900 protein-coding genes, 22 tRNA genes, 2 other RNA genes, 3 pseudogenes and 2 riboswitches (2 of these 929 only partly in view) are annotated in these 922,746 nt (G+C 45.5%); of the genes and pseudogenes, 399 read left to right on the top strand and 528 right to left on the bottom strand.

The annotated features are described in order from the left end of the window. The 10 genes in view from trpB to VC159_RS06705 are tightly spaced (at most 60 nt apart) and all read left to right on the top strand, a layout consistent with a single transcriptional unit that may run on beyond the window. A protein-coding gene (gene trpB, locus VC159_RS06750) for a tryptophan synthase subunit beta (protein ID WP_323473111.1) crosses the window boundary here: on the top strand, positions 1-70 show its final stretch. Its footprint begins 1,124 nt before the window's first position; 70 of the gene's 1,194 nt are visible here — the last part of the coding sequence; its start codon lies beyond the left edge, outside the window; the stop codon is at positions 68-70. A gap of 9 nt (positions 71-79) precedes the next feature. After that, entirely contained in the window at positions 80-877 is a 798-nt protein-coding gene (gene trpA, locus VC159_RS06745; RefSeq protein ID WP_323473110.1) for a tryptophan synthase subunit alpha, read from the top strand. Between the two features lie 6 nt (positions 878-883). Next, positions 884-1,771: an acetyl-CoA carboxylase, carboxyltransferase subunit beta gene (gene accD, locus VC159_RS06740; protein WP_216263040.1), complete on the top strand. Its 888-nt coding sequence runs from the start codon at positions 884-886 to the stop codon at positions 1,769-1,771. 4 nt (positions 1,772-1,775) lie between these two features. Further along, positions 1,776-3,101: a bifunctional tetrahydrofolate synthase/dihydrofolate synthase gene (gene folC / locus VC159_RS06735; RefSeq protein ID WP_215359965.1), complete on the top strand. Its 1,326-nt coding sequence runs from the start codon at positions 1,776-1,778 to the stop codon at positions 3,099-3,101. 3 nt (positions 3,102-3,104) lie between these two features. Further along, positions 3,105-3,920 (top strand): SPOR domain-containing protein, encoded by an 816-nt coding sequence (locus VC159_RS06730; RefSeq protein WP_323473109.1) that lies wholly within the window; start codon positions 3,105-3,107, stop codon positions 3,918-3,920. Beyond that, entirely contained in the window at positions 3,920-4,486 is a 567-nt protein-coding gene (locus VC159_RS06725; protein ID WP_215359969.1) for a CvpA family protein, read from the top strand. Before VC159_RS06730 ends, VC159_RS06725 begins: the two co-directional genes overlap by 1 nt. A 4-nt stretch (positions 4,487-4,490) precedes the next feature. After that, positions 4,491-6,029, top strand: a complete 1,539-nt coding sequence (gene purF / locus VC159_RS06720; protein ID WP_215359971.1) for an amidophosphoribosyltransferase — start codon at positions 4,491-4,493, stop codon at positions 6,027-6,029. Between the two features lie 60 nt (positions 6,030-6,089). Next, entirely contained in the window at positions 6,090-7,298 is a 1,209-nt protein-coding gene (locus VC159_RS06715; RefSeq protein ID WP_323473108.1) for an O-succinylhomoserine sulfhydrylase, read from the top strand. Further along, positions 7,270-7,938, top strand: a complete 669-nt coding sequence (locus tag VC159_RS06710; RefSeq protein ID WP_323473107.1) for a class I SAM-dependent methyltransferase — start codon at positions 7,270-7,272, stop codon at positions 7,936-7,938. Before VC159_RS06715 ends, VC159_RS06710 begins: the two co-directional genes overlap by 29 nt. A 10-nt stretch (positions 7,939-7,948) precedes the next feature. Continuing rightward, entirely contained in the window at positions 7,949-8,665 is a 717-nt protein-coding gene (locus VC159_RS06705; RefSeq protein WP_215359975.1) for a Crp/Fnr family transcriptional regulator, read from the top strand. Between the two features lie 84 nt (positions 8,666-8,749). Here the strand turns inward: VC159_RS06705 and VC159_RS06700 are convergent, their stop codons facing one another. Continuing rightward, on the bottom strand, positions 8,750-9,058 hold the full coding sequence (locus VC159_RS06700) for a high-potential iron-sulfur protein (protein ID WP_215359977.1): 309 nt from the start codon (positions 9,056-9,058) through the stop codon (positions 8,750-8,752). Between the two features lie 181 nt (positions 9,059-9,239). On the opposite strand from VC159_RS06700, the gene VC159_RS06695 reads away from it, so the two are divergent. Both VC159_RS06695 and VC159_RS06690 read left to right on the top strand, forming a co-directional pair. Continuing rightward, positions 9,240-9,824, top strand: coding sequence for a rhodanese-like domain-containing protein (locus VC159_RS06695; protein ID WP_215359979.1), 585 nt, complete (start codon positions 9,240-9,242; stop codon positions 9,822-9,824). 707 nt (positions 9,825-10,531) lie between these two features. Further along, on the top strand, positions 10,532-10,747 hold the full coding sequence (locus VC159_RS06690; protein WP_215359981.1) for a DUF2892 domain-containing protein: 216 nt from the start codon (positions 10,532-10,534) through the stop codon (positions 10,745-10,747). A 187-nt stretch (positions 10,748-10,934) separates the two neighbouring features. Here the strand turns inward: VC159_RS06690 and VC159_RS06685 are convergent, their stop codons facing one another. Beyond that, positions 10,935-12,044, bottom strand: a complete 1,110-nt coding sequence (locus VC159_RS06685) for an ABC transporter ATP-binding protein (protein ID WP_215359983.1) — start codon at positions 12,042-12,044, stop codon at positions 10,935-10,937. After that, positions 12,044-12,697 carry a molybdate ABC transporter permease subunit gene (gene modB, locus VC159_RS06680; RefSeq protein WP_215359985.1) on the bottom strand — a complete coding sequence of 218 codons (654 nt, stop codon included), beginning with the start codon at positions 12,695-12,697 and terminating at the stop codon, positions 12,044-12,046. Before modB ends, VC159_RS06685 begins: the two co-directional genes overlap by 1 nt. Positions 12,698-12,815: 118 nt before the next feature. Between modB and VC159_RS06675 the strand changes: the two genes are divergently transcribed. The 26 genes from VC159_RS06675 to mnmH all read left to right on the top strand — a co-directional run bounded on the left by VC159_RS06675 (position 12,816) and on the right by mnmH (position 32,352). Then, a complete protein-coding gene (locus VC159_RS06675; protein ID WP_215359987.1) occupies positions 12,816-13,139 on the top strand; it encodes an ArsR/SmtB family transcription factor in 324 nt (107 codons plus the stop codon). Positions 13,140-13,146: 7 nt separating this feature from the next. Further along, entirely contained in the window at positions 13,147-13,479 is a 333-nt protein-coding gene (locus tag VC159_RS06670; RefSeq protein ID WP_215359989.1) for a rhodanese-like domain-containing protein, read from the top strand. A gap of 194 nt (positions 13,480-13,673) precedes the next feature. Next, positions 13,674-14,579: a hypothetical protein gene (locus tag VC159_RS06665; RefSeq protein ID WP_323473106.1), complete on the top strand. Its 906-nt coding sequence runs from the start codon at positions 13,674-13,676 to the stop codon at positions 14,577-14,579. A gap of 162 nt (positions 14,580-14,741) precedes the next feature. Then, on the top strand, positions 14,742-15,269 hold the full coding sequence (locus VC159_RS06660) for a YeeE/YedE thiosulfate transporter family protein (protein WP_251367799.1): 528 nt from the start codon (positions 14,742-14,744) through the stop codon (positions 15,267-15,269). Next, positions 15,269-15,862: a DUF6691 family protein gene (locus VC159_RS06655; RefSeq protein WP_215359994.1), complete on the top strand. Its 594-nt coding sequence runs from the start codon at positions 15,269-15,271 to the stop codon at positions 15,860-15,862. The genes VC159_RS06660 and VC159_RS06655 overlap by 1 nt, the downstream gene beginning before the upstream one ends. A 42-nt stretch (positions 15,863-15,904) precedes the next feature. Further along, positions 15,905-16,882 carry a sulfurtransferase gene (locus tag VC159_RS06650; protein ID WP_323473105.1) on the top strand — a complete coding sequence of 326 codons (978 nt, stop codon included), beginning with the start codon at positions 15,905-15,907 and terminating at the stop codon, positions 16,880-16,882. 93 nt (positions 16,883-16,975) lie between these two features. Next, positions 16,976-18,262: an OmpP1/FadL family transporter gene (locus tag VC159_RS06645; protein ID WP_215359997.1), complete on the top strand. Its 1,287-nt coding sequence runs from the start codon at positions 16,976-16,978 to the stop codon at positions 18,260-18,262. A 283-nt stretch (positions 18,263-18,545) separates the two neighbouring features. Beyond that, positions 18,546-18,779 carry a hypothetical protein gene (locus VC159_RS06640; RefSeq protein WP_323473104.1) on the top strand — a complete coding sequence of 78 codons (234 nt, stop codon included), beginning with the start codon at positions 18,546-18,548 and terminating at the stop codon, positions 18,777-18,779. Between the two features lie 13 nt (positions 18,780-18,792). After that, a complete protein-coding gene (locus VC159_RS06635) occupies positions 18,793-19,425 on the top strand; it encodes a DUF6969 family protein (RefSeq protein ID WP_416350442.1) in 633 nt (210 codons plus the stop codon). Between the two features lie 163 nt (positions 19,426-19,588). After that, positions 19,589-19,876, top strand: a complete 288-nt coding sequence (locus tag VC159_RS06630; RefSeq protein ID WP_215360003.1) for an ArsR/SmtB family transcription factor — start codon at positions 19,589-19,591, stop codon at positions 19,874-19,876. A gap of 37 nt (positions 19,877-19,913) precedes the next feature. Beyond that, on the top strand, positions 19,914-21,311 hold the full coding sequence (gene soxC, locus VC159_RS06625) for a sulfite dehydrogenase (protein ID WP_215360005.1): 1,398 nt from the start codon (positions 19,914-19,916) through the stop codon (positions 21,309-21,311). After that, positions 21,295-22,353, top strand: a complete 1,059-nt coding sequence (locus VC159_RS06620; protein WP_323473102.1) for a c-type cytochrome — start codon at positions 21,295-21,297, stop codon at positions 22,351-22,353. The genes soxC and VC159_RS06620 overlap by 17 nt, the downstream gene beginning before the upstream one ends. Positions 22,354-22,473: 120 nt before the next feature. After that, positions 22,474-22,926: a thiosulfate oxidation carrier protein SoxY gene (soxY, locus tag VC159_RS06615; RefSeq protein WP_215360009.1), complete on the top strand. Its 453-nt coding sequence runs from the start codon at positions 22,474-22,476 to the stop codon at positions 22,924-22,926. A 52-nt stretch (positions 22,927-22,978) separates the two neighbouring features. Then, positions 22,979-23,287, top strand: a complete 309-nt coding sequence (gene soxZ, locus VC159_RS06610) for a thiosulfate oxidation carrier complex protein SoxZ (protein WP_215360012.1) — start codon at positions 22,979-22,981, stop codon at positions 23,285-23,287. A 35-nt stretch (positions 23,288-23,322) separates the two neighbouring features. After that, entirely contained in the window at positions 23,323-24,153 is an 831-nt protein-coding gene (soxA, locus tag VC159_RS06605) for a sulfur oxidation c-type cytochrome SoxA (RefSeq protein ID WP_215360013.1), read from the top strand. Positions 24,154-24,170: 17 nt separating this feature from the next. Continuing rightward, a complete protein-coding gene (gene soxX / locus VC159_RS06600; protein ID WP_215360015.1) occupies positions 24,171-24,776 on the top strand; it encodes a sulfur oxidation c-type cytochrome SoxX in 606 nt (201 codons plus the stop codon). 48 nt (positions 24,777-24,824) lie between these two features. Then, positions 24,825-26,558, top strand: coding sequence for a thiosulfohydrolase SoxB (gene soxB, locus VC159_RS06595; RefSeq protein ID WP_215360016.1), 1,734 nt, complete (start codon positions 24,825-24,827; stop codon positions 26,556-26,558). Positions 26,559-26,574: 16 nt separating this feature from the next. Then, the gene (locus VC159_RS06590) at positions 26,575-27,009 is read left to right on the top strand and encodes a DsrE family protein (RefSeq protein ID WP_215360018.1); all 435 of its coding nucleotides are present in this window, start codon (positions 26,575-26,577) and stop codon (positions 27,007-27,009) included. 22 nt (positions 27,010-27,031) lie between these two features. Next, entirely contained in the window at positions 27,032-27,994 is a 963-nt protein-coding gene (locus tag VC159_RS06585) for an MBL fold metallo-hydrolase (RefSeq protein WP_215360019.1), read from the top strand. A 60-nt stretch (positions 27,995-28,054) separates the two neighbouring features. Then, positions 28,055-28,378, top strand: coding sequence for a hypothetical protein (locus tag VC159_RS06580; RefSeq protein WP_251367800.1), 324 nt, complete (start codon positions 28,055-28,057; stop codon positions 28,376-28,378). Between the two features lie 16 nt (positions 28,379-28,394). Beyond that, positions 28,395-29,516 (top strand): YeeE/YedE family protein, encoded by a 1,122-nt coding sequence (locus tag VC159_RS06575; RefSeq protein ID WP_215360021.1) that lies wholly within the window; start codon positions 28,395-28,397, stop codon positions 29,514-29,516. A gap of 24 nt (positions 29,517-29,540) precedes the next feature. Then, positions 29,541-29,978, top strand: a complete 438-nt coding sequence (locus tag VC159_RS06570; RefSeq protein WP_215360023.1) for a YeeE/YedE family protein — start codon at positions 29,541-29,543, stop codon at positions 29,976-29,978. 2 nt (positions 29,979-29,980) lie between these two features. Then, positions 29,981-30,412 (top strand): YeeE/YedE family protein, encoded by a 432-nt coding sequence (locus VC159_RS06565; protein ID WP_251367801.1) that lies wholly within the window; start codon positions 29,981-29,983, stop codon positions 30,410-30,412. Positions 30,413-30,473: 61 nt separating this feature from the next. Next, entirely contained in the window at positions 30,474-30,818 is a 345-nt protein-coding gene (locus VC159_RS06560; RefSeq protein WP_215360024.1) for a TIGR01244 family sulfur transferase, read from the top strand. 22 nt (positions 30,819-30,840) lie between these two features. After that, a complete protein-coding gene (locus VC159_RS06555) occupies positions 30,841-31,260 on the top strand; it encodes an acyl-CoA thioesterase (protein WP_215360026.1) in 420 nt (139 codons plus the stop codon). Between the two features lie 6 nt (positions 31,261-31,266). Next, entirely contained in the window at positions 31,267-32,352 is a 1,086-nt protein-coding gene (gene mnmH, locus VC159_RS06550; protein ID WP_215360028.1) for a tRNA 2-selenouridine(34) synthase MnmH, read from the top strand. An 8-nt stretch (positions 32,353-32,360) separates the two neighbouring features. Here the strand turns inward: mnmH and trxC are convergent, their stop codons facing one another. Continuing rightward, positions 32,361-32,780, bottom strand: coding sequence for a thioredoxin TrxC (trxC, locus tag VC159_RS06545; RefSeq protein WP_215360029.1), 420 nt, complete (start codon positions 32,778-32,780; stop codon positions 32,361-32,363). A 214-nt stretch (positions 32,781-32,994) separates the two neighbouring features. Here trxC and VC159_RS06540 point away from each other — a divergent pair, with 214 nt between their 5' ends. From VC159_RS06540 to VC159_RS06530, 3 genes are all read left to right on the top strand, one after another. Beyond that, entirely contained in the window at positions 32,995-33,375 is a 381-nt protein-coding gene (locus tag VC159_RS06540) for a rhodanese-like domain-containing protein (RefSeq protein ID WP_215360031.1), read from the top strand. Between the two features lie 41 nt (positions 33,376-33,416). After that, on the top strand, positions 33,417-33,869 hold the full coding sequence (locus VC159_RS06535) for an OsmC family protein (protein ID WP_215360032.1): 453 nt from the start codon (positions 33,417-33,419) through the stop codon (positions 33,867-33,869). A 74-nt stretch (positions 33,870-33,943) separates the two neighbouring features. Continuing rightward, on the top strand, positions 33,944-34,078 hold the full coding sequence (locus tag VC159_RS06530) for a DUF3149 domain-containing protein (RefSeq protein WP_215360034.1): 135 nt from the start codon (positions 33,944-33,946) through the stop codon (positions 34,076-34,078). 63 nt (positions 34,079-34,141) lie between these two features. Here the strand turns inward: VC159_RS06530 and VC159_RS06525 are convergent, their stop codons facing one another. Then, positions 34,142-35,326, bottom strand: a complete 1,185-nt coding sequence (locus tag VC159_RS06525; RefSeq protein WP_215360035.1) for an acyl-CoA dehydrogenase — start codon at positions 35,324-35,326, stop codon at positions 34,142-34,144. 104 nt (positions 35,327-35,430) lie between these two features. On the opposite strand from VC159_RS06525, the gene VC159_RS06520 reads away from it, so the two are divergent. Both VC159_RS06520 and VC159_RS06515 read left to right on the top strand, forming a co-directional pair. Next, the gene (locus tag VC159_RS06520; RefSeq protein WP_323473101.1) at positions 35,431-36,141 is read left to right on the top strand and encodes a queuosine precursor transporter; all 711 of its coding nucleotides are present in this window, start codon (positions 35,431-35,433) and stop codon (positions 36,139-36,141) included. Positions 36,142-36,255: 114 nt separating this feature from the next. After that, positions 36,256-37,863 (top strand): ABC-F family ATPase, encoded by a 1,608-nt coding sequence (locus tag VC159_RS06515; RefSeq protein WP_216122281.1) that lies wholly within the window; start codon positions 36,256-36,258, stop codon positions 37,861-37,863. Positions 37,864-37,904: 41 nt separating this feature from the next. Here the strand turns inward: VC159_RS06515 and VC159_RS06510 are convergent, their stop codons facing one another. The 4 genes from VC159_RS06510 to VC159_RS06495 all read right to left on the bottom strand — a co-directional run bounded on the left by VC159_RS06510 (position 37,905) and on the right by VC159_RS06495 (position 41,480). After that, on the bottom strand, positions 37,905-38,168 hold the full coding sequence (locus VC159_RS06510; RefSeq protein ID WP_215360041.1) for a DUF1289 domain-containing protein: 264 nt from the start codon (positions 38,166-38,168) through the stop codon (positions 37,905-37,907). Continuing rightward, positions 38,165-39,337: a GNAT family N-acetyltransferase gene (locus VC159_RS06505; RefSeq protein WP_323473100.1), complete on the bottom strand. Its 1,173-nt coding sequence runs from the start codon at positions 39,335-39,337 to the stop codon at positions 38,165-38,167. Before VC159_RS06505 ends, VC159_RS06510 begins: the two co-directional genes overlap by 4 nt. A 2-nt stretch (positions 39,338-39,339) precedes the next feature. After that, positions 39,340-39,726 (bottom strand): lactoylglutathione lyase, encoded by a 387-nt coding sequence (gene gloA / locus VC159_RS06500; RefSeq protein WP_323473099.1) that lies wholly within the window; start codon positions 39,724-39,726, stop codon positions 39,340-39,342. A gap of 83 nt (positions 39,727-39,809) precedes the next feature. Beyond that, on the bottom strand, positions 39,810-41,480 hold the full coding sequence (locus tag VC159_RS06495; protein WP_323473098.1) for an electron transfer flavoprotein-ubiquinone oxidoreductase: 1,671 nt from the start codon (positions 41,478-41,480) through the stop codon (positions 39,810-39,812). Positions 41,481-41,638: 158 nt separating this feature from the next. On the opposite strand from VC159_RS06495, the gene VC159_RS06490 reads away from it, so the two are divergent. The 16 genes from VC159_RS06490 to VC159_RS06415 all read left to right on the top strand — a co-directional run bounded on the left by VC159_RS06490 (position 41,639) and on the right by VC159_RS06415 (position 55,706). After that, a complete protein-coding gene (locus VC159_RS06490) occupies positions 41,639-42,340 on the top strand; it encodes a CoA transferase subunit A (protein ID WP_216122271.1) in 702 nt (233 codons plus the stop codon). 42 nt (positions 42,341-42,382) lie between these two features. Continuing rightward, positions 42,383-43,033, top strand: coding sequence for a CoA transferase subunit B (locus VC159_RS06485; RefSeq protein WP_068321494.1), 651 nt, complete (start codon positions 42,383-42,385; stop codon positions 43,031-43,033). 35 nt (positions 43,034-43,068) lie between these two features. Then, on the top strand, positions 43,069-44,943 hold the full coding sequence (locus tag VC159_RS06480) for an alpha/beta fold hydrolase (protein ID WP_323473097.1): 1,875 nt from the start codon (positions 43,069-43,071) through the stop codon (positions 44,941-44,943). Between the two features lie 27 nt (positions 44,944-44,970). Further along, positions 44,971-47,004, top strand: coding sequence for a RelA/SpoT family protein (locus VC159_RS06475; RefSeq protein WP_323473096.1), 2,034 nt, complete (start codon positions 44,971-44,973; stop codon positions 47,002-47,004). Positions 47,005-47,022: 18 nt separating this feature from the next. Next, positions 47,023-47,099 (top strand) — tRNA-Val (locus tag VC159_RS06470). A gap of 124 nt (positions 47,100-47,223) precedes the next feature. Further along, positions 47,224-49,146, top strand: a complete 1,923-nt coding sequence (gene thrS / locus VC159_RS06465; protein ID WP_215360055.1) for a threonine--tRNA ligase — start codon at positions 47,224-47,226, stop codon at positions 49,144-49,146. Positions 49,147-49,179: 33 nt separating this feature from the next. After that, positions 49,180-49,713 (top strand): translation initiation factor IF-3, encoded by a 534-nt coding sequence (infC, locus tag VC159_RS06460; RefSeq protein ID WP_374222774.1) that lies wholly within the window; start codon positions 49,180-49,182, stop codon positions 49,711-49,713. A gap of 127 nt (positions 49,714-49,840) precedes the next feature. Beyond that, positions 49,841-50,038: a 50S ribosomal protein L35 gene (gene rpmI / locus VC159_RS06455; protein WP_046330084.1), complete on the top strand. Its 198-nt coding sequence runs from the start codon at positions 49,841-49,843 to the stop codon at positions 50,036-50,038. Between the two features lie 25 nt (positions 50,039-50,063). Further along, positions 50,064-50,429 (top strand): 50S ribosomal protein L20, encoded by a 366-nt coding sequence (gene rplT / locus VC159_RS06450; protein WP_011902675.1) that lies wholly within the window; start codon positions 50,064-50,066, stop codon positions 50,427-50,429. Between the two features lie 25 nt (positions 50,430-50,454). After that, positions 50,455-51,501: a phenylalanine--tRNA ligase subunit alpha gene (pheS, locus tag VC159_RS06445; protein ID WP_215360057.1), complete on the top strand. Its 1,047-nt coding sequence runs from the start codon at positions 50,455-50,457 to the stop codon at positions 51,499-51,501. 24 nt (positions 51,502-51,525) lie between these two features. Next, positions 51,526-53,982, top strand: coding sequence for a phenylalanine--tRNA ligase subunit beta (pheT, locus tag VC159_RS06440; RefSeq protein WP_215360059.1), 2,457 nt, complete (start codon positions 51,526-51,528; stop codon positions 53,980-53,982). Positions 53,983-54,035: 53 nt separating this feature from the next. Further along, positions 54,036-54,359 (top strand): integration host factor subunit alpha, encoded by a 324-nt coding sequence (locus tag VC159_RS06435; protein WP_072582283.1) that lies wholly within the window; start codon positions 54,036-54,038, stop codon positions 54,357-54,359. Next, a complete protein-coding gene (locus tag VC159_RS06430) occupies positions 54,337-54,687 on the top strand; it encodes a MerR family transcriptional regulator (RefSeq protein ID WP_072582284.1) in 351 nt (116 codons plus the stop codon). Before VC159_RS06435 ends, VC159_RS06430 begins: the two co-directional genes overlap by 23 nt. 24 nt (positions 54,688-54,711) lie before the next feature. After that, positions 54,712-54,788 (top strand) — tRNA-Pro (locus tag VC159_RS06425). A gap of 36 nt (positions 54,789-54,824) precedes the next feature. Beyond that, entirely contained in the window at positions 54,825-55,238 is a 414-nt protein-coding gene (locus tag VC159_RS06420) for a PaaI family thioesterase (protein ID WP_215360061.1), read from the top strand. Positions 55,239-55,421: 183 nt separating this feature from the next. Then, positions 55,422-55,706: an H-NS family nucleoid-associated regulatory protein gene (locus VC159_RS06415; RefSeq protein ID WP_215360063.1), complete on the top strand. Its 285-nt coding sequence runs from the start codon at positions 55,422-55,424 to the stop codon at positions 55,704-55,706. An 83-nt stretch (positions 55,707-55,789) separates the two neighbouring features. On the opposite strand, the gene VC159_RS06410 is transcribed toward VC159_RS06415, so the two are convergent. After that, on the bottom strand, positions 55,790-56,488 hold the full coding sequence (locus VC159_RS06410) for an excisionase family DNA-binding protein (protein WP_215360065.1): 699 nt from the start codon (positions 56,486-56,488) through the stop codon (positions 55,790-55,792). A gap of 299 nt (positions 56,489-56,787) precedes the next feature. Here VC159_RS06410 and VC159_RS06405 point away from each other — a divergent pair, with 299 nt between their 5' ends. The 9 genes from VC159_RS06405 (at position 56,788) to bamC (ending at position 68,226) form a co-directional block, all read left to right on the top strand. After that, complete coding sequence (locus VC159_RS06405; protein WP_215360067.1) at positions 56,788-59,643, top strand: 2-oxoglutarate dehydrogenase E1 component; 2,856 nt, start codon at positions 56,788-56,790, stop codon at positions 59,641-59,643. Positions 59,644-59,691: 48 nt separating this feature from the next. Then, on the top strand, positions 59,692-60,885 hold the full coding sequence (gene odhB / locus VC159_RS06400; RefSeq protein WP_215360069.1) for a 2-oxoglutarate dehydrogenase complex dihydrolipoyllysine-residue succinyltransferase: 1,194 nt from the start codon (positions 59,692-59,694) through the stop codon (positions 60,883-60,885). A 12-nt stretch (positions 60,886-60,897) separates the two neighbouring features. After that, positions 60,898-62,334, top strand: a complete 1,437-nt coding sequence (gene lpdA, locus VC159_RS06395; protein ID WP_215360071.1) for a dihydrolipoyl dehydrogenase — start codon at positions 60,898-60,900, stop codon at positions 62,332-62,334. Beyond that, positions 62,335-63,438, top strand: coding sequence for a cell division protein ZapE (gene zapE / locus VC159_RS06390; protein WP_215360073.1), 1,104 nt, complete (start codon positions 62,335-62,337; stop codon positions 63,436-63,438). Positions 63,439-63,447: 9 nt separating this feature from the next. Then, positions 63,448-64,299: a 3',5'-nucleoside bisphosphate phosphatase gene (locus VC159_RS06385; RefSeq protein WP_215360075.1), complete on the top strand. Its 852-nt coding sequence runs from the start codon at positions 63,448-63,450 to the stop codon at positions 64,297-64,299. A gap of 53 nt (positions 64,300-64,352) precedes the next feature. Then, entirely contained in the window at positions 64,353-65,555 is a 1,203-nt protein-coding gene (locus tag VC159_RS06380) for a tryptophan--tRNA ligase (RefSeq protein WP_215360077.1), read from the top strand. Positions 65,556-65,564: 9 nt separating this feature from the next. Continuing rightward, positions 65,565-66,128, top strand: coding sequence for a class I SAM-dependent methyltransferase (locus VC159_RS06375; protein WP_251367802.1), 564 nt, complete (start codon positions 65,565-65,567; stop codon positions 66,126-66,128). Positions 66,129-66,205: 77 nt separating this feature from the next. Beyond that, on the top strand, positions 66,206-67,078 hold the full coding sequence (dapA, locus tag VC159_RS06370) for a 4-hydroxy-tetrahydrodipicolinate synthase (RefSeq protein ID WP_215360370.1): 873 nt from the start codon (positions 66,206-66,208) through the stop codon (positions 67,076-67,078). Then, on the top strand, positions 67,075-68,226 hold the full coding sequence (bamC, locus tag VC159_RS06365; RefSeq protein ID WP_215360078.1) for an outer membrane protein assembly factor BamC: 1,152 nt from the start codon (positions 67,075-67,077) through the stop codon (positions 68,224-68,226). The genes dapA and bamC overlap by 4 nt, the downstream gene beginning before the upstream one ends. 61 nt (positions 68,227-68,287) lie before the next feature. On the opposite strand, the gene VC159_RS06360 is transcribed toward bamC, so the two are convergent. Together VC159_RS06360 and VC159_RS06355 are read right to left on the bottom strand one after the other, a co-directional pair. Continuing rightward, entirely contained in the window at positions 68,288-68,461 is a 174-nt protein-coding gene (locus tag VC159_RS06360) for a hypothetical protein (protein ID WP_215360080.1), read from the bottom strand. A gap of 110 nt (positions 68,462-68,571) precedes the next feature. Then, positions 68,572-69,696, bottom strand: a complete 1,125-nt coding sequence (locus VC159_RS06355) for a cupin domain-containing protein (protein WP_251367803.1) — start codon at positions 69,694-69,696, stop codon at positions 68,572-68,574. Positions 69,697-69,858: 162 nt separating this feature from the next. Here VC159_RS06355 and VC159_RS06350 point away from each other — a divergent pair, with 162 nt between their 5' ends. Further along, complete coding sequence (locus VC159_RS06350) at positions 69,859-70,458, top strand: FKBP-type peptidyl-prolyl cis-trans isomerase (protein WP_215360372.1); 600 nt, start codon at positions 69,859-69,861, stop codon at positions 70,456-70,458. 96 nt (positions 70,459-70,554) lie between these two features. Here the strand turns inward: VC159_RS06350 and cysE are convergent, their stop codons facing one another. Together cysE and VC159_RS06340 are read right to left on the bottom strand one after the other, a co-directional pair. Then, the gene (gene cysE, locus VC159_RS06345; RefSeq protein WP_215360084.1) at positions 70,555-71,319 is read right to left on the bottom strand and encodes a serine O-acetyltransferase; all 765 of its coding nucleotides are present in this window, start codon (positions 71,317-71,319) and stop codon (positions 70,555-70,557) included. 23 nt (positions 71,320-71,342) lie between these two features. After that, a complete protein-coding gene (locus VC159_RS06340; RefSeq protein WP_215360086.1) occupies positions 71,343-72,095 on the bottom strand; it encodes an RNA methyltransferase in 753 nt (250 codons plus the stop codon). 140 nt (positions 72,096-72,235) lie between these two features. Between VC159_RS06340 and VC159_RS06335 the strand changes: the two genes are divergently transcribed. Further along, positions 72,236-73,024, top strand: coding sequence for an inositol monophosphatase family protein (locus VC159_RS06335; RefSeq protein ID WP_215360088.1), 789 nt, complete (start codon positions 72,236-72,238; stop codon positions 73,022-73,024). 33 nt (positions 73,025-73,057) lie between these two features. Here the strand turns inward: VC159_RS06335 and VC159_RS06330 are convergent, their stop codons facing one another. Genes VC159_RS06330 through VC159_RS06320 form a run of 3 tightly spaced genes read right to left on the bottom strand, consistent with a single transcriptional unit; the run spans position 73,058 to position 75,226 of the window. Continuing rightward, positions 73,058-73,840 (bottom strand): UDP-2,3-diacylglucosamine diphosphatase, encoded by a 783-nt coding sequence (locus VC159_RS06330; RefSeq protein WP_215360090.1) that lies wholly within the window; start codon positions 73,838-73,840, stop codon positions 73,058-73,060. Beyond that, entirely contained in the window at positions 73,837-74,340 is a 504-nt protein-coding gene (locus tag VC159_RS06325; RefSeq protein ID WP_215360092.1) for a peptidylprolyl isomerase, read from the bottom strand. The genes VC159_RS06330 and VC159_RS06325 overlap by 4 nt, the downstream gene beginning before the upstream one ends. Beyond that, positions 74,312-75,226 carry a tetratricopeptide repeat protein gene (locus tag VC159_RS06320; protein WP_215360094.1) on the bottom strand — a complete coding sequence of 305 codons (915 nt, stop codon included), beginning with the start codon at positions 75,224-75,226 and terminating at the stop codon, positions 74,312-74,314. Before VC159_RS06320 ends, VC159_RS06325 begins: the two co-directional genes overlap by 29 nt. A gap of 60 nt (positions 75,227-75,286) precedes the next feature. On the opposite strand from VC159_RS06320, the gene cysS reads away from it, so the two are divergent. From cysS to tilS, 4 genes are read left to right on the top strand one after another with little or no spacing between them, the layout of a single operon-like run. Further along, entirely contained in the window at positions 75,287-76,708 is a 1,422-nt protein-coding gene (cysS, locus tag VC159_RS06315) for a cysteine--tRNA ligase (protein ID WP_215360096.1), read from the top strand. Continuing rightward, positions 76,708-77,382, top strand: coding sequence for a DNA-3-methyladenine glycosylase family protein (locus VC159_RS06310; protein ID WP_215360098.1), 675 nt, complete (start codon positions 76,708-76,710; stop codon positions 77,380-77,382). The genes cysS and VC159_RS06310 overlap by 1 nt, the downstream gene beginning before the upstream one ends. Before the next feature lie 9 nt (positions 77,383-77,391). Further along, the gene (locus VC159_RS06305; RefSeq protein WP_215360100.1) at positions 77,392-78,363 is read left to right on the top strand and encodes an acetyl-CoA carboxylase carboxyltransferase subunit alpha; all 972 of its coding nucleotides are present in this window, start codon (positions 77,392-77,394) and stop codon (positions 78,361-78,363) included. Next, complete coding sequence (tilS, locus tag VC159_RS06300; protein WP_215360102.1) at positions 78,329-79,642, top strand: tRNA lysidine(34) synthetase TilS; 1,314 nt, start codon at positions 78,329-78,331, stop codon at positions 79,640-79,642. The genes VC159_RS06305 and tilS overlap by 35 nt, the downstream gene beginning before the upstream one ends. On the opposite strand, the gene VC159_RS06295 is transcribed toward tilS, so the two are convergent. Together VC159_RS06295 and VC159_RS06290 are read right to left on the bottom strand one after the other, a co-directional pair. Beyond that, entirely contained in the window at positions 79,632-79,925 is a 294-nt protein-coding gene (locus tag VC159_RS06295; protein WP_215360104.1) for a type II toxin-antitoxin system RelE/ParE family toxin, read from the bottom strand. The genes tilS and VC159_RS06295 overlap by 11 nt on opposite strands. After that, positions 79,919-80,203: a hypothetical protein gene (locus tag VC159_RS06290; RefSeq protein WP_215360106.1), complete on the bottom strand. Its 285-nt coding sequence runs from the start codon at positions 80,201-80,203 to the stop codon at positions 79,919-79,921. Before VC159_RS06290 ends, VC159_RS06295 begins: the two co-directional genes overlap by 7 nt. A gap of 171 nt (positions 80,204-80,374) precedes the next feature. On the opposite strand from VC159_RS06290, the gene VC159_RS06285 reads away from it, so the two are divergent. Beyond that, positions 80,375-81,625, top strand: coding sequence for an aspartate kinase (locus VC159_RS06285; protein ID WP_215360107.1), 1,251 nt, complete (start codon positions 80,375-80,377; stop codon positions 81,623-81,625). A gap of 72 nt (positions 81,626-81,697) precedes the next feature. Then, a tRNA-Ser gene (locus VC159_RS06280) sits at positions 81,698-81,792 on the top strand. Between the two features lie 222 nt (positions 81,793-82,014). On the opposite strand, the gene VC159_RS06275 is transcribed toward VC159_RS06280, so the two are convergent. Beyond that, positions 82,015-82,608 carry a nitroreductase gene (locus tag VC159_RS06275; protein WP_215360109.1) on the bottom strand — a complete coding sequence of 198 codons (594 nt, stop codon included), beginning with the start codon at positions 82,606-82,608 and terminating at the stop codon, positions 82,015-82,017. Next, a complete protein-coding gene (locus tag VC159_RS06270) occupies positions 82,598-83,065 on the bottom strand; it encodes a DUF1348 family protein (protein ID WP_215360111.1) in 468 nt (155 codons plus the stop codon). The genes VC159_RS06275 and VC159_RS06270 overlap by 11 nt, the downstream gene beginning before the upstream one ends. A gap of 215 nt (positions 83,066-83,280) precedes the next feature. Between VC159_RS06270 and VC159_RS06265 the strand changes: the two genes are divergently transcribed. Then, complete coding sequence (locus VC159_RS06265; RefSeq protein ID WP_215360113.1) at positions 83,281-84,318, top strand: HPP family protein; 1,038 nt, start codon at positions 83,281-83,283, stop codon at positions 84,316-84,318. After that, positions 84,315-84,839 (top strand): HPP family protein, encoded by a 525-nt coding sequence (locus VC159_RS06260; protein ID WP_071467211.1) that lies wholly within the window; start codon positions 84,315-84,317, stop codon positions 84,837-84,839. The genes VC159_RS06265 and VC159_RS06260 overlap by 4 nt, the downstream gene beginning before the upstream one ends. Before the next feature lie 6 nt (positions 84,840-84,845). On the opposite strand, the gene VC159_RS06255 is transcribed toward VC159_RS06260, so the two are convergent. The 6 genes from VC159_RS06255 to VC159_RS06230 are packed head-to-tail and all read right to left on the bottom strand — an operon-like array spanning position 84,846 to position 93,193. Continuing rightward, complete coding sequence (locus VC159_RS06255; RefSeq protein ID WP_071467212.1) at positions 84,846-85,355, bottom strand: HPP family protein; 510 nt, start codon at positions 85,353-85,355, stop codon at positions 84,846-84,848. A 3-nt stretch (positions 85,356-85,358) separates the two neighbouring features. Continuing rightward, complete coding sequence (ybiB, locus tag VC159_RS06250) at positions 85,359-86,267, bottom strand: DNA-binding protein YbiB (protein ID WP_215360115.1); 909 nt, start codon at positions 86,265-86,267, stop codon at positions 85,359-85,361. Positions 86,268-86,274: 7 nt separating this feature from the next. Next, positions 86,275-89,115 (bottom strand): nitrate reductase, encoded by a 2,841-nt coding sequence (locus VC159_RS06245; protein WP_215360116.1) that lies wholly within the window; start codon positions 89,113-89,115, stop codon positions 86,275-86,277. Continuing rightward, positions 89,108-89,458, bottom strand: a complete 351-nt coding sequence (nirD, locus tag VC159_RS06240; RefSeq protein ID WP_011902842.1) for a nitrite reductase small subunit NirD — start codon at positions 89,456-89,458, stop codon at positions 89,108-89,110. Before nirD ends, VC159_RS06245 begins: the two co-directional genes overlap by 8 nt. Next, entirely contained in the window at positions 89,451-91,901 is a 2,451-nt protein-coding gene (gene nirB / locus VC159_RS06235) for a nitrite reductase large subunit NirB (RefSeq protein ID WP_071467215.1), read from the bottom strand. Before nirB ends, nirD begins: the two co-directional genes overlap by 8 nt. Further along, positions 91,898-93,193 carry a CmpA/NrtA family ABC transporter substrate-binding protein gene (locus VC159_RS06230; RefSeq protein ID WP_071467216.1) on the bottom strand — a complete coding sequence of 432 codons (1,296 nt, stop codon included), beginning with the start codon at positions 93,191-93,193 and terminating at the stop codon, positions 91,898-91,900. Before VC159_RS06230 ends, nirB begins: the two co-directional genes overlap by 4 nt. Before the next feature lie 151 nt (positions 93,194-93,344). On the opposite strand from VC159_RS06230, the gene cobA reads away from it, so the two are divergent. The 8 genes from cobA to VC159_RS06190 all read left to right on the top strand — a co-directional run bounded on the left by cobA (position 93,345) and on the right by VC159_RS06190 (position 101,816). Then, positions 93,345-94,148, top strand: coding sequence for a uroporphyrinogen-III C-methyltransferase (cobA, locus tag VC159_RS06225; RefSeq protein ID WP_251367329.1), 804 nt, complete (start codon positions 93,345-93,347; stop codon positions 94,146-94,148). A 20-nt stretch (positions 94,149-94,168) separates the two neighbouring features. Continuing rightward, positions 94,169-95,542, top strand: coding sequence for a CmpA/NrtA family ABC transporter substrate-binding protein (locus tag VC159_RS06220; protein WP_215360118.1), 1,374 nt, complete (start codon positions 94,169-94,171; stop codon positions 95,540-95,542). Positions 95,543-95,557: 15 nt separating this feature from the next. Beyond that, positions 95,558-96,418: a nitrate ABC transporter permease gene (gene ntrB / locus VC159_RS06215; protein WP_071465701.1), complete on the top strand. Its 861-nt coding sequence runs from the start codon at positions 95,558-95,560 to the stop codon at positions 96,416-96,418. Continuing rightward, positions 96,408-97,271 carry an ABC transporter ATP-binding protein gene (locus tag VC159_RS06210; RefSeq protein WP_215345032.1) on the top strand — a complete coding sequence of 288 codons (864 nt, stop codon included), beginning with the start codon at positions 96,408-96,410 and terminating at the stop codon, positions 97,269-97,271. Before ntrB ends, VC159_RS06210 begins: the two co-directional genes overlap by 11 nt. Before the next feature lie 30 nt (positions 97,272-97,301). Further along, positions 97,302-97,745: a cyanase gene (cynS, locus tag VC159_RS06205; RefSeq protein ID WP_011902835.1), complete on the top strand. Its 444-nt coding sequence runs from the start codon at positions 97,302-97,304 to the stop codon at positions 97,743-97,745. A gap of 87 nt (positions 97,746-97,832) precedes the next feature. After that, positions 97,833-98,258: a PAS domain-containing protein gene (locus VC159_RS06200; RefSeq protein WP_215363586.1), complete on the top strand. Its 426-nt coding sequence runs from the start codon at positions 97,833-97,835 to the stop codon at positions 98,256-98,258. A 430-nt stretch (positions 98,259-98,688) separates the two neighbouring features. Further along, the gene (locus VC159_RS06195; RefSeq protein WP_215360120.1) at positions 98,689-99,990 is read left to right on the top strand and encodes an APC family permease; all 1,302 of its coding nucleotides are present in this window, start codon (positions 98,689-98,691) and stop codon (positions 99,988-99,990) included. Then, positions 99,963-101,816, top strand: coding sequence for a sulfatase-like hydrolase/transferase (locus VC159_RS06190; protein WP_323473095.1), 1,854 nt, complete (start codon positions 99,963-99,965; stop codon positions 101,814-101,816). Before VC159_RS06195 ends, VC159_RS06190 begins: the two co-directional genes overlap by 28 nt. 79 nt (positions 101,817-101,895) lie before the next feature. On the opposite strand, the gene VC159_RS06185 is transcribed toward VC159_RS06190, so the two are convergent. The 6 genes from VC159_RS06185 to VC159_RS06160 form a co-directional block, all read right to left on the bottom strand. After that, entirely contained in the window at positions 101,896-102,444 is a 549-nt protein-coding gene (locus VC159_RS06185) for a hypothetical protein (RefSeq protein ID WP_323473094.1), read from the bottom strand. Positions 102,445-102,508: 64 nt separating this feature from the next. After that, a complete protein-coding gene (locus tag VC159_RS06180) occupies positions 102,509-103,333 on the bottom strand; it encodes an SDR family NAD(P)-dependent oxidoreductase (RefSeq protein ID WP_215360126.1) in 825 nt (274 codons plus the stop codon). After that, the gene (locus tag VC159_RS06175; protein ID WP_371743891.1) at positions 103,334-104,059 is read right to left on the bottom strand and encodes an SDR family oxidoreductase; all 726 of its coding nucleotides are present in this window, start codon (positions 104,057-104,059) and stop codon (positions 103,334-103,336) included. It lies immediately after the preceding gene. A gap of 2 nt (positions 104,060-104,061) precedes the next feature. Continuing rightward, entirely contained in the window at positions 104,062-104,841 is a 780-nt protein-coding gene (locus VC159_RS06170) for a citryl-CoA lyase (RefSeq protein WP_215360130.1), read from the bottom strand. A 23-nt stretch (positions 104,842-104,864) separates the two neighbouring features. Continuing rightward, entirely contained in the window at positions 104,865-106,373 is a 1,509-nt protein-coding gene (locus tag VC159_RS06165) for a class I adenylate-forming enzyme family protein (protein ID WP_215360132.1), read from the bottom strand. 6 nt (positions 106,374-106,379) lie between these two features. After that, the gene (locus VC159_RS06160; protein ID WP_215360134.1) at positions 106,380-107,372 is read right to left on the bottom strand and encodes a Bug family tripartite tricarboxylate transporter substrate binding protein; all 993 of its coding nucleotides are present in this window, start codon (positions 107,370-107,372) and stop codon (positions 106,380-106,382) included. Between the two features lie 406 nt (positions 107,373-107,778). On the opposite strand from VC159_RS06160, the gene VC159_RS06155 reads away from it, so the two are divergent. From VC159_RS06155 to VC159_RS06135, 5 genes are read left to right on the top strand one after another with little or no spacing between them, the layout of a single operon-like run. Continuing rightward, positions 107,779-108,078, top strand: a complete 300-nt coding sequence (locus tag VC159_RS06155) for a hypothetical protein (RefSeq protein WP_215360136.1) — start codon at positions 107,779-107,781, stop codon at positions 108,076-108,078. A 59-nt stretch (positions 108,079-108,137) separates the two neighbouring features. Next, positions 108,138-108,563 (top strand): Smr/MutS family protein, encoded by a 426-nt coding sequence (locus VC159_RS06150; protein ID WP_251367804.1) that lies wholly within the window; start codon positions 108,138-108,140, stop codon positions 108,561-108,563. A 48-nt stretch (positions 108,564-108,611) separates the two neighbouring features. Further along, a complete protein-coding gene (locus tag VC159_RS06145) occupies positions 108,612-108,953 on the top strand; it encodes a DUF883 family protein (RefSeq protein WP_215360139.1) in 342 nt (113 codons plus the stop codon). A gap of 6 nt (positions 108,954-108,959) precedes the next feature. Further along, positions 108,960-109,328, top strand: coding sequence for a phage holin family protein (locus VC159_RS06140; protein WP_215360141.1), 369 nt, complete (start codon positions 108,960-108,962; stop codon positions 109,326-109,328). Then, positions 109,325-109,606 carry a YqjK-like family protein gene (locus VC159_RS06135; RefSeq protein ID WP_215360143.1) on the top strand — a complete coding sequence of 94 codons (282 nt, stop codon included), beginning with the start codon at positions 109,325-109,327 and terminating at the stop codon, positions 109,604-109,606. The genes VC159_RS06140 and VC159_RS06135 overlap by 4 nt, the downstream gene beginning before the upstream one ends. A gap of 3 nt (positions 109,607-109,609) precedes the next feature. On the opposite strand, the gene VC159_RS06130 is transcribed toward VC159_RS06135, so the two are convergent. Then, a complete protein-coding gene (locus VC159_RS06130) occupies positions 109,610-110,128 on the bottom strand; it encodes an adenine phosphoribosyltransferase (protein ID WP_215360145.1) in 519 nt (172 codons plus the stop codon). 11 nt (positions 110,129-110,139) lie between these two features. Between VC159_RS06130 and VC159_RS06125 the strand changes: the two genes are divergently transcribed. The 3 genes from VC159_RS06125 to VC159_RS06115 all read left to right on the top strand — a co-directional run bounded on the left by VC159_RS06125 (position 110,140) and on the right by VC159_RS06115 (position 113,534). Next, on the top strand, positions 110,140-110,700 hold the full coding sequence (locus VC159_RS06125) for a 5'-methylthioadenosine nucleosidase (RefSeq protein ID WP_215360147.1): 561 nt from the start codon (positions 110,140-110,142) through the stop codon (positions 110,698-110,700). 84 nt (positions 110,701-110,784) lie between these two features. Continuing rightward, entirely contained in the window at positions 110,785-111,939 is a 1,155-nt protein-coding gene (locus VC159_RS06120; protein WP_323473570.1) for an alkane 1-monooxygenase, read from the top strand. After that, positions 111,936-113,534, top strand: coding sequence for a choline dehydrogenase (locus VC159_RS06115; protein ID WP_323473093.1), 1,599 nt, complete (start codon positions 111,936-111,938; stop codon positions 113,532-113,534). Before VC159_RS06120 ends, VC159_RS06115 begins: the two co-directional genes overlap by 4 nt. On the opposite strand, the gene VC159_RS06110 is transcribed toward VC159_RS06115, so the two are convergent. The 7 genes from VC159_RS06110 to VC159_RS06080 are packed head-to-tail and all read right to left on the bottom strand — an operon-like array spanning position 113,531 to position 121,919. After that, a complete protein-coding gene (locus VC159_RS06110; protein ID WP_215360151.1) occupies positions 113,531-114,295 on the bottom strand; it encodes an enoyl-CoA hydratase in 765 nt (254 codons plus the stop codon). The two genes, VC159_RS06115 and VC159_RS06110, sit on opposite strands and share 4 nt — an antisense overlap. Before the next feature lie 5 nt (positions 114,296-114,300). Then, on the bottom strand, positions 114,301-115,281 hold the full coding sequence (locus VC159_RS06105; RefSeq protein WP_215360153.1) for an NAD(P)H-dependent flavin oxidoreductase: 981 nt from the start codon (positions 115,279-115,281) through the stop codon (positions 114,301-114,303). A gap of 20 nt (positions 115,282-115,301) precedes the next feature. Then, a complete protein-coding gene (locus VC159_RS06100; protein ID WP_072582353.1) occupies positions 115,302-115,757 on the bottom strand; it encodes a DUF2147 domain-containing protein in 456 nt (151 codons plus the stop codon). Between the two features lie 30 nt (positions 115,758-115,787). Next, on the bottom strand, positions 115,788-116,984 hold the full coding sequence (locus tag VC159_RS06095; RefSeq protein WP_215360155.1) for an acetyl-CoA C-acyltransferase: 1,197 nt from the start codon (positions 116,982-116,984) through the stop codon (positions 115,788-115,790). Between the two features lie 17 nt (positions 116,985-117,001). Continuing rightward, positions 117,002-119,443, bottom strand: coding sequence for a 3-hydroxyacyl-CoA dehydrogenase/enoyl-CoA hydratase family protein (locus tag VC159_RS06090; RefSeq protein ID WP_215360157.1), 2,442 nt, complete (start codon positions 119,441-119,443; stop codon positions 117,002-117,004). A 10-nt stretch (positions 119,444-119,453) separates the two neighbouring features. Beyond that, the gene (locus VC159_RS06085; RefSeq protein ID WP_215360158.1) at positions 119,454-121,241 is read right to left on the bottom strand and encodes an acyl-CoA dehydrogenase C-terminal domain-containing protein; all 1,788 of its coding nucleotides are present in this window, start codon (positions 121,239-121,241) and stop codon (positions 119,454-119,456) included. 45 nt (positions 121,242-121,286) lie between these two features. Continuing rightward, positions 121,287-121,919, bottom strand: coding sequence for a TetR/AcrR family transcriptional regulator (locus tag VC159_RS06080; protein WP_072582357.1), 633 nt, complete (start codon positions 121,917-121,919; stop codon positions 121,287-121,289). 242 nt (positions 121,920-122,161) lie between these two features. Between VC159_RS06080 and VC159_RS06075 the strand changes: the two genes are divergently transcribed. The 3 genes from VC159_RS06075 (at position 122,162) to VC159_RS06065 (ending at position 125,544) form a co-directional block, all read left to right on the top strand. Then, a complete protein-coding gene (locus tag VC159_RS06075; RefSeq protein ID WP_215360160.1) occupies positions 122,162-122,899 on the top strand; it encodes an outer membrane protein in 738 nt (245 codons plus the stop codon). A gap of 139 nt (positions 122,900-123,038) precedes the next feature. After that, positions 123,039-124,715: a long-chain-fatty-acid--CoA ligase gene (locus VC159_RS06070; RefSeq protein WP_323473092.1), complete on the top strand. Its 1,677-nt coding sequence runs from the start codon at positions 123,039-123,041 to the stop codon at positions 124,713-124,715. A 79-nt stretch (positions 124,716-124,794) separates the two neighbouring features. Then, the gene (locus VC159_RS06065) at positions 124,795-125,544 is read left to right on the top strand and encodes a lysophospholipid acyltransferase family protein (RefSeq protein WP_323473569.1); all 750 of its coding nucleotides are present in this window, start codon (positions 124,795-124,797) and stop codon (positions 125,542-125,544) included. A gap of 21 nt (positions 125,545-125,565) precedes the next feature. On the opposite strand, the gene VC159_RS06060 is transcribed toward VC159_RS06065, so the two are convergent. The 5 genes from VC159_RS06060 to VC159_RS06040 all read right to left on the bottom strand — a co-directional run bounded on the left by VC159_RS06060 (position 125,566) and on the right by VC159_RS06040 (position 130,591). Continuing rightward, on the bottom strand, positions 125,566-125,991 hold the full coding sequence (locus VC159_RS06060) for a DUF4442 domain-containing protein (protein ID WP_323473091.1): 426 nt from the start codon (positions 125,989-125,991) through the stop codon (positions 125,566-125,568). A gap of 39 nt (positions 125,992-126,030) precedes the next feature. Further along, the gene (locus tag VC159_RS06055) at positions 126,031-127,773 is read right to left on the bottom strand and encodes an IlvD/Edd family dehydratase (protein ID WP_323473090.1); all 1,743 of its coding nucleotides are present in this window, start codon (positions 127,771-127,773) and stop codon (positions 126,031-126,033) included. A gap of 65 nt (positions 127,774-127,838) precedes the next feature. Beyond that, positions 127,839-128,678 (bottom strand): transporter, encoded by an 840-nt coding sequence (locus VC159_RS06050; RefSeq protein ID WP_323473089.1) that lies wholly within the window; start codon positions 128,676-128,678, stop codon positions 127,839-127,841. A gap of 42 nt (positions 128,679-128,720) precedes the next feature. Next, the gene (locus VC159_RS06045; protein WP_072582364.1) at positions 128,721-129,248 is read right to left on the bottom strand and encodes a hypothetical protein; all 528 of its coding nucleotides are present in this window, start codon (positions 129,246-129,248) and stop codon (positions 128,721-128,723) included. A 29-nt stretch (positions 129,249-129,277) separates the two neighbouring features. Then, positions 129,278-130,591: a U32 family peptidase gene (locus VC159_RS06040; RefSeq protein WP_323473088.1), complete on the bottom strand. Its 1,314-nt coding sequence runs from the start codon at positions 130,589-130,591 to the stop codon at positions 129,278-129,280. A gap of 235 nt (positions 130,592-130,826) precedes the next feature. On the opposite strand from VC159_RS06040, the gene VC159_RS06035 reads away from it, so the two are divergent. Next, a complete protein-coding gene (locus VC159_RS06035) occupies positions 130,827-131,411 on the top strand; it encodes a hypothetical protein (RefSeq protein WP_323473087.1) in 585 nt (194 codons plus the stop codon). Positions 131,412-131,476: 65 nt separating this feature from the next. Here VC159_RS06035 and VC159_RS06030 read toward each other — a convergent pair. Then, positions 131,477-131,552: transfer RNA gene (locus VC159_RS06030), tRNA-Asn, on the bottom strand. Positions 131,553-131,573: 21 nt separating this feature from the next. Between VC159_RS06030 and thiD the strand changes: the two genes are divergently transcribed. Then, positions 131,574-132,458 carry a bifunctional hydroxymethylpyrimidine kinase/phosphomethylpyrimidine kinase gene (thiD, locus tag VC159_RS06025; protein ID WP_323473086.1) on the top strand — a complete coding sequence of 295 codons (885 nt, stop codon included), beginning with the start codon at positions 131,574-131,576 and terminating at the stop codon, positions 132,456-132,458. 28 nt (positions 132,459-132,486) lie between these two features. Here thiD and thiE read toward each other — a convergent pair whose 3' ends face one another. The 9 genes from thiE to VC159_RS05980 form a co-directional block, all read right to left on the bottom strand. Beyond that, on the bottom strand, positions 132,487-133,413 hold the full coding sequence (thiE, locus tag VC159_RS06020) for a thiamine phosphate synthase (RefSeq protein WP_323473085.1): 927 nt from the start codon (positions 133,411-133,413) through the stop codon (positions 132,487-132,489). A gap of 13 nt (positions 133,414-133,426) precedes the next feature. Continuing rightward, positions 133,427-134,245, bottom strand: coding sequence for a thiazole synthase (locus VC159_RS06015; RefSeq protein WP_323473084.1), 819 nt, complete (start codon positions 134,243-134,245; stop codon positions 133,427-133,429). Between the two features lie 21 nt (positions 134,246-134,266). After that, the gene (gene thiS / locus VC159_RS06010; RefSeq protein WP_323473083.1) at positions 134,267-134,464 is read right to left on the bottom strand and encodes a sulfur carrier protein ThiS; all 198 of its coding nucleotides are present in this window, start codon (positions 134,462-134,464) and stop codon (positions 134,267-134,269) included. Beyond that, positions 134,455-135,603 (bottom strand): FAD-dependent oxidoreductase, encoded by a 1,149-nt coding sequence (locus tag VC159_RS06005; RefSeq protein WP_323473082.1) that lies wholly within the window; start codon positions 135,601-135,603, stop codon positions 134,455-134,457. Before VC159_RS06005 ends, thiS begins: the two co-directional genes overlap by 10 nt. A 3-nt stretch (positions 135,604-135,606) precedes the next feature. Continuing rightward, positions 135,607-137,547, bottom strand: coding sequence for a phosphomethylpyrimidine synthase ThiC (gene thiC, locus VC159_RS06000; protein ID WP_323473081.1), 1,941 nt, complete (start codon positions 137,545-137,547; stop codon positions 135,607-135,609). Positions 137,548-137,584: 37 nt separating this feature from the next. Beyond that, positions 137,585-137,692, bottom strand: a riboswitch (TPP riboswitch). A 74-nt stretch (positions 137,693-137,766) separates the two neighbouring features. Further along, entirely contained in the window at positions 137,767-138,600 is an 834-nt protein-coding gene (locus VC159_RS05995) for an NUDIX hydrolase (RefSeq protein ID WP_323473080.1), read from the bottom strand. Between the two features lie 224 nt (positions 138,601-138,824). After that, positions 138,825-138,899: transfer RNA gene (locus VC159_RS05990), tRNA-Arg, on the bottom strand. Positions 138,900-139,077: 178 nt separating this feature from the next. Next, entirely contained in the window at positions 139,078-140,310 is a 1,233-nt protein-coding gene (locus VC159_RS05985; RefSeq protein WP_323473079.1) for an MFS transporter, read from the bottom strand. Positions 140,311-140,315: 5 nt separating this feature from the next. Beyond that, positions 140,316-141,536, bottom strand: coding sequence for a CaiB/BaiF CoA-transferase family protein (locus VC159_RS05980; RefSeq protein WP_323473078.1), 1,221 nt, complete (start codon positions 141,534-141,536; stop codon positions 140,316-140,318). 79 nt (positions 141,537-141,615) lie between these two features. On the opposite strand from VC159_RS05980, the gene VC159_RS05975 reads away from it, so the two are divergent. Then, positions 141,616-143,604 (top strand): DNA topoisomerase IV subunit B, encoded by a 1,989-nt coding sequence (locus VC159_RS05975; protein WP_323473077.1) that lies wholly within the window; start codon positions 141,616-141,618, stop codon positions 143,602-143,604. A 71-nt stretch (positions 143,605-143,675) separates the two neighbouring features. After that, entirely contained in the window at positions 143,676-146,051 is a 2,376-nt protein-coding gene (gene parC / locus VC159_RS05970; protein WP_323473568.1) for a DNA topoisomerase IV subunit A, read from the top strand. Positions 146,052-146,074: 23 nt separating this feature from the next. Here parC and VC159_RS05965 read toward each other — a convergent pair whose 3' ends face one another. Beyond that, positions 146,075-147,034 (bottom strand): XdhC family protein, encoded by a 960-nt coding sequence (locus tag VC159_RS05965; protein ID WP_323473076.1) that lies wholly within the window; start codon positions 147,032-147,034, stop codon positions 146,075-146,077. Positions 147,035-147,097: 63 nt separating this feature from the next. Here VC159_RS05965 and VC159_RS05960 point away from each other — a divergent pair, with 63 nt between their 5' ends. Beyond that, the gene (locus VC159_RS05960; RefSeq protein WP_323473075.1) at positions 147,098-147,757 is read left to right on the top strand and encodes a nucleotidyltransferase family protein; all 660 of its coding nucleotides are present in this window, start codon (positions 147,098-147,100) and stop codon (positions 147,755-147,757) included. A gap of 11 nt (positions 147,758-147,768) precedes the next feature. Here the strand turns inward: VC159_RS05960 and VC159_RS05955 are convergent, their stop codons facing one another. The 3 genes from VC159_RS05955 to VC159_RS05945 are packed head-to-tail and all read right to left on the bottom strand — an operon-like array spanning position 147,769 to position 150,332. Continuing rightward, entirely contained in the window at positions 147,769-148,227 is a 459-nt protein-coding gene (locus tag VC159_RS05955; RefSeq protein WP_323473074.1) for a RidA family protein, read from the bottom strand. Positions 148,228-148,262: 35 nt separating this feature from the next. Further along, positions 148,263-149,438, bottom strand: a complete 1,176-nt coding sequence (locus tag VC159_RS05950; RefSeq protein WP_323473073.1) for a vWA domain-containing protein — start codon at positions 149,436-149,438, stop codon at positions 148,263-148,265. A 24-nt stretch (positions 149,439-149,462) separates the two neighbouring features. Further along, the gene (locus tag VC159_RS05945) at positions 149,463-150,332 is read right to left on the bottom strand and encodes a MoxR family ATPase (RefSeq protein ID WP_323473072.1); all 870 of its coding nucleotides are present in this window, start codon (positions 150,330-150,332) and stop codon (positions 149,463-149,465) included. 163 nt (positions 150,333-150,495) lie between these two features. On the opposite strand from VC159_RS05945, the gene VC159_RS05940 reads away from it, so the two are divergent. Then, positions 150,496-150,861 carry a cytochrome c gene (locus VC159_RS05940; protein ID WP_323473071.1) on the top strand — a complete coding sequence of 122 codons (366 nt, stop codon included), beginning with the start codon at positions 150,496-150,498 and terminating at the stop codon, positions 150,859-150,861. Positions 150,862-150,892: 31 nt separating this feature from the next. Continuing rightward, entirely contained in the window at positions 150,893-151,246 is a 354-nt protein-coding gene (locus VC159_RS05935) for a c-type cytochrome (RefSeq protein WP_072582384.1), read from the top strand. A 70-nt stretch (positions 151,247-151,316) separates the two neighbouring features. On the opposite strand, the gene VC159_RS05930 is transcribed toward VC159_RS05935, so the two are convergent. Continuing rightward, positions 151,317-151,955 (bottom strand): GntR family transcriptional regulator, encoded by a 639-nt coding sequence (locus tag VC159_RS05930; protein ID WP_323473070.1) that lies wholly within the window; start codon positions 151,953-151,955, stop codon positions 151,317-151,319. A gap of 96 nt (positions 151,956-152,051) precedes the next feature. On the opposite strand from VC159_RS05930, the gene scpA reads away from it, so the two are divergent. The 8 genes from scpA to VC159_RS05890 are packed head-to-tail and all read left to right on the top strand — an operon-like array spanning position 152,052 to position 161,131. After that, the gene (gene scpA, locus VC159_RS05925; RefSeq protein WP_215360213.1) at positions 152,052-154,226 is read left to right on the top strand and encodes a methylmalonyl-CoA mutase; all 2,175 of its coding nucleotides are present in this window, start codon (positions 152,052-152,054) and stop codon (positions 154,224-154,226) included. 14 nt (positions 154,227-154,240) lie between these two features. Continuing rightward, a complete protein-coding gene (gene meaB / locus VC159_RS05920; RefSeq protein WP_215360215.1) occupies positions 154,241-155,266 on the top strand; it encodes a methylmalonyl Co-A mutase-associated GTPase MeaB in 1,026 nt (341 codons plus the stop codon). Positions 155,267-155,276: 10 nt separating this feature from the next. Further along, entirely contained in the window at positions 155,277-156,809 is a 1,533-nt protein-coding gene (locus tag VC159_RS05915; RefSeq protein ID WP_072582555.1) for an acyl-CoA carboxylase subunit beta, read from the top strand. A 15-nt stretch (positions 156,810-156,824) separates the two neighbouring features. Then, entirely contained in the window at positions 156,825-158,861 is a 2,037-nt protein-coding gene (accC, locus tag VC159_RS05910; protein WP_323473069.1) for an acetyl-CoA carboxylase biotin carboxylase subunit, read from the top strand. A gap of 14 nt (positions 158,862-158,875) precedes the next feature. Continuing rightward, positions 158,876-159,343 (top strand): VOC family protein, encoded by a 468-nt coding sequence (locus VC159_RS05905; RefSeq protein WP_215360382.1) that lies wholly within the window; start codon positions 158,876-158,878, stop codon positions 159,341-159,343. Between the two features lie 32 nt (positions 159,344-159,375). Then, positions 159,376-160,080 (top strand): tRNA (adenosine(37)-N6)-threonylcarbamoyltransferase complex dimerization subunit type 1 TsaB, encoded by a 705-nt coding sequence (tsaB, locus tag VC159_RS05900; protein ID WP_323473068.1) that lies wholly within the window; start codon positions 159,376-159,378, stop codon positions 160,078-160,080. After that, positions 160,080-160,610, top strand: a complete 531-nt coding sequence (gene rimI / locus VC159_RS05895) for a ribosomal protein S18-alanine N-acetyltransferase (RefSeq protein ID WP_323473067.1) — start codon at positions 160,080-160,082, stop codon at positions 160,608-160,610. The genes tsaB and rimI overlap by 1 nt, the downstream gene beginning before the upstream one ends. Next, positions 160,607-161,131: a hypothetical protein gene (locus tag VC159_RS05890; RefSeq protein WP_323473066.1), complete on the top strand. Its 525-nt coding sequence runs from the start codon at positions 160,607-160,609 to the stop codon at positions 161,129-161,131. The genes rimI and VC159_RS05890 overlap by 4 nt, the downstream gene beginning before the upstream one ends. A 17-nt stretch (positions 161,132-161,148) precedes the next feature. Here the strand turns inward: VC159_RS05890 and lplT are convergent, their stop codons facing one another. Next, complete coding sequence (gene lplT, locus VC159_RS05885; RefSeq protein WP_323473065.1) at positions 161,149-162,468, bottom strand: lysophospholipid transporter LplT; 1,320 nt, start codon at positions 162,466-162,468, stop codon at positions 161,149-161,151. A gap of 74 nt (positions 162,469-162,542) precedes the next feature. Between lplT and alr the strand changes: the two genes are divergently transcribed. Further along, positions 162,543-163,634, top strand: coding sequence for an alanine racemase (gene alr, locus VC159_RS05880; RefSeq protein WP_323473567.1), 1,092 nt, complete (start codon positions 162,543-162,545; stop codon positions 163,632-163,634). Positions 163,635-163,706: 72 nt separating this feature from the next. Here the strand turns inward: alr and VC159_RS05875 are convergent, their stop codons facing one another. Continuing rightward, entirely contained in the window at positions 163,707-164,594 is an 888-nt protein-coding gene (locus VC159_RS05875) for an outer membrane protein assembly factor BamD (RefSeq protein WP_323473064.1), read from the bottom strand. Positions 164,595-164,614: 20 nt separating this feature from the next. On the opposite strand from VC159_RS05875, the gene VC159_RS05870 reads away from it, so the two are divergent. The 7 genes from VC159_RS05870 to VC159_RS05840 all read left to right on the top strand — a co-directional run bounded on the left by VC159_RS05870 (position 164,615) and on the right by VC159_RS05840 (position 172,253). Beyond that, positions 164,615-165,652 (top strand): RluA family pseudouridine synthase, encoded by a 1,038-nt coding sequence (locus tag VC159_RS05870; protein WP_323473063.1) that lies wholly within the window; start codon positions 164,615-164,617, stop codon positions 165,650-165,652. Further along, a complete protein-coding gene (gene pgeF, locus VC159_RS05865; RefSeq protein ID WP_323473062.1) occupies positions 165,652-166,413 on the top strand; it encodes a peptidoglycan editing factor PgeF in 762 nt (253 codons plus the stop codon). Before VC159_RS05870 ends, pgeF begins: the two co-directional genes overlap by 1 nt. A gap of 116 nt (positions 166,414-166,529) precedes the next feature. Further along, complete coding sequence (gene phaC / locus VC159_RS05860) at positions 166,530-168,164, top strand: class I poly(R)-hydroxyalkanoic acid synthase (RefSeq protein WP_323473061.1); 1,635 nt, start codon at positions 166,530-166,532, stop codon at positions 168,162-168,164. A gap of 32 nt (positions 168,165-168,196) precedes the next feature. Next, positions 168,197-168,937 carry a 3-ketoacyl-ACP reductase gene (locus VC159_RS05855; RefSeq protein WP_215360233.1) on the top strand — a complete coding sequence of 247 codons (741 nt, stop codon included), beginning with the start codon at positions 168,197-168,199 and terminating at the stop codon, positions 168,935-168,937. A 128-nt stretch (positions 168,938-169,065) separates the two neighbouring features. Beyond that, complete coding sequence (gene phaR, locus VC159_RS05850) at positions 169,066-169,626, top strand: polyhydroxyalkanoate synthesis repressor PhaR (RefSeq protein ID WP_215322134.1); 561 nt, start codon at positions 169,066-169,068, stop codon at positions 169,624-169,626. Between the two features lie 2 nt (positions 169,627-169,628). Beyond that, a complete protein-coding gene (gene rimO / locus VC159_RS05845; RefSeq protein WP_323473060.1) occupies positions 169,629-170,987 on the top strand; it encodes a 30S ribosomal protein S12 methylthiotransferase RimO in 1,359 nt (452 codons plus the stop codon). Between the two features lie 81 nt (positions 170,988-171,068). Beyond that, entirely contained in the window at positions 171,069-172,253 is a 1,185-nt protein-coding gene (locus VC159_RS05840; RefSeq protein WP_215360237.1) for an acetyl-CoA C-acyltransferase family protein, read from the top strand. 42 nt (positions 172,254-172,295) lie between these two features. On the opposite strand, the gene serB is transcribed toward VC159_RS05840, so the two are convergent. Further along, the gene (gene serB / locus VC159_RS05835) at positions 172,296-173,186 is read right to left on the bottom strand and encodes a phosphoserine phosphatase SerB (protein WP_323473059.1); all 891 of its coding nucleotides are present in this window, start codon (positions 173,184-173,186) and stop codon (positions 172,296-172,298) included. A 21-nt stretch (positions 173,187-173,207) separates the two neighbouring features. Then, positions 173,208-176,750, bottom strand: coding sequence for a transcription-repair coupling factor (gene mfd, locus VC159_RS05830; protein ID WP_323473058.1), 3,543 nt, complete (start codon positions 176,748-176,750; stop codon positions 173,208-173,210). Between the two features lie 23 nt (positions 176,751-176,773). Between mfd and ispD the strand changes: the two genes are divergently transcribed. The 9 genes from ispD (at position 176,774) to VC159_RS05785 (ending at position 186,037) form a co-directional block, all read left to right on the top strand. Next, the gene (ispD, locus tag VC159_RS05825; protein WP_323473057.1) at positions 176,774-177,526 is read left to right on the top strand and encodes a 2-C-methyl-D-erythritol 4-phosphate cytidylyltransferase; all 753 of its coding nucleotides are present in this window, start codon (positions 176,774-176,776) and stop codon (positions 177,524-177,526) included. Between the two features lie 10 nt (positions 177,527-177,536). Then, positions 177,537-178,040 (top strand): 2-C-methyl-D-erythritol 2,4-cyclodiphosphate synthase, encoded by a 504-nt coding sequence (gene ispF / locus VC159_RS05820; RefSeq protein ID WP_072582403.1) that lies wholly within the window; start codon positions 177,537-177,539, stop codon positions 178,038-178,040. A gap of 77 nt (positions 178,041-178,117) precedes the next feature. Beyond that, a tRNA-Leu gene (locus tag VC159_RS05815) sits at positions 178,118-178,204 on the top strand. Between the two features lie 56 nt (positions 178,205-178,260). Next, the gene (tig, locus tag VC159_RS05810) at positions 178,261-179,598 is read left to right on the top strand and encodes a trigger factor (protein WP_323473056.1); all 1,338 of its coding nucleotides are present in this window, start codon (positions 178,261-178,263) and stop codon (positions 179,596-179,598) included. Between the two features lie 42 nt (positions 179,599-179,640). Beyond that, complete coding sequence (gene clpP / locus VC159_RS05805; protein WP_072582405.1) at positions 179,641-180,270, top strand: ATP-dependent Clp endopeptidase proteolytic subunit ClpP; 630 nt, start codon at positions 179,641-179,643, stop codon at positions 180,268-180,270. A 28-nt stretch (positions 180,271-180,298) separates the two neighbouring features. Further along, positions 180,299-181,660: an ATP-dependent Clp protease ATP-binding subunit ClpX gene (gene clpX / locus VC159_RS05800; protein WP_072582406.1), complete on the top strand. Its 1,362-nt coding sequence runs from the start codon at positions 180,299-180,301 to the stop codon at positions 181,658-181,660. 189 nt (positions 181,661-181,849) lie between these two features. Then, positions 181,850-184,282, top strand: a complete 2,433-nt coding sequence (gene lon / locus VC159_RS05795; RefSeq protein WP_215356775.1) for an endopeptidase La — start codon at positions 181,850-181,852, stop codon at positions 184,280-184,282. A 106-nt stretch (positions 184,283-184,388) separates the two neighbouring features. Then, a tRNA-Val gene (locus VC159_RS05790) sits at positions 184,389-184,464 on the top strand. Between the two features lie 109 nt (positions 184,465-184,573). Next, on the top strand, positions 184,574-186,037 hold the full coding sequence (locus tag VC159_RS05785) for a peptidylprolyl isomerase (RefSeq protein ID WP_323473055.1): 1,464 nt from the start codon (positions 184,574-184,576) through the stop codon (positions 186,035-186,037). Positions 186,038-186,059: 22 nt separating this feature from the next. Here the strand turns inward: VC159_RS05785 and VC159_RS05780 are convergent, their stop codons facing one another. Beyond that, positions 186,060-186,725, bottom strand: coding sequence for an arylesterase (locus VC159_RS05780; protein WP_323473054.1), 666 nt, complete (start codon positions 186,723-186,725; stop codon positions 186,060-186,062). 2 nt (positions 186,726-186,727) lie between these two features. Between VC159_RS05780 and VC159_RS05775 the strand changes: the two genes are divergently transcribed. From VC159_RS05775 to VC159_RS05760, 4 genes are all read left to right on the top strand, one after another. Next, positions 186,728-187,402: an ABC transporter ATP-binding protein gene (locus VC159_RS05775; protein ID WP_323473053.1), complete on the top strand. Its 675-nt coding sequence runs from the start codon at positions 186,728-186,730 to the stop codon at positions 187,400-187,402. 21 nt (positions 187,403-187,423) lie between these two features. Next, positions 187,424-191,461, top strand: coding sequence for a phosphoribosylformylglycinamidine synthase (purL, locus tag VC159_RS05770; protein ID WP_323473052.1), 4,038 nt, complete (start codon positions 187,424-187,426; stop codon positions 191,459-191,461). Next, positions 191,406-192,236, top strand: a complete 831-nt coding sequence (locus VC159_RS05765; RefSeq protein ID WP_323473051.1) for a spermidine synthase — start codon at positions 191,406-191,408, stop codon at positions 192,234-192,236. The genes purL and VC159_RS05765 overlap by 56 nt, the downstream gene beginning before the upstream one ends. An 85-nt stretch (positions 192,237-192,321) precedes the next feature. Then, positions 192,322-193,682 (top strand): IS3 family transposase gene (locus VC159_RS05760; protein ID WP_216265204.1). Its coding sequence is split into 2 segments (ribosomal slippage): positions 192,322-192,781 and positions 192,781-193,682, totalling 1,362 coding nucleotides; the frame shifts between segments, so codons are not numbered across the junction. A gap of 84 nt (positions 193,683-193,766) precedes the next feature. On the opposite strand, the gene VC159_RS05755 is transcribed toward VC159_RS05760, so the two are convergent. Both VC159_RS05755 and VC159_RS05750 read right to left on the bottom strand, forming a co-directional pair. Continuing rightward, positions 193,767-196,352: a bifunctional aconitate hydratase 2/2-methylisocitrate dehydratase gene (locus tag VC159_RS05755; protein WP_323473050.1), complete on the bottom strand. Its 2,586-nt coding sequence runs from the start codon at positions 196,350-196,352 to the stop codon at positions 193,767-193,769. Positions 196,353-196,527: 175 nt separating this feature from the next. After that, a complete protein-coding gene (locus VC159_RS05750; RefSeq protein ID WP_215356781.1) occupies positions 196,528-196,716 on the bottom strand; it encodes a superinfection immunity protein in 189 nt (62 codons plus the stop codon). 111 nt (positions 196,717-196,827) lie between these two features. Between VC159_RS05750 and VC159_RS05745 the strand changes: the two genes are divergently transcribed. From VC159_RS05745 to ftsB, 4 genes are read left to right on the top strand one after another with little or no spacing between them, the layout of a single operon-like run. After that, a complete protein-coding gene (locus VC159_RS05745; protein WP_072582413.1) occupies positions 196,828-198,489 on the top strand; it encodes a CTP synthase in 1,662 nt (553 codons plus the stop codon). A gap of 9 nt (positions 198,490-198,498) precedes the next feature. Further along, on the top strand, positions 198,499-199,362 hold the full coding sequence (gene kdsA, locus VC159_RS05740) for a 3-deoxy-8-phosphooctulonate synthase (protein ID WP_323473049.1): 864 nt from the start codon (positions 198,499-198,501) through the stop codon (positions 199,360-199,362). Between the two features lie 41 nt (positions 199,363-199,403). After that, a complete protein-coding gene (gene eno / locus VC159_RS05735) occupies positions 199,404-200,690 on the top strand; it encodes a phosphopyruvate hydratase (RefSeq protein WP_215322172.1) in 1,287 nt (428 codons plus the stop codon). 20 nt (positions 200,691-200,710) lie between these two features. Continuing rightward, positions 200,711-201,016 carry a cell division protein FtsB gene (ftsB, locus tag VC159_RS05730; RefSeq protein WP_323473048.1) on the top strand — a complete coding sequence of 102 codons (306 nt, stop codon included), beginning with the start codon at positions 200,711-200,713 and terminating at the stop codon, positions 201,014-201,016. Between the two features lie 4 nt (positions 201,017-201,020). Here ftsB and VC159_RS05725 read toward each other — a convergent pair whose 3' ends face one another. Next, positions 201,021-201,986, bottom strand: a complete 966-nt coding sequence (locus VC159_RS05725) for an Hsp33 family molecular chaperone HslO (protein WP_323473047.1) — start codon at positions 201,984-201,986, stop codon at positions 201,021-201,023. 65 nt (positions 201,987-202,051) lie between these two features. Here VC159_RS05725 and gltX point away from each other — a divergent pair, with 65 nt between their 5' ends. The 4 genes from gltX to VC159_RS05705 all read left to right on the top strand — a co-directional run bounded on the left by gltX (position 202,052) and on the right by VC159_RS05705 (position 203,840). Continuing rightward, entirely contained in the window at positions 202,052-203,449 is a 1,398-nt protein-coding gene (gltX, locus tag VC159_RS05720) for a glutamate--tRNA ligase (protein ID WP_323473046.1), read from the top strand. A gap of 78 nt (positions 203,450-203,527) precedes the next feature. Then, positions 203,528-203,603 (top strand) — tRNA-Ala (locus VC159_RS05715). A gap of 32 nt (positions 203,604-203,635) precedes the next feature. Next, positions 203,636-203,711 (top strand) — tRNA-Glu (locus VC159_RS05710). A 52-nt stretch (positions 203,712-203,763) separates the two neighbouring features. After that, a tRNA-Asp gene (locus VC159_RS05705) sits at positions 203,764-203,840 on the top strand. Positions 203,841-203,876: 36 nt separating this feature from the next. Here the strand turns inward: VC159_RS05705 and VC159_RS05700 are convergent. Beyond that, entirely contained in the window at positions 203,877-204,731 is an 855-nt protein-coding gene (locus VC159_RS05700; protein WP_323473045.1) for an alpha/beta hydrolase, read from the bottom strand. A 58-nt stretch (positions 204,732-204,789) separates the two neighbouring features. On the opposite strand from VC159_RS05700, the gene VC159_RS05695 reads away from it, so the two are divergent. After that, positions 204,790-205,260, top strand: a complete 471-nt coding sequence (locus tag VC159_RS05695) for a DUF4118 domain-containing protein (RefSeq protein WP_323473044.1) — start codon at positions 204,790-204,792, stop codon at positions 205,258-205,260. 63 nt (positions 205,261-205,323) lie between these two features. Here VC159_RS05695 and VC159_RS05690 read toward each other — a convergent pair whose 3' ends face one another. Beyond that, positions 205,324-205,920, bottom strand: coding sequence for a hypothetical protein (locus tag VC159_RS05690; protein ID WP_323473043.1), 597 nt, complete (start codon positions 205,918-205,920; stop codon positions 205,324-205,326). A 162-nt stretch (positions 205,921-206,082) separates the two neighbouring features. Here VC159_RS05690 and hyi point away from each other — a divergent pair, with 162 nt between their 5' ends. The 5 genes from hyi to VC159_RS05665 all read left to right on the top strand — a co-directional run bounded on the left by hyi (position 206,083) and on the right by VC159_RS05665 (position 210,025). Then, positions 206,083-206,862, top strand: a complete 780-nt coding sequence (gene hyi, locus VC159_RS05685) for a hydroxypyruvate isomerase (protein ID WP_323473042.1) — start codon at positions 206,083-206,085, stop codon at positions 206,860-206,862. Positions 206,863-206,877: 15 nt separating this feature from the next. After that, positions 206,878-207,777 (top strand): 2-hydroxy-3-oxopropionate reductase, encoded by a 900-nt coding sequence (glxR, locus tag VC159_RS05680; protein ID WP_323473041.1) that lies wholly within the window; start codon positions 206,878-206,880, stop codon positions 207,775-207,777. Positions 207,778-207,786: 9 nt separating this feature from the next. After that, a complete protein-coding gene (locus tag VC159_RS05675; RefSeq protein ID WP_323473040.1) occupies positions 207,787-208,371 on the top strand; it encodes a YqiA/YcfP family alpha/beta fold hydrolase in 585 nt (194 codons plus the stop codon). Positions 208,372-208,454: 83 nt separating this feature from the next. Continuing rightward, positions 208,455-209,024 (top strand): HNH endonuclease, encoded by a 570-nt coding sequence (locus VC159_RS05670; RefSeq protein ID WP_416350429.1) that lies wholly within the window; start codon positions 208,455-208,457, stop codon positions 209,022-209,024. Positions 209,025-209,095: 71 nt separating this feature from the next. Continuing rightward, positions 209,096-210,025, top strand: a complete 930-nt coding sequence (locus VC159_RS05665) for a DUF3108 domain-containing protein (protein WP_323473039.1) — start codon at positions 209,096-209,098, stop codon at positions 210,023-210,025. Between the two features lie 2 nt (positions 210,026-210,027). Here VC159_RS05665 and VC159_RS05660 read toward each other — a convergent pair whose 3' ends face one another. From VC159_RS05660 to mltG, 6 genes are all read right to left on the bottom strand, one after another. After that, entirely contained in the window at positions 210,028-210,549 is a 522-nt protein-coding gene (locus VC159_RS05660) for an ion channel (RefSeq protein WP_323473038.1), read from the bottom strand. Between the two features lie 73 nt (positions 210,550-210,622). Continuing rightward, on the bottom strand, positions 210,623-211,330 hold the full coding sequence (locus VC159_RS05655) for an ankyrin repeat domain-containing protein (protein WP_215356793.1): 708 nt from the start codon (positions 211,328-211,330) through the stop codon (positions 210,623-210,625). Next, a complete protein-coding gene (locus tag VC159_RS05650) occupies positions 211,327-212,118 on the bottom strand; it encodes a TatD family hydrolase (RefSeq protein WP_323473037.1) in 792 nt (263 codons plus the stop codon). The genes VC159_RS05655 and VC159_RS05650 overlap by 4 nt, the downstream gene beginning before the upstream one ends. A 31-nt stretch (positions 212,119-212,149) precedes the next feature. Beyond that, the gene (locus VC159_RS05645) at positions 212,150-213,271 is read right to left on the bottom strand and encodes a DNA polymerase III subunit delta' (protein WP_323473036.1); all 1,122 of its coding nucleotides are present in this window, start codon (positions 213,269-213,271) and stop codon (positions 212,150-212,152) included. Continuing rightward, on the bottom strand, positions 213,272-213,910 hold the full coding sequence (tmk, locus tag VC159_RS05640; RefSeq protein WP_323473035.1) for a dTMP kinase: 639 nt from the start codon (positions 213,908-213,910) through the stop codon (positions 213,272-213,274). A 12-nt stretch (positions 213,911-213,922) separates the two neighbouring features. Continuing rightward, the gene (gene mltG, locus VC159_RS05635; protein ID WP_323473034.1) at positions 213,923-214,996 is read right to left on the bottom strand and encodes an endolytic transglycosylase MltG; all 1,074 of its coding nucleotides are present in this window, start codon (positions 214,994-214,996) and stop codon (positions 213,923-213,925) included. Between the two features lie 20 nt (positions 214,997-215,016). On the opposite strand from mltG, the gene VC159_RS05630 reads away from it, so the two are divergent. Next, positions 215,017-216,024 carry a folate-binding protein gene (locus VC159_RS05630; protein ID WP_323473033.1) on the top strand — a complete coding sequence of 336 codons (1,008 nt, stop codon included), beginning with the start codon at positions 215,017-215,019 and terminating at the stop codon, positions 216,022-216,024. Between the two features lie 8 nt (positions 216,025-216,032). After that, positions 216,033-216,890: an NRDE family protein gene (locus tag VC159_RS05625; RefSeq protein ID WP_323473032.1), complete on the top strand. Its 858-nt coding sequence runs from the start codon at positions 216,033-216,035 to the stop codon at positions 216,888-216,890. A 2-nt stretch (positions 216,891-216,892) separates the two neighbouring features. On the opposite strand, the gene VC159_RS05620 is transcribed toward VC159_RS05625, so the two are convergent. Then, complete coding sequence (locus VC159_RS05620; protein WP_215356800.1) at positions 216,893-217,375, bottom strand: PaaI family thioesterase; 483 nt, start codon at positions 217,373-217,375, stop codon at positions 216,893-216,895. Positions 217,376-217,429: 54 nt separating this feature from the next. On the opposite strand from VC159_RS05620, the gene VC159_RS05615 reads away from it, so the two are divergent. The 5 genes from VC159_RS05615 to VC159_RS05595 are packed head-to-tail and all read left to right on the top strand — an operon-like array spanning position 217,430 to position 221,040. Next, on the top strand, positions 217,430-218,896 hold the full coding sequence (locus tag VC159_RS05615; RefSeq protein WP_323473031.1) for a protein adenylyltransferase SelO: 1,467 nt from the start codon (positions 217,430-217,432) through the stop codon (positions 218,894-218,896). Between the two features lie 35 nt (positions 218,897-218,931). After that, complete coding sequence (gene msrB / locus VC159_RS05610; RefSeq protein ID WP_323473030.1) at positions 218,932-219,345, top strand: peptide-methionine (R)-S-oxide reductase MsrB; 414 nt, start codon at positions 218,932-218,934, stop codon at positions 219,343-219,345. A 23-nt stretch (positions 219,346-219,368) separates the two neighbouring features. Then, on the top strand, positions 219,369-219,917 hold the full coding sequence (locus tag VC159_RS05605; RefSeq protein WP_323473029.1) for a septation protein A: 549 nt from the start codon (positions 219,369-219,371) through the stop codon (positions 219,915-219,917). Continuing rightward, positions 219,914-220,198 carry a BolA family protein gene (locus VC159_RS05600; RefSeq protein ID WP_215356804.1) on the top strand — a complete coding sequence of 95 codons (285 nt, stop codon included), beginning with the start codon at positions 219,914-219,916 and terminating at the stop codon, positions 220,196-220,198. The genes VC159_RS05605 and VC159_RS05600 overlap by 4 nt, the downstream gene beginning before the upstream one ends. Before the next feature lie 47 nt (positions 220,199-220,245). Then, complete coding sequence (locus tag VC159_RS05595; protein ID WP_323473028.1) at positions 220,246-221,040, top strand: peptidylprolyl isomerase; 795 nt, start codon at positions 220,246-220,248, stop codon at positions 221,038-221,040. 14 nt (positions 221,041-221,054) lie between these two features. On the opposite strand, the gene VC159_RS05590 is transcribed toward VC159_RS05595, so the two are convergent. The 4 genes from VC159_RS05590 to VC159_RS05575 form a co-directional block, all read right to left on the bottom strand. Next, a complete protein-coding gene (locus VC159_RS05590; protein WP_215356806.1) occupies positions 221,055-222,212 on the bottom strand; it encodes an MFS transporter in 1,158 nt (385 codons plus the stop codon). Between the two features lie 12 nt (positions 222,213-222,224). Beyond that, positions 222,225-223,337, bottom strand: a complete 1,113-nt coding sequence (gene aroC, locus VC159_RS05585; protein WP_215356807.1) for a chorismate synthase — start codon at positions 223,335-223,337, stop codon at positions 222,225-222,227. 43 nt (positions 223,338-223,380) lie between these two features. Further along, positions 223,381-223,836, bottom strand: a complete 456-nt coding sequence (locus tag VC159_RS05580) for a CBS domain-containing protein (RefSeq protein ID WP_215356808.1) — start codon at positions 223,834-223,836, stop codon at positions 223,381-223,383. A gap of 78 nt (positions 223,837-223,914) precedes the next feature. Next, positions 223,915-224,763 carry a YhjD/YihY/BrkB family envelope integrity protein gene (locus VC159_RS05575; RefSeq protein ID WP_215356809.1) on the bottom strand — a complete coding sequence of 283 codons (849 nt, stop codon included), beginning with the start codon at positions 224,761-224,763 and terminating at the stop codon, positions 223,915-223,917. A 22-nt stretch (positions 224,764-224,785) separates the two neighbouring features. Here VC159_RS05575 and wrbA point away from each other — a divergent pair, with 22 nt between their 5' ends. The 4 genes from wrbA (at position 224,786) to VC159_RS05555 (ending at position 227,488) form a co-directional block, all read left to right on the top strand. Beyond that, a complete protein-coding gene (gene wrbA, locus VC159_RS05570) occupies positions 224,786-225,394 on the top strand; it encodes an NAD(P)H:quinone oxidoreductase (protein WP_215356810.1) in 609 nt (202 codons plus the stop codon). Between the two features lie 17 nt (positions 225,395-225,411). Continuing rightward, the gene (locus VC159_RS05565) at positions 225,412-225,795 is read left to right on the top strand and encodes a DUF2069 domain-containing protein (RefSeq protein WP_323473027.1); all 384 of its coding nucleotides are present in this window, start codon (positions 225,412-225,414) and stop codon (positions 225,793-225,795) included. Positions 225,796-225,797: 2 nt separating this feature from the next. Beyond that, complete coding sequence (locus VC159_RS05560) at positions 225,798-227,213, top strand: FAD-binding oxidoreductase (RefSeq protein WP_323473026.1); 1,416 nt, start codon at positions 225,798-225,800, stop codon at positions 227,211-227,213. Between the two features lie 89 nt (positions 227,214-227,302). After that, positions 227,303-227,488 (top strand): hypothetical protein, encoded by a 186-nt coding sequence (locus VC159_RS05555; RefSeq protein ID WP_072582447.1) that lies wholly within the window; start codon positions 227,303-227,305, stop codon positions 227,486-227,488. 67 nt (positions 227,489-227,555) lie between these two features. Here VC159_RS05555 and VC159_RS05550 read toward each other — a convergent pair whose 3' ends face one another. The 10 genes from VC159_RS05550 to VC159_RS05505 all read right to left on the bottom strand — a co-directional run bounded on the left by VC159_RS05550 (position 227,556) and on the right by VC159_RS05505 (position 235,175). After that, positions 227,556-228,449 (bottom strand): alpha/beta hydrolase, encoded by an 894-nt coding sequence (locus tag VC159_RS05550; protein ID WP_323473565.1) that lies wholly within the window; start codon positions 228,447-228,449, stop codon positions 227,556-227,558. 50 nt (positions 228,450-228,499) lie between these two features. Then, positions 228,500-228,763 carry an EF-hand domain-containing protein gene (locus tag VC159_RS05545; RefSeq protein ID WP_323473025.1) on the bottom strand — a complete coding sequence of 88 codons (264 nt, stop codon included), beginning with the start codon at positions 228,761-228,763 and terminating at the stop codon, positions 228,500-228,502. A 9-nt stretch (positions 228,764-228,772) separates the two neighbouring features. After that, positions 228,773-229,456 (bottom strand): DUF3313 domain-containing protein, encoded by a 684-nt coding sequence (locus tag VC159_RS05540; protein WP_323473024.1) that lies wholly within the window; start codon positions 229,454-229,456, stop codon positions 228,773-228,775. Between the two features lie 72 nt (positions 229,457-229,528). Beyond that, positions 229,529-229,930, bottom strand: a complete 402-nt coding sequence (locus VC159_RS05535) for a hypothetical protein (RefSeq protein ID WP_215356815.1) — start codon at positions 229,928-229,930, stop codon at positions 229,529-229,531. Between the two features lie 352 nt (positions 229,931-230,282). Next, positions 230,283-231,971, bottom strand: a complete 1,689-nt coding sequence (locus VC159_RS05530) for an amidohydrolase (protein WP_323473023.1) — start codon at positions 231,969-231,971, stop codon at positions 230,283-230,285. A gap of 99 nt (positions 231,972-232,070) precedes the next feature. Beyond that, on the bottom strand, positions 232,071-233,192 hold the full coding sequence (locus VC159_RS05525; protein ID WP_323473022.1) for a choloylglycine hydrolase family protein: 1,122 nt from the start codon (positions 233,190-233,192) through the stop codon (positions 232,071-232,073). A 46-nt stretch (positions 233,193-233,238) separates the two neighbouring features. Continuing rightward, positions 233,239-234,069, bottom strand: a complete 831-nt coding sequence (locus VC159_RS05520) for a hypothetical protein (protein ID WP_215356818.1) — start codon at positions 234,067-234,069, stop codon at positions 233,239-233,241. Positions 234,070-234,087: 18 nt separating this feature from the next. Then, complete coding sequence (locus tag VC159_RS05515; RefSeq protein WP_215356819.1) at positions 234,088-234,888, bottom strand: hypothetical protein; 801 nt, start codon at positions 234,886-234,888, stop codon at positions 234,088-234,090. A gap of 97 nt (positions 234,889-234,985) precedes the next feature. Further along, positions 234,986-235,062, bottom strand: a tRNA-Arg gene (locus tag VC159_RS05510). A 36-nt stretch (positions 235,063-235,098) separates the two neighbouring features. After that, positions 235,099-235,175 (bottom strand) — tRNA-Pro (locus VC159_RS05505). A 60-nt stretch (positions 235,176-235,235) separates the two neighbouring features. On the opposite strand from VC159_RS05505, the gene VC159_RS05500 reads away from it, so the two are divergent. Then, the gene (locus VC159_RS05500) at positions 235,236-235,604 is read left to right on the top strand and encodes a hypothetical protein (RefSeq protein ID WP_323473021.1); all 369 of its coding nucleotides are present in this window, start codon (positions 235,236-235,238) and stop codon (positions 235,602-235,604) included. Positions 235,605-235,664: 60 nt separating this feature from the next. Beyond that, positions 235,665-237,761: a TonB-dependent receptor gene (locus VC159_RS05495; protein WP_323473020.1), complete on the top strand. Its 2,097-nt coding sequence runs from the start codon at positions 235,665-235,667 to the stop codon at positions 237,759-237,761. A gap of 7 nt (positions 237,762-237,768) precedes the next feature. On the opposite strand, the gene glmM is transcribed toward VC159_RS05495, so the two are convergent. The 4 genes from glmM to VC159_RS05475 form a co-directional block, all read right to left on the bottom strand. Beyond that, positions 237,769-239,112 (bottom strand): phosphoglucosamine mutase, encoded by a 1,344-nt coding sequence (glmM, locus tag VC159_RS05490; RefSeq protein ID WP_323473019.1) that lies wholly within the window; start codon positions 239,110-239,112, stop codon positions 237,769-237,771. Positions 239,113-239,141: 29 nt separating this feature from the next. Continuing rightward, positions 239,142-239,981, bottom strand: coding sequence for a dihydropteroate synthase (gene folP, locus VC159_RS05485; protein WP_323473018.1), 840 nt, complete (start codon positions 239,979-239,981; stop codon positions 239,142-239,144). A 48-nt stretch (positions 239,982-240,029) separates the two neighbouring features. Continuing rightward, a complete protein-coding gene (gene ftsH, locus VC159_RS05480; RefSeq protein WP_215356826.1) occupies positions 240,030-241,907 on the bottom strand; it encodes an ATP-dependent zinc metalloprotease FtsH in 1,878 nt (625 codons plus the stop codon). 146 nt (positions 241,908-242,053) lie between these two features. Next, the gene (locus VC159_RS05475; protein ID WP_323473017.1) at positions 242,054-242,728 is read right to left on the bottom strand and encodes an RlmE family RNA methyltransferase; all 675 of its coding nucleotides are present in this window, start codon (positions 242,726-242,728) and stop codon (positions 242,054-242,056) included. A gap of 126 nt (positions 242,729-242,854) precedes the next feature. Between VC159_RS05475 and VC159_RS05470 the strand changes: the two genes are divergently transcribed. Then, the gene (locus VC159_RS05470) at positions 242,855-243,481 is read left to right on the top strand and encodes a YhbY family RNA-binding protein (protein ID WP_323473016.1); all 627 of its coding nucleotides are present in this window, start codon (positions 242,855-242,857) and stop codon (positions 243,479-243,481) included. A gap of 28 nt (positions 243,482-243,509) precedes the next feature. Here the strand turns inward: VC159_RS05470 and VC159_RS05465 are convergent, their stop codons facing one another. From VC159_RS05465 to gloB, 7 genes are all read right to left on the bottom strand, one after another. Beyond that, complete coding sequence (locus VC159_RS05465) at positions 243,510-243,983, bottom strand: DUF4149 domain-containing protein (protein WP_323473015.1); 474 nt, start codon at positions 243,981-243,983, stop codon at positions 243,510-243,512. Beyond that, positions 243,983-244,459 (bottom strand): transcription elongation factor GreA, encoded by a 477-nt coding sequence (gene greA, locus VC159_RS05460; RefSeq protein ID WP_072582463.1) that lies wholly within the window; start codon positions 244,457-244,459, stop codon positions 243,983-243,985. The genes VC159_RS05465 and greA overlap by 1 nt, the downstream gene beginning before the upstream one ends. Positions 244,460-244,517: 58 nt before the next feature. Then, a complete protein-coding gene (carB, locus tag VC159_RS05455; RefSeq protein ID WP_323473014.1) occupies positions 244,518-247,781 on the bottom strand; it encodes a carbamoyl-phosphate synthase large subunit in 3,264 nt (1,087 codons plus the stop codon). Continuing rightward, positions 247,781-248,965 carry a glutamine-hydrolyzing carbamoyl-phosphate synthase small subunit gene (carA, locus tag VC159_RS05450; protein WP_215356832.1) on the bottom strand — a complete coding sequence of 395 codons (1,185 nt, stop codon included), beginning with the start codon at positions 248,963-248,965 and terminating at the stop codon, positions 247,781-247,783. Before carA ends, carB begins: the two co-directional genes overlap by 1 nt. Before the next feature lie 244 nt (positions 248,966-249,209). Continuing rightward, positions 249,210-251,093, bottom strand: coding sequence for a propionate--CoA ligase (locus tag VC159_RS05445; RefSeq protein WP_215356835.1), 1,884 nt, complete (start codon positions 251,091-251,093; stop codon positions 249,210-249,212). A 32-nt stretch (positions 251,094-251,125) separates the two neighbouring features. Continuing rightward, on the bottom strand, positions 251,126-252,562 hold the full coding sequence (locus VC159_RS05440; RefSeq protein ID WP_323473013.1) for a transglycosylase SLT domain-containing protein: 1,437 nt from the start codon (positions 252,560-252,562) through the stop codon (positions 251,126-251,128). Then, positions 252,562-253,371, bottom strand: coding sequence for a hydroxyacylglutathione hydrolase (gloB, locus tag VC159_RS05435; RefSeq protein WP_215356845.1), 810 nt, complete (start codon positions 253,369-253,371; stop codon positions 252,562-252,564). Before gloB ends, VC159_RS05440 begins: the two co-directional genes overlap by 1 nt. 6 nt (positions 253,372-253,377) lie before the next feature. On the opposite strand from gloB, the gene VC159_RS05430 reads away from it, so the two are divergent. The 5 genes from VC159_RS05430 (at position 253,378) to dnaQ (ending at position 259,898) form a co-directional block, all read left to right on the top strand. Then, positions 253,378-254,196: a class I SAM-dependent methyltransferase gene (locus VC159_RS05430; RefSeq protein ID WP_323473012.1), complete on the top strand. Its 819-nt coding sequence runs from the start codon at positions 253,378-253,380 to the stop codon at positions 254,194-254,196. Positions 254,197-254,205: 9 nt separating this feature from the next. After that, positions 254,206-254,670 (top strand): ribonuclease HI, encoded by a 465-nt coding sequence (gene rnhA / locus VC159_RS05425; RefSeq protein ID WP_215356848.1) that lies wholly within the window; start codon positions 254,206-254,208, stop codon positions 254,668-254,670. A gap of 112 nt (positions 254,671-254,782) precedes the next feature. Beyond that, positions 254,783-256,093: an efflux RND transporter periplasmic adaptor subunit gene (locus tag VC159_RS05420; protein ID WP_215356850.1), complete on the top strand. Its 1,311-nt coding sequence runs from the start codon at positions 254,783-254,785 to the stop codon at positions 256,091-256,093. Next, positions 256,090-259,188: an efflux RND transporter permease subunit gene (locus tag VC159_RS05415; protein WP_323473011.1), complete on the top strand. Its 3,099-nt coding sequence runs from the start codon at positions 256,090-256,092 to the stop codon at positions 259,186-259,188. Before VC159_RS05420 ends, VC159_RS05415 begins: the two co-directional genes overlap by 4 nt. Beyond that, positions 259,188-259,898, top strand: a complete 711-nt coding sequence (dnaQ, locus tag VC159_RS05410) for a DNA polymerase III subunit epsilon (RefSeq protein ID WP_323473010.1) — start codon at positions 259,188-259,190, stop codon at positions 259,896-259,898. The genes VC159_RS05415 and dnaQ overlap by 1 nt, the downstream gene beginning before the upstream one ends. Positions 259,899-259,913: 15 nt before the next feature. Here dnaQ and VC159_RS05405 read toward each other — a convergent pair whose 3' ends face one another. Further along, positions 259,914-261,005, bottom strand: a complete 1,092-nt coding sequence (locus VC159_RS05405) for a tartrate dehydrogenase (protein WP_216862533.1) — start codon at positions 261,003-261,005, stop codon at positions 259,914-259,916. A gap of 49 nt (positions 261,006-261,054) precedes the next feature. After that, positions 261,055-261,717 carry a SprT family zinc-dependent metalloprotease gene (locus tag VC159_RS05400; RefSeq protein ID WP_323473009.1) on the bottom strand — a complete coding sequence of 221 codons (663 nt, stop codon included), beginning with the start codon at positions 261,715-261,717 and terminating at the stop codon, positions 261,055-261,057. 76 nt (positions 261,718-261,793) lie between these two features. Here VC159_RS05400 and VC159_RS05395 point away from each other — a divergent pair, with 76 nt between their 5' ends. Beyond that, the gene (locus tag VC159_RS05395; RefSeq protein WP_323473008.1) at positions 261,794-263,104 is read left to right on the top strand and encodes an amidase; all 1,311 of its coding nucleotides are present in this window, start codon (positions 261,794-261,796) and stop codon (positions 263,102-263,104) included. Positions 263,105-263,112: 8 nt separating this feature from the next. On the opposite strand, the gene VC159_RS05390 is transcribed toward VC159_RS05395, so the two are convergent. Both VC159_RS05390 and VC159_RS05385 read right to left on the bottom strand, forming a co-directional pair. After that, positions 263,113-264,087, bottom strand: coding sequence for a tripartite tricarboxylate transporter substrate binding protein (locus tag VC159_RS05390; RefSeq protein ID WP_323473007.1), 975 nt, complete (start codon positions 264,085-264,087; stop codon positions 263,113-263,115). 30 nt (positions 264,088-264,117) lie between these two features. Beyond that, complete coding sequence (locus tag VC159_RS05385) at positions 264,118-265,239, bottom strand: NADH:flavin oxidoreductase/NADH oxidase (protein WP_323473006.1); 1,122 nt, start codon at positions 265,237-265,239, stop codon at positions 264,118-264,120. 161 nt (positions 265,240-265,400) lie between these two features. Here VC159_RS05385 and VC159_RS05380 point away from each other — a divergent pair, with 161 nt between their 5' ends. Next, on the top strand, positions 265,401-266,921 hold the full coding sequence (locus VC159_RS05380) for a CoA-acylating methylmalonate-semialdehyde dehydrogenase (RefSeq protein ID WP_323473005.1): 1,521 nt from the start codon (positions 265,401-265,403) through the stop codon (positions 266,919-266,921). A 69-nt stretch (positions 266,922-266,990) separates the two neighbouring features. On the opposite strand, the gene VC159_RS05375 is transcribed toward VC159_RS05380, so the two are convergent. From VC159_RS05375 to rpsO, 22 genes are all read right to left on the bottom strand, one after another. Beyond that, positions 266,991-267,476, bottom strand: coding sequence for a DUF1178 family protein (locus tag VC159_RS05375; RefSeq protein ID WP_323473004.1), 486 nt, complete (start codon positions 267,474-267,476; stop codon positions 266,991-266,993). A 64-nt stretch (positions 267,477-267,540) separates the two neighbouring features. Further along, complete coding sequence (locus VC159_RS05370) at positions 267,541-268,140, bottom strand: NUDIX hydrolase (protein WP_323473003.1); 600 nt, start codon at positions 268,138-268,140, stop codon at positions 267,541-267,543. Positions 268,141-268,263: 123 nt separating this feature from the next. After that, entirely contained in the window at positions 268,264-269,763 is a 1,500-nt protein-coding gene (nuoN, locus tag VC159_RS05365) for an NADH-quinone oxidoreductase subunit NuoN (protein WP_323473002.1), read from the bottom strand. Positions 269,764-269,773: 10 nt separating this feature from the next. Continuing rightward, entirely contained in the window at positions 269,774-271,240 is a 1,467-nt protein-coding gene (locus tag VC159_RS05360; protein WP_215356878.1) for an NADH-quinone oxidoreductase subunit M, read from the bottom strand. A gap of 24 nt (positions 271,241-271,264) precedes the next feature. Next, positions 271,265-273,325 (bottom strand): NADH-quinone oxidoreductase subunit L, encoded by a 2,061-nt coding sequence (nuoL, locus tag VC159_RS05355; RefSeq protein WP_323473001.1) that lies wholly within the window; start codon positions 273,323-273,325, stop codon positions 271,265-271,267. Between the two features lie 2 nt (positions 273,326-273,327). Then, positions 273,328-273,636 (bottom strand): NADH-quinone oxidoreductase subunit NuoK, encoded by a 309-nt coding sequence (gene nuoK, locus VC159_RS05350; RefSeq protein ID WP_072582482.1) that lies wholly within the window; start codon positions 273,634-273,636, stop codon positions 273,328-273,330. Continuing rightward, a complete protein-coding gene (locus VC159_RS05345) occupies positions 273,633-274,280 on the bottom strand; it encodes an NADH-quinone oxidoreductase subunit J (RefSeq protein ID WP_323473000.1) in 648 nt (215 codons plus the stop codon). Before VC159_RS05345 ends, nuoK begins: the two co-directional genes overlap by 4 nt. A gap of 20 nt (positions 274,281-274,300) precedes the next feature. Continuing rightward, complete coding sequence (gene nuoI, locus VC159_RS05340) at positions 274,301-274,792, bottom strand: NADH-quinone oxidoreductase subunit NuoI (RefSeq protein ID WP_215319862.1); 492 nt, start codon at positions 274,790-274,792, stop codon at positions 274,301-274,303. Positions 274,793-274,803: 11 nt separating this feature from the next. Continuing rightward, complete coding sequence (gene nuoH / locus VC159_RS05335; RefSeq protein WP_072582485.1) at positions 274,804-275,877, bottom strand: NADH-quinone oxidoreductase subunit NuoH; 1,074 nt, start codon at positions 275,875-275,877, stop codon at positions 274,804-274,806. A gap of 8 nt (positions 275,878-275,885) precedes the next feature. Further along, positions 275,886-278,201, bottom strand: a complete 2,316-nt coding sequence (gene nuoG, locus VC159_RS05330; protein ID WP_323473564.1) for an NADH-quinone oxidoreductase subunit NuoG — start codon at positions 278,199-278,201, stop codon at positions 275,886-275,888. Positions 278,202-278,233: 32 nt separating this feature from the next. Next, positions 278,234-279,532, bottom strand: coding sequence for an NADH-quinone oxidoreductase subunit NuoF (gene nuoF, locus VC159_RS05325; protein ID WP_215356886.1), 1,299 nt, complete (start codon positions 279,530-279,532; stop codon positions 278,234-278,236). After that, complete coding sequence (gene nuoE, locus VC159_RS05320; protein ID WP_323472999.1) at positions 279,529-280,035, bottom strand: NADH-quinone oxidoreductase subunit NuoE; 507 nt, start codon at positions 280,033-280,035, stop codon at positions 279,529-279,531. The genes nuoF and nuoE overlap by 4 nt, the downstream gene beginning before the upstream one ends. A gap of 22 nt (positions 280,036-280,057) precedes the next feature. Then, on the bottom strand, positions 280,058-281,311 hold the full coding sequence (locus VC159_RS05315; RefSeq protein WP_215383360.1) for an NADH-quinone oxidoreductase subunit D: 1,254 nt from the start codon (positions 281,309-281,311) through the stop codon (positions 280,058-280,060). Between the two features lie 3 nt (positions 281,312-281,314). Next, positions 281,315-281,914 carry an NADH-quinone oxidoreductase subunit C gene (locus VC159_RS05310; protein ID WP_323472998.1) on the bottom strand — a complete coding sequence of 200 codons (600 nt, stop codon included), beginning with the start codon at positions 281,912-281,914 and terminating at the stop codon, positions 281,315-281,317. A 3-nt stretch (positions 281,915-281,917) separates the two neighbouring features. After that, a complete protein-coding gene (locus VC159_RS05305; protein ID WP_011902891.1) occupies positions 281,918-282,400 on the bottom strand; it encodes a NuoB/complex I 20 kDa subunit family protein in 483 nt (160 codons plus the stop codon). 5 nt (positions 282,401-282,405) lie between these two features. Next, positions 282,406-282,765, bottom strand: coding sequence for an NADH-quinone oxidoreductase subunit A (locus tag VC159_RS05300; protein ID WP_323472997.1), 360 nt, complete (start codon positions 282,763-282,765; stop codon positions 282,406-282,408). Positions 282,766-282,874: 109 nt separating this feature from the next. Next, positions 282,875-282,959: transfer RNA gene (locus VC159_RS05295), tRNA-Leu, on the bottom strand. A gap of 86 nt (positions 282,960-283,045) precedes the next feature. After that, positions 283,046-283,390, bottom strand: coding sequence for a preprotein translocase subunit SecG (gene secG / locus VC159_RS05290; protein WP_215319874.1), 345 nt, complete (start codon positions 283,388-283,390; stop codon positions 283,046-283,048). A gap of 21 nt (positions 283,391-283,411) precedes the next feature. After that, the gene (tpiA, locus tag VC159_RS05285) at positions 283,412-284,170 is read right to left on the bottom strand and encodes a triose-phosphate isomerase (protein WP_216263844.1); all 759 of its coding nucleotides are present in this window, start codon (positions 284,168-284,170) and stop codon (positions 283,412-283,414) included. A gap of 17 nt (positions 284,171-284,187) precedes the next feature. Next, positions 284,188-285,186, bottom strand: coding sequence for an NAD(P)H-quinone oxidoreductase (locus tag VC159_RS05280; protein WP_323473563.1), 999 nt, complete (start codon positions 285,184-285,186; stop codon positions 284,188-284,190). A 22-nt stretch (positions 285,187-285,208) separates the two neighbouring features. Then, positions 285,209-287,368: a polyribonucleotide nucleotidyltransferase gene (gene pnp / locus VC159_RS05275; RefSeq protein WP_323472996.1), complete on the bottom strand. Its 2,160-nt coding sequence runs from the start codon at positions 287,366-287,368 to the stop codon at positions 285,209-285,211. A 269-nt stretch (positions 287,369-287,637) separates the two neighbouring features. After that, a complete protein-coding gene (gene rpsO / locus VC159_RS05270; RefSeq protein ID WP_011902897.1) occupies positions 287,638-287,907 on the bottom strand; it encodes a 30S ribosomal protein S15 in 270 nt (89 codons plus the stop codon). 217 nt (positions 287,908-288,124) lie between these two features. Between rpsO and VC159_RS05265 the strand changes: the two genes are divergently transcribed. Further along, the gene (locus tag VC159_RS05265) at positions 288,125-288,721 is read left to right on the top strand and encodes a YSC84-related protein (RefSeq protein WP_323472995.1); all 597 of its coding nucleotides are present in this window, start codon (positions 288,125-288,127) and stop codon (positions 288,719-288,721) included. Between the two features lie 24 nt (positions 288,722-288,745). Here VC159_RS05265 and VC159_RS05260 read toward each other — a convergent pair whose 3' ends face one another. The 6 genes from VC159_RS05260 to VC159_RS05235 all read right to left on the bottom strand — a co-directional run bounded on the left by VC159_RS05260 (position 288,746) and on the right by VC159_RS05235 (position 295,452). Beyond that, the gene (locus VC159_RS05260; RefSeq protein ID WP_323472994.1) at positions 288,746-290,293 is read right to left on the bottom strand and encodes a 2-isopropylmalate synthase; all 1,548 of its coding nucleotides are present in this window, start codon (positions 290,291-290,293) and stop codon (positions 288,746-288,748) included. A gap of 230 nt (positions 290,294-290,523) precedes the next feature. Then, entirely contained in the window at positions 290,524-291,387 is an 864-nt protein-coding gene (pssA, locus tag VC159_RS05255; RefSeq protein ID WP_323472993.1) for a CDP-diacylglycerol--serine O-phosphatidyltransferase, read from the bottom strand. 28 nt (positions 291,388-291,415) lie between these two features. Beyond that, positions 291,416-292,063 carry a phosphatidylserine decarboxylase gene (locus tag VC159_RS05250; protein ID WP_215356902.1) on the bottom strand — a complete coding sequence of 216 codons (648 nt, stop codon included), beginning with the start codon at positions 292,061-292,063 and terminating at the stop codon, positions 291,416-291,418. A gap of 41 nt (positions 292,064-292,104) precedes the next feature. After that, positions 292,105-293,121, bottom strand: a complete 1,017-nt coding sequence (ilvC, locus tag VC159_RS05245) for a ketol-acid reductoisomerase (protein ID WP_046329933.1) — start codon at positions 293,119-293,121, stop codon at positions 292,105-292,107. A 52-nt stretch (positions 293,122-293,173) separates the two neighbouring features. Beyond that, entirely contained in the window at positions 293,174-293,665 is a 492-nt protein-coding gene (gene ilvN, locus VC159_RS05240) for an acetolactate synthase small subunit (protein WP_011902903.1), read from the bottom strand. Next, a complete protein-coding gene (locus tag VC159_RS05235; RefSeq protein ID WP_323472992.1) occupies positions 293,665-295,452 on the bottom strand; it encodes an acetolactate synthase 3 catalytic subunit in 1,788 nt (595 codons plus the stop codon). Before VC159_RS05235 ends, ilvN begins: the two co-directional genes overlap by 1 nt. 193 nt (positions 295,453-295,645) lie before the next feature. Here VC159_RS05235 and VC159_RS05230 point away from each other — a divergent pair, with 193 nt between their 5' ends. Genes VC159_RS05230 through VC159_RS05215 form a run of 4 tightly spaced genes read left to right on the top strand, consistent with a single transcriptional unit; the run spans position 295,646 to position 297,844 of the window. Continuing rightward, positions 295,646-296,215, top strand: coding sequence for an RNA polymerase sigma factor (locus tag VC159_RS05230; RefSeq protein WP_072582501.1), 570 nt, complete (start codon positions 295,646-295,648; stop codon positions 296,213-296,215). Beyond that, positions 296,212-296,670: a DUF3619 family protein gene (locus VC159_RS05225; RefSeq protein WP_323472991.1), complete on the top strand. Its 459-nt coding sequence runs from the start codon at positions 296,212-296,214 to the stop codon at positions 296,668-296,670. The genes VC159_RS05230 and VC159_RS05225 overlap by 4 nt, the downstream gene beginning before the upstream one ends. Positions 296,671-296,684: 14 nt before the next feature. After that, on the top strand, positions 296,685-297,299 hold the full coding sequence (locus tag VC159_RS05220; RefSeq protein WP_323472990.1) for a DUF3106 domain-containing protein: 615 nt from the start codon (positions 296,685-296,687) through the stop codon (positions 297,297-297,299). 8 nt (positions 297,300-297,307) lie between these two features. Continuing rightward, positions 297,308-297,844 carry an RDD family protein gene (locus VC159_RS05215; protein ID WP_323472989.1) on the top strand — a complete coding sequence of 179 codons (537 nt, stop codon included), beginning with the start codon at positions 297,308-297,310 and terminating at the stop codon, positions 297,842-297,844. A gap of 23 nt (positions 297,845-297,867) precedes the next feature. Here VC159_RS05215 and VC159_RS05210 read toward each other — a convergent pair whose 3' ends face one another. From VC159_RS05210 to VC159_RS05175, 8 genes are all read right to left on the bottom strand, one after another. After that, a complete protein-coding gene (locus VC159_RS05210; RefSeq protein ID WP_323472988.1) occupies positions 297,868-300,354 on the bottom strand; it encodes an ABC transporter permease in 2,487 nt (828 codons plus the stop codon). Beyond that, positions 300,351-301,136: an SDR family oxidoreductase gene (locus tag VC159_RS05205; protein WP_323472987.1), complete on the bottom strand. Its 786-nt coding sequence runs from the start codon at positions 301,134-301,136 to the stop codon at positions 300,351-300,353. Before VC159_RS05205 ends, VC159_RS05210 begins: the two co-directional genes overlap by 4 nt. Before the next feature lie 29 nt (positions 301,137-301,165). Further along, on the bottom strand, positions 301,166-302,152 hold the full coding sequence (locus VC159_RS05200; RefSeq protein WP_416350428.1) for a tripartite tricarboxylate transporter substrate binding protein BugE: 987 nt from the start codon (positions 302,150-302,152) through the stop codon (positions 301,166-301,168). Positions 302,153-302,156: 4 nt separating this feature from the next. Beyond that, a complete protein-coding gene (locus tag VC159_RS05195; protein WP_323472986.1) occupies positions 302,157-302,783 on the bottom strand; it encodes a PqiC family protein in 627 nt (208 codons plus the stop codon). Further along, positions 302,780-303,706, bottom strand: coding sequence for an MlaD family protein (locus VC159_RS05190; RefSeq protein WP_323472985.1), 927 nt, complete (start codon positions 303,704-303,706; stop codon positions 302,780-302,782). Before VC159_RS05190 ends, VC159_RS05195 begins: the two co-directional genes overlap by 4 nt. Continuing rightward, positions 303,703-304,479 (bottom strand): ABC transporter ATP-binding protein, encoded by a 777-nt coding sequence (locus tag VC159_RS05185; RefSeq protein ID WP_323472984.1) that lies wholly within the window; start codon positions 304,477-304,479, stop codon positions 303,703-303,705. Before VC159_RS05185 ends, VC159_RS05190 begins: the two co-directional genes overlap by 4 nt. Continuing rightward, positions 304,479-305,651, bottom strand: coding sequence for an ABC transporter permease (locus VC159_RS05180; RefSeq protein ID WP_323472983.1), 1,173 nt, complete (start codon positions 305,649-305,651; stop codon positions 304,479-304,481). Before VC159_RS05180 ends, VC159_RS05185 begins: the two co-directional genes overlap by 1 nt. A gap of 89 nt (positions 305,652-305,740) precedes the next feature. Then, a tRNA-Arg gene (locus VC159_RS05175) sits at positions 305,741-305,817 on the bottom strand. A gap of 18 nt (positions 305,818-305,835) precedes the next feature. Between VC159_RS05175 and greB the strand changes: the two genes are divergently transcribed. Beyond that, positions 305,836-306,336: a transcription elongation factor GreB gene (gene greB, locus VC159_RS05170; protein ID WP_323472982.1), complete on the top strand. Its 501-nt coding sequence runs from the start codon at positions 305,836-305,838 to the stop codon at positions 306,334-306,336. A 3-nt stretch (positions 306,337-306,339) separates the two neighbouring features. On the opposite strand, the gene VC159_RS05165 is transcribed toward greB, so the two are convergent. From VC159_RS05165 to VC159_RS05150, 4 genes are read right to left on the bottom strand one after another with little or no spacing between them, the layout of a single operon-like run. After that, positions 306,340-308,733, bottom strand: a complete 2,394-nt coding sequence (locus VC159_RS05165; protein WP_416350427.1) for a RelA/SpoT family protein — start codon at positions 308,731-308,733, stop codon at positions 306,340-306,342. A 15-nt stretch (positions 308,734-308,748) separates the two neighbouring features. After that, positions 308,749-308,952 (bottom strand): DNA-directed RNA polymerase subunit omega, encoded by a 204-nt coding sequence (gene rpoZ, locus VC159_RS05160; protein WP_011902918.1) that lies wholly within the window; start codon positions 308,950-308,952, stop codon positions 308,749-308,751. A 44-nt stretch (positions 308,953-308,996) separates the two neighbouring features. Then, positions 308,997-309,635 (bottom strand): guanylate kinase, encoded by a 639-nt coding sequence (gmk, locus tag VC159_RS05155; RefSeq protein ID WP_323472981.1) that lies wholly within the window; start codon positions 309,633-309,635, stop codon positions 308,997-308,999. 16 nt (positions 309,636-309,651) lie between these two features. Then, positions 309,652-310,581 carry a YicC/YloC family endoribonuclease gene (locus tag VC159_RS05150; RefSeq protein ID WP_323472980.1) on the bottom strand — a complete coding sequence of 310 codons (930 nt, stop codon included), beginning with the start codon at positions 310,579-310,581 and terminating at the stop codon, positions 309,652-309,654. A 68-nt stretch (positions 310,582-310,649) separates the two neighbouring features. Between VC159_RS05150 and rph the strand changes: the two genes are divergently transcribed. The 3 genes from rph to hemW are packed head-to-tail and all read left to right on the top strand — an operon-like array spanning position 310,650 to position 313,163. Beyond that, positions 310,650-311,390: a ribonuclease PH gene (gene rph / locus VC159_RS05145; protein ID WP_323472979.1), complete on the top strand. Its 741-nt coding sequence runs from the start codon at positions 310,650-310,652 to the stop codon at positions 311,388-311,390. An 8-nt stretch (positions 311,391-311,398) separates the two neighbouring features. Then, entirely contained in the window at positions 311,399-311,989 is a 591-nt protein-coding gene (gene rdgB, locus VC159_RS05140; protein ID WP_323472978.1) for an RdgB/HAM1 family non-canonical purine NTP pyrophosphatase, read from the top strand. Next, a complete protein-coding gene (gene hemW / locus VC159_RS05135; protein WP_323472977.1) occupies positions 311,982-313,163 on the top strand; it encodes a radical SAM family heme chaperone HemW in 1,182 nt (393 codons plus the stop codon). Before rdgB ends, hemW begins: the two co-directional genes overlap by 8 nt. Positions 313,164-313,176: 13 nt before the next feature. Here hemW and VC159_RS05130 read toward each other — a convergent pair whose 3' ends face one another. Both VC159_RS05130 and VC159_RS05125 read right to left on the bottom strand, forming a co-directional pair. After that, positions 313,177-313,974: an enoyl-CoA hydratase/isomerase family protein gene (locus VC159_RS05130; protein ID WP_323472976.1), complete on the bottom strand. Its 798-nt coding sequence runs from the start codon at positions 313,972-313,974 to the stop codon at positions 313,177-313,179. A gap of 7 nt (positions 313,975-313,981) precedes the next feature. Beyond that, the gene (locus tag VC159_RS05125) at positions 313,982-314,971 is read right to left on the bottom strand and encodes a tripartite tricarboxylate transporter substrate binding protein (protein WP_323472975.1); all 990 of its coding nucleotides are present in this window, start codon (positions 314,969-314,971) and stop codon (positions 313,982-313,984) included. A 76-nt stretch (positions 314,972-315,047) separates the two neighbouring features. On the opposite strand from VC159_RS05125, the gene VC159_RS05120 reads away from it, so the two are divergent. Continuing rightward, positions 315,048-316,295, top strand: a complete 1,248-nt coding sequence (locus VC159_RS05120) for a CoA transferase (protein ID WP_323472974.1) — start codon at positions 315,048-315,050, stop codon at positions 316,293-316,295. Positions 316,296-316,388: 93 nt separating this feature from the next. Here the strand turns inward: VC159_RS05120 and VC159_RS05115 are convergent, their stop codons facing one another. Beyond that, on the bottom strand, positions 316,389-318,494 hold the full coding sequence (locus VC159_RS05115) for an alkyl/aryl-sulfatase (RefSeq protein ID WP_323472973.1): 2,106 nt from the start codon (positions 318,492-318,494) through the stop codon (positions 316,389-316,391). Positions 318,495-318,591: 97 nt separating this feature from the next. Continuing rightward, positions 318,592-320,040, bottom strand: a complete 1,449-nt coding sequence (locus tag VC159_RS05110; protein ID WP_323472972.1) for a HAMP domain-containing sensor histidine kinase — start codon at positions 320,038-320,040, stop codon at positions 318,592-318,594. 46 nt (positions 320,041-320,086) lie between these two features. On the opposite strand from VC159_RS05110, the gene VC159_RS05105 reads away from it, so the two are divergent. From VC159_RS05105 to VC159_RS05095, 3 genes are all read left to right on the top strand, one after another. Next, positions 320,087-321,040 (top strand): hypothetical protein, encoded by a 954-nt coding sequence (locus VC159_RS05105; protein ID WP_323472971.1) that lies wholly within the window; start codon positions 320,087-320,089, stop codon positions 321,038-321,040. Between the two features lie 129 nt (positions 321,041-321,169). Further along, the gene (locus VC159_RS05100; RefSeq protein WP_323472970.1) at positions 321,170-322,669 is read left to right on the top strand and encodes a beta-1,3-glucanase family protein; all 1,500 of its coding nucleotides are present in this window, start codon (positions 321,170-321,172) and stop codon (positions 322,667-322,669) included. A 132-nt stretch (positions 322,670-322,801) separates the two neighbouring features. Next, the gene (locus VC159_RS05095) at positions 322,802-323,380 is read left to right on the top strand and encodes a hypothetical protein (RefSeq protein ID WP_323472969.1); all 579 of its coding nucleotides are present in this window, start codon (positions 322,802-322,804) and stop codon (positions 323,378-323,380) included. 101 nt (positions 323,381-323,481) lie between these two features. Here VC159_RS05095 and VC159_RS05090 read toward each other — a convergent pair. Then, positions 323,482-323,571, bottom strand: a tRNA-Ser gene (locus VC159_RS05090). Positions 323,572-323,739: 168 nt separating this feature from the next. Between VC159_RS05090 and VC159_RS05085 the strand changes: the two genes are divergently transcribed. Continuing rightward, positions 323,740-323,997, top strand: a complete 258-nt coding sequence (locus tag VC159_RS05085; RefSeq protein WP_323472968.1) for a type II toxin-antitoxin system Phd/YefM family antitoxin — start codon at positions 323,740-323,742, stop codon at positions 323,995-323,997. An 8-nt stretch (positions 323,998-324,005) separates the two neighbouring features. After that, positions 324,006-324,425, top strand: a complete 420-nt coding sequence (locus VC159_RS05080; RefSeq protein WP_216208741.1) for a type II toxin-antitoxin system VapC family toxin — start codon at positions 324,006-324,008, stop codon at positions 324,423-324,425. Here the strand turns inward: VC159_RS05080 and VC159_RS05075 are convergent. Further along, complete coding sequence (locus VC159_RS05075; protein ID WP_323472967.1) at positions 324,422-325,555, bottom strand: NAD(P)/FAD-dependent oxidoreductase; 1,134 nt, start codon at positions 325,553-325,555, stop codon at positions 324,422-324,424. The genes VC159_RS05080 and VC159_RS05075 overlap by 4 nt on opposite strands. Positions 325,556-325,655: 100 nt before the next feature. Here VC159_RS05075 and pgi point away from each other — a divergent pair, with 100 nt between their 5' ends. Genes pgi through VC159_RS05060 form a run of 3 tightly spaced genes read left to right on the top strand, consistent with a single transcriptional unit; the run spans position 325,656 to position 329,226 of the window. Further along, positions 325,656-327,146, top strand: coding sequence for a glucose-6-phosphate isomerase (gene pgi, locus VC159_RS05070; protein WP_323472966.1), 1,491 nt, complete (start codon positions 325,656-325,658; stop codon positions 327,144-327,146). A gap of 43 nt (positions 327,147-327,189) precedes the next feature. Next, complete coding sequence (locus tag VC159_RS05065) at positions 327,190-328,575, top strand: phosphomannomutase/phosphoglucomutase (RefSeq protein WP_323472965.1); 1,386 nt, start codon at positions 327,190-327,192, stop codon at positions 328,573-328,575. A gap of 48 nt (positions 328,576-328,623) precedes the next feature. Next, entirely contained in the window at positions 328,624-329,226 is a 603-nt protein-coding gene (locus tag VC159_RS05060; protein ID WP_323472964.1) for an alpha/beta family hydrolase, read from the top strand. A gap of 53 nt (positions 329,227-329,279) precedes the next feature. On the opposite strand, the gene VC159_RS05055 is transcribed toward VC159_RS05060, so the two are convergent. From VC159_RS05055 to VC159_RS05030, 6 genes are all read right to left on the bottom strand, one after another. Further along, the gene (locus tag VC159_RS05055) at positions 329,280-330,296 is read right to left on the bottom strand and encodes a Hint domain-containing protein (protein WP_323472963.1); all 1,017 of its coding nucleotides are present in this window, start codon (positions 330,294-330,296) and stop codon (positions 329,280-329,282) included. Positions 330,297-330,437: 141 nt separating this feature from the next. Beyond that, positions 330,438-332,594, bottom strand: a complete 2,157-nt coding sequence (locus VC159_RS05050) for a tetratricopeptide repeat protein (RefSeq protein ID WP_323472962.1) — start codon at positions 332,592-332,594, stop codon at positions 330,438-330,440. Positions 332,595-332,664: 70 nt separating this feature from the next. After that, positions 332,665-333,615, bottom strand: coding sequence for a Hint domain-containing protein (locus VC159_RS05045; protein ID WP_323472961.1), 951 nt, complete (start codon positions 333,613-333,615; stop codon positions 332,665-332,667). 195 nt (positions 333,616-333,810) lie between these two features. After that, on the bottom strand, positions 333,811-334,743 hold the full coding sequence (locus VC159_RS05040; protein WP_323472960.1) for a Hint domain-containing protein: 933 nt from the start codon (positions 334,741-334,743) through the stop codon (positions 333,811-333,813). A gap of 322 nt (positions 334,744-335,065) precedes the next feature. After that, positions 335,066-336,529 carry a hypothetical protein gene (locus VC159_RS05035; RefSeq protein ID WP_323472959.1) on the bottom strand — a complete coding sequence of 488 codons (1,464 nt, stop codon included), beginning with the start codon at positions 336,527-336,529 and terminating at the stop codon, positions 335,066-335,068. 2 nt (positions 336,530-336,531) lie between these two features. After that, complete coding sequence (locus tag VC159_RS05030) at positions 336,532-337,464, bottom strand: glycosyltransferase (protein WP_323472958.1); 933 nt, start codon at positions 337,462-337,464, stop codon at positions 336,532-336,534. A gap of 32 nt (positions 337,465-337,496) precedes the next feature. On the opposite strand from VC159_RS05030, the gene VC159_RS05025 reads away from it, so the two are divergent. After that, positions 337,497-338,408 (top strand): hypothetical protein, encoded by a 912-nt coding sequence (locus tag VC159_RS05025; RefSeq protein WP_323472957.1) that lies wholly within the window; start codon positions 337,497-337,499, stop codon positions 338,406-338,408. A gap of 159 nt (positions 338,409-338,567) precedes the next feature. Here VC159_RS05025 and VC159_RS05020 read toward each other — a convergent pair whose 3' ends face one another. The 3 genes from VC159_RS05020 to cysQ all read right to left on the bottom strand — a co-directional run bounded on the left by VC159_RS05020 (position 338,568) and on the right by cysQ (position 341,486). Continuing rightward, positions 338,568-339,578, bottom strand: a complete 1,011-nt coding sequence (locus VC159_RS05020; RefSeq protein WP_323472956.1) for a Hint domain-containing protein — start codon at positions 339,576-339,578, stop codon at positions 338,568-338,570. Between the two features lie 122 nt (positions 339,579-339,700). Next, positions 339,701-340,564, bottom strand: a complete 864-nt coding sequence (locus tag VC159_RS05015) for a hypothetical protein (RefSeq protein WP_323472955.1) — start codon at positions 340,562-340,564, stop codon at positions 339,701-339,703. Between the two features lie 139 nt (positions 340,565-340,703). Further along, the gene (cysQ, locus tag VC159_RS05010) at positions 340,704-341,486 is read right to left on the bottom strand and encodes a 3'(2'),5'-bisphosphate nucleotidase CysQ (RefSeq protein ID WP_323472954.1); all 783 of its coding nucleotides are present in this window, start codon (positions 341,484-341,486) and stop codon (positions 340,704-340,706) included. A gap of 194 nt (positions 341,487-341,680) precedes the next feature. Here cysQ and cysD point away from each other — a divergent pair, with 194 nt between their 5' ends. The 5 genes from cysD to VC159_RS04985 are packed head-to-tail and all read left to right on the top strand — an operon-like array spanning position 341,681 to position 346,941. Then, positions 341,681-342,580, top strand: coding sequence for a sulfate adenylyltransferase subunit CysD (gene cysD, locus VC159_RS05005; RefSeq protein WP_323472953.1), 900 nt, complete (start codon positions 341,681-341,683; stop codon positions 342,578-342,580). Further along, the gene (cysN, locus tag VC159_RS05000) at positions 342,580-344,484 is read left to right on the top strand and encodes a sulfate adenylyltransferase subunit CysN (protein ID WP_323472952.1); all 1,905 of its coding nucleotides are present in this window, start codon (positions 342,580-342,582) and stop codon (positions 344,482-344,484) included. The genes cysD and cysN overlap by 1 nt, the downstream gene beginning before the upstream one ends. A gap of 24 nt (positions 344,485-344,508) precedes the next feature. After that, complete coding sequence (locus tag VC159_RS04995) at positions 344,509-345,468, top strand: hypothetical protein (RefSeq protein ID WP_323472951.1); 960 nt, start codon at positions 344,509-344,511, stop codon at positions 345,466-345,468. After that, on the top strand, positions 345,461-346,270 hold the full coding sequence (locus VC159_RS04990; RefSeq protein ID WP_323472950.1) for an ABC transporter permease: 810 nt from the start codon (positions 345,461-345,463) through the stop codon (positions 346,268-346,270). Before VC159_RS04995 ends, VC159_RS04990 begins: the two co-directional genes overlap by 8 nt. Then, positions 346,267-346,941, top strand: a complete 675-nt coding sequence (locus VC159_RS04985) for an ABC transporter ATP-binding protein (protein ID WP_323472949.1) — start codon at positions 346,267-346,269, stop codon at positions 346,939-346,941. Before VC159_RS04990 ends, VC159_RS04985 begins: the two co-directional genes overlap by 4 nt. Here VC159_RS04985 and VC159_RS04980 read toward each other — a convergent pair. Then, positions 346,938-347,810: an FkbM family methyltransferase gene (locus VC159_RS04980; protein WP_323472948.1), complete on the bottom strand. Its 873-nt coding sequence runs from the start codon at positions 347,808-347,810 to the stop codon at positions 346,938-346,940. The two genes, VC159_RS04985 and VC159_RS04980, sit on opposite strands and share 4 nt — an antisense overlap. A gap of 20 nt (positions 347,811-347,830) precedes the next feature. Here VC159_RS04980 and VC159_RS04975 point away from each other — a divergent pair, with 20 nt between their 5' ends. Continuing rightward, entirely contained in the window at positions 347,831-348,487 is a 657-nt protein-coding gene (locus tag VC159_RS04975; RefSeq protein ID WP_323472947.1) for a hypothetical protein, read from the top strand. Here VC159_RS04975 and VC159_RS04970 read toward each other — a convergent pair. From VC159_RS04970 to VC159_RS04950, 5 genes are read right to left on the bottom strand one after another with little or no spacing between them, the layout of a single operon-like run. After that, positions 348,471-349,526, bottom strand: coding sequence for a hypothetical protein (locus VC159_RS04970; protein WP_323472946.1), 1,056 nt, complete (start codon positions 349,524-349,526; stop codon positions 348,471-348,473). The two genes, VC159_RS04975 and VC159_RS04970, sit on opposite strands and share 17 nt — an antisense overlap. A 4-nt stretch (positions 349,527-349,530) precedes the next feature. Further along, entirely contained in the window at positions 349,531-350,220 is a 690-nt protein-coding gene (locus VC159_RS04965) for an FkbM family methyltransferase (protein ID WP_323472945.1), read from the bottom strand. A 2-nt stretch (positions 350,221-350,222) separates the two neighbouring features. Further along, positions 350,223-351,095: a sulfotransferase gene (locus tag VC159_RS04960; RefSeq protein ID WP_323472944.1), complete on the bottom strand. Its 873-nt coding sequence runs from the start codon at positions 351,093-351,095 to the stop codon at positions 350,223-350,225. Next, positions 351,088-354,861: a glycosyltransferase gene (locus tag VC159_RS04955; RefSeq protein WP_323472943.1), complete on the bottom strand. Its 3,774-nt coding sequence runs from the start codon at positions 354,859-354,861 to the stop codon at positions 351,088-351,090. Before VC159_RS04955 ends, VC159_RS04960 begins: the two co-directional genes overlap by 8 nt. 12 nt (positions 354,862-354,873) lie before the next feature. Continuing rightward, complete coding sequence (locus VC159_RS04950) at positions 354,874-357,630, bottom strand: glycosyltransferase (RefSeq protein WP_323472942.1); 2,757 nt, start codon at positions 357,628-357,630, stop codon at positions 354,874-354,876. 125 nt (positions 357,631-357,755) lie between these two features. Between VC159_RS04950 and VC159_RS04945 the strand changes: the two genes are divergently transcribed. The 6 genes from VC159_RS04945 to nadC all read left to right on the top strand — a co-directional run bounded on the left by VC159_RS04945 (position 357,756) and on the right by nadC (position 364,148). Then, the gene (locus VC159_RS04945) at positions 357,756-358,976 is read left to right on the top strand and encodes a polysaccharide biosynthesis/export family protein (protein ID WP_323472941.1); all 1,221 of its coding nucleotides are present in this window, start codon (positions 357,756-357,758) and stop codon (positions 358,974-358,976) included. Between the two features lie 94 nt (positions 358,977-359,070). Continuing rightward, positions 359,071-360,402: a capsular biosynthesis protein gene (locus VC159_RS04940; RefSeq protein WP_323472940.1), complete on the top strand. Its 1,332-nt coding sequence runs from the start codon at positions 359,071-359,073 to the stop codon at positions 360,400-360,402. Then, entirely contained in the window at positions 360,402-360,785 is a 384-nt protein-coding gene (locus VC159_RS10435) for a DUF4118 domain-containing protein (RefSeq protein ID WP_416350426.1), read from the top strand. The genes VC159_RS04940 and VC159_RS10435 overlap by 1 nt, the downstream gene beginning before the upstream one ends. 50 nt (positions 360,786-360,835) lie before the next feature. Next, a complete protein-coding gene (locus tag VC159_RS04935; protein ID WP_323472939.1) occupies positions 360,836-361,606 on the top strand; it encodes a sulfite exporter TauE/SafE family protein in 771 nt (256 codons plus the stop codon). A gap of 544 nt (positions 361,607-362,150) precedes the next feature. Then, the gene (gene nadA, locus VC159_RS04930; RefSeq protein WP_323472938.1) at positions 362,151-363,278 is read left to right on the top strand and encodes a quinolinate synthase NadA; all 1,128 of its coding nucleotides are present in this window, start codon (positions 362,151-362,153) and stop codon (positions 363,276-363,278) included. A 15-nt stretch (positions 363,279-363,293) separates the two neighbouring features. Continuing rightward, complete coding sequence (gene nadC / locus VC159_RS04925) at positions 363,294-364,148, top strand: carboxylating nicotinate-nucleotide diphosphorylase (protein ID WP_323472937.1); 855 nt, start codon at positions 363,294-363,296, stop codon at positions 364,146-364,148. Positions 364,149-364,156: 8 nt separating this feature from the next. On the opposite strand, the gene VC159_RS04920 is transcribed toward nadC, so the two are convergent. From VC159_RS04920 to VC159_RS04875, 10 genes are all read right to left on the bottom strand, one after another. Beyond that, the gene (locus tag VC159_RS04920; RefSeq protein ID WP_323472936.1) at positions 364,157-364,324 is read right to left on the bottom strand and encodes a hypothetical protein; all 168 of its coding nucleotides are present in this window, start codon (positions 364,322-364,324) and stop codon (positions 364,157-364,159) included. Between the two features lie 83 nt (positions 364,325-364,407). Beyond that, positions 364,408-365,787: a TAXI family TRAP transporter solute-binding subunit gene (locus VC159_RS04915; protein ID WP_323472935.1), complete on the bottom strand. Its 1,380-nt coding sequence runs from the start codon at positions 365,785-365,787 to the stop codon at positions 364,408-364,410. 67 nt (positions 365,788-365,854) lie between these two features. Further along, positions 365,855-367,513 carry an L-aspartate oxidase gene (gene nadB / locus VC159_RS04910; RefSeq protein WP_323472934.1) on the bottom strand — a complete coding sequence of 553 codons (1,659 nt, stop codon included), beginning with the start codon at positions 367,511-367,513 and terminating at the stop codon, positions 365,855-365,857. Between the two features lie 41 nt (positions 367,514-367,554). Continuing rightward, positions 367,555-367,770: a hypothetical protein gene (locus tag VC159_RS04905; RefSeq protein ID WP_158009052.1), complete on the bottom strand. Its 216-nt coding sequence runs from the start codon at positions 367,768-367,770 to the stop codon at positions 367,555-367,557. 14 nt (positions 367,771-367,784) lie between these two features. Beyond that, a complete protein-coding gene (gene mazF, locus VC159_RS04900) occupies positions 367,785-368,126 on the bottom strand; it encodes an endoribonuclease MazF (RefSeq protein WP_072583582.1) in 342 nt (113 codons plus the stop codon). Next, positions 368,126-368,368 carry a PbsX family transcriptional regulator gene (locus tag VC159_RS04895; protein ID WP_323472933.1) on the bottom strand — a complete coding sequence of 81 codons (243 nt, stop codon included), beginning with the start codon at positions 368,366-368,368 and terminating at the stop codon, positions 368,126-368,128. Before VC159_RS04895 ends, mazF begins: the two co-directional genes overlap by 1 nt. 105 nt (positions 368,369-368,473) lie before the next feature. Further along, positions 368,474-371,368 carry a formate dehydrogenase subunit alpha gene (gene fdhF / locus VC159_RS04890; RefSeq protein ID WP_323472932.1) on the bottom strand — a complete coding sequence of 965 codons (2,895 nt, stop codon included), beginning with the start codon at positions 371,366-371,368 and terminating at the stop codon, positions 368,474-368,476. Positions 371,369-371,409: 41 nt separating this feature from the next. Further along, entirely contained in the window at positions 371,410-373,212 is a 1,803-nt protein-coding gene (locus VC159_RS04885) for an NAD(P)H-dependent oxidoreductase subunit E (protein WP_323472931.1), read from the bottom strand. Between the two features lie 202 nt (positions 373,213-373,414). Further along, positions 373,415-373,639, bottom strand: a complete 225-nt coding sequence (locus tag VC159_RS04880) for a hypothetical protein (protein WP_323472930.1) — start codon at positions 373,637-373,639, stop codon at positions 373,415-373,417. A 10-nt stretch (positions 373,640-373,649) separates the two neighbouring features. Then, positions 373,650-376,025 carry a DUF748 domain-containing protein gene (locus VC159_RS04875; RefSeq protein WP_323472929.1) on the bottom strand — a complete coding sequence of 792 codons (2,376 nt, stop codon included), beginning with the start codon at positions 376,023-376,025 and terminating at the stop codon, positions 373,650-373,652. 122 nt (positions 376,026-376,147) lie between these two features. Between VC159_RS04875 and VC159_RS04870 the strand changes: the two genes are divergently transcribed. Further along, positions 376,148-376,741: a 3-keto-disaccharide hydrolase gene (locus tag VC159_RS04870; RefSeq protein WP_216264814.1), complete on the top strand. Its 594-nt coding sequence runs from the start codon at positions 376,148-376,150 to the stop codon at positions 376,739-376,741. 1 nt (position 376,742) lies between these two features. Here VC159_RS04870 and VC159_RS04865 read toward each other — a convergent pair whose 3' ends face one another. The 5 genes from VC159_RS04865 to acs form a co-directional block, all read right to left on the bottom strand. After that, positions 376,743-377,093: a helix-turn-helix domain-containing protein gene (locus VC159_RS04865; protein WP_323472928.1), complete on the bottom strand. Its 351-nt coding sequence runs from the start codon at positions 377,091-377,093 to the stop codon at positions 376,743-376,745. Further along, a complete protein-coding gene (locus tag VC159_RS04860; protein ID WP_323472927.1) occupies positions 377,090-377,446 on the bottom strand; it encodes a toxin-antitoxin system TumE family protein in 357 nt (118 codons plus the stop codon). Before VC159_RS04860 ends, VC159_RS04865 begins: the two co-directional genes overlap by 4 nt. Positions 377,447-377,506: 60 nt before the next feature. Next, positions 377,507-377,812 (bottom strand): YciI family protein, encoded by a 306-nt coding sequence (locus VC159_RS04855; protein WP_323472926.1) that lies wholly within the window; start codon positions 377,810-377,812, stop codon positions 377,507-377,509. Between the two features lie 103 nt (positions 377,813-377,915). Then, positions 377,916-378,006: transfer RNA gene (locus tag VC159_RS04850), tRNA-Ser, on the bottom strand. Positions 378,007-378,063: 57 nt separating this feature from the next. Next, positions 378,064-380,037: an acetate--CoA ligase gene (gene acs / locus VC159_RS04845; RefSeq protein ID WP_215357023.1), complete on the bottom strand. Its 1,974-nt coding sequence runs from the start codon at positions 380,035-380,037 to the stop codon at positions 378,064-378,066. Between the two features lie 187 nt (positions 380,038-380,224). On the opposite strand from acs, the gene VC159_RS04840 reads away from it, so the two are divergent. From VC159_RS04840 to VC159_RS04820, 5 genes are read left to right on the top strand one after another with little or no spacing between them, the layout of a single operon-like run. Next, the gene (locus VC159_RS04840; RefSeq protein WP_323472925.1) at positions 380,225-381,748 is read left to right on the top strand and encodes a fumarate hydratase; all 1,524 of its coding nucleotides are present in this window, start codon (positions 380,225-380,227) and stop codon (positions 381,746-381,748) included. Between the two features lie 39 nt (positions 381,749-381,787). Next, a complete protein-coding gene (gene murI, locus VC159_RS04835) occupies positions 381,788-382,594 on the top strand; it encodes a glutamate racemase (protein ID WP_323472924.1) in 807 nt (268 codons plus the stop codon). Continuing rightward, entirely contained in the window at positions 382,591-383,277 is a 687-nt protein-coding gene (locus VC159_RS04830) for an energy transducer TonB (protein ID WP_323472923.1), read from the top strand. Before murI ends, VC159_RS04830 begins: the two co-directional genes overlap by 4 nt. A gap of 5 nt (positions 383,278-383,282) precedes the next feature. Then, positions 383,283-383,975 (top strand): MotA/TolQ/ExbB proton channel family protein, encoded by a 693-nt coding sequence (locus tag VC159_RS04825; protein WP_323472922.1) that lies wholly within the window; start codon positions 383,283-383,285, stop codon positions 383,973-383,975. A gap of 2 nt (positions 383,976-383,977) precedes the next feature. Further along, positions 383,978-384,391 (top strand): biopolymer transporter ExbD, encoded by a 414-nt coding sequence (locus VC159_RS04820; protein ID WP_323472921.1) that lies wholly within the window; start codon positions 383,978-383,980, stop codon positions 384,389-384,391. Positions 384,392-384,465: 74 nt separating this feature from the next. On the opposite strand, the gene VC159_RS04815 is transcribed toward VC159_RS04820, so the two are convergent. The 4 genes from VC159_RS04815 to VC159_RS04800 form a co-directional block, all read right to left on the bottom strand. Continuing rightward, positions 384,466-385,584: a formylglycine-generating enzyme family protein gene (locus VC159_RS04815; protein ID WP_323472920.1), complete on the bottom strand. Its 1,119-nt coding sequence runs from the start codon at positions 385,582-385,584 to the stop codon at positions 384,466-384,468. A gap of 7 nt (positions 385,585-385,591) precedes the next feature. Then, positions 385,592-387,694, bottom strand: coding sequence for a sulfatase-like hydrolase/transferase (locus VC159_RS04810; protein ID WP_323472919.1), 2,103 nt, complete (start codon positions 387,692-387,694; stop codon positions 385,592-385,594). A gap of 287 nt (positions 387,695-387,981) precedes the next feature. Beyond that, the gene (locus tag VC159_RS04805) at positions 387,982-388,446 is read right to left on the bottom strand and encodes a hypothetical protein (RefSeq protein ID WP_323472918.1); all 465 of its coding nucleotides are present in this window, start codon (positions 388,444-388,446) and stop codon (positions 387,982-387,984) included. A gap of 20 nt (positions 388,447-388,466) precedes the next feature. Beyond that, a tRNA-Leu gene (locus VC159_RS04800) sits at positions 388,467-388,555 on the bottom strand. 135 nt (positions 388,556-388,690) lie between these two features. Between VC159_RS04800 and VC159_RS04795 the strand changes: the two genes are divergently transcribed. The 4 genes from VC159_RS04795 to purU all read left to right on the top strand — a co-directional run bounded on the left by VC159_RS04795 (position 388,691) and on the right by purU (position 392,930). Then, on the top strand, positions 388,691-391,150 hold the full coding sequence (locus VC159_RS04795) for a penicillin acylase family protein (RefSeq protein WP_323472917.1): 2,460 nt from the start codon (positions 388,691-388,693) through the stop codon (positions 391,148-391,150). A gap of 84 nt (positions 391,151-391,234) precedes the next feature. Further along, the gene (locus VC159_RS04790) at positions 391,235-391,639 is read left to right on the top strand and encodes a surface-adhesin E family protein (RefSeq protein ID WP_215357036.1); all 405 of its coding nucleotides are present in this window, start codon (positions 391,235-391,237) and stop codon (positions 391,637-391,639) included. Between the two features lie 61 nt (positions 391,640-391,700). Further along, on the top strand, positions 391,701-392,000 hold the full coding sequence (locus VC159_RS04785) for a hypothetical protein (protein WP_323472916.1): 300 nt from the start codon (positions 391,701-391,703) through the stop codon (positions 391,998-392,000). 75 nt (positions 392,001-392,075) lie between these two features. Beyond that, positions 392,076-392,930: a formyltetrahydrofolate deformylase gene (purU, locus tag VC159_RS04780; RefSeq protein WP_323472915.1), complete on the top strand. Its 855-nt coding sequence runs from the start codon at positions 392,076-392,078 to the stop codon at positions 392,928-392,930. Positions 392,931-392,947: 17 nt separating this feature from the next. Here purU and soxA (VC159_RS04775) read toward each other — a convergent pair whose 3' ends face one another. From soxA (VC159_RS04775) to VC159_RS04720, 12 genes are all read right to left on the bottom strand, one after another. Beyond that, positions 392,948-393,667, bottom strand: coding sequence for a sulfur oxidation c-type cytochrome SoxA (gene soxA, locus VC159_RS04775; protein ID WP_215357042.1), 720 nt, complete (start codon positions 393,665-393,667; stop codon positions 392,948-392,950). A gap of 59 nt (positions 393,668-393,726) precedes the next feature. Continuing rightward, positions 393,727-394,056, bottom strand: a complete 330-nt coding sequence (locus VC159_RS04770) for a thiosulfate oxidation carrier complex protein SoxZ (protein WP_215357044.1) — start codon at positions 394,054-394,056, stop codon at positions 393,727-393,729. Beyond that, positions 394,053-394,529 (bottom strand): SoxY-related AACIE arm protein, encoded by a 477-nt coding sequence (locus VC159_RS04765; RefSeq protein WP_215357046.1) that lies wholly within the window; start codon positions 394,527-394,529, stop codon positions 394,053-394,055. The genes VC159_RS04770 and VC159_RS04765 overlap by 4 nt, the downstream gene beginning before the upstream one ends. Before the next feature lie 11 nt (positions 394,530-394,540). After that, the gene (gene soxX, locus VC159_RS04760) at positions 394,541-394,981 is read right to left on the bottom strand and encodes a sulfur oxidation c-type cytochrome SoxX (RefSeq protein WP_215357048.1); all 441 of its coding nucleotides are present in this window, start codon (positions 394,979-394,981) and stop codon (positions 394,541-394,543) included. Positions 394,982-395,008: 27 nt separating this feature from the next. Continuing rightward, a complete protein-coding gene (locus VC159_RS04755; protein ID WP_323472914.1) occupies positions 395,009-397,225 on the bottom strand; it encodes a xanthine dehydrogenase family protein molybdopterin-binding subunit in 2,217 nt (738 codons plus the stop codon). 10 nt (positions 397,226-397,235) lie between these two features. Continuing rightward, positions 397,236-397,685, bottom strand: a complete 450-nt coding sequence (locus VC159_RS04750) for a (2Fe-2S)-binding protein (RefSeq protein WP_215357060.1) — start codon at positions 397,683-397,685, stop codon at positions 397,236-397,238. Positions 397,686-397,807: 122 nt separating this feature from the next. Then, on the bottom strand, positions 397,808-398,953 hold the full coding sequence (locus tag VC159_RS04745; protein WP_323472913.1) for a M20 family metallopeptidase: 1,146 nt from the start codon (positions 398,951-398,953) through the stop codon (positions 397,808-397,810). Positions 398,954-398,959: 6 nt separating this feature from the next. After that, a complete protein-coding gene (locus VC159_RS04740; protein WP_323472912.1) occupies positions 398,960-399,667 on the bottom strand; it encodes an ABC transporter ATP-binding protein in 708 nt (235 codons plus the stop codon). Between the two features lie 2 nt (positions 399,668-399,669). Beyond that, positions 399,670-400,464, bottom strand: coding sequence for an ABC transporter ATP-binding protein (locus tag VC159_RS04735; RefSeq protein ID WP_323472911.1), 795 nt, complete (start codon positions 400,462-400,464; stop codon positions 399,670-399,672). Beyond that, positions 400,461-401,603, bottom strand: a complete 1,143-nt coding sequence (locus VC159_RS04730) for a branched-chain amino acid ABC transporter permease (RefSeq protein WP_323472910.1) — start codon at positions 401,601-401,603, stop codon at positions 400,461-400,463. Before VC159_RS04730 ends, VC159_RS04735 begins: the two co-directional genes overlap by 4 nt. A 2-nt stretch (positions 401,604-401,605) precedes the next feature. Then, positions 401,606-402,538, bottom strand: a complete 933-nt coding sequence (locus VC159_RS04725; protein ID WP_072583531.1) for a branched-chain amino acid ABC transporter permease — start codon at positions 402,536-402,538, stop codon at positions 401,606-401,608. Positions 402,539-402,569: 31 nt separating this feature from the next. Continuing rightward, the gene (locus tag VC159_RS04720; protein WP_323472909.1) at positions 402,570-403,721 is read right to left on the bottom strand and encodes a branched-chain amino acid ABC transporter substrate-binding protein; all 1,152 of its coding nucleotides are present in this window, start codon (positions 403,719-403,721) and stop codon (positions 402,570-402,572) included. A 216-nt stretch (positions 403,722-403,937) separates the two neighbouring features. On the opposite strand from VC159_RS04720, the gene VC159_RS04715 reads away from it, so the two are divergent. Next, the gene (locus VC159_RS04715; protein ID WP_072583529.1) at positions 403,938-404,285 is read left to right on the top strand and encodes a CidA/LrgA family protein; all 348 of its coding nucleotides are present in this window, start codon (positions 403,938-403,940) and stop codon (positions 404,283-404,285) included. Continuing rightward, complete coding sequence (locus VC159_RS04710; protein WP_323472908.1) at positions 404,278-405,006, top strand: LrgB family protein; 729 nt, start codon at positions 404,278-404,280, stop codon at positions 405,004-405,006. The genes VC159_RS04715 and VC159_RS04710 overlap by 8 nt, the downstream gene beginning before the upstream one ends. 15 nt (positions 405,007-405,021) lie before the next feature. On the opposite strand, the gene VC159_RS04705 is transcribed toward VC159_RS04710, so the two are convergent. The 3 genes from VC159_RS04705 to VC159_RS04695 all read right to left on the bottom strand — a co-directional run bounded on the left by VC159_RS04705 (position 405,022) and on the right by VC159_RS04695 (position 407,036). Then, positions 405,022-405,336, bottom strand: a complete 315-nt coding sequence (locus VC159_RS04705) for a HigA family addiction module antitoxin (RefSeq protein WP_216243822.1) — start codon at positions 405,334-405,336, stop codon at positions 405,022-405,024. 8 nt (positions 405,337-405,344) lie between these two features. Then, positions 405,345-405,623 carry a type II toxin-antitoxin system RelE/ParE family toxin gene (locus tag VC159_RS04700; protein ID WP_323472907.1) on the bottom strand — a complete coding sequence of 93 codons (279 nt, stop codon included), beginning with the start codon at positions 405,621-405,623 and terminating at the stop codon, positions 405,345-405,347. Between the two features lie 63 nt (positions 405,624-405,686). Continuing rightward, complete coding sequence (locus VC159_RS04695; protein WP_323472906.1) at positions 405,687-407,036, bottom strand: aspartate aminotransferase family protein; 1,350 nt, start codon at positions 407,034-407,036, stop codon at positions 405,687-405,689. Between the two features lie 80 nt (positions 407,037-407,116). On the opposite strand from VC159_RS04695, the gene VC159_RS04690 reads away from it, so the two are divergent. Next, on the top strand, positions 407,117-408,097 hold the full coding sequence (locus tag VC159_RS04690; RefSeq protein WP_323472905.1) for a tripartite tricarboxylate transporter substrate binding protein: 981 nt from the start codon (positions 407,117-407,119) through the stop codon (positions 408,095-408,097). 22 nt (positions 408,098-408,119) lie between these two features. After that, on the top strand, positions 408,120-409,706 hold the full coding sequence (locus VC159_RS04685; RefSeq protein ID WP_323472904.1) for a gamma-glutamyltransferase family protein: 1,587 nt from the start codon (positions 408,120-408,122) through the stop codon (positions 409,704-409,706). 30 nt (positions 409,707-409,736) lie between these two features. Here VC159_RS04685 and VC159_RS04680 read toward each other — a convergent pair whose 3' ends face one another. Beyond that, entirely contained in the window at positions 409,737-409,925 is a 189-nt protein-coding gene (locus tag VC159_RS04680; RefSeq protein WP_323472903.1) for a hypothetical protein, read from the bottom strand. A 161-nt stretch (positions 409,926-410,086) separates the two neighbouring features. Here VC159_RS04680 and VC159_RS04675 point away from each other — a divergent pair, with 161 nt between their 5' ends. Continuing rightward, positions 410,087-410,380, top strand: coding sequence for an ADP-ribosyl-(dinitrogen reductase) hydrolase (locus VC159_RS04675; RefSeq protein WP_323472902.1), 294 nt, complete (start codon positions 410,087-410,089; stop codon positions 410,378-410,380). Between the two features lie 54 nt (positions 410,381-410,434). Then, positions 410,435-410,785 (top strand): hypothetical protein, encoded by a 351-nt coding sequence (locus VC159_RS04670; protein ID WP_323472901.1) that lies wholly within the window; start codon positions 410,435-410,437, stop codon positions 410,783-410,785. Positions 410,786-410,789: 4 nt separating this feature from the next. On the opposite strand, the gene VC159_RS04665 is transcribed toward VC159_RS04670, so the two are convergent. The 4 genes from VC159_RS04665 to VC159_RS04650 form a co-directional block, all read right to left on the bottom strand. Then, a complete protein-coding gene (locus VC159_RS04665) occupies positions 410,790-412,118 on the bottom strand; it encodes an ATP-dependent DNA helicase (protein WP_323472900.1) in 1,329 nt (442 codons plus the stop codon). A gap of 3 nt (positions 412,119-412,121) precedes the next feature. Then, entirely contained in the window at positions 412,122-412,754 is a 633-nt protein-coding gene (locus tag VC159_RS04660) for a formylglycine-generating enzyme family protein (RefSeq protein WP_323472899.1), read from the bottom strand. Between the two features lie 176 nt (positions 412,755-412,930). Further along, entirely contained in the window at positions 412,931-414,484 is a 1,554-nt protein-coding gene (locus VC159_RS04655; RefSeq protein WP_323472898.1) for a sensor domain-containing diguanylate cyclase, read from the bottom strand. Beyond that, positions 414,481-415,791 (bottom strand): HD-GYP domain-containing protein, encoded by a 1,311-nt coding sequence (locus tag VC159_RS04650; RefSeq protein ID WP_323472897.1) that lies wholly within the window; start codon positions 415,789-415,791, stop codon positions 414,481-414,483. Before VC159_RS04650 ends, VC159_RS04655 begins: the two co-directional genes overlap by 4 nt. A 151-nt stretch (positions 415,792-415,942) precedes the next feature. On the opposite strand from VC159_RS04650, the gene VC159_RS04645 reads away from it, so the two are divergent. Further along, entirely contained in the window at positions 415,943-416,923 is a 981-nt protein-coding gene (locus VC159_RS04645; protein WP_323472896.1) for a glycosyl hydrolase family 8, read from the top strand. Position 416,924: 1 nt separating this feature from the next. Then, a complete protein-coding gene (bcsG, locus tag VC159_RS04640; protein WP_323472895.1) occupies positions 416,925-418,469 on the top strand; it encodes a cellulose biosynthesis protein BcsG in 1,545 nt (514 codons plus the stop codon). On the opposite strand, the gene VC159_RS04635 is transcribed toward bcsG, so the two are convergent. From VC159_RS04635 to VC159_RS04605, 7 genes are read right to left on the bottom strand one after another with little or no spacing between them, the layout of a single operon-like run. Further along, a complete protein-coding gene (locus VC159_RS04635; RefSeq protein ID WP_323472894.1) occupies positions 418,466-418,807 on the bottom strand; it encodes a hypothetical protein in 342 nt (113 codons plus the stop codon). The two genes, bcsG and VC159_RS04635, sit on opposite strands and share 4 nt — an antisense overlap. A 58-nt stretch (positions 418,808-418,865) precedes the next feature. Further along, on the bottom strand, positions 418,866-422,627 hold the full coding sequence (locus VC159_RS04630) for a cellulose synthase subunit BcsC-related outer membrane protein (RefSeq protein ID WP_323472893.1): 3,762 nt from the start codon (positions 422,625-422,627) through the stop codon (positions 418,866-418,868). A gap of 5 nt (positions 422,628-422,632) precedes the next feature. Further along, a complete protein-coding gene (locus VC159_RS04625) occupies positions 422,633-425,359 on the bottom strand; it encodes a glycosyltransferase family 2 protein (RefSeq protein ID WP_323472892.1) in 2,727 nt (908 codons plus the stop codon). A 5-nt stretch (positions 425,360-425,364) separates the two neighbouring features. Next, positions 425,365-426,057, bottom strand: coding sequence for a hypothetical protein (locus tag VC159_RS04620; protein WP_323472891.1), 693 nt, complete (start codon positions 426,055-426,057; stop codon positions 425,365-425,367). Next, positions 426,057-426,401 carry a diacylglycerol kinase gene (locus tag VC159_RS04615; RefSeq protein WP_216122584.1) on the bottom strand — a complete coding sequence of 115 codons (345 nt, stop codon included), beginning with the start codon at positions 426,399-426,401 and terminating at the stop codon, positions 426,057-426,059. Before VC159_RS04615 ends, VC159_RS04620 begins: the two co-directional genes overlap by 1 nt. A 40-nt stretch (positions 426,402-426,441) precedes the next feature. Continuing rightward, complete coding sequence (locus VC159_RS04610) at positions 426,442-427,275, bottom strand: GGDEF domain-containing protein (RefSeq protein WP_323472890.1); 834 nt, start codon at positions 427,273-427,275, stop codon at positions 426,442-426,444. Between the two features lie 2 nt (positions 427,276-427,277). Next, entirely contained in the window at positions 427,278-428,507 is a 1,230-nt protein-coding gene (locus VC159_RS04605) for an HD domain-containing phosphohydrolase (protein WP_323472889.1), read from the bottom strand. Positions 428,508-428,597: 90 nt separating this feature from the next. On the opposite strand from VC159_RS04605, the gene VC159_RS04600 reads away from it, so the two are divergent. After that, positions 428,598-429,089 (top strand): hypothetical protein, encoded by a 492-nt coding sequence (locus VC159_RS04600; RefSeq protein WP_215361269.1) that lies wholly within the window; start codon positions 428,598-428,600, stop codon positions 429,087-429,089. 69 nt (positions 429,090-429,158) lie between these two features. Here VC159_RS04600 and VC159_RS04595 read toward each other — a convergent pair. The 4 genes from VC159_RS04595 to VC159_RS04580 form a co-directional block, all read right to left on the bottom strand. Continuing rightward, a tRNA-His gene (locus VC159_RS04595) sits at positions 429,159-429,234 on the bottom strand. Between the two features lie 67 nt (positions 429,235-429,301). Further along, complete coding sequence (gene dusA, locus VC159_RS04590; RefSeq protein WP_323472888.1) at positions 429,302-430,384, bottom strand: tRNA dihydrouridine(20/20a) synthase DusA; 1,083 nt, start codon at positions 430,382-430,384, stop codon at positions 429,302-429,304. 89 nt (positions 430,385-430,473) lie between these two features. Continuing rightward, positions 430,474-430,740 (bottom strand): hypothetical protein, encoded by a 267-nt coding sequence (locus VC159_RS04585; protein ID WP_216189548.1) that lies wholly within the window; start codon positions 430,738-430,740, stop codon positions 430,474-430,476. Between the two features lie 25 nt (positions 430,741-430,765). Then, a complete protein-coding gene (locus VC159_RS04580) occupies positions 430,766-431,149 on the bottom strand; it encodes a translational machinery protein (RefSeq protein WP_323472887.1) in 384 nt (127 codons plus the stop codon). Between the two features lie 139 nt (positions 431,150-431,288). Here VC159_RS04580 and VC159_RS04575 point away from each other — a divergent pair, with 139 nt between their 5' ends. Beyond that, on the top strand, positions 431,289-432,929 hold the full coding sequence (locus VC159_RS04575) for an FMN-binding glutamate synthase family protein (RefSeq protein ID WP_323472886.1): 1,641 nt from the start codon (positions 431,289-431,291) through the stop codon (positions 432,927-432,929). A gap of 25 nt (positions 432,930-432,954) precedes the next feature. Here the strand turns inward: VC159_RS04575 and VC159_RS04570 are convergent, their stop codons facing one another. From VC159_RS04570 to VC159_RS04535, 8 genes are all read right to left on the bottom strand, one after another. Beyond that, entirely contained in the window at positions 432,955-433,785 is an 831-nt protein-coding gene (locus tag VC159_RS04570) for a GGDEF domain-containing protein (RefSeq protein WP_323472885.1), read from the bottom strand. Between the two features lie 5 nt (positions 433,786-433,790). Further along, a complete protein-coding gene (locus VC159_RS04565) occupies positions 433,791-434,108 on the bottom strand; it encodes a hypothetical protein (protein WP_323472884.1) in 318 nt (105 codons plus the stop codon). 99 nt (positions 434,109-434,207) lie between these two features. Next, a complete protein-coding gene (locus tag VC159_RS04560; protein ID WP_323472883.1) occupies positions 434,208-435,104 on the bottom strand; it encodes a pseudouridine synthase in 897 nt (298 codons plus the stop codon). Between the two features lie 91 nt (positions 435,105-435,195). Next, entirely contained in the window at positions 435,196-435,411 is a 216-nt protein-coding gene (locus VC159_RS04555) for a hypothetical protein (protein ID WP_323472882.1), read from the bottom strand. A gap of 14 nt (positions 435,412-435,425) precedes the next feature. Continuing rightward, the gene (locus VC159_RS04550) at positions 435,426-436,643 is read right to left on the bottom strand and encodes a polyhydroxyalkanoate depolymerase (protein WP_323472881.1); all 1,218 of its coding nucleotides are present in this window, start codon (positions 436,641-436,643) and stop codon (positions 435,426-435,428) included. Next, entirely contained in the window at positions 436,640-436,978 is a 339-nt protein-coding gene (locus VC159_RS04545; protein WP_323472880.1) for a hypothetical protein, read from the bottom strand. The genes VC159_RS04550 and VC159_RS04545 overlap by 4 nt, the downstream gene beginning before the upstream one ends. Further along, entirely contained in the window at positions 436,969-437,406 is a 438-nt protein-coding gene (locus VC159_RS04540; protein ID WP_323472879.1) for a cupin domain-containing protein, read from the bottom strand. Before VC159_RS04540 ends, VC159_RS04545 begins: the two co-directional genes overlap by 10 nt. Before the next feature lie 2 nt (positions 437,407-437,408). Then, the gene (locus VC159_RS04535; RefSeq protein ID WP_323472878.1) at positions 437,409-438,068 is read right to left on the bottom strand and encodes a glutathione S-transferase family protein; all 660 of its coding nucleotides are present in this window, start codon (positions 438,066-438,068) and stop codon (positions 437,409-437,411) included. Between the two features lie 173 nt (positions 438,069-438,241). Here VC159_RS04535 and VC159_RS04530 point away from each other — a divergent pair, with 173 nt between their 5' ends. The 3 genes from VC159_RS04530 to VC159_RS04520 are packed head-to-tail and all read left to right on the top strand — an operon-like array spanning position 438,242 to position 445,192. Then, positions 438,242-441,637 carry a transglutaminase family protein gene (locus VC159_RS04530; protein ID WP_323472877.1) on the top strand — a complete coding sequence of 1,132 codons (3,396 nt, stop codon included), beginning with the start codon at positions 438,242-438,244 and terminating at the stop codon, positions 441,635-441,637. Positions 441,638-441,648: 11 nt separating this feature from the next. Continuing rightward, positions 441,649-444,261, top strand: a complete 2,613-nt coding sequence (locus VC159_RS04525) for a circularly permuted type 2 ATP-grasp protein (protein WP_323472876.1) — start codon at positions 441,649-441,651, stop codon at positions 444,259-444,261. Then, positions 444,239-445,192, top strand: coding sequence for a transglutaminase family protein (locus tag VC159_RS04520; RefSeq protein ID WP_323472875.1), 954 nt, complete (start codon positions 444,239-444,241; stop codon positions 445,190-445,192). Before VC159_RS04525 ends, VC159_RS04520 begins: the two co-directional genes overlap by 23 nt. Positions 445,193-445,261: 69 nt before the next feature. Here the strand turns inward: VC159_RS04520 and VC159_RS04515 are convergent, their stop codons facing one another. The 10 genes from VC159_RS04515 to scpB all read right to left on the bottom strand — a co-directional run bounded on the left by VC159_RS04515 (position 445,262) and on the right by scpB (position 459,403). Further along, the gene (locus VC159_RS04515) at positions 445,262-446,248 is read right to left on the bottom strand and encodes a tripartite tricarboxylate transporter substrate-binding protein (RefSeq protein ID WP_323472874.1); all 987 of its coding nucleotides are present in this window, start codon (positions 446,246-446,248) and stop codon (positions 445,262-445,264) included. A gap of 94 nt (positions 446,249-446,342) precedes the next feature. Beyond that, the gene (locus tag VC159_RS04510) at positions 446,343-448,694 is read right to left on the bottom strand and encodes a Tex family protein (RefSeq protein ID WP_323472873.1); all 2,352 of its coding nucleotides are present in this window, start codon (positions 448,692-448,694) and stop codon (positions 446,343-446,345) included. A 103-nt stretch (positions 448,695-448,797) separates the two neighbouring features. Continuing rightward, a complete protein-coding gene (gene typA / locus VC159_RS04505; RefSeq protein ID WP_216237206.1) occupies positions 448,798-450,615 on the bottom strand; it encodes a translational GTPase TypA in 1,818 nt (605 codons plus the stop codon). Positions 450,616-450,666: 51 nt separating this feature from the next. After that, on the bottom strand, positions 450,667-451,578 hold the full coding sequence (gene truB, locus VC159_RS04500) for a tRNA pseudouridine(55) synthase TruB (RefSeq protein ID WP_323472872.1): 912 nt from the start codon (positions 451,576-451,578) through the stop codon (positions 450,667-450,669). Between the two features lie 3 nt (positions 451,579-451,581). After that, positions 451,582-451,950 carry a 30S ribosome-binding factor RbfA gene (gene rbfA / locus VC159_RS04495; RefSeq protein ID WP_215346622.1) on the bottom strand — a complete coding sequence of 123 codons (369 nt, stop codon included), beginning with the start codon at positions 451,948-451,950 and terminating at the stop codon, positions 451,582-451,584. Positions 451,951-451,955: 5 nt separating this feature from the next. Further along, complete coding sequence (gene infB / locus VC159_RS04490; RefSeq protein WP_215357130.1) at positions 451,956-454,715, bottom strand: translation initiation factor IF-2; 2,760 nt, start codon at positions 454,713-454,715, stop codon at positions 451,956-451,958. A gap of 13 nt (positions 454,716-454,728) precedes the next feature. Continuing rightward, positions 454,729-456,210 (bottom strand): transcription termination factor NusA, encoded by a 1,482-nt coding sequence (nusA, locus tag VC159_RS04485; RefSeq protein ID WP_323472871.1) that lies wholly within the window; start codon positions 456,208-456,210, stop codon positions 454,729-454,731. Continuing rightward, positions 456,207-456,698: a ribosome maturation factor RimP gene (rimP, locus tag VC159_RS04480; RefSeq protein WP_323472870.1), complete on the bottom strand. Its 492-nt coding sequence runs from the start codon at positions 456,696-456,698 to the stop codon at positions 456,207-456,209. The genes nusA and rimP overlap by 4 nt, the downstream gene beginning before the upstream one ends. Before the next feature lie 173 nt (positions 456,699-456,871). Next, positions 456,872-458,668 carry a pseudouridine synthase gene (locus VC159_RS04475; RefSeq protein WP_323472869.1) on the bottom strand — a complete coding sequence of 599 codons (1,797 nt, stop codon included), beginning with the start codon at positions 458,666-458,668 and terminating at the stop codon, positions 456,872-456,874. A gap of 6 nt (positions 458,669-458,674) precedes the next feature. Next, entirely contained in the window at positions 458,675-459,403 is a 729-nt protein-coding gene (scpB, locus tag VC159_RS04470; RefSeq protein WP_323472868.1) for an SMC-Scp complex subunit ScpB, read from the bottom strand. Between the two features lie 219 nt (positions 459,404-459,622). On the opposite strand from scpB, the gene VC159_RS04465 reads away from it, so the two are divergent. Next, a complete protein-coding gene (locus VC159_RS04465; protein ID WP_416350441.1) occupies positions 459,623-460,513 on the top strand; it encodes a patatin-like phospholipase family protein in 891 nt (296 codons plus the stop codon). A 26-nt stretch (positions 460,514-460,539) separates the two neighbouring features. Here VC159_RS04465 and VC159_RS04460 read toward each other — a convergent pair whose 3' ends face one another. The 5 genes from VC159_RS04460 to VC159_RS04440 form a co-directional block, all read right to left on the bottom strand. Then, a complete protein-coding gene (locus tag VC159_RS04460; RefSeq protein ID WP_323472867.1) occupies positions 460,540-461,187 on the bottom strand; it encodes a C40 family peptidase in 648 nt (215 codons plus the stop codon). Positions 461,188-461,335: 148 nt separating this feature from the next. Next, positions 461,336-462,973 (bottom strand): dipeptide ABC transporter ATP-binding protein, encoded by a 1,638-nt coding sequence (locus VC159_RS04455; protein WP_323472866.1) that lies wholly within the window; start codon positions 462,971-462,973, stop codon positions 461,336-461,338. Next, the gene (locus tag VC159_RS04450) at positions 462,970-463,995 is read right to left on the bottom strand and encodes an ABC transporter permease (protein WP_072583477.1); all 1,026 of its coding nucleotides are present in this window, start codon (positions 463,993-463,995) and stop codon (positions 462,970-462,972) included. Before VC159_RS04450 ends, VC159_RS04455 begins: the two co-directional genes overlap by 4 nt. Then, complete coding sequence (locus VC159_RS04445) at positions 463,992-465,056, bottom strand: microcin C ABC transporter permease YejB (RefSeq protein ID WP_192846863.1); 1,065 nt, start codon at positions 465,054-465,056, stop codon at positions 463,992-463,994. Before VC159_RS04445 ends, VC159_RS04450 begins: the two co-directional genes overlap by 4 nt. Before the next feature lie 11 nt (positions 465,057-465,067). Continuing rightward, on the bottom strand, positions 465,068-466,936 hold the full coding sequence (locus VC159_RS04440; protein WP_323472865.1) for an extracellular solute-binding protein: 1,869 nt from the start codon (positions 466,934-466,936) through the stop codon (positions 465,068-465,070). Between the two features lie 50 nt (positions 466,937-466,986). Between VC159_RS04440 and fabI the strand changes: the two genes are divergently transcribed. From fabI to VC159_RS04410, 6 genes are all read left to right on the top strand, one after another. After that, positions 466,987-467,772: an enoyl-ACP reductase FabI gene (gene fabI / locus VC159_RS04435; RefSeq protein ID WP_072583474.1), complete on the top strand. Its 786-nt coding sequence runs from the start codon at positions 466,987-466,989 to the stop codon at positions 467,770-467,772. After that, a complete protein-coding gene (gene chrA, locus VC159_RS04430; protein ID WP_323472864.1) occupies positions 467,769-469,097 on the top strand; it encodes a chromate efflux transporter in 1,329 nt (442 codons plus the stop codon). Before fabI ends, chrA begins: the two co-directional genes overlap by 4 nt. Before the next feature lie 22 nt (positions 469,098-469,119). Beyond that, entirely contained in the window at positions 469,120-470,004 is an 885-nt protein-coding gene (locus tag VC159_RS04425; RefSeq protein ID WP_323472863.1) for an FAS1-like dehydratase domain-containing protein, read from the top strand. A gap of 18 nt (positions 470,005-470,022) precedes the next feature. Further along, complete coding sequence (locus VC159_RS04420) at positions 470,023-471,399, top strand: MmgE/PrpD family protein (RefSeq protein ID WP_323472862.1); 1,377 nt, start codon at positions 470,023-470,025, stop codon at positions 471,397-471,399. A gap of 38 nt (positions 471,400-471,437) precedes the next feature. Next, positions 471,438-472,283, top strand: coding sequence for a CoA ester lyase (locus VC159_RS04415; RefSeq protein ID WP_323472861.1), 846 nt, complete (start codon positions 471,438-471,440; stop codon positions 472,281-472,283). A 94-nt stretch (positions 472,284-472,377) separates the two neighbouring features. Next, positions 472,378-473,367 carry a tripartite tricarboxylate transporter substrate binding protein BugD gene (locus VC159_RS04410; RefSeq protein ID WP_323472860.1) on the top strand — a complete coding sequence of 330 codons (990 nt, stop codon included), beginning with the start codon at positions 472,378-472,380 and terminating at the stop codon, positions 473,365-473,367. A gap of 60 nt (positions 473,368-473,427) precedes the next feature. Here VC159_RS04410 and VC159_RS04405 read toward each other — a convergent pair whose 3' ends face one another. The 5 genes from VC159_RS04405 to VC159_RS04385 all read right to left on the bottom strand — a co-directional run bounded on the left by VC159_RS04405 (position 473,428) and on the right by VC159_RS04385 (position 478,746). Further along, a complete protein-coding gene (locus tag VC159_RS04405; RefSeq protein ID WP_323472859.1) occupies positions 473,428-473,796 on the bottom strand; it encodes a Rap1a/Tai family immunity protein in 369 nt (122 codons plus the stop codon). Between the two features lie 22 nt (positions 473,797-473,818). Then, positions 473,819-474,997, bottom strand: coding sequence for a DUF3300 domain-containing protein (locus VC159_RS04400; protein WP_323472858.1), 1,179 nt, complete (start codon positions 474,995-474,997; stop codon positions 473,819-473,821). A gap of 181 nt (positions 474,998-475,178) precedes the next feature. Then, entirely contained in the window at positions 475,179-475,781 is a 603-nt protein-coding gene (locus VC159_RS04395; RefSeq protein ID WP_323472857.1) for a hypothetical protein, read from the bottom strand. An 8-nt stretch (positions 475,782-475,789) separates the two neighbouring features. Further along, complete coding sequence (locus VC159_RS04390) at positions 475,790-477,028, bottom strand: sialidase family protein (RefSeq protein ID WP_323472856.1); 1,239 nt, start codon at positions 477,026-477,028, stop codon at positions 475,790-475,792. After that, complete coding sequence (locus VC159_RS04385; RefSeq protein ID WP_323472855.1) at positions 477,025-478,746, bottom strand: ArnT family glycosyltransferase; 1,722 nt, start codon at positions 478,744-478,746, stop codon at positions 477,025-477,027. Before VC159_RS04385 ends, VC159_RS04390 begins: the two co-directional genes overlap by 4 nt. Positions 478,747-478,927: 181 nt before the next feature. Here VC159_RS04385 and VC159_RS04380 point away from each other — a divergent pair, with 181 nt between their 5' ends. The 3 genes from VC159_RS04380 (at position 478,928) to VC159_RS04370 (ending at position 481,115) form a co-directional block, all read left to right on the top strand. Beyond that, positions 478,928-479,260, top strand: a complete 333-nt coding sequence (locus tag VC159_RS04380; protein ID WP_323472854.1) for a c-type cytochrome — start codon at positions 478,928-478,930, stop codon at positions 479,258-479,260. A gap of 14 nt (positions 479,261-479,274) precedes the next feature. Continuing rightward, positions 479,275-480,549 carry an NAD(P)/FAD-dependent oxidoreductase gene (locus tag VC159_RS04375; RefSeq protein WP_323472853.1) on the top strand — a complete coding sequence of 425 codons (1,275 nt, stop codon included), beginning with the start codon at positions 479,275-479,277 and terminating at the stop codon, positions 480,547-480,549. A 107-nt stretch (positions 480,550-480,656) separates the two neighbouring features. Then, positions 480,657-481,115 carry a phosphate-starvation-inducible protein PsiE gene (locus tag VC159_RS04370; RefSeq protein WP_323472852.1) on the top strand — a complete coding sequence of 153 codons (459 nt, stop codon included), beginning with the start codon at positions 480,657-480,659 and terminating at the stop codon, positions 481,113-481,115. Between the two features lie 4 nt (positions 481,116-481,119). Here the strand turns inward: VC159_RS04370 and VC159_RS04365 are convergent, their stop codons facing one another. Next, on the bottom strand, positions 481,120-482,529 hold the full coding sequence (locus VC159_RS04365) for a TAXI family TRAP transporter solute-binding subunit (RefSeq protein WP_323472851.1): 1,410 nt from the start codon (positions 482,527-482,529) through the stop codon (positions 481,120-481,122). Positions 482,530-482,615: 86 nt separating this feature from the next. Between VC159_RS04365 and VC159_RS04360 the strand changes: the two genes are divergently transcribed. Then, positions 482,616-483,317 carry a pirin family protein gene (locus tag VC159_RS04360; protein WP_323472850.1) on the top strand — a complete coding sequence of 234 codons (702 nt, stop codon included), beginning with the start codon at positions 482,616-482,618 and terminating at the stop codon, positions 483,315-483,317. 21 nt (positions 483,318-483,338) lie between these two features. On the opposite strand, the gene VC159_RS04355 is transcribed toward VC159_RS04360, so the two are convergent. Genes VC159_RS04355 through VC159_RS04340 form a run of 4 tightly spaced genes read right to left on the bottom strand, consistent with a single transcriptional unit; the run spans position 483,339 to position 487,074 of the window. Beyond that, positions 483,339-484,322, bottom strand: coding sequence for a tripartite tricarboxylate transporter substrate binding protein (locus VC159_RS04355; protein ID WP_323472849.1), 984 nt, complete (start codon positions 484,320-484,322; stop codon positions 483,339-483,341). Between the two features lie 27 nt (positions 484,323-484,349). Beyond that, complete coding sequence (locus VC159_RS04350; RefSeq protein ID WP_215357219.1) at positions 484,350-485,399, bottom strand: Ldh family oxidoreductase; 1,050 nt, start codon at positions 485,397-485,399, stop codon at positions 484,350-484,352. 6 nt (positions 485,400-485,405) lie between these two features. After that, positions 485,406-486,140: a GntR family transcriptional regulator gene (locus VC159_RS04345; protein ID WP_215357228.1), complete on the bottom strand. Its 735-nt coding sequence runs from the start codon at positions 486,138-486,140 to the stop codon at positions 485,406-485,408. A gap of 1 nt (position 486,141) precedes the next feature. After that, positions 486,142-487,074 (bottom strand): SMP-30/gluconolactonase/LRE family protein, encoded by a 933-nt coding sequence (locus VC159_RS04340; protein WP_323472848.1) that lies wholly within the window; start codon positions 487,072-487,074, stop codon positions 486,142-486,144. Positions 487,075-487,217: 143 nt separating this feature from the next. Here VC159_RS04340 and VC159_RS04335 point away from each other — a divergent pair, with 143 nt between their 5' ends. The 4 genes from VC159_RS04335 (at position 487,218) to VC159_RS04320 (ending at position 491,192) form a co-directional block, all read left to right on the top strand. Then, the gene (locus VC159_RS04335; protein ID WP_323472847.1) at positions 487,218-488,153 is read left to right on the top strand and encodes a 3-hydroxyacyl-CoA dehydrogenase family protein; all 936 of its coding nucleotides are present in this window, start codon (positions 487,218-487,220) and stop codon (positions 488,151-488,153) included. A gap of 135 nt (positions 488,154-488,288) precedes the next feature. Further along, on the top strand, positions 488,289-489,836 hold the full coding sequence (locus VC159_RS04330) for an altronate dehydratase family protein (RefSeq protein ID WP_323472846.1): 1,548 nt from the start codon (positions 488,289-488,291) through the stop codon (positions 489,834-489,836). A 61-nt stretch (positions 489,837-489,897) separates the two neighbouring features. Next, a complete protein-coding gene (locus tag VC159_RS04325) occupies positions 489,898-490,878 on the top strand; it encodes a DnaJ C-terminal domain-containing protein (protein ID WP_323472845.1) in 981 nt (326 codons plus the stop codon). Between the two features lie 5 nt (positions 490,879-490,883). Then, positions 490,884-491,192 (top strand): chaperone modulator CbpM, encoded by a 309-nt coding sequence (locus VC159_RS04320; protein WP_072583879.1) that lies wholly within the window; start codon positions 490,884-490,886, stop codon positions 491,190-491,192. A gap of 9 nt (positions 491,193-491,201) precedes the next feature. Here VC159_RS04320 and VC159_RS04315 read toward each other — a convergent pair whose 3' ends face one another. Continuing rightward, positions 491,202-493,136 (bottom strand): ATP-binding cassette domain-containing protein, encoded by a 1,935-nt coding sequence (locus tag VC159_RS04315; RefSeq protein WP_323472844.1) that lies wholly within the window; start codon positions 493,134-493,136, stop codon positions 491,202-491,204. A gap of 67 nt (positions 493,137-493,203) precedes the next feature. Here VC159_RS04315 and VC159_RS04310 point away from each other — a divergent pair, with 67 nt between their 5' ends. Then, a complete protein-coding gene (locus tag VC159_RS04310; protein ID WP_323472843.1) occupies positions 493,204-493,800 on the top strand; it encodes an ATP-binding protein in 597 nt (198 codons plus the stop codon). A gap of 61 nt (positions 493,801-493,861) precedes the next feature. Here VC159_RS04310 and VC159_RS04305 read toward each other — a convergent pair whose 3' ends face one another. The 3 genes from VC159_RS04305 to VC159_RS04295 all read right to left on the bottom strand — a co-directional run bounded on the left by VC159_RS04305 (position 493,862) and on the right by VC159_RS04295 (position 497,714). Continuing rightward, a complete protein-coding gene (locus VC159_RS04305; protein ID WP_323472842.1) occupies positions 493,862-494,497 on the bottom strand; it encodes an OmpW/AlkL family protein in 636 nt (211 codons plus the stop codon). Positions 494,498-494,666: 169 nt separating this feature from the next. Further along, on the bottom strand, positions 494,667-496,082 hold the full coding sequence (gene hemN / locus VC159_RS04300; RefSeq protein ID WP_323472841.1) for an oxygen-independent coproporphyrinogen III oxidase: 1,416 nt from the start codon (positions 496,080-496,082) through the stop codon (positions 494,667-494,669). 18 nt (positions 496,083-496,100) lie between these two features. Continuing rightward, positions 496,101-497,714 carry an NAD(P)/FAD-dependent oxidoreductase gene (locus tag VC159_RS04295; protein WP_323472840.1) on the bottom strand — a complete coding sequence of 538 codons (1,614 nt, stop codon included), beginning with the start codon at positions 497,712-497,714 and terminating at the stop codon, positions 496,101-496,103. 120 nt (positions 497,715-497,834) lie between these two features. On the opposite strand from VC159_RS04295, the gene VC159_RS04290 reads away from it, so the two are divergent. Both VC159_RS04290 and VC159_RS04285 read left to right on the top strand, forming a co-directional pair. Beyond that, positions 497,835-498,380, top strand: coding sequence for a YaeQ family protein (locus VC159_RS04290; protein WP_215357255.1), 546 nt, complete (start codon positions 497,835-497,837; stop codon positions 498,378-498,380). A gap of 9 nt (positions 498,381-498,389) precedes the next feature. After that, complete coding sequence (locus VC159_RS04285) at positions 498,390-498,806, top strand: putative toxin-antitoxin system toxin component, PIN family (RefSeq protein WP_323472839.1); 417 nt, start codon at positions 498,390-498,392, stop codon at positions 498,804-498,806. Here VC159_RS04285 and VC159_RS04280 read toward each other — a convergent pair. Continuing rightward, positions 498,801-499,799 (bottom strand): LLM class flavin-dependent oxidoreductase, encoded by a 999-nt coding sequence (locus VC159_RS04280; RefSeq protein WP_323472838.1) that lies wholly within the window; start codon positions 499,797-499,799, stop codon positions 498,801-498,803. The two genes, VC159_RS04285 and VC159_RS04280, sit on opposite strands and share 6 nt — an antisense overlap. A 33-nt stretch (positions 499,800-499,832) precedes the next feature. On the opposite strand from VC159_RS04280, the gene VC159_RS04275 reads away from it, so the two are divergent. From VC159_RS04275 to VC159_RS04265, 3 genes are read left to right on the top strand one after another with little or no spacing between them, the layout of a single operon-like run. Beyond that, the gene (locus tag VC159_RS04275; protein WP_215320193.1) at positions 499,833-500,054 is read left to right on the top strand and encodes a hypothetical protein; all 222 of its coding nucleotides are present in this window, start codon (positions 499,833-499,835) and stop codon (positions 500,052-500,054) included. 10 nt (positions 500,055-500,064) lie between these two features. Continuing rightward, entirely contained in the window at positions 500,065-500,268 is a 204-nt protein-coding gene (locus VC159_RS04270; RefSeq protein WP_323472837.1) for a SlyX family protein, read from the top strand. Positions 500,269-500,328: 60 nt separating this feature from the next. Continuing rightward, a complete protein-coding gene (locus VC159_RS04265; RefSeq protein ID WP_072583858.1) occupies positions 500,329-500,676 on the top strand; it encodes a phage holin family protein in 348 nt (115 codons plus the stop codon). A 27-nt stretch (positions 500,677-500,703) separates the two neighbouring features. Here the strand turns inward: VC159_RS04265 and VC159_RS04260 are convergent, their stop codons facing one another. Beyond that, on the bottom strand, positions 500,704-502,503 hold the full coding sequence (locus VC159_RS04260) for an AsmA family protein (protein ID WP_323472836.1): 1,800 nt from the start codon (positions 502,501-502,503) through the stop codon (positions 500,704-500,706). A gap of 66 nt (positions 502,504-502,569) precedes the next feature. Between VC159_RS04260 and VC159_RS04255 the strand changes: the two genes are divergently transcribed. Then, the gene (locus VC159_RS04255; protein ID WP_323472835.1) at positions 502,570-502,914 is read left to right on the top strand and encodes a zinc ribbon domain-containing protein YjdM; all 345 of its coding nucleotides are present in this window, start codon (positions 502,570-502,572) and stop codon (positions 502,912-502,914) included. Between the two features lie 63 nt (positions 502,915-502,977). On the opposite strand, the gene VC159_RS04250 is transcribed toward VC159_RS04255, so the two are convergent. Continuing rightward, positions 502,978-503,193 carry a YdcH family protein gene (locus tag VC159_RS04250; protein WP_215320203.1) on the bottom strand — a complete coding sequence of 72 codons (216 nt, stop codon included), beginning with the start codon at positions 503,191-503,193 and terminating at the stop codon, positions 502,978-502,980. A 217-nt stretch (positions 503,194-503,410) separates the two neighbouring features. On the opposite strand from VC159_RS04250, the gene VC159_RS04245 reads away from it, so the two are divergent. Beyond that, a complete protein-coding gene (locus tag VC159_RS04245; RefSeq protein WP_323472834.1) occupies positions 503,411-504,289 on the top strand; it encodes a hypothetical protein in 879 nt (292 codons plus the stop codon). A 32-nt stretch (positions 504,290-504,321) separates the two neighbouring features. On the opposite strand, the gene VC159_RS04240 is transcribed toward VC159_RS04245, so the two are convergent. The 6 genes from VC159_RS04240 to VC159_RS04215 form a co-directional block, all read right to left on the bottom strand. Next, positions 504,322-504,579 (bottom strand): hypothetical protein, encoded by a 258-nt coding sequence (locus tag VC159_RS04240; protein ID WP_323472833.1) that lies wholly within the window; start codon positions 504,577-504,579, stop codon positions 504,322-504,324. A gap of 56 nt (positions 504,580-504,635) precedes the next feature. Then, positions 504,636-505,034 (bottom strand): hypothetical protein, encoded by a 399-nt coding sequence (locus VC159_RS04235; protein WP_323472832.1) that lies wholly within the window; start codon positions 505,032-505,034, stop codon positions 504,636-504,638. 113 nt (positions 505,035-505,147) lie between these two features. After that, positions 505,148-507,211, bottom strand: coding sequence for a hypothetical protein (locus tag VC159_RS04230; protein ID WP_323472831.1), 2,064 nt, complete (start codon positions 507,209-507,211; stop codon positions 505,148-505,150). 117 nt (positions 507,212-507,328) lie between these two features. Further along, positions 507,329-508,372 (bottom strand): ACR3 family arsenite efflux transporter, encoded by a 1,044-nt coding sequence (gene arsB / locus VC159_RS04225; protein ID WP_323472830.1) that lies wholly within the window; start codon positions 508,370-508,372, stop codon positions 507,329-507,331. Beyond that, positions 508,369-508,848, bottom strand: a complete 480-nt coding sequence (locus tag VC159_RS04220) for an arsenate reductase ArsC (RefSeq protein ID WP_215357270.1) — start codon at positions 508,846-508,848, stop codon at positions 508,369-508,371. The genes arsB and VC159_RS04220 overlap by 4 nt, the downstream gene beginning before the upstream one ends. Beyond that, positions 508,845-509,174, bottom strand: a complete 330-nt coding sequence (locus VC159_RS04215; protein WP_323472829.1) for a metalloregulator ArsR/SmtB family transcription factor — start codon at positions 509,172-509,174, stop codon at positions 508,845-508,847. The genes VC159_RS04220 and VC159_RS04215 overlap by 4 nt, the downstream gene beginning before the upstream one ends. 160 nt (positions 509,175-509,334) lie before the next feature. Here VC159_RS04215 and VC159_RS04210 point away from each other — a divergent pair, with 160 nt between their 5' ends. Next, the gene (locus tag VC159_RS04210; RefSeq protein WP_323472828.1) at positions 509,335-509,610 is read left to right on the top strand and encodes a serine/threonine protein kinase; all 276 of its coding nucleotides are present in this window, start codon (positions 509,335-509,337) and stop codon (positions 509,608-509,610) included. Further along, the gene (gene ppk2 / locus VC159_RS04205; protein ID WP_323472827.1) at positions 509,610-510,383 is read left to right on the top strand and encodes a polyphosphate kinase 2; all 774 of its coding nucleotides are present in this window, start codon (positions 509,610-509,612) and stop codon (positions 510,381-510,383) included. Before VC159_RS04210 ends, ppk2 (VC159_RS04205) begins: the two co-directional genes overlap by 1 nt. 4 nt (positions 510,384-510,387) lie before the next feature. Here the strand turns inward: ppk2 (VC159_RS04205) and ppk2 (VC159_RS04200) are convergent, their stop codons facing one another. Together ppk2 (VC159_RS04200) and VC159_RS04195 are read right to left on the bottom strand one after the other, a co-directional pair. Continuing rightward, positions 510,388-511,293 carry a polyphosphate kinase 2 gene (gene ppk2, locus VC159_RS04200; protein WP_215361402.1) on the bottom strand — a complete coding sequence of 302 codons (906 nt, stop codon included), beginning with the start codon at positions 511,291-511,293 and terminating at the stop codon, positions 510,388-510,390. 46 nt (positions 511,294-511,339) lie between these two features. Continuing rightward, positions 511,340-512,134, bottom strand: coding sequence for a lysophospholipid acyltransferase family protein (locus VC159_RS04195; protein ID WP_323472826.1), 795 nt, complete (start codon positions 512,132-512,134; stop codon positions 511,340-511,342). A 104-nt stretch (positions 512,135-512,238) separates the two neighbouring features. On the opposite strand from VC159_RS04195, the gene VC159_RS04190 reads away from it, so the two are divergent. Genes VC159_RS04190 through VC159_RS04175 form a run of 4 tightly spaced genes read left to right on the top strand, consistent with a single transcriptional unit; the run spans position 512,239 to position 515,432 of the window. Next, a complete protein-coding gene (locus VC159_RS04190; RefSeq protein WP_416350425.1) occupies positions 512,239-513,048 on the top strand; it encodes a UDP-2,3-diacylglucosamine diphosphatase in 810 nt (269 codons plus the stop codon). After that, positions 513,045-514,073, top strand: coding sequence for a glycosyltransferase family 1 protein (locus tag VC159_RS04185; RefSeq protein WP_323472825.1), 1,029 nt, complete (start codon positions 513,045-513,047; stop codon positions 514,071-514,073). Before VC159_RS04190 ends, VC159_RS04185 begins: the two co-directional genes overlap by 4 nt. Before the next feature lie 11 nt (positions 514,074-514,084). Next, positions 514,085-514,489, top strand: a complete 405-nt coding sequence (locus tag VC159_RS04180) for a diacylglycerol kinase (RefSeq protein WP_323472824.1) — start codon at positions 514,085-514,087, stop codon at positions 514,487-514,489. 19 nt (positions 514,490-514,508) lie between these two features. Further along, complete coding sequence (locus VC159_RS04175) at positions 514,509-515,432, top strand: GNAT family N-acetyltransferase (RefSeq protein ID WP_323472823.1); 924 nt, start codon at positions 514,509-514,511, stop codon at positions 515,430-515,432. A 71-nt stretch (positions 515,433-515,503) separates the two neighbouring features. Here the strand turns inward: VC159_RS04175 and VC159_RS04170 are convergent, their stop codons facing one another. The 6 genes from VC159_RS04170 to VC159_RS04150 all read right to left on the bottom strand — a co-directional run bounded on the left by VC159_RS04170 (position 515,504) and on the right by VC159_RS04150 (position 520,735). Next, complete coding sequence (locus VC159_RS04170; RefSeq protein ID WP_323473558.1) at positions 515,504-516,985, bottom strand: Ppx/GppA phosphatase family protein; 1,482 nt, start codon at positions 516,983-516,985, stop codon at positions 515,504-515,506. A gap of 193 nt (positions 516,986-517,178) precedes the next feature. Continuing rightward, positions 517,179-517,391 (bottom strand): GDCCVxC domain-containing (seleno)protein, encoded by a 213-nt coding sequence (locus tag VC159_RS10430; RefSeq protein ID WP_416350424.1) that lies wholly within the window; start codon positions 517,389-517,391, stop codon positions 517,179-517,181. Between the two features lie 54 nt (positions 517,392-517,445). Next, positions 517,446-518,162, bottom strand: coding sequence for an MgtC/SapB family protein (locus tag VC159_RS04165; protein ID WP_323472822.1), 717 nt, complete (start codon positions 518,160-518,162; stop codon positions 517,446-517,448). Between the two features lie 18 nt (positions 518,163-518,180). After that, positions 518,181-519,926, bottom strand: coding sequence for an alkaline phosphatase (locus VC159_RS04160; protein WP_323472821.1), 1,746 nt, complete (start codon positions 519,924-519,926; stop codon positions 518,181-518,183). Positions 519,927-520,030: 104 nt separating this feature from the next. After that, positions 520,031-520,537 (bottom strand): arsenate reductase ArsC, encoded by a 507-nt coding sequence (locus VC159_RS04155; RefSeq protein ID WP_323473557.1) that lies wholly within the window; start codon positions 520,535-520,537, stop codon positions 520,031-520,033. 21 nt (positions 520,538-520,558) lie between these two features. Then, on the bottom strand, positions 520,559-520,735 hold the full coding sequence (locus tag VC159_RS04150) for a hypothetical protein (protein ID WP_323472820.1): 177 nt from the start codon (positions 520,733-520,735) through the stop codon (positions 520,559-520,561). Positions 520,736-521,084: 349 nt separating this feature from the next. Between VC159_RS04150 and VC159_RS04145 the strand changes: the two genes are divergently transcribed. Both VC159_RS04145 and VC159_RS04140 read left to right on the top strand, forming a co-directional pair. Continuing rightward, positions 521,085-521,561, top strand: coding sequence for an MgtC/SapB family protein (locus VC159_RS04145; protein WP_323472819.1), 477 nt, complete (start codon positions 521,085-521,087; stop codon positions 521,559-521,561). An 84-nt stretch (positions 521,562-521,645) separates the two neighbouring features. Beyond that, entirely contained in the window at positions 521,646-521,846 is a 201-nt protein-coding gene (locus tag VC159_RS04140; RefSeq protein ID WP_323472818.1) for a hypothetical protein, read from the top strand. Between the two features lie 3 nt (positions 521,847-521,849). Here VC159_RS04140 and phoR read toward each other — a convergent pair whose 3' ends face one another. The 9 genes from phoR to VC159_RS04095 form a co-directional block, all read right to left on the bottom strand. Continuing rightward, entirely contained in the window at positions 521,850-523,148 is a 1,299-nt protein-coding gene (gene phoR / locus VC159_RS04135) for a phosphate regulon sensor histidine kinase PhoR (RefSeq protein WP_323472817.1), read from the bottom strand. A gap of 65 nt (positions 523,149-523,213) precedes the next feature. After that, positions 523,214-523,927, bottom strand: a complete 714-nt coding sequence (phoB, locus tag VC159_RS04130) for a phosphate regulon transcriptional regulator PhoB (protein WP_323472816.1) — start codon at positions 523,925-523,927, stop codon at positions 523,214-523,216. Positions 523,928-523,942: 15 nt separating this feature from the next. Continuing rightward, entirely contained in the window at positions 523,943-524,650 is a 708-nt protein-coding gene (gene phoU / locus VC159_RS04125) for a phosphate signaling complex protein PhoU (protein WP_072583832.1), read from the bottom strand. Between the two features lie 12 nt (positions 524,651-524,662). Further along, the gene (gene pstB, locus VC159_RS04120) at positions 524,663-525,490 is read right to left on the bottom strand and encodes a phosphate ABC transporter ATP-binding protein PstB (RefSeq protein ID WP_371818501.1); all 828 of its coding nucleotides are present in this window, start codon (positions 525,488-525,490) and stop codon (positions 524,663-524,665) included. Positions 525,491-525,507: 17 nt separating this feature from the next. After that, positions 525,508-526,374 (bottom strand): phosphate ABC transporter permease PstA, encoded by an 867-nt coding sequence (pstA, locus tag VC159_RS04115; protein ID WP_215361415.1) that lies wholly within the window; start codon positions 526,372-526,374, stop codon positions 525,508-525,510. Next, the gene (gene pstC / locus VC159_RS04110) at positions 526,371-527,360 is read right to left on the bottom strand and encodes a phosphate ABC transporter permease subunit PstC (RefSeq protein ID WP_216233339.1); all 990 of its coding nucleotides are present in this window, start codon (positions 527,358-527,360) and stop codon (positions 526,371-526,373) included. The genes pstA and pstC overlap by 4 nt, the downstream gene beginning before the upstream one ends. Positions 527,361-527,443: 83 nt before the next feature. Beyond that, positions 527,444-528,466, bottom strand: coding sequence for a phosphate ABC transporter substrate-binding protein PstS (gene pstS, locus VC159_RS04105; RefSeq protein ID WP_323472815.1), 1,023 nt, complete (start codon positions 528,464-528,466; stop codon positions 527,444-527,446). A gap of 215 nt (positions 528,467-528,681) precedes the next feature. Continuing rightward, the gene (recQ, locus tag VC159_RS04100) at positions 528,682-530,520 is read right to left on the bottom strand and encodes a DNA helicase RecQ (protein ID WP_323472814.1); all 1,839 of its coding nucleotides are present in this window, start codon (positions 530,518-530,520) and stop codon (positions 528,682-528,684) included. A 121-nt stretch (positions 530,521-530,641) separates the two neighbouring features. Continuing rightward, positions 530,642-530,731: transfer RNA gene (locus VC159_RS04095), tRNA-Ser, on the bottom strand. Positions 530,732-530,867: 136 nt separating this feature from the next. On the opposite strand from VC159_RS04095, the gene VC159_RS04090 reads away from it, so the two are divergent. After that, positions 530,868-531,113, top strand: a complete 246-nt coding sequence (locus VC159_RS04090; RefSeq protein ID WP_072583827.1) for an AbrB/MazE/SpoVT family DNA-binding domain-containing protein — start codon at positions 530,868-530,870, stop codon at positions 531,111-531,113. Continuing rightward, on the top strand, positions 531,113-531,535 hold the full coding sequence (locus VC159_RS04085; RefSeq protein WP_072583826.1) for a type II toxin-antitoxin system VapC family toxin: 423 nt from the start codon (positions 531,113-531,115) through the stop codon (positions 531,533-531,535). The genes VC159_RS04090 and VC159_RS04085 overlap by 1 nt, the downstream gene beginning before the upstream one ends. On the opposite strand, the gene serS is transcribed toward VC159_RS04085, so the two are convergent. From serS to VC159_RS04070, 3 genes are read right to left on the bottom strand one after another with little or no spacing between them, the layout of a single operon-like run. Continuing rightward, positions 531,532-532,842, bottom strand: coding sequence for a serine--tRNA ligase (gene serS, locus VC159_RS04080; RefSeq protein ID WP_323472813.1), 1,311 nt, complete (start codon positions 532,840-532,842; stop codon positions 531,532-531,534). The genes VC159_RS04085 and serS overlap by 4 nt on opposite strands. 48 nt (positions 532,843-532,890) lie before the next feature. Continuing rightward, the gene (locus tag VC159_RS04075; protein ID WP_323472812.1) at positions 532,891-533,622 is read right to left on the bottom strand and encodes an outer membrane lipoprotein carrier protein LolA; all 732 of its coding nucleotides are present in this window, start codon (positions 533,620-533,622) and stop codon (positions 532,891-532,893) included. Further along, positions 533,582-535,894, bottom strand: a complete 2,313-nt coding sequence (locus VC159_RS04070; RefSeq protein WP_371816835.1) for a DNA translocase FtsK — start codon at positions 535,892-535,894, stop codon at positions 533,582-533,584. Before VC159_RS04070 ends, VC159_RS04075 begins: the two co-directional genes overlap by 41 nt. A 39-nt stretch (positions 535,895-535,933) precedes the next feature. Here VC159_RS04070 and trxB point away from each other — a divergent pair, with 39 nt between their 5' ends. Next, on the top strand, positions 535,934-536,890 hold the full coding sequence (gene trxB, locus VC159_RS04065) for a thioredoxin-disulfide reductase (RefSeq protein WP_072583823.1): 957 nt from the start codon (positions 535,934-535,936) through the stop codon (positions 536,888-536,890). Between the two features lie 111 nt (positions 536,891-537,001). On the opposite strand, the gene VC159_RS04060 is transcribed toward trxB, so the two are convergent. Continuing rightward, positions 537,002-539,062 carry a sodium-translocating pyrophosphatase gene (locus VC159_RS04060; protein ID WP_323472811.1) on the bottom strand — a complete coding sequence of 687 codons (2,061 nt, stop codon included), beginning with the start codon at positions 539,060-539,062 and terminating at the stop codon, positions 537,002-537,004. 182 nt (positions 539,063-539,244) lie between these two features. Between VC159_RS04060 and ppa the strand changes: the two genes are divergently transcribed. The 3 genes from ppa to VC159_RS04045 all read left to right on the top strand — a co-directional run bounded on the left by ppa (position 539,245) and on the right by VC159_RS04045 (position 541,841). Next, positions 539,245-539,781, top strand: a complete 537-nt coding sequence (gene ppa / locus VC159_RS04055) for an inorganic diphosphatase (RefSeq protein WP_215320286.1) — start codon at positions 539,245-539,247, stop codon at positions 539,779-539,781. 31 nt (positions 539,782-539,812) lie between these two features. After that, positions 539,813-541,432 carry an NAD+ synthase gene (locus VC159_RS04050; RefSeq protein ID WP_323472810.1) on the top strand — a complete coding sequence of 540 codons (1,620 nt, stop codon included), beginning with the start codon at positions 539,813-539,815 and terminating at the stop codon, positions 541,430-541,432. A gap of 70 nt (positions 541,433-541,502) precedes the next feature. Beyond that, positions 541,503-541,841 carry a P-II family nitrogen regulator gene (locus VC159_RS04045; RefSeq protein WP_072583818.1) on the top strand — a complete coding sequence of 113 codons (339 nt, stop codon included), beginning with the start codon at positions 541,503-541,505 and terminating at the stop codon, positions 541,839-541,841. 34 nt (positions 541,842-541,875) lie between these two features. On the opposite strand, the gene VC159_RS04040 is transcribed toward VC159_RS04045, so the two are convergent. Both VC159_RS04040 and VC159_RS04035 read right to left on the bottom strand, forming a co-directional pair. Continuing rightward, the gene (locus VC159_RS04040; protein WP_323472809.1) at positions 541,876-542,898 is read right to left on the bottom strand and encodes a hypothetical protein; all 1,023 of its coding nucleotides are present in this window, start codon (positions 542,896-542,898) and stop codon (positions 541,876-541,878) included. 78 nt (positions 542,899-542,976) lie between these two features. Beyond that, positions 542,977-543,606, bottom strand: coding sequence for a response regulator transcription factor (locus tag VC159_RS04035; protein WP_323472808.1), 630 nt, complete (start codon positions 543,604-543,606; stop codon positions 542,977-542,979). A gap of 228 nt (positions 543,607-543,834) precedes the next feature. Here VC159_RS04035 and ilvD point away from each other — a divergent pair, with 228 nt between their 5' ends. Continuing rightward, a complete protein-coding gene (ilvD, locus tag VC159_RS04030) occupies positions 543,835-545,526 on the top strand; it encodes a dihydroxy-acid dehydratase (RefSeq protein WP_215320294.1) in 1,692 nt (563 codons plus the stop codon). Between the two features lie 85 nt (positions 545,527-545,611). Here the strand turns inward: ilvD and VC159_RS04025 are convergent, their stop codons facing one another. From VC159_RS04025 to VC159_RS03990, 8 genes are all read right to left on the bottom strand, one after another. Beyond that, positions 545,612-546,088, bottom strand: coding sequence for a copper chaperone PCu(A)C (locus tag VC159_RS04025; RefSeq protein WP_323472807.1), 477 nt, complete (start codon positions 546,086-546,088; stop codon positions 545,612-545,614). Between the two features lie 37 nt (positions 546,089-546,125). Then, positions 546,126-546,602 (bottom strand): thioredoxin-like domain-containing protein, encoded by a 477-nt coding sequence (locus VC159_RS04020; protein ID WP_323472806.1) that lies wholly within the window; start codon positions 546,600-546,602, stop codon positions 546,126-546,128. After that, positions 546,599-547,858 (bottom strand): sialidase family protein, encoded by a 1,260-nt coding sequence (locus VC159_RS04015; RefSeq protein WP_323472805.1) that lies wholly within the window; start codon positions 547,856-547,858, stop codon positions 546,599-546,601. Before VC159_RS04015 ends, VC159_RS04020 begins: the two co-directional genes overlap by 4 nt. Positions 547,859-547,860: 2 nt before the next feature. Beyond that, positions 547,861-550,053, bottom strand: coding sequence for a TonB-dependent receptor (locus VC159_RS04010; RefSeq protein WP_323472804.1), 2,193 nt, complete (start codon positions 550,051-550,053; stop codon positions 547,861-547,863). A 79-nt stretch (positions 550,054-550,132) separates the two neighbouring features. After that, on the bottom strand, positions 550,133-550,504 hold the full coding sequence (locus VC159_RS04005; protein ID WP_323472803.1) for a DUF2946 domain-containing protein: 372 nt from the start codon (positions 550,502-550,504) through the stop codon (positions 550,133-550,135). Between the two features lie 113 nt (positions 550,505-550,617). Further along, complete coding sequence (gene oxlT, locus VC159_RS04000; protein ID WP_323472802.1) at positions 550,618-551,880, bottom strand: oxalate/formate MFS antiporter; 1,263 nt, start codon at positions 551,878-551,880, stop codon at positions 550,618-550,620. 550 nt (positions 551,881-552,430) lie between these two features. Next, positions 552,431-552,898 (bottom strand): DUF1854 domain-containing protein, encoded by a 468-nt coding sequence (locus tag VC159_RS03995; RefSeq protein WP_323472801.1) that lies wholly within the window; start codon positions 552,896-552,898, stop codon positions 552,431-552,433. Further along, positions 552,895-555,228 carry an ABC transporter ATP-binding protein gene (locus VC159_RS03990; protein ID WP_323472800.1) on the bottom strand — a complete coding sequence of 778 codons (2,334 nt, stop codon included), beginning with the start codon at positions 555,226-555,228 and terminating at the stop codon, positions 552,895-552,897. Before VC159_RS03990 ends, VC159_RS03995 begins: the two co-directional genes overlap by 4 nt. A gap of 203 nt (positions 555,229-555,431) precedes the next feature. On the opposite strand from VC159_RS03990, the gene cphA (VC159_RS03985) reads away from it, so the two are divergent. Both cphA (VC159_RS03985) and cphA (VC159_RS03980) read left to right on the top strand, forming a co-directional pair. Next, positions 555,432-557,624 (top strand): cyanophycin synthetase, encoded by a 2,193-nt coding sequence (cphA, locus tag VC159_RS03985; protein WP_323472799.1) that lies wholly within the window; start codon positions 555,432-555,434, stop codon positions 557,622-557,624. After that, a complete protein-coding gene (cphA, locus tag VC159_RS03980; protein ID WP_323472798.1) occupies positions 557,625-560,195 on the top strand; it encodes a cyanophycin synthetase in 2,571 nt (856 codons plus the stop codon). A 65-nt stretch (positions 560,196-560,260) separates the two neighbouring features. Here the strand turns inward: cphA (VC159_RS03980) and VC159_RS03975 are convergent, their stop codons facing one another. Continuing rightward, on the bottom strand, positions 560,261-561,259 hold the full coding sequence (locus VC159_RS03975; protein WP_323472797.1) for a class 1 fructose-bisphosphatase: 999 nt from the start codon (positions 561,257-561,259) through the stop codon (positions 560,261-560,263). A 169-nt stretch (positions 561,260-561,428) separates the two neighbouring features. Here VC159_RS03975 and VC159_RS03970 point away from each other — a divergent pair, with 169 nt between their 5' ends. Continuing rightward, positions 561,429-561,632 carry a type II toxin-antitoxin system VapB family antitoxin gene (locus VC159_RS03970; RefSeq protein ID WP_215320319.1) on the top strand — a complete coding sequence of 68 codons (204 nt, stop codon included), beginning with the start codon at positions 561,429-561,431 and terminating at the stop codon, positions 561,630-561,632. A gap of 390 nt (positions 561,633-562,022) precedes the next feature. On the opposite strand, the gene pepN is transcribed toward VC159_RS03970, so the two are convergent. The 5 genes from pepN to VC159_RS03945 all read right to left on the bottom strand — a co-directional run bounded on the left by pepN (position 562,023) and on the right by VC159_RS03945 (position 568,849). Then, a complete protein-coding gene (gene pepN, locus VC159_RS03965; RefSeq protein WP_323472796.1) occupies positions 562,023-564,632 on the bottom strand; it encodes an aminopeptidase N in 2,610 nt (869 codons plus the stop codon). A 45-nt stretch (positions 564,633-564,677) separates the two neighbouring features. Then, positions 564,678-565,253 (bottom strand): TMEM165/GDT1 family protein, encoded by a 576-nt coding sequence (locus VC159_RS03960; RefSeq protein ID WP_215357400.1) that lies wholly within the window; start codon positions 565,251-565,253, stop codon positions 564,678-564,680. An 87-nt stretch (positions 565,254-565,340) separates the two neighbouring features. Further along, the gene (gene ald / locus VC159_RS03955) at positions 565,341-566,459 is read right to left on the bottom strand and encodes an alanine dehydrogenase (RefSeq protein WP_323472795.1); all 1,119 of its coding nucleotides are present in this window, start codon (positions 566,457-566,459) and stop codon (positions 565,341-565,343) included. A 12-nt stretch (positions 566,460-566,471) separates the two neighbouring features. Beyond that, on the bottom strand, positions 566,472-567,854 hold the full coding sequence (locus VC159_RS03950) for an amino acid permease (RefSeq protein WP_323472794.1): 1,383 nt from the start codon (positions 567,852-567,854) through the stop codon (positions 566,472-566,474). Between the two features lie 245 nt (positions 567,855-568,099). Beyond that, positions 568,100-568,849: a tRNA threonylcarbamoyladenosine dehydratase gene (locus VC159_RS03945; protein WP_323472793.1), complete on the bottom strand. Its 750-nt coding sequence runs from the start codon at positions 568,847-568,849 to the stop codon at positions 568,100-568,102. A gap of 22 nt (positions 568,850-568,871) precedes the next feature. On the opposite strand from VC159_RS03945, the gene pdxH reads away from it, so the two are divergent. Then, entirely contained in the window at positions 568,872-569,507 is a 636-nt protein-coding gene (gene pdxH / locus VC159_RS03940) for a pyridoxamine 5'-phosphate oxidase (RefSeq protein WP_323472792.1), read from the top strand. Between the two features lie 13 nt (positions 569,508-569,520). Here pdxH and msrA read toward each other — a convergent pair whose 3' ends face one another. Beyond that, positions 569,521-570,093: a peptide-methionine (S)-S-oxide reductase MsrA gene (msrA, locus tag VC159_RS03935; protein WP_323472791.1), complete on the bottom strand. Its 573-nt coding sequence runs from the start codon at positions 570,091-570,093 to the stop codon at positions 569,521-569,523. Positions 570,094-570,142: 49 nt separating this feature from the next. Here msrA and VC159_RS03930 point away from each other — a divergent pair, with 49 nt between their 5' ends. The 3 genes from VC159_RS03930 (at position 570,143) to VC159_RS03920 (ending at position 573,944) form a co-directional block, all read left to right on the top strand. After that, a complete protein-coding gene (locus VC159_RS03930; RefSeq protein ID WP_323472790.1) occupies positions 570,143-571,540 on the top strand; it encodes a coniferyl aldehyde dehydrogenase in 1,398 nt (465 codons plus the stop codon). A 296-nt stretch (positions 571,541-571,836) separates the two neighbouring features. Next, positions 571,837-573,369 carry a DEAD/DEAH box helicase gene (locus VC159_RS03925; protein ID WP_323472789.1) on the top strand — a complete coding sequence of 511 codons (1,533 nt, stop codon included), beginning with the start codon at positions 571,837-571,839 and terminating at the stop codon, positions 573,367-573,369. 2 nt (positions 573,370-573,371) lie between these two features. Next, entirely contained in the window at positions 573,372-573,944 is a 573-nt protein-coding gene (locus VC159_RS03920; protein WP_323472788.1) for a chorismate--pyruvate lyase family protein, read from the top strand. Positions 573,945-573,960: 16 nt separating this feature from the next. Here the strand turns inward: VC159_RS03920 and VC159_RS03915 are convergent, their stop codons facing one another. After that, a complete protein-coding gene (locus tag VC159_RS03915) occupies positions 573,961-574,785 on the bottom strand; it encodes a uroporphyrinogen-III synthase (RefSeq protein WP_323472787.1) in 825 nt (274 codons plus the stop codon). A gap of 23 nt (positions 574,786-574,808) precedes the next feature. Next, positions 574,809-575,774 (bottom strand): hydroxymethylbilane synthase, encoded by a 966-nt coding sequence (gene hemC, locus VC159_RS03910; protein ID WP_323472786.1) that lies wholly within the window; start codon positions 575,772-575,774, stop codon positions 574,809-574,811. A 43-nt stretch (positions 575,775-575,817) separates the two neighbouring features. Here hemC and argH point away from each other — a divergent pair, with 43 nt between their 5' ends. The 4 genes from argH (at position 575,818) to VC159_RS03890 (ending at position 580,683) form a co-directional block, all read left to right on the top strand. Further along, a complete protein-coding gene (argH, locus tag VC159_RS03905) occupies positions 575,818-577,236 on the top strand; it encodes an argininosuccinate lyase (protein WP_323472785.1) in 1,419 nt (472 codons plus the stop codon). A gap of 5 nt (positions 577,237-577,241) precedes the next feature. Beyond that, the gene (locus tag VC159_RS03900; protein ID WP_323472784.1) at positions 577,242-577,793 is read left to right on the top strand and encodes a TRAP transporter small permease subunit; all 552 of its coding nucleotides are present in this window, start codon (positions 577,242-577,244) and stop codon (positions 577,791-577,793) included. Beyond that, complete coding sequence (locus VC159_RS03895) at positions 577,790-579,322, top strand: TRAP transporter large permease subunit (protein WP_323472783.1); 1,533 nt, start codon at positions 577,790-577,792, stop codon at positions 579,320-579,322. Before VC159_RS03900 ends, VC159_RS03895 begins: the two co-directional genes overlap by 4 nt. Positions 579,323-579,426: 104 nt before the next feature. Further along, positions 579,427-580,683, top strand: coding sequence for a hypothetical protein (locus VC159_RS03890; protein WP_323472782.1), 1,257 nt, complete (start codon positions 579,427-579,429; stop codon positions 580,681-580,683). A gap of 61 nt (positions 580,684-580,744) precedes the next feature. Here the strand turns inward: VC159_RS03890 and VC159_RS03885 are convergent, their stop codons facing one another. The 6 genes from VC159_RS03885 to VC159_RS03860 all read right to left on the bottom strand — a co-directional run bounded on the left by VC159_RS03885 (position 580,745) and on the right by VC159_RS03860 (position 586,007). After that, positions 580,745-581,008, bottom strand: coding sequence for a Txe/YoeB family addiction module toxin (locus VC159_RS03885; protein WP_323472781.1), 264 nt, complete (start codon positions 581,006-581,008; stop codon positions 580,745-580,747). Continuing rightward, on the bottom strand, positions 580,998-581,255 hold the full coding sequence (locus VC159_RS03880; protein WP_216262299.1) for a type II toxin-antitoxin system Phd/YefM family antitoxin: 258 nt from the start codon (positions 581,253-581,255) through the stop codon (positions 580,998-581,000). Before VC159_RS03880 ends, VC159_RS03885 begins: the two co-directional genes overlap by 11 nt. 111 nt (positions 581,256-581,366) lie before the next feature. Beyond that, positions 581,367-583,634 (bottom strand): arginine/lysine/ornithine decarboxylase, encoded by a 2,268-nt coding sequence (locus tag VC159_RS03875; protein WP_323472780.1) that lies wholly within the window; start codon positions 583,632-583,634, stop codon positions 581,367-581,369. Continuing rightward, positions 583,631-584,545, bottom strand: a complete 915-nt coding sequence (locus VC159_RS03870; RefSeq protein ID WP_323472779.1) for an ion channel — start codon at positions 584,543-584,545, stop codon at positions 583,631-583,633. The genes VC159_RS03875 and VC159_RS03870 overlap by 4 nt, the downstream gene beginning before the upstream one ends. A gap of 12 nt (positions 584,546-584,557) precedes the next feature. After that, a complete protein-coding gene (gene dcd / locus VC159_RS03865) occupies positions 584,558-585,124 on the bottom strand; it encodes a dCTP deaminase (RefSeq protein WP_071464932.1) in 567 nt (188 codons plus the stop codon). A 40-nt stretch (positions 585,125-585,164) separates the two neighbouring features. After that, positions 585,165-586,007, bottom strand: a complete 843-nt coding sequence (locus VC159_RS03860) for a formate dehydrogenase accessory sulfurtransferase FdhD (RefSeq protein ID WP_323472778.1) — start codon at positions 586,005-586,007, stop codon at positions 585,165-585,167. Positions 586,008-586,168: 161 nt separating this feature from the next. Between VC159_RS03860 and metG the strand changes: the two genes are divergently transcribed. The 4 genes from metG to panC all read left to right on the top strand — a co-directional run bounded on the left by metG (position 586,169) and on the right by panC (position 589,847). Further along, complete coding sequence (metG, locus tag VC159_RS03855) at positions 586,169-587,839, top strand: methionine--tRNA ligase (RefSeq protein WP_323472777.1); 1,671 nt, start codon at positions 586,169-586,171, stop codon at positions 587,837-587,839. 103 nt (positions 587,840-587,942) lie between these two features. Next, positions 587,943-588,131, top strand: a complete 189-nt coding sequence (locus VC159_RS03850) for a DUF3460 family protein (protein WP_215357447.1) — start codon at positions 587,943-587,945, stop codon at positions 588,129-588,131. Beyond that, positions 588,124-588,999, top strand: coding sequence for a segregation and condensation protein A (locus VC159_RS03845; protein ID WP_215357449.1), 876 nt, complete (start codon positions 588,124-588,126; stop codon positions 588,997-588,999). Before VC159_RS03850 ends, VC159_RS03845 begins: the two co-directional genes overlap by 8 nt. Next, the gene (panC, locus tag VC159_RS03840; RefSeq protein WP_215357461.1) at positions 588,996-589,847 is read left to right on the top strand and encodes a pantoate--beta-alanine ligase; all 852 of its coding nucleotides are present in this window, start codon (positions 588,996-588,998) and stop codon (positions 589,845-589,847) included. Before VC159_RS03845 ends, panC begins: the two co-directional genes overlap by 4 nt. A gap of 25 nt (positions 589,848-589,872) precedes the next feature. On the opposite strand, the gene VC159_RS03835 is transcribed toward panC, so the two are convergent. The 9 genes from VC159_RS03835 to VC159_RS03795 form a co-directional block, all read right to left on the bottom strand. Continuing rightward, positions 589,873-590,361 (bottom strand): cupin domain-containing protein, encoded by a 489-nt coding sequence (locus VC159_RS03835; RefSeq protein WP_323472776.1) that lies wholly within the window; start codon positions 590,359-590,361, stop codon positions 589,873-589,875. Positions 590,362-590,367: 6 nt separating this feature from the next. Beyond that, positions 590,368-591,807, bottom strand: coding sequence for an amino acid permease (locus tag VC159_RS03830; protein WP_323472775.1), 1,440 nt, complete (start codon positions 591,805-591,807; stop codon positions 590,368-590,370). A gap of 58 nt (positions 591,808-591,865) precedes the next feature. Next, entirely contained in the window at positions 591,866-592,537 is a 672-nt protein-coding gene (locus tag VC159_RS03825; RefSeq protein ID WP_323472774.1) for an amino acid ABC transporter permease, read from the bottom strand. Positions 592,538-592,539: 2 nt separating this feature from the next. Then, on the bottom strand, positions 592,540-593,268 hold the full coding sequence (locus VC159_RS03820; protein ID WP_323472773.1) for an amino acid ABC transporter ATP-binding protein: 729 nt from the start codon (positions 593,266-593,268) through the stop codon (positions 592,540-592,542). Beyond that, positions 593,265-593,924, bottom strand: coding sequence for an amino acid ABC transporter permease (locus VC159_RS03815; RefSeq protein WP_323472772.1), 660 nt, complete (start codon positions 593,922-593,924; stop codon positions 593,265-593,267). Before VC159_RS03815 ends, VC159_RS03820 begins: the two co-directional genes overlap by 4 nt. Before the next feature lie 20 nt (positions 593,925-593,944). Then, on the bottom strand, positions 593,945-594,697 hold the full coding sequence (locus tag VC159_RS03810; RefSeq protein WP_072583785.1) for a transporter substrate-binding domain-containing protein: 753 nt from the start codon (positions 594,695-594,697) through the stop codon (positions 593,945-593,947). Between the two features lie 138 nt (positions 594,698-594,835). After that, the gene (locus VC159_RS03805; RefSeq protein ID WP_323472771.1) at positions 594,836-596,545 is read right to left on the bottom strand and encodes a multicopper oxidase family protein; all 1,710 of its coding nucleotides are present in this window, start codon (positions 596,543-596,545) and stop codon (positions 594,836-594,838) included. A 7-nt stretch (positions 596,546-596,552) separates the two neighbouring features. After that, positions 596,553-597,635: a hypothetical protein gene (locus VC159_RS03800; protein WP_323472770.1), complete on the bottom strand. Its 1,083-nt coding sequence runs from the start codon at positions 597,633-597,635 to the stop codon at positions 596,553-596,555. 20 nt (positions 597,636-597,655) lie between these two features. Then, a complete protein-coding gene (locus VC159_RS03795) occupies positions 597,656-598,888 on the bottom strand; it encodes a YHYH protein (RefSeq protein WP_215357490.1) in 1,233 nt (410 codons plus the stop codon). Positions 598,889-599,053: 165 nt separating this feature from the next. On the opposite strand from VC159_RS03795, the gene VC159_RS03790 reads away from it, so the two are divergent. After that, the gene (locus tag VC159_RS03790) at positions 599,054-599,677 is read left to right on the top strand and encodes a TetR/AcrR family transcriptional regulator (RefSeq protein WP_215357492.1); all 624 of its coding nucleotides are present in this window, start codon (positions 599,054-599,056) and stop codon (positions 599,675-599,677) included. On the opposite strand, the gene VC159_RS03785 is transcribed toward VC159_RS03790, so the two are convergent. The 6 genes from VC159_RS03785 to VC159_RS03760 all read right to left on the bottom strand — a co-directional run bounded on the left by VC159_RS03785 (position 599,678) and on the right by VC159_RS03760 (position 606,342). Then, entirely contained in the window at positions 599,678-600,610 is a 933-nt protein-coding gene (locus VC159_RS03785) for a methionyl-tRNA formyltransferase (protein ID WP_323472769.1), read from the bottom strand. Between the two features lies 1 nt (position 600,611). After that, positions 600,612-601,859, bottom strand: coding sequence for a formyl-CoA transferase (gene frc, locus VC159_RS03780; protein WP_215357497.1), 1,248 nt, complete (start codon positions 601,857-601,859; stop codon positions 600,612-600,614). Between the two features lie 140 nt (positions 601,860-601,999). Then, complete coding sequence (locus VC159_RS03775; RefSeq protein ID WP_215357499.1) at positions 602,000-602,428, bottom strand: PAS domain-containing protein; 429 nt, start codon at positions 602,426-602,428, stop codon at positions 602,000-602,002. An 82-nt stretch (positions 602,429-602,510) separates the two neighbouring features. Continuing rightward, positions 602,511-603,761 (bottom strand): formyl-CoA transferase, encoded by a 1,251-nt coding sequence (gene frc, locus VC159_RS03770; RefSeq protein ID WP_215357501.1) that lies wholly within the window; start codon positions 603,759-603,761, stop codon positions 602,511-602,513. 49 nt (positions 603,762-603,810) lie between these two features. Then, entirely contained in the window at positions 603,811-605,520 is a 1,710-nt protein-coding gene (oxc, locus tag VC159_RS03765) for an oxalyl-CoA decarboxylase (protein WP_323472768.1), read from the bottom strand. 204 nt (positions 605,521-605,724) lie between these two features. Further along, a complete protein-coding gene (locus tag VC159_RS03760; RefSeq protein ID WP_072583791.1) occupies positions 605,725-606,342 on the bottom strand; it encodes a Crp/Fnr family transcriptional regulator in 618 nt (205 codons plus the stop codon). 82 nt (positions 606,343-606,424) lie between these two features. After that, positions 606,425-606,641, top strand: a riboswitch (cobalamin riboswitch). Between the two features lie 142 nt (positions 606,642-606,783). Here VC159_RS03760 and VC159_RS03755 point away from each other — a divergent pair. From VC159_RS03755 to VC159_RS03740, 5 genes and pseudogenes are all read left to right on the top strand, one after another. Then, positions 606,784-608,751 carry a TonB-dependent receptor domain-containing protein gene (locus VC159_RS03755; protein WP_323472767.1) on the top strand — a complete coding sequence of 656 codons (1,968 nt, stop codon included), beginning with the start codon at positions 606,784-606,786 and terminating at the stop codon, positions 608,749-608,751. Positions 608,752-608,778: 27 nt separating this feature from the next. Then, positions 608,779-609,066, top strand: coding sequence for a hypothetical protein (locus tag VC159_RS03750; protein WP_323472766.1), 288 nt, complete (start codon positions 608,779-608,781; stop codon positions 609,064-609,066). After that, positions 609,041-609,262 (top strand): annotated as a pseudogene (locus tag VC159_RS10425) (cell division protein ZapA); the annotation flags it as partial. The gene VC159_RS03750 and the pseudogene VC159_RS10425, both read left to right, overlap by 26 nt. Positions 609,263-609,361: 99 nt before the next feature. Then, a non-coding RNA gene (gene ssrS / locus VC159_RS03745) (6S RNA) lies at positions 609,362-609,580 on the top strand. After that, positions 609,581-610,399, top strand: a complete 819-nt coding sequence (locus VC159_RS03740; protein WP_323472765.1) for a sulfite exporter TauE/SafE family protein — start codon at positions 609,581-609,583, stop codon at positions 610,397-610,399. Here VC159_RS03740 and VC159_RS03735 read toward each other — a convergent pair whose 3' ends face one another. The 9 genes from VC159_RS03735 to VC159_RS03695 all read right to left on the bottom strand — a co-directional run bounded on the left by VC159_RS03735 (position 610,400) and on the right by VC159_RS03695 (position 620,284). Further along, positions 610,400-611,923: a malonyl-CoA synthase gene (locus tag VC159_RS03735; protein WP_323472764.1), complete on the bottom strand. Its 1,524-nt coding sequence runs from the start codon at positions 611,921-611,923 to the stop codon at positions 610,400-610,402. It abuts the gene before it with no gap. A 40-nt stretch (positions 611,924-611,963) separates the two neighbouring features. Beyond that, positions 611,964-613,322, bottom strand: coding sequence for a TRAP transporter large permease subunit (locus VC159_RS03730; protein WP_323472763.1), 1,359 nt, complete (start codon positions 613,320-613,322; stop codon positions 611,964-611,966). Between the two features lie 2 nt (positions 613,323-613,324). After that, positions 613,325-613,831 (bottom strand): TRAP transporter small permease, encoded by a 507-nt coding sequence (locus VC159_RS03725; protein WP_215357528.1) that lies wholly within the window; start codon positions 613,829-613,831, stop codon positions 613,325-613,327. A gap of 3 nt (positions 613,832-613,834) precedes the next feature. Next, positions 613,835-614,902 carry a TRAP transporter substrate-binding protein DctP gene (dctP, locus tag VC159_RS03720; RefSeq protein WP_323472762.1) on the bottom strand — a complete coding sequence of 356 codons (1,068 nt, stop codon included), beginning with the start codon at positions 614,900-614,902 and terminating at the stop codon, positions 613,835-613,837. A 132-nt stretch (positions 614,903-615,034) separates the two neighbouring features. Next, on the bottom strand, positions 615,035-616,339 hold the full coding sequence (locus VC159_RS03715; protein WP_215357546.1) for a malonyl-CoA decarboxylase domain-containing protein: 1,305 nt from the start codon (positions 616,337-616,339) through the stop codon (positions 615,035-615,037). Between the two features lie 138 nt (positions 616,340-616,477). Next, positions 616,478-617,386, bottom strand: coding sequence for a LysR family transcriptional regulator (locus VC159_RS03710; RefSeq protein WP_215357565.1), 909 nt, complete (start codon positions 617,384-617,386; stop codon positions 616,478-616,480). 7 nt (positions 617,387-617,393) lie between these two features. Then, positions 617,394-618,182 (bottom strand): prolipoprotein diacylglyceryl transferase, encoded by a 789-nt coding sequence (gene lgt, locus VC159_RS03705; RefSeq protein ID WP_215357567.1) that lies wholly within the window; start codon positions 618,180-618,182, stop codon positions 617,394-617,396. Between the two features lie 5 nt (positions 618,183-618,187). Continuing rightward, positions 618,188-618,652 (bottom strand): DNA polymerase III subunit chi, encoded by a 465-nt coding sequence (locus VC159_RS03700; protein WP_215357569.1) that lies wholly within the window; start codon positions 618,650-618,652, stop codon positions 618,188-618,190. 27 nt (positions 618,653-618,679) lie between these two features. After that, positions 618,680-620,284: a leucyl aminopeptidase gene (locus tag VC159_RS03695; RefSeq protein ID WP_416350440.1), complete on the bottom strand. Its 1,605-nt coding sequence runs from the start codon at positions 620,282-620,284 to the stop codon at positions 618,680-618,682. 163 nt (positions 620,285-620,447) lie between these two features. Between VC159_RS03695 and lptF the strand changes: the two genes are divergently transcribed. The 3 genes from lptF to VC159_RS03680 all read left to right on the top strand — a co-directional run bounded on the left by lptF (position 620,448) and on the right by VC159_RS03680 (position 623,718). Continuing rightward, on the top strand, positions 620,448-621,563 hold the full coding sequence (gene lptF, locus VC159_RS03690) for an LPS export ABC transporter permease LptF (protein WP_215357587.1): 1,116 nt from the start codon (positions 620,448-620,450) through the stop codon (positions 621,561-621,563). Further along, positions 621,560-622,714 (top strand): LPS export ABC transporter permease LptG, encoded by a 1,155-nt coding sequence (lptG, locus tag VC159_RS03685; protein ID WP_215357589.1) that lies wholly within the window; start codon positions 621,560-621,562, stop codon positions 622,712-622,714. Before lptF ends, lptG begins: the two co-directional genes overlap by 4 nt. A gap of 62 nt (positions 622,715-622,776) precedes the next feature. Next, the gene (locus VC159_RS03680) at positions 622,777-623,718 is read left to right on the top strand and encodes a CysB family HTH-type transcriptional regulator (protein WP_215357591.1); all 942 of its coding nucleotides are present in this window, start codon (positions 622,777-622,779) and stop codon (positions 623,716-623,718) included. Positions 623,719-623,756: 38 nt separating this feature from the next. Here the strand turns inward: VC159_RS03680 and VC159_RS03675 are convergent. Further along, positions 623,757-623,841 (bottom strand) — tRNA-Leu (locus tag VC159_RS03675). Positions 623,842-623,993: 152 nt separating this feature from the next. Between VC159_RS03675 and VC159_RS03670 the strand changes: the two genes are divergently transcribed. The 8 genes and pseudogenes from VC159_RS03670 to rng all read left to right on the top strand — a co-directional run bounded on the left by VC159_RS03670 (position 623,994) and on the right by rng (position 630,670). Further along, positions 623,994-624,713: a YebC/PmpR family DNA-binding transcriptional regulator gene (locus tag VC159_RS03670; RefSeq protein WP_072583807.1), complete on the top strand. Its 720-nt coding sequence runs from the start codon at positions 623,994-623,996 to the stop codon at positions 624,711-624,713. A gap of 52 nt (positions 624,714-624,765) precedes the next feature. Continuing rightward, complete coding sequence (gene purD, locus VC159_RS03665; protein ID WP_323472760.1) at positions 624,766-626,043, top strand: phosphoribosylamine--glycine ligase; 1,278 nt, start codon at positions 624,766-624,768, stop codon at positions 626,041-626,043. A gap of 42 nt (positions 626,044-626,085) precedes the next feature. Continuing rightward, a complete protein-coding gene (hemF, locus tag VC159_RS03660) occupies positions 626,086-626,997 on the top strand; it encodes an oxygen-dependent coproporphyrinogen oxidase (protein WP_323473556.1) in 912 nt (303 codons plus the stop codon). Further along, positions 626,994-627,683 carry a nicotinate-nucleotide adenylyltransferase gene (locus VC159_RS03655; RefSeq protein WP_323472759.1) on the top strand — a complete coding sequence of 230 codons (690 nt, stop codon included), beginning with the start codon at positions 626,994-626,996 and terminating at the stop codon, positions 627,681-627,683. The genes hemF and VC159_RS03655 overlap by 4 nt, the downstream gene beginning before the upstream one ends. Before the next feature lie 45 nt (positions 627,684-627,728). After that, a pseudogene (gene rsfS / locus VC159_RS03650) lies at positions 627,729-628,115 on the top strand (ribosome silencing factor); the annotation flags it as partial. 23 nt (positions 628,116-628,138) lie between these two features. Next, a complete protein-coding gene (rlmH, locus tag VC159_RS03645) occupies positions 628,139-628,582 on the top strand; it encodes a 23S rRNA (pseudouridine(1915)-N(3))-methyltransferase RlmH (protein WP_323472758.1) in 444 nt (147 codons plus the stop codon). A gap of 4 nt (positions 628,583-628,586) precedes the next feature. Then, positions 628,587-629,210: a Maf family protein gene (locus VC159_RS03640; RefSeq protein ID WP_215357605.1), complete on the top strand. Its 624-nt coding sequence runs from the start codon at positions 628,587-628,589 to the stop codon at positions 629,208-629,210. After that, on the top strand, positions 629,207-630,670 hold the full coding sequence (rng, locus tag VC159_RS03635; RefSeq protein ID WP_323472757.1) for a ribonuclease G: 1,464 nt from the start codon (positions 629,207-629,209) through the stop codon (positions 630,668-630,670). Before VC159_RS03640 ends, rng begins: the two co-directional genes overlap by 4 nt. A gap of 10 nt (positions 630,671-630,680) precedes the next feature. Here rng and msbA read toward each other — a convergent pair whose 3' ends face one another. Continuing rightward, complete coding sequence (msbA, locus tag VC159_RS03630) at positions 630,681-632,444, bottom strand: lipid A export permease/ATP-binding protein MsbA (protein WP_323472756.1); 1,764 nt, start codon at positions 632,442-632,444, stop codon at positions 630,681-630,683. A gap of 10 nt (positions 632,445-632,454) precedes the next feature. On the opposite strand from msbA, the gene VC159_RS03625 reads away from it, so the two are divergent. Genes VC159_RS03625 through VC159_RS03615 form a run of 3 tightly spaced genes read left to right on the top strand, consistent with a single transcriptional unit; the run spans position 632,455 to position 635,162 of the window. Beyond that, positions 632,455-633,216: a glycosyltransferase family 2 protein gene (locus tag VC159_RS03625; protein ID WP_323472755.1), complete on the top strand. Its 762-nt coding sequence runs from the start codon at positions 632,455-632,457 to the stop codon at positions 633,214-633,216. Continuing rightward, positions 633,213-633,992, top strand: a complete 780-nt coding sequence (locus VC159_RS03620; protein ID WP_323472754.1) for a glycosyltransferase family 2 protein — start codon at positions 633,213-633,215, stop codon at positions 633,990-633,992. Before VC159_RS03625 ends, VC159_RS03620 begins: the two co-directional genes overlap by 4 nt. Positions 633,993-634,004: 12 nt before the next feature. Further along, the gene (locus VC159_RS03615) at positions 634,005-635,162 is read left to right on the top strand and encodes a glycosyltransferase family 9 protein (RefSeq protein ID WP_323472753.1); all 1,158 of its coding nucleotides are present in this window, start codon (positions 634,005-634,007) and stop codon (positions 635,160-635,162) included. A gap of 28 nt (positions 635,163-635,190) precedes the next feature. On the opposite strand, the gene dnaE is transcribed toward VC159_RS03615, so the two are convergent. Continuing rightward, positions 635,191-638,808, bottom strand: a complete 3,618-nt coding sequence (gene dnaE / locus VC159_RS03610) for a DNA polymerase III subunit alpha (RefSeq protein WP_323472752.1) — start codon at positions 638,806-638,808, stop codon at positions 635,191-635,193. Between the two features lie 15 nt (positions 638,809-638,823). Between dnaE and gluQRS the strand changes: the two genes are divergently transcribed. Next, complete coding sequence (gluQRS, locus tag VC159_RS03605) at positions 638,824-639,762, top strand: tRNA glutamyl-Q(34) synthetase GluQRS (RefSeq protein ID WP_323472751.1); 939 nt, start codon at positions 638,824-638,826, stop codon at positions 639,760-639,762. Positions 639,763-639,774: 12 nt separating this feature from the next. On the opposite strand, the gene VC159_RS03600 is transcribed toward gluQRS, so the two are convergent. The 3 genes from VC159_RS03600 to VC159_RS03590 all read right to left on the bottom strand — a co-directional run bounded on the left by VC159_RS03600 (position 639,775) and on the right by VC159_RS03590 (position 642,984). Continuing rightward, entirely contained in the window at positions 639,775-641,202 is a 1,428-nt protein-coding gene (locus VC159_RS03600; RefSeq protein ID WP_323472750.1) for a DEAD/DEAH box helicase, read from the bottom strand. Positions 641,203-641,247: 45 nt separating this feature from the next. Beyond that, positions 641,248-641,655 carry a GlcG/HbpS family heme-binding protein gene (locus VC159_RS03595; RefSeq protein ID WP_072583972.1) on the bottom strand — a complete coding sequence of 136 codons (408 nt, stop codon included), beginning with the start codon at positions 641,653-641,655 and terminating at the stop codon, positions 641,248-641,250. A 144-nt stretch (positions 641,656-641,799) separates the two neighbouring features. Continuing rightward, positions 641,800-642,984, bottom strand: a complete 1,185-nt coding sequence (locus VC159_RS03590) for a pyridoxal-phosphate-dependent aminotransferase family protein (RefSeq protein ID WP_323472749.1) — start codon at positions 642,982-642,984, stop codon at positions 641,800-641,802. Positions 642,985-643,200: 216 nt separating this feature from the next. On the opposite strand from VC159_RS03590, the gene VC159_RS03585 reads away from it, so the two are divergent. Continuing rightward, positions 643,201-643,887, top strand: a complete 687-nt coding sequence (locus tag VC159_RS03585; RefSeq protein ID WP_072583974.1) for a GntR family transcriptional regulator — start codon at positions 643,201-643,203, stop codon at positions 643,885-643,887. Continuing rightward, positions 643,884-646,973: an FAD-binding and (Fe-S)-binding domain-containing protein gene (locus VC159_RS03580; protein WP_323472748.1), complete on the top strand. Its 3,090-nt coding sequence runs from the start codon at positions 643,884-643,886 to the stop codon at positions 646,971-646,973. The genes VC159_RS03585 and VC159_RS03580 overlap by 4 nt, the downstream gene beginning before the upstream one ends. 32 nt (positions 646,974-647,005) lie before the next feature. Here VC159_RS03580 and VC159_RS03575 read toward each other — a convergent pair whose 3' ends face one another. Genes VC159_RS03575 through queG form a run of 3 tightly spaced genes read right to left on the bottom strand, consistent with a single transcriptional unit; the run spans position 647,006 to position 649,272 of the window. Beyond that, positions 647,006-647,368 (bottom strand): AzlD domain-containing protein, encoded by a 363-nt coding sequence (locus VC159_RS03575; RefSeq protein ID WP_251367703.1) that lies wholly within the window; start codon positions 647,366-647,368, stop codon positions 647,006-647,008. Beyond that, entirely contained in the window at positions 647,365-648,150 is a 786-nt protein-coding gene (locus VC159_RS03570) for an AzlC family ABC transporter permease (protein ID WP_215357660.1), read from the bottom strand. The genes VC159_RS03575 and VC159_RS03570 overlap by 4 nt, the downstream gene beginning before the upstream one ends. A 27-nt stretch (positions 648,151-648,177) precedes the next feature. After that, positions 648,178-649,272 (bottom strand): tRNA epoxyqueuosine(34) reductase QueG, encoded by a 1,095-nt coding sequence (gene queG / locus VC159_RS03565; RefSeq protein WP_323472747.1) that lies wholly within the window; start codon positions 649,270-649,272, stop codon positions 648,178-648,180. Between the two features lie 43 nt (positions 649,273-649,315). Between queG and tsaE the strand changes: the two genes are divergently transcribed. From tsaE to VC159_RS03545, 4 genes are all read left to right on the top strand, one after another. Further along, positions 649,316-649,858: a tRNA (adenosine(37)-N6)-threonylcarbamoyltransferase complex ATPase subunit type 1 TsaE gene (tsaE, locus tag VC159_RS03560; protein WP_323472746.1), complete on the top strand. Its 543-nt coding sequence runs from the start codon at positions 649,316-649,318 to the stop codon at positions 649,856-649,858. Positions 649,859-649,872: 14 nt separating this feature from the next. Further along, entirely contained in the window at positions 649,873-651,219 is a 1,347-nt protein-coding gene (locus tag VC159_RS03555) for an N-acetylmuramoyl-L-alanine amidase (protein WP_323472745.1), read from the top strand. A gap of 86 nt (positions 651,220-651,305) precedes the next feature. Beyond that, positions 651,306-651,381: transfer RNA gene (locus tag VC159_RS03550), tRNA-Lys, on the top strand. Positions 651,382-651,494: 113 nt separating this feature from the next. After that, complete coding sequence (locus VC159_RS03545; protein WP_323472744.1) at positions 651,495-651,968, top strand: hypothetical protein; 474 nt, start codon at positions 651,495-651,497, stop codon at positions 651,966-651,968. Between the two features lie 253 nt (positions 651,969-652,221). On the opposite strand, the gene infA is transcribed toward VC159_RS03545, so the two are convergent. Continuing rightward, a complete protein-coding gene (gene infA, locus VC159_RS03540) occupies positions 652,222-652,482 on the bottom strand; it encodes a translation initiation factor IF-1 (protein ID WP_072583618.1) in 261 nt (86 codons plus the stop codon). An 85-nt stretch (positions 652,483-652,567) separates the two neighbouring features. After that, positions 652,568-652,771 carry a cold-shock protein gene (locus VC159_RS03535; RefSeq protein ID WP_072583619.1) on the bottom strand — a complete coding sequence of 68 codons (204 nt, stop codon included), beginning with the start codon at positions 652,769-652,771 and terminating at the stop codon, positions 652,568-652,570. Between the two features lie 390 nt (positions 652,772-653,161). On the opposite strand from VC159_RS03535, the gene VC159_RS03530 reads away from it, so the two are divergent. Continuing rightward, positions 653,162-653,863 carry a haloacid dehalogenase type II gene (locus VC159_RS03530; RefSeq protein ID WP_416350423.1) on the top strand — a complete coding sequence of 234 codons (702 nt, stop codon included), beginning with the start codon at positions 653,162-653,164 and terminating at the stop codon, positions 653,861-653,863. Positions 653,864-653,873: 10 nt separating this feature from the next. Beyond that, positions 653,874-654,119 (top strand): hypothetical protein, encoded by a 246-nt coding sequence (locus tag VC159_RS03525; RefSeq protein ID WP_323472743.1) that lies wholly within the window; start codon positions 653,874-653,876, stop codon positions 654,117-654,119. A 26-nt stretch (positions 654,120-654,145) separates the two neighbouring features. On the opposite strand, the gene VC159_RS03520 is transcribed toward VC159_RS03525, so the two are convergent. The 4 genes from VC159_RS03520 to VC159_RS03505 all read right to left on the bottom strand — a co-directional run bounded on the left by VC159_RS03520 (position 654,146) and on the right by VC159_RS03505 (position 656,705). After that, on the bottom strand, positions 654,146-655,459 hold the full coding sequence (locus VC159_RS03520; protein WP_323472742.1) for a ClC family H(+)/Cl(-) exchange transporter: 1,314 nt from the start codon (positions 655,457-655,459) through the stop codon (positions 654,146-654,148). Then, entirely contained in the window at positions 655,459-655,860 is a 402-nt protein-coding gene (locus tag VC159_RS03515; RefSeq protein WP_323472741.1) for a hypothetical protein, read from the bottom strand. The genes VC159_RS03520 and VC159_RS03515 overlap by 1 nt, the downstream gene beginning before the upstream one ends. 134 nt (positions 655,861-655,994) lie before the next feature. Next, on the bottom strand, positions 655,995-656,336 hold the full coding sequence (locus VC159_RS03510; protein WP_323472740.1) for a helix-turn-helix domain-containing protein: 342 nt from the start codon (positions 656,334-656,336) through the stop codon (positions 655,995-655,997). A 42-nt stretch (positions 656,337-656,378) separates the two neighbouring features. Beyond that, positions 656,379-656,705: a hypothetical protein gene (locus tag VC159_RS03505; RefSeq protein ID WP_323472739.1), complete on the bottom strand. Its 327-nt coding sequence runs from the start codon at positions 656,703-656,705 to the stop codon at positions 656,379-656,381. Positions 656,706-656,982: 277 nt separating this feature from the next. On the opposite strand from VC159_RS03505, the gene VC159_RS03500 reads away from it, so the two are divergent. The 3 genes from VC159_RS03500 to VC159_RS03490 are packed head-to-tail and all read left to right on the top strand — an operon-like array spanning position 656,983 to position 660,066. Further along, positions 656,983-657,576, top strand: a complete 594-nt coding sequence (locus tag VC159_RS03500; RefSeq protein WP_323472738.1) for a response regulator transcription factor — start codon at positions 656,983-656,985, stop codon at positions 657,574-657,576. 3 nt (positions 657,577-657,579) lie between these two features. Then, positions 657,580-659,337 (top strand): hybrid sensor histidine kinase/response regulator, encoded by a 1,758-nt coding sequence (locus VC159_RS03495; protein ID WP_323472737.1) that lies wholly within the window; start codon positions 657,580-657,582, stop codon positions 659,335-659,337. 24 nt (positions 659,338-659,361) lie between these two features. Continuing rightward, positions 659,362-660,066, top strand: coding sequence for a hypothetical protein (locus tag VC159_RS03490; protein ID WP_323472736.1), 705 nt, complete (start codon positions 659,362-659,364; stop codon positions 660,064-660,066). 160 nt (positions 660,067-660,226) lie between these two features. Here the strand turns inward: VC159_RS03490 and VC159_RS03485 are convergent, their stop codons facing one another. Continuing rightward, complete coding sequence (locus VC159_RS03485) at positions 660,227-660,385, bottom strand: hypothetical protein (protein WP_323472735.1); 159 nt, start codon at positions 660,383-660,385, stop codon at positions 660,227-660,229. 211 nt (positions 660,386-660,596) lie between these two features. Here VC159_RS03485 and VC159_RS03480 point away from each other — a divergent pair, with 211 nt between their 5' ends. Then, entirely contained in the window at positions 660,597-660,779 is a 183-nt protein-coding gene (locus VC159_RS03480) for a hypothetical protein (RefSeq protein ID WP_323472734.1), read from the top strand. 10 nt (positions 660,780-660,789) lie between these two features. Here the strand turns inward: VC159_RS03480 and VC159_RS03475 are convergent, their stop codons facing one another. The 8 genes from VC159_RS03475 to VC159_RS03440 form a co-directional block, all read right to left on the bottom strand. Beyond that, positions 660,790-661,182, bottom strand: a complete 393-nt coding sequence (locus VC159_RS03475; protein ID WP_323472733.1) for a VOC family protein — start codon at positions 661,180-661,182, stop codon at positions 660,790-660,792. 21 nt (positions 661,183-661,203) lie between these two features. Beyond that, positions 661,204-662,139, bottom strand: a complete 936-nt coding sequence (locus VC159_RS03470; protein ID WP_323472732.1) for a hydroxymethylglutaryl-CoA lyase — start codon at positions 662,137-662,139, stop codon at positions 661,204-661,206. Between the two features lie 10 nt (positions 662,140-662,149). Beyond that, entirely contained in the window at positions 662,150-663,343 is a 1,194-nt protein-coding gene (locus VC159_RS03465) for a CaiB/BaiF CoA-transferase family protein (RefSeq protein WP_323472731.1), read from the bottom strand. A 118-nt stretch (positions 663,344-663,461) separates the two neighbouring features. Then, complete coding sequence (locus VC159_RS03460) at positions 663,462-664,070, bottom strand: glutathione S-transferase (RefSeq protein WP_323472730.1); 609 nt, start codon at positions 664,068-664,070, stop codon at positions 663,462-663,464. 22 nt (positions 664,071-664,092) lie between these two features. Next, a complete protein-coding gene (locus VC159_RS03455; protein WP_323472729.1) occupies positions 664,093-664,404 on the bottom strand; it encodes a hypothetical protein in 312 nt (103 codons plus the stop codon). Positions 664,405-664,514: 110 nt separating this feature from the next. Then, complete coding sequence (locus VC159_RS03450) at positions 664,515-664,667, bottom strand: DUF2256 domain-containing protein (RefSeq protein WP_215357779.1); 153 nt, start codon at positions 664,665-664,667, stop codon at positions 664,515-664,517. A gap of 8 nt (positions 664,668-664,675) precedes the next feature. Beyond that, positions 664,676-666,235, bottom strand: a complete 1,560-nt coding sequence (locus VC159_RS03445; protein ID WP_323472728.1) for a cryptochrome/photolyase family protein — start codon at positions 666,233-666,235, stop codon at positions 664,676-664,678. Further along, on the bottom strand, positions 666,232-666,501 hold the full coding sequence (locus VC159_RS03440; RefSeq protein ID WP_323472727.1) for a TIGR03643 family protein: 270 nt from the start codon (positions 666,499-666,501) through the stop codon (positions 666,232-666,234). The genes VC159_RS03445 and VC159_RS03440 overlap by 4 nt, the downstream gene beginning before the upstream one ends. A gap of 41 nt (positions 666,502-666,542) precedes the next feature. Between VC159_RS03440 and VC159_RS03435 the strand changes: the two genes are divergently transcribed. Beyond that, entirely contained in the window at positions 666,543-666,893 is a 351-nt protein-coding gene (locus tag VC159_RS03435) for an HNH endonuclease (RefSeq protein WP_216265846.1), read from the top strand. Between the two features lie 176 nt (positions 666,894-667,069). Then, the gene (locus tag VC159_RS03430; protein ID WP_215357787.1) at positions 667,070-667,288 is read left to right on the top strand and encodes a hypothetical protein; all 219 of its coding nucleotides are present in this window, start codon (positions 667,070-667,072) and stop codon (positions 667,286-667,288) included. Between the two features lie 9 nt (positions 667,289-667,297). Here VC159_RS03430 and VC159_RS03425 read toward each other — a convergent pair whose 3' ends face one another. The 3 genes from VC159_RS03425 to VC159_RS03415 form a co-directional block, all read right to left on the bottom strand. Next, complete coding sequence (locus tag VC159_RS03425) at positions 667,298-667,675, bottom strand: hypothetical protein (RefSeq protein WP_323472726.1); 378 nt, start codon at positions 667,673-667,675, stop codon at positions 667,298-667,300. After that, positions 667,675-667,902 carry a hypothetical protein gene (locus VC159_RS03420; protein ID WP_215357796.1) on the bottom strand — a complete coding sequence of 76 codons (228 nt, stop codon included), beginning with the start codon at positions 667,900-667,902 and terminating at the stop codon, positions 667,675-667,677. The genes VC159_RS03425 and VC159_RS03420 overlap by 1 nt, the downstream gene beginning before the upstream one ends. Positions 667,903-667,992: 90 nt before the next feature. Then, a complete protein-coding gene (locus VC159_RS03415; protein WP_215357798.1) occupies positions 667,993-669,222 on the bottom strand; it encodes a dicarboxylate/amino acid:cation symporter in 1,230 nt (409 codons plus the stop codon). 129 nt (positions 669,223-669,351) lie between these two features. Here VC159_RS03415 and VC159_RS03410 point away from each other — a divergent pair, with 129 nt between their 5' ends. Next, positions 669,352-670,017: an alpha/beta hydrolase gene (locus VC159_RS03410; protein WP_323472725.1), complete on the top strand. Its 666-nt coding sequence runs from the start codon at positions 669,352-669,354 to the stop codon at positions 670,015-670,017. Here VC159_RS03410 and VC159_RS03405 read toward each other — a convergent pair. The 4 genes from VC159_RS03405 to pmbA form a co-directional block, all read right to left on the bottom strand. Further along, positions 670,010-670,795 (bottom strand): sulfite exporter TauE/SafE family protein, encoded by a 786-nt coding sequence (locus VC159_RS03405; RefSeq protein ID WP_323472724.1) that lies wholly within the window; start codon positions 670,793-670,795, stop codon positions 670,010-670,012. The genes VC159_RS03410 and VC159_RS03405 overlap by 8 nt on opposite strands. A gap of 9 nt (positions 670,796-670,804) precedes the next feature. Next, entirely contained in the window at positions 670,805-672,082 is a 1,278-nt protein-coding gene (locus VC159_RS03400) for a divalent metal cation transporter (protein ID WP_323472723.1), read from the bottom strand. Positions 672,083-672,196: 114 nt separating this feature from the next. Next, on the bottom strand, positions 672,197-673,279 hold the full coding sequence (locus tag VC159_RS03395; protein ID WP_215357829.1) for a TRAP transporter substrate-binding protein: 1,083 nt from the start codon (positions 673,277-673,279) through the stop codon (positions 672,197-672,199). A 74-nt stretch (positions 673,280-673,353) separates the two neighbouring features. After that, positions 673,354-674,700: a metalloprotease PmbA gene (pmbA, locus tag VC159_RS03390; RefSeq protein WP_215357831.1), complete on the bottom strand. Its 1,347-nt coding sequence runs from the start codon at positions 674,698-674,700 to the stop codon at positions 673,354-673,356. Positions 674,701-674,726: 26 nt separating this feature from the next. Here pmbA and mog point away from each other — a divergent pair, with 26 nt between their 5' ends. Continuing rightward, positions 674,727-675,359 carry a molybdopterin adenylyltransferase gene (gene mog, locus VC159_RS03385; RefSeq protein WP_215357839.1) on the top strand — a complete coding sequence of 211 codons (633 nt, stop codon included), beginning with the start codon at positions 674,727-674,729 and terminating at the stop codon, positions 675,357-675,359. A gap of 74 nt (positions 675,360-675,433) precedes the next feature. Here mog and orn read toward each other — a convergent pair whose 3' ends face one another. Then, positions 675,434-676,030 (bottom strand): oligoribonuclease, encoded by a 597-nt coding sequence (gene orn / locus VC159_RS03380; protein ID WP_215357841.1) that lies wholly within the window; start codon positions 676,028-676,030, stop codon positions 675,434-675,436. A 15-nt stretch (positions 676,031-676,045) separates the two neighbouring features. On the opposite strand from orn, the gene VC159_RS03375 reads away from it, so the two are divergent. Next, a complete protein-coding gene (locus tag VC159_RS03375) occupies positions 676,046-677,299 on the top strand; it encodes a M48 family metallopeptidase (protein WP_215357843.1) in 1,254 nt (417 codons plus the stop codon). A gap of 2 nt (positions 677,300-677,301) precedes the next feature. Beyond that, positions 677,302-678,315, top strand: coding sequence for a ribosome small subunit-dependent GTPase A (rsgA, locus tag VC159_RS03370; protein WP_323472722.1), 1,014 nt, complete (start codon positions 677,302-677,304; stop codon positions 678,313-678,315). On the opposite strand, the gene VC159_RS03365 is transcribed toward rsgA, so the two are convergent. The 6 genes from VC159_RS03365 to rpsP form a co-directional block, all read right to left on the bottom strand. Beyond that, a complete protein-coding gene (locus VC159_RS03365; RefSeq protein WP_215357847.1) occupies positions 678,260-679,219 on the bottom strand; it encodes a CobD/CbiB family protein in 960 nt (319 codons plus the stop codon). The two genes, rsgA and VC159_RS03365, sit on opposite strands and share 56 nt — an antisense overlap. Then, positions 679,216-679,953 carry a CoA pyrophosphatase gene (locus VC159_RS03360; RefSeq protein WP_323472721.1) on the bottom strand — a complete coding sequence of 246 codons (738 nt, stop codon included), beginning with the start codon at positions 679,951-679,953 and terminating at the stop codon, positions 679,216-679,218. Before VC159_RS03360 ends, VC159_RS03365 begins: the two co-directional genes overlap by 4 nt. Before the next feature lie 64 nt (positions 679,954-680,017). After that, positions 680,018-680,410 carry a 50S ribosomal protein L19 gene (rplS, locus tag VC159_RS03355; RefSeq protein WP_215357851.1) on the bottom strand — a complete coding sequence of 131 codons (393 nt, stop codon included), beginning with the start codon at positions 680,408-680,410 and terminating at the stop codon, positions 680,018-680,020. Positions 680,411-680,546: 136 nt separating this feature from the next. Beyond that, entirely contained in the window at positions 680,547-681,293 is a 747-nt protein-coding gene (gene trmD / locus VC159_RS03350) for a tRNA (guanosine(37)-N1)-methyltransferase TrmD (RefSeq protein WP_323472720.1), read from the bottom strand. A 35-nt stretch (positions 681,294-681,328) separates the two neighbouring features. Next, positions 681,329-681,895, bottom strand: coding sequence for a ribosome maturation factor RimM (gene rimM, locus VC159_RS03345; RefSeq protein ID WP_323472719.1), 567 nt, complete (start codon positions 681,893-681,895; stop codon positions 681,329-681,331). Between the two features lie 92 nt (positions 681,896-681,987). Continuing rightward, a complete protein-coding gene (gene rpsP / locus VC159_RS03340) occupies positions 681,988-682,233 on the bottom strand; it encodes a 30S ribosomal protein S16 (protein ID WP_072583652.1) in 246 nt (81 codons plus the stop codon). 224 nt (positions 682,234-682,457) lie between these two features. Here rpsP and VC159_RS03335 point away from each other — a divergent pair, with 224 nt between their 5' ends. Then, positions 682,458-682,988, top strand: coding sequence for an META domain-containing protein (locus VC159_RS03335; protein ID WP_323472718.1), 531 nt, complete (start codon positions 682,458-682,460; stop codon positions 682,986-682,988). Positions 682,989-683,026: 38 nt separating this feature from the next. Further along, complete coding sequence (locus VC159_RS03330) at positions 683,027-683,473, top strand: hypothetical protein (protein ID WP_323472717.1); 447 nt, start codon at positions 683,027-683,029, stop codon at positions 683,471-683,473. A gap of 68 nt (positions 683,474-683,541) precedes the next feature. On the opposite strand, the gene VC159_RS03325 is transcribed toward VC159_RS03330, so the two are convergent. The 5 genes from VC159_RS03325 to VC159_RS03305 all read right to left on the bottom strand — a co-directional run bounded on the left by VC159_RS03325 (position 683,542) and on the right by VC159_RS03305 (position 689,770). Then, positions 683,542-685,329 (bottom strand): acyl-CoA dehydrogenase, encoded by a 1,788-nt coding sequence (locus VC159_RS03325; RefSeq protein WP_323472716.1) that lies wholly within the window; start codon positions 685,327-685,329, stop codon positions 683,542-683,544. Positions 685,330-685,386: 57 nt separating this feature from the next. Next, positions 685,387-686,322 carry an electron transfer flavoprotein subunit alpha/FixB family protein gene (locus VC159_RS03320; RefSeq protein ID WP_323472715.1) on the bottom strand — a complete coding sequence of 312 codons (936 nt, stop codon included), beginning with the start codon at positions 686,320-686,322 and terminating at the stop codon, positions 685,387-685,389. Then, the gene (locus VC159_RS03315) at positions 686,323-687,072 is read right to left on the bottom strand and encodes an electron transfer flavoprotein subunit beta/FixA family protein (protein ID WP_323472714.1); all 750 of its coding nucleotides are present in this window, start codon (positions 687,070-687,072) and stop codon (positions 686,323-686,325) included. A gap of 88 nt (positions 687,073-687,160) precedes the next feature. Further along, the gene (locus VC159_RS03310) at positions 687,161-688,813 is read right to left on the bottom strand and encodes an acyl-CoA synthetase (RefSeq protein WP_323472713.1); all 1,653 of its coding nucleotides are present in this window, start codon (positions 688,811-688,813) and stop codon (positions 687,161-687,163) included. Between the two features lie 36 nt (positions 688,814-688,849). Next, positions 688,850-689,770: a histone deacetylase family protein gene (locus VC159_RS03305; RefSeq protein WP_072583659.1), complete on the bottom strand. Its 921-nt coding sequence runs from the start codon at positions 689,768-689,770 to the stop codon at positions 688,850-688,852. Between the two features lie 95 nt (positions 689,771-689,865). On the opposite strand from VC159_RS03305, the gene VC159_RS03300 reads away from it, so the two are divergent. Then, positions 689,866-691,116, top strand: a complete 1,251-nt coding sequence (locus VC159_RS03300; protein ID WP_323472712.1) for a lytic murein transglycosylase — start codon at positions 689,866-689,868, stop codon at positions 691,114-691,116. On the opposite strand, the gene cysM is transcribed toward VC159_RS03300, so the two are convergent. From cysM to gyrA, 15 genes and pseudogenes are all read right to left on the bottom strand, one after another. Beyond that, the gene (gene cysM, locus VC159_RS03295) at positions 691,113-692,024 is read right to left on the bottom strand and encodes a cysteine synthase CysM (protein WP_215357889.1); all 912 of its coding nucleotides are present in this window, start codon (positions 692,022-692,024) and stop codon (positions 691,113-691,115) included. The two genes, VC159_RS03300 and cysM, sit on opposite strands and share 4 nt — an antisense overlap. Before the next feature lie 41 nt (positions 692,025-692,065). Next, a complete protein-coding gene (locus VC159_RS03290; protein ID WP_323472711.1) occupies positions 692,066-692,494 on the bottom strand; it encodes a ComEA family DNA-binding protein in 429 nt (142 codons plus the stop codon). Positions 692,495-692,582: 88 nt separating this feature from the next. Next, positions 692,583-693,602: an ADP-glyceromanno-heptose 6-epimerase gene (gene rfaD / locus VC159_RS03285; protein ID WP_323472710.1), complete on the bottom strand. Its 1,020-nt coding sequence runs from the start codon at positions 693,600-693,602 to the stop codon at positions 692,583-692,585. After that, positions 693,599-694,528, bottom strand: coding sequence for a D-glycero-beta-D-manno-heptose-7-phosphate kinase (gene rfaE1 / locus VC159_RS03280; RefSeq protein ID WP_323472709.1), 930 nt, complete (start codon positions 694,526-694,528; stop codon positions 693,599-693,601). The genes rfaD and rfaE1 overlap by 4 nt, the downstream gene beginning before the upstream one ends. A gap of 11 nt (positions 694,529-694,539) precedes the next feature. Further along, complete coding sequence (locus VC159_RS03275) at positions 694,540-695,904, bottom strand: UDP-glucose/GDP-mannose dehydrogenase family protein (protein WP_323472708.1); 1,365 nt, start codon at positions 695,902-695,904, stop codon at positions 694,540-694,542. 66 nt (positions 695,905-695,970) lie between these two features. Next, on the bottom strand, positions 695,971-697,182 hold the full coding sequence (gene lapB / locus VC159_RS03270; RefSeq protein ID WP_323472707.1) for a lipopolysaccharide assembly protein LapB: 1,212 nt from the start codon (positions 697,180-697,182) through the stop codon (positions 695,971-695,973). 66 nt (positions 697,183-697,248) lie between these two features. Then, positions 697,249-697,587, bottom strand: a pseudogene (locus VC159_RS03265) (integration host factor subunit beta); the annotation flags it as partial. 52 nt (positions 697,588-697,639) lie between these two features. Beyond that, positions 697,640-699,313 carry a 30S ribosomal protein S1 gene (rpsA, locus tag VC159_RS03260; RefSeq protein WP_068324328.1) on the bottom strand — a complete coding sequence of 558 codons (1,674 nt, stop codon included), beginning with the start codon at positions 699,311-699,313 and terminating at the stop codon, positions 697,640-697,642. A gap of 136 nt (positions 699,314-699,449) precedes the next feature. Then, positions 699,450-700,112 (bottom strand): (d)CMP kinase, encoded by a 663-nt coding sequence (gene cmk / locus VC159_RS03255; RefSeq protein ID WP_323472706.1) that lies wholly within the window; start codon positions 700,110-700,112, stop codon positions 699,450-699,452. 4 nt (positions 700,113-700,116) lie between these two features. Next, positions 700,117-701,436: a 3-phosphoshikimate 1-carboxyvinyltransferase gene (gene aroA, locus VC159_RS03250; protein WP_323473554.1), complete on the bottom strand. Its 1,320-nt coding sequence runs from the start codon at positions 701,434-701,436 to the stop codon at positions 700,117-700,119. 8 nt (positions 701,437-701,444) lie between these two features. Continuing rightward, a complete protein-coding gene (locus VC159_RS03245) occupies positions 701,445-702,326 on the bottom strand; it encodes a prephenate dehydrogenase (protein WP_323472705.1) in 882 nt (293 codons plus the stop codon). After that, on the bottom strand, positions 702,326-703,444 hold the full coding sequence (gene hisC, locus VC159_RS03240) for a histidinol-phosphate transaminase (RefSeq protein WP_323472704.1): 1,119 nt from the start codon (positions 703,442-703,444) through the stop codon (positions 702,326-702,328). The genes VC159_RS03245 and hisC overlap by 1 nt, the downstream gene beginning before the upstream one ends. A 54-nt stretch (positions 703,445-703,498) precedes the next feature. Further along, positions 703,499-704,578 carry a prephenate dehydratase gene (gene pheA, locus VC159_RS03235; RefSeq protein ID WP_323472703.1) on the bottom strand — a complete coding sequence of 360 codons (1,080 nt, stop codon included), beginning with the start codon at positions 704,576-704,578 and terminating at the stop codon, positions 703,499-703,501. Then, positions 704,578-705,675: a 3-phosphoserine/phosphohydroxythreonine transaminase gene (gene serC / locus VC159_RS03230; RefSeq protein ID WP_215357919.1), complete on the bottom strand. Its 1,098-nt coding sequence runs from the start codon at positions 705,673-705,675 to the stop codon at positions 704,578-704,580. The genes pheA and serC overlap by 1 nt, the downstream gene beginning before the upstream one ends. Before the next feature lie 26 nt (positions 705,676-705,701). Beyond that, positions 705,702-708,410, bottom strand: a complete 2,709-nt coding sequence (gene gyrA / locus VC159_RS03225) for a DNA gyrase subunit A (RefSeq protein ID WP_323472702.1) — start codon at positions 708,408-708,410, stop codon at positions 705,702-705,704. A 159-nt stretch (positions 708,411-708,569) separates the two neighbouring features. Here gyrA and ompA point away from each other — a divergent pair, with 159 nt between their 5' ends. The 6 genes from ompA (at position 708,570) to VC159_RS03195 (ending at position 712,249) form a co-directional block, all read left to right on the top strand. After that, complete coding sequence (gene ompA / locus VC159_RS03220) at positions 708,570-709,139, top strand: outer membrane protein OmpA (protein WP_323472701.1); 570 nt, start codon at positions 708,570-708,572, stop codon at positions 709,137-709,139. A gap of 96 nt (positions 709,140-709,235) precedes the next feature. Next, on the top strand, positions 709,236-709,925 hold the full coding sequence (ubiG, locus tag VC159_RS03215) for a bifunctional 2-polyprenyl-6-hydroxyphenol methylase/3-demethylubiquinol 3-O-methyltransferase UbiG (RefSeq protein ID WP_215357925.1): 690 nt from the start codon (positions 709,236-709,238) through the stop codon (positions 709,923-709,925). A 7-nt stretch (positions 709,926-709,932) separates the two neighbouring features. Then, positions 709,933-710,613, top strand: a complete 681-nt coding sequence (locus VC159_RS03210) for an HAD family hydrolase (RefSeq protein ID WP_416350422.1) — start codon at positions 709,933-709,935, stop codon at positions 710,611-710,613. 61 nt (positions 710,614-710,674) lie between these two features. Continuing rightward, positions 710,675-711,033, top strand: a transfer-messenger RNA (tmRNA) gene (ssrA, locus tag VC159_RS03205). Positions 711,034-711,206: 173 nt separating this feature from the next. Further along, positions 711,207-711,665, top strand: coding sequence for a mobile mystery protein A (locus tag VC159_RS03200; protein ID WP_323472700.1), 459 nt, complete (start codon positions 711,207-711,209; stop codon positions 711,663-711,665). Continuing rightward, positions 711,659-712,249 (top strand): mobile mystery protein B, encoded by a 591-nt coding sequence (locus tag VC159_RS03195; protein ID WP_215358189.1) that lies wholly within the window; start codon positions 711,659-711,661, stop codon positions 712,247-712,249. Before VC159_RS03200 ends, VC159_RS03195 begins: the two co-directional genes overlap by 7 nt. 24 nt (positions 712,250-712,273) lie before the next feature. Here VC159_RS03195 and VC159_RS03190 read toward each other — a convergent pair whose 3' ends face one another. From VC159_RS03190 to VC159_RS03165, 7 genes are all read right to left on the bottom strand, one after another. Continuing rightward, positions 712,274-714,352, bottom strand: a complete 2,079-nt coding sequence (locus VC159_RS03190; protein ID WP_323472699.1) for a TonB-dependent receptor family protein — start codon at positions 714,350-714,352, stop codon at positions 712,274-712,276. An 84-nt stretch (positions 714,353-714,436) separates the two neighbouring features. Further along, positions 714,437-714,559 (bottom strand): hemin uptake protein HemP, encoded by a 123-nt coding sequence (gene hemP / locus VC159_RS10420; RefSeq protein WP_215358197.1) that lies wholly within the window; start codon positions 714,557-714,559, stop codon positions 714,437-714,439. Positions 714,560-714,619: 60 nt separating this feature from the next. After that, entirely contained in the window at positions 714,620-715,006 is a 387-nt protein-coding gene (locus VC159_RS03185; protein WP_323472698.1) for an energy transducer TonB, read from the bottom strand. A gap of 339 nt (positions 715,007-715,345) precedes the next feature. Continuing rightward, entirely contained in the window at positions 715,346-716,518 is a 1,173-nt protein-coding gene (locus VC159_RS03180) for a class I SAM-dependent methyltransferase (protein ID WP_323472697.1), read from the bottom strand. Further along, complete coding sequence (locus tag VC159_RS03175) at positions 716,519-717,373, bottom strand: pirin family protein (RefSeq protein ID WP_323472696.1); 855 nt, start codon at positions 717,371-717,373, stop codon at positions 716,519-716,521. Between the two features lie 41 nt (positions 717,374-717,414). Continuing rightward, positions 717,415-717,966 carry a carboxymuconolactone decarboxylase family protein gene (locus VC159_RS03170; RefSeq protein ID WP_323472695.1) on the bottom strand — a complete coding sequence of 184 codons (552 nt, stop codon included), beginning with the start codon at positions 717,964-717,966 and terminating at the stop codon, positions 717,415-717,417. A gap of 35 nt (positions 717,967-718,001) precedes the next feature. Continuing rightward, positions 718,002-719,015, bottom strand: coding sequence for a Bug family tripartite tricarboxylate transporter substrate binding protein (locus tag VC159_RS03165; protein WP_215358225.1), 1,014 nt, complete (start codon positions 719,013-719,015; stop codon positions 718,002-718,004). An 89-nt stretch (positions 719,016-719,104) separates the two neighbouring features. Here VC159_RS03165 and VC159_RS03160 point away from each other — a divergent pair, with 89 nt between their 5' ends. The 7 genes from VC159_RS03160 to VC159_RS03130 all read left to right on the top strand — a co-directional run bounded on the left by VC159_RS03160 (position 719,105) and on the right by VC159_RS03130 (position 725,464). After that, positions 719,105-719,881: a sulfurtransferase gene (locus VC159_RS03160; RefSeq protein WP_323472694.1), complete on the top strand. Its 777-nt coding sequence runs from the start codon at positions 719,105-719,107 to the stop codon at positions 719,879-719,881. 76 nt (positions 719,882-719,957) lie between these two features. Beyond that, positions 719,958-720,959 (top strand): tripartite tricarboxylate transporter substrate binding protein, encoded by a 1,002-nt coding sequence (locus VC159_RS03155; RefSeq protein WP_323472693.1) that lies wholly within the window; start codon positions 719,958-719,960, stop codon positions 720,957-720,959. A gap of 53 nt (positions 720,960-721,012) precedes the next feature. Further along, positions 721,013-722,386 carry an MmgE/PrpD family protein gene (locus VC159_RS03150; protein ID WP_323472692.1) on the top strand — a complete coding sequence of 458 codons (1,374 nt, stop codon included), beginning with the start codon at positions 721,013-721,015 and terminating at the stop codon, positions 722,384-722,386. A gap of 24 nt (positions 722,387-722,410) precedes the next feature. Then, positions 722,411-723,388: a D-2-hydroxyacid dehydrogenase family protein gene (locus VC159_RS03145; RefSeq protein WP_323472691.1), complete on the top strand. Its 978-nt coding sequence runs from the start codon at positions 722,411-722,413 to the stop codon at positions 723,386-723,388. A 23-nt stretch (positions 723,389-723,411) separates the two neighbouring features. Further along, a complete protein-coding gene (locus tag VC159_RS03140) occupies positions 723,412-723,951 on the top strand; it encodes a chromate transporter (protein ID WP_323472690.1) in 540 nt (179 codons plus the stop codon). Continuing rightward, on the top strand, positions 723,948-724,469 hold the full coding sequence (locus VC159_RS03135; protein ID WP_215358234.1) for a chromate transporter: 522 nt from the start codon (positions 723,948-723,950) through the stop codon (positions 724,467-724,469). Before VC159_RS03140 ends, VC159_RS03135 begins: the two co-directional genes overlap by 4 nt. Before the next feature lie 17 nt (positions 724,470-724,486). Continuing rightward, positions 724,487-725,464 (top strand): tripartite tricarboxylate transporter substrate binding protein, encoded by a 978-nt coding sequence (locus VC159_RS03130; RefSeq protein WP_323472689.1) that lies wholly within the window; start codon positions 724,487-724,489, stop codon positions 725,462-725,464. Positions 725,465-725,508: 44 nt separating this feature from the next. On the opposite strand, the gene crcB is transcribed toward VC159_RS03130, so the two are convergent. From crcB to VC159_RS03110, 4 genes are read right to left on the bottom strand one after another with little or no spacing between them, the layout of a single operon-like run. After that, positions 725,509-725,886, bottom strand: coding sequence for a fluoride efflux transporter CrcB (gene crcB / locus VC159_RS03125; RefSeq protein WP_323472688.1), 378 nt, complete (start codon positions 725,884-725,886; stop codon positions 725,509-725,511). 12 nt (positions 725,887-725,898) lie between these two features. Continuing rightward, positions 725,899-726,678, bottom strand: coding sequence for a 4,5-DOPA dioxygenase extradiol (gene ygiD, locus VC159_RS03120; RefSeq protein WP_215358240.1), 780 nt, complete (start codon positions 726,676-726,678; stop codon positions 725,899-725,901). Between the two features lie 9 nt (positions 726,679-726,687). Then, positions 726,688-726,825 carry a hypothetical protein gene (locus VC159_RS03115; protein ID WP_169709848.1) on the bottom strand — a complete coding sequence of 46 codons (138 nt, stop codon included), beginning with the start codon at positions 726,823-726,825 and terminating at the stop codon, positions 726,688-726,690. A 44-nt stretch (positions 726,826-726,869) separates the two neighbouring features. Next, positions 726,870-727,037: a hypothetical protein gene (locus VC159_RS03110; RefSeq protein ID WP_215358242.1), complete on the bottom strand. Its 168-nt coding sequence runs from the start codon at positions 727,035-727,037 to the stop codon at positions 726,870-726,872. A gap of 28 nt (positions 727,038-727,065) precedes the next feature. Between VC159_RS03110 and VC159_RS03105 the strand changes: the two genes are divergently transcribed. Continuing rightward, positions 727,066-727,728 (top strand): site-2 protease family protein, encoded by a 663-nt coding sequence (locus VC159_RS03105; RefSeq protein ID WP_216262523.1) that lies wholly within the window; start codon positions 727,066-727,068, stop codon positions 727,726-727,728. Between the two features lie 69 nt (positions 727,729-727,797). Further along, positions 727,798-728,250 (top strand): cytochrome c, encoded by a 453-nt coding sequence (locus tag VC159_RS03100; protein ID WP_323472687.1) that lies wholly within the window; start codon positions 727,798-727,800, stop codon positions 728,248-728,250. Between the two features lie 17 nt (positions 728,251-728,267). Here the strand turns inward: VC159_RS03100 and VC159_RS03095 are convergent, their stop codons facing one another. Further along, positions 728,268-728,948: a cytochrome b/b6 domain-containing protein gene (locus VC159_RS03095; protein WP_323472686.1), complete on the bottom strand. Its 681-nt coding sequence runs from the start codon at positions 728,946-728,948 to the stop codon at positions 728,268-728,270. 43 nt (positions 728,949-728,991) lie between these two features. Between VC159_RS03095 and VC159_RS03090 the strand changes: the two genes are divergently transcribed. Next, positions 728,992-730,197 carry an MFS transporter gene (locus VC159_RS03090; RefSeq protein WP_323472685.1) on the top strand — a complete coding sequence of 402 codons (1,206 nt, stop codon included), beginning with the start codon at positions 728,992-728,994 and terminating at the stop codon, positions 730,195-730,197. 22 nt (positions 730,198-730,219) lie between these two features. Here the strand turns inward: VC159_RS03090 and VC159_RS03085 are convergent, their stop codons facing one another. Next, complete coding sequence (locus VC159_RS03085) at positions 730,220-731,161, bottom strand: 3-hydroxyacyl-CoA dehydrogenase family protein (RefSeq protein WP_323472684.1); 942 nt, start codon at positions 731,159-731,161, stop codon at positions 730,220-730,222. Positions 731,162-731,246: 85 nt separating this feature from the next. Here VC159_RS03085 and VC159_RS03080 point away from each other — a divergent pair, with 85 nt between their 5' ends. The 4 genes from VC159_RS03080 (at position 731,247) to VC159_RS03065 (ending at position 736,210) form a co-directional block, all read left to right on the top strand. After that, positions 731,247-732,176: a 2-hydroxyacid dehydrogenase gene (locus VC159_RS03080; RefSeq protein ID WP_323472683.1), complete on the top strand. Its 930-nt coding sequence runs from the start codon at positions 731,247-731,249 to the stop codon at positions 732,174-732,176. Between the two features lie 13 nt (positions 732,177-732,189). After that, complete coding sequence (locus VC159_RS03075; protein ID WP_323472682.1) at positions 732,190-733,116, top strand: dihydrodipicolinate synthase family protein; 927 nt, start codon at positions 732,190-732,192, stop codon at positions 733,114-733,116. A gap of 33 nt (positions 733,117-733,149) precedes the next feature. Next, positions 733,150-734,100, top strand: a complete 951-nt coding sequence (locus tag VC159_RS03070; protein ID WP_323472681.1) for a TAXI family TRAP transporter solute-binding subunit — start codon at positions 733,150-733,152, stop codon at positions 734,098-734,100. A 97-nt stretch (positions 734,101-734,197) separates the two neighbouring features. Beyond that, complete coding sequence (locus VC159_RS03065) at positions 734,198-736,210, top strand: TRAP transporter permease (RefSeq protein WP_216262531.1); 2,013 nt, start codon at positions 734,198-734,200, stop codon at positions 736,208-736,210. An 85-nt stretch (positions 736,211-736,295) separates the two neighbouring features. On the opposite strand, the gene VC159_RS03060 is transcribed toward VC159_RS03065, so the two are convergent. Next, the gene (locus VC159_RS03060) at positions 736,296-737,429 is read right to left on the bottom strand and encodes a mandelate racemase/muconate lactonizing enzyme family protein (protein ID WP_323472680.1); all 1,134 of its coding nucleotides are present in this window, start codon (positions 737,427-737,429) and stop codon (positions 736,296-736,298) included. Between the two features lie 643 nt (positions 737,430-738,072). Here VC159_RS03060 and VC159_RS03055 point away from each other — a divergent pair. Further along, entirely contained in the window at positions 738,073-739,302 is a 1,230-nt protein-coding gene (locus VC159_RS03055) for a M23 family metallopeptidase (protein ID WP_251367709.1), read from the top strand. A gap of 66 nt (positions 739,303-739,368) precedes the next feature. Here VC159_RS03055 and VC159_RS03050 read toward each other — a convergent pair whose 3' ends face one another. Next, the gene (locus VC159_RS03050) at positions 739,369-739,809 is read right to left on the bottom strand and encodes a universal stress protein (RefSeq protein ID WP_215358271.1); all 441 of its coding nucleotides are present in this window, start codon (positions 739,807-739,809) and stop codon (positions 739,369-739,371) included. A gap of 86 nt (positions 739,810-739,895) precedes the next feature. On the opposite strand from VC159_RS03050, the gene VC159_RS03045 reads away from it, so the two are divergent. Further along, the gene (locus VC159_RS03045) at positions 739,896-740,297 is read left to right on the top strand and encodes a DUF2177 family protein (protein ID WP_215358273.1); all 402 of its coding nucleotides are present in this window, start codon (positions 739,896-739,898) and stop codon (positions 740,295-740,297) included. 20 nt (positions 740,298-740,317) lie between these two features. Then, on the top strand, positions 740,318-741,943 hold the full coding sequence (locus VC159_RS03040) for a SulP family inorganic anion transporter (protein ID WP_215358275.1): 1,626 nt from the start codon (positions 740,318-740,320) through the stop codon (positions 741,941-741,943). Positions 741,944-741,950: 7 nt separating this feature from the next. On the opposite strand, the gene VC159_RS03035 is transcribed toward VC159_RS03040, so the two are convergent. Next, on the bottom strand, positions 741,951-742,670 hold the full coding sequence (locus VC159_RS03035; RefSeq protein WP_323472679.1) for a sulfite exporter TauE/SafE family protein: 720 nt from the start codon (positions 742,668-742,670) through the stop codon (positions 741,951-741,953). Positions 742,671-742,746: 76 nt separating this feature from the next. Between VC159_RS03035 and fnr the strand changes: the two genes are divergently transcribed. Further along, positions 742,747-743,517: a fumarate/nitrate reduction transcriptional regulator Fnr gene (fnr, locus tag VC159_RS03030; protein ID WP_215358279.1), complete on the top strand. Its 771-nt coding sequence runs from the start codon at positions 742,747-742,749 to the stop codon at positions 743,515-743,517. Here fnr and VC159_RS03025 read toward each other — a convergent pair. The 10 genes from VC159_RS03025 to VC159_RS02980 all read right to left on the bottom strand — a co-directional run bounded on the left by VC159_RS03025 (position 743,514) and on the right by VC159_RS02980 (position 752,766). Continuing rightward, positions 743,514-743,774: a hypothetical protein gene (locus VC159_RS03025; protein WP_323472678.1), complete on the bottom strand. Its 261-nt coding sequence runs from the start codon at positions 743,772-743,774 to the stop codon at positions 743,514-743,516. The genes fnr and VC159_RS03025 overlap by 4 nt on opposite strands. Next, entirely contained in the window at positions 743,771-743,974 is a 204-nt protein-coding gene (locus tag VC159_RS03020; protein ID WP_215358284.1) for a FixH family protein, read from the bottom strand. The genes VC159_RS03025 and VC159_RS03020 overlap by 4 nt, the downstream gene beginning before the upstream one ends. A 25-nt stretch (positions 743,975-743,999) precedes the next feature. Beyond that, positions 744,000-745,457 carry a cytochrome c oxidase accessory protein CcoG gene (ccoG, locus tag VC159_RS03015; protein ID WP_323472677.1) on the bottom strand — a complete coding sequence of 486 codons (1,458 nt, stop codon included), beginning with the start codon at positions 745,455-745,457 and terminating at the stop codon, positions 744,000-744,002. Positions 745,458-745,469: 12 nt separating this feature from the next. Then, on the bottom strand, positions 745,470-746,396 hold the full coding sequence (ccoP, locus tag VC159_RS03010; RefSeq protein ID WP_215358286.1) for a cytochrome-c oxidase, cbb3-type subunit III: 927 nt from the start codon (positions 746,394-746,396) through the stop codon (positions 745,470-745,472). After that, positions 746,393-746,560, bottom strand: coding sequence for a cbb3-type cytochrome oxidase subunit 3 (locus VC159_RS03005; protein WP_215358288.1), 168 nt, complete (start codon positions 746,558-746,560; stop codon positions 746,393-746,395). The genes ccoP and VC159_RS03005 overlap by 4 nt, the downstream gene beginning before the upstream one ends. A 35-nt stretch (positions 746,561-746,595) precedes the next feature. Continuing rightward, entirely contained in the window at positions 746,596-747,246 is a 651-nt protein-coding gene (gene ccoO / locus VC159_RS03000; protein WP_215320652.1) for a cytochrome-c oxidase, cbb3-type subunit II, read from the bottom strand. 12 nt (positions 747,247-747,258) lie between these two features. Beyond that, a complete protein-coding gene (ccoN, locus tag VC159_RS02995) occupies positions 747,259-748,698 on the bottom strand; it encodes a cytochrome-c oxidase, cbb3-type subunit I (RefSeq protein WP_215320654.1) in 1,440 nt (479 codons plus the stop codon). A gap of 190 nt (positions 748,699-748,888) precedes the next feature. After that, entirely contained in the window at positions 748,889-749,044 is a 156-nt protein-coding gene (gene ccoS / locus VC159_RS02990; RefSeq protein ID WP_216223553.1) for a cbb3-type cytochrome oxidase assembly protein CcoS, read from the bottom strand. Positions 749,045-749,053: 9 nt separating this feature from the next. Beyond that, positions 749,054-751,534, bottom strand: coding sequence for a heavy metal translocating P-type ATPase (locus VC159_RS02985; protein ID WP_251367711.1), 2,481 nt, complete (start codon positions 751,532-751,534; stop codon positions 749,054-749,056). Then, positions 751,531-752,766: an MFS transporter gene (locus tag VC159_RS02980; protein WP_215358298.1), complete on the bottom strand. Its 1,236-nt coding sequence runs from the start codon at positions 752,764-752,766 to the stop codon at positions 751,531-751,533. Before VC159_RS02980 ends, VC159_RS02985 begins: the two co-directional genes overlap by 4 nt. Positions 752,767-752,851: 85 nt before the next feature. On the opposite strand from VC159_RS02980, the gene VC159_RS02975 reads away from it, so the two are divergent. Continuing rightward, positions 752,852-753,835, top strand: coding sequence for a tripartite tricarboxylate transporter substrate binding protein (locus VC159_RS02975; RefSeq protein ID WP_323472676.1), 984 nt, complete (start codon positions 752,852-752,854; stop codon positions 753,833-753,835). Positions 753,836-753,845: 10 nt separating this feature from the next. On the opposite strand, the gene VC159_RS02970 is transcribed toward VC159_RS02975, so the two are convergent. From VC159_RS02970 to VC159_RS02960, 3 genes are read right to left on the bottom strand one after another with little or no spacing between them, the layout of a single operon-like run. Next, positions 753,846-754,601, bottom strand: coding sequence for a 2OG-Fe dioxygenase family protein (locus VC159_RS02970; RefSeq protein ID WP_323472675.1), 756 nt, complete (start codon positions 754,599-754,601; stop codon positions 753,846-753,848). 32 nt (positions 754,602-754,633) lie between these two features. Beyond that, the gene (locus VC159_RS02965; protein WP_323472674.1) at positions 754,634-755,599 is read right to left on the bottom strand and encodes a tripartite tricarboxylate transporter substrate binding protein; all 966 of its coding nucleotides are present in this window, start codon (positions 755,597-755,599) and stop codon (positions 754,634-754,636) included. Positions 755,600-755,612: 13 nt separating this feature from the next. Then, entirely contained in the window at positions 755,613-756,914 is a 1,302-nt protein-coding gene (locus tag VC159_RS02960; protein ID WP_323472673.1) for a TAXI family TRAP transporter solute-binding subunit, read from the bottom strand. 112 nt (positions 756,915-757,026) lie between these two features. Between VC159_RS02960 and VC159_RS02955 the strand changes: the two genes are divergently transcribed. Then, entirely contained in the window at positions 757,027-757,791 is a 765-nt protein-coding gene (locus VC159_RS02955) for an SDR family oxidoreductase (RefSeq protein WP_416350421.1), read from the top strand. A 4-nt stretch (positions 757,792-757,795) separates the two neighbouring features. On the opposite strand, the gene ccmI is transcribed toward VC159_RS02955, so the two are convergent. From ccmI to VC159_RS02835, 24 genes are all read right to left on the bottom strand, one after another. Further along, positions 757,796-758,986 (bottom strand): c-type cytochrome biogenesis protein CcmI, encoded by a 1,191-nt coding sequence (gene ccmI / locus VC159_RS02950; RefSeq protein WP_323472672.1) that lies wholly within the window; start codon positions 758,984-758,986, stop codon positions 757,796-757,798. A gap of 5 nt (positions 758,987-758,991) precedes the next feature. Further along, positions 758,992-759,462: a cytochrome c-type biogenesis protein gene (locus VC159_RS02945; protein ID WP_323472671.1), complete on the bottom strand. Its 471-nt coding sequence runs from the start codon at positions 759,460-759,462 to the stop codon at positions 758,992-758,994. Further along, the gene (locus VC159_RS02940) at positions 759,459-759,989 is read right to left on the bottom strand and encodes a DsbE family thiol:disulfide interchange protein (protein ID WP_323472670.1); all 531 of its coding nucleotides are present in this window, start codon (positions 759,987-759,989) and stop codon (positions 759,459-759,461) included. Before VC159_RS02940 ends, VC159_RS02945 begins: the two co-directional genes overlap by 4 nt. After that, complete coding sequence (locus tag VC159_RS02935) at positions 759,986-761,905, bottom strand: heme lyase CcmF/NrfE family subunit (protein WP_323472669.1); 1,920 nt, start codon at positions 761,903-761,905, stop codon at positions 759,986-759,988. Before VC159_RS02935 ends, VC159_RS02940 begins: the two co-directional genes overlap by 4 nt. After that, entirely contained in the window at positions 761,902-762,336 is a 435-nt protein-coding gene (gene ccmE, locus VC159_RS02930; protein ID WP_072583721.1) for a cytochrome c maturation protein CcmE, read from the bottom strand. The genes VC159_RS02935 and ccmE overlap by 4 nt, the downstream gene beginning before the upstream one ends. After that, on the bottom strand, positions 762,333-762,521 hold the full coding sequence (gene ccmD / locus VC159_RS02925; RefSeq protein ID WP_215358326.1) for a heme exporter protein CcmD: 189 nt from the start codon (positions 762,519-762,521) through the stop codon (positions 762,333-762,335). Before ccmD ends, ccmE begins: the two co-directional genes overlap by 4 nt. Then, positions 762,521-763,291: a heme ABC transporter permease CcmC gene (gene ccmC, locus VC159_RS02920; protein WP_215358333.1), complete on the bottom strand. Its 771-nt coding sequence runs from the start codon at positions 763,289-763,291 to the stop codon at positions 762,521-762,523. Before ccmC ends, ccmD begins: the two co-directional genes overlap by 1 nt. Further along, complete coding sequence (gene ccmB / locus VC159_RS02915) at positions 763,288-763,953, bottom strand: heme exporter protein CcmB (RefSeq protein WP_215358340.1); 666 nt, start codon at positions 763,951-763,953, stop codon at positions 763,288-763,290. Before ccmB ends, ccmC begins: the two co-directional genes overlap by 4 nt. Then, complete coding sequence (ccmA, locus tag VC159_RS02910) at positions 763,950-764,597, bottom strand: cytochrome c biogenesis heme-transporting ATPase CcmA (RefSeq protein WP_323472668.1); 648 nt, start codon at positions 764,595-764,597, stop codon at positions 763,950-763,952. The genes ccmB and ccmA overlap by 4 nt, the downstream gene beginning before the upstream one ends. A 194-nt stretch (positions 764,598-764,791) precedes the next feature. Next, complete coding sequence (locus VC159_RS02905; RefSeq protein WP_323472667.1) at positions 764,792-765,364, bottom strand: YceI family protein; 573 nt, start codon at positions 765,362-765,364, stop codon at positions 764,792-764,794. 46 nt (positions 765,365-765,410) lie between these two features. Beyond that, positions 765,411-765,998 carry a YceI family protein gene (locus VC159_RS02900; RefSeq protein WP_215358346.1) on the bottom strand — a complete coding sequence of 196 codons (588 nt, stop codon included), beginning with the start codon at positions 765,996-765,998 and terminating at the stop codon, positions 765,411-765,413. Further along, positions 765,988-766,536, bottom strand: coding sequence for a cytochrome b (locus VC159_RS02895; RefSeq protein ID WP_323472666.1), 549 nt, complete (start codon positions 766,534-766,536; stop codon positions 765,988-765,990). Before VC159_RS02895 ends, VC159_RS02900 begins: the two co-directional genes overlap by 11 nt. Continuing rightward, entirely contained in the window at positions 766,536-767,090 is a 555-nt protein-coding gene (locus VC159_RS02890) for a flavodoxin family protein (RefSeq protein ID WP_323472665.1), read from the bottom strand. The genes VC159_RS02895 and VC159_RS02890 overlap by 1 nt, the downstream gene beginning before the upstream one ends. Positions 767,091-767,121: 31 nt before the next feature. Continuing rightward, complete coding sequence (locus tag VC159_RS02885; protein ID WP_215358352.1) at positions 767,122-767,541, bottom strand: MarR family winged helix-turn-helix transcriptional regulator; 420 nt, start codon at positions 767,539-767,541, stop codon at positions 767,122-767,124. Positions 767,542-767,746: 205 nt separating this feature from the next. Next, positions 767,747-768,718 (bottom strand): tripartite tricarboxylate transporter substrate binding protein, encoded by a 972-nt coding sequence (locus VC159_RS02880; RefSeq protein ID WP_323472664.1) that lies wholly within the window; start codon positions 768,716-768,718, stop codon positions 767,747-767,749. A 19-nt stretch (positions 768,719-768,737) separates the two neighbouring features. Continuing rightward, entirely contained in the window at positions 768,738-769,472 is a 735-nt protein-coding gene (locus VC159_RS02875; RefSeq protein ID WP_323472663.1) for a transporter substrate-binding domain-containing protein, read from the bottom strand. Between the two features lie 32 nt (positions 769,473-769,504). After that, complete coding sequence (locus tag VC159_RS02870) at positions 769,505-770,359, bottom strand: metal-dependent hydrolase (protein WP_215358358.1); 855 nt, start codon at positions 770,357-770,359, stop codon at positions 769,505-769,507. A gap of 91 nt (positions 770,360-770,450) precedes the next feature. After that, complete coding sequence (locus VC159_RS02865; protein WP_215358360.1) at positions 770,451-770,861, bottom strand: carboxypeptidase regulatory-like domain-containing protein; 411 nt, start codon at positions 770,859-770,861, stop codon at positions 770,451-770,453. 71 nt (positions 770,862-770,932) lie between these two features. Continuing rightward, positions 770,933-771,919 (bottom strand): quinone oxidoreductase, encoded by a 987-nt coding sequence (locus VC159_RS02860; protein ID WP_323472662.1) that lies wholly within the window; start codon positions 771,917-771,919, stop codon positions 770,933-770,935. Between the two features lie 34 nt (positions 771,920-771,953). After that, positions 771,954-772,397 carry a DUF2452 domain-containing protein gene (locus tag VC159_RS02855; protein ID WP_323472661.1) on the bottom strand — a complete coding sequence of 148 codons (444 nt, stop codon included), beginning with the start codon at positions 772,395-772,397 and terminating at the stop codon, positions 771,954-771,956. Positions 772,398-772,436: 39 nt separating this feature from the next. Next, a complete protein-coding gene (locus VC159_RS02850) occupies positions 772,437-772,970 on the bottom strand; it encodes a superoxide dismutase family protein (protein ID WP_215358366.1) in 534 nt (177 codons plus the stop codon). A 70-nt stretch (positions 772,971-773,040) separates the two neighbouring features. Beyond that, the gene (locus VC159_RS02845; RefSeq protein ID WP_215358368.1) at positions 773,041-773,589 is read right to left on the bottom strand and encodes a DUF3833 domain-containing protein; all 549 of its coding nucleotides are present in this window, start codon (positions 773,587-773,589) and stop codon (positions 773,041-773,043) included. Positions 773,590-773,592: 3 nt separating this feature from the next. Next, positions 773,593-774,141 carry a chalcone isomerase family protein gene (locus VC159_RS02840; protein ID WP_323472660.1) on the bottom strand — a complete coding sequence of 183 codons (549 nt, stop codon included), beginning with the start codon at positions 774,139-774,141 and terminating at the stop codon, positions 773,593-773,595. Next, positions 774,138-774,548, bottom strand: a complete 411-nt coding sequence (locus VC159_RS02835) for a thiol-disulfide oxidoreductase DCC family protein (protein ID WP_215358373.1) — start codon at positions 774,546-774,548, stop codon at positions 774,138-774,140. The genes VC159_RS02840 and VC159_RS02835 overlap by 4 nt, the downstream gene beginning before the upstream one ends. A 61-nt stretch (positions 774,549-774,609) precedes the next feature. Here VC159_RS02835 and VC159_RS02830 point away from each other — a divergent pair, with 61 nt between their 5' ends. Both VC159_RS02830 and VC159_RS02825 read left to right on the top strand, forming a co-directional pair. Beyond that, positions 774,610-774,984, top strand: a complete 375-nt coding sequence (locus tag VC159_RS02830) for a DUF2237 domain-containing protein (RefSeq protein WP_323472659.1) — start codon at positions 774,610-774,612, stop codon at positions 774,982-774,984. 4 nt (positions 774,985-774,988) lie between these two features. Continuing rightward, positions 774,989-775,888: a histone deacetylase gene (locus VC159_RS02825; protein ID WP_323472658.1), complete on the top strand. Its 900-nt coding sequence runs from the start codon at positions 774,989-774,991 to the stop codon at positions 775,886-775,888. 4 nt (positions 775,889-775,892) lie between these two features. On the opposite strand, the gene VC159_RS02820 is transcribed toward VC159_RS02825, so the two are convergent. The 3 genes from VC159_RS02820 to VC159_RS02810 form a co-directional block, all read right to left on the bottom strand. After that, positions 775,893-776,444 (bottom strand): phasin family protein, encoded by a 552-nt coding sequence (locus VC159_RS02820; protein ID WP_323472657.1) that lies wholly within the window; start codon positions 776,442-776,444, stop codon positions 775,893-775,895. A 161-nt stretch (positions 776,445-776,605) separates the two neighbouring features. Next, positions 776,606-777,250, bottom strand: a complete 645-nt coding sequence (locus VC159_RS02815; RefSeq protein ID WP_323472656.1) for a hypothetical protein — start codon at positions 777,248-777,250, stop codon at positions 776,606-776,608. An 18-nt stretch (positions 777,251-777,268) separates the two neighbouring features. Beyond that, complete coding sequence (locus VC159_RS02810; protein WP_323472655.1) at positions 777,269-777,412, bottom strand: hypothetical protein; 144 nt, start codon at positions 777,410-777,412, stop codon at positions 777,269-777,271. Between the two features lie 113 nt (positions 777,413-777,525). Between VC159_RS02810 and VC159_RS02805 the strand changes: the two genes are divergently transcribed. Then, positions 777,526-778,203, top strand: a complete 678-nt coding sequence (locus tag VC159_RS02805) for a DUF1345 domain-containing protein (protein WP_323472654.1) — start codon at positions 777,526-777,528, stop codon at positions 778,201-778,203. 89 nt (positions 778,204-778,292) lie between these two features. Here VC159_RS02805 and VC159_RS02800 read toward each other — a convergent pair whose 3' ends face one another. From VC159_RS02800 to VC159_RS02785, 4 genes are all read right to left on the bottom strand, one after another. After that, a complete protein-coding gene (locus tag VC159_RS02800; protein WP_323472653.1) occupies positions 778,293-779,402 on the bottom strand; it encodes a choloylglycine hydrolase family protein in 1,110 nt (369 codons plus the stop codon). Between the two features lie 104 nt (positions 779,403-779,506). Beyond that, the gene (locus tag VC159_RS02795) at positions 779,507-780,364 is read right to left on the bottom strand and encodes a hypothetical protein (protein ID WP_323472652.1); all 858 of its coding nucleotides are present in this window, start codon (positions 780,362-780,364) and stop codon (positions 779,507-779,509) included. A gap of 52 nt (positions 780,365-780,416) precedes the next feature. Next, positions 780,417-780,815, bottom strand: a complete 399-nt coding sequence (locus tag VC159_RS02790) for a hypothetical protein (RefSeq protein ID WP_323472651.1) — start codon at positions 780,813-780,815, stop codon at positions 780,417-780,419. 27 nt (positions 780,816-780,842) lie between these two features. Beyond that, positions 780,843-781,382, bottom strand: coding sequence for an OmpA family protein (locus tag VC159_RS02785; RefSeq protein WP_323472650.1), 540 nt, complete (start codon positions 781,380-781,382; stop codon positions 780,843-780,845). A 284-nt stretch (positions 781,383-781,666) separates the two neighbouring features. Between VC159_RS02785 and ahpC the strand changes: the two genes are divergently transcribed. Together ahpC and ahpF are read left to right on the top strand one after the other, a co-directional pair. After that, positions 781,667-782,230, top strand: coding sequence for an alkyl hydroperoxide reductase subunit C (ahpC, locus tag VC159_RS02780; RefSeq protein WP_215358387.1), 564 nt, complete (start codon positions 781,667-781,669; stop codon positions 782,228-782,230). Positions 782,231-782,328: 98 nt separating this feature from the next. Then, positions 782,329-783,906, top strand: a complete 1,578-nt coding sequence (ahpF, locus tag VC159_RS02775) for an alkyl hydroperoxide reductase subunit F (RefSeq protein WP_323472649.1) — start codon at positions 782,329-782,331, stop codon at positions 783,904-783,906. Positions 783,907-783,977: 71 nt separating this feature from the next. On the opposite strand, the gene VC159_RS02770 is transcribed toward ahpF, so the two are convergent. Continuing rightward, positions 783,978-784,334, bottom strand: coding sequence for a DUF1622 domain-containing protein (locus tag VC159_RS02770; protein WP_072584053.1), 357 nt, complete (start codon positions 784,332-784,334; stop codon positions 783,978-783,980). 108 nt (positions 784,335-784,442) lie between these two features. On the opposite strand from VC159_RS02770, the gene VC159_RS02765 reads away from it, so the two are divergent. Continuing rightward, positions 784,443-785,078 (top strand): NAD(P)H-dependent oxidoreductase, encoded by a 636-nt coding sequence (locus tag VC159_RS02765; protein ID WP_215358391.1) that lies wholly within the window; start codon positions 784,443-784,445, stop codon positions 785,076-785,078. A gap of 74 nt (positions 785,079-785,152) precedes the next feature. On the opposite strand, the gene VC159_RS02760 is transcribed toward VC159_RS02765, so the two are convergent. From VC159_RS02760 to VC159_RS02720, 9 genes are all read right to left on the bottom strand, one after another. Beyond that, complete coding sequence (locus VC159_RS02760; RefSeq protein ID WP_215358392.1) at positions 785,153-785,725, bottom strand: phasin family protein; 573 nt, start codon at positions 785,723-785,725, stop codon at positions 785,153-785,155. A 236-nt stretch (positions 785,726-785,961) separates the two neighbouring features. Beyond that, positions 785,962-786,657 carry a nitroreductase gene (locus VC159_RS02755; protein WP_323472648.1) on the bottom strand — a complete coding sequence of 232 codons (696 nt, stop codon included), beginning with the start codon at positions 786,655-786,657 and terminating at the stop codon, positions 785,962-785,964. Positions 786,658-786,672: 15 nt separating this feature from the next. Beyond that, the gene (locus tag VC159_RS02750; RefSeq protein WP_323472647.1) at positions 786,673-788,868 is read right to left on the bottom strand and encodes an OsmC domain/YcaO domain-containing protein; all 2,196 of its coding nucleotides are present in this window, start codon (positions 788,866-788,868) and stop codon (positions 786,673-786,675) included. Positions 788,869-788,942: 74 nt separating this feature from the next. Then, the gene (locus VC159_RS02745; RefSeq protein ID WP_215358399.1) at positions 788,943-789,596 is read right to left on the bottom strand and encodes a cupin domain-containing protein; all 654 of its coding nucleotides are present in this window, start codon (positions 789,594-789,596) and stop codon (positions 788,943-788,945) included. 74 nt (positions 789,597-789,670) lie between these two features. Beyond that, complete coding sequence (locus VC159_RS02740; RefSeq protein ID WP_323472646.1) at positions 789,671-791,062, bottom strand: 3'-5' exonuclease family protein; 1,392 nt, start codon at positions 791,060-791,062, stop codon at positions 789,671-789,673. 20 nt (positions 791,063-791,082) lie between these two features. Continuing rightward, entirely contained in the window at positions 791,083-791,670 is a 588-nt protein-coding gene (locus VC159_RS02735) for an RrF2 family transcriptional regulator (protein ID WP_323472645.1), read from the bottom strand. A gap of 177 nt (positions 791,671-791,847) precedes the next feature. Further along, positions 791,848-792,276 carry a DUF2244 domain-containing protein gene (locus VC159_RS02730; protein ID WP_215358404.1) on the bottom strand — a complete coding sequence of 143 codons (429 nt, stop codon included), beginning with the start codon at positions 792,274-792,276 and terminating at the stop codon, positions 791,848-791,850. Between the two features lie 35 nt (positions 792,277-792,311). Continuing rightward, complete coding sequence (locus VC159_RS02725) at positions 792,312-792,461, bottom strand: hypothetical protein (RefSeq protein ID WP_323472644.1); 150 nt, start codon at positions 792,459-792,461, stop codon at positions 792,312-792,314. Between the two features lie 23 nt (positions 792,462-792,484). Continuing rightward, on the bottom strand, positions 792,485-792,673 hold the full coding sequence (locus VC159_RS02720; protein ID WP_215358408.1) for a hypothetical protein: 189 nt from the start codon (positions 792,671-792,673) through the stop codon (positions 792,485-792,487). A 77-nt stretch (positions 792,674-792,750) separates the two neighbouring features. Here VC159_RS02720 and VC159_RS02715 point away from each other — a divergent pair, with 77 nt between their 5' ends. Next, on the top strand, positions 792,751-793,374 hold the full coding sequence (locus VC159_RS02715) for an alpha-ketoglutarate-dependent dioxygenase AlkB (protein WP_323472643.1): 624 nt from the start codon (positions 792,751-792,753) through the stop codon (positions 793,372-793,374). 2 nt (positions 793,375-793,376) lie between these two features. Further along, positions 793,377-794,072 (top strand): SDR family NAD(P)-dependent oxidoreductase, encoded by a 696-nt coding sequence (locus VC159_RS02710; protein ID WP_323472642.1) that lies wholly within the window; start codon positions 793,377-793,379, stop codon positions 794,070-794,072. Positions 794,073-794,087: 15 nt separating this feature from the next. Here VC159_RS02710 and VC159_RS02705 read toward each other — a convergent pair whose 3' ends face one another. Further along, positions 794,088-794,612: an ice-binding family protein gene (locus VC159_RS02705; protein ID WP_323472641.1), complete on the bottom strand. Its 525-nt coding sequence runs from the start codon at positions 794,610-794,612 to the stop codon at positions 794,088-794,090. A 50-nt stretch (positions 794,613-794,662) separates the two neighbouring features. Here VC159_RS02705 and VC159_RS02700 point away from each other — a divergent pair. Further along, positions 794,663-795,804, top strand: a protein-coding gene (locus VC159_RS02700) for an IS3 family transposase (protein WP_323472640.1) whose coding sequence is annotated in 2 segments (ribosomal slippage) — positions 794,663-794,930 and positions 794,930-795,804 — 1,143 coding nt in all. Because the reading frame shifts where the segments join, the coding sequence is not laid out codon by codon here. Here VC159_RS02700 and VC159_RS02695 read toward each other — a convergent pair. From VC159_RS02695 to VC159_RS02680, 4 genes are all read right to left on the bottom strand, one after another. Next, positions 795,783-796,085, bottom strand: coding sequence for a hypothetical protein (locus tag VC159_RS02695; RefSeq protein WP_323472639.1), 303 nt, complete (start codon positions 796,083-796,085; stop codon positions 795,783-795,785). The two genes, VC159_RS02700 and VC159_RS02695, sit on opposite strands and share 22 nt — an antisense overlap. 260 nt (positions 796,086-796,345) lie before the next feature. Further along, positions 796,346-797,443, bottom strand: coding sequence for an alpha/beta fold hydrolase (locus VC159_RS02690; protein ID WP_323472638.1), 1,098 nt, complete (start codon positions 797,441-797,443; stop codon positions 796,346-796,348). Positions 797,444-797,621: 178 nt separating this feature from the next. Further along, on the bottom strand, positions 797,622-798,224 hold the full coding sequence (locus VC159_RS02685) for a nitroreductase family protein (protein WP_323472637.1): 603 nt from the start codon (positions 798,222-798,224) through the stop codon (positions 797,622-797,624). 153 nt (positions 798,225-798,377) lie between these two features. Continuing rightward, positions 798,378-799,364 carry a catalase family peroxidase gene (locus tag VC159_RS02680; RefSeq protein ID WP_215358420.1) on the bottom strand — a complete coding sequence of 329 codons (987 nt, stop codon included), beginning with the start codon at positions 799,362-799,364 and terminating at the stop codon, positions 798,378-798,380. A 590-nt stretch (positions 799,365-799,954) separates the two neighbouring features. On the opposite strand from VC159_RS02680, the gene VC159_RS02675 reads away from it, so the two are divergent. Beyond that, complete coding sequence (locus tag VC159_RS02675) at positions 799,955-801,109, top strand: lactonase family protein (RefSeq protein ID WP_323472636.1); 1,155 nt, start codon at positions 799,955-799,957, stop codon at positions 801,107-801,109. A 167-nt stretch (positions 801,110-801,276) separates the two neighbouring features. On the opposite strand, the gene VC159_RS02670 is transcribed toward VC159_RS02675, so the two are convergent. From VC159_RS02670 to VC159_RS02635, 9 genes are all read right to left on the bottom strand, one after another. Further along, positions 801,277-802,233 (bottom strand): amidohydrolase family protein, encoded by a 957-nt coding sequence (locus VC159_RS02670; RefSeq protein WP_323472635.1) that lies wholly within the window; start codon positions 802,231-802,233, stop codon positions 801,277-801,279. 17 nt (positions 802,234-802,250) lie between these two features. Then, positions 802,251-803,312, bottom strand: coding sequence for an isocitrate/isopropylmalate dehydrogenase family protein (locus tag VC159_RS02665; RefSeq protein ID WP_323472634.1), 1,062 nt, complete (start codon positions 803,310-803,312; stop codon positions 802,251-802,253). Positions 803,313-803,332: 20 nt separating this feature from the next. Next, positions 803,333-804,307, bottom strand: coding sequence for a tripartite tricarboxylate transporter substrate binding protein (locus tag VC159_RS02660; RefSeq protein WP_323472632.1), 975 nt, complete (start codon positions 804,305-804,307; stop codon positions 803,333-803,335). A 419-nt stretch (positions 804,308-804,726) separates the two neighbouring features. After that, the gene (locus VC159_RS02655) at positions 804,727-805,710 is read right to left on the bottom strand and encodes a tripartite tricarboxylate transporter substrate binding protein (RefSeq protein WP_323472631.1); all 984 of its coding nucleotides are present in this window, start codon (positions 805,708-805,710) and stop codon (positions 804,727-804,729) included. A gap of 5 nt (positions 805,711-805,715) precedes the next feature. After that, complete coding sequence (tcuB, locus tag VC159_RS02650; RefSeq protein WP_323472630.1) at positions 805,716-806,861, bottom strand: tricarballylate utilization 4Fe-4S protein TcuB; 1,146 nt, start codon at positions 806,859-806,861, stop codon at positions 805,716-805,718. Beyond that, entirely contained in the window at positions 806,848-808,281 is a 1,434-nt protein-coding gene (gene tcuA, locus VC159_RS02645; RefSeq protein ID WP_323472629.1) for an FAD-dependent tricarballylate dehydrogenase TcuA, read from the bottom strand. The genes tcuB and tcuA overlap by 14 nt, the downstream gene beginning before the upstream one ends. A gap of 92 nt (positions 808,282-808,373) precedes the next feature. Continuing rightward, positions 808,374-809,258, bottom strand: a complete 885-nt coding sequence (locus VC159_RS02640; protein ID WP_323472628.1) for a LysR family transcriptional regulator — start codon at positions 809,256-809,258, stop codon at positions 808,374-808,376. Continuing rightward, positions 809,248-809,406: a hypothetical protein gene (locus tag VC159_RS10415; protein ID WP_416350420.1), complete on the bottom strand. Its 159-nt coding sequence runs from the start codon at positions 809,404-809,406 to the stop codon at positions 809,248-809,250. Before VC159_RS10415 ends, VC159_RS02640 begins: the two co-directional genes overlap by 11 nt. 31 nt (positions 809,407-809,437) lie before the next feature. Then, positions 809,438-810,481, bottom strand: coding sequence for an alpha/beta hydrolase (locus tag VC159_RS02635; RefSeq protein WP_323472627.1), 1,044 nt, complete (start codon positions 810,479-810,481; stop codon positions 809,438-809,440). 524 nt (positions 810,482-811,005) lie between these two features. Between VC159_RS02635 and VC159_RS02630 the strand changes: the two genes are divergently transcribed. Next, positions 811,006-811,923, top strand: coding sequence for an MBL fold metallo-hydrolase (locus tag VC159_RS02630; protein ID WP_215358454.1), 918 nt, complete (start codon positions 811,006-811,008; stop codon positions 811,921-811,923). A 113-nt stretch (positions 811,924-812,036) separates the two neighbouring features. On the opposite strand, the gene VC159_RS02625 is transcribed toward VC159_RS02630, so the two are convergent. The 8 genes from VC159_RS02625 to VC159_RS02590 all read right to left on the bottom strand — a co-directional run bounded on the left by VC159_RS02625 (position 812,037) and on the right by VC159_RS02590 (position 822,268). Then, on the bottom strand, positions 812,037-812,960 hold the full coding sequence (locus VC159_RS02625) for a Bug family tripartite tricarboxylate transporter substrate binding protein (RefSeq protein ID WP_251367714.1): 924 nt from the start codon (positions 812,958-812,960) through the stop codon (positions 812,037-812,039). Positions 812,961-813,035: 75 nt separating this feature from the next. After that, positions 813,036-814,436, bottom strand: coding sequence for a M20 family metallopeptidase (locus VC159_RS02620; RefSeq protein WP_323472626.1), 1,401 nt, complete (start codon positions 814,434-814,436; stop codon positions 813,036-813,038). Positions 814,437-814,861: 425 nt separating this feature from the next. Next, complete coding sequence (locus VC159_RS02615) at positions 814,862-816,715, bottom strand: TRAP transporter large permease subunit (protein WP_323472625.1); 1,854 nt, start codon at positions 816,713-816,715, stop codon at positions 814,862-814,864. Positions 816,716-816,729: 14 nt separating this feature from the next. Further along, entirely contained in the window at positions 816,730-817,743 is a 1,014-nt protein-coding gene (locus VC159_RS02610; protein ID WP_323472624.1) for a TRAP transporter substrate-binding protein, read from the bottom strand. A 126-nt stretch (positions 817,744-817,869) separates the two neighbouring features. Then, positions 817,870-818,676, bottom strand: a complete 807-nt coding sequence (locus tag VC159_RS02605) for an SDR family oxidoreductase (protein ID WP_323472623.1) — start codon at positions 818,674-818,676, stop codon at positions 817,870-817,872. Between the two features lie 19 nt (positions 818,677-818,695). After that, on the bottom strand, positions 818,696-819,643 hold the full coding sequence (locus tag VC159_RS02600) for a ketopantoate reductase family protein (RefSeq protein WP_215303329.1): 948 nt from the start codon (positions 819,641-819,643) through the stop codon (positions 818,696-818,698). 26 nt (positions 819,644-819,669) lie between these two features. After that, positions 819,670-820,644, bottom strand: coding sequence for a PDR/VanB family oxidoreductase (locus tag VC159_RS02595; RefSeq protein ID WP_280785625.1), 975 nt, complete (start codon positions 820,642-820,644; stop codon positions 819,670-819,672). A 64-nt stretch (positions 820,645-820,708) separates the two neighbouring features. Next, positions 820,709-822,268, bottom strand: coding sequence for a Rieske 2Fe-2S domain-containing protein (locus VC159_RS02590; RefSeq protein ID WP_215303333.1), 1,560 nt, complete (start codon positions 822,266-822,268; stop codon positions 820,709-820,711). 128 nt (positions 822,269-822,396) lie between these two features. Here VC159_RS02590 and VC159_RS02585 point away from each other — a divergent pair, with 128 nt between their 5' ends. Beyond that, positions 822,397-823,062, top strand: a complete 666-nt coding sequence (locus VC159_RS02585) for a GntR family transcriptional regulator (protein ID WP_323472622.1) — start codon at positions 822,397-822,399, stop codon at positions 823,060-823,062. Positions 823,063-823,108: 46 nt separating this feature from the next. On the opposite strand, the gene VC159_RS02580 is transcribed toward VC159_RS02585, so the two are convergent. Further along, entirely contained in the window at positions 823,109-823,948 is an 840-nt protein-coding gene (locus VC159_RS02580) for a class II aldolase/adducin family protein (RefSeq protein ID WP_215303336.1), read from the bottom strand. A 115-nt stretch (positions 823,949-824,063) separates the two neighbouring features. On the opposite strand from VC159_RS02580, the gene VC159_RS02575 reads away from it, so the two are divergent. Together VC159_RS02575 and VC159_RS02570 are read left to right on the top strand one after the other, a co-directional pair. Further along, positions 824,064-824,990: a LysR substrate-binding domain-containing protein gene (locus VC159_RS02575; protein WP_323472621.1), complete on the top strand. Its 927-nt coding sequence runs from the start codon at positions 824,064-824,066 to the stop codon at positions 824,988-824,990. Then, a complete protein-coding gene (locus tag VC159_RS02570) occupies positions 824,987-825,856 on the top strand; it encodes a DMT family transporter (protein ID WP_215303338.1) in 870 nt (289 codons plus the stop codon). Before VC159_RS02575 ends, VC159_RS02570 begins: the two co-directional genes overlap by 4 nt. A 15-nt stretch (positions 825,857-825,871) precedes the next feature. Here VC159_RS02570 and VC159_RS02565 read toward each other — a convergent pair whose 3' ends face one another. The 5 genes from VC159_RS02565 to aceF form a co-directional block, all read right to left on the bottom strand. Next, positions 825,872-826,735: an alpha/beta hydrolase gene (locus VC159_RS02565; RefSeq protein ID WP_323472620.1), complete on the bottom strand. Its 864-nt coding sequence runs from the start codon at positions 826,733-826,735 to the stop codon at positions 825,872-825,874. Between the two features lie 79 nt (positions 826,736-826,814). Further along, positions 826,815-827,993 (bottom strand): ABC transporter substrate-binding protein, encoded by a 1,179-nt coding sequence (locus VC159_RS02560; protein ID WP_215303340.1) that lies wholly within the window; start codon positions 827,991-827,993, stop codon positions 826,815-826,817. A gap of 140 nt (positions 827,994-828,133) precedes the next feature. Further along, a complete protein-coding gene (locus VC159_RS02555) occupies positions 828,134-829,474 on the bottom strand; it encodes an NAD(P)H-dependent oxidoreductase (protein ID WP_215303343.1) in 1,341 nt (446 codons plus the stop codon). Between the two features lie 35 nt (positions 829,475-829,509). Beyond that, entirely contained in the window at positions 829,510-832,152 is a 2,643-nt protein-coding gene (mdeB, locus tag VC159_RS02550; RefSeq protein ID WP_323472619.1) for an alpha-ketoglutarate dehydrogenase, read from the bottom strand. A 33-nt stretch (positions 832,153-832,185) separates the two neighbouring features. Next, positions 832,186-833,514, bottom strand: a complete 1,329-nt coding sequence (gene aceF / locus VC159_RS02545) for a dihydrolipoyllysine-residue acetyltransferase (RefSeq protein ID WP_323472618.1) — start codon at positions 833,512-833,514, stop codon at positions 832,186-832,188. Between the two features lie 105 nt (positions 833,515-833,619). Between aceF and VC159_RS02540 the strand changes: the two genes are divergently transcribed. The 3 genes from VC159_RS02540 to VC159_RS02530 all read left to right on the top strand — a co-directional run bounded on the left by VC159_RS02540 (position 833,620) and on the right by VC159_RS02530 (position 835,365). After that, positions 833,620-834,084, top strand: coding sequence for an Lrp/AsnC family transcriptional regulator (locus tag VC159_RS02540; protein ID WP_215303349.1), 465 nt, complete (start codon positions 833,620-833,622; stop codon positions 834,082-834,084). A gap of 78 nt (positions 834,085-834,162) precedes the next feature. Beyond that, positions 834,163-834,921, top strand: a complete 759-nt coding sequence (locus tag VC159_RS02535; protein WP_215303351.1) for an SDR family oxidoreductase — start codon at positions 834,163-834,165, stop codon at positions 834,919-834,921. A 48-nt stretch (positions 834,922-834,969) separates the two neighbouring features. Continuing rightward, complete coding sequence (locus VC159_RS02530; protein ID WP_215303353.1) at positions 834,970-835,365, top strand: hypothetical protein; 396 nt, start codon at positions 834,970-834,972, stop codon at positions 835,363-835,365. A 304-nt stretch (positions 835,366-835,669) separates the two neighbouring features. Here VC159_RS02530 and VC159_RS02525 read toward each other — a convergent pair whose 3' ends face one another. Continuing rightward, complete coding sequence (locus VC159_RS02525; RefSeq protein WP_323472617.1) at positions 835,670-836,983, bottom strand: serine hydrolase domain-containing protein; 1,314 nt, start codon at positions 836,981-836,983, stop codon at positions 835,670-835,672. Positions 836,984-837,214: 231 nt separating this feature from the next. Here VC159_RS02525 and VC159_RS02520 point away from each other — a divergent pair, with 231 nt between their 5' ends. Continuing rightward, complete coding sequence (locus VC159_RS02520) at positions 837,215-838,288, top strand: esterase (protein WP_323472616.1); 1,074 nt, start codon at positions 837,215-837,217, stop codon at positions 838,286-838,288. A 25-nt stretch (positions 838,289-838,313) separates the two neighbouring features. Then, entirely contained in the window at positions 838,314-839,582 is a 1,269-nt protein-coding gene (locus VC159_RS02515) for an amidohydrolase/deacetylase family metallohydrolase (RefSeq protein WP_323472615.1), read from the top strand. Positions 839,583-839,670: 88 nt separating this feature from the next. On the opposite strand, the gene VC159_RS02510 is transcribed toward VC159_RS02515, so the two are convergent. The 6 genes from VC159_RS02510 to rpsU form a co-directional block, all read right to left on the bottom strand. Then, positions 839,671-839,755, bottom strand: a tRNA-Ile gene (locus VC159_RS02510). Further along, entirely contained in the window at positions 839,712-841,265 is a 1,554-nt protein-coding gene (gene ggt / locus VC159_RS02505; RefSeq protein WP_323473551.1) for a gamma-glutamyltransferase, read from the bottom strand. Before ggt ends, VC159_RS02510 begins: the two co-directional genes overlap by 44 nt. 810 nt (positions 841,266-842,075) lie before the next feature. Next, complete coding sequence (gene rpoD, locus VC159_RS02500; protein WP_323472614.1) at positions 842,076-844,664, bottom strand: RNA polymerase sigma factor RpoD; 2,589 nt, start codon at positions 844,662-844,664, stop codon at positions 842,076-842,078. Between the two features lie 234 nt (positions 844,665-844,898). Further along, positions 844,899-846,866, bottom strand: a complete 1,968-nt coding sequence (gene dnaG / locus VC159_RS02495) for a DNA primase (protein ID WP_323472613.1) — start codon at positions 846,864-846,866, stop codon at positions 844,899-844,901. 49 nt (positions 846,867-846,915) lie between these two features. Continuing rightward, positions 846,916-847,362: a GatB/YqeY domain-containing protein gene (locus VC159_RS02490; RefSeq protein ID WP_215358464.1), complete on the bottom strand. Its 447-nt coding sequence runs from the start codon at positions 847,360-847,362 to the stop codon at positions 846,916-846,918. A 128-nt stretch (positions 847,363-847,490) separates the two neighbouring features. Continuing rightward, the gene (gene rpsU, locus VC159_RS02485; protein WP_011903537.1) at positions 847,491-847,703 is read right to left on the bottom strand and encodes a 30S ribosomal protein S21; all 213 of its coding nucleotides are present in this window, start codon (positions 847,701-847,703) and stop codon (positions 847,491-847,493) included. A 77-nt stretch (positions 847,704-847,780) separates the two neighbouring features. Here rpsU and tsaD point away from each other — a divergent pair, with 77 nt between their 5' ends. Then, a complete protein-coding gene (gene tsaD / locus VC159_RS02480; protein ID WP_323472612.1) occupies positions 847,781-848,854 on the top strand; it encodes a tRNA (adenosine(37)-N6)-threonylcarbamoyltransferase complex transferase subunit TsaD in 1,074 nt (357 codons plus the stop codon). 12 nt (positions 848,855-848,866) lie between these two features. Here the strand turns inward: tsaD and folE2 are convergent, their stop codons facing one another. The 4 genes from folE2 to xseB are packed head-to-tail and all read right to left on the bottom strand — an operon-like array spanning position 848,867 to position 852,805. Then, a complete protein-coding gene (gene folE2, locus VC159_RS02475) occupies positions 848,867-849,694 on the bottom strand; it encodes a GTP cyclohydrolase FolE2 (protein WP_323472611.1) in 828 nt (275 codons plus the stop codon). Between the two features lie 25 nt (positions 849,695-849,719). Then, entirely contained in the window at positions 849,720-851,621 is a 1,902-nt protein-coding gene (gene dxs / locus VC159_RS02470) for a 1-deoxy-D-xylulose-5-phosphate synthase (protein WP_323472610.1), read from the bottom strand. A gap of 53 nt (positions 851,622-851,674) precedes the next feature. After that, positions 851,675-852,571 (bottom strand): farnesyl diphosphate synthase, encoded by an 897-nt coding sequence (locus VC159_RS02465; protein WP_323472609.1) that lies wholly within the window; start codon positions 852,569-852,571, stop codon positions 851,675-851,677. Continuing rightward, positions 852,572-852,805 carry an exodeoxyribonuclease VII small subunit gene (gene xseB / locus VC159_RS02460; RefSeq protein WP_072582862.1) on the bottom strand — a complete coding sequence of 78 codons (234 nt, stop codon included), beginning with the start codon at positions 852,803-852,805 and terminating at the stop codon, positions 852,572-852,574. Between the two features lie 162 nt (positions 852,806-852,967). Here xseB and VC159_RS02455 point away from each other — a divergent pair, with 162 nt between their 5' ends. Beyond that, positions 852,968-854,074 carry an aromatic ring-hydroxylating dioxygenase subunit alpha gene (locus VC159_RS02455; protein ID WP_323472608.1) on the top strand — a complete coding sequence of 369 codons (1,107 nt, stop codon included), beginning with the start codon at positions 852,968-852,970 and terminating at the stop codon, positions 854,072-854,074. Between the two features lie 70 nt (positions 854,075-854,144). Further along, positions 854,145-854,975, top strand: coding sequence for a sulfurtransferase (locus VC159_RS02450; protein ID WP_323472607.1), 831 nt, complete (start codon positions 854,145-854,147; stop codon positions 854,973-854,975). Between the two features lie 6 nt (positions 854,976-854,981). Here VC159_RS02450 and VC159_RS02445 read toward each other — a convergent pair whose 3' ends face one another. The 3 genes from VC159_RS02445 to polA are packed head-to-tail and all read right to left on the bottom strand — an operon-like array spanning position 854,982 to position 859,498. After that, a complete protein-coding gene (locus tag VC159_RS02445) occupies positions 854,982-855,764 on the bottom strand; it encodes a ZIP family metal transporter (RefSeq protein WP_416350439.1) in 783 nt (260 codons plus the stop codon). Further along, positions 855,761-856,636 (bottom strand): dienelactone hydrolase family protein, encoded by an 876-nt coding sequence (locus VC159_RS02440; RefSeq protein WP_323472605.1) that lies wholly within the window; start codon positions 856,634-856,636, stop codon positions 855,761-855,763. Before VC159_RS02440 ends, VC159_RS02445 begins: the two co-directional genes overlap by 4 nt. Before the next feature lie 36 nt (positions 856,637-856,672). Then, on the bottom strand, positions 856,673-859,498 hold the full coding sequence (gene polA / locus VC159_RS02435; RefSeq protein ID WP_323472604.1) for a DNA polymerase I: 2,826 nt from the start codon (positions 859,496-859,498) through the stop codon (positions 856,673-856,675). Positions 859,499-859,614: 116 nt separating this feature from the next. On the opposite strand from polA, the gene VC159_RS02430 reads away from it, so the two are divergent. Genes VC159_RS02430 through VC159_RS02420 form a run of 3 tightly spaced genes read left to right on the top strand, consistent with a single transcriptional unit; the run spans position 859,615 to position 861,759 of the window. Then, positions 859,615-859,986, top strand: a complete 372-nt coding sequence (locus VC159_RS02430) for a hypothetical protein (RefSeq protein ID WP_251367715.1) — start codon at positions 859,615-859,617, stop codon at positions 859,984-859,986. Positions 859,987-860,008: 22 nt separating this feature from the next. Further along, positions 860,009-860,983: a homoserine kinase gene (locus VC159_RS02425; protein WP_323472603.1), complete on the top strand. Its 975-nt coding sequence runs from the start codon at positions 860,009-860,011 to the stop codon at positions 860,981-860,983. Then, the gene (locus VC159_RS02420) at positions 860,980-861,759 is read left to right on the top strand and encodes a BPSS1780 family membrane protein (protein WP_323472602.1); all 780 of its coding nucleotides are present in this window, start codon (positions 860,980-860,982) and stop codon (positions 861,757-861,759) included. Before VC159_RS02425 ends, VC159_RS02420 begins: the two co-directional genes overlap by 4 nt. An 8-nt stretch (positions 861,760-861,767) precedes the next feature. Here the strand turns inward: VC159_RS02420 and VC159_RS02415 are convergent, their stop codons facing one another. Beyond that, on the bottom strand, positions 861,768-864,134 hold the full coding sequence (locus VC159_RS02415) for a UvrD-helicase domain-containing protein (RefSeq protein WP_323472601.1): 2,367 nt from the start codon (positions 864,132-864,134) through the stop codon (positions 861,768-861,770). A gap of 24 nt (positions 864,135-864,158) precedes the next feature. Between VC159_RS02415 and VC159_RS02410 the strand changes: the two genes are divergently transcribed. Together VC159_RS02410 and galU are read left to right on the top strand one after the other, a co-directional pair. Further along, on the top strand, positions 864,159-867,050 hold the full coding sequence (locus VC159_RS02410; RefSeq protein WP_323472600.1) for a valine--tRNA ligase: 2,892 nt from the start codon (positions 864,159-864,161) through the stop codon (positions 867,048-867,050). 23 nt (positions 867,051-867,073) lie between these two features. Next, complete coding sequence (gene galU / locus VC159_RS02405) at positions 867,074-867,964, top strand: UTP--glucose-1-phosphate uridylyltransferase GalU (RefSeq protein ID WP_216233887.1); 891 nt, start codon at positions 867,074-867,076, stop codon at positions 867,962-867,964. A gap of 90 nt (positions 867,965-868,054) precedes the next feature. Here the strand turns inward: galU and VC159_RS02400 are convergent, their stop codons facing one another. Continuing rightward, positions 868,055-868,300, bottom strand: a complete 246-nt coding sequence (locus VC159_RS02400) for a sulfurtransferase TusA family protein (protein WP_216859952.1) — start codon at positions 868,298-868,300, stop codon at positions 868,055-868,057. Beyond that, the gene (gene alaS / locus VC159_RS02395; protein ID WP_323472599.1) at positions 868,297-870,921 is read right to left on the bottom strand and encodes an alanine--tRNA ligase; all 2,625 of its coding nucleotides are present in this window, start codon (positions 870,919-870,921) and stop codon (positions 868,297-868,299) included. Before alaS ends, VC159_RS02400 begins: the two co-directional genes overlap by 4 nt. 121 nt (positions 870,922-871,042) lie before the next feature. Here alaS and VC159_RS02390 point away from each other — a divergent pair, with 121 nt between their 5' ends. The 3 genes from VC159_RS02390 to VC159_RS02380 all read left to right on the top strand — a co-directional run bounded on the left by VC159_RS02390 (position 871,043) and on the right by VC159_RS02380 (position 874,880). Continuing rightward, positions 871,043-871,501, top strand: coding sequence for a tripartite tricarboxylate transporter TctB family protein (locus tag VC159_RS02390; protein WP_215358498.1), 459 nt, complete (start codon positions 871,043-871,045; stop codon positions 871,499-871,501). 19 nt (positions 871,502-871,520) lie between these two features. Beyond that, the gene (locus tag VC159_RS02385; protein ID WP_216233884.1) at positions 871,521-873,023 is read left to right on the top strand and encodes a tripartite tricarboxylate transporter permease; all 1,503 of its coding nucleotides are present in this window, start codon (positions 871,521-871,523) and stop codon (positions 873,021-873,023) included. An 84-nt stretch (positions 873,024-873,107) separates the two neighbouring features. Next, a complete protein-coding gene (locus VC159_RS02380; protein ID WP_323472598.1) occupies positions 873,108-874,880 on the top strand; it encodes a glutamine--tRNA ligase/YqeY domain fusion protein in 1,773 nt (590 codons plus the stop codon). Here VC159_RS02380 and VC159_RS02375 read toward each other — a convergent pair. Then, positions 874,861-875,748 (bottom strand): SDR family oxidoreductase, encoded by an 888-nt coding sequence (locus VC159_RS02375; RefSeq protein ID WP_323473550.1) that lies wholly within the window; start codon positions 875,746-875,748, stop codon positions 874,861-874,863. The two genes, VC159_RS02380 and VC159_RS02375, sit on opposite strands and share 20 nt — an antisense overlap. A 36-nt stretch (positions 875,749-875,784) precedes the next feature. On the opposite strand from VC159_RS02375, the gene VC159_RS02370 reads away from it, so the two are divergent. After that, positions 875,785-876,825 (top strand): CDP-6-deoxy-delta-3,4-glucoseen reductase, encoded by a 1,041-nt coding sequence (locus VC159_RS02370; protein ID WP_323472597.1) that lies wholly within the window; start codon positions 875,785-875,787, stop codon positions 876,823-876,825. 77 nt (positions 876,826-876,902) lie between these two features. After that, the gene (locus VC159_RS02365; protein ID WP_215358506.1) at positions 876,903-878,096 is read left to right on the top strand and encodes an acetylornithine transaminase; all 1,194 of its coding nucleotides are present in this window, start codon (positions 876,903-876,905) and stop codon (positions 878,094-878,096) included. A gap of 2 nt (positions 878,097-878,098) precedes the next feature. Here VC159_RS02365 and ispH read toward each other — a convergent pair whose 3' ends face one another. Then, positions 878,099-879,040, bottom strand: coding sequence for a 4-hydroxy-3-methylbut-2-enyl diphosphate reductase (ispH, locus tag VC159_RS02360; protein WP_323472596.1), 942 nt, complete (start codon positions 879,038-879,040; stop codon positions 878,099-878,101). 3 nt (positions 879,041-879,043) lie between these two features. Then, positions 879,044-879,490, bottom strand: a complete 447-nt coding sequence (locus VC159_RS02355; RefSeq protein WP_072582845.1) for an FKBP-type peptidyl-prolyl cis-trans isomerase — start codon at positions 879,488-879,490, stop codon at positions 879,044-879,046. Between the two features lie 30 nt (positions 879,491-879,520). Between VC159_RS02355 and radC the strand changes: the two genes are divergently transcribed. From radC to rpmG, 3 genes are all read left to right on the top strand, one after another. After that, positions 879,521-880,216: a RadC family protein gene (gene radC, locus VC159_RS02350; protein ID WP_323472595.1), complete on the top strand. Its 696-nt coding sequence runs from the start codon at positions 879,521-879,523 to the stop codon at positions 880,214-880,216. Positions 880,217-880,360: 144 nt separating this feature from the next. Then, positions 880,361-880,594: a 50S ribosomal protein L28 gene (gene rpmB, locus VC159_RS02345; protein ID WP_011903570.1), complete on the top strand. Its 234-nt coding sequence runs from the start codon at positions 880,361-880,363 to the stop codon at positions 880,592-880,594. 11 nt (positions 880,595-880,605) lie between these two features. After that, the gene (gene rpmG, locus VC159_RS02340; RefSeq protein ID WP_015421876.1) at positions 880,606-880,773 is read left to right on the top strand and encodes a 50S ribosomal protein L33; all 168 of its coding nucleotides are present in this window, start codon (positions 880,606-880,608) and stop codon (positions 880,771-880,773) included. A gap of 89 nt (positions 880,774-880,862) precedes the next feature. On the opposite strand, the gene VC159_RS02335 is transcribed toward rpmG, so the two are convergent. The 3 genes from VC159_RS02335 to purN are packed head-to-tail and all read right to left on the bottom strand — an operon-like array spanning position 880,863 to position 884,270. After that, positions 880,863-882,056: a fatty acid desaturase gene (locus VC159_RS02335; protein ID WP_323472594.1), complete on the bottom strand. Its 1,194-nt coding sequence runs from the start codon at positions 882,054-882,056 to the stop codon at positions 880,863-880,865. A 28-nt stretch (positions 882,057-882,084) separates the two neighbouring features. Further along, entirely contained in the window at positions 882,085-883,644 is a 1,560-nt protein-coding gene (locus tag VC159_RS02330) for an RsmB/NOP family class I SAM-dependent RNA methyltransferase (RefSeq protein WP_323472593.1), read from the bottom strand. Next, complete coding sequence (purN, locus tag VC159_RS02325; RefSeq protein ID WP_323472592.1) at positions 883,641-884,270, bottom strand: phosphoribosylglycinamide formyltransferase; 630 nt, start codon at positions 884,268-884,270, stop codon at positions 883,641-883,643. Before purN ends, VC159_RS02330 begins: the two co-directional genes overlap by 4 nt. 39 nt (positions 884,271-884,309) lie before the next feature. On the opposite strand from purN, the gene VC159_RS02320 reads away from it, so the two are divergent. The 5 genes from VC159_RS02320 to dut are packed head-to-tail and all read left to right on the top strand — an operon-like array spanning position 884,310 to position 890,308. Next, entirely contained in the window at positions 884,310-885,260 is a 951-nt protein-coding gene (locus VC159_RS02320; protein WP_323472591.1) for a bifunctional riboflavin kinase/FAD synthetase, read from the top strand. Beyond that, positions 885,253-888,114: an isoleucine--tRNA ligase gene (gene ileS, locus VC159_RS02315; RefSeq protein WP_323472590.1), complete on the top strand. Its 2,862-nt coding sequence runs from the start codon at positions 885,253-885,255 to the stop codon at positions 888,112-888,114. The genes VC159_RS02320 and ileS overlap by 8 nt, the downstream gene beginning before the upstream one ends. An 11-nt stretch (positions 888,115-888,125) precedes the next feature. Further along, entirely contained in the window at positions 888,126-888,617 is a 492-nt protein-coding gene (gene lspA / locus VC159_RS02310; RefSeq protein WP_323472589.1) for a signal peptidase II, read from the top strand. Between the two features lie 9 nt (positions 888,618-888,626). Further along, entirely contained in the window at positions 888,627-889,838 is a 1,212-nt protein-coding gene (gene coaBC, locus VC159_RS02305) for a bifunctional phosphopantothenoylcysteine decarboxylase/phosphopantothenate--cysteine ligase CoaBC (RefSeq protein WP_323472588.1), read from the top strand. 20 nt (positions 889,839-889,858) lie between these two features. Next, on the top strand, positions 889,859-890,308 hold the full coding sequence (gene dut / locus VC159_RS02300) for a dUTP diphosphatase (RefSeq protein ID WP_323472587.1): 450 nt from the start codon (positions 889,859-889,861) through the stop codon (positions 890,306-890,308). 67 nt (positions 890,309-890,375) lie between these two features. Here the strand turns inward: dut and VC159_RS02295 are convergent, their stop codons facing one another. The 3 genes from VC159_RS02295 to clpS are packed head-to-tail and all read right to left on the bottom strand — an operon-like array spanning position 890,376 to position 893,312. Then, complete coding sequence (locus VC159_RS02295; RefSeq protein ID WP_323472586.1) at positions 890,376-890,609, bottom strand: hypothetical protein; 234 nt, start codon at positions 890,607-890,609, stop codon at positions 890,376-890,378. A 43-nt stretch (positions 890,610-890,652) separates the two neighbouring features. Continuing rightward, the gene (gene clpA, locus VC159_RS02290; RefSeq protein WP_323472585.1) at positions 890,653-892,959 is read right to left on the bottom strand and encodes an ATP-dependent Clp protease ATP-binding subunit ClpA; all 2,307 of its coding nucleotides are present in this window, start codon (positions 892,957-892,959) and stop codon (positions 890,653-890,655) included. Then, positions 892,956-893,312, bottom strand: coding sequence for an ATP-dependent Clp protease adapter ClpS (gene clpS, locus VC159_RS02285; protein ID WP_072582834.1), 357 nt, complete (start codon positions 893,310-893,312; stop codon positions 892,956-892,958). Before clpS ends, clpA begins: the two co-directional genes overlap by 4 nt. A gap of 276 nt (positions 893,313-893,588) precedes the next feature. On the opposite strand from clpS, the gene VC159_RS02280 reads away from it, so the two are divergent. The 3 genes from VC159_RS02280 (at position 893,589) to VC159_RS02270 (ending at position 894,702) form a co-directional block, all read left to right on the top strand. Continuing rightward, the gene (locus VC159_RS02280) at positions 893,589-893,792 is read left to right on the top strand and encodes a cold-shock protein (protein WP_011903586.1); all 204 of its coding nucleotides are present in this window, start codon (positions 893,589-893,591) and stop codon (positions 893,790-893,792) included. 84 nt (positions 893,793-893,876) lie between these two features. Continuing rightward, positions 893,877-894,341 carry a DUF192 domain-containing protein gene (locus VC159_RS02275; protein ID WP_323472584.1) on the top strand — a complete coding sequence of 155 codons (465 nt, stop codon included), beginning with the start codon at positions 893,877-893,879 and terminating at the stop codon, positions 894,339-894,341. 79 nt (positions 894,342-894,420) lie between these two features. Then, the gene (locus VC159_RS02270; protein ID WP_323472583.1) at positions 894,421-894,702 is read left to right on the top strand and encodes a hypothetical protein; all 282 of its coding nucleotides are present in this window, start codon (positions 894,421-894,423) and stop codon (positions 894,700-894,702) included. A 47-nt stretch (positions 894,703-894,749) separates the two neighbouring features. Here the strand turns inward: VC159_RS02270 and VC159_RS02265 are convergent, their stop codons facing one another. The 3 genes from VC159_RS02265 to argF all read right to left on the bottom strand — a co-directional run bounded on the left by VC159_RS02265 (position 894,750) and on the right by argF (position 897,345). Next, positions 894,750-895,055 (bottom strand): pyrimidine/purine nucleoside phosphorylase, encoded by a 306-nt coding sequence (locus VC159_RS02265; RefSeq protein ID WP_323472582.1) that lies wholly within the window; start codon positions 895,053-895,055, stop codon positions 894,750-894,752. Positions 895,056-895,085: 30 nt separating this feature from the next. Next, positions 895,086-896,318: an argininosuccinate synthase gene (locus VC159_RS02260; RefSeq protein WP_323472581.1), complete on the bottom strand. Its 1,233-nt coding sequence runs from the start codon at positions 896,316-896,318 to the stop codon at positions 895,086-895,088. A 79-nt stretch (positions 896,319-896,397) separates the two neighbouring features. Beyond that, positions 896,398-897,345 carry an ornithine carbamoyltransferase gene (gene argF, locus VC159_RS02255; RefSeq protein ID WP_323473549.1) on the bottom strand — a complete coding sequence of 316 codons (948 nt, stop codon included), beginning with the start codon at positions 897,343-897,345 and terminating at the stop codon, positions 896,398-896,400. 152 nt (positions 897,346-897,497) lie between these two features. On the opposite strand from argF, the gene VC159_RS02250 reads away from it, so the two are divergent. Next, the gene (locus tag VC159_RS02250) at positions 897,498-897,812 is read left to right on the top strand and encodes a DUF3579 domain-containing protein (RefSeq protein WP_083564229.1); all 315 of its coding nucleotides are present in this window, start codon (positions 897,498-897,500) and stop codon (positions 897,810-897,812) included. 73 nt (positions 897,813-897,885) lie between these two features. Here VC159_RS02250 and rpsT read toward each other — a convergent pair whose 3' ends face one another. Then, the gene (gene rpsT / locus VC159_RS02245) at positions 897,886-898,152 is read right to left on the bottom strand and encodes a 30S ribosomal protein S20 (RefSeq protein WP_071466054.1); all 267 of its coding nucleotides are present in this window, start codon (positions 898,150-898,152) and stop codon (positions 897,886-897,888) included. Between the two features lie 151 nt (positions 898,153-898,303). Here rpsT and murJ point away from each other — a divergent pair, with 151 nt between their 5' ends. Both murJ and VC159_RS02235 read left to right on the top strand, forming a co-directional pair. Next, positions 898,304-899,857 (top strand): murein biosynthesis integral membrane protein MurJ, encoded by a 1,554-nt coding sequence (gene murJ, locus VC159_RS02240; protein ID WP_323472580.1) that lies wholly within the window; start codon positions 898,304-898,306, stop codon positions 899,855-899,857. 5 nt (positions 899,858-899,862) lie between these two features. Further along, entirely contained in the window at positions 899,863-900,705 is an 843-nt protein-coding gene (locus VC159_RS02235; protein WP_215358540.1) for a SirB1 family protein, read from the top strand. A gap of 45 nt (positions 900,706-900,750) precedes the next feature. Here VC159_RS02235 and VC159_RS02230 read toward each other — a convergent pair whose 3' ends face one another. Beyond that, positions 900,751-901,395, bottom strand: coding sequence for a VTT domain-containing protein (locus VC159_RS02230; RefSeq protein ID WP_215358542.1), 645 nt, complete (start codon positions 901,393-901,395; stop codon positions 900,751-900,753). Between the two features lie 58 nt (positions 901,396-901,453). Between VC159_RS02230 and miaA the strand changes: the two genes are divergently transcribed. Continuing rightward, entirely contained in the window at positions 901,454-902,467 is a 1,014-nt protein-coding gene (miaA, locus tag VC159_RS02225) for a tRNA (adenosine(37)-N6)-dimethylallyltransferase MiaA (protein ID WP_323472579.1), read from the top strand. A 5-nt stretch (positions 902,468-902,472) separates the two neighbouring features. On the opposite strand, the gene purM is transcribed toward miaA, so the two are convergent. Continuing rightward, complete coding sequence (gene purM, locus VC159_RS02220; protein ID WP_323472578.1) at positions 902,473-903,525, bottom strand: phosphoribosylformylglycinamidine cyclo-ligase; 1,053 nt, start codon at positions 903,523-903,525, stop codon at positions 902,473-902,475. 72 nt (positions 903,526-903,597) lie between these two features. On the opposite strand from purM, the gene VC159_RS02215 reads away from it, so the two are divergent. From VC159_RS02215 to panB, 6 genes are read left to right on the top strand one after another with little or no spacing between them, the layout of a single operon-like run. Beyond that, a complete protein-coding gene (locus VC159_RS02215; protein WP_323472577.1) occupies positions 903,598-904,587 on the top strand; it encodes an AI-2E family transporter in 990 nt (329 codons plus the stop codon). Positions 904,588-904,598: 11 nt separating this feature from the next. Continuing rightward, the gene (gene hda, locus VC159_RS02210; protein ID WP_323472576.1) at positions 904,599-905,354 is read left to right on the top strand and encodes a DnaA regulatory inactivator Hda; all 756 of its coding nucleotides are present in this window, start codon (positions 904,599-904,601) and stop codon (positions 905,352-905,354) included. A gap of 19 nt (positions 905,355-905,373) precedes the next feature. Further along, positions 905,374-906,054 carry an HAD family hydrolase gene (locus VC159_RS02205; protein WP_323472575.1) on the top strand — a complete coding sequence of 227 codons (681 nt, stop codon included), beginning with the start codon at positions 905,374-905,376 and terminating at the stop codon, positions 906,052-906,054. Continuing rightward, entirely contained in the window at positions 906,051-907,451 is a 1,401-nt protein-coding gene (pcnB, locus tag VC159_RS02200) for a polynucleotide adenylyltransferase PcnB (protein ID WP_323472574.1), read from the top strand. Before VC159_RS02205 ends, pcnB begins: the two co-directional genes overlap by 4 nt. A gap of 52 nt (positions 907,452-907,503) precedes the next feature. After that, a complete protein-coding gene (gene folK / locus VC159_RS02195; RefSeq protein WP_323472573.1) occupies positions 907,504-908,031 on the top strand; it encodes a 2-amino-4-hydroxy-6-hydroxymethyldihydropteridine diphosphokinase in 528 nt (175 codons plus the stop codon). A gap of 17 nt (positions 908,032-908,048) precedes the next feature. Further along, entirely contained in the window at positions 908,049-908,867 is an 819-nt protein-coding gene (panB, locus tag VC159_RS02190; RefSeq protein WP_215358554.1) for a 3-methyl-2-oxobutanoate hydroxymethyltransferase, read from the top strand. A gap of 26 nt (positions 908,868-908,893) precedes the next feature. Here the strand turns inward: panB and dnaJ are convergent, their stop codons facing one another. From dnaJ to hrcA, 5 genes are all read right to left on the bottom strand, one after another. Further along, entirely contained in the window at positions 908,894-910,030 is a 1,137-nt protein-coding gene (dnaJ, locus tag VC159_RS02185) for a molecular chaperone DnaJ (RefSeq protein WP_323472572.1), read from the bottom strand. A 100-nt stretch (positions 910,031-910,130) separates the two neighbouring features. Continuing rightward, positions 910,131-912,068 carry a molecular chaperone DnaK gene (dnaK, locus tag VC159_RS02180; protein ID WP_216262713.1) on the bottom strand — a complete coding sequence of 646 codons (1,938 nt, stop codon included), beginning with the start codon at positions 912,066-912,068 and terminating at the stop codon, positions 910,131-910,133. A 164-nt stretch (positions 912,069-912,232) separates the two neighbouring features. Continuing rightward, positions 912,233-912,781 carry a nucleotide exchange factor GrpE gene (grpE, locus tag VC159_RS02175; RefSeq protein WP_215358559.1) on the bottom strand — a complete coding sequence of 183 codons (549 nt, stop codon included), beginning with the start codon at positions 912,779-912,781 and terminating at the stop codon, positions 912,233-912,235. A gap of 66 nt (positions 912,782-912,847) precedes the next feature. Then, positions 912,848-913,942, bottom strand: coding sequence for a ferrochelatase (gene hemH / locus VC159_RS02170; protein WP_323472571.1), 1,095 nt, complete (start codon positions 913,940-913,942; stop codon positions 912,848-912,850). Between the two features lie 51 nt (positions 913,943-913,993). Next, positions 913,994-915,004 carry a heat-inducible transcriptional repressor HrcA gene (gene hrcA / locus VC159_RS02165; RefSeq protein ID WP_323472570.1) on the bottom strand — a complete coding sequence of 337 codons (1,011 nt, stop codon included), beginning with the start codon at positions 915,002-915,004 and terminating at the stop codon, positions 913,994-913,996. A 37-nt stretch (positions 915,005-915,041) separates the two neighbouring features. On the opposite strand from hrcA, the gene VC159_RS02160 reads away from it, so the two are divergent. Next, a complete protein-coding gene (locus tag VC159_RS02160; RefSeq protein WP_323472569.1) occupies positions 915,042-915,947 on the top strand; it encodes an NAD kinase in 906 nt (301 codons plus the stop codon). Positions 915,948-915,973: 26 nt separating this feature from the next. Then, complete coding sequence (gene recN / locus VC159_RS02155; protein ID WP_323472568.1) at positions 915,974-917,644, top strand: DNA repair protein RecN; 1,671 nt, start codon at positions 915,974-915,976, stop codon at positions 917,642-917,644. 13 nt (positions 917,645-917,657) lie between these two features. Here recN and glnE read toward each other — a convergent pair whose 3' ends face one another. Continuing rightward, positions 917,658-920,471: a bifunctional [glutamate--ammonia ligase]-adenylyl-L-tyrosine phosphorylase/[glutamate--ammonia-ligase] adenylyltransferase gene (gene glnE, locus VC159_RS02150; RefSeq protein WP_323472567.1), complete on the bottom strand. Its 2,814-nt coding sequence runs from the start codon at positions 920,469-920,471 to the stop codon at positions 917,658-917,660. A gap of 77 nt (positions 920,472-920,548) precedes the next feature. Between glnE and VC159_RS02145 the strand changes: the two genes are divergently transcribed. Next, positions 920,549-922,746, top strand: partial view of a YhdP family protein gene (locus VC159_RS02145; RefSeq protein ID WP_323472566.1) — the 5' portion only. 1,954 nt of this gene lie beyond the right edge of the window; only the first 2,198 of its 4,152 coding nucleotides appear in the window; the start codon lies at positions 920,549-920,551; its stop codon lies beyond the right edge, outside the window.

The raw sequence follows: 922,746 nt of genomic DNA, 5'->3' as shown, positions 1-922,746 counted from the left end.
GGTCAACCTCTCTGGTCGTGGTGATAAGGATATGCATACCGTTGCGCAGGCAACAGGTTCAGAAGGTTAAGAAAGAGTTATGTCAAAAATTACTGCGCTCTTCAAGGAGCTAAAAGCAACAGGTAAAAAAGGATTGATCCCTTTTATTACTGCTGGTGATCCAGATCCTAAACAAACCGTTGAACTCATGCATGCATTAGTTCGTGGCGGCTCAAGTGTGATTGAATTAGGTGTGCCATTTTCAGATCCAATGGCTGATGGCCCTGTCATTCAGAGATCATCGGAACGTGCGCTGATGCAAGGCGTCACTTTGCATAGCTGCTTAGAGATGGTGAAAGAATTCCGCAAGCAGGATGCTAATACGCCAGTTGTTTTGATGGGTTATGCAAACCCAGTTGAGCAAATGGGAGCAGAGCGTTTTGCAACCGAAGCGAAGGCTGCCGGTGTCGACGGTGTTCTCGTAGTAGATTACCCACCAGAAGAGTGCGTGGACTTTGCCGCTCGTATGCGCGTTGCCGGCATTGATCCGATCTTCTTATTAGCGCCTACTTCATCACATGCGCGCATTAAAGAGGCGGCCAAAATAGCTTCAGGTTATATCTATTACGTTTCCATGAGAGGGGTTACTGGTGCTTCTAACCTCAATACTCAGGATGTCGCCAGCATCATCCCAAAAATTCGTGAAGAGACGGATATTCCGATTGCTGTAGGCTTTGGTATTAGCGATGCAGCTAGCGCCAAGGCGGTATCGGTAAGTGCTGATGCAGTGGTAATTGGCAGCCGAATTATTCGCCTTTTAGAGGATGCGCCCCCTGGGCAGGCGGTACAATCACTGGAAACCTTCATTCGTGAGATACGCGACGCATTGGATAGCTAAAAACTAATGAGCTGGATAGATAAATTACTCCCACCCCAAATTCAACATACTGATCCTGCAAATCGCAAGTCAGTTCCGGAGGGATTGTGGGTCAAGTGCCCCAGTTGTGAAACTGTTCTGTACAGCACTGACATTGAAGCTAATTTATCGGTATGCCCAAAATGTAGTCATCACATGCGTATCGGAGCACGTCTGCGCTTAGACAGCTTGCTAGATGAAAAAGGCCGCTACGAAATCGGTGCTGATATCTATCCAATTGACCCGCTGAAATTTAAAGACTCAAAAAAATACCCAGATCGCATTAAAGAAGCGAATGATGCTTCTGGTGAATCTGAAGCCTTGATTGTCATGGGCGGCAAGATTGAAACTATTCCTGTAGTAGCTGCTTGTTTCGAATTCCAATATATGGGTGGCTCAATGGGCTCTGTAGTAGGCGAGCGTTTTGCCCGCGGAGTGCAAGAGGCAATTAATAAGAAGTGCGCCTTCATTTGCGTCACTGCTACTGGCGGTGCGCGTATGCAAGAAAGCTTGTTATCACTTTTCCAAATGGCCAAGACTAACTCGATGTTGACCTTGTTAGCTAAAAAAGGATTGCCTTATATCAGCGTGCTTACTGACCCGACGATGGGTGGTATTTCTGCCAGCTTTGCCTTCATGGGCGATGTAGTCATGGCTGAGCCAAAAGCCTTGATTGGATTTGCTGGTCCACGCGTGATTGAACAAACTGTTCGCGAAAAATTGCCTGAAGGATTCCAGAGATCTGAGTTCCTGATGCAAAAGGGCGGTATTGACATGATTGTTGATCGTCGTCAGATGCGCGGTGAAATCGCGCGTTTACTTGCTTTGTTACAAAAGCTTCCTGAGCCTGCTATCGCGGGTAGCGCAGTCGTTTAAGCGCTTGAGCTCAGCACACCAAGCCCCCATATTATTTCCTAGCCTAGAGGCTTGGCTTAGCCACCTCGAGACTGCTCACCCCGTTGGCATAGACATGGGGCTTGAGCGCATCAATCGCGTGAAGGCTGCATTAGATCTCCATTTTGATTGTCCAGTAATTACGGTTGCCGGTACGAATGGCAAAGGCTCGACCTGTGCATTTCTGGAGAGCATTCTGTTGGCTTCTGGTTATAGAGTCGGTTGCCATACCTCCCCACATTTACTCAAATTCAATGAGCGTGCGCGCATCAATGGCGAAGATGTCAAAGACAATCTTTTGCTTGAGCATTTTGCTGCTGTCGAAGAAGCTCGCGTGAGCCTAGTCGATGCACCGACCTTAACGTATTTTGAGTTCACCACTTTAGCCATCATGCATCTGTTTGCTAAATCCAATTTGGATGCGGTTGTCTTGGAAGTGGGTATGGGTGGTCGTTTGGATGCTGTCAACATCGTTGATGCTGATTGCGCAATTGTGACTAGTATCGATATCGATCATGCGGATTTTTTGGGTGGCACACGCGAAGCCATTGGCCTGGAAAAGGCGGGTATTTTCCGTCCAGGGCATATTGCGGTGTGCGGTGATCCTGTGCCGCCACAATCGCTGATTGATCATGCTGAAAAGTTGGGCTGCGATCTCTGGTTGCAAGGGCGTGACTACAACTTTCAAGGTGATAAACAGCAATGGGGTTGGGCAGGGCGCAAGAAGCGCTTTAGTGGGCTTGGGTACCCAGCGCTGCGGGGCGCCAATCAGATTCTGAATGCCTCGGCAGTAATAGCTGCCTTAATGGCCTTACATCAGCGTCTACCGGTGAGCGCCCAGGATATTCGCAATGGTTTTGCTTTGGTTGAACTACCAGGCCGATTCCAGGTTCTCCCGGGGCAGCCTACCGTAGTGTTAGATGTTGCTCATAACCCCCATGCTGCGGCTACCTTGGCTCAGGGGCTAGATAAGATGGGTTACCACCCCTACACCTATGCCATTTTTGGAGCTATGGCTGACAAGGACATTGAGGGGGTAATTAAACCCCTCTTAAACATCGTAGATTTCTGGTTTTGTACCGATTTACCAACCCCCAGAGCTGCCAGCGCTAAGGCCCTGGCCGAGAAGCTTGAATCTATGGGAGTAAAGCCAAAAAATGGGTCAGACGGGGGTATTGAATGCTTCCCAGAACCTGCTTTAGCGTATCAAAAAGCGCTATCTTTGGCGGGTGAGGGTGATAGAATTGTGACCTTCGGATCCTTCTATACCGTTGCAGGCGTAATGACTTACCGAAACAACCAGGCCCACTGATCCATGATTCGTTTACCAAGCTTTTTTAAGCGAAAAACCCAGTCTGATGACCTTGAAATAGGTTCAAGGGGTAGTCGCACCGCCAAACGAGCAGCCCCACGCAGTTTTCAGCGCGCAGCAGAAGCTGAAGAACTTGCCCTCACAGAAGATCCAGAACAACAAAGAGCGCGCCATCGCCTGATTGGTGCTGCTGTCCTCGTATTAATTGCTGTTATTGGCTTACCTCGTATTTTGGATAACAAACCAAAGGCATCATCTAACGACATCGCAGTAAACATTGTTACCAGCTTACCTATTCCTGGTACAGAACCTAAGGCTGAAGAGAAACCAAAAGTAGAGACTCCTGTTGAGCCTGTTAAAGAAGCTCCTAAGGTCGCCGCTGCACCTGCACTTGCACCAGAAGTGAAGCCAGAAGTAAAAGTAGAGGCTAAGGTAGACGCTAAACCAGCGGCGCCTGCAGTAAATAAATCTGGCACATTAGGTTTGGCTGCGGGTGAAGAGGTGGTTGCTGCCGCAGGTCCTAAGGCTGACGCGAAGCCTAAGGCAGAAGATGCCCCCAAGCCTAGCGCTTCTGGATCGGGTAAGTACGTGATTCAGATTGGTGCCTTTGCTTCAGAAGAGCGCGCTAAAGGTTGGATTGCAAAGCTGAAAGATCAAAAGATTCCTAACTACGTCTTGAATAAGGCGGGTAGTGATGGCACAAAGCTATATGTATTACGTGCAGGGCCATATACAGATAAAGATGCTGCAGAAGCGGCGGAAAAGAAAATTAAGGCGATGGGTCTTTCACCAAGACTTGTCGAGTCCGGTAAGCAGTAATGGAATACTTGTCCACCCTCAAGCTAACATCGGTGGATTACTTCACCCTAGTTGTACTCTTGGTTTCTGCCTTGGTAGGTATCTCGCGCGGTTTATTTAAAGAGGTGCTTGCTTTAGCCTCTTGGTTCGCAGCCGCTTGGGTTGCTTATCACTACAGCAATTACCTCTCAACCGAGTGGCTCTCGACGTTTCATCTAGATGAATTGCTGAGTCTTGGTGTGAGCTTCATCATTTTATTTGTATTAACCCTCATCATCTGTGGTTTGTTTGGTGGTGTAGTGCAGAAAATTATTTTGTCAGTAGGCCTTAGTTTGACTGACCGTTTCTTGGGTTTGATATTCGGTGTGATCCGCGGAGGCTTAGTCATCGTAGTGCTGGCCACCTTAGCTGCACTCACACCTATTCCGCAAAGTATGGCCTGGAAGAATGCTATTACCAGACCAGCAATTGATATGGCAACCGGTTTAATTAAAGGTTGGCTTCCTGCCGACTGGGCAAAACAATTAGGTGATGCAATGCCTAAAGTTAGCCCTACCATTGCTCCTAAATTAACAATAGGAATCTAGAGATATGTGCGGCGTCGTCGGAACTGTTTCCCACTCACCAGTAAATCAACTTCTCTATGATGCGCTGCTACTTTTGCAGCATCGCGGACAGGATGCGGCAGGTATTGCAACGATGAATGGTAATTCGTTCACGATGCACAAAGCCAATGGCTTGGTACGAGATGTGTTTAGAACTCGCAATATGCGTAGTTTGGTTGGTAACGCTGGTATTGGCCAGGTGCGCTACCCAACTGCAGGCTCTGCAAGTAGTGAAGAAGAGGCGCAACCTTTCTACGTGAGCGCACCTTACGGCATTATTTTGGCGCATAACGGTAATTTAACGAATGCACCTAGCTTGCGGGTAGAGATGGCGTATCGTGACCGTCGTCATATCAATACCAGCTCTGATACTGAAGTATTGCTTAACGTGTTAGCTGATGAACTTCAAAAAGAAACTAATAGCGCGGCCCTAGATGAAGGCGCGATGTTTAACGCTGTTACTGGTGTGACTAATCGCGTTAAAGGTTCGTATGCAGTAGTTTCTTTAATAGCGGGTTATGGCTTATTGGCCTTCCGAGATCAGTACGGCATTCGTCCGCTGTGTATTGGTCGTATCGATACTCCTCAGGGCCCTGAGTGGATGATTGCATCTGAGTCTGTAGCGCTCGAAGGCTTAGGCTTTACTTTTGTTCGCGACGTTCATCCAGGTGAGGCAATTTATATCGACTTAGATGGTAATTTCTATTCACGTCAATGTGTACCTAATGCGGTGTTGACACCTTGTATTTTTGAATATGTCTACATGGCACGTCCTGACTCCATCATTGACGGCGTGATTGTCTACAACGTGCGTATGCGCATGGGAGATTACCTGGCCGAGAAGATCCGCAAAGAGACTAATGTCGATGAAATCGATGTGGTGATGCCGATTCCGGATTCCAGCCGTCCAGCAGCTATGCAGGTAGCAAAGAAATTGGGCGTGGATTACCGTGAAGGCTTCTTTAAGAACCGTTACATCGGCCGTACATTTATCATGCCTGGCCAAGCTGTTCGTAAGAAGTCTGTTCGTCAAAAACTCAATGCCATGCGTATTGAATTTAAAGACAAGACGGTATTGATTGTGGATGACTCCATCGTTCGTGGCACAACCTCATTTGAGATTGTGCAGATGGCACGTGAATCTGGTGCGAAGAAGGTGATTTTTGCATCTGCTGCACCACCAGTGCGTTTCCCGAACGTTTACGGTATTGATATGCCAACTCGCAGCGAATTGGTTGCCTATGGCCGGACTGATGAAGAGATCAATAAGATGATTGGTGCAGATCAGTTGATCTATCAAAGCATTGAAGATATGAAGCAGGCAGTGAGGGACGTTAATCCAGATATCAAGAACTTTGAAGCATCTTGCTTTGATGGCTTCTATATTACGGGTGACATTACCGAGTCCTATCTTGATGCCTTAGAAGCCGCTAGAAATACCTCTGATGCGAAGGCTGATCGTCAGAAGGATTCGAGTGACTTCGCCCGTTCACAGCTCCACCTGCATTTGGCTACCGAAGACTAAAAAGCGACAGGAATTTGCCTTACTCGAGGCAAATTCGTAATTCGGTGTCAAAATAGCAGTATGAAGAGCAAAACTATCCGTAAAAAACCCGATTTTTCTAAGCTAGCGCTCGAGACCTTAGCGGTTCGCGCCGGTACTCGTCGCACTGCTGAATACCAAGAGCATTCAGAGGCGATGTTTCTGACATCCAGCTTCTGTTTTGATAGTGCAGAGTTAGCAGCTGATGGTTTTGCGCATGCTGACCAAGGCTTTATCTATTCTCGTTTTACTAATCCAACTGTAAGCATGTTCCAGGATCGCTTGGCTGCTTTAGAGGGTGGCGAGGCATGTATCGCCACCGCTTCCGGAATGTCTGCCATTCTGACAATGGCAATGGCGCATTTACAAGCAGGTGATCACGTGGTTTGCTCACGCTCGGTATTTGGTGCAACGATTCAGTTGTTCACTAATATCTTGGGTCGCTTTGGTATTACAACCACTTATGCTGATTTGGCTGATACCAAATCATGGCAGGCTGCCGTTCAGCCAAATACTAAGCTGTTCTACCTGGAGACTCCTTCCAATCCTTTAACTGAGATTGCAGACATTAAAGCAATCTCAAAAGTAGCGAAAAAGGCGGGCGCCTTATTCGCGGTGGATAACTGCTTCTGCACGCCTGCTTTGCAAAAACCATTGGCGCTTGGTGCTGATGTTGTGATTCATTCGGCCACTAAGTACTTAGATGGACAAGGCCGAGTAGTGGGTGGAGCAATTGTAGGCAGCAAAGATTTCATCATGGGTAAAGTATTCCCATATGTTCGTACCGCAGGGCCAACGCTATCCGCATTCAATGCCTGGGTGTTCCTCAAAGGCCTGGAGACTTTAGAGCTTCGCATGAAGCAGCAGAGTCAGAATGCACTCGCCTTGGCTCAATGGCTTGAGAAGCAATCTGGAGTAGAGCGCGTTTACCATCCCGGCCTGAAATCGCATCCTCAACATGCGTTGGCAATGCGCCAGCAAAAAGAGGGTGGGGCGATTGTTTCTTTCACATTGAAGGGTGGCAAGAAGGCAGCGTTCAAGCTTATCAACCAAACGAAGCTTTGCTCGATTACTGCAAACTTGGGTGATACCCGCACAACTATTACTCACCCAGCTACAACAACGCATTGCCGTGTGACGCCTGAGGCTCGTAAAGCCGCTGGTATTTCGGATGGCTTGGTGCGTATTGCAGTTGGCCTTGAAAATATTAATGATCTGAAGGGTGACCTCGTTGGCGGACTCAAAAAATAATCAAGTGCATCAAGATAAACCCATGGGCTTCTCCGATGCCACGCAATTTTGGAATGAGCGCTTCGATAAAGAAGAGTTCATATTTGGCAAAGAGCCTAACGAGTACCTTGTTGAGAAAACAAAGCAATATCTAAAGCCCAAAGATAAGGTTCTTTGTATTGCTGACGGCGAGGGTCGCAATGGCGTTTGGCTTGCTAAGCAAGGCATGCAGGTTATTGGATTTGATGCATCCGATATTGCGCTAGCTAAAGCAAAACAGTTTGCCAAAGATAATCAAGTGCAAGTTGAGTATTCTTTCTCTGATACTGATAGCTATGCGTGGCAAGAAAATACTTATGACGCAGTGATTGGGATCTTCATTCAATTTGCCGATCCAGCAATGCGCGCTAGAATCTTTGAGCAAGCTTACAAGGCGACAAAACCTGGTGGACTCTTTATCTTGCAGGGCTATACTCCTAAGCAACTAGATTACAAAACCGGCGGCCCATCATTAATAGAGCATCTCTACACAGAAGAGTTAATTAGAGATCTTGCCAAAGACTTTGAAATACTTGAGCTTGTAAGTTACGAGAAAGAACTTTCTGAGGGCCCGCGCCACACTGGCATGTCTGCAATATTGGGATTGGTTGCTAAGAAGTGACTGCTTTCCTATGAAGACTATTGAAATTAAAAGCGCATGGCAGGGTAATAGTGACTGTAATGCCTGCTCCATCCGTAGCTCTGCACTCTTTGCCGAATTAAATGAAGAAGATTTTTCCAAAATTCATTCGCCAATTGATGATCTACGATATGAAGCAAATACAGGGATTTATACACAGGGAGATTCTGCTGAGCATTTATTTACCTTGCGTGAAGGTTATATAAAGCTATTGCATATCAATTCCGATGGCTCAACTAGAATAGTCCGATTAGTAATGCCGGGTGATTTATTCGGGATGGAGGCTTTGTTGGGCAAGATTTATGCTCATTCAGCCACTGCTTTATCAAATATCCATTTATGCCGCATACCAAAAGCCATTATTTCCAGTTTGGGAGAAGAGTCACCACGCTTGCATAGGCAGATTGTGAAGAAATGGGGTGAGGCCTTGGCTCAATCAGAGTCTTGGTTTTCTGAAATTAATACCGGGAGAATTGAGGTGCGCTTAGCGAGATTTTTCTTGCGTGTTGCTAAGATCTCTGGTGATATGGCGGTCTCGCCACTTTTCAAACGAGAGGACATGGGCTTAATGATGGATGTGAAATTTGAGACTATCAGCAGGGCACTTGCTTCAATGGCAGAGCAGGGCTTAATCTCAAATATTAGCAGATTGAGTATTCAGATACCTAGCATGGAGAATCTACGAAAGTTTTCGCAGGTAGGTTCATAAAGACTAATTGCAAAAAAATGCCGCCTATTCATAAAATAAGCGGCATTTTTATTTGCTCAGCTAAGAATTATTTCAGAATCGGAATTAAGCTTTCTTAGCGTAAGCAGAGCACCAGCCCTTACCGGCAACTTGCTTTCCTGCAAACAATGAACAACCACCAGCAGCAGCGCCAACCTTACCTTGAAACAATGCACAGTTATCGCACTCTTGGCCAGCAGCGTATTTTGCATACTTGGCTTTATCAACTGTAGCTGCGTTTGCTTTGTAACCTAATGCAGCAGCCTGTGGATCAGTTTCAGCAACCATAGCTTGAGCTTGAACTTTATTGTTCAAAACTAATGTACAAGCACCAGCAGCTGACAAAATCATAAATTGACGACGACTATTTTTCATATGAACTCCAGTTTTAGATAAATAAGAGGGTAAAAAAACTAACTATATGGCATGTTAAAGAGGATGACACTACTATCAATAGGGGTTTCTCAGTATTAAGTTTAGTCATGATTGGGCACACAATATGCATAAAAGCATTTAAAACGGCATTCCAATTAAAAAATAATACAAAGAGGGTTTTATGAAAAAGTTTCTTTCTCTTGGTCTGATATTGTTTTCAGGCATTTCAGCAGCGCAATCTGGCGTATCAGCCAGCCCTGAATTGCTGCAAATTATTGATAAATCCACTAATTTTGTGGTCAAAACATCCAAAGGGTCAATTGAAATTACCCGTGTGATGACGCCTTGCGCCAAAAATAAAGGGTGGTTGCAACCATTAATTCCTATTAAAGGCGTGGTTCCCGTTGATGAAATCGATGTATTAAATGCATTAAACGATAAAGATTCAGTGGTAGTCGATATGCGCGTAGTTGATGATCGCGTTAAAGGAACAATCCCCGGCTCTATTGGCATTCCATATACTGAAGTGGCAATGCGCATGGATGAGTTGGGTTGCAAAAAGCCTGCTGCCGGATCAACTAAATGGGATTGCTCAAAGGCGAAGAAAGTCTATGCTTTTTGCAATGGTCCTGTTTGTCCGCAAAGTCCAATGGCGATGGCTGCCATGACTCGTGATGGTTTCCCTGCTACGAAAATCTATTACTATCGTGGTGGCATGCTTGACTGGGATGCGCTTGGATTGACTACTATAAAGGGTGAGCTTTAAAACTTTTGCTCACCTTATTATTTAATAAAAGGGAGCCTAGGCTCCCTTTTCCATATTGCACTTAATAAAGTTGCAATTATTTTTATTGCATTGTTGAATTCACCCCGGTGTAAGTCTTTATTTTGTAAGCATGATCCATATCAAATCATTGGGATTTGATATGGATCAATCAATTGATGTGTATTCACTCCGAAATCTTGACTTACCATAAGCGCGGTCAATAAAATACAATTAAATATATTATTAAAAAATGACAAAATAATAATTGTCATTAGGATGGCTTATTTGGTGGACTATAGATCAAATAGGCTGTAAATTGCATCGTTATTAAGGTCCTCTATTGGTTCGTGTTGCACTAATTTTGAAATGTGGTTAACGGTACTGCTAATCTCAACATAAACTTAAAAAGAGTGCAGGCGTCTACAGATGATGTCTGCCAAATAATGAAGGCTCTCTCTAGCCGAGGTCGAATGATGTTGTCGTGTCAAATTGGACGGGGAGAGAAATGTGTGGGTGAATTGGAAGGATACTCTTAGCTATTCATTAGCCTACCTGATCGCAGCAATTAGCCGTGTTACGCAATGAGGATTTAGTAAAGACTAGGAGAGAGAGGTAATTTTATTACTCGCTATCCAGTTATGCTGTCCTCCCTGTTATGAGGATGTTAAATCAGAATTACTGTAGTGAATAACCAAAGGGGGTTTTATATGAAATGTAATGTTGGCGGTATTGATCGTATGCTACGCATGGTTGTAGGTTTGGTTCTAATCGGACTTGCCCTTACTGGAACGTTGGGCATATGGGGATGGATTGGAATTGTTCCTTTGGCTACCGGATTGTTTAGATTTTGTCCAGCGTATCCGTTGCTGGGAATTAATACTCGTGGCACCGGTTCTTGTGATGGCGGCGGTGGCTGTAAGTAGTTTAAAAGATGGTAATTAGCGGCCCATAAAAGGGCCGCTTTTTAATTTTTTGTGAAGTTTTTTTCTCGCCTGCTATGCAGGGTATTGGCACGCATAATTTATTCTCATCGTGTATTCAGGATCAGCCCCAACAATGAGAAGGTTATGTAAAAGTAGATTGCCCTAGAAGAATTGCAGTATCTGGAATTTAATGCTCTATAAATCTTCGTGGATCATTAATGGGACGTAAAGGCATGATGTGAATTTGTTTTCCATCTAATTCAACATGCATCCTACTGCCAACCGCCATATTTAATCTCTTAATTTCAGCTGTAGAGGCTTCCCATTCAATCCGGTGCTCACTGTTTTCTACTCGCAACTGTATAACTGCGATCTGTCCAAGGCTGCTCATTTTTTCAATGGATGCAGGCACACTTATTGATGAGGATATGTCATGTACGCTCAAGCCACTCTGAGGAATAACCCATGCCACTTGGGCATCCGGCGGAATTTTTCCTTTATCAGCAACATCAAAGCTTCGTTCACATCCATCCCAAGTAAGCTTGCCTGCATTAAATCTTCCTTGAAACATATTACTAATTCCAACTAGCTCTGCTACACGAGAGTTTCTTGGTCTTTGGAAAAGTGTCTGGGGGACGGCTGTTTGGAGGCTAACCCCTTCATCGATCACTGTGATCCTGTCAGCCAGTAAATCTGCTTCACGTAAATCGTGCGTGACCAATACGATGGGGATATTCAAATCTTTGCGTAAGTCGGCAAGGGTTTTGTACAGACTTTTACGTGTTGGAGCATCGATTGCGGAAAAGGGTTCATCGAGTAATAAAATTTTGGGCTGTCTCGCTAAGGCACGAGCTAATGCAACGCGTTGCTGTTGACCGCCGGAAAGTTGATCTGGCATTCGATCTGCAAGATCGGCAATACCCATCTTAACCAACCATTCCTTAGCTATCCATATTCTTTTTCTTGAATTGGGCTCAGAATTTTGTAATGGAATGCTGACATTCTCGGCTGCCGTAAGATGCGGAAATAGGGCGTATTGTTGAAATAAAAAACCACAAGAGCGCCGTGCAGGGGTTAGATTCTTGCTTATGCCATTTAGTTCATTGGCTTCAAACCAAACCTCATTGCCACATATAATTCGGCCAGTCTTGGCTTGGCTTAGGCCTGCAATAGCTCGAAGTGTGCTTGTTTTGCCGCTCCCAGATGGGCCAACCAGCGCGTGTAGTTCTCCTGCCGCACATTCAAGACTAATTTGCAGAGGGTTGGGGAGGGTTTGAGCAATCTTTAGCTTAAGCATTAAGTTCTCAATCTGCGCGGGTAACGCGAGCTTTTACCAAAGACCCCATAGGAGAGGGTAATTGAAATCAGTGATACTCCCAAAAGAAGTAGGGCCAAAACGCCTGCCCCAGAAGAATCAAAATTTTGCACCTTGTCATAAATGGCGATTGAAACCGTCTTGGTTTCTCCGGGAATGGCTCCACCAACCATCAGCACCACTCCAAATTCACCTAGGGTATGTGCAAAGGTCAGCACAGTGGCGCTTATGATGCCCCGCCAGGCAAGTGGTAGCTCGATTAAGCGAAAGATTTGCCAATTTGAAAGTCCGCTAACCTGTGCTGCTTCTCGTATATCGGGGTTAATGGATTCAAATGCCCTCTGGATTGGTTGAATGGCAAATGGTAGGTTTGCGATGAGTGATGCAATCAGAATGCCCGCAAAGGAAAAGACCAAAGGAATCCCAAATAAGGTCTTGCCGCTTAATCCAGTTAAGAGGTAAAAACCCAAAACTGTAGGGGGTAGAACTAAGGGTAGTGCCAGTACAGCTTCGATCCACGGTTTGCATTTGTGGAGCTTGAAAAGTGAGTAGGACACCCAAATCCCAAAAGGAATGATGAGAACCACGGTCCAAAGGGCGAGCTTAATTGAGAGAAAAATTGCATCTGCATCCATCGTTTAATTGTATTGCTTATTTAAGCATGGATTCCTGTAAGATTGAATTCAATTTAACGGGAATGTATGGCTAAGCTAAGGACATATATTTGAAACCATTACTACTATTAAGCTTCCTATGGCCAAAAAAACAAATTTAAGTGCCCTTAAGGCGGTGCAGAAGTCCGCTCTACAGGCTACTAAATTAATGAAAGTTCTAGCAAACCAGAAGCGTCTTTTATTGTTATGCGAAATTGCTCAGGGTGAAAAATGTGTGAGTGACTTAGAGTTGAGCACCGGAATAAAGCAGCCAACTCTTTCGCAGCAGCTAACCGTCTTGCGTGAAAATAAGATCGTTCAAACACGCCGCGAAGGAAAGCAAATTCACTATACCGTTAAAAGCCAAGCAGCATTAGCAATAATGGAGGTGTTATATGCACAGTTTTGTAAAAAAGCGACTTAGAACTTAGATGATGAATATTTTCTCCGCCCTCAAGAGGGTATTAACCCCGAGCCCACCTGAGTCGATTCCTGAGGGGGCGGTATTCATTGACGTGAGATCACCGATGGAGTTTTCCGGGGGAAGCATTCCTGGTGCTATCAATATTCCGGTGAATCAAATTCAACTCATTGCGGCTCACAAACCTGCTATTCATAAGCAAAAACCTATTGTTGTATTTTGCGCTTCCGGAATGCGCTCGGGTGTTGCAAGGCGTCAATTAATCTCGATGGGTTATGAGATCGTAATCAACGGTGGCGGTGTATCTCAACTTGCGATGCGTTTGGCGCAACCGCGCTCCTAAATACTGCACCGTACTATAGTCAACTAGTTACTAAAAAGTAAATCTGACTCGCGACATTCGTTTTTTGGCCCTTGATTGGCGCTAATTCAATAGAACCTAGCGTTTCTCCTAACTAGCATTGTACCTATTGTGCGTTCATTATCACTTTATACATAATATTTATATTGATAAAATCAGATACGATTGGAGCGGGCATGAACTTAGCACTCAAGATGGTTTTAGCATTCATTTTTATAGCGCTATCTACATTTGCGCGTGCAGATGCAGAGATTTTGCGACCTTTTATTCTGGCCTCAAAAGTAGTTGGCGCTTTAGACGGCGTAACGGAAACCACTAGGACAGCTTTAGTGAGCAATGGATTTGAGGTTGTTGGGACTTACAGACCCTATAGCAATGCCGTGATCTTGATTGTTACTAATGAAGAATTGAAGAAAAATGCAGCTAGTTCAGAGTATGGTGGCTTTGGAGCTGCGCAGAGAGTTGCTTTAACAAAGGTTGGTAATGAAGTTCAGGTCAGCTTTACCAATCCCGTATACATGGCAAACGCCTATCGCATGAAAGATCAGCAAGAGGGGGTTAAGGCTAAATTAGTTGCGGCGCTTGGCAATGTGGAAAGTTTTGGAGCAAAGGGTATGACAGCTGAGGATGCTCGCTCTTACCACTACATGATTGGCATGGAGTACTTCACAGACCCCAGCATATTAGCAACCTATAAAACACATGAAGAGGCGGTAGCAGCAGTAGAGTCAGGTTTATCGCAAGGTAAGTTTGGAGTAAAGCAGGTTTTTCGTGTTGACGTTCCTGGATCAAATGAAACATTGTTTGGTGTTGCATTAAAGGGTGGCAGCGACTCAAAAGCGCAAGACGATAAGTTCATTATGAGTGAGATTGATTTTAGAGATTTGAAATCTACCGCTCATCTTCCGTATGAAATATTGGTCTCAAAAAGTACTGTTTTAGCCCTTTATGCTCGTTTTCGTATTGCAATTAATTTTCCAGATTTAGCAATGATGGGATCGCATAGCTTTGTCAATATCATGAGTACCCCCGAAGCGATTCGAAAAGCTTTAAAGGCCACTGTAACTGGCGCACCAGAGTAATGGCGGCTGTTGCAATGCATCATTGTGCTTAAAATTTTTGCTGAGAAGTTAATCTAAACTCCTGGGCGACTAGGGAAACTCAGTAGAAAACATTATTGTTTTTTATAGAATGTTATGTTGGAATAAGGTATTCGTAATTTAATCAAAATGAAGAGCAAAAACGTGAGTAAAAATTCTCAAGAGAATCAAGTAAAGCCTTACTGGAATCCTCTGGTAGCGGGTTTATTGTTAGGCGTTGTTCTTTTATTGACTTTTGTCATTACCGGTCATGGATTGGGTGCGACCGGCTTCACTACTCGATTAACCGCTTGGTTGGGGGTACATGTCGCCCCGCAAGCCACTCTAGCTAATGACTATCTAGGCCCCTTGGCCGAGGAATCTAGTCCACTCAGCTCCTGGATTAGCTGGCAATTCTTGGGGGTTGCTCTAGGTGCTTTGCTTTCAGCATTTTTGGCCCATCGCCTTAAAATTCAATTGGATGGTAAGCGCTTTTTAGGTGGCGCTAGTCGCCCATTTACCGCTTTAGGTGGCGGCATCTTAGCTGGCTTTGGCGCACGAGTTTCAGCCGGCTGCACTAGTGGATTGGGTTTATCGGGAGCCGCTACTCTGAGTTTAGCTGGCTTTGTATTTTTAGTGACCTTCTTTGCCGTTGGTCTAATTGCAAATCGCTTTATGAAGGAGTCGCACTAATGAGTGAAATTATTTCAGGCCTATTATTAGGCGGTGCTTTTGGTTTTGTCTTGGAGCGCGCCGGTTTTGGCAGTCCATGCAAATTGACTGCTCAATTTCGATTGACAGATTGGTCGGTATTTAAGGTGATGTTTACTGCAATCGTATTTACCGCAGTTGGCCTCATGATTTTGGAAAAAATGGGTATCGTTGCGTCACAAGAGCTTTTTGTGCCGCCGGCATTTTTAGGTGCGGCGGCTCTTGGCGGCGCGTTGGTTGGTGCTGGGTTTGCTATCGGCGGCTACTGTCCAGGCACTTCTTTGGTCGGATTTGTATCGGGTCGTTTAGATGCGGCAATCTTTCTAATTGGTTTAGTAATTGGTACCGTGGCTTTTTCCATGCTATTTGGAAGTATTGAGTTTCTGACCTCGGCTGGTGAGTATGTGCAGGCGAGCACTTTACCTGAGGCCCTTAATTCTTCTGATGTTTTGATTAATGCTTGCATGATTGGCGCAGCGATTGGCGTATTTGTATTGGGCTCCTGGATGGAAAAGAAGGCGGGCGGCCCAATTCAAGCGGTTGATGCAATGAATGGCTGCGAGATTCGCAAGTAATTTTATAAATATTTTTAAATATTTATTATGCAAAGGCAGAAAATGAATAAGATTCAAATCATAGTGGCATCCGCTTTATATGCCCTGTCAGGCTTAATACAGGCCGCCGGTCTGCCGGGTCCGATTGTCAGTACTGACTGGTTGGCAAGTAATTTAGCTAATGTTCAAGTTCTTGAGGTTACCGGACAGGTTAAGAGTTTCATTAAGGCGCCGGAGTTTGAGATAGACAAGAAGACTGGTAAAAAAATGCTAGTGGATGCTGGCGGCCATATTGAGGGATCTCATTTGCTGAACTCAAAAGATGTCCGTGTTGAGCGTCTTTTAGATGGCGATAAAACTAAATTTCTCATTCCGGAGCAAGCAGACTTCCAAAAGTTGATTCAGTCCGTTGGTATTAATTCTAATAAGCCGATTGTGATTGTTCCCATTGGCATGGATATGTCTGACGTTGACGAGGGCCTACGTGCTTTTTGGCAATTCAAGGTGTATGGCGAAAGTAATATTGCTGTATTGGATGGTGGTTTAGCGGGATGGCTAGCTGAAGGCCGAGCATTCTCTACGGCACCCGCACCTACAGCTGTCGGTAATTGGGTGGCTCAAGCAGCCAACAAGGATTTAATTGCCACTACTGCTGAAGTTGTTCAGGCATCCAAATCTGGCAATATTCAATTGATCGATTCACGTCAGCCTATGCAGTACTTGGGCATTAACAAGAAACCTGATGTAGCTGGTTTTGGTCATATTCCAGGCGCAAAAAATTTCGCACCAGAGCTGATGTCTCGATCTGTAGATGGCGCTTTATATTTCTTAAAGCCAGTAACTTATGCTGCTGTTATGGAGGCAAATGGTATCAAGCCAAAGGAACCTTCAATTAGCTACTGCAATACTGGTCACTTAGCCGCTGGCTCTTGGTTCATCATGACTGAAATCTTGGGTAATAAGTCTGCGCAACTTTATGATGGTTCGGCGTACTTGTGGACTAAGCAGGGCAATAAACTTGAGGGCGTACCTCTGAATTAGTAAGGAATAAAAACCCGTTACCAGTTGGCAACGGGTTTTTTTATCAACTATGCATGAGTTAAAAAATAGATCTAAAAAAGAAAAGGGGATTGAATGAAAGCTGGAAAAATTGTTAGTGCGATGATGTTAGGTGGACTTATTTCTACTGGTGCATACGCAACAAATGGATATTTTGCTTCTGGCTACGGTATTCAGTCTCAAGGTATGGGTGGCGTGAGCATTGCATTCCCACAAGATTCTTTGGCAGCAGCAAGTAACCCAGCCAGTATTGGCTTCTTAGGGGATCGCCTGGATGTCGGTGTAACTTACTTCCAGCCAAATCGTTCTGCCACTTTGTCCAACTCAGGATATGGGGGGCAATCAATGCCAAGCATGAATGGTTCTTATGATGGAAATGGTACCAAGAGCTTCTGGATTCCTGAATTTGGTATTACCAAAGCGATTAACAAGGAATTTTCTGTTGGTTTGAACGTATTTGGTAATGGCGGTATGAATACAAACTATACAGCTCGTATTCCGCAGTTTAACGGCGGAACGGCTCAAGGAACAGCCAATAACAATACTCCCGGCGTAAATCTCGAGCAGATGTTCATCTCGCCGACTGTGTCATGGAAGCCCATTGAGAATCAATCCCTTGGCGTTTCTTTGATATATGTGAATCAAACATTCTCTGCAACTGGCTTGGGTAATTTTGCTAGCCCTCAAGCATCTAGCTCATACAAAAATGTTACTGATAACGGTAACTCAAATTCATCTGGTTTTGGTTATCAATTGGGTTGGCTTGGAAAGTTCACGGATTATTTGAGTGTTGGCGTACGTTATCAGCCGAAGATTACTATGTCGAGCTTTGGTAGCTACAGTGGCTTATTTGCTGGTGGTGGATCATTCGATATACCTGAGACGTATGGTGCTGGCTTGGCATTTAACCCAACTAAAGATATCACTCTTGCCGCGGACTATCAAAATATTAAGTACGGGAACATACCTTCTATTGCGAACCCGATATCTAACTTTAATACCGCTCAATTAGGCTCTACCAATGGACCTGGCTTTGGATGGCAAAATATTAATGTTTACAAGCTCGGAGCAAACTGGCGCATTAATCCTAGTTGGGCGGTACGGGTCGGATATAACTTTAATGATCAGCCAATTCCTAGTTCGCAAACCCTATTTAACGTGCTTGCTCCGGGCGTAATCACCCAACAAGCTTCTATTGGCGCTACATACTATATTGGTAAAGAGTATGAGATCTCAGGTTTTTATGCCAGAGGTTTTAGCCAGACTGTTACCGGAAACTATTCTGCCGCTGGTTTGACAGGCACCTCGAGTCTGAATATGCACCAAGACTCCCTAGGCTTGGCATTTGGTTGGAAGTATTAATGCCTTTCTATTTGTTTGATTTTAGCTTCGACTAATTTCAGCCCCTCGCCTAGGTGAGGGGCTTTTATTCATAGTAGGTTACATGTATTTATGATCTAGATCATGAATATAGCTTGACTCTAGAAAGCAATTTTTTTAATATATAAATTTATATATTATTGCTCTAGGAAAAGTAAGGCTATTTAAAGGCGTATATTTGGGTTCATATCTGCGTTAGCCTCTAGATCATTTGTAGTGAGGGTAGTTAATAACTGCAGTAATCATTGATGAAGAAAGAAAAGCTATGTCCAAAAAATCAACTGTAGCAGCATTGGCGATTGCATTAGCAGGATTGGCTTCGGCGCCAATCGCTCACTCCGCTGATACGTCTACAGCTCCTGCTAGCGGAGAGCAAAAAAAGCCTTGTGCCCCTAAGAAAGAAGCCTCAAACCCTTGTGGCCCAGCAAAGAAAAAGGCCGCAAACCCTTGTGGTCCATCTAATCCGTGCGGCCCAAAGAAACGTAAATCGGCAGAATAAGTTTTTGTTCTCCATGTCGATTGAGTCGACCCTTTGTTTGGCGGCGCAACAGCTTGCCGCTATTCAAATGGACTATGCCCAAAAAGGGTTGACTTTAAGTCAGATTGCATTATGTGGCGCTAAAGAATTTATAGAGTGGCAGCACTATCCGCGTAATGATTTGGTGGATGAGGAAAGTGGTTATGAGTTTTACTATCACGCCCATTCGGCTGATGAAACGCCTTTAGATGAACATGGCCATTTCCACTTATTTAGTCGAGATGCCCGAAATCCAGAGGAGTTTTGTCATCTAATTGCCATTGCCTTGAACCAAAAGGGCTTACCCATCAGGATATTTACAACGAATCAATGGGTTACTGGTGAGCTATATGCATCTGCCGAGGAGGTTTTACAAAGACTCAGGCTGTTTGATGTGGCAATCAAGGGCCGCATGAGTCGAGTGGCCGCTTGGATTACTGCTTTTACCAGCTTGTTCTATAAAGATATGGAAGCTTTGATTCTGGAGCGTGATTTGGTTGTTGAAAGTTTATCAGCGGAACTTGGGGGCATGGAGACTGCATTGGAATCAAGGAGGGACGCGGTTTTAACGCAGTGCAATATTGATTTGATGGCAAGGCTTTCTGAAAACCTCTTAATTGAATGTTGAATAGTGCACCCACCTTTTTTGTATATGTTCTTTAGGGTTTATCGCTATTCAATAGATCGGTAAAAATGATTCAAATATGCGTTCACATGCATATATTTACGAAATGAGAAAAGCGTTGAGAAAAAGAGCGGTTGATGTGACAAAGAGTTTGAGCCCCGCGTTAATGGAACAAGTATTTTCCGTCATGGCCGGTTACTTTAGCGTCCTCTCTGAATCCTCACGTTTGAGAATTATGTATGCCATTTGTGGTGGAGAAAAGTCTGTCTCAGAAGTGCTTGCATTGTGCGGCTCGAGTCAGGCAAATATTTCTCGTCAACTTACTGCGCTGCATAAGGCTGGAATTGTATCTAGACGTAAAGAGGGAGTGACCGTTTATTACGCTATTGCTGATGAAGCAACGGTAGAAATGTGCCAGTTGATCTGCGCAAAAATAGCTCAAGAGTTACATTAATTTTTTTCGGTATTTATCAAATTTAATTAGAGGTTAAATGTCTAAAGATCAAATTGAATTGGGTGCAAAAGATATTTCTGCAGTCGAGAAACCTCTCGATCGTGCACGCATAATTAAGGCGCCAGAAAATTTTCTATCAAAAGAATTAATTTCTGACATTAATAAAAATGGCTTAGATGAGAATCGACGTGGCTTTTTGCGCAAGAGCTTTATGGCGGCTGCGGCTGCTGGTGTTTCTACTGGACAAGCATTTGCAGGTTCTATGCCGGTTGAGGGCGATCCAGCAATTTTAGAAAAGCAGCCTTGGCAAACCACTCTTGGCAAGAATGTGGCCACTATGCCTTATGGCTTGCCTTCTATTTTTGAAGCCAATATTGTTCGTCGTGAATTGCCAGGATTGACGCGAGTGTCTGCCGCCTCCGTTGCATTTACTCCTTTGCAAAGCTTATTCGGCATTATTACTCCGAATGGTTTGCATTACGAGCGTCACCACCAAGGTTGGTACAACATTGATCCCAATATGCACCGCTTAATGATTAATGGTTTGGTTAAACATAATCGTGTGTTTACGATGTCTGACTTGATGCGTCTGCCTTCAGTATCACGCATTCATTTTATTGAGTGCGGTGCAAATACTGCGGTTGAGTGGGGTAATTCTGCAGTGCCAACCGTTCAATATACCCACGGAATGCTTTCTTGCTGTGAGTTTACTGGTGTGCCACTTTCTGTTCTTTTGGAAGAGTGCGGTGCCGATCTGAAAAAAGGTAGATACCTCATGGCTGAGGGTAGCGATGGCTCAGGTGAGAATCGCACTATTAACATGGAGCAAATCGATGAGATTATGGTTGCATGGGCAATGAATGGTGAGATGCTGCGCCCCGAAAATGGCTTCCCATTGCGCTTAGTTGTTCCAGGCGTCCAAGGTGTTAGCTGGGTGAAGTGGTTACGTCGTCTAGAGTTGGGTGATATGCCGTATGGCACCAAAGACGAATCTGCTCAATATGCTGATCTAATGCCGAATGGCACTCAACGTCAATACACCTCTATTCAGGAATGTAAATCTGTTATCACCACTCCATCAGGCGGTCAGCAATTGCTTGATAAAGGCTTCTATAACGTTTCCGGAATGGCCTGGTCCGGACGCGGAAAGATTCGCAAAGTGGATGTTTCATTCGATGGTGGCAATAACTGGCGTACTGCTAGATTGGAAACCCCCGTACTTTCTAAAGCAATTACCCGCTTCAATATTGGTTGGAACTGGGATGGTGCACCTGCCATCATTCAGTCGCGCGCTACCGACGAAACTGGTTATGTTCAGCCAGCAATTAAAGCACTGCGAGATGTGCGTGGTTCGAGAGGTATCTATCACAATAATTCGATTCAATCGTGGAAAATCGAGAGCAACGGGGAGGTTGGCAATGTCCAAGTTGGTTAAACCTAGCATTGCGGTAGCGCTACTTTGCTTATTCATCTGGCAGAGTGTGTTCGCCCAAACCAGTAAATATCCCGGTATTGGTAGAGAGGCCACTCCGGCTGAAGTCAAGGCTTGGGATATTGACGTTCGTCCTGATTTCAAAGGATTGCCGCAAGGATCCGGTTCAGTTGCTGATGGTCAAGTAGTGTGGGACGGTAAGTGCGCCGCATGTCATGGTTCTTTTGGGGAATCAAATGATATCTTTACGCCACTAGTTGGCGGCACTACTAAAGAAGATATCAAGACCGGCAGAGTGGCTGCCCTGGCTGATAACAAGCAGCCTCACAGAACGACAATGATGCGCCTTTCCACTGTGTCGACTTTATGGGACTTCATTTATAGGGCAATGCCATGGAACGCACCGCGTTCTTTATCGGTTGATGAAACATTCGCAGTGGTTGCCTATATTTTGAACCTGTCAGAAGTTGTTCCAGACGATTTTGTTCTCTCGGATAAAAATATTGCCGAAGTGCAAAAGCGTATGCCCAACCGTAATGGCATGGTCATGGCGCCTGGTTTATGGCACGTTAAGGGCAAGTCTGACGTTACTGGTAGTTCTTGTATGACCAATTGCGTTAAATTTGTGCAAATTGGCTCCAGTTTGCCTCCTGAAGTCCGTAATGCTCAAGGTAACCTGGCTGAGCAAAACCGGACATTTGGTCCATTTGTCGGTGTTGATACCGCCAAACCTCCATTGAAAGCTTTGCCTGGTGCAGATGGTGTGGCGCACTCATCTATTACTAAAGTGGCAAAAACGCCTGCTGACCTGTTTAAAGACAATAATTGCTCAGCTTGCCATGCTCAAGCAACTAAGCTTGTTGGGCCCTCTACGAATGATGTGGCAGCCAAGTATAAGGATCAGTCTGGTGCAGAGGATATGTTGGTCAAGAAGGTAAAAAATGGAGGATCTGGTGTTTGGGGTGCTATCCCAATGCCACCGCAGTCTGACATTTCGGATGAAACCCTTCATAAGTTAGTGCATTACGTTTTAACAGGGCAGTAAGATAATTTAGTAAAAGCTTTGGAAGTAATATTACTTATTAATTGGACATACAGCATTGGCTGAATTGATGTTGTTTGTTGAAGATTTGAATTACCGTTAAAAGATTGAAAAGGAGTTTTTATGAATGAGCAACGCCGTGTTTTGCTGAAATACTCAGCAGTTTTTGGCTTGATGGCCTCAGTGGGCTTGATTACTGAAGCTCAAGCTGCCGAGTGGAACAAAGCCGCTTTTGACGGCAAAAATCTTGACGAAGTATTCAAGGCCCTTAATGCTGGTACTCCAGAGAAATCTGCAGAGGTAGTAATGACTGCGCCTGATATTGCAGAAAATGGTGCAGTTGTGCCCGTTAACGTCTCATCTACCGGCAATGCTGACCAACTCGCAATTCTGGTTGAAAAGAATCCCGGAACACTCGCGGCTCAATTTTTCATTCCTGCTGGCACAGTGCCTAATGTAACAACACGCATCAAAATGGGTCAGACCTCCAATGTTTATGCTCTAGCAAAAATTGGTAATAAATGGGTGATGGCAGTTAAGGAAATTAAAGTGACCTTAGGTGGTTGCGGCGGTTAATTGATTAAATTTGAGAATTACATTGATATATATTTAGATAAAGGAATAAAAAATGCCTGATCCAATGCGCGTAAGAGCTGCTGAGAGCGGTGGTGTAGTTGATGTCAAAATTTTGATGAAACATGATATGGAGTCTGGTTTACGAAAAGATGCTGCCGGCAAGACTGTTCCCGCCTGGTTTATTAAGAACCTCAATGTAAAGGCTCAAGGCAAAGATGTATTGAATGCGGAATTCGGGACAGCGGTTTCTAAAGACCCTTTCTTGAATTTCAAGTACAAAGGCGCCAAAGGCGACAAGATTGTCGTTAGCTGGACTGATAGCAAAGGCGAAACAAGAACTGACGAAGCAACTGCTTCTTAATTCTGAGTTGGCTAAATATAATTAAAAAGGTTGCCATGAAGACGCGTATTTTATACGGCACAATTATTGGAGTTTTTGTCATGTTGCAAGGATTTTCTAATCTTGCTTCATCACAGACCTCCGGTTCATCAGCGGCTCCAACTGATGGGATAGAAAAATATCGAGCAATGATTGCTGATGGCAACCCTGCTGATTTATATGAGGCTGCAGGTGAAGATCTTTGGAAAAAATCCATGGGTCCGAAAAATACTTCATTGGAGAAGTGTGATTTGGGTATGGGCCCTGGCGTTGTAAAAGGTGCCTATACGCAGTTACCAAAGTACTTCAAGGATACAAACAAAGTGCAAGATCTTGAGTCTCGTTTGGTCACTTGCATGGAAACACTCCAGGGATATAGTCGTCAAGAAATTATTAAAGAACGCTTTGGAAATGGCGTACGTAAAGATCTTGAGGCTGTTGTAGCTTACGTGGTTTCTGAGTCTAAGGGGATGAAGATAGAGACTGCTGCAAAGCATCCCAAGGAAAAAGAACTTTATGAGATGGGTAAGAAGTCTTTCTACTACCAGGGTGGTCCAATGGACTTTTCTTGCGCTTCTTGTCATGGGTCTGATGGCAAGCGCATACGTTTGCAGGAATTGCCAAATATCACAACCCAAAAAGGCGCTGAAGCTGGTTGGGGTTACTGGCCTGCATATCGCGTTTCCACTGGTGATTTTTGGACAATGCAACGTCGTTTAAATGATTGCTACCGTCAACAGCGCTTCCCTGAGCCAATTTTCATCTCTGAAGACACAATTGCTGTTTCGCTTTATATGGCTATAAATGCTAAAGGTGGAACCATGAACGCACCGGGGCTAAAGCGTTAAACGCTTGAGATCATGATATGAAAACTAAATTACTCTTTTTAATGCTCGCCCTTGAGATTTCTATTGGGGTTGCACATGGTGCCTCGGCCTTTGACCAAATGCTGTCCTCTAGTTTTAAGGCGAATGGTATTGCGGGGCTTGATCGATTGAATCAAGATGCTGCGCAGAAGTTTTGCTCTAACCCAGTAAATTTGTCTGGCGGTGGAGATCCCAAGATGCGCGAAAAAATTCAAAATGCAAATATGGCTAGTATCAAACAGCCATCAGATGGAAAGTATATCGGTAACTGGGTGGATGGCGAAAAAATTGCTCAAAGTGGTAGGGGGGCAACATGGTCAGATAGCGCTGATTCAATTAATGGCGGGTCTTGCTATAACTGTCACCAGATTGATATCAAAGAGCTATCCTACGGAAACATTGGTCCGTCGCTTTGGAATTACGGCAAGATGAGAGGCTACTCAAAAGAGGTGATTGATTACACCTGGAATCGTATTAACAACGCAAAAGCTTATAACGTATGTAGCAACATGCCACGTTTTGGCCACTTTAAATTGTTAACTGAAAAGCAAATGCAAGATGTTATGGCTTTGCTCCTCGATCCTGAGTCACCCGTAAATAAATAACAAAATAAAACGGGCCGTAAGGCCTGTTTTTACTAATAGGGATTTACTATGTCACTAAGTCGTCGTGAGTTCTTGCAAGCGCTAGCTGTTGCCTCCGCTGGCGGTATGAGTTTGCATTCTGGTTTTGTAAATGCTCAAGGCTCTGCACAAAAATTTTATGACTTACCAAAGTTTGGTAATGTCCATTTCTTGCATTTTACAGACTGCCATGCGCAGTTGCTACCAATTTACTTCCGGGAGCCAAATGTCAATCTAGGCATTGGTGCGCAAGAAGGTAAAACGCCTCACTTAGTTGGCGAATATTTCTTGAGGGCCAATGGCATTAAGCCTGGTACTCATGATGCGCATGCGTTCACTTATTTAGATTACGTGGCTGCCGCTCAGAACTACGGCAAGATGGGCGGATTTGCTCATATGGCGACTTTAATTAAGCAATTAAAAGCAAATCGTCCTGGCGCATTACTTCTAGATGGTGGCGATACTTGGCAGGGATCCGGTACAGCTCTTTGGACCAATGGTCAAGATATGGTAGATGCAGCACTTGCTTTGGGGGTTGATGTGATGACTCCTCACTGGGAAATGACTCTTGGCGAGAAGCGCGTTATGGAAATTGTCAATGGCGATTTTAAGGGCAAGGTTTCTTTCGTAGCCCAAAATATTAAGACCGCAGATTTTGGTGATAACGTATTTAATCCCTATGTTATGAGAGTGCAAAACGGAATACAGATTGCCATTATTGGTCAAGCGTTCCCATACACACCGATTGCGAATCCGCGATATTTCACTCCCGACTGGACTTTTGGCATTCAGGAAGAGAATCTCCAAAAGACCATTGATGAAGTGAGGGCAAAGGGGGCAAAAGTCGTTGTATTGCTATCTCACAATGGCATGGACGTTGACTTAAAGATGGCTTCACGAGTAAGTGGTTTAGATGCCATTATGGGTGGGCATACGCATGATGGTGTGCCTATTCCCGTAAAGGTTAAAAATTCTGGAGGTGTCACTTTAGTTACTAATGCTGGCTCTAATACAAAGTTTTTGGCCGCATTAGATTTTGATGTCAAAGGGGGTAAAGCAATTGATTTCCGCTATAAATTATTCCCAATCTTTTCAAATATGATCCCAGCTGATCCGGCGATGAGCAGGTTGATTGCAAAGATCAGGGCTCCATATGAAGCCAAGCTGAATGAGAAATTGGCCACTACTGAGGGTCTCTTGTATCGACGTGGTAACTTCAATGGCAGCTTTGATCAACTTATTCTAGATGGCTTGATGTCTCAGAAAAATACGGAAATTGCTTTCTCACCTGGCTTCCGTTGGGGTACCAGCCTATTGCCGGGTCAAGCTATTACTCGCGAGAATTTGCTTGATCAAACGGCGATTACTTATCCCTACACCACTGTGACCAATATGACTGGTGAAACAATTAAGACTATTCTTGAGGACGTAGCCGATAACCTCTTCAATCCAGACCCGTATTATCAGCAAGGTGGCGATATGGTTCGCGTTGGTGGATTGCAATACACCATCGACCCAGCGGAAGCTGCTGGCAAGCGGATCACCGATATGCGTTTGAATGGCAAGTCTATAGAGGCTAATAAAGTTTACAAAGTGGCTGGTTGGGCTCCGGTTAGTGAGGCGGCAAGGGATGCTGGCACAGAACCAATTTGGGATGTGATTGAGCGTCACCTGCGTGATGTCAAGTTGGTTAAAGCCGTTAAATTAAATGAGCCAATCATTAAGGGTGTGAGTAATAATCCTGGTATGGTTTCTATTGCCTAATATCCTGTAAATCTTCATGAATAAAATATTACGATTACTGGCGGCGACCTTATTTGCTTTTGCTGCTTTGACTGCTCAGCGGTCATATGCTGTGGGCTCAGAGGTCACATACCAAATAGATGATGCTCAAGTCCAGGGGATCAAGGGTCTTAGGAGTATCCGTAATCATTTAGATGTTGCGCCTGACACTAAGATTATTGTGGTGACTTATGCTGAAGGCGTTGATCTTTTGTTAGAAAATGCAAAAGATATTAAAAATAATATTGAATACGCTCCATTAATTTCTGCATTGAAATCTCGTGGCGTACGTTTTGAGGTTTGTGAAATTACTTTGAAGAATCGCAACCTTAAGAAAGACCAATTTATTCTTGATGCCGACTTCACTCCATCTGGCGTAGTTCGCATTGGCGATTTGCAATACAAAGATCATTTCGCCTACATTAAGCCTTAATATTTCCTAGTCTATTCGCCAGATGTTGATCAGGTTCATTAAGATAGCGCTCATTGGCGGCGCTATTTTTCTTGCTGCGAGCATTTCTCATGCAGCTGAGCCAAAAAATGATCCTGCTGGAATCCTATTAAAGCCCATCAAGGTGGCTCCAAATACCTATTTTGTGCAAGGATTGGCAGAAATGGGTGCTAGTCAAAATCAAAACTTTATCTCTAATGCTGGCTTTGTGATTACACCTAAAGGGGTGGTAGTCGTTGATGCCCTTGGATCTCCAGTGCTGGCTCAAAAGCTAATTCAAGAAATAAAGAAGATAAGCGCACAAAAGATTGTTGCGGTTATTGTTACTCACTATCACGCTGATCATGTTTATGGTCTACAGGAGTTTAAAAAGATTGGTGCAAAAATATACGGACAAAGCGAAGGAAGAGGTTATATTTCTTCTGAAACTGCCAAGCAAAGACTGATCACCTCTCGTGTTGATTTTGCTCCTTGGGTTAATAAAGATACCCACTTAGTGCCAGCGGACATTTGGTTCGATAAGCATTATCAACTCAATATTGGTGGCCTTGATTTCATTATTAGTAGAGTGGGTCCAGCGCATTCGCCCGAAGATGTTTTGGTATACGTTCCTTCAGAGGGCGTGCTATTTGTAGGGGACTTAGTTTTTCAAGGCAGAATTCCTTATGTAGGCAATGCTGATAGCAAGGGTTGGCTGTTAGCCCTTGATGAGTTTGAAAAATTCAACTCTAAGGTCATCATCCCTGGTCATGGGCCCCAGTCAATTAATCCGATTGAAGACATTCGTTTTACTCGTGATTACTTACGTTTTTTACGAGAAAGCATGGCTCCGGCAGCTCTTAATATGGATGCGTTCGATGGGGCCTATAGCGCAGTAGACTGGTCTGAATATGATGGAATTCCTCTATTTAAGGCTGCCAACCGTATGAATGCCTATAACGTCTACCTCTCGATTCAAGGCGAATAGGGCAAATTTAGTTCCTAAGCCTTAAAATAGGCAATTCTTGGGCTGAATGATGGATTTGTCATGAAATTAAATCGATTGCATCTTACCTTTACTTTTTTGGCGATTTCCAGTTTTGCCCTTAGCTTCTCTGTTTCCGCATCTAGTGATTTTGCTCATGGCAAGAGAATTGATGAGGAGAAGTGTTACACCTGTCATGCGAAAAAAACAGGTTTTGGCAATGGCGATATGATTTACACGCGTAAGGATTCGAAGGTGCAAAGTTTTAGCAGGTTAAAGACCATGGTCGGAATGTGTAATGCGGAGTTACGGCTGGATCTTTTTCCAGAGGATGAGGTTGATGTGGTGACCTACTTAAACGGGCAGTTTTACAAATTTAATAAATAGTCAAAGCATTCTAATTATGGAAGCAGTAAATATTGATGTGTTAGGCAAGTCTGTTTTATGGTGTACCTTTGCGATCACATTCATGTTCGGTGCTGTGCTGCAAAAGACAGGCTTTTGCAGCATGGGCGCAGTTTCTGATGCATTTATTATGTCGAGCTGGGATCGCATGAGGCAATGGTTCTTGGCAATTGGTGTGGCAATTATTGGGTTTACGCTAATGTCCTATGTTGGACTGATTGATCCATCAAAAAGTTTCTACACAGGAAATAAGTTTTTGTGGCTATCTACGCTAGTAGGTAGCTTGCTTTTTGGTTTTGGTATGGTGCTTGCATCAGGTTGTGGGAGCAAGACTCTGGTGCGTATTGGCGGCGGTAATTTAAAGTCTGTGATTGTTTTCTTGGTGCTTGGTTTGACGGCTTATATGACAATGCGCGGATTCCTGGGGGTGATTCGCATCAATACATTGGATACTGTATTTTTGTCTTTTTCTACCCCTCAAGATTTACCTAGTCTTTTAAGTGGCCCACTTGGCATTGCACGATCCCATCTTCATCTGGGTTTGGGTCTATTAATCAGCTTTATCTTTATTGCCTATGCTTTAAGTAAGAGGTCATTCTGGACCTTTGAGAATCTATTTGCTGGCACGGTGGTGGGTTTGGCAATTTGCGCAATATGGTGGGTTAGCGGTAATCTAGGTCATGTCGCCGAAGATCCTACTACATTGGAAGAGGTTTTTTTGATGACGAATTCTGGTCGCATGGAAAGTCTATCGTTTGTTGCGCCATACGCATATTCTTTGGATTGGCTAATGATGTATAGCGACACTTCTAAAGTTCTCACGCTGGGAATTGTGGCTGTGATAGGTATGATTTCTGGCTCAGCCCTGATCGCGCTCATCACTAGATCGTTTCGTTGGGAATCTTTTCGAAATACTGAGGATACAGCCAATCATTTGGTGGGTGCGACACTCATGGGATTTGGCGGCGTTACAGCGCTAGGTTGTACCGTTGGACAGGGCCTCAGTGGGGTCTCCACATTATCTCTGGCATCATTCTTGGCTTTACCGGGATTTATTCTAGGTGCCTACTTGGCCTTACTGTATTTGCAATTTAGACTTGCGCCCAAACCTTGTAATTAATTTTTAGTGACTGATTGGAATAGCATGCAGATTGATTGGATTTCATTCACCCCAATACCCTCCTTAATTGGTGGAATGATATTAGGCGTAGCGGCGGCTCTTTATATGTTGTTGCATGGCCGAATTTTGGGAATTAGTGGCATTGTTTCTGGCTTATTGAATCCGCAGAAGGGCGATGTAGATTGGCGTGTTTCGATTGTGCTGGGAATACTATCCGCACCAGTCTTGGCGGCTGTAATGCTTGATCTGCATGCAATTCAAGTTATTGATACAGACTGGTTCAGTATTATGGCTGCAGGCCTCCTCGTTGGTTTTGGCGCCCAATACGGGTCTGGGTGTACGAGCGGCCACGGAATTTGTGGTTTGTCGCGTCTATCACCTCGTTCGATGGCGGCAACAATGCTTTTTATGTCTTCAGGATTTATGGCGACGTTCATCATTCGTCACATAATAGGGGCTTAATCGTGAGAAGACATTTCAACCTATTTAGTCAGTATTTAATTGGCTTGTTATTTGGTTTTGGTTTAATTCTTTCGGGAATGAGTAATCCACAAAAAGTATTGAATTTTCTGGACATCACAGGCTCATGGGACCCATCCTTATTGTTTGTAATGGGGGGTGCTGTAATTGTTGGTTTAGCTGGATTCTATTTAGTCACTAAACGCAGCGAGGCCTTTTTTAGCGGGGCCTTTCATCTGCCGCATCGTAAAGACATTACAAGACCCTTAGTTTTAGGGAGCTTAATTTTTGGTGTAGGTTGGGGTATTGCTGGTTTCTGTCCAGGCCCTGCCTTAGTCTCCCTAGGTGCCGGTCATCTAAAGGCGTTTGTATTTGTGATCTTCATGTTGATAGGCATGTCTTTTTGCAATCGATTTTGTACTGGCCATAAGCATTAAGGCGGTTTTCTTGAGTCGTCTCGATGGTTAATTTTCTACAGTCTTAAAAAAGGAGTTTTTTGTGAGTCTTCCTATTTCTTGTCATAACGCTCAGTTTGGTACTCTTGGTCAAATCGATCCAAGTCATTTGGCTGAAATTGCGGCACAAGGCTATAAGAGCGTGATTAATAATCGTCCTGACGGTGAGGGCGGCCCAGAGCAACCAACTAATGCATCCATTCAAGCTGAAGCAGAAAAGCTTGGATTGAATTATGTTTACTTGCCAGTCATTTCTGGCGCATTTACTCCAGACCAAGTGCAAGAAATGGCTCGTCTCTTAAAAACTTTGCCAGGTCCTATTTTGGCTTTTTGCCGCTCAGGCGCACGCTCAACAAACTTGTACCAACTTGCTTTGCAGCTCCGTTAAGTAAAAGAGCACTCTCTAAAACATGCGCATCGCCATCCCCGAAGAAAGAAAGCTGGTTCATGAAATGATCATGCCCATTCGTTGGGGCGATATGGATGCGTATGGGCATGTAAACAATACCGTGTACTTCCGGTATATGGAGCAAGCGCGCTGTGAGTGGATTACTTCTTTGGGCTATGATGTCGCTCCTGGTCGTGAGTCTATGTTGATGATTAATGGCTTTTGTAATTTTTATCAGCAGCTGACCTTTCCGGGTGAGTTGAGGCTGAAAACCTCGATTGGTGCTATTGGTAGAACAAGCCTGGATCTTTACACCAGCATGGCTTTAACTACGTCTCCTGATATAGAAGCCGCTATTGGTGGTGCAACCATGGTTTGGGTCGATCTCACTACCAATAAATCAGCGCCTTGGCCTGAGCATGTTTTACAACAGTTGCGCTAGTTCGCCGTGCAGCCTATTAATTCCCATATCCTAAGATCTGAGCAATTTTTATCTGAACTGGATGAGTTTGACCTGATCATTGACGTTAGGTCTCCAGCTGAGTTTGCTCTTGATCATATTCCCGGTGCAGTTAATTACCCGGTGCTTAATAATGAGGAGCGCGCCACAATTGGTACGCTCTATAAACAAGAATCTCCCTTTGCCGCTAAAAAACTGGGCGCAGCTTTAGTTTCTAAAAACATTGCCGCACATTTGGAAAGCCATTTTCTTGATTACCCTCGTGAGTGGCGGCCATTAATTTATTGCTGGCGTGGTGGCGAGCGTAGTGGAGCATTTACACATATCCTCAATCGCATTGGCTGGAAGGCCAAGCAGCTTGAAGGTGGTTACCAGGGCTTCAGAAGAACTGTAATAGATGGTCTTGACTCTGCTGCAAAACAGTACTCATTTCAGGTCATCTGCGGTATGACGGGTAGTGGTAAGACTAGGGTGCTGCAAGAGATTGGTGCCTTAGGTGCTCAGATTCTAGATTTAGAGGGCTTGGCGGTGCATCGTGGTTCAGTGCTTGGTAATGAACCGAATGAGGATCAGCCTTCCCAAAAAGGTTTTGAGACCGCCTTATGGAATACATTGCGTTTGCTCGACCCTGCTAAACCCGTGTTTGTGGAATCGGAGAGTAAGAAGGTTGGTGGCCTGCATGTACCTGATGCTCTAATGGAAACTATTCGCAATGGTAGCTGTATTGAATTGCGATCAAGTGCCCAGACACGAGTCTCATGGTTAATTCGTGAATACCATCATTTCTTAACCAACACCGATAACTTCAAGCAAAAGCTAGCATTACTCACCGCCCATTATGGAAAAGTACAAATCTCTAAATGGAATGAAGCCATTGATGCGGGAAATTTTCCGGAGCTAGTTGAAGAGCTATTAGTCAAACACTACGACCCATCCTATCAATCATCAATCGTGAGAAATTTTCCTCAGTATCAAGAGGAGAATTTTGTGCAATTAGAGAGTGATACTGATGAAGCCTTTAAGAATGCAGCTAAAGCACTCTTTTTAAATTCAATGAAAACTGTAGAGGCCTAACTTTCTCGCTAGAGAAGACTGCCCAGGAATTGCTCCAGCTGTGCGGGCGGCAAAGCCCCGCTAATGCGCTTTACCTCAGCCCCATTCTTGAAGCCCGCTAATGTTGGTATTGAGCGTATAGCAAACTCTTGTCCAATGCTGGGATTGGCCTCAGTATCCAATTTTATGTGTAGAACTTGTTCGCCGTGTTTAGCAGCGCTAGCCGCAAAAGTTGGTGCAAACATTTTGCAGGGGCCACACCAGGGGGCCCAGAAATCTACTATGACAGGGAGCTTGCTTTGATTGAGGATCTCTTTAAAACTTGCCTGGTCTGCCTCGACAGGACCTAGCAACAGGCTGGCTTTGCATACACCACAAATAGGCTTTTGATTAACCCTATCTAAAGGTATGCGGTTGAATTTATGGCAACTTGGACATTTAATCAGCATATCGGTTTAACTCCCTTGAAAGCAAATGTATTTAGCCTCTGATTTGATATTCATGCGTACGGATTTCTTTTAAGATTCAACTGTATTTTGAATATTTCTTCCATTAAATGCAAGACTAAACGTTTATCCAGTTGATTGTTTTTGATGTGCATCAAATCCTTTAAAACAATATATAATAAAATATAATGATAAATTAAATTTCAAAAGGAAAAGAATGAAAACAGCTCATGACTTAGTTGCGTTAGCTAAATCCTCTATCAATGAAGTTGCCCTGGCAAATGCACTACAAGCCATTCAAGAAGCTGACGTGTTATTGGATGTTCGAGAGGCCGATGAATACGCAATTGGTCACATTCCTGGCGCAGTACATATTTCTCGGGGAATGTTGGAGTTTAAATTAAGTAATGACCCCAATTTAAGTGCCCGGGATCTCAAAATAGTTCTATATTGCAAAAATAGCGGTAGAGCAGCATTGGCCTCAAAATCACTACATGACATGGGCTATATGCATATCCAATCTATTGCAGGTGGATTTGATGCATGGGCAGAAGCGGGCAATCCGATTGCTAAGCCTGAGTCAATCGTATTTGAGTAATCAATTTTGCAGCAAATTATCACCCCACTTAGGAGCTCCATATGAGCGGTAACCCATCCGTAAGACTCAAGCAACAGGCCGACTACCAGTTCGCCATCTATTACAACGAGGAAAAGGCCCCCATCATGGGAGACGAGCCGCCGCCTTTGGGTAAATCAGACGGTGCAACCCCATCACAATTCTTAATTGCTGCGGTGGCCAACTGCTTATCCGACTCCCTATTATTTGCCTTAAGAAAATTTAAACAAAACCCTGAGCCTATTGAGACTTTAGCAACGTGTGAGATTGGTCGAAACGAGCAGAATCGTCTGCGCATTCTGTCGATTCGTGTGGAGATACATGTTGGCGTGCCTGGTGAGACCCTGCAAAATCTTGATCGGGTCTTGGAGCAATTTCAGGAATTTTGCACTGTTTCATCAAGTGTTAGTGCAGGCATTCCGGTAAATGTGTTTGTAATGGATAGCTTGAAAAAACAACTTTATCCAGCAATTTAAGCAGTATTTCTTTGATGTTAATCAAACAATCATTTTTTAAAGACCCTATAGTGAACTTACTGGAGGGAAGAAAAATGAAAATGTTAGTTGAGCTATTTGGATCGTTTGCCGGTCAATTGAGTTTGGCCGTTATTCTATTTATGATCGGCATGGTAATTTTCTTTGCCCGTTTATTTATTAAGAAGAGCGCTGAGGGCGGTGATCAGTAATTCCCCAAAAAAAGCCCTTGAGTATTCATTCAAGGGCTTTTGTATTACGGGGATATTTTATATTTAGCTAAAAGCTTGGATCCCCGTTTGCGCACGACCTAGAATTAAGGCGTGAATATCGTGAGTTCCTTCGTAGGTGTTCACAACTTCTAAGTTCAGCATGTGACGTACTACGCCGTACTCATCAGAAATTCCGTTACCGCCGTGCATATCGCGCGCCATACGGGCGACATCTAAAGATTTGCCACAAGAGTTGCGTTTCATGATGGAGGTGATTTCTGGTGCTGCGATTCCTTCATCTTTCATACGGCCTAAACGTAGGCAGCCTTGAAGTGCAAGCGTGATTTCAGTTTGCATATCAGCAAGTTTTTTCTGGATTAGCTGATTAGCGGCGAGAGGGCGATCAAATTGCTTGCGATCCATCGTGTATTGACGTGCGGCATACCAACACCACTCAGCAGCACCAAGCGTACCCCAGGCGATGCCATAACGTGCTGAGTTCAGGCAAGTGAATGGCCCTTTGAGGCCGGTAATTTCTGGGAATTCATTTTCTGCCGGAACAAACACTTCATCCATCACGATTTCGCCGGTAATAGAGGCGCGTAGACCCATCTTGCCGCTGATCTTGGGTGCAGATAGACCCTTCATACCTTTTTCCAGGATGAAGCCTCTAATCAAGCCCTCATCATTTTTTGCCCACACAACAAATACATCTGCAATCGGAGAGTTGGAGATCCACATCTTCGAGCCCGTTAATGAAAATCCGCCAGGTACTTTCTTAGCACGAGTAATCATGCCGCCTGCATCTGAGCCATAGTTTGGCTCTGTTAAGCCAAAGCAACCAATCCATTCGCCGCTCGCTAATTTAGGGAGGTACTTTTGTTTTTGCGCTTCACTACCAAATTCATTGATAGGAACCATGACTAAAGAGGACTGCACGCTCATCATGGAGCGATAGCCAGAATCCACGCGTTCAATCTCGCGCGCAATTAAGCCGTAAGAGACATAGTTCAAGTTGGCTCCACCATACTGCTCAGGAATCGTGATGCCTAAGAGGCCAAGCTCGCCCATTTCTCGGAAGATGGCTGGGTCGGTTGTTTCGTTGCGATAAGCATCGTGAATGCGGGGCATCAGGCGCCCTTGAGCGTATTCAGCAGCTGCGTCACGAATCATGCGCTCCTCTTCGGTTAGCTGGGTATCCAGAAGAAGGGGGTCCGCCCAGTTAAAGCTGGCCTTACTTTTACTCATTGCTTTGTCATCCTATATTTCATTTTGTCTTGATTTTTAACTGCTTCCTGCGAATTTTCAGGAATACAGATATTCTTGTTTCTATTATCCATTTTTCTGGACTTATGGACTCGCCTAGACCTCGCCATCGCTATTACGACCTGATTTTGGCTGCCTTTGTGGTGGTCTTACTCTGCTCTAACTTTATTGGTGCCGGTAAAGCAGCCGTGGTTGATTTGCCTTACTTCGGGTCGGTACCATTTGGCGCGGGTATTTTGTTCTTCCCTATTTCCTATTTCTTCGGCGATATTCTGACTGAGGTCTATGGCTATGCCTATGACCGTAGAGCGGTTTGGACTGGGTTTGCTGCGCTTGCATTTGCGGCAATCATGGCGCAGATAGTGATTGCTTTGCCGGTGGCGCCAGGCGCTTATATGTCTAATTATCAGCAGGGGCTAGAGACTGTCTTTGGAAACTCATGGCGTATCGCCTTAGCTTCCATGTTCTCCTTTTGGTGCGGCAGTCTGACGAATAGCTATGTGCTGGCGAAGATGAAAATCATGACCCAAGGGCGCTTTCTCTGGATGCGTACTATTGGCTCGACAGCGGTAGGGGAGTTGGTCGACTCCTCTTTCTTCTATATGTTAGCGTTCTATGGCATCTGGACTACCCATGAAGTCATTCAGGTAGCGCTGGCTCAATATGTCCTCAAGACTACTTGGGAGGTTCTGGCAACCCCCATGACCTATTGGGTTGTGAACTTCCTCAAGCGCAAGGAAAACGAGGATTTTTACGATATTCATACGAATTTCACCCCATTTAGGGTCAAAGTCTAAGCAAGACTACGGGCTTCCTGCCAACAAAGACCTCTAAGCCGTTAAAATAACGGTCTTTGCCCCCAAATTCGGGGGTAACTATCCAATTGAATTTCAGAAAGCTAGAAAACATCCGTGCTGTCAGCATCTAATATCACCATGCAGTTTGGGGCAAAGCCTCTGTTTGAAAACATTTCCGTGAAGTTTGGTGGCGGTAATCGTTATGGCCTGATTGGCGCAAACGGTTGCGGTAAATCCACCTTCATGAAAATTTTAGGTGGCGAGCTAGAGCCAACTAGCGGCAATGTGAGTTTGGACCCCGGCATTCGTTTGGGTAAGTTGCGTCAAGATCAATTTGCTTACGAGGATGTGCGCGTACTCGACGTCGTGATGATGGGTCACGAAGAGATGTGGAAGGCTGCAGCTGAGCGCGATGCTATCTACGCCAATCCAGATGCTACTGATGAAGATTACATGAAGGCTGCTGAGCTTGAGGGTAAGTACGCCGAATACGGTGGCTACACCGCAGAAGCAAAAGCGGGTGAGTTGTTGTTAGGTATTGGCATTCCTATTGACCAACACAATGGTCCGATGAGCAACGTTGCACCAGGATGGAAGCTGCGTGTATTGCTAGCGCAAGCATTGTTCTCCGATCCAGATGTATTACTGCTCGATGAGCCAACGAATAACTTGGATATTCACTCCATCCATTGGCTTGAAGATATCCTCAACCAAATTAAGAGCACTATCGTCATCATTTCCCATGACCGTCACTTCCTCAATGAAGTCTGTACGCATATGGCTGACATGGACTATGGCACATTAAAGGTCTACCCAGGCAACTACGACTCCTACATGCTGGCTTCTGTGCAGGCGAGAACGCAACAGCTCAGCAATAACGTAAAAGCCAAAGAGAAAATTGCTGAATTAGCAGCTTTCGTGGCCCGCTTCTCTGCAAATGCTTCTAAAGCTCGTCAAGCGACTTCACGTCAGAGGCAGCTGGAGAAGATTGAAATTGTTGAGGTAAAGCCTTCATCACGTCAGAACCCATTTATTCGTTTTGATGCTGAGAAAAAATTACACAATATGGCGGTAGAGTGCAATGCACTTACTAAAGCTTATGATCGCGTGATCTTCAAGAATTTCAAGCTAGGTGTTCGTGCTGGTGAAAAGATTGCGATCATCGGTCAAAACGGTGCTGGTAAGACAACACTTCTCAAAACGATCTTGAGTAAGCGCTTTGATGGTATTGCCGCTGATAGCGGTGATGTGAAGTGGGCTGAGAATGCTAACGTCGGCGTAATGCCTCAAGACAATACCGAGATGTTCGCTAAAGACGAATTACTCATGGACTGGATGAATTGGTGGCGCAATACCGGCGATGATGACCAAGTGATCCGTGGCACTTTGGGCCGCCTCCTGTTCTCTGGTGACGATATTGGCAAGTCTGTCAAAGTCCTTTCTGGTGGTGAAAAGGGCAGAATGATTTGGGGCAAACTCATGCTCCAAAAATACAACGTCCTGGCAATGGATGAGCCAACCAACCACATGGATATGGAATCGATTGAGAGTTTACAAATCGCTCTTGAGAAATTCGACGGTACTTTGATATTTGTTTCTCATGACCGCGAGTTTGTTTCTGCATTAGCCAACCGCATCTTAGAAGTGAAGATGGATGGTACGGTGGTGGATTACTCTGGCACTTACGAAGAGTACCTACGTAGCCAAGAGTTGGCTGGTTAATTAAGGCCCAGTTGTAAAGCTGGCAATAAAAAAATAAGCCCCTAAGCGGGCTTATTTTCTTTGGCTTGTCTCTGGAAGCGGGTTGCAGTACCTTCTGCACGAATGCGTTTCCATACGGAATCTTTTTCTTCTTGAGAAAAGAATACCCAATTACTCACTTCACCTAAAGTGCGACCACAACCTTGGCAGATCTCATCGTATAGCGTGGTGCAAACACCAATGCAAGGCGAGTCAGAGTCTGCATCCCCAGTGGATAGGGAATGGGAGCCATCTTGCACAATAGATTTGGTGTCTTCAGAATTCATGGCTGTACTTTAGACGATTTCAAAGGACTGTGCTCGGCGAGCTCATCCACATAAGCCCCTATGCCTTGATGTTCACGATCTAGGAAGTGTTGCACAGCTTTGGCAAACTGAGGATCCGCAATGAAATGGGCAGATTGAATGGTGGTGGGCAAGAAGCCGCGCGCCATCTTGTGTTCACCTTGTGCACCACCTTCAAAGGTTTGAATCTGATTAGAGATGCAATATTGAATTGCTTGATAGTAGGCAGTTTCAAAGTGCAAGCAGGGCACGTGTTCGATTGCACCCCAATATCTGCCATAAGCCTTAGAGCTTGTGGGGTCAACAACTAGTAGCGACGCAGCGATTGGGTTGCCATTGCGCTCAGCAATGATGAGATGTAAGTTTTCAGGCAGGCGATGCGCCCATAATTTCAAGAATGTCTCATTAAGATAGGGGCTGGATCCATGCTCTAAGTAAGTGTTTTCGTAACAGCGATAAAAGAATTCCCAATCAGCATTGGTTGAAGATATTCCTGGGACATGTCTAAAAGTAATTAGCTCTCTCGATACCTGTTCTCGTTCGCGTCGAATATTCTTGCGACGCTTCAAAGTGAGGGCTGCTAAAAATTGTTCGAAATTCTCAAAGCCCTGGTTATGCCAATGAAATTGCACCGAGTCTCGCAACATGAAGCCTTGGTCCTTGAGTCCCTTTGCTTCTGAGTCATGGGGAAATATGACATGTGCTGAAGATAGATTATTTTGCAGAACCAAAGTCTTAAAGCCTGCAATTAATTGTCGTTCTACTAAATCAGCATCTACATTTCTGGCGCTCAAAATCCTTGAGCCTTGAACGGGTGTAAACGGAATGGCGCAAAGCGCTTTCGGAAAATACTGCATACCTTGTTGCTCATAGGCCTGAGCCCAAGACCAATCGAAGACAAATTCTCCGTAGGAGTGTTGCTTCAAATACAGGGGCATTGCACCAATCAGTTTTTGATCATCCCTTAAAACGAGATGAGCCACTTGCCACCCAGTATTGCCTCCAACACAGCCAGTTTCCTCTAGCGCACTAAGAAACTCATGGCGAAGAAAGGGTCCTGCATCTGAGGTAAGAAGAGTATTCCACTCCTCTGAGGTGATATCGCTAAGGCGATCAACTATTTCTAATTGAAATGAATCGGGCTTTGCCACGATTAACGCTGGATGAGCTCTATTTTGTAACCATCGGGATCGCTAACAAATGCAATGATGGTGTCGCCTCCAGCTACAGGACCAGCCTCACGAGTGACATTGCCGCCAGCCACCTTGATAGCGGCACACGCAGCATAGGCATCAGGAACCTCAATAGCAATATGCCCATAGGCCGTGCCTAGGTCATAGGATTGAACGCCATGGTTGTAGGTAAGCTCAATCTCCGATTGGCCATCACCATTCCCTTTGCCATATCCCACAAAAGCCAATGAATACTTCTGCTCAGGACGCTCAGTTGTGCGCAGTAAATTCATGCCCAAAACTTTGGTGTAGAAATCAATCGAGCGATTCAAGTCGCCGACGCGGAGCATGGTATGTAGGATCATCATGGGTTAAATATAACGCTATTTATTTAATCGTGTTGAAATGAAAAACCCCGGCATGGAACCGGGGTTTGTTGTATTGCATTTCTTTACATGGATGCATAGTTTGGACCGCCGCCACCTTCTGGGGTAACCCAGACGATATTTTGTGTTGGATCTTTAATATCACAGGTTTTGCAGTGTACGCAGTTTTGCGAATTGATTTGCAAGCGCGCTTTACCATCGGTTTCTACAAACTCATATACGCCAGCAGGGCAGTAGCGTTGCTCGGGTCCTGCATAGGTTTCCAGGTTCACGCCCACAGGAATAGATTCATTCTTCAGCGTTAAATGAACCGGTTGATTTTCAGCATGATTGGTATTGGAAATAAATACTGAAGAGAGGCGGTCAAACGTAATCTTGCCATCTGGCTTAGGGTAGTCAATCGGCTTGTGTTGTGCTGCAGGCTCCAAACATTCATGGTCGGCATGTTTTAAATGTACGGTCCATGGCATGTTGCCACCCAAAAGCTTTTGTTCCAATCCCACCATCAGCGTACCAACATAAAGTCCTTTTGACATCCAGGGCTTGAAGTTGCGCGCTTGATTGAGTTCTGTATGCAGCCAACTATTTTGAAATGCAGTTGGGTACGCAGACAAAACATCCTCAGAGCGATTCTCATTGATAGCAGCAACTGCTGCTTCAGCAGCAAGCATGCCAGTCTTAATTGCCGCATGACTTCCTTTGATGCGAGATGCATTGAGGAAGCCAGCATCACAACCAATGAGTGCGCCGCCAGGAAATACAGTCTTAGGAAGGCTATTTAAACCACCGGCAGTCAGTGCGCGTGCGCCATAGGAAATGCGTTTACCACCCTCAAAGGTCTCACGAATCTTTGGGTGCAACTTATATCGTTGAAATTCTTCAAAAGGAGAGAGGTAGGGATTCTTATAAGACAAGCCAACTACTAATCCAACGGCAACCTTGTTATCGCCTAAGTGATAGAGGAATGAGCCACCATAGGTATCGCTTTCTAAAGGCCAGCCTGCGGTGTGCACTACCAGTCCAGGCTTGCTCTTAGAAGGCTCAACCTCCCAAAGCTCTTTAATGCCAATGCCATAACTTTGTGGGTCTGCATCATTATCTAATGCAAACTTAGCAATCAGTTGTTTGCCAAGATGACCACGCGCACCTTCAGCAAAGAGGGTGTACTTGCCGCGTAATTCCATGCCAAGCTGAAACTGATCCGTTGGATTACCTTCTTTGTCTAAACCCATTGAGCCAGTGATGACGCCATGCACTGCGCCTTGCTCGTTGTAGAGAATTTCTGCTGCTGGAAAACCGGGGAAAATTTCAACACCGAGATTTTCTGCTTGTTGGCCGAGCCAGCGGGTTACGTTCGCAAGGCTGACAATATAGTTGCCTTCATTCTTAAAGCAGTGCGGCAGCATCCAGTTTGGAACTTGGTATGAGTTATCGCTTGTTAAGAATAGAAATTGATCTTGTGTGACTGGAATATCGAGCGGTGCACCAAGTTCCTTCCAATCGGGAAATAATTCAGTGAGTGCCTTAGGGTCCATCACGGCGCCAGAAAGAATGTGGGCTCCGATCTCAGAACCTTTTTCTAAAACGCAAACACTAATTTCTTTTCCTGAGGATTTGGCTAATTGCTTGGCTTTAATAGCAGCCGACAATCCTGCAGGACCGCCTCCGACAATGACCAGGTCATAGTCCATGGAGTCTCTAGGACCAAATTGCTCTACCAACTCTGCAGAATTCATTCAATTTCTCCGAAATTTCTTAAAAATGGGGCATTTAAGCCCTGTTAGTTTAGTTCTAAGTGACAAAAACCGATTTAGTGCCAAGACCGCCTAGCCCCGGGCGTCTTAAGCGTTATGATTGCTTTTTTACCCATTTTGGCAATATTAGGACAAAAGTTATGAATAAAACTTACCCATCGGCAGTGGATGCCTTGCGGGATATCTTAAAAGACGGACAAAAATTAGCTGTTGGCGGTTTTGGTCTTTGTGGCATTCCTGAGGCTTTAATTCAGGCCGTAAAGGATCTGGGCGTCCAGAACCTAACCGCAATCGCTAATAACGCTGGAGTTGACGGCTTTGGTTTGGGTTTATTGCTCAATTCACGCCAGGTAAAGAAAATGGTTGCTTCATACGTGGGCGAAAACAAAGAATTCGAACGTCAGTATTTGGCTGGTGAATTGGAGTTGGAATTTACACCGCAAGGAACTTTGGCTGAAAAATTACGTGCCGGTGGTTGTGGTATTCCTGCTTTCTATACCAAAACTGGTGTTGGTACTTTGGTTGCTGAAGGTAAAGAAGAAAAAGAATTCGATGGCGAGAAATACATCATGGAGCGTTCAATCGTTTCGGACATCTCCTTAGTAAAGGCTTGGAAGGCAGATAAGTCCGGTAACTTAGTCTATCGCTACACAGCACGTAACTTCAATCCAGTGGTTGCTATGGCTGGCAAGATCACCGTTGCAGAGGTGGAGGAGATTGTTGAGAACGGCAAACTCCATCCTGATGAGATTCATACGCCCGGTATTTATGTCCACCGTTTGGTGCTACATAAAACACCAGAAAAGCGCATTGAACAGCGCACTATGACTGCAACAGCGTAATTCCCAGAACAGCAATAGAACAGAATACTTAGGAAGATCGAAATGCCTTGGACTAGAGATGAGATGGCAGCACGAGCTGCTAAAGAATTAAAAGACGGTTACTACGTAAACTTGGGCATTGGTATGCCCACTTTGGTAGCGAATCATGTGCCGAAAGATATGGAAGTATGGCTTCAGTCTGAAAATGGTTTATTGGGTATCGGACCGTTTCCAACAGAAGAAACAATTGATGCAGACTTAATCAATGCCGGTAAGCAAACGATTACAACTTTGCCTGGTTCATCCATTTTTTCTTCTGCCGATTCATTTGGAATGATTCGTGGTGGAAAAATTAATATCGCGATCCTGGGTGCAATGCAAGTGAGCGAACATGGTGATTTAGCCAACTGGATGATTCCAGGAAAAATGGTCAAGGGCATGGGTGGCGCAATGGATTTGGTTGCCGGCGTTAAGCATGTAGTGGTATTGATGGAGCACGTTGCCAAGAAAAAAGATGGCACAGAAGAGCTTAAAATTTTGCCGAAGTGCACATTGCCATTGACAGGTGTGGGCGTCATTAGCCAGATCATTACTGATCTTTGTGTGCTTGACATCACTCCTAAGGGTTTGAAGTTAACTGAATTGGCTCCAGGCGTGACCAAAGAAGAGGTTATTGCTAAAACAGGAGCCCCTGTTGACACAACAGGTTTCTAATCAGCGTCATCAATTAATGGAATAATGGGTTCACCATGTCGGGCCCCTATCATTTCCATTCGAAGCCATCTAAACCCCAGAATCAATCTGGGGCAGATCCTTCCCTACATGCCCATAAGAAGGGTGATGCACGGCACACCCATAGCAAGCAAGCCTCCAATCAAAACCTACTGTTAATTGCCTTAGTACTGACTTTAGGCTTTTCAGGGGTTGAGGGCGCTGCCGCTTATTTCGCTAATTCATTGGCGCTGATTTCTGATGCTGGCCACATGGTCACTGATGCAGCGGCTTTGGGTTTAGCGCTACTTGCGCAGATTATTTCTCGTCGCCCACCATCCCCGAAGCATTCATTTGGTTTTGGGCGTGCCGAAGCGCTAGCAGCGTTTGTCAATAGTATTGCGATGCTGGCTTTGGTTTTATGGATTGTCATTGAGGCGGTCAGTCGTTTTGCTAATCCCCATAAAGTAGATGGCTTGACTGTTACGGTTGTTGCTGCAATCGGTCTTCTGATGAACATCGTCGTGGCATGGGTTTTGTCTCGCGATAAGCAAAGCGTGAATACCCGTGCGGCACTAGTTCATGTCATGGGTGATCTATTGGGTTCAGTTGCGGCATTGATTGCTGGTGTTGTTATTCAACTTACCGGTTGGATGCCAATCGATGCGATTCTCTCTATTTTGGTATCGCTGCTTATTCTGAAGTCCACCATCTCGATTCTGCATGAGTCTTATCACTTCCTGATGGAAGGCGTACCTCTACATATTGACTACTTACAAGTAGGTACTGATTTAAGAAATATTCCAGGCGTACTCGCGGTGCATGATTTGCATGTGTGGGAAATGACCCCTAGCTTCCCAGCCTTGATTGGCCATATTGAAATCGCTGAGATGCAGAAGTGGCCAGAAATTATGGCCAGAATCAATACGATGCTTTTGGATAAGCATGGTATTGATCATGTGACCTTGCAGCCTGAGGAGGTCGGAGATGATCACGATCATGAACATGATCATCTCCATCATGAAATTCATAATGAAGCTCAAGCAGCAAATGTATTTCATGACGGCGATACCTTTTACGTAGAGTGCGCTAGTGGCGATTCCACGCATCGTATGGCCTATCACGCTTGGGGAAACCCTGGAAACAAAGTATTGCTGTGTGTTCACGGCCTAACAAGACGGGGCAGCGACTTTAAGACGCTTGCTCAGGCAATGTGCAAAGACTATTACGTGGTTTGTCCAGATGTAGTTGGAAGGGGTGAATCGGATCGCTTAAGTAATCCAATGCTCTATGCCGTGCCTCAGTACGTTGCTGATATTGCTGCGTTAGTTAAGAAGCTTGGCGTTGCACAAGTGGACTGGCTGGGAACTTCTATGGGTGGCTTGATTGGTATGGTGTATGCCGCAATGCCAAACTCACCCATACGGAGAATGATCATCAATGATGTGGGTCCTAAGATTGAGCCAGAGGCAATTAAACGCCTAGGCTCATACGTTGGTCAGCCATTTACTTTTTCAGACCGCTCCGAAGCACTTCAACGCTTAAATGAAATTTGCGCCACTTTTGGCGAGCATACTCCTGAAGAGTGGGAAATTTATAACGGCCCCATGTTAGTTCAGAAGGATGGTAAGTGGATCATGCATTACGACCCAGATATCTCAGTGCCGTTTGCATCCGTAAACCCCATCATGGCTAAAGCAGGTGAGATGGCGATGTGGCATGCATTCAAACAAATCCATATTCCGATGTTGATCGTGCGGGGCGGTAACTCTGACTTGCTTTCCGCTGCCACAGTCGCAGAGATGTGCAAGGTCAATCCTTATGCACGCAGTATTGAGATTCCCAATGTGGGACATGCACCCGCGTTTGTGAAACCCGAGCAGATTGCTTTAGCAAAAGAATTTTTCAGTTAATTAGTTCTTAATCACCCCTTATTGCCAATGGCAAATGTCCCCAGCAATTCGACAAAAGAGTCAGTATTCGTAGATGCCTGGTATGGTGAGCCGGCAGAATTGCACGCAGCCGGCGTATTACAAGTATTGCAGTCTCTTAATCTAGATGAGGCGACATTAACTGCTGCCAGCAATATTGCCCGCACCCATGGCAAAGAAGCCCTCATAAAACTTATTGGCGAAGAGTCCGCGAAACTACTCATTGGTTATCGCGGCTTACGTCAAGCACAGGCAAAGCTAGTTCGTGGTGATGGTGGTCTAAGCGTTACTGGCCAAGAAGAGATGTTGCGCAAAATGCTCTTAGCGTTTGGCGATGACTTGCGGGTAGTTCTCATCTATCTTGCCTCCCGTTTGCAAACCTTGCGCTGGATTACGCAAGAGAAGATCGAGATGCCTGCAGCCTGGGCTCAAGAGATCTTGAACATCGACGCCTCATTGGCTAATCGTTTGGGTATTTGGCAAATGAAGTGGGAGATGGAGGACTTGGCTTTCCGGGCTCTCTCGCCTCAGACTTATCGCGAAATTGCCAAGATGTTGGATGCCAAACGGATTGAGCGCCAATCATTCATCGATCAAATCGTGTTGCAACTACAAGAAGAATTAAAAGCGGCCCAAATCCAAGGCGAGGTCATTGGAAGGCCAAAGCATATCTATAGCATCTGGAAAAAGATGGAAGGCAAGTCGCTAGACTTTGCCAATCTTTATGATGTCAGAGCGTTTCGAGTGCTAGTCGCTGATGTGAAATCTTGCTACACCGTATTGGGAATCGTACATAACATCTGGCAGCCCGTGCCTAGAGAGTTTGATGATTACATCGCACGCCCTAAGCCGAACGGATATCAGTCCCTCCACACAGTGGTGATGAATGAGGATGGCACTTCGTTTGAGATTCAGGTACGTACACAAGAAATGCATCAGCAAGCTGAATATGGTTTGGCTGCCCATTGGCGTTATAAAGAGGGCGCCTATGTAGGCATGGCCACGCCACCGAATCCCGCAAAACCAAGCAAGCCAAGCGTCAATCATCAGCAGGGTACTCATAGTGCAGAGGTTGCCTATGAAAGGCAAATCGCTTGGGCTCGTCAGCTTATCTCCTGGAAAGAAGATGCTTGGGAGCAGTTGAAGCACCATGAGATTGACGATCATATTTATGTGCTCACGCCTTTGGGAAAAGTGATTTCATTGGAGAAGGGCTCAACGCCAATTGACTTTGCTTATGCGGTGCACACCAATCTTGGGCATCGCTGCAGGGGTGCACGAGTCGATGGTGCAATGGTTCCGCTAGAGACTGCGTTGAAGAATGGCCAAACGATTGAGATCATTGCTGTCAAGCACGGTGGACCATCACGTGATTGGATTAGTCCTGATAAGCACTACGTGCGCTCACAAAGAGCGCGCCAACGAGTGCGAGCCTGGTTTAATGCACTTGATGATGAAGAGGCTGGGCAATCTGGAAAAGCTGTGGAGAGTAAAGCTGAAGCAATTCCTGAATTAAAGACTCCATCCACAACATCAGAAATAGTTTTACGCAACAGCAGTCATAAAGCAGGGCGAGGTGGCGATGTTTTGGTCGTTGGCGTGGATTCATTATTGACCCAGTTGGCGCGTTGCTGCCGGCCCGTTCCACCGGACTCGATTGCGGGATTTGTGACACAAGGTAGAGGCATTTCGATTCATCGTCGCTCCTGCAAAACCTTTAGAGGCCTTTTGGAAAGAGCGCCTGAGCGGGTCATCCAAACGGCTTGGACTGCTTCTGCTGCAGACCCAGTGGTCAATCCAGAGCAAAAACGCGTGTTTCCAGCTGATTTAGTGGTGACTGGCCTAGATCGCCCGGAGCTCATGCGAGAACTCTTTGAAATACTGACTAGGCAGGGCGTGCATGTGATCGACTTGCGTAAATCAGCCAAAAAAGGTCTCGCCCAGATCCTTTTAACGATTGAAGTGAGGGATTCTGAAGTGCTACGAGTCGTGCAAAACAGCTTAGAAGAGGTCAAAGGGGTCACCCAAGTGCGCCGCCGGTGATAAACTCTATGGCTGTATAGGCTCGTAGCTCAGCTGGTTAGAGCACCACCTTGACATGGTGGGGGTCGTTGGTTCGAGTCCAATCGAGCCTACCAACGAATAAGACCCAAAAGAAGCGCTAATCATGGCTTCAAAGAGGCGCGGATGCCCAAAAGCTACCGCGCTTTCTTTTTGGGAAAGATGTCAGTAATGAAGTTCCGTAAATAAGATGGGGTCATCATGCTTGTAGTTACTCTACCCGATGGATCAAAACGTGAGTTTGAGGCACCAGTTCGCGTAGCGGATGTTGCTCAAAGCATCGGTAGTGGTCTTGCAAAAGCTGCCTTAGGCGGCATCGTAGATGGCAAGATGGTGGATACCAGTTTTGTGATTGATAAAGACAGTCAATTAGCTATCATCACCGACAAAAGTCCTGAGGCTCTTGAGATTGTGCGTCACTCCACAGCTCACTTGTTGGCTTACGCTGTAAAAGAATTATTTCCAGAGGTACAAGTAACCATTGGTCCAGTAATCGAGAATGGCTTTTACTACGACTTCTCTTATCACCGCCCATTTACTCCAGACGACTTAGTTGCTCTCGAAAAGAAAATGACTGAGCTCGCTAAAAAAGATGAGCCAGTTACTCGCACCGTAATGCCGCGCGATGACGCTGTCGAGTTTTTTAAGAAGCAGGGTGAAAACTACAAAGCAGAATTGATTGCCAGCATTCCGCAGGGCGAAGATGTTTCTTTGTATGCCGAAGGTAAGTTCACTGACCTTTGTCGCGGCCCGCACGTGCCTTCTACCGGCAAGCTCAAGGTATTTAAGCTTATGAAGCTGGCTGGCGCTTACTGGCGTGGCGATAGCAAGAATGAGATGCTGCAGCGTATTTACGGCACTGCATGGTTGCGTAAAGAAGATCAAGATGCTTACTTACATATGCTTGAAGAATCTGAGAAGCGTGATCACCGCCGCCTCGGTAAGCAACTTGATTTATTTCATTTTCAAGAAGAAGCGCCTGGTTTAATTTTCTGGCATCCAAAAGGTTGGTCCATTTGGCAAGAAGTTGAGCAATACATGCGTCGCGTGTATCAGCAAGAAGGCTATCAAGAAGTAAAAGCTCCGCAGATTTTGGATCGCGGTCTTTGGGAAAAATCAGGCCACTGGGAAAACTATAAAGAAAATATGTTCACGACGGAGTCGGAGAATCGTGCTTATGCATTAAAGCCGATGAACTGTCCTGGTCACGTGCAAATTTATAACTCTGGCTTGCATAGTTATCGTGAGTTGCCATTACGTTTTGGTGAGTTTGGTCAGTGCCACCGTAACGAACCATCAGGTGCATTGCATGGTTTGATGCGTGTGCGCGGCTTTACTCAAGACGATGGTCATATTTTCTGTACTGAAGATCAAATTCAATCTGAAGTAGCGGCATTTGATAAAGCAGTTCGTGCCGTGTATCAGGATTTTGGCTTTACCGAAGTGGCAGTAAAGCTGGCCTTACGTCCTGCTAAGCGTGTAGGCGATGATGCTATTTGGGATAAAGCAGAAGAGGCTCTCCGTGGTGCCCTCAAGGCCTCAGGCCAGGAATGGGAAGAATTGCCAGGCGAGGGTGCTTTTTATGGCCCTAAGATCGAATATCACCTTAAAGACTCGATTGGCCGTACTTGGCAGTGCGGCACGATTCAGGTTGATTTCTCGATGCCAGCCCGTTTGGGTGCTGAATATGTGGCTGAAGACAATACTCGCAAGACCCCAGTCATGCTCCATAGGGCAATTGTGGGCTCTTTAGAGCGTTTTATCGGTATTTTGATCGAAAACCACGCTGGAAACATGCCTGTTTGGCTGGCTCCAACCCAGGCTGTAGTCCTTAATATCTCCGGAAATTCTGCTGCATATGCACAACAAGTGCAGCAATTACTGAAAAAACAAGGGTTTAGAGTCGAATCCGATTTGCGGAACGAGAAAATTACGTATAAAATACGCGAGCACGCATTACAGAAGACTCCATTTTTGCTAGTTGTAGGTGATAAAGAGTCTGAAAGCAATACGGTGGCCGTTCGTGCCCGTGGCGGAGTAGATTTAGGTGTAATGCCTCTTGATGCCTTCGTTGCCCGACTCCAGCAGGATATATCCCATAAAGTCGGACCCGAGCCTAGCTAGGGTTAGAACGGTTTTTATTGTTTTTTTAAAGGAATTAAGAAGATCGCTACTGAAAAATTGCAGCGCATTAACCGGGAAATTACTGCTCCTGAAGTGCGTTTGATTGGAATTGATGGAGAGCCCATCGGTGTAGTTAAGTTGAGTGAAGCCTTGGCTTTAGCAGAAGAGAAAGAGACCGATTTGGTTGAAATTGCTCCGACGGCTGTGCCACCTGTAGTCCGCATCATGGACTTCGGCAAATTCAAATACCAAGAAGCCAAGCGGATGCATGAAGCTAAGCTGAAGCAAAAAGTAATTCAGGTGAAGGAAGTGAAATTCCGCCCTGGTACTGATGATGGTGACTATGGTGTGAAGCTACGCAATCTAATCCGCTTTTTGGAAGATGGCGATAAGACAAAGATTACGCTGCGGTTTCGGGGTCGTGAAATGGCCCACCAAGAAATCGGTGTCAGAATGTTGGAGCGTTTGAAGTTGGACCTCGTTGAGTACGGTCAAGTTGAACAGTTTCCAAAAATGGAAGGCCGCCAGATGGTGATGGTATTGGCCCCCATTCGTAAGGCTAAGTAACTGGGTTCTACCTGGTTCTTGTGTAGTGAGGTGTCGTAAGACGCTGGTAGTTTGAAGTGCTTCTGGGTACAGGAAGAGTAACCGTCGGTTACCACCTATGTTGCACAAGTAATTGAAGGGGTGCTTTATGCCCAAGATGAAGAGCAAGAGTAGCGCTAAAAAGCGCTTCACGGTTCGCGCAGGCGGAACGATTAAACGAGGACAGGCTTTCAAACGCCACATCCTTACCAAGAAGACCACAAAGAATAAGCGTCACTTACGTGGTACTACCGAAGTTGCGAAAGCTGACGTTAAGTCAATTCGCTCCATGCTTCCTTACGCTTAACCTCAGACTAGATTAGGAGAAATAAATGCCAAGAGTCAAACGTGGGGTTACAGCAAGAGCCCGTCATAAGAAAATCACCGATGCCGCTACAGGTTACCGTGGCCGTCGTAAGAACGTATTCCGTATTGCTAAGCAAGCGGTTATGCGTGCTGGTCAATATGCATATCGTGACCGTCGCAATAAGAAACGTGTATTCCGCGCATTGTGGATTGCCCGTATCAACGCGGCAGTTCGTCAGCATGACATGACCTATAGCGTATTCATGAATGGTATGAAGAAAGCTGCGATCGAACTCGACCGCAAGGTACTTTCTGATATGGCCATTGCTGACAAAGCGGCTTTTGCTGCTTTGGTTACTCGGATCAAATCCGTAGTAAACGCTGCAGCTTAATCTTAGTTTTCTAAACTAAGCTGCAATGGTTTCTCTCGACCACATTGTCGAGGATGCTAAACGTGATTTCCTCGGAGCTGCCGATGCGGCAGCTCTTGAGGACGCGAAAGCCAAGTATCTCGGTAAGTCAGGTGTTCTCACTGAGCGTTTAAAAGCGCTTGGTGGAATGTCGCCTGATGAACGCAAGAGTGCTGGCGCCCAAATTAATCAAATCAAAACCCAAGTAGAAGCTGCATTACAAGAGCGCCGCCAAGCTTTGGCTGATGCCATCTTGTTGCAACGTCTTGCAGCCGAGTCTATCGATGTGTCCTTGCCTGGCCGTGGCCAAGCAGTAGGTAGCTTGCATCCTGTGATGCGCACCTGGGAGCGTGTTGAAGAGATCTTCCGCTCAATAGGTTTTGACGTAGCAGATGGCCCTGAGATTGAAACCGATTGGTTTAATTTCACAGCCTTAAATAGTCCTGAGAATCATCCTGCACGTTCAATGCAGGATACTTTTTATATCGATGGTAAAGATTCTAACGAGAAGCCTTTGCTATTACGTACGCATACCAGCCCTATTCAGGTTCGTTATGCGAGCGAGCATGTTAAGAAATACGCTAGTGCAGATGTAATGCCGCCAATCAAGGTGATTGCGCCAGGCAGAACATATCGTGTTGATAGCGATGCAACCCATTCACCAATGTTCCATCAAGTTGAAGGCTTGTGGATTGCTGAGAGCGTTTCTTTTGCAGACCTCAAAGGCGTCTATACAGATTTCTTAAGAACCTTCTTTGAAACGAATGCATTGCAAGTTCGTTTCCGACCTTCATATTTCCCTTTTACAGAGCCTTCTGCTGAAATTGATATGGCCTTTGGTAGTGGCAAGCTTGCCGGCCGTTGGTTAGAAATCTCCGGAGCAGGGCAGGTTCATCCAAACGTCTTACGTAATATGGGTATCGACCCAGAGCGCTATACCGGCTTCGCATTTGGATCTGGTCTAGAACGCTTAACGATGCTGCGTTACGGCGTAGATGATTTGCGTCTCTTCTTTGAAAACGATCTGCGTTTCTTGGCGCAGTTCCCTGCATAACCAAATCATTAACTAGATACCGCTATGCAATTTTCTGAATCTTGGCTTCGTCAGTATGTAAACCCATCACTCGATAGTGATGCGCTTGGTCATGCAATGACAATGGCCGGTTTAGAAGTTGAAGAGCAACATTCAGTAGCACCTGCATTTACTAAGATCGTGATTGCGCAGATATTGTCTGCAGAGCAACATCCTGATGCAGACCGTTTACGTGTTTGTAAAGTAGACGCTGGTACTGGTCAAGAGTTACAGATTGTTTGTGGTGCGCCTAATGCGCGTGCTGGCATCAAGATTCCGTGCGCTATGGTTGGCGCTGAATTGCCTCCTGCTGAAGCCGGCGGCAAGCCATTCATGATCAAAGTAGGTAAGCTACGCGGCGTTGAAAGCCAAGGCATGTTGTGCTCTGGCCGTGAGCTTGGCCTGGGTGATGATCACGAAGGCATCTTAGAGTTACCTGTTGATGCGCCAGTTGGTAAAGATATTCGTGAATATCTGAATCTTGATGATCAAATCTTTGTTATTAAATTAACCCCGAATAAAGCCGATTGCCTCTCATTGATGGGGATGGCAAGAGAAGTTTCCGCCATTACTGGTGCTGCGCTCTGCGCGCCGAAGTGGACACCACCAGCAGTATCGATTAACGACAAGTGCAAAGTTACTGTAGAAGATAAAGAACTCTGTGGACGTTTTGCTGGTCGCGTGATTCGTGGTGTCAATCCGCAGGCTAAAACGCCCGAGTGGATTGTGCAGCGTTTATCCCGCGCAGGTCAAAGAAGTATTTCTGCATTAGTGGATCTCTCCAACTACGTCATGCTAGAGATGGGGCAACCTACCCACGTATTTGATATTGATAAATTGAATGGCGATATCACTGTTCGTTGGGCTAAAGCAGGCGAAACTCTTGAATTATTAAATGGTCAGACTGTGACTTTGCAGCGCCCCGACTCTGCGGGCAAGTTACAGGACGCTGGTGTGGTTGCTGATCAGAATGGCCCGGTAGCGCTTGCCGGAATTATGGGCGGGAATCATTGCGCCGTATCTGATGACACCAAGAATATCTATGTTGAGGCTGCATATTGGTTGCCTTCAGCTATTCAGGGCCGTGCCCGCCGCTTTAACTTCAGTACCGATGCATCGCATCGATTTGAGCGTGGTGTGGATCCACAAAATACGGTTAATTGTCTAGAGTATCTCAGCGCCTTAATTATTGAGGTCTGCGGTGGCCAAGCTGGTCCAGTAGATGATCAAGTATTGAATGTGCCAGAACGTAAGCCAGTCAAAATGCGTTTGGCTAGAGCAGAAAAAGTAATTGGTATTCCACTGACAAATGAAGTGGTTGCTGATGTATTTCAGCGTCTTGGTTTTGAGTTTAAGCAAGAGGGTGATGCGTTTATCGTTGCGCCTCCAAGCTATCGTTTCGATATTGAAATCGAAGAAGATTTGATTGAAGAAGTCGCTCGCATGTACGGCTTTGAAAATATCCCCGATCAACCGCCAGTAGCCTCATTGAAGATGAGTGCTAAACCAGAAGCAAAACGCGGTGTTCATTTATTGCGCCAGCGTTTGGCTCTCCAAGGTTATCAAGAGGCAGTAAATTTTGGTTTCACAGATCTTGAAAGTGAAAAGCGTTTAACTGGCGCCACTGAAAAGGACATCATTGCAGTGCTAAATCCTATTGCCAGTCAATACGGTGTGATGCGCAGCACGCTATGGGGCGGTTTGTTAAATAACCTCAAGGCGAATTTGAACCGTGGAGCAGGGCGTGTGCGCCTGTTTGAGACTGGCCGTGTATTTAAGCGTGACGTGAATGCTCAAGAAGAAGCTGGCAAAGTGGCCGGTTTTCATCAGCCCCAGAAAATTGGTGGCCTAGCTTATGGATCTTTTGTTCCAGAGCAATGGGCCAATGCAACCCGTGCAGTTGATTTCTTTGATGTGAAGGGTGATCTGGAGTGTGTCTTAGATCCCCTGCATTTTGTCACTGAAGCTGCACAGCACCCAGCATTACATCCGGGTCGCAGTGCGAAGATATTCTTGACTACAGCCAAGAATCGCATTGAAGTAGGATTCATTGGTGAGCTTCATCCTGGTTTGCAACAAGCGTATGAGTTGCCACAAGCGCCGGTGTTATTTGAATTAGACTTAGATCCTATTCGTGAGCTTGGCTTACCGGTGCCTGAAGAGTTGAGTAAATTCCCTGCAGTGCAACGTGATTTGGCCTTGGTTGTTAAGCAAAGCGTTTCTGCGCAGTCCCTGTTAGATGTTATGGCTGCTAGCAAGCAAAATTTTGTGCGCAATATTGAACTCTTTGATGAATTCAAGCCTAAGGCTGGATCAAGCAGCATGGCAGATGATGAGAAGAGCTTGGCTTTCCGAGTAACCCTCTTAAACCCTAATGAGACATTGCAGGATCCCCAAATTGATGCAGTAATGGCTGCTTTATTGGGCGCAGTTGAGAAAAAGTGCGCGGCCCGTTTGCGCTAGGTTTAATATTAGGCATAAATCAAATAATTAATTAGTTACCAAAGAGACAAGCAATGACTGAATTGATTTCTAACGACACCGTTACCAAGAATGAGCTATCCGAAGCTCTTTTTGATCAAGTTGGACTAAATAAGCGCGAAGCAAAAGATATGATCGATGCCTTTTTTGATCGTGTTGGTCAATCTCTTGAAGCAGGCGTAGAAGTAAAGATCTCCGGTTTTGGTAATTTCCAGTTGCGCAATAAATCGGCTCGTCCTGGCCGAAATCCAAAGACAGGTCAAATGATTCCGATTGCAGCTAGACGCGTAGTTACATTTCACGCAAGTCAAAAGCTTAAAGATGTAGTGGAGTCACATGCTCGAGAAAACCGAGTTTGATGCTAGCTCAGCGCTGCTGAGCTCTCAACTTCCCCCGATACCAGCAAAGCGCTATTTCACCATTGGTGAGGTAGCTGATCTTTGTGGTGTGCGCTCTCACGTACTGCGTTATTGGGAGCAGGAGTTTGCTCAACTCAGCCCACAGAAACGCCGTGGTAACCGTCGTTACTACCAGCACCATGAAGTGGTCTTGATCAGAAAGATTCGCTCTCTCCTCTATGAAGAGGGCTTTACGATTAGCGGTGCTCGCAATCGCCTTGAAGAGGCTCGTGGCGATCTCCGTCTGCGTGAAGAATTGCAAGCGGTTCTGCAGATTCTCTCTAAATAGTTACTGCTACAATTTTAATTTCGTCGGGGCGTAGCGCAGCCTGGTAGCGTACATGCATGGGGTGCATGTGGTCGGAGGTTCAAATCCTCTCGCCCCGACCATTCAAACTAATCCCACTATCTCAAAGCACCATCTCTATGACAAGCGATACAAAACCCGTTGAATACTTTGGTCTCAAAATTCCTTTTTTGGCGCATTTGGGCGTAGTTCCTGAGTATGCGAAAGAGGGCAAGTCCCGTATTAGTCTTGACCTTAAGCCTGAGTATGAGAACAGCTTTGGTATTGCCCATGGCGGCGTCATCATGACACTCCTGGATTTTGCAATGGGGGCAGCAGCTAGGAGCATTTCCGAGGTTCCCTTGGGTGCTATGACAATTGATATGTCAGTCAGTTTCCTGCGTCCCAGCACCGGCAAAATCGTGGTGGAGGGCACCATCCTCAAGCCAGGAAAGACGATTAACTACTGCGAAGCTGTGGTTTTGAATGAAGCGGGGGAGATAACCGCTAAATCCAGCGGTACATTTATGCTCAGAGAATCAAAAACAGTTTAATTAAATATAATATTTATAAAGATTATGTCTTTTATTAACCTGAGCTGATATAGCCCTAATAAATATAGTTAATTATTCCGAATAATATATATTGCCTGATTGATTAATGTATATATAATCATCATCTAATATGGCTTATATCAGCCCTATAAAACAACCCATTATTCGGAGAGTGAAAAGAATATGTCTTCTTATAAAGAGCTTTTAGCCCAACGCGAGCAGTTGGATAAACAGATTAAAGAAGCAATTGCCCATGAAAAGGCTGATGGCATTGCCAAGGCCAAAGTGATTATTGAGCAATATGGCTTAACTGCATCCGATCTATTTAGCCGCAAAGCCGGCGTAAAGAGCGCTGGCGGTAAAGTGGCTCCTAAATACCGCAATCCTTCAACAGGCGAAACCTGGACTGGTAGAGGTAAGGCGCCAAAGTGGATTGAAGGCAGAGATCGTAGTAGCTACTTGATCTAAGTGCTTGTTTTTATTAAGTTTTAGTACCAAAGGCCGCTGATAGCGGCCTTTTCTTTTACTCCTTTCTCAATCTGAATTGCCCTCTAAGCGCACTTCCTAGCCAAAGCTTCTACAAATAGGGGCTCAAGTAACTCATGCCGACTACCATGAGGCCAGTTTCCCTCAGCCTCTGGATTAGTTGCGGGGTAGCCAATAATGAGAGGATTGAGGTCAATTAAGCCGTTTTCAAGCTCCTGTTTAATGCTTTCACTCAAGGGATGCTTACCGCCAGAGTTCTCGTCTGCCAGTGCAACCACACCAGGGTGCAGTTTGATAAAACCTTCATCTACTAGAATAGGTATGCGCTGTGTGTCCTTGTTTTTGCTAAAATAATGGATTAAATGGACTTGCTCTACAGGTGGAATAAGAGCATCCAAAAAGATCAAATCGGGGGCAATGGAAACAGCCTTCATTAAGCCCTCCAGGCTATCTACTGCCATTTCCATATCTACTTTGAGCTGCCAATCAGCAATAGACTCTAATAATTCTTGGCCATTCTCAGACCTTCTAAATATCCCCATGGCTACACAGTTTTGAGTGGTCTTTTGACGCATAGCCCTTTTTCTGCGCTGTAATTGCTGTTCTAAGGAGCTGGCCAATATACGTCTGTGGCCGCCACGGGTTTTCCAGGCAATGAGTTCGCCCAATTCCACCATTTTTTGAACGGTGCCTAGGGAAACCTGTAAAACCTTGGCGCTTTGGCGAGTACTGAGATATTCCGTTTCTGGGGTAATTGATTTCATATTTCCCTTAATTTCATTTAATTGTTTGAAGATTTAGAGAATAAAAATCAAATTCATTTGAATCTGTCGGTAAAACTTTAAAGCGGGGTAGGAAAGTTCTTATTAATTCTCATTTATAGGGAGATACCCCAAAATTCCTTGAAATCAGGGAAAGCCCTTTATGTATCAATGGTCATTCGTGTTAAATTACACCTGTAGTACCAGTATTCGCACAGATCAATTCGCTAAACGGTAGAGCCGTGCAACGAATGGTTTTAACCACAGTTTTTATTCGGGAAACCCGATGAAAGGTGAGCATCATGATGCAGGATCAAAGAGATAACTCCTATCTCTTCGGCGGAAACGCACCCTACGTAGAGGAACTCTACGAATCCTACTTGCACGATCCAGCTTCCGTAGCTGATCATTGGCGAGATTATTTCGATAACGTGAAACAGGTTCCTGCGGTTGACGGTTCATCTCGAACTGACATTGCCCATGCACCTATTGTTGCTTCATTTGCTGAGCGCGCTAAGCAAGGTCCAATCAGAACGATTTCTGATTCGGCTGACTCAGAGATGGGCCGCAAACGCGTTGCTGTTCAGCAGTTAATTGCCGCATACCGTAACGTGGGCAATCGCTGGGCAAACTTAGATCCATTAAAGCGGACAGAGCGCCAGGATATTCCTGAGTTAGATCCCGCTTTCTATGGCTTTACTGATGGCGATATGGATATCGTTTTCAATACAAGTAATACATTCTTCGGTAGAAACGAAATGTCCCTGCGCGATTTGCTCCAAGCATTGCGCGAGACATACTGCGGCACGATCGGTGTCGAGTTTATGTTTATTGCCGACCAAAAGATTAAGAAGTGGTGGCAGGAAAAATTAGAGTCTATTCGCTCAACCCCACAATTTAACGTGGATGAGAAGCGTCAAATCTTGGATCGCGTAACTGCTGCTGAAGGCTTAGAGCGTTACCTCCAAGCTAAATATGTTGGTCAAAAGCGCTTCTCCCTAGAGGGCGGCGAAAGCTTTATTGCCTGCATGGATGAGTTGGTTCGTGATTCAGGTAATAAAGGCATTCAGGAAATCGTGATTGGTATGGCTCACCGTGGTCGTCTCAATGTATTGGTCAACACCTTGGGCAAAATGCCTAAGGACTTGTTTGCTGAGTTTGAGCACAAGGGACCAGAAACATTGCCTGCGGGTGACGTTAAATACCACCAAGGTTTCTCAAGCGATATTTCTACTCCCGGCGGTCCGGTTCACTTGTCATTGGCATTTAACCCATCCCATTTAGAGATCGTTAACCCAGTAGTTGAGGGTTCTGCACGTGCTCGTATGGAGCGTCGTGGCGATATGTTGGGTATGCAAGTGATGCCAGTATTGGTTCACGGTGATGCTGCGATTGCAGGTCAGGGCGTGATGCAAGAAACATTGGCGATGTCAGAAGTTCGTGGTTATTCCACGGGCGGCACAATGCATATCGTGATTAACAACCAGATTGGTTTCACGACCTCAGATCCACGTGACTTGCGTTCGAGCTTGTATTGCACGGACATCATGAAGATTGTGGATGCCCCGGTATTGCACGTGAACGGCGACGATCCTGAAGCGGTAGTGTTGGCGACTAAGTTGGCTGTTGAGTTCCGCATGAAGTTTCATAAGGACGTTGCAGTTGACATCATCTGCTTCCGTAAATTGGGTCACAACGAGCAAGATACGCCTGCAATGACTCAGCCTTTGATGTACAAAATCATTGCCGCACATCCTGGCACACGTAAGCTCTATGCCGACAAACTAGAGGCTCAAGGCGTATTGCCTGCCGGTACTGGTGACCTCATGGTTAAAGAGTACCGCGCTGCAATGGATGAGGGTAAGCAAACCTCCGATCCAGTGTTGAGCAACTTCAAAGGTAAGTTTGCGGTAGATTGGTCTCCGTTCTTAAATAAGAAGTGGACCGATGAAGCCGATACAGCGATTCCATTAACAGAGTGGAAGCGTTTGGCTGAGAAGATTTCTACTATTCCCGAAGGTTTCAAGGCTCATCCATTGGTTGCTAAGGTCTATAACGATCGTGCCGCTATGGGTCGCGGTGAGGTGAACGTGGATTGGGGTATGGGCGAGCATATGGCTTTCGCATCCCTGGTGGCTAGCGGCTACCCAGTGCGTTTATCTGGCGAAGATAGCGGACGTGGAACCTTTACCCACCGTCATGCGGTATTACATGAGCAAAACCGTGAGAAGTGGGATACCGGTACTTATGTCGCTCTTCAGCATGTCACTAAAGATCAAGCGCCGTTTGTGGTGATTGACTCGATTCTTTCTGAAGAGGCTGTCCTGGGTTTTGAATACGGCTATGCCGCTGCAGAACCAAACACCTTAACAATTTGGGAAGCGCAATTCGGTGACTTCGCTAACGGCGCTCAAGTAGTGATTGACCAGTTCATCGCCTCAGGTGAAGTGAAGTGGGGTCGTGCGAATGGTTTGGTCATGATGTTGCCGCATGGTTACGAAGGTCAAGGCCCAGAGCATTCCTCTGCACGTCTTGAGCGCTTTATGCAGTTATGTGCCGACACGAATATGCAGGTGATTCAGCCGACTACTGCGGCGCAGATCTTCCACGTATTGCGTCGTCAAATGATTCGTCAGTTCCGTAAGCCGCTGATCTTGATGACTCCTAAATCATTGTTGCGTAACAAAGAGGCTGCATCACCTTTATCTGAATTTACTAAAGGCGGTTTCCAAACCATCATTGGTGAGCGTGATGATTCTATCGATGCGAAGCAAGTTACTCGTTTAGTCATGTGTTCTGGCAAGGTCTATTACGACTTAGTTAAGCAGCGCGCTGAGAAGAAGATTGCTGATGTAGCGATCATTCGCTTAGAGCAGTTGTATCCATTCCCGCACAAAGCATTGACTGCTGAGTTGAAGAAATATCCGAAATTGGAAGACGTGGTGTGGTGTCAAGATGAGCCGCAAAACCAAGGTGCTTGGTTCTTTGTCCAGCACAACATCTTGGAAAACATGTCTGATGGCATGAAGTTGGGCTACGCAGGCCGTCCTGCATCAGCATCTCCAGCTTGTGGTTATGCCCATCTCCACCAAGAACAGCAGAAGTCTCTACTGAATGCGGCATTTGCCAAACTCAAAGGTTACGTGATCACGAAATAATCGTCTTCATAACTCAACATACACACATACATATAAACAGGATTAATCATGGCTATTTTCGAAGTTAAAGTTCCACAACTCTCCGAGTCAGTTGCTGAAGCAACTTTGTTGCAATGGAAAAAGAAGGTTGGTGACGCTGTTGGTCAAGACGAGATCTTGATCGAAATCGAAACAGACAAAGTTGTTCTCGAAGTTCCAGCGCCTTCCGCTGGTGTTTTGACACAAATCGTTGTTGCTGACGGTGGTACTGTTGTTGCTGAGCAATTGATTGCAAAGATTGATAGCACTGCTGTTGCCGCTGCCGCACCTGCACCTGCCGCTGCTCCTGCAGCAGCACCAGCAAAGGCAGCTGCTCCTGCCGCTAAAGCTGGCGCAGCTGCCGCTCCTTCCGCTGCAAAAATTCTTGCAGAGAAGGGTGTCGACGCTGGTCAAGTTGCTGGTTCAGGACGTGATGGTCGTATCACTAAGGGTGATGCATTGAATGCTTCTGCAGGCGGTACTAAATCTGCTGCATTGCCAAGCGCGCCAGTTCCAATGGGTGATCGCCCAGAAGAGCGTGTACCAATGAGCCGTTTGCGTGCTCGTATTGCTGAGCGTTTGCTTGAGTCCCAAGCTAACAACGCTATTTTGACTACATTTAATGAAGTCAACATGGCGCCAGTAATCGCTATGCGTAATAAGTACAAAGATCAGTTTGAAAAAGTCCATGGCGTGAAGTTGGGCTTCATGTCTTTCTTTGTGAAAGCAGCTACGCATGCTTTGAAGAAATTCCCACTCTTGAATGCTTCAGTTGATGGCAATGACATCGTTTACCACGGTTACTTTGATATCGGTATTGCAGTAAGCTCACCACGTGGCTTGGTAGTTCCGATTTTGCGTGACGTTGACCAAATGAATTTGGCTGACATTGAGAAGAAAATTGCTGAATTCGGTGCCAAGGCTCGCGATGGCAAATTGTCGATTGAAGAGTTGACTGGCGGTACATTCTCCATCTCTAACGGCGGCGTATTCGGATCGATGTTGTCTACCCCGATCATCAACCCACCGCAATCCGCTATTTTGGGTATTCATGCAACTAAAGATCGTGCTGTAGTTGAAAACGGCCAAGTCGTTGTTCGCCCAATTAACTACCTTGCTTTGTCATACGATCACCGCATTATTGACGGTCGTGAGGCTGTGCTTGGTTTAGTTGCTATGAAGGATGCTTTAGAAGATCCTTCACGTCTTCTCCTTGATTTGTAAGAAGGGAAGATCATGAGCCAAGCTTTTGACGTAGTAGTAATTGGTGCGGGCCCTGGTGGCTACATCGCCGCAATTCGTGCAGCGCAACTTGGATTTAAGGTTGCCTGTGCTGAATCTAGTTCCTATGATGATCCTAAAGGTGAAACACGTTTGGGTGGTACCTGCTTAAACGTGGGTTGTATTCCCTCTAAGGCATTGTTGGCATCTTCAGAGGAATTTGAAAAGATCAGCCATCATGCTGCGGATCATGGCATTAAAGTGGGTGCAGTAAGCATCGACTCTAAAAAGATGATCGCTCGTAAAGACGATATTGTTACCAAAATGACGGGTGGCATTCAGTACTTGTTCCGTAAGAACAAAATCACTTTGTTAAAAGGCCATGCTTCATTCGAAGGTAAGAATGCCGATGGTTATCAAGTAAAGATTGATGGCAAAGACAAAGAAACGGTTACCGCAAAGAATGTCATTATTGCTACCGGCTCTAAAGCGCGTCACCTTCCTGGTATCGCTGTAGACAACGTCTTGATCTGCGATAACGAAGGTGCGCTCAAGTTTGATTCTGCTCCTAAGAAATTAGGCGTTATTGGTGCAGGTGTGATCGGATTAGAGTTGGGCTCCGTATGGCGCCGTCTCGGTGCTGAAGTGACTGTACTTGAAGCCATGCCTTCATTCTTGGGTGCTTGCGATATCGGTATTGCAAAAGAAGCTCAAAAGCTCTTTGCTAAGCAAGGCTTAGATATTCATACTGGCGTGAAGATTGGTGATGTTAAAGCCGACAAGAAGGGTGTAGTGGTGAATTACACCGATAGCGCTGGTAAGGCTGCTAAGTTGGAATGTGAACGCTTAATTGTTTCCGTTGGTCGCGTACCTAACACCGACAAATTGGGTTTAGACAAGATCGGCCTTAAAGTGGATGAGCGTGGCTTCATTCCAATTGATGATCACACCTGTGCTACTGCTGCACCTGGCGTTTATGCTGTTGGTGACGTAGTACGCGGCCCTATGTTGGCACACAAAGCAGAAGACGAAGGCGTCTTGGTTGCCGAAGTGATTGCCGGTCAAAAGCCGCATATCGATTACAACTGCATTCCTTGGGTGATCTATACCGATCCTGAAATTGCCTGGGTTGGTAAAACTGAACAAGCACTCAAAGAGGCGGGCATTGCTTATAAAGCAGGTCAGTTCCCCTTTGCTGCTAACGGCCGTGCATTAGGCATGGGTCGTGCTGATGGTTTCATTAAGGTATTGGCTGATGCCAAGACTGATGAGATTCTTGGCGTACATATTATTGGTGCCAATGCTTCTGACTTAATTGCTGAAGCAGCGGTTGCAATGGAATTTAAAGCAGCAGCAGAAGATATTGCTCGTATCTGTCATGCACATCCAAGTTTGTCTGAAGTGATGCGCGAAGCAGCGTTGGCGACAGACTCACGTGCATTAAATATGTAATTGAAAACCATTGAGTTTTACCAACAAGAGTTAAAAGCGCGCGGGTATCAAAGTGATCCCGCGCAGCTTTGTGCTGTAGAGCGTCTTCAGGAATGTGAAGATCAATGGATTGCTTATAAAGAAATCCGCAGCAATACCTTAAAGAAAAAGATATTCAAACCAACGCTCCCACGCGGTATTTACTTATGGGGTGGGGTAGGTCGCGGCAAGTCCTTCTTGATGGACTGCTTTTATGCGGCCTCACCATTAGAAAAGAAAATCCGCATTCATTTTCATGAGTTCATGCGTGAAGTACATCGTGAATTGCATGAGCTGTCAGGAATGGCAGACCCACTCGATGAGCTTGCTAAGCGTATTTCAAATCGCTATCGCCTTATCTGCTTTGATGAGTTTCACATCAACGACATTGCCGATGCGATGATTCTCTATCGCTTGCTCAGCGCACTCTTTGCCGATCGCGTGCAGTTTGTGATGACATCAAACTATCGTCCCGATCAGCTCTATCCGAATGGTTTACATCGTGATCGATTGATTCCTGCAATTAAGCTGTTGGAAGAAAAGTTAGATGTCTTGAATGTAGATGCGGGCAATGATTACCGCCGGGTTCAAATGGCGCAAGTCGAGGCCTATCTCACCCCGGCCAATGCCGAGACGCAAGCAACGCTCGGTCAAATGTTTCAAACCTTGATTGGTAATCAAAAAGAAGCGCGTAATCCAGTGCTCAACATTGAGTCCCGTGAGTTGCGACCGCTTCACATGGCGGACGGTGTTGTTTGGTTCGACTTTAAAACTTTGTGTTGCGGCCCACGCTCACAAAATGATTACTTAGAGATTGCCAACCAGTTTCATACGGTGATTTTGTCTGGGGTGCCCTATATGCCCCCAAGAATGACAAATGAAGCTCGCCGCTTTATTTGGCTAATCGACGTCTTGTATGACCACAAGATTAAGTTAATCATGTCTGCTGAGGTCCCAGCTCCAGATTTGTACACTGAGGGCCAAATTACGGCTGAATTCTCTCGAACCGTGTCCCGTTTGATTGAGATGCAGTCCCGTGACTACCTAGATGCGCCGCGCCGGGTAATTGACACCAGCTTGACCTAAAATAGGGTTATGAGCAGCTTTTCACCCCTAAATGCCGACTTGCATTGCCATTCAGTGATTTCTGATGGCACTTTGACGCCCGAACAATTAGCGGAGCGTGCCAAAGCCAATGGAGTGCATTTGTGGGCGCTAACCGATCATGATGAGTTGGGTGGTCAGAAACGTGCGCGAGAAGCAGCTAGTGCACTAAAGATCGAATACCTTGCTGGTGTAGAAATTTCTGTCACTTGGATGGGTGAGACGATTCATATTGTTGGTCTTGGAATTGATGCTGAGCATGCTGGCATCATCGAAGGACTTCGTCGCACTCGTGATGGCCGAGGTAATCGCGCCAAACTGATGGCAGAGCAGTTACTCAAAGCAGGTATACCCGGTGCTTATGAAGGCGCACTTCATTTTGCAGGCAATCATGATTTGATTTCAAGAACACACTTTGCGCGCTTCTTAGTAGAGCAGGGTGTTTGTCGTAATACCGAGCATGTATTTAAAAATTATTTAATTGAAGGCAAACCAGGATATGTACCTCATCAGTGGGCTACTCTAGATGACGCTGTTAGCTGGATTAAATCAGCAGGTGGTGTAGCGGTGATTGCCCATCCTGGACGCTACAGTAGACTCAATGCCATGCAAATGGATGAGCTCTATAAACACTTTAAGGATATCGGCGGCCTAGCGATAGAGGTCATTACTGGCAGCCATAGCCCTGATCAATATAAAACCTTTGCAAAGATTGCGCAGCAATATGGCTTTTTGGCCTCTCGTGGCTCAGACTTTCATGACCCAAGCGAGAGTCATATAGATTTAGGCAATTTGCCGCACTTACCGGATCACCTCACGCCAGTATGGTCTGCATTTCATTAAACGATTAATTCATTAACTCCATCATTACTTAACCACTTAGAAAAAGAATACAGATGTTTGCTGAACGCGTTCTCTCTGGCATGCGACCAACCGGTAGCTTGCACTTGGGTCACTACCATGGTGTATTAAAGAACTGGGTGCGCTTGCAGTCAGAGTATCCATGCTTCTTTTTTGTGGCTGATTGGCATGCATTAACTACTCATTACGAGACTCCGGATGTCATTGAGCAGTCTGTATGGGATATGGTGATTGATTGGTTGGCAACGGGCGTTGATCCAAATCAGGCTACTTTGTTCATTCAAAGTAAAGTGCCTGAGCACGCTGAACTGTTTTTATTGCTCTCCATGGGAACCCCGCTGGGCTGGCTTGAGCGGGTACCTACCTATAAAGATCAAATTGAGAAACTCAAGGAAAAAGATCTCCAAACTTATGGTTTCTTGGGTTATCCATTGCTGCAGGCGGCTGACATATTGATGTATCGCGCACAGTTGGTGCCAGTTGGTGAAGATCAGGTGCCACACGTAGAGATGACTCGTGAAGTGGCGCGCCGCTTTAATTATTTATACGGACGCGAACCCGGTTTTGAAGAAAAAGCTTTAGAGGCAGTTAAAAAATTAGGCAGCAAGCGCGCCAAAATGTATGCAGAATTACGAGTGGCCTTCCAAGAGCGCGGTGATGAAGAGGCGTTGGAGCAGGCTAAAGCATTGCTGCAAGAAGCGCAGAGTTTATCGATGGCTGATCGCGAAAGACTCTTTGGCTTTTTAGAAGGCGCTCGCAAAATTATTCTGCCTGAGCCACAAGCATTACTCACAACAGCATCACGTATGCCTGGTATTGATGGGCAAAAGATGTCGAAGTCCTACGGCAACACCATTAGCATTCGCGAAAATCCCGATGATGTCATTAAGAAGATTCGTACGATGCCAACTGATCCGGCGCGCGTCAGAAGAACTGATGCCGGAGACCCGGCACGGTGCCCCGTATGGCAACTGCATACTGTTTACTCCAATGAAGAAACGAAACAGTGGGTTGATAAGGGTTGTAAATCTGCTGGTATTGGATGCCTCGAGTGTAAGCAACCGGTAATCGATTCAATTTTGGCTGAGCAGCAGCCGATGTTTGAGCGTGCTCAGAAGTATTTGGATGACCCTAGTTTGCTGCGTTCCATCATTGCTGATGGTTGCGACAAGGCACGCAAGGTTGCCCAAGAAACTATGCGTGAGGTTCGCGAAGCAATGGGCCTTGCTTACGATTGAGTCTTAATCTTGCCTAGCCCGCACGATGCCATTTTGAATGCCTCTCCTTGGGTAAGGAGATTTGTACCCCTCATTCCAAAGGGTGGGGTGGTACTGGATTTAGCTTGCGGATCAGGGCGACACTCTGAGTTATTGGCAAGCATGGGTCATGATGTCTTGGCGGTTGATCAAGATGTCGCAGCAGTAGGTTCTGTTGGTAACCCTTTAATCACTCCAAAGCATCTCAATCTTGAACAGGCTGATTGGCCTCTGATAGGTTCGGAGTTCAGTGCGATCGTAGTGACAAACTACCTCTATCGTCCGCACTTAGACCAATTGCCCAAAATGCTTCAGCAGGACGGTGTTTTAATCTATGAAACCTTCGCCCTGGGGAATGAAGAATTTGGTAAGCCATCTAACCCCAATTTCCTGCTAAATCCAGGGGAATTGCTCACTTTTGCCTCCCGTCATGGTCTTAAGGTAGTGGCTTATGAGGATATTTACGTAGATCAACCCAAACCAGCTATGGTTCAGCGCCTGTGCGCGGTAAAAGGTGAGCTAAAACAGCGCATTCCGTTACAATTTCAGGGTTAAGACAGCTAAAAATCGGTGCATATTCGGTGACAAATACAGCTCATTCCAAAGGTAGCAAAAAGCCCATCGCTGGCAGTATGCCGGCTATCGTGACTCCCATGTTCGAAGATGGCAGCTTGGATTACGCTAGCTTGCGTTCCTTGTTGGATTGGCATGTGTCTGAAGGTACTGACGGCATTGTGATTGTTGGTACTAGCGGTGAGTCTCCAACAGTTTCTGTTGAAGAGCATTGCGAGCTCATTCGCGTGACAGTGGAGCAGATTGCTGGACGTATTCCAGTGATTGCTGGCACTGGCGGTAACTCTACGATTGAAGCGATTGAATTAACTCAATTTGCTAAGCAGGTTGGCGCGGATGCCAGCTTGCAGGTAGTACCGTATTACAACAAGCCAACGCAAGATGGCATGTTTGCTCACTTTAAGAAGATTGCTGAGTCGGTTGATTTGCCAGTGATTTTGTATAACGTTCCTGGCAGAACGGTTGCTGATTTGGCTGGCGATACGGTCGTCCGTTTAGCGGGTGTGCCAGGCATTATTGGTATTAAAGAGGCAACAGGTAGCTTAGAGCGTGGCACCTTATTGATTAATGATCTCAAGCGTGCTGGACATCAAGACTTCTCCGTATTTTCAGGCGACGATCTGACTGCAGCCATGTTGATGTTGATGGGTGGCAAGGGAAACATTTCTGTCACGGCCAATATTGCTCCGCGTTTGATGCATGAGCTCTGCGTAGCAGCTATGTCAGATGATGTGAAAAGAACCCGTGAAATTCAATATCAATTGATTGCAGTCCATAAAGCCATGTTCACAGAGGCTAACCCAATCCCAGTGAAGTGGGCATTACACGAAATGGGCAAGATCACTGCAGGCATTCGTTTGCCATTAACACCTTTAAGCAATTCTTTGCGTGAGCCTTTGAAGGCAGCGCTAAAACAGGCCAACCTACTATGATGAATTTGCTCCAACTATCCCGTCGACATTTTTCGATTCTGATTTTAATCGTTATCGGTTCTGCTGTATTGACTGCGTGTAAGACGGTTACCAGTAACGATACCGTTGACTATAAGAGCGCGGGCGCTGTGCGTGGCCCAAATTTATCCTATCCTCCAGACTTGATTACCGCTCAGGCTGATCGCCGTTATATTGTTCAAGATGGAACGGCCACGATGTCTGAATACAATGCTGCTGTCAAGAAATCGGTACAGATCCGTAGTAATGTTATGACTGGTATTCCGGGGATGCGGATTGCTCGTGATGGCGAGCGTCGTTGGCTGGTAGTTGAAAAACCAGCCCCCGAACTCTATCCGCAAGTAAAAGATTTTTGGCAAGAGAATGGCTTCTTATTGGTGATCGACTCACCATCTACTGGAATTATGGAAACCGATTGGGCTGAAAATCGCGCCAAGATCCCGCAAGATTGGATTCGCTCCGTCGTTGGCAGCGCAGTAGACTCAATCTATGACACTGGTGAGCGGGACAAATACAAAACACGCTTAGAGCTATCCAAACCTGGCGAGACTGAGATTTACATTACCCATCGCGGCATGATTGAAAAATGTGTAACCGATACTCCGGGGGGAGCATGCATATCCACTCTTTGGACACCGCGCCCCAATGATCCTGAGTTAGAGGCTGTTTTCTTGGCGCGCTTGATGGAGCGCTTGGGAATGACTCAAGAGCAAGCCAGGGCAATGGTTGCGGCTCCTCTAAGCCCTAAAACCCCCAAAGCGAAGTTTGTGCAAGAGGGCAGCAATCAGGGTTACATCGAGCTAGCCACTGGCTTTGATCGTTCATGGCGCGATATTGGATTGGCATTGGACCGCTCGAACTTCACTGTTGAAGATCGCAATCGTTCCACTGGTGTTTACTATGTTCGTTACGTTAATCCGAAGGACTTGGGCGACACCAAGGGCTTCTTCTCTAATCTCTTTAGCAGTAAAGATGATTCGGGTATGAAGGCTAAAAAATATCAGGTACTTGTGAAGAGTACTGGCGAGAATTCTGCAAATGTTTATGTGCAGAACGCTGATGGTAAGCCAGAAAATACGCCTGCTGGTTATCAATTGCTGACTTTGTTAACGGAGCAACTAACAAGGTAGTAGTTATTGAAGACAAATAAAAAAGCCGCTTTTCAGCGGCTTTTTTTCTTCATGAAGAAGATTACTTCTTAGCGTCAGCAGCAGGAGCAGCTGGAGCTGGAGCAGCAGCAGGAGCTTCAGCAGCAGGAGCAGCTGGAGCAGCAGCAGGAGCTTCAGCAGGTTTTGCTTCTTCTTTTTTACCGCAAGCGGCCAAGGCGATTGCTAACATAGCAGCGAATACGAGTGACTTCTTCATTTGTAAATTCCTTTAAAAAAATTAATAACAATTACCGGTAATTGTTCTTTGGATATACCGAGGGATTGCCCCTAAGTAGTTTCCAGTAAATATTATATCCATCTCCGTATTCAGTGTTCAAAAACCAACCATCCGGCTAAATAAGCCTCATAAAGGCTGGATTGACCAAGCTGTTTGAGTTTGCCCACCCTGAGTTCTTTATGTGCCGAGAGGCTCTGCCAGGCCGAAAGAATATCGGGAGCTTGTCCCTGGGTCATGGATTCTCCATTGCAATACACCTGTTTTCCAAGGCTCAGAATACGGGTTTGTGCATGGGGGAGAAGTCTGTTAGACCCAAGTTTCTTAAGGAATGCATTCGGTTTTAGGGGTCTATCGGGGGCGTCAAAAAGGGCTTGTTGTTTGGGTTCTGATAGATAGGCGGTAATCCCAGGTAAAAATCCATCAATTTGGTCTAGTTTTAGCTCTTTGAGCTTTGAGCCTAGTTGTTTGATGAGCTCTTCGGGCAATTGCTCTGCACTATGAGTTGCGCCTTGTTTAGGATCTGCAAACTTGCTCTCTAGGGCGGGAATATCTTCCAAAGATTCGGCTAGGCGCCACAAACCTTCTTGCAGTAATTCTTTAAAGCTGGGGGAACGAAATCCAACAGACCATGTTTGGCAACCTGCATCTAGTGCAATGCCATCATGAGCAACATGAGGCGGTAAATACAACATATCGCCAGGCTCTAGCGTCCACTCCTGCTCAGGTTTAAAGTTACGCAGAATTTTTAGCGGTAGATTAGGGTTGAGGCTCAGATCTTTTTGTTCTGAAATTTTCCACTGCCTTCTACCAGACATTTGAATCAGGAAGACGTCGTAAGAATCAAAGTGGGGGCCAACACCGCCTCCAATACCAGCAATGCTAATCATTAAGTCATCTAAGCGCGCATCAGGAATAAAGCGGAACCAAGACAGAATGTTTGCAGCTGCTGGATGATGGGCCTCCATTCCTTGAAGCAATAAAGTCCAGTCGGGCTTGTCGATCGATGGAATTGCCCTTTTAGTAAACGGTCCGCTATCAAAACTCCATGGATTGGATTTAACCAAGCGAGCCTCTACCTCATCTTGCAGGGCAAATTTGAGTAACTCTTTGGTGGGAATTGGGCTATCCAGGAGTCCACCGGCGTGAGCCGAAAGGGCAAATGCCGGAATCGCCCCGCGGATGAGAAGAGGCTTTTTATGCCAATATCGTGCCATGAACTGGTCTGGGCTAATACCCCCAAATAAGGCCCAGGGCTCGCCTAAAGGGAGTTTTGAGGGAGCCTGAGGCGGTTCATAGGGTTTGCTCAAGTAAAATGAGGTCATAAAGTAAAAAGCTGTTTAGAAACTGATTAAAAACGAATGTTCGACAAATTCCGCATGAAGATTGAAAAAAATACTATCGTATCCCTTCGCTATAAGTTAACCGATGCGCAAAACAATGTCATCGAGGAACCTGATTCTCCGATGGTATACCTGCACGGTGGTTATGAAGGCACTTTTCCTAAAATTGAGACTCTGCTTGATGGCCAAGATATCGGTTATGAGGCAACGATTCAGCTAGAGCCAAGTGAAGCCTTTGGTGAATATGATCCTGAGTTGTTAAAGATCGAGCCACGCACCCGTTTCCCTGAGCCCTTAGAAGTGGGGATGCAGTTTGAAGGGGTTCCTGATGCCGATGAAGATACGACAGTAGATGACCCTGAAGATGATGAACCTTTAATTTATACAGTTACTGATGTTGCAGATAGTCAGGTCGTGTTAGATGGCAATCATCCCTTAGCAGGCATGGCATTACGTTTTTGGGTTCAAGTTGAAGATGTTCGCGCAGCTACTGATGATGAAATTGAAAATCGTCATCCAGAAGGCGGCGAAAGCTTTTCATTTGGGATGCCTAATGATGAGGGCGATGATGAGGATGAAGAATTTCCAGGTGGTGCATTAGGTGGTGATAGCACTGGCCCACGTACGCTGCATTAATCAATACCAGACCTGCATAAAAAAAGGAATAGCATGCTATTCCTTTTTTTTATACATTATTTCTTCTGCATGACCCCAAGGGGTAACTAAGAATCACTATTCTCTCAACCACTGTTTAATCGCATCAAGGTCGCGTTTGGTATCACTAGAGCCTTCAGCATCAATGCCAGCAGGGGTGTTGCTTAACTTGGCTAATGCCTTCTCTAGCGCTGCAATCTTGGCTTCCTGTTCGATCGTGGCATCAATTAAACCTTTGAGTGCCATTGATACAGGATCATCTACATTCGGTGTCACTCCATAAGCAGAAAAATATTCTTTTGTTTTGCTATCAGGACTTTGCGGTAAATCTGGATGCAGGATGCGCGCAGGAATACCAACAGCAGTCGCACCCGCAGGAATTTCTTTTAGTACTACGGCATTGGATCCAACGCGTGCGCCATCGCCTACAGTAAATCCACCGAGAACTTTTGCACCAGCACTGACCACAACACCTTTACCAAGAGTAGGGTGGCGTTTAACGCCTTTATAAAGCGAAGTACCGCCCAAGGTAACGCCTTGATAAATCGTGCAGTCATCACCAATTTCTGTGGTCTCGCCAATCACAATGCCAAGTCCATGATCCAGAAATACTCGGCGACCAATCTTTGCGCCAGGATGAATTTCTATCCCCGTGAAAAAACGCGCAAACATGGACAGCACACGGGCAAGCCATTTCAGACCAAGATTCCACAGAAAATGGGAGATGCGATGCAGCCAAACTGCATGCAAGCCTTGGTAGCAAGTGATGACCTCGAGACGATTCCGGGCTGCTGGGTCTCTGGCAATAATGGAGTCGACTTGGTCGAATAAGGGATTTGACATAGCTTGATTTTAACGGGATGCGCTTATTTTCTCAGGAGCATCTGTTTTGCAATACCGCGCAGCAGATCAATCTCTTCTTTATGAAGGCGGCTACGAGCAAACAGCGCTTGAATACGGGGCATCAGTTTCTTGGGGTTGGCTGGATCTAAATACCCAATTGCTTCCAAACCTTCGCGCCAATGTTCCACCATCGCTGCAACGGCCGCAGGGTCGGCAAAATCAGCCATTTCTTCCCGGCTAGATAAGGCATTTCGCCCGCCCAAATGCCGGGAGAGTGTTTCCCTAAGGGTGTAGGCGCAGACCATAATTGCCTGTGCCAGGTTAAGAGACGGGTAGTCCGGATTGGCATCTAACCAGACTCTATGGGTGCATAAGGCCAAATGATCGTTATCCAAGCCAGTTCTTTCTGGACCAAAGAGCAGGGCAACCTGTCCTCCTACTGATGTCGTATCGGCTATTAAGGTCCGAGCGGTCTCCCAGTCTAAGGCTGGCGGGCCAAATTCTCGATCACGGCTGGTTAAGCCTAAAACTAGTGAGCAACCCTCTACGGCGGAAGATAGGGAGCTGGTTTCTGAGGAGCACTCAAGGATATCTGCCGCACCGCTGGCTAGAGCGATTGCATCGGGATTTGTTGCTACACCCTTGATCTTAGGATTAATAAGGCGCAGGTCGCTAAAGCCCATCGTTTTAAGGGCGCGAGCAGCAGAACCCACATTTCCTGGGTGACTGGTTTCGACTAAAACCCAGCGCAGTAGTTCAGATTTGTCGATATTCATCAATGCCAATGGGGGTGTTTATAGGGGGTAATAGATGCTAATCGTTTAGAATCAGTCTGTTAGCTTCGTATTGTCACGCAATTTTCCTTTTTGCAGGCATTACAAGGAGCTTGTTCTTATTTAATTTGTCCATCAATACTATGCATCCCATGTTAAATGTGGCCGTCAAGGCCGCCCGTCGCGCTGGAACAGTCATTAATCGTGCTTCTTTGAATTTGGAGCGCTTGCAAGTTGACCGTAAGCAACACAACGATTTCGTCACCGAGGTGGACAAAGCCGCAGAAGCGGCCATCATTGAAACGCTTAGCGAAGCCTATCCAACTCATGGATTTTTAGCTGAAGAAACAGGCGGGCACAATGCCGATGCAGAAAACGTATGGATCATTGATCCACTCGATGGCACAACTAATTTCATTCACGGCTTTCCGCAGTATGCGGTTTCGATTGCGCTCGCAGTCAATGGCGTGACTCAACAAGCCGTAGTTTATGACCCAACACGTGATGAGTTATTCACCGCTACCCGTGGTGCGGGCGCATATTTGGATCGTCGGCGTTTACGTGTAGCCACTCAAGATCGCTTGGCAAATTCTTTACTCGGTACTGGCTTTCCATATCGTGAAGACCAGGACTTAGAAAAGTATTTAAAGATCTTTGCCGAAATGTCACGTCAATGCGCGGGCTTGCGTCGCCCAGGTGCTGCATCATTGGATTTGGCTTATGTAGCAGCTGGTCGTTACGATGGATTTTTTGAGAGCGATCTCAAACCATGGGACATGGCTGCTGGTGCTTTGCTGATCACTGAAGCGGGCGGACTGATTGGTAACTATCGCGGCGAAGAAGGCTTTCTGAAAAGCGGTGAAGTCATGGCTGCTAATCCACGCATCTTTGCGCAGATGGTGCAGTCGCTCTCTAAGTACTCAGTTTCTTAATAGACATTTCTCGACTCGAGAAGTCAGTAGTGCTTAGTGCTTAATGAGGTCGAGATAGCGCGCTCCAGCACTATCGATCAGTAGGGCGCTTGCCCGAGGGTGAAGGCTCTCAGGGTGATCGAGATCCCAGTCAGATAAAACCCAGCGCTGCCAAGCCTGGGTATCCAAAGATTCTTCATGATGGGCTGGCAAGTGAGTATGCCCATGAATCAATCTGTCTCCAGATTGATCTTTCATCACAGTTGCACAAGCTTCTCGCGTGACATCCATTTTGAGTTGACTTGCAGCCGAGCGTTGCTGTGTTTGATATTGGCTATGGCTATTGCTACGTAAATGTTGGGCAACACCTCTGCGCCAATTGACGGGCAAGGTTAAAAAGAGTTTTTGCACCCAAGGTTTTCTAACCCAACTACGAAATACCTGATAGCCAAAGTCTGCGGTACATAAAGCATCACCATGGGCTAAGACCCATTTGTGTGAAGCTAATTCGACTACGCTAGGGTCTGGCAAGAGCGTCATGCCAGTCTTTTTAATAAAACTTTTGCCGATTAAAAAATCTCGATTGCCATGGATGTAATACGTTTTTACTTTGGCAGAAAGATTGGCGATGGCACGCTGAACTTCTTGTTGAAAAGGTGAGGATGCGGATGCATCGTCACCAACCCAATACTCAAATAAGTCACCTAGAATAAATACAGCCTCAACTTTAGGGGCGTCTTTTTCACAGAAGTCAAAAAAGCGTTGCGCCGTCAAGGGCATTGACGGCGTGAGGTGTAAGTCTGATATGAGCAGCGCGCTCGCGTGTTGCGGAATCATTCCTCGAGAACAGTAGCCTTCTCAATCACAACATCTTCAGCAGGAACATCTTGGTGAAAGCCGGAGCTACCAGTTTTGACTTTGCGAATGGTGTCAACAACATCCATGCCGCCAGTAACTTTTCCGAATACCGCATAACCCCAGCCTTGGGCATTCGGAGCAGTGTGGTTTAAGAAATCGTTGTCATTCACATTGATGAAGAATTGAGCGGTTGCAGAATGAGGGTCGCTGGTACGCGCCATGGCTACAGTGTAGCGATCATTCTTAAGGCCATTATTGGCTTCGTTTTCAATTTCTGCACCTGTTGGCTTTTGCTTCATGCCGGCAGTCATGCCGCCGCCTTGCACCATAAAGTTATCAATGACGCGGTGGAAAATCGTGCCATCGTAATGACCGCTTTTTACATACTGCAAAAAGTTAGCAACACTTTTCGGTGCCTTAGCTGCGTCAAGAGTGAGGGTGATCTCACCCTTATTGGTTTTTAAGAGTACTTTCGCCATTATTAGGTCTACTTTCTAGAGGGTTAGTGGATGGAGTATTGCTAGGCAGAGAATCTGCAGAATTGAGGGCGCGATTAACGGGGCGCTTTGCAGGGGGCTTGAGCACATCTAAGAGTGCTTTAGCGCGGTTGGAGTATTGACGCTGATTCAGCGTTGCATTTTTCGCAGCGTCTTCATACGCTTGAGCGCCAAGGCGAATATAGATCTCACCCAAATTAGCTGAGGCAATGGCATAGCTAGGACGCAGCTTTAATGCAAGCTCTAAATAATCTCGCGCTTCAATCCATTGACCTTGGTTGGCAGCTATCGCGGCAAGATTGTTATAGGGTTCTGGTAATTCAGGGAACTGCTGGGTAATTTCAATCAAGGTTTTTTTCGCTTGATCGAATTGGCGCATCTCAATTTGTAAGCGGGCTTTTACAAAACGCAATTGCACATTGCGTGGTGTCTTCTTGAGATCCATATTGATTTGGGTAACCGCATCTTGGTATTTTCGTGCCTTGATCAGTTTTTCTACATCGGATGGCACCGCATTTTTGGTGATGGGATCCGGCTCAATAATCAAGAAGGATAAAAATGGGACGCCAACGGTCTCCGATAACTCTGGGTTTAATGGGTCATAGCCCATATCCGCCGATAACCTAGGGGGATCAGTTGGGCTGTAACCGCCTAAATAGGGTTGTGGAGCCATTTGGCCTGACTTCATTTCCTGGGCATTTAATGCCTGAATTTCAGCATCGGCACGTTGCTGGGCAGGCGTGCTGCAGCCTGTCATAAGTACCAGTGATACCAAAGTGGCAAAAGCTGGGACTAAGACCTTATTCAGGGCAAGGTGTGGCGCTGGGGCGTTGTGGGGCATAGAGGAAGGGGTGTGAAACGGGCTCATTCGATATACTCAGCGCTCAGTCTAACAAATTGGCGCTACTTGCCCCACCTTTATAGCCCTATGCTGCAAATCTATAACACCCTTAGCCGTTCTAAACAGGTCTTTAAGCCCATAGTGCCGGGCAAGGTCAAGATGTACGTCTGCGGCATGACGGTTTATGACTTTTGTCATATTGGCCATGCCAGGGTCATGATCGTCTTTGATATGGTGGTTCGTTGGCTTAGGGCTAGCGGTTATGAAGTGCTTTATGTGCGCAATATCACCGATATTGATGACAAAATCATCAATCGTGCCATTGAGAATGGCGAACCTATTTCTGTATTAACCAATCGCTTTATCGATGCGATGCATGCCGACTCGGATGAGTTGGGTTTAATGCATCCCGATCAAGAGCCGCGCGCTACCGATTACATCGCCCAAATGCAGGGCATGATTGGCAGGCTTATTGAAAACGAATTGGCTTATCAAGCTAATGATGGTGATGTCAATTTTGCGGTGCGTTTATTGCCACGTTATGGTCAGCTATCTGGTAAGTCGCTTGATGAATTACATGCTGGTGAGCGGGTGGCAGTGGGTGATGGCAAACGTGACCCACTGGATTTTGTTTTATGGAAAAGTGCTAAAGCAGAAGAGCCGGCTGATACTCGCTGGAAATCGCCCTGGGGCGAAGGCCGTCCAGGCTGGCATATTGAGTGCTCAGCAATGTCTTGTGACTTACTGGGCGAGCATTTTGATATTCATGGTGGCGGTGCCGATTTGCAATTCCCGCACCACGAAAATGAAATTGCGCAAAGCGAAGGCGCTTTGTATGGCAAAGACCGTAAAGAAGATGATGCCCCCTTCGTTAACTACTGGATGCATAACGGCCACATTCGGGTGAATGAAGAGAAAATGTCCAAGTCATTGGGCAACTTCTTTTTAATACGAGATGTCTTAAAAAGCTTTGATCCAGAAGTATTGCGTTTCTTCATGCTGAAGGCACATTACCGTAGCCCGATTAATTACAGCGATGCACAACTAGAAGAGGCGCGCTCAGGCCTTGGTCGTCTATATACCGCATTGGCTCAAGCCCCAAAAGCCCAATCAATTAATCTAGATCCACATAATCCATGGGCTAAGCGTTTTGCGGATGCCATGAATGATGATTTCAATACACCTGAAGCGATTGCAGTCTTGTTTGACCTGGCCAGCGAAGTCAACCGCGCGCAAGGTGATGAAAAGCAATTACTCGCCAATACAATGAAGGCTCTCGGCGCTTCCCTGAATTTCTTGCAGCGTGATCCAACCGCATTTTTGCAAGCAGGCTCCAAAGATCAGGATGGCTTAAGTCCTGCACAAATTGAAGAGCGTATCGCTGCACGTGTAGCCGCTAAACAGGCAAAAGATTTTGCCCAAGCGGACTCAATTCGTAAGACATTATTAGAGCAAGGAATTGTTCTGGAAGATAAACCCGGCGGCTTAACAGAATGGCGTAGGGCTTAATGACTGTAGTAAAAGAAATAAAAGTAGAAAAAGCAGAATCAATCTTGCAAGAAATTGCTCCAGACTATTGGGAGCAGGCTTGCAAGGAATTGATGAAGCACGATCGTATTCTGAAAAAACTGATTCCTAAAATTGGATCTGGATTTTTAGTGACACGCGGCGATTCATTTAATACTTTGGCGAGATCGATTGTGGGGCAGCAGATTTCAGTGGCAGCGGCCCAATCTGTTTGGAATAGAGTGGTTGCCGCTAGCAAAAAGAAAGTCACCCCTAAAAATATCCTTGCCCTCTCTGTAGAGGAGTTGCGCGCCGCTGGATTATCTGGACGCAAGGTAGAGTACATCCGCGATTTGGCGGATCACTTTGATTCCGGTCGCCTCCATGCCAATCAGTGGAAGGATATGGATGATGAGAGCGTGATCAAAGAATTAAGCGCTATTCGGGGAATTGGCCGCTGGACTGCTGAAATGTTCCTCATTTTTAATATGGTTCGCCCTAATATCCTCCCTCTAGACGATGTTGGTCTAATTAAGGCTATTTCCCTCAATTACTTCAGTGGCGAGCCTGTTAGCCGCCATGAGGCTAGGGAGGTGGCGGCCAATTGGGCCCCGTGGCGTACGGTTGCCACTTGGTATATGTGGAGAAGTATCGACCCCGTCCCGGTTGAATATTAAAATCAGACTATGAAAACGACTTTCCTGGATTTTGAGCAGCAAATCGCCGAATTAGAGTCAAAGATTGAAGAGCTGCGTTTTGTGCAAGATGAGTCATCGGTAGACATCTCCGATGAGATCAAAACGCTCGCCGAAAAAAGCCAGCAATTAACAAAAGATGTTTATGCCAATCTCACCCCTTGGCAGGTCTCACAAGTAGCGCGTCATCCTCAGCGTCCATACACGCTAGATTATGTTGGTGCCTTATTTACCGACTTTCATGAGCTTCACGGTGATCGTACTTTTGCAGATGACCAATCGATCATCGCTGGATTAGCCCGTTTTGAAAATCAGCCCTGCATGGTGATTGGTCATCAAAAGGGTCGCGATACCAAAGAGCGCGCTCTCCGAAACTTTGGTATGAGTCGTCCAGAAGGTTATCGCAAAGCAATGCGCCTCATGCGCCTTGCAGAAAAGTTTGGCATTCCGGTATTTACTTTTGTTGATACCCCAGGCGCATTCCCTGGTATTGATGCAGAAGAGCGCAATCAGTCTGAAGCGATTGGTCGCAATTTGTTTGTGCAAGCAGAGCTTGAGGTTCCAATCATCGCCACCATTATTGGTGAAGGTGGTTCCGGTGGTGCGTTAGCAATTGCTATGGGCGATGTGGTCTTAATGTTGCAGAACTCCACTTACTCAGTAATCTCGCCTGAAGGCTGCGCCTCTATCCTCTGGAAGACTGCCGATAAGGCTCCTGAGGCCGCTGAGCAGCTGGGCCTCACAGCTCAGCGCTTAAAGGCTTTGGGTCTAATCGATAAGATCGTTGCTGAGCCTATTGGTGGTGCACATCGTGATTACGACAATATGATGAGCAATATGCGCAAAGCACTTACTGAATCTTTAAAGACGTTTGATGGCATGAAAGTAGACGCATTGCTTGAGCGTCGTCATGAGCGTTTGATGAGCTATGGCAAGTTCAAGGAAATCACAGCAAAGTCCTAAGCTAGGAAAACGAATTGCGGTTGCCCTCAGTGGCGGCCTCGATTCGGTTGTGTTGCTTGACATGGTTTGTAAGGCACAAGCTAAAGCAACTACACAAAACAAAAACCAAGCCAAAGACCAAATCTACGCATTCCATATCCATCATGGTTTACAAAAGCCAGCGGATGACTGGTTAATCTTTTGTGAGAACTTGGCAAAAAAATACAAGATCCATTTTGATTTTCGCCTTCTGCATTTAGATAATTCCAATGAACAGGGTAATGTTGAGGCAAGGGCAAGAGCAGGTCGTTACGAGGCGCTCGCCGACCTGTGTGAAGAATATGGAATCGAAGATTTACTCTTGGCTCATCACCAAAACGATCAAGCAGAAACCGTTCTCCTGCAGCTCCTGCGTGGCTCGGGCGTAGCTGGCTTGTCTGGTATGCCAACCAGTAGGGGAGTTTCAAGCAATCAAACTCCCACCCTATGGCGACCACTTTTAAATCAAAGTAGACAAGAGCTTGAGGCTTACGCAAAAGAGCATAAGCTCCAATGGATTGAAGATCCCAGCAATCAAGATACAAAATATCGCCGTAATGCCGTCCGTAAAAGAATTATTCCAGCACTAGAAAAGATTCAACCAGAAGCATTAGCCAATATGGCGCGCAGTGCAGAGCTTCTTGGCGAAGCGCAAACACTGCTTAACCGACTGGCAACACAAGATGGCAAAAGTATTCTCATTAAAGATCAATTGAAAGTAAGCCTATTACTAGCTCTTGCTAAAGATGATTTACCGGCAGCAAACAATGTCTTGCGCTATTGGTTGCAAACGCAACAGTTGGCGATGCCATCTCAAGAGCGTCTTCAAGCTTGGTGGCGCGATCTTGCTAAAGTCAAGGTAGATGCCAAATTAGAGTGGTTGCATGATGAGAGAAAAATCTACCTATGGCGTGGGGCACTGCAAGTACCCAATTCAGAAGAAGGGCGTTGGGTTCTCAAATCATTGCCAGCGAATTCCAGGCAATTGGGCCTTCCTGCAGATTGGGTAAAAGCTGCCCAAAAGAATAATCAAATCACCCTTAGAGAGCGCTTAGGCTCGGAGAAAATCCAGATTAAGCCTAAGACGCCCCGTAAAACCCTTAAAAACCTCTACCAGGAGGCTGATATACCACCCTGGGAGCGTCAGGCACCCTTGCTCTATATCAATGATGAATTGATCGCGGTGGCAGGTATTGGGCTTAGTTACCCACATCTGACTTCGGCTGGCAAGCGTGTCCTGCCAATTTGGACTAAGGCGTAATCCCAGATTCTTTTTGATGACGTATGGTGCAAATGAGCACGGCATTTTTAGTTTCATCAAAGCTGTATAGCGCTACGTAACCAGACTTTCCGCGGGAGATAATTAACTCTCTGATGTGGGCATCGCAGGTGCGACCGATGTAAGGGTGTTCAGACAATATCTGAACTGCGCTCTCAATAATTTCTAAAGTAACTAGAGCAGCATTTTTATCACTTTCAACTAAAAAGTCAGTAAGTCTCTCGAGATCTAATAGGGCTCTTGGGGAGAAAACAATTCTTACCAATTCGCTGCTTTCAAGGTTGACTTCTTACCGGCAATGCGCGCTTTTAAATGTTTGAAGACTTTTTCTGCATCATGCACTTTACCTTCTTGTAAAGCCTCCTTGCGAGCATTGTTAGCGTCTTCAATAAAAGATCTTCGCAATTCCGCATTGATGCTTGCTTGCTTAATTGCTTCCACCATAAAGGCGTGTGTAGTAATGCCAAGATCTTTGGCGGCATTAGCTGCTTGGAGCTTGATTTCATCAGTGAGTTTGAGGGAGGTCGTACTTACAGGGCTCATGGAAGCTCCAAAGGAAACATTAAGGTAACACTAAAGTAACACCATGCTAAACCGGCACTAGAGCAAAGTCAACGAGTTGGTCTTAAGCCCTACAAAACCCTGTAAAATAAGCCCTTTTTAGACCTCCAAGGATTCATTTCCTTGTTACAGATAGTTAAATAGACGGTTTTTATGGCTCTTATCGTTCATAAGTACGGCGGCACCTCAATGGGTTCAACTGAGCGCATTGCCAATGTTGCCAAGCGCGTTGCCAAATGGATGCGTGCAGGCCACCAAGTGGTGGTCGTGCCCTCGGCTATGTCTGGCGAAACCAATCGCTTGCTCGGCCTTGCAAAAGAAATCAACCCGGATGCAAACCCACGCGAGTTAGATCAAATTGCATCTACTGGTGAGCAGGTTAGTTCTGGCTTATTAGCTCTGGCATTAATCCGTGAGGGTATCGATGCAGTGAGTTACGCTGGTTGGCAAGTAACAGTCCACACGGATTCTGCATTTACTAAAGCGCGTATTAAGAGCATTGAGAGCGACAAGATTCTCAAAGACCTGAATGCTGGTCGTGCAGTTGTTGTTACTGGTTTCCAGGGTGTTGATCCTAACGGCAATATCACCACGCTAGGTCGCGGTGGTTCTGATACATCAGCAGTAGCGATGGCAGCAGCCCTGAAAGCCGATGAGTGCTTAATCTACACAGACGTTGATGGTGTGTACACAACTGACCCCCGTGTTTGTGAAGATGCACGTCGCTTAGATAAGATTACTTTTGAAGAGATGCTAGAAATGGCAAGCTTAGGTTCAAAGGTATTGCAGATCCGTTCAGTGGAATTTGCTGGTAAGTACAAAGTTAAAACCCGGGTTCTGTCTTCATTGACAGACCCATTGATGCCTTTAGACATTGAGATGAAGTCGGGCACCTTGATTACATTTGAAGAGGACAGCACTATGGAAGCCGCAGTTATTTCCGGCATCGCCTTTGCGCGTGATGAAGCGAAGATTACCGTTCTTGGAGTTCCTGATCGTCCAGGTATTGCATATCAAATTCTTGGTCCGATTGCGGATGCCAATATTGATGTGGATATGATTATTCAGAACCAATCAGTTGAGGGTAAAACAGACTTTACTTTCACAGTGCCGCGTGCTGATTATCAAAAAGCATTGGACTTGCTCAAGAACACTGTGCAAGCGCATATTGAGGCAAAAGAAATCTCTGGCGATCCAAAAGTCTCTAAGGTTTCAGTTGTTGGTGTTGGTATGCGTTCCCATGTTGGTATCGCCAGCAAGATGTTCCGCACTTTGTCGGAAGAGGGCATCAATATCTTGATGATCTCTACTAGCGAAATCAAGATCTCTGTGGTCATTGATGAGAAATACATGGAATTGGCTGTACGCGCCTTGCACAAGGCATTTGAGCTGGACCAGAAGTAACTAAAAAGCGTAATAAACCCCTCAGAAGCGGTTATCCGTTAAACTGTGGGGCGTTGTAATAGTAAGAAGTACGGAGACGTGGCCGAGCTGGTCGAAGGCACTCCCCTGCTAAGGGAGCATCGGGGCTAAAACTCTGATCGGAGGTTCGAATCCTCTCGTCTCCGCCAGCACTTTTGGCATTTTTTCTGTTTTTCACTATATGCATCAATGACTTAGCCCCATAAACGGGGCTTTTTCTTTATTACTCCCGCTTACCAGTACGCTTACCACTCAAGCAATATTTGATTCCGGATGTGTGGCTAATGCAATTTAAGCTAACGATTACTCAGCACACCTTGATGGCATGGTTAATTAATTGTTGAGAAGCTAAAAAAGTTCAATAGATTCAGCTAGAAAACTGAACTGTAAAAATTTGCATCAGGCCTATGCTTATTGGGCTTATGAACCGAGATAGTGCCGATAGTGATGAAGCACAGAGGCTCCTCTTTATCTTTAAATAAAAATAATTCCCTCATCTTTTGGCTGTAAAGAGCCTTACCGCTTGATAGTCCTGAGCCAAATCCTAAAGCATTAGCCATTAGCAAAATATTTTGAATTGCACACCCTGCGGAGATGAGTTTTTCTTGCTCGGGAATATTGTCAAGTTCATTGTTCAGCTTAGCGGTTGCCAATAAAAGCAAGGGGCCTCGAAAAGCTTTCTGCTTTGCTTCATCAATTTGAGTTAGCGTTGCGCTTGGGTCTCTTGCTATGAGTGCGTCTGCAAATAAGTCACCTAATAAATTACGACTTTCGGGACTGACTTCATAAAAGTGCCAAGGCGTTACCTTTCCATGGTCGGGAGCGGCTCCAGCCGCATTCAAAATTTCTAATTTCTGGGGTAGGTTAGGGCCTGGTGCAATCAGTCTTTTAGGAGAAACATGCTGGCGACTATGGATCAGCGCATGAGCAAAGCCTCCGAGTGAATCTAAATTATCAGAAGCCAAAATCACTTAGTCCTGGATGGTCATCAGGCCTTCTTCCTAGGGGCCAAAAAAACTTTCGGTCAGATTCTTTAATGGGTAAATCATTGATGCTAGCGAAACGTCTCATCATGAAACCATTTTCATTGAACTCCCAATTCTCATTACCAAAGCTTCGCGACCAGTTACCAGAGTCATCATGACATTCGTAGGCAAAACGAACCGCAATGCGGTTATCTGTAAATGCCCATAATTCCTTAATCAGGCGGTAGTCAAGCTCCTTGGCCCATTTGCGGCGAAGAAACTCTTTGACTTGTTCTCTGCCTTTAGGGAATTCAGCCCGATTTCGCCAAATAGTATCTTCCGTATAAACCAGGGAAACCTTCTCGGGATCTCTTGTATTCCAAGCATCTTCAGCCATTCGAATTTTTTGAATTGCTGTTTCTTTAGTAAAAGGGGGTAGGGGTAGTTTTTGTTCCATAGTACTTTGCGGTTAATCTTTCGGAATAATAAGAATAAACAGGGATTTGCATACAATAGCAAAATTAGTACCACTTTTGGTGCATTCAAAATAAGCCTTTAATGAGATCGCTTTTGAGACATTTTTTTAAAAAGTTAATTACCATTTTTCTTCCGGAAACTACCTCAGTTTCTTGGTTAGAGAGGTTTAGATCGGCTTTAGGAGTTGTGCTGGGCTTGCTCGCAATAATGGGTCTTGGTTTATTGCTTGCAAGTTACGGAAACGCATCACCATGGATTGTCGCCTCGATGGGTGCCACTGCATTTTTATTATTTGTCTTGCCCTCAAGCCCAATGGCGCAACCATGGGCGGTTATAGGGGGTAGTTGCGTTTCTGCTTTGATAGGTGTTGCTTGTACGCAGTTTGTTCACGAATTGCCATTATTAATCCCCCTGTCCGTTGGGCTCGCAATTTTGGCAATGTTTACTTTGCGTTGCTTACACGCGCCTGCTGCAGCTTTGGCCCTTTTGATTCCTTTGGGCGGAATGGTAGACTTTCATTTTGTGCTTTTCCCGGTCTTGGGTAATGCTGTTTTATTGGTTTTGTGCGCAGTTATTTATAACTCCCTAACGGGCAGGCCATATCCGCAACGCCCTAAGGCCGTCTTGGATTCATCTCCACTGCAAAAACGAAATCGTAAGATCGAGGACCAAGAAATTAACGCTGTCTTGGAGAGCTATAACCAAGTACTAGATATCAGTAAGGATGATTTAGCCAATCTGATTTCTCAAGTTGAGCATGGGGCATATCAAAAGAAGTTGCAAGGTATGCTGTGTAAAAATATTATGACCACTGAAGTCTTATATGTTGGCATGGATTCACCTTTGGATCAGGCATGGAATCTTTTACGCAATCGTCATGTTAAAGCGTTACCGGTGATAGATGGCGCACGTAGGGTGCTTGGGATCATTACTTTAGAGGACTTTATTAAAAGTGCGGCGGTTGATTTTCATCAAAGCTTTGGGCAACGCATCAGGGGGTTTATGCGAGCCGCTGTTCCTGGCTTAAATAGCTTACCAAATGCAGTTGGACAGGTAATGAGTAAGCCGGTAAGGGTAATTAGTGAAGATCGAAATATGCTTGACTTGGCTGAGATATTTTGTGGTGATGGTCATCACCATATCCCCGTAATTAATGATAATAAGCAGTTGGTAGGAATGATTACTCAGTCTGACTTTGTAAAAGCTATTGACCAATCCATTGATATCAGATGAAAAATATTTTCAGAAAACTGATTAATTTCTTTCATCAAATTGCACCACCTCAGGACCAATACTCTTGGTTTGATAGGTTGCGAGTATCGATTGGTGTTGGCCTAACTATTTTTGCGATAGCCCTATTGAATCTTCTATGGGGTGATATGACTCAAGATGAGAACATGGTGACGGCAGTTTTTGGAGTCAGCGCTTTATGCATTTTCCTATTTCCCAATAGTAAATTCTTTTCGCCCTTAACTTTAATAGAGGCAAATCTATTAGCTTCCTGCGTAGCCTTCATTTGTGTTTATCTGATGCCATCGATTTCTGTGGGCATTCCATTCGCCGTCATTGGCACGATAGTTGGAATGTATTTACTGGGGTGTATGCATCCGCCAGCGGTTTTCTTAAGTATTTTTATAGTAATGGCTGGAACTAATAGCTATAACTTTGCCTTGCATCCTGTTTTGGCCGACTCTCTTGTGTTGACCTTGGCGAGTTTTTTAAACAAGGCTTTAATAAAGCGTTCGTTAGGCTAAGCTGTGCTACCCCCAAACACTCCAATCCTTGGATTGTGGTGAAGGTTCATTCCACTTCACTGGGTAATGCAGGGCTTTCCCGGGAGTGAGGCGACTCCAGATGGCTGCTACAACCGCAAGAATTGTCACCCCTACCAAAACTACTGCTACGAGATGGCCAAAGCCAGCGTGCGCCTGGATCATGATAAGTGGATTTGCACCAGCTGGCGGATGTACAGTTTGTGTAAGCAACAAGACCGCCAAAGTAATTACCTCCGCAAGCAAGTAAACCCATAAAGCATCATCAAAGAGCTGGTAGCAGACAATACCAATAAGTGCGCTGATGAGGTGCCCGCCAAATAAAGCTCTTGGCTGTGCTGCAGGAGCGCCAGTCAAGCCAAACAGAAATATCGTAGAGCCACCCAGTGATGCAAGCAGTAATGGTGATGCCGGTGGTTTTGTAACAATTAAAGCCAATCCAAGTGCAACCATTGCGCCTAGCGAAACCCATGCCAAACGTTTAACTATTTTGAGCATGACTTAGTGTAATCCAGCCATCGTAGATATTTGAATGGCTTGCCTGAGAATTGAGCTCGGACATTTGACTTGCCCAGATAGAATTTGCTCGGTAACGGATGCCGTTGAAATGGCGTCAATCTCTAAAAACGGTCTGAGATCTTCAAAGCGCTCTTCGGGGGTTGTCATTTCATTCGCATTTGGAAGCAAAAAATGCATTTCTGGCAATCGCTGCAGAGAAGCGGTTGGCTCACCCTCGCTTCCCCTCATCAAAATTGCATTTGCTGAACGAAGTTGAAAAAATTCTCGTAGTTTTTCTGGATATTCTGGGTGGGTGTAGTTAGAAACTTGCCAAGAGCTCTGAAGCGTTGGATTAATCAGTTTTGCCAGCACATGACCAGTATTCCGCAGACCAATTCTTTCTCTGATATCTAATAATTTTTGAAGGGCTGGGGAAATCACATTAAGAGGGCAAAAGATCGGTTGATTCAATGCCAGGAGGGCGCCAAATTCATCTTTGGACTTGAGAATTGGCCAGCCAAGAGACTTAAAAATTTCATGGCTCGTTACCCTGGTTAGATCTTTTTCGACCCCCTGAACAAGCACTGTAAAACCATAACTAGACAGCATGCCAGCAAGAAGTGGCGTTAAGTTTGCTTGCTTTCTAGCCCCGTTATAACTTGGTAAGACTATGGTGGGGCGTGTGCCAAGATTCAGTAAATTCAGATGCGGTTGTAGGGCGTCCATAAAGCCCATGAGCTCAGAGACAGACTCACCCTTGATGCGCATAGCAATACAAAATGCACCCAGCTCTAGATCGCTGACATTGCCATCTAGAATTTGTGTGAAGACTTCTTTTGCCTGATTGCGATCAAGGTCGCCGGCGCCTTTGCTGCCTCGGCCAATGACTTTTAAGAATGATTTGATGCTCATTGAAGGATTATGCCGCTACTTCCACTTTCTTGAGAAAGCTGACAATAATTTGCTTGACTTCGGGTTTGCAGGAACCGCAATTGGTTCCACATTGCGTTTCAGATTGAAGAGAGGTCATGGCGTCTTCGGGGGAGGTTCCTGCTGGCATCTTGCTTAAGCATTGCTTCATTGTGTCTGCAGATACATTAAAGCAATTACAAATTGCCTTACCTTTGGGTTTAATTTCTATAGGGGGTTTGCTAACAGGCATCAACAAAGACCGACCAAGGGTTTTTGCATCTAAGCCGCTTTCTAGGTACTCTCTTAACCAGGTAGTACTTGCTAGGCTTTCAATGGAGCCAGTCAGCATTGCAGATAGAACCTTCTCTTGAGCGCGAACAAGTCGTACTACGCCTCTGCGCTTATCGATATAGCGCATCACGGGCTCTCCAGATTCCTCATCCAACTTAAATTTACGTATTATTTGCTTTAAAGCTTGCGCGGCAAGAGAGTCTGATTCTTCTAGCGGGTCATCGTGGTGGGCGGCCTTGAATGAAATCCCAATGAGGTCACCATCCTGCTCTCTACCAAATAGAACGCATTGGGCGGAATCGAAATGAGGCAAGATGCTGCGCAAACTATTTTGAACAAAAAATACTTCTTCTTTGGAAAATAAGCCGAAAGCCACTAAATGCCAGGGAAGGTTTGCTGGCAAAATCTTGACGGCTGAATGTTTCAGTTCGGGCTGACCGGATACAGGGTCGATCATGTTGCAAGTAAGGCCGTTGACTCCGCGGCCCGGTGTTTTACCAGCAGCGCCTGAAATAAATTCAGAACCCCAGTGCATGGCAATAAAGGCTTGCGAGGAGGCGATATCGTCTGAGACTTTGATTGGGAAGATCTCACTACCTCTGCGACTGGTGACATGAACTAAATCACCATTTTCTAAATTCATCCTGCCAGCATCTTTGGGTGACATCTCCACACAAGGCTCTGGTGCATGTCCATAAAGTGTTCCAATGGTTCCCGTTCTACTCATCCCATGCCATTGATCTCTGAGGCGCCCAGTATTTAAGGCAAATGGGTAGCGAGCATCTACAGATTCTGCGGTTGCTTTATAGGGTGCAGCAATAAAGTGAGCTTTTTTATCTTTGGTAGGAAAAACGCCATTTTCATAAAGACGTTTTTTGCCAAAGAAATCTCCTTTGGGCATAGGCCATTGCTGTGGTCCGCGTTCCTCAAGGATTTTGTAGCTTAAACCAGTAATATCGAGATCGCGACCGGCTGTACTCTCACGATGCTCATTCCAAATATCCTCAGGTCCGGCGTAAGGAAATAGAGTGGATGTTCCTTCTTTTCTATTGCCTGGTAATAGCGCTTCAAGAGCTATTCCAATTTCAAGAGCGATCTGCCAATCATGTTTAGCAGACGCATAAGGATCAATTGCGGGATTTACTTTGGAAATTCTTCGCTCTGAATTTGTAACTGTCCCCACTTTTTCTGCCCAGGTAGTGGCGGGCAACAACACATCTGCATATAGGGTGGTGGCTGTGTGCGCATAAGCTTCCTGCACTACAACAAATTCTGCTTTGCTTAATCCCTCGTGAACTGCATTGAGATCGGGCATCGATTGTGCTGGGTTTGTACAGACGATCCATATGGCTTTTAGTTTTTCAGTACGCAATGCCTCAAACATGGGAATGGCACTAAGACCTGGCTTTTCGGGAACTGAATCCACCCCCCACAGGTTTGCAACTTCTGCACGATGTTCTGGGTTGGCAAGATCACGGTGTGCGGATAGTAGATTGGCTAAACCTCCAACCTCCCGACCACCCATGGCATTGGGTTGTCCAGTCAAAGAGAATGGACCAGCACCAGCTTTCCCTATTTGACCGGTGGCTAAATGTAAGTTAACTAAGGCAGCATTCTTGGCTGTACCTGATGCTGATTGATTTAATCCCTGGCAGTACATCGATAGGGTTGCAGGTGAAGTAGCAAACCATTGCGCCGCTTGGAACAAGTCTTTTTCATTAATACCGCAGATCTGACTTACTGCCTTAGGCGTGAAATCTCTAACCAAATCACGTAGCGCATCAAAATCCGCCGTATATGAGTTGATATAAGACTCATCAATCCATTTCTCCCAGAGCATGATGTAAAGCATCCCGTGATAGAGAGCAACATCAGTACCAGGTTGTATCTGTAGGTAGAGATCAGCTTCTTTGGCGGTATCGGTTTTTCTGGGGTCAACAACAATAACTTTGAGATCCGGATTATTTTTACGGGCATCCTCAAGACGTCTATACAAAATCGGATGAGCAAAAGCGGTATTTGATCCCGTAATAAAAATAGTGGATGCAGAATCAATATCTTCATAGCAACAGGGTGGGGCATCCATCCCCAAGGTTTGCTTGTAGCCAGCTACCGCACTAGACATACATAGGCGTGAGTTGGTATCAATATTGTTAGAGCCAATCAAGCCCTTCATTAACTTATTGAAGATGTAATAGTCTTCGGTCAGTAATTGACCGGACACATAAATGCCAACAGATTCTGAACCATGCTCTTGAATGATGTCGGCAAATTTTTGGGCAACAGTTTGAATTGCCTCGGGCCAAGAAATATCTACCGGCTCTTCACCCCTTGTTTTGCGGATGGCTGGTGAACCCAGTCGAGCCTGTATCTGAAGGCTTGGGTTTGCAGTGAGATGAAGGGTGGAGCCTTTACTGCAGAGTCTGCCAAAGTTTGCAGGATGATCGGGGTCGCCGCGAACCCCGGTTACCTCGATCTTTCCGTTACTTTCTGCGGTTTCAATAATGACGCCACAGCCAACACCGCAATAGCAACAGGTGCTCTTAACTTCAGCCATGAGTAGCTTGCAATTCCTCGCGGCTTAGCCAAACCACACCAGACTCTACTTTGACTGCAAAGGATTTAGCACAGCCTTCATCTGGGGCAACGGCACAGCCGGTGGAGAGATCTATATTCCAGGAATGCAGTGGACAGGTTACGGATTTTCCATGGACAATGCCCTGAGACAGGGGGCCACCTTTATGCGGGCACTTATCCAATACGGCAAATACTTCGTCTTCTGAATTTCTGAAAATAGCTATTTGACCAGCTGGCGCTTCAATAACCCGAGATCCCAGAACAGGAATCTCATCAACCGTTGTGATTTTTTGCCACTGATCAAGTTGGGCGGTATTAGACATTTCCAGCCTCGACAATAGGAATGGTTTTAAATTGACGAACATCTACACCAGCACGTTCAAAGTCTTTCCAAGGATCTGGAGCATCTTTTAGATCAAACAGCAGTCTTTCGTAGAGAGCTTTACGACTTTCAGCATCGTCGACCACCTTCTGCTTAATGTATTCCATGCCAACTCTTGCCAAGTAATGGACAGTTCGATCCAAATACCAGGCTTCTTCGCGGTACAGTTGTAAGAAGGCCCCAGAATATTCACGAACTTCCTCATCAGTTTTAACTTTACAGAGAAATTCCGCCACTTCTGTTTTAATGCCGCCGTTACCACCAATATAAAGTTCCCAGCCAGATTCAACACCAATAATGCCAACATCTTTGATGCCAGCTTCTGCGCAGTTTCGTGGGCAGCCAGACACTGCAAGCTTCACTTTGTGAGGTGCGTACATACCGAAGAGCATTCTCTCTAGATCTACGCCCATTTTCATGGAGGACTGGGTGCCAAAACGACAGTGCTCATCACCAACACATGTTTTCACTGTGCGAATTGATTTGCCATAGGCATGACCTGATGGCATATCCAACTCTTTCCAAACCGCTGGAAGATCATCCTTCTTGATGCCAAGTAAGTCAATTCGTTGGCCGCCAGTTACCTTGACTGTGGGCACTTGGTATTTCTCAGCAACGTCAGCAATTCTGCGTAGTTCAGAAGGAGTAGTTAGACCACCAAACATCCGCGGAATAACTGAGTAGGTGCCATCTTTCTGAATATTGGCATGAGCACGTTCATTAATGAAGCGGGATTGTGGATCATCTTTTGCTTCATGTGGCCATGTGGAGATCAAATAATAATTTAAGGCAGGGCGACAAGTCGCACAACCGTTAGGTGTTCTCCAATTAAGCTCGGCGCGAACTTGCTCTTGAGAAATTAAGTGGCCGGAGCGTATGGCTTGACGAATTTCATCATGAGAAAGATCGGAGCATCCGCAAATCGATTTCTTTCTGGGGGTTGCTGAATAATCTGTGCCAAGAACATTCATCAGCACTTGCTCAACTAGGCCTGTACATGAGCCACAGGAGCTGCTGGCTTTAGTGCATTTCTTCACTTCATCTAGTGTGAATAGACCCTGTTCCCGAATAGCCTTGACAATGGTGCCTTTGGTAACCCCATTGCATCCGCAGATTTCATCTGCATCAGTCATTCCGGCAGCTTTATTGTGGCCTTGATGGCCAACATCGCCAATATTGGATTCACCAAACATCAATGTGTCACGAATTTCTGCAATGCTTTGTTCGTCACGCATGAGCTTGAAATACCAAGTGCTATCTGCTGTATCGCCAAACATGCAGGCACCAATTAAACGATCATCTTTAAGAACTAATTTTTTATACACGCCACCAATAGGATCGGCTAGAGTAATTTCTTCAGTACCTTCGCCTCCCATAAAGTTTCCAGCGGAGAAGAGATCAACACCTGTTACTTTCAGTTTTGTTGATGTTACGGAGCCCTCATAGCGACCGATGCCGTGTTCGGCAAGGTGATTTGCACAAACCTTAGCCTGCTCAAATAAAGGCGCAACTAAACCATAGGCAGTTCCTCGATGGCTTGCGCACTCACCAACTGCATAGACTCTTGGATCAAACGTTTGTAGAGTGTCATTAACAACGATACCTCTTTGGCAATGTAAACCTGCAGATTCGGCTAACGCTGTATTGGGCTTAATACCTGCCGCCATAACAACTAAGTCAGCTGGTATTTCTAATCCACCTTTAAAGCGGATATGGCCGACACGATCGCCAGCAGTATTAGGGGTAATTGCCTCAGTAGAAGTTTTCAGTAAAAACTTAAGACCTTTTTCTTCCAAGGATTTTTGTAGTAAATCAGCCGCTGTTTTATCTAGCTGTCTTTCCATCAACCATTCGGCAAGATGGACCACGGTCACACTCATACCCCTGAGGGCTAGACCATTTGCAGCTTCTAGACCAAGCAGACCGCCGCCAATGACAACCGCATTTTTGTAACGCGTCGCCACATCAATCATCTCATTGGTATCTTTAATATCACGATACGCAATCACGCCAGGTAAATCATTTCCTGGAACGGGCAAGATGAATGGCAAAGAGCCGGTAGCCAGCAATAAGCGATCGTAGCTTTCAACAGTGCCATCATCAGCAATAACAGTGCGCTCTTTGCGATCAATCTTAGTTATGGTTTTTCCAAGATGAAGATGGATACCATTGCTCTTGTACCAATCAAGGTCATTTAGAACAATTTGCTCAAGAGTCTGTTCGCCTGCTAATACCGGGGACAGCAAAATACGGTTGTAGTTGGGATGGGGCTCAGCACCAAAGATGGTGATGTCATAAAGCTCTGGGTCGAGCTTTAATAGTTCCTCGATGGTCCGAACGCCGGCCATCCCATTGCCAATCATGACGAGTTTTTGTTTTTTCATGCTTTGATCTTGAAGCTATCTGCATAAGCAGCAGGGTTGGAGCCATTCCACACAACACCATCAAATAATTTGCTGGAGCGCATATCACTTTTTGGTAATGGGGTTTTTGAAGCCGTAGCCGCATCTTTGTAGATGGCGATATTGTTAACCTTCTTCGCAACTGCCAAGTAATCTGGGTGTTCTTTGAGCAATCCCCAGCGCTTATGTTGGGTCATAAACCACATGCCATCAGACAGGTATGGGAAAGTCGCTAAACCGTCGTTATAAAACTTCATCGCATGCGGGTCATCCCATGTCTTGCCGATACCGTTGTTGTAGCGACCCATCATGCGGTCTTGAATCACGCTGACATCGGTATTGACAAACGAAGGTGCAGACACGACTTCTGCAGTTGCATGTTTGTTAGAGGTTGATGCATCAATATATTTTCCCGCCTCCAAGATTGCAGCTGTCACTGCGCGACAAGTATTGGGATACTTCTTTGCAAAGTCAGAAGTTGTACCCAGCGCCTTCTCTGGATGATCTTGCCAAATAGCTTGTGTAGTAATGGCTGTAAAGCCAATGCCGTCGATGATTGCACGGGCATTCCAGGGTTCACCTACACAATAGCCGTCCATATTTCCGCTACGCATATTCGCCACCATTTGTGGGGGCGGAACAGTGATAATTTTCGCGTCTTTAAATGGATTAATGCCATAGTTCGCTAACCAGTAGTAGAGCCACATAGCGTGTGTACCAGTTGGGAAAGTTTGCGCAAAAGTGTAGTCACGCTTTTCTTTATCCATGACAGCTTTAAGGCTTGCCCCATCAGTAACGCCCTTTTGGTAAAGCGCTTTAGATAAAGTAATTGCTTGGCCGTTATTGTTTAAGGACATCAGGAGTGACATATCTTTTTGTTGTCCACCGATACCCATTTGCAGTCCGTACATCAAGCCATACAGAATGTGCGACATATCATTTTCACCATTGACTAGCTTGTCACGGATTGCAGCCCATGATGCTTCTTTGGTGGGGATGATCTTGACACCGTATTTCTTATCTAGACCAAGATGGTTGGCCATGACAACAGAAGAGCAGTCTGTAAGGGCAATGAAACTGACCTTTACATCCGTTTTCTCAGGGGCATCTGAGCCTGCCGCCCATGCACCCGCTTTAACCATTGGGTCGATTAAGGACAGAATGCTTGCAGAGCCAATACTTTGGATAAGTTTGCGACGCGTAGGATTCGCATCAGCAACAGTGGGGGTAGTAGCTTCTGGTAATAAACCGCTAACGCTTGTTTTTTCTTTCATGCTGAGCTCCTTTAGTCGATAACTAACAATAAAGAAGTTATGAGTCCCGAGATAAGAGTGGTGGCTCAGTATTGGTGCACCAAATCAAAGCATGGGCACTTTTGGTTCACACAGAGAATTTAGGGCTATTGCCGACTGTTACAAATGATGCATGGAACAAATTGCACCAAGAACAGTCAAAGCACCCAAAATAAATGGAGTGATGTCTGGCGTCTACCTCATTGGTGCTGGGCCTGGAGCCTCTGATCTCATTACTGTTCGGGGCTCAAGAATTTTGGCTCAGGCAGACATTGTCTTTTATGACGCACTCATTGATATTTCTATGTTGGAGTGGTGTCCTGGCACTAGGATGGTGCAGGTAGGGAAAAGATGCGGATCACATTCAAGCTCTCAGCACTTCATTAACAAGCAATTGGTGGATGCTGCAGGCAAGTACTCAGTAGTTGTGCGCCTAAAAGGCGGGGATCCGATGATCTTTGGTCGTGCGCAGGAAGAAATTGACGCTCTTGAGAAAGCAAACGTGCGCTATGAGATTGTTCCAGGCATCACTACTGCCTTAGCGGCCTCGGCAGAATTAAAGCAGCCTCCAACTACGAGAGAGTTAAGTAGAACCCTGACGCTGACTACTCTTCCTGGCCGTTGCGCACATGAAGATCATAAAACCGCTATTTACTATATGGCGCGTGATCAGCTATCTGAGGTTGCGACAACATTGATTGCTCAGGGCTACACGGTAGATACGCCTGTTTGCTTGATGGAATCGGTTAGCCTGCCAACGCAACGCAGTTTCGCCTGCACATTAGATGAACTGCGCTTTGGTGATGTTCATCATCATTTTTTAGATAAGCAACCTGTTGTGGTGATGGTCGGAGAGGTTTATAGAAAAAAACTGCATACGCTTATCCCATTAATCGAGTCACAAAATCATTTCAACGCATTGCAAGCGGCATCTTAATTACTTACTAGGAGCTATAAATGAATTCATATCGTCCTTTTGATCCAGATAGACCTCTGTTTAGCAACCGCTGCAGCTGTGGACATCATGCATCTGAGTTAGATCATGCAAACTCGCTTTCAGCAATGATGGATGCCGAGCAGCAAAGCGCAGATTTTGTTGAGGCCAGCTTAGTTAAGGCTCTTTTTCCTCAAGAAGATCGTAGACGCGCGTTTTTAAAGGCTGTTGGAGTAGGTGGAGCAATGAGCGCTCTCTCAGGCTTCTTGCCAGTAGGGTCCTTGCAGGCAATGGCGCAAGAAAAAGCGCCATTAGAAAAACCAGACCTAAAAATTGGCTTTATCGCAATTACTTGTGCGACTCCACTCATCATGGCTGACCCACTAGGTTTTTATAAAAAACAAGGCCTGAACGTTACGCTTAATAAGACCGCAGGTTGGGCTTTAATTCGTGACAAGATGCTCAATAAAGAGCATGATGCCTCACACTTTTTATCACCAATGCCGATCTCAATGTCAATGGGCTTGGGTTCTGATCCTTCTCAGATGCGTGTGGCCACAATTCAGAACGTGAATGGTCAGGCTATTACGTTAGCTAACAAGCATAAAGATAATCGTGATCCGAAAAACTGGAAAGGCATGAAGTTTGCTGTTCCATTTGAATACTCAATGCATAACTTCTTGCTGCGTTATTACGTAGCTCAAGCTGGCTTAGATCCAGATAAAGACATTCAGATTCGCGTTACACCTCCACCAGAGATGGTGGCTAACTTACGTGCTGGCAATATTGATGGTTTTTTAGGGCCTGATCCATTTAACCAGCGCGCAGTGTATGACGAGGTCGGATTTATACACATCCTGACTAAGCAGATTTGGGATGGTCACCCTTGCTGTGCTTTTGGAACCTCAGAAGAATTTATCCGTAAGAATCCAAACACCTTTGCAGCCCTCTATCGTGCAGTCTTAAATGCTTCGACGATGGCGCGTGATCCTGCGAATAGACCTTTAATTGCTAAAGTAATTTCTACGCCAAATTACCTTAACCAGCCCGAGACAGTTGTAATGCAGGTTCTCACTGGTAAGTTTGCAGATGGTCTAGGCAATGTGCAAAACGTACCAGATCGCATCGACTTCAACCCAATTCCTTGGTACTCCATGGCAACCTGGATGTTGACCCAAATGCAGCGCTGGGGCTATGTCAAAGGCGATGTGAATTACAAGGACATCTCTGAAAAAGTATTCTTGTTGACCGACGCTAAAAAGTATATGGGTGAGACTGGCATTGCAGTTCCACCATTAGCTAAAGTGGGATACAAAAAAGACAAGATTATGGGTAAAGAGTTTGACCCTAGTCAGCCAGCAGCCTATTTGAAATCTTTTCAAACTAATAAAGCATGAACGTAAGGTAAATGAATGAAAACAGTATCAATTAAGGTTAAAGGCGCAATTCTATCGGTTGTGATTTTACTCATGTGCTTATTTATCTGGCATATGGCTACAACACAAAAAGTTACACCGCCGCCTGGGGTATCAACTGGCTCTAGTGAGTACAACAGCCTCATGGGTCAGGGCGGTAGTGAGCCTGTTCAAAAAACTGGGTTTCCAACCTTAACGCAGATGGGGGAGACTATCTATAAGCAGTTGTCACACCCTTTTTATGACAATGGTCCGAACGATAAGGGAATTGGTATTCAACTGGCCTATTCTTTGGCGCGTGTTGCCTTAGGATTCTTGTTGGCGATGATAGTAGCTATTCCGTTTGGATTCTGGATCGGCATGTCACCATTGGCTTACGAGGCATTTAATCCATTCATTCAAATTCTGAAGCCGATTTCGCCATTGGCTTGGATGCCTATCGCGCTCTACACCATCAAAGACTCTGCTATTTCTGGAATCTTTGTGATCTTTATTTGTTCCGTATGGCCAATGCTCCTCAACACAGCATTTGGAGTTGCTAATGTACGTAAAGAATTATTAAACGTTGCCAAGACATTGGAAGTCTCTCCTTTACGTAAGGCATTCTTAGTCATTCTTCCTGCTGCTGCACCAACCATTTTGACTGGTATGCGCATATCCATGGGTATTGCCTGGTTAGTGATCGTTGCTGCTGAGATGCTTGTTGGTGGTACCGGAATTGGTTACTTCTTATGGAATGAGTGGAATAACCTATCGCTCTCCAGTGTTATTTTTGCAATTCTTTTAATTGGTATTGTTGGAATGTTGCTAGATACAGCATTTGGCAAGTTACAAAAGGCGGTTTCGTATGCAGATTGAAAATACATTCCTCAAAGTTTCAAACCTCAGCAAGTCGTATAAAGCTGACGCACCTCCAGTATTTGAAGGAATAGATTTTGAAATCGAAAAAGGAGAGTTTGTTTGTATCATCGGCCATTCCGGATGTGGCAAAACTACTATTTTGAATGTGCTTGCTGGTCTTGAAGAAGCAACTGGCGGCGATGCCATCATGCTTGGTAAGCGTATTCAGGGCCCTGGTTTAGAGCGTGGAGTTGTATTCCAAGGGCATGCATTAATGCCGTGGATGACAGTACTGCAGAATGTGGCTTTTGCAGTGAAGTCAAAGTATCCCGATTGGTCAAAAGAGCAGATTACTGAGCATTCCAAAAAGTATCTAGCAATGGTCGGCTTGGTAAATGCTGAAAATAAAAAACCATCTGAATTATCTGGCGGTATGAAGCAAAGGGTTGGTATTGCAAGAGCCTTTGCAATTGAGCCAAAAATGCTACTACTTGATGAACCATTCGGAGCCTTGGATGCGTTAACTCGTGGGGTTATTCAGGATGAGCTACTCAAAATTTGCAAAGAAACAAATCAAACTGTATTTATGATCACCCATGATGTTGATGAGGCAATCTTGCTTTCTGACAAAATTATGCTGATGAGCAATGGCCCTAATGCACGTATCGCTGAAATCGTTGTCAACACTTTGCCTAAAGGAAGAAAGCGGGCCAATTTACATCATGATGCTATGTATTACCCAATGCGAAACCATTTAGTAGATTTTCTAGTCAATCGATCAAAGGATCTGCAGGTAAAAGGAGCTAAGGGTGAGTTGGATGGATACAAGCCTGTAATAGTGCTTCCAGGTGTTGATGCGGTTGTTGCTTGATACACTAAAACTTAAAACTAGGAGAAAAAAATGGATCGTTCAGTAGTTACACAAAAAATTATCGAAGCCAAAGTTCGCAATGGCATGAAGTGGAGTGATATCGCAAAAGCAATAGGCGAATCAAAGGAGTGGGTTACTGCAGGCTGTTTAGGTCAAATGACCTTTACTAAGGTGCAGGCTGAAGCCGCTGGTAAGTTATTTGATTTGACTGATGAAGAGATGGCTTGGTTGCAAATTGTTCCTTATAAAGGATCTTTGCCAACCGCCGTTCCAACAGACCCATTGATCTATCGTTGGTATGAGATTGTGAGTGTTTATGGCACTACTATTAAAGAGTTAATCCATGAAGAGTTTGGCGATGGCATTATGAGTGCAATCGATTTCTCAATGGATATCCAGCGCGAGCCTGATCCAAAGGGCGATCGTGTTCAAGTAGTGCTATCAGGTAAGTACCTTTCTTACAAGACTTACTAAAAATAGAAGCGCCCCTGAGAACCACCTTCGGGTGGTTTTTTATTGGAGTATTCTTAGCGACAACTTACTTAAAAATAGAGATTAAATATGTCAGACATCATAGATTTTAAGGCGCTAGTCAGTCATATTGGCGAGGCCGTGATCATTTCTGATCGAGATGAAAATATTTTGTTTTGGAATGCATCTGCTGAGCGCATATTTGGGTATAGCCCAGACGAGGCCTTGGGAAAAGCACTCAGCATCATTACGCCTGAGCGTTTTAGAGAGCGGCACTCTAAAGGGTATTTTCACACTATTCAGACAGGTGTAACAAAGTATGGAAATACTTTGTTAAGAGTTCCTGCGATGCATAAGGATGGGCGTTCTATCTCCATTGCTTTTTCAGTAAGCATGCTTTTTGATGATAAAAAACAACCCATTGCCATAGCTGCGATTGTCCGAGATGAAACTGAACGTTTTCAAGAAGAGCGTAATTTGAAGGCCAAACTGGCAGCATATGAGAGAAGCGAGTAAGACCCCAATGCTAAGGTTGCTATAAATCTGCTTAGATTTAGCTCTTTTGTTTCTCCTTCGCCATTGCTTATGCCCATAATGGGCTCACCATCCCGCTTACCAGTGAAACATGGATTTTAGTAAGTTTGAATGGATTACTCGGGAGTGGAGTCTACCTTCTAAGCCATATGGGGAAGGGGTTTAATGGACATTGGTAGACTTGAGAGGAGGGTCAAAATCTAGATCTCGTCTCCGCCAATTAAATAGGTATTGCAAGGCGCTGTGGCAACCCATAAACCTTGTTACCAAAGGCGTTACCAAAAACCACCTTCGGGTGGTTTTTTCTTTATACAAAGCGATCCTTAGATATTTGTTTGTCATTGAGTTTTAAATGGTTGCCGCTATCATGAGCTAACAATTGCCCAATAGGGTTCAAATAATCTAGGTGCTCATGACTACATCGCCACAAAGCCAAATCCAGAGCTCTAAAAATGTAGGCTTATATTCAGCTATTGCAATGAGTCTTAGCGGCATGATGGGCTCTGGCTTATTTACTGTCTTGGGGTATGCCAACCTCACTGCTAAATCTCATATCCCAATTGCTTTTTTACTTGCAGGGATTGCAGTACTTTTTACTGTGTACTCCTGCGCTAAATTAAGTGCCACATTTCCAGTGGCTGGTGGTCCTGCAGGTTATATAGTCTCAACTTATGGAAATGGCTTCATTGCCGGGTGGATGAACATCTTTCTCTATCTGGGATTTTTAATATCCACTTCGCTCTATGCATCGGGCTTTACCGAATTCATTGTGGTGCTGACAGGAAACATGTTTACCAGCTTTGAACTCAAGTTGATTGGTGGGGCATTAGTATTTATATTTGCTTTAGTAAACCTTCTAGGCGCAAGTATTGTGGGGCTTGCAGGTCTTGTTGCGATTGGGTTGGTATTGATTTCATTGCTTGCCTATAGCGCTGTGGGCATATCTCATCTAGATGCGGCGACACTTGATTTTGGTGTGGGCCCTATTGAGGGTATCGCTATCGCTACTGGCATGCTGTATATTAATTACCAAGGTTTTGCAGTGGTGAGTAGTGCAGCGGATTCGATGGCTGAACCTAAGAAAACAATTCCAAAGGCAATGTATATAGCAGTCTTATTCGTAATCGCTCTTTATGTATTGGTGAGCTTTATTACGATTCAAGTAACGCCGGTTGACATTATTAAATCTAATCCAAGCAATGTGATAGGTGCCGCAGCAAATCTCTTAATGGGTAAAGCGGGTTTTATTGGTATCGGATTAATTGCTTTACTTTCCTGTGCTGCTGCAGTCAATGCCACAATTTTTACAGCTACCAAAGTCCTTGGGGTTGTGGTCACGGAACATGCTAATGCTGCCTGGCTAACAAGAGCGCTCGGACGGGGACAGATGAGGCGCCTGCTAGTTTCGGCTGCTATCGTGATTGTCTTGGTATTGGGCTTTCCGCTAGAGATCGTCGGAAAAATGGCCAGCATGGCTTTTTTACTCTTATTTGGTGTGATCACCTATGGCCACATTCGTATTTGTGGCCAAACAGGTGCCAATGCCATAGTTCTCTGGTTTGGACTGGTCATTAACCTAGCGCTATTTATCTTTCTGGTGCTGAACGGAATTCAATCCAACCCAGCGGGTGTTATTGTTCTTGTAATTGCCTTGGCGGCAACCGGTTTGATTCAATATAGATATCAATGTATTCCAAAACTTGGGAGGCAGTAATGGTTGCTGATTCAGATAACAATAACCCAGGCGTAGATAACAATAAGCCTCAGAATCCATCACGCCGTAATCTCCTCACAACAGGAGCAGCAGCAGTCGGAGCAACTTTGTTACCTGTTGGAATGCAAACCGCTCATGCTCAGTCCTATCCAGATAAGCCGCAACCCATTGCGCCTAATAGCCCGCCAGCGGGTTACAACATTCTTTTTGTATTGGTTGATCAAGAGCATTTCTTTCCCAAGTGGCCTATACCCGTTCCTGCACGTGAAGCCATTAAGAAGAAAGCCATCACGTTCACCAATCACCAAGCAGCTTCGATGCAGTGCTCATCTGCACGCTCAGTGATATACACGGGCTTGCACATTCAGCATTCAGGTATTTTTGATAATCTCAATTTCTTATGGCAGCCTGATCTATCTCACAATGTCAAAACCATTGGCCATCGCTTATCTGAATTAGGCTATCACGCCGCATATCAAGGTAAGTGGCATCTCTCAGCCAATATGGATGTCGTTAAAAAAGCATATGACGCGCCAATGGATACTTATCGGAAGATTATTAAATCCTATGGATTTGACGACTTCTTGGGTGTTGGAGATATTGTTGACCAACAGCAGGGCGGCTATACCTTTGATAAGTTAACTCTTTCATCTGCCATTGGTTGGTTACGTAATGAAGGTCAGCAACTCCGGGCTAAAAAACAACCTTGGTATTTAGCAGTCAATATTGTTAACCCACATGATGTGACCTATGTGAATTCTGATTTGCCTGGCAAGCAAGTGCAGGGCGCTAAACATGCCATGACGATATTGCCGCCACCAACTACTGATTTGTATAAGGCTACCTGGGACAACTATCCTCTCCCTGAAAGTCGTCACCAAGCGCTCGATGCACCTGGCAGACCAAAAGCGCACAAACTCTATCAAGAGATTTGGGATTTACTCATGGGGGTATGGCCAAATGAAGATCGTCGCTGGAGGCTCTTACTAGACTATTACTTCAATTGCATGCGTGACAGCGATGAAAATGTTGCTGCTGTAATGCAAGGTCTTAAAGATGGCGGCATGGAAGATAACACCATCGTCATCTTTACTGCTGACCATGGAGAGTTGGGCGGAACCCATCAAATGCGCGGTAAAGGTACAACAGCTTACAAAGAGCAGAACCATATACCTTTGATGATTATTCATCCAGCCTATCCAGGCGGCAAAGAGTGTCAGGCCATTACTTCACAAATTGACTTGGCAACAACGATATTGGCAATGACGGGTAAAGATCCTCAAAGTATCCAAAAGGCTTCAGAGGGGCTGAAGGGTAAAGATTTAACTCCGTTATTTAAAGAACCTGAAAAAGCTCAAGTAGATTCGGCAAGACCGGCTTCATTGTTTAACTTCAATATGTTGATGTTTACAAGCTGGTTCTGGGCAGAAAACACCTACTCATGGTTAATGTCTGGAAAATATGACAATAAACAAGCCATTAAGATCTTGAAACAGCACGAACCGAACTTTGCCAATCGAGTGGGTATTCGTAGTGTGTTTGATGGCCGTTACCGTTTCTCAAGATATTTCTCGCCACTGTTTTTTAATACACCAACAACGATGGAAGAAATGTTGGCTAAAAACGATTTGGAGCTGTTTGATCTACAAAACGACCCGAATGAGATGAATAATCTAGCCATGGACCCCAAAAAGAATGGTGATTTGATCATGGCCATGAACAAAGTCATGAACGAGCGAATCGCTCAAGAGGTTGGGGTGGATGACGGAAGCTTCTTGCCAATTCGCAATGGCAGGTGGTATTTCCCGAAAGCTAATCAAAGATAGAAATTTATCTAATTTATAGTGCGTATAAATAAAGGGGCCCTAAGCCCCTTTATTGATCTCTACTGCAGTGATTATGCGATCAGTTAAATCCGTTGACCGCCTGCATATAGCCTTGGATATATTGTGGTGGCACAAACAGTTCAGTCTTCATTCCATTCTTGGCAGATAAGGTGATGATGAAACCTTTTTTCATCTTGTCTTTGAGGAATGCCTCAGGCAGTTGAATAGATACAACTTCCCTGAAGATACAACCTCTATCACCACAAGCACCAGCTTCTCTACCAACCACTTTAAATGTCGTAGCAGGGGTGTTCTCTAGCATTGCGGAATCGTAATAACGCCATTGTGAGAAATAAGTTAATTGAGTGTTGAGCTCATAAGTCTTGACGCCTTGCTTAGGCTGCTCAGCTCTGAGGCTAAACATCTCATAAGTATTGGCTTCATCCATCGTGTTGATAGGAGGGCCTTGATAGGTTTTCCCGCCGGTTGCTGGATTGGGTGTGATGATGGTCGAGTGATAGACATCATTCACTTCCCAACCACTAATTTTTTTATCATTCATATTGCAGGCAACTAGACCAGCGCTGATTGCTAGCAATAAAACTACTCGATAGATGTTGCGATGCATATAAAGCTCCTAGAGAATCATCAAATCATACTATCCCTTGGGATCGGGTCTCGAATTCTGGGGCTTAGACATATTTCCCGGTCAGACCACCATCAACCACCAGCTCAGTGCCTGTAATGTAGGCAGCAGCATCTGAGACCAAAAAGGCGCAAGCGTTTGCTACGTCCCAGGCTGTGCCAGAGCGTCCCATAGGTACCTGCTTATCACGTGCGGCACGAGCTTCATCAAGACCGTTTTCAGAGAACATCTTTGCTACGGTATGGGCAATACGTGGAGTATCTATTAGGCCTGGCACTACTGTATTGGCCCGAATTCCTTTATCCGCATATTGTTGAGCAATCATCCTAATAAATTGGGTATTAGCAGCCTTGGTAACGCTGTAGGCTAAATGTGGGTAGCCTAAGTAGCGCATACCGGCCACAGAGGAAATGGCAATGATATTGCCGGTACCGCGCGACACCATTTCAGGTAAGACTTCTTGAGCTGCTAGCAATAAGCTCCGCACATTAACTTTATGAATGCGATCAAAATCTTCAGCACTGGTTTCCATTGGTCCGCCAACTTTGCCAATGCCCACGTTGTGGTGCAGAACATCAATAGGACCAAATTGTTTACGTGCTTCGTCAAAGAGTCTTGTTACATCAAGTTCTTCAGAAACATCGCCAACAAATGTCTGGGCGATACCGCCTTCATCCAAAATGATCTGGGTTGTTTCTTCTGCAGATGCTTGATCGCGATCGACCACGCAAACCTTTGCGCCTAATCGGGCGTAGGTCACACACGAGGCTCTACCGATGCTCCAACCTGGCCCAGCAGATCCACCGCCAGAAACAAAGACCACCCGATTAGTGAGATCAGTTGGTAAACCAGGAGGATGTTTACTTTCCATTTATTGGGTCAGTCCCACTGTCATGCCGCCACAAACATAAACAATCTGACCAGTAGTAAAGCCGGCGCGATGATCCAGTAGTGAAGCAGCAATATGGGCAACTTCGTCTGGTTGGCCAATACGACCTAGCGGGACGCTATCCAAGATATGTTGTGTAGCAGGTGCGCCAGGAGGATTCGCACTCTGAAAGAGCTCTGTAGCAATAGGGCCTGGCCCAATAGCATTCACCGTGATGCCATCGCTAGCCAGCTCTAAAGCCAATGTGCGAGTCAAGCCTAGCAATCCTGCTTTCGAGGTTGCATAGGAAATTCGCTCTTCTTTGCCCAAAGCTGCGCGACTAGCGATATTCACAATACGACCAAAATGAGCGGCTTTCATGGCGGGGAGTACGGCTTGAACGCAAATAATGGCAGCGGCGACATTGACGCTCATTACAGCCTGAAGATCTGCAATCGTAGTTTTCTCTATAGTGGCAGGGCGAACGATACCTGCGTTATTCACTAAGCGAGTAATCAAATGACTGGAAGTCGCATCTGCCAATGCATCACGCAATACTTTTTCATCTGAAACATCTACTTTGACAAAAATTTCATGCTCAGTAATTTTTGCAGGCGCTTCTTTATCAAAATTAATCACATGCATACCATCGGCAATCAGGCGTTCTGATATTGCGCGCCCAATGCCGCGGCTAGCACCTGTAACTAATACACATTCTCTAGAGCCCATCATTAGCCAATCTTGTTGGCGCCATCCACAAACGGAATGGCATGTTCAATGGTGTCCCAAATAAAGCGACCGGATGGGCTTTGTTGTTCCTCAACAATATGGGCCACTAAGCCAGCCGAACGGGATATAACGGCAAAGCCACGCATTACAGCAGTAGGTATGCCAATCTCACCAAGCAGGGCGGCAACGGCACCAGTCGCATTAATCGTAATAGGACGACCAGCCACTTCATCCACTGCCTTGGATAAAGTTTCTAGCGCACGAATGTGATTGCCTTTAAGTTCTTTCTCAGCGCGGCCCATGTCTAATAGTTTGTAAGCACGTGGATCTACGGGCTTATGTAAGTGATGACCAAAGCCAGGAACGGCACCTTTAATGCTCTTGTAATGTTGCGCAATCAAAAGGGCTTCAGCATATTGGTCTTTAGAGGCAATAATCCGATCTAGCAAGGCAGAGCAATTTTCCATTGTGCCAATAAAGGAGCTGCCTACAGCAAGTAAGCCAGCAGATACTGCGCCCTGAAGGTTCTCTGGGGCACTCATATAGATCAAGCGTGTGGCAATCGCACTAGGCGTTAGCCCATGCTCCATCAGCACAATGAGCACCACATCAGTAATGCGGATATCGACACCACGAGGCTCTCTACCGAGGATCTGCATCAACATCACTTCGGTAAATGTTTTCTTGCCCATTAAATCTTCTACCAAATCTGCATCGCGATAATGCAGGCTAGTCAGGGTGTGGGTGCATAAGCCAGTGATAGGAGTTTTTTTGTCAGTCATAGTCTATAAGTATTAAATATTGTCTAGGCAGGAGTTTGAAGTTTTTGAATCACTGCACTCTTCAGTAACTTTCCTACATTGGAGCGAGGCAAGCTGTCGTAGAAGTGAACACGTTTAGGAGTTTGTACTGGCCCCAATAAATTTCGAACAAATGCAATTAGCTCTGCTTCATCCGCTTTTTGCCCAGGATGTAATTGGACGGCAGCTTGAACAGTTTCACCCCATTTTTCATCAGGGAGACCAAAGACAAGGCATTCGTGAACGGCAGGGTGCTGACTTAAGGCGTTCTCAACATCCACTGGGTACACATTAAATCCGCCAGTAATCACGATGTCCTTAAGGCGATCCTTGAGATACAAAAATCCACGTTCATCAATTAGGCCGCGATCACCAGTATGAAGCCAGCCATCGATAATGGTTTCAGCTGTCTTTTCAGGCATGCGCCAATAGCCATTCATCAGCAGATCACCTCGGGCAACTACTTCACCGATTTCACCGGTAGGTAATAGTTTTCCTTCGGGTGACATGATGACCACATCACTAAACCAAGTAGGCCTGCCAACGGCTGCCCAGTTGTTGGGATCTTCAAAATCCTCGGGCCGCATGACCGTCAAAATTTGCGGCGCTTCGGTTTGACCATAGGTCGTACCCAGCACTGGACCAAAGAAATCACGCACCTTACGAACCTGCTCTGGAGGCATTGGCGCACCCCCATAAATCAACCTTCGTAATTTTGGATAATCATCTCTAGATGCATTAGGTAATGCCATCAACATATAAACAAGAGTTGGCGGCATGAAGCAAACAGTACCGCGTCGTTCACGAAAGGCTGTTCTCACTACTTCAGCGCCTGCACCATCCAGAATCACATGACAACCACCTTGCGCCAAGATGGGAACGATATAGGTAGATGTGCCATGGGTAATCGGAGCAGCAACAACATAGCGCTCATGCTCATCAAATCCCCATACCTGAATCTGATTAGTGATGTTTGCCATCCAAGCGCGGTAGGGCTGCATCACACCTTTAGGTGCCCCAGTTGTGCCGCCAGTAAATTTGATCGCCTGAATTGCATCTAGAGGTAATTCAAAAGAAGGTTGCGGAGCATCCTCGTGCAATTGAATTAATTCATTCATGCTGCGCGCAGAAGCGTCAGAATCAGCGCCTGTATAAACCCATGCTCCCGCAGCGCCTTTCAGTAATGCTTGATTGGCGGCATCCAAAATCACAATAGAAGGCTCGGTGACATTAACAATGCGCTGAATCTCAGGGTGGGTGCTCTTAGGGTTCAGTGGTACCCATACCTTGCCGCAAGCCAAAATTGCTAGCAGGGCAGTAATGTGATCATCGCTATTACCCGCGCAAATAGCTACTCGACTCTGTAAAGTTGGATCTAATGCGGTAAGCCCCGCTGCTAGTGCTTTAACACGCTTAGCTAAGGTGGCGTAATGAATCGGGCCACTCGGTGTGTCAATGGCAATGCGATCGGGCCAACGTTGTGCAGCCCCCCAAAAAAAATCAATCGGAAACATAATGAATTATTCGGCTTTAGCGCCAGAAGCCTTCACAACATCCCGCCAGCGCTTCACTTCGGATGCTTCAAATGCCGCCATTTTTTCTGGGGTACCAGGCTCTGGTGTTGCGGCTAACTCTTGCATGCGCTGACGCACCTCAGGTGAGTTAAGTGCTTTATTCAGAGCTGCATTGAGTTGTGTAATGACTGGTTTTGGAGTTCCGGCTGGAGCGACTAATGCAAACCAAGACTGCACATCAAAACTGGGATAGCCTGATTCAGCAATAGTTGGAACATCTGGCAAAAATGGGGAGCGTTGGGCGCTAGTCACAGCAATCGGACGAAGTTTTCCGGCCTTAATATGAGGTAATGCAGAGGGTGCGTTGTCAAACATGGATTCCACTTGACCACCAAGCAAATCCGTTACTGCAGGAGCGCTACCTTTATAAGGAATATGCAGCATTTGAATTTTTGCTTGCATCTTAAACATTTCACCGGAAAGGTGAATAGATGAGCCGCTACCAGAGGAGGCAAAGGTTACGCCATCTTTCGCATCCTTAGCGTAGCGCACGTATTCTGCAAGCGTTTTTACTGGAAGATTTGGGTTTACTACCAAAATATTCGGGATCTTGGCAATCATGCCGATCGGCTCAAAATCTTTAATCGGGTCATAGCTTAGGTTCGGATAGAGCGTGGCGTTAATCGTATTCGCAATGGAAAAGGCGTAAAGCGTATAGCCATCTGCAGGTGAGCGAGCCACAATTTCTGCGCCAACGTTGCTATTGGCGCCTGGGCGGTTTTCTACCACGATAGATTGACCTAAGGTATTGCCCATGCCAACTGATACCAAGCGGGTTAATACATCGGTTGCACCACCAGCGGAATAGCCAACAATAATTTTGATGGGTTTGGTAGGCCAGGCAGCGTTAGATTGCGCTAGGGCCGGAATTGAAGCGGCTGTGATGAGGGCAGCAAAAACAGTCAGCAAGCCTTTTTTGGGCGTGAAATGTAAAGACATAGATCTCCTTCAATTGGTAGGGTGCTTTAAGACAGTCTTAAGAAGCCCCAATTTCTTATTTATTCAGTATTTATAACACCAAAGCGGCTTAAACACCCCAATAAGGCCGCAGTCAAGGCGGTGATCCCAAATCCCTTTTATTAGGGTATCTCATTACTAAATTATTACACTTCACAACTTCACAACTTCAGAAGTTGTGATATAGTGTCGGTACTGGGAGATGAAATGAAAAGACAGGTACCGAAAACACATCAAGCCTTGGAGTGGGTGGGGAAGGGTATGACTGCTGCTCAAGCAGCCAGAAAGATGCAGATTTCAGAATCCAGTGTGTATGCCGCCCTTAGAAAGACAAAGGCGAAAGAAGTGGGTTGTTGTCCAACGTGTGGTCACAAAATAAGGAACTAAGATGAAAAAGACTTTATTAGCAGCCGTAACAATCTCTGTTGCTGCATTCGCTTATGCGAATACATCGCCGTCAGATTCTTCTGAGTTAGTCAATCAGCAGTGCAAGATATCTGCTGAAGCGGTATCTACCTTGAAGGGTCTGCGTTACGGCAACACCTCAATCCGCAAGGATGTCTCCACATTAATTAACGCTAGCCTTAAGACTCCAGAGAATCGCGAGTTAGCACAAAAGACCTTGAACCTCATGGTTGACGATAAGACAACGGATACAAGAGGTTTAGAGGGTAAGTACTGCTCTTAAGGAGTTCAGTCTGATTCCTAAAGGTGGCACATAACGCTGAATGTCCTGATTGTGGGAATATGCGGACATTGTTTAATCAGTGTCCGCATTGCGGTTCTGTCAATTTACCCATCTTGAGCTCGGATACGATTGAGCTCAACATCAAGCAAGATGGGCCATATGTTGAAGAGGCTCTAGATCGCCTAACGGACATCCTACGAAAATCGCTAGAAGTAGGTATTAAGGCCATCATTTTGATTCATGGATATGGGTCTAGTGGTGAGGGCGGTCGTATTAAGTGGGCTATTCATGAAGCGCTAGAAAACAATCGATACTCCGACCGAGTCGACGAATACCATTTTGGTGAAGATGTCGCCTATGGTGGCGAGGCCTATCATGCCTTACTTAGGCGACGTCCTGGTTTAAAGCGCTATCTCAAGCGCTTTAAGGAGGGCAATGCTGGTATGACAGTTTTATTGCTGGGATCTCAGGCTAGAAGTGCTTAGAATAGAAATATTGGCAATTAATGCTTTATCTATTAGGAATCCATTTCCATGACTACTAAGAAACTCGAACATTCAGATTCGCATGAGGATAAGCAAGCTGGCGCAGAAAGCCTGATTGGTGAATTCAAATCCCTGATGGCAGATGCGGAAGCTTTAATCAAGGCAACGGAAGATCATCCAGGCGCTGCTATTAGCTCCATTCGTAATAAAGCCCTAGAAACTCTCGCAGGCGCCAAAGAAAGTCTTTCAGGTGTCGAGGGCAAGATGCTTGATAAAGCGAAGGTGGCTGCTGAAGGCGCTGATGACTTCGTGCATCGCAATCCTTGGGAGGCAGTGGGTGTTGCAGCTGGCTTAGGTTTGTTGATTGGCTTATTCATTGGACGCCGCTAGACCCTTATGTCTCAAGAAAACTTACTTTCCTCTATCAAAGGCCTTGCATCAACTGGTGCATCGATAGCACAAACGCGCTTAGAGCTTTTATCGCTGGATGTGCAAATCGCCAGAAGTAAATTCATCAGCTTGTTAGTGATGATTATAGGGGCCTTATTCTTTTTATTCTTTGGCCTAGTGATGCTGGCATTGCTTATCGTGATTTATAGCTGGGAAACAGACCGAATGCTGGCCTTAGGTTTATTGACTGGAGCCTTTTTATTGGTTGGTCTGATTCTGGCAGCGCTGATTACTCAATCATTACGTACGATGCCTAGACTATTCGAGGCCTCTATTACTGAATTAGCCAAAGATCGCGAAGCCCTTTCAAAATGAGTGAGCATTTAAAAGCTTTAGAGCTCCGCCAACACCAATTGAAGCTTCAGGCACACCGTGAGCGCACGGAGTTTGCTGAACATTTTGAGGTTTGGGAAAAGCCGCTCTCTTGGGCTGATAAGGGGGTTGATGCGGTTAACTTCTTAAGAAGCAACCCCATTCTGTGGACCAGTGCATTTGCAGCACTTGCGCATTACAAACCCAAGTTGGCGAGCAAGGCTTTAGCAGTAGGTTGGGGCGCCATGAAGATCATCAAGAGTGCTAAAAAACTGATTTAATTTCTAGCTTTTTAAGACGGACTGATGGCGAATGCCGGATTGATTTAAAAGATCACTGCCATTTAGGAAGGTTATTTCTAGCAAGGTGATTGCGCCACATACTTTAAAGCCAGCACTACGGATTAATTTATCGGCAGCAACTAAAGTTCCGCCGGTAGCAAGAACATCGTCAAGCAGCAACACTCTGGCATCTTTAGGTAGGGTAGATTGCTGAATCTCTAAAGCATCATTTCCATATTCCAGGCCATAAGCTTCACGATGACTAGCTAAAGGGAGTTTGTTAGGCTTTCTGGCCAGCGCCAAGCCCTTGTGTGCGTGGTGGGCTAGAGCGGAGCCGAAGATAAAGCCACGAGACTCAATCCCTAGAATGTGGGTGTAATCAAATTGCTTGGCTACCTGATCTAGCTGACGAATAGCCTCTTTAAAAGCCATTGGATTGGCTAACAAGGGCGATATATCCCTAAAAAGAACCCCGGGTTTTGGAAAATCAGGAACCCCGGGTAGATAATCTAATAAATTCATCACAAGCCAATATGAAAACAGAACTTCTTATTATTACCGCATTAGAGTCCGAGCTCAAGCGTGAAGCGCTACCAAGTGGCGTGGAAATTGTTTATTCAGGCGTTGGCAAAATTAATGCTGCCATAACCAGCATCAAAGCTATTCACCAATACTCACCAAAGAGAATATTGAATTTTGGTACCGCAGGGAAAATCAATACAGAATTACAGGGCCTACTAGAAATCGGCAAGGTAATTCAGCGCGATATGGATACCGAGCCATTAGCCCCTCGCGGCAGCACTCCTTTTTGCACAAGACCGCAAGAGTATGTATCTACCGGACAATTTATCTGCGGCTCTGGCGATAGTTTTGTGACTGCTTATGATCCTTGGTTGCATAGTCAAGGTGTTGATGTTGTTGATATGGAGCTATTTGCAATTGCTGCGATTGCACATGATCATCACATACCTTGGCAATCATTTAAATACATCACCGATGAAGCTAATGAGAATTCAGGCGATGACTGGCAGTCTAAAGTCAATCACGGCCAAGACCTATACCTGGCTCAAATCAAGGACATTTTGCGTAATTAGTTTTGGTGGCATTATGTTGCTATTCATTCCCGTCTTTAGACAGCATCAATCTACTAAAGCAATCCAAAGGGGTAATTAGTGAGTATTGCAACTGCACCTGCTAGTGAGTCTTGGAGCGATAAGCGCTGGCTCTGGTTATTGAGCCCAACCATTCCATTTGCCTTTACTGCTTCTATTCTGGCTTTTTCATTGACAGGGCAATGGCTCTATTTGCTTTTTGCCCCCGCCATTATTCATATTGCTATCCCCATCTTAGATCTGACTTTTGGCGAAGACTTTAGCAATCCTCCAGAATCCGCCGTCGAGACTTTAAATAGAGATTTCTTTTATCGTGCCTTGGTCTGGCTTTATGTCCCGTTTCAACTCATTGGAACAGTCTATGGAACTTGGCTAGCGGCGACTCAATCTTTAGATTGGTATGCCTATGTCGCCTTGGTATTTACTGTGGGATCCACTAACGGTATTGGTATTGGAACCGCCCATGAACTAGGGCATAAGCAAGAATCTATTGATCGGTGGCTTTCTAAATTGGCATTAGCCTCCAGTATGTATGGTCACTTCTTTGTAGAGCATAACCGCGGCCATCACAAGCGCGTGGCAACACCCGAGGATCCTGCTAGTGCCCGTATGGGGGAAAGTTTCTGGGCCTTTCTTCCGCGTACGGTTCTTGGTAGTTTGATTTCTGCATGGGATCTTGAGCGCGAGCGCTTAAAAAGAAAAGGTAAGGGCGTTTGGAGTGTTCAGAATGAAAATCTCCAAGCTTGGTCTCTCACCATCCTCTTATATGGCGTTCTCATGTTTTGGCTTGGATGGTCAGCATTGATTTTTCTAGTTCTTCAGGGCATCTACGCTGCCTCGATGTTGGAAGTTGTGAACTACGTAGAGCACTACGGATTATTACGTCAAAAAGATCAACATGGTGAGTATGTTCGCTGCGCCCCAGAACATTCCTGGAATAGTAATCACATAGTTGGCAACATTTTGTTGTATCACCTACAGCGCCATTCTGATCATCATGCGCATCCAACTAGGCGTTATCAAGCATTGCGTCATTTTGGAGAAGCGCCTCAATTACCTGGCGGTTATGCATCTATGATTACTTTGGCGTATTGCTCGCCCCTCTGGTTCGCCTTAATGGACAAGCGTGTGGTGCGTCATTATGCTGGGGATATGAGCAAAATCAATATTCAACCTTCAGCTAGATTAAAGCTGATGAATCTCTGGGGTAATAAACAATGAAGTCTCAGGCCTTTGATTACATTGTCGTAGGTGGTGGGTCTGCTGGTAGTGTGATGGCAGGGCGGCTTAGCGAGCATGCTGGCACTAGCGTTGCATTGCTTGAGGCTGGCGGTAAGGGCGATAGCTGGGTCGTTAAAACACCTGCGGCTGCAGTAGCTATGTTACCCACTTCAATCAATAACTACGCCTTTCAAACAGTGCCTCAGAGGGGCTTAAACGGCCGCCGAGGGTATCAACCCAGGGGGAAGTGTTTAGGTGGCTCATCAGCGATTAATGCCATGATTTACACCAGAGGTCATCGCGCTGATTACGATCATTGGGCCGCTCTTGGTAATGCAGGCTGGTCATATGATGACCTACTGCCGTACTTTAAGAAAAGCGAAAACAACACCACCATTAAGAATTCCTTTCACGGAAATGATGGCCCTTTATCGGTCTCGAATCTGCAGTCGCATAATCCCTTTCAGCAAATCTATTTAATTGCAGCCAAAGAAGCTGGTTTCCCAGTTACAGATGATTTCAATGGCGCTGAGCAAGAGGGTTTGGGGATTTATCAAGTTACTCATAAAAATGGTGAGCGCTGGAGTGCAGCGCGCGGCTATTTACACCCCCATATGGGTAAACGAACAAATTTAAATGTCCAAACCGGTGTTCAGGTTGAGCGTATTTTGTTTGAAGGTAAGCGCGCTGTTGGCGTTAGCTATAGCCAAGGCGGTAAGCAGCACATCTTGCGCGCTAACAAAGAAGTCATTCTGTGTGCAGGCGCCTTCCATTCGCCGCAATTGCTCATGGTTTCTGGAGTGGGGCCTGCTCAAGAGTTAAAGAAATTCGATATACCAGTTATTCATGATTTGCCTGGTGTAGGTCAAAATCTCCAAGATCATCCAGATTTCATATTTGGCTATTCTGCAGATAGTCTCGATCTCATCGGCATTTCTTTAGGTGGTACGGTTAAATTGACCGGTGAAATTATTAAATACATTCGTTCAAGCGAAGGCATGATTGCCACCAACTTTGCAGAGGCGGGCGGCTTCCTTAAAACAGATCCCGGCCTTGATGCACCAGACGTGCAATTGCATTTTGTAGTTAGCTTAGTGGAAGACCATGCCCGTAAATTACATATGGCCCATGGCTACTCATGTCATGTATGCGTTCTGAGGCCTAAGAGTCGAGGACAGGTAACGCTAGCTAGCAACAGGATGCAAGATGCACCCTTAATTGATCCAGCTTTCTTAGCTGAAGAAGAGGATTTGGAAATCCTAGTTAAAGGTTATAAGCTGACCAAACAATTAATGGATGCCCCTGCGTTTGCTCAGATACGCAAAAAAGATGTCTTTACGCCTAATGTAAAAACAGATGATGACATTCGAAAGATTATTCGGGAGCGGGCTGATACGGTTTATCACCCAGTGGGCACCTGCAAAATGGGTCATGATGTTATGGCGGTAGTTGACTCAAGCTTGAAGGTTCATGGCATTGATGGCCTAAGAGTAGTTGATGGATCCATCATGCCAACCTTGATCGGCGGCAATACCAATGCTCCTATTATCGCTATCGCCGAAAAAGCAGTAGGCTTAATCCGAGCGGATTGCTAATCTAATCCTTCAAAATTAGGCGCTCGCTTTTCTAAAAAAGAAGTGAGAGCCTCTTTAGCTGCAGGGCCATGGAGCCGATCGATGAAGAGCTTGCCTTCAATATCAATTTGATTGAGTACTGCAGTCTTCAGTGCGCCATCCTTTAATAAAGACTTTGTTCTAGATAACGATCCCGAGGAAAGGGCGGTAAGCTTTTGAGCTCTTTGCTCCGCATAAGGCAGTGCTGATGGCTCTGTAATTACTTTATTTACAAAGCCAATTTGCTGGGCTTCATCGGCGCTGATAGGTTCACCAAAGAGCAATATTTCTGAGGCTTTTTGATGGCCAACTAGGCGTGGAAGCAATAAAGAGATGGCTCCCTCTGGAACCAAGCCCAAGGAAACAAAAGGAAAGATGAAGCGCGCATCCTTTTGGGCGTAAACCAAATCACAGTGAAACAATAATGTTGCTCCGATCCCAACTGCAACCCCATCTACAGCGGCAATCAACGGTTTAGTGAGTCCTGCAAGCACCTTTAATAAGTTAATTGGTGGGGCATCTTCATGCGTGATGGGGGATTGCATGAAATCAGCAATATCATTCCCCGCTGAAAAGGCATTACCAGCTCCAGATATCAACATCACCTTTACTTGAGGATTCTGATCTCCCTCAGACAGTATCTGCGTAAGCTCGCGATACATGGCATTGGTGAACGCATTCTTTTTCTCAGGTCGGTTGAGTACTATCTTGAGAATGCCGTCTGACAGGTGATGATTAATCATGTGATCTATGCTGCGCCTTTAAGCAAATTTGCTTTAGTTTGATCATATTCAGCCTTTAAACGAGCAACAAACTGCGCTGTAGGTGTAACCGCTTTTACAGCCCCAATGCCTTGACCGCAACCCCAGATATCTTTCCAGGCTTTCTGAGCTGCACCACCAAAGTTCATCTTGCTTGGGTCACTTTCTGGAAGATTATCCGGATCCAAGCCAGCATTGCGAATAGATGGTGCTAAATAGTTGCCGGATACACCAGTAAATAGGTTACTCAAGACAATATCGTCTGAATTGCAGTCAACTACAGCCTGTTTATAGGCATCACTTGCACGCGCCTCTTCCGTTGCAATGAATGCTGAACCAATATAGGCATAGTCGGCACCCATAGCCTGAGCTGCCAAAACAGCACCGCCAGTAGCAATAGAGCCACTTAGCACTAGTGGGCCCTTAAACCATTCCCGAATTTCCTGAATTAATGCAAAGGGACTTTTAATGCCGGCATGTCCACCAGCGCCAGCTGCAACTGCAATTAAGCCATCGGCACCTTTTTCTATCGCTTTTTTGGCAAAGGCATTATTAATAATGTCATGCAATACGATGCCGCCATAACTATGTGCAGCAGTATTAATTTCTTCGCGAGCACCTAACGAGGTAATGATGATGGGTACTTTGTATTTGACGCACAGAGCCATATCATGTTCAAGGCGATCATTGCTCTTATGCACAATTTGATTGATGGCAAAAGGTGCGGCTGGTTTCTCTGGATGCTCTTTGTTATACGCAACTAGGGCGGTAGTAATTTCAATCAACCATTCTTCAAGCTGCTCAGCCGGTCTGGCATTTAGGGCAGGCATAGAGCCAATTACACCCGCTTTGCATTGGGCAATGACCAATTTAGGATTGCTGATAATAAAAAGAGGTGCCGCAATGACGGGTAAATTGCCATCCGCCAAATGTTTTCGTAGAACTTCTGGAAGAGGTTGATTGCTCATATTTTTAAGTGATCTTTAGATTACTGCTCAGCTTTGTACCAAACTTGGGTACGACCTAATAATGGAACACCAATATAGCCACGCACATCCATTTTCTTGCCATCTTCAGTCGCAATTTTGACGCGATAGATTTCACCTTCTTCAGGATCCAGAATTTTTCCATCTATCCAAACACCCGGCTTGTCTCGTCTTAGGTCGGTCATGATTTTCATCCCAAGGATGGGCTTATCCTTACGATCATCTTTACATAGCGTGCAATACACCAAAGGCTTTTCATTCGGCTTTGGAAAGGTTTTGATAATAGTGCCTTCCAGTTTTCCATTTACTTCATCGATCTTGATTAAAGAAGAGGGCTCATTGGTTTTGTCATCAATCGTCTTCCAAACTCCAATAGCTGGGTCGGTAGCTTGAGCATGCGCATTGCCAGCAATCAGACCAAGTACGCAGGCTGATAGGATAAATTGCTTCTTTAACATTCTGAAGTCCCCTGATTTAAATAAGTCTAATTAACAGCGCTCAAAGATTCCTGCAGCGCCCATACCGGTACCAACGCACATCGTCACCATGGCGTGCTTAAGATTATGTCTCTGCAGGGCATGAATCGCTGTAGCAGCACGGATGGCACCAGTTGCACCTAAAGGATGTCCAAGAGCAATGGCACTGCCTAAAGGATTGACTTTGCTTTGATCTAAGCCAAGATCTCTAATGACCGCTAATGACTGGGCTGCAAACGCTTCGTTCAATTCGATCCAATCTAAATCCTGCAAATTGAGCCCGGCCAGCTTTAATGCAGCAGGAATAGCTTCTTTAGGTCCAATACCCATGATTTCAGGTGGAACACCTTTTACGGCAAAGCTAACAAAGCGTGCTAAAGGGGTGAGGCCAAAGGTCTTGATTGCTTTTTCGCTAGCCAAGATAAGTGCACCAACACCATCAGAGGTTTGTGAACTATTGCCAGCAGTAACGCTGCCCCTTGCGGCGAATGGAGACTTGAGTTTGGCCAAACCTTCAAGCGAGGTATCTATGCGTGGACCTTCATCTTTCAAAAATTCACGCCATTGCACATCTACTTCACCTTTACCCAGATCCATCGAGCGATGAGCTACCTTGACAGGGAAGATTTCAGAGTTAAATTCACCAGCAGCTTGTGCAGCCATAGCCTTTTGATGCGAATGGAATGCAAAAGCATCTTGATCCTCGCGACTGATCCTCCATTGCTGCGCAACTTTCTCAGCAGTTAAGCCCATGCCGTAAGCGATACCAATATTTTCATCACCCATAAAGATTTCTGGCGACATTGATGGCGAATTGCCACCCATCGGTACCATGCTCATAGACTCAACGCCACCAGCAATCATCACATCCGCTTCACCAACCCGAATGCGGTCAGCTGCCATAGCGATAGCATTTAATCCAGAGGAGCAGAAGCGGTTGACGGTAATGCCACCTATAGTATTTGGCAGTCCACCGAGGAGCAAACCTATGCGAGCCACATTCAAACCTTGCTGACCTTCTGGCATTGCGCACCCAATAATGGCATCTTCAATGGCTTTGGGATCCAGGGTAGGGACTTGCGTCAGAATATGTTGCAAGGCATTGCCAAGCAAATCATCTGGCCGAGTATTTTTTAGTGCGCCTCGTCCAGATCTGCCAATGGCACTGCGAGTAGCTGCAACGATATAAGCGTCTTGGATATTTTTCATAATGATATCTCGGTAAATTAGTTTCTAACAGGCTTGCCAGTTTGGAGAATGCCCATAATTCGTTCCATGGATTTAGGGTGGCCAATGAGTTCCACAAAAGCCTGACGCTCGAGTTTGAGAAGCCACTCTTCGGTAACTAGTGTCCCTGCATCCACATCACCGCCAGTAATAATCTCGATAATTTTCTTGGCGATATGCGCATCATGTTCAGAGATAAAGCCACCATCACGCATGTTGACTACCTGACCCATCACGGTGGCAGCAACAGAACGGCCACCAACCGGGATTAAGGTTGGGATAGGTGGCCTGTATCCAGAGTAGCGCATTGCTTTGACTTGATCTTGTGCCAAAGCAAGTAATTCATAGACGTTAGCAACAATAATGTCTCCCTTTTGGAGGTAAGCCATCTTCATTGCTTCTTGAGCAGATGAAGAAACTTTGGCCATCGCAGCATTTTCAAAAGAAGCTTTGGTGAAATCCAAATAATTAGTGTTACCAGCAAGTGCGACGCCTTGAGCTGCACGAATAGCCGCTTCCTTAAGTCCACCACCAGCAGGCAAAAGTCCAACGCCAACTTCTACTAAGCCAATATAACTTTCCATAGCGGCAACTCTGCGTGCAGATTGGAGAACTAATTCACAACCACCACCTAAAGCAATCCCAGAGACTGCAGCAACTACAGGTACTTGGGAGTATTTGATTTTTATCATCGTGTCTTGAAACTCTTTGACGAACGGCTCAACTCCAGCGGGGCCACCTTTCATAACCATTGGCATCGCAGCTTCCAAGTTGGCGCCTGCAGAAAAAGGTCCTCCAGGTGTGCCTAGCTTCAATGATGTAGGCTGCCAGATTACCAATCCCGCATAATTTGCCTCTGCGATCTCAACTGCTTTTTGTAGACCACTCAATACGTCTGGACTAAAGGTATTCATCTTCGAGCGGAATGAGGCAATTAAGACCTCTGGCTGATTGGCATCGACCCAAGCTCGGAAGTCCGTATTTTCAAAAATAGTGGTGCCCGCTGTTTTGGGATCAGGAGAACCATCTCCTAACAGTGGCGCTCTAAATACTTGCTTCTGGTATACCGGTAAAGCAGAGCGGGGGATATATTTATTCTCAGATGCAGACCATGAACCTTCAGGGGTATGGAAAGCTTGCTTATCCGCAACTGGCCCACTAAAAAGCCAAGCAGGCAGGGGTTCTTTGCTTAATGTTTTGCCGGCATCAATATCTTCTTTAATCCAGTTAGCTACTTGCGTTACACCAGCCGCTTGCCAGTCTTCAAAAGGACCTAAATTCCAGCCATAACCCCAACGCATTGCAAAATCAATCTCTCGGGCGGATTGAGCAATCTCACCAAGATGAATGGCGCAGTAGTGAAAGATATCCCGATAGATAGCCCACAAGAATTGCGCTTGGGGTTCATCGGTTTCTCTTAATAATCCTAGACGTTCAGCAATAGGTTTTTTTAGAATGCGTTCAATCAGCGGTTCAATCGTTGCAGTAGAGGGCTTGTATTCACCAGTAGCAGCATCCAGCACGAGTACATTCTTGCCATCCTTGCGATAAAAGCCTGCCTTGGTCTTCTGGCCCAGCGCACCTTTTGCAATGAGCTGACTTACAACCTCAGGCGTTTTAAATAGGGCGGAGAAAGAATCGCCTTGTAAGGCATTTTCCATAGTCTTAATGACATGAGCCATAGTATCTAGGCCAACGACATCACTAGTTCTAAAGGTAGCTGACTTAGCGCGACCTAACTTACTACCAGTAATGGCATCGACTTCATCAAAGCCAAGACCAAACTTTTGCGCCTCTGCAAAAACGGCCAGGATCGAGAAAACACCTACACGGTTACCGATAAAGTTCGGCGTATCTTTTGCACGTACAACCCCTTTGCCCATTGCGGAAGTCATAAAGGTTTCTAGAGCATTCAATACGGCAGGATCGGTATCCGCTGCTGGGATAAGTTCCAGTAAGTGCATATATCTAGGTGGATTGAAAAAGTGCACACCACAGAAGCGCTTCTTCAAATCACCAGAAAAACCTTTGGCAAGCTCACCAATAGGAAGACCTGAGGTATTGGTTGCAAACAGAGCATGCGCCGGAATATATGGAGCTACTTTTTCATAGAGAGCATGCTTCCAATCTAAACGCTCAGCAATAGCTTCAATAATGAGGTCACAATCTGCCAGGAGGCCTAAGTCGTCCTCATAATTTGCAGGAGTGATTAAATTGGCTTCTGAAGATAAACCCAGTGGAGCGGGTTTCAGTTTCTTCAGATTCTCGATCGCTTTCATGGCAATCGCATTCTTGTTAACAGGTTTGCCATCATCCGATTTGCTTGGCAAGTCAAACAGAACAACCGGTAGACCGACGTTAATGCACTGCGCAGCAATCTGGGCACCCATCACACCAGCACCTAGGATGGCTACTTTTTTAATAATCTTGTTATCACTCATGTTCAGTCTCTCAGAAAAAATCTGCCGGCATTGCCATTAACGATTTAGAGCCAGCACGTGCTTGACGGATCAGCATGGCTGTCTCAGGAAGGAGCTTGTCAAAGTAGAAGCGGGCAGTAGCCAGCTTTGCTTGATAGAAGGGATCGTTGCTGGATTTGTTTGCTAGTGCAATCTTTGCCATGCGCGCAAAAAGATAGGAATAAATCAAATGGCCCACAACGCGCAAGTAAGGAACTGCAGCAGCGCCCACTTCTTCGTGATTCATCATGGCTTTCATGCCAATTTCTTTAGTAAGCTTTTCAACCTTGACAGCGATATCAGAAAGTGGATCAATAAACTCTTGCATTTCCTTGCGAACACCTTCGTCTTCAATGAATTGTTCGATGATCTTGCCAAATTTAGTAAGCTTTTTACCCATATCGCCAAGAACCTTGCGACCCAAAAGGTCCAGTGATTGAATGGTATTGGTACCTTCGTAAATCATATTGATGCGAGCATCACGAACATATTGCTCCATACCCCATTCGGCAATGTAGCCATGACCACCAAATACCTGCATGCCTTCGTTGGTAGCGGTAAATGCGTTATCGGTTAAGAAGGCTTTAATAATTGGCGTAAGCAGGGCAACCATTTCGCCCGTTTCTTTGCGAACCTTTTCATCAGGGTGATTGAGTTCTTTATCAATCATCAGAGCTACCCAGTAAGAAAAAGCTCTACCTGCTTCTGCATAAGCTCTCTGAGTTAAGAGCATGCGCCGTACATCAGGGTGAACAATGATTGGATCAGCTGCCTTCTCTGGAGCCTTAGCGCCAGTCAAGCTGCGCATTTGTAAACGCTCTTTGGCATACGCAGCAGAGTTTTGATATGCCACCTCAGTTAAGCCAAGACTTTGCATGCCAACACCCAAACGCGCTGCATTCATCATCACAAACATGGCGTTCAGGCCTTTGTGGGGCTCGCCGACGAGGGTGCCAATAGCGCCATCAAAGTTCATAACGCAAGTGGCATTCCCATGAATACCCATCTTATGCTCTAGAGAGCCACAAGACACGGCATTAGATTTACCAATTGAACCATCGACACCAACCTGAAATTTAGGCACTGCAAATAAAGAGATACCTTTGCTTCCAATTGGAGAGTCTGGAAGACGTGCCAAAACAAGATGAATAATATTCTCAGCTAAATCATGATCACCGCTAGAGATAAAAATCTTGGTTCCGTTAATAGCATATGTACCGTCTGCTTGGGGCTCGGCTTTAGTCTTTAGTAAGCCAAGATCAGTGCCGCAATGAGGTTCCGTCAAGCACATCGTTCCAGTCCATTGACCAGAAACCAATTTTTCTAGGTAAGTTTTTTTCTGTTCTTCAGTGCCATGTGCATGTAAGCACTCATAGGCGCCATGCGATAGGCCTGGATACATCGTCCAAGATTGATTGGCAGAATTTAAAGTCTCATACAGAACGGTATTGAGTAGTTGCGGCAATCCTTGGCCACCATATGCGGGATCGCATGATAAAGCAGGCCATCCACCAGCAACATACTGCTCATAAGCCTGCTTAAAGCCAGCAGGAGTTGTCACCGATCCATCCTCATGTCGCGTACAACCTTGTTGATCACCAATTTGATTCAAAGGGAAGGCAATCTCACTAGCAAACTTGCCAGCCTCTTCAATGATCTGATTCATGGTGTCTTTATCAACATCCTGATATACAGGTAGAGCTGCGAACTCTTTGCCGGCATCAAGCATTTCATGAATAACGAATTGAATATCGCGGAGGGGTGGATTGTATTGAGGCATATTCTTTATCTTCTTTGATGGGATTTAAGAGGTACTTATTAAGAATTATTGAGTTACTTGATTTGCTGCAAAAATTTCTTTAATTAGCTTGTTTGCAATTGCTAAGCATTTTGGATTCTCTAGAAAACGAGAATCATGGTGAACGCCTAGTGCAATGCTGTAAAGCCTAAACAGTAGAGCTTGGGCATCCACTGATTTTTTTAGATGCCCCTCAGATATTGCTTCTTTAATGGCCCTAAGCAAAGCGGAGCGCCATACTTCAACGCTACGAAGTAGCTCATCTCGAACAATGCCGGGACAGTCGTCAAATTCAGCGGCTCCAGAAATAAAGAAACAGCTAGAGGTATCACCACCGCTACTCATTTTGAGCCAAGAGCTAATCATTTGATTCAGTCTGGGCAAGCCCTTTGGTTTTAAGAGTGCAGGGGCGAATACGACTTCCTGAAATTTTTGATGGTATGCACGAACAACTTCAACCTGCAGCTCTTCTCGGGAGCCAAAGTGTGCGAAGACGCCGCTTTTGCTCATCTTCACAGATTCAGCTAGATTCCCAATGGTCAAGCCTTCAAGGCCAGATTTGCTTGAAATCTCTAAGGCCGCATTCAGGATCAAAGTCTTAGTTGCCGACCCTTTGGTGGGCTCGTCTGTAGCCTTTAAATTAACCCTTACCTGGTTCATGGGATTCTTATTAACCTTAGAATGTTGTAAAAATAATACGATCGTTCGTTTATATTACATCAATACAAAAAAATTGAAACTAGTCTACAGGCCCTTTAAATACACAATCTTATCTACAGGGCCAATGGAATTAATGCACTGCACAATTAATTGAGGGAAAACCCGAGATCCAAATTCTAATAAAGGTAATTAATATTTAGTGAGTTGTTTGATATCAATAAAAACTGATCACAGGAAGATATATGAAAACAGTAAAAATTAGCGCTTTGGCTTTAGCAATGATGGGTGTATTCGCAACAAGTGCAAATGCACAGTCTGCAAAAGCAAATGCATGGGAAGGTGCTTATGGTCAGATTGGTGTGGGCTGGGGTATGTTCAATCCAACAGTATCAAATGGAACTGCAGTTCAGCCAACTGGACTCCCTGCTCCCTATCCTTCTTCTGTTAATTTAAATAGCTCTGCATCTAATGTTAATAACGTTAGCACTGGTTTGGTTAATTTAGCAGTTGGATATAACTTTGGTATTTCTCCTAATTATGTATTAGGCTTGGCCGCAACTTATTATCCTGGTGCTAGCTCAGGCGCCACTGGCAACTTAAATTACTATACTCAAAGTGGAGCGCTAGCAAAGACTTCACCAGCAAGCTATCAGGTCAAAAACTTATACAGCATTGTATTAACACCCGGATATGTCATTGACAAGGATCGCTTGGCTTATGCAAAAATTGGATATACCGGAGCCACTATTGGCTTATCAACCCCTGATCTAGCTTACAACACAAATAATTTAAGCGGATACACACTTGGCTTGGGTTATAAGCAGATTATTACAGGCTCCATTTTTGCATTTGGCGAAGTTAATTATGCTGCTTACGGCAATAAGACTGCAAATGGTACTACAACATCAGGTGCTGCTATTAGCAATCAAATTAAAGGTACTGGTACTGATATTTTGGTCGGTCTAGGTTACCGTTTCTAATCGTTGTAAATTGTTAAGTCAAAGCCCTCTCATAGCAGAGGGCTTTTTCTTTAGATTTATTGTTCCTGTGATTAGAATGAGTCATACAGATTTAACAATCTGACTATAAGTAAAACTAGATCAAGACTGAAAGTAACTCATGGTTAATCCCTCAAAACCTTGGTTGAAACACTATCCTGAGGGTGTACCTCATGATGTCGATATCTCTGGCTATAATTCTTTGCTAGATATGTTCGAGGAAGCTTTTGAACGTTATCCAAATAGACGTGCCTGTGAGTATCTCGATAAGTTCTTAACGTATCGAGAGCTTGATCAGCACTCCAAGCACTTTGCCTCTTACTTGCAAAACCTGGGTTTAGAACCTGGCGCTCGTGTTGCAATTATGTTGCCTAACGTATTGCAATTTCAGATTGCGATGATCGGTATCCTTCGTGCGGGGTACGTAGTGGTCAATGTTAATCCGCTCTATACCGCCCGTGAGTTGGAATATCAACTTAAAGATAGTGGCGCATCAGCTCTAGTCATCTTAGAAAACTTTGCACATGTTTATCAGCACATCGCTGCTGACGTGCCATTGAAAAAGACCATCGTTACTTCACTGGGTGAAATGATTGGACTCAAAGGTGCGGTAGTCAACTTTGTAGTCCGTAATGTAAAAAAACTCGTGCCCGCATGGGATTTGCCTGGTCATATTACTTTTTTGACTGCTTTAGGTGAGGGCAGTCATCATTCCTGGAATAAACCTAATACTTCTTTAAGTGACATTGCCTTTTTGCAATACACAGGGGGCACTACAGGTTTATCTAAAGGCGCCATTCTTTTGCATAGCAATATTCTTTCTAATGTCATCCAGACAGAGTTATGGCTTGAGCCGGGATTAAAGCGTAAGAATGTAGATCAATTGGTTTTCTTATGTGCGCTACCTATGTATCACATCTTTGCCTTAACAGCCTGTTCAGTATTGGGTATGCGCAAAGGTGGCCTGTTAGTTTTGGTTCCTAATCCACGTGATTTCGATGGATTCATCAAGCTATTGAAGAAGCACCCAAATATCAATATTTTCCCTGGTGTTAATACTCTCTTTAATGCACTGATGCACAAACCTGAATTTGCCTCTGTGAAGTTCCCTAATATTTTGGCCACTATTGGTGGTGGCATGGCAATGCAAAAGGTTGTTGCAGATCATTGGCAAGAAATGACTGGCGCTCCTATTGCCGAAGGATATGGCCTTTCAGAAACCTCACCAGTCGCTTGCGTAAATTCCGCTTTGATCGAAAGTTTTACTGGTTTTATTGGTTACCCAGTGCCAAGTACAGAAGTGCTTATTTTAGGTGACGACGGTATTGAAGTGCCATTTGGTACGCCTGGTGAAATTTGCATCCGGGGGCCTCAGGTAATGGCGGGTTACTGGAATAAGCCTGAAGAAACTAAGAATGTCATGACATCCGATGGCTTCTTTAAATCGGGCGATATTGGCATCATGAATGCCGATGGTCTCACTAAGATTGTGGACCGCAAAAAAGATATGGTTCTGGTTTCTGGATTTAATGTCTATCCAAATGAAGTGGAAGAAGTCCTGTCTTTGATTCCAGGCGTCTTGGAGTGTGCAGTCATTGGTGTGTCCGATGAAGACTCTGGTGAGGCTGTCAAAGCTTTCGTTGTAAAGCAAGATCAGTCCCTAACAGAAGAAGCTATCTTGGCATTCTGCAAAGAGAACCTCACTAACTATAAGCGCCCAAAGCACATCGTTTTCCGCAATGATTTACCAAAAACCAATGTTGGAAAAATCCTAAGACGTGAATTAAGGGATTTATGAGTATTACCAAGGGTCATCTTCCAAGGCTAATCATTTAAAATAAGTTTTTTAGCGCTTTATTAGTAAAAATACTATCGTGATGCTTTGGCTGCGTTCCTTTCTATTCTATTTATTTGGTTTCACAACCGTCACCATTGTTGCTAGCGCAATTATTCTGGTCATTCCCTTTACAAGTCGAAGCACGCGTTACCAGATGGGCGTATTTTGGTGCCGTTTGACCCAGAAAGCGCTTTTATTTTTCTGCGGAATTAACCTAAAGATAAAGGGCTTTGAGAATATCCCCCAAGATCCCAATAAATCATTGATTATTTTGGGTAAGCATCAATCTGCATGGGAAACCTTTATCTACCCAGCTTTCTTCCCAAGACAACTTTGCTTTGTATTCAAACGAGAATTATTGTTCGTGCCATTTTTTGGTTGGGCTTTGGCGTCGTTAAGAATGATTCACATTAATCGTGGCGATCGTGAGAAGGCGCGTGAAGCGGTCAATGAGCGGGGCAAAGTGGTTTTATCTGAGGGGAATTGGATAGCTATCTACCCAGAGGGTACTCGAACCCCTCGAGGGTCATTTAAGCCCTATAGAAAAGGCGGCGTGCGCCTTGCTATCAGCACGCAAACAGACATTCTTCCGGTGGCGCAGAACTCAGGTGCCATATGGCCTAGAAATACCTTCTTAAAGCGTCCTGGAGTGATTGCGCTTTCTATTGGACCGGTGATCTCAGTGGTGGGAAAAACGGAAGAGCAATTACAGCTTGAGGTGGAGGCTTGGATTGAAGGTGAGATGCGCAAAATTGATGCGCCTGCTTATACAAATACACTAAGCAATTAATACAAAAGTTAACAATGTACGTTAGCTTTTCTTAATCTTCTTGCGGATATATAAAGTCTTCGTAATTCTCGCGACCACATCATCCTCTTGATCTTTCACATCGACAACAAAGTCTTTGAGTACTTTGTCGCCAGACTCAGCGGCTTTAATAATGTCATCAATTTGGGCTTGAGTAATTCCAAAGCTGGCATGAACCTTACCTTTGCCAGGTTTCAGAAACTCAATCTTGGCTGCTTGATCCCAAACAATATAGCGTTTGCCAATATTCTGGGACACCATCATCATGAAGAAGGGGTCGGTCATTGCAAATAGGCTACCCCCAAAGTGAACGCCAATAATATTTCGGTTCAATAGACCATGCTTAAGGCGTACTCTGGCTTGACGAAAGTCTTTGGCAATATGCTCAACCGTAATGCCTGCGCCCAGGAACGGGGGCCATAAATTCATGCCCCTGCGCAAGAGATTAGCGTTCATTGTTGAAAGCTTCTATTTAGATGAAGGGGTTTTGCCAACCATCTTGGCTGCTCTTAAGAAATCAAAGTCCACTCCTTGATCTGCTTGAGTCACGGTATCCAAAAAGAGCTTCTTATAGCCACGCTCAGCAGTCGGTGAGGTAATGGGATTGTCTTTCATGCGCTGAGCAAGCTCTTCATCTGAAATGAGTAGGCTGATCTCTCGATTCTTAACACTTAGGCGAATACGATCACCATTGCGAACTTGTGCCAAAGGACCGCCAATAGCGGATTCAGGGGTAACGTGCAACACAATGGTGCCGAAGGCGGTACCGCTCATACGTCCATCGGAGATCCGCACAATATCTTTGACGCCAGCTCGTGCCAATTTCATAGGAATGGGAATATAGCCAGCTTCTGGCATGCCAGGAGCGCCTTTAGGCCCAATATTTTTGAGTACCAAAATATCATCAGCAGCGACATCTAAGTCTGCGCTATCAATACGGTTAGCTAAATCGGCAGCATCTTCAAACACCACGGCACGACCTTCATGCTCCATGAGCTTTTCATTGGCAGCCGACTGCTTGATGATGGCGCCACCAGGCGCTAAATTTCCGTGCAATACAGCAATGCTGCCACGTGGGTAAATGGGTTTATCAAATGGGCGGACGACATCTTGTTTAAAGCTCGGTGGAGCGGCATCAATCTCTTCGCCAAGAGTTCTACCAGAAACAGTCATCGCATTAAGTTTTAATAGAGGCTTCAGTTCACGAAGCAAGGTAGTCATGCCGCCAGCATCATGAAAGTTTTCCATATAGTGGTCACCAGAGGGTTTTAAGTCCACCAAAACTGGGGTCTCATCACCCATCTTATCGAGTGCATCCAAATCAATCTCTAAACCCATGCGTCCAGCAATAGCAGCTAAGTGAACTATGCCATTAGTGGATCCGCCAATGGCTAACAAAACACGCATCGCATTTTCAAATGCGTCTGCAGTGAGTACCTTATCAATCGTTAAACCTTCTTTAGCCATCTTCACAGCACAAGTACCAGTTTCTTCGGCGACGCGGATGCGGTCTGCAGTAACTGCTGGTGGCGTTGCGCCGCCTGGAACCGTCATACCTAACGCTTCCGAGATGCAGGCCATCGTGCTTGCTGTGCCCATTACGGAACAAGTGCCAACACTGGCTACTAGTTGATCGTTAACCTCATCTTTTTCAACTTCATCAATTTCACCGGCGCGGAATTTACCCCAGTAACGGCGACAGTCAGTGCAAGCGCCTACACGTTCGCTGCGATGGGATCCGGTGAGCATTGAGCCGGTAATCAGTTGAATGGCGGGTAAGCCTGCAGAAGCGGCACCCATCATTTGTGCAGGAACAGTTTTATCGCAACCACCAATCATGACGACTGCATCCATTGGTTGTGCGCGTAACATTTCTTCGGTGTCCATGGACATCAGATTGCGCAAGTACATACTTGTTGGCGCTGCAAAACTCTCATGGATAGAGATCGTTGAAAACTCCATTGGCAGACCACCAGCTAACATCACACCGCGCTTTACCGCTTCCAAAAGCTGAGGCATATTGCCGTGACAGGGGTTGTAAGCGCTACCGGTATTGATAATGCCGATTACAGGGCGATCTAATGCGCTATTGGTATAGCCGGCACCTTTGATGAAGGCCTTGCGTAAAAATAAAGAGAAGCCTTTATCTCCATAGCTGGTCAAGCCTTTACGTAAACCGCTCTCTGCGGGATCTTTTGGTTTATTGCTCATGATTGGTCTCGTATCTCTTATTAATGTTCTTTGGCTTTATTGTAGCGATGGAATAGCCTGTTTACCTACAGTCCACCACCCCAGCGGTACTGCCAGGAAATACCCAGTGCGGTGTAGTCAGTATTGGTGTTGGAGTAGACGCCTTTGCTACCGGTTAGGCGAATCGAATTGTGCTTATTGATGGGGTAAGAAAAAGTGCTGCCAAAACGCCAATTTTCTTGTGAGCCACTGATTGCTGTGCCATTGACGTATTTCTGCCCACCGATGAAGTAGGTCGCATCAGCAGAAATATAGGCCGTATTCTGAAAGTAATAGATCGCATGGGCTTCCGAAGAGTAGATGGGATTTTGGGAGAGTGTATTGTTTCCCAGAAAACTGGTATTGCTGGTATAGATCGTGGCCATGCCTGCTAATTCCAAGCGCCATGGTCCGACTGCTTGAGAAGCTCCGATGGCAGGTTGAATCAGTGAGCGATTGGCACCCACGTTGAGCATTTGTTCGCTGTTGTACTTGCCCCATGGGATGGATGCAGCAAGACTAGTGCCAATAATGAGGTCTTGCTGGTAATTTTTAAATTCCTCTAGCGAGAGCGCAGGTGCGCCATAAAGATTGGCGGAGATTTTTACAACCGGATCTGATAAGCCCTCGGCAGATGCATTGACATTTTGAGGGCCAAGACTGCCGGTACCAGAAAGCTGGGCATAAGGTATTAATAAGCTGATTCTGCCAGACTGGCCGAAGATATCAATGATGCGGGTTAGATTTACCGCCTCCGTAGTGAGGGTGTAAGAGCCACTTTTGGCTTGCGCAATGCCGCCAGTAATAAAGTTAATCCCTATGGGCGCATTGGAATAAGCGCGAGCTTCAATTTCTTGAGCAGAGGCCTGTTGGTAAAAAAACGCCAATAGGCAAAGCCAAAAAATTCTCACGCAATACAAATAAGGCAATTATTTTTTGGAGCCAAACAAGACTGCAAGAGTTTCAGTATTGCCTACGACCATATTAAAGCCCACAAAAATCAAGTAAGGCCAAACAATTAACCAATACACAATCGACATGGCAAGGACTCTTAATGGATCGCCGCTTCCAAAAGATGCCATAGAGGCAATAAATTCTTTACCATTAATGAGTCCATGCACTCCAGCTTCAAGATAATTCAGGGCGATGACCACCACTAGATAGATCAGCGACTCAAGCATGAGTGACTTAACAATGCCGCTTTGTTTATCAATCTTAATTGGATAAACAGCCTGAGCAATCAACATAAATTTTGCCGATAAAGCAGCTTTAATCAACGCAAACCCAAAAAGAGAAAGAGGAATGGGGCGCTCTTCAAGAGCAGTTGCAGCCATAAAGGCAATCGCGCAGAACCAGGTGCCGAAGTAAATCGATAAAGCAAACGCTTTCTTAATTTCCTCTTCGAGCTTCATTTTCAAGCCTGGTTTGTTTGAGGCGCTCTTAGCGATGTTAGTCATGAAGATCTTTTATCAGAAGAATGGGGAAGTTAATCGCCGCAAGTAGAGCAAGAGCTAGAAGTAGCTACTTCAGCTGGTGCGGGTTCTTGTGTATAGCGTGCAATAAAAGCATGTGAAGTAACCATTGGAATTTTGAGCCAAACAAAGTGACCTGAGCCAAGAGCAACATCAATCAACTCGCCCTTCATATTCCACATCTCAGTCAATACAACATCTGTGTTTCCGTTTGGTTCGATGATTTCAATTTTGTCACCAACAGAAAAACGATTCTTCACATCTACCTTGACTCGGCCGGTAGCAGAGTCAATTTCCAGCGTCTCACCAACATACAAGCTACGTCCCGATAAAGAATGGCCGCGCATATAGAGTTGGTACTCTTTGTCATGGTGACGCTCATAAAATCCATCTGTATAACCACGGTTAGCTAAACCTTCTAATTGACCTAACAGGGCAGTATTAAACGGCTTACCAGCAACAGCATCATTAATTGCTGCTCTATAGGCTTGAACAGTACGTGAAACGTAATAAGGTGATTTGGTACGTCCTTCAATTTTGAAAGAGTCAACACCCATCTTGGTTAAGCGCTCAATGTGCTCAACGGCTCGCAGATCCTTGGAGTTCATGATGTAGGTGCCATGCTCATCTTCTTCCATTGGCATCAAATCATCAGGGCGACGAGCTTCTTGCAAAAGCACTACATCACCACTGGTATTTTGTTGCCCAGGTTTCACCTTGTAATCCCAGCGGCAAGCATTGGTACAGGCGCCTTGATTGGAATCTCGATGAGACATATAGCCGGATAACAAGCAGCGACCAGAGTAGGCGATACAGAGTGCGCCGTGAACAAATACCTCAAGCTCCATTTCTGGACAGTCTTGACGGACTTCTTCAATTTCATCAAAGGAAAGTTCGCGGGACAAAATCACACGACTAATGCCAACAGATCGCCAAAACTTAGCAGAAGCACCATTCACAGTATTAGCTTGTACTGATAAATGAATTGGCATATCTGGCCAAGCTTCGCGCGCCATCATGATTAGTCCAGGATCAGACATGATTAAAGCATCCGGCTTTAATGCAATTACTGGATCCATGTCTTTAATATATGTGCGCGTTTTACCGCCATGAGGCAATAGGTTGGAAACCAAATAAAACTTCTTGCCCATTTCATGGGCGGTATCAATTCCATTCTTCAACACCTCAATCTTGCCGAAGTCGTTATTGCGCACCCGCAGTGAATAACGAGGTTGTCCGGCATAAATGGCATCTGCGCCAAAATCAAAGGCGGTACGCAGCATGGAAAGGCTGCCAGCTGGAGCGAGAAGTTCAGGAATCTTAGTCATCCGGCTATTTTAGTGAATACGGCCGAACTTGTTTGATTTGCTCCATGACTCAGTCCTGGGGCCTGCTAGAACTGGGTTTGCGTAGGCCTGACAAGTAGGCGGTTAGCTAATGAAGAGTATCCTACGGGGGATGTGGAGAGCATTGTCAAAATGAAAGGGAAAGCCTTCCCTTTGAATTTTCACCCTAAATTGAAGGCGCTTAGTATAAAAGCAGAACGAATCCAGAAAGAATGCAATGTCAAAACTCACATCCAAACCCATCCTAAAAAAAGCCAGTGGAATTCTGACTCAAGAGTTTGCAATACCTAAAGATATTGCCTGGGCATGGGTTACCTTGTTGCTCTCACAAGAAGAGCAAAAGCGCGATAGCGAAGAAAAGCGTTATAGCCGCATTGCTGAATTTGAAGCTTGGATTTTGGGTCTAAGCCTACCAACCGATCCAAAGAATCCTGAGGGCGGTGCAGTGAGTCCAGAAGCAGTAAAAAATTCAGCAAGAAATGTCTTTGAGTGGCCACATGAGTACATCTTCGAAGAAACAGCAGCGCCCAATCATATGGATGCTAAGGTTACCTATAGCGATACCATCACCAAACCTATTTTGGATGCAGTGAAAGATGCTGGTGGATCCAATGACCGAGCAGCACTGATCGCCATCTTAGAAGGCTATGCAAAGGAAGGTAAAGAGCCGTTCGCTAATGTCACACCAGAAGGCATCGAATGGAAAGGTAGTGTTTGGAAGGAGGGGGATAAATACAATCTTCTGACATTGAAGTCTCTCCATAATCGCCTGTCCAACTTGCGCAAGAAGGGCTTGATCTAAGAGATCGACTTAATCAGTCCTCATAAAGAAAAAGCCCCTAGATTTCTCTAGGGGCTTTACTTATTTGGCTCCTCGACCTGGGCTCGAACCAGGGACCTACGGATTAACAGTCCGGCGCTCTACCGACTGAGCTATCGAGGAATAAGCCGATATTATAGCAAGATGAATTCACTTCTTCCCACTTCTGTGCAGATCCCCAAAGTACTGACCATTGCTGGGTCCGATAGTGGCGGCGGGGCGGGGCTCCAGGCTGACCTCAAGGTCATCACAGCCTTGGGCGGCTACGGCATGTCAGTCATTACGGCAATTACCGCCCAAAACACCTTGGGCGTAATGCGTATTCAGGATGTCGATTTTGATGTGGTAGAAGCCCAGATTGACGCTGTTTTAATGGATATTGGCGCCGATATTGTCAAAATCGGTATGTTAGCTAGCCCAGAAATAGTTCGAACAGTTGCTAAATCTTTACGCAAACACGGCGTTAAACGGATTGTTCTAGATCCTGTTCTGCGCGCTACTTCTGGTGCAAGCTTGGGTGGCGACGATACCGCTCAAGCCATGATTGCTGACTTGTTTCCGATTGCAACACTGGTTACGCCCAATCTAGATGAAGCTTCATTACTACTTGGTCGTGAAATAAGTGGTCCCAATGATTTCAAATTGGCCGCTGAAGAATTACTCGAGATGGGCCCACAAGCAGTACTCATCAAAGGTGGTCACTTGGATAGCACGCAAGCCCAAATTACCGATTACTTAATGTGGCGTTCCGTGGAAGACGGTCTTGAAGTTGTGCAATCAAAAGAATTCAAACACTATCGTGTCAATACAGTAAACACGCACGGCACCGGATGTTCTTTAGCATCTGCCATTGCTACCTATCTAGCTGATGGCCATGATCTAGCTCATGCAGTTGCTAAGGCGATCGCTTATGTGGAGGCAGGCTTGGAGGCAGGGCGCTTCTTAAGTATTGGTGAAGGTCCAGGACCCCTCTGGCATATGCATGATTTCTATCCCACAGCATTGCTAGATGAAAAAGAAAAGAATTGAAGCAAGCTTTAAAGAGGTAATGCAGGCTCTAAGCCTGCATTAATTCTTGCAAGTGCTTGACTGCTGCCTTAGGATCTTTAGCTTGGGTAATGGCTCTCACAACAGCTACAGAACCAACACCACTTTTTGCTACCGCATGAATGCTATCTTGATCAATGCCGCCAATAGCAACTAGCGGGTAATTGTCCATGAGCTGAGCATATCGATATAAGCGACCCAGTCCTTGCGGTGCTGTAGGCATCTTCTTTAAATTCGTAGGAAAGACGGCTCCCATCGCAATGTAACTTGGGCAAAAGCGATCTGCATAAGCCAGCTCTGCATAGCCATGAGTACTTAATCCCAGTCTTAAACCCGCTACCCGAATCTCTTCTAGGTTTGCATCTACTAAATCTTCTTGGCCTAAATGCACGCCATAGGCGCCGGCATCAATTGCTTCTTGCCAGTAATCATTAATGAAGAGTAAGGTCTTGCTATCTTTAACTGCTGCAACAGATTCTTTAATTTGTTTTCGGATCTTGGATTTTTCATCCGACTTAAAGCGAAGTTGTACTGTAGGCAGCTCCGCATCAACCATGCGCTTTACCCACTCAGCATCCGGCATGACACCATACAAGCCTAAGCGTTTCGGACACTCCTTAAACGCATTGGGATTCATATTGCGAGTCCAAGGCAATAAATCAAAATGCTCTGGCCGACTAGGCCATTTAAAGGGATTAAAGCCACCATCTTGCAATGTCATGCGTGACCATGCCTTACCCAGAATTCTGGCGTCAGGCTCGATAAATCCCATCTCAATAGCAGCTAGTGCGCCTGCCAATTCGTAGTGATCGACAGCTGCTTCATTATCAATCAGTGGAGGTGGAGAGTTCAAACTAAAGCTTGGAATCGGAATGCACAAATCTTCATTGCGATGCGCAGCAACGATTTGATCGGCAAGGTCACGAATTAGGCTCATGAGTTCAGTGTACTTAAGATTGGTGCCAAAAAGGAGTGCCCACCAATGGAGTGCTTGCCTGAGCTGATTCCTGGGGCTTCATAGCGCCAGATAAATAGGCTGTACGACCCGCATCAACCGCCATTGCAAAGGCTTTGGCCATCACTACAGGATCATCCGCCAAGGCTACTGCGGTATTCAGCAGTACTCCATCAAACCCCCATTCCATGACGGTGCAAGCATGAGAAGGAAGTCCTAGCCCAGCATCAACCAAGAGCGGAACTTTTAATCGGTTGCGCAACAGTTTCATGGCGTAGGGATTTAAAGGCCCCTGTCCGGTGCCAATTGGAGCAGCCCAAGGCATGACTGCTTGGCAACCAACATCTACTAAGCGTTGGCACAAAATGAGATCTTCTGTGCAATATGGCAGAACCTTAAAACCATCTTTAATCAATGTCTCAGCTGTTTGCACTAAGCGTAAGACATCAGGTTGCAAAGTGTAATCATCACCAATCAGCTCTAGCTTGATCCAATCGGTTTCAAAAACTTCGCGTGCCATTTGCGCGGTGGTAATCACTTCTTGTGGGCTATGGCAACCAGCGGTATTCGGCAGAACAGGAACTGCCATCTTCTTAAGCAAATCCCAAAAGCCGCTATGTGCTTCAGCAGTTGATGTTCCCTGGCGACGCAAACTCACAGTAATCATGCCAGGGTTTGATGCTTGTACAGAGTTCTCAAGCACCAGTGGAGAGGGGTAACGTGAGGTCCCTAAAAGCAAGCGACTCGCAAAGCTCTCGCCGTACAAGACAAGGGTGTCGGCGCTATTGAGATTATTAGGTAAAGGGGCGTTCATATCAAAGTAGTGTTTTCTAAATCAGCCGCCGGTAACGGGGGCGATAATTTCAATTTGATCATCCTCATTCAAGACAAAGTCTGCATGCTTAGTCTTGGGTACAAAATGGAGATTCACGGCAACAGCATAAGGCGGCTTGGCATTAATCAATGCTAGAGCGTCACTCACCATGCTTTTGCTGGGCAACTCATAAGCCACTTGATTCACGATTATGCGCATACCGCCTCGATACGATTGTTATCTTGAGTCATGCTCAATCCCAAATCCAATGCAGTTTTGCTTGTGCCGTATTCTAAAAGTTCTAATGCGCAATCGAGTACCGCAGGAGAAATCATAAAACCATGGCGATATAAACCATTGATCATGATCAAATCAGCAAGCCCTTTATCTTTTTGAGACCGAATTTCTGGGAGATTATTTTTTAAAGTTGGGCGACACTGCGTCGCCATCTCCAAAATGCGCGCTTCTGCAAACCCGCTATGAACGGTATAAACAGCGCTGAGTAACTCCATGGCAGAACGTACGCTCATTTCTGACAAGTCATCAGACTCAATCTCCGTTGCACCCACCACATAGACGTCATTTTCTTTAGGGGCAATATAAATCGGATAGCGCGGATGGATTAAGCGGGTAGGGCGACGCAACTTTACTTCTGGTGCATACAGTCGAATGACCTCACCACGAACGCCACGCAGGCTATTGGGCTTGTCCCCAGATAACCAAGCTTCTCTAGCGCCTGTACCACGACAGTCAATTACCGCTTTATAGTCAGTCTGTTTGCGCAATTCAGACGGGTCGATCTCGGTATGCCAGTGACAGTCAACCTGAACGAGCTTTAACTCACTAGCGAGAGCATCCAATAGCTGACGATTATCCAATTGCCCTTCATTGGGTAAATACAGTCCTTGAGTAAAGCGATCGGCAACGCCAGGCTCGAGTTCGCGCAATGATTCGTTATTGAGCTTTTGTGGTCCGCTGAGATCAGCGTTTGAGCGACAGTTCTTCTCTAAATGAGCAGTAAAGCGTTCAGCTTCACTGGCATCTTGGCGGTGCCACAAAATCAAAGTGCCATCTTGCTGAAAGTAAACCGGTGAAGATAAGTCAGCAATAAGCTCCTTCCAGCGAGGCAGGCTATGCAAACCCATGCGCACTACCGAATCTTCAGTAATTGCAGATTCAGCTAATGGTGCCAACATCGCTGCAGCAATGCGCGCAGCAGCATGGGCGCCGTCAGGACCGCCTTTATCAAAGAGATCGACTTGAGCACCGCCTTTAGCAAGAGCAACAGCCAGCAAGCGACCCATTAGGCCGCCGCCGACAATTGCGTATTTACTATTGGAGAAGCTTGCGCAAGTCATTGCTTACTGATAAATCTCACTACCGCGCTTACGGAACTCTGCGGACATTTCATCCATGCCCTTAGAGGCATCAGTCACCTCAGTAATCGGAATGACCTTGGCCTTAGGGTTGCCATCAGCATCTAAAGTCGCAGCATAATCACGCACCTCTTGAGTGATCTTCATGGAGCAGAACTTCGGACCACACATGGAGCAGAAGTGCGCAATCTTGGCGCCTTCAGCTGGCAGTGTTGCGTCGTGATACTCACGCGCACGCTCAGGATCTAAGCCCAGATTAAATTGGTCTTCCCAGCGGAACTCGAAACGCGCCTTAGATAGGGCGTTATCGCGTACTTGTGCACCCGGTAAACCTTTAGCCAAGTCAGCGCCATGGGCAGCAATCTTGTAAGTGATGATGCCTTCACGTACATCTTCTTTGTCCGGCAAACCTAAATGCTCTTTTGGTGTGACATAGCAAAGCATCGCTGTGCCGTACCAACCGATTTGTGCAGCACCAATACCGCTGGTGATGTGGTCATAGCCAGGGGCAATATCGGTAATCAATGGTCCGAGGGTGTAGAAGGGAGCTTCTAAGCAATGCTTGAGCTCTTCAGTCATATTCTCTTCAATGCGCTGCATTGGAACGTGTCCAGGACCCTCAATCATGACCTGCACATCATGTTTCCAAGCTTTAGCAGTCAGCTCACCGAGTGTATGAAGTTCACCAAACTGAGCAGCATCATTCGAGTCAGCAATACAACCAGGACGCAAACCATCGCCCAAGCTAAATGACACGTCATACGCTTTCATGATCTCGCAAATCTCATCAAACTTCGTGTACAGGAAGTTTTCTTTGTGATGAGCCAAGCACCATTTAGCCATGATCGAGCCGCCACGAGAAACAATACCGGTAATACGATCCGCTGTTAGCGGCACATAACGGAGTAATACACCAGCATGAATGGTGAAGTAATCTACACCTTGCTCAGCTTGCTCAATCAGTGTGTCACGGAACATTTCCCATGTGAGGTCTTCAGCAATACCGCCGGTTTTATCTAATGCTTGATAGATTGGCACTGTGCCAATAGGTACTGGAGAGTTGCGAATAATCCATTCACGAGTCTCGTGAATATGTTTACCAGTGGAGAGATCCATGATGGTATCTGCACCCCAACGAATGGACCACACCATCTTTTCAACTTCTTCATTAATGGATGAAGTAACAGCAGAGTTACCTAAGTTACCGTTAATCTTCACGCGGAAGTTACGGCCAATAATCATTGGCTCTAATTCAGGGTGATTGATATTTGCTGGAATAATTGCGCGTCCTGCAGCAATCTCGGAGCGAACAAATTCACCGGTGACGATGTCAGGCAGGTTGGCGCCATACCCTTTACCTGGATGCTGCTTCAATAGCTGCTTGTAAGCAGGATCTTTGCGCAGTTGCTCAAGGCCCATGGATTCACGCAGGGCGATGTATTCCATTTCAGGAGTAATGATTCCTTGGCGAGCGTAATACATCTGACTGACGTTATGACCAGATTTAGCTACACGTGGTGCGCTGATATGAGAAAAGCGTAAATTTTGTGTGGCCTCATCTTGTGAGCGTGCAACACCGTATTCAGAGCTAGGCCCTGCCAACTGGATGGTGTCATTTCGTTCTGCAATCCAAGTGTCACGCAGTCTTGGCAAACCTTTTTCAAGATTAATCACAACATCAGGATCGCTATATGGACCGGAAGTGTCATAGACAGGTACTGGAGGGTTTGCCAACATCTCTTCACCTACGCGGGTAGGTAGCTGCTCAATCATGCGGATTGGCGCTTTGACATCAGGCCTTGAACCTTGGAGGTAAGTTTTTGTCGAGGCTGGATAGGCAAACTTTTGCCCGAAGTCGCGCTCTAAGCTTTTAAGGCTTGGAATCTCGTGTTTAGCGTTTTTAGTTGAGGTGTTGCCTGTACTCATGTCCATCTCCTAGCTGTTTTAGATGGACGAAACCGGGTGTCGGTCTGATGTAACTCCCCACGCCAGCATTACCTGGATCGGGTTATAGGGTCTTTCTCAGCGCCTTCTAGCAAAACTGCTATGAAGGGCACCCCTGTTTCATCCTTAAGATGAATTTAACCACGAATTGACTGATTGCTGCATGACGCCAGTCAAGCCCTGCCAAACAGGCCTGGTAGGCTACTTATTGCGGCGCAATATGAAGTCTGCGGTCACAAAGGCAGCATCAGAGGTGAATTCATCAGCCAGGATTCTGGCGGCAGCTTCTGGCAGGGAGATTTCAATAAAGCCACTGACTTCACCATCATGGTTAGTAGGGATAAAGTTGTCAGCCAACTCTAAATCATAGATATACAGCTGCTCATCATGAAAGCCTCGATCTAGTGATGGGCGGCGCATATGTATCCGCCCCACAGGTTCAATTTGATCAGAGAGGTGTTCGGGTACACCAGCTTCTTCCCAAAGTTCACGACGCGCACTGACCCAGGGTGTTTCATCGGCAGTAATCCCGCCAGCCGCCAAGTTGTCTAACTTACCTGGATCGGTTGGTTTAGTCTCACTCCGTCTACCCAGCCAAATGGTATTACCGTGGGTATAACCATTGATATGCGTTGCCATGCTGCGAAAGCCAAAGGTACGAAACGCAGCACGTTCCATGCGAAAGTATTTGTGACCATTTAGATCAACCCAAGCAAAGTCTTCGTTACGCCAGCCTGGAATAAATCCACCCAATCTCATGCGGTTGGCTAATTGATAAAGGCTGTTAGATAAATCCCTAGGCTTGCCCAACTGAATGGTGAGTTTGTCATGACCCATTGCAATAAGTGCAATGGATTCTTTTTGTAAGGACTCTTGCAGATAGGGAATGAACTCTGGATTGAGGTGACCAATCAGTTGCTCGCCGCTTGCGCCACGGGATAAATAAATCGGCAGGTATTCCGCAGGAGCAGAACGCGCCGTATTTTGGAGCATTTCCTCGAGGGCGGCTAGCGTACTGGTTGAGAGACTGGTCATGCCCTAAGTGTAAGGGAACTTCGCGTTCTACGCCCTGATTAACAAGGCCCCTTAACACAAAATCTTATAGGAACTAGATTAAATATTTATAAACAAACACGCAAAGTAGGGAAAGATATTCTGCACACAAATTAAGCAAGCTAGGTCTGTCTATACAAATCTGTGACTTACGAAAACTTTTGAGGATTTATCCACAAGGCCTGTGGATAACTCTGAAGAAATTCTGGTCCCGCCGACAGGAATCGAACCTGTATCCCACGCTTAGGAGGCATGTGCACTATCCATTGTGCTACGGCGAGATGCTAGGAAAACAAAAAGTGTGCTATGTCAATTCTAATGAATTACCAACCACATAGTGCCCATACTTGATTTGTTACGGCCACCATCATATCGGGTGCGAAGTACATTGAGAAAACGAACAACAAAATGAATAAAGCAAACCCATAAGAGATGAGCTTCCCAATGCCTGGTTTTTTCTTAAGCATTGGCCGCTCTGTGAATTGCTCGTTCCTTTACGGGCAGATTAACTAAGAAAGCAAAAACGCCCAACCCAATCGCAATTTCCCAAACAATTAAATAAGAGCCAGTTTGGTCAAACAAATAACCTCCTAGGAAGGCTCCACAGAAGCTACCCAATTGATGCGAGAAAAAGATGAGACCAGAGAGCATCGTTAGATACTTCACACCAAAAATTTGCGCAACAATACCGTTGGTCAGTGGAATGGTAGATAGCCATAAGAAACCCATAATGGCAGCAAAGATGTAAGTACTCATCGGTGTTGGTGGCAATAACAAGAACGCTGTAATGGCAATGGAGCGACCAATATAGATTGCAGATAGCAAATAGCGCTTAGGAAAGCGTTGACCTAAAATGCCGGAGCTGTAAGTGCCGAAGATATTAAATAAGCCAATTAAGGCTAGAGCGGTTGTGGCAACCACGGGAGCGCCAACCGCAGGATAGCTTGAGGAAAGATCCTTGAGGTAGGGCGCTAAATGCACTGCAATAAACACTACCTGAAAGCCGCAAACAAAATACCCTAGAGTTAAATAGCGAAAGCTTGGATTACCAATGGCTTCTTTAAGCGCCTGCTTAATCGTTTGATCGCCCAGCTTATGGTTGTAAGTGAAATTCTTTTCACGCAACATAAATGCAGTTGGAATCATTAAGCTGGCCATCAATGCCAACATGAGAAGCGCATCTTGCGTTCCAAACATGCTGAGCAAACCTTGCTCCGCTGGAATCATGAGGAACTGGCCAAATGAACCGGCGGCTGCAGTAATACCCATTGCCCATACCCGTTTCTCCGCAGAAACATTGCGACCCAAGATTCCATAGACCACGCTGTAGGTCGTGGCAGTTTGTGCCAAACCAATGAGCAAGCCACCAGCTAATGTGAAATTCATGACATCAGTAGAGATAGCCATGCCTGCCAAACCTAGGGCATACAAAATCCCACCGGCAACCATGATTTTGAATGCGCCGTAACGATCAGCCAAGGCCCCCGTAACTGGCTGCACAGCTCCCCAAATCAGATTTTGTAAAGCAATAGTCAGAGCAAACGTTTCGCGACCCCAGCCATTGGCTGAAGTAATGGGTAAATTGAAGAGGCCAAAGCCATGACGAATACCCATCGATAGGGTGACCATGAGTCCACCGTAGATGAGGACTTCCTTCATCGAAAGCCCTGCTTTGGATGCCTGTGCTGTCATGGAGCTTAGATGATTCCCTTGGTGCGCAGCGCTTCAATCGCTTGATCATCGAGCTTGAGACGTTCATGCAAAATCTCTTGCGTATGTTGACCAAGCGTAGGCGGTGCCATTCGCACCTCAGTGGGTGTTTTAGAAAGACGCATAGGACTGGCGACTAATTTCATATTGCCAACAGTGGGATGTGGAACATTGATCTCAACCCCACGAGCTATGACTTGCTCGTTTTCAAAGACTTCTTTGAAGTTATTGATTGGTCCGCAAGGAACATTTACTTTTTCTAGAAGTGATATCCATTCCTTCTTTGTTTTTTTACGGGTCATAGCTTCCAGTAGCGGCACTAGCTCATCTCGGTGTTGAACGCGGAGTGGGTTAGTGGCGTAACGTGGATTATCAGCAAGGTGCGCTTCTTCGCCAGCCAGAACAAAGTGTCTATATTGACCGTCATTGCCAGCAGCAACAATCATCCAGCCATCCGATGTTGGGAAGGTTTGATACGGAACAATGGTTACGGAGGCATTGCCAATCCGACGGGGCACTTTTTCAGATGTCAGGTAGGCGCTTGAAACGTTAGCCATCACTGCAATTTGGGTGTCTAATAAAGCCATATCGATGTATTGGCCTTCACCTGTATGGTCACGGTGAATGACTGCTGCCAATATGGCTGTAGAGGCATACATGCCGGTGAAGATGTCTGCGATTGCAACCCCTGCTTTTTGTGGGCTAGCTCCTTTAACACCATCCGCTTCACCGGTGACACTCATAAATCCGCCCATACCCTGAACAATGAAGTCGTAGCCAGGACGATTAGCAAAGGGGCCAGTCTGACCAAAACCTGTAATTGAGCAGTAGATCAAATCTGGCTTTACCTTTTTGAGGCTTTCATAATCCAAGCCATATTTAGCGAGGTCGCCAACTTTATAGTTTTCAATCACCACATCCGATTCGGCAGCCAGCTGACGGATCAACTCTTGACCTTCTGGTTTTGCAATGTCGACCGTAATTGAACGTTTATTGCGGTTGATGCAAATAAAATAGGCAGATTCTTCAGTTTCCTTGCCATTGGCGTCTTTGACAAAGGGAGGCCCCCAATGGCGGGTATCGTCGCCAACGACTGGTCTTTCGACTTTGATGACATCTGCACCCAAATCCGCTAGGTTTTGAGCGCACCAAGGCCCTGCCAAGACTCGGCTAAGGTCTAAAACGCGAATATGACTTAAGGCTCCCATCCCCCGATTTTGGCATGGATGACAGGGGAATTCCCGAAAAATTCGGTCTAGAGCTCAGACATGACTACAATTTGCGCGCATGGCTACCCGTAAAACTTCCGAATACAGCGAATCGTCGATTCAGGTCCTAAAAGGACTAGAACCAGTCCGTCAACGGCCTGGAATGTACACCCGCACCGACAATCCACTCCACATCATTCAGGAGGTGCTGGATAACGCATCCGATGAAGCCTTAGGCGGTTTTGGTAAGCAAATCATTGTCACGATGCATACCGATGGCAGTGTGAGCGTAGAAGATGATGGTCGCGGGATTCCAGTGGGCATGCATCCTACCGAAAAATTGCCAGTAGTGGAAATTGTGTTTACCCAGCTTCATGCTGGCGGTAAGTTTGAAAAAGGCACTGGTGGTGCTTATGCATTCTCAGGCGGCTTACATGGTGTTGGTGTTTCTGTAACCAATGCCTTATCCAAAAGATTAGAAGTTACTGTTTGGCGTGATGGCCAAATGTCGACATTGACCTTTGCCGATGGCAAGGTGATTGAAAAGCTCAAAACAATTTCTTCTACAAAAGAAGATAAGTCACACGGTACGCGCGTACGTGCATGGCCAGATGGAAAGTATTTTGATAGCTCAGTGATTCCAATGCCTGAGCTCATTCGCCTATTACGCTCTAAGGCTGTTTTATTGCCTGGCGTGAAGGTAACGCTAATTCAAGAAAAATCTGGTGATACTCAGACATGGCAATACGCACAAGGCTTGCGTGGCTACTTAAATGAAGCGATTGCGCAAGCAGGTCATGGCGCCGAAGTCATTCCACCATTCGAAGGCGAGCAATACGCTACCGGCACTGGAGAGGAAGATTCTTTTGCTGAAGGCGAGGGCGCGGCTTGGGTTGTTTGCTGGACTGAAGATGGTGCACCAGTGCGCGAGAGTTATGTGAACTTGATCCCAACACCTGCAGGCGGTACTCACGAAAGCGGTTTGCGTGAAGGCTTATTTAATGCCGTTAAAGGCTTTATTGAGATGCATGCATTGCAACCGAAAGGTGTGAAACTCATGCCTGAAGACGTATTTGCCCGCGCATCTTTCATTCTGTCGGCCAAAGTATTGGATCCTCAGTTCCAAGGGCAGATTAAAGAGCGCCTAAATTCTCGTGATGCCGTACGTTTAGTTTCTGGCTATGTGAAGTCTGCTTTAGAGCTTTGGCTCAATCAGCACGTTGACTACGGTCGCAAGTTAGCTGACCTCGTAATCAAGCAGGCGCAAGCAAGAACCCGTGCCGGCCAAAAGGTAGAGAAGAAGAAGTCTTCTGGCGTAGCTGTTCTGCCTGGCAAGCTCACAGATTGTGAGAGTCAAGACATTGGCATGAATGAAATCTTCCTAGTAGAGGGTGATTCTGCTGGCGGTTCAGCCAAAATGGGGCGAAATAAGGAATATCAAGCCATCCTGCCATTGCGTGGCAAGGTATTAAATACCTGGGAAGCTGAGCGTGATCGCTTATTTGCCAATAACGAAGTGCATGACATCGCTGTAGCGATTGGTGTGGATCCGCATGGAGCAAACGACAGCCCTGATTTATCCAATCTGCGCTATGGCAAGGTTTGCATTCTCTCTGATGCGGACGTAGATGGTGCGCACATCCAAGTATTACTCTTAACCTTGTTCTATAAGCATTTCCCCAAACTCATTGAGTTAGGACATGTGCATATTTCTAGGCCACCACTATTTAGAGTCGATGCTCCAGCGCGTGGCAAGAAACCAGCACAAAAGATTTATGCCTTAGATGCTAATGAGCTTCAAGCGATTGAAGATAAATTACGTAAAGACGGCGTTAAAGAAACGGCATGGCAAATCTCCCGCTTTAAGGGCTTAGGAGAAATGAGTGCAGAGCAACTTTGGGATACAACTTTGAATCCAGATACACGTCGTTTACTACCGGTCACTTTGGGCACATGGACTGAAGACGAAACATTTAAAACAATGGACATGTTGATGGGTAAATCAGAGTCTGGTGCACGCCGTGATTGGTTAGAAGAGCGCGGCAATGAAGTGGAGGCGGATATCTAATGACAACTAAAAAGACTCCTGGAAAAAATACCCTGGTAGATCAGGCTGACTTATTCTCCAGCCCGATCGAAATGGATATTGTTGAAGTGGAAGAGACCCCTGCAGTTGCCGCTTCTTCTGGCGGTGGAGCGGGTAATCATGACCCCAAAACGGTTGACTTGAATGAAGATGGTAAAGACAGCTTAACTCTAGCGGTATATGCAGAGCGTGCCTATTTAGATTACGCAATTAGCGTAGTTAAAGGCCGTGCATTGCCTGATGTATCTGATGGTCAAAAACCTGTACAGCGCCGTATTTTGTTCTCAATGAGCGAAATGGGTTTGCGTGCAGATGCTAAACCAGTGAAGAGTGCGCGTGTTGTTGGCGATGTATTAGGTAAGTTTCATCCCCACGGCGACCAGTCCGCATACGATGCCTTGGTTCGTTTGGCGCAAAGCTTCTCATTGCGCTACCCATTAATTGATGGTCAAGGTAACTTCGGCTCACGCGATGGTGATGGCGCAGCAGCGATGCGTTACACCGAGGCACGTCTTACTAAGATCGCTAGTTTGCTTCTGAGTGAGATTGATGAGGGTACGGTAGATTTTGCGCCGAACTATGACGGCTCATTTCAAGAGCCTAAATTATTGCCAGCGCGCTTGCCTTTTGTATTGCTCAATGGTGCATCCGGTATTGCCGTTGGTATGGCGACCGAGATTCCTTCACATAATTTGCGTGAAGTGGCTACGGCCGCTGTTGCTTTAATGAAGTCTCCAAAGATGAGTACTTCAGAGTTATTGGAGATCATGCCTGGCCCTGACTATCCAGGCGGCGGTCAAATCATTTCTTCTGCTGCAGAAATTGCGCAGATATATGAAGCGGGGCGCGGCAGTATTAAAGTGCGTGCACGTTGGTCTGTTGAAGAACTCGCTCGAGGTCAATGGCAGATTGTGGTTAACGAACTTCCACCAGCAACTTCCTCGCAGCGTGTTTTGCAAGAGATTGAAGAGATTACCAACCCGAAGGTTAAGGTAGGCAAAAAGACCTTAACACCCGAACAAAATAATCTTAAATCAACCATCTTGAATGTGCTCGATGGCGTGCGTGATGAATCCAGCAAGGATGCCGCAGTACGTTTGGTATTTGAGCCCAAGAGTAAGAATATCGACGTCAATGAGTTCGTCAATCTGCTGTTAGCACATACCTCGCTCGAGTCCAATGCACCAATGAACTTGGTAATGATTGGCAACGATGGACGCCCACGTCAAAAAGGCTTAAAAGAAATTCTGTCTGAGTGGGTTGCATTTAGAGTTGCCACCGTTACTAGACGAACTCAGCACCGCTTAGGCAAAGTCAAAGACCGTATGCATATCTTGGAAGGACGCTTAACCGTTCTTCTCAATATTGATAAGGTTATTAAGATCATCCGTAATAGCGATGAACCTAAGGCGGATTTGATCAAAGAATTCAAGCTGAGCGATCGCCAGGCTGAAGATATTCTGGATATTCGCTTGCGCCAGTTGGCGCGTCTTGAAGGTATCAAGATCGAGCAAGAGCTGAAAGAACTTAAGACTGAACGTGATGACCTGGAAGGTTTATTGCAAAACGACACCGTATTACGCAAGCGCATCATCAAAGAAATCGAATCCGATATGAAGGACTTTGGTGATGATCGTCGCACTCTGATTCAGGAAGATAAGCGCGCCGTTGCTGAGACCAAAGTCATTGATGAGCCTGTCACAGTCATTGTTTCCCAAAAGGGCTGGGTACGTGTTCGTCAAGGTCATGAGCATGATGCAACTCAATTTGGCTTCAAAGCGGGCGATGCTTTATACGCTACCTTTGAAGTGAGAACTGTAGATGTTATTCAGGGCTTTGGCAGTGACGGACGTGTATACACAGTTCCTGTCAGCGAATTACCAGGTGCCCGCGGTGATGGCTCGCCATTAACTAGCTTCGTCAATTTGGCCGCTGGCTCCCAAATGGTTGCCTATTACGCTGGTCAACCTGATGATTTGGTATTGCTCTCTACTAAAGCGGGCTATGGGTTCTTGGCCAATGTTGCTGATATGACTACTCGCAATAAAGCGGGTAAATCATTCTTGAGCATGGACGCTAAAGTTCCTGGCGATGCTCCTCTAGGGGCTGCTAAGGTGAAGGTAGGCATGAAGCAAGTTGCCTGCTTATCAGAAGCTTCTAAGTTATTGGTTTTCCCATTAGATGAACTCAAGCGTCTGCCAACCGGCGGTAAGGGTGTAATTCTGATGGGCTTGGATGAAAAAGAGCACTTGGCTTCGGCTATCGCAGTTGGTCCTGACGGGGCTACCTATTCAGGCGCTGGACGTGCTGGTAAACCAACTGAGCTCGGCCTTGATGCCAAAACCTTGAAGTCTTTTGCGGGTAACCGCGCACGCAAAGGTCACTTTGTTGAGCCGCGCTTAAAAGACGGCAAATTAACAGCGAACTAAGCCAGTTAAGTCAGCTAAGTCAGCTAAGTTTTCTTTGGAATACTCACGCCATATTTAACAGCAATCACTTCTGCCAGAATCGAAACTGCGATCTCTGGTGGGGTGAGAGCGCCAATATATAGACCAACAGGACCGTGTAATTTTTCAACCTGCTCTTGGCTGACATCAAACTCAAGCAAGCGCTCTTTGCGTTTCTGAGTATTTTTTCTGCTACCAAGCGCCCCTACATAAAAGGCAGGAGACTTCAGGGCCTCCATCAAAGCCATGTCATCTAACTTGGGGTCGTGTGTCAGGGCAACGACAGCGGTGTGAGAGTCAACACCAATCTCTAGCAAGACATCATCTGGCATGCCCTTTGAGAAAGTAATATCAGAACGATTTAGGCCTTCGGCATATTCTTCACGAGGATCAATCACGACGACTTCGAAATCTGAAGCCAGCGCAAAATCCGCCGTGTATAGGGATAGCTGACCAGCGCCAATAATCACCATGCGCCAACGAGGGCCGTAAGTGGTTTGCATTTCCTCTTCAGTGCAAGCAAATTCATCACTGCGATCTCCTAAGCTGAGGGTAGATTTGCCAGTAGCCAAATTAACGGAGCGGCGTGTAATTTGATGAGAAGAAATATTCGCAAGCAACTTTTCCAAAATAGCTAATTCTGGCCTAGGCTCTACCAATAAACGTAAGGTGCCACCACAAGGCAGACCAAAACGGGCGGCCTCTTGCTGCGTTACTCCGTAAACCACCATTTCTGGGGTATCGCGAGTAAGGATTTCAGTTTGGACCCGACGAATAAGGTCATCTTCAACACAGCCCCCTGAAACAGACCCAGCAACTTGTCCATCAGCTCGTATAGCAAGCCAGGAGCCGACTGGACGGGGTGCTGAGCCCCAAGTCTGAACCACGGTCGCAATCGCGACAGATTGACCCGCTTGCAGCCATTCGACTGCAGATTTGAGTACGCTTAAATCGGTGCTGTTCATGCGTTTTCTTCTTTTTCGTTCTTTTGTGAAAGCTTTTATTAATAACTATTTATTATCACTCTAATGAGCATCTCCGGTGAATCCTTCAAAATCCCCAATTTGCGTCTAGCCATCCTGATATTGGCAGCGGGTGAGGGAAGTCGTTTGGGTGGATATCCCAAAGCCTTATTAAAAAAAGGCGGAGATAGTTTGTTAAAGCGCTTTATTCAATCTACCCAGAGTTTTGACCCCATTGAGACTTTGGTCGTTACAGGCTTTTACTCGGACCAAATCGAAGCAGAAATTAAATTACTTAAGCAAGCCGTAGCAAACCCTATAACTTGGATAAAAAATCTTCAGCCACAGTTGGGTCAAGCCTCTTCAGTACGTCTTGGTCTTGAATCTCTAAAAAGTGACTACGATGTTTTGTTGATTGCTTTATGCGATCAGCCTGGCATAGCTAGCAATGAGATTGACGCATTACTGTGGCAATTTAATCAACGAGACGTAAACCAAGAGATCGTATTGCCGATGGTGAACGGTCAACGAGGTAACCCCGTGTTACTTTCAAGAGCGGTGATCGATCAAATCTTATCGATTCCAGGAATGGTCTGCAGGCCCTACATGGATCTACATCCCGAGCTAGTGAAAACTTTTGTTACTGATAATCAAGCCTTTGTAATGGATGTCGATACGCAGAGCGATATCGAGAAACTAGGGCTGGATAGAATCCAGCCCCATTAGGTTGCATTGAGTTAAATCTCAGCAATCAATTCAATTTCTACACAAGCACCAAGCGGGATTTGAGCAACGCCAAAGGCGCTACGCGCATGTTTGCCAGCGTCGCCAAAAACTTCAAACAATAATTCTGAGCAGCCATTCACTACCAAATGTTGTTCTGTGTAGCTGTCAGTGGAGTTCACTAAGCCCATGACTTTAACGATGCGCTTTACTTTATCCAAAGAGCCTAAGTGGTTTTGTAAGGTAGAAATCAAGTCAATCGCAATAGCGCGGGCAGCGGCTTTACCAGTTTCTGTATCCATGTCTTTACCGAGCTTACCAACCCAAGGTTTGCCATCTTGCTTAGCAATGTGACCAGAAAGAAATACGGTATTACCAGTGGTGGCAGCCATGACATAGGCAGCAGCAGGAGGTCCTGGTGGCGGTAAATCGATGCCGAGGGTCTTAAGACGTTCGCTAATGGTTGTGCTCATATGAGGTTTCTGTAATTAAATTGAATAAAAGAATCTTACTTGGAAAGCTGACGCATGGCACTTTCAAGGCCATTCAGAGTAACTGGGTACATGCGATCTTTCATGAGGTTTTGCATGATGTCGATCGATTGACGGTATTGCCAGATGGATTCGGGCTCAGGATTAAGCCACGCAAAATGCGGGAAGTGGTCAATGAGTCGATTAATCCAAACAGCGCCCGCTTCTTTGTTGTTGTATTCAACAGAGCCGTTTGGGCTCAATATTTCATAAGGAGACATCGTCGCATCTCCAACAAATATGAGCTTGTAGTCGGGCCCATATTTATTAATGATGTCTTGCGTTGCAGTCACTTGATCACGTCTGCGGCGATTGCTTTGCCATAAGTTTTCATAAACACAGTTATGGAAATAGTAATGTTCTAAGTGCTTAAATTCAGCCTTAGCAGCGGAAAATAACTCAGCAATGCGTTGGATATGATCATCCATCGAACCGCCGACATCCATCAGTAGCAAAACCTTGACCTGGTTATGTCGCTCGGGTCGCATTTGAATATCAAGCATGCCGGCATTGGCAGCTGTTGAATGAATGGTTTTATCTAAATCGAGCTCTAGAGTAGATCCTTCTCGGGCAAAGCGACGTAGGCGCCGTAAAGCGACTTTTATATTGCGTGTACCTAATGCTAGATCGCTGTCGTAATCCTTAAATTCTCGAGCTTCCCAGACTTTGATAGCCGTTCTGTTGCCCGCACTCTCGCCACCAATACGGATGCCTTCAGGGTGGTAGCCGCTGTGACCAAATGGTGAAGAGCCACCTGCGCCAATCCATTTATTGCCACCGCCATGCCATTCTTTTTGCTCTTTTAAAAGCTCCTCAAGCCGCTTCTTTAAGGCATCCGGTCCGCCTAATTTCTGCAGCGCAGCTTTTTCTTCATCCGTTAGTACACGTTGAAGTTTTTTCTCTAACCATTCCAGTGGAATATCTGGTGAGAGCGCAATGATTTGCTCGACCCCATTGAAGTAGGATCCAAAAACTTGATCAAAGCGATCAAAGTGTTGCTCATCTTTAACTAAGGTCATGCGCGAGAATTGATAAAACTCATCAATAGATGGGTTAATGACACCGGATTTCAAACCCTCCAAAAGAGTTAAAAACTCTCGCACTGAAACAGGCACCTTGGCCTCTTTCAGATTTAGGAAGAATTGAATCAACATGTCAGAAGTCTTCTAGCTAACAAGTTAGCGATGATTGCGATTCATCATGACCAAGCGTTCAAATAGATGAATATCTTGTTCATTCTTAAGTAAAGCCCCGTGCAAGGGCGGCACGACAATCTTTTCATCACTGCTATGTAATGCTTCAGGCGGAATATCTTCCGCCAATAAGAGCTTGAGCCAATCGATTAGTTCAGATGTAGAGGGCTTCTTTTTTAATCCCGGTAACGAGCGAATCTGGTAGAAGGCCTTGAGGGCAGCATCCAAAAGATCCTGTTTGATATTGGGGTGGTGCACATCCACGATGCTTTGCATCGTATTGGCGTCCGGGAAGGTGATGTAATGAAAGAAGCAACGACGTAAGAAAGCATCGGGTAATTCTTTTTCATTGTTTGAAGTAATGATGACGAGCGGGCGATGTTTAGCCTTAATCAATTCACGAGTTTCATAGACATAAAACTCCATGCGATCAATTTCACGTAATAAATCATTCGGAAACTCAATATCTGCTTTATCAATTTCATCGATTAGCAATACAGTCGGCTCATCTGCTTCAAAAGCTTGCCAAAGAACACCTTTCACAATGTAGTTGCGAATATCGTTTACTTTTTCATCACCCAATTGGGAGTCGCGCAAACGGCTTACGGCATCGTATTCATATAGACCCTGCTGAGCCTTAGTGGTTGATTTGATATGCCATTGCAACAGCGGCATGTTGAGGGCAGCAGCGACTTCTTCAGCGAGCATAGTTTTTCCAGTGCCGGGCTCTCCTTTAATAAGAAGAGGACGCTGCAGAGCAATGGCCGCATTTACTGCCAATTTCAGATCATCGGTAGCGACATAGCTTTGGCTGCCCGCAAAGCGATTTGGAGAGGGTGGGGTGGATTTGCTCATAGACATACCTAAATAAGGACTGGATTAAGCATTCAAGTATAGGTAAATGAGGGGAATTTTTCAGTGTTTCTACTGATTTTGGTCTCTGAAATGACGGGAAAGGCATCTGTCCGCTATACTCTTCCCAAATTGATCCAAATCAAACTCATTAATAATGATTTCTATGAAAAAACTCACATTTCTTCCTCATTTGGCCGTTGCTGCAACTTTAGCTTTTGCAGGTTTTGTTGCTCAGGCTGATGAAGTTAAAGGCAATGCCGCTGCTGGTAATGCTAAGGTTTGGCTTTGTGTTGGTTGCCACTCCATCCCTGATTACCGCGCTGATTACCCATTGGTATACAAAGTCCCTATGTTGGGCGGTCAAAATGGTGCCTATATTGCTACTGCTTTGTCAGAGTACAAAAAAGGTGAACGCAAGCATCCAACGATGCGCGCTATTGCTGCCAGCTTGTCTGACCAAGATATGGCCGATATTGGCGAATACTATGCTGCGCAAACTGCCAGCACACCGAACAACCCATTGAAGTGATTCATTGATAAAGATACATAGAGATACTTTTATGAAATTTGCACTAATTACAGCAGTTTTGCTCTCCAGCATTGGTTTGGTAAACGTAGCAAATGCTGCCAACGTAGATAAAGGTCAGGCATTGGTAGAGAAGGCTAATTGCGCCTCTTGCCATGGTGCTGGACTCAATGCTCCAATCTTGCCGGCTTATCCAAAGTTGGCTGGCCAGTATTCTGATTACTTGTATTACGCCTTGAAGGCTTACAAAGTAGGTAACGGCAATCCTCAGTATGGTCGTAATAACGCCATCATGGGCTCGCAAGTACAAGCCTTTAGTGATGCTGATATGCAAGATATCGCCGCTTATGTTTCCAGCTTGCCAGGTAATTTTGTTATTAAAAAGTAAACCCTGCTAGCTTGGGCTACTTAGATTAAAGGCTTAGAATAATCTTCTAAGCCTTTATTTTTTATAGTTTTTATCTTAGCGCCTCTAGCCCATGGGCAAGATGTTTACGCATCACCGATTCAGCAGCTTGCTCATCTCGCTTGAGAAGTGCTCGAAGGATTTCTCGGTGCTCAACTAAAGAGTTTTGCAGTCTACCGGTGCTAGTTAATGAGTCTCTACGATGTAATTTGAGAACTTTACGTAGATCAGCTATGACACCATTCATCCATTTATTGCCTGCAATTTCTTGTATTAGCTCATGAAATTTGCCATTTATTTCAAAAAACTGCTCAATATCTCGGTCGGCAGCGGCTTTCTCTAAGCGGTGGTGCAAGTGGTCCAGCATATTGAGCTCTGCTTCAGTTGCTTTAATCGCCGTTTCCTTAGCTGCTTGACCCTCTAAAAGGGAGAGGATGGTAAAGATCTGCTCCAGATCTTTTCTGGCTACTTCTGTCACATACGCGCCACGCCGCATTTTGATGGTGACGAGGCCTTCAGATGCCAGAACCTTGATCGCCTCACGCATTGGCGTGCGACTAATGCCGAATTGCTCAGCAAGCGATTGCTCATCCAGCCAGCTTCCTGGGGCCAATTGTTTGCTAAATATCTGCTCCCGCAGGCGGTCAGCAACGTCTTCGTATAAGGGTCTATTATTCAGTTTTGTATTCATAATTATGAATACATGATAGCTAGACAAATGAGAAATAGTCAAGCAGAATGTAAGGATATTTCGATGCAATGCAGCAAAAATTAACCGGGAGTTTTTGTGAGTTCTAAAGAAAATAATTCATGGCCATCATTTCCAGACGCCAATTTAGAGGCCTGGAAAAAGTCAGCACAAAAATCTGCACCTAATGGTGATGTTGATTCCTTGGGTTGGAAAACTCCGGATGGAATTCATTTAAAAGCTTTGTACACATCATCGGATGTTGAAGGTCTTAACTATACCGATACATTGCCTGGATTTGAGCCATTTGTACGTGGTCCACAAGCGACGATGTACTCGGTTCGTCCTTGGACTATTCGTCAGTACGCTGGATTTTCAACTGCAGAAGAATCCAATGCGTTTTATCGCAAGGCACTTGATGCAGGTGGTCAAGGTGTATCCGTTGCTTTTGACTTAGCCACTCATCGCGGTTACGACTCTGATCATCCACGTGTTACCGGTGACGTTGGTAAGGCCGGTGTTGCGATTGACTCTGTAGAAGATATGAAGATCTTGTTTGATGGCATTCCATTGGACAAGGTATCTGTTTCAATGACGATGAACGGCGCTGTATTACCGGTACTGGCTGGTTACATTGTTGCTGGTGAAGAGCAAGGCGTGAAACAGGAGCAACTATCCGGAACGATTCAGAATGATATTCTGAAAGAGTTCATGGTTCGCAATACCTACATTTACCCACCAGAGCCTTCGATTCGTATTATTGGCGACATCATTGAGTACACCGCTAAGCACATGCCGAAGTTCAACTCGATTTCTATTTCGGGTTATCACATGCAAGAAGCTGGCGCCAATCAAGTGTTGGAATTGGCATTCACTTTGGCCGATGGTAAAGAGTATGTAAAAACAGCGCTCGCTAAAGGTTTGGATGTTGATGGCTTCGCAGGCCGTCTCTCTTTCTTCTTTGCGATTGGTATGAATTTCTACCTTGAAGTGGCCAAGTTGCGTGCCGCCCGCTTGTTGTGGTGGCGCATTATGAAATCCTTCGAGCCAAAGAATCCGAAGTCATTGATGTTGCGTACGCACTGCCAAACATCCGGCTGGTCCTTAACTGAGCAAGATCCATACAACAACGTAGTAAGAACTACGGTAGAGGCGATGGCTGCAGTATTTGGTGGTACGCAGTCATTGCATACCAACTCTTTAGATGAGGCGATTGCCTTGCCTTCCGAGTTCTCCAGCCGTATTGCGCGCAATACCCAGTTGATCCTTCAAGAAGAAACCCATATTCCAAGTGTGATCGATCCATGGGCAGGCTCTTACATGATGGAAAATCTCACTCAAGAAATGGCTGACAAAGCCTGGGAAATTATTCAAGAAGTAGAAGCCATGGGCGGCATGACCAAGGCGGTTGAAAGTGGTTGGGCCAAGCTCAAAATTGAAGCTGCTGCTGCTGAGAAACAGGCCAAGATAGATTCAGGCTCGGACGTCATTGTGGGTGTGAACAAATACAAGCTTGGCAAAGAAGATCTCGTTGATGTATTGATGATCGACAACGATAAAGTTCGCGAAGGTCAGGTTGCACGCCTTAAAGAAATTAAGGCTAAGCGTGACTCCAAAAAAGTAGAGGCTGCATTAGAGGCGTTGACTAAGGCTGCTGAAGATAACTCTGGAAACTTGTTGGAGTTATCTGTCAATGCAATTCGTTTACGAGCAACCGTTGGCGAAGTATCTGATGCATTAGAAAAAGTTTACGGGCGCCATCGCGCCGATACTCAAAAGGTGACCGGTGTGTATGCAGCTGCTTATGATTCAGCCGAAGGCTGGGCAAAACTCCAGACTGAAATTGCTGACTTTGCAAAAGACTTTGGTCGTCGTCCACGCGTGATGATTGCTAAGTTGGGGCAAGATGGCCACGACCGTGGAGCAAAGGTGGTTGCTACAGCTTATGCTGACTTGGGTTTTGACGTGGATATCGGACCGTTATTTCAAACTCCAGAAGAATGTGCACGCCAGGCGATCGAGAATGACGTACATGCATTGGGTGTCTCCACCTTAGCGGCCGGCCATAAGACCTTGGTGCCAGCCATCATTGCTGAATTAAAAAGACAGGGTTCAGACGACATCATCGTCTTCGTTGGTGGTGTGATTCCAAGGCAAGATTACGAGTTCCTCTATGAGGCGGGTGTTAAAGGCATTTATGGTCCAGGCACTCCAATTCCGGCTTCGGCCAAGGATGTGCTCGAGCAAATCCGCAAATCTGTTAAACCAGCTTAGTACAGGCCATAGGCATGCTCGAAGCCGCTGATCAAGCCCTAGTGAATGATCTCATTGGTGCGCCATCGCTTAAACAGCGACGTGCATTGGCGAAAATCATTACGCTGCTTGAGTCAACTCGACTAGACCATCGTCATCGTGCTGATGACGTGCTCAATTCTTTATTGCCTAAAACAGGTAAATCCTTTCGGTTAGGTATCTCTGGCGTCCCAGGTGTTGGTAAATCAACCTTAATAGAATCTTTAGGTCTTTACCTTATTGAAAAAGGACATCGAGTTGCTGTACTCGCGATCGATCCTTCTTCTAGCATCTCTGGCGGTTCCATTTTGGGTGATAAGACCCGTATGGAACGTCTATCCGTTCTGGAGCACGCCTTTATTCGCCCAAGTCCATCGTCTTGTACGCTGGGTGGCGTAGCGGAGAAGACGCGTGAGGCAATGTTGGTGGCTGAGGCTGCAGGTTTTGATGTGATTATTGTTGAAACAGTCGGCGTAGGGCAGAGTGAGATTGCGGTTGCAGGTATGACAGATATGTTCCTGTTGATGCAGCTCCCCAATGCTGGCGATGATTTGCAAGCGATCAAGAAAGGCGTAATGGAAATCGCCGATCTGATCGTCATCAATAAAGTAGACATCGATCCTGATGCCGCAATGCGTGCTCAGTTATTTATCACCAGCTCCTTACGACTGCTCGGCTTTCAAGGCAATCCGGATCACGAATCCCATGACAAAGAGTTTTGGCATCCACAGGTCATGACTTTAAGCGCCCTGGAGGGTAAGGGGGTTCCGGAGCTATGGGAAAAGGTATCTCATTTTGAGTCTCTCCAAAAAGCCAATGGGAAATTTGACTCTCGTCGCAAAGAGCAATCAGGTGCATGGATGTGGGATCGCATCGATGCAGGATTAAAAAATGCATTTCGTAGTAACGAAGCCGTTCAAGCGCTTCTACCAAGCTTGGCAGCACAGGTAAACCAAGGAACTATGGCAGCTTCAGTAGCGGCAAGACGACTACTGGAAGCCATGGGGCATGAATTTTTCTAAGGAGCAGGAAATGAAGGAAATCATTCAACAACTGGAAGCGAAGCGTGAGCTTGCTCGATTGGGTGGCGGGCAAAAGCGCATTCAGGCTCAACATGCGAAGGGCAAATTAACTGCTCGTGAGCGTATTGAGCTTTTGCTTGATGCTGGCACATTCGAGGAATGGGATATGTTCGTTGAGCACCGTTGTCATGATTTTGGCATGGCTGATCAAACTGTTCCTGGCGACGGTGTTGTCACAGGGTACGGAATGATTAATGGTCGCCTGGTGTTTGTTTTCTCCCAGGACTTCACTGTTTTAGGTGGCTCCTTGTCAGAGGCCCATGCAGAAAAGATTTGCAAGATCATGGATCAAGCACTCAAGGTAGGCGCTCCTGTAATCGGCCTAAATGACTCTGGCGGTGCGCGTATTCAAGAGGGTGTTGCATCACTTGGCGGCTATGCAGAGATTTTCCAACGCAATGTGACCGCATCTGGCGTGATCCCGCAAATTTCCTTGATCATGGGACCATCAGCTGGTGGTGCTGTTTATTCCCCGGCCTTGACCGACTTTATCTTCATGGTCAAAGATAGCTCTTACATGTTTGTAACGGGCCCTGAAGTAGTAAAGACTGTGACCCATGAGGATGTTACTGCTGAAGAGTTGGGTGGTGCAGTGACTCACTCAACAGTATCCGGTGTTTGCGATTTGGCTTTTGATAATGATGTAGATGCAATCATGATGCTGCGTCGTTTCTTTAACTACTTACCGCTCTCAAATCGTGAAAAACCACCTTTGATTAAAGGCGCAAATCGAACTGAAGAGCCTGATTTTTCATTAGATACCTTAGTGCCATCCAATCCAAATCAACCTTACGATATGAAAGAGTTGATTGAGAAGATTGTTGATGATGGCGAGTTTTTTGAGTTGCAACCTGACTACGCAAAAAATATCGTGATTGGCTTTGCTCGTATCGAAGGCCGTTCAATTGGTATTGTTGCCAATCAACCATTGATTCTGGCTGGTTGTTTGGATATCAAGGCATCCATCAAAGCTGCGCGTTTCGTACGCTTCTGCGATGCCTTCAATATTCCGGTAGTGACCTTAGTTGACGTTCCTGGCTTTATGCCCGGCACTGCACAAGAATACGGCGGCATTATTAAGCATGGTGCGAAATTGCTCTATGCGTACGCTGATTGCACCGTACCCAAGGTGACTTTAATTACTCGAAAAGCATATGGTGGCGCCTATGACGTGATGGCTTCTAAGCATTTACGTGGTGACGTGAACTTTGCCTGGCCTTCAGCAGAAATTGCCGTGATGGGCCCTAAGGGCGCTGTTGAGATTATTTTCCGTGAAGAGAAATCGGACCCAGAAAAAATCACTGCACGTGAAGCTGAGTACAAGTCGAAGTTTGCCAACCCGTTTGTAGCAGGTCGTCGCGGTTACATCGATGACGTCATTCTCCCGCATGAGACCCGTAAACGGATTGCTCGTTCACTAGCGATGCTCAAAGACAAAGACTTGAAGAATCCTGCGCGTAAACACGGCAATATTCCTCTGTAAAGGCGCTGACAAATTATGACTACGAAAATGTTTAAGAAAATACTGATTGCTAACCGCGGCGAAATTGCTTGCCGTGTGATGATGACCGCTAAAAAGATGGGCATCAAGACTGTAGCCGTTTACTCAGAGGCCGATAAAGAAGCGCGTCACGTACAACTGGCTGATGAAGCGGTTTGTATTGGACCAGCACCTTCGCGTGAATCCTACTTAGTAATGGACCGAATTATCCAGGCCTGTAAAGATACTGGTGCTGAAGCAGTTCATCCTGGTTATGGTTTCTTATCTGAGAACGAGCAGTTTGCTAAGCGTTGCGAGGAAGAAGGCATTGTCTTTATTGGCCCTAAGCATCAATCCATCGCTGCTATGGGTGACAAGATCGCCTCCAAGAAGCTTGCTTTAGAAGCCAAGGTAAATACTATTCCTGGTTATAACGAGGCGATTGACACCACTGAAGAAGCGGTCAAAATTGCTCAAGGTATTGGCTATCCCGTCATGATTAAAGCTTCGGCAGGCGGTGGTGGTAAGGGCTTGCGCGTTGCATTTAATGATAAAGAAGCTGCCGAAGGTTTTGCAGCTTGCAAAACCGAAGCAATGAATAGCTTCGGTGACGATCGTATTTTTATCGAGAAGTTTGTAGAGGGTCCGCGTCATATTGAGATTCAGGTTTTAGGTGACTCCTTTTGCAATGTGGTTTATCTCAATGAGCGTGATTGCTCCATTCAGCGCCGTCATCAAAAAGTCATCGAAGAAGCGCCTTCGCCTTTTATCGATCCGGCGACTCGTAAAGCGATGGGCGAACAAGCAGTTGCATTAGCAAAGGCTGTGAACTACCAATCTGCCGGTACGGTGGAGTTTGTGGTTGGTAAAGATAAGTCTTTCTATTTCCTAGAAATGAATACCCGTTTACAAGTTGAGCATCCAGTGACCGAAAGTATTACTGGTCTTGACTTGGTAGAGCAGATGATTCGGGTTGCTGCGGGTGAGAAGTTAGCATTTAAGCAGGAAGATGTGAAATTAGACGGATGGTCTATGGAATGTCGTATTAATGCTGATGATCCATTCCGCAATTTCCTCCCTTCAACTGGCCGTCTAGTGAAGTACCGTCCGCCAGAGTCTATCAATGGAGTGCGCGTTGATGCTGGCGTGTATGAGGGCGGTGAAATTCCGATGTACTACGACTCAATGATTGCTAAATTGATTGTTCACGGCAAGGATCGCACGGAAGCAATTGAAAAGATGCGCGCAGCATTGAATGATTTTGTGATTCGCGGCATTCATTCCAACATTCCATTTCAAGCGGCTCTATTGCAACACCCACGCTTTGTAAATGGCGACTTTACAACTGGCTTTATTGCAGAAGAATATCCAGAGGGCTTTAAAAAGGATTCTGTACAGCCCGCCGATCCTAAGCGTTTGGCAGCATTAGCTGCGTTTATGCGCTATCGCTATCTTGAGCACATCAAGATGATTGATGGTCAATTGGCTGGCCACGAAATGATTATTGCGAAGAAATTTGTAGTGGTTACTGGCAAAAAAACCGGCTCAATGAATGACCCGTATGAAGTGCCTATTCGTGTTGAGCTCAAAGATGGCATCTATTCTGTCTACATTGATGACGCGGATGGTGTAAGCCGTTATGACATTGTCAGTGACTGGCGTCCTGGACAAATTTGTCTGCATGCGACTATTAACGGTACGCACAAAATCACGGCTCAAGTGGAGCGCCGCGGCGTTAGATATGGATTAATTCTTGATGGCGCTCATTACGAATGCATGGTTCTAAGTCCTTTAGGCGCAGAGTTGCAACGTCGTATGCCTGTCAAGTTACCGCCAGATACTTCTAAACTAGTGATGTCTCCTATGCCAGGCCTGTTAACAAAAATTGCCGTCAAGGCAGGTGAGGCAGTTACCGCAGGTCAGAAACTAGCCTCAATTGAAGCGATGAAAATGGAAAATACACTATCCGCTATGCAAGATGGTGTGGTTGCTGAAATCTGCGCCAAAGAGGGCGATAGTTTGGCGGTGGATCAATTAATTATTCGTTTTGAATAAGCAGGTAAATGACTATGAGCGCTAAGCCATTTAAGATTTTAGGTATTCAGCAAATCGCTATTGGTGGTGAGAATAAAGATCGACTCAAGAAGTTGTGGGTTGATATGCTGGGATTTGAATACAAAAGCACTTTTGTCTCCGAGCGTGAAAACGTAGATGAGGACATCTGTGCAATTGGTTCTGGTGCTCATGAGATTGAGGTTGATCTGATGCAGCCATTTGATATCGAAAAGAAACCGGCAGTTCATCAAACGCCCTTAAATCATATTGGCTTATGGGTGGATGACTTGCCTAAAGCGGTCGAGTGGCTCTCAGCCAATGGCTTGCGATTTGCTCCAGGTGGTATCCGCAAGGGTGCAGCTGGCTACGACATCACCTTTGTCCATCCCAAGGGGAATGATGACTTCCCGATTAGCGGAGAAGGGGTGCTCATTGAGCTGGTACAAGCACCTCCCGAAGTGATTGCGGGATTGAGTTCATAATTTGGTTTTGTAATTAGCAAACAGGATTTAAATTGGCAAATATATTGGCCATCGACACCTCTTCAGCGTGGTGTTCGGTGGCTTTATCTTTAGGTGATAAAGCACCAGAATTCAGGCATGAAGCTGTTTCGGCGGGTGCCAGCCAACTTCTATTGCCCTGGATTGAGTCACTACTCACTAATGCAAAACTGTCTTTAAAAGATCTTGATGCTATTGCTGTTGGTATTGGACCAGGCGCATTCACGGGAGTTAGATTGGGTGTAGCTGCAGTTCAAGGCCTCGCTATTTCAAACAATCTGCCAGTCATATCCGTATGCAGCTTGGATGCAATAGCTGCCCAAATTACCAGCACCGAGATTTATAAGAATACTAAGCCTCAACGATTCATGATTGCCATTGATGCGCGCATGGAAGAAATTTATTGGGCAAGTTATGAGTCTCAGGCTTATCAATTGCCAAAACGCATGAGCGATATCCACCTTACAAAGCCTGAAGATCTTAACTTTGATGGCGTGCAACTCTTAGCTGGTAGCGCTTTAAACGCTTACGGCAGCCGTTTGCCGATATTTAACGGCCCAAAGGATGCTGAGATCTCAATCTCTGCATTGGGAGTTTTAGAGTGCGCCAAACAATCGCTAAAAGAAGGTTTGCAGGTGGATGTGCGACTGCTTGAGCCAATGTATGTTCGTAATAAAGTAGCCTTTACTACAGCAGAGCGTGAAAAGGGAATGAAGTAATGTCTGATATTTCCACGGCAGGAGGTATTGCAGAGCTCTCGTTCATGCCAATGCAATCTGCAGACTTAGATGCGGTTCTCAAAATCGAGTCTGTCTCGCATATACATCCTTGGACAAAAGGTAATTTCTCGGATTCTTTAGCGGCTGGACACTGGGCTTATTGCATTCGGCCTCAGGTAGATCAATTGGTAAAGGGTTCGTATTTGGATCCAGCAGTGCTTTGGGCTTACTGCATCTTATTTCCTGCAGTAGATGAATTGCACCTGCTCAACATCACGGTATCACCCCATTTGCGTAAGCTTGGGCTAGGCCAAAGAATGATGGCTGCGATTGAGGGTGTGGCCGCGCAGCAAAAAATGCCTCGTATCATCCTGGAGGTAAGGCCAACTAATGCGGCTGCGGTAACGCTCTATCAAAAATTGGGTTACGAACAAATCGGTGTTCGTAAAAACTACTACCCAGCTAATCCAGAGACTGGATCTCGTGAAGATGCGCTTGTAATGGCTAAATCGATTAAGCTAGAGCTATGACCAATACACATTCAGCCTTCTTAAAAGAAATGGGCATCACCGAATGGACTTCCCGGGATGTTGTACAGGCGACAGCTTTAGTAACCGAACAGACCAACGCTCAAGCCTCTCCTGAAGTTGCACAGTCAACCCCAAGAGCCAGCCATGGAATGTGGTGGTTTTTTGGTAGCGAACCACAGGGCGATGCTCAAATCTTGTTCCAAAATATGATTCGTGTTTTGGGACTGGCTAAAAATGAGTGGGCTTGGAAAAATCCAAGTCAGAGCCTGAGTCAGTTGAGCGCCCCTGAAATGCCTGTTGTAGCGATTGCCTTCGGGGGACCTACTGCTCAAAAAATCACCGGTGAAAGAGATCCATTGCCGCAGTTACGCGAAACGGTTTTGGCTTTAAATACTGGCAATGAGGAAGAGATTCCAGTGATTGCTTCTTTTGAGCTAAATCAAGTGCTTGCAAAACCAAGTGATAAAGCGTTGCTCTGGCAGGATATGTTGTTAGCGAGATCTGTTCTGCAAAACAGTTGATGTGAGACTAAGCAAGCCTATTGCTTGTGTTCGCCGATCAGATGCATGGAGTCATACTCCGCTTGATTTCTGGCGTGGCGTTTGATGACTAGCCACATAATTAGACTAACAATCAAACCAAATCCGATGATTACAAATTGAACTGGTATATCCAGCCAGATCAGCAGAGAATAAACTAACAACATCACCAGAACAGAAATGTTCTCGTTAAAGTTCTGTACTGCAATGGAGTGGCCAGCAGACATCAGGACGTGACCGCGATGTTGCAACAAGGCATTCATTGGCACTACAAAGTAACCCGCCAACCAACCTACTAGAATTAATAAAAAATAAGCAGGCAATAAGTTCAGGGATATCTGAAACTTACCCACTGTAAGGATGCTTGTATTGGGGAGCATATCTGAGTTATAGACTGCCATGACGCAGACAACTAGGCCCATAGCAATGCCATAGGGCAATACGTTTAAGGATTTACGAAGCGGAATGCGCCAAGCCGCATAAACGGCGCCACCAGCAACACCTACGGCTGAGATGGCTTGTAAAATGGCGCCCTGGGATAGGTTCATATGCAAAGCAACTTGCGCCCATTTGATGACAATAAATTGCAGGGTTGCTCCAGCCCCCCAAAACAAGGTTGTTACCGCTAGGGAGATTTGACCTAAGCGATCATTCCAGAGCGTCTTAAAGCAAATGGCAAAGTCTTTGACCAATTCAATTGGATTGGTTTTCTGTGAAACGTAACGTGCGCCAGTATCGGGAATCTTTAGGTTAATGAGTGCGGCAACGACATAAATCATCATGATGATCAGAATTGCCGACTCTGCTGGCGTATCAATGCCAGTGTCAAATGTAGGCATGTCCAGGGCTAAGAGGCTTTGAGATACAGTACTGCTAATCAGTACGCCACCTAAAACGGTGCCCATAATGATGGAGCCTACCGTTAATCCCTCAATCCAGCCATTGGCAGCGACTAATTTTTCAGGGGGCAGAAGCTCGGTCAAAATTCCATATTTAGCTGGTGAGTAAGCGGCGGCACCAAGGCCAACGATGGCATAGGCCATCAAAGGGTGACTGCCAAACAGCATAGCCACGCACCCAACAAACTTAATGGTATTGGTGATAAACATGACATTACCCTTGGGCCGGGAGTCTGCAAAGGCTCCAACAAAGGCTGCCAGAAGAACGTAGGACAATACAAAGAACAATTTGAGCAGCGGCGTCATCCAGGCCGGAGCTTGAAGCTGGGCCAAGAGCGCAATAGCGGCAATTAGGAGAGCATTATCGGCAAGCGACGAAAAAAATTGCGCCGCCATAATGATGTAAAAGCTACGGTTCATTCGTACAATCTAGTCATTACTGCAATTAAAGCATGAAAGGAGGGGTGAAAATGGGTGATTCAGCTAACGGCCTGATTAATAGGCCAATTTTGGCATCTATTAATACTGCCGCCTTTCAGCATAATTTAAACCGAGTTCGGGAATTGGCGCCAGAATCCAAAATTTGGTCTGTCATTAAAGCTCGCGCCTATGGCCATTGTTTTGAGGCGGCATTAAAAGGGCTATCTTCTACAGATGGCTTTGCCTTGCTAGACATACAAGATGCCGCCTGGTTAAGGGAACACGGCTGGCAGGGGCGCATCCTCCTTTTAGAGGGTTTATTTCATGAAAATGAGCTAAGCCGAGCGGAAGATTTAGCATGCGACCTCGTGGTCCATTGTGATGCTCAAGTGGATTGGCTGGAGCGATTTAAAGGTAAAAACCACAAGCCTTTAAGTGTCTTTCTAAAGATGAATACCGGTATGAATCGCTTGGGATTTAAGCCCGAAATATATCGAACTGTTTTTCATCGCTTGCATGCAGCTGGTTATCACATGCACCACATGACCCATTTTGCCAATGCAGATCAAGTAGATCAGTTACCTTCAGTTGGCGGTCAACAAGAATTATTTAATGAAACGATTGCTGGTTTAGAAGGTGCAACATCACTAGCAAACTCTGCAGCTATTTTGTGGCATCGTAACGCCTTAGGTGATTGGGTGCGCCCAGGCATCATGCTCTATGGCGCATCACCAACAGGGCTGCATGCTGATATCGAGCATGCCAATCTCAGGGCGGTTATGCAACTTCATAGTGAAATTATTGATATTCAAGAACTTCAAAAAGGGGATCGCATTGGTTACGGCGGTCGTTATGAGGCACCTAATGCCATGCGTATCGGCATTGTGGCTTGTGGCTATGCAGATGGGTATCCACGTCATGCTAAAGATGGCACGCCGGTTTGGGTTGGCAATGGTGATCATGGGATCATTTGCCCTCTAGTGGGAAGAGTTTCTATGGACATGCTAGCGATTGATTTAAGCAATGCGCCAAATGCAGGCATCGGTAGCGTAGTTCAACTCTGGGGTGACAAAGTTCCAGTCGATGATGTGGCACAAATGAGTGGAACCATTGGTTATGAGTTGCTTTGTGCTGTCGCGCCTAGGGTTCCTGTTGAGATCCAGTAGATAAAGAAAATGCCAGGCCAGTAAATAAAAAATCCTCCATAGCGGAGGATTTTTTTTGAGAATGAAACAAGCTTACTTATTCCAGAACTGCCACCATCTGCGTTCTTTTTGAACGCGTTGACCGGTGATCATCATTTGGCTGTCTGGGAAGTTTAATTTGAAGACGCGGGCTGAATCATTGCTCAGATCAACCATACCAAGCTTCTCATAAGACTTGGTGAGTATGTAGAGCGCTTCTTCAACGGCAGGTGCACGATCATAATCACGAATAACTAGTTGCGCACGATTGGCTGCAGCCAGATAGGCGCCACGCTGATAGTAAAAGCGGGCAACGATAACGTCCGCCTCAGCAAGGGAGTTCACGATATAGCGCATACGATCTAATGCATCTGGAGCGTACTTACTATCTGGAAAACGTTCCACCACTACCTTGAATGACTCAAAGGCTTCTTTTGCGGCTTTAGGATCGCGCTCACTAAGATCCTGGCCAGTGAACTTACCAAGCCATCCCAAGTCATCATTAAAAGTAATGAGACCTTTTAAGTAATAGGCGTAATCAAGACTCGGACTACCTTGATGTAATTTAATAAAGCGATCAATCGCAACCAGTGCTTGAGTTTGCTCTTGCGCTTTCCAGTAGCAATAAGCAGAGTTAATTTGTGCTTGTTGAGAATAGGGTCCGAAAGGAAAGCGTGCCTCTAATTTTTCAAAGTACTTGCCGCACTTAGCAAAGTCAGCATCATTGAGTTTGTCAGTGGCTTCAGAATAGAGTTTTGCCTCTGACCAAATATCGGTGTCATCTTTACTGCCATCGCTACCTGCGCATCCCCCCAAAAGCATTAATGCGAACACGAAGGCTAAAAGCAGGGCAAAAGGAGTGTCACTTACATGGAAGCTCCTTTTTTGTGAGGAAGAATTCCCAGCAAGCCTTAAACTGGCGTCTGATATTACGTCGGACATAACTGAAAGGCTCTCTAAGCGTGGCATTGCCGCAAACTCCTGAATCGAATCCCATTGATTATATCGATGATGAGGATTTCATCTCCTTAGATATCCCTTTGGAGATGGCTGGCGAGCGCTTGGACAAGGTGCTAGCAGGGTCTTTACCTGATTATTCACGTAATCGCCTTAAAGCTTGGGTTGAGGCTGGGGCGGTTATGGTAGACGGAAAGGTTACTAAAGCCCGTTATTTGCTCCATGGCGGCGAGAGCGTTAAGGTCTTCCCGCAGGAAATGCCCGAGCAGTTTGCCTTCAACCCTGAAGATATTCCCCTGGATGTGGTCTACGAGGATGAGGACATCATTGTGGTCAATAAGCCGCCTGGCCTCGTGGTACACCCAGCAGCGGGAAATTGGTCCGGAACCCTGTTAAATGGTCTCTTATTTCATTATCCTGAGCTCAAGTCACTCCCCAGGGCGGGAATAGTGCACCGCTTGGATAAGGACACTTCAGGCCTGATGGTCGTGGCAAGAACATCGCATGCCCAAACCTCCCTGGTACGTCAACTTCAAGAAAGAACGGTAGGACGTCGCTATTTGGCTTGGGTGTGGGGTGATGCCCCTAGTCAAGGCAAAGTCCTAGCTTCGGTAGGGCGCGATCAGCGAGATCGCCTCAAGATGGCCGCAGGCAGTCCACAAGGAAAACCGGCGGCTACTTTATTTCGACGCTTGGCCAAAGGTTTGGTCGGAGAGGCTCCTGTTGCCTTGTTAGAGTGTCGCCTGGAAACGGGGCGTACGCATCAAATTCGCGTCCATCTAGAATCACTCGGCTTTCCGTTGGTGGGTGACCCGGTCTACCGCAAAAAAGCTCCGGGCGCGGCTAAAAATCTTTCATTTAATCGCCAGGCTTTACATGCCTTTGCTTTAAGTCTTCAACATCCAGTGAAGCATGAATTAATGACTTGGTTCCGCTTGCCACCACAGGATTTATTGGACTTATTACCGCAAGTTGGAATGAGTGACGAAGTTCTGCCGAAAGAATCTGTCGTGTTGGCCTCTATTGAAAATGAGTCACGCTGATGAGTTTGGTTGAGCCTCAATGGCCCGCCCCAAAGTCGGTGCACACACGAGTAAGCACAAGGTTGGGCGGGGTAAGTCAAGCCCCATATGATTCCTTAAACCTGGGTGATCACGTAGGGGACCGTATTGAAGATGTTTTAGCCAATAGGGCCATTTTTATCAAAGAGATGCCAGGCGAGCCTATCTGGTTAAAGCAGACTCACCAAACAATAGTCAGCATCCCGCAAAGTCGAGACTTAAGTCATGGAATGCCAATTGAGGCTGATGCCTCGGTCACTAACGTTCCTGAAGAGGTTTTGGTCATCATGACGGCAGATTGCTTGCCAGTGTTATTTACTAACTCCAAAGGAACTGCCGTTGGTGCTGCACATGCTGGCTGGAGGGGTCTTTGCGCTGGAATTCTGGAAAATACGATTACTGAGTTGCTCAAAATTTCTGATGGATCCACTGCGGCAGACTTCATGGCTTGGCTAGGACCAGCAATTGGACCTGAATCATTTGAGGTTGGGGAGGATGTTGTGAAGTCATTTCAAGACTCCGGCTTTCCTGTTCCAAAGAATGCATTCACAGAAATACCTCATAAACCTGGAAAGTTTCTGGCAGATATCTACCTGTTGGCACGAGCGCGTTTAGAGGCTTGTGGCGTAAAAATGATTTTCGGTGGCGAATACTGCACTGTTCGAGATCAGCACCAGTTTTTTTCTTACCGTCGTGATGGCGAGACTGGAAGATCTGCCTCAGCTATCTGGATTGAAAAATAGCTTGTGCACAAAAGCATGCGGGTTAGTACTAGCCTCTGCACCAAGCTAGGGTTATTGCGTATAACTCTATAGTGCTTAAGGGCGGAGAATGTCTCTAATTAATTGAAGAGACTACTATGTTTGCAGGCATGAATACCGGTGCAACACCATCTTTGGCACCGCATCATATGGCGCTCATTCCACCAGAGCGTTTATCTGAAATCCAGAAAGAATATTTCACGGAGTTGGCACACATTGCAACTAACCCTGAGGCGATTGAAGTCAAAGATCGCCGTTTTGCAGGGAAGGCTTGGCACTCTTCGTGGAGCAAAGTGATTGCTGCTACTTATTTGCTGAATTCCAAGCATCTCATGGAGTTAGCAAAAGCAGTTGAGACTGACGAAAAGTCAAAGCAGAAAATCCTCTTTACGACTGAGCAAATGATTGATGCTTTATCGCCATCAAACTTCATCGCTACTAATCCAGAAGTATTGGAAAGCATTATTAGCTCCCAAGGACAATCCATTCAAAAAGGGATTGTGAATTTGTTGGGAGATATGAAAAAAGGTAAGGTCTCTCAAACAGATGAATCTGCTTTTGAAGTGGGCAAAAATATTGCCACTACAGAAGGTCATGTGGTCTTTCGTAATGAATTATTCGAGTTAATTCAATACACACCATTAACAGAACAAGTATTTGAACGCCCTTATTTAATGGTGCCACCATGCATCAATAAGTATTACATTCTCGATTTACAGCCTGACAACTCTGTAGTGCGCCATATGGTGAGCCAAGGTCATACCGTGTTCTTGGTCTCCTGGAAGAACCCAGATGCTTCCATGGCTCAAGTGAGTTGGGACGATTACGTAGGCAAGGGCGTTATCAAAGCAATTGAAGTCGTAAAAGAAATCGGTGATACCAAGCAAATTAATATCTTGGGATTCTGCGTTGGTGGGACCTTAACAAGCTCTGCATTAGCCGTGCTGGCAGCCCGCGACGAGCACCCAGCAGCAAGCTTGACGCTCCTAACCACCTTATTGGATTTCACAGATACCGGAATTCTCGATGTCTTTATCGATGAAGGTATGGTGGAGATGCGCGAGAACTCTATTGGTGGTAAAGGTGGCAAGTACGGCATGATGTCAGGCCTTGATTTGGGCAACACCTTTTCATTCTTGCGACCCAATGATTTGGTATGGAACTACGTAGTGGAGAACTATCTCAAAGGCAACTCACCACCCCCATTTGATTTACTGTATTGGAACGGCGACTCCACCAATCTTCCTGGTGCAATGTACTGCTGGTATCTGCGCCACACTTATTTGCAAAATGATTTAGTCAAGCCTGGCAAAGTAAAAATTTGCGGTGAAAAAGTAGATCTCGGAAAAATCAATTGTCCTGCGTATTTATATGCATCCCAAGAAGATCACATTGTTCCCTGGAGGTCTGCTTACGAATCGACTCATCTTCTTAAAGGTAAAAATCGTTTCGTATTGGGCGCTTCTGGACATATTGCCGGAGTGATCAATCCTCCTGCAAAAAATAAGCGTTATTACTTTGAAAATAACGAGATTGCCCCAACAGCCCAGGAGTGGTTAGAGGGTGCAAAACAAATACCAGGCAGTTGGTGGCCTGATTACACCAAATGGCTTGAGCAATTTGGTGGTGCAAAGAAAGCAGCAAGCACTACTTTTGGAAATACAAAATACAAAAAAATGGAAGCAGCACCTGGTGTGTATGTAAAAGAAAAAGCAACACCGGAACTCAACTAATAATTAACGAATGTTTTAAAAAGGGGAAAGTAATGTCTCAAAAAGTCGCATATGTAACTGGTGGTATGGGTGGTATTGGTACCGCTATCTGTCAACGTCTGGCTAAAGATGGCTTTAAAGTGATCGCTGGCTGCGGCCCAAATTCTCCGCGTAAAGATCGCTGGATTGGTGAGCAAAAAGCCTTGGGTTATGACTTTATCGCCTCTGAGGGTAATGTTTCCGATTGGGATAGTACTGTTGCAGCCTTTGAAAAGGTTAAGGCTGAAGTGGGTCGCGTAGACGTATTGGTAAATAACGCCGGCATTACCCGTGACAGCGTTTTCCGCAAAATGACCCCAGACGCATGGAAAGCCGTGATTGACACTAATCTGAACTCCTTGTTTAACGTTACCAAACAAGTGATTGATGGTATGGTTGAAAACAACTGGGGCCGGATTATTAATATTTCTTCTGTAAACGGTCAAAAAGGTCAGTTTGGCCAGGCGAACTATTCGACTGCAAAGGCAGGTCTGCACGGCTTTACTATGGCTCTAGCTCAAGAGGTTGCCACTAAGGGCGTTACTGTAAATACAGTATCCCCTGGTTATATCGGCACTGATATGGTTAAAGCCATCCGCGAAGACGTCCTGGAAAAGATTGTTTCTGGCATTCCAGTCAAGCGCTTGGGCACTCCGGAAGAGATTGCCTCTATCTGCTGCTGGATCGCTTCTGACGATGGTGGCTATGCTACAGGTGCAGACTTCTCCTTAAACGGGGGTATCCACACTGGTTAATATTGCATTGCAACAATTAATTCAGTATTTGCAGTATGTGCAGTACGCAACACAGCGTATTTACCTTTTGGTCAACTTAAGGCTAAACTACGCTGATGTTGCGATGCAGTAAATAGTAAGGAAAATACATGGTTACCCGCGCTAAACGAGCTGGCGAAGATCGGCTCATCAAGAAGTATCCGAATCGTCGTCTCTACGACACCCAGACAAGTACATATGTCACGCTATCTGACATCAAAAACTTGGTTATGGCTAATGAAGTATTTAAAGTAGTTGATGCCAAAACTGAAGAAGATTTAACGCGCAATATATTGCTGCAAATTATTCTTGAGGAAGAGGCTGGTGGCGCACCAGTATTTTCATCACAAATGCTTTCGCAAATCATTCGCTTTTATGGAAACTCCATGCAGGGTTTGATGGGTAACTATCTTGAGAAGACCATGCAATCATTTGTGGACATTCACAATAAGCTTGGCGATCAAACGAAGGGTCTCGGTGCTGGCAGTACACCAGAGGCATGGTCACAAATGATGAATCTCCAAAACCCGCTGATGCAAGGCTTGATGGGTAACTACATGGAGCAAAGTAAAGATCTCTTTATCAAAATGCAAGAACAGGTGCAGGGTTCTCAAAATATTTTTGGAAACTTTCCATTTACCCCTCAGCCCAATAAAACTGAAAAAGAATAGTTGTGGCTGGGAAAATTGGATTTGTATCCTTAGGATGCCCTAAGGCGCTTGTAGACTCTGAACTAATCCTGACGCAATTGAGCGCTGAGGGATATGAGACCGCCAAGGATTACTCTGGCGCCGATCTTGTAGTTGTGAATACCTGTGGCTTTATCGACTCCGCCGTAGAAGAGAGTCTTTCGGCTATTGGCGAGGCTCTTGCTGAAAATGGCAAAGTCATTGTGACTGGATGTCTAGGCGCCAGAAAAAATGCCGACGGTAGTGATCTTATCTCGAGCATTCATCCTAAAGTCCTCGCTGTTACTGGGCCTCATGCTACCGATGAGGTAATGCAAGCCATTCATTTGCATCTACCTAAGCCGCATGACCCTTTCACGGATTTAGTTCCTCCAACTGGCGTCAAGCTAACTCCTAAGCATTACGCCTACCTCAAAATTAGTGAAGGTTGTAACCATCGCTGTACTTTCTGCATCATTCCCAATATGCGTGGTGATTTAGTTTCACGGCCGATTGGTGAGGTGTTGCTTGAAGCAAAAAGATTATTTGAGTCTGGCGTAAAAGAGTTGCTAGTTGTTTCTCAGGATACAAGTGCCTATGGTGTTGATATTCAATATCGCACTGGCTTTTGGGATGGCAAACCAGTCAAAACCAAAATGTTTGATTTGGTCAATTCGTTAAATCAAATTGCGCGTGAACATCAGGCCTGGGTCAGATTGCATTACGTTTATCCATATCCACATGTGGATGATGTTTTGCCTTTGATGGCGGAGTTCTCAGAGCATGGTTATGGTGTTCTTCCGTATTTAGATATTCCACTGCAGCATTCGCACCCTGACGTTCTTAAGCGTATGAAGCGTCCAGCGAGTGGTGAGAAGAATTTGGAGCGTATCTTAGCGTGGCGCGAAGCTTGTCCTGATTTGGTTATTCGCAGTACCTTTATTGCAGGCTTTCCTGGAGAAACTGAAGAAGAGTTTGCACACCTTCTCAATTTCTTGGATGAGGCGCAAATTGATCGCGCTGGCTGTTTTGCCTACTCACCCGTTGAAGGGGCTACAGCAAACCAATTGGATAACCCAATTCCTTCTGAAATTAGAGAAGAGCGGCGTGCCAGGTTTATGGCTAAAGCCGAAGATATTTCCATAAAACGGCTTGCAAAAAAAATAGGCAAGCGTATTCAGGTCATCATTGATCGGGTAGATGAGTCTGGCGGAATTGGCAGAACGATTGGCGATGCCCCAGAAATTGATGGTCTAGTGAGGGTTTTGCCTCCTAGCAAGCCCTCTAAGCGCTATCGAGCCGGTGAAATCATCAAGGCTACCGTCATAAGCTCCCAAGGGCATGACCTAATAGCCGAAACTTGACGAATGCAATAAAACTGTTAGTTGGATTACTTATTTAGTACAAAGTCAGCCCAATAATTGGGCTTAGCAAAGGGGATTGATATGAGTCGTGATGTCGTTGTCTTAAGTGCAGTTCGTTCCGCAATTGGTACCTTTAATGGCGCTCTGAGTAGTTTTGAGCCTTCCGAGCTCGGCGGTATCGTGATGAAAGAGGCGGTAGCACGTTCAGGCGTAGATCCTGCTTTGATTAATTACATCACTGTGGGTAACACTATTCCTACAGATAGTCGCTATGGCTATGTCGCCCGTGTCGCATCGATCCAGGCTGGCCTGCCAATGGAATCAGTGGCAATGGCATTAAATCGTTTGTGCAGCTCTGGCTTGCAAGCAATTGTTACAACCGCACAGCAAATTATGTTGGGCGATTGTGACTATGGCATTGGTGGTGGCGTGGAAGTAATGTCCCGTGGCATGTATGGCTCTCCAGCGATGCGCAGTGGTGCACGCATGGGCGATACCAAAATGATCGACTTGATGGTTGGTATTTTGACTGACCCATTTGGTGTTGGTCATATGGGCGTTACAGCAGAAAATCTTGTTGAAAAATGGAAGTTAACACGTGATGAGCAAGATGCTCTAGCCGTTGAATCGCATCGTCGTGCCGCCAATGCAATTAAAGAAGGTCGCTTTAAATCTCAGATCGTGCCAATCACTATTAAAACTCGTAAGGGTGATGTAGTGTTTGATACCGACGAGCATGTGAAGCCTGAAACTACGATGGAAACGCTTGCCAAGATGAAGGCAGTGTTCAAAAAAGAGGGTGGTTCCGTAACGGCTGGTAATGCATCAGGCATTAATGATGGTGCCGCATTCTTTGTATTGGCGGATGCTGAAACAGCAAAGAAAGCTGGTCATAAGCCTATCGCTCGCTTGGTGTCTTATGCAGTTGCTGGTGTTCCAAACCACATCATGGGTGAAGGCCCAATTCCTGCAACCAAAATTGCGCTTGAACGTGCTGGCTTGAAATTAGATCAAATGGATGTGATCGAATCTAATGAAGCCTTCGCAGCACAAGCATTAGCGGTTACTAAGGGCTTAGGTTTAGATCCAGCCAAGACTAACGTCAACGGTGGTGCAATCGCTTTGGGTCATCCAATTGGCTGTTCTGGCGCAGCGATTGCTACTAAGGCAATCCATGAGTTACACCGCGTTCAAGGTAAATATGCTTTGGTAACAATGTGTATTGGTGGTGGTCAAGGTATTGCTACTATTTTTGAGCGTCTATAAACATAGACGCATAACTATTACCCTGATCTCTTGGGTACAAGCCTAAGAGATCAGTAGTAAAGCAGCATCTAAGCCGACTCGGTCAAAAGCCGCATCGGCTTTTTCTTTGACAACGGGCTTTGCTTTGTAGGCAACGCTGATGCCAGAGCCATTCATCATCATCAGATCGTTGGCACCATCACCCATGGTGATGGCATTCGCTTTTGTGCAGCTAAGGCGAGCACAAGCTTCGTCTAGATGGGCGGCCTTCGCTGCGCCATCGACAATGTCGCCAAGAACCTTGCCGGTAAGCTTGCCATCGACAATCTCCAGTGTATTAGCCTGAGTTTGCTTAAAACCTAATTGCTCACGTAACTTTTCAGTAAAGAAAGTAAACCCGCCCGAGACAAGCAGGGTGTACAAGCCACGTTCATGAGCCCCGGCTAAAAGCTCTGCTGCTCCAGGGTTAGGGTTTAAGCGTTCTCTGTAAACGGATTCGAGTGCATCAGCATGTACACCTTCTAAAAGTGCAACACGCCTTCTTAGGCTTTCTTTAAAGTCTTTGATTTCACCACGCATAGTAGCTTCGGTAATTTCAGCTACAGCGGACTTCTTGCCTGTGAAATCAGCAATCTCATCAATGCATTCAATATTAATCAAGGTTGAATCCATATCCATTGCTAGTACACGGATATCTTGTGGCAATAGATCTGGCCTTAGAAAGCATAGGTCGGCATTAAAGCTTGCTGCAATAGTACGTAGTTGCTCCCGTTGAACTGTATCCAGGTGGGCGTTTGCTTCAAAACGCTCGGAGTAGTAGCTTCCATTGCTAATTTGACCGCCGTTAGAGTGTAATGATATGCCCAGCTTTAAGGCTTGATCCTTTAATGAAAAGATCAGCTTCTCGGCAATAGGCTCTCTAGACAGGGCAACAAGAACTTGGTAATTAGGCATGGCTCAATAATAATCGGATTATTAACTTACTTTTGCAGAGCTCAATACTGCTGATTCGTTGAGGCGTCGCAAGATATTGCGTATAGCGTCAAGGCGTTGTTCTAACTTCTCAAATTCACGATCTTTTTGAGGAAGTACCTTAAGCTTATCTTGGCCATTAAGTTGAATATGCTTAGAGGACTGGATAAGTTGAATGATCTTCATCGGGTCAATCGGTGGATTTGGGATGAATTGAATCTGTATAGATGCAGGCGTAGCATCAATCTTTTTAATTCCAAAACCGGTCATCTCTAAACGTAGACGGTGAGTCTCATAAAACGATTTAGCTTGATCGGGAAGGTCGCCGAAACGATCGACCAATTCTTCACGCAATCCCATCAGTTCTGAGAAATCATTCGTGCCAGCAAAACGCTTATATAAGGATAGACGCTCGTGAACGTCGGGGCAGTAGTCTTCCGGAAATAGAGCGGGAACGCCGAGATTTACATCGGTGGTTGCTTGCAATGGTGAGAGTAAATCAGGCTCCTTTCCACTGCGCAGGGACTTAACGGCACGATTGAGCATCTCGGTATACAACTGGAAGCCAATCTCATGAATTTCACCGGATTGTTTGTCCCCTAGTACCTCACCAGCCCCCCGAATTTCTAGATCATGCATAGCTAAATAGAAGCCAGAGCCAAGCTCTTCCATGGCTTGAATGGCATTAAGACGCAACTGCGCTTGCTTGCTAAGTGCCTCAGGATCCGGCACTAGCAAATAAGCATAAGCCTGGTGATGTGAGCGGCCAACGCGACCACGCAGTTGGTGTAATTGAGCTAAACCAAACTTATCTGCGCGGTGCATGATGATGGTGTTCGCTGTGGGTACGTCAATACCAGTCTCAATAATCGTAGTACACAGCAATATATTGGTACGCTGGGTAACAAATTCACGCATGACAGATTCCAGCTCGCGTTCATGCATCTGTCCGTGCGCAACACTAATACGTGCCTCCGGAATCAGCTCTTGTAAAGCATGCTTGCGATTCTGAATCGTTTCAACTTCGTTATGCAGGAAGTAGACCTGGCCGCCACGTTTAATTTCACGAAGCACGGCCTCACGAATAACGCCATCTCCTTCGCGACGAACAAAGGTCTTAATTGCCAGACGTTTCTGAGGGGCAGTGGCAATAATAGAAAACTCACGCAATCCTTCCATAGCCATGCCCAAGGTTCTTGGGATGGGTGTAGCAGTTAGAGTCAGAATATCGACTTCAGCACGCAATGCCTTAAGAGCATCTTTTTGCCGTACTCCAAAGCGATGTTCCTCGTCCACAATCACTAGTCCAAGATTGGCAAATTGCGTCTCCTTAGAGAGTAATTTATGCGTGCCAATAATGATGTCTGCATCACCTTTGGCAATAGCCTCTAGGGCTGTATTAATTTCCTTGGTTGTTTTAAAGCGTGACAATTCCACAATGCGGACAGGCCAATCGGCAAAGCGATCTTTCCAGGTGGCCACATGTTGTTCGGCTAGTAGGGTGGTTGGCGCCAAAATAGCGACTTGTTTGCCGCCCATGACTGCAACAAAGCTTGCTCGTAGCGCTACTTCGGTCTTCCCAAAGCCAACATCTCCGCAGACTAAGCGGTCCATTGGCGTGCCGCTCGTCATATCACCAATAACGGCTGCAATAGCATTGGCTTGGTCTGGAGTTTCCTCAAAGCCAAAGCTTTCTGCAAAAGCAGCATAGTCATGGGCTGAGAATTCAAAAGCATGACCCTTGCGTATCGCTCTAGCCGCATAGAGACCTAATAGCTCTGCTGCGGTATCTCGAATTTGTTGGGCGGCCTTGCGTTTGGCCTTATCCCATTGGCCCGAACCTAATTGATGCAGTGGAGCTGAATCAGGGTCAGAGCCTGCATAACGTGTGACCATTTGTAATTGCTGAACAGGAACATACAAAGTTGCCTGTCCTGAATATTGCAAATGCAAAAACTCTTCAAAAATTGGCGCCTCTTTAGGCGGAGCTAAATTCAGAAGCACTAATCCCTGGTAGCGACCAATGCCATGTTCAGCATGAACTACGGGATCGCCGATCTTTAGCTCAGACAGATCCTTAAAGAGCATGTCAGGATCAGCATTCTCATTACTTTTACCTTTACGCCTCTGTCGTGCTGTTGTAGTAAATAACTCTGCCTCGGTAATAACGAGGAGATTTTCAGCTGGCCATGAAAATCCATTAAAGAGAGGTGCAGCGACCAATCCAAATAATGATTCGCTTTTAATAAACTCGGCAATGCTGTCAAAGCTCTCTGGCTTTAGCGGATAGAGTGGTTTGCCATCCAATCCGGCGACCGAATTACTTTCATCAAAGAGCTGTCGAATCGATTCTTTACGACCTGCACTATCGCTGCAGACTAATACGCGAACCTTTTCAGATGACACTACTTTTCTAAGAAGATTTATCGGATCAGTATCGCGGCGATGGACTGCAATATCTGGTACGGCTAAGAATTGACTTTTCTCAGCGCCGTCTTTCTCAAGTGTTAGACGTGCATACGATTTAGAAGTAGTGAAAAATTCGTCGATATCCAGAAATAATTCTTTTGGAGGAAGAATGGGGCGATCAAGATCGTGCTTGAGGAACTCATAACGAGAAAGCGTGTCCTTCCAAAACCCTTTGATAGTTTCTTCAACATCACCAATACTGACAAGCCATACAGGGTCACCTGAGCGCGGAAAGTAATCAAAAAGGTTGGATTTCTCTTCAAAGAAGAGAGGTAGGTAGGATTCAATACCTGCACTAGGTATGCCTAGGTTGGCATCTTTGTAAATAGAGCAGCGACTCGGATCACCCTCAAATACTTCTCTCCAGCGGCCTCTAAAAGCAGTGCGTGAAGCATCATCAAATGGAAATTCATGGCCAGGAAGAAGGCGGACTTCCTTGACGGGGTATAGGCTTCGTTGCGTATCCGGATCAAACGCCCGAATCTGTTCAATTTCATCACCAAAGAGATCCAATCGGTATGGCAGATTTGATCCCATAGGAAATAAATCAAACAAGCCACCCCGAATACTATATTCACCGGGACGTATTACAGCGCTCACAGGATCATAGCCAGCTTGTTGCAGTTGCAGCTTTAGTGCAGCTTCATTCAGTTTGTCACCTTGCCGAAAGAAAAAAGTATGGCCAGATAAAAAGTTCGGCGGCCCCAATCTTTGCAAAGCAGTTGTCACTGGAACTAAAACAATATCGCAACTACCATTCAGTAATTCATACAGAGTGGCGAGTCGTTCTGAAACCAAATCTTGATGCGGTGAAAAATGGTCATAAGGAAGAATTTCCCAATCAGGCAAAAGTCTGGTTTTTAGCTGCGGAGCAAAAGCGGGGATTTCTTCCAGAAGCCTCTGCGCTTCCTGGGCTTGAGCACAAAAAATGACCATCACTGAAAACTGATCACGGTAGCGCAGGGCGGTTTGAGCGATTAAAGCGGCATCTGCCGAGCCCACCAGCCCTGAAAAGGTAAAGCGCTGCCCAGCCCGCGGAGCAGGTATAGGGGGTGCTAGATTTAATGCATCAGACATCTGCGCTCATTATAGAATCAGGTATGCACCCTGGAAATCATTCCATTAAGAAATGCCATGCCCTTTTGCCAACAGCAGGTACTGGCTCGCGCCTAGGTGGCGAGTTGCCTAAGCAGTTTCAGCAGCTAGCCGGCAAACCCATGGTCTCTTATGCGCTAGAAGCCTTTAAGGGATCTCCGCTGATCCAGTCTATTTGGATTGGTGTCAGCCCTGGCTTTATCGAGAACCCCATCTTAGGAACTATCGCTAACACTGGGGCCGATATACATGTTGTAGCAACCGGTGGACCAACTCGACAAGAAACAGTCCGAAATACTCTAGCTGCAATGCTAAAGGCAGGCATTCCTGAGGATGACTGGATACTGGTTCATGATGCAGCTAGACCAGGTATCACCCCGGCATTAATTGAGAAACTCATTCACTCAGTACAGGCATCTAATAGTGGTGGCATCCTAGCTGTTCCCTTGGCTGATACCTTAAAACAGGCTGATCTAGATTCAGTGATTGCTGGAAACATCCCGCACTCAGAGAGAACTATTCCGCGCGAGCATCTCTGGCAAGCGCAAACGCCACAGATGTTTGGATTAAAACAATTGCATGATGCCCTTCAAGATGCTATCCGCCTTGAGGCTGACGTTACTGATGAGGCTAGCGCAATCGAGTTAACTGGGGCAAAACCTTTATTGATTGAAGGTGCCGCTCGTAACTTTAAGGTTACGCATCCTGCCGATTGGGAGTTAATGCAATTGCTGTTAAGTTCCCGCGCCAAACAATGAGAAACCCAATATGACTCAAAGCAATCCCCATATTCCGCAATTTCGTATTGGCCAAGGTTACGACGTACATGCATTGGTAGCGGACCGAAAATTGATTCTGGGTGGAGTTCATGTGCCCTTTGAAAAGGGTTTATTGGGTCACTCGGATGCAGATGCCTTATTGCACGCCTTAACAGATGCATTATTGGGCGCTGCAGGTTTAAATGATATTGGGCAGTTATTTCCGGATACAGATCCTCAATTTAAGGATATGGACAGTCGAATCTTGCTTAGAGCGGCCTTGCAAAAGATCCAGGCAGCGGGATTTCAGATTGGTAACGTTGATGCCACCATTATTTGCCAAAAGCCAAAATTGGCGGATTTTTTGCCAGAAATGGTCCGCAATATTGCTTCAGATTTGGCTGTGACCCCTAGTCACGTCAATCTTAAGGCTAAGACAAATGAATCCCTGGGCCATTTAGGCAGAGGCGAGGGCATTGCCGTCCATGCCGTTGCTTTGCTCTACAAGGCCTAAAAGATCCTCTAAAACCCTAGGCATTGTAGAATTACGGTCTTTAGAGTGAAGTCTAGGCTTGGCAGTTTGCGGATATCGCGAGGATGGCGAAATTGGTAGACGCACCAGGTTTAGGTCCTGACGCCAGAAATGGTGTGGGGGTTCGAGTCCCCCTCCTCGCACCACAAGATTGCTACTTGGCTTGGACTTCACATTTCCAGATTTCAATTAAGAGACGAGAATGGCTGTGCAGATAGAAAATTTAGGTTCACTAGACCGCAAAATGACTTTGGAATTCGCTCGTGCCGATTTGGCAAAAGCGCGTGAAGCCCGTTTGGCTAAAGTTGGTAAGACCATGAAAATGGCCGGCTTCCGCCCAGGCAAGGTACCAAAGAACCTCGTTGAAAAACAGCATGGCATGCAAGTGGATTTTGAACTCCAATTTGATAAAGCTGCTGAACTCTTTTATGACCAAGCTCAAAAAGAAGGTGTTGCTTTAGCTGGTCAACCACGCCTTGAGCCAAAGAGTGAAATTGATGCTGACAAGATTGTTTTTGATGCTTTCTTTGAAGTTTTGCCAGAAGTAAAAATTGGCGACTTTAGCAAGGCAGAAGTTACCAAACACACAACCGATATTGGCGAGGCAGAAATTGACCGCGCCTTAGATGTGCTGCGTAAGCAGCAGGTTCATTACCACCCACGCGGTGAAGCTGGTGCCCATGGCGACGGCGGCTCTAATGTTGCTGCACAAAGCGGTGACCAAGTGGTGATTGATTTTGTTGGCAAGATTGATGGCGTTGAGTTTGCTGGTGGTAAAGCAGAAAACTTTGAATACGTACTGGGCGAAGGGCGCATGCTGCCTGAGTTCGAAGCTGCAACATTGGGCCTTAAAGCAGGCGAGAGCAAATCTTTCCCATTAAGTTTCCCTGCTGATTACCATGGCAAAGACGTTGCAGGCAAAACAGCAGAGTTCACTATTACTGTGAAGTCAGTCAATTGGCCGCATCTACCAGCTGTTGATGATGCATTTGCATTGTCTTTAGGTGTTACTGAAGGCGGCGTTGCGAAAATGCGTGCTGAAGTAAAAGAAAATTTAGATCGCGAAGTAAAGCGTCGCATTACTTCTTTGCTCAAGAATGAAGTAATGGATAAGCTCAATAGCTTGTGCGAACTTGATGTTCCTAAGTCTTTGGTTGCCTCCGAGCAAGAGCGCTTAGTTGAAGGCGCCCGTCAAGACTTAATGCAGCGCGGTGTTCCGAATGCTAAAGACGCTCCTATCCCTGCTGAAATTTTCGCTGAGCAAGCTACCAAGCGTGTTCGTCTTGGCTTGATCCTGAGCGAGTTGGTTAAAAAGCAAAACTTGGCTGCTACCGCAGACCAAATTAAAGCCGAAATTGACGAGCAAGCTGCTACATACGAAGATCCAAAAGAAGTGGTGCGTTGGTTCTACAGCAATCCGAGTCGCTTGAAGGATATTGAAAACCTCGTGCTTGAAGATAACGTGATTAAGTATTTCACATCCCAAGCCAAGGTAATTGATAAAGCAGTTACCTTCGAAGAACTCAGCAAGCTAAACTAAGTTAACTACTAAGTCATCCATTTACCCACAAGAGGTTTCGAAATGATCTACAACCATTCTCAGTCTGAAAATCTAGAACCAAAAGGCTTGGGCTTGGTTCCAATGGTAATTGAAACCTCTGGTAGAGGTGAACGTGCTTACGATATCTACTCTAGATTATTGCGTGAGCGTGTAGTCTTTTTGGTTGGCGAAGTAAACGACCAAACTGCTAATTTGGTAATCGCGCAATTGCTGTTCCTTGAGAGTGAAAATCCAGATAAAGAAATTTCTCTGTATATCAACTCTCCAGGTGGTTCAGTTTCTGCAGGATTGGCTATCTACGACACAATGCAATTCATCAAACCGCATGTCAGTACATTGTGTATGGGCATGGCAGCAAGTATGGGCGCATTCTTATTGTGTGCTGGTGAAAAAGGTAAGCGCTATGCTTTGCCAAATTCACGCGTCATGATTCATCAGCCATTAGGTGGTGCACGCGGTCAAGCATCTGACATTGAGATTCAAGCTCGTGAGATTTTGTATTTGCGTGAGCGCTTGAACAAAATTTTGGCAGACCGCACCGGCCAATCAATCGAAACGATTGCCAAGGATACTGATCGCGACAACTTTATGTCTGCTGAGCAAGCCCGTGATTATGGTTTGATCGATAAGGTTATCGAGAAGCGTCCTTAATCTTTCATAGAAATATACAGAGTCCATTTTGAGCGATACCAACACTACGAATTCAGCAGACAAAGTTCTGTATTGCTCTTTTTGCGGCAAGAGCCAGCATGAAGTTAAAAAACTTATTGCCGGGCCATCTGTTTTTATTTGCGATGAGTGCATTGATCTTTGCACAGACATTATTCAAGAAGAAATTGCCAAGCTACCTAAAGAAGATGGTGATGACTCTCTACCAACACCACATCAGATTCGTGAAAACTTAGACCAATACGTTATTGGTCAAGATCATGCCAAGAAAACATTGGCAGTTGCCGTATACAACCACTACAAGCGCCTACAGTATTTGCCTAAGCCTAAAAAAGAGAAACTAGATAAGGATGGCAAGCCAGTAGAGGGCGCAGAAAAGAAAGAGTCTAAGCTCCCTGCTAAAGCAATGGTTGATGGTGTAGAGCTTGCAAAGAGTAATATTTTGTTGATTGGGCCTACTGGCTCAGGTAAAACATTATTAGCCCAGACTTTGGCGCGCATGTTAGATGTGCCATTTGTGATGGCTGATGCAACCACCTTAACTGAGGCAGGTTATGTTGGCGAAGACGTTGAAAACATCATCCAAAAATTATTACAAGCTTGCGACTACAACGTAGAAAAAGCGCAGCGCGGCATTGTCTATATTGATGAGATCGATAAGATTTCACGCAAGTCAGATAACCCGTCTATTACCCGCGATGTATCGGGAGAAGGTGTTCAGCAAGCTCTGTTAAAGCTGGTTGAGGGCACGATGGCTTCTGTGCCGCCGCAAGGTGGGCGTAAGCATCCTAATCAAGATTTCTTGCAAGTAGATACAACGAATATTTTGTTTATTTGTGGCGGTGCATTTGATGGCCTTGAAAAAGTCATTCAGCAGCGTACCGCTAAAACAGGCATTGGATTCAATGCGACTGTTCCTGGTAAAGATGACCGCGGTGTCAGTGACCTCTTGATTGAAGTTGAGCCAGAAGATCTGATTAAGTTTGGCTTGATTCCAGAGTTAATTGGACGCTTGCCCGTTGTTGCGACTTTGGCTCAATTGGATGAAGAGGCTTTAATTCAGATTCTGACCGAACCTAAAAATGCCTTAGTTAAGCAATATCAGGCACTTTTGACTATGGAGGGCTCTGAGCTCGAAGTACGTCGCGAGGCACTATCAGCTATTGCCAAGAAGGCAATCGCCCGCAAAACTGGCGCTCGTGGCCTGAGATCCATTCTTGAAGGTTCTTTGATGGATGTCATGTATGACCTGCCATCCCTGAAGAATGTCCAGAAAGTGGTTATCGACGAAAGTAGCATTGCTGAGGGCGGAAAACCGCTTTTGGTCTATAAACAGGATGCCGAACTAGCAGATTTAAGCAAAAAAGCTTAAATTCCTAGGGTTTTCGCTATTTTTTGGGCATTTTTGCCCCTTTTTTGTCTATTTACCCCTTGTTTTTCTCTAAAGCCTACCCATATAGGTAGTATGCTACTCATGAATAATGTCTCTATTTAGTGGTTGTTCATTCAATTGCTACTAAACAAGACTTTTGAGGTTTGATTACTTTGGAGGATTTGCCCCATGCCTGGCCACTTATTGTTACCCTCTGAACCAATTCAACTACCTTTGCTCCCATTGCGGGACGTAGTTGTGTTTCCTCATATGGTGATCCCGTTGTTTGTGGGTCGCCCAAAATCGATTAAAGCCCTCGAGGCTGCCATGGAAACTGGCAAAAATGTTCTTTTGGTAGCCCAAAAAACAGCGGCTAAAGATGAGCCCGTTATTGAGGACCTCTATGAGGTGGGCTGTATCGCCAATATTTTGCAGATGCTCAAGTTGCCTGATGGCACTGTCAAAGTACTCGTTGAGGGTGTGCAGCGCGCAGAAGTCAGTCAAATTGAAGATAGTCTGGGTTACTTCAATTGCGAAGCAACGCCAACTGCTATCAATGCAATTGATGCGCATGAAACCGAAGCCTTACGCCGCGCAATCATGGCGCAGTTCGATCAATACGTAAAACTCAATAAAAAAGTACCTCAAGAGATTCTCTCTTCTCTCGGTGGCATAGATGATCCAAGCCGCTTGGCTGACACCATCTGTGCGCATCTACCTGTGAAGCTAGAGCAAAAACAGCGCTTACTTGAAATGATGGATGTTGTACAGCGCCTGGAAAGCTTGTTGGCTGATCTGGAGAGTGAGATTGATATTCTGCAGGTTGAGAAGCGTATTCGTGGACGTGTTAAGCGTCAGATGGAAAAGAGTCAGCGCGAGTACTACCTCAATGAACAGGTAAAAGCGATTCAGAAAGAGTTAGGCGAAGGCGAGGAGGGTGCTGATCTCGAAGAGCTCGAGAAGCGCATCAAGGCTGCACGCATGCCTAAAGAAGCATTGAAAAAGGCGGAATCAGAACTTAAGAAGCTCAAGTTGATGTCGCCCATGTCTGCAGAGGCAACGGTCATCCGCAACTTTATTGATACGCTGGTAAATCTGCCTTGGAAGAAAAAAACCAAGATCAATAACGACCTTACTAATGCTGAGAAAGTATTGGACGAAGATCACTATGGTTTGGATAAGGTCAAAGAGCGTATTTTGGAGTACCTCGCAGTTCAACAGCGCGTTGATCGTGTCAAGGCTCCGATTCTTTGTTTAGTCGGCCCTCCTGGGGTTGGTAAAACTTCTTTAGGTCAATCTATTGCGCGTGCGACCAATCGAAAATTTGTCCGCATGGCCTTAGGTGGTGTGCGTGATGAATCTGAGATCCGTGGTCACCGTCGTACCTATATTGGTTCGATGCCAGGTAAGATTTTGAGTAGCCTCACTAAGGTGGGCGTTCGTAATCCTTTATTCCTTCTTGATGAAGTAGACAAGATGGGTATGGATTTCCGCGGAGATCCAGCCAGTGCCTTGTTGGAGGTTTTGGATCCAGAACAAAATCACACCTTCCAAGATCACTATGTAGAAGTTGATTTTGATCTATCAGATGTGATGTTCGTGGCTACCTCAAACTCCTTGAATATTCCTGGCCCATTGTTAGATCGTCTTGAGATTATTCGCCTAGCTGGTTATACCGAGGACGAGAAAACCAGCATTGCCGTGAATTATTTGATTCCTAAACAAATCAAAAATAATGGCTTAAAGAAGGACGAGCTCAAGATTGAAGATAGCGCAGTTCGTAACATGATTCGTTACTACACGCGTGAGGCTGGCGTACGTTCTTTAGAGCGTGAAATTAGTAAGATTTGTCGTAAGGTTGTAAAACTATTGCTCTTGAAAAAAGAAGCAGCTCCAGTCGTTGTGAATGCGGACAACTTGGAGAAATTCTTATCGGTACGCATGTATGACTTTGGTCTGGCTGGTAAAGAAAATCAAGTTGGTCAGGTGACCGGTTTGGCTTGGACTGAAGTGGGTGGCGATTTGCTCACCATCGAAGCTGCTGTGATGCCAGGTAAGGGCGTTATTACCCGAACTGGTTCCATAGGCGATGTCATGAAAGAATCCGTTGAAGCTGCTAGAACAGTAGTTCGCTCCAGATCTAAACGACTTGGCATTACGGATGAAGCTTTTGAGAAGAAGGATATTCATATTCACTTCCCTGATGGCGCAACACCTAAGGATGGTCCATCTGCCGGTATTGCGATTACGACAGCCTTGGTATCTGTATTTACTGGGATTCCGATTCGTTCAGATGTTGCGATGACAGGTGAAATTACGCTTCGTGGTGAAGTATTGCCTATTGGCGGATTAAAAGAGAAACTTTTGGCTGCTCATCGCGGTGGCATTAAATTAGCCTTAATTCCCGAAGAGAACGTCAAGGACCTGATTGATATTCCCGACAACGTCAAAAATGCAATCGAAATTATTCCGGTTCGCTGGATCGATAAAGTGTTGGAGCTGGCTTTAGAGCGTATGCCTGAAGCTCTGCCAGATCCTACGCCCGAAGAGTTGGCTAAAAAGGCTTCAGAAGCTAGTAAAGCAAATGAAAAGGGTGCGGCCGCAGACGTTCTTAAGCACTGAAAATAGGGCGATTTTTCGTTAAATCCTCCTCGTCGTTAGAGGTCTGTTTAGCGGAAAATCCACCCAAAACCCACGCTTAGGTTACAATCTCAGCTGTAATAATTTGGGGCGCTTAGCTCAGTTGGTAGAGCGTCTGCCTTACACGCAGAATGTCGGGAGTTCGAGCCTCTCAGCGCCCACCAAACTATTACCTACTTTTGTCTTCCTTAGCCTACTCAGGCATTTCAACACCCATCAGCGCAGCGCCTAGTACACTCGTGGTATTCATCTTTTTTACTAGCGAACTTTTACATGTTTGATACCGTCCGTAAGCACCAGCGAATTCTTCAGTTTGTTTTAATGCTTTTGATCGTCCCATCCTTTGCCTTCTTTGGAATTTCTAGCTATTCCAGTTTCTTGGACAAAGAGACTGACATTGTCAAAGTTAACGGCAAACCTATTACTGCTCAAGAAGTGGATTCAGCTGCTAAACATCAAGCTGAGCGCGTTGGTGGAAATGCGCAGATTGCTCAAAGCCTCCAATTTAGACAAGCAATTTTGAATGAGTTACTGCAACAACGCATCCTTGGGTTTGCAGTCAGCAATTTGCGTTTACAAGTTGGGAAAGAAGCCCTCGTGAAGAGCTTGCAAAATATTCCGCAAATTCGCGCGCTATACAAACAAGATGGTAGTTTCGATGATGCGCGCTTTAAACAGCTCTTGGCTAGCAATGGCTTAAATGAAGAGCAGTTTTATGCGAGTCAGGCTTTTGATTTAAAAATCAGTCAATTGGTGAACTCCGTAGCCCGTACGGAAATCGCCAGTCCAAAATTATCTGAAATTGTTTCAACCCTTTATGAGACTGAGCGTCAAGTTCAGACCCTATCCTTTGATGCAAAAGATTATTTAAACAAGGTAAATCCTTCCCAAGAAGACCTCCAGGCCTTCTATACCGCCAACACGAAGTTATTTGAGAGTCCGGAGTATGTGGATGTCGAGTACATCGTTCTCAAGGCCGATCCAAAGGAGGATGCGAAAGTATTTAGCGAGAGAGCGGATCAATTTGCCAATATGACTTATGACCAGTCGGATAGTCTCAAGCCGGCTGCAGATAAATTAAAGCTCAATATTCAAACCCAGAAGGGTGTAACGCGTTCTGGAGCAATTGGTGTTGGAAAAGATCACCCGCTAGCCAATCCAAAGGTAGTTCAATCCCTGTTTGGCGATGAAGCAGTGAAGAACAAACGCAATATTGAAGCTGTACAAACCTCTCCAGGCGTTTTTGTTTCGGCAAGAGTAGTTGTTTTCCATCCTGCTCAAACTTTGCCTTACAAAGATGTTGCCGCTGAAGTGAAGCGTCAAGTAAGTCAACGCATGGCTGAAAAACTTGCCGTCAGCGCTGCAGCAGATCGCTTTACGGCATTAGAAAAAGACCCGAAGAGTGGCACCGGCTTTGCTAGTCCTATTTGGGTTTCTCGGAATAAGCCTGCAAATTTAGTAGGTGGAGCTTTAGATGAGGTGATGTCCGTCAATCCTGATAAATTCCCTGCGCTGGTTTCTGTTCAAAATCCAGGGGTTGGTACTATTTTGTATCGCGTTGATCAGACAAGGCAACCTGGAGGTATTGATACCAAGGTTCATAAGGCACAAGCGCAACAAATTCAAGCGTTGGCAGCCCAGTCTGAATTTGCTGGCTTTATGTCTTATTGGCGCGATGTTGCTGGGGTCAAGATAATCAACCCACTGAAGCTGCCATCATCTGGTTCGGGCAGTTAAGCTGTATCGCTGAATTACTTATTTACTTAAGTAGTGCTTGATATGGGGCCATAGCGCCCCATACGTTTTTAAAGAGAATGGCTTGCGCCTTTTCGTTCGGATGCATGCGATCCGCTTGAAATAAATTGATATCAGAGGCAACGTTCTTTAGAAAAAACGGCACAAGTTCAACTTGTTCCTGGCGAGCCAGCTTGGGATATAGCTCCTGAAATTGCTTGGTGTAGTCTTGTCCATAATTGGGTGGAATCTGCATTCCAAACAGTAGAACTTTTGCTCCTGAGCTTTTGCTTAATTGAATCATTTTGCGAAGATTTCTATTTGACTCTTGGATTGATAGGCCGCGTAATGCATCATTTGCTCCAAGTTCTAAAAGGACAATTCCCGGTTTCCTTTGTTCCAGTAGTTTTGGTAATCTAGATAGGCCTCCAGAACTGGTTTCCCCGCTAATGCTGGCGTTAAAAACAGTCCAAGGACTAGCCTCTTTATGAAGTTGGTCCTCCAGGAGTTTTACCCACCCAGTGCCGCGCGTCAATCCATACTCTGCCGAGAGACTATCTCCCATAACCAAAATAACGGGATTAGTCTGAGCCTGTGTGCTAAGGGGAATAAACAGGCAAAATAGGGAGCTTGCCATCAATATGGCCTGCAATTTTTTACTCAAGAAGTTCAACCAAATATATTGATTCATTTATGAGTATTCCAGTCAAGGTCCTTAGCGCAATACATCTAGGTAAAGAAGTTTTATCTAGCGATGGATCATTAACTATTTTGCACGACATTAGCTTTGATGTCTTTGATGGCGAAAGTGTTGCTATTACTGGCGCGTCGGGTTCTGGGAAAAGTACTTTGCTCGGTCTTTTAGCCGGCTTAGATACCCCCTCTAGTGGGCATGTTGAATTGGTTGCCCAAAATCTCAATCAGCTTGACGAAGATGGGCGGGCGAAATTACGAGGGCAAAAGGTAGGCTTTGTATTTCAATCCTTCCAATTGCTACCTCATTTAACAGCCCTTGAAAACGTCATGCTGCCGGCCGATCTAAATGGGATGGGGATGGCTAAGGAAAATGCATTGGCCTGCCTAGAACAGGTGGGTTTAAGCGAGCGAGCCAACCATTTCCCCAAGACCTTGTCTGGCGGAGAGCAGCAACGGGTAGCGCTAGCTAGGGCCTTCATCATGAAGCCAGAGATTTTATTTGCTGACGAGCCCACGGGCAGTCTGGATGAGGTTAGCGGAAATCGGGTTATTGAGCTGCTTTTTGAGCTAAATCGAGCCAATCATTCCACCCTTATTTTGGTCACCCACGACCAAGCCCTGGCTGATCGGTGCCAGCGGCAATTACACCTTCAAGGCGGTCGATTGCTGTAGGCAAAACCTTATAATCTAGGGATGTCTTTTTTCCACTTTTTGCCCGGCGCTGATGCGCTTTCCCCCTTCCGCCAGCAGCGACTTTTGGCTGCTTTGGCTGCTCAAGGGGTTGATCTTGAGTCCATTGAAGCTCAATACCTTCATTTCATATGGTCAGAGGCTTCGCTAAAAGCCAAAGACCAAGAAGTCATGGCTAGTTTGTTGACCTATGGCGAGCCATTTCATTCAAAAATACATCCAGGAAAATCCTGGTTCGGAAGTAGCAAGAACGAGAATCAAGGTGCCATTGTTATTCCGAGGTTTGGAACACTTTCTCCATGGGCCAGTAAGGCCACAGATATCGCTCGTCAATGTGGATTAGATGTATTGCGCATTGAGCGTGGCGCTCAATTTTCATGGAAGAGCAAGAAAGCGCTGACACCAGAGCAAAAGCAATTGGTGCTTGCTGCGGTCCACGACAGAATGACTGAAGCAGTGATTGATTCAACTGACGCCGCTAATGCTTTATACCAATCACTGGAAGACAAGCCGTTAACACGTATACCGGTAATGACTGAAGGTCGGGCTGCTCTCGATAAAGCAAATCAAGAATTAGGTCTTGCTTTGTCCGATGACGAGGTGACATACCTAGTTGAAAACTTTACTAGACTCAAGCGCAACCCATCAGACGTTGAGCTAATAATGTTCGCACAAGCAAACAGTGAACACTGTCGCCATAAGATTTTTAATTCCAGCTGGACAATTGATGGGGATGATCAAGAGCGATCTTTATTTGCCATGATCCGCAATACTCACCAATTAAAACCAGAGGGAACGATTGTTGCGTATTCCGACAACTCTGCAGTTATGGTTGGCTGCGAAGCGGAAACCTGGGTTCCCCAAGGTAAAGATCAACGCTATGAAAAAGATACGCGCTTGGTCCACACCCTTATGAAGGTGGAGACTCATAATCACCCGACTGCGATCGCTCCTTTTCCTGGCGCATCTACAGGTGCGGGCGGTGAAATTCGTGATGAGGGTGCCACTGGTATAGGCGGACGTCCTAAAGCTGGCCTTACCGGTTTCTCAGTATCTAATTTAAATATTCCTGGCACAGATCTTCCTTGGGAGAATCTGAAATATGGCAAGCCTGAGCGCATTGCTACACCTTTACAAATCATGATTGAAGGGCCGCTAGGTGGCGCTGCTTTCAATAATGAATTTGGCCGACCAATCTTGGGTGGTTACTTCAGAGTCTTTGAGCAAACATTAGATGGCACACGTCGCGGCTATCACAAGCCCATCATGATTGCCGGCGGTATAGGAAGCATTGATTCAATCCATACCGAGAAAAAAGCAATTCAAGCGGGACACCTATTAATTCAATTAGGTGGTCCAGGTATGCGAATCGGTATGGGCGGTGCTACAGGTAGCTCTGTTGCAACCGGGACAAACACTGCTGATCTTGATTTTGATTCCGTACAACGTGGCAATCCAGAAATGGAGCGTCGCGCACAAGAGGTTATTAATGCCTGCCGCGCTCTGGGTGATCGCAATCCAATTGTGTCCATACATGATGTGGGTGCGGGCGGCATATCCAATGCATTCCCCGAACTTGCAGATGGGGCTGGATTGGGTGCTTCATTCAAACTTCGGAGCGTACCGCTAGAAGAGAGTGGCATGAGTCCTGCAGAGATTTGGTGTAATGAATCTCAGGAACGTTATGTTTTGGCCATTGATGAAAAAGATTTAGATCTATTCAAATCATTTTGCGAACGTGAGCGTTGTCCTTTTGCAGTAGTTGGTGAGGCAACCGCAGAACGTCAACTCAAATTAAGCGACTCTAATCAGCCGCCATCTACCGATGCTGCGCTGCCAATTGATATGCCGATGGAGGTTTTGCTTGGCAAGCCACCGAAGATGCATCGTAATGTTGAGCGCCTCTCTCAAGAGTTTAAAGAATTGGATGTAACGGACGCTGATCTGGCGCAATCAATAGCCTGGGTCTTGCAGCAACCCACCGTAGCAAGTAAATCATTCTTGATTACGATTGGTGACAGAACTGTTGGCGGTCTTAATGCTAGAGATCAGTTTGTTGGTCCATGGCAAGTTCCAGTAGCTGATTGCGCCGTAACTCTGATGGATTACAAGGGATATCGTGGTGAAGCTATGTCCATGGGTGAAAGAACCCCATTAGCCGTTATTGATGCGCCAGCTGCTGCACGTATGGCAGTAGGTGAGGCGATTACCAATCTCTTGGCCGCAGATATTGTCAATCTCGAAAGCGTAAAACTTTCTGCAAACTGGATGGCAGCATGCGGTGCACCTGGTGAAGATGCAAAACTCTATGACTCCGTTAAAGCTATTGGTATGGAACTGTGTCCTGCACTTGGAATATCGATTCCAGTGGGCAAGGATTCTTTATCTATGTCTACGGCATGGCAAGATGGTGATGAAGCCAAGAAAGTAGTCGCACCTGTCTCATTAATTATTTCCGCTTTTGCATCTGTGCTAGATGCTCGTAAAACATTGACCCCACTGCTTCAATTGAAGAGTAAGGACGGATCTCCACAAGAGACTGAGCTGATCTTGATCGACTTAGGGCGTGGCAAGAATCGTATGGCGGGAAGTATCTTGGCTCAAGTACTTGATCAGTCCGGAAAATCAGCGCCTGATATTGATCATCCAGAAGATCTCAAGTCTTTAGCTGCTGCCATTATTGAGCTGCGTAAAGAAAATAAGCTTTTGGCCTATCACGACCGTTCTGATGGTGGGTTATTTGCTGCTGTTGCTGAAATGGCTTTTGCCTCCCACTGCGGAATTTCACTCAACGTAGATATGATCGCCATGGACGCTGGGCAAGAGCCTGATTATGGTGACGCCAAGAATTGGGCGCAACAGGTTTCCGGTCGCCGCCATGAGCAAACCATGCGGGCTTTATTCAATGAAGAGTTGGGAGCAGTAATTCAGGTTCGCAAAGAAGATCGTGATGCAGTATTCGCCGTATTGAGAAAGTTGGGCTTAAGTGCTCATAGCCATGTCATCGGCAAGCCCAATACCAACGGCCGTATTGAAATTTGGCGCGATGCTAAAAATATTTTTGCTGAGCCGCGTGAGGTACTTCAAAAGATCTGGACTAATACTAGCTATCAAATAGCGCGTTTACGTGACAATCCCGCCTGTGCTGATAGTGAATTCTCGCTCTTTGACAATATTGCCGATGCGGGCATGAATCCTAAACTCACATTCAATCCTTCTGAAGATATTGCAGCGCCATTTATTGGCAAAAATGCACGCCCTAAAGTTGCTATTTTGCGAGAGCAGGGCGTTAACTCCCATGTTGAAATGGCGTACTCCGTTAATTGGGCTGGATTTGATAGCTATGACGTCCATATGTCTGATTTACTTAGTGGTAAAGCTAACTTAGAAGACTTTAGGGGCCTAATAGCCTGTGGTGGCTTTAGTTATGGAGACGTATTGGGAGCTGGAGAGGGTTGGGCTAAAACAATTTTATTTAACCAACAGCTCCGAGACCAGTTTTCTAAGTTCTTTGAGCGTCATGACAGCTTTGCATTAGGTGTTTGTAACGGTTGCCAAATGATGAGCAATCTCTCAGGAATTATCCCTGGCGCAGAAGCATGGCCTAAATTTACACGCAATCAATCAGAGCAATATGAGGCTCGCTTGGTGATGGCTGAAGTAATGGCTTCACCTTCAATATTCACTCAAGGCATGGAAGGCAGTCAGATACCGATTGCCATCGCTCACGGTGAAGGATTTGCCAATTTCAGTCAACAGGGCAGCTTAGAGCAGATTCAAAAGCAAGGCTTGGCCTCATTCCGCTTTGTAGATCATCAAGGTAACCCTACAGAAACCTACCCAATGAATCCAAACGGATCCCCCAATGGTTTAACTGGGGTCACGACACCCGATGGTCGTTTTATGGTCATGATGCCTCATCCCGAGCGTGTATTTAGAGCTGTACAGATGAGCTGGTGTCCGCCTGAATGGTTGGATACCCCTGATGGGGCTAGCCCTTGGCTACGCTTATTCCGCAATGCCCGTCGTTGGGCGAATTAAGTTGTCTGCTGATGGATTAATGGAGCCAGTCACTTTTTCTGAAAGTGGCGGCGTTCGTTATCTTCACTTTGGCACCGACTCTATTCAGGGTGCGATGCGTATTCGTGATCCTGACGAGATTTATTTAGAGTACAACCAGCAGATGATGGCCTGGCTATTATTTTTGGAAACTAAGCCCGGAATGCGGATAGCCCAGCTAGGTTTAGGTACTGGCGCATTAACTAAATTTCAACATCGATATTGCTCGGCCGTGAAAACTACCGTAGTGGAGTTCAATCCTGCTGTAATTGTTTCTGCGAGATCGATGTTTTTTACACCTGACGATGATCGCCGATTGGAAACCTTGCAAACTGATGCAAAATTATTTGTGAAGAATAAAAAGTATCAAGAATGCTTTGATGCTGTTCAGGTTGATTTGTATGATGCAATTTGCGATGGTCCTGCGGCAAGCTCTTTGGATTTCTATAAAGGTTGCTACGATATTCTTAGAGGGCCTGGTGTCATGACGGTGAATTTATTCTCACGACACAAAAGCTTTGATCTAAACCTTAAGAATATCTGTGAAGCTTTTGATAACAGAGTGCTCTTATTTCCTGAATCCCATGATTGCAATGTTGTGGCGATAGCATTTAAAGGGCCCAAACTCGAAGCGGAGTGGAAGGATGTCTCGAAACGGGCAAAATTGATTCTTGAAAAAACAGGACTTCCTACCAATAAATGGGTCTCGGGCATAAGTCGGGAGAACGCCCGACAAGAAAATAAGCTCTCGATCTAATATTGCGATGCAAATAAAAAAGGCGATCGTTTTGAACTGACCCACAAAAGTTGGACATCAAATCCAACTCAAAAGGGTCAGCCTCATGTCCAAATACAGCAAAGACTTTAAGCTAGAAGTCATTCATCACTATCTGTCAGGTAAAGAAGGATTTACCGCAACGGCAAAACGGTATGGCGTTAAATTTACCTATGTCCGCACATGGGTTCATGCCTTTAAAGCTCATGGTCAAAAAAGTCTAACCAAGACTTACACTCATCACCCCAGTGCCTTTAAGCTTGCCGTACTCAAGGTAATGGCGCAAGATCAGCTCTCCATTAATCAAGCGGCAGCCCACTTTAATATCGCCTCTCCCAGCACTATCTCCGTATGGCAACGCCTCTACAATGAAGGCGGTATTACAGCCCTAGAACCTAAACCCAAGGGACGGCCACCCATGTCAAAACGAAGTGAGATCCAAGCACTCCTAGCTAAACCTTCAGAGCAGCTTACGCATGAAGAACTCTTGCTGAAGTCGCACTATTTAGAGGTGGAGAACGCTTACTTAAAAAAGCTCGAAGCCTTAGCTCAGCAAAAGTACTTGGCAAACAAGAACAGGTCCAAGTCGTCACCGAGTTAAGGCAGCAGTACCCTTTGCAAACTATCCTAGGCATTGCCAATATGGCCAGGAGTGTCTACTACTACCAGCTAAGTGCTAGTGCTAAAGTCGACCCCTATCTGGATGCTAAGACTCAAATTGGCGCAATCTACCATCGCCACAAGGGCTGCTATGGCTATCGGCGAGTCCATTTAGAGCTGAGCAACCAACATCGTTACCTTGATCCCAAGACCGTACAAAAGCTGATGGGGCAACTAGGGCTTAAATCCCTTGTTAGACCTAAACGCTATCAGTCCTATAAAGGCGGTATTGGTAAGGTAGCACCCAACTTATTAGAGCGTAACTTTGCGGCCAGTAAACCCAATCAGAAGTGGGTTACTGATGTGACGGAGTTCAACATCAGGGGTGAGAAGGTATACCTCTCGCCGATCTTAGATCTTTATAACCAAGAGATCGTCTCCTATGAGATTAGCGATCGGCCACAGATTAGCAGCGTCATGCAGATGCTCCAAAGCGCATTTAAACAACTGGGACCAAAAGACAAACCCATGCTGCACTCAGATCAGGGCTGGCAATATCAAATGGGGTTTTATCAACAGGCTATAAAGAAACAAGGCATTACTCAAAGCATGTCTAGAAAAGGTAACTGCTTAGACAACGCAGTGATGGAAAACTGGTTTGGGATTATGAAAACAGAGTTCTTCTATCGGAAGAGGTTTGAAAGTATCGAATCATTTAAAACGGAGCTTAAGGAATACATCCACTACTACAACCATGATCGGATCAAACAAAAACTAAAGGGATTGAGCCCGGTTCATTACCGAACTCAATCCCTTCTGGTAACCTAATTAAACTGTCCAACTTTTGTGGGTCAGTTCATTTGATCGCCTTTTTTATTTCTCAACCTATTGCTAGGTTGAAGGAATTGCATATTACACAGTCACAGTATCCGCAACATCGCTAAATGACTTGAGCTTATCAAAACTCATGTATTTATAGACATCACCAGCTTTAGCATCGAGTGCCTTCACTTGCTCTAAATACTCAGCAGGTGTAGGTAGGCGACCCAAGAGGGCGGCAACAGAAGCCAATTCAGCAGAAGCCAAATACACGCGAGTGTCGATACCCAGGCGGTTAGGGAAGTTACGAGTAGAAGTCGATACAGCTGTTGAGCCCTTGCGGATCTGTGCTTGATTACCCATGCAAAGTGAGCAGCCTGGGCTTTCCATACGGGCACCAGCTGCGCCTAACATGCCGTAGTAGCCTTCTTCCATCAAGACCATGGCATCCATCTTGGTTGGAGGCGCTACCCATAAACGGGTTGGCATATCTTTCTTGCCTTGTAACACCTGACCAGCTGCACGGAAGTGACCAATATTGGTCATGCATGAACCGATAAATACTTCATCAATCTTATCGCCAGCTACTTCAGATAATACTTTCACATCATCTGGATCATTAGGGCAGGCAAGGATAGGCTCTTTGATTTCATCGATATTGATTTCGATGATCTCTGCATAGTCAGCATCCGCATCGGCTTTGAGAAGTTGTGGATTAGCAATCCAAGCCTCCATGGCTTTAATGCGGCGACCAAGAGTACGCTTATCTTCATAACCATTTGCAATCATCCACTTCATCAAGGTGATATTTGATGTCATGTATTCGATGATTGGTTCTTTGTTCAAGTGAACTGTACAACCACCAGCAGAACGTTCAGCGGAAGCATCAGACAATTCAAAGGCTTGCTCAACCTTTAGGTCAGGTAGACCTTCAATTTCAAGAATGCGGCCAGAGAAAATATTCTTCTTGCCTTGTTTCTCAACAGTCAACAACCCCTTTTTGATTGCATATAAAGGAATTGCATTTACTAGGTCACGTAAGGTGATGCCAGGTTGCATCTTGCCTTTAAAGCGGACCAATACAGACTCAGGCATATCCAATGGCATTACACCTGTTGCTGCGGCAAAGGCAACTAAACCTGAACCAGCAGGGAAAGAAATGCCGATTGGGAAACGAGTATGGCTATCGCCACCAGTTCCACAGGTATCCGGGAGGAGTAAGCGGTTCAACCAGCTATGGATCACGCCATCACCTGGTCGCAAGGCAACACCACCACGATTGGTCATGAATGGTGGCAATTCATGTTGAGTGCGGATGTCTACAGGCTTTGGATAAGCCGAGGTATGACAGAACGACTGCATTACGAGATCGGAAGAGAAACCAAGGCAAGCCAAGTCTTTCAATTCATCGCGCGTCATTGGGCCTGTTGTGTCTTGTGAGCCAACGGTAGTCATATGCGGCTCGCAATAAGTACCAGGACGTACGCCTTGTCCTTCTGGTAAGCCACATGCTCGGCCAACCATCTTCTGAGCCAAGCTAAAGCCCTTCTTGTTGTCGACCGGATTAACCGGTAAACGGAATTCAGTAGAAGCAGGCAAGCCCAAGGCAGCACGTGCTTTAGCGGTTAAGCCACGACCAACGATTAAAGGGATACGTCCGCCAGCGCGTACTTCATCCAGAATGACCGGCGACTTCAATGTAAAGGTAGTGATTTCCTTGCCGTTTTTAAATACTTTTCCTTCGTACGGGCGAAGTTCAATCTCATCACCCATATTCATTTGAGAAACATCTAATTCGATTGGCAATGCTCCTGAATCTTCCATTGTGTTGAAGAAGATCGGGGCAATATTGGTACCTAAGCACACACCACCAAAACGCTTGTTGGGTACGAATGGAATATCTTGACCTGTCCACCAGAGAACAGAGTTTGTTGCAGATTTACGTGATGAGCCTGTACCAACTACGTCTCCAACGTAGGCAATTTGATTGCCTTTTTTCTGGAGAGCAGCAATTTGCTTCATCGGACCACGAACACCACTCTCATCTGGCTCAATGCCAGGACGGGGGTTCTTGAGCATGATGGTTGCGTGCAGCGGAATATCAGGGCGGCTCCATGCGTCAGGCGCAGGAGAAAGGTCATCGGTATTAGTTTCACCCGTTACCTTGAAAACAGTTAACTTCATGCTTTCTGGAACTGCAGGGCGGCTAGTAAACCAGTCCGCATTGGCCCAGCTTTGCATTACCGCTTTAGCATTTGCATTGCCTTTCTCAGCAAGCTCTTGGACGTCATTGAAATAATCAAACATCAAGAGTGTTTTCTTGAGCGCTTCTGCAGCAGCAACACCGCACTCGGAGTCAGATAAAAGCTCTACTAAAGGTTTGATGTTGTAACCACCCAGCATCGTGCCCAAAAGTTCAGTAGCACGTACGCGGGAAATTAATGGGGATTTTTCTGTACCTTTGGCAACAGCATCTAAGAACTCAGCTTTAACTTTAGCTGCATCGTCAACACCAGCAGGAACGCGGTTGGTGATTAATTCAAGTAGCTCAGCTTCCTTACCAGCAGGTGGGTTTTTCAGCAACTTCACCAGTTCAGATGTTTGATCCTTGGTTAAGGGCAGGGCTGGAATACCGAGGGCTGCGCGTTCAGCGGCTAGGGCGTTATAGGCTTCTAACATTATGTTTCCTATGAGGTAAAGGTGATCAATAGAAAGGCCAAAAGGGAATTCTCTCCCGTTTTGCCAAATTATAGTTGCTAAATCAAGTCTTATATAAGAGTTTAAACCCTAAAAAATCGGCAAATTAACCGAAATTAGGGCTTTATTTAGACCCATGACCTGAAAAATGGGTCAATTACACAACTTGCTCTTCTTTGAGGGCCCAAACCAGTGCCACTACCCAGCCAATCAGGGACCATCCTAAAAATAGGTTTAAGGCAAAAATAGCCCCTGTATTTGCCCTTTTTTTGTGAAATGCAATAGCAAAAGGGAGGAAATAAAAGAGGGAAAGAATAGTGATTAATATCGCAAATAAAAGGCGCATAGGTATTAAATCATTAGATTTGGGTGGATAAGATCCTATATTAACGATTTTGAAATTCCCCCGCCCCTGATGGCTATCGTTATAATTACTTTTTCCAACAGAGCTTAAGCGATGACCAAATACGTTTTTGTCACTGGTGGTGTGGTTTCTTCTTTAGGGAAAGGAATCGCAGCTGCCTCGCTTGCCGCGATTCTTGAATCCCGCGGCCTGAAAGTCACCCTCCTAAAATTAGACCCTTATATCAACGTTGACCCGGGCACTATGAGCCCACTCCAGCACGGAGAGGTTTTTGTAACCGAAGATGGTGCTGAGACCGACTTGGACTTGGGTCACTATGAGCGCTTTGTTTCTGCAAAGATGCGCAAAAGTAATAACTTCACCACTGGCCAGATTTATGAGTCAGTTATCAGCAAAGAGCGTCGCGGTGAGTATCTTGGAAAAACAGTCCAAGTGATTCCGCACATTACAAATGAAATCCAAGCTTTTGTAGAGCGCGGCGCTAAAGCTAGTCATGATGGCAAAGCAGATGTTGCTATTTGCGAAATCGGCGGTACCGTTGGTGATATCGAATCACTACCGTTCTTAGAGGCTGCAAGACAGATGAGCTTGCGACTGCCTTTGCATGATTGCGCTTTTGTTCATTTGACTCTCGTCCCTTATATCCATAGCGCCGGCGAGTTAAAAACTAAACCAACGCAACACTCTGTTCAGAAGCTTCGTGAAATTGGCATCATGCCGACAGTATTGCTCTGTCGTGCTGACCGACCAATTCCTGAAGATGAGCGTGCAAAGATATCTTTGTTCTCAAATGTTCGTGAAGAGGCGGTGATTTCAGTTTGGGATGTAGACACAATTTATAAGATTCCTGAAATGCTCCAAGCCCAAGGCATGGATGATTTAATTTGCCGTCAACTAGATCTCAAAGCCAAGCCAGCAGATCTTTCTGTTTGGGCTAATCTAGTTTATGAAATGGCAAATCCACAACATGAAGTGACCATTGGTATGGTTGGCAAGTATGTGGAGCTAACGGAGTCATATAAATCACTGATTGAGGCTTTGCGTCACGCCGGCATTCATACGCATACTCGCGTCAATATTAATTACATTGATTCCGAAGTCATTGAAAAAGATGGCATTGGATGTCTACAAAATCTCGACGCTATCCTGGTTCCCGGTGGCTTTGGTAAGCGTGGCACTGAAGGAAAAATTGCTGCCATTCGTTATGCACGTGAAAATAACGTTCCTTATTTAGGTATTTGCTTGGGTATGCAATTGGCCGTAATAGAATTTGCAAGACATGTAGCGAACCTCACGAAAGCAAATAGCACCGAATTTGATCCTCAGTCTGAACAGCCTGTTGTTGCCCTGATAACCGAATGGTTGGACAGAGAAGGGCGAGTAGAGAAACGCACTAACGACTCTGATTTGGGCGGCACTATGCGTCTTGGGTCGCAACGCTGTCCAGTTAAAGCTGGAACCTTAGCCCATCGCATTTACGGTCCTGAGGTAAATGAGCGTCATCGTCATCGTTATGAAGTAAACAATACCTACGTACCTCAGCTGGAGAAATCTGGTTTGATTATTTCAGCTAGAACCCCTAATGAAGAGTTGCCAGAGATGATGGAATTACCAACATCTATGCATCCTTGGTTCTTCGGTGTGCAGTTTCACCCTGAATTTACTTCAACACCACGGGATGGACACCCTTTGTTCTCAGCCTTTATTAGCGCTGCACTTGAGCACCAAACAGCCGCTGAAAAGCAGGCTGCATAAAGGAAGAATATGAGCGCATTTAAGTTGTGTGGCTTTGACGTTGGTCTAGATCATCGCTTCTTTTTAATTGCTGGCCCCTGTGTCATTGAGTCCGAGCAATCAGCTATTGATATTGCGGGTCAATTGAAAGAAATTACTTCTGCTCTAAAGATCCCCTTTATCTACAAGTCATCGTTTGATAAGGCCAATCGTTCATCAGGAACGTCTTTCCGTGGTTTGGGTATGGATAAGGGCTTAGAGATTTTGGCTAAGGTTAAAAAGCAAGTTAACGTTCCGGTGCTTACAGATGTTCATGACATCAGCGAAATTACTGCCGTAGCTAGCGTTGTAGATGTATTGCAGACTCCGGCATTTTTATGCAGACAAACCGACTTCATTCGTGCCTGCGCTCAAAGTGGCAAGCCCGTGAATTTTAAAAAGGGTCAGTTTCTTTCACCCCATGAGATGCTCAATGTTATTGAGAAGGCTCGAGTAGCTGCTGCTGAAAAAAATCTTCCAGATCAATTTATGGTTTGCGAACGTGGAGCCTCCTTTGGCTACAACAACCTGGTTTCAGATATGCGTAGCTTGGCAATTCTGCGGGAATCTAACGCGCCAGTAGTATTTGATGCTACTCATTCAGTTCAATTGCCTGGAGGTCAAGGCAACTCTAGCGGCGGTCAACGTGAATTCGTACCCGTTTTGGCGCGTGCTGCTGTAGCAGTCGGCATTAGCGGCCTATTTATGGAAACCCATCCTGATCCAGCAAAAGCATTATCCGATGGACCGAACGCTGTTCCTTTGGATCGCATGAAAGACCTGCTCGAATCTTTGGTAGCTATCGACAGCGCTGTTAAATCATCCGGAATTTTTTTAGAAGACAGCTTTAAGTAAATTACTACAACCCATTTCATATTGTTTTAAGGAGAAGGTGCATGAGCGCCATTGTTGACATCATCGGTAGAGAAGTTCTGGATTCACGCGGCAACCCAACGGTTGAGTGCGATGTTTTGCTTGAGTCAGGCGTTATGGGTCGTGCGGCCGTACCTTCTGGAGCTTCCACAGGATCTCGTGAGGCAATTGAGTTGCGCGATGGAGACAAGACACGTTACCTAGGTAAAGGCGTTCTCAAGGCTGTTCAAAACATCAATATTGAGATTGCAGAATCCATTCTTGGGCTTGATGCTAGTGAACAAGCTTTTCTTGATCGCACCCTGATTGAATTAGATGGTACCCATAACAAAGCACGCTTAGGTGCAAATGCAACGCTTGCGGTTTCTATGGCTGTTGCTAGGGCAGCAGCTGAAGAAGCAGGTCTACCCTTATATCGTTATTTTGGCGGCTCTGGCGGTATGCAGTTGCCAGTACCTATGATGAATATCGTGAATGGCGGTGCTCATGCCAATAACAGTTTGGATATTCAAGAATTCATGGTGATGCCAGTTGGCGCCGAAAACTTCCGTGACGCACTTCGCTGCGGTGCAGAGATTTTCCATGAGCTCAAAAAGATCTTAGGTGCTCAAGGTATGCCGACTACTGTTGGTGATGAGGGTGGTTTTGCGCCAAACTTCAAGAGTAATCACGAATGCTTGCAGACCATCATGAAAGCAATTGAGGGTGCAGGCTATACGGCAGGCGAAGATGTTCTATTGGCCCTAGATTGCGCTGCTAGTGAGTTCTACAAAGATGGCAAATATCACTTGTCAGGCGAAGGCCTACAATTAAGCTCAAGTGAGTTCTCTGATTACCTTGGTAACTTGACAGACCAGTTCCCAATCGTCTCGATTGAGGATGGCATGCATGAAGGTGACTGGGATGGTTGGGCTGACATTACCAAAAAGCTTGGTAAGAAAATTCAATTGGTTGGTGATGATTTATTTGTTACAAACACCCGCATCCTCCAAGAGGGAATAGACAAAGGCATTGCCAACTCTATTCTGATTAAGATTAATCAGATTGGCACTTTGACAGAAACGTTTGCTGCTATTGAGATGGCTAAGCGCGCAAACTACACTGCTGTGATTTCCCATCGCTCTGGCGAGACCGAAGACAGCACCATTGCAGATATTGCTGTTGGCACTAACGCAGGTCAAATTAAAACCGGTTCTTTATCTCGCTCTGATCGCATTGCTAAATATAACCAGCTGTTGCGTATTGAAGAAGATCTGGGTGATGTGGCAACTTATCCAGGTAAATCTGTTTTCTATAACCTCAAACGCTAACTTAGAGTTCTTAATAGCTTATGCGGATCGTCATCTACTCCATGCTGGTATTGCTAATAGCAATCCAGTACCCACTTTGGCTGGGTAAGGGTGGATGGCTAAAGGTTTACGAGATGGAGCGACAAGTAGAGCTTCAAGAGGCTAAAAATAGTCTCTTGGCTCTTCGCAATGCCAAGCTATCTGGCGATGTTAAAGACCTGAAAGACGGCACTCGCGCCATCGAAGAGCGGGCCCGTGTTGAGCATGGCTTAATTAAGGAAGGTGAGTTTTTCGTGCAAATCTTGCCAGCGGATAAGACATCAACCTCCCAAACCACAAAACAGTAACTTTTTAATGACCGCTAGATGGCGGCCTTGTAGCATCACTCAATAAATCAGTTTTAAATACCTGTAGGCAATCAACCACATCAAAGCGGTATGGTTTTGCACAGAAATCACAGACGGTTTCCACGGCTCCTTGCTCTGCAAGAATGCCTTGAACCTCTTCTTCACCAAGCATTCGCAAGATATCCGCAACCTTAGTACGTGAACATCTACAAGCAAAACGAATTGGGCGAGCAGGGAAGCTGCGTACACCGTTTTCGGCGGACTCTTCTAAAAATAAACGCCTCAAAATAGTCTCTGGTGGAAGCGTTAACAGCTCTTCATCAGTAATTGTTTCACCAAGCGTTTGAATACGTGACCAGCCTTCAGCAGCAACCTGCGGATCTAGATGTGCATGACCCCCAGAATTTGGTAACCGCTGTAGCAATAAGCCGCCAACATGGGTATCGCTGGAAGTAAGCCAAATGCGTGTGTCTAATTGTTCGGAGTTTTGCATATACAGGGCTATAGCCTCTGCAGCGCTGGTGACCGGCTTAATGACTGCGCCTTGATGATCTTGTAGCGCTACGATGCCTTGGTAGGGTGCCTGTCCTGGCTCACGGTCTGCTGGATCTAAGGTGATCACCAATCTTCCGCTGCCACTAACATCCAGTAGATCGGCCAAGGTTGCGTCGGGCATTATTTCAGAGGGGTCTACTGAAAGCTTGACTGTAGCCCTCATGGACAAGTCAGACTTACATTCCACAACCAGAAGCTGTATAGGACCCTTGCTTTGCGCTTGAATGATTAGGGTCCCATCAAATTTAAGGCTGGCACTTAGAAGGGTAGCTGCACCAACGAAGTCGCCTAGTATCCGACGGACGGCAGGGGGGTCATTACGACGCTCTAGAACAGCCTGCCAGGCACTTCCAATTGACACAATTTCCCCACGAACTGGGGCGCCATCGCACATAAAGACTAGTAATTCATTCATAGGGCAAAGTATCCACTTTTTTTCGGTTTTAGTCACAGTAAGCCTGACCTGAGATAATGTGATTTATGCATATTCGTACACGTTTCGCCCCAAGTCCCACGGGCTTTATTCATCTGGGAAATCTTCGCAGCGCTCTGTATCCATGGGCCTTTGCACGCCACAATAAAGGCGACTTCATTCTTCGTATTGAGGATACTGACCTTGAGCGTTCATCGCAGGAAGCAGTAGACGTCATCATCGAAGGAATGGCGTGGCTCGGCCTTGATTTGGATGAAGGTCCGATCTATCAGATGCAGCGTATTGATCGATATCGTGAAGTAGTAAAACAAATGCTGGATTCTGGATTGGCCTATCCGTGCTACATGAGCGAAGAAGAGCTCAATAAACTCCGTGATCAGCAAATGGCAAATAAAGAAAAGCCGCGCTATAACGGACTTTGGAGACCTGAGCCTGGCAAAACATTGCCGCCTGTTCCCGAAGGTGTAAACCCAGTAATCCGTTTTAAGAATCCAATTGGTGGGTCAGTAATTTGGAATGACGCCGTCAAAGGTCAAATAGAAATTAGCAATGATGAGTTGGATGATTTGGTTATTGCTAGACCAGACGGAACGCCTACCTATAACTTTTGCGTAGTGATTGATGACATGGATATGAACATCACCCACGTTATTCGGGGTGATGACCACGTCAATAACACCCCTAGACAAATTAACATCATGAAGGCGCTTGGTGGAACCCCGCCTGTCTATGCCCATTTGCCGACCGTCCTCAATGATGCCGGTGAAAAAATGAGCAAGCGTAACGGTGCGATGAGTGTGAGAGATTATCAAAAGGCAGGTTACCTACCTGATGCAATCCTGAATTACCTGGCACGTTTAGGCTGGTCTCATGGTGATGCTGAGGTATTCACTAAAGAGCAATTTGTCGACTGGTTTGATTTGGAAAGTTTAGGTCGCTCACCAGCGCAACATAATCCAGAAAAATTACTTTGGTTAAACCATCAATATATTCAGAATTCGGAACCAGTCAAACTAGCAGCTGCAACTAAGCCATTTGCTCATGAGATGGGCATAGATACAGAATCCGGCCCAGACTTTGTTCAGGTAGTTGGTTTATTAAAAGATCGCGCAAATACTTTGATTGAAATTGCAGAGGGGGCTAAGCTGTTTTATTTGCCCGCTCCCAATTTAAGCCCAGAGCAAATCAAAGAAAATATTGCCGAAGCAGTTATTCCTGCATTGAAGGATTTGATTGAAGCTATTTCAACTGCTGAGCCGACTAAAGAAGCTTATGCGGCTGTTTTTAAGCAAATATTGGCAAAGTACCAAATCAAAATGCCAGCATTAGCAATGCCAGTTCGATACGCATTATTTGCCACTACGCAGACCCCAGCCATTGATTCCGTATTGGTTGTTTTGGGCAAGGAAGAAGCTGTCAAAAGGCTTTCTAAGGTTATCCAATAGAGAATTTGCGCAACTGCACAAAAATAGGATAAAATCTTGGATTGTTTTAGATGTCTTGTAGTTTTATTGCGGGATTTCGGGGGTATAGCTCAGCTGGGAGAGCGCTTGCATGGCATGCAAGAGGTCAGCGGTTCGATCCCGCTTATCTCCACCAAGCATTTAAAATAGTTTTACGTAGTAGTCCAAGTCCCCATCGTCTAGAGGCCTAGGACATCACCCTTTCACGGTGAGTACGGGGGTTCGAATCCCCCTGGGGACGCCAGATTCTTCTGGTAGAAGTAAAGTTGTATCATGTTGTGTTACGCGATGTATTTGGAGCGGTAGTTCAGTTGGTTAGAATATCGGCCTGTCACGCCGAGGGTCGCGGGTTCGAGTCCCGTCCGTTCCGCCAAGACAAATTGAAAGCCCCCTTAATCGGGGGCTTTTTCTATTCGTAGCCAGCTCTTAATTTAAGAACTTTGCGGTTTTCACTGGTTGCTGGAGCAATTTGATGCCGCTCAACTGCGCTAGTTTGTGCGATGAAGTTCAGCACTTCGTTAAGAACAATTTCACGTTCGTTATCGATCGTCACGATATGGTAACTATTTCCCAGCCATATAACGCGGCGCACCTCTGATTTGCAATGCTCAAGTATTTCTTCTGCTGACCATACTGAACACGTATCGTCCTCCACGGACTGAATTAAGAGCAATCTACATGTAAGATTTTGTAGGTTATTTTTGGCGCTAGACATAAGACCCTTGGCCTCATGAAGATGGCGCGCTGAAATTGAGGCTGCACCTACCTCAGAGACTTTGGAGGTTTTAAACTTTTCGCTAATGCGGCGACGCAAATCAATATTCTTGACACCAAAAGGCTCTCGCTCCGAGTATTCCCATTTGCGCACGCCAAAAAAATAGAAAAAATCGAGAATGGGTCTATAAAACGGCACAGACCAGCCATCATATTTAAGAACAGGCGACATTAGCACTAGAGAGGAGATATCCGTTCTTTGCGTAGCCACTAGGGTTGCCAATGTAGCGCCCATGCTAATTCCCGCCAAATTAACTGTCGAGTAGATTTCCTTCTGCGCGTCAATAATTTGATGGAGTTCCTGAACCCAGCCACCATATTTGCTTGCGGGACCTCCAAACAAAAAACCTGGAATCTCTGGAATCAAAACATCATGACCGGCGACCTCAAGAAAGCGGGGTAGTTGTCCAAGCTCTAAGCCGCTGCCATTAAGGCCGGGGATAAGAATGGTGAGATCCTGCTTGGAGTGAGAAATAACTGGCTCTAACATCGAAATATGGGCTTATTCAAAGAGATGGGTTAGGATACACCGAAATAGGTAAATAAAGATGAGACATAACTTAAACGCAAAACGCTGGTGCTCCAATAAACGCCATGGTTATTTAGTCGCAGTTTTTGGGGTTTTAATCGCCTTTTCTCTACGCTACATCCTTCACCCCTTATTAGGCGGATCTTTACCTCTATTTTTCTTTCAAATTAATACCATTGTGATTGCGTATTTTTTTGGTATCTTCCCGGCGCTCCTTACGCTTGCCTTGAGTGCCCCATTACTAATCTTTTTCTTTATGGAGCCTTTTGGGGCGCTTTCAGTGGTCGACCAAAGGGATGTAACCACCTTATTTGTTTATCTCTCATATACCGTATTAACTGGGGTACTAGTAGAACTTCTGCGCCGTGAGCAATACAACGCAAAAATGGCTGTGTTGGTCAGTGAAACTAGATTAAAGCTCATGGTTGAGGGGGATCAAAAAATGCGTAGCGTCATGAGAAGGTCGCTTACAAAAAGCTCTGCTGAGTAGTTTACTTTTTGCCGAAGCAGAGTAATCCTGACCTTTGACTCTACAAAGGTCAGGTCAAGTAGATTACTTCTTAGGCGTGCTAATAGATGCAGCCATTGCGTCAAAGTAAATCACTTTCACTTGCTCGCCTACATTGATATCCGCCAACAGAGCAGGGTTCTTAACTGCAACAGTGGTGATTTTGCCGCTAGGGCCCTTAACGGAAACTAGTTTTTTCTCGCGATTCACTTCAACAATATCGGCAATGATGGTTGTTTTATTGGTGATCGTCTCAGATGGCTTTTCATCGGCCTTAGATTTGGTTACCGTGTTGGTTTCAACCTTTGAGCGAACGCCATCACTTTTAGTCTTAATCAACTCAATGGCTACAGCAAGTTCGTAATTTACGTTAACTCGATCACCCTTTTTGATCTGGGCAAAGTTGGTAATGTCAGGACCAGCAACAAACTTAGATTCGCCCTCTTTATTTTTAAATGTAATAGTGCGAGTCTTCTTGTCGATCTTCACTACTTCACCTTCATATAGCTGGTAACGATTGTCAGTTACAGCAGCATCTATCACTGTTGGCTTGGCCGCTGGTGTAGATTGAGCAAAAGCCGAAGAGGATCCAATAAAAAGGGTAGCCATAATCAAAGCAATCGGAGCATATTTAGTATTCATTATTTTCCTTGTATGTAAAAGGTACTAAATTCAATCTTAGCCTATTTTGAGAGCTAATTTGGCCCATAAAGCCAGATATTCGTTGATGAGGCTTAAATAGTTATCTTTTGTTAATATCTCACATCACATTGTTTTGCCTTATTTTGTCTACAAGGAATTTAAATGCCCCAATTCGCCGCCAATCTCACCATGCTTTTTAATGAAGTGCCATTTATGGAGCGTTTTGAAAAAGCAGCGAAGTCTGGATTTCAGGCCGTGGAATTTCTTTTTCCTTACGCTTTTTCTGCTGAAGATATCAAGCAAAAGCTAGAGCAAAATAAGCTCAAATTAGTTCTTCATAATTTACCTGCTGGTGATTGGGATGCGGGTGAACGCGGCATTGCCTGTTTGCCAGATCGTGTTGCAGAATTTCAGGAGGGTGTTGCTAAAGCGATTAAGTATGCAAAAGCGCTTGATGTAAAGCAGTTAAATTGTTTAGCTGGAAAAATTCCGGACGGTGCTGATAAAGAGTTATTGCATAAAACATTAATTTCAAACTTACGTTATGCAGCAACTGAATTAAAAAATGCCAATATTAAACTTCTGATAGAGCCAATCAATACATTCGATATTCCAGGTTTTTATTTATCTAGTACGCAGCAGGCCTTAGATATTCTGAATGAAGTGGGCTCAGATAATTTATTTATTCAGTACGACATCTACCATGCCCAGCGCATGGAGGGTGAGCTCTGCAAAACTATAAAAACCAATCTTTCTAAAATTGCTCATATTCAATTGGCGGATAACCCCGGTAGAAATGAGCCAGGTACTGGAGAAATTAATTACCCGCATCTATTTCAGTTCATCGATAGCATTGGTTATCGTGGCTGGATTGGCTGCGAGTACAAACCAGCATCCAATACTGAAGCAGGATTAGGCTGGATTAAAAATCTAAATAAATAACAATACGGAGATGGTATGAATAAGCAATTAAAGCTAGGATTTGTTGGTTTGGGAATAATGGGTGCGCCCATGGCCGGCCATTTAGTTAATGCAGGGCACGAAGTGTTTATCAACACTCGCAGCAAAGTGCCGGAAGGGCTAGCGTCTTCATCTGCAGTGCAATGCTCCTCACCTCAAGAAGTTGCTAGCAAAGCCGACATTATTTTTACCATGGTCCCAGACACTCCTGATGTTGAGAAGGTACTGTTTGGTGACAACGGAATAGCATCCGGCCTTACCAAAGGGAAGATTGTTGTTGATATGAGCTCCATATCGCCAATTTCTACTAAAGAGTTTGCTAAGAAAATAAATGCATTGGGCTGCGAGTACTTAGATGCTCCAGTTTCTGGCGGTGAGCTTGGCGCAAAAAATGCGACCCTTTCAATCATGGTTGGCGGAGATGAGGGCGTCTTTGAGAAAGTGAAGCCCGTATTTGAGTTGATGGGGAAAAATATCAATCTCGTAGGTGGAAATGGAGATGGACAAACGGCTAAGGTAGCTAACCAAATCATTGTTGCCCTGAATATTGAGGCTGTAGCAGAAGCGCTCTTGTTTGCTTCTAAGGCTGGTGCAGATCCTGCGAAGGTGCGTCAGGCTTTAATGGGTGGTTTTGCTAGCTCTAAGATCTTGGAGGTCCATGGCGAAAGAATGGTCAAGCGTACTTTTGATCCCGGTTTCAGAATTGAACTGCATCAAAAAGATTTGAACCTTGCCCTCAATAGCGCTAGATCTTTGGGTGTTTCATTGCCCAATACGGCTACGGCACAGGAATTATTTAATTCATGTGCAGCTCATGGCGGTAAAGCCTGGGATCATTCGGCAATGGTGCGCGCTTTAGAGAAACTTGCAAATTTTGAAATTGGACAAAAGGCATAAGCCAATCCTATGTCTTCAACTTTAGTAGTTTATTTGCATGGTTTTCGCTCCTCCCCAAGATCGAGTAAAGCGGTCTTGACGGGGGACGCAGTAAAAGCCTTATCCACATTAGAGAATCAAATTGAGTGGTATTGCCCTCAGTTGTTAGCTTCACCAAAGGCCAGCATGGATATGGTTATGCAGCATATTGATGCATCAACACATGATCGCTTAGTGGTTATCGGCTCTTCTTTGGGTGGCTACTACACCAACTACTTGGCTGAGAAATTTGGCTGTAAAGCTATCATTCTCAATCCGGCAGTTAGAGCGCCAAAAGAGTTGGCCCCGCATGTTGGAATGCTGACCTCATACGATACCAACGAACCCTACGATTTCCGCCCAGAATATATTGATGAACTAAAGGCGCTACAGGTTGAAGCCATTAGTAATCCGTCGCTTTACTTTCTAATCGCCGCAAAAGGGGATGAACTCCTTGATTGGCAAGAAATGGTTGATTTCTACAAGGGTTCAGAGCAACTGGTACTTGAAGGGGGTGACCATGGTATTTCAGATTACCCAGTTCATTTACCCAAAGTTCTGAATTTCATCTCTTGATGGTAGATTGATTGCTGCCCGCTTCTTCTGTAAGATGATCTAAACGACTGCCGCTCATTTGCGCTGTCTAGAAAGGAGAGTTTGTGCTGAGCATCTTGAAATTAGACGCAGGTGGAATTCCCCAGGGCTGGGTTAATGCAGAAGAAGCCACCAAACAATATGCTGATAGTAGCGTTTTGTGGACTTTAGGTGGCCCCATTTTCCAAATGCGCGGTGGCATTTCAAGATCTACCGGCAAACAATCCATTATCGAGTTGCACTCCATCATTGCGGTAAAGGGAAGTGCCAAGATCAATCTTTTTGATGTGGTTCCCGTAATTACAAAACATAAACTGTTTAAGCGTGATCGTGGACTATGTGCCTATTGTGGCGATGCTATTCATGAAAACCAAGCAGAAGCCGAACACATCATTCCCAATAGTCGCGGCGGCAAATACAGTTGGATGAACTTAGTAATCTCCTGCAGGCCATGTAATCAACGCAAAGGCAATCGGACCCCAGAGCAGGCCGGCATGGCATTGTTGTATACGCCGTATTTACCCAGTCTTTATGAGGATATGATCCTGAAGGGTCGCAATATCTTGGCGGACCAAATGGACTTCCTTGCGGCTAATCTTCCTAAAAATAGCCGACTCTTAGAGAGTCTGCTCTGAGCCCAAGAATAGGGCGGTGTAATTTTTTTCACCTTCCCAAGATATATTCCTTCAGAATCATTCTTGCAGCTTTGCTGCTATCGGTATTAGGACATCTCATTCTCTTTTTTGGACTTCCTTTTTTTTCTTTTTCTGAACTTGCGCCAATCGCAGATGACTTAATTATTAGGACCGAACTAAAAGTAGATCCCCCTAAGAAGATTCAAATTTCAAAAGCCCCCAAGAAGATTCCAAAGAAAACGGACTCTACCAACGTGGTTGAGGACTTGAATTCAACTACTACCGGTCAGCAGGGAGGCGATTCCAATCAAGCGGGCGTAGCTTTTAAATTACCCGAGTCAGGCATCATTTATTACGACTCTTACGTGGATGGTCAAAAGTATCAAACCGGTGAGATCGATTGGAGGGTTGATGGCAATAACTATCGCCTCTATATCAACATCCCGTATGCATTTGTTGGCCCATTTGTTTTTGAATCTCGTGGCTCGGTTGATTCCTATGGAATAGCCCCAATTCTCTATTGGTCACAGCGGGGCACAAAAACCCCTCGTTATTCACGCTTCGATAGAAATGAAAGTGGGCGAGGGCAGATGTTCTTCTCCGAGAAACCTGAGTTCACTCCGGAAATATTGCCTGGAACCCAAGATCGTTTCAGCTTAATGTTCCAGCTAGCCTCATTATTAAATGGAGATAGCAAATTGGATGAGGCAGGGTCTATTCGGCAAATTCCGGTGGTTGACTACAACACCCTAGAGATGTGGAACTTTAAGAGCTATGGTGAGGTGACTTCAGAGGATATTCCCAGCCTAGGCAAGGCTGTAAATCGTCATTACGCCTTAATGCAACGAGAAAACGACCCTTACAAGCGACAGGTAGACATCTGGCTTGCAAAAGACCTTGAGTGGCTACCGGGACGTATTCGCTCTCAAGAGTCGAATGGAAGGGTGCTTGAGCTTGTTTTCAAGCAAAAGAACCCTATTGCAACTGTTGTTACGCCTTAATTCTAAAAACAAGATCCAGATCTCGGGTTTTGATTATTGTGTCCTAGCAGTGCACCCATCATTGTGTACAAGGCGGCACCTGACATTGATACTGCAAAAATCCCTGAAAAAGAGATGATGATGGGCAGAATACGCCACTGCTCTGATAACTTGTAATCACCATATCCAACAGTCGTATACATTTCACCGGCAAAGTAAAAGGTTTGCGGGTTGGTTGGGAACACCTTTAAGGCTACACAAATGTAGGCCCAGACTACGATTTCAGCTAAATGGATAGCAATTACTAAGAGTATGGCTGCGAAATACGAAAGAAAGCTTGCTCCAACAATGCGCCGTCTCGTCATGACTTGATCGATAGCATGAAATGCACCAGCAATGCCCAGAACAGCAACCGCATGAACAGCCAGCATCAGGCATGCACTTACGACAATCACCCAGATCTGACCATTACCCATATCTGTATTGATCTCATTGAATAAGGTTCCAAAGCTAGGAAGGTCAGTATTTTGAAAAAGGCTAAGCATGATCGTTCTTGAGTGGGTTGGATTACAAATTTATCTTATTTGACATAATAATGATTATACGCAGATAGGCATATCAGGATTTAGGCTGACCAAGAACCTTAGGCGCCACATAAGGCTGCTTATAAAGCTTCTGCCAGCGTGAACTTAAGCCTTCTGCAATCCATGGCTTCTCGTAAATGAGTGCAATATCAATTGCTGTAAATCCTTGTGAGTTAAGTACCTGCAGATCGGCCCCTTTATCTAGCAATAACTTAACCAATGCTTCATTTCCAGACTGAACCGCCATCATTAGAGGCGTTGTATTGCCAGGACTAGGAGCATCAACAATAGCTCCGTTGGCGAGCAAATACTGGGCAACGTCAAGGTGACCCCTTGAACATGCGTAATGCAATGGAGTCCACCCTATGTGATTAATTTGAGCTTTTTGTACCTGTATGAGGCTCTTTACAAGGACTAAATTGCCCTCAATGGATGCAATCATGAGTGGTGTTTCGCCGAATTTATTGGAAATATCCACATCAGTAGCCTTATTAGTCACTAGAAACGTGATAACATCCACAGACTTGTCCTTAATTGCTAGATTCAGCATTAATTCACCTTTGGCATCGATTGAATTCGGGCTAACACCTTTAGAAACCAGAGATCTAACGGTAGAAACATCGTTAAATTTAGCTGCTTTGGCGAAATCAGCAATATCAGCATCTGATTGGGCTAAAGCGAAGTTGTTTAGGCTAAATAAAACACCAAGCATGCAGATAATTATCTTAATCTTATTTCTCATGAAAATTTCCTATCTATATGAAAACATTCATAAAAATTACTTGAAGTTTGATTAGCCAGGTCTTCAATGGATACACCTTTGAGATTGGCAATATATTCACCGACTTTAGATACCCATGCAGGCTCATTTGTCTTGCCGCGATATGGGATGGGTGCCAAATAAGGTGAATCTGTCTCAATGAGCATTCTATCCAGGGGCACCTGTTTACAGGTTTCTTGGAGTTCTTTAGCGCTTTTGAAGGTCACAATACCCGAAAAAGAGATAAAAAACCCCATATCCATGGCCGCCTTTGCAACATCGTAGGATTCAGTAAAGCAATGCATCACCCCGCCAATTTGTTGAGCGCCCTCCTCTTTGAGGATTTTGATGGTGTCCTCAGAGGCGGCCCTTGTATGGATGATGAGAGGCTTCTTAGATGCGATGGAAGCTCTGATATGGGTTCTAAACCGCGCTCGTTGCCATTCCATGGACTCATAACTGCGATCACCCATCCGGTAGTAATCAAGTCCTGTTTCGCCAATTGCAACGATTTTAGGATGCTTTAAAGCCGTCTCAACCAGAAAATCAAAGGTAGGTTCAGGGGTGTCTTCGTAATCAGGATGAACGCCAACAGACGCAAAGAGGTTGGGATGATCTTGCGCTAATTTAAGTACGTTAGGAAAGTCCGGCAAATCAACCGATACACACAAAGCGTGACTTACTTTGGCCGACTGCATATTGCTCAATACTTCCGGTAAACGGGATTGAAATTCCGGGAAATCGAGGTGGCAATGGGAGTCTATGAACATGACTCGTTATTTTAGACTGCCTGAGTTAATTCTATGAGCCAAAAATCTGCTGGTATTGAGAAAGCAATGCTTCTAACTGGATGCGGCTGGCTAGAGGATGATTTTCATGGCGACGAGCCTGTACCAGAGACTTCCATAGCTGGAGCATTTTTTGAACGTTTACTCCTTTTGAAAGGCCCTGAAGGGTAGATATGTGCTTTGGGTAATAACGTGGTGCACCACCGTGGGCAACTGACTGCAAATCTGAGATCCAGCGTTGCATGCTTGCCAAAAGAAAGCCGTATTGAGCCTTGTATGTCTTCTCAGCTGCATCTAGCCAATTCATTCCCGCACCCTGAGCCATCGATTGCAATAAGTAGCGTGATGCCTGAATTGATAGCGTGAGCTCATCCTTCTCATCTTTATTGTGTCTTGCGATCAAAGAGCTCAACACTGAGAATGGCGCCCCACCCTGCTCATCGTAAATGGTCTCGACATCCCCATCATTCACTTTTAGGCCGTTAATATTATTCACCTGGGTTTTTAGCCAAGCCAATCCTTGCTCACGATCAGGGCGTGGTGCAGTCAGAAGTCGGCAGCGCGATCTAATAGTAGGTAAGACGCGATCAACACGATCGGCTAACAATATAAAGATGGTGTTGGCTGGAGGTTCTTCTAGAGATTTTAATAAAGTGTTAGCGGAGTCCGTGCGCAACATTTCTAAGGGATAAATCAATACCACACGATTGCCACCACGATGTGAGCCAATGGAAAGATTTTCTATGGCATGACGGGTTTCTTCAATAGAGATATTTTTCTTCTCCTTTTTTTCGCTTGAATCACTGTCATCATCACGTGCCGCTTTACCTCTTTTAGGTGCATCGTCACTCTCATAATCAGCGTGAGGTAGGAGTTTTCGATGCGTTTCAGGAACTAAAGCAATAAAGTCCGGATGGTTGCCCGTATCAAACCAGTGGCAGGCTTCGCATTGATTGCAGGGTTTTATTGCTGCATTTAAATTCTCGCAAAGAAGTGCCTTTGCAAGCTCAACAGAAAACGCAAACTTACCGATACCAGACTGGCCGTGCAACAAAATCGCATTGGGGAAGTTGGCGAAATCCAAGCTTTCCCATAAAGGCTTAAGCCAAGGCGCCATCAGATTATCTTGCTTCACTTAAATCGCAATCTGAATAAGTTTCAGGCCGCCCCAAATGGCTTCAGGGGTTTTCGTTGCATCGACTAGATGAAAGCGTGATGAATCATCCTTGGCTCTTCTCAAGTATTCCTGACGAACTCTTTCGAAAAAATCTAGATCCATCTTTTCAAATTTATCTGGGGCACGAACCTTGGAGCGTCGTGCCTCTGCAACCTCTCCAGGTAAGTCAAATAGGATCGTTAAGTTGGGTTGCAAAAGTGAACCATCAGGGCGACCCTGAACCCAGCGCTCTAATTCATTTAACTTTGCTAAGCTCAAGCCGCGACCACCGCCTTGGTAGGCGAAGCTAGCATCTGTAAAGCGATCTGAAATAACAATCTTTCCTGCCGACAGCGCTGGCTCAATGACCTGTGCAATATGTTCACGACGTGCAGCAAACATTAATAAGGCCTCAGTTTCCAAATTCATGGGGGCATCTAAAAGTAGATTGCGCAATTGCTCGCCCAAACCAGTACCACCAGGTTCACGTGTCATCACTACCTCCTTGTTTGGGTAGCGCTCTTGCATCAAATTTCTAAAGGCGTCGACGTGCGTACTCTTTCCTGCGCCATCGATACCTTCGAAACTAATGAAATATCCGTTTTGTGCTGATGTCATAGTCAAATGAATTTAGTTGGCGCCCTTTCCAGGCGCAATTTTGCGTTGATACCGATCTACTGCAGACTCATGCTCTTTTAAGCTTTGAGAAAAGTGACTACTACCATCACCCTTGGCTACGAAAAATAAGGCCTCACTTTTAGCAGGATGTGCAGCTGCCCAAATAGAGTCTTTACTGGGCATTGCGATGGGGCTAGGAGGTAAACCTTTATGCATATAGGTATTGTAGGCAGTGTCTTTGCGTAAATCCGCTTTCCGCAAATTTCCATCAAATTTAGAGCCTATTCCGTAGATAACCGTGGGATCGGTTTGAAGAGGCATTCCTTTATTGAGTCTGTTTATAAATACCGCAGAAATCATATCCCGATCGCTTACGTGGCCAGTTTCCTTTTCGACGATGGAAGACAGAATTAAGAGTTCATAGGGTGTTTTTAAGGGAAGCCCAGGCTCCTTTTGTTCCCAAGCCTGGTTTAGCTGCTTTTGCATGGCTTGTGCGGCTCGGCGATAAATATTTAAATCCGGTTCATCTGGGTCAAATATATAGGTATCAGGAAGAAAAAGTCCTTCATCACTGGGGTAGCTAAGATTGAGGGATTGCAGCAAATTCTTATTGCTCATACCCTTGGTTTGATGGATGAGAGCTGGGTGCATATCGATGATGCTCCGCAGTTGCCAGATAGACATACCCGGAATAATCGCAATACTTTCCCTCACTCGGTCACCGCGTGCTATTTGCAGTAACACTTTTCCGAGGCTCCCTCCTACTGGAAACATATAGGTGCCAGGCTTTAGTTTTGATCCCACGAAAATACTTCTAGCGCCAACCTGGATAGTGAATTTATTGATCGATAAGCCTTGCTCACCCAACTGATCGGCAATGCTAGAAAGGCTTGAATTCGGATTAATCTTCACTTTATAAACAGGTGCGCTATCGACATTGGGAGTGTTGGGCACCACTGGCAGTAAAAAAATACCGCCATAAATTAGACCTAGGAAGATTAACAGAAGGGCAAACCAATACTTGAGACCTCGATCTTTTGACTTTTTCTTAATAAATAGAGATCTGCTCTGAATTTTTCTGCTCATCAGGCTATGATAAAAGGGTCATGATAAATACCCCAAAAATTGAGCAAAACTGGCTAAATAACCTTACTTCCCTACCCTGCAATTTGCCGCAGTGGGGATTGATCCAGGTTGAGGGCCCAGATGCTGCAAGCTTTTTACAAAATCAATTAACAAATTCAGTTTTGGGGCTTAACCGCACCCTTCCCGGTCAAATGGCCCAAAATTTTTCGGGTGTCCGCCTAGTAGGTTATTGCAGCCCTAAAGGGAGATTGCTTGCAAGCGCATGGCTCGGACTGTTTCCATCTGACGAGAACGCCGAAGATCGCTTTGCTTTATTTATTTCGAAAGATATTGCCGCAAGTACAGCAAAACGCTTATCCATGTTTGTATTGCGCTCAAAGGTAAAAGTTACCGATGTAACCGAGGATTGGATTATTTCTGGGCTGCATGGTTCTGAGAATCAGGTTGTCGAATTTAAGCTAGATCCTAGCGCTATAGCCTTACGCATGCCCGATTTTTTGGCAAGCAATCAATCGGTTGCCCGTCTTTTGTTTGCAATCCCTGTTGATGAACAATCAAGTGCACGTGATTCTAGTGAAATGCTTCAAGCATGGAATACGCTTGAGGTCTTAAGTGCAATCCCTAGAATTGTTCAAGCAACCCAGGAGCAATTTGTGCCCCAAATGATTAATTTTGAATCTGTGGCCGGAGTTGATTTTAAAAAAGGGTGTTATCCAGGCCAAGAAATCGTTGCTCGTAGTCAATATCGTGGCGCCATTAAGCGTCGACTCCAGATTGCTCATATAGATAGCGGTAGTTCGGATGAAAACTTGGCCATGCCGGGTGTTGAACTTTTCCACTCCAATGATCCCTCCCAGCCAGCAGGAATGGTGGTTCTATCTGCATATTCTCCAGAGGATAAGGAACGCATTGACCTTCAGATCGAGTGCAAGTTAGAGGCGCTTGAAAATGGGGAAATTCATCTTGGTAGCGCTGAAGGGCCTGTGTTAAAACTAGATTTATTGCCCTACCCTTTGCTCGAAATTTAATAACCCTTATGTGCCTTATTCTCTTCGCTTGGAATTCTCACCCAGAATATTCACTGGTGGTAGCAGCGAACCGTGATGAGTTTTATGAACGCAATACCGATGGCGTTTCATGGTGGTCTGAACATCCTCATGTTTTAGCAGGTAGAGATCGCGCTGATGTATTGGGTAGTCCTGGCACCTGGCTTGGATTTACCAAGACCGGAAAATTTGCAGCCTTAACGAATGTTCGAGCGCCTAGCGAAAAAAATCCCGATTCTAGAACGCGTGGGGAACTATCTTTGATGTATCTCACTGGCAATGAGCGCCCCTCTGAATTTATCCAAGGCAATGCAAAACGCTTTCAGCAATACAACGGTTTTAATCTTTTGATGGCGGATTTAAGTGACCCAGCAAATGCCGAAATGCATTGGGTTAGCAACCGCATGATGATGGGGCAAAGTATTCGTCCACGCAAAGTTTTTCCACAGCAGACGTTAGAGCCAGGAGTTTATGGTTTATCCAATGCCATGCTTGATACCCCGTGGCCCAAAGTAAATCATCGTGTAGCCGCATTTGCTCAGGCTTTGGCAATGGATCAAGGACAACTTAAAAATGCAGATCCGTATTTAAAGCTATTAGCAGACACCCATCACGCCAGTGATGACGAACTTCCAAGCACGGGGGTTAGTCGCGAATGGGAGAAAGCACTCTCACCAGCGTTTATTAAAACTCCTGCTTATGGAACGCGTTCAAGTACAGTTTTAAGGGTGAGGAAAGATGGTCAGTTTGAGATGGTGGAGCGTCGCTTTGATGCTTCAGGAACTGTAGGCCATGACGTTGTTACAGGTGCCCTTAGCTCTGCATCAGATTCAAATTTATCCGTGTAGCATTATTCATAGCGACCATCATCGTTTATAACTCGATCACCATCCGCATTGCGAGTTGCTAAGCGCTTCAGATACTTGAAGGTGCCGGTAGACATGCAGCAAATTTCACCTTGATCGTTATAAAGCTTGGCTTCACAAAAAGCCATTGTTGCTGTTCTGCGAACTGTATCAGCCTTGACTCTCAGCACGCCGGTTGCAGCTTGCATGAAATTATTCTTCATCTCAATGGTCACCACACTGCGATCGCCGGGATCGCCGGAACGTGCCGCAACAGCCATAGCTACATCCATCAGCGTTAACAAAACACCTCCATGTGCGACTTCCCAGGTATTGTTATGCTCGGGTTTGAGGGCTAGCAAAATCTCCCCTTTGCCCATTTCAGCACTTAAACAACGAACACCTAAAAGCTTTAAAAAAGGCACATTCAATTCCTCGCCTAAATTAGCTAACTGGGTCTGTGGATTCATTTGGACTTGTTTGTTCATGGGTTAATTTTAGAGCCATGCACGTGATTTAGTAAATCCACCTAGAATACCTCTATGGCCTTTACTTTACGCGGCGATGATGCCTGCCAAGCAACCCTCCCCACCCCGATACCCAATCCCTACTGGGTCGCATTTTCACCCACATCCGCCAAATTGGTGGGTATCGACCTGGACGAAAATAATCTTCCCGTAGATAAAACATGGCTAGAGGTATTGTCTGGGAACGGTTTAAATACAACCAATCATCAATTTCCAAATCCTATAGCAACAGCCTATAGCGGACATCAATTTGGGGTGTGGGCTGGTCAACTGGGTGATGGACGCGCAATATTGTTAGGCGATATTGCTGGACAAGAATTACAGCTCAAAGGAGCTGGGATAACGCGATTCTCCCGCATGGGTGATGGTCGTGCTGTATTGCGCTCATCTATTAGGGAATTCTTATGCAGCGAGTCAATGCATACTTTGGGAATTCCAACTACAAGAGCGCTATCAATTGTTGGCTCAGACATGCCTGTCAGAAGGGAAACTTTAGAGACTGCAGCAGTTTGTGCTCGCTTGGCGCCAAGCTTTATTCGGGTTGGACACTTTGAGCATTACGCTTCACTACAAAATCATGCAAGGTTAAAAGAGCTCGCAGATTACCTCATAGAAATACATTACCCAGAATCCCTGCAGGCTAACGAGCCCTATTTAGATTTATTCAAAAGAATTAGTGCGCGCAATGCCAAATTAGTCGCTCAATGGCAGGCTGTGGGCTTTTGTCATGGAGTTCTCAATAGTGACAATATCAGCGTACTTGGATTGACGATTGACTATGGCCCTTTTGGATTTTTAGACCAGTTTCAGATCGATCATATTTGCAACCATAGCGATCAAGGTGGTCGTTATGCCTACCATCGTCAACCACAAATCATGCATTGGAATATGGCATGCTTGGCCAGCGCTATGATTCCACTGTTCGAGCTCCGCCATAGCGAAAAAGAAGCGCAAGAGCAATTACGTGCTGCCCTTGAGGAGTTTCCGGTTATTTATGCGAATAAGTGGCAAGCATTGTTTCGTAACAAATTAGGATTTAGTACCGAGCAAGATGGGGACGTCGCTCTGATTGAGCGCTTATTACAGGCAATGCATGATTCAAAAGTGGATTTCACGAACTTCTTTCGCAACCTTGGAAAGCTCAACTCAAATGTGAATATTTCGCAGATTTCCTTAAGACATGATTTTATTGACCGTGATGCAATTGATCTTTGGTTCGTTGATTACTTAGCCCGCTTACAGAGTGAATCTAGCCATGATTCAGAGCGACACCTAGCAATGAATCGGGTAAACCCAAAATACATCCTGCGAAATCATCTCGCCCAGTTTGCCATTGAGCAGGCGCAGAAAAAAGACTTTTCTGAGGTATCAAAGCTTCTTAAGGTTTTAAGCAACCCCTTTGATGAGCAGCCAGATTTTGCTTCTTACTCACTAGCTCCACCACCTGATATGGATATGGTCGAAGTAAGCTGCTCCTCATAGGCGTTCTATAAGAAAATCATATTATTGGAGTCAACATGAAAAAAACAGATCAAGAATATAAGCAGTCATTAAGTGATATAGAGTATCGAGTCACTCGAGAAGCGGCAACCGAGCGACCTTTTACCGGCAAGTACTGGGATCATTGGGACAAGGGTCGCTATCAGTGTGTTTGCTGCGGTACGCCACTCTTCTTATCAGAGACCAAGTTCGACGCTGGTTGCGGATGGCCAAGCTATAACGCCCCAGAAGTTGCATCCTCCATTAAGGAAATTCGAGATACTACTCGTGGCATGATTCGCACCGAAGTACGTTGCGCAAATTGTGATGCCCATTTAGGTCATGTATTTGAGGATGGCCCTATGCCAACAGGTTTGCGCTACTGTATTAACTCGGCCTCCTTGAGTTTTGAGCCAAGCGGCAATGCTATTCCCGCAAAATCGAAAGAGTAAGTAAATAGCTGGATAATCACTTTATGAAATTTTTATTCGACCTATTCCCCATTATTCTCTTCTTTGTCGCCTTTAAGCTGGGCGACATATACACAGCAACCATCGTAGCCATGGTGGCCACTATCGTACAGATTCTTTGGGTCTATTACCGCCATCGCAAGATCGATGCCATGCAATGGATAAGTCTTGTCATGATTGTTGTGTTTGGTAGCCTCACAATCTTCTTGCATGACAAAACATTTATTCAGTTAAAACCAACAGCTCTTTACTGGCTCTTTTCAGGCGCCCTATTCATCAGCGCTCAGTTTTTTCAAAAGAATTGGATACAAGTATTAATGGGAAAGCAGGTAACGCTTAAAGCAGAATCTGCGCATTCAGTTTGGCATAGCCTCAATATAGCTTGGGCTATATTCTTTTTTATCATGGGTGCACTTAATCTTTATATTGCTTTTGAGTACTCAGAAGAAACATGGGTTAACTTTAAGTTGTTTGGAAGTACTGGTCTCTTATTGGTTTTTGTCATTCTTCAAGGGGTTTGGCTCTCTAAGCATATGGAGCATCCAAGCGAATGAGCATCAATCAACAACGCATTGCCGCTTTCGATGAAGATCTTCGCAAAGCTTTTCAGGTACAAGCCTTAAAGATTGAAGATGAAAGTCATCTTCATGCTGGCCATGCAGGCGCGGCTAGTGGCGGCGGCCACTTTCGACTTGAAATCATCGCCCCAGAGTTTAAGGGTTTGAACCTAGTGGCACGTCATAGAGCTGTTTATGCTGCCTTGAATCGCCATATTCCCAAGGAAATTCATGCTTTAACCATTGCCGCCCTAGCCCCAGACGAAGTTGCTGTCTAGGGCTACTTTAGAATGGCGCTATTCCCTTTAATTTAATTATCAAAACCATGATCAATAAACGTCAAATACTCTCAATAAGCCTTCTTGGAGCCGCTCTTTTATCTGCAAATGCAATCGCACAAAATGCCGTCATCGTGAATGGCAAAGCGATTCCTAAAGCCCAATTAGATAAGCTAGTTCAACGTTCAGGACAGCCCGATAACCCGCACGTACGCGATCAAGCTCGTGAGATGTTGGTAACCCGTGAATTGGTATTGCAGGAGGCTGACAAGCGCGGCGTCATTCAGAATGAAATGGTGCGCGAGCAATTAGAGCAAGCACGCATGGGAGTTTTAGTTGGCGCTGTATTTGAGGATTATGTTGAAAAAGAAGGTGTTGCAGAAGCGGATCTGAAAGCCGCTTATGAATCTGCAAAGGCGCAATACAGTGGTAAGGAATATCACGTAGAACATATCCTGGTAGAAAAAGAAGCGGATGCCAAGGCAATTACTGCGCAGCTTAAGGCAGGCGCTAATTTCGAAGAAATCGCTAAGGGAAAGTCGCTCGACCCTGGCTCTGCTAAAAATGGCGGCGATCTAGGTTGGGTTAGCGATAAAGCATTAGTACCAGAGTTTTCTAAGGCAATGGTCCAACTCAAAAATGGGCAAATTACTGACAAGCCTGTGAAGTCACAGTTTGGTTGGCACATCATTAAAGTGATTGACTCTCGCGATATTCAAGCCCCAAGCTTTGAAGAAATGAAGGCTCAGTTGAAGCAGATGATCATCTCTGATAAGAATTGGCAAAAGGCAAAGTTCTCAGAAATGATGCAAAAACTTCGCGCTAAAGCAAAGATTCAATAAAAAGCTAAGTAGTTCTATTTGGCGGGATAACGTCGCGGTCTGAGTTTTTGGATCGCCATACCCGCCAGTCCGCATGCAAACGCGGACATTACAAATACATCTCTTGGTTGAGATGCTTCCCATATCCAGCCAGCACATAACCCTCCGAGCGTTCCGCCAAGACCGTATGAGATGGTGGCCATCAAAGCTTGACCTCTAGCCTGTACCGGGCCTGTGAACCAGCGTTGCAAAAGTTTTGTAGCGGCACTATGGTGTGCAGCAAATGTGCCAGCATGCATTAATTGCGCCACTATCAAAACAGAAGTGATTGGTAGGAAAGCTATTAAGGCAAATCTGACAACGCCAATTCCAAAGGCAGCCTGCAATATCACCTCGGCATCTAACCTGCTCAATACCTTACTTTGAAAGTAAAAGAAAATGACTTCGGCAAAAACTCCTAGAGCCCAAAACAGGCCAATCTGAAATTTGTTGTAGCCAAGGTTAGAGAGATAAAGAGAGTAAAAAACATATAAAGCAGCGTGGGCAAAGATCATAAAAAATCCAGACACTAAAAACCACCGAACATCTGGATTAAAAAGCACAACCAATAACTCCCCTTTAACCATTTTGCGACGCTCCATCTTGGGCTCGTGCAAACAAAAGGTAATAAGAGCTAAGGCTAGTAAAACAACGGTGCCCACAATGGGATAAAGCCCAATGCTCTTGCGCTGGAATAGCTCTCCTGCGGCAAGAACCATGGCAATAAAGCCGATAGACCCCCACAGACGCAAGCGTCCGTAACGCTTATCGAAGGAATTATCTTTATATAAGGCATGAATAGTGGCTGACTCACCAAGCGGCATCAAACTACTCAAAATGGTGTGCAACACAAACATCCAAATAAAAAACCCGATGTAGCTGTGCAAGAAATAAATGCATAAGAAAACAACCGCCGCAAGACATGCGCAGAATCGAATAATGCTAATCCGATTAGAAAGGTAGTCCGATAACCAACCCCAAGAAAATGGACCAACAATGCGGGTGATCTGTAACATAGACATCAATGCAGCAATTTCTATAACGCTAAAGCCCCGTTCTAAAAAGAACAAGCTGGCATATGGAGAAACCAACCCAACATAAGCGAAATATAAAAAGAAAAAGGACCCGAAGGCCCAGCGTAGCGAAGGCGTCATCGATTAAGCCAATTAATCGCGCAATGAGCCTGGTTGAGAGGCTGGAATAGATGCAGCATCTGGAACATCAGCACATTGAGCGCGATGGCGTAGAGCATGATCCATTAAAACAAGCGCCAACATTGCTTCAGCAATCGGTGTTGCACGAATACCAACGCAAGGGTCATGCCTGCCTTTGGTTTGAACTGTAATCGGCTTTCCATCTAAATCAATGGATTGCTTTGGGCTCATGATGCTAGAAGTTGGCTTGATCGCAATGGAAATACGCAGATCTTGACCGCTGCTAATGCCACCCAGGGTGCCCCCAGAATTATTCGTTGCAAAGCCATCGGGATGAAGCTCATCTCCATGCTCGCTACCACGTTGAGACACTGACTTAAAGCCAGCGCCAATCTCAACACCCTTCACTGCATTGATACCCATCATGGCATGCGCAATATCGGCATCCAATTTATCAAACAAAGGCTCACCCAGACCTGCAGGAACATTACGAGCTCGTACCTCGATACGTGCCCCACAAGAGTCCCCTGCTTTACGCAAGTCATCCATATAGACTTCAAGCTGAGGGATGATTTCTGCATTTGCGGCAAAAAATGGATTCTGATCAATCTGAGCAATATCTTTAAATGGAATTTCAAGTTCGCCCAATTGACTCATGTAGCCATAAAACTCAGTGCCATATTTTTCATGAAGCCATTTTTTTGCAATCGCTGCCGCAGCAACAACGGGCGCTGTTAAGCGAGCCGATGAGCGACCTCCACCGCGGGGATCACGAATGCCATATTTATTTTGATACGCATAATCAGCGTGACCAGGTCTAAAGGTCTGCAAGATATCGCCATAGTCTTGGCTGCGTTGGTCTGTATTGCGAATTAATAGCGCAATAGGCGTACCTGTTGTCTTACCCTCAAACACGCCAGAAAGGATCTCAACTTTGTCCTCTTCTTTGCGCTGCGTAACGTGACGGGATGTGCCTGGTTTGCGACGATCTAAGTCCAGCTGAATGTCGGCTTCAGAAAGATTCATGCCTGGTGGGCAACCATCAACCACCGCACCGATTGCAGGACCGTGGGATTCACCAAAAGTGGTAACAGTAAAAAGGAGGCCTAAAGTATTTCCTGACATATCGACATTATGTCATTTGTCGGAAAATGGTGGCTAGAACGACTTAGGACGCTGCTTTTTCAGTATCTTCCGGCCAATCACGAATATAGGCCTTGAGCATCGTATTTTCAAAGTCCTGGGCCTCCACCACCGATTTTGCTACGTCGTAGAAAGAAATAACGCCCATCAACATCTTTTGATCGACTACTGGTAAATAGCGTGCATGGTCTACCAGCATCATGCGCCGAACCTCATCAATCTCGGTTTCCATATTGCAGGTCAAAGGTATTTTATTCATTACGGAGTTCACTTGAAGACCTTCAAGCTTGCCGTGATGCTTAGCTAAAGCGGCAATGACTTCACGGAAGGTCAGAATGCCAACCAGCTTGTCATACTCCATGACCACTAATGAACCAATGTCGTGCTCACTCATTACTAGCACTGCAGTTTGCAGAGCTGTATCAGGGGCTACTGTAAAAAGGGTGCTGCCCTTGACGCGTAATATGTCACGTACTTTCATTTGGTCTCCAAAAACAATGTATTTATAGACCCAATATAGACTCAAGGCCTTCGCGAATCAAGAGCTTAGGCGCAACTTTTAGTAACGAATAACCCTAATGACGCCGCTTCGAATATCCGGCAAATTGGCCACCAATACCGCTCCGGTTAAGGTAATCCACCAGGTCATATAGATCCACGTTAAACCCAGAGGCAAGATCGCAAAAGCGCCATATACCGTCTTATAGAAGGCTGTGTTGCCCAAGAAAATGGCAAAACCAAACTTCATTAGCTCAAAGGCAAGTGCCGCTACGAAAGCTCCTGCAAAGGCGTCTCGCCACAAAATTTTAGCGTAAGGAAGAATTTTGTAGACCACTGCATAGACCAGAATGGCCAAAAAGATTGGGGCAATCGCAGCCACTAATTGAAAGCCAAAAGATACCGCGCTGATCCAGCCTTCTGAAGCACTAAATAAAACGCCACTTAAGTAAATGCCAACGCCAAGCATGATTGGACCTAGGATAGTTGCTGCACTATAGATCACAATTTTTTTATACAAAGGGCGTCTTGCAGTGACCTTGAATATTTGGTTAAAGGCACCCTCTATCACCGCTAAAGTCATGATTGTCGTGATGATCAGTCCGGCCAAGCCCACATAGGTTAAGCCTTTAGCTTGGGATGAGAATTGTTCTAAGTAAATGAATACCTGTTGGTTAATGCCGCCCGGCATATAAGTGTCCAAAAGCCAAGATCTAAAGGTATTCTTAACTTGGATGACGCTTGGGAGGTGACCAATCAACATGGTGGCGATTGTCACCATCGGCACCATCGATAGGGTTGTTGTAAATGCCAGGCTAGCTGCAATTTGCTTCAAATTTTGACCGCGATTTCGCTCCCAGATCTCTTTAGCCAGAGAGAGCCATAATTGGGGGTTACGAATAAGGCGCATCGCCGTATCATAAGAGATCAATATGAGCCAACACGATATTTTAGTTTTGTACTACTCCCGTTATGGTGCAACCAAGGATCTGGCGCGCCTGATTGCCGAGGGTATCGAGAGCGTATCAGGGGCAAATGCCCGCTTGAGAACCGTACCCCCCATATCTGCGGTTTGTGAGGCTACAGAGGCAGCCGTTCCCCAGGATGGAGCGCCTTATGCTGAATATTCAGACCTAAAGGAGTGCATTGGTCTTGCTTTAGGGTCTCCGACTCGTTTTGGCAATATGGCGGCGCCGATGAAATACTTTTGGGACGGTAGTTCTTCAGAGTGGTTGAATGGCGCCTTAATTGGTAAGCCGGCCTGCGTCTTTACGAGTACCGGCAGCATGCATGGCGGTCAAGAAAGCACCCTCTTAACAATGATGATTCCACTGATGCATCACGGCATGATGCTGATGGGGATTCCTTACAGTGAGCCTGACCTCATGTCTTCCAATACAGGCGGTAGTCCTTATGGAGTGACTCATCTCGCTCACGCCGATGGACGTGCACCTATTAGCCCTGAAGAGCAGCGCCTAGCAAAGGCACAGGGTAAGCGTTTAGCTGAAACTGCCTTAATGCTTTTTCAAAATAAAAGGTAATCCATTTAGCCGTCATCATGATAAAAAAGACTCTCGACAAAAATCCATACCAACTTATAGCAACAGCTGCTTTTATTGATTTATTTATCTTGTGTGTCTGTTGGGAGTGGTTCGTCTCCCCTCTCCGACCTGGTGGATCCTGGTTAATCCTGAAAGGTGTACCTTTGCTATTCGCTATTCCTGGGATATGGAAAGGTAAGGTTTACACAATGCAGTGGGCCTCAATGTTGATACTGCTATATACAACTGAAGGCTTGGTTCGCATTCTCGAAACAGGGACCAACTTTTGGCTTGCGTTGCTAGAAGTTATTCTCTCAACTGTCGGCTTTGTTTGTTTACTCATGTATTTAAAGCCCATCAAAAAAGAAGCTAAGGCTCTCAAGAAGGCAGCTGCGGAGTAAGAATGCAAAACTTCATCAATCAGCTATCTACAGTACTTGAGACAAAATATATTCTGACTCAAGATGAGGATAAAGCGCCCTACTTAACTGATTGGCGTAAACGCTTTACGGGAAAAGCACTTGCAGTTCTTTTGCCTGGTAATGCTGCTGACGTAGCAAATATCGTCAAGCTCTGCGCTGCAAGCCAGGTTGCTATAGTCCCTCAAGGTGGACATACCGGCTTTTGTGGCGGCGCTACACCCGATAACAGCGGTAAGCAAGTCATCCTCAATCTCAAGCGCATGAATCAGATTCGTGAAATCGATGTTGCCAATCAAACCATCACACTTGAGGCGGGATGCATTTTGCAAGTCGTGCAAGAAAAAGCTGCTGAGCAGGGATTTTTATTCCCCTTAAGTCTGGGTGCTGAGGGTAGTTGCATGATCGGCGGCAACTTAGCAACCAATGCCGGTGGAACCAATGTGCTTCGCTACGGAAATGCACGTGATCTATGTCTAGGTCTTGAAGTTGTTACTGCTAAAGGTGAGATTTGGAATGGCATCAAAGGTTTGCGCAAGGACAATACGGGTTACGATTTGCGTGACTTGTTTGTTGGATCTGAAGGTACCTTGGGAATCATTACTGCTGCAGTCATGAAGTTATACCCACTACCGATCTCTCAATGGACTACCCTAGTCGCATGTGAAACCATCGCCTCTTCAATTGCACTTTTAAATCTCTTTCAGAAGCGCGCAACCTCATTGCTAACCGGTTTTGAAATGATGACGCAGGAGTCTTTGGAGTTAAATGAGAAGCACTTTCCTCAAATGGCAAATCCACTCCAAGATAATCCGCCATTTACCGTACTGATTGAATTGTCAGATCATGAGAGCGAGGATCATGTCAGGCAACTTCTGGAAACTATTTTGGAGGAAGCCTTCGAATCTGGTCTTATCAGCGACGCCGTTGTTGCCAGCAACTTAAGTCAAGCCAATGCTTTTTGGCATATGCGGGAACACATTACGCTAGCGCAAGCTGAAGAAGGCGCAAACCTCAAACATGACATCACCATCCCCCTTTCATCGCTTGATCGCTTTATCAAAGAAACCGATGCCCTGATGACGGCAAAGTTTCCGGGTGTCAGAATCATCAATTTTGGCCATTTAGGGGATGGAAACCTGCATTACAACATTGCCCCACCCTTGGGCACAGATCCCAAGACTTTCAACGAAGCAAATGAAAAACCCATCCATGAGCTCGTATATGCCCAGGTCGAGCGCTGTAATGGCTCCATTTCTGCAGAACACGGGGTAGGACAGCTTAAATTAGAAGGCTTAAGGGCTCATAAGGGTGAAGTGGCCCACGAGCTCATGAAGACCCTCAAAAGAGCTTTAGATCCCCAAAATATCCTTAATCCCCATAAAGTTGTCTCCATTTAAGAAAACAGCTGCTTTTTTGATAAATATTTTGTAATTCGTGTCATCTCGACCGCTTTTCCATGCGTTGTATAGCCATGGAGGTGACAATTATGTCAACAAGACTCAAACGTTGGGCCCGTGCAATTCAAGAGATCGACTTGTCCACAAGGACGCCTGAAGTAGCTATTGGCTATCTGGACAGCAAATACCGCGATATTGCTTGGCGTTATATCCGCATCCTTGGCTTCGAGCGCACTATTAGCTTCATGGCAAGCAATAACTTTCACCCTGAGTGATTTTTAAAAAACCCTAAATATTTGATTTATTTAGGGTTTTTTGTTTTGAAGCTTGCTTATTGAGCTTTTAGCCAAAGAATTGTCTGGCCTCTGCCAGCAAAACGTCAGGAATCTCTTCTGGTATGTAGTGACCACTGGGAACAGCTTTTCCAGCAACATCCTTGGCCACAACCCTCCAGTCCTCTAAGGGTTTAAAGCACTGGTTTACTAAACCATGCTCACCCCACAACACCTTCAGCGGCATCTTCAGTATCTTGCCTGCAGCACGATCCGAGCGATCGTGAATAAGGTCGATCGTAGCGGCAGCTCGGTAATCTTCACACATCGCATGCATGCTTTCTAGATGACTAGCCCCAACCAAATACTCCGACCATCGATCTGGGGAAAATATCCCCGTGCCCGCATGGCGACCCATATGATTTTTAAGCCAATATTCTGGATTGGCACCGATCAGAGTTTCTGGAACTGGTTCTGGCTGTATCAGGAAGAACCAATGCCAATATCCCTTAGCAAATTCCATAGTGGTGTTCTCATACATTGTTAATGTTGGAGAGATATCCAAAACCATTAATCGCAAGACACTTTCAGGGAAGTCCATTGCCAGGCGATGAGAAACTCTTCCGCCTCTGTCATGCCCAAGCAAGAAGAATTGATTAAAACCTAAACTTTTCATCAATGCATGTTGATCTGCGGCCATTGATCTTTTTGAATACGTTGAGTGATCACTTTTGCCATGAGGCTTTGATGACGCACCATAACCCCTTAAATCTGCAGCAACTACCGTAAAGCTTTTGGCTAACTCCGGCGCCACTTGACTCCAGATTGCCTTTGTTTGTGGGAAGCCATGAAGCAACAACAATGGAGGACCGCTGCCACCGATAAGATATGAGATCTCAATAGAGCCATCTTCAGAGTCAGCGTGAAATGTTTTAGCTTCAAAACCAGGAAAAGATACAGACATCATTCACCCAATAAAAAAGAGCCTCCTAAGAGGCCCTTATATTTTAAATATTAACGATTAGCCATGGCCTGAATTTCAGCCACAGTTACATAACCTTTGTTGCTTGAGTCAATGTAACTAAAGTGGTCATAAATACGAGGCATACAACCATTGGCCTCTTCTCGAGTTAGCTTGCCATCATGATTGACATCGCATTTAGCAAATCGCTCAACAATTTCTTTATGGCGAGATGCATCATCAGCCAAGGCTAATAATGGGATTGCTATCAGAGATGATAAGGCAATGGCGATTATTTTTTTAATGAGGGATTTCATGATGGAGACTTATTGACCAGTTGGCACTGGGTTGGCGGATGTTTCTAATGCAGAGCGAACCACTTTCTTTGCCATTGCAACAAATGAATCTGCAGATCCAGCGTTAGTTCTAAAGGATTCACCTTGAATAGTGATCAAACCTTCTCCTAATAATTGTTTAGATTGACTATCCGTAATTTTGCTCTCAACTAACAGCGCTGGGGTTTTGGAATTTACACCGCCAGCATAAGCAGCAGCATTCATTGCCAAACCAATTGGTGTGAAATTCCATGGTTGCAAGCTATCGGCTGAACTTTCGGCGCCAGTAATGCCAACAGAGATGCGTGCAACACCAGGTCCTGGTTTATTAACTATCTTGATAGTGCCGCGAGAATTAACAGCCTCAACCATAGATGCTTGGAGCGCAGCTTTTGCCTTATTAATATCATCCAGGCTGACTGACTTGGTGGCATTTTGATTCAGGTAAATCGGGTCCAAGATTACTGCAGTATATGAACCGGGGTTCACGCCTGAAATACGATATCTCCAAATACGAGTATCTTTATCAGCGCTAGCCATTGGAACCAACAGATTGTAATCAGGCAAAAATCCAGATCTAGGCATTGGCTGCGTAGCCAATTTAGGTGCATTGCTACATGCAGCCAAAGTCATTGCTGTAGCAAATGATGCTAACAGTACTTTCATTTTATTCATGGTGATTCCGAGTGATGGGTTAAGTTACTTTGTAAGACTTCTATTAATAAAGATCATCATACCTAGATCAATTTAGTCCGGGGCTGGACATGGCAAGGTTCCGCCTGTCTTTTTATGAATCTGGGGTTTGCATTCAACTTGAGCGGGAGTCGTCTGAGGTAAGCCAGCCGGCGCTGACGATTGAACATTATTTAATGGTGTCTGCACTGAAGTTGATGTAGTTGCTGTAGTTGGCGAAGAAGCGACTGGATTGCTCACTGCCGGAGCCGGCTTTGCTGGAGCTAAACCAACCTCTCTATAAAACGCCTTATCTGAACCAGGGCAAGGCATTAAAGCACCTGTTTTGGCGTTCACAACATCTTTACACTGGGGATTGGCCTCAAGACGTGCCTCTAACTTCGCTGTGGAGCACGAACAAAGAATTAGAGCTGAACAAATTAAATATGGGTAAATCTTAATTAAATGGATATTCATCAAGGCATTCTATGACAATACAGGAAAAAGATAACCATAAAAGATTACAACTCTGGAAGCTATAGTACGAAAGGAGGATGTTTGGCCTGCCCAGCACGATTCGAACGTGCGACCTACGCCTTAGAAGAATTCGTGGCTGCTTAAATATGCAATTATTTCAATGACTTACAGCGTAAAAATGGCGCTGTGTAATAAACTGTGCAACGCGGCTTGAAGGATATTTGGGTGATCTGAATTATTTACTGTCGGTTAAACTGACACTAGATCGTGAGAACCAGTGTGATCTGATCTAGACCATGCAAAAAAATATCGCCCGAAGGATACTTAACTTCAAAAAAACAATTTTGTCCAACTATGGACGAATAAACAAATCCTTACCATTCTTAATGGTCTTCACAATCTGAATATCCTTAATTTCCATTGGGTCCACTTTCATTGGATTGCGGTCAAGAATCACCATATCCGCAAGTTTTCCAGCTGTAATAGTGCCCTTTAATGCCTCTTCTTTGTACTGATATGCAGGCACAGAAGTAAAGCCACGTAGCGCTGTATAGGGATCAAGGCGTTGACCAGAGCCTAAACTGCTGCCTCCATAGGTCTTGCGATTAGCCGCAGTCCAAATCGTAAACAATGCGCTTGGCCCTGATGATGGCGTGTCATTATGAAGACCAAATTGCATACCTTTTGTCTTAGCCGAATTGAGCGGAACCATATTGTTAGCCCTCTCATCCCCTAGAATCTTTCTATATACATCGCCATACATCCAAATATGGTTGGGCATAAATTGAGGCAGGATTTTATGGTTTTTGTATTGGTCCAATTGATCATCACGAACAAAGAATGAATGAGAGATCACTGATCTACGATCTTCAGTAACGCCCGTTTCTTTTATTGCTTTAGAAATTCCAGAAAGCGCCATATCAATACCAGCATCGCCATTGGAATAGCCGAAATACTGGATATTTTTTTCATAAGCTAACTTTGCGTACTTATTAACCAAATCCTGGGAAGCAACAGCCATACCGCGCCATTCTTTTGGGAATCCTGTGGTGTCGTTATAAGGCTTGGTGAAATAGGCCAAACGCAGTTGTGGCGCACCGTCTGTAGAAACCAGTATTCCAGCAACCTTAAAGCCGCCATCACCCTTGGTATAGACTCCAAAAGGATAATTTTTATTAGTTGCAAGCAATTGATCAACCACATCATAGGTGGGCAACGCAATCAGGTCTAAGCTGATCACATTACGATCAACTGCTTGGCGCATATTACTAATATCTTGAATCGTAGTTTCATAACTTTGCGCAGTAGTGTATCCATTTGAGACATAGATCTGTTCGGCTTTGCGATAAGTTTTCATCATTAAATCTTGAGAATACTTACCAAATACCTTCGCTGTTGCCTCGAAATTAGGATCACCAATCAACTCACCAGTAAGTTTTCCTGTCTTTGGATCAACGGGCAGCATGCCTTGTGTCACTTTAGTGGCTTTGGTAAATCCTAGCTTCTTTAGACCCGCAGAATTCACAATCCCGGTCAAGGTAGAAATATTATTAACAAATACTGGTTGATTCGGAAATGCTGCATCTAACTGAGCAATAGTTAAGGGGCCGTCGGTAAGAAAAGCGTCTGCATACTCTGCGCCAATAATCCAACCATTAAATGGCCTCGCTTCTGCTTTCAAGCGGTCTATTAGCTGCTTAGTAGTTTTCGGCGGATTTTTGGAAAAGTACCCCAGATTGACAGCGAGAGTGTTCTGAGCAATCAGGGTAAAGTGGCCCCAGGCATCAATAAAGCCTGGCAATAAAGTTTGACCTTTTAAATCCTGCATTACTGGATTAGCGCCGGCTCCATTTAAAGCGTCTCGCAGATTACCGACATAAGCGATCTTCTTGCCCTTCACTACGACTGCTTCAACATACTGTGGCTTATCACCCTCCATCGTCAAGATGTCGCCATTGAAATAAATCACTGCATTGTCAGCAAAGACCGGGATGGCTAGCGAAAGAAAAACTGCAGAGAAAATAATTTTGAGGATACGCATAAATGGCCGAGGTATTAAGGTTTTGAAATTTTCATGAACAAATGAACCTATTTTGATGCACTAAAAAATAAACCACCCGAAGGCGGTTTATATACTAATTTATTTTAAGAGTTCTGCTGTCAAATCGTTTTGTGGGTAAGGCAATTTATCCACTAACCAGCTTTTCGTTTTTCCAGATTTAAACATTTGGTTCAAATCAATCTCGATAAAGTTGGTACGACTTGCATAATTAGCAATCTTCATCTTGTTATTTTTTAAATCCTTCAGATTGATCCACTGCGTGTAATCAGAGACTACCTGCTTGCCATCAGTAGATCTTGCAACTCCCATAGGAATGTCCACATTATCTAAAATATGGCCCGTTAACGCAACAGCATCAATGCTATTGCTAGGCTGATAGGCAAGATGTTTGAGATAAGCAGCTCTGACAAAACGCGATGGTGGCGTGTAATCCGCAGGCAAGCCAATCAAACCACCGCCCTGTCCTAACTCAGTTACATTAACTTTCCCAACAGTCACAGAGGGGGTAGCAGTTGCTGTTAGTGACAAATAGTTGCGTACGTTATTCAGGTGCCAGTCATAGGTTGGAGCATTGGTTAAGACGCCTGCAAGATTATTGTGGATAACCATTTGGCCTTTTACAAACTCAATCACGATACTCTCGCCACTTCGATCAGTTAAAACAAAATGCAACCATGGTGGGGTTGGCAAACCCTTTACTTCACTTGGATCAAACCAAACTTTGTATTTAGGTAATTCATTACGCAACTCTTTGACTGTAGCAAACATCCCCAAAACAAAGCCGCCTAAATTGAGAATCGAAACGTAGTTTTTGTCTTGCGGGCTGACTGTCTGGTATTCAGTAAAGCCTGGCAAGAAGTTTCCACTAATCGCAAGACCAGCTTCATTTTGACCCTCTAAGTAGGCAGGTGGTCCTGGTAGGATGGCTGGTGAGATACCTGCAAATCCATATTTACTCGACAAACTGCTTGCAGGTAATTTCATTGAACTAGGCGCAGTTAAGGCGATAGCTGTACCTTTGGGATTGACGGTTAATTGCCACTTCATATCAAAAGCCCACTCCATTGTTCTACCCGCAACAACAGAGCCATCTTTTGCAGTGATATTCACAGCAGTACATGCCTCACTCAAAAAGGGAGCAAATACTAAGGTTAGCGAGAGTGATGTAGCAATAATTTTATGAGTGATGATTTGTTTCATATGAATCCTTATATAAAGCCTGGTATCAGTCTTCCAACGCTTTCGTTTATTTCAAAATGACTAAAGTTGCTGTGGCACGAGCGCCCCATCCTGACGGACCACCTGGAGTATTGCTAATGTAATACATAGGGCCAGCGGCAAACTGCAAAGGTACGCCATCAAATACCATTAATTTCGATACGCCGGCATATAAGGGGTTGGAAGTACGATGCGTGTCGTAGTTATATTGCGCCTCCATATTCACGGTATAAGTAAATGCATCCTTGTTGGTGAAAGCGACAAACGGTTGGCCATATAAATTGTTTTGCGTGCCAAAGCTTGGATTGCCACCTACACTCCAAGATTGATAACCTAGTAATCCATACGTCCAGGGACCATGACGATTGAGAACTACACCCGTCACACCAGCACCAGTTTGTTGTGAGCCAAACTTGCCGCTATTGCCCGAGGGAGATACAGCATAGGGACCCACCCCCCAGATCCAAGATGAATTGGTGTTAGGTGCATAGAACGATTCCACCGTAACACTAGCAATGCCATAACCCGAAAATGATTGTCCATTCGCAGCCTGAACACTGACCTCTCTTACACCGGCAACAATCGGGCGAACAATAAAAGTATCTCCGCCACCAAGATCAAATGGAGTTACTGGCTGAAAGAGCAAGGTCTGCTCTGAACCCCCCTGATTTTTACCGACACCACGACTAAATTCGTACTGCAGTGGTACCGAAATCATATTGGCAATCGGGTTGGCTAGTTTTTTAGCAATGCCGACCTTATCCACACCCCCATCAGGAGCGCTACTGCTTTGAGCAGCTACTAGGCTAGACAATGTAGTCGCTGCGATAACGACAAGAATACGTTTGAATGTTTTCATGGGATCAGTGATTCAGAATCAAAATTTAAAGGTAATGGCAGCTTGCGGACCTTGCATCGTGGTCTTTTGCAAAACACCACCAGCCTTCATGTCGTAATACAACGCGCGATACGTCAATGACGCATCAATCAAGCTACCAAATGATTTACCAATGCCAGCCATTACCTGCCATGTCAAATTCGTAGTGCCACCACCGCCGCCGATATCAGCATAGGCAGGCAGATACCAACTTGAATCAGCGATACGGTAACGACCTTTAGCACCGATGATAGGGTCGACCGTCGAGGTTTTCTTTGAAATCGTTTCTTTTTCAGAAGTACCAACTAAATTGCCGCTTAAGGTGGCCGTGATATCAATTGCCCGAGCTCCTAGCAATGCGTCAACATATGCGTCCCGCGTATTAGCAAGCGTATAAGTTGCGGCGCCAGTTAAAATTGTTTGCTGCAGCGTAATTTTGTCTGCTACGGTGGCAGCGCCGCCATATACGGGAACTGATCCTGAATGTTGCAACGTGGCTGAAACAAGATCGCCCATAATGCCCCAGTTACCCTTGTGTGCTTCAGCAGCCATCATTGCGCCAGACTTGAGATTGCTGAGCACATTGCTCGAAGAAAAATCAGCAGTTTTCGCGAGGCCATTATCAAAATTGATAGTGCCTTTAATTCCAGGCGCCCATACATAGGGGGTAACTTCAAAGCGCCATTCTTGCGAGACTTTTGGTAGTGGATTTGATGTATTACTATCTTGAGCAAACACTGGTGCAGCTACGATTAAAGTCGACAAAAACCCGACCAGTGTTCTTTTTGAGAATATTGGCATCCCTACCCCTTTGAATTTATATATTAGTTACAGTTATTAGATATGATAAGTACTTTAGTGCTGTCTAGGACGTAGTTGTCAATATTTTTGAAGTTTTTGGCCTGCCCAGCACGATTCGAACGTGCGACCTACGCCTTAGAAGGGCGTTGCTCTATCCAGCTGAGCTATGGGCAGTTATATGCTGGGTATATCTAGAACAATAAGGGAAAGTGGTCGGAGTACAAGGATTCGAACCTTGGACCCCCTGCTCCCAAAGCAGGTGCGCTACCAGGCTGCGCTACACTCCGACGGAATCGATATTCTACACCGAGAGGGCCATTCCAGGCAAATCCTGTAAGATTCGTCCCATGGTTGCCTATTTTTCAAGCAAATTTATGAAGGAAATTCATGCTGCGTTTACAGCGGCATTGCTAGTATTTTGCTTGCTTGGCACCCACTGGATTGGCCTCTCACATAGCATTTCTCATGCAGGCTTCCAAAACCAAGTCATCGAAGCCAATACCCCCGCCAATATTGATAAGAGTTTTAATCACAGCTCTGATACCTGTCATTTATTTGACGCACTTTCACTTGCGGGATTTGTACCAAGTAATCACGTTAAAGCCGAAGTCATTCTGATCAGCGCTTCAGATCTACAGAATTCAAGCAATCCTTCGTTACGAAGCTTGACTGGTAGCTCTTACCACTCACGCGCTCCCCCTACTTTCATCCTTTAAAACAAAGCGCTCTATTGCGCACCTCCGTTTTAATTGCTCACCATGTATTGGTGAATCTGGATGAATATGAATTATCGTTTTACACAATTTTCTTGCAATCGTCTAATGGCACTGGCCTGCACTTTGCTAATGAATCCCGCTTGGTCTCAAAACCAAGCAGAGGCTTTGCCTCAACTAGATGTCACAGGTGTGCGAGAAGGTGGCCAAGGTTTCCTCTCGCCAAATAAAGTATTAGCTGGTGATGAACTTCAAAACAAGCTTTCCGGAACTCTAGGAGCAACACTTGCCAATGAACTGGGAATATCTGCAACTGGCTATGGGGCAGGATCTTCAAGACCAGTTATTCGAGGCCTAGATGGCGCGCGAGTACAAATCTTGCAGAACGGCTTATCGGTTGGTGATGTTTCCAGCATCTCGCCAGACCATGCGGTTGCAAGCCCAATGCAAAATACCCATCAGATAGAAATCTTACGCGGTGCCTCTGCCCTGCTTTATGGATCAGGCTCAAGCGGTGGCTTGGTAAACGTTGTGAATGATCGCATTGTCACCTCAATGCCTGATGCTATATCTGGCGCACTCAATACTAGCTATGAAACAGTGAATCAAGGTAAGACTGCCAATATTGAATTAGATGCGCCTGCTGGACCTTTAGCGCTCCACTTTGATTCAGCGATCAGTAATTCGAATAACTATCGCATCCCAGGCTTTGCAGAACAAGGCGGGGCAAATGCCAATTGGTCTATCAATCCTGGTCAGCCAGTGAATATTCCCTACAGCGGCAAGCTACCCTTCTCTTTTAGTAATGAAAATAGTATGGGCTTAGGAGCGAGCTATGTTCGCTCCGATGGATATACCGGAGTCTCTTTAGAGCGTATGAATCACAATTACGGAATTCCTACTGCAGAAGGTGGATTTATTCAGCAGTCGCAGAATCGTTACGATTTTGCTCACCAAACTAATGATCCGTTTGATGGCTTTAACTCGGTCAAAATTAGTGCTGCCAATACCAATTACCAACACACCGAATTTACTAATAATGGGGTTGCCTCCACACAATGGAACAACACTGCCACTGAAGCTAGGCTAGAGTTGGCACACAAAGAATTGCTGGGATCCAAGGGTATATTAGGCGCGCAAATTACCGGCGCAACTCTAAATGCCACAGATTTATCTACGAATAATTACGCTATTGTTCCGCAGACAAAATCGAATGCAACTGCCCTATTTTTGGTTGAAGAAGGTCGATACGGCCCTTTAAAAACAAGTCTTGGGGCTCGCTATAGCTACACCACCCAAAATCCGAATTCTGGGACTCAGTTTCCAAGTGTAAGCAGTCAGGAATTTGTCCCGACATCTTATGGTCCTCCATCACTGCAGAGTAGACAATTTAACTTAATGTCCTATTCAGCTGGCGGAATGTTCGATATTACCAAAGGATATGGCATAGGTCTTGCCTATACAGTCGCTCAAAGAGCGCCATCTGCACAAGAGCTTTACTCCTATGGGCCTCATGATTCAACCGCAACATTCGATATCGGCAATGCAAACCTAAGCACAGAAACATCACATAATTTAGAACTGAGCTTTCAGAAAAGCTTGGGAGTAATCCGCAGCAAAGCTAGTATTTACAGGAACCAATTTAGTAACTACATCTTTGGCTACTACACTGGCGCCTATAGCCAAGCCAATGAAAACTTTTCCGTGGTTCAAGCCTCTCAAGCAAATGCCTCCATTCAAGGTGCAGAGGCAGAGCTTAGTTATAACTGGAATGAAACCGGTGTTGGAGGTAGATTGTTTGGGGATGTATCCCAAGGAACATTTGCCTCTGGAGGCAATCTTCCACTTCAACCAGCGCCACGTCTAGGCACTGAATTGGCTTACCAACGTAACGGCTGGTTAACAAGCGCCACCTATATTTACAGCTATCAACAAAATAAATTAGCCAGTTGGGAAATTGGTCCTACGCCGAGTTACAACCTAGTAAATGCCAACCTCTCCTACACTGAGCGTATTGGAAAAGTGAATTGGACTGGATATCTCATACTAAAGAACCTACTGAATGAAGAGATTCGCTACGCTACATCACCTATGGCAGTAAGACTATATGCGCCACAACCAGGAAGAAGTTTGATGGTTGGCGTTAGGGCTGCCTTTTAAGAACGCACTATGCCGTTGGGACTAAGTCAGCAATACTCTTAGCAGCGCTCAAAGCAACATCGCCATTCTGAGTCTCCACCATTACTCGCAACAGAGGCTCAGTCCCAGAAGCACGTATCAAAACCCTGCCAATATTTTGAAGATCAGCCTCAACCTTCGTAATTTGATTGATGAGCCTCTCGTCACTCTTCCAGTCGTAACCGGGTTTGAATTTAACATTCAACAGTACCTGCGGGAATACTTTGACGGAATCCAATAGTTGCGCAAGACTTTTTTTATTTTGACTCATTGCCGCCAGCACTTGAAGTGCCGCAATAGTGCCGTCACCTGTGGAGTGTTGGTCTAAGCAAAGCAAGTGACCCGAACCTTCACCACCAATAATCCAACCATTTTGTTTGAGCAATTCCAAAACATAACGATCGCCTACATTGGCGCGCTCAAAACCGATGCCTAGGTCTTTAATAGCGTTTTCAACTGCAAGATTGGTCATTAGAGTGCCTACTGCACCACCAATCTGCTGGCCACGATCTAGGCGATCTTTTGCCAAAACATATAGAAGCTCATCACCATTAAATAAACGACCAGAAGCATCAACCATTTGCAAGCGATCAGCATCTCCATCTAGAGCAATACCTAGATCCGCTTTTACTTCTTTAACTTTGGTGATTAAGGCTGCTGGAGCTGTTGCTCCGCAACCATCATTGATATTGCGACCATCTGGGCTCACGCCGATGGAGATCACTTCGGCACCTAGCTCATGAAAAACATGGGGGGCTGTGTGATATGCGGCTCCATTGGCGCAATCTACTACAAGCTTTAACCCCTTAAGATTTAGCTCGCCCGGAAATGTTGATTTACAAAACTCAATATAGCGTCCTGCGGCATCATCTAAGCGAAAGGCTTTACCAAGCTCTTTTGAATTTACACAACCCATGGGTTTTTCTAATTCAGCTTCAATGGCAAGCTCAAACTCATCTGACAACTTATCGCCTTTTGCAGAGAAAAACTTGATGCCGTTATCTTGATAAGGGTTATGAGAGGCGGAGATCACTAAGCCGGCGGATAAACGCAATGCCTTGGTAAGGTATGCAACGCCAGGGGTTGGAATGGGGCCGCAGAGCATAACGTCAACTCCGGCAGCAGCAAACCCAGCCTCTAATGCAGCTTCCAACAAATATCCTGATACGCGCGTGTCTTTACCTATGAGAATTTTGCAGCGTTCACCCGGCTTGGCTTCACGTGTTAATACTTTGCCGGCAGCATAGCCAAGGCGTGTCATAAATTCAGGGACGATAGGAAATTGGCCTACTTCGCCTCGAATGCCATCAGTGCCAAAGTATTGTTTTTTCATGGGTTTCATTATAAAACTTAGATGTGTCACTAAGTATTTATAGCCTCCCAAAGCTTTAGAGCATCAACAGTCTCGGGAACATCATGAACCCGGACAATTTGAGCGCCACGATCGGCAGCCATAATTGCTGCAGCAATACTTGGGGCAACACGTTCGTTAGTGTCTTTACCAGTAATTTTGCCAATCATCGATTTACGTGAAATTCCCGCCAATACAGGAAGGCCTAAAGTCGAGAAGTCAGCAAAGTGAGCCAGCATATTGAGGTTATGTTGCAAGCTCTTACCAAAACCAAATCCCGGATCAATAGCAATCCGGTCACTGCTGATGCCTTTAGAAATTAGAAGCTTCGTTCTATCATTAAGAAACTGTCTTACCTCTGTAATGACGTCCTGATATTCAGGGTTAAATTGCATTGTTAAGGGGTCGCGTTGCATGTGCATTAATACAATGCCGCAGTCGCGATCTTCCATTACGGCTTCTATAGCTCCAGCCTGCCTGAGGGCCCAAATATCATTTACACAATCTACGCCAGCATGCAAGGCTTGGCGCATTGTTTCTGCTTTATAAGTATCTATTGATAAAGGAACTCCGCAATCCTTCAGTGCCTCAATGACCGGAAGCACTCTGTCCAACTCTTCTTGCAGCTCAACTGGTGCAGCACCAGGACGAGTTGATTCCCCACCAATGTCAATGAGATCAACCCCGTTTTTAATCATCAACTCCGCTTGCGCAATAGCATCCTTAGCACTTCTGAATTTACCGCCATCAGAAAAAGAATCCGGGGTTGCATTCAGAATGCCCATCACAATCGGGCGCTTGCGTTTGGAGAAGTCAAAAAGAAAACGCCCACAACGCCAAGTTGTGGGCATATCTTGAAGGCTTTGATAATGCATCAAAGACTGCACTAAATATAGCTCTTAAGCTGTAGCTGGAGCACTGCCAGTTGCAGGGCCAGGGGTGCCAGCAGAATTACCAAACTGAGTTGCTGGAGGTGGCTTAGGTGCTCGTGGTGGGCGACCTTCCATGATGTCATTGATTTGCTCTGCATCAATGGTTTCCCATTCCAGTAAAGCTGCAACCATTGCCTCAACCTTATCTCGGTTTTGTTCCAAGATTGATCTAGCTAAAGCATATTGGCTATCAATCAACGTACGTATCTCTGCATCTACCTTTTGTTGAGTGAGCTCGGAAACTGTTTTGGTGCTGTTGCGCCCAAAAATACTTTCTGATTCGGTATCAACATAAACCATGGTGCCCAAGCTATCACTCATGCCATAACGAGTCACCATATCACGAGCCATTTTCGTAGCGCGCTCAAAATCATTGGAAGCGCCAGTACTTGAAGAATGCAAGAACACCTCTTCAGCAGCACGACCACCAAACAAAATAGCTAACTCCTCCATCATGCGATCTTTATATAAGTTCACACGATCAAATTCAGGTAACTGCCAAGTCACACCCAACGCCATTCCTCGCGGCATGATGGTGACTTTATGTACAGGGTCAGCCTTAGGCAAAACCTTAGCTACAACAGCATGACCAGACTCATGGTAAGCAGTGTTACGACGTTCTTCTTCGCGCATCACAGCAGACTTGCGCTCAGGACCCATATAGATCTTGTCTTTAGCGTCCTCAAAGTCTTTCATGTCTACTGCACGTTTATTGCGACGTGCTGCAAACAATGCAGATTCATTTACCAAGTTCGCTAAATCTGCTCCTGAGAAACCAGGAGTGCCGCGAGCCAAAACAGCAGCATTAACGTCAGGATCAATTGGAACTTTGCGCATATGCACTTGCAAAATTTGCTCACGACCACGAATATCTGGTAAACCTACGTGTACTTGTCGATCGAAACGTCCTGGACGCAACAAAGCTTTATCTAGCACATCAGAGCGGTTAGTGGCAGCCACTACGATCACACCACTATTACTTTCAAAACCATCCATCTCAACCAACATTTGGTTTAGCGTTTGTTCGCGTTCATCATTGCCGCCGCCCATGCCGGCACCGCGATGACGACCAACAGCATCAATCTCATCAATAAAGATGATGCAAGGAGAATTTTTCTTGGCGTTTTCAAACATGTCACGAACACGTGATGCACCAACACCAACAAACATCTCAACAAAGTCAGAACCGGAGATTGAGAAGAAAGGAACCTTCGCCTCGCCTGCAATGGCGCGAGCCAAAAGAGTCTTACCAGTGCCCGGAGGACCTACGAGCAATACGCCATGCGGAATACGACCACCAAGCTTTTGAAACTTTTGTGGATCTTTTAAGAAATCGACAATTTCAAAGACCTCTTCTTTGGCTTCATCGCAGCCTGCAACGTCGGCAAAGGTAACCGTATTACTATTCTCATCAATCAAACGCGCTTTAGATTTACCAAAGGAGAATGCACCACCCTTACCGCCACCTTGCATTTGGCGCATCATGAAAAACCAAAAGCCAATAATTAATAAGGTAGGGCCAAGATAGTACAAAGCAGAGACCAACATATTCGGTTCGTCATCAGCTTTGCCGGTAACTTGAACTCCATATTTCATGAGATCGCCAACCATCCAGATATCACCTGGAGAGATGATGGAGTATTTAGTGCCGTCAGCAGGCGTTACTTGTAATGTGCGACCTTGCACATCAACACGCTTTACTTTGCCGGCTTTAGCGTCATCCATGAATTGGGAATACGTCACCTGAGTTTGGTCCTTAGGCTTATCAAACTGTTTAAAAACAGTGAAAAGCACCAAGCCCACAATGAGCCACACACCGATTTTTTGGAACATATTGCTGTTCAAAATGAGTCCTTTGCTGGAGTGAACCAGGAGTTAAAGCGATTTGCTTCCTAAGTATTTGATTCTACTACCACCCTTTTTCAAGAGCTAATGGCATATATATTTGATAAAACCCTATAAAAACGGGGGTATTAGCCAGTATTTAGAGCCTATTTCGGAGGTTTTAGGTTTCTACCCAAAAGGAAGATCTCAGAAGACTTTGCTCTAGATGCTTTAGGTTTACGGGAGGCAACGGTTTTAAAGACCTTTTTAAAGGATTCCACTATCTGGCTATAGCCACTACCGTTAAAACATTTAATTAAAAGCGCACCCTCAGGTTTCAGATGAGCAGTAGCGAAGTCTAGGGCTATCTCTGCTAAAAAAGCCATTCTGGCAGCATCAGCAACGCCAACCCCAGAAAGGTTTGGCGCCATGTCTGATAAAACCAAGTCGACTTTGCCTTCAGCACTCTTCGGTAAAAGCGCCTCTAAAGCAGCAAGCCCCTCTTCTTCCCTAAAATCGCCCTGAATAAAGCTTACGTCAGCTATATCTTCCATTGGCAAAATATCGATGGCGATAATCTGACCATCTGGCTTGCCTGACTCAATTTTGGGATTGCTTTTACCAAGCTCAGTGAGGCGATTGCGGACGTATTGAGACCAACTTCCAGGAGCGCTCCCTAAGTCCACAATAGTCATGCCGGCCTTGATGAGATGATCTTGCTCGTCAATTTCACTAAGCTTATAGACCGCTCTAGCGCGATAGCCCTCTTTTTGAGCCATCTTCACATAGGGATCCGTTAGATGATCCTGTAACCAACTTTTATTAAATTTATTCTTTGCCACAACTTACCCACTTTCGCCCTCTATTTTCCTAGTTTCCGAGCTCTAAAGCAAAAGGAATCGATCAAAATGCTGGTAAATTCAAGCTAAAAGGGCAATTTTGACCCTCAATGCTCTATCATCAACCCCATGACTGCACTCACTATCACCCCAGCACAACGTAAATCCCTCAAAGCTGACGCTCATGACTTAAGTCCTGTTGTCATGATTGGTGGCGATGGACTAACAGCCGCTGTAATTAAAGAAGCGAAATCAGCCATCAATCATCATGGCCTAATTAAGGTCCGTGTTTTTGGTGATGAGCGCGAAGCTCGTATTGCCATCTATGAAGAGCTATGCGACAAACTTAATGCTGCTCCAGTTCAACATATCGGCAAGTTACTCGTGTTATGGAAACCAAAAGATATGGTGGATGAGGCCTTTAGTAATCTTGGTAGATCAAGCAAGCAAACAAAAAAATCTTTGCAGGCTCCTCGTACGAAACGCCAGGCAAATCGTACTCCAGCAAAAGCCGGTGTGCGTACTAGCACCTCCGAAAGATCGGATCGTCGCTCTGCTTCAAATGCAGCACCCTTTGCACGTGCTGCGGCAGTGAAATCGGCAACACCTAAGAAACGTGTTTTGCGCTCTGAAGCGGCTGAGTCAAAAATTGGCTGGTCTTCTCCCGGCTACAGAAAAGCAGTTGCTGCGCCAGCGCCAATCAAGAAGCGCAAGGTCAGAATGAGCAGTACTAAGAAAAAGTCACTTGGCTCTTAATTTAAGCAAGTGAAATAGAGAAACGCCGCTAGTCGGCGTTTTTTGTTGCCCGCCAAACCAAGGTAAGACCTAAAAATACTTGAATCACAAACAACATGCTGGAAACGCCATGCAGGCGTGAAAATAATGCAGCATTTGTGGACTCACGAACGGATAAGCCTAGGTAAAGCGCCTGATCTCTAAGTGTGTTCATCCAAGGAATAATGATGAATGCCGCACCTACTGTACACGCCAGCATTCCTAATAAGATCCAACGAATGATGCGGTAATGGTCGCTACCCAGTCTTACTAGGTGGTTTGCCATCACCATTAGAAATGCGCTTAAGGCGACACCGATATAGGCAGTGGTTTTGAAGAGATTTGCTGCAACCATGCCGGCAACCTGTCTGTCTCCCAAACTAGAGAACAGCACGGGCACCACTAGAAATCCAATGGTGATGAAGCTACCAACCCAAAGACCTGAAATCAGGCTAAATATTCTTTGGGTGCGGATGTGGGGCATTAGACGTAACGCACAGCCAAGATTTCAACTTCGCGATTGCCGCCTGGGGCTTGTACAGCAACAACGTCACCCTCTTCTTTACCTATTAATGCACGAGCAATCGGTGAGCTGATGGAGATTTTCTTAACGGCGATATCCGCTTCATCATCCCCAACGATTTGATAGGTGAGCTTAGTGCCATCTTCTAAGTCCTCAAGATCAACAGTAGCACCAAATACTATGCGGCCAGCAACATCCAAAGTAGCGGGGTCAATAATTTGAGCTGCCGATAACTTGCCTTCTAACTCTTGAATGCGGCCTTCAATGAAGCCCTGCTTTTCTTTGGCAGCATCGTATTCAGCATTCTCAGAAAGATCGCCTTGAGCACGTGCCTCAGAGATGGCATTGATAACAGAAGGACGTTCAACGTGTTTAAGACGGTGCAGCTCCTCTTTGAGAAGTTCTGCACCGCGCTTAGTAATCGGAATTGTGCTCATGAAACTAGCCTAACTTAAATTCTTGCGCAAAATCGCGCGTATAAAAGTCAATTTTAGATTAAATGAGCTCGCGATGTAAGTTTTGCAAGGAATAAACCTCGAGGGAGTCGAGTCGGCCATTTTCAGAGGCTAACAAACCATCCATCACTGCTCGTGCTGCACTAATAGTCGTGTAATACGTAACGCCATTAGCCTGAGCGCTGGTTCGAATCGATCTAGAGTCAGCAATCGCCGTCCGGGTCTCATCCACAGTAGTAAATACCAATGAAATCTCACCATTCTTGATGAAATCCACAATATGGGGACGTCCATCCTTTACTTTATTAACTACTTTTACCGGTAAACCAGCCGCTTCAATTGCTGCTGCAGTACCTTTAGTCGCAACCATCGGGAAGCCCAGTTGATGCAACAACTTAGCAACTTCAATTGCTTTTGGCTTGTCACTATCTTTGACAGTCAAAAGAACCGTTCCGCTCTTCGGCAGCTTGATGCCAGCGCCCAATTGTGACTTAAATAAAGCCTCACCAAAGGTCTTGCCAACACCCATCACTTCGCCAGTGGAACGCATTTCTGGTCCGAGAATTGGATCAATACCTGGGAATTTATTAAACGGAAATACAGCTTCCTTGACTGAGAAGTATGGCGGCTTCACTTCAGTCTTAATACCCTGCTGCTCTAGAGTCTGACCAACCATACAACGTGCAGCAATCTTCGCCAACTGCAGACCGGTGGCTTTTGATACAAACGGTACGGTACGAGAAGCGCGTGGATTTACTTCCAAGACATAGATGACATCTTTGCCATCTACATTCTGAATCGCAAACTGGACGTTCATTAAACCAACAACATTCAGTCCTTTAGCCATCGCCGCAGTTTGGCGTTTAATCTCCTCCACCGTTGCATCGGATAACGAATATGGAGGCAATGAGCAGGCTGAATCGCCAGAGTGAACACCGGCTTGCTCGATATGCTCCATGACGCCACCTATAAATACAGCTGTGCCATCGCTAATGCAATCAACGTCACATTCGATAGCATCATTCAAGAAGCGATCTAGAAGCACAGGAGAGTCATGGGATACTTTAACGGCTTCACGCATGTAACGCTCAAGGTCGCGACCATCATGAACGATTTCCATTGCACGACCACCCAAGACATAGGAAGGACGAACCACTAATGGATAACCAATTTCCTCGGCGAGCTTGAGAGCCTCTTCTTCAGTACGCGCTGTACGGTTAGGAGGCTGACGCAATCCGAGATCCTGTAGTAGCTTCTGGAAGCGTTCGCGGTCTTCTGCTGCATCAATCATGTCTGGTGAAGTACCGATAATTGGCACACCATTGCATTCAAGATCTAAAGCCAATTTCAAAGGTGTTTGACCACCGTATTGAACAATGACGCCCTTTGGTTTTTCTTTAGCAACAATCTCTAATACATCTTCAAGAGTTAGTGGCTCAAAGTACAGGCGATCTGATGTGTCGTAGTCAGTCGATACGGTTTCAGGGTTGCAGTTAACCATGATGGTTTCGTAACCATCATCACGCATTGCTAAAGCAGCATGCACGCAGCAATAGTCAAACTCAATACCTTGACCAATGCGGTTAGGGCCTCCGCCCAAAACCATGATCTTCTCTTTATTGGTCGGCTGTGACTCGCACTCACCATGCTCTGCTTCATAGGTTGAATACAAATAAGCAGTGTTAGTCGAGAATTCAGCCGCACAAGTATCTACACGCTTATAGACTGGAACAACTTTCAATCGATGGCGCGCAGCACGAACGGACGCAGCGTCAACTTTGAGTAACTTTGCTAAGCGACGATCGGAGAAACCTTTTTGCTTTACAAAGCGTAACTCTGGGGCTGTTAGGCTATCGATCTTGCGCTGCTTAAGCTCAGTCTCTATAGTGATAAGTTCTTCAATTTGCTCCAGGAACCAAGGATCAACTTTAGTTTCACTATAGATCTCATCAAGACCCATACCCATGCGGAATGCGTCTGCCAAATACCAAATACGATCCGGACCAGGCTCATTGATTTCATTAATGATGTCATCAAGATCAGTGGATATTTCATCTAAGCCGTCAACACCAACCTCAAGACCGCGAAGCGCTTTCTGGAAAGACTCTTGGAAAGTCCGGCCAATGGCCATGACTTCGCCTACTGACTTCATCTGCGTTGTTAGACGGGAATCAGCCTGTGGGAACTTCTCAAATGCAAAACGTGGAATCTTGGTAACAACGTAATCGATTGAAGGCTCGAATGATGCTGGTGTGGCGCCACCAGTAATATCATTCTTGAGTTCATCAAGGGTATAGCCTACGGCCAATTTAGCCGCAATCTTTGCAATTGGGAAACCTGTAGCCTTTGATGCTAATGCCGATGAACGGGATACCCTTGGATTCATCTCAATGACGATCATGCGACCATCTACTGGATTAATCGAGAACTGAACGTTAGACCCACCGGTATCAACGCCAATTTCTCTCAGAACAGCAATCGATGCATTGCGCATGATTTGATATTCTTTATCTGTCAACGTTTGCGCAGGCGCTACGGTAATTGAGTCACCGGTATGTACGCCCATTGGATCTAAGTTTTCAATTGAGCAAACGATGATGCAGTTGTCATTGCGATCGCGCACGACTTCCATCTCGAATTCTTTCCAGCCCAAGAGAGACTCTTCGATCAAGAGCTCACGTGTTGGTGATAAATCGAGACCACGTTTACAAATTTCTTCAAATTCTTCACGGTTATAGGCAATACCTCCACCCGATCCGCCCATGGTGAATGATGGACGAATGACTACCGGGAAACCTGAGCTGCCAGTTTGCTTCTGAATTTGCTGCTGAACCTCATGAGCCTCATCCATTGAGTGCGCAATGCCAGACTTTGCAGAGCCAAGGCCAATTTTGGTCATGGCCTCTTTAAACTTTTGACGATCTTCTGCTTTATCAATGGCTTCTGGTGAAGCGCCAATCAGTTCGCAGCCGTATTTCTCTAAAACACCATGACGGTGAAGATCTAACGCGCAGTTCAGTGCAGTCTGGCCACCCATAGTTGGCAAAATGGCATCAGGCTTTTCTGTAGCAATAATGCGTTCAACTACTTCCCAAGTAATCGGCTCGATGTATGTAACGTCAGCCATCTCTGGATCAGTCATGATGGTTGCAGGATTACTGTTGACCAAAATTACTTTGTAGCCCTCATCACGCAATGCCTTACAAGCTTGCGCTCCGGAGTAGTCAAACTCACAGGCCTGTCCAATCACAATCGGACCAGCTCCAATAATCAGGATGCTCTTAATGTCGCTACGCTTAGGCATTATTTGCCCTCCTTCTTGGCAGCATTCATTAGCTCCACAAAACGATCAAATAAATAGGCAATGTCATGAGGACCTGGTGAGGCCTCAGGATGTCCTTGGAAACACAGTGCTGGCTTGTCATTCCATGCCAAACCTTGTAAAGACCCATCAAATAAAGACACATGGGTTACGCGAATATTGCTTGGTAAAGTATTGGCATCAACAGCAAATCCATGATTTTGAGAAGTAATGGCAACACGACCTGTATCCAAATCTTTCACAGGGTGATTAGCGCCATGGTGGCCAAATTTCATTTTTAATGTCTTGGCGCCTGCTGCAAGACCCATGATTTGATGACCTAAACAGATGCCAAAGGTTGGCACACCTTTTTCAATAATTTCTTTTGCGGCAGCGATGGCGTAGTCGCATGGACCAGGATCACCAGGGCCATTTGAGAAGAACACACCGTCCGGATTCATGGCCAGCACTTCGGCTGCGCTAGTTTGCGCAGGCACAACTGTTAATTCACAGCCACGCTCAGTCAGCATGCGCAAGATATTGCGTTTCACACCAAAGTCGTAAGCAACTACCTTTTTGATTGGCTTGCTAGTATCTAATGTTCTATAAGCAGGCTTGCCATTTGGCCCGTGAAGATCCCATTCTGCCTCGCGCCACTCATAGGCTTTCTTGGTAGTCACTACCTTTGCAAGATCTAGGCCTGACATGCCAGGAAAAGCTTTAGCAAGCTCAAGAGCCTTCGCTCCCAAAGATTCATAGCTATCGCCTAATTTGCCAGCAACAATAGCGCCGGATTGCGCGCCTTTGTCACGCAGAATTCTGGTGAGCATACGTGTATCTATGCCAGCAATCCCTAAGACACCTGCTTTGGTAAGGTAGTCATCCAAAGAACCCTCTGAGCGGAAATTGGATACGCGTTTTGGAAGATCCTTCACCACCAAGCCTGCTGCATGAATCTGATCTGATTCCGCATCTTGAGCGTTTACACCGACATTGCCGATGTGCGGATAAGTTAAGGTAACAATTTGGCGTGAGTAGCTGGGATCAGTAATGATCTCTTGATATCCAGTCAATGCGGTATTGAATACGACTTCGCCAGTAGTTTCGCCAGGGGCGCCAATGCTAAAACCGGGAAATAATGTGCCGTCGGCTAGGGCCAACACGGCTGGGGGAAAAGAAGGAAGCAAGGGTGACAAACCATCTCCAGTCCCTGCTCCATCCGACGCTCAAAACCCCAAAAAAGACTAGCCCGGGGATATTTTTGCGGGTGGTGAGTGTCTTTAAGCGCTAGGGTATTTATTAAGTTTCGAACCTTGCAATCATAACATTTTTGCTCGTAAACCCTTGGATATACAGCCAAATGGGGGCTGGAAGGTAAAAAGCTCCCCTTGCCTAATGGCTGGGAGAGCAATTTATCCGAAAATGGGTGTTTTAAGCCTTGGCGCTTTGCTCAATGATGGTCTTAATTTGAGCTAAAACAGACTGGTCATCCATCGTGCTGATATCACCAGGATCACGCCCTTCGGCTACAGCCTGCAGTGCGCGACGAACAATCTTGCCCGAACGTGTCTTTGGCAACGCAGTAACTATATAAACTCGCCCGGGTCGCGCAATCGCTCCTAAAGTGGTATCGACAGTCTTCATGCACTCTGCTTCCAAAGTAGCAGTATTGGATGCATCTTTTGGAATCACAAAGGCAATCGCGGCTTGCCCCTTTAATTTATCTTCAATACCAACCACGGCAACTTCTGAAACATTCGGATGGCTAGAAATACTTTCTTCGATTTCGCGAGTACCAAGGCGATGTCCAGCTACGTTGATCACGTCATCCGTACGACCCAAGATGAAGAAATAGCCATCTTTATCTTTAATGCCCCAGTCAAAGGTGGAGTAAATTAATTTGCCTGGAATTGTTTCCCAATAAGTGCTAACAAAGCGCTTGTCATCACCCCAAACTGTTTGCATACAGCCAGGAGGCAATGGACCTTCAATAGCAATGACTCCCTTTTGATCTGGGCCCAGCTCCTCGGAGGTAGCATCATCAAGCAACTTCATGTTGTAACCAAATGATGGCACGCCTGGCGAGCCAAATTTATGTGGCATGACTTCAACGCCACGTTGAATAGCCAGCATTGGCCAACCTGTTTCTGTCTGCCAATAGTTATCCACGATCGGCTTATTAATTGCACCATGAATCCAACTTGCAGTTGGTTCATCCAAGGGCTCACCCGCCAGGAACAGAGCGCGCAATTTAGAAAGGTCATATTTGGTTAAGAACGCGGGGTCTTGTTTCTTCAGAACGCGAACTGCAGTTGGCGCAGAAAACATGACTGACACTTTGTACTTATCTACTAGCTCCCACCAAATGCCTGCGTCAGGACGCAAAGGGGTACCTTCGTACATGATCGTAGCCATACCAGATAGCAATGGCGCATAAATAATGTAGCTGTGGCCAACAACCCAACCAATATCGGACGTACAGAACATGGTCTCACCAGCATTGCCAGTAAAGATATGTTTCATCGAGGCGGCGAGAGCCACTGCATAGCCGCCTGTATCACGCTGAACACCTTTAGGCTTTCCAGTTGTACCGGAGGTATACAAAATATAAGAAGGATGTGTTGCATCAACCCACTCAACAGGCACAACATCATTTAAATGCTTTTGGCGTTCGCTTGCGTAATCTAAATCACGTCCGGCAACGGTGGTGAATTCAGTCAAACCGCGATTCACAATCAAGACCTTTTCAGGCTTGTATTCAGCCAGAGTAATAGCCTCATCCAGTAATGGCTTGTATGGAACCGCCTTGCCACCACGTGCACCTGCTTCTGCAGTAACAATCAGTTTTGGTTTTGCATCATCAATACGAGACGCCAGGCTGTGGGATGCAAAGCCTCCAAATACAACAGAGTGAATAGCACCAATACGGGCGCACGCCAACATAGCAAAACAAGCTTCAGCAATCATTGGCATGTAAATGAGTACACGATCACCCTTTTTAACGCCTGCCGCTTTGTAGATTGCTGCCATACGATTCACTTCTTCGTATAACTCTTTAAAGGTATATGCCTTCTCTTGATTGGTTTCTGTAGAAACCGCAACCAAGGCAATTTGATCTGGACGATCTTTTAAGTGACGATCTACTGCGTTGTAGCAAAGATTCGTTGAACCACCCTCAAACCATTTAGCAAATGGAGGGTTGTCGTAATTGAGTACTTTGTTAAAAGGTTTTTCCCAATGTATTAACTGCGCTTGCTCACCCCAAAATCCATCTGGGTCTTTAATTGAACGTTCGTGGTGTGCTTTGTAGGACATGGTCAACCTGATCTCTTAAAAAGTTACTCAAATTACTGGCTCTTGCTCACCCCTTTACTAGCGTTGCCGCTGGCTGAGGTAGGTGAACTACCATTTTTCGCAGATTTTGCAAGCCCTGTCGATGCGGATTTATGCTGAGATGCAGCATTTTTTGCAGAAGAATTACCCTTAGAGGTGCCCTTATCTACTGTTTTGGTGTTGCTGGGTGCTACACATTTACTTGATTTAGTCCCTTTTGCACCCTTTGCTGGTTTGGGGCATTTAGGCGCAGGTGGAGCTGGCTTTTCTAAGCTGAGGCTAGCATTTTCAGCCATAGCAGTTGAAACATCGCCCGGTCTACGACTGGTTTTGGGAATCAGCACGGTAGAGCCCGCCCGTATACGCATTCCCCTTGGAATGCCGTTGACCTCGCGCAGAGTATCTATATCCACCCCTAACGTTTTAGCTGCCTGATCAACACTTTCTGTTTTAGATACTTGAACAGCAGTCCACGACGAAAGAGGTTTAGGGTATTGCTTGAGGTTATCTTGAAAGATCTCAGCATGCGCAAACGGCAAAAGAATTTGCTGGTTAGCATTACTCAAAATAACTGGCTTATTAAAAGACGGATTCAGGCTATGGAATTCATCCGCTGGTATTTCGGCTAATTTAATAACTAGAGAAACGTCGATATCGCTACCCACATCAACTGCAACAAAATAGGGGTGATTTTCTAAATCAGGAAGCACAATGCCATATGCCTGTGGATCCAACACAATTTGACGATACGCCATTAATTTAGGAACGTAATTTCTAGTTTCGCGCGGTAAGGTCAAGCTCTCATAATCTATAGGCAAGCCTGCAGCGGCATTACGCTTTTGCGCTTTAGTAATATTGCCAGCACCCCAGTTATAAGCTGCAAGTGCTAATTCCCAACTCCCAAATTGATTATTCAAACGTTGCAAGTAATCTAAAGCCGCATCCGTAGACTGGACAACATCTCGACGCTCATCCCTAAATACGTTTTGCGTAAGTCGAAAGTCTTTGCCAGTAGCCGGCATAAATTGCCATAAACCGACTGCCTTCGCACTTGACTTTGCATTGGTTACAAAAGCACTTTCAACAAATGGAAGAAGTGCAATTTCGGTAGGCATATTGCGCGCATTTACTTCTTGAACGATGTAAAACAAATAGCGTGAAGAACGCGTCATCGAGCGATTCACATAGTCCGGTCTTGCCGCCAGCCAGCGAACCTGTTCAATCTCTAGGGGGGTATTCATGGGCTCCATTTGAAAGCCATCACGAATGCGTATCCACAGGTTGTCAGAAGGCGCATAAACCTTGCTAACGGATTGATTTTTGAGGTTAACCCTTGCGGCCCTGGAAGCCTTTGAATTCGCTTTCGTTGGCGTATCGGAAGACCAATCGCCGGTGCTAGCGCAACCACTCAACAAAGCAGCAATCACTACTACTGCATACATCATCCGCATTAGAAGCGATCTTTCCAGCCACGAATGACTGCCAATACATGTGCAGGCGTTGGCAATGATGTCTGGCCTGAAACCTCTTTAGCCATTGCAATGACTTCGGCTTGATCGCAACGCATGAAAGGATTTACCTGGAGTTCTTGCCCAATAGTCGTTGGTAGTGTTGGCAAGCCTTGCTCTCGCAGAGATTTAGCCTGGTCCGCCCATGAGAGTAGATTAAGGTTGTTGGGCTCTACAGCTAAGGCAAAGCGAATATTCGATAAGGTGTACTCATGAGTGCAATACACCAAAGTATTTTTTGGAAGTGAGGCGAACTTACCTAGCGACTCCGTCATTTGCGTAGGCGTACCCTCGAACAATCTTCCACAACCCGAGGCGAATAAAGTATCCCCACAGAACAGCATTGGCTCAACAACATTTGCTTGCATGTTTGCAAAGTAAGCAATGTGGCTTAAGGTATGCCCAGGAACTTCGAGAACCTTCAAGCTAATACGTGGGGAAGCAATTTCAAATTTATCGTCCTGCATTACGACATTAGTACGACCTGGAATATCGTCACCAACTGGGCCATAAACAGGCAGATCTGCATTCAAACTTTGCAATAAGTTGAGAATGCCACCCGTATGGTCTGCATGGTGGTGAGTAATGAGAATGCCCTTGAGGGTCAAATGATTTGCGCTCAGGTACTCCAAAACTGGTGCTGAATCACCTGGATCCACCACTAAAGCAGAGCTGCCATCGTGAATGCACCAGATATAGTTATCATCAAAAGCCGGAATGGGCCAAACCTGCAATAAAGTATTCTTATCCATAGACCGATGATACCAACCCCACCCATACCCTCTCAGACACCTGCACCTCCCTGGAGCTCATGGGAAAAATGGCTCCAATCCCCTCCTGGACGCTATGTTCTAGCTTGGGAGCAACGGTGTTTTGACCAAATTGTTGCTGATGTCTTTGGCTTTCATGCTGTGCAAATAGGTCTACCTCAGATAAACACACTAAGTGAAAATCGGATGCCTTTGCATGCAATCCTGATTCACTCTAACGATAGCCGCTCTCATGCAAGTAATTACAACTGGCATTTAATTGAAGGCGACTCTACAGACCTCCCCTTTGCCAGTGAAAGTCTGGATCTGATTGTTCTACCCCATGTTTTGGAATTTGCTGCAGATCCCCATCAAATATTGCGGGAGGTCGATCGAGTGCTTAGACCCGAAGGCCGTTTAATTATTTCTGGCTTTAATCCCGCAAGTCTGTGGGGTGCCAGACAGTACCTCAGTAGATTGGTTGGAACCCCTTATCTACCTAGAGATGGTCAATTTATTAGCCTCATCCGCATAAAAGATTGGCTAGAGTTGCTTAACTTTTCGTTAGACCGTGGTCACTTTGGTTGCTATAAATTTCCCCTGCAGGGTGAAACTGCTATGGGCAAGATGAATTTTCTTGAAAAAATGGGGAATCGCTGGTGGCCTATATTTGGGGCTGTTTTTTTAGTTTCCGCCATAAAGCGCCAACAAGGAATACGTCTCATTGGCCCGGCATCACTTGTTCGCATACCAGCCATTAAGCAGCTAAGTCCTGCTGCTGAGAGAGGCAATCTCCAAAAACGCCTCAAAAACGAGAATTCCAAGTAAATTATTGCTATGCCGCATTCGAAATCCCATCCTCACCACCCTCACATCGTGATCTACACCGATGGCGCCTGCAAAGGCAATCCTGGCCCCGGGGGCTGGGGGGCTGTTTTGAGATCAGGCGGTCATGAAAAGCATATCCATGGAGGCGAAAAGCTCACCACCAACAATCGCATGGAAATTTGTGCCGTTATTTTTGCCTTAAAAGCACTCAAACAACGCAGCACTGTCGAGCTATGGACAGACTCTCAATATGTCCAAAAAGGCGTTACAGAATGGCTAGAGGGATGGAAAAAACGGGGCTGGAAGACTGCTAGCAAGGATCCGGTCAAAAACGCAGATCTCTGGCAGGAGCTGGACTCCCTGCTCCCAGGACATGAGATCTCCTGGCACTGGGTTAGAGGGCACAACGGACACCCCGGAAATGAGTTAGCTGACCAATTAGCCAATAAGGGTGTTGGGGAGTTTTTGCCATAGGGCAAATGCATCTCAAGAGCCTCCTTTTCAGCCATCTTATGAGAGAATGATCCTGCTCTAATTAGCTTAGAAACAGTATAAAACCCACATAAAAACCTAGAAAAACGAGACTGTGTCAAAAATAGAATCTTCACTCGATAAGGCTTTTGCCAAACTCGTTCAATTTAAAGATATAGGCAAAGTTCGCCTGTGCGCCCTTTGGCAAATATATTCACCCCAATTAGACCAAGTCAAGAAACTAGATTTCGCGACAGTAAAATCTTTTGTAATCAGATTTAAATGGCGCTTGCTATTAATTCTGCTCCTACTCTATGCAGGCTCAAAGGCATATGATTATTTTTTCCCAGCCTCTGCTAAATCTGGCGGCCCAGTTACCATAACATCATTCGTAGCCCAGAAAAAAGATGTGCCTCTAATTATCGAGGCGACTGGCACTATTGTTTCCAACAGCATTGTTGATATTCGCCCAATGGTCACCAATACCGTCGCTACAATTCAGGTAAAAGATGGCCAAGAAGTCAAAGCTGGCGATCTGCTATTTACCTTAGATGACCGCAACGATAAAGCGAACTATGAGAAGCTCAAAGCCCTTGCTGATGATGCTCAAAAACAATATCTACGCGCCAAAGAATTAGTGGCTAAAAACTTTATTTCCAAGGCCGCTCTAGAAACTACATTGGCTAATGCCAAGTCAGCGCAAGCTGCAGCCCGCGCGGCAGAAGTGCAGCTCTCTTTTGATTACATTAAGTCCCCAATTGATGGTCGCGCTGGTATCGTCAATGTGTTCCCGGGCTCCTTGGTTCAAGCTAGCAATATTGTTTCCACTGCGACAAGCTCAACAGCTACATCTAGCGTTGGATCCATGGTGACCATTACCCAATTGAACCCAATTAATGTTCAGTTTGTCATTCCAGAAAAAGATATTCCCATCATCTTGGAGAACCAATTAGACGGTGATGCGATGAATGTTACGGTAACTGTAGGCGATAGCGGTAAAAGAGCTTACGAAGGAAAAGTGCTGGTTGTTGATAACCAAGTCGACCCTTCGATTGCGGCGGTACGCGTGAAAGCACAAATCCCGAATGACTCCAAAACACTTTTGCCAGGTGAATTTGCTCGCGTATCCCTAGTGGCCAATACTTTGAAGGATGCCTTAGCCATTCCATCGCAAGCAGTAGTGATCAACCCCCGCGGAAAACTTGTTTATGTTGTCGATAAAGATGACAAAGTGGCAGCCAAGCCCGTAAAAGTAGTTTATGACTACCAAGGATTGTCTGTTGTCACCGGTATAGATGCTGGCGATAGAGTGGTGGTTGAGGGCAAGCAGAATTTGCGCCCAGGAAGCAAAGTCCGCGAGGATAAATCAGCCGCACCACAAGCAACTGCTACCTCTACAACTCCAACAGCCCCAGAGAAAAAATGACACTCTCCGAATTATGTATTCGGCGCCCTGTAATGACGGTGTTGCTCTCGATAGCAACGGTCATCGCAGGGGCTGTTGCCTACATGAAAATTCCAGTAGCTGCGCTACCTAGTTTTAATACGCCAGTTATTTCTGTAAGCGCATCTTTACCGGGTGCGTCACCAGAAAACATGGCTGCCTCGGTAGCCCTTCCCCTTGAAAAAGAATTTTCGACGATTGATGGCATCACCGTAATTAGCTCCACCAATTCCTTGGGCAGTACGAGCATTACTTTGGAATTCAATAACGATCGAGATATTGATAAAGCTGCAGTTGACGTTCAAGCGGCCCTGTTGAGAGCCCAAAAGCGCTTACCGATTGAAATGACGGTACCACCGTCCTACCGTAAGATAAATCCAGCCGACACTCCTGTTCTAGTGGTGCGCATGAGTTCGCCATCAATCAGCCTCTCGGACCTCAATCAATACGCAGAAAATTTACTTTCACCAAACCTATCGACCATTAGCGGTGTAGCGCAAGTTCTTGTTTATGGTGCAAAGCGTTATGCGGTTCGCGTACGAGTTCATCCAGACGCTCTTGCTAATCGCAATCTCACTATTGACGATATCGCTGTTGCTATCAACAAAGCTAATTCCAATAGTCCTGTAGGGGTTTTAGACGGACCCCGTCAGGCCATCACCATTTATGCCAACCCACAATTAGTAAGACCTGAAGAGTTTGCCAATTTAATTGTTAGCCAAAAAAATGGTCTTCCGATCTACCTTAAGGATGTTGCTGACGTTATCGAAAGTTATGAGGACGTTAAGACATTAGCCAGCTCGAATGGTGAACGCTCAATTGCGATTGCAGTATTACGTCAACCAAGTGCAAATACGGTGGATGTTGTTAACTCCGTTAAGGCATTGCTACCTCAATTACAAAAACAGATGCCGGAATCTGTTCGAATGCAATTGTTGAATGACCGCTCGCTCTCCATTCTAGAAGCGATACATGACGTTAATCTCACATTAGCTTTAACGATCTTATTGGTTGTTATGGTGATTTTCTTATTCCTGAAACATGTTTCAGCAACAGTCATCCCCTCTATCAGTCTTCCAATCTCACTGATCGGGGCATTCTTTTTGCTCTATTTTTTGGGATACAGCTTAGATAACATATCGCTTCTGGGTATAACGCTTGCTGTAGGCTTGGTTGTTGATGATGCAATTGTGGTGCTTGAAAACATCATGCGTTATGTTGAACAAGGTATGGACCCACTCAAAGCATCCCTCAAAGGTAGCAAAGAAGTGGGCTTTACGATTATTTCCATTTCTATTTCTTTAGTGGCTGTATTTATTCCACTCTTCTTTATGGCTGGTCCTATTGGCCTTCTGTTTAGAGAATTTGCGGTAGTGGTTTCACTTTCTATTTTGGTGTCAGCAGTTGTATCGCTCACGGTTGTGCCAATGCTATGCAGTCGCTTCCTGCCAAAACCAGGTCAGCATGCCAAGGAATATGCGATCAATAAGAAGTTTGATCGCGTCTTTGACTGGATGCTAAAAACCTATATTCACTACCTTGATCTGGCTCTTAATAATCGTAAAAAAGTGTTATGGGGCGCTCTTTCCACCTTTGTCATTACCGTGGTTTTGTTTGTCTATAGCCCGAAGGGTTTCTTTCCAGAAGAAGATATTGGGCAAATTCAAGCAACTACTGAGGCATCTGAAGATATCTCCTTTAAAGCGATGTTGGCACTTCAGGATAGAGCTGCAGAACTAGTGAATACAGACCCGAATGTGGATAGCTCTATTTCAGTCATTGGCGGTGGTGCGAGCTCAGGCTACAACACCGGCAGGATTTTTATCATTCTTAAGCCCAAGGGCGATCGCGCTAAGATGGCTCAGGTGATGGAGGGGTTAAGGAATAAATTTAAAGAGATCCCCGGCCTTCAGGTCTACATGCGTCCGGTCCAGAATTTACAGCTTGGCGGCAAAAATAGTAAAAGCCGCTACCAATTTACTTTGCAAAGCGTTGGATTTGAGGGCGTGAATGAATGGGCTGATAAGTTGATGCAAAAGATGCGTACTGACCCACTTTTCCGTGACGTTACCAGTGACTCACAGCTAAAAGGTCTCAACGTCAAGATCAATATTGATCGTGAAAAAGCGGCTAGTGCCGGCGTTACGATTGCTGATATCCGTACCGCCCTCTACTCCGCCTACGGTGAGAAGCAGGTATCTACTATCTATACACCAGTCAATACTTATTACGTGATCCTGGAAGCTGCTGAAGAAGACCGTCAATATGAGACTGATCTCAATAAGATTTTTGTGAGAGGTCGGGCAACTGACAAACTGATCCCGCTATCCAGTGTTGCAAGCTTTACTCGCCAAATCGGCCCAACTGCCGTAAACCATCAAGGTCAAATTCCGGCCGTAACTCTTTCATTCAATCTTGCTCCCGATGTCTTCTTAGGTGATGCAACGAAAAAGATTGAGGAATACACCAAGGAAATTGGCTTACCCGCTTCCATCATCACGAGTTACGGTGGAGATGCGGCAGTATTTAAAAGCAACCAATCAGGCCAACTGGTACTAATTCTATCGGCTCTAGGCGTAATTTACATATTACTTGGCGTGCTTTACGAGAGTTACATTCATCCGCTGACTATTTTGGCTGGTTTGCCATCTGCTGCGATTGGCGCCATCCTTGCTTTGCGCATCTTTGGCTTCGAGCTAACCGTCGTTGCATCGATCGGCATTTTATTATTGATCGGCATTGTTAAGAAAAATGCGATCTTAATGATTGACTTTGCCTTAGATGCACAGCGTAACCAAGGCATGTCTCCTGAAAAAGCCATTCGCGAAGCATGCATCTTGCGTTTCCGGCCTATTATGATGACAACCGTTGCAGCCCTAATGGGTGCGCTCCCGATTGCTTTTGGATTGGGGGCCGGCGCAGAGTTACGTCAACCTTTAGGCATTAGTGTTGCTGGCGGTCTGATTTTTTCTCAGTTCGTAACATTGATCATTACACCCGTGATTTATCTCTATCTGGATAAATATGCCGGTAACGGTCCGATGGATATTCCACCTGCTGTTCTAGAGGGCACCTAATGCGTCAAGTTATTCTCGATACCGAAACTACTGGCCTTAATCCAGCCACTGGCGACCGGATTATTGAAATTGGTTGCGTTGAGATGGTTGGTCGTCGTCTAACCGATAGAACTTTCCATTACTACATTAATCCTGAACGCGATATTGATGCTGGCGCCTTTGCAGTCCACGGACTTTCTAGAGAGTTTTTATCTGACAAACCAATCTTTGCAAACATCGTTGAGCAGCTAATTGAGTTTGTAGATGGCGCTGAAATTGTGATTCATAACGCAGCCTTCGATTTGGGATTCTTGGATAACGAGTTTGCCCTTTTAAAGCGCCCGCCATTCAGAAATTTAGCCTCCAAGATTACCGACACCCTGCTCGACGCACGTCAAATGTTCCCCGGAAAGCGCAATTCATTAGATGCACTGTGTGAACGTTTTTCAATTAGTAATAAACACCGTACTTTGCACGGTGCTTTATTAGACGCCCAGTTGCTGGCTGAAGTTTACGTATCGATGACTAGAGGTCAAGAAGATCTTTCTATTGATCTGATTGACTACACAGTGGGAGCAGATTCTACTGGCCATGCCAAGGCATTGCCAACGAATCTGATGGTGCTTTCAGCCTCTGATGACGATCTACAAAGTCATGAAAAAATCTTGGCAGAAATTGCTAAGGCAAGTAAAAAGGACCCCGTTTGGAGTCCTTTAAATGCTACTGCCTAATTAGTAGATTACTAGTTAGATTGCCGCGGCAATCGCCTTACCCAAATCATCTGTCTTAGCTGTGCCACCAAGATCTGGAGTCAAAGGCGCATGTCCTGGACCAGATGCCAATACCTTTTCAATGGCACTAAATATTGCTTTACCAGCCTCTGGATAACCAAGGTGATCTAACATCATCGCCCCACTCCAGATCTGACCAATCGGGTTGGCGATCATTTTTCCAAAGATATCAGGCGCCGATCCATGTACTGGCTCAAACAAGGATGGGAATTTACCTTCAGGGTTGATGCTGCCAGATGGTGCAACAGCAATTGTGCCGGTACATGCAGGACCCAAGTCCGAGAGAATATCGCCAAATAAATTACTTGCTACTACAACGTCAAAGCGATCTGGATTCATAACGAAGTGAGCAGCCAAAATATCGATGTGGTATTTATCAGCTCTTACATCAGCAAATTTCTTAGACATCGCTTCAACACGTTCATCCCAATAGGGCATTGTTATTGCAATGCCGTTGGATTTGGTTGCTGAGGTTAAATGCTTCTTAGGGCGGCTTTGCGCCAAGTCGAATGCATATTGCAAAATTCGATCAACGCCCTGTCTTGTGAAAACGGATTCCTGAATAACAATCTCACGATCTGTATCAGGGAACATCTTTCCACCAACACTGGAGTATTCCCCTTCAGTGTTCTCGCGCACCACAAAGAAATCGATGTCACCAGGCTTACGGTTGGCAAGTGGGCAAGGCACACCAGGCAATAAACGTACTGGGCGCAAATTGACGTACTGATCAAAGCCACGGCGAAATTGAATTAAGCTTCCCCAAAGTGACACATGGTCAGGCAGAATGTCAGGCATACCGACTGCGCCAAAAAAGATCGCGTCGTACTTCATGAGGATATCGAACCAATCATCCGGCATCATCTTGCCATGCTTGAGATAGTAATCACAGCTTGCAAAATCAAAATGATCAAACTGCATACCAAGATTAAATTTACGATTGGCCGCCTCTAGCGCGCGCACACCCTCTGGCATGACTTCCTTGCCAATACCGTCTCCGGGAATAACGGCAATCTTGGGATTCTTAAATATTTTCTTTGCGTTCATAATTAATGTGTCTCGTTTTATTTTTGTTGAAGATGAATTTTACAAATAACTAGCTAATAGCGCGACGGATTTCATCTGGCGCCTTCTTGCTACCCTTTCCAACTGATTCACTATCGTAATCAGTGGTATTTTCGATTGTCTCTGGAACATCTTCCAGCATCCGGATGTTGTCCTTGGGGCAAATTGGCGCTCCATAACTAGCCCACTTCTTGAGCAAAGTGACCTCGTAGCCACACTGACCGCACTTAGCCTTACTTCGACTGGCATTGCTGGGTCTTGGGGGCGGGAAAACAATCGCTTGATGGGGATATGGACCAAGTTCCTGGCTAATCATCATCAGCTTCACCGTGAGCTCCTCGGTAGCATGGGCCATTCTTGCTGGACCTTCCAAGCCCACCGTTTGAGCAATCCCTTTGAAGTCTTCCCCATGTCCGCTAAAACAATCATCCACTGCATGGCAGAGCTCATGAACCAGGGTGTCTAATAGCTGAACAGGTTCATCCAACTTAGGGGATATGAATATCTCATTCACGCCACCACCTGAGCGCTCACGAGGCCAACATTGCCCAAGTGTCGTTCTAGGGCTACTAGAGGCTGGGAATCCGCATGAGACCCTGACGGGAGGGATTGCATAACCTGCTTTTGAAAAGACCGGCTCAAGATGCCTTACTGCATCTTCAAGCCAGGCCTCACGGACTGTATGTTGCTTCATTTAACTTCTCTTCTATCGAAATCTAGGACAAAAACCATCAATTGCGATCATACGCCACCATAAGTAGAATGAGTCCATGAAAGATCTAGAAAGCCTAAGCGCTACCCAAGCCATCAAAGCCCTCTCTAAGAGGGAAATTAAAGCCACTGATTTACTCCTATCCTGCCTAGACCGCATAGGGCAAAAAGAGAGCGTTGTTAAGGCTTGGGCAAGCCTGGGTAAGGAAAATGCCTTATCTCGCGCCAAACAGCTTGATAAGGGCGCCTTTCAGGGTCTATTACATGGTCTCCCAATTGGGGTGAAGGATCTTTATGACACCTATGATTTGCCGACCTCCTATGGTTCACCCATTTACGCCAACCACTATCCAGTCGCTGATGCTGTGGCGGTTGCCCTGATGCGACAGTCTGGTGCCATTATTTTAGGCAAAACTGTTACAACAGAGTTTGCAACATTTAAGAGTGGCTTAACAACGAATCCACATAACCCAAAGCACACTCCCGGCGGATCCTCTAGCGGCTCTGCTGCTGCAGTAGCCGATTTCATGGTTCCACTAGCAACCGGCAGTCAAACTGCTGGGTCAATCATTCGCCCCGCTTCTTTTTGTGGTGTAGTGGGTTTTAAACCTAGTTACGGCAAAGTGAGTATTGCGGGAATTAAAAGTCTTTCTGTAACACTCGACACCATGGGTTGCTTTGGTAGAACAGTAGAAGATGTGGGGCTCGGTGTAGCAGCTATGAGTGGCGATCATCGACTAGCAAAAATTGAAGTCTTGCATAACAAACCTCGCATTGCCATTTGCAAAACATCTAACTGGCCGTTTGCACAAAAGGAAAATGCAACAGCTCTTGCTGTTGCCCGGCATACTGCCGAGATGATTGCCAAAGGCACTGTAATTGATCTGAAGTTACCAAAGACATGTGATGGGCTCACCCAAGCCCAAACTCGCATCATGATTTCTGAAATGTCACGCAGCTTTACTTTTGAGCGTGTGCATTATGCAAAAAAACTGAGCCCACAACTTCTGAAGCAACTCAGTGAAGGCGATGAAATTAGCTATGAGCAATATGCAAAAGATTTGAGCCTTGCCGATAAGTCAAGGGCAGCTATAGAAGACTTATTTAATAATGAAGTTGATATCTTGATCGCCCCAAGCGCAAATGGAGAAGCACCTAATCTTAAAGATGGCACGGGAGATCCTGTTTTCTCAAGGGCCTGGACTATTCTAGGTTTGCCCTGCATCAATATCAACGTCAGCAATGGGCCCAATGGGTTGCCAGTAGGAGTTCAGCTCATCGCAGGCCCAGGGAAGGATCATTTCTTATTGAGCGCTGCCCGGGCATTTACATTGGCATTGCCTGATCCCACTTTACGAGACCAGGCTTAACCAAGCTCTTAATCAAGAGTTATGTTTGCCGCTTTAATTGCTTTAGCCCAAAAAGGAAGTTCTTTCTTAACTAGCGCATCCGTCTGGTTTGGCCCTAAGTAACGAAGTTCAACACCAGCGGCATCGGCACGCTCTTTAATTTCAGGTAATGCCAAGCTCTGCTTTACGGAATTGGTGAGCCTGGTAACTACTGGTGCAGGTGTTCCGGCAGGCGCATAGAGGGCTACCCATGATTCCAACTGAAATGATGGTAGACCAGCTTCAGCGGTGGTTGGTACGTTTGGCATACCAGGGTGACGATTTTTGCCGGTCACAGCAAGCCCCTTGAGTTTTCCACTTTGTACGTGCTGCATGACTGAGGGTGGCGTACTAATAAATACCTGTACCTGCCCCGCCAAAACATCCTGAATGGCTGGCCCAGATCCCTTGTATGGAACATGCACCATATCCACACCGGTAGTTTGCTTGAAGATCTCCGTACCAATATGCGACACAGAACCATTGCCCTGTGAGGCGTAATTTAATTTACCTGGATTAGCTTTTGCATATGCAATGAATTCTTTCAGATTGTTTACTGGAACTGAAGGGTGTACTGCAATGACATTAGTTGAAACAGTCAGCAAGGCAATTGGAGAGAAATCTTTAATAGGATCCCAAGGCAGTTTATCGAATAAAGCCGGATTACCAACGTGATAACCAGAATAGGAAATCAATAAGGTATAACCATCTGGCTTTGCTTTGGCGACATACTGATAGGCTGTATTACCACTGGCTCCGGGTTTGTTATCAACAATCACTGGTTGACCGATCACACGTGTTAATGGTTCACTCAATAGACGTGCCGAAGTATCAACCAGCCCGCCTGGTGGATTAGGTACTACTAAAGTAATTGGATGATCCGGAAAGGATTGGGCCATAACTAGGCATGAAATCCCAAACCCCAAAATTACAAGCGCACTGCGTATCACTGAATATTTTTTCATTAGTGTCTCCAACGTATGATTTTTAAATGCTTATCGCTGCCCTACTTTTACGTCACCAAATACGGCTTGCGCTTCTCGAGGTAAACAACGCCAATAACGCTCATTTGCAGTAACTGTGCCGCCTAGTGCTGCTGCAGCTTCCCAACCCCAGCGTGGCTTGTATAGGAATGCTCTAGCCAGAGCGATGAGATCCGCATCACCCGCTTGCAAAATGTCTTCAGCTTGCTGGGGATCAGTAATAAGTCCAACAGTCATGGTTGGTAAACCAGATTGATCTTTAACTATCTTTGCAAAAGGCACTTGGTAGTTTGGACCAATCGCAATCTTTTGTTTTGGCGAAATGCCACCAGAAGAAATGTGTACAAAATCACAACCCAAAGGTTTAAGTTGTTTTGCAAAATTCGCTGTTTCTTCCGGAGTCCAGCCACCCTCTATCCAGTCGCTAGCTGAAATGCGTATGCCAAGCACACCTTGGTATGCCGCTCTTACTGCAGCAAATAACTCCAACGGAAAGCGAATGCGGTTTTCAAATGAGCCGCCGTATTCATCCGTGCGTTGATTGGCGATAGGGGATAAAAATTGATGCAACAAGTATCCATGAGCACCATGGAGCTCAATCCCATCAATTCCAATACGATCTGCACGTTTTGCTGATGCTACAAAATCATCAATCAAGTTTTTTAATTCAACCTTACTCAATTCATGAGGTAAACGCTCTCCATCTAACTGGGGGATCGCTGAGGGCGCTAGCGTTTCCCATCCGCCCTGATCCGTTGAGAGCAATTGTCCGCCGTCCCAGGGGGTTGCACTGGATGCTTTACGACCTGCATGCGCTAACTGAATAAAAACAGGTACGGCAGGAGCCAATCCGCGCGCTCGACTTAATTTGTCCTTCAAAGCCGCTTCAGTGCGATCATCCCAAAGACCCAAACATGCTGGCGTAATTCGGGCCTCTGGGCTTACCCCGGTGGCCTCAATAATGAAGAGTGCAGCGCCACTATTCAGCAAATTACCCCAATGCATGAGGTGCCAGTCTGTTGCCTCGCCATTATTGGCCGAATATTGGCACATCGGGGCAACCACAATGCGATTTGCCAGTTCTAGAGGTCCCCGCGGGGAATTGAGGGTATAGCTCGAAAATAAAAGACTCATAAATGCCTTGAAAAGCCCAAAAATAGGTCAAAAATACGAAAATTGCCGTAAAGCGATAGAATACTTAAAAAGCAGAATAAACGAGACAGCGAAGTCGTGCAGGCTAATTGGCCAAACGGCTTTTTTAATAAAAACCTGAAAAATACTCACCACAAGAGATTATGAACGCACCTCAAGCCTTTGAATCAAAAGAAGATATTGGCCACTTTGTTGGCGGCAATGTAGTTAACCCTAAAGATGGTCGCTTTGCCGATGTTTACAACCCGACCAAGGGAACAGTAGCGCGCCGTGTTGCGCTTGCTAGCCGTAAAGAGGTTGATGAAGTTGTAGCCAATGCCCAAACAGCGTTTACGTCATGGAGTCAAACCTCCCCATTGCGCCGTGCACGCATCATGTTCAAGTATCTTGAATTGCTAAACGCTCATCGAGATGAGTTGGCTGCCATCATTACAGCAGAACATGGCAAGGTATTTACCGATGCCCAAGGAGAAGTAACACGCGGTATTGAGATTGTGGAATTTGCTACTGGCATTCCCGAGCTACTCAAAGGCGACTACACCGAGCAAGTATCAACAGGTATCGATAACTGGGTTATGCGTCAGCCATTAGGTGTAGTTGCTGGTATCACCCCATTTAACTTCCCGGTCATGGTGCCAATGTGGATGTTCCCAGTTGCGATTGCTTGCGGCAACACTTTCATCCTCAAACCTAGCCCTACAGATCCTTCTGCTTCACTGTTCATGGCTAAGCTCCTCAAGGAAGCTGGCCTGCCTGACGGCGTATTCAACGTTGTTCAAGGCGATAAAGAAGCGGTTGATGCCTTAATAGAAAATCCAGATGTTAAAGCGGTAAGTTTTGTGGGCTCCACTCCAATTGCCAATTACATCTATGAGCGCTGCTCGCACTTTGGCAAGCGCTCCCAAGCTTTAGGCGGCGCAAAGAACCACATGGTGATCATGCCTGACGCTGATATTGATAAAGCAATTGATGCCCTGGTTGGTGCTGCTTACGGCTCCGCTGGCGAACGCTGTATGGCTATTTCTGTAGCGGTATTGGTTGGCGATGTAGCAGAGAAGATCATGCCAAAACTAATCGAACGCACAAAGACCCTAAAAGTTAAAAACGGCATGGAACTTGATGCTGAGATGGGTCCAATTGTTACTAAAGCAGCCCTAGAGCGCATTACTGGCTATATTGAGGCTGGTGTAGCTTCGGGCGCAAAACTCCTTGTTGATGGCCGCGGACTCAAAGTTCCTGGCAACGAGAACGGCTTCTTTATCGGCGGCACATTGTTTGATAACGTCACACCGGACATGAAGATTTACTTAGAAGAAATCTTTGGGCCAGTTTTGTCCTGCTTGCGCGTTGCCAATTTTACGGATGCGCTTAACTTAGTTAACTCTTGCGAATTTGGCAATGGTGTCGCCTGCTTCACAAGCGATGGCAATATTGCCCGTGAATTTGCTCGTCGCGTACAAGTAGGCATGGTTGGTATTAACGTACCAATTCCAGTACCCATGGCATGGCACGGCTTTGGTGGCTGGAAAAAGTCGATCTTTGGCGATATGCATGCATATGGCAAAGAAGGCGTACGTTTCTACACCAAACAAAAGAGTGTGATGCAACGCTGGCCTGAGAGTATTGCTAAAGGCGCAGAGTTTGTAATGCCTACCTCTAAGTAATATCAGGAAGTGATTAGCAAAAAAGCGATCTTCGGATCGCTTTTTTATTTGCCAGGATGAAGTAAAAAATTACTGTAGTGTATTTTTAAGAGCGGGAATCATTGGCATCGAGAGTACATCAATACCCTCTTCCCTTAAGGCTTCGGCCTCATCCAAGGTGGTTTGGCCACGAATACTTCGCTCAGGAGATTCTTTGTAGTGAATCTTTCTAGCTTCATCGGCAAAAGAATTGCCAACATCCTCAGAGCGACCCATTAGCTCACGCATACCTTTCAAAAAGGCGGCCTGTACTTGAGCCTCGAGATGAGAATGGTCGCTACCAGTCAAAGCAACAACGCCCCCACTAAGACTTTCAGATTCAGTCTTAGGTAAAGCTAACTCAGTAGAGCTTGATTTACCAATATGTGGTGCTGAAGGCATGCGGGTGATTTCTGTGCTGTCGCATACTGGACACGCAAGCATCCCCCTGTCCTGCTGAGCAAGGCAATCTTCTTCTGAAGCAAACCATCCTTCAAAGCGATGGTCTAAGGGGCAGGCTAAGTTATAAACTTTCATAAAACGTATATAAGGGCAAAAACGATAAATTCAATACCCTATTTTAATCGGGTTTGAATGCCCCCTATTCGATTAGATGCGGCTTTACTAAGCCCCTACGATAGCGATCAAGCCAATAGGTGGCTATCGTGGTTTTGACGTCCGTAATCTCGCCATCCTCAACCCAGGATATCAATTGCTCCAATGGAGCAGCAAATACGTCCAAAAATTCTTCATCATCTAGATGGCTTTTACCAGGTATCAATTCCTCTGCCAGATAGATATCAATGAACTCTGTTGAATACGAAATTACAGGATGAATACGACGAATGAAACTCCATTTTTTGGCCGTATACCCAGTTTCTTCTTTAAGCTCTCGCTGCGCACAAACCAGATGATCTTCCCTGGGGTCTAACTTTCCCGCAGGAATTTCAATACAAGCTTTTGCAATCGGATAGCGATACTGTCGCTCGAGCAACACACGACCATCATCCAAGATCGCAACAATAGCTACAGCACCCGGATGGGTTAAATATTCGCGTATCGCCTCTTCACCATCAGGCAATGACACTTTATCTCGCTTCATGTTTAAAAAGATGCCGCCGTAAATATCTTCGCCAGATAAACGCTCTTCACGTAAATGTTTATCACCAGTCGGTAGATCTTCAAATGATTTTTCAGTCATAGGTCTTAGTACATATTCCGTCTGTTATTGATTAAACAAGCTTAACTAAATTGAATGTCATTTTGATGGCACCTGAAATGATAAAGGCCCCTTACGGAGCCTTTAGGTAGATGTTAATTCCTTTTAAGATCCCAGTAAGGTACGGCGCATTGCATCTAAGCAAAGACTCATTAAACCCGCAGGAACAATGCCGATCACTAAAACCAGAATGCTATTGAGACTCAAGAGCCCTTTGGCAAAGCCTGAACCAGAAATTGCAATCTCATGCTCAGGCTCATCGAAGTACATGACCTTAACCACTCTGAGGTAATAGAAAGCACCAATCAAAGAGGCAATCACAGCAATTACAGCCAAGAATGTATGCTCCGCATCTACCAAGGCTTCCAAAACACCTAACTTAGCGGCAAAGCCAACCGTAGGCGGAATACCGGCCAAGGAGAACATCATTACCAGACCAATAAAAGCAAACCACGGATGCTTCTTATTGAGTCCTTTTAAGCCATCCAATGTTTCGCAGTCATAACCTTTGCGCGACAAAGCCATCAATAAGCCGAAGGTGCCAAGGGTTGTCAACACATAGGTAATTGCGTAGAACATTGCCGCACTAAATGCGTGATCATCAAAAACAGACAGCATACCCAAGAGAACAAAGCCCATTTGTGCAATGGCAGAATAAGCCAGCATGCGCTTGATGTTGGTTTGCGCAATCGCAGTCACGTTACCTACAACTAGCGATAGAACTGCGAGCAAAACCAGCATTGGCTGCCAATCACCCAATAAAGGCAATAAGGTATTTACCAATAAACGGAATAACAATGCAAATGCAGCTAATTTTGGAGCAGCAGCAATCATTAAGGTCACAGCAGTTGGCGCACCTTGATAGACGTCCGGCACCCACATATGAAATGGCACCACACCCAATTTGAAGGCCAAACCAGCAACAATAAATACCAAGCCAAACGCCATCACCAAATGGTTTACACGGGGGTCGGCAACGGTTTTAAAGATTTCAATAAGGTCAAGCGATCCGGTGACACCGTAGAGCATCGACATGCCATAAAGTAAGAAACCGGATGCTAATGCACCCAAGATAAAGTACTTAATACCGGCTTCCACGCTCTTTTCGCTGCTGTGACGCATTGCAACCAATGCGTATGTAGGCAAAGCCATCAACTCCAAGCCTAGGTATAGAGTTAATAGATTTGCACCAGAGATCAATACAAACTGGCCAAGCAAAGCAAGCAGAGCCAAGACAATGAAGTCAGGACGGAACAAGGCACGATCCATCAAATATTGCTTGGAGTAAATCAAGCTCACCAAAACAGCGATGCATGAACATGCCTTGAGCAAGTTGGAAAATGGATCAGACTGAAATAGGCCATTCATTGCCACTAGCGCTGGGTCTCCCATGCGGCCAATAAAAGCAAAAATGAGATACCCCAATAAGATCAGTGAGAAAAAGTACACGAAGCCAACTCCACGCGGAGTATGAAAGATGTCTTGCTCAACACCAGGGGTAGATGTCACTCTTTCGCGAACATAAACGCTAGCAACCAATAACAAACAGGTTGCTACAAGTAAAACAAGTTCCGGCAGGATGGCGTAAAGGTCGAATGCTTGCATTTGTACTTACTCAGAGTTTGCTGACAGCAACATGCTGCAACAGATTAATTACAGCTGGATGAATGATGTCCGTGAATGGTTTTGGATAGACACCCATACCAATTACACAGATAGATAAAACTGCCATCAAGAAATATTCGCGACAGTTCAAGTCCTTCAACTCTTCAACGTGAGCATTGTTAACGGTACCGAAAAATACGCGCTTCACCATCCACAAGGAATATGCTGCACCTAAGATCAATGCTGTAGCAGCTAGGATACCGATGACAAAATCGTAATCAACAGCAGCTAAGATCACCATGAATTCACCAACAAAACCAGAGGTAGCAGGTAAACCACAGTTGGCCATCGCCATTAGTACGGCAAATGCAGTAAATGCAGGCATGCGATGCACTACGCCACCGTAATCAGCGATCTGACGGGTATGCATGCGGTCATAAAGGACGCCAATGGACAAGAACATCGCACCGGCAACAAAGCCGTGTGAAATCATCTGCACAATGCCGCCCTCAATACCCAGCGGACTAAAGAGGAAGAAGCCTAAGGTTACAAAGCCCATGTGAGCAACTGAAGAATAGGCAACCAGTTTTTTCATGTCTTTTTGAACAAGAGCAACTGCACCTACATAGATCACCGCAACCAAAGATAAGAAGATTACAAAAGGGCCTAAGTACTGGCTTGCATCTGGCGCGATTGGCAAAGAGAAGCGCAGGAAGCCATATGCACCGAGCTTCAACATGATCGCAGCCAAGACTACTGAGCCACCTGTTGGAGCTTCAACGTGGACGTCTGGTAGCCAAGTATGTAATGGCCACATTGGAACCTTCACGGCAAATGCCATAAAGAATGCTGCAAACAATAGAATCTGCTCAACGATATCTAGGCGAGCATTTTGCCAAGCCAGAATATCGAATGTATTAGTCACGTTGTACAAATACAGCATGGCAATCAAAGTAAGTAATGAGCCAAGCAAGGTGTACAAGAAGAACTTGAATGCTGCATAAATACGGTTATGCCCTCCCCATACACCAATGATGATGTACATCGGGATTAATGTCGCTTCAAAGAAGACGTAAAACAGTAATGCATCAAGAGCACAAAATACGCCGATCATTAATCCAGAAAGGATCATGAATGAGGCCATGTATTGCGACACTTTAGTCTGGATCACTTCCCACGCTGCAATCACCACGATGATGTTGATGAACGCTGTTAAAACAATGAACCAAACAGAAATACCGTCAATACCGAGGTGGTAATTAATGTCGTAACGTGGAATCCAGCTGATCTTTTCAACGAACTGCATTCCAGAATTAGCGATATCAAAATTAATCAACAATGGAAGCGTTGCAATGAAGCTAAGTACCGCTCCGATCAGGGTCAACCAGCGTACACCGGCAGTTGATCTTTCAGACCCATAAAACAAAATAATGAGTCCAAAGACAATCGGGGTCCAAATGGCGTAAGAAAGAATCATAGTGGCTACTTAAGTAACAAAGGCCTAGCGAACAAAAGGCAGGTAAGCATACAAAACCCAAGCCAACAATACTGCTAGGCCCGCAATCATTGCGAAGGCATAGTGGTAGAGATAACCGGATTGCAAATGACGAATTACTCCGGCAAAGCGCCCTACTGCATGCGCACTGCCATTAACAAAGAAACCATCGATGATCTTTTGATCACCACGATGCCATAAGAAGCTGCCGATCCAAATAAGGCCTTTAGCAAACACGGCTTGGTTAATTTCATCGAGGTAGTACTTGTTATCAAATAATTTCTTAATTGGTGCAAATGTTTCGGCAACTTTGGCTGGTAGCTTGGGCGCCCAGAGATAACCAATCGCAGCAGTCAACACGCCAAGTACTACTAACAACAAGACTGGTGAAGTGAATGCATGAATTGCCATTGCAACCGGACCATGGAACTCATCTTCCAACTCTTTCATCACCGGATGGCGTGCTAAGTCGATAAAGATGGAATCGCCAAAGTAAGTTCCGAATAACAGCGGTGAGATTGTGTAGAAACCAATAATTACGGATGGAATTGCCAAAAGAATCAATGGCAATGTCACAACGAATGGTGATTCATGGGGCTTTTGACCTGGAGCTAAACCATGATGCGCATGATCGTCACCCTGCTCCGCATGATCATGATGATGGTCGTGGGCATGTGAATCCTCATGACCCCAGCGTGCTTTACCGTGGAATACATAGAAATATAAACGGAATGAATACAGGGCTGTTACGAATACGCTAGCCATGACAGCAAAGTAAGCAAAACCTGAACCAGGGATATGACTTGCAGCTACCGCTTCAATAATGGAGTCTTTTGAATAGAAGCCTGAGAAGAATGGGGTCCCGACTAGGGCTAAATTTCCCAACAACATCATCAAGCAAGTAATTGGCATATATTTCCAGAGTCCGCCCATCTTGCGCATATCTTGTTCGTGATGCATACCAAGAATTACGCTACCTGCAGCAAGGAATAGCAATGCTTTAAAGAAAGCGTGCGTCATCAAATGGAAGATAGCCACTGGGTATGCAGATACACCCAAAGCGACTGTCATATATCCCAGCTGAGATAAGGTCGAATAAGCAACAACGCGCTTGATATCGTTTTGCACAATACCGAGGAAGCCCATAAAGAGTGCTGTAATTGAACCAATCACCAAGATAAAGCTCAGCGCGACATCTGAAAGCTCAAACAGTGGTGACATGCGTGACACCATGAAAATACCAGCAGTAACCATGGTTGCAGCATGAATCAATGCAGAGATTGGTGTTGGACCTTCCATCGAATCTGGTAGCCAAACGTGTAATGGGAATTGGGCTGACTTACCCATTGCACCAATAAATAAACAGATACAGGTAACGGTCATCAAATTCCAGCTAGTACCTGGCAATGTCTGGGCTGCTAAAGCAGAATTCTGCGAGAAGATCACGTCATATTGCATCGAGCCAGTACTGGCCAACAGAATACCGATGCCCAAGATGAAACCAAAGTCACCAACGCGGTTAACTAAGAAAGCCTTCATATTGGCAAACACTGCAGACTGGCGCTCAAAGTAAAAGCCAATCAACAAATAAGAAACCACACCCACAGCTTCCCAGCCAAAGAAGAGTTGCAATAAGTTATTACTCATCACCAACATCAACATAGCAAAGGTGAATAAGGAGATGTAGGAGAAGAAGCGGTTGTAACCTTCTTCACCGTGCATATAGCCAATGGTGTAGATGTGGACCATCAATGACACAAAGGTCACGACGCACATCATGGTTGCCGTTAAAGGGTCAATCAGGAAGCCAATATCTAAATTGAGTTCGCCTAATTGCATCCAATGGTAAACAGTTCCATTGAAATAGAAGCCATCCATCACTTGAACTAATACATTGCAGGAAAGCACGAATGCAATGGTTACGCCCAAAATAGTCACAAACTGACTAGCCCCATGACCAATGCGATTGCCGCCTAATTTGGTGCCAAAGAAACCAGCGATGATGGAGCCGACTAAAGGCGCCAAAGGAATGGCGCAAAGTACAGGTATGTTTAAGGTCAATTGCATGACTAGCCTTTAAGGTGGTCAAGATCATCGGCATTAATTGTGTCAACCTTACGGAAGAGCACAACCAAAATTGCCAAGCCGATAGCCGCCTCAGCAGCTGCCACAGTCAAAATAAAGAATACGAATACTTGACCAGCCATATCACCCAAATAATGGGAGAAAGCTACAAAGTTCATGTTCACCGAGAGAAGCATCAGCTCAATTGCCATCAGCAAAACGATGACATTCTTGCGGTTTAAGAAAATTCCGATAACGCTAGTTGCAAATAAGATCGCACCCAGCACTAAATAATGAGCGAGAGTGATATTCATTTCTTCTCCCCTCTTGTATCTTGCTTTGCAGCCATGTCTGAACCCATTTTCACAATGCGCATGCGATCTGCTGCAACGACATTGACTTGCTCGTGAATGTTCTGCGATTTAGAGTCTTTGCGATTACGCAATGTCAATGCAACTGCGGCAATAATCGCCACTAGTAAGATCACACCAGCAACTTCAAAGGCGTATACATAATCCACAAAGATCAACATGCCCAAAGCTTGGGTATTGTTAGCCATCATTTCTTCTGGCATAGGTTGCACTGGAGCATTGGTTCCAATAAAGCTACGAATAATCACAATCGAAAGCTCTAGAACAATAACGGCACCCATCAAGAAGGCAACTGGCAGAAACTTTTTAAAATCGCGACGTAAATGCTCAATATCTAAGTCCAGCATCATCACTACGAAGAGGAACAGGACCATGACTGCGCCAACATAAACTAGTATCAGGGCCAAGCTTAAGAACTCTGCCTTGAGCAACATCCAAAGGCCTGATGCGCAAAAGAACGCTAATACCAAAAATAGTGCTGCATGCACTGGGTTACGAGCCGTAATCACGCGAAGCCCAGAAATCACCAATAAGCCTGCAAAGCCATAGAAGAACATGGCAAATAAAGTAGATGGATCGAATGTCATATTAGTTAAGCTCGATTCGATTAACGGTAAGGTGCATCAGCTGCACGGTTAGCGGCAATATCTTTTTCGTATTTATCGCCCACAGCTAAAAGCATATCTTTGGTGAAGTACAAGTCACCGCGCTTATCGCCGAAATACTCAAAAATATTTGTTTCAACAATAGCGTCTACTGGGCAAGCCTCTTCACAGAAACCACAAAAAATACATTTAGTAAGGTCAATGTCATAACGGCTGGTACGACGAGTGCCGTCATCACGTTCAGCAGTTTCAATGGTGATGGCATAAGCTGGGCATACTGCTTCACATAACTTGCAGCCAATACAGCGCTCTTCACCATTTTCATAGCGACGAAGTGCATGTAAACCACGGAAGCGACTGGATAACGGAGTCTTCTCTTCGGGGTATTGAACGGTAATTTTTGGCTTGAAGAGATAGCGACCAGTAATAGACATACCGACCAAGATATCTCTTAGCATCAAGCTATCGAGGAATTGGGAAATTTTCTTAAACATGATTTATCAACTTATTTCCAAATATTCCATGGGGATACAACCCACGCGCCGATAACAACCACCCAGAATACTGAGATGGGAATAAAGATTTTCCAGCCCAAGCGCATGATTTGGTCGTAGCGATAGCGTGGCAATGTAGCGCGCAACCAAATAACGCAAGACAATAGAAAGAATGTTTTACCAAATAACCAGAAGAACCCTGGAATATCACGCAAGATTGGCAAGTCAACAATCGGCAACCAACCGCCTAAGAACATGATGGATGCAACAGCTGCAATCAAAATCATGTTGGCATATTCAGCCAAGAAGAACATGGCAAAAGACATGCCTGAATACTCAACCATGTGTCCAGCTACGATCTCGGATTCACCCTCAACCACGTCAAATGGATGGCGGTTTGTTTCAGCAACACCAGAGATAAAGTAAATCAAGAACATTGGCAGTAAAGGCAGCCAATTCCACGAGAGGAAATTAAGGCCCATGCTGGCAAAGTAGCCCTGCTCTTGTGAGGTTACGATGGCACTTAAATTTAATGAACCCGAGGTAAGCAAGACGGTAACCAATGCAAAACCCATTGCAATCTCATAGGAGATCATTTGGGCTGATGCGCGCATTGCACCGAGGAATGGATATTTAGAGTTAGAGGACCAACCAGCCAAGATGACCCCATAAACACCAATAGAAGAAATAGCCATGATGTACAGCAAGCCTGCGTTTACATCAGCCAAAACCATCTTTGCCTGAAATGGAATCACCGCCCAAGCAGCAAATGCAGGCATGATCACCATGATTGGTGCAATGAAGTACAAAACCTTACTAGCTTGAGCAGGTGCAATGATCTCTTTCATCAAGAGCTTTAATGCATCAGCAATTGGCTGTAATAAACCCAGTGGACCTACGCGATTTGGGCCAAGACGAATATGCATCCAGCCAATCAACTTTCTTTCCCAAAGGGTTAGATAGGCAACGCATCCAAACATCGGCAATACGATGATCACAATACGAATCAATGCCCAAACCAAGGGCCACAATGAGCCAAAAATAGCCTCGCCTTGAGTGGTAATGAGGTTCAAGAAATTATCCATCTCGTCCCTTATGCCTTACAAATAGATACTGGACCAAACATCGATCCCAATTTGGCACTAGCCATGGTGCCAGCAGAAATTCTGACAGCTCCAGGCGCTAAATTCACTTCTAATGTTGCCGGCATATCGACTGAATGAGAGTCTTGGGTAACGCACACTGCATCACCCTCTTTGAGACCCAATTCAGCGAAAGTAATTTTATTTAAGCCCACCTGATTGCCGCGCTTAGCATCACGCGTTAAATGCAAGGCTGAAGAACGCCGTACGATTTGGTCGCCAGCATAAATGTTGACATCTGCCAAACGCTCGAGACCATTGAAAGGCGCTAGATTTCCATTGGCAATCGAAGAGCTAGTAGCTTTGTTATTTAAGCGATTGCAATAACCATCGTCCAATGCTTCTCCTAGGACTTCCTCAGGAGCATTAAACAAGAAACCGTCTAAACCTAAGAGCCCACCCAATACACGCAATACTTTCCAAGCTGGACGTGAATCACCTAAAGGCTTCACTGAAGGCTGGACTGTTTGAACTCTTCCCTCTAAATTCACAAAGGTTGAGACTGTCTCTGAGAACACTGAAGTAGGCAGAATGACATCAGCTACCTCCATCAAGTCAGCACTCTTATAGGCGCTCAAAGCAATAACGGTATTAGCCTTTGCCAAAGCTGCACGAGCAGCTGCTGGGTTTGGCATATCTGAATCTGGCTCGATATTCATCAAGATCACTGCGCGACGTTCGCCAGATAAGACTGACTCAACACCCACGCCGTTAGCATTCACTAAAGATGCACCAACGGCATTGCCGCCAACTGGCAAGAAGCCTAAAGTAGCACCAGTCTGATCAGCAATAAATTGCGCCATGACGTGCAAGTCAGAAGCGTGGTGATGCGCAATAGCAGCAGAACCAAGCAATACAGCCTTTGATTCACCGGAAAGCAAGCTATCGGCAATCTTCTGCGCCGCAGGAGAAATGGTTAGATTAAATGTGCCAACTGGCACTGTTACTGATTTTGCTTTTGCAACAGCAAGTGCAACTTCACTCAATGCATTCAACCATGCGCTTGGAGCTACTGAAATACCACTACTTGGAATCAACCAGTCATCACCACCCGCATCAATACGTAATACTTGCAAGGCGCGTTTGCTGGCAGTGCGAATACGAGCAGCCAATACAGGTTGGTCTTTGCGCAAGAAACTACCAATAACTAATACGCGATCCAATTCATTGATCTTGGCGATTGGCATTCCCAACCATGGCGCTGCTGCTGCATTTTTTACATCCGTTTGGCGCAATCGAGTTTCCATTTGATTGGAGCCAAGGCCACGCACTAACTTTTGCAAGAGGTGCAATTCCTCAGTGGAAGATATTGGGTGGGCTAAAGCACCAATGGACTCAGGACCAATTTCTGCTGAAATTGTTTTCAGAGAATGAGCAACATAATCTAAAGCTGACTGCCAATCTGTTTCTAACCACTGGCCGCCCTGCTTCACCATTGGCGTGGTTACACGGTCAGCACTATTTAAACCTTCATAAGAGAAGCGATCACGATCACTAATCCAGCATTCATTAATGGCTTCGTTCTCTAGAGCAACTACACGCATGACTTTATTAGCTTTAGTCTGAACTGTAGTGTTGGCACCTAAGCTATCGTGCGGACTAACTGAACGTTTACGTCCGAGTTCCCATGTACGAGCTGCATAACGGAATGGCTTACTGGTTAAAGCGCCAACTGGACACAAATCAATCATGTTTCCAGACAACTCTGAATCTACCGTCTGACCAACGAAGGTGGTGATCTCAGAATGCTCACCACGGTTGACCATACCCAGCTCCATAACACCGGCAACTTCTTGGCCGAAGCGTACGCAACGAGTGCAATGGATGCAACGCGTCATCTCTTGCATGGAGATCAATGGGCCAACATTCTTATGGAAGACAACACGCTTCTCTTCATCGTAACGTGAGTTTGATTTTCCGTAACCAACCGCTAAGTCTTGTAATTGACACTCGCCACCCTGATCGCAAATTGGGCAATCTAATGGATGGTTAATGAGCAAGAATTCCATGACAGAACGCTGGGCTTCTACAGCTTTGGCAGAATGCGTAAACACCTTCATACCTTGAGTTACTGGTGTAGCACAAGCGGGAAGAGGTTTAGGGGCCTTCTCTACTTCAACCAAACACATGCGGCAGTTAGCGGCAATCGATAACTTCTTGTGATAGCAGAAGTGAGGAACGTAGGTGCCGAGCTTGTTCGCGGCGTGCATCACCATCGAACCTTGCGGAACTTCTACAGTCTTACCATCTAATTCGATTTCTACCATGCTCACTTTTAGATATCCCGTGCTCTAAATCTTTATAAAGGTTGTGCAGAATCTAAGCAGCGCTTATGTTCTACGTGATACGCAAATTCATCCATGTAATGTTTCAACATGCCACGAACCGGCATTGCTGCTGCATCACCTAAAGCGCAAATCGTACGACCTTGAATATTGGCAGCTACGTCATTCAGCAAATCCAAGTCCTCTGGACGCCCTTCACCATGTTCAATGCGATGAACAATGCGCCATAACCAACCAGTACCTTCGCGACATGGTGTGCATTGACCACATGATTCTTCGTGATAGAAATAGGACAAACGCTCTAAGGCGCGGACCATACAACGGGTCTCGTTCATCACGATCACGGCACCAGAACCCAACATAGATCCTGCCTTTGCAATACTGTCGTAATCCATAGTCAGATCCATCATCTGCGCACCAGGAACAACCGGCGCAGAAGATCCTCCAGGAATCACAGCCTTCAAAGCCTTGCCATCACGCATACCGCCAGCAAGCTTTAAGAGCTCTGCAAATGGAGTGCCCAACGGAATTTCATAGTTGCCTGGATGAACTACGTCACCCGATACCGAGAATATTTTGGTTCCACCATTATTGGGTTTTCCAAGCTCTAAATAGGCTGGACCGCCAATGGCCAAAATGAATGGCACAGCAGCAAATGTCTCAGTGTTATTAATGGTTGTTGGCTTGCCATACAAACCAAAGCTTGCCGGGAATGGTGGCTTAAAGCGCGGCTGACCTTTTTTACCTTCTAAAGACTCAAGCAAGGCCGTTTCTTCACCGCAAATATAAGCACCCCAACCTGGGGATGCGTGTAACTGGAAGGAAAAATCGCTTCCTAAAATTTTGTCACCCAGATATCCTGCTGCTCGCGCTTCTTCAAGCGCCTCTTCGAAGCGAGAATACACATCCCAGATTTCACCGTGGATATAGTTGTAACCAACAGTAATCCCCATTGTGTAGGCACCGATGATCATGCCTTCAATCAAAGCGTGTGGGTTATAGCGCATGATGTCACGGTCTTTAAAAGTACCCGGCTCACCTTCATCGCTATTACAAACTAAATATTTTTGCCCCGGAAATTGACGAGGCATAAAGCTCCACTTCAAACCTGTTGGGAAGCCTGCGCCTCCGCGACCACGTAATGAAGAGGCCTTTAATTCGGCAATGATGGCATCGGGAGATACTTTGTCGTTAATTAAACGACGTAGTTGTTGATAGCCACCACGACTTTCGTAATCCTTTAAACGCCAGTTATCTCCATTTAATCCAGCGAGGATTAAAGGCTTGATATGGCGATCGTGCAAGCTGGTCATGCTGCTTTCCCTTCTGCACGTAACTCACTCAATAAAGCATCAATCTTTTCTTTGCTCATAAAACTGCACATGCGCTTGTCATTCACCAACATCACTGGTGAATCACCACAGGCGCCCATGCACTCGCCCTCTTTCAAGGTAAATGTTCCACATGGGGTAGTTTCGTTGTAGCCAATACCTAAAGTCTCTTTAAGGTATGTTGCTGCAGTTTCACCATGGGTTAATTGGCATGGCAAATTAGTGCAAATCACCAATTTGTATTTACCAATTTTTTTGGTGTTGTACATATTGTAGAAAGTTGCGACTTCATCAACAGCAATGCTTGGCATTTCTAAAATCCGGGCAACCGTTTCAATAACTTCAGGAGAAACCCAGCCCACCTCAGTTTGAGCAGCAATCAAACAAGCCATCACAGCGGATTGCTTATGCTCAGCAGGATACTTAGCGATATTGCGATGAATATCAGCCAGTGTTTTATCGGATAGTTGCAGAGTCGTAGTCATTAAATATTCCTTGGCACGCCTATTAGCGGTCAATCTCCCCGAACACAATATCTTGGGTACCAATAATGGTTACTGCATCAGCCAACATGTGGCCACGTGACATCTCGTCCATTGCCGACAAGTGCACAAATCCTGGCGCACGAATCTTCATACGATATGGTTTATTTGCCCCATCAGAAATCAGGTAAATACCAAATTCACCTTTAGGATGCTCAACGGCTGAGTAAGCCTCGCCATCGGGAACGTGAATTCCTTCAGTAAAGAGTTTGAAATGGTGAATCAACTCTTCCATATTGGTTTTCATGTCCACACGCTTTGGCGGGGAAACCTTATGGTTGTCGCTCATCACAGGACCTGGATTAGCCTTTAACCAAGCTACGCACTGTTTGATGATGCGATTAGATTGACGCATTTCTTCCATGCGCACTAAATAACGATCATAAGAATCGCCATTCACACCCACAGGAATATCAAAATCTAAACGGTCATAGACTTCATATGGTTGCTTCTTACGTAAATCCCACTCGATACCTGAACCACGTAGCATCGGACCGGTAAATCCGAGCTGCAATGCACGCTCTGGAGTCACAATACCGATATTCACCAATCGCTGCTTCCAAATGCGGTTATCAGTTAAGAGGTTGCAGTACTCATCCACATTGGCATCAAAGCCATTAGCAAATTGCTCAATGAAGTCCAATAATGTGCCGCTACGGTTTTCATTCAAACGCTTAATGGCAGATGTACTGCGAATCTTGTTCTTGGTGTACTGAGCCATTTGATCAGGCAAGTCACGATAAACGCCACCTGGACGATAGTAAGCGGCATGCATACGTGCACCAGATACCGCCTCATACATATCAAAGATATCTTCGCGATCACGGAAAGCGTACAAGAAAACAGCCATCGCACCAACATCCAGACCATGACAACCAATCCAAAGCAAGTGATTCAGCAAACGAGTGAGCTCGTCATACATCACGCGAATATATTGAGCACGCAACGGAACATCAACTTGCAGTAATTTTTCAATGGCCATGACATAGGCATGCTCATTGGACATCATGGAAACGTAATCTAAACGATCCATGTAGGGAACGTTTTGAATCCAAGTACGTGTTTCAGCTAATTTTTCTGTCGCGCGATGTAATAAACCGATATGCGGGTCAGCGCGCTGGATCACTTCACCATCGAGCTCAAGCACTAGACGTAATACGCCATGCGCTGCAGGATGCTGAGGACCAAAATTGAGGGTGTAGTTCTTAATTTGTGCCATGACTTAAACCGAACCTCCGTACTGCTCTTCACGAACAATGCGTGGAGTAATTTCGCGAGCCTCAATCGTGACCGGTTGATAGACAACGCGCTTCAACTCTGGGTCATAGCGCATTTCCACATTACCGCTGATTGGGAAATCTTTTCTAAATGGATGACCAATGAAGCCATAGTCAGTCAGAATGCGACGCAAGTCTTCGTGACCGTCAAATAGAATGCCGTAGAGATCGAAAGCTTCACGCTCAAACCAATTGGCTGCAGCCCAAACTGGTGTAATTGAGGCTACTAATGGGTAGCTATCGTCGGGCGCAAAAACACGAACACGTAAACGCCAGTTGTGTTGCAAAGAAAGTAGATGACTTACAACGCCAAAGCGCAGACCGCTCCATGCCCCATCACGAAAATCTTGATAGTCAACACCACACAGATCTATCAATTGCTCAAAAGCAAGTGAAGGATCATCACGCAACAACATGGCAGATTCAAAATAAGTGTCTGCATTAACAACTACAGTCACCTCACCTAATGCAATCTCAATGGATTTAGCGCGCTTACCTAAAACTTTTTCTAAGTTGGCTGCTAATTGAATTAAACGATCTGACATAACTTAAGCCTTCCGCGCAATCGTGCTCGTACGAGCAATCTTAGATTGCAGCTGAATAATTCCGTAGATCAGCGCCTCTGCAGTTGGAGGGCATCCTGGAACATAAATATCGACTGGCACAATGCGGTCGCAACCGCGTACTACTGAATAAGAGTTATGGTAATAACCACCACCATTGGCGCAGGAACCCATAGAGATTACCCAACGTGGTTCTGGCATTTGGTCATAAACCTTGCGGAGTGCTGGAGCCATCTTGTTGCACAAAGTGCCGGCAACAATCATCAAATCGGATTGACGTGGAGATGGACGAAATACGACGCCAAATCGATCCAAGTCATAACGGGAGGCGCCTGCATGCATCATCTCTACCGCACAACAAGCCAGACCAAAGGTCATAGGCCATAAGGAGCCGTTACGCGTCCAGTTAATCAACTGGTCCGCTGTGGTGGTGACAAAACCTTCTTTAAGTACGCCTTCTAATGCCATATCTATCACTCCCAGTCGAGAGCGCCCTTTTTCAAGATATATACAAATCCCACAATGAATTCCAATAAGAAAATCACCATAGAGGCGTAGCCAAGCCAACCAATGTCACGTAGAGCTACACCCCATGGGAATAGGAATGCAGTTTCTAAGTCAAACAGGATGAAGAGAATGGCGATTAAGTAGTAACGCACGTCAAACTTCATACGCGCATCTTCGAATGCTTCAAAACCGCACTCATACGGAGAGAGTTTTTCAGCGTCAGGCTTCGAAGGAGCCAAGATTTTTCCGAGGAACATGGGGACTAATCCCACCCCAATACCTACGAGGATAAAAAGCAGAACAGGAAAGTAATTAGCGAGATTCAAAATAGCCCTGATTCGTTTGTCTGGTAAATCCTAAAAACAACAAATTATTACTTATTCCACTACATAAGACATTGATTTGGAGCAAAAAACGCTCATCAATACCCTTTATTGGTGCCGACGGCGAGACTCGAACTCGCACAGCCTAAGCCACTACCCCCTCAAGATAGCGTGTCTACCAATTTCACCACGTCGGCATCTTGCAAAACTCATCAATTCTACTGCATTGCACAAGTGCACTACCCCAAATTCTGGGCTAGAAAATCTGTAAAAACCAACTGTTTTACTTAGGAACTGCTGGTTTGCTTGGGTCCTGTGTTGGGGCTACTGGAGCGGCTGGCGTTGCTGCCGGGGCTACAGTTCCGGAGAGGACACCAGGACTTACTTCCTTCTTGTTACCAATCCAAGTAATTCCTAAAGTGCAAAGGAAGAAAACTGCTGCAAAAACAGCCGTTGTATGGGACAAGAAATTAGCAGATCCACTAGCGCCAAAGAGGCTACCGGAAGAGCCCGAACCAAAGGCAGCGCCCATATCGGCACCCTTACCTTGCTGTAATAGCACCAATAGAATGACAGCCAAAGCTGAAATTACCTGCAATACGATCAATAAAGTCTTAAACCATTCCACAGCTTATCTCCAAATAAAAATCTATGCCTGACAAATAGCTAGAAAGTCTTGGGGATTCAAGGATGCTCCCCCAACCAATCCACCATCTATATCTGGCATGGCAAACAATTCAACAGCATTGTCAGGCTTGACACTGCCGCCGTACAAAATTCCAACGTGAGATGCAACATCCTCATTAAATTCAGCCAATTGCAGACGAATAGCGCGATGCATATCTTGCGCAACTTGGGCGCTGGCGACTTTGCCTGTACCGATCGCCCATACTGGCTCATAAGCAATTAGGCAGTCAGCAAGGCGATCTTGTAAAACACCCGCCTGCTTTGCAACTTGAGCACAAACAATCTCTTCCGCCCTGCCCGAATTTCTCTCATCAGCAGTTTCACCCACACAAATCACTGGAGTCATGCCATTGTCCAACACCTCGAGGGCTTTAGCAGCAACAGCCTCATCAACCTCTTGGTGCATTTGACGGCGCTCAGAGTGCCCAACGATGACATAAGTACAGCCAAGTTCTTTGAGCATTGAGGCCGCAACCTCACCGGTATAAGCGCCTGAACTATGGGCTGATGCGTCTTGTGCGCCTAGATTCAAAAAAGCCAATGAATACTCTTTAATCAACTGTGCACATTGGGATAAATACGGGAATGGCGGGCAAACCGCATATTTACGTCCTGATGGCATTCCACTCTCCATGCCACGAGCAACGGTCTTGATCCAATCTTGATTACTTGCAAGACTGCCATTCATTTTCCAATTGCCGATAACGATGAGTGGTCGCATAGGGGTAACGAATATTTCTAAACAGTTAAAACAATTTTGCCAACGTGCTCGGATGACTCCATCAATGCATGAGCATCTGCCGCTTGATCTAGCGTAAACGTTTTATAAATGACTGGCTTCAGTTTGCCAGCATTGAGCAAAGGCCAAACATTCTCAAAAAGCTGTTTGGTAATTTGCTTCTTAAATGAAACTGGGCGTGGACGTAAGGTTGAGCCGGTAATCGTTAAGCGACGGCGTAGAATCTGATTGGTACTCACTTCTGCTTTTGATCCGCCCTGGATTGCAATAATCACAATGCGACCATCATCAGCGAGACAGTCAATTTCTTTTTGCACATAAGCGCCAGTCACCATATCAAGAATGACGTTAACGCCTTTGCCATCAGTTGCCTTCTTCACTTCCTCTACAAAATCTTGTGTCTTGTAATTGATGGCGAGATCAGCACCCAATGCTACACATGCGGCACATTTATCATCCGTACCAGCAGTTACAAATACTTTATGGCCTAAGGCTTTGGCGATCAGGATTGCAGTCACGCCGATACCACTGGAGCCACCTTGAACCAATAAAGTTTCGCCTTCGGCCAATTGACCACGCATGAAGACGTTGCTCCATACGGTATAAAACGTTTCAGGCAAGGCTGCAGCTTCTTGGTCAGTAAACCCCTTAGGATAAGGTAAGCACTGGGCTACAGGCGCAGCACACAAGTCAGCGTAACCACCACCCTGAACCAGTGCACAAACCTTATCACCCAGCTTTAAACCAAATACATTGTCAGGATGAGATAAATCACCGCCAACGATTTCACCGGCAACTTCAAGACCGGGAATATCAGATGCGCCAGCTGGAACCGGGTAATGCCCCTTACGTTGTAAAACGTCGGGTCGATTAATTCCAGCCGCCAGAACTTTGATCAAAATTTCGCCAGTACCTGCAGCAGGAGCTGGTGGATCAGGGCGGGTAGTTGGCACCAGCATTTCTGGGGCACCAAATTCCTTAATTTCAATAACGCGCATAAATACTCCCGAGGCTTCTTGCTTAGGCAGTTTCGTCAGATGCAGGAGCTGCTTCAACAGCAACACCAGCTAAAGGAGCAATCGTGCCACCTTCATCTGCCATCGCAGCTTTCAATGACAAACGTAGACGGCCACGCTCATCAGCAGCAAGCAATTTCACGCGAACCACTTGGCCTTCAGCCAAATAGTCTTTAACTTCTTTTACACGCTCATTAGAAATCTCAGAGATGTGCAAGAGGCCATCTTTACCAGGAAGAATGTTGACCAAAGCGCCGAATTCGAGCAACTTCACAACTGGGCCTTCGTAGATCTTACCTACTTCAGCTTCAGCAGTAATGCCTTCAATGCGAGCTTTAGCTTCAGCCATACCTTCAGCGGAAGTAGAAGCAATTGTTACAGTACCGTCATCTTTGATGTCGATGCTACAGCCAGTTTCTTTGGTCAAGGCTTGAATTGTTGCGCCGCCTTTGCCGATTACTTCACGAATCTTGTCTGGATGAATCTTGAAAGAAACCATACGTGGAGCATGAGCTGACAATTCTGTACGAACTGAACCCATTGCTTCTTGCATTTTGCTCAAGATGTGCAAACGGCCTTCTTTAGCTTGCGCCAAAGCCACTTGCATAATTTCTTTAGTAATACCTTGAACTTTAATGTCCATCTGGAGCGCAGTAATACCGTTAGCAGTACCCGCTACTTTGAAGTCCATATCACCCAAGTGATCTTCGTCACCCAAGATGTCAGTCAACACAGCAAAACGGTTGCCGTCGAGGATCAGGCCCATTGCTACGCCAGCAACGTGTGCTTTAACTGGAACACCAGCATCCATCATTGCTAAACAGCCGCCGCAAACAGAAGCCATGGATGAAGAACCATTGGACTCTGTAATTTCTGAAACCACGCGAATGCTGTATGCAAAATCTTCAGCACTTGGCAATACTGGAATCAATGCACGCTTAGCCAAACGGCCATGACCAATTTCACGACGTTTTGGGCTACCTACACGGCCAGTTTCACCAGTGGCGAACGGAGGCATGTTGTAGTGGAACATGAAACGATCGCGGTATTCACCTTCGAGGGCATCAATAATTTGCTCGTCACGTGCAGTACCTAAAGTTGCAACAACGAGGGCCTGTGTTTCACCACGGGTAAACAAGGCAGAACCGTGTGTACGTGGCAATACGCCGTTACGAATTTCAATCGGACGGACAGTGCGTGTATCGCGACCATCAATACGTGGCTCACCGTTCAAAATCTGGCTACGAACAATCTTCGCTTCGATTTCAAACAAGATGTCGTTAACAGCTACCGCGTCAACATCACCTTCTTCTTGTAACTTAGCTACAACTGTTTTAGTGATTTCTTTGAGCTTGTCTGAACGAGCGCCCTTTTGACGAATCTGATAAGCCTCGCGCAATGGCGCTTCAGCCAATGCAGTTACCTTAGCGATAAATGGCTCATCTTTAGGAGCAGCAGTCCAATCCCACTCTGGCTTGCCAGCTTCAGAAACCAATTCGTTGATAGCGTTAATCGCAGTCTGCATTTGGTCGTGACCATATACAACTGCACCTAACATGACTTCTTCAGAAAGCTGGTTAGCTTCAGACTCAACCATCAATACAGCGGCTTGTGTACCAGCAACGATCAAATCAAGTTCGCTAGTAGCTTGCTCTGTACGAGTTGGGTTCAAGAGGTATTGACCATTAGCGTAACCAACGCGTGCTGCGCCAACTGGGCCAGCAAATGGAATACCTGAAATAGCCAATGCTGCAGAAGCAGCGATCAAAGCAGGAATATCAGAAGGAACATCAGGGTTGATAGACAACACATGAACAACTACTTGAACTTCGTTCAAGAAGCCTTCTGGAAACAAAGGACGTAATGGACGGTCGATCAAGCGGGAGATCAATGTCTCACCTTCTGATGGACGACCTTCGCGACGGAAGAAGCCGCCCGGAATCTTACCTGCTGCGTATGTTTTTTCTAGGTAGTCAACAGTCAACGGGAAAAAAGACTGGCCTGGCTTTGCAGACTTAGAGGCTACTACTGTGCCCATTACTACTGTGTCATCAACGTTAACAATAACAGCGCCACCGGATTGACGGGCGATCTCGCCTGTTTCCATAGTTACCTGATGATTGCCCCATTGAAAACTTTTTACTGCTTTTTTAAACATTGTCATTCTGATCTTCTCCAAATTGTTCACGCAAAACTCACATGAGAGTTGCGCTTGTCGTGGGATAAAGCAGTGTCACGACAACACTGGAGCGATTTAAGATCACAAGGGATGCCATTCCAGGGAGACTCTGAATCAACTTTCAGAAGCTCATTGGAATGACACAATCCCCTACACAAATAATCTTGAAGCGCCCAAAAAAACATGCCATCTGCTTAAGACTGAATCCGCGAAGAAACAACCCTAAGATAGATGGCATTGCATACCGATAAGAATTACTTACGGAGACCTAATTTCTCAATCAATGCGCGATAGCGATCCAAATCTTTGCCCTTGAGGTAATCCAAGAGGCGACGGCGACGTGAAACCATCTTCAACAAACCACGACGGCTGTGATGATCTTTAGCGTTAGCCTTGAAATGGGGGGTTAATTCATTGATGCGGGCTGTGAGCAATGAAACTTGAACTTCAGGGCTACCCGTATCGTTTGCGCTGCGCGCGTTATCTTTGACGATTTCCGCCGTTTTAATATCAGCAACTGCCATTTTTAATACTCCTTACTTGCGAACACTTGAGCTTTCACCCAACCTGTGTCGTGCGTGTTTAACAAAATAAAACAAAAAAGCTTTATAAATCAAAGCCATCGAATTGTAGCAGACTGCGCCCTAAAAGATCGAGCAAGGCACCAGATATTGGTATGCTGTTGGTATAAATGACACAGAAAAACATTAAAAAACTATATAAATCAATAACTTATAAATAATGAACCCTATTTTCCGCTCCTTGGCGACCCTCGTTACCCTCTATTTTTGTCTAAACGGTGCTGTTTTGGCGCAATTTTCGAACCCATTTGGATCAGATAAAACGGTTGCCCAGCAACGCCAAGAAATCCTCAAAAAGAATGATGAAATTTTGAGGCACCTATACCAAGTACAACCCAAAGCCAAAGAGCTCATTGATAAATCCGTTGGATATGCGACCTTTAGCAACTTCGGCATGAAGATTCTGATTGCAGGAGGTGGAACCGGTAGCGGCGTTGTGATTCTCAAAGCAAATAAGAAGACCATCTATATGAATATGGCTGAAGTTCAGGCTGGCTTGGGTCTTGGCATTAAATCATTCCAAAATATTTTTGTATTTGAAACCGAAGCGGCCATGAACGATTTTGTAAATTCTGGATGGACGTTTGGTGGGCAAGTTACAGCAGCAGCCAAATACGAGAAAAATGGAGACGCCTATCAAGACGCTACCGTAGTTGCCCCAGGAGTTTTAATGTACCAATTGACAGACTCTGGCCTTGCTGCTGAAATCACCGGCAAAGGCACCAAGTACTATAAAAACACTGACTTAAATAAGTAAATCTCTTTACAGATGATTCAATGATTAAGGAGTCATCTGTGCATTGAGCTTAGCTTGACTCGGATCATGCAATTTGTTCAAAGCAGATAAATAGGCTTTTGCAGAAGCGGCAATGATGTCTGGGTCGGTACCTACCCCATTCACGATACGACCGCCTTTTGCCAAACGCACAGTAACCTCACCTTGAGACTGCGTGCCCGAAGTAATGGCGTTGACAGAATAAAGCAACTGCTCTGCCCCACTCTTTGCAATTTCTTCAATTGCATTCAAACTCGCATCTACCGGACCATTACCTTCTGCTTCAGAGCTAATTTCTTTATCACCCATGCGGAACGTCACGCGAGATTTAGGGCGCTCGCCAGTTTCAGAGTGCTGACTTAAGGAAATAAATTTATAGTGCTCACCCTCTTCAGCAGCCGCTGAATCAGACATGATGGCAATGATATCTTCATCAAATATCTCTGACTTCTGGTCAGCCAATGCTTTAAATCTGGCGAAGGCTTCATTCAAATCAGCCTCGGCTTCAACGGTGATTCCCAATTCTTGCAAGCGCTGCTTAAAGGCATTTCGGCCAGATAACTTACCCAAAACAATCTTATTAGCAGACCAACCCACATCTTCTGCTCGCATAATTTCATAGGTATCACGGTTCTTCAAAATACCGTCTTGATGAATGCCTGAAGTATGTGCGAAGGCATTTGCACCGACGACCGCCTTGTTAGGCTGGACCACAAAGCCGGTGATCTGAGATACCAATTTAGATGCTGGAACAATTTGCGTTGCATCGATGCCGCACACCATATCAAAGTAGTCTTTACGAGTGCGCAAAGCCATCACAATTTCTTCTAAAGCAGTATTACCTGCACGCTCGCCCAAGCCATTGATCGTGCACTCAATTTGACGTGCTCCGCCAATCTTTACACCCGCCAAGGAATTAGCAACCGCCATTCCCAAGTCGTTATGGCAATGCACTGACCAGACCGCTTTATCGGAGTTAGGCACGCGGGTTCGCAAAGTCTTAATAAACTCTCCATACAACTCAGGAGTGGCATAACCTACGGTATCAGGAATGTTGATAGTAGATGCACCTTCGTTAATAACCGCCTCAACTACCCTACACAAGAAATCCATTTCTGAGCGGTAGCCATCCTCTGCAGAAAACTCAATATCTTCAGCTAAGTTACGCGCAAAACGGATGGAACGTTTAGCCTGTTCTAAAACCTCTTCTGGAGACATGCGTAATTTCACGGCCATATGTAATGGACTTGTTGCCAAGAATGCATGTATACGTTTTGCGTTCGCTGCTTGCAATGCATCGGCAGCTCGTGTGATGTCCTTGTCGTTAGCTCTAGCCAACGAACAAACAATAGAATCCTTAACAGCAGCTGCAACCGCAGATATAGCTTGGAAGTCGCCCTCCGAGCTAGCAGCAAAGCCTGCCTCGATCACATCTACTTTAAGACGCTCTAACTGACGCGCAATGCGTACTTTTTCATCTTTAGTCATGGATGCACCCGGTGATTGCTCACCATCACGCAAGGTGGTATCAAATATGATTACTTTGTCGCTCATCACTACTCTCCGGTTTTAAACACTTCTGAACTTCTTCAGATAACTCAATCTCATAAAACAAAAACCCCAGCAATTAGCTGGGGCTGGTATGTGGTGGTTAATGAATCTGCTTTATCTCATTAACTCAGGCCTTACCCGCCCCAAGCTTTAGGCTTAGTGCTAGCAGAAGGAGGCCAGTTAAAGGTGAGAAATTCATCAACATGGAATTAATATACCCCAAAAATAGGGAATTAGCTAAAACGTTTGCCGCTGAGACGCTCCCAAGCCCAAATTACATAGCCAGAGATGGAATAAACCACGAATAAACCAAACAGCGTTAATGGCGGGTTTGAGGATATTAAGACAAAAGTCAAGATCATTAAAACCATTACGCCAAATGGCACGCGGTAACGAACATCTAAGGCCTTGCCGCTATAAAAACGGGCATTTGAGACCATAGTGAGTCCAGCATAGACAGCGATCAAGAAGGCAACCCAAGGAATGGCTGTATCGCGAACTGGAATTTTGTTGTCATCAGCCAACCAAATAAAACCAGCCATTAAAGCACCCGCAGCAGGACTTGGCAGGCCTTGAAAAAATTTCTTATCCACTACGCCTGTATTCACATTAAAGCGCGCTAATCGCAAGGCAGCGCCAGCACAGTACGTGAATGCCGCCAACCACCCCCACTTACCCAAATCTTTTAATGCCCATTCATAAGCGACTAATGCAGGCGCAACACCGAATGAAACCATATCAGCAAGAGAATCGTACTGCTCACCGAAAGCGCTTTGAGTGTTGGTCATACGGGCCACACGCCCATCCATACCGTCCAATACCATTGATGCAAAGATGGCAATTGCCGCAATCTCAAACTGGTGATTCATTGCGTTCACTATGGCATAAAAGCCACAAAACAAAGCTGCGGTTGTAAAAGCATTTGGAAGAAGATAGATGCCCTTGCTGCGTAAGCGGGGCTTTTGAGGATGTAATTCCTCTACTTCGTAATCAATACCATCACCTAAGTCTTCAGCCCATTGATCTTGTGAAGAAGTAAGGCGTTTCTGAGAGAGGCGGCTACGGTCAATACGACCACGACGGCGAAATGTAGTCAAAGAATATCCCAGTGAATAATATTTCGAATCAATCCAAACCAGGCAAACGAGCCAAGGCTGTATTTGTTGCAAATACTTTATCACCAACGCTCACTAGCGGCTCTGCAGTCAGTGGCAAATAAATATCTACTCGCGAACCAAAGCGAATAAATCCATAGCGCTCACCTGCTTTGAGGCGATCGCCAACATGAATGTAGCAAAGAATACGGCGGGCAATTAAGCCAGCAACCTGGACTAAGGTAACTACTTGGCCATTAGCATCGATAACAACGGCGTTACGCTCGTTCTCAGTAGATGCCTTATCCAAATCCGCATTCACAAATTTACCCGGGAAGTATTGAATCTCTTTCACCAAGCCATTTACCGCACTACGATTAGAGTGCACATTAAATACGTTCATGAATACGCTGATTTTGAGCGCTTCACGGCCAGCATATGGATCATTAGTTTTTTCAACGACAACAATCCGGCCATCAGCTGGAGATAAAACAAGATCGCGACCTAAAGCAGGAATACGCTGCGGGTCACGAAAGAACTGCAGAACAAAGAAAAAAATGATCCAAAGAGGCCATGACCAAGCTATCCCACCTAAATAGTGAACTAGCAAAGTCAATGCCCCCACTAACGCTAAATACGGCCAACCTTCTTTCGCAATAATGGGGTGCGGATACATCATCTTTGTTCTGAGCCTTTTATTGAACTGCTATTAGTAGATGCTTAGTTCTTAGTCTGGTCAACTAATTTGTTCTTAGCAATCCAAGGCATCATGGCGCGCAATTTAGCACCAACAACTTCGATGTCATGTTCAGCATTCAAACGACGACGTGAAATCAAAGTAGGCGCACCTGCTTTGTTCTCCAAGATAAAGCTCTTAGCGTACTCACCAGTCTGAATATCTTTCAAGCACTGACGCATTGCATTCTTAGTATCTTCAGTCACAACACGTGGGCCAGTAACGTACTCACCGTACTCAGCGTTGTTAGAGATGGAATAGTTCATATTGGCAATACCACCTTCGTAGATCAAGTCAACAATCAACTTGAGCTCATGCAAGCACTCGAAGTAAGCCATTTCAGGAGCGTAACCAGCTTCAACCAAAGTCTCAAAACCAGCTTTGATCAATTCAACCGCGCCACCACAAAGAACAGCCTGCTCACCGAACAAGTCAGTTTCAGTTTCTTCGCGGAAGTTCGTTTCAATAATGCCAGCACGGCCGCCGCCGTTAGCTGTTGCATATGACAAAGCAACATCACGAGCTGAACCAGATTTATCTTGGTAAACAGCGATCAAATGAGGAACACCACCACCTTGAGCGTATGTACCGCGAACTGTATGACCGGGCGCCTTAGGGGCAATCATGATCACATCTAAGTCAGCGCGTGGCTGAACTTGACCGTAGTGAACATTAAAGCCATGAGCAAACGCCAATGCAGCACCCTGCTTGATGTTGCCGTGAACTTCTTTGCTATAAACATCAGCAATTTGCTCATCTGGCAAGAGCATCATGACTACGTCTGCATCTTTAACCGCTTCGCCAACTTCTTTTACTGTCAAGCCAGCATTCGCAGCCTTACTCCAGGAAGCGCCATCTTTACGCAAACCAACAGTAACGTTACAGCCGGAATCTTTCAGATTCAATGCATGTGCGTGACCCTGTGAACCATAACCAATGATGGTGACTTTCTTGCCCTTAATGAGGGACAAATCAGCGTCTTTATCGTAAAAAACTTTCATGCTCTTTCCTTGTATTGAAAATGTAATTAATGCAGTAATCAGTTAAAAAAAATTAAACCTTGAGGATACGTTCACCGCGACCAATCCCAGAACCACCCGAACGGACGGTCTCCAGAATCGATGCGCGATCGATCGAATCAATAAAGGCATCCAACTTGGCACCATCACCTGTTAACTCGATGGTGTAACTCTTATCAGTCACATCAATGATGCGACCGCGGAAGATATCAGTAGTACGTTTGAGCTCTTCGCGTTCTTTACCTACCGCACGTACCTTAATCATCATGAGCTCACGCTCAATATGCGGACCTTCGCTTAAATCAAATACTTTTACTACCTCAACCAAACGGTTTAAGTGCTTAGTAATTTGCTCAATGACATCGTCCGAACCAAAAGTGACGATAGTCATGCGAGATAAGGATGGATCTTCAGTAGGTGCAACACTTAAAGTATCAATGTTGTATCCACGCGCAGAAAATAAACCAACCACACGCGATAAGGCACCCGGCTCGTTCTCAATGAGTACAGAAATAATGTGTCGCATTACAGGTCCTCGCTACCCAAAAGCATTTCAGTAATACCCTTGCCTGCTTGAACCATAGGCCAAACGTTTTCTTCTGGGTCAGTCTGGAAATCCATAAACACCGTACGATCTTTTAAGCGAATCGCTTCTTTGAGCGCGCCCTCAACATCAGATTTTTTCTCGATACGCATACCAACGTGACCATAAGCTTCTGCCAACTTTACAAAGTCAGGCAAAGAATCCATGTATGAGCTGGAATAACGTTTGTTATAGGTGAGCTCTTGCCACTGGCGAACCATACCTAGGTAACGATTGTTCAAGGACACAATCTTCACGGGAGTGTTGTATTGCTTGCAGGTAGAGAGCTCCTGAATACACATCTGAATTGAGCCTTCACCAGTAATGGCAAATACATCCTTATCCGGAAATGCTTTCTTGATACCCATGGCATAAGGTAAACCAACGCCCATGGTGCCCAGACCACCTGAGTTAATCCAACGACGTGGCTGATCAAACTTGTAGAACTGAGCAGCCCACATTTGATGCTGACCTACGTCAGACGTGATAAATGCATCACCGCCAGTCAGCTCCCACAACTTTTGCACCACATACTGCGGCTTCACAATTTGAGAAGCTTCGTCGTACTTCAAGCAATCTTTTTTACGCCACTCATTAATCTGATCCCACCAAGCGGCAACTTTGTCGCCATTTTTGCGTGGACCAGCGGCTTTCAATTGGGCAGTCATCTCTACTAATACTTCTTTGAGATTACCAACAATAGGAACATCCACTTTGACACGCTTCGAGATAACAGAAGGATCGATATCAATGTGAATGATCTTGCGTGGATGACTTGCAAAGTGTTGTGTATTCCCAATCACGCGGTCATCAAAACGAGCGCCAATAGCAATTAACACATCACTGTGTTGCATCGCCATATTGGCTTCATAAGTACCATGCATGCCGAGCATGCCCAAGAACTGAGGACTTGTGCCAGGGAAACCGCCCAAGCCCATTAAGGTATTGGTAACTGGATAACCGAGTAAGTCGGCAAACTCTTTGAGCTCTGGAGCAGCGTCAGAAAGGATCACGCCACCACCGGTATAGATGTATGGACGCTCCGCCTCTTGCAGTAACGCTACCGCTTTACGAATCTGACCGCTATGCCCCTTTACAACAGGATTGTAGGAGCGCATGTCCAGAGTCTCTGGATAGACAAATGGTCCTTTAGCAGCAGATACGTCCTTCGGAATATCGATCAATACAGGACCAGGGCGACCTGTCTGTGCAATGTGGAAAGCCTTCTTCAGAACCAAGGGAAGATCTTTAACATCTTTCACGAGGAAGTTGTGTTTCACTACTGGGCGTGTAATACCAACGGTATCAGCCTCTTGGAAAGCATCTTCACCAATAGCGTACGTTGGCACGTTACCGCTGATGATCACCATTGGAATGGAGTCGGTATAGGCAGTTGCAATACCAGTCACCGCATTAGTAACGCCCGGACCAGATGTAACTAAGGCAACACCAACCTTACCGGTTGCGCGCGCATAGCCATCAGCCGCATGAACAGCTGCCTGCTCATGACGAACCAGGATATGTTCAAACTTATCCTGCTTAAAAATTTCATCGTAAATAAAGAGAACGGACCCGCCTGGGTAACCCCAGACAAATTCAACGCCTTCTTTGTGCAATGCATGCACGAGCATTTCAGCACCGATCATTTCTGGAGGCGCTTCTACGAGATTTGTATTTGTTGTGTCTTTGTTAGCTTTGGTAGCTAAAAATTCGGCGCTACTTGTATTCATTTTCTTTCGTCCTTTGCAATTTTCGGCAAAAAATTGTTTGGTCTGTTCTATCTCTTGCTTTTGGCCTGAGTTCGAACGGCGCTGCTACCGGAAAAAACCACTTCTTGAATGAGATTCTAGGTAGTAAGCCCTATATTCTATAGCAATCCCCTAAAATGACTCAATTCTTACAGATTCAGGTCTAATCCATTGCATGGCATCAGCCCAAGAACTATCCGACTTTCTCAGTAGTGTTGAGCAGCGTGCTTTTAAGCAGGCGGTTTACGCCGTGCGTGACGACGATGCTGCGATGGATATCGTGCAAGATGCCATGATCAAATTAGCCGAGAAATACGGTGATAGACCAGCGGGAGAACTGCCCCTGGTATTCACCAGAATTCTGCAAAATCGTATTCATGATTGGTTTAGAAGACAAAAGGTTAGAAATACCTGGGTCACCTTGTTTTCCAATATGGGCAAAAAGACCGATGAAAGCGATGATTTTGACCCTTTGGAATCCCTTTCAGCCCCTGATGACAGTGAAATTCACCAAGATGGGGCTCAAAAGCTTGAAAAAAGTCAGCTTTTACAGGCCCTTGAGTCAGAAATATCTAAATTGCCTGTACGTCAACGAGAAGCCTTCCTGATGCGTTATTGGGATGAGCTAAGCATTACTGAGACGGCCAAAGCAATGAGTTGTAGTGAAGGAAGCGTCAAAACGCACTGTTCTAGAGCCACCCAGACATTAGCTAAAGCATTGAAATTAAAAGGAATTACGCTGTGAAACACTTTGATGACCAATTTACCCAGACCCAAGTCGACCAATTTGGCCAGGCTAGCGCTGCCCTGCTTCGTCAAGGTACTCAGAGCATTCCCAAGCATCTGAAAGATCGCCTATATGCAGCACGTATGAAGGCCCTTTCAGTTAGAAAACCTGAAAAAGTACGCATTCAGAAGCAAGTATTAGTTGGTTCATCACGTAATTGGACCTCTGGATCTAATGGTCTCTGGGATAGCGTTGGCTGGATTGCTCCGCTAGTGGTCCTCGTATTTGGCCTGATTGGCATTGCCCAATGGCAAGATGATTCTCGTATTAATGACATTGCCGAAGTGGATGCCGCTCTTTTGTCTGATGATGTGCCTCCTGATGCATATGCAGACAGTGGATTTATGGCCTTCCTCAAAAACGGCCCTCTTTCCGAATCTGATAGCCAATCCGACTTAGTACGCAGCAAATAATCTTGACTCGTTTGATGTCTATGAGAACTAGAACAGGTCAAGTTTGTGGCGCTGCCCTATTAGCATTTTTCTGCGCCGCCCAGGTGAGCCCAGCTCTAGCGCAAGGAGCGCCTAGCGCTCCACATGGAAAGGCTTCTGCTATTCCTGAAAAGAAACCTGATGGTACTTGGGATGGTTTAAAGCCAGCACAACAGAAAATTCTTGCGCCGTTAGAAAGCGACTGGGATTACATGCTGCCTGATAGTCGCAAAAAATGGATTCAGGTTGCTAACATCTACCCTAAGATGAGCGCACAAGATCAAGAGCGACTTCAGTCTCGCATGACAAGCTGGTCAAATCTTTCGCAGAAGGATCGTCGCATTGCCCGAGAAAACTACCTCACCAGCCTAAAATTCCCTGCAGAGAAAAAAGCGGAGGCATGGTATGCCTACCAAAAACTGAGTGACGAGCAAAAGAAGAAATTGGCTGAATCTGAACTCAAGAAAAAGCCTACTGCCGCTAATGCCCCAACACTTCAGCAACATCCTATTTCACCTAAGGCTGCTCTCCCCGCTGCCGTCATTGCTCCGAGCGCACCCGCGCCAGCAGAAGGTGCTGGATCGAATGCAGAAGCCGGCTCTCCTTATTAAGCGGTCGCATGACACCTGCTGAATTAGATGCATTACCCTCACCTCAATTTTGGAGACGAGTGTCTTGCTGTCTTTATGAGCAACTGGTTTTGCTTGGCGTTATTGCATTTGCTTTTCTAGTTCCTAATCTTGGTTTAGGGATGCTATTTGGTATCTCATTACCAAGTTGGCTGACATTTGTATATCTCTATGCTGTGCTGGGGATTTATTTTGTTTGGTACTGGACTAAATCCGGTCAAACACTCGCTATGCAAACATGGCGGGTTCGTATGATTGGACGTGGCGGCTTTAATCTCACTAAACGACAGGCTTTTTGGCGCTACGTCTTTGGCTCTCTCTGGCTCATTCCTTGCGTTCTATTGCAATGGGCTTTTCATTTGGAGAAATGGCAAATTATTGAAATGCTATTCACTGTAGCTTTGTTAATTTGGCCACTGAGCATCTATTTAGATCGTCAGAGTTTTCTATATAGACAAACCCTTCCAGACCGCTTAGCTGGCACACGACTGGTTGAGCTTCCCAAAAACCTCGTTACATTGAATTAAGAACTGCATCTTGATTTTCTAACTTAGGCTTCTCGTAAACATTCCACTGCAGTCGCCTTCTGAATTCTTCTCTGAAAGCGATATCCAGAAGCAAGGCAAGCGCTAATCCCAAATGCAACACCCATGAATAAGGCCTCTCCAAAGGCATTAAATGGAATCTCCATCACGAAATAGCCCAAAGCCCAAGCTGCGGCACCAGAGGCTAGGCCTGCTAGAAACCCCGCTATCAAGCCAATCATGACTAATTCAATATTCGCAATCTGAGCTAAGGTATTTTGAGAGGCTCCCAAAGCTTTTAATAGGGCCGCATTTTTATAACGCTCATCTTGAGTAGCTGCGATCGCTGACATTAAAACCAAGAACGCTGCTGCAATCGTAAATGCCAATAGCAAACCCAATACTGAGGAAAGCTTATTCAATACTTCCTGTATTTGTTGGAGCGAGGCTGAAACATCCACAATAGTTAAATTGGGGTAGGCCTGACTCAGATCAAAATCCAAAGATTCTTGTTTAGGCGATTGGTAATAAGAGGTAATCCAAGATTGGGGCAATGATTTCAACTGTGCAGGCGGCATGATCACGAAAAAGTTCACGCGCATCGATCCCCAGTCAAGCTTTCGCAAGGAAGTAATTGGGGCAACAATTTTTTCTCCGGCAACCTCAAAGGTTAACTGATCACCCAATTTCAATTTCAAGGTTTTGGCGATGCCGGTTTCCATCGAAATCTGCGGCGCATCGCCCTCAATCCACTTGCCCGTTAGGATTTGATTGCCTGATGGCAACTGGTCGGTATAGGATAAATTGAACTCTCGATCGATTAAGCGCTTTGCATTTTCTTCTACATAGTCGTTAGGCGTGATGTCTTTGCCATTCACCTCAATCAAGCGGCCACGTACCATTGGATAAAACTGCGGAGCTGTAACGCCTGCATTCTGAAGAGACTCTGTAAGCCCCTGCTTCTGATCGCCTTGAACATTAATCATGAAGCGATTAGGCGCATCACTCGGTATATTGCCTTGCCAGGCACTTAAGAAATCAGCTCGCAATAGCAATACCACTAAGAGCGCCATTAATGCAATACCGAGCGCTGTAATTTGCACCACTGCGAGACCCGTTCTTCGACCTTGAGCAAGAATGACAAACCCCAGAGAAAAACCTTGAGTACGTATCCTGCAAAGCAGCTTCAATATGCCCCAAGATGCAGTGGCAAAAATCAGGATGGCAAGACCAAAACTAAGGCTTGTCCATAACGCTAGTTTCCAGTCGCGTGCTGCAAGCATGATCAATATCACTGCCGCAACTAATCCACATATAGCAGTCCAAATAGTGGAGACGCCGATGCCATCAAATTCTTTTCTAATCAATCTGATTGGGGATACTTTTACCAAGCTGAACATTGCCGGGCCAGCGAAACCAAATAATAAGAACCAGGCCACCAGCACACTCCAAAGGACTGGCCCAAAAGAGACGGGGGGCAATTCTGTTAAGACAAGATTACCCAAAAGAAGAGTTAATACAAATTGGCCAAGGTAACCCAAAGTAGAGCCCATCAATGCGGCTATGAAGCCAAGCGCTAAAAGAGTCTGCCCTTGTCGCCTAAGGATCATGGTGGAGCTGGCTCCAAGACATTTCAGAACAGCGCAGGTATTTGCCTGTTTGCGTGTGTAGCGATGAGCCGATAAAGCAATGGCAACCGCAGCTACCATCGCAGTTAATAAAGCAATCAAGGAGAGAAAACGATCTGCGCGCTCAAGTGTTTTGCGCATCAAGGGTTGTGCATTCTCCAGAGTTTCAATGCGAACACCTTTAATGCCCTCGGATTCAATATATTGACTTGCCCATTCGCCATAAGAATGAATTTGCTCATCAGAACCAGCCAATAACAATCGGTAGGTTACTCTGCTACCAAGACCAATCAGTCCAGTATCAGCAAGATCAGACATGGGCATCATGACGCGGGGTGCAAAGTTCATAAACCCTGCCCCACGATCGAGTTCACGCTCTAAAATTCCGCCAATTACAAAGACTTTTTGACCGAGCTGAATGGAGTCACCTTCGTTTGCATGCAGGCTTGCCAACATGGCGGGGTCAACCCAAACCGATCCCTCCTGAGGTCCAGCAGTTAATGTCTTGTCTTGAGACCTGGATTGAACACGCAAAGCGCCACGCAGGGGATATTGAGGGCTTACCGCCTTAAGTGAAGCGAGTTTGCTGTGTGAGCCCACAGTTGCCATGCTCGGAAACACGATCGTCTGAGCTAACTGTAGACCCCTGCTCTTTGCCTCATCTAAAAAGAGATTGGGTAAAGGCTGGTCAGAAACGATCAGCAAGTCCGAAGCTAAGAGTTGGCGGGCATCGAATGCAAAAGCCCTTTGCATTCGATCTGCTAAAAAAGTGACACTAGATAAGGCTGTTACCGAAAGAGTTAATGCAACGAATAGCCAAGCTAACTCACTTGAACGCAAATCACATCTCAAACCACCCAAGAAACGAAGAAATGATTTAATCAAATTGCCTGAATTTGTCCGCCATCAATACGCATGACGGTACCAGTAATGAATGATGCATTTTGGCTAGCTAAAAATGCAGCGGCATCGCCATACTCCTTGGGATCGCCATATCTACCCATTGGAATTTGTCTTAAGCTGGCTTTAACGACATCATCATAGCTAGTACCCTCCCGCTTTGCGCGCGCTTCATCTAACTGACGCAGACGAGCAGTTGCAATTCTTCCAGGCATGATGACGTTAACAGTAACGCCTTCAGCAGCTACTTCTGCAGCTAATGTTTTAGACCAGGCCAGCAATGCAGCACGCAAGGTATTGGAAATGGCTAGATTTTTAATAGGGGCAATTGCGCCTGAAGTGGTGCTGGTAATAATGCGACCCCACTTACGCTGACGCATGCCAGGCAAAATCCTATCGGTAATAGCAATGAGCGACAACACCATATCGTTAAAACTCTTTTGCCAAAGCGCCGGATCTTGACCGGCTGCTGGTGTTGGCGGCGGTCCACCGGTGTTGTTAATCAGAATATCGATGGGGCCGAGTTCTTTCTCCACTTTTGAGACCAAGCCATCAATCACAGAAGAATCGGATAGATCCCAATTGAGCGCAAAAGCCTGTCCACCTGCAGCCTCAATCAATTTGACGGACTCACTCAAACCCTCAGCATTTCTACCGGTAACGGCTACCCTCACACCCTCTTTGGCCAATGACACAGCCATTGCCTGACCCAAGCCACGGCTAGACGCCATCACCAATGCAACCTTACCTTTTAATCCTAAGTCCATCTCATCTCCAAAAACTAATTTTTATATTTTTAATCTAACTGCAATTTCTGCTTAGCAACCACCTCTTTGTAAACGGTGTACTCAGCCTTAATTTCTTTTGCAAATGCTTCAGAACCATTTACGTTGATGATAGAGCCAGTATCCTCAATGCGCTTCTTTACCGCCGGATCGGTCACCACCTTTTGTAATGCAGCCGTATATTTATCCACTATCTCTTTTGGCATTCCTGCGGGACCTAAAAGGCCGTAATAAGCCATCCGATTGACTGGCGCCAAACCTACTTCAGCAAAAGTTGGCACATTCGGCAATTGAGCCAAGCGCTTAGGTGCAGCCACCACAATCGGCACTAGCTTACCGTCTTTTATAAATGGCAAGGACGATGGCAAGTTGTCAAAGATCATTGAAACCTGACCGCCCACTGTATCGGCCAATGCAGGGCCAGCGCCACGATAAGGAATGTGCACAATAAATACCCCAGTCAAACTCTTGAAAAGTTCGGTTTGAAGGTGACCAATACCGCCAGTACCAGAGCTTGAATAAGAATATTTTCCAGGATTAGCTTTCAAAACCTGCATAAAGGTTTTGAAATCCTTTGCCGGAAATGATGGATTTACTGCAATGATGTTCGGTGTCGCAGCAATATTACTAATGGCCGTGAAGTCCGTCACAGGATCGTAGCCAATCTTTGGGTTAATCGCTGGATTGGCTGCTGTGGTGGAAACGGTAGCCATACCAATGGTGTAACCATCTTTCGGTGAGCGCATCACTTCCAACGCGCCAATAGAACCACCACCCCCTGCTTTATTTTCGACAATTACCGGTTGACCCAACTGACGACCCAAAGCATCACCAACGGCTCGCGCAATGATGTCCGTACTGCCGCCGGGTGCAAATGGAACAACCAAGCGAATCGGTTTATTCGGAAATGTATCTGCGTGGACCGCAGTCATGGAGCTCGCGGCAACAAGGAATACTGCTCCAACGAATTTGAAGATATTTACTGAGTTGTATTTCATAAAATTACTGGCCTAAAGGTTTTGGTAAATTACCGGCATATTTATAAAGTTGCGCTTCGTACTCCTGGAAAATCTGAGCCAGTGCTTCTTGTAGGCCCAATACCAGCGCTTCAGGAGTATTGTCTTTGAGGGCTACGCGCTTGGTATAGCGGTTTGCACCAATCAAGGGATTTGCTTTGCCGGCATTAGTTGCGCTCAAGAAAAACTCTACACTCACTACCGCCTCTGGTTGTTTACGATAATCACCATAAAACTCCTCTACAGTTGCCTGTAAATAATAGTAAGGAAAGAAGCTATTACTTTGACCTACTGTTGAGGAGAAAATATTCGCCTTATTCATCCACTGGCGTTCAGCGTTCCCAATCATTTCAGCAGGAATAGTCGCGTACACGTTATAAAAATCTTTTTCATAACGTTGATCACCGGTACGGTAGACCAAAGATCTGCCATCAAAGGGCGGCGTAACCGATACAGAACCCATCTTTAACCAAATATCTGTGCGAGCTTGACGCGGTGCTGAAGTTCTATCGGGAGCAACCATCCACGTAGTAGGCCCGACTGGCGGTCTAGTGGGCAAGGAGCAAGAGACCAATCCTAAGATGGCAAAGCTAAATAAAATTCGCTTTATCATTTCTGAGCTCCAGGCTGTCCTGCACCGCTATTGGGTGTAATCTTCTTCGGCGGGTCACTCCAAATAAGACTTGATGGTGATTGGCTGGCAATACGGCTAAATTCGTTTAAGTTTTCGCTTGCCTGTTTAATATTTTCTATTGTCAATACGGTATCGCCTTGAACACTAGTAATAGTCTGACGTAAGGAAGTGGTAGCCGCTACCAACTCACGCATCAGAACCCCGAGCTCCTCTTTGTCTGTTGCCTTATTAATACGAGCCATGATGATGTTTAACTGATTAACTGACTCAATAACGCCCTGATTACCTTTACCATCTCCTGCCATCAGCACATTGAGATTACCCAGCAAAGCGTCTAATTTCTTTTGAGTGCCATCGATATTCATATTATTTAAGGCGCCAATCAGATTCTGAATACCCGAAATAATTTCATCCGCTTGGTTTGGCATAGATGGGATTACTGGATACTCGGGCTTCCAAGAAAAAGGGAGAGCGGGAGTATCGGATGCATGAGCAATAAAATCAAACTCAACGTAATTTACACCCGTAATGCCCATAGATTTGATGCGAGCTCGCAAATTATTTTTTACAAACTCGCTAATTTGATCTTCATTTACTTTGTCACCAAAAATTTGCATTCTGACAACCACATACTGGCGGCGATCATGAAAAGGTAAATCTCTTTCGTATATATCGCCCGACAAGCCAATCGATGTGACCTGACCAATCTTGACCCCACGGAAACGTACGGCCGCCCCTGCATCCAAGCCGGTTACAGACTGTTTGATATAGGTTTCGACCATAAATGATTTTTGGAAGAATTTGCCTCCACCAAAAATCAGAATCACAGCAATCAGCACACCAATTGCAGCGAGCACAAAAGCGCCTAAGCGAAAATAATTGGGATTTGAGTTATTACTCATGCTGCGTCCTTGCTCATAATACGATTGAAGAATTGATGCACCCGTGGATCTTTACTGGTATCGCGCAATACTTTTGGATCACCCTCAGCAATAATTCCCTTAGCCCCTTTATCCAGCATGATCACTTTGTCAGCAATAGCATAGATGCTGGCAAGTTCATGGGATACGATGACAAAGGTGATGCCTAGGTTTTTTGATAAATCCTGGATCGTACTATCGAGATCAGCAGACGTAATAGGATCCAAGCCAGCAGATGGCTCATCTAAGAATAATATTTTGGGATCCAGCGCCATAGCACGAGCGATCGCTGCCCTCTTTTGCATGCCTCCACTAATTTCACTGGGCATATAAGACTCATAAGGCAACAAACCAACTAAATCCAACTTGCAACGCGCCAGTAAATCCATTTGCGCTTGGGTTAGCTGGGTATATTCCTGCATAAACAAGGTCACGTTATCGAGCAAGTTCATGGAACCAAATAAGGCACCTTGTTGATACATCACGCCAAAGCTGGTCATGATCTTCTGACGCTCCGCTCCATCTGCAGTAGTAATGTTTTGCCCTTCAATCAGAACATCGCCAGATAGAGGTTGATAGAGGCCGAACAAGTTTTTTAACAAACTGGATTTGCCGCAACCCGAGCCACCTAGAATCACAAAAATTTCACCATAATTCACGGTGAAATTCAGATTTTGCATGAGAACGTTAGAGCCATAACCCACGGTGAGGTTTTGAACATCGATGGCGCATGGTGATTTAATTGGCGTATCCATCAGAAACCTGTCTTATAGGAAATGAAGGCAAAAATACCATCGACCAACACAATCAAAACAATGCTGCTAACTACTGCACGCGTTGCTGAAATACCAACTGCAGCCGCACCATTTCCGGTTTGCATGCCACGCAGGCAACCAACCGCTGAGACAACTACGCCAAAAAGAGTTGCTTTAATTAAACCTGAACCAATATCTTCGATATCTACAGCCGAGAGCATGCCGTTGTAGAAGTTAATAAATGGAATGCCGTAGATCAACATCGTCAACATTGAGGAAAAAATACTGACGATGTCAGCAAATAAAGTCAAAATAGGCGCAACCAAAATACCTGCTAATACGCGTGGCACAACTAAAAACCGAATTGGACTTAAGCCGCCAGATACAAGCGCATCCACCTCACTGTTGACAGTCATCGTACCAATCTCGGCAGCAAAGGCTGCTGAGGAACGCCCTGCTAACAAAATGGCGGTAATTAATGGGCCCATTTCTCGCACAATACCCAAGGCCGCCAGCGGACCAACAAAAGATACTGCGCCAAACTGCTGCATGCCGATAGCGGCCTGGAAAGAAAGAATGACGCCAATCAAAAACGCCACTAAACCAACGATAGGCAATGCTGCTATGCCTGCCTGAACAGCAGCGTTTACAAAATCACCCCAGCGTACTTGATTGGGGTAACGGATAGACCAAGCCAAATCAGCTGCAAGATGTCCGGTAAATGAAATTAATCCAACGGCATCATCAATTAAATTTTGGGTCGCCATTCCTGTACTGACCACAAAACTTCTTTTGGGCTTTACAACAGGAACGGGAAATAAATTACTGATCGGATTGAATTCACTTAGCAACGGTTCATAGCGAGCATCTAAGCCCACGACATCAAACTTTGCGCCAGCCGTTGTTTGCGCCTCTTCAATCCCAATCAGAAATGCAATACCAGCGCCATCTAGAAAAGTGACTTTGGAGGCATCAAAAATTAGAGACTTGTTTTTACCATCGCCCTGCTTGAGCCACACATCTTGAGAATTGCGGACTTGAGTCCAAACCCCGCCCAAGGAATAGACGTTCACATTGCCATTCATTAGTACTTTGGCATTATTGGCATCGACCTGCGACCAAACAGCCACTGGGGTGTCAGAAACGGCAGAAATGGTGTCAGAAGTGCTCATAAGCAGACTATAAGGTATCTCTGTGAAAGGGCTGAGAAAAGCCTAAAAAGAGAAAGGGCCCAGTCTTTCAACTAGGCCCTCGTATGGGTTGGTGCGGCTGGCAGGAATTGAACCCACGACCCCTTGGTTCGTAGCCAAGTACTCTATCCAGCTGAGCTACAGCCGCAACAGCCATAATTATGCCATGGAAGAGAAGAACTACATCACCCCCGCTGGTCACGAACGCATTAAGACCGAGCTCCTTCAGCTCTTAAACCTTGATAGGCCCGAGGTTGTCAAGGTTGTGCACTGGGCCGCCAGCAATGGCGATCGATCTGAAAATGGGGACTATATCTACGGGAAAAAGCGTTTAAGGGAGATAGATAGACGGATCCGCTTCCTTAATAAACGCCTAGAATTTGCCGTGATTGTCGATAATTCTGCTCGAAAATCAGGAGAAAATGACGCTGAACAAGTGTTCTTTGGGGCGACCGTAACCTACGCCGCCCTTGAAGGGCCAGAAACGAACAAGAAGACTGTGATTACGATAGTGGGCGTTGATGAGGTTGATCTAGATAAAGGGCACGTTAGCTGGGTCTCACCTATAGCCAAGGCCTTAATTAAGTCTCGGATCGGGGACTGCGTCTTTATCAAAACACCTACCGGCCCTGCAGAAATTGAAATCTTAGACGTTCAATACTTGTAAAACTTAAACAGCACGAGTTCGGGTCACGCGCATGACATCAGGATTGGCGCGCAAACTGCGCATCACCTTAGAAAGGTGCAGTCGATCATAAACCTGAATGGTAAAGCGGATAGTGACCGAATCTTCTTTGAAACGATCTTCCATTGATACATTCATGATGTTGGAGTCTGCCGAAGTAACACTGCTTGCCACCCTAGCCAAAACTCCCTTACCTTGGCGCGTGTCGATCGCTAGGTCCACTTCAAACTCACGATTCAGCTCTTTACCCCACTCAACCTCCACCCATTTATCACTGTCCTTGGATAGCATGCGCAATGCCAAAGGACAATCATTGGTGTGCACCTGCAGCCCCTCACCCTTACCAAGGTAACCAATGATGTTGTCGCCTGGAATAGGATGGCAGCAAGTTTGAAAATGAATCGAATTACCCTCGCGCCCATCGACCAAGATAGCTTGGCGTTGATGATGGTGGCTTGCTTCTTGGTTGGGCGCAACCCAATCTGCAACCCCTAAACGCATTTGCTCCGACCCACCCTCATCATCAATCAATATCTTGAGGCGAATTGCCAGCTCCTGGGGAGAACGTCGTCCTAAAGCAATGTTGACACATGCTTCTTCGCGGGTTTTATCACCCGTCCAATGCGTTAGCTTTTCCCAAATTTCTGGACTTAACAAGGCAGCATCAACGCCCTGCTGACGTAAAGCGTTTGCTAAAAGTCGCTCACCTAGTTGAAGCGATTCAGAATAATGTTTTGTTTTAAGAGAGTGACGTATAGAAGCGCGAGCTTTGCCAGTCCGAACAAATGCCAGCCAACCTGGATTGGGTTGTGAGCTTGCTGAAGTAATGACTTCAACAATGTCACTATTCTTCAGCTCGCTACGTAAAGGCAATTGCAAGCCATTGATTTTGACTGCTACGCAGGTATTACCCAGATCACTATGGATAGAGTAAGCAAAATCTAGAGCAGTTGCGCCTCTTGGTAAGGCCCTAATCTGCCCAGTAGGTGTAAAGACATAAACCGCATCTGGGAACAAGTCAATTTTGACGTGTTCTAAAAATTCTTGAGAGTCACCGCTGCTATCCTGAATATCAATCAAGGACTGCAGCCATTGGTGAGCTCTGTTTTGCACCTCACTCATATCAGGAGAACCGTCTTTGTATGCCCAGTGCGCTGCTACACCGGCTTCAGCAACTGCATGCATTTCCGTTGTACGAATCTGAAACTCCACCGGCACGCCTGAAGGACCCAATAAAGTGGTGTGTAAAGATTGATAGCCATTTAATTTGGGGATCGCAATGTAATCCTTAAATTTACCTGGCATGGGCTTGTATAAAGAATGCAAGATACCGAGTGCGCGATAGCATTCATCAATCGAATGTACGGTAACCCGGAATGCATACACATCTAATACCTGCGAAAAGCTTAAATGCTTTGAGCGCATCTTGGTATAGATACTAAAAAGCGTCTTCTCACGACCGCGTAGATCAACCTCTAAATTGGCTTTAGCAAAGGCCATGCGTGAAGCCTGCAAAATCTTTTCAACCATTTCCTTGCGGTTGCCGCGTGCACGCTTAACAGCGCCCTCAATAACTCGGAAACGCATGGGCATGGAGTAACGGAAGCTGAGGTCTTGAAGATCGCGATAAATCACATTCAGACCAAGTCGATGAGCAATGGGCGCGTAAATTTCGATTGTTTCAGCGGCTACGCGACGGCGCTTCTCCATGGGTACGGCGTCCAGAGTGCGCATATTGTGGGTGCGGTCAGCAAGCTTGACCAAGATGACACGCACATCACGCGCCATGGCCATGAACATCTTGCGAAAGCTCTCTGCTTGCGCCTCTGCATGACTTTGAAATTCTAATTTATCGAGTTTGGTTAAGCCCTCAACTAACTCTGCCACCTTATTGCCAAACTTTTCAACCAAATCGGCTTTAGTGCAGCCGGTATCCTCAATCACATCATGCATCAATGCAGCCATGATGGATGGCGCATCCAAGCGCCACGTTGCACATAGTTCAGCTACAGCAACAGGATGGGTAATGTAAGGTTCTCCGCTATGACGGTATTGACCTAAATGAGCAGCATCAGAAAACTGAAATGCCTTTTTAACCTGTGCAATTTCTTCAGGCTTCAGATAGGAAAGCTTAGACAGCAATCCCTCAATAGAAACTACTTGGTGTTTGAGCGGAAGTATCGGCGCAGATGTCGGGCCGAACAAATGGCGACTCGATTGCGCCAACAAACTCGCAATGATGGATTTTTTACCACTTTGAATTGGTGTGTCGGAAATTGTATCCAACAACTGTGCTTGATCAGGATCAAGCGAAGCATTCTTAGACGAGATGCTTCCTACTTTTTCCGATGTATTGGCTAGTCCTAAAGGGAGCTCCACACCGGAACTCCTTAATTACAGAGGTACTTTGGTCAACATGTCACGGTCAGTCACACCAGCAGCTACTTCACGTAATGCAACTACGGTAGCTTTATCTCTGGACTCAACGCGTGGGGAGTGACCTTGTACTAATTGGCGAGCACGATATGTCGCAGCCAAAACCAGTTCAAAACGGTTTGGAATAGTTTTAAGGCAATCTTCTACAGTAATACGTGCCATGCTTGACTCACTTAATTTAGCTTCAATACCTATAGGATAACTGATTAGACCCCGAGGCGCTTCAAAAGCGCTGGATTTCTGGCCATACTGGGGCCAGACCGCAGACGGCTAGAAGCCAAAATATGCTTTAAATCGACCAAAGCCTGGTCAAAAGAATCGTTCACCACGATGTAATCCGCCTCATGGGCATGCAAAAGCTCTACATGGGCAGCTGCTAAGCGGCGTTGAATAGTTGCTTCATCGTCCTGACCACGCTTACGTAGACGCTCTTCTAAAGCCTCTATGGATGGCGGGAAGATAAAGATCCACTGCACAGAAGGTATTAACTTCCGAATTTGTTGAGCGCCCTGCCAATCAATCTCCAACATGACATCGCTGCCAGCTTGCATTTGAGATTCAATCCAAGGCTTTGAAGTCCCATAAAAATGACCATGGACTTCTGCCCACTCTAAAAAATGTCCCTGATCACGTTCTTGCAAAAAATCCTCTTGTGTCAGAAAGCGGTAATCCTTACCATCTACTTCACCAGGTCGCGGTGCTCGCGTGGTAGTTGATAAAGATAACTTCAATCCGGCTTCGTCTTTCAGCAATGCATTAACCAGAGAAGATTTACCTGCGCCTGAGGGCGCAACAATCATCAACATGCTGCCTTGATAAGATGGTGTCGAAGTGGAGTTAGTCATAAATCAATAATATGGATTACTCGAGGTTTTGAACTTGCTCACGCATTTGCTCTATGAACAACTTGAGCTCTAGAGCTGCTTGTGTGCATTCTTCTGATACAGACTTAGAACTTAGGGTGTTGGCTTCGCGATTCAGCTCTTGCATTAGAAAATCTAAACGCTTACCAACAGGACCTTTGCCTGCAAGTGCAGTGTCTACCGCTTGAAGATGGGTCTTTAAGCGCGCAAACTCTTCAGCTACATCGATTCGTACTGCATAGAGAACAACCTCTTGACGAATACGCTCCATTAACTCAGCACCCGCCTTGGCTTGTTCTTGAGCAGCTAGCGCTTCAGCGAGACGCTCTGTGAGCTTTTTTTGGTACTCAGCTACATATTCAGGAACTTTGGGCTCAATCACTTTAACAATGTCGCGCATCTTGCCAGTGATACCGGTAAGTACGCCAACCAAGGCCTTACCTTCTGCGTGACGACTCTCCATGAGGGCTGCTAGGGCGGCGCGCCCAGCTTCAACTGTGGCAGTGATCCAGCCATCTTCCTCACCACGAGGCTCGGAAACAATACCTGGCCAACGCAACACTTCAGCAATACTCAATTCTTGGGCTTTTGGAAAAGCCTCTTGGGCTTTCTCTTGAAGGGTGTATAGGGCATCAAGACGATCGCGACTAATTGCACCTAGAGCGTGGGGATTACTTTTGGCAGCACCTGCTGCGGCGCTATTGACCCGCCATGCCGCTCTAAACTCGACTTTTCCGCGCGATAGGCTTTGGGTAGCCAGTTCTCGCAAGGCAGACTCTGCCCCACGACACTCGTCCGGAAGACGAAATCCTAGATCCAGGAAGCGGCTGTTAACAGCCCTACATTCCACTTGCAGATCAGCAACTACACCCGCTCCTAGGGAGACTTGGCGAGAAGCGCTGCCATAACCAGTCATGCTCGATATCATATGGACATTGTAGATTCATTATTGAACTAGACCCGATCCAGACCCCAACCCCACAGGACCCCCTTTCCATGAGCACAGCAAACCCAGCCAATATTGCCCGCCCTAGCGGCCGTAAGCCCATCGATTTGCGCCCAGTAACCATCTCTAGAGCCTTTACTAAGCATGCTGAAGGATCAGTATTGATCGCCTTTGGGGATACCAAGGTTCTGTGTACTGCCAGCATCCTCGAAAAAGTGCCTCCACATAAGAAAGGCTCTGGCGAAGGCTGGGTTACTGCTGAATACGGCATGCTGCCCCGCTCCACCCATACCCGCAGCGATCGTGAAGCTGCCCGCGGCAAACAATCTGGTCGTACCCAAGAAATTCAGCGCCTTATTGGCCGTGCCATGCGTAGCGTCTTTGATTTAAAAGTATTAGGTGAGAGAACTATTCACCTCGATTGCGACGTGCTGCAGGCTGATGGCGGAACACGTACTGCATCTATTACTGGCGCCTATGTTGCGGCTCGTGATGCAGTAAACCAACTTCTTAAAAGTGGCATCCTCAGCAAGGACCCCATTATTGATAGCGTTGCTGCAATTTCTGTTGGCATTTATCAAGGTGTTCCAGTGTTGGACTTGGATTACCCGGAAGACTCTTCATGCGATACCGATATGAATGTCGTTATGACTGGTAAAGGTGGGATGATTGAGGTTCAAGGTACTGCAGAAGGCGCAGCATTTTCTAGAGCAGAACTCAATGCACTCCTAGATTTAGCTGAGCAAGGTATTCAAGAGCTCACCCAAATGCAAAGTGATGCATTGAAATAAAGATCGACATGCAAAAGCTCATTCTCGCATCTAACAATGCCGGCAAGGTAAAAGAGTTTCAGGCGCTGTTAGCTCCATTGAACTTTCAAGTGATTCCCCAGGGTGAATTAGGCATTCCCTCAGCAGAAGAACCCCATTTCACCTTTGTTGAAAATGCTCTTGCTAAAGCAAGGCAGGCAAGCGCAGCATCAGGCCTGCCTGCATTAGCCGATGACTCCGGAATATGTGCCCACGCTTTAAATGGCCAGCCTGGCGTTTTGTCGGCTCGCTTTGCTGGTGAGCAAGGTGATGATGCTGCGAACAATCGAAAACTCATTCAAGATTTAAAAGATCAGGCCGATCGAGGTGCGCATTATGTGTGCGCATTGGTTTTCGTGAATAGCGCAAATGATCCTGAACCTATCATTGTGCAAACACGTTGGTATGGGCAGATTGTTGATGAAGCTGCTGGTAGCAATGGTTTTGGGTATGACCCCTATTTCTTTTTGCCAGATCAAAAATGCACCGCCGCTGAGCTAGAGCCAGAAAAAAAGAATTCAATCAGTCACCGGGGTCAAGCGCTACGTGAATTGATTGCACAACTCAAAAGCCGTGCTTAATTCCAACCCCAAAAAAGTAACGCTGACTGCATTGCCTCCATTGGCTTTGTATATTCATTTTCCTTGGTGTGAGAAGAAATGCCCTTATTGCGATTTCAATTCACATCAAATTAAAGAAGGTAAAGCAGGTTTTGACGAGCAACGCTATATTAATGCGCTGATTGCTGATCTGGAAACTGAATTGCCCAATATTTGGGGTCGCCAGGTTCACAGTATTTTTATCGGCGGCGGAACTCCAAGCCTACTTTCTGCCCAAGGCATGGATCAACTGCTTTGCGCCGTTCGCGCTCGAGTGAACCTTGAGCCCGATGCTGAAATTACGATGGAGGCAAATCCAGGATCTATTGAGGCAGATAAATTTGCAGGATTTGCAAAGGCAGGGATTAATCGAGTGTCGATCGGAGTTCAGAGCTTTCAAGATGAGCAGCTCAAAGCCTTGGGTCGCATACACAATGGCGAGGAAGCCAAGCGTGCAATAGCAATTGCCCTGAAACACTTCAAATCGGTGAATCTGGATTTGATGTACGGACTCCCAAAGCAGACATTAGAGTTAGCCAAGGCAGATATTGAGACAGCCCTTTCTTTTAAAACGCCCCATCTGTCTTTCTACAATCTCACGCTGGAACAGAATACCTACTTTGCAAACTTTCCTCCGCAATTGCCTAGCGATGATGAAGTGGATGCCATCTTTGAGCAGAATTTAGATTTACTTACCAAGGCAGGCTACAAACGTTATGAAGTCTCTGCCTATGCGCAGAGAAATCAAGAGTGCAAACACAATCTGAACTACTGGCGCTTTGGTGATTACATTGGTATTGGCGCAGGTGCTCATGGGAAGATTTCTTTTCCTGACAAAATTACTCGTCAAGTAAGGGAACGTCATCCAGAAAGCTATATGCAAGCAATGGAAACCAAAGGTAATGCATTAATTGAATCTAGAGTTCTTGAAGCGAAGGATCTGCCTTTCGAATTCATGCTCAATACTCTAAGGCTGACCGATGGTGTTGCGACCAACACCTTTAGCGAACGTACAGGCCTGCCTTTAAACGTGATTAGCAAAGCCTTGGCAGAAGCTAGCAATAAGCAGCTGCTAGATGAGAATCCTAGTCAGCTGAAAGCCACTCCACTAGGAATGCGCTACCTCAATAATCTTCAAGAGATGTTTTTGGATTGACTTGCCTTGAGTGCTAGTTACCAGTCCAAATCGGTGGCTCGCCCTTTAAAAAAGCAGCAACTCCGTTTTTGAAATCATGACTGCCATAGGTTTCACTGATGAGATCATTGCAATCAGGCAGATTATTTTTTATTAATCTTGCTAATACTAGCTTGCTTGATTTTTGGGTGATGGGAGCCAATTTACTCAATCGTTCTGCAAGAACATCGGCCTCATGCCCTAACTGATCTTGTTCGTATGTTGCCAATAGAAATCCCTGCTTTAGTAACTCTGGAGCTGAAATCATTTCTGCCAATAGCAACATCCGCTTCACAATATTGATATTCAGATGCGCCACCAACCAAGCAACATTACCTGCGGATAAACAGTTACCAAGTGTTTTGGCTATAGGTACGCCAAACTTTGCATCAGGAGTTGAGATTCGGAAATCACAGCAACTGGCTATTGCTAATCCACCCCCAACAGCCATAGCATCGATAACGGCAATTGTTGGGATGGGCAAGGTGGCAAGCGGACCTAGGTAATCATCAATACCCTCTTCATAGAGAATCCCATCTTGACCATCTTTAAAGCTGGCAAATTGCGCTATATCACTACCGGATATAAAAGACTTGCCGCCAGCGCCGCGCAAGATAGCTACACGTATCTTTGGATTCTTGGCAATATCTTCACAGATCGACTTCAGGCTTTGATACATCCCTACTGTCATTGCGTTGCGAGCTGCTACATGATCAAAGGTAATGTGAGCAACATTGCCGCGTATCTCTAGTGAGACCTGCGCAATATTACCCACCTTATTTTGTACAGTCATAAAACGCTTATTCAGCCTTAATATTCAAACTCTTTACTAAACGCTGGTATTTAGCCAGTTCGCCAGCCAAGAACAAACTAAATGCTGCAGGTGTTGCTGGCCCCTCAGGCTGTAAGCCCTGAGAATCAAGTGTCTTTTTAATTTGTGGATCAGCCATAGCGGCTTTAACAGCTTGGTCAATCTTGTTCACTACTGCTGGATCCATACCCTTTGGACCCATGATGGAGTACCAGTTAGTGACGTCAAATCCTGTAATACCCACTTCGTTAAACGTAGGTACGTTTGGAAGAATAGATAATCGTTTTGGAGTGGAGATTGCCAAAGCCTTCAAGCTGCCGTCTTTAATTTGCTGCAAGTTCGGTGGCAAGGTATCAAAGTTCATCGTAATTTGCCCGCCAAGCAAATCAATAATGGCTTGACCGCTACCCTTATAAGGAACGTGATTAAGCTGGATACCAGCAATCTTGGCAAATAAAGCGCCTGCTAAATGTTGAGTACTGCCAATGCCAGAGGATCCATAAGTCATCTGACCTGGATTTGCTTTAGCAAGGGAAATCAATTGTGATACTGAGTTCACAGGCAATGAAGCCTTCACTACTAAAACATTAGGAACATATCCCAAATAAGTAATGGGAGTGAAATCCGTTGCAGGATTGTATTGAACGTTAGTCAGCACAAATGGCGCAATCGCATTGGAGTTAGAGTGACCTACTAGTAAAGTGTAGCCATCCGGATTCGACTTGGAAACTTGATCGGCTGCAATTGTTCCCGCCGCACCAGATTTATTTTCCACAATCACGCTTTGACCGAGAATCTCACCCATTTTTGGAGCTAGGGCTCGAGCAACAATATCGGTACCACCACCAGGTGCAAAACCCACAATCAGTCGGATTGGTTTTGTTGGGTAAGACTGCTGACCTAAAGCGAAGAAAGAACTCGTGGCTAGCGTAATTGCGAGCAAACTACGAATGGCCCACTGAGGCGATTTAAGCAACATAAAGTCTCCAAAATTGTTTTTATTGTGTTTGATACTATTAGAGGCTAATTCTAAACATATAAGAAGCAACGAGACAATGACGAAAACACCTATAAATGACGCTTTAAATAGCGCGCGTGATGGATCAAGGCCATTACCCCTCTCAGGAGTACGTGTGCTTGACGTCAGCCAGGTCATGGCCGGCCCTTACTGCTGCATGCTCTTGGCCGACCTTGGTGCTGATGTCATCAAAATTGAGCCTCCTGGTACCGGCGATCAGACACGCGGTGCGATGGGTTTCAAGATGAAAGGTTCAGACAGCATGGGCTTTCTGAACATGAACCGCAATAAACGTAGTCTCACCTTAAATCTCAAAACCGATGCTGGTAAGAAAGTATTTTTCGAGTTAGTCAAGACTGCAGATATTTTGGTGGAGAACTATCGCCCTGGGGTGATGAAAAAACTAGGAATTGATTACACCTCCTTAAAAGATATCAATCCTGGTTTGGTCTATGCCAGTATTTCTGGCTTTGGCCAAACTGGTCCATGGGCAGATCGCCCGGGTTTTGATCTCATGGCTCAGGCAATGTCTGGCGTCATGAGTGTCACAGGTTATCCAGATGGCCCCCCCGTTAAAGCCGGAGTTCCGGTAGCTGATATTGGCTGCGCACTTTTTGCGGTCTATGGAATATTGTCGGCATATATTGGCAAAACCAAAACGGGTGAAGGTCAGTTTATTGATGCCTCACTCTTTGATTCTGCTTTGGCATTCTCCATCTGGGATACAGCCCAATACTGGGGTACTGGCGTGGAGCCTTATAAGCTTGGCACAGCGAATCATATGAGCGCGCCCTATCAGGCCATGAAAGCTGCCGATGGTTATTTTGTGATGGGTGCAACCAATCAAAAACTCTGGAAGTTACTATGCGACAAGATTGAGCGCCCAGAATTATTTGAAGATGCACGCTTTAAAACGAATCCACTGCGTCTAGCGAATCGATTAGAACTCGCTATTGAATTAGAAAAGTCCTTTGCCAATAAAACTGCTGATCAATGGGTTGATGCTTTATTGGCTTCCGGCATTCCAGCAGGCCCAATTAATACCTACCCAGAGGCATTTGATAGCGAACATGGCCGCCATCGCAAGATGCGGATGGACATTGATCATCCGATAGAAGGCAAAGTTCCGAATATTGGCTTTGCCGTCAAAATGAATGGCACGCCACAGAAGGTCTATCGTCACCCTCCTTTGTTGGGTGAACATACCAATGAGCTTCTTGCAGAACTAGGTATTACTGGTGATGAACTGAAGTCTCTTGAAGCGGGTGGCGCCTTTGCCCCGTAGTTTGCAGCTTAATAAACAAAAAGATTTAGTAATAAGATAGTTAAAAAGGACTCCGCAGAGTCATTTTTAACTACCAAGAGGGGTACTTCTTAATTACTCACCAGCAGTAATTGCCATCTCCTGAGCTGAGAATGGATCCTTAGCGGGAGCGGCTGGTTTTGGAGTAGCCTTACCTTTGGTACCTGGCATGAGTTCAAAATCAGGCGCAAAGACTGTCAGGGTGCTTCTAAGTTGGTCGAATGATTTGCGATCGCCATCGAACTTCACCTTACCTTCAGCTAGCAACTTTTCAAAAGTTGTTTGTCCACCCATCACCTGCTCAAGATCACTCCGATTAAGTGTGATGGTCAGATTTGGGTTCTTGGCCTGCTGACCTTTAATATTGGTTAAAGCAGAATTGCTCATCTCAATCACAAATTTTTCACCATTATCTGGAGTGGAAAGATTGATCACAAAGTTCATGTCCGCAGCTTTTTTACTATCCATGCTGATTGCCAAAGCATTGAGCCAGAGTTCGGTTGTCATGCCTTTAATCATGTCTGGACCATTGGATTTCGGTGACGCCCCTGAAGGCATGCCATGGCGTAGTTCATAAGCGGCTCCCAAGAAGCTATTGCGCATACTTGGGCTTTCTTTTTGGTAGCCAATCTGCTCAAAAATATCAGCCAGTAAATCTTTGGCGGCCGTATTGTTTGGCTGTGCATAGACTAATTTATTGACGATTTCCATCGCTTCACGGTATTTGCCCTGCTTATAAAGCTCCTTACCCTTGGCCATAATCTTGGCTGAGCCACCCATCATCTCCACATATAAAGGTGCGGAATCTTTTGGTGACAACGGCGCTAATGTTGCTGGGTTGGCATCCCAGTAACCAAGGTAGCGATTAATCACAGCGCGGCTATTGTGCTCCTCAGAGCCATGATAGCTATGGGCAGCCCACTGCTTCTTCAAGCTCTCAGGCTGCTTGTAAACGTTCTGAATTTCATTAATAGTGACGCCATTGTTTGCTAGGTGGAGCACTTCGTTATGCAGGTGAGCATAACTATCGCGTTGTGTGCGCATTACTTCCTGAATGCGTTCATTACCCCAGCGTGGCCAGGTATGCGATGCAAACATCACTTCACTCTCATTGCCATAGCGATATAACGCATTGTTAATATTCTTAGACCATGCCAATGAGTCGCGCACCAAGGCGCCGCGCAAGGTATAGATATTGTGAATCGTTCCCGTGATATTTTCTGCCGCCCAGAATGCTTTAAATTGCGGAAAGTAGGTATTCATCTCCGCAGGAGCTTCAGTGCCCGGAGTGTTTTGGAATTCCATTTCTACGCCATCGACCGTCATTTTTTCATAAGGCTGATTGATATAGACGTTAGGCTCAATCAACCCCAAATTACCAGCAGCAGTGTTTTTGCCAATGGATTGATCGACGTGGCCAAATGGGCTGCGAGGCAATAATACGCCGTACTGAAAGTACATTCTGCGAGTCATAGCATTGCCTGCGTAGACATTTTCAGCAATCGCATGATCCATAAAGCCAGCTGGCGCAATGACCTTTACTTTGCCACTCTTCACATCAGCCTCATCAACCACCCCGCGCACACCGCCAAAGTGGTCTCCATGCGAGTGCGAATACACCACGGCCACTACCGGACGTTTGCCGAGCTTTTCATTTACGAGCTCAAGTGCAGCACGGGCTGTTTCTTTGGCGGTCAATGGATCAAACACAATCCAGCCCGTATTCGTCTTAATAAAGCTAATGTTGGCTAAGTCAAAGCCCCGTACTTGATAAATCTTTCCTGGAACCACTTCGTACAAGCCGTATCCCATATTGAGAATGGCTTGACGTTGCAATGAAGGATGCACGCTATCAAAGTCTTTGCCCTGCAGGAGAAATTCATAACTACCCATGTCCCATGCCACGTTGCCAGCATCGGCCATGATCGTTTTATATGGCGGGGCTGCTATGAAGCCTTTTTTGGATTCCTCAAAATCACGCTTATCTTCGAAAGGTAGCGTCTTACGCAATCCATTTTGCAGCTCAACCGTATAGCTTGACGGCGCCTTACCTTTTGGATCGAAATGCTTCCCCTGCATAGCGCCTGGATCCGCAACCACACCACCACCCCCTGCCGCCATTGCTAACCCAGAGGTCATTAATGTTGCTACAACCGAAAACTGTGTGAGTTTGATTTTCATAAAAGCCCAAAGTAAGAGTGTTTTGATTACTTCAATGATATGTTTGAGCTAATCAATGGCAATTAGCCCCACAGCTAATGTCAGTCTATTCAGGATATTAAATTGCGTAGACTGCAACTACAGGTAAACCAACGAAAAAGGTAGCTCCCTTATCTGGGAATGACTCAAACCAGATAGATCCGCCGTGCCTCATCACAATATGCTTACACAACCAGAGACCAATTCCCATACCGGAACTCTTGGTGGTTGAAAGCAGCTCAAACATATGGGCCTGCACTTGTTCATCAATTCCTGAGCCTGTGTCTGCGATCGATATTTGAACACCAGCACTACTGTGCTCACCTCGAATCGTAATAGATTTATTTAAATTTACAGTCGACTTCAATGCATCAATTGCGTTGTTGACCAAATTCAATAGTACTTGTTGAATCTCACCTTTATTGGCAGTGATAAACAAGTTTTCCTCCAACTTGAGAACCATCTGAATATTCTGCTTAATAATTTCTGGTCGAGCAATGGTCAACACTAAGTCAATTAATTCAGCAAGGTCAACTTTGGCAGATGCCATCTTTTCATCAGCGAATACTGATCTAAGGGAACGAATAATACTTGCTGCACGCTGATTGTCTGCCAATAATGAATCCAACACTTTATTCTGTAACGCAGGATTTAACTCCCCTTCAGATAGCTTCTTTTGTAAAAATTGAATATTTAGACTAGAGGCGCCCAAGGGCTGATTGAGCTCATGTGCAATGGAGGCTGACAAAGCCCCGGTACTGGCGGTCTTATTGGCCTTTAAGAGCGAAGCAATCAAGAGATCACGCTCCTGCAATAATTTTTTAGTGGTTTGATTTTCAGTCGTTGCATTGATATTGGCCACTACGACTTGTTCGGCCCAATAACTACCAATCGCAATATATGAAAGCGTGTTCATCACCAATTGCGAGATGGTAAAGAGAATCAGTATTTGCGGTATCTGCTCAACATGCTCAATACTTAATGCTGATGCAACTAATATAACAAAACGACCGATTGCAAAAAATATTTCGGCAAAGCTTGCACATTGCATATAAAGCAATTGCTTTGAGGGTGATGATTTTCTTTTTATTGCTAACTCATAAATTTGCCAGCAATAAAAAATACTTGCAATACTAGCCATGACAAGAGTGCGAAACTCAAAAGTCCCATAAAGGCGCATGTATTCGAATGTGGGCATAAAAATGAGGACTGATACTGAAGCAAATATCTTTACCTGCCTTGAAACTTCTCGATTGAGTGACTGGCAAAAAAGTGCTTGCAACAGCGCGGCGATATAAAAGAAGCTATTGGCTATCGTGAAATTAAATTCAGGGTTGGCAATATTTTGGATGGTTATGATCCCGGCCCCAAAAATAAATAGGCCCACTACGCTCACTATTAGCGAGGACATCCAGTACAAGCTTGGTTTAAGAAGATTTTGGGAGCGGTAATAGTGATAAATACCAAAAAACAGCCCCATCTGAATGATGGCCAGAATAAAGAAGTAGATAGAAATGAGCAGCTTCATGTTTGCTATGGTACATCCACCGAATTGATTCGCTAAAATGCGTGTCATGCGGCTTTTTAGTAGATCCCAACTCTCTTTCTTTGTCACCCTATTCGCCGCTGGGATGGGCTTTGCTCATGCCCAATCCGCTTTTTATAACGCCGCTAACAATTACCTTAAAAAGCGTGCCGATGCCTTTATGACTATTACCGGGTACTCGCTTACTCCCGATGTCACAACAGGCTCCTTATCAATCCGTAACAATGGCGGCGATAACTCGGATTTACAGATGATTTCTCTAGGGGGTGGTGATCGAATTAGCGCAAACTTTCCCCTCTATTTAGAGGGAACCTTAGCGGTTAATCGTTACAACCCAACGTTTAGTGATGGAATCGCCAATACATCCGTTACGGTACCAGTTCATTGGAACAGCATCACAGGCACCGGCGGTATTGGTTGGGATTTTCCCATTACCAATGAGTTGCGCTTTCGACCTATAGCTAATGTCATGCTGGGCCATCTCGAAAGTGACCTTTCGATCGCCTCTCGAGTGATTCAAAATCAGAAAGGCGTGGACTTGCAGTTTCTCAATGGTGGACGCATGAACTCCTATGGTTTGGGTGGCTCAGTCATGCTGGATTATGAGAACTACAAACCCGATCAAGAAATTGATGTCGAGCTGCGTTACACCAATATCCCGGTACAAACATTTGACACCTCAACTGCGGTCCAAGGTTCAGCAGATTCACAAAGTCTGGCACTTTGGGCTCGCAGTCGCATTCCAACCCCAATTACATTATTGGATAGACCACTACGAGCGGTATTTGAGGTGGCGCATACCGAGTTCCTGGGCGACTTACGAGGGGCACTGGGCTTTAACTCCTTATCCTCCATTGGCACCGGCATTGAATTAGATCGAAGTGCCTCGGATCCCATTTTCACAAGGGTTAGGGTTGTATTTCGCTACCAATTTGGTCAAAATGTGCATGGCACCTCTATCGGGCTAGCTGCTAGCTTTTAAACCCACTAAAAGGAGCGAAGATTTGATGTAAATCAAATCATTCGTTGACCTCCGCCCCGAACGAGAGAATGATCAATATTAGCTTTTAGGCTAATTTATCGAGCATTTGCTCGCTTTGAGGAAAAACACATGAAAAAAATCAATGAAAATCGTCGTCTTATCCTTAAAGGAGTTGGCGCTTTAGGCACCAGCGGCATTCTGATCGCCTGTGGCGGTGGCTCTAGTGGTGGATCATCTTCCAGCTCTTCCGGCGGCGGAACCTCCTCCAAAGGTACGAGCGCGCCCGTTTGTGCAGGCGCATTAGCCACCATTCCTTTGACCATTGATGCTAGCGTAGGTGCAACCGGCATTCCGGCTACCGTTCCAATGTATGCCTATATTGTTGGCCTAACTGCTGCAGGCGGAAACACCTACTATCGTTACAAATCCGCAACTGGACCAGTTGAAATGAATCCCACGGCTGACAATACCAATGCAGCAGGCACCTGTGCTGGGATGACCACCGGCAGCACCAGCGCAACAACCAACTGCCCCACTGTTTGGGCTGACTATTCCCTTCCACTGGATCGTAGTTGTGCCACCTTAGTAGCGGATCTTGCCCTATTTAGTAATATTCCGAATCTAGGAACTGGTACCAATGCGTTTAGCGGTCGTATTTACATTTCAATTGGAAAGCCCCTTCTTCCATTTACCCCTCTTGCTGGGGTCAATACCAATCAAACTACTGGCTTTCCGGCAACAGGCTATACCGCCCCCGCTTTAGCATCTGGCACTCCTGGTTCTCTTAGTTTGTACGATTGGCTAGAGTTCTCATTTGATAGCAATCAAGCGCTCAACATCAACACTACCCAAGTGGATCAATTTGGCTTCCCAATCTCTATGACAGCAACCGGAACCGGAATGACTGGTGGAGAACAAGGCGTTCTCAATACCAGCCGCTCTTCTATCTTGAGTAATTTGGCTAGCCTATCCAACGCTCTTTTTAATAGCTCTGTTGCGGTCCCTACCACTGGCGTGAGTGCAGATGCCTATCCAGCTAGCGTCTATACAGCCAACACATTACGTGCCGTCTCACCCAAAACAGTTGCAACTGCAAGTGATACATTCTTTACCAGCACAATTGCCACTTGGTACTCCAACTGGACCAGCACTCCTGTCGTGACTTATGATGCAGCGTCTGGTTATTACTCGGGAATGGTTAGCGGCGGAGTTCTTTCCTTCAAAACAGGAAATCTTGCAAGCGCATCTAGTTGGAATAGTGGTGGCAGCGTTCAATTCACAAATACTCAAATTACTTCCTATGATGTATGGCAATGCGCCAATTCTTTAGCTAGTGGATCTGGCGCTCAAAAGAATGTACAAAAGATGATTGCTGCTGCCTTTCAACGAGGAACAATGGCCAATGCCAACTACTCATTGAATGACACGCTCGGAGCCAGCTTCTCACCTCCATTGAGCGGCAACTATGCAAGTTCAACATCGAATACTTGGGCTCAGAAGTTTCATCAATTCAATACCAATGGGCTTGCTTATGGATTCCCATACGATGACGTAGGTAGCTTGCAACCTACGGTGACAACAAGCTCAGGAACCACTTCCTTGAGCATACAGGTGGGATTGTTTTTATAAATAAAGAGATTGATGCGTTATTGCTACCAGGAGTAATACAATGGTCACAAATGCTGTTTCGATAGTATTTACCAATTACCGCATTACCAGCTATTGGTGATGCGCTTTAAATATCTTAAGGATCAAACCATTATGAAAAAAATTATCATTGCTGTCGTTGTTGCTGCAATTGCCGTTGGCGGCTACTTTTACCTCACAAAACCAAAAGCACCTATCGCTGGTGTAGCCGCCCAAGAAGCCGCACTTCTTTATGACGGCGAAGTAACCAAGATCGATGCTGCAACTCGCACTGTTACTTTAAAAAACAAGGATGGTGAAACATCTATCGTTGCTGGTCCTGAAGTAAAGAACTTTGCAGAAATTAAAGTGGGTGACCATTTTGATGTTGTTTATGAACTCGCTGTAGCCATTGAATTGGTCAAGGTAAAAAATCCAGGCACAACTAGTGAGCAAGTTAGCACCAGCACTACAACTGCTCCAAAAGGCGATAAGCCAGGCATGATTACTACAAACACTGTTACTGCAACAGCTAATGTTGAATCTATTGATACAGCTAAAAATACCGTTTCTTTAAAAGGTCCACAAGGAAACATCTTCAAGGTTAAGGTTCAGAACCCTGACCTGATGAAAGATATTGCCGTAAACGATCAAGTAAAAGTGGTTTACACAGAAGCTATTGCTGCAGTAGTTAGCGCACCAGCTAAGAAGTAATCAAGAAATGCAGTAGCTCTATGAAAGCGCCTTCGTAGCTCTTTTCTGGTGGTTAGAAAGACAAAAGCCCGGCAAGTGATTGCTGGGCTTTTATTTTGACTTGGCGGAAGAGGTGAGATTCGAACTCACGGAGGACTTTCATCCTCGCCAGTTTTCAAGACTGGTGCATTCAACCGCTCTGCCACTCTTCCTTTGCGAATTGAGTCCTAGATTATAAGGAATTCGGTGAGCTCCTACTAAAATATGCATTAAGCCTGCTTTTAAAGATCTCTTCCGTTGGCTTAAATACTCTATGTGCGCCAATCAATATAGCCTTTTCTCTGATAAACTAGTCAGATAACTAGTCAGGAGCATGGGTGATGAATAAGCACTGGGCAGTTCAAGATGCCAAAGCAAAATTTAGCGAGTTACTAAACGCCTGCCTTGAAGAAGGTCCTCAAGTAGTTACTAAGCGGGGGCATGAAGCAGCCGTATTAATCACCATCCAGGAATGGAATACATTGAAAAAGTTAGCCAAACCTTCCCTTAAATCGCTTTTGCTTTCAGGGCAAGCCAAGGGTGACCTAGTGCTGCCAAAGCGTGGCCAAGGTGCATTTCGAAAATCCATCAAACTGTAAGACTGCTCATGTACTTACTAGACACCAATATTATTTCAGAACTACGTAAACCAAAACCGCATGGAGCAGTATTAGAGTGGTATGACAACATTTCAGATAATGATCTTTATATTTCCGCGGTCTCGATCGGTGAAATTCAAGCAGGCATTGAGTTGACTCGTGAGCAAGATAAAAATAAAGCAGAGTCTTTAGAAAGTTGGTTGCAACAAGTTTCAAATGCACATCATGTCTTACCGATGACGGGATCAACCTTTAGATTGTGGGCAAAGCTCATGCATAAAGAAAGTAATACCGTTTGGGAAGATGCCATGATCGCAGCGACAGCTATTGATCAGAAACTCGTCGTGGTCAGTAGAAATATAAAAGACTTCAAGCGATTTAAAATTAATTTACTGAACCCATTCGAATATCGAGCCCAAGCAGATTAAGACCTCTTAATTAAACCCTCTAAATGCTTGGCAATTGCAAGGCTGGAGGTTAGTCCGGGGGACTCAAAGCCATATAGATTAAAGAGGCCCTGGAGTCCGTGGTCTTCAGGGGTGTTAAAACAAAAGTCGCCTGCCGGGGCATTAGGTGGGACTATTTTGGCTCTGACACCTGAATAATCGGGTTTTAATGCCCGGTCTTTAAGTCCTGGCCAATAGCGCCTTACTGCTTCATAAAAGCCCTCACCTCTTTTGGGGTTGACCGTGTAATCAATTTGGTTTTCTTCATCGATTTCAAGCCATTCCACATCGGGACCAAATTTGGCTTGTCCACCCATATCTAAAGTGAGATGCACCCCTAGACCACCAGGCTCAGGAATGGGATATATCAAATGATTAAATGGTGACTTTCCTGAAAGAGAAAAATAATTTCCTTTAGCAAAATATGCTTTTGGAATTTGATCCTTGCTTAACGATGCAATTTTTTGTGCCACTGCTGGAGCACTCATACCTGCGCAATTAATCAGAAGCTTTGTTTGAATCCTCATTCCATCAGCGCCACCAATATCCAATTCAAAGCCCTCTTTGGCGTTTTCACCGATGGGCTTTGCACTGATCAGCGGTGACTGATAAGCCACCATGCCACCCGCATCCTCAAAGCCACCTAAGAGGGAAAGCATGAATCCATGGCTATCGACAATGCCTGTACTTGAAGACAAAATGGCTGCTACACAATTGAGTTGTGGCTCTAGCTGCTTGGCCTCATCCCCCGAAATCATCTTGATCTCAGGCACGCCGTTGTTCTGAGCTTTGTACAAAATGGCTTGCAAATCATCAATTTGGCTTGGATCAGTAGCCACGATAAGTTTGCCGTAAGGCTGCGTAGCTACTTGATGGCTCCGGCAATACTCATAAAGCATGCGATTACCCTCAACACAGAGCTTGGCCTTTAGGGAGTCTTTGGGGTAATAGATGCCAGCGTGAATAACTTCGCTATTGCGCGCGCTACTAATCGTGCCAAAAGAAGCTTCGCGCTCGAGCAAAATCGTTTCTCTGCCCTGAAGCGCCATTTCTCTGGCAACGGCCAATCCAACTACCCCGGCTCCGATGACGACACAGTCGACTTGATCCATTTATCTGCCCAAGCCTTGAATTTTTGTTATCTGCATCCTGAAATCGTAACATTTTCAGTGTTTTAGTGGGTTTTGGGGCACTTCTTGATAAAATCTATAGATGTCTTCAAAACCAGCTGCAGATAACCCGAAAACCCTATTTAGCACCCAAGATATCGTTTTAGATAGCGCTTATCAGGGTATTAATGCTGCTAGCTGGAAATCCCTCTTCAAGCAGGCTAAAGAAGCTCATTTAGAGCAATTTATTGCTGATCTATTCGCTGGTAAGCCAGTGAATAACTCTGAGAATCGCCCCGCTATCCACTCTGCCCTGCGTAATCTGGATAAAACTCCGGTTTTGGTAAATGGCAAAGATGTCATGCCAGATGTTGCACAAGTTTGGCATCGTATTGAAACACTTTGTAATACCTGGGTCGGCGTTACAGATGTCATCCATATTGGTATTGGCGGATCTGATTTTGGTCCCCGTTTAGCGATTGAGGCTTTAGCACATGTTCCCGACATCGAGAGTCGTGGCATGCGCATGCATTTCCTGGCCAATATTGATACCGCAGAACTGAATCGCATTTTGCAACGTGCTTTACCGCACAGCACTAAAGTCATCATTGTCTCCAAGTCCTTCACAACACTTGAGACCACGATGAATGCCAAAGCGGTGGTGAAGTGGCTTAAAAATAACGGCCTTACTGATACTCAAGTAAGCAAATCACTTTTTGCTGTAACAGCTAACGTTCCTGCCGCAGAAGCGTTTGGCATTGACCAAGACCATATCTACCCCTTCTGGGATTGGGTGGGCGGTCGTTACTCAGTATGGTCTGCAGTTGGATTACCAATTGCCTTGCAATATGGATTTGATACTTTTATGCAGTTCCTGGCCGGTGCCCAAGCAATGGATCAGCACTTTAAGTCTGCCCCAATTGAAGAAAATCTGCCAGTGATTATGGCGCTGAGCCTGCTCTATCAGCAAGAAAAACACAACATCAAGTCTTATGCAGTCATTCCGTATGCTGATGCATTGGATTGGTTTCCGAAGTGGTTACAACAGCTGGATATGGAAAGCAATGGCAAGAGTGTTGACCGCGATGGCAAGCCAGTAAAGTTTTCTTGCCCCGTAGTGTTTGGTAGTTCCGGCAGTAATGCGCAGCACTCCTACTTCCAGCTATTACATCAAGGTACAGAAATCATTCCAATTGATTTTATTGCGGTACGTGAGCCGATGAGTCACTTGCCCGAGGCAAAAGAACATCACCGCATCCTCTTGTCTAACTGCTTGGCTCAAGCCCAGGCGCTGGCTAATGGCAAGAAGACGGATAACCCAAACAATACTTACCCAGGCAAACGCCCTAGCAATCTACTGATACTGCCTAAGCTCAATGCCTTCTATTTAGGGGCACTCTTAGCGCTGTATGAAAATCGCACCGCTGCACTTGGCGCTTTGTGGAACATTAATAGCTTTGATCAACCGGGCGTAGAGCTTGGCAAAGTCCTTGCCAAGCCGATCGAGGCCGCCTTAAAGAATGGTGGCTTTGCTCAGGCGGATTCTGGTATTGATGAAGTAACTGCAGCCCGCATTAATTTATTTAATCAATAGTTTTATTAGCTCTAGCTTCAGCCTAGACATCGAAAGAAGACTCATGCAACTCTCTCCATCCATTTTCAAAGCTTATGATATTCGCGGCATCATTGATGAGACGGTAGATCCATCGATTGCCAAGCTGATTGGCCAAGCCTTTGGTACAGAAATGCGTGAACTTGGTGAAACAGAAATCGTTATCGGACGCGATGGTCGTTTATCAGGACCTAGCTTGATTGAGGCATTAACCGAGGGTCTGCTTTCTACCGGCATCAATGTGATTGACTTGGGCATGGTTGCGACACCCATGGTCTACTTTGGAGCAAACCAAGAGATCAATGGCAAAAAGCCGAAGTCCGGCATTATGATTACCGGTAGTCATAACCCCCCGAATTACAACGGTTTTAAGATGGTTTTGGGTGGCGCTGCAATCTACGGCGATCAAATTCAGGCATTACGTAAACGCATTGAAGCTAAGCAATTTGCTAGCGGTCAAGGCAAGCGAAGCACTTTTGATATCTTCCCAATGTACCTAGAGCGCATTGTGAGCGATGTTAAGTTGGCTCGTCCTATGAAGATTGTGGTGGATTGCGGTAATGGTGTTGGTGGCGCTTTTGCCGGGAAACTCTTCAGAGCCTTAGGCTGCGAAGTACAAGAACTCTTTTGCGAAGTAGATGGTCATTTTCCGAATCACCATCCAGATCCTGCACATATTGAGAACTTACAAGATCTCATTAAGAACTTACAAACTACCGATAATGAACTGGGTCTTGCCTTTGATGGTGATGCCGATCGCTTGGGTGTAGTCACTAAAGATGGTCAGGTGATTTTTCCAGACCGTCAAATGATGCTCTTTGCTAAAGATGTGCTCTCACGCAATCCTGGTGGCCAGATTATTTATGATGTCAAATGCACCCGCAATCTTGCAACTTATGTAAAACAACATGGTGGCGAACCTTTGATGTGGAAGACAGGTCACTCTTTAGTCAAAGCGAAGCTTAAAGAAACTGGCGCACCTCTAGCCGGTGAAATGTCTGGTCACATCTTCTTTAAGGACCGTTGGTTTGGTTTTGATGATGGCTTATACACAGGCGCACGTTTATTGGAAATCCTTTCTAAAGAGAAAGATCCAAATCAAACGCTCAATGATTTGCCTAATGCCATTTGCACGCCTGAGCTGCAATTAGCTTGTGCCGAAGGTGAGCCATTTGCCTTACTTGAAACTATTAAAGCGAATGCCAAGTTCCCTACTTCTGAATCCATCAATACGATTGATGGTGTCCGCGTGGAATATGCCGATGGCTTTGGTCTGGCTAGACCATCCAATACCACTCCAGTAGTGGTGATGCGTTTTGAGGCTGATAGTGAAGAGGCGATTAAACGCATTCAGGCAGAATTTAAGGCGGTATTGCTGGCTGCGAAGCCTGATTCAAAGCTGCCGTTTTAGCAAATTAAAATAGCATTAAAACTCCTTTTATAGATTGCTCAACTTCTTATGGAGCAACAGTTCACACAAATTAACGGCAACGAGATAGCCTATATTGGTGACCTATCAAGCATCAATATAATTTTTATCATTGGTAGAAGCAATTCAAATAAGTACTCAGCACCGCTTGATAGCCTATTAAATAAACTTTGTTATAAAAATTATTTAGTGATATGGCCCAATTGGCCAAAGCATGAGAAGGATTTTGAATTCAATGACCACCTTCAACTATGTAAAGGCTTGCTAATCTTTCTTGGTCATCATCGCTCTATAACCATTTTGTCTCATTCGGTTGGCGGTAGAATAGCCGCCAACTTGGCCCATCACATACACATAAAAAGAATCATCTGCTTTGGCTACCCCTTTAAACACCCAGAAGAACCAGAGGATATAAAAAGGACTGCGGTTTTAGAAGGTATCCAAACCCCCGTCCTAATAATCCAAGGACGCTTTGATGAGTATGGTGGCGCTGATGTTCAAGAAAAATACCATCTCTCAACGTCAGTTGAAATGGTTAACGTTGACTCCAATCATGATTATGAACATCTCTCTCATTCGGATTGGGATCTAGTAATCAATAATGTTGGTCAGTTTATTGAAGTGAAAAATTAGAATTACTTACTCTGTAAAAATATTGAAAATTGTTGCTGATACATATCAATCATCTAAGCCCTTTTTACCCCCACCATCCGCTCTTTTACTCTATCACCGTCTCCCATCAATACCTCTGAGATCGCCTCTAACTGTCTTTTCACAGCATTCGGTAGTTGACGCTGATGACTCACTCTAGGGATATCTAGCTCGATCATCTCTGATGCTTTTGGATAGAGTGCTTGGTACTCTGAATAATTATTAAAGCAAGTTCTAGAGACGTTATCTATAAAGGTTTCTGCTGGAGTACCTTCCGCTAGGATGATCTCGTGATGTTCTGTTTCAATATGAAGGTACTCTACATCACCTTCCCATTGGGTGACTTGGGTAATGGTGATGCCATTCACTAAGGCTTTAGCATCAATGAGTAAGCAATCATCAATATACAGAGCGTGGCCTGGGGAGACAAAGAGGTCTCTTAGAGGTAAATCATTACCTAAAGCGCCTTGCTTAATACAAATCGGTAAGCTCTCTCCTGCAAAGGCAGGATGAATGCGTTGCCTTCCGATCCATTTAACGGGAACTGTCTGTCCTAGGTGATTGAGGATCAGATCACCAATGCGAAGATCTTGAACAGGTGTACTACCAGTAGGGGTGGAGATGAGGGCGCCGGGGGTGAAGCAGGCGGGGGCAGTGAGGGAGCCGTCTATTGGCGCGCCATAAGATGAGTATTGACCCATGGTAAAGAGTGAAGAATCAGCGGGGTTGAAGGCATAAGTGAAGTTATAAATCCCAATGGTGCCGAGAGCCTGCACGCTTGTTCCATCCAAATCGGCATCTGAGTAAGCCATAACAATAATTGTATTGTCTGGACTAAATACTCTAAATTCATACGAATTGGTAATGGCAGACTGGAATGAGACATCATACATAGTTGGGTCAGCAACGGAATTAAAAAGTTCGCTACCCACCTGTAAATTAACACTATTTAAACTAGCAACGCCAGAGGAATAGTTGACACTAAAAGCACCAGTGATAGTATCACCCGAGTCCAATGGAATTGAAATATTGTTGTAATAAATAGTTGTCATAAGAAGGAAATATCTACCGTATTAAGGTCTAACATAGCGACTTTACACTCAAACTTCAAGAAAATATATGCTTAATTTATGGCAATTAATTGACTTTTTGGGAATACAGCCAATAAATGGACGAAAGTATGTAAGGTGCTGTTATCTGTAAATCCTAGATGCTTGACCCGCAGGGGACCTCCAACCACTGCTGGTTGTCTTATAGCTCAAAGATAAATGTGGAGTGACAAACTGATGCAAGCAGTAGTTTGCTTTAATAGCTACACCAGCAGGAACCTGCGCCCTCTCAAGAAAGTCTATATACATTTGACAAAAACTGATAGTCAAAGCACCAGGGCCACTAGCAAACCAAACTCCACCGGCTTTATTGAGAATATTGTTAACAATAGAATTCAAAGCATATTGAATAAAAACGTGTTTTGGTTTGACAGCCAAAAAATTATTGCCAATTGATCCTGTGGGCTCTTGAGAAAAAATTAAATCTGAGCCATCGTCAATAAATTCAGAGATGGGCCTGATACATAAATCATCTGCATCAGCATATACACCCCCATACTCATATAAATAGGCCATACGAAATAAGTCAGAATGCATTGCAGGATGATTTGCCAGCCTAAAAGCTTTTAAAACTTCTGAGGAATGATGCTTCTGAATGAACTCTTGCGCACTTTGATCGTCAAAAAGCTCATAGTCAAATTCAGGGTTCAAGTGACTCCAGGAAGTCATAACCTCTTTCATTCTTGGAGGAACCTCTTTTTTATCCCAGAATTGGACAATATTTTTGGGGATCTTGTTTGTTGCACTTTCATCATGCAATTTGAGTCCTTGATGCAAGCTCTTATCTTGTGCCATTAAGGTTAATAGTCGAAGCGCCGAGCCCAAATGATTAGGCTCATCTTTGACTATTTGCGCTACAGAGTAAATCTGATCTACAAGGTCAAGTTGCTTTGAGTCAGCGAGTCTCCTATTCGCATAGGGGTTGAGCCTGACCTCGCGCAAGATTTGCGCAGGAAAGCCGCCGACAGATTTTAATTTTTTATTATTCCAGCCTTTATTTTGAAAAATTTCTTTTAGAGTATTTATATTATCCTGGGCCTCTAGAACATTGCCCAACATAATATTCAGCGAGAGTCTATGTTGCTGGTATTGAATATTTTTTGGATTAATTAGGATTGCCTCATCAGCATATTCAACAGCGTTCTCAACCATAAATTGAGCCATCGCAAGCTTACTCTTTAAAAACAGGACTCTATCTTTATGGGGATTATGTTGATAGGAGTTAATAAGTTGCTGAGCGCTTTCAAATCGACCTAAAAAAATTAGGTACTCCACAAGGTCGTGGAGAATATCTAGATTTTTGGGCTCAGCTTTATTAAGCGCTTGCACTAATTCAATTGCTTTATCTACCTTACCTATTACACGCATATATCGATACTCAAACCGACGAAAAGCCACATGATTAGGAAACATTTCAAGGGCGGTATCAAGTACTACACGAACCTCATCAAGACTACCCATTTGAAAGAGTTTTGCTATGAGCGCTTGATGACAGGCAGGATGATCTCTTTGCTGTTCAATTCCAGTCTTAAAGCACTCGATTGCTAAATCATCTTCTTCTTGGGCAATTGCAATTAATCCCTTTTGATGAAATATTGCACCTTGATTTGGGTTGCGACTGCAAGCAAGCGATTGAGCAGCCTCATCCAAACGCCCTAGTTCGCGTAACTCAATGGCAATATCGATATGCACATTTGGATGGCTTCGGTCTAAAACCTCAAGAGCCCTGTAATAACTAAGCGCCTTTTCACGATCGCCACGAATACGAGCAATTTGAGCCAACCCATTTAGGGCATGGGGAGAATTAGGCAATCTCTCAGAAAGAGTTAGCAATATCTGCTCAGACTCGTCCAAACGCTCTAATACCCTTAATTCAGTGGCAATTTCAGCCGGCAGGGTTGGATGATCTGGCTTCAGATCGAATGCAAGGGAGTAATAATGAAGCGCGCTTTCTCGATCCCCCTTCATGCGCTCTATTCGGCCCAGAAGTGCATAAATCGGAAATTGGTTCAGATGCCCTAGCGATGTGAGGATGCGATATCCAGAATCGACATCCCCTTTATCAACTAGTGATCTTGCAACCTCAACAGAAAGGTTGATGTTGTTTGGATTTTTCTCAAGAGCTAATTCAAATAAGCCTAATGCCCTATCATGGTCTTTGAATTTACGGGCTTCATATCCAAGTTTAATTAATTCTGGAACAGATAATTGATCCAGCCCGTCTTCATTAGATGCCCCCATTACTAATCCAATTCAAGTTTTCAAAGAGAAGTGACAATGATCGTGAGCATAAGCAAATCGTAGCACCACCCTACCCCACCATCCGCTCTTTGACTCTATCACCCTCTCCCATCAATACTTCGGAGATTGCTTCTAGCTTTGCTTTGACTGCATTCGGTAGTTGACGCTGATGACTCACTCTAGGGATATCTAGCTCAATCATCTCTGTTGCTTGTGGGTAGAGAGATTCGTACTCTGAGTAATTATTAAAGCAAGTTCTAGAGACGTTATCCATAAAGGTTTCTGCAGGAGTACCTTCAGCTAGGATGATCTCGTGATGTTCTGTTTCAATATGAAGGTACTGTACATCGCCTTCCCATTGGGTGACTTGGGTAATGGTAGTGCCATTAACTAGGGCTTTAGCATCAATGAGTAAGCAATTATCGATATACAGAGCATGGCCTGGGGAGACAAAGAGGTCTCTTAGAGGTAAATCATTACCTAAGGCGCCTTGCCTAATACAAATCGGTAAGCTCTCTCCTGCAAAGGCAGGATGAAAGCGCTGCCTACCAATCCATTTAACGGGAACTGACTGTCCTTGGTGATTGAGGATCAAATCGCCGATGTGAAGATCTTTTACTGGGGTGCTACCAGTAGGGGTGGAGATGAGGGTGTTGGGGGTGAAGCATGTGACGAGTGGATCAGTAAAGGCTGTTAGGTTAGAGTTAGTGCCATCATTACCATTCAAATTTGCCTGGGTAGTCGAAGTAGGAGTCCAAATGTTATAGTAAACCCCGCTATTAGTATCCTCAAAAGATACGCCCCAGCCATTAACCCCGTCAGTGAAGGATGGATTAATAATGTTATCGTTGCCGCCCCAAGAGTTTGGCGCAAGCAGGCTTAGGCTAAGTGGATTAGATGATCCGTCTATCCCCGTAACACTTACTATGCCGTAGTTTCCACTGCCATCAGGAGTATCTGAAGTAGTGATTGTTATGTTGTATCCATTTTGAAATACATAATTCCAGTTTAAAGTGCCCAAAATATAATCTCCAAATAAGTAAGAGCTAAAAACTTAAAAGTGCAGTTGACATTTCAAGCCTAAAAATATGGCATATCTAACTTTGATTTAATAGCGAAAATATACGATACGCCAATACTCAAAGAATGTAAATCTAAAGGGGTACCAAAAAATAGCCCATCAAGGGTGATATCGGGGTACTCGGATTTACAGGTATTAAGCGGCTTTGACTGCTGCTTGATCGCCCAATAATGAGCTTGCTACTACTTCTAGCTTATTCTTGACTGCATTGGGCAATTGACGTTGATGGCTCACTCTAGGGATATCTAGCTCAATCATCTCTGTTGCTTGTGGGTAGAGAGATTCGTACTCTGAGTAATTATTAAAGCAAGTTCTAGAGACGTTATCCATAAAGGTTTCTGCAGGAGTACCTTCAGCTAGGATGATCTCGTGATGTTCTGTTTCAATATGAAGGTACTGTACATCGCCTTCCCATTGGGTGACTTGGGTAATGGTAGTGCCATTAACTAGGGCTTTAGCATCAATGAGTAAGCAATTATCGATATACAGAGCATGGCCTGGGGAGACAAAGAGGTCTCTTAGAGGTAAATCATTACCTAAGGCGCCTTGCCTAATACAAATCGGTAAGCTCTCTCCTGCAAAGGCAGGATGAAAGCGCTGCCTACCAATCCATTTAACGGGAACTGACTGTCCTTGGTGATTGAGGATCAAATCGCCGATGTGAAGATCTTTTACTGGGGTGCTACCAGTAGGGGTGGAGATGAGGGTGTTGGGGGTGAAGCAGGCAAATGAGTTGCCAGGATCAGAAGAAACCCACGGAGAGCCATTGTTAGTAACGTTCACAATAGTGAGGCCGGTACCGTCCTGTGCATCGTGATACATAATTTCAGTATCGACGCCACTTACACCGGCAGTTCTTAACGATAAATAGTAATTACCGCTCCCATTATCATCAAACCTATTTACTAGCGCAACGTCAGAGTAAGTTGCGGTGGGAGTAAAAATGCTAACGCTGGCCAATACTGGTGAGCCTGATGAATAATCGACACTAAAAGAGCCATTCACATAACCTATGGTGACTCCTCCTGGACCGACGGCTTCATTTATGGTGTAGTTAACTGCGGTCAAAATTCAATCCCCCTAAGTATATGAAAAAGGTAATTAAAGTAAAGGTTTGGTACGGGTAGATCAAACACTTGCATTTAAATTATTATGCGACAGTGAACGTGCGGTTTGGGAAATTTTATCAAAAAATTGGCCCTCATTGTTGATCATTCATCGTTGCATTTTGGAATTCCATAAACTACTTTAATGCAGAATTTATACCTTATAAGGCTTTTGTGCACCAATTTGAATAAACCAATACTTATAGGGTTATTAAGAGCCCCTATCGCCCAAGAGAACATTTTTTAAATATGGCCGAAACATAAGAGGCGATAAATAAAAAAGGTTATGGGGTAAATTTAGATCTTATCCAAACCAAAGAAAGACCAATCCAAGCATATGGCCTTTCAAACATATCCCTAAGTAGATTTACCCAGTCCATACCTGCATTATTGATGATACCCAAAAAGTCTTTAGTTGATAGTTTGGCATGTGAATCAAGTAATTTTTCGCAGATTAAGTCAGAGGCCAATTTTGAATTTGGAATGAGTACTTCGGTGAATATACGATCCATAAAGTCCTGAAACTGCTCATATTCATTTAAGGATAATCTCCACAAGCCTTTGTCAAATGGCTCATTCAATAAATTTGGATTTTGGTTGGCGCTTTGGGTAAAGCCCTTTTTGGCAAAGAAAGTATCACCAATAAGCACTGGCTTAAATCCGAAATAACAAGCCTCCAAAAGTCCTTGCGATGATATTCCCATTACCCCATCGCAAATCTGAAAAATATTTTGAATAGGTTCGTTTTCAATTAGAGCAATACGAACCCGATCTTTCCCTGGAAGCGAATGGATAAATTCTTCAATCTTTATTTTAGTAAATGGGCTAAATAATGGCGCCCTTCTCCTTTCCCAGGGATGGGCCTTAAAGATCACATTGGCATTTGTATTCTTTAACAAATCAATAATTGCGAGCTTATAGCTTGCTATAGAAGATATTTCATGATGCGGGGTTTCTATGATAGAAAAATCATTTGCTACCTGACCAATGATGAGAATGATGGGATTCTTATCACTCCAAGCATTTTTAAAAGCAATGTTCGTTTGAGGGACATTCCGATTCTTCATACCCTTCATTCTTGAGTGCGCATAAGCACTGGAAGTTACCTTGCCTTCATTTTCATTAATGAATGAGTTAAAGCTAAAATCTCGCTTCACACCGCAATTATTGGCAATGGGGTTGTTGCGATATTCGAGATAAAAATCATTTCCTGTAAAGAAATGCTCTGCTACTAGGACTGAAATATCCCTTTGCTTTGCAAGCACCATCAAGGCTCTTGTGTAAATATAAGATCCCGAAAATACAATCGCATGCGATATATCGGTATGGCTATCTAAATATTGATTCCAAAATAAGAGCCAGTTATGCGCAGCTGCAAGACAAAGGCGAAGCGCTTCCCAGTCTTGTGGGTTTGCTATGGCAAACTCGAAAATGGAATCTGATTGATTGAGGATTCCACCGTTATGCCAGCGATCTTGAGCCAGAGCGCTACATAAAAACTCCGCCTTAGAAATTTCCCATAAATTAACTCCTAAAAAATGAATTGCACTCCAATCATCCTGCTGATCAATAAATTCAATAGATTCTTTTAGGGACTTTGTTAGATGTTCATAACGTCCATGAGCTTTCCACCAAGATCTGCGAGAAGTTTCAAATTGATGGGGTAGAGAATCTTTTTTTAATGCCTCAAAAATAGGAAGAAAGTTCCGTCGATGAAAGTGCCAGTTATCCGCAAAAAGTAACTTCATGGCTATTGACCCAGCACTTCTCGGTACACTGCATACTGCCTCGAGATTACCTCTTCCCACGAAGGACAAGAATGAGATTGCTCAAAAGCACCCTGATTTAATGCAATGAGTAAGTTCTCGTTATTGGCCATACTCTTAATTTGTTCAATCCAGTCGCGCTCAGTCAAAATGAGGCCATTAACATCATTTATTACCCAATCCGAAACCATTCCTACGGGCCTTCCCAGCACAGGTAGTCCAGAACCTAGGGCCTCAGGTAAGCACGCGGGTCCACCCTCAAATTCAGAGAGGATTAACAGGGCACTCATCTTTGCATATACTTCGCCGTATAGGCGATATGGCAAATTTTCGTAGTGCTCTACCTCGAAACCTTTTTCTAGACCCTTAAGGCCATCTTGCCAACGACCTTCTCCCAAAAAGACAAAGGAAAATTGCTTTGGATCTAATGCATCAAAAAGGCTAAGAAGTCTCGCCTCACCCTTGATACCTCGTTGATAGCGCTTAGATACAACACCCAAAACAATTTTTCCCCCCAACAATTCTCTTGGCTTTTCGGGCACAGGGAATACGTCTCGATCTACGCCGTGCGAAATAATGGTGCCGCTCTTAATGTTATGACCATCTAAAAATTGCTTTTGTGCGCTATTTAAGCAAATCACTTTGCTGGCTTGCCGCCATTTTGGTAAAAATAAATCCGCACTTAGAAAGGGGTAAGTTTCTAAAGGGTCATGGTGCATTGTGACTACAGAAGGACCCATTAATCGCCGCTCACGATGTGGGCGATGATAGTGCCTTATCATTGCCTTAGGATCCGCAAGAAATGTTTTACTTAAGGCAAAATTATTAGGAGCTAAAGTCTCTGATCTTCGATACAAATCTTCGAAGATCTGACTTGGATGAATTCTCGAGGAAAGAACATGATTAACGGTAATCATTTAAATCAATCAACTGGTAGATTTTAAATATCATGTTCTCATCATGGAAGAAATGGTTTACACAGGAACAATGGACCATTGGTCTTGTGAATCAATCGTTAGAAAATATTGTTAATAACGGCATCATCAAACCTATTCAGTGGCTGCCTGCCCTAAAGAACGGGTTTTTAGCGGACCCCCACGCGTCAATTCTACCTGATGGCAGAGTTGAAATTTTGGCAGAAAGCTTCGACTTTAAGCGCTTTAAAGGTGAAATCGTCTGTGCAACGACTCCGTTACAAGGGCTAGAATCCGCGCACTTCAAGCCAGCAGTCGAATTAGCTACACACCTATCCTACCCACAGCGCATTTCGTGGCAAAAGGAAGAGCTCCTTTTTTGCGAGAGCTGGGAAAGCAATGGGGTCCCCATTTTTTCCCGCACCGATTCTTGCCTACCTTGGGCATACCAAACTAGCATTCTTGAAGGCCAAAGAGTGGTTGATCCAACCCCACTTTTTCATGAAGGCATTTGGTATCTTTTTTACACCTTACAAAACGACTGCCCTAACCAACGCTTAAGGGTCGCTCACTCCACCAATCCTTTACAAGGATGGATGCCGCATACTCAATCAGTCATCCATAACAGCAAGATGGGAGCAAGACCCGCGGGGTCTATATTCAAATTACCAGATGGTCGACTCATTCGACCTGGACAAGATTGCAGCAATACCTATGGAGGTGGCGTCATTCTGTATGAAATTAAAGAGCTGACTACCTCTACTTATCGCGAAGAACTGTTACGAGTGATAGAGCCTCAATTAGGTAACTGGCGATGGGGCTTGCATACAATTTGCGGTTTAGGTAACCAACATACTCTGGTTGATGGAAAAAGATGGCTCTATTCTCCATTAGAAATTTTTCGTAAATTAGCTCGCCAAAAAATGCTCAAGAGGCGATGCAAGTAAAAATTATAAGTGCCTTAATTCCCGAATAAGCTACTAAAGATATAGATATTTCACATACACTAAAAAGAGTGCAAGTTAGATGCACCCATTAGCAAACCATTTCAAACCTTCAAATAGAAGCATTGATGATCGTAATGATAGTCTTGGTGTACTGATATCCTACCCCACCATCCGCTCTCTTACTCCATGACTTTCCATCAATACCTCTGAGATCGCCCCTAACTTTGCTTTGACTGCATTTGGCAATTGACGCTGATGACTCACTCTTGGGATATCAAGCTCTATCATCTCTGTTGCTTGTGGGTACAGAGATTCGTACTCTGAGTAATTATTAAAGCAAGTTCTTGAGACGTTATCCATAAAGGTTTCTGCTGGGGTTCCTTCAGCGAGGATGATCTCGTGATGTTCTGTTTCAATATGAAGGTACTGTACATCGCCTTCCCATTGGGTGACTTGGGTAATGGTAGTGCCATTAATCATCGCTTTAGCATCAATGAGAAGGCAGTTATCGACATACAGAGCGTGGCCTGGGGAGACAAAGAGGTCTCTTAGAGGTAAATCATTACCTAAAGCGCCTTGCTGAATAAAAATCGGTAAGCTCTCTCCAGCAAAAGCAGGATGAATGCGTTGCCTTCCAATCCATTTAACGGGAACTGACTGTCCTTGGTGATTGAGGATCAAATCGCCGATGTGAAGATCTTGGACTGGGGTGCTACCGGTGGGGGTAGAGATGAGGGTGTTGGGGGTGAAGCAGAAGGCAGGGATCGTAGATCCTTGAACTACATTTCCCTCATCAGCTCCCGCACCATAGTAAGTAGATGTAATATTATTCGCGTAATTAAACGAATTACCAGTGCTGGCTATATTTATAGTTGGATTCCCGTAGGGCGCCGTGTCGTTATACTCAACATATGCACTTGCACTAATGGGGTCCATGAAATTACCCTGCTGTAGCTGCAATTGAAATTGAGTGCCGGCACCGCCGCTGGCATCAACTAATCCCGCACTAGCAAAGTCGGTAAAATTAAGCGGGGTTGTACCATCGGTAATAGTGATGTTGACTGCAGTTACGGTGAAAGTATCTACATCAACAGAAAAAGTTCCACTCAAATTTGTGGCGGGATCAGCAGTGTTTGTGTAAGCAACTGCGTAATTAATAATATTAGACATGATTTATCTTTCTATGCAATGAGGCGAAAAGTCACTTGAAAATATGCAAATAAAATGCTGTGGAACTGAATTGCTGAATATAGTTATTGCACCAATATACTTAAATATTTAATCTAGGGCCATTAATTCCCGGGAAGGGATACATTCTCTAGATGACCCTTGCACCAAATAAGCGCATTTTCATGCATGTGCTTTCGATCCTCTACAGAGGTATTTAGTAATTTAATAATTGCCTCAATCCAATACTGAGCACTGTTTTCCACCAGAATGCCCATCTGCCCATTTTTAATGACATCTTTATAGGGGCTTGCATTTGAATATACGCCAACCGCCCCCGCTCGAGTAATGTCAAATAGCTTTGTGTGAGAGCGTGTTTGATTAAAGGGGGTTTTAAAACAGGGTGCCAATCCGACTTGATAATGCACTTTTGCGGAGTATTCCAAGTATTTCTTCCAACTCATGCCAGGCAGAACGCGCACTCTTGGGATGTCGGCAAACATTTTCTTAACTTTGCGATTGCCAATGATTTCAAAGACATGGTTCGGGAAACGGCTCTGAATCTCTCGCACAATGGGAACCAACCAAGCAATTTCATGTCGATGAGCCCAAGTGCCGTGATAAAAATACACGGGGCTTTCCTCTGCATTCCGATTGACGGTTGGTAGGCAAGCCGGTGGAATTACTTGGGTCTCTGTATTTGGAAAGCGATTTGCTAAGGCTTGAGTAGAGCACCACAACACCCCACTCATTCTCCGTATCACCCACCATGAAATTTGAAACTTCAAAGTAGTTTTAATGCCGTACCACCAACTCAACTCTGATGCCCGATAAGCATTTTGCATATCATCATCAATAAAGTACGCTACCTTAGCCAATTGATGGTGATGGCGATAAAGCCAAATCAATCCGCTTATTCCAGCATAACGATTGATCACTACTACAGTATTTTTATTAACAGTTAACTTTTGTATATCGCAACTACTCACATCAATGCACTCAATAGAGACATCATTTTGTAAATTTGCTCGCGTTTGAAAATAGTAATAAACGCTTGGTGTTATACCCAAAGATAAGACCAAATAAGAAAATTTTGGCACGCTAAATAGTTCCCCTAAGTCATTAACTCTAAATAGTCGCTATAGGCCTTGCGCTAGCAACAAAATGGGGATTATCAAGGCCAGGCTTGCCATAACTCAAGGGCTTACCATTTAAGTCATTAATCACACCACCCGCCGCCAGCAAGATGGCATGTCCTGCAGCAATATCCCACTCCATTGTTCTGCCTAGTCTAGGATAAAGATCGGCTTTCCCAGCAGCAACAAGACAAAGCTTTAGCGAAGATCCCATTGGAATAATTTCATGGACCACTTTGCCATCTAAAAGTGCATTTAATGCCTGGTCATCGCCATGTGAACGACTTCCCACAACAGTTAAACCCTCATCAGGAACGGTCCGACAAGAGATAGGCATTCTATTGCCCAAACTCTCGGTAAACGCAGAAGTTTTGTCTCCCGCATAAAGACAATCGAGTGCAGGCGCATACACCACCCCCAATATAGGTACCCCTCGTTCAATGAGCGCAATATTGACTGTAAATTGCCCATTTTTGCTAATAAATTCTTTGGTGCCATCGAGGGGATCAACCAACCAAAAATGTTCGCGCTCTTGAAAATCAACCTGGGAATCAACTGACTCTTCAGAAACAATGAAGACCCCAGGCAATAGGTCTAGCAACCTTTGCAATATATAAGCATTAGCCATTTCATCAGCCAAGGTTACTGGTGAGCCATCATCCTTGTGAGTAACATCAATTTTTTCTTGATAGATTTTCATTATCAAATCACCCGCTGATTTGGCTATTTCAATTACCTTTTCAAGAAGATTATTTTCCGCAGAAATGGCATTCATTAGATGACTTGTGTCCTTGACTCTACTGACGTTTTTAGTATTTTTTATGGCTTATAAGGATATAATGAAGCGCCAGCTATAGTAATATTGTATTACATTTTATTGTAAACATTTATGTTAATAATCAATAGCTTAAAAAGTATTCCTAATAATTTACTTTAATAAATGAATTAACCCTGCGACCATAAGCTCCCGTGACATTAACTCATCTGCAACAACTTGAATCCGAAAGTATCCACATTATGCGTGAGGTGGTTGCTCAGGCGCGTAAACCGGTGATGCTCTATTCCATAGGCAAGGATAGCTCGGTGATGTTGCATTTGGCACGCAAGGCCTTTTATCCAGCCCCACCACCATTCCCTTTGCTACACGTCGATACCTTGTGGAAGTTCCAAGATATGTACCGCTTCCGAGAAAAAATGGCTCAAGAAAGCGGTATGGAGCTATTGGTTCATGTGAACCCTGAGGGCATTGCTAAAAATATTAATCCTTTTACCCATGGCTCAGCGGTTCATACCGATCTTATGAAAACTGAAGGCCTCAAGCAGGCATTGGATCATTATGGTTTTGATGTTGCCTTTGGTGGTGCACGTCGAGACGAAGAGAAATCTCGCGCCAAAGAGCGTATTTTTTCGTTTCGCTCAGCCGCCCATCGATGGGACCCTAAAACTCAACGCCCTGAACTTTGGAATCTGTACAACACCCAAAAACGGGATGATGAGTCGATTCGTGTATTTCCTATCTCCAATTGGACAGAGCTTGATATCTGGCAATACATCCATTTAGAAAATATTCCGATTGTGCCGCTCTATTACTCGGCCATTAGGCCAGTAGTCTCTCGCGGTGGCACGTGGATTATGGTCGACGATAATCGCATGCCCCTAGATCCCGGTGAAGTTCCTGAGCAAAAGATGGTGCGTTTTCGCACGCTTGGTTGCTATCCATTAACTGGCGCGATTGAATCGCAGGCATCCACCCTCACCCAAATTATTCAAGAGATGCTGCTAACCACCAGCTCTGAGCGCCAGGGTCGCATGATTGATCATGATGCCAGCGCATCTATGGAGAAGAAAAAGCAAGAGGGGTATTTTTAATGGCCCACATATCGGATCTCATTGCTACTGATATTGATGCTTACCTAGAAAAGCATCAACACAAAACCTTATTACGTTTCATCACTTGTGGCAGCGTCGATGATGGCAAGAGCACACTCATTGGACGATTGCTATATGACTCGCATATGCTGTTTGATGATCAGCTAGCCGCCATAGAAAAAGATTCTCAAAAATGGGGCACTCAAGGCGATCAAATTGATTTTGCATTATTGGTAGATGGCCTGGCTGCTGAGCGCGAACAAGGCATTACTATTGATGTGGCCTACCGTTTTTTCTCCACAGAAAATCGCAAATTTATTGTTGCAGATACTCCGGGTCACGAACAATATACCCGCAATATGGTTACAGGGGCCTCTACCGCTGATGCTGCGATTGTCATGATCGATGCGCGCAAAGGCGTTCTCACCCAAACCTATCGTCACAGCTATATTACCAACTTGCTAGGTATTGAGCATTTGCTTGTGGCGATCAATAAGATGGATTTGGTTGCCTACGACGAATCTGTATTTAACTCGATTAGCCAACACTACCAAGAATTTGCACAAAAACTAGATATTAAAAATGTGAGTTTTATCCCTATCTCTGCATTTAAGGGCGACAACATCACTACCCCAAGTTCTGCAATGCCTTGGTATCAGGGTCCGACGCTAATGCAGTACTTAGAGAGCGTTCCCGTCCAAACCAAGACTAACCAAACTAAGCCATTGCGTATCCCAATTCAATGGGTCAATCGACCTAATCTAGACTTCCGTGGATTTACCGGCACGATATCTAGTGGGATATTAAAAGCTGGCGACAAAATACAAGCGCAGCCCAGCGGCAAACAAAGCAGTATCACGCAAATCCTCACTCCTGATGGTGATGCCAAAGAGGCAGTAGCTGGCCAAGCAATTACTTTTACCCTTGCAGATGAAATCGATATCTCACGGGGTGATGTAATTACACATGCTGATACCCCTGCTGAAGTAGCAGATCAGTTTGAAGCTACCATTATTTGGATGCACGAAGAGCCTTTACTACCTGGGCGGCAATACTGGCTCAAAATTGGCGCACAAATGGTCACGGCTACCATTACCAGCATTAAATATGAAGTGAATATCAATACGCTTGAGCATCTGGCAGCCAATCACTTGAATCTCAATAGCATTGCGCATTGCAATATCAACCTTGATCGCCCTATTCCGTTTGATCCTTATAGCGAGAATCGTCAAACAGGCGGCTTTATTCTGATTGATCGCATCAACAACAATACAGTTGGTGCAGGCCTCATTAATTTTGCCCTGCGTCGCTCACACAATATCTATATTCAAAATGTTGATGTTAATAAATCTGCCAGAGCATTACTAAAGCACCAAACCCCCAAAGTGATTTGGTTTACAGGACTTTCCGGCTCAGGAAAATCCACCATTGCCAACCTAGTGGAAAAGCATCTCCATCAGTTGGGTATGCATACCTACCTATTGGATGGTGACAATATCCGTCATGGTCTAAATAAGGATCTAGGATTTACCGATGAAGATCGAGTGGAAAATATTCGCCGTATTGCTGAGGTAGCCAAACTAATGGTTGATGCTGGCCTGATAGTGATTACCGCCTTTATTTCTCCATTTAGGTCCGAGCGACAGATGGCAAGAGAACTCTTTCCCGATGGTGAATTTATTGAGGTCTTTGTGGACACCCCACTAGCACTTGCTGAGGAGAGAGATCCTAAGGGACTGTATAAGAAAGCTAGAAAAGGTGAGCTAAAGAACTTTACCGGTATTGACTCACCTTATGAACCCCCAGAAAATCCAGAAATTTCCCTAAAAACGAGCCAAAATAGCGCAGAAGAACTCGCTATGGAAGTCTGTGGTTTTTTGCAAAAGATGCGACAACCCAAGTAAATCAAAAGAAAACTCAGCAATCCTATGACTAATACGCAACTTACTTTCTCAAAAACTAAAGATAAGGTTATTTCAACCTATAAAAAAGTAGAAGAAAAATTAGGCCTTCTATTTATCGTTGTAGTGATTATCCCAACGCTCTGCTCCATTATTTATTTTGGCTTCTGGGCGTCTGATGTTTATATTTCTGAGTCACAGTTTGTTATCAGAACAGCTCAAAACCCAATAAACCCCTCCGTGAGCGACTACCCCATTGCCGGATCACTATCTGCTAACGCTGTAGCGCAAGACAGTGCTGCGGTAGCAGAATATATGCTTTCCATGGATGCAATGATGTTTGTAAACCAAAAGATAGATCTAAAAAAATTATTTACCTCAGGGGATATAGACGTATTTAATCGGTTTGCAAGCATGCATCTAAATTCAGGATATGAAAGATTGCTTGTCTATTTTAGAAAACAAATTGCAGTAGATATAAATCCAATAAATTATTTATCTACCCTCCAAGTAAAGACTTATTCAGCAAAAAGTGCACAAGAAGTAAATAGACTTTTACTCGAAGGTGGCGAGGCAATGATAAATAAGATTAACGAGCGGACGCGAAATGATTTAATGGCTAATGCAGATAAGGTAATACAAGAATCGAGAAATAATCTTCAAAAGATTAACTCTCAACTTAGTCAACTTAAAATAAATTCAGTAAATAGTGACCAAAAAAATTATGTGGCTAACTATCTTGATCTTGCAATACAGAAGGATACCGCAGAACGACAATTAGCAGTTGCATTGGATGCGTTAACACAGGCAATTTCTGACGCTCAACGGAAAACAATTTATCTTGAGAGAACGGTTACTCCAAATTTACCGGATTATCCACTTGAACCCAAAAGGCTCCTTGGAATCTTGGCTAGCCTTCTACTATCACTAATGGTGTATGGAGTAACCAAAGTTATTTTAGCCAGCGTGAAAGAACATCATGATTAGCACCTCGAAATCATCTATGACACCCATAACCATTCAATATCAGGTAATTAAAGCTCTCATACTTCGAGAAATTATCACTAGATGGGGGAGAAATAATATAGGTTTTCTCTGGATATTCTGCGAACAATTATTAGTTATGCTTAGTTTTTGGCTTTTATACTATGTTCACTCATTTAGAGACTTAACTTATGTGGGCTATGGAATTTCACTGACAGCATTTGTGTTAATTGGGCACGCTCCCTTAATGCTGTACAGAAATTCCGTTAACCTGCTCTCTAATGCCATCAAAAGCAACACAGCTTTGCTTCATCATAGAAACCTAAGACCGCTAGATTTTTATGTTGCTCGATTTATTTTAGAGGCCGTAGGAAATACAGCGTCCTTAGTGTTGCTCATGTTTTTTTGTATATTATTTGGCTTTATACCAGCCCCTAGAGACCCCATCACTCTAATATTTGCATGGGCTCTTTTTTTATGGTTTTCATTTGGATTTGGATTAAGCATAGGAATATTGGTAGCGCAATATATTACGGCATCAATAATATGGAGGTTTTTTTCGGTTGCACTAATTATTATTTCAGGCGCATACTTTTACGTAATTTTTCTGCCTCCCGAGTATCAGAAATATGCATTAATGTTACCAATGGTGAATGGCTCTGAAATGATGAAACATGGATATTTTGGGGAGCACATAAAAACCTTCGAAGATCCTTCTTATTTTGCAATTTGGTGTTTAGTGTTAAATTTTATCGGATTAATGCTAGCCAAAATTTACGGCACAAAGCTACCGCAAAGATTATGATAATTCTGAATAATGTCACCAAAACATACAGCGCCAGATTTGGAAATAGAAAAGTATTGGACGACATCTCGCTAACCATTATGCCAGGTGAAAAAGTGGGAATACTAGGCAGAAATGGGGCCGGAAAAAGCACATTACTTAGAATAATTTCAGGCTCAGAAAAGTGCTCGCATGGTCAGGTGATAAGAAAAATGAATGTTTCATGGCCAATGGGACTTTCTGGCGGGTTACAGGGAACTCTAAGTGGCTTTGACAATATTAAATTTCTTTGTAGAGTTTATGGATTGAATTTAGAACAAAGACTAGAGCAGGTAGAGGACATTACGGGATTAGGAAAATACCTAAGGGAGCCGGTAGCAACATACTCAACCGGAATGAAAAGTAAGTTGGCCCTAGCAATATCTCTATTTTTAGACTTTGACTGTTATCTTATAGACGAGTCTCTATCCGTTGGAGATAGAGCATTTCAGGAGAGATACAAGGAGGAGTTGGATAAAAAAAGGGAGGGCAAAGCAATAGTGCTTGTGACTCACATAGAATCGCAAATTAAAAACCACTGCAAATCTTTTTACGTACTCAGCAATGGTAAGTTAAGAAAATTTGAATACGGAATAAATGCTATCAATTTCTATAAAAATCTAAAATCCGAAACCCAATTTGAGTTAGGTTAATTCCACAAAAGAAGATCGTCATAACGCTTATCTTCAGAATCAAGGTATTGGATCACATCATTTGCGCTAACCTGTTTAGTTGGATTTTTTTCAAATGCTTTATATTTGAATTTATCTAGTACTTTAATAAAATCATCCTGACTGTAATTTTTATCCCTGATGCGCCACAATTCAAAAATTGCACAACAGACACAATCCCAAAAATCCAATGATATGGAAGTTGAAATTAACTCGTCGTAGCCTTGTGTATCAGACTTATATATAAATTTGTTACCGGGATTTGAATTGAAAATTATATTAATTTGTTCATTTGCTGAGAGTACTGGCACAGAAATTTCCTTAAAATTTAATGGCATAGCATTTTTATTTAATGAATAATTTCCCGCGTTCTCACCATCTAAATAAAAATTTAGAATTCCAGAGGCTGGACCTAAAGCAAAATTGTTTAAAGAAATCTTTTTCATACCACTAAAATTTTTCATCAATAAGTCATAATTAAACGGGTGAGGCTCAAAAAGGTAGGCGCTTTCTATATTGCAAATCGAAGACAAACATTGTCTAGAAAAAAGACCTACATTCGCCCCAATGTCAATAAGCGTAAGTGGGGTTTTATTGAGCCTAGTGACTTCACTAATGAATTTCTGTTTACCAATATCCCAAGATTTATTAATTAATGCCGAGCGTCCAATCACCCTATCTACAGGAAGATGCAAGCTAATACTTTCAGAAAGATCGTTCAATAAAAAAAAAGGTGAGCCAGAAGGAGGCTCCACAACAAGTGACCTCAAATTGTAGTGCTCCTCCATAATTTTCAGATTTAAAGCTATACTTCCTTCAAAAGCTTTTAGTATGTCATTTTTATTTATCATATATTTTTCTTCAGGAAAAAATGGTTATTTTTCATAATTTGATCGTCTCATCAATTGGGTGTAGCTGTATAAATCAATTCCAAATTGAAGATTTCTTTCTAAACAACCCAGATTCATACATAGAAAAAGGTGTATTTGATTACATTATAATTTCTCCACAATCGACAATTGATTTATTCAAATCTATAAATAGATATCAACAAGTTTTTGAGGATATAAATAATTACGAGATACTTAAAAAAAAGCTTTTTCATAAACATTTTGAATGTCTTTACTTTTGGCATGAGAAATATATTTTTAATGAATTTGATTTAAAAAAAACAATTCTCAACATAAAGAAAAAGATAGCAAATATTAATCCAGTTCCAGGCATGAATCATCTCCTTATCTGGTCAAATATTCAACCCAACCTCAAAATCATGATGGAAGGAATAGGGCAAGACTACAACAATTTCATTTTAACTGAACAGCTTTATAGGTCACTGAAGGAGCAAACTAAACTTCTTTACGGAGAGAATTCCAGACTAATTTTTATATCAAGAGAACAGGATGTACAGGGCGGCTTAGTCAGTAATTCGGATGTTCATATTATAGAATTAGAACGAAGTTTAGATTTTCGTGGAGAAAAAAAGCTTTTTTTTAACATAATAAATTCGTATATTAATCAAAAATCATAGACTTCAGACTCTCCATGGAGTTATCTAATTTTTTTCTATTACATGCCTCAACACTTTCTCTTAATTTACAGTAATCAAGATGATCTATTTTTGATAAATTATTAAAGATTTCAGATGCATTAAAGTCATCAAGATTAAACCCGGGAACGTTATAAATCTGACTTGTAACACTATCTTGTAGCAAAGGCACAGAAAAACCCAGAGAAAAATTAATTACTGAAGATACAGAGCTATAGTGATAACGTGTCTGAGGCTTAAATAGTGTAATTAAATACTCGCAACTTTTAATGCCATTAAAATAATTAACGTAACTGCTTCTCGCAGTGTCTTTGGCTGAAAATACAAAATTACTACCTAGCCCATTTTCCTCGATTAAATTAAATAGCTTTTTACTATCCTGACCCCCACCAATTAATTTAAAAAATATGTTTTCACTATCAAAGCCTTTATTCAGCTGATGTATTAATTTTCCATAATCTCTATTGTTAAAATTTATCCCGCCAACTATACCAATATTTGTTTTTTTAGTCTTTATGTAGGCAGACTTATTTTGAAAATAGCTTGCATTAATGGACTTAACTTTTTTATTAACTCCTCTAAATTTATAGAGCGCTTCTAAAGTTTTAGCTGCACACTCACTCAAGGTAACTAATATAATATCTTTTCTGGCTCCAGATAAATTAAAGATCATATTATTGCCATAAAATTCAATAACGTTATGCACTAAGCAGATTTTAGTACCCGGCAATGTTGAAGCCCATCCGCTTCCGACAGTCTGAAATGAGTTAATAAATATAACATCATATTTCCCGTCGTGAATATAACCCTCAAGTGATTTCCAGTTTTCCCTAGATCGCAATGGAATTAATCTTAAATTAAAATAAAGTTCTTTAAAATTATCAAATATGTTACCTTTTTCAGAAATTCCCCGATCATTTATATAAACATCAGGTTTGATTCCAAAAGAATTTAAGAAATAAACCCATGATGGCACAACCTCTTCATGTACTGGCCAAAATTCAACGATTGCAACTCTCATAATATTAAGTATTTAAATCCCAGGCTGAATTTATTATATTTAATGCTTCCTCATTTAACTTTCGAGGATTATCACGAAAATATTTTCTATTAATATAGAAGGCATCAACCTCAATCAAATCCCCAGCAAAATAATGAGGCTTATCGTGCAAAAATTTTCTAAGAGAAAATCCTTTTGATTCTAAAAATTTATTAATTTCCGAGAAATCAGCCTCACCTATGTACAAATTTCTAAAATGCGCCTCAATACGTATAGCCATTATCTGCTCTAAATACGCACCAGCACCTTTCATAACTTGAAATTCAAAACCCTGAACATCAATTTTTAAAGCATGTGGAACTTCTAAAGCGCCCGAATTTATTAATGTGTCAATTCGCCTAACATCAACTAAGACGGAACCACTTACCTCAAAGAATTGAGAAAAGACAGGATATCTATCTTTCAACCAATCAATATCAGGCTTCAAAAGTGATGAACACTGATTACTTTTAGTTATATATAAGGGTAAAGTGGCATCCATATCCCCTGCAGCACAATCTAAAACGTTTATTTTACTAAAAGAGCTACATTTCGAGATAAGTGATTGAGCCTCTTTCTTGTCGGGCTCAAAAAGAGAAACGCTCATGCGTGATTTAAAGGAATCCCATTCACTTGAAATACCGCCCCTAGAGCCGACATCTAAAAATTTAAACAAATCTATTCAACCTTAAAAAATTCTCTAAAAAATAAATTATATTGACTATACCTTGCCTCTACTATAGCCATAGTTTCTGGATTAAGAAAAAATTCATCTGATAAGCTATTTATTTTTTTTGTCGAGAGCCTTGCAAATATTTCATTCTCAATTTTAATATTTAATTTTTCTGAAATTAAATTAGCAGTTACCAGGGGCGAATTAATTAGCTGCTCATAACTTAGGGCAATAAAAAATCTAAAATGTTTTGAATACAATCTGATTGCTCTCTCATAGTCATTATATAGATCCTGACATTTAATCCATTGAGTCTCATTCAATATCTGATACCTTAGCCAATCATTTGCGACTGTAGCGTCCATATTTAAATTATTGTAAACATTCATTAATTTGAGTGCCGACCTCAATCTATCAAATGGATTTCTACACAACAAAATGATGCCAGCATCCTCACCAATAACCGCCTTCATTCTAATGATATGCTCTTCGTTTAATAGCATGTACTCAGGAGTGACCTCCCCTAACAGATATTTTTTGCTTAAGTACGGTCTAAATAAATCATAATAATCTATTTTCTCAATATCATAGCTTGAGAATATTTTATTTGTTCTAAGCCTGTTCTTAAATTTCAACCCTATAAAATCAAAATTGTTAGCTGATAAAATTCTATCAACATCATTAAATACCTGCCTTGTTGAAAAATCTTTTAATGCAGACTTTTCTCTATAACCGTATAACGTGTCGAAAAAATGTAGCTCTTTTACTGGGTGCATAAAAATATCACTAGATTTACTTAGCAAATGATGCAATAACGTGGATCCTGCACGCTGAGAACCAATCCCCAATATAAATCTATTTTTAATCATATTATCCATAAAAATAAACTAGTTTTTTGTAATAGGAATGAAAAGATTGATCCAATGAAAAGATTTTGTTTTTAGTCTTTATTTTTTTTAACTCGGAAAATATTTTTTTGAGCTCATAGCAAGATGGATTAGAAACTAAGTTTCCATTTTCCCCATTGACTACAGATTCGCCAATAGCCCCTCTATCTGTTGTTATTACCCAAACCCCCGCCCTTATGGCTTCCCTAGTCACCAACCCAAAACTCTCTGGCCATATAGAGGGGGCAACCAATACATCCATCTGAGCATAAAGTTTTCCAATTTCATCCTGCTTAACTTTCGGAATAAACTTGACTCTTGTTTTTCCCCAGATGGTTTCATGCGTTTCGCCTTCATTAAGGCTGGTATCAACGACTAAGGCTTTAAAGTTTTCAAACTCACCCTCTTCCAACGCCTGTCTAAATAGATGGTAACCCTTATGTTTGCTCATTCCGCCTATGAATCCTAAAACTATTTTTCCATCAGGATCAGGCTGGCGCTCGTAAACTTCAAAAGGCTCTACTATATTTTCATGAACTTGAACATCGGCTACACCCGCACTCATATAAAGGTCAGCAAACTTTTGTGAGACCGCTAGGCGCGTCTTTGCATTCTTTAAAACATCTCTCAAAATTTTGTCACGGGTTAACAAGGCTTTGATCTCGTCCTGGCTCTTGACGCTACCTCCGGATAAGGGATTTGCAGGATCTACTGAATTTCCAAATTCATCTATTAAGAACATATAACGAGATAGCCACCACGCATCATGCAATGTAACAATATAAGGAATATTCAGGTCTTTTGCAGCCATGCCAACAGAGCCTGTTAACACCTGCATGCTGTGCATATGAATTAAATCAAATTGATATTCGGTAAAAAACCGTTTGCAGAAGCTATAAACATCATGATTCTCTACGGCTGACCAGTCATTATTTGGCAGGGATAAACGGGTGACTAAACAATCACGATACCAGTATTGCTCTACTTCCATAGAACCTGCACTGCTAGAAGTAAAATCAGAAGTAGTTAAAACATACACATCATATTCATCAGCATATTGCTCAAGTAAACCCCTCACCTGAGTCTCGGCAACCCTAGTGGCTCCTCCATTCGATTGGGGCGCAAAATAAACATTGCAAATTAAGATTCGCTTTTTCCTTTTTTTCATAGGAAGCATTCCAGATGCCTTGAGAATAGTTTGCAAGATATCAGCGCCTTTGGCAGGGCTAAATTTTTGCAAAGCTAATTCTTGAGCATTTTTTCCAATTCTGTCTCGTGCCAATGAGTCCGAGATTAAAAATCGAAGCTCCGCCTTCCAATCGGCTGATGTTTTTGCAAAGACTACATTTTCTTTGTCAGTTAGAGCTTCTCGATAGGTTGCAGTTGGTGAAACTATTGATGGAATTGCAAATGCGGCCGCTTCAAGCCATTTAATTTCACTTTTTGCATCCGTCACCAAGGACTGTTCAAGAATGGCGATATTAATATCCATTTCTTGCAATAAATTGAGGTATTCAAAAAAATCACTTGTTGTCTCGCGCAAAACAATACGGCCCGTTTTTAAAAGGTGCGCTGGTAAATTTTCAAAAAAACCTATTAAATGCAGATCTACTTGATCAAACTCTTTAAGTATGGCCAAGGCTGCAGGTAAAAATACTTCATAAAAAACCTGCTTATGCGCCTTTGTACCACTCCCATAAAAGATCTTGATACGAGATTTTTTTGCATTTTTAGACACCAAAGAACCGGCCTGACCCTGCATGCGATCGCGCTGTTTGCGAGCCAAGACCTCTATCGAATTTCCAAGTAAATTGGGTAGAACAAAAATTGGGGTATTGAAAGCAACAAATTTTTGCACCTGACTAGCAAGCGTATGAGTGGAGACCGTTACAAAATCAGCCATTTTCAGGGCTTCAGAAAACAAAGGGCAATCTAAACGTAAATGGAGATGCTCCTTAAGACTGATAGTCCTCGCATAGGTACTCAAACTTGGCGGAAAAGATTCAGCGTCAAAAATGAGGTCATCAACGTCATAAACAATGGGGATTTGCAAAGCTTTGGCATAGGAAGCCAGATGTCTTTCGTTATTGGTGAGTGCCGTTCTGCATAGATATAACATCGCCACACCCATCAGAGATTCTCGCCAAACAATGCTCGATAATGCTTGAGTGTCAATAAATTCACATTCAAAACCAAGCGTTTTCAGCGTCTCCATCTTTTGAAAGATGCGGTAGTAAAAACATTGATTGAGATTTTTTGAACCTAAAAATAATATTTTTCGGTTATTTTTACCAATCCAACCTTGTGAATTAGTTGGGCTGGTTCCAATTTGTTGGGCTAGATATAGCTCTTCTGTTGCTTTACTAAGCGCGATTAAATTATTCTCACGATGAACAACGGCGTTCATTTCAAAGCCCGACTGGGCCTGTAAAGTGGTAAGTGATAAAAGCTTGTCAAAAAATTGATTTGAATAACTAACAGCCTCTCTAAATGACAGCGCTTGAGAAGGGTTTAAGGTCAATGCCTTAATCCACAAAGAGATACATTTAGCAATTGCCAATGCTGAATATCCGAGTGCCTCTTGGGAAAAAATTCGTATCAATACAGCCAATTCGTGAAAGGAGTACCAAGAACATTTTTCCGATGCAATGGCAACTTTAAAGTTATCGGCTGCAAGTATATTGCGATTTTCTCTTCTTTGGAGTTTGCCCAAAGTTTCTGCTGCCAAAGGGTCATTTATTTTCACAACATCTTGATGTCTTGCCAAATCTAAGAAAGCAAGAGCCAAGCGATCTTGGCCGCCTAATTTCTCTATCCATTTTCCAAAAGCAAAGCTAATTTTAGATATAGCAAGCAATATTTGATCGCTAGAACTTTGTGCAAGAAAAAATAATTTTTGCTGCAAAATATTTAGCAAATGAATATCTCGACTTTTAACCCCTTGATAGTTTCCTAAGGGGTCAGACTGATGTATCCTCTCAAGAAAAGCCATCTCTAAAGAACTAACATCTATTTGCTCTATTGCATTGTGCTCTAAACACCATAGAACGCGGAGTAACTTGAGCTCTAAATTATTATTCGGTAAACCCCAACTTTTTGCAGTTTTCTCCGCTTGAATTAAGAATTCCTTATCACTCAGAACTTGATATTGGGACAAGAAATAGTCTATAAAGATGCAGGCTTTATCGGTCCAATGAATAAATTCAGAAAGAGATGAAGCTGAGAAAATTTTAAGAATCTGATCATAAGGTACATCGACTTTATCAGTGGCGATATTTCGCAAGGATCCGCCCAATAATTTCGGAATATTCACGCTATCAAGCGCCAATCTCCCTCCCAACCTTTCCCCGCCTTTCTCATCGAATGCAACAGTTAATTCATAACCAGATTGGAGTAACTGGAAATATATCTCAGAGGTAAGTGCACAGTAAAAGCCAGCATTTCTAGCATCAACCCCCTTGGCCTCACCAACATCAGGCCTATCTTGCCAGGTCCATGCACTACCAACCAAAATTTGATTAATAAAGAAATACAGCTTTTGGTTGCGGCCAGCCTCTAAAGGGTTGTAAGCCCAACCATATAAAAATCCGCTTTCATGGACTCCATCAAAAAAACCACTCTTTTTATTTGAGGTTTCCGCAACTGGGTGCTCACGTTCAGCTATTGAAGTTTGAGCCTTTAATTGGACCTGATTATTTTTTTCTAATAATTCAGTCGATTTTTTCTTTTTAAACAATTGGAAATCAAATAAACTCATGTCTAATCCTGGTCAATGAATTGCCGCATCCGGTGAACTTGGGGCATGTAATTCTTTATAAAACTTTAAAATGGAATTATTAATTGCATTAAAGTGCAGTGCATCACTTAGTGGAACTATCCCATATTTCCAATTCTGCTTTTTTAAACGTTCTGGTATTGCACCAATATCAAATGCCATAACTGGTTTTTTGGCTAAGAAAGCAATATCTAAGGCGTAACAATAGGTTTCTGGCCAAACGGAAGGATAAAGAATAATATCGGGATTTAAAGATTTACATAAACCAATTGCTTCATGCTCGGTATATCGTCCACTGATTGCAACATCATATTTTTCAAGAATTTCATTATGAATACTATATCCTTGTAATACGAATTGAATGGGTAATTGACGTTTTATAGCATCTTGAGCAACCCCTAGGAGCACATTAAACCCCTTAATGGTGCCAATGGCCCCGATAATAAGAACCCTTACTTTTTCTTTGCTGGCGCCTTTAGTCTCTAAGCTTGGTAGCGATTCTAGACTAAAGTTTTCTGGCCCATGAGGTGTATATTTAAAGGGAAGATCTGGGTAGTAATCCCCGAGCCTATTGATTGCATCATAACTTGGTACATTAATGAGCGATGCACCCTTCAGGCTTTGATGTTGCATGCTTCGCCATTCACTAATTTTTTTTGCGCCAAAAACGTTTGTAGACTCTTTCAAACATGTATTGCACCCCACTTCTTCAGGTTCTCCACAATAGATTCCGGTTTGGTGAACTAGATTAATCCTTGGGCAAATCACTTCGTAGTCATGTATGTCAACAACCAATCTTGCTTGAAGGTCCTTTGCTAATTCACTTAAATAAATTGGAGTGTTTGCCTCAAAGTCCACCATGCTATGTCGATGAATAGAGGTGATATTTAATTTCTTTAATTTTTGACTCAAAGTGTCTAATGACCTTAATTCAAAATAGGGGAGATTTAATAATTGCTTTACTAGGCCGTGTTGAAGTCGAACTAAATGTGGCTTTGCTCGAACCGGGCGCAAATAGAAAATACCCTCCCCGTTCCGCATTGCTTTTTGAGCATCCTCTTGCAGATGCCGTTCGCTCCCACCACCGCGGTTATGACTAACCATGAGGGTGTTTTGCTTTTTCGCTTGAAGCTCTAGGCGTGCCCAATCCAAGCTCTCTCGCACACCTCTTAAGGGGTCTTTCGCAATGAAATCTTGAATGTCCTGATGATATTTTGGGTATCGTTTGCCCAGAATTTTCATGGCTCGATTGAGTTGCGCTTCTTTGGTGCCGCCAAAGGAAGATCGTCCGATATGGTAAACAAAAGTATCTGCTGAAATGAGATTTTTCCAGCCCGAATGAATGGCGCGCTGACACCAATCATTTTCTTCGCCATAGCCTACTCCGAAGGCTTTTTCATCAAATAGCCCCACAGCTTTTAGCGCCTCGCGCTTCATATACAGGCAAAATCCGACACCTGTAGGTGTCTCAACTACCTCACCCTGATGTAATTTAGATGTCAGCTCATCTAATTCTTTATAGGAGATTTCCAGTGGATATGGATTGTCATGAAGAGTACGGGGGTATGAGCAAATAGTTGCATTATTAGACAAAGGGGTCACGCTAGCGATCTTTGAATCGCCTTTTGATACAGCAGACAAGCGGTCTATCCAATCACCATATACCTGGGTATCTGAATTTAATAAAATGACATCGCGATCCCAATGCAATTGCATGCCACGATTGACGGAATACACAAATCCCTTATTTTGCGAGTTCTCAATCAAAGTCAAAATACCTAAGCTCGCGAACTTTTGTAGATATTGTTTGAGAGGAACTTCGGGACTGCAATCATTGATGACAATTAATTCAAAAATGTCGCGAGTTTTGGTATTCAGTACACTTGAAATGCATTGCAAGGTCGCCAGGGTATTTTTATAAACAGGAATAATGATATCTACTACTGGATTTAAACCATTAACTTTGTTTAAATAAAGTTGAGTATCTTGGAATTTTTCGAGAATTTTTTCGTATAACTTTTGAGCAGTATCAAGTTGCTCGATAGAATTGCTGAGCGACCCTCTATACTCTTCGCCCCCTTTGTTCGGATGGTGTACCGAAGCTCCCAAATCTCTTGTGGGCAAACCATGCAGTCGACCGTATTCAATAAAATGCAATAGAGGGTTGCCATAGGATGCGATGTCTGGATGCTGACTTAAATAAAATTTACCATCAAACTGCGGATTTGGTGATCGACCTTCTAAACCACCAAATTCTAAGTAGTGCCTCAGTGGCTCATAGCCCGAATTGAATACATCGCGATTATTGGCAATATAGAACTGAATATCAAACCAAGCACTTGGTGAATGGCGACGGTACTGCCCGCAATAAAAATAATGCAATAGGGAATTGACGTTTTTTAATCTGCTGCGGGCTTTGCTTTTATAAAAACGCGGATCAAATAATGGATTTGGCTGCCTGCCCTCTTTATCTCCGAAGGCGGCAAAATGATAAATAGGATCAAATTGCTGCTGCTCTACATCCAGGTAATTGGAAAGATAGTATTCAGCATCAAATAAGTGTGTTCTTTTGAGAAAATAACTTTGAAGGCGCCAATAGGGGCTTCGATAACCGATTACACGGCAAATGTGAGATAGGAGCCATAGGTTACCCAATACGAGGTATCCATAAGCTTCTTTGACATAACGCTGGTGAGTAGGATTTAGTTTGCTGCGCAACAAAGCCCCACCCCCCCCTTTTTTTTTATTCACTATATTTAGTAACAATTTATACAATTTTATGTCAGTTTTAAGGCCTCTTACAGAGCCTAGAACAGAATGCCCCAGCAAAGGGCATGAATCAGTCATTAACCATCGGTATGACATAAAATAGGCAGATGTACTCCAAACCAAGAATATTTAGAGTTTTTCTCATTTTTACTGCTTTTAGTACCCTGCTACTTCAGGGGTGTGCCGGTTATTTACCCTCTGCAGGCGCCAGTCGCTCTCAGGTCGAGGCAGCACCTCAGGAAACAATTGAGAACTCCCCAATCCAGATCATCCCAGTGACCAATGCTGTGGCAAATCGGGTAAAGGTGGCTCAAAATTCACTATCTTTCAAAAGTAGAATTGCGCCAAAGGGGCAACCCGCAAACCTGGTTCACCCAGGAGATACCTTGCAAGTCCTTATCTGGGAGGCATATCCACCCATACTATTTAGGCAAAGTTCATACTCGAACACAATTAGTACAGCCCCCGCTTCAGTTACCATTTCTCCTACCGTATCCCAAGCTAGCGGAATTCCGGCTCAAACCGTTAATCAGCAGGGTGAAATTACCATCCCCTTCATAGGCAGAATTAATGTGGCTGGGAAGAGCATTAGCCAAATCGAGAATACGATTGTTAAGAACTTACAGGGCCGAGCTAATGATCCTCAAGTAATTGTCCAAAATGTAGATAACACCACCTCTTTGGCTACGATTATCGGCGAAGTTAATCAAAGCAAGCAGCTGCCTTTAACCCCTAAGGGGGAGCGCGTGCTCGATGCTATTGCCTCTGCCGGCGGCCTTAAACAGCCGGTTAATAAAACTACTATTCAAATTGCTCGTCAAGGTGAAATTCAGTCCTTAGCGATGGAGTCGATCATTCAAGACCCCAAGCAAAATATCATCTTGCAGCCAGGCGATGTGATTACAGCCTACTTTCAGCCGCTGAGCTTTACAGCATTAGGTGCCACAGGCTCAACCAATAATGAAATTCTGTTTGAGGCTACCGGCATTAGCCTATCGCAAGCTATGGGTCGTATTGGGGGTCTTAATGACATGCGCTCTGATTCAATGGGGGTCTATATCTTTCGCTTTGAGGAACCAAAAGCCGTTGCTACCAAAGAGCAGCCTACTGTTGGGGTGACTGCAGAAGGAAAAGTACCCGTGATTTATCAATTTGACATGAATAAACCAGAGACTTATTTTGCTGCGCAGAACTTTCCTATGAAAAACAAGGATGTAGTCTACGTTTCCGTAGCCTCATCTGTAGAGCTCATGAAATTTTTAAGTATCATCACCTCAGTCTTTTCACCAGCAGTGGCGATTAATAATCAATTCTCTTTAGGATTTTAATTGGCCCTACAGCTAATAATATGCTTAAAGTTGACTATAATAATAAGAATTAACAGCAAGCTTATTTAAAGGTAACACCAAATCGGGGGGCAATATGTATTCAAAATCAATAGACTCAGTAACAAAATCCTTTAAAACTGAACTACTGTCAAACTACGGTCTTAATCGTGACGCCTTTACAGAAGTAAATACCAAATCCAGCCTAGAGCTATCCAATCTTCCGGCCTATGAAAATGTGCTACTCCTTCAGGGTCCAGTTGGGCCATTTTTTTCTAAGTTAGCTCGATTTTTAAAACAGCGCGGCAGTAAGACCCATAAGATTAACTTTAATCCTGGTGATGAGTATTTTTACCCACCAAAAGAGTCCAATACTCATTTGTATGACTTTACGCTGGAGTACTGGCCTCAATATCTAGAGCGCTACATTGTCCAACATCAGATTGAGGCAGTCTTCTTGTTTGGGGACTGCCGGCCAATTCATTTTCCAGCCAAAGAGATCTGCAAACAATACGGCATTGATCTATGGGTTTTTGAGGAGGGTTATTTTAGACCTCACTACTTTACGATGGATTATTTTGGGGTCAACGCAAACTCTCGGTTATTTAGATCAGAATCAGAATTTATAATCGATTACGGAAACGAAATAATTGCAAAACAAAATGATAGAGAAATAACCCGCTACGAATGGTCTCACTTACACATCACACGACACGCTATTGTGTACTGGTTAGTAAATGTGTTGCAGCCTTTTAAATGCGCCAACTATGACCACCATCGCGAACTCAATCTTGTCATTGCTTATCGATGGATTAAAAATTTCTTTGCCCATTGGTTCTATAAAATTAAAGATTGGTCTAAAATAAAAAAATTGCTCCAGCACCAGCCCTCTGAGCAAAATAACTATTTTATATTTCCACTGCAAGTACATGATGATGCTCAGATGATCCACCATTCTGACTTTAAGTCTGTTGAAGATGCAATTGAGATGGTAATTACATCTTTTTATAAACATCTAAGCCTGCATAAGAATTTAGCTACAAAGCTAATTATTAAGCATCACCCCATGGATCGCGGCCATAAAAATTATTCGGAATTTATCAAAAATTTAAGTAAAACTTTAGGGATAAAAAATCATATTTATTATCTTCACGAATTAGATTTAGACTTAATTCTTCCATACTGTAAAGGGTGCGTTACAGTTAATTCCACCCTAGGCCTAAAGGCCCTCGGTTCGGGAGTGCCTGTCAAAAACCTAGGTCGGTCTTTTTATGATAAAAAAAACATCACCTCGAGAAAATCACTCCAACAGTTCTGGAAAAATCCTGGAATTGTCTCAGCGAAAAACATCCAAGCATTTCGACAATTTGTCATATCTCAGACTCAAGTCAACGGCTGTCTTTATTCACCGAAATATCAGCCTAAGTAATGGCGCTTACCAGAATTAAACAATTCAATAAGCTTTATTTTGCAAAAGTACAAATTACTTTTGTTTTTACCTGTTCAATCTTGATTGCTTTTTCCCTTAGGTTTGAGCTCTCTTTCATTCTGGCAGATAGGCTTCCTTTAGCCTTTTTTATCATCAATTCTTTGATAATCACTCATTTATTTGGACTGGTATTAGGATTTAGTGCGCTTATTTTTGGGGCAATCCTGTCATACTATTTTTTTGTACCTCCATACGAAAGTTGGGGACTTCCAGACTCCTATCATTTGAGCTACTTTTGCATTAAGTTCTTAATTGGTAGCCTTCTCGTCTTAATGGTGGCCTGGGTTAAAGATCAGCTACGAGAACTCTGGAATCATCACTAGCTCGATATATTTAGATTACATCATCTTTTTTGCTTATATAAGGAAAATGCGTGCTCATTCTGAGCGGATTTCTTGTTGGATTGTTAGTTGGCCTCACTGGTGTTGGTGGAGGGGCGCTAATGACGCCCTTACTTTTGCTCGTTTTTGGAATAGCTCCCGTTACTGCTATTGGCACAGATTTATGGTTTGCGGCTATCACCAAGATTGCCGCAGGGAAAATCCATCACTCAAAAGGCTTAATCGACTGGCAGGTACTACGATACATGTGGGTAGGTAGTCTACCGGCCTCTTTGGTTATGATTTTATGTTTACATTTTAAAATTATTTCAGCAAATGTACACTTCTTGACAACCTTGGTTGCAATAGCGATTACAGTAACTGCTGTAAGCCTTTTAATGCAAAAATATTTGCACCAGCTTGGGCGATTTTTACGCCTCCAGAATACAGAGCGCTTTAAACAATGGCAGCCTTCGCTAACTATCCTAGCAGGCATCATTCTTGGCAGCTTAGTGACTCTCACATCAATCGGCGCTGGGGCTATTGGGGTGGTAATGTTGACTTATTTATACCCCCTGCGCCTTACCACACCCCGTCTTGTAGCTACGGATATTATGCATGCAATCCCACTAACAGTAATAGCGGGTACGGGTCACCTTCTGCTTGGGAACATAAATTTTGATCTCTTGATCTGGATGTTATGTGGTTCAATTCCAGGGGTTTTAATTGGTGCCACCATATCAGGCAAAATTTCCCAAGGGATCCTCAGAATTATATTGGCGGCAGTTTTGATACTGGTAGCGATCAAAATAGCCTACTCTTAATATTTGGCAGCGCTGTAAACCCATTCCTATACCCTCTTAATTGCATTCGTAGACCTAACTAGATTGGCCTATTTTGATTGAACTGATGATATTTAACGAAATTGCGGTCGGGTTATCGCTTCTTGCTCTGCTACTGTAAGTGCTAACCTCAATCGGCCCCTCAAGAGATCTGACTCGCCATCCCGTTACACATACATTAATTTGCTCAAGAAAAACATGCGAATATCTCATAAAATAATAACCTCTACATCTGCTGACCTACTCAAATCAGAGCCAATGGGGGCGTTATAAGCAATTAAACAGGTTGCTTCTGGTGCCCTGCAGCATCGTCTTGAGAAGCAATTGCCGCTGCCTTTCTCTTGGTTTTGCCTGAACAATCAGAACTGCACTAATTCAGCCCTAATCACCCAAACTAGGAGATGTGCTTTTATGATTAGGCCAGACATAAGGTTAGTCTTAGGGTTAGGGTTGCAAGGAAGTACTAATTCCTTCATTGGTTTGATCAATTTAGATTTAAAAAATACAATACGGGTTAAGATTTCGCATGAATTCAACTGTCAGCACCCCAATTGCTTTTGATTACCCACAGCAAGACTCTGCTGGGGTCACATGTACAGCCCAGGCTTGGGCCAAGACACCTCCTCAGCTTCATGGCGTTGAAAAGGCTGCCGTGATTGCTCGCATTAAGGAGCTTTTGGTGGAAAAAGATGCTGCATTGGTTGCTCACTACTACGTGGACGGTGACATACAGGATTTAGCATTGGAGACTGGCGGCTATGTTGCTGACTCTTTGGAGATGGCGCGTTTTGGTAAAAATCATTCAGCAAAAAAACTGATTGTTGCTGGCGTTCGCTTTATGGGCGAGTCAGCAAAAATACTTAGCCCTGAAAAACGTGTGTTCATGCCCGACCTCGATGCAACCTGCTCACTTGATCTTGGTTGCGATGCTGGGGACTTTGCTGCCTTTAGAGCCGCACATCCTGATCGTGTTGTCGTGGTCTATGCAAATACTTCGGCGGCAGTAAAAGCCCAAGCCGATTGGATGGTGACCAGCTCTTGTGCATTAGCGATCGTGCACCAACTCAAAGTTGAAGGTAAAAAAATCTTGTGGGCACCCGATCGTCATTTGGGTCGCTACATTCAAGAGCAAACTGGCGCAGATATGTTGTTATGGAATGGTGCTTGCATTGTTCATGATGAATTTAAAGCTGTGGAGCTTGAACTTTTGAAGGCCGCCCACCCTAATGCCATGATCTTGGTTCACCCAGAGTCACCGCAAGCAGTCGTTGACCTTGCAGACGTTGTGGGCTCTACCTCCGCCATGATTAAAGCTGTGGTTGAAGGCACTGCTACTGAGTACATTGTTGCTACTGATAACGGCATCTTGCATCGCATGCGTCAACTAGCCCCCAATAAGAAACTGATTGAAGCGCCAACTGCTGGCAATAGTGCAACGTGCAAGAGTTGTGCACACTGCCCTTGGATGGCCATGAATGGCTTACAAGGAATTTTGAATTGCCTAGAAAACGCTTCTGGTGAAATCTTCATCGAAGAACCTATTCGCGTTGAGGCTTTAGGTTGCATTGAGCGTATGCTCGACTTCACCAAAAATCATCCTGACCTCTTAGCAAAAGCGCAGCATGGCTTTGTAAAAAATATTGGCGCCGCTTAATTTTTATATTTTTATATGTTTGAATACAACGAAACCCTAGAGCAAGCTCGCCAACGCAATATTGCAGATGCATTGATGGAAGATATCGGCACTGGTGATTGGACTGCAAAGCTCGTCCCCAGTAAGCCTGTTAAAGCTCAGTTAATCGTTCGCCAAGAAGCCGTTCTTTGTGGTGTAGATTGGTTTGAAGGCACACTTAAGAAGCTTGATCCCAATTCCAAAGTAACTTGGCATTACCTAGAGGGCGACATGATGAAGCCCGATACCAAGGTTTGCGATATTGAAGCTGATTCACAAGCCCTACTCTCTGCTGAACGTACTTGCATTAATTTCTTACAAACGCTTTCTTGGACGGCCAGCATTACCCGTCAGCACGTTGATGCAATTGCCGGCGCTAGCCCGAATCCAAAGGGCTGCGCTGTATTAGATACACGTAAAACCGTTCCGGGATTACGTCAGGCCCAGAAGTATGCAGTGTTAGTGGGTGGCGGAAAAAATCAACGTTTAGCTCTTTGGCATGGCATCCTGATTAAAGAAAATCATATTGCTGCAGCTGGTAGTGTTACGGCAGCCTTAAAGAATGCTCAAGCACTTAACGCTGGAGTGGATATTCAGATTGAAGTAGAAAACTTTGCTGAACTTGAAGAGGCTTTAGCTGCGGGTGCGAAAAGTATTTTGATTGATAACTTCAATACCGATCAAATGAAGCAAGCTGTTGCCATTACCGCTGGACGTGCTTTGCTGGAAGCCTCTGGTGGTATCAACCTAGATCAAATGCGCGCCATTGCGAGTACTGGTGTTGACCGCATCTCTCTTGGAAAACTCACCAAAGATGTGAATGCGGTTGATTTCTCGATGCGCATTTTGTAGCAATTTGGTTATACCAATAGCCCTTGAATACCCTTGGTAAGTGGCTTTTCTAAGCAAAGAGTCTTCATTTTTGCACAATCACGCTTCATTAAAAGACCTTGCTCCTCCAAAGCCTGAGCCATCTCCAATAGCTCGTCAAGCACCCTTTTATCTTCAGATTTTAATTTTTTACTCATTGCAAATTCTCTCCTTCAAAATTCCAACCCACGGCGTCCTGGGATTTAATACATTAACTACGCTTGCGAGCAAGCGCACTAAATTACCCTTCCCTACCCTTGTAAATGATCTGCTTCTCCAGGGCATTACGAATAAATTCAATATTGCTTCGCAGGCTATAGCATTCAGCAGTGGCTAGCTTTGCTGCTTTTGATCTAAGTATTCTGCGCTCCATCTCATTGAGTACCTCAATATATTCACTGCGACGATTAGGGTCAAAGGTTTGAATCGTGTTCTGCTCAAATTTATCCAGCTCTTTATAAATAGAGTTAATTTGCTTCTTAGCCAGGTTGGTTCTATATGTTGGAATTGACTTAATAATCGGATAAGCAAAAGCAGCAAAGGGAAGCAGAAGGAAGAACATGCGCTCCAAGAACTCGGCGAGCCAAAATGGCAAATACTTCATTAATGTCGGAGTGCCTTTTTCATAGAAGAACTTTGCCTCATCACTCAATGGCGCTTCAGTATTCATATAGGCCGGAAACTCTCCCGCCTTAGAAAAATAGGATTTGTTACCGTTAATTTCTCGGGCAGCCTCGAGGAATAAAACTTGGATTGCTGGGTGGAGGCGGTTATCAATCAAAAGATTAGTTGTAGTCGAAATTAACTGTATGGGGTGATCGGGAATATTTTTCCCAAGATCAAATCCGCCCATGGGTGCAGATACCTCCTCAAAATAAGGCAATAACCGAGTGTAGGCATCTGCGCGCGTAAACGAAGTCAATTTAATATCTGGATTTCTAATTAACTTCTGCACATTTGGTGAATCAAAACCATCAACCAAAATAACGGCATCGATTTCGCCACGTACTAAGGCATCAACACCTTCAGCATTGCCAAGTCCGAGTAGATTAGGGGCATCGCCATTCAAGCCATTGAGTTTGAAAATATTCAGGGCCTGAGTACGCGTTCCACTCCCTACCGGGCCAATATTTATTCTCAGTTTGGCAATATCTCTATCAGATACGTGAATGCTTTCATTGAAGGCATTCTTGCGATAGAACATCCATACCGGCTCATAGTCAACACTGCCGAGGGATTCCACACCAGAGAGATTGTCTACTGCAATCATTCCACCCTGAACAAGGGCCGCTTGAATTGGATCCTTGCGATCAATTAAATGCTGTAGATTTTCTTTTGAACCATGGGTCTCTACCAGTTCGAGCTTAATTCCTTTTTTCTCAAAATAGGTCTTATATTGTTCACCCAAGACTTTGTAGGAGCCACCGGTACCGGTTGCCATTAATACTTTGTTCGGTGGCGCAGGCTTTGCAAACCAAATCAGAATAGATAGCGCAAGAATTAATAGGAAAACAAGTGGCCAGACTTCTCTTAAGGCACTAAACCAATTCTTGATTTCATCTGCTGCCGTTTGATAAACAGCAGAGATATGTTCGCTGACTTCTTCTTTAAAACTGGCCATGAAAATCCTCTTAAGATATGGCTAGCTTATCATCAAAAACCCTGTTTTTAGCAGTTGAAATGGGCTTTTATGTGGTTGAATCGCTCTCAGAGCCCTCGGCTTGAGGGGTCAAGATGGTCGGATAAGAAACCGCCCAAGTACCAGGGTAGTCGCGGCTGTAATGCAGTCCACGACTTTCTCTACGCATGAGAGCTGAGCGCACGATCAATTCTGCGCACTCCAATAGGTTTCTGAGCTCAATCAGATCACGTGTGACCTTAAAGTTAGTGTAATACTCTTGCACCTCGTAACGCAGTAGCTTGATGCGATGCAGCGCACGCTCTAAACGTCGGTTGGTTCTAACGATGCCAACGTAGTTCCACATCAAAGAACGCAGCTCATCCCAGTTGTGGGCAATAACGACTTGTTCATCCGCATCCTCCACCTGACTCTCATCCCACAAAGGAAGAGCAGGCATCACTGGGGTCTTGAGATTAGATATGTCTTCTGCTGCTGCCTTACCAATAACTACACACTCTAATAAGGAATTGCTGGCCAAACGATTAGCGCCATGCAGACCAGTATAGGTTGCTTCACCAACTGCATAGAGTCCTGGCAAATCAGTGCGCCCCTTAAGATCTGTCACCACACCACCACAGGTGTAGTGCGCAGCAGGAACAACCGGAATGGGCTCCTTGGTGATGTCTAGGCCCAAGCTTAAGCAACGGGCATAAATCATCGGGAAATGTTCTTTAATAAACTCTTCGCCCAGATGAGTGGCATCTAGATGCACATAGTCCAAGCCATGCTTTTTCATCTCAAAGTCGATAGCTCTAGCGACAATGTCACGGGGGGCTAATTCATTACGGTCATCATGCTCTGGCATGAAACGCGTGCCGTCAGGCAACTTCAGCAAACCGCCCTCGCCGCGCATGGCCTCAGTAATGAGGAAGGTGCGATCGCTTGGGTGATAGAGGCATGTCGGATGAAATTGAATAAATTCCATATTACCTACGCGGCAACCTGCACGCCAGGCCATGGCGATGCCGTCGCCAGTAGCGGTATCGGGGTTGCTGGTGTAGCGATAGACTTTGCCTACGCCACCAGTAGCTAAAACGACAGACTTAGCTTCGATGGTTTCTACACGGTTATTTTTAATATCGAGTGCATACACGCCATAACAACGATTAGGCTTAGTGCGTTGTGTCTTTAAATCTAGCTGGCGATTTGTAATGAGATCGAGTGCAATCCAATGCTCTAGGATCTGAATATTTTTATGCGCTTTGGCTTTATCCAACAGCACTTCATGAATGGCCTTACCAGTAGCATCTGCAGCATGAGCAATACGGCGATGACTATGTCCGCCTTCACGCGTTAAGTGCAAACCCATTGGCCCGGATTTATCTTCTGTAAATGGAACGCCCTGCTCGACCAACCAACGAATAGCTTCAGCACTTTCTTCGGCGATATAGCGTGCAGTGGATTCCACCACAAGTCCTGCACCTGCATCTAAGGTATCGGCTACATGTGAATCAATACTGTCATGCTCTTTGTCGACAACGCCAACAATGCCTCCTTGAGCCCAAGCTGTAGCAGCTTCACCTAAGCCCCGTTTAGCCATCAAAATCACTGGCTGAGATTCAGCCATATGCAAGGCAACGGTTAAACCAGCTAATCCGGCCCCAATAATGAGGACAGGAAGTTCAGCTTTTGCAGTGGTGTTTGCGGAGGGTTTGGAACTGGCCATAGAGAGTTCATTCTAACTGGCATTAGAAATAGGGGTTGCCTTTAAATTCCTTTGTCGCACGACGCAAAAGGAAGCAATTCGTCAAACTTAGACTCAGAAAGCGATAGAAGACAGTTAGCTACAAAGGTGGGTGGTAGCTCTGGATTATCTATGCACGCACGCTCCAATCGCGCCAAGAATTGAGCCTGCTCTTCCTTGGAATAACCGTTCTCAGCAGTGATGGTCTTCACGTAACTACATAAATTCCGCTCTAACATTGGGTACTTGCTGCCTAACCGATTGAGAGCAAAGACTTCACCTTAGCCCTTACTTCAGTGAGGGTCCTTGGATTCACTGTATTTTTATACTTTGCTTTTCTTATTTTCCAATCCAGAGACTTCACTTGGTCAGACAAGATGGCAGATTGCACCCCATCGATCTCAACCAACACCTCAAAGGGGTAGCCTTTAATCTGGGTTGTTAATGGGCAGCAAACCAATAAATTTGTTTTTTTGTTGTAACCCTCTGGGGTCAACACAACAGCAGGTCGACGACCAGCCTGCTCTCTTCCCGCCTGAGGGTCAAACACTAGCCAGACTACATCACCAGCCTCTGGCACATAAGCCCTAACCATTAGAGAAGCTCTTTGCCAACAGGCCCACCAAAGTCGGCCTCACCATGCAAATTCTTAGCGGTAATTCCGGACAATAGCTCATCCAGTGGATACTCTTGTTTAGTCATTGGCTCAATCACAATTCGACCCCTTTGCACTTTTACAGAAACAAGTTGATCAATATTCAATTGGGCGGACTTCATCACCGCAGCATTTAAACGCAAAGCTGGGCTGTTACCCCACTTTTTAATAATTGTTTGCATATGAGCCCCTCTAAATGTGTCTACATTGTATCTACATCATCCAATTCAAGCAAGTCAAAAAGAAAAACCCCGCCACAAGGACGGGGTTTTAGGGGGCTGTTCAAATTAAACGTTAGACATCACCTTAGATCCACCTGGGGCATTCGTGCCATAGCCCATGATCTTGGCTACTTCACCGCCCTTAGCGAGCTTCACAGCGCAATACTTAAACTCCGGAATCTTGCCAAATGGATCTAACGCTGAATTGGTGATCAAGTTAGCCGCAGCCTCATAGTAGGCAAACGGAATAAAGATCACCCCTCTCGGTGTGCCATCATCCCGTCTCACGTGAATACCAACCTCACCACGACGAGACTGAACTGTAATGACATCGCCAGCAGATATACCTAACTGGGTCATATCCTCACCATTCATCGATACAGTAGCCATAGGCTCAATCGCATCCAGCACAGTGGCACGGCGCGTCATACTGCCGGTATGCCAGTGCTCTAATTGACGTCCAGTAATCAATACAAATGGGTACTCAGTATCTGGTCGCTCATTTGCCGGAATGATGTCAGCAGGAACGAGTTTTACCTTGCCATCTGCTGTTGCAAATTGATCATCAAATACGATTGGGCGACCTGGATCTTCAGCGGATAAACATGGATAAGTCACACTAGATTCTTTTTCGAGGCGCTCCCAGGTAATGCCGTTAATCGCACCATGCATTGCTTGACGCATCTCGTCATAAACCTCAGCAACACCAGCATCAGGACCTTGGTAGTTCCAGTTGAGGCCCATGCGTTTGGCGATCTCTTGAATAATCCACAAATCCGGTTTCGCATCACCAGGAGGGTTAATGGCTTTCTTGCCCATCTGAACCATGCGGTCAGTATTGCTAGCAGTACCTGCCTTCTCTGGCCAAGCGCTGGCTGGCAAGACAACATCAGCCAAGAGTGCTGTCTCGGTCATAAAGATATCCTGAACTACGAGAAGATCTAAGGCAGCCAAAGCATGACGAGCGTGATTTAAATCAGGATCGCTCATCGCTGGGTTTTCACCTTCGACATACATACCACGAATCTTGTCTGGATCACTATCAGGCGCAGTGATCTTATGCATGATCTCAACCACGGTATAGCCAGGCTTTTTATCCAATGGCGTATCCCAAAACTTCTCAAACCAAGCATGTGCTTCTGGATTATCAACACGCTGATAGTTTGGGAACATCATCGGAATCAATCCCGCATCACTAGCACCCTGAACGTTGTTCTGACCACGCAATGGATGCAATCCAGAGCCAGGTTTACCAATTTGGCCTGTGATACTTACCAAGGCAATTAAGCAGCGCGCGTTATCTGTGCCATGCACGTGTTGACTGACACCCATGCCCCACAAAATCATGGCTGACTTGGTGGTTGCAAACTCTCTCGCTACTTCACGCAATGTCTCTGCCGGAATACCGCAGATTGGCGCCATGGCTTCAGGGCTATATCCCTTGATATTTTCTTTAAGAGCCTCGAAGTTATTAGAGCGGTCTTTAATAAATTCTTTATCAACCAAACCTTCCTCAATGATTGTGAAGATCATGGCATTGAGCATTGCCACATCGGTATCCGGCTTGAACTGCATTGTGCGCCAAGCATGTTTACTAATCTCGGTCTTACGAGGATCGCACAACACAATTTTTGCGCCACGTTTGGCGGCATTCTTGAACCAGGTAGCAGCAACAGGATGATTAGCAGTTGGATTAGATCCAATCAAGAAAATCATGCTTGAGTGCTCAACATCATTCACTTGGTTGCTTACTGCACCAGAACCAACACCCTCAAGAAGCGCTGCTACAGACGAAGCATGGCAAAGGCGTGTGCAATGGTCTACGTTATTGCTACCAAAACCAGTACGAACCAGTTTCTGGAATAAGTAAGCTTCTTCGTTACTGCCCTTTGCAGAGCCAAAGCCAGCCAATACTTTATTGCCGTATTGATCTTTGAGTTTCTTCAAGCCGCCACCGGCGACTTCTAAAGCCTCTTCCCAAGTTGCTTCACGGAAGATGTCAGACCAATCTTGCTTGCCTTCAAGCATAGACTCATCTTTAGCAACGCCCGCTTTACGAATTAATGGTTTAGTAAGGCGCTGTGGGTTATGGATGTAGTCCATACCGAAGCGACCCTTAACGCATAGACGATTGTGATTGGCCGGGCCATCACGACCTTCAACGCTGACGATCTTTTCATCCTTAACGTTATAAGTGATTTGACAACCGACGCCACAGAACGGACAAACAGAATCGACTTTGCGATCCACTGTCTGTGAACCAATCAAACCTTTAGGCATCAATGCACCAGTTGGGCAAGCCTGTACACATTCGCCACAGGCAACGCAAGTACTGTCACCCATTGGATCATTTAAGTCGAATACGATCTCACTATGACCGCCACGCATGGCGTAACCGATCACATCATTAACTTGCTCTTCACGACAAGCACGTACACAGCGATTACATTGAATGCAGGCATCCAAGTTCACAGCCATCGCTGGATGTGAAATATCGCTACTAACTTTTTCGCGACGGAGTGCTTTGAGCTCTGGACGAACTGTCACGTCCATACGTGCAGCCCAAGTACTCAGCTCACCATGCTGGTTCTGTTGCTCTTCTTCTTTGCTATCGCCAACCCACTTAAAGCCTTCATCGGGCATATCGGAGAGCAACATTTCCAGAACCAATTTCTGACTCTTTACAGCACGCTCGCTATTAGCCTTCACTTCCATTCCTGGAGTCGCGCTTCTGCAGCAACTTGGCGCTAATGTACGCTCGCCATTAATTTCGACTACGCATGCACGGCAGTTACCGTCAGGACGGTAACCATCTTTAAAGCATAGATGTGGAATATCAATGCCGTGTCGTTTAGCAGCCTTGAGAATCGTTTCGCCTTCGTATGAAACGATCGTCTTGCCGTCTAGCTTGAACTCAACGGTTTGCAATTCGAGTTCTTTTGGATTTGTGGGTGCGTTCATGTTTGTCTCGTTATTCCCTGATTTTTTATTAAGGTACTTCCTTATTGAACTTCTTCAGGGAAATATTTATGAATACAACGAATAGGGTTTGGTGCCGCCTGGCCAAGACCACAGATAGAAGCGTCAACCATCACAGTTGCTAAGTCTTCCAAAGTTTCTTGATCCCAAGATTTGGCTTGCATCAACTTGGCAGCTTTACCAGTACCTACTCGGCAAGGTGTACATTGACCGCAACTCTCGTGCTCAAAGAAATGCATCACGTTTAATGCCATATCGCGCGCTTTGTCTTTGTCACTAAACACCATGACGGCGGCTGAACCAATGAAACAACCATAAGGTTGCAAAGTATCAAAGTCGAGCGGAATGTCATTCATGGTTGCCGGCAAGATGCCGCCTGATGCACCACCAGGTAAATAGCCGTAGAACTTGTGGCCATCTTGCATGCCGCCACAATACTCATCAATCAATTCTTGAATCGTGATTCCAGCTGGTGCCAACTTCACGCCAGGCTTGTTCACGCGTCCGCTAACGCTAAAGCTACGCAAGCCCTTGCGATCATGACGACCGAATGAACTAAACCATTCTGGTCCGCGCTGAACAATGTCACGCACCCAGTACAGAGTTTCAAAGTTGTGCTCGAGCGTTGGTCTGCCAAATAAACCGACTTGAGCGATGTACGGAGGACGCATACGCGGCTCACCGCGTTTACCTTCAATACTTTCAATCATCGCGGATTCTTCACCGCAGATGTAAGCACCAGCACCACGGCGTAATTCAATATTCGGCAATGCAAATGGCGGATTAGCTTTGAGTTTTGCTAATTCGGCCTCAAGCAATTCACGGCAGCCGTGATATTCATCACGTAAATAGATATAGCAAGCATCGATACCAACCACGCTTGCTGCAATGAGAAGTCCTTCTAGGAAACGATGTGGATCACGCTCTAAGTACGTACGATCCTTAAATGTTCCTGGCTCACCTTCATCGATATTCACTGCCATCAATTTAGGGGCAATCTGATCTTTAACAATGCGCCACTTACGACCCGCTGGGAAACCTGCGCCACCTAAACCACGTAAGCCAGAGCTTTCCATTGCCTTGATGATGCTTTCGGCATCTTTCTTACCTTCGAAAATCTCTTTGGCCAAAGCGTAACCACCTTGAGCACGATAAGACTCGTAGCCAACATAGTCAGGAGAAACAGCCTGCATCTCACCCTGAGGAGATACGCCCTGCTCTGCTAAAGCAGCAGGATCAAAGACGGCATCGTCTTTAGCCATTGGCTGAGTGGTCAACTTGTTATTAACGGCTGCTTGTACTTTGTCTGTAGTTGCAAACAGAACTGGATATTGATGAACTACTGCTACAGGCGCTTGCTCACAACGTCCTACGCAAGGAGCTGCGGCGACTTTGATATTCGGATTACCTAAGATGCTCGGCAACTTAGCCAATAGATTTTGCGCGCCAGCTAACTCACAGGCAATGCCATCACAAACACGAATCAGAATATCTGCTACTGGATCATTGCCGCGGACTACTTCAAAGTGGTGGTAGAAGGTTGCGACTTCATATACCTCTGCCATTGGCAGATTCATTTCCTTAGCTAATGCCACTAAATGACGATCATGCAATGCACGGTATTCATCATTAAGCTTGTGTAAATTTTCAATTAATAGATCACGACGATGTGGCGCATTACCAATGAGTTGGCGAACTTCAGCAACTGAAACGTCATCTGCTTGACGCCCTTTTAACTTACTCTTACGGCGAATGGTTTCCCTCAAATCATCTGCGGTTGCAACAGCAACTGCTTTGACTTCTCCAGAAGGCTTTGGATGATTCATAGTTCGTAGTCTCTAATTTTCTATTTATTGCTATTTTGTGCTCAGCACCAATGCAGAGCCTTATCTCACTTTGCACATAAAAAACCCTGCTAAGCCAAATACTTAGCCGGTCATCAATACGCAAAATAACGCTTTATTTTGGGTTATTTAAAGCCCTATGTCCTTGACGGCGCTCAAGGACTTTAACTAAGGGTTTACCCTATTACATTAGGGATGGGGAAGGCTTGTCCCCTGGAGGAAGTGAGTAATCCAACTTGCGCTCATAGAGCCTAGCCTTGTAACAATCCTGGTAGCCCTTGCTGCCAATTTGCCAACCAATCGAAGTACAGTCGTCCTGAGCCGCAGATTCAATTGAGCCACAGCCTACAAGGCCAAGGCTAGCAATCAATGTGATGACGGAAATAATGCGCAATTTTGTTGAATTCATGACCTCAAGTCTACTTGATTCTGATCTCTACATCGAGAGGAATGCCCTCTTTTCCAGCCTCTACAGTCTTCACATCACCTAGCTGAATCCGATCCTTAAGGCTGGGATCAGCCTTAACCATGAAGCCGTATGCCGTCTTCGCCCTACTTTTTGCCAATTCCTTAAGCTCGGTATCAGTGATCTCTATTCCAGCGATCAATTCCTCATGCAGTTGCTCATTGCGCTTCTCGCCATCTGGAAGTGTCAAAAGACGTTGACCTAACTTGATGCGCCCTATGTATTGGGCATATGCTGCCTTCAGGCCTGACTGCACTTTCGGATCTGTAAATGATGGGGTAGGCACTGGTTCTCCAGGGGCCAACTTAAAACCAGCTTCTAGCAAAATAGCGCCATCTGCCTTAGCCCTTGCAAGCTCCTTCTTGTCCTGCACAGGATCATAAGTACCGATGATCTCTAAGCTCGAGTTCGGGCGCTTTACTAGATACTCGCCAAATTTTTCTAGGCGGTCTTGATCTGCAACCAGAAAGACTGCTTCTCCAGGCACTGCATTAACACCTTCTTCGCCACCCATTCCTAAGATAGATGCAAGGGCTCTAAATGGCGCTGTTGCTACGTTTGTTAGAACATTGCTAATGGCCTGCCATACCAAACCGCTGGCACTAAATTCTGGAGAGTCGACATTGCCTGCGATGCGAACCGTGACGTCAATCGTGTCATCAGAGTCTTCTAATAAAGCAATTGCTAAGCCTAGCGGTAATTTTTTGCCAGTAAAGTCTGGCACCTCATCACCCAGCACCACTTTCTTAATGATGATCTGGTTGCTTCCATTAAGTTCGCCATCTTTGGCTTTGTAATTGAGATTGAGGTTGAGTCGGCCGCTAGCAATTTGATAGCCTGCGAATGTCATCACTGCTGGATTGAAGGCGGTCAGCGGAAGGTTTCTAAAACTCATCAAGATGTCATGATTGCGTCGTGGATCATCAAATGATGCTTGACCCTTTACTCGCATACCTCCCGAGCCAGCAACAACACCATCCATCGCCACAGTGGCAAATCGACCAGGAGTATTGCTGACCCCCAAAAGGGTGGCATTGAACTTCTTCACATCCACCTTGAAATTAGGACGCATCGCCATATCTGAAAAGTAAACTTCGCCATTCTTCAGAAGAGTGGATCGAATATCTAAATTAAATGTGGAGGGAGTGCTTACCTTAGACCCAGCTACAGGCTCGGACTTTAATTCTGTTGTTGACTTAGCAAATAACCTTCTAAAGTTTGAGAACCCTTCTTCATTAATTTCAAATTGCAGGGTTGGCGCATCAATGGCCAACTCATCTATCGCGAGACTATTTTTGGAACCTTGTTTTGACTTAACGGATTGATATTCAAATTGATGAATATCTGCCATCTTCCAAACAATCAGTGGATTTTTTTGCCCTTTTTCTAGTATTGCTAAGTCTGCAATATGAATATCGCCCGCAACCGAATCAGTCTCACCGCCTATCTTCACGATTAGATCGCCATTCATCAAGCCACTGGTACCGATGAGCTCTTTATTGGCTGGCAATAGAGCGACGATTGGCGAGGTTGCAAGACTGTGAATCTCTAACTTGCCATTAACTGACTTCGAGCTGGTATTGAAATCCCAGTGTGAGCGTATCTCACCCTCATCTAGCCTCAAGTTGAGCTGCGCACCTAAGTTATCTGGCTTAGGATTATCTAATCCACCTGTAATAGCAACATGGCGATACGCAATATTTTTATTGATTCCAGGTATTAATAACTGCAAGGCACCAAGATTAAAGTCGTATTGACCACGGACCCCGGTTACCAAACCATTCTTATCGTAATTTGCTACATCAAGCAACCTCATCGTAAACGGGTTGAGTGATTCTTTTAATTTGCTCGAATCATCCACCAAACTTAAAGAAGCTGAACTGACGATAAATTCATCGATCGATATTTTGAGAGGCTTCTTGAGCTCTTTGGGATCTGTAGGAGGCATCGCCTTTTCAATGGCAGTAATCAATTCCTGCCAATTCCAGGACCCTGCGTGCATGCCCTTAGGTAGATTCCTCTCGACCAACACTTTAGGCTCTGCCAGCAAAATCTCATCAAAGCCCAGCTCCCCTATAGCCAGCTTTGTCCACTTGAGGGTAATTGCTAGCTTTTTAAATTCCAGTAATTTAGAGCCACCCTCTTTTGCCAAGTGGAGGCCATCAAGCTCCACCCTCAGCCGCAATGGAGAAAGACTGAGGTCTTGATAGGAGATCTCATAACCAATCGTGTTGCCATATTCAGTAAGGGACTTTTTAATCAATCCAGGCAACAACAAATGGCTTCCCAACCAAAATAAGGCGGCTATCAGAATAAAAAATCCTGCCAAAAGGAGAGACCATCGCTTTATTCGGGGGTTTGTGAGGGAAAGCATCTACTTGTCTTTATAGGTCAATATCAGTAACAATGAAAATGAACGCAGAATAATAAATATACCCCCTCAGGAGACCCATGAAAACATTCCTCAAAAAACTGACCCTCTCTATTGCTTGCCTTGCCGCCCTAGCTATAGGTGGTGTTGCTAACGCCCAAAACGCAGACGGGTTTACTGATCTGATTGATGGAGTTAGCTTAAGTGGCTGGAACATTATTGGAAGCGCCAACTGGGTGATTGGCAATGGCATTGTTGAAGGCAACAAACCTTCAGGTTTTTTAGTGAGCACCAAGTCTTACAAGAACTTTGTCATCAAGGCTGAGTTTTATGCCGAGTCTAATACGAATAGCGGTATCTTTATTCGTTGCCAGGACCCAAACAAGGTAAGTCAATACACTTGTTATGAAGTCAATATTTGGGATACCCGCCCTGAACAAGCGTACGCAACCGGTGCTATTGTGGATGTTGCCAAAGTTGACCCAGTACCTAAGGCCGGTGGACGCTGGAACACGATGGAAATTATTGCAAATGGCCCCAACTTTAAGGTCATGATGAATGGCGTTGTGACAGTAGCTAATGGTCAGGATAGTAAATATTCTGAAGGCCCTATTGCCCTGCAATCTGCCGGTGGCGTCATTATATTTAGAAAGCTACAGATAAAGCCGCTTTAAATTATTGAATAGTGATTTCGTAGCGATCGCCACATGCCACAGGCCTCAGGGCCTTGGCCTCTTGGAGCATTTTTACTAAGCCGTAATGAGACATTGTTTTTAGCGTGCGGGATAAGTTCCCTTGCTTTCTTCCGGTAAGCTCTGCCAACTCAGAAATCGATACAGGCTTAGTTGCTCTAATGACATGTAAAAGAGCCCTGTTTTCGTCGCTCAATACCTGCGCCAGTGAACGCATCGAGGTAAACCATATCTTCGGATCAGATGCCTTTGGTTTTAGATCGCCTTTAGCAATGGCCAAGACGCGCGCCCGAATATCTTTTTGTGATGCAATCCCTATTTTGATGACTTTCATATATCTTTATCTACCTTTAAGACTTTATCAACATCGACAAAAAAATCACTTAGGAGTTGGTGCGCATCCCTAAACTCATAGAAAATGCCTGGGTCACTTGAACTACGATGCCTGTGATCGAATGCCAATTTTCTACCTGAATAGCCTGCTCTAAGCCTTACCGCATGAGCATTGTCATAACCCAAAATTCGCAAGCCTTTGGGGTTGTGTAAGGTTAATGAATAGCGCACCCCGTGCGGTACTGCCTCGCTAACAGCTACCTCCCAAGCCTCAATCTTTACCCAGTAACCATCGCCTTGATCAATGACCTCTTGGTGCAGATCTAAAAGAGTGATAACTCCACGATTTCCCATCACTCATGATATATCACCAGATGATATATCAAAAGTAACAGCCCCGCTTAAATTATGGGTTTATTTTGCTGGCGGAAAGCCTGCTTTTTGCTCCCACATATTATTAAATACATGGATGATTGGCTTTTCATAAACACCCGCCTTGGTATAGGGCTCATCCTTTAACCAAGCTTCCACATCTGCCCTGCTAGGAAAGTCGATTGCGAGCAAGCTACCAACTGTAGTCTTACCATCGTCAGAAGTCATCGGACCGGCAAAAGCCATGTGATCAGATAGTTGCGCCAAGTATGCGCGGTGTTCTGGACGGATTTGCACACGCAAGTCAGCAGTACCAGGCTTATCCATCAACAAAATTGCAAAGATCATGTTTTCTCCATCTTTTAATTGGTTTTATTTTTAAATCTTAACTAGCAAGATATTACGGTAAGTTCCAAAGAAAAAACCACCCGAAGGTGGTTTTCTTGATACTTGGCGGAAGAGGCGGGATTCGAACCCGCGGTAGGCTATTAACCTACGCACGCTTTCCAGGCGTGTGACTTAAACCGCTCATCCACCCTTCCGGAACCGATGATTATACGATTCCCGAAGGGATTTGGTCTAAATCTTGATTTAGCTTATTACAGAGATTCTTTGAGCTGGTCCAAGATGTGTGGATTTTCCAGGGTTGAGGTGTCTTGAGTTACTTCCTCGCCTTTAGCAATCACACGTAAGAGGCGACGCATGATCTTGCCGGAACGGGTCTTAGGCAAGTTATCACCAAAACGAACATCCTTAGGCTTAGCGATCGGGCCGATCTCCTTGCCTACCCAGTTACGCAGCTCAGTAGCAAGCTTCTTAGCTTCATCACCAGTTGGGCGACCACCCTTCAGAACGACGAATACGCAAATGGCTTCACCAGTCAGTTCGTCAGGACGACCCACAACTGCTGCCTCAGCAACTAAAGGATTAGCCACTAAGCAAGATTCAATTTCCATGGTTCCCATACGGTGACCAGAAACGTTCAATACGTCATCGATACGACCAGTAATTGTGAAGTAGCCAGTATCTTTGTTACGGATTGCGCCGTCACCAGCAAGATACAAAGTACCGCCCAACTCTTCTGGGAAATAAGACTTCACGAAACGATCTGCATCATTCCAAATCGTACGAATCATGGAAGGCCATGGACGCTTCACAACCAGAATACCGCCTTGACCATTAGGAACGTCTACACCAGCCTCATCCACAATCGCCGCCTGAATACCTGGCAATGGCAATGTGCATGAACCTGGAATCATTGGGGTTGCGCCTGGCAATGGTGAAATCATGTGACCACCAGTTTCTGTTTGCCAGAACGTATCGGCAATCGGGCACTTTGAGTTACCAACATGCTCGTAGTACCACATCCATGCCTCTGGATTGATTGGCTCACCTACAGAACCTAGGAGACGCAGTGATGACAAATCGTAGCTCTTTGGATGCACTGCTTCGTCATTGCTTGATGCTTTGATCAATGAACGAATGGCAGTTGGTGCTGTGTAGAAAATGGATGCTTTGTGTTTTTGGATCATGTCCCAGAAACGGCCAGCATTTGGATAAGTTGGTACACCTTCAAATACGATCTCAGTGGCGCCAACTGCGAGTGGGCCATAAGTAATATAAGAGTGACCCGTTACCCAACCAATGTCGGCAGTACACCAGAACACGTCATTAGGCTTGATGTCGAAAGTCCACTTCATTGTGAGAATGGCCCACAAAAGGTAGCCACCTGTTGAGTGCTGCACACCCTTTGGCTTACCGGTTGAACCAGATGTGTACAAAATGAACAATGGATGTTCAGCGCTCACCCACTCTGGTTCACAAGTCGTTGCTTCATTAGCTACGATCTCTTGCATCCAAACGTCACGTCCTGCTTGCATCGTGATATCAGTACCAGTACGCTTACTCACGATGACATGCTTAACTTTAGGGCATTCGCCTGTGGAAAGCGCTTCGTCACAAATTGCTTTGAGTGGCAATGCTTTGCCACCGCGGAACTGGCCATCAGCAGTAATCACTGCAACTGCACCCACGTCCATAATGCGGTCACGCAACGCTTGGGCAGAGAAACCACCAAACACTACAGAATGAATTGCGCCAATACGCGCACATGCCTGCATAGCAACAATGCCTTCAATCGTCATTGCCATGTAAATGATGACGCTGTCGCCAGACTTAACGCCCATCTTGCGCAATGCGTTTGCCATTTTGCAAACACGCTCGAGCATCTCTTTGTAAGTTACTTTAGTAACTGTGCCGTCATCTGCTTCAAAAATAATGGCTGTCTTATCACCTAAGCCAGCTTCAACTTGGCGATCCAAACAGTTGTATGAAGCATTAGTGGTGCCATCTTCAAACCATTTGTAGAAAGGCGCCTTGGATTCATCTAAAACCTTGGTAAAGGGCTTTTTCCAATAGAGGTTCTCTTTTGCAAGACGACCCCAAAAACCATCGTAATCTGAATTGGCTTCAGCACAGAGCTTGTTATAAGCCTCCATACCTGGAATTGCCGCACCCTTTACAAAGTCTGCAGGTGGGTTAAAAACGCGGTTTTCTTGCTTTAATGGTTCCATGCTTCACAGCCCTCTATCTAATAATCAATAATCTAAAATCAACAACAAATGCGAGAAAATGTCGCAAAATGGCATATTTAGAGTCTCAAGACCTTAGAAGATAAGTGAAAACACTTGGGATTTGCTCTATGGCAAACCCTTAAAATAGGGCAAACCTTACTAATAATGTGGAAATAAGCAGATAACCATGACCAATATCAAACAAAACGACCTGATTCAAAGCGTTGCGGACGCATTTCAATTCATTTCCTACTACCATCCCAAGGACTTTATTACCGCCATGGGCAAGGCTTATGAATTAGAACAAGGTCATGGTGCCAAAGATGCGATTGCCCAAATTTTGACCAACAGCCGTATGTGCGCCGAAGGTCATCGACCCATGTGCCAAGACACCGGCATTGCTGTGGTCTTCCTGAAAATTGGTATGAATGTCCAATGGCCTGATGCAACGATGAGTGTCACCGATATGGTGAACGAAGGCGTGCGTCGCGCTTATCTCAATCCAGACAATATGTTGCGCGCATCCGTTCTAACGGATCCAGCAGGCAAACGTAAAAATACTGGGGACAACACCCCTGCCGTGATCCATTACGAAATTGTTCCAGGCGATGATGTTGAAGTGATTTGTGCAGCTAAAGGCGGTGGCTCAGAAAATAAAGCCAAGATGGTCATGCTCAACCCTTCCGACTCCATTGTGGATTGGGTTCTCAAGACGGTTCCTACGATGGGCGCAGGCTGGTGCCCTCCAGGCATCCTCGGCATTGGAATTGGTGGCACACCAGAAAAAGCCATGCTCATGGCCAAAGAAGCCTTAATGGGCCCTGTTGATATTCAAGAACTCATTGAGCGAGGACCTAAAAATCGCGTTGATGAACTACGACTCGAACTCTATGAAAAAGTGAACAAACTCGGTATTGGCGCTCAAGGCCTAGGTGGTTTAGCCACTGTGCTCGACATCAAAATCTTGGATTACCCAACGCATGCTGCTTCATTACCAGTAGCCATGATTCCGAATTGCGCAGCGACTCGTCACATTCATTTCCATTTGCATGGAGATGGCCCTGCAAAACTCGAAGCTCCTTCACTCTCAGACTGGCCAGATGTAACTTGGACGCCCGATGTTCAAAAATCCAAGCGCGTAAATTTAGACACCCTCACTGCTGAAGAAGTGGCTGGTTGGAAGCTAGGTGAAACACTATTACTGAACGGCAAGATTTTGACTGGTCGTGATGCCGCTCATAAGCGTATTCAGGACATGCTCGCTAAAGGCGAAGAGTTGCCAGTAAGCTTTAAAAACCGTGTGATCTATTACGTTGGTCCCGTAGACCCGGTACGTGAGGAGGCAGTTGGCCCAGCAGGCCCTACTACTGCAACTCGTATGGATAAATTTACTGAGATGATGCTTGCCAAAACTGGCTTGATCTCGATGATTGGTAAAGCTGAGCGCGGACCAGAGGCGATTGAAGCCATCAAGAAACATAAGTCAGCTTACTTAATGGCTGTTGGCGGAGCTGCGTACTTGGTATCTAAAGCCATTCAAACTTCTAAGGTAGTTGGCTTTGCCGATTTAGGCATGGAGGCGATTTACGAGTTCGATGTCAAAGACATGCCAGTAACCGTTGCAGTGAACTCAGAAGGCATCTCGATGCACAATGAAGGTCCACGTGAATGGCAAGCGAAGATTGCTGGCATTCCAGTCAAGATTGCTTAACACCCTAACAACTTCATTACAGAGTAAGCATAGTCAACATTGGCACTCATTGGGGTTTTCGATTCTGGCGTTGGAGGTTTATCCATATTGGATGAAGCTCTGCGTCAGCTTCCCCAGCATGACTATATCTATCTTGCCGACTCAGCTAATGCACCTTATGGCGAAAAATCGAGTGAGTGGATTGCCAAGCGCAGCCTCGCCCTTTGTAGCTATCTAGCCAACAAAGGGTGTGACGCTATCGTAGTTGCTTGCAACACCGCAACCGCTGAAGCGATTAAGCAAATTCGGGAGTCAATTTCGATTCCGATCATTGGGGTTGAGCCAGGCATTAAGCCAGCAGCCATGCAATCGCAAAACAATATAGTGGGCGTTCTCGCTACTGAAGCGACCCTCAAGAGCGATAAGTTCAATGCTTTATTAAATACCTTGCCAAATGATTGTCAGTTCATTAAACAAGCTGGCGCAGGACTGGTTCCTTTAATCGAGTCTGGCAATGCGGATAGCGAAGAAACCTTGGAGTTGTTGGCTAAACATCTTGAGCCGATTCAAGATGCAGGTGCAGACACCTTAGTGCTAGGCTGCACGCACTACCCTTTTCTCAGAAAAGCAATTCGCAAGCTCCTCGGTGAGTCAATTATAATAATTGATACTAGTGATGCCGTAGTCAGGCAACTGAAGAGACAGCTAGAGTCTCTCAATATAAAGAGCGATGGCAAAGAACATGGATCGATGTTGTTTATCAGCACCAAGGATGAGGCTATTCTGATGTCGATGGCGCAAGAGCTCATGTCTGCAGATTTAACTTTGCATTCTGTAGAAGCAAATATCCTAGGTGAAGTGCGATGAGCACTTTCCTGAAAAAAATAGACCCCTATATTCCGTTCAACAAAACTGAACGCATCATTATTGGCATCGTAGTACTCTTGCATGCTCTTCCTGCGCTGGAGTTTTTACACTTTAGTCAGCGCCCGCCGCAAATGGATGATGAGCGAGTCATGGCCAATTTGGTTAGTCCAGAAGCTTCTAAAACCCAACAACCTCCTGCTGCTACCCCACCCAAACCAAAAGAAGAAAAGAAAGCGGTTCAGGAGAAGCCTAAAGAAAAGCCTGTAGAAAAGCCTAGCCCTACTCAGGCACCACAACAAACACAGCAAAATCAAGCACAAAGCAAATCTGATGCCCAGCAACAAAATGCATCTGTAGCCCCTGCTACTAGTGGGGGTGCTAGCGGTACACCTATTCAGACTGACATTGGTAAACTGGTTGTGGTTTATCAGCCTGATGCAGATGCCTATTACCCATCATTCTCAAAGCGCTCTGGGGAACAAGGTGCAGTGGTAGTGCGCTTAATTATTGATGAAAGTGGCAACGTAGAAGATGTAGCATTACTTCAATCGAGCACCTTCCCCAGACTAGATCGCGCTGCAACCGATATCGGCAAACGTTATCGCTTTAAACCTTTTTTAGTAAATGGTTCACCCCAAAGAATTTCCACCAATCTTTTAATCAAATTTAATCTCAAGAATTAATCAATATGAATACACCATTTGGCATAGCAAATCTCTGGCTTGAAGGCGATGCGATTACTCGATTTGTGGCAATTGCCCTACTCATCTGCTCAATAGTGACTTGGGTCATTTTGCTCACTCGACTTTGGGATTTACGTAATCTACGCAAACTCAAACCCGAGCTTGAACAATTCTGGCGTGCTACATCATTTGATCAAGGCTTAGAAGCATTTAGCAATCATGCTATTAATCCTTATTACCAAATTGCTAAGTCAGCAACCAAAGCTTCTGCGCATCACCAAAGTCAATCCACCAATCACCGTGAATTACTGCAAACACTGAACTACTCTGAGTGGATGGCCAGAAGCCTGAAGAACAGCGTCGATAGCATTGCCGCTGGATTGCAGAAAGGTTTGACCTTCTTGGGATCTACCGGTGCGATTGCGCCATTTATTGGTTTGTTTGGCACCGTCTGGGGTATCTATCACGCCCTGATCGCGATCAGTAGCTCTGGAAGTGCTCAACTGGATCAAGTGGCTGGCCCCATTGGCGAGGCACTCATCATGACCGCCCTTGGCTTGGCTGTAGCGATTCCTGCGGTTCTTGCCTTTAACGCCATTAATCGCGCCAATAAATTGTTTGTAGCTGACCTCAATCGCTTTGGCAATGATCTATTAGCCTACTTTGTTACTGGTGCCCGCGTTAATTCCGGAGAATAGTCATGTCTTTTCATATACAAGACGACCAAAACGACGACAACATTATGTCCGAAATCAACATGACACCAATGGTGGATGTCATGTTGGTGCTGTTGATTATTTTCATCATCACACTGCCCGTCATTCAACAAGCAGTGAAGATTGAGCTTCCAAAGGCCAATAGCGTTCGCAACGAAGTCAAGCCCGAGTCAGTTCAGCTTTCGATTGATGCCAATGGTCAAATCTTTTGGAACAGCACACCGATCGATTTAAAGACCTTTGATGGCTATGCAGAGAAAGCTGCTCAGAAAGATCCTCAACCAGAAATTAATTTGCGCGCCGATAAGTCAGTGAAGTATGAGTATGTTGCACAGGTCTTGGCTGCATCACGCCGCGCTGGTTTAACGAAACTTGGATTTGTAACAGAACCTAATTAAAGGCAGCTAGCTTTTAAATCCCGGCATGCAAAAGCCACCTTCCGGTGGCTTTTTTACTCACTCTTGGATGGCCTCTATTGATTCTTAACTAGCCTAAAGCCCACGTGAGACATTCCGCTATAGGGATCTTGAGCTCTTCTTGCGCTAGGACGATAAGACATACAGTAATCCTCGTTGCACAAGAAAGAACCGCCGCGTATAACTCGCTTAGGAGCATCTAATGGCGCGGTCCGATCTGAAGGATCAAAACTATCTGCTGGGCCCTGTGGATTATCAATGGCATCTTTTCCACTTTGTTGAAGCTGCAATACAAAATAATCTGCTCGATACCAGTCCGCAATCCATTGCCATGCATTCCCAGTCATGTCGTAAAGGCCATACCCATTTTGCGGAAAGGATCGCACAGGTGTAGTACCTACTTTGATGCGCATGGAGCTGGCTTGACCATTTCCAATCACCGGGAAAGGTTGCTTTTGTATATCCCAATAATTGGCTTGTGGCTTACCTTCTGGCATTAACTGATCACCCCAAGCATAGGTTGCTTGATTGAGGCCGCCACGAGCAGCAAACTCCCACTCAGCTTCAGTTGGAAGGCGCTTGCCCGCCCACCTTGCATACGACTGCGCATCTTCGTAGCTTACTTGTACCACTGGGTAGTCACCCTTGCCCTCAATGTCACTCTTGGGGCCTTGTGGATGACGCCAGCTTGCGCCTGGAACGTATTGCCACCACTGAGAGGCGTCATTTAGATTGACTGGGCGGTCAGTGCCCACAAAGACCATGGCACCAGGAACTAAGACTTTATCAGGTGGCTTTGGAATGCCTGGAGGCAATTGAACTCGGATGGTCTCCCAATCGGGTTTTCTTTCTGCCGTAGTTTGATATCCCGTTTCTTTCACAAATTGGGCAAACTGGTCATTGGTCACATGGGTTTGATCCATCCAAAAACCATGGACACGAACCAAATGGGCTGGACGCTCATTTCGTTGCGCAAGCTTATGGTCGCTACCCATCATAAATTCACCGCCGGGTATCCAAGCCATATCTTTTGGCGCAGTCACGCCATCACTCAAAGTCACTACCGGTAACTTTGGTGCTGAAGAATGAAATAGGCCATACGAAGTAGCGGCGGCAACAAGTATCAATGCAAGCACTCCCCCTAGGAGGAGTGCTGAACGTCTGGTTATCTTCATAAAACGATTAGTAAATGCTGTATGTTTTCGGACAGGTCGTACCGAGGTTCTGTCTAATAGTTTGCTCATCAGTAGTACTAGTTACACCACTCCATACACCGCTAACCATAAAGTTATAAACACTAGACCAAATATTTGAAGAGGTAGCATAACGATAAATCTTCTGCCAATTCGATAGATCTTGGGCATTTACGACTCCGTCATTATTGCCATCACCAGGACAGTAAGGCTCAGAGGCCAATAAGCTTTGAAGCTTCGCATATAAATCGTTATAGACTGCCAAGATATCAACAGAGTAAGGGGTTGGAATGGCCAGGCTAGGATCATCAAGCTTTGGAAGCGGTGTTGCCTGATTAACCTCATACAACTCATATGACACAACCGAATTAGGGGCGGTTGTTCCGGGTGCAAATGTCTGGGTATAGTTTTGAATCAGCTTATATTTAGTGTTCCGAATTGCGGTAGATTTCTCGGGATTAATCTTTACTTGTGCATTTGGCGCTGGAGCAGTCATGCTGTTGCCGCCCGCAATATATTTCGCCTGATTAACTGCGTAGCATGAGGTGTAACCAACTCCACCATTCGCAATCACAGTTGAATCGGTATACCCAGACCCCCACCACACGCCGCCATTATCCTGACAAACACTCTTGGAGATTGGGACTTGCGAGCAAGAAGATGCAGAGAAAACACATGGTGCATTTCGCCCTCCATTTGCTTGGATGTTATAGCCACCCTGAGTAAAGTTAATGGTTCTCAAACTAGGTTGATCTGCTTCTGTCAGGTAAGGCAGCAACCCAACCGAGTCAATCGTTCTGGGGACCAACGCATGGGCATCTAAACCGGCCAATTCTCCAAAGAACTGAAATAGATCAACCATGTTGACCATATGATCAACTTCACGATCAGGACTAACCACCATTGGACCGGCAACAATGAGCGGATCCCAAACACCAGTTTGATAGGCAGTACCTTTAGCCTCTTGTGCGTTAAATGGAAGCTTAACGGCATTACCAAGAGTTCCGTTATCACCGACAATCACAATAACGGTATTGCTAGCTTTAGGATCGTAGTTTAAGGTGCCATTCGCATTGCGGGTAGCTAAGCCAGTTTCAATCAGAATTCGACCAAATTCAGAATCAAGACCTTCTGTCATCTGATTCTGAATCACGCGACCATCATTGCTATTTGTGCAATCAAGTAAATCTGCGCCAGCGCGATCGCCTACTGGGATTAATTTTTTAGGCGGCTGCTGCCATGGAGTATGGGCAGAACTAAAACTCACCGTAGCCATCCATGGTTTGGCGGAGTCTTTCTTTCCGTTAATCCACTTAATAGCGGCATCAGCCTCAATGCGTGTGCGATAACCGCGAGCGCGTGGATCTGTTAGCGGAACCTGATACGGCTCCAGTCCATTCTCAATAATGAGGAGAGGAGAAACATAATAGGCATTTTGCTCGTTAAAATTGAGGCCTGAGGGAGGTGTTCCGCAAGACTGATTGGCAACAAAAATTCCCCCGGAATCTAAGCATTGAAGTCCAGCCGCATCCTGCCTCGGAGAAGTTTGCGACATCGGCGCGCAACTATTATTAGCGTAGTAACAAGCCCCTGAAGTTGCGGTAGAACTAGGAACAAAGCCGCACTTATAAGTTCCGCTAGCAGCAACACCGCCAGCTGTTGAGTCCAGCGACCCAGGTAAGCCACCGATCCAGCCATAAAAATAATCCCAACCCAACTGCGCCGGAGTGTTGTAGCCTGCCTGATTGTTGTCTGGGCCCGCTAAGTGAAATTTACCAAACATGGCACTTTCATAATTAGCATTTTTTAGGAGCTTTGGAACTGTTACATCGTATTCCGTGAGCTGAGAATTAGCAAGATCATTTGCGCCGATCGCTTGATAAATATTGGTGCGGAATGGATAACGTCCAGCGAAGAAAGAAGCTCGCCCGTTCGAGCACTCTGGCATAGACCATGTATTGCGAAAACGCACACCCTTGCGAGCAATCGCTGTGATGTTGGGCATGCTTGGCGGAGTGTCACCGCCGTAGCCGAATGACTCCATCTGGTCAATACCGACATCATCCATGATGACGTACAAAATATTAGGCACTCCCGATGAAGATGAAGAAGATGAACCTCCTCCACTACCACTGCAGGATAGCAAGCATAAGGCTATCGCCCCTAAAATAAGGATCTGTAGCAGGTATCGAAGCATCTTCATTGGCATTGCTTTCTGGCAAAAATATTGTGGGAAGCGCCCGGAAAAGATTGGGCAATTCTTGGGTAATGATGTTTTTGATATTACCCCAAAATAATGTGAGTACGGTGGCTTTTCCTTACAGCCCAAGGCTGTGCAGACTTTACAGCGCCGGCATTCGCAACAAAGCAAAACTATCTTTATTTAGTCTTGTATGGCGCTTTCGAGGGAAAGCATGTCTCTTCGCTAGTATGGGTGCCATTTCCAATGGTTGCACCCAAGATGCCACCCTGTATTTTCTCGACCTTCTGGAACTTGCCAGTCACCGGGTCAAGCGTAATGTTGGTAATGACATTACCTGCAGGATAAGAAACTCCCATAATTTCTTCAGGCTGAAAATTTGCTTCTATTAATATCAAAATATTGGGACGTGCCAGCGTGATGCTCTTAACGACTTGTGTCCCATATAAATCTGACTGGTCTAGATCGCGACCATCTAAAAATAACTTGGCTTTTTGGGCGCCCGAAGCAAGCATCATTTTCATCTCGTATTCTTCGGTATATCCTTTTTCCGCACGCTTGCAATTAAATTCGAGAACGTCAACACCCCATGCAAAAGATGAAAAGATCAAGCCTGAGCAAATGAGAAGTTTGGGTAAATTCATAAACGAGGTAGAAGTGTCTTTGGTGCCCGAGGCCGGAATCGAACCGGCACGACTTTTTTGAGTCGGCAGATTTTAAATCTGCTGTGTCTACCGATTTCACCACTCGGGCTCGCGTCAACAATAAAGTCGCGTTAAATAAATCAAGACAAGCCAAATTTTAGCACGCAAGCCCCATATAGGCCCCAGGAGCCCCATTTACCCCGCCACCCAAGGGTAAGTTGAATAAAACCTCTAAAATCTATCCATGAATTTATCGGCAAAATCATCGGGGCTTGGGAAACTTATGCGGGCTGGCCTATGGCTAATAGGGGCCTGCATCATCATTGGTTTAGCAGTCACTCTCGCCTATTTTTATTCCGCCCAATCCAATATCTCAGGCAAGCGTACGATTAAAAGTCTGGGTGATTCTGTTGCCATTACCTTTGATGAGTCTGATATTCCACATATCAAAGCAAAAAGCCAGGCAGATGCCTACTTTGCCTTAGGCTACCTCCACGCTAGTGAACGCTCCTGGCAAATGGAAATGAATCGACGCATTGCGAGCGGTCGGCTTTCGGAAATCCTGGGTAATGACACTGTAAAAATTGATCGCTTTGTGCGTACGCTAGGCATCAAGCGTGCAGCTGAGCGTCAATTTGATCGCTACCCTGTGTCCGCCAAGCGCTTATTGCAAGCTTATGCAGACGGCGTCAATGCTGGCAACGCGCAATTAGGTTGGGCTCTCCCAGTGGAGTATTTCTTAACAGGCTCAAAACCAGGTCACTGGTCACCAACAGACAGCGTCGCTTGGATGCTCATGATGGCTTATGACTTGGGTGGAAATTGGCACAAAGAATTACAACGACTTGAGTTATCGCAATACCTCAGCACCAAACAAGTATGGGAAGTGATTCAGCCATATGAGCATGACGAACCTGTCAGCAATCTGGATTTTTCCAAGCTATATAGGGAACTAAAAGTCTATCATCCGTCTCCAGGTCCCGCAGAGGGCAAAGCTAAGAACTTACCTGCAACCGAGTTGAGCCAGCTAGATCAAATGGGAGCAAGGGATGGTATCGGCTCGAATAACTGGGCTTTGAGTGGCAAGCTAAGCACTTCTGGCAAGCCATTATTAGCTAACGACCCCCATCTAGGGCTGTCTGCTCCTGCTGTCTGGTACTTTGCTCATCTAGAGGCCCCCGGTTTAAATGTAATCGGCGGAACCCTTCCCGGAATACCTGCAGTAGTTTTGGGTAGAACAGATAAGTTTGCATGGAGCTTTACCAATACCGGGCCTGATGTTCAAGATTTATACATTGAGCAAATTGACTTGAAGAATCCGGGCATGTATCGGGGTCCTGATGGACCACTTCCATTCAAAGTACATCAAGAGATTATTGATATCAAGGGATCTCCATCGCTGACTTTCTTAGTAAAAGAAACTCGACATGGTCCTGTCATCTCTGATTCCTATGCAAAAGCCAAGCGTACGATTGATACGGATCGCTTTGCTCTTGCTTTCCGCTGGACGGCGCTCGATATTGAAAACCAATCTGTTGCTGGATTATTGGATATGAATCGCGCAGCCGATCTAGATCAATTCAAGCAAGCACTAAGAAAAAATTACGCTCCGATGCAAAACGTGGTCATGGCGGATATCGAAGGTAATATTGCCTATCAAGCAGCGGGAATGGCTCCCAAAAGAATTCTGCACCATGGTCTTTATGGTGTAGCGCCAGCGCCTGGCTGGGAACGGCAGTATGACTGGAACGGCTATGTGCCTTTTGAACAGCTTCCTGCCAGCAATAACCCTGAGCAAGACTGGATAGCAACAGCCAATCAAAAAATTATCGCAGCCAATGATCCCAATCCTTTAACGGGTGATTGGGACTTGCCAACACGTTATAACCGTATTGTTGATCTCATTAAATCTAAAAATATTCACTCCGCTGATGATATGAAAACTATGCAGGGCGATACCCTATCGCTTGGGGCAACACCATTATTAGAATTATTCAAAACCAGCCAGAGCCCCCATCCATTGAGCGCGCAAGCAATGGAAATTGGCAGAAGTTTTGATGGTGATATGAAAAAAAATAGCGCAGGCGCACTGATTTTTAATGCCTGGGCAGACCAGTTAACACGCAATCTTTTCTCCAGATTAAGTTATCTATTTACCGAAACATATGGTTCGCGCAATTACCGGGCACCACTCATTAATCAAATCAAGAATCCCAATAGCCCCTGGTGTGACGATCCTAAAACGCAGCAGGTTGAATCTTGCCAGGACTCTTCCAACAATGCACTTGGTAAAGCTTTGGAATATTTAAATAAGGAATATGGTGACGACCCCAAATCTTGGGTTTGGGGCAAAGCGCACATTGCCATCTCCGAGCATCGTCCATTTAGCAAGGTGCCTTTACTGGGCGAACTATTTAATATCAGAACCCCCTTCGCTGGAGATAGCTTTTCTATCAACGTGGGGCGACTTGAGCTGATGCAGTCCGAGAATCCCTATGAAACACTACAGGCGCCAAGCTTACGGACAATCTATGATTTAGCGGATCTGGAGAAATCACTCTTTGTTTATCAGACAGGCCAATCTGGATGGGTACAAAGCAAGCTATATCGCAATATGAACTCGTTGTGGGCGAACAATGAATACCTTCCCTTGCAGATGAAACCCGAAAAGTCTAGTCGCCAGTTGGAATTAACCAATAAGTAAACCATTACTACAATGGCACATGGTGGCATAGGCGCTTAAAATAGCATGTATATCTCAAAAGCAATTAATAAGGACTGAATTCTCATGAAATCCATCACAACCCTACTCGCAATTTCAGCCACATTATTGACAAGTGGAAATGTCATGGCTGCCTGGCAAGAAATTGGTACGGTCGATTCATTCACTGTTTTTGTAGATCCAGCAACAATTCAAAAACAGGATGACAAAACTCAAATTTTGTCGATGCTAGATTTTAAAAAGCCAGGTCAAAATCCACAAACCAAAGAAATTGTAAATTCGATTATTGGTCTTAATGAATTTGATTGCAGCACCGCCAAATATCGCCCAATTGAATTTAAAGCATTTGCTGGCAATGGCGGCAAAGGTAAGGTGGTTGAGGAGCAGAAAACTCCAGATAGCCCTTTTGAGGCTATTGAAAACAAAACATGGGCTGCAGGCGTGTTCAATGTTGCCTGTCGCAGCAAATAATTTTTCCTATTTGCGATTCACCCTTTTTCGCTGGCTTGGCTTAAGTTGCCTAATAGGATTATTGAGTGCTTGCGTCGCACCATTAGCAACCCTTAGTAGCTCTGGTACAGCAGCTGCCAGTACTATTGGAACCGCTGCTGTAGCAAACCCTGGCACAGCAGTAAGCCTTGCATCTTCTGCGGCGACAGGTAAATCTCCCTTAGAGCATATGGCATCTGCCGCCACCAAAAAAGAGTGCAACTTCTTTAATGTGATTGACTCAAAACCTATCTGTATTGAGGTTGTTCTACCCACCGTTACGGATAAAAGTGAGCCCTTATTGGGGCCTGGAGATACGACTAAGAGTTCTGCCAAGCAATAACTCGGGCACTTAGCCCCAAGCAGGGGGATAAGCGACTAAAATTAGTGCTTATAAGCAATCTACTAACGAATTAATATGGCCACTGAAAACTATTACCTTACTCTTACCTGCCCGAATAAACCCGGCATTGTTGCTGCGGTCTCTACTTATATATTTGAACTAGGCGGTGACATTGAAGAAGCTCAACAGTTTGATGATAAAGCGTCAAAGCGCTTTTTTATGCGCGTCAGCTTTAGCTGTCCTGCGAATGTAGAGTCACTCAGAGTGGGCTTTGTCGAAATTGCAAAGCGTTTTGAGCTCACTTGGGAATTGCGTGCAGTAAAGGATCTTAAACGCGTATTAATCATGGCTTCCAAGTTAGACCATTGCCTGGTTGACCTTCTCTATCGCTGGCGCATTGGTGAGTTACCGATGATTATCTGTGGCATCGTCTCCAACCATCCTCGTGACGTCTATGCCAGCATTGATTTTGCGGATATCCCGTTCTACCACCTACCAGTCACACCTGAAACCAAGCCAGCCCAGGAAGCGAGACTTCTCGAAATCGTTGCAGATTCTAAGGTAGACATGGTGATTTTGGCGCGCTACATGCAAATCTTGTCAGATGATTTATCGACTAAGCTATCTGGCCGCTGCATTAACGTGCACCACTCATTCTTGCCTAGCTTTAAGGGTGCTAAACCATACCATCAAGCGCATGCTCGCGGTATCAAGCTCATCGGTGCAACTGCCCATTTTGTGACTAGTGATCTGGATGAAGGTCCGATCATCGAGCAAGATGTGACTCGCGTTACGCATGGCGATACACCAGAAGACTTGGTGCGTAAGGGTCGAGATTTAGAGCGCGCAGTTCTCTCAAGAGCTTTGCGTTACTACCTACACGATCGCGTCCTCATAAATGGAGCAACTTCAGTAGTCTTTTCTGATTAACTGAAGAAAGACCCTTGCTAAGGCCTCACCCCTGGAGATTCTAGGGGTAGGCCTCTAGCTCGCCACATCAGAAACAGCTCTAACTGCGCCATCTCTGGCGAGCCATATTCAAATTGTTGCGCCCTCACACCGCTCATGCAGTTGCGTAGCCGTCTTTGCAATGAACCCAAGGTTTGCCACTCTAAGCGATAGATGGGATAGGCATTGGGATGTCCTTGAGGTATTGGGCTACCGCCAAGCTTTAGGCCCGCCCTATCCTCGTGACATTGCGCACAAGATAAATTAAGCTGTCCCATACGCTCATTAAATGACTGCCTGCCCTTTTTTAAGAAGGGTGCGTTAGCAGAATTTTCATTCACCGCAATTGGCATGCCCTTGGACTGAAATGCGATGAAGGCAGTTAAGGCTAAGAGATCTTTGCTCTCGTAGAGCAAGGCGGGGGCTGATTGAGTGCCGATTCGACACTGATTGATTTGGCCTTCCAGCGTTTGGAGTTTGCCTTTAATCACCTTAGGATATTGAGTAGCTACACCGCGCATGGATTTTTTTGCATCCCCATGACAAGTGCTACAAGCATTATTTTGTGGACCAAGCTTCTGTTGCCATAAACTTTCACCATCACCAACCCAAAACATTGCTGGATTGAGTGAAGGGTCATCTTGCATTGCCTTGTTCTCGGCAGACATCAACTCATAACTCGACTGCTGCAATGGCGGTACTGCTTTTGGAGCCCCCATGAATATAAGGCTAGCAAGTATTAGATAAATGCCACTCAGAAAAAAAGAAGTTTTCTTTTTCACGAAACAGTAATGTGAGACTGGTTGACTGCCTCATACCCATCATCCCCAGCCCATCTGAACTCGAGGGTTCCGGACTCAACAGCGATAGTGGTGAAGATGATTAAGGGATTAGCCCCTATTCCTGAATAGAAATCCGCTTTAAACACTTCCACAGTGTTGTAGGTGCAGGTAAAGGTACGAATAATATCGCGGGGAATGAGCTTGCCGCCCTCGGTATAGCGAAAACCTGACTCCATATCATGCTGCGCAATAGCGCGAATCTCAATAATGGAATCTTTTTTGGCCGTAGCTGGCATTGTGATGGATGTACGGGAAGTTTTACTCATACCATCTCCGTGCACGCTGAAAGGGTTACCAAAGTTTCGGCGGAGCCTTGCCAAAAACTACCATTACTCATTTGTGCAATAGCCCATACCTTCTGGCTATCAGCCAAACGGACACGCGTCGTAATGTTTGCAGTGCCCGAACGTGGAGTAAGGTAAACAGTAAAGATATTAGGCAAAGGATTGCCCTCGGCAATCACATGTATGGTCTTGACATAATCATTGGCTGTCATCGGACTATCTACACTAACCTTGAGCACGACTAAATTACCATTTTCCACTAGCGGTGGAATAACCAGAGTGACTTTACCCTCCCTAATAGCAGCGCCACCGGTAATTTTTTTAATCGCTTCATCTGCCTCTTCTTTTTTAGCAAGGGCAGCTATCGGATTTAAACAAAAACCCAAGGCCAAAAGCCCAAGACCCTGGACTTGCTTTAGCCATTGCCTGCGATGGTTATGAATGATTTTCTTCATCTCGATTTCAGTTAATTTGTATTATTCAAAGTCACCAAGAAAGCAATAACATCTTCGATCTCTTGTCCGCTTAGTATTGTCTGCCCCGAAAACTTAGGGGCTACACGATTGAGGTGTTTAGTTTCATAATAAGCCGGCATGATTGTTTGTGGATTGAAGTGTGCTGCATTCACAATACGCGCCCTTAGTTGTGGGGCATTTAAGCGAGCCACGCTCATCTTCAGTTCAGGAGCTAAGTTCCCCTGAAAGCGCTCTTCTGGAAACGGGCCGCTGTGACATAGCAAACATAAACCTGTTTGACGACTTGCCACAATCACTCTACCACGCACCGGATTGCCAGCCTCAGAAGAAAGGGATTCAAAAATCGAATCACCCACGATTACTTGAGCGTGCACAGCATTGAGATTGAGGATGACTAGCAATGAAAATGCTAGTGCAATCCTCTTTCTCATCGACACAATGTCACTGTGAACTAACGCTTAAACTAGCTTGATACCGCTGTTTTTCAAAGGCACTGTGCGCAAGCGTTTGCCTGTTGCACGATAAATGGCATTGAGAACAGCTGGTGCAGCTACCGCAATCGTTGGTTCACCTACGCCACCCCACTCTTTACCGCCACCTTGAATGATGATGGTTTCGACTTTTGGCATCTGATAGAGACGAATCGAGTTAAAGGTATCAAAGTTCTTCTGAACAACAGCACCTTTTTCAATCGTGATCTCTTCTTCGAATAAAGCGGATAAGCCATAAACAAAGGAGCCGGAGACCTGACGTGCAATTTGCGCAGGGTTAACTGCATAACCAGGATCGGTAGCGGCAACAATGCGATGAATCTTCACTTCATTGCCGTTCTTAACTGAAAGCTCACAAGCTGCAGCAACATAACTGCCAAATGAGCGCATTTGCGCAACACCACGATAGACGCCTGGGGCGGCTGGCTTAGTCCAACCAATACCATCAGCTACCGCATTCAATGCTGCAACTGCACGTGGGTACTTTTCCATATGCTTGCGACGGAACTCTACCGCATCCATGCCTGTTGCTTCAGCCAACTCATCCATAAACGTTTCAATAAAGATTGCGTTTTGGTTAACGTTCACACCACGCCAGAATCCTGGTGGCACGTGGGTATTACGCATAGCGTGGTCAATAGTGAGGTTAGGGAAGCTATAAGTAATACCATGCTCTCCACTGTCCTCAAGACCCTGGAACGCTAACGGATCCTTACCTTTGTTTGCTGCAACTACTGCTGGACGCACCGCAGCCAGGATGGATTGACCTGACAAACGCATGTTAATACCAGTGACGTTTTTCTTGTCATCAATCGCTGCAGTCATCTTACACATCATTACGGGATGGTAACGACCCTGGGTCATATCCTCTTCACGAGTCCAAATCAACTTAATAGGAGTGCCTGGCATTTGCTTGGCAATATTCACCGCTTGCGTTGTGTAATCCTGGAAAGCGCCACGGCGACCAAAGCCACCACCAAGGTTTACCTTGTAGACATTACATTTTTCTGCAGGAAGTCCAGATGCAGCAATAACGGCTGCTAATGAAGCTTCACCGTCTTGAGTTGGAACCCAAGCCTCACAAGAGTCGGCAGTCCATTTTGCAGTCGCTGTTTGCGGCTCTAGGGTGGCGTGATTTAAGAATGGGTAGAAATAAGTAGCCTCTAATTTCTTAGATGCGCCAGACATTGCCGCTTTAACATCACCATTAGTGTTGTGAACAAAAGCATCATCTGCATTTAAGCCCTCTTCCAACATCTTCTTAATGGAAGCACTGGAAACATTGCCATTAGTACCGCTATCCCAAACGATATTCACTTGGTCTAAAGCGGTTTTAGCTTGCCAGAAGGTATCTGCTACAACTGCTACCGCTGAGTCACCTACCTGAACTACTTTCTTTACGCCTTTCATGCTTTGCGCTTTAGCCGCGTCGTAGCTCTTTACTTTGCCGCCAAACACTGGAGACTCTTTAATATTCGCCACCAACATACCTGGCATCTTCAAGTCAATTGCATAGACCTGTCGCCCAGTGACCTTGTCGGAAACGCCATCAATACGATTGACAGGCTTACCAATTAATGTCCACTCCCTTGGATCCTTCAATGGCACTTCTTTTGGCACTTCCAACTGTGATGCCGCTACAGATACCTTACCGAAAGTTGTCTTTTTGCCAGACGGAGTATGAGTAATCACGCTATCTTTTGCTACGCATTCAGAAGCGGGAACGCCCCATTGATTTGCCGCAGCCTGAATCAACATGATGCGCGCAGCAGCTCCGCCTTTGCGAACATATTGCTCAGAAGTACGAATACCACGGCTGCCGCCAGTGGAATAGCTACCCCATGCCAGCTTACGCTTTAAATTCTCACCAGGTGATGGATAGTCATAAGAGACTTTTTTCCAATCACATTGCAATTCTTCTGCAACCATCTGAGCTAAGCCAGTAATAGTGCCTTGACCCATTTCTGAGCGGACAATACGCACAACAACATCATCATTCGGCTTAACTACAACCCAGATACCAATTTCTGGTGTGGCTAATGGAGTCATGGCAGTAGTGCCAGTACCCATAGCCGCATTTGCAGCAGACATAAAAGAAAGATCGAGGCCAATGGCTAAGCCAGTAGCAATGGCACTAGAGCCAATGACAAAATGGCGGCGGGAAGTATTTGTATTTGTAGTCATGTTTTTCCCCTTAAGCCTTGCTAGCTGCATGAATCGCTGCACGCACTTGCTGGAATGTGCCGCAGCGGCAGATATTAGTAATGGACTCGTCGATTTGTGCATCAGTAGGCTTTGGATTGTTTCTTAACAAAGCGGTGGTTGCCATCACCATGCCGGACTGACAGTAACCACACTGAGGCACTTGATTGTCGACCCACGCTTTTTGAACTTTAGAAAGCTGACCACTCTTCTCTAAACTTTCAATAGTCTCGATTTTTTTTCCTTCAGCTGCAGCTACTGGAATAGAGCAGCTACGAATGGCCTGACCCTCAAACAACACTGTGCACGCACCGCATTGACCAACTCCACATCCATACTTAGTGCCGGTTAAACCGACCTGTTCGCGGATTACCCAAAGCAATGGGGTTTCTGGATCAACGTCCACCTTGTATTTTTTACCATTGACATTCAATTCAGCCATGAGTGCTCTCCTAAAAATTCTTTTTATGGTGTCAGAGGCAACTTCATTACCCCCACTTATCGTGTGCTTATCTTAACTAAGAATTAATATATTGCAATGCAACATTTATTGGGGGCGAAGAACTAGTGAGCCTGCCAATCAAGAATTAGTTCAGAAAATAACTGAGTCGCATCTGTAATTTTGTCGACGTAACAAAATTCGTCAGTTTGATGAGCCATTTCTGGCTGGCCTGGCCCCAGAATCACGGTGGGTGGATTGCCAATTGCGGGCTTTAATGCTGATGCATCGGTAAAGTAAGACACCGTCTTTTCGACCGGACGAACCCCATTAATCTTTTCACAAAAATCAAATACGCTTGCCATCCAGGGATCTGTAGCGGGCGTGAACACCCCTTCAATATCAATAATGGTGTCCAGGCGAACCGTAGGGCCCAGCGCTTTACATAGGCAGCCATAAATATGTTGATGGCTTTGCCCTGCAACCGTACGAATATCCAGCGTCATTTCCGCCGCATCAGGAACTGAGTTGATATTGATGCCTGATTTGGCAGTACCCACATTAAGAGTGCCTTGACCCATCAACTCATGGACAGGAGTATCAAAAGCAAATTTTTCTAAAGTTAATGCGGCCTTAGCCAACTTATAAAACGCGTTGTCGCCACGCTCAGGCATCGAGCCATGAGCGGTAACGCCATCAGTAGAGGCTTTCAACCAGTAGGCCCCCTTGTGACCTAGCAAAGGTTCATTGGCGGTAGGTTCAGCCACAATAAAGCATCCAGCAGGGCCCAGAAAATCCAATATTTCCTGGTTAGCTGCCAAATGAAAGGCGCCTTCGCAACCCGTCTCTTCTCCTGCGGTAATGATCATGCTAACACCGGCGCCCTGCTTAGCTGAGTCAGCCATTTTCATAGCTGCAACAACAAATGCAGCTACACCGCTCTTCATATCGCTAGAGCCGCGACCATACAACTTACCGTCTTCAATAACACCGGCAAAGGGCTCATATTTCCAGGTGCGGGCGCCCAAGGGAACCACATCCACATGCCCAGTAAAACAAATACTGGGTTTTTGCTCGGTGCAGGCGCCAATTTTGGCAACTAAACTCATACGATGCGGAGCAAATTCAATCTTGTGACATTCGTAGCCGACTGACTCTAAAAGCTTGGCTAAATAGTTGCAAACTTGATCTTCATTACCCGGGGGATTAATCGTATTGAAGCGAATCAGATCTTGAGTTAATTCGATTGGATCGGGAATGCTATTAGTCATCTTGATTTATCCAAAATAAGCCGCTTGAACTTCGGCGTTCTCAGCCAATTCAGCAGCACTTCCCTTAGCCACCACTTGACCCTTGGTAATGACATACCCACGATGGGCGATTGCCAAGGTTTGACGAACATTCTGCTCAACCAATAAAACCGTGGTCCCCATTTGATTGATTTCTTTAATGATCTTAAAGTTTTCTTTTACAAACAGCGGTGATAATCCCAGCGAAGGCTCATCGAATATCAGCAACTCAGGCGAACTCATTAAGCTGCGACTAATGGCAAGCATGGCCTGCTCACCACCCGACATGGTGCCTGCCAGCTGATTGGAACGCTCTGCAAGACGCGGAAACAAATTCTTAACATGCTCACGACGCTCTTCAATGACCTTTTTGTCGGTCACCAAATAAGCTCCGGCGGATAGATTTTCATCCACCGTCATCCGCGGAAACACGCGACGACCTTCTGGAACACATGCAATACCCGCCTCAATAATGCGATGCGTTGGTAAATGAGCAATATCTGCGCCATTAAAAATAATTTTTCCACGATTGGCTGGAGTCAAGCCCAGGACGGAACGAATTAAAGTCGATTTTCCGGCTCCATTGGCACCCAGAATGCAGGTGATTTCACCCTTCTCGACTTTGATAGATACATCTTCAAGTACATCAATCCGATCGTACGCGGTATAGATGTGTTCAATCTCTAATAAGGCCATGATTATTCCTGCCCCAAATAAGCGACTTGCACTTCGCGATTATTCACAATCTCATCGTAAGTACCCTCAGCAATCTTCTTGCCATAGTTCAAAACAATGCAACGCTCAGTCATCCGCTGAATCAAACCCATTTCATGCTCAATCAAAATAATGGTGAAAGGCTTAATCTTGCTGCGTACCTGCAAAATATCATCCATTACTTCAGCGGTCTCATCGTGAGTCATGCCAGCTGAAGGCTCATCTAAAAGCAGTAAATCAGGTTGACTGATCAAGGCTCTGCAGATTTCGATGCGGCGGCGATCAATCATTGGCAAGCTTGCCACTGGCTCAAATATTTTGTCAGCTAACTTAGGGTTAAACGTAAGGAGCAACTGTCTCACCTGCTCAACCAAGCCTTCGTATTCTTGCTTGAACTTCTCTCGTTGAAACAAATTAAAGAAAAGCCCAGTATTTAATCGACGGTTATCACCAATGGCGATGTTATCGAACACTGTTAAAGGTAAAGACAAACGCGAGCGCTGAAAGGTGCGAGTAATCGCATGTAAATACACTTGCTGAGCAGTAGCATCAGTCAAATCCTCACCGCGGAATGCGACACTTCCTGAACTTGCCCGATACAGACCGGTAATCACGTTAAAGAAAGTGGTCTTGCCTGAACCATTGGGGCCCAGCAATCCCAATACTTCACCCTCGTTCACATGAAGATCTAATGAATCTAATGCTGTCACGCCACCAAAACGCATGGTGAGTTTGTCTGCGACCAGAATCTGCTTCTTGGATGATGGTAATGAGCTCATTTTTGGCCTCCCGCTTTGTTACCCGGGAAATACTCACGAATCCGCCTTGGCAGTAAACCATCGGGACGGAATAGCAAGATCAAGATCACCACAATGGCATAGAGCAAGAAACGATATTCCTGAATAAACTGCAGCTTCTCAGGAAGAATCACCACAATGGCTGCCGCAGGAATGATTCCCCATGGATTACCAATACCACCCAAAATCACAATCGATACCAAAATCAAAGAGTCGGCAAAGGTAAAGTTATTGGGGGCAACATAGGCAGTCATCATTCCATAGAGTGCTCCTGCCATACCAGCAATGAAGTTGCCCAATGTAAATGCCACTACCTTCCAGTGCGCAATGTTCACACCAAAAGTAGAGGCTGCAATTTCATCGGTACGGACCATATCCATACTCAATCCAATCCATGAGCGCTCTAAATTGCGGGTGATTCTAAAACTAGCAATTAGCAGAACTAATGCGATCAGGAGGTATGGGATGTAAAAAGACAGCTCAAAACCAGCAATGTCCAAGCCATCAGATAAATTCCAGCCAAAAATAGTGAGCGGAGGGATCTTCAATCCCTGTGGGCCGCCCAGAGTGTCATTCACTTCCAAGAAATTACGGAATAGGATGCCAAATGCAATAGTCACTAATGCTGCATAGTGCCCGCGAGTTCTCAATACAGGATAAATCAAGATAGAACCAATTAAGGCAGAGATGCTAGCAGCGATAAATAGAACCAGCAAATGAGGGATCGCTGTGTGCGTCGCCAATATTGCAGCGGTATAACTGCCGATACCAAAGAAAGCGGCGCCTGCAAAGTTCACGATGCCGACATAACCAAATTGAATGTTTAAGCCAAGGCAAACAATGGAATAGATCAGCACCGTAGCGAGCATCAAGAGCGCAAAGTGTGAGTTGTGGAACACCAACATAGTTATCAGCACACCAGCAATCGAGGCATAAGCTGGAAAGTGCGGATGCTCTCTTGCGGTAATCGCAAGCTTATCCATCAACCCTAATTTTTTACCAACTAAACTGGTTACAAATGCGAGGATTACGAGAGCGCCAACCTCAAGCTGGTTTTCTGAACCCAACAGCAGAATGCTGTAGACCAGACACGCAATGAAGGTAGATATTAATAACTTCATACTTAAACTCGCTCGCTGGATTTTTCAGAAATCAAGCCTGTAGGCTTTAATCCCATGATGATGATAATTACTGCAAATGCAAAGACATCCTTATAGGCACTAGGAACGCTCGGCATGATGGCGGGTAACAAAACAGCGCCAATCGTTTGGAGTCCTGCAAATAAAAACCCTCCCACAATTGCTCCATAGAAATTTCCTAAGCCGCCCACTACAGCGGCCGAGAAGCCAATTACACCTAGCAATAAACCCATACTGAAATTCACTTCGTTGTAATACAGGCCGTTCATCAAGCCAGCGAGAGCAGCCAAGGCTGAGCCCAACATAAATGTGATCAAGACAATTCGATGGAAGTTAATACCCATAATGCGTGCCGTTTCACTATCTTGTGCAACCGCACGAATAGCCAAACCAATCTTGCTCTTGGTAATCAGGCGTTGAACCGCAACAATGATTAAGACTCCGGTAATGAGTAGGATGAGGCTATCGGAGCGTAAAGTAAATTCGCCGAGAGCAATGCCATCAACTGGCAGCAACTTGGGGAAAGGTTTTGGATTGGATCCATTTGGATAAAACAAACGGACTAACTCACGCAGCGCAAGACCCAGCATCAAGGTTACCAATAAGGTATTGATTGGGGGCGCTTTCTGTAAAGGCAGAATCAGATAACGCGCAATGACTGCGCCAAGAAAGGCAGCAACCGCCAAGCTCACCACTATTAATACCAAAAGCTGTAGCCAAGGAGAAGTAAATGTCTCGGCTATACCGATATAAGCGGTGAGGCCAGCAAAGGCCCCCACCATGAGGATGTCACCATGGGAAAACTTAATGACATCCAAAACACCGAAGTAGAGGGTAAATCCAACTGCCACGATTGCATAAATTACACCCAACATCAAACCATTGAGCAGGTACTGCAAAAAAATATCAAATGACATGCAAAATTACCCTCTTCTACTACGATTTCAATTACTGCCCTAACTTACGCTGCTTCTTGGCATAAAGGCTGTCTTCCCAGAGAACCCATTTGCCATCTTGAGCAACATACTTGGAGATCAAAGGAACAATGTTTTGACGATGATCATCAAAACTAACTTTGCCAATAATCGTTTCAACGTTTTGGGTGTTGTTTAAGACCTCCATTACCTTCTTACGATTAGGGCCAGCTTTTTCAATTGCAGCCATGATCAAGTTGGTAGCGGTATAAGCAAAAGGACCGTAGGCTTCAGGCGCATCTGGATACTTCTGCTGCGAATACTTAGCAATGAACTCAAGTCCACCAGGGAGCTTTTCCCAAGGTGCGCCTTCGATGAAAGACAAAGAGCCTTCAGACAATTTACCCAAGCCCTCGATGTATGCATCAGACTTAATTCCAGAAGTTCCTTCAAATACCGCCTTGATACCCAAGCGATCCATTTGTGTGCGGATACGAATACCGATTGGTGTGAGGCCGCCAAAGTAAACCACTTCAGGGTTCAACTGCTTGATTTTGGTTAATTCGGCTGTGAAGTCTTGCTGATCAGCGGTGACACCAAAGGTGCCCAAGATCTGGCCGCCATTTTTAGTCAGGAACTGAGAAAAATACTTATTGTGACCTTTGCCGTAATCGGTAGTGTCATGAATGATGACCCACTTCTTATAGCCTAAGCCAGTTAAGAATTTAGCTGCTACTTCATTTTGATTAATCATCGTACCGTTTACACGATGAATTTCTTTGTAGTCATTGCCATAAGTGATTTCAGGGAGAACAGCGCCCCACACCATAACTGGCAAACCAAACTTATGATAAACATCAACAGTACTCATTGCTACTGCTGAGCAGTAATGGGTTACACCAGCAATAATGGAGCTGTCTGACGCTATTTTGGTAGCAACTTGTACGCCTACGTTAGGCTTGCACTCATCATCAGCAGTAACCAATTCATATTTATATTTAGCATTCGGGTCTTGGTTTTTCATACGCACCGCTAGATCAGCAGAGTTACGACCACCAATACCATTTGCGGAAACACCTCCGGTCAATGGCCCAATGTAGGCAATCTTGACCGTATCTTTAGCCGATACAGAAAAAGAAAGGCTGGAACACAAAGCAAGAAGCAAGCCAGATACGAGTGACTTCATGTTGAATCTCCTGTTTATTAATATGAACTGCAATTTCAGACCAGTGTAGCAAGGTTTTGTATACAAGATATTGGCTGGAATCCTCAGGGCATCCCTGAATAGTACAAATCTAACTGAGATAGCCATGGCGCAACTTCAGAAAACCCCTTCTTTGGTGCTTCAGGCACTGAGATGGTTATCCGGGCACTCTATTCACGCAGGCGGTAAGATAGATACATGATTTTTGGTCTTGTACAAATCCTTCTCTTTCAAAGTTTGGGGGAGCTCGTTTCCAAGTTCCTTTTGCCAACGCTACCTGGCCCGGTCATTGGATTAGTTCTCTTGGTGCTGTGGCTTGTTTTGCGCAAAGGAATTAATGCCGACTTAGCTATGGTGGGTGATGGCTTTAGTCAGTACCTTGGACTTCTCTTTGTTCCAGCTGCCGTTGGCGTGGTGCTTTTCTTACCCCAGCTCAAGGCAAATGCATGGGCCATTATTAGCGCCCTCATTGGTAGCGTCATCCTCACTATTGCCTCTAGCGCGTTAGTCGCCCGTTTATTGAGCAGGAAAGAATCTCATGAGTGAAAAGCACTCCATCGTTGAGATTTGGGTTTACCTATCAGGAAGCCCGCTTTTTGCCCTGTTTATTACGCTAGCGGCCTATCAAATTGGACTCAGCATTTATAAGGCTAGTCATCAGAATCCATTAGCAAATCCAGTAGCAATTGCCATTCTGATTGTGGCAAGTACGATTCAATTTATTGAAATGCCCTACTCAACCTATTTTGAGGGCGCTCAGTTTATTCACTTTCTATTGGGATCGGCGACAGTATCTTTAGCAATCCCCATCTATAGGGGATTAAGTAGCCTTACGGGGAGATCAATCCCTTTGATTGCTTCGCTATGCACGGGCGGATTGGTTTCAATCATTAGTGCGGTAGGTATTGCGACTATGCTCGGGGCGGACTCCAGCATTACTGGGGCAATGTATCCCAAATCAGTCACAGCACCAATTGCCATGGGTATTGCAGAACGTATTGGCGTCTCACCCACTCTAACGGCCATCTTTGCCGTGAGCACCGGAATACTAGGTGCTATCTTGGCACCCTTTGTATTGAACGCATTGGGTATGAAAGCTTGGTGGCAAAGAGGTTTTGCGATTGGCATTGGCGCTCATGGTATCGGCACCTCACGTGCGTTTAGCATTCATCCTGAAGCAGGAACATACGCCAGCCTAGCGATGGGCATGAATGGCGTTGTTAGTGCGGTAGCGATTCCTGTGATCTATCACTTATTTAATCGCTAATTGAGTCGCCAATAATTAGGCGGCCAGTAAATCCGGTATTTGTATGTGCTTCACTTTAGGTTTAATAGTCTTTCTAGCTTTCCACAAATCATAAGCAGACTGTTGGGCCAACCAAATACTTGCACTGCCACCATTTTCAACGCCTAACCATGCCTCAATTCTCAATGCCATCTCAGGCGAAATTGCAGCTTTAGCATTTAATACTCGAGATAAAGCGGCTCTAGTCACACCAAGCTGATCAGCTGCGGCAGTAACAGTAATCCCTAAAGCAGGGAGAATATCATCACGCAAGGTGAGTCCTGGATGCGGGGGGTTGTGCATTTTTCTCATTTTTATCATCAATGGTAGTCCTGATAATTTACCAACACTACGTCTTCGCGTTCAAACCTAAAAGTAATTCTCCAGTTTCCACTAACTGAAATTGAAAAGTGGCCAACCAGTTTTCCACCTAAGGAATGTAATCGCCAGCCAGGAATATTCACATCCTCCCAATTACGGGCCTCATTCAATCTGGATAATTGTCTTGAAAGACGAGGAGCATGAGAACTTTGAATACCAGCACGGCTTCCAGTTTCAAAAAATAACTGCAATCCTTTATGCCTAAACGATTTAATCATACCATATTGTATAGCGTAGCTATACAATAATTCAAGCCAATTAAAAGCCTAATATTTACGCGGTTAATTAACCTTCATCGCCTCATCAATAGCATCGCCTAAAACGCTACACATAAACTCGAGCTCTTCAGGCTTAGAAATAAATGGGGGGCCTACGGCAATAGCGTCACCCGCCACTCTTACTAGAGTACCTCTTTCGATGCAGGCCTCCAGCACCTTCATGGAACGTAGACCTGGTTTTCCTGGAACAGGGTCAAGCTCAACAGCGCCAGATAAACCAAAGTTGCGAATATCCAAAATGCCTGACTTGCCCTTTAGGGCATGAAGTCCATCTTCTAAAACAGGTTCTAGTGCTCGAGCACGATTGACCAAATCATCAGACTCAAAAATATCAAGCACTGCATGGCCTGCAGCCGCAGGTATCGGATGACCTGAGTAGGTATAGCCATGGAAAAATTCAATCGCTTGCTCTTGCCCACCATTCGAAATAATGTTGTCGTAAATATCTCCACGCACAATCACGCCACCCATTGGAATCACACCATTCGTAATCCCTTTAGCAAAGGTAATCATGTCGGGTGTCACGCCAAAACGATCTGCGCCGAAGTTTGCGCCTAAGCGACCAAAGCCGGTAATCACTTCATCAAAAATCAGCAAAATACCGTGCTTAGTACAGATCTCACGAATCTTTTGCAAGTAACCATCCGGCGGAACTATGACTCCAGTTGATCCCTGTACAGGCTCCATGATGACAGCGGCAATCGTATTGGCATCATGAAGGGCAACAATCCTTTCTAACTCCTCTGCTAAATGGGCGCCCCACTTTGGCTGCCCTTTTGAGAAAGCCATCTGTGAAAGGTTGAGCGTATGGGGTAAATGATCGACACCAGGCATCATCATGCTGGCAAACATTTTGCGATTGGCGACCATACCACCCACCGATATACCAGCGATGCCAACACCGTGATAAGCGCGATCTCGTCCAATCAGTCGAATACGGGATGCATTGCCCATTACACGGTGATAACCAATGGCGATCTTTAATGCAGTATCAACCGCCTCAGAACCAGAGTTAGTGAAAAATACTTTGTCCAATCCCTCCGGCGCCATCTTTGCAATTCGACTAGCCAAGCTAAAAGTTGTCTCACTGGCCATCTGAAATGCAGGGCAATAATCCATCGTTTCAAACTGCTTTTGAATCGCTGCACCAATACGTGGATCAGCATGCCCCAATGGAGAGCACCACAGCCCAGATAAACCATCAAATAGCTTACGACCCTGATCATCAAAGTAGTAAGCTCCCTTTGCTGACTGCATGATCTTCGGATGGTGCTGAAAGTAGCGGTTAGGTGTGAATGGCAGCCAATAAGCTGACATATCAATTCCGCCGCTTGTTTTGTTCAATGTTGTCATGCGTCTCTCTATTTGATCTTTTTAAAACTAGATTCTGAATTTCCAATACTATATTACTCATCTCACTATCGGATCATTAAATGCACTATTTTAAATCTCTCATCCTTGGCTCATTAGGACTGTTGACTTTAAGTAACTTGGCTCTTGCCGCCTCCGATACAGATTGGCCTAAAAAACCGATTGTTGCGATTGTGTCCTTTCCTGCAGGCGGATCTACTGATATTTTTGCGCGTAGTGTGACCGCGCCTTTAGCTGAAGCATTGGGTCAATCCATCGTTGTCGAAAATAAACCTGGCGCTGGTGGAATGATTGGCTTACAAGCCGCTGCTAAAGCCGCCCCTGATGGCTACACCATCAACATTAGTGCGCTGACAAATCAATCGATTTCTTCAGCCCTATTTAAAAATCCTCCGGCTGACTTACAGAAAGATTTTGTTCCAGTTGCATTAATTGGAACAATTCCGCATTTAATTGTGGTGAACCCAAGTGTTCCAGCAAAAAATCTTCCTGAACTCATTGCATTCATCAAGTCTAAAAAGGGTGACTTTAATTATGCATCCCAAGGTAATGGCAGCCTCTCCCACTTGGAATCCACTTTGTTTATGCAGCGTATTGGAGCAACGGGAACGCATATCCCCTATAAGGGCAGCAGCTTTGCTTTGCCTGATTTGATTGCAGGCAATACTCTCATGATGTTTGATAGCGTGACCGCTTCATTGCCCCATATTCAAAGTGGCAAGCTGCGCCCGATTGCGATTGCCGCAGCAGAACGCTCTCCTTTAATGCCTAATGTCCCTACCCTCGGACAAGATGGCATGAAGCAGTTTGATGTGGAAAACTTTTATGCAGTTTATGTTCCCAAAGGAACTTCTCCAGTAATCATTGCAAAATTAGAAAAAGAAATCCGTAAAATTCTCACGAATCCGGACTTCAAAGCGCGTATGGCAGCCCAAGGTATTCATCCTCAGTTTGCAAATTCCGAAAAATTGTATGAAATCACCGCAAGTGAAGCCAGCAAATGGGATAAGGCTGTAAAGTCAGCGAATGTTAAAATAGATTAAGCCGTTAAATAGATAAGCACTTATGTTGATATCCCCCCCCTTTGGTAGTCGCGCCCCTGTTCTAGCTAAAAACACTGTTGCGAGCTCTCAACCGCTTGCCACTCAAGCAGGCATTGAAGCCCTGCAAAATGGTGGCAATGCAGTTGACGCTGCGCTTGCAACCGCAATCACACTGACTGTAGTTGAACCAACGATGAATGGCATAGGTGGAGATGGTTTTGCAATTCTCTGGGATGGTAAGAAGATTCATGGCTTAAATGCTTCTGGCCGAGCCCCTGCCGCCTGGAAGCCAGAATATTTTGCTGGTAAATCTGCGATGGACCTCATTGGCTGGAATACGGTCACTGTCCCCGGCATGGTTGCTGGCTGGATTGAGCTCTCCAGAAAGTTTGGCAAGCTACCCTTTGCACAATTATTTAAACGTGCGATCGACTATGCAGAGAATGGCTTTCCGGTTTCGCCAGTCATTGCACGCCAATGGCGCGAAGCTATTCCTATCCTTAAGAACCAACCTGGTTTTGTAGAGTCATTTTTAATTGATGGGAAAGCACTCCAAGCTGGGCAAATCTGGAAATATCCTGCGCAAGCTAAGACTCTGAGAGAAATTGCCAGCTCAGAAGGCGAGTCTTTTTATAAAGGCCCCCTTGCACAGAGTATGGTGGATTTTGCGCAAGCTACTGGTGGTTGCTTCACTATGCAAGACTTCGCCGATAACCAGCCAGAATGGGTTGAGCCTTTAGCTTTCGATTATGGTGATTACACTCTCCATGAAATTCCGCCAAACGGATCTGGTATCGCCGCTCAAATTGCCTTAGGTATTTTGCAGGCAGCCAATGTGAAGCAGTACCCAGCCAATTCAGCGCAACGTATTCACTTACAAATTGAAGCCATGCGAATGGCTTTTGCAGATGTCTATGCCTACGTTTCTGATGCACGCTCCATGCAAATGCCTGTGAGCTCTCTTTTAAATAGAGATTACTTAGCTAGTCGCGCGGCTTTGATTGATCACAATAAGGCTGGTAGCTATGGGCCCGGAGATCCGCATTCTGGTGGCACTGTTTACTTGTGCGCCGCAGATGAATCCGGCATGATGATTTCTTATATTCAATCTAACTTCAAAGGCTTTGGTTCTGGAGTGGTTGCCCCAGGTGGCATTGCTTTTCATAATCGTGGCATGAGCTTTAGATTAGAAGATGGGCACCCCAATCAAGTTGCCCCGGGTAAGCGCCCTTTCCACACCATTCTTCCAGCCTTCCTCACTAGGGATGGCAAACCTACCATGGCATTTGGTGTGATGGGTGGCAATATGCAACCACAAGGTCATATTCAATTCGTGATGCGCTTTGTAGATGAATACCTTAATCCACAAGCCTGTTCTGATGCGCCACGTTGGCGGATTGATGATGTGGGCAAGCTCACTGTGGAGGCGGCAATGCCCCAGAGCGTGGTTGATGGATTGAAAGCACTAGGACATGAGGTTGCTGTACAACCAGCAAACAGCTTGGACTTTGGTAGCGCACAAGCAATTGCCAAGCTCTCAGAAGATGCCGACTCTGCTTTTATTGCTGGCAGCGATCACCGTAGAGATGGATTGGCAGCTGGGTTTTAAGATGGTGAATTTACCTCGTCAGTAGCTAATCTACCAATCCAGATCTTCCCCATCTAGATTTAAAAATTCACTGAGAAGCAAATCATCGCCATCCATAGAGATAGCTTTAGCACTTTCGTACCACCCTAATCGCACTCTCTTATTAGTTAGCTTTAGACGTTTAGCATATAAAATTGCTTGGTCTACATGCCCGTCTTGATCATTGAATTCATTTTTCATGAAAATAGAAATAGTTGGATGACATTCCAATTTTAATAAAAAGCCTACGCAGAATTTCTGGAATAAATTCCTGTGTTTCTAGTGAGGAGATTCATACCCCCCACTCTTTTGTAGGTATACCTTTTTGATAAAATATGTATATACATATTTAAGGTAAGAGCATGCAAAATCTAATCATTAGCCCAGCAATCCAGGGAAAGCTGGAACTAAAGCACGGCATAAGCCGCAGCGATGTTGAGCAATGCTTTATTAATAGACAACGCTCTTACCTTCTAGATGATAGGCTAAATCATCTAACAGAACCGCCAACTGAATGGTTTATATCAGAAAATGATCGTGGGATATTAATTAAAGTGGTTTTTGTATTTGATAATGGAATGATTTACCTAAAAAGTGCATTTCCACCGAATTCAACAGAAATTCGTATATACAATATAATATCAATACCTTACTAAAAGTGTCGCTTCCATAGAAGTGGCGAAACGTAAAACTTGCAAGCAAGGAAAGTAATGATCGCAAAAATGAAGAAGGTAAAAAATCACAATACCGCCGATGTCTGGGAGAGTGGTGATTTGGGTAGAGATATTAAGCACGCTAGAGCAGCAGACAAAAAACGAGGATCTCAAATTGATGATGCTCTAGGTCTGCAGATGATTTCCATTCGCCTAGAAAAAGACTTGATTGAATCCTATAAGCTCTTAGGCACAAAATATGACATGGGTTACCAGCCTCTTATGCGCGAAGCCTTAAAAAGGTTTGTTGAGGGAGAATTTAAGCTGATTGCCAGTGAGGCACTTGAAAAGCAAAAAGCAGCAAAACCAAAACTAAATACAATCAAAAGAATCAAGAAGGCGGCTTAAGGCCCTATTTTGAAGGCAAGCAATTCAAATAGAAACGCTTGATCTCCTGATCGCAGCTCACATCTCTGGGCTCAATCGGCCGCTGTAGAGAAATACCTTCAATCGTTTTACACCGGCTTAGGGCAACATAGACTTGTCCCGAGGCAAATGCACCTGATGAGAGATCAACCTTAACCTTGTCAAGGGTCTTGCCCTGGCTCTTATGAATCGTTACAGCCCAAGCCAGCATGAGCGGTATCTGAACATAAGTGCCAATGATGCTGGGAGATATCTTTCCTGACATCATATCGTGATCGTAACGATAAGACTCCCACTGATGGCCTGTTACTTCCACTGTATTTGCATAAGGCCCGTTTTGCACCATCACCTTCACCTTATCTGGCAGCAACTCACGCACTACGCCGATCGTTCCATTGACCCAGCGCTTAGGGAATCCAGGATCCGTTGCGGTGAACATGACTTTAGCGCCTACCTTAAGCACTAAATTATTGGGTGAAGGTAAATTGCGTTCGTCGATATTAAATTTACCCGTTGACTGACCTGCGTAGACCTTACCCTCAACGGTAATTGCGCGCAAGCCAGCACCATTGATTTGATCTGCTCGTGCATTTGTAGTGGTCAGAGTAATGGTCTGCTCATCTATCTCAGCATCTTTGCGATAGCACTGTGCATTTAGAGTATCGAGAGCCTCATCAATGTCATGATTAATTCGAATGCGATTTAATAAGCCTGCGAAGTGCTCATCCTTTTGACGGAAGATCTTAGAGAGCTCTACCATCGTGACATCTTTGCGATGCAAGGCCATAGCGCAAAAGAAATAAGGTCCTTCGTAACCACGCTCTGACAGGACTTGCATGTCAGAACTAGAAACTACTGGTGGCAGCTGGAATAAATCCCCCACAAACATCACCTGAATGCCGCCAAAGGGCTTGCCTTTTTGCGGCCCGTTCTCGCGCAGAAATAAATCCATTGCGTCCACGACATCCGCACGCACCATCGAGATCTCATCAATGATGAGCAAGCGGATATCTTTATAAAGGCGCTTATCGCGCAGCGGCTTGATATCTTCCTCAGGAAAAATGAGTCGCGGAGGTAATCTAAAGAAGGAATGAATGGTCACTCCTTTAACCTGAAGCGCGGCAACCCCTGTTGGTGCAACTACCACAACGTTGCCAGGTATGGCTTCTCGTAAATAGCCGATTAGGGTCGTTTTACCAGTGCCCGCTTTACCGCTAACGAAGATATAAGGATCGTGACGCTCAATGGCCTCAATTACCGCTTGGTAATCGGGAGTAATTTCAATTTCAGAAGAATCTACTGCGGAATTAGTCATTCCCTATTGTTTCACGGCATCGGCTACACACCGAAATCCGATATAAACCACGGCAATATCACCAGGCTTGGATTCCACATCGCTCTCTTGCTGTCTATTAGGACCATACCACCACGATGCTCCACGAGTGATGTAGCCGCCATTGCGCTCTGTAGCAGTCCATTCCCAAACGTTCCCACCCATGTCATACATGCCATTGACGCCAGGTTTGGTTGAGCCAGTAATCACGTGGCCAGTTCCGCGGTTCAGGGCGCCAGCTGGTGCAAGACCTTTATAGTCACCGCAACCGCTAAGGCAATGAGAAGGCGAGGGATTTGCGCCGCCTGGATAGGGATAACGCTGACCATTTATGTATCCAGCTGGCGGATTATTTCTTTGTTCCAAGAATGCAGCGTTCGTCCACTCGGCATCCGTTGGCAAACGTTTACCGTAATAGCGACAAATCGATTCGGCTTCTTTTTGATTGAGGTGCGTTGCTGGCTCTGCATCTTTTGCAGGTAAACCATAAGGGGTTTTCCAAGTCCAGCCTGGCTTTTGAATAAAGCCCGCTTCATAAGATAATCCGCCACCCTTCTGCTCTGCGACACTCATAAAACCTGTGGATGACACGTACGTCTTCACGTCGGCAATATTCATCTCCGTTTGATCCCAGATCAGGCTTCCAATTTGCACCGTGGGAATAGTTGAAGTGGGCGCGCTTTGGCTTGGAGTTGATCTAAGCCCTATGAATAAGAAACCAAGGCTGATTAATGGGATTAAAAGGGTTTTATAGGTTTCAAATTTTTCCATAACCAATCCACCCAGCATTGAGCTTATGAGATATCTTTGAAAACTGATTTAAGCACTTTCTCGCTGAATACCTGAATGGTATTTCGCCCGCTAGATTTAGCCTCATACATCGCCATATCAGCATTGTTCATTAAATCAGACTCATTAGATCCATGATCGGGATATAAAGCCACTCCAATACTTGCGCTTGTACTTACAGTCATGCCATCCGCTGTCATCGGCATCATGAGAGAAGATCGAATTTTTTCAGCAACCATTAAGGCATTCTTCTCATCACCAACAGCCGGTAAAAGCACAATAAATTCATCTCCGCCGAGACGGGCTACAGTATCAGTATCTCGTAAACAGGCTCGTATTCTTTCGGCAACCTGCATTAGGACTGCATCTCCTACGAGATGGCCGTAGACATCATTAATCGTTTTAAGATTATCTAAATCAGTAAAAAGAAGTGCCAATTTAGTTTGGTTACGCTTGCAATTAGCCAGGGAATAAGAAAGGCGGTCAGAGAATAAGGTTCTATTGGGTAGCCTAGTAAGAACATCGTGATGCGCACGATATTGGTTCTCAGCATTACGCCGATAAGTCCTTAACAGAAAATAGGTTCCAATAAATAGGATGATGATGCTCAAAACGGTAGCAATTAATCCACCCGTCGCATTCTTATACCAGTTGGCCAAATACAAAGTCTCAGGGACTACGGCTCCAACAATGAATGGATATCCGGTAACTTTTCTGTAGGAAATCATGCGCTCGACCGGGGACGTATTTTGCCGAGTAAAGCCGGTCTTGGATGTAAAGATCACACCGTTACCGTCTGCTGCTGCACCTAAAGATTGCTCAATCAAGTCATTAGTATTGACACGACCTATCAGATTTTCAACTAGTGGCCAACGAGTTAATAAAGTCTTGTCTTGGCGATAAAGAGTTATCGCTGCGCCATCACCCAAGTTGGAGCCTAGCCTCTCATACAAAGAGGAAAAGACCTCAACGGAGACGCCCACCAAAATGATACCCAGAAACTCATCGTGCGCACCATTGACGCGCCTAGCCAAATAAAAAACCCATTTACCGTTCCCCTTATTCTGGACGGGAGCGCTGTAGAAAGTCTCAAGATCATTGTGATTTTTCAAGTAGACAAAATAATCTCGGTCTGCCAGATTAATTTCAGGCGCAGGATAGGAGCGGGAAAAATTAAGGACTTTACCGTCATTAGCCACAAAAGTAGTGACATCTAAAATAGAATTAGATTTTGTCTTTTCCTCCAACAGCTCAAACTGATTTTTATTTGATGTGAACTTGCGATAGCTTTTCTCATCTTCAATTTTTGCTGCGTAAACCACATCATCAATACTATTTAAAACAGTATTGGCCGAAAAAATAATCTGCGAAGTGTGCTCGGCCAATATTAATGTCAAAGTGGCGAGTTGATCCGCACGATCTTCGGTTGTATTGCGGCGTAGCAAATACCCTGAAATTACTGCATTGATGATGAAGATGATTGCCAAAATAATAGAGGCGCCCAAAATAAGGCGAGAGTTGCGGCGAACATTAGAGCTCGGCTCAAAACTAATCGTCATTTAGAGTCTCCATACAACTCTGAGATCTTCAAGAAATTATCTTTTTCCTGAATGAACGCTTCGACAATGCGCGGATCAAAGCGAATTCCTTTTAGCCGAGCAATCTCTAAACAAGCCTCTTCATGGGACCACTTCTTTTTATAAACCCGCTCATTTACTAAGGCATCGTAGGTGTCAGCTAAGGACATCAGCCTGGCTGGTAAGGGAATCTCATCGCCCTTTAGTCCCAATGGATAGCCTGAGCCATCCCAATTTTCATGATGCCCTCCGGCAATCTTAATTGCGGCATCCAAGACATGGGTGTTCTTTGCATCTTTGAGTTTGGCGGCACTGAGAACCTCACGACCCAAATTAGCATGGGTTTTCATGGTCTGCCACTCATCGTCGGTCAGCGACCCCGGCTTTTTTAGGATTTCATCGGGGATTCCGACTTTACCAATATCGTGTAATGGTGCAGCCTTCACGATGTTCTCAATTGCTTTTAGAGTTAACTCGTCCGCATAGGCCCCGCTTGACCTCAATCTTTCAGCTAAAGCACGTACATAGTTTTTAGTACGCAGAATATGATTGCCGGTTTCGTTATCCCTCACCATGGATAGCGCATTTAGGCTATTGAGCATCCCATCCTCAATGGCATGCGAGCTCCTGCGATATTCATGCCAGAGCTTCTCGAGGTAATAGTTGGTAATTAATATACAAATTGTGACAATCGACAATATTGCAGCTATACGCATGGCAAAAGCCAGGCCGCCTTCTTGATACAAGGTTCCAGGGTGAGCTATCTCTTCAAGCGCCAAAAGCGATCGAATGATGCGGGCAAAAAGCTGGAAAAACTCAACCCCAAGCAATAATTTAATTTGATAAGCGTTATCTTTTTTTAAGAGCTGACTTAAAGATACGATCTGCCAAATACAAAAGATAATGAGCGCAACATTCATTAAATGAATGCGGTCTTGTGTTTCTCCAAAAAAGTGTAGATAGACGTAAATTAAAGAGGCAATTACAAATAAGGCAAGAGCAACCAGTCTGCTTGAATCCCTTGGTGCCCCGTTCCAAACGCTGAACAATAAAGAAATGTTGGCGACGCCTGCAATGAGGAAGATATTGGCCAAGGCCAAAACGATCTTGCCAGCCCATGGAGCGGTGGCATAACCCAACATGGAGGCCGCTAAAAAGCTCAGGCCTATTGGCCAATAGATAACCTTAAATTGAGCACGATCGTCATCCCGGTTTGCTAAGAAACGGCCCATCAGACCGACTAGGACGATGAATATGGCAAAGTAAAATGTTTGGTTTGCTAACTGCATGAAATATCTAAATAAAATAGGCTAATTAAATGCCGGTAATACATAATGTACCTTATTAGTCAGTATTACTAATCATAATCAATTGCCAGCCTATCGTTCACCTAAATTCAATCCCTCAATGACCTGGCGCACCCTTCTCCGGTTTTGGCTTTTGAGTATTGCTCTTGTATTGCACTCCCCAGCACATGCTGTTGATAGCGAAGACTGGGCTCAATTTAAATCTGCATTTATTGAGAATGGTCGAGTGATTGATGTCGGCCAGAATAGTATTAGCCATACCGAGGGTCAAGGAATGGCATTGCTACATGCAGAACAAAATAATGACCCGGCCACCTTTGCCCAAATCTGGACCTGGACACAACGCAATCTTCAAGTGCGTGATGATAAATTGTTTGCTTGGAGTTGGTCTCCACAGGTGGGTATTAATGACATGAATAATGCTAGCGATGGTGATTTATTTATTGCCTGGGCATTATCGCGTGCATATCGCAAATGGAATGAGCCTAGTTATCTTTTTGCAGCCATCCAAATTAGTCAATCCATTAGAGCAAAGCTTTTGCGTAAAACTAGCAAAGGAACTATTTTACTTCCTGGTGCAATAGGTTTTGAAAAGCCGGAAGGCCTGAAACTCAACCTCTCCTACTGGGTCTTCCCTGCTATTGCCGATCTTGCTTTGCTTGATCCGTCACCGGAATGGGAAGAATTAAGGACAACGGGTTTACAGCTCATTCGAGAAGCCCGCTTTGGTAAATGGCAACTACCACCTGACTGGTTGCAATTGGAGGGCGAGAATATCAGCCCTGTGGATGGCGATCAATTTGGATACAACGCTGTGCGCATACCTCTTTACCTTGTCTGGGGTCAGCAAGCCACTCCCGCCACGATTAAGCCCTTTCAAAACTTCTGGGGCGCCTTTGCTGGAAAACCGCTCTTACCAGCTTGGGTAAACGTGAATACCGGTGAAATGGCAACGTACAATGCATCTGCAGGCTTTTATAGTATTGCAGCTATAACGCTTGCTTACCCCAATATAGATTCAACCCCATTACCCAGCTATAACCCGTCCCAAGGCTATTACTCTTCTATGCTTTCTTTATTTACCAAAATGGCTTTAGAGGATCTCAAAAAGTAATATGGGAATTTGGAATTTCTATTTCATTATCAAAATAATCCTGTTCTATACAGGTTATATTCATTTCCATTTTTTTGTTAATGCTGCTTTTGCACTATTTCTAATTTTTTCCCATGCTAATCCGACCTTGCTACGAATTCGCAAATGGGTAGCACTGCCTCTTGCTATTGTTATTCTCTATTTTGATAGCCCGCTGCCACCCCTTCGAAATATCATCCCTAAAATTAGCCAGTTACTCGATTTTAGTTATCAGTATTACCTTGAACTTTTAACCCGAATTTTTGATTGGCGAGTAATCGCCATCTTGTTGGGGCTCTATATTGTTTACTTCCTTCTTTCTAAGAAGATCAGAATGACCACCATTGCGTCAATAGCAATCATGAGCACCCTGCTTCCACTGGGGGCGACCATGCCCTCCTTAGCCTACGATGCTGATGGCCAAGTCATTGGCCTGCCTAGTGATACAGCGCTCACCGAATCGCTTGATGGCTTCTTCATTGAAGAAGCATCTCGTACTGCCTTTAACCGTTCACAAAAGGCCAGCGGTGCTCCGTTCGATGTCCTGGTCATTAATGTCTGCTCCCTGGCTTGGGATGACCTTAAGTACATTAAAGAAGATAACAATCCGCTGTTCCAGCGCTTCCACTATTTATTTACAAGCTTTAATTCGGCCTCTTCTTACAGTGGGCCATCGATTATTCGCCTATTGCGTGGTAGTCGTGGACAACAGGACCAACGCGATTTATATAAGCCTGCCGTTGAAGATTCCCTGTTATTTAACAATCTCAATAAAACAGGCTTCCAAGTTCAGTTGGCCTTGAATCATGATGGTAAATACGGCGACCTCCTGAAGGAAATCCGAAATGAAGGCGGTATGTCTGCCCCGCTGTTCGACAACACGCAAGCTACCCCTTATTTAAGAGGTTTTGATGGCTCGCAAATTTATGACGACTACTCCGTGCTATCCAATTGGTGGGATGCCCGCATGAAGTCCCCTAATGAACGGGTCGCCCTTTTCTACAACACAATCTCATTGCATGATGGTAATCGTGCGCTAGATGGTGGCAAGCTAGAAAACAGCGTCGAGACCTACTCTCGCAGAGCACGTAAATTATTGAGTGATATTGATCGCTTTTATGCCAAGGTTAATAGCTCTGGTAGACAAGTGGTGATTGTGTTCATTCCTGAGCATGGTGCAGCGATTCGCAGAAACAAAAATGAGATCGTGGGTATGCGTGAAATCCCAAGCCCGAATGTAACCAACATTCCTGTAGGAATCATGTTTACTGGTAAAGCAGATGCCCCGGTGAAGACAAATATCATCGAACAGCCGACTAGCTACCTGGCTGCTTCCGACTTAATCTCCAAGTTTGTGGGTAAAGCTCCTTTTGGTGCTAATAGTCCAAGTGCAGAGATTTATCTAAAAAACCTGCCGAGTACACGCTTTGTGGCTGAGAATGAAGATTCAGTGATTATGAAGTTTGGAGCCTCGTACTACTTCCGCTCCAACGACATCAATTGGAATTTATTCGAAACCAATAACTAAGGCTTCGGCTTAGCTGTAGACTCCTGCCATAGCGCAGGAATATCTATCACTTTATCAGTGCTGACTGAATTACCAAGTGCATCTAAATAAACAACCTCGCCATTGATCTCAATGGGATTCTTTTCTTGAGAAATCTTTCGAACTGCTTCTAAGTTAGCCTTAATGTCAGGGCTATGCGGATTTAAGCGATATGCTCTCTCCAGCAGGATAACTGCAGTAGAGATATCTTGCTCCTTCAACGCATACAGTGCACGTTCATTGAGTTCTCCGGGAAGATAGGGATCAAACACAGGTGGACCACTCAAGGGCTGAGCACTCAGCATTGAGGATGCGACCATACCTATCACCAGAAGCAAGATAGAGGATGAGATAGATTTGTTCATTATCTAAAATTCATTAAAAGCGGGACGTCGGGATTACCGGCTGTGTTTGCAAAGGTACAGGGTTTGGCGCAGTACCATCAAGCGCAATCCGGATGTACAGCACCAAACTATTTGGAGCATAGTAAGGCGAACGCTCTAACTTTAAGCGATTACCAACAAAGACTGATGGTGTGACTTGATATTCCCAAGCCGCTAAGAAAGAATAGGCGCTACCAGGTCCAGAGCTTCCTGAATACGTGGCGTTATTGGAGGTAGCTTGATATTCTGAATTAGTAGGAAAGTATGGTGCCGCATCGGTACGAGACCAGTTGGTTGATACCGAGCCACCAACAATATAGGAGAAGCGAGCGAAGCGCTGTGCGTAATTTAAAGGAAGCGTTACAGAGCGATAGCTTTGCGGACTGTAGTAACCACCCTGCCCATAGGTAAACTCTCCAGCGTTTCTTTTGAAGCCCCAGAGCATACCCGTGAGACCGCTAGAGAGCTGACGATCAGTTTCATTGACGATACGCCAGTTCAGACCAGCCATAAATTGGTTATCGCTATTGCTCTGCACATTGGTACCCGTCAGGCTGCGCGCGCGATAGTAAGTCCATCCGCCCAAGGTACCACCCTGATCTAGGCTCAAGCCAACCGTTCCACCAGTCGCAACCATACCGCCCCAGACGGAACCAGTCACAGGATCACGAGTACCGGCATATGAAAGCAAAGTACTGGTCATGGGACGGCGCGCCAATTCCAATGAGATACCAACAGGACCTGCATCCAGCTTCTGCTTCACTCCACCAATCCAATTTTGGGTGAGGAATCCTAATGGGGTTGTACCAATATCTGCCTTAAAGTTTTGCTTCTCATAGCCAATGTTGAGAGCGGTGCCTGATGCTGATTGGTTTGAAAATGTTGTTGGGCAGTTGGTTTTACAAGCGGCCATCGAACCAAAAGTACTTACTTGATATGCGTTACCCGCATCAATGGTGCCCGCATTAATATTGACTTGGTCTGCACGGAAAGTCATTCTTTCATCTGCGCGCATTGGCATCTTCCACTCTAGTGGAATCTCCGTTGCACGGTAGTAAGACTGCCCTGGGGTGCCATTGAGAGATAAATAGTCGACAGCTGAATCAAGCCAATTAGTGCGCATGTCAATCATGTCGGCTATCTGCTTATATTGGTATGAGCTTCCAGATGCGACAGCTGAAGGCTCCAAGATTGGTGGCTCAATCTGGAATACGGAAACCCCCGAAACGCTAGCGACTGGCTTGAGTGTGGAAATACTATGGTAGCTAGAGAGTGGCACTGGGGATTGAATAAGGGCGCGTTGTTCAATATCGATCGCCTTATCCAGATACCCTTCCCTTCTTTGGATCTGACTATCCAAATACATCATCTTGTAATTATTGGGCTTCGCAGAAATCAGCGGCTGTAGCTTTTCTTTAGCAACTTGAATATCGCCAGACCGAATGAATTGACCTATCGCCCTAAGCTCTGCTGCCTCTTGAAGATCAGCGTAATCTTGTTTTTGACCTGGACTTAACTTTTGATTTGAGACCAGCGCCATCTCCTTTTGGAATGCCTCTGGCTGATCGTTATTCAGAAGAAAGTTTGCATAACGCAAATGCCATTCAACCGAAAGATTTGGGGTGCTCTGCTCAATTTTCTGAAAAAGAGCGTTGGCTTGCTCGACTTTGCCGATCTTGCCCCACATCAGCGCAACCAAGGAAGAAAGGTCAGGATCGTTGGATACTTCATCCTCAAGTACGCTTAGCTGGGCGATAGCCTTGTCATGATTTTCCTGGGCATTGAGTCTATTTATCTGAGTTAGCTGTAAATCAACCCAAACGCCTCTTTGGAAGCGCGTAATTTTAGGGGTACGTTCGGACGCTGGAATACGCTCCAAGACTTTGAGGGCTGGTTGATTTTGATCTAGGCCAGACAAGTACAAAGCATAGGCATACAAACCTTCAATACTATTAGGGTGCGTTTTTAGAAAGGCATCAAATATTGCAATGCCCTCTTTAGGACGGTGCAGCTTTGCATATAAGCGTGCCAAATCTAAACGCAACCAAATCTCATCCTTGTCTAACGCTATTGCCTGCTTTAAAAGAACAATGGCTTTTTGGATGTCACCAGCTTGTAGCGCTTGGCGAATATCAAAATCGAGTCTTATCTGAGTCAATTTCAGCTTATCACTTGGTGATAGCTGGGCTTTGGCAAGCTGCTGCAATACAGGGCTTAGCTCATCATCACGCTGCAAGCGATTGAGAACATTGGCATAGGTTAAGCGGAGTGATATTGCATCAGAAGAAGGTTTAGCCAGCGCGCTGCGCATCAGACTTAAGGCTTCCTCAGTTTTATCTGCACTCAATAAGAACAGTACGTTCGCATTGGTCATCTCAGGATCGTTAGGAGCAAGTCGTAAGCCCTCTTTCATGACAGCCAAACCTTTATCGACCGAGCCCAGACCCTCATAAACTCCAGCCAGCTGAAAGCGCAACCAAGGATTGAGTGGATCAAGCTTTAGTGCGCTCTGCAGATAGGGAATGGCGGCCTCACCCTGCCCTTTATTTACTAAATCATCTGCCTGCGAACTCAAAATCTTGATACGCAAATAATCATATCCCTTACCAGCAGGGCTATTTGCAGGTGCCTGCGCATTAATTAATGCCAGGGCATCATCTCGCCTACCAGTATTAATCAATAGCTGAACCAATCCCCGCAATGCAATGCCGCTATCGGATTCAATGGCTAAGGCTTCTCGGAATTGCTTTTCGGCTTCTTTGTTATTTCCACGTTCAGCTTCAATAGTGCCCAATACAGCAATCCCCTCTGCACCCTGCGGCTCCAATTGAATAGCTGCGCGAATTTTCTCCATCGCCAAGGGGTAATTCTTCTTATCCCGGGCATCTTCAGCCTGATGAATTTGACCCCAATATTGACTGGTGGATATCAAACTCTTCCACTTGCCACTGTTTTCAGGATTGAGCGCTAAGGCTTTCTGATAGTAAGCAACAGCTTCTTGATAGTTGCCTTGCCTCATCCGGATTAAGCCCATGCCACCCAATGCCAAATAATCCTTTGGCCTATCCTTAAGGGTATCTAGTAGAGGCGCCTCTGCACCTACGATGTCACCTTTATCCAATAGATCTAAACCTACCTGACGACGTCTGAGCAAAGGGTCGCTTGCAATACGTTTACGTTCTTCAAGTGCATCTTTCTCCAGAATCCAACGACCGGTAATTTCTTGGTTATGAGGATCTAACTTTAGGTACTGTTCATAAAGAGGGATAAGTTCTGGGCCAATTTGTTGGGCATTGAGTACCTCTCGCCAGACTTGAAGGACTCTCTGCTTATCCACTTTGCGAACGTTGTATGTTGCAGCTAAATTCTGAAACGCAAGATCACGAGTCTCTCGCTTTGAACCTAATAAGACATCTAAAGCTAAGCTGTACTGCAAGTTTTTTGGGTCAGATTGAACCAAGCCCTCCAATCCTGAGCGTGCCTCGTTCCAACCCCCAGGCAAGCTGGCAATAATTTTGTAATAACCCACCGCCAAATCACCCGCAGGCGGTCCGTTTGGGAACTTCTCTTTTAAAAATGCATTTGCCTCGGCTGACTTGCCACTCTTTTGCAGAATCGTAGCTTGGGTTAATACCCTTCTAGCCTCTGATATCTCCTGCCTGCTAAGGGTGCTATCCGAAGCGTAGATGGACTCCGCTATCCCAACTGAAGAGAGCAATGCAAAACCTAGGCAGAGATGAAGGGCTTTTTTTTTCAAAGAAGTTATTTACCCAAGGACTTAGAGGATGGAAGTTTCTTACGCTCCTCCGACAACTCGCCAGTAAAAAAGAGATAAGACAGAATTCTTCTTAAGTTCTGAATCGCCAATGAAAATACCATCTTGGATCCCTGACCGTACACGAAGCTCACGATCTTGAAGAAATTACTATTATCCACAATAAATTCGGCGCCCAAAATGACCTCATCGCCCTCTTTAATCACCCGGCGAATCATGCAATCCATTCGATGCTGACCCCGTGTCACCCCAGAAACAAAGACTTCAATCAGCTCATTGTCATCAATCAAAAATGGCAAAGTTACTTTGATGCCAACACCGGTTAAGGAAATATCAAATAACCAGCCCTCTAGAGTGGCATCTAGCTTAGGAAAATACACCGTCATCTTTTGACCAGCCTGCAGACGAGGAAAGGTTCTTGCGTGCTCATGGTCGACTAAACCAATGGTGTAGACCACAAATAAATAGAATAGATAAATAATCCAATTAGCTAGGCCAGTGATCGCGTAAAACCAAAAATAGGGATTAAATAACATCACGATAAAAGTGCCTAGACTTTTTGTGATGTAAGTAAAGTAGCCCGCAGAGTTTTCGCGTACGGCCTTAAGCCCCAACTTCGTTAACAAATACAGCTGAAGTTTTGCATGCTTGAGTTCCGCACTAGCATCCCATATATGCTGCCAACGACCACTATCACCATATACAAAAGCAATAGCGCCAGGACTTCCAATTTGCTCTTCTACAAACTGTGTGCCACAAAAATAATGGTCGGCCTCTTTTTGCACACGAACTACTTTTGCCCTAAATGTATAGTGATTTCCATAACTATCATTCACGGCCAATTGAATAGATTCGCCAACTTTCAGGTCCGTATTGAATGGGAGAACGAACCCAATGCCGCTTACCGAAACATCCTCCAAATTTGCCTCAATGCAAGGTAGGCCATTGCCACGAAGTACTGTGACCGTTCCGCCACCGCCAATTCGGTAATAAGCTCTGACTTGACGCTTTTCCCAAAAGGCACCTAGAGACATTAAGCCCAACCAAATATTGATACAACACCATATTGCAGTAATGACAATGTTGTCATGCCAAATAGGCTCGTAATGCCAGCGAAGAGCAGCAATAAGAATAGAAACAGCGTTGATGGTTACCAGGATAAATAACGGGAAGGCGTCCCAGCTGAGCTGCTCTTTTTCTAAAGTAAGACCTTTTGGCGTTACCAGAAACTTTTGCTTCCAAGGATTTAGGAGAACTGGCATAAGCTCTCGAATCATCCTAAAACCTTTCACAGTTTCATAAATTTCTGAGAAGAAAAGTTGTCGCGAACCAGCAAAGAAGTAAGAGATCACCACCAAAATACTCAAGGCATAAGGAACTGTGAAATCCACCATCTCATGCCAATTGGCCGAATAAACATTAAGGCCCAAAATCAAGAATGCTGAAGGCGCCAAGAAAAAGATGTAGCGCGCGAATCCAAAAAGCCAAGAATACGATGAAGAAAAATAGGCCAAACGTTGCGGCAGACTGAGTCCGCGCATAAATAAGGGGTTGTAATGCATCAAGATCTGGAGCATCCCCTTGGCCCAGCGAGAATGCTGGGTTAGATAGTCAGACGGAGTCTCTGGGGAAAGGCCGCAGACCATGGGCTTATTGATATAGCTGCTGTTATAGCCATGCGCATGCAGAATAAGTGAAGTCTCGCAATCTTCCGTAATTGTTTTAATGGCAATACCACCTACTTCCATGAGGTACTTACGGCGCAGCAACGCTGCGGAGCCACAGAAAAACGCCGAATTCCAAAAATTCATGGCTGGCTGAATCTTGCGATAAAACATCTCACTCTCATCCGGGCGATTAGAAACGCCAGTAATCACATTATTGACTGGAGTTTCATTGATGAAGAAATGCGGGGTTTGCACCAAGAACATTTTGGGATCGCTTATAAACTGCCCCACTGTGTTGTGCAATATATCTTTGGTCGGTATTTGATCGCAATCCAAAATTAAAATGAGATCGCCTTTGCTATGCTGCAAAGCATGATTGATATTGCCGGCCTTAGCTTTTTGATTGGTATCGCGGGTGATGTATTGCACACCCAACACTTTAGCAAGTCTTCTTAAGTTGTAATGGCGTCTCCAGGCTTGATGGCCCGTTTCCTTGCTGCGACGCTTGGCATGGGTCCCGCCGTCGTCCAGGATGTAAATATTGAGCTTTTCTTTAGGGTATTGAATCTGAGTCGCAGCCGTCACCGTCATGCGAACAATAGTTTCAGACTCATCGTAAGTAGGAATAAAGATGTCTACAGAGGGATAGGAGGACTCGTCATTAGATAAGGGAATAATTTCACTAGACATTGGCGAGAAGTTCACAAACATGTCTAGTAGAAATAAGGTGAAGCCATATAGCTCCGCCAGGAACAATAGAGCGGTCCCGATAAAATCAAAGAAACCGGTATAAATTAAGGTGTCAAAAATACGCCATGCCATATAACGGCAACTAACAAAGAGCGCTAAAACAATGAATAAAGAACGCCAAGGTTGATTGCGGAAATACTTCACCTTCGACATTAAGAAGATGATGAAGAAAGAGCCCCAACCTAAATAGAGTTGGCCACCAAAATTAAGCAATTCCTCGGCGAAGTAAATCATGACGCCAATACCCAAGGCAAACATGCATAAGCTTGCAGTGATTCTAAAATGACGATCGCGCATAAACATTAGCGATTCACCACCGCAATAAACCAGACCCAAAGTGCTTCCCAGCCTACAGTCAGCAAAAGCACTCCAAAGAACAGTAGCAAAACTCCGGCAGCCAATTTCAGACCAAAGGAGCGAATTGGCTGAAGCTCCAAATCGATGCTATTAGGATCTTTATGGAGCCTTCCTGGATCAACCTCTGTTGGATTCCAAAAGACTTCATAGGCATTGAGGGCTCTATCTTCACCAGTTCTCAGTAGCTGTCGTGTAAAGCGACATAGAAGTGAACCTGGGTTTTTTAAGGAATCATGCGCGCCCTCGGATAGATAAAGCTCTCCAGGGCCAGCAGCCTCTGCCATGAACGAGGCTAGCTGGATCGAGCGCTCCTCCTCCCTGAATCCAGTGAATGGGTTAATCAGAGCAACAATCCCAATCGAGGCCAAACATATAGGGTCTGAATGATTTTTTGCATTCAACGCATCTGCCTCTATTTGAATGGCCATAGCTGCTTGAGCTGCGAAACTGATTTGCTCAAATGAATAAATGATTTTTCCGCGAGACTCTTCAAATGGTGCACCGCGAAAATCTTTACAAATTCTTGCAATCAAAAGAAGCAAGTTCTCGCGAATAGCTTGAAGAGATGATTCGTCCGGTGACTCCACATCACCCCTAGGAATGATATGTATATGAAAGGCACTTAAAAAGTTACTCATCAGAAGAATGGTGATAAGTAGCGAATAAAGATGAGAACAATAGCCAGCACGATAATCATCACTGCTGCCGCACCAAGATCTTTGATCTTTTTAATCTCAGGATGCTCTTCCAAGGTAATGAGATCGCAGATCTTTTCAATAGCTGTATTAAGAGCTTCAACCGCTAGTAAAACCAGGGATAGAACAGCTATTAATACGGTATATACATTTGGGCGATAACAAAAAAATCCGATGGCAATCACCACAAGAATTAACTCTCTACGGGCCGCTTTTTGAAGAATGAGCTCTTTGGCACCATCAATTGCATTGATAGTTGCATGAATAATATTTCGCTTTTTTTGCATTACTATCAATTTTATTAGGAATATAAGCTATTTTATTAGCCTATTGAGTCCAAATCTCCGTTCGATTCCGGCCTTTAGACTTGGCCATGTACATGGCCTGGTCAGCCTTGGCATAAAAAGTCCTTAAAACCAGACTGGACTTGGTCTCTCCATCCATTTTGGGGCTGAAACTAGCAGCGCCGATACTGATTGATATGAAGATCTCTTTGCCACCCACAAGAGCTGAAGGGGTGGAGAGCACCCTTTTACGCAAGCGCTCAGCGACCTCAAAAGCACTCCCAATATCATCCCCTGGCAAAACAACGAAGAATTCCTCGCCCCCTACACGCCCGAAGATATCAATAACACGGAGCTCTTTTTGGCAGTGCTTCACAAGATTTGTCAGAACGATATCGCCTAGCGGATGGCCATACTCATCATTGATATTTTTAAAGTGGTCAATATCCAGCATTAGGAAAGCTACCGGCTCCCCATTACGCAAAGATCTTTCAATCTCCAATTCTGCTTGATGGAAAGTTTCCAATCGACTTAACGCTTGAGTTAATGAATCTGTCTTTGAAATGTGATCAAGTAGAAAATTCTTTTCCTCTAACTCTAAAATAATTTTTTGGATTTGCATCAGACCCAAAAAAAGCAGTACTGAAATAGAAAAGGCTAAAGCTGCGTCCAAGAGGTTGTAGTAGCCATCTAGATAAAAATGCAGAAGAGGAGTAATTCGCCTTCCTACCATCAAACCAAAACCGAGCGCTAAGGCGCCGCTAGCCAGACGATACGCTTTTGATTTAAAAAATATCTTGAGCGCAAATATCGTTGCAAAAACTTGCGCAAGTAAAGCCAAATAATATGCGCCGAGTGCGATCCATTTAATCATCATCGTTAATGCGTATCTAATATCTTTTGCAGCTCATTTTCATTTTCAAGCAACTTAAATGCAGCTTCGACAACTTTCGCATCTAACTTGGTGCCTGCCTCAGCTTGAATTTCATCCATTGCCGAATTTAATCCCTTAGCGGGGCGATAGGGCCTATGAGTTGCCATTGCTTCGATCGTATCGGCTACGGCCAATACCCTTCCCTCCTGGCTTATCTGTTCATCTTTTAAACCCAGCGGATAACCACTGCCATCTAAACGCTCATGATGTTGGCGCACCATATCGGCGATTGGCCAGGGAAATGGGATATCTTTCAGAATTTGATAGCCAGCCTCTACGTGCCCTTGCACCATTTGCATTTCCAGGTCAGTCAATCGTGAGGGCTTGGTCAAAATTTCTGATGGTACTGCCATCTTGCCAATGTCATGCACCATTGCTGCCATATAGATAGCCTGAATACGCTCATTGTCCCAACCTAATTGACGGCCAATAGCCATCGCAATACTGGCTACCCTCTTTTGATGACCGGCAGTATAGGGATCGCGCCACTCCATGGTTTTGGACATAGCCTCAATAGTTGCGCGTAATGCAGTTGCCAGGCGTTCTTGCGTTAGTTCTTTTTCATGAATTTGGTCATCTAACTTATGTTGACGTTCAATGGAGCGCAGTCCAAATCCAATTTCTTTGGCAAGACTTTCAAATAACTGAACTTCAGAAGCTCCAAATGTATTCGGAACTTTCGAATACACCATCAGTACACCAAAGGGCATCCCAGTAATACCATCAGGAATTGGACAACCGATTGCTGAACGAATGCCAAACTCATTGGCACGCTCGCGCCAAGCAACAAACCCAGGATCGATTTCACCATCGATAACTACGCTCGTTTTATTGTTTCGAATGCAACTACCTGCAGGTCCGCGTCCAGTTACTTCAGCATTGGACCAGCTCACTACAATATCTTTAATATAACCAGAGGCAACCCCAGCAGCTCCAACTACTTTGACGGTCTTGAAGGCATCGCCCTGAGCTTGCCCTACCCAAGCCAGAACGTATGGGCCTTGTGCAGCAATCGCCTGACAAACTTCTTGAATCAATAACTCAGTTGAATTAGCACGTGCTAGCGCAGCAGCAGCCTCTGAAAGTGCAGACAAAGCCCAGCCTCGCTTTTCTAACTCGTCACGAATGGCTAAATCAGAAGATAAGTTATGCTGATTTATAGGCTTTGTTTTCATGTTTTTATTATGGCTCTAAATCGCCCTAAAAGGCTTGCAATTACTAATAAATAGGCAGAGTATGAAAACGTAAACTACTGACAAGGGAATATGAAAGAAGATATTGAAAAAATCTATGCAAAGCTGATCGGCCTGGAAACCGAGGTGAGCAACCTACGTCAGGGATACATCACCGTTAATGCTCGCTACGCTGATGCGATAGATACCCTCAAGGCTTTGACCTCGAGCGCACTTGAAGCTGCTAAGAGAGCTGCCATATCTGCTGAAAAAGCCTCCCTCTCAGCCAAGAATTGCGCAACTGCAGCCAAGCTAGCCGCATCAGAAGCGGTGGTGGATGCCGCAGAGGCGGCTGCCGATGCCGCTGCTGCCTCTGCCGAAGCTGCCATTGAAGCCGCTGCTGCTGCCTCTGCTGCTGCCGCTGCAGCCGCTGCAGCTGTTGCCCATCAAGCCGAGGAGTCCTCCATATTGGCCTCAGCTGAAGCTGCTGAAGCCACTAAGCGCGCAGCTATGGCCGCCGCCGAAGCTGTAAAAATGTCTAACCTTGCCGCTGAATCAGCTAGATCGGCCAGAGGTAAGAGATAAGAGCAAAAGAGATATGGGTAGCGAAAAGTAAAAAAGCTCCCGTTGAGGAGCTTTTTTACTTTAATGCTGTGGGGCGAACGACGGGGCTCGAACCCGCGACAACCAGAATCACAATCTGGGACTCTACCAACTGAGCTACGTCCGCCACTGAAGACCTAGATTATAGCTTTTTGCTCAAAATACTGTCAAAAACACCCCTTCAAGGCCTGTTCCTAGGCGCTTTCGAACTCAAAAGCTGCCCAATCCCCAAGACATAAGCTCGCATCGATAAAGAAATCCAAGATGGCGGCCTTGCTCTGAACTTTGGCCAAGGCGTGATGATCTGAGAGACGTTGACGCCAATACCGTGATCCCGCCCGGCCATGAGCCAAGCCGAGGATATGTCTTGTAAAAGCCCCAATATAAAAAGGCTTGCCTTTGACTTGGCACTCATCAAACCAAGCTTGCACTTGTTTAACCAAGGCAATCTGAATGCGGTGCCACTCGGTTTCACTAAAAAGATATCCAGCAGCATCACCATCCGTGTTGATCATGTCATCCCAACCTAAGAGCAACGCAGGAAAATGATATGCAGCCCTTCCCACCATGAAACCATCAAAGTCATCCCAGTGGCCAGCAATTTGTTCATTAGTTTCCAAACCACCATTAAGCAATACTTTGAGATTCGGAAATTGCTTCTGCGCATCTACTCTGAGCTTTGCAGCTACTTCATAACGCAACGGTGGTTTGCTGCGATTCTCTTTTGGCGATAAACCTTTAAGCACTGCATTACGTGCATGAATGGTTACCTGACTGGCACCAGCATCGGCAACAGCAAGAATAAAGCTCAGCGCAAATTGGTAATCAGCTTCAGAATTTGCGGCATCCATCGAGTCCAAGCCCAGACGATGCTTTACGGAGATCGGAATATCAACCGCTCCCCTCATAGAGCGCACACAGTCTGCAACTAAATTAGGCTCAGCCATTAAGCAAGCACCAAAAGCACCACGCTGCACCCGCTCTGAGGGGCAACCGCAGTTGAGATCGATTTCATCGTAGCCCCACTGCTGCGCTAGTTCGGCAGACTTTGCTAAGTCGCTGGGCTCTGAGCCCCCTAATTGCAAAACGACGGGATGTTGCTCTTGTGAATAATCTAAATGTCGTGGCACATCCCCATGCATGAGCGCGCCAGAAGTGACCATCTCCGTATAAAGAACAGCCTCTTTAGTAAGAGTGCGATGAAAAGAACGGCAATGGCGGTCCGTCCACTCCATCATGGGCGCTACTGCTAAACGTTTCTTTGGAGTATTGGTCATGAACTTCGGTTAAATAACAATTGACCGTCATTTTAAATGCATAAGGGCAACCGAAGCTGCCCTTACTGCAAAACAAAGAATCTACTTGGTTAACGCAATTTAGCGAGCTTAGCCTCCAACTCAACCGCGAGATCCAAGGCGCCCATATAGCCAGACTTCAAATGATTCGGCAAATCAGGATCACCAACCATAGCACCTAGAGTTTCAACCAAGCTAAAAACCAAACCCTTGGCAGCCCCAGCAGCAATCGTATTGTTTGCTACAGCCTCATCAATATGATTTACAGCATCCAGAAAGTAATCATGTCCTGGGAGCCCATCTGGGCCTAAAGCTTCTTTATTTACTTCTTTAGTCATTTGTGTCGTCCTATGAAATCAAGATTTACAACATCTGATCTACTTTATAGAAAAACTTACGTGCATACGCAAGAATTTCTTTATCAGTAGGATGATCAACAGTCTCTACGCCAACAATCCTTTCTGCAATCGCTGCGTCATGCTTATGCGCATGCTTAATGAGTTCTAATTTTGCGGAGCCAGGGCCAAGGATCAAAATTTCTTTGGATTCATTCACAGCATTAATCACTGAATGCAGGTACTTATGATCTAAAGCTAGCTTGCCACTGCCGACTTCGTTTGCTTTGTGATGCAAATGAGCGTGAGTAGTTTTGCTGCGAATCACTTCAGCCTCGCTAGCCTCTTGACTCAAAAACATGACGTGAGCTTCTTTATGGTCGATCCAGATTACCGCATGATTTAATGACATATTCTTCCTATTATTGATATTGACTACCCTTTGAGAATACTCCTGCCAAGCCGGAGAATCATCAGAGAGCTTGATTTAGGTCAAAATATTTAATTAGTATTAAATTCGTATACTGAAACTCATCACATTTAAGCTCACTATGGCCCTCTCACCTAATAAACTCATCCCTATTCGATATATTCCCTTTGGGCTTTGCATTATTGGTGCAGTCGCTAGCTTCGCCACTATAGAGCTTCATCAACAAGCATATCGCTTCTTACTATTATTTGGTTTTTTAACCTTAGTCGGTATCTACGACGTTCTCCAAACCAAGATAGCCATTTTGCGCAATTACCCTGTTATTGGCCATTTACGCTTCATGTTGGAATTCATCCGTCCAGAAATTCGGCAATACTTTATTGAGGGTGACAATGATGAGACCCCTTTCTCAAAAGAACAGCGCACCTTAGTCTATTCACGAGCCAAGGCCGTGCCTGATCAAATTCCGTTCGGTACCACTCTAGATGTAATGGCGCCTGGCTACCAGTGGATGAATCAATCATTTGCCCCTACGCATTTGCCTAGTCATGATTTTCGAATAGACATTGGCGGTAAAGATTGCAAGCAAAAGTATTCAGCCAGCATTTTTAATATCTCCGCAATGAGCTTTGGCTCACTGAGTGCAAATGCCATCATGGCATTAAATCTTGGCGCTAAAAAAGGTGGCTTCGCCCATGACACTGGCGAAGGCTCGATCTCGCAATATCATCGCGTCCATGGTGGCGACCTCATCTGGGAAATTGGCTCTGGCTATTTTGGTTGCCGCAATCCAGATGGCAGCTTTAATGCAGAAAAATATACTGAGAATGCCTTAGATCCTCAGGTCAAAATGATCGAGATCAAACTAAGCCAAGGGGCTAAGCCTGGCCATGGCGGCATTCTGCCTGGCTCGAAGGTAACCGCCGAGATCGCGGCAGCACGTGGTGTTAAGGAAGGTGAAGCTTGTATCTCTCCCGCTTCTCATAGCGCCTTCTCTACCCCGCTTGAACTCATTCACTTTGTAAAAAAATTGCGTGATCTTTCTGGCGGCAAGCCGGTTGGTTTTAAGTTCTGCGTAGGCCACCCTTGGGAATGGTTTGGCATAGTTAAAGCAATGTTAGAGACCGGTATTCATCCCGACTTTATCGTGGTGGATGGCTCTGAAGGTGGCACTGGTGCATCACCAGTAGAGTTCACTAATCATGTGGGGACTCCACTTCAAGAAGGTCTTCGCCTAGTTCATAACACCCTGATGGGCGCAAATTTACGAGATCAAATCAAGATTGGTTGTGCAGGGAAAATTATTAGCGCTTTTGATATGGCTGTGGCTTTTGCATTAGGTGCCGATTGGTGCAATAGTGCTCGCGGCTTCATGTTCTCAGTTGGCTGTATTCAAGCTCAGGTTTGCAATACAGGCAACTGTCCTACTGGCGTCACCACACAGGATCCATTGCGTCAGAAAGCCTTAGTTGTCCCCAATAAAGCTGAGCGTGTATACAACTTCCATAATGAAACGCTTAAGACTCTCAAAGAACTGGTGGAAGCCGCTGGATTACATCATCCCGGTGAGATTGATGCCCCTCACATCATTCGACGCATAAACAAGCATGAAGTGCGCCTTTTATCTTTCCTGCTGCCTGAGATGCCTGCTGGGCTGCTGCTCAATGCAGAGCATATTGATCCAAGCCTGAACTTACCCAGAGTATTTGAGCTGTATTGGCACCGATCCCAGGCCCAAAGCTTCAGCGCACTAAAAAGCTAAGCCCGAAATTACCTCAATAAAAAGTTTACTGAGAACTTCTCAGTGCGGTTTTATGGCGATACATCTCTAGATCCACTTGATGCAGTATCTCTGATACGGACTTAGGAGCGTCAATATAAGTTGCCATACCGATGCTTAAGGTAACCGGATAGCCCGAGTCTTTCATTACTTGATTCACTGTAGTCACAATATCACCGCACAACTGTTTCATCTGCGCTTCATTTGTTTTTGGGGAAACTACCAGAAACTCATCCCCACCCAATCGAAAAAATGTGGCCCCAGTAGATGAAAACTTCATCATGGTGTGTGCAATTTTCGTCAGAACCTGATCACCGACCAAATGCCCTTGAAGATCATTTACTTTCTTAAAGTCATTTACGTCAATTAGCGCTACAGAAAATATTTCTCGAGACTCTTCAAGTTTTGCAATGGCCTGCTCTATCAGAATTCGTGCCCAGCGTCTATTCCATAAGCCTGTTAATGAATCTGTATTTGCCAGCAGATTTACACGCAACTGACTTCGCCTGAGTGACCTGGCAAGCCAAATGATTAATAAGGTTGCCAGAAAACGTATAAGGAAATTAAGCACCTCTATCTTTGCTTGGTAGAGGGCAAAATAATCCTCCCTAAGGAGAAAATAATTTTCGAATAAGGTTGCAATAAGCAGGGCTGCAATAACTACCTTCATTGACTTTGCATTTAGCGCAATGATTGCCGCTGGAAATAAGTAGAGCAAAACAAATCGGTAATCATCGGGCGATAGGACATCGATCAACAAAATCATAAATAACAAGGCAAACCCAAGCTGCACTGCTATTTTTGGCTTGATACCAAAGAGACTATCTACTCCATTCATCAGCATCACCCCCTATCAACCCAAGTAAGTGAGTTTGCAGCCACAGGTGTTAGGCGATACACATGGGTAGCGCGTGGAGTCACCATAAATCCATTGAGATCATATAAAAATGATCTCTTACGAACCGCTAATTTATGCTTCACCAGCTTTTCAAAGTCACGGCTTAGCTGAGGGCAACGTGGATATTCGTTGGAGCGGTAAAGGACTTTTGCACCAGTAGCTTTTGCATACTCCACAATTAGATCAGGACTGCACTCTTCCAAGCCGGCTGGCTGGTGCCTTAAGCGATTTAATAGCCAGCGGTAACGAGGTTTGGACAACATGGGTTGCATGTTAGCCCAAGGGCTAATACTTTACTAGTTTTTATGCCTATATTTGGTGCAAACCGCATTTTTTAGCTATAAATTCAAGGGCCTAAAGAACTAAAGCGTTAGCTCTTGACGGCTATTGAAGACTCTTTTTACTCCATCCAAAGGATCAATAAAAGCAACTTCCTTTGCCAGCAACTGCAATGGCTTAGAGAAGTCTAGGTCATATTCTTGGTAAGGCGTAAGAACGGGATAGATCTGGTCGTGCTTTATCGGAATGCTGAGGGCATTGAGGTGACAGCGTAACTGATGCTTCTTTCCACTGCCGGGAGTAAGTCTGTATTTAGCCCACGGCTGTTTTGCTTCTATGAGCTCTATCAAGGTATCCGTGTTTGGTTCACCTGCAACTTCTTGCATTTGTAAGAAGTGCTCAGACTCTTCTATGCGGCTTTGATAAGTCAATGGCAACTGCTTGTTTAACTCTTCCGAATAAGGTGCAATGGCTTCATATACTTTTATCACCACCCTATCTCTAAATAGATTTTGATATTGCGCTCGCTCAGTTGGGTTAACCGAAAAGATCACTAAACCTGCGGTATCTCGATCAATCCGATGAATGGGGCTGAGTGTTTGAATATTGGTTTTCTTCTTGAGCCGATTTAGCAAAGTTTGATGTAGATAGAGCCCACTCGGTGTCACTGGTAAAAAATGAGGTTTGTCAGCAACCACCAGATGCTCGTCTTGAAAAAGGATCTGCTCTTCATATGGAATTTCTGGCTCACGAGCCAGACGCCTGAAGTACAACAGATGGGTGTTGGGCAGGTAAGGACTCTTTGCGCTCAAGGCCTGACCGTCTTGATCAAGGATGAGACCTTCTGTAAAGCGTTGCTCCCACTCATCTCCTGGAATATGGGGGAACTGCGCAATAAAGAATTGGAGCAAATTCGGATGAGTTTGATCGGCAGGTAAATACACCCGCGATGCTGAGACCCCTTCTGAATTAACGCGCATAAAGCTCCATAACCTAACGCTTAGAGCTTGCTATTTTAAATGACTCCCTGTGCTGTTGATTGTGCAGCCGATGACTTCTCTAAGTTGCTTTCTAAGCCGCAATCAATATATCCCCTAACTCCATCTTTTCCCACCAGATAAAGGGCAATAGATAGACGGGCTCATCAGCATCCTGAAGAATCTCTAGCGCCCCATCGTTGGTCTTGTTAGCCTCATACTTTCCGGGGTTTAGAGGTCTACAACCATTATCCGTGCCATCATTACGACGCATTCTGGCAACGATATTGCGAGTGATATAGACGACCATTTTTCCCCCCCTGATTAAAGTGCTGACTGAATGTGGTTACGAACTACTGGATAAATCTGGCTTTCCCAGCGCTTGCCATTAAATACCCCGTAATGGCCGACGCCCGCTTGGAGATGATGAGACTTCCTGTATCCAGGTAAGCCAGAACAGAGATCTTGCGCCGCTAAAGTTTGTCCAATGCCACAGATATCATCTCGCTCCCCTTCCACCGTGAGCAAAAATGTTTTCTTAATCAGCTTTGGATTCACCAATCTACCTTGGTATGTCAAAGTTCCATTAGCTAGATCGCGATCCATAAATACTTTTTTAATGGTTTCTAAGTAGAAAGGTCCTGACAAATCCATGATTGCAAAATACTCTTCGTAAAAATCATGAATCACATCCGCCTTCTCATCGTCGCCATTGACGCGATATTCATATAGCTTTCTGAAAGACTCTGCGTGGCGATCAGGGTTCATACTCATAAATGCCATAAGCTGCAAGAAACCTGGATAGACTTTGCGACCAGCGCCATTGAACTGATTGGGTATAACGCCGATGAGCTTTTCTTCAAACCAAGACATGGGTTTACTGGTGGCTAATTCATTGACCTTTGTTGGGCTTTGACTGACATCAATCGGCCCAGCCATCAAGGTCAAGCTTGCCGGTACATAGGGACTCTTGTCTTCTGACATGATGGCTGTAGCTGCCAAGCAAGCTACCGTCGGCTGACATACCGCCATCAGGTGGGTTTGAGGTCCAATCACTTGCAAGAAGTTAATGATGTGCTCGACATAAGCATCAAAGTCAAAGTCACCAAAACTTAATGGAATATCGCGAATGTTCAACCAATCGGTTACATAAACTTCATGATCAGTTAGAAGTGTCTTAATGGTTCCCGCTAACAAAGTAGCAAAGTGTCCCGACATTGGAGCAACCAAGAGGATTTTAGGCTGCCCAGAAATATTGGGCTTTGAGAATCGAATCAAGTTACAAAAATGCGTTGAGTAAATTAACTCCTCTGTAACAGGCTGCTCTACCCCAAATGAATTTATGACAGATTGGATTTTAAAATCAGGTCTTGTATGCGTAAACCCAAGCAAAGAAATCTGCTCATAGTGTGCGGCTAATCGCTGCATAGGATTTAGGGAAAAGTTTCCAAACCAATTAGTAGAGACGCGCTCTGACGCTTTTGCAAACATCCGAACCGGATTATGCAAATTAGCAAAGGTTTGATAAGCTTTGTACATCATCTATGGGCACCGCTTTCTATATGACGCAATGCTCGCTCTGTGGTTTTGAGTGCTGGGTCAAATATCCTACTCAAAGACACATCATTGGCAATAATGGCTGCGGTTTGTGCTGCACGTGCTGCAACGATGGATAAATTCACGAAACCAACAACATTAAAAGTTTTGAGAAGATCGGGCAACTCTTCGTCGTCTGAAGCAACTTTGCCAGCCTCTATCTTTTGAAAAAGCTCACGGTAGTAACTCTTCATGCCATCGAGCTCCTCAGCAATCGTCATAATCCGCTGAAACAAGACCGCAAAGTCTGATGCCAGCGGATTGTTTTTGACTACCTCCATGGAGTGACCCCCGGGACTTCGGCTGGAGCAACCGAAACTGGGATAGTTTCAAAGTCCGCAGGGCCCACTATCTCGAGATATTCCATATCGGGTGAATAGTCGAAGAGGAAATGGGTGATGCCCGGCATTTGATGAACAACATCACCCGCCTCAACCAAGGTAGCCTTATCTTCATACATAAACTTAGCCCAGCCTTTGGTCATGATGACAATCTGGAACTCTGCTACGTGATAGTGCCAGCCGGTACCATTCTCTGGGGGTTTATTGGCCTTCACGAGATGGGCAATGACCTTACCTTTGGTTGCCTTGGCGACACCCAAATCTTTATAGAGAAAAAAATCCCTGAGGCCGCCTGGTAAAAACTGAGTATCGGCAGGTTTTACATGAGAAAACTCGGTATCACTTTTAAATTTTACGGGTGCGTTCATTTTTAAAACTCCACTTCAAGTTCTTCAATGTCATCGGGTTCTTCGAGGGCGCCCATCACCCATTCCTTCATCTCAGGCATCGCCATGATGTGCGCGCAGTAATCCCTGCTCGCCTTGTCAAGTTCTACGTGATACGTCAAGAATCTTGTGACCACTGGCGCAAACATGGCGTCAGCTAATGTGGGCTCCTTCCCAAATAAGAAAGGCCCACCATATGTTGTTAAACAGTCCTGCCAGATGACTAGAACACGATTAATATCGATTTGGGCTTTGGACCACACCTTGAATGATTCAAACTTTGCTTTGACATTCATGGGCAAAGATGCGCGTAAGGCAGAGAAGCCGGAATGCATCTCGCCACAGATAGACCGACAATGCGCTCTTGCTACCGGATCCTTGGGTAATAAATGGACTTTAGGATTTAATTCATTCAGATACTCGCCGATGGCCATGGTATCCCACACTTTGCAGCCGTCATGATCTAAACGAGGAACCAGAATGGAAGGTGACAAGAGTAGGAGCTCTGCCCGGTTATCCACATCATCCGGATGAACCTGCACTTCCTGAAAAGGTAGGCCAGAAAGCTTCAGCATCAGCCAACCGCGCAATGACCATGAAGAGTAATTTTTGCTACTAATCGTCAAGGTAGTTTGCTTAGGCATAAGAACTTTCAAATGAGGTACAACTACAACTTATTCCCGCTGAAATAAGGATTGGTAGCTAAATGCCCTGTTTCTGACGGGTTTTACCCAAATCCGGGCATGCTTGGCTTTTACGCACCCATCTTGTGCGCCGCAATAATGCACCCTTGTGGTGAACTTATAGACTTTGAGTCATGTCTATACACGCCGCCCTACACCACGTCACCGAATACATATATGACCGCCCAGTAAAACTGGGGCCACAGGTAATTCGTCTGCGACCGGCACCGCATTGCCGTAGCCATATCCTTTCTTACTCTCTCAAGATTGAGCCTGAAGGTCATTTCATTAACTGGCAACAAGACCCGTTTTCAAACTATCAAGCTCGTTTAGTTTTTCCTGAGCCAACGACACGCTTTAAAGTAACGGTCGATCTGGTTACAGAGATGGCCGTATACAACCCATTTGATTTCTTTTTAGAGCCAGATGCTGAAGACTACCCCTTTACCTACAGCCAAGATCTTAAGAAAGAGTTGCGCCCTTACCTAGGTAAAAAGCGAAATGACGGCATCAACAAATACTTTAAAACGGTTGATCGCAGCAAGATGCGCACTATCGATTTTTTGGTTGCGCTCAATCAAAAAGTTCACAAGGATATTAGCTACACCATTCGAATGGAGCCTGGAGTACAGACCCCAGATGAGACTTTAAAACTTCGCAGTGGTTCTTGTCGTGATTCTGCCTGGTTAATGGTGAATCTCTTGCGTCTTTGCGGACTCGCGTCCCGCTTTGTTTCGGGCTATCTCATTCAGCTCAAGCCAGATGTCAAAGCACTGGATGGACCGAGTGGAACAGAGGTAGATTTCACTGACTTACATGCCTGGTGTGAGGTGTATTTGCCAGGTGCAGGATGGATTGGCTTAGACCCTACTTCCGGCCTATTTGCTGGCGAAGGCCATATTCCTGTTGCCTGCACCCCCGAACCTTCAGGTGCAGCCCCGATTGAAGGTGGTGTTGACGAATGTGAAGTGCAATTTGCTCACTCCATGGAGGTTACTCGCATTTATGAAGCGCCCCGAGTAACCAAACCGTACACCGAAGAACAGTGGCAAGCGATTGTCGATCTGGGTCATCAAGTTGATAAGCAATTGGTTGCGGGCGACGTTCGCTTGACCATGGGTGGTGAGCCTACTTTTGTATCCGTTAATGGGCGCGATGAACGTGAGTGGAATGTAGATGCATTAGGACCAACGAAGCGGGGTTACGCAACTGATTTAGTAGAAAAGCTTCGTAAGGAATATGGCGATGGTGGCTTCCTTCATTTTGGTCAAGGCAAATGGTATCCAGGAGAGCAGCTCCCTCGTTGGGCTTTGTCAATCTACTGGAGGGGTGATGGACAGCCTGTCTGGAAAAACCCAAAACTATTTGCCGATGAACGCCATCCTACGAATTACACCAGCAAAGATGCTGAGAAATTTGTCTACACACTTTCCAAAAAATTAGGTTTAGCGGATAAATTTATCGAACCCGCTTATGAAGATGTTTTTTATTACCTCTGGCGGGAATCCAAGCTACCAGTCAACGTTGATCCTTTCAAATCAAACCTAGACGATGAGATGGAGCGCACTCGCTTAAAGCGGGTCTTCACGCAGAAATTAGATTCCGTGGTGGGCTATGTCCTCCCTATCGAAGCGAATGAAGGAAAGAATTACCTAGATACCGCTTGGAAGACAGGTCCCTGGGAATATCGAGATGATCGCCTCTATCTGCTTCCAGGCGATTCGCCAATGGGCTATCGACTCCCCCTAGAGTCCTTACCCTGGGTGAGTAAAGCAGACTACCCCTATCACATTGAGCAAGATCCATTTGCTCCTAGACCGCCATTAAACAATCAAGCGTCAATTGTTCACCAACAACAACCAACTCGCAAAGAATTTACAGCGTCCGGCAAAACGATTTGGAGTCAGTCGCAAGAGGTAAGGCATCCAAAACGTCAAGAATCTGCAGCATGGGTTACCAGAACAGCCATGTGTGTAGAAGCGCGTGATCCAATGCGCTCCAATGGACCCAAGGCAGAGAATGAGCATGGCGGTAAGTCAGGCGTGCTGTATGTCTTTATGCCCCCGCTCGCTCGTCTTGAAGACTATCTGAATTTACTGGAAGCAGTAGAAGCTACTGCGGAGGAACTTCAGTTTCAAATTGTGCTGGAGGGGTACACCCCACCACGCGACCCACGCTTGAAGTTATTACAAGTGACACCAGATCCAGGGGTCATTGAGGTCAATATTCATCCAGCCGATAACTGGGGCGAGCTAGTTGAGCATACGGAATTCTTATATCAAGCCGCTTTTGAATCCCGACTTTCTGCTGAGAAGTTTATGGCAGACGGCCGCCATACCGGCACAGGTGGTGGTAATCACTTTGTGATGGGTGGTGCGACGCCGATTGATAGCCCCTTCTTACGCAAGCCTGAACTCTTGGCCAGCCTGATTTTGTATTGGCACAACCACCCGAGCTTGAGCTATCTTTTTAGCGGTATGTTTATTGGACCAACAAGTCAAGCTCCTCGAGTAGATGAAGCGCGCAATGACCAAATCTACGAATTAGAAATCGCGCTGAAAGAAATTCATGAGAATCGTAAGAAGTTTGGTCAAAGCATGCCGCCATGGCTGGTGGATAGAACTCTGCGCAATATCCTGATTGACGTCACTGGCAATACGCATCGCAGCGAGTTCTGTATTGATAAAATGTATTCACCAGATAGTCAAACGGGTCGCTTAGGCTTATTAGAATTACGCGCTTTTGAAATGCCTCCACATGCTCACATGAGCATCGTCCAACAATTACTCATTCGCGCCTTGATTGCTCGCTTCTGGGACAAGCCTTATGAGGCACCAATGACACGCTGGGGCACAGAGCTTCATGATCGCTGTCTCTTACCGACATTTATCAAGATGGACTTTGATGATGTTATTGAAGAGATGCAAAAGCATGGTTACTCCTTTAAGGCCGAATGGTTTGCACCTCACCTTGAATTCCGCTTCCCACTCATTGGACAAGTGCAGGTCATGGGCACTGAACTTACCTTGCGCAATGCGCTTGAGCCATGGCATGTGATGGGAGAGGAAAGTGCTGCTGGTGGAACTGCCCGCTATGTAGACTCCTCATTGGAGCGTGTTGAGTTGCGCGTCACCGGTCTAAATCAAAGCCGCTACACCATTACCTGCAACGGTGAACCTTTACCACTCCAACCCACAGGTATTGCCGGGGAATATGTAGCAGGCATTCGTTATAAGGCCTGGAATCCTCCTTCCAGCCTGCACCCTAGTATTGGTATTCATGTGCCATTGATATTTGACATGGTTGATACTTGGATGAAACGCTCAGTTGGCGGCTGTCAATATCACGTGGCTCACCCTGGTGGCCGAAACTATGACAACTTCCCTATTAATGCCTATGAGGCCGAGAGTCGCCGACTTTCCCGCTTCTTTAGGATGGGCCATACCCCAGGAACCATTGATGGAGTTCAGGCCAATATTGACCTCCCAGCCAGCAAGGAATTTCCATTTACCCTGGATATGCGGCGGTGAGACAATAGTTTGTGGACAACCATCAGACCCATTCTTTGAAAGACCCCAGCAACCCCTTGCTGGTGGAGGAGATCAACCGTCTATCACCGACGCCTAAAGAGGGGCATTTTGATGAGTTGCGAGGGGAATCACAATCTCTACTACCCCAGTGGCAAACTTTTTTTGAGTCCCTTGGCTCCTCTGGTTTAAGCGATCTCGATCAACGTACCCAAGAACTCAATAGGCAAATTCGGGATAACGGCATCACCTATAACGTCTATGCCGATGAGTTTGGTCCGCAGCGCCCTTGGTCAGTAGATTTATTTCCACTGCTTATTAGCTCTGATTCTTGGCAAAAAATTCAGTCTGGAGTTTTGCAGCGTGCGCGTTTACTTGAAGCCATTATGGTGGATGTATATGGGCCGCAAAATTTACTAAAGGAAGGATGGATTCCTCCGGCATTAATTCATGGACATCCTGGTTATTTGCGCTCCATGCATGGCGTCGAGCTTAATAACAGAAAACATCTTCACATCATGGCTTTTGATTTAGCAAGAGCACCTGATGGATCATGGTCAGTTCTTTCTCAACGTACTCAAGCACCTTCTGGTCTTGGGTATCTTTTGGAAAATCGCAATCTGATTGCAAGGCAATTTCCCAAAGCATATGAACTCATGCAGATTGCCCCGCTAGCCAATGCCTATAGAGACTTAATCGATGCATTAAAGCTTGAAAGCCCAGCAGGCGCAAACGCGCATATCGCACTACTTACACCAGGCCCCTATAACGAGACCTACTTTGAGCATGCCTACCTTGCTCGCTATCTCGGCCTAACCTTGGTAGAGGGTGGTGATTTAACCGTACGCGACCAACATTTATTTTTAAAAACAGTACGCGGTTTAGAGCCTGTTCATATTTTGCTCAAACGTTTGGACGATGAGTTTTTGGATCCATTAGAACTGCGTTCTGACTCCACCCTAGGAGTCCCCGGTCTATTACAAGTTATACGTGCCGGCAATGTTGTATTGGCAAATGCTCCTGGCTCAGCCTTCCTAGAATCCCCAGCTCTATTGGGATTCTTACCGGCGATTAGCGAACGACTTCTCAATGAAAAAGTTCAGCTTCCAGCAATGGATACCTGGTGGTGTGGTGAACGCGCTGCACTAGAGGCTGCTATTCCAAATTTAGGACATAGCGCTATTAAGCCAACCTATCCGAATGGCACGGGTCATCAAAATTATGAATCTGCCCTAGGTTGCGATCTGAATCAGGCCCAATTAGATGAATGGGTAGGCCGCGTTACGCGCCAGCCAGATGAACACACAGTACAAACCTATATTCCATTGGCACAAATGCCAACCTGGTTAAACGCCTTTAATCTCAACGACGCTTCTTTGATTGAACCTCATTCTTATATGTTGCGAGTCTTTGCTTTGAGCGATGGGCCTAACAGCTGGCAAGTATTGCCTGGTGGACTTGCCCGTATCGCCAGCACTGATTCAGGTATTGCCTCGATGCAACGGGGCGGTAGTAGTGCGGATGTATGGGTGCAAAGCCCGCAGCCATCCCAAGAGCAAGGACAACAACCCCAGCATCCGATTCAAGCCCCTGAAAAAGTGATGCGTAAGCGCTTAGTTACCAGCCGTGCCGCCGAGAATCTCTATTGGTTCGGGCGCTACACTGAGCGCAGTGAAAATATTCTGCGCTTAGCCAAGCTCTATCTTGAAAATATTAATAGCGAGTACACCCCCTCCCGTTCACTATGGTCCTGGCTAGAAAACCTATGCCACCACTACGGACTTGTACCTGAAGGTGTTCCAAGCAATTTTGATCAGAGTGCTATACGTCACCGAATTTTTGAGCGCACTTTAATTAACTCTCTTAATGCCAGCGATAGCGTTACCAGTGTGGGCTATAACCTTCAAGCCATGAAGCGCACTGCCTCCAATGTAAGAGAACGACTCTCAACTGAGCAATGGAGCACCATCAACCATTGCATCGAGCAATTTCAGGCTGATTGCCATAAAGCTAGCACCTTTAATGATTTTTCTGCTTCCCTCGCTATCGACGCTTTAAATGGCGCGAGCAGCTGCTTAGCTGCGATTACCGGCGCACAAACTGACCGTATGACACGCGATGATGGCTGGCAACTACTTTCTATTGGTCGACATATCGAGAGACTTGCCTTTCTGACGAATGCCTTAGATTCAGCCATCGCTTCTGGCTTACTGAATAATCCAAATGCCGATAGCTCAGGCTATACCGCCCTACTCAATTTATTTGATAGCACCATCACCTTCCATGCGCAGCACCAACAAAGCCGGGAAATCGCTCCTTTAATTAGCTTACTAGTTATGGATGATGAAAATCCGCGATCACTCGCATGGGTTAGTAAGGCGCTTAGAGCTCGCCTATCAAAGTTAGCGGGTACCGAACGTAATAATCCCGATGAGCTCACCCGCAGCGTCATTAACTTACTGGATTACGACTTGTTTTCGCTATCCACAGCTGATGGCTTTGGCAACCTATCGGATCTCAGAAATTGTTTGCGTAATTGCTCGCAGTCCGCCTGGAATGTTTCTGATGAAATTAGCGCACGCTATTTCAATCTGATTCACTCCAATGAATACAGCATTCAAATGTAATACGCCAATGATGTTGCTAGAAATTACCCACGATACCCGCTACTCTTACGATCCAGATGTTGAGATTGCGCAGCATTTTGCCCACCTCAAGCCGGCAGATCTAGAGACCCAGCGAGTACTAAAATCAGAGGTTCAAGTTAATCCCAGACCCTCTTGGAGCGAAGAAAATCAAGATAGCTATGGCAATGTTTGCACCTTTTTCTCGCTACAAAATAGACACAGTGAGCTTTTGATCACCGCCAAGTCGTTAATTGAAACCTCTAGTATTGCTTATGGTCCCAAACCACAGGAAACCGCAACATGGGAACAGGTTCGTGAATATTTCCGCTATCACTCAAACACTAAATGGGATGCAGCCTCAGAATTTTTATTCACATCTCCATTTGTCAGCCTGCGTCCAGAGTTTTCAGAATTTGCGAGGGCTAATTTCACAGCTGGTAGACCCATATTAGATGCGGCAATTGATTTGATGAAACGCATCTATAGCGAATTTCATTACGTTAGCAAAAGTACTGATGTCAATACGCCTGCACTAGAGGCACTAAATAAGCGTGAAGGTGTATGTCAGGACTTCGCACATATTTTGATTGCTTCGCTCCGCAGTATCGGCATTCCAGCAAAATATATTAGCGGCTATATTCTGACGAATCCCGCACCTGGTCAAGCAAGACTGATTGGCGGCGATGCTTCGCATGCTTGGGTATCGGTTTATGTTCCCAGCATAGATGAAAACGGCGCACTGGGTAAAGGCATTTGGTGTGATCTAGACCCAACCAATAATCGCTGGGGCTATGGAACTCCTGGGGAAGATTATATTCATCTAGCTCAGGGCAGAGATTACTCTGATGTCTCCCCTATCCGCGGAGTAATCCATGGTGGAGCAGACCATACCTTAGAGGTGGCAGTAACAGTAATGCCTATTCAGGAATAAATATTGTTTGCTCAACAAAAAACCGCCCAAAAGGCGGTTTTCTTATTTGAAGACCAAACTACCGGCATCTTAATCTGCGTAAATACCTGCAGCCTTAATGATTGGTGTCCATAAATCAATCTGTGCCTTCAAATGCTTTTTCAAGCCTTCTGGAGTAGCACTTGCTTGAGATGGAATCTCAACACCCAACTCAGCCATGTGTTGCTTGTACAGCGGATCCTGAATGGCACCTTGCAATGCTTTGGCCAACTTATCCATCTCTGCTTTTGGAGTACCCTTAGGCGCATAAACACCATGCCAAACCTTCACTTCAAAGTTCTTTAAGCCCTGCTCATTGAGCGTCGGAATCTTTTCAAAGGCTTTAATGCGTTGCATTGTGGTTGTGCCATAAGGCTTCACTGCGTTAGTTGCCAACTGACCTGAAAGATTGGTTGTCTGATCACACATCAATTGCACCTGACCACCGATCAAATCGGTCAATGCAGGCGCAGTGCCTTTGTATGGAACAGTTGTCAAATCCAGCTGAATACGGCTCATAAAGAGCAGGCCGCACAAGTGGCTGGCAGAACCTACGCCTGCATTGGCGTAAGCAATCTTACCTACGTTTGCCTTCATGTACGGGAGAAGTTCTTGATAGTTCTTAGGAGGCAAATCTTTATTGCCAACTAAAATCATCGGAACGTCGGCAACTTGACCAACGTATTCGTAATCAGTCATTGGATCAAAACCCAAATTCTTATACAAAGCCGGGGCTGTAGACATGCCAATATGGTGAATTAGTAATGTGTAACCATCATTTTTGGAATTAATGACACGTTTAGCCGCAATCGTGCCACCAGCACCAGGACTGTTATCCACAATGACCTGACCTTTGAGTTGCTTACCCATTGCTAAGGCCAGCTCACGAGCCACCTTATCGGTTGGACCACCAGCTGAGAATGGGACCACTAAAGTAATCGGACGATCACCAGGAAAATCAGCCGCTTTTGCAGCAGAAATACTTACGCCTAGTGCACACAGCGAAATCGCCGCAATACGGAAAATTGATCGAGACATTTTCACGGAAATCCTTGTCATTCGTGGTTAAACATACAAAGTAATAGTTTAGAGAATTTGACACCCCAATGGGGAGAAAATCTCTAATAAATAATTATTTCTTAAGCTTGCCAAAGGCAGCTGCCATAGCATTATTCATTGGGGGCGCTTGCCTTCTTTCTTCTTGCGGCTTTCTAGGTTCGCTTGATTTAGGGCGATTGGGGCTTCTTTGCTCAGATTTCGCACCTTCTCTTGGGGCCTCGTCTGTCAAACGCATGGTTAGCGCAATGCGTTTACGTTTTTCATCCACCTCCAGGACTTTAACCTTCACTACCTGCCCAGCCTTCACCACGCTATGTGGATCTTTTACGAAAGTATTAGATAAAGCGGAGATATGCACCAAACCATCTTGATGTACACCAATATCCACAAAAGCACCAAAGGCGGCAACATTAGTCACCACACCCTCAAGAATCATATCCGTCTTGAGATCGCTTATTTTCTCAACACCATCTTTAAATGTTGCGGTAGTAAATTCAGGACGTGGGTCGCGGCCTGGCTTTTCTAATTCTTTAATAATGTCAGTAACAGTGGGCACACCAAACTGACCATCAGCATATTTTTCTGGTGAGAGTGACTTCAGCAAGCTGGTATCACCAATCACTTCCTTTACACCCTTCTTAATGTCCTTCAGAATCTTTTCTACCAAAGGATATGATTCGGGATGAACTGCTGAAGCATCTAGTGGATCAACGCCATTCATGATGCGTAAGAAGCCGGCAGCCTGCTCATATGTTTTATCGCCGAGACGCGGCACACTTTTGAGATCTGCTCTAGATTTAAATGCTCCCTTACTATCGCGATAGGCCACTATGCCTTCAGCCACAGTAGAGCTTAAGCCGGAAACCCTTGCTAGCAATGGGGCTGAGGCGGTGTTCACATCAACACCGACAGCATTTACGCAATCCTCTACAACTGCGACTAATGATTTAGCTAACTGGGTTTGCATCACATCATGCTGATACTGGCCCACGCCAATTGATTTAGGATCAATCTTCACTAGTTCAGCTAATGGATCTTGTAATCTTCGGGCAATCGATACGGCACCGCGCAATGAAACGTCCATACCCGGCAATTCTTTTGATGCGTATTCGGAGGCAGAATAAACAGAAGCCCCCGCTTCAGATACAACAATCTTAGTGAGTTTGAGTTCTGGCTTAGCTTTAATGAGTTCTTGAGCTAATTTATCCGTCTCACGAGATGCGGTGCCGTTACCAATCGAGATTAAGGTGGCATTGTGCTTCTCGGCCAACTTAGCCAGGGTATGCAATGAACCGGCCCAATCGTTTTTAGGTTGGTGTGGGTAGATGACCTCGGTATCTACTACTTTTCCAGTAGCATCCACTACCGCTACTTTCACACCAGTTCGCATTCCGGGATCAAGACCTATAGTCACTCTTGGGCCGGCTGGAGCAGCCAGCAATAGGTCTTTGAGATTACGAGCAAATACGTTAATCGCCTCAGTCTCTGAGCGCTCACGCAATGCTGTCATGAGTTCTGACTCCAAATGCAGAGAGCACTTGATGCGCCAAGTCCAGCGGACGGTGTCAGCTAACCAAGCATCGGCCGGGCGACCATCATTTTTAATCTTGAAATGATTGGCAATACGGTTCTCGCAAGGATTATGTGGTGAATCCCACTTTGGCTTTTCTTCCTCGGTATCGAGACGTAGATTAACCATCAACATCTGTTCGCGACGACCCCTGAACAAAGCTAAGGCGCGGTGCGATGGAATCGCTTTAATCGGCTCCGAGTAATCAAAGTAATCCGCAAACTTCTCACCCTCTTGCTCTTTGCCGGCAATGACTTTAGATTCAACAACGCCATGGTCTTGCAGGTATTCCCTGAGAGACTGGACCAATGTTGCATCTTCAGCAAAACGCTCCATCAAAATTTGGCGTGCGCCTTCAAGCGCAGCCTTGGTATCCGCAACGCCAGGATTATCTGCCCCATCAACCTGGAACGCTTCCTTGAGATACTTTGCAGCTACTGTTTCAGGGTCGAGCTTAGGGTTATTGAGGAGGTCATTTGCTAATGGCTCTAATCCAGCTTCTAAGGCGATTTGCGCCTTAGTCCTTCTTTTGGGTTTATATGGCAGATAAAGATCCTCCAAGCGAGTCTTATCCTCTGCCAACATGATGGCCTTCAGTAACTCGGGCGTCATCTTGCCCTGCTCCTCAATCGAAGCAACGATTGTCTTGCGGCGATCCTCTAGTTCACGAAGATAGCTAAGACGCTCTTCCAATAAACGTAATTGCGCATCATCTAAGCCACCAGTAGCCTCTTTACGGTAACGAGCAATAAATGGTACGGTGGCCCCCTCATCCATCAGAGCTATAGCAGCAGCTACTTGAGCAGGTTTAGCGGAAAGTTCTTGGGCAAGACGTTGTTCAATTGATGGCAGCATGAGGATCTATTTTTACTTAGCTTATTTATATTTTTGGAGTTTTGATTTCAATGAAGAACAAAAGCCACCCTGAGGTGACTTTTGTTGTGTAGCGTGAGTGAGCTTACTCGCGTGATGCTTTTTTACGCTCATGCTCCTTGAGGTAGCGCTTACGAATACGAATACTCTTCGGTGTTACTTCAACCAATTCATCGTCATCAATAAACTCAACTGCGTATTCCAAGTTCATTGCAATTGGAGTTACCAGGCGAACTGCTTCGTCAGTACCGGAAGCGCGAACGTTGGTTAATTGCTTACCTTTAATTGGATTCACAACCAAGTCGTTATCGCGGCTATGAATACCAATTACCATACCTTCATACAATGGATCTCCAGGGCTCACAAACATACGGCCGCGGTCTTGTAGCTTCCACAATGCGTAAGCAACTGCTTCGCCATCGTCCTGGCTAATCAACACGCCGTTATGACGCTCACCCAAGATACCATCTTTTGCTGGCGCATATGAATCAAAGGTATGACTCATTAAACCGTTACCGCGAGTCATAGTCATGAAATCGCCCTGGAAGCCGATCAAGCCACGCGCAGGAATACGGTACTCGAGACGTGTACGACCTTTACCATCACTCACCATGTCGAGCAATTCACCTTTACGTTTGCCCAAGTCTTCCATCACAGCGCCTTGAGTTGTATCTTCAAGGTCAACTGTTAAGTTTTCATACGGCTCCATCTTCACGCCATCTTCTTCATGGAAAACAACGCGTGGACGGGAAACTGCTAATTCGTAACCTTCACGACGCATTGTCTCTACCAAGATAGTGAGGTGCAATTCGCCACGACCAGATACTTCAAATACAGTGTCGTCGTCTGTTTCCTTAACGCGCAAAGCCATGTTAGATTTCAATTCACGGTCAAGACGTTCACGAATCTGACGGCTCGTAACAAACTTACCCTCACGACCAGCCAATGGGCTAGTGTTCACCATGAAGTTCATGGTCAAAGTAGGTTCGTCGATCTTTAGCATTGGCAAAGCTTCTGGTACATCAGGTGCACAGATTGTTGTACCAATCGCTAAATCTTCAATACCGTTTACCAATACGATGTCGCCTGCTTGCGCTTCATCTACTAATTCGCGCTCTAAGCCACGGAATTTCAATACTTGGTTAATGCGGCCTTTGCGCTGAACGCCATCAGGGCCATCCATGAATACAACATCCATCAATGGCTTAACAGTTCCGCGATTCACGCGGCCTACACCAATCTTACCAACGTAAGTGCTGTACTCAATTGAGGTAATCTGCAACTGCAAAGGACCTTCCGGATTGTCATCACGAACTGGTACATGCTTTAACACTGTGTCAAACAATGGACGCATATCACCTTCGCGTACATCGTCAGTCAAACCGGCATATCCGTTCAAACCAGATGCATACACAACCGGGAAGTCTAGCTGCTCTTCAGTTGCACCTAGTTTGTCAAACAATTCAAAAGTTGCGTTGATTACGTAATCAGTACGTGCGCCTGGGCGGTCAACTTTGTTAATCACCACGATAGGCTTCAAACCTAAAGCCAAGGCTTTCTTAGTAACAAAGCGGGTCTGTGGCATTGGGCCTTCTACGGCATCAACCAAGAGCAATACACCGTCAACCATGGAGAGAACGCGCTCTACTTCACCACCGAAGTCCGCGTGTCCCGGGGTATCAACGATGTTGATGTGTGTGCCGTCATATTCAACCGCACAGTTCTTGGACAAAATAGTGATGCCACGCTCTTTTTCCAAATCGTTTGAGTCCATGACGCGTTCGGTCATTTTTTCATTCGAACGGAATGTGCCAGATTGGCGCAAGAGTTGGTCAACCAAAGTAGTTTTACCGTGGTCAACGTGGGCGATGATTGCTATGTTACGAAGTGCGCGTTTAGTCATGTGAAGCTTCTAATGTTAAAGATAAGTAAAAGGGTTATAAATAATGATTAATTAATGGGCTTGAGAAATCAAACGCTTTGGATGTAACACACCAGAGCGCCAATCAGCAGTACCAATAAAGTTATGAGGAGCAGCGGTAGCGCGATAAATGCGTACCAATGCTTCAATGGAAGGTAAATTGAGTGGCACACGTTGCCCCATCTCAAGACGTTTAGCCTGTTGCTCATCCACCGTTAAATGGGGCAAAGTTTGTAAGAGCGCGTCAACCGGCAAAATATACTCAGCAGTATTTTTCGAGCCGCTCTGAATCGATTCAATCGTAAAAGATTGCTCTAGATTTAGGTGCCCTACTTCGGTGCGGCGCAAACCAACTAAGTGAGCACCACAACCTAAAGCATTGCCAATATCTTCAGCCAGAACGCGAATATAGGTTCCTTTACTGCAGCTAACTTCTAATGTAGCTTCTGGCCAAGCAATATTCGTCCAACGAATGGAATGAATAGTGATATCCCGCGCAGTGCGCTCTAACTCAACCCCTGCACGAGCATATTCATACAACGGCTTACCGTCACGTTTGAGTGCAGAATACATTGGCGGCACTTGAGAAATCGGACCCGTAAATTTTGGGAGCAAAGCATCTAATGCAGATTTGAGGTCAACTTCACTGGCAAATACTGGCAAAGGTAACTCTTCAATAGTGAGACCCTCAGCATCACCGGTATCAGTACGAGAGCCAAACTTTACTTGCGCGATATAGGTCTTATCAGCCTCAAGTAGGTCTTGTGAATACTTAGTTGCTTCACCTAAGCAAATAGGTAATAGGCCTGTAGCCATTGGATCCAAAGTACCGGTATGACCCGCCTTGTCGGCATTAAAGGCGCGCTTGACAGCGGTAACCGCACCCTGTGAACTCATTCCAGCAGGTTTATCTAGCAGCACTACGCCGTCGATCCGTATAGACATGAATTACTTAGTCTCGTCTTTATGATCGCTCTCTACTGCTTGATCGATCAATCGAGACATCTCTATACCATGCTCTACTGAGCTGTCATAGTGAAAATGTAAAGTAGGAACAGTATGAATATGCAAACGCTTAAACAAGAGTGAGTGCAAATATCCTGCTTTTTCTTGAAGCGCTTTTAAAGCATGCTCAGGCTCAGCACCCAAAACCGTAAAGAACACTTTGGCATGGGCCAGATCCGGTGTGAGCTCAATACTTTGTAAGGTGATTAAACCCAAACTCGGACTACGCAATTCACGAGGAATAAGTTCGGCCAGGTCTCGCTGAATTTGATCGGCGAGACGCTGGTTACGATGCGGGCTAGTTTTATGCATATTGCTTAGAGTGAACGTGCAACTTCAGTAACTTCAAATACCTCAAGCTGGTCACCTTCTTTGATGTCGTTGTAGCCTTTTAATGACAGGCCGCACTCGACACCGGCACGAACTTCTTTAGCATCATCTTTGAAGCGCTTGAGAGAGTCCAATTCACCAGTCCAAACAACGACGTTGTCACGCAAGAGACGAACGCTAGATGTGCGTTTAATGATTCCATCAACCACTAAGCAACCTGCAATTGCACCAACCTTAGATACCAAGAAGACCTGACGAATCTCAACGAGACCAGTGATTTCTTCTTTCTTATCTGGAGTCAACATGCCGCTCAGAGCCAACTTCACTTCATCCACTGCGTCATAAATAATGTTGTGATAGCGAATATCCACACCATTGTTCTCGGCTAGCTTACGAGCTGCTGCATCTGCGCGGGAGTTAAATCCAAAAATAACTGCTTTAGAAGCAACAGCCAAATTAACGTCAGTTTCAGTAATACCACCAACGCCTGCGTGAACAATTTGAACTTTAACCTCTGGTGTAGATAGCTTCATTAATGACTGTGCCAAAGCTTCTTGAGAACCTTGTACGTCAGCCTTAATAATGAGCGGCAACAACTTCGCTTCAACCGCACCTTCTTCCATGTTTTCCATCATGGTTTCAAGCTTGAATGCCTGCTGTTTCGCTAACTTCACATCACGGAACTTGCCTTGACGGAACAATGCGATTTCACGAGCTTTACGCTCATCAGGAACAACCTGCACTGACTCACCAGCTGCAGGAACATCGGCTAAACCTTGAATTTCTACCGGAATAGATGGGCCTGCTTCGTTACATGGCTTGCCGTTTTCATCCAACATAGCGCGTACGCGTCCGTAGGTTGAACCCGCCAACAACATATCCCCACGTTTGAGCGTGCCTGATTGAACCAATACGGTCGCAACTGGGCCCTTACCTTTATCCAAACGAGCTTCAATGACTAAGCCTTGAGCTGGCGCGTCTTTAGGCGCTTTCAATTCCAAGATTTCAGCTTGTAAGAGCACATTCTCTAGCAAGGCATCAATGCCCTCACCAGTTTTTGCGGATACCGGAATAAATGGCACATCGCCACCGTATTCTTCGGGAACCACTTGCTCTGCCACCAACTCAGTTTTGACGCGCTCAGAATTGGCTTCTGGTTTATCAATCTTGTTAATTGCCACCACAATTGGAACGCCGCCTGCAAGTGCATGGTGAATCGCTTCTTTTGTTTGCGGCATCACGCCGTCATCTGCCGCAACAACCAAGATCACAATGTCCGTTGCCTTAGCACCGCGAGCACGCATTGCCGTAAAGGCTTCGTGACCCGGAGTATCTAAGAAGGTAATCATGCCGCGTGGAGTTTCCACATGGTATGCACCAATATGCTGAGTAATGCCACCAGCTTCACCGGTAGCTACTTTAGCTGCACGAATCTTATCAAGCAAAGAAGTTTTACCATGGTCAACGTGGCCCATCACTGTAACGACTGGAGGACGTGGCAATAACTCTGCATCATGACCATCAGTACCAAGATCTAAATCTGGATCATCCAGTTTTGCAGCATGAGCTGTATGGCCCATTTCTTCTACAAGAATCATTGCGGTATCTTGATCAAGTACTTGATTGATGGTGACCATCTGGCCCATACCCATCAACAACTTAATCACTTCAGCACTCTTCACCGCCATTGCATGGGCTAACTCAGCAACAGTAATCGTTTCTGGAACATGAACGTCACGTACCACTGGCTCTGTTGGAACTTGGAAATTCGTATCAACGTTCGCTTCAGCGATTTGACGCTGTTTCTTGCGTCCACCGCCTGAACGCCATCCACCAACACCACCAGAAGAATCGCCACGAGTCTTTAGGCCGCCAGGCTTCTTAGCGCCTTCTTCTTGCCAAGTGGATGATGTCTCAGAAGATTTAATAGTCTTGCCGCCAACTTTAGCAGCGGCCTTCTTTTTATCGTCAGCACCTTCAACTTTTGCAGGTTTGTGCAAAGTACCTTTTTTCGCTTCTTCAGCAGCAATTTCACTTGGTGCTTTGAGAACACGTGCAGGAGCGCTCATCATGTCGCGAATCGCCAAAGCCTCAGCTTCAGCGGCAGCACGACGGACACGAATATCCGCTAATTCTTTTTCTTTGCTAGCAGCTAAATCTTTAGCTGCTTTATCTGCTGCCGCCTTTTTCTCTGCTACTGCTGCAGCAGCAGCCGGCGCTGCATCTACAGGCGCCTCTTCTTTAGCAATTACTGGAGCTGCAACTTCTTTTTGACGCGCTTCTTCAGCGGCCTTCATTTCTGCTTCTTGACGAGCCAATAACTCAGCCTGGCGTGTTGCTTCAGCTGCGCGCTTCTCTAATTCTTCTTCAGAAATAACCGGCTTTGCCGGTGCTACTGGAGCAACTTCTTTAGCCGCTGGAACTGGAGTCTCTTCAGGCGCCTTATCACCGGCCTTAACGAGCACACGCTTTTTGCGAACTTCAACCTGCACAGTACGAGTGCGTCCAGCAGAATCCGCTTGACGAATTTCTGAGCTCTCGCGCTTGATTAGAGTAATCTTTTTGCGCGCGCCAGTATCTGCGCTGCCATGCTCTTTTTGCAAATGCTCAAGCAGGACAGTTTTGTCCTTTTCGGTAATGCTATCGTCCTCAGAACCTTTTTCGATACCGGCCGCCTTCAACTGCTCCAAGAGGTCTGGCGCGGTACGTTTTAATTCTTTAGCGAGTACTTTTACTGTTGTTGCCATGCACTACTTCCTCTCATGAAGTAAACCAATGTTCGCGCGCTTTCATGATGAGCGTTTTCGCAGTTTCTTCGTCAATTTGTGTCGCCTCAACCAGCTCATCAACAGCTAGTTCAGCAAGGTCGTCACGGGTATGTACCTGATTGTCAGCAAGCTTAGCAATCAGTTCTGTAGTCATTCCCTCTAAGGAACGTAAGTCTTGTGACACTTCGCCAATACGCTCTTCTTTTGCCAACTCCATGGTTAACAAAGAATCACGAGCGCGTGTACGCAACTCATTCACAGTATCTTCATCGAATGAATCAATCTCTAACATTTCAGACAATGGCACGTAAGCTACTTCTTCTAATGTGTTGAAACCTTCTTCAATCAAGATATCAGCCACTTCTTGGTCCACATCCAACTTATCCATAAACAACTGACGTACGGAAGATGCTTCTTTTTCAGTTTTCTCAGCAGACTCTTCAGGAGTCATGATGTTGATCTGCCAACCAGTCAAATCGCTCGCCAAACGAACGTTCTGTCCGCTACGACCAATAGCGATTGCTAAGTTTTCTTCGTCAACTACTACGTCCATTGCATGACGCTCTTCGTCAACCACGATTGATGAAACTTGCGCTGGAGCCAAAGCACCAATCACAAATTGAGCTGGATCTTCTGACCACAATACGATATCCACTGCTTCGCCAGCAACTTCGTTACGAACCGCAGTCACACGGGTACCACGTACGCCAACGCAAGTGCCAATTGGATCGATGCGCTTGTCATAAGTAATCACCGCAATTTTTGCGCGGATACCAGGATCACGGGCAGCGCCTTTGATCTCCAATAAACCCTGCTCCATCTCAGGAACCTCGTTCTCAAACAACTTGATCAAGAAATCTGGGCAAGTACGAGAAAGCTCAATCTGAGGACCACGTGCTTCACGATCCACTTTCAGGATGTATGCGCGAACACGGTCGCCAGAACGTAAGTTCTCTTTCGGAATCATTTGATCGCGGCGGAGCAATGCTTCAACACGACCAGATTCAATAATCAAGCCATTCTTGTCTGCCCGTTTGACGGTACCGGTCATGACTTTTTCGCCACGCTCAAGGTAGTCGTTCAAAATCTGTTCGCGTTCAGCGTCACGAATGCGTTGCAAGATCACTTGCTTAGCAGCTTGTGCACCGATACGACCAAACGCTAAAGATTCGATTTGCTCTTCGATGTAGTCACCAACTTCCATGTCGGGGAGTTGCTCTTGGGCTTCAAATTGCAGAATCTCTTTGTCCGGCTCTTGCAAACCAGCTTCATTGGGCACAACCAACCAGCGACGGAAGGTTTCGTATTCACCAGTTTCACGATCAATCGCAACGCGGATATCCACATCTTCTGTAGCGTAGCGCTTCTTAGTCGCAGAGGCTAAAGCCATCTCCAACGCCTCGAATACGATCGCTTGATCAACGTTCTTTTCACGCGCTAACGCGTCTGCCAACATGAGAACTTCTCGGCTCATGACTTTCTTCCTTTGAAATCAATAACAGGGACCAACCGAGTCTTATCGACCTCGGCTAAAGAGAACTCCAATTGAGAGGGCTGACCATCAACACCCTCAAATACCAAACCAAACTTTGCATCTGGTGAATTCAACTCACCACTCAGCAAACCTTGCAACTCACCACGAAAATTCTTGCGACCGCCAACTGCCACGCGCAACTTCAAATCTACTTGCATTCCAGCAAAGCGCTCATAATCAGCGGCACTTTTCACTGGACGATCCAATCCTGGAGATGAGATCTCTAAACGCTCATAAGGAATGTTTTCAACTGGCAAGGTGTAGCTCAACTGATGGCTTACCTTCTCGCAATCCAAAACAGAAATCAAGCGTTCGTAATCTGGGTTTTCAATCGTGACGCGCAGCAATCCTCCGGCTTCACGCTCTATCTCCACTAGCGTGTAACCCAAGTTTTCCAGCTCTGCAGAGATAACCTGCTGATCCTTCACGACACCCCTTCATACCAAAATGGCAAAAAAAAATGGGCTTCAAAGCCCATATTCTCGAAATTCAGAACAGGCCGACTTACGTTGATCGCAACATCAGTCGGTAACTACTCAAAACAGCAAAACCATGCTGTAAGACCAAAATTATAGCCTATTTAGCAGAAAACTGATACAAATCAGAAGCTTTCGCCCGGATTACGCGGTTTTCTAGGCCCTTTATTGAAGGGTTTGCGCCCTTTTGGTGCGCCTCGTTTTGGGCCATTTCCAGGACTCTGGGGGTTGCCTGTCACAAAAGCAGACTGCCCGTGGTGAACTTTGCTGCCTTTACTGCGGTTTTGGCCTTGACTACCTTGACCACCCTGTCCGCCTTGCCCGCCACGACCGCCTTGTCCTCCCTGACCTGGCCTACCGCCTTGAGTGCGCCCACGGAATGGACCGCGCCCTTCGCCAGAACCACCGCCACCGCCTGGCTTACCCCCCCTACCTTGATGCGTTAGGCCGTTATGGCCACTAGCAAGGGTTAAAGCATCACGGGATCCCCAATAAGAAACCGAGGTTTGCATTGGATCCGGCTGAAAATCTTCACCCATCGGGCGACGATCACGATTATTAGGATTCGGGTTACGGCCCTTATCTTGAGGCTGTGGCATTTTTAAACCAGCAGACTTCATCAAGTTGTAAATGCCACCGGCCTCAATCTCTTCCCATTTGCCACGTCGCAGGCGTGGAGGTAATAAGAAAATACCGTAACGAGTTCTAATCAAGCGAGAGACCGTATGACCAACTGCTTCGAACATACGACGCACTTCGCGATTACGACCCTCACTTAATGCAACGTGATACCAACGGTTAGCGCCTTCGCCGCCGCCCATCGCTAGGCGCAAGAATTTTGCTTGGCCATCATCGAGCGTAATGCCACTCTTTAAGAGCGAAGTATTTTCTTGACTCAAGTCACCTAAGATACGCACGGCGTATTCACGCTCGACACCGTAACGGGGATGCATTAAGCGATTTGCTAACTCACCAGAAGTGGTGAACAACAAAAGACCTTCGGTATTAAAGTCCAATCGACCTACCGCGATCCAGCGTCCTTGACGCGGTTTAGGTAAACGATCAAATACGGTTGGACGACCCTCTGGGTCTGACTGGCTAACGATCTCACCTGCCGGCTTGTGATACATGATCACGCGCGGCGGCTTAGTCTGAATCTTGCGATGTACAGGTTTGCCATTGATACGCACTTGATCTGTTGGTCCAATACGCTGACCAATATGCGCTGGTAATCCGTTAACTGATACGCGCCCTTGAATAATCAAGTCTTCCATATCGCGACGGGATCCCATACCAACATCAGCCAATACCTTGTGCAACTTAACGGTATCTTCATCATCAGCATCATCATCTAAACCATCGAGGTCAGACCAAACTTCATCACGCAAACTGAGCGGGAGGTCATCAACGTTCGCAAACTGCAGACTACTCATTTCCTCATCGGTTGGCGCATCTGAATCTTCATCTTCGCGTGAGCGTTGTGCACGTTGCGCGCGACGCTCTGCACCAGTTTGATGAGATACCTCGTTCTCATTCACGCCATCGGGATTTTTTAATTCCTCAACTTCAGGAGCATCTAAAGCCGCGTCAAACTCACCAGAGACAACTGAAGCAAACAAAGCCTCACTCTCAGCTGGATTGGGAGCTAATTTAGAAGATTGGTTATTGCCTTGATTGTTACCACCTTCACGCGGACCATTGCCATCACCACCTTCACGGCGTGGTCGATCTTTATTAAATGGACGCTTCTTATTAAATGGGTGTTTACTGCCTCCGGCACCTTGGCGGCGCGGGCGACGTTCACCACGCTCTCCACCTTCAGACTTTTGGCCATCGGAGTTCGATGGTGCAGCGTCTGCATTAGAAGGGGTTGCCGATGGATTTACTACCGGGGATGAATCGTTTTCGTTAGAGCTTGTCATTAATTATTATTTTGTTTCGTCTGGGTTGTCTTCAGACTCAGGGGTAACTTCTTTAGCCTCTTCTTCAGAAACCTCAATACTGGTTTCTTCTAAAGTTGCTTCGGTTGTCTCTTCGTCAATCTCGCTCACCTCTTGAGCATCCGCATCAATCACTACTGTCTCCACAGTGGCAGATGGGTCAAACTCCATTACTGCTTGGCCTAATTGCGCTGCAGCAGCCATTGGCGCCGCATCTTCCAAAATCGGCAAGCTTTGCAAATTGGTCAGGCTAAGATCATCTAAAAATTGTTTGGTGGTGGCATACAAGCCTGGGCGGCCAATGGTTTCTTTATGACCAATTACCTCAACCCAACCACGATCTTCTAATTGCTTCATTACGTTACTACTCACAGCAACACCACGAATTTCCTCGATCTCACCACGGGTCACAGGTTGGCGGTAAGCGATGATGGCTAAAGTTTCCATAACAGCACGTGAATACTTCGGCGGCTTTTCTGGAGTCAAGCGATCAAGGTACTCGCGCATTGAGATACGGCTTTGAAAACGCCAGCCAGTTGCGATATGTACCAACTCCATACCCTTGTCATCCCAAGCACGTTGCAGCTCGACCAATGCTTCATCGATATCTGCCGTAGTGATGTCTTCTACAAATAAGCGAGACAAATCAGCAACGGTGAGTGGTTCCTGTGCGCACAGGAGGGCTGTTTCAATGACGCGCTTATTGTGATCGTCCATAAAATTCGGGCTATCAGGAGTAATCCTGACTAGGCTTTAAAAGGTATTTAGTAATGGGTTTTGGTGTTCTCAAGCTACTACAGACAATCCATCTCATCAATTCTTCTTGGGATATGCCCGCGCTGAAACGAAGTACTTTTCGTTCACCTTGCGCCCATTATAAGGTAGGCTCAATACAATAGCCACATGCACAAGAATTCCACCAAACCCCCTTTATCCATGCCTCAGGCCATCCATTCCTTGGAGCGCCGTCGCCTACTCAGCCTCGGAATTGGCATGGGTGCCCTACTTGGAGGCACAGGTTTGAGCTCTTGTAGTCTGGTGGGGAGCAAAAAACCCGTCGTTGGCCTAGTTCTGGGTGCTGGAGCAGCTCGAGGCTTCGCTCACGTAGGCGTCATTAAGGCATTAGAAGCCCAGGGCATCAGACCCGATATTGTTGTCGGCAGTAGCGCTGGCAGCGTCATTGCCACCCTCCTCGCATCAGGCGCCACTGGGAATGATCTCAATCGCTTGGCCCTCAATCTGGATGAGGCCACGATTGCTGACTGGGGCCTCCCGTTTGCCGGTCGATTTGGCGGACTCATTAAAGGTGATGCCCTGCAAAATATGGTCAACAGAGAAGTTCAAAATAAATCGATTGAGCAAATGCGCATCCCCCTAGGAATTGTTGCTACTGAATTGCAATCTGGCAATGGGGTTCTATTTAGAACAGGCAATACCGGTTTAGCCGTTCGCGCATCTTGCAGCGTACCCGGAGTATTTCAGCCGGCAGTGATCAGCGGTAAAGAATATGTCGATGGTGGTTTAGTAGCGCCAGTACCAGTCAGTTATGCAAGACAGATGGGGGCAACTTTAGTCATTGCAGTAAATATTTCTTCTGAGCCGGTTCATCAAGACGCCAGCGGAACCTTAGGTGTTTTGCAGCAAACTATTTCTATCATGCAGAGAAGCATCAATCAGTACGAACTCAAAAGCGCTGATATCGTGATTCAGCCGCAGTTAAAGCAAATGGGTAGCGGTGATTTCAAATCCAGAAATGCCGCCATACTCGCCGGTGAAGCTGCGGCGCAAGAGCAAATGGGGTTGATTAAAGAGAAGCTGAAAGGCTAGCAACCATCAGGCTGCAGAGCGCTTGATTAAAGGCTGCGTGAATTACGCTTAAGATTTTTGACTTCGTTAAGAAGCTCTTGACGCTCAGAGTCATCCAGATTGTCGCTACCGTCTAAACGACGTGCCCCGTCAAAACGTTTATCCCAGTAGAGACTACCGAGATCATCGACTCGAACATTGGTACCTTTAGAGGGTGAGTGAATGAATTTGTTATCACCCACATAGATTCCGACGTGAGAAAAAGTGAGTCGCATCGTATTAAAAAATACGAGATCTCCTGGTTGCAATTCTTCACGGGCAATCGGTTTGCCAACACGACTCATTTGCGTTGACTTACGCGGCAATAAGAATCCCAACTTGTCTTTGAAGACGTAACCAACAAAGCTGCTGCCATCTAAACCAGACTGCGGTAATTCTGTATCCCAGCGATAGCGCACGCCAATGACTTCCATAGCGCGGTTAATTAATTCTTCTGATTTGCCCGTCACGGTATCAGCCAAGCGATCAGATACTCGAGCAATGTAGGAGCGGCCTGCCTGAAACATGCTTTCCTTAGGAACTACCGCATCCGCGGATGCCTCTACCGCTGCATCAACCGCATAGGCAGATACAGAGATGATGGCGCCCAAACTTAGGCCCAGCAGTTTCAAAAGAAGTGCTTTTTTCAATGACATTTGATCAGTTTAACAAAGAACCCTTAATTAACCAAGCCTTCACTCTATGCTTAAGCCTTTGTTTATTAAGGTAAATTTGCTTTAAGTTAGGGCAAATGCACCAAAGTAGCCCATTAAATAGGGTTTTACGACACACCCTTACTTGCTCCTAAGTCAGTTCGGCAGCTGCAAATAGTTCTTTGGTATAGGTCTGACGGGGATGCTTAATGAGGGTTTCGGTATCACCAAATTCCACCACCTTGCCGCCTTTGAGAACCATCACCTCGTGAGACATTGCTCTAATCACTGCCAGATCATGACTAATCATGAGGTAGGCTAGGTTGTACTTTTTCTGCAGCTCGGTCAACAAGGCAAGCACCTGCTTTTGAATGGAGACATCTAGTGCTGATGTGGGCTCATCTAATACCAAAATTTGTGGGCGCAGGATTAAGGCGCGTGCAATCGCAATTCGCTGGCGCTGTCCTCCAGAAAATTCATGGGGGTAGCGCAGCAGCGCAGAACGTTCTAAACCCACTTCTTTGAGCATATCCACTACACGTGTCTCACGTTCTGCAGTAGACAGCTTTGGAAAATGCACATCCAAGCCTTCAGAAATAATCTGCAAGACATTCATGCGCGGCGATAAAGAACCAAAAGGATCCTGAAAGATCACCTGTAGGCTAGAGCGCATTGCACGTCGCTCAATGGGCTTGAGTGTTTGCCAGTCATTACCAAGCACATCAACACTGCCGCTAACTTCTGCCATGGAGTCACCCAATAAACCGAGTACAGCCATGCCCAAAGTGGTTTTGCCAGAGCCTGACTCGCCAATCACGCCAATGGTCTGACCTTGCTTTAATGCAAAGCTGACTTTTTTCAATACTTTATGTGATGGTGCTTTTTTAAACCAGGAGACTGACTCTGAGCTCGGGTAAGCAACCGAGAGATCCTCTGTTTTCAATAACACTGGGGCCAATGGCATTAAGGGCGCCAGGTCACGTACCGGCTCACTATTAACCAAGGCGCGAGTATAAGGATCCTCTGGGCGTTCAAACACCTGTTTGGTTGGCCCAGTCTCCATCAAGATACCTTGGTTGAGCACAGCTACACGTTGTGCAAAATGCTTCACCAAATTGAGATCATGGGTAATCAACAGAATGCCCATACCGCCATGATCTTTGGATTCTTCTTGGAGCTCTTTGAGTAAATCCAAGATTTGCAAACGCAAGCTCACATCTAAGGCTGTCGTAGGCTCATCTGCAATCAGTAGCCGTGGCTTACACGCCAAAGCCATTGCAATCATGGCGCGCTGTCTTTGGCCACCCGACAGTTGATGCGGGTAAGAATGAAAGCGGCGCTCGGGCTCAGGTATTCCAGTCTTACGAAGTAAATCAATTGCAGCATCAATCGAGTCTGCTTTAGAAATTAAAGGTTGATAGATTTGTACTGCCTCGATGATTTGATTGCCCACAGTAAAAAGTGGGTTGAGAGCCGTCATCGGCTCTTGAAACACCATCGCAATTTCACGACCGCGAATCTCGCGAATATCTTGCATAGACATCGAGAGTAAATCTACCGCACCCTTCCCATATTTTTTATTCCACAGAATCTTTCCAGAAACTCTGGCGCCCTCAGGCTCCAATCGCAATGGCGCCAATGCTGTCAGCGTCTTGCCTGAGCCAGATTCCCCAACTAATGCCACACGCTCGCCAATGCCGATTTCTAAATCCAGATGATTGACTGCAAACTTTTCACGACGACCCGTTCCAAATGAAATGCACAGATCCTCATAACGAAGCAAACTCATGAGCGACCTCCGCTCATTACACCCGCCTTACGAGAATCAAAAGCATTACGCAGTGCTTCACCCATAAAAGTTAATAGCAACAGAGTTGCGACCAAGACAACAAAAGTTGATAGAGAGATCCACCAGGCATCGAGATTGCTTTTACCTTGAGAGAGCAGTTCGCCCAAGCTTGGAGTGCCCGGGGGTACACCCAAGCCTAAAAAGTCCAAACTGGTTAAGGACAAAATGGCGGCACTCATGCGAAATGGCAAAAAGGTAATCACTGGGGTCAAGCTATTAGGCAGGATGTGACGCCACATGATTTGTAAATTGGTTAAACCCAATGCTCTTGCTGCACGCACATATTCCAGAGCTCGATTACGAAAAAACTCAGCCCGGACGTAATCCGATAGGCCCATCCAACCAAAAGCGGCTAACAAAATAATCAGCAGGGAAACGCTAGGATTAAAGATCGAGGCAAAAATAATCAGTAAGTACAACTCTGGCATTGCTGACCAGATTTCTATGAGGCGCTGCGAGACTAAGTCAAACTTACCGCCAAAGAAGCCCATTAAGGATCCAGTGATGATGCCCACACTCACGCCAACGATTGTTAGTGCAAGACCAAAAAGAATAGATAAGCGGAAACCATAGATCAGGCGCGCCAAAACATCGCGCCCACGATCATCGGTCCCTAACCAGTTCTCCCATGAAGGTGGTGCTGGATTAGGCACTTGTGAAAAATAATTGAGCGTCTCATAGCTATAGTGAATCGGCGGGTAGATTGCCCAGTTTCCATTACTGGTAATGTTCTGACGAATATCGGGATCTAAGAAATCAGTTGGAGTCGCAAAGTCACCACCAAAGACAGTTTCTGGCTGACTCTTCACAATCGGAAAATAGAAATGGCCTTCATAGCGCACCACCAAAGGCTTGTCATTCGCAATCAATTCGGCGCACATCGATAAACCAAACAGGACCATAAAGATCCATAAGCTTGCATACCCCATGCGACTATTCTTGAAGCGCTGCCAACGACTCATGAGCCGCCTCCTGCACCAAACTGAATGCGTGGGTCCACATAAACATAGCAAAGATCAGAGATTAACTTGGTGAATAAGCCAATCAGGGTGAATAAATACAGAGTGCCAAAGACTACTGGGTAGTCACGTCGCATCACTGATTCATATGAAAGCAAGCCAAGTCCGTCTAATGAGAACAGCGTTTCAATTAATAGTGAGCCAGTAAAAAATGCGCCGATAAATGCGGCTGGGAAACCCGTTACTAAAGGCAAGAGCGCATTACGGAACACATGCTTCCATAGCACTTGCTTTTCAGTAAGACCCTTTGCGCGCGCAGTCAAAACATACTGCTTACGAATTTCTTCCAAAAAGGAGTTTTTAGTCAACATCGTGACTACGGCAAAGCTACCTAAAACAGAGGCGGTAATCGGCAACACTAAATGCCACAAGTAATCCATGACTTTGCCAAACAAACTCAGATCACTCCAATTATCCGAAGTAAGGCCTCGTAGCGGAAAGAGTTGCAAGAAACTGCCTCCGCCAAACAGCACCAACAATAAGACGCCCAGTACAAAACCAGGAATCGCATAACCCACCAAGATCATGCTGCTGGTGACGGCATCAAAACGTGAACCATCACGTACTGCTTTGGCTATACCTAAGGGTATGGAAACTAAATATGTAATGAAGAAGGTCCACAGTCCAATACTGATCGAGACTGGCAACTTAGAGACCACTAATGTCCAAACGCTTTCGTGTTGGTAATAGCTTTCACCTAAGTCAAATCTGGCAAAGCGGCCCAACATCATGAAATAGCGTTCAAGAGGTGGCTTATCGAAACCGTATAAAGCCTTTACTTCCTCTAAACGCTGTGCATCGACACCTTGACGGCCGCGATAGGTTGATCCGGACCCGGAGGACTCGGAACCGCCTGTTGCAGCACCGCCCTTCCCCTTTAACTCCAATACCATTTGCTCTACTGGACCGCCTGGAACAAATTGCACTACCGCGAAGGTAAGCGTTAATACACCCAAGATGGTAGGAATCATCAAGAGCAAACGTTTAAAAATATAGGCGCGCATTTGACCTTGCATTATTTAGCCTCTTCTTTCCACCAGTTTTGCATGATCCATGCCTCGGCTGAGTAATACAAAGGAGGTTCTGGATAACGCATCTCGTGGCGGAAGGCAACGCGATGGGTTGGGTTGTACCACTGCGGCACAACGTAATAACTATTCCACAGAACTCTATCCAGGGCTCTCGTTGCGGTTCTTAACTGTTCCCGATTTTGTGCTTTGGTAATTTCATCAATCAAAGCATCCACCACGGGAGACTGCACACCAATCACATTATCAGAGCCTTTTTCTTTAGCGGCCTGACTGCCAAAGCGATCCCATAGTTCATTGCCTGGATTTTGGGAGTCCTGAAATCTGACGGTGGTCATATCAAAGTCGTATTCATTCATACGCTTTTGATGTAAAGCAAAGTCGCTGGTCCGGATGTCTACTTGCACTCCCAGCTTTTCTAAGTTGCGTACATAAGCAGAAATCACTCTCAAGAAGAACCCGCCATCCTCCACAATCTCAAAACGAAATGGCTCGCCCTTTTCATTGCGCAATGCACCGTCGCGGTATTGCCAGCCTGCATGAAGAAGGAGCTCGCGGGCTTTCTTCAGATTTTGACGCAGGCTACCAGGCGGTTTTGTAGATGGCGCCGCAGGCATTGGATCAAAGACGGCATCTGGAACCCACTGTGGGTATTTTGCCTTTAAGGACTTAAGTAGCCTTAGCTCTGACTCTGTAGGTTTACGAGGGCCATCAAAGTTGGCACTCAAATCACTGTTGGTGAAATAACTATTAATGCGGCTGTACTGATCAAAAAATATTTGGCGATTGAGCCATTCAAAATCGAGTGCATAACCGAGGGCTTCGCGAACACGCGCATCTTTAAAAATAGGCCGTCGCACATTCATGGCGAAACCTTGCATGCCAGCGCCATTGTGATTTAGGAATGCTTTCTTTAAGAGAATGCCTTGATCAAACTTAGAGCCCACATATCCTTTAGCCCAGATCTTGGCGCGATACTCAACCAAAGCATCAAACTCGCCTGCTTTAAAAGCTTCCAGCCTAACAGCATCATCACTATAGAGCTTATATAGAACACGATCAAAGTTATAAAAGCCAACGCGGACATTTAACGGTTTGCCGAGTTGATCAGCCCAGTAGTTTGGATTCTTTTTATAAACAATCGATTTACCTGCTTTAAATGATTCAATCAAATAAGGCCCACTACCGATAGGCGTTTCAAAGGCAAGCTTCTCAAACGGAATTACCGACCCGTCTGCTTGCTTACCCCAATTACGTGAAAACACTGGGAATGTTCCTGCAAGGATGGGCAGTTCAGCATTGTCATTCTTAAAGTCGAAGCGAATAGACCGATCAGACAAAACAACTGCCTCTTTAATATCGGCAAATGTAGTTTTATAACGCGGGTGCGCTTTACCGCTCATCAAGGTATCAAAACTATATTTAACGTCAGCAGCCAAAACTGGACTGCCATCAGAAAATTTTGCCTCAGAGCGAATATGAAAGGTGACTGACTTATGATCTTTGGCTACTTGAATATCGTCTGCTAATAATCCGTAAATACTGGAGACCTCATCAGCACTCCCTTCAGCCAAAGACTCAAACATCAATTCAATACCAGGAGCGGTGACGCCTCTGAGGGTGAATGGGTTGAATTTATCAAAGCTCGTTCTTTGCCCCGGGTTTGGCAAGACCAGGGTTCCGCCGTGGGGGGCATTGGGATTGACATAATCAAAATGGGCAAATCCCTCGGGATATTTGGGTTTGCCGTATTGTGCAATTCCCTGCCCTGCATGAGCTAAATTGGCTCCAAGCCCCGCTAGCAGGGCTAACAGCAAGAAATAGGCAATTTGTCGAATGGGCTTGAGGGTGGGCATATATGCAACAATTGTAGATAGCTAATCATATTTGAAGTAAAGGACACAACATGGGCTTTCTCACCGGCAAAAAAATCCTCATTACCGGCCTCCTCTCTAACCGTTCTATTGCCTATGGCATAGCCAAGGCTTGCCACCGCGAAGGTGCCGAACTAGCCTTTACCTATGTAGGTGAGCGCTTTAAGGACCGTATCGTTGATTTTGCAAAAGAATTCAATACCGAACTCATTTTTGACTGCGATGTGGGTAGCGATGAGCAAATCAGCGCCCTTTTTAAGGATTTAGCTAAATCCTGGCCCCAATTTGATGGTTTTGTACACGCGATTGGTTTTGCGCCACGCGAGGCGATTGCTGGTGATTTCTTGGAAGGTCTTTCTCGTGAAGGCTTCAAGATTGCTCACGACATTTCTGCTTACAGCTTCCCAGCAATGGCAAAAGAAGCGCTCCCGATGTTGCGTGACAAATCTTCATTGCTCACATTGACTTATTTAGGATCCATGAAGAATGTTCCTAACTACAACACTATGGGTTTAGCAAAAGCATCGCTTGAAGCATCCGTTCGCTACCTCGCTGGCTCAGTTGGCCCTAAAGGCATTCGCGCTAACGGCATCTCTGCTGGCCCAATTAAAACTTTAGCGGCTTCTGGCATTAAAGGCTTTGGCAAAATTTTGCAAGCGGTTGAGGAAACTGCTCCACTGCGCCGTAATGTGACGATTGATGATGTGGGCAATACTGCAGCATTCTTATTGTCTGACTTAGCCAATGGCATCACCGCTGAAATCATTTACGTTGACAACGGCTTTAGTCAAGTAGTTGGCGGAATGGATGAAGTTTGAGCATTCCACTACGCGAGGCCCTGAAGTTTTGGGCTAAGCTAGGCTTTATCAGTTTTGGTGGGCCAGCAGGACAGATCGCCGTTCTGCACCAAGAGTTAGTTGAAAAGCGTCGCTGGATTTCTGAGCGGCGCTTTTTACATGCGCTGAACTACTGCATGCTATTACCAGGGCCAGAGGCCCAACAGCTAGTAACCTATATTGGCTGGCTCATGCACCGCAGTTGGGGCGGTATCCTAGCGGGTACGCTCTTTGTGCTGCCTTCCTTGTTCATTTTGATTGGGTTGTCATGGGTATATCTCACCTTCGGACAAGTTCCCTGGATTGCAGCTATCTTTTTTGGCATCAAACCTGCAGTGACTGCAATCGTGTTGCACGCTGCCGTGCGAATTGGTAAACGCACAATTCATAACCAAGCACTCCAATGGATCGCTCTTGGATCTTTTCTAGCCATCTTTATTCTGAATCTTGCTTTTCCCATCATCGTGCTAATTGCAGCAGCAATCGGATACTGGGGTGGTAAACGCTATCCAGAATATTTCCAACAAGCTGGTGGGCACAGCACAAAAGAAGCAAAACAATTTGGTAGCGCCATCATTGATGACGACACCCCCACTCCCGAGCACGCCAAATTTACTTATTCAAAAGCGGTCCGTCATAGCCTTGTAGCATTTACTTGTTGGCTCCTTCCTATTGGTGCATTAATAGCCATCTTTGACTGGAAGACCTTGTACCCAAATATCGCGTGGTTCTTTACCAAAGCCGCCTTGATGACTTTTGGTGGTGCGTACGCAGTTCTACCCTACGTATACCAAGGAGCGGTCGAACACTTTCATTGGCTCAGTGCCAACCAAATGATTGATGGTTTAGCACTAGGCGAGGCTACACCAGGCCCACTCATCATGGTAGTGGCTTTTGTTGGTTATCTTGCAGGATATATCCAACACCTCATTAGCAATACCAATCCATTTTGGTTTGGGGTGTTGGGTGCTTGTGTTGCTACTTGGTTTACTTTTTTACCCTCCTTCTTTTTTATCTTAGTAGGCGGTCCGTTAATTGAATCAACGCATGGCAAGCTAGGCTTTACGGCACCGCTAACAGCAATCACAGCAGCAGTCGTTGGTGTCATTGCTAATCTAGGCCTCTTCTTTGCTTATCACGTCTTTTTACCAAGAGGCTTTGGCGGCTCGATCTCTTGGATCTCGATTTTGATCTGCGCTCTAGCTGGTTTAGCTTTATTTAAGTATCAAAAGGGTGTTCTTTCGGTATTGGGCGGGTCAGCCTTGGCTGGATTGCTCTTCTATTACATCTCTATTTTGATAGGGTGAGTTTTTTCACAAGATTGGCATAATGGAACTTATGCGAATCGAACCTCAAACTATCACTCACCTGCAAGAATGGCTTGGTAAAACCGAGTCTCTGCAAGATACCGTCACAGCAGCCCCCGTGCGCGCATTATCCGCAACCTTGGATCGCGATGATGCCGCCCCAGGTAAGGGTACTTTCTTGCCTGAGCTGTGGCACTGGCTGTATTTTCTGCCCCACGCCCGCGAATCCGAAATCGGACCTGATGGTCATCCAAAACGTGGTGGCTTTCTTCCGCCGGTTCCATTACCTCGTCGCATGTGGGCAGGTAGTCGCATTGAATGGTTAAAACCACTTAGCGTTGGTGACGAAATTGAACGCGTTTCCACGATTGAGTCAGTAACCCATAAAGCAGGTCGCACCGGTGATTTAATTTTCGTATTGGTCAACCACAAAATCTCTAACCAGAACGGTCTGGCGATTATTGAAGAGCATGACATTGTGTATCGCGATGCTCCAGGACCAGACGATAAACCTGTTGCCCCTACTGCGGCGCCTACCGATGCTAAGTGGAGTAAAACAATTACACCTGATGACGTGCTTCTATTTCGTTATTCAGCATTAACTTTTAATGGCCATCGCATTCACTATGATCGCAAATATGTCACTGAAGTTGAAGGCTATCCAGGTCTCATTGTTCACGGCCCTTTGATTGCGACTCTACTAGTTGATCTAGTGCGTCAAAGTATTCCAGGATGTAAGCTTAAGAGTTTTGAGTTCCGCGCTATACGCCCTACTTTTGATATCAATATCTTTAAAGTGAATGCCAAGCCAGATCTAGAAAAAGATCCTAGCGGAAAAACGATTTCTATCTGGGCAGAGGATCATGAAGGCTGGCTCACTATGCAAGCCACTGCTGTTCTAGCATAAACACAAGAAGGTTTACTAATGACTACTCAACACCTTTCTCTTGAGCTAGCTACCTTTGCGGCCAATTTACAAGCTGCAGATATTCCAAGCAATGTCATGAGCCGCGCTGAAGACCTATTGGTCGATTGGTTTGGTTCAGCTATTGCTGGTAAGGGCTCGCGCCCAGTGGAGCTCATTACTCAGTTTGCCCAAAATATGGGTGGGTTTGATGCAACACATACCGGCCCCTCTGAAGTTTTAGTATCTCGCAAAACCTCTAGCCCGTTTTTAGCGGCAATGGCTAATGCCGCAGCATCACATGTTGCAGAACAAGACGACGTCCACAATGGATCAGTCTTTCATCCGGCCACAGTAGTATTTCCACCTGCGCTTGCTTGTGCACAAGCCATTGGCGCCTCTGGCGAAGATTTATTAGTCGCTGCAGTAGCAGGCTACGAAGTAGGTATTCGGGTTGGTGAATTTTTAGGACGCTCTCATTACAAAGTGTTTCATACAACTGGAACAGCCGGCACATTAGCTGCAGCTGCGGCAGTTGGTCGGCTACTCAAACTCAATTCAGAACAAATGCTCCATGCCTTTGGCTCTGCAGGCACGCAATCAGCTGGGCTTTGGGAGTTTCTGCGTGATGCTGCAGATTCCAAGCAACTACACACTACCCATGCAGCCTCCACTGGCTTAATGTCCGCCTATATTGCGCAAGCTGGCTTTACAGGCGCTGAACATATTCTGGAAGGCAAGCAGGGATTAGCGGCTGGTATGTCAAGCGATAGTGACCCCAGTAAATTGGTTGATCGTTTGGGTACTCGCTGGGCTCTTGCAGAAACAAGCTTTAAGTATTACGCCTCCTGTCGACATACACACCCTGCTGCGGATGCCCTCCTTCAAGTCATGTTGGCAAACAAACTAGTGCCAAGCGATATTGCCAAAGTAGAAACTTTGGTTCATCAAGGTGCTATTGATGTCTTGGGCCCGGTGACTGACCCTGCTACCGTGCATCAATCCAAGTTTTCTATGGGAACGGTGCTAGCTTTGGTTGCACATTACCAATTTGCTGGCCTGCAGGAATTTGATCAGCACTTTCATGATGATGCAATCTGCGCCTTCCGTGAGCGCGTCTCGATGACGCTCGATCCAGAGGTGGATGGTGCTTATCCGCAACGCTGGATTGGTAAAGTCAAAGTTCATCTGAACAATGGACAAATTTTGGAGGGGCGCGTAGACGAACCTAAAGGCGACCCTGGTAATACTCTATCTCGCGCAGAGATTACCGATAAAGCAATGCGCTTAGCCGAATTTAGCGGGGGTGCAAGCCCAACGGAGATGAGCAAAGCAATTGATCTCTTGTGGAATATCCGCAAACAAGCCAAGATAGGCTTTCTACTGCCGTCCACATAAGTAAACCCACTATTAGCCCCCTTATTTTCTAGATTGATATGAACCCACTTGATACGCCACTAGGCTTTAGCACTAACTTTCTATTTGTACCAGGCACTCGTCCTGAACGTTTTATGAAAGCCCTCGATAGTGGTGCTAGCGGAGTTGTCTTGGATCTAGAAGATGCCGTTGCCGAGGAAGACAAAGAGGGTGCGCGTGACGCCATTCGCACTGCATGGCCTAGCTTTAGTCCTGAGCAAAAGAAGCGTCTAGTCATTCGTACAAACTCACCTGGTAGCAAGTTTTATTCAGGCGATTTAATTCTTGCACAACAACTTCAAGTTGCCTGCCTATTAATTCCTAAGAGTGAATCGCTCGACCAAATTAATGGAGCCGCCCTCATACTCCCCAATACTGCAATTATTCCCATGATTGAAACAGCGATTGGTCTGGATAAGCTAAAGGAAATTGCAAACTCTAATCAAGTGATTCGTCTTGCTTTGGGTAATTTAGATTTACAAGCGGATCTGGGCATGGTCTGCGACCGCCAAGAGACCGAATTGCAAACAGCTCGGTTTCAGATCGTTTTAGCATCACGACTTGCACAGATTGCCCCTCCTATTGATGGGGTTACACCCTCCACTGACGACATTGAGCGCATTACCGACGACGCAGAACGCGCAAAGCGTATGGGTTTTGGCGGAAAACTCTGTATTCATCCAAAACAAGTGACTATTGTCATCAAGGCATTTACCCCAACTGAAGAAGAGCTAGCCTGGGCCCAACGGGTTATTGAGGCTGACATCACCTCCAAGGGCGGTGCAGTGAAGCTCGATGGCCGCATGATTGATCGCCCAGTAGTGTTGCTGGCTAAAAGAACCCTGGCCATTGCTGGTAAACACTAAGAGTTTCCCCTGTCTAAAGAGTTGCAAAACTGGCAAAATAACTCTGAGTTGTTTTGCACTCATATAATTTTTATAACTACTACTAGAGACAAAAATGAAATTACGTAAATCACTATTTGCCGGTTTCTATGCAATCGCTACCCTAGGATTTATTGCAGGTAATGCCTTAGCTGCAGATCCCTATCCAAATAAGCCTGTCACATTGGTTGTGCCGTTTGCTGCTGGCGGACCCACAGATGCTGTTGCTCGTCTGATTGCTGTGCCGATGGGTAAAGAACTAGGTCAAACCGTTATTGTTGAAAATACTGTTGGTGCTGGTGGCACCATTGCAGCTACCCGTGTTGCGCGCTCCGCTCCAGATGGCTATATGATTTTTATTCATCACATGGGTATGGCTACTGCACCGGCTTTGTATAAAAAATTGAACTTTGATCCGATGAAGGACTTTGAATATATCGGCCAAGTCGTGGATGTACCAATGGTACTTCTGGGTCGCAAGAACTTCCCGCCAAACAACTTTAAAGAATTAGAGACTTACATCAAGGCCAATAAGGACAAAGTGACGCTAGCAAACGCTGGTCCTGGTGCGGTGTCTCAGTTATGCGGCCTTTTGTTTATGTCTCGCGAAGGCGTGGAATTAACAACAGTTCCCTACAAAGGAACCGGCCCTGCATTAACCGATTTGCTTGGTGGCCAAGTTGACCTACTCTGCGATCAGACCACACAGACCGTTCCTTATATTAAAGATGGTTTAGTAAAAGCTTATGGTGTTACCACTCCAAAACGCCTACCAGCCTTACCGAACATACCTACCTTGGATGAGCAAGGCTTGAAAGGTTTTGAAGTAAAAGTTTGGCACGGCATGTATGTCTCTAAAGGCACACCTCCAGCAGTTGTCAATAAAATCAATAAGGCGCTTAACGTTGCTTTGAATGACCCTGAAGTCAAGGCTCGTTTAGCAGAGTCCAATATTGAAATTGTTTCACCAGCTAAGAGAACTCCAAAAGGCTTGCAAGAACATCTTGAAGCTGAGATTAATAAATGGGGTCCTGTAATTCGTAAAGCGGGAGCCTATGCTGATTAAGGGCCTACCTTAACAATAAAAAAGCCAGCATCTCGCTGGCTTTTTTATTGTACTGAGCTCTTATTTACAGGGGTAATTTTCAGTAAAGAAACGCATTAAAGTTTTGGCTGCTTTCTCTTTATTAAACTGAGGGTTTGTCTTGGTCCATGCCAGAAACTTTTGCAAGATCTCATTACGAGTCTCGCTCTTATTTACAAAGCAAATGGCTGGCTTGGCATCTGGACGACGATTCGCCAAGTATCCCTGATAGACTCCTTCGCCAAAGCCAAAACAAAAACTGCGGCCTTGCTCATCATCAGGGTTTTTGCAGAGCTCAACAAATGCACCAGTACTAGCATCATCCGCCGGGAGATCCTTCTGCGCAAATGCACTTGGAGCAAAGGAAAGGAAGGATGCAATAAGTACGAGTGTTGCTATGAATATTTTCATGATTCTTTTCTCTCAATAAAGGTTAACGCCTAAAACCGCTCATGTGCCCACCGCCAAAGCCACTCATATGGCCACCTCCACCGCCAGCAAATCCGCCCATATGTCCGCCACCACCGCCGGCAAATCCGCCCATATGACCACCGCCAAATCCACCATCTCTCCCATCCTCATCAAAGCTACGTGAGCGATCTTGACTGCCATCAAAGCGCGCTTGATCTCGCAAAGCGTTTTCTTGAGCAGCCTCGCGATAGGTATTGGGATTAGATCTATCCATCTGGGCATCATTGCGCGCTTCTTGATTTAAACGCGCTGCTTGATTTCTTTCTTCAGGAGTTGCATCTTTCTGAAAAGCATTATTAGCACGCTGACCATCCATCCTGGCCGCCTGCCTCTCCTCTGGAGTAGCTTTATTTTTCCAGTCATTCAGCAAGCGCTGCTGGTTAGCAACATTTGCTGGTCCGATAATTGCACGAGAAGGTATGCGCCCAGATGCATTGATGTTCGTAGAGTTAATCGTGCCATCATTCCAATTGGGTTGCGTCCAAAAATCATCGCCGATCATAAATCCCGCACCAAAAGCCATCAGACCCCAAGCAGGGTTGTAGATAGGATACGGAGGGTAATCTGGATAAGGCCAGGGCCCATAAACAACTGTTGGGTTATAAGTAGGGATATAAACCACTTTTGTATTGGCTGGGCTGATCAAGACGTTGCCATCTGCATCAGTAATTACAGTAATTTGTTTATTAGACTTTAGGGTGCCAGCCTTAAGGGCCATTTTTCTGAGGGCTTGAACTGCTTTCATGGTATCTGCGGCTTGGAGCTTATAAGCATTGCCTAAATTCTGGGTCCACTGCAATTTATTACCCATCATATTGAATGCTTTTGGAAACGACATTAAAGATTTCACACTGTCGTTCCAAGATTGAGCCTTGAGTGCATTTTGCAGATCGTCGCCTTTCAATGAAGTATTGCTAGTACGCCAGTTATAGGCTTCTGCAACTTCCAGGGGATAGGTTGAGGCCAGCAGCATCAATGAAAGCAAAGAATCGGGATACAGCGCAATTGGCGAGACCAATGACTGTAATTGCCCTGAAGAAATAGTTTGGGGGCCCGGGTTGTAGCCCGCACCAGCATATCCCCCGCTCTGAACATAACCTTGAGGGTAATATCCATTTTCTTGATAAGGACCGGGATTCATAACGCATCCATTGAGAAGAGATCCAAAAGTGAATATTGCTAGCGTTAGCAAACCCACCCTCTTACTCAGCGCAGGAATACTTTGTTGACTTGTCTGCCTCATATCTGCCTCAGCATTGATCTATGTAAATTTAATAACTCACGAGATTCCAATTACTTTACAACCTTGCGTTTGATGAGCCCTAACCTGGTCTGAACAAATATCCAGAGCGGGCTTTGTCCCTTTTCCTTCTATACATCATGCCAATACAGGCGCATATAGCCCAGATGGCCAAGAATGGATCTAGCAAGTAATCCCAAAGATTGGCAGACTCATGCCAATGGGCTGTCCAAGCCAGAATGGCGATAGCAATAATCCATACGCCCTTCGTCCAATTCGCCAAGCCGCACACTGCGGCAAAAAATAGAACTACGGCTAAGAATGGTATGGATCCGTAACCCCATGTATAAGGGTCGATCATGCCCAAGCCCAAGGCAAATGGATAAAAACATAATGCGATGATTGCAACGGTAAATTTGAACACAATCGGTGCGGGCTTATTGGCTGGTAGCAAAGAGCCCCACAACAATAAAGTCAGCACGATGCTCAGATCACCAGTCAAGCCACGCACATAGGCAACCAACGGTAAGTTCATACCAAATGGCCAAAATAGAATGCTTCCCATCAGAAGGACTAAAAATACTTTTATAGCGAATGGAAAAGTATTTGGAGAAAACTTTTGCAAGATCCAAACACCTACTACCGCACAAGAGATAGATAATTCAATCAAAGCTATGATTTGCATAAACTGATTCATTGCTGTATCTCCTGATGAGCCGTATCTGCTTCAGCACTACTTACTTGCTGATAGGCATGCTTTAACCAAGCACTAGAAAAAAAACGATGCCGAATTTTCTTGCGATCCCAGGTGTATACCAAATGCGCATCGTCACCGTCTACGGTGATTAAGTAAGGGTATGAGAATTCTTTACGTTGAGCCTCAGGCAAAGTCTCATCATCCTCTAATACTTCAACGGTTTGCCACTGCCCAGATTTGACATCGCTCATCAATAAGACCAGGCGATAGCGCCCATTTTCAATATTATTTAAAACCAAAATACGAGCGCCATTTTTTAACATGAGTCCTGCAACCGCAGAATTCGGATTTGCTATTGCCAAATCTTCTGAATGTTGCCATGTTTGACCCGCATTTTGGGTATGACTAACCGGGATTTGCTTCGGTAAGCCAGAGCTTCGTGTTTGTCGAAAATAAGCACTGGCATCTTGCGCGTCATTGACAAATACGAGCGGCTGAATCGCTCCGCGTCCAGAGCTCATACGACGTTTATCGATTACTTGACCTGCCTCTATTCTTATAAACTCGCCAAAACGCCCTATCCATTCATGATAGACAGGCAAGCCTAGTAGGCCATCAGCGAACATCACATTAGGGGATTTCACGAGGGTACTTAAATTGAGCAATGGAGAGCTAATCAGACGCTGTGGATTGCTCCATGTCAAACCTTCATCATCCGAAGTTATGGCAGAAATTGAGCTACCCGCCCAACCACCAATAGATACAGTAACAAAGAACAATTGCAGACGACCATCAGCCAATCTAGCCGGCACTGGATTGCCTAACTTAGCGATATAACGTGAAAGCCCCTTTTCTGCGCTAATGCGATCTATCACAACAGTGGGCGCACTCCAGCTAGAAGACTTCGGGTCATATACGGAGCTGTAGATCGATACATCAGCAGCACCTTCGCGACTACCGGCAAACCAAAATGCTCTCACTGCACCATCCTTGAGGGCAATCATTGAAGCTGCATGGACTGAGGCAGCGCCAGTATCAGGAAGCCAATGTGATTGAGGCGCGGGAATGTTGATCTTGATGGGACCTTTTGTCTTTGTTACTGCTGGCTCATCCAGAACTTCATCTACCTGGAATGCAGGAGTAGCAAATGGCGCCCACACTGGGCGACTATCAATATGCAGAAAGCCAATCACTGCAGCAAGCAACAAAAAACAAAGAGCAATGACACGACTCATCTACAAACATCCTTTAAGTTCGATAAATCTGGGTTCGCTACCGGTGTAGAGATCAGGTATTCATTAACAAATAAATGTTTACCAATCCGCCCCATCAACATTTCCTGAATTTCTTCGTTTGAGTGACGGGCCCTCATCTCCATTCTTTGCCCAACAATCTGACAAGAATCACAGAGTGTAGGCTGAGCACCCAAAGAAGTATGCACCGCAACTAAAGGGTAGGCGGATGTCAGAGTTACGACATCACTAGCATCTTTCGCTAAATAGCCATGCAGTTTTGCACCTGGCAGCAACAATCGATACTCCTCATCCTTGGCTCGATAGTCACAAGGAATCCAAACATCCCTGCCTTGCAACTGAGCAATCGTTTCTGCCGAGTAGCGCCCTAAGCTCCCTTCTAATGGAGCAAGACTACTAGTCAACCCGCAATAAACCAAAAAGCAGGCTGCCAAAGAAATGGTTTTAGTAAAACGTCGATTCAGTAAGCCAAGCAAGACCAGCAATATTCCTGCCGCCATGAGAATCCAATGACAATAGGAGTAAGTCCATGCGCCAGCATCACTCATAAATTGTGAGAACTGAAGATTGATACCAATCCATAGCAAGAGCGATAACACTAGTAATTGCAAAAGCAAGGCAATGCGGAAGCCCCATAAAGGCAACTTATCCCAATATAAGGCAATTAGCGCCGCAAACGCTGGCATCACTGGCAAAAGGTAACGACCTGAACGCTGACTAGGTAAGCTGAACACAATGAAGAACGCTGCTATCAAGAGCAGTAATAGAACCTCTTCTAAATTCAGAAAGCGACGTGCACGCCAGCATTGCATCACACTCGATATCAATACAAAGCTAAATAAGCCTGCATTAGCAATCGTCGTCAAAATTAAAAGCCAAATGCTGTCTCCACCGCGCAGTAAATCCATCAAATAACTAGACTGGCGAGCAGCAAACTTACCGGCATTCTCGCCCAGTACAAATTCGTTCCAAACAGCCACTGGATATGGGTCCATGGCAAACCACAAGGCAAATACGCCTAGGGCAAGCACAGAAATCAAGATCAACTTATATAGGTCGCGGATGAGTACCTGAGGAATACTCCACTGCCGCCAGCGCCAGTAATACAGCCCCAAAGCAAAAGTAGCAGGAACGATGTAGGCAAAAGATTTGGCAAATAGCGCAAGACCAAAACAAACCCCCGCCATCAATGGGAAAAAGAATTTAGATTCAAACGCACTCTTACCCCAATACAAAATCGCCATAAATGGTAGCGATACCCAAAATACTTCTGGAGGATCCGCTAAGAATGGTCGACCATAGCGATAGGTTGCAAAAAAGGAGAGCCAAACTAATGCTGCCAATATTCCAGTTTGCGTTTTGCCACTGAAACGTCGGACTGCTAAAAATAAGAAAAATGCCGTTAGTGCGGTATATAAAATACTAGGCCAACGCAAATTTGCCAAACTCCATTCGCTTGCCCAATGCGTACTAGCGATACCCTGCCAAAAAATCAATGGCGGCTTAGTGTTTTTAATGCCATCCATTTCAGACTGCAGAGGCAGCCATTGGCTCGACTCCGCCGTCATGCGCACAATATGCATATAGGGGTACTCATCACCGTTTTTTGGCGCAAATCGGCTATCCAAACCATAAAGGTAGGTAAATACACCTAAAAGGAGTATCAATAAGGCGGAACGGTAAGAGAATGAAGCTCGCATAGCTATAGTTTATAGGGCTTATGGGAAACTCAATTAAAACCAAAGTTGGCCATATTTTCGAATGAGCTTATGAAAAATGGATCTGAAATGAATAACCCATTGCAACGCCTTCTTGATTAAGATGCTAAAAAAGCAATGTACAACTTATTACCCAGAAATATTCCGAACGGAGATAGTCTTTATGCGAGCAAAGCATTTAAAACCCGCAATCCTTTTATCCATTTATATTGCCATTAGTCATTGGAGTGGCTCTGCTCTTGCCCAAAACACTGATGCCAGTAATTTATACAAAAGTGGGCTAGCCGCCACTTGTGCAAACTGTCATGGAACGGATGGCAAGGGTGTGGTTGATGGTGGGATGCCGTTGATCAACAACCTTACTAGCGAACAAATATTGACTCAACTGAAAGCGTTTAAATCTGGTGCACGTGAAGGCACCATCATGCCTCAACTAGCTAAAGGCTACTCAGACGAGCAACTCGAAACCATTGCCAATCAACTTGGCAAAAAATAATAAGGAAGCACATCATGGATCGTCGACACTTTATTGGGAATAGCGCAGCTGCCATCGGTTTACTTGCAGGCTTCACTGGCCAAGCGAAGGCCAATTTACAAAAAGCAGAAATCCTTGTGATTGGCGGGGGTTATGGCGGTGCTACCGCTGCTAAATATTTACGCTTGTTCTCTAACAATACTGCTAAGGTGACATTGATTGAACCAAACCCTACGTTCATTTCCTGTCCGCTCTCAAACTTGGTTGTTGGTGGTTCACGTGCCCTCTCTGATATCACAAGCTCTTATGACAACCTCAGCAAACGTCATGGGATCAAGATCATTCAAGATAGTGTTACCAGCATGGATCCTGATAAGAAAACCGTCAAGCTCGCCTCTGGAAAAACCTTGCGCTACGATAAGGCTGTAGTTTCACCTGGCGTTACCTTGATGATGAATAGCATTGAGGGACTTGCACAAGCCAATAAAGCTGGCGTCACACTCCAGGCCTGGAAAGCGGGTCCTGAAACTACCGCTTTACATAAACAACTCGCCTCTATGCGTGATGGTGGCACTTTTGCCATCAGTATTCCGGAAGCACCGTATCGCTGCCCTCCCGGCCCTTATGAGCGCGCTTGCCAAGTCGCAAACTATCTCAAACACAATAAGCCAAAGTCTAAGGTGCTGATTCTGGATGCTAATCAAGATGTCACCTCAAAGGGCGCTCTATTCAAAAAGGTGTGGGCTGAGCAATATCCAGGATTGATTGAGTACTTACCAAAACATAATGTGGTGGCAGTAGATGCAAAAACCAAAACAGTTAAGCTTGAAGTTCAAGATGATATTAAGGCGGATGTTTTAAATCTATTGCCTGCAATGAGCGCAGGTGAGATTGCTGTTAAAACGGGCTTAGCCAACTCTAATGGTCGCTGGGTCAATGTAAATTTCCTAAACTTTGAATCCACCGCGCAAAAAGATATTCATGTTTTAGGGGATTCGATTCAGGTCGCCTATGCAATGCCCAAATCAGGTCATATGGCTAACCAACACGCCAAGGTAGCTGCCGCTGCCATTGTGGCGGAACTCAGTAATTGGGAAGTAAACCCCGCACCAGTTCTCACCAATACCTGTTATAGCTTTGTAAATGACCGAGAAGTGGTTCACGTCGCCAGCGTCCACCAGTACATTGCCGCAGAAAAAACTTTCAAGCCGGTTCCGGGATCAGGCGGCCTCTCTCCAGCGCCATCCACTCTTGAAGGGGTTTATGCCTGGGGCTGGGCTCACAACATTTGGGCAGATAGCTTGGGTTGATCCAAGTCAATACTTCTAAAAAAAGGGGCCTTAGCGCCTCTTTTTTTGTTTACATGGCCTCATAGATACCTATACTAAACAAAACATATTAAAAACTCGGAGGCTTAATGAACATGACCCCAACCTCGCCAAAAGATGCATCCAAATTAGAGGATGCTATTGAAAGATGGACTGTCCCCATCGGCAATTTGTTTGTCTCTTTATTTCATCGAATTGCACTATTCGGAATCGGTGCTGCAACTGTTTGGTCAGCAGCTGTTGCGTTCCTGGGTATGGTCAATAAAGGATCGGCTTCAATCGAAGATCTGCTCTTGCTATTTATCTATCTCGAAATTGGCGCCATGGTCGGCATTTATTTCAAGACCAATCATATGCCGGTTCGCTTTTTGATCTATGTAGCGATCACTGCCGTTACTCGCCTCATCATTGACTTGGTTAATACCAAGCACGAGGCTGATATGGCGATCCTCTTTATGGGGCTTACCATTCTCATTTTGGCTCTGGCTAACGCAGTCGTTCGTTACGCTTCATTTAAATTCCCCAGCAGAAGTGGTGATAGCGAATAAAGCTCTATAAGTCAGGATCAATGCCTTCATCAAATTGATAGGGGTGTACGCCCCTATTCAAGCAATTACGCACGTAATCAATGCTGGCGCGCAAGGCATAGTAGTCACCAGACAGGCGCTTAGAAACTTTAATATTTAAAGCTTGATACTCAAGTAAATTAAGCCTCTTTAGATAATCATCCCGCTGTTGATCATCAAAACCATTGAGCAATTCTTGCTCCAAAGATTTTAAAGAGCCATATAAGCGATTGATCTTATTTTGCATGCGCTTAGCGCGATATCCTGGCAGTGCCTGCAAAAGCGGATAACCCAATACACAGAAAGGTAGCAATACAAAAATGAGGCGATTAATGAGCTCAGCCACCCAGAACGGAAAATAGGTTACCAATAAGGGGTAATTATTTTTCTCGTAATGAATTGCGACAGGACTTTCAGGCAGCATGGAATCTTTAAATGATGGAAACTCTCCGCGCTCAGAAAAGAAAGATTCTTTGCCGTTAATCTCTCTAGCGGCCTCCAAAAATAAAAATTGAATAGCTGGATGCATGCGATCATCGATGAGAAGATTTGTTGTAGTAGCCAAAAGCTTAATATCAGATGGTGGAAAGTTACGCGGCAAATTCAAGGATCCTTGGGGGACATCCAAAATATTGAGATAAGACATTAATTTGACATAGGCTGCTGCACGTTTAAAAGTGACTAAATGCAAGGACTTATCGTTCAATAAGGCCTGTACATTGGGAGCATCATAGGAATCCACAATAAAGGTGCCATCTATCTCGCCCGCCTGCAGCGCTTTCACCGCATCATGCCCAGCAAGATTGAAAACTTGCACCCCTTTTTCATAGCCGGCGGCCTTCAGTATTTTGGTTGACTGAGCATAGGTGCCGCTGCCCTCAATTCCCACAGAAATCTTTTTATTAGCAAAATGTTGAAGTACGACACCAACCGAATCGGACTCGGTAGACTTTAGCTCCGAACCTCGATAAAAAAACCAAACAGGATCATAGGCAATAGCACCCAAGGACTGAATACCAGTCACCTCTTTGGCATGATCAACCCCAGCTTGAACAAAGGCTACTTGTACAGGGTCGTTACGATCCGATAAGCGATCAATGTTTTCTTGCGCCCCCGTAGTAGCTACGAGCTCGAGAGTAATTCCCTTTGCCTTGAAAAACTCTACATACTTTTTCCCTAGGGCTTCGTATGAGCTGCCCGATGAACCGGTAGCCATGAGGACGTGTCTGGGAGGGGGCGGATCTGCATACCACCAGATCCCCATCAGTATTGCTAGCAAGAGAATGAGGAGTGGCCAAGCCTCTTGCAGGAACTGGGTAAAGTCATCCCACTTCTCCCGAGCGCTCTCAGAAAGCCCTAAATACGTTTCTGTTATGTCTTGTTTAAAGCTTCCCATGTGCTACCGATCGGCAAATATCATTAAAGCTAATGATAATAGGCTTATTCTGATTCTTTCAATTAGACTTTTAACACCCCAAAAACATGATAAATCTTAGAAAATCCCAAGATCGCGGCTATGCTGACCATGGCTGGCTGAAGAGCTTTCACTCTTTCTCATTTGCTGGCTACCACGACCCCCGTTTTATGGGCTGGGGAAATCTGCGCGTCATTAATGAGGATCGCGTGGCTGCAGGAATGGGTTTTGGCAAGCACAGCCATCGCAATATGGAAATTATTAGTTACGTACTATCTGGAGAGTTGGCGCACGAAGATAGTATGGGCAATATCAAAGGTATTCCACCCGGGGATGTCCAGCGTATGAGTGCAGGTAGTGGAGTTACACATAGCGAGTTCAATCACGCCAAAGATCAGACTACTCATTTTTTACAAATCTGGATAGAGCCCAATGTTTTAGAAATTGAGCCAAGCTATGAACAAAAATCCATCCCAGAAAGAGAAAAAGATGGCAAGCTGCGCATCATTGCCTCCCCTACCGGAACTGATGGTGCTGTGAAAATTTATGCAGATGCCAAGGTATATGCTGGACTCTTTGATCAAGGTCAATCATTCGAACTAGCACTAGACCTCAATAGAAAATTCTACGTTCACCTTATTCGCGGTTCACTTGATGTGAATGGCCACGTTTTAAACAGCGGTGATGCCCTCTTAATACAAGATGAAAACCAATTAGCACTCTCTCATGGAAAAAGCGCCGAAGTCTTGGTATTTGACCTCAGCGCTTAGCGTATTTCTGAAGGGCCAGAGTTAATCTAACTTAATTTTGGCCTTTTCAATTACTGTTTTCCATCGAGCAATGTCTGAAAAATACAGGTCTGAGAATTGCTGAGTATTCATTGGGGCAATTTGTACTCCAGCCTTTTGAAAGCGATCTTTCAGCTCAGGGGTTTCTAGGATCTTCAAAATAGAGTTATTCAGCTCCTTGATAACGCCTTGAGGCGTTTTGGCAGGCACAAAGACTCCCTGCCACAAAGCCATCTCGTAACCCTTAACTCCCGCCTCCTGAATCGTTACCAACTCTGGAGCGCCACTGAAACGATTTTTACTAGTGACAGCCAGCGCCCTCACCTTGTCGCCTTTATACAAAGGGAGGCCTACTGGCATGCCTGCGAAATAAAAGTCGATCTGCCCACCCATCAAGTCTGTAGCAGCAGGTGATCCACCTTTATACGGAATATGAATCGCCTGCAATCCAGTAGTAGCTAAAAATAATTCACCAGCCATATGATCTGAATTACCAATTCCTGAAGAGCCAAAACTCAATTTACCTGGCTCGGCTTTAAGCATTGCCATTAAATCTGCAACACTCTTGGCTGGTGAGTTGTTATTGACAATCAGAATATGAGGGGTTGCCGCGACCCCAACGACCGGCAATAAATCTTTTTGGCCATTGAACGGCAGTTTTGGATTGGCTGCCACATTAATAGCCAGGCCATTTTGTGCGAACAAGATGGTGTAGCCATCAGGGGCGCTTTTTGCTACCGCATCCGCTGCTAAGCTTCCTGCTGCGCCGCCACGATTCTCAACAATAATAGGCTGCTTTAAAGCAATGCTGAGATCATTGGCAATCATCCTGCCGACAATATCAGTAGAGCTTCCTGGCGCATAACCAATCATCATCTTGATCGGTTTATCAGGGTAGGCAGCCCAAGCTGCCCCCGCAAATACTGGAACAACCGCCGGAACAACTACCGCACTTATTACTATGTTTTTTATTAGTTTTTTAAACATATGTCTCCTCCAGTAATTTAGTATTTTTTAAAACGTTAAAGCGGGGATGCCGCATTCCTGAGCGCAAGCATTCAATGCCTCTAGCAGCTCGGGCGAGACAGGGATACCCCTTTCACTTCTCTCTGCCATTGTTTTTGCTGCGCCTTCACCTGGCACACGAATCTCTTTAACGCCAGGCAATGTTGACGAATTTTTTAAATCGTTCACTAAAGCAATTACTCTTTTAATAAACTCTTCCGTGTTACCAAATGCACTTGGATCGACTGCAATAATCGTTTGCCCCGTATTTGTAACCAAGTCGTGGTGAGCATTGAAATCAATTGTGCCCTTGCCAACTGCTGCATTATTAAGTGCGCCTGCAAGCAAGCCAATCATGACTGCTAAGCCATAACCCTTATATCCACCAATGGGCAATAAAGATCCTTCGGCAGATTTTTTAGGATCCGTTATTGGCTTGCCCTGGCGATCAATCATCCAATCGTCTGGAATGGACTCACCCTTTTGCGCAGCTACTTTTACTTTTCCGTAGGCCGCTACAGTAGTTGCAATATCCAAAAGCACTGTTGGCCCATCGCCTGCTGGCACCGCAATCGCAATTGGATTGGTTGATAACAATAAGTCAATGCCGCCCCATGGCGCCATATGATTTGCATTACCAACAGCCATATAAATACCAATGTAGCCCTGCTCCGCTAACTTACGAACATATACCGAAGCGGCGCCTGAATGATTGCCGTAGTGACTACCAATCCAACATACGCTGTGCTGCTTCACTTTTTCGATAGCGAGGTCTACGGCTCTATTCATGACCAAGTGCCCTAAGGCATTATCACCATTAATTAACGCAGTTGCACCCTGCTCACGCTCAATATGAATATTGGGATTCAAATTCACGCCACCAGCCCGAATTCTTTTTAAATAAGCCGGCAAACGGAAAATGCCATGACCATCCGCACCAACGAGATCAGACTGCACCATCAGACTGGCAATGATGTCTGCATCACTTGCAGGAACTTTCTCTGCTTGAAGTGCGCTCGAGATAAAACGCTCTGCATCAGTTATAGATAAATAGTTCATTCTGATTTAAGCCTCTGAGCTCGCTTTAAATTCCATGCTGTAAACATATTTATTCTCCGGATGATGCGTTACTGTCACTTCAAATAATTTATCCTGGTCATCAAAATAGCGGCGAATAATGACTAGACATGCAGTGTCAGGCTTGATGTGGAGTTTTTCCGCAATTTCTGGCGACACTTGAGAAGCATATACATCTACCTCCGCCCTCTCGATACGAGCGCCATATTTTTCCTCAATCTGCTCGTACACCATTACCTGGGTATGTTCTGGATCTTTTGTCAACGAAGCAAACTGGGGCAATATATAAATATCCGTCCAGGCTATGACCTCCTCTGCCTGTTGGCGCTTTCGAATTCCGCCAATGTGATACCAAGATGATCCAATCGGTGCGCCAACAATCTGACTTAGAGACTTATCTAGCTCAATGAATTCTTCGACTATGTTCTGACGATAGGTATCCCGTGAATAACTCAGAATATCAATTGGAGAGTTATAGCTTTGGGTGAAACGGCGTAAGCGCTGTCTAGACACCACCTTTGTAGGCGCGCCTTGATGGCGATAAATCAGGCCATTAGCTTCCAGAATTTGTAGTGCATGCCGCAATGTATGCCGACTAGACTGAAAATCCCGACAAAGATCCGCCTCGGCAGGCAAGACGGATCCCACTGGCCAATCACCGTTATAAATACGCTGCTCTAGCGTTTTGGCTAGAGACTTATATAACGGTGATCGTTCACTCAATTTAAGAAAGTCCAAACATTTTTTTACCAGCAACTGGCAAACGTGCTTTTAGAATATCACCAGATAAAGACTCGGTAATGTAGAGATCTTTTCCGTCCGCTCCACCAAAACACATATTAGCCAAATGATGGTGATGTGGGTTCTCAGAGTAGATCAAGTGGGTTGGCAGCATATTGTTATCAAATCTCCAGATTCCAATACCAAGGTGACATACCAACAAACCATTTTCTGAGTCCATTTCAATACCATCTGGACCTGCCACGCCACCCGTTAACTGTATCGCTACACCTGTCTTGGAAACGGAGCCGTCAGCCATCAAAGGCAATCTCCAGATTTGCTGAGATCTAGTGGCCGCTACGAATACATGCTTTTCTTGAGTATTCAAAGTAATGCCGTTTGGGCTTGGCACATTAAGCGCCAAACGATCTAATTGACCATTGGCACGCAATCTAAACACGCGACCAGTTGGATCGGCAATACCGGTCTGACCTTGATCTGTGAAATACAAATCGCCATTCGAGGCAAAGTGAAGATCGTTCAAGCCTTTAAAGTTTTCGCTATACATTGATACCAAAATGGTTTCAATTTTTCCAGTTTTTGGATCTAGCGCTAGCAAACCTGCTTTGTAGTCGCAAATAAAAGCACGACCATCTTTATGAAACTTCATACCGTTTGGCCAACCATCATATTGAGTAATCAGCTCCCACTCGCCCTTGGTGTCAATGCGGAAAATGCGGCCAAAGGGAATGTCAACAAACCATAAATTACCTTCACGATCGAATGAAGGCCCCTCTAAAAAGCACTCAACCTCTGCACCTTGACGATTAGGATCGGACCATCCGGTACGGGATTTTTTGCGAAACTTCTCTGGCATGGTTGAAAACACTTCCGTTTTAATTTTCTCAACGGGCTGGAAAGGGTTATGCATCGTCATGGGGAGATCTCCTAGGGTAAGTTATACGGATAAGTACGTTTTATTATTAAACAATTAAACCATAAATAATGATAACCTAAGGTAATTATTGATCAGCAATGATCTTGCCCTATTTATTACTTAACCGTATAGGTTTAAAAAATATGAAATCTGTAGCTGTTATTGGAACTGGAATCATGGGTGCTGGCATTGCAGCCGGCTTTATTGCCCAAAACATACCCGTAGTCATTCTGGGGAGATCAAAAGACAAGGCTGACGCCTGCTTAGATAAAGCTATCAGCCTTGCCAAAAAAATAGGTATGGTTGGAGACAACGCCACTAAAGATGACGCTGACATTAAGAAGCAGCAATTCATTGGCGTCCTAGAGGATTGGCAGGACTGGAATCAATTCTCCTGGGTGATTGAGACTGTTGCCGAGAACTTAGAACTAAAACAAAAAGTTTTCCAACACCTTGATCAAGTGGTGCCAGTAGATATTCCTATTGGCAGCAACAGCTCAGGCTTCCCCATCAGCAAAATTGCAGAAGGCCTCAAAACTGCAAACCGTATGATGGGTGCGCACTATTTCATGCCTGCAGAAGTTGTTCCCCTCGTTGAAATTGTTATGGGACAAAAAACAGAACTCACATATGCGGAGCAAGCTTGCGAACTGTATAGGGCTATCGAAAAGAAGCCAGTCTTGGTAAAGAAGGATATTCCCGGATTTTTAGCGAACCGCATTCAACACGCCTTGATGAGAGAAGCGCTCTCGCTCGTACAAGAAGGAATTGCTACGCCAGCTGATATTGATGATGCCGTGAGGTATAGCTTTGGCTTCCGTTACGCCGCTGTAGGCCCAATGACACAGAAGGAAATTTCAGGCTGGGATGGAATGGCGAATGCCGCTAAGGAAATTTATCCTTCACTTTCCAATATCACTGACCTGCCTCCAAAAGTAGTTCAACTCATGGCCGATGGGAAAACAGGCATGAAAGCTGGGGAGGGATTTAGAAAGTGGACTCCGGAAGAAATCAAAACTGTTTCCGACTCATACTCCCGTAGACTGAAAGCTGCTTTTGACGTTCTTAATATTGAATGATTGAGAAACCATGAGCGCCATCACCCCAAAATACCAAGGGGAATATATTAAGTCCGAAGCTGCTAAGTGGGCCCCTATTGTTAAAAAATCTGGCGCAACTGCTGAATAAATAAACTATTGAATCGAAAGAAACCTATGATTGAAATCTCTGAAAAAAAACTGGCTGGCCCTATTATTCGCCTGCATCCTAATGACAATATTGTGGTTGCCAGGGTTGATATTGGCATTGGCGCTGAAGTCCCTAGCGAGAATTTTACAAGCCGAAGCCAAGTACCTGCAGGCTACAAAATCGCTGCCAAGAGGATTCTCAAGGGTGAACCCATTCTGAAATACAACGTGACGGTAGGCTTTGCGAATACCGATATTGATGCTGGCACTATGGTACATAGTCACAATACTGAGTTTCGTGAGTTTGATCGCGACTATGCTTATGCGAGCGAATATAAACCTACTGAACTCTTACCAGAATCAGAGCGCGCGTCCTTCCAAGGTTATCTCAGACCCAATGGCAAAGTAGGCACACGTAATTTCATTGGTATTCTTTCTACGGTTAACTGCTCTGCAACCGTTGTCAATAAAATTGCGGATTGGTTTACCCCAGAGCGACTCAAAGAGTTTCCCAATGTCGATGGCGTAGTAGCGTTTAGCCACGACATCGGTTGCGGCATGGAAATGAGTGGCGAACCTATGGAATTACTGCGCAGAACTATGGCGGGTTATGCCCGTCACCCTAATCTTGCAGCTGCACTGATTGTTGGACTTGGCTGCGAACGCAATCAACTTAAAGGCTTGATGGAGCAGGAAGATCTCAGCACCGGCACAAACCTACATACTTTCATCATGCAGGAATCTGGGGGCACGCGTAAGACCATTGAGGCTGGTATTGAGGCAGTAAAAGCCTTACTTCCGGAAGCAAACAAAGCAAAACGGGAAACAGTGTCCGCAAGTCACCTAACTGTTGGTTTGCAATGTGGTGGTTCGGATGGCTTTTCATCAATTACAGCCAATCCTGCACTAGGTGCCGCGATTGATATTTTGTCGCGTCATGGTGGCACTGGAATTCTTTCAGAAACACCAGAAATCTATGGCGTGGAACATACTCTCACCCGCCGTGCTGTTAGCAAAGAAGTGGGCGAAAAACTCATTAAGCGAATTCGCTGGTGGAAGGATGAATACTCTGTTGGTAGAGATGTGCAAATTAACGGGCAAGTAAGTCCCGGCAATCAAATTGGTGGTTTAGCGAATATTTTTGAGAAGTCCCTAGGCTCCTCCATGAAGGGTGGCACTGGTCCTCTAATGGAAGTCTATAAGTACGCAGAGCCAGTGAGTACTAAAGGCTTTGTATTTATGGATACCCCGGGATTTGATCCCGTATCCGCCACCGGTCAGATCGCTGGCGGCGCTAATCTGATTGCCTTTACCACCGGCCGTGGATCCATGTTCGGCTCTAAGCCTGCTCCCTGCATCAAACTGGCCACCAATACACCAATGTATCAGCGCCTTACTGAAGATATGGACATTAATTGCGGTGAGATTTTGGATGGCACTGTCTCCGTTCAGGAGATGGGTCAGCGGATATTTGAGCTATTCCTGCGTACTGCTTCCGGGGAGGCCTCCAAAAGCGAACTTCTTGGCCTGGGAGACTATGAATTTGTTCCATGGCAAATTGGGGTAATGAGCTAAGAGAACTGTAGAATCAATCCTATTAGCTTAACCCAGACAGAAACCAAACTGAAACAGGCTTATGAAATTTAGGGACTACTACGAAACTCTTGGCGTTGCTCGTGGCGCCACTGAAGCTGAAATCAAATCAGCCTATCGCAAGATGGCACGTAAGTTCCATCCAGATGTGAATAAAGAAGCTGGTGCTGAAGAGCAGTTCAAACAAATCGGTGAAGCGTATGCCGTTTTAAAAGACACTGAGAAACGTGCAGCCTACGATCGCTTTGGTGAGAACTGGAAAAGCGGTCAAGACTTTACCCCTCCCCCAAATTGGAATGAAGGCTTTGAATATTCTGATGACGGCTTTGGCGGTAGTCATCCAGGATATGGTGGCGGTTTTGAAGGTGATCAAAGCGAGTTTTTTGAATCCCTTTTCGGAAGAGGCAAACATCGCCAAGGTGGTCGTGGTGGCAATCCTCGCCAGGGTATGAATTTCAAAGGCCAAGATCATCACGCCAAAATTTTGATTGATCTCGCTGATGCATATAACGGAGCTAAGCGCACTATTGCATTGCATATGCCCGTGCAAGATGCGAGTGGCCACGTCAGCACCCAAGAACGCAAGTTAGATGTCAGCATTCCTAAAGGCATTAAGGCTGGCCAAAATTTGCGACTCTCCGGACAAGGTGGTCCTGGTGTTGGCGAGGGCCCTGCTGGTGACCTCTATCTCGAAATTGAATTTCATCCTAACGCTATTTATCGCGTAGAAGGCAAAGATGTCTTCATCGATATTCCTTTGGCACCATGGGAAGCGGCACTCGGTACTACCGTCAACGTCCCCACTCCTGCAGGCAGCACTTTAGAATTGAAGATCCCCGCAGGAACTGTTGCTGGTCGAAAGATGCGCCTTAAAGGTAAAGGCATACCAAGTTCAGAGCCAGGCGATTTATATGCGGTACCTTCTATCGCCTTGCCTCCTGCTGATACTGAATCACAAAAAGAAGCTTATCAAGCCTTTGAGAAGGCTTTTGATTTCAACCCTAGAACACACTTGAAGGGATGATTGATATGACACAAACTAATATCACTTGGATTGAAGGTGCTGTTGTGGAGAATGAGGTGCACATGACCATTGTGGAGCTCTCCCATGCATCCCGCACACCAGAAGATCTCATCATGACTTGGGTGTCCGAAGGTGTTTTAAGTCCAGCTGGCTCTTCACCTCAGGATTGGCGCTTTAGTGGCGACTCTTTGCGAAGAGCAAAAACCGCAGCACACCTCACCCATGATCTTGAATTAAATGTGCCTGGGGTTGCCTTGGCGCTAGACCTGCTTGATGAAATCGCCCAGTTGCGCGCTCGTTTACCGCGCGACTAGGCTATAGCACTAAGACTCTGAACGACTCAATAGCTGTTCCCAGCGTTGCAGCTTTTGATCTAAGTCAGCAGTGATTTCACTCAAGCGCGCTTGCATGCTCGCTGCCAACTCAGGTTCATTTTTATAGAGATCGGGATTGCTCATGGCAATACCAATATCAGCTTGCTCAGTTTCCAATGTCTCGATCTGTAATGGCAAAACTTCCAGTTCTTGGCGCTCTTTGCCATTGAGTTTCTGAACTCCACTTTTGGCTACAGGCTTAACTTCTGTCTTAACTTCTACCTTTGCCTCTGCTTTGACCTCAACCTTATCCACAGTGTTTGTGTTGGTATTGCCATTGGCAGCACGAATTTTGTCTGAGCGCGCTTTCTGGATTTTCCAATCCTCATAACCCCCTTCGTACTCACGCCAGAAGCCATCACCCTCGTTGGCAATAATGCTAGTGACGACGTTATCTAGGAAGTAACGATCATGACTGACCAAGAAGACCGTGCCCTTATAGTCTTGCAAGAGTTGCTCAAGCAAATCTAAAGTATCAATATCTAAATCGTTAGTAGGTTCATCCAAGACCAAGACGTTTGCAGGCCGCGCAAATAGACGTGCTAGCAATAAACGATTACGCTCACCGCCCGACAAAGTACTTACCGGGGAATTGGTTCTCTCTGGAGCAAATAAGAAATCGCTCAGGTAACTCTTAACGTGCTTTTTATTTCCATTGATTTCAATCCACTCACTCCCTGGGCTAATGTAATCTTCCAGCGAAGCATTCAGATCTAAACCTTCACGCATTTGGTCAAAGTAAGCCACTTCAATACGCGTACCCATAGTTGCAGTACCAGAGTCTGGCGCAATAGCTCCCAAAATCAATTTCAGCAAAGTTGTTTTGCCTGCACCATTAGGACCCAGCAAACCAACCTTATCACCGCGCAAAATCGTTGCCGTGAAGTCTTTCACAATCGGACGATCATAGGTTTTGCTAACGTTTTGAAGATCAGCCACAATCTTGCCGCTTCGATCTCCAGCAGAAACAGCCAACTTCACCTGCCCCATCGCATCTCTGCGTTCGGCACGGCTACTCCGTAATTTTTCTAAACGGGCAATTCGGGCAACGCTTCGAGTGCGGCGTGCCTCAACCCCTTTACGAATCCAGACCTCTTCTTGCGCCAATAATTTATCGGCACGAGCATTAGCCAAGGATTCAGAATTCAGTTCTTGTTCTTTTAAAACTTCATATTGCGTAAAGTTACCAGGGTAACTGCGCAAAATACCGCGATCGAGCTCAACAATCTGGGTGCAGACGTTATCCAAGAAGGCGCGATCATGGGTAATCAAAATTACTGAGCCTTGATACTCTTTTAGCAATTCCTCTAACCATGCAATCGAATCTAAATCCAAATGGTTGGTTGGCTCATCAAGTAGGAGTACGTCAGGCATCTCAACTAAAGCACGCGCTAAGGCAACCCGTTTCTTAGTACCGCCAGAAAGTGTATTGATTTTGAGATCAGCCTCTAAGTGCAAACGATCTAATGTTTCATAAACACGTTGCTCCCAATTCCAACCACTCAAAGCCTCTAATTGCGACTGCACTTCGTCAAGACGATCATGGGAAGCATCATCCCACTCACCAACGCTGAGAGCCTCGTATTCCTCGCGCAAGGCCTTAGCTTGAGCAACGCCTTTGGATACCGCCTCGAAGACAGTCTCTTCTGCCTCAAATATAGGCTCTTGAGGAACATAAGCAATTCTGAGACCTTGCTGATATTGCAACAGGCCATCATCCATTTTTTCTATACCGGCCAATATCTTCAACAAGGAAGATTTACCAGTGCCATTGCGGCCAATTAAGCCAACACGTTCACCGGATTCCAGTGAAAAAGCGGTGTTTGCGAGGAGGTCAACGTGGCCAAAAGCCAGTTTTGCATCAGTGAGTACGATTAAAGCCATGGCGACATTATCGTCACTTCCCTAAAAGAGGAGATATTTCTACTTATTTCTGCGAGACTAGCTACTTATGGTCTGTAAATTAACCCCCTCCGCGCCCCGCCTGATCCTCTTTGCAGGACATGCCGGCACCGGAAAGTCGACTTTAGCCAAAAAAGCGTTACCGCTGTTGATCGAGAAAACCGGGGAAGATTTTTTCTTTTTAGATAAAGACACCGTGTATGGCCGCTTCAGCGCCCATGTCATGGGCCTCACTACTCAGAACCCCAATGACCGTGATAGCCCCTTCTACCTTGAGAATCTCCGCGACTGGGAGTACCAAGGATTAATTGATATCGCTAGAGAAAATTTACTCCTGGGCATCAATGTCATTTTGGTTGGGCCATTCTCGAAGGAGATTCAGAGCGGCCAGATGTTTGATGCGCAGAAATTGGGGGTGCCCCCACAGACCTCTATTCAGGTTGCTTGGATTGACCTAGAGGAGTCTGAAGCCAAAAAGCGGATGGAGAAACGAGCTGACCCAAGAGACGAATGGAAGCTTGCTCACTGGGATCAATATGCTAAGCGGAGAATAGAGCCGCCAGACCACGCTAAATTGCATCGGTTTAATAATTTCACCTTTAATGAAGGGGGGTTTGAAAAACTCGTCGATGACTTATCCCGGTAATTTTGAGACAAAAAAATAGAGCCCCTAAGGAGCCCTATCTCAAGACCCAAGTACTGAATTCTTAGAACTTGTAAGTTACGCCAACTGCTGGCATCCACGGGTTCAATGTCAACTTGCCAGATGCACCGGCAAGCGCTCCGCTACCAGTTACATTGGTACTCATAGTTGCATATTTCACATCAACGTTTAAACCCCAATTTCTATCCAACATGTAATCCATGCCAACTTGACCAACAAAACCAACGCTTGACTGATCAACTTGTACCTGATTTCCGAGCGCAGGGAAATTTTGACGATTTCCAAAGATGGTGTAATTGATACCAGCGCCAACATAAGGTTTAAAAGCACCTAAATCAGTAAAGTGGTATTGAGCTAAAAGTGATGGCGGCAAAGCTGTAATCTTACCGGCGTTGGCATTACCTGGGCCATAAGTAATATTCACCTGTTGCGGCCATGTCAACACTAACTCAGCAGCAATATTTTTTGTGAAAAAGTAAGAAACATCAAACTCAGGAATAACTTGATTTTTAGCTTTTACGTTTGCGGCTTGAACCAAACCAGACTGTCCATTTTGCCAAAGCAAGTCGACCGCACGGACACGCAACATCCATGGATTTTCTTCAGCTTGAGCTTGAGCCGCGATTGGGGCTAAGGATGCTACTGCAGCCATTGCTGCTACGAGTGACTTAATACGCATGATGGTTTCCCTTTTTGTTATCAATTTCGATGTAACCATTTTCGAATTGATGAAGGGGGTGCAATTTGATGTAAATCAAATTGACTGAGACTCGAGATTTTTTATTGGCTTAAAAGCAACAGAGTTTTTGGGCTTATTTGATCTAGATCAAATTACCTCAGACTTACCCTTACAGAACCTTGGAATAGGTCCCTTTGGCTTGAGATTCTCTGAGGTGCCGATCAAAAGTCATAGCTACACGCCTAGCGAGGAGACGGCCCTTGGTGGGAACCAGGATACTTTCACCCTCCCAGCTGAGGAGACCAGCCTCCTCTAGACTCTTGAGTTCTTCTATTTCCGTCTTAAAGTAATTTGAGAATTCAATTTGATGTGATGTTGCAAAAGCTTTGGTGTCTAGGGCAAATTGGCACATCAACTCACCAATTAACTCACGGCGCATCAGATCGTCTTCATCAAGACGCAAACCTCGGAGTACCGGTAAGTGACCTACATTTAATGCCTCGTAATATTCATCCAAAGTGCGCACATTCTGAGAGTAGCAATCATCCACTTTACCGATTGAAGAAATTCCAAATGCCAGAAGATCGCATTCTGCCTGGGTAGAGTAACCCTGAAAGTTGCGATGCAGCCTGCCTTCTTTTTGGGCTATAGCCAACTCATCATCTGGTTTAGCGAAATGGTCCATGCCAATAAAGACATACCCTGCCTCACCTAAGCGTGCAATGGTATTGGAGAGAATATCCAGCCTATCTGCTGCCGCAGGCAAGTCAGCTTCAGCAATGCGCCGTTGCGGCTTAAAGATATGCGGCAAATGTGCATAGTTGTAGACGGATAGGCGATCTGGATTCATTGCCAATACTGCATCGACTGTTTCCTTGAAAGTCTCTGGCGTTTGCTTTGGTAGACCATAGATCAAGTCAACGCTTCTGGATTTAAACCCATACTTTCTGGACCAATCCATGACTGCTTGGGTTTCCTCAATAGTCTGCACACGATGTACTGCCTCTTGGACGGCCAAATTAAAGTCTTGCACGCCCAAGCTAATACGGTTAAAGCCTAGATCGGCCAAGAGTGCAATATCTTGCTCAGTAACACGGCGCGGATCAATCTCAATTGAATACTCACCGCCAGGCAGTAGCTCAAAATGCTCGCGAGTGTGCTGCATCAACTCGGTCATCTCTTCATGCGATAGAAAAGTAGGCGTGCCACCACCCCAATGCAATTGTGTAACGGGAATCTTTTTCTGAGCACCCATGGCTTTAGTAACCATGGCCATTTCTTTAGCGAGATATTTAATGTATTTGGCGCTACGCCCATGATCCTTGGTGATGATCTTGTTGCAGCCACAGTAATAACAAATATTGGGACAAAATGGTAAGTGGAAATATAAGGACAGCGGCTCATTAGCTTTGGCCACCCTGCTGAGTGCACCCAAATAGTCAGCCTCAGAAAAGTCCCCATGAAATCGATCAGCACTGGGGTAGGACGTATAACGCGGCCCATTGATATCAAACTTTTTCAACAGCTCCGGATGAAAAAGTACTTCTTTTTCTTCGGCTGATGAATGAGTTACTACAGGGTTCATAGGATTCTTATGAGGTATTTACTTTGACAGATAGTCTAACGCCACTGCTTCTGCTACTTTAATCCCATCAACTCCTGCAGACAAGATTCCACCCGCGTAACCGGCGCCCTCGCCTGCTGGGTAAAGACCTTTAATGTTCAGACTCTGATAGTTCGCGCCTCGAGTAATTCGCAAAGGGGAAGAAGTGCGCGTCTCCACACCAGTTAAAACAGCATCTTTCATAGAGAAGCCTTTAATTTGCTTCTCAAAAGCAGGAATCGCTTCACGAATCGCCTCAATGGCATAAGCAGGCAAGCTTTCTGCCAGATCCGTTAAATGAACTCCGGGCTTGTATGACGGCATGACGCTACCGAACTGAGTTGAAGGCTTGCCTTCTAAAAAGTCACCAATCAGCTGGCCCGGCGCTTCATAAGTTCTACCACCCAATTCAAAAGCCTTTGATTCAATAGCGCGCTGAAACTCAATACCTGCCAATGGGCCACCCGGGTAATCTTCTGGCGTAATGCCAACGACGATGCCCGCATTGGCATTTCGTTCGTTACGAGAATATTGGCTCATGCCATTGGTAACCACACGATTCGGTTCGGAGGTGGCGGCGACTACTGTCCCACCAGGGCACATGCAAAAACTATAGACGGAACGACCATTTTTGGCGTGATGGACTAATTTGTAATCTGCCGCACCAATTAACTCATTACCCGCGTGAGGACCCAGACGTGCTTTATCGATTAGTGATTGGGGGTGCTCAATCCGAAAGCCAACAGAAAAGGGTTTAGCTTCCATGAAGACGCCAGCATGATGCAAGGCCTCAAATGTGTCACGCGCACTATGTCCAAGCGCCAAGATGACGTGGTTAGCAGGCAGATCTGCCTGCCCCTCAATCTTGACCCCGGTAATTTGCTCATTTTCAATATCAAAGCCAATTACCTTTTGCGAGAACCGAATCTCACCGCCTAAGTCAATAATTTCTTGGCGCATCTTCTCTACCACGCCAACTAGGCGGAAGGTGCCGATATGCGGCTTAGCTACATAGGTAATTTCTGCGGGAGCGCCGGCTTTTACAAATTCGTGAATAACCTTGCGTCCATAAAACTTAGGATCTTTGATCTGGCTGTACAACTTGCCATCTGAAAACGTACCAGCCCCGCCCTCCCCAAACTGCACATTGGATTCTGGATTTAAAACATTCTTACGCCACAAGCCCCAGGTATCCTGAGTGCGCTCACGAACTTTCTTGCCACGCTCAAGAACGATAGGCTTAAATCCCATTTGCGCTAACACTAGAGCAGCAAAAATACCGCATGGGCCAAATCCAATGACTACTGGGCGCAGCTCTTTGCCAGAGTCTATAGTTTCAGGGGCTTTTGCTACAAAGTGGTAGCTCGTATCCGGGGATGGTCTTACATGAATATCTCCAGAAAATTGCTTCAGAAGAACATCTTCATGCTTTGCAGATAAATCAACCGTATAGATAAATGAGAGAGCGACGTTCTTTCGAGCATCGTAACTACGCTTAAAGACCTCAAATCGTATTAAGTCTTTAGCGTCTAAATTGAGACGCTTCAATATCGCCTTCTCCAAAGCTTCTGGAGCATGGTCAATTGGCAGACGTAATTCAGTAATACGGATCATGGGTTTTACGGTACACAGTAATTTGAGGCATTTCCAGGCTCATCAGGAGCCCCAAGCCAAATAATACTGGTTATGAGCTCACTCAGGCCAGGAGTTGGTTCATAAAGGCGATAATAGGTCATGGCTCTACGCGCAACTATCCACAAAGCCGACCTTCATGTCGCAGATTCTGACCGCCACTACTATGGCAGTCATTCATTAACTATTGCTAAGCACCCTTCTGAGACTGAGCAGCGGATGATGATCCGCATCATTGCCTTTGCATTGCAGGCAAATGAGGATCTAGTGTTTACAAAAGGTTTGAGTGATACCGATGAACCCGACCTGTGGATTAAAGATCTTACCGACGCAATTAAGTTGTGGATTGAAATCGGCCAACCAGACGAGCGTCGTATTCTGAAAGCCTGTGGTCGTTCTGATCAAGTGATTGTCTATTGCTACGGCGGACATACCAGCAAAATCTGGTGGGATGGCATTGCCAACAAACTCACTCGTGCTCGTAATTTACAAATAGTCTCTATACCAGCAGAACAAGCGGAAGAGCTGAACAAGTTGGTTGAGCGCAGCATGGTGATCCATGTCAATGTTCAAGATGGTGAAGCTTACGTCTCCTCTGATAAAGGGCAGGTCACCATTACTCCAGAGATTTGGCGCAACAATCAATAGGCCTTAGAGATGAAGGTAGTAGTTTTCGATACCAATGTCTTGCTAGATCTTTTTGTCTTTAATGACTTTAGAGCGCTTCATTTAAAGCAAGCGCTGATCGAAGGCAAAATAGATGCACTCGCAACTCCAAATACTTTAGAAGAATTTGCTGATGTGATTGCTCGCCCCCTGTTTTCGCTCGATGAAGTGCAACAAGAGCAAATTCGCCAGCAATGGCATGGTTTAGCAAGAATCATGGATGATAAAAACTTAGCCAAAGCCCCCTGGATATGCCAAGACCTAGATGACCAAGTGTTTTTAGACCTTGCTTACACTGCAAAGCCCTGCATCTTAATCAGCAAAGACAATGCAGTGCTGCGATATGCGAATCAGGCTGCAAAAGAACAAGTATTGATTACCGCAGATTACAACGCAGCGATCTTATAGGCTTTGTGCGACTTGTGCGGCAATCTCAAATGATCGGAGACGAGCCTGATGATCGAAAATTTGTCCAGTCAAGATGATTTCGTTTGCGCCAGTAAGATCCAACCAACGACGCATCCCCTTCTTTACTGTCTCCAGCGAACCAACTACTGAAACCTGCAAGGTATGATCTGCCGCTGCTAGTTCATGAGGCTCACAAAATTCATTCATGTCAGCAATTGGGGGTGGTAATTGTCCGCGAGTATTGCGCCGCATTCTGACAACATTTTGTTGCAGAGTAGTAAATAGATGTTGAGCTTCTTCATCGGTATCCGCAGCAACTACATTCATCACAAATGCTGAGTAGGGTTTATCTTGTTGTGCAGATGGCTTAAAGAGCTCGCGATAAATCTTCATTGCCTCTAAAAGTTGCTCTGGCGCAAAGTGAGAAGCGAAGGCATAAGGTAAGCCAAAGTGAGCGGCTAATTGAGCCCCATACAAACTAGAGCCTAAAATCCAGATAGGAACATTGCTACCCACTCCTGGTATCGCCTTTACAGATTGCCCTTCTTGTAACGGGCCAAAATAATGCTGTAACTCACGGACATCCTGCGGGAAGCGATCATCACTCCCCAATAAGTCCCTACGCAATGCCCTGGCGGTCATTTGGTCGGTACCGGGTGCACGACCCAAGCCAAGCTCAATTCTTCCCGGGTATAAAGCTTCTAGGGTGCCAAATTGCTCAGCAATCACCAAGGGAGCATGATTTGGCAACATGACGCCACCAGAGCCCACTCGGATATGAGAGGTGCCAGCTGCGATATAACCAATCAAGACTGCGGTTGCAGAACTCGCATTGCCCGTCATATTGTGATGCTCCGCCACCCAGTAGCGGGTATAGCCCCATTTTTCGGCATGCCTTGCCACATCCAAGGAGTTGCGCAGTGCATCGGCAGCAGTAAAACCCTGGGGAATCGGAGATATATCTAGAATGGAGTATGGGATGGAATTTGCCATCGCTAGATCATACCGAGAAAGTGCATTGTTGACATGAGTAAACCCAAAATGGCCGATCCTGACGATGGCCTCTTTAAGCCAGGCAGTAGATTGCGCCACATTAAGACTGGTGGATTTTATAAGGTGGTCTTCTTGGCTAACGTAGAGGCAAATCTGGAGCCAGCATATGTTTACGAATCCATGCAATCGCATGATTTTTGGATTAGACCCAAAGCAGAAATGGAAGATGGGCGCTTTGAGCTTATCTCAGAATAGAAAGTAAGTTATGTCAGAAGAACGCATCACTAATCTAGAAATCAAATTGAGCTTTACAGAAGACTTAATTGAGAAACTCAATGAGACCGTCTACAAACAACAACAGCAAATCGAATTTCTGTATCGCGAACTCAAGGCCATCAAAGAACAAGCCAGCAGCAGCGGCGGCGGTGGCGGCGCAAGTTCTCAGGATGAAATCCCCCCGCACTATTAATCAACTGCTAATATAGCCATTAGGCATAAACCCCTTACAACACCAGCAAAGGAATCATCCATGAGTAACTTAACTCTATTTCTAGTCCAGTGGGGCTTAACTTCTTTATCCCTTTGGGTTGCCAGTTATATTTTTAGTGGCTTGCGCTTTGCGGATGGTGGCTCATTATTAATTGCTGCCCTCCTATTAGGATTTGCCAATGCGATCGTTAAGCCTTTGCTCGTTCTTTTCACGCTGCCATTAACAGTAGTTACTATGGGCCTCTTCTTGCTCGTGATTAATGCTTTGGTATTGATGCTGGTTTCTGCAGTAGTCAGTGGTTTTACGATCTCTAGTTTCTGGACCGCATTTTTTGCCAGCATCTTTATTTCTTTGTTCAGTCTCTTTGTTAGCGGCTTAGTTTTTTAAGAGGCTGATTTATGAGCTTAGCTAGGCTTACTTGCTAGCGGGATAGATATCAGACCAAGAGTGCAGCGCTGTTTTACATGGCTGCGACTTGGTCGCCAATGATTTAGCATTCTCCGCTGCGATACTAATACCGCCAGTTAAGAAACCTAGTCCAATGGAGACGGCGCTATTCACCACCCCCGCCTTATTCACTCCAGTTTGCGGGTTTTGTAATGTTCCCTCAATCTTTACAAGTCCGGCCAGATTCAAGCCCGTTGTAAGGCCTGATTTTTCTCTTGGATTAATGCTGATATTGAGAGCCTCGTCGGCAAGATTGATCGTGCCCGCCAAGGTGATATCAAGACGATCAGTCTCAATGCCAACTGAATTCTGAATATTTACCATCCCGCTATTGATGGGTAAGTAGGCAACAGCACAATTCAAAGTAGTTTGATTGGATTTCTTATACATCGGATTGATTGCATCTATTACAGTGATGACAAAGTCCCCGCCTTTATTGATGAACTTCGAATCTAATTTACTTTGCCCCACTGAAACCTGAATAGCCCCATTGGCTCGACTAACCATTTGATGTGGGCTCAAACCACTTCCCTGAAAGTTCCAAGCCACTTTTGTATCGCCACCAGAAACTCTAGCGCTTGAATCGGTGACGGCAATAATTTGCTCTAAGGTAAAGTCCTTAGCAATACCCTTCACAGAAATCTTAGGCGCAGGGCTGGTGAACTGAGTAATGGAAAGTTGCGCTTGGGCACTTCCCTTGCCTACATTAAAGCTGACATCGCTCGCATCAATCCTGTCTTTCTGAAATTGGAGTGTCGTTTTAAAGTTAGTAAACGGCGCCTGATGCGGAATCCCAAGCTCAGCAATATTAATGTTGACCGAGCCATCAGCTAAAGGCAAAAGATCAAAAGGCAGCGCGTCATCGGAGAATAAATACTTTCCTTGGGCTTTATGAGTGGATGCCGTGGAAGTTTTTCCAGCTGATCCAGCAATTGCAACAGAACCCGCTAAGGGTGCTAAATCAAAGGATTTTGAATTGAGGTTGATATTGAATTTTGGCAATAGATCTGGCTTCTTATCAATGTCGCCCGTAATTGCAAGCGACTTACCGTTTAAGGTTAGAACTAAATCGAGATCTAGGTTTACTGGAGATTGATTCCAAGCGAAGTAAGCATTACGTAATGAAGTTGTTTTACCCTTTAGATTCAGAGTGTAGTTAGCACGCTGAACATCCACCAGAATCGTAGACTTACCATCGCCACCGTCTAAAGAAAGTTTAGGAATGCTAATCGGACTAGCCGCTTTTTCTCCGTCTTGATAATTGATACGCGCATCTACGACATCAACAGCTTTAATGGAGACCAGGGCATTACTAGAAGAATCGCCAGTTGCAGACTGTGCTGCCGAGCCACTCGTAACTATCGTAGGTGGAGTGAGATTCCAATTGCCCTCCCCAGCTTTATTGGTTTGTAAGTTTGCCTCTAACCCTCTTATACCGATTCTGCTGATTTCAACACTACCTTTCAGAAGTGGAAGTATTCTAATATCTAATTCAATATGCTTGAATACAAACATATCAGGATTGCTTGCCCATGAGGCATTGCTCAAAGACACCTGTTCGGCTTTTACGCTAATTGATGGGAAAAGACTCAGACTTACTGGACCGGCGATTTTCAACTCACGCCCAGTAGCATCTTTGACCGAAGAACTTAGGAGCTTGGTTACCTGGGCAGGATTTATAAAAGATGATGCGTACCATGCGCCCAAACCTATTATGGCAAGACAGCCTATCAGAGCAATAAGGAAAATCTTCAGAGTTTTATTCACCTATCCATTCTAAATCGAGTGCTAGATAAGAGCCAAGACGCATCACCCCTAGATTAAAATGAGGCCATGAGCACAGATAATTTACCGAAGTGTCCTGCCTGCCAGGACGATATGACCTACCCCGATGGGGAAAATTACGTTTGCGCCCAGTGTGGCCATGAATGGCCTATGGCTGCTGCTGCAGAAGAGTCTGAGGCTGGGCTCATTGTGAAAGATGCCAATGGCAATCTCCTAGCAGATGGCGATACAGTCACCCTCATCAAAGACCTCAAGGTCAAAGGCTCTTCCACTACCCTGAAGGTTGGCACCAAGATTAAAGGGATTCGCTTGGTATCAGGTGATCATGAAGTCGACTGCAAAACAGAAGCAGGCAATATGCTACTCAAAGCCTGCTTCCTGAAAAAAGCCTAGAAGTATTTTGTATCTAGACTTTTCTAAATCAATGCTTGCTTAGTTAGTTAATTAGTTACTTAGCTAGTTACTAGCCTTCTTTAAGACGGCATAAATCTGGTCTTTTAAAAGGAGTTTTTCCTTTTTCAAGGTCTCGATTTCTTCTGGGGTACTTGGCTCTGAATGGGACTCCATTCTTTGGATCTTTTGATCTAAATTGTTGTGCTTATCAAATAAATGCGAGAAATGACGATCTGTCGTTTTCAGCTTGGTGATGAGTTCGCGATATTCAGGAAACATAGGCCCTCTTGATATTTAGGTTGCACAAAACTTCACGCTTTTAGTGTAGCAACCCTCCATTCCAAGAACAATGCCTTCTGCCATCTATTTATTTCATCCCTCCCCTTGTAATCCGCAGGACAAACCCCATATAGGAAAGGGCAATTCCCGAGGGAATTTGCAGTAATATCAGATAGTGCATCAAGCACGATAACTACCGAAAGAAGGGTAATAAACCATGGCTACAAAGAAGTCTCCAGCAAAAAAGAAAGTAGCCACCAAGGTGGTAAAAAAAGCCCCTGTTAAAAAAGCTGTCAAGAAAGTTGCCGCTAAGAAAGTAGCAAGTAAAAAGACGGTCAAAAAGGTAGTGAAAAAACCAGCAGCCAAGAAAGTGGCTGCAAAGAAGCCTGCTGCCAAAAAAGTAGCAGTTAAAAAATTAGTGGCAAAGAAACCTGCGGCCAAAAAGCCAGCAGCGAAGAAAGTTGCCAAGAAGACTACAAAACCTGCTTCATCTAAATCGCCTAAAGTAGACCAATATGGTCTTGAGCTAGATGATGAGTTTTACGGTCTGTATTTTGCAAAGTCTACCAACAAGGGATTGGTTGAAGTAAAACCCTGCACTTTCTCGCTGATGTATTGGTGGAAAGGCTTGCTTGGCTACCCTGACATGATCGAGATCTCCAAAGGAAGCAATGCTGCTATGTTGCAGTTTGAGTCCACGTTTGGTGGTGGCGATTCTGGTGAGACAGAGTTAACCGAAAAGGATGTGCTGGATATTGATCACATCATTGAAGTAGACGAAGAGGAAATGATGATCTCCCTCTACTCCTATGTGCCCATCCCAGTGCCCGAGAAATTGGTTGGGGCTTTGAGCCTAGCCGTTCTCAACATTAACCCAGAAACTCGCTATGGCAGCCTAGAAATCTGCCCAACCGAGAATGAAAATGGTGAAACTGAGCACTTCTTGCGTTACCGTGCTGCAACCTATTTGCGTGGCATCAAGTCTGGCAAAGTGGAGGCAATCGAAAGCATGGTTACCAATGGTTCTGAGTTCTTTGGTCTTGCTTTAGATGCGATGTGCGTCAATAAGTCGATTAAAAAGTGGTTGCTTAGCTAAGCACTAACGAATGGCGAATTAACTACTCGCCACTATCTGCAAAGATAGATATAAGTTAAGGGAAAACGGTCATTGACCGTTTTTCTGCTTTCTAGGATCGTTGCTGTTCTCTTGCCTAGTTTTTTGCACTCCTCCAACGCAACCTCCTGCGCTTCATTTTCTTTTGCATCTTTGGGCGCATGAACCCCAACCGTGCCATCTGATTGCTTGTACACACCAAACTGACTGACTGGTGTTGAGCAGGCCACTAACAGCAAGCCGAGAAAAACAACTAAGTAATGACGTACCATTTTCAATGCCGCCTAAAAGATGAGGGATAGATTGATTCTATCTTAGGGCGCCTGAATTACTGAGCCGCCCTGCCCCCAGGCCTATATTGGTCCATCACCGCATCTAGACTGTTATTGGTGATACTCGGATTTGCACGCTGGAGACAGCTTAAGAGAACTTGCTTATTGGCGTGCTTCTGATTGGAGCCCGGCAATGACCCTTGGGGCGCAGGATTGACATCATTAAAACAAGCTCTAAATTGGTCAGGCGTCACCCCAAGGCCACGACTAATTTGGTCAACAGGCCTATGAGGATCATCGCGCATCATGCCTCCTGGGCCACCTGGACCCCCTTGAGGTGGTCTGGGCATGCCCTGCTGCATTCCTTGAGGAGGCATCATTGGGGGTGGCATTTGTGCGAAAGCAATGCTAGAGAGTTCTGCGATTACTAATAAATAAATGGGGAGCTTTGTCATGAGTCAAACTTTTTATATTGGCATGCAAAAAAATAAAAAAGCCAGCTAGTCTTTGACTGGCTGGCTTTTATAAATCAACAACAACTTAAGCAAGTCCCATGCTCATTCTCGCATTAAGGATTGTTTGGGGTGATCACATTACCCGAACCAGAACTTGTTACATGAATCGGAAGTAATGTATTGGGAAATAGTCCTGCAACCAAATTACCTACAATAGAAAGTTTACCGTAACCAAAGTAATTTCCTTGAACGGTATTATTAAATGCAGTATCAGCAATAAGAACACCATCCCCTGTATTTCCGCTGATTACACTAGACATTGCAGTATATGAACTGGAAGGTGTATAGGCGATAACAGAGTTATTGTTACTTCCTCCGCCAATATAAATACCACCCAGTCCATTACCAAAAGCAGAAACCTGAGTGGTTCCAAGGCCAATTACAGAGTTAAATACAGTATTGTTATTTGCAGTACCGACAATTTCAATTCCGTATCTTGCGTTGCCAGAGAAGGTATTTTGTGGAATAACGGAATTGTTGTAACCACCGATAAAGTTTCCATGAGCAGTTCCTGCAATATAAACTCCACTACCACCGTTACCAGCCCCATTGGTGCCAGGTCCATTAGCAAGAGTACCCGTACCTTCAGTATTCAGACCAACCACGTTAGGATCGACCGTAACACCAGATGCATTCCCAGAAATCTCTATGCCATGATGCATATTTCCAGAGAATACGTTGGTGCGAACTAAATTGTTACCACCAGTAGAGTCAATCGTGATCCCGTTCCCACCATTCGGAGCGGCGCCCTGAAAGGCGTACAAACCACCAAAAGTATTAAAGGTGGTGAAGCCACTAGCCGTTCCTGAAACCTTAATACCATCCAGCGTATTGCCAGCCGAAACGTTACCAAGCGGGATTACACCGCCAACCTGGACGCCTGCAGAGCTGCCATCAACCAAGATGCCGTGGCCGCCATTTGGAACCATCGATGCATTGTTTGCACCAGCACCAAAAAAGTTAGCCTGGACCAAAATCGCATTGGAGTCGGCTATATGCAAACCATTGCCTCCATTGCCGCTCAATACGTTGTAATAAATAAATGGATTGTCTTCAAAAGTACAACCGATGAGTTGATTGTTATTCGCATTACGAATCAAGACACCATCTAAGGTGTTACTAACAGCTGCAGTACCAACATTATTGGTGCCGATAAAGTTTCCGCTTAATACCGTTAACTCTGAACCGCCATCAATTAAAACTCCGTTACGAGAATTCCCGGAAATCAGATTACCTAATGGGGGAGCAATAGAAACAATCGGAACTGTGCCCTTGTTACCCGTTGGATTATTAGTTTGCCCCGTAGCGGAATTGACATAAGCAGTACCGCCAATTGTGTTATCAACCGCATAATAAGTTACATAGATACCGTTGAACCCGTTAGCAATCCTAGCTGTACCTGCTGGATTGGTGCCAATGGCATTGGCCTGAATCTTGTTGCCTGCGCTGCCATAGATCTGGATACCATTCTGCGTATTACTGGAAATCACATTAGAGTAAAGACCAGAGATACTATTTGGGTTTGTACCAATAACGTTGTTAGTAGAAGAAGCGGAAATGTAAATGCCGTCTTTTGCATTGCCAGCAGCTGCACCACTTAAGTTAAGGCCAATATAGTTTCTTAATAAAACAATATTGCCGGCATTTAAGGTAATGCCATTTGAATTAGATCCAATGATTGACAAAGCATAAATACCGGAGCCTGCCGAGCCACTATTGAACGTAAAGCCAGAAGCAACGTTATTGAAGTTGACTGCAACCAATGGCGCAGTAGTAGTTTTGCCAGCCACGTAGCCAGGGGCAGTGCCGCCATCAATCAAAACCTTCTTTGTAATGGCAGGTAAATCACTTAAGAGAGTGATGGTGCCGCCTACAGAAAAAGTAATCCCTGAATATTGGGAGGTTGATGCACTATTTACTGCCGTAATCGCATCTCGCAAGGATCCAGCGCCAGAATCGTTGGTATTGCTCACAACGTAAAAGACGCTAGGGGTTGCAACAGAGGAACTACTACCGCTATCACTACCGCCACCACAGGCAGCTAAACCAAGCGTTACTAATGCCAAGAAACTGAGGGAAATATAACGCCAAAATTTTAGAGCGGTAGAGGTAGACATACGGATGACGCTTTCTGTAAATAGGGAATCTGATTCTACATTCTCCCTAGAGCTAATCTCCTCTATTTCGGCACAATTTTGAATATAAGCCCCCTTTGGAGGCCAAAGTCATAGGTTTTAGGCCTGAAAGAACTCGTCCTTAAGCCGTAAAGCAACCGATACCAGCCCAACCATGATCGGCACCTCCACCAGCGGGCCAATCACAGCAGCAAATGCCGCCCCAGAATTAATCCCAAAGACGGCAATGGCTACGGCAATAGCTAACTCGAAATTATTACTAGATGCCGTAAATGACAAAGTGCAGCAACGCTTATATTCAATACCCATTTTGATAGTGATAAAGAATGTCAGTAAGAACATCACCACAAAGAAGACTAACAATGGAATTGCGATGGTAACCACATCCATTGGCAACTGAAGAATTAACTTACCCTTCAAACTAAACATCACTACGATCGTGAAAAGCAAAGCAATTAAGGTGAGCTTGCCTATTCTGGGAACGAAAGTATTTTGATAAGACTCTCTCGACACAAATTTGAGGGCAATGTATCTCGTCAAGAATCCCGCAACACAAGGAACCCCTAGATAGATAGCAACTGTCTTAGCGATCTCACCAATGGTGATATTGACAACGGATCCTGCAAAGCCAAAATACGGCGGCAAGACAGTTAAGAAGAAATAGGCGTACACGCTAAAGAACAGCACCTGAAACACTGCGTTAAAAGCCACTAAGCCAGCCGCATATTCCGTAGAGCCTTTGGCAATATCGTTCCAGACAATCACCATTGCAATACAAGGCGCTATGCCAATCAAGATCAGCCCTGCCATGTATTCTGGTTGATTGGGAACAAAGAGGATAGCCAAGAAGAACATCAAGGTAGGCGCCACAATCCAATTGAGCAAGAATGCCAAACCAAAGATTCGCTTGTCTCTAAAGACATCAGGCAAGTCTTCGTACTTCACCTTCGCGAACGGTGGATACATCATCAATATCAATCCAATGGCCATTGGGATATTGGTAGTGCCCGATTGAAAGGAATTAATGAACCCCTCTACTCCAGGAACAAAATATCCCAAGCCAATACCTGCCGCCATGGCAGCAAAGATCCAAACAGTGAGATATCGATCTAAAAAGGAAAGTTTGCTGGTAACTGTACTCATGATTTAGTGTGAATTTCTTGAAGGCTGAGTGAGTTAAGTCGATCTAATGGCATATCCGCCAGAAGATCAATGCGTTTTTTTAAGCCAATCATGACTTCTTTAAATGCACGGCGTTTATCGTCATCCGTACCGGGCACTTGTGATGGATCCGGGAAGCCCCAATGGGCGGTAGCTGGCTTACCTGGCCAGAATGGGCAGACCTCTCCAGCAGCGTTATCACAAACCGTAATAATGAAATCCATCTTTGGAGCTTCTGGCAAACCAAACTCATCCCAGGACTTGGAGCGTAATTTAGATTCGTCGTAACCCATCTGCAAAGCCAACTCACGTGCAAATGGATTTACTGAAGTGCCTGGAGTGGATCCTGCTGAGTAGCCCACAAATTTGCCGCTGACATGAGTTGAAGCAAGCGCCTCCCCCAAAACAGACCGAGCAGAATTATGGGTACATAAGAAGAGAATATTGAACTGCTTCATTTAGCCTTCGCCTTTTTCAAGATTAATACTGGAGCGCATGATTTGCCACCACAGCAGTTTTCAAGCAAGAACCCGCTTAACTCTTGCACCAAGCCTGCATTGGGTCGATAGATGAGATTGCGGCTTTGACGCTCTACTGACAATAAGTCAGCGCCTACTAGCTCTTTCAGGTGAAAACTTAGTGTGGCGTTAGCAACCCCTAGCTTTTCAATCATCTCGCTAGGCGTTAATCCAGTATCACCACGCTGAACTATCAAGCGAAAAATATTCAAGCGGGTCTCTTGACCCAGGGCCAGGAATACTTTGATGGCATCAGTATTTTTCATATTTCCAATTGTATCGAAATATATATTTCATAATAGTGACAATCAATGTCACATAACTGACATATATGTGTCATATATGCTTGAAAATAGAGAAAATTAAACGTAGGATTGATTAAAGATACGCCAATACAACGAATTCACAATCAACCCAGGAATCAGCATGAGCCAAAAGAAATTAGTTAAGCAGCTATTAAAAAAGCTGGATAAATTAGAAACAGACAGAGAAAAGCTCATCGACAAGCTTGGAAAAGCATTGGATAAGTTAGATAAAAAAGTAGCCGCGAAGAAAACTCCGACCAAGAAAGCACCCACCAAAAAAGTTGCGGCTAAGAAAGTGCCTGCTAAGAAAGCAGCAGCGAAAAAGGTGGCAGCCAAAAAAGCTCCCGCTAAAAAGAAACCCGCTCCAAAGCCAGCCACCACAAATGAAGCAAGCTAATGGGTCAAAAAGGCAAAGATAAGCTAGAGCTATCTAGCTACGACGATCAGCTTCGCTTATTGCAGATTGAGTTGGTCAAGCTGCAAAATAGCCTGATCAGTAAAGGTGATCAAATACTGGTCATTCTTGAAGGTCGTGATACAGCAGGTAAGGATGGCACTATTAAAGTGATCACTCAACACTTAAGCCCCAGGGAAACTCGCGTGGTTGCCCTCGGAAAACCATCCGATACGGAATCTGCGGAATGGTACTTTCAGAGATATGTAGCCGAGCTTCCCAAAAAAGGTGAGTTTGTTCTCTTCAACCGCAGCTGGTACAACCGCGCCGGAGTTGAGGTGGTGATGAATTTCTGCACGAAGGAGCAGTACGCCAACTTCATGGGAACCGTAAATGAGCTCGAATCTATTCTGACCAGCTCTGGCATAACGATTCTCAAATACTATTTAGACATCTCAAAAAAGGAACAGGCTGTTCGTCTTGCAGATAGAGCTAAAGATCCACTCAAGCAATGGAAGATTAGCCCGATTGATCAGCAAGCGCAGAAAAACTGGGATGCCTATAGCAAGTGCAGAAATGACATGCTAGAAAAAACCAGCTCTAAAGATGCGCCCTGGATCGTTGTGAAGGCGAACGATAAAAAAGTTGCTCATCTTAATATGATTCAGGATCTTCTATCTCGAGTTTCATACCCAGGAAAAGATAAAGGCTTGCTGAAGGCTGATAAGGATGTCGTCTTCAAATGGGACGGCAAACTATCTAAGCTCGAAAAATAAGTCCTTAAAAAACCTCGGGAACATACATTTCAGGCGGTACTGGCCCTCGTAGGTAATCCGGGTTATGAACGCGTTTTGGCAAGGTAATCACTGGATGATCAATCTCTTTATACGGGATTTGGTCCAATAAATGCGTAATGCAATTTAGACGTGCTTTTTTCTTGTCATTGGCGGCAACTACCCACCAAGGCGCCTCAGGAATATGCGTACGTTCAAGCATGGTCTCCTTGGCCTTGGTATAGGCCTCCCACAACCTTCTTGCCTCTAAATCCATTGGACTTAACTTCCACTGCTTTAATGGATCGTGAATACGCATCATGAAGCGGTTGTACTGCTCGTCATCAGAAATGGAGAACCAATACTTAATCAAGATAACGCCTGAACTAATCATCATGCGCTCAAGATCAGGAACTGTTCTTAAAAATTCTTCATACTCTTCATCAGTACAGAAACCCATCACCTTTTCAACGCCAGCGCGGTTGTACCAGCTTCTATCAAATAGAACGATCTCGCCGCCAGCAGGTAACTGGGAAATATATCGTTGAAAGTACCACTGCGTCTTTTCGCGTTCGTTAGGTGCGGGCAAAGCAACTACTTTACAAACCCGGGGATTCAATCGCTGGGTAATGCGCTTAATCGCCCCACCCTTACCAGCAGAATCCCTTCCTTCAAATAGGACTGCTACCTTAAGCTTGTTCTCTACCACCCAGTCTTGAAGCTTTACTAACTCACCCTGGAGTCTAAAGAGTTCTCGGAAGTAAACGTTACGTGGAATTTGTGAATGGCTATCACCATCAGGAGATAGGCGGTCATCATCGAGCTCCATTTCAAGCTCTTCATCCATGCTGTCCAGAATCTCTTCTTGTGCACGGCGATACCACTCGGCCATTTCGTTATGTTTTGATGTCATATTGTTTCCCTAATAATACTTATAGCGGGGGAAAATGACACTTTTGTTACATAGAAGGCTGATTGCCCTTTAATTGATTAGAAATCGCCTCTTGACTATGCAAAGCCAGCCATTTTCGGTCTCTGGAAGCCTCAGGACTAGCTCCCGAGGGTGACAAAAAGGTAAGCTCCACGATCAGGTTCCGATCCTTCAAGATCTTAGCCATGGATTCTAGTAAACCCATCTCACCCACAAATGCTGGCACTTCACTTTTCATACCAGATGACAATGATTTATAGGTAATTGCAAGCGAATAGACCGGCACCTGAGCAATAACAGCCGATTCAAATAAATTGGGCTTAAAAGGTAGGACGCCCTCACCTATTGTGGAGGTGCCCTCCGGAAAAATGCAGACTGACTGTGCTTTAAGTACATCACTCACTTCATTAGCAACATGCTTTCCATGACGAGCGTTATCACGCTTGATAAACACCGTACCCAGTTGCCTTGCCATCCATCCAAATATAGGCCAACGCTCTACATCAGACTTTGCTACAAATCGAATGGGCTTAAATGCATTAATAGCATGTATGTCCATCCAAGAGATATGGTTTGATGCCAGCAGGTAGGGAGTAATAGGCAGAATTTCAGGGTTCCTCAACCTTAATTCAATACCAAAAATAGATAACAGTCTTTTTGACCACTTCTGAATATGCCTATTTTTAGTTTCCTGAGTGGCGAATGGAAACTGAAAAGACAGAGTCGCCAATCCAGAAATCACATGACTCCACACTAAAATCCACGACCATGCAGTTGTACCAAATTGCACAGGGGAATGTTTCGGAGGCTGATTCTGACTCATATGAGTTAAGAATATAAATCAATTACTAAAAATAATTGCATCGTCATAAAACTGTCTTAGAACTGTCATGCTGGTTTCATACTCAGTAGGCTTAATACTGTTTCATGATGCATTACAAAGCCATCTGGATTTCAGACGTACACCTAGGAACATCAGGGTGTCAGGCAGACTACCTTCTCGATTTCCTTAAGCACAACGAAGCAGATAAATTCTACCTAGTTGGCGACATTATTGATGGCTGGAGACTGAAGAAGTCTTTCTACTGGCCTCAATCACATAACGACGTTATTCAAAAGCTCTTACGTAAGGCGCGCAAGGGCACCGAAGTCATCTATGTCCCCGGAAATCATGATGAAAGCGCTAGACAGTTCTTTGGAATGTCTTTTGGGGATGTCAAGATAGTTGAAGAAGTCATTCACACAACCGTAGATGGTAGAAAGCTATGGATAACCCATGGCGATCAGTTTGATGGCGTGATGCAATATGCTAAGTGGCTGGCTTATGTTGGTGACAACCTCTATTCGTTCATTCTTTATATAAACCGTTACTTCAATATGGTCCGCGCCAAGATGGGCCTGCAATATTGGTCGCTATCTCAATACTTAAAACATCAAGTCAAAAATGCTGTCAGCTATATCGCAGACTTTGAACACATCATGGCCAGAGAGGCCCGCTTAAGAGGCTGTGATGGCGTAGTTTGTGGACATATTCACAAAGCAGAAATTCGCGAGATCGATGGTTTGCTGTATTGCAACGATGGTGATTGGGTCGAGAGCCTTACTGCCTTAGTTGAAACACAAACAGGCGAACTCCAAATTATTCACTGGACACAGATCAAGGGTGAGCCAGTTGAGTCACCTCAAATCACTCTTCAACCTGCTTTCGAATCACTCATCAAAGAGACTGCACTATGAAAATTATGATCATTACAGATGCATGGGATCCACAAGTAAATGGCGTTGTCAGAACCTTGAAACAAACCCGCGCTGAATTAACCGCTATGGGACATGAAGTGGAGATGATTACTCCAAATGGATTCAAATCTATTCCCTGCCCCACCTATCCTGATATCGCACTCTCATTATTCCCAGGCAAAGAGGTGGCTCGTCGTATTAAAGAATTCGCACCCGATGCCATGCATATTGCAACAGAAGGCCCGCTAGGTTTATCGGCTCGCGCCTACGCAGTCAAAAATTGCCTACCTTTTTCCACGGCTTATCACACCCGTTTCCCCGAGTATGTCAAAGCACGTACTGGCATTCCTTTAGCAATTACCTATGCTTTTATTCGCTGGTTTCATAAACCGTCAATGGCTGTCATGGCTCCAACGATTGTTGTTAAGGATGATCTAGAAGCTTATGGTCTAGATAACGTGGTGCTGTGGTCGCGAGGTGTTGATCTGGATATTTTTAAGATGCAGGATTCGAAAGCCTTAAATACTGCACATCCTATATTTTTATATGTGGGCCGAGTTGCCGTAGAGAAAAACATCAACGCATTTTTAGAAATTGATTTACCAGGTTCAAAGTGGGTGGTTGGAGACGGTCCGGCAATGGCTGGAATCAAAGAAAAATATCCAGAAGTGAACTATCTGGGAGTATTACAGCAGCATGAGTTGGCAAAAGTGTATGCGGCGGCAGATGTATTTGTATTTCCTAGCAAGACCGATACATTTGGCTTGGTGTTACTCGAAGCAATGGCATGCGGCACTCCAGTTGCGGCTTACCCCGTGACCGGCCCAATTGATGTTCTGGGAAATTCCAATTCAGGCGCCATGAATGAAGACTTACGTGAGGCTTGCATGCAGGCCCTCAAAATTCCTCGCGAGGCAGCACGTGCACATGCTGAGAAATTCTCCTGGAGAGCGGCCTCAGAGCAATTCGCCAATCACCTTAAGCCTGTACCAACAACAGAAGTTCATGTAACAGCACTAGCCTAAGAAGACCTATCTTGAACTCCCCATATCACATAGATCAGAATCCCCATAAGGGAAATCGAGGCCTTGCCAGAGCGTTGCATGCGGCCAAGAACTCTTGGTGTGGCTTGGTTTATGCATTTATGGAAGAGAGTGCCTTTAGACAAGAGCTGACTTTATTTGCTTTGCTAACACCAGTCGCCCTCTTGTTGCCGATCACACTGCTAGAGAAATCATTACTCATTTCTTCATTGATGATGGTGCTGGTGATTGAACTATTGAACTCCAGCGTAGAAGCGGCGATCGATCGAATCTCATTTGAGCACCACGATCTCTCTAAAAGAGCAAAAGATTTTGGTAGCGCTGCAGTCATGCTTGCGCTATTTGTGGCAGCTCTACTCTGGGCTGCGGTCTGCATCCCCTTGCTCCTGAAACTTTAATTACCTACTAAGGCCAGCCATGTCTGATATCCCTAATCCAATTGGTTCATTTGAGATTTTCACTCCCAAGAAAGTCAAAGCATTAAAAAGAAATAAGCCAAACCCCCTTAAAAAACTCTCCAAAAAATTGGCTAAAAAGCTATTTGGCAAGAAGTTTGTGACGAAGACGAGAGCTGAAATCAGAGAAGTGGAATCCATTCCTGCCGCTCAGATCGAAAAGCCTAAAAAGCCAGCCTTCCAAATTGTTTGGGCAAGCACTCCAGGCGAAATTAAAGAAGCGCAAAGATTGCGTTATAAAGTATTCGCCGAAGAAATGGGTGCCAACCTCCCTAAGAACGCTGAAGGCTTAGATGTTGATGAATTCGATTCCTATTGCGATCATCTATTGATTCGCGATCAAGATAGCCTGAAAGTTGTTGGCACCTACCGTGTACTGCCGCCACATAAGGCACAAGAAATCGGTCGCCTCTATTCCGATTCTGAGTTTGATCTATCTCGCATTGATCACTTACGCCCTAAATTGGTTGAACTCGGTAGATCTTGTGTTCACCAAGACTATCGCTCAGGCGCAGTCATCATGGCCCTTTGGAGTGGCTTAGCTCAGTACATGCAGAAGAATGGTTATGAAATCATGCTTGGCTGCGCCAGCATTCCGATGGCTGATGGCGGTCATTTTGCAGCGAGTCTCTATAACTCCCTGGGCAATGATCAAATGGCGCCAACAGAGTTTCATGCTTTCCCGCGCTTGCCTTTGCCTTTGGATAAATTAAATGGCGGTTTAGATGTTCAGCCCCCACCATTGATCAAGGGCTACCTAAAGCTTGGGGCAAAAATTTGTAGTTCACCAGCCTGGGATCCAGACTTCAATACGGCTGACTTATTGACTATGCTGCGCCTTTCAGAAATCAACCCGCGTTATGCAAAGCATTTTTTAGGTCTGTAAGCATCCAGCATTGACTCTTAAGCAAAAAACCACTTCGCTTTGAAGTGGTTTTTGTATTCTGATATTGAGATTTACTTAAAGCTCACTTGGTAAGAGCGCCCGACCCTTTCCCATTCTGCCGCCTCTTTCATAAGGCTAAATTCAGTCAAGGGATGCTCAGCAACCCATTCCTTTGGCAAACTAACTAAATATGAGCCGTCATGCTCAGAAACTTTTACCTTGGGAAAGTTGGTGTCATTTCGACCACGACAAAGCACTTGAGCGAGGCGCAAGCAAAAGAGCATGCGCCAGTCTTCAAAGCTAGCGTTATTTGCTAGCTTACCGAGTTTGCCAGTATGCCCAATGAGCAATGCTGCAAGCCTGGCCTGATCATTTTTAGAGAAGCCGGGCATGTCTGCATTGCCTGCTATATAGGCAGAATGTTTGTGATATCCGTTGTGGGAAATAGACAATCCGATTTCATGCAAATTGGCAGCCCACTGCAATAGCGCTACGTTATCCGCCCTACTTTCCACCTCAGGCTTAGGCAGTTGCTGTAGAAAATCAGCCGCCAATTTACCAACCCGATCAGCCTGCTCTCGATCGACGGTATAGCGTTGCATAAATTGCTCTACGGTTACATAGCGCATATCGTGATGTTGTGATCGGCCAAGTAAGTCGTACAAGACTCCACTACGTAATGCGGCATCGGTTACTTCCATTTCTTCGATGCCTAATTCATCGAATGCTGCCAACATAATCGCTAAACCGCCTGGCCACACAGATCTTCTGTCGTCCTTTAGGCCCTCTAACTCCACTTGATTCACATGTTCATATCTCAGCAAGTGTTTCTTGAGATTCTTTAAACCTTCGCGGGTAATAATTCCACTTGCGCTATTGACGCGACCCATCGTCAAGCCATCGCTACTTCCATTGAAATGATTATTCCCAATGAGATCCGCTAGCGCTCTAGCAGTTCCGGAAGAGCCAATAACCTGCTTCCAACCGCTTCTTAAATAAGCCCCTGAAATCACCTGTATTTCACGGCGTGCTGCCAACTCAGCCTCTTTAAAGGCGTGAGCATCAATATTCCCTTTGGGGAAAAAGCGCATGCTATGAGAGACGCAGCCAATATAGAGACTCTCCATCAGCTTTGGCTCATAGCCTTTACCGACAATGAATTCTGTAGAGCCGCCACCGATATCAATCACCAGCCTATTGCCCTGCACAGCCTGAACCTCATGTGCTGCTCCGATATAAATCAGTCGTGCCTCTTCGACGCCGGCAATCACTTCGATTGGAAATCCTAGGGCTACTTGCGCATCCTCTATAAATTGTTGAGAATTTTTGGCAACTCGCAAAGTATTGGTAGCCACAGCACGAACATTACCAGGATCAAAGCCGCGAATGCGCTCACCAAAGCGCCGGATAGCAATCAAGCCGCGTTGATAAGCATCATTACCTAGTAACTTGTTCTCAGTAAGACCAGCAGCCAAGCGAACTGTCTCACGCAAGGTATCTATAGGGCGCAACTGAGTACCGGATGGAGTATTTACCGCTTGGGCCACCAGCATGCGAAAACTATTCGATCCCAAGTCGACCGCAGCTACAAGGTCTGCTGAATGAACTAAAGAATCTACGGGATGGCTGGCCAAAATATTCCCCAAAAATGGAATGCTGTATCAATTATGTCTATTTTATGTAAAAACCATGACATCTTGATGAAATCAACAGCAAGCCTTTGTGGCTGGGATATACGAGCCTTGTTTAGGCTGCTAAGTTTTGCTCTGAGCTAGAACAATCGCGATTACCGAAGCTACACAAAATGCAGCAATCGCCAGATTTTGGCTTCAAGATAGCGCTACAGGAGTGACAGCGGTATAAGTGGTGAGATGTACCATGCTCAATATTGATTGCCTCTGAAGCTTGGCAATGAGGGCAGGTAACGATAGATTCTATAAAAGCAGCGGTTGTGTTCACAACGCAATACTGAACCAAAATTATTTCAGTATTGTGTCAATCAAAATAAATAGCTTAATCTGTTGTACTAGGACTCCAGAATGCCTGAGTTACGAAATCTTGATCAGCAATTTTGGTAATTAACTGATCCATCTCATCCCCATCAACAGCCGACGCCGTTAAAACCGCCTGAATTTCGACATCATCGCCTCCAAACTGATGCACCTCAATATCTTGGGTTTGGTATCCCGCTTCTTCTAGCGTCTTAATAAATTGCTTTAAAGCATGTTTTTGAGCATGCTTAGGAGTAATGATATATACCGAATTAGTCACCTCTACTGATTCAGTATCAAGTGGCTGCTTATTGATTAGGCTGACAACTGGACGTAGCAAAGTATTTGCCGCAAGAACAAAAACGGTCGCTAAGCAAGCCTCTAGAATTAAATCGGCTCCCGCACATGCACCCACAGCGCCTGATGCCCATAAGGTAGCTGCAGTATTAATACCTCTAACGTTACCCTCTTCTCGCATGATAACGCCAGCACCTAGAAAGCCAATGCCCGAAACAACGTATGCCATGATATGCACAGCTCCATCATGGCCAGTGAGGCGATTGCCAGCATCTACAAAGATTGCGGCCCCTATAGCAACTAGGATATTGGTTCTTAAGCCTGCAGTTCGTTGGCGGTATTGGCGCTCTAAGCCAATTAATCCACCCAATACAAAAGCAGCACAGAGACTGACGCTCGTATCGGTCAGTGATCCATAGTTAATGTTATTAATGAATTCCATAGCAGCTTTAATCCAGAATTATTTTGATCCTAAGCCTAAGGATTGCACCATTATCTTAAACACTTCTGTGTTATCCATAAAGCCCTTGAATTTTTCTGAACCAGGGCCCATGGCATTCAGAACAGCATCATCCGCCGTATGAACACCGGACTCTTGGTGCGAAGGGAGATTTCCGCCAACATGGATAGCATCTTCCTGCAATTGAATGTACTTTGGGTTGGCTACATATTTACCGGACTCGTCTTTAACGGCGGGAACAAAGGTACCATCAAGTTTAGGATGTAAGGTTTCATAGTGATCGGGGTAATTGCCATAAAAGAATGCGATGCGCTTAGACACATCTATCTTGTTTGGATAACCCTGTATATCGGCTTTTGGGTAGTTTGGATAACCGGCTTCAGCATAGATGCCCACCTTTTCACGTAATGGCCCAGGCTTTTCATCATGCACTACCCCGCTAATAGATCCGCTATGGGTATGATCAGGCGTCACGATGATCAAAGTATCCGGATGTGTTTTTGCAAAGTCTTTGGCAATTTGCACGGCATTGCTCAGCATAATGGTGTCAAATGCAGCACGCTCCCAATCTAGAGGGTGGTTGAACTTATCAATCAAAGCTGCTTCTACCATTAAGAAGAATCCATTGGGATTTCTAGAGAGTACGTCAATGGCTGATTGAGTCATCTCCGTTAGATCTGGCTGGTCTGGAAATTGTTCAACCGTATTCTTCTTGAGGTACAAGCGATCCAGTGATCCATCCATATTGTCTGGATGAAAGACGCCGAATAACTTTTTAGTCGTCTTATTTTCAGAGGCAGAAAGCAACTCCTGTTTTGTAAAGGCCAATTGATACCCATCGGACTTAAAGCTATCCACTAAGCTTTTCTCATCCTTACGCTTTGAGCCCTTGGTCGATTGCGGATAAAAATAGGCGGAGCCGCCTCCAAGAATCACTTCTGCACCACTTGATAGGAGTTGATCAGCGATATATTGCTTGTCTGCCCTACGCCTTGTATGTGAAACCATGGCACCTGGCGTTGCATCTTCCAACTCTGCATCAGAAACAATGCCGACTGCCATCCTGGTATTTCGCTTGATCAGCTCTGCTATCGTTTCCACCTTGGGATGCGAGAGATTATCGCTAGCTCGGGATACATAAACACCCATGGCATTCACTGCTGTCTTATGTCCTGTTGTATATGCACTCATAGAGTTTGCAGAGTCTGTAATCAGGGAATCAGACCCTGAAGTGCCAATCATCGCGGTACTAGGCATGTCGTCAAACGCCAATCTGCCTTGATATTTGCCCTCCTGTATCCCTTTTGATAGCACCCTAGCAGTTGTGCGGTTAGCAATCGTCATGCCATCGCCAATGAAGAGGATTACATTCTTAACTCGACGTGGACCGCTTGCATAAACATCCCAATTGACTTGCAAACTTTCCTGGGGTGCCCGAGCCACGATTTGATATTTGCCTGTCTTGGGTAGCTGAACATCTCGATACAGAATGGAACTACCCCTGCCATTTTCATTAGAAATAAACTCGGGTTTGATGCTAATGATTTTATTTATTGGCACGCCATTGAGTTCGATTACTGCATCCCCGGAATGAATGACGGCATTAAATTCAATCTTTATATCAAACTTAGATCCGGCCAAAATGGCAGCCTGATCAATTGGGTAAATCACAGCCGCCAGAACTAGACCTGGAAAAATGCAAAATAGGATCGTATAAACAGTCTTGAGTATGCGCAAGGTATTCATGAAGGAAGGCAGCAAAAATGAGTTAACCTAAACTATCTTCCAGTCCGATGACAGTTTCATGACACTCATCCTAAACATATCTAGCCTGCTATAGGCAAACCGACCTACCTAAACTTTAAGCGATGATGAATGGACTGTAGTTCATCCTTAATTTGCATATGATCCAATTTATCCAATGGCAAGTCCATGAGCAGGTCAATCCGATTTCGCAACCCCATTTCAACTTGCCTGAATGCATCTAGCATGGCCACATCCCCAGCATCCACTGCGGCAGGATCAGCAAACCCCCAATGGGCGCTAGCAGGATGACCTGGCCAGTATGGGCACTCCTCCCCTGCAGCAGAGTCACATACGGTAATAATGAAATCCATATGAGGAGCCCCATATGCCCCAAACTCATCCCAGCTTTTACTGCGTAATAGTTCAAGCGGATAACCCAGCTCCCTTGCCATTCGTAATGCGATTGGATGGACATACCTCGCGGGCCTAGATCCAGCCGAGTATCCCGTAAAGCGACCATGACTTAAGGTATTCGCCAACACCTCACCAAGAATTGACCTAGCAGAATTGCCTGTACATAAAAATAAAATATTGTACTTTTTGCCCATTATTTTTATGTACAGCTATGTCTATTAAATAATTTCATCTAGACGGAGAGAGAATCTCCCATCCATCAGAAATTGGTTTTGATGGGAATCTACTCGCTGATTGTGTGAGAAGATTTCTTTCTCTATATTTTCAATTGTAGATTTTTCATCGACACCTATTCTTAGCGCCAATGGGAGATACTTAGCAAGATTTTCAGTCATTCGGAGTGAGGTCCTATGTATAAAGATAAGGGCGATCTTAAGCTGAATTTATGGCAGTTTTATTAACATGCGAAATATCAGCCTCAGAAAATCTAGGCCTCAAATTAACTACCTAGCCTATGCGAGACGTAGCGCTTTGCATAAGCCCGTCTTGCCTCGTACCATGCCTGCCAAATCAATAATAGAAATTTCCTCATTGCGACATCCTTTTGTTTAAAGATTTATTCCAAAATACTTTCATGGCAAGTTTCACTGTGGAACATGTCAAGGTGATGGCTTATTTGTGACCATTCAAAGCGACTGATATACACTGAAACAATAAGATGTACGCTTATACAAAAGGATCTACATGACTCATTGGGATTTGTACGGCACTATCGCCCTTAGATTGGGTCTGGCTTTGCTTGTGGGTACCGTTCTGGGTCTAAACCGCTGGCTTCATCACAAACCAGCAGGCATTCGCACGCATTCGCTAGTAGCCATTGGTTCTGCCACTGCTGTTTTATTGATTGGCGACTTCGTTCAAGATGATGCGCAATCAGTCAGCCGGGTTTTACAAGGCCTCATTACGGGCCTTGGGTTTTTAGGCGCCGGCGTCATCATTCGCGAACAGAGGTTACAAAAAATCCATGGCCTCACTACCGCAGCAAGTATTTGGTCCTGCGCGCTAATTGGCGCCGCTTTTGGAGCGGGTCAATTTGCCCTAGGTGGACTCAGTCTGGGGGCTATTTTGCTCACACTGATCATAGGAGGCCCCCTAGAAAGGCTTGTGACCAGAATGACTGGAATCAAAAGAAGTTCGGAAGTATCTGGGGAATCCGACTAAAACCCTCATTGAAGCCTCAAAAGGCAGTTTTGTCATATTAGTTTGCTAGGATTGGCCCCATCTTGATCCTAAGTTGAAAAGAATATGAGCAAATATCTATACGAAGACGCTGTAAAACAATTACAAGAGTCTGGCAGTATTAGCCTAGTGGATTTAAAAAGCCTTCCCCATGAAGAGTTAGTGGAACTGTTAGAGGAGATTAAGGTTTGGTGTCTGTATGCAGACGGCAAAGCCGAGAAACTACCTAAAGAATCCAAAAAGAAGAAGAAAAAGAAAAAAGATTAAGGCTTAAGAAGTAACGCGCTCTTTAGGGAAGCGGAGCATAAATTTACTACCTCTTCCCGGAGTGCTCTCTATTATCAGCTGAGCCTGGTGCCGATTGGCAATATGCTTCACGATAGCCAATCCCAAACCAGTTCCACCCGTATCTCTTGACCGACTTCGATCTACACGATAGAAGCGCTCAGTTAATCTTGATAAGTGCTCAGATGCAATGCCTGGACCCGTATCAGTAACCGAGAACTCACCCTGCCCTTGCTCGTTAACATTCCATTCAACACCGATAGAACCAATATCAGGCGTGTAGCGAATAGCATTAGATACCAAATTACTGAATGCAGAAAGAATTTCTCTTTCATCGCCCAACAAATTACATTTTGAATTCACATCAAAATTGAAGGCGTGGTTGCCCTGAGAAAGCGCTTCAGCATCATTCTTCAGCAGTGCCATTAAAGTCTCGACTTTTACTACTGTATTTGTGGCTGGTAGCGCATTTGACTCAAGGTTTGCCAAGGTCAATAAGTCCTCAACCAAACTCTTCATCCTCTGAGCTTGGGACATCATCATGTCAAAATATTGATCCTGCTGATCCTTCTTCAGCTCCAGGGACTGAACGGTCTCCAAGAAGCCCATCAATACAGTAATCGGCGTGCGCATTTCATGAGAAACATTGGCCACGAAGTCGCGACGCATAGCATCCGCTTTTTGCAAATCAGTGACGTCCTGCACTAAAAGTAAATGGCGCTTTTGGCCAAAGGGAAAAGCTTGCAACATCAAACTCAAGCTACCATCGGGTCCCATACGCTCCATTAATAATGGCTCATCAAAATTACGCTTATTTAAATACTGTATGAATTCAGGGCGTCGAATTAAAAAATTAATGCGCTGCATGACATCGCGTTTAAAGATGAGCCCAAAGAATCTCTCGGCAATGCTGTTGCACCATTCAATTTGGTCGCTCTCATCGAGCATGACGATTCCATTGGGAGAGGCCTGGAATGCCTCAATAAAGTGCTCGTGTTGCTGCTCAATGCTTCGGATATGTTGCTTCAGATTTCTGACTAGGCGTTGAAGTCTAAAAAATACCTCCTCCCAAAATCCACTGGGTAAAGGCATACTTTCAACAGAATCGGTAAGGATATATTTTCTGAGGCGCGCTAAGTTAATGTAAGCGTAGACCAGCGGGATGGAGATTACCGAAATTCCCACTGCGATAGCCCACTGTGCACCCAATAAAGACAATGTTATGAACGCCAACACAAATGCGACGCAAATAATGACAAAGAAACGGGTGAGTACAGATAGCATGATGCAATATTAGAGCATCTCCAAAAAAACTCTGGAGATTCCCAATAAAATCGTCAAATACAGGCTTAAATTTCGGTTGGGGTCTTGGTAATACGGTAGCCGCTACCACGCACCGTCTCAACATAACGGTCACAATCAAACGGGGCAAGAGCCGCCCTTAGGCGCTTAATATGAACATCGACCGTTCTTTCTTCAATGTAAACTTCGCTACCCCACACCTTGTCTAGTAAGCTGCCCCGAGAGTGAACACGCTCAGGGTTGGCCATGAAATACTGAAGCAGTCGAAATTCAGTTGGTCCAAGAGCAATAGACTTCGGCTCTTGGTTTGGCCAGATAGCCAGCACACGATGAGAGCTTGGATCCAACTTTAATGGGCCAACAGTCAATGGGCCGGTATCCTCGATGGGCATCTGCCTGCGCAGTATTGCCCTCACCCTAGCCACCAATTCTTTTGGTGAAAATGGCTTAGTCACATAATCATCCGCACCTGAATCCAAACCAAGAACCTTATCGGACTCTTCACTTTTGGCGGTCAGCATTAAGATTGGTAGCGCCTTGGTGCGATCATTGGAGCGCAGCTCTTTTGCAAACTGAACACCGGATTTTCCAGGCAACATCCAATCCAAAATGATGAGATTGGGCAGCTGATCCTTCATCATCGTCAATGCCAGATCGGTTTGCATGGCCTTTTCAACTTCGTAGCCTGCATGTGACAGGTTAATCGCAATCAATTCTGCAATTGATGGCTCATCCTCTACTATGAGTATGCGGTGAGTCATGATTGATGGCCTTAATTATTGTCTATTAGCTTCGCGAACTAAATCTTCATGCGGGATATGACGAACATCAGACCCCTTAGCAATGTAGATGACGAACTCTGCAATATTTTTGGCGTGATCACCGATACGCTCAATTGCCTTCGCAATCGTCAGCATATCCAAGCCTGTACTGATCATATGTGGATCTTCAGACATATAGGTGATGAGCTTACGAACAAAGCCTCTGAACTCTTCGTCAATCTGACGGTCTTCCTGGACCACATCAGCGGCTGCGATCGTATCTAGACGAGCAAAAGCATCAAGGCTACGACGCAATAAGGAAATTGCCATTTGACCTGAAAGACGGATTTCTGCAACGTTAATATTGTGTGGCAAGCCGGATTCAATTAAGCGCTTAGTGCGCTTAGCAACGCGCTCAGCCTCGTCACCAGCACGCTCTAGATTGGTAATTGCTTTAGAAACTGCCATTACTAAACGCAAGTCTCGAGCTGTTGGCTGTCTACGTGCAATCAGCTCAGTACAAGCCAAGTCGATCTGAATCTCTAAGTCATTGACTAACTTTTCATTTTCGATCACTACATTGCAGGTATCGAGATCCATTTGCGTAAAAGCACGCATCGCAGTTGCGATTTGGGATTCAACTAGACCACCCATTTCAAGTAAGCGACTTGAGAGAGAATTGAGATCGGCATCAAATTGTGATGATAGGTGTTTATCTGGCATATATTTCTCCAATTAACCGAAGCGGCCGGTGATGTAGTCTTCGGTCTCTTTACGCTTAGGCTTAATAAATATTTCGTCTGTTTTGCCGTACTCAATCAGGCTACCTAAATACATATAGGCTGTGTAGTCTGATACACGGGCTGCTTGCTGCATATTATGGGTCACAATGGCAATGGTGTAGTCATTCTTGAGCTCATGGATCAACTCTTCCACTTTACCGGTAGAAATTGGGTCTAAGGCTGATGTTGGCTCATCTAGCAAAATGACTGAAGGCTTCACCGCCACGCCACGCGCAATACACAAACGTTGTTGCTGGCCGCCAGAAAGGGATAAACCGCTCTGGTTTAACTTATCTTTCACTTCATTCCACAGGGCCGCTTTATTCAAGGCCCACTCTACGCGCTCATCCATTTCAGAGCGGGAGAGCTTTTCATAGAGACGCACACCAAAAGCGATGTTTTCATAAATCGACATCGGGAATGGGGTTGGTTTCTGAAAAACCATACCAATTCGGGAGCGCAGTAGATTTAAATCTTGGCCTGGCTCGAGAATATTCTGACCGTAGAAGTTAATTTCGCCTTCGGCACGTTGACCTGGATAGAGGTCATACATTCGGTTGAGAGTTCTAAGTAAAGTCGATTTACCACAACCTGAAGGACCAATAAAAGCAGTTACCTTACCTTGCTCGATATCCAGGTTAATCTTTTTTAGACCCTGAAACGCGCCATAGTAAAAATTGAGATTACGTACCTCAATGGCGTTCACTGCCGCATTTTGCGGTTCTTGATTTAATGTATCCACTCTACCCCCTTGACTATCTATCTGATTCAAGTCAAACATTGTTTTCATATTACTCATCATCCCTGCACCTTCTCTCGGAATACCACACGAGCAAGGATATTTAGTCCCAGCACAGCAAAGGTAATCAATAAAGCACCACCCCATGCAAGATCAACCCAGTTGTCATATGGGCTCATAGCAAATTGGAAAATAACCACTGGCAAATTCGCCATTGGCGCATTCATATTGGTTGAAAAGAATTGATTGTTTAGCGCAGTGAAGAGCAAAGGTGCTGTTTCACCGCTGACGCGCGCAAGTGCTAGCAAGATTCCAGTCATAACACCACTCTGTGCAGCGCGTAGGGTGATCATGAAGGCCACTTTCCACTTTGGAGTGCCGAGTGCGTAAGCGGCTTCACGCAAACTTCCTGGAACCAATCGAAGCATATTTTCTGTTGTTCTAACAACAACTGGCACGGCAATTAATGCCAAAGCGATCGTTCCCGCCCAGCCAGAAAAGTGACGCACTTGAGCCACCACAAAGGCGTACACAAACAAACCAATCACAATCGAGGGAGCCGACAACATGATGTCAGTGACGAAACGGGTTACTGCAGCTACCTTACTGCGATCACCATACTCAGACAGATAAAGACCAGCAAGGACTCCAACCGGTGTACTAATCAAGGTACAACAGCCAATCAACATTAGACTGCCAACAATCGCATTAGCAAGACCGCCACCATCAGATCCAGGCGCTGGAGTGCTATGGGTAAAGAGATCTAAATTAATCGAGGAGAATCCTTTGATTACCAATACGCTAAGGATCCACAATAAAAAAATCATTCCGAGTGCCATAGCACCCATGGATAAAGTTAAGCCAATCTTGTTTGCACGTTTGCGACGAGCAAATACCTCTGGATTAATATTACTAGTGCTATTCATGATTTCAAACCCTGCTTCTTCTCCATATTGTTCAGCATCCACTTAGCACATGCCAAAACAATGAAGGTAATAATAAATAGTGCAAGAGCAAGTGCAAATAAGGAGGAGAGATGGTTGCCTGCTTCAGCCTCGCCGAACTCATTAGCTAGCGTAGAGGCAATCGATGTTCCTGGCGCAAACAAAGATGGGGATAAACGCTGCGCATTACCAATCACAAAGGTCACTGCCATCGTCTCACCAAGCGCCCTACCTAATCCGAGCATCACACCACCGATAACGCCAGCCTTGGTATAGGGAAGCACCACATTCTTGACAACTTCCCAAGTTGTGCAGCCAATACCATAGGCCGACTCTTTTAATACAGGGGGAACAATTTCAAATACATCGCGCATTACTGAGGCGATAAACGGCAGAATCATCATTGCCAAAATCAATCCAGCACAGAGAACACCAATACCATTGAAGGCGCCTGAAAATAAGATTCCCAAGCCAGGAATTTTCCCCAAGGTTGCCGCAAGAGCCGGCTCGACATATTCAGCAAACAGTGGTGCGAAAATGAATAAGCCGAACATGCCATAAATAATGGAGGGAACTGCAGCCAGCAATTCCACTGCAGTGCCTAAGGGTCTACGTAATGGGCCCGGGCATAGTTCGGTTAAAAAGACGGCAATACCAAAGCTGAGGGGCACAGCAATTAACAAGGCAATGATAGATGTCACTAAGGTGCCATAAATAGCAATCAAGCCACCAAATTCACCATTCACGATATCCCACTCTTGGGTAAAGAAAAATCCCAAACCAAAAGTATGCAATGCAGGCCAAGCATTGATTACCAGGGAAATAATGATTCCCAGTAAGGCAATTAAGACGCTGCAGGCAAAAAACTGTGTAATGCCATGAAATAAGAAATCCTGGACCCGCTGAATCTTAGCGATTCTGAGTGCCTGAGGCGTCGGGGCAGAATGGGATTGAGCGTTATCTATCATCGTTCGCACATATTTAAACAGCCAAACAGCCCCACCTTAGTGGAGCTGTTTGATTTTGGTATAGCCAAGTAAATTGGCAAAACTTACTTCGTAACAATCTTAGTAAATACATTCTTGCGAATGAATTCAGTAGTTTTGTCAGGCATTGGTACGTAATCTAATTCTTCAGCCATCTTCTTTCCATCTTTGAAAGCAAAGTCAAAGAACTTAATGACTTCAGCAACGTTAGCTTTGTTTTCTGGGTTCTTGTAAATCAAGATAAATGATGCACCAGTAATTGGCCATGATTTAGCACCAGGAGCATTGGTAATAAATGTACCCATACCTGGAATAGCCGCCCAATCAGTACTTGCAGCAGCTGCAGCAAAAGTCAGATCATCTGGAGCTACGAATTGACCATCTTTATTCTTCAAAGAAATAAAGGTCATCTTATTTTTCTTAGCATAGGCGTACTCAACATAACCAACTGAGTTCTTTACGCGAGTTACGTTTGCCGCAACACCTTCGTTGCCTTTACCGCCAACAGTAGAGGCTGCAGGCCACTTAACTGATGCGCCAGAACCAACACCATCTTTAAACAATGAGCTAGTTTTAGCCAAGTAATCAGTAAAAATCGCAGTAGTACCAGAGCCGTCAGCACGCACAACGACAGTAATTGGGCCACTTGGAATCTTTACGCCTGGGTTCATGATGGCAATACGCTTATCACCCCAATCAGAAATAACACCTTGGAAAATGTCAGCCAATGTTGGGCCGTCTAACTTGATCTCGCCTGGCTTCACACCATCCACGTTAATCACTGGCACTACACCACCAATAATGGCTGGAAACTGAACCATGCCATCTTTTTCTAAATCTTCAAACTTCACTGGATTATCAGTTGCACCGAAATCCACTGTTTTTGCTTTGATCTGCTTGATGCCACCAGATGAACCGATAGACTGATAATTCAAATTCGAACCAGTCTTAGCTTTAAAGGCTTCAGCCCATTTGGCATAAATTGGGTACGGGAAGGTTGCGCCAGCACCTGTCATGTCTACTGCAAATGCTGCTGGAGCAAGTGAAATAGCACCAATAACAAGAGCTTTTTTCAAGAAAGATTTCATTTAACCGGTCCTTAGATTGAATATGCGCAACAGCGCGATATAGGAACGATACGGATGGAATGTGACAGCTATATGACAGCTCTATGACACCCCAAAAACGGCGTTTTTTGGATGCCTGGAGGCATTAATCACTCAAATCACTCTTAATCAAAAAGCTATCGAGCACGTTAAATGAACGAAATTCATTTAACGGCAATCCCAGTAAATATAGCGATTTATGCGGGATTCGCTAGATTTTCCTGTATGACTTCAATAAAGTGTTCGCCATAGCGTTCTAACTTGGCCTGCCCCACCCCGCCAATACGGCTAAATTGATCTAAGGTCTTTGGCGTAGACTTAACCATCTCCTGCAAAGTGCTGTCATGAAAAATCACATAGGGCGGCACCCCCTGCTCACGTGCCAGTTCAGTGCGCTTAGCCTTGAGTGCCTCCCACAATCTTTCATCTGCAACATTACTAAAGGGGTGCGTAGAACTTTTCTTTGCTCCCGATTTCGTAGCCTTGGTCTTGGAGTAGCCCGTTTCTTTGCGCAACCAAACCTCTTGCTCGCCACGCAGCACTGGTAATGCGATCTCATCCACCAGCTTTAAGCCGCCATGCAGGGCAATATCCGCATCTAAATAACCGCCTGCTACCAATTGACGATAAATGCTATTCCATTGAGCCTGATTGAGTTCTGTACCGATTCCAAAGGTGCTGACCTGCTCATGAAAGTACTGCTTAACTCTAGGAGTAACCTTGCCAAGGAGTACATCAATTAAATGGGTCACACCAAAACGCTGGCCTGTCCGATAAACACAGGACAACGCCTTTTGTACTTCCTGTGTGGCATTCCAAGTCGCCACTGGCTCTAGACAGTTATCACAATTCCCACAGCCGCCAGGGTGCGTCTCCCCAAAGTAGCGCAAGATTGTTTGATGGCGACATGTTGTGGATTCGCAATAGCCTAGTAGTGCGCTGAGTTTTTGGCGCTCTACCCGCTTACGATCTTCAGAAGCTTCGCCAGAATCTACCATTTGCCGCAAGCTCACGACATCTCCGAATCCATAGGCCATCCAGGCATTTGCAGGCAAGCCATCACGTCCTGCTCGCCCAGTTTCCTGGTAGTAGCCTTCCATACTTTTAGGCAGATCTAGATGAGCTACAAAGCGTACGTTAGGTTTATCAATGCCCATGCCGAACGCTACGGTTGCGACCATGATGACGCCCTCTTCACGCAAGAAGCGTTTTTGATTGGCGCTGCGTGTTTCTACGCTTAAGCCAGCGTGATACGGCATAGCATCCCAGCCGCGGTCTTCCAACCATTGGGCAGTCTCTTCTACACTGCGACGCGATAGGCAATAAATAATTCCCGAGTCATCGGCATGCTCAGCATCTAAAAAGTGCTCTAACTGTTGTTTAGCACTCTGCTTTTGCATAACTCGATATTTAATATTGGGACGATCAAAGCTGGAGACAAACTGCTCGGCAGATTCGAGTGAAAGACGCTCTACGATTTCCGCTCTCGTTGGGGCATCGGCAGTAGCCGTTAAGGCGATACGAGGTACCTTAGGAAATCGCTCATGTAATACAGTGAGCTGGCGATATTCCGGACGAAAGTCATGACCCCATTGAGAAACGCAGTGTGCCTCATCGATAGCAAATAGCGCAATTCCGGGGCCCGCATTGAGTCTATCAAGGATTGATAGAAAACCAGGGTTCATGAGACGCTCAGGCGCTACATAGATTAAGTCAAGCTCTCCAGCCAGCAACTGACTGGTAACCTTTTGAGAAGTAGCTGCATCTAAACTCGAGTTTAAAAATGAGGCCTTAACGCCTAACTGAGTTAATGCATCAACTTGATCCTGCATTAGTGCAATTAAGGGCGATACCACTACCCCTACACCACGTCGAACAAGCGAGGGAATTTGATAGCACAGCGACTTACCGGCGCCGGTGGGCATGAGAACCAAAGCATCGCCGCCTGCCACTACATGTCTAACAATAGACTCTTGAGCACCACGGAATTGATCAAAGCCGAAAACATCATGAAGAACTTGGTGGCTCGACTGCAAAAGTAATACTCCCCTGTCTTATTCAATACCTGCGGATTGCAAACTGCCTATAAATAAAAAGCCCCACGTCACGCGGGGCTCTTTCGATATTTTCTCCATGCAAACAAATATAGAGTCTGAATGGCGGAGAGGGTGGGATTCGAACCCACGGTAGGTTTGACCCTACGCTTGATTTCGAGTCAAGTACATTCGACCACTCTGCCACCTCTCCGAACCGAGAAATCATTATAGCCAGCGATACATAAAGCCATATAGGCAATGTTGACTTAAAAATGGCTAGCCAAAAGAGCTCAGTCTCTTTAATATAGATATACATATATGTATATCTATATTAAAGAGGTTAAAACATGAATATTCAAATTTCAAAGTGGGGTAATAGCCTAGCGCTTCGGATTCCCGCTGCATTCATTAAAGAAATCCAACTAAAGGATGGGGATAAGGTTGAAGCAACCCTATCGAAGGATGGCTCACTAATTATTAGGCCGCAAAAATTAGATCGCAAAGCAATTGCAGCAGATCTTAGAGCATTTAGAGCTACTTTAAAGATGGGTAAATCAGTGATGGATGAAGTTCGCTCAGGGGCGCGCTACTAATGATTTATGTTGATACCAGTATCTTAGTGGCCTTATGCACAACAGAAGAAAAGAGTGACGCTGTTGACACGTGGCATGAAAACAGCTCCACAAAAATGATTTCATCTACTTGGGCATTTACAGAATTCTCTAGCGCACTTAGTCTAAAGGTCAGAACCAATCAAATAACTGAAAAACAGAGTCGTGAAGCTTGGAAAAAATTTGACAGTCTTTGCCAAAACGATATTGAACTAATGCCCATTGAGAGCAAAACGTATTACTCTGCTGGAATTTTAGTTGTTGATAGCAAATCAAATCTCAGGGCTGGCGACGCACTACATCTTGCCGCCGCAAAGCAATTCAAATCTAAATCTTTGGCAACTCTTGATAAAGTTTTAGCAAAAAATGTTGCTAGAGTAAAAATTAAAGCCGTTTTAATTTAATTCGGCTTTAATATCTCTAAGCCACCTAAGTAAGGTTGTAGTGCCTTCGGAATAGCAATACTGCCATCCACTTGCTGCTTATTCTCAAGCAATGCAACCAATGCTCTGCCTACTGCAAGGCCTGAACCATTTAAGGTATGCACCAATTCTGGCTTGCCTTGCCCTGATTTAAATCTGGCTTGCATCCGCCTTGCCTGGAAATCACCCATGCTGGAGCATGAGCTAATTTCTCTATAGGCTTTTTGTGAAGGCACCCAAACTTCTAAGTCATAAGTCTTGGTACTACCAAAACCCATATCACCGGTGCAGAGTAATACTTTTCTGTAAGGTAACTCAAGCAATTCCAGAATACGCTCAGCGTGGCCCGTGAGCTCTTCCAAGGCTTGCATGGAATCTTCTGGCTTAGTGATTTGTACTAACTCAACTTTGTCAAACTGATGCTGACGAATCATGCCTCGGACATCACGACCATAGCTGCCGGCTTCTGAACGGAAACATGGCGTGTGAGCCACAAACTTCATTGGTAAGCTATCTGCGTTAACGATTTCGTCTCGGACTAAATTCGTTACAGGCACTTCTGCAGTTGGGATAAGGTAAAAGTTTTCAGTCTTCGCTTCACCGCCCTCATCTTCACCGCCCATTTGACGGGGAACTTTAAATAGATCCTCTTCAAACTTCGGTAACTGACCAGTACCGCGCATAGAAGCAGCATTCACCATGTAAGGTGCATATACCTCTTGATAATTGTGATCTGTAGCATGAGTATCAATCATGAACTGCGCTAAGGCGCGATGCAATCTGGCAATCGGCCCCTTGAGAACTACAAAGCGTGAGCCGCTAATCTTAGCCGCCACTTCAAAGTCCAAACCGAGTGGACCGCCGAGATCAACGTGATCTTTAATCTCAAAATCAAAGATTGGCTCTTCACCCCAACGCTTTACTTCTTTGTTTTCTGTTTCATCTTTACCAGTAGGCACAGACTCATCTGGTAGATTGGGAATGCCCATCAAGAAATCAGAAATCTCTGCTTGCAGCGTACCCAGTCTTGCGGCACCGGATTCCATATCGGCATTAACGCCTGCAACTTCAGCCATCTCGGCAGAGGCATCCTCGCCCTTACCTTTTTTCATGCCAATGGCTTTAGACAGTTGGTTGCGTTTAGCTTGCAATTCTTCAGTGCGGGTTTGTAAAGATTTACGCTCTGATTCCAAGGTGTTGAATTTCTCAACGTCGAGTTGGAATTTGCGAGTCGCTAAACGTGCAGCAACTGCGGCGATATCTTTACGGAGTAATTGCGGATCAATCATGTGATGCTCTGTAGATTAGGGGTTCTAGGTTTTAGTTTTATACGGGCTCTAGTTTAAGCGCAAGACTTCGGCTCCGGCTGGCGGGGTGAAAGTAAAGCGATTGGCGGGCAAATTAACATTGAGTTGGATCTTATCCAAAGTCACCAGGACCACGCTTCCAAGCCCATCGGTTAACTCCAAAGCTTTCGGTAAGCTATTCGCCATGCCAATCGAGATCTTTGTATAAGGCAGGTCATTTTTATTCTTGGCATTGGGATCTTTTTTAGGAATCAAAGCTACCCACTTCATTCCTAAACGCTCTTCGCCTTCAACCAAGTCAAAATGCTGTTCTAGTGAAGTCTCACCAAACAGAATAGCTGCTGGTGTAGAAGCTAAGGCCTGCCCCGCTGGACGAAAAGTCGCCTGGTTTAAATCTTTATCCCATAAGATTAGTTGCTTGCCATCAGCAATTAACTTTTGCTCGTAAGGCTTTTGGGTATCCCAGATAAATCTTCCTGGACGCTGAAACACAAAATGACCTTGGGTTTGACGGAGGACTTTCAAGCCCTTGTCTTGCGACTCATTGGCTTTGGGTGCGCGCAACTGTTGCTGCACAAAATCCCCTTCAGCAGTTTTAGAGTTCCGTACAAATTGACGCAACTGCTCTGAGCCACTTTCACTTTGCGAATGAGCAACTCCTGAAAACAGAATGGCTGCTCCAAGCAATACTGCAGATAAGAATCTTTGCAAAATGGCTGCCTTACTCTGAAGGGCGATGAAGAATCTCGCGATTACCGCCATTACCCATCTTAGATACAAGTCCTGCTTTTTCCATATCTTCGAGTAGGCGTGCGGCACGGTTGTAACCAATACGCAGGTGACGCTGAACTAGCGAGATCGATGGGCGTTTATTTTCTAGAACGATAGCAACGGCTTGGTCATAAAGGGGATCTGCTTCACCACCTCCCTCGCCAGTCAACGCATCCACATTGGATTCGTCAGCACCTTCAAGAACGCCATCAATGTAGTTGGCTTCGCCCTTCTCTTTGAGCCATTCCACAACGCGATGGACTTCATCATCCGATACGAATGCACCATGTACGCGAACTGGCAGGCCGGTGCCCGGAGCCATATAGAGCATGTCACCCATACCGAGCAATGCTTCCGCGCCCTGCTGATCCAAAATCGTACGACTGTCGATCTTAGAGCTTACTTGGAATGAGATACGGGTTGGTACGTTGGCTTTAATCAAACCGGTAATGACGTCAACACTTGGACGCTGTGTTGCCAATACCAAATGAATGCCTGCAGCACGAGCCTTTTGCGCAATACGAGCAATTAACTCTTCGATCTTCTTACCGGAGACCATCATCAAGTCGGCTAACTCATCAATTACGATGACGATGACAGGTGCTTTATAGATTGGCTCTGGATCATCTGGAGTTAAGCTAAATGGATTGGTGAGCTTCTCACCTTTTTCTTCGGCTTCCAGAATCTTTTTATTAAAGCCAGCCAGGTTACGTACGCCAAACTTGCTCATCAGCTTGTAGCGGCGCTCCATCTCATTTACCGCCCAGTTAAGGGCGTTGTATGCCTGCTTCATATCCGTGACAACTGGGCACAACAAATGCGGGATCTTGTCGTAGATGGCCATCTCGAGCATTTTTGGATCAATCATGATCAAACGCACTTCATCAGGCTTAGCCTTAAAGAGTAGTGACAGAATCATGGCGTTAATACCGACTGATTTACCGGCACCCGTAGTACCCGCAACTAAACAGTGAGGCATCTTTGCTAAGTCAGCCACCATTGGGCTGCCAGAGATGTCTTTACCTAAAGCTAGAGTCAGCAATGAATGATTGTCGTTGTAGACCTGCGAAGTCAGAATCTCTGACAAGTAAACCGACTGACGTGTTGGGTTTGGTAATTCCAAAGCCATACAAGTCTTACCAGGAATGGTTTCTACAACACGCATACTGACAACGCCTAGTGAGCGTGCTAAGTCACGTGAGAGGTTCACGATCTGACTGCCCTTTACACCAATCGCTGGATCAATCTCGTAGCGAGTCACTACTGGGCCAGGATATGCGGCAATCACTTTTACTTGAACATTAAACTCGGCTAACTTGCGCTCAATTAAGCGTGAAGTAAATTCCAGCACGTCAGCAGAAATGGTTTCTTTTGCTTCAGGTACAGGATCAAGTAATGCGAGCGGTGGTAATTCCGAATCCGGAATATCCACAAACAAAGGTTGCTGTTTTTCGCGCTCTACACGGGCACTCTTAGGAATCTCAATGGGAGCACGTACGATTTGCACTGGGGCTGCAACTTCAACGCGTCCGCGGAACTCCTCTACAAACTCTTCACGCTCTTCAGCAGCAACTTCGCCTAACTTGCGGTCTTCCTCGCTGTCGCGACGCTCGCGAATACGGTGATATGTCACCTCCAAGAAACGTCCTACTTTTTCAGCAACATCCAGCCAGGAGAAATGCAAGAACAAAGACAGGCCAGCACAAAGGCCAAATAGGAGAACCAGAGTGGAGCCGGTAAATCCAAGAGACATTTGCAATGGATCACCAATCAGCTCACCCAAAATACCGCCAGGAGGTCTAGGGAGCTCCCAGGACAACGAATGCATGCGGATAGACTCCAAACCCATACTGCAGACCAGAGTCAGTCCAAAGCCTAACCAACGCATTAGTAGAGAGTCTGGCTTTGCATCCGGATCTGGCGGCAAAGGAATGCTCCAAAGCTCGCGCCAGCCATTTAAGACGCGGCGCCCAAAGAGAGCAACCCACCAAAAGGCAGAAATACCAAAGATATACAGCATTAAATCGGCTAAATAGGCCCCAAAACGACCCCCCAGGTTCTTGGGAGCCTCAAAACTGGCATGGGACCAGGCTGGATCAGCCTTGGAATAGGTCAGCAAAATGGCAAATAAGCCCAGGCACAAGCCTAGAGAGATGAACCAACGAGCCTCTAATAAGAGGCGGGGCATCCTGCCCTGCGGGCCATTCTCTGGGGGCTGGGAGCTCATTGGAGCCTTGGACTTCGGGTATGCGGTTCTTGCCATGTTCTACCGATTGTAATCAAGCAAATCTATAATTTGAATATGACTACAAATACCCCAAAACACTCCAAAGTTCTGATCCTCGGATCCGGCCCTGCTGGCTATACAGCAGCCGTCTACGCAGCCCGAGCCAATTTAAACCCCACCCTCATCACTGGCCTAGCTCAGGGCGGTCAATTAATGACCACGACTGACGTAGAAAACTGGCCTGCGGATGCCGATGGTGTTCAAGGCCCAGAACTAATGGAGCGTTTCTTAAAGCATGCCGAACGCTTTAATACTGAAATCATTTTTGACCATATTCATACAGCAGCCCTGAAAGAAAAGCCGATTCGCTTAGTTGGTGATTCTGGAACCTATACTTGCGATGCCTTGATTATTTCTACTGGCGCTTCTGCTCAATATATTGGCTTACCAAGTGAAGAAGCATTCATGGGTCGCGGTGTTTCTGGTTGCGCAACTTGCGATGGCTTCTTTTACCGTAATCAAGATGTGTGCGTAGTCGGTGGTGGCAACACTGCAGTTGAAGAAGCGCTCTACCTTACTGGTATTGCTAAAAAAGTAACCGTGATTCATCGTCGGGATAAGTTCCGTGCTGAACCAATCTTGAATGATCGTCTCATGGCAAAAGTTGCTGAAGGCAAAGTGGAGCTGAAACTGAACTCCACTCTCGACGAAGTTCTAGGTGATGAAAAAGGTGTAACTGGTGTGCGCATTAAGAAACAAGATGGCAGCACTGAAGACCTTGCTGTAACTGGCGCCTTTATTGCCATTGGCCATAAACCGAATACCGAACTCTTTGTTGGTCAGCTCGATATGAACAATGGCTACCTCAAGACCCATTCAGGCCTTGAAGGCAATGCCACTGCTACTAATATTCCTGGCGTCTTTGCAGCCGGCGACGTTCAAGATCACATCTATCGTCAAGCGATTACTAGTGCTGGCACAGGTTGTATGGCCGCATTAGATGCGCAACGTTATTTAGAAACTTTGGAGTAAGTTTTATTTGCTTAGAACTTTAAGTAAGTGTGAGATAAAAAACGCCTAGCAATGCTAGGCGTTTTGTTTGCTGCAGTCTGATTGCTACCGCATTTAATGACTACGTATTACTTAACGAGAAGCCATTGGCAAGAGTGGCACGATAAGTAATGCCACGATATTAATAATCTTGATCAGTGGATTCACCGCAGGACCCGCAGTATCTTTGTAAGGGTCGCCAACGGTATCGCCAGTCACTGCAGCCTTGTGAGCTTCAGAACCTTTACCGCCGAAGTTGCCTTCTTCGATATATTTCTTGGCGTTGTCCCAAGCACCACCACCGGTACACATCGAGATCGCTACGAATAAGCCAGTCACGATAGTTCCCATGAGCAAACCACCCAATGCAGCAGGTCCTAACAAGAGACCAACTACAACTGGGGCAACTACTGGCAAGAGGGAAGGAACGATCATTTCTTTAATAGCAGCAGAAGTCAGCATATCTACAGCTTTGCCGTACTCTGGCTTTGCAGTGCCTTCCATGATTCCAGGGATATCACGGAACTGACGGCGCACCTCTTCTACCACCGCACCAGCGCAACGACCTACCGCTTCCATTGCCATCGCACCAAACAAGTAAGGAATCATCCCACCGATAAAGAGGCCAATGATGACCATGTGATTGGATAAGTCAAAAGACACTTGTTGGCCCATACCCTCTAAAGCATGGGTGTAGTCAGCAAAGAGTACGAGCGATGCCAAACCAGCTGAACCAATTGCATAGCCTTTAGTAACTGCTTTAGTAGTGTTGCCAACCGCATCCAATGGATCAGTAATATCGCGAACAGATTGTGGCAAGCCTGCCATCTCTGCAATACCACCAGCGTTATCTGTAATTGGGCCATACGCATCAAGCGCAACCACAATACCTGCCATGGACAACATGGCTGTTGCTGCAATTGCAATGCCATATAAACCAGCCAACCAATACGCTGCAAAAATCGCTGCACAAACAAAGAGAACTGGGTAAGCAGTTGACTTCATCGAAATACCTAAGCCAGCAATGATGTTGGTACCGTGACCTTTGGTTGAAGCTTCAGCAATATGCTGCACTGGCTTGAACTGGGTACCGGTGTAGTACTCGGTAATCCATACCAAACCTGCTGTAAGCAACAAGCCCACTACAGTTGAACCAAACAAACGCCATTGGCTACCAGGGATGCCTAATGCATCGTCTGGCATGATGAAGTTAGTTACAAAGTAGAAAGCAATCAGTGACAAGCTACCAGCAATGATTAGGCCCTTATACAAAGCAGGCATCACATTTTTCATACCAGGTGTTGCTTTTACAAATGAGCAACCAATGATGGAGGCAATGATAGAAACACCACCTAGTACTAGTGGATAAATAATTGCTGCGACTGGCGCACTAGAAACCATTAAGGATCCCAGCACCATGGTTGCAATCAGCGTAACCGCGTAAGTTTCGAATAAGTCCGCCGCCATACCTGCGCAGTCACCAACGTTGTCGCCAACGTTATCAGCAATGACTGCAGGATTGCGTGGATCATCTTCCGGAATACCAGCTTCAACCTTGCCAACTAGGTCAGCGCCAACGTCTGCACCCTTAGTAAAGATGCCGCCACCCAAACGGGCAAAGATCGAAATTAAAGAAGAACCAAATGCCAAACCGATTAGGGGATGCAATACAGAAGAGAGATCTTGTCCAGCGCCAATCGATACGAGGAACATAAAGAATAGGCCAACACCCAAGAGTCCAAGGCCAACTACCAACATGCCGGTAATTGCACCGCCTTTGAATGCCACATTGAGCGCTTCGTTCATCCCCTTGGTTGCTGCTTCCGCTGTCCGTACGTTTGCACGTACTGAGACATTCATACCAATAAAGCCACAAGCACCAGAAAGCACTGCACCGATGACAAAGCCAATTGCGGTTGCAAAATCAAGGAAGAGCGCCATGAGAATGGTCAGAACCACCCCAACCACGGCAATCGTTTTATATTGGCGTGACAAATACGCTGCCGCACCCTGCTGAATCGCCTCGGCAATTTCTTGCATTTTGGCGTTTCCGGTACTCTGCTTCAAAATCCAGCTGCGCATCACAAAACCGTAAATCACGGCTAGGACACCGCACGCCAAGGCAAAATACAAGCCTAAAGTGACATTACTCATGCTTGAACTCCCCAAAGTTAATCATTTGTTGTTCTTTATTGTTTTGCATAACTGCACTTAGGTAGACCCGTTCTCCGAAAGCTTTAAACTATGGTCCTTAAGCTGTATCAGTATGTAACAGAATCACCCCTGCGCTCCCTTGATAGGATCAGGGTATTTACTAATCACTATTCGGAGTATTTATGAGTCTCGAGAAAGTCAAGCCAGGTAAAAAGATCCCTGAAAGCTTCAACGTCATTATTGAAATCCCAATGAACGCTGATCCAGTGAAGTACGAAGTGGATAAAGAGTCTGGCGCAATTTTCGTTGACCGTTTTATGGGTACTGCAATGCACTACCCATGTAACTACGGATATATCAATAAAACGATTGCCGGTGATGGCGACCCTGTTGATGTTCTCGTAATTACTCCATTTCCACTCATTCCAGGTGTTGTTGTTAGCTGCCGTGCAATTGGCATCCTACAAATGGAAGATGAGGCTGGTCAAGACGCTAAATTATTGGCTGTTCCAGAAGACAAAATTTTGCCTATCTATACACACTGGCAAAAACCTGAAGATATGAACCCATTGCGTTTGAATCAAATTCAACACTTCTTCGAGCACTATAAAGATCTCGAAAAAGGTAAATGGGTAAAAGTTAAAGGCTGGGGTGGCGTTGCCGATGCTCATAAAGAAATTCTTGAGGGCATCGAGCGCTACAACAAAGAGAACAAGTAATTCTTTTATTGAAAAGGCTTTGTGATTCGGAGTGAGCACGCAGAAAATTGCCTTAGCCCAAATCAACCCATTAATGGGTGATTTGGCTGGCAACGCGCAACTCATTCACAAAGCCGCTCTAGATGCCTACTCACAAGGCGCCAAACTCGTAGTCACCCCTGAGCTTTCGCTCACCGGCTATCCCCCAGAAGACTTACTCCTCCGCCCTGCTTTTATTGAGGCGGCACAATCACAGCTCGAGCTCTTGATGAAAGAGCTAGCTCAGTACTCTGATCTGACAGTCATCGTCGGTCACCCCAAACAAACATCTGCAGGTTTGCAAAACTACGCATCTGTTTTACGAAACGGCAAAGTCATTGCGGGCTACGCAAAACAAGAATTACCTAACCATGAAGTATTTGACGAAGTTCGCTACTTCGTACCTGGTAATCAAGCTTGTGTTTTTGAATGCGAAGGTGTTCGCTATGGATTGATCTTGTGTGAAGATGCCTGGCATGCAGGTCCCGCTAAACAATCTCATGCTGCTGGCGCACAAGTATTGTTAGTCCCCAACGCCTCTCCTTACCACCTGCAAAAAGAAGCCTTGCGTATTGAAGTGCTCCGCGGGCATATTGCACAAACCAAAATGCCACTGGTTTACGTCAATGCTGTTGGCGGTCAAGATGAATTGGTTTTTGATGGCGGCTCATTTGCATTAAATAGTGATGGCAAAGTCGTGATGGCCATGCCTCAGTTTGAAACCGGCCTAGGCCTTGTTACCGTGACAGCAACTGGCGAGCTAGAAAAAGGTTTGATCACCCCACCCCAATCCGTTGAGGCACAGGCCTATCAAGCGCTGGTTTTGGGTGTACGTGACTATGTCACCAAAAATCGCTTCCCTGGCGTGATTATTGGCCTATCTGGCGGCGTAGATTCAGCCTTGGTATTGGCAATTGCTGTTGACGCATTGGGTGCCGACAAGGTACGCACCGTCATGATGGCCTCTCGCTATACCGCCGATATCTCTTGGATCGATGCAAGGGAGATGGCCCAGAACTTAGGCGTGCAATACGACGAGATTCCAATTAGCGGACCAGTGGATGCTTTAGAAGCTTCTCTCGCAGAGCAATTCAAAGGTTTAACAGTTGACGCTACCGAAGAGAATATTCAGGCACGCGTTCGTGGCACCCTGCTGATGGCCCTATCTAATAAAACAGGTCGACTTGTTTTGACTACCGGCAACAAGAGTGAAATGGCAGTCGGCTACTGCACACTCTATGGCGATATGGCGGGTGGCTTTGCAGTCATTAAAGATATCGCCAAGACTTTGGTGTATCGCCTATGCGCCTATCGCAACAGTATTACGCCAGTGATTCCGGAGCGAATTCTGACCCGCGCACCTTCGGCAGAGTTACGCCCAGACCAAAAAGATCAAGATAGCCTGCCCTCTTATGAAGTGCTGGACGGCATTGTTGAGCGCTATATGGAGCAAAACCAATCGATTGCTCAAATCATTGCTGCAGGCTTTGATGCCGAGAGCGTAGAAAAAGTAACCCGCTTAATCAAGCTTAATGAATATAAGCGTCGCCAAGCCCCACCGGGAGTCCGTGTAACCACTCGTGCCTTTGGCCGCGATTGGCGCTACCCCATTACCTCGCAATTTAGAGCCTAGAACGCTCAGCGGGTCGGTTTTTGGTAGTTCAGAACAGATCTAGGTATGATTACTGAATTAGGGGGAACACATGAAATTAATTACATCCATCATTAAGCCGTTCAAACTCGATGAAGTTCGTGAGTCATTGGCAGAAGTCGGTGTTACGGGCCTGACCGTTACTGAAGTTAAGGGCTTTGGCCGTCAAAAAGGACATACTGAACTCTATCGTGGCGCTGAGTATGTGGTCGACTTTTTACCTAAAGTAAAAGTAGAAGCCGTGGTATCTGATGACCGTGTTGAAGCTGCTATTGAGGCAATCACTAAAGCTGCTCGCACCGGCAAGATTGGTGACGGTAAGATTTTCGTGACTGCAGTAGAGCAGGTGATTCGCATCCGTACCGGTGAAACCGATAACGCTGCGGTTTAATTCAACAAATTAAACCTGCGAACCTCTCAGGCCATCAACGTAGCTGAGAGTCTGTGGAGTTTGATGGAGCTGCAGGCTGAATCATTTCAGCCGGCTCCAAAATAATTGTCTTGCTAGCTGTATTTCCCACGCGCACCTTTGCACCTTGGTAATACAAATCCACTTGATTTAAACCGCCAGTAAGCACCTTCAATGGTGGCTTGCCATAAAGACTCGCACCAACTCCTGGCTCTAGCGTTTTATTCTGGATCTTACCGGTAGCATCAACCACACATACTGTTTGCGCAGTCTTTGATTGCAGATAAACCATGTCACCCGCTTTTTTAGGGGCTTCGGGCTTGTAATTGAGTGCAGATGCATCTGCAGGCGGGCATTCCGTCGTAACCGCTACTGGAGTAGGCTCTGGTGCTGCTGCTGGAGCTGGCTTATTCTCTGTCACAGGCTCTGCTGGTGCAGGCTCTTGTGCTACTTCTTGAATAATTACCACTTCTTCTTTAACCGGTTCGGGGAAAAATAGGGGGCGCAAGTTCACCACTGAGAAAATCACTGCCGCGCCAATTGCCAACAGTAAAAAAAGTTTCTTTTTAGGGCCTACTGAAGCTTTTGATTTCTGGCTGTAATCAATCGCTTTTTGTGAGAATTTGCTAGTATCGACCTGCTCAGGTTTTGGTTTTGGTTCTGCGACTTCCTCTGCCGATACAGGGCTAACCTCTTTTTGTTTTACTTTTTCGGTCTTTGCCTTTTTCTCTACCGCAGAAGCTTTTGTCTCCCCCTGCAATTTCTCCTCAACATCACCTGCTTTAACGGGCTGCGCAATACCAGAAAAATCAAATGCATCGTCTGGTGTGAGATTTAGTAAGCCAGCTACTTTTTTTGCTGCTGTGAATTTAACTTGGTCGCCATAAAAAGAGCTGGTCTCACCATTTTCAATCTGCTCAATTTGGCGAACAGAAAGGCAAGCCATTCCCGAAAGATCTTTCGTGCTGAAACCAAGACTTTCTCTGGCCTTAGTAAATACCTCTTTGCGAATCTCTGGAAGTTTGACTGGTTTATTCACTGCGCAGCAACCATCTCATAAGAAATTAATAAGATTGATAGTAATCCCAAACTGGGGTAACGGTAATTAGCCACAAAGCTAGGTGTTTAATGGATGGTTCTCAAGGTTGGATTCAAGATACTTCTTCACCAGCACCTGCAGGGAATCCGCATGCATTTTGTCCATCACCCTAGCCTTATGGACTTTAATGGTGGCATCCGTGGTTCCTAGTTTTACGGCAATATCCTTGTTTAGGAGGCCCTTAACAAGCCATCCACATACCTCACGCTCTCTAGGAGTGAGGCTTTCATAATCTTTCTTAGCTTCAACGTCCAAAGAAACCCTCTTTAACTGGCGGGCATCAAAGTCGATGGCGTCCGCAACAGCTTTTAAGAGTTCTTCGAGATTAAATGGCTTGAATAAGAAATCTACCGCACCCCGCTTAAGGCCTTGAACGATTTGATGGGGATGACTTTGACCGCTCACAAATACGATAGGAGTCTTGCGACCTAACTTCTGGAGTTTTTCTTGCAAATCAAGGCCAGTCATATCTGGCATCTGCATATCTAAGAGAATGACAGCCGGCGAGACTGGTACGGACTTTTCTAAGAATAAGGCGGCAGATGCATAGTCTTCAACGAGATACCCCAACTCCCTGAGCATTCTCGATAGAGAAATGCGCATGGATTCATCATCATCAATTAGGTATATGTGGCCGACTTTAGTCATTGAATTCAAAGGAAAAAGTGATTGATGACTTAATGTACTGCAGCCTCTTTTACTAAGCTATTAGCTCCTTAGCTAATATTTTGATCTAAATCTATGAATTCATTGGCATTTCATACTGCAGTGCAACATTTAAAGTAATTAAGGTGGACTCATCGATCTAGAGCACCCTTAACCCATCTCACGGCACAATAGAGCCTTTCGACACAAACCTTTTCTGGAGTAATAAGCATGAAACGCCTTAATGAACGCTCGCGCATGGTCACCGAAGGGGTCGCTCGCGCACCTAATCGTTCGATGTATTACGCAATGGGTTACGAAGAAAAGGATTTCGTAAAGCCAATGGTTGGCGTTGCGAATGGCCACTCCACTATTACCCCTTGTAATAGTGGTTTACAAAAATTAGCTGATGCAGCAGTTGAAGCTCTAGAAGCGGCTGGCGCAAAAGCACAAGTGTTTGGCACACCAACCGTTTCTGATGGTATTGGTATGGGCACTGAGGGCATGAAGTATTCCCTCGTCTCACGTGAAGTGATTGCTGACAGTATTGAAGTGTGTGTAAATGGCCTTTGGCAAGATGGCGTTGTTGTCATTGGTGGTTGCGATAAAAACATGCCAGGCGGCATGATGGCTTTAGCCCGCACTAATGTGCCCGGCATCTATGTCTATGGCGGCACGATTAAACCAGGCCATTACAAGGGCAAAGAACTCAATATTGTTTCTGCATTTGAAGCGGTTGGTGAATTTACTTCCGGTCGATTGAGTGAAGAAGATTTAAAGGGTGTTGAACAGCATGCCTGTCCAGGTAGCGGCTCTTGTGGCGGCATGTACACCGCAAACACCATGAGCTCCTCATTTGAGGCTTTGGGTATGAGCTTGCCCTACTCCTCTACGATGGCGAACGTTGATGCTGAAAAAGTAGCGAGTGCTGCCGAATCAGCGCGCGTACTGGTCGAAGCAGTCAAAAATAACTTGCGTCCCCGTGACATCATCACCAAGAAGTCCATTGAGAACGCTGTCAGTGTGATCATGGCAGTTGGTGGATCCACAAATGCAGTATTGCATTTCTTGGCCATCACCAGCGCAGCTGAAATCGACTGGACAATCGATGACTTTGAGCGTATTCGTAAACGCGTTCCTGTGATCGTGGATATGAAACCATCTGGCACTTATCTTGCAACGGACTTGCATCAAGCCGGCGGCATTCCACAAGTAATGAAGATTTTGCTTGATGGCGGATTACTTCACGGTGACTGCATGACCATCACTGGAAAAACGATTGCCGAAGTATTGAAAGATGTTCCGTCAGTACCACGCGCTGATCAAAAAGTGATTCGCACCTTAGACAATCCTTTATACAAACAAGGTCACTTGGCAATCTTGAAGGGCAATATTTCTCCAGAGGGTTGCGTGGCTAAGATTACCGGCCTCAAGAATCCTTCGATCACTGGTCCAGCTCGTGTGTTTGATTCTGAAGACGATGCCATGGCAGCCATCATGGCGCAGAAGATCAAGGATGGTGACATTGTTGTGATTCGTTATGAAGGCCCTAAAGGCGGCCCAGGGATGCGTGAGATGCTTGCCCCAACCTCTGCTCTTGTAGGACAAGGTCTAGGTGAGTCTGTGGGCCTCATCACTGATGGCCGCTTCTCTGGTGGCACATGGGGTATGGTTGTGGGTCACGTAGCTCCTGAAGCCTACGTAGGTGGCACGATTGCTCTCATTCATGAAGGTGACTCGGTAACCATTGATGCCCATCAACTACTGATTCAATTGAACGTTGATGAAGCAGAAATTGCGAAGCGTCGCGCAGCTTGGGTGCAACCTAAGCCTCGCTACACTCGCGGCCTGTTGGCAAAATATGCTCGCCTTGCAAGTACCGCAAGTAAAGGCGCAGTAACTGACTTGAACTTGGGTGACTAAGCTAATCAAGTAAGAGCCTTAAAAGAAAAAGCCCCCAGGTAAAACTAGGGGCTTTTTTATTACGTGTACCACCCAATCTATTGACTTAGTGCTTCATAGCTCCAGAACCCATTGCATTAACTGGCATCTTGACCTCAACATCACCTGCCTTAGCAAACTTCAGCTTCACGGGAACGGTTTCACCTGCAGCTAATGGAGCTTTAATGTTGATAAACATTAAGTGCAAGCCACCAGGTTTTAATTCAACAGCGCCACCTGCTGGCACAGCGATATCCTTCACTTGACGCATCTTCATGACATTGCCATCCATTGCCATCTCGTGGAGCTGCACTTCACCTGCAACAGGTGAGCTGGCAGAGATCAATTGATCAGCAGCGCCTTTATTTTCAATCTTCATAAAGCCACCGGCTACCTGTTGTCCAGGAACTGTGGCACGGGTATAGGCATCTTCAATTTTGATAGCGTTAGTAGTGACGGTTTTGGAAACGTTTTGCGCCCATGTCGTTCCTACGAAAGCCATCCCTGCAACGGCACACAGTGTTACTAATAGTTTTGTCTTCATTTATATTCTCCCGGTAATTGATAAGCGATACATTTAATTATGGTTTAACTATCAAAGCATTTTGCAACTGCTGAAAGTCTACTAAGCCTGTTTTTCTGGTGGCTTTGCCATTTTTATCAATCACTATGGTTGTCGGTGTTTCACCATGCCATTTGGGATCAATTTCATAGCGCAGGCGCTCATCAAAAGGCGCTGAGACATAATAATTATTGGCCCTGTCCAGATTTGCTTTGCTCAACATTTTTTTCATCGACTCGATTGATACATCATCAACCTGGATAAAAACTACTTTAGCGCTTGGATTGTTCTTGATAAAAAGACCCCACTGCGGCATCTCTTTAACGCAAGATGGGCAAGTCACCCCCCAAAAATTAATAGCCAGAGGTCCACCATTTGCAGCTTTGATAATGGCTTTCCAATCGCCTGCCTGATAAGGCTTCAGAGAAACCGGATCGGCAAAGGCAAACCCAGTCACTGATAAGGCGAGTATAAAAAAGAGCCAATATCTTTTCATTGCTTTTGTCCAATATTAATTAACTGGTATCCATCATGACGCGTAAGCCAGGATAAAAATACATGGTTCCCTTGAGCTAGCAACAAAGGATGGTCACTATACCCTGCTGTACTAGATAGTATTTTAGGAGTTGCCCAAGTTTTTCCATTGTCGCTAGATTCTTTTAAATATACGGAAGATTGCACACCATCAAATTCCTTCCATACCAACCAAACTTGCTGGCCCAATGCCAATAGATATGGCCTGGATACATTGGCAGTTTCAGCGCCTATGCGAGTAGGCTTGGAATAGGTGGCACCTTGGTTGGTGGAATTGGCATAAAAGACTCCAGAGCGCTTACTGCCTTGGGTATACCAAGCCACATGGAATGTACCGGTGTTTGATACTGCTATGGATGGTCCATGATGCGGGCAGGCATCCGTTTTCCAGTTGTCATCAGCCACCTTACGGATTGGTCCTGCACCTGAAGCAGAAATCACTTGGCTGGCCTGATCCCGAATGCCTCCAGGAAATATTGCTCTGTACGCTAGCACCGGATTACCTTTTGGATCAAGGCTGACACCGATGCGACAGCACTCACAACTACTCTCATTAGCAAAGCGCTCTACCTGGAAGTTTTTGCCGCCATCCTGAGAAAAAGAATAGGCAATTGAGCCGCCAAGACGATTTTGTCCACCCTGCTTTGCTGCAGAAACTAAACGCTTATCGATCCAAGAGATAAAAATATCGCCATCTGGCTTTATCAGAACGGATGGAAAACGCTGACTGGAGCTGTCATTGACCAAGGACTCTGGTTTGGTGAATGTCTTAGCCCCATCGGTCGATCTAGTGGTATTAATTTGCGCATTCCAGTTAGCATCTTTGAAAAATGCATATGCCAAAAAGACATTCCCTTGTTTATCAGCAACAATTTGTGGACGTGCATCAGCGCCAGCATCTAATGATTTACCGTGCTCAGCAATTTTGACTGCTGGTGAAAATGTTTTTCCTAAATCAGAAGACTGCGCAACTGAGACCACGCCACTCGCGGTCCATACCAGCAATAGCCTTCCATCCTGCGTAAAAAATGGGGTTGCAGCATTGGCACACTCCAACCCAATTCCCTGGCAAACACTGCTCACTTTTGCTGGATTTGCACCGGCCATATGCGATGAATGATCCATTTGCATTTGAGCTTGTACAGCAAAGCTCAGCACTCCCGAAAGAAGCGCTCCGAGCAATAAGAATCGATTAAAAGAGTATGGGGTCAAATTCATAATTAGAAGATGATACGTGCACCGACAGTAATGCTCTGTGGTTGCCCGGCGATATAACTTCCTTGACTAGTTCCCGTACCGTAAGTGATGTAGCTTCGATTGAACATATTGATCACACTGGCAAATACTGAGGCTTCTGGCGTTAATTGATGGTTCACCTTTAAACCAACAACTGCATAGGAAGGAACTGGTAAGGTGTGCGCGCCATCCAACCAAGAATTACCAATATAACGAACATTGGCTGTCAGACTGGTCTTTGGAAGCGGCATATAGGTCACTCCTGCATAACCCATGTTTTGTGGCACACCGCCAACCTGAGATCCAATTGGATTTAAGGATGCACTAACCCCCGAGCCAATCCAAGTAAGAATGGTGTTCGTATGGGTATATGTACCATCAACAGCCCACTGAGTATTGAGATCATGATGTGCCTGTACCTCAAGCCCACGACTTTGAAGATTCTGATTATTGCCGTACAAGCTAAATGTTTGGCCATTAGCTCCGGTACAAACTGAGATTGGACAACCTGCAGCAGCAGCTTGTGCCTGAGAAACATTGGGTGCATAAACTGCGTTTTTTACATTCGCATTAAAGCCCGTGATCTGCACAAAGCCCGCATTCCAACGATAGTCAGTCCCTAGTTCATAGCCAGTCATGTTCTCGGGGCTCAGCAATGGATTGGCCAGGCTAACGCTCGTTGAATTTCCATAAGTACGAAGCGTGTTGTTCAAACCAGGCGCATGGAAACCCTGATAGGCCGCCCCCCTAAAGTCCCACTCCTTAGTAGCCTGTAATAACAAGCCCAGATTAGGGCTGAACTTATATGCAGTTTGATTAGGGACATTGGTGTAATTTTGAACACCATTTGCACCTGCGATCCAATAGGTTGGGGTCTGGCTTTGCCATTGATCCTCTCGAAGTGAGAGAGTAGCTTGCAATGGGATGGCATCTGTTTTAGCCTTCATTTGCGCCATCACACCATAAAACTGTTGCTGACCTTTTGCGTAATCAGAAGAGGTAACCACTCCATTTGCATATCCAGCAGCAGAACTAAAGGAATTCGTTAAATTCTGTGCAGCTACCTGTCTTCCATCAACACTTACTACTACCTGATTAATGGTTTGATCCTTTAAGTCATGGGTATATTGCGCAGATGCCCCCAGTGTTGAATAAGGATCGTTATAGTTGGCACTAATATAAGCTGGTGTTGCACCGCTATTACTGACATTTTGCTGCCAAAGAGTGGTGTTTTCGTAAAAAGCATTCACCTGAACCTTTTGCGCTGCACTCAAACGCGTAGTTGCTCCTCCAGAAAAAGTAGTTTCTTGAGTTGTCTTGGTAGCAAAGTTATATCCACCAGTTGGTAGATTTTGCATATTGTGGGAACCAAGATTAAAAAATGCATCCGTATCAGAACTTAATTTCAAGGCTCCTTGAAGTCGGTAATTTGCACTGTTAGCGCTTTCAGGACCCATCCCAGGCAATAGAGGCGCTGACTGCCCTGCTTTGTTCTTTGCTGGATAGACTGTTGCCGGAGAAATAGTAGGCTGGTTAATATAACCATCCGTATTAAAGTAGTCCGCAGATGCCCGTAGCTTTAATACGTCATTTACTGCCACTTCTTTTGAAGCAGCCACATTGCTTGTATTGTATGAACCATAACTGGCAGACACTTCGCCTTTGTTATCGTTAATGGGCTTGGTAGTGATGTTGATTAAACCACCCATGCCATAGTTGCCATAAAGATTGGAGACGCCACCGCGAACCAGTTCTACATCCTGCACTGCTGAGAGGGGGACAAGATTCCATTGAATGGTTCCATACATAGCGTCGTTTGCAGGCAGTCCATCGATCAATGCCAGAGTCCGCGCAGCACCAAGACCACGGACATTCAAACTCTGACCGGTGGGGTCCTTTTCATAATATGGTTGATCATTTAAAAATACACTTGCTTGATTCTTTAAGACCTGGTCAACCGTCATTTCCGGGGCGTTTTGAATATCTTCATTCGTCAAAATAGAAGTATTTTGAGTCATGTCCTTTAACTCAGTACCAGAGCGAGTAGCACTGACAACCACATCACCTATTTTTTGACCGTAGTCGGGTGGCTGCGCAATTTGTGCTTGCGCGTTGATTAGTACCGACCCAAATAGCACGCCCACGCATGCGCTGATTTTCTTTTGCTTAAATAACATTTACTGCTCCACTGAACAATACGACAACGTATTGATTAAATCGTTGCCAACTACATAGCTAGGCTATGCCCTAATTTGATTAGGCTTGTACTGGTGGAGCTGCTGAAGGCGGGGTTATCCAAACAGCAAGTGGTTTGGGTGATTGGTAGAAAAGCTGAGGCAGCAAAGCGAAAGTCTGCGGAGCTTCAAATCTGAGATTAGTGTTGAATGCCGGAGTGATAACGCTCTGCACTAAACAATACGGGCAAGGCTGCATTTGATTGGCAACGTCTTGCCCATCATCCTGAACATCGATTTGCATCTTGCTGCCATCAACAGAACAAATCTCCATTGCAAAACCTTCGCCATGCTTAGCCATGGAAACTGCTTGAGATACAGCTGGCGCAAGCGCGCTCATTGCGATTGCTAAGGCAGCAACCCAGTGAACGAAGCGGTTTTTGGAGGAATTCATGATGGTGGAATTTTATCTGATTTCCACCTCTGACTGATGCCATTGAGCCTTACTTTATTTTGGGCAAACAAAAAGGGGTCCGAAGACCCCTTTGCTTAGGCTTTTGACCTGAATTACATAGAAGCAGAACGCTCGATGAGTTTGCGACGCATTGGGCGCAATACAAACCAAGCCAAGATTGCAGCTGTACCGTTCAAGATACTAGCAACCCAGAATACCGCTTCCCAGCCACCTGTAGCAGCCATTAATACACTAGATAAAGGTACCAACAATGAAGCTGTGCCCTTAGCTGTATAGAGAAGGCCCGCATTACCAGCGGCGAAGGTTGAGCCGAATGTATCAGCGTTAGTGGATGGGAACAAGCTATAGATCTCACCCCATGCAAAGAACACCAAACCAGTCAACAGCACGAACATGACCGGGTCATGACCGAGGTAATACAAACCAAGAATACCTACGCACTCAAAAGAGAAGCAAAGAGTCATCGTTTGTTCGCGACCAATCTTGTCTGATACCCAACCAAAGAATGGACGGGTCAAGCCATTTAAAACACGATCAATGGTTAACGCAAAAGTCAGGGCTGGCAATGCTAGGCCCAACAAGCTCACCGTTACGCCAGCAACTTGGAAGTCTTTAGCGATTGGAGCTAATTGGGCAGTAGCCATCAAGCCACCAGCAGCAACCATCACGAACATGATGTACATAATCCAGAATACTGGTTGCTTAACCATTTCCATCGGACGGAAATCTTTACGAGTCTGAGCAACGGCAGCCTTAACTGCAGTAATAGCACCCTTAATTGGCTTGGAAAGAAATAGACTTAACAAGACAACGATTGCGCCTTGGCCAATACCAAAGAACCAGAAAGTTTCTTGATAGCCTTGTTCAGCAATCATTTTTGCAATTGGAATTACGGTTAATGCAGAGCCCGCACCAAAGCCCGCAGCTGTAATACCTGCAGCCAAACCACGACGATCTGGGAACCATTTGAGTGCATTACCTACGCAAGTACCGTAAACAGCGCCAGCGCCAACACCGCTAACTGCAGCAGCCGTGTAAAGCATGGTTAACGTGTCTGCATGGGAATTCATGATCCAGCCAAGACCGCACAAAATACCGCCACCAAAGACCACTGGACGAGGACCGAACTTATCTACCAAGTAGCCCTCAATTGGAACTAACCAAGTCTCAGTCAATACGAAAATGGTGAATGCAACTTGAATCGCTGCGCGACCCCAACCAAACTTAGCATCAATTGGGTTTACAAACAAAGTCCAACCGTATTGCAAGTTTGCAATCATTGACATGCAAATGACGCCAATTAGTAGCTGAAACCAACGGCCTCCTAAAGGCCCTGCAGTTTTCTCGCCGCTCATCCTGAATCTCCTATTTTTTACTTTTTTATAAATACATATCACACCCAAAAATTTGGGTTATGTGATTTTTAAGCATTTACACATGGGAATACTTGACACTAATCAAGATTCACTCAAATCCCCACTAGTGATTACCCTTGCCTTAACCCTATGAAATATAAGCTTTAGAGGGGTAAATCATTGGTTTTTTGTCCCGCTGACTAGCAGCAATAGGAAACAAAAAAGCCACCCGAGGGTGGCTTTTGAAATGCTGTAATTTTTTAAATTACATGCCGCGATATGCGCCGTCGAAATCATAGTGACGAGCAGGCTTGTCATGGCTTGGCTTGCTTTCAGAAAAAAGCTGGTTAATCATATTCAATAAAACAGTCATTTGAATCTCCTTAAGGGTTAGTACCTAGAGTATAACCCTAATACTATTGCAGTGCAACAGGCCTAGAAAACGGGCAAAAGTGTCGTAAGCATCTGTTTTTACAAGGAATTAACTCAATTTAGAGGAAAATACCTGGGAGACGCCTGCCGAATGGGGATATGCGCTGTAAATCCCTTTTTAGCGGAACCGATCTAGCAGTTTTTTGCTGACTTTATCCAATTGGGTAGAGTCTTTGATGAGGAACTGCAGTCCGTTGGAATCGGCAATCAGCAATGTATTGCCGGCAATGCGACGAATATCTTCCTCGCCCTTGAGGCGAATTCGTGTTGGACCTCGGTCCGTTTCGATATCCCAAATACTAGGGGTAGCGAACGTAGAAACCTTAGTGATCCTCTCAATGACTGGCATGAACTCGCGCTCAGCCAGTTCTTCCTCGATCAATCCAAGCTCTGCTTCAGAAATAGCGGTGACATCCGGAAACCAGCAAAGCTCTTTTCCAGATTGATTCATGATGCCGATACCCGCAGCAGGCGCAGTAATTGGAAAAGCTCTGACAGGATGAACGCCAATGTGTCGCTCACCTTTGTTGTCGATAAAGACTAGACGTCCTAGCGCATCACGCTCTAGCTGATGAGTCGCGCTCATACCCCACCCCCAACTTGCTTAGCAACTTCTTCCAGTCTTTCTTCTTGAGCTTCATCTAGACTTTCACCAATAGCACCGCCTTCAACGAGCTCCGCAGCATGACGCAGCTGGGCTTGATACAGGGTGTAATACGCACCCTGGGCTTCCATCAATTGATCGTGAGAGCCTATTTCTACAATCTCACCTTTATCTAGAACCACTAAGCGATCCGCTTTTCTCAAGGTGGAGAGGCGATGGGCAATTGCAATCGTAGTGCGGCCCTTAACCAAGTTATCCAAAGCGCGCTGGATTTCTTTTTCAGTAGTGGTATCAACCGATGATGTTGCTTCATCTAGGATCAGAATGCTTGGATTAATCAACAGTGCTCGCGCAATTGATATGCGTTGACGTTCTCCACCAGAGAGGGATTGGCCGCGCTCTCCTACTAAGGAGTCATAACCTAGAGGGAGGCGAAGAATAAATTCATGGGCATGAGCGGCGCGTGCTGCCTCAATAATTTCTTCGCGAGTTGCATCTGGTTTACCGTAAGCAATATTCTCTGCAATCGTTCCAAAGAATAAAAACGGCTCTTGCAACACTAGGCCAATACGCTTGCGATAGTCAGCGATTCTGATACTGCGAATATCCCGACCATCCAAGGAAATCGATCCCGCGCTCACGTCATAGAAGCGGCAGATCAAGTTCACCAAAGTGCTCTTACCAGAACCACTATGACCTACTAGGCCAATCATTTCGCCTGGCGCGATATCCAAGTCAATACCTTTAGAAACAGCACGATTACCGTAACGGAAGCCTACGCCACGCAGGGAGATGCGGCCTTTGACTTCGCCCAATGGCGCTGGATTGATAGGCTCAGGAACGCTAGAGACGTGATCCAAAATATCAAAGATTCGTTTAGCGCCAGCGGCTGCTTTCTGGGTATGAGAAACAATCCGACTCATGGAATCTAAGCGAATATAAAAACGTCCAATATAGGCCAAGAAAGCAATTAAGACGCCAACAGAAATTTTCTGGTGCGCAACTTGCCAAATACCAAAACCCCACACCACTAGCAAACCTGTTTCAGTAAGCAAAGTTACCGTAGGAGAAAACAAACCCCACACGCGATTCACGCGATCATTGATTTGTAGATTGTGCTTATTAGAATCCACGAAGCGCTTAAGTTCGCGGTCTTCTTGTGCAAATGCTTTAACTACCCGAATGCCTGGAATAGTGTCCGCCAAAATATTAGTTACTTCAGACCAGATGCGGTCAATCTTTTCAAACCCAAAACGTAAACGATCACGCACTACATGAATCATCCAAACAATGAATGGCAATGGCGCCAAGGTAACCAAGGCCAGTAAAGGATCAATGGATACCAGGATGGCCGCGGTCATGGTGATCATCAACACATCGGTAGCAAAGTCCAGCGCGTATAAGGAGAGGAAAACGCAAATACGATCGGTCTCAGCGCCAATGCGGGCAATCAAGTCACCTGTTCTCTTACCGCCAAAATATTCCAGTGAAAGTTTGAGTAGGTGCTCGAAAGTAGTATTGCGTAAATCAGCACCAATGCGCTCACTCACCAATGCAAGTAAATAGGTCTTCCACCAACCTAAACCCCAAGCAACAATTGCAGCACCAAATAATGCAAACAGATACATGCTGGCCAAATGAAAATCGATAGGGTTACCGCGCTCATATGGAATCAACACATGATCCATTAAGGGCATAGTGAGATATGGTGGAATTAAAGTGGCGCCTGTAGATAACAGAGTCAACACAAAACCCAACAACAATTGTTTCTTATAAGGGCGTGCAAAACGCCAAAGCTTGAAGAGCGTCCAAGTAGATGGCGGTGCATCACCCTCAGGATCACAAGTCGGACAAGAATCTGAATTCGCGGGCTTAGGGCTTAAGCAAACTGGGCAAACTTGCTTGTCATACTCGCTGACCTCACCATTACTCATTTCCTCGCCACGAGTTAATTGCTTAAAACTAGATTGCAGGCGAAGCACTTGGGGATTTACCGCTAGGGTGAAATTCCAGGAACTCAGCAATTTATCGGGGGTTTCCAGGCGCAAATGCCCCACTCCGGCATGATCACCGTGGATTAAATGGGTATTTTTCTCTAGTTTCCAAGACTCAAATACATTGCCATCTGTCCAAAATAAGCCTTGTTCACTAAGTAAAAGCAGGCTTTTTTCAAAGCGTAAATCGAGGCCTAAATCAAGCTCAACCCAAGCTAGCAGGGCTTCAGGGCTCTTTACTGGGGAAGTTTCAGCCCCCAAAACAGCCAACCAATAGCTAGGTAGCACGGGGGCAAAAGGTAGGATTTGTGGCTTCATTGACCTTAAAAGTATAGTGGAGCTGAATTTTTTAGATTTATTGCTCCTGTCAACTTTAGAGGGTCAAAAGCCGTTAAATTGTCTATGTAGGCCCTTTTATGTATTTTTGCTGAATTTGTGAGTTTTTCAATAACTATTAGAAACAGAGAGACTGTCTGACGCGTCAACGCCAAAACCTGGCGCCGGCCATCGCAACACTGCATATGCCCCAATTACTAGATAAATCCATCGAGATTCTGAGCGTTAAGCATCTCCGTGGTCCCAATATGTGGACTTACCATCCCGTAATTGAGGTTTGGCTCGATATTGGCGATTTAGAGGACTACCCGTCTAACCTGATTCCTGGCTTTTATGAACGCTTAGTCAAAGCTCTTCCAAGCCTCGTTGAACATCGCTGTAGTTATGGCGAAACTGGCGGATTTTTAAAGCGCGTTGAAGAAGGCACCTGGCCTGCTCACATTCTCGAACACTTAACTCTTGAGTTACAAAACTTAGCCGGTATCCCTGGCGGTTTTGGTAAGGCACGTGACGGCGATAGGCGTGGTGTTTACAAAGTGATGGTTAGCGCAATCAATGAGGAGGTCACACTCACCGCTCTCAAATATGCGCGTGATCTTTATTTAGCTCTAGCGCAAGACAATGCTGACTGCGTTGCTCTTGTGCAAACCATCATCGAAAATTTACGTGACCTTGGTGATGATCTTTTGCTGGGTCCAAGTACGGCATGCATTGTGAATGCAGCAGAAGAGCGTGGCATTCCATCGATTCGTTTATCTGAAGGTAACTTGGTTCAACTGGGTTACGGTGCTAAACAACGCCGCATCTGGACAGCAGAGACCGATCAAACAAGCGCAATTGCGGAAACTATTTCTCGTGACAAAGATTTAACCAAAAGCTTGCTTCGTAGCGCCGGAGTTCCAACACCTGAAGGTAGAACCGTTACTAGCCCTGATGATGCTTGGGAAGCGGCACAAGATATTGGCTTGCCAGTAGTAGTGAAGCCAATTGATGGGAATCACGGTCGCGGCGTATTTATCAACCTTTATACCCAACAAGAAATTGAAGCAGCTTATGCCGTTGCCATTGATGAAGGTAGCGAGGTTTTAGTTGAGCGTCACATTGTTGGTGATGAGCATCGCTTGCTAGTTGTAGGCAACAAAGTAGTTGCTGCGGCAAAAGGTGAAACTGTATGGGTCACTGGTGATGGCAAACATACTGTTCATGAACTGATTCAAATACAGATTAATTCTGATCCACGTCGCGGTACTGCAGAAGAACACCCTCTTAATCCTGTACGTATTGATTCTGCAGTAGAACTTGAACTGGCACGTCAGCAACTAAAAGGTGGCAGTGTTCCTGCAATAGATCACAAAGTACTCATTCAAAGCAACGGCAACGTGGCATTTGATGTTACTGATTTAATTCATCCCGATGTTGCCAGCCAAGTAGCCTTAGCAGCTCGTGTTGTTGGTCTTGAAATTGCCGGTGTTGATTTAGTAGCGCAGGACATTAGCAAACCATTGGCAGATCAAAACGCCGCCATTGTTGAAGTCAATGCGGGCCCCGGCCTACTAATGCATCTAAAGCCTGCCAGCGGCAAACCACAACCTGTTGGCAAAGAGATTGCAAATCACCTCTTCCCACCCGGAGTGGATTTCCGTATTCCGGTAGTTGGTATCTGTGGCGAACGTGGCAAGACCCCTGTTGCCGAAATGATTGCCCATTTCTTACGCCTAACGAATGTCTATGTTGGCCTGTCTTGCAGTAAAGGCCTCTTCTTTGGTAACCGCGCTATTCCAAACTCCAATGCATCAAATTGGGAGAATGCCCGACGCACCCTACTTAATCGCGCGGTAGAGGCAGTTGTAATTGAAAACAATCATCTGTCAATGTTGATAGAAGGATTGGCCTACGATCGCTGTCAAGTGGGTGTTGTTCTCAATGTGGATCCAACAGCCAACTTCCCGCAATACGCAATTTATGATGAAGACCAAGTCTTCAGCGTTGTACGCACCCAGGTTGATGTCGTTCTTCCTACCGGTGTTGCCGTACTCAATGCTGATGATCCAATGTGCGTACAAATGGCCGAGCTTTGTGATGGTCAGGTGATTTTCTTTAGCGAGAATTCGGACTCTGAGATTGTCAAATCCCACTTAGCAAACGGTGGTCGCGCAGTTGTCATTGGCAAACAGCAAATTACCCTGAAGTCTGGAAAGCTGGATCAGAAATCCATTCCTGTGCCACGTCACTCTGAAGCCAACCACTCTACTCCTTGGAAGACCATGAATTTAGGTGCGGCTATAGCAGCAGCCTGGGCTCTTGAAATTCCATTCAACGTTATCGAAGCAGGCGCAGAAACATTCGTGCCTGATGCCACTACTGCTACAGGGGCTTAATTGGAAATTACCCGTATTCGCATGTTGCGCGGCCCAAATTTATGGAGCCGCCACACCGCTTTAGAAGCGATTGTTTCTTGTGATGAGTCTGAACGCTCAATCGATTCTATCCCTCAATTTGAAACTAAGATTCGTGAGCGCTTCCCTCAACTAGGCAGCATGCGTCGCGGCGGGCACAATGAGGTACTTTCTTTAGCTCACGCTCTTGAGCATGCGGCGCTTGGACTTCAAGCGCAAGCGGGTTGCCCCGTCACCTTTAGTCGCACAGTACAAACAGTCGATACTGGTGTTTATCAAGTCGTAGTGGAATATACCGAAGAAGTAGTTGGTCGCATGGCTTTTGACTTTGGTTTTGCTTTGATTCAAGCCACCCTCAACGATGCACCATTTGATCTTGCTGCCGCCCTCTCAGAGTTAGAAGCTCTTTACGAAGACGTTCGCCTTGGACCAAGTACTGGATCCATTGTTGATGCAGCAGTACAGCGCAACATCCCCTACCGCCGGATGACCGAAGGCAGCATGGTGCAGTTTGGTTGGGGTAGCAAACAGAAGCGCATTCAAGCTGCAGAGACTAGCGACACCAGCGCGATTGCTGAGGCGATTGCTCAGGATAAAGAACTCACCAAGAACTTACTTGCCGCTGCCGGCGTATCCGTTCCCATTGGTGAAGTAGTTACCACTGCAGACGATGCTTGGCGTGCCGCTCAAAAAATTGGTGGTCCGATTGTTTTAAAGCCGAAAGATGGCAACCAAGGCAAAGGCGTTGTTGCCAATATTCAAACCGAAGAAGAAGTCCGCGCTGGCTTTATTGTGACCCAAGCCTTTGGTCGGGAAACCATTGTTGAGCGCTATCTCCCTGGTGCAGACTATCGCTTGCTCGTCGTTGGCAACCGCCTCTCAGCCGCTGCTCGTCGTGAGCCAGCACAAGTTGTTGGTGATGGCAGTCACACCGTTGCCGAACTCGTTGAAATCGAGAATAAAAATCCATTGCGTGGCGATGGCCATGCAACAGCTTTAACTAAGATTCGCTTTGATGACATTGCCATGGCGCATCTGGCAAGCTCTGGCCTCACTCCACAATACGTGCCCAAGACTGGCGAACGCGTTTTACTCCGCAATAACGCCAATCTCAGTACCGGCGGAACCGCTACTGATGTTACTGACGATGTTCATCCAGACGTGGCAGCAAGTGCAGTGGCTGCCGCCCAGATGATTGGACTCGATATTGCTGGTGTAGATATCCTTTGTGAAAACATCTACAAGCCATTGGAACAACAAGGTGGCGGTATTGTTGAAGTCAATGCCGCACCTGGTTTACGTATGCATCTCAAGCCTTCGTATGGCAAAGGACGCCCCGTTGGCGAAGACATCATCAATATGATGTTCCCACTAGGTGAAGATGGTCGCATTCCAGTGGTGGCGGTAACCGGTACAAACGGCAAAACCACTACCGTTCGCTTGATTTCTCATTTATTAAATGAAACTGGCCTACGTGTTGGCATGACAGGAACTGATGGCGTTTACATCAATCATCGCCTTATCGATACCGGTGATTGCAGCGGACCTAAGAGTGCCCGAAATGTCCTGATGCACCCAGATGTAGATGCAGCTGTACTTGAAACTGCTCGCGGTGGAATGCTCCGCGAAGGTCTTGGCTTTGATCGTTGCGAAGTTGCGGTTGTAACCAATATTGGCGAAGGTGATCACTTAGGCCTTAATTACATCACCAGCGTTGAAGATTTAGCCATTCTCAAGCGCGTGATTGTGCAAAACGTTGCCCCAACCGGTGCCGCAGTGCTCAATGCAGCAGACCCAATGGTTGTGAAGATGGGCGACAAGTGTTCTGGTCGAGTGATTTTCTTTGCCCAAAATCAACATCACCCAGTCATTGCCGCTCATCGCGCCAAGAATAAAAAAGTCATTTATTTTGATGGCACCTACATTGTTGCCTCCAAGGGATCGCGTGTGATGTATCGCTTCCCCGTAAGCGAAATTCCCCTGACCCAAAATGGCGTACTGGGCTTCCAAATTGAAAATGCCATGGCAGCGATTGGCGCAGCCTGGGCCCTTGGTCTTGATGCCGAAAAGATTGCGCGCGGTTTACATAGCTTTGAAAGCGATCCCAATTCAGTGCCGGGACGCTTTAATCAATTCCAACACAATGGCGCCACCGTCATTGCTGACTACGGCCATAACCCCGATGCTATGCGCGCTCTTACTAGCGCAGTTGAGGCCATGAAACCCAAGAAGAGCCATGTGGTTATTAGTGGTGCAGGTGATCGCCGTGACGAAGATATCCGTGATCTAACCCGTATCTTGGGCAACTCATTTGACAACGTCATTCTTTATCAAGATGCTTGCCAGCGTGGTCGTGAAGATGGTGAGGTATTAAAGCTATTGCAAGAAGGCTTAGTTGGCGCCACTAAGGCCAAACAAGTCAAAGAGATTCATGGTGAATTCAAGGCCATTGATACAGCACTAAATGATCTTGCTGCAGGCGATATTTGCTTGATTCTGATTGACCAAGTGGAAGAGTCACTTGCTTACCTTAAGCAACAAGTAAGACCTTAAGAACAACTTTTGCCAATAAAAAACCCAATCAATCGATTGGGTTTTTTATTATGAAGTGAGATTAATTATGCGTGATAGTGCACGATGCGATCAATCTCTTCTTTTGAGCCCAGCATCACAGAAACTCGCTCATGCAAGTCTGTTGGCTGCAAATCCATAATGAGATCCGTTCCATTAGTAGATGCACCACCCGCCTGCTCTACCAGGAAACTCATTGGATTGGCTTCGTACATCAGGCGCAACTTACCTGGCTTGTGTGGTTCACGCTGATCCCATGGGTACATAAATACCCCGCCACGAGATAAAACACGATGCACATCCGCAACCATGGAAGCAATCCAACGCATATTGAAATCCTTGTCACGCGTGCCACTCACGCCTGCCAAGCACTCTTCAACATAACGACGAACTGGGTCAGCCCAGTGGCGCATATTGGACATATTGATTGCAAACTCTTTGGTTGAATGAGAAATCTTTACCACATCCTTGATGAGCAGAAACTCACCAGTCACTTTATTCAAAGTAAACATCACCACACCATCACCCAGGGTCAAGGCCATCGTAGTTTGAGGGCCATACACTACATAACCCGCAGCAACTTGATGACGACCTGACAACAAAAAGTCAGAGGTCTGTAATGGTGCATTCGGGTCTTGTTTCTTGAGCACTGAAAAAATAGTTCCAATCGACACGTTCACATCAATATTAGATGAGCCATCCAGTGGATCAAACAGTAGCAAGTAGTCACCTGTGCCCTGGACTGGAACTGGGAGCTCCATTTCTTCCGAAGCTAAACCTGCGAGTGATTTACAACCCTTTACGCCGTCGATCAGCAAATCGTTTGCAATGATGTCGAGCTTTTGCTGAACTTCACCCTGCACGTTGCCAGTGCCTGCGGAACCCAACAAGCCAATCAAGGCGCCCTGCGCTACTTCATGACTGAGAGTTGAGCAGGTGTTAACAACCGCGGTCAGCAAATCTTGCAATCCAACCGGGATAGCAGCACCAGCCGGCTTTGTGGAGGCTAAATATTGCTTGAAATTGATATGGGTACTTGAGGACAAAGGTATTTCTCCAAAGCTCTATTGAAATTAAGGTCTATTTTGCCTTGTTCCGAATGCCAACCTCAAAATATTGATATTTCCCATCTAAATGATCATTTGGGCACTAAACCACTCTAATTTTGATGTTATTTTAGATGTTATAATGCATCAATAATGATGAGGGATATATATGAGAACTACTGTCACGATTGACGACGATCTATATCAAAGAGGTTTGGATCTTGCTGACCCTGATATGGATAAAGCTGATCTCTTTAGGGAGGCCATTAACGTATTCATAAGAGTTCAAGTTGCTAAGAGGTTGGTAGCATTGGGTGGTAAATCACCTCAGATGAAGGCTATTCCTCGCCGCAAACCGAAGGATGGCCAGTAATCATGACCATGGTTTTAGTTGACACATCAGTCTGGGTAGCTCACTTTAGAAAGTCAAATGTATCTTTCGAAGCTCTACTACTAAATGACCAAATACTGTGTCATCCCCTAATCCAAATAGAATTAGCCTGCGGATCACCCCCATCGCCACGCTCTAAAACCTTGGGCTATATTAAAAAATTACGACAAGCAACTATAGCCACCCCTTATGAAATATTGGAGTTTATTGAAAAGCATCAACTCCAAGAGTCTGGATGTGGGGCTATTGATGTGTCACTCCTTACATCAACTCTGCTTTCAGAAAATGCCCAGCTTTGGACTCTGGATAAGAGCCTAGAAAAGCTTGCAATTCGATTGGGTATTTCGTACGGCAATAAGCTCCATTAACTTCTTAGTTACCCAGCGCCTTTCCAATCACTTCCCTCACATCTGGAGAGAGTGTTGGGCATGCAGAAACACGCTCTAGAGCCGCTTTCATATGATCTTGATAGGGTTGGGCAAATAAACGCCAGCGGTCCAGCGCTCTTGCAAGACGAGCCGCTACCTGAGGATTGATGGGATCAAGAGCTAATACGCTATCGGCCCAGAACTCATAACCACTGCCATCCGCCTGATGAAAGCTAGCAGGGTTGTTAGCGCAGAATGAATGAATCACGCTGCGAACTCGGTTTGGATTATTTAACTTGAATGCAGGATGCTCACGAAGTTTCTTCACCTCAGTAAGGGTGGAGTCAAGGCCGTCAACAGGAGGGCGACTGGATTGCAAGCCAAACCACTTATCGATGACCAAAGCATCGTTAGCAAATCGATTGTAAAAATCAATTAAGCAATCTTTAGCTTGTTTTGCACCATGTACCACTAATGCAGATAAGGCTGCATAACGGTCAGTCATATTGTCGGCAATTTGATATTGATTGGCTGCCATTGGCGCCCATACTGCTGGCGCCGCCTCCAGCAACATACTCAATGCTAGATTTTTCAGGGCACGCATACCAGCATCTACCCCATCAGACTTAAATGGTCCAGGTGTTTGCATCTGCTGATACAAGGCGGCCCACTCAAGTTGCAACTGTTTCGCAATCTCTTTGCGGAAAGCGCGTCGCGCAGTAAATATCTTCTGAGGATCAACGCTCGTGCATTGCTCATACAAATAAGACTCTGCAGGCAGCGTTAAAGCCAGATCCTTAAAGGCGGGATCCAAATTAGGGTCTAGCAAAATATTGCGATACGCCTCAATCAGTTTGTCATCTGGCAAACGATTATTTAAGATCATTTGCATCGCTAACTTCTGACCAGCCTCCCAACGATTAAATGCATCATCATCGCTTGAGAATAAAGTGAGAAGATCTGCCTCGGATTGCTTGAAGTCTAAATTAATCGGTGCAGAGAAGTTGCGATTAATTGAAAGCACTGGTCGCTCATCAATATGGTCAAAAGTCCAAGTTTGAGTTTCTTGCGTCAACTCCAATAACTGCTCTGCTTGGTCATTAGCCTTTGTAATTAAGCGCATCTTCAATGGAATATGAAAGGGCTTCTTCTCCGGCTGACCCGGACTAGGCGCACAGCTTTGTGTCAGCGTCAGTTGGTACTGTTTTTTGGCGGCGTCATAGTGCTCTTGCACCTTAACCCTTGGGGTGCCTGCCTGGCTGTACCAATTCTTAAACTGAGTCAGGTCCTTGCCATTGGCGTCTGCCATCGCAGCCAAGAAATCATCACAGGTAACCGCCTGACCATCATGGCGCTTAAAGTAGAGATCCATTCCTTTGCGGAAGCCGTCTTTACCCAAAAGAGTTTGATACATCCTAACAACTTCTGAACCCTTCTCATAGACAGTAACGGTATAGAAGTTATTGATTTCTTGATACTCATCCGGGCGAATCGGATGCGCCATCGGGCCTGCATCTTCAGGAAATTGCAATTGACGAAGCAAGCGAACATCTTCAATTCGCTTCACTGCCCTACCGGATTCACTACCCATTTGATCAGCAGAAAACTCTTGATCTCTAAATACAGTCAAACCCTCTTTCAGGGATAACTGAAACCAATCCTGGCAAGTGACACGGTTACCTGTCCAATTATGGAAGTATTCATGCGCAACGACACTCTCAATATTGGCAAAGTCTGCATCTGTAGCAGTCTCTGGCTGAGCAAGAACAAACTTGGTATTGAAAATATTCAAACCCTTGTTTTCCATTGCGCCCATATTGAAGTCACTTACGGCCACAATCATAAAACGCTCTAAATCTAACTCCAATCCAAAACGCTTTTCATCCCAATGAATAGAGGCAATTAGGGAGTCCATGGCATGTCGAGTCTTCTTGAGGTCATGCGGCTCAACCCAGATCTGCAGTAGCTTCTTAGCGCCGCTACTAGTGGTAATAGTTTCTTCAATGCATTCCAACTTACCAGCAACCAAGGCAAACAAATAGGATGGCTTAGGAAACGGATCTTCCCAAGTAGCGCTATGCCATCCATTAGGTAGTTTTTCTGTAGTCAGTAAGTTGCCATTGGATAACAGCACCGGGCACTCTGTTTCGCGCGCACGCAATGTCACGCGATAACGCGCCATCACATCTGGGCGATCCAAGAAGTAAGTAATCTTTCTAAAACCCTCTGCTTCACATTGAGTGAAAAAGTTCCCATTGGAGACATACAAGCCCATCAGAGTAGTATTTTTCTCGGGGACGCAAACGCAAATAATTTCTACGACAAACTTTTCTTTACCTTCATTTGGCAACGAATGAATTGTCAGCGTTTCTGGAGTTAACTCAAAATGACGATGAGATTCACCATTGATGCGCAAACTAACAAACTCGAGCTCTTGCCCGACCAAAACCAAGGGGGCTCCTGCCTTAAAACTTTTGCCTGGCAAAACCTCAATACGACTTTTCACAATGGTTCGCGCTGGGTCTAGAGCAATATCGAGTTCGACTTGATCAAAGGTATATACAGGCGGGAGGTATTCGAGCCTACGAAAGCTCTGGGGAAGATCAGTTTTCATGAGCCTATTTTAAGTCTTGGCTGGCAGACAGGTTGGCTCGCTATCTCAGGCCCATATCAGGGTAGCCAAGCCAATTGCAATAAAGGTGACGGCTGCCACTGCATGCACCCACTTAATGGGCACACGTTTCGTGAATTTCTGACCAATCCAGACGGCGGGGGCATTTGCCAGCATCATCCCCAATGTGGTGCCAACCGTTACGGAGAATACGTCCTCGTAACGGGCGCCTAAGGCAATGGTCGCTATTTGCGTCTTATCGCCCATCTCGGCCAAAAAGAACAAGCCTACCGTGAGCAAAAATACTTGGAGAGCCCTATCAGTTACCCTAGAGCCAGCTGCATCATCGATATGATCTGGCACAAGTAACCATAAGCCGATTCCTAAAAAACTCAAACCTAAAATCCAACGCATCACATCTGGCGACACTAAAGTCGTAAGCCAATGACCTAATAATGCAGCACAGGCATGATTAGCAATAGTGGCAATAAAGATGCCTGCAATGATCGCTAATGCTTGCTTGGGATAGCGAGCCGCAAGCATTAATGAAAGCAATTGGGTTTTATCCCCCATCTCTGCTAGGGCAACTACCCCGGCAGAGAGGGTTAAGGCTGAAAAATCCATAAATGATGTGGGTCCAGTAAGTTTTGCGTATCAGAGATAGTTTAAATCCTAGCGCTCACTAGACCCACTCATTTTGGAAATATATTGCTATGCCACTAAAAGCTCCTCAGCCAGCGCATAGTCTAGGCCCTGAGCCATTGCAACTGGCTTTGATGTCAACACCCCTTTGTGCACATTCAAACCATTGCGCAAGTGATGATCAATTGAGAGCGCTTTCATCACCCCCCGGTTTGCCAAAGCCTCAACAAACGGATAAGTCGCGTTGGTTAAAGCAAAGGTAGATGTTCTTGCAACTGCTCCGGGCATATTGGCAACGCAATAATGAATCACGCCATCCACCACAAAGGTTGGGTCTGCATGCGTCGTCGGCTTGGATGTTTCAAAACAGCCGCCTTGATCAATAGCGACATCCACCACAACCGAACCCGGCTTCATTGTTTTAATCATGTCGCGCGTAACCAACTTGGGAGCTGCTGCTCCAGGTAGCAAAACTGCTCCAATCACGACATCAGCTTCACACACTTCTTGTTCAATTAATAGGCTGTCAGAGTAAAAAGTTCTGACGCAATTACCATAGAACATATCGATCTGACGCAAGCGATCAATATCACGATCAAAGATGCAAACATCAGCCCCCATACCGACTGCCATTTGCAAAGCGTTACGGCCCACCACCCCGCCGCCCAGAATGACAATCTTTGCCGGCGATACGCCAGGTACACCTGCCATCAATACACCCAAGCCACCATTGGTTTTTTCTAAATGCGATGCAGCTGCCTGGATGGACATACGACCCGCTACTTCACTCATGGGCGCCAATAGAGGGAGAGCACCATTCATAGCAGTCACTGTTTCATAGGCAATGCAGGTAGCGCCTGATTGCAACAAAGCTTTTGTCTGCCTCGGATCTGGTGCTAAGTGTAAATAGGTAAACAAAATTTGATCCTCGCGCAACATGGCGCATTCTTGCGCCTGAGGCTCTTTGACTTTGACAATCATCTCCGCTCTTTGAAACACTTCTGCTGCACTATTGACCAGGTTTGCACCGGCAAGCCGATAAGACTCATCCGTTAAGCCGATTTGCTCACCTGCTCCTCTCTGAATCAGGACAGAATGTCCCTGCTTGCAAAGTCCGCTGACATTACCCGGGGTTAATCCCACCCGGAACTCATTATTTTTTACCTCTTGAGGCACACCAATAATCATTACCTTCTCCTGTTATTTAAAGTCACGCTGGTTTGCTGTTGTGCGATGTAAACCCACGGCATAAAACATTGCGAGATACACGCCTAATAAACACGGCCCCACTATGAGTGCGATCCGTGCATCCTCATGAAAGCCCATCAACACCACCACTAATCCGATGAATGCCAGAGCGAACCATGAGGAATAAGGCCACCAAGGAGCGCGATATCCTAACTCCGCCACTTGGGATTTGGATAGCGAGCGACGGAATTTGATCTGTGTAATCAAGATCGCGATCCAAACCATTAAGCCAATAAAGGTCACTGCAGCCATCATGTATTGGAAGGCTTTGTCAGGTACGAAGTAGTTCAGCACTACACCTGACATACAGACTCCGACTGTAGTCATCACCGCTCGATGAGGAACGCCATACTTTGAAAGCTTTGAAAAAGATCTAGGAGCGTAGCCGTTAGACGATAAGGAGTACAACAAGCGTCCACCGCTAAAGATACCGGCATTACAAGAAGAAAGTGCTGCCGTGATCACGACAAAATTAATTAAGCCAGCTGCCTCTCGCAAGCCCAGCCTCTCAAACATCACCACAAATGGACTGCCTTGCTGCCCAACTTGATTCCAAGGAAAGATTGCCAAAATAACCAGGATGGCGCCCATGTAAAAAATCAGAATGCGCCAAGCCAAAGAATCAATGGCCATCGGAATGGTTTTTTGTGGGTTCTCAGCCTCGCCCGCAGAAAGACCAATCATTTCTATACCAACATAAGCAAACAAGACCATTTGCAATGAGAGCAACATTCCACTAATGCCATTTGGAAGGAAGCCACCGTGCTGCCATAAATTACTGAGGCCAATGGGCTGCCAATCATTCGTAAAACCAAACAAGATAACCGAACCTCCCAGTGCAATCATGGCGACAATCGCCACCACTTTGATCAGGGCAAACCAAAACTCAAACTCCCCAAATACCTTTACGGCAATCAGATTGATTAAGCCCATCATCACAATGGAGGACAGTGCCCAAATCCACTGCGGCGTTTCAGGAAACCAAATGCTCATGTAGATGCCAACCGCTGTTACTTCAGCAATTCCAACCACGATCCAATAAGTCCAGTATCCCCAGCCCACCATATACCCCGCCAATGGACCTACATAGGTATTGGCGTAGGCTGCGAAAGAACCCGCTACAGGTTCATGCACCGCCATCTCACCAAGTGTCCGCAAGACAATGAAAGCAACAATACCTGCGAGCAAATAACCTAGAAGAATGGATGGGCCCGCTATTTGAATTGCACTTGCTGACCCCAGAAATAATCCAACGCCGATCGTTGAGCCTAAGGCCATCAAACGAATATGCCGTACTTTGAGATGGCGCTTTAAGCCAGTGTGTTCAGTCTGCAAGAGAGACCTCCTTTCGATTTGTCGTTGGCGATTTACCAACGGAGCAAAGTCTAGGGAGGACTGGCGATCAGTGCTAGGGGAGAGAAATTACTAAAGTGCTTAAATAAATAAATCTATTTACGTAAATAGTGAAATGTCTTTTAAATCAATGCAGAGTTTGAAATAAATTATTTCTGATTGCAAAAGAATCAGTAATTTCCTACAGGGAATCCCCTTAAGGATTTACAGTCATTTATGAGAAAAACTTACTGTGCAGCGATGAGATTCAGAATTTCTGCGGCAGCTGCAAGCCCACAAGCAGCCGTTACCATCACGGTAGAGCCATAGCCCGAGCAGGCCAGACCTCCGCTGGAAGCCCCCGCTCGTGGTTCATGCGAGTAGATCGCACGAATGCCAATTTTTTTCTTCAGATTTCTGGAGAACCCATGATCTTGTCTGAGTCCTTGGCGAACCTTAGCCAATAAAGCATCTTGTTCAGTACGAGAAAGATCTTCGCAGCGCACCGATGTGGGATCTGACTTCCCTCCAGCGGCGCCACACATAACTAAAGCACGATTATTTTTCACGGCCCACACTGATAAAGCAATTTTGGTTTGTACTGAATCGGTCGCGTCTAATACCAATGCATTTTCTGGAATAAGTCGATCTAAGTTTTCTGGCTCCAAAAATTCATCACAAGCAGTCAAATTGATCTCTGGATTAATTTGCAGAATGCGCTCCTTCATCGCCTCGACTTTTGCTTTGCCGAACTGCCCTTCTATGGCGTGCAGCTGTCGATTGGTATTGCTTTCGGAGATATGATCAAAATCAATGATGACAAGGTGCCCGACACCCGTACGAGCTAAGGCCTCTGCCGCCCAGGACCCAACACCCCCTAGACCAGCCACCACTACCGTTGCATTCAGAAAGCGCTCGCGCAGTTCTGGCCCATAGAGTCGTGAGACCCCGCCAAAACGACGATTTTCTAAGCTGCCCTCTACCTTGTCTTCTGCCATAGCTTCTCTTTATACTGAATAAATGGACTCCATTGCACAACTTCGCAAAAACTATACCTTTGGTCAGCTCTCAGAGACCGAGGTCCCCCAAGACCCGCTTCAGCTTTTCAAGCTTTGGTTTGATCAGGCGGTGAAAGCAGAATGTCCTGAACCCAACTCCATGACCTTGGCAACGGCTAACCAAGCTGGCAATCCATCAGCCCGTATTGTCTTACTAAAAGGCGCAGACCAAAACGGCTTCACCTTTTTTACTAACTACGAGAGTCAAAAAGGCAAAGACTTGGCTATCCGCCCTCAAGCAGCCCTCCTCTTCCATTGGCATGAATTAGAGCGCCAGGTACGTATTCAGGGTGTTGTTGAACGGGTTAGCGCAGCCGAAAGCGATGAGTATTTCCATTCTCGCCCAGCCGCCTCCAGAATTGGTGCCTGGGCCTCGCCTCAGAGCACTGCCATCCCAAACCGTGAATTCTTAGAAGAAGCGGAAAAGCGTTTTAAGACAGAGTTTGGTGATACTCCTCCACGCCCAGAGCATTGGGGTGGTTACCGCCTACGTCCTACTGAAATTGAATTCTGGCAGGGACGCCCATCTAGATTGCATGACCGCATGCACTACAAACTAGAAGGTGCCGACTGGCGAGTGAATCGCCTAGCACCCTAGAGACTGCTAACCCTCAGGAATATTGTGGCGCTATGAGCGATTTAAATTTCGCTCTAAATTTAGCCAACTTAGGCGCGACTACCGCCATGCAATATCCTTGATTCGGATGCTGCTGAAAATAATTCTGGTGATAGTCTTCTGCGGGATAAATGGTTGGCACAGCATCGATCTGCGTCACCACTGGATTAGCATAGATTTTTGAATCCTCAAGTTCTTGCACAACCTCGTGCGCAATCTTGAACTGCCCTTCACTATGCGTAAAAATCACCGAGCGATATTGCGTGCCATGATCATTGCCTTGATAGTTCAAGGTAGTCGGATCATGAATCACGAAAAAGATTTCTAATAAATCCCTAAATGAAACAATTTGCGGATCAAACAAGATGTCGACAATTTCGGCATGGCCAGATACACCCGTGCAAACAGCCTCATACGTCGGATTAGGTCTAGCGCCACCGGCATAGCCAGAAACCACCGACCGAACTCCAGAAATTTGCTGGTAAACCGCTTCCAAACACCAAAAACAGCCCCCACCCAAGGTGGCACGCTCTAAAAGAGGTTCTTTTTTATCTAAATTTGTTTCCATGGCTTTATCCTAATGCCATATTCCAATACCTGCCAACTATTAATAGACTATGAATCGCTTCACTATCCAGCTCGATGAAATGAAAGCAGCCTACGCTGCAGAACCAAACCCCACCCTCGAAGTGAGACTGGATCGAATTGCTCGCATTGAAAAAATGATTGAGGCAAATGAAGAAAAAATCTGCAAAGCCCTCGAGGCTGACTTTGGGGTGCGCCACCCAGTAGAAACGAGACTTGCTGAATGCCAGATGATTTATCAGGCTTGCAAGTACACCCGCAAGCATCTCAAAGAATGGATGAAGCCTGAGCAAAGAGAAGTTCCAACACACATGGGCGCCTCGCAGGCTTGGGTTCAAAGTCAATCACTAGGCGTAGTTGGCATTCTGAGTCCATGGAACTATCCGGTTCAATTAGCGCTCATTCCAGCAATCGCCGCTTTTGCTGCTGGTAATCGCGTTTGGCTCAAGCCATCTGAGCGTAGCTCACGCACCTCAGGTTTTGTTGCCAGCCTCATTCAAGAATATTTCCACCCTAGCGAGTTCTGTGCCACTACCGGCGGCCCAGAAGTAGCCGAGCAATTTTCGGCGCTGCCTTTTAATCATCTTTTCTTCACTGGCTCAGGCGCTATTGGTAAAAAAGTGATGCGTGCTGCCGCTGAAAATCTCACACCAGTCACTTTGGAGCTTGGCGGCACAACACCCGTCATCATTGATAAGAGCGCCAAACTCAAAGATGCTGCTGCATCCATTGCTTACGGCAAATTACTGAACGGCGGTCAAACCTGTATTGCCCCTGACTATGTTTTGCTAGAACCAAGCATTCAAGAAGAATTTATTCAAGAATTACAAACTGCAGCTCAAACCCAATTTAGCAACCCTCAAGAACTGACGGGCCCTATTGATGAGCGCCAACTGGAATACTGGCAGCATCTAGTCAGCAACGCTCTAGACCGTGGTGCAAAAGTGATTCCTTTGCTCAATAACCCTGGTGCTGGCGCAAGACCATTCGAGCCTATTGCATTGATCAACGTTCCGCCGGAAGCCCGAATTCTTCATGAAGAAATCTTTGGACCAATACTGCCGATCGTGACTGTTGCAGATACCTCGGCAGCGATTGCTTATGTCAACAACAAACCCAATCCCTTGGCTCTATATTGGTTTGGCAAAGACAAAAAGAATATGAAGCGTGTTTTAAATGAAACGTGCTCTGGTGGCGTCACCATAAATGACACGCTTCTACATATCACCATTGAAGATCTTCCTTTTGGTGGAGTAGGTGCGAGTGGCATGGGAAGTTATCACGGCAAAGCAGGCTTTAATACCTTCAGTCATCAAAAGTCGATCCTGGAAGTGCGCGGCTTCTTTGGTTTAAACCTTTTCAAGGGAACTAAAACAGCGCGCCCTCCATATGGAAAAATGACTGAGTGGCTTTTGCGTTATCTCAAATAAAGAGATAAACAAGCAATACTTCTATTACTAAGCTCAGAAGATGAAGCTTTAAACCTCTATTTCTGAATTAAGTCGGGAAAACCCTTGTAATCGAGTGCTGAAAATGCCATAATAGGAGGCTTTTTTAAAGCAATTTGATTCATCGCCCCCCAGCTCTATTTCAGCGATTAGTTTAGAAGTCATAAACACAACAACGCTGCCGCTTGTCTGATGGTCGATGCCTTTGACCATCGCACCCTATAAAAAACAATGGGTGCAACATACGGAGACATCCCTTAAAGGGGATGTGTAATAGCATGACTTTTTCTAAAGAAACTAATCACGAGTCGAAAGACTCAAAGAGCACTGGAACTGAGTTCCAGAATTTTGCCCTAGCGGCATCACTCCTTAAAAACGTTGCTGAACTGGGTTATACCCAAGCCACATCCGTGCAAGCTCAGGTTATTCCTGCGGCTTTAGCTGGTGGTGACTTATTGGTCAGCAGCCAAACCGGTAGCGGTAAAACCGCAGCCTTTTTATTGCCTTTGATTAATCAACTCATCGAAGACAACCCGAACAACTCACCTGTACCAGGTCGCGCACAACCTAAAGTGTTAGTGCTCTGCCCTACTCGTGAATTGGCTCAGCAGGTTTCTGCTGATGCAGTGAACTTAGTTCGTGGCATGAAAGGTATCCGTATCGCAACTGTGATGGGTGGCATGCCTTACGGAAAGCAGATCCAGGCATTGAAAGGTGCGTTGTTAGTTGTTGCAACTCCAGGTCGTTTGCTCGACTTGTGCGATAGCAAAGCAATTCGCTTAGATGATGTTAAACAACTCGTAATCGACGAAGCTGATCGCATGCTTGACATGGGATTTGCTGATGACCTTGAGGCTATTGACAAGCGTTGCGCAGGCCGTAACCAAACTTTGATGTTCTCCGCAACTTTTGCGCCAAAGATTATGTCTTTAGCAAACGAGTTGACTACAGATGCCAAGCGTATTGAACTTGCTCACGCAGGTGAAAAGCACGCCAACATTGAACAGAAGTTACATTGGGCTGACAGCATGTCACACAAGCATAAATTGCTCGAGCACATTTTGGCTGATGCCGATTTGGATCAAGCAGTTGTGTTTGCAAGCACTCAAGTTGAGAGCGAAAAAATTGCTGACACATTGCGTGCCAATGGCTATGAAGCTACTGCCCTACACGGTGCAATGCCTCAAGCTGTACGTATGCGTCGTCTCGAGTCTTTACGTAAAGGTCACACCAAGATTTTGGTTGCGACTGACGTAGCGGCTCGTGGTATCGATGTGCCACGTATTAGTCACGTGATTAACTTTGGCTTGCCAATGAAACCAGAAGACTATACGCATCGCATCGGTCGTACAGGTCGTGCAGGTCGTAATGGTGTTGCTATCACTTTGGTTGAACATCGTGATCGCGCGAAGATCCGCAATATCGAACGCTTCACACAGCAAGATATCGTTGCTTCAGTCATTGCTGGTCTTGAGCCACAAGCCAAGCCAAGCTTTGGTGGCGGCGGTGGTCGTCCTGGTGGTGGTCGTTCTGGTGGCGGCTTTGGCGGTGGCAATCGCTCTGGCGGTGGCGGCGGTGGTCGTTATGGCTCAGGCGCTCGCTCAGAGTCTCGCTCTGGCGGCGGCTTCGGTGGCGGTAATGCTGGCGGCGGTCGTTCAGGTGATTCACGTCCAGCGCGCTCTGCTGACTCACGTCCTGCGCGTTCTGCTGACTCACGTCCGGCACGCTCTGGTGACTCACGTCCAGCAGGTGGCCCGCGTTTTGCTAAACCAAAGGCTGGCGGTCAACGTCGTAGCTTTAGCGGTAGCTAAAAATGATTCACCGTAATCGTCTCCGTTCTGCATGGAATCGAGTCGGTTCCGGTGAAATCCATCGGGCGCCACGCGAGTGGCAACCTTGGCTAAGCGATACCGGGTCTCTCACCCAAAAAATTGAGAACGCAATTGGGCAAAAGCTAGAAGTTCAGGTTTTGCGCGACTGTCCTCAATCACTTAATAGCGACGAAAGTCGCTATTTTCATTTCAAGCTCAGACGCTGCAGAGTACGTGAAGTACTGCTCTGCTCAAATGGCATTCCTTTAGTAATGGCACACAGCGTCATTCCAACACTCAGTTCCAGCGGCAGCAATCATCAGGTCTTGCGCTTAGGTACTAAGCCTTTGGGCGCAGTCTTGTTTAGCAAAACTCGCAAACACTCCAAGGCAAAGCCACAGCGCGATATTGCACGTCTAGATAAAAGCAGTGAATTGTGGAAAAAATACTCTAAGCACTTTGCTGACTTGAGTTCACCCTTATGGGCAAGACGCACCCTCTATCGCTTAAAGGGTCATCCCATCTTGGTTAATGAGATTTTCTTGCCTGCCTTACTACAGACTGCAAAGCGTTAGTTATTCGCTTTTACTTTTAGATTGTCAGCCAAGCCAGGGTTGACTTGATCAAAGCTTCATCACCTGGCTCACTCGTAAAGACTTCACCAAACCCAATCATTTCAGCCGCATCCGCAATATTATGATGTGGGCATAGTGCACTGGCGACATTGAGGTTTTGTATAAATTGGTCTTTCATGACTTCGCCGAGATACCGCACTGCCTCAGAGGATGTGAGCAACCAAAGTGATTTACTCAAATCCATTTCTCGTACAAGTTGCCAAGCAGGGTTATCAATATCCAAAGGTACGCGCGTGTAGGTTGAAATAGCCTCCACAGTTGCCCCTGCCTTTTTTAAAGTGTCAGCCAGCGAATCACGGCCACCCTCACCTTTAAAGATCACTACTTTTTTACCCTGCCAATTCCATTTCAGGGATTGAAGCTCTTTCCACAAACCTTCAGAGTCCCAGTTTTCGTTATTCCCCGGAATGATGATGGGGGTGGGATTATCTTCCAATCCGACACCATGATTTTTCAGGGCAAGATGACTGCTGCCACCCATCACTCCAATCGGAATAATCTTCTTAGAAAAATCTTGCCAATCTCGTTCCAATAAACGCATCACACTCTCGATGGCATTAGGACTTACAAAGATGGCAAGATCTGCGTCACTCAGGGTAGTAGCGATGTGGTCAGCTAAATGCCCATCCGACTTCGGAACAATCGTTAGCAAAGGCAGAGAGAGTATTTCTGGAAGACTACGCTTTCCTACACCGCTTGCCTCGATTGCCCTGGAGAGCACTTCAATCAATTGACGCGCTTGACCAGCAGGCCGAGTAACAATGATTGTTTTGGTGCTCATGCTGATGAAGATTGCGCTTTGTATTACTTGGGAAGTGCTGGAATTAAATCTGCGGCGCCTTGTGACAGCAAGTCCTTTGCCACTGCAAGGCCCAAGGCCTCCGCATCTTCAACTGACTTCACTTGAGCGCTACCATTAGCCAAGCAAATTGCTTGGCCATCAACACTCGCTACAAAAGAGCGAATGTTCATTTGGTTCTGATCCCATACTGCGTGCGCAGCCAGCGGCACTTCACATGACCCGCCTAATTGGCGAGACACCATACGTTCAGCAGAAACAGCAAACAAAGTTGGCAAATCATTGAGTGGAGCAAGCCACTGTTTGATATTGGGGTGCTTACTTAAAGTTTCGATGCCCAAGGCACCCTGACCTGCAGCAGGAGTGTAAGGATCGTATGGCAAGTAAGCGCGAATGCGTGACTCCAAACCCAAACGCTTTAAGCCAGCAGCAGCCAAAATAATGGCTTGATATTCACCTCGATCTAACTTGCTCATGCGGGTATCTAAGTTGCCGCGTAATGGCTGTATGACCAAATGCGGAAACTTTGCGCGCAACACCGATTCACGCCTCAGGCTCGAGGTACCCACAATCGCACCGTGCGGCAAATCCTCAAGGCCTGCATAGTCATTGGAAACAAAGGCATCGCGTGCATCTTCTCTGGCCATTACACAAGAGAGGTCGAATCCTTCGGGCATCACCATTGGGACATCTTTTAAGGAATGAACCGCTAAATCGGCACGGCCATCCTCTAATGCGGTTTCGAGCTCTTTCACAAAAAGGCCCTTACCACCCACTTTAGAGAGGGCTCGGTCCAAAATCTGGTCCCCAAGGGTGGTCATGCCCAAAATCTGGACATCGCAGCCTGGATAGAGCTTTTTCAGGCAATCCCGGACATGCTCAGCCTGCCACATGGCTAGGCGACTTTCACGGGAGGCAATTACGAGGCGCTTTGGAGCGTCAGATGGGGAAGAATTCAGGGTTGGGGACATAACATTTAAAATAATCAAAGACCTACACCAATATACTGTGTTTATGAGCTCATCAAATAATTCCTTAGCCAACAAAGCCCAAGCTTGGTCGGCCCGTTTTGCAGAACCTGTCGACGAACTCGTTCAGCGTTATACCGCCTCTATTGGCTTTGATCAACGCTTTGCCATGGTCGATATTGCCGGCTCCCTAGCCCATGCTGAAATGCTGGCGACCCAAAAAATCATTAGTAGCCAAGATTTGGCCGATATTCAAAAGGGTATGGCTCAAATTAAGAGCGAAATCGAGTCCGGACAATTTAATTGGCAGTTGGCGCTCGAAGATGTACACCTGAATATCGAAGCACGCTTAACAGCGTTGGTAGGCGATGCTGGCAAGCGTTTGCATACCGGTCGTTCACGCAATGACCAAGTAGCAACGGATTTGCGCCTATGGTTGCGTAGCAGTGTTGATGACATTGCCGTCACCCTTAAGTCTTTGCGTCTTGCGCTATTGGATTTAGCTGAAAAGCATGCTGCCACCATCATGCCTGGCCACACGCATTTACAAGTTGCGCAACCGATTACTTTTGGTCATCACTTGATGGCCTACTTTGAAATGTTTAGTCGTGATGCCAGTCGCTTAGTGGATTTGCGTGCTCGTTTCAATCGCCTGCCTTTAGGTGCAGCGGCATTAGCCGGAACCACCTATCCGATCGATCGTGAACAAGTGGCTAAGACATTAGGGTTTGATGGCATCTGCAATAACTCATTAGACGCCGTATCTGATCGTGACTTTGCGATTGAGTTCTGCGCCTTCTCATCGATTTTGATGATGCACGTATCGCGCCTGTCTGAAGAGTTGATCTTATGGCTGAGCCCCCGCTTTGGCTTCATCGATCTACCAGACCGCTTCTGCACTGGCAGTTCGATCATGCCGCAAAAGAAGAATCCGGATGTTCCAGAATTAGCTCGTGGTAAGACTGGTCGCGTTTATGGTGATTTGATTTCTTTATTGACTCTCATGAAGGGTCAGCCACTGGCATACAACAAAGATAATCAAGAAGATAAAGAGCCTCTGTTTGATGCAGTAGATACCGTACAAGATACCTTGCGTATTTTTGCTGACATGGTTCCGCATATTGAAGTAAAAGCCGAGGTCATGAAGAAAGCGGCTGAAGAAGGTTTTGCAACAGCAACCGACTTGGCTGACTATTTGGTTAAAAAAGGCTTGGCATTCCGCGATGCCCATGAAGCAGTCGCCCATGCTGTTAAAGCCTGCGTTGGCAGAAACTGCATGCTCACCGACCTCAGTCTTTCTGAGTTGCGCTTTGCATGCGGCTTAGATAATCGCCCTGAACTCATTAGTGATGATGTGTTTGCACTGCTCACCGTTGATGGCTCAGTGCAATCACGCCAACATGCTGGTGGTACCGCCCCAGACCAGGTTCTTGCCGCTATTAAACGGGGTCGCGCAGACCTCTAAAGTGCATGGGGTTTTGGTCCAAACTCTCTGCGGGGATTGACTACGTAAACCAGCTTCTGGGCAAGGCAGCCAGCATCATGATTTTGCTGTCTTGTATCGTATCCGCACTCAACGCCTTACTCCGCTATGGATTGGATGTCAGCAACAACTGGCCACTAGAACTGCAGTGGTATCTCTTTGCCGCTGCAGTCATGCTCGGTACGTCTTACACACTCAAACGCAACGAGCATGTACGGGTAGATTTAATCTACTCCCAACTCCCTGATCGAGGACGTTTGTGGGTTGATCTCTTTGGCTTAATCTTCTTTTTAATGCCAGCCTGTCTCTTATTTGCCTGGCTCTCTTGGACGACACTCTTTTACCCATCATGGTTAGTGATGGAGCACTCTTCAAACTCTGGTGGATTGGCGCGCTACCCCATTAAGTTTGTAGTGCCCTTTGGGTTTTTTATGCTGAGCCTGCAAGGTGTTTCAGAAATCATTAAGCGTATTGGTGCTTTGCAGGGTAAAACAACTCTCCCGACCGAAGACCTTCATTACGAAAAGCCCATGCAATGATTCCATTAGAGTGGATGCCACCCTTGATGTTTGGTGGGCTGATTGTCTTTATGTTAATCGGCTTCCCGGTTGCATTCTCTTTAATGGCTGCGGGATTATTTTTCTCAGCCATTGCGATTGGCGAAGGCTTCTTTGGCCTCCCATTTTTGCAAGCTATTCCGCAACGCATCTTTGGTAGCGTGCTCGCCAATGATCTACTGCTAGCCATTCCCTTCTTCACTTTTATGGGCGCCATCTTAGAGCGCTGCGGCCTCGCAGAAGAAATGCTCGACTCGATGGGCCAACTATTTGGGCGCGTACGTGGCGGTCTTGGTTACTCCGTCATCATCGTTGGGTTTATCTTGGGCGCTATCACTGGTACTGTCGCCGCTCAGGTGATCGCTATGGCGATGATTTCCTTGCCGGTGATGATGCGTTACGGCTACAACATGCGCTACGCTACGGGCGTTTTAGCAGCCTCTGGGACCATTACACAGTTAGTGCCCCCATCATTAGTATTGATTGTGTTGGCAGACCAACTTAAAACACAAAGCGGCAGTGCAGATGTGGGCAGTATGTATCTCGGTGCATGGGGTCCATCGCTTTTGCAGATCGCCCTCTTTGCCCTATATACCTTCTTCCTGAGTCGTGTTCGCCCTGACTATCTACCGCCCGTACCTGAAAGCGATCTCACGCTCAAAGGCTGGGCACTTTGGAAAAAATGTCTCATGGGGATCATCCCATCAGCGGTCCTGATCTTCCTGGTTCTGGGTACCATCATGACTGGCATTGCCACTCCTACAGAATCTGGTGCTATGGGCGCAATGGGAGCTCTACTCTTAGCGTGGCTTCGCAGAGCAAGCATTCCGAATCTCAAAGGACTGATTCAAGAGGCCTATCAAAACACGATGCGTATTACTGCCATGGTGGTTTTTATTCTGATTGGATCTACTTGCTTTTCTGTTGTGTTTCAAGGAGTAGATGGTGGCTTCTGGGTAGAAGAGCTTTTCTCTAATCTTCCTGGTGGTTGGATAGGCTTTCTGATCGTTGTGAATTTGTTTGTTTTCTTCTTGGCTTTCTTCTTAGACTTCTTCGAAATCGCCTTCATTGTTGTGCCGATGTTGGCACCAGTGGCCGTTAAATTACTTTCACCGGTATTGCTCGACTCTATGAATGGCAACCCTCAAGCAGCAGCTAGTGCCGCCTTAGTTTGGTTTGGAGTCATGCTCTGTGTAAACATGCAAACCTCTTTTATGCACCCACCTTTTGGCTTTGCCCTCTTCTACCTTAGAGGGGTTTCGCCCAAAGAGGTGAAGAGTAGTGATATCTACTGGGGCGCCCTCCCCTGGGTGGGCCTACAGTTGGTGATGGTTGTGCTGGTGATGGCCTTCCCCGCGCTGGTAACAGCACTCTTAGATAAGCCTGCCCCTGTGGCTGAAAGTAAGGACTTTAATTTCACAGGGGGCGAAGAGGGTAAGCCAGAAGCGCCTTCAACGAAGACAGATGAGGATGCTCCTGTGACATTTCAACTGGATAAGCCAATCAAGTAATACACCCTTCAATTAAAGGAGGGGTTTTCCCCAAATTCGTGCCAAGAGTGGGTCTTTGTCTTAAAAATCCATTACGCTAGTGAGAATTCAAAATGGTTAACAAAATGAAATTTTACTCCTTAATTCGCAAGACACTTCCATTGTGGATATTTCCCTTCGTGCTAAGTGGTTGCGGATCAGCAACAGCCCCTGACTTCAGCGCGATGTCCTCAAAGTATGCCAACACACTGGAGCAATATCAGATCAATATGATTTTTCAGAATATTTTGCGCTCATCTGAAAATCGTCCTGTTAGCTTCTTAGATATGCCCACCATTAATGGTTCAGGCTCAATCACTACAACACCCTCCCTTGGCGCCTTATTTGCTGGCGGGGCTTTTCCGGCAAACGCTAGCTACCTACCCATCAGCGGAGGTTTGGCAACGCTCACGCCAGGTGTATCACTAACTGTTGGCAATAATTTCAACTTCACACAATCCTCTCTAGATAATGCCGTTTTCTGGAAAGGCTACTTAAGTGAACTGCCAATTGAAAACGTGAGATATTTTGAACACAATCACATTCCCAAAGAAGTACTACTAAGCTTAGTAGTAGATGAGATCGTGATAACCAAGCCAAATGGCGATACTCACACGCTCATCAATAATCCGTTGAGACCAGAGCATCCTGAGTTTCAAAAACATCTATATAAATTAATTAACTATGGTTTGGGTGCCTATCTCGTAGATACATCTCAAAAAATAGGTCCGCCAGTGAGCGCCAACAATATTAAGTCTAGGTTTGGTGACAACGCTTTCCAGGTAATGAAAGAAGCCGGGATAACCTTACAAAAAGTAAATGGCTCATCAGAGCTGCTATTTCAGCCCATTCAAGTTTCAATGCAATACAAGCTTTGCATTAAAACCAATAAGTATGAAAACTTTATACGGCAGGAATATGGCCCAGAAATATTCTGCGAGGAAACTCTTGCCGAGCAAACTAAGCAGCCAAGTGCAGCCAAGAAACTGCAACCGAAGATCGCTATTCGTATTCGCTCTACAAACAATATTTTTGAATATTTAGGGGAAGTGGTAAGAGCACAATTAAATACACCACCCTATCTTGTTACACTCCCGCCAACTGCGACTACATTTCGGGACAATAAAGGCTCTAAAAACGAATTTGCTTTATTTATAGTCGATAAGAATAAGCCAACTCCGAGACCCTTCGCAGCTATTGAAGCCTTGGATGACAGCATCTATAGCATCCCAAGCCAAGACAATGGTTACTCACCTCTCGCAATTAAGCTGCTAGCCCAATTTATGTCATTACAAAAAATTCCAGGAAGTATTCCGGCTTCACCATCGGTATTGCTGAAATAGAAACTGCTCTAGCGTTAATAAATATGGCCCCTAGGGGCCATATTTATTACAGAGTCATGCATTACTCGTAGTGGTAGCGGCAGGCAATAATCACTAGCTGATCTTTTTCAATGGCATACACCAGGCGGTGAACATCATCAATTCTTCTAGACCAAAAACCTGACAGACTCTCCCTAAGCTCTTCCGGCTTTCCGATCCCCTCTTTGGGATTTCTCAAGGAGTCTTTGATTAAAGAGTGAATACGCTTTAAGGTTTTCTTATCTTGCCCCTGCCAATAAACGTAGTCAGCCCATGCTGCATTTGTCCACACCAACCTACTGAGCATCCACCAAAGCCTTTGCTTTGGTCTGTCCTTTGCGATATTGCGCCAATGATTTCTCCAAATGCTTTACGTTAGCCGGAGATTTTAATAAATGGAATGTTTCCATCATGCTGTTATAGGTATTCAAAGACATGACTACAGCATCCTCCGCATCTCTGCGTGAGATCACAGCAACATCACAATCAGCCACTACCTGATCAATGACTTGTTTAAATTGATTTCTAGCATCGGAAAAATTGATGACTCTCATGGCAACCTTTGACTTGTTCAATATATCGTACAAGTATAAAGACTAACCAAATACAGCGCAAGTAAAAAACCCCGCTTTAGCGGGGCTTTAGGGCGCAAAAAGTGAGGTGGATCAAAGCGTTATGTCGCGCTCTTGCCTTACACAGTCAACGTAGTACTCGCTCTTGCCATCGATGCTGGCTTTTACGAGCCCATGAATATCCGTCTCGAATCCAGGGAACTTCTCATTGAAGTCTCTAGCGAAGTAGAGGTAGTCAATGATGCGTTTGTTAAAGCGCTCACCCGGAATCAACAATGGAATGCCTGGGGGATACGGAGTAACCAACATGGCCGTTACGCGCCCCTCCAATTGATCAAGCGGCACACGATCCACTTCTTTGTGTGCCATCTTCGCCCATGCCTCTGAAGGCATCATGGCTGGAACCATATCTGAGGTGTACATCTCAGTAGTCATGCGCGCTACATTTCGGCTCTTATAGAACTCATGAATTTGCTGACAAATATCTTTTAAGCCAACGCGCTCATATCGTGGATGTTTGGCGACAAACTCAGGTAATACTTTCCAGAGCGGAGCATTTTTATCAAAGTGATCTTTGAACTGCTGTAGCTCGGTTACAAGTGTGTTCCAACGACCTTTGGTAATACCGATCGTGAACATGATGAAGAATGAGTAGAGACCGCACTTCTCAACGATCACGCCATGCTCAGCAAGGTACTTAGTAACGATACTTGCAGGAATACCCATAGAACCAAAGTTGCCCTCAATATCCAAACCAGGCGTAACCACTGTTGCCTTAATAGGATCGAGCATATTGAAATCTTTAGCCAGCTTACCAAAGTCATGCCAAGCAGCAGAGGGCTCCAATACCCAATCTGAACGCTCGCCAATACCCTCTTCGGCCAGATGATCTGGGCCCCAAACCTTGAACCACCAGTCAGCCCCAAACTTATCATCCACCTCGCGCATAGCGCGGCGGAAGTCCATTGCTTCAGCAATCGATTCTTCAACTAGAGTTGTGCCGCCAGGAGACTCCATCATGGCTGCAGAAACATCACATGAAGCAATAATGGCGTACTGAGGACTAGTAGAGGTATGCATCAAATAGGCTTCATTGAAGCAATCTCGATCTAGCTTGGTATCTTCTGCATCTTGAACCAACACCTGTGATGCCTGGGATAAACCAGCCAGCAACTTATGGGTAGACTGCGTTGCAAACATCAAACTCTTCTTAGTGCGCTTACGATCTGAACCAATCGCATGCATGTCTTTATAGAAAGGATGGAAAGCCGCATGCGGCAACCAAGCTTCATCAAAATGCAAAGAGTCCACCTTACCGTCTAACATCTCTTTAATCATTTCAACGTTGTAAACGATGCCATCGTAAGTGCTTTGCGTCAGCGTCATTACACGAGGTACAACATTCTTATCTTTGATGAACGGATTAGCATCAATTTTCTTCTTAATGTTTTTCCATTCGAACTCTTCTTTAGGAATGGGTCCAATAATGCCCAAGTGATTACGCGTAGGCATCAGGAAGATGGGGATTGCGCCCATCATGGTGATGGAATGAATCACAGATTTATGGCAATTGCGGTCCACCAAAACCACGTCGCCAGGAGCAACCGTAGAGTGCCAAACAATCTTGTTTGAAGTCGATGTGCCATTGGTAACGAAGAACAAATGGTCTGCATTAAAGATGCGCGCTGCATTGCGTTCACTCTGCAGCACTGGACCTGTATGGTCTAGGAGCTGACCCAACTCCTCCACGGCGTTACAAACGTCAGCGCGCAACATGTTTTCACCAAAGAATTGATGGAACATTCTTCCTACTGGACTTTTTAAGAAAGCAACGCCGCCGGAGTGACCTGGGCAATGCCAAGAATATGAGCCTTCAGAAGCGTAGTTAGTTAACGCGCGGAAGAATGGCGGCGCTAATGAATCTAAATACACTTTGGCTTCACGAATAATATGACGTGCCACGAATTCTGGAGTGTCTTCATTCATATGAATGAAACCGTGCAACTCGCGCAAGATGTCATTAGGCATATGACGTGAGGTACGTGTCTCGCCATACAAGAAGATAGGAATATCTTCATTACGTTTACGTACTTCAGTAATAAAAGCACGCAAATTATTTAAGGCTGGAAGATCATTATCTTCAGAGTCGGAATCAAACTCTTCATCATCAATTGAGACGATGAATGAGGATGCACGAGAAGCTTGCTGAGCGAACGAAGTCAGGTCACCATAGCTGGTTAAACCAATAACCTCCATGCCTTCATTCTCAATCGCCTCGGCGAGGTCACGAATTCCCGAACCCGAAATATTTTCGGAGCGGAAGTCTTCATCAATAATGATGATTGGAAAACGAAATTTCATAAAAACTCCCCTACTAATTTATCCGAGACATTCGGAACCCACTTCTCAAAGTTGGCTAGATCTATTATCCGACTGCCATCTGGCGAAACCGTGACTATATCGACAAAAGTCGCATTTTGCTGCACATCTCTTGGTAAGTAAACATGGCGAGCATAGACTTGATTGGCCAGGCTCTCGTGATATCCCGTAAAGGTAATCAAAAGGTGCCAATGGCCGTTCAATTCGGCTTTACCCAAGAAATCTTTTAGTGGACTTGCCTCATCCACGCTATGCATCGCCGTCCAGGTCAAGGAAAAAACCGGGCTCTCGGAGCGATGGAGCTGCAATTCAACGGATCGACGATAACGCTCCCCCTCGCTTGTCATGCTTTCTGCAATGAGCCATAAGCGTAACTGCGCCTCCACAATATGGGAGCTGCGATCATTGGCTACGCGGAACTTCAACGTCTTGATACCGTCATGATTACCAACCACAGCTACTTTAGAGAAACGTATGCCTGCGGTAGGCCTAGTAAAACGCGCAAAAGCTAAACCTGTAGTCAGCGCGGAGTAAACAATTCCAAAGAACGCCTCAAACGTCACAATCGCATTCGGCCAACTACCAACCGGAGTCATTCGGCCATATCCGATGGTTGCCATCGTTTGCACACTAAAGAAAAAGACATCCAATAAAGATCCTGGCCGGGCATTGGTAATGGCCCCGTCTCCACATGCGATATAAGCAAAAGCAAATATAAGGTTTGTACCAAGATATACAAAAACAACTAGCAACATAAAGCTAGTCCAGGTGGTACCTAGCAGCCAATGGTAGAAATTATTCTCTGGACGCGCCATTTCTGAGCGCGAGAGTGTGGCGCGATATTCTTCTAGATTAATCCGCGATGGACGGCGATTAAATAGAAATTTACGCACTGCCGTTATGGCTTAGGTCTTAGGCAGGGTAACGCCCCGCTGACCTTGATACTTACCACCGCGATCTTTATAAGATGTTCCACACACTTCATCACTCTCAAAGAAGAGTACTTGCGCACAACCTTCACCCGCATAAATCTTTGCAGGCAATGGTGTGGTATTCGAAAACTCTAAAGTGACATAACCTTCCCACTCAGGCTCAAATGGCGTGACGTTCACAATAATGCCGCAGCGAGCATACGTACTCTTACCAACGCAGACAGTTAATACACTGCGTGGAATCTTGAAGTACTCAACTGTTCTTGCCAATGCAAAAGAGTTTGGTGGAATGATGCAAACATCACCCTTGAAGTCAACGAAGGATTGTTCATCGAAATTCTTCGGATCAACGATGGTGCTATTGATATTCGTAAAGATTTTGAATTCGTCTGCGCAACGAATGTCATAGCCATAGCTTGAAGTGCCATAACTTACAATTTTGTTACCGGCGGCGTCTTGGCGAACTTGCCCAGGTTCAAATGGGCTGATCATGCCTTGCTCGCCCATGCGGCGGATCCAGTGGTCTGATTTAATAGTCATGACCGAATTGTAAAACCTTCGCCCTCACCTGCCGACGAATTTATTGGGGTTTTTGGCTAAAAACGACCCTCTCAGGGGCGTTATAGATCTCAAAGTGTTTGCCAGAGCAGCGAGAGAGGATGGTGAGATTGGTTTTACGCGCCAGCTCCAGACCCATCAAGGTCACACCCGAGCGGGTCAGAAGGAAAGGAATACCCATCTGAGCCCCCTTGATCACCATCTCTGAGGTCAGGCGCCCAGTAGTAAAGAAAATCAAATTCTTGCCTGGTTTATTGACTAGCCACATCAAGCCAGAAATGGAATCTACTGCATTATGGCGGCCAACATCTTCAATAAAGTGCAGCAGTCGCACCCCATCCTGACCATCTCGCTCAAAGACCGCACAGGCATGGACCGAGCCAGACTTCTTGTAGATGGTGTCGTGGATTCGAATGGAGTCAATCAAGGCAACTATTGCCTCTTGAGAGAGTAGCGGCCCCTCGGGAAGCTGAATTGCATCCATCTCCTCAATCAACCCACCAAACATCGTTCCCTGACCGCAACCAGTCGTTACTACCCGTTTGCTGGTTAGGGCATCAATATCCACCGTACTACGGCGCGTCTTAACAGCAGCTGAATCCGTCTCCCAGTCCACTTGGATACTCTCGATATCGTCCGGAGACTCCACAAGACGCTGATTACGCAAATAACCCAAGACCAAAGCTTCTGGGGCGCTCCCCAAGGTCATGAGCGTCACTACTTCTCGCTTATCCAAATAAATGGTTAAAGGGCGCTCCCCAGGAATATGGGTAGTTTTAAGGCGACCCAGCTCATCCATGACCTCGACCTCATGCACCAAGGGCACTGAGGCAGAAGACATCTGAATGGTTGGTTTTGCTGCCATAAAATACTCTCTAAGGTCGGGCTGAAGTCAATTTTATCGGGGTTTAGGAACGCTCTGCGGAGCTTTACTTTAACCGCAGACTAAAATCACTGCATTAGCCAGCATAATTGAGTGCTGCACCCTATTTAACCTTCTTACATTCTTATTTAAGTCCGCATTACATGAGCAGTTCTCAACGCCGCCTTCTTGTTACCTCCGCCCTGCCGTATGCCAATGGTCAGATCCATATCGGCCATTTGGTGGAATACGTACAGACCGATATTTGGGTGCGCTTTCAACGGATGCGTGGCCATGAGGTGCATTACGTTGGCGCCGATGACACGCATGGCACCCCTATCATGTTGCGCGCTGAAAAAGAAGGCATTACCCCTAAAGAACTCATTGCTAATGTTTGGAAAGAACATAAGCGCGACTTTGATAACTTCCTCATCTCGTTTGATAACTACTACACCACAGATAGCCCCGAGAATGAGAAGTTAGCGCAAAGTATTTATCTCAAGCTGCGTGATGCTGGCTTGATTGAGAAGCGTGCGATTGAGCAAGCTTACGATCCTGTTAAAGAAATGTTCTTACCGGATCGCTTCATCAAAGGCGAGTGCCCTAAGTGCGGCGCTAAAGATCAGTATGGTGATAACTGCGAAAAGTGTGGTGCAACGTATTCACCTACAGACCTGAAGAATCCTTTTTCAGTAGTGAGTGGTGCAACCCCTATTAAAAAGATTTCGGATCACTATTTCTTTAAGTTGTCTGATCCACGTTGCGAAGAGTTCTTACGCGACTGGACGCAAGTCAAAACACCATTGCAGCCTGAAGCTCGCAATAAGATGAAAGAATGGGTTGGTCAGCCCGGTGACAGCAAGTTGGGCGACTGGGATATCTCCCGCGACGCCCCGTATTTCGGGTTTGAGATCCCTGATGCGCCAGGCAAGTACTTCTATGTGTGGCTTGATGCCCCAATTGGCTACTACGCTAGCTTCCTCAACTATTGCCAAGCTAAAGGCCTTAATTTTGATGAATGGGTCAAGCCAGATACCACTACCGAGCAATACCATTTCATCGGTAAAGATATTCTGTATTTCCATACTTTGTTTTGGCCTGCTACTTTGAAGTTTGCTGGCTATCGCACACCAACTAACGTATTTGCTCATGGCTTCTTAACCGTAGATGGCGAGAAGATGAGTAAGTCACGCGGCACTTTAATTTCTGCAAACAGCGTGATTGAGTGTGGCTTTAATCCTGAGTGGTTCCGCTATTACTTTGCGACTAAGCTTAATGACAGCATGGAAGATTTAGATTTAAATCTTCAAGACTTTGTTGCGCGCGTGAATAGCGACTTACTCGGTAAGTACATCAATATTGCGAGTCGTAGCGCAGGCTTCTTAGTGAAGCGATTTGGTGGCGTAGTTTCTGATGAAGCAATGAGTAATCCATTGCTCAAAGAAATTGCTGCTGCTAGCGAAAAAATAGCTGAACTCTATGAGGGACGCGAATATGCAAAAGCATTGCGTACCGTGATGGAGTTGGCTGACAAAGTTAACGGCTTTGTCGATGAGAACAAGCCATGGGAAATCGCTAAAGATCCAGAACGTGAAGCGGATTTGCAGCGGGTTTGCAGCATTACGCTGGAAGCATTCCGGATGATGAGTCTGTACCTCAAGCCAGTGATTCCTCAAGTTGCAGCTGGCGTTGAAGAATTCTTCTCCTTGCCACCCCTCTCCTGGGAAGATATCAATACACCGCTCTCCAGCAAGAACCCTATCAAGCCCTATAAACACCTCATGACCCGGGTCGAAGCCCCTCAAATTGAGGCTTTGCTGGCTGCAAACTTGTAAAAATAGCCCTAAAAAGCACCTATAATGGCGGTTGTAGTCCCTAGATAACTTTTCGAATTAATTTCATAAGTTATTGAATTTATTGAGTATTTTAGGAAATGCCATGGCAAGATATCAATCTGAAATCACCCAGTTCTTAACTGAACTCAAAACTGAGCATCCAAACCTCGAAGCTGAACAGCAGGCTGGTCGCGCCCTCCTTTGGGACAAAGAGCCATTAAGCGTTGAAGATCAGCGTCGCGCCAAAGAGGCGAAACTCAAGCAACGCGCCTACGTGTACTCGAATGACTAATCAAGGCAATGAGCCTAGCGCTCAGCCAATATCGGATTTACTCGATAGCACTCCATCGGTTACCGATGGCATGTCGTCTGCTTTCGCCAAACTGTATGGCGAACCACTTTTTAAGCTCCCTACTGATCTTTACATTCCACCAGATGCACTGGAAGTTTTTCTAGAGGCATTTGAAGGTCCATTAGATCTATTGCTGTACTTGATTCGCAAACAGAACTTCAATGTTCTCGATATTCCAATGGCGCAGGTTACTCAACAGTACCTGAGCTATGTTGATCAAATCCGTCATCACAATCTTGAACTGGCTGCCGAGTATCTACTCATGGCTGCCATGTTGATTGAGATTAAATCTCGCATGCTCCTGCCAATGAAGAAGGCAGACAGCGAAGAAGAAGTAGAAGATCCTCGCGCAGAATTAGTACGTCGCCTCCTAGAGTACGAGCGTATGAAGTTAGCAGCGCAAGAGCTTGATCAGATTCCACAGCAAGGTCGTGACTTTCAGGTGGCTCATGGCTATGTTGACACTACCGTTGCCATTGCTTGGCCAGACGTCAATGTTGAAGATTTACAAATGGCCTGGCGTGATGTTTTACACCGCGCCAAACTCACTCAGCATCACACCATTACGCGTGAAGAATTATCAGTGCGCGACTTCATGACGCGTATCTTGCGTCGCCTGCAAAGCACCAAATTTGTAGAGTTCAGCGAGCTATTTGAAGAAGCCATTAATTCTGGCAAAGGCATACCGGTTGTTATCGTGAACTTCATTGCGATGCTTGAACTCTCACGTGAAGCCTTAGTAGAAATTACTCAAGCTGAGCCTTATGCCCCGATTTATGTGCGCCTCGCCTATACCCCTGTTGCATGAAAATCATTAGCGACATACAAGAATTACGTGACCATTTAAGAGGTCAAAACCGCGCTTCATTTGTACCGACTATGGGCAACCTTCATGAGGGCCACCTCTCATTGATGCGTCTAGCAAGACAGCATGGTGATCCTGTAGTCGCTAGCATCTTTGTGAACCGTTTGCAGTTTGGTCCTAACGAAGATTTTGATAGCTACCCCCGCACTATGCAGGCAGATATCGATAAACTGGAAAAAGAAGGTGTGTACATCTTGTTTGCACCTACTGAGCGAGATCTCTATCCACAACCGCAAGAGTACCGAGTCGATCCACCACAGCAATTAGGGGACATCCTTGAAGGTGAGTTCCGCCCAGGATTCTTTAAAGGGGTTTGCACCGTTGTATTGAAGCTCTTTTCTTGTGTACAACCCAAGGTTGCCGTGTTTGGCAAAAAGGATTACCAACAGCTGATGATTATTCGTCAGATGGCTAAGCAGTTTGCCTTGCCAGTAGAAATTATTCCTGGTGAAACGATTCGTGCAGATGATGGGCTTGCCCTCTCATCACGCAACGGCTACCTCTCAGTTGAAGAGCGCGCTGAAGCACCAGAGTTAATGAAGGTGCTCAGAGAAGTCCGGGAGCGCGTCATCCAACTGAAGGATCGCAATAGTCAATCTATCTCCGAGATTGAAAAAGCTGCAGTTGCTTCTTTAGCGAAACGTGGCTGGCAGCCTGATTACATTGCCATTCGCCAACAAAGCGATTTAGCCCCTGCAAGCAACGAGCAATTACAAGCTGGCGAGCCACTCGTCATTCTGACGGCAGCTAAGCTGGGCAAAACTCGACTGATTGATAACCTCGAAATCTAAGTGTTGGGGTCGGTCAAAACATTGATCAAGCCCTCGTAAGGGTCTCAATAGCCTTGATGTTATCTGCAGAGTGGCCAAGCTCTCTTAACAAGATCTCCCGCTGACCAATTTCAAAATCCGCAAACTCAAATCCGGGTGCTACAGCACAACTCACTAAACAAAACGAGTTTTGATGTATGGGTTTGGCAGCAAACCAAGTATTGGCTGAAATAGTGGCTTGCAAGCATTTCGAATCCAGTCCCAATTGAATGGTTTGCAGCTCTTTATTCTTATCAAAGAAATAGATACTGACATCGCAACCACTATGAAAGTACCAAGTCTCATCTGATTTAATCCGATGCCATGATGAGAAGTCGCCGCCTGATAGCAGATAATAAATACTGGTGTAGGCACTCTTTAGTCCTGCGCCTTCAGCACTAACCATAGTTGGCGAACGATACATTTCTCGATAAAAGCCACCCTCAGGATGCGGGAGAAGACTGAGATCTTCTACTAGAGAATTCACTGTTTGCATATATTCCTATCGAGCCCTATATATGTCTGCAGCAGCATTTTGCTCAATGACTTTTTTCTTAAAGGCTGCGATCAACGCTTTTTGATTCAGGCTTCTTCGAGTCTTGAACCAGTAGAAGAATCCAAGCACCACAAACCATAATGGCAAGAAGTACAGCGCAATGCGTGTGTTCTCATTTAGGCCTAGAGCGTAGATCACGATAGCAAAAAATACAAATGCTACATAAATCATCGTTTTACCCAGAGGAGTCTTAAACTTCGACTCATCATGAACCTGGGGTAAACGCTTGCGATACGCAAGATAAGAAAGCAAAATCATTGACCAGATATAAATAAAGAGAATCGCTGTTACGCTGCCAACTAATTCAAATGCGCTCATCATGGATTGTGTTGTTGTCAGTATGAGGGATGCCGAAAGCACAAGCCCTGTTCCAAAAAAGATGCCTCCAGTTGGAATCTTGTGGGAGGATAACTTTCCAAAGATGGATGGTGCATGATGATTCTTTGCTAGGCCATACACCATGCGTGATGTAGCGTATATGCCGCTATTACTCGAAGACGTTGCTGAACTAATCACCACTCCGTTAATCAAGGATGCAGCACTCACCATACCCACAAGCGAAAACATTCCCACAAAAGGACTTTCGTCAGGAGAGATATCCACCCAAGGAGTTACCATCATTAATACCATGACCGTGCCAATATAGAAAATCATGATGCGGAAAGGTATTTTATGAATCGCATCCGGTAGCATTCGCTCTGGATCCTTTGTTTCTGCCATCATGGTGCCAATGATTTCCATGCCAGCAAATGCGAATATGGCAGTCTGTAGACCTCCCAGCAAGCCCGAGACCCCATTAGGAAACAGTCCTCCGTAGGACCACAAGTTGCTGATATGGGCAGTAACTCCACTCGGAGAAACAAAACCTGTAATACATAAGTAAATCCCGAGAGCAATCAGACTAATAATGGCGATCACTTTGATAATGGCTAACCAAAACTCTAGCTCCCCAAATGCTTTAACACTAAGAATATTCAGAGTGAGCAATAAAAGCACAATGGAAAGAGCGGATATCCAAGGAGGTAAGTTAGGCCACCAGAAAGCAATATAGCCAGTAATCGCAATAATCTCAGCAATCGCAGCTACGATCCAGGCAAACCAATACGTCCAGCCCATAAAAAATCCTGCTGACGGCCCCAGTAAGTCTTCTGAAAAATCAACAAAGGATTTGTAATTGAGATTCGATAGGAGCAACTCTCCCATGGCTCGCATCACAAAATATAAGATGCAGCCAATGACGGCATAAATCAATATGATGCTGGGGCCAGCAATCGATATAGTCTTTCCAGAGCCCATGAATAAGCCGGTGCCAATACAGCCGCCGATGGCGATCATTTCGATTTGTCGCTGACCTAAACCGCGCTCTAATTTATGATTACTTTCCATACAAGTCCAAGTTCTGGTGAAAATTAATTTAGCTGTCTTTAGCTATATTTAGCTGAGTTCAATTAATCGGTATTAGCACCCGTCGCTCAATCCTTCTGGCAACCAAGACAATCACGGAAACCAAGAGTAAATATACTAAAGCGGTGAGTAAGTAGGCTTTGAAGAACTGAAAATTAGAAGAAGCCAACTCCTGCATTCGAGCAAAGAACTCGGTGTACTGAATTAAGAAGGTAATTGAGCTATCTTTCAGATTACCTATCACTTGATTAGTTAATGCTGGTACCGAGGTACGTAATACCTGTGGCAGGGTAATCAAGCGAAATACCTGTGACGGCTTAAAGCCTTGTGCTCTAGCAGCTTCTAACTGAGTCTTATCCAGGCCATTAAATGCTGTCTTTAGATATGCGGCGTTGTAAGCAGCCACATTTAAGGTAAATCCAATCACTGCCACTGTAAATGGATTGAGTCGAACCCCCCATTGAGGGAGTCCGTAGTACATCAAAAACAAGAGCACGATTAAGGGCATGCCAATAAAAAAGGAGATGTACCCATTAATCGCATTACGGATGAGACTGTTCTTGCTGAGCGTCAGATAGAAGACAAAGACACCTAATAAAAATCCTGTAACGCTAATAACAACTGCTAATTGGAGAGTATTAGAAAGCCCAGCCAATATGAGTGGTATCTGCTCAAGAAGGTCGCGCTCAAAACCGCTCCAAGATCCCGCCATGACTACTCTCTCTTACCAAAAAAAGCTTGCAGCTCTGGATCAGAATGATTGTTGGCAAGAACATCAATGCGCTCGTCTGCACGAATGACGCCCTTATCCAAAAATAGCACTCGATCTGAAATGGCGCTTGCTAAACCCAAGTCATGAGTTACACAAATCATGGTGATTCCATTGTGATGCAGGCGATTTATGAGATCTCCTACATCACGAGACATGATGGGATCCAGTGCTGAGGTTGGCTCGTCCAGTAGCAATACAGCTGGGTCCATTGCTAACGCTCGTGCAATCGCAACACGCTGCTTCTGCCCACCAGATAACTGAGAAGGGTATTTACTTTGATGAGGGGTCATCTCAAATCGAGATAACTCATGCAAGGCCTTCTCATTAGCCTCTTTAGGCCCCATACCCTCTAACTTACGTAATGCTAATGTGACATTGTCTAATACAGTGAGATGGCTATATAAAGCAAATTGCTGAAATACAAAACCAATCTGTTTGCGCAATTGCCGGACATCTACATTGGGGCCTAAGATCTCATTACCTTTGAATTGAATTGATCCGGATGTGGGCTCTACCAAGCGGTTTAAGCATCTTAAGAGAGTTGATTTACCACTCCCTGAAGAGCCCATCAGAACTTTCACTTCGCCCTGCTGTAAATCCAGATTAATCCCTGAGAGCACTGCTTGACCCTCAAATTTCTTAGTGAGGTCTCGGATGGTGATTACCGTCATACCGCGGCTTCTTTCATTTCTGGAATCTCATAATGCTTTTGAATGAGTTGAACACCCAATAACAAGATCCGATAAATAACAAAATAAAGGACTCCAACCATCAGATAAACATCAATTCCCTTTAGGGTATTGGCTGTCAATGTCATGGCTTCCTTGGTGATCTCTGGAATGCCAACGGTATAGGCAAAAGGAGAATATTTCAGGACGGAGGTAAATTCATTCACCATACCGGGAATGGAGAAACGGAGCATCTGTGGAATTTCAATATAACGAAGCACCTGGACGCGACTCATACCCATGGCCTGTGCAGCAACTATCTCGGTTGGGTCGACTGAATTAAACGCTCCACGAAAGACTTCCGTTAAGTAGGCGCCGACCACCAAACCTAGGCTAAGCGCCATTGCCATCAAAGGCGGCGGCTTAATGCCAATTCCGGGAAGGCCAAAGTACACCATGAATAGGAGCACAAGTACCGGCACTCCTCTAAAGACGTAGGTATAAATATCAATAAGAAAGGAAACACTTCTGATAGAGAGTCGATGCAGACTAGAAAGCAGCAGACCGACAACAAGGCCGGTCATACTGCAAACCAGTGTCACGATAACGGTGTAGACAACACCCTTACAGAGCTCCAGCAGAATATCTAAAAGACTCATGACGAACTTTTGCTAGAGGATTACTTCATCCACTTATCTAAGATCGCTTGAATTTTTTCTGGTCCTAGTTCTGTCAGGTACTTATCAAAGTCATCACGCAACTTGGATCCCTTGGCAAAAGCAAATCCCAACTTATCGTAACCCTTGAATACATAAGCACTTTCCAATGGTAACTTCAGCTTATTTTCATAATTCAAGAGCACAGGCTCTTCAATAAATGCTAAATCAATATTGCCATTCTGCAGATCAGTTACTACCTCAGCATATGAGGGATAAAGCTTTACCTTGCTTAAAGAGTAATAGCCCTTGGGCTCTAGCTCATTTCTGATCAGGTCATCGTAAGCCATGCCGCGTGGGTAGCCAATCGAATATTTCTTGAGTTGATTTAAATCAGTGATCTTGATGTTTTTACTTTTAAGACTTACTAAATGCCAAGAGTTATCGTAATAAGGCTGAGAAAAATCCATCGCCTCTTTGCGCTTATCCGTAATCGAGATACCAGAAAAGGCAACATCAGCTTGACCGCTTGAAACTGCGCCCAGCATTCCCTGCCAATCATAAGGAGTCACTTTTAAAGTGCAGCCACGAGACTTGCAATAACCTTGAAAAATGTCCATATCTACGCCAACAATCTGACCATTTTGATCAAATAGCATTGGTGGTGATGCAGGCGATACAGCTACCTTAATTTCGCTTGAATTGGTTCCTTTAGAGCAGGCAACCATGCCTAAACTTAGAGCACAAATCAGTAATAGCAAAAATCGGCGTTTCATAGACAAAATCCTTGTAGTAAAAGATCAGAAGGCGGCAAATTCAGAAAATACAATAAACCATAAACTTGTAATTTGCCCCAATAGGCATAGAGGAAATAATAGCTGAAAACTAGGAAGAAAATGTAAGTGTTTTGGGGATCAGACGGGCACTACCGTTACCCGCTGCACCATCCCCAAATCTGAATACTGCAGCATCTGGCTATGCAAAATATAGGGCCCAACAAAATCCTTAAAGCGCATCCGGAACGTTACTGAGGTAGGCATCTCTGGGGTGCCCCCAGGTGGCAATGCGACTGTGTCACACCAATAGGGCTCAACTGGGCTACCGTTTACTTTGGTGACATACATCGGGTTGACATGGATGTGAAAAGAATGAGCAATGCTGTTGCAATTGAAAATAGTCCATTCTTCTACAGCGCCAAGAATCACATTCTGAGTAATGGAATTGGATCTCTGTAATTGGAGATCGGCAGATTGAGTGCCAGGTGATTGCGTTAGCCCATCGCCCCCAACTATATTAAAAACAATACTGCGCTTTTTACCGCCGCATCTAGCAAACTCTTCGTTACTAATTGGTTCTAGAAAATCAGAAATCGGAAGAGGCGCGGCTGGCATCTTCTCAGCAATCAGTTTTTTAGGCTGCCTCTCCACGACAATAATTTTTGCCAACACATCTCCAGGTAGCACTGCCTCCTGTTTACCTTGTGCAATTTTGACTGGCAGAGATCTTAGCAAGTAAGTGCCTGGCGCACCAGCTTTCACAACTACTGAAGAGCGATTACCTGCAGCCAGTTCGATACCTTTGCCACCCTTCTCGCGAACATCGGGGTAATCTTGATAATGCGTGCCGCCCCAGCCATCCATTGTGTATTGATGCAATAGGTGCTCATCTAAATTGAGGTTTAGGCAATTAAATGTCTGAGTATTGATAAAACGCCACCTTTGTACCTCACCACTTTCCATCACAATCGTTGGTTGACGTACGCCATTAATCAATACTGGCTGAGCATCTAAATATTTGTTATCTGAACGATTAAGCCCATGACCTGTTGGATAGTTAGCCACTTGTGCAAACTTTTCCAATGAGCCTTCTTTTACACCATAACTTTCATTCTCTTTGCCACTGGCAAAATATGGTGCCTGAAATAAGAAGATGAGCTCAGTTGCTTGCACCATTTCTGGCAACTCATCAACAGGGCCTCTTACCATGATGGCGCCCTGCATTAGACTTGCTACTTGTATAGCACTCGAACCATGAAATTGGGGGTGGTAATAAAAAGGTCCAGCCGGATGATCGGCCGGTATGTCATAGACGTATTGCCTTGAATCGCCTTGCGGTACCACCCCACCAGAATTAGAGTCGACGACATAGTCACCATACTCAGCAGGCTTGGAGTCTGGATAGACGCCAGGGAATACATGAAGTCCATGAGTATGTAAATTCGTTGTGTTGGGCTTCATATATAGAAGCGGATCATTGGGTGCAGCAGGTGGATTCAGAGGCAATTGATTAATCAGCCGAATTCTTAATTTATCGCCACCTTTAACGACTAAGGTTGGGCCAGCATAACTAGGCTGATTGTTGTTATAGCCATAGGCACGCAAAGACACCGGGTATTTATTTGCGGGATCCGCTCCAGATAACTGAGTATTCCAATACGATACGGTCAGCGTTACATCCAATACACCATTTTCTGAAGCAAGCATCACTGGCTGCACAAAGGTTTGTCGAAGATCCTCTTTGCCACATCCACCCAAGCCAATGGGAAGCGCAATTCCAGAGGCTATGCCTATACCTAAGCGCAAGAACTCGCGTCGCTGGTTTACTAGTATTGGTTTATTTGCCATGCTTGACTCAAGCAATCGTCAAAAAAGGATTTGGGGTCAACTGTCTTAAGTCAGATTTACCTATTTGGTTAGAACCATTGTTACCCCAGCCCAATAAATGATTTTTTCCAACTGCAATCGCGTGCATTTCTCCAGCTGCAATTGAGCGAATGCCTGATAGATTAGATACCAAGGTAGGGACAGATCTTGATTGAAGGTCACCTAAGCCAAGTTGACCAAATCCATTCCAGCCCCAAGCGTAGACTTTTCCAGAAGCTGCAAGCGCAAGAGAGTAATGGGTTCCAGCTGCAACAGCAGCAATCTTTTCCGGGATGGAAATCAACTTGGGACTATCTATAAAAGGGCGGGAGCCACTGCCAGACTGCCCAAAGTTATTACTACCCCAGCCGTATACCCTACCCTCAGCCGAAACTGCAAGTACGTGCGTAGAGCCTACGGCGACACTCTTAATCTTGGCTGAGAGAGCTATAAGCTGGGGGGTTTCTGCGGTTCGGAGATGGCCAAGACCTAATTGTCCCGCTGAATTATTACCCCATGCATAGACCCTATGATCGCTTGATAAGGCCAACATAAAGTTATCCCCTATTTGCACATCTTGTATAGGTGGCAGCTTGGGAATGATGGCGGGCAATGCATTGATTTGTGCGGTATTGCGTCCTAACGCGCCATCTACATTTAAACCCCAGGTATATAGGCTAGCTTGTGCATCTATGGCGGCGAATATAAATTGGCCTGCAGCAAGCTTGCTGATATTTGTAATACCTTCAATTGCCGAGGGAGCTTCAGTAACCAACCCCTGATTACCAAGCTCAATTTGAGAAAAACCCCAGATGAACGGCTTTTGCTTGGAGACCCCCAAGCTCAGTCCATAACCAGCGGCAATATCTGAATAATGCGCAGGCTTGCTCAGATACGCGGGCTTGCCGTCTGACCCTTTTAAGGCGCTACAAATATCGATATAGGGAGGTGCGTAGCGGCCACTTCCTGGGCCGCCCCAACCTAAGACCTCTCCAGACTTCAGCAGCGCTAAAGTCTGGTCCTTGCCGGCCGTGATTGCAGTGATCTCAAAAAGATCCGTAGGAATTCCCATGCAATCAGTCTAACAACTATTTATCGCAGAACCTTGGTGATTACCGAAGAAAAATACTGCAAAAACAAGTCTTTATTACTTTGCGCAAGAGCTGCTATATCTTGCGCTAGAGTAGTTGCTGTAGCTGGCGTAATTGAGGCTGGAATTAAGGCAGTAATACCGGCGTAATTAGCACCCTCAGTCATATCGCTATTCGGCAATGCTTTTGCATAATCCACCACACCATGGAAACAACCGACTGAATATGGGTATTCACGGTTTAGATGGTAGTGATAGATATTCGTCATCTGGCCATCCCACATCACGGGGGCTGTATGGCCATGGCACTGATCCAATTGTTTATTGGTAATCATTTGTCCATCCTCACCGCGTGGACCATAGATTCCATAACCATCTAAAGCGTAACCAAATATTGGTGATGGGCCAGAGTTTCCTTGATTTGGGAAGCACTTCCAGGAGTAGCCGTGAATGTGATATTGCTTGTTATAAGGATGACCCCAACATTGATCCAATGGCAATGCTGAAGATGGGTTGTACCAAGAGGTGCTTGAGTTTGCTAATTCGGCATGCCAAACGGTTCCAGTCAAAGCAATCCCGGTAATTAGAGATGAAATTGGGCCAGGCAATACATTGCCATTGGCATCCTTGATGTTCTCAACAGGAACTTTTGGAATGTAGCTCTCAAGGTTGTAGGTAGCAACGGGAATTAAGTCAGCTGTTGGATATTCCGCGCTACCCCCAGGTAATGCGTTGTAATAAGGATAGGCAGGCGTTCCTGGTTGAACTGGAAATTTACCCATCGCAAAATTTGGCAAGCCATTGCCCTTGAAATAACGATAAGGAACATTCGTGATGCCTGCAGTATTCGTCCCCGTGGTACTCGTCACCGTCAGATTGAAGCCAGCAGGATCAATATCCGTTGCATAAACAGTTCCGCTCACATAAGGCATCGCTGACAACACAATCGTATTGTTACTTTGATCAATCCAAGAATATGTGGATTGTGCAAATTGCGTGTTCGCAGGAATTGGGCTATTCGGAACTAGGCCAAAGACAGGATTCAAGCACATACCATTGACAGCACATAGATAAGGACTCATCCCGTTAGCAGAATTTACTAAGGTAGTTGGTGTGCCGGGATCAGAGGTAGACGAGGACGAAGATGAGCCACCGCCACATGCAAATAAGCCAGCAGTCACCAAAGATACTGCACCCATTAGAACTACACGTTTTTTAGTTACCTTAATGCCCATTGCAGACCTCTATTAAATTTGAATGCCTTGTTTATAACCTTTAAAGGGGGTTTAGAGATATCAGAATGTGTTCACCTTTTTCTGATTTAGGCACCCTTTAAACCCAATAACCATGGGGTTTGGTAGACTCATTCATATATCTATTTCTTCTGTTCACTTATCAAAATGTCTAAAAACCTCGAAATTGACTTTTCAGATGCCAAGCAAGATCGATCAAAGAAAACCCTGGATGACCTTCTTCAGGCTGCCTATGCAATTGTTGAGGAGGCTGACCCTGCCGCATTTACTAGCCGTTCCTTAGCCGGCAAAGCTGGTTACTCGCTTGGCACCTTGAGCAAAAGATTGGGTTCGGTGGAAAATGTCTTCTTCTGGGCCATCCAGAAAGGTAGAAAAGGCAAATTCAATCAAGTTGCGAAAGACATGGATCAATTAGATCCAAAATTAAATGTCCGCGAATTTGTAGAGGTATTTGTTGATAAAAGTTTCTCCGGAATCAATGTAGTGACTCCGTCAGTCATGCGCTTTTATGATCAAAGGTTTACTAAGAAAAATGGTTTAAGTCCTGATTACTTTGACTATGTCGATGTATTGGTTGAGCCCTATCAGCGGATGTGCTTGAGAAATGAAAGTAACACTTTCAGAGTCATTTCTCAGGATGAGGCAAGATTGATTTTTAAAGCGATCTTAACTTTTGTAGAGAGGCCTTTTGCAAATGGCGACCCAATTATGGGCACGGCAGAGCATCGCAGAATTGCTGTTGAAGTAATTACCAGAATGCTTGCTAAGTAGTTAAAGCGTAAAGAACTGCCCTACTTCTAGATTCAACTCTTTAGCTAACTCAGCACCAGTCACTTTACCCGCAGCGCCTTTAGCCTTCAGGACCTCAATCTGTCCACCGTGGCAGGTAATGAAGAAAGAATCTAGCGTGATTTGAGTAACTTCTCCCGGCTTGCCTTTAACAGCACCAAACGTTGCAGCCACATGTTTGTGGCAATCGTAGATCTGTACTTTCTGCTCGCCAAACTTAGTCCACGCACCAGGCGCAGGATTGCATGCACGAATGAGGTTATAGATTTGACTGATGTGTGTTGCCCAATGAATCTGTGCAGCATTTACATCAAACCAACCTTCATAGTTTGCTTGTGATTCATCTTGAACTATTTCTTGATGCTTACCTGCAACTACAAGATCAGCAGTCTCTAGGAGAGCTTTCACACCGATCGGAAATAAATGATCAAAGTAGATCTTGCCTAATGTGTCATTAGGTCCAATGGCTACTTCTTTTTGCAAAATCACTTCGCCTTCATCTAAGCCATCGGATGGACGGAAGATGGTTAAACCAGTCTTCTCTTCACCCAATGCAATTGCCCAATTGATGGCGCTCGGACCACGGTATTTAGGCAGCAAGGATGGGTGGTACTGAATCGTGCCGTGCTTAGGAATCTTACAAAGCTCTTGCGGCACAAACTGAAGCACATAAGCCATTACACAGATGTCTGCATTGGCATCAATCATGGCCTGAGCGGCTTCTGGGCCCTTCAAGGAAGCAAACTGCAAGGGGGTTAAACCCCTTGCTAACGCCGCTTCTTTTAAGACTTCGGGTTTGCTTGATTTAGGATTGTCGGGTGGGCAGAAAACGGCAACCACTTCGTCGCCGCGATCTAAAAAGGCCTCTAATGCCGCCTTACCAAAATCCGCACTCCCAATTAAAGCAACCCGCATCTTAGATCACCTTCTCGTGACGTAATGCAATCAATTCATCAGTTGAGTAACCTAACTCACTAAGAATCTCATCAGTATGCTCACCAAGCAATGGTGAACGCTCTACGTCAGTCGGGCTATCGGACAACTTAATTGGGTTGCCAACAGTGAGGTACTTGCCACGAATTGGATGATCTACCTCAACCACTGTTCCAGTCGCGCGCAACGCTGGCTCTTCAGCAATTTCTTTCATGGAAAGAATTGGGCCGCATGGGATGTCATATTTATTCAATACGTCCATAACTTCAAACTTCGTCATAGTCATGGTCCACTTTTCGATCTCACCGAAAATTTCCATCAAGTGTGGCAAGCGTGCCATTGGCGATGCGAAACGCACATCTGTAATCCAATCTTCACGCCCAATTACTTTACAAATCGCTTCCCAAACTGGTGCCTGTACGATCACATACATGTAAGCATTTGGATCAGTTTCCCAGCCCTTACACTTCACAATCCAACCAGGCTGACCACCGCCAGAAGCATTACCAGCACGGGGTACAGCGTCACCGAACTCGCCGTTCGGGAATTGTGGGTACTCTTGCATCAGACCAACGCGCTCTAAACGCTGTTGATCACGCAACTTCACGCGGCACAGGTTCAACACTGCATCTTGCATCGCTGCCAATACTTTCTGACCACGGCCAGAGTGAGTGCGTTGATACAGTGCTGTCACGATACCTAATGCCAAATGCAAACCCGTTCCGCTATCACCAATTTGTGCACCAGTAACCATCGGAGGGCCATCATCAAAACCAGTGGTGGATGCTGAACCGCCCGCGCACTGCGCTACGTTCTCATACACCTTGCAATCTTCATATGGGCCAGGACCAAATCCTTTAACAGATGCCATGATCATCATTGGATTGAGTTCTTGAATACGTTCCCAAGAAAATCCCATGCGATCGAGTGCACCTGGTGCAAAGTTCTCAACCAATACGTCGCACTCTTTAATGAGGCGTTCTAGAATTTCTTTACCCTTTTGGGTTTTAGTATTCACGGTAATCGAACGCTTGTTATGGTTCAACATCGTGAAATACAAACTATCCGCATCGGGGATGTCACGCAATTGACCGCGTGTTGCATCGCCTTCACCGGATTTTTCTACTTTGATAACGTCTGCACCAAACCAAGCCAGCAACTGAGTGCAGGTTGGGCCTGATTGAACGTGCGTAAAGTCGAGGACTTTGACCCCCTCTAGTGCTTTTGCCATGATTTAAGTCCTAATAAGAATGAAAATTTTGAATTAAGGCAATTTTACCAGTGGGGAATAGGGAAAATTGAGGCGTGCCCGTTTTTTGGGCATGTATTCCATCTAAACCTGCATTTACTCTTGTTAGGGTCTATATGCGGCTAAGTCTGAGGATTTTCAAGCTCAGAAAGTCGCTTTTTAAGGGCCCTTTCTTCGGCAAAACGCTCGCTTTCATCCCGAATAATGGCAGCCACCCCGCTAGCCTTCCCCGAGGCGTCAAACAGCATGCCTACAGTGAATGCAATCGATATAGTGCTGCCATCCTTGTGCTTGGCTGGCACTTTCAATAAGGATGCGCCATAACGGGTCGTGCCCGTCTCCATTGAATGGTTGTATCCCTCATTGTGTTTCTGGCGCTGACGCTCAGGAACAATGAGATCTAAAGTATTTCCAAGGGCTTCTTGCTCTGAATAACCAAAGATGCGTGTGGCGGCAGGATTCCACAGCACGATCTTTTCATGGGCATCAGCAACCACAATGGCATCGCCTACGCACTCTACTAACTGGTGTAAATCAATATTGGTGTTCATGTGATCAGTCTATAGAGTTTTTAAGAAATAAAAAAGGCGCTCACTAGGAGCGCCTTCAAATTAATGCCAGTATTACTTGTTATTAAACTGCTTTAGCTGTGTGTAACTTAGCGATGTCATCAGCGCTATAGCCTAGATCAGCCAATACTTCGTCAGTGTGCTCACCCAATACTGGTGATGGACCAACTTCGATTTCCAAATCAGAGAACTTGATTGGGCTACCGATAGTCAAATACTTACCACGTACTTTGTGATCCACTTCAACGATAGAACCACTCTTACGCAAGTCAGGTGAGTTAGCCAATTCTTTCATTGAGAGAACTGGAGCACATGGAATATCGAACTTGCGGAGAATGTCCACAGCTTCGTATTTAGTCTTGTCTTTGAGCCAATCTTCAATAGTTGCGAAGATGTCAAAAATCTTGTCTTGACGAGCTTCAGCAGTCATGTACGCTGGATCAGTTGCCCACTCTGGCTTACCAATCGCACGAGTAATTGGCTCCCAAGCGTGACCTTGAATAGTGAAGTAGATGTATGCGTTTGGATCTGTTTCCCAACCCTTACACTTCAACACCCAACCTGGCTGACCGCCACCACCAGCGTTACCGCCACGTGGAACTACGTCAGTGAATGAACCGTGTGGGTACTGTGGGTACTCTTCCAAGTAACCAATCTTGTCCAAACGTTGTTGATCGCGCAACTTCACGCGGCACAAGTTCAATACAGCGTCTTGCATTGAGCAAGATACTTTTTGACCTTTGCCAGTTTTTTGACGCTGCATCAACGCAGTCAAAATACCAATCGCCAAGTGCATACCGGTATTGGAATCGCCCAAGGCAGCAGCAGAAACAGTAGGAGGACCATCCCAGAAACCAGTTGTTGAAGCAGCGCCGCCAGCACACTGAGCAACGTTCTCATATACCTTTAAGTCTTCGTATGAGTGGCCATCGCTAAAACCTTTTACAGAAGCCATGATCATTTTTGGGTTCAATTCTTGGATACGCTTCCAAGAGAATCCCATACGATCCAAAGCGCCCGGGCCAAAGTTCTCAACCATGACATCAGAAGTTTTGATCATCTTCTCTAAAACTTCTTTACCTTCTTGAGTCTTAGTATCCAAAGTCAAAGAACGCTTGTTACCGTTCAACATTGTGAAGTACAAAGCATCTGCACCTGGAATATCGCGCAATTGGCTACGAGTTACGTCGCCAGAGCCTGGACGCTCAACTTTAATTACGTCAGCGCCATACCATGCCAACAACTGAGTACATGCAGGACCTGCTTGTACGTGTGTGAAGTCAATAATGCGAATACCGTCTAATGGTTTAGTCATGTGTGTTTCTCCTTAAGTCTTTCTTGTTTGCTTCTAAATTAGTCTGGGATTACTTCTTAGCAGCTGCTGTGGATGGGTTTAAGTTTGTCAAACGTCCACTTTCAGTACCTGCAGTTTCATCAATAACAGCATTGATGAGGGCTGGTTTACCGGCAGCAATCGCTTCTGTTAACGCTGCTTCTAATTCTGCTGGGGTAGTTACGTAGTAACCAACACCACCAAACGCTTCAATCATTTTGTCGTAACGAGCATCTTTAACGAACACAGTTGGCGCAACATCAGCACCGCCCGTTGGGTTAACGTCAGTACCACGGTATACGCCGTTGTTGTTGAATACAACAGTCGTGATTGGCAAGTTGTAACGGCAAACTGTTTCCAATTCCATACCGCTAAAGCCAAATGCGCTATCGCCTTCAACTGCAACTGTTGGCAGGCCGCTAGTAACAGCCGCGCCAATTGCATAACCCATACCAATACCCATAATGCCCCAAGTACCAGAGTCAAAACGCTTACGTGGCTTGTACATATCAACGATTGCACGGCAATAGTCAAGTGTATTTGCACCTTCGTTTACCAAGTTCACATCTGGGTTCTTCTTGATCACATCACGAATCACACGTAACGCGCCATGGAAGTTCATTGGGTTTGCTTCTTTAGCCAATGTCTCTGCCATCTTCGCAGTGTTCTTGTCTTTCTTCTCAGTGATCGCAGCAATCCACTCAGCGCTTGGCTTAGGAACAGCAGAGATACCCTTCAAGAGTTCGCCAACGCATGAACCGATATCGCCAATTAATGGAGCAGCGATTTGTACGTTGCTATCCACTTCGTTTGCTTGAATATCGATTTGGATAAATTTCTTAGGCTCTTTGCCCCAAGTTTTACCTTTACCGTGTGCCAGTAACCAGTTCAAACGTGCACCAACCAATAACACTGCATCAGCTTCAGCCAATACAAATGAACGCGCTGCAGAAGCAGATTGTGGGTGATTGTCTGGCAACAAACCTTTAGCCATAGACATCGGCAAGTAAGGAATGCCTGATTTTTCAACTAAGTCACGAATCTCTTTATCGGCTTGAGCATAAGCAGCGCCCTTGCCCAAGAGAATCAATGGACGCTTAGCGCCCTTCAACACATCTAATGCACGAGCAACTGCATCAGCCGCTGGGATTTGACGTGGAACTGGATCGATTACTTTGAAAATGGATTTCTTAGCTTCATCAGCAGGCATTGTTTGTGCAAGCAACTGGGCTGGCAAGTCTAAATACACGCCACCTGGACGACCAGAAACGGCAGCACGGATTGCACGAGCAAAACCGATACCGATATCTTCAATGTGGTTAATACGATAAGCCGCTTTGCAATATGGCTTAGCAGCATTTAGCTGATCCATCTCTTCGTAGTCACCCTGTTGCAAGTCAACGATTTCACGTTCGCTTGAACCAGAGATCAAAATCATTGGGAAGCAGTTCACAGTTGCATTAGCAAGCGCTGTCAAACCGTTCAAGAAACCAGGAGCAGAAACAGTCATACAGATACCTGGCTTTTGCGTCATGTAACCAGCAATAGCGGCAGCATTACCTGCGTGTTGTTCGTGACGGAAGCCGATAAAACGCAAACCTTCTGCTTGCGCTAAACGGCATAAGTCAGTAATTGGAATACCAACGAGGCCAAAAATGGTGTCGAGGTCATTTGCTTTCAGAGCGTCAATGACGAGATGAAAGCCATCGGTTAATTGTGTGTTTTGATTATCTGTTGTCATAGAAATTTATATAGAAATTGCGGGTTTGCTCTTGTAGAGCCAATGCAATTTAGCTTTCGCTAACGTCTCCAATGTAGTTATAAATCGCATAACGGGTTTTGTGTCCCGCTTAGGCTGAGATGAATATTAGGCTTGGGGAGAAGGTTCATCATTGACTTCGGTCAATTTCCCCCCAAATGCTGTAATTACGGGCGGTTTTGGCCCTTAAACAAAGAGTTCTTTATGCTTCGTTTTGAGTCGACTCAGGGTCTCAGGAGAGAGGTTCAGGTAGGCCGCTAACTCCTTCTTTGGGAGAAGCTCGAACAAATCCTCATATTTACGCAAGAAACGCTCTACCCGGCCTGGAGCATCGAGCATATGCAAGGTAATGGTGTGGGCCATGATTTCACTCATCAGGCGCATGACTTCGAACTCAAAGCTCTCTTTGAGAGGTTTGTGCTCCTCAAGGAATTCAGCCCACTTCTTCATAGGCATCCGGGCTACGCGCGCCTTAGTGACACACGCAATACTGTAGGGTGCAGCAGTTTTTAAGCGCCATGCGGCATAGCTCGTTTCAATATCTTTTTCGATGGCAAAACGCAAAATCATCTCTTTGGCATCCGCGCTTGAAACAATCCGCTTCAGAATGCCATCCAAAACGAAGTACTGCTCCATCTGGTGATCACCTTGATGCAGCAAAATTTCTGATTTTTTGAGGTCCGCAATTTCTAAATGGCGCTCTAAATCAGCCATTGCTGAGGGATCCAAGCTTTTTAAGACCGAGTTTTGACTCAACTGTAGGCGAATCAGGTTTTTTTCGGGATGCTTATCTAATACGGTCATGAATCCTTGCTCCAAGACCCTCTATTGTAGGCTTTTTTACCCCTCAAAGCCTTGAACCCCCTCTTGGCGCACTTCAAATCCGCTAGAATGATGAGGTCGTGGTGCTTTATTGCAGTGCAATAAAGTTAAACGGGAAACACTAAACGTGTGCTGCCCCCGCAACGGTAGGTAAATGCGCCCTTTTTGGTTTATTTGGGGTGTCAGGAATCTGACAAAGCCACTGTGCGCGTCAATCGCATGGGAAGGCCAGATTCTGATATTTACTAGCCCGGATACCGGCCAAGACAGGTGGAATTTTGCGGACGGGGATCTTCGCGCGCCAAGAAAGCGCTGAGTCTCTCGATACTGCGCCCAATTGACGCCTGAACTCCTGCACGGGAAATTCTGTTCGACCCAGCTAACGGGGAAGTTAGCTAGGCAATCGATAACAGAAAGTGAATCATGAAGCAGCAGTTCAGCAACAAAAAAGCCTTCCTCATTTTGGGCGCCCTCATCAGTATTAATGCCTTTGCACAAAACAACGCACCAATAGTTTTAGCAAGTACATCTAATCCGCTTAACCCCATCATCGTCACCGCAACGCGTACGCCAACCAAAGCGAGCGATGTATTGGCCGATAACGTTTACATTGGTCCTGAAGAAATTGAGCAAGCCGGACAGACGAGCTTAGTTGAATTACTGCAACGCCAAAAGGGTGTAACTATTTCTAGTTATGGAACGGGCGGATCTAATGCTAGCGTCTTTTTACGAGGCACCACCAATAATCAAACTCTGGTATTAATCGATGGTGTGCGTATTGATGATGCAATTAATGGCGGCACCAACTGGTCAGTTATCCCACTGACCATCATTGATCATATTGAAATCGTATTTGGCCCTCAGAGTAGTCTTTATGGTTCTGATGCCATCGGTGGCGTAGTGCAAATCTTCACCAAAAAAGGGGATGGCCCTGCTAAGGTGGGCGCCTCTTTTGGATATGGCAGTTACGGCACGAGTATCAGTGAAGCCAGCATTAATGGCTCTACGCAAGGCGATCAAAAAATTCGCTACTCACTTGCCGCAAGCCAAACGCTCTCCATGGGCTTCAACACCATTGCACCCAACAATAAGGATGGGCTTGGTGCATCAGGCAGAACGGGCTACGTTCAAGACAGCATTACTGGCAGACTATCCCAGGAGTGGAGTAAGGGACAAGAGTTTGGATTGCAGTTTTTAAATAGTCGTCTGAATAACCAACTACCTGGGTTTGATCCGCAAGAGTTTTTATATCAACAAACTCAAAATCAAGTTTCTCAATTGGGAACCTATTCCCTCTACTCTAAAAATCAAGTGATGGAAAACTGGCGCAGCCTCTTGCAAGCATCTGCACAAACAGGAACCGCACTAAACCATGCCCCTGGCACGCCAGATAACCCAGCATACGACAGCACCCTGAATCAAAGACAAAATACCTACACCTGGCAAAATGATTTCGCTATTGGCACTGATGTTTTGCAAGTATTAGCGGAAAGAAAAACCCAAAAAGTTTCCAGCAATCAACTGGACTACAACAACGGTGACATCAACAACTTGACGGCGCCCTATCCTTTTTTGGGCTTTAGTCAAACCCGTAACACCAATTCAGGTGCTATTGCTTATCAACTAAAAAGAGAGGCGCACTTAGCTAACTTCTCGCTCCGCAATGACAGCATTACAGGTTATGGACCACAAACTACCGGTGCTGCAGCTTATGGTTATTTCTTCACCAAAGAATGGCGTGCGAACATCAACTATGGAACTGGATTTAGAGCGCCAACATTTAATGATCTCTACTACCCTGGATACGGAAATACGGCCATCCTTCCTGAGAAAAGTAAAAACACGGAAGCAGGACTGCATTATGAAAAACCAGGTCTTGATGGGCATGTTGTGGTCTTTAGTAACTCCATCTCTAACTTGATTCAAGTTAGTAATTCAGATACGTGCCCAGTGGGAACAGGTATTTTTGGCTGCGCATCCAACGTGGCAAGCGCCAAAATTACTGGCAGCACTTTAAGTGGTGCCGTACAAATGTCCTCACTCAGCTTAAAAGGCTCCTTCACACAACAAAACCCAGTAAACGAGAGCACTAATAGCACTTTGATAAAACAGGCTAAGCAATACGGCAATGTGGCAGGTGAGTATCTTTATCTCAAATTAACCACCGGAATTGGGGCTACTTTTTCCGGAAGAAGGGACGATTTTCAGGGTGGGAACACCGGCATGGGCGGCTACACCATCTTTAACCTCTATGCCAACTATGATTTAGAGAAAGACCTGAGCGTCTTTGCCCGCTGGAATAATGCTTTAAATAAGACCTACCAACTTAGTTATGGCTACAACACCCCGGGCTCAAACGTATTTGTAGGGCTGCGTTACGCCATGAAATAAGCTCTTTTTTCAGACTACAATGCCAGTATGAGCGAGACCTCCCCTCTTTCCACTGGCGACCTAGCCTCAGACATGGATGCGCTATGCGCATCCATCAATCGAGTGGCTGGAAAAATTCAGGTTATTGCTGAAGCAGTTCAAAACTTAAACCAAAATCGAGTGCAACTCGAAAACAAGATTGAAGATGCGCAAAAGCGTATTCAACATATCCTAAGTCGCCTGCCAGAACAAAGCGACGGTCGCCAACTCAATCTACTAGGCGAAGCTATCCCACCAAATAACCCCGAGGATGACAATGAGCCAACAACGCATTGAGGTAAGTCTTGCCGGTCAGAAAATTACTCTGGCAACCAGTGCCGAGCATGAGCCATTACTCCGTGCAGCGTGTGTCTTGGTAGATGAACAAATTCAACTGGCTATTAATGGTGGTAACCGCAGCATTGAAAGAGCGAGCATGATGGCCGCACTCAAAATTGCTGGCGATCTTATTACATTACAAAAGAATCCATCGCAGCAAAGCAGCTCTTCCAATGTCAGCACAGATGAAGTCACTCGCCTTCAAGGTGAGATTCGTGCGCTTGAAGATCAAGTAGATGCTTTGATGCAAACCCTTTCCCTGCCTGGTTCGCCAAGGCCAATAGTTCCTTGAACCGATGCGCAAGCATCCGGAACGATCTTTACCTTGTGGGCGTGAGCGTTTTGCAAGTTCACAGTGCCAACTTAGACTTGGTTACTCCCTGAGCCTCTTAATGCACCCGAAGCAGAGTAGCCGTTCCACCTTGAACCTTAGGGTTCAGGATGACGGCCTAGCGGCTAAGGCGGGGAATTCATGTTACTAAGCGATATCTTGATGTTGATGTTGTGCGGCGCCATCTCCGGCTACTTAGCTGGACTTCTGGGTATTGGTGGCGGCATGATTTTGGTGCCCTTCATGATCTTGGTTTTTAACCATCTGGGATTTAGCCAAGAAGTCATCGTGCATATGGCCATTGCAACAGGCATGGCAACCATTTTATTTACCACCACCTCTGCTATTTGGGCACATCACAAACACGGCTCTATTGATTGGAAGCTCGTCACCTCCTTGAGTCCCGGAATGATTTTTGGTGGACTGGTTGGTGGCAGTGAATTGTTTGAGGCGCTCAAGACCTCATGGCTCTCACTTTTCTTCGCAGTCTTCATTGTTTACACCTCAATCCAAATGCTCCTCAATAAGAAGCCTAAGGCAGGCAGAGACTTGCCTGGGGCGCTTGGATTATTTTCGTTTGGCACCTTTGCTGGAGCCCTTGCAAGCTTAGTAGGTGCAGGCGGTGCATTTATTACTGTGCCATTTATGCTTTGGTGCAACGTCAAGCCGCATACAGCGATGGCCACCTCATCTGGCCTGGGCTTTCCAATTGCCGCAGCGGCAACGATAGGCTATATGTACGGAAGCTGGGGCAACCCCAATCTTCCAGCAGGCTCTTTAGGCTTTGTTTATTTACCAGCGGTTGCGTGCATCGTGACGGTCAGTATCTTCACCGCACCTTTAGGTGCAAAGATGGCCAGAAAACTCGATATTGCTCAGCTCAAACGAGTTTTTGGCATCATGCTCTTTTTCCTTGCAGCCTTCATGTTTAATGAAAGCCGCAAGGCATTCGGCTTCTAATTACGCCGTGTACTGCTGACGCAAAATATTCTTTTGCACCTTACCCATAGCGTTACGAGGTAAATCAGCAACAATCTCTACGCGCTTTGGAATCTTAAAGTTTGCAATTTGTGTTTTCAAAGTAGCAATCATTGCTTCCGCATTGAGTTTTGCGCCAGCCTTAGGCACTACTACTGCCATCACTGCCTCACCAAAATCAGGATGCGGAATACCAATCACAGCACTTTCATCAACGCCAACCATATCATCGATAAAACTTTCGATCTCTTTCGGGTAAACGTTGTAGCCACCAGAAATAATCAAATCTTTGCTACGACCAACGATACATAAGTAATCATTAGGCGCTTTCCCACCATTAGCATCGCCACCCCAACGACCGACGTCACCAGTTTTAAACCAGCCGTCTTTGGTAAATTCTTCGGCAGTCTTCTCAGGCATACGCCAGTAGCCTGCAAATATATTCGGACCCTTGACCTGAATACTGCCAATCTCATTTACTTTGCATGGCTTGTTACCTTCATCAACCACGCGCACCTTAACGCCAGGCAATGGCAGGCCAACTGAACCACCTACGCGCTTACCTTTGTAAGGATTAGAAACCAACATCACCGTCTCACTCATGCCGTAACGCTCCAGAATCGGCTGGCCAATCACTTCTTTAAAGGTATTAAATGTTTCTGTCAGCAAAGGAGCTGAGCCGGAAACAAATAGACGCATATTGCTTGCTACTTTTTTAGTAAATCCTTTATCAGCCAATAGACGTACATAGAATGTAGGCACACCCATCATCACGGTGGACTGTGGCATGTGCTTAATCAACTGCGCTGTATCTAAACGTGGCAACCAAATCATTTTGCTGCCATTAATCAATGCACCATGCGCCGCCACAAACAATCCATGAACGTGGAAGATAGGCAAAGCATGCAGCAATACATCGCCTTTTTTCCAACCCCAGAACTTTTGCAACACTTGTGCATTACTGCCAAGGTTCTTATGAGTAAGCATTGCGCCCTTGCTGCGTCCTGTTGTACCAGAGGTGTACAGAATCGCTGCAAGATCATCATCTTTTGCAGGAACTGTTTTGAACTTGTCACTCAGGCTTCCTGCACGCTCCAATAAAGTACCGGTACGATTCTCGTCCAGCGTGAATACATGCTTAGTACCGGCTTTAGAGGCTACCTTAGACACCCAAGAGAGATTTTTGCTGCTGCAGACAACCACCGCTGGTTCAGCATTCTCTAGGAAGTACTGGATTTCAGCTGACTGATAAGCGGTATTCAGCGGCAAATACACATAGCCCGCACGAATGGTTGCGAGATAAAGAAAAAGTGCTTCAGGAGACTTCTCAACCTGCACCGCAACCCTAGCTCCTTTTGGAAGCTTTAAGCTAGCAAGTAAATTGGCAAGTTTGGCGGTTGCTGATTCTAGATCACCCCAAGAGTAATAAAGACCGTCGTGCGTCTCGAGAGCGCATGCTTTTTTATCTTTTGGAAAACCTTTTTCCAAGAGTGAATATAAATTCATGAAATTTCCTATAAGACTAATATTTTTATCAATACTGCAATCAATGTACCTTGGCCACACCCATTACCAAATCAGATAAACCGGTAGCAATCTCTGGCACAAAGCAGAGCAATACAACAGAGAGAATCATGATGATCACGAATGGGAATACGCCCCAGATAATTTCATTTAAAGAAATATCCGGTGCGATATTTTTGATCACGAAGATATTGAGGCCTACCGGTGGATGTATCAAACCGGTCTCCATCACAATGGTCATCACCACTCCAAACCAAACCAAATCAAATCCAGCCGCTCTCAATGGTGGCAAGAAAATCGGTGCAGTCATCAAAATAATGGAGACTGGAGGTAAGAAGAAGCCCAAGATCACCACCAAAACCAAAATAGCCGCCAACAATCCCCAACGACCAAAGCCAAGATCAACAATCGCTTGCGCAGCTGACTGACTGAGGTGCAAATGGCTCATCACATTGGAAAAGAGTAATGACATTCCGATGATGAACATCAACATCGTAGATTCTTTAATGGTGGCATTGAGCAAAGGAGATAAATCCTTGATACGCCACATTTTGTAGATACCAGCAATTAATGCAAACGCCAAAATAGCGCCAAGGCCTGCAGTTTCAGATGGTGTTGCATAGCCGCCGTAGAGCGCAATCATGACACCAATTAACAGGACCAAGAAAGGTAATACCCGTGGCAGAGAACTCATCTTCTGCTGCATGGTGTATGTGTGACGCTCGAGGATTGGTTGACTAGGAGCGCCTACCTTCACAGCCTCTAAGGCCATGTTGTATTCCTTGCGGAAGCGGTAAACAGTGTAGATCGAGAAGAACAATACCAACATCAAGCCAGGGCCAATGCCAGCAAGGAATAAACGTCCTAATGATTGTTCTGCAGCAACTGAGTACAAAATCATCGTAATGGAAGGCGGCAACAGAATACCGAGAGTGCCACCTGCAGCAATAATGCCCGCAGCCAATCCTGGTGAGTAACCACGCTTACGCATCTCTGGAATCCCTGCGCTACCAATTGCAGAGCAAGTTGCAGGACTAGATCCCGCCATTGCCGCAAACAGAGCACAAGCTAACACGTTAGCAACGCCTAAGCCGCCTGGAACCTTACCAAGCCAAACGTGCAAAGCTTCGTACAAATCTTGACCGGCACGTGAACGTCCGATCGCCGCCCCTTTTAAGATAAATAGCGGAATCGAGAGCAATGTGATGCTGGCCATTTCTTCATAGACGTTCTGAGTCACTGTATCCAATGAGGAAGCAGGCATAAAGAACACCATAAAGATAACTGCTACTGAGCCCAATGCAAAAGAGATGGGCATCCCTGAAAACATAACCAGCAACGTGACCGCTGCAAACAATAATCCGAGTACTGTGATTGACATGCTTATTCCCCTTCGCCTGGATTAACAACATCTCCAAACGCTTGGAGCAAAATCTGAAACGCCAACAAGGTCATGCCGATTGACATCATGATGTATGGAATCCACAGAGGTGGAGCCCATGAAGATGAAGTCACTTGACCATCTACCCACGCTTCATGAAATAAAGCCCAAGACTTCCATGCAAAAAAAGCACAGAAGGCACAAGAGGCGATATCAATAATCAATACTCTGAGACGATTGACTGCTTTTGGCAGCATAGTAGATACAGCCGAAATACCCACATGTCCACGAATTTGCTGGACGTAAGCACCACACAAGAATGTGGCACCCACCAGGCAAAATACCGCGGCCTCATCTTGCCAATCAGTCGTTGCTCCAAAAAATGCCCTTGAAGCAACGCTGTAGCTCAAGATAACTGAAGCAGCCACCAATGCCAATGATCCAAACAACACCATCAGCTTATTAATTCCAGACATTAAGCGGTCTGTCGCTTTTAAAAGTTGAGTCATGATTTAGGTTACTTTTTCTGCTGCTCTTAACAATGATGCGCAGCTTTCATTCTTCTCTGCGTAGTCTTTCCAGGCGCTATCACGTGCAATAGCTTTCCACTTATCCACAATAGCTGCATCAACGTCAGTGACTTTGCTACCCGCTCTTGCATAAGCTAAGGCCGCAGTCTTGTCATCATCTTTTGCAGCCTCAAGTCCAAACTTCTCCATCTCGGCGCCAGCTGCCATGAGAGCATCGCGTTGATCTTTTGGCAAAGCATCAAAAATTTGCTTAGACATCATCAGCGGCTCAAGCATGAACCAATAGGATTTTTGACGTGCACTAGTAAATGCTTTCGCCAACTCTTCGAGCTTGAATGACATAAAGCTTGTAGAGGATGTGTAAGCAGCATCCATAGCACCAGTTTGCATTGCTGCGTAGATTTCGTTAGAAGGTAATGAGATTACCGAAGCCCCTGCCGCCTTGAGCATAAGGTCAAATTCACGACTACCGCCACGAATCTTCATCCCCTTAACGTCCTCTGGGAGAACAATTGGCTTACTTCTGCTTGCCACACCACCGGCTTGCCAAACCCAACTTAAGAGAACAATTCCTTTGTCTTCTAAAATTTTGGTCAGCATCTTACCTACTTCAGCAGTCTTCCATTTAGCAGCCTGCTCGTAACTAGTAACCAATGCTGGCATTAAGCCAATGTTCAACTCAGGAACTTCTCCACCAGCATAGGGCATTGGGAATAATGAGATATCTAAAGCACCCTTACGCATTGCACTGAACTGTGCATTGGTTTTCATTAATGATGAACCTGGGTATACCTGGAACTTCAAAGCCCCTTTAGTACGTTTTTCAACAGATTCAGCAAATTTACGGCAGAGGCGATCACGGAAATCACCCGCCTGAATAGTTCCACCAGGAAACTGATGTGAGATGTTCAAGGTTTTAGTTGCACCTTGAGCGTTTGATGCAGGGCTATAGCCCACGATGCCAGCTAAAGGCAGCGCTGCAGATCCCGCCAATAATTGACGACGCAAAGTATTTGGCTTATTAGATCCAGATTTCAATTCATTGCTCATATTGTTCTCCTAGTAGTGTTTTATAGACTGCATCATACGGTCAGATCTTAGTGTCTGCTTCCTTGCCACATACTCTAAAGCGAATACTCTCTGAATTCTGCTTTTAGAGCCTCTCCTCCAAAAAATATATTTCTAGGCCTGCATCAATCGGCCAACTGCACGTGAATAATCAATTTCCCCATGGGTAAAGCGCTCATGATTCTCCTCAACAGAGGAAAGATCGTACAAATAATTAACCATGAGTGCTGCCGACTGCCGCAAACCCTTGCGAGAGAGATCTCCAGCCCAGTTAATTTGATGAAGCTTAGCGCCGTTGCCCAAGTGAAACTTAGCAACCGGGTTACCGTTACGACCAGCAGAGCCTAAGCCCAAGTAAATACTTGCGAGACATAGTAAAGCGGCTTTTTCTTTTTCAGTAGCATTGTCTGGATGCCAGCCAGCACTTAAACGCTCAGGCCAAGAGCGATGAGCAAGTCCAAGGGCTTCTAAGGATTGCTCGCGCGCTGTACGAATTGCAGGCTTGAGTTGAGTGCCGGTCTTTTCGCCGCCAATATCTGCGCCAGCAGCAACCCAGTCAATGAAGCCTGGAATAGGTGAAAGCGTCACAAAGGTTTTGAGACCAGGGAATTCTGCATGCAATTGTTCTGCAACGCGCTTAATCAAGAAGTTACCCATGGAAACGCCGCGCAAGCCTGGCTCACAGTTACTAATGGAATAAAAAGCAGCCACTTTATATTGCGAAGTTTGATGAACGGTCTCCGCCTTCTTATCTACCAACGGAGTGATGACAGCGGGGATCTCTGGCAAAAGCGCTACTTCAACGAAAATCAAAGGCTCATTTGGAAGCTGCGGATGAAAGAAGGCAAAGCAGCGGCGATCAGGCTGTAAGCGGCGGCGCAGGTCATCCCAGCCATCAATTGCATGAACAGCCTCATGCTGAATGAGCTTTTCAAGAACTTCAGCAGGCGACTTCCAATCTACCCGATGCATCTTCAAAAATCCTGGGTTAAACCAAGAAGATAAGAGGTGACGCAAGTCAAAATCAACCGCAGTTAACTCAGGTTGCTTTTCGAGCAACTGCAACAGATCACGACGCATTCCTACTAACGCAGCAGTTCCATTGGTTGCGCGATTCAGTCGACGAAACAATTCTTGCCTCGGCGGCTCAGTCACACGCTGTAATTTAATGTAATTACGAGCACTTGCTTCTGCTGAAAAATTTTGCGCGGCAGCCATGACTGCAGCAGCATCAGGATTGAGTTTTTCAAATAGAAAATTGAAAAATTTAGAATGTTGATCTTTGGAGAGCTTGCGATAGTTGTGGATCACATCGTCAGCCATGCTGACGGCATTCGATTCACCACGCTCTGAAATGAGTCGGTTGACCGCGCCGGTAACGCGGGAAAAGTAACGGGCTTTTGCTAGCTTTTCAAGCATGTATATCTCTCAAAGAATTCAACCCAAAGGGTGAGGGGTTGAGCACTAATGTATAGCTGAGCCATACCTGAATCAATTAATGAAAGTATATATTCATTAACTTTAAGTTAATAGATTAGCTAACGTGTTAAGACAGGGTTAGGAATTATTGCGATGCAACATGCGGGTTTCAGCCGCTAGAGCGAGGATATTGGGGTTTGATTCATTAGCCTGGAGGTACATTAGGGCAATATGTTGGGTTACCTGATATTTTGGCAATAAAGGGGTAAATTCAATCGCATCACCCATTAAAGCCTTCACCCGACCAGGCAGCAAAGATCTTCCCAGGTCGCCTGAGACCATATTCATGAGAGAAAAGATATCGCCCACCTTCATCACCACATTGGGGGCAAATCCAGCTAACTGGAAAGCTTCATAAAACCCTGAAGTGGTGGCAAAACCATCTTGAAGGGTCAAAAACTTCTCATTTTGGTACTCGGATAAATCAATATTGGCTTCGGTTGGCTTATTGTTTTTTGAGGAGGCTAAAAACAACTGGTCCTCAAAAAGAGGAACTACCTGGACGCCCTCTGGAAGATCTCTTGTAGGAACTGCCATGACTACTGCATCTACATTACCCTCGCTGAGCCGCTTCATCAAATCCTCGTTAGATCCCAGATATAAATCAATATCCAAATCAGGTCTACGAATTTTGGTGCCCATGATGACTCTAGGAATGATATTGGCAGTCAAAGAGTACATTGACCCTAGACGAATTTGCCCGCTCTCGACACCGGCCTTGGCTCTAGTCTTTTTTAGAACGCGGTCTACATCGGCCAATAAATCTGCACTTGCTTCAGCCAAATAAATAGCAGCTGGCAAAGCTTTTAACTGACGCCCATCTTTTACAAATAGAGCGCACCCTATTCCGGATTCCAGCGAATGCAATGCCTTGTGAATACTGACTGAACTTAAGCGTAACTCTTCCGCTGTTTTAGAAAGACTGCCAGTCCGTATAAACGAGCACAGTACCTCTAATTTTCGAAGTGTTAGCTCTTCATTCAGCATGCGCTAATTATTGACTCTTGGATTTGAATGCAGTCATGAGATAGAGGCCAAACAACATCATTGGCACACACAACCACTGACCCATAGATAAGCCCAAGCCCAAGAGGCCCAAGAAGGAATCGGGCTCACGCGCATACTCCGCTAAGAAACGGCAAATACCGTAACCCAACAAGAAAAATCCGGACACCTGACCAACACGTCTAGGCCTACCTGCATAAATCCAGAGCGCAATACCGAGCAGCACACCTTCACCAAGCAGTTGATAAATCTGCGATGGATGGCGTGGGATGGAATCCACTAAAGGAAAAATCATCGCCCAAGGTAAATCAGTAGGCCTGCCCCATAACTCACCATTAATAAAGTTCCCCAGTCGACCGAAAGCCAAGCCAAAGGGAACTAGTGGCGCAACCAAATCACTCACGACAAAAAAGGTGGTCTTGTGTTTTTTAGCGAACCAGAAGAGTGCAACCAGCACCCCTAACAAGCCGCCATGAAAAGACATGCCGCCTTCCCAAATTTTAAAAATACTCAAAGGATGAGTTAGATAGAAGCCTGGCATATAAAACAAGGTGTAACCCAAACGACCACCTAGCACCACGCCAAGAACGCCGGCAAAAAGAAGATCCTCAAGATCTTTATAGGTCCAACCCAGGGCTTGGTAGCGTGGGGCGAGAATACGCAAGCGCCCTAGAAGTAAAAATTGAACGAAGGCCATTAAATACATCAAGCCATACCAATGAATTGCAAAAGATCCAATACGAATTGCTGCAGGGTCAAACTGTGGATGAATCAACATAGCTCTTAGTTTTTGGATTGATCGAAGTTATGCAGCTCATGGCCCAACTCTCGATAAGCCTTAAAGCGCTCGCGCCCTGCCAATCGCTCTGCTTCATTCACAGTGACCACCTCAACGATTCTGGGAAAGCGCGCAACCAAGGCTGGCACATCAGCAGGCATACGCATTCCCAAATGAATCATGACATCAGCATGGGGAATACCGCTCAAGGATGGGGAAGCAAAGTCATCCGTTAGTACTATTGGGGTTTCGGCTGCGGCCTCGTCCTCAATAAAACAGTGCGGCAAAAAATCAGTACTACTAAATGCCCAAAGAAGTTCATTCAGCTTTTTCAGATCCGCCTTCTCGCCCACCATCAGAATATTGCGGACTGGTTCACCTTCTGGCGTAGCGCTCCAAATCTTCCGCGTGAGGCGACAAGCGTATTCGAGCTTGTCACTAACATTGCTATGAAAATCGATTCGAGCCATTCAATATTTACCCAGGATATAGAGTGCTTACTTGCGCTCGAGCAAGAAGTTCACTAAAAGCGGCACAGGACGACCGGTAGAGCCCTTGGCGGCGCCACTCTTCCATGCAGTGCCAGCGATATCCAAGTGCGCCCATTTGTATTTCTCGGTAAAGCGAGACAAGAAGCAGGCTGCTGTCACACTGCCAGCTGGACGACCACCAATATTGGCCACATCTGCAAAATTGGATTTAAGTTGCTCATGATAGGCCGCATCCAAAGGCAAACGCCATACGGTATCTAAAGAAGCATGACCCGCTTTAGTCAGCTCACTTACCAAGTTCTCCTCTTCAGAAAACAAACCGCTGTGCACATGACCCAAGGCAATCACGCAAGCACCAGTTAAGGTGGCAACGTCAATCACTGCTGCCGGTTTAAAGCGCTCTACATAAGTCAGCGCATCACACAAAATTAAGCGTCCCTCTGCATCAGTGTTGAGAATCTCAATAGTCTGTCCAGACATGCTCTTCACAATATCGCCAGGACGAGTGGCTTGGCCTGATGGCATATTTTCACAAGTAGGAATGACGCCAATCACATTCTTCTTCAATTTCATTAAAGCAACGGAGTACATCGTACCGATCACTGAAGCTGCGCCACACATGTCGTACTTCATTTCATCCATGGCTTCACCTGGCTTTAATGAAATTCCGCCAGTATCAAAAGTAATTCCCTTGCCCACCAAAACAATCGGCGCCTCTCCTGCTTTGCCACCTTGATGTTTCATCACAATAAATTGCGGCGGGGTAGCGGATCCTTTGGCAACGGATAAAAATGAACCCATTCCCAATGCTTCAATTTGCTTAAGCCCAAGCACATCCACTTTCAGAGCAGTTTTTTTACTTAAGCCCTGCGCTGTCTTGCCGAGGTAGGTAGGTGTACAGATGTTTGGAGGAAGATTGCCCAAGTCCTTCGCCAAGTGCATGCCCTCTACTATGGCGACACCCTGCTCTACCGCAGCCTTAAGCTCTTTAGCGCAGGTATCGTTACCTGCAAAAATGAGATGCTTAAAAGTATCTGCTTTATCTTTTACTTTGAATTTCATGGTGGGTTGACGAACGCCAAAACGATAAGCTTGGTCGCCAGCGTATTGAACGGTCAGGCGAACCTCTTCTGCAATGAAGTCAGCTTTGTGAGCCAGCGCAAAACTTGGCGTAAACCAAAGCGCACTTTCAATTGATCCGCCACTTAAAACCTTCAAAGCTGCACGAGCAACTTTGGAATAGGTAGTCAAACTCCGTTCGCTAGCAAGATGTACATCGCCCAAACTCACTAGCAATACTCTTTTTGCTTTAACGCCATTGCTAGACCAAGATTTTTCTGCACGCAACATGCATACGGAAGCTTGCTTGGAATCTAAATCCCCAAGAATATTGGCGTGATTGACTGCGCCTCCGAGCAAGAGATCTAACTCTGGCAAAAATCCTACTTTTGCCTTGGCGCCCTTAGCGCCTGAGAAACTATCTAAATCCGCCTGGGAATATGCCAAAACCAAGCAGTCGGTATTGTTGCTAAGCAAGGATTTGAGGCTAGATTTCTGGAGTTTTAGGCTCTGAAGGTCTGCTTGAGGGAAAATCTTGGTGCTGAATTGAATTGTCATAATCTATTAAGGTGTTTTGGTCGATTCAAAAGGGGTAATCTGCTAATTTGGGACGTTTATCCATTATCCTCCGACATGAGAATAACTTCCCTTACCTCCAGCAATATAAGCCATTTACAAGCCCAATAACCTTTCGAATCCAGACCTATAAATTCTCATGATTTTTAACCAGGCCCTTCGCCGCGAACTCAGTTTTACGACTGGCGGGGTCTTTTTGGTCTTAGTCACCATTATGGTGACCACCTTGGTGATCCGAATTTTGGGTTATGCCGCTAACGGGGCGGTCAATCCAGAAGATGCACTCGTTTTGATTGCTTTGGCTACCCTGGGTTATCTTGCCGTTCTTTTAACAGTCTCTCTATTTGTCGCAACCCTCATTGTTCTGGTGCGCTGGTACAAAGACTCAGAAATGATTGTGTGGTTTGCTAGTGGCTTAAGCGTTACCAATCTCATTCGCCCTATCATGCAATTTGCTACGCCGCTCATCATTGTGATCGCGCTTCTGGCTCTTTTTGTCTGGCCCTGGGCAAACCGAGAATCTACTTTAATTAGTCAACGCTTTCAACAACGTGATGATGTATCCATGGTGAGTGCTGGACAATTCAAAGAGTCCGCAAAAGCAGAGCGCGTATTTTTCATTGAAGAGCTCGATGTTGATAAAAGTGAAGTCAAGAATATCTTCGTAGCCGACTCTAAGAATGGTCGACTGAGTATTGCAGTTTCCCAAACTGGCTATATTCAAAACTCTGCAGGTGGCGAGAAATCTATCGTGCTGCATAACGGCAGGCGCTATGAGGGGCAACCCACGCAGCCCGATTTCAGAATTCTGGAATTTAATGAATACAGTACCAAGATACGGAGTAAAGAATCATTGGCGCCCGCACCACGTGATCGCGAGAAGACAATCACTGAACTTTTAAATGATCCTAATCCAGCCTCTATCAACCCTAATCGTGCTGAGTTACTGTGGCGTATTGGCTTGCCATTAATGGCATTGGGTTTGGTGCTGATTGCAATTCCGCTGGCTTATGTGAACCCTCGCTTGGGTAATTACACTGCGATGTTTTATGCGGTCTTAATTTATTTAATCTATAGCAACTTGCTTAACCTAACGCAAAATTTTGTCTCGCAAGGCAAGGTCAGTGTTTTTGTTGCCATCTGGCCTATTCATTTGCTTGCCCTCTTAATTGCGACAGCCTTAATTCGCAATCGTATTAATCCCTCTCTAAAGTGGTGGCGCCGTCAATTGCCCGCCTCTATGGCCACCAAATGAAATTGCTCTTTCCTTTCATTTACGAGCGCTATTTAGCCAAGCAGATTTATGCTGCTTTTGGCTTTATCTTGTTCGCCTTGGTAGCTTTGTTTTTGTTCTTCGATATCTTGAGCGAGTTAGGGTCTGTGCAAGGAGCCTACACACTTCCTCTAGCGCTACTTCATGTTCTTCTAAAAGCGCCAAGCCGAATCTCTGAAATCATCCCCATTGCAGGCTTGATTGGCAGTATCTATGTGTTTGCAATGCTGGCTAGCCAGTCTGAATTCACCATTTTGCGCATCGCTGGATTAGACGTTAAACGCGGGCTCATTACCCTCACAAAAATTTCCCTTCCCTTAGTAGCGCTCACACTCATCATGAGTGAATGGGTTGGCCCTTATTCCGAGGCAAAGTCTGATCAGATTAGGATGAAGGCTATGGGCTCAGCCTATACGTCACAATTTAAAACAGGTGTTTGGGTAAAGGATCGCTTACGCGATGAGGATGGTAGCGGACCTGTGAGACCTGGAGTGCGCTATGTCAACGTAGGTAAGGTTGATAAAGATAATGAGATTCAAAATATCCGCATGTATGAGTTTGATGACACCTATCATCTTCTCTCTATTCGTAGCGCAGTCTCCGGACAGTTTGATGAGACTGGCATCTGGGTTTTAAATGACGTCACCGAAACTCGCTTTAAAGAAACCAAGCAGTCTGACCCACTGAACCCCGTTTTTTCTGCACAAACTTTTACGCATCCGATTCTCACTCTGGAGTCGGAGGTCACGCCCCAAATTTTGAATGTGCTCTTAATCAGCCCTGAAAAAATGTCGATCATGAGCTTAGGTCGCTTCATCTCTCACCTGCGTGAAAACAAACAAGATGCGCAAAGACATTCCATTGCTTTCTGGAAGAAGGTGGTTTATCCCTTCACAATTTTTGTGATGCTCACACTAGCCCTTCCGTTTGCATACCTTAAGGTTCGAGCAGGTAGTGTTGGTATCAAGGTGTTTGGTGGAATCATGCTGGGTATGAGCTTCCAGCTGTTTAACTCCCTCTTCTCTAACGTTGGGCTCTTAGGTTCTTGGCCAGCACTACTAACAGCGCTTACCCCGCCTTTGCTCTACTTCCTTTTGGCGCTATTCGGGTTGCGCTGGGTTTCTAAGGCTTAATACCCAAAAATCATTTAGAATTTGATTCCTATATTATTGCTGATATATAGATAGGAATCCTTATGAATCTCCACCAATTCCGCTTTGTACGTGAAGCCGTTAGGCAAAACTTCAATTTAACGACAGCAGCTAAAGCCTTATTCACCTCTCAGCCGGGGGTTTCTAAGGCCATTATTGAGTTGGAAGATGAGTTAGGTGTGGAGATCTTTCGTCGCCATGGCAAGCGCATTCGCTCCTTGACCGAACCAGGTAAACGTATTTTGAGTTCTATTGAGCGCATCCTCGATGAAGTGGAAACACTGAAGAGAGTGGGTAAAGATTTTGCTAGCCAAGATCAAGGCAGTCTCGTCATTGCCACTACCCATACACAAGCGCGCTACGCACTTCCTAAAGTGCTGACTGAATTTACCAAACGCTTTCCAAAAGTTAAGGTGAGTATTCAGCAAGGTAATCCAGGTCAAATTGCAGAGTTACTCACACATGATCGTGCAGATATTGCCATTGCTACCGAAGGGATTGCGAATACCCCAGGCGTGCTCGCTTTACCAGGATATCAATGGCAGCACGTACTCATGGTGCCCTTAAGCCATCCCCTTCTCAACCAGGCAACGCTTACTCTAGAAGAGATTGCTAAGTACCCCATCATCACTTACGACAAAGCATTTGCTGGTCGCAGCAAGATTGATGCAGCCTTTGCACAAAGAAATATTGCGCCCGATATTATTTTGGAAGCCATCGATGCTGACGTCATTAAGACTTATGTAGAGACGGGTATGGGCATTGGTATTGTTGCGGGTCATGCTTATGACCCTGATCGAGATCGCAATCTCAAGGTCATTCCTGCGGGACATTTATTTGGCAACAACGTCACCCATATTGGTGTTAAACAAGGCGCCTACCTCAGGTCCTTTGTTTACACCTTCATTGAACTCTTCTCACCAACACTCACGAAGAAGATTGTTGAGCAGGCAATGAATAACGAATCCGAGACTTACGAAATTTAAATAATCTGGGGATGCTCAAGGACTGAACAGTCTTTGAGTGGTGCCTCGGGGCGGACTCGAACCGCCACGCCTTGCGGCACCGGATTTTGAGTCCGGCACGTCTACCAATTCCATCACCGAGGCAGGTGTTTGCAGTGGAAATTCTGCTTACTTTGCTACTTTGTTACTACTAAGACATGAGAGTGTAACAAAAAATGCTTGCTTACCCCCTACCTTGGGTCTAGAACCCCTTAAAATGAGGTCTTCTAGCCAAATTATTAAAAGGACTTACCCGTATGGCCGGCCATTCGAAATGGGCCAATATTCAGCACCGCAAAGGTCGTCAGGACGAAAAACGCGGCAAGATTTGGACCAAACTCATTAAAGAAATTACCGTAGCCGCCAAATTAGGCGGTGGTGATATTGCTACCAACCCACGTTTACGCTTGGCTATTGATAAGGCCAAAGACTCAAATATGCCGAACGATAACGTGCAAAGAGCAATTCAACGCGGCACCGGATCTCTAGAAGGCGTGAACTACGAAGAAATTCGTTATGAGGGTTATGGCATGAATGGCGCCGCCATTATTGTCGATTGCTTAACCGATAACCGTACTCGCACCGTTGCAGAGGTTCGCCATGCTTTTAACAAGAATGGCGGCAATATGGGTACCGAAGGTTCTGTTGCTTTTTTATTCAAGCATTGTGGGCAGATGTTATTTGCCCCAGGCACTAGCGAAGATCAACTCATGGAAGTTGCATTAGATGCTGGCGCTGAAGATGTGATTACTCACGATGATGGTTCTTTAGAGGTACTGTCTCCTGTTCCTGATTTTTCAAATGTACAAGATGCTATTAGTAAAGCAGGCCTCAAGCCTGAGCTAGCAACGGTTGCCATGCGCCCTGAGACTGAGATTGCTTTGGAAGGTGATCAGGCTGAGAGCATGCAGAAATTATTAGATGCGCTCGAGAACTTAGATGACGTTCAAGAAGTGTTTACGAACGCTGCACTTTAATTTTTAAATTCATTTTCTTTAATTACTTCATTTAAATACTAGATAGCTTGTTATGAAAATTCTCCTAATCGGATCTGGCGGACGCGAACATGCGCTAGCTTGGAAGTTGGCCCAATCCCCGCAAGTCCAAACGGTGTATGTTGCTCCTGGCAATGGTGGTACAGCTACCGCCAAACAAACTGCTGCAGGCATTGAGAACTTACCGATCACTGGATTGCAAGAGCTCGCTGATTTTGCTAAGCGCGAGAAGATTCATCTAACGGTTGTAGGCCCAGAAGCTCCGCTGGCCGCCGGCATTGTGGATGTATTCCGCAACAATGGCTTGCGTATTTTTGGTCCAACACAATTGGCGGCTCAACTGGAATCCTCCAAAGACTTTTCTAAAGCCTTTATGAAGCGTCATGGTATTCCAACAGCCGATTACCAAACGTTTTCTAGCGCCCTTGAAGCACATGCCTATATTGATGCCAAGGGTGCGCCGATTGTGATTAAAGCTGATGGCCTTGCTGCAGGTAAAGGCGTAGTGGTTGCTATGAGTCTTGAAGAAGCGCATGCTGCGGTTGACATGATGTTGGCTGATAATAAATTAGGCAATGCAGGCGCCCGTGTTGTGATTGAAGAATTCCTAACAGGTGAAGAAGCCAGCTTTATTGTTCTAGTAGATGGCAAGAATGTTCTTGCATTAGCGACCAGTCAAGATCACAAGCGTTTACTAGATGCTGACCAAGGCCCAAATACAGGTGGCATGGGTGCCTACTCCCCTGCGCCAGTTGTTACCCCAGAAATTCATGCACGTGCATTGCGTGAAGTGATCATGCCAACAGTGAAGGGCATGCAAGCAGATGGCATTCCGTATACAGGCTTCTTGTATGCAGGCTTAATGATCTCCCCTGATGGCAAGATCAAGACCTTGGAATTTAACTGCCGCATGGGCGACCCAGAAACTCAACCGATCATGGCTCGCCTGCGCAGTGATCTCGTCAATGCACTAGATCATGCGGTTGACGGCACGCTCAATGAAGTTGAGCTGGAATGGGATCGTCGCACTGCACTAGGCGTTGTGCTTGCAGCCCACAATTACCCTGATACCCCACGTGCTGGTGATGTGATTACCGGCATTCCGGCTGATACTGAAGATCAAATTACGTTCCATGCTGGTACGAAATTGCAGGATGGCAAAGTGGTGACATCCGGCGGACGGGTGATGTGCGTAGTGGGTCTCGCAGATACTGTGCGTGGTGCCCAACAAAAAGCATATGAAGCCATCAGCCATATCCAGTTTGACGGCATGCAATACCGTAAAGATATTGGCTACCGCGCAATTAAGTAAACCCATCAAGTTAGAGCACCCTTGTCAGATCAACAGACCCAAATCGATATCGCAACCCTAAAGGACTATTTTTTAGGGTTGCAAGATCGCATCACAAGTGCCATGAGCGCTTTAGATGGCAAGGTCTTTGTTGCTGATGAATGGCATAAGCCAGAAGACAGCAAACTCAAAGGCTATGGTCGCACCTGCATTTTAGATGGCGGTAATATTCTGGAAAAAGGTGGTGTGGGCTTCTCCCATGTCCGCGGCGATCAAATGCCCCCTTCCGCATCTCATCATCGTCCAGAGGTGGCAGGTCGTAGCTTTGAAGCAATGGGCGTGTCTTTGGTATTCCACCCAAATAACCCCAAAGTACCCACCACGCATATGAATGTGCGTTGCTTTATTGCGCAAGCGCCTGGTAAAGAGCCGGTATGGTGGTTTGGGGGCGGCTTTGACCTCACGCCCTACTACGGCGTTGATGAAGACTGCAAGCACTTTCACCAAACTGCCAAGGATGCCTTAGACCCTTTTGGCGAAGAGCTCTACCCTCGCTTTAAAAAATGGTGTGATGAATACTTCTACCTAAAGCATCGTGAGGAGCCGCGCGGCATTGGCGGCGTTTTCTTTGATGACTTTAATGAGCTTGGGTTTGAGAAAAGTTTTGCTATGACTCGCGCAGTGGGTGATGCATTTATTAACGCTTACCTGCCGATCGTGCAGCGCCGCTATCAAGATAGCTTCACCCCCGAAGAAAAGGCCTTCCAAGAATATCGCCGCGGTCGCTATGTGGAATACAACTTGATCTTTGATCGAGGCACCATCTTTGGTTTGCACTCTGGTGGTCGCACTGAATCCATTCTGATGTCGATGCCGCCAGTAGTTCAGTGGTGGTACAACTGGCAGCCAAAGCCCGGAACTCCTGAGGCTAAGCTATATGACTATTACCTTAAGCCACGAGATTGGCTAGCTTGAGCGCTATAAAGAAAATTGGCATTCTTGGGGGTACATTTGACCCTCCTCATGTAGGCCATTTGAAATTGGCTACCCATTTTGCAAAGCTACTCCACTTAGATGCACTGCTACTTATTCCGAGTGGTGAGCCATGGCAAAAGGGAACTGGCATCACTGCCGCAGAAATGCGTCTGAAGTTAACTGAAGCTGCTGGCATTGATTTGGCGAGAGCATTTTTATATCTCAAGATCTCCACTCAAGTAGGCATTGATCGCATGGAGATTGATCGCGCTGGGCCTAGTTATGCGATTGATACCGTTAAAGCCTTGCGTGAGCGCTTTGGAACAAACGCTAGCCTGACTTGGCTGATGGGAGCAGACTCTCTTGTTGCCCTCCCTAGCTGGAACTCCTGGGAGAAGCTAAGCCAGTTTGTCAATTTTGCGGTGGCAACTAGGCCACATCATGATTTAAAGCGAGAAATAAGCTCCGAAGTGAGTCAATTCTTGAAAACTAATCAAACATCTGATGCTAAAGCTCTTGAAAATAGCGCTGCAGGCCTCATATACATCGATGAAAGCTTAAATATTGATCTATCCTCAACAGCACTACGAGATCGCCTCAAATCCAGCTCACGGAGCGCTATTGCATCCGAGCAAATTCCAACCCACACCCTAGAAATCATTACAAATCTGGGCTTGTATCAGTAATCAAGCTAAGATCACCCTAATTAGAAAAATTATTGCCGAGAAAATATGGACTTACGTAAATTACAACGCGTCGTGATTGATGCCCTAGAAGATGTTAAAGCACAAGATATCCGCGTGTATGACACCACTAAATTAAGCGAGTTATTTGATCGAGTGGTCATTGCCACTGGTTCTAGCAACCGCCAAACGCGCTCTTTAGCCATGTCGGTTAAAGAAGAGGTGAATGCTAAAGGTGGAGAAGTTATTTCTATCGAAGGTTTAGAAACTGGTGAATGGGTACTGGTTGATTGTGGCGATATCGTCGTACATATTTTGCAACCAATGTTGCGCTCCTACTATCAGCTTGAAGGTATGTGGGGTGCTAAACCTGTACGCGTGAAATTAGCTGGTGATAAAGGTCTTGTTAAAGCCAGCGAATCCGAAGACGACGAGTAATCTCGTCGTCACTTGCGGCAATGCGGCTCACCATCGTCTCTGTTGGTCATAAGATGCCTGATTGGGTTGCTACGGCAACTCATGACTACATTAAAAGAATGCCGGCAGATTGCAGCATTGAAATCAAAGAGATTAAACCCGATCTCACCCCTGCTAAAGAAGCCTTAAAGATTGCAGCAGCCATTCCCAAGGGATCCAGAGTGATCGCTTTGGATGAGCGAGGCAAAGACCAAACCACTCAGAATCTTGCCACTCAACTGGCTAGCTGGCGTCAAGAAGGCTTCGACATTACCTTCTTAATTGGTGGCGCAGATGGCCTGGACCCCAGCCTGAAAGCAAGTGCGCAAGCGATGTGGCGACTCTCCAGTCTTACCTTGCCACATGCCATGGCCAGAGTCATGTTGGTAGAGCAGCTTTATCGAGCCTGGACTATTCTGCAAGGCCACCCCTATCATCGCGAGTAATCCGTTGAACTCTTTTATTTATCTCGCCTCACAAAGCCCTCGCCGCCAAGAGCTCTTAAAGCAAATGGGTATTTGCTTTGAAATGCTGCTACCAAGTTCAGATGAAGATAGCGAGAGCATCGAAACCCCTCTCCCGCAAGAAAAGGCACACACCTACGTAGAGCGCGTTACCTTAGCAAAAAGTGCTGCAGCACTTTTAAGGTGGAAAAAAAGTGGTTTGCCTTGGGCCCCCATTCTTTGCGCCGATACTACTGTGAGCTTACCCACTCATCCTAATGGTGAAATTCTGGGCAAGCCAGTTGACGCAGAGGATGCCACTCGAATTTTGAAAATGCTCAGCGGCAAAATACATGAAGTTCTCAGCTCAGTAGCGGTGACCGTCAGTCCCGATGAAAATCCCATACAGCTTGTACAGGTTTCTAAAGTTCAGTTTGCCGATTTATCAACGGAACAGATTGATGCCTATATTGCTAGCGGCGAACCCTTTGGTAAGGCTGGCGCCTATGGCATACAGGGCTTGGGTGGGGCTTTTATTCCTTCAATTCAGGGCAGCTATAGCGGTATCATGGGCCTACCTATTTATGAAACAAAGCTTTTACTAGATCGCGCCCAAGTCAGCAGCATATGAATGAAGAAATACTGATCAATATCACCCCGCAAGAAACGCGCGTTGCTTTAATTCAGCAAGGGGCGGTTCAAGAGTTACAAATTGAGCGTACTCGCCAACGCGGTATCGTGGGAAATATCTATTTAGCCAAAGTCGTTCGTGTACTGCCAGGCATGCAATCCGCATTTATCGAAATTGGTCTTGAGCGCACCGCATTTATGCACGTCGCTGACATCACACAAAATAATCCTCAAGCACAAATTGAAAAATTATTGTTTGAAGGTCAAACACTATTGGTGCAGGTATTAAAAGATCCTTTAGGGACAAAAGGTGCACGCTTAACAACCCAACTGAGTATTGCTGGACGTAATTTAGTCTACCTACCTCCGGCAGGTAGCGATACTGCTACTGAAAAATATATTGGCGTTTCTCAGCGGATTGATCAACCTGAAGAGCGTGAAGCCATTAAGACGCGTCTCGCAGGTTTGATGGCTGCAGATGAAAAAGGCGGCATCATCGTCCGTACTAGCGCTCAAGATGCATCCGACACAGAACTACAGCATGACATGCTTTACCTGCGAACTACCTGGGAAAACATTCATGCGGCCATGAAACACAACCCGGCGCCTACCCTGCTCTATCAGGACCTTAGTCTAGCGGAGCGTGTATTACGCGATGTTGCAGGTGAAGACACCACCCAAATCCGTGTGGATTCTGCCGAGAATTTTGAGAAGCTCAAAGCATTTACAAATGCCTACATGCCTAACCTTCTAGGTAAGCTGACTCTGCATCGTGGCGAGCGTGCCCTGTTTGACTTATTTGATGTGGATGCAGAAATTAATAAAGCACTAGGTCGCCGAGTCGACCTCAAGTCTGGCGGCTATCTCATGATCGATCAAACAGAGTCTATGACTACGATTGATGTGAATACAGGGAGTTATGTAGGCGCTCGCAATCTCGATGACACTGTCTTTAAAACCAATCTAGAGGCAGCCCAAGCGATTGCACGTCAACTCCGTTTGCGCAATCTAGGCGGAATCATCATCATTGATTTCATCGATATGGTTAGCAAAGATCATCAAGAGTCTGTATTGCATGAACTCAAACGCAATCTTGAACGCGACCATGCTCGCACCTCAGTGAGTGACTTTTCAGCATTGGGCTTAGTAGAAATGACCCGCAAACGGACGCGTGAGTCCTTAGCCCATATTACTTGTGAGCCATGTGCCACTTGCCTTGGCAAGGGTGAAATTAAAACGGCCCAAACGATTTGTTACGAGATTTTGCGCGAAATTGTGCGAGAGCATCGCCAATTTAATCCACGTGAATTTAGGATTGTGGCTGCACCTGATGTGATTGATTTATTCCTAGAGGAAGAGAATCAATTCTTGGCGCAGTTGGGGGACTTCATTGGCAAGCCAATTACCCTTCAAGCAGAAGGCAGCTTCCGCCAAGAGCAATACGATATCGTTCTGAGTTAAGGTTTTCGAATTAAGCGTTCGAGAATTGGATGCGATGTAAGTTCGCATACAAGCCATCGTGCTTAATCAAATCTTCGTGAGAACCATTCTCGACAATCTTACCGTGCTCCAGAACCACAATTCTGTCAGCATGTTCAATGGTCGATAAACGGTGCGCAATCACTAAAGTCGTTCTATTAGCCATTAAGGTATCCAGCGCTTCCTGAACCTGACGCTCGGATTCAGAATCCAGAGCCGATGTAGCTTCATCCAATATCAGAATTGGTGCATCTTTATAGATAGCACGTGCAATGGCTAAACGCTGACGTTGGCCGCCAGATAAGCGATTACCGTTGTCCCCAACCATGGAATCAATGCCTTCTGGCAATTCTTTGATCATAGCGCTGAGATTAGCGGCTTCTAATGCCTCTATCACACGACCGCGATCGACTCCAGCTGGGCCATTGGCACCATACGCCACATTAGCAGCGATAGTGTCATTAAAGAGAATGACATCTTGACTCACAAATGCGATCTGTCGACGCACGTCTGCCAACACAATATCCTCCAGCGGAATATCGTCCAAGTAAATATGGCCACTAGTAGGCTTGAAGAATCGAGGCAATAAATTGACCAGGGTCGACTTACCGCCACCAGAAGGCCCTACAAAAGCAACCACTTCTCCAGGCTTAATATTGAGATTGACATTGCTAAGGGCATCTTGCCGTCCAGCTTCTTGCTGATAAGAGAATCCAACATCATCAAAACGAATCGCGCCTTTTGCCTTGTCAAGTGACCTCATATCTTGCTTGCGATCTTCATCCTCCTCAAAAGGCTGATCCATCAATCCAAAAATCATCTCTGCAGCAGTAAGGCCACGCTGCAAAGGTTGATTAATGTCGGCTAAATGCTTTAAAGGGGAGATCACCAACATCATTGCTGTAATAAAAGCAGCAAATCCACCGACAGTGGTACCTTCGGTGGTAGATTGCATCAAAGCAATGACCAGCACAACAGATAAAGCCATAGAAGCTATTAACTGAGTAATTGGCTGATTTAAGCCGCCAGTAACAGCTGACTTCAAGGCAAATTGGCGTAGACGTTCTGCTTTTAGCATAAAGCGGTTCATCTCATAATCTTGAGCACCATGCACCTTAACAATCTTGTAACCAGCCGCAGATTCTTCAACGATATATGCCAACTCACTCACTAAAGTTTGCTGCTCTCTATTTAGAGCTCTTAAGCGTCGATTAATTTTGCTCATGATGTAAGCAATCACGGGGAAAATAATTAAGACGACTAATGTTAATTGCCAGTTCAGATATATCAGGTAGCCCATCAATCCAACTACCGTTAAAGAATCACGCACTAAGCTAATTAACATTCCACCCATTACAGAAAGAACGTTATTCACCTCAAAGACAACGCCATTAATTAAAGTAGATGCGGAGTTCTTTTGAAAAAAAGTAGTGCTAGCGTTCAAAAGGGTTTGAAACATTTGCGTACGTAACTTTAAAAGTACGGAGTTAATGACCCTGGTGAGTAAATAGTTCGACAGAAATTGAGCCAAACTCCGAACCAAAGCCAAACCCACCAAGAAAACAGGCACCTGCCAGAGTTTGCTATTGAGCTGCCCAGTAAAGCCTCTGTCTAGCAAAGGCTTCATTAATGCGGGGATTGAGGTCTCGGCGGCGGCAACTACAGCCATAGCCAATAAGGACCCCACAATCAGGCCAATATGGGGCTTGAGGTAGGTAATTAAGCGATTTAGGGCGGTACGGTCTTGAGCATTCATATAATGAATTATGCCCACCTTATCAGTCATACTCATCACCCGCAATGAAGAGGCCAATTTGGACGATTGCCTGACCTCCCTGGAGGGGATCGCCCAGCAGATCGTAGTTGTCGATACCAATAGCTCTGACCGCACCCTAGAGATAGCTAAAAACCATGGGGCAACGATAGCCCAGCCGTCTGATTGGCCCGGTTTTGGACCCCAGAAGAACCGCGCCCTAGATCTGGCTACCAGCGAATGGGTCCTCTCTTTAGATGCCGATGAAAGACTGACCCCAGCCCTAAAGTCAGAAATTCTGACGGCGATTCACCATAGCGCCCATGTGGATTGCTTTGCCATCCCCAGACTGTCTTGGTATTGCGGACGCTTTATCCGCCACTCTGGCTGGAGCCCGGATTATGTCGATCGTTTATTTAAACGGGGCACTGCCCGCTTCTCAGATGATTTGGTTCATGAGCGTCTCATTCCAAGCGGCCAAGTCGCCAAGTTAGAAAATCCCATGTTGCATTACAGCTTCATGAATTACTCTCAAGTACTCCAAAAGCTCGATCGTTATTCCTCCGCCTCTGCAGAGCAAGCCTTTGCTAGAGGTAAAACTAGTAGCCCTCTTAAGGCAGTTCTTCATGGTGCATGGGCATTTTTCCGGACCTATGTTTTGCGTGCAGGATTTCTAGATGGCCCTCAAGGATTTGCATTGGCCGTATCCAATGGCCAGGGAACTTACTACCGCTATATCAAGTTGTGGCATCTGAATCAGGAAGTCAGCAAATGATTTCGATTTTGTTGGCTACGTATAACTGGCCACAAGCACTGAAGCTGTGCCTAGAATCTCTAGCTACGCAAACCGATCAGAACTTTGAAATCATCATTGCCGATGATGGCTCGACCGAGAGTACAAAACATCTCATTGAGTCCATTAAAGGTTCACACCCCGCCTCCATCACACATCTTTGGCAAGAAGACCGAGGCTTTCAGAAAACCAAAATTCTTAATAAAGCAATCGCTGCAGCTCATGGCGACTATCTGGTTTTTTTGGATGGCGATTGCATTGTCCAGCCAGACTTTGTGGCTCAGCATCGTGCGCTGGCACAAAAGGGATACTTAGTTACCGGCAGCAGAGTCCTGCTTAATGAACACCTCACCACCGAACTACTCACTTGGCCCCAATGGAGTTTTGAGCGCTTTTGTTCAAACCTCATTAGCAAGCGCTTGAGTGGTGGCATCAATAAATATTGGCCCCTCAAAGTAAAGTTAGGTAATGGCTCTTGGCGTGATTACAAAAAATTTGTTTGGCGCCGCATCAAGGGTTGCAATATGGCTTGCTGGAAGGCCGATGCTGAAGCCATTAACGGCTTTGATGAGGCTATGACAGGCTGGGGTCATGAGGATGCAGATTTCATCTTCCGCTTACAACACCATCGTATCCGCCGTAAGTCAGGCTCATGGTCTACTGAAGTGCTCCATCTCTTTCATAAAATTCACGATCAAAGCAATGCTGCCGAGAACGCTCGACGGGTTCGTGAGAAGATCTTGGCTAAGGCCCTTTGAACATTCCCACCCATGAATACGTACTCCACACTCAAACCTAAAAAGGTTTTATTTATTGCCACGAGGCAAATTGGAGATGTATTAGTAACAACACCACTAATTAGCAAAGCCAGAGAGCTCTGGCCTGATGCGGAGTTTCATTTTTTAGGGTATCGCGGCAAGTTAGAGATGCTCCATGGCAATCCCGATATTGCTGAAGTGATTGAAACTTCGGATCGTCCTGGTTTTGGTGAATATCTAGCGCTCTTTAATCGCCTGTTTCAACGCTATGATTTAGCCGTTGTTACACAACCCAGCGATCGCGCTTACCTTTATGGCTTGGTAGCGGCCTTTAGAAGAGTCGGCGTACTGGGCGGTCATCCTCAAGGCAAAGATGCGCAGGATCAACAAAAGCGCAGTAAAAGTGAGAAGCAAAATGCCTGGAAGAAATTCATCTGTATGCACACAGTGGATGTTGACTACTTTCAGCAGCATGTCATTACAGAAAAGCTCCGCCTACTAGAAGCTTTCTTTAAGAACCCTCCTGAACTATTTTCCAAGCCGATCTCAGTTACTCCGCCCGCTGGAGAACCCTTAACGCCGATCATTACAAACGAACTTAAGCAGCCTTATGTCGTTGTGCACCCAGGTCCACTAACAGCATACAAACGTTGGCCGCTAGCGTATTGGCAGGAGCTCATCACCTGGCTCGTAAAGCAAAACCTTCAGGTGGCATTAAGCGCCTCACCTGCCAAGCAAGATGTACAACTTAATCACGACATCATTTCCCTGTTGGATGAAGAAACTAAGAAAAAAGTAATTAATGCTGCTGGTAAATTATCCATTCCTCAAGCGGGCACTTTGATTTGTGGTGCTGCCTTGTATATTGGGGTTGATACTTCCATCACCCACTTAGCAGCAGCATGCAATACCCCAACCATCACTCTCTTTGGCGCCACCCCACCAACGAACTTTGGCCCATGGCCCAATGGTTTTATTGGTGAGCAGCCATATCAATTGCGGGCTCGTACCCAAACCGTTGGTAATGTCACCATACTGCAAGGTCCTGGTGAATGCGTGCCTTGCCGTAAAGCAGGATGCTTAGATAAAGCCGATAGTTACAGCGAGTGCCTGGACTTACTAGAGCCTAAGCAAGTCATTGAAGCGATTCAGAAAGCATTACCGAACTAAAGGAACGGTCAATACTGCAATGCCGAACTTAGTGATACTGAATCTGTACGGGATCTTTTTGCTTAGAAGCCAAGATTTGATTTAAGCCATGCAAGCAGGCATCGTCAGGATAAATTCGTAACTCTTCTGGGAACTGCATCAAGCAAGCGCCACCACTGGTAGTGACAGCAGCCGTCAGCATCAAGCCCTTCATGCCATCATTAGATCCTGGTGCAGCAGGAGCAGACGCCCCTAACTTGGGATCACGCACACGATTAGCCATCAGATAAGGATTAATTTGGCTACGGAGCATCTTGATATCAATCGCATTATCAATACAGACATGCACATTGCGGGCAAAACGCATACGCGCGCCCGTAATATCCATTACCGCTTCAGACACAATACGCATGCCGCCTGAGAACTTATCGGGCGTCACATTGACCTTGGCAACCAAGAGCTCATCTTCTTTTAGCCAGGAACGATTCGGCTCATAGACTTCGCTATACAAGGTGACTTCGAGGGCTGCAGAGCCGTCATCGATAGTTGCAATCATCATGCGCCCACGTTGACCAGTCAGCATCCGTGCTGAAGTAATAATGCCGGCAATGAGCTGATCCTTGCCTTCTGTAACTTTAGATAATGGCTGACGAATAAAGTGTGAAGTCTCATCACGATAGGCATCAAACATATGGCCAGTTAAGCAAAGCCCTAAAGAAGTCTTCTCTTCTTGCAGACGTTTCTTCTCAGACCAGACAGGCTGGCGCACTAGCTCTGGGAGATGGCGGTCCTCTTCACCAGCCGCCTCAAATAAGCTCACCTGATGAATCGATGCCTCCGCTTGCTCAGCAGCCTCAATCGCTCTAGCCAAAGAGGCGAGCAAGGTAGAGCGGATGTCATATAAATTGCCGCCAGCTGGAACGGAATCACGATACAAGCTATCAAAAGCGCCTGCACGCATCAGCGCTTCAATCGCGCGGCGATTGACTTGCCTGCGATCTACCCGTGCGCAGAAATCAAACAAATCCTTAAATGGTCCGCCAGCTTCACGTTCCTTCACGATGGACTCAATTGCCGCCTCACCAGTGCCGCGCACTGCACCTAAGCCATAACGAACATGACTAATTGGGGAATCAGGGGCAGCATCGGGTGCGCGCAATGGGGTGAACTCATAAACACCGGTATTGATATCTGGCGAGAACACCCGAATGTTATTCACTGAGCAATCGTCATACAGAATCTTCACCTTATCGGTGTCATCCATCGCGAGTGATAAGTTGGCCGCCATAAATTCAGCGGGGTAATACGCTTTAAGCCAAGCAGTTTGATATGCTAAAAGTGCGTATGCAGCAGCGTGGGACTTATTAAATCCGTAACCCGCAAAACGCTCCATCAAGTCATAGATCTCATTTGCCTTTGACTCTGTAATACCACCCGCTTTTGCACCATCACTAAAAATCTTGCGATGCTGCGCCATCTCTTCCGGCTTTTTCTTACCCATCGCACGACGCAACATGTCGGCACCACCCAATGAGTAGCCGCCAATCATTTGCGCCATTTGCATTACCTGCTCTTGGTAAACCATGATGCCGTAGGTTTCTTGCAAAACGGGCTCGATACGGGGATCTGGGTACTCCACTTTTTGACGCCCATGCTTACGCTCAATAAAGTCCGGAATCAAATCCATAGGGCCCGGACGATACAAAGCCACTAAAGCAATAATGTCTTCAAAGCGGTCAGGCTTAGCTTCACGGAGCATGCCTTGCATGCCACGGCTTTCTAGCTGGAACACAGCAACGGTGTTAGCGCGCTTCAGAACATCAAAGGCTTTTTCATCATCGAGTGCAATCTCGCCAATATTCCAATCTCTGCGATCAGCGTGTAAGGCTTTAATCCAGCGCTCTGCTGCTGCCAAAATGGTTAGGGTGGTCAAGCCCAAGAAGTCGAACTTCACCAGGCCAATCGCCTCTACATCATCTTTATCAAACTGACTGATGACGGAGCTACTGTCTTGATCTTTACTTTCTTGGGTGTAGAGCGGACAAAAATCAGTAAGGCGCCCTGGGGCAATTAATACGCCGCCAGCATGCATGCCGACGTTGCGAGTCATGCCCTCTAACTGTTGCGCCAAGGAAAGTAGTTGACGCACTTCATCTTCATTCTTTTCGCGCTCGGCTAATTGCTTCTCTTCTTTCTTCGCCATCTCAATGGTCATGTACTGACCTGGCTTATTCGGAATGAGTTTAGCGATGCCGTCTACGAAGTTATAGCCCTGCTCTAGCACACGCCCCACATCGCGAATGGCCGCCCGGGCAGCCATAGTTCCGAAGGTGGCAATCTGACTCACTGCGTCTTTACCGTACTTATCTTTTACGTACTGAATCACACGGTCGCGACCATGCTGACAGAAGTCAATATCGAAGTCGGGCATGGATACCCGCTCTGGATTGAGGAATCGCTCAAACAGTAAGTTGTAGCGGAGTGGATCCAAATCGGTAATACCGAGTGAGTACGCCACTAAGGAGCCCGCACCAGATCCACGACCAGGACCTACAGGTACACCATTATTTTTAGCCCAGTTAATAAAGTCCGCAACGATCAAGAAGTAACCCGGGAATCCCATTTGAGAAATCGTCTTGACTTCAAATACCAAACGCTCGTGATAGCGCTTCATTTCTGTTTCGCGCTCTTCGACATCCGGGAAATTACGCTCCATGTGGCGCTTCAAACCGACCTCGGATTGCTGCAACAAATAGTCTTCCAAAGTAATTCCGGGCGGTATTGGAAAATCTGGCAAGCGTGGCTGACCTAATACCAATGAGAGATTGCAACGCTTGGCAATTTCCACTGAGTTTGCCAATGCTGCAGGCAAATCAGCGAAACGCTTTTCCATCTCATCTTGCGTTAAAAAATACTGTTCATCATTAAACTTTTTAGCGCGGCGTGGGTTACCTAGCAACTCCCCTTCAGCAATACAAACCCGAGCTTCATGCGCCGTAAAGTCGCTCTTTTGCATGAACTGCACTGGGTGGGTTGCAACCACCGGTAGATTTAGTTCACTGGCGAGATGGCAAGCAAGCTGGAGTTGTTTTTCATCTTGAGGATTACCGCTGCGCTGTACTTCGATATAAAAAGATTTCGGAAAGAGTTTTTCGTAGCGTCTGGCAACAATCTTGGCATGGTCTTCTTGCCCACCCAATAGCGCGATACCGACTTCACCCATGCGTGCGCCAGAAAGTGCAATCAAGCCATAAGAGAGTGTGCGCTTAGCTGCTTTATCTTCTGCTTTAGCGGCAGGCTCACTAAACCAAGCGGAATCGACTTCAGCACGACCACGGGATTGATTATCGAGAGATGCTCTACTAAGCAGCTCACATAAATTGAGGTAACCGGAATGGTTTTGCACCAAGAGTAACAAGCGGTGAGGCTGATCTGGATCCTGGGGGTTGCTCACCCAAACATCCGCTCCGGCAATCGGCTTGATCCCGCCAGAACGAGCGGCGGTATAGAACCGCACTAAACCAAATAAGTTACTTAAATCGGTAATTGCTAACGCACCCATCTCATCTTTGACGGCGGCAGCTACCGCATCATCAATACGCACGACTCCATCCGTAATCGAAAATTCGGAGTGGACGCGGAGATGAACAAAACGGGGTGAAGCCATGAGATGATTTTAGCTGTGTCGACACTCAAAAACCTTCCACCCCCAACCGGCGGCTATCGCGGGCGATTTGCCCCTTCCCCTACCGGACCGCTTCATGCTGGATCCCTGGCTACAGCCCTCGGAAGCTGGTTAGATGCCCGTAAAAATGGGGGGCAATGGCTCCTCAGAATCGAGGATTTAGACGCCCCAAGGTGCACGCCCGAGGCAACCGGGCAAATTCAGGCTCAATTGCTCGCCTGCGGCCTTTACTGGGATGAGGAGGTCATTCATCAATCTCAGCGCCAAAACACTTATCAAAGGGCTTTAAAGCGCTTATATGGGCTTCAATGCCTGTATTACTGCACTTGCTCAAGACAAACTATTGCCAATGCCCTGGCCAAGCTAGGAATAGAAACCCCCCGCAATCAAGAGATGGTCTATCCCGGCACATGCCGCCCTGCCACCTTAATAAGCGATCCCACAGAATCTTTCGGGCAATTGCAGCGGGCTTGGCGGATTGCCCTTCCCCCAAATTGCCATATTGAATTTAAGGATTTGGCCCTAGGCTCTCAAAGCCAAAACCTCAATACAGAAGTAGGTGATTTTGTACTACGCAGGAGTGATGGCTTATTTACTTATCAGCTAGCTGTAGTCGTTGATGATGCCGAGCAGAACATTACACACATCGTTCGTGGCAAAGATTTGCTGAGTAATACTGCAAGGCAAATTTATCTACAAGAAATATTGGGATATAAGCGGCCAGAATATCTTCATCTACCACTGGTGCTCGATGAGCATGGTGAAAAACTGAGCAAGCAAACTTTAGCAACACAAATTAATACGCAAGATGAGAAACACTCGCTGAGAGAGTTACGTAAAGCAGCAACACATTTGGGATTGCAGAATTTGCCGGATGGCGAGAATGTCACTATTGCAGAGTGGCTATTGGCAGCCACTCATTCATGGCGAAGTTAATTACTCAGTTAATTATTTTTTCTTAAAACCGCCGAGTAAAGCGCCAACAGCAGGTTTAGCAGGAGTGATGCCCGCTTTCTCCTCTTCTGGCTTAGAGGAATCTACAGTGGAAGCAGCCGGTGCACTTGGCTCGTAAGGCTTATAGAAGAAAGGGTCAGACATTTTGACTGGTGCGCTGTAAGAGCTTCTAGAGCCACTGGAGCCGCCATAGCTACTAGATGAAGGACGACTTTGTGAAGGCGCACCTTCAGGCAAAGGCTGTACGTCCAACTTACGCTTCATTAACTTTTCGATATCGTCAAGCAAACGCTTTTCACTAGCATCCACTAAGGCAATCGCATCACCTTTGCTGCCAGCACGACCTGTTCGACCAATGCGGTGAATAAAGTCTTCTGCGTTGTAAGGCAGCTCGTGATTAATCACGCACGGCATATCGGGAATATCTAAACCACGTGCAGCAACATCGGTTGCTACTAATGCTTCGATTGCGCCAGACTTAAAGGCATCCAGAGTTAAAGTACGCTCGCCCTGACTCTTGTCACCATGAATCGCGCCCGCTTTAATACCGTCACGCTCTAAGGCACGAGATAGCTTTGCGCAACCCAAACGGCTATTAGTAAAGATGATGCATTGGCGTGATAAACCAGCACGGGTACGCGCTTCTAGTACTTTGACAATCGCGCGTTGCTTGTCGGCAGAGGAAACCATGTGCACTACTTGCTTCACCGTATCAGCCGCAGCATTTTGACGTGCCACCTCAACTGTTACTGGAGTACGCAAATAACTTTGTGCCAGTTTCTTAATTTCTGGTGAGAACGTTGCAGAGAACAACAATGTCTGTCTTTGCGCAGGAATTAAATCAATGATGCGCTGTAGGTCAGGCAAGAAACCCATATCGAGCATGCGATCGGCTTCATCCAAAACCAAAATCTCTACTTGAGAGAGATTGGCAACCTTAGAGCCAATGTGATCTAGTAAACGTCCTGGGGTGGCGATCAAGATCTCTACGCCATTACGCAGTATCGCGACTTGCTCTTTCATATCCACGCCACCATAGACAACGGCAGCCCGCAAATCAGTATGTTTGGAGTAGCTTGCCGCATTCTCGGCTACTTGCACTGCCAGCTCACGGGTCGGAGTGAGAACCAATGCACGGATTGGATGACGTGCTGGCGATGCGCTGTTACTCGCGTGACGCAAAATCTTTTGAATGATCGGCAATACAAAGGCGGCCGTCTTACCAGTACCAGTTTGTGCCGCACCCATCAAGTCACTGCCCGCCAATACATGCGGAATAGATTGAGCTTGAATCGGAGTAGGAATGGTGTAACCCTGTTCAAGAACCGCTTTTTGAATTTTCGGATCTAAACCAAAGTCAGCAAAAGTAATTGTTGCTGGAGGAGCAGTATCAGTAGCACCAGGGGTAGCGGTATCGCTCACCCCTGTAGATGAATTTATTTCAGTAGCAATATTTGTCAAGGTAACTTACAGGATGGCCGCAATGCCGGCCTTAGCGGTTTCAGCATCCTCGGTCGATTTAACGCCGGAAACGCCGACTGCGCCGATGGTAAAGCCATTTACATCGATATTGACCCCACCTTCCAACATGCCCGAAATATGTGGAGCAGATAAGAAAGAGGTGCGGCCGTTATTAATAATTTCTTCATAAACGCGACTTTCGCGTTTACCCATTGCAGCAGTACGCGCCTTCTCTTGTGCAATGTATGCAGATACTGGAGCACAACCATCACGACGAATCAAGCCCAACATATGACCGCCGTCATCACAAACGGCAATCGTTACCGCCCAATTATTGGCGGCTGCATGCTTGTTTGCTGCATCCAAAATCTTTTGAGCATCAGCTTGAGTGAGGTAAGGCTTAGTTGCGGTCATGTTTAATCTTTCTATCTCGAATATGGTGTATTTACTTCATGCACTTCTATATAAGTACTTGAATTATAAGGGGTGTAGCCAGATTGAACCTGAGGAATCTAGCTCCACCCACCCTAATTCGCTCTAAGTTGCCCTAAGTACTTCTTATTTAAGGAACTCTTGGGCTGCAACGACTCCGCTGGCCTTCGGTTTGTAACCCATAGAACCCAGACTCATCTCTACCCCACTGAGGGCGGCCATCAAGCTCAATTCATTGCAATCGCCTAAATGGCCAATGCGGAATGCCTTGCCTTTGATCTTGCCTAAACCTGTTCCCAAGGAGAGGTTGAATTTCTCTAGTGCATGTTTACGCAATACATCGGCATCCATACCCTCTGGTGTTGCAATACAAGTCAACACTGGTGAGTAGCAGTCTTTATCTTGACACTGAATTTCTAGACCCCATGCATTGACTGCTTCACGACAAGCAGCAGCTAAACGCTGGTGACGTGCAAAGATCGTATCTAATCCTTCGGCCATCATCATGTCCATGGCTTCATGTAAACCGTACATCAAATTGGTGCTCGGCGTAGTTGGCCAATATCCATTTTTATTAGACTCTAGGATCTCATCCCAAGCCCAATACGATTTATGTATTTTGTTTTTTTCACTGACTTCAATTGCACGTGGTGATAAAGCATTAAAGCCAATTCCAGGTGGCAACATCAGGCCTTTTTGTGAGCCAGAGATAGTAACGTCCGCGCCCCACTTGTCATGCTCGTAATCAGCTGAACCCAAGCCAGATACACTGTCTACGAGCAATAAGGCTGGATGCTTTAAGGAATCAATTGCTTTACGAACCGCTGCAATATTGGAAGTAACGCCAGTTGAAGTTTCGTTATGCACTACGCAAACAGCTTTGATCTCATGACCAGTATCTTTACGTAAGCGCTCTTCAATCACAGATGCATCTACACCCCAACGCCAAGAATCTTGCCCCGCTTTACCAACTACCTCAACATCCAAACCAAGACGCTTACCAAGTGCACGCCACAAGTTTGCAAATTGACCAGTTTCATAGAACAACACTTTGTCACCAGGATTGAGAACGTTGACTAATGCACCTTCCCAAGCGCCAGTTCCGGATGCGGAATAAATAATGACCGGTTGCTCAGTTTTAAAAATCTTTTTGATGCCCTCTAGTACCTTCAGACCGAATGCACCGAACTCTGGACCACGGTGATCGATAGTTTGATAGCTAATGGCGCGGAGTACGCGTGGAGGCACAGGACTTGGGCCAGGGATATGTAAAAAATGGCGTCCTGATGCGTGGTTATCAAGTTTCAACATGCTTTGTCTCACTTTTAAAGTGTTTATAGGTAGTTATTTCTGCTGCTAGTGTATGACAATTTTTGGGAAATTTCCATTTTGTATACAAATTATTTGAAATAATCCTCAGAATAAAGCCTAAATTAAGCATTTAAAGGCTGTATTTATGCTTTAAGATGGTTTATTCTTATTTTGTATACAAATTAAGAAGCTGAGAGCTTAACTAAAGGTTGATCCATGACGGTAGTAGAACAGCCAAATTCACAAAATTTGCATGAAGCGACTTTCGAGAAGCTGAGATCCCTCTTGGTCGAGGGCAAGATTGCCCCTGGCAGCAAATTGAATGAACGTGAATTGGCTGAGAGCCTCAACGTCTCCCGCACCCCCATTCGTGAGGCGATTCGCCGTTTGGCAGCTGAAGGTCTGGTGGAGCTGATCGCCAATCGTGGTGCAATTGCTGTGCAACTCAGCCTTGCAGATGTATTAAATACCTTCGATGTCATTGCAGACCTAGAAGGTTTCTCTGGGGAATTGGCAGCCAACAATATTAGCGATGCCACGCTCTCTGAATTAGAAGCCCTCCAATATGAAATGATGGCCTCTTATGCACGCCGTGATTTATCGAGTTATTACAAGCTCAATTTACGCATTCATCATCTGATTAATCAGGCAGCAAACAATCCTGTTTTATCAAAACTCTTTACCCAAGTGAATGCGCGCATTGAAGCATTACGATTTCGCTCCAATCAAGATGGCGTCAAGTGGGAAAAGGCTGTGGAAGAGCATCAAGAAATGCTCGATGCCCTTAAAGCACGAGATAGTGTCCGCATGAGAAAAATTATGATCCAACACGTCAGAAATAAACGCGATGTCGTTGCTCAATTACTCCAATCAGAATCCCTGTCAGAAGCTACCAAATCATGAATAAACCCTTAGATCTTAAAGAACTCATGGTTGATCAAGCAGCTTTAGCAGCACGTCTTCGCAAGGAGACTTCAGGTGAAGTGATGACTGATAGTGCGAGTCGCGGGCGCTATGCAACCGATGCCTCGATCTATCAAGCCATGCCTGTTGCAGTCTTTGTGCCGAAAACTGCGCAAGATATTGCTAGCGCAATTCAGATAGCAGCAGAGATGGGCGTGCCTGTGCTACCCCGTGGCGGTGGCACAAGTCAGTGCGGTCAAACTACTGGCGCAGCACTAATTATTGATAACACCAAATACTTCAGAAATGTTTTAGATCTCAATCTGGATAAGGGTTATGTTGAAGTTGAGCCAGGCATTGTGCTGGACCACCTCAATGGCTCGCTCAAGCAACATGGTCTTTGGTACCCAGTGGATGTTTCTACTGCTGGACAAGCCACGATTGGTGGTATGGCTGGTAATAACTCTTGCGGTAGCCGCTCGATTGCTTACGGCAATATGGTGCATAACGTTTTGGGTATTGATGCCTGGTTAGCAGATGGCAGAATTGCCAACTTCAGCGATTACGCAAGTAGCACTGGGGCTGCTAAGCAGCTAGGTGACTTCGTTAAAAACCTAGCCGCCACCCTCCAACCAGAAATCGAGGCACGCTTTCCGAAGGTATTGCGACGTGTAGCTGGCTATAACCTCGATATCTTTCATCCACAGAGTGAGTTGCCTTACACAAAAGATGGCAGCGTCAATCTAGCCCACCTTCTAGTTGGTAGCGAAGGCACCCTTGGGTACTTTAAGTCACTCAAACTCAAGCTAGCGCCTTTACCGCAACATAAAGTATTGGGTATTGTGAACTTCGCCAGCTTTTATAAAGCGATGGATAGCGCCCAACATATTGTGAAGCTCGGCCCTACTGCAGTTGAACTAGTAGATCGCACCATGATTGATTTAGCACGCAGCAACCCTAGCTTTAAGAAAACGATCGAGACCGCCTTAATTGATCACACAGCACAAACTCCAGAAGCCATCTTGTTGGTTGAGTTTTCCGGTGAGTCTCATGCACCATTGCTTGAGAAGCTCAAAGCACTACAAGAACTCATGAGTGACCTGGGCTTGCCTGGATCTGTTGTGCCGATGCCCGATGCTTCCCCACAAAAGAACTTATGGGAAGTGCGCAAAGCAGGCCTAAATATCATGATGAGCCTTAAGGGCGACGGTAAGCCGGTGAGCTTTATTGAAGACTGTGCTGTTCCGCTAGAAAGTTTGGCCGAATATACCCAAGCCTTAACAGATGTGTTTTCTAAATATGGCTCACGTGGCACTTGGTATGCTCATGCCTCTGTGGGCACATTGCATGTCCGGCCTATTTTGGATATGCGCAGAGATGGCGCTCAGAAGATGCGTGCAGTTGCTGATGAGGCTTCTGCCTTGGTACGTAAGTACAAAGGGGCCTATAGCGGTGAGCATGGCGATGGCCTCTGTCGTGGCGAATGGATCTCTTGGCAGTTTGGCCCCAAGATCACTGAAGCCCTCGCAGAAATCAAATACGCTTTTGACCCTAAGGGATTATTTAATCCAGGAAAGATCATCAATCCACCCAAGATGGATGATGCGAGCAACTTTAGATTTCCACCAAGCTATAAAGTTATTCCATTGCAACCTGCATTAGATTGGTCTGCCTGGAACGTTCAGAACGATCCCGTCACAGAAGCAACAACCGCGCCTGGCACTGGCGGCGATCCCGCCATGGGCTTAGCTAAAGCAGTGGAGATGTGCAATAACAATGGCCACTGCCGCAAGTTTGATGCTGAAGTGATGTGCCCAAGCTATCGCGTAACGCGTGATGAGAAACACCTCACCCGCGGCAGAGCAAATACCTTGCGTCTAGCGCTTTCGAATCAACTCGATCTAAAAAGTGGAACATCGCCCGAATCTTCTCCATTAGCAAGCGACGCCATAAAAGATGTGATGGAGTTGTGTGTGAGCTGTAAAGCTTGCCGTCGTGAGTGCCCTACTGGCGTAGACATGGCCAAGATGAAGATTGAGTTCTTATCTGCCTACAAGAAGCGTGTTGGTCATTCATTACGAGATCTAGCAGTTGCCTATTTACCTAAATATGCCAACACGATAAGCGCTATTCCATTTCTACCGGCCTTACTCAACTTACGCAATCACATTAAGCCTATTGCAACACTTCAAGAGTGGGTCATGGGGATTTCTGCGCAAAGAAGCTTGCCGATTTGGAAGAGTAAAACTTTCTGGAATCAGAAAGCGGCCAACGCTTATCAATATAGCCCAGAACAATTGGCTAGTAATACTGATGGCAAAGGCGTAGTTCTATTGGCAGATACCTTTAACGCTTACTTTGAAGATGAGAATCTCCAAGCTGCATTAAAAGTGCTCAATGCTGCTGGCTATCGCGTGCACATTCCTCACAAGAGTCAAACCAATAAAACAAAGCAAGCCAATGCTAATGAAAATAGTTGCTCTAAAGAATTTTGCTGTGGCAGAACCTATTTAGCTGCAGGCATGGTGGATAAAGCCAAGGAAACTCTTGGTGAATTGGTTGATCACCTCGCGCCCTACGCAGATAAGAACATTCCAATTATTGGTTTAGAGCCTTCTTGTCTCTTTACCTTAAAGGATGAGTCCTTAGTAATGGGTTTTGGCGATCGTGCTGTCAGTGTTTCTAAACAAGCGCAATTGCTCGAAGAGTTTTTGGCTAGCGAAGTACGAGCAGGCAAGCTCAAATTGAATCTCAAAGCAGCTGATAAGTCAGTATTGTTTCATGGTCACTGTCATCAGAAAGCATTTGCTGCAGTGACCCCTGCAATGGAATTACTCAAACTTATTCCGAATGCAGAGCCTAAGCTGATTGAGTCTTCTTGCTGCGGTATGGCCGGAAGCTTTGGCTATGAAGCCGAACATATTGAAGTATCCAAGCAAATGGCAGAAGCTAGTCTTTTGCCTAGCATTCGGAAATCACCAGATAGCTGGGTAGTTGCTGATGGCACCAGCTGCCGTCACCAAATTGCCGATGGCACCCAAAGAGAAGCTGTGCATATCGCCAAAATATTGGCGGCGCATCTATAAGAGCAAAAGAGGATGGGGCGGCGTATTTTTATTTAACGAATTACGCCGTAACCCACCATCAGCAAAGTTCCTGTCAGTAAGGCAGGAACCAATCGCTTGGTAGGTTTAGAGATCATCACGCCGATAGCTAAGGCACAAATCAGCGCTCGTATCCACAAGGGTACGGTTGCCATCAGGCCGAGTGGCATCACAATCAAGCGAATAGTTAAAGCGGCAACCATCGCATAAGTGACAGCAGCCAACCAGCGGAAGATCTCGCTATCTTGATTGATGCTTTGCGATAGCAGGACACCAATTGCGCGACAGAAGTAAGTACCCAGACAGGCGCCCACTAAAGCAATCCACAAACCCCAACCCGAGAGCGCGTTAGTCATGGTGTTGATCGTATCCATCATCCAACTACTCCAGTTTTCTTGCGCAAGAACTTGCGATCAATAAAGTAAGCCATGGTTCCGGAAACCAATCCCGCGGTTAATAGGCTGGTATCGCGATCTACTATAAAGAAGATGGGGCCAAAGATACATCCCAAGCAAATCGCAATACGATTAATCCAAGGCTTTACCTCGGTAAAGGTCAACAAGAAAAACAAGGGGTTAATAAAGACTAAACCTAGGGTCACAGCGGGTGGCACCATACCCGCCAAGTAAAAACCCAGAATGGTTCCCGGAATAGAGATCAACCAACACAACAATCCTAAGCCAACAAAATAACTCAGGCGATGCTTCACCTCAATCGCATGAAACTCGCGCATGGAGATAGCCCATGCCGTCATCGCTAATAGATGAACCGAAGCATAGAGACTACGATTGCGATCCTTTTGATGAAACTGCGGAAAGAGTGTCACCGTCATCGTAATGAAGCGCGTAGATGTGAGCGTGACTGCTAAAGCAATAGCCACAACTGATGAGCCGGTAATGGCCATCTCAAGCAAGACAACCTGCCCTGGTAATGCGAACATAAAGAAGGAAGTAAAGGTCGTAAACCAAACATCAAAGCCGTTGGTTTTACCCATTGCTCCGAAGCCCACCATGCCAGCAAAGAGCACCATCGCAGGAGCACCCGCTGCATCCCGAATACCAGACCAAAATGCATCGCTGGGACTTTTAAAGCGTTCTGCAGCCGACTCTTCTAGCGCGATTTCGCTAGGATCAATATAGGGCTGGTCTGCGGATGACATGACTTAATTGTAAGCTTTGTAGGACTTCTAGGTCTTCAGGGCCCATTCAATATGCTCAGCCACTAGAGCATCGACTTGGCCAAGCGCCTCACTTAAAGCTGCGCGTATTGCTGGCTTATCGCCATCTGCTACAGCGGAACTTGCCAGCGCATTACCCATTGCCACAGCCAGATTACGGCGCCAGCGGCTATAGCCAATTCTACGAATGGCACTGCCTTCATGGCGTTGCTCAAACTCAGCCTCAGTCCAGGACCACAGGTGTAAAAGTGATGCCTGCCCCAAGCCATGACGTCTTGCAAAATCTGGTAACTCTGTGCGTTTGGCAAATTTATTCCAAGGACAAATCAGTTGGCAATCATCGCAACCGTAGATACGATTACCCATGGCGCTTCTAAATTCAACTGGTATAGCTTCAGGATTTTCGATGGTGAGATAAGAGATACATCTACGTGCGTCTAATTGATATGGCGCAGTAATAGCTTGAGTAGGACAAATATCGATACAAGAGGTGCAGGTACCGCAATGCTCTTCAATCTCTTGATCCAATGGAAGTGGTACATCCACCAAGATCTCACCCAAGAAAAACGTTGAGCCAGACTCTCGATTCAGTAATAGTGTGTGTTTGCCACGCCAACCTAAACCCGCCTTACGTGCCAACTCAACCTCCATTAGCGGAGCCGAGTCTGTGAACACGCGATAACCCAATTTACCAATGCGCTCTTCAATGCGTTGGGCAAATTCTTGCAAGCGATTACGGAGTACCTTGTGATAATCACGCCCTCTGGCGTACATGGAGACCACTGCCTGAGTGGGATCTTTTAACCTTTGCCACTCAGTATCGAAATCGGTTTCGGGTGGGAGGTAGTTCATGGATACACAAATGACGCGCACAGTACCGGGCACCAATAGCTCGGGATGAGAGCGTAATTCAGCATGGCGCTCCATATACTCCATGTGGCCATGACGCCCCTCAGCCAGCCATTCCTGCAAACGTTCTGTTGCAGACCCTAAATGGGTGTCGGTAATGCGTAAGCCATCAAATCCTAAGGATGCAGCCTGCTCCCCAAGCCAATCACGTAGATTGGACTCATCTAAAGGTTGAGGACTGGTAGATAAAGGCATATGGAATACAGAATGTAGCGCAATAATTGAATAAACTAGGGGAATGGCTCAAACACAGGCAACCACGGCAATTCCGCTCACTGCAATAGAACTCTATTGTAGGCAGGAAGCCGATACCGCTTCTCTTGCTAAGCAACTGGCGGCTCGTTTTGAGCAATTTCTGACTAAGCAGCCAGGTTCACACTTAAATATCTCTTTAGAGGGTGATCTTGGCGCCGGCAAAACAACCTTTGCAAGATACCTCATTCAAGCATTGGGTCATGAGGGCAAGGTAAAGAGTCCTACTTACACTTTGTGCGAACCCTATCCACTCACTTTAAAAGATCAAGCAATCACTGTTCACCACTTTGATTTGTATCGCATGCGTGATCGCCTGGAATGGCAAGAAGCGGGATTTGCAGAGCATTTTGATGTTCCGGGTATTTGCTTAATCGAATGGCCAGAAAAAGCAGAAGGCACTTTGCCAAATTTTGATATTCAGATTCTGTTATCTGCAGGCGCAGACGAGAATGAGCGCTCGATCACTATTAATGCCTTATCTATTGAAGGTAAAGCTGTAGTCGATGATATTCAAATCCCTCAGTAATGACTAAATAGTGAATGGGCAATAAAAAGATCAACCTCTCTAGAAGGCAGCATCTTAAGACTTCTGCGAAGCTCTTGAGCTTTGCCCTTCTTCTTACCGAGATAGACATTGCTTGGGGTGCCAAGATCTTAGGTGTGCGTGTCTGGCCTTCCGAAGACTACACCCGCGTTACCTTGGAGTCCGATACACCATTGCCTATTACCCAGCAGATTCTGACTAACCCCGATCGCTTGGTGGTTGACGTGCAAGGATTGGAGCTCAATCCCACTCTGAAAGATCTGGTAGCAAAAGTAAAGCCAAACGATCCCTATATCTCGCAAGTTCGCGTTGGCCAGTTTCAGCCAGGAGTTGTGCGTTTGGTATTTGACTTAAAAGAACCGATCAAGCCACAGCTCTTTACGCTTGATCCCATTGGTGAGTACAACTACCGCATGGTGTTTGACCTCTACCCCACTACGCCACCAGATCCATTAATGGCTTTAGTGAGAAGTAGCGCCAAGAAAGAAAGTGCTCTTGAAAAATCAAATGAAGAAGTGGATCTGATTGCGCAGTTCGCCACCAAGAAAGAAAAAGAGCTGGCTAAAACTCCAGCAGCACCAGTTGCACAAGCCATTCCAGACCCCAAGGAATTGCCAGCGCCTGCTAAGTACAAGCGCTTGATCACAATTGCAATTGATCCTGGCCATGGCGGTGAAGATCCTGGCGCCATCGGTGCAGCCGGCTCACGAGAAAAGAATGTCGTGCTTGCAATTGCTAAGAGACTCAAAGACAAGATTGAAGGCGAAGCCTACATGCGCCCTTTCTTAACTAGAGATGGCGATTACTTTGTGCCACTTCATGTGAGAGTTCAAAAAGCTAGACGTGTTGAAGCGGATTTATTTGTATCAATCCATGCAGATGCTTTTATTGAAAGAAACGCCAAGGGAGCATCCGTATTTGCACTTTCTCAAATGGGAGCCAGCAGTACTGCTGCCAGATGGATGGCGAACAAAGAAAATGCTTCTGACCTTATTGGCGGCATCAATATCAAGACTCAAGACAGGCAAGTTGCTAACTTGCTATTGGATATGTCGACTACGGCCCAGATCAAAGACTCACTACAGGTAGGCAACTCCATTTTGAAGCAAATTGGTGGATTTGCACCCCTACATAAGGGGAAGGTGGAGCAAGCCAGCTTTGCGGTATTGAAGGCTCCAGACATTCCCTCAATCCTGGTTGAGACGGCCTTTATTAGCAACCCACAAGAGGAAGCCCGATTAAACGATGATGGCTACCAAGACCGGATTGCAGAGGCTATTTTGAAGGGAATTAAGGACTATTTTTCTAAAAATCCTCCAGTGGCCAGACGGGTCAACTCCTAGGAACTTGTAAGTACAAGGGCTGAGGGGCAGACCCCACAAACCCAGGGAAGACCTACAAACTTCTTGCTATAATTTATGGCTTAACTGGGTCGGTAGCTCAGTCGGTAGAGCAGCGGACTTTTAATCCGTTGGTCGCGAGTTCGAATCTCGCCCGACCCACCAGTTATACAAAAGCCACCTTCGGGTGGCTTTTTCTTTGGGGTCCAGGCGTTTGGATTACAGAAGTTAATTTGGGGTAATGTATGCCTAATATTGCTTAATTTGGAGATGCAATAGTGCCATTCAAAAAATTACTGAGCATTACTTTGTTCGCCCTCTTGGCAGGATGTCAGAGCATGGGGTATCAGGAAGGCGCCGCCCCCGTGAATCCCGGCGGAGATGTCACCCTTACCTTTAATCGCACAAGTACGGTTCTTTTTGGACTTGTGAAAAGTGCCCAAGTTTATGTGGATGGCCTTAAAGTCTGTGTCATCCCCAATGCAGGTAATTGCACCGTAAACATACCTTCAGGAAAACATACTCTTAAGGTAGACGGCACAATGTCCGGCTCTTTCGGCGTATTTTCTCAAACCTATCAATTTGACAGCGGTAAAACCTATCGATTTGTTATTTCGCCAAATAGATCTGAAATGCTTTTAGAAGATCCTAGCGGCCCCGTAGGATTCATAGCTGAACCTACATACTACGAGCTCAATAAAACTGCTAACAGCAGCGATAACGGCGAGTTCACTATGAGACCAGCTGATTAGTCGTCAGTGATTGATTAGTCGCGAGTTCTAATCTCGCCCGACCTACTAGTTATAAAAAGGGATTACAGAAATGTGGTCCCTCTTCTGTTGGTTGTTTGGAATGTGTCGGTAACTTATGGTGGCAATAGGCCCCCAAATAAAAAACCACCCGAAGGTGGTTTTAGTATTTCTTGCTTGCCTGGGGCCGCATCAAACAGGGCCTGAGATTCTTGGCAAATATTAATTTAACTTGCAGTTTTAAACCTCAAAGCTATCAATATCGTCTCTTAGGCGCACCAGCAAAAGATTGCTTCTTCTCAAGATGTCTAAATGTAATGCGGCCTTTGCTCAAGTCATACGCGGAGATCTCCAAAGAAACCTTATCTCCTGCCAATATACGGATGTGATTTTTTTTCATTTTTCCCGCTGTATAGGCAATAAGCTTATGGCCATTATCTAAAGTAATCCGATAACGAGAATCTGGCAGAATTTCATCAACAAGACCTTCCATTTCAAGTAACTCTTCTTTTGCCATTTAACATCCTTTATAAAAATAAAAAGCCCAGTCATGCTGGGCTTTAGGCCAGGAAAATAATTTCCGCCTGGTATTTGCTGCTGATTTAAACAGGTTGAATATTGGATGCTAACTTGCCTTTAGGGCCAGTAGTAATATCAAAAGTCACTTTTTGACCTTCAGCTAAAGACTTAAATCCGCTGCTATTAATTGCTGAAAAATGGGCAAATAAATCTTCACCACCGAGTTCAGGGGTAATAAAGCCGAAGCCTTTAGCGTCGTTAAACCACTTCACAATTCCGTTTGCCATATCTGACTATTCCTTAAAAAAATATAAAAGGGGCTATGCCCCAAATGAGGCGAAAGTCAAGAATGGCGGGGGAGATGCTAAGAAGAACTATCGCAGAACTGCGGTATTAATTAATAGTACAACAACACTATTAGCTTGAAAGTCGCTAAATGTATTTTACTCTACTTTGGTCATAAAAGGGTTACTTACTAACAAATCACCTTCATAACAGCCATAGATAAAGGTAAAAGTGCCTTGGCAATCCGTTGGTCGCAAGCTCAAATATCGCCTGACCCACCAGTAATATCAAGCCCCAAATGAACGTTCGGGGGCTTTTTCTTTGGAGTTCCGCTAATATCCAATAACAGGCGTTCCTTTCCACTAAATATCAATCCAAAAAGAACTTTAAAAATGAGTATGAGCCCAAAAATACTAGCCTTTGATGTCTTTGGAACAGTAGTTGACTGGCATGGATCAATCGCGGCTGAAGCCAAAAGACTCAGCCTGCCAGTTGATCCCAATGAATTCGCTACAGCATGGCGTAATGGTTATAAACCAGCAATGGCTAAGGTGCGCTCTGGAACTCTGCCATGGACAAAGATTGATGATTTACATCGTATGATTCTTGATGACATATTGAAGACATTCAACATTACCTCGTTGTCCGAATCACAAATACATGAGTTAAATCTAGTTTGGCATCGCCTCAATCCCTGGCTAGATACAGTCGAAGGGCTGACAAGATTAAAAAGTAAATTTACTATCGTTACCTTATCTAATGGAAATCTTGGCCTGCTTGCAGATATGACCAAGAATGCAGGACTTCCTTGGGACTTAATTCTTTCAGCAGAAGTATTTCGTCACTACAAGCCTGATCCAGAAACTTATTTAGGTGTCGCGGAGATTTTCAATGTCCTCCCCGAACAGGTCATGCTTGTGGCGGCTCACAAAGATGATCTTCTGTCAGCAAATGCCTGTGGACTTCAAACAGCTTTCATTGAAAGACCAATAGAGTTTGGCCCTAACTTCTCAAGGCAAGATTTGCATCGTGAAGAATTTACCACTTACCACGCCAAAGATCTTATGGACCTTGCAACGCAATTGAATTGCTAATACCAAATTATTGCAACAGGTATCAGGCAGTCGCTCAATCGCATATTCATCCAATAAGACCCAACCCGGGGATTACTTCAATATAGAACCACTCAATGCAGCTACTGAGTCCTGCAATATTGCCCATCAAAATAGCTTTTATCCAGCGCGCCTAGTGGATCAGCGGTACATCAATCACTACACCCCAATTCTGGAGGCTAGACTTAAATTTGCGGGTGAGCGACTGGCTCAGTTACTCAATAAAACCCCTCAATAGACATTAAAGGGATTACAGCTGAGGTTTTATTTGGTTCTATCCATTAATGCATCATAAATAGGTTCTTGTTTTAGCAAGACAGGGATGATGGAGCAAATCACACTAGTAATCAGCAGGGGAATAATTAAGCTCACTTTGCCGCTCATCTCAATTGCGAGCAAAATTCCGGTAAGGGGCGCTCTAACGACTACTGTAAAAAATGCCGCCATTCCCACTAATGCAAAGGCAATGGGATCAAGTTGACCTAGTGCAAGATGGCTCAATAGTGGGTTCATTGCAAGTACAAATAACACGCCAATACCAGAGCCCATCAACAGGATTGGTGAAAATATTCCGCCTGGCACTCCTGTGGAATAACTAATAGGCCCCAGAAAGAAACGGCTAAGCATCAAGAGCATGAGAGGCAGCAAGAAATAGTCTTTACTCAAAATGGATTGAACTTGTAAATCTCCTCCACCCACAAGATTTGGATAAAAATAAGCCAGTGACCCCACTCCAAAACCAATGATCAGCGCTTTGTTCACCGGAGAAATGCCAGAAAATGAATCGGTAATATTTAAGGCGTCAATAATCGTTCGACTATACAGAGTGGCTATGAAACTCAATAGCACTGCAAATACACCATAGCAATACAGACTAAAGCCAGAATCTGGCAACAGCTCGCCAACTACAAATTCAATTGAATCTCCGAAGTAAGCTCGAAACACAATGACGCCTGAAGCCACCGCAGCAATTGACACCATGAGTCTTTTAATGGAGATATTTTTAGATATCTCCTCAAATGAGAATGCAATTCCCGATAGCGGCGCATTAAAAGCCACTGACAATCCTGCGCCAGCTACAGCGGTATATAAAAGTGATTGCTCAACCACTTTATGGCGGAATAATTTTCCACATTCGGAGCCAATAATGGCAGCCATCTGGACCGTTGGCCCCTCCCTGCCCAAAGCCATTCCAGATCCAATGGATAACAAGCCGCCAAAAAATTTAATTGGTAAGGCCCTAAACCTACTAGGTTTAGCTGCCCCGTGCATGACTGCCTCTACATGCTGGATACCACTACCGATTGTCGAAGGCTCTAACTGAACTAACATACGAGCAATTCCTACACAGCCGCTAGTGATGAGCCCCACTACGATAAATCCAGGAATGAACCATTCTTTATCGATGGTATTCAAATAAGCAATAAATGAAAGAAAGTGAATAGTAATGAAATTTAGTGCACCTCTAAATGTGCCGCCCACTATGCCAACCAAAGCCCCTGCAAAGGTAGCCACCAGCAACACCTTAAGAGTGTCGAATGGCGAATCAGGTAAATCTTCTGATTGAATGCTACTCATTATTCACAAAGCCCGGTCAAAAGCAGACTTCCTGAAAAGAAACCAAATGGCTTCTTTTTTCCTTTTACAAACTCATCGATATTCAAATAATCAACAAAGGCTCCGCCACTACCCTCAGCCTTCTGCTCCCAAATTACTTTGTAGGAATTTTTCCCACCAATTGACGGAATTACTTTAGGATTATTAAGGGCATCCATTACGTCCCCAATCACCTTACCGGTACCCTTTATCACAGTAAATTTCTCCCCGGCCCTTGGGCTATCTCGCAATACATCTAGAAAACCATCCGCCTTAATGTAGGCATCGCTCATCACTTGGCACTGGTAAAAATGGGGATCGGCATAGGCTTGCAATGGGGCGACTACTGCAGCCATAAAAAATAGAGTGGTTAAGCGATTCATGGTTTTATCTTTTGGCGACTGTTTAGAAGTGAAAATTTGATGCGAATAGTTACACTCAGTCTACTAGAAATACAAAAGCCACCCTTGGGTGGCTTTTGTATTTTAGCTATATCAATCTTTGGGCTGAATGGTCCTTAATGTAGGCGCTCTGCTGCAGGCAGAGCCAAAGGTGCAGGATTGCCCGTAAACAGCTCATTAGTAGTGAGCCCTGAAGCAAAGAGTTGGGCTAACTCAGGCGGAATATTCTCATTGGCACAATAAATTCCTCTTTGGCAGCCAAACTTTAGAACAATCAACCCTACAGCCGTAAGCCTCTTTAAATGAAAATCCAGCGTCCCTGAGTCCACTCCAAATCTATCAATGATTTCCTTTGGTCTAACCCCGGCTTTGCCGGAACGATAGATGGACATGAATACCTTAAATCTAGTCTCGTGACCAAGAGCTTCAAAAATCGGCAAGTAAAGAGAGATTTCCATATATATCCCCAAACGTTGAGAATCAAGATCTAGCCAAGTGAACTAGTTTGATGTGCCTGTTGTGAAATCCAGGGTAGGCTGCGATTGCCCACGAAAATCTCGCATTGCAATGTCGTGCACTGATTCACCAACTTCTAAGACCTCTTCTCTCACTTCATATTTGATAAGTCGAATTTCTTCGGACAGAGTTTCAGACTTCGGATCCAAATTCGCAGGAATCTGATGCGGATTATTTGGATTGGCGCGAACAGCGTCATCCCCGGCCAATTGGATGTTCGTTGCGGCAATCGCCACAGAACCAAATACGAGCAATACAAGCATCAACAAAGCGACGAGTTGGTGGCGACCAAATATAGAAGTTGATAGCATGGTGGATCTCCGAAAAATTGAACTTGAACCCATCCTAAGAGCGCCACCATCTCTTAGCTATAGCACTTTAGCTCTAGTCACTGAACTGACACATGCACCCGCAACTTAATTCTTAGGAAAACCCTTAAATTAGCGAACCAATCAGGGTCTAGCAAAAGATTATTGATCTTGGTCAAGTGCTTATATAGAGCTAAAGTACTAGAAATAGAAAGATGATGGATGCAATAATCATTCTAGATAAAAACACACCTCAAATAGGCCGAGAATAAGGGTCGCCATGCATTCTGTTTCATTGTTAATCGTTGACGATCATCCGGTTTATCGGGATGCACTTCACCAGTTTTTAACCCGCAAATTTTTCTCATCAGGCAATCAGGTCTTTTCTGCAAATTCCATCACAGAAGGCTTGCAAATTGTCCGCTCCCAAAAATCCAGTTGGATCATCCTCTTAGATCTTCTTATTCCAGACTCTGAAAATCAGCTCTTTGGTATCAAAGAATTCAAAAAGCTGGATGAGGTGGTTGCAATTGCAGCCATTTCTGGCCTTGAAAAGGAAAGCTTAGAAAAAGAATGTCTCGAAGCGGGCTGCAGTATCTTCATACCTAAAAGCAGCGATACCTCATATATCTATGAAAGCCTTTGTAATTTAATGGGCTTAAGCCCTGAAAATTCTAAGCTGGAGCCGCTTACTGATCGACAAAAACAAATACTGACCCACATTTCTAATGGTGACTCTAATAAGATGATCGCCTACTCCCTGAATATTAGCGAGCAGACTGTAAAGATCCATTTGGGCGATATCTTTAAGAAAATTAAAGTATTTAATCGCACCCAGGCAGTCATCAAAGCCAAAGAAAATGGATGGGTCTAAGACATGGATGCTTTCTCCATTCAAAATAACGACGAGCTTCTACTAGAAGAAAAGTATCAGTTTCTTGAGACGGCCTCAAAAACGAATACTGCTGGCACGATCATTGGCCCCTTACTCACTGGAATCTTAGTTTTTCAGGAGGCCGATTTAACAGCGATTCTAATTTGGCTGATCTCCATGTTCATCTGCGTAGTATTCAGAGCCTACATGGTATTTGTCAAAAATAAAGATCAAAACCAATCAACGAAACGTAAGATTCTCAACTTAAATGTGGGTGTTTTTTCTGTGACCGCATGCTGGGGTCTTGGATGGCTGATAGTTACACCAACATTGCCATTTAACCTGCAATGTCTTTATCTCCTCATGAGTTCAACGGCAGTCTTTGTTGGGCTTTATGGTTACTCAATTCATCGATCGACATTCCTATGCTTTGCAGCACCGATATTTATTGGCCAATTCATCATCTCCCTCATTCCTCCGTTTATGTTTCCCTGGCCCATTCTGATGGGTGAATTTGCGTTTTCTTTATATGCCGTCAAGATGGCCTCATATTTTTCTAAATCATGGGTCAAAACAGTTAGCCTGCAAATTCAAAATCAGACGCTAAATAAAGAGCTTGAATCTGAGCGTAATGTTGCAATCGCTGCAAATATTGCTAAATCAAAATTTATTGCTACTGCTAGTCACGATTTACGACAACCTCTTCATGCCGTCAATATTTATCTTGATTTGTTTGAGCCAAACAAGCTAAGCCAAAAAGAAAAAATTAACTTCCTACAAATCAGAAAAAGCATTCAAACCTTAAACTCGATGTTTAAGTCGCTACTAGATTTAAGTAAGCTGGATGCAAATAGCTCGGACAACCTTGAAAAGTCATTCGAACTAATAGAACTTGTGGGATTTTTATCTAATACCTACACCCCCATTGCAAAAAATAAGAATTTAGTTCTGCAGTTTGATTTTATGAATATGGGGATTAATGGAGATAAGCTGCTATTGCAACAGCTGCTCGGGAATTTAATCTCCAACGCCATCCAATACACAGCCTCTGGAACAATATCCATCAAGCTATCCCCCCAAAATGATCATCTTCATATTTTGATTGAAGATACAGGCTGCGGAATTGAACCAGCTCTACTAGATAAAATATTTGATGAATTTTTTAGAGTAGACAGCACCAGAAATATGCACGATGGTCTAGGTCTGGGCCTATCTATTGTTAAAAGGCTTTGCAAGATATCGGGTACTGAGCTCGCCGTTAAATCCACCCCGGGCGTTGGCACTACATTCACACTGCAAACTCAATATTTAGCTCTAGCCATGCATGATGGCGCGGAATCCTCCACTCAAAATACACTGCATGATCACCAAAATCCTCAAGAGTCGCTCTGGGAAACCAAAACCATTGCTGTATTCGAAGATGATCACACTATTTTTGAGGCTTACAAGCAAGCTTTAACCCAGAATGGCTTTGCCGTTCTCTCGTTGCCTGAAAACAGCCAAGAATTAATGAAACAGCTAGCAAACATTAATCATATTGATTGCATCCTGAGTGACTACCGCCTTGAAACTACGACGGGCGATTTGATTATTCAACAACTGAGAGACAGTTTTAGCGTAGATATACCAGCCATCATCATTACAGCCGATACATCACCGCAACATATTCAACTCTTCAAAGAGCTTGATATTGAAGTGCTCTATAAGCCAATCGGTTATAGCGACATTGTCAATGCCATTAAATTACTTTTAAACAAATAACTCGTAAAAAATAGAGAGCGCCAAATGAAGTTTATTAAATATAGTCTAATTACATCCATAGCCTCCTTATTGAGTTTAGGCAATGTGAATGCCCAATCCAAAGCAAACCCTTGGGAGGGCGCCTATGGACAAGTGGGCTTAATTGGATATGAAAGCTATATCCCCAAAGGAATGGGTGGAACAACTACAGCGGGTGGCGTCACCTACCCCAATACCTCAACAGCAAACCACGCTAATGGTCCTGCTGCAAATATTGGGATTGGCTATAACTTTGATATTGGTAAAAACTATTTACTGGGCATTGGTGCGGCACTATACCCAGGACACTCTAGATCTGCTAGCTCAACTCTGGTAACAACTACACCTGCCGGGGCATCAGTGAAAACCGGCACGTACGATGTTTCCAACATCTTTAGCCTCTCCCTAATCCCAGGTTATGTCATTGATGAAACACGCTTAGTCTATGCAAAGATAGGTTACGCAGGATCAACAATCAATGCTAATTCGCCTGGAAACTACCCTCAGCAATCGAACCGAGTAAATGGAACGGTTTATGGTATTGGCTATAAGCAATTCATCACAGGGTCAATTTATGCCTTTGGTGAAGGCAACTACGCCGTGAATCGAGCAAAGGCAGTCACCGTTGTAACGGATAGCGGCGCTATTGTTAAATCTACAGCTGATGCGACTGGATACGATTTTGTCTTTGGAGTTGGCTACCACTTCTAGATCCGGGCTGATGAGTAAAAAAACCACCCCGAAGGGTGGTTATCAATATTCAAAAGACTGTCATAGAATTTTGAATAGCTACTGGAACTCTTTTATAAAAGCGATCGCTATACGGAATCTTGATCCAGATCAATAATTCACTAGCGCTAGAACTAAAGTACTAGTCTTGATGAGCGCAAATGTTACCCAGCGCATCCGTCTTGCCTATCGACATCTTTAGAACATCATCAGAATCAATCCGACTTAGCGCTGATGCGCTTGCAAGACCAAAAAAGAATGCCACCACTGATACAACTAAATTTGTACTAAGTTTTTTCACTGTAATGCCCTTTGTAAATAAATTATTAAAGCTAATTCTCTTTAGCCAGCGAGATCTTAATCGAAGAATCTCTATAAATTATTCAAAATGGGTTGCCCTAGAACCAAAGTATTAGGCAAGAAACAAAGCATTTAGAACTAAAGTTTTATATTGCAATTATTTTGGCATCTTATGATGAATCATCACTCAATGATCAACAAAGGAATCTCAAATGAATATGAAACTAAGTTCTAGCCAAGATGAAAATCTTGCAAGACTCATGAAGCACCCTCGTTTTCATGAACTTAATCGTATTACGGATTTAACTGTCAAAGAAGAAACTCAAAACAGAGAAGATTTCCTTGAGAAATTGACCCTTATGGAATTGAATTCAGTGGTTAGTGCCCTGGCCTAAGATTTTTCAACTAAATTAGTTCAGATATCTCAATGAGGTTTTGATCTGGATCGCGGACATATACGGAGTTAATTTTCTGTGTAGCGCCAGTACGAACCACTGGACCCTCAATGATGGGCCAGGCTTCAGCTTTAAGCTTTTCAATCACTTCTTGTAGTGGGCAATCAGCAATAAAACACAGATCTAAAGAGCCTGGAGTAGGAATGTCAGCCTTAGGCTCAAATTCCCTACCTTTGATATGTAGGTTGATCTTTTGATTACCAAACTTAAAGGCCTTACGCTCTACAGGCGGAGTGCCCCCAATAAAAGATTCCAGCTTCATTCCAAGAACCCGGGTATAAAAATCCACGCACTCGGCCTCCTTTGCGGTGGTGAGTACTAAGTGATCCAAATGATCAATCATGCTTATCTTCTGTTCTAGACTTTATTGAGCACGGCGTAATTCATCAACGTAATCTGGCTCAGGATGCAATGCGCTGGTAGTGCCGGCCTTTGCCACCTGCCCAGGAACCTCATGCCCCACAATCTTTGGTAACTCTCTTGCCAGTTGTATTAACTTGGGAATATTCATACCGGTGTCATAGCCCATCGCATCAAGCATATGAATCGCATCTTCACTCGATATATTGCCACTTGCACCTGGTGCGTATGGGCATCCGCCCAAGCCACCTAGCGAACCATCAAAGCGAACAATGCCAGACTGAACAGCGGCCAAAAGATTGGCTAAGCCCATGCCTCTGGTGTTATGAAAGTGCAATGTCAGCTGTAGGGCAGGAAATTGCTTCTGCAATGAATCGCACATCTTCTTTACTTGATCAGGATTTGCCATGCCCGTGGTGTCGCAGATTGTTATACCCCTTACACCGAGGTCTGCAAAACGTTTTGCAAATCCTTCAACCACTGCTTGAGAAACCTCCCCTTCCATGGGGCAGCCAAAACTGGTGGATAAGGAAACATTAATAGGTGTTCTGCCATCAACATACTTAATTACTTCAGCCAATCCGGTAAAACTCTTTTCTCGACCCATTCGTAGGTTGGCTAAGTTGTGAGTCTCTGAAGTCGACATTACGAGATTGAATTCATCGGCCTTGGATTCCAGGGCGCGCTCGGCACCTCTTAAATTAGGGACTAAGACGGTGTATTCCACTCCAGGTACGCGCTTAATACGTCCCATCACTTCCTCAGCATCGCGCAGCATCGGAATAGCTTTAGGCGAAGTAAATGAGGTCACCTCAATTTTGGCAAAGCCACACTCACTGAGCGCATCAACCAGCTTTACCTTATCGTCCGTTGGTACAAAATTAGGCTCAATCTGAAAGCCATCCCGCATTACGACGTCATTGAAATAAATTCTGGTCATGGCGTTATCTTTATTTAGTAAATGCAATGCCGCGCTCTTTTAAAGAGGCGACTTGATCATCACTCAAACCAATGCTTTTGAGTATTTCATCGGTATTTTGTCCAATATCAGGCGCAAGAGTCTTAATGGATCCCGGTGTGCGTGATAACTTCGGAATCACACCCGGCACATCCAACTTCGTGCCATCTTGCATCTGAATCGTTTGAATATTTTCACGGGCTTTGTAGTGCGGGTCGCTTGCGATATCGGCAACGGTATAAATTTTTCCTGCTGGCACAGATACAGAATCTAACGCCTCCAATGCTTTGGTAGTACTCACTGTTTTAGCCCACTCACCTATAGCTTGATCAAGCTCAGCCACTCGTTTGACGCGACCATCATTGGTTTCCAGCTGGGGATCATTACCTAAATCTTCGCGCCCAATCACTGTCATCAGGCGCTTGAAGATGCTATCGCCATTGCCAGCAACCAATACATAGCCACCATCAGCACACTGATAGGCATTGGTTGGGGCAATACCAGGCAAAGCGCTACCAGCCGCTTGGCGTACCTCACCAAATGCGCTGTATTCAGGCAAAAGGCTTTCCATGCAATTAAAGACTGCTTCGTACAATGCAATATCAATAATCTGACCTTTGCCACTGTTATGACGCTCTTGCAGTGCCAATAAGATACCAATTACGCCGTGCAGAGATGCCAAGGTGTCGCCGATGCTGATGCCAACCCGCACTGGCACCCTGCCAGGTTCAGCAGTGAGATGTCGCAAACCACCCATTGCTTCTGCAACCACTCCAAATCCTGGTTTATCTCTGTAGGGACCGGTCTGACCATAGCCACTAATACGGAGAATAATTAGTTTGGGATTGAGTTGAAGTAAATTTTCCGGATCAAGTTCCCAGCCCTCCAATGTTCCAGGGCGGAAATTTTCGATTAATACATCCGCCTCTTTGACTAAGGTTCTGACAATATCTTGGGCTTCCACTTTTCTTAAATCCAGGGAAAGTGATTTCTTATTTCGTGACTGCACTTGCCACCAGACTGAAGTGCCATCTTTAAGAAGGCGCCACTTGCGCAATGCATCGCCCTCTTTAGGTGGTTCGATCTTGATAACATCGGCACCAAAATCAGCCAAGGTCTTAGCGGCAAATGGTCCGGCAATGAGTTGCCCCATCTCCACGACTTTTAACTTTGATAATGGCTCCATCAAATCCCCTGAAATATGCTTTTATGCCCTAAGTGGGTACTTTAAATCAATCAGCAATTGATCTAATAAAAGTCCATTTTCTGGCCCAAAGCTGCGCGCTTAACATTATGGGGACTGCTCAATCTTTCCAGGTAGGATGTTTTTGCATCACTGAATCGAATAATTCAGATTCAAGCTGCTCATTGAGCCATTTTTTGACTGCGGGTATAGAGAGTTGCTCAAACCTTTTGGGATCAACCATTGAAAACTGCCTAATAAATGGGAAGATGGCAACATCCACCCAAGTTAATCTGCTCCCCATGAGGTATTGGAAGTTTTGCAGCACCTGCTCCATAGGGAACAACATGACTTGCAATGCTTCATCGAGCACTGCTTCTGGATCTAGCTCTGGGAATCGATTGGGGTATTTGTATTGATCCAATAGAGTCTTAAATGGGCCATCATTTTTTTCAATCCAAGAATTCGCAATAGATTCATCAACCTCTCTCCAACCATGCGGGTCAGATTGTTGCAATGCCCAGCGTAAGATATCTAGGCTTTGATCCAATACGAGATTGTCCATCCGTAAAACAGGAACCGTTCCCTTGGGAGAGATCTGTAACATCGATTGCGGTTTATTGCGCAACTCAATCTCTCGGTGCTCAACCTGAATACCCGCATATTTCAATGCCATGCGGGCTCGCATGGCATAGGGGCATCTTCGATAAGAATACAAAGTGGGTGTCATTCAAGCACTTTACTCCCAGCAACTAATATGCCACTCGTTGCCAGCCACTTGGACAGGCCTGTGTCTGTGGATAGTACAGTCCATTTTCAGGGCAATAGGCAGCAGTTTGTGGTTGCGGCGGATAAACATATTGTGGGGTGTAATAAACGCGTGGAGGCCTGTAGTACGCATTGGTAACTGCCACTCCAGCCACAGCACCAACCGCAAAAGGTGCCCAGCCACCACGCCAACCGCCATATCCACCGTACCAACCCCTACCACCATGAGCACTGGCTGAGCTAGCCATTCCCGCAAGCATGACACCTGTCAGCAGGCATATTAGTAACTTTTTCATATAGACCCCTATTCATAAAGGCTTTAAGGCCTTTCTTACATAACGGATCAACTTTCAGGTGGGTTGACGCTATCAAATTAAATACTTTTGCAGGTATTGATGGGCAGGTCTTAAGGGAGCTTTTTCTTCCTACAAGCATCAGAGCAATATTTGACTGATTCCCAATTTTTGGCCCAGGATTTTCTCCAAGTCATTTCTTTTTTGCAGACAACACAAATCTTACTTGGGAGGGCGCTTTTGTTTCCCTTAAACGTCGTCTTCATGAGTATTTTTATAGCGCGTCGAGCTGATTCAGAATCTTTTGGGCATGCAGCACAATTTCTTTTTGATCTTCATCGCTAATTCTTTTTAGGTTGGCCGTCATTAACTTAGTACGCGGACTAGCTTCAAACTGAGCGCGATGCTTGATCAAAAAATTCCAATACAAAGTTGTGACGGGGCATGCCTCTTCCCCATGACGTATCTCAGGCTTGTATTTACATGAGCCACAATAATTGCTCATGCGTTTGATATATGCGCCACTGGCGATATAAGGCTTACTAGTAAACCGTCCGCCATTCGCAAATAAAGCCATTCCAGCCGTATTGGGTAACTCCACCCACTCAATCGCATCTACGTAAATTGCCAGATACCAATCGCACACTTCTTGAGGCAGAATTTCGGCTAGAAGTGCAAAGTTTCCGGTCACCATTAAACGCTGAATATGGTGCGCATAACCATATTGCAGTGTTTGACCAATAGCATCTTGCATACAAGCCATCTGGGTCTGCCCAGTCCAATACCATTTGGGTAATGGGCGCAGATGTTGATAGTAGTTATCTTGTGCCATTTTTGGCATATTAAGGTAATACATGCCTCGGACAAATTCACGCCAGCCCAATATTTGCCGAATGAAGCCCTCGATTGTTGATAGATCCAAAGCATACTTTTTCCAAGCAATGATGACCGCATCAATCACCTCGCGAGGATTTACTAGCTTTAAATTTAATGCGCCAGACAAAATAGAATGCCACCCAAACGGCGTATCCGTCCACATAGCATCTTGATACACACCAAAGTTTCTGAGACGATATTCGACAAAGTACTCAAGAGCTTGGAGTGCCTGTTCTCGGGTCACGGGCCAGTTAAATGAATCAAGGGATCCAGGGTGCTCTGGGTAAGCCTTTGCAACGAATGCCATTACCTCTTTGGTAATCGCATCCACCTCAAACGCCGCAGGAGCATCGATGATGCCAGGCCCTTTTTTTGGATAGGGCTTGCGATTATCTTGATCGAAGTTCCACTGACCACCCTCGGGGTTGCCATCAGCATCCATCAACACATGGTGCTTCTTACGCATTAGGCGGTAAAAGTACTCCAGCCTGAGTTCTTTCTTATTTGCCGTCCACTCCACAAACTCTTGACGCGAGCAATAGAAATGCTCATCCTCAAGCATTACCAGCTCAATATTGAGTTCTTGTGCCAATGCCTCAATCGCCTGCTTGAGTCGCCATTCGCCAGGTTCGATACAAACTAAATGCTTTACCTTCTCTTGCAGAATATGCTCTTTGAGAACCTCGACAATAGGCAGAGGCGAGCATTGAATGTAAGTCAGCGGGTATTCCAGCTTTTTCAGCTCAACTGCAAAGTGACGCATTGCCGAGAGAAATAAAGCAATTTTGGCTTTGTGCGACCAAACATACTGAGCCTCATTAGCCGACTCAATCATGATGATTTCATCTGCTTGAGGATCAAAGCCTCGTAATGCAGCGCTCTGTAAATCGAGCTGATCCCCTAGAATCAGAACTAAGCGCTTAGGCTCCGTGGTTTGCTGCTTGATTTGCTGCTTCATTTATTTTTGTATTGAGTGGGGCAATAGGCTCGAGTCACATCTTCACTACGTAAAGCGCTATGTTTTGTGGCTCGTCCAGTTACCCGCTTGCGCCAAAGCTCAAAGGAGCTACGTTTCAGCTCTTTACGCATAATAGCTATCACCTGAGGCTCACCTAGGCCAAAGGTTTTCTCAATCGCATCAAATGGCGTGCGATCTTCCCAAGCCATTTCAATAAGGCGAGATAAATCGGGCTCTGCGAGGGTCATAGGAGCTAGCTTTGGCATCCTGTAATTTTAAGACTTATTCAATAAACTAGCTTGAGCCCATGATTGGAAAAATTCGTCAAAAACTGATTTCCCAAGAAATCCCAGCGATACAAAAGCCGGCGGTAATCATTTGCCCTATTTGCGATCGACCCATCCCAGATTCACAGAAGGATGCGCACCACCTCATCCCCAAATCTAAGGGTGGGAAAACTACCGAGCACCTTCACCGCATTTGCCACAAGCAAATACATGCCTTATTTAGTGAATCAGAATTAGCTCAGCAATACCATCATGCTCAGATCCTGAAAGAGCACCCAGAAATGAAGAAATTTATTCAATGGGTCAAAGACAAGCCCAATTCTTTTTATGAAAAAACTCGTAAGAGCGCACGCTTGAAAGACTCTTATTAAGTATTCACTTTGCCCTATTTAAGTGCATTGAAGAGTTTAATTGACCTATTAGCGACTCAAGAACCTTTTTTAAAGGGCATTAAAGAGAGATCAATCTAAACCCCTCTTTGGTGCATGAGTTTTTGAACTTGTGCAAACCTAAATATCATTCTAATTATTGAAACTTAAGATACGTCATGCGTATAAAAATTACAAAAAGCTTGGTATTGCCGGCCCAAGTACTCGAGACCGAAAGCATCCCTGAAGCCCTGTTTCCTGAGGGAGATTATCTTGCCAACCTTACTCCCGATGGAAAGATTGAAGTGATCAATACACGGAAAATAAAAGCCCTTTTTTCCTTCTCGCAATTTAGAGAAAGAATCTCGCTAGGTGAATTTATTGTGATGGAGGCTTAAGCTCGGATATCAGTGCGCCAAATCCAGGCTCACTACTACCGCGGTCATTGCAGCAACGGATTCAAATGCTTTTGAATTAACACCACTGATATCAATATCCTCCCAGTTGAACTCCATGGAGAAGTGGGCGGACTCGACGATAAGCTCATAACTAGTAGACACCTTATTGCCCTCGCCCCCCTTTGGCTCATCACTTACAGGAACGCGCAAGGATTCGATGGCAGCAACTAATGTACTCACCTCATTACCCGTTAACTCCCGGGTGCGCAGTACATCGTCCGTACGCTTAATAGAAATCTTGGAGACATCATCAATCGTCACCTCATATTGGTTAAGACCTAAATCTTCCCACACAGTTAATTCCAAAGCAATCGGATATGTTTTCATCAATCTACCTCGTCAACATGGGGTTCGTCAAAATGCGTCTTGGGAGGCCGAAGCTTTACTGCCAGCTGAGTCCATTTACTTTGATGGATTCGGTAATCGCAATGCTCAGCGTGATTCTCTAGTAAGCCAAAAATGATGGTGGTTGGGATTTTGCAATGAAGACAGCGGTAAGCATGTTGATGCTCTTCAATCTTCTCCTGGGGATAGTCGATATAAAACAGCTTCATTTGAGCCCCCTTTTTTCATACCTAGGTCAAGTTAATAAAACCATCTTACACCTGAGCTTTAATAAAGTGGGACTCATTTCAGGGCTAAACCTACCCCTCAAGCTCACCCTCCCATTTAGAGATCACAGCCGTTGCCAAGCCATTACCCAATACATTGGTTGCTGAACGCGCCATATCCAAGAAGTGATCTACCCCAAGAATCAATAGAACACCTGCTTCTGGCAAATTAAATTGAGATAGGGTTGCAGCAATAACCACTAATGAGGCTCGCGGTACACCAGCTATCCCCTTTGAGGTGATCATTAACACTAGCAACATTAAGAGCTGCTGACTGAGCTCCATCTCAATACCGTATACCTGCGCAATAAAGATTGCAGCAAACGTGCAATACATCATCGACCCATCTAAGTTAAAGGAATATCCCACCGGCAAAACAAAAGAAGCAATTTTGTTTTTACAGCCAAAGCGCTCTACTCTTTCCAGAGTCATTGGATAGGCCGCCTCTGAACTCGCAGTCGTAAACGCAAGTAAAGCAGGTTCACGTAACATCTTCACCAAAGTCCAAGTGCGATTTTTTAATACTAAGGAGCTAATCAGAATAATGACAATCCATAAGGTGAAGATGGCAGCATAAAAACTGAGCATGAATTTCCCATAGGTCATCAATATGCTGACGCCATTCTCAGCAATGACCGCAGACACTGCCGAGAAGACAGCGATAGGAGCCATTTTCATCACTGCAGTCGTAATCTTGAGCATGATGTGGGAGAGCATATCCAAATTACGAATGAACTCATCTGCTCTAGCCCCCATACCTGCTGCGCCAACGCCAAAGAAAACAGCAAAAACCACAATCTGCAAGATCTCGTTTTTAGCCATCGCATCAAAGATACTGATCGGAAAAATATGTCTCACAAAATCTGGAAAATTTAAGCTGGCTTTATTTAATCCTGTATTAGCTGCAATCTCTGGCAGAGTTAATTCCACACCAATACCTGGTTGCAAAATGTTGACCATTACCAAGCCAAGCAATAAAGAAACCAGCGACATGGAAATAAACCAAGAGAATGTTTTTAAACCCACTCTACCGATAGTCGAGGCATCACCCATTTTCGCGATGCCAACAACCAAGGTAGCAAATACCAAGGGGGCAATGATCATCTTGATCAAACGCAAAAAGACATCCGTCAAGATTGAGATGTAAAGAACATACTGATCAGGGAGCGAAGTTCCTGCGCCGTACAAGTTGACGAGATAGCCAACCAAGACACCCAAGACCATTGCCCCCAGAATAAAGTTGGTTAGCTTTTTAGAATTCATGGATGGCCTAATAAATGAGGGAACGGGAAGATTCTAACCATCTTTAAGCTCCTCAGGGTGTCAACTTAGAATGAAGAAACCTGTATCCGTCGATAATCATCAACTAAACATACTTTAGAGAAAATAAATATGCTCCCTTGTATTGAATTGGAAACCAACCCGAATCCAACAGCCGCTGTGATCTGGTTGCATGGCCTTGGAGCCGATGGCAATGATTTTGTACCCATCATCCCCGAATTAAACCTAGCGGGATGCCCAGGGATTCGCTTTGTGTTTCCCAGCGCCCCAAGCATGCCCGTCACCGTCAATGGCGGCTACGTCATGCCAGCCTGGTATGACATCATTGGCAGAAACCTGATGGATCAGGAAGATGCTGCAGGCATTCAAAAATCAGCAGCGGCGATTGTTCAGTTAATTGAAAAAGAAGCTGAGCGCGGCATCGCCTACGACAGGATTGTTTTGGCTGGCTTTTCGCAAGGATGCGCAATGGCCTTGCATGTCGGATTACGTTTTCCACACAAGCTCGCCGGCATTATCGCCTTATCAGGCTACCTACCCCTAGCCATGACTGCCAATATTGAAAAGCATGCGGCCAATGCCAAGACGCCGATCTTTATGGCACATGGCAGTTATGATCCCGTAGTTGCTCTTGATCGCGCCCAAGCATCACATACTTTGCTAGAGCAAATGGGGTTCCAAGTTGACTGGAATGAGTACCCTATGGAGCACTCCGTTAATCATGAAGAGCTCGTGGATATCTCGCGCTTCTTACAAGAAGTATTAGCGACTAAATAAGTCCATCTGCAATTAACTTAATGCTGGCAATCAGTAAAAAGAATCTCACTGTTCGGTAATACCATTTCATTGAGATTCTTTTGGCGAGATAAAAGCCAAAGTAGACTCCTACTGGTACGCAAGGCAACAAGATGATGGAAGTTGCCAGCTGCCGAAAATTAAGCAAGTCTAAATAGGCATAAGGACCTAGCTTCCCAAAGTTAATGATCGTGAAAAAAACTCCCAGGGTCGAGGTGTACACCATCGGCACGAGTTTTTCTCTGAGCATATATACCGTAATAGGTGGTCCGCCAATATGGGCAACAAAGGAAGTAAAGCCAGAAGTCAATCCCATCACACGCCCAAGCCATGGATAAGACTTTGTCTCCTTTAAATCCATACGTGACATTGCGAGATTCTGAATCAGAAAGAGCAATGTAAAAATACCAATTGATAGAGTTAACACCTTAGGCGTAATGGCGGTGAAGAAAAACATTCCCAATAAAAGACCCGCTATCGCCGGCGGAACAATGATTTTGAGGATGCGCCAATTGGCATTACGAATAAAGCGACCTAAGCCAACCAAATCGATGGCAATCAATAGTGGCAATAAGATTGCAAGGGCCTCATTAATACTAGACTGACTTGCCATTAAGGGTAAAGAGAGAATACCCAGCCCAGCACCAAAGCCGCTTTTGGATATACCAACAATGATGACGCTGATCACTGCGCACACAAAAAATACCGAAGAATGTGCGTGAAAAGATTGCGCCAGGGAGGCAGAGAGTAAATCAAACATCCAGCGATCTTACCAAGCTATGAATAAGTAGGCAGCAGCTACCGCCATAAAGCCCGTAGCCAGCCATCCGAGGATCCTCATGCTCAAAGAGGCGACATGAGCCCCCATCACAGACTGTTTTGATGACAAAACCATAATGGCCACCATGAGGGGCACGGCGACAACCCCATTGATGACCGCACTCCAAAATAGGGCTTTCATAGGGCTAATGGGTGAGTATTGAATCGCTAAAGCAACCAACACGCTCAGAGCAATGATGGCGTAAAACTTACTTGCCTGAGCGGCACTATCTTCCAGACTCGAGCGCCAACCAAATACTTCCGATAAAGCATAAGCAGCTGAACCAGCAAGAACAGGTACGCCCATCAACCCAACGCCTAAGATGCCTAGCGCAAAAAGCAGAAAAGTAAATTCTCCGGCAAGGGGTCTTAGGGCTGAGGCAGCCTGGGCAGCGGTATTGATATCACGTATACCAGCAGCGTGGAGAGTTACTGCTGTAGCGAGAATAATGCAGTACGCAGCCACATTGGAGTACAACATGCCGCTCCAAGTATCCCAATGAATTCTTCTGAGCTCTGCAGTGACCACCTCGGGATTTTTCTGCTCAAGCAGACTGGGCTGACCATGCAAGTTCATGTCCTCTACTTCCTGGGAGGATTGCCAAAAAAATAAATAGGGGCTGATAGTAGTGCCAAAGATTCCAACTACTACTGCAGCCGAATCTGCACTCCAGGTCAACTGAGGGAAGAAGGTACTCCAGATCACATCACCCCAAGGAATATGCACCGTAAAAAGGACGGCGCCATATGCCAGTAGGGAAAGTGATAACCACTTCAAAAAGAAAACATAGTGGCGATAAGGAATCAGTATCTGCAAAACCAAAGTCAACAATACAAAGATACCGGTCATGATGTGCCAATTAACACCCGTAACCAACTGTGCCACCTCACCCATCGCGGCAATATCTGCAGCGATATTGAGAACATTGGCAATCAATAGCAGCAACACTAGAGCAACCAATACAACCGGCGGAAAAGCCAACTTCATATTGGCGGATAAACCACGACCAGTCACCCTACCGATACGAGCGCATAAGACTTGAATTGTCGACATCAAAGGATATGCAAAGGGCATTGTCCAAAGCATATTTAAACCAAATTGCGCACCCGCTTGAGAATAAGTGACGATCCCACTTGGATCATCATCCGCTACACCCGTCACCAATCCCGGACCTACTCGAGATAAAGGATGCTGCTTAATGCGGACCCAGATTTCCGAGAGATTCATATGGGTTGCGGTGAAAATATCATCCTTTGAGTGTAGTCTTTAATAGAGAGCTCAGGAGGATCCACTCAAAAGAAAAGGGCTCATATAGAGCCCTTACGCTGATTGATTTAACTCTCAAAGTTTCTTACTAAAACTATATTGAGCAAATGCTTGCTCGGCCACATTAAACCACTGCGCCTCCATGTTTCTAAATGCACGGTAGTCCTCAAAAATCTTTTTGAATTGCGGATTCTTGGCAGACTCCTCTGCATACGTTTCTTGGCTTGCTTTAAAGCACGCATCTAGGATAGAAGTGTTGAACTTGCGAAGTACGGCGCCGTTTTGCAGGAGGCGTTGTAATGCAGGCGGATTGAGCGCATCGTACTTTGCGCACATATCGGTATGGGCTTCGAAACAAGCTGCCTCCCATGCTGCCTGATAGGCAGGCGGCAAAGAATCCCACTGCTTTTTATTTACCAAGAAAGAAAGTCCGGCCGCACCCTCCCAGAAAGCTGGGTAATAGTAATTCTTGGCAACCTTTGCCAGGCCTAGCTTTTCATCGTCATAGGGTCCAACAAATTCAGCAGCATCAATCGTGCCTTTTTCTAAAGCCGAATAAATCTCACCGGCCGGAAGCTGTTGTGGCACTACACCGAGTTTTGCAAGCACCTGCCCTGCAAATCCAGCGATACGGAATTTCAGGCCCTTCAGGTCTTCTGGTGATTTAATTTCTTTTCGAAACCAGCCACCCATTTGCGTACCAGTTTGACCGCCTAAGAAATTCACAATGTTGTAACTGGCATAGAGTTCACGCATTAACTTCATACCATTGCCATACAGCATCCAAGCGGATTGTTGGCGTGCGGTCAAACCAAATGGTGCAGCGGTATCGAATATGAAAGCACTGTTTTTACCAAGGTAGTAATAACTTGCCGTATGTCCACACTCTACGGTGCCATTTTGTACAGCATCCAATACCTGAAGCGCTGGAACCACTTCACCAGCTGCAAATACCTTAACGTTAAATTTTCCGTCAGTAGCTTTACGCAAAGCGTTAGCAAATACTTCAGGCGTACCAAATAAAGTATCTAATGATTTAGGGAAGCTCGAAACCAAACGCCAATTCAGAGTTGGCAAGCTTTGTGCAAGCGATGGCGCTGCTAAGGCCGCAGCTCCAGCACCAATTGTGGCTTTCTTTAAAAATGAACGTCTTTGCATTTCCGTCACCCCTTTTAAAAATAATGAAGTTTTATATTGATACTATTTTTAGAGTCCGTATTGATTGTCTTGCTTTATTTTCCACCAACCGTCATTGAGCCCAGTAAGATTGATCCCGTCTCTTTAGTGCCACGAATGAGGGTATCACTGCCAATTAACTGAATATCCATCAGCATATCGCGTAGATTACCAGCGATAGTAACCTCTTCAACAGGGTATTGAATAACTCCATTCTCAACCCAGTAACCAAATGCGCCTCGTGAATAATCACCCGTCACGTAATTGACACCCTGCCCCATTAATTCTGTCACCAATAAACCTGTGCCCATTTCTTTCAATAGTGCAGGTAAGCCACCCTTAGGCGTTTTCTTACTTTGTAAAGTCAGGTGATGCGATCCACCAGCATTACCGGTGGTTTTCATACCCAACTTGCGCGCAGAATAAGTCGATAAAAAATAGCCTTCGAGTATTCCTTTATCTACAACTGTTCTAGCAGAAGTTTTTACGCCCTCCTCATCAAATGGTGCACTACCCGTCATTGACTTTAGATGCGGATCTTCAAACAAGCTGATATGTTTTGGCAACACTTGCTTACCCAGGCTATCGAGTAGAAAGCTGGAGCGGCGATACAAAGCGCCGCCTGAAACAGCTTGTACCAGGCCCCCCAATAAACCCGCAGCGAGCGGCGCCTCAAAGATCACCGGGCAACGTCGAGTTGTCAAAGATCTAGCCTTGAGTCTTGACAAGGCTCTCTGAGCCGCATACGTTCCGATTGCAGCAGGATCGGCCAACTCCTCAGGAATACGGGAGCTAGAGTACCAATCGTCACGTTGCATGTGAGCCTTCTTGCCACCTTCGCTAGCGATTGGCGCACAAGAAATATAGTGACGAGAAAAAGGATAGCCGCCCATAAATCCATGTGACGTTCCCATCATGAAATGCGCATGGTGCGCGGATACCGATGCGCCATCACTATTTTGAATTTGTTTGCTCACTGAAAATGCCGCACCCTCAGCACTACGTGCTATTTCTACGGCAGCAGCTGCATCAATATTCCATGGATGAAACAAATCTAAATCCAACGGATTTTTTTCTAAGAGCTCAGCCTCAGCAGGACCCGCACATAAATCCTCTGCCGTGTGTTGTGCGATGTGATAGGCAGCATCTACTGTTGCCTTTAATGATGCTTTAGAGAAATCGCTAGTGCTGGCGTTACCGCGGTGATGACCCAAAAATACGGTGACCCCCACTTGCTTATCCAGACTTTGCTCGATAGTCTCGACCTCACCCTTGCGAACGGTAACGGAGAGGCCCTGACCCTCTGAAATCTCCGCTACGGCATCTGAGGCGCCCCTTCTTTTGGCCTCTTTAAGCATGAAATCGATGATTTCTTGAAACTGGTTGGATGTGTATGTAAACATACCCTAATAATAGCTAGAATAGAAACATGAAGCATACAGAAGCCCTGAAACGAAACAGCCCTAACGAGGTCAAAATTGGCCTCATATCCATCTCGGATCGCGCCAGTAAGGGCGTCTATCAGGATGAAGGCATCCCTGCCCTACAAACCTGGCTTATTAAGGCCATGAGCAATCCCTGTGTTTTTCATGAACGGCTCATTGCCGATGAGTCTGAAAGCATCACCGAGACGATTGTTGAACTAGTAGATGAGCTAGGCTGCGATCTAGTGCTCACCACAGGCGGTACTGGCCCCTCTAGAAGAGATGTCACCCCTGAGGCTACCCGTGAAGCCGGCACTCGTGAGATGCCTGGTTTTGGCGAACAAATGCGGCAGATTAGCTTAAGTTTTGTACCGACTGCCATTCTCTCTAGACAGACAGCCGTCCTCAGAGAAATTGATAGTCATGCCGCCCTGGTCATTAACCTGCCCGGACAACCTAAGGCAATTGCAGAAACGCTTGAAGGCCTCAAGGATGAAAACGGTAAATCGATTGTTCCTGGCATCTTTGCAGCAGTGCCTTACTGCATTGATTTAATTGGCGGCCCGTATATCGAAACTGACGAAACCGTCATTAAAGTCTTTAGACCAAAAAGTGCTCTTAAGAAAACCGGGGCTTGATTCGCTAACCATCAATAAAAAGGTCCGCATTGCGGACCTTTTCTTTTGTCACTCCCATCAAGGCATCCGCCAAATCACTGAGGTAAAGGCACAATAAACTTCTCGCGGTAATACTTCAGCTCTTCGATAGACTCTTCTATATCTGCTAATGCTGTATGCGCCTGGTTCTTTGTGAAGCCTTTCACCAACTCAGGATGCCAACGTTTACAGAGCTCTTTCAAAGTAGAAACATCAATATTTCGATAATGAAAGTAAGCCTCTAACTTTGGCATGTACTTCGCCATAAAGCGTCTGTCTTGCCCAATCGTATTGCCACACATTGGAGCAATACCAGCCTTAATATATTTTTTCAAAAAGGCAATGCATTCCGCCTCCGCTGTTGCCTCATTTAGAGTGGATGCCTTCACTTTATCGATCAAACCAGATCGCCCATGCGTACCTTTATTCCAGGCATCCATTGCATCCAAAACGGCATCCTCCTGATGTACTACCCAGACTGGGGCTGTGGCAATAGTATTGAGGTGGGCGTCCGTCACGATGATGGCAATTTCCAGAATCCGTTCGGTTTCCGGGTTTAGGCCTGACATCTCCATATCCACCCAAATCAGGTGTTCATTCGCTGGCGCTGCCTTGGATGCTGGTGTGGCTGTAGTGTTAGTTTGCTCGCTCATATCTATAATGATCTCATGACATTCACAATTGTTTTTCTAATTGCCTTTATTGCTAGCTTTGGCTTACGCCATTGGCTCTCCCAACGTCAAATTCGCTATGTGGCACAGCATCGCAATGCCGTCCCCGCAGATTTCGCTGAAAAAGTGACTTTAGCTGAACATCAAAAAGCAGCTGACTACACCATCGCTAAATTACGCCTTGGTATTTTAGAGAATGGGGTCAGCGCTATCATTTTAATTGGCTTCACCCTATTAGGTGGCCTACAGATTCTGAACCTAGCATTACTGCAATTTTTGGGCGAAGGCATTGCTCAACAAATTACCCTGCTGGTTTCCATCGTGATCATTTCTGGCGTGATTGATATGCCTTTCTCTTGGTACAAGCAGTTCCATTTAGAGGAACGCTTTGGCTTTAACCGCATGGGTAAAAAACTATTCTTCACGGATATGATTAAAGGAATGGCAGTAGGCGGCGCCATTGGTATTCCATTACTTTGGGTCATCCTGACCTTAATGTCTAAGGCTGGTGATTTATGGTGGCTTTGGGCATGGGCAGTATTGACAGCATTTAGCTTGCTCATGCAGTGGATCTTCCCCACTTTTATCGCACCCCTCTTCAATAAGTTTCAAGCCTTAGAGGATGGGCCTTTAAAAACACAGATTGAAGCACTACTAAAACGCTGCGACTTTGCGAGCCAGGGCCTATTTGTGATGGATGGCAGTAAACGTAGCGCTCACGGCAATGCATTCTTTGCCGGCATGGGTAAAGCCAAGCGCATCGTATTTTTTGACACCTTGATTGAAAAGCTTAATCCGGGCGAGGTAGAGGCGGTTCTCGCACATGAGCTTGGCCATTTCAAATGCAAACATATTCGTAAACGTCTCTTGGTCTCATTCGCTCTCAGTTTTGCGATGTTTGCTCTATTGGGTTGGATCAGCACCAAAGTCTGGTTCTACACTGACTTAGGCGTGATGCCTAGCCTCAATGGTTATAACGGTGGCCTTGCATTGGCACTCTTTATGCTGGTCTCTCCTGTATTTAGTTTTTTCTTCACACCACTTTCTAGCCTAGCCTCTCGTAAGCATGAGTACGAAGCGGACGGATTTGCTGCCGAGAAATCTTCTGCAAAAGATTTAATCGCGGCACTAGTGAAGTTGTATCAAGATAACGCCTCAACCCTCACGCCTGATCCGATCTATACCGCTTTTTATAGCTCACATCCGCCTGCGCCCTTGCGCATTGCTAACTTACAGCGATTTAGCTCATAAGGATGGAGCAATTTCATGCGCTACTCATTGCCTCCTACGGAAGGCATTATTTAGCGCAGCGTTTAATTGCAGATGCTGCTGGTCAAGAATCGCCTGATGGTCCATTAATACAAGTCAGCACTCCAGCGAAGCAACACATTGGCGCCGTGGGTGACCGCATGTTGCTTGAGATGACTTCAGCTGATCAAGCGCGCATTATCCAAATTGAGCCACGAGAAAATCTTCTCTATCGCTCGGATGCATTCAAGAGCAAGCTAATTGCATCAAATGTAGATCAAATCTTGGTAGTGCTTGCCACTCAACCTGCTTTTTCACCAGACCTATTGGGAAGAGCAGTAGTAGCTGCAGAAGCCAATCAAATTGGTCTACATATTTTGCTCAACAAATGTGACCTTACAGATAATTTAGAACACGCACGCAAAATCATCGCGCCCTATGCTCGCATGGGATACCAAGTCAGCGAAGTCTCTGCCAAATTTGATCCAGCCTCAATCGATTCCTTGCGGACGGCTCTGCAGGGCAAGGTCTCTGTCTTTGTAGGCCAATCAGGCATGGGCAAATCTAGTTTATTAAATGCCTGGATACCAAATGCTGCCGCACTGACCCAAGAATATTCTGTGCGCCTTGATACCGGCAAACACACCACTACTGCATGCCGTTATTTTGAATTACCTGAGGCTTGGGGCAGAGATGAGACCGGTAAGCTTGGCGCTTTGATTGATTCACCAGGCTTTCAGGAGTTTGGTTTGGCGCACATGTCTGTGAGTGAATTGCAGCACGCTTTTAGAGAATTTAAAGACTTGCTAGGTAAGTGCCGCTTTCATAACTGCGCGCATTTGACTGAGCCAGATTGCGCGGTTAGAGAAGCGGTGGATAGAAATGAAATAGCGCCAGAAAGACTGGCGCTATTTAGACAGCTGCACTCAGATTCAAAAACAGCTGATGTACAAATTCAGGGAATTAGCCAAGCCAAAGAGCGATGGTCAGCATTAGCAACAAAGCCATCCAAGCGATAACTAAGCGCCATACCAATCCTACGGCAGAGCGCATCGTACGCTCAGTAGGCTCAAGACCTACTTCATAAATAACCGGCTCACCGGCTTCAGCCATCCGCAAAGCTTCATCACTATCAGGCTCACTCATTGGTTCACCAAGACGCACACCCAATGCACCGCTGCCTGCTGCCAAAATTACTGCAGACAAGGAGTCTGACCACTTTTGCGTAAGATAGCGCCAGCCATATACAGCGCCTTCGAAGTTGCCAACAATAGCAAAGCCCATTGCGGTAATGCGCGCAGGAACCCAATCCAAAACGTAGAAGAAATGACGGGCAGATTCGCTGAGGTTAAAGTCACCACGCTCTGACCAACGTTGAGAGGCAATATCAGCCAAGCGGTAGAGCACAACACCAGCCGGGCCCATTGGCATCATGAACCAGAACAACACACCAAACACATGGTGGTGTGAACCAATGATGGCGCGCTCTAGTGCCAAAGAAATCACTTCAGTTTCTGAAAGATTGGAAGTATCTAATTCAGGGCCATACCACTCACCCAAGGCTGCACGCGCAGCAGGTAAGTCATGCGCTTCAATTGCTTCATGCACGGCAGTAAAAGAATGACTGAACTGACGAAAACCAAAAAACAAATAAGCGATGACGATATTCCAAAGAAAACCCAAGATTGGATAAGTCACCATACAAGTGACATACACAATGAAGACTAAAAAAGTGGGCAGTATGAAGGCCACTAAGCAGGCCATGCGAGCACCGATAGGGCTTGCACCGTCTTCAGTCTTGCCACCGAACTCAGCAGCAACCCAATCTAGCCAGCGAGCACATACGCGCGCAATCCAATGGCTTGAAGTGACTGGGCGGTATTGCTCAGCAATAAGGGCGAAGAGAATAGAAAAGAAAGTCATACTTTTAATAAATGATAAAGGTTACGCAACATTCCCGCAGTGGCACCCCAAATAAAGCGGTTCTCATAAGGCATTGAATAAAAACGTCGTCCACCCTGCTCACTTTGCCACAATCTGACTTGATGATTAGCGGGATCTAACAAAAAACTCAGGGGTACCTCAAAGACATCGGCCACCTCAAACTCGTCTAAGACATATTCTGCCTGAGCTTGGACCAATCCTACTATTGGAGTAACGCTATAGCCAGAAACTGTTAAATACTGTGGCAAATGCCCAATAATCTCCACTCGCCCAGGATCTAATCCGATTTCTTCCTGGCTCTCGCGCAAAGCTGTGTCATTTGGGCTTTGATCTCCTGGATCCATCCGACCCCCTGGAAAACTAATTTGGCCCGCATGATCGCGCAAATGATTGGTTCTTTGAGTTAGCAATACGGATAGGCCATCTTCCTTCAATAGAAGTGGAATCAGTACTGCTGCTTTAGTGACTTTTCCGACGGCTTGGCGCTTAGCAATAATGTCAGCCGCAATGACATGACGATTTTCATCGGTAATCTCTGGCTCCCATTGGGGCGGTGATTGCAAACGCGCTTTCAAGCCTGACGGCTCCAAAAATTCAGGTGCTACCTTTTTTTCACCAGCACACACTGCATGAATCGGAATCGCCTGCGCATCAAATCCTGGAGGCGCAGCAACATTGATTGCATTATCTTCAGGTGTTGAGGTCTTGGGCATATTCATATTCTAAGGCAACAAAAAAGGCGACCGAGGCCGCCTTTTTAAATCAAGCCAGCATTAATTATGCGGCTGGAGTTACTACTGCTACTTTACGTGCAGGAAGCTTCTCTTTAATACGTGCAGACTTACCTGAACGATCACGCAAGTAGTACAACTTAGCACGACGTACATCACCGCGACGCTTCACTTCAATGCTAGCGATCAATGGTGAGTAAGTTTGGAATGTACGCTCTACACCTTCGCCAGATGAAATCTTGCGAACGATAAAGCTGGAATTGAGTCCGCGATTGCGCTTTGCAATCACAACACCTTCAAACGCCTGTGTACGCTTACGCGCACCTTCAACAACGTTCACGCCAACAACTACTGTATCGCCAGGAGCAAAGCTCGGCAAAACCTTGTTAGCACTTAAGCGAGCAATTTCTTCTTGCTCAATTTTTTCAATTAAATTCATTTTTAATCCTTAAACATCGTATTAGCGTTTAATCCCGAGATTTAAATCAACGGACCTAATAGAGGATGCAGTTAAAACAATTTCACTAAACCAAAAACTAAACCACCCATTCACCACTGCAAACTACTGAAAGTAATTACAGAGAGCGAAGAAATTGTTCATCTTCTCGGGTTAGCAACCCTTTGGCTCTAGCCGATTCAATTAAGTCCGGCCTTAACCTGAACGTCAGCTCTATAGACTTCTGCCGACGCCAATCCGCTATTTTAGCGTGATGTCCGCCCAAAAGCACGTCCGGGACGGATAAATTTTCATATATTTCGGGGCGAGTGTAGTGCGGATAGTCCAAAAGACCGTTCATAAAGCTATCCTGGGCGGCAGATTCGCCATCTCCAAGCGCCCCTGGAATCAATCTAATCACCGCATCCATCATCGCCATAGCGGGAATTTCGCCCCCAGAAAGCACAAAATCACCGATAGAAAGCTGTAAATCGACGTTTCGGTCGACAAAACGTTGGTCAATAGCCTCATATCGACCACAAATAAAGCTCAAATTCCCGTAATCCAGGATATCTGCCGCTATCTTCTGAGAAAAACGCTCGCCCTGGGGTGCCAATAAGCAAATTGGGCCTGATTTGATGTTTGCCGCCTGATGGGTCGCCTTAATTCCGGCGACTGTATCTTCTAAGGGCTTGGCCATCATCACCATGCCAGGTCCTCCGCCATAAGCACGGTCGTCTACTGTTTTACGAGGATCAGAGCAAAAGTCACGAGGATTCCAAAGATGAATGTTGACTAAGGATTGTTCACATGCGCGACCAGTAATGCCCCACTGCGTCAATGCAGAGAACATTTCAGGAAACAAGGTGACTACATCAAAGCGCATATCGGTAATTAATTTTGAAATTGATCTTTGCGTTCTTATTGCCAGTCAGACTGCCAATCAAGAGTAATCGTTTTATTTGGCAAGTCGACGTTTTGCACTACTTCTTTTACAAACGGAACCAAATACACAATCGTTTTAGTTTCTGGATTACCAATCGCGATAACACCATGTGCACCATTCTCAGTGACATCAATCACTTCACCAAGGGCTTCGCCTTGCAAATTCACGGCATTGCACCCAATCAGATCAACCCAGTAATAGGAATCACTATCCGCCTTTGGAAAGGCATCACGCGCTACCAAGATACGAGAACCTTTTAATGCGAGTGCCTGATCACGATCAGTTACCCCATCCAGAGTAAGCACCACATTACCGCTATGCATCTTGGCGCTTTTCACTTTGTATTGCTTCAAAGAGGCTTGCTCTAGTGACGCAGAAACGCCCGCATCCCTACGAGGAATCAGGGACAGCCAAATGGATTTAGAAGAAAGAAGTGCTACAGGCTCTGATGAGTGAGGTCTTACCTTCACTTGGCCTTGCAAACCTTGCGCCTCAGATATGGCACCAAGTTCAATCAAATCATTCAGGGAAGGCGTACTCATTTGTAAGACACCTTATTTTCCCAAAATAGAACTACTATAAATTCTGCCGCTAAAAACCTCATCACATAGATGAAGTTTTTAGCAATCGAATATTAAACAGCTGGATTGTTTTTGATCAAACGAACTACTGTTGGGGAAACCTGCGCGCCAACACCAGTCCAGTAAGTCAAACGGTCTTGAGCAATACGCATTGCTTGCTCAGTTGCCGCTGCTTGTGGATTGAAGTAACCAATACGCTCGATGAAATTCGAGTCACGACGGTTGCGTTTATCAGTAGCAACAATGCTGTAAAAAGGGCGCTTCTTAGAACCGCCGCGTGCCAGTCGAATGACGACCATACTTATTCCTTAAAATCTAAAATGAAAACAGGTTGATTACAACCCAATGAAATTTCTACAAAAAACCTTGGGCTCCAGCTCACCAAATAAAGATACGGTAGAGCGGAAAACCTCATATTCTAGACGAAAACCCCTACTTCTTCCACCTATTTAAGCATCTAAGACAGTAGAATAGAATGTCTACTTAGATAAAATATATTTTAAAAACAATAACTTAGGTAAATATGGTCCTTAAATCCAGACTTTTAGACTTCCTCAGAAGACCTTCAAAAGGGTTCTTTCTGACACTTTCTTGCCTAAGTCTTGGACTTTTAAGCGGCTGCGCAAACGTCATCCCTCCATGTGGAGCCAAAATAAGCCCACCAAGCAGCGAACTCAAAAATACCAAATGGGAGCTGACCCGCTGGAACTTACCCCCCAATAGCAATGGAGAGGTGCGCACCCGCCAAATTCCGCAAGGCGATGTCAGCAACCCGATTCAAATCATTTTTGATGCTAGCGGACAACGGCTGAGCGGCTCGACAGGATGCAATCGGTTTACTGCAACCCTTGATGAAGACGCCCGTGGTTTTTCTCTTAAGCAAATCGCTAGCACCAAGATGGCTTGCAACCCTCAGCGCATGGAATTAGAAAATGATTTCCTCTATGAGTTAAATGACTATCGCAGCATTGTGCGCAATGGTGATCAATTACTCATGATCGGCACTGATCGTGAAGTACTCAGTTTTACTCAAAAGCCAAACAACAATAAATAAGCACTCAATTATTCATTAGCAATACCACTGAAAGATTCATGAAAAAATCCAAACTTCTTTTTTGCGCACTCGGATTACTCCTTCCGGGCAGCGGCCTCAATTGTTTTTATCTACAAGGACTTAAATCTTTTTGGGCATGGGTTCAGCTATTTGCCTTGATAGGTGGCGCAGTAGGCTGGGTCATTCTCAAGGACGCCCACTTTCATTCGGCGCCAGGATGGGTGCTCGTTACTTTTGGCTTTATGGCTATTGAAGCAAGCTGGTTAACCACTATTGCCTTTGGTCTTCGCTTAGATGAGAAGTGGGATGCCCAATTTAATCCCGGCATTGAAGATCACCGACGCAGCCGCTCTGGCTGGCTCGAGATACTGACCGTGATTTTCTCTTTGGTATTGGGTGCTGGTGTGATGATGACTTTTTTAGCAGTCTCATTTGAGCAATTCTTCATCTCTCAAATCCATGAAGCAAAAAAGCTATCCCAATAATTACAGATAGCTTTCATTTTGCAAGAGCCGCTCTTAAGAGCGGTTTTTTTATTCTCTTTTGCGCCCTTTTAGAACTGCTCTACTTCTAAGGCATTGGTGGAGTGACCGCTTTCAACAATCGACGTTGCTAGAGCTTGTGCTTGAGGCATGAGATTCTCAGCAAAGAAACGGGCTGTAGCAATCTTCGCATCATAGAATTTTGGATCGCCATCGCGTAGACGCTCAGAAGCTAAGAGCGCCCTCGCCATTTGCCAGCCGCCCAATACCAAGCCAGATAAGCGCAAGTAAGCAAAGCTACCAGCATAGACAGCTTTAATATCTGTCTTTGCATTCGTTACGATGTATGCAACGGCCTGCTCGAAGGCGGCACGAGCTAAGGTGAGCTGTTTGAGCACTGCTTTAGCATCAGCGCTTCCACTGGCAGCTAGATCTTTTTCAGTGGCAGCAATTCTTTGGGAAAGCTCTTTGGCAATCGCACCGCCATCACGAACTGTTTTTCTACCAACTAAGTCATTCGCCTGAATTGCAGTAGTGCCTTCGTAAATCGTCAAGATGCGGGCATCACGGTAATACTGAGCAGCGCCAGTTTCTTCGATAAAGCCCATGCCACCATGCACTTGAACTCCCAGACTAGCCACTTCAATCGACATTTCTGTAGAAAAGCCCTTAACGATTGGGACTAAGAATTCATAGATAGCTTGATTGGCCTTGCGAACCGCTTCATCAGGAGCAGCATGCTGTGCATCATAGGCAGAAGCAGCGTAATAAGCTAAAGCACGTGATGCCTCTATGTAGGCACGCATCGTCATCAACATGCGCTTCACATCAGGTTGATGAATAATTGCAACCGGGCCAGGTGAACCGGTTAGGTCGCGGCTTTGTACTCGATCTTTTGCATATTGAACCGCCTTTTGATAGGCACGCTCCGCCACCGCTACACCCTGCATACCTACTGCAAAGCGAGCCGCATTCATCATCACGAACATATATTCGAGACCACGATTTTCCTCGCCCACTAAGTAACCGATCGCACCACCATGATCACCAAACTGTAGAACTGCAGTTGGGCTCGCTTTAATGCCTAACTTGTGCTCAATCGAAACGCAATGCACATCATTACGTTCACCTAATGAACCATCTTTATTCACCATAAACTTCGGCACTACAAATAATGAGATACCCTTTACGCCCTCTGGTGCATCAGGTGTTCTGGCTAACACCAAATGGATAATATTCTTAGCCATATCGTGCTCACCATAGGTGATATAAATTTTGGTACCAAAAATCTTGTAAGTACCGTCACCCTCTGGAACAGCGCGTGAGCGAACCATCGCAAGATCAGAGCCAGCTTGCGGCTCAGTCAAATTCATTGTTCCAGTCCACTCACCAGAAATCATCTTCGGAACATATTGCTCCTGGAGTTCTGGGCTAGCAGCAGTTAAGAGAGCTTCAATAGCACCATCAGTTAGCAAAGGACATAGTGCAAAAGAAAGATTGGCTGCATTGACCATCTCCAAACAAGCAGTAGAGATCAATTTTGGTAAGCCTTGACCGCCAAACTCAGCCGGATGAATGACACCTTGCCAACCAGCAGCAGCGTATTGCTCAAAAGCTTGTTTGAAGCCAGGGGTAGTTGTTACAACGCCATCTTTTAAGGAACTTGGGGTCTGATCGCCAGCCCAATTGAGGGGCGCCACTACGTCTTGATTAAATTTGGCTGACTCCTCCAAGATCGCAGGGGCTAAATCTACATCCGCACCAGCATCAGCATAGGAGGGGTAGGCAACAACATCTGATAGCCCAGCTAGTTCATTCATCACAAACAACATATCTTTCACTGGGGCTACGTATGGCATTACAACTCCTCTTTATACAGTTTGATACTTAATTAATCTTTAACTTCAATCGTCAACTCAACCAAGTGCTTTTGTTAACTCTGGCACAGCAGTATTCAAATCCGCTACTAGACCATAGTCAGCAACACCAAATATTGGCGCCTCTGGATCTTTGTTGATTGCTACGATCACTTTGGAATCTTTCATGCCAGCCAAATGCTGGATAGCACCCGAGATACCTACAGCGATGTAAAGCTGAGGAGCCACAATCTTGCCGGTCTGACCTACTTGATAATCATTGGGAACGTAACCCGCATCTACCGCAGCACGGGATGCGCCCAAAGCTGCGCCGAGCTTGTCGGCCAAAGGCGCAATGAGTTCCTGATACTTTTCACCAGAACCCAAACCGCGACCACCAGAAACAATAATCTTGGCTGCGGTCAATTCTGGACGATCAGATTTAGTCAGCTCACGACCAACAAAGGATGATGAAGCCTTACTATCAGCGGCAGCAGCTTTTTCTACAGCAGCCGAACCACCAGTAGCGGCAACTGGATCAAAACCAGTAGTACGCACAGTAATCACTTTGACTGGATCGGTGGATTGCACGGTTGCAATCGCATTGCCCGCATAAATTGGACGCTCGAAAGTATCCGCAGAGATGACTTTGGTAATGTCAGACAACTGTGCTACATCTAACTTAGCAGCAACGCGTGGCAAAACATTCTTCCCATTAGCTGTTGCAGGAGCGAGAATATGGCTATAGCCATTCGCAATGGAGAGAATCTGCGCAGTCAAAGGTTCAGCCAATTGATCAGCCAAATTAGCGGCATCAATTTGAATGACTTTGCGCACACCAGCAATTTGCGCTGCGGCAGCTGCGGCAGCATCAGCACCACTCCCAGCAACGAGCACATCCACCTCAGGAGAGCACTGCAAAGCAGCTGCTACAGCATTAAGGGTTGCCGCTTTTAATGATTGATTGTCGTGTTCAGCAATAACAAGTGCAGCCATTTAGATCACCTTCGCTTCATTTTTGAGTTTTTCTACAAGGGCTGCCACATCAGCAACCATCACGCCAGCAGAGCGCTTTGGCGGCTCTTCTACTTTAAGTGTTTTCAGGCGTGGGGCAATATCGACACCCAATTCTTCAGGCTTCACGATATCAATTGTTTTCTTCTTGGCCTTCATGATGTTCGGCAAAGTGACATAGCGTGGTTCATTCAAGCGCAGGTCAGTGGTAATCACTGCTGGCAAAGATAGTGCAATCGTTTCTAAGCCGCCATCGACTTCGCGAGTCACAGTGGCCTTGCCGTCCGCAATCACCACCTTAGATGCGAATGTAGCTTGCGGAATGTCGAGAAGACTTGCCAACATCTGGCCAGTCTGATTGCTATCGTCATCAATGGCTTGTTTACCAAGAATGATGATTTGCGCTTGCTCTTTATCAGAGAGCGCCTTGAGAATCTTCGCTACTGCTAAAGGTTGCAGCTCTGCATCTGTCTCCACCAGGATGGCACGATCCGCACCAATTGCTAAAGCGGTACGTAGGGTTTCTTGGCATTGGGTTGCGCCTGCAGTCACTACAACCACTTCAGTTGCGACACCCGCCTCTTTTAAGCGCACTGCTTCCTCTACTGCGATTTCATCAAAGGGATTCATACTCATTTTGACGTTCGCCAAATCAACACCAGAGTTGTCTGATTTCACCCGAATTTTGACGTTGTAATCTACAACGCGTTTTACAGCTACTAAGACTTTCATCCCTCAAACCTCTCCAATAATATATAAATCGAGGATAAACCCTCAATAAAAAGCACGATCGTTTTATTTTACCTGAATATTTGCCAAATTAAACATCAATTGCGGTAGCTGAACCCGCTTGTTTCCGAAGCTCAAACTTCTGAATCTTGCCAGTCGAGGTCTTTGGTAGTTCACAGAACACAATGGCTCTCGGAACCTTAAAGCCTGCTAAATGCTTTTTACAGTGGGCAATAATCTCCTCGGCAGTCACTTCTGAGCCAGGTTTGATTTCCAAGAAGGCACAAGGCGTTTCACCCCACTTAGGATCAGGCTTAGCAACCACTGCAGCAGCGTTAATAGCTGGGTGTCGATAGAGTACATCCTCAACCTCTACAGAGGAAATATTTTCACCTCCAGAAATAATGATATCTTTGCTGCGGTCCTTCATCTTCACATAGCCATCTGGATTCATTACTGCTAAATCACCCGAGTGAAACCAGCCACCTTCAAATGCCTCTTGGGTTGCTTTTTCGTTCTTCAGGTATCCCTTCATGGCGATATTGCCCTTGAACATAATTTCACCCATGGTTTCACCATCCGCTGGTACGGCTTGCATGGTTTCTGGATCAAGAACAGCAATTGCCTGTTGCATGTGATAACGCACACCTTGGCGTGCATTTAAACGAGCACGCTCACCGATATCAACATTATTCCACTCCTCTTGTTTAACGCACACAGCTGCCGGCCCATAGGTTTCAGTCAAACCATAGACGTGCGTTAAATCAAATCCTAACTTTTCCATACCCTCAATAATCGATGCAGGTGGTGCGGCGCCAGCAATCAAGCCCTTCACGCCCGCAGGAACACCTGCCTTCAATTCGTCTGGCGCATTGACTAATAAGTTATGCACGATAGGTGCTGCGCAGTAGTGGGTCACACCATGTTCTTTAATTGCCGCAAAAATATGTTGCGCATCAACCCGACGCAAGCAGACGTTGACACCAGCGCGAGCGGCGATAGTCCATGGGAAGCACCAACCATTGCAATGGAACATTGGCAAAGTCCAGAGGTAGATGGGATGCTTATTAATATCCCAGTCCAGCACATTGGAAACGGCATTAATTGCAGCGCCACGATGGTGATACACCACACCCTTAGGGTTACCAGTAGTTCCTGATGTGTAGTTCAAGCAAATCGCTTGCCACTCATCTGCGGGAACTTGCCATGCAAAATTTGGATCCCCTTCGGAAAGTAATTTCTCATAAGTGAGTTTGCCTAACTTCTCGCCAGGAACATCAAACTCTTTTTCTTCAACATCTACCACCAAGAAATCACGACCAGAATCTTTCTTAGCAATCTCAAGCGCTTTTTTCATCACCCCTGAAAATTCAGGATCAACGATGACTACCTTTGCCTCGCCATGATTCAGCATAAAGGCCAGTGTCTCTGCGTCCAAACGAGTATTAAGAGCATTCAAAACTGCGCCCGCCATCGGAATACCAAAGTGGGCTTCTACCATTGGGGGTGTATTTGGCAACATCACCGCCACCGTGTCACCCAAACCAACACCATGCTTTTGTAAGGCGCTAGCCAAGCGACGGCAACGCTCATAGGTTTGCGCCCAGGTCTGACGCAATTTCCCATGAATGACGGCAGTTTTATTGGGGTAAATTTCTGCTGAGCGCTCTAAAAATAAGAGCGGTGTAATTGGGGTGTAGTTGGCTGGATTGCGAGCCAAACCTTGTTCATAAATATTTGCCATCTTCAGCTTTCGATTTCTGTTTTACTAAATTTTTTATTAAATATCTGCTAGCGCTTTAATATGAGCCACCACACTGCGGCCCAAAGCAGAGAGGTTATAACCACCCTCTAAGCAGCTCACAATGCGTCCTTGCGCATACTCATTAGCAATCTCTTTTAAACGTTTGGTAATCCAGACATAGTCATCCTCCACCAAGCCCATCTGACCTAAATCATCTTCGCGATGGGCATCAAACCCTGCTGAAATAATCACGAGCTCAGGCTCAAAATTACGTAAAGCTGGCAGCCATTGCTCTTCCACAATGGAGCGCACCACATCGCCCCGAGTCGCAGCAGGCAAAGGTACGTTGACCATATTGTTAGCATGATCAAGGCCGCTATAGGGATAAAAAGGATGTTGAAAAAAGCTACACATCAAGACATTAGGGTCATTGAAAAAGGCAGCTTCAGTACCGTTGCCATGATGGACATCAAAATCAACGATGGCGACACGCTCAATGCCGTATGTTTCCATTGCATATCGCGCAGCAATCGCCACGTTATCAAATAAACAAAATCCCATAGAACGCGTTGGCTCCGCATGATGTCCTGGCGGTCTTACAGCACAAAATACGTTCTCAACCTCACCCTTCATCACAGCATCTACGCCCGCAATAGCAGCGCCTGCAGCTCTGAGTGAAGCTCTGTAAGTATGGGGATTCATAATGGTGTCACCATCGAGCATGAAATACCCGCTCTCTGGGGCACGATCTCGAACAAAAGAAACGTGGTCAGGACTATGGACCAATTCCAATTGGTCTTCAGTGGCCAATGGCGCATCTAAATGATGCAAAAATTGATCAACACCGCTGCGAATCAGTTGATCATTGATCGCCTGAATTCTCTCTGGACACTCTGGATGATGGCTTCCCATCTCATGTTTCAGAAAGTCTGGATGAGTTATGTATCCTGTTGTCATTACTCGAAATCCTCAATAGCAAATTTGTAATTTTTATAATCTAATTAAACGTGCTCAACATTCGAAAATCCAATACCAATAAAAATATCTTAAGTATGAACTTTCGCGTCTCCTACCTACTGCTTGCTCTTGCGTTAGCAGGGTGCTCTAGCACCCCCACGCAGCCAACCCAATCACAACAGCCCATCGTAAACCAGACTGACGATGCCGCTACCGATGCGCGTTTTAGCCAGAACCTCAACGAACTCCTTACCCAGGTCTCCCAAAACCAAGAAATCCCACTCCCAGCCCTAGAAATGGGCTTCCTAGATGCTAAAACGGTTCCCTCAATTCGGAAATTGGTATTACCCCCATCGGGTACATTTAAGAAGAATTGGCTGGCTTATCGCAAACGCTTTATTGAGCCCGTACGCCTTAAGGCTGGCAGGGTCTTTTGGGATCAAAATCAAGCTTTTTTGAGCCAAGTTGAGCAAGAGTCAGGGGTACCAGCTGAGATTATTGTGGCCATTATTGGCATCGAGACCATCTATGGGCGCCAAACTGGTAATTTCAGGGTGAAAGACGTTCTATCTACCCTCGCCTTTAGTTACCCAGATACCCCTAATAAACCAGCACGTGAGCAACTCTTCAAGGACCAACTCAAAGAACTCATTCTGATGTGCTGGACTGGGGCGGGTGGCAAGCCGCCCTCCAAAAATAGTAGTCAAGGTATCAATAGCGCACGCTTTAATGCCTGCCTAAATCAGAATAGCTCTTATGCTGGCGCCATCGGTCTGCCCCAGTTCATGCCCAGCAGTATTCGCAGCTTTGCAGTCGATGGTGACGGCGATGGTCAAATTGATTTAAAGCAAAGCCCTAAGGACGCTATTGCGAGTGTTGCCAACTTCATGAAAAAACATGGCTGGCAACCCGGTATGCCGATTTCATTTCCAGTTCAAGAAAATGGCATCAGCGCTTCCAAAGCATTGGCTGATGGTGAACCGCAGTTGAAATTTACTGTAAAAGAGCTCATTGAAAAGGGAATATTGACTCAACAACAAGGTGATCTACAAAGTGGTGGTGTAGAGCCGCAAAGCAAGGCTTTCATCGTTGACCTACCGTATCCTGATAAAGATGGCGCAGACCAAGTGCAATATTTTGTTGGCTTAAATAATTTTCTGACGATAGTGCAATACAACCGCAGTTATTTCTATGCGCAAAGTGTTGCTGAGTTTGCCCAAGCCCTAGGATATAAAAACCAAAGTGTTGTGCCAGTAGAAAACCCAAGCAAAGCTGGCGGCTCAAAAACGGCTACTGAAAAGTCTAAGCCTAAGAAGTCCAGCGCTAAGAAAAAAGTAAAGTCTTAAGCCGGAAAAACACCAGTAGATAGATAGCGGTCACCACGGTCGCAGACAATAAAGACGATCGTGGCATTTTCAACTTGACGGGCAATGCGCAAAGCCACTACCAAGGCACCTCCAGCAGAAATACCGCAGAAAATACCCTCTTCTGCTGCCAAGCGACGGGCCATCTCCTCTGCATCCGCTTGCGAAACATACTCAATCAGATCCACCTTATCGCCTTGATAAATCTTGGGCAGGTACTCGGGTGCCCACTTCCGAATACCAGGGATCTGTGAGCCCTCTTCTGGTTGTGCACCAATAATCTGAATCGCAGGATTCATGGACTTCAGATAAGTGGAGACTCCCGTAATGGTTCCAGTGGTACCCATGGCGGATATGAAATGGGTGATCTGCCCATCAGTATCTCGCCAAATTTCTGGTCCAGTAGTTTCTATATGTGCTCTCGGATTGTCAGGGTTGGCAAACTGATCAAGTAATCTGCCGCGACCTTCTCTTTGCAGTTGCAAGGCATAATCTCTAGCAAATTCCATACCGCCAGAGGCTGCGGTCAATATTAATTCAGCACCATAAGCCGCCATACTTTGACGACGTTCAATACTTTGATTTTCTGGCATGACTAAAATCATTTTGTAGCCAAGCATCGCTGCGGTCATTGCTAAAGCAATGCCCGTATTACCGCTGGTTGCCTCAATCAATGTATCGCCAGGTTTAATCTCACCGCGCTCTTGTGCGCGTGAGATCATCGACAGCGCAGGTCGGTCCTTCACCGACCCGGCTGGATTATTTCCTTCCAACTTACCCAAGATCACATTATTGCGATTCTCGTTTTCTAAACCAGGAATACGCTGCAAACGAACTAAAGGCGTATTGCCAACAGTCTGCGAAATGGTAAGGTAGGAAGGTTTGCTCATAAAGCCATTTTAGCCATAAGCCGCCTTACACTCGGAAGGGTTTAATTTCTGCGACCCGATCCCGAACGCTCCTGCTGATTGCGAGGACTAGCTTGATTACGAGAATGGCGTCGGCCAGATGCTCCGCCCTCTTTCTTCGTGCGGCCATTAGGCTCCCGAAAGGAGCTAGGGGCTTCAATAGTTAAACCGTTATCCACCATTTTTTCGACTGATTTCATACCAATGCCACGAACCCGCTTCTGCAGATCATTGGCATCCTGAAAATGACCGCCATCCAAACGTTCAGCAATAATGGTTTTTGCCTTAGCAGGGCCAATACCCTTAATGCTCTCAAGCTCCGTTTGAGTGGCAGTATTGACATTAATAGGTGAAGCGTAAGCCGCCCCAGAACCCAATACCAATACAGTTAATGCTAGTGCTATAGCTCTAACTAAAGTCTGAACTTTACCCAAAGTTAAATTTTTGATCATCTTCTCTCCTGTAGTAAATAAAAAATCCACGGACACAAAGTGCGCGTGGATCGTTTACAACGAAGAGAAACTACTTTTGTTGACTGACTTACAAGGGGTTAGCCAGAAAACCAGCATTGGCCTCCAACCACTCGATATATTTTCCTACACCCTGCTCCACATTGAGGAAGGGTTCCGTATAGCCAGCCGCTCTGAGCTTGGTGAGATCAGCTTGTGTAAAGCATTGATATTTACCTTTGAGCGCATCCGGAAATGGAATGTACTCAATGGCTTTTTCTTTGACTAGCTCTTGTAGAGTTGCAGGCGCCGCTTTATCTAACTTACGCATAGAGTTAGCTACGGCATGCGCTACATCATTAAAAGGCTGTGCGCGACCGCTACCTAAATTGAAGATGCCACTGATTTCTGGATGATCCAGGAAGAAGAGGTTTACTTTAACTACATCCTCAACAGATACAAAGTCGCGACTTTGCTCACCAGGTGCATAACCACCGTACTCACCAAACAGCTTTACATGACCATTGGCTTTGTATTGGTGATATTGATGAAAGGCAACTGAAGCCATACGACCTTTATGTGACTCACGAGGGCCATAAACATTAAAGTAACGAAAGCCAACAACCTGCGCTGTATTTGCTTTTTCAGCAAAGCGCTTACGCATGACTTGATCAAATAAGAACTTAGAGTAGCCATAAATATTAAGAGGCTTCTCATGCTCACGACTTTCTACAAATACGTCTGAGCCTCCATAAGTTGCAGCAGAAGAAGCATAGAGGAGTTGTACTTTTTGCTCAGTACAGATATCCAATAAATCCATGGTGTAGCGATAGTTATTCGCCATCATGAAAATACCATCAGTCTCCATGGTGTCAGAGCAAGCACCCTCATGAAATACTGCCTTAACCTTACCAAAACGACCACTTCTAAATGCCTCTAGAAACTCATCCTTATCGAGGTAATCAATGATGTCCAAATCGGCGAGATTGCGATACTTATCGGCAGGACGAAGATCGTCCACTGCAATGATATTTTTCTCGCCACGCGCATTGAGCGCTTGAACAATATTGGCGCCAATAAATCCAGCTGCGCCGGTTACGATAATAGTCACTGTAATTCCTCTGAAGTAACGGTTGCAGTTCCCAGCTTACCAACAACGATGCCACCTGCACGATTTGCAAGTGCCATGGCTTTTTCTAAAGGCCACTTCGCAGCTAAGGCTACAGCCAATGTTGCAATCACAGTATCGCCAGCACCAGAGACATCAAAAACTTCACGCGCCTGCGCTTTAACATGGCTCACCCCGGATTCGGTATACAGGCTCATTCCATCCTCGGAACGCGTTAGGAGCAAGGCTTGTAAGTCAAGAGACTTTCTAAGGTCTTGAGCCCTCTTAGTCAAATCTTCTTCACTTGTCCACTGACCAACCACTTGACGTAATTCACTACGGTTGGGCGTTAAAACAGTGGCGCCACGATACTTCTCATAGTCTTCACCCTTAGGATCAACCAAGATCATTTTGTTTTGCGCTCTAGCCTGCTCAATCATATGAGCTACTTGGCCCAATGCGCCTTTGCCGTAATCAGAAAGTATGACTACGTCAGCAGCACCAACGAGTTTTTCAAAACGCTCTAATTTATGCGCAAGCGCTTTTGCACTGGGGGTTTCTTCGAAGTCCAAGCGAATGAGTTGTTGCTGACGAGCAATTACACGGAGTTTCACAATGGTGGGAACATCTGCATCAATTTCTAATTGACTATCCACACCACCGGCTTTTAATAGCTCAACTACACGCTTGCCAGGTTCATCATTACCAACAATACCGAGAATAGTTGCTTTAGCGTCTAGTGCGGCTACGTTACGAGCTACGTTGGCAGCACCGCCTAGACGCTCATCAATCTTGCCTACCTGCACCACCGGCACAGGTGCCTCAGGAGAAATACGATTAGTATCGCCAAACCAATAGCGATCGAGCATGACATCACCCACCACTAGAAGGTGGGCTTTAGAAAACTGTTCGCGGTTTGCTTTTTCCATTTGCGTCTACTTTAATTATGTCTACCAATGCCATGGTACTCAATACCTAATTCTTGCATAGAAGCTGGCTCATAGAGGTTGCGGCCATCAAAGATCACTGGGCGCTTGAGTTTTTCCATCACTTGCTCAAAGTCTGGGCTTCTAAAGGCTTTCCACTCGGTCACAATCACTAGGGCATCGGCATCATTTAAGGCGCTCATGGGGTCATCGGTCATCGACACTTGGGCAAGACCTGTTGGGTTGCCCTTAAAGTCTACTTCTAGCGCATGCCCTGCTTCTGGCATAGCTACTGGGTCATGGGCCACCACTTGAGCGCCGCGTTTAACCAATTCTTGAATGATCACACGACTAGGTGCTTCGCGCATATCGTCGGTATTGGGTTTAAAGGCTAAACCCCACAGTGCAAACTTCATACCCTTGAGGTCTTTACCAAAGCGCTTTTCGATCTTTTCGACCAAGATGTACTTTTGCAGTTCATTGACGGCTTCTACGGCATCGAGGATCTTCAGGTCCCTGCCATGTTCTTTAGCAGTCTTGGATAAGGCAGACACGTCTTTTGGAAAGCAAGAGCCGCCATAGCCGGTACCGGAATATAAAAAGCCATAGCCTATGCGTGAGTCTGAACCAATACCTTGACGCACTGCTTCAATATCAGCGCCTACTAAGTCAGCCAAGTTGGCTAACTCATTCATAAAGGAGATACGGGTCGCTAACATTGCATTAGCAGCGTATTTCGTGAGCTCCGCACTTTTGACATCCATGTAGTAGGTACGCTCATGGTGACGATTAAAGGGGGCGTAGAGCTTGCGCATCTGCTCTTTGGCATGCAATCCTGCGGGAGTACTTTCAGTGCCAATCACAATACGATCTGGGCGCATAAAGTCTTCTACTGCAGCGCCCTCTTTAAGGAACTCAGGGTTAGAGACTACTGAACACAGTTCTGGAGATAAGTTTCTTTTTTCTAGCTCTTCAGTTATGGCTGATTGAACTTTATCGGCAGTACCTACTGGCACAGTGGACTTATCGACAATCACTTTAGGGGTAGTCATATGGCGACCAATATTGCGCGCGGCTGCTACTACGTATTGCAAATCAGCTGAGCCATCTTCATCGGGAGGCGTACCTACCGCGATGAACTGAATTTCACCATGAGCAACTGAGGCTGCAATATCAGTAGAGAACTGTAAACGGCCAGCAGCTCTGTTGCGCTCAATCATCTCTTTTAGGCCTGGCTCATAAATGGGCACTCCGCCAGAGTTGAGAATATCGATCTTTTTGGAATCGACGTCAACGCAAAAGACATTATTACCCTGCTCAGCTAAGCATGCGCCTGTAACCAGACCTACGTAACCGCTACCGATGATGGTGACTTTCAATTGATCTCCATTAAGCTTTTATTTGAATACATCATTACATATTGAAATCATGACGGATTAATTAATTTACATAGAAGGGCCGCTTGGTGCGGCACCTTCACTACGTCTTGGAGAGTATGCCTCCCAATGATTACAACCGGGGCATTGCCAATAAAACCTTCTTGCTCTAAAGCCGCAATTGCCGCATGTATAGCGAGCCAAGCTAGTGGTACGTTGACGCAAAAGATTCAAAATGGACTGTAACTCCAACAGTCTTTCTGGGCTGGCGCTACCCTCTTCTAATGCAAGACGAGTTTCAGCCATCTTGGACAAGGCAATCAGGGTTGGTGAATGCTGCATCACATCAGACAACATCGCATTTGCTGCCTGTGGACCCCGAATTTTCATCAGATGCTTGTGCACGATATCGAGCAACTCACCAGTAGCCTGAGTTTTTAGCAATTCGCAGAGGCGATCTAAACCAGCGCCCTCTTTATTAATTGCTGCGTGAGCAAGCATCCAACGATCGGCTAACAAATGCATATAAGCGGGGTGAGAACTAGCAATCACACTCCAAGCCTCAATCGCTTGAGCTGGTCGATCTATTGCCATTAAGTAATCGCCTTGCAAAATCAAAGCACGTGCATGATTCGGTACAGCCTGAAGGGCGCGTTGTATGGATTGCTCCGCCTCAACCAAGTCTTTGCGACGCAAGGCTTCTTGACCAAGCTCACAGTGAAATTGAGCGATTTCAGTATGGTGCGATTTACCTTGGAGCCCTTCAAGTTCGCTTGCAGCAATGATGGCTTTTTTCCAATCATGCTCAATTTGATACATCTCTAACAAGCTTTCTTTTGCAGGCTCAGCATACTTGCCATCGCCGACCCGATTTAGGGAGGCTTCTGCGCGGTCAAGCAAACCTGCCCGCAAAAAGTCACGGCCCAACTCATAGGCAGCGTGGTCACGATCGCGGGGCTTTAGGTCATCACGATTAGCAAGGTGTTGATGAATGCGAATAGCACGCTCTGTCTCACCACGACGGCGAAATAAATTACCTAATGAGAAATGCAATTCAATAGTCTCTGGATCTAACTGGGCAATTTTGACTAAGGTTTCAATCGCTTGATCAGGTTGCTCATTGAGCAAAAGACTCAAGCCTTTAAAGGTAGAGCGCTGCTGACGCATGCGCTCACGCTCATCCATACGATTTTCAAGACGCAAGTCCCAGCGGGCCGCTAACCAGCCGATACCAAACATTACTGGCAGCAGGAGCAACCAAGGAGTAGCTATCTGAATCATAGCGTGCAGAATTTAAATAAAAAAATGGCCCGAATGGACCACTGAGGTTGAGCCTGAATCTTAGGCACCAGAACCCTCTTTGGGGCCCGCCTGCTTCAACGGCTTGTAATCTACTCGCTCACGCAACTCTTTGCCAGGCTTAAAGTGGGGAACGCGTTTTTCTGGAATCAATACTTTCTCACCAGACTTTGGATTGCGACCAGTGCGTGCAGGACGATGGTGAAGCACGAAGCTACCCACGCCGCGCAACTCGATACGCTTGCCCTCAGCCAAAGCATGAGTCATTGTGTCCAGCAAAGTTTTTACCGCCAACTCCACATCCCTAGGCAGAAGCTGCGGAAACTGTTCCGCGAGGCTCTCCACTAGTTCGGAGCGGGTGATTGCTTGTTGCTCTTGATCTGTCATGATCTATCAATAAAAAATCGCCGCTCTCCTAATGGAAAGCGGCGATATTGATTTAGCCTTGATTATCCAATTTTGCTTTTAACAAAGCACCCAAATTGGTTGTGCCAGACTGCGCATCACCTTGGAGCTTGCTCATTGCATCTTGTTGATCAGAGCTGTCTTTTGCTTTGATTGAAAGATTGATAACGCGTGACTTACGATCAATATTAATGATCATTGCAGTAACGCTGTCGCCTTCTTTCAATACATTACGTGCATCTTCAACGCGATCGGTTGAGATCTCAGAAGCACGTAAGTAAGCTTCAACTTCATCAGCCAAGTGAATTGTTGCACCCTTAGCATCAACCGCTTTCACAGTACCAGTAACGAGGCTACCCTTGTCGCTGACAGATGTGTAGTTGTTGAATGGGTCGCCAGACAATTGCTTAATACCGAGAGAGATACGCTCTTTCTCAACATCAATTGCCAATACAGTGGCTTCAACTTCATCACCTTTTTTGTATTTCTTAACAGCTTCTTCGCCTGGCTCATTCCATGAGAGGTCTGAGAGGTGAACTAAGCCGTCGATACCGCCAGGCAAACCAATGAACACACCAAAGTCAGTAATAGACTTGATTGCGCCAGTTAACTTATCGCCTTTTTGTTGGGCACGTGAGAACTCTTCCCATGGATTAGCTTTGCACTGCTTGATGCCCAAGCTAATACGACGCTTGTCTTCATCAATATCCAGAACCATTACTTCAACTTCGGTTCCTAATGCAGTAGCTTTGCTTGGAGCAACGTTCTTGTTAGTCCAGTCCATTTCAGAAACGTGTACCAAACCTTCGATACCAGATTCGATTTCAACGAATGCGCCGTAATCAGTCAAGTTAGTTACCTTACCGAATAAACGGGTGTTCGGTGGGTAACGACGAGCGATACCAACCCATGGATCATCACCAAGTTGTTTCACGCCGAGTGAAACACGGTTCTTCTCTTGATCGAACTTCAAAATCTTAGCGGTAACTTCTTGACCAACAGTCAACATCTCGCTTGGGTGACGCACACGACGCCATGCCAAGTCAGTGATGTGCAAGAGGCCATCGATACCACCGAGGTCAACGAATGCGCCGTAATCAGTGATGTTCTTAACGAGGCCAGTAACCACTGCGCCTTCTTTAAGGTTAGACATCAACTTAGCACGCTCTTCACCTTGGCTAGCTTCAACAACAGCACGACGTGACAACACTACGTTGTTACGTTTACGGTCAAGCTTAATAACCTTGAACTCCATCGTCTTACCTTCGTAAGGGCTGGTGTCTTTGATTGGACGTGTATCAACGAGTGATCCAGGCAAGAATGCGCGGATACCGTTAACCATTACAGTCAAGCCGCCTTTAACCTTACCAGTAACAGTACCGGTAACGATCTCAGCTTGCTCGAGAGCTTTTTCCAAGTTCATCCATGATGCCAAGCGTTTCGCTTTGTCACGGGAAAGGATTGTGTCGCCATAGCCGTTCTCAAGAGCGTCAATAGCAACAGAAACGAAATCGCCAGGAGCTACTTCAATCTCGCCAGCGTCGTTATGGAATTCTTCAACAGGAATAAACGCTTCAGACTTTAAGCCAGCGTTAACAACGACGAAGTTATGGTCGATGCGGAGAACTTCAGCCGAAATAACTTGGCCGGTCTTCATATTCGATCGGGTTAATGATTCTTCAAATAGTTCTGCAAATGATTCAGACATGTGTATTCACTTTGTGCCGCCAGAAGGCCTGACGGGTTAGGTTAAAAAAGTCTTCAAGAAACACGCTAATGAAAAGTCGCGTTGTGGAGTTTCTTAAGACACCAAAAACTACTGCGTACAGCCTACTACATACAAACTAGGCGATTGTCGATTGATACCAATCTAAAACCGTCTTAACTGCTTGATCTATAGATAAATCTGATGTTTCAAGCACTTTTGCACCATCTGCAACTAACAAGGGTGCGGTACCTCGACTACTGTCTCTGGCATCGCGCTCCTGCAAATCTTGCAGCAAGTCCTCAAGTTTAGCAGGAATTCCCTTAGCTATCAATTGCTTATAGCGACGCTCAGCTCTGGCAGCGGCCGTTGCAGTCAAGAAAACCTTCAAAACGGCATCTGGGAATATGACACTTGCCATATCCCTGCCATCGGCCACCAGCCCTGGAGATTGGCGAAAACTGCGCTGTAGGCCCACCAAAGCGGACCTCACCTCAGGGTAGATAGCTAAAGCGGAGGCCCTTAAACCCATACTTTCTGTGCGAATAGCGTCTGTGACATCCTCGCCATTAAGTAAAATTCGCCCATTTTTAAATGAAATCAATAACTTAGGAACCAAAAGCCCTAATTCTGAGCCATTTTTAACGTCAATTCCCTGTTTTTCGCTAGCTAATGCAACCAAGCGATAGAGGGCGCCACTATCCAAATAATGAAAGCCCAGCTTTTCTGCAACGAGAGAGGCGACAGTACCTTTGCCCGAAGCGGTTGGACCATCAATAGCAATGACTGGAAAAGAGCTCATGAGCTTAGTTCACTACCTTTGCAAACTCCGTGAAGTACGTCGGGAAGGTTTTTGCGACGCAATTGGGATCATTAATCTTGAGCGCATTTGGGCCAAATGCAGCAAGTGAGAAACACATAGCCATGCGATGGTCATCATAGGTATCAATACCTTCAATCGGAGACTTCCAGTTACTGGGTGATGCAGGAGCTTGCACAACAATGTAGTCAGCACCTTCTTCAACGATTGCACCAATTTTTTTCAATTCTTTTGCCATCGCCGCAATGCGATCCGTCTCTTTAACACGCCAGCTAGCAATATTAGTTAAACGCGTTGAGCCCTCTGCAAACAAAGCAGCAACAGCCAAGGTCATCGCAGCATCAGGAATTTCAGTGCAATCAATGGTGATGCCATTAAGCTTGCCATTGGCATTTTTCACACCAGATACTTCAATCCAATCTTCACCGGCATTGATCCTGGCGCCCATCAGCGCAAGCGCATCAGCAAAAGCCACATCACCTTGAATACTGTCATTACCTACACCCAACACCCGCACCGGGCCGCCACCTATAGCGCCAAGGGCTAAGAAGTACGAAGCTGAAGAGGCATCACCCTCTACCGATAGCTGACCTGGACTTTTGTACACAGCGTCTGATGTTTTTGCTGGGATGATGAATGATTGCATATCAGGGCAAGCAACTGTGACGCCAAAACGTGCCATTAACTTCAGAGTGATATCGATATACGGACGTGAGATAAGCTCACCAATTACTTCAATACGTACCGGCTCTATCGCAACCAAAGGCAAAGCCATGAGCAATGCGGTTAAAAATTGGCTTGATACATCGCCGCGCACTTTAACGACATCTTTAATCTGAATCGCTGCAGCGGATATTCTGATCGGGGGATAGCCTTCTTGTAATTCATAGTCGATCTTCGCGCCCACTTGACGCAAACCATCCACTAAATCCCGAATTGGTCGCTCATGCATGCGGGCAACACCAGATAAACGATGGTTACCACCCTGCATTGCTAAAGCTGCGGTTAATGGACGCATCGCCGTACCAGCATTACCCATAAAGAGGTCCGCCTCCTGCACCGGAAACTTACCACCACAACCCTCGACTACGCATACTTGATTAGGTTGATCGGTAACGGTCAATCCTAATTGACGCAAAGCACTGCGCATGACTTGAGTGTCATCTGCATCTAATAAATTCTTGAGGGTGGTTGTGCCGCTGGAAAGGGCTGCAAGCAGCAATGCCCGATTCGAAATACTTTTAGACCCCGGCAAAACAATCGAGCCCTGGGCTCGCTTGAATGGACCAATACTAAGATCTGGCAAACCGCTCATCAAAGTACATCCAAATCTTGACGCGCTTTACTCGCCTTATTGAATAATTTTTCTAATCCAGGGCCATCGTTCTCAGCAATCAGTTTACGCATGTGACTCACAATCAACAGATACTGATCTAACTCTTTCAGAATTGCAGTGCGATTACCTAAGCAAATGTCGCGCCACATCTCTGGGCTGGATGCAGCAATGCGTGTGAAATCTTTAAAGCCAGCACCTACATGACTAAGCTTTTGATCAGCGTCTTCAGAATTCACTACGCTAGCCATTAAGGCATAAGACAAGATATGAGGCAGATGCGAAACAGCTGCATATATTGCATCGTGCTGTACAACGCCAATCTTTTTCACTTCAGAACCAACGGATTCCCAAAAACCAGTAATCAAAGCCGTATCTTCAGGTGAATTTTCTTGTAAAGGGCAAATAATAGTTTGCTTACCTTTAAATAAATCTGCCTTAGCAGCACTGGCCCCGTGCTGAGCACCGCCTGCAATCGGATGAGCCGGCACAAATTGACATGCCTTTTTACCTAACACTTCCTTGGCAGCCAAAATCACATCGCCTTTAGTGCTGCCAGCATCAGTAACCATAGTGCGAGGCTCAAGATGTGGCTCCATCACCTCAAAGGCGGTGCGCATTTGCGCTACAGGCACGCAAAGCACGATGACATCAGATTGCTTAGCGGCCTCAACCAAATCCACCACACCATCAATCGCACCCATCTTTTGCGCTTGCTCTAAATTTTCTTTGCTACGACCAACGCCTAAAACCTGAGTTACTACGCCAGCTTGCTTGAGCGCTAAACCCAAAGAGGCACCGATCAAACCAACACCAACAATGGTGACAGTGCCGTAATTACTTGCTGGATTAATGATGGTCATTAGGAAAGTATTTGTTTTAAAGCATCAATGAATGCTGCATTTTCTTCTGGCAAACCAATCGAGACACGCAACCATTGTGGCAAGCCGTAGTTACCTACTGGGCGAACAATAATGCCGCGCTTAAGTAATTCCAAATTGATACGAGCACCAGCTTGGTCATCATCACCCACTTTGACAAGAACAAAGTTGCCTGCAGATGGCAGATAGCGCAAAGCTAGTTCATCAAAAGCTTTGGTGAGCTGGGCATAGCCGGCGCGATTGAGCTCAAAACCTTGCTGCAAAAAATCTTTGTCCTGAAAGGCTGCAATAGCAGCAGCCTGCGCCAGGCTATTCACGTTAAACGGCTGACGAATACGATTCAGAAGATCAGTTAAGTGGGGTTGTGCAACCCCATAACCAATGCGCAGACCGGCTAAACCATAAGCCTTGGAGAAGCTGCGCGACAAAATCATATTAGGGAAGCGCTTGACCCAAGCAATGGCATCGTAACGTTGCTCAGGCGTGAGGTACTCGTTATAGGCTTCATCGAGCACAACAACTACATTTGATGGAACTGCAACTAAAAAGTCTTCAATCTCTTTAGCTGTCAAATAACTACCAGTAGGATTATTGGGGTTAGCCACAAACACCAACTTGGCTTTATCGCCGGACGCTTTAATTGCCGCCAACATGGCTGGTAGATCGTGACCATAAATATCCGTAGCGTACACTTCAATTGCCTTAGCGCCAACAGCCTGAGTGGCTAAGGGATAAACAGCAAAGGCATGCTTTGAGAAGATCACTTCATCGCCCGCTTGCGCCACTGCGCGAGCAGCCAATTCCAAAATATCGTTACTGCCATTACCCAAGGTGATCCAATCTGTTGGCACACCTAATCGATCGGCTAAGACATTCTTTAACTCAAATCCATTGGAATCTGGGTAGCGACCTAAGTCACCCGCAGCCTTAAGCATGGCATCTTGCGCGGACTTTGGCATACCCAATGGATTTTCATTGGAAGCTAGCTTCACAATTTTATTTTCATCAAGGCCATACTCACGCGCAACTTCGCTGATAGGGCGACCACCGACATAAGGGGCGATCGCATGAATATGTTTTAAGCCAATCTTAGAAGTCATTCGAGCTTTACTAATTTAATTACTAATACGTAGTTAGTTACAGTTAATCTTTGATTAAGCAGAGTGAGGGTAAGAGCCAAGGTTCTTATAGAAAGCTGCAACCCCCTTTAGCTCTTCAAGCGCCTTCACTACTTTCGCATCATCTGCATGACCAGCAATATCAATGTAGAAGTGATACTCCCAAGTACCCTTTCGTGCAGGACGAGATTCAAAGCGATTCATGGAGACGCCATGCTTTGCCAAAGGCGCCAATAAACGATGGACGGCACCAGGCTGGTTATCAACAGAGAGCACCAAAGAGGTCTGATCTTTACCGGTTGGCTGGCAGGCGTAGTTGCCGACTACAACAAAACGGGTGCGATTATGCGGATCATCCTGAATCTGTGCAGCTACCGCTTGTAGGCCATATGCTTCTTGAGCAGGATCGCCAGCAATTGCAGCCAAAGTAGGATCGGCAGCAGCCATACGAGCTGCTTCTGCATTGCTACTGACGGCTTGGCGCTTTAATTGCGGTGCATGTACGCTTAACCATTGCTGACATTGCGCCAGCGCTTGAGCATGAGCGCAGACAGTTGTTACGCCATCCAAGTTACCACTCTTAGTGAGTAGGTGATGGCGAATTGGCAACACTACTTCACCACTAATGCGCATAGAAGAGTCGAGCAATAAATCTAAAGTGCGTGAGATAGCACCTTCGCTAGAGTTTTCAACAGGCACAACGCCAAATTGCGCCGCGCCCTTCTCTACCGACCTAAAGACTTCATCTAAGCTTGCGCAAGGCAAGCCAGCAATCGAGTGGCCAAAATACGTTTGAGCCGCTTGCTCAGAAAATGTTCCCACTGGGCCAAGATAAGCAATTGTTTGGCGAGCTTCTAGAGCTCTGCATGCAGACATCACTTCACGCCAAATGGCAGCAATGCCGTCTGGAAGCAGAGGGCCTTTATTAATTTCTTGTAGGCGAGCAACCACTTGGCGCTCACGCTCAGGACGAAATACTGGTGATGAGAAACCACCTTTGACATGGCCAACTTCCTGCGCAGCTTTTGCACGTTGAGTCAGCAAATCTAAAATTTGCGCATCCAATGCGTCAATTTTTTCCCGCAAGGGAGCTAAGCGCTGTTCTTCAGTACTCATTAAGCCCGCCTTTCAAAATCACGCATAAATTCAATTAAGGCTTTTACGCCCTCAATGGGCATGGCGTTATAGATGCTGGCACGCATACCGCCAGCAGCTTTATGGCCACGCAAGGCAACCAAACCAGCCGCATTCGATTGCGCCAAAAACTCTGCGTTCAGGCTCTCATCTTTTAAGAAGAAAGTCACGTTCATACGTGAGCGATATTCTTTTGAGACACGATTTTCATACAAACTGCTTTGATCCAAGAAGCTATAGAGCAAATCCGCTTTTTCTTGATTACGCTTTTCGATGGCTTTCACACCACCTTGCTTGAGTAGCCACTTAAATCCTAAGCCAGCCAAATAGATCGAGAATGTCGGCGGCGTATTAATCATGGATTGGGTATTAGCCTGTACAGACCAATCCCAAATCGTTGGGGTGATAGACATGCTCTTGCCTAACAAATCCTTACGCACAATCACAATCGTGACACCAGATGGGCCAATATTCTTTTGCGCGCCACCAAACCAAACAGCGCATTGATTCACGTCCATCTCTTTAGAAAGGATGTTGCTAGAAATATCTGCAACTAAGGGAATATCACCAACATCCGGCACATCCGGAAACTCAACACCGCCAATAGTTTCATTGGCGCAGTAAAGAACATAAGCAGCATCACTTGATAACTTCCAAGTTGATCTTGCGGGAATCGTATTGAATTTTTCTGCGGCTGAAGAGGCAACTAAATTTGCAGTGCCGTACTTCTGCGCCTCTTTATAAGATTTTTCTGACCATACGCCAGTAACAATGTAATCCGCCTTTGGTCCATTCTTGGCTAAAGGCATGAGGTTCATTGGGATAGCAGCGTTTTGACCTAAGCCGCCACCTTGCAAAAGCAAGATCTCATAAGTATCGGGAATATTCATCAACGTACGAAGATCTTGAATCACCTCTTCATACACTTCCATGAACTCTTTACTGCGATGACTAATCTCCATCACGCTAGTTCCGAGTCCACGCCAATTGAGCATTTCATCGGCAGCCTGCTTCAACACCTCTTCTGGCAAAGTAGCAGGCCCCGCAGCGAAATTGAATATGCGGCGGTCAAAAGTCATGGTGTGCTCTAGTCTAGAGGTGACGCTTAAGCGTCACCTGCCGTATCGTCATTAGAGTCGGTTGCTGGATCTGCAGATACATCACCTTCTTCTGCGTCATCAGCTTCGCCATCTGAATCGCTTTCAGCAATACGCTGCAAGCCAGATAAACGCGTACCTTCATCTACGTTAATCAAAGTAACACCTTGAGTAGCGCGACCCATCTCACGAATTTCAGAAACACGCGTGCGGACCAAGATGCCACCAGTAGTGATCAACATAATTTGATCTTCTGGAGATACCAATGCAGCCGCTACTACCTTACCGTTACGCTCCGAAGTCTGAATAGCAATCATGCCCTTCGTGCCGCGACCATGACGTGTGTATTCAGCGATTGGCGTACGCTTACCGTAACCATTCTCTGTAGCTGTCAATACACTACTTGGAATTGCAATGCCGTCTGCATCAACCACAGCCGCTTCAGCACCTTCTGCAGCTTCTGCTGGAGCAACCAACATAGCGATCACTTGATGACCTTCGCCTAAGTTCATGCCGCGCACACCGCGTGCGGTACGACCCATTGGACGAACATCATTCTCGTCAAAGCGCACTGCTTTACCAGCGTCAGAGAACAACATAACATCGTGCTGACCATCAGTAATCGCTGCGCCAACTAAGAAGTCATTTTCATTCAAGTCAACCGCAATAATGCCGGCCTTACGTGGGTTAGAGAAGTCAGACAAGCGCGTCTTCTTCACAGTGCCCAAGCTAGTAGCCATAAAGACGTAATGATCATCCTGGTAGCCCTTGATCGGCAGAATCACAGTGATCTTCTCGCCTTCAATCAGCGGGAACATATTGACGATTGGCTTGCCACGAGAGGTGCGACTACCTTGCGGCACTTCCCAAACTTTGAGCCAATACATCCGACCGCGATCGGAGAAGCACAAAATAATGTCATGGGTGTTCGCAACGAAGAGTGTATCAATCCAATCTTCATTCTTAGTGGCTGCAGCTTGCTTGCCGCGACCACCACGTTTTTGGGCGCGATATTCACTCAGAGGTTGACTCTTCATGTAACCAGTATTTGAAAGAGTCACCACCATATCTTGCGGCGTAATCAAATCTTCTGTGAAGAGTTCGGTTGCATTCATTTCAATAAATGAACGACGACCTGTATCACCACCAGCAATACCAAATTCAGATTGAACTTCTTTCAACTCAGACTCAATCACTTGAGTAACGCGCTCTGGTTTCGCTAACAAATCTAGTAAGTCAGAAATCTCTGCCATTACTTCTTTATATTCGTTGACGATCTTGTCTTGCTCAAGACCAGTCAAGCGTTGTAAACGCATTTGCAAAATTTCTTGTGCTTGACTATCTGACAAACGATACAAGCCAGTAGTTTGCATGCCGTACTCAGGCAACAATCCTTCTGGACGATAAGCGTTGCGGCCGCCTGGGGTATCGGTCTCAGCACGCGCCAACATCTCGCGCACCATCGATGAATCCCAAGCTTTACCCATCAACTCTTGCTTAGCAATCACTGGGTTCGCAGCAGCTTTAATAAGCGCAATGAACTCATCGATGTTTGCCAAGGCAACAGCCAAACCTTCTAAGACATGACCACGATCACGTGCTTTACGCAATTCAAAAATTGTACGACGTGTCACTACTTCACGACGATGCTGCAAGAAGTACTCAAGCATTTGCTTCAAGTTCAACAAGCGTGGCTGGTTATCAACCAAAGCCACCATGTTCATACCGAAGTTATCTTGCAACTGAGTGCTCTTATACAAATTATTGAGAACAACTTCGGGCACTTCACCGCGCTTGAGTTCAATCACAACGCGCATACCGGATTTATCTGACTCATCACGCAAATCAGAAATGCCTTCTACCTTTTTCTCATTCACTAACTCAGCGATACGCTCGAGCAAGTTCTTCTTGTTTACTTGATATGGCAATTCATCAACGATGATGGCTTGACGCGCGCCCTTATCTAAATCTTCAAAGTGAGTCTTAGCGCGCATAACCACACGGCCGCGGCCAGTGCGATAGCCCTCGCGAACGCCTTGAACGCCATAAATGATGCCGGCAGTCGGGAAATCTGGGGCTGGAATAATCTCAATCAGCTCATCAATCGTGCATTCTGGGTTGTGGAGCACGTGCAAACAGGCTGTAATCACCTCATCCAGGTTATGGGGAGGGATATTGGTCGCCATACCCACAGCAATGCCAGAACTGCCATTTATGAGCAAATTAGGCACTTTGGCCGGCAGAATCAGGGGCTCCTTCTCGCTACCGTCGTAATTTGGCCCAAAATCGACCGTTTCCTTGTCCAAATCGGCCAGAAGCTCATGAGCTATCTTGCGGAGGCGGATCTCGGTATATCGCATTGCAGCAGCGTTATCGCCGTCTACGGAGCCAAAGTTGCCCTGCCCGTCAACCAGCATATAGCGCAGAGAGAAATCTTGGGCCATTCGAACGATCGTGTCATACACCGCAGAATCACCGTGCGGATGGTATTTACCGATTACATCGCCAACTATACGGGCAGATTTTTTGTAAGCCCGGTTCCAATCGTTGTTTAATTCATACATTGCGAATAAGACCCGGCGGTGAACCGGTTTGAGGCCATCACGCACGTCTGGCAGGGCTCTGCCGACGATGACGCTCATTGCGTAGTCCAAATAGGACCGCCGCATTTCGTCTTCGAGGGATATTGGTAGTGTTTCTTTAGCGGCTTGTTCCATCTAGAAATAATATCATTTTGATGACAGGTAGGCCCTATGCTAAGATTCTGTCAGTTTGTACGAAATTGAGATGTGTCGCTTTGCAGTTTTTGCATCAAGGTAGGGCGAATTACATTTAAGTTTGACTTTAATTAAAAAAGAGATTTTTGAGGACTAAAAATGAACAAAACCCTAAGAGTGTTGCTCGCTTCTGTTATTACTGTTTCTGCTACTGCAGCAATGGCTTCTGATAACTGGCAAAACGGCGATGGCGCCCTAAACTGGAAAAACGGCGATGGCACATTGTGCTGGCGCGATAACAACTGGACTCCTGCTACTGCAGCTAAAGGTTGTGACGGTGCTTTGACTGCTGCTGCTGCTTCTGGCGTTAGCCAAAGCAAAATCACTTTGCAAGCTGACACACTTTATGACTTCAACAAGTCTGACTTGAAACCAGAAGGTAAAGCTACTTTGGACAAGATCGCTGCTGATTTGAGCAAGATCAAGTTAGAAGTAATCATCGCTGTTGGTAACACTGACAGCGTTGGTACAGATGCATACAACATGGCCCTCGGTCAGCGTCGTGCGCAATCTGTTAAGACATACCTTGTAAGCAAGGGTGTTGACGGTAGCCGTATCTACACAGAATCTAAAGGCAAGAGCAATCCAGTTGCATCAAACGCAACTGCTGAAGGCCGCGCTAAGAACCGCCGTACTGACATCGAAGTTGTTGGTACAGCAGCTAAGTAATTCACTTTACTTGTAAAAAAGCCCGCTTCTAGCGGGCTTTTTTATTTCCGCTATATTCATAGACTTCTTCAATAGCCTCACCATTAGCCCATTTATATGAACGTCGACCAGTCAGAAATCGCCAAATTTAGCGCCCTAGCCCATCGTTGGTGGGATCCTAATAGCGAATTCAAACCCCTGCATGCCATCAACCCACTGCGCCTGAACTGGATTAAGTCCTTTGTTAGCTTGGAAGGTAAGAAGGTGGTTGATATTGGTTGCGGTGGTGGCATCTTGGCAGAATCCATGTCCCAATCAGGCGCAGATACTACGGGCATCGATTTATCTGAAAAAGCTCTCAAAGTAGCTGAATTGCATGCATTGGAAGTGGGTGCAAACCTTACTTATCGCTCCATCTCCGCAGAAGCGCTCGCCGATGAGCAACCTGAACAGTATGACCTAGTGACCTGCATGGAGATGCTTGAACACGTGCCGGACCCAGCGTCAGTGGTGCGCGCTTGCGCCAAACTTTGTAAGCCTGGTGGCACGTTATTTTTTAGCACCCTCAACCGCAGTCCTAAATCCTACTTATTTGCCATTATTGGTGCTGAATACATTCTGAAGTTACTTCCTAGAGGTACTCACGAATACGCTAAATTCATCAAACCTTCTGAGCTTGTTGCCTTTACACGTCATGCGGGTTTAGAGATGCTGGGCATGAAAGGCCTTAGCTACAACCCACTCACTCAGGTCTATAGCCTGAATGATGATGTCGATGTGAATTACATGATTGCCGTCAGAAAGTAATGCAATAGTGAGCACTCTTTCGAGCCCTTACGCCGGAATCTTTTTTGATTTAGATGGCACCTTAGCTGATACCGCACCTGATTTAGTAGCGGCAACTAATCAATTGCTAGTTGCACGCAATCTTGCGCCTAAGCCTTATGAATTTCTGCGCCCCTATGCATCGGCTGGTGCTCGCGGATTACTCGAAGGCGCATTTGGCATTAGCCCTGATCATGCGGATTTCATCCTATTGCGCGATGAATTTTTCAGTAATTATGAAAAAGCATTGCTGGTAGAGAGTAAATTATTCGATGACATGAGCCATTTACTCGATCAAATGGATCAAGCCAATCTCCCCTGGGGCATTGTTACGAATAAAAGTGAGCGCTTTACCAACCCTCTTACTGAATTAATGGGTTTGCGCCAACGAGCCATTTCTACCGTTTCTGGTGATACAACGCCGTATTCAAAACCCCATCCTGAGCCGATCTTGCACGCCGCCAGAATAGCTAAAGTAGATCCTACAAAATCACTTTATGTAGGCGATGACATTAGAGATGTTCTAGCAGGCAAAGCAGCGGGAATGAAGACTGTCGCAGCCGCTTATGGCTACTGTGGCTGTAAAGAGCCTCCAGAGGCTTGGGGGGCCGATTACATCGTCAATAAGCCTCTCGAGCTACTGCAAATCATCTTTCCCAATAGGGAATAAAAGATATTCAACAATTTAAAGCTACCGGCTTTAAAATAGGCAGTACCAATGCATGCAATCTGGGACCGACATGGTTTCGACGTGGGTTACAAAGCATCAAGGGCATACCGAGGACCCGTTATCTCGTAAATCAATGGGAATGTTTTAACTGCAAACGACGAACGTTTCGCACTAGCCGCTTAATTGCGGTTGCCCCTGAACTGATTCTCTCTTGGGTCAGCTAGCGCAAGCTAGATCAGGGTCATTTACAAGAGATAAGATCATTTCATGTCACGGGGAATGATTCGAAAACTTAGTGAATCGTCAGCGTGGAACGTGTCAATCTGTGCCTAGCTGGCTAAATTAAATGATATGACTAAGTATGTAGAACTTGTTGTGGAGGATTTGCGGACGCGGGTTCGATTCCCGCCGGTTCCACCATTTTTAAGTCTGTAACAGTCAAACGCCACCCAGATGGGTGGCGTTTTTCTTTGATCAAAAAATCGATCATTCATATTTATAGCTATTTGATACCTATGGGTATCAAATAATTGTATTAATCAATACCTTTAGGTTACAATTAGATATATTAATTAATACCTAAAGGTATCAATATGAACAAGAAATTTGCCAACTTACAGCTCCATCAAATGGATTTATCCCTTACCAAGTTAAGGAATACTCGCCCCCCGAACCGCCCAGGTAATGGATGGGTAAAGGCTATTCGCGAATCTTTGGGTATGTCAGCCTCTGCATTGGCTCGCAAGCTCGGTGTTACACCTGCCAGCATTACCAAGCTCGAAAAGGCTGAGGCTGATGAAAAGATCACTTTAGCTAGCCTGCGCAAGCTGGCGAGCGCCTTAGATTGCGAGTTGCAATACGCCCTAGTGCCACGCAAATCATTAGAGAAAATCTTGGAAGATCGCGCTATTACGGTTGCGCGTGAAAGGTTGCGCCCTATTTCTCATTCGATGAGTCTTGAGGATCAGTCGGTAGATAAGTCCGCTAGTCAAAAGCAACTGCAACTACTAGCAAAAGAGATATTGGACGGTCCTAGAAGGAATTTATGGTGATGCATTTTGAATATGCGCCAGGAGCCACTCCGATTGATCCGGATGAAGCCCTTGGTCTCATCCCCAAACACATTAGCACTCAAGCTGATTTAAACGCTTGGGAGGAAATGAATATTGTCGAAGGGGCAGATTGGATTGCGCGTCAAAAGATCGCCCAAGGTTTGAATGAGGGCTTGGTACGTGAATTACATAGACGTATGTTTAATCAAACATGGCTATGGGCTGGCACGTTCAGAAAGAGCGCTAAGAGTATCGGCATTGACTGGACTCAAATTGCCGTTGTCCTTAAGAATCTTCTAGATAACACTGTCTATCAGATTGAAAACAAAGCAATGCCTATTGATGAGATCGTAGTGCGCTTTCATCATCAACTAGTGTTGATTCATGCGTTTCCAAACGGCAATGGTCGTCATGCTCGCTTGATGGCGGATGCTTTAATCGTCAGCCTTGGCGGTAAAAGATTTTCTTGGGGCGGCAATACTTTAATCGCCACCCCAGGTGCTATTCGCCAAAACTACTTATCAGCTCTACGCGCGGCAGATAAAGGCGATATCGCACCACTAATGCAATTTGCTAGGCTATAAATACTTATTTTTGAACTGTGTTCATTAATTGAATTGATAGCTCATGCCAGCCTGAAAATTGAGAGGCGCTCCAGCAAAAATCCCATCAGGACTCCGGCTGGATATATATCTCTTATTAAATACATTATTAATCACTCCAAACATTTTCCAATCTTTGTTGATGGCATAGTTAGCACTCCAATTGACTGTTGTAAAAGCAGGAACCTCGCCTAAAGTTCCAATGGCATTTTGCGCAACCGTATTTGCCGAATCCGCATACTGAGTAGAAACATAATTCAGATTAATTAAAGTATTGAAGCCATTCTTTTCGTAGCTAACACCCAAATTTGAAGTCAATTTAGGTGTGTACGGAATGCGATTACCATCTCGCCCCAAAGAGCTCGTACCAACAAACTTAGCCACCGGGATATAAGTAGCATTACCGTTAATGCCCCATCCTCCTCCGAGCGCATAAGCCAAGGACATCTCAGCACCTTGATGCAAACTTTTACCGCCATTGGCTTTAGAAATTCCGGCAGCTAAGCTCTGATTCACAATTTGATTACTGAAGTTCATGCTAAAAATAGCTGAATCATAAGTAAAAGCACCCGAGCGACCACGCAGCCCGAGCTCCGCATTAGTTGAGCGTTCTGGGGCTAACTGCTGATCAACTCCTTTGTCATCAATTGCGGTGGCTAACTGTGCTGGTGCAAAACCTTTATATACACTACCGTACGCCTGCACTTGGGGAACAAGCTGCCAGGTAGCACCAATTTGCGGAATAGTTTCTACATTCTTGGCGCTACCTGCTTTACCAGTCGCAGGATTTGAACGGGTCTGGTTATAACTTTCCACTCGTACCCCAGGAATAAGTGCAAAGTCTTTGCTCAGCAAGAAACGGTTTTGCGCATAGACCGCCACTGAATTAGCCTTGTTATCTTCCTGCGAAGTGAGTCGACCAGAATAGGCTAAAGTTTTGGAACTCACTACTTGATTGATTTGAGATTCGGTATGCAAGCGCAATCCAAACTCTGCTTCATTAGAAATCCCTAGAGCCTTATAGGCATGACTTACCCGAGAATCGATGCCCAACATTTGAAACTCTCGATTTCGTCCAATCAGACAATCAGTATCTACGTTGCAGGCTCTAAAGACAGTCGATTCCTGTGTACGTTTAACAATACTTTGCCGCCAATAATCTCTTGATAACCTGCTCCAATACATCAAGGTATTGATTTTGGTCTCTGGGCTGATTTCAACAGCATGATTGAGATCTACTGCATTTCTTTGGGTAATAAAGCGGTCATTTGGCGCTGGATTATCTCTTGAGTGAGTGCTGTACTGATTTGGGCGCAGACCTACATACGAGGTATTGATATTGTTATCGTAATGGGTGTATTTGAGACTTAACCACTGATTCTGTGCAACCTCCATTCCCCCTTTCACCAAGATGTCATACATCTTGAAACCATTGCCTTGATATCCACTGGACTCAGATTGAATCAGGCTAATTCCTCCCATAGCGCCATTCGTTGACGATTTTCCCCCTGCCTCAAGCTCTACTAAACGATATCCGTAGTTACCCACTTTGCCGGTTAACTTAAATCCTGGAGCAGGTGTTTTGCTAAGGTAATTCACTACGCCACCAATATTGGATGGGCCATATTTCAGGCCCGATGCGCCCTTTAAAACTTCAATCCCACCGATTTGCTCTACAGGTGGGCTGTAATAGGAAGCATTGGAAATGAAGAGACTTGGTTGAATGGGGGCGCCATCCTCCAGAAGAAGAACCTTGGAGCTGCGACTCGGATTTAATCCCCGAATGCCAATATTTGGAATAGACCCTAGGCCACCCTCATCTCCGCGGACATTAACACCAGGAACCGTCTTTAATACATCTTGTAGGGACTGAGGTTGCAGCTCCTCCATCCTCTGTTGATTAATGACATCAACCGTACCAGGAATTTTATACAGCGCATTTTCCTCTCGACCAACAATATCAATCCTAGGTAACTCAATATCTTGGGCATTTGCCCAAACTGAAAAAGATCCTCCATATAACAATGCAAACGATGAAACCCAGACTAAACGATTTCGAGGACGAAAAACTTCTTGATGCTTCATATACCATCTCCAGTGATAAAAACAAAAAATCGCTGGCTATATGCATATGAAAATGCTCTTGCTGGCTAGTAAGCTAATTCATATTTACTTCGTCAAAATGAGCTTCCCTAATTTAGTGATGCGCAATTGATATGAATGCCCATCATGCAAGATGAAAATTTGCTTTGTGCGGCCCAATAAGGTTTCGCTTGGAATGCATCTAGGCAAAAGTTGGTTTGATCGAATACATATTGAATCAAGATCTAAGGTATTTTTCTCCTTCAAGTACTAGCCTTCCAAGGTAAATTGAATAGATGTCTGAAAGCATTGCAAAGAAACCTGGGCGGGGGCTATTGCAATGGGCGCAAATCTCCACTGAGTCAAAGCCTTGATGGCTGAGTGATCCAAACCCTGAAAGCCTGAGCTTTGGGTGATACCAACTTCTTGCACAAGGCCTTGCTCACTTACACATAATCTTGCAATGACCAAACCCTGTTCCTTAAGTTGTCTGCTGGCTAAGGGGTAATGGGGTTTAGGGCTGTATATAGCCTGTCTAGCTGCACCTAATGCGTGACGCCCAGCTCCCTTGCTATCACTATGCGCATGGGATTCATTTACAGCACTGGAACTATTGCGCTCACTGCTGGAAGGTGTCTTGATTTGGGGTGCGAACAAGGATTTTTTCTGTTGGGATGGCAAGGCACTTTTACCTACTAGATTCACCATCAGAAAATCTGGAGCGGATGATGTGGACCCCGCAAATGATCCCGATAAAAGTATCAATAGTGCTAATAAATGAGAGGAAGTTACCCCCGAAATTAGCAAAATATTTCTAGACAATGCCCCAGAAAACAAATTACACCCTTAAAAAATAAATGAGAAAAACTATATTCAACTTACAGAAAAAATGTGTAGTAAGTTAACTACTGCTCTCAATGATTTTAAGGATGATGTAGTGGATTAACAACCATGATCCCAATGGGGACGGGGCTTGTAGGGCTATTTAATGTGGTACTACTTTTTAGTCAAGCGCCAAAGTGAGGTGACTTCTTTTGATCTCGCTGCATGTAATGCGTCAGTTTTATCAAACGCCTTATTGTGCGTTGGCTTCGTGTCTAAACGCGCAATCACTTTCAAGCCGGCCTGCTCAATCCAATTCAGAAGCTCTTCTCTTGTTCTCAAGCCTAAGTGCTCAGCAAGGTCAGACAGAATGAGCCAACCCTCACCATTTTGCAGCAGATGATCTTTTAACCCGTCCAAGAAACCCTTCAACATCTGGCTCTCAGGGTCATACACCGCATGCTCTAGCGAGGAACTCGGTCTTGCAGGTAGCCATGGTGGATTACAAACAATGAGTGCTGCTTTGCCGTCTGGAAAAAGATTGGCTTTCTGAATTTCAATTTGCGAATTCAAGTCAAAGTGGTCAATATTTTCTTTCGCACAAGCAATCGCTCGATCACTTAGATCGGTCGCAATAATCTTCTGAAAATCTCGCAGAGCCAAAATAACTGCCAACACCCCAGTGCCCGTCCCAACATCAAAAGCTATAGAGCTATCTTTTATTGCTTCTGGTAAAGGGGCTTTCAGCATCAAGCTAATATATTCACTGCGCACTGGAGAGAAAACACCATAGTGCGGATGAATGCGAACCTCTTCATCATCCCTAGTTAGCACTTGAACACCTGTCTTGCGCCACTCATGAGCACTAATTACGCCAAGCAACTCACGTAAAGAAATGACATAGGAAGTTTCTTGCGTTCCATAGGCCTCAAGGCAGGCCTGCGATACATCTGGGGCGCGTCTCAAAGGTATCGTATGGTCAGCATTCAAGTGGATGAGAACCATACCCAAAATACGTGCGCGCTGAGATTGGGTGAGACGATGCAGGTTGAATGCATCCAAGGGACTTTTGATTTTCTCTTTGGAAACTCTGTCAGCTCTAGTGGACTTCTTGGAGGGCTTATCTACCCTTCTTACCAAAGCCTGTAAGAGTTGTTTTGCATTCTGAAAGTCACCCTTGTAAAGCATCGCAGTGCCTTCACAAGCTAAGCGATAAGCAATATCAGCAGTCAGCGTGTCATCCGCAATCTGAATCTTTTTATGCGGTGCAATCCCATTTTCAGAATGCCAATGAGCGGAACAGATTTGTCCGCCCTCTTCCCATTGAAGGGTTGCTGATTGCGTCACTTAGGAAACCACAAAGCGATTGTTTTGATAATCATCGATTGCTTGTTCAATTTCAGCGCGAGTATTCATCACAAAAGGACCGTACTGAACGATAGACTCATGTAGCGGTAATGCTGCTAGCACGATGAACTGTGCCCCTAGCTCTCCAGACCTCACCTTTAAGCGATCACCATCCCCAAGAACGATAGCTGCCTGCTTTGGGGCGGGCATCATTGGCCCACCTATTTCTAGGGCGCCCTCGTAAACATAAACGAAAGCATTTAGCTCTTTTGGGATACAGTGTTCGAACTCACCATTAGGTGGTAAATGCACATCTAAAAATAGAGGCGCAGTGGTAATCCCCTGAATCGGGCCTTGAACTGCCTTACCACCATCGTCGTATGCGCCCGCAATGATCTTGACTGAGCCCCCATTTGCCAAAGCAATCTTCGGAATATCTTCAACCTGGATATCTTTATAGCCAGCCGGCTTCATCTTTTCTTTGGCGGGTAAGTTGATCCACAACTGAAAGCCACGCATGGCGCCGCTCACTTGCTGTGGCATCTCTGAATGAATAATGCCGCGCCCTGCCGTCATCCATTGCACGCCACCAGTTTTCAGGTGGCCTTGATTTCCCAAATGATCCTCATGCAACATGTGACCTTCCAGCATATAGGTGACCGTCTCAAAACCCCGATGGGGATGTGCCGGAAAGCCCGCTACATAATCATTTGGATCATTGGAGGAAAACTCATCGAGCATCAAGAAAGGATCCAACCTGACTTGATTTTGACCACCCAGACTGCGGCGCAATTTCACACCCGCGCCATCAGAGGTGGCAATGCCAGGAATGATGGTTTGGATGTTGCGGATCATATTGATGAATGCGTTGACTTGGCTTTGGTTAAGTTTTAACTTTAAGCCGGAGGATGATCTTCAGGATTAACGTCAAGCGCTATCAAGAATCGAGAAACCATGTTGTAAGCAGCGATTACCGTAACTAATTCCACGGCATCCGTACTTCCCAGAGCCTTTTGTAAGCGCTTCATTAATTCAGGATCCACTTTGATATTGCGCGTCATCTGAAAAGTGAGTTCAGCAGCATCGTTTTCCACCGGCGAGTACAAATCTTTTGGAAAATTCGGCTGCCCAATAAGTCGCAAACCTTGAACCTGCTCCTCTGTGCCGCCCGCCTTCTTGAAGGGTGGCGCATGGTGAAAAAATTCATACTCAGCGCCATTCAATACAGCTACACCACACATGGCCAACTCACGCAGCTTCGGATCCAAAGACAGGTTATTCCGAATCTCCCCAATGAAATGATTCCAGCCCTCTGCAATAGGAACACTATGCAAAAGCATGCGATCTAAATTAATAAACTGACCGCCACGTCTTTTGCGAATAGCAGCAACCAACTCTGCTGGCTCTGCCAAATCCATTGGCTGATACGGAATTAAACGTTCTGACATACTTACCTTTTATTAATACCGCTTATCAACAACTCTTACTGAGCAGTTTCTTTAATATTATTTTCAATGACAAACTTACCCCAGATACCAATTTGCTTGCCGATAAACTCTTGTGCAGCAACAGGGGTGCCACCAACAATTTGAATGCCTTGCATTTTGAACTTCTCAGCGACAGCAGGCGTCTTCAGGGCTTTATTTAATGCTTTGTTCATTGCATCGATCACTGCCGGAGATGTTTTACCAGGAGCCAATACCGCCCACCAAGCTGGCGCACTAAAGCCTGGGAAGCCGCTCTCAGAAATTGTCGGCACATTAGGCAATGATGGTGAACGCTTGGCAGTCGTAATCACTAGAGGAATAACTCCACCGTTATCGATATGAGGTTTCACCAAAAATTCTGAGCCAACCGCCAACTCCACTTGACCGCCCAACGCATCCTGCATTAAAGGACCGCCACCACGATAAGGAATGTGATTCCAATCAAAGCCCGCTTGTTTTGCAAGGCGCGCCATTGCTAAGTGACCCAAGCTACCAATTCCAATGGAACCGTAACTAAATTGCTTACCAGTCTTGGAAAGATCCACTAATTGTTTAAAGCTGGTGATGCCAGATTTTTTGCTGGCAACCAACACCATCGGTGATGTGCCAACCAAAATCACGGGAGCAATATCTTTTATCGTGTCATAGGGAAGTTTGTCTTTGAGACTAGGGTTCACACCATGGGTATCAAATACCACTGCAAAGGTGTAGCCATCCGGGTCGGACCGAGTCATTGCAGAGGTACCAATCACACCGGAGGCGCCTCCTACGTTTTCAACAATCACGTTTTGCTTTAGTTCCGCTTGCAAAGCAGGCGCCAATACACGAGCAACCTGGTCAACTGAGCCGCCCGGCGGAAAGACCGCAATTAAACGAATTGGCTTTTGGGTGGGCCATGTGCCAACACCCGCACTTTGCGCCAAAGCAACACCGCTTACCCCTAAGGCCATCAAAGCGGCTAATAGGCTGTTTTTAAGGGCTTTTTTAGCCATTTTCACTAAATCCTGCATGGGACTTGTCTCCTCTAGATAAGACCTCAAGATTAACACCCCCTCAGCCTATTTGCTCGATAATGCTGCTGTAGCCCAGTGAGAGAAAAATGAAGTCAATTCTAAATATTGCCGCCTATTTATTCGTCAGCCTAGATGGCTTGCCAGAGCTGCGCGCCAAAATGCTGGATGAATGCAATGCCCGCCAGCTGAAGGGAACCATCTTGTTGACTGGTGAAGGCATCAATATGTTCCTTGCCGGCAAAACAGATGCGCTACGTGGATTTCTAGATTGGCTCCGCACCGATCCCCGCTTTGCCCCACTTCAAGCAAAAGAAAGCTGGTCTGAGGATCAACCCTTCAAGAAGATGTTGATCAAGCTCAAGAATGAAATTATTCGCATGAATCACCCAGCGATTCGACCTGAGGAAGGTCGTGCTAATTTCATTACCCCCAAAAAATTGCAAGAGTGGTTAGATCGCGGCACTGACGATCTAGGTCGTCCTGTAGTGATGGTTGATACGCGTAACGCCTTTGAAGTCGACTACGGCACTTTTGAGAATGCATTGCATTTCAATATTGAAAAGTTCACCGAGTTTCCAGCGGCAATTTCTGCACATAAAGATGATTTAGCCGATAAGACGCTGGTCAGCTTTTGTACGGGCGGTATTCGCTGTGAAAAATCTGGCTTGTATATGCGGGAAATTGGCATGGAGCACAGCTACCAACTAGAAGGCGGTATTTTGAAATATTTCGAGGAAGTGGGTTCCGCTCATTACCAAGGCAGCTGCTTTGTCTTTGATGAGCGTGAGGCGCTGGAGCCAAACCTTGACTCCATCCCCGTAGAGCACTCCATTCGAAAGAAACTCAAAGCCAGCCCAGCCTGAGCAGAGCTAACGCTATCAATAGTAAAATGATTTGGCTATACAAAACTAACTTATAACAATAATTCGGACTCGAGACATGTCTAATACGATCAATCGGCAAAGGCCGATTTTTTTGTCATCCCTTCTTTTTGCTTTTTTGGGATTGGCATTCCATTTCAATGCGCAGGCGCAAAGTGCAGCAACCTATCCAACCAAACCTATCAAACTGATTGCACCAGTAGCTGCTGGTGGCGGACTAGATAATATTGCGCGCGCTGTTGCGGAAAAACTTTCTCGATCTATTGGTCAAACAGTGGTTGTAGAAAACATGGGTGGTGGTGGCGGATCAATTGCCTCACAAGCAACTGCTAAAGCACCAGCTGATGGCTACACGCTGATGATTGCTTATGTAGGAACACACGGCACTAACCCTGCTGTCCGCAAACTACCTTACGACGCTATTAAAGATTTCACACCGATTGGCATGATTGGTGCAACACCTAACGTACTCATTATCAATCCTGACCTACCGATCAAGAATTTCAAAGAGTTTGTAGATTACGCCAAAAAGAATCCTGCCAAATTAAGTTATGGATCTGCTGGTCCAGGCACTCTGACACATCTTGGCATGGAGCAACTAAAGCTAGCAGCTGGAATATTTATGGTGCATGTGCCTTATCGTGGCGTAGGTCCTGCCTACACTGATTTATTGGCAGGCCAGACTCAAGCGATGCTCCCTACTCTATTTGCAGCGTTGCCATACATCAATACGAATAGGGTTCGTGGGCTTGCCGTTACTGGAGCCAAACGCAGCCCAGTAGCCCCTAATATTCCCACCTTCAAAGAGCTTGGATATAACGGCTTTGATGGCCAACAGTGGTATGGCTTGGTAGGCCCTGCAAATCTTCCACCCGCGATTGTTGCAAAGCTCAATGCTGAATTAAACAAAGTTCTCGCACTACCAGACTTCTCAGAAAAAATGACGAGTGAGGCTTTGACATTGATGCCAATGACACCTCCTCAATTTACTAATTACATCAAAGAAGATATTGCACGCTGGGCTAAGGTTGCCAAAGACCGCAATATTGAAATCGATTAATTTTCAATATCCGCTTATTTAAAAATACTCACACTTATTCATAGGAAATTTATATGTCTCACGCTATTGCTGCAGCAGCTGATCTCAATGCACCACCAGTCACCAAAATTTTGGCGGAGTTTGTTAATACTCACCCAAGCCAAGGATGGACTCCAGAGGTTGAACACGAAGCGCATCGTACATTCTTAAACTGGCTTGGTTGTGCGATCGGCGCAGCCAATCATGAGAGCGTTGAATCGTCTTTAGCCGCTATTCGTGAATTTCAGCCAGCGCCACAAGCCAGCATCCTCGGTCGCAAAGATAAAGTAGACATGGGCGGAGCAGCATTGATTAACGGCATCAGCTCACATACTTTTGACTTTGACGATACTCACCTCAAAACCGTGATTCATCCAGCTGGCCCAGTGGCTTCTGCAATCCTAGCCTTAGGCGAACACATTGGTACCAATGGCCGTCAAATGATTGACTCTCTTGTTCTAGGTATTGATGTTGCTTGTCGAGTCGGCAATGCAATGTATCCGGATCACTACCATCGTGGCTGGCATATCACTGGCTCCACTGGGATGTTGGGTTCTGCTGCTGCATGTTCACGCTTAATGGGTCTTGATCTGCAAAAAACAATTATGGCTCTAGGTATTGCTGCCTCACAACCGGTTGGCATGCGCGAGCAATTTGGCACGATGACCAAACCCTTTCATCCAGGTGGCGCTGCACGCGCAGGTCAACTTTCTGCGCTGTTGGCAAAACATGGTTTTACTGCAAGCTCTAAAGCGCTTGAAGCGGGCCGTGGCTATATGCAAACCGTTTCTACTAAGTGCGACTGGTCAGAAATTGATCGCGCCCTTGGAAAATCTTTTGAGATTTCCTTAAACACCTACAAACCATTCGCCTGCGGAATTGTGATTCACCCAGCTATTGATGCTTGCGCCCAATTACGCGCCCAAGGTGTCAAGGCAGAAGAGGTTGAACGCATTGAGTTACGTGTTCACCCACTGGTACTCGAATTAACTGGCAAGAAAACACCTAAAGATGGACTAGAAGGCAAGTTCAGCGTGTATCACGGATGCGCTGTGGGCTTGATGTTTGGTCAAGCAGGTGAAGGTGAATATGCGGATGAGATCGTCAACCGTCCTGACGTTGTAGCCTTACGCGCTAAAGTGAATGCGACTACCGATACCTCCATTAGTGAAGCATCTGTGGACGTTAAAGCCTTCCTTAAGGATGGCAGAGAAGTGCATATCTTTGTAAAGAATGCGATTGGATCTGTAGAAAATCCAATGAGCGATGCCAACTTGGAGCAAAAATTTACAAGCTTGGCCGAGCCAGTAATTGGAAAAGGGAAAACTATTCAACTGATTTCTGCACTCTGGAAGTTAGGACAAGCGCCAGACCTCAAGCAAATCTTAAGCCTTTGCACTCCAGACTAATTTCACCTGAAAGTTTTTTCATTTATGGCTTCATTACCGAACATCGTTATTCTTGGAGATTATGAGCGCGCTCTACGTCGCTTCTCTAACTGGGATAAGTTAGACCAACAAGCTAAGCTCACTATCTACCATGATCCTTTGCGTGATGAAGCCTTATATGAAGCAGTAAAAGATGCCGATGCGATTGCTATCGTGAGAGATCGCTCGCCCTTCAATGAGGCGATGATCGCGCGCCTACCAAAACTCAAGTTTTTAATGTTTACCGGTGAACGCAATGGCACCCTAGAAGCCTCTGAACTAGTTTCCAGAAATATCCCCATGGGCTGCACGCCAGGTGGGCCCTCAAAAGAAACTACCGCTGAGCTTACTTGGGCTTTGATTCTGGGGGCATCTAAGCGCCTGATTGAAGAAAATAAACTGATCGCCTCTGGTGGCTGGCGCGATGCATTTTCTCTCCTACCAATGCTCTCTGGCGAACGCTTGGGCATTATGGGCTTAGGTGCTATTGGCAGTCGAGTGGCACGTGTTGGCGCTGCTTTTGGTATGGAGGTTGTAGCGTGGAGTCCGCGCATGACCCCAGAACGTGCAGCAGCTGAAAATGCAAAAGCTGTTAGCTTGGATGAGCTACTTAAAACCTCTAAGGTCATATCGATGCATTTAGTTGCAGGCCCTGGAACTAAGGGATTGATTAGCGCCGATCAATTGGCGCTAATGCGTCCAGATTCAATTCTAATCAACACTTCGCGTGCTGCACTCATTAATATGCCTGACCTCCAAAAGGCGCTAGCCTCCGGTAGACCAGGACAAGCAGCGGTGGATGTGTTTGATGTTGAGCCCCTTCCTGAAAAAGATGCACTACGCAATACTCCCAATCTTTTAGTGACGCCTCATTTAGGCTTTATTGCTGAACCAATTTTTGAGGCTTTCTCAAAAGGTATTACAGAAACTTTAGAAGCATGGCTAGAAAATAAACCAGTACCACACCCCTTTAAGCCTCAATAATTTATTAATAAACAGCGTCCTCGATGCATAACCTAACTCCGTCACAGCTTTTTATCAGTTTTAGCAAAATTGGCATGTCAGGCTTTGGTGGTGTACTCCCTTGGGCCAGACGAACCCTAGTGGAGCGGGACAAAATCCTGACGTCCGAGGAATTTAGCGCCATCCTTGGCATTTGCCAGATCGTTCCAGGCCCCAATATTGTTAATCTCGCTGTTTGTGTTGGCTCTCGATTTGCAGGAGCAAGGGGAGCAGTTGCTGCAGTCCTTGGTCTGACACTAGGGCCCATTGCCATTGTGCTGTTACTTGCCACGCTATATCAACACTACAGCTATCTGGATACAGTGAAAGGACTATTGCGGGGTATCTCTGCAGTAGGCGTAGGCCTTATCGCTTCAACTGGTTTCAAGATGCTGCGCGATGAGTTTCGCTTTCCTTTGATGCTGCTTGTAGTTGTCATCACTATCTGTGCAGTCACCTACTTTCATCTCGGTCTAGGTTGGGTTGTGCTCGCTGTTTTACCGCTAGCACTGTTCTTGGCACGTAAGAAAGCGCTTAGTTCATGAGTATGCTTTTAAGCGTCTTCCTAAAACTATCCGCCTTCTCGCTAGTTGCGTTTGGCGGTGTCAACGCTTTGCTACCAGAGTTGTTAAACTTGGCCGTCTATCAAGAGCATTGGATTGATCTGCAAACTTTTTCAGATTACTTTGCTATAGCGCAAGCAGCACCCGGCCCAAATTTTATGACTGTCACCCTATTGGGCTGGCATATTTATGGCGTAATAGGTGCATTTATTGCCACACTGGCGATTGCATGGCCCTCATCTATCCTGATTTATTTTTTGCAGCGCTTTATTATGGGCATTCAAGATCCCATCAAGAAAAAATCTATTCAGTACGCAGCGGCAGCGCTAGCCATTGGACTGGTTCTTTCTTCTGCATGGCAAATTGCTATTCAAATTAACCATGGCGCGGCAGCCTACGCCCTGACCCTTGCGACTATCGGCTTTACATTATTCACACGCTGGCACCCTCTATATCTAATTGTCATAGGTGGAGCCTTAGGCTTTCTAGGATTTATTTAAACATTTTAGGAATTAATATGCGACTGATTCAATGCTCGACCTTCTGCCTGTTAAGCTTTCTTTCTGTTTTCTGCAGCGTATCTTTTGCGCAAAGCAACTACCCTAGCAAGCCAATTAACTTCATCGTCCCTTATGGTGCTGGTGGTAGCGCTGACTCTAGAAGTCGCCAAATTGCGCAAAAGATGAGCATCATTCTCAAGCAACCAATCGTCGTAGATAACAAGCCAGGTGCTGGCGGCAATATTGGTACAGAAGCAATTGTTCGTGCTGCACCTGATGGATACACCATCGGCATGGGTAACTTCGCCCCAATGTCGGTCAATAAAACGCTCTTTGGTAATTTGCGTTATGACCCGGAGATAGATTTAACACCCATCATATTGATTGAAAAAGGACCTTTGGTATTGGTGGTCAATCCAAACTCCCCTTACAAATCTGTACAAGATATTGTTGCTGCTGCTAAAGCAAAGCCTGGGGTGCTTACGTTCTCTTCTGGCGGCATCGGAGGAAGCCACCAACTGTCTGCCGAACTCTTTGAACAAAATGCGGGTATTCAGATGATTCATGTGCCATACAAAAGTGGCTCTGCAGCACTAACCGACCTCATGGGTGGCAACGTTGACCTCATGTTCGATCAAATGTATTCCGCTGTTCCCAGCATCAAGGCTGACAAGATTCGACCACTTGCTATTACCAGCAAAAAACGCTCTCCTCTATTACCTAATGTTCCCAGCTTTACAGAGCTAGGCTACCCAAAAGTAGAGGTTCTCAATTGGCAAGGACTCATTGCGCCCAAGGGAACACCTAAGGCCATTATTGATAAATTAAATGCTGCTGCAAATGAGGCGCTCAAAGATCCTCAACTACGTGAACTCATGCTCTCACAAGGGAATGAGATTGGTGGAGGGAGTCCAGCTGAATTTGCCAGCCTGATTAAAGCTGAGAGTGCCAAATGGAGTGCTGTTGTAAAAACAGCCAATATCAAGCCGGAGTAAGGAATTCTAAATTGAATGACATTGGGGGCTTAGCGCCCCCAATTTTATTTGAGGGCCTGATAAGTCAGGATACCCAAGAAGGTCAGCACAAGTGAGCCAACTAGATTTAGTAGCGCTGTGCCCAAAGCCCATGTAAATTCCCCGCGCTGCATAAAGCCAACCACCTCGGCAGAAAAGCTTGAGAAGGTAGTCAAACCTCCTAAGAAACCAGTGACCACTAAAAGCTTCCACTCTGGAGATAGGCTTGGATTGTTACCAAAGAAGGCAACTGCAATCCCAATTAAGTATCCGCCAACCATATTCGATATAAAAGTACCCAATGGCAGTGCCGAAGCCATCCCAACGGTAGCGAAATTAAAGCCAGCTCTTAATAAAGCGCCAAAGCCTGCTCCAAAAAAGATTGCGAAGATAGGAAGCCACATAATCTACTCTTGTTATTGAATTGAAAAACCCAGCATGCCAATTGAACTCATCTCAATTCCATCTATATAGATTTTGGCCTGCTCTCCCTCTTCCTGCAAGGCCAAGGTATACAAGGCTGGCCAATAATGCTCTGCGGTCGGAATAGAGAGGTGTGCTGCATCTCCAAAACGCTCCCAGTCAATCAATGCCTCATGATGATTGGCGCGCATTTCTGAAGCAAAAAAATCATTGAACTCTTTTGCCCATGGATAAGGCTCAGCGCCCTCTTGCCAATGGATGGTGCGCAAGTTATGTACCACATTACCACTAGATAAAATCAAAATATTTTCATCACGCAAGGGGCGTAATTGCTTAGCAAGCTCATAGTGCTCACGTGCTGACATTGCACCATCGAGACTCAGCTGCACTACAGGCACATCCGCATTGGGGTACATGTATTTCAGAACCGACCAAGCTCCATGATCAATACCCCATTCATTCTCTTCAAGCACAACAGGAACGCTCAATAATTCTTGCACGCGATCAGCTAATGCAGGGCTACCTGGCGCTGGATATTGCACATCAAACAGTGCTTGTGGAAAGCCACCGAAATCATGAATCGTTTTTGGTTTAGTCATTGCAGTTACCCAAACTCCGCGGGTTACCCAATGTGCTGAGATCATCAAAATAGCGTCAGGACGCTTTAATGATTTTCCAAGAGCCGACCATGCCGCTGTATAGCGGTTGGGCTCTATGGCATACATCGGACTGCCATGGCCAGCAAATATTGCAGGTTGGCGATGGCTAGTCATTAATACTGATTAACCGAATACGTAACCTGTATGAGCCGCAACCAATGCAAACAAAATAGCCAAGCTAGTAGCAGCGGCCAACATCACGACCAATGTAATGATCTTTTTGTTGATCTCTTCTTTAGATTCGTTATGCCATTCGTTCATGCTAAATCCTCTATAAACACATTAATGAATAGGGTAATTATCCACTATCGACCGCGACCGGCCTTGCGCATCATGCCTTTTCCCCCACCAAAGCCTGCCTGAGGCCTTCCGGCTGGGCCAGAGGGTCCTTTTGGGACGGGTGGACGTGCTGGCGGCTTCGCTGCTAGCGCTTTTACCGGGGTTTTTGAATCGGGTTTCTTTTCGTCAGTCACTTTGAGCTCCTATGGATATCATATTGCCATGATTACTGACTATTCTATCCAAGCTGTCGCCATTAATGCGATTCCCCTGATTTTTGCCATCACCATCCATGAAGCAGCTCATGGCTACGCAGCCCGCAGATTTGGTGATAACACCGCCTACATGCTGGGACGGGTGAGCCTCAATCCCGCTAAACATATAGACCCTGTAGGCACCCTATTGATTCCACTCGTCTTAATTCTGACAGGATCTCCTTTTTTGGTGGGGTATGCCAAGCCGGTACCAGTCAATTTTGGGCGACTCAGAAACCCCAGAATTGACTCGATTTGGGTTGCCTTAGCGGGACCGGGATCGAATTTCGTACAGGCAATCATTTGGGCGGTCTTTTGGGTCCTAGTGCAGGGCTTTGGAATTGATGAGCCCTTCCTGACTTCAATGGCAAAAGCAGGAGTAATGTGGAATATTGGTTTACTCGTATTTAATCTGTTTCCGCTGCCACCCCTCGATGGCGGAAGAATTTTGGCTGGCCTTTTGCCCGCACGCCAATCTATTGCCCTGGGCAGATTAGAGCCATGGGGATTCTTTATTGTGCTTGGGCTCGTCTTTACTGGAATTATTGGCACTCTGTGGATGGAGCCCCTCAGCAGCTTTTTCCTAGGAATCATTAATCTTCTGATGACCCCCCTCAGAATGATTTTTTAATCCGAGCAAAAATGACTATTCTGAGATATGCTGAAAATATCAAGTCCAATTGATTAACGGAGAGCAAACATGAAGCTACACAAATTTATTTTGGCAGGCACTGCAACTGTTTTAGCCATTGGAGCAGGCACTGCCTTTGCTCAATTTCAAAATGCAGAAAAAGCAATTGAATATCGTCAGAGCGTCATGACAGTCATTGGCACTCATTTCGGAAGAATTGGTGCTGTTGTTAAAGGTGCGGCACCGTATAACAAAGACGATGTGAGCAAAAATGCAGAGATCGTAGCAATGATGTCTACTTTGCCTTGGCAAGCTTTTGGTCCAGGTACTGAAGGCGGAAAAGCAAAACCTGAGGTGTGGTCAGATAACGTCAAGTTCAAAGCTGCTGCAGAAAAAATGCAATTAGCTGTTATTGATCTCAATAAGGCTGCTCAATCAGGCGACTTAGAAAGCATTAAAAAATCTTTTGGTGCAGCAGGCGCAACCTGCAAAGGCTGCCATGATGACTTCAAAAAGAAATAAGCAATTTTTATTGATCGTCATTTCGTAACTAAGTAACTGACCGCCACCGCGATCACGCTTAAAAGTATTAAAGCAAAACCGCGCTGTAGCACTCCATCCTTGGAGGCCCGACCCAAGTCAGCAGGCAGGTATTTAGCCTCTTCGCTTGGGTCGATTTCTTTGTCGCCATTGATCATTGGCTTAATCAGATTCTCGCCTTTGAATTTCTTGTAATACCAAATCGCTGCGATATGAATTGCGATCAGGGTGTAAATCACTACTTGGTTACCTTCGTGAATCTCAGATAAAAAGGAAGATATCGAGCCAGATACATATTTTGCTAGTGGCCCTTGGAAGGAGACCTCATCATCAACAAATAAGCCAGTCAGCACTTGAACGCATAAGACAAAAATGAGTGCAAATACAGAAATTGCACCAATGGGGTTGTGCCCCAGAACACGAGGTGAACTGCCACTTAAGTAATCAAAAATCGCTTTTTTAGTCGGCAAGAAAGAGGCGAAGCGCGCATGGGTAGATCCAACAAAACCCCAGATAATCCTGAAGATCAACAAGGTCAAAATGCTGTAACCGAAATAAGCATGCCATTGAATGAATTCATCACCCAAATTGATGGTCACAAAGCTACCGGCTATACAAACCACCAGCAGCCAATGAAATAAGCGGATTGGTAGATCCCACACTCGAATAATTTTCTTCATCCTTTAAGGATAATCCTCTTCTCCTCTAAAATGGAGGGAATTCATGAATCCCGGCAAAGCCTTTAGAACCCTACTGCTGTACCGCGTTGGCGCAACCCTAAGCTACCAAATTACGATGGTAGCGGTGGGTTGGCATCTTTACGAAATCACCAATAGCGTAGTTTCACTCGGGCTGATAGGTCTTGCAGAGCTCGTCCCCTACTTTGCGCTGGCTCTATATTCAGGTCATGCGGTTGATCACCACTCCCGCAAGTGGATTGCTGCAATCGCCTGCCTCATTCATATTGCGGTTGGATTATTTTTAACGGTCATCGCATTGGGATGGCTTAGCCCACCGATACCATTGATCTACACCGCAGTAGCATTTATTGGCATTGGGCGCGCTTTATTAAGACCTTCTTATCAAGCGCTTTTCGGGCAAATCATTCCGAGAGATCAACTCCCTCGTTACACAGCGTATGCATCTTCAGCATTTCAGATTTGCGTAGTGGCCGGACCAGGATTAGGCGGACTCATGATTGGCTTTGCAGGGCTTGAATGGACGTATCTGCTCGCAGCCTTCTGCGGAGCAGTCGGTTTATACGGAATTACCTTCATTACTGCTGTGCAAGAAAAATCGAGCAACTTATCTAAGCACTTTCTAAAGAGCTTTTTGGAAGGATTTCATTACGTCAGAAAACATGAACTCATTTTGAGCATCATGGCACTCGATATGTTTGCCGTTCTCTTCGGGGGCGCAGTCTCCATTCTTCCAGCCTTTGTGAAGGAGGTGCTCAATGCGGGCCCAGAAACTCTGGGGATATTGCGTGCCGCGCCCGCGGCTGGAGCGGTGCTGACTGGAATCTACCTCGCTCGGCGTCCCGTGCTGAACGACTCAGGAAAATATCTTCTGATGTCAGTGGCTGGATTTGGTGCGGCGATTATTGCCTTTGGCATCTCCAGTAATTTATGGGTCTGCGCATTCTTTCTATTTATCTCTGGATGCTTTGACTCGATATCAGTAGTGATACGAGGCAGCATCATGCAGCTCACCACGCCAGATCATATGCGCGGCAGAATTAGCGCCATTAACGGCATCTTCATTGGTTCATCCAATGAATTGGGTGCACTTGAGTCTGGCATTGCTGCCAGCATGATTGGCTTAGTGCCATCTATCGTATTTGGTGGGGTCGCGACGATTGCCATTGTCCTGATTACATATCGACTGGCCCCGCACCTTGGCAAACTCCATCTGAAAGATATTTCTTAGCAACTAACTCAACAACTAGTTGCTATTTAATTTCAGGAAGATCTTTCTGAATAATCTTCAGGCCAGCACGCAATGCTTTTTGATAGCGCTCACGTTCAGCCTTAATGGTTTCAGCTGTCCAAGTGAAGAAGCCTTCGCCAGTTTTCATACCAAACTTGCCGCTAGCGATGCGATCACTCAAGCACTTCGCTATCGTTGGTGAATTGTTTAAGGTTGGATAGATGGTTGCGCCTCCAGCACCGTGTACCTCAAGGCCAGCATGATCTCGTTGCATAGCTGGGCCTGCGGCGATATAGCGAAAGCCAAAACCAAAACGAACGGCTTTATCAATATCTTCTGGTGTACAGATGCCTTCATCAACCATTGAAAAAGCCTCACGCGATAAAGCATGCTGCAAACGATTAGCCAAAAATCCTGGAAGATCTTTTTTCACAGTAACAGGCACCATGCCACACGCTGTCATTAAACGTGAGAGGCTTTCACCCACCATTGGCGAAGTCTTTGCCCCATATACCACCTCCACACAAGGCACTAGATGGGCAGGCATAAAGAAATGTAAGCCAATCATGCGGGCAGCTGTTTTTAGGCCGTTGGCAATTTCACTAATCGGGAAGCTCGTACTATTGCTTGCCAATACCGCCTCAGGCTTTGCATATTTTTCCAACTTAGCAAATAGCTCTCGCTTGATGTCTAAACGCTCAGGTACGCACTCAATCACCAGATCAATATCAGACCAATCCACCTCTTCGAGCGAACCCGCCACAGACAGCAAATGAATGCGATGCTCATAACCAAGATCCACCATGGTGCTTGCAAAATAATCCGGTAGAAGGGCTCGTCGCTCTGTAGTTGGCTCAACCACCTGGACCGCACAGCCACCGCGTGCACAAACGGCTGCAACGTCTGCACCCATAGTGCCGCCACCGACAATAACTACCTTGGTTTCAGCTGGGGTAAATAACATGAATACTCTCCTAAAAGGGGAAGGACTTTTTCTGAAAAATCCTCTTACAATGGGGTCATTATTTCAATAAAAAAGTTAGTGAGACATGATCCCCGTCAATTCGGTGCTACAGGTCGGCCATTTCCCTGAAATTATGCAGGCAGAAATAGATCGGCGCTTTACCCCTTTTCATCATCCCGATCCTCAAGCGCCTGCTCCTGCCGGAAACTTTCAGGCGATTTTGATTCGCTCCAATACCAAACTGCCCGAGGCCCTAGTTAAACAGATTCCCAGTATTCGTATGGTTGCCACTTGTGGGGTTGGCTATGACAACCTTCCTTTGGCTTACCTCAAAGAACAAAGGATTAAAGCAAGCAACACCCCTGGCGTCCTAAACGATGCCGTATGCGAACTGGCCATTGGCATGATGCTAGCCCTACTGCGCCAACTGCCCGAGGCTCAGGAATACGTCAAAAGCACCGCTTGGTCAAAAGCGCCCTTTAGGCTCACCGCCACCTTGGCTGGTAAACGAGTAGGTATCGCTGGCATGGGTCGTATTGGGCAAGACCTGGCTAAACGTTTAGAGCCATTCAAAGTTGAGATTGCGTATTCAGGACCCAATAAAAAATCTTTGCCCTACGCCTACTATCCAGATGCTCAAGAATTAGCCAAGGCCTCCGACATCTTGTTTTTGGCGTGCCCAGCAACCCCCGATACAGACAATATGATTAATGCGAAGGTTCTAGAAGCTTTAGGGCCGTCGGGATATTTAATCAATATTGCCCGCGGCAGTGTGGTCGATGAGGGGGCACTTTTATATGCGCTGCAACATAAAAAGATTGCTGGTGCGGCCTTGGATGTTTTTGAGAACGAACCTAACCCAAGTCATGAATTTTTAACACTTGATAATGTATTGTTAACACCGCACATTGGGAGTGCTACCTCGGAAACACGAATAGCCATGACCAACTTAGCCGTAGATAATTTAGAAGCCTTCTTTAACCAACAAACACTTCCATCTGAAGTAAATAACTAAAAACGGAGCCAGCATGACGATTTCTCTGCACCCTTCCACCTTGCCAGCGGTGTTATCCCCTGTCATCACCCCATTTAAGGCGGACGGCAGTCCAGATGCTCCTAAGTTATTAAAACAATGCCAATGGCTAGAAGCTAATGGTGTTGGGCAGGCTATCTTTGGCACGAATTCAGAAGCAAACTCGATGTCTGCCCCGCAGAAGATGGGCACCTTAACAGCATTAATAGAGGGTGGATTAGAGCCTGAGCACTTAATGCCAGGTACCGGAGCAACATCGATTGATGCCACCGTGAATATGACACGTCATGCGGTCAACCATAAGTGCGCAGGCGTATTAATGTTGCCACCGTTCTATTACAAAGACGTTACTGATGACGGCCTATTTGCTTATTTCTCTGAAGTGATTCAAAAAGTAGGCAGCGCAGCTTTGCAGATTTATATCTACAACATTCCACCGGTTACTAAAGTGAACTTAAGTCTCTCTTTGCTTGAGCGCCTAGCAAAAGAGTATCCAAAGACCGTTGTGGGTATGAAAGACAGCTCTGGCGATTGGTCTTACACAGAATCGGTCATTAAATTATTAGCACCTTCAGGCTTCCGCGTCTATGCAGGTAGCGAAGTATTCCTGATGCGTGCCTTGCGTGCTGGCGGTGTTGGCTGCATCTCCGCTACTGCCAACGTCAATCCAAAAGCGATTGCCGATTTAGCGGCACACTGGAGAGAATCAAACGCTGATGCTCTTCAAGCAAACTTGGATCAAGTACGTGGAATTTTTGCCAAGTATCAAATGATTGCAGGTATGAAGACTGCCGTAGCCCATTACACCAAGGATTCTGAGTGGCTCAGAGTGCGTCCACCATTGATGCAGTTAAGCGCTGAGCAACAAGCGCAACTACTCAGCGAGCTCAAAGCAATTAACTTCAGCATGCCAGGTCTGTAATTTCAAAATATAAAAATTCATTAGGAGACAACAATGAAACTATTTAAAGTCATTGCCTTATCGCTTAGCTTTCTTTGCGCGAGTGTTAGCGCTCAAAACATCTCTATCGCCACTGGTGGTACAGGCGGCGTGTATTACCCGATGGGTGGTGGTCTTGCCTCTGTTCTCTCGAGCAAGGTGCCTGGCATGTCTGCTACTGCAGAAGTGACCGGGGGCTCGGTAGATAACTTAAACCTCATCGGTACAGGCAAGCCATACGTTGGCTTCTCGATGGCTGATGCCGCTAAAGATGCTCAGATTGGCGAAGGTAAGTTTGCTGGCAAAAAAGTGGATTTACGCACCCTGGTAGTTCTTTATCCAAACCTGATGCACGTAGTAACCGTAGAGTCTACTGGCATCAAGTCCATGAAAGATCTCAAAGGCAAGCGCATTAGTACTGGCGCCCCTGGTAGCGCAACAGAAGTGATGGCCTTTCGTTTATTAGAAGCTGCTGGTCTTGATAAGGATAAAGATGTCAAGCGTGAGCGTTTAAGCGTAGCTGAATCTGTGAACGCCGTGAAAGATCGCAAGATTGATGCCTTCTTTTGGGTTGGTGGCCTTCCAACTGCAGCTGTCACTGACTTGGCTAATAGTCCTGGCATGAAAATTGTCATGGTGGATACCTCTGATGAGGTACCTATCATGAATAAGAAATATGGCAATTTGTATTTCACAGCCATTATTCCTAAAGCGATGTATAGCGGTATGGCCAAGGACAATAAAGTTGCAGCCGTTGCCAATATCTTAGTAGTCAATGCCAATATGCCTGATGATCAAGCTTATAAGATTGTCAAAACCATGTTTGACAACAAACTTGATCTGGTTCGCACACATCAGGAATACATGAACGTCAGCCTGGAAAATCAAAAAACGAAATCAACCCCAGTTGACTTTCATCCAGGCGCACTTAAGTACTTTAAAGAAAAGAACGTCAAACTCAATTAAGTTGATGTTTGTATCGGGGGTGAGTGAATCTCACCCCTTTCGTTTTACGGTAGTAAAAAATAAAGTAGTGCATAAAAATAATTACAGAGGTTGAGACATGAATCAAAACGTTATTGACAACGAAACCCAAGAAAAACTAGACGCCTTTATCAAGCAAGAGGAAGGCGACTCCAATGACTACAAAGGACTACTAGCGAAGTTCATCACCCTGGTGGCAGTAGGCATGTCTCTCTTTCATTTATATGCGGCCTATTCTATTGTTCCAACACAAGAATTGCGAGTCATTCACGTTGCTCTGGTTTTATTCTTAGTATTCCTCAGCTTTCCAATAGCCGATCGCTTCAAAAATCGCTTAATGCCCTGGGATATCGTTTTTGCGCTCGTATCCGTTGGAATTGCCTATTACATTCTGAGTGGTGGTGACGACTTTATGGACCGCAACACTGCGCCCAACTCTACGGATGTCATGGTGGGTATTGCATTAATTCTCCTCATCTTAGAAAGCGTGCGCAGAACCAATGGCTTGATCTTGGTCTCGGTAACCATCCTGTTTCTGCTCTATGCATTGTTTGGCAACTACTTACCGGCGCCTTGGACTCACAAGGGTTACGATCTTGATCGTTTGGTGGGTTATATGTATATGACTCTAGAAGGCATCTATGGCACTGCTGTTGATGTTTCTGCAACCCTCATCATTCTTTTCACCATCTTCGGCGCTTTCTTGCAATTTACTGGCGCAGGAAAGTTCTTTATTGATTTCTCATTCGCAGCAATGGGTGGAAAATCTTCTGGAGTTGGTAGAACCATCGTAATGTCCTCCTTCTTGCTCGGCGGACCATCAGGATCGGGTGTTGCAACAACAGTTACTGTGGGCTCAGTTGCAGCTCCCATGTTGGATAAAGTAGGTTACGAGAAAAATGCTGCTGGCGGACTTTTGGCAGCGGGTGGTCTTGGTGCCATTATCTCGCCTCCTGTACTGGGCGCAGCCGCATTCTTGATTGCAGATTTTCTCAAGATCTCCTATTTAGATGTATTGCTGATGGCAACCATCCCAACTATCCTTTTTTATCTTGGCTTATTTGTGATGGTCGAAATTGATGTACGCAAATATGGCATGAAAAACATTCACTTTGAGTCTGCTGAAACAGCCTGGCAGCTCACTAAGAAATACTGGTTTCACTTTTTCTCCCTCATCTCGATTGTGGTGTTTATGTTGATGGGCTTCTCTCCTGTCATGTCCGTATTCTGGGCGACAGTAGTTTCGGCCCTCTCAAGCATGTTGCGTGAAGATACCGCCATCATTCCTTGGGCATGGTTTAAGGGCAAAGAACCGATTCTTTCTGGGCTATACAACTCCAACCTGACTAAGGCACTTGCAACTGGTTCAACTGGTGTTTTAGCAATTGCCGCTACCTGTGCTGGCGCTGGTCTGATTGTGGGTACCGTTACCCTGACTGGTCTTGGCCTGAAATTTAGCTCGATTGTGATTCAGTACGCGGGTGGCTCGCTCTTACTAACGACTATCTTTACCGCCCTCGTAGTTTGGGTGGTTGGCCTTGCTGTTCCAGTAACTGCCTCTTACATTATTTGTGCGGTAATCGCAGCGCCTGCTTTGATTAATTTAGGTGTGCCTGCTTTTGCAGCTCACATGTTCATCTTCTATTACGCTGTACTTTCTGAAGTATCGCCACCGACTGCACTCTCACCATTTGCAGCCGCCGCAATTTGTAAAGGCAACCCCTATAAGACCACTTTGCAAACTTGGAAGTATGTTGCTCCAGCCATTCTGGTTCCATTTATGTTTGTGTTAGATAAGTCAGGCGTTAGCTTGTTATTGATGGGATCAACCAGCGCTCTAGAGCAGGCGGACTGGATGCAAATTGCTTGGGTCTCTTTCACGGCCGTTGTTGGAATCATCTGCCTAGCTGGTGGACTACAAGGTTGGTTCATTGAGAAAACCAAGATCTTTGAACGAATCATCATGGTGATCTCTGGGGTTGCCCTTGCCTACCCCTCCACAGAGGCAGATTTAGTTGGCTTCGTTGGATTTGGCCTGGTGCTAGTGACTCAAACGATTACCCATTTCAAACTCAATCCCAGATCTTCTTAAGGCATATCTGATAAACGAATGATCTCATCCTCAAAACAACAAGGCCCGCTTGAGCGGGCCTTGTTGTTTCTAGTCATTGCTTATCTTAAGAAATTTTGGTCCAAGCAGCTTTACCTGCATATTTCTTGACAGCAGCTTCATCGAACTCGAAACCTAAACCAGGGGTTTTATGCAAAATCAAATCCCCATTCTTAAATGTCAGCTGCTTATTGATCAATCTACGGAAGTTCAGCACCTGATCATCCAAGAAGAATTCAACAAAGCGCGCATTCGGTGTGGCCGCCACCAATGGCGCATGCAAATCATGCATCCAGTGCGGGCAAACTATGATGCCCTTCAAATCAGCGTATGCAGAAATTCTTCTCCATTCGGTAATGCCACCACAAACAGCAGCATCAGATTGCAGAATAGCGGCGCCACCGGCGTCAATCAACTCTCTAAAGCGCCAGCGCCCTGCTTCCATTTCACCGGTAGCAACGTTGATTTTGGTTTGACGCGCCAAGGCAGCATGTAAATCAATCGCATCTGGAGAAAAAGGTTCTTCAATCCAATACGGGTTGTATGCCTCAAAGCGACGCACATACTCGAGAGCCGTAGGTAGATCGCGCCAGGCATTATTTGCATCGAGAGTAAGCAATACATCATCACCTACAGCTTGGCGAGCCGCCTTTACACGCGCCTCCTCTTCTGAAGGCGATAAACGCCCCACCTTCATCTTGACTGCCTTAAAGCCCTGCTTTACGTAAGACTCCATTTCTTTGCCTAACTTGGCAGGCGTTTTACCTTCAAGATAGTAGCCGCCACTAGCATAAGCTGGCACCCGATCATCAACCACTGAACCCAAGTATTGATGCAAAGGTAAGCCAACTGAGCGCGCATTTAAATCCCACAAAGCAGTATCCAAAATCGAGATGCCGCGCATTACTGCGCCTGCACGACCCTGGAGGATGGATTCGTTATACATCTCCATCCAGAGACCTTCACTGCGGTGACTATTTTGACCAATGAGTTTGGGGGCCAGCAATTGCTCAACAGCAAGTTTGGCAATATCTCCGCCGGCACTGCCGACATAGCAAAAGCCGATGCCCTCATTACCATCCTTGCCGCGAACTTTTACCAGGCAATAGTGACGCTCAGAAACAGTGCGAGTGGAAAATGAAGTGACTTTATCCAAAGGTACTGCTACAGAGGCAACTTGGATGGATTCAATAATCGGCATCTAAACTCCTTAATCAAAAATTGATTGTATCGAGAATTTAATGTGCCGACAGGTGCCTGAATAAAGAATAATTAATCCACTCCATTACAAATGCAGATGGCGAAAATGAGCCGAGTTGTTGTTATCCGAACAAGTATCTTGTATGTTAGATTTGCTGCAAAGTTGATACATTCACCCCCCCCAATATCCTCAAACCACCATGTTGTGCAACAGATTTAGTTAAAAGTGGCAAAACTGATATTGCTAAAGCTGCCGGTTTTAGACCTTGGCCAGTCGATGAGGCGGTCGCTGTAAAGCAAAATTATGGGCAAAGGCTGAAAGCCGCCTTTGAAGCTCTCAAGCTAGCGCCCGATCAAGATTAAGTCTAATTTGCTGCAGCACAGCATATTTATTCGGAAGAGCCCTCACATTATTAGATAATTGAGGGGTGAATAAAAAAGTATCTCTTGGCTCCCTGTTCACTAGGGGAGTAATCATTTTTTCTGGCTGCGCCTTTCTTAGCTCAACCCCGGGCTTGGCATATGCAGCTCAAAGCAGCCAACCTCAAAATACGACCCAAGCGCGCAAAAAGATAACAGTCCAAAGCAGCAGGCAGGTTGGCTTCAAAGATAAATCAGCGGGTACTGGCTCAAAAACTAATAGCATGAGCCTGAACCCATCGCTATTTCAGCGAAAAGCCCCAGATGAATTGATGCTCGATAGCGATGCAAACCTTGACTATCGAGTAGCTCAAGGATGCCTGAGACGTAATTTTAATGAAGATAGCCTACCAGCTAGCGTTGGCATTGATAACCGCCAGTTTGCTGAATTCTTCAAAAATCAGACTAAAACATTTTTTGATCACATGCGTGGAGATTGCATCCCTTATGCGGTTGCCTTTGGAAGTCGTAATCGTTTCGACTCATTGAGCATCATGAATGGTCCAATCCAAGATAGTAAAACTGAAGTATGGACATTTACACCATCTGCTGTTGGTGGGTTTTTAATTCAGCAAGACTATCTTAAGGATGAATCTAAGCGCTTAACTGAGATTCGGATTCCTTTAAGAGATGTCTTGTATGACACTCGAAAAGTAAGCGATCAATTGCCAGTTGAGCTGGTTTGGGAATTAAATTCCCTGATCAAGCAAATCTATCCTGAAGAAAATAATTCTCTCGAAAATACTAACAGCGTTGTGCGCTTGATTGTTGACTTTGGCGATCGAGAAAGATGGGCGCAAATTTGGGCTGCAGAAATTATTGACCCCACCACCAAAGACGTTTATGCGAATGCTTTTTGGATGGAGCGCAGTGATATACCTGGGGGCTTCTTTACAGGATCCGGAGAATCGCTTGAGCGCTCCTTCTGGACTAACCCATTAAGCTATCGCCGTATTTCCCGGGGGGTAGGCATGGTCAGAGCCTCTTCAAGCAAGCGCAGCAAGAGTCCCGCGCCAGCTGCCCCAAGCCAGTCGCCAGCAACAAAGCAACGCTATCGCGCCCACATGGGGATTGACTATGCTGCCCCAATCGGCACCCCCATTTTTAGTGTTGCCAATGGCAAAGTAGTGCACATAGGCTTTAGCGGTGCATTTGGAAACTTAATTGTTTTAGAGCATCCAGGCAATTACCACACCTACTATGCCCACTTGAGTAATTACAACGTAGAGCTTGAGTTAGGTAACGAAGTGCGGCGCGGCTTGGAAATTGGCTACGTAGGAACAACCGGGAGATCAACGGGGCCACACCTTCATTTTGAATTAAGGAAAAATGGGATTTATGTAGACCCATATGGCTCCAAAACCCAACTTGATTTATGGTCCATGCGCGATAACGAGAGTGGGCAGCTAACTAGAGAGATGCTTCTGCTAGGTAGCCCTATTAAGCATAACTAAATAAATTCAGGAATACTACTGAAAAAAAGGGTCCAATTGGACCCTTTTCACTTGATGCTGGGTAAATTAACCCAGAACTAATACTGGCAATGTGGAATGCACAATGACTTCATGGGTCTCGCTACCCAACAGGATCCCTTTGATACCTGTGCGCTTATGAGACGCCATAACAATCACATCCGCTTTCGCTTTTTTTGCGCCAGCCAAAATACCTTCAGATAGGTTGCTATTTTCAATGTGAAGACTTTTCACCTTAGCGCCAGCTCCCAGTGCGGTTGTAGACTTCTTAAATACATCCCGTGCAAAAGCCGCGCAAGCTTCTGTGTGCTGTTTCTTTGAAATTCCATAGCCCATGGTGCTATCTGAATAAACCATCGGAGGTGTAGGATCAGAAACATATACCAAAGTAACTGCAGCGCCATCTGCCTTAGCAAGTGCGGCGACTTTCTTTAAGGATTTTTTGCTGACATCTGAACCATCTACTGGCACCAATAAATGCTTAAACATGTTGACTCCCTTTAAATTGAACTACTCGTCTGCTCTTTCCATCATAATACTTATTATTAGCCTATAAAAGAATAAAGGTAACTTAATTGCTCAAGAATTTTGCCATTTACCTCTCATTTTTAATCGCCCTCATTGCAATCGATTTGGTATGGCTTTTAGGTATCGCAAAGAATCTCTATCGCAATGAGATGGGTGACTTAATGGCCAGCGAACCTAAACTTCTAGCTGGGCTCGCGTTCTACCTTCTTTATGCATTAGGCGTCTGCATTTTTGTAATTGTTCCAGCGCTATCAAAACAATCCTGGATATATGCACTGCAATATGGCGCTTTATTTGGCCTGTTTTGCTACATGACCTACGACCTCACCAATCTGGCGGTGGTTAGAAACTTTCCAACGCAATTAGCTTTCATTGATATTGCATGGGGCAGTTTTGTTACCGCCTTGTGTGCGAGTTTTGCATACTGGGTTGGCAACCGCATCTCTTAGGCCATTGAAACATTCATCTTATGTTTTTTCGTCCCCGACTTTTTGACTCATTTTCTGGCTATAGCCGCGCCCTTTTCACTAAGGATGTTTTTGCTGGAATGACGGTTGGCGTTGTTGCGCTCCCATTAGCCATGGCTTTTGCTATTGCCAGTGGACTCAAACCCCAAGCGGGTATTTTTACTGCCATTATTGCTGGCGGGCTTATCTCCTTACTTGGAGGTAGCCGCGTACAAATTGGCGGACCGGCCGGCGCCTTCATAGTCATTGTTTACGGCATTGTGGAGCGCTATGGTGTTCCAAATTTATTACTCGCAACCGCCATGTCAGGAGTATTTTTATTTCTGATGGGAGTATTTCGCCTTGGAACGCTAGTACGCTTCATTCCAATTGCAGTCATTATTGGTTTTACCAATGGCATTGCCTTTTTGATTGGGCTATCTCAAGTCAAAGATTTCTTCGGACTTCAGATTGAAAAAATGCCAGCTCAATTTTTTCAATCAGTGCATGCGCTCTACTTAGCAGCAGACACCTTTAACCCCATTGCGCTTGGTTTAGCTTGTGGGAGTCTTGCCTTACTCATTTTATGGAAGCTATTTCAGAATCGCTTAGGCTGGCTCTCTCATCTTCCTGGCACAGTGGTAGCAATGGTGGTTGCTACGATCGTTACCAGCATTTTTAATTTACCGGTAGATACGATTGGTAGTCGCTTTGGCGGCATCCCTTCAGGGCTCCCCGCTTTTGAATGGATTCCGGTAAGCTGGGATAGCGCTCAATACATGGTGGCACCAGCCCTAACACTTGCCCTTTTAGGTGCAATTGAATCTTTACTTTGTGCGCGCATTGCCGATGGCCTCATTCATGATCGCCATGAATCAAATCAAGAGCTAGTAGCTCAAGGCATTGCTAACTTCACGATTCCATTTTTTGGTGGCATGCCAGCGACCGGAACGATTGCTCGCACGGTTACTAATATAGAGAGTGGCGGCACTACACCTGTCTCTGGACTCGTGCATGCAGCAACTTTACTAGTCATCGTTTTGTTTGCAGCGCCGCTCGCCAAAAACATTCCTTTAGCTAGCCTTGCCGCCATCTTGATTTATGTGGCCTGGAATATGGGAGAGTGGCAGAAGTTCATCGATCTGAAGCAATTCCGCTTGCCGTATCGAATCACCATCTTGAGCGTCTTTATTCTCACTGTTGTACTAGATCTCACGATTGCAGTAGAAGTAGGTTTACTGCTCGCCTTTATTACCTTCATTTACCGCATCTCTAGTCTATCGCGTTGTGAGCCTGCTCTAGTCAGCGATTACCCGGGGCTGAGTAATCAGCAAGGTCGAATTGATGCCTATCGCATTCATGGTGCCATCTTTTTTGGGGCAGTAAAACTCCTTGAAAAGATTGAAACGAATTTACCCTCACAAACACTCTTGCTCGATTTAAAGAACGTAATCTACATTGATACTTCTGGGATGGATACGATCATGGAACTAGCGCACCTGTGCAAGATTCGTAATATTCGATTGATCATTTGCGGCTTAGCGCATCAACCATTAGAGATGGCAGAGCGCAGTGAATTTCTATCGGCACTACCCCAAGATTCTTTCTACCCAGATCTAAGCTCCGGAATAGAAGCAGCAACAGCTTAATAGCGACTTAAGAAATACAGAAGCCACCTTTTAATAAGACTTCCGGCAATACCCAGGCACGATACATACCAAAGCCGCCTGCAATCAATAGAAGTGCAGCAGCCAAATACCTCACCCATAGATATTGCCCAAACTGAGTCAGTGCCGCTGAAAATTTAGAGATCAGCAATAGGTTAGGCAATGTGCCCAAGCCAAATGCCAACATCAGTGCGGCACCAGTTAAAACATCCCCAGATAAAAAGGCGAGTGGTAAAACGCTGTAGACCAATCCACAGGGCACCAAACCCCATAGCATGCCGCTAAACCAACGCGAAGGACCGCTAGCCATAGCACCCAAGTATTTAGCCCAATAAGCTGCAATTTTTGTACTTAACCATTTGCCGCCAAGTAGGCCTTCTGACTTGCCCAATCTGAGCAGGCGTACCCCCATCAAAATTAAGATCAGGGAAGTTAAAGCAAATAAGGGGCGCTGGATTGGAATGAGGTTTTGCTGCCAAACCACAACCCCTACTGAAGCGGCAAGTATGCCCAGTAAGACATAAGTTGTGACACGACCCAAATGCATGATTAATTGGAGGTAAAAAAGCTCAGATTTTGGTCTTAGAGGGGTCTCCAGGGCTTTGGGCCGCTCTATGGCAGCCGCTATTCCACCGCACATCAGTGCACAGTGCCAGCCACTCACAAGAGCGCCCAGAAAGACCGCAACGAGTAAGCTAGCTGTCAGCATGAAATTAACAGAAAATAGGTAAAAGCCATAATCTTCATACTTATAGAATAAACTGATCCCATAGATCAGCCCCAATATGAACTACAAACCTACCGATAGCCCAACCAGCAAATGCTCAGTTTGCGTACTGGGTCAGTTTTGTCTGCCGGTTGGATTAAATAGTAGCGAAGTTTCCCAAATCGATACCTTAGTTAAAGAGCGCGTTCATCTTCAAAAAGGTGAAAGCCTTTATCGTCACGGCGATCCACTCAGTTCTGTATATAGCGTTCGTTTTGGCACCCTTAAAACAGAGTTCTGTCTGCAAGATGGTCGACAACAAGTGATTGGCTTTCATCTTCCCGGTGAGATTCTAGGTCTTGATGGCATTGGTGAAGGTCATTATCAGTCTGATGCAATTGCACTTGAAGAGAGCGAAGTCTGCATTATTCGTTACGATGCTTTTGAAGATTTGGCTCGGCAGATCCCCGTCTTACAAAATCAGTTCCATAAAATCATGAGTCGGGAACTGACTCAAGATCAGCGCCACCTACTATCACTTGGCACGATGCGTGCAGAAGAAAGATTGGCAGCCTTTTTATTAAGCCTCTCGCAACGTCTTGCTGCACGCGGCTATTTAAATAATGAATTTGACTTGCGTATGAGCCGCAATGATATTGGCAGCTATCTTGGGATTCAAATTGAAACTGTCAGTCGCATGCTCTCACGCTTTGCAGAGTCGGGCTTAATTCAAATCAAACAACGCCACATCAAACTCATCGATATGGATGGGTTATATGAACTGGCAGGTATTCCAAACCCAGATCGCCACGGCTGCGCAAGCCCTGAAATCCCAATCAAACAGGCTTAAATTAAGCCGCGGTCGACTTCCTTGCTATCAGATGACTCAATCCCAGGCAGGATATAAGCAGTAAGCGCGCTAGAGATCGCACAGAAGGTCCAAATCACGAAGAACCCGACTGTATAAATACCCTCATCAGAAATATCTGGGTGGTAACCAAAAAATAAAAGGTCTTGTGGGTGGATCACAGTAAACAACAAGCCCTCTGCCATGCCAGCCACCAAAAATGAGGGCCACAAAATCCAGATTAGTAGGCGGTACTTCATTTTGCTGCCTGCGCATCTTTAAGCTGCTCAACCTTTAAGCCCTGCTTCACAAGGCCATCACGTAATGGCTTATCTGCATACAGATTTACAGCCAAGTAAATAGTGATAGCGCAGCCAATCATGGCTACAGCAGGTCCACTAATTAAAAGCCATGGCCATAGTTGCTTGAACCAGGGTTTAGTATTTTGTTGTTCTGTCATATCCATCCTCTCCATTGCTTTTGGCTTAACGGGGAATAATAAAAGTTGATTTCTCTTCGCGAGTTCTCGTAATTAACTCGTCACCTGACATCTCATGGGCAACTACATCAAAATGAATTGGGTAGTTACCAGCCTCATTCGCTCCAACATCAGCGCTCACCTTGATCGGCATCAGAAGATTGCTAGCTGGCCCAACCTCAATCTCGGTAACAATCTGCCCTTGTGAATTAAGCACTTTTAATCCATCCAAACCAAGCGCCTTCACCTGCACATTCATATTATTTTCAGATGCATTCATGATTTGAATGCGATAAATATTCTCAATCCTTACACCCTCAACCTCACGCGCCAATGCCCCACGATCACGCATCACATCAACCCTTAATGGGTTTCTGGTGGCGAGAGAAACTAGAAAAGCGGCTGTAAGCACAGTGATAAAAGCGGTGTAGATCAATACGCGCGGGCGCAAAATATGGCGAATCGCACTTTGATTGGACTCTTTATCCTCAATGGCACGCTCAGTCGTATAGCGAATGAGTCCTTTTGGATAATCTACCTTCTCCATCACTTGATCGCATGCATCAATGCAGGCGCCACAACCAATACACATATATTGCAAGCCATCACGAATATCAATGCCAGTAGGGCAAACTTGAACACAAATACTGCAGTCAACGCAATCGCCCAAACCCAGGGAAGTTAGATCTGCAGACTTGCTGCGACTGCCCCTTGGTTCGCCACGCACTTTATCGTATGTCACCAAGAATGTATCTTTATCTACCATCACGCTTTGGAAGCGTGCATATGGGCACATGTATTTACATACTTGTTCACGCATGAACCCTGCGTTACCCCAGGTTGCAAAGCTATAGAAGCACAACCAGAAAGTCTGCCATGGACCCAAAGACAGATGAATTAATGCAGAACCTAAGGTGCTAATTGGGGTGAAATACCCAATAAAAGTAAAGCCTGTCCAGAATGCGATCAATAACCATAGGAAATGCTTCGTAATCTTTAAACTCCATTTACGGAAACCCCAAGGCCACTCTTCGCCATCCAAACGAATACGGGCAAAACGATCTCCCTCGACCTTGCGCTCGATCCACATGAAGATTTCGGTATAGACGGTCTGCGGACAGGCATACCCACAAAATAAACGCCCGGCAACTGCAGTAAATAGAAATAAAGCGAGCGCAGAAAGAATCAATAAGAGGGTGAGATAAATCACGTCTTGTGGCCATAACACGAGGCCAAAGATGTAAAACTTACGCTGAATTAAATCAAAGAGAACTGCTTGACGACCATTCCAACTAACCCATGGCAAGCCGTAAAACAGCAGCTGAGTAGCAAATACCAGAATGAAGCGCCAGCGGGCAAAGAGCCCTGATACTGAACGCGGATAAATCTTTCGCCGAACCTCGTAAAGAGACTCCTCAATAACTTCTATCGGAACAGGTTTCCCACCCGGCGGAATATATGGCACTGATTGCTATTCTTACTTAGCTGTTGCTGGTTGTTTATTGTTAGATAAACCCCAGACATAAGCTGCTAATAAATGAATCTTCTCAGGACTCAATACCTTATCTTGAGCAGGCATCATAGCCATACGACCCTTAGTTACCGTTTCAATAATCGTCGCTTCTGAACCGCCATATAACCAAGTTTTATCAGTTAAGTTTGGTGCACCAATAGCAATATTTCCTTTGCCATCAGGGCCATGGCAGGCTACGCAGTTTGCAGCGAATACTTGTGCGCCACGGGCTGCTTTAGCATCATCTGCTGACAAACCTGAGAGGCTACGTACATAGTTAGCAACATCCACAATTTGATTGCTATCCAGTTGTGGGAATGGAGGCATCACACCGCCACGTCCATAGGTAATGGATGCCTTGATATTTTCTGGTGAACCTCCATAGAGCCAGTCACCATCAGTCAAATTAGGAAAGCCTTTAGCGCCTCCAGCATCAGAGCCATGACACTGTGCACAAGAATTCAGGAAGAGGCGTTGACCCATTTCGCGGGCTTTAGGATCGGCCGCCACTTGCTCAATGTCCATCTTGACGTATTTCGCATAAACAGGCTTTAGCTCATCATTTGCTTCAGTCATAGAGCTCATCAAAGCACCATCAGTGGTGTAGCCCATAATCCCCGGAAATGATCCCAAACCTGGAAATAACACTAAGTAGACCAATGCAAAGATGCAAGAGAGCAAGAACATCCACATCCACCAACGTGGCAATGGATTATTTAACTCACGCAGATCGCCATCCCATACGTGACCCGTATCAGCAACTGCGCCATCGGCCGTATGCACAACCTTTGCTTTCCTTTGGGAGAACAAAAGCCAGATACACCAGAAAATTCCAACTAATGCAACTAAGGCGATGTAAGCACTCCAACCGCTGCTAAAAAAGTCACTCATGATTTGTCCTTACTAAATTCATCCGGAAGATCAAATGGAAGCTCTGCTGATTCCTGATTTGCTTTCTTGCGACCAGGAGACCAAGCCCACAAAACAATTCCTACAAAAAAAACTAGGCCTATTACTGTAGAAAATGCCGAGAGGTAGGGAGTAATCTGTTCCATTTGATTTAAGTAGTTTTAATTAATAACCTTGTTAATTACTTCGCCACAACTTCTTCGACAGTGATATATCGACGCGTAATGCCCAACCCCTGAAGATAAGCAACTAAAGCATCTAACTCCGTCTTACCCTCTAACTCTGCAGGTGCATTTGCAATCATTTCATCAGTGTATGGAACGCCTAAACGACGCATAGCAACCATATGTGACTGAATAGAGCTTGCATCAGCTGCATTTTTTCCAAGCCAAGGGTAAGCAGGCATATTGGACTCCGGCACCACATCGCGCGGGTTATTTAGGTGGATCTGATGCCAAGCATCTGAATAGCGTCCACCTACACGAGCTAAATCTGGGCCTGTACGCTTACTGCCCCATAGGAATGGATGGTCATATACAGACTCGCCAGCCAATGAATAGGGACCGTAGCGCTCTACTTCAGAACGCAATGTCCGTATCTGCTGTGAATGGCAACCAACACAACCTTCACGTTGATAGATGTCGCGACCAGCTAAACGCAAAGCTGTGTATGGAACAACGCCAGGGCTAGGCTCAGTCGTAGTGTGCTGGAAAAAGAGTGGGACAATTTGCACCAACCCTGCAATCGATACGACTACGATCGTTGCAATAATTAACCAACCAACGTTTTTCTCAAGCGTTCCGTGGGAAAAGAATTTATTTTCGCTAGACATTTTCTTCTCCTTTTAGTGTTCAGCAACGGCCATGGGAATAGGCGCATTTACAAAAGTTTTACCCTGCACTGTTTTGAAGACGTTGTACGCCATCAAGAACATGCCGCTTAGGTAGCACAAGCCGCCCATCAAACGAATAACATAGAAAGGGAAAGTCGCTTTAACAGACTCGACAAAGCTGTATGTCAAAGTGCCGTCTGGTTCAAACGCTCTCCACATCAAACCTTGCATAACGCCGGCAATCCACATTGCAGCGATATAGAGAACAACACCAATAGTGGCGATCCAGAAATGCAACTCAATCCACTTGGTGTTGTACATTTCTTTTTGACCAACCAAGCGCGGGATCAGATAGTAGAGAGAGCCAATGGTAATCATGGCTACCCAACCCAAAGCACCAGAGTGAACGTGCCCAATAGTCCAGTCTGTATAGTGAGACAAGCTATTCACTGTCTTGATAGACATCATGGAGCCTTCAAAGGTAGACATGCCGTAGAAAGACAAGGCCACTACCAAGAATTTCAAGATCGGATCACGACGCAATTTATACCAAGCACCAGACAATGTCATGATGCCGTTGATCATGCCACCCCAAGATGGGGCTAGCAAAATTAAAGAGAACACAGTACCGAGCGACTGAGTCCAGTCAGGCAAAGAAGTGTGTTGTAAGTGGTGAGGGCCTGCCCACATATACGTAAAGTTCAAGGCCCAGAAGTGAACAATCGACAAACGATATGAATAGATTGGACGCTCAGCCTGCTTTGGAATGAAGTAATACATCATGCCCAAGAAGCTAGTGGTCAAGAAGAAGCCTACTGCATTGTGGCCATACCACCACTGAACCATTGCATCTTGAACCCCAGCATATGCAGAGTAGGACTTCCATAATGTTGCAGGCATCTCTAAGTTATTAAAGATATGCAGAATGGCAATAGTCAGAATGTATGCGCCGAAGAACCAGTTCGAAACATAAATATGTTTCGTTTTGCGCTTCATGATGGTGCCAAAGAAAACAACTGCATAGGCTACCCAAACTACAGTGATCAAAATATCAATCGGCCACTCAAGCTCAGCGTATTCTTTTGAGGTTGATATGCCCAATGGCAATGTCACTGCAGCCAGCACAATAACTGCCTGCCAGCCCCAGAAGGTAAAGGCTGCTAGCTTGTCACAAAACAAACGCGCCTGACATGTACGCTGAACGATGTAATAGGATGTTGCGAATAAGGCTGACCCACCAAAAGCAAAAATCACTGCATTGGTGTGCAAAGGACGCAAGCGACCATAACTCAACCAAGGAATATTAAAAGTGATTTCAGGCCAGATCAACTGGGCTGCGAGGATAACCCCCACGAGCATGCCAACAATTCCCCAAAGCACAGTAACGATGGCAAATTGGCTGACAACCTTGTAATTGAAGGTATCTTGATTACTCCCCACGGTAAGTCCCATGGTTTCTCCTTTTTTGTGACCAAACAGCGACATAATCCAAATAGACTGGATTGATTATCAAAGTAGAGTCCCAAGGGGGATTTGATCTATATCAAAAAGGGTGAGGCAAATTCACCCTGCACATCTAAGGGAAACCCTAGATTGCTTGGGCTATTTAAATATATAGCTATTATTTAGAGTGTTTACTAACTTATTTGGATTTTGGAGTGTCATCATCCATCAAAATCGCCTCACCAGGACCGTCTAAATCGTCAAATTGACCACTTTTTATGGACCAGTTCAAAATCCAGACCAAAAGGCCAATTAAAACCAGAGAAATGGGAATGAGAAGAAATAGACTTTCCATTCCTATAGTCTAAGCCTTTCGTAAGCGCCAGGCATTTAAAGTCACGGCTAACGAGGAAAGCGACATCCCGATCCCAGCAACCCAGGGATTTACTAAGCCCATCATTGCAGCAGGAATAGCCAGCAAGTTGTAAGCCAAGGCCCACCATAAGTTTTCTTTGATGATTGCGTGAGTTTTATCAGCTAGCAACAAAGTTTTTGCTAAAGGCTCTAGAGAACTAGCCGTCAGAATTGCATCAGCTCCAGCTGCAGCCAAAGGTGCACCAGCGCCAACTGCAATAGAAATATCAGCACGAGCAAGCAAAGGCGCATCGTTCACACCATCGCCAATAGCCCATACAAAACGACCTTCTTTTTGCAACCTTTCGATGTAGTCATACTTATCTTCAGGCGTACAACCGCCTCGATATTGCTTAATACCAACATGATGTGCCCACCACGCAACCGTAGCGCGATCATCACCAGAAACTAAATGCACTGCAATCTTTCTAGACTTCACTACTTTTAGGAATTGCTCTAATCCTGCTCTAGGCGTGTCCAAAAATACAAAGCTAGCTATTAATCCTTGTGCATCCGCTAAATGCACCTGACCGTATTGCCCTAATTGCGCACTCTGCTCTACCCCCAGCCACAATGCACTTCCTAAGCGATACTCGCCTGAACTTAAACCTTTTCCCAGTTGATTAATCACTGGCTCACTCAATGTAGGTAAAGATAAATTTTCAGCAGTAGCGGCACGCATCAAAGAAAGTGCCAACGGATGTCTTTGCCCTGCCTCCAATACCGCAGCTAAGGCCAAGGCATTTTCACGTCGATAGCCCGCACGCAAATTAATAACCTCTTGCAACTCTGGCTGACCCATCGTTAGTGTGCCGGTCTTATCTAACACTAAGTCAGTTGCTTTTACTAAACCTTCCATCACATGACCACGCACAATCAGTAAACCTAATTTAGTTACCGCACCTTGCGCTGCTGCCATAGCAGTTGGAACTGCTAGTGATAAAGCACAAGGGCAGCTAGCAACTAGAACAGAAACTAAAACTGTCCACGCACGACTAGGGTCAAAGTACAGCCAAATAGCGGACGAAGCAAATGCACCGAATAGTAAAAAGGCAACAAAATAAGCAGTCCACTTTTCAGCCAGACTCACCATGACTGGTTTAGCAAGTAATGCTTGATCTAATAAGGAAGCAATTCCAGCGATACGGGTTGATTGCCCCACTGCCTCAATTCGCATGAACAATGGATTCAGTATGTTGTGAGTACCAGCGTACACACGGTCACCAATCTTTTTCTCAACCGGCTTAGATTCGCCCGTGAGCAAAGACTCGTCTAAAGCACTCACATTTTCAATCAGGACACCGTCAGCAGGCACCACTTCCCCTGGAGAAACTCGTAATACCTCTCCAGGATTGCAATTAACTACGGGAACCACTTCAATTTCTTGTGATGCTGGATAGTTCAATGCCCGCTCACATGTTGCAGGCAGTTGTTTAGCTAAAGCCTCTGCTCCACCTTGCGCATCTTGTCTTGCTAAAAGCTCCACATATCTGGCCGCCAAGATAAATGCCACAAACATGGTGATGGAATCAAAATAAGTATGTCCGACACCGGCAATTAAATTAATGGTGCCCGCAATAAATGCCAAAGCTAAAGCTAATGCAATAGGAACATCCATTCCCAACATATGCGTTTGCTTAAAAGACTGCACACTTCGCCAAGCCGACTGGAATATTGGACCTGCTGAGTAGACCATCACAGGAACAGTCAATAACCAGCTAGTCCAACCTAAAAGAATCTCAAATTCCGGAGTAATGTCGGCGCCGACATACGTAGGCCAGGCATACATCATGACCTGCATCATGCCCAGCATTGCTACACCTAGTCGCAAAAGAAGGTGGCGCCTTTCCTTTTTAGCGCGATCTAATGATTGGGAGGGTTCAAATGGCCAAGCCTCATAACCAATGCGCTCAATTTCAAAAAGTAATCTTGCTAAGCTCGTTTTATCTGAAGAAAAACGCACCATTACTTTTTGAGTAACGTAATTGATTTGCACATCCTTAACACCTGCATTACGACGTAAATGTTGCTCACACAGCCAAACACAAGCTGCACATCGAATTTTTTCTAAGCGCAAAGTGGTTTCAAGATCACCCTCCCCTCCAGATGGACGGGTAAAACGGCCTCGCAATGAAGGATCATCATAAGGCTTAAGCTTCTCCGGAATCTCATCACTTGCAAGATAGGCTGCCGGCTTATCACCCGACTGAGAACGCCTGGCATAAAAAACTTCTAGGCCTTCTCCATGAATTGTTTGCGCAATTGCCATGCAACCCGGACAACAGAATGGACGTGTCTCACCACCCAGTTCCGCCTCAGTTAATTCCCCTGGGAGAATCTGGCTTGAACAGTGATAGCAAACTAAAGCATTCTTTTTGTTCATCTGCTCATTTACCTGCTCATTTATCTGCTCATTTATCCGATTACTCATGCGCGCACTGAGCTACCCCAGCCCCTACGACGTTCGTAAATCACAAACAGAACGCCCCACATGACTACGGCAACGTATGCCCATACCCAGGCAACTTGTGAAGTACGAGAACCAGAAATATCCAAGACGAAACCAAAAATGGCAGGCCCCAATAGGCCGCCACCAAACCCCATCAATGAGTGCAGACCCATTGCAGCGCCCTTGATATTTTCTTGCGCACTAATTACCAAGCCCGCAGTGAGCGTTGAGGAATCTGCCATGATGAATATGGCATGCCCAATAGCCAGAGCAACAATCAACCACCACGACTGGCCAGTTGAGCAAGCGAATGCAATCCCTAATACCGCACTAGTCAGCATCACAATGCATACCCATTTCTGACGCCCTACTCTCAAAGCAATTTCATTACCCAATATGGAAGATGGCACGCCAAAGAAATTAATCACTCCAGCTAAAGTCGTAGCCGTTAGGAAAAAATCTTCGCCAGAAGCAACTGCACAAAAAGCAAAGAAGGCAACAATCCAGCTTCTTGAGGCAAAGAGTTCCAAAGTATGAGCGGTATATCCAAAAATAAAGCCTGATGCATTTTTGTCTTGTAAAACCAACTTCCATTTATCCACCGGAAAGATATCGTGCAGACGAATATTGATTGGCCCTTGCCATTTTTCATGCTGAAGCGCTGGAATTAGCAACAAGACAATCAGAAATGCGCTAAATGGGCCCAAGGCAATTAAACCAAATACATAATGCCAACCAAGCGCATTCAAAATCCAACCAGAACATAAATACGAAAATCCAGTACCGATACCAAAGAAGGCGGTATAGAACGCAATATGTCTAGTTAGCTCTCCCGATTGGATGCGGTCTGACAAAATCTTGAGGCCGGGCATATAAGAACCAGCAAGACCAGCACCATTCAAAGCCATAAAAAGTAGGGCCGTCCAAAAGTTATAAGCCAACAGACTCATACCCAAAAGACCACAGCTTGCTGTGAGACCGCCTATTAAATACACCTTACGCGCGTCTACCCGATCCGTTAAAGCCGTAGCTAATGGAACGGCAAGCATGTAACCAAAGAAAAAAGCACTCGCAATCAGGCCTGACTGCAAATTACTGAGATGCCACTCTTCTTGCAAAGTCGTTAACACGACGGCATAGCAAGCAAAACCCAATAAAGCACAGGTTTGTGCCAGAAGCATAAGAGGGGTATAGCCAGCTGAACGAAAGCGCATAGTTAGTCAGTAGAAACGTGAACTCATTCTACTCGCCCAGAACGAATTAGACCCGCTACACTACTGAAAACAAGACGGAGACAGTATGAATAGCAAATCTTTGATAGTTCGTTTATTGCAGATCGGGGCCGCCCTGATTATCGGCTTCGCAAGTAACCTGGCATCAGCGGATAGCTACCCCTCCAAACCCATTAAAGCGATTGTTCCTTTTGCACCCGGCAGCACAACCGATCAAATTGGACGTGCATTTGCGGCAAAAATGTCTGAGTCATTAGGCCAGCCCGTAGTTGTTGAAAATCGCCCTGGCGCAAATGGCCTAATTGGCGCAGATTTTGTAGCCAAGGCCCCCGCAGACGGCTATACGATTCTGTTCGGAACCAATAGCACTAATGCTGCCCTTAAGAGCTTGGTTAAAAATTTACCCTATAACCAAGACACCGCCTTTACTCCCATTGGATTTTTTGGATCTGCTCCACTCATTATTGCCATCAATAATGATGTGCCTGCTAAATCACTCAATGGGTTTGTTTCTCTAGCCAAAGCCAATCCAGGAAAAATGACTTTTGCTTATGCAAGTACATCACAGCGCGTTTCATCAGAAATGCTGGCAAGCTTTGCTGATATCAAAATGATTGGGGTCTCATACAAGAGCGGCCCCAATGCGATGACTGATTTAATTGGCGGTCAGGTGAATATGTTCACATCCGACTTTGGAGTCTCTTTGCCCCAAGTACAAGCAGGCAAAATCCGCGGCTTAGCCGTCACTTCTTTAAAGCGCTCACCAGCTATTCCAGAATTACCTACGGTAAATGAAGCATTAGGTATTAAAGGCTATGAACTCATCTCATTCTTTGCGGCATTTGGGCCTGCAGGCATGCCAAAGGACGCCATACTCAAGCTAAACCAAGCAATCAACAATGCTGCTAAATCAAAAGATTTAGCAGATCGACTCTCTGCAAATGGTTTTGAAACTCAGCCAGGAACGCCTGAAGCCCTTGGCCAAAAGATCAAACTAGAAACTGCTAAGTGGGCCAAAGCGATTAAAGAAGCTGGCATGGAGCCAGAATAAATCAGCAGGCTTATTGCTGACTTCGGTTTGGAGAGTCTTGAAAACCATTAGAACGATAAGTGAGAACCAAGGTATCTCGGTAGCCATATTTTGCTAATGGCTGAATGGGTGTTGATTCATGAATCATGCGCTGATCATTCATTAACAAAAGAGACCAAGGTTGCGTGAGGGTGAAACGCAATCCTGCGGAGCCAGAGGTATCAAATATTCTGGTCTCACCACCTTTAATACCCTCTCGACCCAATAAGAAGACTGCTACAAAATCAACGCCATCGCGATGAGCGCCTTCAGGTGTTGGACGTCCGATACCATCAGTGGTATCAATTCGAAATTGATGGGCTTCAACAAACCAAGTATTCACAGGCTTTAGGCTATTCAAGAGATGTGCAAGCCCGAGCAAGACAGATTGCCAAGCAGGATTACTTAACAACTCACCTTGGATGGGCTCAAACCAGCGCTCAATTCCACCATGCAATGCGTTGTAATCCAGTGATTGCCAGTGCGCACGATGAGGAACAAGAGTGAGCTCATCGCCCTTAATCTCATAGCTAGCGTGTCTACGAAAGCGATAGCGCCCACCATCTTTTAAATAAGGATCGCGGGGCAAGTTTTCCCAATACTTGGTAAGGGTTTGAAGCTTGGATAGATCTACATTGCTAAACTTGGCAACCGTCTCAGCAGACACCACTGCAAAGCCGTCATCACGCAAAGCTTGGTCAATCTGCTTGAGGGGGGTCAGTGTTGGCGCAAGGCCAGTAATCGTCATGAGTCTATTTTAGGTCAAGCAGCAAAAAAGCGTTAATCCAACTGCGCTCCAGATGCCCTCACAATTTTTGCCCACTTAGCCAACTCATCCTTTAGTAAAGCGCTCAACTTATTAGTTGGAATGGGTGCAAGATCCAAGCCCTGTGCAGATAGCCTCTCACGCACTTCTGATTTAGATAGGGCCTTCTCCATCGCTGCCTGCACCTTCTTTATTACATCCGCACTAACGCCAACAGGGGCAAAGATGGCTACCCATACCTCCCCAATACAATCAGGATAAGTTTCTGCAATCGCTGGAATTTCAGGCGCAGCACTAGAACGCTTCGCAGAGCTAATCGCAATGGCCTGAAGCTTCCCTGCTTTAATGTAATTGAGTGCAGAGGGTAAGCTCGCAAATGCTAGCGGTACTTGTCCACCTAATACATCATTAATTGCGGGGGCTACACCCTTGTAAGGAATATGTTGCATGTCAATGCCAGCGCTCGCATTGAGCATGGCACCCAATAAATGACTAATCGTGCCATTACCAGCCGAGGCATATGACAACTCTCCAGGCCTCTTCTTAGCCGCAGCCACGACATCCGCCAATGTTTTATAAGGAGATCCTGGTGGAGAAACCAAAACATAAGGTGTTGCCCCAATGTAATACAAAGGCACAAAATCATTTACAGGATCAAAGCCAGGATTTTTATACAAAGAAGGATTGATGGCTTGCGTACTATTGATAGTGAGCAGTAAGGTATAGCCATCCTTAGGTGAGCGTGCAACACTTTGGGTACCAATGTTACCGCCAGCTCCAGGTCTATTTTCAACCACAATCAATGCGCCAATAGCTTCACCAAATGATGGCGCAATTAGACACGCCACAATGTCGTTAGTACCGCCCGCCGCCTGAGGAACCACCATAGATATAGGCTTGCTTGGGTAGGTCTGCGCCTGAAGCCCAATAGAGACAATCAAGCCTAAAGCTAAAAATAGATATTGAATTAGCCTGCTCATATCCAGATCCCTTTTAATGAACCAAATTCAGGCGGTGACGCACTTCACCCACATGCCCCTTAAGGTCATATAGCTCTTTAGCATCCAACATGGATACCTTAATATTTCCAACGCGCCTTTCGATGTCCACAAGGTCTTTAAAGTTCTTTTCTTTTAACGCTGGATTTTGGGCATTCTTCTCAATCACCTTGAGCTCTTCATACACCTGCGCCAACTTCAATCGCAATAAGAAATTTTTGGTAGTTGGAATATAGGTAAACAATGGGATCAAAATTACTAGCAATGGAATAACAATTTTGACAAAACGTCCTGCCCATACCGCAGTCCAAAATGGCAAGTGACGATGTAAGAATGAAGGGCCATCCTTTAGGTAAATCTCCGCATCCGCATGCAATGGGAAATCCAGTCCAGAACCAGAGGGAAACTCGCCCACCTTTTGTAATCGTGAATAGGATTTCAAAATATCGTAAGAAGCGCTCAATAAGAGTGAAACCATTGCCGGACTTACATTGTCATGAGCTACCAAGGTGGCAGTAGCGGCTATCACCTGGATGTCCTGACGAGGTTGATCGTGCTCAATACTCAATAAACCTCTGGGTACAGTCACTTTGGATAAATAAGTAAGATTTCGGGTGTATGCATCCGCTTGGTCGAAATCCATCAAGCGAATACCTGGAATAGAGTAAAACTTTTTCAGTATGGGGGCCTCTGCAGCCGCCACTATAAATACTGCATCCAATTCGCCATTATTTAACTTAAGAATAGCTTCATCGGGCTTTAATTTCTGCGCGCCAATTTCTTTGTCTGTAATACCGCTAGTCTGCAACAAACTCTGAGTAAGCGCTAAAGTGCCGCTCCCATCATTACCGATGGAGACGCGCTTGCCTTTTAGCTGACTTAAGATCTTGAGTTGGCCCCCATCATTTTTGAATGCACCTTCACGATACCAAACCCAAATTGGCTCGTAAAACATTCCAGCTATCGAAACTAAATTTGGATATTCGGCAACATTAGCAACACCACTCTGGACCATTGCAAAATCAACCCCAGAATTGGGGTCATTCAAAAGAGCTAAGTTATCTAAAGTTCCGCCTGTGGATCGCACATTGAGATCAACACCCTCCTTAGCTATTTCCGATTTCAGGCGTTCGCCAAACTGGTAATACAGCCCAGTAGGAAATCCCGTAGCCATCTCGATTGACTTTGGTGGCGGCGGGACTAAAACCCACAGAACGCCAAAAAGAATGGTTAGTAGGACAAAAAAGGCTGCTGTTAGAGCCAGGGGGTTATAAATTTGTTTTTTGATGAAATTCATGGAAATCTCTTGTGTTTTTTGCATTATGCCCCGAGCAAAGCAATAGGCAAAGGTTTCAAAACAGGCCCAATAAATCACGATAAGATGATGCTTTTAAGCAGCCCTAAAGAACATGATGAATTTAGCTAAAAGCAAGGTAGCCCTAGTCACTGGCGCAGGAACTGGCATTGGACGGGCGGCTGCCAAAGCCCTTCTCAAGGGAGGCTATCAAGTGGTCCTAACTGGACGCAATCTAGATAGATTAGAAAAGGCTATTGCTGATATTGGCGGTAATCAAAGTAACTGTCTTGCGGTTGCTTGCGATGTTGGCAAACCCGATGAAGTCAAAAAGCTATTTGCGGCACTTAGCAATCAATTTGGCCGCATTGACGTACTCTTCAATAATGCCGGTATGGGGGCTCCTGCTATCCCAATGGAAGACTTAAGTTATGAGCAGTGGATGAGTGTAGTCAATGCCAACCTCTGTGGTGCGTTCTTGTGTTCACAGGAAGCGATTCGTATGATGAAAGCGCAATCTCCACAAGGTGGCAGAATTATCAATAATGGTTCAATCTCAGCACATGCACCTCGTCCAATGTCAGCGCCCTACACGGCGACCAAACATGCCATCAGCGGCTTAACCAAAACCATTGCATTAGATGGCCGCCCTTTTAATATTGCATGCGGTCAAATCGATATCGGCAATGCTGCAACAGAGATGACTGAACGTATGGCTGCTGGGATCCTGCAGGCAGATCAATCGATTAAGGTAGAGCCACGCATGGATGTTGATCATGTTGGTGAGGCCGTACTGCATATGGCCCAACTGCCACTCGAAAGCAATATTCTGTCGATGACGATTATGGCAACCAATATGCCGTTTGTGGGTAGAGGCTAAAACCTTAATGGCGAACTTGGTCAACTAGTAGGCGAACATTGGTTGTGCCGACCTTAATTGTCTGCACTGAAGAGATTAAATCCCCCACTTCCGGCTTCGCCATCCCAGTCTTAGAAATGCGCACCTCGACACTCACCTCAGATAGTTGAGACAGAGGCGCACTGGGATTCATGGCCAATGAATCATTCAATATAAAGCTCATTGGAAAGTCAGTTGCTGATGCCTTCAAGACAGCCACAGGCATACGCTCACCAGGCTTGCGTGCAATCACCATCACAATGTCGCCAGGCTTAATCTTAGATTTAAGGTCAGCAGACAATTCAATTTTTCCGCTAATGCCTTTTCCGGCTGGAGCAACCGGCGCTGAAGTAGTCAGACCACCTTTAGAGCGCGCCTCAGCAATAGATCCTTGAATAGCACGCGCCTCATCCGTATTGGGCGGAAGTTGTTGCGCAAGCTTATCCCAGGACTGCACCGCTGCCTTGTAATTTTTAGCGTTATAAGATGCGGTTCCAGAAAGCCAAAGTGCCATCATGTTGTTCGGGTCCAGCTTTAATGCCTGATTAATCAACTGCGAAGGCTTCCCAACAAAACTCCCATTTGCATTGCTTGCCAGTACATCTGCATAGTCAGCTAACAATTGCGGATCAGAATCAATAAAGCTACCAGCACGTGCGTATGCTTTGGCAGCATCCTCATCACGGCCCAAGATTCGATAGGAACGAGCTAACATCGCCCAGCCCTTTAAGTTGCCAGGATCTTTTTCCATTTTGATGGCAAATTGAGCCACCATTTTTTCGACACCCTCTTGGGTGACTGGTTTTTCAGAATTGTTTTGGGCTACCCGAACAACATCCCCCAAGGAGAAATATAGCGCCGATGAGAGCAAGACAATAAAGATACATAACCCGAGTGCAGTCTTCTTTGAGGAGCCCGCAACCTCTCGATCATCCTCTTCAATAGTGTCTTGAAAGAGTCTCTGACGCATTTCAGCATGCGCAATTTCATAATCAGTTGAAGTAATTGCACCAGCTTTATATTCAAGCTCTAATTTATCCAACTCTTCACGGTAGATGGTGGCATTCATCTGACGACGCGATGTCGACGAGCTCTTCGCGGGAAAGATGAATGGGCGCAGCAATAGCACCAATACCAGAACCAGAAGCAAAAAGGCGGGGATCAAAAAGCTAGTCACTTATTTCATCCCTCTTTCTTATCGCTTGCATTTAATAGTGCATCGATTTTTTGATTATCAGCATCAGTCAGCGTGACATTAGGCACGCTGCTATCTCTGCGTCTTAAATACATTAATAAACCAGCAATGCCCAGACCCAAAATAACAAATGGGCCAATCCATAGCAACCAGGTCACTGGCTTGACTGGCGGACGATACAGTACAAAATCACCATAGCGCTCGACCATAAACGAGCGGATTTGATCATCGCTCTTACCTTCTTTGATCAATATCCGAATTTCACGACGCAAATCATTGGCTAAATCCGAGCGCGAGCCTGCCAATGACTCGTTCTGACACACCAAGCAGCGCATTTCTTCTGAAATACTAATTAATCGCTGTTCTGTTACAGGATCATCTGCGAGTGGTGCAGCATCTTTGGCAAACGCGTTACCTAAACTAAATACACAAACGGCGATTAAGAAAATGCGCTTCATGATTTCTTTAAATCGCTCAGCATGGGATAAATCTTTTGATTCAATAAATCCATTGTTAACGGGCCAATGTGCTTAAAGCGAATCACCCCTGCCTTATCAATAATATAAGTCTCAGGCACGCCATAGACGCCATAATCAATGCCAACTCGCCCATTACCATCAAAGGCGGATAGCACATAAGGATTGCCCTGTTTTGCTAGCATTGCCAGAGCATCTTCACGCTGATCTTTATAGTCCAAACCAATCACTGGCGCTATTTGTGACTTAGCAAGCTCAACCAACACAGGATGCTCTTCGCGACAAGCTACGCACCAGGAAGCCCAAACATTCAGAATCCACACTTGACCCTTCATGCTTGCTGGCGAGAACGTTTTATTAGCGTTAGCTAATTGAGAAACTTCAAATGCAGGGGCGGGCTTATTAATTAATGGTGAGGGCACTTCATGTGGATCACGATTTAAGCCAATCGCCAAGAAGACTACTAAGCCTACAAATAAGATCAGGGGGATTAAAAATTTTGCCTTCATAAGAACTTGCTCTTTAACTTCAGTCGATAGCGCTTATCCGACATAGCCAACACGCCACCTAAAGCCATCAACAAGCAACCGCCCCAAATCCAATCCACAAAAGGCTTGTAGTAAACACGTACAGCCCAAGATTGATCGCCCAGTTCTTCACCTAGCGATACATATATGTCGCGGGTAAGCCCAGCATCAATCGCCGCTTCAGTCATTGGCATCGTCGATGAAAAATAGCTTCGCTTCTCAGGATAAAGGCCGATCTGTTCGCCACCATTTTTAGACAGCAGAAATGTGCCGCGCATTGCCTGGTAATTTGGGCCGCGAGCAGCGCTAACTCCCTGCAGCTGAATTTGATATCCGCCAACACTAACTGTATCGCCGGCTGACATGCGCACGTCTTTCTCTTCTTGATAAGCGCCGACCATTGTGACGCCAATAACAAAAACTGCAATGCCTAAATGCGCTACTTGCATGCCAATAAAAGAACGTGTGGGCTTGCCAGCTTTAGCTTGGCGAATGATTTGCATGCAGCCCGAAGCGATTACCCAAAAAGCCAACATGAAGCCCATGCCTGCAAGCCAGGTAAATACACCCATGATTAAGGGAATTCCAACGCCTGCAATGAGAGCGACTGCGCCCGCAAGCCATAAACGCTTGATGATGCTAATTAAATTACTCTGCTTCCAACTTGCCCATGGACCGATGCCCATCAATACCAGCAATGGCACCATGATGGGAACAAATACGCTATTGAAATAAGGAGGGCCTACAGAAATCTTACCTAGATGCAAAGCATCAATCAGCAATGGGTATAGGGTGCCCAGCAAAACAGATCCGGCAGAGACCACTAAAAAGACATTGCCAAGCAAAATCAATGTTTCTCTGGAGCTCAAACTAAATTTGCCGCCCATCGAACTCTTAGGCGCACGCCATGCGTAAAGCATCAGAGACGAACCAACGACGAGTGATAAGAAGATCAGAATAAAGATGCCGCGCCTTGGATCAGTCGCAAACGCATGCACTGAGGTCAGGACGCCCGATCGAACCAAGAAGGTTCCTAGTAGCGATAAGGAGAAGGCAGTAATCGCCAAGAGCACAGTCCAACTCTTAAATCCGCCGCGCTTTTCGGTAACCGCTAAAGAATGTAACAAAGCAGTACCCACGAGCCAAGGAATAAACGAGGCATTTTCAACGGGGTCCCAGAACCACCAACCACCCCAACCCAATTCGTAATAAGCCCACCACGAACCCAAAGCAATACCAAGGGTCAGGAAAACCCAAGCAGCGGTTGTCCAAGGACGTGACCAACGAGCCCAAGCGGCATCCAATCTTCCAGATAATAAGGAGGCAATCGCAAATGCAAAGGCCACAGAAAAACCAACGTAGCCCATGTACAACATTGGCGGATGAAATACTAAACCCGGATCTTGCAAGAGTGGATTTAATGAGCGGCCATCTTGTGCGGCTGGCAATAAACGCTCAAACGGATTTGAGGTTGTTAAAACAAACAGGAGCAAACCACTAGTGACCAAGCCCAAAACGCCAATCACTCGCGCCACCATAAAGTCATCTAATGCTTTAGAAAGCTGAGCAACTAAAATGGTCCAGGTAGCCAGCAAAAAGATCCACAACAAGAGTGATCCTTCATGACCGCCCCATACTGCACCTAATCGATAAATCACTGGTAGCTGTGAATTCGAGTGCTCAGCAACATAGAGCACAGAAAAATCATTGGCGTAAAAACTCCAAGCCAAGATTCCAAAAGCAATCGCCAGTAATAAGAAAACTGTTTGCGCAGCAGGTCTTGCTAGCACCAACCAATCGCGCCGACCAAAGTGCGCGCCCAGCAATGGCAAAACTCCCTGAATGCACGCAATACAAAGCGCCAGAACTAGTGCGTAGTGCCCAAACTCAGGAATCATTTATTCGTTCCGTTTTTTTGAGCTTGCTCTAAAGCATGTTTTGCTTCAGGAGGCATATAGTTCTCGTCATGTTTAGCTAATACTTCGCTGGCAATAAATTCACCATTCGCATTCATACGACCTTGGATCACGGCACCCTTACCCTCTTTAAACAAATCAGGAAGGATGCCGGTATAGGCCACTGGAATATCTTTCACCAGATCAGTAATCACAAAGTGCACGGTTAGGCCATCGCGCTTTAAAGAGCCGTCTTTTACCATGCCACCAATTCGGAAAGCCTGACCTTGAGGCGCTTTGCCCGCTGACACTTCACTTGGAGTGACGTATAAAGCAATATTGCTATTAAGCGCATTCAAAATTAAGAGTGCAGCTACACCAATTACGATCAGCGCTGCAACAATCATCAATGCACGTTTATGTCTAGGCTTCACTTACTAATCTCTTTATCAAACTGCTCAGCTAATTGCTCTTGCTTCAACCGCCGTACGATTGCTCTAAAGCGAGCACGCGCCATGAGGGGTTCCAATATCAATACCAGCGCACAAACACCAAAACTACTCCACACATACAGTGCGTAGCCGCCCATGGCAAAAAACTCAGAAGGGCTATTCCACATCAGATTTTCACCTCAATTGATTGTCTCACCCAATCAGCATGGGCTTCACGCTCCAAAATGATTGCCCTCACTCGCATTAAGGTGACTGCAATGGTGTACATCCAAAGACATAAAGCCATCAACAGCATTCCCAAGAGCATGGTTTGTGCCATCGCCGGGGCTTTTGTGAGAGAAACGGAGGCGCCTTGATGCAAGGTGTTCCACCATTTCACTGAGAAATAAATAATCGGTACGTTTACAACGCCTACTAAAGCCAAAATGGCACTCGCCTTATCGGCACGGCGAGGGTCATCAATGGAGGCTCGCAAGGCAATAAAGCCTAAATATAAAAAGAGAAGAATTAACTCTGAAGTAAGGCGAGCATCCCAAACCCACCAGGCACCCCACATGGGCTTACCCCAGAATGCCCCGGTCCAAAGAGATAGAAATGCCATCCAAGCGCCTATAGGGGCAAGAGCCTGCGCCATCATGGCAGACAAACGGGCATTAAAGACCAGTCCTAATCCTGCCCATGTAGCCATGACTAAATAAATAAACATCGACATCCAGGATGCGGGCACATGAATAAAAATGATGCGATAGCCCTGCCCTTGCACGGCATCGACAGGCGCAACAAAGAAGCTAATCCACAAACCAGCAGCGCCAAATAAAAAAGTTAAGACCCAGAAGAATGGGATGAGCTTACCCGCCACCGGATAAAAAGTGCTAGGGCTAGATAACTTAAACCAGTTAACTACGCGATGATTAGAAAAAGTATTTATCGGATTCATTCAATTGCAATCTTTACAGCAGCACTACTTACCCAAGGAACAAATGCTAAAGCCAAAATCAATAACGCGCCTAGCAATGAAAAATGGCCTGACGTATCCAAACCCACACTATTAGCATATACGGCGCCAGCGCCAAAAATGAGAACCGGAATATATAAAGGCAATATCAATAAGCTTAATAGTACGCTGCCGCCTCTGACACCCAAGGTTAAGGCTGCACCTATGGATCCTAGTAAGGATAGCACCGGGGTACCTAATAATAGGGTTCCCATCAGTACATACAAAGAACTGGCATCCAGATCAAACTGAATGCCGATGATCGGGGCTAAGAGCACGAGTGGTAGTCCACTCACCATCCAATGGGCAATAATTTTTCCAGTTACTAACAAGACCATAGGCTGCGGCGACAAGGCAAGCTGCTCTAAAGCGCCGTCTTGGTAGTCTGCGGCAAACATCCGATGCAAGCCTAATAGAGTAGACAGTAAGGCTGCAACCCAAAGAACGCCTGGAGCAATCTTACGCAGCAAAGCAGCATCCGCACCAATACCCAATGGAAACAAACTAGTCACCACGACAAAAAAGAAGAGGGCTGTGAGCACCTCGCTCTTGCGGCGCATAACCAAGAGCAAATCACGGCGAATGATAGCTAGTAAAGCATTCATAGATCTAGCACCCTCACACGCGGAAGATCCACTGCTTGATGGCTAGTCAGTACCACTAGACCACCTTGCTCCACATGTTCTGCTATTAACCCTTGCAAATCTTGTACGGCATGAATATCCAGTGTATTGAATGGCTCATCCAAAATCCACAGCTTCGCTTGACGCGTCAACATACGCGCCATTAAGACTCGGCGCTTTTGTCCAGCCGATAAACAACCGACTGGTAGGCTCTCGCGCCCACGCAATCCAAAATGCCAGAGGGCTGCTAAAGCCTTATCAACCGGTAAATGAATATCGTCTAGCACTGCATACAGCTGCAGATTTTCCAAGGCAGTGAGATCCTCTTTCAGAGCATCACGATGCCCCAGGAATAAAAGCTCCCGATGATATGTAGAAGGGTCTTTAGCGACTGACTGATGATTCCAAAGAACCTCTCCCACCTCTGGTTTAGAAAGTCCCGTCAGGAGTCTTAAGAGGCTAGTTTTTCCGACCCCGTTCTCACCGCGCACATGCAGGCACTCTCCAGCCGTCACTGTCAGATTCAGATTTTGAAATAATTGTCGCTCCCCACGAATACAAGTCAGCGCACGAGCTTCGAGCGTCAAATGCGGTGTATTGGAGGAGGAATGAGTATCAACTGTCATGAGGGCTTGGGGCTTGAATCAACCACCCATGGCATTGTCCAAGAGCCCCTAAGAGCTGTCAAACCAGCAAAAGTGGAATTAAAGGAATAATCCCTTTTAATTCAATTACTTATGCAATTATAAACCGAGTCGGCCGAGAATGAAAAAACCACCCGTAGGTGGTTTTTCAGATGACATCAGCCCAACAAAAGGAATTAATCCTTTTTTGAACCCTCAATAGCAATCATGATGGTTACATCGTCACCTACGTTCGGTGCGTATTTGCCCATATTGAATTCTGTGCGCTTCACTTTTGTTTCAGCATTGGCACCGCAATAATCAGCACCAGACATTGGATGTTTTTTGCACTCAAAATTAGTGATATTCAATGTAACTGGCTTACTTACACCCTTCAATGTCAACACACCTTTTAAAGCAACCGGTTTTTCACCTTTAAAAATCATATCGTTTGATTGAAAGATAGCAGTTGGAAACTGTGTAGTAGATAAGAAATCTTCACCTTGGATATGATTATTGAATATAGTCGATCCTGTATCGACAGATTTCGTGTCAATAGTGATATCTGCGCTGCCTTTTTTTGCAGCTTGATCAATCGTTACAGTTCCAGTAACGGCATTAAAGCGACTGGTCTGCTTAGAGAAGCCTAAATGGTTATATTCAAACTGAGCAAAGGTATGATTGGCATCAGTAGCATAAGTCACTGGCGCAGCAAAAACAGAGCTAAGGCCAATAGTTGCAAATAAAGCGATAAGTAATTTTGATTTCATGTAATTCTCCTGATTAAAAATTGAATAAGTAAGTTAATTTGTAAAACTATTTTTGATTTAAGACTAAGTGAACATTGACTGGCACCTCATTGGCAACTGCAGAAGTGTCTGCCCAGTTTCCAGCACCCAAGCCAAAATCCAACCTCAGCACCTGAAAGCTGGCATCAAAGACCATCTGCTTGCCTTGCAGCTGATACTTCACGGATATCAACAGTGGCACAGCTTTGCCCTTGATGGTTAGGGTTCCATGGGCATCCAAACTATTGGGGCCTGTAATCTTTACAGAATCCGTTACATAGCTGGCAGTTGGAAAGAGTTTTGTACTGAACCAGTCTTTTCCTTTTGCCTCTTCTTGCAACTCTTCCCCACCAGCATTAAAACTTGAGATTTCAATAATGAGGTTAGCCTTCGCTTTTTCTGGCTCATCTGAATTAAATAAAACCTTCCCAGAAAATTTTCCAAAACTTCCAGAGATCTTTGAGCCCATCAATTTACTTGTAAAAGTAATTTTGCTTTTCGAGGCATCAATAGATGAATACTCCACCGCATAAGCCGAGCTTGCAGCGCTAATGAATAGCATCGCTAATAAAGCCTGTGCCAACATCCCTAAATGTAATGAGCATTTACTTTTCACGGCTAGACCCTCCAAAGGTCATACGACTTAATAAGCCATCTTTATCGATATATTGATGCTTTAGCGCAGCCAAAATATGAAGTCCAACCAAAGCCATTAATCCATTGGCCAGAAACTCATGGATCTCCTTCAGCTGATGGCCAAGTGCCTTATCTTTATCTACCAGATCCGGCAATTCAAATAAGCCAAAGTAGTTGACGGTATAGCCCTTAGCGGAACTCATTAACCAGCCCACAATCGGAATCAGAAGCATCAATAAGTACAGCGCAAGATGGGTTAGCTTCATTGCACGCTCTTGCCAGGCTGGCAATGCGAGGTTTAATGCAGGAGCTGGATGAATTGAGCGCCACAATAAGCGCAGAACCACCAAAAAGAATATGGTGACACCAAGCCATTTGTGCCAGCTGATTCCTGTAATTCTGAGTGGACTCAATGGAATATCATCCACGGCAATTGCAATTGACCATGTTGCGAATATCAAGAGCGCCATCACCCAATGCAAGATGATGGCAATAGAGGTGTATCTGACTTTATTCATTATCCGCGCAACTGTTTGGTAATTTTTGCAATACGCTCGCCATACAGTCTTGCAGTCTCTAGATCACCCACATTCACTTCATCAGCACTTGCATCGGATGGTGTTTGCATCATTGCACCCGCAGATGAACCTACATAGTTAATGTCATCGCGCTTTGCGGCCTTAGAATTCGATGGCATCAATCCAGTGCCAACCCAAAGACCAGAATGCTGCATAGCCAAAGTAAAGAAATAATGTAAGGTTGAATGCTTATCACCATTCATTGTTGCTGAATTCGTAAAACCACCGAAAACCTTGTCTTTCCACTGTTGTGAAAACCATTGCTTAGAGCTAGCGTCAGCAAACTTCTTAAACTGCCAACTCACCGTACCCATATAGGTTGGAGAGCCAAACACAATAGCGTCAGCATCATTGAGTGTCGCCCATTGCGCATCAGTAATATTGCCCTCAGCGTCAATGGCAATCAATGTTCCATTAGCGCCTTTAGCAATAGCCTCAGCCTGCTTTACAGTGTGTCCATAACCACTATGAAATACGACAGCTAATTTACTCATCAATTTCTCCTTAAAAATATTGACTTGATGTTTATGATTTAAAAGCGTCTTTCAGCAACCGCAATGACTCTTCTAATTGCTTTAATTCATTTGATGATAATTTCTTAAATGCACCATTTAGATATTCCAAATGCTCTGGAAATACTTTCTCAAATAAAGACTGTCCAGATGTCGTCAAACCAATCAGCTGACTACGCGCATCTTGAGAATTTGTCTGACGAAGAATGAGACCTTTTGCTTCCAAGCGCTCTAGCACCCCCGTTAACGTTCCCTTGGTCACCAGTGTTTTCTCACCTAACTCCTTACAAGTCATCGGCAACTGATTGCCCAACGTGGCAATCACATCAAACTGGGTCATCGTTAAACCCATTGCTGCTATGTGCGGAGCTGAATAACGCTCAAACGCTTGATAGGCAGAAACGAGGTTTCTCAGGACGGGTAAAAAGTTCATAAATCTTATTTAAAGTACTAGTTAGAACTAATATAGTACTAATACGAACTATTTGCAATAAAAAACTAAGAAGCCTTCTATTTATAGGGTTTAAAGCAAGTAATACATTGCAATTAGGAAGTGCTAGCTCACGAGGTTAGCCTCTGTTAGCTTCCTTGGCTAGCGCTTAGCGCACAGAGCGAGACACGCCTGGCTTTATAGGGCTCTACTCTGGCTTGATGCCAGCACTCTTAATAATCTTGCCCCAGCGAACCGATTCCTTCTTTTGAAATACTCCGAATGCCTCTGGTGTCATAGCGTAATACTTTGCACCCTCTGCTTCCAGCTTCTTTTGAACTGCTGGCTGCTGCATGATTTTGGCAACTTCATCATGTAATTTTTTAACAACTGCAGGTGGAGTACCTGCTGGAGCAAATAGACCAATCCAATTCTTTACATCAAAGCCCGGCAAGGTTTCGCTAATACTTGGCAAATCTGGCATAGATGGATCTCGCCCTGCGCCAGTGACAGCCAAACCTCGCAATTTATCACTTTTGACATAAGGAAGAATAGTGGGCATGGTTGCAAACATCACTTGAGTTTGACCCCCAATGAGATCAGTAATAGCTAAGGCATTTCCTTTGTAAGGAATATGCGTCATATCCACTTTTGTAGTCATTACAAAAAGCTCTCCCGCTAAATGACTGGCGGTACCGATGCCCCCTGAACCGTAAGAAACTTTTCCTGGGTTTGCTTTCAGATAAGCAATTAACTCGGCAACATTTTTAACGGGTAAATTTGGATTAACCGCTAACAAACCTTCTGCATCCAATACGAATACCACAGGCACAAAATCCTTCAGGGGATCATAGGGCATGTTTTTAACCAAGTAGGGATTAACAGCATGTGTACCAATACTTCCCATGATTAAGGTATAGCCGTCTGCTGGCGATTTAGCCACAAAGTCGGCGCCAATGTTTCCACCGCCACCTGCCTTGTTTTCCACAATGACTGGCTGCCCAAAAGACTCGCTCAAGCCCTGCGCAATGATGCGGGAGAATCCATCCGCAATCCCACCTGTGGCAAAAGGAGAAATGATTTTAATTTGGTGGTTCGGGTAAGCACCTGCTTGGGCGTAGGTGTTTTGATAAGCAAACAAGCCGAGCATCAGAGTAAAGATGAATGTAATTTTTTTCATATTATTTTGCTACCGATCTTTAATGAATGGGTGCTGCACATAAGCCTTGAACTTGGTATTTCTGAATCAGATCGGTCACCAGACCACTACGAATGAATTCTTCTACACATGCACTCAGAAAATCGATTGCCTCTACATTAGATTTATTGGTTGCGATTGCTTGCTGAATTCCAGTAAATTGACCCTCCAATATTCTTAAGCCTGGAACTGTATTTGCAAACGATACCAAGCCTGTTTTGAGTCCAGCTAATGCATCTAACTGCTCACTTATAAAAAGTTCATTACTTGCTTGCAGGCTATCTGCATGCACTAAGGTTGCATGCTTTAGATTGCGCTGTAACCAGTGGTCATAGGCACTCTTAAAAAATGATGCAATCCTCACCCCCGGTTGGTCTACTTGAGAAATATCTTGGATCTGCGAATTCGCGGGCACTAAGTAAGTTGCCTCGAGCTCAGCATACGCAGGTGTAAAAGTAACCTTTTGAGCGCGCGCTGGATCGGAGCCCACCAAAACAATGCCGCACTTGCCAGTAGCCGCAGCATCTACCACCTCATCTTGAGTCTCAAAACCCTTTAGGTCTAATTGCACATCCAGACGCTTTGCTATTGCGCGACAGATATCCGGCGCAATACCCGTAGGCTCTCCTGAAGATGTGCGACCAGTCACTAGCAAGAAATTACCAAGATAGACTGCGGCAGAAAGTACACCGTGAGGGGCAAGCTGCGCCCTCACTTCAGAAGCAATTGAATTCAAAATAATCCTTAGGATTGAAAATTAGAGACTGCTCAGAATTGAACTGTTTCACCTTCAGTCATCGGGATAATTTTGATATTGCTACCCTTCATAGCCTCCTGAAACTCTGCTAACGTACCTTTAGTCATCGGGTTAGAGTTGTAATGCATTGGGATCACCATCTTTGGCTTCACCCAGGTACGCAATGCATATGCAGCATCATCTGGAGCCATTGTGAAATTGCCTCCAATCGGAACCATCACTAGATCAGGCTTGTAGTGCTCGCTAATAAATTTCATATCACTAAATAAGCCGGTATCGCCCATGTGCCAAATCTTAAAACCGTTCTCAAGCTCAATAATGAAGCCCATTGGCTCGCCGGCGGGATGTGATTCCATCTTGTCTGTAGCCGGATTCTTCCAAACCAATAAAGAAGAGTGCTCTGCTTGAACTGCGGTTACCTTGATTCCAGGCGCAGGTGTTACGCGACCCGTTTTATTAAAGCGATGACCCAAGTCTGCTGGCAGAATTCCCAAAGTAGTGAGTGGCGTCACCATATCGGCCGGACCATATAACTTGATGTTATTCATCTTAGCCACAGCTGGGGCATCGCCAAGATGGTCAACGTGTGCATGCGTCACTAGCAACACATCAATCGGACCAATCGCTGCCAAATCATTCTTGTAAATCGGCGGCGTCTTAGGTCCGCCAGTAATCCAGGGATCAATCAGAATCATTTTTCCCTGAGGGGATTTAATCCGGAACCCAGCCTGTCCAAGCCATAGCGCCTCAGTCTTACCCTGAGCACCTACAGCTGGAGAATTCTGTGCATTACTGAGTGAGGCTGTTGAAACTAATATTGCCGAAAGCAATACACCCAAACCGCTTTTAGTTGAAAAGCATTTCATTCATTTATCTCCTAATGATTGTAGTAATCAGGAAACTATAGACCAAATTGAATGTTTAGGCTTATGACGCAATGCGTCAATTTTCAAGGCATTATTTCCAAAAAAGGGAAACCTTTTGTGGTGAGTCGGATTTAATAGAAAGTGCCCTCTTTTGAACCACCCCTTGATAAGCTGCCTCGATCACATAGTCACCAGACTCAAGATTAATCAGCATATAAGGCCCATCTGCTTGGGCATCAAAAATGAGCTGTTTTTTAGAACTCATGATCTTGATACTTGCTCCGAAGATCCAGACTCCCCTGCCATTTTCTATTTGAGACATTTCTAATAGCAATGGCCATTGCTTTGCATCAGCCAAAATCGCAACCGTCTCACTCTCACCTACCCCACCAGTGATGTAAGAAATTCCCTGTGAATGTTGCGCCTCAGGAATTTGTGCCAAGGACAAAGAGCTCAATAAGATGAGTGGAGTGGCAATCAATATTTTAAGAAGTGTTTTCATACTTCTATCTTACGTCTGATTGATGCATAAAAAAAGCCCCGCATACACGGGGCTTATGTGCGTTAGAACACTTAAGCTTGTGGAGTCATCACAATGGCGCCTGAAACTTTTCGTCCCTCAGCAGCACGATGCGCATCAGCAGCTTGCTCTAAAGAAAATTTTGCGCCGATTTGTACTTTGACCTGCCCTTTGGCAATTGCATCAAATACTGCTTTAGCATTTTCTTTTAACAAAGCTGCAGTAGCGTTGTGCGGAAATACAGAAGGTCTAGTTAAAAACAGGCAGCCCTTCTTATTTAAGATCTCAGGCTGAATTTCTGGAGCTGGGCCTGAAGCAGCGCCAAATAAAGCAACTGTTCCAAAAGGAGCGGCGCAGTCTAATGAGCCTAAGAAGGTAGTTTTAGCAACAGAGTCATAGACCACATTAGCTTTTTTGCCACCAGTGGCTTTAATCACTTCCTCAGCCCAATTTGCTTGAGAATAATCAACAACTGCATCGCAACCCGCCTCCTTAGCAGCCGCAAACTTTGCTGGCGAACCCACGGTGCCAACAACAAATGCGCCCAAGGCTTTTGCCCAGCCAGCCAAAATTTGACCAACACCACCAGCTGCTGCGTGCACTAGCACTACATCACCGGCTTTTACTTTATAGGTTTTCTGCACAAGGTATTGCGCAGTCATTGCTTTGAAGAAAACAGCTGCAGCCACCTCATCAGAAATATTGCTTGGCAAAACAACCAATTTTTCGGCAGCTACATTACGTGCGCTTGCATAAGCACCAATCCCGGCATTCATATAAACAACGTGATCACCCACTTTTAAATCAGCGACGCCTTCGCCTAGAGCATCAACCACACCCGCAGCCTCATGCCCAAGGCCCGTAGGCATCTCTAATGGGTAAACGCCTGAGCGCTGATATACGTCAATGAAATTAAATCCAATGGCAGTTTGACGGAGCCGCACTTCACCTTTTGCAGGTGGTGGCAATTCTTTATCAATCACCTTGATTACGTCTGCACTACCTAGTTCAGTAAGACTAACGACTCGAGCTTTTGTCACAGGTCACCTAATTATTTTTATATAGAGAAAAACATCATACAGTAAGGGCGCCAGCAGAATCCTCTTCAATTACCACCCAAGTACTGTCACCCAACTTCTTTACTGCCATCGAATAAGTCCAACCATCTGGAATTCCACAGCTCCATTCTTTTGGACCATTTTGAATCAATACATTAGTGTTATTTCTAACGTCATAGTACAGATGGTAAATTTTTCCATGAATAGGATTAAAGCCAAATTTAGCGCTATGTACCATCTCCGTAGCATCTAGTCTTGCTTGCAGGGCTTTAGCCTGTTTCATCAAGACCTCAGCCTGCTCCATAATGCGATCGTACTCAAGCTTGGCATTTTGGCGAGCTACATTAACAGCCTTATCTTTTTCCTCAGTCACTTTGATGGGTGCAAACACAGGAGCACCCACTTCCATTGGATATTCAATCCCTGCATGTCGCGCTGGATCGGTATCTTCGATTCTCATGAAATGCCTTGTATGTACTAATTTAATAAATAGATGTGATTACTTAATCAAGCCACATGCAATACGTGGGCCAGAATTTCCTGCAGGCTGAGATTTGTAGTCATCCGGATCTCTATGCACAACCACTGAGCGACCAACAATTCCAGTTGGGCCTGTATTTACAGAAAATCCATGTAACTTAGCCGTGTAAGTTGCGTTGCCATTAGCATCGGACTTAATGTTGGGCAAATCTCCTGCATGATTCATGCCGCTGTTAGGCATGCCATGAGATTTTGTTTCAGGATTGAAGTGACCACCTGCGCTGGTTGCATCCGGAGCAGAGCAATCACCTTTTTCATGAACATGAAAACCTTGTTCTGAGTTTGGCTTTAATCCAGAAAACTTAGCATTGATGAGAACATCATCTCCTTGCCAGGTAAACATAACCTCACCCTTAGCCTGAGAGCCTGATCTTGAATCTAAATTTGCGCTGGCTTTTTGCCCAGTACCATGCTCCATTGATTGGCATGCCACTAATGACAAAATTCCCACAGCGGATAAAGCAATCGAAATTTGCTTGAATTTCTTGTTCATTTAGATCTCCTTGGATGAGGCGCCCAAAGGCGACTTCCAAGAAAGTGTGACACAAATCGGGCGCCTTTGCTTAGCGCTTATAGAAGCTCAAAGTCACCTCACCCAAATCAATCCCAAACTTGCTCATCTTGGCCTTATTGAGCATTACCTTGGGGGTGACTAAGTACATCCAATCATTAAATTGCACGTTATAAATGGTGCCATCCACCGGCAATGCAAGGGTGTAGGTCCAGTTCAGAGCATTTCCGGCGAGCTGACCCTGTGCATCCCCCACCACATCATCGGCCCTACCAATATAGTTACCAGGAGATTGCTCAGTTAGCGTCCAGATGCGTGTTTGCTTTGTGCCGTCAGAGTATTCAAAACGTTCATCCAAGGTGCCGACTTTTTTACCTTCAACTACCGTCCAATTTGCTTTGATCAGCACAGTAAAGCGCTTTTTCACTTCACCGCTACGATCAGTAAAGATGCCATAGGCATCAATCGTTCCAGAAAAGTATTCACTCAGCTCTAAGGCTGGTTTCTCAGCCGCATATTGAGATACCTGAGGTGAAGAGCATGAGACTAAAAGCGCTCCACAAAATATTGTGAATGCAAGGCGTGTAAAAAAGGATTTCATAACTTAACAAGCCTCATTAAAAAGTGGTGGTGGACAGGTTTGTCCCAATAGTTCTGTTCTCAGTTTAGGGGCGCTTGTTTTAGGATCTAACCAAATTCCAAAAAATGCCTTTGAAAACTCTGCCCCAGGTATTTGTGCGATTTGTTTGCCATCATGATAAAAAACGGTTCCTTGCTTAGGGGAATAGATAGCAGTCAAAGTCTGCCCTGACTCAACATTAGGCAAGAATGACGCCAACTCCTTACCCCAAAGGGCAGCCTGATCATCAGGTACGCCAGTGCGCTTCATTTCCTCTGCGCTCCGATTGGCGATCGATTTACCGGAGAAGGATTTTTGATAGCGCATATCCAATGCAAACTCGGAGGAAGACAGTGAACCCACCCTATAAAAGGAAGCATCGTAAATATGCAGACCCCACCAAGTCAGTCGACCGCTTCCTTGCAGTTTTGCAGTACTTAAATATGCAGTCATCTCCGAAGGATCGCGAGCAAAGCTGAGCGGCACCAAGAAACTCAGTAGAGTGGCGATGAGGAGAAGATGAATTTTCTTCATTGCTGTGCTGACCTTGAACGGGCCTTCACAAAACGTAACGCTGCTGGCCCAAAGAAATTAGATATCGCATGCCGATTCTTGGCAAAAAAGAGATAAGCCAATTTCAAGAATGGCTGAAGTGGCTTTCTTGAAAAGAACCAGGCCATACGAGGTAAGTTTGCACGACGATAGGCCTCAGGAAAAACTGAGACGCCTTGTATCAATTTGCCACTAGCAAACTGACCATACATCGCCGCCAATGCAGCCTCACAAGAGACGCCCACCTTTTGAGGATCATACTGATCTGAGTTAATGTCGACAAAGCCCAATAGATTGTCTTGATTGCGTCCCGATAAAAAGAGAATCTCCGCCTGGCACAACGGGCAAGCGCCATCGTAAAACAAGGTGAGCTTTTCTAATTGAGTCATTGTTCAGCAAGTTTACGGCTTATTCAATAAACTGGCTGACACGGATATTTTTAAGGTTGCTATGCAAAAAGAAGTTGCGCTAAATGTTTTTGGTGAACCCCTCATTCCCTGCTCTTTCGATCCCCTAACAGGGTTTTTTAGGGATGGCTGCTGCAAAACCAATGAAGAGGATGTGGGCAGTCACTTAGTTTGTGCGATTGTGACCAATGAATTTTTACAATTTAGCCTGCAAAAAGGAAATGGCCTCATCACCCCAAGACCAGAGTATCAATTTCCAGGTTTAGTGGCAGGCGACCAATGGTGCTTATGCATCAATCGCTGGGTGGAGGCACTCAATGCCCAATGCGCACCATTTATCAAACTGGAAAGTACTCACATCAAGGCGCTAGAGACTGTCCCCCTGAATATCCTGAAAGAATATTCGAGAGAAATGTAAAGGCGTGAAAGCGTTTTATACCGACCATTTTGTATTACCGCTTCCAGAGGGTCATCGCTTCCCAATGGAAAAGTATTTACGCTTACGTGATTTAGTGAGCGGGGAAAAAAATATTGAGCTTGTAGAAGCGCCGGCAGCTACTGACACCCAAATTCTGTATGCTCACGATCCACGCTACCTCATTAAAGTTATTGAGGGAAAGCTTTCTCCGCAAGAGCAAAGAGAAATTGGATTTCCGTGGAGCGGGCAGATGGTGGAACGTTCACGTCGTTCAGCGGGCGCCACAGTGGCTGCAACCAAAACCGCTTTACGAGATGGTATTGCTGCCAATCTTGCGGGGGGCACCCATCATGCTTATCGGGATTCTGGCAGCGGGTTTTGCGTTTTCAATGATTCAGCTATTGCAGCCCGCACTTTACAAAAAGAGATTAGCTCATCCCTGAAGATTGCAGTGATTGATTTGGATGTGCACCAAGGAAATGGCACTGCGTCGATTTTGCAAAATGACGATTCTATTTTTACCCTCTCTATTCATGGTGAAAATAACTTTCCATTTAAAAAAGAGGAGAGCGATCTTGATTTAGGGTTGGCAGATGGTTGTGATGATGCAAGCTATTTACATGCCCTGAGCCAATCCCTGGATCAACTGGATTCACGCTTCAAGGCGGACTGCCTCATTTTCTTAGCTGGAGCAGACCCCCATGAAGGCGATCGCCTAGGAAGACTGAATGTCAGTACAGCAGGAATGCGCTTGCGGGATGAGACGGTATTTCAGTATGCCTTGGATAGACAACTACCCATCGCGTTTTCAATGGCGGGCGGCTACGGAAAGGAAATAACATCCACAGTGGATATTCACTTTCAAACCATTAAGACCGCCCTACAATTTCAGAAGCAATATTAAATCTCTAGCTCTTCTTTTTTGAGGCACTTTTTGGGCTAGCGAGATTACTGACATTCTCAACACTCTTCTCAAAATTCGTAAATGAGTCTGCCATTGCGGCACGAATCAATTCAAAATTTTGCAGAGCATTATTAAATGAGGTTTTAAATACTGAGACATAAGCCTCGCTACCAAGCGGTGCATTATCTGTCGCATCATTTACAAAGTGAATTAAATCTGCCTTAGATTCTTGAATCATGGTTTCAGCAATATCAGCCAGCTCTTGATTACCACTTTTAAGCACCTGAAGTAATTGGTTGTGATATTGGGAGATCTCTTTGGCGGCATCCTGCAATACCTCTGCATGAACAAATTCAAATGCAGCCCGAGGGTCCTGGGTTTTCATTAGCTCGGATACTCTTTTCTGAATCATACCGGCTAATTCCTGCGTCGCCTGCTGATTAATCTGTGCGATTGCCTGAGCACTTTCAATCGCTACACGCCCAGCCGCCTTGGTCGCATCAATTGCTCTTTGTTGTCCTGGCATTGCATTCATATCAAGTGATTTCTTGCTCATATCAGCCTTTCAGATGGATTGGTTCATCTACCAATCTACTCTCGTTCAGGTGGGTTTCTATAGAGAAATACCAGTAGATGAGTCAGATACATGCAAAAGAAAAGCCCCAGCCATTGCTAGCTAGGGCTCTATAACTGATAAGCCAGGGAAGACTCTGATTCTTACTTTGTATCCGACTTCTTCTTTGGAAGACTGTTCAGAGTCTCAGCACTATTGAGCTGTTGATCTACTAAATAGAGCGTACCACCATAGTTGGCTTGCAAATCGTATCCCGAGAGCCCCACTGTATAGAAGGTAATGTCAGGGTTAAAGGAACGAATCGTGCCACCGGAACCAGCAGAAAAATTCGCGTCCACATCAATACCACCACGACGACCATCAATCGAGGTCAATAAAAACTGATCGATAGCCCCCGGGGTCTTAAAGATCGCCACTTGGTATTGGTCTTGATAACCAGCCCCTAAGCCCTCACCCGTTTTGAGTGCTTGCATAAAAATAGGCTCCTTGCGACGCTTATCAAACAAGACACCCTCACCGCGGGCAACTACCAGCAAAACGATATTGACATTGGTAGTCGTAAAGACTGCATAGCCAGCTGCCTGATTAATTTCTTTTTCGACATCCGGCTTTTGCTTGATCAGTGCGTCAAGACCCGTCTTAGACATCTTTAACGTAGCGTCACGCTTTTGAATAATCTCTGCAGTAGTGAGTGGCTTACCATCTTGTCCGGTCGATTGGCAACCAGTCAGAAAAGCTGCCGCAAGCAAAGTTAAAGCAACGTATTTTGAAAAATATTTAAATGTCATAGTTATAGCTAAATTTATTTATACGGTTTGAATAGCAACGGGTGCCATCAGGATTGATACATCAGCCTCAGCAGGCTTCGTCAATACATAGGAGAAAACACAAGCTGCCAAAATAATAAGTGCGCCTGCCACCAGGCTCCAAGTTCTGATATTCGACTTCAATCTAAAGCTCCCTTCTTTATATTTACCATCTGCAATCGCTCCCAAATTCCTTTTCAGGCGGATTTCCGCTCCCTGGGTAACAGGTTCTATTTTAAGGGCATACTAGAGTCACTATGAAAGCATCTCATTGGACACAATTCTGGCATCAAATAGGCGCCACTCACCGACTCATCATTGTCGTACTCGCTGGGCTTGGATCTTATTTCGCAATTCCAACCGATCAGAGCCCAACTGTTCGTTTGGCGCTTTCCTGGGCGACTGCTGGAGGGCTGTACTTGACGCTCACGTACATCATGATGTATTTCTCCACCAAAGAAAATATTTTTGGCCTCTCGAAAAAGGAGGACGATGGTGCGGCGATGATTCTATTAATCATCGTACTTGCAGCCGCAGCCAGTTTAGTGACGATTGTGATCATTCTTTCAGGCATTAAGGCACTTCCAACCAATCTTGCCATTCGTCATGTGGGCCTGGTTTTAGCAACCTACATCATTTCGTGGCTATATGTACACACCGCATTTGCTCTGCACTATGCGCATGTTTACTACAAAGAACTCGAAAAGACGAAAGAAGCACCCTTGCTATTTGCCTCTAAATTAAAGCCAACCTATGTGGACTTCCTTTATTTCTCCATGGTCATTGGCATGACTTGCCAAACCGCTGATGTCAATATTGCCAGCTCCAGAATCCGGTTCGTAGTCATGCTCCAAGGAATGACTGCTTTCGTCTTTAATGCCTCTTTGCTTGCCTTAGCTATTAACTTGATCTCAGGAGTAGTTGCACTTTCCTGAGTAACTATTGATTGCTGGAAGCAACCACAAAAGAAAAGGCCAACTCTAGAGTTGGCCTTTTTATCATTACATGCCTTAGCTTAAATTATTTAATTCACTGGAACCAAAATCTTAGGCTGAGCTAATTTGACATAATTTATTTCTTTAGCGTTCACATCCATTTTTTTCAGATCAAACGCATAAGTATTATTATTTTCAAACATCTTTACGTTGTAAACCATGGTTTTATTATTGGCCACGATAGTCCACTCAGTTACCTCATAGCCACCAGTGCCACCACCATAAGGATTGCTAGCTGGCAAGGTTACTGATCCAGGAGGAATATCAAAGCTTCCTAGGATGTGCCAAGCAGCACCGTCCATTTGAGCGTTGGTAAAGTTTGTTGGCACTGAGTTGGATAGAAATAGTGCGCGAATAAAACGGCTTGGGCTCAGGAAGTCGCCAGGAAGACCATGCAATCCATTGCCAGAACTCGGTGCTGCGTAAGTAGCGCCATTAATAACTAGCGGTGGCTTTTCTACCTTAGAGAGATTTGAATAGTTACCAATGCTATTGAGGTGATCCTGAAATGGGGGATCATTTGTCAACACAGTCGTTGGATTGTCCATGATAGATAATCCATTTTTGGAATACTCGACCACAATGCTTTTGCCATTGCTATCGTGCAATGTATAGTGTACTGGCGGGGTCTGATTGCCGTAAACAGCCAACTTGGCGCCATTGACTTTAATCTTTGGCAGACCAGCTTTCACTTCATCAACAGTAGCAAAATTCGTCAGCACATAAGTGAGCACCTGAACTGAATTGATGCTGCTGGATGACTCAGCCTGAGTAACTGCTGGGTAAGCAGCGCTATTTGGAAAGTTGAGTACGCCTCCAATGAGGCCCTTTTCATTCATGCCGTCCACAAGCTCAGGCAAGCCAAGTGCATTCATACCAGCTACTGCATATTTTGCGCTCCAATTCAGGCCTGAACCGTATTTACCGTCAATACCAATTCCTTTGTGGGCATAAGCTCTTGGAATAGTCGTTAACTGAGAATTCAAGGGTAAGCCAAATTCCATCGTACGGCCATAAACATAGCCACCATCACTACCTTTGAGCAAGAAGCTAGTACAGGCATAACTCACTAGTGGTGCAAATGCCAAAGTCACTGAAACCGAAGCAGCCAGTACTTTTTTGAATATCTGTTGTTTCATGATTAACTTCCAATCTTTTATAAGTTAGTACTTTTAAGGTGAATTACTTCAGAATAAATAGCGCATCTATTGCGCGATCAAAAATTACTTGTAAAAAATGAGTCTTAGAACTTAAAAGTAGCGGCCAACTGCGGACCCTTAAAGGTAGTTTTTTGTAACAGGCCATCGCCCTTCATGTCGTAGTACATAGTGCGGTAGGCGAGAGATACGTCAACCCATTTTTCAAAGGTTTTACCCACCCCAAGAATACCCTGCCAAGTCATGTTGGTTGTGCCACCGCCGCCACCGATATCAGCATAAAAAGGGATATACCAAGTAGAGTCAGCAATGCGATAACGACCTTTGAAACCCACAATCGGATCGGCGGTAGAAACTGATTTAGAGTCAACTGCGCTTCTTGATTGTCCAAACGCAGACAGATCCAGCGAAACAGTAGCTGTTGCCATAATGCCTCGTACACCAACCAGGCCATCCAAATAAATATTCTGATTATTTAATACTGTGTATGTAGCTGCGCCAGTAATAATATTCTGTTGCATAGTGACCTTGTTCGCGGCATGAACTGGTACAGCGCCTGCAACACGTGTTTGCTCGGTCACATTTATATTGCTAGTTGTTTGCAAAGTGGCTGACACGATGTCGCCCAACATACCCCAATTACCATAATGCGCCTCGGCAGAAATCATGCCGCCGGACTTGAGATCTCCCAGGACATTACTTGTAGAAAGTTTTGCGGTATTCAGGTAGCGATCGTTATAAAAAAGAGTAGATGAAATTCCGGCACCCCAAAGATAAGGCGTCACCTCAAAGCGCCACTCATCTGAAATTTTCGGAAGTGGTGAGAGACCCTCCCCTGCATGAGAAACGCTTACAGACATAAAGACTGAAGATGTGGCTATTAGAGTTGCAAGAATTTTCTTATTCATAAAAGGACTGATGGTGCTTGATAAAAACAATTTCATAAAAGGTGATGCCACCCTAAGGTGGCATTTATTACATTTAACTCTTTTTCGCCTATGGCGTTACAACATGCCAAACATTGTTGACGTTATCACCCGTCTTATCGCCAGGATTTTTATCTTTAATGAAGAAGTACAGTGGCTTGCCTTTGTAGGTCAATTGCTTCTGACCATCGTTACGACTAATGTAAGAAAAGTCACCGGAGAGCTTAATACCAAGCTCTACGTAGACTGGAGGCCAGTTAGTCGCACAAGTTGCAACGCACTCTGACTTGCCTGAGCCAGCCTGATCCTTATCAAAGGTATAAATGGTCTTGCCATAGCTACTGGTCAAAATACCGTTTGTTACTTTAATAAAATCTGCTGAAGATGTTTTGACATCGGGCGTACCTGAGCAAGCAGCCAATCCCAATGCAACTGTTAATACCGCGCAAAGTCTTAATAAATATTTCATTGTGGATCCTTTTATATAAGCTACAAATTAATTACCTGGGCCGACCAAAGTAACTTCAATGCGACGATTCTGTGCACGGCCTTCTGGAGTTGCATTAGAAGCAATTGGATTAGATTCACCCATGCCTTGAGCAGAAATAAGACTCTGACTTACGCCCTTGCGAATGAGGTAGTCAACTACGTTATCCGCTCTCTTGGATGACAGATCGAGATTGGTTGTAATTCCTTGCTTACGAAGATCAGCACCAATTGCAACATTATCTGTATAGCCACGAACCACTACCTTGGTATTTTTGAAGCCAGATAATGTTGGCGCCATTTTTGCCAATACCTGCTCAGCTTTGGCATTCAAACGATAGCCACCTTCTGGGAATAAAATTTTGTCGCGGATCGTGATTCGCAGCTCGCCCTGTAATTGGCGAATTTCTACTTCATCACCCTGGTAGGCCTGTTGAAGCTGGCTGTATGCCTGGTCCAATTGGTTGTATTTACCTTCGGTGACACAGGCACTCAAGAGCGCAAGTGCTGCAATAGATAAGGCCATTAATCCTTGTTTCATGAAACTCATGTCATTTCTCCAGATTCTGTAAAAAATTAGCCCTGCAGGCATTGAGACCACTATAGCCCAAAGGCTAGTTCACGCCCTTCAAATAGCCATAAAAAATCGTAATTTTTATGAAAAATCTATAAATAACCCGTTTTAAGCGCGCTCCGGGCCTTGAAATCGATTATCTATAAATTCGATCATAAATATCAAATTTATTCATTAGACAAATAATCAAGTGAGGTTCAAAATTCACACAGTTGCAGTAGTTACTAAAGAAATTGATTAACCAACACTAGGAGCACAGTATGTCCATTATTAATACCGCAGTTCAACCATTTAAAACCGAAGCTTTCCACAATGGTAAGTTTGTAACCGTTACTGACGAATCCCTCAAGGGTCACTGGTCAGTTCTGATTTTCATGCCAGCAGCTTTTACTTTTAACTGCCCAACAGAAATTGAAGATGCAGCTGAGAACTATGCTGAATTCCAAAAGTTAGGCGCTGAAGTGTATATCGTGACAACCGATACTCATTTCTCACACAAAGTGTGGCATGAGACTTCTCCTGCTGTTGGTAAAGCAAAGTTCCCGCTCGTTGGCGATCCAACACACACACTGACAAACGCTTTCGGTGTTCATATTCCTGAAGCTGGTTTGGCATTGCGTGGCACATTCATCATCAACCCAGAAGGCATCATTAAGACAGCAGAGATTCATTCAAATGAAATCGCTCGTGATGTTTCTGAAACATTGCGTAAGTTGAAGGCCGCTCAGTACACAGCAGCACACCCAGGCGAAGTATGCCCAGCTAAGTGGAAAGAAGGCGCAGCAACATTGACTCCATCTTTGGATCTCGTAGGCAAGATCTAAGTTGAATCAGTAATCCATAGACTCTCTTCGGAGAGTCTATTGGAGAGGACCAGATCCTGCCCAATAGACTCACCTAAAAAATACCCAAGGAAATCACCATGCTCGATACCAATATCAAATCCCAGTTAAAGGTATATTTTGAAAAGATTGTTAGCCCCATCGTTCTCGTGGCTAGCCTAGATGACAGCGACAGCTCCAAGCAGATGCTTGAACTCTTAAATGAAGTGACTGAGCAGTCTGACAAGATCACCCTTAAAACAGATGGTCGAGCTGAACATAAGCCTAGCTTTACCGTTAGCAAGACTGATCAAGATGCTCGCATTACCTTTGCCGGCCTACCAATGGGTCATGAGATGACCTCTTTCATTTTGGCTATTTTGCAGGCAAGCGGCTACCCAGCCAAAGTAGAGCAAGAAGTGATTGATCGCATTACTAGATTGGATGGCAAGCTTAGCTTTCAGACCTTCATCTCTTTGTCATGCCACAACTGCCCTGACGTTGTTCAGGCGCTGAATTTAATGGCAGCCCTTAATCCAAACGTTACCCATGAAATGGTTGATGGCGCCCTTTACCAAGGCTTGGTAGATCAATACCAAATCATGGCTGTACCAACTGTGATTCTCAATGGCGAAGTATTTGGTCAAGGCCGCATGAGTGTTGAAGAGATTGTTGCCAAGCTTGATACCTCTACCCCTAAAGAAGAGGCTGCAAAGCTTTCTGCTAAGGAGTCCTTTGATGTTTTAGTCATTGGCGGTGGGCCTGCTGGTGCTGCTGCTGCAATCTACGCGGCACGTAAAGGTATTCGCACCGGCATTGTGGCTGAACGTTTTGGCGGGCAAGTCATGGACACCATGGGCATTGAAAACTTCATTTCTGTAAAAGAAACTGAAGGACCTAAATTAGTGCAAGCACTCGAGCAACATGTGAAGAGCTATGAAGTCGACATCATGAATTTACAGCGCGCCAATGCCTTGCGCAAAACGAATCATTGCCTTGAAGTGGAATTAGCCAACGGCGCAGTACTCAATAGCAAGTCTGTAATCATCAGTACTGGTGCTCGCTGGAGAGAAATGAATGTGCCTGGCGAACAAGAATACCGCGGCAAAGGAGTTGCCTATTGCCCTCACTGTGATGGCCCGTTATTTAAAGGCAAGCGTGTAGCAGTAATTGGTGGCGGTAACTCTGGTGTTGAAGCTGCTATTGATTTGGCAGGCATTGTTAGCCATGTCACTCTCATCGAGTTTGATAGCAAGCTCCGTGCAGATGCGGTATTGCAAAAGAAGATGGCTAGCATGCCAAACGTAACCGTCATCATGAGCGCGCTCACCAAAGAAGTATTGGGTGCCAATGGCAAGGTCAATGGCTTGCGCTACCAAGATCGCACCAACAATACTGAGCATAATATTGAACTGGAAGGTATTTTTGTCCAAATCGGCTTGTTACCAAATACTGATTGGCTTAAAGGTAGCATCGATTTATCCAAGCACGGCGAAGTTATCGTTGATGCAAAAGGTGAAACTTCTTTGCCGGGTGTATTTGCGGCGGGAGACTGCACCACCGTTCCATACAAGCAAATCATTATTGCCATGGGTGAAGGCGCCAAAGTTTCGCTAGGAGCATTTGATTACCTCATTCGCTCATCGGTTACTGAGCCAGAAGAAGCGGTTGCTGCGTAAGCAACAATTAATCGGCAGTAAAACAAAAGGGAGTCTTTCGACTCCCTTTCTCATTTAAAGACAAATATGACTTATTCTGATTGACCTGGTCTAGGCGCTTGCCATGGCCAGCGGCCATCAATCTCTAAAGTCAGAGACCAGCTTAAGAAGCAGCGAATTAATACAATGGCGCCCAATACCGCCACACTAGTCAATGTTGGGCTAATGGCTACAGTACGGATCACATCCCCCGCCACCAGGACTTCGAGCCCCAGAATGAGCGAGCGCACGATTTGTATGCGAAAGGTTTTATAAGCAATATCGGCCGTCTGAGTAATCAGGCCTTTTGCAAAACAGAAGAGGCCCCATAAAACACCGATGGACACTACGGCCACTCCAAGAGCATCCATCACATCACTGACATCTCGAATAATTTCAATTTGATTCATGTTTCGGTCTTTTGAGATTGAATGCCTACATATTAGCTCGTTTAGCACTAGCCCCCGTTATAAATTACACTGTCCCACTGTTGCTATATTAAATCCAAGGGAATCAGAATGAGCTTGATTGACAAATTACAGTGGCGCTACGCCACCAAGAAAATGGACTCCACAAAGTCCGTACCACATGAAAAGGTAGAGTTAATCCTAGAGGCGATTCGCCTAACTGCCAGCTCTAGTGGTCTGCAGCCATACGAAGTATTTGTAATCACCAATAAAGCCATTCGCGAGAAGATTAAAGCCATTTCCTGGGACCAAACCCAAGTAGTGGATTCTTCTCACTTGCTCGTTTTTGCCGCTTGGGACACCTATACGGCAGACCGAATCAATCAATCATTTGATATGACTGAGAAGCTGCGCAACTTCAAAAGCGAAGCTGGTGACATCTATCGTCAGAAGCTGCTAAGTGGTTACACCGCAAGGGATGCTGAAACGAACTACACACATGCTGCAAAGCAAGCTTATATTGGACTTGGTACTGCCCTCATTGCGGCAGCGTACGAGCAGGTAGATTCCACACCAATGGAAGGCTTTGATGCTGCAGCTCTCGATGAAATCCTCGACCTCAAAGCAAAAGGCTTACGCAGTGTTGTTATGCTGCCGCTAGGCTATAGAAAGGCTGATGAGGACTGGTTGCTTAACTTGAAAAAAGTCAGAAAGCCTAAGGAAGACTTTGTTACTTGGATTGAGTAATAAATAGAAGTATAGAAAAAGTAAAAGCCACCCGAGGGTGGCTTTTTTAACAGCAAAATTAACTATTCAGTTAATTAAGCAGCTTTACGGCTTTTAGCAGCTGGCTTAGCAACAGCGTATTGGCCTTGAATGTTTGCCAAAGCAGCATCAACACTCTTCTCAAAGTTAGCAAATGCGTCAGTTGCAGATGCGCGAACTTGGTCAAACTGTTGGAGTGAAGAATCAAATGCAGTTTTGAATGCAGAAACAAAAGCCTCTGAACCAGCAGGAGCTGTCTTAGTAGCTTCTTTAACAAACTTAACCAAATCAGCACGTGCGTCATCAATAGAAGCGTCAACTACTTGAGCAACTTCTTTGTTACCGTTACGAACTACTTGGTTTACCTTAGCTTGGTAAGCAGCAGCATATTTAGCAGCTTCTTGAGCAGCTTCTGGCTGAGCTAATTTAGCTAATTGCTGTGGATCCTTGATTGCCAACAATTGTGTGCTTGTATCTTGGGCAGCAACTAAAGCATCTTTAGCAGCAGCTTGGTTGATTTCAGCTAATTCTTGAGCGCTTTCAACAGCAACTTGTGCCAAATGTTTAGCAGTTTCGATTGCTTTAGCTTGTGCAGAAGCGAGTTGGTCGTTTAATTGAGTTTGAAACATGATTTATCCTAACTTTAAGTAAATGAGGGGGTTTTTATTGCGATGCACCATTTTAAGATCCCCATTTTCCAAAAGCAAGATATTTTTGTTGCAAAGCAACATATATTTTCTAAAACCCCATTTGAAGGCCTTAAATGGGGTTTATTGGGCTATTAAATTCTAATTTTCCCATATAGTTTTTAGGGGAATTAGCTAGAAACTTCCAAAAATCAATATCAATAAAGGCTTAAGCTCCCTTATTTTACCCAGGTAGTAAATTCCTCTGCACTGACTCTAGGGGTACGAAAACTGTTCACTAACGCGTTTTTGTCGGCATAACCTAGTGCCATACCGCACACAAGCATCTCGTTCTCTTGCGCACCAATACAAGGCAGGATGATCTTTGCGTAATCATTCCAAGCAGCTTGTGGGCAGGTATCCAAACCCTCACCTCTGGCAGCAACCATCATATTTTGCAAGAACATTCCATAGTCAAGCATCGAGCCCCTACCAAGCTCTTTATCTATGGTGAAAAATATAGATACTGGCGCACCAAAGGCTTGGAAGTTTTTCCGATGCTGTGCATGCATCTTGTCTTTATCACCTTTTGTAATTCCTAATAGGCCATATAAGCCCCAACCATTTTCACGCCGCCTATCGATATAGGGGCTAAACCATTTAGTTGGGTAATAGTCATATGCTGGTTGATATTCTTTTGCCAACTCAGGATTGAGCGCAATACTGTCGTAAGCAGAGCATACTTTGTCGCATAAAGCTTGAAGCGCTTCTCCCTCTACGACATATGCTTTCCAAGGTTGGGTATTTGTGCCAGAAGGTGCTCGCGCAGAGATATCGAGCAACTTAAGAATGATCTCTTTGGAGACGGCATCTTTGGTAAATGCCCGCACAGACATGCGAGATGTAATGGCTTCAGCTGGAGTTAATGACTTCATTAAGGTCCTCTGTTTTTATTTAGAGCTTCTGGCTCGAGCTTTATGTAATTTTCTATAACTATCGATTAGACGATGGTGTCTATCAAGGCCCTCTAACTTCATACTCGTTGGCGTTAAACCGCAGAAACGAACACTGCCATCGATTGAACCTAAAACAGCATCCATCCTAGCATCGCCATACATACGGCGGAAGTTCGATTCGTAGTCTGTCATCTCTAATTCATCATCTAGGTGAACTTCAAGGGCAGCATCTAGAGCTTGGTAAAACAATTTACGCTCTACTGTATTGTCGTTGTACTGAAGAAAGGCTCCCACTAGCTCATGCGCTTCCTCAAATTGCTTTAGCGCAAGATGAATCAATAGCTTTAACTCGAGAACGGTGAGTTGGCCCCAAACGGTATTCTCATCAAACTCAATGCCAATTAAGGTGGCGATGTCACCATACTCATCTAGTTCGTTATTCTCAAGACGATCCAGTAGAGCTGTTAGGCTGGCATCGTCTAGTTGGGATAAATTGAGAATATCCTTGCGGAACAGCAAGGACTTATTAGTGTTGTCCCAAATCAGGTCTTCGATCGGATAAACCTCAGAATATCCTGGCACCAAAATCCTGCAGGCTGTTGCGCCCAGTTGATCATAGACAGCTACATAAGCCTCTTTGCCAATCTCTTTCAGAATACCGAACAGAGTTTGGGCTTCTTTAATATTCGAATCCTCACCCTTGCTAGAGAAATCCCACTCTACAAATTCATAATCTGATTTGGCGCTGAAGAAACGCCAGGACACAATGCCGCTGGAATCGATGAAGTGCTCAACAAAGTTATTCGGCTCAGTCACGGCCTCACTGGCAAAGGTAGGCGGGGGTAAATCATTCAGACCTTCTAAGCTTCGACCTTGCAATAACTCAGTCAAACTTCTCTCTAAAGCAACTTCAAGACTTGGATGTGCGCCAAATGAGGCAAAGACACCACCTGTTCTTGGGTTCATTAAGGTAACGCACATCACTGGATAGATGCCGCCTAGAGATGCATCTTTAACTAATACTGGGAAGCCCTGCTCCTCCAGACTCTGAATGCCAGCCAGAATACCGGGATATTTCGCGAGCACTTCTTGCGGCACATCCGGCAATGCAATTTCGCTTTCTAGAATTTCACGCTTTACTGCTCGCTCAAAAATCTCTGACAAGCACTGCACCTGGGCTTCGGCTAAGGTATTGCCAGCGCTCATCCCATTACTGACGAACAGATTCTCAATCAGGTTGGATGGAAAATACACAGTCTCGCCGTCAGATTGCCGTATATAGGGCAATGAGCAGATACCACGCTCTACATTACCGGAATTGGTATCCACTAGATGTGAAGCTTTTAGCTCTCCATCTGGGTTATAAATGTTTTGACAGTATTCATCTAGAATTTCAGTGGGCAATGCATCTTTCTTACCAGGCTTGAACCAACGCTCATTGGGGTAATGTACAAATTCTGCATTAGCAATGTCCTCGCCCCAATATGCACCGGCATAAAAATGGTTATTACTCAAGCGCTCGATATATTCACCCAGAGCAGAAGCCAAAGCGCTTTCTTTGGTTGCGCCTTTACCATTGGTAAAGCACATCGGGGAATGCGCATCACGAATATGCAAGGACCATACATTTGGAATCAGGTTGCGCCACGACGCGATTTCGATCTTAATACCCAGGTTAGCCAAAAGACCTGACATATTGGCAATGGTTTGCTCTAGGGGCAGATCTTTACCCAAAATATGGGTGCTAGCGCTAACGTCAGGCCTTAAGGTCAATAGACTCTGCGCATCAGCGTCAAGATTGGCAACTTGCTCAATAACAAACTCGGGACCCTCCTGAACAACTTTTTTAACCGTACAACGCTCAATTGATCGCAGAATACCTTGTCGATCAGTTACTGAAATATCGGCCGGCAGCTCAACTTGAATCTTAAAGATTTGTTTGTAGCGATTTTCTGGGTCGACAATATTGTTTTGCGAGAGACGGATATTCTCAGTAGAAATATTCCGAGTTTCGCAGTACAGCTTTACAAAATAAGCTGCACATAAAGCTGATGAAGCTAAGAAGTAGTCAAATGGTCCTGGCGCAGATCCATCGCCCTTATAGCGGATTGGTTGGTCAGCAATGACCGTAAAGTCATCAAACTTTGCTTCTAGACGAAGCTTATCGAGAAAATTGACTTTAATTTCCATGGGGATGATTCCAAAATAGTGCGAAAGATGGCATGAGCGCTATTATCCCCCGCAACACCATTACCGTCCCCGCATCAGTCGAGTAGATGACCAGTCTTTACAAAGATAGTGCAGCCTTCTTTGCTAAAAGGCTGATGCAGACTCATATGAGGGCTTCTAATCCAGGAACCAGCAGGATAGCGCCCATGCTCATCCTCAAATACGCCTTCAACCACAAAGATTTCCTCACCGCCGTAATGTTTATGGGGATTGAAATAGGTCTGAGGAGCCCATCGAACTAAAGTAGATCCGCTACCTTGTTGCATTAGTGGCATTACATTAAGACCGGGAACCATACCCTGGTACCAAGGAGCAGTTTTAGTGTTAATGACTTCTCGCTCCAATTGATCTGGACCCAGATGCCGTAGCTTCACAAACAGAGTGCAGCCAGTTTGACTAAATGGCGCATGAGAGGATCCCGGGGGATTCATGAGATAGGTGCCGGCAGGGTAGTCTCCTGTCTCGTCACTAAAGATACCATCTAAAACCAAGATCTCCTCACCAAATTCATGTGTGTGAGTTTTAAATTGGGTTCCAGCTTGATAGCGCACGATAGAAGTTGCCTTTGCCACTTCATCACCGATACGATCGAGCATACGGCGCTCAACCCCAGGCTCAGGACTAGGTACCCATGGTAAGTCATGGTGGTTTACAACGACTTTCTTGCTGTAATCAGAATTGATATTCACTTAGGACATTTCATATATACAAACATAGCTAAGCATAGCAAGCAAATAGAGTTGATGCTGAATAAGCCCTCAAATTAGAGCTCTATCACTTTATTTTTATAAGCTCCAGCCAGGGCTTTTTTCAATATCTTATAGATATCGAGATCAAACTCACCTTCTCCAAACTCAGCCAATTCATGAAGTTCATCGTGATTGATAGCAGTACCCAGGTAACACCACCTATCTACTACGATCATCTCATCACCCTCTTTAATGGCAATAGCTCCGGAATAAGGCCATACCTGCACCTTGAATAACTCCATTACTGTCCTCAATTGCAGGTTGTGCATAGCAACCGGTTTGAGATTGATGCAAGCTCCCTCACATTGCTTCACCTGATATCCAAAACAAGATTTGCCGTCCAATCTTTTTTCAAGTCCTAATAGCGCCTCACATAAGCGATGTTTTTTTGCAATCGCTTTTAAGTAAGCGTGCGCCTCTCGCTTGCTATAAAACAAACCGTATAAGTTCGCTTGCAGGCCGGGGGCAAGATGATGATGCGTTACCAGCTGAGGAACAAGGACTCCAGATGCATCCTCCTCTAAACGCCATGCGCATAAATCCTTAGATTTACGAAGTTTGATATTCATTACAGGCATGCGCTCTTTGATTAATTTGGATTCAAGAATTAAGGCGCCTAACTCACCAGTAGTCTCAATCCAATCAATGTCGCGAACTTGCAACGAAAGCTTCATTTCCTTACGCTGTGTTAATGCCCCCTGAAAATGTCCCATCACCCTACTGCGTAACGAGATACTTTTACCAATATAGAGTGGGGTCTTGTTATCCCCATAAAAGATATAGCAACCCGGGCCATCCGGAATTAAATCTACTGCATGCTGATCAATGTTTGGAGGAAGACTAGGGTTGCCAATCAGCTGGTTGATTGCCTGATTTAATTTATCAAACCCAACTTGAGATTCGCATACTCGCCAAAACTGAAGTAGTAGATCTGCATCGCCTAGCGCGCGGTGCCTAGCACTCACTTTCAATCTGTGCGCGCTAATAATAGTATCGAGATTATGACGAGGCTGTTCTGGAAACAACAATCTGGATAGCTTTACTGTACATAAGACTTTTGGCTTAAAGTCAATTCCGATTCTTTTAAAGGAGGCTTTGATAAACCCATAGTCAAATCTAGCGTTGTGAGCAACAAATATTTTTCCCTGAAGCTCTTTTGCCAACTCCTCAGCGATCTCAGAAAAACATGGTTGAGACTCGACCATAGATGGAACTATGCCCGTCAGTTTTTGAATGTTTTGTGGAATGAAGACCTGGGGGTTAATTAACCTTTCCCATACATGAATTTCATGACTTGCCAGGGTTTTAATCCCTATCTCTGTAATTCGATCACGCTCAAAATTCGACCCCGTGGTTTCAATATCAACAAATGCTAAATCAGGGTATGAGTGCAGCTTAACGTCCACGCTAAAGGTCTTAGATTTAATTAGTTTGTGGAGGTATCTCTATTCAAATATTCAGCAAAGCTAAAAATTGAGTTAGGACCACGAGGGATATTCTCCACCTTTTTAAAGGGGGTTTTAACTACCCTCTGAACTTCCCTCTTTCGCTTCTTTTCGTGCCCTACATTCATTAAAGGCTCAAGCGGCAAATAAGGCTTTCGCTCAGGGGCGGCCTGCGCCTCGCTAAACCGTGGAATGTAATCTTTGATTGCGGTAGCTAAAGTGACATTAGAGATGCAACTCATCATATAAGTTTCAAGCGATTGATAAAGGTCTTTAGCGATGTCTGCCACTTCGACTTTTTTCTTCTTAATTTGGTTCATCGCTAAAACAATATCTTTGATGGTGATAACTCGAGGGTCTTTTGATAGCAGATATCCACCAGATCGGCCTTTGATGCCAATCACAAGACCTGACTCCCTGAGTGGGCGTAGCAACAACTCAAGACGACTAATCGATATATGCTGCCTCTTTGAAATCTCTGGGACGGTTACAAGTTGCCCATTCACGGAGTGACTGGCAATATCAACCAAAGTGTTGAGCGCTGACTTAACTGCTTTTGTGACTTCCATGGTTTTTTGGGTCTAAAAATGAGATTGGGGCTAGTATGAAACTGATTCCAAACTTGTGCTGCAGCACATTCATTAACCCTATTTCATTTATGGTTGAAGTTACAGTCCAGCGAACTCTTCTCAAGTAATAGGTGCAGTGGCGCACATAGCAATACAGCATTTTTCTCGCTACTTTGATCATCCCAGATGGGCTCTAACGGCAGCAATCAAAGGCAGCTGTTGCTCGCGCCTTAAAAACTGTCCTAACTCGACTCGTAAATGAGATTGGCTGATGTGGAATACCTTTGACTCCTCGGTTGGCAAGTCTATTTTTGCCCACTGTGTATTAAATTCATGGACAGTTTCCTTGTAGCCGATAAATTTTTTGACTATTAAGCGCTTGCCTTCAATTTCAATGGTTTCAGAATCGAGGGCATGCCGGCAATAGATTAAAAATCCAAGTGTTACCGCACTTAACTCTAAGGCCGTAAAAATGGGGATAACCCATACCCCCGCCAAAAAGAAGCCTCCCGCAACGATCAGCGAGAGACAGACCAAAACAATGTAAAACTGAAGCAGTTGCTTTGGCGTCAGCGCACAATTTCTTCGCATTTGCCAACGCTTCATTCTCAATCTACCTATTAGATGATTAGCTAAAAGGGTTAATGAATTTTTTTACGATCTTGCTCTTTGGCTAGCTGATCAGCGCTTCTTTGCTGAAAATCAACCATAGTGTGATAGCCCATTTGATAACAAGGGCAATGCTTACCCAGAATCCAACGAGCGAGTTTAATACGAAGTTTTTGTAACATGGGTGCCTCCTAATGGCGTTGCTTTATTCTGACTCGGAATTACTCTGATCTACTTGCCTGCCGATGTCAGGCGCCAGATCTTTTGACTTGTTCAAGGTAAGGCTTGGGGCAGCCATTTTTTCTCCATCCCAAACTTGTCCACACCAGCACTCGCCAACATCATTAATGATGCAAACACCGGAGCCGCAGCATCGCTTATCTGGGGCTTTCATGGATATGCCTTCTCTAGAAATTGAAATTAAGACTATTCTAGGGTTTTTAGAGAATTAGTGCTTACCACTTGCCAGCAATGATGCAAAGTTCGTTATTTGAAACTAACCCCGCCGATTGCACCCGAAACCTGCTACCAAAGGATGGATGTGCTCATTACTATTCCGGCATCTTTTCTGAGCAGAAGACCACCCAATTAATGAATCAACTGAAAGAGTCTCTTGTTTGGGAATCTGATCGACTGGTTATGTTTGGCAAAACAATCACTACTCGCCGGCAAGTTGCTTGGGTGGGAGAGCCCTCTTGCTCCTACACCTACTCTGGGATAACAAAGAGTCCTCAAGGATGGACGCCCGAACTATTAATGATAAAAGCTAGGCTAGAAGAAATATCTCAATCTGAATTTAACTCTTGCCTACTCAATTTTTACCATGATGGTGATGACGGCATGGGATGGCATAGTGATGATGAGAAAGAGCTTGATGCATCGTCCCCTATTGCATCGTTTAGTCTTGGCGCTAAACGCAAGTTCGCCTTTAAACACAAGCAAGATAAAACAACCGTCTCTATATTCCTAGAAAATGGTAGCGTATTAATAATGCATGCACCTACTCAAGAATTTTGGCATCATGCCTTATTGAAAACGAAAACGATAGCTGGATCCCGCATTAACCTGACATTCAGAAAAATAATTAATACTTAGCGATGAGCTTACTTCCAAAACCATTTAGCGCACTTGTCATTGGAGCATCGGGGACTATTGGCTCCCACTTTGTAAAACTACTGCAGAATCATCCATCCTGCTCCAGGGTAATTGGCATTCATCGAAACTCTGATCATGCTATTGACTACTCTCAACCGCCGACTATTGAAGCCTCCGCAAGCAGTCTGGCTGAGTTGGGACCTTTTCAATTGATCATCAACACTATTGGTGTATTACATTCAGAAGAATGGATGCCTGAAAAGAAATTGGATGATTTAAATGCAACTCAATTGGCTGAGATGTTCAACACAAACACTATTGGTCCAGCCCTAACAATCAAGCATTTCTCAAAACTCTTGGATCCAAAGCATAGCGTCATGGCAACGCTATCTGCCAAGGTGGGTAGCATTGAAGATAATCGACTGGGTGGTTGGTATAGCTATAGAGCTTCAAAAGCCGCACTCAATATGATCATCAAAACAGCCTCTATCGAATTTGCAAGAACGAAACCCAATATTGCTTTGATTGCCCTTCACCCAGGCACCGTGAACTCTGGTTTATCACAACCTTTTCGCGGTCAGCAAATCGGCAGGGATCCTTTAGAAGCTGTGACTGATATGTTCAATGTCCTTGCGAATGTAAATAAGGAAGATTCCGGCAGCTTCCTGACTTACTCAGGTGAAAAATTGCCTTGGTAATATGAGCTATTGCTATTAAGGCGCAGGCTTAGTAATGGCATTGGAATGCATTGTGATTGCTGACTGAGCCAGCAGTCTTCCATGAATTATTGAGCTCACTCCAATGGTGACTGCTGTACCAGTCAACACCACTCCGTTAAAGGTAGATGTTGCTCCAACAGTAAGCGCAGTTTTAATTTGCCAAAAGACATTCTGGGGTAATGCGCCACCAGTTAAAGAAATATTACTTGTTGCCCCAGTAGTAAGCCCTCCTGCAACCTGAATGATCCATACGTCATTTGGGCCTCCATTGAGAGTCAAAGTGCTATTGGCAGATAAATTTAGATCCGCAAGCGAGCTGTAAAGGCCGGGCGCCAGTGTCAGGCCATCTAAATTAGAGCTAGCAAATACAGTAGGGTTGGGCCTTCCAGCTGCATCACTATATGCAGCCAACATGTCGTTGGATGTACTAGCGATGTAGTCTGGTGTAGGGCTCGCATAGTCTTTAGCATAGACATTACCAGTCACCTGAGGATGAACTGACCTGATTTTTAGTACCACTCCAGAAGAGAGGATTGTTGATAATCTCTCACCTTAAAGGAGTGCTAAATATGGCAAAAGGTCAACGTCTTAAACCCGAACAAATCGTCACCTTATTGCGTCAAATCGATGTTTTAACCACCAATGGCAAAACCTTAGCTCAAGCTTGTAAAGAAGTGGGAACGGTTGAGCAAAGCTACTATCGCTGGCGCAAGATCTATGGTGGTATGAAGGTCGATCAGGCAAAGAAGTACAAAGATCTGGAACTGGAAAATACCCGGCTTAAGAAGCTCGTAGCGGACTTATCACTACGAGAGGTGATGCTCAAGGAAGTCATTAAGGGAAACTTCTAAGCCCTACTAGGCGTAAAAATGCAGCGCAGCTGCTCATGGACCAGCATTCTATCTCTGAGCGGACTGCCTGCAGTTTAGTGGGGCTATCCAGAGCAGCTTATCGCTATATGCCACTGCCTAAAGATGACGAAGAGCCGCTGAGAGCCGAAGTCATCCGCATGGCTAGCACCTATGGCCGGTATGGCTATCGATTTATTGCTGGGATGATGCGTAATAGCGGCTGGGGACAAGCGACTACTGCAAAGGTCGCTCGCATCTGGCGGCAAGAAGGCCTAAAGATCCCACAAAAGCAAGCTCCTAGAGGCAGACTCTGGTTTAACGATGGCAGTTGCATGAGGCTAAGAGCTACTGCCCCCAATCATGTTTGGAGTTACGATTTTGTCTTTATTAGAGATGCCTATGGGGGCAAGATCCGCATGCTCACGATGATTGATGAATACACCCGAAAGTGCCTAACGATCCACTGCGCTAGAAGGATTGGATCGGTCCAAGTGATTGAACAACTGGCAAACGCCATGATGATCCATGGTATCCCGCAATATATTCGATCGGACAATGGCCCAGAATTTATTGCTAAAGAGCTGCGGAGTTGGTTATCTGGTATTGGAGTGAAAACCGCTTACATTGAACCAGGGAGCCCTTGGGAGAATGGCTTTTGTGAAAGCTTTAACGGCACCTTCAGAGACAACCTTTTGGATGGGGAGATCTTTTACAACCTTAAAGAAGCCCAGATCATCGTGGGGGAGTGGGTCAAGCACTACAACCATGTCAGGCCGCATAATGCATTAGGTTACAGGCCACCAGCACCCCAAACCCAAGTACCCAAACTATTGCAGAATCAACCCATGTTGCTGCAATGATTTACTATAGAAAAACTCTCTTTGGTAGTGGATCTAAATTGACAGCAGTTCACTTTTTCTTTAAAAAGGCTCACAATATTTTGGTGAGCCCAAGCCACTAAATCCTGATTTCCATTCTTATTTAATTCTGATTTGAGTGCTCCACTAAGGGTGATAAAGCCCTCATGATCTAATGCGTATGGTGGATTTTGATAGGGGTAGCACTTATCATCGCCAGTTAAAGCAAGAACTATTTCCATTAACCTAATGGTGTTCTCTGTATACAAGTTAGATTGATACATTTATTGCACCCCTTCTTAGTAGGTTGACTCATCGAGTAGCTAGTCTATAAAGTGTTTATGAGTTCGTCTGTGTGCAACCAAACATATGACAGATGTCTGGATACCGCTTAAAAACGGTGTAGCATCAAAAGAAAAACGACTTAGGAATTTCTCCCTAAGTCGTTGATTTCATTAGTGGGCCCGCTAAGTCCTAGACTCTTGACAAAAGACGGGCGGTTTATGCGGCATTACCTAGTTTTCCACAAGAGTCTTCTTTGGATTTATTTTTTTAGTGTGGATAAAAACTGCTTGATAGATTTATTTTGAACATCATTTTCATTTGGCGTTGCACCCGCTCCCGATAAATGACCCATAGGCTTCACATCATTGATCGCAACATATTTAACATGGGGGATGTATTTTGCCGATTCTTTAGCGTCAGATTCTGGATTTAATAAGTCGCCAGTACCTGCGAGAATAAGCGTTTTGGCTTTAATCGATTTCAAAGCAGCAACCGTATCTCCGTTGAAACCTTTTGTTTGCCCAATATCATGACGGTCATAAGCACGTGACTGCCAAATCCAATCGTTTGCATCCATACGCTTCCAAGAGGCATCTTGAAGTTTATTGATAAAGTTTATTTCCGCCTCAGGTGTATTGAATTGTTGATTCTGGTAGGCAGGCGTTCTGACGATTACTCCGCTTAACCATCCTGCCCATAGGCGCATCCCCTTTTCAACAGGTTTGTCATATTTTCCACCTTGGTAAGCTGGGTCAGCCATGATGCTCTGTCTGAGCATTTCAAGCACCCCCGTAGTCCAGGCATGTGTTTTTGCCAGCGGAATAATTGGAACAACTGACTGCATTGCATCAGGATAAGAAACGGCCCATTGCAAAGCCTGCATACCGCCCATAGAGGCGCCCACTACTGTCACTAACTTGGTGATGCCAAAATGCTCCGTGATTAAGCGATATTGACTATTAACCATATCCCGGATGTTGAATTCCGGAAAGCTCACATTTGCCTGTGTTTGACTATTTGAAGGGGAGGATGTTAATCCATTACCAATAGCATCAGTGCAAATGACAAAGTACTTATCAGTATCTAAGGCTTTACCAGGACCAATAAGGTAATCAATGCGATGATGATTCCCACCAATCGCCGTCACCATCAAAATAGCGTTTGATTTATCCGCATTCAAAGTTCCTTGGGTTGTGTAGGAAATTTTGAAATTCTCGATTGCTAATCCATTTTCAAGAGGAAAATTACCCTCTGAATAAGTTTGATGAGCTGGGTCCGTATCCTTATGGGCAAATACACTGGTAGAGCAAAATACCAGCGCTAAACATACCCCCAGAAAATGTAATTTGATCTTCATAAGTCTCCTTTTTGTTATGGAAAGATCTTACATTAGGGTCAAAATATCTGCATGCCCACATCATTGAAATGACCCAAAAGACAAAATCCCCACCATTCCTGATGAGGGTTTGCTTTTCTGGTGGGCTCACTAGCGCCTGACGCTGGATCAAGGAGCTCAATTCAGAAAGTATCTCAATTTAAAAATGGTTCTCAATAATCATTTCTGATTTGGGGATGAATCCCGGCTTTGGCCATGCTGATTTAATGGCTTTTCCAACTACCAACATCGCAGCAATGGCATAGTTTTTTGGAAGATGTATAAGCTCGGCCACCTTTTCAAAATCAAAACCAACCATTGGGCAAGAATCATAGCCCATCGCCTTGGCTGAAAGCATCATGGTTTGCAACATAATTCCAGCAGAGCGCATTGCTTCGTCTCTCTGTAACTGCTCTTTGCCAGAGTAAAAAGGGTGAATCCAAGGAACTAAGATATCTTGGGCTTCCTTGGGTGCATTGACCCAATATCTGGCCGGATCCTTTTCCCATGCCTTTATATCAACAGTCACCACAAAGAGCAGTGATGCCTCGGTCACTTGAGCTTGATCGTGAGCAGCCTCTCGTAACTTTGCTCTTAAGGCTTTATCAGTCACATTGACTAAACGCCAATGCTGGATATTGAATGAAGAAGGTGCTTGCATAGCAAGCTCTAGTAGCAGGTCAGTCTCTTGTCTAGTAAATTCATGGCTTGGGTCAAAGTGCTTTACAGCTCTGCGTTCGCGGATTGCATCAAATGTATTCATCAACTTCTTTCGTGAAATTTAAACTCTGATCATAAGGCAATACTAAAAACTTCGACTATCTCTAGCTAGGGTTTTATTTTTCAGCCGGGCACACTGGGACTGGAACCTGAGACCAAGGGATTCCGGTTTGTGTAATTCTCATTACCACCTGGACTATTTTTCCACTAATCGCTTCGCATAGGAATCTGCATAAGCGGGTGACCTAAAAAGAAGAACAGGGTCGTTGGTTGGAGCAATGCCATCCGCCATTACCAGTGGATCAAAATTAATTTTTTCACAAACGCCGCCTTGCTGGGGGCTAGCTGACGTCAAAGTCAGAATACCCGCTTTTATTTCCTTTCGATTAGCTGGCCAGTAAACGGTTGGATTTTCTTGTTCATCCGATGGCTCACCAATTATGACAAGCATATCCCAGCGCACAGGACCCGCTTGGGTTTTGGCAATGATATCCTGATCCAAGAATCGAGTAGAAGCCGTTTTAAGCTCTTCATCGCTTAAGCGCTTAACTCCTTCTTGAGGGATAAAACGCCATTTAACTAAAGTTGTTTTATTGTTTTTGTTAATGAACTTAAACGTATGGATACTATAAAAATCACTATTGGCATAACTGGTGATCGGGTTATTTTGAGCCAGATATTCACTTAGTGCCCGTGCATCTGGATGACTTACTTTGTAAGCGGCTACCTTTTCGGGATCTGGCTTACTAGTAGCCGGGTCTGGGGTATTAGCAATTACTCCATCGTAAAAAGAATTTGGGGTAGATGCACCAAACACAGGAACATTGAGCATGGTGAAATGCTGTACAGCCTTTTTCGGCAACTCAAACTCCAGCGCCATACCCCTTGGGTTTCTCGCAGTATCTGGAATTTTTAGACTGCCGCCAGCTAAGGAGAATCTACCAATCACCGGTATTTTTTTTCCAGAAAATAAAGGTGAGTTTGTATAGGCTTGAATGGCTTTATCGCCAATAAATGAACCTGTTATACAAACTCCATTAATATGGTTGCGTCTTTGGCCTGGTGTAACGCCAAATTGTTTTTCAAGTGCCCCAACTACTTGATCAGCGCTTACTATATCTTGAGCAAATGAAGTTGCCGATACTAATAATGTCATCACAAAAAGCAATTTGCTGCGATGCATATCGATCCCCTTAATTAATTTAGACTAGTTAAGCATAATTACGGGATCTTTGCCTAGCAATTAAATTATGATGCAAACCGTTACTTAAAGTAATGCTTAAAAGATATAAACCCCCACCATTTGTGATGAGGGTTTGCTTTTCTGGTGAGATGTAATCTCGCACATGCAAGAAATGGGCTTGGTTGCGACCCCAATGTCTCTTATAGAAACAAGACAATTTTTGACCAATAAGGCGAAAGTTTAGGGTGAGGCTGTATGCAAATTAAATGCTATTGTGGATTGATTTTGGATGCACTTAAAAATAAGAGACAGGAAATTGCGGGTGAAAAGTCGCCACTAGCATGCGTTAAGGTTAGCGACAATTCTACCGAGGACTACTTTAAAAGACATCTAAACGCCCCAGACCTTATGCTTGGTGATTTTAAGCTTTGGGAATAAGGCTAGCTAGCATGCTAATTCTAGTCTGCCAGACTAGTGGCTATGAATGCGACATTACAGGATCTCACCCAATAAATAGGGAAGATACCAATATAGAAATATGGTGTTGTGGCTATGATTAAACAGCAGAGAATGCATAAAAAAGGGGCAACATGAATAAAAAATCCATCTTTATAAACATAGCACTTGTTGCTACCACTCTATCAGTAGCAACAAGCGCATATTGCGGAACCTATGTTTATATTTCCAATACTGATGATGCTGATATATCTGCCTATGAATTAATAGGGGGGCCAAGTCCACACCTAAACTCCGTTGGTCGCTTTCCCGCCGGAAAATTCGTAATGCCAATGGCAGTAACACCGGACGGGAAAAATTTATTTGCCTCAGTTCGCTCTAAGCCATTTGCTTTATATATGTATCAAATTGACCAGGCTAATGGACAGCTGAAATGGACTGGCGCCGTTCCCCTGCCAGACAGCATGGTAAGTGTATCCACCGATAAAACCGGTAAATGGTTATTGGCAACCTCTTTTGGTGGCCATAATAATAGCGTTAACCAAATTCAAACAAACGGCTATGTAAATCCTGTTCCGGCTGAAGCATTTCAGAGCGGCGGGAAAAATCCACATGCAATCGTATTTGACCAATCCAATAAGTTTGTCTATGTGCCACAGCTAGGTACAGATGAAATCAAAATTCATAGTTTTAATGCGTCTAAAGCCAAACCCCTTTCAGAGACTTCTACCTCAGTAGCTCTTAAAAAACAACAGGGGCCAAGACATATCGTTATTTCAGCTGATAATAAATTTGCCTATGTGATCACTGAAATGACCGGTGAAGTCATTGTCTTTACTAGAGACATCAAGTCGGGGGCCTTAACTCAAATTCAAGCAATCTCAAGCCTTCCGAGTGATAGCAAACTGGTGCCCGGCAGACCAAGGCCCCCCACTGGTTCACCCGAGGCAACTGCTTTCGATGACTCCAACATGATCTTCTGCGCCGAAATTAAATTGACCCCTAATGGTAAATTTCTCTATACATCCGAAAGAACTAAGAGCACATTAAGCGGCTTTGAAGTAGATCCAGCAACAGGAAAAGTAAAATATTTATTTACCATTCCAACAGAGGAAATGCCTAGAGGATTTAACGTTGATCCTAGCGGGCAATTTTTAGTTGCTTCCGGGCAAAAGTCTGAAAAAGTTTCGCTTTATTCCATAAACCAAAGTACTGGCGAGCTCGCTCTAATTGAAAGAGTTCCTGGTGGTAAAGGTGCAAACTGGGTTACATTTGTAAAAACGAAGTAACACTATGATTCGCAAAACGAGAGCCACCTACGGGTGGCTTTTTTAATAGCCTAGAGCTTCATTCCTACCCTGGCAGATCTATATATTTGTTGGGGCGGTGGCGGAAGATACGAGAGATTGCTTACGCACTTATTGTCACTAAATGAAAAACCTCTCTTAAATCCACTCTAGAAACGGTATAGACGCTCCGGATTGTTTACCAGTACTTTGACTAAATTTTGGCGATTAGGAATCCAATCCGGCAGTAAATTAAAGACTCTCACATCGTCCACAATTCTATAAGGCGTTACTTGGGTCGCTGGAATGCCGGCGATAGTATTGGTATGGGGCCAATCACTTGCCCAGAGCATGCGATCAGCATTGGTTTCTACGTAAAGCTGAGCCAAATCTTTTACTTCAGAATAGTCAGGGCCCGCTTCAGAAATTCGATAAATACCAGATAACTTGATATAAATTTGGCCTGACTTAGCTAGATCCAAAATCACAGGTAACTCTACTTGTTTCTCAAAGCCCTTTGCTTTGATGGAGGCGAAGTGATCAAAAACAACAGGCACCGGAAGAGTGTAGATGGTATCGGCTATGCCGGCAATAACCTTAGCTGATGCGTAGATCTGAATATGTAGCCCAAAATCTTTTATACGCTGCGCCAAGGAAATTAATTGTTTGCGCGCCACTTCAGCATCAAAGATGCCGGAGGTAGAGAGATTCATGCGAACACCGCGGGCACCCATAACAACCATTTTGGTCAAGTCTTGATCGGAAGTTTTCTCATCAATCACAATCACTGCACGAGCAGAATTACCCATCTCCTCAGTAGAGAGTAGCTGGAAGGTGTTATCTGTACCATAAAAACTAGGCTGAATTAATACCACCCTGGAAAGATGTAGTTGCGTGAGATGTTTTCTGAGCTCAGGTACTCCACACTCAGGTGGGGTATAAACTCGATCTGAAACCATAGGGTATTTAGATTGGGGACCGATAACATGAATATGACAATCACATGCACCAACAGGCACATCAAAGTTAGGCTTCAATTGAGACTCCGCAAAAGATTCGGTAGAGAAAAGTGTGCTACCCGCGAGTAGTGCAGTTGAACTGGCAATGAAATTTCTTCTAGTGATCATGGCCTACCCTTAAAAAACTAGCATTTAGAAAAATGTCTAGCAAAAGAATCGCCTACTGCTTTGGTGCCCAGGTTTCCGCCAATATCTCTGGTTACTTCGCCGGAGTCAATTAATAGCCCAACGCATTTTTCAATTGCTTTTGATGCATCAGTAAACTGAACTTGAGTAGTTTTTTGGCCATGCCAGTTCAAGAGCATGGCTGCTGATAGAACAAGCGAGAATGGGTTAGCGATATCCTTACCAGCAATATCAGGCGCAGAGCCATGTGCTGCCTGGCCCATGGCGTATTGCTCACCAGCATTAAGCGAGCCACCTAGGCCAAGACTGCCAGATAGCTCCGCCGTAAGGTCAGACAAAATATCTCCGAACATATTAGTTGTGACGATAGTATCAAAGCGTTCTGGTGCACGCACAACATGAGCCATCATGGCATCAACAATGAAATCATCAATTTGCACTTGTGGATAGTTTTGGCCAATGGCCTTGCAAATATCGATAAACATACCATCACCAATTTTGAGAACGTTCGCTTTGTGAACAATGGTGACATGCTTTTTGCGAGTCATTGCTAGCTCAAAAGCTGCTTTTGCAATACGTTCACAACATTGCCTGGTAATCCTTCTCAGAGAAATAACTACATCAGGTGTAATGAGCATTTCGCTGCCGCCAGATTCAATATTCCTATCAGCATAAAAGCCTTCAGTATTTTCTCGTACGACAGCTAGATCAAAAGGCTTTACGCAGGTCGGTACCTTTGGATATGTGCGCGACGGCCGAATATTGGCAAATAGATCTAATTCTTTTCTAAAGAATTTAGAGGGATTAATCTCGCCTTTAGACTCATCTTTGAAATCGTACGTTGCCATGGGTCCGAGCATCAGGCCGTTAGCCGCCTTTACTTTTTCAAGCAGTATTGAGGTAACGGTGCTACCATATTTTTCTAAGCTACTATGTCCAGCAATTTCTTGCTCCAGTTCTAAGCCTAAATTAAATTTAGCAGAGGCGTTCTCCAATACTTGAGTTGTCACAGCCATGGTTTCTGGGCCGATACCGTCCCCAGGAATAATGATGATTTTCATGTCTTCTTCTTAATTTGAATCTAGTCGTTCTTAATTTCAATGGTCTTTAATAGTTTGCTGTATTTAATGGTTTCACGCTTAATGAACTCCATAAACTCGGCTTGTGAATTTATCTTAATGAATAAGCCATCCTTCTCTAAGGGGCCGCTAAAGGACGGATCTTTTAATACCTCGTTAATTTCAGCATTTAAGTAATTTGCAACATAATCTGGAGTGCCTACGGGGGCAAAAATACCTCCCCAAAGTGTAAAGTTAAATCCCTTAATGGCATCTTCGGATACGGTATGCACTTCAGGAAGAATGGCCATTCTCTTTTCGGAAGATACCGCAAGCGCTCTGAGAGCTTTACTTTCAATATGAGGAATCACAGCGGGTGCGCTTGAGAAAAAGATATCGACATGACCGCCAAGCAAATCAGTCATTGCCTGCCCAGCTCCCTTATAGGGGGCATGCGCCATATTAATATTCATATCTTGCGCTAGGGATGCCGCAGCTAAATGTCCGGGCGTCCCGCTACCTGATGAGGCGTAAGTCATTGATCCTGGTTTTGCTTTGGCGAGCTTAATAAATTCAGGGAGGGTGCGATAGCTAGAGTTTCCTGGTGTGGCAAGAATGAGTGGGGCATCCCCTATTAGTGCTACGGGCCTGAAATCTTTATTGGTGTCGTAGCCCACATCCTTATTCACAATTGGATTGATCACCATTTCGCCAGTTTGGCCTAAAAGGAGGATGTAACCATCAGGTTTTGATTTGGCAACATATCTTGTGGCTAGGGCCCCTGTAGCCCCTGGCTTGTTTTCAACTACAAAAGTTTGTTTTGTGCGAATACTCAGCTTATCTGCTAATCGTCTAGCTAGAACATCACCCAGGCCCCCTGGGGCATAGGCAACCACAATCGTTACAGGTTTATTAGGAAAAGGGGGCGCAGAACTTTGTGCGTTGCAATATGAAATTAAGAATAGTGCAGTTAACAGCGCGCAAAAAATTGTCTTCATTCTATTGAGATTGACCTATGCAAAGTAGTTGAATGATCTTAAACCTGGCTCTAAAGTGTGGGAATGATTTATCGACCATAAATAGATATTACACAAAGATAAAACTCCCACATTTTCTGATGGACTCACTAGGTCTTGAATCTGAGACCAACGGACTGTGAGGGCAGACATTCAAGGAAAATTGCCAGGATTTCAATAGGCTACAAATCCTGATTGTCGGTGTGGGAATATTTTTGTGACTAATCTAACGAGAATATAAAAAGTATGATTTTACTTTTTGGCTTTCAAAACCACAGGATTTTTGGAGCAGCCATCTAACACCTCGTTTCTGCAAAACACTTTATGAGAGAGAAATCATTATTTTAAGTATCGCAAGAAAGAATACCCGAAGGTAGTTTAGGTGTCTCCCCCGCCTAATCTTATTCGCCTGTGATTTTCTTATCCTTTATTAGGCGACCCCAAGTTCCTGATTCTTTGGTCATGTAATTTGCTAGCTCCTCGCGTGAGGTGGGCATTGGCGTAAGGCCATGATCATTCAATTGCTTTGTTACATCAGGCGACTTCAACACCTTCACAATTTCTACATTCCAGCGATCCAATATCGGAGCTGGCACCTTCGATGAAGCAACAAAGGCATACCAATTAGTCGCATTAAAACCAGCGTATCCAGATTCGGCAATGGTTGGGATTTTAGGTAGCGATTTAAGGCGCTGCGGCCCCGTAACTGCCAAAGGAATCAGTTGCCCATTTTCAATATAGGCTTGAGACGTACTGTAGGTCGAGAAATATGCCGCAACACGACCACCTAGCAAATCTTGTAGCGCCGGCGCTCCACCCTTGTAAGGCACGTGTACCGTTTGAATGCTAGCCATTTCGTCTAGCAATTCTCCCGCTAGATGCGATGCAGAGCCAGGTCCAGTAGATGCATATTCTAATTTTTTAGGATTTTTCTTAGCGTAAGCAATGTACTCTGAAAATGTTTTTATACCAGTGCCCGCATTCACCACAAGAATATTTGGGAAATTAACCCCCATCGTGATTGGCGAAAGATCCTTAAAGGGATCGTACGGAAGCTTCATCATATGTGGAGCAATGGTTAGCGGTCCAACTGAGCCAAATAGGATGGTACTGCCATCGGTAGGTCCATTAGCAGCAAACTGATGTGCAATATTTCCACCTGCGCCACCACGGTTATCGACAACCACATTTGCACCAATGTTCTCACTGAGTTTTTTTGAAATGATCCGAGCTGCCGTATCTGCAGCTCCACCCGCTGCAAATCCAACGACCATAGTGATCGTCTTTTTAGGCGGAAATTCTTGAGAATATGCTGGGTAAGTAAGTAAGCTTAATGTAAGACTTAGAAATACATTAAAGATATTTTTCTGTTTCGTAGTAATCATTTTTACTATTCTCCACTTAAGCCAAGTTTGTTGGGTTGACGTTTTTCAATTGCATTCTTTAAAAGCGCTACAAGCCTATAGAATCCATGGGCAAATTTCCCATAAGGCATTGTTAAAAAGAGGCCCATCACAAAGCCTAAATGGGTAGCAAGTAATGCAGGCATTGCACTAGTATCGCGATAGGCTAAGAGAGCTAAGCCTGAGGCGCTAATGAAGAAAAGCAGCAGAATAAATGCTCTATCCATTGGTTTTTGAGAAGCATCTCCATGCTCAGTATTTCTCTTGAAATTCAAATACAGTAGGCCTGTAGGTCCAATCAACAAACCAATACCGCCAAGCGTTCCTAAAATGACTGGAGTACTATTGAGCGCATATGGAGCATGTAAATCCAGTAAATAGTGATACAAAGTTGCTACGCTAGTAGCCGCAAAGCAAAGCATGAAGCCGTAAAAAGTGAAATGGTGAAACCGCTTACGCCACAAAGTAAAAGCATCGTCTTCGTTATTACAGCCCTCTCCATGACCACCGCCAAGATACTTCAAAGTTAATGCGTTATGTGTCGCTTCGGCGACCGCACCCCCCGAGGAAAGACCTGGATCAATGCCGCGCCAAAAATTCTGCAAACCAATCAGCAGGGCAATTATTGAAAATCCAAAAACTGCGCCAAACATGATTGCCAAGGTATTGTGTGAAAAGATTGCGTAAAAATTTCCGTTAAGCGGACCAGAAGTTAGGGTTCCATTCACTACCAGCGTTAACAGTAAAAATAAAATGAGCGAAAGAGATGCCGCCATTGAAACGGCCACCCCATTTGATTTATATAAAGAGCCAAAGGCCTTTGGCCATGCATAAGCAATATAGGTGTCCTTACGAACTTGTGCCATTACTTTTGGAATATTTACAGCAAATTCATGTGGTGGAGCGTATTGGCAAGCATGCAAACATGCCCCACAGTTATGACAAAGATTTGCCATGAAATTCACATCAGCAGGCAAAAACTCTATCCGTCTCGTCATAGCAGGAAAGACCGCACAAAATCCCTCGCAGTATCGGCAGGAATTGCAGATAGTCAACATACGAGCCGCCTCTACTTCTGGCGCATTTGAGCCCAAAGCACTCGCTTCCAAAATTAAGGATTTAAGTTGCTGCATGAGAATGGTCCCTATGATGTAACGCTGCTTTTGCTGCTTCACTTCCCGCTATTCGCCCAAATACTGTTCCAATCGCCATGCCAATGCCTGCCGCATAACCTTTACCCAATACATTTCCAGCCATCATCTCTCCAGCTACGAATAAATTCTCGCTTGGTTGATTATTAAAACGAACCGCTGCAGTTTCATCGGTTTTTAAACCTAAGTAGGTAAATGTGACTCCAGGTCGAACTGCATAGCCATAAAAAGGACCTTTATCTATCGGCAAGGCCCAATGTGTTTTTGGTGGCTCTAGACCTTCGGTGTGACAGTCATCCATGATCGTATGATTAAAAGTGCCCACTCGACATGCTGCGTTATATGCACTCACTGTTTGCACCAAGGCGCTTGGATCTATGCCAAGCTTTTGCGCCAACTCTTCCAAGCTTTTCGCTTTTTCACCAGGAAATACTGGCGGCATAAAACGGCCTAGTACTTTTGAATCGATGATGGAATAGCCAATTTGGCCGGGCTGCTGAGCCACCAATCTTCCCCAGAACGCGTAACGCTTTGGCCAAAAGTCTTCACCCTCATCGGAAAAACGCTGTGCATTTTTATTCACCACGATACCAAATGAAACTGCATCGATACGAGTGCAAATACCGCCATCATATAAAGGCGCACGCGCATCTACCGCAACCATATGAGCCTGAGTTGGATCGCTTACAGAATCTGCACCAAGGTCAATTAGTTGCCTAAGCAAAACACCCTTATTGTATTGAGTGCCCCGTATTAAGAAGTTATCGGCCGGAGATTCGCCATACTCATTGATACCCCAAGCCTCCTTGAGCCACTCGCGATTGGATTCAAAACCACCCGCAGCCAAGACACAAGTCTTAGCCTCAATTCGTTCATTACTTATGTAAGCAGCAATGAATTTTCCGTCTCGAATTTCTAGTGAATCAACTGGTGATTTGTAGCGAATTTCCACACCCAGCTTTTCGGCGCTTCGGTAATATGCATTTACTAAAGCTTTGCCGCCACCCATAAAAAATGCATTGGTTCGGGATAAATTGAGAGTCCCAGATAAAGGAGGCTGAAAATGTACTCCATGATGCTCCATCCATTTGCGACATTTAGAGGTCGAGCGAATGACATATCTTGCCAATCGCTCATCAGTCTTGCCACTTGTTACCTTGAGAACATCTTGCCAGTATTCCTCTTCAGGATAGGATTCCAGCATGACATCTTCCGGTTGGTCATGCATTGCGCGGATATTACGGGTATGCGCTGAATTACCACCGCGCCATTCTTTTGGGGCGGCCTCCAAAACCAATACCGAAGCTCCCGCCTCTCTAGCCATCAGCGCGGCACAAAGGGCAGCGTTCCCGCCGCCGATGACTAGCACATCAATCTGATTTTGTTTTATTTTGGTACTCATAACAGGAGTATCCGATATAATCTTTATATTGATAAGTGCAATATAAAATATTATTATTTCGTATTAAGCAATAATAATACGCCAGCCACTCTTCAGACGCTCTTTTGAATCAGCTTGAAGAAAGCTTCAGCTGCTGGAGAAAGGCTAGTGTTTTTATGGCGCAGCAAGGTGACCTTACGTTTAACCGTTGGATCCTTTAATACAATCTTACGAATATGTGGTCGCTCACCATCATTAAGCGTTGAAGATGGGAGTATTGCGCAACCGACACCTGCTGCTACTAAATTGATGGCAGTAGCATGATGCTGTACTTCGTAGTTTCCATTCAGATGAATGCCATGCTGAGCAAGTTGATAATCCATCAGTACTCTAGTAGCTGTAAAGTTGCTGACAACAATTAAGTCTATGTCACGCATGTCAGACCATGTAACTAATTTTTTATTTTTGAGTGGATGAGTGTCTTGACATATAAAGACTAGAGGATCGTCAAATAAAGTTGTCTCTATTAAATCGGCATGCTTTTCACCATGTAATGCAATACCAATTTCTGCTTGATGATTTAGAACCGCTTTGCGAACCTCGCTAGAGGTAGCATCGAATATACGTATACGATTATTTGGATGGGTATTGGCATACTGTCGGATAAGCTTTGGAACCATGCTGACCGTTAAACTGGCGATACAAGAGAGACTAAAGCTCCCCTTAGCATGTTGCGAAATATCTTTAAGACGACCAATCGCAGAAGTCATTTCATTGACGATGACACGCGCCTGAGGCAAGAACTCTCGACCTACTACTGTAAGCTCAACATGACGAGTTGTTCTGTCAATAAGTTTCAGCCCAAGATAAGACTCAAGCTTTTGAACTCGGCGCGTTAGGGCTGTTTGCGTAATATGCAGTTGATCTGCAGCTTTATTAAACCCACCGAGTTCTGCTATCACTACGAACGCTTGAATACCGTCGAAATCAATTTTCATATTTATTACTTACATCCCTTATGACGGGGAAACCTGCAGCCCTAATAGTTTTTGAAATCTGCGGAACTAAGACTGCAAGACTCAAGTCTTTGGATACAACAAGTAGTGCCCCTTTACGACCGCCAGCTTTCAAGCTAGCTGGCTTCATCTAATCTCATAAATTCTTTTTAAGGCTTTTATTATTTTTCTGGTTTGAATGAACTATCCAAGAACTCCTGGACGCCAGTAAACATCAACATACGATTTTTTTCCATGATGATGGTGTGAGTACCTTCACTGATTTGCAGCATGATTTTGTATGGAGCATTCTCTAGCTTGGTGAAATACTCGTACATCATGTAGCTTGGTAAGTCAGCATCCCATTCTGCGTGCACTAACATTACTGGCACACGAATATCCTTAGGGTCATAAACAGGCGTGCCTGCCGTCCAGAATTCACGAGCATCTTGAACGGTACCATTGGGCGCACGCAGTTTTTTTGGTTCCTGGGTTTTACCCCATGGATCCGTCTCAAATGTTGCTGCAGCCCATTTTTCAAACCACCCTTGTGGAATTAAGGTAGCTTTTGCATTTTCTGGCACACCAGTCAACCAGCGATTCTTAGCATCGGCTACCGAGGCAATTCGATAAGCACCAAGCTGACCGCCCTTATCAGTCAATGGAGCCCCGCCTTGGCGCAACCATTGCGGAGCATATAAAACTAACTTATTTACCTTTTGGTTATTCTCAGCGGTGTACTTGCCCATGATGGTAGTTCCCCATGACCATCCAAGTAAATTCATCTTATTGATATTGCGCTTCTTCAGAATGTAATCAACCGCACTCGAGACATCACTTACGGCAACATTAGTGCGTACCAAAGGAGGATTTTGCTCGGCAGGTTGATCCATCTCTGGTGGACGCGTGGATTTACCGTAACCACGCAAATCTACCAACCAAACATCATAACCTTTAGAGGCAATGTATTCCATCCAAGATGTGCCACCCAATGACAAATCAAAAGCGGTTTCAGATGGATAGGTAGAGCCATGAACATAGAGTAATGTCTTATCAGGTGAGAACGTTTTCATTCCCGCTAAATGCTTATTCCGCAGATAAAGAGAGATCCCAGGGGTATCACTCTGAATCATGTATTCATTCATCTCGATTTTCCCTGCAGCAAAGGCTTGGGAAAATCCCAAGAAAGCAAGTAAGCCAATAAAGAGCTTTTTATTGATTTTCATTTTGTCTCCAAGAATTTTTGTATAAGCTAATAATCTTTGCATGATATTACTATCAAGCGCTCCCAAATAGACAAAACCCTCACCATTTCTGATGAGGGTTTCCTTTTCTGGTAGGCCCACAAGGACTTGAACCTGGGACCAAAGGATTATGAGAGTAGATATCCAAAAAATCCACCAGGATTTCATGAGGTTATGTCGCTTGATTATCGGTCCGCGAGTATTTCTGTGACTGGATTAACAAGGCCACAAAGAATAGTCTCTCACCCTTTAGTTTTGAAAACAAAAGGGATTTTTGGAGCAACCATCTAACACTTCATTACTCCAAACAGTTTTTATTTGAAACTGACAGGTATTACTTTAAGTAACGCTCGTTTGTTTACTATAGCCAATGAACTGAAGTAGAGTCTAGTGGCATTGCTGGAAGCTGCAAATGGGCAATTAATGCCGGGTTGAATCAGGGCAAGATAAGGGTATCTACTGAAACTTTTTTATGGAATTAGACTAGCAGTATCTAAGGAGGGATCATGAATCGTCGCCTAATTCTTAAAGCTCTAGCCGCATCAAGCATCATTGGTATTCCGAGCTTTTTACTTGCTCAAAATAACAAGCCCGCCCAAATCACAATTATTTATGACGCGTTTGGAAAACCTTCTGATCTTGGTCGTGGCTGGGGATATGCAGCCCTCATCGAATACGGCGGCAAGCGAATCCTCTTCGATACCGGCGGACAATACAAAGTCTTTGCTGATAACGTCAAGAAGCTCAAAATTAACCTAAAGAACTTAGACTTTGTTGTCCTATCCCATAGGCATGGAGACCACACATCAGGACTCCAATTTGTTCTGGAGCAGAACCCTAAGGTTCAGTTTTATGCACCTACCGAAGCAGGATCATTTGGCAACCCAATCCATGGAGCTAGCCCACTTGGAAAATTAATTTCCAGAAAAGTGGATGATGTTCCTCAAGATCTGCACTACTTTGACGGTAAGTACGAAGATAAGTACAAGGTTGACTCAGCTTGGCCAACAGCCAACATTACCTTGATTGATAAGCCCACAGAAGTAATGCCGGGATTCTACCTTTTTAAAACCGTTTCCGAGAAAAAAGGAACGATGGAATTAAATGAACTCTCATTAGCAATCAAGACCCCTAAGGGATTAGCAGTAATCGTCGGGTGCTCACATCCTGGAATTGAAAAGATATTAACGGCAGCCGCCGAAATTGATCCGAATATATACACACTAGCCGGCGGACTACATTTAGTTGATGTCAGCGATCAACAAATTACTGAAATTGTTTCAAACTTTAAAAATAAATGGGGTATTGAAAGGATCGCAGCAGGCCACTGCTCTGGAGAGTTTGCTCAAGCCGAATTCAGTCGAAGCTATGGCAATAAACATGATCATTCCGGTGTCGGAGAAATTATTCTTTTACCGAAATAACTAACTTATCTAAGCTTTATAGAAACCAACAAAAAAATCAATCCAAGGGTTGGTTTTTCATTTCTAATCCGCCAACCGGAGCATAGGAAAAACGGCTGCTTTTATAGCCATAACTACTCCAGTTGAATATTGAGACGCTTGTTTAATGCCTTAAAGCGGGCAATTTCGGCCTTCATAAAGGTTGCCATAGCCTCCGGCCCTTTATTAGCAACCTCAAGTGATTGACCTGCCATCCTCTCCTTTACCTCTAAGGTGTTCATAGCCTCTGATACAGCTTTTGCAAACTTGCTAGCAATTGGCTTTGGAACCGAAGATGACAAAGCAACTCCATAAAAAACCTCGAAGGTTGCTGCCGGTAAACGCAACTCATCTAATCCAGGGACATCGGGCAGAAAACGTGAGCGTGAAGGAGAGGTAACAGCAAGTGCACGCAACTTACCTGCTTTGATTTGGGCTCCTGCTGCTGCGATAGTCTCCAAACCAAAATCAGCATCACCGCGAATCAGAGACAAAATAGCATCGCTACTACCCTTGTATGGAATGGGCTCAACATCAATTTGTGCAGCACCTGCAAAAATCTCTGTCGCCAAGTGCGGGGTTGTGCCCGGACCATAGCTTGTGTATCTCAAAGATTTAGGCTTAGCCTTGGCTTGTGCAATTAAATCAGCAAGCTTCATATAAGGCTTATCTGTTGAGGTAACAATTACCAAAGGTGTAGTGACGGAAAGATTAATTGGGTAGATATCTTTTTCAATATCGTAAGGAAGATTGGAGCGCAATGCGGGCAATACAACAAAGCTACTGCTCGCAGATACCAGCACCGTATATCCATCTGCGGGCGCGCGAAGGGCTGCCATCACACCAATGACAGTTGAGCCGCCTGGTTTATTTTCTACAATCGCCGGCTGGCCTAACCTTGGCGGCAAAGCCTCTGATAAGACGCGACCTAAAACATCAGTTGCTCCCCCAGGAGGAAAGGGAACAATTAAATTCAGGGGCTTACTTGGCCATGATTGAGCCTGAACTACTGTACTCATTACAAAAAGAATTGCACTTAAAAAGTACAGTCTGATTTTATTCATTACATTCATTTTTATATGCCTAAAAAATAATTAGTTCCAGGAAAAATTTGTAGCAGTAGATTTTTCACTTAAGTCCCAAAATATGCCCGCCATCATTTTCAAGCCTTCAGCAGCAACTGGTTTAAGCATATGCTCATTAGGAGCATGCTGATTACATGCTGGATAAGAATGTGGTACCCAAATCGTTGGTAACCCTAAAATGTCCGCAAACACATCATTCGGCAATGAGCCGGCTAGATTAGGTAAAACCGTTGCCTGTTTGCCCGTAGTTTTTTCAATGGAGGACTTAACCCAATTAACCCAGGGATTTTTCAAATCAAGACGTGTAGCCGGCGTGAATGCATTTACCCTCACCACAACATCATCAAATCCTAACTTGACTAGATAATCATGCACATGCTTTAACAAATTATTCCAGTCTGTTCCAACAACAAAGCGCAATTGACAATGTGCGATTGCCTGTGAGGGGATAGCGTTAACTGGGCGATCCGGTTGCCCAGAACCAAGAGCCAGAATTTCTAAGGTATTGCTTGCAATCAATTTCTCGGCTGGCGTTAATCCCAACTGCCCCCAAGCAAGATCTATTGCAGGGTCATCTTTGCCTTTACCGACTACAACTGATTTCAATGCATCTCTTATTAGAGGATCGAGCGCTGGAGCCTTAAGGTCATCCAATAAAATCTTGCCATGAGCATCAACCAAATGACTTAATGCATGAACTAAACGAGTAGCTGGATTTACAAGAACTCCGCCCCAATTGCCAGAATGGTAGGCCTTATCTCGAGATTTAACTTGCAGACTAAAGTTGACGAGTCCTCTTGATCCCAAAAAAATAGTTGGCGTTTCAGCGTTAACGCGAGGGCCGTCACTTGCAATAAGTAAGTTAGCTTTAAGTAATTCCTTCTGGCTCTCGCAAAAATTTCCTAAGCCAGGGCTGCCAGCCTCTTCTCCCATCTCCATTAATACGGTAACGTTAAAACCCAATACACCTTCACGAGCCTTTAAGACTCTTTCTAAGCCGAATAAAGTAATGGTATGCTGACCTTTATTGTCAGCCGAGCCGCGACCATACCAGCGTTCACCATCTTGCGATAGTAACCATGGATTTAAACCTTCCTGCCAGCGAGTATCTTGACCATTTACTACATCACCATGGGCATAAATTAATAAGGTTGGTAAATTGACATCTTCAATTCGCCTAGAAACCAAGATTGGCGCTGCCCCAGAAATAGGATTATCAAAAATCTCCGAAACAAACCCCATCTTTTCTAGGTATGGCGTAATTTCATCCTGCAAGTAACCCCAGAGTTCTTGTGGTGCAACTGGCAAGTCGCCTTCCGTTTTATATGCTATACGGCTAGCCAGCGCTTTTTGCAGTTCACCTTGCTCAAACCAGGCCTGCACAGAAGATAGGAAATTTTCTCTATTCATAATGACTTACTATAAAGACTTATTTAGCGACTTGCACCAACTGAAAATCCCAGCCTATAGACTCGAGTCAACTCTTCTAGACATATATCAACTTAATAGCCAAAAAAAATACCAACCCGAAGGTTGGCATTTTATCTGTGGTGGGCCCACCAGGACTTGAACCTGGGACCAAAGGATTATGAGAGCAGACATCCAAATAAAACCATTAGGATTTCAAGAGGTTACAGCGCCTGATTATCGGTGTGTGAGTATTTGTGCGACTAATTTAATGAGATCACAAGAAACATGACAGTACATCAGGATACGGTAGGATTTTTGATATTAATTACCGGTTTTAATTCCCATGCAAATCACTCAAGCCTTGCATAATAAAAAACCAACGCTAGGGTTGGTTTTTTATAAGGAGGTAGTGCTACACACTCAGATCATGACAGGAACCCAGTTGAAATCCAGGGTACAAATGCAACAATTAAAGTGCCAACAACTAAAGCAACTAGATAACCAATGATGGGCTTAACGCCATCATCAGGATTTACCTTCCCGATTGCACAGGCTGCGTAATAGCCAACCCCTAAAGGGGGTGCAAAGAGACCAATTCCCATCGATAGAATTACTACCATGGAGTAATGCACTTCATTAATGCCAAGTTGACGGGCTACTGGGAATAGAAGCGGTCCAAATAAAACAATCGCTGGAATACCCTCAAGCACCGATCCCAGAATCACAAATACGATGATTGAAATGAGCAAGAATAAATGAGGGCCGCCATTTAGGTCCGCCATGATCTGAGCTACTACTTGCGAGAAGCCGGACTGAGTAAGCCCCCAAGCCATTCCAGTTGCGGCACCAATGATCAACAAAATAGCGCCAGACAAAGATGCCGTATCAATCAACATGGGTACGATACGCTTGATATCGAATTGACGATAGATCAAAACGCCGCAAATCACACCATAGACGATACCAATCGTTGATACCTCAGTTGCAGTAGCAACCCCTTCCACTACCGCAGCGCGAATCACAAAGGGCAGTGCCAGGGCGGGAAATGCGACCAAACAAAGTTTCAGTACTTCAGCAGGTTTTGGACGAGCTACTTGGGCAATCTGCACGTGGCGATTACGCCACCATACCAAGATACATAAAATGAACGCCAGGATCAATGCAGGCAGCATACCGCCAGTAAACAGTGCCGCAATGGAGACGCCAGTCACTGAACCAATCGTAATTAATACTAAGCTGGGCGGAATCGTTTCTGTTTGCGCGCCCGTAGCAGCCAATAGCGCAACCAACTCGCCTGGAGGTGTGGTCTTTTTCATTTCCGGGAATAGAGCCGGCGCAATCGCCGCCATATCTGCGGCCTTTGATCCAGAAATACCAGAGACTAAATACATGGCACCAACCAAAACATAGGAAAGCCCACCACGAACATGCCCAAGCAATGATGCAAGAAAGGCAATCATGGCTCTTGCCATCCCGGTCATCTCCATCAAAAGACCAAGGAAGACAAAAAGTGGCACCGCCAACAAAACCATATGCGACATCGCCTCATCCATGCGGCCAATCACAACCGATATTGGCATGTGTGTGCTTAAGCCTAGATACGCTACAGTACCTAGACCGAATGCAAAGGCAATGGGTACTCCCGCAAAAATACTAAATCCAGCAACGCCCACAAAAAAGATCAGTAAGTTATATTTACCGAGACCGGCAAACGCTGGAGAACAGACATAGAAAATAGCAAAGGCAACTGACAAGGACGCGATGCTTAAAAGCATGACTTTAAGTGTAGCGATTCTGGCGAGTCGAAATAAACAGAAGAACATCATCAGAATCACACCGCTTGGCAGCGCGGCAGCACGCCATAAATTGGAAATCTCCAAGGAAGGCGTGGTCACAATCAATTCATCGATTGCAAAATGATATGCAGGTCTCAGGATGATTGCTAAATAGAGTAGACAAGCCAATAATCCAGTCGACTCAAAATACATTTTCTTTTGATCACTCAGCTTACTAATCCAAGCCGTCATGCGCATATGCTCACCACGCTTTAAGGCAATCACTGAACCAATCATGGCCAACCATAAAAACAAAATGGAAGCTAATTCATCGGACCAGACCAGTGGGGAGTTCAGGACATACCTACCCACCACCCCAGAAAATAGTATTCCAATACAAGCCAAGACTAAGCAAGCTGCCACCCACTCCACTACAGTGGCAACGATGGTTTCAAGCCATGAAGCATATTTACCGAAAGGCCCCTTAAAAGGGGCCTCGTTCATGAAAGCTGGTGAACTCACGCTAACTTGCCCGTATATTTCTCAAGTAAGGACCAAGCCTCATCACCAAACTTGGCTTTCCAGTCAGAGTAGAAGCCAGCTTGTCTTAATTTCTCACGGAAAGGATCTGGATTGGTGTCATTGACTGCCATTCCTTTTGCCTTCAGGTCAGCCTGTAAGCCATCATTCATCTTGCGCACGTCAGCTCTTTGCAAGATGGCTGATTCAGCAACGTTACGAGTCACAATAGCTTGCAAATCTGGCGGCAGCTGTTCAAACAACTTTTTGTTACCCATGAACCAATAACCGTCCCACATATGGTTAGTCATAGAGCAGTATTTTTGAACCTCATACAGCTTCGCTGTATAGATAATCGCTAAAGGATTTTCCTGACCATCCACCACCTTGGATTGCAATGCTGAATACACTTCAGCAAAGTTCAATGGAGTTGGCGCCGCACCGAGCGCTTTGAATAACGATACCCACATAGGGCCAGGAGGGGTACGCAACTTAATACCCTTCAAATCATCTGGCTTGTAGATTGGACGTACGCTATTAGTGACCTCACGGTAACCGTTATCCCAAATTTTATCGAAAGCAAAAATAGTGCCCGTATTGGCAATTTGACGACGAACATAAGCACCTAATTCACCATCCATAGCAGCCCAGACTTGCTTGTAGTCCTTAAAAGCAAAACCAACACCGTTAATTTGAGCTTGGGGAACGAGTGATCCCAAGATCAATGGTGACAATGTCATGAAGTCTAAAGCGCCCGAACGCAATTGTGACAACATATCAGTGTCATTACCCAATTGGTTGTATGGGAACACTTGAATATCAACACGTCCTTTGGTTTCTAATTTAATTTTCGATGCCATCTTATAAGCATGAATATTGAGCGGATGAGTAGCTGGCAAATTGCTACCAAACTTCATATTAAATTCTGCACTCTGCGCAAAGGTAGTGCCTGCTACTAAAGGTAGCGCAGCCATACCAGCATGCTTAATAAAGTCTCGTCTTGTAAAAGTCATACTGTCTCCATTGGATCAATTTCAATTTTTTTTGGGCGCCAAACCACCAAGTAGGCTTTTTATTCTGGTGCTTAATATACCGCTAGATTTTAATAAAGCCCCATAAATCAAGGGAAAACCAGCAGTCTAGCTAGTTTTAGTGGGCTGGGCATTACGACGCAAGGTTGGTAAACCGACACCGGTCGCCTCAAATCCTCCATCTACCGCTAATACTTGCCCATTTATAAAGGCTGCCTCATCGCTGCATAAGAACCCAACGGTATTAGCCATCTCTTCTGGGGTGCCATAACGACCCAACGGAATCGTATCGTAATAGTCTGAACGAATCGCTACGCTATGAACCAACTTTGCCATTTCCGTATCTACCGGGCCTGGTGCAATCACATTCACGCGTACATTGGAGTTGCCTAGCTCTACTGCATATTGCTTTGTCAATTGAATCAGGGCAGCCTTACTAGTGCCATAGGCAACCCGCAGAGTGCTGGCTCTCAAACCAGAAATCGAGGCAATGTTCACAATTGCACCGCCACCTTGCTCAACAATTAATCGACCAAAAACTTGGGAGCAAATGAAAGCGCCATCTAAGTTAGTACCTAAGACAGTACGCCACTCTTCAAAAGAGGTTTCTAAAACTGGCTTAAATACGGCTACCCCAGCGTTATTGACCAAGGCATTGACATTACCAAACGCAGAAATTACTTTCTCAGCAGCACCATCCACCTCTTGTGGTTTAGATACATCGCAATGAATACCAATCACATCAACAGATCCACCAAAGGTTTTCATGGTGACATCAAGTGTGCCTTTATCGATATCTAGTAGTGCAACCCGATAACCATGATTTAAAAACCATTGTCCTATTGCCAGACCAATACCACGTGCACCACCCGTGACAACTGCAACGCGATCTCGTATTGAATGTTTTGTATTCATTGACTATTAATCTTTCGGCTTACTTTACAGATTGACATATTTTTGATTGCTCTAGCATTTTTACTAAAGCATATATCGATGCGTTATATGGCACAGGAATGCCATGCTTCTTTCCTAATTCCAGGATATGGCCATTTAAAAAATCAATTTCAGTTTTCTTGCCTCTCGCTAAATCTTGTGCAGTTGAAGAACGCTGCGTGACCATAGTTGAGGCAATCAGAGTATTTGCCTCTAAAGCCTCTGCTTCCGAAATAAAAACTCCCTCTGCTCTAGCGACTGCTAAAAATTCTTCAGTGATATGTTCAATCTGTTGAATGATCTCGGGAACGCGCACCATCTCTCCGTAGGTAATTTGACCAATACCGGAGATGGCGTTGTAAGTGCAATTCACCAAGAACTTTAACCACATGTCCTTCTTAATGTGTTGCGCTATGGAGCAAGGAACGCCCGCACCTTCAAATAGCTTACAAATAGCAGCGAGATTTTCCTGATCCCACTCTTTGGCTGGCTGCAGTGTTCCGACATAGAGCTCACCCCTACCATGATGTTTCATAGTTCTTTGCCCGAGCATTCCTGTAGCGACATAAACAACTGCCGCATACACTGAATTTGAAATCCATTGCGTAGCGATATCTACATTAGCTACACCATTTTGTAAGCTCAGAATGACTGCATGACTAGGCACTATCGATGCAATCGCTTTTATGGTTTTTTCTGTATCTAGAGATTTCACACTAAGCAAAACTAGATCAGCATCCTCCAAAACAGACAAATCATCAGAAGCCCGAATACTCACAAGCTCTTGAAAGGATTTACAGTCCATCTCGAGGCCAAACTCATTAATCGCTTGGACCCGTTCAGATCTCCCAATCAGGGTGACATCATGACCAGCGCGCGCCAGCATGCCACCGAAGTAACAGCCTACTGCGCCTGCGCCTAATATGTAGATTTTTTGATATTTTGACAAAGAAATAAAGTCTATTAAAAGTTCTTTTACAAATCGAGAACCAATGTTCCACTTTTTACATGAGAGATACAAGGAGTTAAATATTCTGCATGTTCAGCATCACTCAAAATACAATCTCCATGCTCTACATCTCCACTGATGTAGCGTGTTTTACAGGTGCCGCAAAGACCTGATTGACATGAAGTAGAGACCTCAACTCCTAGTTTTGCCAACGCATCAATTAATGACTCCGATCGCAAGAGGGCTATTTTTTGGCCAGTGCTCTGAATTTGAATCGCTAATTCACCAGCATCTACATTAATCTCGGCTTGACCGCCCTCTTTTTCAGGAGGCTTGAAGTGTTCAAAATGAACATGAATATCACTCCGTTCTTTTGCAGCTTGAGCACATGCCTTCATGAATCCCGCTGGCCCACAGTAATAGAGATGGGAGCCAGCCTCAAGCACCCGAACCATTTCCGTAATATTCAAACCATTGCCAGGAATACCGCCATCCAAATGGAACTGAACTTCACCTGCATCCGATAAATTCCGAAGCTCCTGGTGAAATGCAATATTTTCTTGGGAGCGTGCGCAGTAATGGAGTTCAAATGGGATGCCTAAAGATTTCAGGCGATGACTCATCGACTTCAGGGGAGTAATACCAATACCACCGGCCAATAAAATGACTTTCTTAGCGGATTCATCCAGCTGAAAATGATTGCGCGGATTGCTTACTGACACGGAATCGCCCACTCTGAGTGCCTTATGAACTTCTTTTGAGCCACCGCGTCCGTGCTCATCACGCAATACTCCAACTACATAACGATTCTTTTCTACAGGGTCATTACTCAAAGAGTACTGACGGATAGCGCCTGATGGTAAATGCAGATCAATATGTGAACCTGCATCAAAAGGTGGCAATGCTTCTCCATCTTCAGAAACTAGCTCATACGAATGAATTGCGCTAGCCTCATGACGGATTTGTTTTATTTTTAATTGTAGTAATTTTTTGTCGGCCACTTTTTTGTCTCGCTCCAAAAAAGAGATGGGCTATAAGCACAGCCCATCTCTTTCAATACTTAGATTAATGTTTAAATTGGCCTTTTGCAGTCTGCTCAAGTTCTTCCATCTTGTTCTTAACAAACTCAATACGCTCTTTACCCTTGTATTGTTCGCTTTCAGTAAGAATGGCAATCACTCCTTTGGCAACAAAACGTCTTTGTGCAACTTCCTCTTCTGTAGTTGCGCCAATAGGTAGCTCAAATACATTGCCAGAACAGTAGCTATTAGGCGCCCCACCAACTTCTTTTAGCCACTCAGAAAATGCTTCTGCACTAGCCGCCGGATTGGATCCACGAACTGCATCACGCAACATTTTTCTAAAGAGATAAGGACCTGCATCAAACTTTGTTGGGTTCTCTAATGCATGAATTGCGATGGGTCGCTGACTAATAATTGCCTCATAGTCACCAGGTGCATATTGAGCCATCTTGTAATTCGACCTGGATCTGTGATCGGCAGGAATCTCTACGATATCGTTAATCGCGTGATTACCAAAGCGCTCTGCCCTACGCAATGCAACTTGTCCGTCCAAGAAGTCAATGGACTCGTATCCCACAAGTTCTTTTTGACCAATGCCGCGAGTATCGATGCCAGGGCCCATTACACGCCAACCAATCATTTTGCTATTAAAGTCATCGACTGGAACTGTCCAGCGAATAATATGAAAGCGGCTAAATAATTTTTTATTTGAGCCATCTTCAGACGTATAGGCATGCAGACTTAAGTTTGGAAGTACTTGATGCTGTACACGGATAAATAATTTGTCATTATTCACACGACGTGCACCTGAACAAGCTAAACCACGACCGCCATGAATGGGCACAAATTGCATATCAGGATGAACTTCCATGGTTGGCGCACCTACCTCATCAAAGGTTGTTCCCTGGTAGTGCCCACCCACCACATTTTTAGCTGCATGTAATTCAGCAGTGTGAAAATTATCTGCTGCATTATCTTGTACCTGCAACCAATTGCAGTGCTGAAAATTGCTATAAGGAACTAACTCGTCACCTTCTGCAACAGTAAAGTCTGCCTCCCACTCTGGGAATGGCGGCTCCTTATCTGGCGGCCCCATGTATGCAAAAACCAAACCATTTTTTTCAAAAGCTTTATAAGCACCTTGCTGAATTGAGCAGGCATATTTTTCAGCTTCTGCCTCTTCACCTCTAGGAAAGGGCGCATTCAGACAAGTGCCGTCTACGTCAAACACCATTCCGTGATAACAACATTTAATCCCATGCTCCTGAATCAAGCCGTACTCAAGTGATGCACCGCGATGCACACAATGTGCATGCAATACACCAACGCTACCGCTGCCATCACGAAAGGCGACTAATTCCTCTCCTAAGATCGTCAAAAACCTGGGTGTATCCGTCAGTTCAATTGACATACAAACCGGATGCCAAAAACCGCGCATGTACTCACCCATAGGAGTGCCAGGCCCAACTTCCGTTAACTCTGGATCATGCCCTGGAACTTTATTGGTGTAATAACCACCAAAAGGCACCAATTTTTTAGTTGTTGCTGCTGAACCAGCTGATGCACTAACCTTCTTTTCCGCCTGTTCTTGCTTAGTTGTCATTCCTAGGATCTCCTGTTTTTTTACTATTTTACGTACTCCGTATACTGTATACAGAGTATATTATAGTTTTTGAACACTCATACTGTGTAAAACTACCTCCATCAAGCCCTTAGAACCCTGAAAAGTAGATGCTGTCTCAACTGAATAAACTTCCCGCAAGAACTGACTATGTCGACGCAGTTTATAAAGCCCTGCTTGACGCTATTAGTGACGGCTCACTACCTCCAGGCACCAGAATTACTCAGGAAGAAATTGCTGAGCAAATGAACGTATCACGCTTGCCGGTCTTACAAGCCCTTCGCATGTTAAAAAATGATGGTTTTGTAGAAGACGCCCCCGGGAGAGGGGTTCAAGTCACAGCACTCAATATTGAATGGATTGATAAGCTTTATGAAGTGCGTGGTGCGCTTGACTCTCTAGCCGCAAAATTAGCGGCGCAAAAGAAATGTGTCATTGATCCCGCATTAATCCAGAATGGACGCTCGATTTCAGAAAAATGGGATGTTAGAGCACTAATCGATGCTGACATGGCCTTTCATAGCGCTATTTATGAAGCCTCTGAAAATCCTTTGATTGCTAAAAGTGCTCACTTACACTGGGTTCATCTGCGAAGAGTTATGGGTGCTGTTTTACAATCCACGCAACGGTCAGCTATCTGGGATGAGCATCAGGCAATTGCTGATGCAATTAAAAACGGGGATGAGAAAAAAGCTTCTGAACTATCGGAATTGCATGCCATACGAGCGAGAAAGAATCTGATTCACCAGCTCAGCGAAGTCCTAACTAGCCATTAAAAAATCCCAGCAGTGCTGGGATTTTTTAATGGAATTCAATCTGATCTTAAGCAAACATATCTGGTTGGTTTTCTTTCAAATAACCCCAGATTGGCTGAAAATGAAGCCAGCCAATATATTCACTACCTACATGCTCACGACTGTAACGAGCGACTTCAGGTGTCAGCATATTCGGCTTAATGCCAGTAGCTTCGACCATCATTTGTTGCTTGCAGCAACGCTCTAGAGCAATAAACCAAAATGCAGCTGCTTCAATACTATGACGACTGACCGTTAACAAGCCATGATTGCGGTGAATAATTGCCTTCACTTTTTTTAATGATCCCGCAACGTTGTAACCTGAGTTATCTTCAACTGCAACTTGCCCTGCTTGTTCAGACAAGACCATGTGGTCTTCATAAAATGCAGCTGCATCTTGAGAGATAGGATCCAACGGTTTACCAAGAGCAGCAAATGCAGTTCCATAAATAGTGTGAGCATGGCACATCGCAACAATATCAGGATGCTTTTCATGTACTGCCGCATGCAACACAAAGCCTGCGCGATTTAATGCATGCTTACCCTCCAAAATATTGCCATCGTGATCCGCCAAAATGAGATTAGATACCTTGACTTGATCAAAATGTACTGCCATTGGATTAGTCCAATACAAGTGTGGATGCTCTGGGTCACGCACAGTCAAGTGCCCCGCAAATCCGTAATCAAACTTTTCTAAAGCAAATGCACGACATGCGGCAACCAAACGCTCTTTGAGATGTTGACGCTCTTCAGCAAAGCTATTGAATTTAGGCTGATAAGGAAAAATCAGATTTTTATCTTCTGGTTGATAAATAGACTCTCTTCCGCCCAAGTCCAGCTTACGTTCTTTTTCCATCACTTCAGCCATGGTCACATCCCTTCTCTGTCAATACTCATTTCAGGTGAACTGATTCAATTCACCAATTAACAGCGATCATGGGCTTTTTTGAGCGTTTTGACAAACGATAACTATTCATAGATAGATGAATAATAATCATGTATATTATATTTACATGAGAAATATTCCTAACTATGTCTTATTGAGGGCTTTTGAGGCGGCTGCACGGCTAGAAAGCTTTACGCTGGCGGCAAAAGAACTGCATCTGACACAGTCTGCCATCAGTCATCAGATTCGTGAGCTTGAGGACTATTTTGGTAAATCATTATTTTTACGTCAGAACCGCAGGGTAGCACCCACAGCAGAAGGTCGTCGACTATTAGATTCACTCTCAAGAGTTTTTGATGTCATTGAAGCGGCCTGCAATGAAGTCACTCTTGCGCCCAGTTCGCAAATTCTTGCCTTGCACTGCTCACCCAGTTTTGCTGCAAAGTGGTTAAGCCCCAGACTGCCGGAGTTTATTAAAGATAATCCCGACATCACCATTCGATTAACTTCTGGTGCCGACCATATTGATTTATTGCGCAATCAAGAAATTGATATCGCCATCTCTTATCAATTTTCTCATGAGGGTCCCGGAGTAACCTCGCTTTCCCTGGGCGAAGAAAAAATTACACCACTTTGTTCCCCAGATTTGATTGATCCGAATATTCCTGTTGAGGAATTGATGAGCAAATTAACGCTCATCGAATCCTCACTGAATCACCATAGTTGGGAGCAGTGGTTTAAAATCAATCACCTCAAAAATCCCTCAACTAGAAAAATCGCCTTCGATCGTGCGGCCCTCTCAGTATCAGCCGCTGTAGACGGCATCGGAGTTGTACTAGAAAGCATCCGCTTTGCAGAAAGAGAAATTTCACGTGGAGAGTTAGTAGAAATTGGCGCAGGGGTTTTTCTACCAACAATGGATAGAACCCATTTTCTCTCTTTTAAATCCAATACCAAGAACAATCACAAAATTAAACTTTTTAAAGAATGGATTTGCACTAAGGCAGGAGTAGCTACGGAGTGAATTCACCAATATTCTTGTTTATATTAAGTGGAATTTGCTTTTCTAGTGTAGATGCTATTGCTAAGATTCTCGTTCAGGATACCAATCTCATTGCAGTGGTATGGTCTCGATTTTTTGGTCAGCTCTTACTCGCAGCTCCGATTGCATGGTACTTCTTAGGTAAGAATTTTTGGCGTACTCGTCATTTAGGCTTACAGTTATTTAGGTCTTGCTTATTAGTGGCTACTGCCACCTTATTTTTTGCGGGATTAAATTGGCTACCATTAGCAGAAGCATCCTCTATTACTTTCACCGCGCCAATTTGGGTGGCAATTCTATCGGGCTCAATTTTAGGTGAGCGTGTTGGCTTGAAAGAATGGCTAATAGCTGGGGTCGGGTTCTTGGGAATCCTCTTTATTGCTAGGCCGGGGTCGGCTATTTTTCATTTAGCTGCTTTGCTACTTGTCATGATGGCATTTTTGAACGCTATTTTCCAGCTCTATACACGCAAACTCACTCAAGATTCTGCATACACCACCTTTTTTTATAGCGGTATCGTTGGCTTGATAGCCTCAACTGCCTTACTCCCCTATGCGGATCCACTCCCTGTTTTGCCCATCTACGAATATGCCTTATTTGGATTGCTAGGCTTGTTGGGTGGATTTGCACATTTACTGGTTGTACTCGCCTTCTATCAAATGCGGCCTTACAAACTCACCCCGCTGGTTTTCTTGCAATTAATCTGGGCGGTTGGATATGGCTATCTCATTTTTGGACAGCTTCCAGATGGCCTCAGTGCGCTCGGCATGGTTCTCATCGCCGCTTCAGGTATTTGGCTCATCTGGAATCATCACTCTGCAGGCGCTGAGGATCCCAATAAGACTTAATAAAAAAGAGTTCGGCTATTTCTTTAACCAGCTAATGATGAGTTTAGTGACCGCCTCAGGCTGCTCGCGATGTAAAAAATGACCTGCATTATCGACTAGCTGAAAGTCATATTCGCCCGTGAAATACTGCGACTGCTCTAGCATGAGCTCTGCTCTTAGGTCCTCTCGTCCGCAAAGGGCTAATGTAGGAACCTTGATTGGACGCGCCATTTTTTCTCTGACAGCAGCAAGATTGGGATCGGCTTTAGCAGGGTCAAACATCGCGCGGTAATAAGCCAATGTGGCTGCAAGCACCCCTGGCTTTTCTAGCGTTTTTTTCACTGCCTGAATATGCTGTTCATCACGGTGACTTGGAATGGTCCAATAAGCCCAAAGATAATCAATAAATGCTTGATTGTTTGCGAGGATCGCTTTTTCTGGAAGATCGGCCAGTTGAAAGAACCACCAATGAAACGATCGATGAATATGTTTCGGATTGACTAAACTCTCGGTGACTTGACCCGGGTGGGGGACCGCCATGACTACAGCCCGGGTAATCAATTCTGGATATGCTGCCAGTAATGCATAGGCAATGATCGCACCCCAATCTTGACCCACTAAATAAACCGGCTCTCCACCAGAAAGCCCATTAATGAAAGCGGCAATATCTTCTACTAAAGTCGCTTTGTCATAGAAGCCATCTTGAGGAATTTCAGTAGGCGCATAACCACGCAAATAAGGCGTTACTACTCGATAGCCTTGCGCAACTAAAGCGGGTACTTGATGACTCCAAGTGCTCGCAATATCAGGGAAACCATGTAGCAATACTATCAAGGGGCCTTGGCCCTCTTCGTGGTACGCGAATTTGATACCGTTAGCTTCACTATATTTAATAGTCATAGTGTGATCTGTTGGTAATTAAAAGCAAGACACCGCTTCGAAGCGGCGTCTCTTTAAAAAGCATATCAGTTTGAGCGCATTACATCTTTTTAGTCTTAGCATCCTCTGCATTAAGATATTGAACGCGCCCATTTTCAATAACACCCATCACAACATCCTTAGCCTCAATTGCTTCGTGGTCAGTGGCACTATAAGGTTTAACATAAGTGGTAATCACACCAGGTACAGGCTCATTAAGATTTTGTAACGCCGCCAATACTTTTGGGCCTTCAGTGCTTTTAGCCTGTTTGATAGCAGCCGCCAAGATATAAACAGAATCGTAACCTTGTGCAGCAGAAACTGCCGAAGGCATTAACCCATTTTTAGGTTTGAACTCTTTTAAGTAAGCATCAATAAAGGCCTGACGCTTAGGCGTATTGCCGATCTGAATAAAGGTCTGAGGCATCACTGCACCATCACCATTTTTACCAGCTGTATCGATAAAGCTAGACATAGACAGGGTCCAGCTACCAATAATAGGTTTTTTCCAGCCTAACTTTCCCATACCATTAGCAATTTGAGCTAACTCAGGGCCAATTCCATAAGTCAGGATAGCTTCTGCGCCAGCATTTTTTGCTGAGAGTATCTGAGAAGTCATATCCACATCACCAATGTTGAACTTCTCGACTGCAACCGGAGTAACACCATAGGCCTTAAGCGCTTTTTCCATGTCTTCACGTCCTAACTGGCCGTAATTAGTAGAGTCAGCCAGAATGGCCACCTTCTTGAATCCACGCTTTTCTATGGCCTCTTTAGCGATCATAGGAGCTTGGAGACTATCCCTAGCAGCAATGCGGAAAATATAATTTTCAGGAGCATTAGGAAATTGTTGGGTTACAACTGATCCGGATGGCATTCCAATCACAGGAATTTTTGCATCCTGATAAAAGCGCGAAGAAGCCAAAACCACCCCAGTATTCACAAACCCTAAAACCCCCACAACCTTTGCATTGTTAATAAATTCTTGCGCAATTTGAACGCCGCGCTCATTCTTTGCCTCATCATCCCTTTCGACCAAAACAATTTTCTTGCCAATAACTCCACCGGCAGCATTAATTTCATTGACTGCAATTTTGATGCCAGCGCGGTTACTGACACCCATTGAAGATGAACCACCCGTATAAGGACCTTGCACTCCAAGAATAATATCTTCAGCATAAGCACTGGTTGTAAGCATTCCGATAACTGCTGCTGCATAGATGTGATGACGAATCTTCATACTGTCTCCTAATTTAATGTTGTAATTAACACAACTATCTTTGTTACTATCATTAGTGAAATACATACTACAGGCAATACAAAAACAAAAAAACTTATTGAGCTAGGGATTACGCTAATCCGAACTGAAAAATACAAATACTATTTACTAAATACTTTTTCCATCTCTCGACGGAACGCAATCGCTTGCTTAGTGCTGTCATAATCAACATCACTCCAACAGACAGGTTTGCCTGCAGGAATATCCTTATTAAGAACCATGCTATGTGCTAGCCCAATTGGGAGAGCGCCCAGCTTCAGTGAATCAGCCGTTGTCATGAGCTTTCCATAAACAGTAAAACCACCTTCACCATCCAATTTCTCGCCCGTCTTCAGAGCTCGTTTAGCGGTGGCAACTACATCACCCCTCCAGTCACCGGTAGCTCCAGTAGCCTCTCCACGAACTGCAATGCTCGCAACAGACGTACCCAATTCCAAACCGATTAAATGGTACGGTTTATACATTGCTGCATATTTACCGGTGCTATCCGTTTTTAAGCCATATTGCGAAAAACAATCCATTACATACTGACTTGGTGCCTCAAAAACGACATACACACCCCAACGCAGGTCGCGAAATACTGGTCGACCATCTCTCTCTACAGAAGAAGTAACTTCAACCGTGCCCTTTTGCGTCAGAATGCCACCCTCAGATACTGGGCGGAAAATATGAGGTAGATCATCCACGCCACAAGGCGGGAACACTAAACCATTGCTGGGGGGAGTAAGGTCGCAACCATTCGATACTGCAGCCATTTCCAGTGCAGATTTAGTGCCATCTAAAAATGAATTAAACATTTGGGCATTAAAGTCACCGCCGGCGACCTGTTCTTCAGAAAACCCGTAGTGACCCCATACCGTATCTGGGGTGGACTGATGATAGATCGGCAAATATTTAGTCCCTTTGCCTGCGCATACCACTTCCATGCCAATAGTTCTGGCCCAATCCACCAGCTCAGCGATGAGAGCAGGTTGATCGCCAGAAGCCATGGAATAAATTACACCCGCTTCTGCAGCTTTGCGAGCCAATAATGGGCCGGCCAATACATCAGCCTCTACATTCACCATGATGACGTGTTTGCGATTCTCAAAGCAGAGCAATGCATGTCGAATGCCTGCTGCCGGACTACCAGTAGCATCAATCACAATGTCGATGAATTCGCTGGCAATCATCTTGTCAGCATCATCAGTAACAAATGTAGCTCCCGACCTGGCTGCATCTTGTAATGAAGTTGCGCTATAACGAGGCGCATCCCACCCCACCCTAGCAAGAGATTCTTTTGCGCGGACAGGCGATAAGTCAGCCACAGCAATCAAATGAATGCCTGGAGTCCGCGGCGCTTGGGAGAGATACATGGAACCAAATTTGCCAGCACCAATGATGCCCACTCGTACGGGGTTGTTATTTTCTCCACGCGCTTTGAGCTTTTGAATAAGGGACATCTAAAAATCTCCAGTTCTTTTTTATAGTAAATGTTTTATTTATTTTTTAAGGCTTCTTTCGCTACCTTGGCGATATTATCTGCATTAACACCAAAATATTCTCGCAATGCAGCTCGAGTATCGCTCCTACCAAAACCATCGGTACCGAGGGTAATATACCCCCTACCCTCAGGAATATAAGCGCGAATACTTTCCGGTAGCGCATGCACATAATCAGTAGCAGCAATAATGGGGCCTCGCGCTTGAGCAAGTACTTGGGTTATAAACGGTAACTCAACACCATTCCCGCCCGAAAGCTTTGCCTGCTCTTGAGCCTTACCATCTCTGGAAAGTTCGCTCCAGCTAGTCACACTAAAAATATCGACGCCAATGCCAGCATTGGCTAATGCATCTGCAGCCTTCAATACTTCAGTCATGATGGCACCAGAACCTAACAAACTTACACACTGCTTGTTATCATCATTTTTAGCTTTCACTGTCTTTAATTTATAACAACCACGAATGACGCCTTCTGCCGCATTGGTAGGTAAATCTGGTTGTGCATAGTTTTCATTCATCAGCGTGATGTAGTAAAACAAATCTTTTTGATCTACCAACATATCTCGCATACCTTGACCCAAAATCACCGCCAACTCTCCAGCAAAGGCTGGATCATAAGCTTTGCAGTTTGGAATAGTGCCTGCAACCAGTTGACTGCTGCCATCTTGATGTTGCAGGCCTTCGCCACCTAAGGTAGTCCTACCAGATGTTGCGCCCAATAAAAATCCCCGTGCACGTTGATCTGCCGCTGCCCAGATAGCATCGCCAATTCTTTGGAAACCAAACATCGAGTAATAGATATAGAACGGCAACATGGCCGTGCCGTGAACACTGTAGCTCGTTGCGGCTGCTGTCCAGCTAGCAATGGCACCCGCTTCACTAATACCCTCCTCTAGGATTTGACCATCCAATGCTTCGCGGTAGCTCAGCACGGAGCCAATATCTTCTGGCTCATAGCGTTGGCCTACGCTGGAGTAAATGCCAACCTGTTTAAATAAATTAGCCATACCAAAGGTGCGCGCCTCATCCGCAACAATCGGCACAACCCGCGGACCTAGCCCTTTGTCTTTGAGCAAATTACCAAGCATGCGCACAAATGCCATCGTAGTAGACATCTCCTTATCTTCTGCCTTAAGTGCAAAAGCAGCATAAGAATTAATATCGGGGATATTTAACTGATCGCAAGTGGAATATCGCTTTGGCAATTGACCGCCCAACTGCGTACGCTGTTGTTTTAGGTACTGCATTTCATGGCTACTTTCTTCTGGCTTAAAGAATGCCAAGCTAGTAGCCTGCTCATCAGTCAATGGCAAATTAAAGCGATTGCGATATTCAATCAAAGCTTCATCGTCGAGCTTCTTTTGACTATGAGTGGTCATCTTTCCTTGACCTGCGTTACCCATACCGTAACCCTTTTTGGTATGGGCCAAGATCACGGTGGGCTGCCCTACATGGTTAGCGGCTGCATGATAGGCGGCATAGATCTTGACCAAATCATGGCCGCCACGCTTGAGTCGATCAATCTGCTCATCGGTCATACCCTGCGCTAGGCGGGAAAGCTCTTCATTCTGACCAAAAAAGTTTTTACGGTTAAAACTGCCATCTTTTGCGGCAAAGGTTTGCATTTGACCGTCAACCGTTTGTGCAAAGGCCTTGACTAAAGCCCCCGTAGTATCTCTAGCAAATAAACCATCCCAATCACTACCCCAAACCAACTTAATCACGTTCCAACCTGAACCACGGAACAGTTTTTCGAGTTCATCAATGATTCTGCCATTACCGCGCACTGGCCCATCCAAACGCTGCAAGTTGCAATTGACAACCCAAACCAAGTTATCCAGTTTTTCTCGCGAAGCCAAAGTGAGCGCACTCATACTTTCCGGTTCGTCCATCTCACCATCACCAAATACCCCCCATACCTTTCTGGTGGTGCAGTCTAATAACTTACGATCAGTGAGATAACGCATAAAACGGGCATGATAGATTGAGCTAATCGGACCAATACCCATGGATCCCGTTGGAAACTGCCAAAAATCAGGCATGAGCCATGGATGGGGGTAACTTGATAAACCTCTCGCACCAGAATCCGGCGCAGTAATCTCACGTCTGTAATGGGCTAAATCATTTTCAGTTAGCCTACCCTCTAAATAGGCACGCGCATATACGCCCGGTGCACTATGCGGCTGGAAGAAAACTAAATCGCCACGCTCTTTTGCATTCCCACCTTCTGTTCGAGCGCGGAAAAAGTGATTAAAACCCACCTCAAATAAGTCTGCGGCACTCGCATAACTAGCTATGTGTCCACCAAGTTCACCATAAGCTTCATTCGCTTTAGCTACCATAGCCAGAGCATTCCAACGCATCAATGATGCCAATTTTTCTTCTGTTGCCAAATCTCCAGGGAATTCTGGCTGCTCATCAACAGGAATGGAATTGATATAAGGGGTAACCAAATCAGGAACCCAATTAATCTGATTTTTATTGGCCAGCTTTACTAAATTATCTAAAATAAATTTAGCACGCTCACTATCACCAGACGCAAGCAAATCCATAAACGCCTCATTCCACTCGGCAGTTTCTGCGGGATCCCTATCGATGTGCTCAAGGCTTAAGCACTTCTTGATGTCAGGCGCGTTCATGAAAATTTCCTTTGGATCATCGTTGTTCTGGCTCTACAAAACTACTTTACGAAAATCAGCCAATAATTGAGCAAGATAGGTGGTGAAATGGGTTGCCAACGCACCATCAATTACGCGATGATCTGCCGTCATTGATAGAGGGCATATTAGACGAGGTGCAAATTGGTCGCCATTCCAAACTGGCTTCATAGCAGACTTGTTTACTGCCAGAATGGCTACCTCAGGAGCATTAATGATGGGCGCACAATAAGTGCCGCCAATACCACCTAATGAAGAAATCGTGAAGCTTGCGCCCTGCATCTGATCTGGTTTTAAATTGCCTTCCCGAGCTAGCTTAGCTAGAGCAGCTGTTTCTTCCGCAATTTCCAAAATACCTTTTTGATCTACATTACGAATCACTGGTACCACCAAGCCCGCATCAGTATCTACTGCAAAACCAATATGGAAATATTTTTTGAGGATAAGATCTTCGCCGTCAAGGGAAGAATTGAATGTGGGATATTTTTTTAATGCGGCTACTGCAGCTTTAATTAAGAACGCCAATAGCGTGATCCTGACCCCATCTTTTTTAGAGTCTGAGTTAAGGCGAGTACGAAATGCCTCCAAATCAGTGATATCAGCGTCATCGTGATACGTCACCGCCGGAATCATGACCCAGTTTCGGGCTAGATTTGCTGCAGAAACCTTTTGAATACGTGTCCGTGGCTGGCGCTCAATCTCACCAAACTTAGCAAAGTCTACTTTAGGCCACGGCAGAATATCAAAGCCCAAACTCCCGGAGTTAGGACGCTCAGATACTAAGACCATAGATGTCATCGTGCTCTTAATGAATTGCTGAATATCTTCTTTGGTAATCCGACCCTTTAAGCCAGTTCCAGAAACTTTTTGAATATCAACACCAAATTCGCGAGCAAATTTTCGCGCAGAAGGACTTGCCCAGGTTTTACGTCCGTCAAGATTTTGTTTTACATCCAGACGAGGAATGGCCTCCGATGACTTTATTACAGGTGCCTCAATGGCTTTAGCCTTATTGATGATCTCTATTGTGGTCGATTCAATTTTTTGAACATCGCCCGCTACATCCGCTTTTTCTTCAGCTTCCTCAAGAATAATTACTGGACCCCCTTGAGAAAGCAGATCCCCTATCTTGACTTTGATTTCCTTAACAATGCCGGCATGAGAAGAAGGCACATCCATGGTGGCCTTATCAGACTCCAGCGTGAGAATGGATTGCTCCTTCTGAACTTGATCGCCAACCCGCACCAAGACCTCAATCACGGGAATATTTTGATAGTCCCCGATATCAGGAACAACAACCTCAATAGCCAAAGCCCTCCCCCAAAAAGCATCAAAAGTAAACATGGAAGTTATTTTGGAATAATCCCACCAAAATAGGATGCTAATTATTGGCTTAAAATCTTAATTTTCAGCATAATATGCTGATACATATCAATATTAAGGAATTTTATGAAACTAGATACGATAGATATCAGAATATTGAATGAATTGCAAAACGACAGCTCTCACAGCAATGTAGAGCTGGCTAAGCGGGTTCACCTGTCACCCTCCCCCTGCCTGATGCGGGTCAAGGCCCTAAAAGATAAGGGGGTTATCAGGAACTATGTAGCCCTGGCAGACCCAAAAGTTCTCGGACTTGGTCTGAATGTTTTTATCTCCATCAGCCTGAAGGAGCAATCCAAAGAGGCTTTAGCCGAATTTGAGAAGCGTATTTCCGAACATGATGAGGTCATGGAATGCTACCTCATGACCGGAGATAGCGACTATCTCATCCGCGTCGCAGTTGCTGATATGGATGCCCTCGAAAAATTTATTTTGGAACAACTAACACCCATTGCCGGCATTGAAAAAATTCGCTCGAGCTTTGCCCTGAAACAAGTGCGGTATAAAACCGCTTTACCACTCCCTAAGTAAGTTGAGTGCAAAACTCGTTATTCCATTTAGCGTAGACTTGCAATATTCAATTTAGAGACAAAATTTAGAAAGATACCTATGAGCCAAAATAATAAAGTAGCCCTCGTTACCGGAGCGGGCATCGGAATCGGAAGAGCAGCTGCTAAAGCTCTTCTCAGAGGTGGTTACCAGGTAGTGCTCACTGGGCGCAATCTCGATAAGCTGCAAAAAGCTATTAGCGATATTGGCGGCACATCAGAGAACTGCCTAGCGGTTGCCTGCGATGTAGGTAAACCAGAACAGGTGAAAAAACTCTTTACGGCACTCAAAGAAAAGTTTGGTCGTATAGATGTACTTTTTAATAATGCCGGTATTGGTGCCCCTGCTATTCCGATGGAAGATTTGACTTACGAGCAGTGGATGAATGTAGTCAATGCCAATCTTTGTGGTGTATTCTTATGCTCGCAAGAAGCAATTCGTATGATGAAATCTCAGTCCCCACAAGGTGGCAGAATTATTAATAATGGTTCAATCTCTGCCCATGCTCCCAGACCAATGTCAGCACCTTACACAGCAACCAAACATGCGATCAGCGGCCTAACCAAAACCATCGCACTCGATGGACGTCCTTTTAATATTGCTTGTGGACAAATTGATATTGGAAACGCAGCCACTGAAATGACCGAAAGAATGGCTGCTGGCATCATTCAGGCAGATCAATCTATTAAGATTGAGCCACGCATGGATGTTGATCATGTTGGCCAAGCAGTGTTACATATGGCTCAACTGCCATTGGAGAGCAATATTCTCAATATGACCATCATGGCTACGAATATGCCTTTTGTTGGTAGAGGTTAAGCAAATGCCCTTTTGAATTATGCATTTAATTGATAGATCAAAATAAAATTGTTTAATCCTCCATTTCGCCCTCATCAATTAATACCGATCTTAAGTCTTGTATTTTTTGCTTCACTATTACTTTATGCGCATAAATTTAAACCTGAGGGGCGCATAAATGCTACTTGGCAAACTGCAGTAAATGAAACAATAGAGGAAGAATTTTGCGCGAATGTTAAAAAAGATCTTAATGCCTGGGATGTATCAGAAAACGTCGTTTACAGAAAAAGCTTTGAAACACAGTTAAAAACTACGATATCAAATATAAAAGCAAGTCTAGGCTATTTTCCGAAATTATTTACCGTGCCCCCAGAATTTCCAATTAAATATTACTTTGATGAAAGCAATACTCTTTCCTGCGATGGCGCAACTGCAAAGTGGTTAATACTGGTTCCCCAAACATAGATGACATAAGGACCCCTTTTGTTCACATCATTCTTCAGGGCCATTCCTTAAAGTAATACTCAAAAAAATACCCGACTTCGTAGACGGGTATAAATTTGAAACTAGCTGGAGACTATGCCTCTATTGTGCCCTAATATCCCAAAAAGATAAAAACAAATTATTTCCCCCGCAAACCAAGATTATTCCGAGCATTAGCTTAAGTTTAGGTTCTCTGATTATGAGAGCAGACTGGCGTTACTTAAAGTAACGCTCAAATGACAAAACCCCCACCATTTCTGATGAGGGTTTTAGGTTAAAGCTTAGCTTACTTAATTACTGCGGATGAAACTAGCTGCTTAATCATGCGACGGTAATAAGGACGAATAGGACCTGGAACTTGGCTCATGACCACTACGGCTAATTGCTCTTTTGGATCAATCCAGAAGAAAGTGCCTGCCGCTCCAGCCCACATGTATTCACCAGGAGAGCCATCAACCGATGCCAGACCCTGTCCTTGGCGAACCATAAAGCCCAGACCAAAGGTGTAGCCATCAACACCCATCAGCAATTGACCAGGCGAAAGCGGAACGGTTGTTCTATTACCCAGCATATCTGATGCCATCAAATTAACAGTCATGGGCGACAAAATTCTTTGACCATTTAATTCGCCGCCGTTAAGCATCATGCTGGCAAAATTCATGTAGTCGCCTGCAGTACCCGCTGCTCCTGCGCCACCAGAGTCGTTGCTTGGTTTGATGGTGACATCCAACAATTTAATTGGAGCCTTATTAAATGGGTCCGTAGCAAAAGGCTCAGCAATACGTGACTTCTTATCCGTAGGGACAGAAAATGCAGTGTCCTTCATCTGCAAAGGTGTAAATACACGATCCTGTAAAAAATCACCTAAACGCTTTCCAGAAACAACCTCAACCACACGACCCAATAAGTCCACCGACATGCCATATTCCCAATTAGTACCAGGCTGCGTACTTAAAGGCGCCTTTGCAATACCCGCAATCATTTCCTGTGGGGTTACACGACGTTGATCATAGTCAGTACCGCCTGCCACATAAAGACCAGCATCCGTATATGCCTTCTTGATATTGGGATTGGAAGTAATTTCTGGGTAGCCAATTCCTGATGTGTGGCGCAATAGATCCTGTACGGTGATTGGCTTTGCTGCAGGCACTAAGGAGTATTCCATATTGCCACCACTATCTTTTGTTCCTACGCTAACTTGCATATTGGCAAACTCAGGCATGAACTTAGAGATTGGATCGGCCAACTGCATCTTGCCTTCCTCTACCAAGATCATAGCGGCAACTGAAGCAAGCGGCTTAGTCATTGAGTAAATTCGGAAAATTGAATCCTTACTCATTGCCTTATTGGCGCTTTTATCTTGATACCCCACAACCTCGGAGTAAACCAACTTCCCCTTGCGATTGATCATCACGACTGCACCTGGAATATTGCCCTTATCGACTTCAGCCTGCAAAGAGGCCTTCACATTTTTTAATCTCGCAGATGACATACCAACATCCTCAGGCTTTGCTGTTGGAATGTTTTGTGCAATCGCTAAGTTGCTGATGAAAAAGCTTGCTGCAAGTAACTTATTAATAAGATTTTTTTGATATCGCATGTCGGTCTCCTTGTTGTATTAATTTCGAACAAGAATAGCATGTAGTATTTTTCAACCTCAGCATAAATTTAATGCAGCGCACAAAAATATCCGGTTACCAATTCAATGGATAAACTAGTACTAACCCCAAACCCTCTGACGTGCTATATCGTAATAACGCGAAGAAAAAATATAAGGATGTTTCAGATATAGGAACCATTCAATTAAGTTAAAACTAAAAAAGGAGATTTAATGAAGATCAATGTTTATGCGGCACGTTTATTCATATTAATGGCGAGCACATTTATTACATATTCCGCATTTTCCCAAAGCCACCCAATCACACCTCTTTCAGATTCAGCTCTAAAAGCACCTCTCATCATTAATAAGCAGGGAAGTTTCTTTGTTGGGGGTCAAGACGTCACATCCGACACCCTATCAACCATGCCAGCCTTTGGCTCTGAAGGTACGATCACTTTAGATCAGATGTATGTGGCTTATCAAATTCCTGTTAAAGCCAAGTCGACCTCCGTCGTCCTAATACATGGTTGCTGCCTAACGGGCAAGACCTGGGAATCAACTCCAGATAATCGCATGGGATGGAACGAATACTTTGTCCGGAGGGGCTTTCCAACTTATGTCATTGATCAAGTTGGACGTGGCCGCTCTGCAGTCAATGCGGCCTCTCAAATAAATGCGGTTAAAACCAATCAAGTTCCGCCTGAAAAATTACCGACTGTAATTGCCGCTAGCCATGAGGGCGCCTGGCAAATCTTTCGCTTTGGCGCTGAATATCCAAAGACGTTTGAGAATCAAAGATTTCCAATTGCCGCCCAACAGGGCCTTTGGCAACAGATGGTAGCCGACTGGTACTATGGAATGGGAGATCCCAATGCAACTCCAATAGCATTGTCAACGCTATCGAAAGAGCTCAAAAAAACTGTATTAATCAGCCATTCACAATCTGGCATTTTCCCATTTAATTCCGCAAAAATTAGTAACGATGGTATTGCCGGAATTATTTCAATTGAGCCGGCAGCATGCCCCTCAGCAGATTCTGATCTGACACCTTACTTAAGAATACCTTCGCTGATCATGTTTGGTGATTTTGTTGAACTATCAACTAGATGGGCTCCACGACTAAAAGCCTGCCGAGAGTTTGTTGCTAAAGTCAATGCGCAAGGCGGCAAAGTTGAATTACTCGTTCTGCCCGAAATTGGCATAAAAGGAAATACGCATATGTTGATGCAAGATAACAATTCAATTGAGCTTGCAGCATTACTTAGCACCTGGATTGAAAAACATATTACTTCAAAGAATCAGTAAATTTAGATTGGTACAGGAGACAAATATGAACCCAAAGCGTCGCAGCATCCTGCAAAATATTTTAGGCATTGCCTCTGCACCCCTATTGCTCAATCCAATCGATTCATTTGGACAGCAAGGACTTGGCCCCATAGATGGGTATGACTTGATAATTACTGGCGGTAGAGTTATTGATCCCTCCCAAAAATTTGACCAAATTGCCGATATTGGAATACGCAATCAAAAAATTGTTGAGATCAAACCTCAGCTGACTAAAAAATCGGCGCAAACCATCAATGCAAGCGGCAAAATTATCACGCCAGGACTAATTGACCTTCATGCACATTGCTATCCTCAGGCATCCGCAATAGGATTGCCGGCAGATGAGTTGGTTTACCTAACTGGGACAACGACCTTTGTAGACGCAGGTGATGCAGGTGCGAATAATTTTTCAGCCTTTAAACATTACATTGCAGCTCAGGCAAGAAGTCGCATGTACGCCTTTCTTCACATCTCATCCATTGGACTTGCAGGATTTCCAGTTGGTGAAATGAAGAATCTTGAATATGCAAATATTGATCTAGCCGCTCGAACACTCAACGAAAATTCTGACATTCTTTTGGGAATCAAAGTTAGAGAATCACTTGATGTGGTTGGAGAGAATGGCATTGAACCTCTTCGAAGAGCCGTTCTTGCTGCAGAGCGCTCTGGAGTCAAAGGAGCCAGGGTCATGTGTCATATTGGCAATGCGCCTGGTGATTTAAGTGTCCTACTTGATACTCTGAGACCCGGGGATGTCTTGACACACGCCTACAGTGGCGCCGGTAATAATACGGTACAAAACGGCAAGCTCATTGCCGCAGCATTAGAAGCTAAGAAGCGAGGCGTTATTATTGATGTTGGTCATGGTGGCGGAAGCTTTGATTTCACTGTCGCTGAGCCAGCAATACAGCAAGGTTTAATTCCAAACACTATTTCAAGTGATCTTCATGCTTATAGCGGTAACTCCCCTAGCATCCCCTACCTTCCAAATGTAATGAGTAAGTTTTTGACTCTTGGGTTTACCGTCAATGAAGTGATTGCTATGACAACAAGTCACCCTGGGAAAATTATCAATCGAGATCCATTATTGGGAACACTTAAAAATGGAGCAAGTGCTGATATTACGATATTTGACTTGATTGAAAAACCAACAGAATGGCTAGACACTAAAGGCAATAAACGCCCTGGTCAAATGGCCTTTGTACCATTTCAGACTATTCGAGGGGGAGTTCCTTACGGCAGACCTTTCCCATCCCCATTTAGCTACTCTTAGGCTGGAAAACAATTTAGTTACTAAATTACAGTAGCACCTAAAGTAATGCTCAAAAAAATACCAACCCGAAGGTTGGTATTTTCCTTTCTGGTGGGCCCACCAGGACTTGAACCTGGGACCAAGAGATAATTAAACTCCTAGCGCTCTTCCATCACTACGTGGATCATGCGCCCCTGTAATCTTCTTGGCTTGATAGTCAATCACTATCGCACCTGGATGCCCAGCAAGCGGACTCTGCGCTGCAATCTCACTCATCTCATGACCTCTTTTTCCTAGCTCCACGAACACTTCTTGCCCAGCATCTTTTTCAAGCTTTAAAGAATCTCTAGTATCTGAGAAAGTTTTTCCCAACAAGAATCGAGGTTTAGCTAAAGCTGTTAGTGGATCCATCTTGTAATCGATCAAGCGAGTAAGTACAGCTGCTAATGTCTGCGGTTGACCATCTGCCCCTTGAGTGCCATAAAGAATCACTGGCTTTCCATCCTTGATATACATGCCCGGGTTTAATGTATGGAATGGACGCTTTCCAGACTCAAGACGATTCGGTGACTTTGGATCCAAGTTAAAAGAGGCTCCACGATTGTGCCAAAGCATTCCGGTATCGCCAACTTGCACCCCGCTACCCCAGTCAAAATAAACAGTGGTTAGCATGGAAGCACAGTTACCCTTACTATCTACTGCTGCCAAAAATACCGTATCGCCGTTTTTATAAACATATGGCCAGGGCATGGCAGCTTCCATTTGAATCTTCTTGGCTTGCTGATCTAGGTAAGCATCAGATAGCAGCCTTTGAGCTGGAACGTCTACGAATTTTGGATCAGCTACATATTTATTGCGATCGATGAATGCCAGCTTCACCGCTTCTACTAATAAGTGATAGTAATCTGGGCTTCCCTCAGGAATTTTTGAAAGATCAAATCGCTCTAAAATTCCCATAATCTCTAGAGTAGTAATTGCCTGAGTTGGAGGTTGATTACCCAATAGAGTTCCGCCACGATACGCAACACTTAAAGGTGGCTCTATTTGGGCCTGAGTTAATGCAAGGTCTTTTGCCGTTAATGGTGACCCAGCATCTTTTAAACCCTTAGCCAAAATAGCGGCTAGCTTTCCTTCATAAAAATCACGATGACCACGCTCAGCAATCATTTCAATGGTCTTAGCAAGTTTGGGCTGCTTAAATATTTGACCGACCGTTGGTACTTTTCCATCAATCAAGTATCCAGACTCAACTCCAGGCAATGATCCCATTTCTTTTAGACGAAAATTGAGCCAGAAGACTTCTGATGCAGAAACGGGAAAACCGTCTTTCGCTAGCCTAATAGCGGGTGATAGTAATGAAGCCCAAGATTTTTGACCCTTAAGATCTTTTTTGCTAATCTCATAAGCCTTACCTAAGGTGTCGACATAAGCAGCGCTTGTTAGCATGGATTTCGGACCACGAACCGGGATACTTGCCGAGTAAGAGCTGATATCTTGTGGCGCCTGTCCAATTCCTGAAATGGTTTGAGCCTTTCCATTGGCATCACTAATGATCATGAATGCATCACCACCATATCCTGAAAAATGTGGGTATGTAACTGACAGACAGGATGAAATAGCTATAACTGCTTCAATAGCATTTCCACCTGATTGCAGCACCTTCAGGCCAGCCTGAGTTGCTAATTCATGGGGACTGGTCACCATACCTTTGGACGAAACCGCGAGAGCAGGTCCAGAGACTGGTTGCGCAAATGCAAAGTCAGGAATCACTGGCGCTAAAGCAGCAGCACCAGCAGATTGCATAAAGCCACGTCGAGATATTGAAGAAAAATCAAATTGCTTTTTAGACATTACTTATCCCCTTTTTATATTTGTATAACTGCCTGCCAATCCTAGATCAAATTTACCAAAATTAGGTGCCTAGTAATGGTTATTACCCATAAAAAAATGCCAACCCGAAGGTTGGTATTTTCATTTCTGGTGGGCCCACCAGGACTTGAACCTGGGACCAAAGGATTCCGGTTTGTGTAATTTTCATTACTCCCTGGACTATGCCTTCACCATATGCTTGCGCACTTAGGTGGGTGCCGTCTAGTCTCTACACCTTCAACAGCACTTTCATACTGAAGCTTGGCTCGGCGTTAGCTTGTGCAGCTTTTGGCTACATTTAGCTTTCTCCGAATTTGACACCATCCCTTATGCAGTTTCCACGCATAAGGCACAACTTTCGCTATGAGTCCTCTGCTCTAACCAACTGAGCTATAGGCCCTTAATCGTTACATTTACTACACACCTTACTGCTGGTGTTTTTTACTTCAAAACCACACTAAAACCGCATTTACTACACACCTCGGTTTTTGCTTTGGTGTGTAAGCGGTGTGTAGTGAATTTAAACCGCCTAATTCACCACTAACCTCTTGAATACATTGAGGTCTTAACTTCAAGACCCCTAGGGCTTCTTTCTTATGAGTCCTCTGCTCTAACCAACTGAGCTATGGGCCCGTTAGTCTTGGATCAATCTTCCTCGAGGAAGGTCTTGAGTTTGTCGCTGCGGCTTGGATGGCGCATTTTTCTCAGGGCCTTAGCTTCGATCTGACGAATACGCTCACGTGTAACGTCAAACTGCTTACCTACCTCTTCGAGAGTGTGATCAGTGCTCATCTCAACACCAAAGCGCATACGCAATACTTTTGCTTCACGCGGCGTTAATGAATCGAGAACGTCTTTCACCACATCGCGCATAGAGTCATGTAATGCCGCTTCTGCTGGAGCCAAGGTATTGCCGTCTTCAATGAAGTCGCCCAAATGGGAATCTTCATCATCACCAATTGGTGTTTCCATGGAGATAGGCTCTTTAGCAATCTTCATGATCTTGCGAATCTTGTCTTCAGGAATCTCCATCTTCAACGCCAAAGTTGCAGCATCTGGCTCATGGCCAGTTTCTTGCAAGATCTGACGGCTGATACGGTTCATCTTGTTGATCGTCTCAATCATGTGAACAGGGATACGGATCGTACGAGCCTGGTCAGCAATCGAACGAGTAATCGCCTGACGAATCCACCATGTTGCATAGGTAGAGAACTTATAACCACGACGGTATTCAAACTTATCTACCGCTTTCATCAAACCAATGTTGCCCTCTTGAATCAAGTCCAAGAACTGCAAGCCACGGTTAGTGTATTTCTTAGCAATCGAGATTACCAAACGTAAGTTGGCTACTGTCATCTCACGTTTCGCTTCGCGGGCACGCTTCTCGCCGGCGATCATTTGCTTGTTTACTTCTTTTAATTCTGGAAGTGGAATAACGACATTCTTCTGAATATCAATCAACTTCTGCTGAAGTTCTTGAATCGCAGGAACATTACGTTGCAAGAGTGCGCTATAAGGCTTGTTCTCTTTAAGTAACTTCTCAGTCCAAGTCAAATTCATAGACATTTTAGGGAAGTCTTTTAATACTTCGCTACGATTAACGCCGACTTTGTCTACCAACAAGCTAACGATGCCACGCTCAAGTTTCCATACTTGGTCTACTTGGGAGCGCATGGTGTCGCATAACTTCTCAACACTCTTTGCTGTCAAACGGAAACCCAGTAATTCAGCGCGAATGGCTTCTTGTGCCTTCAGATACGCAGGACAGTTATAGCCATCCTTATCAAACGCACGGCGCATCTTGTCAGCTTGTGTGCGAACGATCGCAAACTTCTCTAAAGAAATCTGCTTTAACTCTTCTAATTGCTTAGCATTCGCTGTTGCAGCACCGCCGCCACCGCCGCCACCTTCTTCATCGCCGCCTTCTTCATCGCCTTCTTCGGCATCTGGATCAACTTCTGGCTCTTCAGGTCCAAGCTTAATATCTTCTGCGTTTGGATCAACCAAACCATCAACAAACTGGTCAATCTCCATCTCGCCACTAGCAATCTTGTCAACGTTGCTAAGGATCTCAGCAATCGTTACAGGGCAAGCAGCCAAAGCCATCACCATGTCTTTAAGGCCGGCCTCGATCTTCTTCGCAATGACGATCTCGCCTTCGCGAGTCAGCAAATCCACTGTACCCATCTCACGCATATACATACGTACTGGATCGGTAGTGCGTCCGAATTCTGAATCAACTGTAGATAAAGCAGCTTCAGCTTTTTCTTCAGCCTCTTCTTCGGAAGCCGCAGCTTCTGTGTTGTCAGACAGGATTAAAGTTTCAGCATCGGGTGCTTGTTCGTAAACAGTAATACCGATGTCGTTGAGCAAGCTGATCAAAGTCTCTAATGCGTCTGCATCAGACAACTCGTCAGACATCACGTCATTCATCTCGCCATGGGTTAAATAGCCCTTGGACATACCCATCTTGATCAAAGTCTTCAAACGAGCACGACGTAACTCTTGCTGCTCTTCAGTACCCAACTGCTGTGCTGCGAATTCTTTTAAGAGCGCCTTCTCCTTAGCTTTACGCTCACGCGCTTTTTGACGATCAGTTAAAACTGGCTCCGCATTTTCTGCAGGAGCATCCGCCTTGGCTTTACGGCCACGCTTCTTCTCTTCCTCAACTGCTGGCACTTCAACTTCAGCAACCTGGGCTTTTTTACCTTTAGTTTCTTTAGTTTCTTTTGTCTCTTTTGCTTCCTTAGCTTCCTTCACAGCCTTAGCTGGTTCAGCTTTAGGTGCAGGCGCAGCTTTACCCTTTTTAACTGGCTCAACTTTGACTTCTGCCTTTACAACCTTTACGGGGGCTTTAGCAACTGGCTTTGCTGGCGCTTTTGCTGCTGGCTTCGCAGCAGCTTTTGCTGGTTTAGCTGGAGCTTTAGCTGGCACTTTTGGAGCTGGCTTCGCAGCTGCCTTTACTGGCTTGGCAGGTGCTTTCGCTTTTGGGGCCGGCTTCGCAGGAGTCTTTACTTTAGTAGCCGGCTTAGCAGCAGCCTTTACTGGTTTAGCAGGCGCCTTCGCTTTTGGAGCTGGCTTAGCTGGAGCTTTAGCTTTAGAAACTGGTTTTGCGGCAGCCTTTACTGGCTTAGCCGGGGTTTTTGCTTTGGCAGCTGGTTTTGCAGCCGCTTTTACTGGTTTAGCTGGAGCTTTCGCTTTTGGAGCTGGTTTTTTGGTCTTAATATTCGGCATTTATTAGCACTTACTCACATTACTGTTGTTGATATCGACTGATGAAACACAGCCCCGTAGTAACTCACTTACCCACTTACCCCAAATTTCATCAAAATAAAGCGCAAGTGGCTGAATTAAATCGGTTTTTTCTTGGGAACAGAGGATTATAGTCGATTGCGACTTTTTTACCCCCGTAACACTTAAAGATATGGGGTAATTTCGGGGAATTTCTAGGGGTGCTTCAGTAAATTCTTAGGAGAATTTCAGCTTTTCGCCCAATTCCCGATAACGGGCCTTATCTTGTTCGGAAGCAGTGCTTCCAGAGATCTTTTGGGCAATTTCAGTCATTTCTTGCTTGAGATGGGTTAACTCCAGCTTTTTGAACGCCCCCTCAAGATCAGCAGCCGCACCCTCTAACTCCAAATCGGAGCCCATCACTCGATTTCTCAGGACCTCATAGAGAGGAGCTAACTCACTACGAGAGAGTTGATCTTGGAACATGGCAAATGCACCGGCACCCGCGATCGCTGGCTTATTGCCCTCACCTGGAATCAACTCAACCAAGTCACACTGTGACAAAAGGTCTTTCATCAAAGCGTGGGCTTTTTCGGATCTCTGCTCTGCTGCTTTTAATGCCAGTGCGCGCTTATTTTCATCCAATGCTTTTCCTAAATGCGGAAACTGAATGATGACTCGCAGCATTTGTTCAGCCAAATCCGTTGGCGCCTTGGGTGGCTCAATACTTTGAGTGGCTACTCGTTTTGCAGATCCTTTGGATGCCTGCCAAGGTGCGCCTTGACGATTGCCATTATTAGAAAAATTATTTTGGCTACTTTGGTTACCTTGGCCACCTTGATAGCGCGCCTGCGCTGGCTGATAAGTAGTTTGACGAACAGGCGCAGGTGCAACAGTTAAGCCGCAAAATGCCTCAAGCTCTGCAGGGGTTGTATTCGTTCGGATTGCCAACTCACGTAAGATTTGCGTACGCAAAGCAATAGGGGGCATCGAGAGTAATAGCGGTTTAGCAGCATGATGGGTATGGGCTCGACCTTCTGGAGTGGTTTGCTCATGACCTTCACTGACTACTTTAAAGAAGAAGCTAGAGATAGACATCGCTTCTTTTATGACCTTCTCAAAAGCAGGTGCTCCATAAGCACGCACATAACTATCGGGATCATGTTCTGTCGGCAAAAATAGAAAGCGAATTTCTTTATCGTCTGACATGAGTGGTAAGCATGCTTCAAGTGCACGCTGTGCCGCACGTTGACCAGCAGAGTCGCCATCAAATGAGAAAACCACTTTCTCGGTTTGTCTGAGTAGCATGCGTACATGGTTTGCCGTACAAGCCGTACCCAGTGTTGCAACTGCGTTGGGGAACCCCAATTGCGCTAAGGCAACAACATCCATATAACCTTCGCATACCAAAACATATTCTTGTGCACGAATCGCTTGTCTTGCTTCAAACAAGCCATAGAGCGTATTGCCTTTTGAGAACAATGGCGTCTCAGGAGAATTTAAATACTTTGGCTCACCTTGATCCAAAATCCGCCCACCAAAGCCAATGGTTTGACCTTTGGGATTACGAATAGGAAACATAATGCGGTCACGGAAACGGTCGTAGCGCTTTACATTCGCACCTTCGGACTGCTCACCCTGAATAAGCAAGCCGCCTTCCACCAAGGTCTTCGCTATCTCATCGTTGGAGTAAGCGCCAAACACCGCCTCAAGACCCTGCCAGCCGTCAGGCGCGTAACCCAAGGCATAACGCTTAGCAATCTCACCGGTAAGTCCGCGACCTTTTAAATACTCAACCGCCCTAGTGTTGCCCTTTAGTTGTTGGCGATACCAATCAGCAGCAGCACTCATCACCTCACTCAATGCCATTGCTTGCTGCTGTCTTGCTACATCATTCGCAGTGCGCTCCTCACGAGGCACATCCAAACCCGCAGAACGGGCAAGATCCTCGATCGCATCTACATATCCAAGTCCGGAATACTCCATTAAGAAGCTAATGGCAGAGCCATGAGCGCCACAACCAAAGCAGTGATAAAACTGTTTAGTAGGCGATACCGAAAATGAGGGGGATTTCTCTGAATGAAAGGGGCACAAACCCTGAAAGTTCGCGCCCGCTTTTTTTAGCTTAACGTGCTGCCCAACCACATCAACGATATCAACCCGATTTAAAAGATCGGCAATGAAGGATTGTGGGATGAGCGCCATGTAGCCAGTATGAAAGGATTTTGCTTTCTTGACTAGCTGCTGAGTTTACTTACTTTGCCAATGCGGCTTTTACCAAGCCAGATACTTTACCCATATCTGCTTTGCCAGCCAATTGACCTTTAAGTACGCCAATGACCTTACCCATATCCTGTGGGCCTGCAGCGCCAGTGGAAGCAACGGCAGCAGCTACTGCAGCCTCTACTTCAGCATCGGATAACTGCGCAGGCAAGTAGGTTTGCAAAATTACCATCTCGGCAGCTTCAATCGCAACTAAATCGTCGCGATTGGCTTTTTCAAACTGAGAGATTGAATCTTTGCGTTGCTTAATCATTTTTTCGACAGTCGCAATCACGCCAGCATCGTCAACCACAATGCGCTCATCGACTTCGCGTTGCTTAATCGCCGCCAACAAAAGACGAATCGTTCCAAGGCGCTCAACTTCTTTAGCGCGCATAGCGTTTTTCATATCTTCGGTGATTTGATCTTTTAGACTCATGGCTTTATTCCTGGTGTTGAATATAAAACGTCGAACATTTAATAATGGTGATTAAAAAGCAAAAACCCGCTGCGTTTCACCGTCAGCGGGTTTCAAAGCCTCTCGGTGAGGAGAGCTTTTAAATTCTATTAGTAAAGCTTCTTAGGCAACATTTGGCTGCGAATACGCTTGTAATGGCGTTTAGCAGCTGCAGCCTTCTTGCGCTTACGTTCAGCCGTTGGCTTCTCGTAGAACTCGCGTGCACGCAAGTCTGTCAAAAGGCCATTCTTTTCAATGGTGCGCTTGAAACGGCGCAATGCCACTTCAAATGGTTCGTTTTCGCGGAGGCGGACTGTAGTCATACTTATTTAACTCGTATATGCTCGATAGATATCGAAAAATTAACTGAATTGCGATTCTAGCACGGCTAAGTAAAAAAATGATTGTTTTAGGAATAGAAACTTCTTGTGACGAGACCGGGGTGGCTTTATACAACACCACGCCTTGGGAAGAGGGTAAACCGGCCTTCCAGGGCATACTGGGCCAGGGCTTGCACTCCCAAATCGCCATGCACCGGGACTATGGGGGCGTTGTCCCCGAATTAGCCTCCCGCGACCATATTCGCCGTGTTTTACCTCTTTTAGACCAATCCTTAGCCCAATCCGGCCTCAAATTAGCCGATATTGATGCCGTGGCATTCACCCAGGGACCCGGCCTGGCTGGCGCCCTCCTGGTAGGCAGCGCTTTTGCTAAATCCCTAGCCCAAGGTCTCAATTTACCCTCTATTGGGGTACACCACCTCGAAGGACACCTACTTTCCCCTCTTTTGGGTCAAACTAGCCCTCAATTCCCCTTTATTGCCCTACTGGTATCAGGTGGTCACACACAACTCATGAAGGTCTCCGGGATTGGTCAATACGAGCTGCTTGGCGAAACCTTAGATGACGCGGCGGGAGAGGCCTTTGATAAGACGGCCAAATTACTAGGCTTGGATTACCCGGGTGGCGCAGCCATTTCTAAATTGGCTGAGCAAGGTCGTCCAGGCATTTTTGATTTACCTAAACCCATGCTGCACTCTGGCGATTTAGATTTTTCTTTCTCGGGGTTAAAGACGGCCGTTCTCAATCAAGCGAAAAAGTTTACAGAAAAAAATATTACGAATCCTTCGGAGGTCGCACAATTTCATGCGGATCTTGCTAGAAGCTTTGTTGACTCCATCGTGGCAGTTCTTGTCAGCAAATCGGAGAAGGCTCTTAAACAATCAGCTTGCAAACATTTGGTGCTCGCAGGTGGTGTTGGTGCCAATTTACAACTGCGTGCTGCGCTCAATGACAAAGCGCAACGAAATAGCTTTGAGGTGCATTACCCACCACTTGAACTCTGCACAGATAACGGCGTGATGATTGCCTTTGCTGGAGCGCTACGTATGATCGAAAAAAATAATGGCTCCACAACATTTGGAGCCTTTGATATCAAACCCCGCTGGGATTTGCAAAGCAATAATCTGAAATAGATTTATTGCTTGTTATTTCTGATGACTGATTCTGGCGAATGCGCTGTGGTTGTGAATAGATTCAAAGTTCTCTGCCTCCACCACAAAAGAGCGAATACGCTGATCTGCCTTGAGATTGCCGGCCACATCACGCACTAAGTCTTCTACGAACTTCGGGTTGCTATAAGAATGCTCAGTCACCCATTTTTCGTCAGGGCGCTTGAGCAATCCCCATAACTCGCTAGAAGCTTCACTTTCAGCGGCGGCAACTAAATCTTCTACCGTCATCTGCGTTTTGGAATCTAACGCTACAGTCATAGTGACATGTGAGCGTTGATTATGCGCACCAAACTCAGAGATCTCTTTTGAGCAGGGGCATAAACTCATCACTGGAACTTGTGCACGTAAACCCAATTCAATATCAGCGCCGCCTGTTGCATTTTGCTTGGCTGTTGCCATCCAAGTCACTTCGTAATCCATCAAACTTTCTACACCAGAAACCGGTGCTGCTTTTTTAACGAAGTGCGTATAAGTAAATTGCACATGACCTTCTTTAGCATCGAGCAAAGGCAACATATCGCGTACTAAGGCAACAATGGTAGTGCTATCCACTGCCGCATCTTGTTTTTGGAGAAGCGCCATGAATCGAGACATGTGCGTACCCTTTACATGAGCAGGTAAAGCCACATCCATCTCAAAAGTTCCAACCGATGGAAAATTACCCGTCTTGCTGCGAATAGTCAGCGGGTGACGCACGCCACGAATACCAACTTGCTCAATAGGAAGTGCGCGCTCATCCAAGGTGGATTGCACGTCAGGCATAGCGCTGGCTTTCAGAAAGGCGGGATTCAAGTCATTCATAACTCTATTTTCAGGCAAAACGGGCTTATTTGCCTACCAGCGCTGAATTTACAGTCAATATTGCTGGAAAACGCTGTTTGATGGAGTTGGCAATACCCTCAACATCCAAGCCACACTTGGTCATCAGCAGACTGTAGTCACCATGCTCGATAAATTGATCGGGAAGACCTAATTGCAAGAGGGGTTTATGAATGCCGAGATTCGAGAGCGCTTCTAAACAAGCGCTACCAGCACCGCCAGCAATAGCCCCATCCTCAATCGTCACAAAATAATCATGATCGGCTGCTAACGATTGGATGAGATCCACATCGAGCGGCTTCACAAAGCGCATATTGGCCACCGTTGCATTAATCCCTTCGGCCACTTCGAGCGCTGGGTAGAGCAAGGTACCAAACGCCAATATCGCCAAGCGTTGACCAGCAGGCGCAGTGGATTTACGACGAATCTCACCTTTGCCAAATGGCAGAGTACGCAATTCTTTAGATGGGATAGTGCCAACACCTGCGCCACGCGGATAGCGCACCGCGCTTGGATGTGGCTGATGAAAGGCAGTCGTTAGCAAATCGCGGCATTCCGATTCATCTGCTGGCGTCATCACCAGCATATTCGGAATGCAGCGCAAGAATGGAATGTCATAAGCGCCTGCATGGGTGGCGCCATCAGCACCAACGAGACCAGCGCGATCCAATGCAAACAACACCGGCAAATCCTGTATCGCCACATCATGAATGAGTTGGTCATACGCGCGCTGCAAAAAAGTAGAGTAAATCGCTACTACTGGCTTCATACCTTCACATGCCATACCAGCTGCAAAAGTGACCGCGTGCTGCTCAGCAATACCCACGTCGTAGTAACGCTTAGGGAAACTCTTCTCAAACTCAACTAAGCCAGAACCCTCTCGCATTGCTGGAGTAATGCCAACCAACAAAGGATCTGCGTGCGCCATATCGCATAACCACTCACCAAATACCTGGGTAAATGTTTTCTTGCTAGCGGCAGATTTTTTAACTCCCTCTTCAGGATTAAATTTACTAGGGCCGTGATACAGCACAGGATCGGCCTCAGCTAACTCATAGCCCTGACCTTTTTTGGTAACCACATGCAAGAACTGCGGGCCACGACCTTCTAAAGCCAAGCGACGCACGTTCTGCAGCATCGGGATTAAGGCGTCTAAATCATGGCCATCAATCGGGCCGAAATAATTAAAGCCAAACTCTTGGAAGATTGTTGATGGAGAAACCATCCCTTTGGCGTGATCTTCAAGGCGTTTAGCAAACTCACGCAAAGGGGGTGCAATTGATAAAACACTGTCAATGCCTTTTTTCGTCGCCGAATAAATATTGCCGCTAAGCAATCTAGCCAAATGGCGATTAAGGGCGCCCACAGCAGGCGAGATCGACATGTCGTTGTCGTTCAAAATCACCACGAGCGGCAAATCGTCATACACGCCAGCATTATTCATGGCCTCAAAAGCCATACCGCCGGTCATCGCACTATCGCCAATCACTGCTACAGCCACATGTCGTTCACCCTTGGTTTGAAACGCACGTGCCATACCCATTGCTGCAGAAATACTCGTGGATGAATGACCAGTACCAAAAGCATCAAACTCACTTTCAGAGCGATGCGGAAAACCTGATAGTCCTTTGTACTGACGCAAGCTACCCATACGTACACGACGACCAGTCAGAATCTTGTGCGGGTAACTTTGATGGCCAACATCCCAAACGATACGATCGTCCGGGGTATCGAATACGTAGTGCAAGGCAATAGAGAGCTCCACCGTTCCCAGGTTGGACGAGAGATGGCCACCCGTCTTGGATACAGAATCCAAAACAAACTCGCGCAACTCATCAGCTAGAGCTGGTAGCTCTTCGCGGGAGAGTTTTTTGAGATCGTCGGGGGAGTTAATGGAATGTAAAGTCATTGAACCTAAATAATCTGTACTGATGAATTTCTCTTATTACTCTGATTGATCTCTTACTTGCCGCGATTGACAACCAAGAGAGCTAAATCTTTTAATGCTTGTGCAGCCGCACCAAAACTATCTAAGCTAGCGATTGCGGTTTCTTGTAACTCTTTAGCCTGCTTCTGTGCATAGTCTAAACCCATCAAGGTCACGTAGGTCGGCTTATTAGCAGCAGCGTCCTTGCCAGCTGTCTTACCCAAGGTGTGACTATCCGCAGTGGCGTCCAGCACGTCATCCACAATCTGAAACGCCAATCCTAGGGACTTTGAGTAATTTCCCAAATGCGCCATTTGCGTTGGATTTAGGTGGGCAGCAATACCGCCTAATTCCACAGCGCATGACAACAAAGCTCCTGTTTTCATAGCATGCATTTGTTTTAGGCCACTCAAGTCTAATTTCTTGCCAACACTTTCCAAATCAATTGCCTGACCACCCGCCATACCGCGTGAGCCAGAGGCAGCCGCTAATGCAGAAATCATGTTAAGGCGAACTTGCGTATCACCATTTGCATTAGCCACTATTTCAAAAGCGCGGGTTTGTAATGCATCACCAACCAGCAATGCTGTTGCTTCATCAAAAGCTTTGTGCACTGTCGGACGACCGCGACGTAAATCATCATCATCCATGCATGGCAAATCATCGTGCACCAATGAATAAGCATGAATACATTCAATTGCTACAGCCGCAGCATCCAATGATTCGCTACTTTCGGCATTATTGCCAAGTTGACCTGCGGCATAAACTAATAGGGGGCGAATACGCTTGCCGCCACCTTGCGCTGCGTAACGCATAGCCTCATGTAAACGATGCGGCGTAGTTTGCGCGGAATCGAGCAAGCGATCTAACGCCAACTCAGTTCGCTCAGAGTGAGATGCAATCCACTCCTGAAATTGAAAAGCAGCGCCCAATTAAGCCTCGAACACTCGAACTTGTTGCTCAACCTGGGCCAGCATTCCCTGACAATGTTTAAGCAAGGCTGCGCCACGTTGATAGGCCAACAAGGTTTCTTCTAGGGAAAATTTGCCAGATTCCATATCCGAAATGAGCTTTTCAAGCTCTTTAACGGCTTGCTCATAGCGCAAATCGGGGTCAATTTGGACCTCAAGACCGGGTTTTTGACTCTCTGACTTCTTGGCTGGCATAAGCTGGATTCCTTGGTATTTCCCACACAGATAGCCCTACATATTAAAGCGAGAAGCGGTTTGGATGGGTATAATCCACCCCTTCCTTTCCAATATCGATCCGTCGATGGTTGGATTGGTTATTCCGCTTAGCTTCGGCTGACGTTTTCGGGGGTGGGGAGAATGACTAATCTGGCTACCGCGCAGAAGCTTGCGCCGTCCAATTTGCAATTGCCGGTTTCGGCATATTTTGACGCTGACCTGTATCAGCGGGAAATTGAACTGCTTTTTAAGCAGGGGCCCGGCTATGTTGGTCACGAATTGATGGTGCCTGAAATGGGCTCCTATCAAACTTTAAGCGCAGAAAACGAAGGTCGTATCCTTGTTCGTAATGAGACTGGCGTAGAACTTCTTTCCAATGTTTGTCGCCATCGTCAAGCATTGATGCTCAATGGTCGCGGTAAAGCCGACAACATTGTTTGTCCATTACATCGCTGGACTTATGACTTAGGCGGCAATTTATTAGGCGCCCCTCACTTTGAAGATAAGCCTTGTTTAAATCTTGGTAAGTCCCCGCTACAAAATTGGCAAAGCTTGTTATTTGAAGGTCCACGCGATGTGCGCACCGATCTTGCCAAGCTGGGTGTTGCTGATGACCTCAAGTTTGAAGGTTACGTTCTTGACCATGTTGAAGTACATGAATGTAACTACAACTGGAAAACATTCATCGAGGTTTATCTCGAGGACTATCACGTTGTGCCATTTCATCCAGGTCTTGGAAAGTTTGTTTCTTGCGAAGATCTGCAATGGGAGTTTGGCGATTGGCATAGCGTTCAAACCGTAGGCATTCACAAAGATTTACAAATTCCAGGCTCACCAACCTATCGCAACTGGCATGAAGCTGTACTTCGCCAATTTGACGGTAAAGCCCCACGCCATGGTGCCATCTGGCTTACCTACTATCCCAATGTCATGGTGGAATGGTACCCAGGCGTTCTGTGTGTATCAACACTGCACCCAATGGGTCCTGGTAAAACGCGCAATATTGTCGAGTTCTACTATCCAGAAGAAATTGCTTTGTTTGAGCGTGAATTTGTGGAGGCAGAACGTGCCGCTTATATGGAAACTTGCATCGAGGATGATGAAATTGCTGAGCGTATGGATCAGGGACGAGCAGCCCTACTTGCCCGCGGCATTAATGAAGTAGGTCCATATCAAAGCCCAATGGAAGATGGCATGCAACATTTTCATGAGTGGTATCGCCGCGTCATGAACTTCGAAGGCGCATAATCAAAACAGACTTTACGGTTTTATTAATACCCTTTATTAATAACCCTCATCACTAAAAATAGGAAGCATCATGACTCCTCTAATCTCAGCTAACCAGTTAGAAGAAATCATTAATAGTGGTGAAAATGTATTGCTCTGTGACTGTCGCTTTGATTTAGTCGACCCACTGATCGGCAAAAAATCCTACGAAGAAAGTCATATTCCTGGTGCCATTTATGTAGACCTCGATAAAGATCTTTCAGGAAGCAAGACTGGCACGAACGGCAGACATCCCTTGCCCAGTCCAGAAGCCTGGGCTCAAACTAAAACGCGCTTGGGCATCAACCCCAATACCTTAGTAGTTGCCTATGACAAACAAGGCTCTGTGTATGCCAGCCGTTTGTGGTGGATGCTCAAGGCAACAGGGCACGCCAATGTTCGGGTGCTAGATGGCGGCTTAGATTCTTGGAATGGTCCTATGGGTTCTATTCCAAGAGCGCCTACCCCTTGCGCCGAAGCCATTGGAGTGATGCCTTATGCGGGGCTGGTTCTAGTTGATGAAGTGGTGGCTAATCTAGAGACAAAGAAAAACAAAATCATCGATGCACGAACTGAAGATCGCTTTCATGGTCAAAATGAAACACTGGATCCAGTTGGTGGACATATTCCGGGGGCGATGAATCGCTTCTTTAAAAATAATCTCAATGCGACTGCATTCAAAACTCCTGAGCAGTTATTCAAAGAATTTTCAGAATTCCTCGGGACTACTAAAGCCTCTGAAGTCATTCATCAGTGCGGATCTGGCGTCACTGCTTGCCATAATCTTCTGGGGATGGAGCTTGCTGGCTTTAAAGGCTCACGCCTGTATGCAGGTAGCTGGAGCGAATGGTGCGCAGACCCCAAAAGGCCTGTTGAACTGTAAAGCTTGTTAGTGCAATAGGGACAGTAGGATCACAAACCCTACGCCACAAGCAATCAAGACCGTCTGACGTAAAGACTCGACCCAGTGTGGGCGACGGTGCATTTGCGGGATGAGATCACTCACCGCAATATAAATAAAACTACTAGAAGCGACTACCAATAAATATGGCATCGCTGCATGCGCTTTTTCCAAGAAGAAATAAGCCAATACGCCACCCACTACTGCTGATAAACCGCAGATAAGGTTGTACAACAAGGCTCGTGTACGGGAAAAGCCAGCATTTAACAAGACAATGAAATCGCCGATCTCTTGCGGGATTTCATGGGCAATGATGGCAATGGCAGTGAAGATACCTACTTGATAGTCGGCCATAAAGGCTGCAGCAATCAAGATGCCATCTACGAAGTTATGAATGCCATCCCCAACCAAAATCATCCAGCCACTACGCCCAGCATTTTCCGCATCATGGCCATGGTGGTGGTGGTGACCATCACCTTCATGATGATGGTCGTGTCGCAGTAAAGCGATCTTCTCAAGCAAGAAGAAACCCAATAACCCAGCAAGCAAAGTAGCAAATAAGAACTGAGGTTTTGCACCTTCCATGCTAAATGCCTCAGGCAAGGAGTGGAGCAAAGCGGTTGCTAGCAAGATGCCAACCGATAGGCTCACCATATTGTTGACCATCTTGGAGAGCATGGCCAAAGAACAGCTTGCAGCCACCAAGACGCTAGCAGTTCCCGCTAACGCAGTCACCAGGAGGATGCTTTGTAAAACAGTCATCGAGCTTATGCCACTCCGTTTTTCTTAAACCAGGCTAGGCACTTTTCCCAACCATCTTTCGCAGGACCTTCACGATAGCTAGCTCGGTAATCAGCATGGAATGCATGGGGGGTATCTGGATAAACCACAAATTCACAAGCCTTGGCAACAGGATTCCTAGGAGCGGCCTGCGCCAAAGCTGCGCGCATTTGATCAATACTTTCCAAAGAAATCCCGGTATCCGCGGCGCCATACAAGCCGAGCACTGGCGCTTTTAAATCAGCAGCAATATCTATAGGATGGCGAGGATTGCCCTCAGTCTTCTCGCCGATGAGACGACCGTACCATGCTACACCGGCACGCACCTGCGGCAAGGTTGCGGACAACCAAGTAATACGACCACCCCAACAGAAGCCAGTAACACCGACGCGTTTTAAGTCACCGCCATTTTTGCCAGCCCACACTAAAGCAGCTTGTAGATCGTTCAAGACTTGAGCATCCGGAGTCTTGGCCACAATATTAGTCATAATTTCAGCAATAGTGCCGTAAGTATTAGGGTCGCCTGCGCGCGTAAAAAACTCTGGGGCAATCGCAAGATATCCCAACTTCGCAAAACGTCTGGTGACATCAGCAATGTATTCATGCACACCAAAAATCTCGCTCGCCACAATAATGATGGGCAAAGAGCCTTTAGCCTTTTCAGGTCGAGAGACATACGCTGGCAACTGAAAGCTGACTACGGGGATCATCTGCTCGCCAGCTTTGATGCCTTTGAAATCGGTTTCAATAGCCGCAGCCATCACAGGCTCAGAGGCCCCCACAAATCCAACCCCAATAGCAGTCGCGCCAATTGCAGATGTTTTCATAAAATTGCGTCGACTATTTTGAATGTCTTTACTCATTACCTTGTCTCCTGGCTTGCATTTCTCATTGAATAGTTAGTGCGCTTCTTCCCAATTATCGCCAATCCCAATACTAACCACCAAAGGCACCTTTAACTGGGCGACATTGCACATCAAACCAGGTAATTTAGCCTGTACTAGTTCAAGCTCATCAAAAGGCACATCTAGGACCAACTCATCATGAACCTGTAGTAGAAGCTTAGTCTTGAGCTGCTCTTTTTCAAGCCAATCCTCAACGGCGATCATGGCCAATTTGATTAAGTCAGCTGCGGTACCTTGCATTGGGGCATTAATTGCTGCCCGCTCAGCACCTTGGCGTCGCGGACCATTAGAGCCCTTGATCTCTGGCAGCCAAAGACGTCGCCCAAAGACCGTTTCTACATAGCCATTCTCTCTCGCTTCGAGGCGGGTACGCTCCATATATTGAGCAACCCCTGGATAACGATCAAAGTATTTCGCAATATAGTTTTGCGCAGCAGAGCGCTCAATACCCAAGTTACCAGCCAATCCAAAAGCACTCATGCCGTAGATCAGCCCAAAGTTAATGACTTTGGCGTAACGACGCTGCTCAGAATTAACATCATCCAATGGGACACCAAAAATCTCTGCTGCAGTGGCTTGGTGAACGTCTTTACCCTCTTTAAATGCCGTTAAGAGATTTTCATCTTCGGCAATATGCGCCATGATGCGCAACTCAATTTGGGAGTAATCCGCCGACAATAATTTGCATCCATCTGCTGGAATAAAGGCCTCACGAATACGACGACCCTCTTCTGTGCGCACTGGAATATTTTGCAAGTTTGGATCGCTTGATGCCAGGCGACCTGTGACTGCAGTAGCTTGAGAAAAGTTAGTATGAACGCGACCCGTCTTGGGATCGGCCATGCGAGGAAGCTTCTCAATATAGGTGGACATTAGCTTTGCCAAACTGCGGTAATCCAAAATACGCGCAGGCAAGGGATAGTCTTCCGCTAACTTCTGCAACACTTCCTCATCGGTAGAGGGTGCACCTGAGGGCGTCTTTTTAATTACCGGAAGCTCAAGTTGTCCAAATAAAATTTCTGCGATCTGCTTAGGTGACTGAATATTAAAAGGCTGTCCTGCTAGCTTGTGAATTTCGCCTTCTAACTCAAGCAAACGTTTGCCCACCTGCTGGCCTTGTATGGACAACAATGCTGAATCAATCCGAATGCCGTTGCGCTCCATGATGCCGAGCACACGCATAGCGGGCATTTCTACCTTTTCATAGATATAGAGCAGGCCTGAGTTTTCCTGAATCTGTGGCCACAACTCCAAATGCAGACGCAAAGTAATGTCGGCATCTTCTGCCGCATAGTCTGTTGCAATTTGGAGATCGACTTGATCAAAACCAATCTGGTGAACACCTTTGCCGCACACCTCTTCATAGCGAATGGTTTTCATGCCCAGATGACGTTCAGCCAAGCTATCCATATTGTGGGGCATGTGTGACTCAAGCACATAAGACTCTAGCAAGGTGTCAAATGCAACACCCTTTAGGGTAATGCCATAGTTTCCAAAGATATGGGCGTCGTACTTTAAGTTTTGACCTACTTTTAAATGCGTTGCGCCTTCCAACCAGGGCTTCATGCGCGCAAGCACTAAGTCACGATCAAGTTGTACTTCACCGTTGCGGTGAGCAACTGGAATGTAACAAGCTTCACCCGGCTTTACTGATAAAGAAATTCCAACCAGTTCTGCAGCAAGCGCATCAAGACTAGTAGTTTCCGTATCAACTGCTGTTAATTCAGATGCCTCAATCTTCTTTAGCCACTTCTCTAAACTTGCTTCGTCCACTACGCATTCGTAGTGACGCTCGACCGCATCTTGTGAGTCTCGAGTTTCTTGTGACAAATCTCTAGTCGGCGAACTAGCAATCACGCGCGTCTTTTTTTCTTTATCTGCTCCGCCCTCAGAGGAAGAAATTGGGCTACCCGCCAAATCAAAGCTTGCTGGCTCAGCCTTACTATCCGGGCTTGTGAGCTGCTTTTCTACGTCACGCAACCAAGTCTTAAATGCATAGCGCTCAAATAATTCACGTAATAAAGGCGCGTCTTCAGACTTGGCATGCAAGTCATCTAAGCTTGGTAAATGGGGTGATAAATCACAATCGGTTTTTACCGTAATGAGTTGACGAGCTTGCGGCAACCAAGGAAGCGTAGCGCGCAAGTTTTCACCAACCACGCCTTTAACTTGATCGGCATTTGCCATCAAGTTATCGAGATTACCAAATTCCGCTAGCCATTTATTGGCCGTCTTTGGTCCCGCCTTTGGAACACCTGGCACGTTATCCACGGTATCGCCGATGATGGACAAATAATCCACAATCAATTCTGGTGGTACGCCAAACTTTTCTTTGACACCTTCAATATCTAACTTTTCATTTGTCATCGTATTGATGAGGGTGACTGAAGGATTTACCAATTGCGCCAAATCTTTATCACCCGTGGAGATGATGGTTTCCCAACCCGCTTGCGTAGCTTGGCAAGCTAAAGTCCCAATGACATCATCCGCCTCAACACCGGAGACCATCAATACGGGCCATCCTAAAGCCTTCACCATCGCATGAATCGGCTCAATCTGTTTAACCAAATCCTCAGGCATGGGGGAGCGATGCGCCTTATATTCCGAGTACATTTCGTCGCGGAAGGTCTTCCCCTTGGCATCAAAAACACAGGCAATATGGTCGGCCTTGAGCTCAGATCGGGCCCGGCGCATCATATTCACCATGCCATAAATAGCCCCAGTAGGCTCTCCAGCCCCATTTCTGAGGTCTGGCATGGCGTGGAAGGCGCGATAGAGGTAGCTAGAACCGTCTACCAACAAGAGTCTATGTTTAGTCATACCGCAATCGTACAATCTAGTTGTGAATTGCCTACAGGTCTGGTTAAGGAACCGCCCGAGAGTAGGCTTAAAAAGGTGAAAAAATGCATTATTTAACGAACTTAATTAGCCACTCAATGAGTCAAAGCCTAACCCTAATGAGTTTTTTGGTGGTTTTTGGACTTTTTGGTACCACTTCAGCCCAAGCTCAGAATAACAGCCAGGCTCTGAGTCCATCGGAATTAAACCGCATCAATAGTCAGCCACTCGCACCTGCGGTGAGCGCAAGTGGCGCGACATCCAACCCTGAGCAACGCAAGCCAAACTATCAATACCGAGATAAAAACGGCACCACCGTTACCGAATACAAAGATGTCAATTCTCCAACACAGGTAGATGTAAAAACGCCATACACCAGCTATGAAATGGCGCCACCCACATCCGTGATGCCAGGACCTCCAAAAGATACCGATCTGATCAGCGTTCCTAGCGTCAGCATTCCCTTTTAATTTGAAAAGTATTTACTGATTTATGGCTGTATTTACCCCGATCGAGCTTGAAGATATTTCTCAATGGATTTCTCAAGACTTTGATATCGGTCAAGCCACTGAAATTCGTGGCATTCATGGTGGTATTGAAAACTCTAATTTTTTCTTAGATACCACCAAGGATGGCAAGAAGCAGGAATATGTTTTAACAATCTTTGAAAGGTTATCTGCGCAGCAACTGCCTTTCTATTTAGAGTTAATGCGCCACCTAGCAAACAAAGGTGTACCTGTTCCGAAGCCGATTGAGAACAAGCAGGGCAACATTCTGTTTACTCTCAAAGGCAAGCCGGCAGCCATTGTTACCAAGCTACCAGGCCTTTCCAGACTCCAACCAGAAGCCAATCATTGCGCTCTTGTTGGCGAGATGCTGGCGAAGATGCATTTGGCTGGAAAAGATTTTCCTAAATCCCAAGAGAATCTTCGTAGCCTTGCTTGGTGGCAGAAAACAATACCTTCGGTATTGCCACACTTAAGCACGCCCCAGAAAGAACTCATTACTCATGAGTTAAAAACTCAAGAGGAATTTTTTGCCTCAGGCACCTATGATGGATTGCCGCAAGGGGCGAGTCATTGCGATCTCTTCCGCGACAATGTTTTATTTGATCCCAAAGGATCCGATATCTCTCAAGATCATTTGGGTGGCTTCTTTGATTTTTACTTTGCTGGCACTGATAAATGGCTATTTGATATCGCCGTGACTGCCAATGATTGGTGTCTTGCAGATAACAAGCAAGATTTAGATCCTGTTCGCTTAGATGCGTTCATGAAAGCCTATCAGTCGGTTCGCCCTCTCACCAAAGAAGAGCAGGCTAGCTGGCCACTCATGTTGCGTGCAGCAGCTTTACGCTTCTGGGTTTCAAGACTCTGGGATTTCTATTTGCCGCGTGATGCGCAGATGCTTACCCCGCATGACCCTACGCACTTTGAACGCATTCTTTTAAGTCGCCGCTCACTATGAAACTGAATTCCGTAGCACCCAAAGAAGGCTACATCTGGATTAGACAAGGCATTTGGCTCTTTAAACAAAATCCCTTGGGCTTTTTAATGCTGGTCTTTATGTACGTCTTTGCAGCGCAGCTAGCAGTCGTTATTCCAGTGATTGGCGTCTTTGCAGTTCTTCTGCTCACGCCAACTCTTTCTGTTGGATTTATGACTGCTTGCCGCCAGGGCATTCAAAAGGAGCGTATTAGGCCGATGGTCTATTTGATAGCCCTGCGGTCTAGCCCAATCGTGCGAAAAAGAATTCTGCAATTAGGCCTGGTGTATGCCGGCATGATTTTGTTGCTCAGCTTTATCTTAAGTCTCTTAGTTGACTTTGAATTACTGCTTCCACTGATGACTAGTGATAAACCCATCACGCCCGAGGCTTTGCGTCAGGTTTACTTGGTGCTTTGCTTTGGCGCGATACTGTACATACCAGTAGCGATGTTGATGTGGTTTTCACCAGTCTTAGTTGCATGGGCCGATATGTCTGTGCCACAAGCACTCTTCTCTAGCGCATTAGCGTGCTGGGCCAATAAAGCCGCGTTCTTTCTGTATCTAGCTATTTGGAGCGCCATTCTGATCGCCATTCCGCTAACAGTGGGAATAATTTTTGATGCTCTTGATCTGGGGCAGGCAGCCTCATTCATCATCGCCCCGATTTCCATGGCGGGTTTGACAATAATGCACTGCTCTTTTTATGCAACTTGGAAAGCTTGCTTCACAGAAGATGAAGTGGTGTTGCCTGTTTAATTGATTTATCAGTCAATCGCAGCAAGCTTCGCAATACTCAGCTGTAGCCACTTGATACCGTGACGCTTGAAATTAACCTGCGCCCTTGCATCAGCATCTACACCCTCTAAACCAGTCACGCGTCCTTCACCGAACTTCGTATGAAAGACGTTCTGCCCAATAGTGAATGGATAATTGCCGCGAGGTGGAGAGGCTAGTCTTTTCACTTCCATCGAAGCTGAACCAACTCGCTTCGCTGGTCTTTGACGTTCAGAGCCTGAATCAAAAAAGTCATTCGACTCATATTCGCGTTGACGGGTATAACCATCTTGCCAAGTAGATCCTGATCTTGAGTTTCCGCCGCCCCAGCGTGCATCTCTTGCTTTGGGAGTAAGCCATTTCAATGAATCGGATGGAAGCTCCTCTAGGAAACGAGAAGGCATGTTGTAACGCACTTGGCCATGCAGCATCCGCGATTGAGTATGCGAGAGATAAAGCCGTTCCTTAGCCCGCGTGATCGCCACATACATCAAGCGACGCTCCTCCTCTAAGCCGTTTTGCTCATTCACACTGTTCTCATGAGGAAATAAACCCTCTTCAAGACCGGTGATGAATACTGAGGTGAACTCTAAGCCTTTTGCCGAGTGCACCGTCATTAACTGCACAGCATCTTGACCGGCTTGAGCCTGGTTATCACCTGCCTCTAATGAAGCATGGGATAAAAAGGCCGCCAAAGGTGAAACCTCCACAACGCCTGGAGCATTCTCACCCGGCAACATTGCAGCAGCTGCGTCTTGACCGTAACCTTCTTCGGCAATAAAGGCAGTGGCTGCGTTAATCAATTCTTGTAAGTTCTCGACGCGATCCTGTCCTTCGCGCTCTGAGAGGTAGTGTTGAATCAAGCCACTATTCTGAATTACAAATTCGACTGTTTCCGGCAAAGTATTGTGACGTGTGGCTTCACGCATGTGATCTACTAAGCGCACAAATCCACTAAGTGCAGCGCCGGCTTTGCCTTCTAAAGTAGAGGCGGCTAAATACAAAGAACATTGTTGCGCCCTGGCAGCATCTTGCAAGGCCTCAATTGATCTTGCTCCAATTCCGCGGGTTGGAAAATTCACAACCCGGGAGAATGAAGTGTCGTCATTCGGATTCTCGAGCAAGCGTAAATAAGCGAGTGCATGTTTAATTTCAGCGCGCTCGAAGAAGCGCAAACCACCATACACACGATACGGAATACCCGCAGAAAATAATGCGTGCTCAATAATGCGTGACTGGGCATTACTACGATAGAGCAAAGCTACTTCAGTGCGCTTGATACCACTATTGACTAAAGCCTTGATCTCGTCCACCAGCCAAGCAGCTTCGGCATGATCGCTTGGCGCCTCATAAATACGGACTGGCTCGCCATGACCAGCATCGGTTCGAAGGTTCTTACCAAGGCGCTCGGAGTTATTCGCAATAAGGTGATTTGCCGTATCCAAAATATGGCCATGCGAGCGATAGTTCTGCTCTAACTTCACCATCAATGGGTGGTATTGCTTTTCATAGAGGCGCATGTTTTCCACATCAGCACCACGGAAAGCATAAATACTTTGGTCATCATCACCCACCGCGAAAACGGCACTACTACCCATGCCACTGACATTAATACGGCTTGCGTCATGACCCGATAACAATTTAAGCCATGCATATTGCAAAGCATTGGTATCTTGAAACTCATCAATCAAAATATGACGGAAGCGCTCTTGATAGTGAGTCCGAATCGCTTCGCTATGTTTGAGTAATTCATAGCTGCGTAATAAGAGTTCAGCAAAATCCACCACACCTTCGCGTTGGCATTGCTCATCGTAAGCCGCATACAGTTGCGCCATCTTGGCTTGGAAATCATCACCAAGCGCTAAATCTTTTGCGCGTTGACCGCGCTCCTTGGCGTGGGCAATAAAGTATTGCAACTGCTTTGCAGGATATTTTTCATCATCCACTTTTAAGCCTTTTAAAAGGCGCTTAATTGCAGAGAGCTGATCTTGGGTATCCAAGATTTGGAAAGTCGACGGTAAACCCGCTTCCTTGTGGTGGGCGCGCAATAAACGATTACAAAGACCGTGAAAGGTGCCGATCCACATCCCGCGCGTATTAATTGGCAGCATGGCGCTAAGACGTAGCATCATCTCTTTAGCGGCCTTATTGGTGAAGGTCACCGCTAGGACGCCAATAGGGGATACCTGGCCGGTCTGAATCAACCAGGCTATACGGGTGGTGAGGACGCGGGTCTTGCCGCTCCCTGCCCCAGCCAAAATCAAGGCTGATTGGGCTTGGCCATTTTCGTGGACGGGCGGGAGGGTCACTGCCTCGCGCTGTTCTGGATTGAGGTTCGCGAGCAAGTCTGAGTACATCAGCCCAATTATAATTTGCCTCTTATGCCAAATGCCTCAAATACCCCTAATTCACCAGCGGCCAGCTCAGCGGACGAGCTCGCCAAATCCTACGAACCCGCCCCGATAGAGGCCTACTGGGGTCCAGAGTGGGAGCGCCGGGGTATTGCTGACTCCACCATGGACGAGGGTAAGGGTGATTTCTCCATCCAACTTCCCCCGCCCAATGTGACCGGCACCTTGCATATGGGTCACGCCTTCAATCAAACCATCATGGATGGCTTGGTACGTCACGCTCGTATGACAGGCAAAAATACCTTATGGGTGCCTGGCACCGATCACGCTGGTATTGCTACGCAGATCGTTGTTGAGCGCCAACTCGATGCGCAAAAAATATCTCGCCACGACTTAGGCCGCGACAAGTTTTTAGAGAAAGTCTGGGAGTGGAAAGAAACTTCCGGCAATACCATTACCCGCCAAATTCGTCGTCTTGGCGCTTCAATCGATTGGGGCAAAGAATATTTCACGATGGACAGCAAGATGTCCAAAGCAGTTGTCGAAGTATTTGTGCGCTTGCATGAACAAGGTTTAATTTATCGCGGCAAGCGCTTGGTGAACTGGGATCCTGTCTTAGGCACTGCAGTTTCAGACCTAGAAGTAGTGAGCGAAGAAGAAGATGGATCGATGTGGCATATCCGCTATCCATTGACCGATGGCTCTGGTCACCTCACCGTTGCCACCACTCGTCCAGAAACCTTATTGGGCGACGTTGCCGTGATGGTGAACCCAGAAGATGAGCGTTATAAGCACCTCATCGGCAAGTCGGTGAACCTGCCCTTGTGTGACCGCCAGATTCCTATCATTGCTGACGACTATGTGGATTTGAATTTTGGTACTGGCGTTGTAAAAGTCACTCCTGCGCATGACTTTAATGACTATGCGGTAGGTCAACGTCATCAACTGCCCATGATCAACATCCTTACTTTGGATGCCAAAATTAATGAGAATGCTCCAGCCGCCTATCTAGGCATGGAAAGATTCGCAGCACGCAAACAAGTAGTTTCTGATTTAGAGGCTGCTGGTTTATTGGATAAAGTTCAGCCACATAAATTAATGGTGCCACGCGGTGATCGCACCCAAACCATCATTGAACCAATGCTCACTGACCAATGGTTTGTGGCGATGTCTAAACCCAGTCCCGATAATAAGTATCAACCAGGCTCCTCGATTGCTGGTGCTGCCTTGGATGCGGTAACCAAAGGTGATATCAAGCTGGTTCCAGAGAACTGGATCAACACCTATACTCAGTGGCTAGAAAATATTCAAGACTGGTGTATCTCACGTCAGCTCTGGTGGGGCCATCAAATCCCCGCTTGGTATGGCGATGATGGACAAATTTTTGTCGGTCGCTCTGAGGAAGAGGCTAAAGCGAAAGCTGTTGCAGCTGGCTACACCGGCAAACTCAACCGTGACCCTGACGTTCTGGATACTTGGTTCAGCTCTGCGCTTGTGCCATTTAGCTCTTTAGGTTGGCCAGAAGAAACGCCCGCCTTAAATCATTTCTTGCCTTCATCTGTTTTAGTGACTGGCTTTGACATCATCTTCTTCTGGGTAGCGCGCATGGTCATGATGACCTGCCATTTCACAGGAAAAGTACCATTCCATACCGTCTATGTTCATGGTCTAGTTCGCGATGCTGAAGGCCAGAAGATGAGCAAGTCCAAAGGCAATACCTTAGACCCAATTGATTTAATTGATGGCATCAAGATTGAAGAGTTAGTAGGTAAACGAACTACTGGCCTCATGAATCCAAAACAAGCCGAAAGTATCAGCAAGAAAACGAAGAAAGAGTTTCCGGATGGCATTCCTGCATTTGGTACTGATGCCTTGCGCTTTACTTTCGCCTCCCTAGCTTCGCTCGGACGCAATATCAACTTTGATCAAAAGCGTTGTGAAGGCTATCGCAATTTCTGCAACAAACTCTGGAACGCCACGCGCTTTGTTCTGATGAACTGCCCTGTTGGCGATGAAGACAATGGCTTTGCGCCTTGCGACAACCAATGTGGCCCTGATGGCTATTTGGATTTTTCACCAGCAGATCGTTGGATCGTTTCGCAACTGCAAAGAACAGAAGCTGAGGTAGCTAAAGGCTTTGAGGCTTATCGCTTTGACAATATTGCCAGCAGCATTTACCAATTTGTTTGGGATGAGTATTGTGATTGGTATCTTGAGCTTGCCAAGGTGCAATTGCAGACTGGTACGCCAGCGCAGCAACGCGCTACTCGTCGCACCCTCTTACGCGTTTTGGAAACCATTTTGCGCATGGCGCATCCCCTAATTCCATTCATCACTGAAACGCTTTGGCAAACTGTAGGACCAAAGTCTGGCAAAGAGCTGGCCAAACAAACTAAACAAACCATTGCTCTTCAGCCTTACCCTGTTGCTCAGCCTGAAAAGATTGATGAAAAGAGTGAGGCCTGGGTTGCACAAATCAAAGCCATTGTGGATGCCTGTAGAAACCTTCGTGGCGAGATGCAAGTTCCTCCCGGTCAAAAAGTGCCACTCTGGATTTGTGGTCCAAAAGGATTCCTTGAGAAAGCCACTCCCTACCTCATGGCGCTTGCCAAACTAACTGAGGTCAAAATCTACAGCGATGAGTCTGCTTTAGAAAAAGATGCCCCAGGAGCGCCAATTGCTTTGGTGGGTGATATCAAGCTTTTACTCAAGATTGAAGTGGATGTTGGCGCCGAAAGAATTCGCCTAGGCAAAGAAATTGAGCGCTTAGCCAATGAAATCAATAAAGCTAAGGGTAAATTGACCAATGAAAGCTTTGTGGCACGCGCCCCAGCCGAGGTTGTTGCCCAAGAAAAACAACGCCTTGCTGGCTTTGAGCAAAATCATGAGAAGCTTGTTGCACAATTAGATCGTCTTAAATAAAAAATAATAAGAACGGACCTTTCATGACATTACATTTCAGCTCCAAAAAAGTAACTAAGGCCGTATTTCCGGTTGCGGGATTTGGCACACGATTTTTGCCTGCTACTAAAGCCAGTCCCAAAGAAATGCTCAATGTCGTGGATAAACCCTTGATTCAGTACGCAGTGGATGAAGCTATTGCAGCTGGCATTACAGAGCTAATTTTTGTTACAGGCCGTAGCAAACGTGCGATTGAGGATCATTTTGATAAAGCATATGAATTAGAGGCCGCACTCGAGGCGAAGAACAAACAAGACCTTCTTCATCTTGTCAGAAGCGTAAAGCCGGACAATGTTGATTGCGTGTACATCAGGCAATCCGAACCCCTGGGACTAGGTCACGCCGTTTTATGCGCTGAGAAGTTAGTGGGCGACGAGCCATTTGCCATCATTTTGGCGGATGACCTCTTAGATGGTCAGCCACCCGTACTCGCTCAAATGCTCAAGGTGCATGAGGAACAACAAGGCTCTGTATTGGCAGTAGAGAAGATTGACCCCTCTAAAAGTAGCTCATACGGGATTATCTCGGGAGATTCAGTCAGCAAAGGCATCTATCGCCTCAATGGCATCGTTGAGAAACCAAAACCTGCTGATGCGCCCTCTGATCTAGCAGTGGTTGGTCGCTATGTACTATCCTCCAAGATTTTTGATCACATTCGTAATGTGAAGCCCGGTGCTGGCGGAGAAATTCAGCTTACTGATGCGATTGCCGCCTTACTAAAAAAAGAGCCTGTATTTGGCTATGAATACGATGGCATTCGCTATGACTGTGGCAGCAAGTTGGGCTACCTGAAGGCCTCTGTGGATTTCGCCCTTCGCCACCAAGAAGTAGGTGAAGAATTTGCAGAGTACTTAAAAAGCTGGTCTTTAAAGTAAAAGCTCTTCGAGAGGAATAAAAAAGGCAGAGATTAATCTCTGCCTTTTGTTTTATCACCTAGCTAAAAGAATAAATACCCGTCTTTTTACCTACCTACGTTTCATAAAGAAAACCAGTACATCACCTTCGGTAGTGCTTGCAAGCAACTCATTGCCAGTTTGCTTAGCAAAAGCAGGAAAGTCATGAGCGGCACCCGCATCGGTTGCCTTAATCTTTAAGACCTCACCTGACTGCATGGTTGCCAACGCTTTTTTAGTACGCAAGATAGGCAATGGGCAGTTCATACCAATCGCATCCACCTCTGCGTTAAAAGCAATATTTACTGATTCACTCATTTGCTTGCTATCCAGTCTTTAACGCCGCTTAAGGCTACGCCCAACTTGCTAGGATCAGTTCCACCAGCCATTGCCATTTCTGGTTTGCCGCCACCTTTACCACCCACTTGTTGAGCAACAAAGTTCACGAGATCGCCTGCCCTTACTTTGCCAATCGAGTCAGCCGTAACACCAGCAATCAAGCTCACCTTATCGCCTTGAACTGAGGCCAACACAATGGCAGCAGTTTTCAACTTTGCCTTTAGGGCATCCATTGTTTCGCGCAATACGCCAGCATCAGCACCATCAAGTCGAGCAGCAAGTACCTTGATGCCATTCACATCGATGGCCTGACCTGCTAACTCATCGCCCTGGCTTGCAGCCAACTTAGAATTCACCTTCTCTAATTCGCGCTCCGCTTGACGCAGGCTTTCTTGAAGTTGCGCAACTCGATTGACCAAATCACCAGGATGGGTTTTGAGAATCGCTGCAGCTTCATTGATCTTATCTTCTAAGCCTTGCAAGAAATGCAGTGCATTACTTCCTGTAACCGCCTCAACACGACGAATGCCAGCGGCAACACCGCCTTCAGAAACAATCTTCAAGCTACCGATGTCGCCAGTTCGTCCAACGTGAGTTCCACCGCACAACTCTTTAGAAGAGCCGATTTCCAACACGCGCACTTCATCACCATATTTCTCGCCAAAGAGCATCATGGCGCCTGTCTTTTGCGCATCATCCAAAGACATCACTTTGCCTGAGGTTGCCGTGTTTTCCAAAATCTCCTGATTCACGATATCTTCAATGCGACGAATTTGTTCTGCCGTAATAGGCGCATTGTGCGTAAAGTCGAAGCGGGTCTTAGTGGCATCTACCAATGAACCTTTTTGCTGCACATGATCACCCAGCACCTCACGTAAGGCTTTGTGCAAAATATGAGTAGCGCTGTGGTTGCGCATCGTATCGGCTCTTTGCTGGGTGTCTACTAATGCATTAATAGCATCACCTACTTTGAGCTCACCCTCAAGCACTTCACCCTGATGACCAAATACATCAGCCTGAATCTTGAAAGTGTCTTCTACTGCGAAACGAATACTTTCATTGCGTAGCTCACCTTTGTCGCCTACTTGGCCGCCAGATTCAGCATAAAAAGGGGTGTTGTCTAAAACAATGACAGCTGCATCACCCGCTTTAATAGAGGGGACTGATGAGCCATCCACATAGAGTGCCGTTACATTGGCGCCTTCATGCTTCAAGGTGTCATAACCATGAAACTGCGTAGGCTTACCCTTGTAATCCAGGCCTTGAGCTACCTTAAATTTGCCCGCAGCTCTTGCCTGGTCGCGCTGCTTCTGCATCGCCACTTCAAAACCATCTGCATCGACAGTGACGCCACGCTCACGACAAACGTCAGCCGTTAGATCCAATGGGAAACCAAAAGTGTCATGTAAGCGAAAAGCTGTTTCTCCATCCACTATTTTTGCGCCACCAGCTAAAGCACCATCCAAAATTTCCATGCCATTGGCAATCGTTTGAAAGAAGCGCTCTTCTTCTTGCTTAATAACTTCACTGACTTTGTCTTGTGCGGCGCGTAACTCTGGATAGGCTTCACCCATCTCTTTAACAAGCGCAGGCACCAACTGATAGAAGAATGGTTTACGTGCACCTAGCTTATAACCATGACGAATCGCGCGACGTGCAATGCGGCGCAATACATAGCCACGACCAGCATTACCTGGAATGACGCCATCGACCACAATGAAACTACATGCACGGATGTGGTCAGCAATTACCTTTAATGAAGGACTTTGTGCATCACAATTTTCACCACCCGCCGCATCAACTGCTTCCTTAGAAGCCTTGAGGAGATTGACGAAGAGGTCGATTTCATAATTGGAGTGAACATGCTGCAAGACTGCTGCAATGCGCTCAAGACCCATGCCTGTATCAACGCTAGGCTTAGGTAGCGGATGCATTACACCGGCCTCGTCGCGGTTGTACTGCATGAAGACGTTATTCCAAATTTCGATGAAGCGATCTCCATCTTCATCAGGACTTCCAGGAGGGCCGCCAGGAATATGCTCACCGTGATCGTAGAAAATTTCAGTACAAGGTCCACAAGGGCCTGTGTCACCCATCATCCAAAAATTATCCGATGCGTAACGCGCGCCCTTGTTATCCCCAATGCGAATAATGCGATCCGCAGGAACACCGATTTGCTTATTCCAAATCTCATAAGCTTCGTCATCTTCAGCATAGACAGTGACGAGGAGTTTTTCCTTTGGCAACTCGAAAACTTGGGTCAATAAATCCCAGGCAAATTGAATAGCATCCTTCTTGAAATAATCTCCAAAAGAGAAATTTCCCAGCATTTCAAAAAAGGTATGGTGACGCGCGGTGTATCCAACGTTATCCAAATCGTTGTGTTTTCCACCGGCCCGGATGCACTTCTGGGCAGTCGTCGCACGGTTATAAGGGCGCTTATCAAAGCCCAAAAACACATCTTTAAATTGATTCATGCCTGCATTCGTAAATAGCAGGGTTGGGTCATCTCCCGGCACCACTGGGCTGGAAGGGACGATTTGGTGGCCTTTTTGGGCGAAGAAGTCCAGATAGGCCTGGCGAATTTGGGAGACTTTCATGGCAATAATTATCGCATTGGCACCTCTCTAGGGCAAACCCTAGACAAGATCCCCATATCCTGCCTTACAATCGCTCAACATCAATAAATCGACAAATAAGTCGGTAATTAAGGAGCGCAACTTGGAAATCCGTAATCAAAAAGATTTTGGGGCCGGCCTAATGTATATGGTCATTGGTCTCTTTTTTACCTTCATGGCTACCCAGTACCCAATGGGAACTGCTGCCAAAATGGGGCCTGGATACTTTCCCTTCTGGCTCGGCCTAGTAATGACAGCCCTGGGTTTACTCATCCTGGTGAAGTCACTCAGCGCTAAAGCAGCGATTGAAAAAATCCCTCCTTTCAATTGGAAGGTTATTGGCCTCATTACTGGATCCGTCATTGCATACGGCATCCTCTTGCCAACGATGGGCTTTATCGTAGCCGTCTTCGTTTTGGTATTTATGTCAGCCAGCGCAAGTCATGAATTTCATTGGAAAGGCACTTTAATCAATGCCACATTTCTGATTGTTTTCACTTACTCGGTATTCGTTATGGGTCTGAAATTACAGTTCCCATTACTGCCTTTCTTCTTACAATAACGAGCCGGGATACTAAAAAATGGATTTATTTGCTAACTTAGCTCTCGGTTTTGATACCGCGTTTACATTACAAAATCTTCTTTACTGTCTGATCGGCTGTGTATTGGGAACTTTGATTGGTGTTTTGCCAGGTCTTGGCCCTATCGCGACTATCGCGATGTTGTTGCCAGCTACCTACGCCTTGCCTCCAATCGCTGCATTGATTATGTTGGCTGGTATTTACTACGGTTCACAGTACGGCGGCTCTACAACAGCGATTCTGTTGAACATCCCAGGAGAGACGTCCTCGGTAGTGACGGCGATCGATGGCTACCAAATGGCCAGAAATGGTCGAGCTGGTGTTGCATTGTTCACTGCCGGCATGGGTTCATTCTTTGCGGGTTGCGTGGCAACTTTAGTGTTGGCCGCTTTTGCTGCACCACTCTCACAGCTGGCGTTTAAGTTTGGTCCAGCGGAGTACTTCTCTCTAATGATCTTGGGCTTGATCGGTGCGGTTGTATTGGCATCCGGCTCTTTGATCAAGGCGATTGGCATGATCGTCTTGGGCCTTCTAATGGGCTTGATCGGTACTGACGTTAACTCTGGTGTTTCGCGTTATGCGTTTGATATTCCTGAGTTGAGTGATGGTATTGGCTTCGTTGCAGTTGCGATGGGTGTCTTTGGTTTCGCAGAAATCATGGGTAACCTTGAGAAGACTGGTGAAGATGAGGGCTTCTTAAACAAGATGACCACCATGATCCCAACCAAGCAAGATATAAAACGCATGATTCCTTCGATCTTGCGCGGCACAACTATTGGTTCGATTCTAGGTATCCTACCGGGCGGTGGCGCAGCACTTGCTGCTTTTGGCGCTTACTCGGTTGAGAAAAAATCCTCTAAGTACAGCCATGAGTTCGGTAAAGGCGCCATTGAAGGTGTTGCTGGTCCTGAATCAGCTAACAATGCTGCTGCTCAAACCTCATTCATTCCATTGTTGACTTTGGGTATCCCACCAAACGCAGTGATGGCATTGATGGTTGGCGCGATGACTATTCACAACATTCAACCAGGTCCTCAGGTAATGACCAGCAACCCAGCCTTGTTCTGGGGTCTGATCGCCTCCATGTGGATTGGTAACGTCATGTTGATTCTCTTGAACTTGCCCCTGATTGGTATCTGGGTAAAGTTACTGAAGATTCCTTATCGCTTCATGTACCCAGCCATTCTGGTTTTCTGCTGTATCGGCGTCTATACCGTAAACAACACTGTGTTTGACGTATACGTGACCGCCGCCTTCGGCATCATTGGTTACCTATTCTTCAAACTGGGTTGCGAACCGCCTCCATTGCTTTTAGGCTTCGTACTTGGACCAATGATGGAAGAGAACTTCCGTCGCGCGTTATTGTTGTCTCGTGGCGATTTCACCACCTTCCTAACTCGTCCACTTTCCTTGGGATTGCTCATTGCATCAGCCCTCTTGGTGGTGATCGTGGCCTTGCCTGCGGTTAAGAAGACTCGCGAAGAGGCTTTCGTCGAAGACTGATAGTTTTACGCCTCACAGAAACGAGCCCGCAGCTGTTTGCGGGCTTTTTCTTTATGGGCTGGGGGTTTTCTCTACAATGTGGCTATGTCCCAAGATAGCAAACCTTCCAAAGCAAATACCGGCGCTGTAGCCGAACCGTCTAATTTCTTGCGCCAGATCATCGATCATGATTTGGCAAGCGGGGCTTTTGCACAGCGCACCAATTTAGCTGGGGAGCCTATCCCATCGATCATCACCCGTTTTCCACCAGAGCCTAATGGCTACTTACATATTGGTCACGCTAAAAGCATTTGCCTGAACTTTGGATTAGCTGCTGATTACAACAATCAAGCTGGGGGTGCGCGCTGCAATATGCGTCTAGATGACACCAACCCAGTTAAAGAGGATGTGGAGTACGCCGACAGTATTTTGGATGCAGTGAAGTGGCTAGGTTTTGATTGGGGAACCCATCTTTATCACGCAAGCGACTACTTTGACAAACTCTATGAGTTTGCTGAAATCTTGATTCAGAATGGCAAAGCCTATGTCGATAGCCAAAGTGCTGATGACATTCATACCAATCGTGGTAACTTTGGCCAAGCTGGAAAAAATAGTCCTTACCGCGATCGTAGCCCAGAAGAAAATCTCTCCTTATTCCGCGAAATGCGTGATGGGAAGTTCAAGGATGGCGAGCATGTATTGCGCCTGAAAATTGACATGGCGCATCCCAACATTGTGATGCGTGATCCCGTGGTTTATCGTATCCGCCATACCGATCACCACCGCACGGGCAGCAAATGGTGCATTTACCCTTTATATGACTTCACACATTGCATCTCTGACGCATTGGAGAATGTCTCTCACTCCATCTGCACGCTAGAGTTCGAGAACAATCGTCCCTTGTACGATTGGATTGTGAATTCATTAAAAGAATTGGGTGTCTTTAAAGACCCTGTGCCACATCAATATGAGTTCGCACGCCTCAACCTGACTTACACCATCACTAGCAAACGTAAGTTATTACAGCTCGTGGAAGAAAAGCATGTTGAGGGTTGGGATGATCCGCGGATGCCAACCATCGTCGGCATCCGTCGCCGCGGCTATACCCCGGAAAGCATTCGTTTGTTCTGCGAGCGCATTGGCGTCTCTAAAGCCGATAGCTGGATTGATATGAGCACCCTTGATCAAGCATTACGTGATGATCTTGAAGTTAGGGCTCCACGTGCTACTGCAGTGCTTAAGCCACTCAAGCTCGTCGTTGAAAACTTTGATGCCTCAGCAAAAGAAGCTTGCTCTGCGCCGCGCCATCCCAATCATCCAGAATGGGGCAATCGTGAATTTCATTTCACGCGTGAACTGTGGATTGAAGCGGATGACTTTATGAAGGAACCCATCAAGGGATTCTTCAGACTTTATCCACCGATTGGAGATCAGCCTGGTAGCCGAGTTCGCTTACGCCATGGCTTTGTAGTGGAATGCACTGGTTTTGAAACCGATGCACAAGGGAATATCACCCAAGTCAACGTGACACACTTTCCAGATAGCAAGAGCGGTACTGCTGGCTCCAATAACTACAAGGTCAAGGGCAATATTCACTGGATCAGCGCGGCTGAAGCGATTCCTGCAGAAGTGCGTCTATACGATCACCTGTTTAGCGACCCCCATCCTGATAGTGGTGACAAGAACTTCTTAGAATCGATCAATCCAAATTCAAAGCAAACAATTGCTGCTTACTTAGAACCCTGCATGAAAGATGCCAAAGCAGAAGATCAATTCCAGTTTGAGCGTCACGGCTACTTTGTTGCCGACAAGAATGACTCCAAACTTGGTAAGCCAGTATTCAACCGTACGGTTGGCCTCAAGGATTCTTGGAAATAGTTTTTAGAAAATGTCCTACGCTGGGATAGCGTAGCGGTGTTTTTAATTCTGGTAGGCGCTGATTGGTAACCCTGCGTGACTCGCGCATAAAGGACCAAAGCATCGGACTAACAATTTTTTGCAACTCGCCGCCAGGTAATCTAGCTGGTCTTTCCAGACCAAAAGCATCCGCCACTTCATCAAAGTACTCACCCATTTTGGTCTCGCCACCATCACAGGCATTAATGATGCGCTGAGGCTTGCCATGGAAGACCGCTGCGCAGACTAGCCTCGCTAAATCATCGCTGTGAATATGATTCGAATAAGCATCCTCCTCCGGCAGTAATGCAGGCGTTTGCGCCTGAAGCCTCTCAATCGGTAAGCGGTCGGCTGCATAAATTCCGGGAACGCGCAGAATCGTCAAAGCCACTCCATGGGCAGGAGCCCATAAACGGAGAATCCTTTCAGCGTCTACCCTTCTTTGCGCACGCTCACTTTGGGGGTTTACTGGGGTAGCCTCACTCACCTTTCCACCCCTATGATCACCGTAAACACCGGTGGTGCTGATATAAATCAGGCGCCTGACGGCATTGGAGCCTTGGGCTAAAATTCGGAGAAGGTTGCGGGTTCGGCAATCACGATTTCCACCATTTTGCGGTGGCGCTAGATGAATGATGGTTTGAGCTAAACCGCTAAGGCGCCATAAAGACTCTGGATGATCCAGATTACCCAAAATAGGAGTCGCGCCAACCGCCCTCAACTCCTGAAAGCGATTTTGTTGAGAGGTAAGCGCAAAGACACGGTGACTTCGCGAAAGTTGTTTAGCTACCCGAAGACCAATGTCTCCGCAGCCAATAATCAGGATTGAAGGCTTACCAAAAGATTGCATAAGTAACATCGTAACGATTTATTGAAAGGAATGAGAGTGTCTTATCAGGTCACGCTCAAAACGAGCGGCAAACAATTTACCGTCAATCCAGATGAGAATCTCCTGGAGGCCGCTCTTCGTCAAGGCATCAACCTGCCCTATGGCTGCAAAAATGGTGCTTGTGGCTCTTGCAAAGGTAAAGTTTTAGAAGGTCAAGTCACTCATGGTCAGCATAGTGAAAGCGCCCTGAGCAAGGCCGATGAGACTGCGGGTGGCATTCTGTTTTGTTGCTCCCACGCCCAATCAGATTTGCTGATTGAGGCTCGTGAAGTCCAAGGAGCGGGCGATATTGCGATTCGCAAGGTGCCTTGCCGAGTCAACGCAATTACCAAACCCAGTGAGGATGTCGCCATTCTCAAGCTTCAACTACCTGCTGCAGAACGCTTTCAATTCTTGGCTGGGCAGTATTTGGAGTTTCTACTCAAAGATGGTCAACGCCGTGCTTACTCAATCGCCAACGCGCCTGAGCAAGAAGGTCCACTTGAGTTGCATATTCGTCATTTGCCAGGCGGCCTATTTACTGACTTTGTGTTTGGTGCCGTCACGCCCGCATTAAAAGAAAAAGATATTCTTCGTTTTGAAGGTCCCTTGGGTAGCTTTTTCTTAAGAGAAGATTCTAAGAAACCAATTATTTTTGTTGCAGCTGGCACGGGCTTTGCCCCAATCAAATCAATCATCGAACAAATGCGGGCGAAAAAGATTCATCGGCCCATTCATTTGTACTGGGGTGGCCGTCGCCCTAGTGATCTGTATTTAGATGATTTGTGCAAAGCCTGGGAAAAAGAAATTACTGACTTTAAATATATCCCCGTGATTTCAGATGCCTTAGCGGAAGATGAATGGCAGGGTCGCACTGGCTTTGTGCATCAGGCTGTGATGGCTGACCATCCTGATATGAAAGGTTTTCAGGTGTATGCCTGTGGCGCCCCAGTCATGGTCAATGCTGCCAGAAATGACTTCTCAGCCAAGTGTCAACTGCCTGAGGAAGAGTTCTTTGCTGATTCCTTTACCAGCGCTGCTGATTTAGCCACCGCATAAGTCTTGCGCCATAAAACGCATTCGGTTAGATAATAGAAACTTCATTTCACCCCGTCACTCTCACCCCTTAAATCAGTATGAATAAGCCAACGCAGACGATCGATACACACTCAGTCATGTTTATTACCCCGCGCCCTGATGTGATCATGGTCGAAGGTAAGGGTTCATGGCTCACTGATAACAATGGGAAACGCTATTTGGATTTCTTGCAAGGCTGGGCCGTTAACTGTTTAGGTCACTGCAACCCAGGAATGATTGAGGCGCTCAATAAGCAAGCGAAGACACTCATTAACCCTAGTCCGGCATTCTTTAACGAGCCGATGATTGGCTTATCGAATCTACTGACTCAGAACAGCTGCTTTGACAAAGTCTTCTTTGCCAATAGCGGGGCTGAAGCCAATGAAGGTGCGATCAAGTTAGCGCGCAAATGGGGTCAACTCAATAAATCTGGTGCATTTGAGATCATCACGTTTGATCACAGCTTTCATGGCCGCACATTAGCCACAATGAGCGCTTCTGGAAAGCCAAACTGGGACACGATGTTTGCTCCGCAAGTAGCGGGCTTTCCTAAAGCGGATTTAAATGATTTAGAGTCAGTTAAGAAACTTGTGACCGACAAAACCGTTGCAGTCATGCTTGAACCTGTTCAAGGCGAAGGCGGCGTGATTCCAACTACTCAAGAATTTATGCGTGAACTACGTAAGTTCACTAAAGAAAATAATATTCTATTAATTGCTGATGAAGTACAGGCTGGTTGCGGCCGTACCGGCGCGCTCTTTGCTTACCAAAACTACGGCATAGAGCCAGACATCATGACTTTGGGCAAAGGTATTGGTGGAGGCGTTCCTCTAGCAGCCCTATTGGCAACAGATGCGGTAGCTTGCTTTGTGCCTGGCGATCAAGGCGGGACCTATAACGGCAACCCACTCATGACAGCTGTTGGTATTAGCGTCATTGAGCAACTATTAGCCCCAGGATTTTTAGATAGCGTCAAAGCTAAAGGTGAATTGCTCAAGTCTGAATTACTCAAGCTTTGTGCAGAATTTAATCTTGAAGGTGAGCGTGGCGAAGGATTACTGCGCGCATTGATGCTTGGAAAAGAGATTGGCCCAAAACTGGTTGATCTTGCCAGAGATCGTGGCCCAGAAGGTTTGTTGATTAATTCACCAAGACCAAACTTGTTACGCTTTATGCCTGCTTTAAATGTATCGGACGATGAAATTCGTCAGATGTGCAATATGCTGCGTGAGCTACTAAAGCAAGTCGACTAACTCTACCCAATTAGGTTTTTGGGTAGAGAGAAAGTCACTTCCTCTATTACCCCATCAAGCGCCCGTACCTGCCTAGGGCCAAACTCCTGAATGCGGCTAACAATCGATTGCGCCAAGCTCTCTGGCGCCGATGCGCCCGCAGTTAAACCTACCCGTTTTTTACCAGCGAACCATTCTGGCTTTAACTGATCTGGTGAATCCACCATGTAAGACGGAACGCCCAGCTTTTCAGAAAGCTCACGCAAGCGATTAGAGTTCGAGCTTGTCGCACTTCCCACCACAATAACGACTTCAACCTGAGGCGCCATAAATTTCACAGCATCCTGACGATTCTGAGTGGCATAACAAATATCTTGTTTGCGGGGCTGAACAATATTGGGAAACTTCATCGTTAGCGCATCGACAATTTCTTTTGTCTCATCTACCGAGAGTGTTGTCTGGGTAACAAATGCAATCTTTTCATCGGCCGGGAAAGGCAAGGATCCCACATCACCAACTCTCTCGATTAAGAAGACACCCTCTTTCACCTGCCCCATCGTTCCTTCAACTTCAGGATGTCCAGCGTGACCAATCATCAATACCGTGAAGCCGTCTTTACACATCTTGACAACTTCAAGATGAACTTTAGTTACCAAGGGACATGTAGCGTCATATACCTGCAAACCCCGCGCCTCGGCATCCTTGCGAACTTCCTGAGAAACCCCATGAGCACTAAATACAACAATGCCGCCTTTGGGAACCTCATGCAATTCATCTACAAATACCGCGCCCTTATCGCGCAACTCATTGACTACATAGGCGTTATGAACAATTTCATGTCGCACATATATTGGTGCGCCAAAACGATTGAGCGCCTCATTAACGATGTTGATGGCACGATCTACGCCTGCGCAAAAACCACGCGGCTGAGCCATCAAAATTTCTGGGTTATTAAAGTCGCTCATGATTTACAAAATCGCCACAATCTCTGCTTCAAAGGTAACCGGTCTGCCAGCCAATGGATGGTTAAAGTCAAACCAAGCACCCTCTTCATTAATCGATTGCAGCACGCCTGCATATTGAGCGCCACCAGGCGCATTGAACTCAATCACATCCCCAGGATTAAATTCCACATCATCATCGCGACCTTCTTTAAGCGCCTTCAAAGACACCCATTGCACCAAATCTTCTTTGCGCTCACCAAAACTTTCTTCTGGCGCAAGCAGCGCACTTTTTTTCTCACCAACACCTAAACCTAGCAACACATTCTCAAAGCAAGGAGCAAATTGTCCAGACCCCATCAAAACCGTCGCAGGACGATCGACAAAAGTGTTGATGTAATCCTCCCCGCTGGGCAAAGTGAGCCGATAGTTGAGAGTCAGGTAGGAATTAGGCAAAACAGTAAGCTTGGTCATAAGGTGATTGTATCTAGGCCCACGCTGGCTGTGCACTCTCCCATTACAGACTGGCCAAAAAATCAGCAGCCTCGAGAAAAACTCCGCCTAAATGGCGCGGCGGCTCTCTCTGATGCGGAGCTACTGGCCATCTTTTTGCGGGTTGGGGTTAGGGGCAAAAGTGCCGTTGCCCTAGCCAAGGATCTCCTGCATCACTTTGGTAGCCTCCCAAAACTATTGGCCAGCACTCCCGAAGAATTCACGCGCCTCCATGGCATGGGACTTTCTAAGTGGTCTCAAATTCAGGCGGCATATGAGCTTGTTAAGAGAAGCCTAGAGGATGGCTTGACCCATGACCCCATATTTTCATCACCTAATCACGTCAGAGAGTTCTTGCAGGCCAAAATTGGCCGTCTCCCCCATGAGGTCTTTCTGTGTCTCTACTTAGACTCCCGCCTCCACCTAATTGAGTGTGATGAGCTTTTTAGGGGGTCTATTACCCAAACAGCTATCTACCCCCGTGAAATCCTGAAAGAAGCCCTTGCTAAAAATGCCAGCGCCCTGATCGTGGCCCACAACCACCCCAGCGGCAATCCATTACCGAGCGATGCAGATCAAAAACTCACCAAAGTACTAGCAAATGCCTTGCAAATGGTGGATATTCAGCTACTAGATCACTGTATTGTGAGTGGCAGCGGTTTTTTCTCATTTTCCGACTCTGGGCTTATGGATAATGACGATAAATGATAGTGAATGCTAACTTGATAGGCTATTTTTCATCCAGATACCCACCTTATGCTCAATTCCCCTCAAACAAAGCTATTTAGGGCTAGCCGAAAATAGGCTGAGACTGATACAATCTTCTTTTTTCGCAATTAATGGAGTTATGTCATGGCAAAAGTTTGCCAAGTCACTGGGAAGAAGCCGATGGTTGGCAACAATGTATCCCATGCAAACAATAAAACGAAGCGTCGCTTTTTGCCGAATTTGCAAAATCGTCGTTTCTGGGTTGAATCTGAAAACCGTTGGATTAGCTTGCGCTTAACCAATGCTGGTTTGCGCGTAATCGACAAGAACGGCATCGATGCTGTGTTGTCTGATCTTCGTGCACGTGGCGAAATTTAAGGAGCGCACAAATGGCTAAAGGCGGCAGAGAAAAAATCAAGTTAGAGTCATCAGCAGGTACTGGTCACTTCTACACAACTTCAAAAAACAAGCGTACAAAGCCTGAGAAAATGGAGATCATGAAGTTTGATCCAACCATTCGCAAGCACGTTGCTTACAAAGAAACAAAGTTGAAGTAATTTTTACTTCAAGCAATAAAAAACCCGCTGAAGTAGCGGGTTTTTTATTGCCTAGAAATTCTTCCAAGCGCTTGGTTTGTAATTTACCCTTAGGCGTAACGACGTAATCTCAAAGAGAACTCACGCAGACTTGTTAAGCCGCTGTCTTCGGCACGCTGACACCAAGCGTGCAACTGAGAAAGTAATTGCTCTTTGGTGGCATTAGAGCGGCCCCAGATAGCTTGAAGATCGCGGCGCATCTCAATCATCTTGCGTAGCTGAGCATTGCTAGCCATGAGCTCCTCAAGCTTTGCTTTTTCTTCCTCGGTCAAGCGGGACTCATCTTTAGCCAACCAGGTGCGAGCATCACCTAAATGGGATGCCAAGACCTGCATGTGCTGCACTTCATTACTAAAGAAGTTGCGCAGCGTTTTGCTATAACGCGCCATAATTTCGTAGCGGTTTGCAATGATGGCCTCTAAAGTGCTCTGATCAGCAGGGCGTAAGTCGCTTAGTACTGGCTTGGGTGGAGTCTTCTTTACAGTAGCCAAGCCAACTGCACTCATCATCTGGATATACATCCAACCAATATCAAACTCATACCATTTGTTTGACAGCTTCGCACTCGTTGCAAAGGTGTGATGATTATTGTGCAACTCTTCGCCACCAATCAAAATACCCCAAGGAACAATATTTCGGGAAGCATCTTCATTATCAAAATTACGATAGCCCCAATAGTGGCCGATACCGTTAATAATGCCGGCCGCAGTAATCGGAATCCAGAGCATTTGTACTGCCCAAACTGTTAAGCCAATCGCGCCAAACAAAAATACATCGATGATGAGCATGATGGCAACGCCCTGCCAAGAAAACTTAGAGTAGATGTTGTGCTCGATCCAGTCATCTGGAGTGCCGTGACCAAACTTATCTAAGGTCTCTTGATTAGCCGCTTCTTTTTTATAGAGCTCAGCGCCACGAGAGAGTACTGTATTAATACCCAAAACCTGTGGGCTATGAGGATCATCAACAGTTTCACATTTAGCGTGATGCTTGCGATGAATCGCCGCCCACTCTTTGGTAACCATGCCAGTTGTTAGCCAAAGCCAAAAACGGAAGAAGTGAGAAACAATGGGGTGCAGATCCAAAGCACGGTGGGCTTGGCAGCGGTGCAAGAAAATGGTCACCGCAGCAATCGTGATGTGAGTAGCGATTAAGGTGAAAACAACTATCTTCCACCATGACCAATCTAAATATCCATTAGCAAGCCAATGGAGGAACAAATCAAAACCTGATGCTGTATTCAAAAGGGAATCCCTAAAGAGGTCTAAAACTCTATTTTAGTTCTTTAGGAGTCTTCTTGTTTTTGACCTTAGTCTCTTTTTGGGCGTCTTTTTCTGATTCGGCAACTGGGGCAGCAGCTTTCTTCTGGAATACAGCACCAAAGAAGCCATCTGTTCCATGAATATGGGGCCATAACTGCCACCAAGGATTGTCCGAACTACAACCTATCGGTAATTTATCCTTAGGAAACAATGGTTTAAGAACTTCAGCTGCTGGAACAGCCTCAAATTGAGGATGTTTTGCCAGAAAATCTTCTGCAATGGCTTGATTCTCCTGGGGTAACAGGCTGCAGGTGGCATAAACCAAGCGTCCGCCTGGTTTTAACAAGCGCGCAGCCGAGGTCAAGATATTCATCTGCTTCTGATTGAGCTCCAAGACTCCAGCAGGGGTCTGGCGCCATTTCAAATCAGGATTGCGTCGCAAGGTACCCATACCACTACAAGGGGCATCTACTAGGACACGATCAATCTTGCCGGCCAAGCGTTTGATCTTGGCGTCATTCTCACTATCAATCCACACTGGATGCACATTAGAAAGGCCACTACGTGCCTGCCTTGGCTTCAAATTCGCTAAACGACGCTCTGATGTATCTAAAGCATACAAACGCCCTGTAGAGCGCATGATCGCTCCGATGGCCAAAGTCTTGCCGCCAGCTCCAGCGCAAAAGTCGACAACCATCTCACCACGTTTAGGTGCGAGCAAGTAAGCCAAAAGCTGACTACCTTCATCTTGAACTTCAAACATACCCGCTTTAAAACCAGCAGTATTTTGCAGAGCAGGTTTGCCCATAATGCGCACGCCATCAGGCGCATAAGGAGTTGGAATTGCTTGATAGCGACCACCCAATGCATTCATCTGCACAAGCAGTTCTTCGCGATTGGTTTTCATGGTGTTCGCACGTAAATCTAAAAGTGCTGGATGCATTAATGACTTAGCTAACTCTTCGCGAGCTTCTTCACCAGGATATTCTCCAAACGCATCCCACAACCACTCTGGCAAATTGTTGCGCACGAGAGGATTTAATGCCGCAGGATCAACCGTTGCAAAACGTTGCAGCCATTCATATTCACCGGGCTTAAGAACGTGCGCCAAGTCGGCGATAGCGCTCTCTGCACGATTAGCAGAACCTAATCCACCTTCAGACAGCGCGGACAGCAAACCCAATAGAGCTAAGCGTCTAGGCTGAGAGCCTTCGCCGCTCGAAGCAAATTGAGAGAACTCATTTTTACGACGCAAAATGGCGAACGCACTCTCAGCAATCAAAGCACGATCGCGATTTCCTAGTTGCTTTTCTTCCCTGAAATAACGGCTGACTACTCGGTCAGCTGGCTGTTCAAAACTCAGCAATTCGGGAAGCAAACGCTCCAGATGGATTGCATGCTGCGGTAATGCTTTTGCATTGGAAAAATTCTTTTGACCTTCTGGTGCAATTAAATTACCACTGGCATTACGACGCTCAGGACGACGCAATGGATCTTTCGATTTAGTCGCGTAACTTTTGTGTGGGGCTAGTCTGCTGCCAGATCTGCGGGGTGGACGTTCTGCACTCATAATTTAAAAAATTGCGACTCCGGGGGTTGTAACTTCACTTGATTACCTTCTATTCGCAATCGTCCATCGAGGAACCATTTTACGGCCCGCGGGTAAATTTGATGCTCGGCAGCCAAAACACGGGCTGCCAAGGTGTCTGCATCATCACTTTTCAGCACTGAAACTGAGGCCTGACAAATAATCGGACCCTCATCCACACCCTCATTCACAAAGTGCACGGTGGCACCATGCTCCTTCACACCAGCCTCCAGAGCCCGCTCGTGGGTATGTAAACCGGGGAAGGCGGGCAACAAGGCTGGATGGATATTGATCAAGCGACCCTCAAAATGGCGAATAAAGCCTGGAGTCAAAATTCTCATAAAGCCTGCAAGAACCACCAAATCAGCCCCTAAGGCATCAATCTGCGCAATTAAGGCAGCATCAAAGGATTCTCGGGTTGCATGCTCTTTATGCTCAATGGTAAAGGCCGGAATACCCTGCGAGCGAGCAAAATCAAGGCCCTTAGCCGCCGAGTGATTCGCTATAACCCCAGCAAAAGTGACTGGCCATTGCTCTTTTTGAGCCATTTTGACGATGGCCTCGAAATTAGATCCGCGGCCGGAGATTAAGGTGACGATAGAAGGCATGCCCACAATATAATTGATGGCTACCCTGAAAGCGATTTTGTGAACGTATTCCGTGGCCCCACCCAGTTTTCTGCAGGACCTGCTTGTGCCCTAACCATCGGTAATTTCGATGGCGTGCACAGGGGTCATCGCGCCCTGCTCAAGGAGTTGGTTGATGGCGCCAAGGATCAAGGTCTGGTCAGTTGCGTAATGACCTTTGAGCCACATCCAAAAGAATTCTTTTCACCAGAACAAGCCCCGCCCCGCATTCTGAATTTGCGCGACAAATTAGCCGCACTTGCCGAGCTTGGAATAGATCGTGTTGTTGTAGAGCACTTCCACTCTGCTTTTGCCAAACTGTCGCCCGAAGAATTTGTTTCAGAAATTATTGTTAAACGACTAAATGCAAAATGGATTTTGATCGGTGATGATTTTTGCTATGGCGCAAAACGTGTAGGTAACTTTGCCAGCCTGAAAGCTGCTGGTGAAAAATATGGCTTTGAAGTATCTAGCATCCAAACCATTCAAGAAAATGGTGAGCGCATTTCTAGTTCTGCACTTCGTACTGCACTAGCTTCTGGTGACATGCAGTTAGCTGAAAAATTATTAGGACGTCCTTACGGAATATCTGGGCACGTGCTTCATGGTCAGAAGCTAGGACGTCAACTTGGGTTCCCCACTTTGAATTTAGCAGTGGCTAATCATCTCCATCATCGCAAACCGGCAACGACTGGAATCTTTACTGCACAAGTTTTAGGCCTAACAGATAAACCCCTTCCCGCAGTAGCCAGCTTGGGTGTCAGACCAACAGTGGAAGATGAAGGCAGAGTATTGCTAGAAACCCACATCTTTGATTACAACGCGGATGTTTACGGAAAAATTATTACCGTAGAGCTATTAGAAAAAATCCGTGATGAGGCGAAGTACCAAGACCTTGAAACCCTTACACAGGCGATTGCAGCAGATGCAACGCATGCCAGAAATTATTTCCTGAAAAAAGCTTATGTCTGAAAAAGAAAATTCTTATCCCGTCAATCTACTAGACACTTCTTTCCCAATGCGAGGAGATCTAGCTAAGCGCGAACCACAATGGGTGGCTGGCTGGCAGAAAAACAAGCTCTACGAAAAGATTCGTACGGCCCATGCTAATCAACCAAAATTCATTCTGCATGATGGCCCTCCATATGCAAATGGCGATATTCATATCGGACACGCAGTAAACAAGATTTTGAAAGACATGATCATCAAATCACGCTGGCTCATGGGTTTTGACTCTGTTTATGTACCTGGCTGGGATTGCCATGGGATGCCAATTGAAATTCAGATTGAAAAAGAATTTGGTAAAAATTTACCGACTGCCGAAGTGCAATCTAAAGCACGCGCCTATGCTCATATTCAAGTTGAGAAACAAAAGAAAGATTTTGAACGCTTAGGCGTTTTAGGCGACTGGAATAACCCTTACCTCACCATGAACTTCCGCAATGAGGCTGATGAAATCCGCGCCCTTGGGAAGATTTGGGAAAAAGGATATGTCTTCCGTGGATTAAAACCAGTGAACTGGTGTTTTGATTGCGGCTCCGCGCTAGCTGAAGCGGAAGTGGAATACCAAGATAAAACTGACCCAACGGTGGACGTTGGCTTTGCCTTTGATGATGCACAGCGCCCACAGCTGGCAAAAGCATTTGGACTTGCCGAGCTACCAAATAAACCAGGTCAAATTGTCATCTGGACGACAACCCCTTGGACTATTCCTGCAAACCAAGCAATGAATGTCCACCCAGAACTTACTTACGCTTTAGTAGATGTTGGTGACAAGTTATTAATTCTGGCAAAGGACCGAGTTGAGATTTGCTTGCAAGACTATGGTCTAGAGGGCGAAGTGATTGCCACTTGCCAAGGCGCTCAATTGGCAAACATTTCTTTCTGGCATCCGCTAGCGCCATTACATGAAGGCTATAAACGACTCTCACCAATATATCCCGCAGAGTACGTTACGCTCGATACAGGTACCGGCATTGTTCACTCAGCACCTGCCTATGGTGAGGAAGACTTTAAATCCTGCAAAGCCAATAAGCTTGCCGATAAAGACATTCTCAATCCAGTGATGGGCAATGGAGTGTACGCATCATGGTTGCCACTCTTCGCCAATGAATACATCTGGAAAGCAAACCCAAAGATCGTTGAAGCAATGCGCGAAGCGGGTAGCTTGTTACGCGATAAAACTTACACTCACTCATACATGCATTGCTGGCGTCACAAGTCGCCGATTATTTATCGTGCTACCTCACAATGGTTTGCAAGCATGGATAAGAAACCATCCGATGGCAAAGCCAGTTTGCGCGAGACTGCTTTAGCAGGAATCGATAGCACTGAGTTCTTCCCAGCATGGGGCAAACAACGCTTAAGTAGCATGATTGCCAATCGCCCTGATTGGACCTTGTCACGTCAGCGCCAATGGGGCGTCCCAATGGCCTTCTTTGTCCACAAAGAAAGTGGTGAGCCACATCCACGAACCGTTGAACTGCTAGAAGAGATTGCCAAACGCGTCGAAAAAGAAGGCATTGAAGCCTGGCAAAAGCTCGAAGTTGCTGAACTGCTGGGCGAAGAAGCTGCGCAATACGAAAAGAACCGTGACACCTTAGATGTTTGGTTTGACTCTGGCACAACTCATTGGCATGTCATTCGTGGATCGCACCGTGATGAGTTATTAACTGCTGACGCAGAAACACCAAATGGTCGCTTAGCTGATTTATATCTCGAGGGTTCAGACCAACATCGCGGCTGGTTCCACTCCTCCTTGCTAACGGGCGCCATGCTCGATGGTAAGCCGCCATACAAAGCCCTTCTGACCCATGGCTTTACTGTCGACGGCCAAGGTCGCAAGATGAGTAAATCTGTAGGCAATGTGATTGCGCCTCAACAGGTGGCAGATAAATTGGGTGCTGAAATTATTCGCTTGTGGGTTGCCTCTACAGACTACTCTGGTGAAATGACGATCTCGGATGAGATTCTCAAACGCGTTACCGAAAGCTATCGTCGTATTCGTAATACTTTGCGCTTCTTGCTAGCCAACCTATCAGATTTTGATCCTAGCAAGCACACGATGCCTGCTGAGCAGTGGCTTGAGATTGATCGCTACGCAGTTGCTCTTGCCAATCAATTACAGAGCGATACTGAAGCTCATTACAAAGCATATGAATTCCAACCAGCAGTAGCTCGCATGCTGTCTTTCTGCTCCGAGGACTTGGGCGGCTTCTATTTGGATATTCTGAAGGACCGCCTCTACACGAGCGCACCCGACTCTCCTGACCGCCGCGCTGCTCAGAACGCCCTATTCCATATCACCCGAAACCTCTTAAAGTGGCTATCGCCATTCCTCTCCTTCACCGCAGAGGAAGCCTGGAAAGACTTCCCCCATGGCTCAGGCAGCAAGCCTGCAGAATCGATCTTTATGGAAGAGTTCGGCAAGTTCCCTAAGATTGCTCATGCTGAGGAATTGCTGGCCAAATGGAATCGTATTCGCGAAATTCGCTCCGAAGTGACTAAGGCAATTGAGCTTGAGCGCGAAGCAGGCAATGTAGGCTCATCGCTGCAAGCTGAACTCACGATTAAAGTTGGTGATGTTGATTTCGCCATCCTACATTCATTAGAAGATGATTTACGCTTTGTAACCATCACCTCTAGCGCCAATATTGAACTCAGTAATGAGGGGTTAGAAGTTTTGGTACGTGGCAGCCAATATAAAAAATGTGGTCGCTGCTGGCATCACACCAAGGATGTAGGAAGTAATGCCGACCATCCAGAATTATGTGGTCGCTGTATTAGCAACTTGTTTGGTGATGGTGATCACCGCCTCTTCGCTTAAGTAACAACCATATGAAAAGTCTTGCTCTCCCTCGTTATCTAGCAATGGCTGTCGTTGTACTATTGCTAGATCAACTTAGCAAGTGGTCGGCGCTTAGTAATTTGCAAATGGGCGTGCCTGAGCCAGTCCTGCCTTTTTTGAACTGGTTGCTTCTCTTTAATCCAGGTGCAGCATTTTCATTTCTGGCGCAAGGCTCTGGTTGGCAGCGCTGGTTCTTCACCATTCTTGGGCTAGCAGCATCCGTTTACATTATTTGGATGCTATATAAAAACCAAAGCGATAAGCTACTCTGCATAGCCTTGAGCCTCATTCTAGGTGGCGCACTGGGCAACGTCTTGGATCGCGTGATGTATGGTGCTGTAGTTGACTTCATTGACTTACATTACGGTATTTGGCATTGGCCTGCCTTTAATGTGGCCGATAGCGCCATCTGCATTGGTGCCGCCCTTATTATTTGGGGTGAATTACGCAAGTCATTTGGCAAATCCGCCCAATCCCATTAAGCTGGCGCCATGCAATCACTTATTAATAAGAAGATCGTTCTCGGAATCTCTGGTGGAATAGCGGCCTATAAAGCCCCTGAGCTTGCACGTCAACTCATGCAAGAAGGCGCATCCGTACAAGTAGTGATGACCGAAGCGGCACAGCAATTTGTAACGCCCGTGACCATGCAAGCCCTAACCGGCAACCCAGTTTATTTAAGTCAATGGGATAGCACCATTCCAAACAATATGGCGCACATTGAGTTATCACGTTCTGCAGATGCCATTCTGATTGCGCCAGCAAGTGCAGATCTCATGGCCAAGCTTTCTCTGGGCCTAGCTGATGATCTATTGACTACGCTTTGCCTCGCAAGAGATTGCCCTCTATTACTCACGCCGGCCATGAACAAGCAGATGTGGGAACATGCGGCTACCCAAAGAAGCGTTAAAAGACTTGCAGATGATGGCATTACCCTTCTTGGGCCTGCCAGCGGCTTCCAAGCTTGTGGCGAAGTAGGCATGGGTAGAATGCTCGAGCCTGCTGAAATCACCGAGCAAGTCACTGCCTTCTTTCAGAAAAAAGTATTGGCCGGTAAAAAAGTATTAATTACTGCAGGCCCCACATTTGAAGCAATTGATCCAGTGCGCGGCATTACCAATCACAGCTCGGGCAAGATGGGTTTTGCAATCGCAAGAGCTGCGGTTGAGGCTGGCGCCCAAGTCCATTTAATTGCTGGGCCTTGCGATCTCAATACTCCGCTTGAAGCTACCGGAAAAATTACCCGCACCAATGTCGTTAGCGCCAAAGAAATGCATGCAGCCACTCTGAACGCAGCTGACTGCGATATTTTCTTTGCAGTCGCCGCCGTCGCTGACTGGGGCATTGCTAAACCTGCCAAAGAAAAGATAAAACGCCAAGGTAACCAAGCACCTCATTTAGAGTTTTCAGCTAACCCAGACATTCTGCTTGATGTTGCTAAGGCAGTGAAAACTAAAGGTGGTAAGCCGCACCCCTATTGCGTAGGCTTTGCAGCAGAGTCAACCGATCTAGAAAAGCATGCCGATGAGAAACGCCAGCGCAAAGGTATCCCAATGATTGTAGGCAACATTGGTCCCGATACATTCGGCAGCGACCTCAATCAATTGCTTGTGATTGACACCAGCGGCAGCAAAAAAATTGCTAAAGCAGAAAAGCTTCAGCTTGCACGTCAACTCATTACGCTAGTTGCCAAGAAAATTTAAATCCCCGTTTTAGGAACATCATGCAATCTCTCCAAGTCAAAATTCTCGATGAACGTATGCGCGATCAGCTGCCAAGCTATGGCACCCCTGGCAGCGCTGGATTAGATCTGCGCGCCTGTATTGACGAAGCGATTGAAATTGCCCCTGGTCAAACGGTGCTCGTGCCTACTGGATTAGCAATCTATGTTGAAGATCCACGCTATGCTGCATTTATTCTGCCGCGCTCTGGCTTGGGCCATAAGCACGGTATCGTGCTCGGTAACTTAGTTGGCTTAATTGATTCAGACTATCAAGGTCAGCTCATGGTGAGCACCTGGAATCGCGGCTCCACTTCATTCAAACTCGAGCCGATGGAGCGTTTAGCTCAATTGGTTGTGATGCCTGTGCAACAAGTAGAGCTCAAGGTGGTTGAGGAGTTCACTGAAAGTAGTCGTGGCGCTGGTGGCTTTGGAAGTACTGGCAGAACCTAAATACACAATAATATTTAGCCATAGAAAAAGCCACCCGTAGGTGGCTTTTCTTTTGATTGCGAATGACTTACTTGCGGATATGCGCTTTGCGAGCAGCATCTTGTGACATGCCAGCACCAGCGCCTTCACGAGACTCTTTTTCAGCAGTAATTTCTTTACGACGCTCTTTGCAAGAACCAGAAATTTCCTGCAAAGCCTTACGAGCGCGCGCCGCAGAAGCTTTAATACCTTTGCCTTGAAACTTTTCATTCTCAGCCTTGTAGTTTTCAAAAGCTTCTAGTAATTTATCGTGATGAGACATATCTTCCTTTTTTGGGTTGTTTTTATTTAAAAATGTTTGTTAATTAAATTTCTTCAGCAGGCATCACATCAGCTTTAGCACGCTTACCTGGCAATACAGGAGCTTCGAAGTTCAATAGAACTTTGCCATCAGCATCAATGTCGACATCCACGTGACCACCTTGAGCTAACTTACCAAACAGAAGCTCATCAGCAAGCGCCTTACGGACAGTGTCTTGAATGATGCGCTGCATCGGACGAGCACCCATCAAAGGGTCGAAGCCATGTTTAGCTAAATGCGCACGCAAAGCAGGACTAAAGGTGGCATCCACTTTCTTCTCATGGAGTTGCTCCTCTAGCTGCATCAAGAACTTATCAACCACGCGCATGATGATCGACTCATCAAGAGCTTTGAAGGAAACAATGGCATCCAAGCGATTGCGGAACTCTGGCGTAAAGAACTTCTTGATATCGGCCATCTCATCGCCAGACTCACGCGCATTGGTAAAGCCAATGGTCGATTTCTGCATTGCCTCAGCACCAGCATTGGTAGTCATGATGATGATCACGTTACGGAAATCAGTCTTACGACCATTGTTATCCGTCAAAGTGCCATGATCCATCACCTGCAAGAGAATATTGAAAATATCCGGGTGGGCTTTTTCAATTTCATCAAGCAAGAGCACGCAATGCGGTTTCTTATTTACGGCCTCAGTGAGTAAACCGCCCTGATCAAATCCTACATAACCTGGAGGCGCACCAATCAAGCGACTCACTGCATGACGCTCCATGTACTCGGACATATCAAAACGGAGCAACTCAATACCCAAAATATAGGCGAGCTGTTTAGCAACTTCAGTCTTACCAACACCAGTTGGTCCGGAGAACAAGAATGAACCGATTGGACGATCGATCTTGCCGAGACCAGCACGAGTCATTTTGATAGCGCTAGCCAAGGCCTCGATCGCAGGATCTTGACCGAAGACCACGCTCTTAATGTCGCGATCCAGAGTTTGCAACTTACTACGGTCATCGACTGTGACTGATTGTGGCGGTATGCGCGCAATCTTTGCCACAATTTCTTCAATCTCTGGGCGACCAATAGTTTTCTTCTGCTTGGACTTGGGCAAAATACGTTGAGCGGCACCGGCTTCATCGATGACGTCAATCGCCTTATCTGGCAAATGACGATCATTGATATAGCGAGCAGAAAGTTCCGCAGCAGCGACTAAAGCGCCAGCCGCATACTTCACACTGTGATGCTCTTCAAAGCGAGACTTTAAGCCACGTAAGATTTGCACTGTTTGATCTACGGTTGGCTCCACAACATCCACCTTCTGGAAACGACGTGATAAAGCTGCATCCTTTTCAAAGATGCCACGGTATTCCGTAAAGGTGGTTGCGCCAATACATTTCAGTTGGCCGTTAGACAAAGCAGGCTTCAATAAATTGCTTGCATCCAATGTGCCACCAGAAGCTGCGCCCGCTCCAATCAGCGTATGAATCTCATCAATAAATAAAACGCCATGAGTGTGATCTTTGAGTGACTTGAGAACACTCTTCAAGCGTTGCTCAAAATCACCGCGGTATTTAGTGCCCGCTAAAAGAGCACCCATGTCTAAAGAGTAAACAGTAGCGTTAGCCAAAATATCTGGCACATCGCCCTTCACAATTCTCCAAGCTAAGCCCTCAGCAATCGCTGTCTTACCTACCCCAGCCTCGCCCACCAATAACGGATTATTTTTGCGACGACGGCAGAGCACTTGAATCACCCGCTCTACCTCGCTCTCGCGCCCAATTAATGGGTCAATCTTGCCTTGACGGGCCATCACATTAAGGTTCTGGGTGTATTGCTCAAGAGGACTTTCTTTACCAGAAGAGGCAGATTCTTCAGCCTCCTGCGAAGGCTCAACGGGCTTTACATGCTCGGACTGATCTTTACGCACACCATGACTGATGAAGTTCACGACATCTAAGCGTGTTACACCCTGCTGTTGCAAGAAATAAACCGCATGCGAATCTTTTTCACCGAAGATGGCGACCAGCACATTTGCGCCTGTCACTTCTTTCTTGCCATTTGATGTTGACTGCACATGCATGATGGCGCGCTGAATCACACGCTGAAATCCCAGCGTGGGCTGCGTATCAACCTCATCATTCCCTGGTACTACAGGTGTGTTGTCGTTAATAAAGTTTTTGAGTTGAGCGCGTAGCTCTGCGATATTGACTGCGCAAGCCTTTAAGACCTCTACCGCAGTAGCGTTGTCTAATAAGGCTGCGAGTAAATGCTCGACCGTAATGAACTCATGTCGCGATGCCCTTGCGTCAACAAACGCCATGTGCAAACTCACTTCTAATTCTTGGGCAATCATGCTTCCTCCATAGTGCACTGTAGTGGGTGACCCGCTTCACGGGAGAGTTCGATAACTTGATGCACTTTCGTAGCGGCAACATCGCGGGTAAATACTCCGCAAACACCCTTGCCAACTAAATGTACTTGCAACATGATGCGTGTAGCTGTTTCATGATCCTTATTAAAATACTCCTGAATCACCATCACCACAAATTCCATTGGCGTGTAATCGTCATTCATTAATAAAACTTTATACATCGAAGGCGCCTTAACTTGCTCGATTTGCTTTTCGAGCAGAAGGGTATCTTCAACGTACGGATTGCTGGGGTTGCCAGTGGTGGGATTTTTGGGAGCGCGACTCATGAGAAACATTCTAAACACAGATATCCAAACTTTAATTTACAGGGGTCATGTTGCGAAAAACACGCAAAAACCCCTCTTAAACCCATATTGGGGCATTTTTCGATAAAAAAAGGGGTAATTACTAGGGGGTAGGGGCATATAACTCCTTGACACCCCTCGAAAAAGGGCAAACAATCGGGGGGTAGGCTTCAAGAGAGGTTCTATTTAGGCGTGTTGTGGATTGAGACTGATTAAAAAGTATTTACCCTCATCACGGTTGTTTTAAGTTTATGTAATGGAGTTCGCATGGCGACCGGAATTGTTAAGTGGTTCAATGATGCAAAAGGTTTTGGCTTTATCAAACCTGATGATGGTGAAGAAGAGTTGTTCGCGCATTTCAGCGCAATTACTATGCCTGGGTTCAAAACCCTCAAGGAAAACCAAAAGGTAACGTTTGACATTACCCAAGGCCCTAAAGGCAAGCAAGCTACCAATATCCAAGCGGCTTAATAGTCCTTAGATCATTATTAAAAACCCAGGATTCGTTCCTGGGTTTTTTTTCGCTTGCAATTTGTCTCACTTAAAATACAAAGCATGTCTATATCAATCTCCAGTACCTCACAATCATTGCGCCAAATATTTTCTACTGCGCTCTTTCTTTACTCCACCCTAACGCTCGCCCAGGTTAACGTCGGTCTACCCACCATTGAATTAAAGACGGGCATCTACCGTATTCAGGCTGAGCTTGCCGATACACCGAAGGCTAGAGAGATTGGTCTCATGAACCGCACCAGCATGCCAAGCAATTCTGGAATGTTATTTATATTCGAACAAAAAGCTGGTCACTGCTTTTGGATGAATAACACTAAGATTCCACTCTCAATTGCGTTCATTGCGGATGATGGCAAGATTGTGAACATTGAAGAGATGCAGGCTGAAACCACCAATAACCACTGCCCTAAAGCAGCCGTGCGTTATGCGTTGGAGATGAATAAGCAGTGGTTCTCAGAGCGTGTGATTGTTCCAGGAACTATATTTACTGGGCTGCCTAGGAAATAAACTTCAAAAAAATATGCTTCTATTGATTGGCCTACAGGCGTCACTAACTGCTCTATATTTTGTAACAGCGCCATTTCAGATGAGCGATAGTTTATGGATCATCCTTTCCCTCAATCTCTTTGCCCTTGCCTATCTATATAAACGGTATCAGGTAACTCATAATCCCCGCTCACGGCACTACCGGTATGCGCGCCTAGCATTCACAGTAACCCTTATTGCCTTAGAGTTTTTCATCTTTTTCTCACCCAACCCAGTTAGTCCTGATGGCGTCCTGGGATTAATCAACGATGCAGAAGTATTGGTTACCGGCATATTGCTTGGAATTCTTTGGCGTCACGAGATTCTGAATCACTCAAAATAAAAAACCGCCTCAAGAGCGGTCTTTTATTTTGAGTGATTCAGAATATTTTATTCAAAGTGGCAAACATAGTGCACTGGTTGCTCAGCGCGAATAATAAAGTAACCACCCTTTTCTACTTCCCAGCTTTGACCGGCTTTGAACTCTTGCTCAGGGGCGCCATTGATGCTGACAAATGCAGTACCGTCAACCACTTCCATGATCTCGCTAGTGCTTAAATCAAAACGCAAGGTGCTTGGTAATACCACACCAACCGACTTGCGAACGCCATTAGGCAATGTCACGGTATGAGAAACACACTTGCCATCAAAAAATACATTGGCTTTTTTACCTACGGAAACTTGATCAAATTGCATGCTGATTCTTTCTAAACTAGTTGGTTTTGATTATTTCTTTGCGCGCTTACGTCTAGCAGTTTCAGCAATACGCATACGCAAGGCATTGAGCTTAATAAAGCCGCCAGCATCTGCCTGGTTATAAGCACCGCCGTCATCATCAAAGGTTGCGATATTTTGATCAAACAAAGTATTGGCAGAATCTCGTGAAATCACAGAGACAGAACCTTTGTAGAGCTTGAGGCGTACAACGCCGTTAACAGCCTGTTGCGTATGGTCAATCAAGGTTTGGAGTGCAAGACGCTCTGGCGCCCACCACAAGCCGTTGTAGATCAAGCTGGCATAACGTGGCATCAAATCATCCTTCAAATGCGCCACTTCACGATCCAAAGTAATACTTTCGATGCCGCGGTGGGCCTTCAGAAGAATTGTGCCGCCAGGAGTTTCATAACAGCCACGGCTCTTCATGCCAACAAAGCGGTTTTCTACTAAATCAAGACGGCCGATGCCATGTTTTCCACCAAGACGATTTAATTCAGCTAACAACTCGTGTGGCGTATAGGCTTTGCCATCAATTGCCACTGGGTCGCCAGCTTTAAATTCGATTTCGATAATTTCTGGGGCATCTGGAGCCTTCTCCGGGGATACCGTCCAACGCCACATTGACTCCTCTGCCTCTGCGTTTGGATTCTCGAGGTGACGACCTTCATAGCTAATGTGCAAGAGGTTCGCATCCATTGAGTACGGTGAACCACCTTGCTTATGCTTCATCTCAACCGGAATGCCATGTTTTTCTGCGTAAGCCATCAACTTTTCACGTGAGAGAAGATCCCATTCACGCCAAGGAGCAATTACTTTAATTCCTGGTTCAAGAGCGTAGTAACCCAACTCAAAGCGAACCTGGTCATTTCCTTTACCGGTAGCGCCGTGCGATACAGAGTCAGCACCAGTTAAGCGAGCAATTTCAATTTGACGCTTAGCGATCAATGGACGGGCAATAGAGGTGCCTAACAAATATTCGCCTTCATAAATCGTATTCGCACGGAACATCGGGAACACAAAGTCACGCACAAACTCTTCGCGCAAGTCATCAATAAAAATGTTTTCAGGCTTGATGCCAAATTGCAAAGCCTTAGCGCGCGCTGGTTCCAGCTCTTCGCCCTGACCTAAGTCAGCGGTAAAGGTCACGATCTCGCAGCCATAAGTATCTTGAAGCCACTTCAAGATCACGCTGGTATCTAGACCGCCAGAATACGCCAAGACTGCTTTTTTAATATCGGACATGTTTTTCTTATTCAATCAAAATTAATGAAAACGAATTGCTTGTTATTTGTTAATTATTTTATTGCTGAAGTTTTATTACTTAATCCAAACGACCACAGAGTAAATATTCCATTAGAGCCTTTTGGACATGCAAACGATTTTCCGCCTCTTCCCAAACAATACTTTGTGGTCCGTCAATCACTTCTGCTGAAACCTCTTCACCACGGTGCGCTGGCAAGCAGTGCATAAACAGCGCATTAGGCTTAGCTAATGCCATCAACTCTTCATCCACCATCCAATCCTGGAAAGCATTCATGCGTAAAGTATTTTCGTCTTCATAACCCATGCTGGTCCAGACGTCGGTGCTCACTAGGTCAGCCCCGTTGCAGGCTTCTTTAGGATCGGCGCAAATGGTTAAATGCTTGGCGGATTTCGGCGACAAACGTGTTGCATCCAACTGATAACCCTCTGGTGCAGAGAAGCGCAACTGAAAATCTAGGCATTCAGCAGCCTGGAGCCAGGTGTAGGCCATATTGTTGGCATCGCCTACCCAGGCTACCGTTTTTCCCTGAATTGGGCCGCGAGCCTCTACAAACGTAAAAATATCGGCCAATACTTGGCAAGGGTGAAATTCGTTAGTCAGGCCATTAATTACCGGCACCCGCGAATTCGATGCAAAACGCTCAATAATGTCTTGGCCAAAGGTGCGAATCATGATGATGTCAGTCATCCTTGAAATCACCTGAGCAGCATCCTCTACAGGCTCCCCACGACCCAATTGGGTATCTCTGGTGTTCAGGTATACCGCATGACCACCAAGCTGATGGATGCCCGCCTCGAAGGACAGACGAGTACGGGTGGAGTGCTTCTCAAAAATCATGGCCAAAGTGCGGTCATGCAGTGGATGCCAAGTTTCATAGCTCTTGAATTTGGCCTTAAGCCACGCCGAACGCTTGAGTAAATAGTCGTACTCTTGACGAGTCAGGTCGGAAAACTGCAGGTAGTGCTTTACCTTACCGGGCACTTGAGGCTTTGCCAGCGATGTCATAGTTGAGCTTTCTACTAAAGTTTTGGCTTGCATTTTTTTCTTCAAACATTCGGCTGCACGAAAATAGACCCTAAAGCCATCTTACGGCCAACTTGGGCTGTTAAGCTAGAGGACTTAGTAATACTATTTCTTACAACCATCATTACGCGAACTTGAACCACAAAAAGCTTTTCATTCAAGGCATTACCACTTCTGGCAAACCATTTCGACCCAGCGATTGGGCGGAGCGTCTGTGCGGGGTGATGGCCACTTTTCGCCCTCCCGGTGATTCCGGGGACCCTCGCTTCACTTATTCGCCCTATGTCAGACCAGTGCTTATTGCAAAAGTGAAATGCGTTGTTATTGATACTCGACTGAGGGATCTAGATCCCCGAGCGCTAGACTTTGTCATGAACTTTGCCAAAGACAATAGCCTACCAATCGAAGAGGCGTGTGAGTTCAACCCAACAACCCCAGCTCAGCCTTAAAAACAAAAACCCGCTCTGATGAGGAGCGGGCTTAGGTCGAAACTACTTCGACCAGCCTAAAACTAAAACTGTATTACGCTGCCATCGCCTTGATAGCTGCAGACAAACGTGACTTCTGACGAGCTGCAGTATTTTTGTGAGCAATCTTTTTGTCAGCAATCTTGTCGATTGTTGCTTGAGTTGCCGCGAAAACTTTCGCTGCCGAAGCTTTATCACCAGTTTCAATCGCTTTACGAACTGCCTTAATGGAAGTGCGGAGCTTTGAACGCAAACTGGAGTTATGTTCGTTTTGTTTTACTGCTTGGCGTGCACGCTTGCGCGCTTGTGCTGTATTGGCCATCTTTAAACCTTGCCTCTATAAAATGCAAAATGCGGTTAGTTAAAAATCTTGCGGACTTGCCAGAATCATAAGCAAGCTCGCCAAAACCCAAGATTTTACCTTAAAGGGGCAAAAAAGCCCAGCCGACCGATAAATAGGTGAAAATCGCCTCATGAATCTGCTTTCTGCCGCTGCCAAGGTCAGCTCCCTGACTATGCTGTCCCGTATTACGGGCCTGCTCCGGGAGACCCTCATTGCCCGTAGTTTCGGGGCTTCCGAGTGGACAGATGCCTTTAATGTGGCTTTTAGACTACCCAATTTGCTGCGTCGGCTATTTGCCGAAGGGGCCTTTTCTCAAGCTTTTGTGCCGATTTTGGGCGAAATTGCCACAAACGAAGATCAAACTAAGGCCAAAATCCTCATAAATGCAGTCGCCACGCTCTTATTTTGGGCTTTGCTGCTCACGGTACTGCTAGGAGTCATTGGCGCCCCAGTGCTCATTCTGGTCATTGCTACAGGGTTTAAAGGTGGTCCAGCCTATGACGCCAGCGTTGTTATGACCCGAATCATGTTCCCTTATATTGGGCTGATTTCTATGGTCTCCCTCTCGGCGGGGATCCTAAACACCTATCACCGCTTTGCAATCCCGGCCTTTACGCCTGTCTTGCTCAATCTTGCCTTAATTGGTAGCGCTATCTTTTTGGCACCCCACTTAGAGCAACCAATTTATGCCTTAAGTATTGGTGTTTTACTTGGCGGAATACTGCAACTTGCCCTGCAAGTTCCAACGCTTGCTCGCCTCGGCCTATTACCTCGAATTGGTTTGTTACCTGGCGCCATCAAGTCAGCCGTCACCAATCCTGAAGCTCGGCGCGTCATGAAATTAATGGGGCCCGCAGTATTTGCGGTCTCGGTTGCGCAAATCTCCCTCATTATCAATACCAACATTGCTTCACGTCTGCAGGCAGGAAGCGTGTCATGGCTATCTTACGCAGATCGCTTAATGGAATTTCCAACTGCATTACTGGGTGTTGCCTTGGGGACCGTTCTTTTGCCAAGCCTTAGCAAAGCCAATGCCAAAAACGATTTAGTACATGCTGGTGAGTTACTCATCTGGGGATTGCAACTCACCTTTTTGCTAGCTGCACCTTGCGCAATTGCACTCTTTATCTTTGGCGAGCCTCTAGCGGCAGTCTTGTATCACTATGGCAAATTCACTGCGCTTGATGTCGTGATGACGCAACGTGCATTGGCGGCTTATGGGGTTGGCCTCATTGGTTTGATTCTGGTAAAAATTTTGGCGCCCGGATTTTATTCACGCCAAGATATTCGCACGCCAGTCAAGATTGGCTTGCTCGTTTTGGTAGCTACCCAATTAGCTAATTTAGTATTTGTTCCTTGGCTTGGGCATGCTGGCCTTGCCCTCTCAGTTGGCACTGGCGCTTGCTTGAATGCCGCATTGCTCTGGGTTGGCCTGCATCGACGCGGAGCTCTACCTAATTCAGGCTGGCTCAAGTACCTCGGTCAGCTATTGCTCGCACTCGCCCCCTTCACAGCCGTACTGATTTATGCCGCCAGTACGCACAATTGGATCGCCCTCCAAGCGGAGCCTTGGCTGCGCATTGGCTTGGTAGGGGCATGGTTAGGTCTTGCTGCCATTGTTTACTTCGCATCACTGGGTTTAGTTGGAATTCGCTGGCAAAAATTCTTGCGTCATGCAAAATAGCCAGTATGCCAACACAACAACTCGACTATTTCACCTCCCTAGTTGCTGAAGACGAACATCTTCCTTTAACGGAGGCAGCAATCGCTGTCGCACAGCACGCTTATCCTGATTTAGATGTTCAAGGGGTTCTAGATCAAATTGATGAGATGGGCAACAAACTCAAAACTCGCATCACGCCGGATACCTCACCCGTTCAGCGCTTACAAATTTTGAAGCATTTCTTTTATACCGAGTTGGGCTTTGGTCCGAACCCAAATGATTTCTATGCTCCTGAAAATTCGTACTTGCATTACATACTTGAAAATCGCAGAGGGATCCCCATCTCATTAGCTATTTTGATGATGGAATTAGGTAATCAAATTGGTTTGAAAATTCGGGGGGTTTCTTTTCCGAATCACTTCATGATGCGTATCTCTTTGCAACAAGGTGAAGTCATCATGGATCCCTTGACTGGTGAATCACTATCAAAGGCTCAGCTACAAGAAATGCTTGACCCCTACTTGGACGCTAAAGGCTATAGAGGTGAGTTGAGCCTGCCGCTCAACATCTTCCTGCGCGCCTCTAGCTCGAGAGAGATTCTGTCGCGCTTTCTGAGAAATCTCAAAATGATTTACTCAGAACATGAGCGCTGGGAGCGCTTATTGGGTATTCAAGAACGTCTCGTCATTCTGCTGCCAGACTCTATTGAAGAGATTCGGGACAGAGGTTTGATCTTTGCGCAACTAGAGTATTTGCGTCCCGCATTGGCGGATATGCATCGCTATCTCAGCGAAGTTCCAGAAGCTGAAGATGCCAGCGATATCCGTGAGCATATCGCCACCCTCGAAAGTCAGACTAAGCTGCACTAAAGCCAAATTGGCTTTAGTGGTGGCACTTTGGTTTTCAAACTTGTATTAGTTTTTCTTGCGTTGAAAAATTTTGTAGATAGCTGCGAATAAAACTGGCACTGCAGCCGCACCAACACCCACCAGGACGATCACATTGAGGTTCTGACGAATGACAGGGATATTGCCAAAGAAATATCCGGCAATTACCAAACCAAAGACCCACAGCGCTGCACCGGTGATGTTGAATAACTGAAAGCGTGAGAAGTTCATCTCGGATACACCCGCAATAAAAGGTGCAAAGGTACGAATAATTGGCAAGAAGCGGGCAAGGATGATCGTTTTGCCACCATGCTTTTCATAAAAAGCGTGGGTCTTCAATAAAGCGCCTTGATCAATCCAGCGCGATTGACTGCTGAACACTCTTTTGCCAATCCAGCGACCAATGAAGTAGTTCACGGTATTACCAGCGACCGCAGCAATCAACAAACCAATACACAAGGTCCAGATATTGAAATGCTCGGTTGCGCAATAGGCACCCGCAATGAATAGCAGCGAATCACCGGGCAAGAAGGGTGCGACCACTAGGCCTGTTTCTGCAAAAACAATAGCAAATAGCAGGCCATAGGCCCAAGGACCGTATTGCTGAATCACCACATCTAGATGTTTATCAATATGCAGCAATAAATCACTGATTTGCAAAAGGGTATCCATCGACTCGCTCTTTAACTTATGGGTTGTTGCGGATATTAACAGGCTCTTATAATCAGGTATGCAAACTGAACCCTACATTCAGCCTATGCATGCTCCAGATGAAGTCTCAACGCTTTGTATTGTTGGGCCCACTGGCGCAGGCAAAACCCATCTCGCCATGTCTTTGGCTGAGTATGCAAAATCCATTGGCCTAACGATTGAACTCATCAGCATGGATTCTGCTTTGGTCTATCGCGGTTTAGATATCGGTAGCGCCAAACCAACTCAGTCAGAACAAGCTGCTGTTATTCATCATCTGATTGACATCATTGATCCCACCGAAGTGTATTCAGCGGCACGTTTTGCTAATGATGCGAAACGTCTTTGCACCGAGATACGTGCGCGAGGAAATATTCCAGTGGTGGTTGGTGGCACGATGTTGTATTGGCGGGCGTGGGCGCATGGTCTCTCCTCGCTGCCTCCAGCAAACCCAGAGATTCGGGCTCGCTTAGATGAAGAAGGTAAAGCCATTGGCTGGCCAGCAATGCACGACAAACTTGCCGAGGTTGACGCCGAAACTGCGGCGCGCTTAAAGCCAAACGATTCTCAACGAGTGCAACGCGCCTTGGAGGTTTATGAAATTACCGGTAAACCCATGTCTGTGTTACTGGCTGACTCACCCAGCGAGGATGGCAGAGAAGGCTCAGCGATTCCATCTTGGATTACGTTAGTTTCACTTGAACCAAGCGATCGCAAGCGATTGCATTTGAACTTAGAAAAGCGTTTTGATGAAATGCTTGCCGCTGGATTTATGGATGAAGTCAAAGCACTGCGTAGTAATAGTGGCTTACATGCGGATCTTCCGGCCGTCCGTTCGGTAGGCTATCGCCAAGCCTGGGAATTTCTCAATGGTGAAATTGATGCTGAGGAAATGCGCTACAAAGCATTGGCGGCCACGCGTCAGCTTGGCAAGCGTCAGCTCACATGGCTACGCGCAATAGATGGAAGAAATATATTTGACCCCTTCAACCCCGAAGATTTAAAGGCCGCTTTAGATTACTGCAAAAGCAATCTAATCAAAAAAACAAGGTAGTTCGTTTAGATGACGATAGTTTGTGGCGCATCTTTTGGACGCTCAACTACTTCGCCAACTGTCCAAGCCTTAAGACCTTGCGCAGTTAATGATTTGATTGCTGCGTCTACTTGATCAGGCGCAATAATCACCACCATACCAATGCCGCAGTTAAATACGCGTACCATTTCCGCATCAGCAACGCCACCCTTCATTTGTAACCAGCGGAACAAGTCTGGCATTTGCCAGCTATCGCGATGCAACACTGCTTGAGTATTTTCTGGAAGTACACGTGGCACGTTATCAACCAAACCCCCGCCAGTGATATGCGCCATTCCTTTTACATTGATTTCAGAAATCAATTTGAGAAGTGGCTTCACATAAATTTCTGTTGGCGCCATCACAACATCACCCAGTGGGCGGCCGCCTAAATCATCAGTAGGCTTTGCACCAGCACGCTCAATAATCTTACGCACTAATGAGTAACCATTTGAATGCGCACCACTTGAGCCGATTGCCAACACCGCATCACCCGGAACAATCGTTGCGCCAGTAATGATTTTTGACTTTTCAACTGCACCCACGGCAAATCCAGCTAAGTCATATTCACCTGGAGGGTACATGCCTGGCATTTCTGCGGTCTCACCACCGATTAATGCACAGCCAGATAATTCGCAACCCTTAGCAATGCCACCAACAACCGTTGCCGCTGTATCTACAGTCAGCTTGCCGCATGCAAAGTAATCCAAGAAGAAAAGAGGCTCTGCACCCTGCACCAGGATGTCATTCACACTCATGGCTACCAAGTCCTGACCAATGGTTTCATGACGATTCCACTCAAAAGCCAGCCTTAGCTTGGTACCAACACCATCCGTGCCGGATACCAATACCGGCTCTTTGTAGCGCTTAGGCACCTCAAAAAGGGCTCCAAAGCCGCCAATTCCAGCCAAAACACCCTCGCGCATGGTTTTCTTGGCAAGCGGCTTAATACGGTCAACCAAGTCGTCCCCAGCATCAATATCGACGCCAGCGTCACGGTAGGAAAGGCCTTTTGAGGAAGAATTAGTAGATGAGGTCATGTCAGCGCTGGAATATTAGTAAAAAATGCTACTAGGTCAGTAGAATCATTGAATTCTAGAGGATTACTCGTCATGGCTGAAATTTTTACCCCTTTTCTGGCTGCATTCATCCTTGCCTACATCCTGAGGCCTGCTTTTCTATGGCTGGAAAGAAGGCGCTTGCCCGCATCTTTGGCTGCAGCTCTCACCGTAGTTTTAGGTCTGGCAGTCGTAATCGCTATTTTGAGCCTATTTATTGGCCTTCTTAAAACAGAAATTCCCCTAATTAAAGACCAGCTCCCAGGATGGATCTCAAATACACAGGCATGGCTGGGACCTAAATTAGCTGAATTACATATTGATGTTGATTGGGGCACTTTAAAAAATACCGCCTCGCAAAAAATTTCAGAGCATATAAGTGACAATGCTGACTCGCTGATGAGCACCACGATAGACACAGTACTCATGTCGGGCAGCTCGGTAATCACTGGCTTTGTAAATTGTGTATTAATTCTATTTGTGATGTTTTATTTACTGATCGATTGGAATCAATTTTTTCAGTACGTTAAAAATTTAGTCCCTAAGCGCGCCCAAGAAACTGTTCACCATCTTGCAATGCACACCGATGGTCTACTCTCTCAGTATCTCAATGGTATGGTGATTGTTGTTTCCATCATGTCTGCTTTTTATAGTATCGGCTTGAGTTTGATTGGCATCAAAGGTGCGGTTGCTTTGGGTATTTTTACCGCCTTAATGATTGTGATTCCCTATATTGGTATTGCACTGGGATTCACACTTGCTATAGTTTCAGCCCTTCTCCAATTTGGCCCAGGCTCAGAAATCATCGGCGTACTAGTTATCTATGGAATTGGGCAATTCTTAGAAGGATTCTTCTTGACACCCCGCCTTGTTGGCGAGCGTATTGGCTTGCATCCCGTTGCCGTCTTGTTTGCCTTGCTTTTCTTTGGCAAGCTATTTGGCTTTTTTGGCGTATTACTTGCCTTACCAATTAGCGCCGTCAGCTTAGTCTTAGTCCAATATTTCTGGTCTATTTATACACAAAGCTCTTGGTATCAAAAATAAATTTGGTAGCAATGAATACACCCTCGCTTCCAAAACAATTTGCGCTAGACATCAGTCACTCACCCATAGCTAGTTTAGAAAACTATCTTCCCGGGAAAGATCTTGCCTTAATTTCTGCTCTGCAAAATATTGAAAAATCTTGGGGCAAGGTCAGCGCTCAAAGCTCTGATAACCCACTCAATCAACGTTGGATTTACTGGTGGGGACCTGAGGGCTCTGGTCGCACTCACCTACTCAATGCCATCGAGAATGCAGCCAAGCATGCTGGCTTGCTACACATTGCCCTCTCCCCCCTCGAGCCTACTGCTTGGGTTCGCCTAGAAGAAAAGATGAATGCAATGACTGAAAGTGATACCCCCTCAGTCATCACCGTTGATGATGTTGACCAGCTAGATGATCGTCTTGTTGGCTCCTTATTTCGAATCCTGAATGGCGTTCAAGCAAGCAAAGCGATTCATATTTTTATGGCCGGAAACGCTGCACCAGCCAATCTCAAGCTTCGAGAAGACCTGCGAACCCGTCTGGGCTGGGGTTTGATCTTTCAAACGCAGCTTTTGGATGATGATGAGAAAATACAAGCACTAGAGGAAGCAGCCAAAGAGCGAGGGCTTGTTTTATCCCCCGATGTGTTGCCCTGGCTGTTAAGTCGCTTTTATCGCGATATGCCCAGCCTGATGGCATTGATTGATGCTTTAGACGCTTACTCCCTAGAAACAAAACGTGCTGTAACCTTACCGCTTGTTCGTGAGCTCCTGCAGCCCAAATAATTTATTAAATACCCAATTCGTGACTCAGCTAGCCCTCTTCGATTTAGACCACACCCTTTTACCTTGCGATAGCGATTACGAATGGGGCCAATTTTTGGCTCGCATTGGCGTTGTGGATAGCGAATACTATGCACGACAAAACGAGCGCTTTTATCAAGACTACAAAGAAGGTAAGCTGGATATTCATGAGTTTTTACGCTTTGCCTTGAAACCACTTTCAGAGCATTCGCGCGCGCAACTCAAAGATTGGCATGACGCCTTTATGAAAGAGGTTATTAATGGCCAACTCCGACAACAAGCCATCGATCTTGTGAAACGCCACCAAGATGCGGGCGACCTTTGCTGCGTGATTACTGCCACTAACAGCTTTGTGACGCGCCCTATCGTTGAAAGCTTTGGTATTGAGCATCTGATTGCTACTGAGCCAGCTACTGCAGATAATCATCCATTGGCTAACTACACTGGCGAAGTCAAAGGCATTCCCAATTTCCGCGAAGGTAAGATTCAAAATCTGCATGACTGGTTAGCATCACAAAAACTATCCTTAGATACTTTGCCTTATAGTTATTTTTATTCTGACTCGATGAATGACCTTCCCTTGCTTGAAAAGGTAAGTCATCCTGTTGCTACCAATCCAGATGATCGCCTTCGCAACGAAGCTAAGCAGCGCAACTGGCCCATTCTTGAATTGTTTGCATGATCACTAAATTTATTAAACGTATTTTGCGGCGTGACCCGATGGTCAAGCATACGCAGGCCAACAACACTGGTGTCCCAAAGCGCATTCCTAAAAAAGCGCATCGGATTGATCCGCATTTACTTTCAAAGAACGCAGTCAAAGTAACGCACACATTGCAGCAAGCAGGATTTGAGGCCTTTATTGTCGGTGGCGCTGTTAGAGATCTTGCTCTCGGTATCAGCCCAAAAGATTTTGACGTTGCAACCAATGCAACGCCAGATCAAGTACAAAGACTCTTTCGCAAAGCGCGTCTGATTGGTCGCCGCTTTCAAATTGTGCATGTGACTTTTTTTGGCAAAGGCCATCCTGAAATCATTGAGGTATCAACCTTCAGGGCCTTATTAGATAATGCCGGAGATCACGTAGCTGAGAGCGGCCGGATTCTGCGCGATAACGTCTGGGGTTCACAAGGTGAAGATGCGGCAAGGCGCGATTTCACAATCAACGCAATGTATTACGACCCTTCGTCCGAAACCGTCCTCGACTATCACGGCGGAATGGCAGACATGCAAAAGAAAACTTTGCGCATGATTGGCGATCCAGCAAAGCGCTATCGCGAAGATCCGGTACGCATGCTCCGCGCAGTTCGCTTCGCAGCCAAGACTGGGTTTGCATTAGATGGTGCTACGCGCGCGCCTATTGCAAAGCTAGGAAAACTATTAAACGACGTCCCCTCTGCGAGACTCTTTGATGAAATTTTGAAGCTCTTGATGTCTGGCTACTCCTGGGCAGCAATCCAAGGCCTAAAAGATGCGGGATTGCATCATGGTCTACTCCCGCTCCTAGACCACATTCTGGATACGGGCGCAGACTCCAAGGGTGCCAATGATTTTGTAAAGCTTGCTTTGGCCAACACTGACGATCGCATTCAATCCGGTAAAAGTGTTTCTGCTGGATTTTTATTTGCTACCCTCCTGTGGCCGGACCTGCTAAAGAATTGGAAAGCCAATTCATCCAAAGGCATGGCTAATATTCCCGCTCTGCATGATGCAATGGACGACACGATTGCCACTCAAAGTAGCGGCATGACGATTCAACGACGCTTCGAAAGCGATATGCGCGAAATTTGGTCTATGCAGCCTCGCTTTGAGAGACGCGTGGGGCGCTACCCCTATCGCCTCATCGAATCCCCACGTTTTAGAGCGGGTTATGACTTTATGTTGCTTCGCTGCGCCACCGGGGAATTAAACCCAGCAATCGGGCAATGGTGGACAGACTTCATTGCAACCGACGTCACAGGGCAAGATGAGCTGATGGCTAGCGTCAAAAATGAATCTGGCAACAGTCCAAGCCCTGCCAAAAGACGGCGCCGCAGAAAGCCAAAAGCGGCAGTGCCCCCAGAGAGTGCAGCAAGCTAAGCAGACTTAGAGAAATTTCAGTAAAGTAGTTTCATCTCTAGTTTGGAAATTTATGGCACGGGCATATATCGGATTTGGTGGCAACATCGGCGACACACGTCAGCTTATTACTGATGCCATCGTTTGCTTAGCATTGCGCTCCGAACTACAAATCTTGGCTAAAAGCTGCTTCTATCAAAGCGCGCCCGTTGAGGCTGCGGGCGGCGACTACATTAATGCCGTCATTGAAGTCGAGACCGAATTAAGCCCATACGGCCTATTGCATGTTTGCCAAACCATTGAACAAGAATTTGGTCGTGAGCGTCCCTATACAAATGCTCCTCGGACTCTTGACCTAGACATCCTTTCTTTTGAAGGGGTTACTCAAAACGAAACAGATTTGATGCTGCCGCATCCCAGAATTATTGAGCGCTCATTTGTTCTCCTCCCCCTTCTGGAAATCGCCCCTGATATCTTTTTACCCAACTGGGGTGAGCTTAAAGCCTACTTGCCCAACGTGGCACACCAAAGAATTGAAAAACTCCCCTGCAGGAACTGTAATTGCGGGGAAAAAGACGTTTATAGCCAAACGGCGCATTAATTCATTAAACTCTCGCCATGGGTTACTTACAAGGCGACAAGCCAATCACAATTACTAAGCTCCTCGCAATGCATGCTGAGGGTGAAAAAATTGCCATGCTCACGGCATACGACTCAACTATGTCAGCGCTTCTCAATCGCTGCGCTGTTGAAACGATCTTGATTGGTGACTCTCTTGGGAATGTGATCCAAGGACACTCCAGCACTACACCAGTGACCATTGAACAAATGGCGTATCACACTGAATGTGTAGCCCGTGCTAATACCCATGCATTTCTCATCGCTGACCTCCCATTTGCAAGCTACGGAGATCCAGTACAGGCCTTAGAGTCCTCTGCTCAATTGATGCGCGCTGGTGCAGACATGGTCAAGCTTGAAGGGGGTGGCGACTGGCAGATTGATGTCATTAGTCATTTAGTTGAGCGCAGTGTTCCTGTTTGCGCTCACTTAGGATTACTACCTCAATCAGTTCATGTCTTGGGCGGCTACAAAGTACAGGGCAAATCTAAAGATGCTGCAAGCGTCATGCTTGAGCAAGCACTTGCCTGCCAAGAAGCTGGAGCCCAAATGGTAGTGCTGGAAGCAATTCCCTCTTCATTGGGCGAAAAGATTACTGCTGAACTTCATATTCCCACTATCGGAATTGGTGCCGGTCCAGATTGCTCTGGTCAAGTATTGGTACTACAGGATATGTTGGGCATCAGCCCAGGCAAACCACCGAAGTTTGTCAAAAACTTTATGGATGGTCATCACTCCGTTGAGGCCGCAGTCAAGGCTTACGTACGCGAAGTGAAGTCCGGGAAATTCCCCGGGCCCGAGCATGGCTTTGCTGGCTAATTGCCAGCTAGCCTGCCCACTAGTTACTAGCTAAAGAAACTCTTTACACCATCAAACCAACCTTTTTGTTGGGGGCTGTGTTTGTCGCCAGCAGATTTCAGACTATCGTCAAACTGCTTCAATAATTTCTTTTGCTCTTCTGTAAGCTTAATCGGAGTTTCTACCAGAACGTGGACAAAGAGATCGCCCACCAAGGTAGATCGCAGACCCTTAATACCCTTGTTTCGTAAGCGGAAAGTCTTACCCGTCTGAGTTCCCTCAGGAATTGGAAACTCCACGCGACCAGAGAGTGTTGGCACTTCGATTTCACCACCGATGGTAGCTGTCGCAAAAGAGATTGGCATTTGAACATGTAAGTCACTGCCATCACGCTCAAAGACTTTATGCGGCTTAACACGCACCTCTACATAAAGATCGCCGGAGGGTCCACCATTGACACCTGGTTCACCGTTACCCACTGAGCGGACACGCATTCCATCATCAATGCCTGCCGGTATTTTGATCTCAAGTGTTTTTTGTTCTTTATGCTTTCCGCTACCGTGGCAAGTCTTGCATGGCTTTGGAATGTACTCGCCAGTGCCGCGGCACTTAGGGCAAGTTTGCTGCATGGAGAAGAAGCCTTGTTGCACACGCACTTGACCATGACCGTTACAGGTTGTGCAAGTCTCAGCCTTAGATCCAGGCTCTGCGCCGGTACCATGACAAGGCTTGCAATTACTCCAGCTAGGTACACGAATTTGGGTTGTATAACCTTCAGCGGCTTGCTCAAGCGTAATGTCCATGTTGTAGCGTAAATCTGCGCCTTTATAGACTTGAGGGCCAGAATGACGGCCGCCGCCTTGACCGAAGATATCCCCAAAGATATCCCCAAACGCATCAGAAAATCCACCACCACCGAAACCGCCGCCGCCAAATCCGCCACCCATAGATGGGTCCACGCCAGCATGACCATATTGATCATAGGCGGCACGTTTATTGGGATCGGTTAAGGTTTCGTAAGCTTCCTTAACTTCTTTAAATTGGGCTTCAGCCGTTTTGCTATCGGGATTGCGATCAGGGTGATGTTTCATCGCCATCTTGCGATAAGCCTTTTTTAGCTCATCGTCACTGGCACCTTTTGCTACACCAAGCACTTCATAAAAATCGCGTTTACTTTTAGGCACGGCCTATTCCTCTCAACAACCTGAATGACACAAGTCGGCACGAGGCCGACTTGTTATTTAAGTACATCAAAACTACGTTAATGAATGTCTAATTGCAGAATTACTTCTTGTCATCAACCTCTTTAAAGTCAGCGTCAACAACATCCGCATCAGGGGCGGCGCCAGGGGCTGCACCACCAGGAGCTGCACCAGGTGCGGCACCGCCAGCTTTAGCTTGTTCAGCAGCCATGACTTTTTCGCCCAGCTTCTGACTTGCTTTACCCAAAGCTTCTGTTTTAGCTTCAATGGCTTCCTTGTCGCTACCTTTAATGGCTTCGTCCAAGTCCTTCAAGGCTGCTTCAATCGCTTCTTTTTCAGAAGCCTCTAAGCTAGCACCATGCTCTTCCAAAGCCTTCTTGGTTGAGTGAGCCAAGGCATCTGCAGTATTGCGAGCAGTTACCAACTCAAGCGCTTTCTTATCTTCAGCAGCATTGGCTTCAGCATCCTTCACCATGCGTTGAATTTCTTCTTCAGTCAAACCAGAGTTTGCCTTGATGGTGATCTTGTTCTCTTTACCGGTGGTCTTGTCTTTTGCTGTTACATGCAAAATACCGTTGGCATCGATGTCAAAAGTCACTTCAATTTGTGGCATACCGCGTTGCGCAGGAGCAATACCTTCGAGGTTAAATTCACCTAGTAACTTGTTTGCAGCAGCCATCTCGCGCTCACCTTGGAAGCACTTAATGGTTACAGCAGGCTGGTTATCTTCCGCAGTGGAGTAAACCTGTGAATGCTTGGTAGGGATTGTCGTGTTCTTAGGAATCATCTTGGTCATGACGCCACCAAGAGTTTCGATACCCAATGACAATGGGGTAACGTCCAAGAGCAATACATCCTTGCGATCGCCAGACAATACAGAACCCTGAATTGCAGCGCCAACAGCAACAGCTTCATCTGGGTTAACGTCTTTGCGTGGCTCTTTACCAAAGATTTCTTTTACTTTGTCTTGAACCGCAGGCATACGAGTTTGTCCGCCGACCAAAATCACGTCGTCGATGTCAGCTACGTTTACACCGGCATCTTTAATAGCAGTTAAACAAGGGCCAGCTGTACGGCTAATCAACTCTTCAACCAAAGACTCCAACTTAGCGCGGGTCAACTTCAAGTTCAAATGCTTAGGACCGCTAGCGTCAGCCGTTACATATGGCAAATTAATTTCAGTTTGTTGTGCAGATGACAATTCGATCTTGGCTTTTTCAGCAGCATCTTTCAAACGCTGCAACGCCAATACGTCTTTGCTCAAGTCAACGCCTTGCTCTTTTTTGAACTCAGCAATGATCCAATCAATGATGCGTTGGTCAAAGTCTTCACCACCTAAGAATGTATCGCCGTTGGTAGAGAGAACTTCAAACTGCTTCTCACCGTCAACGTTAGCAATCTCAATGATGGATACGTCGAATGTACCGCCACCCAAGTCATACACAGCGATCTTGCGATCCACCTTGTCTTGTTTATCCAAGCCAAACGCTAATGCAGCAGCAGTAGGCTCATTGATGATGCGCTTAACATCTAAACCAGCGATACGGCCAGCATCCTTAGTTGCTTGGCGCTGGCTATCGTTAAAGTAAGCAGGAACAGTAATCACGGCCTCTGTCACTTCTTCGCCAAGGTAATCTTCGGCAGTTTTCTTCATCTTGCGCAAGATTTCAGCGGACACTTGCTGTGGCGCCATTTTCTTGTCGCGTGCTGACACCCAAGCATCGCCGTTATCAGCAGCGATGATTGAATATGGCATCAAGCTGATGTCTTTTTGCACTTCAGGATCAGTAAATTTACGACCCATCAAACGCTTCACTGCGTAGATAGTATTTTTAGGATTGGTTACTGACTGACGCTTTGCAGGCGCACCAACCAATACTTCGCCATCTTCAACGTAAGCGATGATGGATGGAGTTGTGCGACCGCCTTCAGCGTTCTCGACAACTTTAGGTGCATTGTTTTCAACGACTGAAACGCATGAATTCGTGGTTCCTAAGTCGATTCCGATAATCTTTCCCATAATTGCTCCAAAAAATTAAATTGTTTGTTGTACTGATAAATATTTCGATACCCAGTAAATGGGGTCTAAAAAGGGGATTTCAAGGGGATAAAGAGCAAAAAAGGCAGAAATCTGCCTTTTTCAACTTTTTTATGCCTTTTTTAGGGTTTTAGTCCCTTTTTAGCTTATTTTGGGGCACTGACCGTCACTAAAGCAGGTCTGAGAACCCTATCGGCTACGGTGTAGCCCCGCTGCAATACAGAAACCACTGTGTTGGACTCTTGCTCAGAAGGTACGGAAGCAATGGCCTGATGGTGGTGCGGGTCAAACTTATCCCCAACCGCAGGGTTAATTTCTGTCATGCGGCCTTTTTCAAAGGCAGACAGTAGCTGCTTAAGGGTAATTTCCAGGCCTTCCTTAAAGGCCTTAGCATCACCAGCATCGGTACTCAATGCAGCATAAAGACTGTCCGTCACGGGCACCAAATGCTCTGCAAAACTTTCAATCGCAAATTTATGCGCCTTCGCAATATCTTCCACAGCACGGCGACGAATATTTTCTCCTTCCGCCTTAGCGCGCAAGAAGTTATCTTGCAGCTCACCAATCTTTTGATTGAGTTCGGCAATTTCCTGTTCAGGCGTTTTCACAGCCGGAGTTTCTGCTGCAGATTCATTGACTGGCTCTGCAGAAGGATTCTCTTGCTCTGGAGATGGGTTTTGGTTTTCTTGTGTCATGGACGCTATTTTACTTTTCTATAAAGATGGCTATTACTTTGCAATATGGGGCTGATTGTTGCAATTTCAAGACTTCATTCTTTCAGCCAGCTCAGCCCTTTCATTGCGCTTCGCTAATTCAGCGTCAGACTCCACGCCTAAAGACCAGCCTTGAAGATGATGATGGGCAATATCGCTCAGAGCCTCTATCCACCTGGGGCTGCTGTTCAGGCAGGGAATGTAGCGATAGTCTTTACCGCCATGCTCTAGGAAGATTTCGCGGGCTTCCATGGCGATCTCTTCTAGTGTTTCCAGGCAATCTGCCGGAAATCCAGGGCAAAAAATATCGATGCGCTGGCAACCTTCTTTGGCTAACTTTTCAATGGTTGGAGCTGTATAGGGCTTTAACCATTCCGCCTTACCAAAACGGGACTGGAAGGTCACAATATATTGTCCAGGCTCTAAACCCAGAGACTCACCCAGCAAGCGACCTGTTTTCAGACACTCGCAATGATAGGGGTCACCCTTCATTAAATTACGCTTTGGCAAACCATGGAAAGACATCACTAAGCGATCGCCTTTTGCAAAATCAGGGCGCCCATCTTTATCCCAGCTCGATAACACCTGATCACGCAATGCGGAAATGTATGCGGCGTTGTCGTGATAGTGTTTGACCAAACGCAACTCTGGTTGGTCGCGCCATGTGCTGAGAACATGAAAGACTTCATCAAAGCTAGATGCCGTGGTTGTGGCGGAGTATTGAGGGTACAAAGGCAATAACAATAAACGCTCCATACCTTGTGCCTTAAGACCCTCCAGGACAACCTGTGTAGAGGGCTGGCCATAGCGCATTGCCAAATCCACCAAAACTGTATGCCCCTCATTGGCAAATTTCTCGCCCAATTCTTTCGCCTGCAAGCGTGAGTAATGCATTAATGGAGAACCTAATTTTGGCAACCAAATAGAGGCATATTTTTTTGCGGATGCACCACTGCGGATAGGCAAAATAATGCCGTTCAAAATGCACCACCAAATAATGCGTGGAATTTCTACTACGCGTGGATCAGAAAGAAATTCTTTTAAATAGGCGCGCACTGCTTTGGATGTTGGAGCCGATGGTGTTCCTAAATTCAATAACAGGACAGCAGTTTTAGATGCGCGTAAATGCGGGTTCTGATTCAAGATGATTTGTCTCTAGTAATGAGTTTGAAATATAAAAAGTTGAGTTTGCGATTAGGAGCTTAAGGCGCCTGACAGTAATTTTGAGGTGATATCAACAATAGGGATGACTCGATCGTATGCCATGCGCGTTGGTCCAATCACGCCCAGCGTGCCTACCACTTGACCGTCTACGCTATATGGGGCGCTGATCACAGCGAGGTCCTCGTAAGGCAATAGATCACTTTCACCGCCAATAAAAATCTGAATACCGTCCGCATGACTTGATACGTCGAGCAATTGCATGAGTACCGATTTTTGCTCCAACATATCAAACATTTTTCGCAACTTGTCCAAGTTGGAACTTAAATCTCCAACATTCAATAAGCGACGCTCACCAGACAAAACCATGTCGCCCCGCCCCATGTCGTAATCAGCAACACCTGTTTGCAAGGCCAAAGCCATTAAGCCAGCAATATCTGTACGTAAATTATCTAAGTCGGATTTCAGATGCATACGCACTTGATCAAAACTTTTTCCAGCAAACTGGGCGTTGATAAAGTTACCCGCCTCAATGAGTTGACTTGGCGTGTAATCCTGAGTGGTTGGTAATATACGATTTTGCACATCACCCTCTGGCGTAACCATGATGAGCAAAATCTTACCTTCGCCTAAGCGCAAGAACTCAATATGTTTAAAAACCTGGGCTCGTTTGGGTGTCATGACAACACCAGCAAAATGGGTCAAGTTGGACAAAATCTGCGCTGCAGAGTTCAGGACCCTTTGTGGAGAGTCCGGCAAAAGGCCTTTTTCAACCTCTCGAGCAGCCATCGCTTCCAAAGGGCGCACCGTCACCATAGTATCTACAAACAGGCGATAACCCCGGGGGGTTGGAATACGGCCAGCTGAAGTATGGGGGCTGGTAACAAGCCCCATCTCCTCTAAATCCGCCATCACGTTACGAATAGTGGCTGCGGAGAGGTCCAAACCCGAGAATCTAGACAGTGTGCGCGAGCCAATAGGCTGACCCTCCTCGATATAGCGCTCGATGAGAGTTTTTAGTAAGGCGCGGGAACGTTCATCCATGGTGGAAGGGATTTTATGCCTATGGTTTAATCGTTATATGTTAAGCCCATCCCCAAATTCCAGCAAAAAGGCATTTAGCCGGGTTGCGCTTGTCGGCAAATTTCATGCTGATGGCATTGAAGAGCACCTCAAAGACCTAGCCAAAGTGGTCTCAGGATTAGGTTGTGAGGTCTTTATTGAGTCTGAGACAGCCAATCACCTTGGTTTGAACACCTACCCCACAAAAACTGCGCAAGACTTTGCTGGAGCAATTGACCTTGTTGTCGTTTTGGGAGGCGATGGCACCATGCTAGGCATTGCACGTCAATTAGCAGGCAGCAATGTTCCGCTCGTTGGAATCAATATGGGTCGTCTTGGTTATATGACTGATATTCCAATTCAGTCGGTTCAGACTACGCTGCCCAAAATTATTTCCGGGGAATACGAAGCCGATACACGCACATTACTCGATGCTGTAGTTCTTCGTAATGGCAAAGAAATTAATCGCGCATTAGCGCTCAATGATGTTGTCGTGAATCGCTCTGGTATTTCAGGAATGGTCGAGTTGGCAGTGCACGTCAATGGCTCATTTATGTATAACCAACGATCTGATGGCTTGATCGTATCGACACCTACTGGCTCAACCGCTTATGCACTCTCAGCTGGCGGACCTATTTTGCATCCACATGTGGCAGGTATATTGCTTGTCCCGATTGCGCCACACTCTCTCTCCAATCGACCTATTGTTTTGCCTCAAGATAGTGTTACTGTGATTGAGGTTGTGAATGGACTTGAAGTCATTGTCAATTTCGACATGCAATCACAAACCAATCTACAGAGCGGCGACAAGGTTGAAGTACGTCAATCCGACAAAACAATCGCCCTATTACACCCCAGCAATCACAGCGACTACAAAACTTTGCGTGAGAAATTGCACTGGAATGAGTATCCATCGACTTTCTGATGTCGAGTTTTTTGCTACGCTAATACATGCTTCAAACCATCTCACTCCGTGACTTTGTCATTGTTGATCAGCTAGAGCTAGATTTCTCAAGCGGGTTTACTGTGCTCACCGGCGAGACCGGTGCAGGCAAATCAATTCTGCTAGACGCCCTTGGCTTAGTGCTGGGTGAGCGTGCTGATAGCAGCCAAATACGTGAAGGTAGTAACCGCGCAGAAATCTCATCCCTCTTTCGGATTGAGCCAGAGTTAGTGCAATCGTTTAGTCGGTGGCTGGATGAGCAAGGATTCCCCCTTGAGGATGAGGGCCAAAGCTTATTACTCAAAAGAACCGTAGAAAGTAATGGCCGCAGTCGTGCCTTTATTAATGGCAGCGTTGCGACGCTAACGCAATTGCGTGAAGCCGGTGATCAGCTAGTGGACATTCACGGGCAACATGCTCACCAACTCTTATTAAAGGGTGGTGCTCAACGCGAACTTCTCGATCGCCACGCTGGCTTGTTGCCACTCTCTGCAGAAGTAGCACAAACCTTCAAAACACTGGCCAATTCTCGTCGCCGTCTTGAGCAAGCAGAAAATGCAGGTCAAGACGTTGAACGTGAGCGTGAGCGCCTTGAGTGGCAACTGGAAGAACTCACCGAGCTCTCCCCACAAGAAGGTGAATGGGTCAATATTCAAAGTGAGCACGCCCGCTTAGCAAATGGTGCAAAGTTAATTGGTGGTTGCCAAGAAGCAATTGAAATATTGAGCGATGCCGATAATTCTCTGGAATCTACCTTGTCGAAGGTATGCGCCAATGTAGGCGCCCTAGCGGAGCATGACCCAGCCTTAGGCGAGATTAATCAAGCACTAGAGTCGGCCAGCATTCAGCTAGATGAAGCCATTCATGGTCTCAATCGTTACCTGCAAAAGATTGACTTAGATCCCGCTCGACTTTCTGAAGTTGAAGAGCGGATGCAAGCATTGCATAGTACGGCTCGCAAATACCGCGCAGAGGTTGATGAACTACCAAAACTTCTTTTGGAGACATCAGAACGCCTGGACGCTTTAACCGCATCCCAAAATATTGAAGCACTCCGAGATCAAGTCAAACAAGAAGAAGTCGTTTACTTAAAGCTGGCAAAACAGCTTTCACAAAAACGCAGCAAGGCCGCCAAAGAGCTAGGCGATTTAGTAACTAATGCCATGCAAGATCTATCCATGGCAGGTGGGCGCCTAGAGATCGCTTTAACACCCCTTAGCGAAGGCGGATCCCAAGGTCTTGAGCAAATTGAATTTTTAGTAGCCGGTCATGCTGGTAGCACTCCCCGCTCACTTGCTAAGGTAGCCTCAGGTGGAGAGCTGGCACGTATTAGCCTTGCAATTAGCGTTATTACAAGCAAAGCCTCATTCACTCCTACACTCATCTTTGATGAAGTGGATGCGGGGATTGGTGGCGCAGTTGCTGAAACAGTAGGCAAACTATTGCATCAATTGGGTCAATCTCACCAGATCTTATGTGTAACCCATTTGCCACAGGTAGCGGCTCAAGGCAATCATCACCTCAAAGTGAGCAAATCTCAAAACGGTGAGAAGACGGTATCGCAAGTACAGATTTTGGGTAGGGCTGAACGGGTGGAAGAAGTGGCCCGCATGCTTGGTGGCGCTAACATTACCGACACCACTCGTCGTCATGCCCGTGAGTTGCTAGAGCAAAACTAAAGCTGCATTACTTCTAGCCAATGCTTGAAGGTGCTTTAAAAATCTCCAGCCAAAGCGCTTGAACTGCGTCTCTTGCCGCAATGAGCTCAAGCTCATTTTCTAGATTAATTTGGGTCTTTTCGACCCCATCCAAACGCAAGCGATGTTGACGAGCCCTCAACAGTCGATACGCGTTGCCAACAGTGAGTGCAGCCTCTTGGGTAATTAAGCCCACATCACCAGCAATTCGCAACAAAGCGATATTGCCAAGATTACCAATGAGTTGAGCGTGTTGATAGGCATAAGCCAAGACCAAGAACTGGACAATAAATTCAATATCGACCATACCGCCAGAATCATGCTTTAAGTCAAAATCGGCCTTGGTATTGGGATGACCTGCATGCACCTTACGGCGCATTTCTAAAATTTCTGTCCTGAGCTGACTAATATTTCGTTTCTGAGTTAAGACCTCGGAACGAACTGAGTCAAAAAATTTGCCCACGCCCGGATTACCGGCCGAGCAACGAGCTCGCGTAAGGGCCTGATGCTCCCAGACCCAAGCCGCATTATCACCTTCTCGAAGTTGGTATTTTTTAAAGGCATCCGCGTTCGTTACCAAGAATCCAGCAGAGCCATTAGGACGAAGACGCGTATCGATTTCAAATAAGCTACCAGTAGAAGTAAATGCAGTTAACCAATTAATCATGCGCTTTGCTAGCAAGGCATAAATTTCTTGAGCCGCATAGTCTGAGTCTTCAGCTTGATACAAAAAAATAATGTCTAAATCAGAGGCATAGCCTAATTCTTTGCCACCCAATTTGCCATAAGAAATAATTGCAAATGGAGGGTTAGCCTCAAGAGGTAAATCAAACTTTTGAGCCACACTAGGCCAAACCCGCTCAAATGTCGTCTGCAAAATTAAATCCGCTAAAGCAGACAGGTGGTCGCTTACCCGCTCCACCGGCAATGCTTGTTGCACGCCAATACCTAGATCCGTCAATAGCGTGATGAAGGTTTCGTTGTGATGGGTGACTCGAAGGATATCCATCGCCTGCTCAGAGCCATCACCATCAGCCATAACATCATCGAGCCGCATATTGAGATTGGCTCGCACCTCGGTCCAATATCTTTCTGGCTCCTCGATTAAGGCCCTCTCGGTTTGAGAGTTTAATAAGTGATCCAGTAAATGTGGATGACGCGTTAGATATTGCGCACCCCATTGCGATGCCTTGAGTAAGTCAAGCACATTAGATAATGCTCTGGGATACTCAGCCAAAATAGAAAGATAGGCACTACGCCTCGCAATTGCCTCAAGCAAATCAAACAAACGCAATAGTGTTTGGTCAGCATGTGCCGAGGTAGCAGCTTCAATCTGCAAACTCTCTGCCGCCTTGCACATCAAGTTATCAAAAATTAAACGACTTTTTTTCGGCAATAATTTTTGTTTTGGGCTATCAACCCACGACTGCCACCGAATATAGGAGTCAGGGAAAAATATTGGATCAGGCGCCCAGTCCCGAGCTAAGGGCGCCATCTCCAGACGCGAGCCATCGTCCAGTAAAAATGCTTTTTCAAAAAGCTGGGCAACCTTATTTTGATGCCGCTCCAGTTCGGCCATAAAAGCGTTTACTTCCGCCCCTTGGCCTTGCATCGAAATCGCCAAACGTGACCGCACTTCAGCATCATCAGGCAGATAGTGGGTTTGCTGGTCGTCCCATACCTGAATACGATGCTCTAAGCGTCTCAAGAAAACATAGGCTGCCTGTAACGCATCCACTTCATCGGCGGGCAAGATGCCACATTGTTTAATGAGATCTAAGACCTCCAAGCTTGGGCGGACTCTAAAGCGAGGATCTGTACCGCCTCGCATGAGTTGAAACATTTGCGCCAAAAACTCAATCTCTCGAATACCGCCCCGCCCTAACTTAATATCGCGTGAACGACCTTGATGACCCGAAGAGCGTTTTTCTGCTTCTGCCTGAATTTGTGCATGCAAATCCCGAATGGAGGCAATCACACCGTAATCTAAATGTCGACGATATACAAAGGGCCGAATCAGTTGGTCAAGCTCTCTTTGGCAGCGAGAAAAATCTGGGGTCCCAGGTAGAGGCGCGATTAATCTACCTTTAATCCAGGCGTAGCGCTCCCACTCTCGCCCCTGAACCAATAGATATTCTTCCAGCATATCCAAACTACATACTAGGGGCCCTGAATCTCCATTGGGACGAAGACGCATATCTACTCTAAAAACAAACCCATTGGCGTCGTGCTCAGCAAGCAATTTAATTAAGCGTTTGCCCATTCTCGTGAACCATTCCTGGTTGGATAAACTCTTAGGCCCACCCGTAGTTTCACCCTCATGCTCATAGAGAAAAATCAAATCGATATCTGATGACAGGTTGAGTTCAAGGCCGCCCAATTTACCCATGCCGACAACCATGAGCGGCATCTCTGATTGCGTTGCGTTGCTCCAAGGCAAGCCGAAGCGAGTTTTGAGGTCTGCCCTAATAAAGGTAATGGATGCGGAAACTGCTAATTCAGCAAAATGGCTCAGCGCCTGAGTCACCTCTTGCAAGGCGGCCATGCCATTTAAGTCTCTAAATGCAACCCAGAGCATCAAACGCTGCCTTGCCAAGCGCAAATTGGTCATCCATAGGGCCTCGTCTTGCGCATCTGCCCGTTCATCGACACCACAGTCTTTTAGCAAGGCCTTAATGCCCTGTATATCGACTTTTTTCTGCCCCTGAATACGGAGCCACTCAAGCCACTCAGGGTGAGCAGTTAGCCAACGTCGCGCATAAGTCGAGTGCTGCTCTAAAAAATCGATTTGCTGGGAAAAATCATCCATTCCCCCATCTTAATCCGACCCCAAGGCACAAGCCAGAAGCTTGTCGATCAGGCTGGGGCTGAAGGATAATGGAGGTCATGCTGCAAAACATCATCCCGCCTCGCCTCAAGAGCGTACTTGCTAAACGTCCTCAAGGTTCGAATGGGGCTTGGCGTAAGCGTGCCCTCATCTTGATGGGCGTTGTTTTGGCTCTTTGTGTGCTGGTGCATGTGGGCGTGCGCTTTGTTCTTTGGCCGCAAATTGAGAAATCTAAAGCCTCGGTTGAGAGACTCATTAGTGCTCGTATTGGTGCCGATGTATCTATGGACTCTCTACAAGTTTCATGGACGGGCATTAGACCTAATTTTGAAATTGAAGGTTTGCGCTTCAACGCGCCCGATAAAGCGAAACCGCTCTTATTCATTCAGAAAATTGATGGGCAACTCAGTTGGGCAACTTTTTATCACCTAGCCCCATTCTTTCATGAGCTCAATATCGAGGGTGCTGAAATTTATGGGCAACGTAATGGCAAAGGCGTCATTACTGTTGCCGGCATCCCCATAGACGGAAAATCCAATGACTACTCCACTGAGAATTGGCTCTTTGCTCAAAATGAGATTCGTGTCAGCAATGTCAAATTATTTTGGGATGATCAACTCAAAAAGAAACCCATTACTTCAATAGATATTCAAAACCTTTCTCTTAGCAATGGCATTCGTAGTCATCAAGGCTCGCTGAGTGTCATTACGCCCTGGACTAAAGGGCCAGTCTCGCTTGATATTGATCTTGTGCACCATATCGGCGGCCAAGCAGGTAATTGGCGTGATTGGATTGGGACCATCTCTTGGAATGTAAATGAACTTCAGCTCACTCAAATAGCAAATGAATTTGCTCTCTCGCTCAATACGCTTGAGGGAGTAGTGAACTCCAATGGAAAATTAAAAATTGACAACGGCAAACCTGATGGCGGAGAAGTTTTTCTTGCTGCCGATCGTTTAACTATTCAACTATCTAAAGGTGAAGATGCCATTGCTCTTGGAAGGCTAGAAACTAACCTGGTTCAAGAAACTGATAATGGACTGATAGCGGTCACTACTAAGACATTTGCATGGCGTGACACTGAGAGTCCAGCATCTACCCCCCTCGAGAATTTAAGCCCAATGACTTTCCGCTGGAGACCGCCAGCGGGAGACGGGGAAATTAAAGAGTTTGGTTTTTCATCGCCAAAGATTTCAGTTGAAGATATTGCCTTATTTGCCCTCAACCTACCGCTATCCAAAAAAGTTCATCAGTGGATTAAAGCCTCGCAAGCCGATGGTGAGTTACAAGATCTCGATATCAATTGGTCTGAAAGTAAATCACCCTTATCTGCCCTCAATATTCCAGGTGGATGGTTCAAGTCGAACAAAGTAGACTTTACTGTGAGCGGAAAACTCATCGACCTCAGCTTTGTTGGCATCAATAAAGCGATGCCTTCAGTATCCAAACTGTCTGGCTTCCTTTCTGCCGACCAAAACAAGGGCAGCTTCTCGATTAAATCAAGCGATCTAGAGCTCGAGGTTAACGATCTATTGGTTGATCCAAAAATCAAGCTTGATCAAGCCAATGGTCAAATTTCTTGGGCAAAACAAAAAGGGAATTGGGTCGTTAATGCAAAGCAGTTAGCGCTCAGTAATTCGGAGATTTCAACCACTCTCAATCTTAATTACATCATTGGCGAAGGTAAAAATCCTGACTTCATGAACCTGGATATGAATTTTGCTCAGGCTGATCTCAAAACCGCTTATCGTTATTTGCCCGTTGGCATGGGCAGTGATGCCAAATCCTATTTAAGTAAAGCCTTTGATGCAGGCATCATTAAAAATGGTAGCTTGCATATTAAAGGTGATCCCAATGAAGTGCCCTTCCCCAAAGTAGGCTCAGGAGAATTCACACTCAAGCTACCGATTAATGGCGCTACCTTCAGCCCAGTACCAAGCTCATCTACCGCACAAGGTGTTTGGCCCGCATTCAATAAAGTAAACGGCATGATCAATATGCAGAATGCTAACTTTACGGTAGATATCGATCAAGCAAGCTACAAACAGGTTGCACTAAGCAAATTTCATGCAGAAATTCCTAGTGTGAGCGCAAAGCAATTACTTCTGACGGTGAATGGTGAGGCTCAAGGAGGCGCGCCACAACTGCTTGAATATCTATTTGCCTCACCTGTTGGTCAAAAGCAGATTGCGCTTGAGCGCAATCTAAAGGTTACAGGACCTACCAATCTCAATTTGGCTCTTAGCATTCCCCTATC

This window comes from Polynucleobacter sp. JS-JIR-II-c23 (assembly GCF_035011225.1).
In the GTDB taxonomy this organism is placed as follows: Bacteria; Pseudomonadota; Gammaproteobacteria; order Burkholderiales; family Burkholderiaceae; genus Polynucleobacter.
The sequence above is the reverse complement of the archived record's forward strand: the minus strand, read 5'-3'. Positions and strand labels throughout refer to the sequence as shown.

Bases quoted from the DNA above. Each gene is read 5' to 3' on its own strand.
- phaR (WP_215322134.1), top strand. From the start codon at position 169,066: ATGGTTACCCGCGCTAAACGAGCTGGCGAAGATCGGCTCATCAAGAAG.
- ppk2 (WP_323472827.1), top strand. From the start codon at position 509,610: ATGGGTCAAAAAGGCAAAGATAAGCTAGAGCTATCTAGCTACGACGAT.
- VC159_RS03320 (WP_323472715.1), bottom strand. From the start codon at position 686,322: ATGGCTGCACTTGTTATTGCTGAACACGACAATCAATCATTAAAAGCG.
- VC159_RS02960 (WP_323472673.1), bottom strand. From the start codon at position 756,914: ATGAATTTCATCAAAAAACAAATTTATAACCCCCTGGCTCTAACAGCA.
- hemN (WP_323472841.1), bottom strand. From the start codon at position 496,082: ATGAACCCTGTAGTAACTCATTCATCAGCCGAAGAAAAAGAAGTACTT.
- VC159_RS03475 (WP_323472733.1), bottom strand. From the start codon at position 661,182: ATGATTGATCATTTGGATCACTTAGTACTCACCACCGCAAAGGAGGCC.
- VC159_RS04685 (WP_323472904.1), top strand. From the start codon at position 408,120: ATGTTGATATCCCCCCCCTTTGGTAGTCGCGCCCCTGTTCTAGCTAAA.
- VC159_RS05725 (WP_323473047.1), bottom strand. From the start codon at position 201,986: ATGAATGAATTACTAGTCTTTATGTGCGATGGCGCCCCAGTTCGTGGG.
- VC159_RS05915 (WP_072582555.1), top strand. From the start codon at position 155,277: ATGAAGGAAATCATTCAACAACTGGAAGCGAAGCGTGAGCTTGCTCGA.
- thiS (WP_323473083.1), bottom strand. From the start codon at position 134,464: ATGCGCATAATCGTGAATCAAGTGGCTTATGAGTTGCCCAGCAAAAGC.
- VC159_RS04330 (WP_323472846.1), top strand. From the start codon at position 488,289: ATGATTGAAATCTCTGAAAAAAAACTGGCTGGCCCTATTATTCGCCTG.
- VC159_RS03175 (WP_323472696.1), bottom strand. From the start codon at position 717,373: ATGATCCGCAACATCCAAACCATCATTCCTGGCATTGCCACCTCTGAT.
- VC159_RS03315 (WP_323472714.1), bottom strand. From the start codon at position 687,072: ATGAAAGTCTTAGTAGCTGTAAAACGCGTTGTAGATTACAACGTCAAA.
- VC159_RS06380 (WP_215360077.1), top strand. From the start codon at position 64,353: ATGTTTGCTGAACGCGTTCTCTCTGGCATGCGACCAACCGGTAGCTTG.
- VC159_RS06100 (WP_072582353.1), bottom strand. From the start codon at position 115,757: ATGTTAAAGAAGCAATTTATCCTATCAGCCTGCGTACTTGGTCTGATT.
- dnaG (WP_323472613.1), bottom strand. From the start codon at position 846,866: ATGGCGCTCATCCCACAATCCTTCATTGCCGATCTTTTAAATCGGGTT.
- VC159_RS03900 (WP_323472784.1), top strand. From the start codon at position 577,242: ATGGGGTTTTGGTCCAAACTCTCTGCGGGGATTGACTACGTAAACCAG.
- VC159_RS03775 (WP_215357499.1), bottom strand. From the start codon at position 602,428: ATGAACACCAATATTGATTTACACCAGTTAGTAGAGTGCGTAGGCGAT.
- purL (WP_323473052.1), top strand. From the start codon at position 187,424: ATGTCTTTTTTCCACTTTTTGCCCGGCGCTGATGCGCTTTCCCCCTTC.
- VC159_RS06190 (WP_323473095.1), top strand. From the start codon at position 99,963: ATGTATTCCAAAACTTGGGAGGCAGTAATGGTTGCTGATTCAGATAAC.
- VC159_RS06310 (WP_215360098.1), top strand. From the start codon at position 76,708: ATGACTGTAGTAAAAGAAATAAAAGTAGAAAAAGCAGAATCAATCTTG.
- VC159_RS04190 (WP_416350425.1), top strand. From the start codon at position 512,239: ATGATGCATTACAAAGCCATCTGGATTTCAGACGTACACCTAGGAACA.
- VC159_RS05235 (WP_323472992.1), bottom strand. From the start codon at position 295,452: ATGAATACAAGTAGCGCCGAATTTTTAGCTACCAAAGCTAACAAAGAC.
- VC159_RS04340 (WP_323472848.1), bottom strand. From the start codon at position 487,074: ATGACGATGCATAACCCTTTCCAGCCCGTTGAGAAAATTAAAACGGAA.
- msrA (WP_323472791.1), bottom strand. From the start codon at position 570,093: ATGGAAACAAATTTAGATAAAAAAGAACCTCTTTTAGAGCGTGCCACC.
- VC159_RS02695 (WP_323472639.1), bottom strand. From the start codon at position 796,085: ATGTATCAATCTAACTTGTATACAGAGAACACCATTAGGTTAATGGAA.
- VC159_RS06410 (WP_215360065.1), bottom strand. From the start codon at position 56,488: ATGAAATCAATTACCCCAGAAACGGAATATCTCAGTACTCGCCAAAGC.
- infB (WP_215357130.1), bottom strand. From the start codon at position 454,715: ATGGCAACAACAGTAAAAGTACTCGCTAAAGAATTAAAACGTACCGCG.
- VC159_RS04450 (WP_072583477.1), bottom strand. From the start codon at position 463,995: ATGAGTCGTTGGCAGCGCTTCAAGAATAGTCGCATGGGGTATGCAAGC.
- lplT (WP_323473065.1), bottom strand. From the start codon at position 162,468: ATGAACCGTAGCTTTTACATCATTATGGCGGCGCAATTTTTTTCGTCG.
- metG (WP_323472777.1), top strand. From the start codon at position 586,169: ATGAGCAGTTCTCAACGCCGCCTTCTTGTTACCTCCGCCCTGCCGTAT.
- VC159_RS05250 (WP_215356902.1), bottom strand. From the start codon at position 292,063: ATGATGTATCCGCACCCCATTATTGCGAAAGAAGGTTGGCCGTATTTA.
- VC159_RS06175 (WP_371743891.1), bottom strand. From the start codon at position 104,059: ATGGGCTCTAGAGAATGTGTATTAGTTACAGGTGCTAGCCGCGGCATT.
- VC159_RS06140 (WP_215360141.1), top strand. From the start codon at position 108,960: ATGTCTCAAGAAAACTTACTTTCCTCTATCAAAGGCCTTGCATCAACT.
- glxR (WP_323473041.1), top strand. From the start codon at position 206,878: ATGAATAAGCAATTAAAGCTAGGATTTGTTGGTTTGGGAATAATGGGT.
- rimM (WP_323472719.1), bottom strand. From the start codon at position 681,895: ATGAGTACGCCTTCCCTGAATGATTTGATTGAACTTGGTGCCATATCT.
- VC159_RS06075 (WP_215360160.1), top strand. From the start codon at position 122,162: ATGAAAACAGTAAAAATTAGCGCTTTGGCTTTAGCAATGATGGGTGTA.
- VC159_RS05115 (WP_323472973.1), bottom strand. From the start codon at position 318,494: ATGAAAATCAAACTCACACAGTTTTCGGTTGTAGCAACATTAATGACC.
- VC159_RS02955 (WP_416350421.1), top strand. From the start codon at position 757,027: ATGATGAATTTAGCTAAAAGCAAGGTAGCCCTAGTCACTGGCGCAGGA.
- VC159_RS04210 (WP_323472828.1), top strand. From the start codon at position 509,335: ATGAGCCAAAAGAAATTAGTTAAGCAGCTATTAAAAAAGCTGGATAAA.
- VC159_RS02840 (WP_323472660.1), bottom strand. From the start codon at position 774,141: ATGAAGAAAATTCATCTTCTCCTCATCGCCACTCTACTGAGTTTCTTG.
- VC159_RS02940 (WP_323472670.1), bottom strand. From the start codon at position 759,989: ATGAAGGCAAAATTTTTAATCCCCCTGATCTTATTTGTAGGCTTAGTA.
- VC159_RS02430 (WP_251367715.1), top strand. From the start codon at position 859,615: ATGAGTCAAAGCCTAACCCTAATGAGTTTTTTGGTGGTTTTTGGACTT.
- VC159_RS06220 (WP_215360118.1), top strand. From the start codon at position 94,169: ATGAATTCATATCGTCCTTTTGATCCAGATAGACCTCTGTTTAGCAAC.
- VC159_RS02400 (WP_216859952.1), bottom strand. From the start codon at position 868,300: ATGAGTGAATCAGTAAATATTGCTTTTAACGCAGAGGTGGATGCGATT.
- VC159_RS04920 (WP_323472936.1), bottom strand. From the start codon at position 364,324: ATGAGTAAAAAATTAAAATCTGAAGATAAAAGGGTGCTTGACGAGCTA.
- ilvD (WP_215320294.1), top strand. From the start codon at position 543,835: ATGAAACGCCTTAATGAACGCTCGCGCATGGTCACCGAAGGGGTCGCT.
- VC159_RS03040 (WP_215358275.1), top strand. From the start codon at position 740,318: ATGTTTTTTCGTCCCCGACTTTTTGACTCATTTTCTGGCTATAGCCGC.
- VC159_RS05575 (WP_215356809.1), bottom strand. From the start codon at position 224,763: ATGCGCCTTATTCGTAACCCCCAATTATGGCTCTCTCTGGCTAAAGAG.
- VC159_RS05875 (WP_323473064.1), bottom strand. From the start codon at position 164,594: ATGTCCGACGTAATATCAGACGCCAGTTTAAGGCTTGCTGGGAATTCT.
- VC159_RS05495 (WP_323473020.1), top strand. From the start codon at position 235,665: ATGAATATGAATTATCGTTTTACACAATTTTCTTGCAATCGTCTAATG.
- VC159_RS06155 (WP_215360136.1), top strand. From the start codon at position 107,779: ATGAAAAAGACTTTATTAGCAGCCGTAACAATCTCTGTTGCTGCATTC.
- VC159_RS05085 (WP_323472968.1), top strand. From the start codon at position 323,740: ATGAATAAGCACTGGGCAGTTCAAGATGCCAAAGCAAAATTTAGCGAG.
- VC159_RS04255 (WP_323472835.1), top strand. From the start codon at position 502,570: ATGAGCACAGATAATTTACCGAAGTGTCCTGCCTGCCAGGACGATATG.
- VC159_RS05190 (WP_323472985.1), bottom strand. From the start codon at position 303,706: ATGAGTAATAACTCAAATCCCAATTATTTTCGCTTAGGCGCTTTTGTG.
- ppa (WP_215320286.1), top strand. From the start codon at position 539,245: ATGAGTCTCGAGAAAGTCAAGCCAGGTAAAAAGATCCCTGAAAGCTTC.
- rfaE1 (WP_323472709.1), bottom strand. From the start codon at position 694,528: ATGGAAAAAGCAAACCGCGAACAGTTTTCTAAAGCCCACCTTCTAGTG.
- VC159_RS03885 (WP_323472781.1), bottom strand. From the start codon at position 581,008: ATGCTCAGTAGGTTGGTGTGGACAAATGCAGCATGGGCTGACTACGTT.
- VC159_RS05935 (WP_072582384.1), top strand. From the start codon at position 150,893: ATGAAATTTGCACTAATTACAGCAGTTTTGCTCTCCAGCATTGGTTTG.
- VC159_RS04280 (WP_323472838.1), bottom strand. From the start codon at position 499,799: ATGGCAAATTCCATCCCATACTCCATTCTAGATATATCTCCGATTCCC.
- soxA (WP_215357042.1), bottom strand. From the start codon at position 393,667: ATGGGGGCTCCAAAAGCAGTACCGCCATTGCAGCAGTCGAGTTATGAG.
- VC159_RS03395 (WP_215357829.1), bottom strand. From the start codon at position 673,279: ATGCAAAGACGTTCATTTTTAAAGAAAGCCACAATTGGTGCTGGAGCT.
- VC159_RS04915 (WP_323472935.1), bottom strand. From the start codon at position 365,787: ATGGCCAGTTTTAAAGAAGAAGTCAGCGAACATATCTCTGCTGTTTAT.
- VC159_RS04895 (WP_323472933.1), bottom strand. From the start codon at position 368,368: ATGCAAACAATTATTAAAAAGTGGGGTAACAGCCCAGCTTTGCGTTTA.
- ccmB (WP_215358340.1), bottom strand. From the start codon at position 763,953: ATGAATGCTTTACTAGCTATCATTCGCCGTGATTTGCTCTTGGTTATG.
- murJ (WP_323472580.1), top strand. From the start codon at position 898,304: ATGAATCTGCTTTCTGCCGCTGCCAAGGTCAGCTCCCTGACTATGCTG.
- serS (WP_323472813.1), bottom strand. From the start codon at position 532,842: ATGATTGATCCGCAATTACTCCGTAAAGATATCGCCGCAGTTGCTGCA.
- VC159_RS05905 (WP_215360382.1), top strand. From the start codon at position 158,876: ATGAGCGCTAAGCCATTTAAGATTTTAGGTATTCAGCAAATCGCTATT.
- VC159_RS03625 (WP_323472755.1), top strand. From the start codon at position 632,455: ATGCCCACCTTATCAGTCATACTCATCACCCGCAATGAAGAGGCCAAT.
- tcuB (WP_323472630.1), bottom strand. From the start codon at position 806,861: ATGCAGCAACTTAAATCCTTAATTTTGGAAGCGAGTGCTTTGGGCTCA.
- VC159_RS04240 (WP_323472833.1), bottom strand. From the start codon at position 504,579: ATGGTACGTCATTACTTAGTTGTTTTTCTCGGCTTGCTGTTAGTGGCC.
- VC159_RS03800 (WP_323472770.1), bottom strand. From the start codon at position 597,635: ATGGGAATTCCTACGGATCTTTTTGAGATCACTGCAATCACGGCCGGC.
- pheA (WP_323472703.1), bottom strand. From the start codon at position 704,578: ATGAGTACTGAAGAACAGCGCTTAGCTCCCTTGCGGGAAAAAATTGAC.
- VC159_RS06325 (WP_215360092.1), bottom strand. From the start codon at position 74,340: ATGGCGAAAGTACTCTTAAAAACCAATAAGGGTGAGATCACCCTCACT.
- VC159_RS06085 (WP_215360158.1), bottom strand. From the start codon at position 121,241: ATGCCTCAATACAATCCACCCCTCCGCGATATTCAATTCGTTATTCAT.
- VC159_RS03930 (WP_323472790.1), top strand. From the start codon at position 570,143: ATGAATCGCTTCACTATCCAGCTCGATGAAATGAAAGCAGCCTACGCT.
- VC159_RS03555 (WP_323472745.1), top strand. From the start codon at position 649,873: ATGGGCAATAAAAAGATCAACCTCTCTAGAAGGCAGCATCTTAAGACT.
- VC159_RS04700 (WP_323472907.1), bottom strand. From the start codon at position 405,623: ATGATTAAATCGTTTAGGCATAAAGGATTGCAGTTATTTTTTGAAACT.
- VC159_RS06350 (WP_215360372.1), top strand. From the start codon at position 69,859: ATGAAGATTGAAAAAAATACTATCGTATCCCTTCGCTATAAGTTAACC.
- VC159_RS04880 (WP_323472930.1), bottom strand. From the start codon at position 373,639: ATGAATTCAACAAAATTGCGCATTATTTCCGTCATCACATTGATTGCT.
- VC159_RS04625 (WP_323472892.1), bottom strand. From the start codon at position 425,359: ATGCGCGATCGTCATTTTAGAATCACTGCAAGCTTATGCATGTTTGCC.
- VC159_RS02760 (WP_215358392.1), bottom strand. From the start codon at position 785,725: ATGTTTCAAACTCAATTAAACGACCAACTCGCTTCTGCACAAGCTAAA.
- VC159_RS04150 (WP_323472820.1), bottom strand. From the start codon at position 520,735: ATGACTGAAAATCTTGCTAAGTATCTCCCATTGGCGCTAAGAATAGGT.
- bcsG (WP_323472895.1), top strand. From the start codon at position 416,925: ATGGGAATTTGGAATTTCTATTTCATTATCAAAATAATCCTGTTCTAT.
- VC159_RS04940 (WP_323472940.1), top strand. From the start codon at position 359,071: ATGTATTCAAAATCAATAGACTCAGTAACAAAATCCTTTAAAACTGAA.
- VC159_RS02730 (WP_215358404.1), bottom strand. From the start codon at position 792,276: ATGAAGCGTTGGCAAATGCGAAGAAATTGTGCGCTGACGCCAAAGCAA.
- VC159_RS04745 (WP_323472913.1), bottom strand. From the start codon at position 398,953: ATGACTAATAGCATTCCCGATCCAATCGAATTAACTCAAGATCTGATT.
- VC159_RS04410 (WP_323472860.1), top strand. From the start codon at position 472,378: ATGAAATTACGTAAATCACTATTTGCCGGTTTCTATGCAATCGCTACC.
- VC159_RS04075 (WP_323472812.1), bottom strand. From the start codon at position 533,622: ATGGCGGTAATCGCGAGATTCTTCATCGCCCTTCAGAGTAAGGCAGCC.
- VC159_RS06705 (WP_215359975.1), top strand. From the start codon at position 7,949: ATGAAGACTATTGAAATTAAAAGCGCATGGCAGGGTAATAGTGACTGT.
- VC159_RS03845 (WP_215357449.1), top strand. From the start codon at position 588,124: ATGACTAATCAAGGCAATGAGCCTAGCGCTCAGCCAATATCGGATTTA.
- VC159_RS03830 (WP_323472775.1), bottom strand. From the start codon at position 591,807: ATGGAAAGTAATCATAAATTAGAGCGCGGTTTAGGTCAGCGACAAATC.
- VC159_RS02295 (WP_323472586.1), bottom strand. From the start codon at position 890,609: ATGTCTCATCACGATAAATTACTAGAAGCTTTTGAAAACTACAAGGCT.
- VC159_RS04865 (WP_323472928.1), bottom strand. From the start codon at position 377,093: ATGAAAGTCATCAAAATAGGGATTGCATCACAAAAAGATATTCGGGCG.
- VC159_RS03925 (WP_323472789.1), top strand. From the start codon at position 571,837: ATGACTTTTTCTAAAGAAACTAATCACGAGTCGAAAGACTCAAAGAGC.
- VC159_RS05985 (WP_323473079.1), bottom strand. From the start codon at position 140,310: ATGACAGCACAGGCATCCAAAGCAGGGCTTTCGATGAAGGAAGTCCTC.
- VC159_RS02975 (WP_323472676.1), top strand. From the start codon at position 752,852: ATGAATAGCAAATCTTTGATAGTTCGTTTATTGCAGATCGGGGCCGCC.
- VC159_RS05945 (WP_323473072.1), bottom strand. From the start codon at position 150,332: ATGAGCAAATCCACCCCACCCTCTCCAAATCGCTTTGCGGGCAGCCAA.
- VC159_RS06730 (WP_323473109.1), top strand. From the start codon at position 3,105: ATGATTCGTTTACCAAGCTTTTTTAAGCGAAAAACCCAGTCTGATGAC.
- VC159_RS05840 (WP_215360237.1), top strand. From the start codon at position 171,069: ATGAGTCGTGATGTCGTTGTCTTAAGTGCAGTTCGTTCCGCAATTGGT.
- VC159_RS03155 (WP_323472693.1), top strand. From the start codon at position 719,958: ATGTCTAATACGATCAATCGGCAAAGGCCGATTTTTTTGTCATCCCTT.
- VC159_RS05560 (WP_323473026.1), top strand. From the start codon at position 225,798: ATGCAAAACTTCATCAATCAGCTATCTACAGTACTTGAGACAAAATAT.
- VC159_RS03365 (WP_215357847.1), bottom strand. From the start codon at position 679,219: ATGACTTTCTTTTCTATTCTCTTCGCCCTTATTGCTGAGCAATACCGC.
- VC159_RS04465 (WP_416350441.1), top strand. From the start codon at position 459,623: ATGCCTCAGGCCATCCATTCCTTGGAGCGCCGTCGCCTACTCAGCCTC.
- purD (WP_323472760.1), top strand. From the start codon at position 624,766: ATGAAAATTCTCCTAATCGGATCTGGCGGACGCGAACATGCGCTAGCT.
- VC159_RS04585 (WP_216189548.1), bottom strand. From the start codon at position 430,740: ATGACTAAAGAAGTAAATAAAGAAGCTTTAGGCCCAGATGGGCTCCCA.
- VC159_RS04020 (WP_323472806.1), bottom strand. From the start codon at position 546,602: ATGAAAAGATATTGGCTCTTTTTTATACTCGCCTTATCAGTGACTGGG.
- VC159_RS05395 (WP_323473008.1), top strand. From the start codon at position 261,794: ATGAAAGATCTAGAAAGCCTAAGCGCTACCCAAGCCATCAAAGCCCTC.
- nuoK (WP_072582482.1), bottom strand. From the start codon at position 273,636: ATGAATATCACTCTCGCTCATTATTTAGTGCTGGGTGCGATCTTATTT.
- VC159_RS06340 (WP_215360086.1), bottom strand. From the start codon at position 72,095: ATGAATATCGACAAATCTGAACTACTGCGCTGGGTTTTAGTCGAAACC.
- VC159_RS04285 (WP_323472839.1), top strand. From the start codon at position 498,390: ATGAAGGTAGTAGTTTTCGATACCAATGTCTTGCTAGATCTTTTTGTC.
- rpoD (WP_323472614.1), bottom strand. From the start codon at position 844,664: ATGCCGAATATTAAGACCAAAAAACCAGCTCCAAAAGCGAAAGCTCCA.
- VC159_RS06715 (WP_323473108.1), top strand. From the start codon at position 6,090: ATGAAGAGCAAAACTATCCGTAAAAAACCCGATTTTTCTAAGCTAGCG.
- VC159_RS04710 (WP_323472908.1), top strand. From the start codon at position 404,278: ATGAGTGAAAAGCACTCCATCGTTGAGATTTGGGTTTACCTATCAGGA.
- VC159_RS03735 (WP_323472764.1), bottom strand. From the start codon at position 611,923: ATGAATTTATATTCACTCTTGGAAAAAGGTTTTCCAAAAGATAAAAAA.
- ubiG (WP_215357925.1), top strand. From the start codon at position 709,236: ATGAACGTCGACCAGTCAGAAATCGCCAAATTTAGCGCCCTAGCCCAT.
- ccmA (WP_323472668.1), bottom strand. From the start codon at position 764,597: ATGACAGTTGATACTCATTCCTCCTCCAATACACCGCATTTGACGCTC.
- VC159_RS02450 (WP_323472607.1), top strand. From the start codon at position 854,145: ATGACTCCTCTAATCTCAGCTAACCAGTTAGAAGAAATCATTAATAGT.
- VC159_RS04755 (WP_323472914.1), bottom strand. From the start codon at position 397,225: ATGACTACAAATACAAATACTTCCCGCCGCCATTTTGTCATTGGCTCT.
- VC159_RS05265 (WP_323472995.1), top strand. From the start codon at position 288,125: ATGAACCCTATTTTCCGCTCCTTGGCGACCCTCGTTACCCTCTATTTT.
- VC159_RS05630 (WP_323473033.1), top strand. From the start codon at position 215,017: ATGATAAATACCCCAAAAATTGAGCAAAACTGGCTAAATAACCTTACT.
- nadA (WP_323472938.1), top strand. From the start codon at position 362,151: ATGAATTCAACTGTCAGCACCCCAATTGCTTTTGATTACCCACAGCAA.
- gmk (WP_323472981.1), bottom strand. From the start codon at position 309,635: ATGACTAACTCCACTTCGACACCATCTTATCAAGGCAGCATGTTGATG.
- VC159_RS05520 (WP_215356818.1), bottom strand. From the start codon at position 234,069: ATGAAAACATTCAAACGTATTCTTGTCGTTATCGCAGCGACTACATTG.
- VC159_RS05750 (WP_215356781.1), bottom strand. From the start codon at position 196,716: ATGCGCCTTTTATTTGCGATATTAATCACTATTCTTTCCCTCTTTTAT.
- thiD (WP_323473086.1), top strand. From the start codon at position 131,574: ATGAATTCACTTCTTCCCACTTCTGTGCAGATCCCCAAAGTACTGACC.
- ccmC (WP_215358333.1), bottom strand. From the start codon at position 763,291: ATGAATCCGATAAATACTTTTTCTAATCATCGCGTAGTTAACTGGTTT.
- rpmI (WP_046330084.1), top strand. From the start codon at position 49,841: ATGCCCAAGATGAAGAGCAAGAGTAGCGCTAAAAAGCGCTTCACGGTT.
- VC159_RS05075 (WP_323472967.1), bottom strand. From the start codon at position 325,555: ATGGATCAAGTCGACTGTGTCGTCATCGGAGCCGGGGTAGTTGGATTG.
- VC159_RS02895 (WP_323472666.1), bottom strand. From the start codon at position 766,536: ATGAATAAAGTCAGATACACCTCTATTGCCATCATCTTGCATTGGGTG.
- VC159_RS05280 (WP_323473563.1), bottom strand. From the start codon at position 285,186: ATGCGCGTTATTGAAATTAAGGAATTTGGTGCCCCAGAAATGCTGGTG.
- VC159_RS06430 (WP_072582284.1), top strand. From the start codon at position 54,337: ATGCTCGAGAAAACCGAGTTTGATGCTAGCTCAGCGCTGCTGAGCTCT.
- VC159_RS03115 (WP_169709848.1), bottom strand. From the start codon at position 726,825: ATGAACGAATGGCATAACGAATCTAAAGAAGAGATCAACAAAAAGATC.
- VC159_RS05400 (WP_323473009.1), bottom strand. From the start codon at position 261,717: ATGAAGCAACATACAGTCCGTGAGGCCTGGCTTGAAGATGCAGTAAGG.
- VC159_RS06695 (WP_215359979.1), top strand. From the start codon at position 9,240: ATGAAAAAGTTTCTTTCTCTTGGTCTGATATTGTTTTCAGGCATTTCA.
- VC159_RS03575 (WP_251367703.1), bottom strand. From the start codon at position 647,368: ATGATGGATACGATCAACACCATGACTAACGCGCTCTCGGGTTGGGGT.
- VC159_RS02685 (WP_323472637.1), bottom strand. From the start codon at position 798,224: ATGAATACATTTGATGCAATCCGCGAACGCAGAGCTGTAAAGCACTTT.
- VC159_RS04425 (WP_323472863.1), top strand. From the start codon at position 469,120: ATGGAACTTATGCGAATCGAACCTCAAACTATCACTCACCTGCAAGAA.
- VC159_RS06575 (WP_215360021.1), top strand. From the start codon at position 28,395: ATGGAAGCAGTAAATATTGATGTGTTAGGCAAGTCTGTTTTATGGTGT.
- rnhA (WP_215356848.1), top strand. From the start codon at position 254,206: ATGCCGCATTCGAAATCCCATCCTCACCACCCTCACATCGTGATCTAC.
- thiE (WP_323473085.1), bottom strand. From the start codon at position 133,413: ATGAGCCTAATTCGTGACCTTGCCGATCAAATCGTTGCTGCGCATCGC.
- VC159_RS03150 (WP_323472692.1), top strand. From the start codon at position 721,013: ATGTCTCACGCTATTGCTGCAGCAGCTGATCTCAATGCACCACCAGTC.
- VC159_RS06355 (WP_251367803.1), bottom strand. From the start codon at position 69,696: ATGGCACGATATTGGCATAAAAAGCCTCTTCTCATCCGCGGGGCGATT.
- soxZ (WP_215360012.1), top strand. From the start codon at position 22,979: ATGCCTGATCCAATGCGCGTAAGAGCTGCTGAGAGCGGTGGTGTAGTT.
- VC159_RS02715 (WP_323472643.1), top strand. From the start codon at position 792,751: ATGATGCAAAGTTCGTTATTTGAAACTAACCCCGCCGATTGCACCCGA.
- aceF (WP_323472618.1), bottom strand. From the start codon at position 833,514: ATGTTTACTTTTGATGCTTTTTGGGGGAGGGCTTTGGCTATTGAGGTT.
- VC159_RS02870 (WP_215358358.1), bottom strand. From the start codon at position 770,359: ATGAAATGCTTTTCAACTAAAAGCGGTTTGGGTGTATTGCTTTCGGCA.
- VC159_RS05660 (WP_323473038.1), bottom strand. From the start codon at position 210,549: ATGCTTAGCCTTTTTCAAAATACTGACCTTCCTAGCTTTGGAACCTTA.
- VC159_RS06015 (WP_323473084.1), bottom strand. From the start codon at position 134,245: ATGAACGCCCCTTTACCTAATAATCTCAATAGCGCCGACACCCTTGTC.
- galU (WP_216233887.1), top strand. From the start codon at position 867,074: ATGACATTACATTTCAGCTCCAAAAAAGTAACTAAGGCCGTATTTCCG.
- VC159_RS06415 (WP_215360063.1), top strand. From the start codon at position 55,422: ATGTCTTCTTATAAAGAGCTTTTAGCCCAACGCGAGCAGTTGGATAAA.
- VC159_RS05215 (WP_323472989.1), top strand. From the start codon at position 297,308: ATGACACCTGCTGAATTAGATGCATTACCCTCACCTCAATTTTGGAGA.
- VC159_RS04680 (WP_323472903.1), bottom strand. From the start codon at position 409,925: ATGAAAAATGAATTCAATGATCAAGACGGGCATGTAGACCAAGCAATT.
- VC159_RS06210 (WP_215345032.1), top strand. From the start codon at position 96,408: ATGCAGATTGAAAATACATTCCTCAAAGTTTCAAACCTCAGCAAGTCG.
- VC159_RS06580 (WP_251367800.1), top strand. From the start codon at position 28,055: ATGAAATTAAATCGATTGCATCTTACCTTTACTTTTTTGGCGATTTCC.
- ileS (WP_323472590.1), top strand. From the start codon at position 885,253: ATGTCTGAAAAAGAAAATTCTTATCCCGTCAATCTACTAGACACTTCT.
- VC159_RS04380 (WP_323472854.1), top strand. From the start codon at position 478,928: ATGCGAGCAAAGCATTTAAAACCCGCAATCCTTTTATCCATTTATATT.
- ygiD (WP_215358240.1), bottom strand. From the start codon at position 726,678: ATGACTAGCCATCGCCAACCTGCAATATTTGCTGGCCATGGCAGTCCG.
- VC159_RS02885 (WP_215358352.1), bottom strand. From the start codon at position 767,541: ATGAACTTTTTACCCGTCCTGAGAAACCTCGTTTCTGCCTATCAAGCG.
- pepN (WP_323472796.1), bottom strand. From the start codon at position 564,632: ATGAAAACTGATCTTCCCCAGAGCTTTCGTAGGCTCGAATACCTCCCG.
- VC159_RS04250 (WP_215320203.1), bottom strand. From the start codon at position 503,193: ATGTTTCCTGAATATCGCGAACTCATCACCAAGCTGAAAACGACAGAT.
- miaA (WP_323472579.1), top strand. From the start codon at position 901,454: ATGCAAACTGAACCCTACATTCAGCCTATGCATGCTCCAGATGAAGTC.
- rpsU (WP_011903537.1), bottom strand. From the start codon at position 847,703: ATGACTACAGTCCGCCTCCGCGAAAACGAACCATTTGAAGTGGCATTG.
- trxC (WP_215360029.1), bottom strand. From the start codon at position 32,780: ATGCTGATTAAATGTCCAAGTTGCCATAAATTCAACCGCATACCTTTA.
- rpmB (WP_011903570.1), top strand. From the start codon at position 880,361: ATGGCAAAAGTTTGCCAAGTCACTGGGAAGAAGCCGATGGTTGGCAAC.
- VC159_RS04310 (WP_323472843.1), top strand. From the start codon at position 493,204: ATGGTCTGTAAATTAACCCCCTCCGCGCCCCGCCTGATCCTCTTTGCA.
- VC159_RS03160 (WP_323472694.1), top strand. From the start codon at position 719,105: ATGAAGTCAATTCTAAATATTGCCGCCTATTTATTCGTCAGCCTAGAT.
- VC159_RS05440 (WP_323473013.1), bottom strand. From the start codon at position 252,562: ATGCGGATGATGTATGCAGTAGTAGTGATTGCTGCTTTGTTGAGTGGT.
- msrB (WP_323473030.1), top strand. From the start codon at position 218,932: ATGAAAAAAACAGATCAAGAATATAAGCAGTCATTAAGTGATATAGAG.
- oxc (WP_323472768.1), bottom strand. From the start codon at position 605,520: ATGACAACAGATAATCAAAACACACAATTAACCGATGGCTTTCATCTC.
- acs (WP_215357023.1), bottom strand. From the start codon at position 380,037: ATGGAACCATTAAAGCAAGAAAACCGCGTTTTTAACCCACCTGCAGAC.
- fdhF (WP_323472932.1), bottom strand. From the start codon at position 371,368: ATGAACGCACCCACAAATCCAAAAGAACTCGAATTGCAAACCGTTGAG.
- frc (WP_215357501.1), bottom strand. From the start codon at position 603,761: ATGACTAAACCATTAGACGGTATTCGCATTATTGACTTCACACACGTA.
- VC159_RS04705 (WP_216243822.1), bottom strand. From the start codon at position 405,336: ATGAGAAAAATGCACAACCCCCCGCATCCAGGACTCACCTTGCGTGAT.
- VC159_RS03585 (WP_072583974.1), top strand. From the start codon at position 643,201: ATGACGGTAGTAGAACAGCCAAATTCACAAAATTTGCATGAAGCGACT.
- nuoI (WP_215319862.1), bottom strand. From the start codon at position 274,792: ATGTTTAAGAAAATTTCCCAATTCCTCGATAGCTTGATGCTAAGAGAT.
- VC159_RS05095 (WP_323472969.1), top strand. From the start codon at position 322,802: ATGAAAAAAATTATCATTGCTGTCGTTGTTGCTGCAATTGCCGTTGGC.
- VC159_RS03505 (WP_323472739.1), bottom strand. From the start codon at position 656,705: ATGCTATCAACTTCTATATTTGGTCGCCACCAACTCGTCGCTTTGTTG.
- VC159_RS03850 (WP_215357447.1), top strand. From the start codon at position 587,943: ATGGCAAGATATCAATCTGAAATCACCCAGTTCTTAACTGAACTCAAA.
- VC159_RS04530 (WP_323472877.1), top strand. From the start codon at position 438,242: ATGTCTATACACGCCGCCCTACACCACGTCACCGAATACATATATGAC.
- VC159_RS03500 (WP_323472738.1), top strand. From the start codon at position 656,983: ATGCATTCTGTTTCATTGTTAATCGTTGACGATCATCCGGTTTATCGG.
- VC159_RS03095 (WP_323472686.1), bottom strand. From the start codon at position 728,948: ATGAAGAAAATTATTCGAGTGTGGGATCTACCAATCCGCTTATTTCAT.
- VC159_RS05025 (WP_323472957.1), top strand. From the start codon at position 337,497: ATGTTCTCATCATGGAAGAAATGGTTTACACAGGAACAATGGACCATT.
- glnE (WP_323472567.1), bottom strand. From the start codon at position 920,471: ATGGATGATTTTTCCCAGCAAATCGATTTTTTAGAGCAGCACTCGACT.
- VC159_RS06260 (WP_071467211.1), top strand. From the start codon at position 84,315: ATGAAAAATATTTTCAGAAAACTGATTAATTTCTTTCATCAAATTGCA.
- ispH (WP_323472596.1), bottom strand. From the start codon at position 879,040: ATGAGCGACTTTAATAACCCAGAAATTTTGATGGCTCAGCCGCGTGGT.
- VC159_RS02560 (WP_215303340.1), bottom strand. From the start codon at position 827,993: ATGAAGATTCGTCATCACATCTATGCAGCAGCAGTTATCGGAATGCTT.
- soxA (WP_215360013.1), top strand. From the start codon at position 23,323: ATGAAGACGCGTATTTTATACGGCACAATTATTGGAGTTTTTGTCATG.
- accC (WP_323473069.1), top strand. From the start codon at position 156,825: ATGACTACGAAAATGTTTAAGAAAATACTGATTGCTAACCGCGGCGAA.
- VC159_RS03400 (WP_323472723.1), bottom strand. From the start codon at position 672,082: ATGAATCTCTCGGAAATCTGGGTCCGCATTAAGCAGCATCCTTTATCT.
- VC159_RS05525 (WP_323473022.1), bottom strand. From the start codon at position 233,192: ATGAAACAAATCATCACTCATAAAATTATTGCTACATCACTCTCGCTA.
- scpB (WP_323472868.1), bottom strand. From the start codon at position 459,403: ATGGACGATCACAATAAGCGCGTCATTGAAACAGCCCTCCTGTGCGCA.
- VC159_RS05565 (WP_323473027.1), top strand. From the start codon at position 225,412: ATGATAAAAAAGACTCTCGACAAAAATCCATACCAACTTATAGCAACA.
- trmD (WP_323472720.1), bottom strand. From the start codon at position 681,293: ATGCGCTTTGATGTAGTCACCTTGTTTCCTGAAATGTTCTCTGCATTG.
- VC159_RS04025 (WP_323472807.1), bottom strand. From the start codon at position 546,088: ATGAAGACAAAACTATTAGTAACACTGTGTGCCGTTGCAGGGATGGCT.
- dusA (WP_323472888.1), bottom strand. From the start codon at position 430,384: ATGACCAATACTCCAAAGAAACGTTTAGCAGTAGCGCCCATGATGGAG.
- VC159_RS02415 (WP_323472601.1), bottom strand. From the start codon at position 864,134: ATGTACTCAGACTTGCTCGCGAACCTCAATCCAGAACAGCGCGAGGCA.
- VC159_RS04085 (WP_072583826.1), top strand. From the start codon at position 531,113: ATGATTTATGTTGATACCAGTATCTTAGTGGCCTTATGCACAACAGAA.
- ilvC (WP_046329933.1), bottom strand. From the start codon at position 293,121: ATGAAAGTTTTTTACGATAAAGACGCTGATTTGTCCCTCATTAAGGGC.
- VC159_RS02520 (WP_323472616.1), top strand. From the start codon at position 837,215: ATGAAGATCAATGTTTATGCGGCACGTTTATTCATATTAATGGCGAGC.
- VC159_RS03170 (WP_323472695.1), bottom strand. From the start codon at position 717,966: ATGTCAGAACGTTTAATTCCGTATCAGCCAATGGATTTGGCAGAGCCA.
- VC159_RS04615 (WP_216122584.1), bottom strand. From the start codon at position 426,401: ATGCAAAAAAAGCGAAATATTATTCATGCAACTATCAATGCAATTGAT.
- purN (WP_323472592.1), bottom strand. From the start codon at position 884,270: ATGCCTTCTATCGTCACCTTAATCTCCGGCCGCGGATCTAATTTCGAG.
- VC159_RS03820 (WP_323472773.1), bottom strand. From the start codon at position 593,268: ATGACGGTAATCACCATCCGAGACCTCACTAAGAAATTTGAGGGTCAA.
- VC159_RS05130 (WP_323472976.1), bottom strand. From the start codon at position 313,974: ATGACTGTACAAAATAAGGTGGGTAATATTGCGCAGGTCTCACTAGAG.
- VC159_RS04350 (WP_215357219.1), bottom strand. From the start codon at position 485,399: ATGAACTATTTATCTATAACTGATGCAGAGCGTTTTATCTCGAGCGCA.
- VC159_RS06650 (WP_323473105.1), top strand. From the start codon at position 15,905: ATGAATAAGATTCAAATCATAGTGGCATCCGCTTTATATGCCCTGTCA.
- eno (WP_215322172.1), top strand. From the start codon at position 199,404: ATGAGCGCCATTGTTGACATCATCGGTAGAGAAGTTCTGGATTCACGC.
- VC159_RS04575 (WP_323472886.1), top strand. From the start codon at position 431,289: ATGGCCCTCTCACCTAATAAACTCATCCCTATTCGATATATTCCCTTT.
- VC159_RS04990 (WP_323472950.1), top strand. From the start codon at position 345,461: ATGATTAGCACCTCGAAATCATCTATGACACCCATAACCATTCAATAT.
- VC159_RS05060 (WP_323472964.1), top strand. From the start codon at position 328,624: ATGGAGCAACAGTTCACACAAATTAACGGCAACGAGATAGCCTATATT.
- VC159_RS06435 (WP_072582283.1), top strand. From the start codon at position 54,036: ATGACTGAATTGATTTCTAACGACACCGTTACCAAGAATGAGCTATCC.
- cysN (WP_323472952.1), top strand. From the start codon at position 342,580: ATGGCCCACATATCGGATCTCATTGCTACTGATATTGATGCTTACCTA.
- VC159_RS02675 (WP_323472636.1), top strand. From the start codon at position 799,955: ATGAATAAAAAATCCATCTTTATAAACATAGCACTTGTTGCTACCACT.
- ppk2 (WP_215361402.1), bottom strand. From the start codon at position 511,293: ATGACATCAAAACATAACGAAATGGCCGAGTGGTATCGCCGTGCACAA.
- VC159_RS05430 (WP_323473012.1), top strand. From the start codon at position 253,378: ATGATACCAACCCCACCCATACCCTCTCAGACACCTGCACCTCCCTGG.
- ccoO (WP_215320652.1), bottom strand. From the start codon at position 747,246: ATGTCTAGCGAAAATAAATTCTTTTCCCACGGAACGCTTGAGAAAAAC.
- VC159_RS03140 (WP_323472690.1), top strand. From the start codon at position 723,412: ATGCATAACCTAACTCCGTCACAGCTTTTTATCAGTTTTAGCAAAATT.
- VC159_RS04970 (WP_323472946.1), bottom strand. From the start codon at position 349,526: ATGAGAGTTGCAATCGTTGAATTTTGGCCAGTACATGAAGAGGTTGTG.
- VC159_RS03890 (WP_323472782.1), top strand. From the start codon at position 579,427: ATGAAATTTTACTCCTTAATTCGCAAGACACTTCCATTGTGGATATTT.
- VC159_RS03700 (WP_215357569.1), bottom strand. From the start codon at position 618,652: ATGGCTCGAATCGATTTTCATAGCAATGTTAGTGACAAGCTCGAATAC.
- VC159_RS02365 (WP_215358506.1), top strand. From the start codon at position 876,903: ATGAATAAGCCAACGCAGACGATCGATACACACTCAGTCATGTTTATT.
- VC159_RS02770 (WP_072584053.1), bottom strand. From the start codon at position 784,334: ATGAATCAAATTGAAATTATTCGAGATGTCAGTGATGTGATGGATGCT.
- VC159_RS05105 (WP_323472971.1), top strand. From the start codon at position 320,087: ATGCGGCTTTTTAGTAGATCCCAACTCTCTTTCTTTGTCACCCTATTC.
- VC159_RS05675 (WP_323473040.1), top strand. From the start codon at position 207,787: ATGTCTTCAACTTTAGTAGTTTATTTGCATGGTTTTCGCTCCTCCCCA.
- cysE (WP_215360084.1), bottom strand. From the start codon at position 71,319: ATGTCAAATCCCTTATTCGACCAAGTCGACTCCATTATTGCCAGAGAC.
- VC159_RS02625 (WP_251367714.1), bottom strand. From the start codon at position 812,960: ATGAGTACAGTAGTTCAGGCTCAATCATGGCCAAGTAAGCCCCTGAAT.
- VC159_RS02820 (WP_323472657.1), bottom strand. From the start codon at position 776,444: ATGAGCAAGAAATCACTTGATATGAATGCAATGCCAGGACAACAAAGA.
- VC159_RS05855 (WP_215360233.1), top strand. From the start codon at position 168,197: ATGTCTCAAAAAGTCGCATATGTAACTGGTGGTATGGGTGGTATTGGT.
- VC159_RS04420 (WP_323472862.1), top strand. From the start codon at position 470,023: ATGACTACTCAACACCTTTCTCTTGAGCTAGCTACCTTTGCGGCCAAT.
- VC159_RS06115 (WP_323473093.1), top strand. From the start codon at position 111,936: ATGAAGTCTCAGGCCTTTGATTACATTGTCGTAGGTGGTGGGTCTGCT.
- VC159_RS06335 (WP_215360088.1), top strand. From the start codon at position 72,236: ATGCATCCCATGTTAAATGTGGCCGTCAAGGCCGCCCGTCGCGCTGGA.
- VC159_RS03440 (WP_323472727.1), bottom strand. From the start codon at position 666,501: ATGCCAAAGCTAGCTCCTATGACCCTCGCAGAGCCCGATTTATCTCGC.
- VC159_RS02410 (WP_323472600.1), top strand. From the start codon at position 864,159: ATGCCAAATGCCTCAAATACCCCTAATTCACCAGCGGCCAGCTCAGCG.
- cynS (WP_011902835.1), top strand. From the start codon at position 97,302: ATGGATCGTTCAGTAGTTACACAAAAAATTATCGAAGCCAAAGTTCGC.
- VC159_RS04750 (WP_215357060.1), bottom strand. From the start codon at position 397,685: ATGGCTGAATTGAATGTCAATGGTAAAAAATACAAGGTGGACGTTGAT.
- VC159_RS04090 (WP_072583827.1), top strand. From the start codon at position 530,868: ATGAATATTCAAATTTCAAAGTGGGGTAATAGCCTAGCGCTTCGGATT.
- odhB (WP_215360069.1), top strand. From the start codon at position 59,692: ATGGCTATTTTCGAAGTTAAAGTTCCACAACTCTCCGAGTCAGTTGCT.
- VC159_RS04175 (WP_323472823.1), top strand. From the start codon at position 514,509: ATGTCTGATATCCCTAATCCAATTGGTTCATTTGAGATTTTCACTCCC.
- VC159_RS04360 (WP_323472850.1), top strand. From the start codon at position 482,616: ATGATAAATCTTAGAAAATCCCAAGATCGCGGCTATGCTGACCATGGC.
- VC159_RS04885 (WP_323472931.1), bottom strand. From the start codon at position 373,212: ATGAATCATCCAAAGCCTTCTGGAGAAGTCAAAGCAGTTGCTGTTGCA.
- phaC (WP_323473061.1), top strand. From the start codon at position 166,530: ATGTTTGCAGGCATGAATACCGGTGCAACACCATCTTTGGCACCGCAT.
- meaB (WP_215360215.1), top strand. From the start codon at position 154,241: ATGCTCGAAGCCGCTGATCAAGCCCTAGTGAATGATCTCATTGGTGCG.
- VC159_RS04830 (WP_323472923.1), top strand. From the start codon at position 382,591: ATGAGCACTTTCCTGAAAAAAATAGACCCCTATATTCCGTTCAACAAA.
- VC159_RS02270 (WP_323472583.1), top strand. From the start codon at position 894,421: ATGAGCGATAGTTTATGGATCATCCTTTCCCTCAATCTCTTTGCCCTT.
- VC159_RS03060 (WP_323472680.1), bottom strand. From the start codon at position 737,429: ATGCCGATTATTGAATCCATCCAAGTTGCCTCTGTAGCAGTACCTTTG.
- VC159_RS02660 (WP_323472632.1), bottom strand. From the start codon at position 804,307: ATGAAGACAATTTTTTGCGCGCTGTTAACTGCACTATTCTTAATTTCA.
- phoR (WP_323472817.1), bottom strand. From the start codon at position 523,148: ATGCTATCTGTACTCACCCGTTTCTTTGTCATTATTTGCGTCGCATTT.
- VC159_RS04960 (WP_323472944.1), bottom strand. From the start codon at position 351,095: ATGGATAATATGATTAAAAATAGATTTATATTGGGGATTGGTTCTCAG.
- pheT (WP_215360059.1), top strand. From the start codon at position 51,526: ATGCAATTTTCTGAATCTTGGCTTCGTCAGTATGTAAACCCATCACTC.
- mfd (WP_323473058.1), bottom strand. From the start codon at position 176,750: ATGTCTGATGCATTAAATCTAGCACCCCCTATACCTGCTCCGCGGGCT.
- pgeF (WP_323473062.1), top strand. From the start codon at position 165,652: ATGAGTTTGGTTGAGCCTCAATGGCCCGCCCCAAAGTCGGTGCACACA.
- VC159_RS06635 (WP_416350442.1), top strand. From the start codon at position 18,793: ATGTCGATTGAGTCGACCCTTTGTTTGGCGGCGCAACAGCTTGCCGCT.
- purU (WP_323472915.1), top strand. From the start codon at position 392,076: ATGGCCACTGAAAACTATTACCTTACTCTTACCTGCCCGAATAAACCC.
- VC159_RS05445 (WP_215356835.1), bottom strand. From the start codon at position 251,093: ATGTCCTACAAAGCACACCACGAACGTTCAATTAAAGACCCAGATGGA.
- cysQ (WP_323472954.1), bottom strand. From the start codon at position 341,486: ATGAATGCCATTTCTGCGGAAAATAATCTTCTTGAAAAGGTAATTGAA.
- VC159_RS03245 (WP_323472705.1), bottom strand. From the start codon at position 702,326: ATGACCATCATTAATCCAGCAAGTAATTACGGCACTGTCACCATTGTT.
- VC159_RS04475 (WP_323472869.1), bottom strand. From the start codon at position 458,668: ATGACAAGCTCTAACGAAAACGATTCATCCCCGGTAGTAAATCCATCG.
- rpmG (WP_015421876.1), top strand. From the start codon at position 880,606: ATGGCTAAAGGCGGCAGAGAAAAAATCAAGTTAGAGTCATCAGCAGGT.
- VC159_RS06555 (WP_215360026.1), top strand. From the start codon at position 30,841: ATGCGCATCGCCATCCCCGAAGAAAGAAAGCTGGTTCATGAAATGATC.
- VC159_RS04820 (WP_323472921.1), top strand. From the start codon at position 383,978: ATGTCTTTTCATATACAAGACGACCAAAACGACGACAACATTATGTCC.
- VC159_RS06245 (WP_215360116.1), bottom strand. From the start codon at position 89,115: ATGGCTGAAGTTAAGAGCACCTGTTGCTATTGCGGTGTTGGCTGTGGC.
- VC159_RS05405 (WP_216862533.1), bottom strand. From the start codon at position 261,005: ATGAACGCAAAGAAAATATTTAAGAATCCCAAGATTGCCGTTATTCCC.
- nirB (WP_071467215.1), bottom strand. From the start codon at position 91,901: ATGAAAAAACAAAAACTCGTCATGATTGGCAATGGGATGGCCGGCGTT.
- VC159_RS02845 (WP_215358368.1), bottom strand. From the start codon at position 773,589: ATGAAATCCTTTTTTACACGCCTTGCATTCACAATATTTTGTGGAGCG.
- VC159_RS03875 (WP_323472780.1), bottom strand. From the start codon at position 583,634: ATGAAATTTCGTTTTCCAATCATCATTATTGATGAAGACTTCCGCTCC.
- VC159_RS05385 (WP_323473006.1), bottom strand. From the start codon at position 265,239: ATGAGTCTTTTATTTTCGAGCTATACCCTCAATTCCCCGCGGGGACCT.
- VC159_RS02880 (WP_323472664.1), bottom strand. From the start codon at position 768,718: ATGAAAAAAATTACATTCATCTTTACTCTGATGCTCGGCTTGTTTGCT.
- VC159_RS04555 (WP_323472882.1), bottom strand. From the start codon at position 435,411: ATGGTCGTCTATATCACTCGCAATATCGTTGCCAGAATGCGTCGTAAT.
- cphA (WP_323472799.1), top strand. From the start codon at position 555,432: ATGCCCCAATTACTAGATAAATCCATCGAGATTCTGAGCGTTAAGCAT.
- VC159_RS06520 (WP_323473101.1), top strand. From the start codon at position 35,431: ATGGACTCGCCTAGACCTCGCCATCGCTATTACGACCTGATTTTGGCT.
- nuoL (WP_323473001.1), bottom strand. From the start codon at position 273,325: ATGCAATTGACCTTAAACATACCTGTACTTTGCGCCATTCCTTTGGCG.
- VC159_RS02630 (WP_215358454.1), top strand. From the start codon at position 811,006: ATGAATCGTCGCCTAATTCTTAAAGCTCTAGCCGCATCAAGCATCATT.
- VC159_RS02765 (WP_215358391.1), top strand. From the start codon at position 784,443: ATGAGCTTGATTGACAAATTACAGTGGCGCTACGCCACCAAGAAAATG.
- VC159_RS03335 (WP_323472718.1), top strand. From the start codon at position 682,458: ATGGTCCTTAAATCCAGACTTTTAGACTTCCTCAGAAGACCTTCAAAA.
- VC159_RS03520 (WP_323472742.1), bottom strand. From the start codon at position 655,459: ATGAGTAGCATTCAATCAGAAGATTTACCTGATTCGCCATTCGACACT.
- cmk (WP_323472706.1), bottom strand. From the start codon at position 700,112: ATGAGCTCTTTTCCAGTCATTGCTATTGATGGTCCAACCGCTTCGGGC.
- dnaQ (WP_323473010.1), top strand. From the start codon at position 259,188: ATGCGTCAAGTTATTCTCGATACCGAAACTACTGGCCTTAATCCAGCC.
- VC159_RS03670 (WP_072583807.1), top strand. From the start codon at position 623,994: ATGGCCGGCCATTCGAAATGGGCCAATATTCAGCACCGCAAAGGTCGT.
- frc (WP_215357497.1), bottom strand. From the start codon at position 601,859: ATGGCAAAAGCACTAGAGGGGGTCAAAGTCCTCGACTTTACGCACGTT.
- trpA (WP_323473110.1), top strand. From the start codon at position 80: ATGTCAAAAATTACTGCGCTCTTCAAGGAGCTAAAAGCAACAGGTAAA.
- VC159_RS04980 (WP_323472948.1), bottom strand. From the start codon at position 347,810: ATGATAAATAAAAATGACATACTAAAAGCTTTTGAAGGAAGTATAGCT.
- VC159_RS06160 (WP_215360134.1), bottom strand. From the start codon at position 107,372: ATGTCTTTACATTTCACGCCCAAAAAAGGCTTGCTGACTGTTTTTGCT.
- VC159_RS02680 (WP_215358420.1), bottom strand. From the start codon at position 799,364: ATGCATCGCAGCAAATTGCTTTTTGTGATGACATTATTAGTATCGGCA.
- pcnB (WP_323472574.1), top strand. From the start codon at position 906,051: ATGATCACTAAATTTATTAAACGTATTTTGCGGCGTGACCCGATGGTC.
- VC159_RS03590 (WP_323472749.1), bottom strand. From the start codon at position 642,984: ATGTTGAAACTTGATAACCACGCATCAGGACGCCATTTTTTACATATC.
- hda (WP_323472576.1), top strand. From the start codon at position 904,599: ATGAATACACCCTCGCTTCCAAAACAATTTGCGCTAGACATCAGTCAC.
- nusA (WP_323472871.1), bottom strand. From the start codon at position 456,210: ATGAGCCGAGAAGTTCTCATGTTGGCAGACGCGTTAGCGCGTGAAAAG.
- VC159_RS05020 (WP_323472956.1), bottom strand. From the start codon at position 339,578: ATGTCTAATATTATTAATTACGCAGTTGCTTACACAAACACTGCTGAT.
- VC159_RS02575 (WP_323472621.1), top strand. From the start codon at position 824,064: ATGAATAATAATCATGTATATTATATTTACATGAGAAATATTCCTAAC.
- tmk (WP_323473035.1), bottom strand. From the start codon at position 213,910: ATGACATCAGCACAAAACGGATATTTCATTAGTTTCGAAGGTATCGAT.
- VC159_RS03330 (WP_323472717.1), top strand. From the start codon at position 683,027: ATGAAAAAATCCAAACTTCTTTTTTGCGCACTCGGATTACTCCTTCCG.
- VC159_RS04510 (WP_323472873.1), bottom strand. From the start codon at position 448,694: ATGCTGCCATCAATTGAACAACGTCTTGCCCAAGAACTTTCCGCTAAA.
- clpP (WP_072582405.1), top strand. From the start codon at position 179,641: ATGATCTACAACCATTCTCAGTCTGAAAATCTAGAACCAAAAGGCTTG.
- VC159_RS02805 (WP_323472654.1), top strand. From the start codon at position 777,526: ATGAAAGCATCTCATTGGACACAATTCTGGCATCAAATAGGCGCCACT.
- VC159_RS03490 (WP_323472736.1), top strand. From the start codon at position 659,362: ATGAAGTTTATTAAATATAGTCTAATTACATCCATAGCCTCCTTATTG.
- gyrA (WP_323472702.1), bottom strand. From the start codon at position 708,410: ATGGAACAAGCCGCTAAAGAAACACTACCAATATCCCTCGAAGACGAA.
- VC159_RS02750 (WP_323472647.1), bottom strand. From the start codon at position 788,868: ATGGAAATTAAAGTCAATTTTCTCGATAAGCTTCGTCTAGAAGCAAAG.
- VC159_RS06475 (WP_323473096.1), top strand. From the start codon at position 44,971: ATGGCAAATGTCCCCAGCAATTCGACAAAAGAGTCAGTATTCGTAGAT.
- fnr (WP_215358279.1), top strand. From the start codon at position 742,747: ATGAACTACAAACCTACCGATAGCCCAACCAGCAAATGCTCAGTTTGC.
- ybiB (WP_215360115.1), bottom strand. From the start codon at position 86,267: ATGAGCATCAAATCATTCTTAAAAGTCATTGGCCGAGGCAGCAAAGGC.
- VC159_RS02785 (WP_323472650.1), bottom strand. From the start codon at position 781,382: ATGAGTTTCATGAAACAAGGATTAATGGCCTTATCTATTGCAGCACTT.
- VC159_RS02620 (WP_323472626.1), bottom strand. From the start codon at position 814,436: ATGAATAGAGAAAATTTCCTATCTTCTGTGCAGGCCTGGTTTGAGCAA.
- gltX (WP_323473046.1), top strand. From the start codon at position 202,052: ATGCATATTCGTACACGTTTCGCCCCAAGTCCCACGGGCTTTATTCAT.
- VC159_RS03425 (WP_323472726.1), bottom strand. From the start codon at position 667,675: ATGAAAACATATCCGATTGCTTTGGAATTAACTGTGTGGGAAGATTTA.
- VC159_RS02590 (WP_215303333.1), bottom strand. From the start codon at position 822,268: ATGACAACTAAGCAAGAACAGGCGGAAAAGAAGGTTAGTGCATCAGCT.
- tig (WP_323473056.1), top strand. From the start codon at position 178,261: ATGGCTGTGCAGATAGAAAATTTAGGTTCACTAGACCGCAAAATGACT.
- VC159_RS04395 (WP_323472857.1), bottom strand. From the start codon at position 475,781: ATGCAAATCATAGCTTTGATTGAATTATCTATCTCTTGTGCGGTAGTA.
- VC159_RS03190 (WP_323472699.1), bottom strand. From the start codon at position 714,352: ATGAAGCATCAAGAAGTTTTTCGTCCTCGAAATCGTTTAGTCTGGGTT.
- VC159_RS05375 (WP_323473004.1), bottom strand. From the start codon at position 267,476: ATGAAAGTTTATAACTTAGCCTGCCCCTTAGACCATCGCTTTGAAGGA.
- VC159_RS04905 (WP_158009052.1), bottom strand. From the start codon at position 367,770: ATGTTAGAGCGGAATTTATGTAGTTACGTGAAGACCATCACTGCTGAG.
- VC159_RS03880 (WP_216262299.1), bottom strand. From the start codon at position 581,255: ATGAGAGTCATCAATTTTTCCGATGCTAGAAATCAATTTAAACAAGTC.
- VC159_RS05595 (WP_323473028.1), top strand. From the start codon at position 220,246: ATGATCAATAAACGTCAAATACTCTCAATAAGCCTTCTTGGAGCCGCT.
- VC159_RS05125 (WP_323472975.1), bottom strand. From the start codon at position 314,971: ATGTTGCTTAAATCGCCTCAGTGGGCCATTCGTAGTTTGCTCGCAATT.
- greB (WP_323472982.1), top strand. From the start codon at position 305,836: ATGGAAGAGAAGAACTACATCACCCCCGCTGGTCACGAACGCATTAAG.
- crcB (WP_323472688.1), bottom strand. From the start codon at position 725,886: ATGTGGCTTCCTATCTTCGCAATCTTTTTTGGAGCAGGCTTTGGCGCT.
- VC159_RS05600 (WP_215356804.1), top strand. From the start codon at position 219,914: ATGAGCATCAATCAACAACGCATTGCCGCTTTCGATGAAGATCTTCGC.
- VC159_RS03090 (WP_323472685.1), top strand. From the start codon at position 728,992: ATGAATCCCGGCAAAGCCTTTAGAACCCTACTGCTGTACCGCGTTGGC.
- VC159_RS04870 (WP_216264814.1), top strand. From the start codon at position 376,148: ATGAAAACATTCCTCAAAAAACTGACCCTCTCTATTGCTTGCCTTGCC.
- VC159_RS03100 (WP_323472687.1), top strand. From the start codon at position 727,798: ATGAAGCTACACAAATTTATTTTGGCAGGCACTGCAACTGTTTTAGCC.
- VC159_RS06655 (WP_215359994.1), top strand. From the start codon at position 15,269: ATGAGTGAAATTATTTCAGGCCTATTATTAGGCGGTGCTTTTGGTTTT.
- VC159_RS06360 (WP_215360080.1), bottom strand. From the start codon at position 68,461: ATGAAGAAGTCACTCGTATTCGCTGCTATGTTAGCAATCGCCTTGGCC.
- VC159_RS03990 (WP_323472800.1), bottom strand. From the start codon at position 555,228: ATGAAGCCACAAATCCTACCTTTTGCCCCCGTGCTACCTAGCTATTGG.
- VC159_RS05625 (WP_323473032.1), top strand. From the start codon at position 216,033: ATGTGCCTTATTCTCTTCGCTTGGAATTCTCACCCAGAATATTCACTG.
- VC159_RS04675 (WP_323472902.1), top strand. From the start codon at position 410,087: ATGCAAAATCTAATCATTAGCCCAGCAATCCAGGGAAAGCTGGAACTA.
- VC159_RS03785 (WP_323472769.1), bottom strand. From the start codon at position 600,610: ATGCGGGTTGCTTTAATTGGGAGTGCGGATTTTGGTAAGGCGGCATTA.
- VC159_RS03535 (WP_072583619.1), bottom strand. From the start codon at position 652,771: ATGGCAAACGGAATTGTGAAGTGGTTTAACGACGCTAAAGGCTTCGGC.
- rimI (WP_323473067.1), top strand. From the start codon at position 160,080: ATGTCTGATATTTCCACGGCAGGAGGTATTGCAGAGCTCTCGTTCATG.
- ftsB (WP_323473048.1), top strand. From the start codon at position 200,711: ATGCGGATCGTCATCTACTCCATGCTGGTATTGCTAATAGCAATCCAG.
- VC159_RS04650 (WP_323472897.1), bottom strand. From the start codon at position 415,791: ATGCAGTTAGCAAACCAAACATTTTACTTTGCCATATTCATCGTCCTA.
- VC159_RS02965 (WP_323472674.1), bottom strand. From the start codon at position 755,599: ATGAGCAGGCTAATTCAATATCTATTTTTAGCTTTAGGCTTGATTGTC.
- VC159_RS05260 (WP_323472994.1), bottom strand. From the start codon at position 290,293: ATGAGCGACAAAGTAATCATATTTGATACCACCTTGCGTGATGGTGAG.
- VC159_RS03790 (WP_215357492.1), top strand. From the start codon at position 599,054: ATGTCTAAAAACCTCGAAATTGACTTTTCAGATGCCAAGCAAGATCGA.
- ispF (WP_072582403.1), top strand. From the start codon at position 177,537: ATGACTCAAAGCAATCCCCATATTCCGCAATTTCGTATTGGCCAAGGT.
- VC159_RS04070 (WP_371816835.1), bottom strand. From the start codon at position 535,894: ATGGCAAGAACCGCATACCCGAAGTCCAAGGCTCCAATGAGCTCCCAG.
- VC159_RS03105 (WP_216262523.1), top strand. From the start codon at position 727,066: ATGATTACTGACTATTCTATCCAAGCTGTCGCCATTAATGCGATTCCC.
- VC159_RS03970 (WP_215320319.1), top strand. From the start codon at position 561,429: ATGAGAACTACTGTCACGATTGACGACGATCTATATCAAAGAGGTTTG.
- VC159_RS02375 (WP_323473550.1), bottom strand. From the start codon at position 875,748: ATGCAATCTTTTGGTAAGCCTTCAATCCTGATTATTGGCTGCGGAGAC.
- rdgB (WP_323472978.1), top strand. From the start codon at position 311,399: ATGCAAAAGCTCATTCTCGCATCTAACAATGCCGGCAAGGTAAAAGAG.
- ispD (WP_323473057.1), top strand. From the start codon at position 176,774: ATGCACCCTGGAAATCATTCCATTAAGAAATGCCATGCCCTTTTGCCA.
- nadB (WP_323472934.1), bottom strand. From the start codon at position 367,513: ATGGCCAGTTCCAAACCCTCCGCAAACACCACTGCAAAAGCTGAACTT.
- VC159_RS02635 (WP_323472627.1), bottom strand. From the start codon at position 810,481: ATGAAAATCAATAAAAAGCTCTTTATTGGCTTACTTGCTTTCTTGGGA.
- rbfA (WP_215346622.1), bottom strand. From the start codon at position 451,950: ATGCATAAAACTAGCCCGCATCGTAACCAGCGTCTCGCCGATCAAATT.
- VC159_RS04795 (WP_323472917.1), top strand. From the start codon at position 388,691: ATGAATTTATCGGCAAAATCATCGGGGCTTGGGAAACTTATGCGGGCT.
- grpE (WP_215358559.1), bottom strand. From the start codon at position 912,781: ATGACACAAGAAAACCAAAACCCATCTCCAGAGCAAGAGAATCCTTCT.
- VC159_RS03085 (WP_323472684.1), bottom strand. From the start codon at position 731,161: ATGTTATTTACCCCAGCTGAAACCAAGGTAGTTATTGTCGGTGGCGGC.
- VC159_RS06485 (WP_068321494.1), top strand. From the start codon at position 42,383: ATGCCTTGGACTAGAGATGAGATGGCAGCACGAGCTGCTAAAGAATTA.
- VC159_RS05100 (WP_323472970.1), top strand. From the start codon at position 321,170: ATGAAAAAAATCAATGAAAATCGTCGTCTTATCCTTAAAGGAGTTGGC.
- VC159_RS06420 (WP_215360061.1), top strand. From the start codon at position 54,825: ATGACAAGCGATACAAAACCCGTTGAATACTTTGGTCTCAAAATTCCT.
- VC159_RS03815 (WP_323472772.1), bottom strand. From the start codon at position 593,924: ATGAGTCTTTTAGATATTCTGCTGGAGCTCTGTAAGGGTGTTGTCTAC.
- VC159_RS04825 (WP_323472922.1), top strand. From the start codon at position 383,283: ATGAATACACCATTTGGCATAGCAAATCTCTGGCTTGAAGGCGATGCG.
- VC159_RS03470 (WP_323472732.1), bottom strand. From the start codon at position 662,139: ATGACCAGAATTTATTTCAATGACGTCGTAATGCGGGATGGCTTTCAG.
- VC159_RS06725 (WP_215359969.1), top strand. From the start codon at position 3,920: ATGGAATACTTGTCCACCCTCAAGCTAACATCGGTGGATTACTTCACC.
- VC159_RS04720 (WP_323472909.1), bottom strand. From the start codon at position 403,721: ATGAAGTCACTCGTATCTGGCTTGCTTCTTGCTTTGTGTTCCAGCCTT.
- nuoG (WP_323473564.1), bottom strand. From the start codon at position 278,201: ATGGTAGAAATCGAATTAGATGGTAAGACTGTAGAAGTTCCGCAAGGT.
- VC159_RS03200 (WP_323472700.1), top strand. From the start codon at position 711,207: ATGAACAAGAAATTTGCCAACTTACAGCTCCATCAAATGGATTTATCC.
- VC159_RS05030 (WP_323472958.1), bottom strand. From the start codon at position 337,464: ATGATTACCGTTAATCATGTTCTTTCCTCGAGAATTCATCCAAGTCAG.
- VC159_RS06675 (WP_215359987.1), top strand. From the start codon at position 12,816: ATGGCCAAAAAAACAAATTTAAGTGCCCTTAAGGCGGTGCAGAAGTCC.
- VC159_RS06105 (WP_215360153.1), bottom strand. From the start codon at position 115,281: ATGAGCAATCAACCTCTTCCAGAAGTTCTACGAAAACATTTGGCGGAT.
- VC159_RS03580 (WP_323472748.1), top strand. From the start codon at position 643,884: ATGAATAAACCCTTAGATCTTAAAGAACTCATGGTTGATCAAGCAGCT.
- VC159_RS05515 (WP_215356819.1), bottom strand. From the start codon at position 234,888: ATGCCAATATTCTCAAAAAGAACACTGGTCGGGTTTTTGTCGACTTTA.
- VC159_RS06055 (WP_323473090.1), bottom strand. From the start codon at position 127,773: ATGAGCAATAAACCAAAAGATCCCGCAGAGAGCGGTTTACGTAAAGGC.
- VC159_RS04320 (WP_072583879.1), top strand. From the start codon at position 490,884: ATGACACAAACTAATATCACTTGGATTGAAGGTGCTGTTGTGGAGAAT.
- VC159_RS03300 (WP_323472712.1), top strand. From the start codon at position 689,866: ATGAACTTTCGCGTCTCCTACCTACTGCTTGCTCTTGCGTTAGCAGGG.
- VC159_RS03290 (WP_323472711.1), bottom strand. From the start codon at position 692,494: ATGATCAAAAATTTAACTTTGGGTAAAGTTCAGACTTTAGTTAGAGCT.
- VC159_RS03825 (WP_323472774.1), bottom strand. From the start codon at position 592,537: ATGGCGGGATCTTGGAGCGGTTTTGAGCGCGACCTTCTTGAGCAGATA.
- dnaK (WP_216262713.1), bottom strand. From the start codon at position 912,068: ATGGGAAAGATTATCGGAATCGACTTAGGAACCACGAATTCATGCGTT.
- rpoZ (WP_011902918.1), bottom strand. From the start codon at position 308,952: ATGGCACGTATTACTGTAGAAGATTGCCTTAAAACTATTCCAAACCGT.
- VC159_RS03995 (WP_323472801.1), bottom strand. From the start codon at position 552,898: ATGAGCGCGACTCATCAGCTAGAGCGTGATGCGCTAGGACGTCTAGTC.
- VC159_RS06080 (WP_072582357.1), bottom strand. From the start codon at position 121,919: ATGAACCAGGTAAGGGTTAATTTAAAGGCTACAGACGAGCCCACCAAA.
- VC159_RS03055 (WP_251367709.1), top strand. From the start codon at position 738,073: ATGAGCCTGAACCCATCGCTATTTCAGCGAAAAGCCCCAGATGAATTG.
- VC159_RS03065 (WP_216262531.1), top strand. From the start codon at position 734,198: ATGAATCAAAACGTTATTGACAACGAAACCCAAGAAAAACTAGACGCC.
- VC159_RS04165 (WP_323472822.1), bottom strand. From the start codon at position 518,162: ATGGAATTCATTAATAACATTAACTATGGATCACTGACCGATACGAGC.
- VC159_RS03710 (WP_215357565.1), bottom strand. From the start codon at position 617,386: ATGCTGAATGAAGAGCTAACACTTCGAAAATTAGAGGTACTGTGCTCG.
- VC159_RS04660 (WP_323472899.1), bottom strand. From the start codon at position 412,754: ATGAATATTGCCGACGTGAAGACGTACGTGTCATCCACAGGTTTTATG.
- VC159_RS03480 (WP_323472734.1), top strand. From the start codon at position 660,597: ATGAATATGAAACTAAGTTCTAGCCAAGATGAAAATCTTGCAAGACTC.
- panC (WP_215357461.1), top strand. From the start codon at position 588,996: ATGAAAATCATTAGCGACATACAAGAATTACGTGACCATTTAAGAGGT.
- VC159_RS06670 (WP_215359989.1), top strand. From the start codon at position 13,147: ATGATGAATATTTTCTCCGCCCTCAAGAGGGTATTAACCCCGAGCCCA.
- VC159_RS04235 (WP_323472832.1), bottom strand. From the start codon at position 505,034: ATGACAAAGCTCCCCATTTATTTATTAGTAATCGCAGAACTCTCTAGC.
- carB (WP_323473014.1), bottom strand. From the start codon at position 247,781: ATGCCTAAGCGTAGCGACATTAAGAGCATCCTGATTATTGGAGCTGGT.
- aroC (WP_215356807.1), bottom strand. From the start codon at position 223,337: ATGTCAGGAAATACTTTAGGCCTCCTTTTTACTGTTACCACTTTTGGT.
- VC159_RS03730 (WP_323472763.1), bottom strand. From the start codon at position 613,322: ATGTCAATCACAGTACTCGGATTATTGTTTGCAGCGGTCACGTTGCTG.
- VC159_RS06270 (WP_215360111.1), bottom strand. From the start codon at position 83,065: ATGGAACAAAAACTACCCCTACCCCCTTTTACTAAAGAAACAGCAATT.
- serB (WP_323473059.1), bottom strand. From the start codon at position 173,186: ATGCCTAATTACCAAGTTCTTGTTGCCCTGTCTAGAGAGCCTATTGCC.
- ccoN (WP_215320654.1), bottom strand. From the start codon at position 748,698: ATGGGACTTACCGTGGGGAGTAATCAAGATACCTTCAATTACAAGGTT.
- polA (WP_323472604.1), bottom strand. From the start codon at position 859,498: ATGACTAAACATAGACTCTTGTTGGTAGACGGTTCTAGCTACCTCTAT.
- VC159_RS02800 (WP_323472653.1), bottom strand. From the start codon at position 779,402: ATGAAACAACAGATATTCAAAAAAGTACTGGCTGCTTCGGTTTCAGTG.
- VC159_RS04295 (WP_323472840.1), bottom strand. From the start codon at position 497,714: ATGATCCGTATTACTGAATTACGTCTGCCAATTGACCATGCTCCAGAA.
- VC159_RS02605 (WP_323472623.1), bottom strand. From the start codon at position 818,676: ATGAATACAAAACATTCAATACGAGATCGCGTTGCAGTTGTCACGGGT.
- ald (WP_323472795.1), bottom strand. From the start codon at position 566,459: ATGATTATTGGTGTGCCTCAAGAGGTAAAAAATAATGAGTTCCGGGTG.
- VC159_RS04305 (WP_323472842.1), bottom strand. From the start codon at position 494,497: ATGCGTATTAAGTCACTCGTAGCAGCAATGGCTGCAGTAGCATCCTTA.
- VC159_RS04765 (WP_215357046.1), bottom strand. From the start codon at position 394,529: ATGAAGAAAATCATTCATAACCATCGCAGGCAATGGCTAAAGCAAGTC.
- VC159_RS04985 (WP_323472949.1), top strand. From the start codon at position 346,267: ATGATAATTCTGAATAATGTCACCAAAACATACAGCGCCAGATTTGGA.
- lapB (WP_323472707.1), bottom strand. From the start codon at position 697,182: ATGATTCAGATAGCTACTCCTTGGTTGCTCCTGCTGCCAGTAATGTTT.
- VC159_RS02935 (WP_323472669.1), bottom strand. From the start codon at position 761,905: ATGATTCCTGAGTTTGGGCACTACGCACTAGTTCTGGCGCTTTGTATT.
- VC159_RS04955 (WP_323472943.1), bottom strand. From the start codon at position 354,861: ATGAGTTTATTTGATTTCCAATTGTTTAAAAAGAAAAAATCGACTGAA.
- dut (WP_323472587.1), top strand. From the start codon at position 889,859: ATGCAATCTCTCCAAGTCAAAATTCTCGATGAACGTATGCGCGATCAG.
- VC159_RS06590 (WP_215360018.1), top strand. From the start codon at position 26,575: ATGAATAAAATATTACGATTACTGGCGGCGACCTTATTTGCTTTTGCT.
- VC159_RS03455 (WP_323472729.1), bottom strand. From the start codon at position 664,404: ATGAAAAAGTTACTAATATGCCTGCTGACAGGTGTCATGCTTGCGGGA.
- VC159_RS02670 (WP_323472635.1), bottom strand. From the start codon at position 802,233: ATGATCACTAGAAGAAATTTCATTGCCAGTTCAACTGCACTACTCGCG.
- VC159_RS04620 (WP_323472891.1), bottom strand. From the start codon at position 426,057: ATGAGTAACTTTTTAAGTGCCTTTCATATACATATCATTCCTAGGGGT.
- VC159_RS05200 (WP_416350428.1), bottom strand. From the start codon at position 302,152: ATGAAATACAACTCAGTAAATATCTTCAAATTCGTTGGAGCAGTATTC.
- VC159_RS06685 (WP_215359983.1), bottom strand. From the start codon at position 12,044: ATGCTTAAGCTAAAGATTGCTCAAACCCTCCCCAACCCTCTGCAAATT.
- VC159_RS05785 (WP_323473055.1), top strand. From the start codon at position 184,574: ATGTTTGATACCGTCCGTAAGCACCAGCGAATTCTTCAGTTTGTTTTA.
- VC159_RS03495 (WP_323472737.1), top strand. From the start codon at position 657,580: ATGGATGCTTTCTCCATTCAAAATAACGACGAGCTTCTACTAGAAGAA.
- VC159_RS04540 (WP_323472879.1), bottom strand. From the start codon at position 437,406: ATGAACGCACCCGTAAAATTTAAAAGTGATACCGAGTTTTCTCATGTA.
- mltG (WP_323473034.1), bottom strand. From the start codon at position 214,996: ATGAGCAGAAAAATTCAGAGCAGATCTCTATTTATTAAGAAAAAGTCA.
- VC159_RS03165 (WP_215358225.1), bottom strand. From the start codon at position 719,015: ATGCAGGATTTAGTGAAAATGGCTAAAAAAGCCCTTAAAAACAGCCTA.
- VC159_RS05230 (WP_072582501.1), top strand. From the start codon at position 295,646: ATGGCATCAGCCCAAGAACTATCCGACTTTCTCAGTAGTGTTGAGCAG.
- VC159_RS06125 (WP_215360147.1), top strand. From the start codon at position 110,140: ATGAAAACAGAACTTCTTATTATTACCGCATTAGAGTCCGAGCTCAAG.
- purM (WP_323472578.1), bottom strand. From the start codon at position 903,525: ATGACCTCATCTACTAATTCTTCCTCAAAAGGCCTTTCCTACCGTGAC.
- VC159_RS05150 (WP_323472980.1), bottom strand. From the start codon at position 310,581: ATGATATCGAGCATGACTGGTTATGGCAGCGCTTCTCGCCAAGTCTCC.
- nuoN (WP_323473002.1), bottom strand. From the start codon at position 269,763: ATGCAAGCATTCGACCTTTACGCCATCCTGCCGGAACTTGTTTTACTT.
- VC159_RS05530 (WP_323473023.1), bottom strand. From the start codon at position 231,971: ATGCGTATCCTCAAAATTATTTTCTCTGCAGTTTTTCTTTCGCTAGCC.
- VC159_RS02905 (WP_323472667.1), bottom strand. From the start codon at position 765,364: ATGAAATCAAAATTACTTATCGCTTTATTTGCAACTATTGGCCTTAGC.
- rpsT (WP_071466054.1), bottom strand. From the start codon at position 898,152: ATGGCCAATACAGCACAAGCGCGCAAGCGTGCACGCCAAGCAGTAAAA.
- VC159_RS04690 (WP_323472905.1), top strand. From the start codon at position 407,117: ATGCACTATTTTAAATCTCTCATCCTTGGCTCATTAGGACTGTTGACT.
- tsaD (WP_323472612.1), top strand. From the start codon at position 847,781: ATGATTGTTTTAGGAATAGAAACTTCTTGTGACGAGACCGGGGTGGCT.
- VC159_RS03080 (WP_323472683.1), top strand. From the start codon at position 731,247: ATGATCCCCGTCAATTCGGTGCTACAGGTCGGCCATTTCCCTGAAATT.
- VC159_RS05415 (WP_323473011.1), top strand. From the start codon at position 256,090: ATGACACTCTCCGAATTATGTATTCGGCGCCCTGTAATGACGGTGTTG.
- recN (WP_323472568.1), top strand. From the start codon at position 915,974: ATGCTTCAAACCATCTCACTCCGTGACTTTGTCATTGTTGATCAGCTA.
- VC159_RS04245 (WP_323472834.1), top strand. From the start codon at position 503,411: ATGGCTACAAAGAAGTCTCCAGCAAAAAAGAAAGTAGCCACCAAGGTG.
- lptF (WP_215357587.1), top strand. From the start codon at position 620,448: ATGATTTTTAACCAGGCCCTTCGCCGCGAACTCAGTTTTACGACTGGC.
- ahpC (WP_215358387.1), top strand. From the start codon at position 781,667: ATGTCCATTATTAATACCGCAGTTCAACCATTTAAAACCGAAGCTTTC.
- VC159_RS02580 (WP_215303336.1), bottom strand. From the start codon at position 823,948: ATGGCTGAAGTGATGGAAAAAGAACGTAAGCTGGACTTGGGCGGAAGA.
- cysM (WP_215357889.1), bottom strand. From the start codon at position 692,024: ATGAGCAAACCTTCCTACCTTACCATTTCGCAGACTGTTGGCAATACG.
- serC (WP_215357919.1), bottom strand. From the start codon at position 705,675: ATGACTTTTGACCGCCGCATATTCAATTTCGCTGCGGGGCCTGCTACT.
- VC159_RS04600 (WP_215361269.1), top strand. From the start codon at position 428,598: ATGAAAGAAGATATTGAAAAAATCTATGCAAAGCTGATCGGCCTGGAA.
- VC159_RS06095 (WP_215360155.1), bottom strand. From the start codon at position 116,984: ATGAAAAATATCCAAGACGCTTATATCGTTGCAGCTACTCGCAGTGCC.
- VC159_RS05890 (WP_323473066.1), top strand. From the start codon at position 160,607: ATGACCAATACACATTCAGCCTTCTTAAAAGAAATGGGCATCACCGAA.
- VC159_RS03035 (WP_323472679.1), bottom strand. From the start codon at position 742,670: ATGCTGACAGCTAGCTTACTCGTTGCGGTCTTTCTGGGCGCTCTTGTG.
- VC159_RS03130 (WP_323472689.1), top strand. From the start codon at position 724,487: ATGCGACTGATTCAATGCTCGACCTTCTGCCTGTTAAGCTTTCTTTCT.
- VC159_RS03510 (WP_323472740.1), bottom strand. From the start codon at position 656,336: ATGGAAATCTCTCTTTACTTGCCGATTTTTGAAGCTCTTGGTCACGAG.
- wrbA (WP_215356810.1), top strand. From the start codon at position 224,786: ATGAGCCAACACGATATTTTAGTTTTGTACTACTCCCGTTATGGTGCA.
- VC159_RS05185 (WP_323472984.1), bottom strand. From the start codon at position 304,479: ATGGATACGCCAATTAAATCACCATGCGCCATCGATGTTCAAAACCTC.
- VC159_RS02330 (WP_323472593.1), bottom strand. From the start codon at position 883,644: ATGAGTGCAGAACGTCCACCCCGCAGATCTGGCAGCAGACTAGCCCCA.
- VC159_RS05110 (WP_323472972.1), bottom strand. From the start codon at position 320,040: ATGAAGCTGCTCATTTCTATCTACTTCTTTATTCTGGCCATCATTCAG.
- fabI (WP_072583474.1), top strand. From the start codon at position 466,987: ATGGGCTTTCTCACCGGCAAAAAAATCCTCATTACCGGCCTCCTCTCT.
- mazF (WP_072583582.1), bottom strand. From the start codon at position 368,126: ATGGTTAGGGCTTATGTGCCAGAGGCTGGTGATGTAGTCTGGCTAGTG.
- arsB (WP_323472830.1), bottom strand. From the start codon at position 508,372: ATGAGTACAGTTACCAGCAAACTTTCCTTTTTAGATCGATATCTCACT.
- VC159_RS04265 (WP_072583858.1), top strand. From the start codon at position 500,329: ATGAGTAACTTAACTCTATTTCTAGTCCAGTGGGGCTTAACTTCTTTA.
- kdsA (WP_323473049.1), top strand. From the start codon at position 198,499: ATGAGCGCATTTAAGTTGTGTGGCTTTGACGTTGGTCTAGATCATCGC.
- VC159_RS05655 (WP_215356793.1), bottom strand. From the start codon at position 211,330: ATGAGAAATAAGATTAAGATAATTATCTGCATGCTTGGTGTTTTATTT.
- VC159_RS05500 (WP_323473021.1), top strand. From the start codon at position 235,236: ATGGTTGCCTATTTTTCAAGCAAATTTATGAAGGAAATTCATGCTGCG.
- VC159_RS02525 (WP_323472617.1), bottom strand. From the start codon at position 836,983: ATGCGATATCAAAAAAATCTTATTAATAAGTTACTTGCAGCAAGCTTT.
- VC159_RS02985 (WP_251367711.1), bottom strand. From the start codon at position 751,534: ATGAGTAATCGGATAAATGAGCAGATAAATGAGCAGGTAAATGAGCAG.
- oxlT (WP_323472802.1), bottom strand. From the start codon at position 551,880: ATGAGCGGCGAGAAAACTGCAGGGCCTTTAGGAGGCCGTTGGTTTCAG.
- VC159_RS03915 (WP_323472787.1), bottom strand. From the start codon at position 574,785: ATGAGCACCAAAACAATCATTGTTACTCGGCCTGCTGGTCAAGCGCGT.
- VC159_RS02980 (WP_215358298.1), bottom strand. From the start codon at position 752,766: ATGCGCTTTCGTTCAGCTGGCTATACCCCTCTTATGCTTCTGGCACAA.
- VC159_RS06490 (WP_216122271.1), top strand. From the start codon at position 41,639: ATGAATAAAACTTACCCATCGGCAGTGGATGCCTTGCGGGATATCTTA.
- VC159_RS05700 (WP_323473045.1), bottom strand. From the start codon at position 204,731: ATGTTAGAGCCAGTTATTTCTCACTCCAAGCAGGATCTCACCATTCTT.
- VC159_RS04840 (WP_323472925.1), top strand. From the start codon at position 380,225: ATGACCAATATCAAACAAAACGACCTGATTCAAAGCGTTGCGGACGCA.
- dctP (WP_323472762.1), bottom strand. From the start codon at position 614,902: ATGAGCAATGAATTGAAATCTGGATCTAATAAGCCAAATACTTTGCGT.
- parC (WP_323473568.1), top strand. From the start codon at position 143,676: ATGGATATTGTTGAAGTGGAAGAGACCCCTGCAGTTGCCGCTTCTTCT.
- VC159_RS06130 (WP_215360145.1), bottom strand. From the start codon at position 110,128: ATGAATTTATTAGATTATCTACCCGGGGTTCCTGATTTTCCAAAACCC.
- typA (WP_216237206.1), bottom strand. From the start codon at position 450,615: ATGACTAAACGCGCACTTCGTAACATAGCAATCATCGCCCACGTTGAC.
- VC159_RS02945 (WP_323472671.1), bottom strand. From the start codon at position 759,462: ATGAAGCGCATTTTCTTAATCGCCGTTTGTGTATTTAGTTTAGGTAAC.
- VC159_RS02440 (WP_323472605.1), bottom strand. From the start codon at position 856,636: ATGAGTAAAGACATTCAAAATAGTCGACGCAATTTTATGAAAACATCT.
- VC159_RS04805 (WP_323472918.1), bottom strand. From the start codon at position 388,446: ATGAATTTACCCAAACTTCTCATTTGCTCAGGCTTGATCTTTTCATCT.
- VC159_RS06060 (WP_323473091.1), bottom strand. From the start codon at position 125,991: ATGAATTTATGGCCCCCGTTCCTGGGCGCAGGCATTACGGTTGAGCAT.
- VC159_RS03615 (WP_323472753.1), top strand. From the start codon at position 634,005: ATGAATACGTACTCCACACTCAAACCTAAAAAGGTTTTATTTATTGCC.
- ccoS (WP_216223553.1), bottom strand. From the start codon at position 749,044: ATGGAAAGTCTATTTCTTCTCATTCCCATTTCTCTGGTTTTAATTGGC.
- VC159_RS02815 (WP_323472656.1), bottom strand. From the start codon at position 777,250: ATGACATTTAAATATTTTTCAAAATACGTTGCTTTAACTTTGCTTGCG.
- VC159_RS05590 (WP_215356806.1), bottom strand. From the start codon at position 222,212: ATGACGCCTTCGCTACGCTGGGCCTTCGGGTCCTTTTTCTTTTTATAT.
- VC159_RS02565 (WP_323472620.1), bottom strand. From the start codon at position 826,735: ATGACTATTAAATATAGTGAAGCTAACGGTATCAAATTCGCGTACCAC.
- VC159_RS02425 (WP_323472603.1), top strand. From the start codon at position 860,009: ATGGCTGTATTTACCCCGATCGAGCTTGAAGATATTTCTCAATGGATT.
- accD (WP_216263040.1), top strand. From the start codon at position 884: ATGAGCTGGATAGATAAATTACTCCCACCCCAAATTCAACATACTGAT.
- dapA (WP_215360370.1), top strand. From the start codon at position 66,206: ATGCCGGCTATCGTGACTCCCATGTTCGAAGATGGCAGCTTGGATTAC.
- VC159_RS03410 (WP_323472725.1), top strand. From the start codon at position 669,352: ATGCTCCCTTGTATTGAATTGGAAACCAACCCGAATCCAACAGCCGCT.
- VC159_RS02795 (WP_323472652.1), bottom strand. From the start codon at position 780,364: ATGAAATTGTTTTTATCAAGCACCATCAGTCCTTTTATGAATAAGAAA.
- VC159_RS04515 (WP_323472874.1), bottom strand. From the start codon at position 446,248: ATGTCTCGATCAATTTTCCGTATTGCGGCGATTTCGCTGTGTGCACTA.
- VC159_RS05120 (WP_323472974.1), top strand. From the start codon at position 315,048: ATGACGAAAACACCTATAAATGACGCTTTAAATAGCGCGCGTGATGGA.
- pmbA (WP_215357831.1), bottom strand. From the start codon at position 674,700: ATGTTTACATACACATCCAACCAGTTTCAAGAAATCATCGATTTCATG.
- VC159_RS05550 (WP_323473565.1), bottom strand. From the start codon at position 228,449: ATGTCTGTATCTTTTCCTGGTTTTGAAGCTAAAACATTTCACGCTGAC.
- VC159_RS05035 (WP_323472959.1), bottom strand. From the start codon at position 336,529: ATGAAGTTACTTTTTGCGGATAACTGGCACTTTCATCGACGGAACTTT.
- lptG (WP_215357589.1), top strand. From the start codon at position 621,560: ATGAAATTGCTCTTTCCTTTCATTTACGAGCGCTATTTAGCCAAGCAG.
- VC159_RS06005 (WP_323473082.1), bottom strand. From the start codon at position 135,603: ATGACTTGCGCAAGCTTCTCCAATAGTAAATACGCAATTGTCGGCGGC.
- VC159_RS04570 (WP_323472885.1), bottom strand. From the start codon at position 433,785: ATGAATGGAGTAGATAGTCTCTTTGGTATCAAGCCAAAAATAGCAGTG.
- VC159_RS05940 (WP_323473071.1), top strand. From the start codon at position 150,496: ATGAAAAAACTCACATTTCTTCCTCATTTGGCCGTTGCTGCAACTTTA.
- truB (WP_323472872.1), bottom strand. From the start codon at position 451,578: ATGTCTATACGGATCGACGGCGTAGTGCTGCTAGATAAACCTGCTGGA.
- VC159_RS06145 (WP_215360139.1), top strand. From the start codon at position 108,612: ATGACTACTAAGAAACTCGAACATTCAGATTCGCATGAGGATAAGCAA.
- VC159_RS06535 (WP_215360032.1), top strand. From the start codon at position 33,417: ATGAGCGGTAACCCATCCGTAAGACTCAAGCAACAGGCCGACTACCAG.
- VC159_RS05205 (WP_323472987.1), bottom strand. From the start codon at position 301,136: ATGGACTTAGGATTAAAAGGTAAGGTTGCATTGGTGATGGCGTCTAGC.
- VC159_RS02540 (WP_215303349.1), top strand. From the start codon at position 833,620: ATGAAACTAGATACGATAGATATCAGAATATTGAATGAATTGCAAAAC.
- VC159_RS06255 (WP_071467212.1), bottom strand. From the start codon at position 85,355: ATGCTCAAAATAGTTAAACGTTTGGCATGGGTTTCGCTAGGCGCAATG.
- clpS (WP_072582834.1), bottom strand. From the start codon at position 893,312: ATGTTTCTCATGAGTCGCGCTCCCAAAAATCCCACCACTGGCAACCCC.
- VC159_RS05195 (WP_323472986.1), bottom strand. From the start codon at position 302,783: ATGATAAAGCGAATTTTATTTAGCTTTGCCATCTTAGGATTGGTCTCT.
- VC159_RS05390 (WP_323473007.1), bottom strand. From the start codon at position 264,087: ATGAAAAAATATTCAGTGATACGCAGTGCGCTTGTAATTTTGGGGTTT.
- VC159_RS06035 (WP_323473087.1), top strand. From the start codon at position 130,827: ATGTCAAAACTCACATCCAAACCCATCCTAAAAAAAGCCAGTGGAATT.
- VC159_RS04665 (WP_323472900.1), bottom strand. From the start codon at position 412,118: ATGACTAATTCCGCAGTAGATTCTTCTGAAATTGAAATTACTCCCGAT.
- VC159_RS05055 (WP_323472963.1), bottom strand. From the start codon at position 330,296: ATGACAACTATTTATTACAACAATATTTCAATTCCATTGGACTCGGGT.
- pnp (WP_323472996.1), bottom strand. From the start codon at position 287,368: ATGACAATGTTTAAAAAAGCAGTAAAAAGTTTTCAATGGGGCAATCAT.
- lon (WP_215356775.1), top strand. From the start codon at position 181,850: ATGCCTGGCCACTTATTGTTACCCTCTGAACCAATTCAACTACCTTTG.
- tpiA (WP_216263844.1), bottom strand. From the start codon at position 284,170: ATGCGACCACTCATCGTTATCGGCAATTGGAAAATGAATGGCAGTCTT.
- VC159_RS04605 (WP_323472889.1), bottom strand. From the start codon at position 428,507: ATGAAAACAAAGCCTATAAATCAGCATAACTTATCTTCTGATTTAGCC.
- VC159_RS02710 (WP_323472642.1), top strand. From the start codon at position 793,377: ATGAGCTTACTTCCAAAACCATTTAGCGCACTTGTCATTGGAGCATCG.
- VC159_RS03620 (WP_323472754.1), top strand. From the start codon at position 633,213: ATGATTTCGATTTTGTTGGCTACGTATAACTGGCCACAAGCACTGAAG.
- VC159_RS05975 (WP_323473077.1), top strand. From the start codon at position 141,616: ATGGCTACCCGTAAAACTTCCGAATACAGCGAATCGTCGATTCAGGTC.
- VC159_RS04195 (WP_323472826.1), bottom strand. From the start codon at position 512,134: ATGAGTCAGAATCAGCCTCCGAAACATTCCCCTGTGCAATTTGGTACA.
- thrS (WP_215360055.1), top strand. From the start codon at position 47,224: ATGCTTGTAGTTACTCTACCCGATGGATCAAAACGTGAGTTTGAGGCA.
- VC159_RS04015 (WP_323472805.1), bottom strand. From the start codon at position 547,858: ATGAATTTGACCCCATACTCTTTTAATCGATTCTTATTGCTCGGAGCG.
- VC159_RS06540 (WP_215360031.1), top strand. From the start codon at position 32,995: ATGAAAACAGCTCATGACTTAGTTGCGTTAGCTAAATCCTCTATCAAT.
- VC159_RS05345 (WP_323473000.1), bottom strand. From the start codon at position 274,280: ATGACATTCGATCCATCTACTTTATTTGCCATGTTCTTCTATGGCTTT.
- VC159_RS04405 (WP_323472859.1), bottom strand. From the start codon at position 473,796: ATGAAAATATTCATAGCAACACTCGTACTTATTGCATCCTTCCTTTCC.
- VC159_RS02230 (WP_215358542.1), bottom strand. From the start codon at position 901,395: ATGGATACCCTTTTGCAAATCAGTGATTTATTGCTGCATATTGATAAA.
- VC159_RS06185 (WP_323473094.1), bottom strand. From the start codon at position 102,444: ATGCATCGCAACATCTATCGAGTAGTTTTATTGCTAGCAATCAGCGCT.
- VC159_RS02535 (WP_215303351.1), top strand. From the start codon at position 834,163: ATGAGCCAAAATAATAAAGTAGCCCTCGTTACCGGAGCGGGCATCGGA.
- VC159_RS04185 (WP_323472825.1), top strand. From the start codon at position 513,045: ATGAAAATTATGATCATTACAGATGCATGGGATCCACAAGTAAATGGC.
- VC159_RS03530 (WP_416350423.1), top strand. From the start codon at position 653,162: ATGAGTATGAGCCCAAAAATACTAGCCTTTGATGTCTTTGGAACAGTA.
- VC159_RS03435 (WP_216265846.1), top strand. From the start codon at position 666,543: ATGATTGGAAAAATTCGTCAAAAACTGATTTCCCAAGAAATCCCAGCG.
- VC159_RS02610 (WP_323472624.1), bottom strand. From the start codon at position 817,743: ATGACTTTTACAAGACGAGACTTTATTAAGCATGCTGGTATGGCTGCG.
- VC159_RS06495 (WP_323473098.1), bottom strand. From the start codon at position 41,480: ATGAATTCTGCAGAGTTGGTAGAGCAATTTGGTCCTAGAGACTCCATG.
- VC159_RS04975 (WP_323472947.1), top strand. From the start codon at position 347,831: ATGGTTATTTTTCATAATTTGATCGTCTCATCAATTGGGTGTAGCTGT.
- VC159_RS05695 (WP_323473044.1), top strand. From the start codon at position 204,790: ATGAGACATAACTTAAACGCAAAACGCTGGTGCTCCAATAAACGCCAT.
- gloB (WP_215356845.1), bottom strand. From the start codon at position 253,371: ATGGATAAGAATACTTTATTGCAGGTTTGGCCCATTCCGGCTTTTGAT.
- VC159_RS02970 (WP_323472675.1), bottom strand. From the start codon at position 754,601: ATGACGATTACTGGCCTTGCGCCAACACTGACCCCCCTCAAGCAGATT.
- VC159_RS04945 (WP_323472941.1), top strand. From the start codon at position 357,756: ATGTACTCCAAACCAAGAATATTTAGAGTTTTTCTCATTTTTACTGCT.
- VC159_RS03465 (WP_323472731.1), bottom strand. From the start codon at position 663,343: ATGGAGCCATTATCAAAGTTAAAAGTCGTGGAGATGGGGCAACTCATT.
- VC159_RS05780 (WP_323473054.1), bottom strand. From the start codon at position 186,725: ATGAATCAATATATTTGGTTGAACTTCTTGAGTAAAAAATTGCAGGCC.
- VC159_RS03740 (WP_323472765.1), top strand. From the start codon at position 609,581: ATGTTACTAAGCGATATCTTGATGTTGATGTTGTGCGGCGCCATCTCC.
- hemC (WP_323472786.1), bottom strand. From the start codon at position 575,774: ATGTCCCCAACCCTGAATTCTTCCCCATCTGACGCTCCAAAGCGCCTC.
- rplS (WP_215357851.1), bottom strand. From the start codon at position 680,410: ATGAATTTAATTGAAAAAATTGAGCAAGAAGAAATTGCTCGCTTAAGT.
- VC159_RS03460 (WP_323472730.1), bottom strand. From the start codon at position 664,070: ATGACACCCACTTTGTATTCTTATCGAAGATGCCCCTATGCCATGCGA.
- VC159_RS03195 (WP_215358189.1), top strand. From the start codon at position 711,659: ATGGTGATGCATTTTGAATATGCGCCAGGAGCCACTCCGATTGATCCG.
- VC159_RS02380 (WP_323472598.1), top strand. From the start codon at position 873,108: ATGTCCCAAGATAGCAAACCTTCCAAAGCAAATACCGGCGCTGTAGCC.
- VC159_RS04735 (WP_323472911.1), bottom strand. From the start codon at position 400,464: ATGAGCTCATTACCATCATCCAAGAAGCAGATTCTGGTCGCAGACAAA.
- VC159_RS04400 (WP_323472858.1), bottom strand. From the start codon at position 474,997: ATGAATCCCGGTCCTTATCAAGAAAATGGATATTACCCTCAAGGTTAT.
- VC159_RS03415 (WP_215357798.1), bottom strand. From the start codon at position 669,222: ATGAATTCTAAAAAGCTAACCAACTTTATTCTGGGGGCAATGGTCTTG.
- VC159_RS03020 (WP_215358284.1), bottom strand. From the start codon at position 743,974: ATGACAGAACAACAAAATACTAAACCCTGGTTCAAGCAACTATGGCCA.
- soxC (WP_215360005.1), top strand. From the start codon at position 19,914: ATGTCTAAAGATCAAATTGAATTGGGTGCAAAAGATATTTCTGCAGTC.
- VC159_RS06045 (WP_072582364.1), bottom strand. From the start codon at position 129,248: ATGACTAACATCGCTAAGAGCGCCTCAAACAAACCAGGCTTGAAAATG.
- rsgA (WP_323472722.1), top strand. From the start codon at position 677,302: ATGGAGCAATTTCATGCGCTACTCATTGCCTCCTACGGAAGGCATTAT.
- VC159_RS05930 (WP_323473070.1), bottom strand. From the start codon at position 151,955: ATGAATACAAAACTGAATAATAGACCCTTATACGAAGACGTTGCTGAC.
- alaS (WP_323472599.1), bottom strand. From the start codon at position 870,921: ATGAAAGTCTCCCAAATTCGCCAGGCCTATCTGGACTTCTTCGCCCAA.
- VC159_RS04815 (WP_323472920.1), bottom strand. From the start codon at position 385,584: ATGAAGATAACCAGACGTTCAGCACTCCTCCTAGGGGGAGTGCTTGCA.
- VC159_RS03570 (WP_215357660.1), bottom strand. From the start codon at position 648,150: ATGTCATCCGCAGACCAGCCCTATATTGATCCTAGCGAAATCGCGCTA.
- dcd (WP_071464932.1), bottom strand. From the start codon at position 585,124: ATGACTATTAAATCAGACCACTGGATCCGCCGCATGGGCGAGCAAGGC.
- VC159_RS06480 (WP_323473097.1), top strand. From the start codon at position 43,069: ATGTCGGGCCCCTATCATTTCCATTCGAAGCCATCTAAACCCCAGAAT.
- VC159_RS06150 (WP_251367804.1), top strand. From the start codon at position 108,138: ATGCGGACATTGTTTAATCAGTGTCCGCATTGCGGTTCTGTCAATTTA.
- VC159_RS05220 (WP_323472990.1), top strand. From the start codon at position 296,685: ATGTCTATGAGAACTAGAACAGGTCAAGTTTGTGGCGCTGCCCTATTA.
- VC159_RS02455 (WP_323472608.1), top strand. From the start codon at position 852,968: ATGACTAATCTGGCTACCGCGCAGAAGCTTGCGCCGTCCAATTTGCAA.
- VC159_RS04655 (WP_323472898.1), bottom strand. From the start codon at position 414,484: ATGACGATTAGTTTTGAGCCGAGCTCTAATGTTCGCCGCAACTCTCGC.
- VC159_RS04440 (WP_323472865.1), bottom strand. From the start codon at position 466,936: ATGCCCACCCTCAAGCCCATTCGACAAATTGCCTATTTCTTGCTGTTA.
- tsaE (WP_323472746.1), top strand. From the start codon at position 649,316: ATGGCTCAAACACAGGCAACCACGGCAATTCCGCTCACTGCAATAGAA.
- VC159_RS03805 (WP_323472771.1), bottom strand. From the start codon at position 596,545: ATGGCAAATAAACCAATACTAGTAAACCAGCGACGCGAGTTCTTGCGC.
- VC159_RS04010 (WP_323472804.1), bottom strand. From the start codon at position 550,053: ATGTTATTTAAGCAAAAGAAAATCAGCGCATGCGTGGGCGTGCTATTT.
- VC159_RS04290 (WP_215357255.1), top strand. From the start codon at position 497,835: ATGGCTCTACGCGCAACTATCCACAAAGCCGACCTTCATGTCGCAGAT.
- VC159_RS04170 (WP_323473558.1), bottom strand. From the start codon at position 516,985: ATGCTGGTGGCCCAAGCGGTAAATACTCCATCCGGTACTCAGTTGCGC.
- folP (WP_323473018.1), bottom strand. From the start codon at position 239,981: ATGCCCACAACTTGGCGTTGTGGGCGTTTTCTTTTTGACTTCTCCAAA.
- xseB (WP_072582862.1), bottom strand. From the start codon at position 852,805: ATGCCAGCCAAGAAGTCAGAGAGTCAAAAACCCGGTCTTGAGGTCCAA.
- VC159_RS06165 (WP_215360132.1), bottom strand. From the start codon at position 106,373: ATGTTTCCGATTGATTTTTTTTGGGGGGCTGCACAACGTTGGCCCGAT.
- VC159_RS06585 (WP_215360019.1), top strand. From the start codon at position 27,032: ATGTTGATCAGGTTCATTAAGATAGCGCTCATTGGCGGCGCTATTTTT.
- modB (WP_215359985.1), bottom strand. From the start codon at position 12,697: ATGGATGCAGATGCAATTTTTCTCTCAATTAAGCTCGCCCTTTGGACC.
- VC159_RS05965 (WP_323473076.1), bottom strand. From the start codon at position 147,034: ATGAACAGCACCGATTTAAGCGTACTCAAATCTGCAGTCGAATGGCTG.
- VC159_RS02385 (WP_216233884.1), top strand. From the start codon at position 871,521: ATGGATTTATTTGCTAACTTAGCTCTCGGTTTTGATACCGCGTTTACA.
- VC159_RS04140 (WP_323472818.1), top strand. From the start codon at position 521,646: ATGAGCAAATATCTATACGAAGACGCTGTAAAACAATTACAAGAGTCT.
- VC159_RS04145 (WP_323472819.1), top strand. From the start codon at position 521,085: ATGACTCATTGGGATTTGTACGGCACTATCGCCCTTAGATTGGGTCTG.
- VC159_RS06690 (WP_215359981.1), top strand. From the start codon at position 10,532: ATGAAATGTAATGTTGGCGGTATTGATCGTATGCTACGCATGGTTGTA.
- VC159_RS06090 (WP_215360157.1), bottom strand. From the start codon at position 119,443: ATGAGTGATAACAAGATTATTAAAAAAGTAGCCATCCTAGGTGCTGGT.
- VC159_RS03360 (WP_323472721.1), bottom strand. From the start codon at position 679,953: ATGCCCAAGACCTCAACACCTGAAGATAATGCAATCAATGTTGCTGCG.
- VC159_RS04725 (WP_072583531.1), bottom strand. From the start codon at position 402,538: ATGTCATTTGATATTTTTTTGCAGTACCTGCTCAATGGTTTGATGTTG.
- VC159_RS03375 (WP_215357843.1), top strand. From the start codon at position 676,046: ATGACATTCACAATTGTTTTTCTAATTGCCTTTATTGCTAGCTTTGGC.
- VC159_RS04695 (WP_323472906.1), bottom strand. From the start codon at position 407,036: ATGACAACATTGAACAAAACAAGCGGCGGAATTGATATGTCAGCTTAT.
- VC159_RS05995 (WP_323473080.1), bottom strand. From the start codon at position 138,600: ATGACCAGTCTCTCAACCAGTACGCTAGCCGCCCTCGAGGAAATGCTC.
- orn (WP_215357841.1), bottom strand. From the start codon at position 676,030: ATGAGCGAGCAAACTAACACTACAGCCACACCAGCATCCAAGGCAGCG.
- VC159_RS02855 (WP_323472661.1), bottom strand. From the start codon at position 772,397: ATGAGAATCGAAGATACCGATCCAGCGCGACATGCAGGGATTGAATAT.
- VC159_RS04375 (WP_323472853.1), top strand. From the start codon at position 479,275: ATGGATCGTCGACACTTTATTGGGAATAGCGCAGCTGCCATCGGTTTA.
- VC159_RS04995 (WP_323472951.1), top strand. From the start codon at position 344,509: ATGACTAATACGCAACTTACTTTCTCAAAAACTAAAGATAAGGTTATT.
- tilS (WP_215360102.1), top strand. From the start codon at position 78,329: ATGGCAAGTTCAAGGAAATCACAGCAAAGTCCTAAGCTAGGAAAACGA.
- VC159_RS04005 (WP_323472803.1), bottom strand. From the start codon at position 550,504: ATGAATTCCTCCAAAAACCGCTTCGTTCACTGGGTTGCTGCCTTAGCA.
- VC159_RS06645 (WP_215359997.1), top strand. From the start codon at position 16,976: ATGAAAGCTGGAAAAATTGTTAGTGCGATGATGTTAGGTGGACTTATT.
- VC159_RS05690 (WP_323473043.1), bottom strand. From the start codon at position 205,920: ATGAATACTAAATATGCTCCGATTGCTTTGATTATGGCTACCCTTTTT.
- VC159_RS05050 (WP_323472962.1), bottom strand. From the start codon at position 332,594: ATGGGGGCATCTAATGAAGACGGGCTGGATCAATTATCTGTTCCAGAA.
- bamC (WP_215360078.1), top strand. From the start codon at position 67,075: ATGATGAATTTGCTCCAACTATCCCGTCGACATTTTTCGATTCTGATT.
- VC159_RS02850 (WP_215358366.1), bottom strand. From the start codon at position 772,970: ATGAACAAGAAATTCAAGCAAATTTCGATTGCTTTATCCGCTGTGGGA.
- pgi (WP_323472966.1), top strand. From the start codon at position 325,656: ATGTCTTCAAAACCAGCTGCAGATAACCCGAAAACCCTATTTAGCACC.
- VC159_RS04325 (WP_323472845.1), top strand. From the start codon at position 489,898: ATGAAATTTAGGGACTACTACGAAACTCTTGGCGTTGCTCGTGGCGCC.
- VC159_RS04520 (WP_323472875.1), top strand. From the start codon at position 444,239: ATGAATACAGCATTCAAATGTAATACGCCAATGATGTTGCTAGAAATT.
- pheS (WP_215360057.1), top strand. From the start codon at position 50,455: ATGGTTTCTCTCGACCACATTGTCGAGGATGCTAAACGTGATTTCCTC.
- VC159_RS06700 (WP_215359977.1), bottom strand. From the start codon at position 9,058: ATGAAAAATAGTCGTCGTCAATTTATGATTTTGTCAGCTGCTGGTGCT.
- VC159_RS06110 (WP_215360151.1), bottom strand. From the start codon at position 114,295: ATGATTAATCATCACCTGTCAGACGGCATTCTCAAGATAGTACTCAAC.
- soxX (WP_215357048.1), bottom strand. From the start codon at position 394,981: ATGAGAAAGAGGATTGCACTAGCATTTTCATTGCTAGTCATCCTCAAT.
- VC159_RS03725 (WP_215357528.1), bottom strand. From the start codon at position 613,831: ATGACTCAACTTTTAAAAGCGACAGACCGCTTAATGTCTGGAATTAAT.
- mdeB (WP_323472619.1), bottom strand. From the start codon at position 832,152: ATGAACGCGCCTGACATCAAGAAGTGCTTAAGCCTTGAGCACATCGAT.
- ompA (WP_323472701.1), top strand. From the start codon at position 708,570: ATGAACAAAACCCTAAGAGTGTTGCTCGCTTCTGTTATTACTGTTTCT.
- phoU (WP_072583832.1), bottom strand. From the start codon at position 524,650: ATGCCAGATAAACACCTATCATCACAATTTGATGCCGATCTCAATTCT.
- VC159_RS04275 (WP_215320193.1), top strand. From the start codon at position 499,833: ATGAGTAAACCCAAAATGGCCGATCCTGACGATGGCCTCTTTAAGCCA.
- VC159_RS04545 (WP_323472880.1), bottom strand. From the start codon at position 436,978: ATGGAGGTAGTCAAAAACAATCCGCTGGCATCAGACTTTGCGGTCTTG.
- VC159_RS03450 (WP_215357779.1), bottom strand. From the start codon at position 664,667: ATGAAGACGACGTTTAAGGGAAACAAAAGCGCCCTCCCAAGTAAGATT.
- VC159_RS03430 (WP_215357787.1), top strand. From the start codon at position 667,070: ATGCGTATAAAAATTACAAAAAGCTTGGTATTGCCGGCCCAAGTACTC.
- VC159_RS04535 (WP_323472878.1), bottom strand. From the start codon at position 438,068: ATGCCTAAGCAAACTACCTTGACGATTAGTAGCAAAAATTACTCTTCA.
- infA (WP_072583618.1), bottom strand. From the start codon at position 652,482: ATGGCAAAAGAAGAGTTACTTGAAATGGAAGGTCTTGTTGATGAAATT.
- ilvN (WP_011902903.1), bottom strand. From the start codon at position 293,665: ATGCGACACATTATTTCTGTACTCATTGAGAACGAGCCGGGTGCCTTA.
- lspA (WP_323472589.1), top strand. From the start codon at position 888,126: ATGAAAAGTCTTGCTCTCCCTCGTTATCTAGCAATGGCTGTCGTTGTA.
- VC159_RS06320 (WP_215360094.1), bottom strand. From the start codon at position 75,226: ATGAGCCCGTTTCACACCCCTTCCTCTATGCCCCACAACGCCCCAGCG.
- VC159_RS02515 (WP_323472615.1), top strand. From the start codon at position 838,314: ATGAACCCAAAGCGTCGCAGCATCCTGCAAAATATTTTAGGCATTGCC.
- folE2 (WP_323472611.1), bottom strand. From the start codon at position 849,694: ATGAATGACTTGAATCCCGCCTTTCTGAAAGCCAGCGCTATGCCTGAC.
- VC159_RS06330 (WP_215360090.1), bottom strand. From the start codon at position 73,840: ATGATTCCGCAACACGCGAGCGCGCTGCTCATATCAGACTTACACCTC.
- soxB (WP_215360016.1), top strand. From the start codon at position 24,825: ATGTCACTAAGTCGTCGTGAGTTCTTGCAAGCGCTAGCTGTTGCCTCC.
- VC159_RS06180 (WP_215360126.1), bottom strand. From the start codon at position 103,333: ATGGAAAGTAAACATCCTCCTGGTTTACCAACTGATCTCACTAATCGG.
- VC159_RS05080 (WP_216208741.1), top strand. From the start codon at position 324,006: ATGTACTTACTAGACACCAATATTATTTCAGAACTACGTAAACCAAAA.
- coaBC (WP_323472588.1), top strand. From the start codon at position 888,627: ATGCAATCACTTATTAATAAGAAGATCGTTCTCGGAATCTCTGGTGGA.
- VC159_RS02865 (WP_215358360.1), bottom strand. From the start codon at position 770,861: ATGAAAACACTTCTTAAAATATTGATTGCCACTCCACTCATCTTATTG.
- VC159_RS06640 (WP_323473104.1), top strand. From the start codon at position 18,546: ATGTCCAAAAAATCAACTGTAGCAGCATTGGCGATTGCATTAGCAGGA.
- VC159_RS04860 (WP_323472927.1), bottom strand. From the start codon at position 377,446: ATGGGAAATCGTGGAGTTATCACTCTTTTAGATCTGCACCAAGAGGTC.
- VC159_RS06070 (WP_323473092.1), top strand. From the start codon at position 123,039: ATGGTTAATCCCTCAAAACCTTGGTTGAAACACTATCCTGAGGGTGTA.
- VC159_RS03595 (WP_072583972.1), bottom strand. From the start codon at position 641,655: ATGACCGCAACTAAGCCTTACCTCACTCAAGCTGATGCTCAAAAGATT.
- VC159_RS05745 (WP_072582413.1), top strand. From the start codon at position 196,828: ATGACCAAATACGTTTTTGTCACTGGTGGTGTGGTTTCTTCTTTAGGG.
- purF (WP_215359971.1), top strand. From the start codon at position 4,491: ATGTGCGGCGTCGTCGGAACTGTTTCCCACTCACCAGTAAATCAACTT.
- VC159_RS05580 (WP_215356808.1), bottom strand. From the start codon at position 223,836: ATGAAAGTACGTGACATATTACGCGTCAAGGGCAGCACCCTTTTTACA.
- VC159_RS05380 (WP_323473005.1), top strand. From the start codon at position 265,401: ATGAACGCACCTCAAGCCTTTGAATCAAAAGAAGATATTGGCCACTTT.
- VC159_RS06040 (WP_323473088.1), bottom strand. From the start codon at position 130,591: ATGACTAAGATTCCTGAACTTCTCGCTCCAGCTGGCAGCCTTTCCATG.
- VC159_RS03960 (WP_215357400.1), bottom strand. From the start codon at position 565,253: ATGGATTTTTCAGCCTTAACCCTCTCTGCCGGGGTAGTTGCCCTAGCA.
- ntrB (WP_071465701.1), top strand. From the start codon at position 95,558: ATGAAAACAGTATCAATTAAGGTTAAAGGCGCAATTCTATCGGTTGTG.
- VC159_RS10435 (WP_416350426.1), top strand. From the start codon at position 360,402: ATGGCGCTTACCAGAATTAAACAATTCAATAAGCTTTATTTTGCAAAA.
- VC159_RS04335 (WP_323472847.1), top strand. From the start codon at position 487,218: ATGAAATCTGTAGCTGTTATTGGAACTGGAATCATGGGTGCTGGCATT.
- pstB (WP_371818501.1), bottom strand. From the start codon at position 525,490: ATGTTTGACTTGAATCAGATAGATAGTCAAGGGGGTAGAGTGGATACA.
- VC159_RS05755 (WP_323473050.1), bottom strand. From the start codon at position 196,352: ATGTTAGAAGCCTATAACGCCCTAGCCGCTGAACGCGCAGCCCTCGGT.
- VC159_RS06630 (WP_215360003.1), top strand. From the start codon at position 19,589: ATGGAACAAGTATTTTCCGTCATGGCCGGTTACTTTAGCGTCCTCTCT.
- VC159_RS02735 (WP_323472645.1), bottom strand. From the start codon at position 791,670: ATGGAAGTCACAAAAGCAGTTAAGTCAGCGCTCAACACTTTGGTTGAT.
- nirD (WP_011902842.1), bottom strand. From the start codon at position 89,458: ATGTCTAATACCGCCCAACTTGATCAGTGGCAAAAAATCACAACGGTT.
- VC159_RS05310 (WP_323472998.1), bottom strand. From the start codon at position 281,914: ATGTCAGATCGTTTAATTCAATTAGCAGCCAACTTAGAAAAAGTTTTA.
- VC159_RS04035 (WP_323472808.1), bottom strand. From the start codon at position 543,606: ATGACTAAAGTCGGCCACATATACCTAATTGATGATGATGAATCCATG.
- tcuA (WP_323472629.1), bottom strand. From the start codon at position 808,281: ATGAGTACCAAAATAAAACAAAATCAGATTGATGTGCTAGTCATCGGC.
- VC159_RS02585 (WP_323472622.1), top strand. From the start codon at position 822,397: ATGCTGTCTCAACTGAATAAACTTCCCGCAAGAACTGACTATGTCGAC.
- dnaE (WP_323472752.1), bottom strand. From the start codon at position 638,808: ATGGCTTCACCCCGTTTTGTTCATCTCCGCGTCCACTCCGAATTTTCG.
- VC159_RS04550 (WP_323472881.1), bottom strand. From the start codon at position 436,643: ATGATGTACAAAGCTTATCAAACCTTTGCTAATTTGCATAATCCGGTT.
- VC159_RS03680 (WP_215357591.1), top strand. From the start codon at position 622,777: ATGAATCTCCACCAATTCCGCTTTGTACGTGAAGCCGTTAGGCAAAAC.
- VC159_RS03305 (WP_072583659.1), bottom strand. From the start codon at position 689,770: ATGACAACAGGATACATAACTCATCCAGACTTTCTGAAACATGAGATG.
- argH (WP_323472785.1), top strand. From the start codon at position 575,818: ATGAGCTCATCAAATAATTCCTTAGCCAACAAAGCCCAAGCTTGGTCG.
- VC159_RS02265 (WP_323472582.1), bottom strand. From the start codon at position 895,055: ATGCAATTTGATCAAGTTTCCGTAGGTAAAAAAGCCAATGTATTTTTT.
- phoB (WP_323472816.1), bottom strand. From the start codon at position 523,927: ATGACTCACCGCATACTCATAGTAGAGGATGAGCCATCAATTGCAGAA.
- lgt (WP_215357567.1), bottom strand. From the start codon at position 618,182: ATGTTGATTCATCCACAGTTTGACCCTGCAGCAATTCGTATTGGATCT.
- VC159_RS06285 (WP_215360107.1), top strand. From the start codon at position 80,375: ATGGCTCTTATCGTTCATAAGTACGGCGGCACCTCAATGGGTTCAACT.
- cysS (WP_215360096.1), top strand. From the start codon at position 75,287: ATGCTGCAAATCTATAACACCCTTAGCCGTTCTAAACAGGTCTTTAAG.
- pstC (WP_216233339.1), bottom strand. From the start codon at position 527,360: ATGATAGATAACGCTCAATCCCATTCTGCCCCGACGCCTCAGGCACTC.
- rph (WP_323472979.1), top strand. From the start codon at position 310,650: ATGAGCACAGCAAACCCAGCCAATATTGCCCGCCCTAGCGGCCGTAAG.
- gloA (WP_323473099.1), bottom strand. From the start codon at position 39,726: ATGATGATCCTACATACCATGCTCCGCGTCGGCGACTTGAATCGCTCG.
- VC159_RS06510 (WP_215360041.1), bottom strand. From the start codon at position 38,168: ATGAATTCTGAAGACACCAAATCTATTGTGCAAGATGGCTCCCATTCC.
- glmM (WP_323473019.1), bottom strand. From the start codon at position 239,112: ATGAAAAAACAATACTTTGGCACTGATGGCATTCGAGGCGAAGTAGGC.
- VC159_RS02355 (WP_072582845.1), bottom strand. From the start codon at position 879,490: ATGACCAAGCTTACTGTTTTGCCTAATTCCTACCTGACTCTCAACTAT.
- VC159_RS04565 (WP_323472884.1), bottom strand. From the start codon at position 434,108: ATGTTGTCCAAACCTCGTTACCGCTGGCTATTAAATCGCTTAAGGCAC.
- VC159_RS04770 (WP_215357044.1), bottom strand. From the start codon at position 394,056: ATGAGTAAAACTTCCCGTACATCCATCACAATGCCAGCTACGGCCAAA.
- VC159_RS05180 (WP_323472983.1), bottom strand. From the start codon at position 305,651: ATGAGCACTTCTGACACCATTTCTGCCGTTTCTGACACCCCAGTGGCT.
- VC159_RS02830 (WP_323472659.1), top strand. From the start codon at position 774,610: ATGCAAAAAGAAGTTGCGCTAAATGTTTTTGGTGAACCCCTCATTCCC.
- VC159_RS03895 (WP_323472783.1), top strand. From the start codon at position 577,790: ATGATTCCATTAGAGTGGATGCCACCCTTGATGTTTGGTGGGCTGATT.
- VC159_RS03795 (WP_215357490.1), bottom strand. From the start codon at position 598,888: ATGGGCATTAAGGTAACTAAAAAACGTGTAGTTCTAATGGGTGCAGTA.
- VC159_RS04560 (WP_323472883.1), bottom strand. From the start codon at position 435,104: ATGCGCGTTAATTCAGAAGGGGTCTCAGCATCGCGGGTGTATTTACCT.
- VC159_RS05315 (WP_215383360.1), bottom strand. From the start codon at position 281,311: ATGGCACAAATTAAGAACTACACCCTCAATTTTGGTCCTCAGCATCCT.
- VC159_RS03920 (WP_323472788.1), top strand. From the start codon at position 573,372: ATGATTCACCGTAATCGTCTCCGTTCTGCATGGAATCGAGTCGGTTCC.
- clpA (WP_323472585.1), bottom strand. From the start codon at position 892,959: ATGATTGCCCAAGAATTAGAAGTGAGTTTGCACATGGCGTTTGTTGAC.
- VC159_RS03515 (WP_323472741.1), bottom strand. From the start codon at position 655,860: ATGAATCGCTTAACCACTCTATTTTTTATGGCTGCAGTAGTCGCCCCA.
- VC159_RS06525 (WP_215360035.1), bottom strand. From the start codon at position 35,326: ATGAGTAAAAGTAAGGCCAGCTTTAACTGGGCGGACCCCCTTCTTCTG.
- VC159_RS06065 (WP_323473569.1), top strand. From the start codon at position 124,795: ATGCTTTGGCTGCGTTCCTTTCTATTCTATTTATTTGGTTTCACAACC.
- nuoH (WP_072582485.1), bottom strand. From the start codon at position 275,877: ATGGATAATTTCTTGAACCTCATTACCACTCAAGGCGAGGCTATTTTT.
- VC159_RS03945 (WP_323472793.1), bottom strand. From the start codon at position 568,849: ATGGCAGAAGACAAGGTAGAGGGCAGCTTAGAAAATCGTCGTTTTGGC.
- VC159_RS02260 (WP_323472581.1), bottom strand. From the start codon at position 896,318: ATGTCCGATATTAAAAAAGCAGTCTTGGCGTATTCTGGCGGTCTAGAT.
- VC159_RS06570 (WP_215360023.1), top strand. From the start codon at position 29,541: ATGCAGATTGATTGGATTTCATTCACCCCAATACCCTCCTTAATTGGT.
- VC159_RS04790 (WP_215357036.1), top strand. From the start codon at position 391,235: ATGAAATCCATCACAACCCTACTCGCAATTTCAGCCACATTATTGACA.
- VC159_RS06305 (WP_215360100.1), top strand. From the start codon at position 77,392: ATGAAAACGACTTTCCTGGATTTTGAGCAGCAAATCGCCGAATTAGAG.
- VC159_RS03075 (WP_323472682.1), top strand. From the start codon at position 732,190: ATGACGATTTCTCTGCACCCTTCCACCTTGCCAGCGGTGTTATCCCCT.
- rpsP (WP_072583652.1), bottom strand. From the start codon at position 682,233: ATGGTCGTCATTCGACTGGCACGCGGCGGTTCTAAGAAGCGCCCTTTT.
- ggt (WP_323473551.1), bottom strand. From the start codon at position 841,265: ATGGTGACCAGTCCCCATGAATTAGCAACTCAGGCTGGCCTGAAGGTG.
- pstA (WP_215361415.1), bottom strand. From the start codon at position 526,374: ATGAATAGCACTAGTAATATTAATCCAGAGGTATTTGCTCGTCGCAAA.
- VC159_RS06170 (WP_215360130.1), bottom strand. From the start codon at position 104,841: ATGACTGACAAAAAAACTCCTATCACTGGCTTATGCACCCACACCCTG.
- VC159_RS04365 (WP_323472851.1), bottom strand. From the start codon at position 482,529: ATGGGAAGCTTTAAACAAGACATAACAGAAACGTATTTAGGGCTTTCT.
- argF (WP_323473549.1), bottom strand. From the start codon at position 897,345: ATGACATCGCTGGCAAAGCCTCAAGTGCCCGGTAAGGTAAAGCACTAC.
- VC159_RS03750 (WP_323472766.1), top strand. From the start codon at position 608,779: ATGAGCGAGACCTCCCCTCTTTCCACTGGCGACCTAGCCTCAGACATG.
- VC159_RS04370 (WP_323472852.1), top strand. From the start codon at position 480,657: ATGAACATGACCCCAACCTCGCCAAAAGATGCATCCAAATTAGAGGAT.
- ahpF (WP_323472649.1), top strand. From the start codon at position 782,329: ATGCTCGATACCAATATCAAATCCCAGTTAAAGGTATATTTTGAAAAG.
- VC159_RS05470 (WP_323473016.1), top strand. From the start codon at position 242,855: ATGACTGCACTCACTATCACCCCAGCACAACGTAAATCCCTCAAAGCT.
- VC159_RS02790 (WP_323472651.1), bottom strand. From the start codon at position 780,815: ATGAAATATTTATTAAGACTTTGCGCGGTATTAACAGTTGCATTGGGA.
- VC159_RS02215 (WP_323472577.1), top strand. From the start codon at position 903,598: ATGGCTGAAATTTTTACCCCTTTTCTGGCTGCATTCATCCTTGCCTAC.
- VC159_RS02690 (WP_323472638.1), bottom strand. From the start codon at position 797,443: ATGAAGATCAAATTACATTTTCTGGGGGTATGTTTAGCGCTGGTATTT.
- VC159_RS04740 (WP_323472912.1), bottom strand. From the start codon at position 399,667: ATGGCCTTATTAGAGATTGAACACATCTATACCGCGTACGATCGGATT.
- VC159_RS02555 (WP_215303343.1), bottom strand. From the start codon at position 829,474: ATGTCCCTTATTCAAAAGCTCAAAGCGCGTGGAGAAAATAACAACCCC.
- folK (WP_323472573.1), top strand. From the start codon at position 907,504: ATGGCACGGGCATATATCGGATTTGGTGGCAACATCGGCGACACACGT.
- VC159_RS04730 (WP_323472910.1), bottom strand. From the start codon at position 401,603: ATGAAGTTATTAATATCTACCTTCATTGCGTGTCTGGTCTACAGCATT.
- VC159_RS04460 (WP_323472867.1), bottom strand. From the start codon at position 461,187: ATGTCATTGAAAAAAGCACTTCTTTTGAAACTGCTGGGCCTAAGTTTG.
- VC159_RS06195 (WP_215360120.1), top strand. From the start codon at position 98,689: ATGACTACATCGCCACAAAGCCAAATCCAGAGCTCTAAAAATGTAGGC.
- VC159_RS02490 (WP_215358464.1), bottom strand. From the start codon at position 847,362: ATGAGTCTAAAAGATCAAATCACCGAAGATATGAAAAACGCTATGCGC.
- VC159_RS05540 (WP_323473024.1), bottom strand. From the start codon at position 229,456: ATGAATAAAATGAAAGTACTGTTAGCATCATTTGCTACAGCAATGACT.
- soxX (WP_215360015.1), top strand. From the start codon at position 24,171: ATGAAAACTAAATTACTCTTTTTAATGCTCGCCCTTGAGATTTCTATT.
- VC159_RS04580 (WP_323472887.1), bottom strand. From the start codon at position 431,149: ATGTCATTAAATCATGCGGTAATCTGGATCGACCATAAAGAAGCTCAC.
- VC159_RS03145 (WP_323472691.1), top strand. From the start codon at position 722,411: ATGGCTTCATTACCGAACATCGTTATTCTTGGAGATTATGAGCGCGCT.
- rpsO (WP_011902897.1), bottom strand. From the start codon at position 287,907: ATGGCAGTTGCTGATATTAAAACGGCGGAAATCGTCAAAGATAACGCG.
- VC159_RS06385 (WP_215360075.1), top strand. From the start codon at position 63,448: ATGAGCAGCTTTTCACCCCTAAATGCCGACTTGCATTGCCATTCAGTG.
- VC159_RS05545 (WP_323473025.1), bottom strand. From the start codon at position 228,763: ATGAAATCCCTCATTAAAAAAATAATCGCCATTGCCTTATCATCTCTG.
- VC159_RS04635 (WP_323472894.1), bottom strand. From the start codon at position 418,807: ATGGTCGCATCCTCAATGCTGAGTGCTCAGCCCTTGAGTGGTCCACCT.
- nadC (WP_323472937.1), top strand. From the start codon at position 363,294: ATGTTTGAATACAACGAAACCCTAGAGCAAGCTCGCCAACGCAATATT.
- VC159_RS06290 (WP_215360106.1), bottom strand. From the start codon at position 80,203: ATGAGCCCTGTAAGTACGACCTCCCTCAAACTCACTGATGAAATCAAG.
- hrcA (WP_323472570.1), bottom strand. From the start codon at position 915,004: ATGGATGAACGTTCCCGCGCCTTACTAAAAACTCTCATCGAGCGCTAT.
- VC159_RS02235 (WP_215358540.1), top strand. From the start codon at position 899,863: ATGCCAACACAACAACTCGACTATTTCACCTCCCTAGTTGCTGAAGAC.
- rpsA (WP_068324328.1), bottom strand. From the start codon at position 699,313: ATGTCTGAATCATTTGCAGAACTATTTGAAGAATCATTAACCCGATCG.
- queG (WP_323472747.1), bottom strand. From the start codon at position 649,272: ATGCCTTTATCTACCAGTCCTCAACCTTTAGATGAGTCCAATCTACGT.
- VC159_RS02280 (WP_011903586.1), top strand. From the start codon at position 893,589: ATGGCGACCGGAATTGTTAAGTGGTTCAATGATGCAAAAGGTTTTGGC.
- VC159_RS06665 (WP_323473106.1), top strand. From the start codon at position 13,674: ATGAACTTAGCACTCAAGATGGTTTTAGCATTCATTTTTATAGCGCTA.
- VC159_RS04045 (WP_072583818.1), top strand. From the start codon at position 541,503: ATGAAATTAATTACATCCATCATTAAGCCGTTCAAACTCGATGAAGTT.
- VC159_RS04715 (WP_072583529.1), top strand. From the start codon at position 403,938: ATGATTTTTGGTCTTGTACAAATCCTTCTCTTTCAAAGTTTGGGGGAG.
- VC159_RS04315 (WP_323472844.1), bottom strand. From the start codon at position 493,136: ATGGCTTTAATCGTACTCACTGATGCAAAACTGGCTTTTGGCCACGTT.
- mog (WP_215357839.1), top strand. From the start codon at position 674,727: ATGAAGCATACAGAAGCCCTGAAACGAAACAGCCCTAACGAGGTCAAA.
- VC159_RS06405 (WP_215360067.1), top strand. From the start codon at position 56,788: ATGATGCAGGATCAAAGAGATAACTCCTATCTCTTCGGCGGAAACGCA.
- VC159_RS06135 (WP_215360143.1), top strand. From the start codon at position 109,325: ATGAGTGAGCATTTAAAAGCTTTAGAGCTCCGCCAACACCAATTGAAG.
- VC159_RS05650 (WP_323473037.1), bottom strand. From the start codon at position 212,118: ATGTTCATAGACTCCCATTGCCACCTCGATTTCCCGGAATTTCAATCC.
- VC159_RS05305 (WP_011902891.1), bottom strand. From the start codon at position 282,400: ATGGCATTAGAAGGCGTACTTAAAGAAGGTTTTGTCACCACCACAGCG.
- VC159_RS03135 (WP_215358234.1), top strand. From the start codon at position 723,948: ATGAGTATGCTTTTAAGCGTCTTCCTAAAACTATCCGCCTTCTCGCTA.
- VC159_RS03810 (WP_072583785.1), bottom strand. From the start codon at position 594,697: ATGAAACGCCGATTTTTGCTATTACTGATTTGTGCTCTAAGTTTAGGC.
- VC159_RS03445 (WP_323472728.1), bottom strand. From the start codon at position 666,235: ATGAAGCAGCAAATCAAGCAGCAAACCACGGAGCCTAAGCGCTTAGTT.
- dxs (WP_323472610.1), bottom strand. From the start codon at position 851,621: ATGACTTTACATTCCATTAACTCCCCCGACGATCTCAAAAAACTCTCC.
- VC159_RS04355 (WP_323472849.1), bottom strand. From the start codon at position 484,322: ATGTTTAAAAAACTAATAAAAAACATAGTAATAAGTGCGGTAGTTGTT.
- hyi (WP_323473042.1), top strand. From the start codon at position 206,083: ATGCCCCAATTCGCCGCCAATCTCACCATGCTTTTTAATGAAGTGCCA.
- VC159_RS05370 (WP_323473003.1), bottom strand. From the start codon at position 268,140: ATGACTGAAAAATCATTTGAAGATCTACCGACTGGTGATAAACATTTA.
- nuoF (WP_215356886.1), bottom strand. From the start codon at position 279,532: ATGACCAGCTTGCACGATCGCCATATCAAGCCTTTAATCCTCGCTGGA.
- VC159_RS03405 (WP_323472724.1), bottom strand. From the start codon at position 670,795: ATGTTTGATTTACTCTCTGCCTCCCTGGCGCAATCTTTTCACGCACAT.
- rplT (WP_011902675.1), top strand. From the start codon at position 50,064: ATGCCAAGAGTCAAACGTGGGGTTACAGCAAGAGCCCGTCATAAGAAA.
- VC159_RS02725 (WP_323472644.1), bottom strand. From the start codon at position 792,461: ATGTTACAAAAACTTCGTATTAAACTCGCTCGTTGGATTCTGGGTAAG.
- VC159_RS02275 (WP_323472584.1), top strand. From the start codon at position 893,877: ATGTCTATATCAATCTCCAGTACCTCACAATCATTGCGCCAAATATTT.
- VC159_RS05615 (WP_323473031.1), top strand. From the start codon at position 217,430: ATGGCCTTTACTTTACGCGGCGATGATGCCTGCCAAGCAACCCTCCCC.
- VC159_RS06530 (WP_215360034.1), top strand. From the start codon at position 33,944: ATGAAAATGTTAGTTGAGCTATTTGGATCGTTTGCCGGTCAATTGAGT.
- VC159_RS04220 (WP_215357270.1), bottom strand. From the start codon at position 508,848: ATGAAGCAGTTCAATATTCTCTTCTTATGTACCCATAATTCTGCTCGG.
- VC159_RS04160 (WP_323472821.1), bottom strand. From the start codon at position 519,926: ATGAATACCTTGCGCATACTCAAGACTGTTTATACGATCCTATTTTGC.
- VC159_RS03715 (WP_215357546.1), bottom strand. From the start codon at position 616,339: ATGCTTGAAAAGCTAGCAAAAGCCCGTTACTTTTCCCGCGTTACCGGC.
- soxY (WP_215360009.1), top strand. From the start codon at position 22,474: ATGAATGAGCAACGCCGTGTTTTGCTGAAATACTCAGCAGTTTTTGGC.
- VC159_RS05765 (WP_323473051.1), top strand. From the start codon at position 191,406: ATGGGGCTAGCCCTTGGCTACGCTTATTCCGCAATGCCCGTCGTTGGG.
- msbA (WP_323472756.1), bottom strand. From the start codon at position 632,444: ATGAATGCTCAAGACCGTACCGCCCTAAATCGCTTAATTACCTACCTC.
- VC159_RS05980 (WP_323473078.1), bottom strand. From the start codon at position 141,536: ATGGGAGCCTTAAGTCATATTCGCGTTTTAGACCTTAGCCGAGTCTTG.
- ccoP (WP_215358286.1), bottom strand. From the start codon at position 746,396: ATGAGTGACTTTTTTAGCAGCGGTTGGAGTGCTTACATCGCCTTAGTT.
- VC159_RS02655 (WP_323472631.1), bottom strand. From the start codon at position 805,710: ATGATTACTACGAAACAGAAAAATATCTTTAATGTATTTCTAAGTCTT.
- VC159_RS04270 (WP_323472837.1), top strand. From the start codon at position 500,065: ATGTCAGAAGAACGCATCACTAATCTAGAAATCAAATTGAGCTTTACA.
- VC159_RS02615 (WP_323472625.1), bottom strand. From the start codon at position 816,715: ATGAACGAGGCCCCTTTTAAGGGGCCTTTCGGTAAATATGCTTCATGG.
- VC159_RS03325 (WP_323472716.1), bottom strand. From the start codon at position 685,329: ATGCCATACGTAGCCCCAGTGAAAGATATGTTGTTTGTGATGAATGAA.
- VC159_RS03050 (WP_215358271.1), bottom strand. From the start codon at position 739,809: ATGTTTAAGCATTTATTGGTGCCAGTAGATGGTTCAGATGTCAGCAAA.
- VC159_RS02720 (WP_215358408.1), bottom strand. From the start codon at position 792,673: ATGAAAGCCCCAGATAAGCGATGCTGCGGCTCCGGTGTTTGCATCATT.
- VC159_RS06230 (WP_071467216.1), bottom strand. From the start codon at position 93,193: ATGAAAGAAAAAACAAGCGTTAGCGGTTTATTACCAGAAGCTACTACC.
- VC159_RS05465 (WP_323473015.1), bottom strand. From the start codon at position 243,983: ATGCCCCACATCCGCACCCAAAGAATATTTAGCCTGATTTCAGGTCTT.
- greA (WP_072582463.1), bottom strand. From the start codon at position 244,459: ATGAGCACAATTCCGATTACTAAGCGCGGTGCAGAACTTCTCAAAGAG.
- VC159_RS03025 (WP_323472678.1), bottom strand. From the start codon at position 743,774: ATGAAGTACCGCCTACTAATCTGGATTTTGTGGCCCTCATTTTTGGTG.
- ccmD (WP_215358326.1), bottom strand. From the start codon at position 762,521: ATGTGGAATAGCCCTTCTGAGTTTTTTGCCATGGGCGGCTACGCACTG.
- VC159_RS05960 (WP_323473075.1), top strand. From the start codon at position 147,098: ATGAGCATCTCCGGTGAATCCTTCAAAATCCCCAATTTGCGTCTAGCC.
- VC159_RS04060 (WP_323472811.1), bottom strand. From the start codon at position 539,062: ATGAGTAATGTCACTTTAGGCTTGTATTTTGCCTTGGCGTGCGGTGTC.
- trxB (WP_072583823.1), top strand. From the start codon at position 535,934: ATGACTACAAATACCCCAAAACACTCCAAAGTTCTGATCCTCGGATCC.
- VC159_RS04415 (WP_323472861.1), top strand. From the start codon at position 471,438: ATGAACCCACTTGATACGCCACTAGGCTTTAGCACTAACTTTCTATTT.
- rng (WP_323472757.1), top strand. From the start codon at position 629,207: ATGAATGAAGAAATACTGATCAATATCACCCCGCAAGAAACGCGCGTT.
- VC159_RS05620 (WP_215356800.1), bottom strand. From the start codon at position 217,375: ATGAACAAACAAGTCCAAATGAATCCACAGACCCAGTTAGCTAATTTA.
- VC159_RS04230 (WP_323472831.1), bottom strand. From the start codon at position 507,211: ATGTCTACCTCTACCGCTCTAAAATTTTGGCGTTATATTTCCCTCAGT.
- VC159_RS03860 (WP_323472778.1), bottom strand. From the start codon at position 586,007: ATGGCAGCAAAACCAACCATTCAGATGTCTTCTGCCTCAGTGCCCTTG.
- VC159_RS04390 (WP_323472856.1), bottom strand. From the start codon at position 477,028: ATGAGTCGTGTCATTGCTCTTTGTTTTTTGTTGCTTGCTGCAGTGATT.
- VC159_RS04385 (WP_323472855.1), bottom strand. From the start codon at position 478,746: ATGCGAGCTTCATTCTCTTACCGTTCCGCCTTATTGATACTCCTTTTA.
- VC159_RS03005 (WP_215358288.1), bottom strand. From the start codon at position 746,560: ATGGAACAGATTACTCCCTACCTCTCGGCATTTTCTACAGTAATAGGC.
- VC159_RS03310 (WP_323472713.1), bottom strand. From the start codon at position 688,813: ATGGCAAATATTTATGAACAAGGTTTGGCTCGCAATCCAGCCAACTAC.
- VC159_RS02890 (WP_323472665.1), bottom strand. From the start codon at position 767,090: ATGAGTAAATTAGCTGTCGTATTTCATAGTGGTTATGGACACACTGTA.
- VC159_RS03835 (WP_323472776.1), bottom strand. From the start codon at position 590,361: ATGCAAACAGTGAATTCTCTAGTAGAAGATCTCAGTCTTCTCCCGCAT.
- VC159_RS04215 (WP_323472829.1), bottom strand. From the start codon at position 509,174: ATGAAAAATACTGATGCCATCAAAGTATTCCTGGCCCTGGGTCAAGAG.
- lpdA (WP_215360071.1), top strand. From the start codon at position 60,898: ATGAGCCAAGCTTTTGACGTAGTAGTAATTGGTGCGGGCCCTGGTGGC.
- VC159_RS05605 (WP_323473029.1), top strand. From the start codon at position 219,369: ATGAAATTTTTATTCGACCTATTCCCCATTATTCTCTTCTTTGTCGCC.
- VC159_RS04455 (WP_323472866.1), bottom strand. From the start codon at position 462,973: ATGAGTTTGCTTCGTTATGAGGATCTGTGCATTTCATTTGGAACGGGT.
- VC159_RS03070 (WP_323472681.1), top strand. From the start codon at position 733,150: ATGAAACTATTTAAAGTCATTGCCTTATCGCTTAGCTTTCTTTGCGCG.
- VC159_RS05775 (WP_323473053.1), top strand. From the start codon at position 186,728: ATGAGTATTCCAGTCAAGGTCCTTAGCGCAATACATCTAGGTAAAGAA.
- pdxH (WP_323472792.1), top strand. From the start codon at position 568,872: ATGGACTCCATTGCACAACTTCGCAAAAACTATACCTTTGGTCAGCTC.
- VC159_RS05360 (WP_215356878.1), bottom strand. From the start codon at position 271,240: ATGATTCTTTCTTACGCCATTTGGACCCCGATTGTCTTTGGACTCATT.
- VC159_RS04670 (WP_323472901.1), top strand. From the start codon at position 410,435: ATGATCGCAAAAATGAAGAAGGTAAAAAATCACAATACCGCCGATGTC.
- VC159_RS06200 (WP_215363586.1), top strand. From the start codon at position 97,833: ATGTCAGACATCATAGATTTTAAGGCGCTAGTCAGTCATATTGGCGAG.
- thiC (WP_323473081.1), bottom strand. From the start codon at position 137,547: ATGAGTACAGGCAACACCTCAACTAAAAACGCTAAACACGAGATTCCA.
- VC159_RS03755 (WP_323472767.1), top strand. From the start codon at position 606,784: ATGAAGCAGCAGTTCAGCAACAAAAAAGCCTTCCTCATTTTGGGCGCC.
- hisC (WP_323472704.1), bottom strand. From the start codon at position 703,444: ATGACTTCTAAGATTGGCTTAAAACATATTCATGCGATCGCCCCTTAT.
- VC159_RS10415 (WP_416350420.1), bottom strand. From the start codon at position 809,406: ATGAAGCCAGCTAGCTTGAAAGCTGGCGGTCGTAAAGGGGCACTACTT.
- pstS (WP_323472815.1), bottom strand. From the start codon at position 528,466: ATGAAATCTTTCTTGAAAAAAGCTCTTGTTATTGGTGCTATTTCACTT.
- VC159_RS03420 (WP_215357796.1), bottom strand. From the start codon at position 667,902: ATGAAGCTGTTTTATATCGACTATCCCCAGGAGAAGATTGAAGAGCAT.
- VC159_RS05065 (WP_323472965.1), top strand. From the start codon at position 327,190: ATGCAACTCTCTCCATCCATTTTCAAAGCTTATGATATTCGCGGCATC.
- VC159_RS06620 (WP_323473102.1), top strand. From the start codon at position 21,295: ATGTCCAAGTTGGTTAAACCTAGCATTGCGGTAGCGCTACTTTGCTTA.
- nuoE (WP_323472999.1), bottom strand. From the start codon at position 280,035: ATGACTACGACTCTGCAACTATCCGATAAAACACTGGCTGATATTCAT.
- VC159_RS04855 (WP_323472926.1), bottom strand. From the start codon at position 377,812: ATGATCTTTGCAATTTTGTTGATGGATAAGCCTGGTACTGCTGACTTG.
- VC159_RS02755 (WP_323472648.1), bottom strand. From the start codon at position 786,657: ATGAAGTCATTAACTCCAGCTGAAGCCATTACATCTCGCATGTCTGTG.
- VC159_RS02160 (WP_323472569.1), top strand. From the start codon at position 915,042: ATGTTAAGCCCATCCCCAAATTCCAGCAAAAAGGCATTTAGCCGGGTT.
- VC159_RS05955 (WP_323473074.1), bottom strand. From the start codon at position 148,227: ATGAGCACAACCATTAGCGAACGTCTTAAGACCCTCGGCATCGATTTA.
- cobA (WP_251367329.1), top strand. From the start codon at position 93,345: ATGGAACAAATTGCACCAAGAACAGTCAAAGCACCCAAAATAAATGGA.
- VC159_RS02835 (WP_215358373.1), bottom strand. From the start codon at position 774,548: ATGACTCAATTAGAAAAGCTCACCTTGTTTTACGATGGCGCTTGCCCG.
- rlmH (WP_323472758.1), top strand. From the start codon at position 628,139: ATGCGGCTCACCATCGTCTCTGTTGGTCATAAGATGCCTGATTGGGTT.
- VC159_RS02665 (WP_323472634.1), bottom strand. From the start codon at position 803,312: ATGAAAATCATCATTATTCCTGGGGACGGTATCGGCCCAGAAACCATG.
- VC159_RS05950 (WP_323473073.1), bottom strand. From the start codon at position 149,438: ATGTTGATTCAATTCTTCCTAAATCTGAAAGAGGCCAAGGTGCCTGTT.
- VC159_RS02420 (WP_323472602.1), top strand. From the start codon at position 860,980: ATGAAACTGAATTCCGTAGCACCCAAAGAAGGCTACATCTGGATTAGA.
- VC159_RS03760 (WP_072583791.1), bottom strand. From the start codon at position 606,342: ATGACCGTATTAGATAAGCATCCCGAAAAAAACCTGATTCGCCTACAG.
- VC159_RS02640 (WP_323472628.1), bottom strand. From the start codon at position 809,258: ATGAAAATTGATTTCGACGGTATTCAAGCGTTCGTAGTGATAGCAGAA.
- VC159_RS05555 (WP_072582447.1), top strand. From the start codon at position 227,303: ATGTCAACAAGACTCAAACGTTGGGCCCGTGCAATTCAAGAGATCGAC.
- VC159_RS04610 (WP_323472890.1), bottom strand. From the start codon at position 427,275: ATGATGATTAAATGGATCGCACTCGGCGCATATTATTTGGCTTTACTT.
- VC159_RS05535 (WP_215356815.1), bottom strand. From the start codon at position 229,930: ATGAATATCCATTTAATTAAGATTTACCCATATTTAATTTGTTCAGCT.
- VC159_RS04445 (WP_192846863.1), bottom strand. From the start codon at position 465,056: ATGCGCGCCTATATTTTTAAACGTTTGCTCTTGATGATTCCTACCATC.
- panB (WP_215358554.1), top strand. From the start codon at position 908,049: ATGGGTTACTTACAAGGCGACAAGCCAATCACAATTACTAAGCTCCTC.